We start from the raw sequence: 885,742 nt of genomic DNA on the forward strand, positions 1-885,742 counted from the left end.
CGGGCGGCGTCGGTCTCGGGAAGGGGACAGCCATCGAGATAACGGCGTCGAAGGCGGACCACGACCCGGACGAACCCGTCGTCTTTCTGGTGCCCGAGACGGTCGATTTTGCCGTCGCCGCCGAACTCATCAACGAGTGGACGGCGGCGGGGTACGAGGTCGCCGGCGCAATCGTCCAGCGGGACGACGCCGTCCTCATCCACAACCGGATCGACATCGACATCCCGATTATCGACGAGGTGTCGGACCTGGGAAAGGTCCCGCGTGGCCAGCCGACAGCCGTGGAGGTCGCACCCGAAGCGACGGGCCGGACCATCGACGAGCTGTCGAACCCCTACGGCATCGCGACCGTGTTCGACCTCTCCTCCGAGGAGACCCAGAAGATAATCCCCGTCGCCCGTGCCCTCGTAGGTAACAAATCCGCCGTGGTCATCAAGACGCCGGCGGGCGACGTCGAGGAGCGGACCATCCCCGCCGGCGAACTCCGCATCATCGACGAACGCGGGACCACGACCGAAGTGCCGGTCGACGAAGGGGCGGACGTCATCATGGACGCGGTGATGGACAGCTGGCCGGTGTCGGACGTGCAGGGGGAGAGCGGGTCGAACATCGGCGGGATGCTGAACCGGGCACGAAGCCAGATGGCCGAGGTCACCGGCCAGCCGGTCGACTCCATCGAGATTCGAGATATCATGGCGGTCGATACGCTCGTCCCGCAGAAAGTCGAGGGCGGCGTGGCCGACGAGCACAGCATGGAGAGCGCGGTCGCCCTGGCCGCGATGGTGAAGACCCAGCAGCTCCCGATGCAACAGATCGCGGACGGCATCGAGGACGAGATCGGCGCGGAGGTCGTCATCCAGGGCGTCGAGGCGAACATGGCAGTGCTGGGCTCGCTCACGACGCCGGGGACGGACCACCCGTTCGCGATTCTCGACATGGGCGGCGGGTCGACGGACGCGGCGTACATGGGCGAGGACAAGGCGATCGACTCGATACACCTCTCGGGGGCCGGCGACCTGGTCACGATGCTCATCGACTCCGAACTCGGGCTGGACGACCGCGACCTGGCGGAGGCCATCAAGAAGTTCCCCTCGGCCAAGGTCCAGTCCCTCTACAGCATCCGCGAGGAGGACGGGACGGTCGACTTCTTCGACGACCCCGTCGACCCGAGCCTCTACGGCCGGACGGTCGTCCTCGAAGACGGCGGGAGCATGCGGCCGGTGCCGGTCGACAAATCGCCCGAGGAGATACGCCGCGTCCGGCGGCGGGCCAAGCGGAACGTGTTCGTCGAGAACGCCGAGCGCGCGCTCAACATCATCACGCCGACGGAGAGCATCCGGCGGCTGCCGTTCGTCGTCATGACCGGCCGCTCCGCGCTCGACTTCGAGATCCCGGAGATGATCTCCGAGGCGATGGCCGAGTACGGCATCGTCTGCGGGCGGGCGAACGTCCGCGGTGAGATGGGGCCGCGGAACGCCGTCGCGACCGGGCTCGTGCTCTCACACGTCGACGGCGGCGGCTATCTGGACCTGGACATCCCGTCCGGACTCACGACGTCGCTGGAGCGGTCCACGGTCTGACACCCCAGCCGTGTCGAGGCCGACACGCCGCCTCGAACCGCGGTCGCGACACCGCGTCACCTGATTTTATGTTCGTGAGCGCAGAAGACAGGTGTATGAGTGGCTGCCGCGGCCCAGTCGACCAGAACGACCAGATTCCGCGCGTGTTCGTGTGGTGCATCGGCGAGGAGCTACCGGACCCGGTGGAGTACATCGAGTACGGCCTGGAGGAGGAGGGCGTCTCGTGGGCGGTCCAGTCGGGCTTCGACGGCGACGGCGTCCCGGTCGCCTACGACGCCTCTGTCAGTTCGCCGCTGAAGATCGGTGTGAGCGTAACGCCGGACGGGCGGGTCGTCGTCCACCACAAGCAACTGCCCGACGGCGACCCGATGTTCGACATCGCTGGCGTGACGGCCGAGACCGCCCGCAAGCTCGGCTCGAACGCCGCCCGGCTCGCGAAGGGGACGCCGCTCAAAGCGGTCGCCTGACCGGCCGGTACGGAGACAGTATTTTTTTATCAGGCGGTCACAGTCGGGAGCGTGTATGGCACCAGAACACACAGCCTACATCGAGACGTTGGCACACGTGAACTGCGGCGCGTGTGACGGCTACTGGGGGCTGAGCGACATCACCAGGACAGACCTGACAGACCGTGACTGGACCTGCCCGCACTGCGGGGCGGAGAACCGGATCGGCGAACTCGTCGAGGAGTGAGCCCGAGCATGAAAATCTACACACGTCGCGGCGACGAGGGACAGACCGACCTGCGGGACATGAGCCGAGTCTCGAAGGGGAGTCACCGCATCGAGGCCTACGGCAACGCGGACGAACTGAACTCGCTCATCGGGACGATCAGACCGACTGGTTACGAGGACGTCGACGAGAACCTGGCAGCGGTGCAGAACCACCTCCACATCGTCCAGGCCGACTTCGCCAACCCCGACCCGGACGACGACGACCCGGTCATCGGGGAGCGACACGTCGACCAGCTGGAGACGTGGGTCGACGAGGCGTCGGCGGAGCTCGACCCGCTCGAATCGTTCATCCTCCCCGGCGGGAGCGAGGCCGGGGCGGCGCTCCATCACGCACGCTCGGTCTGTCGACGCGCCGAGCGGCGGGCGGTCGCGTTCCAGTCCGAGGCTGACGGGGTCAACGAGCAGGCGATCGCCTATCTGAACCGGCTCTCGGACCTGCTGTTCACGCTGGCCCGGTTGGTCAACGAACGCGAGGGCGTCGGTGAGGCACATCCGACGTACTGACCGGCGGATCGTCACGTCGGTCTCCCGGGGGCGGAGGCGCCAACTCCCACCGTCCGGAGATAGAACTATACGTTGGTGCCGAGATAGTGGTGACCGAACCGATGGCGTCGACACTCAATCCGCAAGTCCAGGAGTACCTCCACGGCCTCTCGGAGCAGGGACTCCCCCCGCTGTACCGGCTGCCGCTGGCCGAGGCCCGCGAGACCTACCGCGACCTGAGCGTGCCCGACCAGCCGCCGGAACCGGTCGGGTCAGTCACGGATAGAACCGTCCCTGGACCGAACGGGGAGGTTCCGATCCGTATCTACCGGCCGACGGGCGACGAACCGCGACCGGCGCTCGCGTTCTTCCACGGCGGCGGCTGGATGCTCGGGGGTATCGAAACCCACGAGGCGCTGTGTCGGGCCCTCACCAACGCGGCCGACTGCGTCGTCGTCGCCGTCGACTACCGGCTGGCACCGGAACACCGGTTCCCGGACGGCCTGGAGGACTGCTACGCCGCGACACAGTGGCTCGCGGCCAACGCGGAGGAGATCGGTGCGACACCCGGCGCGCTGGCCGTCGCCGGGGACAGCGCCGGCGCCACGCTCGCGTTCGGGGTGAGCCTCCTCGCCCGCGACCGTGGCGACCCGTCCATCGACTACCAGGTGCTCGCCTATCCGCCGACCGAGTTCGGGTTCGAGACGGACTCCTACGAGGAGAACGCGCAGGGGTACTTCCTGACGCGGAAGGATATGGAACGGTTCTGGAACGGGTACATTCGGAGCGAACTGGACGGGGACCACCCCTACGCTGCCCCGCTGCAGGCCGACCGGCTGGACGGGCTGGCGCCGACCTTCCTGCTCACCTGCGGATTCGACCCGCTCCGCGACGAGGGCCGCGCGCTCGCGGACCGTCTCGACGCCGCGGGCGTCCCGACACGCCACGTGCAGTACGACGACATGATTCACGGGTTCCTGACGATGCTCGCCGACCCGGAACTCGACCGTGCGCGGGAGGCCATCGACGAGATCGGCGACGCCGTTCGGTCGGAACTGGGGTGAACCCGTTCGCGCCATCGCTCCGACAGTAGCCGAGAAGCCGTCGTGTGCCGGCATGTTTTATTGTGATAGTTGATAGACATTTTTGTGTGATGGTCGAACAAACCACACTAGACGGAGCTGTATCGATTGTGACCGGCGGGGCCGGCGACATCGGGGGCGGTATCGCCGCCGAACTCGCGGCCGCGGGCAGCGACGTCGTCATCGCCGACGTGGACGTGATGGAGTCGGCGTACAACCAGCGGTCGTCCACCGAGATGGCCGGCACCGAGCGCGCACAGGAGGTCGTGGACCGCGTCGAGTCAGAGGGCCAGCGCGCTCACGTAATCGACTGCGACGTGACGAAGGCCGCCCAGGTCGACGCGATGGTCGAGGAGGTCGTCGACGAGTTCGGCCGCATCGACGTCCTCGCGAACAACGCGGGCGTCATCACCGTGGCCCCGGTAGAGGAGATGGCCGAGGAGGAGTGGGACACGGTGATGGACGTGAACCTGAAGGGGATGTTCCTCACGGCCCGGGCCGCGAGCCCGCACCTCAGAGAGACGGAAGGGGCAATCGTAAACACCGCCTCCATCGCCGGGTCTATCGGGGCCGCCGGCCTCGCCCACTACTGCGCGTCGAAACACGCCGTCCTCGGGTTCACCAAGTCGCTGTGTCTCGAACTCGCGCCGGACGTGACGGTCAACGCCATCTGTCCGGGCATCGTCGAGACGCCGATGTGGGAGGACGTGCTGACGCCGGAACTCGGCGAGGCCTACGAAGACACCATCGACCGGGCGATTCCGATGGGCCGCGACCAGACCCCCGAGGACATGGGACGGACCGTCGTCTTCCTCGCGGAGAACCGGAACATCACCGGGCAGGCGGTGGTCGTCGACGGCGGCATCCTGCAGAGCGTCATCTAGCGAACCGGCCCGTAGCGAACCCGACGCGGCCCGACACAGCGACGGCTGCTTTCGGCACATGTTTTTTAGTAACCGCGCGGCGATAGGTAGCGCACCGTGTCATATATTGTCAAGATGCCGAAACTCGGGCTGGAGATGGAACAGGGAACCGTGCTCGAATGGACCGTCGAGCAAGGCGATGACGTCTCAGAGGGCGAGATGATCGCCGAAGTCGAATCCGAGAAGAGCATCGGCGAGGTGGAGGCACGCGAGGACGGGACCCTCCGGCGCGTCTACGCCGAGGAGGGGGATGCTGTGCCGCCGGGGACGCCCATCGGCATCTTCGCGGCGCCGGACGCCGACATCGCCGACCTAGAGGCGGAAGCCGAGGCCGAACTGGCGGGCGACGCCGAAAGCGAGGCCGAAACAGCCGAAGCAGAACCGGCCGAAGCGTCGGAAGCAGTCGCCGCGACGGCCGAAACTGCAGGGGGTGGCGGCGAGGACGGAGCCGGGACGGGCGACGCCGGAGAGAGCAGCGCCGACGTGAAGGCTTCCCCGCGTGCACAGAAGCGCGCTGAGGAGCTGGGCGTGGACCTGGCGACCGTCGAGGGGACCGGCTTCGACGGCGCGATCACGGAGGACGACGTCGAAGCGGCCGCCGACGCAGCCGAGAGCGAACCGGCGGACAAGGGGGACACGGGAGCCGTGAAGGCCTCCCCGCGTGCCCAGAAGCGGGCCGAGGAGTTAGGCGTGGACCTGACGACTGTCGACGGCACCGGCTTCGAGGGCGCGGTTACCGAGGACGACGTAGAGGCCGCCGCCGAGGCGGAACCGCCCGTCAGGGCGGCCGAGCGGGGCGGCGTGGAGTGGCTCTCGGCCGAGCGGCCCGAACAGGACCGGTACGACCGGGTCACGGCCACTGCGGACCCGGCCGCCGGCGAGGCGCTGTTCGAGACGATGGAGGCGGTCCGCACGGCCTTCGAGCAGCGCGTGACGGTGACCGACGTGGTGCTCGTCCTCGCATCGGCGACGCTCACCGACCATCCCGTGCTGAACGGCACGTTCACCGAGTCGACACACCAGGTCACAGAGCCACAGCACATCGCCCTCGTCGCAGACATCAACGGGTCGGTCTCGGGCGTCATCCCCGACGCGGCGAACAAGTCCCTCACCGAAATCGTCGACAGGCGCCAGTCGGTCGACGGCGACGAGGAGCCGCCACACCAGGCCACCTTCACCGTCACGAACGCAGCCGAGACCGACGGCAGCGGCCGACTCATCAATCCGCCGGCCGTCGCGGCCCTTGAGGTCGACCCGACCGGCGAGCGGGCCGTCCCGGGCGAGAACGGCGTGACCATCCGGCCACTCGTGACGGCGAGTCTCACGTACGACACGCGCGCAGTGGGTGCCGCTGAGGCGCAGGCGTTCCTCGAGGGGTTCTTCGAGCGGGCGCAGCGAGCGTCGGAACTCGTTCTGGGCTCGTATCGCGGCCGGGAGTGAGTCCGGGACGAGCGTCGCCGTCTCGGTGCTCTCATGGGCAAGCCGTCGGGAGCGCACACGTCGTTGCCGACCTGAAAAAATCCAGACAGTCAGGTATACTGAAAGGTAATTGTAGAAGGCCATGCTCGCCGACGGCCGCCTGGACCCCGAACCGTTCATCGCTGGTCGAATCGGCCTGGAAGTGATTGTCGAGGAGGGGGTCGACCGACTCATCGACCCCACGTTAAAATCCTCGACAAGCCCGACATGGCGTAGCGGCTCCGGCCACACCCCGGAAAACGGCCCCTATCAGGGGTTCTCGACCGTCGTCGCGTCCTGTAACAGCGCGCCCGCGTCGGCCGCGGCACCGAGCGCCGCGTCGACCGCCACCAGACGGGGCCCGTCGGCGACGGGCGTAATCTCGACCGTGGCGTCGACGAGTTCGAGTTCGCGCTCCCCGTCCGCACCGACGACGCCGTCCTCGACTTCGAACGTTGCTGGGTCGTCCCAGCCCAGTCGGTCGTGACCGACGACGCCGACCTCGGTCGTCATCCCCGGCGCGAGAATTCCCCGGACCGTCCGGGACGCGTCCGCCGGGTCGCCGAGACGGAGCGCCGCACCGCCGGGTTCGTCGGGGGCCAGCGGTTCGAGACACCCGGCGACGCAACTGAGGCCGATTTCGGACGGGTGCGCCCGCGAGACGACGCCGCCCAGCAGTTCCGAGGGGTCGATGACGGCGCGGGTCCCGACGAACGGACGGTCCGTGATTTCGACAGCGGCCAGCCCGGTGAGCCGCTTCGTGCCGTTGACGTCGTCGGCCACCACGTCGATTTTCCCGTGGCGATAGGTGACGGCGTCGGTGTCGACGATATCGCTCGCGACGACGGCCGCGGCCGCGCCGGCGGTCGTCCCGTCGACGGGCGTCGGAACGACGTTGTTCGTCCCCGTCGAGACGGAGACGAGCGGCACGTCGCCGAGTTCCATCGCCGTGTCGCGGGTCGTCCCGTCGCCGCCCAGCACGACCACGGCGTCGGCGTGCTCGCGGAAGTGGGCGGCCGCGCGCCGCGTGTCCGCCGCCGAGTTCTCGACGGGCATGTCCACCTGCTCGACAGCGACGCCGTCGGTGGCCTCCGAAACTACGTGGGCGGCGATGCCCGCGGTGTCCGGCATGACAGCTACGCTCGGGGTGTCGGGAACGATACTCAAACCCGCCAGGACGCACTCCGCGACGCGGCGCTTGGCGTAGTTGTCGACGACGCTCGCACCGCCCGTGAGACGGCGGATGTCGCGACCCGCGGCCGGATTGACGACTAAGCCTACGCGGGCCACGTGTTCAGGTGATCCGCTCGATGGCGTTCTGGACATCGTCCCCGTCGGGCAGGACCTCCTGCTCGAGCGGCGGGCTGAACGGCATGTGGGTGTCCGGCGTGCCGACCCGCTGTATCGGCGCGTCGAGGCTGAAGAACGCCTCTTCCTGCGCTCTGGCCACTATCTCGGCGTGGGTACCGTACGAGAGCGGGCTCTCGTCGGCGACGACGAGTCGCCCAGTCTTCTCGACGCTCTCGACGATGGTGTCCGTGTCGAGCGGGTACAGCGACCGGGCATCGATGACCTCGACGTCGACGTCGCCGGCCAGGGTCTCGGCCACGTCCAGCGATTCGCCGACGAGGCGCTGGGTCGCGACGACGGTCACGTCGTCGCCCGCCTGCTCGACGCTCGCCTCGCCGATGGGGACCGTGAAGTCCTCGTCGGTCGGGACCTCGCCCTTCTGTTCGTATATCATCTTGTTCTCGAAGACGAACACGGGGTCGTCCGAGCGGATGGCGGCCTTGGTGAGGCCCTTCGCGCTGGCCGCCGTTCCGGGCGCGACCGCCTTCAGGCCCGGGAAGTGGGCGATCCAGGCGTGGACCGTGCCGGAGTGCTGGCTGGCGGCCCCCATGCCGCCGCCTTCTGTCGTCCGGACGGTGACGGGCATCTCCGTCTTCCCGCCGAACATGTAGCGCATCTTCGCTATCTGGTTCATGATCTGCTCCATCGAGACGCCCATGAAGTCGCTGAACATGAGTTCGACGACCGGCCGCGTGCCGGTCGCGGCCGCACCCGTCGCGGCGCCCATGAACCCGGACTCGCCGATGGGCGTGTCGCGAACGCGCTCATCGCCGAATTCCTCGTAGAGGTCGCCGGTCACTTCGAGGACGCCACCGAACAGGCCGACGTCTTCACCCATGAGGAACACGTCCTCGTCGCGCTCCAGCTCCTCCCGGAGCGCCTGTCTGATGGCTTCCCGAACGGTCATCGTCTCGGTCTGTTCCGCGTCGAGTTGTGCCTGTGCAGTCATCGGGTGTCACCTCCACGTGTGCCCCCGTCGGCACGCGGGCGGGCGGCGAACTGCTCGATTTCGGGGACCGGTTCGCCGAACATGTCCTCGTAGGCCTCGGATGGGTCGGGCATGTCCGCGTCCTGTGCGTAGTCGACGGCGTCGGCGATGGTCTCCTCGACCTCGGTCTGGAGGTCCTCGAACTCGTCTTCGGTGAGTTCGCCCCGGTCGACGAGGCGGCTCTGGAACCAGTCGATGGGGTCGCTCTCCTTCCACTTCTCGATTTCCTCTTTTGTTCGGTAGGGCTGTTCGTCACCCTCGTAGTGGCCGCGGTAGCGATACGTCTCGGCCTCTATCAGCGTCGGCCCGTCGCCCGCCCGGGCGCGTTTCCGGGCCTCCTTGACGGCCTCGGCCACCGCGGTGACGTCCATCCCGTCGACGGTTACGCCGGGGATGTCGTACGCCTGCGCCGTATCGCTCAGGTTTTCAACGTTGTGCTGGTCTTCGACCGGCGTCGCCTCGCCGTACTGGTTGTTCTCGATGAGAAATATCGCCGGAAGGTCCCACGCCGAGGCGAGGTTTATCGCGGAGTGTACCTGCCCCTGTGCGACCGCCCCGTCCCCGAGGAAGCCGAGGGCGACCCTGTCCAGGTCTTTGTAGTCGATGGTGAGCGCCGCGCCGGTCGCCATGGGCGGACCGGCCCCCACGATGCCGTTAGCGCCCAGCATCCCCGACTCCACGTCGGCGATGTGCATCGACCCGCCCTTGCCGTTACAGTACCCGTCGCGCTTGCCGAACAGTTCGGCCATCATCAGCTTCGGGTCGAGCCCCTTCGCGATGCAGTGGCCGTGGCCCCGGTGCGTGCTGGCGATGTAGTCGTCCGGGTCGAGCGACGCACAGGCACCGACCCCGACCGCCTCCTCACCGATGTACAGGTGGACGAACCCCGGAATTTCGCCGTCCGCGAAGTACTCGCCTGCTGTCGTGTCGAACTCCCGTATCAAGAGCATCCGACGCAGGGCTTCGAGCCGTCCGTCGTCTGTCTCTAGTGTATAGTCTGCCATACTACGTTATGTGATGACAGTTAACACAATATTAGTAGTATCGGTTATTCTGCGGTAGTAATATAGCATAATTACCTTCATAGGTCAATATTCGTGGCTATCGGACAGAAACCGAGAGCAGGTCCTCGGGCGTCGGGTCGCGAAACTGGTACCGGGTCGGGGCCCGCCGGACCGCGAACAGTTCCAGAACGACGACCAGTCGCCGACCGTCGCTGACCGTTCCGCGGCAGACCGGCCCCCGGCTCGTGATGACGAGGTACGGCGGGGCCGGGATTGGTCTGCCCTGCACCGTCTCGTCCATCGCTGCCGTCCCTGTCTGCAGCATCTCGATGAGGTCCTCAGCAAGGCCTCGCTCTCGAAGGAGGTGCTCAAGCGGCTCCGTCACAGCACCGGATTCCTGCACCACGTCGGTCGGCCAGGCAGTGGCGACCGAGCGGCCGGCGTCGATGACCGACTGCAGTGTCTCGCGGTGCGTTTCGCGGAGTCGCGTTCGGATCGTCGACTCCTGTTGTGTCACAGGAGCGTGTTGGACCGGCGCGTTCAAAAAAGCACGCCGTTCTATCGAGAGACGCCGATCCAGTCGGACGTTCGGCACGGTATCACCCAATACAGTGATACTTTCTCGCCTTGGAGAGAAATATCGAAGCGATACTGCTTCGACTGTCAACGGTTCTTTACGAAACGGACTAATTAATTAATAATAATGTACTATTTGTCAGCAGATGCCGGTTCCATGTGATAGGATAGCTCCTTTGAGAAGCATCTGCGCCTTCCACGCCAGCAGCGAACACCGCGGCAGGTGGCGGGTATCCGGCCGTCGAATAACAACTGTACTGGTATTAGATGCTACCGGCGACGGACAGCCGTCCGCGATTGAGATCGACTCATCTGGGGATAAAACAGACGGGGCTGTCACCCGTGGGCCAGATTGACCTCGATGACGTTGGCAGCCTGTTGCACTGTGTCGATGAGCTCCGCTTTGCGGCCCGGCGATTGCAACCGGTTGATGGGTGCGGTGATGCTGATGGCGGCTTTCCGTCGGTCGCCAGTGTCGATGGGGACCCCGACACAGCCGGTCCCGTCGACCCGCTCCTCGGTGTCGTCGGCGACCCCGTGCTCGCGGATCGTCTCGAGCTCCGCGAACAGCGTCTCGCGGTCGGTGATGGTGTTTTCCGTCTCAGCCGGCAGGCCGCGAGCATCGATGATCTCCGCGACCCGGTCGTCGTCGAAACTCGACAGGAGCGCCTTGCCGATAGCGGTCTTGTGGAGGTGAATCCGCTTCCCGAGGCGCGTATCGAGCGCGACCGCCTGGTCCCCGCTGGTCGTGTGGATGTAGATGCCATAGCCCTGCTCCTCGATCATCAGGTTCGCCAGCTCGCCGGTCTCGACCGCCATCCGTCTGACCTCGGGTTTTGCCACCTCGTAGATGCCGTCGTAGCGCTGTGCGATGCCACCGAACTCCAGCCACCGGAGCCCGATTCGGTACTCGCCGTCCCGTTCCACCACCAGCCCTTCGTCTTCCAGCGTGACCAGGTGCTTGTATACCGTGCTCTTGGCCGGCTCCAGCGTGTCGGCGAGTTCGACCAGCGTGGCACTCCCGCCGAGTTCCTTGATACCCGAGAGTACCGCCAGCGAGGTCTGCGTCGCCCGGACCGAGTCCGTTTTCGCCTCTGTCATTAGCCACACTTCCGGGGCCTCCCGAATAAAATTGCCGTATCCCCTGTGTCAGACGCTCTGGAAGGGGAACGCAGCGATAGACTCGTGACCTGGTTCACCCCTCTCGGAGCTCGGTTCGAAATGACGAAACGGAAAGCCGACGGAGTGCGCCTAACGAAACTCCCGGGGACCCGACGCTGGGACCGGGCGGTAGCAGGTATCGATACAACGACCGCGTATCGCCGTCTATCGCAGTGTGTCAGCGTGCTGTATCGGCCGGCCGCGAATGGTCCTGTATCTTATATATTTCGCACGTTCGAATCACTCGCCAGCCTGTCGAATGACGGCTGTGTACGGGATTCTGGGCGACTCCGGACGGTAGATTTAACACCATCCGTTGGGTTCTTTGAGGTGAGTTATGAGTGTAACGCGACACTACGAGCGCGAGTTCGTCAGAACGTTCTTCACCTCTCCGACAGCGGTCGACGGGGAAGACGATTCCGCGAAGATGCTCCGGAGCGCGGGTCAGCTCCGTGGCCTCCAGGCACCTGACGTCTGGGTCCCTGACAACGAGGACGCGACGGCACCGAACATGCGCGAGGAGGGCGTCGAGAACATCATCGAGGTCGTCGCCGAACAGGGCGCCGAGTTCCCCGGCGAGATACACCCGCGCGTCGTCTGGCACCGCGAGTCGCCGACGACCCGCTACCAGGGGTTCCAGCAGATGCTCGAGATCGCCGACCCCGAAAACGGCGCCGTCGACCACATCGACGGCTTCGTCATTCCGGAGGTCGGCGACATCGACGGCTGGAAGAAGGCCGACGAGTTCCTCACCATCATCGAGCACGAGCACGGGCTCGAAGAGGGGAGCCTCTCCATGTCGGTCATCGTCGAGAGCGGTGAGGCCGAACTGGCGATGGGCGACCTGCGAGACGAGATGGGCAAGCCATCGAACAACCTCGAACGCATGTTCCTGCTGGTCGACGGCGAAGTCGACTACACGAAGGACATGCGCGCGATGACGCCCACCGGCGAACTCCCGCCGTGGCCCGAACTGCGCCACAACACCTCCCGAGGAGCCAGCGCCGCGGGCCTCATCGCCGTCGACGGCCCCTACGACGATATCCGCGACGTCGAGGGGTACCGCGAGCGGATGGAAGACAACCGCGCGAAGGGGATGACCGGCATCTGGTCGCTGACGCCGGGCCAGGTCGTCGAGGCGAACACGGCCCCGCTGCCGCCCAAGACCGGCAGCTGGCTGCTCGAGGCCGGCGGCCAGGAAGTCGAGCTCGAGGAGCAGGACGGCACGCAAGTGTACGACGGCGACGACCTCTCGCTGGAAGCGGACGGCGAGGGCGGCTACGTCATGCAGGCGGGCGGTGACCGACTGGAACTGGACGAGGACGAACTCACCGAGGAGCTGCTCGACCGCACGGCGTACGTCCCCAGCATGACCGACATCGTCGACTCCATGGAGGAGTTCGAGGCCGCCAAGGAGGCCGGCAAGGGAGCCATCGCGATGACACAGGCCGCGACGCTGGTCATCGACGGCGTCGAGGTCGAGGTCAGCAAGGACCGGATGTGGGACGAGGCGACCTACCAGGCCGCCCAGACCCCCATCGCGCTGTTCCAGGACGTCTACGAGCACCGGCCGGACCAGCACGAAGAGTTAGAGGAGATGTACGGCGCTGACATCGTCGAACGCGCCGTGGCCGTCGGGAACTGACGGGCGAACATCGTTTCGTCATTCGAAACGCCGTGGGCGCGGTTCGGTTTTCGAGCGCTTCTGTCTTCGAACGCTTCTGTCTTCGAACCCCTCGACCGTCGAACTGTTCAGTCTTCCAGCGGTTCGATGAGTTCGACGTGGTGGCCGTCGGGGTCCGCGACGAAGGCCGTGTACGCCCCGGCCTCGGGCTGGGGCCCTGGCTCCTTGACGACGCCGTGGTGGTCGATGCGGTCCACCGTCGCGTCGACGTCGTCCACGCCGAGCGCGAGGTGGTCCCAGCCGGTCCCCATCTCGAAACTCGTCTCGCCGTCCGTCTCCGAGAGTTGCAGTTCGACGCCGCTGTCGTCGGCCACGTAGTAGTTGGTCGTCTCGCCGTCCGGCGTGGTGAACTGCCAGGACTCCTCGAAACCGAACTGCTCGTAGAACGCAATCGATTCTGTGGCGTCGGCGACGTTCAGACACATGTGAAGTACGCTTGCACTGGCCATACACCGCGTCCGGGGCCCCGGGTGAAATAGCTGGTGGGCTCTCTCGACCGAATTGTGACCGCATGCACAGACTTTAATGATTATTACTCCTGATTGCAGGTATGGCCATCGAAAACGTCGAGGACAACTGGTCGGCACACGAGCTTGACCTCGACCGACCGGATGTCGCTGCGTATCGGGACCTGGCAGAAGCGCTCCGTTCGCGGGTCTCGGGTGGGGTCGAGTTCGACGAATACGCCCGGATTCTGTACGCGACGGACGGGAGCATCTATCGCGCCGAACCGGCAGGGGTCGTGTATCCGACCGACGTCGACGACGTGCGGGCGGCCGTCGAGGTGGCGACGGACCACGGCGTTCCAATCCTGCCCCGCGGGACCGGGTCGTCGCTCGCGGGACAGGCCGTCGGGCCGGGCTGTGTCGTCCTGGACATGTCCCGGCACATGGACGGCATCCTCGATATCCGACCGGACGAGCAGACGGCACACATCCAGCCCGGCGTGGTGCAGGACGACCTGGACGACACGCTGGCCGAGTACGGCCTGAAGTTCGCCCCGGACCCGGCGTCGTCGAACCGCGCCTCGGTCGGGGGCGGCATCGGGAACAACTCCACCGGCGCACACTCTGTGCGGTACGGCATCACCGACGCCTACACGGACGCGGTGAAGGCCGTCCTCTCGGACGGGTCGCTCATCCACGCCCGCGAGGTCGTCATCGACTCGCCGGAGTGGGACGACATCGTCTCGAAAGACGACCGCGAGGCCGACATCTACCGGACGGTCCGCGAAATCGTCGAGGAGAACGCCGACGAGATCGAGGACCGCTACCCGGACCTCAAGCGCCGGGTGTCGGGCTACAATCTCGACCGCGTCATCTACGAGAACGACGACGGGGAACGAGTCATGAACCTCGCGAAGCTGTTCGTCGGCAGCGAGGGGACGCTGGGAGTCATCGTCGAGGCCGAACTCTCGCTCGTGACCGTCCCCGAGGAGACCGCCCTGGCGCTTTACTGCTTCGACACGCTCGCGGACGCGATGAAGGCCGTTCCGGTCGCGCTCGACTACGACGTCAGCGCGGTCGAGCTGATGGACGACGAGGTGTTCAGGCTCGCGGCCGGCTCAGACGGCTACGCCGAGTACGTCGACCCGATTCCCGACCGGGCGGCGGCCGCACTGATGCTGGAATACGACTCGGAACTGCACGACGACTTCGAGGCAGCCATCGCACGCACCAACGAGCGGTTCGTCGACGACGGGGAAGCCTTCGACGTGGTCGAGGCCTACACCGAGGCCGACCAGGCTGACCTCTGGAAGCTCCGGAAGGCGGCGATCCCGCTCCTGATGTCCATGGACGGCGACCCCAAGCCGTACCCGTTCATCGAGGACGCGACGGTCCCGCCCGCCGAACTGGCCGAGTACGTCGAGAAGTTCGAGGAGGTGCTGGCCGACCACGATACCTCGGCCGCGTACTTCGCTCACGCCGGTTCCGGGACGCTGCATATCCGCCCGATTCTCAACCTGAAAGAGATGTCGGGCATCGAGGATATGCACTCTATCACCGACGACGTGACCGACCTCGTGCTGGAACACAACGGGTCGTTCTCCGGCGAGCACGGCGACGGGATGGCCCGGACGGAGTTCACCCCCAAGATGTACGGCGAGACGCTCTGGGACGCGTTCAAGCAGGTCAAGACGGCCTTCGACCCGCAGTGGTGGATGCATCCCGGTAACGTCGTCTACCGCGAGGGGCCGGAGGATGTCGGCCCCGACGCCGACCGCGGCGTCGGCGCGGACATGCGCGAGAACCTCCGCTATGGTCCCGACTACCAGTCTCTGGAGCCCCAGACGACGCTCGACTTCGAGGACGAGGGCGGCTTCTCGGAGCTCGTCGAGCTGTGTAACGGCTGTGGGACCTGCCGACAGACCGACGGGGACGTGATGTGTCCCACCTACCGCGCCTCGGAGGAGGAGGTCCAGACGACGCGGGGCCGTGCGAACCTCCTCCGGTCGGCCATCAGCGGCGATCTCGACGAGGACGAGATCCACTCCGACCGCTTCCAGGAGGAAGTGCTCGACCTCTGTGTCGGCTGCAAGGGCTGCAAGAGCGACTGCCCGACCGGCGTCGACATGGCGAAACTCAAGACCGAGCTGAAACACCAGCACCACGAAGCGGAGGGGGCCAGCTTCCGGGAGCGCCTGTTCGCCAACATCGACACCGCTTCGAAAATCGGGTCGGCGCTGGCGCCGGTCTCGAACTGGGCGACGGAGGTCCCGGGCGCGCGCATTGTCATGCAGAAGCTGTTCGGCATCGCGCCGGAGCGCGAGCTCCCCACTTTCCGCCGGGAGACGCTCCGGGACTGGTTCGACGACCGCGGCGGTTCGGCCGTCTCGCGGGCCGAGGCCGACCGGAAAGCCCTGCTGTTTCCCGACACGTACACGAACTACTCGTACCCGGCCGCCGGCAAGGCCGCCGTCGAAACCCTCGAAGCCGCGGGCGTCCACGTCGCCATCCCGGACGACACCGCGCCGTCCGGGCGGGCGGCGTACTCCACTGGCATGCTGGACCTCGCTCGCGACCGGGCCGAAACGAACACGAACCGGCTGTCGGACCGGGTCGCGGAGGGGTGGGACGTCGTGTTCGTCGAGCCCTCCGACGCCGTGATGTTCCAGGACGAGTACCGCGACCTGCTCGACGGCCCCGACGTCTCGCAGGTGGCCGACAGCGCCTACGGCGTGCTGGAGTATCTCGACACCTTCCGGATCGACGACGCGCTCCCGGTCGAGGACCGGTCGCTCGGGGCCGCCGGCGCGGTCAGCTATCACGGCCACTGCAACCAGAAGGGGACCAACAAGGACCACCACGCCGTCGGCGTCATGCGCCGTGTCGGCTACGAGGTCGACCCGCTGGATTCGACGTGCTGTGGCATGGCCGGGAGCTTCGGGTACCACGACGAGCACTACGACCTCTCGAAGACGATCGGGCGGTTGCTGTTCGATAAGGTCGACGAGAGCGACGGTGACCGCGTCGTCGCACCGGGCGGGTCCTGCCGCTCGCAGTTGGGTGACCGCGACGGCGTCGACGAGATCCCGCCCCACCCCATCGAGGTCGTCGCCGAGCGACTGTAGGACGCGACGCAAGTCTCACAGTCGGTGTGACGGACGCGGCGCCTCGAGTCGGAGAGTATTCGCCTTTGTATCAAAAAATTATGAAAAATACTATATATAATCTCCCCGTCCTTTCGGCCATGACAGAGAAGGGGGGCGTCGACTGCGCGCACCTCCGCGTGCCGGACATAGAGCGCGCAACGCGGTTCTACACGGAGACGCTGGGGTTCGCCGAGCGGTCCCGGGAAACGGGAGTGAGCCGGCTCGCGACGCCGCCACAGCAGGGCGGTCGGTGTCCGCTCACGCTCAGCGAGGGCCAGCGCGGGCTCGACCGGCTGGGTATCGGCGTCAGCGAGGGGGGGATCCGCGACATCGAATCCCGACTCGCCGGCCGCGGTACGGACTTCACCCGCCGGACCGATACCGAGGGATGGACGCTCCGGGTCACACTACCCGGCGGCCTGCCGATTGAACTCTATAGCCGGGACGTCGGACAGACGCGTGAGGACGCGTCGGTGCCGTCAACGGAAACCACTCGCGCGCCACACGGCATCGACCACGTCACTGTGACAGCAGCGGACGTGCAGGCCGACGCCGAGTTCCTGCGGGACGAACTCGGCTTCCGGCTGTCGGACGTCGCGATGGCCGGACCCGGTGTCTGGGGACGTGCGTTCGCCCACCGGGGGGACGGGACACACGACGTGGCACTGGTGATGGAACCGCTGGCCCCGTCGATGCGGTTGCATCACGTCGCCTGGCGAACCGCCGACGTCGACCACGTGACGCGACTCATCGAGCGGGTTCGGGCGGCCGGGTCCGAGGTGGATGTCGACGTGCGGACGGGGATGCGCGGCGCGCGTGCCGCCGTGTACGTCCGCGACCCCGCCGGGAACCGGGTGGAACTCACGACAGCAGCCACGAGCCAGACACCTGCCGCACCGATTGCGCTGTCGCGGGCGGACGCCGAGGACATCGACACCCTCTGGCCGGAGACACACCCACGGCGGACTGGATAGGCCAGAGGGGGCCTGTCTCGGAAGTCGCCCGAGTTATGACTCACCGCCCAGCGGCGTCCCTGCCTTCAGACGGTCGTCTGCCGCTGCGTCGTCACATCCGTGTCGAATGCTGCGTGTATATCCGATTTTATTTATATCTTTGGGATTTCCAGAGCCGTATCTCGACTGAATCTCTCAAAATAATACGCTTTGATGAGATAGGTACTATATATAGTACTACTTGGGAGATAGTAATCTCAGTATGCCCCCATTCTATGGAGATCTATCCAGCGACAGGTTCAAATCCGATTCTCGAACCGGCTCGGACCGGAGCACCTTCGGACACCCTTCAAGCACGCCGACACGGTGCGGGCAGAAACCCAGACGTGAAGGTGGGAGGAATCGGTCAGTTGAACAGCGGTCCTCGCCACCGCGACGTCAGTCCCGGACGAACGACGCCGTGCCGTCGGTGAACGAAAGCGATTCCCGGCCGGTGACTTCGGCGGCGGCCGGCAGGTCCTCGACGAGCGGCTCGGAGACGTGGAGCGGGGACAGGTCCTGTGTGTTCTGTATCCAGACGATTCGGACGGTGTCGGGGTCGTAGCCGCCGAGCGCAGACAGGGCCGTCCGGATGGCGAACTCGTCGTCCGGTGCGACGAGCGGGAGCTTCGCCTTCGCCGTCGACCCGCTGGTGAGCGCGTTCGCGTACGTCTTCCCCAGGTCCAGCTGGTCGACGGCGGCCCGGCGGGTGATGTCCGCCAGCCCGATGCCGTTGCCGTTGCCCTTCGTCGCCTCGGTGAGCCCGCGGGCGTACAGCAGCTTGATCGCCGGCTCGTCGGGGTCCGGCGCGTTGAGGACGCGATAGCGGCCGATGACGTTCGTGTCCATCCCCGCGCCGGAGACGTCCTTGCCGAGCTCGTCGACGACGAGCAGGTCGATGTCGTCGACCGGGAGCGTCGCCATCTCGTCGTAGGCCCGCTCCAGCAGCGCTGGCTCGCGGTCGGTGAACGCCCCCGCCGGAATCGCTTCGACGTGGGCCGTCTCCTCGTGGAAGTTCTCGACCAGCGCCACGCCGCCGACCAGTGGCAACGCCGCGTCGACGACCGGGAGCGCGGCCTCGAGCGTCTCGACGTAGCCCTCCTTGATAGCGGTCGAGTGGAACGCGTTCGCGCCGCGTTGCTTGCCCAGTCCGACGACGGCCATCTTCGTCAGGCCGCTCTCGATGCGGCCGCTGTAGTTGGTGTGGGGTTTCACCCGGTTCACGACGACCACGGCGTCCGCCTCCCGTGCCGCCGTCGAGACGTAGACCGGAAACTCGGTGGTACCGACAGTGACGGTGTCGACCTGGTCGGTGTCCATCCGGGCGTCGATGGGGGCATCGAGGCGCGCTGCCGTGACGCCCAGGCTCTCCAGTACCTCGCGCTGGCCCTCGGGCGTTGCCCCGCCGTGGCTCCCCATCGCCGGGACGACGACGGGCTCGAAGCCCCAGTCGCGGATCGCATCGACGACAGCCTCGGTGATGTCGTCAAGGCGGTGGATGCCGCGGCTGCCGACGGCGACGGCGACGGTCGCCCCCGGTTCCAGCCCGTCGACGTCGAGCCGGTCGAGTTCGGCCCGCGCCGCGGCCGACGGGTCCTCTACAGCCGCAGTCTCCGGCTCGTACCGGACGCGAGCGAAGCCCGGCAGCGGCTGTGGGTCGATGAGGTGGTCCACATCGCCTCGGTCGGGGAAGTCCATACCGGGGGATTGGCCGCGAGCCATACAAAAACCGGGGTCGAGCGGCGCTCCGGTCGCAGACACGACCCATCTTCCGGCCTCGGCCGGGACCGCGCTACTCGAAGGCCGGGATGCCGGTCAGGTCGTGCCCGACGATGAGCGAGTGGATGTCGTGGGTGCCCTCGTAGGTGTAGACGGTTTCGAGGTTCGTCAGGTGCCGCATCGGGGAGTAGTCGGCCGTGATACCGTTGCCACCGAGCATCTCGCGGGCCACCCGTGACTGCTCGCGGGCCATCCGCGCGTTGTTGCGCTTTGCCATCGACACCTGCTCCGGTCGGAGGTCCCCGCGTTCCTTCAGGTCGGCGAGTCGGTGGGCGAGCAACTGGCCGAGCGATATCTGGGTGGCCATCTCCGCGAGCTTCTCCTGCTGGAGCTGGAAGCCGGCGATGGGCTTCCCGAACTGCTCGCGGTCGGTCGCGTACTCGCGGGCGGTCTCGAAACAGTCCATGGCGGCCCCGACAGTCCCCCAGGCGATGCCGTAGCGGGCCTGCGTGAGACAGGACAGCGGCCCCATCATCCCCTCGACGCCCGGCAGGACGTTCTCCTCGGGGACGCGGGCGTTCTGCAGGCTGATTTCGCCCGTGATAGACGCGCGCAGCGAGAGCTTCTCGTCGATCTTGTTCGTGGTGACGCCGTCGCGGTCGGTCTCGACCAGAAAGCCCCGGACGGGGTCGCCGTCGGCGGACGTGACCTTCGCCCAGACCAGCGCGAGGTCGCTGATGGGCGCGTTCGTGATCCACGTCTTCGAGCCATCGAGGACGTAGCCGTCGGCGTCGCGCTCGGCCGTCGTCTCCATCGCCGACGGGTCCGACCCGTGTTCGGGCTCGGTCAGGCCGAAACAGCCCACCTGCTCGCCGCGTCCGAGCGCCGGCAGCCACGCTTCCTTCTGGGCGTCGCTGCCGTAGGCGTGAATCGGGTACATGACGAGCGCGCCCTGAACGCTGGCCATCGAGCGCAGGCCGCTGTCGCCGGCCTCCAGTTCCTGCATCAGGAGGCCGTACGCCGTCTCACTGAGTCCCGGGAGGCCGTACCCATCGAGGTTCGGTGCGTAGAACCCGAGGTCGCCCATCTCTCCGATGAGCTCCGTCGGGAACGTCCCGTCGAGCCAGTGCCGCCCGACGTCCGGCTTGACTTCGTTCTCGACGAACTCCCGTGCCGTGTCACGGACCATCCGCTCTTCCTCGTCGAGGTCGGCGCCGAGACCGAGGTAATCAATCATACGGAATCTGGGGCCCTGTTTCAATTAAGCGTTTGCCCAGTGCCGGGTCAGCAGTACTGTGATTGCTGTGGGCTGTGGTCTCTGCCGCTGAAGGAGTCTAACCCGGTATCAACGACGACGACAGCCTATCCGCCGACCGTCTGTCTGACTAGACGGGCGGCGCCCAGAGGAGGGCCGTAGCCTGTAAACGTAACGCGCAGACATCCGGCGTGCCGTACGCTGAAACGGGCCGCGTATTTCGCCACAGTGGGATGCTCGTGGCTTCGCGGTCCGGTTCAGCGAGTTGGGAACCGGGCGGATAATACCCGTACTTTTGTTATCCAGTGGGGCGGCAGCGCGAGCGTCGGTCAGGCCCATCGTGGTCCCACACTGGGTCCTTGAACCGCTATGTCTTCGAACGACTCCCCTGTCGTGCTGAACTGGATTCCACCACGTCCGGTAGCCCCACAGCGAGCCGACCCGTGTCCGTTGGCTTCTTCGAACACGTTCACGGGGAACAACTCCCATCGACTAGAGCGGAGTGTTAACAGGACCATAAAAATAGACACGTATACGAGATATAGGATTCTATATTGACAGATTCTGAAAACAGCTCTAGATTTTTATGTTTATTCTATCCCAATATATATTCGTATGGACGAACCTAGAACCTTAGGGAGGTGTTTTAATCTCACCAGATAGAATTCACAAACGTCCATCAGTCGCTATTTTGCAGAGAAACAACCGCCAGATACGCTCGTTGTTCCGAATATGGAAACATATTTCTACAAGTGTGTACACATTTGGTCCTATGGGAGACGACGAAGACATCGAAGACGAGACCGTGTCCGTATCGATGGAGATATCGGGGAATTACGACGAAGTCATGTCGAAGCTGGCGACGGAGGACGAGGGGTCGACGTCGCTCGTCTCGCTGCTTGACGACCTCGAGCAGTTGCTCGATACGGTGGTCCGGATGGACGGCGGGACACGCAGTGCGATCGCCCAGCAGCTGCCCGAGGATATGACAGTCTCCTTCGACGCCCAGGCGGTCGTCGATACGCTTCAGGTGCTCGAACGCTACGACCTCGTTGTCCTCGAAGGCAACACCTGGAAGCCGGGTCCGAAACTCGCCACAGAGGAATAGCGCTACTGCGGCGTCCGACGTGGCTCGACTCACTTCCGTCGGGAAGACGCTGTGACCTACCAAACACCGGTGTATCCCGGCCAGTAGCGGACGGCTAGGGCGTTGTAAACGGACCGTACCGACCGGCCCAACACCCGCCCAGACGCCCGTGGTGACGTGCACTGCCGTCCTCTTTCTGCCCGGCGCGACCGAACTCTGGTAGCGTCCGCCTGTCGTCCAGCCCCTCGATTGCCGCGAGATAAAGAGCCGTATAACAAACATCGGATAGCGCGGAGGGTTGTATGCGAGCACATTGCGTGCTCGTACTCTCCCGACGCCCACCGTCTCATGCTCCCCTGTACGGGACGGTTTCACGCCGGGTTTGCCCACCCGGCATTGGTCCTCGATACGTTCGCCTGGCGTCTTATTGCTCGAATCGAGCCCGTCGAAGCGCATCGACAGTCCGGGTGCAACTGTGAAACCAACTGCCGACTTTCGCATGCAAGCTACAGTCTCGTGGGTGAACAGACGGTAGCAGAACCTGCAATGTCACAACCGCTCACCGATGCAACGCATCTGAGCAGGCGCGAACGCGAGTGTCTGGAGCTGTGTCGGCAAGCAGTCGAAGTGTCCGAGTGGTGTGCCGACGAATGTGCTGGCCTCGACGGTATGACCGAATGCGTCCGCCACTGCCGTGACGTGACGGACGTCGCATCCCTCCATTGCAAACTCCTCGCACGGGGGTCACCGCACCGAGAAGCACTGGCCGGACTCTGTGCGACGGTCTGTCGGGAGTGCGCCGAGGAGTGTCGACAGCACGACCACGACCACTGCCGTACCTGCACAGAGGTCCTCTCGGAGTGTGCCGAGGCCTGTGAGTCGATGGTCAAGTAACGACTAGCCAGGGAGAGCGAACGAGCGGAGCGCAGTCCGCCGCGACCCCGTTGTTCGGAATCAGCCGCGAGAAACCAGTCGCAGTGCGATACCCTGACTCCTGAACCACGTCACCTACAGGTCCGAGCTGAGCCGAATCTGGTCTTCGGTAATCGTATCGACGGCATCGGTCTGCAGCGGGTAGCCGTCATCGGCGTCGGTGTCTTCCCAGCCGAGTTTCGTCAGGAGCGCAGTTTTCAGCCCGGGGTCCGGGTCGACGTAGGCGGTACCGTATCTGTACCCGCTGACGATGCCGATTTCGTCACCAGTACTCGTGACAACTGTCTTGCCGACGTCGTCGTCGGTCAGTTGGATCGTAGACATTGCAGTCATCGCTACCGGCGGGACGCGCATCACCGACGTGCTTGCACACGCAGCCACCGGGCGAGAGTCGATGCAGTCGCGTGAACCTGGACCCGGATGAGTCAACGAAAAGACATACCAGCGTGCCACTCGCAGTTCGGGTATCCATGCCCACCATCGTCTCCGGGACAGTTCCCGCCAGCGACCTCGCGCTCAATTATTCGCTGGAACAGTTACCGGAGCTGCGGTTCGAAATCGAGCGGATCGTCACGAGCGGTGACGATGCACTCATGCCGATGCTGTGGGTCCGTGGGAGTCAGCGCGAGGACATCAAGCAGACACTCGAAGCCGACCCCACCGTTGACAACGTCGAACTGCTGGGCGACTTTGAGGATGAGTGGCTGTTCAGGATGGAATGGATCGACCACGTCGACCTCATCGTCCAGATGCTCACCAACTCGGAGGCGACGGTTCTCGATGCCGTGGGCCACGGGACAGCCTGGAAACTCCGCGTGCTGTATCCGCGCCGGTCGCTGTTCTCCCAGACCCACGACTTCTGTGAGGAGCACAACCTCGCGTTCGAGGTGTCGTCGATACGGGAACTCGACGAGGACCCGGCGGGCCGCTACGGGCTCACGTCCGCCCAGTACGAGATTCTCGCCGAGGCGTCCGAACACGGCTACTTCAAGGTGCCCCGGGAAGTGAGTTTGGCGGAGCTGGCCGACAAGTTAGGCATCACACACCAGGCGGCCTCCGAGCGGCTCAGACGCGCGACCGACGCCCTCGTCGAGGACGTGCTGTTCGTCGACTTCGACTGACGGCGCGGGCCGTGGCGTCGCCGACCGCGTTAGTCGTTTCTCGTCGAGGACCGGCGACGGCTGAGATACGCACCGAGCGCGACCAGCCCGAGCGCAAGCGTCCGACGGGAGCGGAGCCGATTCCGGAGTCGCGAACGCGACCCTGCCTGTGTCGCGTCCGCAGCGGACGACGCCGATTCGGCAGCGTCTGTGACGTCCGACGGGTCCACTTCGATGCGTCTCGACGCAGCCGCCTCGGATTCGACGTTGCCGTCCCCGTTCTGGGCCGTGTCCGCGAGCGCCTCCCGGACAGCCTCCTTAACCGGTCGTTTGAGTGCCTGCTCCACGCTGGACTGTAGATGTCTCCCGACCCGGGGCCGCAGTGACGATGATTCGCTCATGTGACGACTGGAGAGACTGGTGGAAACAGCAGGAGGCTGCTGCCTGCCAGTGCAAGACCCGACAGTGCCGGCCCACCGACGCTACCAGTCCAGCGTCGCGTTGACGACGACACCGAGCAGCAACACGATTGCGGCCAGATACAGCGCCGTGACGAACAGGAGCACGGCTCCGAGGTAGCCGTAGGCCGCGTACCGCCCGGCGGTACCGGCGTAGTAGAAGAACCCGACCTGGATGGTGATCCAGCCCGCTGCGGCGATCAGCGTGCCCGGCGCGACGTGTGTGAGTGAGGTTGCGACGGGCGGCAGAACGTAGTATATCGGGACGAACGAGACGACCAGAACGGCAAACACAGCGAGATTGCCGACCAGCGTCGGATACGGGATCTGAAACTGGACGTACGTGAGCGCGATGCTGGTGGCCGACAGCAGGACGACAGCGCCGAGGAGCACGCCCATCACGACTGCACTGCGGATGAACTGGGCCGGCAACGAGATGTCGGCCACCTCGCCGTACACTTCGGTGAACGCGATGGAGAGGCCGCGAAACACCTTGCTGCCGCTCCAGACGACGAACACCAGACTCAGGGTTCCGGTCGCCCCGTGGCCGCGCGTGTTCTCTAGCAGTTCCGTCAGAACCGTCTGACCGTTCTCGGAGAGGACCGTCCGAAGCAGTTCCAGCAGCGTTGCGGTCCCCCCGAACGCCGAAAGCACGGCGAGCGAGAGCGCAAGCAGCGGAACGATCGACGCGATCGCGTAGTAGGCGATACTGGCCGCCATGAACGGCACGTTCTCCTCGCGGACCGTCCGGACGATCTCGCGTCCGGTCGCGATACCACTCATCGGCGGTGGGGAGGCGTGCCAGTTACACAGGTTGTAACCGATAGCTGAACTGGATTCACAGTGCGTAGGTCAAGAGCCACACGAATAGAACGACCGCCTGCGATAGCAGGCCGGGTGTTTGCCGGCCACCGACAAGCAGTTCGCCGACGGAGCGCGGCCACTGCTCATAGCTCTGTGAGGGTTCTGTTCAGTATTCCGACAGTATCTCCCCCAATATCTGTCAGGAGAATTTTACTTTCTCGCGTCGAAACAGTCGGATATTGTATAATAACTCGAGGACAGCACCGGGTCGCTTACCGCGTTTCTGCGACAGCGGTCACGGGTTCGCCTGGGCTCTGTTGCTGGGGAAACACGTGGAAAAGCAGATACCTCTGTGGAGCGGGTGACTACCAGCGATGGTGGACGTCGTCGAAGACGTACGCCTCGTAGATGTCACGCACCGCGCCGTGGACCTGGTTGGAGAGCGGGTTCATCTCGCTGACGGCTGCGTTCGCCCGGACGTGGTCCGGCGTGGTCGAGCCGGGGATGACAGTCGACACCGCCTCGTGGTCCAGAATCCAGCGCAGCGCCATCTGGGCCATCGTCATCCGCTCGGGGACGTGCTCGCGGAGTTCGTCGACGGCGTCAAAGCCCGCCTCGACCGGGAGGCCGGCGAAGGTCTCGCCGCGGTCGAACGCCTCACCCTCGATGTTGAAGTTCCGGTGGTCGTTCTCGGGGAACTCCGTGTCCCGTGAGAGTTTGCCGGTCAGGAGCCCGGAGGCCAGCGGGACGCGGACGATGACGCCGACGTCGCGGCGCTTGGCCTCCTCGAAGAACAGCTCCGCGGGTCGCTGGCGGAACATGTTGAAGATTATCTGGACGGTCTCGACGCCGGGGTACTCGATGGCTTTCAGTGCTTCCTCGACCCGTTCGACGCTGACGCCGTAGTGGGCCAGTCTCCCCTCGTCTTGCAGCCGCGCCAGGGCGTCGAAGGTCTCCGGCTGGTAGTAGGCGTCGGTCGGCGGACAGTGCAACTGCAGCAGTTCCAGCGTGTCGGTCCCGAGGTACTCCCGCGAGCGGTCGACGTACTCGGAGAGGTTGTCGTAGTTGTAGCGGTCGGCAGTATGCGGGTCGAGCCGGCGGCCGGCCTTCGTCGCGACGGTCACTTCGTCCCGAACCTCGCGTTCGTCGAGTACGTCGGCGATGCGCTGTTCGCTGAAGCCGTCACCGTACACGTCGGCGGTGTCGATGAAATCGACGCCGGCATCGAGCGCGGTCCGGATCGCCTCTCGGCCCTCCTCCGGTGAGACATCGCCCCAGTCACCACCGATGTTCCAGGTTCCCAGTCCGACGTCTGTCACGTCGTACCCTGTCGTCCCTAACTGTCGTCGGTTCATACACGGCCGTACCGTCGGCGGTCACTTGGTGGCTGTGGTACGCGACACCATCTCGAATAAAAAAAGGGCAGTGTAGCCCGATAGCAGGCAGTCCGGTGGACGTGCCAACGTGGACGCCGGGGGCTACGTGACCCACTTCGTCCGGCGGATGTCGTACGCACCGCAGTCCGGACACGAGTGGTACTGAACGTCGAACGACGCCCGGCACACCAGACAGGTGTACCGGTGTCTCGGTTCCTCCCCAGGGGACGCAGTGCTTGCGTTATCGAACAATCCCATCGACGACCACACGCACCCTTAGCAGTACGGGGATAAAAACAGGGCAGATAGTTCACGCGACCCATGTCGTCGCTGTCTTGCGGTTATGACTATGGGGTAGGGTCAGTCGGTGATACTGGCGGCTGTACCTATTGGGAGATCTCTGCCTCGCCGGGGAAGCGACGGTGACCAGCGAAGCCGTGGGGCCCCTTCAACGCTGACCAGAGAGCGCTGACCGCGGAATTTAAAACCCAGTCACCGGGAAACACGTGGTATGGACGAACCACCTGCTGTTGGTGAGTTGACACCGCCGGACCGAACGCTGATGGGTCCCGGCCCGAGCGACGTACACCCGCGCGTGCTCAAAGCGATGAGCACGCCGCTGGTCGGCCATCTCGACCCCTCGTTCATCGAGATCATGAACGAGGTCCAGGACTTGCTGCGGTACACGTTCCGAACGGACAACAAGTGGACGATTCCGGTCTCCGGAACCGGCTCCGCGGCGATGGAGGCGGCCATCGGAAACGTCGTCGAACCGGGCGATACGATGCTCGTCCCGACGAACGGCTACTTCGGCGGCCGGATGGCGAGCATGGCCGAGCGAGCGGGCGGGGACGTCGTCACCGTCGACGCCCCCTGGGGCCAGCCGCTCGACCCGGCGGCGGTCGAAGCAGCCTTCGACGACCACAGCCCGGACGTGTTCGGGTTCGTCCACGCCGAGACCAGCACCGGCGTCCTCCAGCCGTCGGTGCCCGAGCTAACAGACATCGCCCACGCGAACGGCGCGCTGGTCATCGCAGACAGCGTGACTTCGCTGGGTGGCGTCGAACTCCGCGTCGACGAGTGGGGCATCGACGTGGCCTACTCCGGCCCGCAGAAGTGCCTCTCCTGTCCGCCGGGCGCGAGCCCGCTCACGTTGAACGACGATGCGATGGACAAGGTCCTCTCCCGCGAGTCCGAGGCTCGGTCGTGGTATCTGGACATCTCCTTGCTGGAAGGGTACTGGGGCGATGAGCGCGCCTACCATCACACGGCCCCGATCACGAACGTGTACGCGCTCCGTGAGGCGCTTCGCCTCGTCGCCGAGGAAGGCATCGAAGAACGCTGGGACCGCCACCTGCGCGTCGCTGGCGCACTCAAAGCCGGCGTCGAGGGCATGGGCCTGGAGATGAACGCCCCCGAGGACTTCTGGCTCCCGAGCCTGAACACCGTCCGCGTGCCCGACGGCGTCGACGACGGCGCGGTCATCCAGCAGTTGCTGGACGAGTACGACCTCGAAATCGCCAGCGGACTGGGTGCACTGGAGGGCGACATCTGGCGTATCGGCTGTATGGGGCACTCCGCTCGTCGCAAGAACGTCAGCTACCTGCTCGCGGCGCTGGGCAACGCGCTCGGTGAGCAGGGCGCGACTGTCGACGTGGACGCCGGACTGGCGGCGATGAGCGAGCGGTTCTGACGCCACGCCAGGCCGACACCGGCGGTTCGATTCGAGATGCAGCCGGGTTCGTCTTCGCCGGACCTCGCGGCCCCCTGGCATTTTGCTTTGCTTCGAGCGCGGTGGCAGCTACTGCTTCGAGTGTGTCCCGGCAGTACAATCTCTGCCGTATGGGTGGTCGACACGACCTGCCGAGGTGGTGTTCCAGACCTCTGAGAACATCTCCCACAGATTAATTCTCTTGAGCTAACATTTCTACGTGTGATGTACAGTGTACTCATACCCGTCGACAGGGACGCGGCGCGCGCGTCTAATCAGGCGAGATACGTTTCACGGCTTCCGGATGCCACCGAGACCGTCGAGGCGACAGTGCTCTACGTGGTGCCACCCGACGACTTCGCCGATGCCGACCAGGTGGCGTTCGATGAAATAGACGCCGCGGTCCGGGCAGCCGAGCACCTGGACGAAGCCGGCATCTCCGTGACTCGGAGGGTCGACGACGGCGGCGTTGCCCGACAGATCCTCCGTACCGCGACTGAGCTGGACAGTGACGAGATCGTCGTGGGCGGACGCAAGCGGTCAGGCGTCTCGAAAGTCTTGCTCGGCAGCACTGCACAGGACGTGTTACTCTCTGCAGACAGGCCGGTCACGATTACGGGTGCGGACGTCGTGCTCGGCGAGGGGATACGGCGGGTACTCGTCCCGGTCGATACGAGCGAAGAGCGGGCACGGAACCAGGCCGAGTACCTGTCCTCTCTTCCCAACGCTCGCGAGTCAGTCGAAGCAACGGTCCTGTTCGTGTTCCCACATCAGGATTACAAAGGGGCGCCACCACACGAGTTCGAGGAAGTCGACGCTGCCGTCACTGCCGCCGAGTATCTGGAGGCCGAGGGGATTCCCGTCGAGCGAGTTGCTGTCGGCGGCGAGGTCGGAGAGAAGATACTCGACGCCGCAACAGAACGCGATGTCGACAGCATCGTCATGGGCGGACGCAAGCGGTCGAGCATCACGAACGTCCTCCTCGGAAGCACCACGCAGGACATCATGCTCACTGCCGAACGCCCGGTCACGCTCACCGGCTGACCGACTCCAGTGGTCCGGGTCCTGCAGGGCTGGAAAGCAAATCTGTCCGCCCCAAATTCGAACACTCTGAGACGTGCTCATTTCGCTGCGCGCCCTCCGAGCACGAAATCGGGGAGGGAGTTTCACTGCTCACTACCATTCGCAGGAAAAGTCCGCCCTCCCCGATTTGAACGGAGGAAGACGGTCGGCCTCGCCTTGCTCGGCCGCTGCGACTTCCAGGCTCAAATCGGGTCAGTCGTCTCTCACATCCTCACCGTTCGCTGCCGCTCACGGTGTTGAAGTTCAGTCCGCCCTCCCCGATTTGAACGGGGGACAAGTCGATCTACAGTCGACTGCTCTACCAGTCTGAGCTAAGGGCGGTCGACACCCGAAAATACCCCGCCGTCCGGACTTAAGGATTGTTATTCGTGGAGGGTGCGCCGAACGGTCACACGACGCGGAGTGACACGCCGGCTCGGTGTCAGACACGTCTGACCCCGCTGTCGGTGCACCAATAGACGGTCTACGAACGGAATCCGAAGAGAAGAGACCGATCGCGTCGTGCCAGTAGCTGACGGGCGTCAGACAGCGCGGGAAGATTAAAATACCATCATGTATAATACTCTCATCGAACCCGATGAGCAAAATAACGTTCCGTGCTGACGATGACCTCATCGAGCAACTCGAGGCGTTTGACGCCTCGAAGAGCGAGGTCATGCGCGAGGCGCTCCGGGAATATCTCGGGGACGCGCCGTCGTCAGCGTCGGAATCAGCGTCGGCGGCGTCGGAGTCCGTTACCGACACCGAGACGATCGACGAGCTCATCGAAGAACGAGTCGACAGCATCATCGCCGACCGGCTGGGGGCGCGACAGCCCCGCACGCACCCACAGGACGTCAACGTAAACATCTCGGTAGACGGCCAGGGGGCGGGCACAGCGAACGCCGAGACCGAACGACGGGGCGCCCCTGACCGGGGAGCGAGCGCCGAGAGCGAACCGTCCTACGGAGACAGTCAGACAGACGACACGAGCGGGCGTAAGACAGAAGCGAACCCACGGGACCGAGCCGACGCGGAGGAACGTAAGACGTGCGCACAATGTGGTGACAATCTGGGTTCTGACCACGTTTACTGCCCGAACTGTGGCGAGAAGGCATCCCGCCGGGTGTTCTGTGACTGCGGCGATGAACTCCGGTCGGACTGGGGATTCTGCCCGAGCTGTGGCAGACGAACCCCTGCGGCGGACGTGCTCGATCAAACATAAACCGGTGTTTACGCGCGACCCAAGCGCTCAAACGACGTAAACGGGAAAGTGTATGACACTGCCCGTAAGTTTTAATACATCAGGGTTAATGGTTTATTCTGCGTAAGACGGTCGTCTTACACAGCGACGAACGCGAGGGGATGCCACCCTCGTACTGCGGTTTCGCTGTGTAAACACTCGGGCGGGTCGTAAACGGGTCCCTTCCGGGCCGTCTTACCCAAGGGGAAACTACCAAACATGGAGCGTGTGACACTACGGATTCCGAAGCAGCAGATCGAAGAGGTCGAACAGATGGTCGAGACGGGCGAGTACCCCAATCGGAGCGAAGCGATTCGCTCGGCGGTTCGGGAGATGCTCGCCGAGGAAGGCTCCGAACAGACCTCCGAAAAGAAGCGGTCCTGGGCCAAGGTGTAACGATGCAGGATATCGTCAACGAGGCCCTCGAACGCGACGAGCAGGAACAGAAGAAGATGTCCGACGAGGATGTCGACGGGTTCGGAGACCCGCGCATCGTCATCGTCGGCTGTGGTGGCGCCGGCAACAACACGGTCAACCGCCTGTACAACATCGGCGTCGAGGGCGCCGACACCGTGGCCATCAACACGGACAAACAGCACCTCAAGATGATCGAAGCCGACACGAAGATTCTGGTCGGCAAGTCCCTGACCAACGGCCTCGGTGCCGGTGGCGACCCGTCGATGGGCGAGCGCGCCACGGAGATGGCACAGGGCACTATCAAGGAAGTGCTGGGCGACGCTGACCTCGTGTTCGTCACCGCGGGTATGGGTGGCGGAACCGGGACCGGGGCCGCCCCCGTCGTCTCGAAGATCGCCAAGGAACAGGGCGCAATCGTCGTCGGCATGGTGTCGACGCCGTTCAACGTCGAGCGGGCCCGCACGGTCAAGGCCGAGGAAGGCCTGGAGAAGCTCCGCAACGAGGCGGACTCCATCATCGTGCTGGACAACAACCGCCTGCTCGACTACGTCCCGAACCTGCCAATCGGCAAGGCGTTCTCCGTGATGGACCAGATCATCGCCGAGACCGTCAAGGGCATCTCCGAGACAATCACCCAGCCGAGCCTCATCAACCTCGACTACGCCGACATGACATCCATCATGAATCAGGGCGGCGTCGCGGTGATGCTCGTGGGTGAGACCCAGGACAAGAACAAGACCGAAGAGGTCGTCAAGGACGCGATGAACCACCCGCTGCTCGACGTGGACTACCGCGGCGCGAGCGGCGGCCTGGTCCACATCACCGGCGGCCCGGACCTCACGCTGAAGGAGGCCGAGGGCATCGCCCAGAACATCACCGAGCGACTGGAGGCCAACGCCAACGTCATCTGGGGCGCACGGATTCAGGAGGAGTACAAGGGCAAGGTGCGGGTCATGGCCATCATGACCGGCGTCCAGTCCGCTCAGGTGCTCGGTCCGACGACCCAGAAGCAGGCCAACAAGTCCCGCGAGGCGATCCAGGAGGTCGGCGACGACACGTCCTTCGACGCCTCCGACAACGTCGAAAGCTTCGACAGCCCCGCCGCGAACGGCGGCAGTCGGAGCAGCGGCGGTCGGAATACTGGCTACAGCGAGACCGACGGCGGCCAGGACCAGCGCGAGAAGAACAACGGACTCGACGTCATCCGGACGAACAAGTAACACCGCGGTTCTTCTTTCCGTTTTCAGCTGTACCGACGAGCGACGCGGTCAACACACGCGTCAGACCGCTTCCAGCGCATCCAGCAGGTTGCACTTCCGACAGAGGTCCCGCGCCGTCGGCGACCCGCAGTTGTCGCATTCGCCGTAGTCGGTGTCGCTGTTCTCGCCGCCGTAGGTGTCGGCGGCTAACGCGGCGAGCTTCTCGTAGCCGGCCATAATCGAGTGGCGCGTTCCGGGGTGGTTCTCCTCCAGTCCGAGCATGAGGTCCTGTATCTCGCCGCGGTAGGCTTCATCGGCGTGAGGACACTCGGTGATGTGTGCCGGGAGGTCCTCGAAGCGGGCGTACAGGGCGACCTCCTTCTCCGGGATGTCACGGAGCGGCTTCGCCCGGGGGATGTGGTGGTCCTGGGCGGCGCGGGTCTGCGCTGTGGGCGCGTCGGCAGACGAGTCGAACGGCCCGAGCGAGGCCTCGAAGTGCTTGGCGATCTGTGAGACGTCGCCTTCGAGGAAGTTCATCAGCGCCGTCTCGGCCTCGTCGTCGAGGTTGTGGCCGGTCAGCAGTTTGTCCGCGTCGAGTTCCTCGGCGTACTTCGAGAGGAGGTCACGGCGGAACACGCCACAGTAGGCACAGGCGGCCATCCCCTCCGGGTCGTCCTCGACGACGTCGTCCATCTGGACGCCGAACTCCTCGGCGTAGGAGACGGTCACGTGGCGGATGCCCAGGTCGTCGGTCAGTTCCTCGCAGGCCTCCAGGCTCGCGTCGCGGTAGCCCTCAATGCCCTCGTGGATCGAGAGCGCGACGAGTTCGATACGCGGGTCCTCGGCGAACGTGTCGTGGAGAATCTGCGTGAGGACGACGCTGTCTTTCCCGCCCGAGAGGCCGATGACCCACGTCTCGGGGTCCTCGACCGTGGCGTCGTCGGACACGAGCCCGTCCTCGCGGATGCGACGGCGGACCCGTTTCGTGACCGCCCGGCAGAGGTGGGACTCACAGAGGTGGAGCCCGGAATAGGCCGCGTGTAACACCGCCGTCTCGCCGCATTTGTCGCACTCCATCGTGGCGAGTAGTCGTGGCCCCAACGGTGAGAGGGTTTCGTCTCGGGTCCAGCGCGCTGACTCGGCCGGAAACCCCACTCACAGCGTGTCTGGCCCGTGCCGTAACGCATCGAGGACGGTCTCGATTGTCCCCTCGCGCCCGCTCGAGGAGAACAGTTCGTGGCCGCCGTCGTACAGCCGGATGCGGTCGGCCGGGAGACGCTCGCCGACGGCACGCGGGTCGACAATGGTGTCCGTGAGCGAACAGAACGCCGCGGCGGTGTCCCGAGCCGGTGGCAGGGACCGCTGTGCCCGCAGCACCGTCCGAACGAACGCCGGTGAGAACGCCGACGGACCCTCCGCGAGCTGGCGGGCCGTTGCGAGGTCACCGATCGCCTCGGCATCCAGGGTGTCGACCGGAATGAACGGCGTCGAGATGGGCAGCGACGCGACGGCGTCAAGCACCGGCCTCGGGACCGGGAGGTCGCTGTCCCACCACGGACTCAGATACACCCTGTTGCCGACGGCGTCGGCGTCGAGGTGGGCCGCTGTCAGCCCGCCGGCGCTGTGGCCCAGCAGATCGAACTCGTCGAGGTCGGCGGCGTATTCCTGGGCCGGGTCGACCCACTCCCGCCGGTAGTCGGTGATGTGTGTCGGCAGCTCGACGGCGTGGACGCGGTACGCCGTCGCGAGCTGGTCGATGAGCCACTGGACGTTCCGGTGCCGACATCGGTTCCCCCACCCGAGGACGAGCAGGCAGTCGCGGGCGGCCCCCTCGTCGTACACGCGAATCTGCATAGGCGACCTTTCCGCGGCGGGGACATAAGCCCGCGTGAACAGTTACCAAATGGCTTCGAGTTTCCGGCTGCACGTCGAGACGTCACCTCAGGGCCGCCAGGACAGCCACGCTCCGTGTGGCTTGTAGTCGACGAGGTGTGTCGTCTGGACGCCGGCATCGGTCCGGCGCTTCCAGTCCAGCCCCACTGACTCGCCGCCGGAGAGGGCCGGCCGGCCGGTGAGCCAGTGCAGCGACCGCTCGGTCATCCGGCCCTCGAGAAACGCCGTCAGTGCCTCGATCAGTTCCTCGGGGACCTGATAGAGCACGAGCGTGGTGACGACACAAACCGGTACGTCGGACGGAATGTCTGCAAGGACCGGCGGCAGGTCATCGAGCATGTCACCCTCGATGAGCCGCGGCGGGTCGCCCCGCGCCACGGTCAGTGCGCTGTCGAGGACGGCGCGCCGCGCCCCGTGCTCCGGCCAGACGAGCGCGCGGAGCCAGTCCCTGTCGGCCCCGTCGGTCACGTCGAGTGGATTGCGGTCGATACCGACCCGAGAGTGGATATCGGGCGGCGTCTCCGGGAGCGGCGGGTCGCCGCTGCGGACGCTGCTCTCGATGGTGACCGGCGAGTCGCCCTTGCCGACCACGCGGCCGTCGTAGTCGTAGCGGTAGCGGTCGAACAGGAGGTTCAGGCCGGCGCTCGGTCCGAGTTCCACCAGCGCGAGCGGTCCGTCGGCGGCGCGGGCCACCTGTGTGATGGCCGGGTACAGCACCGCGCTGCGCCGCACCGCGTTCGTCTGCGTGCGCCGGTTCCCCAGGAGCGGCCGGAGGTCGTCGGCGTGGTCGAGACAGAACTCGCGAAACGCCGGAAAGCACTCGTCGTCGGGGTCACGCGGTTCCGGGGCGATACTGGGGTAGTATTCAGCCAGCCGGTGGTCCGGGTTCCGGTCGAGCAGGTAGTGGGCCGCGGCCAGCAGGAGATGCGGGGCCTGACGGCCCTCGGGAACGGTCGCCGCGAGGTCGAGGAGAGCGGCGTCCTCGGCAGCCTCGCGGCAGAGATGGGCGTACAGGGGGGAGGTCCCCTCGGCCCACGTCGCCAGTTCCCGGAACTGTGTTCGGAGGTCTGACACATCGGCACGGAGACAGCACAGTGGTATCAGTGTTCGCCTCGGGAGAGTCAGCGTTTAGGTCACTGAACTGGTAGACCAGGCAATGAGTCTGGACCGTCCGGAGGCAGTCGAGCGGGTCGAGGAGATCGTCGCCGCGGTCGAATCGGAGACGATGCCGGTCCCGGTCCGGGAGGTGTGGGTCTACGGCGACGTGGCGCTCGGACTGGACCCGGTCGAGCGGCTCGACGTGTACGTCACCAAGGACATCCTGTTCAAGGACGCCCCGGAGCGGGCCGAGGAGTACCAGCGCAGCCACGGCGTCGACGGCGTCGGCAAGACCGTCCGCGCCGCGTGGGCCGACGAGCATCCCGAGTACATCCGTGCGAACGCCAGCGGTCACGCCGCGCCCGAGAAGTGCCTGGCCGCCCACCTCCTGGAGGACGAGGAGCCGGTCCATCTGGAGGTGTGTAACGCCTCCTTCGAGGACAACGTCACCCAGCGGCTCAAGGGCGCGAAGATGCGAAACGACTACGAGCAGATTCTGGACCCCCGCGGGGCCTGCCTGTGGCTCGACGGCGAGCGGTCGCCGGAAGCCTTCCGGAAGCTCCGGGACAACGAGTTCGTCTTCCCGACGCTGACCCAGTCGCTGTCGATGCTCGGGATGGACGACGACGAGGCGAGCCGGGCCGCCGACGCGGTCAAGGAGTACCGGGCACAGCAGGAGGGGGCGACGGTCCGGGGCGACGTGGTGTAGGCGACCCTCGCACCGGCCGTGCCGGGGCGACTACTGCAGCCAGGGCGCATCGACCGTCGGGAACTGGTGTCCGCAGGCGGGACACTCGACGAGCCGAGAACTGCCCTCCCTGTCGCCCACGACGGCGAACCGACGGCTCCAGGTCACGTGTCGGCAGTCCGGACAGCGGCGAACGAGCGGTGGTATCATGAGGCGATGCGAATCGGCACGTGTCGTTCGTAGCCGCTCACCCCGCAAGGGTCTATCGGCGGGCGACGGCACACTGGGCGGGGACGCCTGGGCGCGAGCACTGGCCGCGGCAGCTACAACACGGTTTTGAGCGAACAGAAGGGATACACCCACACCGCGGGAAGGGAGTCGTATGAAGCGAACGCGACGAGCCATCCTGGGACTGGTCGGCGGCACGGTGACGGGGGCCCTGAGCGGGTGTCTCGCACCGGGCGCGAACGGCAGCGGCGACGGCGGCACGGCATCGCCAACGCACCCGTCGCCCCACACTGAGACCGACACCGACGACGAACCGCCGACGGACACGCCGGACGGGCTGCCCGGCGACCTTGACCGGGTCGATACGCCGCCGTATGACATCGCAGACATCGAGTGCGACATCGACGACTCCGGCGAGGGCGACCGCGACCCGCTGTACCTCTGTGTGAACATGCCGGCCGAGCCGTCGCTGTCGTTCGAGCAGGTGTCGACGCGGGGCACGCTGCTGGCAGACGAGGGGCTGGAACTCACTCCCGACAACAACGCAGACCAGCTCTACGCGACGCTGCTGACCGACGCCGACGACATCGATCGCTTCGAAACCGACAGCGGCGACGCCTACGACCTCGCCGCCGGCACCGACTTCGAGAGTCACGCCGTCCTCGTCGTCCAGACCGGCTGGGGCTCCGGGTCTATCCTCCCCCGCCTGAAACGCATCGAGGAGACCGAAGACGGCATCCACGCGTTCGGCTGTTACACACAGCCCTGTGTCTACACCGACGATTTCACCGCCCGGTCGACGGTCGCCAGGTTCGAGCGGCCTGGCACCCTCGACAGCGGCGTCGTCAGCCTGACCGTCGACCCGTCGACGCGGTACAACGTGGCGACGGGCGAGGGCGTCGTGACGATAGACCAGTCGGAGTGACCCCCGGATTCTTTGCGACCTGCCGGTGAACCGACAGCTATGGCAGCCCTCCCGATTCGAACCCTCCACGTGCTGGCGATGGCGGTCATCGTCGGCGGTACGACCGTTCTCTGGTACAGCTACCGGAGCGGCGCTATTTCCTCGCTCGGGCCCGCAAGACAGTTCGAGTGGCTGTTCTGGGGCAGTGTCGGCGTGCTCGTGTTCACCGGCGTCGGCAACCTCGGCGCGCTCGGGCCGCCGGGCCCCGGAACAGACTGGGGACGGACCCTGCTGGTGAAACTCGTGGTCGTCGTCGCCCTCGTCGGTGGGTCGGTCGTCCGCACGCTCCTCCTCGTGCAGGCTAGTGACCGCGAGGGCACGTCCGCCGAGCGGTCCCCGCCGCTTCGGCGAACGCTGTCGCGGGCCTACGGCGCGACGGCGGCTGTGCTCCTGGGTGTTGTCGTCCTCGCGGAGGTCCTCGCACATGGCTGAGGACCGGCGTGAGCGGACGGCGGTTGGCAAGGCGGCGACCGAGAGCGAACCGCCGCGCGACGTGGCACGGGCCGACGCGGGACCGGTATCGCTCGTGACGTGGACGCTCGCCACGTTCGACACTGCCCTGTTCGTCCTGCTGGGCGTCCTCGTCGGCCACGCGAGCGGCGACCTCGCCGACCTGCTCGCCGGACTGAACACCCTCGTCGGCGTGGCCGTCTTCTGCTACCTCTGGGCGCTGTTCGTCCTGGCGGTCCGATGGGTTCAGAGCCGGGTCGCGCTCGGGGACGCCCCGCCACGGACCCTCGTCCTCCACGGAGTTGCGGCCGGGTGCGCCACCGGCGTCGCGTTCCTGCTGGGACTGCTCGCGGTGGCGCTCGTGCCGACGTTACAGAGCGGCGGGGTCCGCCTCCAGGCCGTCGTACTCGTCGCGCTCATCGGAGCCGGTGTCGCCGCTGTCGTCGGCGGCGTCGTCGGACTGCTCGCCAGTCTGCTGGACATCGCCGTCTACGGGCTGGCGGGCTATCTGCTCCCCGAAAACGGGACCGAGCGGGTCACGGAACCTCGCCGACGGTGACGAAGAACGGCACCGTCTCGCGGCGCTCGTAGGTCTCTTCTTGCATCTGCTCGATCACGTCCCGTCCCATCGAGCGCCAGCGCTCCCGGAGCGCGTCGTACTCGGCGTGAGTCGTCTCGCCGTTGAGAATCGTCTCGCGGTCGTGGGCCAGCCCGGTCCCGGTGGCTTTCCGCCGGGCCGCCCGCATCGCCGCGTCGTCGTAGGGCGGCTCGATGCATTGTTCCTGGTCGTATTGGGTCGTCGAGACGACGGCCAGCCCCGCGTCGCGGAACACGGCCGCGGCGTCGCCGCCGAGCGTGACGTCGGTCCGCACGCCATCGAGAAAGAGCCGGCGAGCGCGGCGGGCCAGTATCGGTTCGGCGTCGACAGTCGACTCGACGGTGACGGCGGCGTTGTTCGGCTCGATGGCGGCCACCCGGTCGGTGGCGACGCGGGCGAACTCCCGGACCGCGACTTCGGGGTCGGGAAGGTTGATGAGCAGCGCCTGACACACCACCAGGTCGAAGCTGTCGTCGCCGAAGGGGAGCCGCGTCGCGTCCCCGCAGACGGTCGGGTCGCCGGCGGCGGCCAGCAGGTCCGTATCGGCGTCGAGGCCGACGACCGTTCCGTCGGTCTCCTCGCGGAGGACGCGGGTCAGTTCGCCGGTGCCACAGCCCACGTCGAGAACGCGCTCGCACTCGCCCAGCCGCAGGTCCGAGAGCGCCTCGCGGGAGTCGCCCCACATCCCCCTGCGGGTGGTTTCGAGGTAGTCGGCGGAGAACCTGCGCACAGGTCCCCAGAGTCGGGTCGACCTGAAAAGCACCGCGGTCGAACGGCCCTATTCGCCGCGGAGTTCCTTCACGCGCTCGACGTTCCAGGCGAAGCTCTTGCCGTCCTCGGTCGGCGTCTCCAGCACCAGCGGCACGTCCCGGACGGCGTCGTGGTTGACGAACGCGCGCATGCCGTCCTGGCCGATGTGGCCCTCGCCGATGTGGGCGTGTTCGTCCTTGTTCGTCCCGCAGGCGTGTTTCGAGTCGTTGAGGTGGACGCAGGCGAGGTCCCCGAACCCGACGACCTCGTCGAACTCCGCGAGCGTCTCGTCGACAGCCTCGGGCGTCGAGAGGTCGTAGCCCGCGGCGAACATGTGGGCCGTGTCGAGACAGAACTCGATGTCCTGGTCCGTTCGTTCGCGGACCGTCGCCAGGTGCTCGAACTGGCCGCCGAGTTTCGTCCCGCTGCCGGCGTCGGACTCGACCAGCACGGTGACCCCATCGGGGATGTCGAGGTCGTCCAGAACACTGGCGGCGTTGTCCAGCCCGCCGTCGACGCCCGCGCCGGTGTGGGCTCCGAGGTGGACGTTGACGTACTCGATACCCAGCTTCGCGGCGGCGTCGACCTCCTTCTGCATGGAGTCCAGTGACTTCTCCCGGAGGTCGTCTTTGGGCGTACAGAGGTTGACCAGGTACGACGAGTGGATGACCCACGGGCCGACGTCGTGTTCGGCTGTGAGGTCGCGGAACTGCTCGGCCTCGTCGTCGTCGATGTTCGGGTCCTGCCAGACCTGCGGCGAATGGGAGAATATCTGCCCGCAGTTGCCGCTGTACTCGACCTGTTCCTCGACGGCGTTGTAGACCCCGCCGGCGATAGAGGTGTGTGCCCCGACTCGTACCATGCACACCGGTCGGTGATGCCCGACAAAAGAGGTTCCGGAGTCACCGCCGTCCGGACGGGCGGAATCACGCCGCGAGATACGCGCCGAAGCCGATAGATGTCGCTCCGGAGTACCGGACTGCCCGAGGGGCTGCCCGATGCATCCGCGCAGTGGCGGGGTCAGGGCGACCGTCGAACCCACTCCTCGGCGGCGTACTTCTCTTCCGCGTGGTCGCGTGCGCGAGCCAGCTCGTCCTCGGACCACGTGTCCTCCGTCGCATCGACCCACTCGGCCAGCGTCGAGCGGAGCGTCTCAACGGCTTCGGCGCGGCCGACGTCGGCGTACTCGTCTATCCCGCCGACGCGCTCGGTGAATCGCTCCGGGTCCGGCTTGCCGGTGAAACAGCCACAGTGACGGTCGGACCGCAGTGACACCGAAAGCGAGCCGTGCTGGATGACGGCGTCCCTCTGGCGGTACTGGGCGTTCCCGCTGAGTTTGCGGCCGTCGGGGCCGACGATATCGTGGGCCGAGTGGAGTTGCCGCAGGTAACAGGCCGGCTGGTGGACCGCTGCCCGCTCGTCGTCGGCGAAGTCGGCGTCGACGCCCATGCGCTCGAACGCTTCCAGCACCGGCTCGCAGAACTGCTCGTAACACGCCATCAGGTCGCCCGGCACGGCGTCGGCGGGTGCGACGATGCCGTAGGAGACGTCCGCGACGCTGTCGTGGTATATCGCCCCGCCGCCCGTGGGACGGCGCGTCACCCCGATATCCTCGCGCTCGCAGAACGCCCAGTCGACCGTGTCGGGGTCCTGCCCGTAGCCCAGCGACAGCGTATCGGGCCAGGTGTACACCCGCACCGTCGCCGGACCGCCCGCGGCGACGGTTTCGGCGGCGGCCGCTTCCAGCGCCATCGTCATCGGTCCCGGGCGTCGCTCCTCGCCGATGACGCGCCACTCCAGGTCGGCCAGAGACATATCCGGTCTTCGTGGCCCGGTGCGATATGAATTGCGGGCTAGCAGCGGGTGGAATGACTGACGGGGTTGTTGGTTGTGCCAAGAGCCACAAAGCCCCGGGCGGCTGAACTCGGGGGGCTCGCTGCGCTCCTCGTCACTCTCTTCGGTCGTTCCTGTGGTGCTTGCGTCGCCCGCCTTCGTTCAGCCGCCCACCGGGAGACCTGCGGTCTCACGAGCAGTCGGCGCACAGCGCCGACAACGCCCCTTTCAGTCCCGCCCAACGTTGTTTGCGAAACCGGCTACGGGTGGGGCTTTCTGGCCGTTCTCACTCGCCGTTACTTTGTCAAAAACGACCGAATTAATTGCTAGCCCTGAACGTTGCCGCAGTCGGTACAGGTGAGTTCGAACCGGCCGTCGGCGATGGCGACGCGCTGGGTCGTCTCGGCGTCGCACTCCGGGCAGTGCGCTCTGGATTCCAGGTCGTCCCAGTCGTGGGTCGCGCCGGGCGCGCCGAAGGCCCAGCCGACGACCCGCTCCTCGCCGGAGTTGTACCCCTCCTGGAACTCGCCGGGTTCGAAGCGAATCAGTTCGCCGCCGGACACGTCGACCGACTCGCGGTCACGGCCGACCTCGAAGGTGGTCTGTCCCCGCTCGATGTAGAACACCTCCTCCTGGTCGTGGTGGCGGTGGAGGGCTCCCGAGAAGGAGTCACCCGGGTCGAGTTCGAAGTAGTTCGCCGCGAAGTGCTCGGTCCCGAGCTCCCGGGAGACGGGCTTGCGGACGTCGTGTACCTGCATCGGGTTCCGTTCGACCGGGACGTCGTCGATGATTACTTTCTCCATGGTGTGTGTTCGTGGGTCGACACTAGCTGCCACTATGTCGTAGTTTATAGTTTTTCGGGGCTCGGCTAACCCGGCCGTCGACGCCTCCTACGCCGGGCCAGTCCGCTGGTTCAGCAGGGCTGACATCACGTGGGCCTCGGCCTTCCGGAGGTGTTCGGCGGCAGTTCCGGGTGCACAGCCGAGTCTGTCGGCGACGTCGTCGACGCCCCCCTCGCGAGGGTTGGCGTAGTAGCCACAGTCGACGGCCGCGGCGACGGCCTCGAACTGGCGGACGGTGAGCGCCGACCCGGTGTCGAGCCGCCGGCTGTCGTACTCCCCGACCTCCCGCACGTCGACGGAGACGCCGTCGGGTACCGTCTCGACTGCCTGCTGGACGGTGCCGCCCGGGCCGACAAGCGTGAGGCCGACCGTGCCGTCGACGCGGTAGGCCACCGGTGAGACGAGGACCAGTCCGGTCCGGGTGAGCGCGTCGATGAGTTCCGTATCGGGTTCAGTCGGTCGGCCACGCACGTACAGGTAAAACGAGTCGTCGGGGCAGGTGGACAGGGCGTACTCCTCGACCCTCGGGGCGTGTTCCAGGGCCGTCTGGTACGGCTCGACCGGCCAGCCGTCGACGTGAAAGAGGAGTGTCTGGACCTCGGCTCCCATGTCGTTCCACCGGAGGAGATAGCTCGCCTCGTAGCCGTCGTGGTCCATCACGAACTGGTGCATCGGGTGGCGTATCTCGGGAGCCATCCACAGAGAGAGTGTGACGTATTTCATACCGGGCGATTTCCCAGCGGTATTTAAAATAACCTCGGGCGTGAGGGGACAGGTCGAGGAAGGTGGACGGCGAACGCACGGCCACGGAGATGGCCCAGAGAGTCCACCGCACCGACGATACCCGTCCGCTTATCGAGCCGATTGCCGACCACGTCCTCTCCACTGAACGCCACGGGAACGCCCCTGCTGTCGTCATCCGCGCGGACCAGGTCCAGACCGTCCTCTCGACGCTCCGGAGCGAGGCCGGCCTGGACCACTGTGCCTGTGTCACGGCCCAGGAGTACGCCGACCGGTTCGAGACGATATATCATCTGCGGCGCTACGCGGACCCGACCGAGGAGCTATCAGTCGTCGTTCCGACGGCCAGGGAGTCCCCGACCAGCGAGTCAGCCGCGCCCGTGTACCCGACCGCGGCCTGGCACGAGCGGGAGGCCTACGACCTGGTCGGCATCGAGTACGAGGACCACCCTGACCTCCGGCGCATCCTCCTGCCCGAGACCTGGCAGGGCCACCCGCTGCGCCGGGACTACAATCAGGACCAGCCACAGATCGTCTCCTTCCGGGAGCACGAGCGCCTGCTCGAAGACCGCCGCGAGGGGCCGGAGACGATGCATCTCAACATGGGGCCACACCACCCATCGACCCACGGCGTGTTACACCTGAGCGCCCAGCTCGACGGCGAGCAGGTGGCGGCCGTCGACCCCGACATCGGCTACATCCATCGCTGTGAGGAACAGATGTGCCAGCAGGGCACCTATCGCCACCAGATTATGCCCTATCCGGACCGCTGGGACTGGGGCGGAGCCGGGCTGTTGAACGAGTGGGCCTACGCCCGCGCGGCCGAAGACCTCGCCGACATCGAGGTGCCGGCGTACGCGCAGGTCATCCGGACGATGGGCGGCGAACTCTCGCGTATCCTCTCACATATGCTCGCGGTGGCGACCTACGCGCTGGACGTGGTCGGCGAGTTCACCGCGACCTTCCAGTGGGGGGTCCGGGACCGCGAACTCGTCCAGGACATCCTCGAAGACCTCACCGGCCAGCGGCTGATGTTCAACTACCTGCGACTGGGCGGCGTCGCCTGGGACCTGCCCGAGCCTCGCGAGGCGTTCTTCGAGAAGATACGCGCGTTCCTCGATGACCTGCCCCACAAGCTCACGGAGTACCACGACATGCTCACCAGCAACGAGGTCCTCCAGCTCCGGACCATCGACACGGGCCATCTCCCGGCCGAGACCGCGAAGGCCTACGGCTGTACCGGGCCGGTCGCGCGGGCCTCCGGCGTCGACTACGACCTCCGGCGTGACGACCCCTACGGCTACTACGACGAACTCGACTGGTCGGTCGTCACCGAACGGGGCGGCGACAACTTCTCGCGCCTGCTCGTGCGCCTGCGTGAGGTGGAGGAGTCCGCGAAGATTATCGGCCAGTGCGTCGACCTGCTGGAGGACTGGCCCGAGGACGACCGCGAGATACAGGCGAACGTCCCCCGCACGCTCCGGCCGGACCCCGACGCGGAGATATATCGCGCCGTCGAGGCCGCGAAGGGGGAACTCGGCATCTACATCCGCTCGGACGGAACGGACTCCCCCGCGCGCTTCAAGATTCGCGGTCCCTCCTTCTCACACGTCCAGGCGCTTTCGGAGATGGTTCGTGGCGAGTACATCCCCGACCTCGTGGCGACCATCGGCAGTCTGGACACCATCATGGGCGAAGTCGACCGGTAGGTCGGTCCGTCCAGGACGAACCCGGCCAGTGAGTTTTGTATGCTGGGCACGTACATTCGGTGATGACCGAACAAGCGACGCTCGCGGGCGGCTGCTTCTGGTGTACGGAATCGGTGTTCAAGCAGGTCGACGGCGTGACCGACGTGGTTTCGGGCTACGCCGGCGGACACGTCGCCGACCCCAGCTACGAGGCGGTCTGCCGCGAGGAAACGGGCCACGCCGAGTGCGTACAGCTCACCTACGAGCCTAGCGTAGTGAGCTACGAGGACCTGCTGGCGGTCCATTTCACGACTCACAACCCGACCACGAAGGACCGGCAGGGCAACGACGTGGGCACCCAGTACCGCTCGGCCGTCTTCTACCACGACGAAACCCAGCGAGAGGCCGTCGAGGCCTTCATCGAGGAGATCCAGTCGGGCTACGACAGCGACATCGTCACCGAGGTCGAACCACTGGAGACCTTTTATCCCGCCGAGGAGTACCACCAGGACTACTTCGAGAAGAATCCGAACCAGAGCTACTGCCAGCTGACCATCCCGCCGAAAATCGAGAAGCTCAAACAGAAGCACGCGGAGTTGCTGGCATGAGCTTCGAGTACACGACGGAGGTCGAGGTCCGGTACGCGGACATCGACACGTACGGCCACGTCAACAACGCGACGTACGCGACCTACTTCGAGGAGGCCCGAATCGACTACCTGGACGACGTTGTCGACGCCGGCGAAGCGCTGCTCTCGGACAGCGGGTCGGGCGTCGGGATCGTCATCGCGAACCTCGAAGCCGACTACAGGAAGCCGGTCCGAATCAGCGACACCGTCGCCGTCGCCGTTCGGGTCCCCCGGCTGGGCGAGAAGAGCTTCCCCTTCGAGTACGAGGTCCGGACCGACGAGGGAGTGGCCGCGACCGGGGAGACGACCGTCGTCACGTACGACCGCGACACGGAATCATCGCGTCCGATTCCGGAAGACTGGCGGGACGCGATTACGCAGTTCGAAGGACTGTAACCGCGGTTGATAGCCCAGGCGGGACCGTTCCGCCCGTGCGGGGAAGTCCGTCTCACCGGTGGATTTATTTTTCATCCAGAGGTTGTATTGAAAGCATATGGAATACAGTACCGCCCTCGGACGGCGCGTCCTCCTCGCCCTCGCAGGTGTGGCACTGCTCCTCGTTGTCGGGCTCGTCCTGTCCCAGTTCCTCCCGACGCTCGTGTTTACCGTCTTCCTGTACTACGCCAGCCGACCGATCTATCGACGGCTCGGGCGGCTCCCGCTGTCCGAGTCGTTCCTGAAGCGGGCCGTCCCCTATCAGAAGCAGATCCATGCGGCCGCCACGATCTTCTTCTTTCTCCTCCCGTTCGTGATTCTGGTCGGCTACACGCTCGTCCTCGTCATCCCCGAGTTACAGGCGTTCTTCGGCGAGGGCGGCCTGGGCGCGGCGTACCTCTCCCAGTTTCAGGAGCTCCAGGGTGGTTCCCTACCGGGACCGCTCGCCGACCTCGGCTTCAGCGAGTTGCTGGCGATGGGGCCGGCCGAGGTGTTCGACCTGCTTCGAAACGCGACCGTCCAGTCGTGGCTGGGGCGTGTCTCCGACACGCTCGTCGGTTCGGTGAGTCTGCTCACGTCGCTGTTGCTTCGCGTGTTCATCATGCTCGCCGGGACGTACTACCTGCTCACCGACGGGCCGCGACTCGTCGGCTGGTTCCTCGACACCTTCGATGGGTCGGGTGTCCTCCGCAAGTACGCGGCGGAGGTCGACGAGGAGCTCTCCTCGATTCTCTTCGGGAACATCCTGAACGCGCTGGTGACGGGCGTCATCGGGATTTTCGTGTTCTCGCTGTACAACCTGGTCGCCCCCGGTTCGGTACAGATTCCGTTCGCACCGCTCGTCGGCGCACTGACTGGTATCGGAAGCCTCGTTCCCGTCGTCGGGATGAAGATCGTCTACGTGCCCGTGGCCGCACTGCTTGCGGTCTCCGCAGTCCTCGCGGGACAGGCGGCCGCCCTGGCCTGGGTCGCCCTCTTTCTCGTTGTCACGCTGGTCGTCGTCGACACGATCCCGGATTTCATGATTCGGCCATACGTCAGCGGCGACCTGACCCACGTCGGCCTGTTGATGTTCGCGTACATCCTCGGACCCATCGCGTTTGGCTTCTACGGCATCTTCCTGGGCCCGATACTGCTGGTCCTCGTCGCGCAGTTCTTCCGCATCATCGTTCCGTACGTCATTACAGGCTCGGTGGAGACGACGCAGACCTCCCTCTCCGAGTACGACTCCACGGAGTCGTGACGGCTACCCGTTTGCGAGTCGGTCTCTGGCGGTCCCGAAGTCGAGACAGCGGCTATCGGTAGTCGAGTCGGTTCGGTCGAGCCACCGCAGTTCCATCAGCGAGAGCCGGTAGTGACACGTCGACGGTTCGATCTGTTGCCAGTAGACGTACCGGACGTCGGGTGCTGGTTCGACGCCCTCGTAGGCCTGTGGAATGTCGTTTGTTTCGAGGTCCGACATCGGAACTGGGCCCGGTGTCTCGACGGGGGTGAAGACAGCGCCGACGCTGCCGAGGAAAGCGACGTTCACGACAAGAACCAGAGCGAGGGCGGCACCGAGAGACTGCGTCTGTCGCCGACATCGAAGCTCCGCGGCGAGAATACCGATACCGATTGCGACGAAGGCGAGCCCCGGGATGAGGTCGGTGTAGCCGCCAGTCGCGGGGACGGAGAAAGGGAGCGTAGCAGGTCTCTGAGTTGGTCTTTGTGCCGCCTGCTCACGCGACGCGCTTACGGTTAGGTGATCAAAAGTATAGAGTAGTTTAAATCACTCCCGCTAATTGAAACTAATCGCCGTCCGCATTATATATACAGTCGTTGCGGTTAGGAAGATGTTTCACTGTTTTGTCGGACCTCGACCTGTACGAACAAGGTACATGAACGCCGTCATCATTGCTATCAAGCCTTCGTTTTCAGGGTTGATTGACCGTGTTTTGAGGGACAGAACCGGCGCTAAGGCTGTAGTATCAGACTGGTAATATCAATTCGAAAATGTGTGATTATGTGGGTTAAATTGTTCCTCAGTCGGCGAAGCGTCGATCCAAAGCCGGTTCCGTCCGCGTGACACCGGACACGACGGGCAGCCGGGATTGGTCACTCATTGGACATTAGCCCTGGTATAAGCCGAACAGGCAGAACCATAGACCAGTCACGAAACGCCATACCGTTCCGAAGTCCTCCAGCACCACCACACTGGTCACGTCTCTGAATCGTCTAATCGGTACTGAAAGCTCGTCTGTCGGTCAAGAACAGCAATCTCACGCGAGTTCCCCCGGAACACGGACGCTCTCGGTCGGCACACCTGCAATCCGACGGCAGAGCGGCCGGCAGTGATGCCGGAATTGGTGTTTCCTATAGCGGATACAAATTTATGAGTGGCGGCCGGCGAACGCGTCGGCCTTTTACCAGTCGGCCGATTAGAGACCCCTAATGGTCCAGAACGTGGCTTCAGTGATGGCGGAGCTGGAACCCGAGGACTTCCATCTACTCTCTGGCGTCGAACAGGGGATGCGGTTCTCGGAGTACGTCGCCCGCGAGAAGCTGACCGAGTTCTCGCGGCTGACGACGGAAGACGTCGACTACCGGCTCGACCGGTGTGCGGACCGGGGGCTGGTCGAGCGCAAGACGATCCAGTACGAGGGCTTCAAGCTCACCTTCGAGGGGTACGACACGCTTGCGCTGCATACCTTTGCCGAGCGCGATACTATCGAAGGAGTCGGGTCGCCGCTGGGCGTGGGCAAGGAGAGCGACGTCTACGAGGCCCAGTCGTACAAACCAGTGGCGCTGAAGTACCACCGGGAGGGTTACACCAACTTCCGGGAAGTGATGAAAGAGCGGGAGTACACTGCCGACCGCGACCACGTCTCGTGGCTCTACACCGCTCGAAAGGCCGCCGAGCGGGAGTACGACGCCCTCGAAACGCTGTATCCGGCCGTATCGGTCCCACAGCCGATCGACACGAACCGGCACGCGATTGTAATGGAGAAAATCGACGGCGTCGAACTCTCCCGGACGAAACTCGAATCGAAGCAGGTGCTGCCGATTCTGGACCTCGTTCTCGACGAGATGGAGACGGCCTACCGCGAGGGGTACGTCCACGCGGACATGAGTGAGTACAACGTCTTCGTCACGAACGAGGGCGTCGTCGTCTTCGACTGGCCCCAGGCCGTCCCGACCGACCACGAAAACGCCAGGGAACTGTTGACCCGCGATGTCGAAAACATCATGAGTTACTTCGAGCGAAAATACCCACAGGAGATCAGCGACGTCGACAGGGACGCAGTCGCCGACACGCTGGCCACCGACGCCTTCGAGTCCATCAGGGCATTCGTCGACTGAGACGTCCTGTAGCGCTTCTGTGTTGCTTCCTCGGAAAGAGGGGGTGCCGGCATGATAAATCATATATCGCGATATCAAATACGATTTACCCGGAAGTCCGGCAACTCCGAGTGTTTCATCGTCGTAAAGGTCACACTCTCGGCGAGAAGTCAGGTGGTGGAACGGACAGTCGGCGGCGTCGTCGAACTTCGCTGGAGGTATGTCTCACCGATTGATGAGCAGATGGTCTCTCATCCGACGTGTGCGGTGTGAGGCGCTACCCGGCCGCGCCCTGTATCTCGGACGGCCCCACCGTGTCCCCTTGCTTGTATGTGGCGTCCTGAATACGGAGCAGAAGAGCAGCACTCGAACACCGGTAATTTCTGGCCGTCTATTGTGAACCAGTCCCTCGATGCTATCATATGTCCTACGGAAGACACCGGTGTTTGTGAGAGGAAGACACAAGTGTAGTCCAGCGAACACGTGTTGTATGGCATCATCACTTGCCGACGAACCATGTGAGGCCTGTACGTCAGATGACGAGCCACTCACGAGAGAAGCGTACACCGAGTACCTCACTGAAATCGACGATATCTGGGAGGTTGTAGACGGGCACCACCTGGAGGGTGCGTACCCCTTCGAGGATTTCCGTGATGCGCTCGAGTTCACGTATGAGATCGGAGAGCTTGCCGAAGAGGAGTGGCATCACCCCGATATACATCTTCAATGGGGCGAAGTACGAGTCGAAATGTGGACGCACAAAATCGACGGACTGCACAAGACTGACTTCGTGATGGCGGCGCGCATGGATCGGATTCATCAAGAGTACGCTCAAGCGTAACCACGGTCACCCACAGAGACGCTTTTCCAACAGGTCGGTCGTTGGAGACGAACGTGCGGGTAGCGGCAGTGCCGCATATTCGCCCTGTCTGGCACGCCGCCAGGAGCATCATCGCTGTTTAGCAGGTGGCGTGAGGCGCGCCCACACACTGCGCACCTGTTTGTACTCAGTCTGAACGGAGACTACTGTGACTTGCTATATGACACGCGTTACGCCGAAGTATCGTCAGCATCAAACAGTAGAATCCGTCCGTCGCTGTGAATACGAATCAGATACCCGCGGTACGCAAAGGTAACCCTTTGTCCGGCCGTACTCGTACCACCGTCTTGCCGGGAGCCAAACAGCAGTATCTCAACCGCTTCGGCATCGATACTCTCGTGTAGCGGGTCCTCCCGCAGCGCCGCCACTGGGCGCTCTTCCAGTACAGCCACCGCTTCCAGAATCGAGGCGATTAGCCCCTGATTGCTGTCCGGGTCGTATCGAGCATCGTGCAATGGGGACGCATTCCGGAAGGGTTCGTCACCCCCCTCTGTGGATCCACTCATCGTTCACTCAGGGCCAGTCCGGCGGGAGTTCGTCGGCGTGGTTCTCTATGAGGTCGAGCAGCGGCTTGATTTCGTCATACTGTGGCCCTTTCGAGATCGTTCCGCTGTCCCGATCCCATTCGATGTAGCCTGCCTCCTCCAACCTCGGAAGGTGGTTGTGAACGAGTTCCAGGTCACCGTCCTCCACCTGGTCCCCGCTGCGAAACAGGACATCAGCCTCGGTCTTCTCTCCGTCGTGTTTCAATGCCAGCAGGACCAGCCGTCGCTGGCGCTTCGAGAGGATTCCGATCTTGTCATCCATCCCAGCCTGTAACAGAATGTCTCGTTGCGGTGCTCCCATGATTTGGTAATCATTTGTCCATACTCATATGAAGGTACTGGCTATTCAGATTCGTGAGTTGATATCTTGAACACAGTCTGCCCATGAGAGTGTGACACCGCCCCGAAAGTGTCGGGAAGACGAACGATTGGGAGATACTCGCCACCCCGATGTGGCGAAATCCGTCACAGACGTAAGCCGACAGTGTGAGCCGGCATCGTCAGTGCCTGGTCGTTCTTCGAATGCTATCGGCCCGCGGGACTGCGGTGGACGCTTACACAACAGGTCCGTCTGTTGTGTTATCGGGTCGATGACTGCGGGAAACGGTACCGCTAATCAAGTCTAATGGTGACAATCAAATATGCAAAAGCGCTTTATCACCCAATAGCTACTGTTCGTAACAACTGAAGAATAGAATGGGTGACAAGAGAGAGGAGCATGTAGATACCGCAGAGGCACAAGAGGCGCTACGAAAGACGGAACAGCACTTGAATCTCGTACTGGAACTCGCCGGTATCACCGCTGCTCGGGTCGACACCGACCTCAGGCATACGTGGGTCAAAGACCAGGGGCCCAACAGTATCTCCGAGACAGAGGCGTTGGGAAAACGAGACGACGAGCTCTTTCCGCCTGACGTTGCCGAGCCGACGGTAGAGTTAAAGAAGGCAGTCATAGAGACCGGGAAGCCACTCACTCGAACAGTGACCTTCCAGAAATCGACGGGTGACCGGGTGTACAGCATCCGGGCTGAGCCGATGCGTGATAGCGAGGGCAACATCGAGGGTGTCATGCAGGCTGCAGTCGACATAACCGACGAGCAACGACAGCAAGAGCAGTTGAACGTGGCGACGCGGATGCTACGGCACAACCTTCGAAACAGAGTCACCACATTGCTGGGACAGGCGGAAATGCTAGATGAGCATCTGTCAAAGCTCCCTGACGACGATAAGCTGACTGAACTGCGAGATGTACTGGAGACCCTCGACGGGGGGATACAGGCGACAGACCCGGATTCCAGCCTGAAATCGAATCTGAATCCCCCACTCGTGGAGGCGAAACAACTCGCGGATGACCTCTCGGACCTCTCGAAGTCAAATGTCTCGGAGATGTCACAGACGATACGGCAAGTCACTAATCGACTGTACGACGTCACAGAGAAGGTCGACCGGTTCCTGATACTTGCCGATTCACACACGTACTACGACAGGACTGCGGGAACGGAACTGCGACCGACGCTAGAAGCAGTGCAAAAAGAAGTCACGCAGGCGTATCCGGACGCCGAGGTCAATATAGAGGGAGATATCGACACCACGGTGCTGGCACCATCCAACGAGCTCAGGATCGGACTCCTCGAACTTGTCGAGAACGCTATCGACCACAACGACCGCCCCGATCCGAGGGTGGAAATCCGCATTCGCACACAGGATGCCGATCGGGTCTTAGTACAAGTGGTCGATAACGGCCCGGGACTGCCGGTACACGAAGCCCGAGTTATAGAGGAGACAACGGAGGCGCCACTTGAACACGGCAGTGGGATGGGACTGTGGCTTGCACAGTGGGCGAGTCACAAAAACGGTGGGCCGCTCCAGATCGACGCCACCGAACAAGGCGGGACAGTGGTTTCACTCACACTCGCGACTGACAGCGACTGACAGGACGGGGTTCCGTTTTCAAGCGGAGAGAGTTCTGCTAACCGACTGACCGACCGTGTCGACTAAGTGTGGGTTCGAAAATGCTACCGGACCGGGACGCTTTCCGTCTCGGTCTGTGGTGGGGTGCTAGTTCCCCTGTGAGTCCCGTTTCGGAATGAGCCCCTGCGAGAGCAGGCGGCGCGCAATCACGATGAGACCGTTCCGGAACCCACCGCCAAAGACGGCCTGTTCTTCGTGCGTGTCGGGGACGAGTGTGCTGACGAGGATTGCCGACCGGTCCACGAGGAGGAGTCGTCCGATAGCGAGGTCGTCATCGGCGACACCCGCGGTGCGGAGCCAGTCGAGGCTCGACAGGAACGTCGTCGCTCGCGGAACGGCGCCGTGAATCCGCGCCTCGAGGTCCTCTGTGACCGCACCGACGAGCAGGTCGACGCGTTCGTTCAGGCCGTTGAGGCTCCCGACCAACTCGTCGGTCAACAGCGAGTCATCCCCGATGACCAACACCACCTCCTCGGTCGCGTCCCCGATGAGCGTGTTCGAACGGTTTGCTATCGCGTCTGTCCCCGACATGGTCCACACTTCCTGGACCGGTTCTCTTTGCTCGGAATCGAGTTTCTCGGCGTCCGCAAGTGCCGTTTCGAGCCGTTCGACGCGAGCCTCGTACTGGTCCCGGAGCGTTTCGGCCGCCTCCTCGAGCGGCACAGCGCGAAACCGCTGTGGACTCGAGTGCTGGATCTCGACGAGCCCCTGGGCTTCGAGGACACGGATTGCATCGTAGACGCGCGTCCGGGGGACGTCAGTGACCTCGCTGAGTTGTTTCGCCGTGCCCGTAGAGAGGCGTGCGAGGCCGACGAAGCACTTGGCTTCGTACTCTTTGAGGCCGAGTTGCTGGAGCATCTCGACCGCTTCGTTCAGTGTTTGATCTGTGCTCATGTGTCCCAACACACAGCCCGGACAGATTCGGGCACTTTCACAACATCGTTTCGCTGGGCAGATAGGCGTTGTCACTACTGGATGGAAAATGAACGTCTTTCGAGACCGGGGCCGACTGTAGCGTGTACAATCGGTATTCTGGCAGAAATCCACGGTAGATACTGTAAATCGCCGCATCACGAACAATTAGAACGCTACCAATCTGCACTGGGGTGTCTCTCCACGGCCCTATATTTCACCCTGTTAATCACAAAAGTATTATCGGCACTGGGGCTATACTCACCAGTCCGGCACGCGACTCGGAACTTGTGTCCCAACCACAACCCGATGCGTGCCGGTTCCTATCACCGTCAGTGGCTGGGATTTCACAGCACAGAGGCACCCGGATTATGGATACCAACTCGGACCCCGTTGATGATCCGCGCGCGGCGGCGATTGAACAGCTCGATGAGTTCGGGCTGAGTACCTACGCCGCCCGGACGTTCGTCGCCCTCGTGAGTCTCGGCACGAGCACCGCGAAAGACGTGAGCCAGGTCACAGAGGTCCCACGCACTCGCGTGTACGACGCCATCGACGAGTTACACGGGCAAGGGTTGGTCGACATTCAGCAGTCCTCACCCAAGGAGTTCTGGGCGATATCGGCCGACACAGCGAGCCGGAAGTTCGAACGCGAGATGGACTACCGGGTGTCGGTTCTCCGGACCGCACTGAACGAACTCCAGCCGGCCCAGCGCAGCGAGGAACAACGGGGCGTCTGGACGGTCGAGGGACAGGCTGCGGTCACTGACCGCGTGCTGGAGTTCGTGAACGGGGCAGACGACGAAATCGTCTACATGACTGTCGAGGAACTGCTCACCGAGGATATCATCGAGGCACTTCACGCTGCCGCGAAGCGAGGCGTGAGAATCAGCCTCGGCGGCGTGTCCTCGGATGTGCAGGCGCGGATTCAGGACGAGGTCCCCGGTGCAGACCGCTTTGACTCGCTGTGGGTCTGGTCGGACACGCCTGCCGGTCGGCTCATGATGGTCGACGGGGAACGAACGCTCGTGAGCGTCCTCGGTAACGGCGAGGACGCCGCTCCTACAGGTTCGCGGGCGGAGACGGCAATCTGGGGCGCAGGCGAGACCAACAGCCTCGTCGTGGTGCTGCGAGCGATTTTCACGTGGCGCTTGCAAAACGTCGGGGACGCCGAGACCGAATCAGAACGATGAACCCGGTACAGAGTTCAGGGGGAGAGACGGACGGAACCCTGACCGTACCTGTCTCCACCGGCCTTGCTCGACTGGTGGCCCCTCGACGGTCTCGGTGAGTTCGAGTATGCCCGGCTCGAGAGAGGAACGGGCGCTTTCAGGGGGGATTCTGGAACGGTCGCGTCGTGCTCGCCCGCGGACACATGTCTCGGGGATTCAGCCCATCTCGTGGTCCGGCCTCCCGAGTGTCTATAAGACGGTTCGGATGCTCCGTTACGCGGTGTTGCGGTCGTTGACGTCTTGCGAGCTCGTCTCACGGCGACCGGTTTCGAGCGGTTGGAGTGTGAGAAACTCCGCGTTGTCGATTGTGATCTGACACTTGCTATAGACAAAGGAGAGCCGTCCACCGGTTCGTTGCGTGCCGTCATACCGGGCGTCGAACAGGGCATCCAGTGCGTCGGTATCGACCACGTTCGCTAGCGGTGGGAGGGAGAGTGGGTCTCGGCCTTCGACAGCGCTCACCACCCGCACCACGGCCATACTCACCGATTCGTCCGTGCCGATTTCGGATTCCACACTGAGTCATAGTGCTGGGAAATTAAAACGGATATCGTATTTGACTCGAATAATCAAAACAACACTTCCGCGTGTTTTTGAGCCCCCAGGTCCGGTTTCAACAAGGCCGAGTTCCGGGACGGCAGAGATTGATCGACATGCGTTTCGCTCCGGGTCGAGAGCGCTGTCGTCGTTGCTTCTGAATGACGGTACCGATATCCGCTTCGCAACCACTGAGAACGGCGGTGTGAGGGAACTGAACCGAGCCAGTGGTTTCGGATAGTCACTACGAGATACAGTTATATGGTTAGCTCTCTAATAATTTATCGTGTACAGTTTTCTGTCCTGCCACAGGTCTGAGAGGGCATCAGCGAGGAATCGGCGACAGCCAACCACCTGACGATGACCACCGTTACAATCCGACCGGCGGTCGATGCCACAGAACTGTCCTCGACCGCCAGACTGATCGATACAGCCGCTGCGCCCGCTGTCACACAGGCCGGTGATGTCTTTCCACAGTCGGTCGCGAGCGGCGGACCGACGCCGACCGGAGTGATCCTCTGGACGCGAATCTCACCGGACCAGTACGAGCCCTCCGAAACACTCCGCCTCGAAGTCGCGACCGACGAGGACTTCGAGGAGCTCATCGTCCGCTCGGAGCTACCCGGCCCCGGTGTCAAAGCGACCGACAACTACACCATCCGGGTCGACCTCGACGGCCTCCTCGACCCCGACCGCGTCTACTACTACCGGTTCGGGTACAAGGGGGTACGCAGTCGAACGGGCCGGTGCCGGACGCTTCCGGCCTCGGACGACGCACTCGAATCGCTCCGGTTCGGCCTTCTGAACTGTCAGAACTACCAGAACGGCTACTTCGGAGCGATGGCTCACCTCGCCGAGGAAAACGTCGATTTCGTCCTCCATCTCGGCGATTACATCTACGAACACATCGCCGACGGCCCCCCGAACGGAAGCGACGGCCCGTACAGGGACAGAGGCATCGAACTGCCGGACGGGGACACGCTCCCGATGTGTCTCAACGACTTCCGCCGCATCTACGAGACGTACAAGAGAGACCCCCATCTGCAGAAACTCCACGAGCGCCACACCGTCATCCAGACGTGGGACGACCACGCCATCGCCAACGACCGCTACTGGGATTACGAGACCGACGCGCCGGTGTTTCCGAACCATCCCTGTGGCGACGTCCCGGAGTTCACCCGCTATCTCACCAAAGCCGGTATCCAGGCCTGGTGGGAGTTCATTCCCGCCCGCATCACGTACGACCCCGGGGCGGCGCACATCCACGACTCGTTCGACCTCTACCACGCTGTCCAGTTCGGCGACCTCGTGACGCTGCTCCTGACTGACGAACGCCTCTTCCGGAGCCATCCGGATTCGTTCGTCGACCGAGTCTGGACCCGGGGGGACTCGGAGCCGCCCGAGACGATGCTCGGCACGGCCCAGCGCGAGTGGTTCCTCACCGAACTCGAAGCGAGCGACACGCCCTGGACGGTGTGGGCGAACTCGGTACTGTTCACGCCGCTCGCGCTTGGCGCGAGGTGGATGACCCCCTGGGACGATTCGTGGGACGGCTTCGACGCGGAACGGCAGCGAATCCTGGAGACGTTCACGGAACTCGACCGAGACGGTGAGACGACCGTCGTGACGCTCACGGGCGATATGCATACGACACTCGCCACCTGTATCCGGGGGCAGGGCGCGGCCGCCGATCCCGTCGGGGTCGAGTTCATGACCCCCGGAGTGACGAGCGTGAACTTCGGCGAGAGTGTCAGGGAGCGAGTCGGCGGCGGCAGACGCGGTCGGCTCGCCGGTCGGATCGCCTCGAAAGCGATGGAGGCGGTGCTGATGGCATCGAATCCCGACTACGAGTTTCTCGACAGTTCCCACTGGGGCTACTCGGTTATCGAGTTCTCGCGCGATGCCTGTACCTGGGACGTCTACTGGGTCGACAAGACCGTCGACTCGGCCACGGCAGACCGCGAACACGTGTATCGAGTCCGCGTCCCCGCTGGAACGTACGAGATTCAAGCACACCACGGGGCTGTACCCGGGACCACGCCCCCCGGGACTGAGTAGCAAAACGGTGCGACTGGCTGCGACCGAGTTCGAACTGTTCCTCGAGCTAGTCCAGACCCACAGTGACCGGCTGCCGGATAGCTGTGTGTACCGTCTCGATGGAGAGTCGGGAGATGCACCGCTTCACTCACCGGAACAGAGTGCGGTACTTGACGAGTTCGGCGCTAATCTCCCGACTCTCCAGGAGCGCGAACCCGGCGACGATGATTCCAAAGCCGACGAGCGTCAGGGGATGGACGCGCTCGCCCAGCAGCAGCCACCCGATCGCCAGGGCGACGAGAGGGGTAAGATACGTCGTCAGGTTCGCCTTCAGCGGCCCCACCTCGCCCATCAGCACGAGATATGTCACGAGCCCGAACACCCCGATAAAGACGCTGAGATAGACGACCATCCCCACAGCCAGCGGCGTCAGCTGGACGGCCGCAACCGATTCGCCGACTGCGACCGAGAAGGCGACGTGGACGGTCCCCCCGAGCATCATCGCCCAGCCGGTGAGCGCCGGAATCGGCATAGATGGCTGGCTCCGTTGGACGAGGACGGCACCGAGTTCGACGACGGTTAGACCGACGAAAAAGAGCAGTTTCCCGACGAGTTCCGGGTCGAACAGGCTCGCCGGGTCCGGACGGATGACGACGGCGATTCCGACGAATCCCAGAAGTACACCGACGTAGTCGCGGCCGCCCAGTCGCTCCGCGGGGAGGAGCGGCCACGCCAGCACCGCGGTGACTATGGGGGCGAGGCTGAAGATGATGGCTGCGACGCCGGCGGTGATGAACTGCTGGGCGACGAACCCGATACCCGTCCCGCCGACCAGGAACACGCCCCCGGCAAGCACCGCTGTCACGTCCCGTCGAGAGCGGGGGTACCAGTACTCCGTCGTCGCGCCGACGTAGGTCAACAGAATGGCGGCGGCCAGGTAGCTCCGGCTCGCTGCGAACAACAGCGGCGGGATGAACGACAGGCCGGTTTTCACTGCCGGAAAGGCGGTTCCGAACAGGAGCGTGACGAGGAGGAACAGCCCGATTGTCCGGTTGCGTGACATGGATGAGTTACTCGTTCCGGGGGACCCCGACGAAGAAGTATCCGGTCCCTGCGGCTGTGGCGGTGACGGACCGACGGTCCGAGCGTGCGAGGAACACGCAGTGTAGCACATCTCGTGACGGTACTCGAGTTGAGAGTGCGAGTGTGGAAACGGCCGGACCGGAGTGTGGAGGGTCGCTGCGGTCGGGGTTCGCTCCGGTCGAGAGCCTGTGCTCACTCATCGTCTGTCAGAAGCGACGCTGTAAGGAACCGCGATTGTGCTGCCGATGCCTTCTCGAACGTCTCGCTGGGGTAGTACAGCAGCCCGAAGAGGCCACCGGGGAGCGCTACCCACTCTTTTGGCCCGGCCAACCGCTCGTACGCGTCCCGTGCCGCGGCGGGGGAGGACCGGGGCATCTCATCTTCGGGAGACACGACGAACGTGGCCGGACACGACACGTCCGAAGCGCACAGTCCGGGAGACCACTGGACGGGCTGGGTTGGACGGACGACCGTCACCTCGTTCGTCCAGTTCGTGTCAGAGCGAGTCCCGTACCCGGTGAACCATCGAAACGCCGGTTGCAGGGCGGAGGGGCGCCGATTCTGGTCATCCCACACGACCGGCATCGGTCCGCAGAACTCGTGTGCGGATGGCTCAACGGCCCCGGAGCGGACCTTCTGCCGGATCGATTCATGGTGCGGTCCATCGGGGTCGTCCAGCGACACCGCCACCCCGGGAGCCGGAACCTGAACGACCAGTGCTGCCACTCGTTCGTCGAGCGAGGCCACGACCAGCGGCCGCGGTGACGCCGCGTCGGGCGAGTAGTACCAGCCACTCGGCTCTGCACCGTCCGATTCGACGGTCACGTCTTGTCTCATCCGGCCCTCCACGGGACGGTCGAGGGCGGCGGAGACCCGGAGGTCGATAAGGAGGAGCCAGCCGGCGAGGCCGAGCGGTGCCTGAACGTGTCGGCCGACACGAGGCCGACTCCGGATACGTTGCCGCGTGCGCTCGGGCGATACATCCACCTGGCGAGGGCCCACACAGCGGCTCTTCGAGTTCGAAAGCCGTCTACTGACATCTCAGACTCGCCTCACCTGTATCTATTTCACTGAAACCACGTATAATGTTAACATTGTAATACCATAGTGCTGTGTTGAGGAACTGAGTCAACGCAGTTTCCGCTCGCCGACCGTCCGGAGCCACGCGTCAGAGACACTGTGAATCCGCTGTGTCTCATCCCAGACCTGCCGCGCTACGGAACGCTGGTGTCTGATACGAACCCGGAAGTGAGCCCCAGCGCAGCCACAGGGGGTCACTGCATCAGCCGGGCCGCGCTGGCGAAGACGGGACTGCGTCGGGGACCACGGGGTTTCAGGCCGGAAGGGCGCTTTCGGGGACCGTGCCGTCGTCGGACCAGCCGCGCGCGTCGTAGTACTCGTCGAGCGCTGCCTCGAACGACGGGAGTTCGTACGGGAGCGCGTCGTCTCCCCGGTCGAAGCCGCGCTGATTGTTGAAGTGGCGTTCGAGCGTCACGGTGCGAGCGCCGACGGCCAGCAGGTCCGCGAAGTCGGCATCGAAGAGTTGCTCGTAGCGCTCGGGCGTCATGAAGTCCCGCGAGAACTTGCAGACGACGCCGCTGTCGTTCAGCGCCATCAGGTTCTCCCGCTCGACCAGCACGTCGGCTTTCCCGAGTGTCCCTTCCGGGGCGACCGCCTGGTCGTCGGGGACGAGCGGGTACTCGACGGAGTAAAACGTCGCGTACATGTGGTCCGCGCCGCGGTTGGCGACGGCATACGAGAGCCCCTGCCCGTGGAGCACCCGGCCCTCGTGGGCGGCGAAGTCCATCCCCTTGACCGTCCAGTTCTCGACGCCGAGGTCGGCGTGACAGCGCTCGATGCCCTCCGCGAGCGTGTCGCCGATACCGTCGCGGTGAGCGATTTTCTCGACAGTCTCGTGAATCAGTTCGGTGTCGCCGAAGGCGTCCTCGCTGTCGAGGTAGGCCGCGACCGTGTTGCCCGCGGAGATGGCGTCCATCCCGAGGCGGTCACAGAGCTCGTTGGATTGCATCACGTCCACGATGTCGTCGACGCCGGAGTTCGACCCGAAGGCCATCGCCACCTCGAACTCGGGGCCTTCGGTCTCGACGCCACGCTCCTCGTCCCGCGTCGGGAGCTTGCAGGCGAAGGCACACGCAGAGCAGGTCCCCTTCTTGTACTTTTTCGCTTCGACGGCGTCGCCGTTGATGCCCTCCACGCCCGCGAAAGACTGCTCGGAGAAGTAGTAGGACGGGAGCCCGTTGACCTCGTTCGCCAGGTCCATCACGGAGACGGTTCCCTGCCGTTTCATGATGTGGTCCGCCGTCGCGGCCTCGCGGTGGATGTCCGTCTGCAACGCGGGAATCTCGATGGCTGGCGGGGACTCGCCCGCGAACGTGAGCGCCTTGACGTTTTTCGCACCCATGACCGCGCCGAGGCCGCCGCGGCCGAACGCCCGCTCCCCGCTTGTCATGATAGACGCGAACCGGACTCGGTTTTCGCCAGCCGGACCGACGACTGCTGTCTGGTCCGACTCGATACCGTGTTCGGCGTCCAGGTAGTCAAGCGTCTCGGGGACGGTCGCCCCGGCGAGGTCCGGGACGGCCTCGAACTCGACGCCGTCGTCGCGCACGTGGACGATGACGAGGTCGTCGCTCTCACCGGTGAGTTCCACGGCGCTGTACCCCGTATCGGCGAAGTTGCGGGACATGAACCCGCCGGCGTTCGAGGAGAGCAGTCCGTCGGTCAGGGGCGAGACGCCGGTGCAGTTCATCCGACCGGTGAAGCTCATCTGCGAGGCCTGCATCGGCCCCGTCGAGAACACCAGGCGGTTCTCCGGGCCGAGCGGGTCGGCGTCGAAGGGAATCCGCTCGTGGGCCAGCCGCGTCCCGACGCCGCGGCCGCCGAGATACTGTTCGAGGACGCCGTCGATCGCCTCCGTGCTGGTGTCGCCGGCAGTCAGGTCGACCGTCAGCAGCGGCCCCGTTGAGTGTATCATTAATGTCTCTCACACACACCACGAACTTAGCGGTTGTGCCAGTCGTCGATACCGGCGGATTAATCAGGGGACGGCGACGGGGTATTGCCATGGCCCCGCTGGTGACGACAGCACCGGACTCGCGCCGCTGGCCGGAGTCCCGTTCCCCGACCGGGAGCGCGTGTTCCCCGTCGGCCGAACGCGGACAGACTCGCAGGTGGACAGCCAATCGAAACCGCGGTCACCCCACCGCAGTCCGGTGGTATCGACCGGTTGCAGAGCTGCCGGCGTCGTCATGCTATAAGTGTGTGGGAAGCCAACATCGGACATAAGTTTCGAGGTAGATGTGAATGTCTTATGACGCAGATACCGATACGAGTACAGTATCGCGACGACGTGTCCTCAAGACGGCGGGCGCGTCGACGGTAGTGGCGCTCGCCGGCTGTAACACCGGAAGCGACGGAGAAGGGAGCGGTGAAAGCGGGGGCGGGCAGAGCCTCGACCCGGTTCGAGAGCGGGCGGAAGTCGCCGTGGACGACATCCAGGAAGGGGGGACACTCAGATTCGGCCTCGGGGCGGCCATCGACTCGTTCGACCCGTCCTACAGCACCAGCGCGCCGGCCGGGAACGTTCACGGACTGGTGTACGAGAGTCTCATCACACAGGACGCCGCGGGGACTGTATACCCGTGGCTCGCGCGGACGTGGGAGCGGGTGGACGTCCGGGAGGTCGAGGACGGGGCCTACGAGCCGTACATGGTGTCCGCGGAGACGGACGACGACGGGAACCTCGTCGCCGACGACCAGATCATCATCCGGAACCCCGACGCCGGCGAGGTCCTGACCGTCAACGAAGCGCCCGACGCCGTCGCGGACGGGACCTACGGGATACAGTACCAGGCCCAGCTGCACGAAGGGGTGACCTTCCACAACGGCGAGGAGATGACCGCGGAACACGTCGCCCGCTCCTACGAGGTCCTCGAGAACTCCTCGATTTCGGCCCAGACGTTCGACTCATTTCTCTACGCCGAGGCCGTCGACGACTACACCGTCAACATCTACGGGCAGGAGCCCGACGCCGAGGCCGACAGTCAGCTCCCGGCGACGGTCTACCCGATGGAGCACATCGAGGACTACCCCGACAGGGGGGCGGACCCGCGCAACGACCTGACGCCCATCGGGACCGGCCCCTTCGAGTTCGAGTCCTACGAGGCCGAACAGCGCGCCCAGTTCAGCACGTTCGAGGACTACTGGCTGGACGACCTCGGCCTCGACGCGCTGGAGTGGTGGGACGGCCCGGACGGGTTCCCGACGAGTCCGGTCGTCGACGAGGTCACGGTCTCTATCGTCCAGGACGACGCGACCCGGGCGGCCGCGCTCAACAGCAACGAGATAGACCTCACCTACGGGCTCACGAGCGACACGTACAGCGAGTACCGGAGTGCGGAGGACTACCGGCTCAGCGTGACCAACGCCGGGGCGTACAACTTCCTCCAGTACCCCGTCACGGTCTCGCCGTGGGACGACCCGCGCATCCGCCGGGGCGTCAATCAGCTGATTCCGCGCGAACAGATAGCGGAGAACATCTACAACGGGTACCGGAACCCGGCGTACACGCCGCTGCCCGAACTGGCCGCCGACGAAGGGTCGGCCGACTACGAGGCGCTGGTCGAGGAACTGCGCCCGCAGACCGAACAGGACACCGAGGCCGCGACCGAACTGCTGGGGGAGGCCGTCGACGACCTCGGCGTCGAGACGCCCATCGAGGCGACCATCGAGACCAACACCTCCGACGACCGCGTGCGCGAGGCCGAACTCATCGCCCAGGTGATGAGCAACACGGAGTTTTTCGACATCGACGTCGAGACCTTCGAGTTCACGACCTTCGTCCAGCGCATCCTCGGCCCGGAGTACTACCAGCAGGGCAACATCGTCCTCATCGGCCTCTCGGGGACGTTCAACCCCGGGAGCTTCTACGACGCCGTGAACTCCATCGACAACTTCGGCCAGTGCTGTAACTTCCAGCGGGTCGACACGCCGGACCTCGACGAAATCGCGACGGAGGCGCGGTTCTCGGTCGAGGCCGTCGAGGACCCGGCGTTCCGCGGCGAGCAGTACGACCAGGTGTGGCGTGGGCTCATCGAGCAGGCCCCCAACAGTTACACCGTCTTCGGGACGAACGTCTCGTCGCTGTCGACCGACTACGTCGGTCACAACACGTACACGTTCTCCAGTGGGATACTGCCCTACGGCCTGCACGACCCGACGGACCAGCAGGTCGCGTATCTTGACCGGGAGACATGAGCCTCAGACGCTTCGTCGCGGTCCGCGTGGCCGCGACGATACCGATACTGTTCGGCGTCTCGGTGTTCACCTTCGCGCTGGTCCACCTGACGCCGGGGGACCCCATCGACCAGATGGTCGCCCTGAACCCCCAGATATCGGCGGCCGAGGAGGCGGCGATACGCGCCAGGTACGGCCTCGACGGCCCCGTCTGGCAGCAGTACCTCACGTGGATGGGCAACGTCCTGCGGGGCGACCTCGGGACGGTCATCAGCGTCGACCAGGCCGTGCTGCCGTACATCATGGCCCGGCTCCCCGAAACCATCGCGCTGGGCCTGTTCGGCTGGGCCATCGCGCTGCTGATCGCCATCCCGACCGGTATCTACGCCGCGGTGAACAAGGACACGCTGGGCGATGACCTCTCGCGGGTGTTCGCCCTCTCGGGCATCTCCCTGCCGAACTTCTGGCTCGGCCTGATGCTCATCCTCGTGTTCGCGCTCTGGCTTGACCTGTGGCCCGTGCTGGCTCCGGACGAGCCGCTGCTTTCGGCCGAGATGCTGTGGTATCTCGTCCTCCCGGGGGTCACCATCGGGACGGCGTCGTCGGCGACGCTGATGCGCGTGATGCGGTCCTCGATGGCCGAGGAGATGAACAAGGAGTACGTCACGGCGGCGCGGGCGAAGGGGCTCCCCGAGCGGACGGTCGTCCTGAAACACGTCCTTCGGAACTCGCTCATCTCGGTGACCACCATCGCCGCGTTCCTGACCGCGAGCATCTTCGCCGGCGCCGTCGTCGTCGAGCAGGTGTTCGCCTGGCCCGGTCTGGGACGGGCCTTCGTCGGCGCCATCGTGGGCCGCGAGGTCGACCTCATCATGGCGATTACGCTGTTTACCGGCGTGACGATTATCTTCGCGAACCTGCTTGCAGATATCATGTACGCCCTGCTGGACCCGCGAATCCGCTACGACTAATCTATGAGCACTGAACGAGGACGCATCCGGATAACGGGGTTCGACGCCGACCGCGTCGAGCGCCGCGAACCGCTGTCGGACTGGACAGAGACGAGAGACACGGGGACGGAGAGCCGCTGGGCGCGCGCCTGGCGCGAGTTCCGCCGGAACCGCAGCGCGATGCTCGGGCTGTACGTCGTCGCCGCGATGGCGCTGCTGGCGGTGTTCGCCCGTCCGATTACGGTTGCGGGCGTGCCGGTCCAGCCCGTCTCGCTCGCGCCGTACGACCCGAGTGCGATCCTGTACGCGCAGGGGCTGGACGTGAGCGCCTACGAGGCACCGTCGCTTGCCCATCCCTTCGGCACCGACGGCTCCGCGCGGGACGTGTTCTCCCGCGTGCTGTACGGCGGCCGGTTCAGCCTCTCCATCGGCTTCATCGTCGTCTTCGTCACCGCCACAATCGGCCTCGTCTACGGCGCGGTTGCCGGCTACTACGGCGGGTGGGTCGACGAGGTGATGATGCGGACACTCGATTTGATATTCGCCTTTCCCGGCCTCCTGCTGGCGCTGATTATCGTCGCCGTGCTCGGCAAGGGGTACTGGGAACTGGTGCTCGCGTTCACGGCCATCGGCTGGGCGGGCTACGCCCGGCTGATACGCGGCGAGATTCTCAAAGTCAAGGAAAACGAGTACGTCATGGCGGCGAAGGCGCTGGGGGCGCGGGACCGTCGCGTCATCTTCAGACACGTCGTGCCCAACGCCGTCGCGCCGCTCATCGTCCAGGCCTCCCTCTCCATCGGCACCGTCGTCATCGGCGTGGCGGCGCTTGGCTTCCTGGGCCTGGGCCTCCCGCCGGGGTCCGCCGAGTGGGGCACGATGCTGGACCAGACCCGAGAGACCATCGTCCAGGGACCGGGCGGGTCGATTCCCTGGTGGGTCACCGTCTTCCCCGGCGGCGCTATCTTCCTGTTCGTGATGTCGATGAACCTCATCGGCGACGGCATCAACGACGCGCTGGACGCCCAGGAGGGCGAGGACGTGGCCCGCGGGGGCGAGGTCTGATGGCGCTGCTCGAAGTCGAGGACCTCACGGTGAACTTCTACACCGAGGAGGGCGTCGTCACTGCCGTCGACGACCTCTCCTTTCGCATCGAGCGCGGCGAGAAGTTCGGCGTCGTCGGCGAGAGCGGCGCGGGCAAGAGCGTCACCGCGCTGTCGGTGATGCGGCTCATCGAGGACCCCGGCCGTATCGAGAGCGGGAGCGTCCGCTTCAACGGCACGGACCTCATGGAGCTGTCCGAGTCCGAGGTGCGGGACGTGCGGGGAAACGACATCGCGATGATATTCCAGGACGCACAGACGGCACTCAATCCCGTCTACACCGTCGGCGAGCAGATCGCCGAGGCGATCCGCCACCACCTCGACTACGGCGACGCGGCCGCCCGCGAGCGGGCCATCCGCCTGCTCGACGACGTGGGCATCCCGGAGCCGGCGGCGCGCTACGACGACTACCCCCACGAGTTCTCGGGTGGCATGCAACAGCGGGTCGTCATCGCGATGGCGCTGTCCTGTGACCCGGAGCTCCTCATCGCCGACGAGCCGACGACGGCGCTGGACGTGACCATCGAGGCGAAGATCCTGGACCGCCTCGAACGCCTCAGCGACGAGTACGACACGGCGATACAGCTCATCACCCACGACCTCGGCGTCATCGCGGAGATGTGCGACCGGGTGATGGTGATGTACGCCGGCCGCGCCGTCGAGAAGGCGTCAGTCGAGGAGCTGTACTACGACCCGAAACACCCCTACACCGTCGGGCTGATGAGCGCGATTCCGCGTATCGGTGACGGCCAGGACCGCCTCCAGACGATTCCGGGGACGATGCCGGACCTCGTTGAGGTCCCCTCCGGCTGTAGCTTCCACCCGCGGTGTCCCTTCGCCGAGGATGTGTGTACGCGCAAGCGGCCGCCGCTCGTCGACCCCGAGACCGGCGACGGCGTCGGCCTGTCCGACCGGGCGGCGGCCTGTCTGGCCTACACCGGCGACCTCGACGGCGAACTCGACTACGAGGTCGAAGTGAAGGGGCGGGCCGACGGCGCGGTCGAAGATATCGGAGGCCGCCAGGATGGCTAAGACAGCGGACGGCCCCATCCTGGAGGTCGAAGGGCTTACGAAGTACTACGAGTCCGGCGGGAGCATCGTCGACACCCTGCTGGGCCGGAGCCGGGAGGTGAAGGCGCTTGACGGCGTCGACCTGGAGCTGTACCCCGGCGAGACGCTTGGCATCGTCGGCGAGTCCGGCTGTGGCAAGACCACGCTCGCCCAGACCCTGCTCCGGCTCGTCGAGCCCACAGCCGGAACGGTCCGCTACAGGGGCGAGGACCTGACCGCGGCCTCCGACAGCCGGCTGCGGGCGCTCCGGAAGGACATCCAGTACATCTTCCAGGACCCCTTCGCCAGCCTCAATCCGCGGCTGACGGTCGGCGACATCGTCGGCGAACCGCTGGATATCCACGACATCGCCGAGGGCGAGGCCCGGACCGAGCGGGTCAACGACCTGCTGGAAACCGTGGGGCTCAATCAGCGACACGCCCACCGCTACCCCCACGAGTTCTCCGGCGGCCAGCGCCAGCGCATCGGCATCGCCCGCGCGCTCGCCGTCGACCCCGAGGTCATCGTCTGTGACGAGCCGGTCTCGGCGCTGGACGTGAGCGTCCAGGCCCAGATTCTGAACCTCTTGACGGACCTGCAAGACGAGTTCGGCCTCTCGTACATCGTCATCGCCCACGACCTCAGCGTGGTCGAGCACATCTCCGACCGCGTGGGCGTCCTCTACCTGGGTGAGTTCGCCGAAGTGGGGCCGACCGAGTCGGTGTTCGAGCCGCCCTACCACCCCTACGCCGAGGCCCTGCTTTCGGCCATCCCGGAGCCGGACCCCGGCTGGGAGGGCGACCGAGTGTTCCTCTCCGGCGAGGTCCCGTCGCCGCTGAACCCCCCGTCGGGCTGTCGGTTCCACACCCGTTGTCCGAAGATTATCCAGCCCGAGGGGGCAGAGATGGCCCAGTCCGAGTGGCGCGCGCTCATGGACCTGAAACAGCGGCTCCGAAGCGCTGACTCGCTGGCAGCCGTCACCGCCGTCCAGGAAGGCGTCGAGGACGGGGACCTCGGTCAGCTCTCGCGGTCGGCCCTGGAAACGCGGGTCCGCGCCGAGTTCGACCTCCCGGACCCGATCGGCGACCAGGAGGCCGAGGCGGTGTTCGGGACGGTTGTCGACAACCTCCGTGACGAAGCCTTCGAGGCCGCGCGGGCGGCGCTAGACGATGCCTTCGAGTCCCCCTGTGAGCGGACCGACCCCGCGCTGTTCGACGTCGGCGATGACCACCGCATCGCCTGCCTGCTGCACGAGGACGGCCATCCGGACACGCCTGAACGGAGTCGATAGTCCGGGTACCTGGCCCACGGGAGTTTCAAACCCCGCGGGTGGTTTCCGAACCGCGGCCGGCGGATAGCGCTCGATAGAACCGCTGTGGCTCGAAATTATGTACCAGTTACATATGTCTGACGTAATTTTATCTATTTTTAGTTACTTTCTACTAACGAAATGTCACAACAGGTGGGGAACACATCGACTGGACTGGGCACCCAGGCACAGTCAGGGGAGCCGGACGAATCAGTGGTTATGGCGGTTATCCAAGCAGTCTCGGACACGACCGAGACGATGCCAGAGGAACTGCCGTCCTTGGCCGACGTTGTCGACCCGGATGCGCTGGAAGCGCTCTTCGCGGGCCGCCAGACGAGCGTAGAGGTCAGCTTCCGGTATGCGGGCCAGTCCGTGACCGTCGCCGGGGACCGGACGGTGACCGTCGCCCCGAGCGACGACTCGTCTGCGTGAGTCACGGCCCGGCGAAACGAATGGCTACGGCGGCAATACACAATGCCGGCCCGAGCCGAGTCCAGCGACTGTCGGCGTCGTAGATTCTGACGCCCCCAGTTCCGGAAGCGGGACGTGTGTGCCAGTAGCACCGGCAGTACACGACAGCTACTCGAACCCGACGCCGGTGAATTCGAAGCGGGCGCCGCCCTCGGCGCTGTCTGCCACGGTGACCGACCAGCCGTGGGCCGTTGCGATGCGGTCGACGATTGCCAGCCCGAACCCGGAGCCGTCGTCGGCAGTCGAGTAGCCCGCCTCGAACAGTGCCTCGCGTTCCGCTTTCGGGACGCCGGGGCCGTCGTCGGCGACGTAGAAGCCGTCCTCGGTGGCACCGACAGTGACGGTCACGCCCCCGCGGTCAGCGGCGTCCCCGGGCTTCTGCTGGCTGCCCGTCGACCCGTGCTCTACACTGTTCCGGAGCAGGTTCTCGAGCAGTTGCAGCAGGCGCGGTCGGTCGGCGACAATCGTCACATCCTGGTCAGCAGTGTCGGCGAAGACGAGCGTTCCGTCCGGGGTGTCCTGTGACACCATTGCCCAGGCGTCCGCGACCGCGTCACGGAGCGAGACCGGTGCTGTCTCCTGGATGTCCCGCCCCTGACGAGCCAGAAGCAACACGTCTTCGATGATACGCTCCATCCGGTCGAGAGCAGTCTCGATTTCCTCCAGGTGGCTCTCCTCGCCGGTCTCTCGGGCGAGTTTCAGGCGTCCCTGTGCGACGCTCAGGGGGCTCCGAAGGTCGTGGCTGACGACGCTCGCAAACTCCGCAAGCCTGTCGCGCTCGCGCTGTAGCTCCCGCTCCTGGTTGCGGATGTCGGTGATATTGCTCGCGACGCCGAACACGGCGACCGGGTCGTCCGGGTCGGACCGCTCGCCGGTATCGTATATCGGGACCTTCGTCGAGAGGTACTGGCGTGACTCGCCGTCGACGACGACAGGCTCCTCGACCTCCAGCGGTTGCCCGGTCTGCAGGACGGCACGGTCGTTTGCCCACACCGTGTCAGCCGTCGCTTCGGGGTACAGCTCGTAATCGGTTCGGCCGACGATCTCCTCGTCTGTGAGCCCGGCCATTTCCCGGTAGCCGTGATTGACGAAGATGTACCGCCCCTCGTCGTCTTTCATGAACATCGGGGTCGTGGTGTTCTCCAGAATCGCCTCGAGCCGGCGCTCTATCACCTCCAGTTCGCGCTCGCGTTCTTTGCGCTCGGTGATAGTGTGATGGACGCCGACCATGACCTCGCGACCGTCCCGCTCGACGGGCTGACCCCGAACGGAGACCCACTGTACGTCGCCGTTCGCGTCGAACATGCGAAACTCCGCGTTGTAGATGCCACCCGTCTCGATGGCCTGGGCTATCTGTTCACGGACCGCCGGGCGGTCCTCCGGATGCATCCGGTCGAGGAACGCATCGAGCGTGCCCTCGAACTCCCCTGGGTCAAGGCCCATGAGTCGCTCGAGCGTCTCGCTCCACGTGACCTCGTCCGTCTCGCGGTCCCACTCCCAGACGCCCGTCTCGGTGGCCTCGAGGGCCAGTTGCAGCCGCCGCTTGGTTTCCTGTAAGTCGCGTTTCCGTTCGCGCTGCCCGGTGATATCAGTCAGCGTGAACACGACGCGCTCGACGGCGCCGTCGTCGTCGAACAGCGGCGCGCCGTTCACCGAGAGCACCTTCTCGGTGCCGTCCGGCCAGTGAATCGTGTGTCTGGCATCGTAGAGGGATACACCGGTTTCAAGCACCTGCCGAAAGGGGAGCTCCGCGTCCGGTATCCGGTCGCCGTCGAGGTCTCGAATCTCCCACTCCGGGTCGTTGTACGTCCGGTCGCTCACCTCTGACTGCGACAGGCCCAGGACGTCGATAGCGTGCTGGTTGGCGAAGACGAACTGCCCGTCCCGGTCGAGTTGCACGACACACGACGGGACGGTCTTGAGAATCTGCTCGAGGCGGTGGTGCCGCCGCCTTGCCTCGGTCGCTGATTCCCTCGCCGACACCGCGTTCTGGACCCGGTTGGCCAGCAACGTGTACTGGTCCGTTCCGCCGTCCTTCTGCAGATAATCGGTGACACCGGCCGAGATGGCCTCACTCGCAACCTCCTCACTCCCCTTCCCGGTGAACAGGACGAGCGGGAGTTCAGGGTAGTCCTCACGGACGGCTTCGAGGAACTCGATGCCGTCGCGTCCGGGCATGTCGTAGTCCGACACGATGCAGTCAAACGCGGCCGCTTCGAGCCGTTCCAGCGCTTCGTCCGCGTTCGACGCCGTCTCAACGCGGAATCGGTCGTTCTCGCGCTCGAGGAGCGCGGCAGCCGTCTCCGCGAAGTCCGGCTCGTCGTCGACGTGCAGCAGCCGAATCGTGTCGGTTGTGGATGTCATCAAGAGAGAAGGCGTGATGATATTTCAGGGACCAGGCCACTTATCCTGTTTGGCTGTTTGTCACGTCCGCGGTGCGTGGGACCGACGGTGAGTGCCTGTCCCGGGTCCGACCTGAAACCGCCTGTACAGACGTGTCCGGACACGGCAGGAGCCGAACCGGTCCAGCTAACACTTTTGCGCGCGCCGGCCTACACTCCGACAATGCGTCGCATCTACGACTCGGGGGCGCTCCACCGCGACGACGATGAGCCACAGGCCCCCACCGAACGCGAGGCGCGGCCACAGGCCGCACGCAGTATCGACGGCGGGGCCTGGAGCGACCTGCTGGTGCCGACGTGGCTCCGCTATCGCGCGGTGTCGGTCGATATCGAGGTTCCGGGGGCGACGTATCCGGCGGGAACCGAGGTGCCGTTCGTCGTGACGATGAAAAACGCCCTCCCGGTGCCGATAACGCTCCCGACGGACTCGCCGCGGCCGTGGACGTGGTACGTCGACGGAGTGCCCGAGGCGTCCCACGTCGACAGCATGCCCAGCGAGGGCGGCAGCCTCCGGTTCGACCGCGGCGAACGGAAGCGGTTCAGGCGGCGGTGGGACCGGATGTTCCGGGTCAGCGACGACGAGTGGGAGCCCGCGCCGGCCGGGGAGTACACCATCGGCGCGGGGCTGAGCGTGGCCGATGCCGCCGAGCGTGGCCTGTACAGCGAGACGACGGTCAGTATCAGCGAGCGGTAGCGCCGCAGGCAGTTTCCGAGCGGCCCGGGTCAGCCGCTCGGGGTGGGAGCAGGCGTCGGAGTCGGGGCCGGGGTCGGCTCCGGCGGTGTTTCGGCCGGGGTAGAAGTACTACCGCCAGTCCCGAATCCGGCGTCCGAGGTCGCGCCACCGCCCGGGTCGGGTGCCTCGCCCTCGAGGAGGAACGTAAGCAGGTTCCCGACGAACACCTCGTTGTCGGCGTCGTATATCTCGGAACTCCTGATGAACGTCGAGTCGGTGACAAACACCATGTTGTCGTTGCGGACGACTGTGGGGTACGTGCCGGTGCGCCGCGTCTCCAGCGTCCGGGTGCCCTCGGCAGCGGTGAACTTCGTCTCGGCGTCGCCGTTCACGACCGCGTAGCCGGCGGTGTCGAAGGTAATCGTCTCGACACCGTCGGTCAGTTCACCGTCGCCGCTCGGCGACGCGTAGATGGCCTTGAAGTTGTTGTCGTTGGCCGCGTCGTCGACGTTGTACAGCTGTTCGGCACCCATCCGGACGCCGTACCGCTCGGTGGCGTTGTTGGCCCCGAACGACACCGTCGTCGTCGACTGGGTGAACCCGGTCGAGAGGCGGGTCTGTGTCGGTTCGGCGAGGACGACGACGCGACCGCCATCCTCCGTATACTCCTGTAGCGCTTCGCGTTCGTCCGGCGAGTAGCTTCCGAGCGGCTGGACGATGAGCACGCCGTCGTACTGGCCCAGTGAATCGGCGAACCCGTCGGTACCGGAGGTCCCGTACTCGATAGTGTGGCCGGCCCTGAACATCGCCTCGGTAATCGGTTCGAGCTCTGATTCGGACACCAGATTGCCGTGGCTCGTGTCGACGAGGATACGCTTGTCACTCGCGTCGGTGTCGATCGATATCTCCCCGTCCTCGGGGTCGACAGGCGCGTTGACCGCGTCGGGCTGGTACTGCGACGGCGACTGGCCGTCGATGGACCGGCCGTCCGGCGGCCCCGACGACCCCGGGTCAGCGACTGCGAGAAGAACCGTGCCGCCCAGCAGCACCACGAGAACGAGGATGAACACGGCGAGTGGCTTGACGATGCGGCCCTCAGTCATTGCGGATCACCGTCGCGTTGTTGTCTTCGGCAGGGATTCCCCAGACGGCGTAGTACTTCACCGGTTCCCGGAACGTCGTCTCGCTGTCGTCCGGATGGACGAGATAGGTCACGTTGTTCGCGCCCTGCACGGTCTCGGCGCCGGCGGGGACGATGATGACGTTGAACTCGGCACCGCCGCTTCCCAGATACGCCACGTCGTACCTGTCGCCCTGGATGTCGTTCGAGAGCGCGGCGGCCCGCTCGATGGCCAGCTCGGAGTCGCCGATGCGGTCGGCGAAGCCGTTCTCCGTCGCCTGTGCACCGAGGTACGTGTTGCCGTTGGAGACCTCCTCGCGGGAGAGCGACAGTTGCTCGCCACGGTGGCGCATGACCGTCCCGACGAACGAGCGCTGGAGTACCTCGATGTCCTCGCGGAGGCCGTCTTTGCTTATCTGGGCCTTGTCCGGACCCGAGCGGACGAACGTCTCGCCCTGCTGTTCGACCTGCTCGATGAGGCTCAGCGGGGCCTGGACGATGACGCCGATGCTACCGACGTTCGAACTCGGCTTGACGACGATTTCGTCGGCCGGGGCGATGCCGTAGTACCCGCCCGAGGCGGCCGTGCCCTCGACGTAGGCGACGACGGGCATCTCGCTTGCGGTCCGGTTCACGGCGAGGTAGAACTCCTCGCTCGAGTCGACCGGGCCGCCGGGGCTGTCGACCCTGAGGACGACCGCCTCGATGGATTCGTTGGTCCGTGCCTCGCGGAGGTCCTGCTTGACGGCGTTGACGTTGGCGTCGGTCGTCCCGCCGCGAAGGGTGACGACGGCCACACTCGGGTCGTCGTCACCACCGCTTGGCACGCCGTTCCAGATGACCGGCGCGAATACCGCGGCGACGACGAGGGCGAGCGTGACCGCGATTACGTACGACGCCGTCATCGCCGAGAACACTTGTTCTCTCCCAAACATCTATAGGACCTGTTCGGACCGAGAGAGTAATAAACCCCGGCCGGCGCTCGCTGTCGGAGTCCGGCCCAGGGGCCGACTGGCACAGCAGCGACCAACGGTTATTGGCCTCCGGGTCGTGCAGCCGGTATGGAGACCCGACCGCTGGGCGACACTGGACAGGAGAGCACGGTGCTGACGTTCGGCTCGATCGCACTCAACTGGCTCGAACAGGAGGGCGCGAACCAGCTGGTCGAACTCGTGTTGAACCACGGGGTCAACCACTTCGACGTGGCGCCGACCTACGGCGACGCGGAGCTGAAACTGGGGCCGAAGCTCCGTCAGTACCGCGAGGAGGTCTTCCTGGGCTGTAAGACCCAGGAACGGGAGTCCGAGGGCGCCGCCCGGAAGATCGACCGGTCGCTGGACCGCCTCGGCATCGACACCATCGACCTCTACCAGATTCACGGCCTGGAGTACGAGGAGGAACTGGACACGATCACCGCCGACGGCGGCGCGCTGGACGCGATACGCGAGGCGAAGGCGGCGGGGAAAATCGACCACATCGGGCTGACGAGCCACGGCGACCCCGAGCTCATCCTCGACGCTATCGACCGCATCGACGACCTGGAGACGGTGATGTTCCCGCTGAACCCCGTCGTCGCTGGGAAGAACGGCGACGAGTACGACTACGAGGCCGTCCTGGAACGCTGCGAGGCGGACGGTATCGGCACGCTGGGCATCAAGGCCTTCGCGAAGGGGTCCTGGCCGCCGACCGACGAACTGCCGGAGGCCGACCGCCCGTACGCGAACTGGTACGAGCCGGTCGACACGCCGGAGGCCATCCGCGAGCGGTTCGACTTCGCCGCCGCCCGGGGCCTGGACACCGTCGTCAGCCCCGGCGACCCGAAGCTCGTCGCGATGGTGCTCGACGCCGCCAGCCGCTCGGAGGGGATGGATGAGGCCCGCCAGCGCGCGCTCATCGAGGAAGCGCGCCACGACGACAGCCCGGTGCCCGAGCAACTCCACCACTGAGCGTGGGCGACGTCCCGGAGACGGTGACGGCGGCACTCGCCGACCAGCAGGTCGAGGGGCAGGTCTGTCTGGAGGCCGGAGCCGGCGTCGGCAACACGACGGCCGGGCTGTTGGCCGCGGGCGCGAAGCGAGTGTACGCGGTGACGGACGATGCCGACCACGCAGCGACGGTCCGCGAACGGGTCGGCGACGGGAACGCCGACCGACTGGCCGTGGTCGAGGCCGACCTCCGCGCGACGCCGCTTGGGACCGGCAGCGTCAACCTCGTCACCGCTCACGGACTGTGTAACGTCCTGCCACCGACCGCCCTCGACGCCGTCGCGGCCGAGTTGGCGCGGGTCGCGAAGCCCGACGGTCACCTCGTCGTCGACGACTACGCGGTGCCACCCGCCGACGGGGCCGTCAATCGGCTGTTCGCGCTGGAGAACGCCGCCGCGCGGGCGGTCGACGGTCGGCCGGCGCTGACGTTCTACCCGCCCGCCGTGCTGGCCGCCGTCTTCGCCGACCACGGCTGGACTGTCCAGCGGCGGAAGCCGCTGCTGGACCCGGTGCCCTGGACCGAGGCCCATCTGAACGCCCACGCCGTGGTGGTGCGTGGGTACGCTGACGACCTTCCGGATGCGCTCGGGGCGCCACTGACTGCGATGGCCGACGATTTGGTTTCGGCTATCGGCTCCGAGCGAACCGGGACGATGTACAGTCTCGCGTTCCGGCTAGCGGAGTGATGAGTGGCTTGTATATTTCGTGACGAGAGTTCGAACAGCCAGAAAGCCCCGAGACGCTGGGCTACTGTGACTCGCTGCGCTCCTCACTACGTTGCGGTGCTTCCGTCGTCTCGTACGCCCAGCGTCTCGCCCCTTTCAGTCCCACCTGTGGCCGGTTGGTCAATCCAGGCTGGGTGGGACTGAAAGGGGCGGCTGGCTGAACGACGGCGGACGACGCAAGCACTGCAACGAACGTAGTGAGTGAAGCGCGCAGCGAGGCCCCCAAGTTCAGCCAGCCGGGGCTTTCTGGCTGTTAGATAATACACTCACTCAAGAAACGAAAAGAGACACAGATTTTCCTAGCAACCGAACGGCTAAGGAAGCGCCGGCCCACGTGCCGGTATGTCACTCGACAGGTTATCGGAGTTCGACGCGACACCTGAGGAAGGCGAAGTCATCGACGGGGAACTGGCAGTGACCGACGACGTGCTGGTGAAGGCGTTCGCGCTGGGGCCGGACGCGAGAATCGACCCGCACGAACACGACGGGGCGACGAACGTGTTCCACGTGGTACGGGGGGAGGTGACGGTCCAGCAGGACGACACGGAGGAGGTCATCGCTGCGCCGGGCGTCGTGCTGAACGAGCGCGGGCAGGCCCACGGCGCGCACAACCACACCGACGACGTGGCCGTCTTGACCGCGAGCCTCTGTCCGCTGCCGGGGCAGTAAGGGGTCGCCATCAACACAGGGGTATCGGCTGACCGTTTCCGCATCACGCTTATTGTGATTACAGTTCACTGACACGGTATGGCCGAACCTCTGCCGACGAACGGACTCCGCAAGACAGTCGACAGCGGCGGCGTCGCGCTGGGCGTCCTCGACAACGCTTACAGCCCGACGCTGGTAGAGTTCTACGGCGACCTCGGCGTCGACTTCGTCTGGCTCGACTTCGAGCACGGCGGGCCGGACCCGTGGGACGCCGCCACTGTCGAGGACCTCCTGCGGGCGGCCGACGGCACCGGAACGGAGCTACTGGTTCGCCTGCCGGACACGTCCCCGACGCTGGTGCGGAAGGCGCTTGACCTGGGGGTCAAGAACGTCTTCCTGCCGCGAGTCGAAACCGCCGAAGAAGTCCGAGAGGCCGTCAAGTCAGGGCGGTTCCGGTACGACGGCGGTCCGGGCGACCGGGGACTGGCCGCGCCCCGGGCGCGCCGCTGGGGTCTGAGCGAGAACTACATCGAGGCCTCGGACGAAGAGGCGCTGGTCGGGACCACGATCGAGACGAAGACGGCGGTCGAGAACATCGACGACATTCTGGCCGTGCCCGACCTCGGCTTCGTGTTCATCGGGCCGTTCGACCTCTCAGTCTCGCTGGGCCATCCCGGCGAAATCGACCATCCCGAGGTGCAGGACGCAGTGGAGACGGTCCGCTCGGCGGCGGTGGAAGCGGACGTCACCGTCGGCGGCCTCGGGTTCGGGATGGCGGACGTAAACGAGAAGGCCGAGTCGGGCTACCAGATACTGCACGTCGGGAGTACGACTGGCGCGATAGAGGGCGCCGTGCGCGGGTGGCTGGAGGAGTTCGAAGGGGGGCGCAGTTAGCTCAGAGGCGTAGCGTGGGCGGAACCGAACGGCCGTGTTAGGCGCTCGCGCCGGATTCGGTGCCGCTCGTCGCGTCGACGGCGCTGTCGTCGAGGTCCGACTCGGCTTCGAGCAGTTCGCGGTAGCGCTCGCGGATGGTCACGGTGCTGATGTCGGTCGCCTCGCTGACGGTCTCCTGTGTCATCTCCTCGCCGAGCAGCAGGCCGGCGGCGTAGATGGCCGCGGCAGCGAGACCGACGGGGCTCTTGCCGCTGTGGACGTTCGCCTCCTTCCCCGCCTCGATGAGGGCGCGGGCCTGGCGTTCGAGGGCGTCGTCGGCGTCGAGTTCGGAGACGAACTTGCTGAGGTAGGTCGCGGGGTCCGGCGGGCCGACCTGTAGCGAGAGTTCGCGGTTGAGATAGCGGTACGCGCGGGTGAACTCCATCTCCTCGACGCGGCTGACGACGGCCATGTCGTCGAGCGTCTGCGGGAGGTTCGACTGCCTGACCGCGGCGTACAGCGCGGCGGTCGCCATCCCTTCGATGGAGCGGCCGGGCAGCATTCCCTCGTCGAGCGCGCGGCGGTAGATGACGCTGGCCGTCTCGCGGGCGCTCTCGGGGACGCCGAGCGCGCTACCCATCCGGTCGATTTCGCCCAGCGCCTGCTTGAGGTTGCGTTCGGCGTGGTCGCGGGTGCGGAACCGCTCGTCCCAGGTCCGGAGCCGCTGCATCTTCTCGCGCTGGCGCGTCGACAGGGAGTTGCCGTAGGCGTCCTTGTTCTGCCAGCCGATGTTGGTCGAGAGGCCCTTGTCGTGTTTCATCTCGGTCGTCGGCGCGCCGACGCGGCGCTTGGCGTCTCGCTCCTTGCTGTCGAAGGCGCGCCACTCCGGCCCGTGGTCGATCTCGTCCTCGTCGACGACGAGACCACACGACTCGCAGACGGTCTCGCCGCGACTGTCGTCGGTGACGAGGCTCCCGCCACAGTCCGGGCAGGCGTGGCCGGTGCTCGCCTCGGACTCGGCCTGTTCGTCCACACTGTCACCGCGTTCGTCGGGGGAATAGATGCTGCGTGTCGTCATAGTGTGTGTCTGCGAGCGCGTGGGACGCCCGCGTGCGTGCACAGTTGTAAGGGCGCATCGGGTATGAGGGCTCGTTTGGCGCATGCCGAACTCCACCGACAGTCGGCGACTCGACGACGACCGGTCCCGTCGACGGCTACACGCCCGAACGGCCGATGCGGAGCCGTCCGCCCTCGGCGACGTCCTCGTCGGCCTGGACCGGTCCCATCGACCGGGTGACGAACGACCGGACGATCCACGCCTCGGCCCGCTGGAGGCGGTACTGGAGTGTCGACCGCGACACGTCGAGCGTCTCGGCGAGTTCGGTGAGCGAGGTGTCCCGCGGCGTCCGGTAGTAGCCGTGTTCGACGGCCGCCTCGACGGCGGCCTGTTGCTCCGGCGGGAGCTCCGCCAGCGTCACGGCCTCGTCGACCCAGTACGACGGCGAGCTGAGCTGCCGGAACTCGACGGTGAGGCCCTCCCGGAGTTCGGACTTCATCTCCTCGAACATTCCGTCGACGCCGGCGTCGCTACACAGGAGCAGCCGCCACTCGCATCGGCTGCCGCGGCGCTCGGTCTCGACGAGGACGCCGCGGCCGACGTGGTCGATGGCCAGCCGCGGAATCGAGTGGCAGTCGCCGGCCTCGGACCGGTAGCTGTACACCGTCCGGACGCCGGGGTCCGAGCCGATGACCTCGTAGGTCCAGTCGGTCTTGCAGTTGCGGGTTCCGATGCACTCGGTACACTGGACCGGGTCGTCGTACACGTCGTCCAGCTGTTCGAGGGCGGCCTCCGGGCCGGCGACCCGCTCGAGCCGCCACATCCCGTCTCGCGTGACGTTGCACGCGATCGTCCGGGAGTGGGCCTCCGGATAGTCGATGAACACGTCCATCACGGGGTCGACGTTGCGCTCGTAGTCGATAGTGAAGATGAACTCTCGCATATGTCCCGTTGCGTGCCGAGGGGTTTATACGCACTGTCTCGTTCGGCGCATGCCAAACCGGCCGTGATTGTCACGGACGGCCACGTACAGAGTATGTCGTGTCCTGTCTCTCACGCTACTTGCGAACCGCCCGGCAGAGCGGGCACTGGCGACACGCCATCGCAGCGGTACGAACTGCCGGCGCACAACTGGCGACACACCGTCATCTACGGGGTGGTGTTCTGGACGGTCGTGGTCGCGGCGTGGCTCGCCGTGCCGTCCGGCCACCCGTTCCGCGTGGGGGTCACCCTGTCAGGACTGTTCGCGGCCCCGCTGTTGCCGGTCGCGCTCTGCTGTGATTACCGTCAGGCCAGGGGCGTCGGCGCGTGTGGTCCCGGTGTCCGAGCGTATCTCTCGAATCTCGTTCGTGACATCGCGACGGCGGTCACCGGCCAGAGCGCCCTCGGCGACCAGCGACGGGAGTTCATCCGATGCTGAGCACTGTCACGCCGCTCATGCGGCCGCGTCCGACTGCTGGGCCCGCGCGTCGTCGAGCCAGTCCGGGTCGGGAACGTCGGTCGACCCGACGCCGGTGACCTCGTAGCGCCACTCGACCGAGATCGTGTCGCCGTCGTCAGTTTCGCCGGTCAGCGTCCACGCCGTCTGGCGTGCCAGCCCGTCCTCGTCGACCAGTATCACGACGGTGAAGTCGGTCACAGTCACGTTCCCGCCGGACCCGAACGCACCGGCACCGAACTCCTGCCACGTCGAGAGGTCCGAGTACTCGTAGCGGTCCACGGTGACGCCGTCGAAGGTCTCCGTCCCGACCAGGCGGGCCTCGTCGACTGACTCGTAGCTGAGCGCCCCGCGGTCGACGGCGGACTGGAAGGAGGTGTCGTCCTGAGGTCTGACCTGATAGAACGCCTCGCCGTCGGTCTCGTACCGCGTGTAGGCCGACCCGTCGGCGACGAACGTCTCGAAGTCGGTCCCGGTGTCCGGCCCGGACATCGCGAACGTCTCTACCGAGCGGTTCGCCCGCAGGTCCACCCGGTAGGCGTTCGTTATCGTGGTCGTTTCGCCGGCTTCAGTTGTCGAGTACGACCACGTCGCGGTGAAGCTGCCCGCGTCTCGCAGGAGGCGGTCCGTCGCTTCGACAGAGAGGTCATCCCGGTCTGCCTGAGCGGCCCCGCCGTCGTCCGTATCGTCCCCGTTGTCCGCCGCCGGGCCTCCGCCGACGCAGCCGGCGAAAACGACCAGCGACAGCACCAGCACAGTAAGTAACCGCGTTGTCATGTCTGAGAGGAGGCTGTCACAGGAGATAAGCTAGTACGGTGGATGCGACGGGGCCTTCCTGGTGGCACGGCACTTCCGTTCGGGCAGCGCGGCGCTACAGCCAGTCCGTCTCTGGGTCGATCCGGTCCGGCGGCGTCTCGCCGGCCAGCGCGGCCCCGACGTTCACGGCGACGGCGTCGTTCAGGTCGTCGCGGGCTTCCTCGGAGTACCAGGCCGCGTGGGGCGTGACGAGACAGTTGTCCAGCCCGACCAGCGGGTGGTCCGTCGTCGGCGGTTCCTCTGCCAGGACGTCGAGGCCGGCGGCTGCAATCGTCCCGTCGTCCAGCGCCGCCCGGAGCGCCCGCTCGTCGACGAGACCGCCGCGGCCGGTGTTGACGAGGACGGCGTGGTCCCGCATCGCCGCGAGCGCGTCGGCGTCTATCATCCCCGCCGTGGCCTCGGTCAACGGCGCGTGAAGGGAGACGTAGTCGGCCCGCTCGTACAGCGTCTCCAGCGTGACTTTCTCGACGTCGGCCGCGGCCATCTCCTCGGCGTCGACGTACGGGTCGTACGCGATGACCTCGAGGTCGAAGCCCCGCAGTTGGTCACGGACCCGCCGCGCGATGGGGCCAAAGGAGACGAGCCCCAGCGTCCGGCCGCGGACGCGGTGGACCGGGCGGGTCCGCTCCCAGCCCCAGCCGCCGTCGCGAACGTCGCGGTCGTAGTCCGTGAGCGTCCGAACGCAGTCAAGCAGCAGCGTCACCGTGTGGGTAGCGACCTCGTCCGTGCAGTACTCGGGGACGTTCGTGACGGTCACACCGTTTTCCGCCGCGGCCGACACGTCGATGTTATCGATACCGACACCCGCTCGTGCGACGACCTGGAGCTCGTCCAGCGCATCGAGCACCGCGGCGGTGACCGGCGTGTTCACGTCCACGACGAGGCCCGCGGCCCCGGCGGCAGCGTCCCGGAGCGCGTCCTCATTGTCGGTCTCCGCGACGACGACATCGGCGTCGAGGTCCGCCCGCAGTCGGTCGACAGCTATCATCGGGTCATCGCTTGCGACCACACGTGCCATATCCGGGGTGAGGGACTGGGACGCTAAAACGGGTCGAAGTCGTTCCCACCGAATAGGAATTCGAGGTCAATGATAGATTGGATACAACTGCCGGACCGTCGCCCGAGGCATGCGGTCCGAGCGCCGTGATTTAAGCCGCTCGGTCGCCAACCCAGCGGTATGCAAATCGAACTGCGGTTTTTCGCCAATTTCCGGGAAGCCGTGGGGCAGAAGACGATCGAGCGCGACTACGAAGACGGCCTGCAGGCCGGCGACGTGCTCCGGAGCCTCTCCGAGGAGTTCACCGAGATGGACCTGTTCGAGGACGGCGAACTGCGGGAGTACCTGACGATTCTCCTGAACGGAACGGACATCGCACATCTCGACGGGCAGGCGACACCGCTGGAGGACGGGGACGAACTCAGCGTGTTCCCGCCGGTCGCCGGAGGATAGCGGCCTACTGGAATCGGCCGCCCCGTCTCAGCAACAGAAGATGAACGGGAACATCAACCCGACGCGGTCTCCGGCGTCCAGCTCCGTGTCCAGTCCGTCGAGGTGCTCGTTGAACTCACCGTTGACCGCCACTCGCGCGTAACATCTGGTCTGCTCGCCTTCGGGGTTTTTCGCCCAGTCGCCCGGCAGGTCCGCCATCTCCGGGGCCCAGCCCGCGGTGGTGGCGTCGGCTTCGGTTTCGGCGATGAGCATGTCGCTCACGTCATGTTCCCGGAAGAACGCGGTGAGGAAGTCACGCAGCGTGTCTCCTTCGAAGGTAAACGACAGCGACGGTTCGCCGACGGCCCGGCGGACGTGGCCGGTACACCTGACCTCGACAGTGGTCAGCTCCGGTGCCGACGACTGTCGCTCCAGTGTCTCACTGCTCATACGCAGTTTACAACCCGCCGACACAAATCAGTAGAGGCGAACATGTTCGCCACCGCCGGGCTTTATTTGCGGCGCGCCATGTGTAGCGGTATGGACGACATCGAACTCGGGATTCCGTCCGGGATTGTCGACTCGCTGCCGGCCGACAGCGAGGACACGAAACGCGATATGGAGCAGGCCGTCGGTGGCTGGGAGCGGGAACTCAACGCGGCCCTCGGTTCCGAGGAGCCGGCCAGCGCCGTCGTCGACCACATCGAGCGGTTCGAACAGCGCTGGGAGGCCTACGACGAGTACGTCGTCGAGCTCCGGGCCTGGGGTCAGTCTCCCATCTACGCGATGGCCTGGCGCGACCTCCATGCCGCCGTCATCGCCCAGATTTACGACCACGAGGACCTGGACGAGCGGGTCAACCGCGAGCGCAACGCCCGCATCGTCGACGACGGCATTCGGCCCGGATAGCGCGGTTGTGGCCCAACGGCGCAGACCTGCCGATAGGTTTAGACGACCGGGCCCGTAACGACCACATAATGGAGCGTGAACGGAGTTTTCGCGGTATCTCGGCGCGGGCTGCTATCGGCTATCTGGAGAACCTGGGCGGCGAGCAACGCGGCGAGGCGACCGTCGAAGGCGACGACTGGGCGGCGACACTCTCCGAGGACAAAGTCGCTATCGGCCCGAGCCTCCAGCTCAACGAGGTGACGATCCGGTTCGACGGCGAGCCGGAGACGCTGGAGCCGCTCATCGAGAAGTTCGCACAGAAAGCGATGCGGGCGGGCGGCTGACCGGGTCGCGATGGCCGAGCCGTCCTACCCCATCGAGGGGCAGATCGTTCTCCTGGCTGGCACACAGGCCAGCGTCCCGCTCGACCAGCTTCCGGACCTGCTGGGGCGAGTACAGACGTATCTCCGGGCGAACCGCGCGACCTACGACAGGGAGTACGAACGTATCAGCGGTCCCAGAGAGACCGACTACGTCTGCGCCGAGTCGGGCCACTGGGACAGCATCGGTACAGAACTCGGACTGAGCGACCGCGAGCAGGACGCGGTGCGGCGTGCCCACGTCGCCCAGTTTGAGCGCGACGGCCGGCGCCTGGACAGAGCCGAGGAGTTCGAAGCGACCCTGGAAGTCAGGGACGTACTGGCGGTTACTGCCGAACGGTGATCGTCTCCAGCACGCGCTGGGAGAAATCCGTCTCCGAGAGGTCGCCGTTCTCGAGGTCGTCTATCCACTCGCTGTCGACGGACCACTCGCCGAGTTCGGTGTCCTCGAGGTCAGTCACGGTCGCCTCGATGTCGACCCCGGACCAGTCATCGGCGTGGAGGTCCCGGAAGACGTTGATGACGCGGCCGATCTCCCGGTGGGGGATGACGGCCGCCTCGTCGGCCGAAATGGATTCGTAGGTAAGCCGGTACGTGTCGCCCTCGTCGGCGAAGTCGGTGACGTAGACGCCGTGGCTGGTCAGTCGGGACTCGACTTGGAATTCGAAGTCGTCGATGTCGTCCTTGCGCATTAGAAAATTGGAGTCGGCAGGTGGCGCTGTCTCAGTCGTCGCTCGGTGCCGCCGCGCCGCCGGAACTGACGCCGGTACCGGGGCCGACCTCGATGCCGAGTTCGTCGAGTTTCTCCTCGGTGACGACGCCGTCCTCCCAGTCACGCACCTCGTAGTACTCGTCTTTCATCTTCGAGAGCTCCGCGAGCTCGCCCTCGGAGCCGCCCTGGGCCGGAATCGCGTGCTCGTCGCCCTCCACGAACCGGTTGGGCAGGTCGTCGTCGGACCCGTCGAAGCCGGCGAGGTTGTTGTAGTACCGTTCGAGGTTGTAGATGCGCTCGCCGGCCTCCATCAGTTCTTCCTCGCTCACGTCCAGCCCGGTCATGCCGTTGTACTGCAGGACGTACTCCTCGATGCCCTCCGCGAAGGCGTTGAACTTGCAGATGTCGAAGGAGTCGCTGATGGCGTGCAGGTCCTGGAAGGTGGCACACAGCTCGCCTTTCCCCTCCCACTCTCGCGGGTCGACCTTCTCCGGGATACCCAGAATCTCCGCCGCCGGGGTGTAGCCACGCAGGTGACACGCCCCGCGGTTCGAGGTCGCGTAGCCGATTGCCATGCCCTTCATGCACCGCGGGTCGTAAGCGGCCATCGTCTGGCCCTTGACCGCGAGGGAGTTGGTGTGGGCGTCGAACTCCTCGGCGAGGTGGTCCGGCCCCTCTGCGAGGTGGTCCGCGAGGTCCGTCTCGCGGGTGGCGATCATGTCGATCATGTCGATCATCGTGTCTGCGTCGCCCCACTCTATCCCCTCGCCGAGCTCATCGAGCTTGCCTTCCTCGGTCATCTCCATCGCCATCGCCATGGTGTTGCCCACGTCGATGGTGTCGACGCCCATGTCGTTGCACCGTTCGAGCATCACGGCGATCTTGTCGCGTTCGACGTGGCCGGAGTTCGGGCCCAGCGCCCACGCGGACTCGTACTCGTAGGACTCCGTGCGGACGTTCATCTCCTCGCCCTTGTGCATCGCCTGCACTTCGACTTCCTTCTTACAGGCGACCGGACAGGAGTGGCAGGTCGGCTCGTCGACCAGGATGTTCTCCCGGACGTTCTCGCCGGAGACGTTCTCCGAGTCGATGATGCGTTCGCCGTCGCCCTCGGCATCGGACATCGACCGCGTCGAGGAGTACTTCGCGTTCTTGGTCGGCAGACCGTCCATCTCCTCGGTGAGGTTCATCAGGACGTTGGTGCCGTACATCGAGAGTCCGCCCTCGTTGGGTGCGGTCACGTCGGACTCCTGGATGACCTGCATCGCCTGCTTGTGGCCCTCCTGGAACGTCTCCTGGTCCTTCGGTTTGGGCATCCGGGTGCTGGACTTGACGACGACGGCCTTGAGCTTCTTGTTGCCCATCACGCAGCCGGTGCCACCGCGGCCCGACGCGCGGTCGTCCTCGTTGATGACACAGGCGTACTTGACCTCGTTCTCGCCCGCCGGCCCGATGGCCATCGCCGAGAGGTTCTTGCCGTAGGACCCCTCGACTTCGTCTTCGATTTCGCTCATCGTGTCGTGGACGCCCCAACCCCACATGTGCGAGGCGTCACGGAGTTCCACCTCGCCGTCTTCGACGAGGGCATACACGGGTTCGTCGGCCTGGCCTTCGAACAGCAACCCGTCGAAGCCCGACCACTTCAGCCGTGCACCCGACCAGCCGCCGTGGTGGGAATCAGTGACCGTCCCCGTCAGCGGCGACTTCGTACAGATAGCGATGCGACCGCTCATCGTCACCTGCGTCCCCGTCAGTGGGCCATTCATGAACGCTAGCAGGTTGTCCGGCCCCAGCGGGTCCACGTCCGCCCCCTGGTCGAAGACGTACTTCACGCCGAGTCCGCGCGCGCCGATGTACTTTTTCGCGTCCTCCTCGTCGATACCCTCGTAGGCTATCTCCCCGTCACCGAGGTCGATTCGAGCCACGTGGTCCTGGAAGCCGCCAAGGTCTGTCATGGTAATACGTGGGTAATCGGATGGCACCAACTTAACGATTTGTGTTGCCGTATCACGAATATCCCACGTGTTTCACCGGCCGCGGTCTCTGCGTGACCGGCTCACACCCGCGACTGTGGTCCGAACCGCTTAAGAGTCCAAACGGCAAACTCAAGATAACTCGCTGGACGACGGGCACCAGCGGGCACCTGCGTGTGCAGGTCGGGATGTGAGTCGCGGAACGCGACTTGAACCACGCAACGCCCGTGGTGAACACATATGGCACGAAGCGCATATTCCTACATTCGAGACGCCTGGAAGAACCCGGGCGACGGACAGCTCGCGGAACTACAGTGGCAGCGCCAGCAGGAGTGGCGCGACGAAGGGGCCGTCGAGCGCATCGAGCGCCCGACTCGCCTCGACAAGGCCCGCTCGCAGGGGTACAAGGCGAAACAGGGCGTCGTCGTCGCCCGCGTCTCCGTCCGCAAGGGCGGCGCACGCAAGCGCCGACACAAGGCCGGTCGCCGCTCTAAACGCCAGGGCGTCACGCGCATCACCCGCCGGAAGGACATCCAGCGCGTCGCCGAGGAACGCGCCTCCCGCACCTTCCCGAACCTGCGCGTGCTCAACAGCTACTCCGTCGGCCAGGACGGCCGCCAGAAGTGGCACGAAGTCATCCTCATCGACCCGAACCACCCGGCCATCCAGAACGACGACGACCTGTCGTGGATCTGTGCCGACGACCAGGCCGACCGCGTCTTCCGTGGTCTGACCGGTGCCGGCCGCCGCAACCGCGGCCTCGGCGGCAAGGGCAAGGGCAGTGAGAAGACCCGCCCGTCGCTGCGCAGCAACGGCGGCAAGGGCAAGTAACCCACCTTTTTCCGCCTCGGGTGCGCGAAGCGCACCACTCGGCGCAAAAACGTGGGCGAAAAAGGCCGAACGCTCGCTCCGCTCGCGTTCGGTGAACCGCGCTTGCTTCGCTCGCGCGGATGCCCGCCGTGATTTTTGACTTCACTTCTTCCAGACATCCGATCCTGTCGCCATCGGAAGAGGTAGTCGACTACACCCAGATACCCTGTTCGCGGTCCATGATACTGACGACGACGACGTGGGGCAGCGTGACGACGGCGATGAACACCAGATACAGCGCGACCCACTCGGGGACTGACCCCGGCGGGTTCGGGACCAGGAAGTACAGCCCGCCGAGCAGGGCGAGCGAGGCGGCGGTCAGGGGGGTGGCGTCGCGAGCGAACCGCGCCAGTGCGGCTGTCGGGTCACGGTTTTCGAGGGCGCCGGCGGCCGCGTCGTCGACCAGAAGGAGGCGGGCGATATGGCGCAGTGAGTGCCACAGACAGAAGTACACGCCGATGGCGAGCACCGGCGGGACGAGGGCGAAGTACGCGAGCAGGCCCAGCGTCTCACCGGCGTCGAGCAGCCACGGCCGGCGGGCGTCGGCGCGGGCGAACCCGACGGCCAGCGTCGCCACGACGAGCGCACCGTAGACGACGGCGAGTGCGGTTCGGACGTCCGTCCGGAACGCCCAGCCGATAGCGGCCACGGCGTCGGGCGCGAACAGCGAGACGAGGTCCGTCGCGACGCGGCGGTACCAGTCCGGGAACGCGAGCAGCGGGACCAGCATCGGCAGGCCGCCGCGGATCAGGACGGTTCCGATTCGCTGCGGGAGCGACCGGAGGTGGTCGGCGTCGGCCAGCGCGACCAGTGCGTACAGGTCGCCCTGTCCCCAGTGGAACCACGTCACGGCGATGAACAGAACGAAGGCCGCCGCGGGCGCGAGGAACCAGGCGGCGGCGTAGGCTCCGCCGACGACGCCGTAGAGCGCGAACACGCGGGCGATAGCCCGCCAGTTCGGACGCTCGCCGCGGGTGCGTGCGACCGCGAGGTGGTCGACCGCGCCGTGAGGGAGGCCGAGCAGGACGGCACTGACCACCAGCGGGACGTACTGGAGCGCGGGCGGTATCGAGAGCCCGGCGAGGAAGGGCGCGAAGAGGGCGAGGCTTGCGACCCAGCCGGGAGCCAGCGCGACCCGGTAGAGGACCGACGGCGCAACGGTGGTGCGGTAGCTCACTCCCATCTGTCGATGAGCCAGACGTAGAGCACGACCCCCTGCACGACGAACAGCGTCGTCAGCAGGAAGAAGACCGCCTCCTCGATCGGCAGGTCGAGCAGGGGGATCGTGTACCCGGTCGTGTACTGTTTCGAGATAGTCCAGACGCCGAGCCGGATAGCGATGCTGTCGATACCACAGAGATAGGCCGTCGGGACCAGCGTCGCGGCGCTCACTGTCCGCCACTCGCCGACGAGGAAGTGCCACCCGAACAGCCACTGAATGGCGAGTATCGGGCCGCTCCAGACCAGCAAGGACCCGAGATACAGCCCGGAGTCCGAACGCAGGAGCACGAGGCCGGACAAGACGACGGCGAGAGCGGCGGCGAACCCGACGAGGCGCGTTCGTACCGGCGTGGCCAGCGGGCGTTCCGTGTCCACCCGAAACCGGGCCACCCACAGCCCCACCGCCGCGGTCTGCAGGACGAAAAAGAGGTACTCGCCGAGGGGAATCGACCAGAACCGCGCCAGCACGGCGCCGTCGCCGTACCACCAGACGCCGTGCCGGATGAGCGCGCCGTCCCACGGCGTCGTGTAGACGAGGGCCAGTCCCGTGAGGATTGCCGTCCCTGTCAGGATGTCCCGGCGGCTCCCGAGGCGGTAGGTGGCCGTCAGTGCCAGTCCGGCCACGACCGGGACCACGAACAGGGCGTGGAACTGGAGATACGTGGGCGTGGGCAACATTAGTTCAGATCCGACAGGGGGTCACAGCCCGGCGCGTGGCTGTCATCCACGCCACGCGGGCTGCCCGTGGCTGTGAGCGTCTGTCGGCGTCTCGCCGGGGACGGGTTCGGAGACAGCGCTCACGGTGTAGAACGTCGCTTCGGGGTCGCCGTTGCGCCGCCAGTGCCACCACGTGCGGGCGAGAAGCCAGAGCCGGCGGCGGCGAGTGAGTTCCGGCGTCTCCGTCAGCACGTCGTAGCCGCGGTCACGGATGAGCCGGTGGTGGTCCGCGTACAGGACTGCGGCCAGCAACACGCCGAACTGGCAGTCCTCCGGCAGGTACCGGATGCCGGCGACCCCCTCGCGGTACAGTTCGTCGGTCCGGGCCAGTTCCTCCTGCATCACGGCGCGGAAGGCGTCGTCGACCTCGGCGTCGGCCAGTTGCTCCTCGGTGACGCCGTGGCGGTCAAGCGTCTCCTGTGGGAGATACACCCGCCCGTAGTCGTGGATGTCCTCGCGCACGTCCCGCAGGAAGTTCGAGAGCTGGAACGCTTCGGCCAGTGCCGTCGCGTGGGGCAGGGCCTCGGCTTTCTGTGGCGGGTCCATCACCTCGGTCATCATGTGGCCGACGGCGACGGCGGAGCCCCGCATGTACTCACGGAGGTCCTCGAAGGTCTCGTAGCGGGCCTGTGCGATGTCCATCTCCATCGCGTCGATGAAGACGTTGATCGTCTCGTCGGAGATATCGTGGCGGTCAGCGAGGTCCTGAAATGCCGCCATGACCGCCTCGTGGTCGGTCTCGGCCGGGTCGATGTTCCCGAGCGCGGCCTCACGAATCACCTCCAGTTGCTCGTGCTGGACGGTCGGCGGCGGCCCGTCCGGCTGGTCGACGACCTCGTCCGCGACCCGGAAGAACGCGTACATGACGTAGGTCGGGTGGCGGATACGCTCCGGAAGCAGACGCGTCGCAAGGTGGAACGTCCGTCCGGTCTCCTGCTGTATCGATTTGCTGGTTTGGATGTTATCGGAGTGCATTGAAAGCTATCGGGCGGTCATTCTGCGGGCTGATGCGTCGCGCGCGCTCGTCGGCAGGCTGTCCGTAATGGTCCGGTCGACCCGTGGATGCGCCGCTGTCACGGGGGTCTGTGTCCTGTCCGTCCGCCGGCGACAGAAAGGACACTGGTTCCGTATCACTACATGTATATTCGGTTGTTATCGGTATAAGCGGACTACCAAACTGCTTCGGGAACCGCGCCAGGAGTCCGGCGTCGGAAAGGGGGTTCGGAAGCACTGGTTACCAGTTTTCGAACACTTCTTCCAATAGCTTTCGCTCACCCGCACGGAGGTGCTGGTGGAACGTCGACGGGCAGATGTCCATCGACTCTGCCAGTTGCTCGCCGGACACGTCGCGTGGCCAGTCGAAGAAGCCGCCGAGAAACCCTTTCCGGAGCGCCGTCAGCTGGCGGTTGGTCAACCGGTCCTCGACGTTGGCGATGAACGCCTGTCGGGAGACGGGCGGCTCGTCCCGTTCTCGCACGGAGAGCAGTTCCGTCTCCGGATACTGGTTGCGGACCTGCTCGACAACGCTCCGGGTCTCCATCGACGCCGGGAGCGCGACGGTAATCGTCGCCTGCCCCGGTTCGACGAGTATGTCGCCCGTCTGGGCCCCGCGGTCTGCGACGACCGAGACGACCGGCGGGTCCGAGACGGTGAACTCGAACAGTGCCGACGAGTCCGCCGTCGAGACGTGCGAGACGCCCGACACCTGCGGGTGGTCGGCGGCGACGGCACAGACCGCCGAGGGGTCGTCCGTCTCGACGAGGAAGAACATCACCGTCTCCTCGCCGTCCGGGACGCTCCCGCCGTACTCCATCGAGCAGCCGAGTTCGCTCGCCACGTCGATGTAGAACACCTCGGGGTCGGTGACCTGCAGTTCGAGTTCGGTGACGTTGTCCGCGGTCAGCAGCCGGCTGGTCTCGCGAGCGTCGATAGCTGCCGCGGTCGCCCGGCCGATGGTCCCCAGCACGGCCTGTTCGCGGGGGTCGAACACGTCGTCGCTGTCGGCATAGACGGTGAGCACGCCGTACAGCGATTCGCCGGAGACGAGCGGGACTGCCGCGACCGACGCGACGTCGGAGTCGGCGAGCCGACTGTGTTGCTCGTCGATGTCGCCGGTCACGACCTGCATCTCCTCGGTACGGGCCGCCTCCGCGACCGGGTCGTCAGCGTCCAGCGGGATGGACAGCGTGGTCTGGCTGTCGGCGGAGAGCGCCGTCGACGACAGTGTCTCGTCGCGCAGGTCGAGTTCCGACACCCAGGCGAACTGGTAGGAGTCGACCGCGGCGAGCCGGTCACAGACGGTCTGTTGAATCGCCTCGCGCGAGTTGACGGTCAACACGTCGCCCATCACCGCTTTCAGCAGGCCGTCGACCCGGTCGACGAGCTGTTTGAGGTTCTTGCGCTCGGCCTTGAGCTCCTCGCTCCGGCGCTCGGCCGCCAGTTCGGCGAGCTTCCGCTGTGTGATGTCGACGTGTGCGACGACGGCGCTCCCGGCCTCGTCGTCGGGCAGCGGCGCGACCCGCATCAGGAACCACTGTTTCTCCTCCGGGGAGTGACACGGGTACTCCATCGTGAACAGGTCCTGCTCGCCGTCGATGACCGACTCGATGCCGCCGAGTGCCTGCCCGGCGTACTCGTCGGCGTCGACATCGGTCGTCGCGAAGTAGTTCGTCCCCTCCATCTCCCCGTCCTCGTCGCCTGCGAACTCCCGCCAGGCGCGGTTGGTAAACAGGATCGTCCCCTCGTCGTCGAGGACAGCGATATTGATGGGTAGCGTGTCCAACGTCGAGTGAGCGAGTGTCTCTGGTGGCTTCATTCAGTGTCCCTGGCTCCGGATAGCCGATACCCTGTGTAATAGCGGCGGGTGAATAAACGTGTGGCCCGAAAACGGGGGACTGTTGCCTGTGCGGAAAGCTCTAAACGCTGTCGCACGCAACCCGTAGGTATGTTCGGGTCCCGGAACCCCCGGGCGGAGTCAGTCACCTGTATCGCGTGTGGCGAGTCCATCCCACGGTCCGAGGCCCGCGAGTACGACAAACACGGCGACCGGTGGGACCGCCGGGACAAGACGTTCGAACACCTCTGTAAAGCCTGTTTTGCCGAGCTGTGCCAGCAACCCCGTGATGGCCTCGAAACGACGCTCGACGCCGCCGGGGCCGGCGAGGCCGACCGGGAGACGTTCCTCGAACGGTTCCGGGAACTCTCCGAGGGCGACGCTCGCAGGGAATGAGACGGGAAAGTCACGGCCCAGTCCCACCCCGACAGCCCTAACTGCACCCTGTTCGTACCGGGAGACATGACTACAGAGGACGCGCAGGCGGCTGCCGGGACCGCCGAGGGCCAGGGCCCCGTCGAGATCGACCCGGAGATGGCCCGGCATCTGGAGAACAAACGCGAGGAACTGTTCGAGAAGTTCGGCATCCCAGACGAGTTCCCGCCCGAAGTACTGGAAGAAGCCAAAGAGCGCACGCAGGGCGTCCAGGCCGAAATCGAAGACGAGGTCGACGAGCGCGAGGACCTCCGTGAGATGACCACCTGGACGACCGACCCCATCGACGCCCAGGACTTCGACGACGCCATCTCCGTCGAGGAACGCGAGGACGAGATCGTCCTCTGGGTCCACATCGCCGACGTGACCCACTACGTCAACCCGGACACGAAGATGTGGGAGCAGGCCGTCGAGCGCGGGAACACCGTCTATCTCCCGGCGTACACCGTCCACATGCTGCCGCCCGTCCTCGCCGAGACCGTCTGTTCGCTGGTCCCCAACGAGGACCGCCTGGCCCACACCGTCGAGATGCACCTCGACAAGGAGAACCTCGGCTACGAGGAGATAAACATCTACAAGTCCGTCATCCGGTCGGACGCCCGGCTGACCTACACTGAGGCCGAGCGCCTGCTCGACGAGCCAGAGACCGCAGAAGACGTGCTGGAAGACCAGAGCGTCGACCTCGCGGAGAAGACCGAGCGTGTCTGGGAGCTGGCCGACCGGATGCACGAGCAGCGCAAGGAGGAGGGCTCGCTCGTGCTCAACCCCGCCCGCGACCGCGCCCACACCATCATCGAGGAGTGTATGCTGAAAGCCAACAAGGCCGTCACGCACGAGCTGATGTGGAACCGGGGTGTCGAGGCGATGTATCGGGTCCACCCACAGCCAAGCCCCGACGAGTGGGACGAAGCCCTGGTCGAGATTCAGGAGCTCGACGGCGTCTCCATCCCCGGCGACGCCTGGGACGACCCGCGGAAGGCCGTCAACGCCACGCTCGAACAGGCCCCCGGTCGCCAGCTGGACAAGATCCAGTGGGCCGTCATGAAGGTGATGCCCCGGGCGAAGTACATGAACGACCCCTTCGGCGGCCACCACGCCCTGAACTTCGAGATTTACGGCCACTTCACCTCGCCGATTCGCCGGCTGTCGGACCTCATCAACCACTGGATCGTCTACACCAACGACGTGCCCGAGGACCTCGTCGCGCTGTGTGACCGCGCCAGCGACCGGCAGAAGGACGCCGAACAGTGCGAGCGCGAGTACAAGAACTTCCTGCAGGAGGTCGGGCTGGACCCGTCGGCGGTCAACAATCGTGGTATCGAAGTGGTGGAGAATCCGGATGACGAGGACGGGGAAGACGCCGAGACTGATGCGGCCGACGCAGCCGTTGAAGAGTAACGGCTAGCTAAAGTATCGGGTTCTGCTGTGCATGGTTCTGCAGCTACGACCGTCGAGAGCCAGAAAGCCCCCACGCCATCGACTCCCGCGGCTCGCTGCGCGCGCTTCGCGTGCTTACGTCGCCGGGGTTCGTCGATGGCGCGGCCCCTTTCAGTCCCACCCAGCCTGGATTGGGCAACCGGCTACGGGTGGGACTGAAAGGGGCCTGTCGCTGGGCGTTCGAGACGACGCAAGCACCGCAACGAAGTGAGGAGCGCAGCGAGTCGCAGTAGCCCAGCGACAGGGGGCTTTCTGGCTGTTCAAACTCCAGCTCCAGGGCGAAACAGTACCAAACAACCATTCTAGAGAGTCGCGCATAGCAACAGCAAGAGCTTTTCACAATCGGTGCGGCACTGCCCGTATGTGCCCTCCAGCACCCGCAATCGTCACCGAGGGGTTGACGAAGCGCTACAGCGACACGTCGGCGGTCGAGGACCTCGACCTGACGGTTCCACGCGGGACAGTCTTCGGCTTTCTCGGCCCCAACGGCGCCGGCAAGACCTCGACGATTCGGATTCTGACGACGCTGACGGAGCCGACGGGCGGCACCGCGCGGGTGGCGGGCGAGTCGGTCGCCGACCGCGCCGCGGTGGTCGAACACATCGGCTTCCTGCCGGAGGAGCCGCCGCTGTACGACGAACTCACTGGCCGCGAGCAACTGGAGTACGTCGCCGGCCTCCGCGGCCACGAGGACTGGGACCGCGTGGAGTCGCTGCTCGACCGGTTCGACCTCGATGGGGACGCCGACCGGCGCGTCGAGACGTACTCGAAGGGGATGAAACAGAAGCTCGGCCTCGTCCAGGCGCTGTTGCACGAGCCCGAGGTCCTCTTTCTGGACGAACCGACCTCGGGACTGGACCCGCGGGCGGCCCGGACGGTACGTGACACCATCAGCGAGGTCGCGGCCGCGGAGACGACCGTCTTCCTCTCGACGCACATCCTCCCAGTCGTCGAGGAGTTGGCCGACACCGTCGGCGTCCTGTACGACGGCGACCTCGTCGCGGAGGGGTCGCCAGACGAACTGACCGACGGCGTCGAGTCCGGGAGCACGCTCGAAGACGTGTTCCTGGACGTGACCAGCGAGCGCCCGGGAGAGCGATGAGGCGGCCGAACGGCCGGCGGGTGCGTCTGATTGCCGGGACGGAACTGCGGCGTACCCTTCGCAAACTCAAAGGAACGACACGCGGAGCACTCCTATTCCTGGGCGGCGGGTTAGGTATCCTCATATACAGCCTCGCTATCGGCGCGGGAGCCTACTTCTTCGGCGGCGTCCTCGCTGACAGCCAACCCCACACGGTCAGGCTCGCGACGACGGCGGGCATCGTCGGACTGCTCGGCCTTGTTGGCTTCTTCACCCTCCAGCATACGGTGAAATCGGCCGGCGAGCCCGACGCCGCAGACGGACTGCTGACCACAGTGCCGTGCGAAGACGTGGCGGCTGGGTTGCTCGCCGCGGAGGTCGGTCGAGTCTCGTTCGCGCTTGCCGTTCCAGTTCTGGCACTGGTGGTCGGGCTCGCAGTCGGTGATGCCGGGCTACTCGTCGCTATTGTGGCTCTTACTGGCTCAGTCGCGGTCGTCCTGCTGGCGACGGTCCTCGGCTTCGGCCTGGGGCTGGTGACGAAACTGGTCGCGAACCGCTCGGCCTTCGTCGCCGGCCACCGCGCGAGCGTCGGGGCCGTCGTCTCGCTGGCCCTCCCGCTTGGCTGGGTCGCGATGACAACCGTCCCGACGGTACAGCTCCGCGTGCTCCGGCTTGCGACCCAGTCCCCGCTCTCCTGGCCCGCCGACGTGGTCCTGCTCGTACTGGGGAGCGGCGGCGACCCGGTCGCTGCTGCCGTCGCTACGGTTGGGATTGTCGGCGCGCTCCCGGTCGGCACAGTGGCGTGTCTGTGGGTGGCAGAGCGGACCTGGTATGCCGACCCGGTCCAGCCCGACCACGAGTTCGACGCCGACGAGCGAACGCTTTCGGACCGTCTGCTGACGGGACGGGTGCCCACAGCGACCCGCGTGGTCGCCCAGAAGTCGTGGCTCCGCGCCAAGCGGGCACCCGTCACCGTTCAGTTCGCGGTCATGCCGTTCTTCTTTCTGGTGTATCACCTCCAGATTGTCATTCTGGAACGGGTAGTGCCGCCGACGCTCCCGCTCAGCGCCGGCCTCGCCAGCGCGGCGGCGTTCGGTGCCGCGTTCTCGCTCAATCCCCTCGGTGGCGAGGAGGGCGTACTGCCGCTGACGCTGACTGCCGACGTCTCCGGCCGCGCGTTTGTCACCGGACTCGTCCTCGCGGGGGCGCTTCCCGGTGTCGCTGTCACGACGCTACTGGTCGTCGGCCTCGGCGTCGCCGCCGGCACGCCGCCGGTCACGCTCGCCGCCGGACTCGCGACCGCACTCGTCGCGACCCTCGCCGCGCCGGCTATCGCCGTCGGCACCGGCGTCGTGTTCCCGAAGTTCGAGTCGTCGTCGGTGCAGGGCCGCGAAGTGGTGGTGCCGAGCGGCTGGGCGTTCGGGGTGTACTTCCTCGTTCTCGGCGTGGCCGCCGCGCCAGGGAGCCTGGCGTTCTTGCTCGCCGTCCGCGACCTGTTCGCGATACCGTTCGACGTGGCGTGGCTCCTCGGTGGCGGGCTGGCGGCGACCGCCGCAATCGCCGTCGCTGGCGCTGTCGCCGGCTTCCTCTACGCCGCAAACCGCGTCGGGACCTACCGACTCGACTAGCAGATGGGCTTCGGGTCCAGTCCCATCGCCTCCAGCGTCTCCGCGTAGTCGACGTAGGCCGCTTCGATGGCCTCGGTCGCGGCCGCCGCTGCCGTCTCGCGCTCGGATTCTGAGAGGTATCCGAGGGCAGTCTCTCCGTCGTCGAGTGCCGACGCCTCCCGTCGAATCTCGCGGAACGTATCGGCCCGCTGCTCGTCCGCCTCGTTGATGAAGAAGCTCACCACCTGCAGGTACAGTTGGTCGGCGATCAGCGGCGCGGCGACGAGGCCGACTCCGACCCGCTGGGCAGTTCCGCTGACGGTTTCCAGATGGTCGAGGAAACCATCGGGGTCACCGGCGTCTGCGTCGATGCGGTCCGTCCGCCCGGCCGCGTCTTCGGCGGCCGTCTCGAACTGCGTCGCGACGGCGCTTTCGGTCTCGGCGGCCCACCGGTCGAGGACAGTCGCGAGACCGGACTCACGGGTCGCTGCCGCCGTGAGCACCGCATCCGTCTCCAGCGTCGCATCTGTCGCCGCGATGAGCACCTTGTCCGAGCCCAGTCTGGTACGCTCTGTCTCGGTCCGGTCGCGAACGTCGTCGATAGTGGCTCCGGCGTCCATACGTCTGCTGGGCGGGGCAGGGGCTTGAAATCCCCGCCCGATTTATCCGCCGGGCGGCGCTAGTATCGGTATGGCCGAGGACTACCCCGACCCGCCGACGGACCCCCCCTCGCTGTCGGCAGCAGCGCTGCAGGCGAAACTGGACGCCGGCGAACCGCTCCGGTTGCTCGACGTTCGCAACCGCGACGAGTACGAGCAGTGGCGGATTCGCGGCGATGCGGTGACGGCGACACAGCTCCCCTTCATGAAGTTCCTCCAGGCGAAAGTGACCGGTAAAGTCGACGACGTCGTCGCCGACGTGTCCGGGACCGGCCCGATAACGGTCGTCTGTGGCCGCGGCGAGGCCAGCGCCTTCGTCGCCGGCTTACTCACTGAGCACGGCTTCGGGGCGCAGAACCTCAGCGACGGCATGGAGGGGTGGGCGCGGCTCTACGAGAGTCGCGAGGTCCCCTGCGACGCCGCAACCGTCCTCCAGTACCGCCGCCCGTCGTCCGGCTGTCTCGGCTACATGGTCATCAGTGACGGCTCGGCCGCTGTCGTCGACCCGCTCCGACAATTTACCGACCGGTACGTCGACGATGCCACCGACCGCGAGGCCGCCGTCACCCACGCGATCGACACCCACGTCCACGCCGACCACGTCAGCGGCGTCCGCCGCCTTGCGGCCGAAACCGGTGCCGAACCGATTCTCTCCGAGCGGGCGGTCGCCCGCGGCGTCGACGACATGACTGCAGTGGCCGACGGCGACTCGCTACGGGTCGGCTCGGTCACGCTCGAAGCCGTGCCCCTTCCCGGGCACACGACCGGCATGACCGGCTTCACCGTCGGCGACGTGCTCCTGGCCGGCGACAGCGTCTTCCTCGACAGCGTCGCCCGTCCGGACCTCGAAGCCGGAGCCGACGGCGCTCGCGACCTCGCCCGCGACCTCCACCGCACGCTGACCGACCGACTCCCAGCCCTGCCCGACGAGACACTCGTCGCGCCGGGTCACTACAGCGAGTCGACGCCCCCCTCGGACGACGGCACGTTCACAGCTCCCCTTGGCACGCTCCGCGACCGACTCCCGGGGTTCGCGATGGACCGCGAGGCCTTCGTCGAGTACGTCTGTGACGACATCCCGCCGCGGCCGGCCAACTTCGAACGGATTATCGCCATCAATATCGGGACAGCGACAGCCGACGACGACACCGCGTTCGAACTCGAACTCGGCCCGAACAACTGCGCGGCCGCGCCGCCGGACGCGGCGTGACCCCGCCGCGAGACGGCCGCAGTTACAGCGGGAGGCGCTTGCGAATCTGGTCGAGAATCGACTCGTCTTCGTCCGGCAGCGACTCACCCACCACGCCCTCCCCTGGCAGAATGACGGTCCGCTCCCCGTTGTCCTCGACCTCGATGAGGCCGTCTGCCTTGAGAGAGGCGAGCGCGTCCTCGATGCGGTCGATGTTCTCCTCCGTTCGCGACCGAAGCTCGAAGACAGTCATCCCCTCATCGCGGCGGTCAGCGAGCGCATCGAGCACCGCAACCTCGGTGTCGTCTCGGTCGCGATACTCCGGCTTCGCTCTCATACGTCCCTCTAAAACCGGCTGGGTCTAATCTTTGTCCCTCGCAATTCTGATATGTGTGCCCCGTGCAGTGAACTGTCCCTTACCTGAACAGAAGGCATGAATTACCGTTTCGCTCGTTCGGTCACTGTAGATTCTGCAATCGCTTCGTTCGTCTCTTCCAGTGTCGGATGGCTGCATGGACTCGCGTCTGAATTTCTTTGTGTCCGTGACGCGAGAGGTGAGAAAAAACAATTACGCTGCCCCGCGTCGACCGGTCGCCACGGGACCCCATCGGTGTAGTTTTCGCGAGCGGCTGTCACGACATCAAGTGTCGCTCGTTGCGCCCTGTGCCTGGGTGAACTCGGTTGACAGGCACAGAGCTGATGACGGAAACGATACTATCGCAAACGAGAAAACGAACGCGACCGATTCCTGAGCGGCGCAGTTGGCACCGAGAACGCCCTGTGGCTTATGCTACCGAATTGGGTACTTCGCTACCGCCCATTCTCGTGATAGGCTGGACCCTCTTTCGTGGTAGATCCATACATTCCCATGAAGACTCGAAGCGACCATTCATCGGTGTAATACTTGTACGCCCAATTGTATTTGATGTAGGTCGTTTCGAACACCCCACCGTTCTCCGTAACAAACGTTATATTGACCGTATCAGGGATGTACGTGTGATCCCGCTCTGAATAGCTATCGTCGTTGTCATTATAATCGTCCACAATAACATAATATTTCCAAAGTGGGTTGAGTCGGTCATCTACGGTTTTAGTTCGGTTTGTGGTGTCCCGCATCTGAATCGTCATGTGGTATGAGTCGTTTTCAGGGAAGACATCAGTCTCGGCAGAACGGTTCTCATCTGAACGGTATAGCCGCTGCATATTCTCATCGAACTTCTCAAGCTTCTCTGCCTCACTGAGTTCTTCTTCAGTGGCAGATTCGGTTTTTGTTTCAGGTTCTTCAGTAGCAACTGACTTACTCTCGGTTTCCGTGGGCACGGGTGTTGGAGTATCACTAACCTCTGGCGTGGGTTCCGGCGTCTGCGTCAGCGCAGTTGTCTCTTCAGCAGGTCCGCTTCCGCCGGCGAACGCGGAACAGCCAGCGAAAAGAATGAAGAAAGCGATAGCGACAGAGGTAATCATAGTCTTGGTCTTACTCATGACTCTTAAGTTTCAATGTTAGGTTCCGTATCTTCGTTTTCTTCTTCAACAGGCAGGAAGGGCGGTACTTCAGTTGGGCCAGTGTTGGTTTCAGTCTCGAACCAGCCGTCTGCTCACCGCCATCCGCTCCTGCCGGTGGTGAGTCAAGCACAGTCCGGCCATCAAATCTGAAAAATTTGATTCCTCGGACAGGGGCGGCGGAGACAACCAAGTTGGCGAACACAATCAAGATACTGACGACCCCACTCCCGAATTGGATACCTAGCGTTGATGAATCCTCATCTGGATACCCACTGGCGTTGGTCCATATGATAACCGTAGCGATGACTGGGAGCAAGAGAGCTCCAGCGACCATCGCTAACAGGTAGGCAACCACCTCCCCATTCTTTCGCTTTCGGATCATCCTACCTGGAATTTAGATACTACCTTTTATAAATTTCACCTTTGTAAGTCGGAATTGAAACCGTTACCAGAAACCCCATCCTCCACCGCCGTCGTCGCCACTGTCGTCGTCACCGCCGTCATCGTCATCATCGCCACCAAATAAACCACCCCCTCCGAATAAACCTCCATCACCGTTGTCATTGCTATCATCACTGCTACTACCGCCGTCATCGGTATTACTATCATCATTCGGTAGGGCGTCGTCATCGTCGTTATCACTACTATCGAACGGATTGTCGTTGTCTACCGATGGTTCGTTAGGCAGCGAAGCATCACCATCGTCGTCATCATCGCCTCCTCCACCTGGGTTCATCAGGTTGTTCGGTACGCTGGAGTCCGGACGGGTACTCCCATGGTGGGAACCGTCATCACTGTCACCACCGTCATTGCCGCCGTCACCACTGGGTTCACTCTGAACCTCATTTTCTTCCTTTATTTCACTTTTCCGCTCATTAACAGTCTCCTTACTGAATGTCCCTCCGTAACCGTCCTCGGAGTACTTGTTCAGGTTGTCTTCCGAGATGACCTGAGTGAGCTCACTGTCCACGTACACCCACAGACCGTCCCGTCCGTCGGTGTCGACGATGGTATCGCCGATGGTCATGGCGGCACTCGTACAGCCCTTGTTCTGACCGTCGACGTAGTAGTTCCCGCTGCCACCCGGGCAGCCGTCCCTGCTACCACCGCCGCCGCTGGCGGATGGAGCAACGACTTTTGTCGTCTGATTAGAGACGCCGCGCCGTCCGGCGGCATCGTAGGCGACCGCACGGACGGACACGGTGCCGGAGTGGTCGAACGTGTGCGAAATCGTCGAGGTGCCGTTGTCGCCGGCAAGTCGCGTCTGGTTCCGCGCGGTCCCGTTGACCACCCAAGCGAGCGTTCGGAGGTCGGCAGCCCCGGCGGTCGCGTTGGCAGTCAGGTTCCGTCGGGAGCCAGTGGGGAGCGCCGTCGGGGCCGAGACTGAGACTGACGGCCCGGAAGCAGCCACAACGTCGACCTGGAGCGTGTCCGATCGCGACGCGCCGGCGTCATCTGTGACAGTGACCGTGACGGCGTACTGGCCAGTTTCGGCCGGCGAGAAGGTCGTCTGGACGCAGGTCGGGCAGTCGGGTGTGCGTGTCGTGCCGTCCGGCGTTTCGATGGACCACTCGAACCTCTCGATCGTCCCGTCGGGGTCGCGCGAGCCGTTGGCATCCAACTGGACGGTCGCTGCTCGCTCGACGGACTGGTCCAGACCGGCGTCGGCAAGCGGCGGCTGGTTCCCGGTCGCCCCTGCCGCCCCACCGAGAAGTGCCGACAGGGCGAGGACCGACACCACGAGTGTCGTCGTCCGCTGCATTGGCGTAGTGTATCACCGCCACCAGTTATAAAATTTCACAAATCAGGATAAAATTAATGTGTCGCCGACTCGAAACGGGTAGATAGCTGTCACGAACGGTGGAGCCAACGGGCAGGGTTTAAGTACGCCACGGTGGGAAGTTCTGGCAATGGGTCTCAAATGTTCCGTCCTCGGGCACAAGTACGGTGAGGCCACCGTCGAGCGCGAGCGCGAAGAGCAGGGTAGCGAAGTCGTCATCACCATCCAGGAACGGGAGACCTGTGAGCGGTGTGGAAATACGCGGATTGTCTCGGAGAACAAGGAGGTAACGGCTATCGAGACGCCGTCGGACATCGCCAGCGACCTGGTCGAAGACGAGTCCGAATCCGAAACGGCAGCGGCCGAGCCACCGCCGGAAGAGGAGCCAGCTGACAGCGCGGCCGAACCCACTGACGAGGGAGCGGAGCCCTCGGACGGCTGGGACAGCGTCGACGATCCGGTCGAAACGCCGGGGGACGCGGGAATCGGCGACGACGGTGTAGACGACGGGGAACCGGTCGAACCGTCGGCTGACGACGCCGAGATCATCGACGACAGCGGCGACGACGAGGGAAGCGGCGACGTGGAACTGGACGAGCCGACGACCACGGTCGACGTCCCGGACGCCGAAAGCGAGGAGCCGGTAACTGAAGACGAGACCGACCCGGAAAAAGACGACGGGCTCATCCTCGGTGAGGAAGAGGAATCGGAGCCGGCCGGCGGCGACCGCCAGCCCGGCGAATGGCCGGAAGAGCCCGGTGGCGACGGGGACGACTGGTCGCCGGAGACGGTGCCGGTCGACGCCGGGACGGAGGACGATTCGAGCGTCGAGCCGACCAGCGACAGCGCCGTGACGGTTCCGGAGGGAGAGTTCGCCTGTCCGGAGTGTGGATTCACTACCGAAGTGGAATCGACGTCGCTGCGCGCCGGGGACTTCTGTCCGGAGTGTCACAAGGGGGCACTTATCACCCGGGGCGAGGAGTGAACGCAAAGGGTAAGACAGCCCCTCGCAAAAACTCGCCCATGCGAGAGTACAAGATGCGACGGGGCGAGCATCTCGAAGACCGCGTCCCTGACATGAAAGCGTTCGTCGAGGAGTACTTCGGCGAAGTAACGGACACAGAAGACTACGAAGGTACCGACCTGCTGGTGGTCGATGACCCCGACAACCCAGTGTTCGACCGGGTCGTCGCGGGCCGCGTCGAGTACGGTTCGAAGAAGGACAAGCTGGCGCTGCACATCGACGAGCGGCCGGCAGAAGATGTCATCGCCGAAGGGAACGTCGACGCGGCCGAGGACGCCGTCGCCATCAAGAACGACTTCCTGGAGGAGGCCACCGACCGCGACGCGAAAGCGCGCCGTGACTCGCTGAAGCGCTCGGTTGAGGACGACGCCGACGCACCGGACAACGTCTAAAACGGCATCGAGCGAGCGCAGTCGGTGATACTGTCGGCTGTACGTCTGTGACGGAGTTCGCCACTCCGAGGTGGCGGATATTCGCCGATAGGTAGCCAACAGTACGAGTGCCGGCAAGCCGATACTGGGCTATCGTGTTCGGCACGGCCCGCAGGAACTCAGAGATGCTCCGCTACCGCCAGTATCACGCAGCGTCAGACGGGCGTCACACCTAAATACGCTTGTGGCATACATTAACATACGCCCCGCCCGGAGGCGCGCACAAGTATCCGGGACACGAGACACCCTCGTGTTGCCACGGACCGGTTCCGGGGCAGCCTGTCATAGTTTGTCCGCCCGCCGGAGCGGACCCAATCCGGCATTCGAGTGCGGCCAGGTCAGTTTCCGAGCCAGTGTCCCCGTTTTTCCGCGGCAGAATCCGCTAGAGACGGCGCGGCGCTACTCGGCGAGTCCGTAGCCGCGCTTGAACAGCAGGAAGTCGATTGAGAGCACGACCACAGTCGTCCCGGTCAGGACGGCCAGCGACGTGTTCGGGTCGATTTCGGTCACGCCGATCATGCCGTAGCGCACGCCGTTTACCATGTACACCATCGGATTGAGCAGGGAGACGTTCCGCCAGAACGCCGGCAGGACTTCCAGCGAGTAAAACACCGCACCGAAAAACACCAGCGGCCGGAGGATGAACTGGTTCATCACCGTGAGGTAGTCGAAGTCGCTCGCCCAGAGGCCGCCGATGACGCCCAGCCCGCCGAACAGCGTGGTGATCACCAGCAGGAACGAGACGAGATACACGGGGTTGGCGACGGGGACCGAGGTGAATATCAGCCCCACGCCGACGATAAGGAGCGACGTGACGATGCCCCGGAGCGCGCTGGCCGAGACGTAGGCGGCCACCATGCTCCGGTTCGACATCGGCGACGTGAGGACGGCCTGGATGTAGTCGTTCCAGCGCCCGTGGAAGATGGTGAAGGAGGCGTTCTCGAAACTGTCCGAGATGGCCCCGAGCACGACCAGTCCAGGCAGGACGAACTGGAGGTAGCTCACGCCGGCGATCTCGCCGATCCGGCTCCCCAGAATCACGCCGAACACGGAGAAGTACAGCGCGTTCGTGATGATCGGCGGGAGGAAGGTGTTGTACGGGCGGCGCACGAACCGGAGTATCTCGCGTCGGACGAGCGTCAGGAACTGCGTCGCGTTCTGGTTCATGCGGACACCTCCGCGTACTCGCGGTCGTCGCGGGTCATATCGACGAACACCTCTTCGAGTGACGCGCGGCGGATGTCGAGCGAGGTGACGGTATGTCCCTGCGCTTCGAGTTCGCGCATGATGGCCGGTGCGGTCTGGCTCCCGCCCATCGCGGTGACGGCCAGGCCCTCGTCGGTCAGTTCGACGTCGGTGATTCCCTCCACGTCGAGTCGCGGGGCCGTCCGCGGCATCTCGGCGAGGCCGAGGACGATAGTGTCCGTCCCGCGAGCCATCAGGTCGCCGGGGGTCGCCACCTCGACTTTCCGCCCGTCGTCCATGATCGCGACCCGGTCACAGAGGCGTTCGGCCTCCTCGATGTAGTGGGTCGTCAGCAAGATTGTCGTCCCGGCGTCGTTCATCCGGTTGATGATGTCCCAGAGGTCGTGGCGAAGTTGGACGTCGACGCCCGCCGTCGGCTCGTCGAGGATGAGCAGGTCGGGGTTCGAGACGAGCGCACGCGCGAGGACGAACCGCCGTTTCATCCCGCCGGAGAGCCAGTCGAAGCGCGTGTCCCGCTTGTCCCAGATGCCGACCGTCTTCAGCGCGTCTTCGGCGCGCTCTCGGGCCTCCGCGCGTCCGATGCCGTGGTAGCCCGCCTTGTGTTCCAGCACCTCGATGATGGGGAAGAAACGGTCGACGTTGAACTCCTGTGGCGCGACGCCGATGCGGTCGCGGGCCTCCCGGTAGTCGTCCTCCACGTCGAAGCCGAACACCTCGGCTGTTCCCGCGTCCTTGTGGACGAGGCCGACCAGCGTGTTGATGAACGTCGTCTTGCCGGCCCCGTTCGGCCCGAGCAGCCCGAAGAACTCGCCCTGCTCGACAGTCAGTTCCAGGTCGTCGAGCGCCTGGACATCGCCGTAGCGCTTCCGTAACCCGCTGGCGCGTATCGCCGGTTCAGTCATTGCCGCTCTTAGCGTGGCGACACCGAAAAACGCATTGAAGCCCCCGAAAACCGGCGGTTAGACTGATACGAACTGACAGGATAGACCGAACGACGGGGCCACGTAGACCGGGGTGGCACAGACCCTACCGGCCGAGGCGTTCTCGGGCGATTCCGACGCCAGCCGGCGTGATGATGAGCTGGTCGTCGTCCTTCTGGACGATGTCGCCGCCGACCTCGTTGGCGACCTGCTTGAGTTCGTCGCTGATGTGTTCCATCGTGCGGTCCTGCGTGGAGTGGCGCGTGATGTCCGCGACGACCACGTCGCCGTCGTAGACGGCGTCTTTGATGTCGATGACGTCCTGCTTGTCGCTGATACGGGCGATCCGGACCTGGCGTTCGAGTTCCGTCCCGGTCATCTCGAATTCGTTCGCGTTCAGTTCGACGTAATCCTCGGTGTTCCGAGAGGATCCAGACTCCCCGAGGATCTTGCTCATCAGTCCCATGTCACCCACGGCGTGCGCTACCCGTTTCAACTTTTCGTCCGTCGAATGTATCGACACAGCACGCCCTGACCAGTCGTGGCCGCCGGTGTGACGCCCGCGAACTCGCCCCGGCGCTACACCGTGAACTCGAACAGGTCGTCGCCGACGTGGTGCAGCGACGTGACGACTTTCCCGCTGTCGCCGACCATGTCGTCGCCGTCGGTCTGTGCGCGGCCCACGGCGAGGAACTTCCCGTGGGACTCCTCGCTGATGACGACCAGGTCGCCCTCGCTGATGTCGTCGTCGGCCTCGGTGATGCCCGGTCGCATGATGTCGGCGCCGTCGGAGACGAACGAGACGGCTCCGGCGTCGACGGTGACCACGTGTTTCTGGGGCGGATGCTGATTGGCACCCTGGACGGTCAGGAACGGTTCGCCGTCTAGATAGAGGACGAGCGGGTCGCCGTCGACGAGGACGACGTCCCAGTCGCTGTCGTCGAACTCGACCTTCTCGAAGCTGTCCGCGTCGAGTTCGACACCGAGATTCTCCGACAGCGCCGTCGTGATGGTGTCGACCTCGTCCGAGCGGAGGTGGTGTCGCGACTTGACTTCCATACCCGCGTCTCCTCGGCGACAGAGGGTAAGCGTAACGAAGCGTGCAAGCGGCGTGGCGGACGCAGGTTTTTGTTCGCGCGGTCCAAGGTCGGGGTATGCGAGTCGTCACGCTGCTGCCATCGGCGACGGAAATCGTCTACGCGCTCGGCGTCGAGCCGGTCGGCGTCTCACACGAGTGCGACCACCCGCCGGCGGCCCGCGAGAAGCCGTCAGTCAATCGCTCACGCGTCGACCCGGAGGCCTCAAGCGGCGAGATAAACGAACAGGTCGCGGCGGCCGAGGAGAGCGACGGCGTCTACGCAATCGACCGCGGGACGCTGGCGGCGCTTGAGCCGGACCTCATCGTCACCCAGGGCGTCTGTGACGTCTGTGCCGTCGACCACGTGCTGGTCGCCGAGGCCGTCGAGGACCTGGGACTCGACGCCGAGGTGCTGACACTCGACGTTCATAGCCTCGAGGACCTGTTCGAGTCCATCCACCGGGTCGGCGCGGCGGTCGGGCGCGACGACCGCGCCGCCGAACTCGTCGCGGAGCTAGGGGACCGCGTCGCGGCAGTGGAGACGACGGCGGCGCGGGCCGAGACGGCGCCCCGCGTGGCGGTGCTCGACTGGCTGGACCCGGTGATGGTCGCCGGGCACTGGGTCCCTGAGATGGTCGAGACGGCCGGCGGCACCTACGGGATGGAAGCGCCGGGCGCACACTCCCGGCCGCGCGAGTGGGAGGAGGTCCGCGAGTACGACCCGGAGGTGCTGGTGGCCGCACCCTGTGGCTTCGACGTGGCACAGACCCGCGAGAACCTCGCCGACCTGACCGGCCGAGACGGGTTCGGCGACCTGACCGCAGTTCGGGACGGCCGGGCGTACGTGATGGACGGCCACCACTACGTCAATCGGTCGGGACCGCGGCTCGTGGACACGCTCGAGTTCCTGGCGGCGCTCGTCCATCCGGACCTGTTCGAGACGCCACCGCGAGACGCCGCCGTCGAACTCGGTACCGTTCGGGCCTAAGCGGCGGCCGCGACCAGACCGACGGAGCTTGGCTTCTGCAGGCGAACCGAGAGATGTCAGACGCGTGGGCAGGCCGGACATCCGAACCGATACTCGCGGCTCCCGGACGAGTACAGGTCCACGGTATCAGCCGTGAGAACCGACGGCCAGCACGGGGCGAACCGGTCAGTCCTCGGCGAGCGAACAGCGCCCTTCGTAGCTGGCGTCGGCGACGCTCGCGATGGCCGGATCGTCGCCACACACCGGGCAGTCGGGTTTGGCGGCGACGGGGATCTCCTCGAAGGACATCTCGGCGGCGTCGTAGGCGATGAGCCGGCCCTCCAGCGTCTCGCCGTAGTCCATCGCGAGCTTGACGACCTCGGTCGCCTGCATGCACCCGATAGTGCCCGGCAGGACACCGAGAACGCCCGCCGTTGCGCAGTCGGGGACAGTCCCCTCCGGCGGTGCTTCGGGAAACAGACAGCGGTAACACGGACTGTCGCCCGAAAACGTCGTCACCTGTCCCTCGAACTGGAAGATAGCGCCGTGGGAGAAGGGCGTGCCAGAGAGCGTGCAGGCGTCGTTGACGAGGAACCGCGTGGCGAAGTTGTCGGAGGCGTCGACGACGATGTCGTAGTCGGCCACCAGATCGGCCGCGTTCCCGCGCGCCAGCCGTAGTTCGTGGCGGTCGACGGTCACGTCGGGGTTGAGCCCGGTGACGAACTCGGCCGCGCTGTCGACCTTCGGCCGCCCGATGTCGTCGTCGCGGTGAATGACCTGCCGCTGGAGGTTCGACCGCTCGACCACGTCATCGTCGACGATGCCGAGCCGGCCGATGCCTGCGGCTGCGAGGTACTGGAGCACCGGCGCGCCGAGGCCGCCGGCCCCGACGACCAGCACGTCGGTGTCGAGCAGTGCGGCCTGGCCCTCCGGCCCGACGTCGTTCATGATGATGTGCCGGGAGTACCGGTCGAGCTGTTCTGGGTCCAGATCCGGTCGCATACCGGTCGTACGCCACCCGGAGAAATAAACGGCGGGTTCGTCCCGGGCGGTTCAGGCCACCGAGCAGAGACGAACGGGCAGCCGGTCGGGCCGCTCAGTTGTTGCGCTGGAGGTCCGTGACGAGGTCGTCCATCGCCTGGTTGATATCGCTGAGAAGGTCCGTCTGCTCGGTGGATTCGTCGGCGATGTCGGCCGTGCTGTCGGCGATCTCCTCGGCTGCCTCCGTGGACTGGTCGATCATGCTTGCGACTTCCTCTGTCGAGGCGGCCTGCTGGTCCGTGGCCGTTGCGACCTCCTCGATACCGTTGTTGACTTCGCGGACGGTGTCGTCGATCTCTTCGAGGATTTCGGTCGACTCCTCGACGGTGTCGATACCCTCGTCGATCTCGTCGTTGCTCTCTTCGAGACTCTCGACGGCGTTCTCGGTATCGTCCTGGATACCGTCGATCATCTGCTCGATGGTCGTCGCCTGCTCCTGGGACTCCTCGGCGAGGCTCTTGACCTCGTCGGCGACGACGGCGAACCCTTCACCCGCTTCGCCGGCACGAGCGGCCTCGATGGACGCGTTCAGCGCCAGCATGTTGGTCTGGTCGGCGATGTCGTTGATGACGTCGACGATCTCGTCGATCTCCCGGACGCTCTGCTGTATCGTCTTGACGTCCTCGGCGACGCTGTCGGCCGCCTGCTGGATGTTCTCCATGGCCTCGTGGACGTCGTCGGCGTTGCCCTGCCCGCGCTCGGCCAGTTCCGTCGCTTCGCGGGAGGCGGCAGAGACCTCCTCGGACGACGAGGCGATCTGTTCGACCGACGCCGAGAGGTTCGACACCTCGTTGGCGATGTCCGTCATCCCCTCGTACTGCTCGGCGGCCTGCTCGCGGATGTCGTCGGTCTCCTCGGCGATGCCGACCGAGGAGTCCTCCAGTTCGGCCAGCATCGTCTGTATCTCGCTGGCCGCGTCGTGGTTGTAGCCCGCCTCCGTGTCGATGTTCTCCGCGATGTCGTCCTCGATGTCCGCGTCGATATCGTCGTCGATACCTGTCCCTGTTTGGTTCGCCACGTTCTCTACAGGTCTCTCTGCCATATGATAGGTAGGTCGGGAGGGAAACATAAAAACGGAATACCCAATGGTATCAGAGACGATATCTGGAGCGGGCGGTGCGGGCCCGCGTGTCAGCAGTCGTACAGCGCGCGGTACTTCTCGTCGACGTAGTCGAGGAAGTGGTCGGCGGTGAACGACTCGCCGGTCGCTTCCCGAACGAGGTCGTCGGTCCGGTAGCGGGCGCCGTGCTGGTGGACGTGTTCGGTGAGCCAGTCGTGGATGGGGTCGAACTCGCCGGCCCGGACGTGGTCGTCGAAGCCGTCGATGTCCTGTCGGGCGTGGTGGTCCAGTTGCGCGGCCAGCACCGACCCGAGCGTGTAGGTCGGGAAGTAGCCGAAGGCCCCGTTGGTCCAGTGGATGTCCTGCAGGCAGCCCTCGGCGTCGGTGTCGGGGCGGATTCCGAGATACTCCTCCATCTTGTCGTTCCAGACCCCAGGCACGTCCGCCACGTCGAGGTCCCCGCGGATGAGGTCGCGCTCGATCTCGAAGCGGACGATGATGTGCATGTGATAGGTTAGCTCGTCCGCTTCGACGCGGATGAGGTTGTCGTCGTACACCTCGTTCGACGCCTCGTAGAACTGCCGGGCGGTGGCGTCCGTGCCGAGATGGTCGTTGGCCGTCTCGGCGAAGAAGTCCCAGAACGGGCGCGAGCGGCCGACGTGGTTCTCCCAGAAGCGGGACTGTGACTCGTGGACCGAGAGGTCGCGGTTGTCGCCCAGCGGCGTGCCGTAGGCCTCCTGTGGCAGGCCGAGGGTGTAGGTGGCGTGACCGAACTCGTGGATGGTCGAGCCCAGCGCGTCCAGGGGGTCTGCGGGAGTGAAGCGGGTGGTGACGCGGGCGTCGAACTGCGTCCCCATCGAGAACGGATGGGGGGCAGTGTCGAGGCGGCCGCGGTCCCAGTCGTAGCCCAGTGCGTCGAGCGCGGCCTCGACGAGGCCGTGCTGGGTGTCGTCGTCGTACGTGCCCTCGAAGGGGTCGGCCAGCGTCACGTCGCTGTCGGCGATGTCGTCGATGAGCGGGACGAGGGCGTCCCGGAGGTCCGTCAGCACCTCCTCGGCGGTGTCGATGCCGAGATACGGCTCGTACTCCTCGAACAGCACCTCGTAGGGGTCGCGGTCGGGGTCGATTGCGGCGGCGTACTCCCGGCGGAGTTCCACCAGTTCCTCGAGCGTCTCGGCGAAGGCGTCGAAGTCGTCCTCGGCCTTGGCCTCCTTCCAGACCGGCAGGGCGTTCGAGGACGCCTCGGAGAGGCGTTCGACCAGGTCGGCGGGGACCCTGGTGGCCCGCTCGTGGTCCCGCCGGACCTCCCGCACGACGGCCTCCTGTTGGGGGTCGAGGTCGGCGTCGTCGAGTTCGTCCAGCCAGTCGGCCAGGTCATCGTCGGTCAGCAGCTCGTGATGGAGCGTCGAGATGGCGGAGGTCTGTTTCGCCCGGGCCGGCGTCCCGGCGTCGGGCATCATCACCTGCTGGTCCCAGTTGAGGACGCCGCCGGCGTCCTGGACGTAGTGGAGGCGGCGGACGTGGTCGAGGAACTGCTCGTACGTGGACCCGCTGTCCTCGCTCGCTGTTGCCATACGGCGGGGTTAGGCCGGCGACGGTAAAGACCCGGTGCCGCCGGTAAGGAATGCAGCGGTGGGGACCAAACCGGCCGCGGGTCGGGCCATTACCGAAGCAGGCAGCACTTCCTCAGAAGCTCTCACCCAGATTCTGCGGGTCGATTCCGAAGCCGTCGGTGAAGATGCCCTTCGGAATCTTGCCGTGAATCCCCTTGTTGATGTCGACGATCTGTGAGACGTTGAAGTCGCCAGCGAGACTCAGGAGGCGATAGGCCTCCGTCGGCGTCATGTCCTTCTGGTGGACGAGCAGCGAGATTGCCTCCCGGAGCGCCTGCTCCATCGCGTTGTCGAGGTCGTCGTTGATGCCCATGACGTAGACGTCCTCGTCGGTCTCGGCGACGGGCCAGTCCATCTGCTGGGCGTTCTTGTGCAGGGTGAACCGGAACGTCGGCGTCAGCGACGTCTCCAGGGCGGTGAGGTCGACCTCGCCGTTGCCCTGAAGCGCGTGCCCGTCACCGGTGAAAAACAGCGCCCCTGGGGCGAACACCGGGAAGTAGAGCGTGGTTCCGACCCCGGTTCCCTGGATGTCGATGTTGCCACCGAACGGACCCGGCGGCACCGAGTTCACCCGTCCCGTAGTCGCCGTCGGGCCGACGGCCATGATTCCCTGGAACGGTTCCAGCGGGATTTCGGTCGTGTCACTGAGCTCGGCCATGCCACGCTCCAGGTCGAACTCGATTACCTCGCTGTCGTTCCACGTGAACTCCGAGGGGAGGCCGCCTTTCCGCTGTCGCATCGTGTTCGCGCCGTAGGGGACACGGAAATCGATATCCAGCACTTCGACCTCCAGCACGTCGCCGGGTTCGGCGTCCTCGATGTACACCGGTCCGGTGACGACGTGTGGGCCGCCGCCGTCGTGTGGCACCTCGTCGTAGACTCTGACCTGGTCCTCCAGGATTTCCGATTCCGGAATCCCTGCGTTCGTGAAAAACTCCTCCGGACCCGGTTGGTCTTCCAGGATACCTTCGTGAGAAATAGTTTCGATCTGTACCACGGAATCCGACGGGACACGTTCCACGGGCTCTTTTGTCGGGTCGATTGCGCCCCAGACGACGTTCTCGGGCGTCGATTCGACGACCGTATCGACTTCGTATGAGTCAGTAGAATCGTCCGCTTGCCCGTTCGCCGGTTCGTCGTCTTCCTGTGCCGCCGCAAGGTCGATGTTTCCGCCGAGGAACTGTGAACCAGTTCCGGCACCCAGGACACCTAATGCGCCTGCCGCTTTCATGAGCCGTCGTCGTTTCATCGCTCCACGTCCCGGGAGGTGTCAGACAAGCATAAAAATAGATGAATGTACAATTGTTTCGTGAATCCGATATTAATATACCAGATTACGGATTTTCCTTGAACATTCATATCTTCTTATCCCACCTATCAAAACATACACTCATCCAGAACTGGTGGGCTGCCAGCCGAAACACGAGGGAGCAAATCAGCGAAACGACACGGTTCGGGGCCGGCGACAGCTCAGTGCGATGGCCACGAACCGGCAACGGCCGCGTAGATATCCCGACATCGCTCAAGAACGGCAAGCGACACACTCTCCCCGGCGGTGTGGGCCTCGCCGGGTTCGGCCGCGCCGACGACCACGCAGTCGGTGCCCGCCTGCGCGAGCCAGCCGGCGTCGGTCGCGTGTGGCTTGACGACGTGTTCGGGCGTGCCGTCCTGAGCCGCGGTCGCCGCGTAAAGCACCGCGTCCGCGAAGTCGGCGTCCTCACAGGCCATCGGCGGGAGGTCCTGGTCGACGCGCCAGGTGACGCCGTCAATGCTTTCGACCCTGTCAAGCGGGGCGCGCTCGCCCGGGACCGTCCGCTCGTCGACGGTGACCTCGCATCGCTCGGGGATGACGTTCCAGGCCGAGCCGCCGTCGATTTCCGTGACGGCGACGCTGCCGCTCATTCCGTGGCCCAGGACGGTAGCCTCGGGGAAATCGAGGTCCCGAACCACGTCGACGGCGTCGGTCGCGCGGTAGATGGCGTTGGCGCCCGCCTCGGGTTCGCTGGCGTGAGCCGCCGCGCCCTCGGCGACGAGGGTCGACCCGCGCCGGCCCTTATGGGCGACGGCCACGTCCGTGACACCGGCGGCGGAGTAGCCGGTCGACCCCTCGCCGACGACGGCGTAGTCGGGCGCGAAGCCGTCCTCGATGGCGGCCTGACAGCCGACACCGCCCTGTTCCTCGCCGACGAACGAGGCGAATATCAGCTCGCCGGCTGGGTCGGCGTCCCGGAAGGCCAACATCGCCGCGGCGACACAGCCTTTCATGTCGGCCGTCCCGCGGCCGTAGAGGCGGCCGTCGCGTTCCTCGACGACGTACTCGCCGTCGGCGTCGACCTGTGACTCGTCCGGGGGGACGACGTCGTGGTGGCCGACGAGCGCCAGCGACGTGTCGCCCGCTCCCTTGCGGGCGATGACGTTCCCGTGGTCGTCGCGGGTGACTCCTGTGTCGGTGTGGTTCCGGAGCCAGTCCGCGACGAACTCGCCGGCGGCGGACTCGTCGTGGGTCCCCTCGCGGTGGCTCGGAATCGCGACCAGTTCCTCGGTGAGCGCGGCGACGTCCATGGCTGTCGATGCGTCCGACGGGCCAAGAGTCCCCGGGTAGCCAGCTACCGACGCCGTGATTCTCCCGTTTGATACTGGGCCGGAAGATACACCACCGGTACCACTAAAAACCACTCGTCAATATGGAGCTGACAGCCGCCCTGCTGGCCGGCGGCATCCTGGCCGTCGGTGGTATCCTGGGGGTCGGCGTCGGCTACGCCGTCCGATATCGGCGCGACCACCCCGCAGCGAAGCCGTTATCCATGATGGCTATCCCGCCAGGTCTGGCGGGGCTCTGTACGGCCGGGCTGGTGGTGGTCCCCCAGCCGCCACTGGCCCGGGTCCTGCTTGCCGCCGCGACGGGACTGCTGTTGGTCACGCCGGCGTACTTTCTGCTTTTCACGCTCGTCTACACCGGTCACAGGGACCTTATCACCCGCCGACGCCGGCGGCTGCTCGTGGCCCTGTACGGGACCATCGGAGCTGTCGCGATGGTGGAGCCGCTCGTGCTCGCGGACATCACGGTCCAGACGGTAAACGGGCTGACGTTCCCGGTGATGGACTCACGGCCCGTGATTGTCCTGACCACGCTGGTGTTCGTCTACCCGCTCATCGCCGTCTGTCTCTGGTTGCTCAGTAAGTTCCTCATCGCGCCGGGGAACATCTACCGGCGCCAGACCGCCGTCATCCTCGGGGCAGTGTGTATCACCGTCGTCGGCAACGTCGTCTTCGAGGCCGGATTCAGCCCGCATCCGGGCCTGAACCTGACTGCGGTGTTTTTCTCCGCCGAGGGCGCCCTCATCGCGCTAGCGCTGTTCCGGTTCGACTTCCTCAGCGTCGAACCGCTCGCACCGGAGATTGTCCTCGAAGAGATGAACGATCCGGTGATAGTGCTCGACGAGTCAGAGACGCTCATCGACGCGAACCCGGCTGCCACCCGGCTTCTGGGCGACCCGGCGGCGATCGGCACGCCGATCCGGCAGTCCCTTCCCGGACTGCTGGCGGCCGCGCAAAACGGCGAGGAATACGTGCACAGTTCCGGTCCCGCGGCAGTGACCGACGGGGGCGAAATCGACGTGTACGACCTCAACGACACCTCCATCTACGACCAGTACGACCGCAGCCGGGGGCGTGTCGTGGTCCTTCGGGACATATCGCTGCGGAAACAGCGCGAGCGGACGCTCGCGAGCCTCCAGTCGGTCTCCCAGCAGTTCCTCGGCGCGGAGACCGCACAGGAAGTCCTGGAGATCGCGGTCACGGCCGCAGACGACCTCCTGGAGTACCCCTACTCCGGCGCGATGATGTACGACGCCGAGGCGAACGTCCTGGAACCGGCCGTCTTCGCCGACGCACTGGCGGCGGCCTACGAAGACGCTGACCGGGCCAGCGACCCGATTATCGAACCCGGACCCAACGACATCTGGCAGGTGTTCGAATCGGGCGAGCCGAGACGCGGCGCGCCGATCGAAGCCCCGGAGTCCGAACTGCCCGTCGAGGTCGGCAACTCGCTGCTGTACCCGCTTGGCGACCACGGCGTGCTGGGAATCAGCGCAGGCCCCGACCACGACGGGTTCAGCGACGACGACTGTCGATTCGCTGATACGCTCGCAACGACTACCGAAAACGCGCTCGACAGAGTCGAAAAGGAACAGGAGCTCCGGGAGAGCCGCGAGCTGGTCGAGATGCGGTCCCAGCAGATACGCTTTTTCAACAGCGCGCTCAGGCACGACCTGCTCAACGGGCTGATGGTCGTCCAGGGCCAGATCGATCGGCTCGACGTCGACGGTGAGGCTGCCGACCGCGTGGACACCATCGACGAGTGGACGGAAGACCTCGCCAGGATGGCCAGAGAGGTCCGTTCAGTGATCCAGACGATCACCGGTGAGGCGGGCAGCGACATGGAGGCGGTGGACATCGGGGCGGTCGTAGCCGAGAAAGCCGCGAAGTTCCGGCGGGGTCACGACGCGTTGACCGTCACCGTCGAGACCGGGGCGCTACCGGCCGTCTGGGCCGACAGCCTGCTCGCCTCGGTGGTCGAGAACCTCTTTCGGAATGCGGTCGAGCACAACGACGCCGAGGCGCCCGCCATCGCGGTGTCGGCGAGCGTGGGCTCCGAGACCGTCACGCTCCGAATCGCGGACAACGGCCCCGGCATCACCGACGAGATGAAGGAGGTAATCTTCGAGGAGGCGGTCACCTCGGAGACGTCCGGTTCCGTCGGGTTCGGACTCTACTTCGTCCGCGTAATGGTCGACCGATACGGCGGCGACATCTGGTTCGAGGACCGCGAGGACGGCGCGGCGGGTGCCGTGGCGGTCCTCGAACTCCCGATTGCCGACGCCGCCGGGTGACCGGGCGAGTCGCTCCGCCTCGGCGGGGCCGGCGTGTCGGTCCGTGTGTCGTGCGAGACGGTGTCTGAGCGGTCGGCAGGCACACACACAGCCAGAGAGCCGCGGTTTGCTCTCCGGGGGGTTTCCTGCTAGCGCGACCAGAAGCTTATGCGGACTCCACACCCTTATCAACGGCAGTCTCCAACGGCCGGATATGGAAATCGTACCGGACACGAGCGTGGTCATCGACGGCCGCGTGTCCGACCAAGTGAAGGCCGATGCCGACCCCGACGCCGACATCGACGGCATGGGTTTTGCCGGCGCGACGGTCGTCGTTCCCGAAGCCGTCGTCGGCGAACTCGAAGCACAGGCGAACGACGGCCGCGAGACGGGCTGGGAGGGGCTCGAAGAGCTCCAGACGCTCGTCGACCTGGCCGAGGAGGGCACCATCGACGTCGAGTACGTCGGCCGGCGGCCCGACGCCATCGAGAAACGCGAGGCCGGTGAGGGGCAGATCGACGCGCTCATCCGGGACATCGCCGGTGACCGCGGCGCCACGCTCGTGACCAGCGACGACGTGCAGGCCCAAGTGGCCCGCGCGAAAGGGCTCTCAGTGGAGTTCGTCGAGCCCGTCAAGCGGACCGTCGACCGGCTCCAGATCGAGAACTTCTTCGACGAGGGGACGATGAGCGTCCACCTCAAGGTCGGCGTCCAGCCCTACGCCAAGAAGGGCACTATCGGCGACATGGAGTACACGCCGATCCGCGACGACCCCGCGACCGAGGGCGAACTCCGGGAGTACGCCGCCGACATCGAGGAGAGCGCTCGCGCCTCGCCGGACGGCTTCCTCGAACTCGACGAGCCCGGTATGACGATCACCCAATTCCGGGACTACCGGATCGCCATCGCGCGGCCGCCCTTCGCCGACGCACTCGAAATCACGGCCGTCCGGCCTATCGTCAAGACCGAACTGGACGACTACGAGTACGCGGACGAGCTCCGGGACCGCTTCACCGAACACCAGCGCGGCGTCCTCATCTCCGGCTCGCCCGGGGCCGGGAAGTCCACCTTCGCCCAGGCCGTCGGGGAGTTCCTCGTCGACGCCGACTACGCGGTCAAGACGATGGAGAAACCGCGCGATCTTCAGGTCGGCCCGAACATCACCCAGTACACCGAACTCGGCGGCTCCATGGAGAAGACCGCCGACTCGCTGCTGATGGTCCGGCCGGACTACACCATCTACGACGAGGTTCGCAAAACGGACGACTTCGAAGTGTTCGCCGACATGCGCCTGGCCGGCGTCGGCATGGTCGGTGTCGTCCACGCGACCCGCGCAATCGACGCGCTCCAGCGGCTCATCGGCCGCGTCGAACTCGGGCTCATTCCCCAGATCGTCGACACCGTCGTCTACATCGAGGCGGGTGAGGTCCACACCGTCTACGACGTCTCGACCGAGGTCAAGGTCCCCCAGGGCCTGATGGAGGAGGACCTCGCGCGGCCGGTCATCATGGTCAAGGACTTCGAGACCGGCCGGCCGGAGTTCGAGATCTACACCTTCAACAACCAGGTCGTCACGGTCCCGCTGGGCGACGACGAGGACGAGCAGGACTCCGGCGTCGACCGCCTCGCAAAGCAGGAGGTCGAACGCGAGATCCGCTCCATCGCCCGCGGCCACGTCGAGGTCGAACTCCGCGGGCCCAACACCGCCGTCGTCTGGGTCGAGGACGACGACATCTCGCAGGTCATCGGGAAGGGCGGCGGCCGCATCTCCGACGTGGAGAACCGCCTCGGCATCGACATCGACGTGCGGACCTTCGAGGAACGACCCTCCGGGCCGTCGGGCGGCCCCCAGACCGAGTCCGGCGGCAAGGAAGGCGAGATCGTCCAGCCGGAGGTCACCTCCCGGCACGTCATCGTGCCGCTTGACGGCCACGCCGGCGACACGGTCGAACTCCAGGCCGACGGCGAGTACCTCTTTACCGCGACCGTCTCGCGGGGCGGCGAGATTCAGGTCTCGCGTGGGTCGGGTATCGCCGAGGAACTGGAGCGGGCCATCGACCGCGGCAACACGATTACCGTCGTCCCGTCGTAGGATATCATAGCTGTCACAACCTATTCTGCTACCTGTACGCCGAGCGAAGCGAGGGGTTTCACCGACGTGAGGCCGGAGGCCGAACCGTCGGTCTTTTTCATCGACGTTTTTCGAGGAGTGGTTGCCGGAGGCAACCCGACGATGAAAAAGGTCGTGGAGCGGGCCATCGACCGCGGCAGCACGATTACCGTCGTTCCGTCGTAGATTCGATGAGCGGGGCGGTTGCGCGGTTTCACGGCGCTCGTGACGGCGAAAACGACAGCTAAATTCCGGTGTAGCCCCACCGTCTACACATGACCGACGCAGTCGTCGGGAGGGTACAGGACCAGGCGACGCTGGCCGACCGGGTCGAGCGCGGCGACGCGCCCGACTGGGTCGGAGCCCACTGGCGGACGTTCCGCGAGGGGCTGACCGGCGAGCGGAACGGCTCCCCGTTCCCCTGTTTCTTCGGCGCGGAGTCAGTTCGAGACGGTGAGCCGCTGTACGCGGCTGTCCCGTCGATGAGTGACGCAGACGCGCTGTTTGACCTCGGCCGGACGCTACTGGAGTACCTGGAGACCTACCGGGACCACAGCGAGCGGGCCTCGCTGGTGACGTTCTTCCGGCCGCCCGAACGGCCGCTGACAGAGGGCGAGTACCACGACCGGCTCTGGCACATCCTCCAGTTCCTCCACGTCCACGACCCGGAGCCCTGGCCCGAGGACATCCCGACCGACCCCGACGACCCCCACTGGGAGTTCTGCTTCGGCGGCGAGCCGATGTTTCCGACCTGCCGCGCGCCGTTCTACGACACGCGAAAGAGCCGCTACTGTCCGGTCGGCCTGGAGATCACGTTCCAGCCCCGGGCGCTGTTCGAGGACCTGAACGTCACGGCCGACACCGAGGCCGGTCAGCACGCCCGCGACGTCATCCAGGGCCGACTCGAGGAGTACGACGGCGTCTGTCCCCACGCCGACCTGGGGGACTGGGGCGTCGAGGGCGACCGGGAGTGGCCCCAGTACATGCTGTCGTCGGACGAGGATGCGTCGCCGGACCAGTGTCCGATCACCGTAACGCGCGAGCACCCGAAATCGAAGTGGCTCATCGAGACGACTGCCCCGGAGCCGGCCGACTGAAATGGTCGCACTGCCCGAGACGCCGGTGCTCGTGCTGGTAGATTTCCAGCAGGGATTCGACGACCCGGTGTGGGGGACGCGGAGCAACCCTGACGCCGAGGCGAACGCGACACGCCTGCTCGCAGCCTGGCGGGAGCGCGGGCTCCCGGTCGTCCACGTCCGGCACAACTCGACAGAGCCGGACTCGCCGCTCCGGTGCGGCGAACCGGGGTTCGCGTTCAAGTCGGGACTAGAGCCCGAGTCGGGGGAAGCGACCTTCGAGAAGCGGGTCAACGGCGCGTTCGTCGACACCGGGCTGGAGGCGTGGCTCCGTGACCGTGCGTACGAGACGCTCGTCGTCTGTGGCCTGACGACCGACCACTGCGTCTCGACGACGACGCGGATGGCCGAGAACCGCGGCTTCGATGTCGTCGTCCCGGGCGACGCGACGGCGACGTTCGACCGGGCGCTCGACGGCGAACGCTTCGAGCCGGCCCTCGTTCACCGGACCGCGCTGGCGCAGCTACGCGGTGAGTTCGCGACCATCGCGACGACGGACGACGTGGTCACGTCGCTGTGACAGCGGCTATCGACCGCGTTGGGAAACAACCCAGTGAGAAGGTCTGTCAGTCCGAGACGGCGGCGTCCGCTTCAGCCGGCTGGTCGACGATTTCGTAGAGGTTCTGTCGCGCGTCGGCGAAGTACACGTCTTCTTCGATGACGCCGACCTCGTCGAGTCGTTCCAGGGCGTAGCGAACGGTCCGTGCCGAGAGCATCGACTCTTCGACGATGCCTTTCTGCGTCAGCGGGCCGTCATACTCCAGAACCTTGTATACGAGCTTTGCGCTCGGCGGAAGGTCTGCGATGGCCTCCCCATCAGAGTCCGTCATTACCCGTAATCACAGGCGCCGGGCGCATAAAGATTGAGGAGTCCGTCTCGCCGGCACGAGCGCTTGCGGGCGCGTCACAGCACCGAACCGCGCACCTTTTGGTTGCGGGTAGTGGAACGTGTGGTATGGCTACGGAAACGGCGGACGGGATGAGCTCTCATATGCGGGGGCTCACTGTCACGACGCTGACGGCCGTCGCTGGCATCGCCGCCGCGTTCGGTTCCAACGCGTTAGCGGCCGCGCCAAACGACCCACAAGGCGTGCTGGTCGTCGCGGTCGCGATTGCGGCACAGTTCCCGATTCTGCGACTGATCGGCATCGACACGGACGACCTCTCGGCGAAGGACGTCCTCTACATCGGCTTCATGACCTTCTCGCTGTGGTTCGTCTCGTGGGGCATCCTCCTCACGACGGGAGCGTAACGATGGCTGAAGACAGTATCGCCGTCGTCGACTTAGAGCGGTGCCAGCCCGACCGCTGTAACTACGAGTGTATGAACTACTGCCCGCCCAACCGCAGCGGGAAAGAGTGCATCGTCAAGCGAGAAGACGAGTACGAGGAGGACGAACCCTTCGAGGGCCAGCCCGACCAGGTCCGCATCTCCGAGGAGATCTGTCTGGGCGAGTCCTGCGGTATCTGCGTGACCAAGTGTCCGTTCGACGCCATCGAGATTATCAATCTCCCACAGGAGCTGACCGACGAGCCGGTCCACCGCTACGGGGAGAACGCCTTCGCACTCTATGGCCTTCCCAGCCCCGCCGAGGGCCAGGTCACCGGAATTCTCGGCCCGAACGGCATCGGGAAGACGACGGCCGTCCGCATCCTCGCCGACGAGATGCAGCCCAACCTGGGCCGCTACGGCGAGGAACCCAGCTGGGACGAGATCCTCGACGAGTACCGCGGCACCGCCCTGCAGGAGTACCTCGAGCAGATGCGCGACGGCGACGTCAGCGTCGCCCGCAAGCCCCAGTACGTCGACCGGATTCCGGACCAGTTCGACGGCAAAGCCATCGAGCTGCTGGACCAGACCGACGAACGCGGCGACCTGGACTACCTCATCGAGCGGACGGGCATCGAGCCGGTCGTGGGCAACCACATCGACGACCTCTCTGGCGGTGAACTCCAGCGGGTCGCGCTCGTCGCCACGCTGGCGCGGGACGCGGACTTCTACTTCCTCGACGAGATAACGCCGTATCTGGACATCGGCCAGCGGATGACCGCCGCGCGACTCATCCGGGAACTCGCCGAGGAAGAGGACCGCTCGATGCTCGTCGTCGAGCACGACCTCGCCATCCTGGACCTGCTCGCGGACAACATCAACGTCGCCTACGGGACCCCCGGCGCGTTCGGTATCATCACGCCGCCCAAGTCGACGAAGAAAGGCATCAACGAGTACCTCTCGGGCTACCTCGAGAACGAGAACATGCGCGTCCGCCAGACGGAGATCGAGTTCGAGGAGCACGCGCCACGGAGCGCCTCCACCGGCGACGTGGTCATCGAGTATCCCGAACTTCAGAAGAGCTACGGCGACGGCGAGTTCTCGCTTTCCGTCGAGGCCGGCACCATCCGCGAGAGCGAGGTGCTTGGCGTCGTCGGTCCGAACGGCATCGGGAAGTCCACGTTCGCGAAGATGCTCGCCGGCCGGCTCGAACCGACCGCGGGCGACATCGACACCAGCCTCGACATCGCCTACAAGCCCCAGTACATCGAGATCGACCAGCCGATGCGGGTCGACGCCTTCCTCGCGTCCATCACCGATGACTTCGGCAGTTCCTACTGGAACACCGAGATCGCACAGCCGCTCCAGCTGGAGTCGGTGATGGAACAGCAACTGACCGACCTCTCGGGCGGGGAGCGCCAGCGGGTCGCCATCGCGGCCTGCCTCTCGAAGGACGCCGACCTCTACCTGCTCGACGAGCCCTCGGCCCACCTGGACGTGGAACAACGGGTCATGGCGACCTCGGCTATCCGCCGCTACGCCGAGAACCACGACGCGACGGCGATGGTCATCGACCACGACATCTACATGATCGACCTGCTGGCCGACCGCCTGCTCGTCTTCGACGGCGAGCCGGCCCGGAACGGCCACGCCGCGCCGCCACAGGGCATGCGCGAGGGCATGAACGAGTTCCTCAAGAACCTCGACATCACCTTCCGTCGGGACGAACGGACCTCCCGGCCCCGCATCAACAAGCCCGACTCGCAACTGGACCGCGAACAGAAGAACGCCGGCGAGTACTACTACGCACCGTAGGCTCAGAGCGGGAGCGAGGCTGGAGACAGCCAGAACGCGAGCATCTGGCCACAGACGATTAGCGCGAGTCCGACGCCGCCACCGAAGAGCAGTCGCTTTTTTAGTAACCGCCGAGCTTCGTCGACAGTCCCGCGGACGAAAATCGGTTCGGTGTCGTCTCCATCCGACCGGCTGTGGTCCGTGTGGGTCCCGAACAGTGGGTCCGGTGGTGCGTCCTCGATGCGGACCTGACCGGGCCGTTCGCTCTGGACAGGCTCGCCGACGACGGTGACCGGTTCGTCGCCGGGGATGTACTCCTCGATGAACCGCGTCTTCGAATCGCGCGCTTCGGGGTCGGGCAAGTCTGGGGTCGGCTGCATGAACTCGGCTACGGCATCCGGGAGCGGTTCGTCCCGGCCGACGGTCGTGTATCGCTCCGCGTTCGAGAACACGCGGTGCCGGCCCGAATCGACCACCACGGAACCGTCCCCGAGCGTGAACGGGACGCTCTCGACGCCGGTGGCGACGTTCGACCAGACCTCGCGGAACCCGACGCGGGTCCGCTGCTGGGCAATCCAGTCCGTGTGGACTGCCGGCTCGCCGGAGATGGGGGTCACCGCGGCAGCCGGGTCAGCCACGGTCGGCACGCCCGACGTCGCGACGACGCCGTCGCCGGTGTGGGCTGACAGGTCCGCCGGCGGAACGGCCGCGGCGCGCGAGACGATTCGGTACTCGTCCATCGACGTGAGTGCGATAGTACCGAGATAGAACCCGACGCCGCCCATGGCCGCTCCGACGACCCACAGGCTCTCGTCGTCGACCGATGCCCCGGCAAGCACAGGGAGGAATGTCCAGGCCAGCGCGACCAGGAATATGGTCCAGCCGCGGCTGCCGGTGAGGCCCGTTCGGCGCGACAACTGCTCGACGATTGCGGGATCGAACCGCTTGACGCCGACGGCGACGACGACCGAAACCACGATGAAGCCGACGTAGGCAACGACACCCATATCCCGAGGTTCACCTGCGTTCTGAAAAGTTCACGGGTCGGTGTAGCGACCGGACAGGCTGGCGACACCGCTGTGCTCGGAAAAGCGTCGCAGCTACGTGCAACCTGGAGACCCAGGAACAGTCCGCGGCGTCAGGCCGCAGGGTCGCTGCCACCGCTCGTCTCGGACCCGGCAACCGCATCGTCGAGGCCGTCGGCGACCTCCTCGGGGTCGAACTCCTCGTCCGGGTCGAGCTCGCGGTCGGCCTGCTCGTCGGCCTGGGATTCAGTGATTGATTCGTCACCGGTGACCGTCACGAAGATGTCTCGCAGTTCCGCAACGCGCTCGGGGGACTGACTCTTGCTCATCGCGTGTGTGTACAGGTACCACAGACGTGTAGGCGCTCTACCGAATCAGTTTGGTACCCCTTCGCAAGCTACAGGACGTTTCGCTGGCAGGAACCACACAGCGAGACCTCTTTCACGTCGACCTGTCGGACGGTGGGGGAGAAGTTCATCACGCAGCGCTTGTTGTCACAGTGTTCCAGTCCGAGCGTGTGACCGACCTCGTGGACGACCTCCTTGCGAACCCGCTGTGAGAAGATCTCGCTGGCGGAGCGGTTCGAGAAGCCGCCATCAGAGGACGTCTGGAGCCGGTACGTGGAGATGACGCTGCCGGAGCCACCGAGATACGCGAGCCCGAAAACGTAGTTCCGACGGCGGTAGAAGAGGTCTTTCGGCGTGATAGCGATGTTCTTGCCGCCGGAGCCGACCCGGCGAGCGAGGTCGATAAACTCCTCTGCGCGGTACTGGTCGCGGTCCCCGTCGTACGCACCGGCGGGGATAGACTGTGGCTCGTGCATCGAGACCTCACAGTCGTAGACGGAGCGAAGTCCGTCCGAGGCCTCGCGTTTGACCTGGGCGGAGACCTCACCCACCGGCACGATGTCGACATGCATGCCAACGCATATGCGCCCGCATCTCATAAATTGTACGACGTGACCGACACCACCGACCCGCTTGTCGACCGACTCGCGTCCGTCGATTCCGTCGCCGAGGTCGGCATCGGTAACCGTCCCGACGTGGCCCGGCAACTGGCCGGTCGTGGCGTGGACGTGACCGCGACGGACATCGTCGAGCGAGCGGTGCCCGACGGGGTGACCTTCGTCGTCGACGATATCCTCGAGCCCGACCAGTCCGTGTATTCGGGGTGTGACATCGTGTTCGCGCGGAACCTGCCGCCGGAACTCCACCGGCCGACGCTGGCCGTCGCCAACGCTGCCGGGGCGGCGTTCTGGTTCACGACGCTGGGCGGCGACCAGCCGACAGTCGCCGTCGAGCGAGAGCAGCTCCCGGGCGGGGAGACGCTGTACCGGGCGAAAGATAGCAAGGCGCTTGAGTGAGGGCCGCCTTCGCTCGTCCATGCAAGTCGACGCGGTCGTCCTCGACATCGACGGCGTGCTGGTGGACGTAGCGGACTCCTATCGCCGAGCGATCGTCGAATCCATCGACCGAGTGTACGGCGACACCATCGAGAAGTCGGCGGTCCAGCAGTTCAAGGACGCCGGCGGGTTCAACAACGACTGGGAGCTGACCTACGCGGCCGCGCTGTTCGTTCTCGCCGGTCGCGAGGCCGCCGTCTCCGACCTGGCGGCGTTTACCGACGCCATCGCCGAGCGGGGCGGCGGCCTCGGCGCTGCCGAGGCAGTAATCCGTGACCTGCTCGACGAGACAGCCGAGACGCGGGTCTTCGACGCCTGGGACCCCGAACGGCTCCGGGACGTGTTCCAGGCGCTGTATCTCGGCACCGACCTCTACCGGGACATCGAGGGCGGCGAGCCGCCGTTTGACGCGCCGGGCTACATCCACGACGAGCCGCTACTGGTCGACGACGAGACGCTGTCGGCTCTCCGGGACCGGTTCGCCGTCGGCGTCGTCACCGGCCGGCCGGCCGCCGAAGCCGACATCGCACTGGAGCGCGTCGGCCTCGACCTGCCCGCGGAGCACCGCTTCACCATGGACGACTGGGAAGAGGGCAAACCCCACCCCGCCGCCCTGCGGACGCTCGCCGGGCAGTTCGACGCCGAGCGCATCGCCTTCGTCGGGGACACGCTCGACGACGTGGCGACGGCGGTCAACGCCGACGAAGCCGACGACGACCGCGTGTACTACGGCATCGGCGTCCTGACCGGCGGGCTGACCGGCGACGCCGGCCGCCGGACGTTCGCCAACAACGGCGCGAGCGCCGTCGTCGAGTCGGTCACCGACCTGCCGGAGCTTCTCGACGCGGCGTAGCTGTCGGCATCGAATCGCCACCGGCCGCAAACGGCAACGGTTTCACCGACGGGACAGAGAGCCCGGGTATGCGACGACTGCCGACGTTCGGCTGGGCGCTTCTGGTGAGCATCTGGGCCGGACTCGTCGGGGGCGCGGTCATCCGCGAGCCGTCGGTCGACCTGGTGCCGCTGTACGCCGTCACCTGCCAGATAATCGGCCTCGGCGCGGCCTACTGGACGATGCGCGCCTACGACGGGATTCTCGACTCCTCGCATCGACCGGGCCGCGTCGGGCTGTTCATCATCGTCCTGTTTTTCCTGACGGTGCCGCTCTCGACTGTCTTTGTCCTCGCGCTCGGAGACACCTCCGCGGCGGGGGTCGCGGCCCAGTGGCTCAGCTATCTGCTGGGACTCGGCGGCGCGCTGTATGTCACTTTTGCCGGCGGGTTCGACCGGGCCTGGGAGGAGTACACCTGAGCGAGCGGAACCCGTCACACAACGTTTATTCAGTGGTCGGCCTACGCCGTATACATGGACATCGCGTTGCTTGGCGGTACCGGAGACATCGGCCAGGGCCTCGCCCTCCGCTGGGCCGACGACACGAACCACACGATTATCATCGGTTCGCGGAAAGCCGAGAAGGCGGCGAACAAGGCCGAGGAGTACGAGACGGAACTGGCCAGCCGCGGCCACGACGACGTGTCTATCGCGGGCCTGGTAAACGAGGACGCCGCCGCCCGAGCCGACGTGGTCGTCGCCGCCGTCCCGGCGTACCACCTCACCGACACCGTCGACGCCGTCGCGGACGAACTCGACGACACCACGCTCGTGGTCCCCGCCGTCGGGATGCAACGCGACGAGGCCGGCTTCCACTACAACCGCCCCGGTGCCGGCAGCGTCACGCAACTGGCGGAAAACGCCGCCCCCGACGACACCCCCGTGGTCGGCGCGTTCCACAACCTCGCGGCCGGCCGCCTCGCCAACCTCGACGCCGACCTCGACTGGGACACTATCGTCGTCGGCGACGACACCGACGCCAAAGACACCGTCTGTGAACTGGCCGAAGGTATCGAGGGGATTCGCGCCCTCGACGGCGGCCCGCTCGCCAACGCCGCCGAAATCGAGGGGCTGACGCCGCTTCTCATCAATGTCGCCCGCCACAACGACGGCCTGCACGACCTCGGCGTGAAGTTCCAATAGCCCGGCCACCGGGACTGGCGCTGTGTGGCCCTTCTGTGAACGGTAGTCACCGCTCGTCGGGAGCGGCTGCCGACGGCAAAGCGTCCGGTTCGACCCGGCATCGGCTTTGTTACCAGATGGGTCATTTTAGACACCACGTTCATACACGTCGCTTCCCTAAGCCGGATGAATGTACGGTGACGAGCCGCTCTCGGTACTCCACGTCGACGACGACAGGGACCTGTGTTCGCTCGTCGAGCTCCATCTCGAACGAGCGGAGAGTCCCCTCGATTGCACCGTCTCGACGGAAACGAACCCGCGAGAAGCACTGTCACTGATCCGGTCCCCGGAGACGGACTTCGACTGCGTGATAAGCGACTACCAGATGCCGGAGATGAACGGCATCGACTTCCTCGAAGCCGTCCGAGAGACCCACCCGGAGCTCCCGCTGCTGTTGTTCTCCGGCGAGGAGACCGGCGAAGTCGCCGCCGAGATTATTCAGGCAGGCCTGACCGACTACCTGAAAAAGAGCGTCGGAACCGACCAGTACACCACGCTGATTCGGCGGGTGGGCCACGCCGTCGAGTCAGACGGCGAGTTCGAGGCGGACGGCCGCGTGGAACTCGACGGCATCGGCGTCGTCGGGACCGACGAGCGCTTCGAGGAGGCAAACGACGAGTACGCGTCGTTCTACGGCTACGACCCCGACGAGGTGGTCGGCAAGCACTGGACGGAACTCCACCCGTCGGACGAGGTCGAACACATCAAGACACACGTCCTCCCCGTCGTCGAGGGCGGCGGGAAGTGGACGGGCCGGAGCGAGGGCCTCCGCGCCGACGAGACGACCTTCAGGGAATCGAAGATGGTGACGGCCCTCGACGACGGCCGGTTGCTCATCGCCGTCGACGACCTCGACGATTCCAGACTGGCGAGTAGCGACTGACTAGCACGAGGACCGAACCGCGAAAAGTGCCTGCTCAGGCCGAGGCCTGCTGCAGCGCGTCGTCGATGTCGTCGGCCTGCGTGACGCCGACGAACCGCTCGACGATGCCGTCGTCGTTCTCGATGATGAGCGTCGGGAGGGAGCGTACCTGGTACTCGTTGGCGATGTCCTGCTCCTCGTCGACGTTGATCTTCTCGAACTCGACGTCCGTCCACTCCTCTTCGAGGTCTTCGAGGATCGGGTCCTGCGTTTTGCAAGGGCCGCACCAGTCCGCGTAGAAGTCCTTCAGTGTAACCGTCATAGTACTCTGTTTTCGTTAGTCCGCCGTATCTGATAAGGGTTATCCATGTGTACCGGGGACACGCAAGCGCGGGCGACCCGAAAGGCTTAGTGTTGGTGACACACCACCCTGGTGTATGAGTGGGAGCGACAGCGGCGGACTGATGTCCAGTGCGGGACTGGTCCGGTATTTCGACGCCGAAGACAAGAACACGATCCGTATCGACCCTCGAACAATCGTCGCGACCGGCGTCATGTTCGGGCTGTTGATGCTCGTGCTGAACGCGATGATAGTGTAGGCGATACCGCACTGTTTTCCTCTCCCCGTCACTGACTCGCGGGTATGCACTTCACGCAACGCGAACAGCAGGCGCTCCGTGACGCCGGTGTAGAACAAGACACCATCGAAGCGGCCTCCGAAGCGGTGGTCGCGGCCACCGACGACGCGGCCGCGGAGTTAGAGTCCTTCTTCGACGGCCGCGAGACGGTGTACTCGGATATGGATATCGCCCACAGCTCCAGCGAAATCCAGGAGCACACGGTCGAGTACTGCGACCTGTTCACCCACGCCGACGACATCCGGGGCTATCTGCGCTTTGATACCTGGGGCGTCCCGGTCGAGGGCGGACGCGTCCTGAGCGACGGGAAAGTAGAGCTCTCGCTGGGGCCGACGGTCCACGGGCGGGTCCGCTTTGCCGCCGACGAGGACGCGCTATGACCGTCCGGGTCAGGGGCATCTACGCGACGGCGCTGACCCAGCTGCTGCGCGAGGCGGGCCACGAAGTCGTCCAGGCGTCGGGACCCATCGAAGCGCGGTTCGACGGCGAGTTCGCCGACGAGCGGGCGGCGGTCACCGTGACGACGACGGACGACCAGCAGGGCGTCGGCGTCGTCGGCGACCGCGACATGGCCGAGAGTGTCACCGACCGCCTGAGCGGGGTCGGCCGGGACACGCTCCGCTGGGACGACCCGACACCCCGCGGGGCGATATACGCTGGCACCGTGACCGAGACGCTGGGCAGCGGGGCCGTCGTCGACCTCGGCGACGGCGAGGGCTTTCTCCCGTACTCGTCCTCGGACGAGCGTGTCGAGACCGGTGATACGCTCCGGGTGCAGGTCATCGAGGCGAGCGCGCCGTGGACGGACGGCCGGCCCGTGCTGGACACGACGATTGCGGTCCGCGGGTCACTCCTCTCGCTCGTGCGCGGCGGGACCACGGGCACACCGGGAACCGGCGGGCCGGCGATGCTTGACGTGATTTCGGCGGACCCCCGAGCAGGATGGGGGGTCTCGTGGGAGTCGGCGAGCGAGGACGCGAGCTTCGACGCACTGGCCGACGCGCTCGACGCCGCAAACGACCGCGCGGCGGCCATCGACGACGCACTCGAGGGAGCCGACGCGCCCGCGGACCGTGCGCCGGCCCGGTACGACGGGGGCCGTTCGACGGCGTGGCTGTGGTTCGGCCGCGAGAGCCGGTTCGCACTGGACGAGGCCCGCCGCGAGGTGACGGCGACGATGCCCGGCCACCACCGCGTGAAGGCCGGCGACCGGGCGGCCGGCGCCGCCGTCGACTACGTCGAGGCGCTGTGTGAGGAGCCCGAGACCGGCGAGACGGACTTCCCCTTCGCCGTGACGGCCCGGCAGTTCGGCCCGCAGGTCGGCGGGTCGCTGTCGCTGGGCCACGGCAAGCCCGACGGACGGCTCATTACACTGGGCAACGGCGAGGTCCAGGCCGTCGAGGGCGACGGAACGGTGACTATCGAGCGCGAGATGAGCCCCGGCGGCACCTACGACGCCCTCGGTGTACCGAAGGAGGCCGGCGACGTCGCCCAGACGAAAGTCAAGGAGGGGCGGTGGTGGTACCCAACGGTGTACCGCGACAGCGACGGCGAGAAAAAGGGGACGTACGTCAACGTCTGTACGCCCGTCGAGGTGTTCCCCGACACCGCCCGGTACGTTGACCTCCACGTCGACGTGGTGAAACACGCCGACGGCACCGTCGAGCGGGTCGACGACGACGAACTCGACGCGGCCGTCGAGCGCGGACACGTCCCCGAACCGCTTGCCGAGCGCGCCCGGAGCGTCGCCGCCGCCGTCCGGAGCGCGCTGGAGTAGCGGGGGCACAGTCGTGGGGCGCGGCGTCAGTCGTTCCGGCGCCGGGCGTGCCACGCCGCCAGCCCGACCCCTGCGACCGCCGACCCGACGCCGAAGCCGGGGCCGCCGACGCCGAGCGAGGTGCCGTCAGTTCCGTCAGCGGCGGCACCCTCGCCGTCCGTGGCCGACTCATCCGGCGTCGGCGTCCGTATCTGCGGGTCCGGGAACGTGTACAGTCCGGGCTGGACGTCCGTCCCCTGGCTCGCGTCGGTGCTCCCGGCGACAAAACAGCCGGCGGCCCGCTGGGCGGTCCAGAACGAGGTCGCTTCGGTGTCGCGCCACTCGAAGACGAGTTCGGGTGCGGTCGGGTCCGTCAGGTCGTGGACCCGGACCCCCCCGTTGTACCACGCCGAGTAACAGCGCCCGGCGGTCAGTTCGAAGTTGTGGGCCGTCGTGAGGATGCCACCCGGCGACGGGTCCGAGGTCGGTGGCGGGGCAAGCGTCGACAGCAGTTCGGCGTCGGTCGGGTCGCTGATGTCGTACAGGTCGATGCCGCTGGGGCCGCCGCTGTCGTCGTCACCGAGGTCCCACGACTCGCCGCCAACGCCCAGCAGCGACGCGTCCTCGTCGACGGTCACGAAGTGGTCGTTGCCCGGCGGCTCGCTCCGCTCGGTGCCGGGGTCCTCGATGGCGGCCAGTTCCTCGGGGGAGCGCCCGCGGACCTTCGCCACCAGCGAGATGTCGCCCGGGTCCGACACGTCGACGACCCACGTCCCGCCGTCCCAGTAGGCCAGGTACGCCCGGTCGTCCTGCACCCAGACGTCGTGCAGCGGCCAGAGGCTCGTCGGGACGTCGGTCCAGGCGTCCCCGGCGTCGAGCAGCGACCACTCGCCGACTTCCCGTCCGGTGTCGGTATCGACCACGAGCAGCGGGTTGCCCTCACGGTCGTTTGCGGTCAGGTAGGCGTAGCGGCCGTCGAAGTCGCAGTTGTGGACGCGCGTGTCCAGTTCGAGGCCCGCGATTCGCTCCGGGTCCCGCCGGTCGCTCACGTCGAAGACGACGAAGCCGTGGGCGCCGTCGGCGGGGTGGGCGGGACCAGCGGCCAGCAGCCGCGAGCCGCTGACAGCGAGGTCCTGCACGCGCTGTATCGGGCCGTCGTCGGCCTCGGCCAGCAGCCCCGTCTGTTGGCTGAGCAGTCGGGGACTGGTCGGCGTGACGAGGTCGACGAGCGCGACCCCGTCGCCCGTCGCGACGTAGGCCGTGTGGCCGTCCGGGCTGGTGACGACCTCGTACACCGTCTCCAGCTCCAGGACGCCCAGCGGGTCCCCACCGGTCGAGGTATCGGAGGGCGCTGGCTCGGCGGTCCCGTCGCCGGTCGGCGTCGGATGGCCACGGGCCGTCCCCGTAGCCAGACCGACGCCTGTTCCTGCGAGCGCGAGTCGACGGAGGACCGTCCGGCGGCGCATAGCCGTCCCTGAGGGAGCCAGGGCAAGAAGGATTCCGGTGGCGTCAGTTCCCCTGAATCGCGTCGATGACCATCGCCGCGGCGATGATGGGTTCTCTGGGGACCGTGCTGGCGTCGTCGATGGTAATCTCGTAGCGGTCTTTCAGCGAGAACTGCCCGTCGATGTTGCCGACGTGGGTCCCGTCTTTGTCGGTAATCTCGTACTTGTGGGGGATCCACTCGCCGAAGGGAACGACGTTGCGAGCGATGGTGACGAGCGCGCCCTGGGAGGTTATCTCGGCGATTTTGGCCTCGGTGCTGGCGTCACGAATCTTCCACGTGTCCTGGAAGATAGAGTAGTCGTTGTCGAGGATGACGATGTCCTCGCCGGTCCTGGAGTCCGTGAGGACGTAGTTGCCTGCCACGTCGATGATACCGCCGGCCTTGACCTGGAACACCTCGTCGCCGTTGGCGTCGACGAAGGGGAACTCCTCTTTCATCTTCAGCATCTTCTGTTTCCCGCGGAGGACGACGTTCCCGGCGGCGTCCATCGCTTTGTACTTGTTGCGGATCAGGCTCTGTTCGACCGTGTAGCTGTCGTCGGAGAGGTCGATCCCCGAGATGTCGTACGTGGAGGGCGTACTCATACTACCCGAGACAGAACACGCCGTAATCAGCGTTTCGGCGGGGCCAGTACCAGTCAGGCACGGCCTCGGATACAACCGACAGGGTTTCCCCCCTGCCGGCCAACGAAGATGCAAAGATGAGCAAGGATATAATCGAGGTCCGAGGGGCCGAGGAACACAACCTCAAGGACGTCGACGTGGAGATCCCACGCGAGGAACTGACGGTCGTCACCGGGCTGTCGGGGTCGGGCAAATCCTCGCTCGCATTCGAGACGGTGTACGCCGAGGGCCAGCGCCGGTACATCGAGTCGCTGTCGGCCTACGCACGGAACTTCCTGGGCCAGATGGACAAGCCCCAGGTCGAGAACGTCGAAGGGCTCTCGCCGGCGATATCTATCGACCAGAAGAACGCCGCCAACAACCCCCGCTCGACGGTCGGGACCGTCACCGAACTGCACGACTACCTCCGCCTGCTGTACGCTCGCGTCGGCACGCCACACTGCCCGGAGTGTGGTCGCGAGGTCGGCGAGCAGTCCGCCCAGAACATGGTCTCCCGACTGCTGGAACTCCCCGAGAGCACCCGCGCCAAGCTGTGTGCGCCGGTCGTCCGTGACCAGAAGGGGGCCTTCGAGGACCTGTTCGACGACCTCGTCGGCGAGGGGTACAGCCGCGTCGAGGTCGACGGCGAGGAGTTCGACCTCACGCTGGACCGCCCCGACCTGGACGAGAACTACGACCACACCATCGACGTGGTCGTGGACCGCGTGAAGATATCGACCGAGGCTCGCTCGCGCATCACGGACTCCGTCGAGACAGCGCTGGAAGAAGCCGACGGGACGCTGAAGGTCATCCTGCCGGACCCCCCCGAGGGCGCGGCGGAGACGCTCGGCGGGTCGGACGCCAGAGCGACCGGTGACCTCGCCGACGGGGACGAAGCGGACGACGGCGCCGCCGCGGACCGCCTCGTCGTCGAACTCTCCGAGGACCTGGCCTGTACGCACTGTGGCATCGACATCTCCGAGATCGAGACGCGGTCGTTCTCGTTCAACTCACCGCACGGGGCCTGCCCGGAGTGTGAGGGGCTGGGCGAGACGAAGGAGGTCAGCGAGGACCTGGTCATCACCGACCCGACGAAGCCGCTCAAGCACGTCTTCGAGCCCTGGAGCTACGACCGGACGTACTACTCGCGGCAACTGGACAACGTCGCCGAGCACTTCGGCGTGGACCTCTCGACGCCGTTCGAGGACCTTGAGGAGTCCACCCAGCGGCAGTTCCTCTATGGCACCGACCGAATCGTCGACTTCCAGTGGCGGACGAAAAACGGGACCCGCGAGAAGAGCGAGCGCTTCGAGGGCGTCATCCCCAACCTGGAGCGGCGCCACGTCGAGACGGACTCGGACCGCGCCCGCGAGCACATCGAGGAGTTCATGGCGACGACGACGTGCCCGGCCTGTGAGGGGACGCGGCTGAAAGCCGAGTCGCGGGCGGTGCTCATCGACGGCGTCTCTATCACCGAAGTCAACGAGATGTCCATCAGCGACGCGCTGGCGCACTTCGAAGGGATGGAGGGGAACCTCTCGGCCCGCGACCGGAAGATCGCCGAGGAGATTCTCAAGGAAATCCGGGCCCGCCTGGGCTTCATGACCGAAGTCGGCCTGGACTACCTGACGCTGGACCGGGAGGCCTCGACGCTGTCCGGTGGCGAGAGCCAGCGGATTCGCCTGGCCACCCAGATCGGGAGCGGCCTCGTCGGCGTCCTCTACGTCCTCGACGAGCCCTCCATCGGCCTCCACCAGCGCGACAACGACCGCCTGCTCAACACCCTCGAAGAGCTCCGGGACCTCGGGAACACGCTGCTCGTCGTCGAACACGACACCGAGACGATGCGCCGGGCCGACCAGATAATCGACATGGGCCCCGGCCCGGGCAAGCGCGGCGGCGAGGTCGTCGTCAACGGCCCGATGGACGAGGTCATCGACACCGAGGCGTCGGTGACCGGGGAGTACCTCTCTGGCGAGCGGACGATTCCGGTCCCCGACAGCCGCCGCGACCGCGACGGCGAACTCACGGTCCGGGGCGCTCGCCAGCACAACCTCGCCGACCTCGACGTGTCCATCCCGCTGGGGACGTTCACCGCCATCACGGGCGTCTCGGGGTCGGGCAAGTCCACGCTGATGCACGACGTGCTGTACAAGGGGCTGGTGCGTCGGATGAACGACACCGACGTGAACCCCGGCGAGCACGACGCCATCGACGGCCTCGAGGACATCGAGACGGTTCGGCTCATCGACCAGTCGCCCATCGGCCGAACGCCCCGGTCGAACCCGGCGACCTACACCAACGTCTTCGACCACATCCGCGAGCTGTTCGCCGAGACCAGCCTCTCGAAACAGCGCGGCTACGAGGTCGGCCGGTTCTCGTTCAACGTCAAGGGGGGCCGCTGTGAGGGCTGTGGCGGCCAGGGGACGGTCACCATCGACATGAACTTCCTCTCTGACGTGACGGTCCCCTGCGAGGAGTGTGGCGGCGCGCGCTACAACGACGAGACGCTGGACGTGACCTACAAGGGCGCGACAATCGCCGACGTGCTCGATATGACTGTCGAGGAGGCCTACGACTTCTTCGAGAGCCACGGCGGTATCCGCCGGCGGCTGGAACTGCTGAAGGACGTCGGCCTGGACTACATGCGCCTCGGCCAGCCCTCGACCACCCTGTCGGGCGGCGAGGCCCAGCGCGTGAAACTCGCCGAGGAACTCGGCAAGAAGGACTCGGGCGAGACGCTGTACCTGCTGGACGAGCCGACGACCGGGCTCCACCCCGAGGACGAGCGCAAACTCATCGACGTGCTCCACCGGCTCACCGACGACGGCAACACCGTGGTCGTCATCGAGCACGAACTCGACCTCGTGAAAAACGCCGACCACATCGTCGACCTCGGTCCCGAGGGCGGCGAGCACGGCGGCGAACTCGTCGCCCAGGGGACCCCGGAGGACGTGGCCCGGACCGAGGCGTCCTACACCGGGCAGTACCTCCGTGACCTCCTGCCGAACGTCGAGCTTGAGGGGCCACGCGCCGACCGCGAGCCGACGGCCGAGCAGCCGGCCGCGGACGACGACTAATCGGCCGCGTCGTCGATAAGCCGTTCCGCCCTTCTGACGAGACTCGCACTGAATCGCGCGCCGACTTCGTCCATTGCGTAGAGTGTGTCCGTCGCGTCAGCAGGGTCGATATCGCCCCGCTCGACGGCCCGGACGAGGACGCCAATCGACCCGGAGACTGGTATCGACAGCGCCTTACAGGTCTGTCTGAGTGGTTTGTCGTCGGTGATAACGACAGGGGCAGCGGCGACCAGCGCGTGAGCCAACAGTACGGCATCGCCACGCAGTTCCTCGTTGGAACGGCCGAGGTGGCTGGCTGCTTCCTCGACGGCGGTATCGGAAACGGATTGTGGACAGGTGACCCAGCCGTCGGCGATGGCGTCAGACAGCGTTTTCGCTGCTGGGTCGCTGGTAACCTCCTGGCGTACGAGGTCCGGAACGACTACCGAGCCCTGGAGTCCGGCGAGCAGATCAGCACCCCCCGTATCAGCCAGCGTAATGAATACGCTCGCGTCTACCAGGACAGTCCGGTCGCTGGCAGTCATCGAAGCGCGTCTACGTCGTCAGCCAGGTCACCCTCGTCGTAGTTCGTCATGACGCCGCGCTCGTTCGCCTCGGCCATCATTTCCGCGATGGTGAGACCAGCCAGGTCGGCGGCCCCGCGCATCCCGACCTCGCCGTCCCGATACCGCTGGAGTGCAGTCCGAATCAGCTCCTCTCTCGCCCCGCGCTGGATGGCCTGTCGGATGGCATCACTGCGGCTCGCCCCGGTGGCATCAGCGAGTCGCGCCACCAGGTCGAGTTCCTCGTCGCTCATGCGAGTGGTGACGTTTTCCATGTGTAATACAACGCGTTGCGATGCAATAAACGTGCGGTCGAGTGAGCCGGTCAGCAGTGTCGCGGCGATATCTGAGACGGCCACGAACGCTTTTGATGCCGGAGATGCCTGATACAGCCAGACATGGCGCAGCCGACAGCGGACCGCACGGAGCGGAAACGGGGTATCGGTGGGCTGGCGAAGCAGGCGAACCCGGCCTTTGCTGTGGGGGCGGTCGCCGTCCCGCTCCTCGCCTTCGCGGGGGCTATCGCCAGCGGGAACGTCCGGGCGCTGACCTACGTCCACGTGATGGCCGGCGTGCTGTGGACCGGCATCGACCTGTTCATGGGGCTGGTCCTGGGGCCGGTCCTTGGCGGCCAGGAACCGGAGGCACGAGCCGACTTCTTCGCGTCGTTCACGCCCAAGATGACCTTCCTGATGCCGACGCTGGCGACGGTGGCAATCTCCGGGGGCATCCTGCTGGCGCTTCGCCTCGGGAAGTTCCCCAACGCGGACCCGTGGCTGGCGCTGCTGACCACCGCGACGCTGATTCCCGTCGTCCTCCTCATCGGCTACCAGTTCGACGCGCTGACGGACCCGAAGACGCTGGGCGTCCTCGGCGTGGCCGTGGTGGGCTCGGGCGCGTATCTCGCGACGACGCTGCCGGCCTTTGCGATGACCTCGTGGTGGATCGTCGCCACGCTCGGTATCGTGACGCTGCTGTCCGTGCAGGGCTTCGGCGTCATCCTCCCCGGCGAGGTCCGCATCTACCGGCAGGTCGTCTCCGAGAATCCCGACGTGGACCTCGTCTCGGAGCTCGGGATGCGAAACGCCAGGCTCGGGGGCTTGCAGGGGCTGATGCAACTGGCCATCGTCTTCGTGATGGTTGGACTGCGCTGGTGGACGCCCTAGCGCGTTTGCGGTCCTCTCCTATTGAAGACGGCTTAGAAGGCCAGAAGGCCACAGTCGTCTCACCGGGTAGTGTCGGCAGAACAACTACAAGCCGGCCGAGAGTTAGCATACGTCGTATGTCCGACCCTGACGGCGGTCCGACGGACCCCGAGGCGGTGCTGGAGGAACTCGCCGGTCTGCCGACGCTGGCGCATCCGACCGCGTCCCCCGACGGCAGTGAGGTGGCCTTCTACTACGACGTGAGCGGGCGCAACGAGCTCCACGTCCTCGATGTCGAAAGCGGCACCCACGAGCAGTGGAGCGACGGCGAGGTCCCCCGGAACGCCCGCTGGCACGTCGAATGGGGGGCCGACGGCGAGCGGGTGTTCTTCCACCTCGACGACGACGGCGACGAACAGAACGACGTGTACGCCATCGACCGGGACGGCTCGGTCGAGACGGTCGTCGAGATGGACGGCCAGGTGGTGCTACAGGACGTCGGCGAGGACGGCGAGACGCTGCTGGTCGGGTCGACCCGCGGCGGGCAGCTGAACCTCTACAGCCACGACCGCACGAGCGGCGAGACGACGAAGCTGACCGGCTACGACCGGGCGGTTCTCACGGGACTGCTCTCGCCCGACGGGTCGCGGCTGGCCTACGCGACCAACGAGACCGACGACTTCGACAACGTGGACGTGTACGTCAGCGACGCCGACGGGTCGGCCCCGGAGACCCTCGAAATCGGCACCACCGGCGCGGAGGCTCTCCCGGCCGACTGGGGACCCGACGGCGACCGCCTGCTGGTCGTGGACAACAGCGACGACCTGTCCCGGTGTGGCGTCTACAACCTGGCGACGGGCGAGTCGACGTGGTTCGGCGGCGACTACGAGGAGGAGCCACAGGCGTTCCTGCCCGACGGCGAGCGCTTCCTCGCGGTCCGGACCCGCGAGGCCGCGAAGATTCCGGTCGTGTACGACGTCAGGACCGGCGTGGGCCGCGAACTCGACCTTCCCGAGGGCGTCGCGTCGTTCGGCCGGATGGGCGGTGACCCGGTACTGGACGAGGACCGACTCCTGACGCTGCACACGACGCCCACGCGCCGCCCCGAACTGCTCGCGTACGACCTCACAACGGACGAGACGGAGCCGCTGGTCGAGGCCGAGTACGGGCCGTTCTCGCCCGACGCCTTCGCCGACGCCGAGTACTTCACAATCGAGTCCGACGGCGTCCCCGAGACGCGACAGGCCGCCGTCGAGCACGACCCCTACGACGCGCTGGAGATCGGCTGTCTACTGTACGATTCCGGCGAACGACCGTCCCCGCTCGTCGTGAACCCCCACGGCGGCCCCCGCGGGATGGACACAAAGTCCTTCGACCTCTACACCCAGTTCCTCCTCCAGCGGGGCTTCGCCGTCCTGCAGGTGAACTACCGGGGGTCGACCGGCCGCGGCCGGGAGTTCATCCGCGAACTGTACGACGACTGGGGCGGAGCGGAGCAGGGCGACGTGGCCTCGGCCGCCGAACACGTCCTCACGACCCGCGAGTGGCTGGACGAGGGCCGCGTCGCCGTCTTCGGCGGCTCCTACGGCGGTTACTCGGCGTACTGGCAGATGGTCCAGTACCCGGACCTGTACGACGCCGGGGTGGCCTGGATCGGCCTCACGGACCTCGAGGACCAGTACGAGAACACGATGCCCCACTACCGGACGGAGTTGATGGAGAAGAACATGGGCATCCCGGAGGAGAACCCGGACCTGTACGAGGAACGGTCGCCGATCACCCACGTCGACAGCCTCGAGGCCCCGCTGTTCGTCGTCCACGGCGTCAACGACCGCCGGGTTCCCGTCTCACAGGCCCGACTGTTCCGCGACGCGCTCGAAGACGCGGGCTACACCGAAGGGCCGGAGGGGGAGTTCGAGTACCGGGAACTCGGCGAGGAGGGCCACGCCTCCTCGGACATCGAGCAGCAGAGACGGCTGTTCCGCCTGCTCGATGATTTTCTCGACCGCCGAATCGGGACCGAAGCGGCCGCCACAGACGACTGACTCCCCGGTGTAGAAGCGCTTATCACCCTGCCTGCCGACCGTCTCTGGCAACGATGGGCTGGTCGGGGCGCGCCGGGAGTCGCTGTACGTTCACCTACGACCGCGCGGCGGTACACGGCGAGACCGAACAGGAGTGGGAGTGCCCACACGGCGCACTCGAGGGCAGAGAGCGCTGTCCGTTCCACTGCCGGCCCGAGGACGTCCCCGACGGCGTGGACGTTTCCGACGCGTTCCTCGACGCGATAGCCGGGAACGGCGCCGAGCGTCGGCAGGACCGCAAGCGGGCGAAGCAGTTCCTCGGGGCCACCTTCGACGCCCTGGACCTGTCGAACGCGGTCATCGACGCCGCCGACAACCACCCCGTCGACTTGCGGGGGGCGACAATCGGTCGACTGGACTGCACGGACAGCGAGTTCGGCCAGCGGCTCGACCTCCGCGGGGTGCAGGTCGCGGGAACGGCGACATTCGACGGGACGTACCACGAGATCGACGCGAGGGAGGCGACGATTTCCGAGGCGGTGTTCGCCGGGGTGTCGGCGGACCGGGTCGACCTCCGGGACGCGCGGCTGGAGACCGCCGGGTTCGAGAGCGCGGTGCTGTCGGAAATCGACGCGCGTGACGCGACCATCGGGGCCGCGGACTTCGACCGGGCGTCGATGACCGAGGCCGCCTTCGACCGGGCGGCCATCGAGGAGGGGACGTTCCAGCACGCCACGCTGGAGATGGCCGACTTCGACGAGGCGGCGTTCGGGACGGGGGACTTCTACCACGCGACCTTCGACGAGGCGGACTTCCGGTGGGCGGAGTTCGGCACGGCGCGGTTCTACGGCGCGACGTTCAGCGGCGGCTACTTCAACGGGACCAGCTACGACGAGGCCGTCTTCGAGCGGGTCGAGGCCGAGCGGCTCTACCTCCCGGACGTGACGGTCACCGACGCGACGTTCGCCGACGCGGCCGTCTCGATGAAGCTGGTCGTCCACGACTCGGTGTTCGTCGGCACTGATTTCTCCGGGGCCGACGTCGAGCGCCTCGACGCCACGGACGCGGCGATACTCGGAGCCGCCGTCGCCGACGCGACCGTGGCGGACCTCCGGCTGGACGGGGCGACGCTGGCGAGTCCGCGGTTCGCGGACAGCGAAATCGACCGGCTGCGCGCTGCGGACGTGACCTGTCTCGGCACTGTCCGAATCCACGACTGCACCGTCGGCACGGTCGACCTGCAACCGACCGCTGTCGGGCCGGATGGGGTCGGGGTCGTATCGCTGTCCGAGACGGCAATCGAGGACGGCGTGTTCGGCCAGCCGAACGCGGGAGCCGCCGTCTACGACCTGGAGCGGGCGACGCTGGGGACGGTCCGGTTCGAGGGCGACGGGGCGGACAGGGTCCTCGACAGAGTCGCGTTCTACCGGACGCGGTTCGCGGGCTTTGACTTCCGTGACGACGACGACCTCGACCTCGAGCGGGCGAACTACCGCCTCCACGAACTCGATGATGGGCTCCGAGACGGGCTTCGGAGCGCACTGGCGTACCCGACCGCCCTCGCTGACGCGGTCGAAGTTCTGGCAGATAGCGACGGGAGCGGTGACCCCGTCGAGCCGGGTGCCGTCCCGAAGGTCGACCCAGCCGAGGAGGGTGGCACGAACCCCGTGACCGGCGAACCGGCGACAGCGGTCGACCTGGCGGCCAGGCGGGCCGGAGACCGGGCGCTCGAACCGGCCGCCAGCGCGACCTTCGAGCGTCTCTCGACGGCGACAGCGGGAGAAATCGAGGCCGCCGCCGGCGAGGTGACGTACCTCCGGGCCAAAAACGGCGCGAACGACATCGCCGACAACACCGCGGCCTCCGAGTTCTTCATGTCGCAGTTGGCCTACCGGCGGCGCTGTCACTCCCGGCGCGTCCGCGACAGCAGCGCACCCCGGCGAGAGCGCGGGCGGGCGGTCGCCCGCTGGGGGATGAACGCGTTCCTGTTCGTGACCACCGGGTACGGCGAGCGGGCGTCGTACACGCTCGCGGCGTCCGCGGCGCTCATCGCCGCTTACGCGGGGCTGTACCTCGCTATCGCGCCGGACCTGTTCGGGAGTGTCGGTCAGTACGCCCAGCTCAGCCTCGGGTCGTTCATCGCCTTTTTCCTCGGCGGGGTCGGGGAGGTCAGCGACCCGACCGTGTCGCTGCTCGCCCAGTCCGAGGCGTTCCTCGGCGGCTTCTTCGTTGCGCTGTACGTCTTCGCGCTGACGCGCTCGGTCAGTCGCTGACCGCCACCTTTCTTCGCTCGGGCGTCGTACAGTCGGCTATGCACACCGTCTACGCTGCGCTCGGGGACCGTGTCATCATCGGGGACAGCGACAGCGGCTGGGACGACTGCCTGCTCGGCCACGACATCGAGTGTGTCGCTGCGGGAGCGGCCGAACCGGAGCGTGCCTTCGTCGGCACCGCCGACGCCGGACTCCGGCGGACCACCGACGGCGGCGCGACGTGGGACGCAGTCCTCGAGGCCGGCGACCGCGTGACGAGCGTCACGGTCAGTCCGCACGACGCCGACGCGGTGTGGGCCGGGACGGAGCCCAGTGCGGTCTACCGCTCGACCGACGGCGGGGCGACGTGGACGGAGCGGTCGGGGCTGACCGACCTCGACTCGGCGTCGCGGTGGTCGTTCCCGCCCCGGCCACACACCCACCACGTGCGCTGGCTCGCCCTCGCGCCGGAGGACCCGGAGCAGGTGTACGCCGCCATCGAGGCCGGCGCGTTCCTCCGCAGTTCCGACGGCGGCGAGACGTGGGTCGACCACCCCGACGGCGCACGGCGGGACAACCACACACTGGCGACCCACCCGGACGCCCCGGACCGGGTGTACACCGCCGCCGGGGACGGCTTCGCGCTGTCGGCCGACCGCGGGGCGACGTGGACCCATCCACAGGAGGGGCTGGAGCATCGGTACGTGTGGGGGCTGGCCGTCCGTCCCGACGACCCGGACTGCGTCGTCGTCTCGGCGGCGGCCGGCGCCCGGTCGGCCCACAGCACGAGCGGCGAGAGCTACGTGTATCGGTGGGACGGCGACCGGTGGACCCGGTCGATGGACGGTCTGCCGGGACCGGCGGGGCTGGCCCGGCCGGTTCTCGCCGCCGGTCCGGACGGTGGCTTTCTCGCGCTGACGAACCACGGGCTATTCCGGTCGAAACAGGGGGACGCGTGGACTCGGACGGACCACAACAACGGGGACTGGCCGGCCGACTACGAGCAAGTGCCAAGCGGGCTGGCTGTCGTCTAACCCCTTCCGCTCTCGTCGGACGACAACGCCACACGACGGACAGATGTCCTTACAGGACGAAGACAGCCACATACCCCAGGCCGCTCGTCACGGCCGTCGCACCGGCCGCGAGCAGAAGAATCTTCGCCGCCCGTCGCCGGTCGGCCTGGACGGCCTCGCTCGCGTCGACGCGCCCGCTGGCGCCGCCCGACCCCGAGAGGTCGTAGCGGGCGAGCGCGCCGAAGGCGACACAGAACCGGAAGTAGTCCTGGAACGCGCCGAGGTAGCCGCCGAAGATGAACGGGACAGTCGCCCACAGCGACAGGTCGGGGAGCGCGCCGAGCACGACGGTGAGCGCGATACCGACAGCGACCGCAAACGACCCAACGGCCGACAGTCGGCGGGCGCGGCGCTGGTTCGTGCCGATGTTACACACCCCGGGCTGGTACTCTGCCATAGGCGGTGCCAGGGGCTACACCGACAAATACGCCGTGATTCGACCAGTGTCGCGACGGCCGCTTCGGCGGCTGGCTCGCCGAGTGTAGCGGGTCCCGCCACGGGTAGCTGACCCGGCGGCTGGAACGCCGTGACCGCGGTCTGTCTGAATCGCGAAGCTATTTGGTTCGTGACACCGAGAGAACGTGTATGCACGATGTTGTGGTGGTCGGCGCGGGTCCGGCTGGGTCCCGGTACGCGCGCCAGGCGGCGCGTCGGGGGCTCGACGTGGTGGCGTTCGAACAGGGGGAGGTAGGCACGCCGCTGGCCTGCTCGGGCCACGTGAGCACGGATGTCTGGGAGTTCACCGAGGACGCCCGCGAGGAGCTGTTCCAGAACGAGATTTCGGGCGCGCGGTTCCACACCGGCGGCCCCGGGAGCCCGGACCACCCCTTCTACAAGGACGAGGTCATCTCGAACGTCATCGACCGCGTCGGCCTGGACAAGCACCTGGCGGGGCTGGCTCGCGACGCCGGTGCCGACGTTCGCGAGGGGCATTCGGTCGTCGGCGTCACCGAGGACAGAGACGGCGTCACCGTCGAAGTCCGCGGCGACGACGGCGTCGAGACGCACCGGGCGAAGATGGTTGCGGGCTGTGACGGCCCGAAGAGCCGCGTCCGGCGGGAGCTCGACCTCCCGGAGCCCGACGAACTGCTCCACGGCGTCCTCGGGTTCAGCGACGAGGTGGACCACGGCGACTTCGTCGACGTGCACCTCACCGTCCCGCGCTTTTTCGCCTGGCGCATCCCGCGGGGCGATGCCGGCGTCGAGTACGGGCTGGCGGTGCCGCCGGGTGACGACGCCAGCGGCCGCTTCGAGGCGTTCGTCGAGGGCTACGGGGTCGAGACCGACCGCCGCTGCTCGGGGCTCATCCCCATCGGGCCGCCGAAACGGGTCACCGGCCGGCGGTCCTTCCTCATCGGCGACGCCGCGGCCCAGACCAAGCCGTTCACCGGTGGGGGCATCCGCTACAGCATGACCGCGGCCGACCACGCGGCCCGGGAGATCGACCCCGAGGACCCGGCGACGCTGGGCGAGTACGAGCGAGCGTGGCGCGACGACCTCCGGCAGGAGATACGCCTCGGTCACGCGGTCCGGGCCGGCTACTCCGTTCCGGAACCGATACAGAAAGCCGGGATGAAGGCCTTCGAGGGCGAAATCGGCGTCCACATGGACCGGCCGACGACGCTGTTCTCCCGGGAGCAGCTGGCGGCGCTGTTCTCCCGGTCCTGAGACGTGTTACTCGCTTGGCGTGTGCAGATAACGTTTTTACCGACCAATCGAAAAGGACGGGCGTGGCAAGACGTCGACGGACCTACGTCCTCGCGGGCCTGCTCGTTCTCACCGGCTGCCTGACGGCAGTCCTGCTCGCGCGAGTGCTGTCGACGATTTTCCTCGCAATCACGGTCGCATACGTGCTGTTCCCCGTCTCGGAGTGGCTCGGAAGTCACGGGCTCAACAGGCGACTCTCGGCGGCGGTGACGACGGGGGTTGCCTTCGTCAGCGGAACGCTCGTGTTCGTCCCGCCCGGGGCCGTGCTGTATCTGCGCCGCCGTGACCTCTTTAGCTTCTTCCAGCAGCTTCCGGCGACGGTGGTCATCGAGTTCGGTGAGTTCAGCACCGCGATAGAGATCGACCCCACGCTGATGGCCGCCCGGGAGACGCTAACCGCCGTTGCGGTGGACCTGGCCGCCGAATCGCCCGTTCTGGCGCTGAAAGCCGTGCTGTTTGCCATTCTCGTCTACGCGATGCTCTGGCGGCCACAGGCCCCGAAACAGGCCGTCTACCGGACGGTGCCGACGTCGTATCACGACGTCGCCGACCGACTCCATCAGCGGCTCCGGGGGACGCTGTACGCGATTTACGTCCTCCAGGCGGCGACGGCCTTTGGCACCTTCCTCGTGGCGTGGGTCGTGTTCTGGCTGCTGGGGTATCAGGGGGCGTTTGCGCTGGCGGTGGTCGCCGGCGTCCTGCAGTTCATCCCCGTTATCGGCCCCAGCATCGTCGTCCTCGCCATCGCTGTCGCGGACGTCATCAACGGCAACATCTCCGGGGCGATACTGGTGACCGTGTTCGGCCTCGTCTTCGTCGGCTTCCTCCCCGATGCGGTCATCAGGCCGAGACTCGCCCGCTCGACGACCGGCCTCCCGGCCAGTCTCTACTTCGTCGGGTTCACCGGTGGGGTGTTGACGCTGGGAATCATCGGCTTCATCGTCGGCCCGGTCATCATCGCGCTGCTGGTCGAACTGTCGGCGCTGCTGACGAACGAGCGTAATGGGGGCCAGCAGAAACTGTCCTGACCGCGAACCCCCACGCGGTCAGTTCGTCTCCAGTGGCCGCCCCTGTGCCTCCCACTCGGTGAGGCTCCCCTCGTAGAAGTCCACCCGCTCGAAGCCGAGGTGTCGGAGGGCGACGTACGTGTGGCTGATGCGCCGGGCGGTGTTGCAGTAGAGGACGATACGTTTCTCGGGGACGATGCCCGCACGTTCGAGCACTGACAGCGCCTCGTCTCGGGGCAACAGGCCCCGCGTCTCGTCGTCGACGAGGTCCCGCCAGTCCAGCAGGACCGCGCCGGGAATGTGGCCCGCGTCGTACTCCTCGTCATCGCGAGTGTCGACCAGTACCGCGTCGGGGTCGTCCGCCGCATCGGCGACCGTCTCGGGGCCGACCAGCGGCGTCGAATCCGGACGGCGAACCTCGTAGTCGGCCGGCTCGACGGCCGGCGTCTCGCCCGTCGTTTCCCGTTCGAGCTGCCAACTGGAGAAGTCGCCGTCCATCAGGTGAAGCCGGTCGGGGTCGTGGCCGAACAGCTCCGCGGTGACCAGGAACCGCGCCGCGAAGACGCCGTGGTGGTCGTCGTACGCGACGATATCGCTCTCCGGCGTCACCCCGGCCGCCGAGAGCAGCTTCGCCCAGTCGTCTTCGTCGGGGAGCATCCCCTCGCCGGCGTCGGACGCCGCGCCGTGTTCGTCCGCCCGGAACGAATCGAAGGGGACGTTCACCGCGCCCGGGAGGTGTCCGAGGCCGTCGTACTCCCAGGCGTCCCGCACGTCGACCACCCGGAGGTCGTCACCCCCGCTCGACACCCACGCCGCGGAGACGAAATCAGTCATCGTCCGTCCGTTACCGCTCCGTCCGCTTGAAAACTCTCATCGCAACCGGTCGAAGGTGGATGCAAATACTGCCGATTCTCGCGAGAGAGCGGCCTGGCTCACATCCAGACATGGCACGCCATGGCGCGTGTCCGCTGGGCTGGGGACGTGTCGTCTGTCCAAATGCTCTGGTAGAGGTAACATATGCCGACACGGTGGATGAGTGGCTGAACATGCCGAAAGTCGTGGTAATATATGTTTGGTAGACTTACGTTTCGATGGATTATGACTGACTACGCTAACGAAGTGCTCGTCTCGGCCGACTGGGTCAGCGAGCATCTGGACGAGTTCCAGAGCGACGACCCCGCCCACCGACTGGTCGAGGTAGACGTCGACACGGAACTGTACGAGGAGAGCCACGTGCCCGGCGCCATCGGCTTCAACTGGGAGACGGAACTCCAGGACCAGACCACGCGGGATATCCTCACCAAGGCGGATTTCGAGGACCTGCTCGGGTCCCACGGCATCAGCGAGGACTCGACGGTCGTCCTCTACGGTGACAACTCCAACTGGTTCGCTGCCTACACATACTGGCAGTTCAAGTACTACGGCCACGACGACGTGAAGCTGCTCGACGGCGGCCGCGAGTACTGGGTCGAGAACGACTACGAACTCACCGACGAGGTCCCCGAGTTCTCGGAAGTCGACTACGAGGCCTCCGGCCCGCGCGAGTCCATCCGTGCCTACCGGGAGGACGTCGAGAACGCCATCGAGCGCGAACTGCCGCTCGTCGACGTTCGCTCACCGGAGGAGTTCTCCGGTGAGATCCTCGCACCCCCAGGACTCCAGGAGACCGCCCAGCGCGGCGGTCACATCCCCGGCGCACAGAACATCTCCTGGGCGGCCGTCACCAACGACGACGGGACGTTCAAGGACTACGACGAACTGCAAGAGCTCTACGCCGAGTACGGCATCGACGGCGACTCCACGACAGTCGCCTACTGCCGCATCGGCGAGCGCTCCTCGGTCGCCTGGTTCGCCCTGCACGAACTGCTTGGCTACGACGACACCATCAACTACGACGGCTCCTGGACCGAATGGGGCAATCTGGTTGGTGCGCCGATAGAGAAGGGCGAAGCGGACGACTGACGCGAGATTCGACAGCAGGGAGAATCTCGATTGTGCGAGCGGGCCTCGCCCGCGAGCAAGCGCAAGCGCAGGAGTTCGCTTCGTAGTGGAACGGCGCTGGGAGACCTGCGTTCGAATTTTTACGACAGCGTCCAGCGCGCAACAGCGGCCATAGCCGAGATAGCGACGCCCGGTCCGAACGGCTGTCATCCGACCCCGAAACACGATTCCGTCCCCCAACCGTACATTCAAGTCAGATGCGCATCCTACACCCGGATGTGGACCGAAAGGAACTCGAACGGGAACTCCGCGACGCCTTCGACGCCGATTCCGAGGTCGTCACGGTCGTAGCCAGACAGGCGCGGGACCTCTCGGAGTCGGACCAGTTCGTGACCGACTTCGGGGCGGAGCTAACGGTGGTGGACGTCGTCGACAACCTCGCGGACGCGCCGGAGGACTATCAGCTCGCCGAGCGATGGAACTGGTGGCTGGGTGCGCTTGACCTCTCGCACGGCGGCTACGCGCGGTTCAGCGTGCGGCAGGACATCGGCAAGACATCCTGACCGCCGGTGTGAAAAAGCGGCGCGACGCCAGTCAGAATACGCTAAGCCCGTGTGCCTCTCGTGCGTGTTCGAGGAGTTCCTCCGTCGTGTCGAACTCCTCACCGCAGCTGCACGTGTGGTACGTCGCCGGTGATTGCTGGCGTGTCGCCATGACATTTTACCTATCGATGCGGAGTATAATAATTGTTTATACTAGTGTGCTAACACTCCCCAGCCAGCGTGTTATCTACACACAACATCTCGGCCGAAAAGAGCGCTCGAACCGTTCAGTCCCGCTGAGGGCGCCGATGTCGTCGTGTTACGGGTCATAGATGTTTCCGCCTGCTCGGCTGCCACCGACACGAATCAGTCAGAACCGACGGACGGAAACGGGCGGGCCGCGTCCGTTCCGATAATGGATGTCCAGTTTCTCGGCGGAGCGGGTGAGATCGGCCGGAGCGCTGTCCTCGTCGACGACTCGCTGTTGCTGGATTTCGGGATGCTGACCGACTCGCCGCCACAGTTCCCGGTGCGGACACCGACGCCGGACGCCGTCGTCGTCTCGCACGGCCACCTCGACCACGTCGGGACCATCCCGGCGCTGGTGTCGGGCGATGCGCGACCGCCGATTCACTGGACGCCGCCGACGTACGAACTGGCGATGACGCTCGCACGGGACACGCTCAAACTCCACGGCGGGACGGTCAACTGCCCGTTTACCGAGACCAACGTCAGACGGGTCACGCAGGTGTCGGAGACCCACGGCTACCAGGAGTCGTTCGAGGCCGCCGGCTACGAGGTCACCTTCTACAACGCCGGCCACATTCCCGGAAGCGCGCACGTCCTCGTCGACGACGGCGACACCCGCCTGCTGTACTCCGGCGACTTCCACACCGACGACCAGCGCCTCGTCTCGGGGACGACGGCCCGTCCGGACGCGGACGCGCTCATCTGTGAGAGCACGTATGCCGATGTCGACCACGAACCCCGGGAGACAGTCGAAGGGCGGTTCGCCGAGAGCGTCGAAACGACGCTGTGGGAGGGCGGGACCGTCGTCGTGCCCGCCTTCGCCATCGGTCGAACGCAGGAGATGCTGCTCATCTGCGAAGCCCACGACATCCCCTGTTACGTCGACGGGATGGGGAAGCACGTGACCGAGATGCTCGGGCAGTACCCCGAGTTCGTCCGGGACGCGGACGCCCTCCAGCGGGCGAAGTCCCACGCGCGGTTCGTCACGGGCAGGGACGGCCAGCGCAAGCGCATCACCGACCAGAAGGCGGCAATCGTCACCACCAGCGGGATGCTCTCGGGCGGCCCGGCGATGACGTACATCCCCGAAATCCGGGGGAACCCGATGAACAAAATCACCATGACCGGGTATCAGGTCGAGGGGACGCCGGGACGGGATCTGCTCGAGACCGGCAGCGCCGAGATAGACGGCCGGATTATGCCGGTCAGCGCGCGAGTCGAGCAGTACGACTTTTCGGCCCACGCCGACCGCGGGGGGTTGCTGGAGTACCTCGACAGCTACCGTGACACGACGGTGCTCGTGAACCACGGCGACCGCTGTGGGGCCTTCGCGACCGCGCTCCGCGACGACGGCTACGACGCGACGGCGCCCGAAGTAGGCGCGACCGTCACCGTACAGTAAACGGCTACGCGAGCGACATCGCCCATATCAGTCGTTCTCGCCGGTGGCTTCGGCAGTCCGTTGTTTCAGCCATTCGTCGAGCAGGTCGCGAATCGCGGCGTCCCGGTTGTCGCGATGGTCGGCGAACGCTTTGTCGTCGATCGCGTCGAGCAACTCCTCGTCCAGTTCGACCGCAACGGATTCGAGGTCCAGAAACGCTTCGTCCATTGATTACAGGGAGTTGGACGGCCAGAGAAATATATCCTCGTCAGACAGCCGTCAGTCAGCCGCGTGACAGGGCCATCGCGGGCAGCGGGCACGGGCCCGGCGGAGAACTGCCGTGCTTTGATTACGACGCCCGTCGTAGCCACACTCAGTGATAAATTCGCTACAGCCTCTCATCGGTCCCCACCGGCTCGACGCGCTCGGCGCGTGGGTGGTGACTGGCGTTCTCGTTGGAGGCACCGGACGGTTCGCGGCCGGCGGCGAGTTCGATTGGGCAGTGCTCACGGCGGTCATCGTCGCCGTCGCAGTCGCGGTGCCACTCGCCGCACGGAATCTCGAAACGACGGTTCCCGCGGAGTTGCTCGGACTGGTCGCAGTGCCGGTCCTCGTCCGGACCTTCGGCGGCTTCCCGCAGGTCACGCCGTTTCTCGTCGTCGCCGGGGTCGCGCTGTTGCTGGCCGTCGTCCTCGATGCGTACACCTCGCTGACGATGACGCCGCGGTTCGCGACCGTATTCGTTGTCATCGTGACGATGGCCGTCGCGGGGGTCTGGGCGGTCGGTATCTATGCGACCGATGCGCTGCTTGGAACCGCGTTCCTCGACGGACAGACCGAACTGATGTGGGACCTCGTCACCGCGGCGGCGACCGGTATCGTCGCCGGTGTCGTGTTCGAACTGTACGTCGAGCGGTCAGCACGCATCGCTCGACTGCGCGTCTCGGAACCGGATTCCTCGGGGTTTGACCGCTCGGAAGCGTCCCTTCCCGGAGACGGCCGGCACCACCGCATCGCGGTCCGGGCGCTGCAGGCCGGCCTCGGTGCGATAGCCGTATTCGCGCTCGTCCGGGGCAACGTAACGCTGTTTGTCAACAGCGGCGGTCCGCTGGCGATAACGTTCCTGCCGGCGGTGTTCCGCCGGGAGTACGGCTACGCGATGGACACTGGCCTCGTGCTGTGGATCACGGTGGCGTCGACGCTGCACGCGGCCGGTGCACTCGAACTGTACGAGACGTATGGTTGGTACGACAGCCTGACACACGCTGTCTCGGCATCGCTCGTGGCCGGCGTGGGATACGCTGTCGCCCGGGCGGTAGAACGCCACGCCCGGGCGGTCGTCTTCAATCGCGAGTTCCGTGCGACATTCGTCGTCCTGTTCGTCCTCGCCGTGGGCGTCGGCTGGGAGATTCTCGAGTTCGCCAGCGGTGGCTTCGCGTCGGCAGTCGGCGGCGAGGCGGTCCTCGCCCAGTACGGAACGAGCGACATCGTGAACGACCTCGTGTTCAACACAGTCGGGGCGTTCTTCGTCGCGGTCTGGAGCACCGCCCACTTCGAGGGGATCGCGGCCCGACTCACCGGACGCGTCGGGAGTCTCGCGAGCAGGGAGTGAGCCACTCGACACTGTCCCCGAAAACGACTCGGTGACAGGGCGGGACTCACACGTATGGAGCAGGTACATCTCGGTTTCGACCGCTACTTCGAGGTCGTCATGGAGACCGACGAGGCACAGGCCGCGGAGATGACTGTCGAGCCAGGCCGGTCCGTCGGCGGGCCGGAGAACTATCACGAGGACAGCGACCAGTGGCTGTTCGTGGTCAGCGGCACCGGCGCCGTCACCGTCGACAGTGACACCCGCCGAGTCGACGCCGGCGACCTCGTCCGCATCGAGACCGGGGAACGCCACGGCATCGAAAACGACGGCGACGAGCCCCTGGAGACGGTCAACTTCTACACGCCGCCGCGATAGCCGCCTCAGGTCACGGTCCCGTCGACCGGGGTAGACAGTTCGTAGCAGGCGCCGGCGTGGATGACAAACGCCGCGTCCGACGCGGCGAGCGTGCGGGCCACCCCACCGGTGACGGTCGACGCCTCGTCCGGTCGAAGCGTCGTATCGAGGGACTCGGCCTGCTCGTCGTCGAGTGACAGCGGTTCGAGCGTTGTACATCGGTCGCCGTCCGTCGCTTCGACCGCATACGTGACCTCGACCGGCTTGTCGCCGTGGACCTCCAGCGAGAAGGCGTAGTACGAGCCGTTGTAGGCGTACACCGAGCTGGTCGGGTCGAAGCCGCCCACGTCGGAGTCGTAGGTGTGTTCTCCCGCCGCTATCGCGTCGACGACGGCGCGGCGGTCGCTGTCCGGGAGGTCCGCCACGCGAACCGTCGACTCGTTCCCGGGGTCGTCGACTTCGGTCACGCTGTACTCGTTGATGTAGCCGCCGGAGCCGGTCGCTCGCTCCACGACCGCGTAGGTCCCGCCCTCGAACGCGAAGCAGTCGAACTCGTGAAGCACGTGCGCCCACTCGTAGTCCGTCACGGCTGTCGAGGCGTCGCGGGTAGCCGCTCTGAGGTCCGTGGCCGTCTCCGAAAAGACGCCGACGGTCGCTGTTTCCGGCACTGCCGCGGCGTCGACCGGTGACAGGACCACAGTGGCCGGAGCCGGCGTGTCTGTCCGCGAGGCGGTGTCGCCGAATCGGGAACAGCCGGCAACGAGCGCACAGGCGACGGTCCCGAGGACGGTCCGGCGGGAGGGCATAGTCGTCGGTTGCCGGTCGACCGGTAAATGCTTTCAGCGTCAGGCGACGCCGGCCTCGGCGTCCATCGGGTCCTGGATGTCGCCGACGACCTCCTCCAGCAGGTCCGTGACCGTCACCAGCCCGACGACCGCGCCGTCTTCGAGCACGAAGGCCAGTTCCTGGCGCTCGGCCTGGAACTGGTCGACGGCGTCGCTGACGGTGGTGTCCGGGGACATCGTCATCGGCGGCGAGGCGACGGCTTCGAGGTCGATGCCGTCCAGCAGGCCGCCCGACCCGTCCTGTTCCTCGCGCTCGTCGACGAGCGCCGGGATGTAGACGATGCCGAGGAAGTCTTCGAGCGTCTCACCGACGAGCGGGTAGCGGGTGTGGGGCGTCTCGGCGATACGTTCAGCGTTGGTCACGTCGTCGGCGACCGTCGACAGCGCGACGATGTCCTCCGCGGGCACCATCACCTCGCCGACCGCCCGGTCGCCGACGCGGAACGCCGCGAGCACCTCCTCGCGGCGCTCGTCGGACACGTCGCCGCGGTCGAGGACGGACCCGAGTTCGTTTCGGAGTTCGGCCCGGGACTCGAACGTGTCGACCTCGGTTTCGAGCCACGCGCCGGACATCTCGACGCCAAAGAGCCCGAGCGTCCACTTCGCGACGCCGTCGCCGACCTTGATAATCGGCGAGATGAGCCACGCGAAGTAGTACAGCGGGGTCGCGCCGTACCGGCAGACGAACTTCGCGCGCTCGACGCCGAGGTACGTCGGCGTCTGCTCGCCGTGAGTCAGGTGGACGAGGTTGATGATGAGGAAGGCGATGGCCGCGCCGGCCCCGACCCCGGCCAGCGCGGAGGACTGGAAGTACGGCTCGAAGATGGCCGCCAGCGCCGGCTCGGCGACGATACCGACCGCGATGCTGGAGGCGGTGATACCGACCTGACAGCTCGTCAGGTAGATCTCCAGGTCGTCGGTCATCTCCCAGGCGCGCCGCAGGCCGGGTTCGTCGAATTCGGACTCGCTGTACTGTCTGGCCCGCGTCAGTGCGAACTCGATGGCGACGAAGAAGCCATTGGCGAGGATCAGGGCGACGCCTGCAAACAGCCTGACCGCCATCTCGACTGGTTGCATGTGCTGGCGAGGTTCACGTTCCGTGGGTGAAAAGGTGGGGATTGTCGGCGGCGCTCGCGTCGCCACAGCACGTCGGCCGGTTCAGGCGCTCTCGAAGTCGTACTCGACGCCGGTGAGGTCGGTCGAGACTTCCCAGAGCCGCTCTGCGGTCGCCTCATCGCGGGAAGCGTCGTTGGACTGCTGGAACTCGGGCGGGCCGCGCATGTCGAGCAGGCCGCCGGGACCGACGTACTCGCCGCCGATGACGTCCTCGGCGGTGGCGGCGTACAGCATCGGCAGCGCGCCCTGTTCGGCGGATTGGGCGAAGACAGCGTTGGCGATGCCCATGGCCGCGGTTCGCAGCGTCGACCCCATCTCTCGCGGCCCGCGGAACTGGAGGTCGGTGTCGGCGTAGCCGGGATGGCAGGCGACGCTTATGACGTCGGCCCAGCCGTGGTTGCCCAGACGGCGCTGGAGTTCGTAGGCAAAGAGGAGGTTGGCGAGCTTGCTCTGGCCGTAGGCCGACCACTTCCCGTAGGAGCGCTCGCCCTGGAGGTCCTCGAAGTCGACGTCGCCCATCTCGTGGGCGCCGCTGGATTGTGTGACGATTCGGGACTCGCCGTCGGCGGCCCGGAGCAGGGGAAGCAGGTGCCCGGTCAGGGCGAAATGGCCCAGGTGGTTGACGCCGAACTGCGTCTCGAAGCCGTCGGCCGTCTCGCTCCGGGGAATTGCCATGACGCCGGCGTTGTTACAGAGGACGTCGACGGCGTCGTAGTCGTCCCGGAGGCCGTCGGCGAACGACGCGACGTTCGACAGGTCGGCCAGGTCACACTCCCGGACGTCCAGCGCCGCGTCGGGAACGGCTTCGCGTATCTCCGCCGCGGCTGATTCGCCGCGCTCGACGCTTCGGCAGGCCATCACCACTGTTGCGCCCTTGCGGGCGAACGCTTTCGAGCCTTCGAGCCCCAGTCCGCTGTTCGCACCGGTCACGACCACGGTTCGGTCCGGCAGCGAGGGCATGTCCTCGGCAGTCCAGCCAGTCATTGGGACCGATACGGGCGCGAGACACTGAAACCCATCGCCGGCGAGGGAGAGAGTCTTATGCCGCCGACCCCGTAGTCCCGACGATGAGCGACGTTTCGGTCACCGTCTACACGCGAGAGGACTGCCATCTCTGCGAGGAAGCGATCGAGACGATTGAGCGGGTCGCCGACGACGAGGGGGTCGCCGTCGCGCTGGACCTCGTCGACGTCGACGAGGACCCCGACCTCCGCGAGGCGTACGGCGAGCGCGTGCCCTACGTCCTTCTCGACGGGTCGCCGGCGTTCAAGTACCGCGTCGCCGAGGGGCAGTTGCGCGAGAAACTCCGGAAGTCGGCGTAGCCACGTTGAACGAACTTCGACAGCCGGCTGCCAGCGACAGCGGACGGCGCGGTCAGGTTTAGTTTTCGACCTGACTGATCGTAATGCGGACGTTCCCGAAGGGCCTGAGCGTGAGCGCATCGCAGGTGTAGAAACAGCGCCGCAGTCTCGCGGCCCGCTTCGCACCGACGAACAGCCCTGCGAGCACCGCGAGGGCACCAAGACCGGCAAGCGGCTGGCTGATGGCCCACAGTAGTACGAAAAACGCGAGTACCAGGGCGTAACTCGCCGCGATTCGCCGCCACGTGGGGTTCAGACCGGGGCGCCTGCCCGGATCGGATGGGGGTTGTTGCATGTTATCAGTCGCCCGCTACCGCTCTCGTCTCGTCGAGGACGTCGAGGAGCCGTTCGGCGCGCGGCGTCGCTGTGTAGTACCGCCAGCGGCCGTCCTTCCGGCGCTCGACCAGGTCCGCACTGAACAGCCGCGAGAGGGCCTGGCTGACGGCGCCCTGGCTCACGCCGAGAGCCGGTTCGAGCTCGCAGACGCACACTGCCCCGTCGGCCCCGGCGATGAGCCGGAGCGCCTCGTAGCGGGTGTCGGTCCCGAGCGTCGCAAGCGTCTGTAGGTCCGCGGCGAGTTCGTCCTCCGATAGAGAGAGGCTAACTGACGGACAGCAGTTCGATTGCTGGCTCTCTCCCTCGGGTGGCTGTGTCTCTGACTGGTCTGAAGACATATTAGTGTCTTCTAATATTAGCCTGTACTAATATAATACTTTCGCAGCCGCCAGTCAGCGTCACCAATCCACCGGAGACGGTCTAGAGTGAAACAGGGGCCCGAACGGGATGGAGAAAGCTCGCTACCGACCGCGGTCGACGGCGTCGGCCAGGGCCGCCGTCGCCGCAGCCGGGTCCTCGGCCCGCGTGATGGCGGTGATGACAGCCACACCGTCAGCCCCGGCTTCGACGACTTCGGTGGCGTTGTCGGCCGTGATACCGCCGATGCCGACGAACGGAATATCGACCGCCTCGGCGATGGCGGCGACGCGGTCGGTGCCGACGGCGTACTGCTCGTCGTCGATGTCGTCTTTCGACCCGGTGGCAAACACCGCGCCGACACCGAGATAGTCCGCGCCGGCCGCCTCCGCGTCCCGGGCGGCGTCGACAGTCGAGACGGAACGCCCGATGAGCGCATCGTCACCGAGAAGGTCACGCGCGACAGGAACGGGCAGGTCGTCGTCGCCGAGGTGGACCCCGTCGGCGTCGAGTGCCCGAGCGATGTCAACGCGGTCGTTGACGAGGAAGGTGACGCCGGCCTCGTGGGTCAGTTCCCGCAGTCGCTGGCCGAGTTCGTAGCGCTCGCGCGCCGAGCGGTCCTTCTCGCGGAGCTGGACGACGCCGACGCCGCCGTCGACCGCGTCCGCGACGATTCCGTCGGTTGTCCGGCCCGCCGAGAGCGACGCCTGCGTGACGAGGTACACGTCCCAGTCGACCATGGCGGGTCTCGGACCTGGTGGGCCTTGTGTGCTGTGCGTTGCGACGGTCAGGACTCCGTCTCGGCCGCCGACCCCGACGCGTTCGCGTCGTCGGTGCCGGCCGACGAGTCGGCGAGGGCGCCGTCGCGGACGGCCATCCGGAGTCCGAATTCGGCGATGTTGCCGCCGTGTTCGGCCGTTCTGGCGAGGCTGTCGAGGGCGCGCGTGAGCCGGTAGTCGGCGTCACCGGACTCGAACAGCCGCCGGTCGAGACTGGTTATCCGCTCGCGAAGGGCCCGGCGCGTGGCGAGCGTCTGCCGGGCGGTGGCGACACAGGCGTCGCCGGTGATGACCCGGACGGCGTCCTCGACGGCGGTGTGAACGTCCTGTGCGATGTCCTCGAGGGCCGTGGCGGTTCCCTCGTCGGGCTGGCCGTCGAGCCGGTCGGCGACGGTGCCGATGCGTTCAGCGTGGTCGGCCACGCGTTCGAGTTCGTTCGCGGTCACCCAGAGGCTGAACAGCTCCGGACGCGTCAGCCCGAGCGCGTCTATCTCGTCGAGCCGGGCCAGTCCGCGCTCGAAGTAGCGGTCGGTCATGGCGTACAGCCGGTCGGCCTGGTCGTCCCGGTCGTCCCACCGGTCGCCGGTCGTGCCGGCTGTGAGCGCAGCCATCGCGTCCCGGTGCATCGACAGCGCGACGAACTGGAGCTGGCGAACCGACTGCCTGACGGACACCTCGCCAACGTCAAGCAGCGTCTGGACCGTCACCTGCGACCCGGTCTCCTCGGCGATGGTCACGCCGGTCAGGTTCCGGGTGACGCGTTCGATGGCCCGGTGTTGCTCGTCGGTGTAGCCGTCGGGGGCTTCGAGGACGACGGACTCGACGCCGGCCGCGTAGGCCGCCCGCAGCAACTGCTCAATCTCCGCCGGGTCGTCGTCTCCGACCGCCAGGGTAACGCGGTTCCGCGGCGCGGTCCGGGACTCGGGGGTCTGAATCACCAGGAGCCCGTCGATGTGCGTGTGGAGGTCGACCGTCGTCCCCGCCGTACAGCCCTCCGACTTGGCCCACTCTTTGGGCAGTGAAACGGTGTAGGTCCCGCCGCCGACGGTCTGTATCTTTCGGCTGTCCATGCTTAGTAGATGAGCTCCGAGTCGGTTTCGACCATGTACAGCGTCCGCGCCGCGATGTTGACGGCGTGGTCGCCCACGCGTTCGAGGTCACGCACCGTCAGCAGGAGCCGGGACACGTCGTCGAGGAGCTGTTCGACCGCCCAGCCGTCGTCGGTGTCGGCCTTCCGTTCGATGAGGTCCCGGGCGACGGTCTCGCTGGCCCGCTGACAGAGCGCATCGAGTTCGTCGTCGTCGGCCGCGATAGCGCGACAGGCCTCGATGTCTTCCCGCCGGTAGGCGTCGATGCTGCGCTCGACCATGTCGGTGGCTTTCCGGCCGATGGTGTCGACGTCGACCTCGGGAGCGAGTCGACGGTCGGCCGACTGCGCGTAGGCCGCGAGGTTCGTCGCGAGGTCAGCGACGCGTTCGAGGTCGGTGATTATCTTGAACGAGGCGGCGACAAAGCGGAGGTCGGTCGCGACCGGCTGCTGGAGGGCAAAGAGGTCGATGCAGTCGGCTTCGAGGCCCAGATACAGCGCGTTTATCTCGTCGTCGCCGTCGATGACCGACTGCGCCAGCTCCGGGTCGACCGTCCGGAGCGCGGCGAGTGCCGCTTCGAGTCGCTCGACGACGAGCTCACCCATCTCGACCACGTCCGCCCGGAGCGCGTCCAGTTGCCGCTGGTACGACTCGCGCGACATGGGTCACCCGAACTTGCCGGTGATGTAGTCCTCGACGCGTTGACTCTCGGGGTTCTCGAATATCTTGTCCGTGTCGTCGTACTCGACGAGTTCGCCGCCGGTGAGGAAGACGGCCGTCTGGTCGGAGATGCGGGCGGCCTGTTGCATGTTGTGGGTGACGATGACGACGGTGTAGTCCGTCGACAGTTCCTCGACGAGGTCCTCTATTTTCGACGTGGCGATGGGGTCAAGCGCCGAGGCCGGCTCGTCCATCAGGATGACGTCGGGGTCGACCGCGAGACAGCGCGCGATACAGAGCCGCTGTTGTTGCCCGCCCGAGAGGCCGAGCGCGTTGTCGTCGAGGCGGTCGCTGACCTCGTCCCACAGCGCGGCCTGTCTCAGCGAGCGCTCGACGAGGTCGGCCTCGGCCTCCGTGTCGTCGCGCCCGAACAGGCGCGCGAGCAGGCCCTTGTTGATGTCCCCGTGTTTGCGCGGGCCGTAGGAGATGTTCTCGCGGATGGACTTGGGGAACGGGTTCGGGGACTGGAACACCATCCCGATGCGCTTGCGCAGTTCGACCAGGTTGGCGTTGGGGTCGTATATCTCGGTGCCGTCCAGTTCGACCGAGCCGTCGATGCGAGCGGCCTTGATGCGGTCGTTCATGCGGTTGAGACACCGGAGATACGTCGACTTGCCACACCCCGAGGGACCGATGAGCGCCGTGACGCTGTTTTCCGGGATCTCCATCGAGACGTCTTTCAGCGCGTGGTCGTCGCCGTACCACACGTCGAGGTTCTCGACCGAGAGCTTCGTTTCGCCGTCGAACTCGTATCGCCGCCACTCCTCTCGCACCTGCTCGTCGCTCTCGCCGGCCGTCGTCTCGGTGCCCGGCGAGGCGGTTTCGATCGTCTGGCTGTTCGTTTGTGTGTCCGTGCTCGGCTCCGTGTTGATGCTATCACTCATAGTTGAGTTTCCTCCGGAAGTAGGTCCGCGCCGTGATACCGACCGCGTAGAACGTCAGCACGACCATCAGCAGGATGAACGCCGTCGCCCACCCCATCTCCGGGGACCCCGACACCCCGGCCGCGATGACGGCCCACACCTGCGTCGGCAGCGACGCCGAGGCCGTAAGCAGGGCGTCGTTGACGACGAACGGCGGGCCCGAGACGAATCGGAAGCCGTCGACGACCTCGACGGCCGTCGTCGCGTTCAGCGTCGACCCGAGCACGAGGATGAGCGGGGCCGTCTCGCCGGCGATGCGCCCCACGCCGAGGATGACGCCGGTGATGACGCCCGGCATCGCCGCCGGCAGGACGACGCTTCTGATGGTCTCCCACTGGCTCACGCCGAGCGCCGCGCTGGCGTCCCGGTACTCGTCGGGGACGGATTTGATGGCCTCCCGCGAGGTGATGAGCACCAGCGGCAGGAGCATGAAACCGAGGACGAGCATCCCGGCCATGAGCGACTCGTCGCCACCCAGCCGTGGAATCAGGAATGCCGCCCCGAACAGGCCGAAGACGATGCTCGGCGTACTCCAGAGCGCGTTGGTCGCAACCTCGACCAGCGCGGTGAACCGGCCCTGCTCGGCGTACTCGGTGAGGAACACGGCCGCACCGACCCCCAGCGGGACGGCGAACAGCGTCGCGCCGATGACCAGCCACACCGTGCCGACGATCGCGGGCATAATCCCGCCGGGTTCGACCCCCAGTGGGATGTAGGCCTGCATCGCCATCGGCCACGAGAGGCTCCCTTCCTTCGAGACGGTGACACCGAGCACGGTGAACGAGACGCCGGTCGCGGCCACGTGCAGGCCGACAAGCGCGGTGAAGCCGGCCGCGCCAACGAGCGCGAGGCGCGTCTCCTCGGTCAGCAGCCGGCGGGTGATCGTCGCCTCGCTGGCCCGCTTTGCGACCGTGGTGAGCGTCGCCAATGTGAGCGAAGCGGCGGCGGCCCCGAGCGCGACCGCCGGCACGAGATTCACCGGGCCGACCCGTGGATTGACGCCGGCGACGGGCTGGAGAACGAGCGCGACCAGCAACAGCCCGAGCCCGCCAAACACCCCCAGCGTGAACAGCGGGGCCTCGCGCTGTGCGCTGTCCGCCAGCGTCGGCCCGTCGCCTGCGAGCACGCCGACCAGCGGGTAGACGGCGAGACCGCCCGCGGCGACCGAACCGGCGACGACGCCGGCGAGTCCGAGCGTGCCACCGAGGGGCAGACCGAACGGGGCGGGGCCGAGAACCAGGAAGAAACCGACGAGCGCGACCAGCGCGAGAACCGCGGTCGGGACGGCCTGTCGGATCGACCCGGCCCGCTCGGACTGGGACCCGACCTTTCGCAGCGAACCGAACGAGCGGAAGAACGTGACCGCGAGGACCAGTGCCGGTGCGACCAGCAGTACCGTCCCGACGGTCGTGTCGGGCGTCACCGCGAGTGCCGTATCGAGCGCCCGCCCCTGTCTGTTGACCTGGACGGTGTATTCGTAGGCGTAGCGCAGCGGGGACCCGGTGACGAGCACGCTCGCAAACACCGCGGCGAGCGCGCCGACCACCGCCAGCGGAAGGACCCGGAACAGCTGTCGAGCGCCGGTGTTCCAGTCGCTCGTGCCCGCGGGGGTGCGGGCGAACTGGACCGCGGCGAGGAGGACCGGCGTCAGGAGGACCAGTGCAGTCAGCGCGCCGACCGAGAGCCCGTGGAGGGCGTACCCGACGCCCTTGATCGTCACGAACACCACGATAGTCGCCATCACGGCCACCATCAGGAAGGCGTTGAGGTTGATGACGAGGAAGGCCCCGTACTCGCGGCCCCGGGCCCCGAACCCGGCCCGGCACTTCGCGGCCGACCACGCCGACAGGAGCGTCCCGACGAGGAGGAACACGGGGATGACCGCGCCGCCGGTGAAGCCACCGGAGAGCGTCTGCGGGTTCCACTGCCAGCCGACGCCGATTGTGCCGGTCACGACAGTCAGGCCCAGCGTGCCGACGACGATTGCCGTCGGCAGCGTCGAGCCGAGGTCCTCGCGGGGGAGAATCGCCAGCAGGAACAGGCCGACGCCAGCGACGACGGCACCGGCGAGCCACAGGGGCGAGCCGAACCCGGCGAGGGCGCCCCCGGCGGCGGCCCCCATCGCGAGGCCGATCGCGCCGAGCGCGACGCCGGAGAGCAGCCCGGCGCTCATGTTGGGCTCCGTGTCCACGATTTCGAGCCGAGAGGTGACACCGGCAACAGTGATCGCCAGCGCCTCGACCAACAGCACCGTCCCGAGGAGCGTCGCCATCGTGACCGGGAGCGTCGCCGCGAGAGCGGTCAGAGCGACCGTCGAGACGACGAGTCCGAGTCCGATGCCACGGACCCGCTGTGAGGTGACCGGGACGACGTTGGTGGAGGAGGCGACTCCGACGGTGCCGATTCCCCCGAGAACCACGGCCAGTAGCGTCCCCATGGCTGTGGTGAGGCTACCGCCGCTGGCGCCGGGCGGAACGAGGTTCACGAGCGTGACGAGCCCGAGCGTGAACCCGACCACGCTGAGCGCGATTGCCGTATCGAGCCCCCGGTCGTAGACGTTCGAGTCCGCACTGACGAGTCGGTCCGTGGTCGCGTAGGCGTCACTCATTGTTGCCCCTTCAGTTTCCGCTGCATGCGCCGCTCGATGTACTGCGAGACGATGCTCATCCCGGCGACAATGACGAACAGCATGACGCCGGCGACGAACAGCACGTCGACGGTGCTCTCCGAGGCGCTCCCGTACTGGGTCGCGATCAGGCTGGTCAGCGTCGCGTTGGCGTCGAAGACGTCGAACAGCGGGTCGGCGAACTGCGTCCCCGAGGCCATGATGGCGGCGACGGCCATCGTCTCGCCGATGGCCCGCCCCAGACCGAGGATGACGGCCGCGGAGATGCCCGAGAACGCCGCCGGAACGGAGATGCTCTTCATCGTCTGCCACTCGGTCGCGCCCATGGCAACCGAGCCGTCACCCATCGACTGTGGCACGCTTGAGAGTGCGTCCTCGCCGACGGAGACGACCGTCGGCAGCGCCATCACGCCCACGACGACCCCGGCGATGAGGAAGCTCGCCCCGTCGTCGAGGAAGTTCGTCTGTATGAAGCCGTTCAACACCTGAAAGCCGATGAAGCCGTAGACGATAGAGGGAATGCCGGCCAGGATTTCGACGCCGGGCTTGATGAGTTCCCGCAGGCGGTCACTGGCGACCTCGGCGATGAACAGCGCGCCGAACAGACCCAGCGGGCCGGCCACCGCGCCCGCGATGAGGGTGACGACCACCGTCGCCCATATCATCGGTATCAGCGAGTAGGCCCCGCTGAGCGGGTTCCAGTACGTCGGATCCGACGGCAGAACGGCTTCGAGCCAGAAGAACCAGCGGGTCGCCCCGCCCTGCTCCGGGATCAGTAGCAGCCCGAGCCCGTGTTCGAGAAAGGCCGGCAGCGCGCTCACGAACAGGAAGAACGTGATGAACGCGACGGTCAGCACCGTCAGCACCGTCGCGACCAGCGCGAGCAGGCGCGCGACTTCGGCCTGGTAGGTCACCCAGCCAATCAGCGTGACGAACACGAACGCGAGCAACATTGGCAGCGCCAGGGCCGGCCGAAACAGGAAGACGAGAACTGTTGCCACCAGCGTCGTCGCTACCGCGCCGACGGCGAGCGTCGACCCGTCGACTCTGTCTCCGCTCGACACCGACTCGCCCTCCGTCGTTGGTATGTCCTCTGTCATAGTATGGAAAATCGGCCGACACGGCCGACAGTCGTCGAACTGCTCTCACACCGGGAGCGGTTACACCTGGTCGGGGAGCTTGGCGCGCTGTTCTTCCTGGCGGCGAGCGCCGAGCTTGAAGTAGTTGTTCGGCGCGACGAAGGTGTCCTGGCCGAAGTCGGACAGGATCATGTTGATGACTGCGGCCTCCTTCATCGAGGTGCCTTCCCACGTGTACATGTGGAGGTCGCGCGAGAGGGGGTAGGCCTTCGAGTCCAGGCCGTTCTGGTCGTCCTGGTAGCTGTAGGTCGTCCCCTCCCACTCCAGCGCGATGGGGGCCAGCCCGTCGGTGTCGATAAACGCCAGCGCGAGGTAGCTGATGGCGTTGTCGGCCTGTGCGATGGCCTGTGCGAGGCGCTGGTTCTGACCGTAGCGGTTCGCGACGGAGGTGTCTTCCTCGGGGTTGCCAAAGACGTTGGAGACGAAGGAGGTCCGCGTTCCCGAACCCTTGACACGGCCGAGCACCTGAATCTCGCGGTCCGGGCCGCCGAGCTCGCTCCAGTTGGTGATATCGCCCTTGTACAGCCCCTTGAGCTGGTCGCCGGTTATCGTCTCGACGCCGGCGTCAGCGATCTCCTGGGAGACGACGAGCGGCTGGCCGTCGACGCCGACGACGTGGTCGACGAACTGCTCGTAGGAGTCACGGTCCGGGAGCTCGTCCTCGACGTTCCCGGAGGAGTTACCGATGTCGTTCTGGCCGTTCATGACCTTCTCGACGCCGGTCCCGGAGTGAGAGAGGCCAACGGTGAACTGGAACGGCGGACCGTCCTCGCCGCCGGCCTCGAACCCGTACAGACCCCCCCAGTAGTCCGCGAGGTTCTGGTCCGTGTCGATGTCGTACTCGCCGTGGGGCCAGTACTCGCTGTCGCTGGCCGGTCGGTTGGCGTTCCAGTACGAGGCCGCGGTGTTGGCGATGGGGTACACCGTCGAGGAACCACCGGATTCGAGCGCGCTGGTGTCGCTGGAGCTACCCCCCTCGGTCGACTCCGTCCCCGCCGCTTCCATCTCCGTCGACGCCGCCTCGGTGTCCGCGCTCCCGCCGGAGCTCCCGTCCGATTCGGAACCGCCGCTGCCACTGGAACAGCCGGCGATTGCAGCGATGCCGGTCGCGCCCGTCGTTGCGATGAATGTCCGCCGCGATACGCGGTCTGACAGCCCGTTGGAATCGTGCGCCATCACCAGAATCCAGCGGGACAGATAATAAGTAACCTGCTAAGAGAGCTATATCGTTTAGTGTATTACTATATAGAAGTGGTGTGACAAACACTCACAAATAGGCGACGGTGTATCGATATAATCTTCGCTCTTGGGCCGTCAGAGTACTAATTACGGCGTGTATGAACGGTTACTCAGGCAGGACTATTTGAGCTGCTCACAGTACTAATACCGGCGAATATCGTCGCATAACCGTCGTTCAGCCGGTGAATATAACCCGAAATACTGGAGGTCGGATATAGTATATAGATATGAGTGGATTTATACCATCCCGTGAACGAGTGCCAATCACATGGAGACACGCAAGGTCCAGGTGACGGGCGGGTCGACATACACCGTCTCATTACCCAAAGAGTGGGCGACAGCGAACGACGTGAGTGCGGGCAGCGTCGTCGAGTTCCACGCCGAACGTGACCTGCTGTTGCTCGCTCCCCAGCGGGGCGACGGCCGCGTGGAGGGCACGCTCGACGTGGAGGGGCTGGAGAACAGACACGAACTCACGCGGGCCGTGATGACGATGTACGTCAGCGGCTTCGACATTATCCAGCTCGAAGCCGCTCGGATCACGGCCGAGCAGCGACGCATCATCCGCGACGCGACGCAGGGACTGGTCGGCCTGGAGATGATCGAGGAGACGACCGACCGGGTCGTCCTGCAGGACCTGCTCGACTCGTCGGAGCTGTCGGTCCACAACGCCATCACGCGCATGCGGCTGGTCTCGCTGACGATGCTTTCGGACGCTGTCGAGGCCCTCATCGAGGACGACGACGACCTCGCGGCCGACGTGATGCAACGCGACGACGACGTGGACCGCCTCTGGTACATGGTCTCGCGCGTGTTCCGCACCGTGCTCCGCAATCCCACGGCGGCCGACGAGATCGGCTTCCCGCGCGAGACGGTGTTCGATTTCCAGTCCAGCGCCCGCCAACTGGAACGCATTGCCGACCACGCGACCAAGATCGCCGGCCTCTCCCAGGAGATCGGCGAGATCACCGGCGAAACCGCCGACCTCCTCGACCAGCTGGAGACCGAGGCCACCGCGGTCCCCGAGACCGCGATGGACGCCCTCCTTGCCGACGACAGCGACGAGGCCGTCGAGCTGGCGAACGCGGCCCGGAGCCGTATTCCGGAGGTCGACGAGACCGCCCGCGAAGTCGACGGGAAAGTCAGGGAGCTGGACCCACAGAGTGCCCAACTGCTCGGCCGCGTCGTCGACTCCCTGTCCCGGACCGCCGACTACGGCGGCAACATCGCCGAGAGCGCACTCCAGAAAGCCGCCCCGCGACCGCAGTCCTGAACCCCGCCGCCCCGGAGAATCCTCCCGCACTCAGCTCGTCGACACCAGACAGTGACTGCGGTGTCCCCTGATCGTGTCGAGACAGGCGACGATATCGGCAAGCGCCGGACACGTCACTGAACAATCGTCGTACAGGTACCGGACGAGGCTGGTCCCGTCGATGCCGGAGAGGGCAGCAGCCGACCGGCTGTGGAGCCGCTGTTGCCGGGTCGCCGCCGCCGTCTCGCAGTCCGCTTCGATTTCGGCCAGTTTGTCGTCGATGCTGTCGAGACGGACCGGGTCGGTCGTTCGGCGCGCGTTCGCACCGAGCGCGGCCCCGCGGCGTTCGCAGTCGTCGAGCGTCTCTCGCACCGACTGTAACGACTCGCGTTCGCGTTCCAGCGCCGGACGCAGCGTCTCGCGTTCGTCGCGCGCCCCCTCACTCGCGGTCAGCAGCGCCTCGTACAACTGCGGGGTCAGGCGCGTTCCCGTGGCGATCTGCGTCCCGAGTTCCGGCCCGAACTCCACCGACATGTTCGCTTCCAGCGAGTCGTCGTACTCGGCGTCGAAGTGTGGCACGGCCATTACCGTCTCCCGATAGGCCTCCCGGACGGCACGCAGGCCGGGCTCGGGTTTCGGCTGCCGCGTACCGAGCGCCGACATCCCACCCGCAGACGTGTCGACGGTCCCTGCGGATTGTACTGTCGGCTCGATAGATACGAGACTGGTCCGAAAGCGCCTGAAGGCCGTCAGTTCAGCCTCGATACAGTCTATCTCTCGCTGTACGACAGCGAGTGCGTGCTCGGTTCGCGGCTGGCTTGTCTCAGTGTCAGACACGGAACACTCGTCTGAATTATCAGCTGTCGCCGTATAGGTAATTTATATGTTCGATATATAGCCGACTGTACTGCTACCGTCGAACGGCGGGCAGGTGGTTCGGGACCGGCCGGGTCGACAGCAGTGATTACACCAGTGACTTCCGGGGACACATGCAATCGCAGCAGGCGATAGTCCCACACCTGGCAGCTATGGGTAGTGTCGGACCGTCCTTTCGCGTCGTCACCGGCTGTGCTTTCGCCGAGAGCATGCGGTCCGGTGGCGACACAGCCGCTTGCCTCGGTTCGACGCGTGAGTGGCATTTCCGATGAGCCGTGGGCGTTTTCGGTCGTAGGCGTTCAGAGATGGGGTTCTACATCTATACTGTCCCTCTGTTTTCCTTTACACTGTATTCGGATTTATATTCTCGATTTTATCTACGTGTATGCCGTATCTAATTAAGTACACATATATCTAAAGTCACTAAAGACGTATTTGTAGATAAAAGAGTGGAATCTTCGGATAGAACAGCTACAGCTGGGATTTGGACTTCGGATGGAGCGGTCCTGTTCCGGCGCTGGCGCCCGTGATACTCGGCAGCGTACCCACGGAACTGCTCGGTTCCAGGCACTCTCCCGAGCAGTCACAGGACGGAGACTCGACCGCTGCTCGCTGAGGACCACGCAGAACGTGAGGTATGGACCGGCCAGCCCCAAATGTTTATCATGGGAGCTATGGAACCGTTCTATGTATGCAACTCGACCTGACGGACAAGACTGCCCTTGTCACCGGCTCGGGCAGAGGCATGGGCAAAGCAACTGCGATGGAACTCGCGGACAACGGCGCGGACGTCGTCGTCAACGACATTGACGACGAGGTCGCCGAAGAGACGGCGGCGGAGATCGCCGAACTCGGCGTCGACACCGTCGGGCTTCCCGCGGACGTGAGCGACGAGGCGGCCGTCGAAGCGATGGTCGAAACCGCGACAGCGGAGCTCGGTCAGATCGACATCCTCGTCAACAACGCGGGCGTCGGTGACGCGGGGCCCTTCCTCGACGAGCAGTACGACGACACCTTCGAACTGAACCTCGACGTCCACCTCCACGGGGCGCTGAACTGCACGCGGGCGGTCGTCGACGGAATGGTCGAGGAGGGGTACGGCAAGATTGTGAACTTCACGTCGATCCACACGAAAAACGGCGTCGGCATGTCGCCGGCGTACGACGTCGGGAAGTACAGTCTGCTCGGACTCACGAAGAGTCTCGCGCTCGAACTCGGCCGGGAGGGCGTCCGCGTCAACGCCGTCGCGCCGGGCTGGGCAAACACCAGGATGGTCGAGGGGTTCAGCGACGCCGTCACCGAACAGATCCTCGACAACAACCCGCTGGGACGGTTCGCGGAACCCGAAGACGTGGCACAGGTCGTCGCCTTCCTGGCCGCACCGGCCAGCGATTACGTCAACGGCCACGAGCTCCGCGTCGACGGTGGACAGGTCCCCATCGATAGCTGGCGACTGGACACCCGATAGCGGCGGGACCGTCGGACCGTGCCCTAATTTTTTATATACCCCCCGATGTAACGCTGTGTATGGATTCGTTAGCAGAACTGCGTGTACCGGGTGGGCTCAAAGCGACAGGCGTAGACACCCGTCAGCGGACACTACAGCGTTCAGGCGGTACTGGGCCACGCAACCACGCTGCCGAGATTCGGCATGCTACTTCGGCAAGCGCTCGTATCGGAGAGGCTGTCGCGGGAACGCTTCGACGGCGTCCGAGAGCGGTCTCAGGTTGTGACACGAATGGCGAATAGATATCCGGATTCCCAGACACGTGACGCGGTGGTGTCGTGCCAGGAGCAACTGCCATCCGAACCGAGCGGTGGAGACGTGGTGTTTGGCTTCGACGGGTACGTCGACAACGTCCGACGGGCGGGGACGAACGCCGGCGCGGCAGACAGCGACCGCATCACCACGCTGAGCGAGTTCGGCGAGGAGATCGTGACGTCGGCGGCCGCCGATAGCTCGCTTTCGATCTCCTGGGAGCGCCTCGGCCAGCGCACCGGCGGGCACGTCAGCCACCTGTCCCGCGCGTACCAGACGCTCGGGTTCGATCCGACGCTCGTCGGGATGTGCGGAGACCCAGTGCGCGAGATCTTCGAACAGGAGTTCGAAGCCTGTACCCTGTATTCGCTGGGTGACCCGGGAATCACCGACGCTATCGAATTCGACGACGGGAAGCTCATGCTGATGGAGAACGGCGGTGCCGCGACGCTGGACTGGGAGACCATCCGGTCACGGGTCGGAGTCGAGACGCTCGTCGACGAACTCGACGGGGCGGAGCTACTCGGTGTCGGCTACTGGGCGGTGATGCCCGAGATGGCGGGAATCCTCGATGGCCTCCGCGAGACGGTCTTCCCGGAGCTGACGGACCCACCGGAACATGTCTTGCTCGACCCGGCGAACATCCGGGAACTCGACCGCGGGATACTGGAGTCGATCGTCGCGGCGACGGGCCGCCTCGCCCACGAGGTCGACGTGACGGTCTCGGCGAACCGCTACGAGACCAAAGAGCTCGCGGCGGCACTCGATGCACACACGAGTGACGAGCTCGTCGCAGACGCCCGCGTCGCGTTCGACTCCCTGGACGTCGACCGGTTCGTCGGACACAGCGTGGACGAGTCCGTGGTCGTAAGCGACGACGGAACGACGAGCGTCCGCATCGCGCCGGTCGAGTCGCCGGAGTTGACCACCAGCGCTGGCGACCACTTCAACGCGGGGCTGTCTCTGGGACTCGTCGAGGGGCTGCCCGAATCAGCCGCCGTCGTGCTGGGCAACGCACTCGCTCGTGAGTTCGTCCGGACGGGGGAGACGCCGTCCTACGACGACGTCGTCTCGGCCGTCACTAGCTACGACGCGCAGTTCGAGTAGGACGCGAACCGTTCTTCAGTCGCCACCCTCGGCAGTAGGTCGAACCCGGAGAGCTACGACGGCGTATCGCAACCGAGAGTCGACGCGGTCAGCTTCGGGAAAAAATGTTTCGTCGGGGTTCAGAGGTCCGAGAGCAGTCGGCCCCGGAACCGCTGGACGAAGGTGTACAGAAGGATGGCTGCGAACAGCACGAGTCCGTTGATCGTCTGGACGATCTGCGGGTCGATGTTCAGCATCACGAGTCCGGCCGCGATGGTGCTGAGCAACAGGACCCCGCCGAGTGCGTTGAACACGTTACCTCGGCCTCCGAACAGGCTCACCCCACCGATAACGGCAGCGGTGAAGGCAGGGAACAGCTGTGCGGTTCCCAGCGTCGGCGTCGCCCCACCGTTGAACCCGGTCAGGAGGAGGCCACCCGTCGCGGCCAGCATCCCCGAGAGCACGAAGACGGCGATGACGATGCGGTCCGTGTCGATACCGGCTTCTGCGGACGACTCCTCGTCGCCACCGACCGCGTACACTGCCCGCCCGAATCGAGTCTTCATCAGGACGAACCACACCGTGATGAAGAGGGCGAGCATGAAGATGACGGCGACAGGAACCGACTGCGGGAGCAGGCCGCCGAGCGAGACGTCTTCACCGCCCAGCCACAGGTAGCTCTCTGGCAGTTCGTAGACAGACCGCGTCGAGAGGACCAGGATACCACCTTCGAAGACGATGAGAGCAGACAACGTCTGCAGGAACGGATTCACGTCGAACTTGGCGATGAAGAACCCGTTCATGAAGCCGATCGTTCCCCCGACCGCGAGGACGATCAGAATCCCAGCGACGCCCGGAAGCGACGGGAACCAGCTGGTAAGGGCCAGTGCGGTGAACATCGAGGAGAACCCCGCGACCGAGCCGACCGAGAGGTCGAAGTTCCCGCTGATGAGGCAGATGGCCTCCGCGAGCGTAATCGCCCCGAGCCCGGCACTCGTGTACAGCAGGAACTCGATGTTCCGGTACTGGGTGAATATCTCGGGAAGCAGGACCGAGAAGACCAGAAACGCGACTAACAGGATGGGCCAGATGAGGTTGTCCAGCGCGAACAGCATCATCCGCGTCCGGTCACTCTGTAGTTCAGAGATGGTCGAACGTACGTTGGATAGTGTGCTCATCGTCTCTTGGCGTGAAGTGGCTCAGTTCGACCCCTCGATCTCTCGGTAGACGTTCCCGTAGAGATAGGAGGCATCGGCGTTGTCCTGGGTGATTGTCGCGTGCTGGCACTTCATCCACGGCCACCACGCCTGGTCTTCGGCCTCGTATTCGGTCATCTCGGCCGGGCCCCAGAACTGCTCGGACCACGGCTGGATGCCCTCGACCGTCTTGTTCTCGATGGAGAGTTGCTCACCGGGCGTGACCGTATCGCCGACCTGCGGGAGCGCGCTCTCGCCGCCTTCGAGGTAGTCCCACATCAGTTCGAGGGTCAGCGGCGCGTACATGTGGAGTGGCTGGTCGATGGCGAAGTCGTAGTACCCGCTCCCGATACGCTTGTTGAGTTCGGGACCCCCGTCGATACCGAAGGCCATGACGTGGTTCTCGCTGTCTTTCTTGTGGTACATGTCCATCTGCTGGAGTGCCGTCAGAGCACCCATCCCGCTGCCGACGTTGTTGGAGTAGATGGCGTCGACGTCGGGGTTGGCCTGGAGCGCACTCTGTGTCTGTGGGGCAGAGTCCTCGGGGGTCCCGTCGCTCTCGATCCGGTTGACGACCTCGACGCTGTCCGGGATGTTCTCCGTGAAGCCGAACAGTCGCGCCTGGCTCGTCGTGGACTCGAAGTTGAAGACGCTCGTGATGACCTTCGGGTTCTCGATGCCCTTCTCGTCGATCATTTCTGTGAAGCGCTCACCAGCGACCTGCCCACCGGCGTACTGACCGAAGAGGGCACCCATCACGATGTCCTCGGAGAGCGTCGCGGTGTCGAAGTTCATCACCGGGATGTCTTCTTCGGTCGCCTTCTCGACGATCTGTCGCGACGCCTTGGCGTCGAAGGGGTTCAGAAGAATGCCGTCGAGGCCCTGGTTGATGGCGTTGATGGCGTCCTGTGTCTGCTTCGAGGCGTCGAACTGGGCGTCCAGAATGACGATCTCGACGTCGTCGCGGTCACGTGTGTACCATTTCGCAGCCTGGCCCTGCACGAACAGGCCGGCCTGTCCCATGGATTTCATCGAAACCGCGAACCGCTGGGTGTCGCTGCTCGAACCATCACTGCTGCCGTCGCCGGTCGAAGTGCCGTCACCAGAACCGCCGTCGCCAGAACCGCCGTCGCTGCCACCTGACTGGTCACCGTCTCCGCCGCCCGAACATCCGGCGAGACCGGCGATACCTGCTGCGCCGACTGCTCGTACAAGGTTGCGTCTACTAATCATGATTGTTGATTGAGTTCCAACTCTACCTCTCGAGTAGTGGTAATTAAAGTTTTCGGCAACGTGGCCGGCGAGATCGAGGCGCAAGAGGAGTATCCCTGTCTTCGGGGGCTTACGAGTCCGCGTTCCCGTCCACACCCGGGTTCTCCAGCTCGCAGTCGTCCGAGAGGTGAGCCAAACGACATCGTGAGTCCGCGGGTGTGGTGCAGCCGAAGAGCCCACAACCCCGGGACATCCGGCGAGAGACAGCCGGTCCCGCGCCGTCCCGGAGGCTGGAGCCGTATCCGCTGGACGACGCCGGTCGGCGTCGAGAATACCGCTACGAGTGACTTGAGAGGGGTGAACGACGCGGGGCGCGGTGGATGAAGCGATTGAAGACGGCGGTATTGGCGTTCGAGAGAACGATGGGGAGCGTGGCGTCGGGTGAGACGTGTACGCCACTGAGCTGGGATGGGACAGAACTGGCTCCTCACCACATGAAAATCAGGCCGTGGACGAACGCGACGAGGAAGCGTCCGACTCATCACCGGCCAGTTCGTCGTCTGCGTTCTCGTTGGGGCGGTGCCCGGAGACCATCATGCTGACCACGTCGTCGCGGGTGACAGTCGAGGCGTCGACCACGTCGACGATTCGGCCCTGAAAGAGCACTGCGACGCGGTCACTCATGGACAGGACTTCCTCGAGGTTATGGTCGATGAGGATGACCGAGTGGCCGCTATCGCGCAACTGTTCGACAAGGTCTTCGACGTGCTCGACGGCTGCTTTCGAGAGTGCCGACGTCGGCTCGTCGAGCAGGACGATATCCGGGTCGGTAACCAGAGCGCGTCCGATGGCGACTGCCTGCCGTTCCCCACCGGAGAGGAATTCGACCGGCGTGTCCGGGTCGACGTGGATGTTGAGGTGCTCGCTCAGGATGCGCTCGGCCTCCTCGGCCATGTGCTCTTGATCGACGACTGGAACGAGTCCGCCGACCTTTTTCACCGGCATTCGCCCGAGGAACAGATTCTCCGCGACAGAGAGTTCGTCGACGAGCGCGAGGTCCTGATACACCGTCCCGACCCCGAGCTTTCGGGCGTGTTTCGGGCCGTCGATGGTGACCGGTTCACCATTGAACCGTATCTCGCCGCCATCCGGTTGGTGGATGCCGACGAGCGTCTTGATGAACGTCGACTTTCCGGCGCCGTTATCGCCGACGAGCGAGAGGACTTCGTTGTCTTTGAGCGTGAGAGAAACGTCGGAGAGCGCCTCGACGGTGCCAAAGCGCTTCTTGAGGTGTTCCACCTCGATCCGTGGATTTGAATTGTCTGTGGTCATGGCTGGTGATTATGTATGAGTCGGCCTGACACCATATCTCCACTATCAATATAAATAAATTTTGGTGAGGGAGTACGCGCCCCCGTCCACAGTGTCCTCACTCCGGCGGTACGTCGCGGCCGTCACTGGACCGTGTGGCCTCATTCCCAGGGCATCGCGAGTTCGCCGTCCGCGTCGAACTCCCACGGTCTGTCGTCGTGGACGGCGACGTCGTCTCAGCCGTCACTACCTACGACGCACAGTTCGAGTAGGACGCCGGCCGTTCAGACGTAGCGGCTCTGTCCGGCGCTGCCGGCGGTTTCGGCGAGGTCGGCGTGGACATCGGCGATGCGCTCTCTGATCTTTCGGTCCGCGACGCGCGGGTCGAAGCGGTCCTTGTTGGGCGACCAGTCGACGTTGTTGAAGAAGGTGTCGCGGTCGTCGTCGACGCCCTCCGGCGGGACGATGTCCGTCGGTGCCTCGTCGTAGAGGTCGAAGGCGGTTCGGGTACATTCGTACTTGTAGCGAGTGTCCTTGTTCATCTTGCAGATACCGTGCTGGAGCATCTGCTGGAGTTGGTCGGGCTGGACGCCGGAAGAGCCATGCAGCACCAGCGGTGTGTCGAGTCCGTGGTCGTTCAATGCCTCGCGGATGTCCCGTGCGAGATCCGGGCGCAGTTCGAGGTCTTTCCCCTTTGCGACGCCGTGCTGGGTGCCAACGGAAACCGCCAGCAGGTCACAGCCGGTCCGGTCGACGAACTCGACGGCCTGCTCGGGGTCGGTGTAGAACGCGTCCTCAGATTCGACGTCGTCCTCGACGCCCCTGATCTGGCCGAGTTCGGCCTCGACCAGGATTTCACCGTCGGCCTGCTCGGTCAACTCGACGACCTCGCGACTCGTCTCGACGTTCTCCTCGAAGGGCTCGTGGGAGGCGTCGATCATTATCGAGGACGGAATGTCGAGTTCCACCTGCTTCTCGATCATCTCTAAGTCGGTCTGGTGGTCCATGTTGAGGAACACCCCGATGTCGTACTGCTCGGCGATGAGGTCGATGTAGTTGCCCATCGCCTGTAGCCCCGCAATCGGGTCGCCGTTCCCGGCGAACTCGCAGGCGCCGGTGGCCATCTGCAACAGGAGGTCTGACTCGGCCCGCGAGGCCCCCTCCAGCAGCCCAATCATCGTGTTCGGCTCCTCGATGTTGCTCGCGACCAGGCCAAAGCCCTCCTCGAGCGCGTCGTCGTATACGTCTGAAAGCTCAGAACCGCCTTTGAATGGCATCTGTTGTCACCGAATCGGTATTTGCCTGCACCTAGAATAAACGCACTCCCGAATCGATTCGCCACACTCTCGACGCCACCGGCATACAGCGCTCTCGGGTGCGTTGTCGGTAGCGACGTACAGCGGTTTCGAGGCCGACTGTGAGCGTTGTGTCGACAGGATTGCGGGACGGGTTTCCGAAGCTATAGTAGCCATTGAAAATCAATGCACACCCGACCACACGGCTGCAGTGCGGTCGGTGTGTAAATCGTTTCAATTGTTACTATAGAATGCTCTGAGAGACGGTGTGCGGTTGTCTTCGGAGACGCCTCGATTCGGAGAGAGTCACCGTCGCACAATCGATGCGTGGCTTTCACAGGTGGTGACGTGGCCATCACCGTCAGCGAGTGCCCCCACTCCGGACGACGAACTACCGGTCGAATGCGTCATCCTCTTCCAGCGACTCCTCGGTCCGAACGGCGTCAGCATCGGTCATCGACTCCACTGGAGTCGATAGACTGAGTGGAATCAGTCCCAGGGCATCGCGAGTTCGCCGTCCGCGTCGAACTCCCACGGTCTGTCGTCGTGGACGGCGACGTCGTCCCGGTCGGCGAATTCCTCTGCGACGGGTTCGGACACCCACAGCTCGCCGGGTTCCATCGTGCTCTCGATGTGGGCGATTCGGAGGTCGCTCGCGCTGGCGACGCCGGTCATCGACGCGGAGAGGATGAACGCCGTCGCGTCGCTCGGGACGACGAAGGGGAGCTTTGCCCTGTTCGTTTCGCCGCTCGTCACGATGTTGACGTACGTGTCCTCGAAGTCGACGGTAGACGCGAGGTCCCGGTGAACGAGGTCGGCGAGGCCCATGCCGAGGGCGTTACCGTGCGAGGCCGGTGTCAGCGACCGGACGTAGACCCGGGTGATGGACGGGGTGTCGACCTCCGCCTGGTTGTGGAACCGGACCCGGCCGATGACGTTCGTATCGAGCCCGGTGCCGCTGATCTCTTTGCCCATGGCGTCGACCACGAGCAGGTCGAGGTCCTCAACCGGGAGCTCGGGGAAGAAGTCCTTCGAGCGCTCAAGCAGTTCGGGCTCTCGCTCCAGGAGGTCCGCCGCGGCGACGCCGTGGATCTCGGCGGCCTCCTCGGCGGCGTTCTCGATGATTCCCACACCGCCGACGATGGGCGTCTCCTCGACGAGGATGCCGGCCCACTCCGGGATGACCTCGTGGAACCCGCGTTCGAGTGCGGCGTTGTGCATGTTGTCGGCGCCGCGCTGTTTGCCCAGTCCGACGACGGCCATCTTACAGAGGCCGCTCTCGACGTCGCCCCGGAAGTCGGTGTGCAGTTTGATCCGGTTGACGAGCAGGACGGCGTCGGCGTCGAGCGCGTCCACGGAGGCGAACACCGGCCGCCCGGTCGAGTCGGTGCTCACCTGTTCGACGTCGAGCGAGGAGCGGATCTCACAGCCGAGCCGGTCGGACGTGATACCGAGCGTGGCGAGTGTCTCGCGCTGGCCCTCGGGGGTCGCGCCCCCGTGGCTGCCCATCGCGGGGAAGACGAACGGTTCGAGCCCGCGGGACTGGAGGTCCGAGACGACGGCTTCGAGGACCTCCGGGAGGACGTCGATGCCCCGGCTGCCGGCGGTGATGGCGACGGTGCTCCCCGGGTCGAGGTCGTCGAGTTGGGGGACGTCGGTCAGCGCGTCGACGGTGGCCGCACCGACGTCCTCGACTGTGGGGTGCTCCCGGACACTACTGACGCGGTAGGCGCGGGGCAGGTCGGACACCTCGGCGTCGTTGGCCGCCTCCAACCGGGCGCGGTCTGGAAACTCGAACTCCATTGTTGTCTGTACTAAGTCGCATCTTCGGTTTATGTTTTCCCCTCGCGCCCGTGGGCCGACTGCCGTGCGAATGTTTCTTTACGGAGTCCCTCGCCATACGAACCATGGACGGTCGCTTTACAGTCACGCACAGTCGCTGTGGACGGCGAGGGGAGGGCACGCGATGACACGATGTGTCGTCGTCGCGGACGACCTGACCGGGAGCTGTGATACCGGGCACGAGTTCGCGGCGCGGGAGTACGACACCCGGGTCGTGCTCTCCACACAGACCGACGCGACGGCAGGGGGAGATGTCAGCGTGTACAACACCGAATCACGCTACGCGGACCCCGCTGTCGCCGGCGAGCGCGTTCGCTCGGTCCTCGAGTCCACCGACGCCTCGGTCGTCTACAAGAAGGTCGACTCGACCCTTCGCGGGAACGTCCGGGTGGAGGTCGACGCCGCGGCGCGAGCCGTCGACCCCGCCCTCGTCGTGGTCGCGCCGGCGTTCCCGGACAACGGTCGCGTGACGGCCTGCGGATACCACCTCGTCGACGGCCAGCTGGTGACCGACTCGCCGCCCGGCGACGACGACGAGCGGCCGCCGACACACGACTCGCTCCCCGAGTTCTTCGCGTCGAGCGCGTTCCCGGTCGAGACCATCGGCGTCGAGACCGTCGCGCGCGGGACAGACGCCGTCCACGAGGCCTTCGAATCGTTCGTCTCGACGGACGGACCGGTCGTCGTCACCTGCGACGCCGTCACGGACAGTCACCTCGAGACGCTCGCCGCGGCGGCCCAGGCACTCTCCGAGCGATGTCTGTACGTCGGAAGCGGCGGGCTCGCACGCCACGTCGCCGTCCCCGGAACGCCGTCCGGAGCCGGCATCGACGTCGACCAGAGCCGCTCGGTCGTGGGCGCGGCGGGGAGCGTCGCGCCGGAGACGCTCGGACAGCTCGACGCGGTCCCGGAGGACTGGCGGCGACTCCTCGACCTCGAGACAGCCGTCACCGACCCGTCTGCTGCCGGGGCCGACCTGGCCGCCCGTGGGGCGGCCGTGATCGACGACCACGGCGGGGTAGTGCTCCACAGCGCCGAGTCGCGCGATGACGTCGACCGGGCGATGGCGGCCGGCGAGCGGGCCGGCGTCGACGGCCCAACGGTCCGGCGTCGAGTCACGGACGCGCTCGCGGGCGGGGCCGCCGAGGTCGTTGGCGCGGACCGAGCGTCGAACCTCTTTCTCACCGGCGGCGAAACGGCGCGAGCGGTCTTCGAGGAACTCGAGACGACCGCGCTCCGCATGGCCGGCGAGGCCGTCGCCCCCGGGATTCCGCTGGCGACCGTCGAGGGCGGGACCGCCGACGGGGCGGCCGCCGTGACGAAAGCGGGTGGGTTCGGAGACCAGCAGGCAATAATTAAGTCCCTCGGTCGTCTGGGTCTTCGTGATGAGTGAACGAGCCCCTACTGTAGGCGTCACTATGGGTGACCCTGCCGGAATCGGCAGCGAAGTGATCGTCAAATCGTACCCGGACCTCGTCGAGTCGGCGACCATCGTCGTCGTCGGCGACGCGGCCGTCATGGAAGACGCGGCCGACCGGTTCGCGCCCGGGCTGACCGTTCGCCGCGTCGATTCGCCCGACGAGGCGGACGGCGACCCCGACGTGCTCCCGGTCATCGACCTCGACAACGTCTCGGACCACGAGTACGGCGAACTCTCGCAGGCCAACGGCGAGGCGAGCCTGGAGTACATCGAGCGGGCGATCCGACTCGCACAGGCCGGCGACATCGACGCGATGACTACCGCCCCGATCAACAAACAGGCGACCAAGATGGCCGGCAGCGAGTACGCGGGCCACACGGGGATGCTCGCGGACTACACCGACACCGACGACTACTCGATGATGCTCATCGAGGACGACCTGACAGTGACACACGTCAGCACGCACGTTCCGCTGCGGGAGGCCTGTGACCTCGAGGTCGACGACGTCGCGTCGACCATCGCCGTGACCGGCGAGGCGCTCCGTGACCTCGGCATCGACGACCCGTCGGTCGCCGTCGCGGGGTTGAATCCCCACGCGAGCGACGGCGGCCTCCTCGGTGACGAGGAAGCGGACATCATCGAACCGGCCGTCGACCGCGTCGCCGAGACGGGCGTCGACGTGACCGGTCCCCTCCCGCCGGACACGGTCTACGTCCGGGCCGCCTCGGGTGAGTTCGACTGCGTGGTCTCCATGTATCATGACCAGGGTCACATCCCGATCAAGATGCTCGGCTTCACCGGCGACGGCGACGCGGTGAGCGGCGTCAACGTCACCATCGGACTCCCGATCATCCGGACGAGCGTCGACCACGGCACGGCCTTCGACATCGCCGGGGAGGGGGTCGCCTCCGAACAGAGCATAATCGATGCGGTGTCGACGGCCGTCAGACTCGCCCGGTAGACGCGGTTTCTGTGTCCTGGGATTCGGGTCCGTCACTGGCTCGCGCGCTACGAACTACACCAGTGCGAAGGCACGGACCGAGCACCCGCCGGTCCCCTGGACGTTGAGCGGCGGGAAAAAGAAGTTCGCCCGACGGCTGTCCGCGCCGTCGAGAACCTGGTCGAGGTTTCGCAGTTCCTCGATGGGGATGATCTCGTTTTCGAGCAGCGGGAGATGTGAGTCGGCCGGGTGGACGTCGGTCGATGGCTCGTGGGCCGGAACCTCGTCGTACCAGCCGCCGACGCTCGCCCCTTCGGTTCCGACCGCCTTCGGTTCCAGTGAGGCGATGTACTCGGCGGCCTCACCGGTCAGGTAGGGGAACTCGAAGAGGTACTCGGGCGTCTGCCCGTAGTACTCGTCCCAGCCGGTGTGGAGCATGAGGACGTCACCGGGCTGGATCTCCGACTCGTAGGCCTCGATGTCGGCGCGGGTGATCGGCTCCTCCGGCTCTTTCGGTGTGAGGTCGATGACGACGCCTTCGCCCATGAACCGCTCGATGGAGAAGTCGTCCAGGGTTTTCCCCTCAGGAATGAAGTGCGCCGGGGCGTCGATGTGGGTCGCCGTGTGGCTCCGCATCTCGAACCGTTCCATCGTGAATCCGTCGCGTGCGGCGATGGACGTCTGTTCGATTTCGACCGGTGGGAAGCTCGGCCACACGGGAATCTGCTCGCGGATCGGGTTGGACAGTTCGATGACTCTGTTTGAGTCGAACATGATAGAACCGACAGTCCATGAAATCATAAACATTGTGCTCACGGGGGTGCCGACATGAATCCCGTGTTCGGCCGTGGGGGCGACTCGGTGAGATCAGGGCCCGGAGCCGACACGGCCCGTCACCACGACAAGGGGCTCTCCCGTGACCGGCGGTTCGCTGTCGGCCGGCGGTACCAGTCGGCTGCGTTCACGAGACGCTACCGACGGCGTCGTCAAGACCGCGGCAGTTCCCAGAACGCAGCCTGTCAGACCGTTCCGGCCGCGTGTACTCGGAGTTTCGCACCCGAACACGCCGCCAGACTCGCGGGCGGTTACCGCTCGTTGGGGTAGATCATCTTTTTCAGTCCCTCGTTGTTCTCCATCTGGTCGAACGCGGTCTGGATCCCGCCGAGGTCGAATTCGTCTGTGATGAGCGCCTCTGTCTCTATCCGGTCGCCCTGTAGGAGTTTCACCGCCCGCGAGAACGTGTTCTGGGTGAGCGCGAACACGCCGACCATTTCGAGCTCTTGGTAGTACAGCTCGAACGGATCGATCTCGACGGTCTCGTCCTGTGGCGGCACGCCGAACACGACTGTCGTCCCACCGGGAGACGTGATCGAGTGTGCTTCTTCGATTGTCGTCGGAAGGCCAACGGCTTCGACGGCGACGTCGACCCGGTCGACCAGTTCGTCGACCTGGTCCGCGAGCGCCCGCTCCGTTGGGTCGACGACGTGATCGGCCCCCAGGTCGGTCGCGAGCTCTCTGCGACCCTCTATCGGTTCGGAGACGATGACCGTTCCCGCGCCGTCCGTCCGAAACGCCTGGAGCAGAAGCAGGCCGATCGGGCCGGCACCCACAATCACGACGGTGTCACCGGTCTCTATGTCTGCCCGGTCGACGCCGTGGATGCAACACGCGAACGGTTCCGCGAAGGCGGCCTCTGAATACGAGAGGTCCCCGATGTCCTGCAGGCACTGGGCAGGTGCACGGAGGTACTCCGCGAACGCGCCGTCGAGGATTTCGTCACCCGCGCCCCCCATCGACACCGTGTCCTGACAGAGGTTGTGTTTTCCGTCCTTGCAGAAGTCGCATTCGCCGCAGGGAATCCCCGGGAAGATTGCGACCCGATCACCCGTTTCGAAGTTCGTGACTGCGTCACCAGTGGCAACGACCTCCCCTGCGCTCTCGTGGCCGGGAACGACCGGAAAGTCTGCCGGGAATGTCCCGTGGTACAGGTGATAATCAGTCATACACACGCCACAGGCCCCGATTTCCACGATTACGTCTTTATCGCCGGGCGTCGGGCGCTCTCGATCCATAACTTCGACTTCCCTCTCGTTGGTTAGCACTGCGCTTTTCATTGGAATATCGTATGCGATGTCGTCTCGGCCAAGTATAAAGATACCGACGAACTCCCGAGAGGGCTGGTAAGCGTCGGAAGCATGAGTCCCGGAATCACCGTACTGCAGGACGACATTGCCGATTACCGAACACACGTCAGTCACGTACGCGGACCGCACCCCACGATTCGGGGAGTGGCACGGATGTACGACAAATAGCACACCCGGCAGGCGAAGCCACGCGGCTTGCCGACACGCCAACAGCTGTCGAGAACGGTCGTGCCTGGACTGTGGTACTGCTCCAGACGAACGGACAGAGGGCGGTTCAGTCCGAGGAACTGCTGACAGTCTGCATCCGCTCTTCGAGCGCAGTTTCGGCCTTCTCGTCGAGTTTCCGCTGGTGGATCGTCTCACCGGACTTCGCGTCGAACAGGTGGACGTCCTCGTCGGGAATCTCGACGTAGACCGTATCCCCCTCGCTGATCGGCCGCTGGCCGTCCGTCTCGACGATGAACGTCTGCTCGTGGCCCTGTGACTCCGCCTTGAGATACACGTAGGAGATGCTCCCCATCGGTTCCACGACGTCCACGACGGCCTCGAACTCGTGGCTCGTATTCGCCCGGTCGTGCAGCGTCATGTCCTCCGGACGGACACCCAGGACCACCTCGTTGCGGCCCCCGACCGAGGACTGCATCCGCTCGGTCAGATCGTAGTCGAAGCCGTCCGCGCGGACGGTCCCGCCCTCGACCGCCCCTTCGAAGAAGTTCATCGACGGCGACCCCAGGAACCCCGCGACGAACTGGTTGGCCGGCCGGTAGAAACATTCCAGCGGCGTCCCCACCTGCTGGAGTTCCCCGTAATTCAGGATGACCAGCCGGTCGCCCATCGTCATCGCTTCCGTCTGGTCGTGCGTGACATACAGCGTCGTCACGTCCAGGTCGTTCTGGAGCCGGTTGATTTCCGTTCGCATCTCCGCCCGCAGCTTCGCGTCCAGGTTCGACAGCGGCTCGTCCATCAGGAACACGTTCGGGTCACGGACGATCGCACGGCCCAGGGCGACACGCTGTTGCTGCCCGCCCGAGAGTTCCCCGGGCTTGTTGTCCAGCAGTTCGCCGATGTCCATCATCTCCGCCGCCGAGGTGACCGTCTCTTCTATCTCGCCTGCGGACATCTCCGTCGACATCTTCAACCCGAACGACATGTTCTCCTCGACGGTCATGTTCGGGTACAGCGCGTAGTTCTGGAACACCATCGCGATGTCCCGCGCCCGCGGACCGAGCTGGTTGACCACGGCGTCGCCGATGTGGACGTCGCCCTCAGTTTGCGTTTCCAGTCCCGCGACAATCCGCATCAGCGTCGACTTCCCGCTCCCCGAGGGACCCACGAAGACGACGAACTCGCCGTCGTTGATGTCCAGGGAGACGTCGTCGACCGCAACGATCGACTCGTCGCTCTCACCGAATCGCTTCGTCACGTCGTCGATTGTGATCTTTGCCATTAGTTTTCCTCCAATGTGCGGCTATTTATGCCCACCGCAGGGGCCTGGTTCGCGAGCGATACCCGTCGTGGCGGGGACGGCGCGGTCATTCTTTGATCACCACGCCGAAGCTGAGCCCGGCCGCGAGGTACTTGTTGACCGCAATCAGGAAGATCACGACCGGCACGATCATCGCCGTCGAGGCGGCCGCGAGCATCCCCCACTCGATCGACCGCGAGCCGATGAACGAGTAGACGAACAGCGTCACCGGCACCGCCTCGAAACTCGTCAGCACCAGCCCGAACAGCAGCTCTATCCACGCGAAGATGAAGCTGATGATCGCCACCGAGAAGATTCCCGGCTTGGCCGCCGGCAGCACCACCTTCGTAAAGCCCTGGAACTGGGTCGCCCCGTCGACACGGGCCGCCTCCTCCAAGGTCTCGGGGATGCCGTCGAAGAACGCCTTCATCACCCACACCACCAGCGAGAGGTTGATACTCACGTACATCAGCACCATCCCGATCCGCGTGTCGAACAGATTCAGCTCCCGGAAGATGATGAAGAAGGGCAGCACGACGGCAATCGGCGGCAGCATCCGCGAGGAGAGAATCCACACGAGGATGTCCCGCTCCATCGGGATGTCGTACCGCGAGAGCACGTACGCCGCCGGCACGCCGATCAACAGCACCAGAACGACCGACGCCGACACCATCACCAGGCTGTTGGCGAACGCCTCGACGAACCCCGAGTCCTGTATCAACTGGATGTAGTTGTACACCGTCGGCAGGAAAATCCACTCCGGCGGCAGCGAGTTCGCCGTTCCCGGCGGCTTCAGCGACATCGAAGCCAGCCAGTACAGCGGGAACAACACGATGAACGACCACGTCAGCAAAATCGTGTGCCGAACGACCGTGACGATCGTCTCCCGCGTGTCCTTGTCGATCCACTGCGAGCCCGTCGCGGAGTCGACCGCCGTGTCCTGGGTCGCCATCAGTCCCACACCCCCTCGAAGCCGACCTTCGCGATGACGATGTTCGCAATCGCGATGACGAAGACCAGGTAGACGACTGCGATGGCGGCAGCCACGCCCATCTGGTTGTTGATGAACATCTGTTCGTAGATGTTGATGCTCACGAGCTGGGTCGCCGTCCCCGGACCGCCGTTCGTGAGCCCGTACACCACACCGAAGGTGCGGAACAGGTCGATAAGCCGAATCAGCGTCGCGACGAACACCACCGGCTTCATGTAGGGAATGATGACGTGGATGTACCGGCGCCACAGCGGCGCCCCGTCGACCCGTGAGGCCTCGATAAGCGTTTTCGGCACCGACGAGAGGCCGGCGTAGAAGATGATGAACATGAACGGCGTCCAGTTCCACGTATCCAGGAGAATCACCGTCAGCAGGGGAATCTCCGAGAGGAACGCGGGGGCGGTAAACGGCGTCGCGGTGTTGATCACGTACGGGATGATGCCGATTTCAGTGTTCAGCATAATCCGGCCGATGGTCGCGAGCGAGACGGGTGCGACGGCCATCGGAATGATGAACAGCACCCGGTAGAACGACTTCGTTCGACCGGCGTCGACACCAGCGACGAGCGCGGCCAGGAAGAACCCGAGAAGGCTCTCCAGGAGCAACGCACTGACGACGACGGTGATCGTGATGACGAACGAGTGAACCGCGCCGCCGCGGGTAAACGCCGTCTGGTAGTTGCTCAGGCCGACGAACTCCGCCTGGAAGATATTCAGCGTCGGCTCCGCGATCAGGCTGAGATACAGGTCGTAGGCACCGGGGAAGAAGGTGATCATCACCATCACTGCCACCATCGGTGCGATGAACCAGTACGGGAGGTACTCGTTCCAGAGGTCGCTCAACCTGGCGAGACCCTGCTTGTTTGTCGTTTCCGTTTGTGTGGGTGTACTCATGAATGTATGTGAAAATTAGGCCGGTACGGTTTGTCTCTCGGCCTTACCCGCTGTAGATGTCTTCGGCAACCGATGCGGCCTGGGTCATCGCGTCCTCGGCGGACTTCTGGCCGGCGATGGCCCGCTGGAGTTCCTCGGAGTAGCGCTGTCCCCACTGGGGATACTTCCGGTCGAAGGGGTCCGGCGCGGCCTCCTGCAGGGATTCGAGCGAGACCTGTGCGTAGTCCTCGCCGACTTTCGAACGGTAGTCGTCGTTCTCCCAGACGGACTGGCGCACGGAGAACACACCGCTGCTTTCGGTGTTCATCCAGAGGTCGGTCGGTGGGGACGTCGCCCAGAGCATGAACAGGAAGCCCTGCTCGGAGTTCTGGGCGTTTTTCGACGTCGAGATCTGCCAGTTGAACGCGTTGGGCGAGAGCGACCCGCCCTCGGGTTTGGGCACCTTCGCGATGCGGACGGTGTCGGCGACGCTGGACTCGTCGTTGGTCAGTCCGCCCCAGAACATGTTGGCGTCGGCGACGATGTGGCCGGCGCGGCCCTCCGCCATGGTCGCCTGGACGTCCGACCAGGTCTGGCTCGACGCGCCATCCGGTCCGTAGTCCTGCAGCAGTTTGCTGTACCACTCCGCGGCTTCGATGACGCCCTGGGTGTCGAGCCCGGAGTCGGTCGGGAACTCGCTCCAGAGGCTGGTCCCCTTCTGGCGGAGGAGCGTGTTCAGGATGTAGATGTTCATCCCGTAGCCCTTCTGGCCACGTCCGGCCGTGCCGACGATGTCGGACTCCTCTTCGTGGATGACCTTGGCGTTCTCTCGGTGCTGTTGCCAGGTTTCGGCGACCTCCAGGCCGTGTTTGTCATAGAGGTCCTGTCGGTAGAACTGGGTCTGGACCTCGACGGTGATCGGCAGGCCGGTCCAGTTGTCGCTGTAGCCCCCGCCGTGGGCCTGCCAGCGGGACGCTTCGAAGAGGTCGTTTGGCTTGTAGAAGTTCTCGTCGTAGAGGCTTCCGTCGTTGAAATACGGGTCAAGCGGCTGGAGCCACCCCTCCTCGCGGAACTGGTTGACGACCTGGTCCATGAAGAAGACGTCGAACTGTCCGGCACCAGTACTGGCGTCTGTCTGGCGCTTGGTTCGGAACTGCTGTTCCGGAAGGATGTTCCAGTTGACCGTAATCCCGGTGAGTTCCTCGAAGACGGGAATCGCGGGTTTGATGGCGTCGACCCAGGGGTGCTGGACAGCACCGATGTTGATCGACGAGCCGTCGTACTGCTGCCAGTCGATGTCCGCACTGTCGTACTCGCTGAGTGGGATGGCGAGTTCGTTGCTGGAGCCGCCGTCACCGGAACCGTCACCCGAGCTACCGTCACTCGAACCGCCACCGGAACCGTCACCCGAGGTACCACCATTCGAGCCACCGTCACCGCCCCTTGTACATCCCGCAAGGGCAGCGAGAATTCCTGTACTTGCCGCACCGGACGCTTTCAAGAAGGTCCGTCGATTAGTATCGTTGGGCATGTTTAACGGCCTCGTACCCGATTTCGAGACTATAATATTTAATCCTTTTCATCTAACAGTCCTATTACGAAATCAGAGACACGTGGAACGGTCAGCGAAGGGGTTAGCGGCTTGATTCTGTCTCCACAGGCGAGAGCGCTGAGGCCGTGAGTTTGTTGGTGGTCATGCCAGAAATCGCCGTTTCAGCGGGAACGGTCGCCTGAACCGGTGTGGCACTCAGTAGGTGTCAGTGACGGGCTCCAGTAACTCGCTCGATGTTCAATCACACCTTTCGAGGCTGACCCACCACGTAGGGACCGGAGGAGAGCTCCACACCTCAGTCGTGGAATACGTTTTCCACGAGCTCTGTGTCGTCGAACAGGTCGCGGTAGTCGTCGGGCACACGTTCGTCGGTGATGAGGAGGTCGATATCCTCGATCGACCCGAATCGGCGGAAACTCTGCTCGTCGAACTTCTCCGTGGTGGTGACGACGACAGTCCGCGCCGAGTGTTCGACGACGAGCTGTTTGATCTTCGCTTCGGACTCGTTCGGTGCCGACAGCATGCCGTCGGGCTCGATACCGTTGACGCCGATAAAGGCAAGGTCGAAGTTGGAGTTGCGGATGTAGTCCTCGGTCGTCGGCCCGACGAGCGCTTTGGTCTCGTTTCGGTACTCCCCGCCGGTCATTTTCACCGTGCCGTCCGATTTCGACAGTTCGAGCACCAGCATGGGGGAGCTCGTGACAGCGATAGTCGAGTCATCGTCCGGGACCATCTTCGCGACCTGCATCGTGGTCGTCCCGGCGTCGAAGTACACGACGTGTCCTTCGGAGATTTCCTCGGCGGCTCGGTCGGCGATTGCCTGTTTGCGTTCCAGGTGCTGGATGAGGCGCCGATTGAACGACCGTTCAATGCCCACGTTCGTCATCGGGGCGACGCCGCCGTGCGTTCGCTCGACGAGGTTTCGATCGGCGAGGTCGCGAAGGTCGCGGCGGATGGTCGATTCTGACACGTCGAGACGGGTGGCCAGTTCCTCGACCGAAAGGCTACCGTGCTTTGTGACTAGTTCCGTGATGGACCGGCGGCGCTGTTCTGGGGTCGTCACGGGACAGCCCCCGAAGACTCGTTCGTTCCGTGCACCGGTACGGTTTGCATGCCGAGGCGTAACGGCGACTCGTATTTAGTCTTCTCGCCCGCTTGTGACGGCGGCTGGCTCCGCTTCGTCCCACGCCTCCTCGACGGACGCGCCCTCGTGGACGATGTCGACGAGCGCGGAGACTGTTCGCTCCGGATCGTCGGACTTCCAGATCGTGCGGCCGATCATCAGTCCGCGTGCGCCCGCCTCCATCGAGCCCTCGACCGATTCGAGCATCGCCCGGGTGGTGCCGGTGGCTGCCCCGCCGAGAATCATCACGGGGACCGGCGAATTCTCCACGAGAGGCTCGAACGATTCGACACTGCCTGTGTACGGCGCCTTGAGGATGTCAGCGCCGAACTCCCAGCCCATCCGCATCGCATCAGCCACGTAGTCGGCGTCCGTCTCCAGCTGGTCCGGGATCCGTTCGCCCCACATGACCGGCTCGACGACCAGTGGGATACCGGTGCCGCGAAGGTCCTCGGCGAGTTCGCCGATGTATTCGACGTTCTTCCGGAAGGTCTCGTTATCGTCACGGCCGAACACGAGGACGACCTTGACTCCGACGGGGTCGAGTTCCTCGAGGAACTCCGCGTCGAAGGCCGGCGTCCAGAGGTCTTCGCCGTCGTCCCGGCCCGGGCTGGTCGACCACGTCACGACGTCAGCGGTGAGGACAACGTCGACGCCCGCTTCCTGCAGACGGTCCTGATAGTGACGAGCGAAATGCGGCCCGACGAGCACTGCGTCCGGCTCTCCGGCCAGCACTTTGTCGAGTGTTTCGTCCGGGTTGTGGAATCCGTCAGGCGATCCGAGGCTCAGTCCGTGATCTAGTGCTACAACGACTGCGTTCCCCGATGGGGTATCGAGGAGTTGCTCTGTACTCATTGGCTCCGATTGAATCCTGTGGATGCATCTATATAATTATTCGCCTGTCGGTCGAGGGCAGTCATATGATTCGCCACCCGCCGTCGACCATCAGTACCTCCCCAGTCACGTACGCAGCGTCGTCGCTGGCGAGATAGAGGGCAGCACCGGCAACGTCCTCCGGTGTGCCCGCACGTCCGGCGGGAACCGGTTTGATGAGGTCGTCCTTCGCCGCCGCTTCGGGGGCGTCCTCGGACCAGCCGTCGATGAACTCGGTCGCGATCTGTCCGGGGCCGATTGCGTTCACCCGGATGTCGTGGTCCGCCAGTTCGAGCGCTGCACCGCGGGTGATCATCTTCACCGCGGCCTTCGTCGAGTCGTACTGTATCTGATCGCGCTGGGCCACGAACGAACTGATCGAGGCCGTGTTGACGATTGCGCCCTCGGTCCCGCGGTCGATCATGTCCTGTGCCGCGGCCTGGCAGCCGAAGAACACTCCTTTGGCGTTGACCTGGTGTATCTTCTCGAACTCGGATTCGCTGACATCGAGGAGACTCCCACCGATGAACAGTCCCGCGTTGTTCACCATCACGTCGACACCACCGTACTCGCCGGCGTGATCGACGACTGCACGAACGTCGTCCGCCTCCGAGACATCTGTCTGAACGAACTCGGCCGTCCCGCCCTGGTCGCGGATGTACTCGTGTGTCGGGGTGTCGGCGTCTTTGGGCTCGGATTCGATGTCTGCGTTGAGGACCGTAGCCCCCGCGTTCGCGAATCTGATGGCGATTTCTCGTCCGATTCCGGAGGTCGCACCGGTGACCACGACGGTGTCCCCGTCGAAATCTGAGCTGTAGTCTGGCATCGTCCCCCACTCTGTCAGGATACATGTTAAAGATTTGGGGAGGGGTAGAGGGATTACGAACCACTGCGTGAAACGGAACTCCCGTTTCCAATCATTTCTTGCTGATTATCATTAATTAGCATTCTAAATGGGTGAATACACTACCGGAATAGAGCATTGGTACCAAGTGACATGGCTCGCAACGGCACTCTCAGCCGGATTAAGCATCAATAATCCTCTGGGATTGTGGAATCTTTTGACGTTTATTTTGCTAATTTAAGTATTATTCTGCAGGATTAAGTATCAAATCTGCTCATTTTGCCCAGGCCCCACCCTCCTGTCCACGAAGCGGATCAGAGATTTCGTCGCGTGACTCCGGGACAGGTCGCGATGTCGTTCGGTTCGCTGAGTCGGTGCTCACACGCGGCACGCAGTACCGGCGACAGTGATATATCGTTGAATTCTATAACAGGCGTACATATGTTACGGCTATCCACGACACGTTCCAGAGTCCACCGCCTGCACTTTGGCTCGGTTTACTGAACAGGTCCCACGCTGACCACGGTGATAGGTGCCTGAGACACATAACGACTGTACATGTGTTATGTGGATGCATTCCGCCAGGAACCCACGGGCGACCAAAATGAAGATTTCAGTACAGGATAGATCCGGTTCGTTCGGGAGCAGCGAACGGGCCTCGCGGGCAGTTTACGAGAACTGTGAATTGATTTCTATGACGTTGGCCGACCGTGTGATCATCGACGGCAGGTCCTCTTCGTACCGCTCTCCCTCGAATCGGCTAGCTGGACCGGAGATGCTTATTGCCCCAACGACCTCACCGTTAGTCGTTACAGGCGCGGCCACACAACGTAGTCCCATAATCTTCTCCTGCCTGTCGAAGGCGTATCCCCGCTCTTCGATAGCCTCCAGTTCATCGAACAACGCCTCCCGAGACGTGATTGTATTCTCGGTGTATTCGGGAAGGCCATGTCTGTCAATGATCGACGCAACTCGCTCCTGGGACATGTGTGCCATCATCGCTTTGCCAAGCGAGATACAGTGCATGTATTCCCGTCGACCGGCCGACGAGGCAGTCTGGACAGCGTTGTTACCGCTGGCCTTGTAGATGTAGACGGCTTTCCCGTGTTCCTCCATTGCGAACTGAGCCAGTTCGCCACATTCCTCAGCCAGGTCGTCTAGTTCTGCAGTGACAACGTCGTATATCTGGAGCCTCTCTTTGACCGTCTCCCCGAGTTCTAGATGCCGGAGGCTGAGGCGGTACGTCTCGTCGTTTTTGACGATGTACTCGTTCTCTGCCAGCGTGGCAATGTGTCCGTGAACGGTCCCCTTGGAGAGGTCCAGCTCCTCGGCGATCTCTGTCACGCCTGCGCCCTCCCGCTCTTTCAGGAGGTCGATAATGTCCAGGGATGTCTGGACGGCCTCCACGGTCCGTGACCCGCTTTGTTGTGCCATAGTGTATCATGCCGGGCAACTGTAATAAATGTGTTCGTTATCGCCGAACGTGCGAGGTGGTTCGCGAGAGCCGAACACTCACACTCGACGCGCCTGTCGAACGCAGAATACACAGCCAGAGAACGGCAGGTCCGGTTTGAGAGCGGGCACCTCTATCGAGACCGCTGACCCCGTTCGGGAGAGGCGAACGCCCGAGACGCCGACACAGACCACCGGTGTGAGTTGTCAAGGCAGTGTTTAGTTAGTGGATAGAAGTCAAGAACAGCCAGAAAGCCCCCGCGTTCTCAGCTCCCGCGGCTCGCTGCGCTCCAGCGGGTGCTTACTTCGCCGGGGTTCGCTGAGAACGCGGCCCCTTTCAATCCCACCCAGCATAGCTTCCCCAACCGGCTAGAGGTGGGATTGAAAGGGGCGGCTGGCTGAACGATGGCGGACGACGCAAGGACCGCAACGCAGTGAGGACCGCAGCGAGGCCCCCGAGTTCAGCCAGGCGGGGCTTTCTGGCTCTCTGCGGTCGTCATTGCTAAACTAAACACCACCGTTGTCAACGGGGAAAACGCTAAGAGGTGGACTCTACATGTTCTACCTACGATGGTACGTATCGACTACATGGCCCATCAGGAGCAGTACAGCCCATCTCAGCTCCTCGAATACTCCGAGCTTGCGGCCGCGAACGGCTACGACCTGGTGTGGACATCGGACCATTTCCACCCGTGGTTCCACACGAACGCTGAGGCAGGGTTCGCCTGGTCCTGGCTGGGCGCGGCGACCGAGCGAATCGACGTCCCGATCGGGACCTGTGTCACACCCGCAGGCGAACACTACCATCCGGCACTTATGGCACAGGCGTTCGCCACGCTGCAAGAGATGCACGACGAACGCGTGATCCTCGGTCTGTCCACCGGAGAGGCGATGAACGAGAAGCCGATGGGTCACGAATGGCCCGACTATCCGGTGCGGCGCGATCGGCTAGAGGAGACCCTGGAGATAATCCACGGTCTCTGGGAGAACGAGGGCTTCTACAACTACGAGGGCGAACACTACGAAGTCGACGACGCTCGGCTCTACACGATGCCGGACGAGCGACCGGAGGTCCAAATCGCCGCTAACGGGCCGAGTACGGCGTCACTCACCGGTGCCTACGGTGACGGGTTCATCACTGTCAAGACCGGTGAGGAGTACACCGAGCGGATGTACCCCGCAATCCGTCGCTATGCCGAGGAGGCGGGACGCGACCCCGAGAGCATCGAAACGACGTTGCTCGTGATCGCGTCCTACGACGACGACCGTGAGCGCGCCCGCGAGGCGACACGGCCGTGGTGGGCAACGACGCAGAACGTGTTCGACCGGGCGATGGCCAATCCCAAGCAGATAGAAAAAGAGGGGGAGAAGGCGACACCCGAGCAGGTCGAAGAGAAGTTCCTTATCGCCGACGACCCCAGCGAGATAGCTGCCCAACTCGAGGAGTATGTCGAGATGGGGTTCGACCGCATCGCGCTGGGAAACACGAGCCCCGACCCGGAGAGGCTGTTTGAAGTGATGGGCGACGAGGTCATTCCGTCGCTTTGACCGGCGGGGGGAATATTTAACAAACCGCGCATCCATCAATCCGAACGAGATGACAAAACTGACTGGTGGCGAGATGATCGCCAAGTATCTCGAAAAGGAGGGCGTCGAGTACCTCGTCGGAATCCCGGGTCACGGGAGCACGAACCTGCTCGACGCGTTCAACGACTCCGACGTGGACGTGATTCAACCACGCCACGAGCAGGGTGCAACCCACCTGGCGGACGGCTACGCTCGCGCCAGTGGTGAACCGCTCGCCGTGTTCACCTCCATCGGGCCGGGTGCGACAAACACGGTCACCGGGGCGGCGACGGCATACGTCGACTCGATCCCGATGATAATCTTCACTGGCGCGCCCCAGACCCACGAATACGGGCAAGGAATCTTACAGGAGATCGAACGCCAGAAGCCGGGTGACTTCCCGAGTGTGATGGAACCGGTCACGAAACAGAGCTTCGAGGTCCGCGACATCGAACACCTACCGCGTGTCCTCCGACGCGCGTTCCAGACCGCACTGTCCGGTCGCCCCGGCCCCGTCCACGTCGACGTGCCAATGGACGTCCAGGGCGCGGTCGCCGACGTGGACCTGCCCGAGCCAACCCAGTCGCGGCCACACAGTCGCCCGGGCGGGGACCCACGGACCGTCTCGGACGCCGCAAAACTTCTGGAAGCGGCAGAGCGACCGGTCATCGTTCCCGGCGGTGGGACGATGCTCGCGGAGGCCTGGGACGAGGTGCAGGAACTCGCCGAGCACCTCCAGGCGCCGGTGAGTCCGACGTTCCAGGCGAAAGGCATCATCCCCGAGGACCACCCACTGTACGTCGGCTTCGCCGGCTGGATCGGGTCGACTGCCGGGAACGAACTGGTGTCGAACGCCGACGTGATTCTCGCCGTCGGGTGCCGGTTTACAGACATGCACACGTCCTCGTTCGAAGACGGTGTCAGCTTCGATATTCCCCCGAGCAAGCTGATCCACGTCGACATCGACCCCCAGGAAATCGGGAAGAACTTCCCGGTCGAAGTGGGTATCCAGGGCGACGCGAAAGTCGTCACACGTCAGATCACCGAGGAACTGCGGGAACGCATGGACCCCGTCACGGTCGAGGACAACGAGTACTACGACGAGATGCAGGAGCTGTGGGCGGAGTGGGAGGCGATGGTCGAGGAGCGGTGGACCGACGACGACGTCCCGATGAGTATCTCTCGAGCCGTCGCCAGTCTCCGTAATGTGCTCCCGCGTGACGGGGTGGTCGTCTCGAGCGCCGGACAGCCACAGGAAACGGTCAACCCGGAGTTCCCCGTTTACGAGCCGCGAACGAACATCTCCTGTGGCGGGTTCTCGACGATGGGCTTCGGTGTTTCCGCCGCAATCGGTGCCAAGCTTGCCAAACCCGATAGCCCGGTCGTCGACGTCGAGGGCGACGGGAGCTTCATGATGTGCAACCAGGAAGTCGCGTGTGCGGTCGAACACGACATCGACGTCACGTTCCTTATCGTCAACAATCACGGCTGGAAGTCCATCCGGAACCTGCAGGTCGACAAGTACGGCTGGGACCGCGTACTGAACACGGAGTTCAACGAAGAGACGGATATCGACTTCATGTCGATGGCCGAGGGCTTCAGCGTCGAGTTCGCCGAACGCGTCATCAAGCCCGAAAACCTCGACGACGTCCTCGAAGCCGCCATCGCCCACGACGGCCCGGCAATCGTCGAGGCCGTCGTCGAATCCGACAATCCCGACTCCGGGGCCATCATCACCGGCAAGTGGGACCTCGCCGACCTCGAAAAGTAACGGACGCTATTTCTGGGTATCCATTCGTTCGGAGGGCGTCGCTCAAGAGGCTACTGGGGCCGATATCGGCACAATCGAGTTCAATAGTTCGGGAGCCGAGAACGAGGCAGGCGACGCCGGGAGTCGTCATCACCGTTTATCAGCGCCACCGGCAATACGGCGAGCCGCGATACCGCGACGTCTCACATCTCGATCAGGACTTTGCCGTCGACGCGCTTGGCGGCCTGCCTGAGGGCGTCGTCGGCGTTGTCAAGCGAGAAGGTCGACGTCACCATCGACCGGTTGTCGAGCTGGCCGCTCGCCATCAGACGGATGACTCTCGGGAACACCTGTTGCCCGGTATGGCCCTCAGATCCGTACAGCTGGGCACTGTTTCCCTGGTACTTCCGGAGCGCTATCTCCGGGTCGGAGCCGGCGTTACTGATGTGGACCACGTTCGCGCGTTCGGCTAACGTGTCTTCGATGACCGGATAGGTCTGGGAGACGGCACCGCTCGTCTCGACGTGGACATCGGCGCCTTCACCGTGGGTGACTCGCTGGACCGTCTCGACCGGGTCGACCTCGATCGGATTGTAGACGTGTTCGAACCCGAGATCACGGGCGATCTTGCGGCGCTGATCCGAGGGTTCGAAGGCGATCACCTTCGCCGCACCGGCCGCGCGCGAGACGTTCATCCCGGTGAGTCCGATGGGGCCGGCGCCGTGGTAGACGTGGTAGTCTCCGGGCCAGATGCCCTCTGCCCGCCCGAAGAGGCCGTAGTAGCAGATCGTGCTCGGCTCGACCGTCGCCGCCGCCCGGTAGAGCTCGTCTTCGTCGTCGTAGGTCCGTTCGAGCGACGCGACGCTCCAGCAGATCTTCTCGGGGACCGTGACGTACTCGGCGAACGCACCGTCCATCGTGAACCCGATCTGCTCGAAGTTCTCGCAGTGGCCGTGGAAACCCTGTCGGCACATCTGGCAGCGGGCGCAGTAGTCGGTCACCTCCGCGGTGACCGGTTCGCCGACGTCGAAGAGATCGGCGTCTGCGCCCGTTTCAACGACCGCTCCGGAGAACTCGTGCCCAGTGACGGTGGGGAACCGAGTGTATGCCGAGTAGTGCATGTACCCGTCGTCGTCTGTCTCGATCATCGAGACGTCGCTGCCGCAGACACCGGCGTACTTCACGCGGACCAGTACCTCGTCCGCCGCCGGTTCGGGCCGCTCGCGGTCTTCGATGCTCAGTTCCGGGTTTTTCCAGACCTGTGCGGAGTTCATCGCCCGGTGGCGCTGTCGTTCGTCGTCAGACAGGTCGTAGTCGGGGCGCGGACTCCACTCCGCGTCGATTTCGAGTGCTCGCATCGTTGATAAGGAGAATCCACCACGTAATAATTGTAGGGGGTCACCGCGTTGCCGCCCGTGGGCGATTGGACAGTCTAGAACGTCTGCCAGCCGCCGTCGACGTACACCATCTCCCCGGTCACGTAGTCGGCCTGTTCGCTCGCCAGGAAGAGGACGGTCGGCGCGATGTCCTCGGGGTATCCCGCCCGGTCGAGCGGAATCCGCTTCATCAGGTCCCCGGATGCGATGGACGCTTCCTTCTTTTCCGCACCGGCACCGAACTCCGTGGCGATGTGGCCCGGCGCGACTGCGTTGACCCGGATGTCGTGGTCGGCGAGTTCGAGTGCTGCGCCGCGGGTTATCATGCGGATGGCTCCTTTCGTAGAATCGTATGGAACCTGGTCCGCCTGTGCGAGGGTCGAACTAATCGAGGCGATGTTGACAATCACGCCGCCGTCACCCCTGTCGCGCATATCTGCGGCAGCCGCCTGTGTGCCGAAGAACACGCCGTTCGTGTTGATGCCGTGGATGGTCTCAAAAGTGTCCGGGTCCACGGACAGGAAGTCACCACGGGTGAACCACCCGGCGTTGTTCACCATGACGTCGACGCCGCCGTAATCACGGGCGGCCTCGACGACTGCCGCGATAGCGTCCGGGTCCGAAACGTCCGTCTCGACGTACTCGGCCGTACCGCCCGCGGCTTCGATGGCGTCGTGCGTCGGTCGGTCGGCGTCGGTGTCTTTCGGTTCGGCGTCGATGTCGGCATTCAGCACCGTCGCCCCGGCGTCGCCGAACGCAAGCGCGATTGCGCGACCGATACCGGAGCTACCGCCGGTGACGATGACAGTCTCCTCGCCGTATGCGAAGCTGGTCTGTCCCATATCTCTTAGTCCGGTTCCCAACAGATAAATCAGCCGATTCACCGACCTCGTGCGCAACATCTATGTAGCTCGGTGTAGACATTGCCCATGTATGACAAGCAAGCAAGAGCAGTCACCAGCGGTGACTGCAGTACCTGACACCGTCCGGAACTACGTCGGTGGCGAGTGGGTCACAGTCGAGGGTGACGACGGCCAGCCGGTGCTCAACCCAGCAACGAACGAGACGTTGGCGGAGACGACGTTCTCGGACCAGGCGACCGTAGACGAGGCCGTCCAGACAGCCAGCGAGGCGTTCGAAGAGTGGCGGGCCACCTCGCCCGTCGAGCGCGTCCAGTACCTCTTCGATCTCAAGCGGGAACTCGAAGACAGACAGGAGGCCATCGCACAGGCCCTCACTCGCGAGCACGGCAAGACGCTCGGCGAGGCCCGCGGGGAGATCCGTCGCGGAATCGAGAACGTCGAAGTCGCGGCCGGTATCCCGAACATGCTTCGGGAGGGGAGCGGCAACGTCGAAGGCGTGGCGACGAACACGGACGAACACGCCGTTCGGCAACCGCTCGGGGTGTTCACCGCCATCACGCCGTTCAACTTCCCGGCCATGATTCCGCTGTGGTTCCTGCCCTACGCCGTCGCGACCGGCAACGCCTTCATCCTCAAACCCAGCGAGAAGGTCCCGCTCAGTTCACAGCTCATCTTCGAGGCCGTCGACGCCGCGGGCTTCCCGGACGGCATCGTCAACCTCGTCAACGGCGGCGCCGACACGGTCAACACGCTGCTGGAACACGAGGACATCGCCGGCGTCTCGTTCGTCGGCTCGACCCCGGTCGCCCAGCACATCTACGAGACGGCCGCGAAACACGGCAAGCGCGTCCAGGCACAGGGCGGCGCGAAGAACTACGCCGTCGTCACGCCGGACGCCGAACTCGAGGAGGCCGTGCCCAACATCATCGGCTCGGTGTACGGCAACGCCGGCCAGCGCTGTCTCGCCAACGACGTCGTCGTCGGCGTCGGCGACGTCTATGACGACCTGCGCGAGGGGATTCTGGACGACGTCGACAGCCTGACGGTCGGCAACGGCCTCGAGGAGGACACCGACGTCGGGCCGCTCATCACGGGCGAGTCCGCAGAACGGGTCACCCAGATGGTAGACGACGCCGTCGAGGCGGGCGCTGACCTCGTCGTGGACGGCCGTGACTTCGAACATCCGGACTATCCCGACGGGAACTTCCTCGGCCCGACGCTTCTCGAGAACGTCACGACCGACATGGACATCACACAGACCGAGATCTTCGGCCCGGTGATGGCCATGGCAAAGGCCGAGGACTTGGACGAGGCAATCGAGATGGTAAACAGCACCGAGTACGGCAACGCCTCCTCGCTGTACACCGAGAACGGCGCCGAGGCCCGCAAGTACCGCTACGAGGTCGACGCCGGCAACATCGGCATCAACATCGGCGTCTGTGCCCCGATGGGCTTCTTCCACTTCGGCGGTCGGAAGGGGTCGTTCTTCGGGGACCTGCACGCCCAGGGCGAGGACGCGGTGAGCTTCTACACCGACAAGACAATCGAGATCCAGCGCTGGTACAGCAACAACTGAAGGCCTCGGTCCCAGCCTCGCTGTACGCCCGCTGTCGGCGGTTTTCACGGTTCGTACTGACAGTGGCGCCTGTGTGTCATTCGCGGCGAGTCGAGAGCGGACGTCAGTGAGAGTTATAGCAGGGTCATCTCTGGAGTGTCGCTTGCCGGCGTCAGTTCCTCGGGTGAGAGCGGTATCTCGTACTGTCGGCTGTGCGGCCCGAATAGATTGTCACGGGGGCGGCGGATATCTCCCAGTAGGGACAGGCGACAGTGTCAGTCGAACGATGAGGTAGGGGTCTGTTTGTCCAGGGCAGCCGAATACCCGTCTATCGCCTGATCGATGGAGTCCATCAGCAGCGAGATGTCTTTCCCGGCGATGAGGAAGTCAAAGCCCTGTGCCAGGCGTTCGTCGATCGCGTCGATATCGACGGTCAGCGTCCCGACTGGGACGCCCGTCGTCTCGCTCGTGTCTATAACCGGCTGGATGGCCTGGGTGAACTCCTCAGAGTCCCATTCGGCGAACATCCCGAGGGCACTGGAGAGGTCCGCCGGACCGACAAACAGCGCGTCGATGCCGTCGACGTTAGCGATCTCCTCGGCGTTCTCAAGCCCCGCTTCGGTCTCTATCTGTGCGATGGTCAGAATCGTGCCGTTGGCGTTCGTGACGTACTCCTCGAAGTTCCGACCGTAGTCCGTTGCTCGACTCCCCGCGATACCTCTGATACCCTCCGGCGGATATCGGATCGACTCGACGAGGGTTCGTGCTTCCTCGGCCGAGTCTATCATCGGGACCATGACGCCTGCTACCCCGATGTCGACGACCCGTTTCAGACGGACCGGATCGTTCCAGGGCACTCGAACGATTGTGTCTGTCCCGTTGTTCGCGGCGTCGACGCCGCGAGCCATCGTCTCGACCGTCTCGAGTGTCATCGTCGTGTGTTCCATATCGACCAGGACGAAGTCCAGGTCGAGCTGTGCTACGCCTTCCGCGACTTTCGGGTGACCAATGGAGAGCCACGTGCCGAGCGGATGGCCGTCTGAATCGATCAAATCCTTGGTGTTAGTCATAGCTGGGTGCATTTGGCCAGTATCGCCGGACTGAACTCTGTCCCGGCGACGACTGGCTCCCTGTGTCCCAACTGTACGTCGAGGTACAAAAATATACAGGCTTTTAATACCCCCTGAGACAGGACACTGAGGTCGGCGTCGAGACACCGACGAAGCGAGTGAACGCCCGATGGCGGCACCGGAAATTATAACATGGCAAACGATGAAACGACAGTTGATGCGATTCGGTACCACCTGCGACGGTGTCCCGTGTGCTACGCGGGGACTGCCGAGTCGTTGGCTGGCGACCTGTCGGCGTCCGACTGTGCGACCTGACACCGCCAGCCGATTCCCCAGATCGATTCAACCATGTACGAAGATTTCGCTTCCAAGCTCGCAGTGACCATGTGGGAAGACTTCGATGAAACGCCCCGGCGTGCTGACGGCCCCATAGCGGAGATAACCGACCTCGATACCGTGGTGGTCGACGGGAACTTCCCATGGACGATCGTCACCATCGAGACGAGCGAAGGGGTCACCGGCATCGGCGAAGCCTACCCTTCGCCCGGCGTTCACGAGATAATCACCGACTACCTTCGCCCCATACTGGTCGGCGAGAACCCGACCGACGTCGAACGGCTCTACAACCTCATGCGCGGGAGTCTTTCGGGGCGGGGCTCGCAGGAAGGGGTTGGCACGATCGCCATCAGCGGCGTCGAACTCGCCCTGTGGGACGCCGCCGGGAAGCTACTGGACCAGCCGGTGTACCAGTTGCTGGGAGGGAAGATGCGCGAGGAGGTAGCGGTGTACGCGGACTGTCACGCTGGCGAGGCCATGGTCGGGTCCGCCAAGGAGGGACAGGAAGAGTCCACATACCGGCCAGAAGCGTACGCGCAGGCCGCACGTGCGGCCGTCGACGACGGGTTCGACATCGTGAAGTTCGACCTCGATGTCCCCTCGGGGCGTGAGATAGATACGCTCTCGCGACACTTCGACCCGCCGGAGATAGCGCACAAACGACAGGTCGTCGACGCCGTCATGGAAGAGATCGGCGACGACGCGGAGGTGGCCGTCGACCTCCACTGGAACTTCAGTCCCGAAACGGCCGAGCGCCTCTGTCGGGCGCTCGAACCCTACGACCTCGCGTGGATCGAGGACCCGCTGCCCCCGGAGAACACAGACGCGATGCGCGAGCTCAAACGGCGCGTCGACGCGACGATCCTGACAGGCGAGAACCGCTACGGCCGCCACGGCTTTCGCGACCTCATCGAGGAGCAGGCCGTCGACTTTCTCGCGCCGGACGTACCGAAGACGGGCGGTATCGCCGAGACGAAGAAGATCGCAGATATGGCCGAGTCGTACTATCAGGCCCTCGTCCCGCACAACATCGGGAGTCCCGTCGCGACCGCGGCGACAGCACACGTCGGCGCTACCGTGCCGAACTTCATCGCACTGGAGTATCACGCCCGCGAAGTACCATGGTGGGAGGACCTGCTCGCCCGCGAGGACGACTTCATTCAGGACGGTCGGATCCGAATTCCCGACAGCCCCGGGCTCGGCATCGAACTGGACTGGGACGTCGTCGAACAGCATCGGAAAGAGTAGCGCCGCACCTCGCTTCGAAGTCACCTGCCGGAGGCAAATCCCACCGCTCTGTCCGGGCCCATCTGAGAGCTACGGGCCCCATCCCCTGAACACTGGTTTGTACCGGCTCAGACACCGTGAACGGGTATCTGACCCGAACATTGATTACAGTGCTATCTGAACGCAGAGGTATGCCACGGCTGAACGGCAGTGAAATCATCGCACAGTACCTCGAGAAAGAGGGCGTCGAGTACCTCGTCGGAATTCCGGGCCACGGGAGTACACTGATGATCGACGCGTTCAACGACTCCGACGTCGAGGTGTTCCAGCCCCGACACGAGCAGGGAGCGACCCACATCGCGGACGGCTATGCACGCGCAAACGGTGACCCGATCGTGGTGTACACCTCTATCGGGCCGGGCGCGACGAACACCGTAACAGGAGCGGCGACGGCGTTCGTCGACTCCATCCCGATGGTCATCCTCACCGGCGGGCCACAGACCCACGAGTACGGGCAGGGCATCCTGCAGGAGATAGAGCGCAAGCGCCCGGGCGATTTCCCGAACGTCATGGAACCGGTGACAAAGCAGACGTTCCAGGTCCACGACGTTGCGCACCTGCCGCGGACGATGCGGCGTGCGTTTCAGGAAGCCGTCACGGGGCGGCCGGGCCCGGTGCACGTCGAAATCCCGATGGACGTCCAGCACGCGACGGCGGACGTGGAGATCCCGGAACCGGAACAGTCACGCACTCAGCATCGGCCCGCCGGCGACCCCCGGTCGATAGCCGAGGCTGCGGACCTGCTCGAAGACGCAGACCGGCCGGTCATCGTCGCCGGCGGTGGCTGTCTGCTCGGCGAGGCATCGGAAGAGGTGCAGGACCTCGCCGAGTACCTCCAGGCGCCCGTCAGCCCGACGTTCCAGGGGAAAGGCGTGATTCCCGAAGACCACGACCTCTTCGTCGGGTACGCGGGGGCCTGGGGGACGACGGCAGCTAACGAACTCTGCAGTACTGCCGACGTGGTTCTCGCCATCGGAGTCCGGTTCTCCGACCTCCACACGTCGTCGTTCGACCCCGGTGTCAGCTTCGAGATTCCACCGACGAAACTCGTTCACGTCGACATCGACCCCCACGAGATAGGAAAGAACTATCCGGTCGAGGTCGGCGTCCAGGGCGACGCCAAGGTCGTAACGCGACAGATTCGACACGAGATCGCCGAGCGGACCGACCCGATCGATACCGACGGAAACGCGTACTACGAAGAGGTCCAGCGACGGTGGGACGAGTGGGAGGCGCGCATCCAGGAGCGCCACACCGACGACTCGATGCCGCTGAATATGGCCCGGGTCCTCGGCTCGCTCCGAGACGTGCTGGACCGAGACGCTATCGTCACGACCGGTGCCGGACATTCCCAGGACATCACGAACCCGGAGTTCCCCGTGTACGAGCCCGGGTCGAACATCTCCGCGGGCGGGTTCTCCACGATGGGCTTTGCGCTGCCGGCGGCAATCGGTGCGAAGCTCGGTGCTCCCGACCGGCAGGTCGTCTCTATCCAGGGCGACGGGAGCTTCCTGCACTGCAATCAGGAGCTCATCGCCGCCGTCCAGGGCGGCGTCGACGTGAACGTACTGGTGCTCAACAACCACGCGTGGCTCTCGATTCGGAACCTCCAGGTCACCCAGTCCGGGTGGGACCGCGTACTGGCGACCGAGTTCGACGAAGAGCACGACTACGACGCAGTCGGCATGGCCGAGACGATGGGCGTCGAGTACGCGGAACGGGTCTACGAGCCGGGCCAGCTCGAGGGGGCTCTCTCCGGGATGGTCGACCACGACGGGCCGGCGCTCGTCGAAGCGGTCGTCCAGCGGGAGACGACGGAGACGGGCGGCATCATGACTGGCGCGTGGCACCTCCCGGGACTCGGCGAGGGGTACGAATCCGCGGAACGACCCGACGACGAAACATCTGTGGAGGAAAGCGAAGCGGCCGGTGACGACTGAGCCCGCCGCCGGATTCACACCACGCCATCGCCGTCAGTTGTACACACGCTATCGCCGTAGTACATCGCAGCGTTTTCCCAGCGTCGTCGGAGACTACTGCGGGTCGTTGACCGGGTTCTCGGGAGCCGAGCCCTCGAGGACGCGGCGCACGTCCCGAGCAGCCCGACGTCGACGCTCATCGTTGGCCTCCTGAGAGAACCACGCGACGTGGGGCGTGAGTACGACGGACTCGAGGTCGCGAAGGGGGCTCTCGAACGGTGGAAAGGCGTCTCCCTGAGAAGACGGCTCCGTTTCGAACACGTCTAGCCCGGCGCCGGCGATCTCGTCTCCGCGCAGCGCGTCGACGAGGTCGTCTTCGACCACGAGGCCCCCGCGTGCGACGTTGAGGAGATACGCGGTGTCCTGCATCCGTTCGAACGCGGCAGCGTCCATCTTCCCGCTCGTCTCCTCGACGAGCGGTGCGTGCAGCGAGACCGCGTCGGCGACGTCCAGCACGTCTTCGAAGGTGGTCTTCTGGACGCCCGCCCGGGACATCTCCGCTTCGTCTACGTACGGGTCTGCCGCGATGACGTCCATCCCGAAGGCCTGTGCCTTCTCGGCGACGAGTTGCGCTATCGTCCCGAACCCGACGAGTCCGAGTGTCTGTCCGCGGAGCCGGTGAATCTGGTTCGTCGGCACGTCCTGTGCCCACACCCCGTCGTGCATGGCGGTATCGTACGTCGAGAGGTTGCGTTCGAGCGCGAGCAGGAGCATGATGGTGTGCTCTGACACCTCGTCCTGACAGTAGACGGGGACGTTCACGACGTGTATCCCGCGTGCGGCGGCGCGTTCGGTATCGATGCCATCGACACCGATACCACAGCGGGCGATGACAGCACACCGGTCGAGCGCATCGATAACGTCAGCCGTGTAGGGGGCTGCCAGGAGCCTGTCGACGACGGCGTCTACGTCGGCAAGTTCGCGGATCAGGTCGTCCGTAGTCTCGATATCCACCGGCCGGAGCGTCACGTCGAGCCCGTCGAATACTTCCCTTTCGACGCTCAGGTCGAACGCACTCCCCGCAGTGACGCCGACGGTTCTCTTCCTGGATGTTTCAGTCATACGACTGCGTGCATCTCTCTGACGGACTCAAAAGTAGTTTTCTATGCGACTGGCTTCAGTCACGGGACGAGGGGCGACAACGACCACGGGCGAGCCCAGGAAGACTGCAGAGATTCGACGGCACAGCTACGCTGGGGCGTAGTGAGATGGATCGCCACAACGGGGACGGAGGCCGCACTGATAGCGGCCGATTCGACGTAGCAACGACAGCGGGGCTCGATGGAAGCAGATAGCACGTGTTCGAACGCGCGTATCCGGCTGTGGTGCCACGCGGCGGCGAGTAACCGATGTGGAGCCACCAGAGATTAGTTACGGAATAAACAGTTGAACTCAACAGCATGATTTATTACGTAGGAAAGTCAGGGTCAAGATGTGACTCCAACTAGCAAGGCGGAGACAGACAGTGGTACTGGCACGAACGACTCGACCGGGTGGTCAGCCACGTCGCGGCGAAAGTTCATCGGCACAACCGCAAGTGTCGTAGCCCTCTCCGGTCTCGCCGGTTGCGGGGGTGGTGGGGATGGCTCCGGCGGCGACGGCGGCGGCGGTGACGGCGGCTCGACCGGTTCCGGGTCGAACCAGACTGCAGACGAACTCTCGGTTGCGGCGGTCGAGGGGTCCGGTCGGCTCTTCAAACGTCTCGCGGAGGAGTACGTGGCAGACGATACGGGAATTACGGTCAACGTCGAACTGTTCCCGTACGCGAACCTCTTCGAGAAGACGAACAGCGTCCTCTCGACGCAGGGCGACGCGTACGACATCGCGTTCATGGACGACCCGTGGTTCCCGCAGTTCGCCGGGCACGTCGACCCGATCAAGCAGTGGCTCCCGGAAGACCTTCCGACGGACCAGCTCATCGACACCACCGTGGACATCTCGACGTGGCCCACTCCGGGTGCGCCGAACATCCCGTCTGCAGAGGGGATGGACCAGAAGGTCCGCGGACAGGTCATCGTCGGGAACACGCAGCTGTTTGCCTACAACAGCGGGTACTACGATCAGGTCGGCGCAGACGAGCCAGAGACCTGGGCTGATGTCTACGAGGCCGGACAGAAGATCTCCGACCAGATCGACGGCGCGAACGGGTACATCATCCGCGGGAAGCGTGGCAACCCGGTGATGGCGAACTTCTTCGCCCTCGGTAACGCCGTCGGCGGAACGATGTTCGACGACGACTGGCGGTACAACTGGGCCGGCGAGGACGGAACGGAGGCGGTCCGGTTCTACGCCGAAGACCTCAAATCCATCAGTCCGGACGGGGTCACCTCGTTCGACAGCGACGCGGTACTCAACGGGCTGTCGAGTGGCTCTGCCGCACAGGCCCCGGCGTGGCCGTCGGCTGCATCGCTCCTGCTCGACTCCGAAGAATCCGAGGAAGCCGACAACATATCCTTCACGCCGATCCCGAAAGGCCACACCGGTGCGGAGCGACAGGCGCCGACCCAGGGGAACTGGATTATGGGCATCAACAGCTACACCTCCGACTCGAAGAAGCGAGCGGCCGGCGAGGTCATCCGTTCGGCCATCTCGAAGGAGGCACAGAACAAGTACGTCGAGCTGGGCGGTGTTCCGTTCCGTCACGACACCTTCGAGGACAACATGGACGCCCAGCCGTGGTTCCCGGCGCTGTACGAGAGCCTCCAGAACGCACAGTACCGGCCGCGTACGCCGCTTTACTCCGAGTTCGGGATCGGACACGGCGAGCTGCTCAACGCCGCGCTCGCCGGCGACCTCTCCCCGAGCGAGATGACCAAAGAGGCGAAAAGCCAGGTCGAGGGCATCCTCGCCAACGCCAATTACTACGAGTGAAACAGAACCCTATGGAACGCGACTTACCACCAGCCTCGACGTGTTTCTCCGATCGGTACGGAGCACTTCCAGGGCTATTCGGAGAGGATACCGATGGCGACTGACACCGATAGCGCGACAACGAGCACGGAGGTCGCGCAGTTCAGTACGGACACGTCCAGTCGCGAGGACGCGCTGCTGTGGGTCGACGACCACCTGAAGTGGTTGATGACACTTCCAGCGGTGCTTATCCTGTTTTCGCTGACGTTTTACCCGTTGCTTCGCGCACTCCAGTTCTCGACGCAGTCGTACCTACCGACCGGGACAGAGCCCGTGGGTATCGAGAACTACGTCCAGCTACTCAGCGACGGGGCGTTCATCAATTCGCTGGTCGTGACGGCGAAGTTCGTCGGCGTCGCCGTCGGCGTCGAGTTCGTGCTCGGGTTCGCCATGGCGCTGGTGCTGAACAAGAAAATAAAGGTCCGTGGGCTCTGGCAGACGTTGATACTCATTCCGATGATCCTCTCTCCGACTGTCATCGGCCTGATCTGGCGACTGATGTACGCGCCCAACGGACTGTTGGACTTCATCGCTGCACCGTTAACCGGGGGGGCGAACGTCGGCTGGATCAGCGAGACGAGCATCGCGCTGTACTCGGTTATCCTCACCGACATCTGGCAGTGGACGCCGTTCGTCGTGCTGGTGCTGTTTGCAGGGCTGCAGTCGGTCCCGGACGATGTCAGTGAGGCGGCGATCATGGACGGCGCTTCCCGACGGCAGCGGTTCATGCACATCACGATGCCGTATCTCAAGTCGCTGATAGTGCTGATCCTGATCATTCGACTGGTGGACGCTCTCCGCGTGTTCGCGAAGGTGTTCATCCTCACCCGCGGCGGTCCGTCCGACGCGACGAACGTCATCAGCATGGAGATGTACCGGACCGCGTTCCGGTTCAACAACTTCGGCGAAGCGTCCGCGATGGCCGTGTCGCTACTCGTGTTAGTGTTGATACTGGCCATGAGCTTCGTCAAGATCGCTAACGTGGAGTTCGGATCATGACTACGAAACAGGACACCCCGGTCGAAACGATGCCCTACACGGAACCGTCAGGGCTGGAGAAGCTACACGAACGCCTCACTGAACTGGGACTGACGAAGCTCGGCGTCTACAGCGCTCTCGCCGTCTTCCTCGTCTGGACGCTGTTCCCGGTCTACTGGCTGGTGACGGCGACCCTGAAGACCAGGGAGACCCTGTTGTCGTTCCCGCCGCAGTGGATACCGGTCGACGCGCAGTTTGGGAACTTCGCGCGACTGTTCGCAGAGCGGCCGGAGTTCGTGACGTTCATCACGAACAGCGTCATCATCACTGTCGTCACGACAATCGTCGCGACGACGATCGGGGCGATGGCCGCCTACGCGTTCGTCACGTTCGAGTACCCCTACAACCTGGATTTCCACCTGCCGTTCTACATCCTGTCGACGCGGTTCATGCCGCCGATCGTCACGATCATCCCCCTGTTCGTCATCTTCCGTGGATTCGGACTGGTGAACACGCTCCGCGGGCTCATCCTCGTCTACACGATGTTCAACATCCCGTTCGCCGTGTGGATGATGAAGGGGTTCTTCGAGGAGGTCCCGGAGAGCCTCATCGAGTCCGCGATGATCGACGGCCACACCCACCTGGGTGCGTTCTTCAAGATCGTGCTACCGCTCGTGAAACCAGGGCTCATCGCCTCAGCGATCTTCACGACGATTATCACGTGGAACGAACTGCTGTTCGCGGTGATCCTCGCACAGAGCTCGCAGGCGATCACCGTGCCTGTGGGGCTCGCTTCGTTCGTGACGAAGTTCTCGGTGCAGTGGATCAACATGAGTGTCGCGGCGACAATCGCCCTCGTGCCAGTCCTGGTGTTCGCGTTCATGGCGCGCCAGCAACTCGTCCGCGGGTTCAGCATGGGGGCGGTCGGCAAATGAACGCCGACTGCCGTCCACTGTCGGTCGTTCGTGCCGGACAGTCGGCACCGAATCGATTCACTACGACAACGGAGGTTTCCAAGCAATGGTAACTGTCGAATACGACTCAGTCAAGAAGGCGTATGGCGAAACGATAGCCATCGAGGACATCGACCTCGAGGTCAACGACGGGGAATTCACGATTCTGCTGGGCCCGAGCGGGTGCGGAAAGACGACCACGCTCAGGTGTCTGGCCGGGCTCACGGAACCGACGTCGGGAACGATAACGCTCGACGACCACGACGTGACCGACGTGCACCCGAAAAACCGGAACATCGCGATGGTGTTCCAGAACTTCGCGCTGTACCCGCACATGACCGTGCGGGAAAACATCGGCTACCCGCTGAAAGTCGCCGGCGTCGACAAGACCGAACGGCAAGACCGGATCGACGAGGTCGCGGAGACGCTGGAGATTCCGGAACTGCTCGACCGGGACATCGCCAATCTGAGCGGCGGGCAACAACAGCGTGTCGCCCTGGGTCGGGCAATCATCCGCCGTCCGGCGGTGTTCCTGATGGACGAGCCGCTGGCGAACCTCGACGCGAAGCTCAAAATCAGCATGCGAAGTCGGATCAAGGTCCTCCAGCGCGAGATGGATATCACCACACTGTACGTCACTCACGATCAGGAGGAAGCGATGTCGCTCGGTGACAAACTCGTCGTGATGGACAAGGGCAGCATCCAGCAGATCGGGACCCCCGACGAGGTGTACCACCAGCCGGTAAACCGGTTCGTTGCCGGCTTCATCGGGTCCCCGTCGATGAACTTCATCGAAGTCACCCACTCGGAGGGACGGATTCAAGCCGTCGACGCCCCGGAAGCCTTCGACGTGTCGCTCGACGACACCGCTGCGAGTCGATACACCGGGACCGAGCAGATGACACTCGGGGTCCGACCGCAGTACTTCACCATCCACACGGAGGATACTGCCAACGCCATCGAGGCCGTGGTGAAAGTGACCGAACCACAAGGTGACGAGCAAATCGTCGAACTGGAGGCCGAAGACGTGAGTCTGACCGTCGTCGCACCGAGCACTATCGATGCAACTCGGGGCGATACCGTGTGGCTGACGCTGGAAGACGAACTCGTCCACGGCTTCGACAGCGAAACCGGGGAACGGATCGGTGACCCCAAGGAGATGGTTGCTGCGACGCGCGCCTCCTCCTCGACCGAGTCACAGCCGTAGTCACGACCGCTTCGCCGCACCCAGTTCTCCCGTCCGCTCCCGAACAGTCCGGTACTACCCCGCAGGTCGATACTCTCTGAGGATGTCCGGTCAGGACACAGTTGATGACTCGACACGACACCGCGCTGGAGACGGTGAATTGCCGGTGACCTCTGGAACGGGTGCTACCAACGCGGCAGTTCCGATACGCAGACCGCCGGTGCGGGAATGGGTGCACACTGTACACCGCAAGCCTTGCTGGACCGTCCCGTCACCGTTCGAAGGACACGACCGTTTTTATCGTGTCATCGGAGTCGTCCAGCGCCGCCTCGACTTCCTCGACAGCGTAGACACCGCTGACGAGTTCCTCGAGAAGTGATTCGGGGGTGTCACGCAGCCATTCGACTGCGGCCTGAAAGTGGGGTTTCCGGGAGTTGACCACGCCGAGGATACCCTTGTTGTTCACGACGATATCCGAGTGGAACTCGCCGCCGTCGATTTCGAACGCGCTCTCGCCTGGTATCCCTTGGAGTGTCGCGATGCCGTTGGGGCCGAGCGCGCTCACAGCCTCGACGGCATGACGGGGGTAGCCGGTGGTCTCGAAGATGAAATCCGCAGGGCAGTGGACGTCTGGGAACGCACTCAACTCGGTCTCGCGTGAGTCGACGTACGTGGCGCCGACAGATTCGATGAACGCTATCGTGGGGTCGGGTCGGTCGCGCCGGCCCAGACAGTACGTCCGGTCGAACTCCTGGCCCGTCGAGAGGCGGGCAAGCGCCAGCAAGCCGAGGTTCCCGTTGCCGAGGACGAACGCACTCTCCGGCCGCCAGTCGAATCCGGACCGAGCAGTGAACGCCTGTTCCAGCGCTTTCTCGACTATGCTGGCTGGTTCGGCCAAGAAGCCGTAGTCTCTCCGGCTCTCCGGTACAGAAACGAGATACGTCGGTTCTGCAGTCAAGTACTCGGCCATGTACCCGTGTGCACCCGTGATACCGCACTCGTGGACGGTCCCAGGCGGCGCCATATCGAGTGTCGCCTTCTCGGCGAAGCGCGATGCCGGGTCTTTCGGCCTTCGGACCAGTGCGGTGACGACGTCACCGGGTTCGAACCGACTGCCGTTGGGTTCCTCGACGACGCCGACGACTTCGTGTCCGATGACCAGGTGGTCGTCCCCATCGGGACAGTCGCCACCGATTTCGCCGGCGACGATTCGCCTGTCGGAGCCGTCGACACCGACGTGGAGCGTCCGAACGAGCACTTCGTCCTCGGCCGGTTCTGGTTTTGGTTTCTCGATGACGCGCAGGTCCGGTCCCGCCGGATAGAGTGCTACGGCTTGCATTGCAACACCGACTGCTACAGTTCGCAGACGTCATTAACACTTCGCTCGCACCCACACGGGACGAATGGTAAGCCCCGACCCGCGGCTGAAAACGATTGCGACTGCGTCACTCACCGGTCCGCGGCGTCTCCCCGCGATAGGTCCGGAACAGGTCGATGATAACGCGCAGGTCCTCGCGCGCTTCAGCGAAGGTCGTCCGGACTGGTGTCTCTCCCGCTGTGCATCGCATGAACTGCTGTAGTTCCCGCTTGAACGGTTCTTCGTACGACGGCGTCTCCACCGTGTCGGTCAGTTCTTCGGTTCCCTGTCTGATACGGAGTTCAGTCGGCGTGTTCCTGATGAACGGGTTCGAGAAATCGACGGAGACCATCCCGTCCGGAGAATCGACGCGAATTGACTCTTCGAACCACTTCCGGTCGCTGTCGCCGCTCTCCAGGAGACACGCGACACCGTCCTCGTAGGTCATGTGAGCCGTCGCGTAGCGGCCGTCGGCCAGCACGTTGACGTGGTCGATGCGTTCCACGTCGCCGAACAGCCCCCGGAGTGCGTTCACGTCGTGACAGACGTGTTCGAGCTGGAAGTCGTAGGCCTCGACGAGCGTCTCGTCGTCCGTCCCGATGGCCTGCTCGATATCAGCCCGCCGCTTTGCGCTGCTCTCCTCGATGACCGATTCGGGCGGCGACCCCGGAACCAGGTCGTACACCTCCTCGATGATCCGGAAGTGGTCGGGGTCGACGTCGTAGGCGGTGACGAGGTCTATCTGGTCTAGCTCGCCGACGACTTCCTGGGCCCGTTCGTAGGACGGGTCGTAGCGTTTCATGTAGGCGACCATCGCCGTTGCTTCGCTCTCTTCGGCCGCCTCGACCAGCCGGTTTGCGTCTTCGAGCGTCGCCGCGAGCGGCTTTTCGACCAGCGTATTGACGTTTGCACCGAGCGTGTCGACGGCGACGTCTGCGTGTGCGTGTGACGGTGTGAGCACGACGACGGCGTCGAGTTGGTCACCGACGTCCGCGAGGAGTTTCTCGTGCCCGGCGTATACGTGCGGGACGTTGTATCGGTCCGCGAGAGTCTCCGCTCTGTCTTCTGCGGGGTCGACGAACGCGTGGAGCTCGGCCTCCTGTAGCTCGGCGAGGTAGGGGATGTGCATGACCTGTGCGACGAGGCCGCAGCCGATGATTCCGAATCGCATTACTGTCACTTCCGCGTCGCAGTTTTTATACCTTCGGGTGGGTTCGTCCGCGAGCGGTGTCTCGGTCCTACCGCGGACAGTCGGTAAGGTCGCCCCACTTGCTCCCTCGATGGACTCCGCAGTCATCGTACGTTCGTTCCGGCGGAACGGGCATCGTAGTCGGTGCGGAACGAGTGCAGTTGACGCGAGGCTCGAATACGGTACCCGTGGAGCGGTGCCCCCGTACCGTCGCTCACTCGGCGGTTATCTGTCGCCAGTGCTCGTAGTTCTCCATCGCGTGGACCAGCGCTTTTTCGGTCTGGTTCTCGATCTCGATGGTGTAGTGGCCGTCGTACCCGATGTCCTCGAGCGCATCGTTGACCGCCGCGAAATCGAGGATTCCCTCCCCCAGGTCGGTGAACGACCGGAAGTAGTTGATGACGTGGTCGAGGTGGAAGTCCCCCTCGGTGAGGCTGTCTCGGACCTCGGCAAAGCCCGTCGGCGGGGCCACGTCCTTGAGATGGACGTACGCGATGTCGTCGCCGAACCGTTCGATACCGTCGGTCACGTCACCGTCGGGGAAGTGCTCACCGTAAGGATAGTAGTGAGCGGTGTCCCAGAGCAGTTCGAGGCCGTCGACGGCGTCCAACAGCTCACGGGTTTCCGCCGCGCTCTCGACGTGTGTCGCGCCGTGGTGGTGGACCAGTGGCGTCACGCCAGCGTCGGTCGCGGCCTCTGTGAGCCGTCTGAACCACTGCTTGACCGTTCCGTCGTCCACTCGGCCACGTTGCGGTGGCAGGAGACCGAGATACTCGGCACCGAGGTCGGCGACGCCTGGTACGTCCGCGACGACTCTGTCGACGGCAGCTTCCGTTTCGAGCCACTCGCTCATCACGCAGTAGAGGTCGAGACCGTTCTGTTCCAGCAGTTGTCCGACGGTGTCGAACCCTGTGGCTCGCACCTTCTCGAGCCCGATCTCTGCGCCGTCGTATCGACAGGCTGCGATGTCACGGAGGGCCCGGTCGAGGTCGGTCGCGTCGTACATGATAGTCGTGTATCCAACGCCCATACACCTTCAGGGAACGCGTGATGATAAATAGATTCGGGTGAGAACGCGTCCGGGAGAGGAACCGTACCCGCTCCAAAGCGGAGCTACCAGGTCATCCAGCCTGGGTCCTCACAGCGGTGGGTCCGGTCGATGGCGTCGATGCGTGCGATATCCTCTGTGTCGAGGTCGACCGAGCGTGCCCGGAAGTTGTCTCGAAGGTGGTCGACCGAACTCGTTCTCGGGATAGCGGCCACGCCGTCTTTCGAGCGGAGCCAGGCGAGGCTCACGACCGCTTCGGAGACGCCGTGTTTCTCGGCCACCGCCGAGATAGCGTCTACGTCGAACACTTCGGTCTGTGCCAGCGGTGAGTACGCGACCACCTGTGTGTCACTGTCTGAGAGAAATTCACGGAGCTCGTGCTGTGGGAGCAGTGGGTGCATCTCCACCTGCAACGCGTCGATCGGGACGTCGAGGAGGTCCCTCGCGAGTTCGAGGTCGGCAACTGTGTAGTTGCTGACCCCGAGATTGTCCACCCGCCCGTTCGCAACGCGGTCTTCGAGGACTGGTAAGACAGTTTCGATGTCGGCCTGGCTGCGCGGCCAGTGGTGATACAGGAGGTCGATGCGGTCCAGTCCGAGTCGTTCGAAGCTCTCCTCGACCGCTCTCTCGACGTACTCGGTGGTCTTTTCGGGTTCCTCGAAATGGGCGACCTTCGTCGCGACGAGCAGGTCGTCGCGGTCGACATCCGCGTTTGCGATGGCTGTGCCGACGTCCGCCTCGTTACCGTAGAGCCGTGCAGTGTCGATGTGTCGGTAGCCGTGTTCGATGGCTGCCTGGACGATATCTGTGCCATCCGTTCCAGTGAGCGAGTACGTTCCGAGTCCGATTTGTGTCCGGCTGTCGAACATATCAGCACATACTCAAGCGGGACGTAAGTTCGTATCGGCTTCGTTGTACGGGGTCATCGGATTTCCGTCTCACCGCCCCTCGCAAACAGCAACAGCCACAGCGCTCCGTGGTTCGAATTTCTCACCGGTGTTCCGACAGGCCGGACCGTGGAGTGCTCGCCCGGCGTCGTAGCTCGTCAAGCGCTACGACACAGTGTCTGACCGCATCCGTCTCTCCGTTCGGTCTGTCCGAACCAGATTCACGGCTCCCGATGAGAGTAGCCCTGTCACCGGGACAGGAGGTGGGTATAAACCGATATCCCTCTGCTGCCGCCGCGGACCGTTCGTGTTAGCCGAACACAATCCGCTGTGAGAATAACAACAGTACACCTGTTAAGAAATTGGCTACGGTGTATGTTACCACGGTACGGTGAGACAGCACGTTCGGGAGATTCGAACGCCGTGTCACAGCCTGCTATTACAGCTATTGCCCAGCGCACAGTTATCTCACGTACTGGCGGATTGGGCCCGCCAGCCTCATCTGAGAGGTGATGGGCAGGCGGCCGGCCCATTCCAGACAGGTCGGTGTGTGAATCGTGTCTGTTGTCACTATATACACCCCTATCTCTATCTGAAATCGGTGTATTGGGTTTTATAACCGGGCCTCTGACCCTGTATTTCGAGGTTTAGACGAACTCTCGGAAACAGTGACGGCATCAGTCCGACTTCCTCGAAAGACCAGGCGCTAAATGCAGCCAGCAGCGGATGTGATGAGGACGGCTACATCCGGTGGCCTACTGGTGTCGAGGGCCGGCGTGTCAGAGTTCCGGCTCGTCCAAGTTGACATACACGGTCTTCGTTTGCTGGTAGTGGTCTATTGCTGCCTCCCCAAGGTCGTGCCCGATACCCGACTGCTTGAATCCGCCATACGGGCCCTCGGGGCGTATGGGGCCGTACGCATTGACGTAGATGATTCCTGCATCGATGTCCGCGGCGGCTCTGTGGGCGAGACTTGTCGACTCGGTCACGATACCGCCGGCCAGGCCGAACTCGGTGTCGTTCGCGATTGCGATCGCGTCCTCGTAGGTCTGGAACGATTGGACGGTCTGGACCGGGCCGAAGATCTCCTCCTGTGCGATACGCATCTCGTTTTCCACGTCGGTGAACACGGCCGGTTCCAGGTAGTGGCCGTCGGCGAGTGCCGGGTCACTCGGCGGGCCGCCGCCAGTTTCGAGCGTCGCGCCCTCGTCCTGACCGATTTCGATGTAGTTCGACACAGTCTCGAACTGGTCGCCGTTGGTCAGCGGCCCCAGTGTCGTGTCGTCGTCGAGGGGGTCACCGAGCGTGTACGACTGTGCCCGGTCGACCAGTTGAGCGACGAACTCGTCGTGGACGTCCTCGTGGACGATAGCGCGCGAGAGCGCGTCACAGATCTCACCGGTGCTGTAGTAGACACCGGCCGCGGCGGCGTCGACGGCCGTCTCCAGATCCGCGTCCGGGAACACGACGAGCGGGGACTTCCCGCCCAGTTCGAGCGTGACCGGGGCGATCCGCTTTGCGGCGACTCGCATGACTTCCGTTCCGACAGCGCCGCTTCCCGTGAACGAGAGCTTCCGGACGTCGTCGTGTTCTGTCAGTGCGGAGCCCGTGGTCGCTCCGCTCCCGGTGACAACATTGACGACACCGGCAGGGAAGATTTCGGCTGATAGCTGTGCCATTCGAACCGTCGTCAGAGGTGTGTGTACGGACGGTTTCAGGACGCTACAGTTCCCGGCGGCCAGAGCCGGTCCGAGCTTCCAGGCGGCCGCCCAGGCCGGGAAGTTCCAGGGCGTGATCTGCCCGACAACCCCGTATGGTTCCGCCCGAGTGTACATGTGCAGGTCCTTCTGTGCCGGAATCTGGCTCCCGTGTTGGGTCCGGGCGACCGACGCGTAATACTCGAGGGTACTGAGGGCCCCTTCGACCTCACCGCGGGCCTCCGCAAGTGGCTTGCCGGTGTCCAGACATTCAAGCAGAGCCAGTTCGCTGAGATGGTTCTCCAGCACCCCGACCCACTCGAGCAGGCGCTGTGAGCGGTCCGTCGGCGTCGTGTCGCCCCACGCTCCATCGTAGGCATCCCAGGCGGCCGCGACAGCGCTGTCGACGGCTGCGTCGTCACAGACAGACACCGTTGTGATTTGCTCACCGATGACCGGGTCGCGTGTCGGAGTGGTCTCCTCGTACGATACCGACTGACCGTCGATCCACGGGTCGATCACGAGGCCATCGAGTGCGTCGGAGTGGGCCTGCAGGTGCCGTTCCCGGATGGCGTCGCGCTTGTTGGTTCCGGACATCTCTCAGGCGAACTCGTTGACCACCGGAATACCGATCGTCTGGTAGTCGGTCATGGCGGCCAGTTCGTCGCTGACCTCCTCCAGCCCGATCTTGTCGGTGATCACAGCCCCGGGGTCCAGTTTCCCGTTCTCGACAAGTCGGAACATCTCGCCGTACTTCGAGGGTGGGAGGCCACTGGAGCCTTGCACTTGAATCTCGTTCATGACGATTGTGTCCGTGGGGAGGGAGTTGTACCCGTGCTGTTCTTTCGTCGTCAGCCCGATCTGGATATGGCGGCCGCGAGTTCTGAGCGATTCGATGGCGTTCTGGCAGGTCTCCTCGATACCCAGTGCGTCTAACGAGACGTGTGCACCCCCGTCCGTGATATCCCGTACCTCCTGAACCGGGTCGTCGACTTCGGCCGCGTTGACGGTATCGATAGCGCCCAGGTCCGCTGCCATCTCGAGTTTCTCGTCCATCAGGTCGACGCCGATGACGTTTCCCCCCAGTGCATCGGCGATGTGGACCGCGGAGAGCCCGATACCGCCGAGTCCCTGGATGACGACATATTCTCCCCTGCTCACGTCGGCCTGGTGAGCCATGCCGCGGTAGGACGTCATGAACCGACAGCCCATCCCCGCCACCTCGACTGGGTCCACGCTGTCGGGGAGTTTCACGGCGTTGATGTCGGCGTTGGGGATGGGGACCTCCTCCGCGAAGGCCCCCGGGGCGCCGGGCTGGAATCCGAGACCCAGGTGGTTCTCACACAGGTTCTCGTAGCCGACGCGGCACTCGTGACAGTGGCCGCAGGCGAAGTTGAACGGGATGGCGACCGCGTCACCCTCCTCCACACTATCGACATCCTCGCCGACATCGATGACTGTCCCGGAGGGCTCGTGTCCGAGAATGTGCCCCAGCGGTGGCTTGTAATCGAACCAGTCCCAGTTACCGACCCAGCCGTGCCAGTCGCTGCGACAGACCCCGCAGGCGTCGACTTTCGCGATGACCCCGTCAGCATCCGGCTCCGGGCGTTCCACGTCTTTGATTGCAAGTGGCTCCTCGTACTCCTCTAACACAGCTGCTCGCATACAGCCTGCCAGTCGTTGGCATCTGGTAAAAAGATTGTCCTGTTCCGGATACCACTGGCGACGATTACCCAGAGGGGAAATCATTCCGGATAAGCGGGCAGTCGGGCAGTACGAGCGGCGACGTCTCCGTGAACTGACTGCTCTAATCGTCGTTCCGACAAGGCGGACTGCCCACCAGAGAACGGGCAGCCGTGGTTGTCCGGCACCACTGGTGTCTCTAAACAGGTTCGCCTCGAACTCGAGAGCCACTGGGTGTAGACCGGAAGGACTCAGTTCGTCGCTCGGAGGCTCTCTTCGAGGTCGGCGATGACGTCTCTGAGCGCGTTCGGGATCTCCTGTTCCAGCACCATTCCGTCGACGCGGTAGGTCGGACCGGAGACGCTGAGCGCTCCGATGACGCCGCCGTCTGGTCCGTGAACCGCTTTCCCGACGCTACGCATGCCCTTGGTGTACCCTTCGTTGTCGACCGCGTAGTCACGGTCTCTGATCGCTTCGAGTTCAGCAGACAGTTCCGCTCGTGTCGTGATCGTGTGTTCAGTCCGACTCGGGAGCCCCCAGCGGTCGATGATCTCCTCTACACGCGGCTCCGGGTACGTGGACAACACCGCCAGTCCGGACGCTGTCGCGTGCATGTGGTAGTACGACCCCATCCGGGCCCTGTACTCCTTCGAGGGGCCCTCGGCTGTGGAGTCCCCGTATTTCGCCCATTTGTGGTACGACTCCGCGATCGTGATAATCCGCCCTCGATCCGGTGCCACGAAGTCACACTCCTCCTCGGTCCGTTCGGTCAGTGCCCCGACAGCCTCCTCGATGTGTGGATACCCGGGCCAGCGGCTCCGAGCCCGCTCCCCGTAGTTCAGGAACTTCAGACCAACGTGGTAGCGCTCCCCGCGCTTGACCAGGAATCCGTTTTCACGCAGCGTTGTCAGGTGTTTGTGCGCTGTGCTCTTGGCGACGTCAACTTCTTCGACGATGTCGCGGAGCCTTGCACCACCACGGCTGGAGACGATATCTAGGATAGTGAGCGACTGTTGTGTCGTGTCGACCGTGTGGTCATTGTCAGTCATACCTGGATACTGTTAGCCGTTGCACATAATAGTTCGGTAGAGTCAAACTGATGTCGGGGAAGTGACCGGGAGCGTGGGCCTGAGTATGAGTATGTTACACAGTCACCCGTATTGAGTTCGATTCTACGAAACATCTGTGACGGGTGACGGGGTTTATCCGTAGGATTAACAGATGTACATTCGTTATTAGAACAGGTCTACGCATCCATCATTATTAAATTACCGAGACTCCGGGGTCGAAACAGCGGTACGTCGAATCGTCTCAGCGGGTCGGCACCACCAGTCTTTGAGTTCGATTCAACGAAACGGACGCCGGGACCCGCTTGCAGGTGTCACACGGGATATCGGACTGACAACTATCCTCGGCCACAAATTTAATCTGGGAGGTGTTCAAAAGAGTCCAGTATCAATATAGAACTATATACCCTACATATCTATCCGACGCTGTTTCCCAGCCCGCACCGGAACCAGTTATAAACCGATGCAACTCACATTCGACCCGCAGATACTGAACCTGTTTGTCGCCGCAGCCCTAGGGATGTTTCTCGGACTCGAGCGGGAGTGGTCGAACAAGTCGGCCGGCATTCGAACGTTCACGCTGACGAGTCTGGTCGGCGCGGCCGCCACGACAGTCGGAGAGCCCGTGCTCGTCGCCATCGGTGGCGTGCTCGTACTGGTACAGGGCGTTCTGCTCGGTGTCCGTGGTCTGGTTGCCACAGCGTCGGAGTCGCGGGCGGATGCGGGCCTCTCGCTGACGACTTCGACGTCGTTGCTCATGGCGTATGCGGTCGGCATTCTCGTGGCGAGTGGGCACCCGTTACTCAGCGTCGTCATTTCTATCACGTCTTCCTCGCTGCTGGTCCTCCGCCGCGAACTGCACGGGTTCGCCAACCAGCTCTCCCGTGAAGAGGTGCGTAGCGCCGCCGAGTTCGCCATTATCGCGTTCGTCGTCTATCCGCTCCTTCCCAGTGGCACCTACGGGCCGTGGAACGCCATCGACCCACCGCTGGTCTGGACGCTCGTCATCGCGGTCAGCGGTATCGGGTTCGTCAACTACGCGCTGATGCAGCGCTACGGCGGACAGGGCGTCATGCTCACCGGGTTTCTCGGCGGGCTGGTGAACTCCACGGCGGTTATCGGCGAGATCGCCGGGCGAGCGGAGTCAAATCCCGGTATCTCCGGCGTCGCCGTCGGAACGATACTGCTGGCCGACGCCGCAATGGCCGTCCGGAACGCTGTCATCGTCATCGCGTTCGTCCCCTCCGCCACGCTCAGCGTCGCACTACCCCTGGGGTGTATCGCTGTCGGTGGGCTGGGGCTCTCTCTGTACGACAGGAGCTGGGACCGGGAGTTCGATGTCGACTTCGAATCCCCGTTTCGCAGTTCGACTGCGCTCAAGTTCGGACTCCTGTTTCTGGCCGTGCTGGTGACGTCGGCTGCGGCGCAGGCGTGGCTCGGAGCGCCGGGCTTCCTGCTGACGAGCTTCCTCAGCGGGATGGTATCGAGCGGAACGACCACGACGACGGCGGTGACACTGGCATCGACGGGACAGATTCCGGCTTCCGTCGCCGCACAGGGGGTCTTTCTCGGGACGGTGTCGAGCGTCTTTGTCAAGATTGCCCTCGCTGCCAGCATCAACAGGTCTCTGTTCGCACCCGTCGCCAGACGCTCCGTGTATCTCGCCGGTATCGGGTTCACCGGTGTAGCTGCGACGACGTACCTCCTGTGACACCGCGGCTCAAACGATGTCCCATCGGTCGACGAACAGTCCGTCGACGCCGACGTCGATGAGTCGGCCGGCAGTGTCGGCATCGTCGACCGTCCACGCGTTGACCTCGAACCCGCTGTCGTGGGCAGTTCGACGGAACTCCGTCGAGAGCACGAGTTCGTAATTCGGGTTTATCGCGACACAGTCCAGCGAGTTGGCCGTCTGTATCGGAGTTCCGGACGCATCCCCGATAACGAGTGCGAGGTCGATGGTGTCGTCTTCCGACCGCAGTTCGCGGAGTGCAGGAACCGAAAACGAGGAGTACAGCAGTTCGTTCTCGACCCCGTCAGTGGCGTCGAGGACGTCCGATGCCATCCCCTCGTGTTTGAGCTCGATGTTCACACCGGTGGCGGCCGGGACTACATCGAGAATGTCCGAGAGTAGTGGAATCGTCTGGTCGGAATCGAGCACGGTCAGGTCTTTCAGCGCGTCCCAGTCTGTTCGGGCGACCGCCCCGCTCCCGTCTGTAAGCCGGTCCAGTTCGTCGTCGTGAAAGACGACCAGTTCACCCGAGGCGCACCGCTGGACGTCTATCTCGACCATATCGACGTGTGGCGCGGCCTGTTCCATCGCCAGCACCGTGTTCTCGGGATACTGGTCGGCACAGCCCCTGTGCCCGATGACTCGTACGTCGCTGTCGGCTGTTGTCTCTGTCATAGATTGGGTCTCCGTTGTACACCCTGTCACGACCGCCGTCAGGCCGGCCCCACCGGCCGCGAGTACCTGCCTTCGCGTGGGTGCGTCGTTCATACGGCTACTTCTCGTCGGGGTCTGACACGGCTACTCCGTGGCGACGGCTTCCGACGGTGCCTCCTGTGGCGTCGAGTGATACAGCGCGTCGCCGGAGACTGCCTCGAACAGGTGGAGCCGCGCCTCGTTGAAGCCGAGTTCGATCGTGTCGCCGGGCTGTATCTGGCTCCGTGGTTCGACTTTCACCTGCAGTTCGTCGTCGCCGACTCGGCAGTGCAACAGGAGCAGTTCACCCAGCGGTTCTCTGACAGTCACCTCCGCCTGGAACGTCTCGGTCGAGTCCGGCAGGTTCTGGGCCAGCGTGATATCCTCCGGCCGGACGCCGAAATCGACCTCAGACCCCTCGAGTCCGTCCAGGCCGTCCCCGGTGGGAAGGGTGACGCTGAAACCGCTGTGGTCGGCGACGAACCGGCCGTTCTGGTGGCGGACAGTCACCGGGAACACGTTCATCGACGGCTCGCCGATGAACCCGGCGACGAATCTGTTGGTCGGATAGTCGTACAGTTCCTGTGGCGGCGCGACCTGCTGGAGTTCCCCGTCGTCCATGACCGCCACGCGGTCGCCGAGCGTCATCGCCTCGGTCTGGTCGTGCGTGACGTAGATGGTCGTGGTCGCGAGTTCCCTGTGGAGCTTCAGCAGTTCCGCACGCATCTGGACCCGGAGCTTCGCGTCGAGGTTCGACAGCGGCTCGTCGAGCAGGAACACCTCGGGTTCGCGGACCAGCGCTCGACCGATCGCGACGCGTTGTCGCTCCCCACCCGAGAGTTCCTTGGGTTTGCGGTCCAGCAGGTCGGTGATGTCTAGGGTCTCTGCGGCTTCCTGCACCCGGTCGTCGATCTCCGCGGTGGAGAAGTCACTCACGGACTTCATCCCGAACTTCATGTTCTTGGCCGCAGTCATATGCGGGTACAGCGCGTAGTTCTGGAACACCATCGCGATGCTCCGGTCCTTCGGCGGGACGTTGTTCACGACGGAGTCGCCGATCCGCAACGTCCCGTCGGTGATGTCCTCGAGCCCCGCAATCATCCTGAGTGTCGTCGACTTCCCACACCCGGACGGACCCACGAGGACGAGAAACTCGCCGTCCCGGACCTCGAGGTCCATCCCCTGTACTGCGGTCACGTCGTCGTACTGTTTCACCAGTTGTTGGAGTTGTATCTCTGACATGGCTCTCACTTCTGTTGGATCGCGAACGTTCGGAGTAGCGGGCGATGCAAGGCGATTAGCACCACCAGTGGAGGCAAGAGCGCGATCACCGCACCGGCCATGATGAGTCCCCACTGGGTCAATCCCGCCTGGGCGGAGCCCTGGATGTACCTGATACCGACCTGCACGACCTGACTGCTCTTGTCCGTCACGGCGACCAGCGGCCAGAGGAACTGGTTCCACGAGTAGATGTACGTGATGACGCAGACGCCAGCGATCATCCCTTTCGACATGGGTATCAGTACGCCGAAGAGGAACTTCAACGGGCCGACGCCGTCGAGTTTCGCTGTCTCGACCAGCGACGACGGTATCGACATGAAATGCTGGCGGAACAGGAAGACGGCTGTCGCACTAGCGATGTACGGTCCAGTCAGTGCAAGCATCGTGTTCGTCCAGCCCAGGTCGGCCATGAGCTGGAACAGGGGAACGATGCGAACAGGAACCGGAAGCAGCAGGGTCAGGAGGATGAACATGAACACGCCTCGCTCGAAGGGGAGCTCGTAGTACACCAGCGCCAGCGCGGCCAGCAACGAGAGGCCGACCTTCCCGACGACGATTATCATACTCATCACGAACGAGTTCCACAGGTACGTCGCGAAATTGTAGTCCGTGAGGACGATGTCGTAGTTGGCTAGTCCCTGACTCCCGATACCCAGATTCGTCACCTGATACACCTCCGAAGTCGTCTGCGTGCTCATGATGAGCGCGAGAATCAGCGGTGACGACATCGCGAAGATGGAAAACAGGATACCGAGGTGCATAAACAGGTTCGAGGGGAGCCGCTGTCTGAGAGTCAGTGCGTCCGCCTGCATCGCCGGTTCTGTTTCTGTTGCCATCGATATCACGCTCCGTACTGCGCGTAGTCCTCTGAGATCCTGATCTGGACGTACATCAGAATCGCGACGAGGAGGAAGAGGACGACTGATTGCGCCGACGCGTATCCGAGGCTACTGAACTCGAAGGCGTCGCGATACAGCTTGAATATCAGCAGGTTCGTCGCCTCGCTGGGGCCGCCGCTCGTCATCAGGTCCACCAGGGGGAACGTCGCGAAGAACGAATAGATCGTATTCATCACGACGAGAAACACCATCGTCGGTGAAATGAGAGGGACGTACACCCTGAACAGCATCTTGAGTCGGCCGACGCCGTCGAGTCTCGCACTCTCGGTCAGCGTCTTCGGGATGTTGTTGAGCGCGGCGACGATGAAGATGATGTTGTACCCCAACTGCTTCCAGATTGCGACGATGGAGATGACGATGAACGCCTGGGTCCCGTTGTTGAACCAGTCGAGCGTCCACGGCGTCAGCAGTTCCAGGTAGTGCGTGAAGATACCGAGGTTCGGGTGCATGAGGAAGTTCAGGAGGATTGCGGCCACCGCGGGCGGCAACGCGTAGGGCCAGATCGCCGCGACGAGATACGTCGACGATCCAGTCGATACCTCAAACAGCATGTACCCGATGAGCAACGAGAGCGTGATCGTTCCGGCGACGACAATCGCGGCGAACAGCAGCGTGATTGTGAAGCTGTTCTGGTACGTCGCCGACGTCGCGAGGTCGACGAAGTTCTGTAGCCCGATCCACTCTGTCTGCTGGCCGAGAAATAGGGTTTCAAACAGGCTCAGTCGGAAGGTCTCGATAGACGGATAGTACAGGAACGCAATCAGCACGGCAAAGGTCGGGAGTAGCAACGCTCCGGCCTGGAGCCTGGAATCGTACGGTTTGACTTGTTCTGCCATCGTAGAATACTGTTCTGTGACCGATTAACTGTCCCCGCTGTAGTTGCCCGAGTAGCCCTCCAGTGCCGCCTGGACGTCTTCGTCCATCTTGGTTAACCCCTCTTCGACGCTGAGGTCGCCGTTGAGAATGCTCACAGACGTTTCGGAATTGATGGTACGGGCCTTGGGCCACACGCCCATCACAGCGCCGCGGGTCGCGGGCGTGTCCTCGGTGTCCTGTAACTGGTCGAACGCCGTTCGGAAGTTGGGATTGTTCTCGAACCACCCCTCGCTCGTGAGCTGATCGATGGCGCTCTGTCGCACGGGGAAGTAGCCGCTGTTCTTGTGCCAGCGGACCTGCTGTTCGGACTGGGTCATCCAGGCGAGGAACTCACCGGCCGCCTGTTTTTTCGTGTCCGAGAGCGCGTCGGGGACCCAGAGCGACCCGCCGCCGATGACGACACCGGTGTTCGCCCCGCCGGGCGTTGGCAGATACGCGGTTCCCAGTTCGAACCCGTTCTCGTCCGCGCCGTCTTTCATCGAGACAATGTTCGACGTGGAGTCCCAGAGCATCGGCACCTTCTGCGTGAGGAACGCCTGCCGTGCCTCGCCCCAGGCCTCGATACCGGGGTTGAGATACAGGCCGGCGTCCGCCATACCCTTCCACCACTCGTACACGTTCCGGCCGGCTTCGCTGTTGTAGTTCGTCTCGGACGGACGGCCCGAGCGACCGTTCTCGTTGTTGACAAGCACCTGGTCCTGCTTTGCGAACTGCTGCTCTATCTGCATCCAGGAGTGGTTCGGCCACGTGATGCCCTGCTCCATGTCTGTCTGGTCCACGATGGTACTCGCCGCGTCGCGAACGCCCGACAGGCTCCGTGGCGGGTCTTCCGGGTCGAGGCCTGCGTCCTCGAACGCTGTCTTGTTGTACAGCATGATAGTGTTCGAGGAGTTGAATGGCATCGAGTTGAGGCTCCCGCCGATGCGGTAGTAATTGAGCACTGACGGGAGGAAATCGTCGAGGTTGATCTTGTCCTCCGGGAGTATCTCCCCGACGGGCGTGAAGGCCCCGCTGTCGAGACAGAGCCTCGTTCCGATCTCGAATATCTGTGCAACGCCCGGCGGGTCGCCGGCTCGCGACGCCTGCAACGACTGGTTCAGGTTCTGTCGGTAGCCGCCTTTGTTTATCGCTTCGACGGTCACGCCCTCTGTCTGTTGGGAGAACTCCTGTGCGAACTGTTCGAGAGTGTCGCCGAGCTCTCCCCCGAAGATGTGCCAGAACTCGATCGAGGTATCGCTTCCACCTCCGCCACCGTCGCCTGCCGTTCCGCCGTCACTGCCGTCACCACCATCACCGCTGCTACCGTCTCCGTCACCACCGTCACCGCTGCACCCGGCGAGTGCGATAGCAGTTGCGGCACCTGCGCCTCTGATGAATCTACGCCGTGATGGAGTTCCCATCATTATATAACCTTGATTAACGGAGTAATAATAATACTATCGGTGAAAATATATATACCACTACGTTCTTTTCCGTGTGGATTTTGGTTACTCCAACACGTAGAGAATGATTGCAGTAAACAGCTCAACGGGGAGAGGCCACAGGGTATCGTTACGTATCTATATGTGATATTCTGTATTTCGGATATGGGAATTTTCCGTTAGTACATTGTGCCATACCACCAAGGGCTGTGCCTACGTCTCCGCAGTTTCTGGTTCGATGTGGCTGGACCAGTTCGAAACGCAAGAGATTCGGAAGTTGTGTCTTTCAAAAACATGTTAGCTTGTGGAATGATTTCCATTGAGTCCGTGTCTGAAATCGAGGCCCTGCCGTCGTAGGGCTGGTTTGAATCGGTCTGCACCGTCGGCGAGACATTCACCATCCTCGATGCCGTGGGTCTCGTGGCGCTCTCGGGGAGCGGTTCCGGTCGAGGCAGTTGTGTACCTGGCAGAACGGCAAACTTGGAGGACTGGTTCGTTCCAGGACCGTCGGCGACACGAATCACACACTCGTCCAGCGGGAGGTGGTTCGGAGGTCCGCCACCGTCCGGACGTAAATCCGCCGTTGTCCCCAACCGTGGACGGCCTATTGGGGAACGAGGATGACGATATTTACCAACGCAAAATAATACATATGTAACTGATATTTCGTCCATCCGAATCGCGAGCCCCATCGCTCGCACGGGAGCCCATGCTCGGTCCACAGACTCGGGCCCATCCGGTCTCTGTTCCCGCTGAGACAGGTGAGCTCCGGCACAGGAATTACTCCCGTCCCACTCTCCACGTGTAGCTTCCCATAGCCCAGCGGACGGTCGCGTAGTCTGAACTATCGTGCCAGCGAGCGAAGCTCTGTACCCAATTGCAGCCGACTTCGGTCCGACGCAGTAGTTCGAACCCGAAGGGTTTCGACGTTTTATTTCGCTGAATATACGTTCGACAGCAGTCTGATTTCCGTGCCGTTCCGTCTGAAATCAGAGCCCTGCTCACTGAGGGACAGTTCGGAGGTTTTGTGCCGTCCACGAGGAAGGCGGCAATGTCGACATCGTGTCTTTGCAGGAGCGCTTCGAGAGAGGCCTATAGCGGTCGTTATGGTAGAAGACAGCCGGCATAGAGAACCATGGTAGATGCGTTTTCAGCGGCGGGCAGCCGGAGTGATCAGTCGATGATCCGAATCACCGTATCGACGGCAATCCGGTTCGGTGATTTACCGCTGACTCCTGTAGATCGGTCTTCTGTCCCCAGTCGCGGACGGTTTGTCGGGCGCGATGGGTGCCCAGAAATATCAGGATTACACTATATAGTAGTACATAACAATCTAGCTATGCATATTCCGACACCGTGTTTCACCGTTCGCTCTCGGTTGCTGGCCCGCTCCTGTTCGTCGTAGCCGGACAATTCATCTGGATTGTCGTCGGAGCACTGCTGTTTCGGTAAGCTACGTGATACTCCGCCGGCCGCTCCCAGAGCACCTGTTAGCGTACCTCCCTGCCAGTACCTCCGCTGAAAAACGACGGCCCGTTGATTCAGAACCGATTCCGACACGTGCATGAAGTATATTTAACTTGATGGGTCATTCAGTTTCGGAGGTGGGTAACCAACCAGTGTGGTCAGATTTGGATATGTCAGGCAGCCTCAGGTGTGCAATCGTCGCTGTGTTTGTTGTCGGCTTTCGTCAGCGGAATCCCGGAGCCGTGGTGAACGCGGTGTTTGCATATCTCGGGACCTACATCCCAGATGCCGTCGAACGGGCGTCCGCCATCGAGTTCAGGCCTTGGCAGCGCTTGTACGTGGCGGCTGCCATGTTACTGCATGCGATAGGAATGCTCGGCCCGTATGACGACATCCGATGGTGGGACCATGTTACGCATACCATGTCGGCGAGCATTGTCGGTGGAGCGACCTTCGTAGCAGCCAAACGATACGGGAAAGACCCACTACCGCTGACACTCGAATCCGTCATCACTCTGGGAGTACTCTGGGAACTTATCGAGTACCTCATTCACGCCACGGCCAACCGCCTCGGGGTGGACCCAGTCCTCGTATTTTACAGCAGGAAAGATACCGTTCTCGACCTCGTATTCAATCTCTTGGGTGCGTTCCTCGTCATTCTATTCGGCGACCGGCACCTGGCAAATCTGGTTGAATCCGATGGTTGAGAGCAACCATCGGTACGAATTCGACTCGACGAACTCTGCGGGTGCGGACGTAGGCACGCGGTCAGACTCCTATACCTGTCTCCTCGATGGACCACACCGAGGTCCGAATGCCGTCATCCAGTGAGCATCTATGACTAGTGGAGAACCGCTCTTCCCGCCGATGTAGCGAACACGGACCACCTGTAGGTGATAGTGGACTACGCAGCCAGCTCTGCATCTGGTTCTGCGTGCCGGTCTGCCCACTGTATCGGTCTTCTCGGTAGTGATAGACTCAGCGGCGTTCGAACAGGCGCTGGTGGATACAGAGCGCGTTCCCGGATTTGAAACGGAGAGTGTGAAGTGGTTCGCTCCTGTCTCCGATTGTGACGAGGGGTCAACGAGGTCCTGGTCGTGCTTCTCTGAACCAGTCTCAACCGACACTCGACGATAGACGAACTTTTCAGCGACGACAATTGACCGTACGATGGTGGCGATGACGAAATGTTACCCCCGCTGAGACATATTTTCTAGTAATAGACTGGTGAGCTGGTGTGGAAACAGTAGTTCTTTCCGACGGTCAGCTGAACATTCAGAAATCCCAAATCTGTGAGCTGATCTGAACCCTGTGCTGAATACAACGCGCGAGCCTTGTTTAGACGCGGTGTAGATCGCCCTCTGCGGTCTTTATCTGAATAACAGAATTGGAGCGAGAGACTCTCACGGGCAGATTCTGTTCACCCAACAGAGCCACTAACCTACCAATTCAGGAGCGTCTAAACAAGGCCCAACGCGCGTATTCAGCACGCTCCCCGGCTGGGTGGTCGTGAGTCACTCAGTTGCTCGTCACACCATCGCAACGTGAAAATGGTACCACTTCACATGGGCGAACGTCCTGTCGTACAAGCGGAAGGAAACCCCATCTATGGAAAAAAAAAACCCAGAGAAATCGAACTCAGCCGTGAACGGCGTCCAGATCTCGACGACCACCGAACAACGGAACCGGAGACAGAGCAGGATGAACGACGGCCGCTGAGTAGCCTCAGTCGGCGGAGAGTATTGAAAGCGACCGTATTAGCTGGTGTTGGACTGAGCAGTCTTTCTTCAGCAATAAAAAACGTGAGGGGACAGTCAGGAAAACCAATATCGCCGGATCCCGACGGAGACTTCGACGTTAACATATCCAATGGAACGCTCGAGGTTAATGTCGGTGAACTCGTGTCTGGTATCGGTGTGGGCGGAAGCAACTGGATCTTCCAGGAGCAGGGCACGATGTACCGAGAGACATACGGCTTTCAGGACGGTACTGGGCCGATGTCGAACGCAGAACAGGATGGGTCAGTCGTTAGTACGTTTCCCTCATCTGTAAGTCCCGGAACCACTGCCGAGGCGACGGTCGAAATACCTCTCGAGACGACCACAGCTGAAAGCGTGACATTAGAAGTTGTGAGGAAAGTTACGTTAGACCCGACGGAAGCGACCCTACGAGTTGAGTATGATGTCACAAACCCGGATGGTAGTGGAGTTACTATCTCTAATCTTCAAATTTCTCAATACGTCGATTATGACATTGGGAGTGCCGGTGGAGAGGTCGGTGAGTACTTCCTGGACCAGCAGACGAATTGTGAGTTCATCTTCCAAGAAGACACGGGGATCGGTCTCTTTGCCGGGTTCACCGGCGAATCTATAAGTGCCAATCACGACTTGGCTCAGTGGAGTCAGACTTTGGATCGCTTCCGCATCGGTGAATACAATAACGATAACCTCTGGCCAGATTCCGGCACTGGCGACGTCGGATTAGCATTCGAATGGGACCTTGGGACACTTGCTCCGGGCGAGTCGACGTCGTTCCGAAACTCATTCGTGTACAATGAGAATGAGGCCGACTTCGAAACGGAAATTTGTCAAGAATCCCCGGCCAACCAGCCGCCGACGGCATCGTTTAGCTACGATCCAGGGGATCCCGAAGTCGAAGAGGAGATTGCATTCGACGCAAGCGGATCGAGCGACCCCGACGGAGACGAGACGATCGTCTCCTACGAGTGGGACTTCGGTGATGGGACGATGGGCACCGGCGAGACGACGACTCACAGTTATGTCGACGAAGGTGAGTACGACGTAACACTGACAGTGACTGACGACGCTGATGGGATTTCCACGGACACACAGACTGTGCCAGTCGTCGTCTTTGCCAACCCGCTCGTCGTCGATGGCGAGGAGTACCTCCCGACTGATCCCGACGAAGATGGCCTCTACGAGGACGTCAACGGTGACGGCGCGGTGACGGCAGATGATAGCACTTCACTTTCGGACATCATCAAAGCCTACAGAAAGGGGAACTTGACCCTCGCAGGGGCACAAGTTGACGCGCTTGATTTCAACGGCGATGGAGAATTAACCAACGCTGACAAGGGGGCATATAACCGCCAGATAAACCGGTAAACGCACGAGCGGGAACTGACCTACTGCCGGCGGTCTGCGCTGACTCGCGGTAGTACCTTCCGAAGGTATTTTATCACATTTCTTAAATATAGACTGGTAGCCAATTACGTACAAAGGAAGGGTTTCTGAAATGATATAATGAGAATATCCACTACTCCACCAGATATATCCTTTGTATCGGTCACGACGTTACTGACATGACTCGGGTAGATCGGTTGTGCTCATGCGAGATGCAGAGCGCGTGTCTTGCACCAAGAGACATTTTCTCACATGCCACGAATCCTCGATATGGATATTCTCACCGCGTACAATGGTGCTCTCATCCGTATAGGGCTCTATCTACTGATGTTCTGGCCAATGGTGGGATACTACATGTATCAGGACAGTAGAAAGCGGAATCTCTCGGTACCACATATCCGTGGGTTCGTCTACGGGTTCTTTGGGATACTCGGACTCGTTGCGTATATCTCGGGCAAGAGTCGAACTGAATCTGCTGGCCAATAGAGCCTCTGTATCTTGCACGCGATTCATGTCAGTCTATAACGTTTCTGCCTGAGTCCCAGGAAGGAGGGTTTATGAAGAATTATTCCTAATAGGAATAGTATGCCCAATAGGAAGGATTCGACAACACTCGCTCTGGAGTATCCGTTTCCCGATGAGCGCGTCTTTCGGTATCAGGCGATGCAAGACGTGCTGTCGCGGTTGATTGAGGAGCCGTATGACGAATTCACCATCGGGCAGTTGGCTGAGATGGTCGACGGAAATCAGGCGACCGTCTCAAAGGCCGTCAAACTGCTCAAACAACTCGGTACTGTCCAGACGCGGCAAGAAGGCCGTAAGCAGTACGTGAGTATCCATCGTGACCGGCTCACAAAACCTGATCCAGTCTTATCTATCCCCCAGTCTGAATTTCACAAGCCCATCAGAGCCTTTGTCGACAGGGTTCAGGCAGAAGTTGATGAGTTAGTTGGTGTGCTTCTCTTTGGCAGCGTCGCACGAGGCACGGCAGATCGCGCGAGTGACATCGACATTCTCGTCTTCGTTCAGGATGACAAGACAACGGCTCGCCGAACTGTCCAGTCGATTGTGAGCACACTCCAACAAACGAAGTTTGTCGGTGACCGCTACAACTTCGAAGTCCTCGTTGAATCAACCGAAAGCGCGAAACGGATCGGCGATAGGCTACGGCAGCAGTTCGACGAGGGACTCATACTTGTCCGGTCTGAGCAACTCTCCGATATTCGTAGGGAGGTGTACGCGAATGGAGAATAACTCCGTCGTCAACGCACTCGAGGCTTCCGAGCGTAGCTTCGAGCAAGCGCCCCGGAACGTCGAAGAGGGGCTCGATGTCGAGGAGGCCGAACTCGTACAGTTACGTCGGGCGTGTCGACTTCTGGCAGCTGCGTCTCGTCTCCTTGCCGACGGCTACTATACGGTCGTCATTGAGTCATCATTCGTGGCGATCGAGCGGACAATCCAGTTCCGACTGATCCACGACGGCGCAATGGAGGCTTCCGAGGTAATCAGCAGTCATCGGAGACTCTACCAGCGAGGTGCAGAGGTCGGACTCTACGATGATGCATTTGGGGAGCGACTAGCCGAACTGTGGAATCAAAACCGGACGAAAACGTACTACCGACTCGGAATTGCTACCGAGGCGCAAGCAGAGGCGATGCACGAACTCGCTACGGAGATGCATCGAAATCTGGTTGACGGGAGTCAAGTACGTCACGAGTGTCTCTGCTGACCGCAATGGCCGGTCTCTCATGCCATCGGTCCCGGCTTGGCTGGTAACCTAACCGACATACCTGCTTTCAGATTCATCGAGTGGCCCCATCTAACTCATTTTGGTGGTCGGTTTCTGATATAACTCGAGCCGGAGTGCCGTTGCTTCTCGCGCCACTCTCAATCACGACTCGATAATAGACGAATTTTTCAGCGGTGAAGGTATACCGGCTACTGGTGGCAATGACGAAATGTTACCCCCGCTGAGCCCCTTGTGACGATAGCTAACCCTGAGCCACCATTTCGACGTCCGGAGAGCTAAAACGGTGCGGCAGGGCCTTCGTCGGTGTCTCCGTCAGCAGCGGCAGTATCACTTGTCGGCGTCTCTCCGTCGGCGCCACCGCGCTCCAGCGGCCCGTCCCAGCCGTCGAGGCCGGGTGCGAGGCTCACAGCGTCGCCGTCGAACCCCTCGTAGGAAGTGATGAGCCGGGCGGCCTGAACGCTGGATTTCCCGTGCGGGCAGACCGTCACCACCTCGTCGTCGCCCTCGAACCGTTCGACTTCGTCGACCAGCGACGGGAACGGGACGTTCTCGCTCCCGGGGATGTGGCCCCGTTCGAACGCGCCAGGCGAGCGGATGTCGACCACCCGGACCGCCCCGTCTTCGAGTTTCGACCGTAGCTCGTCGGCGTCGATTTCGCCGTCCATATCCAGCCGCTAGCGGCCGATACCTAAACCTTCACCGACTACAGCAGCCCGTCGGCCTGTGCCAGCAGGATACCTTCGATGGTCGCGTCGTTGGCCGGTTCGCGCCGGGCGACCTGCAGCGCCTCGTCGATTGGGACGGTCGTCACCGAGAGGAACTCGTTGTCGTCGAGCTCCCGGTCGACCGGTTCGAGCCCCTCGGCGAAGACGATGCCGCGGCGGTGTCGGAGCACACCGGTCGAACACCAGAACTCCTCTATCAGTGAGACGCCAGCGGCCTCGAAGCCCGTCTCCTCGCGGAGTTCGCGCGCGCCGGCGGTCGTGTAGGATTCGTCGTCCTCGACGATACCGGCCGGGAGTTCGAGACACTGCTTGCGGATGGTCGGGCGGTACTGGTCGACCATGACGAGTTCGTCGCCGGTCGTCGCAACCACCACGGCCGCCGCGGGCAGGTCCGCCCAGTAGTAGTCTTTCTCGGAGCCGTCGGGCTGGCGAACCCGGTCGTAGCCGCCGGTGTACCAGCCGGTCTCGTACTCGCGTTCGCTCTCGACGACGGGCCACTCGTGGGCCGGTTCGCGGGTCATACGTCCTGTCGGACCGCGACGTGGTAAAACGTGCCGTTGTGCCTGACGACGACGCCCTCGTCGACCACCGCGCCGTCGTACTGCTGTCGCAAGGCGTCGCGCTCGTCGAACGGCGAGTGGGTGAACGCCCCTTTGAGACCGACCGGGCCGCGCCAGTACGGCTCTGACTGGCCGGCTGTCGACGGGGACGCGTCGGCCAGCGCCGCGCTCGTGTACGGGAAGCGCCGCTCGGACTGCGTGCTCCAGTTGATCGCCGTGCCGTTGTCGACGCTGTATGCCCCGTCGGTCGGGGTGGCGACGGCGTAGTAGGGGTCGCCGCTCTTGAGGAGGCCCGGAAGCGCCCCCAGTGCCAGCAACAGGACGACGACGGCGATGATACCGAGCAGGGTGTTCCGTGTGACCGGACGCATCAGACGACCTCGGCGTAAATACGACCGAAGGCCTGGCGGCGGAGCGTGCCGACGGCGGCCCGGCGTTTGTCCTGGAACGTCGCCGCGACGGCCTGCTCTGCGAAGGGCGCGGCGTGCCAGACGACGTTGTCGACGGTCTCCGCGCCGACCAGCGTCACCTCGCAGTCCGTATCGGCCCGCCAGGACTCGAACTCCGCCATCGAACCGACCTGTACCGCGAGCGACTCCGCGAACAGGACGTCGCGGGCGGTTTCGACCACCTCGCTGGTGACCCGCTCCTCGTAGGCCTCCGCGTCGAGACCCATCGCCTTCGCGACTTCCTTGACGACGACCTGGGCCGTCGGCCCGAACGTCTCGTAGCGCTCGCGGGCCTCAGCTGCCGATGCCGGCGCGAACTGCCCCTCAGTGTCCATACGTCTCCTTGCCGCCGACGGGACTACTCGGTTTCGTCTCCGGACTCGCCGGCGTCGTCGCCAGCATCGGAATCCGGCGTGTCGCTATCGGCGGCGTCACCGTCGGTTTCGTCGTCGCCGTCGCGCAGCATCTCCCGCGTCAGGTCCCGGGCCTCGGCCAGCACCTCGCTATCGTGGTCGCTCAGCGCGTCCGACCCCCGGTGGCGGTCCGCGCCCTGAGGGAGGTCACCATGGCCGTGGTCGTGGCTGTGTCCGTCGCCGCTGCGGTCGACGGTGTCCTCGAACACCTGTGGAAACTCCGTCTCCTCGGCGTACTCGACGACCTCGGTCGACAGTTCGGTCTCTCCGAGCTGGCCCCAGTCGGGGACGCGCTCGTCGAGCCACGCCTCGTGGTCGTCGCCGCCGGTCATCGCTGTGAACGCGAGGTGGTTCGCCAGATGCACGTCGTCGGCTTGCGGGTCGTCACACACTGGACAGGCGTATCCCATCGGTGTGCGAACCGTGGATGCGGAGCCGTATATGCAGTCGGGGTCGAAGAGAAGTGGTCACGTCGAGCGGGTCATCTCCCGACAGCTAGAACAGTCATCCGGCGAGGAATCACGGCAAGACGACCACAACACGCCGACAGCGCCAGACATGGAACACCCACTCACAGCAGGCGGACCATCACAAGCGCGTCCTCGCCGTTGCTGTAGTAGTTCGGAATGGTCTTCCGGTGTTCGAACCCGAAGCGGCGGTAGAGCTGTCGTGCTCCGCCGTTGTCGGCTCGGACCTCCAGTTTGACCGAACCGGCACCCGTCTCGCCGATGACCTCCATCGCGCGCCCCAGCAGCGCGCTCGCGACGCCCTGTCGTCGGTACGCCGGCCGAACCGCGAGGTCCTTGACGTGGCCAAGCGGCGTGCCGTGGTTCGGGACCGTATCCGCGATGACATAGCCCGCGACGGCAGGCGGGTCAGCGTCGTCGTTGCCGGTCTCAGCGACGAGAAACCCCGCTTCGTCGAGATAGCTCTCCAGCGCCGAAAACGGCCACGGCTGTGGAAACGACGCCTGCTCGATGCGGTGGACCTCGATGAGGTCCGCGCGGACGGCGCGCCGGACCGATGGTGTGTCCGGCGTCCCCGGTCCGTCGGGAGCGACCGTTGTCACGTGCGTGCTTCGGTGCGGACCTACATATGTGTTATCGCCGACCGAAGATACCCCGGTTTCTGACTGTTTGTCGATAGGAACTGATAATTCATGCATCGATACGGCCGAGACAGGGACAGAACGCCGGAAGGTTCTTTAGCCCGACGAGTCTACCTATATTCGCACCCGTTTCGGGTGCCACCACCCCCACCCCCACCCCTCTTTCCGAATCTTTCCGTCGTCGCTTCCAGTTACGGGCCGTTCCTATGCCACACGCCAGTGACGACGCTCGCCGTCCGTACACGAGGTACGAGACAGCCACGAAAAACAGGCGGACTCCGGCAGCGAACGCGAGCAGGCCGCCGTTGTGCGGAGTCGCGATGTCCACGGGCGCCAACGTACCCGCTTGCAGTGTCGGTCACGCGTGAACACTAACTGAGGGTTCGACAAACGTTCGCGGCTCACGGGTCGCGTCCCAGTTCGCAAAAAAACCGAGGGTCTCGGGTTGTTGAACCTCGCTCTAGTCGTCTGCAGGTGCAGCGCCGCCGTCGTCGTGCTGCTGTTTGGTGTGCGAGAGCTTGCCACCGGCGGCGAGGATCTCGCGTTCGCGCTCGGAGGCGTCGAGCCGGCCGGTCGCCTCCCAGTCGTCGTTCACGCGGATGGTGAACTCTTCCTGACCGGAGCGGACGGCTTCGGCCGCGTCGTCGACGACCTCGATGTCGTCGCCTTCCTCGATTTTCTCGTAGGTCTCCTCGTCGATGGTGAGCGGGACGATACCGAAGTTGAACAGGTTCGCCTTGTGGATGCGGGCGAAGCTCTGTGCGAGGACGGTCTCGATACCCAGGTACATCGGGCACAGGGCCGCGTGTTCACGGGAGGAGCCCTGGCCGTAGTTCTCGCCGGCGACGAGGACGCCGCCGCCGGCTTCGAGCGCGCGCTCCGCGAACGTGTCGTCGACGCGCGAGAGCGTGAACTCGGAGAGCTTCGGGACGTTCGACCGGTACATCAGGATGTCCTGCGTGGCCGGGATGATGTGGTCCGTCGTGATGTTGTCCTCCATCTTCAGGAGGGCCTCACCACCGACTTCCGTCTCGAGGGGGTCTTTCAGCGGCACGTCGCCGATGTTCGGACCCTTGATGAGTTCGTCGTCGACGGCCTGGTCGGGCGCGATGAGGTCCGATTCGGAGTTGCCGATGTACTGGTCGGGCATCTCCAGACCCGGCGCTTCGAGGTCGCCGAGTTCGTCGGCGAGGTTGCGCGGGTCGACGATCTCGCCTTTGATGGCCGCCGCGGTGGCGACTTCCGGCGAGCACAGATAGACGTTGTCGTCCTCGATACCGGAGCGACCCTCGAAGTTGCGGTTGAAGGTCCGCAGGGAGACGGAATCGGAGGCGGGGACGTGGCCGATGCCGATACAGGCACCACACGTCGCCTCGGAGAAGTTGACACCGGCGGCCATCATCTCCGCGGTCCAGCCCTCGCGGGCCAGCATCTCGGAGGCCTGCTTGGAGCCGGGGGCGACGATCATCTCCGTCTTCTTGTCGATGTTGCGGCCCTCGAGCATCTTCGCGCTCGGGAGGATGTCCTCGTATGCGCCGTTGGTACAGGAGCCGATGATGACCTGCTCGACGTCCTGACCTTCGACTTCGCTGACGGGGACGACGTTGTCAGGCATCGACGGCTCGGCGATGAGCGGTTCCAGCTCCGAGAGGTCGACGACGATCTCGTCGGCGTACTCGGCGTCCTCGTCGGGGCCGATCTCCTCGAAGACGTCCTCGCGGTCGAGGCGCTCGAGGTAGTCCTTCGTCTGGTCGTCCGTCGGGAAGATCGAGGAGGTCGCGCCGAGCTCGGTCCCCATGTTGGTGATGGTGGTCCGCTCGGGGACGGTCAGCGTCTCGACGCCGGGGCCGGTGTATTCGAGCACCTTGCCGACGCCGCCCTTGACCGAAAGCCGGCGGAGCAGCTCCAAGATGACGTCCTTGGCGGTGGCCCATTCGGGTAGCTCGCCCTCGAGGCGGACGTTGACGACTTCCGGCATCTCGATGTAGTAGGCACCGCCACCCATCGCGACGGCGACGTCGAGCCCGCCGGAACCGATGGCGAGTTCGCCGAGGCCGCCGGGGGTCGGCGTGTGCGAGTCCGAGCCGAGCATCGTCTTGCCGGGTGCGGCGAAGTTCTCCTTGTGGACGTTGTGACAGATACCGTTGCCGGGGCGTGAGAAGTGAGCCCCGAACGTGCCTGCGGCCGAGCGGAGGAAGCGGTGGTCGTCCGTGTTCTTGAAGTCGAACTGGTAGGTCTGGTGGTCACAGTACTGGGCGGCCAGCTCCGTCTGGACTTCTTCGAGGCCCAGTGCCTCGAACTGCAGCCAGACGAGCGTCCCGGTCGTGTCCTGTGTCAGCACCTGGTCGATCTCGATCCCGATCTCCTCTCCGGGTGTCAGCTCCCCTTCGACGAGATGGTCGTCGAGAATTTTTTCCGTAAGCGTCTGTCCCATAACGTGCGTCAATGGATGGCGCGCGGGTATAAATCCCGCGTATTCCGTCGTATTTTTCATATAAAAAGCCGTGCCGTCCGTCACTCAGAAGCGAGTCAACTGTGTGGCCAGCGCGACTGGCCAGACCGGCAGGCCTTTGCACGACACTCCCACAGACTCCCCTATGTTCAAAAGTGGGCAGTTCGTCGCCGATGCTCTCGGTGACCTGAGGGACTCACAGGTGCAACCGAACGGCGTCGACCTCACGCTCGGGGCCGTCTACGAGCAGGTCGAGCCGGGACGCATCGGGCGCGGCGACAAGACCGTCGGCGACCGGCGGGAGGTCGAACCCAGCGACGGTGTCTATCAGCTCGACCGTGGCGGGTACATCGTCGAGTACGCCGACCGGGTCGTCATCCCGGAGCGGCACATCGGCTTTCTCCTCCCCCGGTCGTCGTTGCTCCGCAACTCCTGCATGCTCGATACGGCCGTCTGGGACGCCGGCTACGAGGGGCGGGGCGAGGGACTACTGGAGGTCCACCACCCCATCGAACTCGAACAGGGCGCGCGGGTCGCACAGCTCGTTCTCGCCGACGCCGCCCACGAGGGGACATACGAAGGGTCGTATCAGGGCGAGAACCTCTGAAACGCAACCACAATCCGAGAGGTGTCCCACAGTTCGGGACATGGTAGACCATGCTGGGAATTTAAGTGGATTTCCCGAGTGGTTTCCATTGGTGCTTGAAGCAACTATACCCCGGTCCATCCCGCCGTCAACCTTCAGTACCCGGAAATTATACAGGCACCGTTTTCAGGTACGACAACTGTCTGACCGGGGTTTATCATTGTTGCTGTGTGACAGTGAGATATGATAGTAGAATTTCACATCGACGCCCCCCTCTTGCAGCGAACAGCTGCGGCGCTGAGTAAAGCCGCGATACGAATACAGCGACTGCACTGCGAGAGCGGCGACTGCCGTGCCGTCGCATGGATCGGCCCTGTCGACCGGCCTGCCATCGAAGGGAATCTGGCACAGGACGAGAGTATCACCGACTACGCCCACGTGGCGGCCGAAGGAGATGGTCACTGGTACACACTGCATACAACTGATACGACAGTCGATGCGGTCGGACAGGCGCTGTTGAACGCGGACGGGTTTCTGCTCGGTGCCGCACAGACCGGTGACGACTGGGTGTTTCGGGCCCGGTTCCCCGAGAAGAGTTCGGTGCTGTCGTTCCGTGATGCGCTCGTCTCCAGTAACATCAATATCGACATCCAGACCATCACCGACGACACCGAAGCCTCCCCGCAGTTCGGGGTGACGGACCCACAGCAAGAAGTGCTGTTGCTCGCGCTCAACCGCGGGTACTTCACCGTCCCGCGAGAATCGTCCCTCTCGGACCTCGCCGCGGAGCTCGGTATCTCCAGTCAGGCCGCCTCGGAGCGGCTCCGTCGCGGGACGCGAACACTGGTACAGAACACGCTGGCGGCCCCTGAGCGGCCGCTTGTCGGCTCGCCGCCGGAGTAACCGCGAGGAGAGCGACGCCCGGTCGGTAGCAGCGGGGTGGTAACGCCGGTCCGGGAGCACGGACGGTCGAGGGCCAGATACCGCTGAACGGCTGCGTTCTGCGTTGCTCGGCACAACCGTGACCGGATACGGGAGTCTGGTCCGTCACCGGGGTTACTTCAGACAGTGAAATAGCTCGTCCGTTATTATATTAGAAGGGGGCGTACGGTGGTGTATGAGCTCTAACGAGGGGACCGTGTATATGCTGCGGAACCGGACCGTGGAGGGGTCCGACGGCTGGGTTAGCCCCGAACCCGCAAGTGACGTTATTGTCGATGCAGTCATCGAAGCGACAGACCTAGCTGCGGATGACATTGACGCTCTGGACACGTACGTCGACAGCGAGTCACTCCGTGCGGTCGTCGCCCGGGGGACGACGGAGTCGCTGACGTTCGCTGTCGAGGGGTACGATGTGACGATCACCGCCGACGGGGAGGTTGCGGTCGACGGGTGACTCCCGCCGGCGTTGCGCTGTCCAAATGACATAAGACGGTGGCCCGAGAGCCCCTGGTATGACCCGCGTCGCCCTCATCGCACACGACGACGAGAAGCCCGAGATGATCGACCTGACACAGAGTTACGAACCCACGCTGTCGGCGTTCGAGCTCGTCGGGACCGGGACGACGAGCAAGCGCATCATGGCAGAGACCGACCTCACAGTAGAGCGTAAAGAGAGCGGGCCGATGGGGGGCGACACGCAGATCGGTGCGGAAGTCGTCGAGGGCCGGATGGACGGCATCGTCTTTCTCCGGGACCCGCTGACGGCACAGCCTCACGAGCCGGACATCACCGCGCTCCTGCGCATCTGTGACGTCCACGACGTGCCCCTGGCGACGACCCGGACTGCGGCGGAGTACGTCCTCGAAGGGCTGGCCCGGGACGAAGCCGACGAGTAGCCCGTCGGGAGACGACCGACAGCAGTCTGACTACTCGGCGTACTCCGGCCGCTCCGCGTACTCGATGGGGTCGCGTTCCCCGATACGCTGGAAGGCTTCGAGCCGGAACGCACAGGCGTCACACGTCCCACAGGCCGGTTCGTTGTCCCGGTAACAGCTCCAGGTGTCCTCGTAGGGGACGCCGAGTTCGACGCCGCGGTCGGCGATGTCGGTCTTGGACCACTCGACGAAGGGCGCGACGAGGTCGATGTCGGTGTCGGGCTTCGTGCCGGCGTCGATGACGCCCTGGAAGGCGTCGAAGAAGGCGGGCCGGCAGTCCGGGTACCCCGAGAAGTCCTCGCTGTGTGCGCCGATGAAGACGGCCCCGCAGTCGTTGGCCTCGGCGTAGGAGACCGCCATCGAGAGGAGGTTGGCGTTCCGGAAGGGGACATACGAGGTCGGAATCTCGTCGCTGTCGGTGTCGGCGTCTTCCACGTCCATCGAGTCGTCGGTCAGCGACGACGCGCCGATACGGGTGAGGTGGCCGGTCTCGACGTGGAGGAAGTCCGCCGCGTCGACGTGGTCTGCCAGCGCGCTGGCGCAGTCGTACTCCCGGTCCTCGGTGTTCTGCCCGTAGCTGGTGTGCAGCAGGTACAGGTGGTCGTAGCCGCGGGTCTGTGCTTCGTAGGCCGCCGTGGCGCTGTCCATGCCGCCGGAGGCGAGCACGACAGCGCGGGTGTCGTCAGTCATCTGTTGTCGTTCGAGAGGTCGGTCAGGTGCCCGGTGCGTCGTTCCAGAGGTCGACGTGAAGCCGCGGCGTGTACCGGTAGCCGTACTCCAGCGCGAGGTCCGCGACTTCGGCCCGGGTCGCTTCGAGTTGGTCGCGGGTCTGGCCTTCCGGCATCAGTAACACGTCGTCGTCGTGCACGCGAGCGGACGCAGCGTCGCGGAGCCGCTCGACGTGGCGCTCGATTTCGGCCATGTCCGCCCGCCCCGTGACGACGAACTTCAGTTGCGTGTCGTAGGTTTCGACGAGTTCGGCCAGCGCGTCCAGGTCGAGTCGGCGCTGTTCGTGGCGGTCCGCCCACTCGCCGTCGCCGTCGGGGTCGCGGTCGGCCGTCGGCGTACTGGAGGCCAGTTTCGGGCTGACGCTGGCGAGGTCTATCGGTGCGTCGGGGACGACGGTCCCGTTGGTCTCGACTGTCGTGTGATAGCCCCGGTCGGCCAGTCGCTCCAGCAGGTCCGCGCTCGCGTCGTGGATGAGCGGTTCGCCGCCGGTGAGGACGACGTGGTCGGCGTCGTATTCTTCGATAGCCGCGACCACGTCGTCGACGGCGAACCAGTCGTGGGTCGGTTCCCACGAGGTGTGATAGGAGTCACAGAACCAACAGCGGAGGTTACAGCCGCTGGTCCGGACGAACACGGAGGGGACACCGGCCAGTCGGCCCTCGCCCTGGAGCGACTGGAACAGTTCGTTGACAGGGAGGTCGCCCGTCTCCGCGTCGGTGTCGGTTCGCTCGATATCGACCGCGGGCGCGTCGTCTGCGACCGGCATCAGCGGATGCAGAGTTCGCTGGTCTCCCGAACGGTGACGGCGACGTCCGACACCGTCGCCGGGAGGCGGTCGGCGAGGCGCTGCTCCAGTAGCGCGGCCATGACCTCGGCCGTCGGCGGATGCTCGAGGACGACTACCGCGTCGGCGTCGCCGCTGGCGTCGAAGGCCTCGACAAGCGGGTCGCCGGCCTCCAGCAGGAAGCGGTGGTCCCACTCGTCGACTACGTCCGTGACCACGCCCTTGTCGACGACCCACCCCTCGTCGGTGAGTTCGCCGGTGACGCGGACGGTGACCTCGTAGTTGTGTCCGTGCGGGCGCGAGCACTTCCCGTCGTGGTGTAGCAGCCGGTGGCCCGCAGAGATCCGGAGCGGCCGGTCACCGCCGACGACGAGTTCCCGTTCCCCCGCGTCGACAAGCGTGTCATCGGCCTTCGATAGTCGCTGAGACATACCACGATATTATCGGTGGGTGGCTTAACTCTCACGGGAGCCGGCCACCCACGCCCCGGGAACCGTATGTGGCTCAATATCCGCCGGAGTCGGCTCCGTCGAGTACTGTAGGTGTCTGAATCAGTCAGATTTCTCGTCGTCGACGGCCGCAAGCCGTCGGTCCATCGCCCGTAGATACTCGGCAGCAGCGTCGGGATGTTCGTTATCTAGCGCTGTGTGTACCTGCCGGCAGCCGTGGAGCAACTGCGCCCGTAACTCACACTCCGGGAGTTTGTTCCGACTGACCGTCTCAGCTGTCCCAACGGTCTGTCGAGCTGTGTCGAACTCCGCTGTGGCGACCGCCGCTGCCCCCTCTTGGGCGAGTTGTGTCAGCACCGCGTGTACGTCGCTTGGCAGGTCTCCAGGCACACATGCTACGTAGCTGTGCACAATGATAACGGTCATGCTACGTCGCCGGCGGCCATCGGCGTAAGGGATAGGTCACTGCAGGCCACAGAGACGGGTGTGACACGACGTGCCGTCGAACGGGAGTTCGAGCGTTACCTCTCGCAGTTCGTCGACGAGACGTACGCGGCGTTCGATGTGGGGGCTGTGCTACGCGGGTCGAACGGGAGCGGGGGCCGCGTCGCGAGCAAGCTCCTGAAGAACAGTCGCCCGCTGGAGCGCCACGTCGTCCGGCCGAAGCTCCAGTCCTACCAGCAGCAGATACTCGCCCAGTTAGAGCCGGTGCTCGACTACGCCGGCACTGACGCGGCGTTCGACGCCTACGCCGACGACGTGCTGGCCCACGACATCTACTGGAACGCGCTCCGGGACAGCGTCCGTGGCGACCGCCGGGACCGGATTCGGGACCGCCTGTTGGCCCGCCAGCGCTCGTTCGGGGACGACCTCGAACCGCTGGTCGCCGCCGACAGCGACGACTTCTGGACGGCCGTCACCGAGTCCTACGACCGGGAGACGGCGGCGGACATCGTCCAGACGCATTTCGAGTTCTCCGTCCCGCTGCGGGAGGACCGGACCGCCTTCGCCTTCGAACTCACCATCGACCCCGGTGAGGTGCTTGGCGGTCTCGCGCGGGCCCTGCCCACGCTCGACGTCGAGTTCACCGACGAGGCGCTGCGGTCGATGCGCCGCGCTGAACAGCAGGTCATTCCGGCGGCGAAAGCCGACGTGGAACAGGCCTACGAGGCGTAAGCCGGCGACGCCGCTGTTTTCCGTTTTGCACAGCACCGACTACGGCTCGGTGTTCCTCAGGAGTTCGGTCAGGAAGTGGACACGACGGCCGTCTTGGCACGTGGACGGCCGCGGTGTCAGGTATTGGTGTTGGTGTTGACTGACGACGGCAGGTGTGGTTTACTCACGTCGGTTCGGCCTCGGACTCCGCGAGACCGACATAGCATGGGAGCGTGGCAGCGAACGCCGGTGTCGGCGTTCACGTGCGGACTACAGTACGTAGACCAGTCGACCTGCCATCGATTTCCATGTTCCCGGTTGGTAAATAACCTACGGAATATGTTACTTCTATACCGAGTAAATCATTATACACCACAGTCAGAGACCAGAACACCGGAACGCCGAAGGGCGTGGAACTGCCAAAAATCTGGTAATTGTTCGACACTGGTCCTGGGAGTGAAGCGTAGAGCCGGCGGTGCCGGTTTCGCGTCAGTCCTCGAAGGGCCAGTCACCCGTAATCCGCATCCCCTCGGCGAGGTCCTGTGCTTCGAGGGCATCGGCTATCTCCGCGGGGTCTTTGTGGTCGGGCCGCACCGAGCCGTCTGCAAGCGTCACGGCGAGTTCGGTCAGCAGGACGGCCTGCTCGCGGAGGGCCCGGGGTTCCAGCTTGTCCAGCGTATCGGCGTGGGTGTGGCCCCAGCCACGCCCATCGCCGCCGGTTTCGCTGGTCACGTGATAGCCGGGAACGCCCCGCCGAACGAACGGCCAGTGGTCGCTGTGGGGGCCCTGCTCCGGCGTGAGTGTGATTGGGTGGTCAAAGCGGTCGGCCACGTCCCCGGCGGCGGCCGCCAGCGCGTCGAAACCGTGCGTGTAACAGTTCAGCGTGCGACCCTGAACGACGCCGTCGAAGTTGAGCACGGCCGTCACATCGTCGGTGGCAGTTTCCTCTGCCAGCCGGTTCGAACCGACTAGACCGACCTCCTCGGCACCGAAGGCGACGAACTCCACGCGGGTCTCCAGTTCGTCTTCGCGGCCGGCCAGTGCGCGAGCCACCTCGACGACCATCGCCGTCCCGGCGCCGTTGTCCATCGCCCCCTCCGCGATGTCGTGGGCGTCGACGTGACTGGTCACCAGCAGTCGCTCGTCGGTGTCCGGCCCCAGTTCGGCGTGGACGTTCTGGCTCGTCGCGTCGGGCGTCTCGCAGTCGACGGTGAGAGTGACGTCGTCGCCGGCGTAGCGACGCGCCAATCGCGCGCCCGTCTCACTGGCGACCCCGATTGCCGGAATCTCGCCGATAGGGGCCGCCGCCGTGCCGACGCTTCCGGTCGGGGGCAACAGCCCCTCGACGTGGTTGCGGTAGACGAACCCCGCGGCACCGGCCTCGACGGCGTGGTAGTACTTCTCCCGTCGGTGGATGTACCGGTCGTACCAGTCGGGCACGTCCGAGCGGGCCAGCACGATCTGGCCCTCGCAGTCGGCGTCCTCGAACTCCTCGGGGAGTCCGTGACCCACGTCCACCAGGCCGCCGGTCACTTCGCCGGCCGGCGACCGCGGCAGGGCGATACACTCGTGGGCCTGGGTCGCGACCGGCGACCCGTCGGCGTGGACGGCGCTGTCGCCCCGTTCCCACCCCTGTATCCCGAACTCCGAGAGCCGGGCGTCGCGAGCGTACGCCGCCAGCGCGTCCCGGGTCGCTTCAGCGGCCGCTCGCTCGCCGTCGCTGCCCGCCATCCGGTTCCCGATGTCGACCAGCGTCTCCAGGTGGCCCCACCCGGTCGCGCTGGTGAACGTTTCGCCGATCCAGTCGGTGTCGTCCATACCACTCGGTGGGGCCGTGCCGGGTTTGAAATTAGGGGTGGCCGTCAGACGCCCGACGCAACGATCAGGAGGGCGCGAACGGGCCGTACCGGCTGGTGAGCCCGTACGCCAGAACGGCCAGTACGGTGACGGCGAGCCCGGCGAGGAGCAGCGAGAGCAGGAAGTCAAGCGGCGTGAAAGCGATGACCGGCCGGTCAAGGAGGCGGTAGTACGTCGAAATGAGTCCGCTACCGAAGAGGGACGCGGCGAGAAACCCGCCGAAGCTGGCGAGGCCGACTGCGGAGGCGGCTGCGGTGCAGTACCGATGGGACAGGTCGCGGCGCCTGGCGTCGGCGTACACCAGCGCGGCCGCGGCCGGTGACACGAACAGAGCGACAAAAACCGGGAGGAGGGTCATGTCCGGACGGTTGGCTACAGGGCTACATAAAATCGGCTCCCGGGAACTGGCCAGTCACCGGCCCGGGGTCGCCGCCCTCCGGTATTTTGTCCGAGGAGTGCGAAGCCGACCTATGCGCGCGGCAGTGCTAGAGGCGTACGGCGAACCGCTTGCGATTCGGGACCGGGACGCCCCGACGCCGGGCCCGGACGGAGCCGTCGTGGAAGTCGAGGCCTGTGGTATCTGCCGGAGCGACTGGCACGCCTGGCAGGGCCACGGCGACTGGGCCGACGACGACGTGCCGCTGGGACAGGTGCTGGGACACGAACCCGCGGGCCGCGTCGTCGCGACCGGCGACCGGGTGTCGACGGTGTCGCCCGGGGACCGCGTCGTCGTGCCCTTCAACCTCGGCGACGGGACCTGTAGCTACTGCCGGAACGGCCACGGAAACGTCTGTACGGACGGCTACGCGCTCGGGTTCGAACCGGCGGTCCCGGGCGCGTTCGCCGAGCGGGTCGCCGTCCCGGCGGCCGACTACAACCTCGTTGGACTGCCCGACGGCGTCGGGTTCGACGCCGCGGCGGCGCTTGGCTGTCGGTACGTCACGGCCTTCCACGCGCTCGCACATCGGGCCGACGTCGACGCCGGGGACCGCGTCGCGGTCCACGGCTGTGGCGGCCTCGGACTGGCGGCTGTTCAGATTGCCGCGGCACTGGGGGCCAGCGTCATCGCCGTCGACATCCGGGCGGAACCGCTGTCGATGGCTCGCGATGTGGGCGCGCGTACCGTCGTCGACGCCAGTGCCGTCGAGGACGTGCCAGCGGTCATCGAGGGCGAAACCGACGGCGGCGCGGAGGTGTCCGTCGACGCCCTGGGCCGGGCCGAGACCTGCCGGAACAGCGTCCGGAGCCTCCGCCCCCGGGGTACGCACGTGCAGGTCGGGCTGACGACCGACGCCGAGCGCGGCGAGGTGGCGCTGCCGACCGACTGGATAACCCGCTGGGATATCGACGTGCTTGGGTCCCGTGGAATGCCGCCGTCGCGGTACGACGAACTCCTCCGCCTGGTCGCCGACGGACCGCTTGACCCCGGCGCGCTCGTCACTCGCCGGGTCGGACTCGATACGGTCCCGGAGCGACTGGTGGCGATGACCGACTACGGAACCGACGGCGTCGAACTGGTGACGGAGTTCGGGGCGTAGCAGACACGCTTTTCCCGCTTCCGCCTGACGGTTCAGGTATGTCCGGCACACTGCGTGAATCCGTCACCGAACCACTCCGGGACGCCGTCCCGTTCCTGGTCATCACCGCCCTGTGGGTCGTCGTGATGGTCGTCCTCTACGGCCTCTTTCTCGTGACCAAGCCGAGCGACATCAGCTACGACGCCTGGGTGCACGCGACGGTGTTTGCCATCCCAGCGATCGGGTTCCTGGGACAGATACTCCAGCAGGCGCTGTCGGGTCGGACCGGGTAAGCTACGGCACCGACACCTCACACCAGTTGTCGCCAGCTCCAGCTGGGTTCCCAGTCGAACAGCTGCCCGGCCTTGGCCGTGTCAATCAGGGCCGCGTAGGGGTTCCCGTCGTCGGCCTCCGGACCCCGATACTCCGCGTCAGGGTACAGCTCCGCCGCGAGCTCGGCACTCGGCGTCTCGGCGCTCGTGTCCGGCGCCGACACCCAGACCCGCTCGTGGCCGGCAAACGACGCCTCGACGGCTGCCTCGACGAGCGTGACGGCGTCTGTGGCGTGGACGTAGCCACAGAGGGTGTTGCGCTGGGTGTGGAAGTGGTCTGAGTCCCGGAGGCCAGCGAGTGTCCGGTCGGCCTCGACGAACGTCTCCCGGGCCGTGTCGTCGTCGACGACCCACGGGAACCGCAGTGAGGTGATTGTATCCGGCGTGTCCCCGCTCCGGCGGGCGAACCCGTCGGCGGCGACCTCCAGCGCCTGCTTGCCCATGCCGTAGGGCGTCGACGGCGTGAGCCGGTGGTCCTCGTCGACTGGGAGATAGTCGACGGTTATCGGTTCGGGTTCGAACCCCCCGCCGATGGCGCTGAAACTCGACGCCAGCACGGCCGTGTCGACGCCCAGTTCGCCGGCCGCCTCCAGCACGTTGTAACTGGACATGACGTTGCTCTCGTAGGTCAGGTGTCCGGGCGTCCGCTCGGGCGTGGGAATCATCCCGAGGTGGACGACGGCGTCGGGGTCGGCCTTCGCGAGTGCGCCGTACACCTCACCCGTGTCGAGCAGGTCCGTCTCGACGTACGCGTCTGCGTGATTCTCGCCGCGTTTGCCGCGTGAGAGGTTGACCGTTCGATACCCCCTCGAAGCTAGATGGGCAAGGACGTGCTGGCCGACGCGCCCGTTCCCGCCGGTGACAGCGACCGATTCAGGCATACGTAGGGCTGTTTCACACAGCCTCAAAACACTCCCGCAGGGCCGGTCGCTGCTTACGATTCAGCCAGCGACCGACGAACCGCGTCTTCGATCGGCGTCTGGTCGATCGGGACGACCGTCTGGAGGTCCATCTCCGGGTCGACCGTCACCGGGTTCCGCATACTCTCGGCCAGCGGTCGGGCAATGGCATACTGCACGTCTGTCGTGAAGCGGAGCCAGTGTGAGGACAGCCCCGGTGTCATCACTGGCACGGGGACGATAAACACCCGCTTGCCCTTCTCCGCTGCAGTGAGTTTCAGCAGCGACTCGTAGGACCACACCGACGGCCCGCCGATGTCGTAGGTCTCGCCGCGGGTTGCGTCGACGCCGAGTAGCTCCACGAGGTACCTGATGGCGTCGTCGACGCCGATGGGCTGACACGGTGTTCGGACCCACTTGGGGACGAGCATCAGCGGCAGGCGGTCGGTCAGGTCGTCGACAATCCGGAAGCTCGCGCTCTCCGGCCCGATGATGACCGCCGCCCGGAGCACCGTCAGGTCGAACGACCCCTCGGCCAGCACGGACTCGACTTCGCGCCGCGACGCCAGATGCGGCGAGAGGTTCTCCTCGTCACCGCTGATTCCGCTGAGATAGACGACCCGGTCGACGCCAGCAGCCGACGCCAAGTCGGCGAACCGGCGGGCATAGCGCCGGTCGAGCTCGGCGAAGTTCTCGGAGGTGAGCGAGTGGATGAGGTAGTACGCCACGTCGATACCGTCACAGAGGCTATCGAGGGAGTCCGGCTCGCCGAGGTCGCCCTCGAACGGCTCGACCCCGTCGGGAAAGGACTCCTCGCTCGCGCTCCGGGAGAAAGCCACCACATCGTGGCCTGCGTCGTCCAGGGCACGAACCAGTCGCTGTCCGATGAATCCGGTCGCACCCACAACGAGCACACGCATGTGTTCGTACCTTGTGTCGGAACCTCAAGGACGTTGCGGCATGGAATATCCCAGTCGGGTAGTCCCGGGGCCGTGAAAACGGGGAGCGAGGGATTTGAACCGAGTGGAGACGGTCGGCCTCGCTTCGCTCGGCCGCTGCGACTCCCCGGGTTCAGAATCCCTGCTGCCGGTTCGCTCACTACGTTCGCTGTACGGGCGGCGAGGGATTTGAACCCCCGACCATCTGGTCCGGAACCAGGCGTTCTGTCCGCTGAACTAGCCGCCCACAAGAAGTGCTATCGGACTGTCCGTCTTAACGGTTGTGAACTGCGGTGTCAGGGCGACTCGCCGGTTTCGATAGTGAACTCGCTGGTCGGGTACGCGACGCAGGTCAGGCAGTACCCTTCCTCCAGATCGTCGTCCATCAGCGACCCGTTGTTGCTGTGGCGGATGTAGTCCGTCGACGGGCCGTCCTCTATGTGGCCGGCACAGGAGATACACTGGCCCTCGCGGCAGGCGTAGGGGAGGTCCCAGCCCTCCTCTTCGCCGGCGTCGAGAATCGTCTCGTTGTTCGCGACTTCGATCGTCTCGCCTTCCTTGGCGAATTCGATCTCGTAGTACTCGACCTCGTCGTCGGCGATGTCGGCGGGGTCGAAGCCGTCGTCTTCTTCCTCGGCCTCTTCGCCTTCGCCGAGTTCGCCTTCGGCCTCACCGGCCGGAATCGCTGTGGCACCGCCGCCACCGATAGAGCGGTTGTACGGCTCCGGAAAGTCCGTCTCGGGGACTGTCGCGGCCCGCTGCTCAAGGACCTCCTGGGAGATGTCTTCCGGTGCCTCCCAACCGGTCCCTTTCGCGTAGTGGAGCGCGACCACTGTCAGGGTGAGCGTGGCCCCGGCGGCGAATGCAACGAGTTCTACCATGTGCACGGCTATGGAATACTGGTTTAATTAGCTGTTGTTTCAGCGCGCGAGCGCCGCCGACACCGCTGGACAGAGCAGCCCTCGGCCCCGAACGGAACCGATGGGGCCTGCCCATGGGTACCGGCGTCGGAGGCGAAACAGGGCGTGAAAATCGAACCGCTATCGCCTGCAGCCCTACTCGCGGCGCGGGACGTCGTGGCGGCCGAAGCCGTACCGGAGTCGGCTGGCGAGGCGGCGCGAGAACCGGCCGTCATCGGCCCGAGAGCCGAACCGCTCGGCCAGGGCCTGATAGATGAGCGGGACCGGGACCTCCTGTTCGAGCGCTTCCTGTACAGTCCAGGTGCCAGTCGACCCGCCCTCGACGCGGTCGGCCACGTCGCCGAGGTCGTTGCCCTCCTCGCGGAACGCCTCCTCACAGAGCTCCAGCAGCCACGAGCGGATGACGGCCCCGTTGTTCCACGTGTTGGCGACCGATTCGAGGTCGAGGTCGTACCGGCCGTTGGCCAGGAGTTCGAACCCCTCGCCGTAGGTCTGCATCAGCGCGTACTCGACGCCGTTGTGGACCATCTTGACGTAGTGGCCCGAGCCCGCCGGCCCCATCCGGTCGTGCCCGTCGGGACCGGTCGCGACGGCGTCGAAGACGGGGACCAGTTCGTCGTAGGCCCACTGCGGGCCGCCGACCATCAGCGAGAAGCCCAGTTCCGCACCGGCGGGGCCGCCGGAGGTGCCACAGTCGAGGTAGGCCGCGTCGGTCGACTCGGCCCGGCGAACTGAGTCCTCGAAGTAGGAATTGCCGCCGTCGACCACGATGTCGTCGTCGTCGAGTGTCGGGGCCAGTTCGTCCAGCGCGGCGTCGACCGGGTCCCCGGCCGGGACCATCAGCCAGACGCGTTTCTCCGAGCCGAGCGTCTCCGCGAGGTCCCCGATAGACGTTGCCGGTCGAGCCCCGGCGTCAGCCGCGTCGGCGACGCTCTCCTCGTCGATGTCGAAGACGACGACCTCGTGGCCGGCTTCGAGTACGCGGTCGACGACGATGCGGCCCATCCGTCCGAGTCCGATGACGCCAAGTTCCATACCGGGGGGTCGCCGACCGAACAGGTAGGGGTTGCGGTTCGTCGTACTGTCGGGAAAAGCGGAGCACGGACACCACCCGTGCCGTCGTCAGTCATACTACCGTCGCCAACCGATGTCGCGGTCGTGGGGAGGGCAGTCGCCGCGAATCCTGTCCCGTACTGCACTGGGGAATCCAGTTCTGGAATCAAAAAAATCTACGGAAGACAATCACATCATCCGTTGTACTCCGGGGACCATCGCCGTTTTGTTCCGGCCACGCCTGGGGGGAACATGGACGACCGCATACACGAACACGCCCGGACCCTCGTCGACTGGAGCGCTCGAATCGAGGCGGGCGACGACGTGGTCCTGGCCGTCGAGGACGGTGCCCACGACCTCGCAGTCGCCGTGGCCGAACAGCTTGGCGAACGCGGTGCGAACCTCCTGTCGACGTACCAGTCGGACGAACTCACGCGGGCCTATCTGGAGGGTCACGACGGGTCCTTCGCCGAGAACCCCGAATACGAACTGGCGCTGTACGAGCGGGCCGACAGCGTGCTGTTCCTGAAAGGGTCGAGAAACACCGCCGAGACGGCCGGCGTGGACAGCGACCGGCGGCAGGCGTACTCGACGGCCCGACAAGAGATCAGGGAGGCCCGGCTGGAGACCGACTGGGTGTCGACCCAGCACCCGACGCGGGCGATGGCACAGCAGGCCGGCATGGCCTACGCCGACTACGCGGAGTTCGTATACGACGCGACGCTGCGGGACTGGGAGGCGCTGGCGGAGGAACAGGCCCAGTTGAAGGAGATTCTCGACGACGGCGAGAAGGTCCGTCTCGTCGCCGACGGCACGGACATCACGCTGTTCATCGACGGCCGGGTCGCCGTCAACTCCGCCGCCAGCGTGGCCTACGACTCGCACAACCTCCCCTCCGGCGAGGTCTTTACCGCACCCTACGACACCGCCGGCGTCGTCACCTTCGACGTGCCGATGACGATACAGGGCCGCCGGGTGAAAAACGTCGAGCTGACGTTCAAGGACGGCGTCGTCGTCGACTGGTCGGCCGAGCAGGGCGAGGCGGTCATCGACGAGGTCATCGGAACCGACGGCGGCTCGCGCCAGCTCGGGGAGCTCGGCATCGGGATGAACCGCGGGGTCGACCGCATCACCGACAACATCCTCTTCGACGAGAAGATGGGCGGGACGGTCCACCTCGCGCTCGGGCGCGCGTACGACGCCTGTCTCCCCGAGGGCGAGTCCGGCAACGACAGCGCCGTCCACGAGGACCTCATCACGACGATGGGCGAGGGTTCGCGGCTCGAAGTCGACGGCGAAATCGTCCAGCGAGACGGCGTGTTCCGCTGGGAGGACGGGTTCGAGGGGTAGCCACAGAGTTCAGTTCCGTGGGCCGGGAACGGCTATTGCGCTGCTGTGGGCCGGGAGTGGCCTCCGTGCCACGACCCGGGGAAAGGCAGGTATGCCGAAGGCTGTGCTGACGATGTACCGCGAGCGGAGCGAGCGGTTTCACTCCGAGCGCGCTCACAGAGCGCGACTCGGAGGACGTTTTTGTACTAAATTTTTGCGAGCGGGGGTGCCCACAGGCCGCATCGCGGCCGAGGACACCCCCCGAAGTAAAAATTTAGATGGCGAGAAACTGCGACACCAGCCACTTGGTAAACGTCCCGGTGAGCGCGCCAATCCACGAGAGCACGACGTAGTGCATGTAGGTGTTGGCGTTGTGGCCCCCGTCGACGGTCCGTATCATCAGCGCCGACAGCATCGCGCCGAACATGATGATGATGATGAGCAGGAACTCGATGAGCGGGATGTTGTAGACGCTGGTGTTGATGAGCGAGGCGGCGTCGAGCCGGCTCCCGGTGGACAGGTTGAGCGACATGTCGGCGAGGATGTTGACGACCTGCAGGCCGATGAAGAAGGCGAACGTCGAGGCGGCGGTCATCCCGTACAGGAGGCCGACGAGCGTCGTCGTCGCTTGCTTGCGCTTCTGGCGCAGTTGCAACACCTCGTTCATGTTCTCGGAGATGAGCTCACCAAGTTGCTTGGGCGACCCACCCATCTCGCGGCCGATGAGGTACATCTCGGAGAAGGTCTGGATGAGATAGGAGCGACAGTCGGCGGTGAAAAAGCGCCAGGCGGCCGTCGGCTCGATGCGCATGTTCAGCCGCTTGTAGAGGTTGTCGATGTTCGGAGAGAGCGCGCCGAAGTCCTTCTTCCGGAGGGTGCGAAGCACCGCGCCGGTCGTGGACTGCTTCGCGCCTTCGGTCGCACCGAGCGCGCGGATGAAGTTCGGGAACTCCGAGTCCCGGTCCTTGATTCGCTGTTCCTCTTGGCGGAAGACGAGACCGGGGATGAGCATCGGCGTGATGGGCGCGGCGGCATAGAAGGGCATCGGAACCGAATCAAACATGAAAAGCAGGTCGTTCAGCGTGACCGGTGAGACGCCGAGCATCCCGCCCAGCGTGACGAACACGAGCACCATCGACAGCCCGACCCCCGCGGCCATCGATTTATCGAGTTTGGACTCGACCGGCGACGGGTAGTCCTCCGGATGGAACCACACCGGGTCGTAGGGGGCCATCGAACGGATGGCGAGGTAGAAGCCGGTCTGGACGAACACGAACATCACGATGACGGCGCTGACCGTCATCGTGGGGTTCGTTCCGGTCAGGATCGGCAGGACGACAGCGAACACCAGCGCGAACGTCATCGACAGAATCATCGACAGGTAGAGGTCTTTCATCACTTCCAGGCTGTCGAGCGAGCTCTTGTACACCGTCGAGTAGTGCTGGATGATCTGCTCCTGTTCGGTCAGGAGATAGTCGTCCAGTCCCTGTCCGGCCCCGAGCGTGTAGGCGAGGCGGTCGAAGAAGTCCGAAACAGCGCGGCTCGGGACCTGCTTGGCGCGACGGCGACAGGCGTCGTCGAGGCTCAGGTTCCAGGTGTCGACCAGCTGGACGATGCGGTGCATCTCCATCGCGAGTTCGCCGTACTCGTCTTCTTCGGCCAGCGTTCGGAACACCTCCATCCGGTCGATCTTCGTCGTCGCCAGCACGGTCATGTGCGTGATGAGCAGGTGAAACCGGTTGTTGAGCTCGCGCTTGCGCTGGCTCAGCAGGATCTTCGGGTAGAAGACCGCCGACCCCATCACAAGGAACCCGAGCAGCGGGATGGGCGCGCGGATTGCGAGCGGGAGGTCAAGCAAGACGGCGACGATCGTCGAGATGATGAAGAAGGCGGCGGCCGGCAGCAGGATGAAAAGGAGGTACCGCTCCAGCGGGATCGACATCTGGCGGTAGGACTCGAGGAGGGACTGTATCGTCTCAGATATCGTCAGGTCGATGTCGCTCTCGGCTTCGCCCTGTGCCATCGTTAGTCCGGCCTGGCCATGTTGAACGGAATCCCCTCGACACCGTCGCGTTGGAAGTCCGAGATGAAGTCGTTGACCTCGTGATATCCCAGAATCCCCTCCTGGATGGCCCGCTCGATGAGGTTCGCGCGGAACTGGAGGTCGTCGTAGATGTCACGCGTGTCCTCGTAGCCGAGCAGGGTCGCAATCTGCTCTTCGAGGACGAAGGAGTTGTTCATCCCCTGGAAGATGATCTCGTCCTCGACGGGGTCCCAGTTGAACACCTGCCGGGTGACGACGCCGTCCATCTCCTTGGAGTACCCCTCGATCTCCTGGACGCTGGTCACGCGGCGCAGGACCTGGTCGCCCTGTTTGACGCGGTTCTGGAACAGCGCCACGTCGGCCACGTCCATGAACGTCTCGGGGACGTTGATGGGTTCGCCGGTGAAGCGCTGGATCATGGAGACGATGTCGCTCGCGTGGAAGGTCAACATCACCGGGTGGCCGGTCTGGGCGGCCTGGAACGCCATCCGCCCCTCCTCGCCACGGACCTCCCCGACGATGATGTAGTCGGGGCGAGACCGCAGCGCGGCGGCGACCAGGTCGAACATGTCGATGCTGGTCCCCTCGTCCTCGCCCTCGCGGGTCAGCAGCTGCTGCCAGGTGTTGTGCGGGGGGAGCACCTCGGCGGTGTCCTCCGCGGTGTAGATCTTCGCGTCGTCGGGGATGAACGAGGTGATGGCGTTCAGCGTCGTCGTCTTCCCGGACGCCGTCTCCCCGACCACGAACACGGTCTGTTCGTTCTCCAGGCAGAGCCAGAGATACGCGGCCAACTGCGGCGACAGCGTCATCCACTTCGTAATCTGGAAGATAGAGAGCGGCACCTCGTCGCCCTGACGGATGGTGAGCGAGGGGCCTTTGAGGCTCACGTCGTCGGAGTAGATGAGGTTCAGACGCGACCCGTCCGGGAGCGTCGAGTCGACGATGGGGTCGGAGTCGGAGACGGGGTCGCCCATCCGTTCGCCCATGTTGCGGAGCCACTGGTCGAACGATTCCTCGCTCTCCCACTCGACAGTGGTTTCGAGCATGCCGTAGACCCCGTGGTCGACGTGGCACTCGCTGCGGCCGATGACGTGGATGTCCTCGTTGGCCGGGTCGCGCATGACCGGTTCGAGCGGGCCGAGGCCGACGATGTCGCGGTTCAGCCGGTAGAGGATGTTCTCGTAGGTCTCCTGTGTGACCTCGACGCTGCTCACGTCGGTCAGGCTCGACAGGCGCGTGAGGACGCCGCTGTCGCTGTCCTCGTCCCGGACCTTCGTGGTCTCCTGCAGGAGTTCCTCGATGCGGTCGTCGAACTGGGCCTCGTTTTCGGGCGCGGGCTTGTTGACGCTGCGCTGGAGCAGGCGGTTCCGGACCTTCCCGAAGACGGCCCGTTCGTCGTCGTCGAGTTCCGGCTCGATGGCGTAGTACTTCATGTCCTGGCCAACGTCGCCGTAGATATGACAGAATATAGGGCCACCGACCGGGTAGAGCACGTTCGGCCGGTTCGTCTCGTACTCGTCGTCGGCCTCGTCGATGAGCATCGGGAACTCACCGGTGATCTGCTTGAACTTCTTCAGGTGGTCCCGGAGATGGGGCCGCCGCGCTGCCATCTGTCGAAGCTCGTCCGACGGTTTCGCACGTCCGTGGTCAGTCATATCTTATATCACCTCTAGGCGACACTCCGCGATTCGATGACGATGCCGGTTCCCGAGCGGACCGAGAACCCGATGGTGTCACCGACCTGTTCGCCCATGCCGGCAAAGCGGAGGACGTTGATCTGCCGGCGCACGTCGTTGCCGACCTCGATCATCTCCAGTTCGATGAACACGTCGGCGATGGCCCGGAACGGACCGATAGCCTCCTCGTCCAGCGTCGACGGGTCGACGGTGAGCATGATGCATTTGCCCTGTGAGATGACGTCACGGAAGTAGGAGATGACCTCCAGTGCGGCCTGTCGCTCCTCGTTTTGCCGGACGAGGGCCTCGAACTTGGGGTCGTTCCGGAGGATGGCGTCGAACGTGTCGATGACGATGACGTCGGCGTCCCACATCACCTCGGCCTCCATCAGCCGCTTGAGGAGTTCCTTGCGGTCGGACTTGTCGTCACCGCCGGTGAGGGCGTTGGACTCGCCGATGTCGGCGTGCAGGAAGAGCACGTCCTCGTCGAGGATGTGGTCCACCATGTCATACGACAGCGAGTGCATCTGGTCGAGGAAGCTCCCGACAGTGAGTTCCGTCGAGAGGTAGGTCACCTCGTGACCCTCTTCACAGAGGCCGTAGGTGAACCGCTGGCTCATAGCGGATTTCCCGGCCCCGTAGTCACCCTCGACGAGGATGATACTGCCGGGGGGGATACCGCCGCCCAGCTCCTTGTTCAGTCGGTCGTGGTCGTCCAGGCCGAGTGAGAATAGGTCAGTGCTTGCGATACTCATGTGTTGAACTCGAACACCTCCTCGTCGCCGTTGACGATGAGCTTCAGCCGGTGGTCGCCGCTGTTGAGGGTGCGGTCTATATCGATTCGGACGACACCGCCGGGCCGCCAGCTGTTCCCGCCGTCGGGCTCTAAGGTCACCGTGTAATCACTGGCGAACACCCCGTCCACGAACAGGTCCATCTGCCCGGGAACCGGAGCCAGCGTCTCTGAGCCAGTGTTCTTGACGTGGATAGTTATCGTGCCGCTGTCGTAGATGTTGTCGCTGCCGCTGTCGGAGATTATCTCCACGTCGGTCCGGACGTCGCTGCTCACGTCCAGCCCCTGTTCCGAGACGGCGTTGCTCAGTTCGCCGATGCTGCTGGTGAACACGCCGGCCACGCTCGCGGCGATGGCCATCGACGCGATGAACAGTATCAGATGCGAGACGGAGACGCTCGCCATGTTAGCTCACCACCATCGTGTCAGCAACGCCGTTCTCCGTGACGACTTTCACCCGGTCGGGCGGACTACTGAACGAGGTGACGGTAATCTCTAACCGCTCCTGTGACGCCCAGATATCCGTTGAGGGTTCGGTGTCAACGGTCGTGTCATAGCCCGTCTGATAATCGTTGTCGACCAGCAGGTCGGTTGCTTCGACCGACAGCGTCTCCGACCCGGTATTGTCGACGCTCACGACGAGGTTCTCGTTGCCGCTCGCGTTCCACGTTGCCGACGCAATCGAGATGTCGGTGTTCTGCTGGTCGAGCAGCCGGTCGCGCTGGTCCTCGCGGGCGTCGTTGACGCGCTCGAAGCCGTTGGCGCTCGCGGAGTAGAACATCCCGAAGCCGATGAAGGCAGCCACGAAAATGATGGCAGCCGAGCCGCTAACGCTGAATCCCATCGGAACCACCTCCACTCACCAGCTTCGAGAGCGCAACGGCGTCAGCGCCGCTGTCACTGTCGAGTTGCGAGATGTAGTGTAAGCTCTCCGTGTGGTGGTCGATAGACAGCCCATCCCCAGTGTCGTTCACGTCGTCGAAGCCCCTGAGATACTCCGTGAGCTGGTCCGCGACTGACTCGTCGATCCAGTCGATGGTCTCGTAGTAGTCGATGGCGCGGGCCGTCTCACGATAGCCCGAGTGCTGGACCAGGAACTCCAGCCACTCGACGATGATGAGATCAGCCGCGAACCCCTCCGGCATCGTCGACAGGTACGGCTTCCCGTCGGCGTCCGCCCCGTCGTCGGCGTCAGCATCCGTCTCCGACCCGTCGTCACTCCCCGCGGCCGCCGTGTCAGTTTGCGTAGCGGTCGGTTCCGGCTCTGGGTCCGGCTCCACGGCAGGCTCGGGCTCTGGGTCCGGTTCGGGTTCCGGCTCCGTGGCTGGCTCGGGTTCGGGCTCCGGTTCGGCTTCCGTGACCGCCTCGTCGTCGGACCCGTCGTCCCCGATGACCTCATCGAAGAGGTCGTCGTCTTCCAGCCCGCTCGCATCGCCGTCCCCGTCGTCCTCGCTCAGCATGTCGTCGCCCTCCTCAGCTAGCAGGTCGTCATCTTCTTCGGCAAGGGGGTCATCACCGTCGTCGTCCCCCTCACCGTCGGGTTCCTCGCCCTCGGCCCACTCGGCGTCGCCGGACTCGTACTCGTCTTTGAGCTCTGCGAACGATTTGCCGCCGTCGCCGTCGTCGCTGTCTTCGTCCATACTCTCCCCGTCGTCCATGCTCATCCCGTCGTCCATGCTCATGTCGTCCTCCGTATCGTCGAAGTCGTCGAACTCCTCGTCGAACGACCCGCCGTCGTCCTCGAAGCCGCCCATGTCGTCGCCGTCGTCGGGGAACATCTCGTCGACACCGCCGTCGTCCATCGACATGTCGCCGCCGGTGTCCTCAGTCAGGTCCTCGTCGAAGAACCCTTCGGCGTCGGCGTTGGCGACGTCGTCGTCGATATCGTCCTCGGTGTCGTCGCCGCCGTCGTCGTCGAAGAGACCGAAAGAGCCGCCACCGGCGTCGCCCATGCCGCCCATGCCACCGTCGACGTCGTCGGCGAAGGGGTTGACGCCACGGGTGACCATCTCGTAGATGTCGAGCAGCTTCCTGACGTTCTCTTCGGTCTCTTCGACGGACTCGGAGATGCTCTCGTTTTCTGTCCGCACCGTGTTGACCGTCGAAGAGAGGCTGCCGACCTCGTTTTCCAGTTCGTCGAGGCGGTGTTCCAGTTCGTCGGTGTCTGGCCCGCTTGCGTCCTCCATGTCGCCGAACTCGTCGTCACCGAACCCACCCATGTCGTCGCCACCATCGTCGAGGCCGCCGAGGCCGCCGAGGTCGTCGCCGCCACCGCCGTCGTCAGCCATCAGGCCGCCGCCGTCGGCCATCTCGCCGCCACCGCTGTCCTCGCTCGGGTCCCCGCTCTCGTCGTCCGACAGGATCGAATCGAACATGTTCTTGATGCTCATACCGACCAGCCCGCCGGTAAGCAGGACAAAGAGGGCGGGTACCAGTCCAGCCAGTTCCGGCGAGACGGCTGGAGTCAGTGGCACGAGAGCGAGACTACTCATCTCTTGTATCTCACGCTTTTTCTACTCTTGAATATTCCCCTTAGCGTATCATATTTGATAATAATATCCCATTTTTCGGGCTCAGACAGGGTAAATTAACGTTCCAGGTACTAGCGTTTTACATTTCAGTTTGATTTCGGGCTGTGAGGCAGGGAACAGAGCGTATCAGCGCGTCCCCGGCAGACAGGCGGCTGTCGCCCGTCTGACGCCCGGATTCACGCGGAACCGCTGTCGCCCGTCTGAGCGGTATTCACGCCCGCTGTTGTTCGCGTCACAGCGTTATCGAATCCGTGTTTGCGCTTTTCACAACGAGGTCACCGGTGTCCGCCTCGAGCTTGACAGACCGGCCGTGGTCGCCACCCAGGTCCTCGCCGACAACGGGAACGCCGTGTTCCTCGAGCGTCTCGCGCACTTGCTTCGCGTTTCGCGAACCTATCGAGGACCCGTTCTCTGAGAAATCGAGCATGTCGCTCCCGCCGGCGATTTTGGCTTCCATCGTCTCCGTCGACGCCCCGGCGTCCGCCATGGCCTCGATGAGCGCTTCGATGCCCGTGTCCGCGAACTTCGCGCGGTTGCCGCCGTCGATATCGGCTGCTGACGGGAGCATCACGTGAACGAGCCCGGCAACCGTGCTACGGGTGTCGTATATCCCGATCCCAACACAGGAGCCGAGCCCGCTCGTGGTCAGCATGGCCGGCTCCGTGGTCACCTTGTACTCCGCGATGCCGACCTTGATTCGCTCCGGCGAGCTCTGGTCGGGACTCTCCGTCTGGCTGCCATCGTATACCTTCATTATTTGAATATCTGTTCCACGTCCGCGTCGGTCTCGGTCGCCCGCTCGACGTCGAGATCGTTGAGGGCGTCGCGCAGCTCTTTCTCGTTGGGCAGGGCGTGAATCTCTGCCCTGAACTCGATGTCGTCGGTCCGCATCCGGGAGTCGATGATGAACGCGTGCTCCTGATACTGGCCGACCTGCGCCGCCAGCGGGTCCATGATCGCTCGCCCCATGTCGTGGACGAGCCGCGGCGGCGTGTGTTCGACTGACGTCTGGAGGACGTTGGCCCAGCCGTCGACGAACCCGCTGGTGATTATGTTCCCCAGTTCCTCGATAGCGGCCTTGTGCTGGTCGGTCAGCTCGTCGCTGTCCATCTCGATAGGCATCATCGCCTCCGCGACGTTGATCGCGGAAACCTCGTCGAACAGCACCATGAGGTAGCCACTGGGCGTCCCAGTGAACTCGACGACTGTCCCGACGAACGTGTCCGTGCCGATCTGCTTTGGGACGTCTTCGATGGGGGCGAAACTGATCTGGGTCACCTCCGACTCCGTCGGGATGCCGGTCATCATCTCGACGTTGTCGGCGGCTTTCTGGGTCCCGCTGGTCGTCATCTCGTTGAACGTCTGGAGCTTGTCGATGGGGACGGCGTCGCCGTCCGTATCGACGTGCTCCACCATCATCTCCGTGAGCGACTCGTACTCAGGGAGCATGTAGATGTAGAAATTCACCGATTCGTCGATCCATTCGATCTCAGATTTGAACACGAACACCTGCTGGTGATCGGCGTTCTCGGGGGCATCGGGGAGAATGTCACTGCCGGACTCCTCGATGTACGCCGGCGGCGAGTGGTCGATAGTCGCACCGACGTAGTCGGCCCACCCGTCGATGAAGCCGCTCATCATGATATTGCCCACCTCCTCGATGGCGCTTCTGGCCATCGCCACGTCGTCGCCGCTGCCGGGCATCATCTCCTCGCTGATAGTCCCGGCGCTGTCCACGTCAAAGGCGAGGACCGTATCCCCCTCCAGGACGCCGTCGAAGGAGAACTGCACGCCGACGAAGTCCCGGTCGGCCAGTTCCTCGCCGACGTCTGCTCTGTCGAGCAGCGTAATCTTTGTCACGTCGACGACGGCGTCGATACCCGTCATCTGGCCCATCGACTGGGTGGCCTGTTCCGCCCCCTCGTGAGCGAGTTGGTTGAACGTACCGAGCGACTGGATATCGACGTTCATCTATGAGGGGACGACGTCCTCGATAGCCTCGATAACGCTGGGTTTCTGGAACGGCTTGGTGATGTACCCGTCAGCCCCCGCCTTCACTGCCTCCTTCATCTTCTCTTCCTGCCCGACGCTGGTACACATGATAACGTTCGCGTCGGGGTTGGACGATTTGATCTCGTCCGTGGCCTCGATGCCGTCACGGATGGGCATCACGATGTCCATCATCACCAGATCCGGGCCTTTCTCTTTGAACACTTCGACTGCTTCGACTCCGTTCTCGACCTCCCCGACGATCTCGTGATCTTCTTCGAGAATTTCACGGAGGAGGTTACGCATAAACTCCGAATCGTCGGCTATCAGTACGTCTGGCATGCTTATCAAGGCTACATATCCCGATGAGTTAGATAAAGGTGTCCCGTAAATTATCGCGTGTGATATCGGTGGGGCCCGAAACCCGGAGACGACAGCCGCTATCCTCGTGGTGATACGCTCCCACTGCAACTGCGATGGCGGCACACCCACATCGGCGTCGCAAGAGACGGAGCTAGAAGGTTGCGCCGTCCCGCGCCTCAATAGCTTCGACGAGGTCAGCGATACTGTCGTCGGGCGAGAGGCCGGTTGATTGTACCATACGCTTGAAATTTTCGGGCGGATGTTTTACCGGGACGTTAGATTCGGAAAGCAGAATGCCAAGCACGTTTTCGACCGACGTCGACCCGTCCATCTGCCGCCCGTACCAGAGCATGAAACTCTCGAATACGGTGATGATGTCATTGGAGACGACCTGTTGCTGGTCGACGTTGCCGTCGAACTTCGCAGTCACGTCGAACCCATACCGACTGTTTGATTCGGCCATCTGTTCGGCGAGCCACTGGTGGACGTTCGCGTCGGTAAACTCGGGCGTGTCGGGTTCGGGAGCCGGATCTGACGCCTGGTCCGGTCCGGAGTCAGACGGAACATGATTGCCGTAGGAATCGTCGGTTCGCACGTCCGAGGAGACGACGTACCGGCCTTCGTCGATCTCCGTGACGTGTTCGTCGTCCGCAATGTCCAGTTCCTCCGGGGAGAGTATCTTCCCGTCCTCTGGATTCGGTTCGTCTGACCCCGAGGCCATGGAGATATATGAGAGAGGGGATGATATAATTCCGTCGCTGCTCGGGGTAGCCGACACGGTTTTGGCCGGTCGTCGGTATCCGTAACTGTGATCGAACCGAATCGGCACCGGGAGCGAGCGGCCACGGAACGGCGGGCACAGAGCTCCGTCGGGTCGATTATCCTCCTGATCGCGGCGCTGCTTATCGCCGCGGCGACGGCCGGCGTGCTGTTCGAGGTGGTCGGTGGGTTCCAGTCCGACGCGGCCACGGCCAGCGACAAGAGCGCCGACCGGGTCATCGCACGGGCCGAAGTCGTCGGCACCACCGGGCACGTCAACACCACCGGCGAAACCGTCGAAGCCGTGACACTCGTCGTCAAACGGGCGGAAGGGGGCGGGAATATGGACCTCGGCGACGTCGTCGTCGGGACGACAATCGGGAGCGGGGCCAACGCGCCGGTGGGCACCTCGACCCAGGTTTCGCTTACCGCGCTCGCGGACGACGACGACTCGCTGGCGCGGGGGATTCTGAACGACGACAACGACCGGGCGGCGCTGCGAATCGACATCGCGGCGCTGACGGGGGTAGAGCTCCAGCCCAGCGAGAGCGGCACGATACGGCTGCTGTCGCCCGATGGCGCGACGACGACGGTCAGAGTTTCCGTCCCGTCGTCGCTCACCGGGAAGACGACGGTCCCCCTCTGAGGTCCCAGCGACATCGACAGTGGACTCGAACTGTGTGATGGGCCCTACTCTGTCGTGGACTGATAGAGCGCTCCCGACGCCCGACAGTTCACCGACGGCGGACAGCCACACTGCGACGCGTCGCCGTTCTTCGCACGAGGGCTGGTGCAGTCGTTCTTGTCGACTTACCGAAGCCCGAAGTCGTGCTGTCGTTCGCACCGCTGCCACGGGCCGCCCCGTTTCGCTACGCTGGCGGCGATGTCTCACGTCACGGTATGGGGACAGGGCTGCATCGACTGCGAGGCAGTGCGCGAACACCGCCGGTTCGGCTTTCGGCCTGTCCGGCGTAGCGCTTCTTCCTGAATCTCGGCATGGGTTCGCTCGTTGCCGTCGCAAGGTGTGACGCGAAAACAGAGACGCCGCAATGGTACACAGCGCACCGCAACGCGTGTGCCGACCGCAGTAGTCACGTCACGAGTAGTCACCGAAGCCAGCGCAGGCGAAACCCCGACAACCGCACGGGATGGCTGTCGCTGGTCGGGTGGAAAACAGAGAAAAACCCCTGCAGTCGAAAGAAGCCTTAGACCTGCACCGCAGTTTCGCCCGATAGCGTGTTGGGCACGCTAATGCGGATTTCGGTGGTTGCGCCGGACTCCGTCGTCAATTCGAGCGTCATCGTCTCACCGGTTTCGAGCGTGCCAGGGTCGATAGTAATTTCGAACCGGTCAGCGTCGGTCATCACCGGAATCGAGTCGTCCTCGTCCTGGACGGCCTGGACACCGAACGTCTCACCCTGGGTGGCACTGGTGCCGCCGTAGGTCAGCGTGTTGGTTCCGCTCGGGCCGATGGTCGTAATCGTCGATGCTTCGAGGTTGATTTGGTCCGCGCCGGAGCCTTTGATCGCGATGATGTTGACTTCGGAGACGCCGCCGCCACCAGCCTCGTATCCACCATTGACAAGGTAGTACTGTGGTGAACTACCCGCGGGGACGCTGCCAGAGTCGAAGTCACCGTCGCCAAGACCATCTAACGCGAGGTCAAGCGTCACTTCGGAGTTCTCTAGCTGAATCGTACCACTATCCGGAGTTGCCCCGATCGGGTTACTCCCAAACGGATCCACAGTTAGGCTACTACCAGTCTCCTGGTTGACCAGTCGGATTTCATCATTCGAGACAATTTCAAACTGAATCTCATCGCCAATGTTCACATCTATTGATTCAGAGCCAGCATCAATCGTTCCAGAGTCTCCGGCAACAGTAAACGTATCGCCGTCACTAATCTGAGCAGTACTACCACTGGCACCCTGAACGGGGATGTACCGCTCACCGTTGTTTCCTAATTGAAGACCGATATCGGCTGAACTAGGACTAGTAGAATCGTCGGAAACAATATCCGCCGAACGTAGGACATACTCGCCATTAACGGGGTCATCAACGGTTCGAAGTAGGGCAATTCCGTCACCATCGCCACCACCAGCAACGGAAAGTGCAGCACTACCAGTACTAATGGTCGTCGTCGCACCAGTTCGAGTATTTTGCACTTCCACTGACGACGCCGACTCCTGAGTGAATGTTAACTCGTCATCTTGTTGGACTGCAACATCACCATTGAGCGTGAGTTCGCTCGTACTACCTAGTAAATCTACGGTAACTGAAGATCCTGAATCAATCGCGAACTCATTCCCAGTGGACGTTTCTATCAGGACAGTGTCAGCACTTCCACTCCCTGCGACCGTCCCAGTCTTCGATGCCACCTGAATCTGGTTGGTCACCTGGTCGCTACTTTCTTGGCCGGTCTGTTCAGCTGAACTCTGCAGGAAGCCAGCAGTGTTTATCAGGACGCCTGCCGCAATCGCGGCGACGAGCACCATCGCGATGAACACGATGAGGGTCCCGATACCCACTTGGCCTCGGTCTTCTGGATTTGTAATGCGTTCGAACATGTGTAGTCCGGGTCGCTCTGACCCTATCGGAACAAATACGTACCACCTAATAACACCATCCCTCAAAATTTTATTCCTGATAACGAGGGTTTCAGCCGGTTTAGACCGTGATGCTCGAAAGTATCTAGCACCGATTTGAAGCCATATTTCGACAGTATAGGAACCAGCGGGAAAACTCGGAATCAGTATTGAAAATTAATTTTGCGAGCCAGGAACGGACGTCGACGACCCGGATCGGAGGTCGTCACTCGTACGTGACGAGACTGTACATCACGAACAGATAGCCGAAGGTCGTCAGTCCGCTGTTGACCAGCAGGAGCGACCGGACGCCCTCGAAGTTGTTGATAAACGCACTAATCATCGTGGCGGCCGCGCCCGCGATCGCCAGCGAGAACCCCACCGAGAGATGGAGCATCGCACGCCGGGATGTCTGGACGTACGCCCGCATGGCCATCCCGACCATCGTCAGTCCGGCCACGACAAACACAAGCGTCGAGATGGCATAGAGGAGTTCTATCATCAGCACTGTAGAGTGCTACAGCGAACCCGTTATTAAATCCACGCACGAAAATATCTCTCGTGATAACGCCGGTTTGAGAGGCTCTACCGCTCGGAGAGGGTCCGCCACGCCTCGTCGAGTTTGTTGGTCACTTCGGTCCGCTCTTCGATGTGGACAGTCAGCTCGTCCTCGAAGTCGACCCGGACCTCGTCGACGTTGCGCCGGTACACCTTGATGCGACGGCGGTCGTCGGAGAGGATATTGTCGTGGAGCTCCAGGAGGTCGTGTTCGGTCAGTTCGTCGATCCGTCGGTAACACGTCGCAATGGGGATTCCGAGTTCGTCGCTGAGCTCCTGTGCGGAGACCGGTTCGTCCGTCGCGTCGAGGATTTCGGCGCTGTATTTATTGCCAAGCGTCTGAAGAATCTCCCCTGAATCCATCGTTATCAAATCATAAATTCAGTCGATTATAAAGCTATCGCCTGTGATATCGAGACGAATGGCGGCGAATACCAGTTCTGGCGGAATTACGCGAAAATAGGGTTCTGTGTGGCTTTAACGGCCGTTCTACAGAGTAATAATGACTCTATTATGTCCTTAGATTGGTGAGTCTCCCTCGCTCATCATCGAGAAGGCGCTGGCGTTCTGGTGGACGTCGATACCGCCCCGGTCAATCTCCATCGGATAGATGTCAGTCTCGATGTTCTGCTTTCGCATCTTTGCGACCCAGACGTACCTGTTCACTCCGGTTTCGGTCGGCGTCTGGATGAGATAGATGTTGCCGTCAGTCAGGTAGTTCTCCAGCCCGATCTCGGTGTCCGGGAAGACAGCCCCCTGTTCGTTGGTCATCAGCGTCGTGAGGCCGCTGTCGCTGAGTATGTCAGTGAATTTCAGGAGGTACGTCCGTTTCTCCTTCTCGCTGTCGAAGAACAGTTCGAACATGGCAAGCGAGTCCAGCACGAGCCGGTCGTAGTCGCCGTCCTCGAGTTCTTCCAGCAGAATATCCAGCGAGGAGGTGAAATCGTTCTCGCGCAGGAGCACCTGCTTGTCGTACACCTTGATATCGCCGTTGTCGACGTGCTCCTGCCAGTTGTCGAAGCCGAGGGATTCGGCGGCCTCCCGGAGGTCCGACTCGTCTTCCTCGAACGAGAGATAGATACCCTTCTCGTCGTACTTTTCGACGCCGTTGTAGATGTACTGGAGACAGAGAATCGATTTTCCGGCACCTGGGTTGCCACTCACCAGTGTCGTCGAGTTCGTCACAATACCGCCGTTCAGAATGTCATCGAGGCCTTCAATCCCCGTTTTGGTTTGCTCAAGCATAGTTTCGGTAGGAACTGACAGCTGATTAGATACTTCTCTGTCGGGAATGTTAAAAAGTCTTGCTGGTATGTCGCTCAAAGAACTGGAATCAGTCACCAGCGTGGACGACGGCGGGGTCCACCCAGATAACAAAACTGTCATCTCGCTTGATGACGCCGCGAATGGAGCCGGCGTCGTTTGCGGGAGACTGGTCGACCTGCTCCGGCGTGACCTGCACCACCTGGTACACCTCGTCGACGAGCCAGCCGGCCGCGCCCTGCTCCTCGACGATTTCCGGGTCGAACACGATGATGCGCTTCTCCGCACCCTCGTCCTCGAGGCCGAAGACGACTTTGGGGTCGACAATCGACGTCGTACGCCCGCGGAGGTCCATGACGCCGCGGACGTGCGGCGGGGCGTTCGGGACGGACGTGAGTTCGCCGATGTCGACGATCTCGGTCACGTAGTCGATACTCACACAGTACGTCTCCGAGCCGAGCTGGAACTCGAGTACCTGGCCGGTGGTGGCTGACTGGGCTGCCATAGCAGTTCTTATCCAGACTGTCGCGGGCAGGGGCGCATAAAAGTGCCTGCTGGACTATCAACTTTGATTACGCGGGCGGAGTATTTATTTCGGGGCCGGACGCGACTTCGAAGTAGGTATGAGGATGTCTCGTTCATCGATATCTCCTGTCGGACAGGAGCGTTGGTGATATGACAGACGGTGTCCGAGCCGTGGTCGCAGACGACTCTCACTTCATGCGGAGTGTCATCTCTGATATCCTCAGCGATGGCCATATCGACGTCGTCGCGCAGGCGCGTGACGGCGAGGAGGCGGTGTCGGCCGTTATCGAGCATCAACCGGACGTCGTGACGATGGACGTCGAGATGCCGGTGATGAACGGCATCGAGGCGACGGAGCGCATCATGGCGGAGCGCCCGACGCCGGTGTTGATGCTGTCGGCCCACACCGACGAGAACGCCGACGTGACCTTCGAGGCACTCGACAGGGGGGCGGTCGATTTCTTCACCAAGCCCGGTGGCGAGGTGTCGATGGAGATGTCCCGCCTGAAAGACCAGCTGGTCGAGATGGTCAGCTCCGTCGCGGCGGTCGACGTCGGCGCGAGACACAGCGCCGGGACAGGTAGCGGCGGCGGGGCCAGCAGTGACAGCGGGGCAGGTAGCGGCGGCGGGGCCAGCAGTGACAGCGGAACGGCTCCGACAGCAGGCGGCGATTCGACCGCCGTACGGGGAGCGGCCGGGGCCGGGTCGGGCCGGACCGCCTACGTTGCGAACCCGACGCTCGTCATCGGCTCCTCGACCGGCGGCCCGAAGATGGTGGAGCAGGTAATGGAGAGTCTCCCCATCGAGGCGGACCTCCGGGTGCTCATCATCCAGCACATGCCGGAGGGGTTCACCGGTCGCTTCGCCGAGCGGATCAACACGCGAAGCGATTACGAGGTCCGGGAGGCCACGGACGGGGCGCGCATCGCCGGCGGCGAGGGACTCGTCGCCGCCGGCGACCGGCACATGGTCGTCAAGAACTACCGGAACGGCCGACTGCGGACGAAGCTGACACAGGACGACCCGGTCAACAGCGTCCGTCCGGCAGTCGACGTGACGATGCGGACGGCCGCGGAGACAATCGACGACCCGCTCGTCGGTCTCATCCTCACCGGGATGGGCGAGGACGGCGCTGATGGGATTCGGCAGATCAAGCAGGCCGGCGGCAGGACCATCGCACAGGACGAAGCCACGTCCGCGGTGTACGGCATGCCAAAGCGCGCCGCCGAGACGGGCTGTGTGGACAGCATCTTGCCTATCGACGACATTCCGGACGGCATTATCGACACGATTACCACAGAGGTGACCTGACAATGGACGACCAGTATCTGGATGCATTCATCCGTGAAAGCAAAGAAGCGATCACCGAACTCAACAACTCGCTGCTCGATCTGGAATCCGACCCCTCCGACACGGAGGCGATGGATTCGATCTTCCGGACAGCCCACACGCTGAAGGGCAACTTCGGCGCGATGGGCTTTGACAACGCATCGAATCTCGCGCACGCGATGGAGGACCTCCTCGACGAGATGCGCCAGGGCGAGATGGAGGTCACGCCGGACCTGATGGACCTCGTCTTCGCCGGCGTCGACCAGATAGAGGTCATCGTCGGGGAGATCGAGGAACACGGTGAGTCGGAGACGGAGACCGACGAGATGGTCCAAGAGCTCCGGGCCGTTCTCGAAGAGGGGGCCACCGCCGCGGGGGACACCGGAACGGCAGCCGACAGCGACTCGTCGGACAGCGACGACTCGCTCACCACGGACGCCAGCGTCGCCGATGCCGACATCGACGGCGAGGCTGTCGACGACCGAGTCCTGCAGGCTGAGATCAGTGTCGGGGAGTCGGACATGCTCGGCGTCGACGCGATGCTGGCCGTCGAATCCATCGAGGGGCGGTTCGACATCCTCGATTCGAGCCCGAGCCGTGCCGATATCGAGGACGGCGAGTTCGAGGACGCGTTCGTCCTGTATCTCGACGGGCCAGACGCGGCGACCGTCGACGCCGAACTGGGAACGACTGGCAAGGTCGATAGCTTCGACGTGACCGACGTGACCGACGAACTTGTGAGCGGGACAGACGCCGATGCCGGGGGCGATAGCGGGTCGGATGCGGGTTCGAGCGCGGACTCCGACCCAGGGGCCGAAGAGGAACACAGCGTCGACGAGATCAAATCCGTCCGGGTCGACGTGGACCAGCTCGACGACCTCCACGGGCTCGTCGAGCAGCTTGTCACGAGCCGGATCAAGCTCCGCCGGGGCGTCGAGCAGAACAACCTCGATTCGACCAGCGAGACGCTGAACGAACTGGACAAGATCACGGCGAACCTCCAGAACACGGTGATGGATATGCGGCTCATCCCGCTGAAGAAGGTCGTCGGGAAGTTCCCGCGACTGGTCCGGGACCTCGCTCGCGAACTCGACAAGGACATCGAGTTCGAGATCGAGGGCGAGGACATCGAGCTCGACCGGACCATCCTCACCGAGATCTCGGACCCGCTGATGCACATCCTGCGAAACGCCGTCGACCACGGCATCGAGTCGCCCGAGGAGCGCGAACAGGCGGGCAAGCCACGCACCGGTCACATCACGCTCCGGGCCTCCCGGGAGCGCGACCACGTCATCATCGAAGTCGAAGACGACGGGGCCGGGCTCGACGTGGAGGGAATCAGGGAGAAGGCCATCGAGAAAGGCGTCCGCTCGCCCGAGGAACTGGACGCGATGGACGACTCCTCGGTCTATGACCTCGTGTTCCACCCCGGCTTCTCGACGGCCGACGAGGTGACCGACACCAGCGGGCGCGGCGTCGGCATGGACGTCGTCCACGACACCGTCTCCCAGCTCGACGGGTCGGTCAGCGTCGACTCGGAGCCGGGCGAGGGAACCACTGTCTCGCTGCGCCTGCCGGTGACGATGGCGATCGTCAAGGTGCTGTTCGTCAAGGTCGGCGGCGAGGAGTACGGCGTCCCCATCAAGAACGTCGACGAGATTACAGGGACCGAGGCGGCGAAACAGGTCAACGGCCAGGAGGTCATCAAACACAACGACGAGATCTACCCCGTCATCCACCTCGACGACACGTTCGACATCGAGGGCGAAACGGCAAACGGCGACGGAATGCTCGTCCGCATCCGCGAGTCCGAGCGCCAGGTCGCGCTCCATTGTGACTCGGTCAACAGCCAGGAGGAGGTCGTCGTCAAGCCCCTGGAGGGCATCCTCTCGGGCACGCCCGGTCTCTCGGGGACGGCCGTCCTGGGCGACGGTAACATCGTCCACATCCTCGACGTGGTGACCCTATGAACAGAGGCAGCGAGCGTACCTTCGAGACCCTCGTGGAGTTCATCGGGGAGGAAATGGACTTCGAATCGGGATTTTACAACGACTCGTATCTCGACCGCCGCATCACCGCGCGGATGCGCCGGACCGACACCGAGGATTACCGGTCCTATCAGCGACTGCTGGAACGGGACGACGGCGAGCGCGAGGAGCTGCTCGATTCGCTGTCGATCAACGTCACCGGCTTCTTCCGGAACCCGGACGCCTGGGAGCGACTCCGCCCGGTCCTCAGAGAACTCACGGCGAACAACCGCCGCGTGCGGCTCTGGTCGGCCCCGAGCGCCGACGGCCGGGAGCCGTATTCGGCGGCGATGCTGGCCCTCGATGACCCTGACATCAACGCCCGTCGGATCGAGATCACGGCGACGGATATCAACGCCGACATCTTAGAGGAAGCCCGGGACGGGACCTACGCGACCTCCCAGACGACCGACATCGCCGAGGAGCTGGAGCCGCTGGACGATTACACCGACTACATCCAACAGGACGGGGACACGTTCCGGGTTCGGGACCGGGTCAAGGAGATGGTCACGTTCGAGCAACACGACCTCATCCGGGGCGACCCCAAGCGCGATTTCGACCTGGTGTTCTGCCGGAACCTCCTCATCTACATCGACGCTGCGTTCAAGGTCCCCATCTTCGAGACGATCCGCGGGTCGCTTCGGGAGGGCGGGTACCTCATGATCGGCATGACCGAGACGCTGCCTACGGAGTGTCGGGATTCGTTCGAAGCGGTCGACAAACGACACCGCATCTACCGGCGAGTGTAGCGACCGATGAGCCTCTACGAACTGGAACGGGACGGCAAGGTACAGGAACTCATCCGCCTCCTCAGGGAGAGCGACAGCGAGCGGGTCAGGACCCGAGCCGCGGAGCTACTGGGGAACTTCGACGACCACGACGACCGGCGCGACGTGGTCAACGCGCTCGTGGATGCGGCCCAGAGCGACAGTGACGCGATAACCGGTGCGGCTATCGACTCGCTGGACGAACTCGGCGACGACGCTATCACGCAACTCATCGGGAGCATGGCCGGCGTCGACCTCGAAGACGACGCCGCCGACTGGGTGAAGGCGAAGGCGTACATGCAGGTGCTCGACGCCGACGTGCCGGAACTCCGGATGGCGGCGGCGAACGGCCTCGGGAACGTAGACCAGGCCGACGCGGTCCCGAAACTCGCAGAGCGCTTCGAGGACCCCGACCCACGGGTCCGGGCGCGAGCGGCCCGGTCGGCCGGTAAGATCGGCGACTCGCGGGCGACGACACCGCTTGAGTCGGTGCTGTCGGACCCGAAAGCCGCCGTCAGGCGCGAGGCGGCGGACGCGCTGGGGAGCGTTGGGAACCGGCAGGCGCTCCAGGCGCTGTTGCCGCTGTACGAGGACGACGACGAGCGAGTCCGGCGTATCGCCGTCGGCGCGTTCGGGAACTTCGGCAACGACCGGCCGGTCGACTATCTCATCGAAGCCCTCTCGGACGATTCGGCCGCCGTCCGGCGGACGGCCGTCTACTCGCTCATCGAACTCCTGTCGAACGTCCCGACCGACCAGAGCCACGAGATACGGGACACCGTCGTCGAGAAGCTCTCGAACACGGACGACCGGAGCGTCGTCGTCCCGCTGGTCGAGATCCTCGAAGAGAGCACGCAGGCCGCCCAGCGGCGCAACACCGCCTGGATGCTCGGTCGGGTCACCAGCCAGGAGGAGCGTGACCGGGTCATCGAATCGCTGGTCGACGCACTCGGCGACGACGACCGGATGCTCCGGCAGTTCGCCGCCACCAGCCTCGCCGAACTCGGCGGCGACGACAACATGGTGGAGCGGCGGCTGCTCAAAATCGTTCAGGACGACGGCGTCGACCCCGAGGTCCGGGGGCAGGCCATCTTCACGCTCGGGAAGGTGGGGGGCGAGCGCTCCCGGAAGACGCTCGACAAACTCATCGACGAGACCGAACACGACGTGGTCAGGAAGAAGGCCTTCTCGGCCATCTCGAAGCTCGGTGGTCGCGGATGAGTCGGCCGAGTGGATTAAGACACGGCGGGGCGTACCCGGGAGCGATAGCTGGCTAACCGATGAGCGACGGAGAACACGCACTGGTCGATACGAAGGGGAAGTTCGTCCAGGTCGTCTCGGACGGGCGCAAGCGAAACGACATCGAGTGGCTACCCGGTCGGGTGCTCCTCTCGAACAAGCGGCTCGTCCTCGCGACCAACGACGGCAAGCGGACCATCCCGCTGTCGACGGTCAGCAGCGTCACGGCCAGCCAGATGAACCAGCCCCTCGCGCAGGTGGACAGCTACATCAAGATCCAGGCCGGCCGGGACGTGACGCTCATCTCGGCGAAGAAAGCCGAGGAGTTCCAGGAGAGCCTCTACAGCACGCTGCTCGACCAGACCGTCGTCCTCGTCAACCACCCGGCGGTCAAGGGCGGCGTCGTCCAGGACGGCGGCTGGGAGAAGGGGCGGCTCAAACTCGACGGCGACTGCATCAATCTCGCCATCGCCAGCGGCACGTTCGTCGAACTGGACATCGACGACGTGGGGACCGTCGAGGCCAAGGAGAAGACGATCCGCGGCGACGAGCGGCCGCTGCTGGAGGTCGAACACACCATCGAGGGGACCAGCGTCGAGACTCACATCTCGGGGCGGCCTCGACACGTCTCGCTCATCGAGGGGCTCGTCCGCCAGGGCGAGCAGCGCAACATCGCCGACGACGTCGACCTCTCGGGTAAGGAGACGCAGGTGTTGATGGCGCTGTACTCGGGAATCTCGCCGTTCAAGATCCCGGAGTTCGTCGAAATGGACATCGAAGAGGTCGAGGACGTGTACGACCGCCTGATAGAGGCCGACATCCTCGAACCGGTCCGAACACGCCGGGAGGTCCAACTGGAGGCCCGCGGGCGCTCGATCGCGAGCGACGCGATGGCCGACCAGTAGCAGGCCAGAGACCCTGAATTAGCGTGGTCAGGGAAACAGCGGACCACAAGACCAACGTACCCCTGTCTTGTTAGGAAGGGGCATGGAAGGGTCCGACCGCCCCCGGATCTCGGTGCTGCACGTCGACGACGAGCCGGGACTCGCGGAGACGGCAGCCGAATTTCTCCGACACGAGAGCGACGTGTTCAGCGTCGAGACGGCGACGAGTGCCAGCGAGGGGCTGGAACGACTCGCCGATGAAGCGTTCGACTGTGTCGTCTCCGACTACGACATGCCGGATATGGACGGTATCGAGCTTCTAAAGGCCGTCCGGTCGGAATATCCGGACCTTCCGTTCGTTCTGTTCACCGGGAAGGGGAGCGAGGAGCTCGCAAGCGAGGCGATTTCGGCAGGTGTAAGCGACTACCTCCAGAAGCGGGGCGGAACCGAGCGGTACACCCTGCTCGCGAACCGGGTCACGAACCTCGTCACACAGTACCGCGCAGAGGAGCGGCTCCAGACGCGAGTGCAACAGCAGGCGGCCGTCGCGGACCTCGGCCGGGACGCGCTGACGGGGTGTGGTCTCGACGCGCTGTTCGAGCGAGCAGTCGAGCGGGTAGCGACAGGCCTCGACACGGAGTACAGCAAGGTGCTCGAGTACCGGCCGGCAGGTGACGACCTCCTGTTGCGAGCCGGCGTCGGCTGGCAGCCGGGGCTGGTCGGCGAGGCGGTGGTCGGGGCCGGCGAGGAGTCACAGGCCGGATACACGCTCCAGACCGAGGAACCGGTGGTTGTCGAGGACCTCCGGACAGAGTCGCGGTTCAGCGGACCGCCGCTGTTGCTGGACCACGACGTCGTGAGCGGTATCAGCGTCGTCATCGGGACGCCCACGGAGCCATGGGGCGTGCTGGGCGCACATACGACCGAGCGGCGGATCTTTACCGAGGACGACATCACGTTCGTCAGGGGGGTCGCAAACATCCTCACGAACGCTATCGAGCGGCGGCAGCTCGAACGCGACCTCCGACAGGCGGAGCGGCGGTACCAGACGCTGCTGGAGAATTTTCCGGACGGCGGCATGTTCCTGTTCGACGACGACCTGCGATATCTCGTCGCTCGCGGCGAGGGACTGGACGTGCTCGGCCTCACGCCGGAGGACATGGAGGGGAAGACGCTGGACGAGGTGTTTCCGCCGGAGGTCGTCGAGATACAGAAGCCCAAGTACCGTGCCGCGCTGGACGGTGAAACGCAGGTCTGGAGACAGGAGTACGAAGGGAGGGAGTATCGGGTGTACGCACTGCCGGTCACAGCCGACGGCGACGAGCGGCTCGGCATGGTCGTCTCCCAAGAGAGTGCCGAAGCGTATCCAGACGAGTGAGTCGACCGGCGGTCCGTCCTGCGGGACGGTTCGACGCGTTTTTGAAGCGCGGTTGATTGAGAACAGGTATGGCAGAATTCACGGTCGCCGTCTCCGACCCGGAGAGCGGCCACACCTACCAGATCGACGTGGACGGACAGGACGCGAACCGCTTCATCGGCCGCGAACTCGGCGACGAGGTCGACGGCGGCGCTGTCGGCCTCGAGGGCTACTCGCTGGAGCTGACCGGCGGCTCGGACACCTCCGGCCGACCGATGCGACCCGACGTCCGCGGCGTCACGACGAAGGAGATCATGTCCGACGGCGGCGTCGGCTTCAAGCCGACCACCGACGGCGAGCGCAAGCGCATCACCGTCCGCGGCCGCGAGGTCAGCGACGACACGCGCCAGATCAACGCGAAGATCACGGCCCGCGGCAGCGAGGACGTGGACGACCTCCTCGCCGACGACGAGTAAGTAACGTGGCGGACCGCGTTCCCAGTGACCACGAGACCGTCGAGACGCATCGCGTTCCCGTCGAGTCCGTCGGCCGGACCGACCGACCGCGGGTGGTGCTACCGGCGGGATTGGGGGTCGCCGACGGCGACACCCTTCGGCTCGCGCTGGACGGCGACCGGTACCACGCGGTCGTCGAGACGAATTTCGACGGCGAGCCGGTGCTATCACACGTCGCCGACAACCGCCGACTGGCCCGCGAGCGGGCGGGGACGAACCGCCTCGCGGAGTGGGTCGCCGAGGGCGATGTCTCGCTGGGCGGCTCGGCGCACCTCGACGTGGTCACCGATGGGACCGAGTACGGGCTCCGAACGCCGGGCAAGCGCGTTGTCTATACAGTGACCGGTGGGCCGGACGCCTCCCTGTCGGATATCGCTCGGGACCTCGATAGCTGACACCGCTGCCCTCGTTCTCCCCAACAAATCCGATTTTTGCTGCTGATACTCGCTCGAAACGCTCAATATCAGTGCTAGTGTACGTCCAGTAACGGACGAATGTCGGAATCAGTGATCGCGGATTTCGTCGGCAAATTCAACTCCGAAGTGGCCGGTCGGGGCGACCCGATAAAGGGCCGGATCGTCCTCTCACAGAAGCGGCTGGTACTGGCCGCGAGCGAGGACGACAAGCTGACAATCCCACTGGACTCGATTTTCGACATCGCCATCGGGCAGGTCCCGCCGGACCTGGGCGATTTCTTCGACTCGACGGTGACGATTGCATTCGAACACAGGGGACAGCGGCTCGTCGCAGCCATCGAGGCCGACGACGAGAAGGTCGAGAAGTTCGGCACGGTGCTTTTCAAGGCCGTCGTCAACGGGACCGAGACGACGGTCAAAGAGCACGCCCGCATCGGTGGCCGCGTCACCGACGAGTCGTTCAAGACTGCGAAGCTGTTTCTCGCGCCGGGCAGCGTCGAGTTCCGACGGAGCGACGGGTCGTTTACCATCGACCTCAAGACGGTGTCGGACTTCGACCGGAACACACGGGAAATCAACGGCAAGGGCCGGCCGGTGCTGACAGTCCGACACATGAAAGACGGGACGGCCATGACGACGCTGGCCGCGATGGCGTCGAACCGCAAGATGTCTATCCTCGGGCGCTATCTCCGCCGCGAGTACGCCGAGCTCATGGACGAGCTCAAAGACGTCGAGCTCACGAAGGACAAGAAGGAGGTGCTCGTCGCGATGTACTCGACCGGCGACATGGACGGGATGCCGCTGGCGAGTATCCTCGGGAAGGACTCCTCGCAGGTGTCGATGATTCTGAACGACCTCTCCGCCGACGGCCTCGTACAGGACGGAGACGACGGGCCGGCGCTCACGCCGACCGGCAAGGTCGTCGCCAGCCGCCACCTCGAAGACGTGAACGCCTGAGCGGGCCGGCGTCTCACTCGCCGCCGGCCGACGGCGTCTCCTCGGCCCCGACAATCGTACTGATTCTGGCGTTTGCCTTGAGCCGCAGTCCCGCACCGCCGACCGACAGCGGAACCCGCGGGAGCGCGTCGACGTGCAGCGTCGGGTGGGTCGCCCCGCGTTCGAGCAGTTCCGTCCGCGGCTGCAGCGTCACCGTCGCCTCGCCGGTCAGCGACTCGTTGTACTCGATGAGGTACTGGCCGCCCCGCAGCGTCCACCACTCGTAGTCGTCGTCCGGGTCCCGCTTCTCGCTCGCGTGGGGGGTGACACCGGCCGGGTCGAGTTCGCCGCCGCCGAAGTCGATGCGCCCCGGTTCGACGACCTCGTACACCGCCGTGACGGTGAGGTCGAACCCCGGGCTGTCGGTCTGTGTCGGTTCGTGGACGACGTCCGTGACGTACTCGACGAAGTCTGTCATGTGCGACTATACCAGGCGAGTGCGCCTAAAGGTGAGGCCGGAAGGGGCGGCGACACGGCGCGTCTCGTTCTCGGCCGGAACGCGTCACTTTTGCCCGGCGAGTGACTCCTTCCCTGCATGACCAAACACACGGAGTTCCTGGCGGGCGAGCGGCCTGAAGACGTACTCTTCTTCCTCCACGAGGACGCCGTCTCGAACCCGGGCGCGCTAGCCGAATACGCCGACGAAGTCGAGGACGGCCACGTCCTCGTCCTGCCGGGCGAGGACGGCCGCAACGCGTTCCAGTCGGCGACGGGCATCGATCCGATGGGACTGGCCCAGCAGGCGATGGGCACTGAGGGCGACATCCGCGACGACCTGACGGGCGCCGTCTGTCCGGTCGCCGAGGAGGAACCGGAGAGCGACCACACGACGCGGTTCGTCTTCGCCTTCGCCGAGGAACAGAACGAGGACGTGGGCGGCCTCTACGCCGAGGGCGACGTGGTCCACGCCTACGCGGTGTGTGCCTGCGGGGAGCGGTACAGCGACAAGTGGGTCGTCGGGGAGTAGAATCGAATCGCAGTACGCCAGTTTTCCTCGGTGACCGAGAACCAGGTTTACCGCTCGGTGTCCATCCCTTCGTCTTCCTCCTCGGGCAGTCGCCGGAACGCGTCCACGATGGCCTGTTTCGCCACCGCTCCCTGTGTCGTCCAGTGGTGCGCGTAGTCCATCATGTCGTCGTAGATGTCGGGCTTGCAGCCCGCGGCTTTCGGGTGGCCGCCGCCGTTGACCTGCTGGGCGACCTCGTGGGCGCGCTCGAAGCTGTCCGTCCCGCGGATCGAGGCGGAGCCGGCGGGTTTGACGATGACGGCGGCGTCCGCGCCCTGTTCGCGGAGCGCTTCTGCGACCTCGTTCTGCGAACAGCGGCCGTAGGTGACGCCGACCGTCCACTCGCTCACGTCGCGGAGCTCGGCCCGGTCGACGGCCTTCTCGATGAGCGCCTCCTTCTCGACGCGCTTCTCCTCGAGGAACTCGTGGAACTCCGGCGAGAGGTCGGGGCCGTGGTCGCGGACCGCCTCGATGTACTCCTCGGGTTCGCTCCAGTAGGAGAGGTCCGCGAGGTCGTCGCTGCGGGGGTCGTCGCGGATCCAGAGGTCGTGGTCGCGGGTGACGGCGGCGAGGTCGGCCCACTGCTCGCCGAAGTCGAAGTCGAGTTCCGCCAGTGCCACGTCGGCGGTACACACTTCCTCGGAGTCACCGACGGTGCGTTCGACGCCCGCGGCGTCCACGTCGGCGGCGAGGTCGGCGGGCCACTGGTGATGGTCGAACCAGACGACCCGTTCGACGGTGCCGACGAGCGCGTCGAGGGGGGCGATATCCGACTCGCGGTCGGGACAGAGGTCACAGATGAAGATGGTCGCGTCGGGGTCGGCGTACTCGGCGGTCCATTCGAGTGCTTCCGTGAGTTCGTGCGGGCCGGCGGGCAGCAGCGCACCCTCGCCGTGGGCCTGCCGAATCAGCGCGGTACAGGCCAGTCCGTCCGCGTCAGGGTCGGCGATGACGATGACACCGGCGTCCTGCAGCGTCTCGGCGGCTTCGGCTTCGGCTTGCTCTTCCTCGTAGGAATCCGGAACAAAGAACCCCTCACCGGGGAGTACGGATTTGCGGCCGATAGAGAGACGGTCGTCGTCGATGAGCCAGTCGTCCATGCCCCAGCAAGCGGACGCGGCGTCAAGAAGCCGTCGGGTTCAGTTACACGTCCTCGCGCTCGGGGTTTGGCTCACCCTCGAGCTGGCGGACCGTCAGCACCGGCATCGGGGCCTGGCGGACGAGGTCCTCGGCGACGCTTCCCAGCAGGAACCCGTGTTCGCCGTGGCGGCCGCGGGTCCCGCTGGCGATGACGTCGGCGTCGTGTTCCGCGGCGTACTTGCAGATCTCGTCGGCCGGGTCGCCCTCCCGGACGGCAGTGACGAGCTCCTCGTCGGCCTCGGCGTCAGCGGCCTCCAGAATGAACGAGAGAGCGCGGCCGCCAGTGGTCGCCAGCGCGCGTTCCAGCGCTTCGCGAACCTCTTCGGGAGTCGCCTCGACTTCGCCGGTGTCAACCACGTACAGGCCGTGGACAGTTGCGTCGAAGCGCGCTGCCAGGTCCAGCGCTGCTTCGACGGCCCGCTCTGCGCTGCCGGAGCCGTCTGTGGCGATGACCACCGTATCGAACATACACCACGCATCGAAGCCGCGACTGAATACACTGTTGGTCACGGCGAGGGTGTCGCCACACCGCCGGCGCGAACCTCGGTGGATTTTTGCCGGCCGGGGTCACAGTGGCGAGTGATGGACATCGACCTCGTACTCGCGCCGGTCGACGGCAGCGACCAGTCGGAACGAGCGGCCGAGTACGCGATCGCCGTCGCGGAGCGATACGACGCCGATCTCCACCTGCTGTTCGTCATCGACGAACGGCTCCACCGAGAGATCGACAGCGGCGACGTGAGCGCGACCGCGGTCGCCGAGGAGCACCGGGCGTTTATCGAGCGTATTCAGGCGGAGTTCCGCGACGCTCACGACGGCGTGTTCGAGACGTCGTCCGCGACCGCGTTCTCGGAGACGCGACTGATGCAGACACCGGGCAGCGTCGTTCTCGACGTAGCCGAGGAGCTCGACGCCGATTTCATCGTCGTCCCGCGCGAGGATGGAAGCGAAGACGCCGTCGGGCGCGCGGCGTTCTACGTCATCGAGTACGCCAGCCAGCCGGTACTCACCGTTTAGAGACGGATCGCCATCTCTATCTCGAAGCTCTCGGCGCTACTGGTCTCGAACCCGACCTTCTCGTACAGCGATATCGCCGGCTCGTTCCACCGCTCGACGGTGAGCCAGACGTGGCCGATACCTTCGGCCTGGCCGTGACCAAGCAGCGTTTCGACCAGGGCCGTCCCGATGCCGGCGCCCTGGTAGGCCTGTAACACGAAGATAGCGAGTTCGTGCTCGGCATCGTTGTCCGGGACCAGCGTCGCGTGGCCGGCGACAACGCCGTCGTGTTTGGCGACGACGTTGACACAGTCGTCGTCGAGTATCGTGTCGAGCCACTCGCGGATGGCGTCCTCCTTGACCGGCGGGATTCCCTGCGCCCGGTCGGCGGGGTCGAAGTCGAGATACATCTCGACGAGGCTCTCTGTGTCGGCGTCGTCAGCGGAGATGACGTCGATAGTGCGGTCCTCACGGTCGGTAATGGTCCGCGGTGGCCGCGGGAACTCCCCGGCCGGGTCGTCCGGATACGTGCGAGTCATCGGATGAGAGTCACCGGGGTCTGTGCGTTCAGCAGGACGAACTCCACGATCGAGCCGAGCTGTATCTTCCCGAGCGGCGAGCGGTCGCCGCCGCCGAGAACGATGCGGTCGAACCCCTCGCTTTCGGCGATGTTCACCAGTTCGCTTCCCGGCGACGTGCCGACAATCTGGCGTATCTCCGGCTCGAAATTGCTCTCCTCGACCTGCTCCTGGACGCGCGCTTGTACCTCGTCGAGGGTGGCGTCGACCTCCTCGCTCTCGAAGATGGCAATAGTCAGTTCGTCGCCCGCTTCCGATGCACGTTCGATTGTTTCAGTCAGTGCCTGGTAGGACAGTTCGCTGCCCCCGACACCGAGCAGTATTTTCATAGTCGAGCCATGCGTGCCAGCGGTGAAAAAGCCACCCGGCCGAAGTGTTTCCGGAGAACAACGACGGCGGGTCGGCGGCGATACCCTTTTTCACCGCGGGCACGCATTCCCGCCTATGACTGAGGGCGAACCGCCGGGCGAGACGGATGTCGACGCGGGAGACGACGCGTCGGCCGGGTACGAGTCGACGGCCGCGGACGACGGGACCGAGGACGCCGACGCGACGGCGGACGACCCCGCCGATTCGGCCACCGAGGAGACAGCACCGGCCGAGCCAGCCAGCGAGGCGGCGGTTTCGACAGCCAGTGACATCCCGTCCGACGTTCAGAAGTACGACCGCTTCAAGAAAATCGAGGGCGGGACCTACGACCGCGCGAACGACTTCCTGCGGGACCGGACGTACATCACCGCCCGCGAGTGGGCCATCGCTCGCCTCTGTGCCGACTTCCGGACCGAGACGGGCGTCGAGATGACGAAAATCGGGGAGAACCTCCCAGAACTCGTCCCGTTCATGACGGACACGTACACGCCACAGGCGGTCAATCAGGCCCGCTCGGCCTTCGAGGACAAGGTCCGGAAGGCCGGCGCAACCTTCCTCTACGGCGCGATGTGTGACTTCTTCACCGCCGAGGACCTCGACGACGTGATGTACGAGGCCACGGAGGTCGCGAAGTTCCTGCTGGAGGTCGAGGGCGTCGACCTCGCCGTCGAGGACGAGATGGAGGCCGAAGACCGGATCTCCTCTGTGATGCGGGAGGTCCGCGAGCAGTCGGCGGCGCTGCGACACGACGAGGTGTGCTGTCCGGAGTGTGGCAATGAGTTCCAGGTCGAGTGAGCGACGCGCGAGTGGGACGCACGTCCGAAACGAGGACCGGCCCAGGCGAGGACTGCCCGATGCCCCCCGCCGATGACCGACATCGACCCGGGTTCCGAGCCGTCGTTGTCTGAACACGAAGCGACACAGAAAGTGCTGCGGACGGACCTCGCCGTCGGCCTCGGCGGAGCGGTACTCGGCTACGCGGAGGCCGGAACGGCCCTGTTCGACGTGCTAGCGGTGGTCGTGAGTGTCTCGGTTCTGACAGCTGTCGCGGTAGCCGTCGTCGAACACGACGCGGTGCCGGGCGTGTATCCGGAGGTCGCCGCACTGGCGTCGCTTCTCGTGCTTTCGGGCGCTGTTGCCGGCCTCGTGACGGTCTCCTCGGCCCCGATGACGGTCGACCTCGCGGGCGCACTCTCGGGGTTCGGGGCCGGTGTGCTCGCCAATCGGCTCCTCTATGGGGTCGTCCTCGACGTGCCGGCGTACCGGCTGACCCGAGTGCGCGAGCAGTCGTAGCCGAGCAGTCGGTGACCTGTCCGGGGCCGGGCACTCAGTCGGGGAAGAACGGCCCGGGGTCCTCGTGGGTGACGGTGACCACCTCGTCGTCGGTGAGGGGTCGGATATGTGAGTACAGGCCGTGGTCGGCGGCGACCTGCGAGAGCTCCGCGCGGTCGGTCTGGTCGTAGTACAGCGGCACGAGCACGGCGAGGTCGTCGCCACACTCAAGCGCCACAAGGAGGAACACCATGCCGTCGCCGGTCGCCCGGAACACCTCGGAGCGGTCGACGGTGCGGTCCGCGAGCGCGTCGGCGACCCGCCGGAACTCGTCGCCGGGAACCACGACATCGAAGCCGAGCCGCCGGGTCTCGGGCTCGTACTCGCCGGTCTGTTCGGCCAACGTTTGTGGCTCGCCGGTCAGTACCGTCACGTCGCCGGGGTGGAGCTCGATAGCCTCGCGACCGTCGTCGCGGTACTGTGATGCCGTCGCAGCCATGTCGTCGATGACCTGCTCCCAGTGACCGACGACGCGGTCGAAGGGGTTAGATTCGGGGTCGGCAGGGTCGTCCATACGCCGAGTGTGGCGGCGGCCCGGATAAATTGTTGGTGGGACAGGGGCACAACAGTTTTACTGGTATTTCGAGAAGATAGCGACAGATGCGCGACCTCTTAACGTTATCTGGTCTCCGAACCCAGTTCGAGACGGACCGCGGCACCGTCAAAGCCGTCGATGGCATCGACCTCACCGTCAGGGAGGGCGAAACCGTCGGACTGGTCGGAGAATCGGGATCAGGGAAGTCCGTCACAGCGCTGTCGGCAATGGATATCGTCGACGATCCCGGACACATCGCCGGCGGGGAGGTGCGTTTCGGCGCACTGGGGACGGTCACACGGCTGGCTCGGCAGTATCCGGACGCGGTGCGGACGACCGACGACGGCAGCGGGTTCGTCGTCATCGAGGCGGCAACGGTCGACCGGAGCAGGCTCCCCGCGTCGCTCGAGACGACAGCCGACGACACCACGCTGGCCACGCAGTTCATCCGGGAGGCCAGAAAGAAGGCCCTGCCAGAGAGCGGTGACGCCCCGGTCACGATTACGGACGGCTACGTCGATCTGACCGCAGCCCCGGAGCGAGTGATGCGGGACATCCGCGGCGGGGACATGGGGATGATATTCCAGGACCCGATGACGTCGCTGAACCCCGCGATAACGGTCGGCGAACAGGTCGCGGAGAGCCTGCGGCTCCACCGCTACGGGAACAAGCGGAACGACTCGTGGTTCAACGCCGTCCGGGAGATCACGCCCTCGCTTCGGCGCGGCGGCGAGATGGACCAGGAGATCCGGGCAGACGTCATCTCCCTGCTGGAAGAGGTCGGTATCCCGGAGCCGGCCGACCGCGTCGACGAGTACCCCCACGAGTTCTCCGGCGGGATGCGCCAGCGCGTGCTCATCGCCATCGCGCTGGCGTGCCGCCCGAAGCTGCTCGTCGCCGACGAGCCGACGACGGCGCTGGACGTGACCATCCAGGCACAGATTCTGGACCTCATCGACGACCTCCAGGCGGACCTCGGGATGTCGGTGCTTTTCATCACGCACGACCTCGGCGTCGTCGCGGAGACCTGCGACCGCGTCGCCGTCATGTACGCCGGCGAAATCGTCGAGGAGGGGCCGGTCGAAGAGATATTCGGGAACCCCTCGCACCCGTACACGTACACGCTACTGGAATCGATACCGGGCGAGGGAACGGAGCGGTTGACTCCCATCGAGGGGAACGTGCCGAGCCTCATCGACATGCCCGAGGGATGTCACTTCGCCGACCGCTGTCCGTGGGCCACGGCCGAGTGTCGCGAGGGCGAGATTCCGTACCTCCAGCACGGCCCGGACGACGTCACCCATCGCTCGAAGTGCATCCTGGAATCGTTCGACACGAGCGAATACGGCACCGGCGACGCCGGCGTCGCCGCGACGGAGACGACGCGAACGGACAGACGGCTCATGGAAGTCGACGGGCTGAAAAAACACTTCTCGCGGGCCGACGACCTGCTTGACAAGTACATCGGCCGCGAGCCGGAATCCGTCAAGGCCGTCGACGGCGTCTCGATGGACATCTACGAGGGCGAGACGCTGGGGCTCGTCGGCGAGTCCGGCTGTGGCAAATCGACGACCGGTCGGACCATCCTCAGGCTACTGGAGCCGACAGACGGGACCGTGGTCTTCGCCGGGCAGGACCTTTCGGAGCTGGATAAAGGCGGCCTGCGGGAAGTCCGTCGGGACCTGCAGATGATATTCCAGGACCCGATGTCCAGCCTCGACCCGCGGATGACCGTCGGCCAGACTATCACCGAGCCGCTGAAGATCCACGGCCTGCCGGAAGACACCGGCGACGGCTCCCGTCGCGAGCAACGCGTCGAGCGAGTGGCCGAACTCATGGAGGCGGTGGGGCTCGACCCCGACCAGTACGACCGCTATCCGCACGAACTGTCGGGCGGGCAGCGCCAGCGGGTCGGCATCGCCCGTGCGCTCGCCGTCGACCCCGATTTCATCGTCTGCGACGAACCCGTCTCGGCGCTGGACGTGAGCGTGCAGGCCCAGATAATCAACCTCCTGGAGGACCTCCAGGGGGAGTTCGGCCTGACGTATCTGTTCATCGCCCACGACCTCTCCGTGGTGCGTCACATCTGTGACCGCGTCGCCGTGATGTATCTCGGCGAGGTGGTCGAAGTCGCCGACACGCCGGACCTGTTCGCCGACCCGAAACATCCCTACACGCGGGCGCTCATGTCGGCAATTCCGGAGCCGGACCCGACCGTGGAGGCCGACCGGATACTGCTGAAAGGCGACGTCCCGTCGCCGATCGACCCGCCGTCAGGCTGTCACTTCCGGACCCGCTGTCCCGAGATCATCCCGCCGGACATCGATATCGAGCAGGAGACGTACCGCGAGGTGATGGACTACCGCCAGCGGGTCGAGGACGAGGCCATCGCCGTCGACGCAGTTCGGGAGCAGGCCAGAGAGACCGACGGCGCCACGGCAGCGACTGACGGCGGCGCAGGCCTCACCGAACCGCAGAGCGACAGAAACCAGGTATCGGTGTCAGCGTTCGTCCAGACGATTGTCGACCGGTTCTTCGAAACGGGCCTGACCGGTGAGAACCGCCGTGTCGTCGAAGCGTCGGCCGAGCAGCTGGCGGACGGTGACTGGGACGCCGCCACGTCGGTGTTGCGGGACCGGTTCGAGAGCGTCTGTGAGACACAGCATCCCGAACTGGGGCCGGACCCCCACCCGGCAGCGTGTCATCTCTACGAGCAAGACGACGGGGGCAGCAGCTGAAAGTACTGTGTAGCGGCACATAGCTCTCAGGCTGTATATAACAGAATCATTGTTCTATCCGGTACAATTATAATATATCTGTTTGAAGAAAGTCCCATGTCATCCGGTGATTCTCTCGACAGACGCAGCTTCCTAACGGCAGCCGGTAGCGCCGCGGCAGCCGCAACGCTCGCAGGCTGTTCCGGCGACGGCGGTGGCGGAACCGAAGGCGGTGACGGTGGCGACGGCACTGCCGGCGACGGTGGTGACGGGGGCAGCGACCAGACGCTCGTGTACGCCCGCGGCGACCACCCCGAGAACTACGACCCACAGCAGACGACCAGCGGTGAAGTCGCGAAAGTCACGAACCAGGTGTTCGATACGCTCATCCAGTTCGCGGCCGGGAGCGGCGGCCAACTCGAAGAGGGGCTCGCGACCGACTACTCCCTCGACGGAACCACGGCCTCGCTGACGCTCCGGGAGGACGTGACCTTCCACAACGGGGAGGAGTTCACCGCGTCGGACTTCAAGGCGACCTGGCAGCGGTTCACGCAGAGCGGCTACCAGTACTACCTCGGCGACGAAACCCGGTCGGGGTACGGCCCGTTCACCCTGGGCAACTGGATCGAGAGCGTCGACGCGAGCCAGGACTACGAGCTGACGATCGAGCTCACTCAGCGGTACGCGCCGTTCCTGCGGAACCTCGCGATGTTCGCCGCGGCGGTCCTCTCGGAGGCCCAGATCGAAGCGATGGGCGACAACCAGGCCGACCTCGGGAGCGAGCCCGCGGGCACCGGCCCCTTCCAGTTCGACACGCTCGACAACCCGAACGAGCGCATCCGACTGACGGCCAACGGCGACTACTGGGGCGACGGTCCGAACGTCGGGACGGTCATCTTCAAGACGATCACCGAGAACAGCACCCGGGTTCAGGACGTCATCAACGGGGCTTCACACATCACGGACAACCTCGACTCCTCCGGGTTCCAGCGCGCAGAGGAGAGCGAGACGGCGACGCTGTTGCGGAAGAACGGCATCAACCACGGCTACATGGCGATGAACATGGCTCGGTTCGAGCCGTTCCGCGACCGGCAGGTCCGCCAGGCCATCGCCCACGCTATCAACACCGAGGCCATCGTCAACCAGATATACCAGGGCTTTGCGACGCAGGCCTCCCAGCCGCTCCCGCCGGACGTGCTCGGGCACAACGACGACCTCGACCCGTATCCGACTGACAAGGACCAGGCCCGGTCGATGCTCGAAGACGCGGGCTACGGCGACGGCTTCGAGTTCGAACTCGCGACGTTCTCGAACCCCCGCGGATACAACCCCAGCCCGGTCCAGACCGCGAACCAGGTGAAATCCGACCTGGAGGACATCGGCCTGACGGTCAACATCAACCAGTTCTCCAACTTCGGGCCGTACCTGGACTACACGTCAGCTGGCCGACACGACGCCTGCTTCCTCGGCTGGTACACCGACAACGCCGACCCGGACAACTTCATGTACGTCCTGCTGGACCCGAAAGTCGAGATGGACGCCGTCCCCGACGGCCAGGACTGGGTCAGTTTCGACACCGAGGGGTACTCGACGCTCAACGTTTCCGGGTGGGCCAACACCGACTACATGGAACTCGTCCGCGAGGCCCAGCGAACCTACGCCGAGGGCGACCGGGAGACGATGTACGAGGAGGCGGCACAGATTGCCTACGACGAATCCCCGTGGGTGTTCATCGACTACGCCGAGACGCTCCGGGCGGTCAACGAGGCCGTCGTCGCTGACTCCTATACGGTCAGCTCCGTCGGTGGCCCGTATCTCAACACGGTCGAGTTGCAGTAGCGGTTCAAGGGTACTCCCGAATGAACTGGACACAGTCTATTTTCAAGCTAATCGAACCGGTGGTGCCACCACGCTTCGTGATCAAGCGGCTGCTGTTGCTCGTCCCGGTGCTGTTCGGCGTGGCGTCGGTCGTGTTCGCGATTCTCCACCTGGCCCCCGGCGACCCGGCTATCGTCATCGCCGGCCAGCGGGCCTCCGCCGAACAGCTCGAACAGATACGGCAAGAGCTCGGGCTGCGACGCCCGCTGTGGGAGCAGTATCTGGGCTTCCTGTGGGACGCGGCACGGTTCGATTTCGGCCAGTCCTACAGCATCAGCCGCGGGAACAGCGTCCGCTCGGTCATCGCCGACCGGCTCCCCATCACGCTCGAACTGGCGATCTACGGCCAGGCGGCGGGCATCCTGCTGGGCCTCCCGCTTGGAATCATCTCCGCGGTCAAGCAGGATTCGCTGACGGACCACGTCACCCGGATCGGGGCGCTGACCGGTATCTCGATCCCGATATTCTGGTCCGGGCCGCTGCTCATCCTGCTGTTCTCGACGTACCTCGACGTGTTCCCGACCAGCGGCCGCATCGAGTCGACGCTGTTCCTGCCCGACACCTGGACGCTGTTCGGCCGTGAACTGCCGCTGACCGGGATGATAACGGTCGATACCATTCTCCTCGGAAACGCTGAGGCGTTCCTCTCGGCGGCCCATCACCTGTTCCTGCCGGCGGTGGTCATCGGCGTCTACTCGACGGCGCTCATCTCGCGGATGATGCGCTCCTCGATGCTCGAAGTCATCCGGCAGGACTACATCCGAACCGCGCGGGCGAAGGGCCAGGGCGCAAAGATTACGCTGATGAAACACGGCTTCCGGAACGCGCTGATTCCGGTCGTCACCGTCATCGGCATCCAGTTCGGGACGCTGCTGGGCGGGGCAGTCCTGACCGAAACCGTGTTCGGCATCAACGGGATGGGGCTGACGATCGTCACCGCCATCGGCGTCTCGGACTACCCCGTCGTTCAGGGAACGGTACTCACCTTCGCCCTGCTGTTCACGCTGGTCAACCTCTTCGTCGACGTCACCTACAGCTACCTCGACCCACGGATTCAACAATGAGTACGGACACCGAGACACGGGGCACGCTGGGACGCCTCCGGGCGTCCCCGTTCCTCGCCGATCTGCTGACGAACCGCCTCGCCGTCGTCGGGCTGACGATCATCCTCAGCATGGCCGCTGTCGCCGTCTACGCCCGCGTGACATACGACTTCGGCGCGCTTACGAGCTCGCAACTCGGCACCGACATCGTCGACCGCGCGCCGCCCGGCTGGCTCGGTCCCGCACCCGCAAACCAGCAGCTGTTCGGCACGGACGCGGCGGCCCGTGACATCTACAAGCGGAGCCTGTACGGCGCGTGGCTGGCCCTGAAGTTCGGGACGATTACGGTCGGCACCTCGACCACCGTGGGCGTCGGGCTGGGGATTATTGCGGCGTACTACGGCGACGTGACCGACAACGTCATCATGCGGACGATGGACGTGCTGCTGGCGTTCCCGCCGCTGCTACTCGCACTCGCGCTGGTCGCCATCTTCCCGCGGGACCTCGGACTCTGGCGGGCCGTGGTGGCGCTCGTGCTGGTGTACACGCCGCGGTTCGCCCGGGTTGTCCGCGGGGCCGCGCTCAAAGTGCTCGAAGACGAGTACGTCGACGCCACAGTTGCGCTGGGCGCGACCGACCCGCGGGTTCTCGTCCGGCACATCCTGCCGAACACGCTCGCACCGATCACCGTCCAGTCCACGCTGAACTTCGGGCTCGCCATCATCGACCTCGCGGCGCTGTCCTTCCTCGGATTCGGCGCACAGGCCGGGACGCCGTCGTGGGGCCTGATGCTGTCCCGCGGCGTCGAGAACGGCCTCCTGACCGGCGAGTGGTGGCTCTCCTTCTTCCCGGGCCTGTTCCTCGCCATCACCGTGCTCGGGTTCAATCTGCTCGGCGACGGGATGCGCGACGCGCTCGACCCCCGGATGCGCGAAGCGGTCGACTGATGGCCTCGACCGGTGACTCACCCCGACTCCGACGGTACGTCGCGGTCCGGATGCGACTGTTCGGGAGCGGGCTGGTCGTCGGCCTGGTGCTTGGTGGCGTCGGAATGGCGGGCTGGACGCTCTATACCGGTGATGCGCGGTCGAGTGAGGCGACAGTGTTCGCCCTCGGCGCGCTGGTGTTCGGCTTCGGCCTGCTGGGCTGGTCGGGGTCGATACTCGCCGGCCGCGGCATCGAAGCCATGCAGGAACACATGGACACGCGAAGCAACTGGACCGAGCGCGACTCGCGGCGAGCGATGGCCCGGCTCTGTGGCGGCGGCGGCGGGATAATGATCGGGACGTCCGTCGTCGCGGCGTTACTCTAGCCGTTCGCTGTCCGCGCCACGGACGTTCTCGCCGCGGTGGTCGTAGAACACGTCCTCCTGTGGCGTTGTGTCCGCAGCCAGCGCGTCGCCGCGCTCGTAGACGACTGTGCCCCGGACCATCGTCCATTCGGGGAACACCGCGTCACGCCCCTCGAACGGCGTCCAGTCGCATTTCGAGTGGAGCGTCTCACCGCGGATCTCGCTCGTCTCGGTCGTATCGACGAGTACGAGGTCGGCGTCCTTGCCGGCTTCGATGGCCCCCTTCTGTGGCAGTCCGAACACGTCGGCGGGGTTACGTGCGGTGAGGTCCCGAACGCGCCCGTAGGTGAGTCCGCTGTCCGAGTCACGGGCTTCAGCTAGCAGGAGCGGCAGGACCGTCTCGACGCCGGGGACGCCCGACGGCGCGTCCCAGATGCCGGCGTCTTTCTCCTCACGGGTGTGTGGTGCGTGGTCGGTCGCGATCATGTCGACAGTTCCGTCGACGACCCGGTCGTAGAGCTTCTGGCGGCGCTTCTCGCGGCGCAGGGGCGGGTTCATCCGTCCGAACGTCCCCAGCTCGGAGAGGTCGCGTCGGGAGAGCAACAGGTGATGGGGCGTCACCTCGGTCGTCATCCCGGCCTCGCTGGCGATGTCGACGCCCTCCGGCGTGGACGTGTGGGCGATGTGTATCGTCGTGTCGTGCTCGTTCGCGACGGCACAGGCCCGCTCGACGGCCTTCGCTTCGGCCTTTGCGGTCCGAAACGCGCTCCAGGCGTCGGCGTCGTCGCGGGCGCGAGCGTCGTGGTTGAAGTAGTCGGCGTCCTCGGCGTGGACCGTGACCGGCACGCCGTTGTCAGCGGCGGCCTCCAGCGCATCGGCGAACAGGTCGGCCTCGATACCCATATCTCCGGTCGAATCCGCGAGAAACACCTCGCCGAGCGCGAACAGGCGCCGGCGCAGGAGGACGTTCGGAATCCAGTCGGCCGTGACGCCGCCGTTGATGCCCCAGTCGACGACTGAGTCGTCGGCGAACTCGGTTTTCTGGTCGAACGCCTCGCCGTCAATGGTCGGAGGGTTGGTGTTGGGCTGGTCGACCACGGTCGTGACGCCGCCGGCCGCCGCTGACCGCGAGCCTGTCTCCCACGTCTCCTTGTGGGGGTAGCCGGGCTGGCGGAAGTGGACGTGGGCGTCGATCATGCCGGGGAAGAGGCGTTTGCCGGTCGCTTCGATGACGTGCTGGTCGGTCGCGTCGAGGTCGCGGCCGACCTCGACGATGGACTCGCCACGCACCCGGACGTCGCGTTGGTCGCCGTCCGGCAGCGTCGCGTTACGGATGAGCATACCCCCAGTCGGCCGGGCGCGCCCCTAAGTGTCTCGGATAGCGCTCACCGACACGTCACGGCCGTCAGCCAGCGACCGCTCCAGCGCCGCGATGACCCGGTCGGGGTCGTCAGTCCCCCCAGCGTTGGCAACACTCCCGACGCTCTGTGGGTCGAACGGGACACCGAGCGCCCCGTAGACGGGCGCCAGCACCTCGGCGATGGCCTGGTGGTCCCGAACGACGACGATGCCGCCGACGACAGCCACGGACCGGCGGACGCGCTGGGCGAGTCCGGCGATTTTACCCCCCGCCTGGAGCGAGTGGCTCCCGGGACAGAACGCGGCGTCCGGTTCACCCGTCCGGACGGTGACGCCGCAGTCGGCGAGTGCCCGCCGCACAGCGGCTTTGGCCCATTCGTAACGGTCATCGATGGTTCCACGCGGGTCCTCGGTCGGGACGGCAAGAGAGAACGAGACGGTGGACCCGGTGTAGGCGACGGCGCGACCCCCCACGGCGCGCTCGATGACGGTGTACCCCCGGTCGCGGGCGGCCTGGCGCGCTCGGTCGTAGCCGTCGCTGTTCGTGTCACGGCGACCGAACGCGACCTGTCTGTGCGGTCGCCAGACCCGCAGGGCCGGCTCGCGGTCTTCGGCGACCGTGTCCGCCATCTCGCGGGTCCGCTCGAAGTCGGTCTCTGGATCGGCGGCGCGGCCCCGTAGCAGATGCATGGTCAGACGGTACGGACCCGCTGGGCTAAAACGGTCCGCCGAGCCAGCGGATAGCACTCCTTTCAGCAGTGGATAGCGAGCAGGCGACACGTAGCCGTCGCGGCGGGACGTGTCGCACTCCCGCTGCCCCCGCCGCGGTCGTCGTCAGCGCACGCGAAGAGGTGGCCCCGGCATGGGTCTTGAACCCTCGGACGACCGAGGGTGCAGTAACGAAACGGGCCATCGTGATGCCGCGTCACCAGTTGTCAAAAGCAGAGAGCGAGAGCAATCCACAGCCGGCGTTTGGTGTACCGCGCTTCGAACTCTGTGAGAGCGCGGCGTTTTCGCCACCGAAAGACTCGCGCCGCTCGTCTCTCGAGCCTTGCTTCGTGGTTGGAGAGAGCTTCGCTCTCTCGTCATCTCGAGGGGCGCTTGCGCCCCTCGAACGACTCCCCTCAGCGAGACCACGTTTTTCGAGAAGTGGGTCGCGCGGTCGGCGCGAACCCGACGCGCAACAAGATGGTCGTGGACGACAGAGCCATACCGGTACACCCCTAATCGCCGTCGATGGCCGTCACGATACCGCGGGACGTGCTCTTCCAGTACTACCGGTTCTCCCTGTACAACTCGCCCTTTGATGCCCACGACGAGGGGTGTGCTATCGACCTCTACCCCGACGGCGAGCGCGCACCGTCGCCGGTCGCCGGCGAGGTGCTGGACACGAAGGCGGTCCGGGCCCCGCCGAAGGCCTACGCCGCCGAACACGACCACCTCATCCTGGTCGACACCGGCGACACCGTGGCGCGGTTGCTGCACGTCGACCCCGCCGTCGAACCCGGCGAGACAGTCGCCGTCGGCGACGACCTCGGAGAGCTGGTCCGGGCGGGCTTTTTCGCACCGTGGGTGCCGAACCACATCCACCTCGGCTTCCGGCCCCCGGACGCGAACCCCTACCGGGCGTCGGGGTCGCTGCCGGTGGACGTGGCCGTCGACGTGACACCGCTGTCCTGGGACGGGGCCGGCACCGTCGTCGACGGCGGCGAGACCTGGGTCCGACTCGACGAACCGGCCCATCCGGCGCCGGGCGAGTGCTTCGCCGGCATCGGAAACGACGTCGGCGGCGACACGGGGGTCCTCGACGGCGGCCTGCCCCACTACTCGGGTGGTGGATTGCTGGCCGGTGACGGGACCGATGAGGCCGCTATCGCCGGAACGCGTGTCGGGACAGCCGACGGCCGCACGGTCGCGTGGGACGACCTGACCGTACACGCGAACGGTGAGCCGGTGACCGGGGTCGCGCTGTTCTGTGGCCGCGAGCGCTTCGGCGCGAAGCTCGTCGGTGAGGGTATCGACCTCGCCGTCGGCGACGAGGTGCGCGTGACCATCGAGCGGGGCGCGACCGGCGACGAACCGTCCGCGTAGCTACGATTTCCCGTACTGCTCCGGATGGTCGCGGAAGCTCAGGTCGTACTCGGGACCGTCCTCGACTTCGGTCACGTCGCCGCGAACCGGGTCCCCGCCCATCCGTCAGGCGAAGGTGAGTTCGTCACGGCCGGTCAGTTCGCCGAACAGCCAGTCGGCGTGGTCCAGTGCGTACTCCCGGTGGTCGGCTTCGATGTAGCCGACGGCGTCCTCGACGAGGACCGGCCGGTAGTCCCGAAGACCGGCGCTGGAGGCGGTGTGGAGCACGCAGACGTTCGCGAGCGTGCCACAGATGGCCAGGTCTTTGATGCCGTGGGCGTCGAGCCACCCCTCCAGTTCCGTCCGGTAGAAGGCGTCGTAGGTGTGCTTGGCGACGACCAACTCCTCGTCCCGCGGGTCGAAATCGTCCACGAGGTCCGCTTCCCAGGAGCCTTCGACGACGTGTTCGCCCCACCGGTCGAACTCGTCGTAGTAGTGGGTGTCCTCGAACTGGTCGGGCGGATGCACGTCGCGGGTGAACACGACGGGCGCGCCGGCCTCACGAGCACGGTCGACCAGTTCGGCGCAGGGCTCGATGGCCGCTTCGCTGTCCGGTGCGTAGAGGCTCCCGTCGGGATGACAGAAACCGTTCTGCATGTCGACGACGACCAGGGCGGTCTGTGACGGGTCGAGTTCCATGGGCAAACCTTTGGACGGCGCGACTACCAAAGTTACCCCCGCAGTGGGTTCGGTCGGGAGCGTCGAACCGCTGTCTCGCCACACGACCAGTGGCCGCACCTAGCGTGTGACTTTTCACTGTGGTGACCTTCCGTGACGGTAGATGCGCCGCCCTTTCGCCCTGGCCGTTCTCTGCGCTGTGGTGCTATTGCTGGCGGGCTGTCAGGCACCCAGTTCGTCGCCCGAGACTGAGCCCGGCGGCGACGCCCTGACGCCGAGCGAGCCCGCGACCGATTACGGGAGCAACGACTCCGCCCCGACAGCGCCTGCGACGGACCGGCTGGGGTACGAGAACGGCTACTGGTACAACGAGTCGCTGTCGGTGACGACCGACGACGGGCTGAACGAGACCGAACGGGAGGCCGTCGTCGCCCGGACGATGGCCCGCGTCGAGCGGATTCGCGGCCTGGAGTTCAAAGAAACAGTGCCGGTCTCCGTCGTCTCGCGGGCGGAGTACCGCAACAGCACCGGCGGCGGAGCCGGCGAGTCCCTCCGCCGGTTCGACAACGCGAAGTTCGAGGCGCTGTTTTTCGTCGGCGAGGGACGTGACTCCATCGCCGTCCAGAACAGCAACCGCGGCGAGAGCGTGCTGGGCTACTACAGCAGCCAGCGCGGTGAGATCGTCATCGTCAGCGACTCCGAGACGCCGACCATAAGCCGGGGGACACTGGCCCACGAACTCGTCCACGCGCTGCAGGACCAGCAGTTCGGCCTGGGGAGCGACGCGCGGACGCGAGACCAGGTGCAGGGTCGGAACGGCCTCGTCGAGGGCGACGCCGTCGCGGTCACGCAGACGTACACCGACCGCTGTGGCGAGGAGTGGGACTGCATCGACAGGCCCGCCCAGAGCGGCGGTGGCGGCGGCGACCGTCACTTCGGTATCAACTTCATGCAGTATTTCCCGTACAGCGACGGCCCGGGCCTGATTACGGACCTCCGAGAACGCGGCGGCTGGCGCGCCGTCGACGACGCCTACGACGACTACCCCGACGGAGCCCCCGAAGTAACCTACCCCGAGCGCTACCCCGAGTGGGACCACGAGACCGTCTCGCTGTCGGACCGTTCCGGCGGCGACTGGGAACGTGTCAGGCCCTCGACCGACCGCGACCGGCCGGACTACGCCGTCGTCGGTCCCTCTGCCATCGCCGGGTCGATGGCGTACACCATCGCCGACGATTACAACGAGTCGAGCGTCGTCCGGACGCGGGACGTCATCAACTACGAGGACGGGTCGCTGGACAGCGACGACCCGTACAACTACGACCTGCCCGCGACTGACGGCTGGCAGGGCGGCCGGATGCACGTCTACGACGACGGCGACGAGACGGCCTACGTCTGGAAGACGGTCTGGGCCAGCGAGGCCGACGCCCGCGAGTTCGCCGACGCCTGGGAGGCTGTAATCGCCCACTGGGGCGGCAGTAAAACCGCGGCGGGCCACTGGGTCATCGAGGAGGACAGTCCCTACACTGACGCCGTCGCCGTCAGGGTCGACGGGGACACGGTCACCGTCGTGAACGCGCCGACGGGCGACGAACTGGACGAGGTTCACGATGCGTAAGGAACTCCTCGTCGCGCTGGCGGTCGTCCTGGCCGGCTGTTCGGTCCCGTCGCTCGGCGGCAGCAACCACCCCGAGACACCGACCGGCGGTGACGCCATCGGCTACGAGAGCGGCTACTGGTACGACGACCCGGTGTCGGTGACGACCGGCGACGGGCTGAACGAGACGGAGCGGGCGGCCGTCGTGGCCCGGACGATGGCCCGCGTCGAGCGGGTCCGCGGCCTGGAGTTCAAACAGTCGGTCCCGGTGTCGGTCATCTCCCGGGCGGAGTACCGGAACCGCTCACGGGGCGACGGCAGCGGCGGGAGTGGCCGCCCACAGGACCCCTGGAACGACCAGGTGTGGGAAGCACTCCTCATCATCGGCGAGGATTCGGGCAGCAGCGAGTCGATAGGCGACACGCTCTCGACGACGGTCCAGGGCTACTACTCGCCGAGCCGGGACGAGATTGTCATCGTCAGCCCGACCGAGACGCCACAGATCGACCGGCGGACGCTGTCACACGAACTGGTCCACGCGCTACAGGACCAGCACTTCGGCCTGAACGGCTCCGCGAAGACACAGGACACGCAGCTGTCACGGCAGGGCGTCACCGAGGGCGAGGCCAACTACGTCCGCGTCCTCTACGAGCGCCGCTGTGGCGACGGCTGGGGCTGTATCGCGCTGCCTGACCGGACCAGCGACGGCGGGGAAAGCAGCGACGGCGGAAGCCAGGAGCCGAGCTACAACGAGGGGCTGTTCACCGTCCTCTACCAGCCCTACGTCACCGGGCCGCGGTTCATCGACCAGGTGCGCGCTGACGGCGGCTGGGGCGCCGTCGACGCGCTCCACGACGACTTCCCCGACAGCACCGAGCAGGTGCTCCACCCGGAGAAGTATCCCGACGAAAAGCCCGTGAACGTCAGCGTCGCTGACCGCTCGACCGACGAGTGGAGCCGCTTCGACCACGACCCGGTCGGCGATACCGTCGGGGAGACCTCGGTCTACGCGATGATGTACCACAACGGCCAGACGGAGGGCGACCGCTACAGCTACGAGAGCGATATTTCGGCGGGCTGGGGCGGTGACCTGGTCGTGCCGTACCGCAACGGCTCGGGCGGGTACGGCTACGTCTGGGAGACCCGGTGGGACACCGAGGAAGACGCAACCGAGTTCGAACAGGCGTATCGGGCGGCGCTGACCGAGGAACACGACGCCAGCCAGCCCCGCCACAACGTCTACGTCGTCCCGGAAGACGACCAGTTCAACGACGCCTTCCGCGTCGTCCGGTCCGGCAAGACCGTCCGCATCGTCAACGGGCCGAAAAGCGGCGACCTCGACGATATTCACCGGCAAGCGGGGTCCTGAGAGTCAGTCGCCGACCGGACTGCTTTTTTTGTCACACTGAAAATACCGTGCCATGACCGAGGAGTTCGACATCGTCTCACCAGAGGCGATTCGCGAGGGGCGGGCGACCGACGCCTACTTCGACCGGACGATGGAAGCGTTAGAGCACGCGGGCAAGAACCCGGACGTGGTCGCCGAGGTGACGGCGAACCAGTTCGCGACGGGCCGGTGGAAGCTCCTGGCGGGGCTGAAAGACGCCGCCGCGTTGCTGGAGGGGCGGGACGTCGACGTCGAGGCGCTCCCCGAAGGACAGCTGTTCGACGGCGGCCCCGTGATGCGAATCGAGGGCCCCTACCGGGAGTTCTGCCGCCTGGAGACGGCGCTGCTTGGCTTTCTCTCGCATCCGACGGGCGTCGCGACGCGGGCGCTCGAAGCCAGGTACGCCGCGCCGGAGTCGACGGTGCTCTCCTTTGGCTCGCGGCACGTCCACCCGTCCATCGGCGCGATGGTCGAGCGGTCGGCACTGCTGGGCGGGCTCGACGGCATCTCGAACGTCGCCGCGGGCGAGGTCATCGGCCGCGACGCCGGCGGGACGATGCCTCACGCGCTGATGATCTGTTTCGGCCGGGGCAATCAAGAGGCGGCGTGGCAGGCGTTCGACGCCGCGGTCCCCGAGGAGACGCCGCGAATCGCGCTGACCGACACCTACAGCGACGAGACCGACGAGGCGCTTCGCGCGGCGGAGGCCGTCGACGACCTCGCGGGCGTCCGGCTGGACACCACCGGGTCCCGCCGCGGCGACTTCCGCCACATCGTTCGGGAGGTGCGCTGGACGCTGGACGCCTACGGCCACGAGGACGTGGACCTGTTCCTCTCTGGCGGTATCACCCCGGCGACACTCCGGGAGCTTCGGGACGTGGCCGACGGCTTCGGCGTCGGGAGCTACGTCGCCAACGCCGACCCGCTGGATTTCGCGCTTGACATCGTCGAAGTGGACGGCGAACCGGCGGCCAAGCGGGGGAAGCTCACCGGCACGAAGTCGGTGTACCGCACCGCCGACGGCGGCCACCACATCGGGCTGGCCGACCGCGACGGGCCGGCCGACGCCGAGTCGCTGCTGGAACCACTGGTTCGTGACGGGGAGATCGTCAGGGAATCCGACCTCGATGCGGCCATCGACCGCGCGGCGGCGGACGCCGAGCGGGTCGGCTACGAGGGCGTGACAGCGGCCGAGTGACCGGCGTTAAGTCGCCGGCCCGCCTACGCGGTGTATGGTCGATCGCATCATGAAGGTCAACGCGTACACGACCTTCGACCTGCTCGACGGTGAGATAGAGGGCCACGGCTTCGAGGAGGAGGCCCTGGCTGTGTTGAACGTGACCGCGCCGCGGAAGAACCCGGACCACGTCGAACTCCAGCTTGAGATGGACAATACCGACCTCGACGCGGTGAAGCCTCACGCGGACTCGGTGACGCTGTCGGCGGCCCAGGCTCGCGAACTCGCCGCCGAACTGGAGGAGTACGCGGGGAAGGTCGAAGACGCGCAATCGGAGTAGCGACTTACCCAGAACTGTAGCTTGAGCGTCACTAGCGGTCGATAATTCTATGATGTGAAGACCCATACCACGAAATATGTCAACCGAGATGCCCGGTAATCCGGCCGCACGGGAGCTGGGCTACTGTCCGTGCTGTGGCTACCAGACGCTCCCGGAGGGCCGGCCCGGGTCATACGAGATGTGTCCGGTGTGTCACTGGCTCGACGACCCCATCCAGTTCGGCGACGCGGAGTTCGTCAGCGATACGAACCACGTGTCACTGACGGAGGCCCGGGAGAACTTCCGCGAACACGGGGCGTGCTCCCCCGACGAGGCCGATAGCTGCGAGGAGCCGATGGACCTCGACCGCGACCCGAACTGGCCATACGACGAGTGACGACGGTTCAGGCCGCGAGCGCGATATCCAGGTACAGCATGACGATGACACCGGTCATCAGTCCGAGCGTCGCGATGCGCTCGTAGCCGCGCTGGTGTGTCTCGGGGATTATCTCATCGGAGATAACGAACAGCATCGCGCCCGCCGCAAACCCCATCGCATAGGGGAGCAGCGGTTCGACGGTCACGACGGCGACAGCGCCAAACACCGCGAGCGGGATTTCCACAGCCCCGGAACGAATCCCGGAGAAGACGGCGTAGAGCCGCCGGTCCAGGCCAGCGTTGATTGCCGCGACTGAGACGGCCAGCCCCTCGGGGATGTTCTGGATACCGATGGCGAGCATCAGCGAAAGCGCGCCCCCTATCTGGAGCGGGTCCCCGGCGGCCGCGCCGAAGCCGACGCCGACGGCCAGCCCCTCCGGGACGTTGTGCAGCGTGATGGCGAGGATGAACAGGATGACGCCTGTCAGTTTCGACTCGTCGACAGCGAGGTCCTGGTTGGGGTTGGCCGCGTCAGACCGCCGGCTCCCGGTCAAGAGGTAATGTGCGTGGGGAACGAGCCCGTCGGCCCGGTCGAGAAACAGCGCTCCCAGGGCGACACCGACGAGGGTCGGAACCGGGTTTCCACCCGAGTACTCTTCGATGCCGGGGATGATGAGGCTCGTGAACGCGGCGGCCAGCATCACGCCGGCGGCGAACCCCAGTGCCGTATCCAGCGCCCGCTCCGAGGGGTCACGCCAGACCAGCACCAGCGACGCGCCGAGGAGGTTCATCGTCGCGATGATGACCCCGCCGACGAGGCCGTTTATCAGCGGGTCGGTGCCGACGAGGTCGACGAACAGTTCGACGAACCCGGATTGCATTGTCCAGTAGTGTACGTCGCCCCCTCTTGGGTGTACCGGCGGTCGGAGGGCGTGACGTGCGTCTGTGAGTCTCATTCACATCCCCAGGCCCGGAACGCCCTGTTGAAACCCACAGCCGGCGATAGGGCTCGGACACAGAGCTGAATACAGCGTCTGAACCGTCTGGACAGCGGGGCCAAGCAGATGTATGCCCCCGCTCAAACAAGCGACAGCATGACACGAAGTCGCCGTATCATTGCAGTGCTCGCGCTCGTCGTCGTGACGGCGGGGTGTGCAGCCGACGGACCGGCCACACCGACGCCAGCTGACGGGGAAACGAACGTCACGGTTTCGGTCGCTAACGACGGCGACAGTCCCTATACCGCCGAGGTGTTACTCGTCCCCGAGCGGCTCAGTCAGCTCAACGCGGAGTACGAGGACGGGGTCTCACAGCCAGTGACGAACCTCTCGGCAGTGCGCGGCGTCTATGCCTTCGCCTGGCGGAACGTGACCGACGTCCGTCTCCCGCCGGGGGTCGAGGCGCGCAGTTCCACCCGGTTTCAGCTGGCGCCTGCGGACCGGGCCGAAACCCGCCTGTCCGCCCCGGTCGGCGACGCGACACTCGTCGTCGTTATCCGCCAGAACGACCGCGTCGCCGCCTGGGCAACGATGTACTGCGGCCGGGAGAACACGCTGGGCCGCGTAGACGTTCGCGCGAGCGCCGGCAATCCCGGACGGTTCACCAGCGTTGACCTGGCGTGTGTGCAGCGGTGACCGATTGAGTGCAATCGGTGGCGCTGTTGAGACTTGTCGAGTGTGACAGGGGCTGCGTGCCGAATCGTGGGAGCACATTCGCCAGAGTGAGAAGGGTGTGACACACTGCGACCGTCTGGATTCTGGGGTCCCGAAGGGGCGCCTGGTTACTCGTCGGGTGGAAGGTCAAGGCCCAGACCAGCTTCCAGGTGTTCGCTGAGGCGTTGGACGAACCGCGCGGCTGGCGCCCCGTCGACGATGTCGTGGTCGAAGGTGACGGTCAGGCTCAGGAACTCCCGGGAACGGAGTTCGCCGTCGATCAGGCGTGGTTTGGTGCCGATGCCGCCGACAGTGAGCTGGAGGGTGTAGTTGGTGGGGCTGATAGCCCAGCCGTTGCCGGTGCCGAACATGCCGACAGAGGTGACCGCGACGCTCCCGGCGAGGCGCTTCCACCGCGTCGGGAACCACTGGGGAAGCCGCCAGAGTTGGCGGCGCAGAACGCCGGGGAGATGGCGTGTCAGTCCGGCGAACCTGTGTTCTTTGCGGGTCGTCCTGTCTGCTTTGACGCGCCGGATTTCGTCGTGAATCGACCGGACGGTCCGTCGGTTCGCTTGGCGAATAACGTGCGGGATACCGACTCGTTCGGTGTCGGTCTCCCGCTCGATGAGAACGTTCACGTCCACGTCCTCGAATTCGTAGGTCCGCCCTTGCCAGTCACGGTACCGCTGGACGTGCGGTTGTTCCGCGACAGTGGTGGCCAGGCAGTAGACGATGAAGGCGGTGAAAGAGAGTTTCGTTCCGGTTGCCTCCTCGATTCCCCGGATACGTTCTCTGGCATCGGTGACGTCGACCTCGACGAGTCCGTGGACGTTACTCCGGTGGTTCGCCATCTGCATGTACTCCGCTGTCAACTGCTGCTGTGGAGACACGCGCTTCCTATCCGTGCCGATATCGCTCATACCCGATGATGGGGGCCCGTACCAAAGGTCCTACTCACCCACGCCAACCACGTCTCCATGAGCGGTTCGGCGACCACCCGCGCTCAGTCGTCGAGGAACGCCGCTAAGGGCCATCGGGGCGTGTGTCCCTGTTCCGCCACGGGATAGCCAAGCCGAAACAGGTGCTGGGGTCGCGCGCCGCCTTCGCCGAGGATGTCGGCGAGTTCCTCGCGCATGTCGGGCCGTTCGAGGGTTTGACTCATCGGATGGGTCGCCACTCCCGCGGCGGTCGCAGCCAGGGAGAGCCGCTCGAAGACCTGCCCGGTTCTGACGCGTGCCGTCGGGTCGTCCGAGTCGATCACGAGCACCCCGACGACCGGGGCACTGGTGACGAGCTTCGAGTTCTTTCGGGCTTCGCTATCCCCGAGGTCCAAATGGGTGACGACCGCTTGCCCGATTCGGGCCTTCAGCCATGACTCTCCGAGAGCGCCGATGCCGATCCAGTGGGCCAGTTCTCTGCGATACTCCGGGTTGTCCATCTGTCGCCGGTCGGCTTTGGCCTGCAGTTCGGCGATGGACCCTTTCCGGTCTGGATCGTCGACCGTGTGCAGCGTGACGTCGTCCTCGATGACGCAGTCTCGTAACCGCTCGTAGAGGCCGTCGGACAGCGGCCTGTCGTCGAAGAGCTGATGGTTCGTGTATCGCTCCGTGATCTCATCGAACAACCCGGGTGGGCGCTCGGATGCCGGTTCAGTATCTCGGGTCAGCGTAAGGGTCGCAACCGGAGTGGTGTCGTCGTGGTAGTCGATCTCGTAACCGAGGTCGAACTGCCCGGCGGCAATGCAGAGGTTCTCGATGGCACACCCGAGGCTGACGTACAACTCCCGTTTGTCCTGGTCGGCCACATCCAGCCAGCGGTCCTCAGCGGCGTGGATGCCGATCGAAGGGCCGTCGATGGTGAACTCCCACGGCTGGGAGTTGTGACTCGATGGGGCCAGAATCGCGTACCGCAGGAGGAACTGTGACTGGCGCTCGAACGGCGCTTCGGACGGGAAGTCGTCCGAGTCCACCCCCCACACCTCCATCGTCAGGTCGTCCGTGGGCATAGAGCGGGTTTCGGTCGGGGAGGGGTTTACTCTACCGCTGGCGTTGCTATCGGTGTGAGTGCAACGAGCGTTTGCTCGCGTTGCGTTCCCGCCCTGTATTCAACGTTGCTTTTGAAACGTGTATATCCGTTTGAGGAATCAAACGAGGCCCGATAAGCATATCTGCCGTCGGTTTCGGCATTGCAGACCGGCGAAAATCAGAGACAGCCGCGGCAGCATCTTTCCCGTCGCTGGTGTGTGCGTTTCGACAGCGACGGAGGTCGGCCGACCGCGACCGGCCGGCACTTCGGGCGTTCTGGCCGTTCGAGAACGTGTTTGCCGGCTTGGTCGCAGCTATTAGAAGGGTTCCGGCGATCCGACGAGCCGTCGCATCTCCATCGCGCTGGAGAAGTCGTCCCGGGAGACCACGCGGGTACCCTCGGGGCCGTCAACAAAGGCGGCGGAAGCCCGGGCAGTGTCGAGTTTGACGAGCGCGTCGAAGGCGGTCATGTCGGAGATGAACCGCGGGAGGTCGGTCTCCATCAGGTCGGCGACGGTGTCGGCCTCGCGTTCGGCCTTCGAGAGTGCCCTGAAATCGGCGACGGTGACGACGCCGACCACGTCGCCGTTGCGTGTGACGGCGAACTCCGTCCGGCGGTCCGCGAACATCCGGTCGACCAGGTCCTCGACGCTGGCGTCGGCGTCGATAGTCGCTTCGAGCGGGCTGGCGACATCGTCGACGGTCAGGCCCTCAAGCAGGGCCGCGAGCGCGACCGTGCGGGACTCGCTGGAGGCGGCGGCGTAGACGAACAGCGCAAGCAGGAGGAGCATCGGGGCGAAAAAGATGATACCGACGCCGGCGAACACGATCGCGAACGCGGTGCCGATTCGGGCGGCGATACGTGTCGCCTGGGCGTAGGGTCGTTTCCGAGCAAGCAGCGCCCGGAGGATGCGGCCGCCGTCCATCGGGAACGCCGGGAGCATGTTGAACACGGCGAGAAAGAGGTTCGTGACGGCGAGCCAGCCGACGACGAACAGCGTCACCTGCGCGCTCGCGGGCAGGGCAAACAGCGCGGCGTAGCACGCGATACCGGTCAGCACGCTCACTGCCGGGCCGGCCAGTGCGATAACCAGTTCCCGGTTCCACTCCTTGGGCATAGATTCGAGGCTGGCGAGGCCGCCCAGAATCCAGAGTGTAATCGATTCGACCCGGAGCCCGTAGCGCATCGCCGCCCAGGCGTGCCCGAGTTCGTGGAGGGCGACGCTGGCGAACAGGCCGATAGCCGCAGCGGACCCGATAACCCACGGCGTCTGGCCCGCGGTCAGGACCGTGAGGTCAAGCGTCACGCCGGAGAGGGAACTGACGATGCCGGCGTACACCGATATCTGGGCCCCGCTGCCGATAATCCAGGCCAGCACCGGCAGGAAAACGAGCAGCGAGATGTTGACCCGTATCGGAATCCCCCAGACCGTCGTGATGTGGAAGTTTCGCACGGGAAGCCAAACGAACAGCGGCCGGGTATATCTTCTGCCTGGGGACGACGACGAGTAGCGGCCTTATTCAGGGTGAAGCATGTACAGAGGGGTAATGACAGTTCGACACGACGGGCTGACCGTCGACTGGCTGGGGTACGCTACGCTCCGCTTCGCCGGCGACGACACGGTGGTGTACGTCGACCCGGGCCGGTACGGCGTCCTCACCGGCGAGTGGGAGCCCCACACGGACGGCATCGGCCATCCGCCGAGCAGCGACTATCGACCGGAAGACGGCGACGTGGTCTGTGTGACCCACGTCCACCACTACGACCCGGACGGTATCGAGCGCGTCGCTGGCGAGGACGCGACAATCGTCGCCTACGAGGGTATCGACGAACGCGTCGGCGACCGGGACCTCCCGCCGCTGTCCTCCCTGCCCTACGAGGTCGTCGAGGTTGGAATGAAATCACAGACGTCAGTCGAGGACGTGCCGATATGGTCGACGCCGGCGTACAACGAACCGGACGGGCCGCACACGCGCCCCGACGGAACGCCCTACCACCCGGAGGGCTTTGGCTGTGGCTTCATGATCGCCGTCGAAGGAACCAGAGTGTTCTACCCGGGTGACTCGGACGTGCTCCCGGGTCATCGGACGCTGGACGTCTCGCTGCTGTGTCCGCCCATCGGCCCGCGGGCGACCATGGACCGCCACGAGGCCGCCGCGCTCGCCGCGACCATCGACCCGGACCTCGTGTTGCCGGTCCACTACAACACCTTCTCGAACCTCGAAGCCGATTCCCGCGAGTTCGCCGCCGACGTGGCCGCATCCGGCGTCCCGGTCGTGCTGGACGAACAGTGAGCGCGCCCCCGTCTCTCGGGGCTCACCCGCGTTTGACCCACTCACTCCGGTCCCGATGGGCGGCAGCTATCGCCTCGATATCGTCCCGCCCCAGAACACCGCGTTCAGTGACGACTGTCACCGCCGACGCCGGCGTCACGTCGAAGGTCGGGTTCGACACAGCGATGTCGGCGTCGCCGTCGTACAACTCCTCGGGCTCGCGCTCCTCTCTGTCCCACGACGCGCGTGGCGCGACCTTGTCCGTGGCACACACCGCGTAGCAGTCCACGTCGGCCGCGGCCGCCGACAGCGCCGCCGGACGGGTGCCGGCTTTGTTGACCACGCGACCGTCCGGCAGGACGCGGTCAGCGCCGACGACGAGCGTATCGGCAGCCCAGGCGTCCAGTTCCTGCCCGAACGCCGCGTCGGTGGTCAGCGTCACCGCGGCGCTGCCGGCGACCGTCTCTGCGACACCGACGCCTTCACCGCCGGGCCTGGATTCGGCGACGAGCACGGCATCGGGCGCGGCGGCGTCGACCACCAGACGGACCGTCCCGGAGCGCGAGAGGGTTGCGAGGCGGTCGCCGGCGTGTTCGGCGGCGACAGCAGCGGCGACGCGGTCGGCGGTCACCGCGTGGCTCAGCGTCTCGGTCGCGGCCCGCTCGACAGCCGCCGGCGAGTCGTCGGTGACGGCGTCCATCGCTCGGTCGATGCGGTTCGCGACGACGACCATCGAGGGCCGCGCCTCCCGGATGTCGGCGGCGAGGGCGGCGAGGGCGTCCCAGTCGTCGCCGTCTCGCTCGGCCGCCTCCAGATCGTCGCTCCGTCCGGCATCAGCCAGGGCGGCCTCGTCGCGGAGCACCTCCAGCGCCCGCAGCGACAGCCACGCCGAGCCGTGGGTCCGGTCCTCGGACACGGTGGCGACCCGCGGACGGACGCGGTCCCAGGCGGTCCACAGACGCGGGACTGTCTCGCGGGTCAGTATCTCCGGCGGGTGGACCCACGCGGTTTCGGTGGTCTCCTCGTTAGTCGAGACTGTGCGGGCCGCACAGTCGAACAGGAACGGGTGGACGACCCACCGGACGCCCCGGTCGCCGTCCGCGACCTGGAACGGGTCGCCCTGGCGGGTTAGCGTCACCGCGTCGGCCAGGCCGGTTTCCTCGTCGATTTCGGCCCGCGCGGCCGTCTCCGGGTCCCGGTCCCGCCCGGCGTCGTCGGCGACGTGTCCCGCGACGCCGCCCCACTGGCCCCGGTAGGAGCCGACTGAATCGCTCCGGCGCAACAGCAGCACCTCGGCCTCGCTGCGCAGGAAGCACGTCACGACGGGGCGTGTCTCCATACGAGCGTGGACGGCCGGCCGGGGCAAGAAAGTCCGGGCCTGTGAGCGGCGCCGTCGGGACGGGAGCGCCCCGTGAGAGCTACAGCGCGTCGAGCAAGCGGTCGACGTCGTCAGCAGTGTTGAACGCGTGGACGGACGCCCGGACCGCCTCGGGGTGGGAGAGTGACCTGATGATGATACCCTCCTCCGCGAGCCGTTCGACGGTCGCCTCGGGGTCGTCTGCGGTAAGCGTCACGAGTCCCGACTCGTATTCGCGGGGACTCAGCAGTCGGTCGTCGAGGCCGTCCTTGAGCCGGTCGGTCAGCCGTTCGACACGGGACTGGACCGTGTCGAGTCCGACCGCCTCGACTGTCTCGATAGCGTGTGCGAGCGCGACGTACGGGACCGGTGAGGTGGTGCCGACCTCGAACCGGCGGGCGCCCGCGTGATATTCGTACGCGTCCCCACCGGGATTCTCGACGCTCCGGTAGCCGATGCGAGTCTGGCGCAATCGGTCGTAGGCGTCCGGGTAGACGTAGAGGAACCCGCCGCCCCAGATTCCAAGCAGCCACTTGTGGCCCGCCCCGGCCACGAAATCCGCGCCCCACTCGGTCACGTCGACGGGGTGTTGCCCGACGGACTGGACGGCGTCGACAAGCACCTGCGCGCCGGCGTCGTGGGCCGCGTCGACGACGGCCCCAACAGGGAGTCTGGTCCCGTGTGTCCAGGTGAGCGAGCTCAGCGACACCAGTCTGGCGTCGGCCACGGCGTCTTTCACGTCTGCCATGTCGAGCCGACCGCTGTCGGTTTCGAGGACGCGGACCTCGATGTCGTGGGTGTCGGCCAGCCGGTCCCAGGGGAGCGTGCCGGCGGGGTGTTCGAGGTCGGTCCGGACCACCACGTCGCCGGGCTGCCAGTCGATTGCGCCGGCGATCATGTTGACGCCGTCGGCGGTGCTGCGAGTGAACGCGACGTTGGCGGCGTCGGTCCCGATGTGGCCGGCGACGACGTCGCGTGCCGCCGCGATGGCGTCCCACGCGACCGTATAGGAACCGTCTCCGGCGGGCGCCTCGAAGGCGTGTCGTTCGAGAAACGAGGTCGCAGCGTCGATCACGGGGCGCGGCGTCGGTCCGCTTGCCCCCGTGTTGAAGTACGTACACCGTTCGAGTGCCGGAATCGACGCTCGTAGTTCGGCTGGGTTCATATCCCCGTCCACGAGCGCCGGATGCTTCAGCCCTGTGTGGTCCCCGAGGACAGGCCCCATCTCGGGGCGGTAGTCAGCGCGACAGTAGCGGTAAAGTTACTATCCTCAGCTTTCGAATTCTCTGTTTTTGTTGTGTCTCATAATCTATATCGGTTGGCTATGTTCTCTTTCGGATTGTCCTTCTCACAGCAGGAGTGCCAAAAGCGAGCGAACCCGGAACTGCGTGAGTCAGTCCTGCTGACACTCACAGCCGCCCTGCTCGAAGAACTCCGCGACGGCGTACTGGCTGCCACACGACTGACACAGCACCTGTGCGTCCAGGAACACCTCGAAGTCCTCGATGTCGATGCGGCCCGTGTCGCGCAGTTTCTCGATGCGCTGGTCAGTGACCGACAGCGTTCGCGTCAGGAGCCGCTGAATGCTTTCGAGGTCTTTCTCGATTTTCTCGTCGTCGGACAACCCCTGATACTCCGCGCCGCGCCACTCCTTCAGATACGACCGGATGGCCTGGTAGGTGACGAAATCGGTTTCGACGCTGTCGACGTCGACGCCGCTGCGTTCGAGTCGGTTGACGGTGTCAGTCCGAACGCCTGTGCTGATGTCGTCGCCGGTGAGGTTCTCGTAGGTCGATTCGACGTCGCTTTCGAGCGCGCTCAGGCCAGCGTCGACCAGCGCGCGTTCGAGGAGGCGTTTGTTGAAAAACTCCGCGAGGTCCCGGAGGCTCATGCGCTCTACACCGTCACCGGTCCAGCGAGCCTCCATCTCCGCACCGAGACCATCGAGTTCGTACTCGTCGATGAGTCGAGCGACTTTGCTCGACGGCCGCCCGTCTGTCGTATTCGCCATCTGTTGAACCAACCTACGGCAACCGGAACTAAAAGACTACGGGGTTAGATCGAGGTGATCCGGTTGAAGTCGTCGTCCAGCGCCTGGGCGTCCTCGGGCAGGAGGGCGACGACCAGATGCTCGGCGTAGTCGGCGAAGTACTCGACGAGTTCGGCTATCCGCGCCGAGTCGATGGCTTCCAGCGAGTCAAGCAGCATGAACGGAACGCTCTCGTGAAGGTCATGCACCAGATAGCCCGCCAGCGCGAAGATCAGCCCTGTGACCTCGCGCTCACTCTCGCTCAGATGTTCAATCGTATCCTCGTAGGCCGCGCCGTTCTCCGTGGTCCGAACGATGTGGAGTTCGAACACCGTGCGGTCGACCTTCTGGCGGCCCTCGCGGACGGTCTGCTCGACGCGCTCGATCCAGATGCGTTCGAGGTTCTCGTACTCCAGGATGCCGAGGATGGCGTCCATGTGCTCGTTGAACTGGTCGACGGCATTGGCCTCGATCTGGTCGATCTTCGTCCGCTTGTCGGTGAGTTCCTCGACCAGCGCATCGCGTTCCTCGCGGAGGTCGTCGGCCCGCTCGACCATCTCCTCGATTTCCTCGATTTCGGCCGACACGTCGTCGAGGTCGGACTCCAGGCTGTCGATCTCGAACTCGAGCTGGTTCGCCTCCCGGTGCAGCGAGAGGATCTCGTCGAAGTCCTCGGATTCGAGGTTGTCGACCTCGTCTTCCAGCGATTCGACGTCGCTGGTCAGCTCCTCGCGTCGGTCCTTCAGCGACGTGATCTGCTCTTCGCGGCGTTCGATCTCCGTTTCGGTCTCCTGGATCTTTCGTTCGACGTTCTCGCGGCGGCGCTGTTTCTTCTCTGCCTCGCGCTGGTCGGACTTGAGGTCGTCAAGTTCCGATTTGACGTCGTTGAGCTCCTCGACCTTCCCACGGCGGAGGTCCTGCAGGCGGTCGACGGTGTCTTCGATCTGCTCGCGGTCGACCGTCGAGCCACACGTCCAGCAGACGACGGATTCCTCGTCCTCGCCGTCGAGGAGCTGCTCCGTGACGGCCCCATCGGAGCCCGCGGGCGTGTCTTCGAGCGACTGGATGACGTCGTAGTCCTCCTCTTCGAGGCGCTCCTCGTTGTACTGGATGAGGCTCTGGAGGTCGGATATCTCGCTGTTCAGCCGCTGGCGCTGGTCGCGCAGCCCGGCGATCTCGTCTTCGAGATGCTGGTGGTCGCCCATGGGCGTCTCCGGCAGCTCGTCCAGTTCGTCCGTGAGATCGGACCGTTCGCGTTTCAGCGAGGAGATGCTCTCCTCCTGAGCCTCGATGTCCCGGCGGACGGATTCGAGGTCCGACCGGGTCGAGCGGAGTTCGTCGAGTTTCTCCTCGAGGACGTCCTGCTCCTGACGGCTCTCCTCGATATCCCGGCTGCTGTTGTCGATTTCGTCCTCTCTATCGGCCAGTTCCTCGCGCTTTGCTTCGATCTGTTCGCGGAGTTCAGTCCGTCGCTGTTCGAGGTCCGGCAGGTCGCGCTGGCGGGACTCGATCCTGGCGAGTTCGTCGTTGATATCGCCTTTCTCCGACTCCAGCTGTTCGACCTCCGAGCGGATTGCGTCGATGTCGACCGGCCGCATGATGATCTCGCGGAGGTCATCGCCCCGTGCCACGGAGCGGCGCGCTTCGTTGGTTTCCAGCAGGAACGCGAACAGGTCGGCGACGTCTGGGTCGTCAAGATAGCCCTCGCCGTCGAACTGGACGGCGTCGCCCGCCCGCGTGAGCGTCCGTTCGTAGACTTCGTCCCCGTAAGTGAGCGTCACACTGCCCTCGTCGGCGTCACCTTTCAGCGTCGCCTGTGTGCTTCCCATCGCCGCCATGATAGACTGCAGAAACGATGTCCGGTTCGTCGCGTTCTTGCCCGTCAGGACCGTCACGCCCGGCGGAATATCGACTGCCGTCTCGTCGATGCCACCGATATTGGCTACATCGAAGTGGGCGGCACTAGATTCTTGCTTTGACTCTGGCATTGATTTGCTGTTGTTGGAGAGGATATAAAAACAATTTCATTCCCGAAAATGAAGCTCTCTAGTGCTGTCCCGGACTAGGTTGATACGTCAGGCCAAATCAGTGTTGTCCGGTAGACCGCGCACAAAGCGGCAGTCAGTTCCGAAATAACACCTGTACCAATATTATTCCGGTGTAGAACGGGTGGAGTGGAGATACGAACCCGTTTTATCTAAAGCTGCTATTTTGTTGTGTATCGCAGCCTTTTGCGCTTGTGAGTGTTCTCAGATGCCAACGTATAAGTCGACGTGATTTGAACCCGGATGTATGACCCGCTACGAAACGTTGCTCGAGGTCGAACTGGACGAGTGGGACAGTGGGTACGGCGTCTTGCAGATCGTCGACCCTGACGACAGCGACACCGCCGAGCTACGGTTCTGCTATTTCAACGAAAACGGCAAGTTCACGAACCGACCGCTAACGCTACGCCCCGACGAAGAGACGCTGGACCGGACGACGCGGATGGTTGAGAACCTCGGCTACGTCGCCCGCACGTTCGACCCGGCAGAGATCCGCGAACTCGTCGATACGCTCGGCCAAGAGCGGGTTATTGAACTCGCACAGCTCGTCGACACGCTCGGTGAAGCGCGGCTGGCGGAGATACTCGGAGAGTGAGAGCATGGCAGACGCCCACCCGCTGGTAACGGTCGAAACTGTCGTCCTCGTGGGTCTCGGGGGCTTTGCCGGCTCGAACCTCCGGTACTTCGTCGGCCTCTTTTTTCCGGGGTTACAGGGGACGCTGCTGGTCAACGTCCTCGGCAGTTTCGCGCTCGGCGTGCTCGTGTACGAGGGGCTGCAGGTCGGTGTGCTGGCCAGCGAGACGAAACTGGCCGCCTCGACCGGTTTCATCTCGTCGTTTACAACCTACAGCACGTTCGCGGTGGAGACGGCGCTGACGCCCGAATGGGCCGTCGCGAACGTCGTCGGAAGCTACGCTCTGGGTTTTGCCGGCGTCCTCGTCGGTCGTACGGCCGTCCGTCTGTTCGCCGGGGGTGAGCGCTGATGGTCGCTGTCGAACCGGCACAGCTGGTCGGAGCCGGCGGCGCCATCGGCGCACTCTGTCGCCACTACCTGGCGGAGGCTCTCAAGCGAGAGACGTTCCCGCTCGGGACGCTCACGGTGAACGCGGTCGGGAGCTTCGTCCTCGGACTGCTGACGTTCGCCGGTGTGACCGGCGACGCGGCACTGCTTGTCGGTGTCGGGGCGTGCGGGTCGTTCACGACGTTCTCCTCGTTTTCGGTCGGGACAGTGCGGCTGTGGGAGGACGGGTACGTGGCGCTGGCCGTGCTCAACGCCGTCGGCAACCTCGTCTGTGCGCTGACCGCGATCGGGCTGGCCTGGGGAATCGTCCAGGTCCTGTGATTTCCGTCGGGGTGGTCGCGGCGTGGAATCACCCCCCGCCGTCGGCGCGGCTCTCGTGGGTTCCGGCTCCCGCGGGGTCACTTGCCCGCGGCGTCTCGCCGCCGTGGGGCGTGCGACGCTCACGGACCGTCACGTGGTGGACGGACTCGGTGCCGTCGTCGACGACGAGCGCGGTCCCTGTCTCTTCCGGTAGTCTGGCCCCGAAACCGCCGTCGAGATACGTCGGCTGGACCGCCCGCAACGCGTCGATATCAGCCGCGCTCGTCAGTCGATGGGCGACGAGCAGGTCGGTCTGTGAGGCCGTCGTCGCCGGCACGGCGCTGGGTCGCTGTGTCGCCAGCACGCAGCTCACGCCGGGCTGGCGGCCCCGAGTGACGAGCCGGCGGAGTGGGCGGCGGGCGACCCCGTCTGTGAACGCGTGGGCCTCGTCGACCAGCAGCCAGGGCAGTCGGCTCGTCTGTTCGGCCAGGCGGGCGTCGTACAGCGCGCTCGCGACAGCGGCGAGGACCGCGCCGGCTGGCCGCGAATCGAGTCCCGACACGTCGAGTACGGTCAGACCACCGCTGCACAGCACCTCTGTCTCGGTACCCGCAGGGTCGAAGACGTCCCAGGACGCGGCGAGGGCGAGATGGTTCGCCGCCGCCCGGCCGGTGCTCGCCGCCGCATCCGCGTCGGTCACCCACGAACGCATCCCGTCGAGCGTCGAACACTCGCTCGCCGCTCGCCACACGAGCGCTCCCGCACCCTGTTCCGGGTCGAGACCGAGCACCGTACACCACTGGCGCGGGTCGAGCGCGTCCGCACGAACCATGGGTTCGATTACCATCGCGGACACGTCCGCAGTACCGAGCGGCGTGAACGCCCCCATCGGGTCGACGATGACAGGCGCGACTCCCGCCGCGGCCAGCAACCCCTCGGCGAGGACGCCGAGCGAGTACGTCTTCCCCGACCCGCGCTTGCCAACGACGAGGCCGACGTGTGGCCGGTCGACGTCGAGGTCGACTGCAGCGCCGCGGCTCCCGTCGCGGGCGCGGTAGTGACCCAACCGCGCCGTCGCTCCCGTCGCATCTTCGCGTCCGATAACGACCATGCCGGCGGTTGGCCCGTTTCGGTATTTCAACGTACGTCCGAGGATTCAAGTACGAACCCGGGACCACCCCCGCCTATGTCAGATTCGCTGTGGCGCGACGAACGTGCTATCGAGGGACTTCCGATCCGTCTCGTTATCGCACTGGTAGTCGGTGTCGCCTGCCTATCCGTGATGATGAGCACGATCTCCGGAATCGAGACGCTACAGGTAACAGAAGTCGACGTCGAACCACACCCCGAAGTGACCGACCCGGGGACACAGGACGTGGTCGTCACCGTCGTCGACTCGAAGGGGGCGCCCGTGTCCGGCGCGACGGTGGTCGCGAAAAGCGGCACGGCAACGCTCTCGTCGGTCTCGACGGGGGAGACGGACAGCACGGGGAACGTGACGCTCTCGCTGTCGCCGTCGCTCGGGCCGAATCAACAGGACGGCACCGTCATATTCGAGGTGAAACCACCGGCGGGCAGTAGCTACGAGGACGCCCGCTCGAACACCGACCTCCTCGTCGTCGAGTCGCCCTAACCGTCCCAGTCGATCCACTCCTGCTCCCAGCCGGCGCGGGACTGGGCCGCCCGCCGGGCGTGCTCGCGGTCCTCACGGTGGGTCCGGTTACGCTCGACGGTATCGGCCTGCTCGCCCTCGACGAGCATCGGCTGGAACGCGACGGTGCCGTGTCGCTTGACCGCCCCGTCGGCGTCGACGACAGCGAGGGACTGTTCGCCGGTACCTAACGGCATCACCAGCCGACCGTCCTCGGTCAGTTGCTGGAGAAGCGCCCTGGGCGGGTCGATGGCGGCCGCTTCCAGGAGGATTCGGTCGTACGGCGCGTATTCGGGCAGTCCGTCAGCCCCGTCGAGGCGGTCCACGAGGACCGCGTCGTAACCTGCTTCTGCGAGGTTTTGCCGCGCTTCGACGACGAGCCGGCGCGTGATGTCGATCGCCTGGACGTTGGCCGCGCCGACGTGCTCTGCCAGCACTGCGGCCGTGTAGCCGACGCCAGCACCGACCACGAGTACGTCGTCGTCTTCCTCGGGTGACAGTAGTTCGAGCACTCGGCCGACGGTGCTGGGTGAGAGCACGCGCGTGCCGAGGCGCTCGAACGGGCGGTCGGAGTAGGCCTGTTGTTCACCGACGAAGGCCTCCCGGGGGACGGCGCGCATCGCTGCTGATAGCCACGCGCTCCGGACGACACCCTTGCTCTCGTGTTGCAGGCTGTCGACCATGTCGTCCCGCAGTACCGCCGGGTCCATATCAGTGTATTCGCCCGGAGCTATATCAATGGCGCGACAACGGCCACGTCTATTGATAACCCTACTGCAGCGGGACGAACCGGACGCCGCCGTGGTCGGTCCTGTCGAGCGTGCCGTCGGCCCGTTTTGCCGCCCGGACGAGGCGCTGTTGTCCGTCGCCAACTGGAGCCAAAAGGACACCGCCGTCACGGGTCTGTTCGACGAGTGAGGCGGGGAGTTCCGGCGCGGCGCAGGTCAGATACGTCCGGTCGTAGGGCGCGTGCCCGGGCCATCCCTGCTTGCCGTCGCCGGCTCGAACGGAGACCTCGCCGTAGCCGGTCGCTTCCAGCGTCTCCCGTGCCTCTTTGGCCAGCGTTGCGTGGTACTCCACGCTGTAGACGTTTTCGGGGCCGACCAGTTCGGCAGTCACCGCGGCGTGGTAGCCACAGCCCGTGCCGACCTCGAGCACCCGGTCCCCCGGTGACAGGTCGAGTAGCTCGGCCATGATTGCGACCATGTGTGGCGCAGAGATCGTCTGGCCCGACCCGATTGGGAGCGGGCGGTCGGCGTAGGCGTCGTGTCGCTTGTCGTCCGGGACGAACCGGTGGCGTGGAACCGACGCTATCGCCGCGAGAACGGCCTCGTCGGAGACGCGTTTGCGCAGACGGTCGGCCAGCCGCGACCGTTTTCGGTCCCAGTCGGCCATCCTACCACGCCGACCACGCCGTGGTCGACTCGTCTCTGACGTACAGTCGGTTGATGTCCTTCGCGATACCCATGTCGCCGTCGTGGTCCATGTTCTCGTGGTCGTAGCCGTGAGCGTCGTCGCGGACGTGAATCCCCTCGACGGTGAACTCCTCCTCGCCGAACGCCTCGGTCTCGCCGACGACGAACTCGTAGTCGCCGGGGACGTGGAGCTTGAAGCTCTCCGTCTCGTCGTGGGTCCCGTCTTTCGGATGCATCGTGACGTTGACCGAGACGTTCCCGACGGCCCGCGACCAGATTGTCTCGACGTCGGCGGCCGCCGCCTCGTCCTCGCGGCCGTCTTCGGTCTCCAGGCTCGTAATCCGCGCCGTCACGACGGCTTCCTCGGTCTCCAGCAGGAACTCCTCGCCGACGGAGAGCGCTTCCTCGGCGGGCACGTCGACAGCCGCGGTGAAGGAGTCCCCGTCCTGGGAGACGACGACGCTGCGTTCCAGCGTCTCTTCCTCCGGCAGTTGTTCCTTGTGGACGTGGTCACAGTCCGTACAGCGGACCGTCACGTGGCCGCCCGGCTTCAGCACCTCGTGAACCGTTTCCAGGTCCGGCGAACAGGCCGGACACGGGAGGGCGATGCGGTCGCCCGGTGTAGCGTCTGTCATATGAGGCCGTTGACTACGCTCCCGTAAATGGTCGTCGCCACGTCGCTGCTCGTGGTTCTCACTCGCACAGCCACGCTGACCTTCTTCAGCCGCCGGTACGAACGCCGGCCATGGCCCTCGGTCGGAACCGAGCCACCATCGCAAGCGGTGCCAGCATCGTCCTGGCAGCGCTGGCTGGCGTGGCGGTCTGGTCGCGTCTCCCCATCGACGTCGCGATTCACTTCTCCGCGTCGGGTACGCCGGATACCTACGTCTCGAAGCCGGTTGGTGTCGTTCTCATGCCGGCGCTGATGCTCGCAACCCTCACTGTGCTGAAAGCGGCGTTCCGCTACGACCCACCGGAAGTGCCGCAGGTGGCAGCCACCATCACCGTCGCAACAATGGGGTTCATGGGTGCGATACACGGGCTCGTTCTCGCGTGGAACCTCGGCTATCCGGTGCCGTTCGACCTCGGCCTCATCGGATCGCTCGTCTGGGCGGTTCTCATCGTCGGATACGCTGTGAAGATGGAGTACGGAACCGGATAGCGGATACTGTCCGCGGCGTGCGCTACTCACAGCTCCTTTCACTCACCGCTCGGCTCCGGGAGGTCTACGACCTCCCCACGTTCGCGGCGTTGCCGCTCACTCTACCCGAGGAAGCTTCACTTCCTCGCCTGCCTCGCGGTTCATTTCACTCTCCGCTCGGCTCCGGGAGGTCTACGACCTCCCCACGTTCGCGGCGTCGCCGCTCACTCTGCCCGAGGAAGTTTCACTTCCTCGCCGTCCGCATACACGGTCGGTTCCGTCAGAATCCCGTCCAGGTGAATCGGCGCGTGCACGTCCCCGCCCATCGCGTGGTCGTCGCCGATGGCGATGTGGACCGTGCCGCCGGCCTTCTCGTCTAACAGGACGGAGCCGACGAGTTCGGTCACGGCGACGTTCGTGCCGATGCCGAGTTCGGCGAGGTTGTAGGCGTCCCGACCGACCGCCTCGGCAGCCTCCTCGACCTCCGCACGGATGTCGGGGTCGTCGATGTCCGTGACATAGCCGTCCTCGACGTCGAAGGTGAGGCGCCTGCCGTCGAGTTTGCCGTGGGGGCGCATCGTCCCGTCGACGACGAACGTCCCGTCGGCCGTCTCCGGGGCGAGGAACACTTCGCCGGCAGGGAGGTTCGACATCTCACCGGGCTCGTGGACGATGCCGGTGTCCATGTGCCACTCGCGTGTGCCGATGCCGAACGTGATGTCGGTGCCCTGGGGCGACGTGACTCTGATCTCCTCTGCGTCTTGTACCTGTGCCAGCACGTCCTCGCAGTGCCGTTTGATGAGCTGGTAGTCGGCGTCTAATCCCATCAGGAACACGCCCTCGCTGATGCCGGGCAGGGTCGCGACGCGAGCGCCGGCGTCGTTGGCGTCGGTACGGGCCGCCGTGTGGCTCAGGCTCTTCGTCGTCGGCGCGAGCACGACGTCGGCGGTTTCCATCGCGCCGGCGACCGGCGCGGGCGGTTCCGCACCGTGTTGCTCGCCGGGGGGGTAGCGAACGAAGACGGCGTCGTCGGTAATCTCGGCGGCGACCCGATACAGGGCCTCGCCGATTGATTTCAACTTGTCGTCAGTGACGACCGCACACGATTCGTCGGGCTGGAGGGTCAGGCACTGCCGGACGGCTGTTTCCGCGGGTGCGCGAAGCGAGGAGTTGTCCATACAACTGGCTGCGTTCTCCGGCTGAATAACTCTTGATGGACGGCACACGTGTGCCGTCGCCAGTCACACCAGTTCGCTGTGAAAGCCATCCTGAGAGTGACTGGTGCAGGCAGCGGCCGCACGACACCAGTCTGGCTCAGTCGTAGGGAGCGAGGTGGGATGGCAGGGAACTACAGCTGTCAGCATCCCCGTTTCGATTTTAGGCGTTGGTTGATAACAAACCACAGTATTACTCGGTTTGGCAACTGTGAGTAACTCGGTGACAGTCGGGGTTAGCGATGTTGGCACGGATACCGCTACCGCCCAAAAACAGCCGTTTGAGAGTTTTCCCTGCCAAAAGTTGACAATCACCAGTGGTACAACTATCTGAGTTAATTTCTCCGAATATTAAGCACAAAGAATATACTCTCCCCCAAAGTATGGACGTTCATGCTCCACGTGGGCATCAACGGCTTCGGCACCATCGGGAAACGCGTCGCTGACGCGGTGCGTGTCCAGCCAGATATGACAGTTGCGGGCGTAGCAAAGCGCTCGCCGAACTTCGAGGCAACTATCGCAGACGACCGCGGCTACGAACTCTACGCCGCGGACGGCTGCGAACCGTTCAACGACGCTGATCTCGCGACGGCCGGCACGGTCCATGACCTCATCGAAACGAGTGACGTGGTCGTCGACACCACGCCGGGTGGCGTCGGCGCGGCCAACGCGCCGCTGTACGCCGAACACGACACGCCGGCCATCTTCCAGGGTGGGGAGGACGCCGACGTGGCAGACGTGAGTTTCAACGCTCGCGCCAACTACGAGAAGACGGTCGGTGCGGACACGGCCCGCGTCGTCTCCTGTAACACGACCGGCCTTTCACGTCTGCTCGCACCGCTGAAGGAATCCTACGGCGTCGAGAAATCGCGCGTGACACTGGTCCGGCGTGGTGCCGACCCGGGCCAGACCGGTCGCGGCCCGATCAACGACACGCTCCCCGACCCCGTCGAGATACCCTCCCACCACGGTCCCGACGTCCAGACGATTTTCCCCGACCTCGACATCGACACGATGGGGATGAAGGTCCCGACGACGCAGATGCACACCCACAGCGTCAACGTCACGCTGGAGAGCGAACCCACGACAGAGGAGGTCACGTCGCTGCTGACCAACGAGTCGCGGCTGTTCCTCATCCCGGAGACGCTCGGTATCGACGGCGCGGGCAAACTCAAGGAGTACACCCGCGACGCCGGTCGCCCGCGCGGCGACGTGTGGGAGAACTGCATCTGGGCCGAATCGATTACGGTCGAGGGGCGGGACCTCTATCTGTTCCAGGCCATCCACCAGGAAGCCGACGTCGTACCGGAGAACATCGACGCCGTTCGCGCGCTCTCGGAGCGGACCGCAAGCGCCGAGAAGAGCATCCGACGCACCGACGAAGCCCTCGGCGTCGGCCGCGGACTCGTCGAACACGACGGGAGCCCACAGCGCGTCGACAGTCACGCCGACGACTAATTCTCACCCCAGTTCGTGGAATTCGACCTCGCCGGTGTCCGTCGAGAGCGTCGCGACCGAGAACGGCTCGGGAGCCGGCGGAATCGAGATGCCGCCGGGGTTGATTCGTTTCGTGTCCCCACGCGCCTCGTGGCCGCGTTCGTGCGTGTGGCCGTGGAGCACGTAGTCGTAGGTCCCACACTCGACCAGCGCGTTCACGATTTCCCCGCTGGTCCCGTGATACACCGCGATGGTGTGCCCATCGACGGGCAACACGCCCATCTCTCCAAAGTACGTGCCGAACTCCTCGACCGTGGACTGGACCGCCCACTCGCCGTCGTTGTTGCCGCGAACGGCGTAGAACGACCAGTCGCCGTCGAACGGCGTCACCGAGAACGGAGCCACGAAGTCGCCGCAGTGGACGACCGCCTCACAGCCCGCGTCCGCGAACGTCTCGACCGCGGCTTCGACCAGCGACGTGTTGTCGTGCGTGTCCGAGACGATACCGAGTTGCATACCGACGACGTAACGCCGGCAGCGACTTGAACGTGTTCCCCTGCCGGCAGCGAGGAGGCGGTCGCCACACAGCCGCGACGCTTTTGTTTAGTCGCCGCCTACGACGGCCGATGGCACGGGGACTCATCGGGACAATCGAGCTGATGGTCGCGGTCGTACTCGCCGCGCGGGTCACCCTCCTCGGCGTCGATAACCTCGCTCGCGGCCAGACAGCGATCGGTGCAGTCTTTCTCGGATTAGCCGCCGCCTTACTGGTTATCGAGTGGGTCGCTCCCTCCCCGACGGACATTCCCGGCGCAATCGCCGGACGGGCGCGCAGTGCGCTCCCCGGGGGGAAATCGCCGGACAGCGGTGACGACGACTAACTCTCGTCGCGCCAGCGGTCCGGGTCGTCGGCGGCGAGATACTCCCTGAGCAGCGGGGGGAAGTTCCGGCCCTTGAGATACCGCAGTCCGAAGTCCTCCGCCCAGTTGATGATGCCCTGGTCCTCCGTGACGACGCCGGCGTCCAGTTCCTGTGCGAGTATCAGGAGGTCGAAGTCCTCGCGGGAGTCGAGCACGCCCTGCCGGAGCGTGTCCCGGTACTCGTCGCGCAGGTCCGAGATGACCTTGTCCACCTCCGTCATGTGGTCGTGTTCCTCGACCGTCTCGGCCCGCGACTCCTCGGCCTTCCGGACGGCCTTCTCCGAGACGCGGAGGCCGCGGTCGACCCGCTCTGACATCTCGTCGATGAACTCGTACACCAGGTCGGCCGGAATCATCACCTCGTAGTGGGCCGGTGATTTCGTGATGACCCACGTATCCAGCTTCGTCAACACTTCTTCGCTGATGGCCCGGTCCTCGAGCATCGTCGTCAGTTCCGCCTGTATCGACGGGGGCATGTAACAGGAGATGTTGTGGACCAGTTTCGCCTCCGAGATGAGGTCGAGCAGTTCCAGGCAGGCCGCCTCCAGGTCCTCGTCGCCGCTTCTGATCTCGGGGGTGAGAAACAGCGACGTGTCGAGGACGAACCGTTGTTTGAGCGGGCGGTCGACCATACTGACGCTACGATAGCCTGCCACTAATTCCCTCTGGCAGTTACGGCAGTGCCCCGCCCCAGCAGAACTTTGATGTCATGTCAACAAGACTCACGTATGTCGAGAGACTGGGGGTCGCTGTTCGACGTCGACACCGACCCCGAGGACCTGCTGGAACACTTCGACACCGAGTGGTTCCGCGGCCAGCGGTATCGGCACCTCGGCGACGAGCGACACGGCATCGAACGCGGGACGGCGCTCGTCGGCGACGTGGTGGTCCGCGGCTATCCCTCGATGCCGCGTGCGCTCGTCCTCGAACCGGCGATCCGAGAGACGTTCGAGGGGCCCGTCGCCATCGAGGAGAAACTCAACGGCTACAACGTCAGGGTCGCGCGAATCGACGGTGACCTCCTGGCGTTCACCCGGAGTGGGTTCGTCTGTCCGTACACCACGCGAAAGGTCGAAGCGTTACTGGACGCCGAGGCGTTCTTCGACGACCATCCCGAGCACATGCTGTGTGGGGAACTCGTCGGGCCGGAGAACCCCTACACCGACCACGACTACGGCGAAGTCGAGGAGGTCGGGTTCTACGTGTTCGGCATCCGCCACCGCGAGAGCGGGACGCCGATGGGCGTGCAACGGCGCCTCGAACGGTGTGTGACCTACGGCCTCGACGGCGTCGACCACTACGGGACGTTCACCCCGGCGGCAGCCGTCGACGCCGCCCGCGAGCGCATCGACGACCTGAACGCCCGCGGCCGGGAGGGCGTAGTCCTGAAATCGGCCGACGGAGAGACGGCACTGAAGTACACGACGAGCGCCATCCACCGGGCCGACCTCGAACACGCGTTCGAACTGCCCTTCGACTACGGGCGGGACTTCGTCTTCACGCGCGTCATGCGGGAGGCGTTCCAGGCCGTCGAACAGGGCGACTCGCCGGCGGCCGTCCGCAAGCGGGCACAGGAGTTGGGCGAGGCCATCCTCCAGCCCGCAGTCGAGACGATACGAGCGGTGGAGGCGGGCGACCCGGTCGGCGAGACACACACCGTCCGCGGCGACCCGAAAACAATCGACGACCTGCTGTCGTACTTCCGCAAGAAGGGGCTGGAGCTAGATATCGAACGCGACGAGACCGACGGCGAACAGCGGGTTGTCACGTTTACCAAGGTCGCGCAGTCGACGCGTGACAAGACGAAGTACTACCTGGAAGGCGGGACAATCGACGAGTGAGCAAATCGACCGGGTCAGTCGGCGGCGATGGTCTCGCTGGCGTCGTCGAGCAGTTGCTCGATGGAGCGGTCGCTGGGCTCGTTTTCCAGCAACACGTCGATTGGCAGCGTCGGGGCGCCGTCGACGAGGTTCTCGAGCAGGACGAGCCGTTCGCGGGCCCGGGACATCCCGACGTAGAACACCCGCCGTTCGTTGTCGGTCAGCGTCGGCACGGGGCTGGTGTGTTTGGTGAACTCGTCGACGCCGGGCACCTCGATGTCCTGCTGGTCGACGGTCGCGGCCATCTGCTCGACGACCTTCTCCGTGAGGTCGGTCGCGACGAACACGTGGTCGGCCTCGCGACCTTTGGCGGAGTGGATGGTGCCCACGCGGACGCGGTCGGCGTCCATCCCGGTGTAGTCGCCGGTGAAGTACGCGTCGACGGTCCGCTCCTGGAAATTGGTCACTTTCCGGAGCATGTCGCCCGCCGAGGCCGCATCGGGGAGGAAGGGCACGTGCTCCCGGACCACGTCGGGGTCGATCTCGATGTCGGCGATGTCTTCGTCTTCGTGGGACTCGTCGATCTCTTCGAGCGCGTCGAAGAGCTCGTCGCGCTCGCCCGTGCCGAAGGCGGAGTCGACGAGCATGTCGGCGAGTCGGCGCGCTTCAAGCACCGTGAGCGGTTCGTCGGCCTCGACGGCTTCGAGCCCGTTGACGTACTGGGTGAGCCGGTCGGTCCACATCCGCTGGTCGGTGAGACAGGAGAAGGGGATCCCGTTGTCGATGAACTCGTCGATGAACTGGAACATCTGGTAGCGGGCCCGGAACAGCACCATCACCGTCTCGTCGGACTGCTCGATGGTCCGCGTGACGTTCCGGGAGAGATCGAACATCGAGGGGTTCTGGACCGCCTCGACGCGGCCGCCCTCCTTGCGCGGATTGAGGTCCTTCTCCTGGCGCTTCTCGATGTGACGGACCTCGCGGTTGACGACGTTGAGGATGCGCGAGGGGAGCCGGTAGGAGTTGGGCAGCACCTCGTCCTGTGTCACGTCCTCTTCGAGCAGGAGGTCGGGGTCCGCGCCCTGCCAGGCGTAGACGACCTGGTCGTCGTCGCCGGCGATGAGCACCCGTTCCATGTGGGGCTTCCACTCCTGGTACACGTCGTACTGCAGGGTCGTGATGTCCTGGAACTCGTCGATAATGAGGTAGTCGACGTTGGGCAGCAGCGACCGCTGGGCGACCCGTTCGAGCATGTCGGCGAAGCCGGTCAGGTCGTTCTCGCCCTTGTAGGTGCGCCAGCCGCGGATAGCGGCGGGCACGTCCACGCGGTCGTCGTCAGTCGGCCAGGTCGGGGTGTACTTGTTGCCGGTCTGGGCGTTGTCGTCGATCTCCGGCGGCAGTCGGACCTCCTCGTCGTCCCACTTGAACGGGACGTCGTACCAGTCGGCCACGTCGCGGCGGGTCCGCTGGAGCCACTGGCTCGTCGCGATAATCTTGTTCCCGAGGGTGGTCGAGCGGGCCGACCGGCGGCGCGAGCCCTCGTACTCGTCCTCGTAGTCGATTCCGAACTCCTCGCAGAAGGCCTCCTTGTCGTCCTCGCCGACGACGTCGCCACGGGAGAGGTTCAGCAGTTCGTACGCCTTCGCGTGCATCGTACAGACGTTGCCCCGAAGCGCCCGCGGGGACAGGCCGAGTCGTTCGGCGAGTCGCTCACGTATCTCGGCGGCCGCCGCACGCGTGTACGAGACGACCAGTACGTCACGGAAGTCCACGTCGTCGTCTTCCAGCAGTTCGTCCACGCGGTCGAGCAGCGCCGTCGTCTTCCCGCTACCGGGCCCACCGAACAGGCGGACAACCTCGGTGGTCGAATCAGTCATTGAACATGTAGTGGGACCGCGGCCAAATAAACAACGTGCTTTAGCAGGACGACGAGTGACGGCCAGGTCAGGGCGGAGTGCTCATCGATACAGCGAGACGTACAGCATCGCGAACCCGATGATGAACGGGATCGTCTCCGCCATCTGGAAGAACACGCGGACCATGGCGCCGGTCTCGCCGGCGCTCAGTTGCGTGATGACACTGGAGATAGCGACGCCCATACTGATGAACGCGAAGCCGACGAACGCGTACTGGAGGCGTTCAGACGGGCGCTTCCGGTAGGCCTGGAAGCTGATGAGCGTGATACCGAGTGTCAGCCCGAACACGACCATCCGCATCAGGATGAGCGCGCCACGTGCGATAGCCACGCCGGTCGTCATGCGGTCACCGCTCCACTGACGGGCGAACTCATTCCGGGTTCAGCTCGTCCCAGAGCTGACTGAACCGGTCCGGGAGGTTCTCTTCCCGATAGATGCGTACTTTGTACTCCTCGTCTTCGAGCGAGATGACCGTCGACTCGAAGTTGGACTCGTACACCTTGTAGTGGTTCCCGTCCTCGGCGACGAGCGTTCGGTCGGTGACGAGGTCGTACTCGTCGAGCAGTTCGATACGTCGATACACCGTCGGTAGTGAGAGGTCACACTCCTCAGCGAGTTCCTTCGCCGACTGTGGTTCCCGACTGATCGCGGCGAGCACGCGGCGGGCGTGCTGGTCGCCGATCGTATCGAGAACCTCCTCGATGCTCTGTTCCTCAGCCACTACACCAAGATTTGCGTCGTATTATATAAGCGTTTTCGAGCACTGAGGTGGTTTCACGTTCAGAAAACACTGCCCCGTTTATATGACGATTGCTCCTGTAGTGGTCAGTGCGGATTACGTTCAGGTGAGACGATGTCCGGAGATGACCTCCGTCGCGTGACGACGGGCAAGACGCAGGGGCGGACGGCCGATGAGCGAGTGAACCCGCTCGGCGGTACCGAACGCCCGGAATCGCATGACCCACCCAGTCGTGACGCAATCACGGAGTCGGTGTTGGACCCGATCATCGACGACGTCGTCGACGGTGATACCGCGGTCGACGACGGCCTGGTCACGCAGAGTCTGGAAGAGATTCTACTGGCGATGATTGCAGTCGCCGATGGTGGCACCCACGGTACCGGACTGATGGAGGCACTGGAAGACCAGTTCGGTGCCGAGTTGAGCCCGGGGACAGTGTACCCCCGGCTGCATGACCTAGAGGGGGACGGCACGCTCCAGATGCACGAGCTCATTCAGACGAAGCAGTACGGGATCGCGGACGACGCGGCTGCAAAGGAACAGATCGCGACGTCCGCGTACCAGCACCTCGCGCTCGGGCTGTTTCTCCATGCGTCGCTCGATGGACTCTAATCACAACTGAACGATCGGCCCGCCGACACACGACCCACTGATTGTCGGCCGGCTACGGAGGGACTCCCACTTCCTTTCTGAGCAACGTGATGCAGTCCTGACTATCCGAGCCGCCGCTGCTCGGCGTGAGACATATTGTGGTATGTCGGTAGCGGAGTGCGATGGCTGGTCTCCGAGTGGTCAGTCGCTACCGGGTCAGAAACGAAAAGCGGAGTATCCTTACCGTACCGGTGTCCAGCCACACACCGAGCACTGGGCCGCTGTCGACTCGTGGAGACCGCCACAATCGGGGCACTGCTTCTTGTTGTAGTTCTCTTCCCAACCGCTCTGGTCCACGTCGTGGCCACGCTGGGAGAGGAACTCGTCGAACATATCGTCACTACTCGGTGCGGACGCCATACATGCTATGGTATATCACACCAGCATATAGGTTTAATGGTATTGTGAAACATTGTCATGAGTGGCAACCACGCATCACGGGACGGCCAGTCGCGGCGGGCCGTAGTACTATAGTAGCCATTGAAAATCAATGCACACCCGACTGCACGATTGCAGTGCGGTCGGTGTGTAAATCGTTTCAATTGTTACTATAGCCAGCACCCGAGTGAGCGGTCGTTCGTCCGACACACTTGAAGCGCTCCGTCGAGTGCCAGGTTAGCCGTCGGTCGCAACCGGACGGGTGTAGTCGACAGTGATGCGGGTGCTTGCGAGAAGAGCGTTCGCGATGGCCTCTGTCGCCGTCTCCTGTTCCGTCCCGCCCTCGACAGACAGCTCCTCGCCGAGTGCGAACACCTGAAACCGGTGTTCGTAGGGCTGGCCGGCCGGCGGACACGGCGGTTCGTACCCCGGCTCGCCGGTGGGCCGTGCACCCTGTCGAGCGCCGCCCAGTGTATCGAGGGTCGGTTGGCGCGCGAGCCCGGCGGGAATCCGCGCTGTCTCCGGCGGGACGTTCCACAGCGTCCAGAACACCGGCTGGCTGAACACACCACCGTCGTACTCGGCTGTGACGGCAAGCGCCGCCGTCGGCTCCGGCACGCGCTCGATGACGAACGGCGGCGAAACGCCGTCGCCGTCGCAGGTAAACCGGGCCGGAAGCTCGTCCCCGGTACTGAACGCGGGGCTCGTCACTTCGAAGGCCGATGTTTTTTCGCCCGACTGCCCGGTACAGCCTGCGCTCCCGACCAGTGCTGATACCCCGAGCGTCCGGACGAAGTGGCGACGGTGCATGCCACAGTGGGAGGGACAGGTAGTAATCCGCCTTGTGATACTGCGCCACGCGCTGTGACGAGTCCGGCGGACGGGACACCACTGGTCCCTATCAGGGCGAACATGTTCTCCCCCGTCGCCAGCGACTGAGAACGTCTTACCCCCTTCTTATTTTGGGATAACGGAGTTCGACCCACATGGAGCTCAAACGCAAAACGATCGCGAAGGTGATTGCCGCCGCGTTCGTCTTCAACCTCGTCGTCATGGGGGCCGGCGCGTGGATCGCGTATCAGGAAGCGCCACCCATCCCGGAGCGGGTCGTCGGACCCGACGGCGAGACGGTCCTCACGGGTGAGGACATCCGTGAGGGCAAGAAGACGTTCCAGAAGAACGGGCTGATGAACCACGGGTCGATTCTCGGCAACGGCGCGTACTACGGCGCGGACTACACCGCCGACGCGCTGGAGTTGAAAACCCAGCACATGCGGACCTACTACGCCGAGGAGCGCTACGGGACCGAGTACGAATCGCTGCCGACGGCCGAACAGGCCGCTGTCGACGATGACGTCAAACAGGACCTCAGCGGGGAGTACGAGGGCGGGAACATCGAGTACTCCGCCGCGGAGCTGTACGCCCACCAGCAGGTCCGCCAGGAGTACGTCGAGCGGTACCACGAGGGGAGCCACGAACGGGGCGTCCCCGAGGGGATGATCGACTCGGAGGCCGACGCCCGGCAGTTCGCCGACTTCGCCATGTGGACGGCGTGGTTCTCCCACACCGACCGCCCGGGCGGCGAGCACTCCTACACGAACGACTGGCCGTACGAGCCCGCCGCCGGTAACGACGCGACCGGCGCGGCGATGACCTGGAGCGTCGTCGCGATGGTCCTCCTCGTCGCCGCCGCTGGTGGCGGTATCTGGCTCTACAGCGCCGTCAGCCTCCCGGAGCCGTCCGCCGACGCCCTCTCGGTGCCCGAGCCGGGCGACGTGAGCATCTTCCCCAGCCAGCGGGCCGCCCTGCGGTTCATCCCGGTCGCCGCGGGGCTGTTCCTCGCGCAGGTGTTGCTCGGTGGGTTACTCGCCCACTTCTACATCGAACGGGCCGGGTTCTTCGGCATCGAGGAGATCTTCGGCGTCCACATCCTCCAGCTCCTCCCGTTCGCGATGGCGAAGACCTGGCACATCGACCTGGGGGTTCTCTGGATCGCCGCGACCTGGCTCGGTGCGGGGCTGTTCCTCCCGCCGCTTTTGACCGGCCACGAGCCGAAACGCCAGTCGACGTACATCAACGTCCTGCTCGGGGCCATCGTCGTCGTCACCGTCGGCGGCCTCGGGGGCATCTGGCTCGGGTCGCACGGCTACTTCGGCGACCTCTGGTGGCTCGTCGGCAACGAGGGGCTGGAGTACCTCGAAGTCGGGAAGCTCTGGCAGGTCGGGCTGCTCGCCGGCTTCGGCCTGTGGGCCGTTCTCTCCGTTCGAGGGCTGAAGCCGCTGCTGGACCGCGAGCCTGTGTTCGGCCTCGCACACATGATCCTGTACGCCGGCGGCTCGATCGCCCTGCTGTTTACCGCCGGGTTCTTCTTCACTCCCGAGACCAACATCGCCGTCACGGAGTTCTGGCGCTGGTGGGTCGTCCACATGTGGGTCGAGGGGGCCTTCGAGTTCTTCATCGTCGCCATCGTCGGGCTGACGCTGGTGTCGATGAACCTGCTCAGCCGCCGCAGCGCCGAGAAGGCAGTCATGCTCCAGGCACTGCTGGTGATGAGCACGGGCGTCATCGGCGTCTCCCACCACTACTGGTGGGTCGGCATGCCCGACATGTGGGTCCCCATCGGGAGCGTGTTCTCGACGCTGGAACTGCTCCCGCTGGTGTTCATCCTCTACGAGGCGCTGGGCCAGTACCAGGCGATGTCCGAGACCGGCGGGTTCCCGTACAAGCTCCCGTTCATGTTCATTATCGCCAGCGGGGTCTGGAACTTCGTCGGCGCCGGCGTGCTCGGCTTCTTCATCAACCTCCCGCTCATCAACTACTACGAGCACGGCACCTACCTCACGGTCGGCCACGCCCACGCCGCGATGTTCGGCGCGTTCGGCTTCCTCGCGCTGGGGATGGTCACCTACATGCTCCAACTGGCCATCGAGCCCGGTCGCTGGGACGGGTCCTGGCTCCGGGCGGCGTTCTGGTGCTGGAACGTCGGCCTGGCGCTGATGGTGTTCGTCTCCGTGCTACCCGTGGGCTTCCTCCAGTTGGAGGCGGCCTTTACCGGCAGCTACGCGGCTGCCCGGAGCGTGGCGTTCTACAACCAGCCGCTCGTCCAGACGCTGTTCTGGGCGCGGCTCCCCGGTGACACGCTCATCATCCTCGGGACGGCCATCTACGCGGCCGACCTCGTCCGCAAGCGGTTCGTCCTCCGGGCGTCCGAGGACGACCCCGCGGTCGAGGACATGGCCGTCGCGGAGGGCGTGTTGAGCGACGACTGACGGTAGCGTTCCGACCGGGGCGCCGCTTGGGGCGCTACTCGCTGCCGAGTTCGCTGGTCCAGAGATGGTCGATGTCGGCTTCGAGATCTGCCGTGTCGAGCGCTTCGACCCCAGAAAGGTACTCGCAGGCATCGGTGAGGTGTTGCTGGACCGCAGCCACGTCGTCGACGGACTTCGCGGCACAGAGCGACACCCGGGCCCGGTTTATCTCCAGCCGCTCCCCGAGGGCCTGTGTGACCGGGATATCGTGTTCGTCGCTGAGCTGTGCCATGCGGTCCAGCACGTCCGTCGGTACTTCCAGTTGGACCGCAAGGTCCCGGGACGGCAGGTCGACCATGACGACGGTCGTCTCACACTCGCCCACCCCCCACGGCGCGATAACGTAGTCCTGCCCGTCAGTGGACATGCGCCACAGGACACCCTGGACACGGATATTTACTCACAGGCTAACAGCAAGAATGAAGCGTATACCGGTCGCTTCGTCTGCGTTAGTCGTCGGCTTCGGTCGACGCTGGCCGGGGAATCGTCACGTCCGCAAGTCCCGCCTCGATTTCCTCGCGCCGGTCCTCGAAGTTCCCGGGCAGGACCAGCCGGCCGCCGAGGTCATCGAGCGGTTCGTCGCTGTCGTAGCCGGGGCCGCTCGTGGCGAGTTCGAACAGGATGCCGCCGAACTCCCGGAAATAAACCGAACGGAACCAGTGGCGGTCAATCTGTGACGTGGGGCGCAGCCCCGCGCCGCGGACGGCCTCGCGCATGGACTGCTGGTCCTCGTCGGTCGGCGTCTGGAAGGCGACGTGGTGGACCGTCCCGTGGCCCTGCCGCCCGCCCTGGATGGTCGGTAACACGTCGACGTACTTCCCGACGGAACCCGTCGCGGCGAAGCGGGTCCGCTCGTCGCCGGGCGTGTCGCCCTGTGCCTGCTCGGTGCCGACTTCCTCCAGCCCCATCTTCTGGAGCAGGTCCTCCGTGGGCTCGGGGTCAGCGAGCCACAGCGTCACGGAGTGGAACCCGCGGATAGCGGCGTCTTCTGGGACGAACTCCGTCCACGGCTCGGTCGGGTCGTCGTCGGGGATCTCGACTTCGACCAGTTCGACCGGGAGCCCGTCCGGGTCACGGAACGGGAGGACAGTCTCGCCGAACCGCTCGACGCGGTCGTCGTAGTCGACGCCGTACTCGTCGAAGCGGTCCTCCCAGTAGTCGAGGCTCCCTTCGGGCACGCGGAACGCGGTGCGTGAGACCTGTCCGGAGCCGACCTTCCCCTGTGCGTGGTCCTCCCACGGGAAGAACGTCATGCTCGTTCCCGGGTTCCCCGCGGCGTCGGCGAAGAAGAAGTGGTACGTACTGGGGTCGTCCTGGTTGATCGAGCGCTTGACGAGCCGGAGCCCGAGCGTCTCGACCCAGAAGTCCATGTTCTGTTGCGGGTCGCTCGCGATGCACGTGACGTGGTGGATCCCTGGCGTGGGGGTAGCTTCACTCATACCTATCGGTACGTGCCAGAACTACTTGAGTGACTGCTGACGCGAGTGTTACCGGGCCACGGTCGAAGGCAACTGTTGACACGGCACGTCACGCTACGGACAGCAGCTATATATGACACTGGCGGGACATTCGCGTATGGCAGACGCGGAGCGGACAGCGATTCTCGGCGGGACGTTCACACCGATACACAACGGCCACCGGGCGCTACTGCACAAGGCGTTTCAGACCGCGAGCCACGACGGGCGTGGCGACGGCCACGTCATCGTCGGCCTGACCAGCGCCGAGCTGGCCACGGAGACGCGCAGCGACCCGGCCCACGCCGAGCAGTTGGGTGCATACGACGACCGCCAGAGCGCGCTCGACGCCGAGCTAGACCGGCTGAGCGAGTCCTACACCGCGTCCTACGAGATTCTCCGGTTGGACGACACGCAGGGACCGGCCGCGACGCGGGCGGACGTGGATGCGCTCGTCGCCTCACCGGAGGCGAAGGCACAGCGCCGCGCCCACGAACTCAATCAACAGCGGCGGGACGCGGGGCTCCGGCCCCTGGAGATCCACACGCCGCCGTTCGTCGTCGCCGAAGACGGCACGCGGATCAGCAGCACCCGGATTCGGAACGGCGAGATGGACGTACACGGCCGCCTGCTCGACGCACCAGAGTAATCGTGGCCGGTTCGGCCGAGTCCTCGCGCCCGGAAGGTCACTCGACACTGTCCGGACTGCCCGCGTCCAGGCGCTTTGCGGCCCCATCGACGGTCAGCGGTACGTCGTCAGTTCGGCCTTCGAACAGCCTGACGACCTGCGGGGGGCGCAGGTCACAGTCCGAGAGCAGGTCGGTGTCAGTCAGGATGTTGCTGGCGGTCCCGCGCGCCGCAATCGTTCCGGTGTCATCGAGCAGCAGTACCCGGTCCGCGACGTGTGGGACGAGTTCGGTGTCCGGCGTCGAGACGACGAGCGTGACGCCCTCGGCCGCGAGTTCGTCGAGCAGGTCGAGTATCGTTTCCCGGTTCGCGGCGTCGACATTGCTCACCGGTTCATCGAGCAACAGCACGTCCGGCTCGACGGTGAGCGCGCTGGCGAGGGCGGCCCGGCGCTGTTCGCCGCCGCTGAGTCGGAAGGGCGGTTTCGACAGGAGGCCGTCGAGGGCGAGCCGGTCCGCGACTCGCTCGACGCGGCGGTCGACCTCCGTGCGGTCGCAGTCGAGTTGCGCCGGCCCGTAGGCGAGGTCCTCGCGGACGGTCGGATTGAACAGGTAGTCCGCGGGGTTCTGCGTGAGGACGCTCAGTCGACTGCGGACGGTGTCCGCGTCGGTCGTCTCTCCGAAGTACCGGACCCGCCCGTCGTCGGGCTCGACGAGGCCGCCCAGTAGTTCCAGCAGCGTCGACTTCCCGGCCCCGTTCGGGCCGAGCAGCGCCACGCGGTCGCCGTGCTCGATGGAGGCGTCGACACCGTCGACGGCCAGCGTCCCGTCGGGGTAGGCATACCGGAGGTCGGTGGCGTCGATTGCGGTCACACGACCACCACCGCGACGGCGAGGGCGACGACCAGTCCGAAGGCGAGGTCGGCCCGCCCGAGCGGTTCCCGGGGCTGTGCCGACATCGAGCCAGTCCCGCCGCGGGCGCGGGCGGCCCGCTGGACCCGCTCGCCGCGTTCCAGGCTCCGGACGAGAAACGAGCCGACGAAGTGCCCCGAATCGCGCCAGTTCCGGCGGAGGCTCGGCTCGGCGATGGTTCTGCTCCGGCGAGCCCGGACCATGCGTTCGAGTTCGGCGAAAAAGAGGAGGAGATAGCGGTACGTGATTCCGAGCAGCGAGACGGCAATCGGCGGGACCCGGAGCCGACGAAACGCTCCCAACAGGTCGGCGAAACGGGTCGTCAACAGCAGAACGGACAGGAAACCGACACACGCGGTGACGCGGACGGCGAACGTGAGCACGTAGTCGACGCCGGCGGCCGAGAGCGGGAGCGAACCCAGCGAGGGGCCACCCATCAGGACGGCCTGTGGCGCGACGACGACGAACGCGAACGCCGGCGGGCCGGTCAGACGACCCAGGAAGGTACGGACAGGGACCCGCGATAGCGCTGCGAGCACTGTGGCAAAGAGCGCGAGCGCGCTGACGACTGCCAGCGTCCGCTGTGTCACGGTAAGGGCGACGAGCGCGGCGATTCCCACGAGCTTGACCGTCGGCGTGACGGTCTGGAGGAACCCGTCCCGGTCCGGCAGGTCCTCCGCGAGCAGGAACCACTGGGCGCTGGCCGCGATGGCCGCCACAGTCCGGTCGAGCAGGTCTCTGCCGGACATGCGCTACTGCCGCCTGTCGGTATCCGACCCGAGCACGCGGCCGATGGCGGCACCGAGCAGCAGCGTCAGCGCCGTCCCGACGACAGCCGACACGAACGTCCCGGTCGCACCGCCGAGGCCGGTGACGCCGTAGTCCGGGAACAGCGCCGTCCCGGCGGCGGTAGCGTGGTCCGTCGCGCCGGTCGCCTCAGCGGCGATTGCAAGCGGTTCGGCGTAGCCGACCTGGCCGGCCGCCCACCCGAACACCGGCGCGAGCAGGGTCAGGACCAGCAAGGCGGCCAGCGCACGGGGAAGCCAGTCGGGGCGTTCCCGGGCCATCACGCGCTCACCTCCGGGGCGGCGTTCGGCCGGAGGTCGGGGCGAGCGCGGGCGAGGTAGCGATAGACCGAGGCGGTGATGGCCCCCTCAACCAGCCCCAGCGCGAGGTGCCCGACACCCATTATCGACAGCGTCGTCAGCAACTGGTACTGGAACGCCGAGGAGAGGCCGAGCTGGAGGGCGGCGGTCAGCGCTCCGGCTGTGATTCCCAGCCACCCCGCGGCGAAGGCGGCGCGGAACTCGCCGTAGGGGACGAGCAGGCGATAGATGGCGTAGCCCACGTACACCTCGACGACGGCCATGTTGAACACGTTCGCACCAAGCACCACGAGCCCGCCGTCACCGAAGACGAGCGCCTGAATGGTGACGACAGTCGCGACACAGAGTGCGCCCAGGTGCGGGCCCAGGAGAATCGCCGCGAACGCACCCCCGACGAAGTGGGCGCTGGTGCCGCCCGGAATCGGCCAGTCGAGCATCTGTGCGGCGAAGATACTCGCCGCGACGACACCGAGAAGCGGCGCGCGCGCGTCGGATATCTCTCCGTTGACACGCTTCGCGGCGACGCTCAGAACGACGACCGCAAGCGCACCGAAAAGCAGTGCAAGCGGCAGATCGATGTACCCGTCGGGAATGTGCATGCTACCCAATTCTGGCCCCGGCGCGGTAATAATACTTTTTTATCGAGCAGTATTACCGGTGGCGGGTGAGTATTACCGAAGCCCGGATACCCATATGCCAGCCCGCACCTATCGAGGGACATGAGTGAGGATCTCGACCGGATCAGCCTGACGCTCCCGTCGTCGATGGTCGACCGGCTCGACGGCATCGTCGACGAGTGGGAATACGCGAGCCGGTCGGAAGCCATCCGCGACTCGCTCCGTGACTTCTTTGCCACCTACGACTGGGAGTCCGGTGACCAGCACCACCACCACGGGACCATCGTCGTCGTCCACGACCATCACGTCTCGGGCATCGCTGACGACCTCCAGACGGTCCAACACGAGATGGCCGACATCATCACGTCCGTCCAGCATATCCATCTCTCCCACGACACCTGTATGGAGACGCTCGTCGTCGCGGGCGCTGGCGGCAAAATTACGGAGCTGGCCAACCGGCTCCGGGCGATCGGGGGCGTCCAGCAGGTCAAGGTCGTCGTCGTGGACGAGTGAACAACGGAAAGAGGAGCGGGACTGGAATGGATGCAACGCGTCAGTAAGGTTGTTAGCTACCTCAGAGACAGTGTCTCTGTGTGGCAGAGATGGGCCCTGCCGGGGATACTCCAGAAAGTGCTGGGCCGTCAGCTAGTTGCAGATAGTGTTGTTATGCTCTTAGACGTATGTTTGGAATTTCGTTATGACGACAGATAGTAACAACAACCGAGTGTCTGCTGCGGTACTATGGTGGGTTCGACTGCGTGTTGACGAGTGAGGGGTCATCACGTTCTAGCGCTGTGCGCCAGCATTTCAAGACTGCTCGCGTGACGATTTCGACCTGTTCCACTTCGATACACGAGCGAACCCTCGCATCTGCATCCGGTGGTTCGTGGAAATGCTTTTCCTGCGCGTTTGGTTCTGGATGGCGGTCGAAACGGAAATCAACGCCATCTGGCTCAGTGTAGTGGAAGTTGTAGCAGTCCCGTTCGGTCCAGACGATATCGAACCGGCCGGACGGACTGGAGCCGAACCCCTCACCGACTGTGATATTCAGTTCGGGCTGTGGGTCGAGTCGGCCACTGAGATTGTGATGTGTGACGAGTGGTTCGTTCGTGAGGAAGATGTCACGAATCCGCTGGAGTGCCCCATAATCGATCGGCCCCGTATTGCCTGTGAGATACGACATCGCTCAGACAACCACTTTTTCAGCGTCGTAGAAGCTAATCGCCGCTTTGGCTAGGTAGAGGTTCTTCTGAGCGGTTTGCCACGTCGTGTGATCTTCCCACCCGTCGTGGTCATCTGGGTCGAGTTGCTGGGCGAGCTCTGCGGGCGACTCAACGCCGTGTTTCGCTCTGATTCCGCTGACCGTCTGCTTCAGGTCTTGCAGTGTCGCTACCAGTTCGTCCTCAGAGTACTCGTCCTGGAGTTTCAGCACCTGCCGGTAGATGTACATCTGGTCGTTGCGCTTGTACAGTGCGCCCTGTCCGCCATCGATTTTTTCCACGAGGCCAATTTCCGCGAGTTCAGTGAGTTCGTCGCGGACGACTGGCTGGCTTGCCCTCGCTTTGTCGGCGATTTCAGATGCTGGCGTCGGTTCCGTCGTTCGCGTGATAACGGCCTTAATTCGCTCTCGCGTTGTCGTTTCGCTCTTCCAGTCGGTGACTGCCGCCTCGTTCACGTCGTCGTATTCCTCGATTGGGTCAGAGTTCATGTATTCTCAGGGCTGCTATTTATGAGAGGTGTCTCTTACAATATAATATATTCTTTCGGCACCAAATATATCTTATGCTGAATCCGGGATAGACTCCGGCCAAACCACTGAGACAGAATCGGCACGCATAGAACCAGCTAATAGGCACTCTGAGTGGTCAAAATTGGCTAGCTCACAAGCCTGCAATCTATGGATGAGCCCCATGGGCCCTGCCGGATTTGAACCAGCGCTCAATCGGTTATGAGCCGATCGCTTTAACCAGACTAAGCTAAGGGCCCTCAGAATGGTGTTGATGAGTCCGCATCTTTAGCCTGTCGGGTTGGAGCGGTGGGGTTTCAGAGATGCACGGAGGACAGAACAGAAATTCCCACCGAGCACTGGGACTGTGCTCACCGAAAGCCGACGTACAGTGAGAGACTCGCAGCGCTCGTCGGTTTCCGAGTGAGAGAACGACGCCACCGCCAGGGCTCGAACCTGGGACAACCTGGGTAACAACCAGGTGCTCTACCAACTGAGCTACGGCGGCGCGAACGCATCTACTGATTGCCAGAGTTGGTAATTAGGGCTTTCGTTTCCAGTCGGCATCGACACGCTTTCACGCACTTGTGCGCAAGCGGCAGTATGAGCGATGAGTTCGACGCCGTCGTCGCGGAGATGCGAGCGCGGGTCTCGCCGACCGACGACGAACGAGCGCAGTTACAGCGGGTCGCCGACGCGGTGATGGCCGACGCCGAGGCGGCCGTCGCCGACCTCCCGGTCGATGCGGAGGTGGTACAGGTCGGCTCGACGGCACGGGGGACCTGGACCGCCGGCGACCGGGACGTGGACGTGTTCGTCTGTTTTCCGCCGTCGCTCGACCGGGAAGCGTTAGAAGAGTACGGGCTGACCGTCGGGCACGCGGTGCTGCCGGAGGGGCGCGAGGAGTACGCCGAACATCCCTACGTCGTCGGCGAGCGCGAGGGGTACGCCGTGGACCTGGTACCGTGCTACGCGGTCGAAGACGCCACGGAAATCCAGTCCGCGGTGGACCGGACGCCGTTTCACACCAGATACCTGCAGGCGCGACTGGACGACGACAGGGCGGGCGAGGTGCGGGTGGCAAAGCAGTTCCTGAAAGGCATCGGCGTCTACGGGAGCGACCTCCGGACCCGCGGGTTCTCGGGTTATCTGACGGAGCTACTGGTGCTCGAGTACGGCGGTTTCCGGGCGGTCGTCGAGGCGGTCGCCGACTGGCACCCACCGGTCCGACTGGACCCCGAGGACCACGGGAGCGAGACGTTCGACGACCCGCTGGTCGTCATCGACCCGACGGACCCGGAGCGCAACGTCGCGGCGGTGCTGTCCGCCGCGAACGTCGCCACGCTCCAGCACTACGCCCGGGACCTGCTCGCCGAGCCGCGAGCGTCGCTGTTCACCGAGGACGAACCGGACCCGTTGACGGCGGCAGACGTCGAAGCCACGGTGTCACGGCGGGACACGACGCCGGTGGCGCTCCGCTTTACCGCCCCAGACGTGGTCGACGACCAGCTCTGGCCCCAGCTCCGGAAGTCCCGCGACGGGCTCTGCAGCGAACTCGACCGGCGGGGGTTCGAAGTCCTGCGGTCGGCGGCGTTCGTCGAGGCCGGCACCACAGACGTCGAGAGCCGAGCTGTCGAGGACACGACGGTCGGCGGCGGCAAACTGCCGGCACAGCCGGAGGCCGTCCTGCTGCTCGAGTTCGCCGTCGCCGAGCGCCCGGCCGTCGAGCGCCACGAGGGACCGCCGGTCCACGTCCGCGAGCACGCGAGCGGGTTCTTCGAGAAGTACGACGGCGACGCCGAGGTGGCCGGCCCGTTCATCGACGGAGACCGATACGTCGTCGAGCGGCCGCAGGCGTTCACCACTGCCGTCGGGTTCCTGTCGAGTGAGGCCGTCTTCGACGTGGGACTGGGGCCGCAGGTAGCGTCGGCACTGGAGAGTGACTACGAGATACTGGCCGGAACAGAGATCGCAGCGCTTGCCGGCGGCTTCGGCGTCGACCTGGCGGACTACTTCGACCCGAAGCCCTGAGCGGCGAGGTCATCGAGGACCTCGCGGGCGTCGTCGCTGACGTCGTCGTCGGGCTCCATCGGCTGGTAGCCGTCGAACACCTCGTGGACGGTCGTGATCGAATCCGCGAGCGTGTCCAGTCCGTAGCCGCCCTCCAGTACGAACCCCAGTGCGGCGTCGCAGGTGTCTGTAAGCGAGCGCATACGGTCGGTCATCGCACCGTACCCTTCCGTGGAGACGCGCATCCGTGAGATGGGGTCGTGTTCGTGCGCGTCGAAGCCGGCGCTGATGAGCAGCAGGTCGGGGTCGTACTCCCGGATGGCCGGCGCGATACACTCGTCGATTGCGGCGAGATAGTCGGCGGTGTCAGCGCCGGGCTTGTACTTCACGTTGAGGTTCGTGCCGTCGGCGTCGCCCTCGCCGGTCTCCGCGATGTCGCCCGTCCCGGGGTAGAGCCCGTCCTCGTGTATCGAGGTGTAGAACACGTCCGAACGGTCATAGAAGATGTCCTGCGTGCCGTTTCCGTGGTGGACGTCCCAGTCGAAGATGGCGACGCGCTCGGCGTCGGCTTCGAGGGCCGCCTGTGCGGCGACAGCCGCGTTGTTGATGAAGCAAAAGCCCATCGCGTCGTCGCCCACGGCGTGATGGCCGGGCGGCCGACCGAGAGAGAACGGCGTATCTCGGCCCGACTTGCCCGCAAGCGCGGCTTTCGCCGCCCAGACGGCGAGGCCGGCTGACGCGATCGCGGCGTCCCACGTCTCCTCGACCGCGACGGTGTCGGCGTCCCAGTTCCCGCCGCCGTCGTCACAGAACTCGCGGAACTCCGCGACGTAGTCGGTGTCGTGGACCGCACGCACGAGGTCGGTGTCGACATCTGCGGCGGCGACGTACTCCACACCGTGGTGCTCTTTGAGTGCGCGCCGTATCGCTCGAAGTCTGTCGGGACTCTCCGGATGTCGCGGCCCGGTGTCGTGGTCCAGACAGACCTCGCGGTAGCCGAAGTTCATTCAGTAGTACTGTGCGAGTTCGAAGTACGTTTCGACGTCAGCTGCCTTGATCGTCCGGCGGTCAGCGTGACGAGCCAACGTGGCGGCCGCGGCGGCCGTGTCGTCGGCGTACGTTTCGAGGAGAGAGGCGAGGGCGACGCGGGCGTCCATTGCGACGCGGTAGTCGTCCTCGATGTCGAGCCGTGCGATACGGTCGACCGGTGCGACGGGGAGTTCGAGGCCGTCCTTCGCTGGGACCTGCTCGATACCGAAGTCGGCCGGCATCAGCGTCTTCCGCCCGTCCGTGGTCGCCTCCGTGGCTGCAGTGACGGCAAGCGAGGCTCCGTGGTCCTGTATTCGACGAGCCAGTTCCTCCGCAGCGTCGGCACTCACCCGGAGTCCGTCCGCGTTCCGCCGAATGACAGCATCCACCGGTGCGAACGGTAGCTCGACACTCATACCCAAACCCGGGAGTGTTGCGGTCTTAAGAGTTTCCGTAGCGTCGCTCGCCGACTCAGAACACGTCCTCAGCGTGGAGCCGGTCGTCGCGGAGTTCGCCACGGACCGTTATCTCCTGGCCTAGCTGTACGCGCTCGCCGGTTTCGACGCTCATCGTCTGCTCGCCGTCGTCCAGCACGACGGGGTCGCCAGTCTGGACGACGGTGCCGGTGAACTCCACCTGCTGACCGGCACTCTGTGCGCCCCCGTCCGTGGTATCGGCAGTGCCGGCGCTGACATCGTTGCCGCTGCTGTCAGCGTCGGCGTCGTCCGCATCGTCGGCGAAAGAGGACAGGCCGGCGTGTTCGGCGTCGGTCGTCTCAGCGGGGGCCGCACCGCCGGTCGCCAGGTCCGCGCCGTCGTCGAGGACGACGATCGTTGAGTTCCAGCTCGCCGACGCCTCTTTGTCGTCCTGCCAGCCGTCCTGGATTTCGACGTCGGCCGCGAGAACCTCGTCACCCGGTGCGATGTCCTTGTCCGCCTTGTCGCCCCACAGCGCAACGCGGATGTCGCCGGTCGCGTCCTGGATGCGGACGTTCCGGACCTGCCCCTCGCTGCCGTCGTCGCGGTCGAACGTCCGCTTGGGGTCGGCCGAGCGCACGACGCCGGCGATGTCGACCGTCGCTTCGAGCTCGACCTCGGCAATCGGGTCGGCGTCGGGCTCGAAGGCCACGTCGTCTTCCACTTCGTCGACGGCCCCCTGATCGCCGACGTGGAGTTCGAGCGAGCCGTCCCGTTCCCGGACGTAGCCGTCGATTATTTCCACGGCCGCGCCCGCGTCGAGTTCCTCGGCGCGGTCGGCCCGGTCGTCCCACAGCGTCACCCGGATGCGTCCCGTCTCGTCGCCGAGTGTGAGATTCGAGACGCGGCCTTCGCTGCCGTCGTCACGGTCGAAGGTCCGGATCGTGTCCGTGTCGAGAACGAGCCCGCGCAGTGTCACGTCGGACTGCCCCATCGTCAGCGCGTCGATGGACGAGCCAGCACCCGGCTCCACATCGATCGTCGCGTCGTCGTCCGGTTCCGCCTTGTCGACGGACACCTCCAGTCCGTTGTAGCCGTCCTTCGGCCGCCCCTTGACCCGGAGCACGTCACCGACCTCCAGTTGCCCCTCGTCGATGTCGACGGCCTGGCCGTCCCAGAAGGCGAGCCTGAGGCTGCCGCTCTCGTCGGCGGCCTCGACGTTGATGACCCGGCCGTCCTCGTCCTCGTCGTCGCGTTCGAACGTCTTCAGGTCGCCGATGGCCATCACCTTCGCGAGGAACTTCACCTCGTCCATCCCGGGTTCGATATCGGCGATGGCGTTGACCTCGTTCTCGTTGAGTTCGTGGGCCAACAGCATCGCGGCCGTCTCCTCGTCGGCGAGCCCACCCATCTGCTCGACCTTCTCCTCGACGGCCTCGCGGAACTCCGTCTCGGAGACGTCCGTCTCTAAGTCCTCGTAAATGTCCTCTATCGCACCCATCTATCTATGGGACGCTGGGCTGGGGTGCGCTTAAGCGTTGTCGTTGGGCGAGCGAGCGGTCGCTGTCGGTCGATTTCGCTGATGGTCCGTCCATGATTCGAAGGTGGCCGCGGGATGGGTTATAAACCTTTGTCGCGAGCGCCGACAGTTCGGACCATCGGCCTCCCGCGTCGTTCGGGTTTTCTCCGCCACTCGGCAACCGGTCAGTGTGTCGCCGTCGTCACATCCGATGGGCCGTCGTCGCTGTCGTGAGTCGACAGCCCCTCGAGGCTTCCGATGAGTCAACCGTCCCGTCCAGCGAGGTATGTCGACCCACCGCGTGACGGCTGGCGAACCGTCACCCTTTTTAGATGCACCACCCTCTCTGAAGATGAGTCCGGGTAGGGTAGTGGACTATCCTCTTGGCTTGCGGAGCCAGGGACCGGAGTTCAAATCTCCGTCCGGACGTTCACTTCGTTCTCGACCGGCGAGCCCCACGCTCGCTCTCGCTTGCGTGGGACTCCGTCCGGACGTTTCTACCGACACCAAACCGCGAGCAACATCGAGCGGTCACCCCCTCGAGCCGTTGTGACCGACACCGCACCTTCGGTGGACTGGCCGAAACGTCGATGTGGTTTTCCGACCCCGAAACCAACCCATCGTGTGCGCGACCATCTCCGTGCCGGCATAGCCATCTATAACGAGGGGCGCTACCACGCCGCACACGACGCGTGGGAGGAGTACTGGCTGGAGCTCGGCGAGGGCGACGACGAGCGGTTCCTGCACGGTCTCATCCAGTTCACGGCGGTCGTCCACCACGCCAGCGAGGAGAACTGGTCGGGCGCGAAGGGGCTGGCCGAGAGCGCGGCGGAGTACCTCGAGGGCCTGCCCGACCCGTATCGCGGCGTGGCCCTGGACGGGGTCCGGTCGTTCCTCGCCGCGGCGGCGGCGGACCCGCGCCGCGCAGCGGCGGACCCACCGGCGTTGACACACGACGGTGAGGGAGTCGACTACGACGCCCTGGATTTCGACGCCACCGTCATCGCGGCGGGAGTACTGGCGGAGGCCGGCCGGTACGACGAGGAAGTCATCGACGCCGCTGTCGACCGTGCGCGGAGTGAACTCGACAGCGACGGCGGCTCGCAGTTCGTCGGCATGCTGTTCTCGTTCGTGCGCGAACGCGACCGGCGGCCCGTCGTCTACCAGCGGCTCCGGGACCACGTGAAACTGGAACAACAGAAAGACGACGACGTACGGAGCCTGTTTGACTAGCCAGGCGCCGCTGGACTGGCGAGTTATTCACTTAATCAATACACAGGATTTTCCGGAAATTCGCACCGACTATGTCTGCGACGGCCCAACTGGCACGTACCCGAATGAGTGACTCGACTGAACGGCAGCGGTCCGCGGACACGGACGGAGAGGCGGTCCCGGAAAATGCCGTCCTCGACAGAATCAGGGGCTGTGTCGAGAGCGTGAGCCTGGCGTTCGAGCGGTGGGACGACCCGCACGTGCGGGGGCCGGGGCTGTACGTCGTCGTCGAGCGCGACTCGACCGCGGCGTTTTCGGATCCGATCGGGGTGAACCGGTGGCCAGTCGAGGACTGCCGGAGCGTGTTCGGGCACAGCGGTGCGCTGTTCGAAACGGCACGGTCGGTTGCGGATACGTGTGACGGCGCAGTTGTCGTCCGCCGTGACGGCACAATCAGACCAGCGATGGTTCGGCTCAGGCAGTTGACCACTGCGGAGGAAGCGACGGGTGACCCGCTCCCGTACGCAGACTGGATGGGGACTCGACACATGAGCGCGCTGGAGACCTCCACTCGTGACGCGGTGTTTGCGGTGGTGACGCTGAGCGAGGAAAACGGGCGGGTCACGGTCTTCAGAGATGGAGACTACGACGACCGACAGCGCGACGAACTCGTCGAGAAGAGGTAGGGGCCGCCCGCTAGGGCCCCCGGTTCGGCGACGCTACCTTCGAAAGGGCGTTTTTTGCAGATTTTATCAATCAACCCACGTATTTATGTCAACCCTTGGAGTAGAGTGATACATGAAGTCCCGCATTATCCGTGCCTGGAGTCGTGCCAGACACGCTGCCATCTTCGCTGCCGCTGGCGCTGGAATCGGTGGCCTATTCAGTAAACGTGCTGCGAGTAGCGGTGCTGCCCTCGGCGCCCTCGTCGGAGCTACGATCGGCGAGAAGCGAGCGAGCATCGGTCCCATCTCGGAGAAAGTGACAGACGAAGCGAGTGGTATCGTCTCGTCCGACGAATAGAATCCTGACTGGCGATAGCCGAACGGCGGCCGACAGAGTGGGGCGGCTGAGCCGAACCCGCCTGTCTTCGGAGAAGCTCCTGCATTGGCGCAGGTGGTGAACTCTCGAAAGCGCCGGTAACGGCGCTTACAGCTCCGGTTCTGCGACGCGGTCCTCGCCGTCGAAGTGCGCGGAGTTGTCCTGTGGGTCATAACCCAGCACCTCTCTGGCGCGGTCGATGGAGTAGTAATTTCGTGTGAAGTCATACATCGGGGAAGAATATGTAATCTGTTTCCGGACACCCTGATTGTTTTTATTCTCGGCATTTAGACTGTAAACGAATGGTAAATGAAACTGTAGCCCTATTCATCCCTCTTTTGTTAGCTGTTGTGACCGGACTGTCTTCCTTTCTCAGGGAAAGCGTTGATTTGGAATCTGCCGTGAGTAAGAGACGGACCTCTTTCCCGGGCTTTTTGTCATTCCTTCCACCCCTTGGGAGGTTTCCGGCGATTCATCTGGCCAATATTCTTCTCCTTTTGATTGGTATCAGGCTTATAAAAGACACCGCCACAGATAATCAAACAGCAATTATTGGTGCAATTATTTTGGGCGTCTTTCTGCTGATTCTACCGATAATTGAGATACGCTCTCTTGACCAAATTCTGGATGAAAAGGATTCTCAGTGGTTCTATCCAAGGTCTTACTATTATCATTGTGTAGCCGTATTTTTCCTCTCTCTATCTTTCTTCGGCTTCGTGGAACTGCAGGTGATAATCATTAATTCACTCATACTGCGAGGCTTCAGCGTTAGTGGAACCATGGTTTGGCTCCTCAATCGAATTTTGGAGATTATGCTAATCCCTTCGGTAGCGATAGGACTGCTATCTCTCTATTGGTCACTGGCCTGTTTAAATACTGAAATTCAGCAGATTAACCCCAAGAACTAGGACTCTCCAGACCGTACTACGAGTGAACCGACGGATGGCGACGACCCACCGATACGCTGTGTATGGCTACAAAAGCGGCGACCCTCAGAGTGACCTCTTCGCTGGAGAAAACAACGACTACGTCACAGACTGCGAAAAGTCTAAAGCGCCGATAACGGCGCTTACAGTTCCGGTTCTGCGACGCGGTCCTCGCCGTCGAAGTGCGCGGAGTTGTCCTGTGGGTCATAACCCAGCACATCTCGCGCGCGGTCGATGGAGTAGTACTTGCGGTCGTTGTCGGAGATTCCGTAGACGATTTCGTACTCGTAGTCGGCCTGAAGCGCGCAGTCGTGGATGTGGGCACAGTCCCGGTAGGAGAGCCACATCGCCTGCCCGCGCTCGTAGTCGATGGGCGGGTGGCCCCGCGTGAGGTTGCCGATGCGGATGTTGCAGACGGAGAGCCCGTACTGGTCGTGGTAGTAGCGGCCCAGCACCTCGCCGGTGGCTTTCGAGACACCGTAGAGGTTGCCGGGGCGGGGGAGTTCCGTCCCGTCGAGGCGGTACTGGTCGTCCGGGCGGTACATCTCGGGCGTGCGCTCGTCCGTTTCGAAGGAGCCGACGGCGTGGTTCGAGGACGCGAAGATGAATTTCTCGACGCCCTCGTCGACGGCGGCTTCGTACATCTTCTGGGTCCCGTCGATATTGTTTTCGAGGACGGAGTCCCAGGGGGCTTCCGGCCGGGGGTCGCCGGCCAGGTGGATGACAGCGCCGACGCCGTCCATCGCCGCGGCCACGTCGCCCTCGCTGGACACGTCCCCGACGAGGTACTCGTGGTCGGGCTCTTCGGCGGGTGGGCTGTGGAACATGAGCTTCCACTCGTAGGCGTCCTCGAGGGACTCGAGGATGGCCGCCCCGACAGCGCCGCCAGCGCCGGTGAGCAGAACCGGGTCGTCCATTCGTATGAGAGGATACGTCGCACGCAATAGGTAGCTTGCGGTTCGCTTTTGTGTCGCCCAACCGGACCGATTGTATGGAACCCACAGCTCCCCAGGAGGCGTGTTTCGAGGCGGGCATCAAGTTCGGGTCGCTGTACCACCAGTTCGCGGGGACGCCGGTCAGCCCGGACAGTGCCGACTCGCTCACGGCGGCGATGGAGGAGGCCATCGAGAACCAGCCGTTCTGTGAGTCGGTCACCGTCAGCGTCCGCACCGCGGCGCTGGAAGACGCTATCGCCGAGGGTGGCGCGGACTACACGGAACTCACCGGGCGGTTCATCGACGTCGAGATGCGCATCGAGTACGACGGCGTCACGGTGGAGACGAGCATGGCGATGGACGACGGGTACCCGCTGATGCAGGTCGACACGGTGCGGGAGTGAATGGCCCGAGAGCGGCCTGAATCCCTGAGAAAGCCCCGAAAATTTTACCAGAGGGGCCTGTGAGACTTCCGACATGGCCCTCCACGCAGTCGACGATATAGACGACGCTATCGACGCGACGAAGTCGTTCCTGTTCCCGTTCGAGAAGGGGACGTGGCTCCGAATGGCGTTCGTCGTGTTCTTCATCGGTGGCGGTGGTGTCGGACTGAACAACGTCCAGTCGGTCAGCAATTTCGGTGATTTCGGCGGTCCCGGGGGTCCCGGAGGCCCCAGTGGTCCGGGGAGCGAGTTCCAGCTGGCCGCGCCACTCGAAACCGTGGCGTCCCTGCCAGGAGACCTCGCCTTGCAGTTCTCTGAGCCCGGTGTCCCGTCCGGCGTCCCGGACGAGATACTCGCCGGGGCCGGGCTCCTCGTGTTCGCCGTTATCGGCCTGGTCGTCCTGTTGGCCCTCGCCTACGGCGTCCTGAGCAACTTCATGGAGTTCGTGCTGACCCAGGCGCTCATCGGCCGCGAGATACACGTCCGGCAGTACTTCAGCGAACACGTCGGGAACGGACTCCGGCTGCTCCTGTTCCGGCTTGCCCTCGGACTGGTCTGGCTCGGAATCGCGCTCGTAATCGGTGGGGCCGTGTTCTTCCTGGCGCTCGGTGGCGAAGCCGCGAACGTCGGCACGTCGAGCATTCTCGCACTGTCTGGACTGTTCATCGTCGTGTTCGCAGTACTCGCGATAAGCTACGGTATCGTCTTCGGCTTCACCACGGTGTTCGTCGTCCCGCTGATGACGGCGGACAATGACGGCGTCCTCTCCGGGTGGGCGCGGCTCTGGGGCTCGATCAAGAGCGCGCCGAAACAGTACCTCGCCTACCTGTTTTTCTCCATCGTCCTCCAGATCGGGGTCGGTATCATCAGCGCGATTCTCGGTATCGTCGCGCTGCTGGTCGTCGCGATTCCGTTCGGGGGCGGCGCGGTTGCGCTGTATCTCGCCCTGCAGAACACCGCCGGAGTGGTCGCGGCCGGGGTCGTCGGCCTGCTGGGGCTGCTGGTCCTGATCGCGGTCAGCGCGCTGATCCAGGTCCCCCTGACGACGTTCCTGCGGTATTACGCGATGCTCGTGCTGGGAGACATCGACGCCGACATGGACCCGATTCCCGAGGTTCGCTCGGACATCCGGGCCGAGTAACCACAACACCGTTTCGGTTTCAGGAATTCCCGCCCCGTTGTGTCCTGCGGTTTCACTTTCACTTTCAGGCGGGCTTTTAATCCCTCACCGCGCCAATTGTTCCGTATGAGTCAGTCAAGTCTGGACGACGACGAACTGTTCGGCGAGGCCGCAAACGAGATGCGAACGGACGTCGAGGAGTCGCTCGCGAAGGCCCGCGAGGCGCTCCCCGAGGCCGATTCGGTCTGGGACGTGGAGGCCGACAACACGCTCGGCGTTCTGAACTCACTCAAGACAGCACTCGACGTGGGCGACGCGGAGGACCACCTGCGGGACGCCAAGAAGTGGTACACGATGGGCGAACGCGCTGACGCCTTCGAGGACGGCGACGACCTCGCCGAAGACATCGAGACAATCGCTGACCTCATCGACGACGTCGACGACGCCCGCGAGCAGGTCGGTGACCTCACGGCGACCATCCCACAGCTTCGCAGCACGCTCGAAGAGTTCGAGGGCGAGGACGGCGCGGACGCGGAGGCGGACGGCGACGCCGACGCGGAAGCCGAGGCCTGAGTTCGGGACGGCCACGTCCCGGCAGACACCTGCCGCGTTCTTCTTCCGCGGCCAGCGCATCGCTCGCGTCGTCCAGCGGCTCTCCTCGACTGGGGCTAATCGGTTCTGTCGTGACTGGCCGTCGGGTTCTGGTTGGCTACCAGTTGGAGCAACATGCTGTCCAAGGGCGTATTTATGTCCGTTCTATCGCTTAAGTGCGTGTGGGTCGACACGTTCTGTGACACACGATGGCCGACAGATTCTCGCGCCGGACGTTCGTGTACAGCGTCTCGACCGCTCTAGCGGCCGGGCTCGCGGGCTGTAGCGAGGAGCAGTCGGGCGGGGGCGCGGGAACGCCCTCCCCGACAGCGTCCGGGACGGATGAGCCACCGACCGAGACGGAAACCGACGCTACTGAAACGACCACCGGGGAGTATCGCAACGACGTTGGCGCGGACGCCAGCGTCTCCTTTGCGGTGCCGTCCGACGGCGCGACCCTCACCAGTCCGTCGGTACAGTGGCGAGCCACAGCCGACGGTGTCACTATCGAGGAAGCGGGTGAAGTGACAAGCGGGGCCGGACACTACCACGTCATCGTCGACACCGACCCCGTGACGCCGGGTGAGACGATTCCGGCGGACGACACTCACATCCACTACGGAACCGGACAGCGAGACGGCGTGCTGGAGCTCGAACCCGGCGAACACACGCTGCACCTCCAGGTCGGAGACGGCGCGCACACGGCGATGGCACTGACCGACAGTGTCGACGTGACTGTCAGTGCCGAGGCTGGCCTCAGTATCGAGACGAGCGTCGACGGAAGTGTCATAGACTGGGAGGCCACAGTCGAGAAGTACAGTATCGAGCCGACCAACCAGGGAATCACGTCGAACACAGGGCATCTACATGCGATTATCAACACCGAGCCGGTGCCGGTCGGCGAGGTCATCCCGAGCGATGCCCGATACGTCCACTACGGCGACGGCTCGACGAGCGGGAGCCTCGACCTCGCCGAGCAACTGGGCGACGCCTACGAGAGCGGCGAGCATACCGTCCACTTCCAGATTGCGTCGGCGACGCACCGTGCGACGGCACTCACCGCTTCAGAGACGGTGACCACGGAGTAGTCCTCAGACGATTGAGTCCGGGCGCGTCGAGAAGTAGTTGAACACCGCGCCGAGGCCGATGCCGTAGACGACGTGAGCGATGAGCGTCAGCACCACGTACAGCACCAGTGTGAGCCCGGACTGGCCGGTGTAGAAGGCGAGGACGAACCCGGTCCACATAGCGGCGCCGAAGTACGCGCCGCTGACGGGGTCTGACTGGCCCGGGAGGTACGCCTTCAGCGAGGCAAACAGCAGCGGCCACGGGAACATCCCGCCACCGAGGAAGATGAAGAAGCCGAACAGTACCTCCGGGACGTAGCCGGTCAGGCCCACGAGTTCGGTGAGGACGGCGAAGTCCTCGAGATTAAACGCGCCGAGCGACTGGGCGATGAGGAAAACGACGGTCATCATCGCCGTTCCGACCAGGCCACCGGCGGCGCCGACGACGCCGTCGGCGAGAATCCCGGCGAGACTGTCGAACTCCTCGGCCTCTGTGAGGCCGTCGTCGTTGACGGGCGGGTCCTCGACGCCGGGTGACGTGTCTTCCATGGTGTGTCGTAACATGCCAGTAGACAAAAAGGTTCCCGCACACGGTAGGGCAGGGACGGTCACATGTCAGGAATCTGTCCCCAATACCTATTACAGGTGGGAAGAATCATGAAGGTAATGGCGGTACCCATGATAACACACGTCGCGGTTGTGCTTCCCTTGCACGGTGGTGACGTCAGGGCACCCAGTGCGGTGTTCAACCAGATCTTCGAGGTGTTTCTGCTGCTGGGGACGGCCGTCGGAGTGGTCGTCGTGGCGTACACGATGTACCACGCGCTCAAGTACCGCGACGACGGGAGCGATACTGACCCGTACGCGGACAAAGTCGAGCGCCCCCAGATGGGCGAGATGCCGACCGGAGGCTCGGGCGGCCGGAAGGTGTTTTACTCGTTCAGCATCAGCGCCATCATCGTCGTCTCGCTCATCGCCTGGACCTACTCGCAACTGCTGTACATCGAGCAGGGGCCCGACCCGGCACAGACGGACGCACTCGAAATCGACGTGGAGGGGTACCGCTTCGGCTGGGACTTCGTGTATCCGAACGGGCACACGACCAACACGCTCTACGTGCCACAGGACCGGGTGGTCAGGTTACAGGTGACCTCGACGGACGTGTTCCACAACTTCGGGATACCGGAGTTGCGGGTCAAGACCGACGCCGTTCCGGGCCAGTACACGTCGGCCTGGTTCACGGCCAACGAGACTGGGACCTACGCCGCCAAGTGCTACGAGCTGTGTGGCAGCGGCCACTCGCTGATGACGACGGATGTTGTCGTGATGCCAGAGGACGAGTACGAGGAGTGGTACGCTGAAACGGAGGGGACCGCCGAGACGGAGGCCAGCGGGAACGCGACCGCCGGGAATAGCAGCCGAATCGCACCTGCCACCGCGGGAGGTGTTCCCGCATGAGCCACGACCACGGGCTCCCGCCCAAGTCGTCGGTCAGCCGGTGGTTCCTCACGACCAACCACAAGGACATCGGCGTCCTGTATCTCATCACCGCGCTGTTCTTCCTGGTCTTCGGCGGCGTCCTCGCCCTGCTGTTCCGCCTCGAACTGATTTCCTCGGGTGCTGACCTGCTGGGGTCGATGGGGTACAACCAGGCGGTGTCGACCCACGGCCTGCTGATGGTGTTCTGGTTCATCTCGCCGTTTGCCTTCGGCTTCGCGAACTACGTCGTCCCGCTGCAGATCGGCGCGGACGACCTCGCCTTCCCGCGGTTGAACGCCCTGTCGTACTGGCTGTACCTGTTCTCGGGGATTCTGATGGGCGTCTCCTTCTTCCAGGGGACCACCTTCGCGGGCGGGTGGACGATGTACGCCCCGCTGAACACGCCGGCGTACATCCCCGGCGAGGGCCTGGGCGCGACCTCCGTCGTGCTGGCGCTCATCATGTTCACCGCCGCCGTGACGCTGGGGTCGGTGAACTTCCTGACGACGATGTACCGCATGCGTGCCGAGGGCCTGCGGATGCGGGACATCCCCATCTTCTCGCTGTCTATCAACCTCACCGTCTGGATGATGCTCTTTGCCTTCGCGGCCCTGCTTGCGGCGCTGATGATACTCGCCTCCGACCACATCCTCGGGACGACCTACTTCCAGTACTCCATCGACGGCACGACGATGGCGACCGACGCGGACAATCCGGGTGCGTCGCTTTTGTGGGCCCACCTGTTCTGGTTCTTCGGCCATCCGGAGGTGTACATCGTCTTCTTCCCCGCACTCGGCGTGATGGCCGAGTGCTTCCAGACCTTCACCGGCCGGCGGCTGGTCGGCCGCAAGTGGTTCATCATCTCGATGGTGCTGGTGGCGATTCAGAGCTTCGTCGTCTGGATGCATCACATGTTCCTGACCGGCATCAACCTTCCAATCAAGACCATCTTCATGGCGACGACCATCGGTATCTCGCTGCCCTTCGACCTGATGGTGTTCTCGCTCATCTACACCATGGCGAAAGGGCGGGTCCGATTCACGACGCCGTTCCTGTTCTCGCTTGGTGCGCTCATCCTGTTCATCATCGGCGGCATCACCGGCGTCTTCCTCGGCGCGATCGTGCTCGACTACCAGTTCCGGGGGACATACTGGGTCGTCGCCCACTTCCACTACGTGATGGTCGCGGGCGCGACGGCTCTCTTTGGCGGCCTCTACTACTGGTATCCCAAGATAACCGGGAAGATGTACAACGAGACGCTGGGGAAGATACAGTTCGGCGTCTACTTCCTCGGGTTCAATCTGCTGTACTTCCCGATGTTCATCGCCTGGGAGACGCCGCGGCGGGTGTTCGTCTACCCCGAGGGCCTGCAGATATGGCACACGATGGCGACCGTCGGCGGCTTCATCCTCGGTGCGAGCTTCCTCCTCATGTTCTACAACCTCTTCGTGAGCCTCTGGCGCGGCGAGGACGTCGGACCGAACCCATGGGAGTACGCCACCTCCGCCGAGTGGGCCGTCTCCTCGCCGCCGTCGCTCGAGAACTTCCCCGGCCTGCCGAGCTACGCCACCGGGAAACTGGAGTTCCTCGACGACGAGACGGTCGCCGAGCGGACCGAACGCGCGCCCGGCGGGGCGGCCCGCGGCCACGCGGCGACAGACGGCGGAACCGCGACGGACGGCGGCGCGGTGACAGCGAGGACCGCGGTGACGGCCACCGCGATGGAGCCGGCCCACGAGGTCGCCGGCGAGGAACACGCCAGCCACGCGAGCTTCTGGCCGTTCCTCGTCAGCCTCGGCGGGTTCATCGCGTTCCTCGGACTCTCGGGCGTGCGGACGGGGAGCGTGTTCTACCTGTCGATGGCGGCTGTCGGCGGGGTCACGACGTTCGGGTCGCTGGTCGGGATGACCCGCGAGCCGTTCCACGCGCCGGAAATGGCCATCGCCGAGCGGTGGCCCTTCTCGTCGGTCGAGAAGATGAAACTGGGGATGTGGACGTTCCTCGCCAGCGACATCGTCCTGTTCGGGGCCTTCATCGGGTCGTATGCCTTCGTCCGGGTCGCGTACGGCTGGACGGCCTGGCACCACGACCTCGTTCCCGCCGAACACGTGACGATGCCCGGCCTCATCAACACGTACCTGTTGCTCACGTCGAGTTTCCTCGTCGTGCTGGCGATGGTCGCCGCCGAGCGGGAGAGCAAGCGCGGGACCGTCGCCGCGCTGGTCGGGACGTTCGCGCTCGGGGTCGGCTTCCTCATCAACAAGGGTATCGAGTGGCAGCACCTGTTCCACATCAGCACAGAGGCGTTCCCGAACGGGTGGAACCTCTCGACGAACATCGCGTCGTCGACGTTCTACCTGACGACCGGGCTCCACGGCGCTCACGTCACCATCGGGCTCATCATCTGTGCGTACATGACCGTCAGGGCCTGGAACGGTGCCTACCAGGGCGACGACAGGGCCATCGAGTACTTCGGGCTGTACTGGCACTTCGTCGACATCGTCTGGCTGTTCCTGTTCCCGCTCTTCTACATCCTCTAGAACAATGGACTGGAAAGGTTACACCGTGATATACGTCGTACTGTTCGTCTTCGCGACCGCACAGGCCGTCGTCGAGTTCGCCGGCCTCGTCGACAGCGCCTACTGGGCCGCCTTCGCGCTCATCATGGTGCTGTCGGTCGTCAAGGCCGTCGGGGTCGCCGCGTACTACCAGCACCTCCGCTGGGAACCCCGCGCCGTCACGTACCTCGTGCTGGGCGGGACTGTCGCCGCGCTCGCGCTGACCGGCGCGGCGGCGTACTCGATACTGTGACCGGTCGGTGGCAGTGCTCTGTACGCTTTGTTGACGCCAAGGCCGTAGGCGCTCTCGGATAGGAGGTAGTGAACAGGAACGTCAGGCCAGCAGCTGGAAGCTGATGGCGATGAGGAAGAGCACGCCGGCGACGGTCGCGGATTCCGCGACAGCCAGCGATCGGGGGTGCCCCCGTCGCGTCGCCGACAGGTAGACGCCAAACAGCAGGTACCCACAGAGGCCCGCCCCGCCGACGACAGCGACCGCAAGTCCGGCTATCGACTGGGTCTCGACGGGGCCGGAGATAGACGCGACCACGCCGACCAGGAGGCCGACGACCAGCACCGCGAACGCGGCGACCCAGGCCAGCGGCCGGTCAGCGTACTCGAACCGGCTCTCGCGGTCGCCCGCCGGGGACCAACCGCTCGTCGACGCCCCCGGGCTGTACTGATACCAGCGGCGTCCCCGGACCATCCATGCGACCACCGCTATCACCAGCACGCCCATCAGCGCCGTGCTAGCGAGGTACGCGGTTGACATGTGATGCCATACATCATGCTAGGCAATAATCGTTTATGTCGTTCAGCGCCGGTCGTCAGCTGACGAGGTTCGACCCGACACCCGTAATCTCGAAGCGTGCCCCGCCCCGCTCCCCGTCGGTAATCGTCAGCTCCCAGCCGTGGGCGTCGACGACCTGCCTGACGATAGCGAGCCCGAACCCGGTCCCATCCTCGGCGGTCGTGTACCCCGCCTCCAGGACGGCGTCGCGCTCCTCGGGCGCGATTCCCGCCCCGTCGTCCTCGACGTAGAACCCCTGTCGGCCCGGCTCGTCGATGTCGCCGATGGTCAGGGCGGGCCCGCCGTTTGCCGCGGTACCGTCGCGAGCGTGCGAGTCCGGGCTCGTCGACCCATGGTCGACGGCGTCGTCAGAGCCAATCGCGTTCTGACTGCTCGTGGAGCCGTGCTCCACGGCGTTCCGAAGGAGGTTCTCGAACAGTTGCTTGAGGCGCATCTCGTCGGCATGGACCGTTCGGTCGGTGTCGACGACGAGCGTCGCGTCTTCCATGTCGACAGTGCTCCGACACGAGTCGACCACAGCGGGGAGCGAGACCTGCTCGGGGTCGTCGACGGACCGACCGTCACGGGCCAGCGTCAGCAGGTCGTCGATGAGCGTCCGCATCCGGTCGTGTGCGGACGCGACGCTCTCGAGATGCGGACTCTCACACTCCGCCATCGCCAGTTCGAGGTGCCCCTCGGCGACGCTGAGGGGGTTTCGAAGGTCGTGGCTGGCGACGCCGGCGAACTCGTCGAGCCGGTCCCGCTGGCGCTGGAGTTCCTGCTGCTGGCGCTTCCGGTCGGTGATGTCCATCGCCGTGACGTACACACGGGAGAAGTCGTCCGCGTACGCCTCCGGAACGTTCATTTCGATGATCTCGTGCATTCGCTTGCCGGACAGCGTCTGCCCGACCGTCTCCCAGCGGTACGTGGTCTCACCGTCGGCGATTGCCAGCCACATCCCTCTGGCGGCCTCGTACGCCGAATCGGTAAACACCGTGTCGAGGTTGTCCAGCAGGACCGATTTCGAGGGTGCGTCGTAGTACTCCAGGGCGTTCTCGTTGACGTCGATAATCTCGATGTCCGCCATCAGCTCCCGGACAACCTCGGGGTGCGCGTCGAAGTACGCCTCCAGGTCGTCGACGCGGGCCGCAATATCGTCGAGTCGGCGTTTGCTCGTCGAGTAATCCTCCTCCCACATGATGTGTGGGTTGTTCTCGAACAGTGAGCGGTAGCGTTCCTCTGCATCGTCCGATCGCTCGGCGAGACGCTGCTGTTCGACAGCATTTTTGACGTGCTCGACCAGCACACTCGGCCACTGCGTCGAGTCGGGCGGCCGCCGGAGCGACCGGTTCACATCGCCTGCGAGCGCTCTGGCCTCACGGCTGCCGTCGCCGTCGTCGAACACGGCAACGACTGGACAGTCCTCACCAATCGTTTCGAGCAGCGCCGGGCCGCCGATATCCGGGGCGTCGTACTCGACGACGACGCAGTCGACCACGGCTGTCGGAAGCGCGGACCGTACGTCAGCGGTCGCCGAGATGGCCCGGACAGTGTGGACGGCCGAATCGGATTCGAGCGCGCCTATCCCATCCTGTGCCCGCCCGTTGTCGGGGCCGCCGCCGGCATAGAGGACGGCGATCGGGTCCCCGACCTGATCGCTCATGTCTTACGCTTGGCACCGACTCTAATGAATATTGTGTGCAGATTCTCGTGGAATTCGCTATGATTCGTGTCGGGGGTCATTGCTGGCTTCGACTCCCATGGAACAGGATACATAGCCACTGGAAAATCAATCGGCGAATGAGGCGCGACCACTTGTCTGGCCTGCGGGAGAGGCACGGGATAACTTTTTATCAAGAGTTGTGTTACCATATAACAATATGGGCTGCGACGAACTCCCTCCGAAACCCGACCCTGATGACGATGTGTTCGAGGTGTGCCCCGTCGCCCGGGCGTTCGAGATTGTCGGGTCAAAGTGGCGACTCACCGTGTTACGGAGCCTCCATCTGTACGGAGAGCAACGGTTCAGTGAACTCCAGGAAACGACGACAGCCGACTCGACGACGCTCTCACGTGTACTGGAGAATTTAGCGGAACAGGAGCTCGTTAGCCGACGCCTGGAGGACCGACCGATTGCGACGTACTACGACCTGACAGAACGAGGGGAATCACTCACCGGCGTTTTTGACGAATTCGAGGAATGGGCATTTGAACACACGGCTGCGGAGATGCCTGCCGTGGACCTGCCAGAGTAGGTCACACAGGTCGGTACTTCGTGGTTACGAAATGTTACTTTCTTATACAACGATAACCGACTCATGCATGTGTCACAAAAATTATAATTCTGCTCGAGGCGATACTGTCATCGTGGCCGACTCGGCCACGGGAGTTGAGACACATGCCAGAAACACCAACGGATATTGAAGACAAGAGGGGACAGACCGTCCTAGTGGTCGGGGCGACGGGAAACCAGGGTGGCGTCATCATCGATCATCTGCTAGCGGCCGACAGAAAATTCACAGTCTGTGGTCTGACGCGAACGCCCGGTAGTGAGGCCGCACAAGCACTCTCGGAACGCGGTGTGGACGTCAGGCGAGGCGACCTGACCGACAAGACTACACTCCGATCTGCTATCGACGGTGTCGATACGGTCGTCATCGTGACGAACATCTGGACGGCCGGCTTCGAGGAGTCGGTCCGCCAGGCAAAGAACATCGCCGACGTGGCCGTTGAAGCCGGGGGTAGCCACATCGTGTTCAGCGGCGCCGGCTACCACGACAGGGACCTCGGAATCACCGCCCTCGAACCCGCTGGAGAGGTCGAGCAGTACATCAGGTCGCTGGACGTGCCCGCGACCTTCCTGCGACCGGTGTGGTTCATGCACAACCTCGAACCCGCTTTCGAGGATATCCTCGACGGCACGCTTGCCCTGCCCATCAAAGAGGGCGTGACTCTCCAGATGCTCGACGTTGACGATGTCGGCCGGGCGACCGCACGGGTTCTCGCTGATCCCGACGAATTCGCCGACGAGGGGTTCGACCTCGCAGGAGATGAACACACGCTCTCCGAAATGGCCCGGATCCTTTCCGAGGTAACGAATACTGACGTCCAACCGCTCTCCGTCCCTATCGAGGACGCCAGCGAAGAGATGGGCGAGCCGATGGCCGAACTGTTCCAGTGGTTCAACGACGAGGGCTACGCGGTCGATATCGAGCGCATGGAACGACGGTTCGGATTCGAGTTCACCAGTTTCCGTGAGTACCTCGAGAACAACGGCTGGACTGAGAAGAATCACCCGAGCCGGGTCCCGGGCCTGGTGAAGGCAATGATGAAACACTGACACAGACATCAAGAACATGAAGACAGCCAACACAGCGTTCGACGTCGTTGCGCCCGGCTATCAGTACAGACCCGAGAACGGAACAGCGAGCCTGAATCAGGGGTACAATGGCAGTTGTTGATCAGCCGACGTCCCATCGTGAAGAACTCGGGTTAGTCCTGGAACGAGCCGATCAGCAGTTCGCAATCACCGCGGTCCTCATCACGACCGGCGCACCGGTGGTCGCGTACCTGTCAGGTATCGCGTCGCTCATGTTTTACGTCCACGTGGCACTCGGGGCGTTCTGGTTCGGGCTCGACTTCTTTTTCAAATTCGTACTCGGGCCGTCGCTGGACGCTGCCCCCGACGAGGCCGCTGGCGCGGTCAATCACCAGCTCATCCCGAAACTGGCTGTCGTAGCTGAACCCCTCAGTGTTGGTGTGATCGGCTCCGGAATCGGTCTCGCCCACATGCTTGGATATTGGCTCGACCCATCCATCTGGCTGTGGGGAGCCCTCGGCATCGGCGTACTGATGCTCGTCAACGGCTTCGGACCACTACACTTCGCCACGACGAAGATGGTCGTCGAACTCGACAAGGACGAGCCTGATACCGATCGACTCGACGCATTGTTCGGCAAGGCCCTGCAGTGGGGGCTGCTTCAAACCGTGTTCATGATCGCTATTATCGTCATGATGGTTGGCCTTCGCGGACTCATATGACGAGTTCCAAACTACCCGAGGGAGGTATCGATGCGGCAGCGACCGAGTCAATCGGTATCCTGTTTAGCTAATCACCTGCCAGCAGTGGGATTAGTACGGTTCTTTCATGCGGCATGGCGAAATCCCGGCGAGTACACTATCCCCTTGTCTGACATTTTCGGGCATTTTAGGGACTCTACGGCCCGCTAAGTATGTCATTACTGACTCCGGGGGGAATTCGTTACGAGTCATGACGGGAGTCATCGCTGGCTTGGATTCGCGTCAGATGGGTCACGTGGTCACCTGAAGACCAATCGTCCATTGAGCACGCGACTGGTCAGGTTGGGCCACACCGTTATCCGACCACGTGTTCAGAACTCGATGCTCTGTTGCAACCCTCACCGGTGATCGGTTTTGAAAGCCGTGCTGAATCAAGTGCGCGCATACAGTGGCACTCCCGCTTGGAACGTCGCATTTCACTCTAATACTCATCACAGACACCCGCTGTGAAAATGTCAATAAGTAATGTTTCTATAACTCCTATTAATAATTATGTCGAATACAGCAGAGCCACAGATATTGAAAGACGAAGTCGACGCACTCAGAACCGGGTTCAGAGGCGACGTACTGGTTCCGGTTGATGAGGGATACGATGAGGCACGTTCGATCTGGAATGCCATGATCGACAAGCACCCGGCGGTCATCACCCAACCGCTCGGGGCGAGTGATGTGATGGCGGCTGTCGCGTTTGCCCGCGATCACGAACTGGAGGTTGCTATCCACGGCGGCGGACACAACGTCGCCGGGAATGCCGTCTGTGACGACGGCCTGATGATTGACTGCTCTGCGATGAGGTCCGTCCGCGTCGATCCGGAGCAGCAGACAGCATGGGTCGAATCTGGCGCTCTCCTCCACGATGTAGACGTCGAAGCGCAGGCACACGGGCTCGTTCTCCCGGGCGGGTACGTGTCCTCGACCGGTGTCGCTGGCCTGACTCTCGGTGGGGGGTTCGGACACCTGTCACGCACGTTCGGGCTTACTGTGGACAGCCTCCGGTCGGTCGAGTTAGTGACTGCCGACGGACGGTTCGTCACGGCCAGCGAGAGCGAGAATCCCGACCTGTTTTGGGCACTCCGCGGCGGCGGCGGGAACTTCGGTGTCGTGACGGCCTTCGAGTTCGACCTCCATCAACTCGACCCGACCGTCCTCGCAGGCCCCGTCGTCTATGACATCGCGGACGCTCCATCGGTGATGCGCGAGGCTGCTGAAGCTATTGACCAGGGACCCGACGAGGTCGCCTGCATGATGGCCATCCGCAAGGCACCGCCCGCCCCGTTCCTCCCCGAGGAGGTCCACGGTGAGCTGGTGCTCATGGTGGTCGTGATGTATGCTGGCGACGTAACTGAAGGTGAGAGCGTGCTCGCCCCGATCCGTGAGATCGGATCACCGATCGCCGACGCTGTCGGCCCAAAGCCGTATACCATGTTCCAAACCATGTTCGATGGCGCGACTAATGCCGGTGCACGCAACTACTGGAAGGCACACTACCTGTCGGAGATGAGTGACGAGGCGATCGATATCATGTGCGAGTACGCAACCACCATCGACTCTCCGGAGACGACGATCGGGATGATGGCACTCGGGCGCGAGATATCGCGTCGTCCTGCTGACTCGACCCCGTACCAGCATCGCGATGCCGAGTGGGTGGTGAACATCCAGTCACGGTGGCGCGAAGCGAGCGAGGATGACTCCCACATCGGGTGGGCGCGTGATCTGTTCGACGCCCTGACGCCTCACGCGACCGGTGGGGCATACATCAACTTCATAAGCCAGGATGAAAGCGAACAGCGCGTCCACGATGCGTTCGGTGATGCCGTGTACGAGCGACTCGCTGCTGTCAAGGCCGAGTGGGACCCGGAGAACGTGTTCCATCTCAACCACAACATCCAGCCCGACCAGTAAGTGAGTCGCTGAACACCTCCAACCGAGTGAGCACAATCGATTATCACGACACAGTAGCGGTATGTCACAGTAACCGCCGGTCAGCACGGAGAGTAACCGGATTCTTTGAAACAGCGTACCGGAATTCCGGCGAGTCCTTAGCAGTTCTTCGTCATGTCGTCGTCGTGAGCGAACACGACCTGCGTCGGGTGATGCCGACCTCGTGACACGTGTGGAAGTCGTCGAGCTGATGGACCGGGACGAGGATGCCGAGTGACGAGTGGACGTGGCGATTCACGCCACAGGCCGTCGACCAGTTCGACCCACACGTCCCTGACCACGGGTCACTAGCCGCGCATCAGATTCATCACCTCATCGACCACGTCCGGTTCGACGGCGACGACGTAGCTGCTCCCTGGTGTCAGGGTCGTCTCGGCACGAGCGATCCGTTCACCGTTCTCGTCGGACACGACGAGGGTCCCCGCGGGAAAGCGTACGTCGGACAGTGTTTTCCCGGCGGCCGGGGCGCCTTCGGCGACGCGGATGAGCATTATGTCGAGGGTGCCCGTCACGTCGGCAAGCGTCTGGACATCGCTACCCAGGATTTCGTTGGCCGCCACTCTGGAGCCGGCCCGTTCGGGGAAGACCACCGCGTCGACGAACCGAGTGTATGCGTCACCGCCTGTGCGGTCGATACGCGCGACCGTCCGGATGTCGGGCGCCAACTCCGCAGCAGCTAAACAGACTGCGAGATTCAGTCCGGTTTCTCCCGTAAGCGCGGCAATTACGTCCGCTCGCTCGATGCCTGCCTGTTCGATGATGTCCGGATTCGTCGCGTCGCCCTGGATGACAGTCGCAATCCATTGATCGGCGATATCCGAGACCATCCGCTCGTCACGTTCGATAATCGTCACGTCGTGCCCGCGGTCAGCGAGTATCTCGGCTGTCTGGAAACCGACGCGTCCACCGCCAGCGATGATAATGTCGAGGTCACTAGTCATGGTTAGTCTTCAGCCTCCGGTGTTATTTCAGTGGCCGCAGCCGCCTGCTCGCGGTCCGATTCCTCTCTTATCCGTTTGAGCGCGAAATACACAACGGCTCCGAGCAGAATCCACGCCGTGCTGAGTGCCAGCGCCAACGGATCCGTCCGGAGCAGGTACTCCACGAGCACCCCCGTAAGAATCAGATTGAGCGTGATACCAATCAGCGGCGGCGCCGGGTAGTACGGCATCTTGTACGGACGGTTCATGTTCGGTCGTTCCCTGCGGAGTCTGATGACGGCGACGTTGACGATAATGAACGACAACAGGAAAAACAGGCTCGACATGTTGCCGGCGCTTTGAGTCGGCAGTGCGACTGAGCCGAGCATCACCACTGCGCTGGTGAGGATTGCAACGAACGGCGTCCCGTAGCGGTGGTGAATCTGGCCGATCGAAGGGAGCAACTGCCCTTCACGTCCCATCGAGAACGCCACGCGTGACGACGCGATGACAACCGCGTTGAGGGCAGTGAGTGTCGAGAACACGGCCCCGAAGACGATGAGTGCGCCACCGTTCTGGATAATCGGTAATCCAGTCGGCATGAACGATGTCGCTGCTGTGGCGATGCCTGCCTCGCCGGCGTCGGCAAGTCCCTTCGCTCCGAGCGTCCCGACGGCGACTGTCACAACTGCCAGATAGACGACGACGGTCACAGCGAGGCTGATGAATATCGCTTTCGGGATGTTCTCACGCGGGTTCTGTACCTCCTCGGTGACTGTGGTGATGAGGTCGTACCCTTCAAAGGCGATGAACGTAAGTCCCATCGCCGGCAGGATGGCAGCCGCACCGCTACCCTCGGGAAACAGCGGCTGGAACTCGGCCCCGGAGAACATCGGTGAAGCGAGCCCGAACGCGACGAACACCACCAGAATAGACACTTTGATGATGGTGAAAATCGTCTCCACACTGCCGCTGGCGGCCGTCGAGACGGCGTTGAGTGCAACCAGACCAAGCACTGCGACAAACGCCAGCACGAAGGCCAGTGGAAGCGCTGCATCGACGACCGGAATCACAACGGCTCCAACCTGGTCCGGTGGCGGGACCACGCCGTAGACGTGCAACAGTTCGAGGAAGTTCGGTGCAAAGCCCAGCGCATACAGGGCCCCCGCAATCATGTAGGCGAACCAGAGCATCCAGCCCATGATGAACGAGGCAAAGTCGTCGAATATCTCTCGCACGAAGGCGTATCCACCGCCGCTTTTCGGGATCGAGGCGGCGAGTTCCGCATACGAGAGTCCTGTAAACGCCGTCACGACGCCGTTCAATGCGAAGACGAGAATCGCGGCTGGACCAGCGATTTCGGCGGCCAGCCCTGTCAGCACGAAAATACCGGCCCCGATCATCGCACCCATCCCAATCATCGTCGCGTCAAGTAACCCGAGTTCGGCCTCGGGTGATCGAGTCTGGCTCTTGCTCATTGCGCCCCGTGTTTATTCGCCACGCCGTTCATCATACGCAGTATGCACTCTGTTCGCTCCATTTGAGTACCCGGGTGAATTCTTCTACTGTAAGAACCGTGATTGGATTTCTTAAAGGCTTGTGGTAGCCGGTCCCCGGTACAACAGGTCGTGTTCCCGATTCAGTAGAACCGGCGGGGCATTGAAGATGACACGTTTCCAATATACTACAATGACCCGGACAAAGCGATTCGTCATCGCCGGTGGCGGCCGCGTCGGGAAACAGACCGCCGAGAATCTCGCGGAACAGGGTCACGAGGTACTGCTGATCGAGTCCGACGACGAGCGCGTCGAGGCGTTGTCAGACGCGTACATCGGCCCCGTCATCCACGGCGACGCCACGCGCCCGTCTATTCTCAAACAGGCCGACCTGGCCGAGGCCGATGCTATCGCCGCACTCACCGACGAGCCAGGTGCGAACCTCGCGATCTGCATGGAGGCCCAGCAGTACGCCCCGTCGATTCGGACCATCGCGAGAGCGGAGACGGGGACGGACCAGGAGTACGGCGAGGTGGTGGACGCGACGCTGCTACCGGAGTATCTCGGTGGCGACCACGCGGCAGATATACTGACCGGCGAGGATATCCGGACACTCGTCTATCCGATCGCTGACCTCGATATCATCGAGGTGAGTGTTGCCCCCTCGGCCCCCGTTGCGGGCCGTCGCCTCGATGAAATCGCCCTCCCCTCGGGAAGCCTGCTGATCTCGACGGCGGACCGAACTGGACTCGCAGGGGCTGATACGGTTCTGGAACCTGACGAGCGCTATATCCTCGCCGTCGAGACCGACGTCGTCGACGAGGTCCTGGATCTCATGCGTGGGTAGCACTACGAAGACTGAGACAAACGGGAGTGTGCCGAGAAGCGCTGGAAACGCGGCCTCATATTGAATGCGAGTCCGCAGGCTGGCGGGAACACGGACCAGTCCACACCCACTCGTGAGGACGGGTATCGACGATTGGGACGGATGTACTGCACCGGTTCCGGGTACCTCACAGCGATGTTTGCGAGAGTCGCTATGAACTACCGGGATGGGGCGGTCACACATCCCCTCTCGAACCGGAATACGGGGACATCCCGTAGTGCTCTGTCTGTCCGGAAGACACACACTCTTAACAGACTGAGACTGTACTGACCAGTATGAACAGTGAGCGCAAGAAGGGAGAGATACTCGAACACGTAGTTCTTCCCGTCGCTAACGAAGATGATGCGCTGGCGACGGCAAAGGCGATTGAACCGTACGGGCCGAACCACGTGACAGCCCTCCACGTCGTAGAGAAGGGCGGTGGCGTGCCGGACAAGACGCCAGTCGAACAGTCCGAAGCGCTGGCCGATGAATCGTACGCCGCTGTCCGGTCCGTGTTCCCCGATGCCGACGAACACACCGCCTACGGGCGAGACGTGGCGGAGAAAATCTTCGAAGCCGCCGACGAAATCGGCGCCAGTGCCATCGCGTACCGATCCCGTGGCGGGAACCGACTCATGCAGTTTCTCTCCGGCGACCTCTCTCTGAAACTGGTGACCGAGGCTGACCGTCCCGTCATCTCCCTTCCCCCAGAGGACGAGACATGAGCGAGGAGGACCTCGCCAAGGACCTCGGGCCGCTCGCGGCCCTGACCATCGGCGTCGGGACGATGATCGGTGCGGGCATCTTCGTCCTCCCAGGTGAAGCCATCCTCAAAGCCGGGTCGCTGGCGTCCGTGGCGTTCGTCCTGGGGGGCGTCATCGCTATGTTCACGGCGCTGTCGGCCAGCGAACTCGGCACTGCGATGCCGCGTTCGGGCGGGGCCTACTACTACGTCAACCACGCGCTCGGGCCGATGTTCGGATCTGTCGCCGGATGGGCCAACTGGCTCGGACTGGCCTTCGCGAGCGCCTTCTACATGGTCGGGTTCGGCCGGTACATCGCCCGCATCTTCGGACTCGCCGGCAGTGTCGGCGTCGGCCCGATATCGATTACGGTCGTGAAGCTGATCGCACTCGTCGGCGGCGCCTTCTTCGTCCTCATCAACTACGTCGGCGCAAAGGAGACCGGCCGACTACAGAACGTCATCGTCGTCTTGCTTATCGGAATCCTCACTGTGTTCACGTTCCTCGGGACGCTCAGGGCAGAGCCGTCGAACCTCCCGGCTGCTACTGACGTGGTTACCACCCTGGAGACCACGGGGCTCATCTTCGTCTCCTATCTCGGCTTCGTCCAGATTACGAGCGTCGCCGAGGAGATCAAAGACCCCGGCAAGAACCTTCCGCGGGCGGTCATCGGCAGCGTCGTCATCGTGACCGTCATCTATGCGCTCGTGCTGGTGATTATGAGCGCGGCCGTTCCACAGGGGTTCATCGCGGACATCATCAGTTCTGACGCCGAGAACCCCATCGCCGTCGTCGAGGTCGGGAGCTACATACAGGGGGCCGTGATGGGGGGTGCACTCCTGTTTGGCGGCTTGCTCGCTACTGCGTCCAGCGCGAACGCCTCTATCCTCGCGTCGTCGCGTATCAACTTCGCTATGGGCCGTGACCGGATCGTCACACCGGCCCTCAACGAGATTCACCCCCGCTATGGGACGCCATACAGAGCAATCGGCATCACCGGCGGACTGATTCTCCTGTTTATCGTCATCGGGGACCTGACGCTGCTTTCGGGTGCTGCATCGGGACTGCACCTCATCATCTACGGGCTACTGAACCTCGCACTCATCGTCATGCGCTACGTGAACCCAGAGGAGTACACGCCGGATTTCGTGGTCCCGCTGTATCCTCTCATGCCGATTCTCGGTGTCGTGCTCTCCTTTGCGTTGCTGGTGTTCGTCGCCGGAGACGCGCTGTTGCTCTCCTTTGGCATCGCCGCCGCAGCGGTACTGTGGTACGGACTCTACGCCAGGTCACGCGCCGAAAAACAGGGTATCCTATCGAAACACATCATCTCACGGTCCGACGAGATGCCGGACGCGGCCGTCAGCGCGGCCGCCGGCGTCCAGCCCGACGGCGGGCAGTACCGCGTGATGGTGCCACTGGCCAACCCCGCACACGAACAGGACCTCATCACGCTCGCCAGCGCTGTCGCCAAACAGCAAGGCGGCACGGTCGTTGCCACCCACATCGTCACGGTCCCCGACCAGACGGCGCTCGCGGCTGCCGCCGACCGGTCCGACGAGATAGACAAGAGTTCACAGAAACTGCTCGACAGCGCCCGAGAGGACGCTGAAACGTTCGGCGTCGACGTCGAGACACACACTATCCTATCACACAAATCCTACGAGGCAATCTTCGACGCTGCCCGGACACACACCGCTGATCTCGTCGTGATGGGATGGGGCCCGGACTCACACGGCTCCCCAGGGCGGGCGGAATCAGCCATCGACGAGCTCACGGAGGCAGTCCCCTGTGACTTCCTCGTCCTCCGTGACCGTGGATTCGACCCCTCCCGCATCCTGCTCCCGACGGCCGGTGGCCCGGACTCTGAGCTGTCAGCCAATATCGCGAAGTTGCTCCAGGCGGAATACGGCGCAGAGGTGACGCTGCTCAACGTCGACGACGACCGCGAGGCAGGCGAGCACTTCCTGCAACAGTGGGCGGCTGAACAGGGGTTAGAGGACGCTGAGTTCCTCGTCAAGTCCGGCGACGTCGAGACGGCCATCGTGAACGCCGCTGACGACGCCACGCTCTTGCTCCTCGGCGCGACTGAGGAGGGGCTCCTCCGCCGTCTCGTCTCGAAGTCGCTCGTACTGGACGTTGTCGACGACGTGGAGTGTTCGGTCCTGCTGGCGGAGAAACGCCGCCACCGTGGCCTGCTTGAACGGCTGTTCTGAGGCTGGGAGCCACGCCTTCGGCATTCCCGGGACCCAAGACATCACCGCATCTCATCGGGGTCTGTAGCGCCGTCGTACCAAGGTGCCACAGCAATCCCCGGACAGAGCCAGCATCAAAACGATTCTCTCACTGGATTGTGCTACGTCGTGGGAACTGGGCTCTCTCGACTGGTGTGGATATCGGCTGATGCAGTGTTCAGGTACTGCTGCCCCGTCGAATCAGCGACGGTCGGTACTCACCACTCAGGCGTCCGTCTCCCGTCGGTAGCCCAGCCAGCCCAACAGCAGCGACAGCGAGACAACAACGGCGGCGGCTCCGAAGCCGGGGCCAGACTCGTCTGTCGTTGCCGTCGTAACTCCGGAGACGGGTGTCGCCTCGTCGGTGGCATCGGTCGCCGGTGCAGTCTCGGTGTCTGTCTGTGTTGTGGTTGCCGACTGGGTGGCTGTCGCGGTCGCGGTCCTCGCGCCACTTTCGGTTCCGGTCCCTGTCTCGTTCGCCGTCCCGTTTCCGGTCACGTTCGCGGTGCTGTTCGCTGCTCGAACGGTCACGTTCCCGACAGTCGTGGTGTTGAGTGACACGGTGTGGACGCCGGACGAGTTGAACCGGACTGTGAGGTTCACCTGACGGCGCTCCCCGTCCGGGATTTCCACGCTCGCGTTCGTGTCCATCACCGTCCCGTTGTCGTAGACACGCGCTTCGAACGTCCCGTCTCCGTCACCATCGTTCTCGACGGTTCCGGACACCACGACCGGCTGTCCGGGCGCGACCGACGTTCTGTTGAGCGACGTGTTGCTGACCGAGAACGACGGTTCGGGCGGGGAGATAGCGCCACCGCCCCCTCCGCCGCCACCGCCCCCTCCGCCGCCACCGCTGTCGTCGTCATCGCTATCGTCGTTGTCGCTGCTATCGCTATCATCGTTGTCGTCAGAACCGCCGCTATCATCGGCCGGCGTTTCCGTCGGCGTGGCGGTCGGCGTGTCAGTCTCCGTCGGTGTCGCAGTCGGCGTGTCAGACTCCGTCGGTGTCGCAGTCGGCGTGTCAGACTCCGTCGGCGTCGCGGTCGGCGTGTCGGTTTCCGTCGGCGTCGCGGTCGGTGTGTCAGTCTCCGTAGGCGTCGCGGTCGGTGTGTCAGTCTCCGCCGGCGTATCGGTTTCCGTCGGTGTCGCGGTTGCCGAACCGGCGTCGACGCGCAACTCAACGCCGTTGAACGCTTCGGGTGAGACGGTTTCGCCGTCGGCGTCCGACAGTTTGGTGTCCGCTTCGACGAAGGCGAGCCGTGTGGACTCAGCCGCGTCCTCCGAGACTGTCAGCGTGATCTCGGCGAGCACAGGGTCGTTCGTCTCCCCGGACCGAAGCTGATTGAACGCGACCCAGCCGGCGTCGTTGTTCACGTTCGCGACCGGGTCGTCGAAGTCGTCGCTGCCGGCAACGGTGTCGACTTCCGCGATGGCGGGGTCGAACGTGACGTTGGTCTGGTAGCCACGAACCCCCGTTGCGTTGGCCCAGACCTGCACTGTCACCGTCTCACCCGGGGTGACGGAGATCGCGTCGCCGGACTCTCCTGTGACTGTGTCACCGAGCGAAACCGCGCTCGCCGACCCCGGTGCCAGAGCGGCGACCGCCATCGGGAGCGTCCCGACTACGACCGCGAGGGCAAGGGCTACGACGAGCGCTCGGCTGGTTCTCACTGGTCTCCCTCCGCCAGGTTCCTGGTGGCAACGGCATCGCCGATGTCGACGTCGCCGTCACCGTCGACGTCTGCCGCGTCCCGGTCGATGTCGACGTCCTCGCCGGCAATCGACCGCTGAATCCGTTCAGTGTCGTCGGTGTCGACGTCACCGTCGCCGTCAGCGTCGCCGGCCAGGGTTTCCCCGGGGGCGTAGCTGACGGTCAGTACCGGCGGCGTGGCGCTGTCGGCGCTCTGGATGTCCCAGCCGTCGTCCCCGAGCGGGCGGAACACCCACCCGCGGTTCTGTGCGCCGGTGACCCACGCCTGCACGCTCGCCGTCACGTCAATCGAGGTTTCGCCCGTCTCGACCACGCCGGTCTCTGCGACCGCATCGGCGACGGCCTCGGAGCCGTCCGTCCGGACGCCGCCGTCCAGCGACGCCCACGTCGAATCGGCGTTCCAGTCCGTTCGCAGCCGGTGGACAGCCGCGCCGTCTCCTTTGTCCGATGTTTCGAACACCAGCGTGGCCTGTTTCACGTCCGAACCGGGCGGTATCTGCCCGGCGTCAGTGCCGACAACTCCGTCGAACCGGAGGAGGCCCTGTGAGCTACTGCCCGACCCTTGCGGGTCACTCCCGTCGATAGACAGTGTCTCGACCGAACCGTGACTCGTCTCCGGGTCGGCGGCGCGTATCATCGTGTCAGTCGTCCCGCTGTAGCCGTCCGTCCCCTGCTGGAACGTGGCCGACGGTCCGTCCGGTGTCTCCGTCGGGTCCGGCGTCTCGGCCGCTGGCGACCCGAACCGTGCGTCGAAGTCCAGGTCGAACCCGAATTTCGAGTCGCCGTCGGTCTTCTCCTCCCCTGTACTCGGTGAGTACGTCCGCACCTGGATTCGGTCCGGCGCGTCCGACCCGTCGCCGGGACGGAACTCGATGCGGCGCAGCAGGCCGTTCCCGCCGTTGGGTCGGTTCTGGTAGTTCGCGAGCAGTTCGTACACCGACGAGCCGCCGTCGTTCGTCGACACCTGATGGGCCTCCCCGTTACTCTCGCCCGTGTCCTCGTGCCAGTGACCACAGAGGACCATGAATATCTGGTCGTTCGGCGAGACGAGGTCTTCCCAGACGGTCTGGCCCGTGTTCCCGATGTCGTTCGCTTCCTGTAGCTCCTGTGTCCGTCGCTGTGGCTCGTCACGGAGATACGAGTGGGTCGTGAGTATCGTTGCCCGGTCGGGGTACTGGTCGAGGACGCTCTGGGCCCACCCCAGCGTCGTCGATGAGTCGTCCACCGTTCCCGGCGGTTCCCACTCCAGGGCGAGGTGGAGAAAGTCGTAGCCACCGGCGGAAAACAGCTGGTATGTGCTGAGGTTATCCCGGTTCTCGTCGCCGCTGGTCGGGCCCGCCCCGCCGAACCAGTCCCGGCCGTCGTACCGCGACTGGCCGAAGTACTCCTTGTACTTGGCAACCGATGACTTACGGTCCCACAGTACCGCGTAGTCGTGGTTGCCCGTCACGGTGGCGTAGGGAACCGTCCCGTCGAGCCTGGACATGGCCTCGTCCATGTGCTGCCACTCGGTGTCGTTGTCACCGTGGTCGACAACGTCGCCCTCGTGGCTGACGAACGCGATGTTCTCCGCCTCCGCGTTGTCGGCGATCCACTGCGTCTGCTCCATGGCGTAGGCGGTCTGGTTGTCGGCGTACACCTGCGTATCCGGCAGTGCGACGACCGTCCAGTACTCCGACTGTTGGCTGGCACTACCGATGGCTCCAAGCGCCGTGATGCCAACGCCAGCGCCGATGGTTCTGAGCAGCCCCCGCCTGGACGTGGTGGCCGGGAGTCCGGACCTGTCGGGTCTACTGTCCATGTTCACACCCGGGACCTCTTTCGCGGTGAGCCAGGACGCGACTCCCTCGTTCTCTCGCCAGCCACCCGCTGTCCCGACAACCCGTATGAGCGCTCCGCGTCTGCCATTGATCGGCGGTACCGATATGTGACCGATACATTCTCCATCAAACAAGAGTCCATCCACAGGACAGCGATTAGTTATAGCTCCGTTACCGAGAGTATCCCGAGTTTTTCCCCCGTGGAACCGAGATACTACGCTCTCATCGGAAATAGCTATTCTCGTCGTATTCGGCCGCGCCAGCGGCTGTAGATCCGTTTATACGACTGCTTAACTGGACGTTCGCGCCCCAACTACGATACCCGTCTCAGTCCATCGCCTGTATCACACGCGGTGAGTCAAGCGATTCGACGGCCTCGACGATGGCGGTGTCGAGATTGTGTTCGCCCCAGTCCCGCTTCCGGGGAATGTGCGCGCGGTAGGTCTCGACGTCGTCGAACAGCTCCCGGAACGCCGCCCGTTCCTGTTCGACGACCGTATCGAGGGCGGCGACCATCGAGCCGCCGTCCACGAGGGAGTCGTAGGCGTGGAAGTACTCTCTGAGCCGTCCGTCCCACTCGAAGTTACAGATTGCGCTGGTGGCCGACATCGCGGTTTCGGTCGAGATTCCTTCCACAGATATCGTGTCAATGTTCGGCGCGGCCTGGAGGAACACGACGTTGTCGACGGTCGACTGCTCGACGTGCTCTGCACGCGGATACAGGTCCGAGATATTCGTGAAATCCCGGCCGTCGTCGCCCAGGAACCTGTCGTTGAGGAAGCTGAGCACCGTTTCCGGGAACGACTGGGTCCTGTCGACTCGCTCGTCGATGAACTCGTGGAGTTCACTGCGCAGTCGGTCCCGTTCCGTGTCGTGGTGTTGCTCTATCTCGGGGAAGGACTCGATGTTGAACGGCTGGAGGTTCACACCGAGCGGGTAGCCGACGGCCGTCCCGTCCGCGCCGACCCAGAGCCGGTCGTCGGAGAGGAAGTCCGCGCCCTCGCGCAACAGCGACAGCAAGGTGTTGGTCTTGCCGGCGCCGCGCCAGGCCGGGAACAGCGTCGTCTGGCCGTCGAGTCGCACGCCCGAGGCGTGTATCAGTGCCTGCTGTCGCGCGGCCCGCTGCTGTCGGATGCGGAACTCGACCGCGTAGATCGAGTAAAACGGTTCGAAGCCGCGTGTCACCCGGATGCGCTGCCAGCCCGGCGTGACCGCCATGAAGTCCGTCCCGTTTCGGATGACGAACTCGTCGCCGGTCCAGGCGTAATGGTCGTCGGGGTCGCCGAGGACAACCTCCGGCTGGACCGTCTCCGTCGTCTCCTCGATAACGATGTCGGGGTCGTCCGCGGGCGCGTCGGTCTCGAACTGATCGAACATCCTGCGGTACTGCCGGCTTGTACGCCCGCCGTCCCCGAGAACCGTCACGACGAGTTCGCCGAAGAAGTCATAGGAGCGTTGGTTCATAGCCACCTCGATAGGTGTTGGCCCAGCGCTGGACCGAGATATGCAGTTATCTGCCTCATCGTTCTTCCCTGTAAGTGATTACTGTGTATTGTTATATACGCAACAACCTACTAAAGTGCGTTCTAAGTGTATAAATAGTAGTTGAGAGTGGGACACGCGGCCTGGGACAGGGCATGATCGAAAACGCCGGATTGAGACCATTACACGGGCGATATATGGATAAGGTGAGCTTATGAACGGTTTCGCCGATTAAAAGAACTGGAACAGGTCGTCGCGCTGGGCCTCGTGGAGGTGGTGCCGGACGGCCTCGTTCAGCGGTTCGATAGCGCCGCGTTTCGCACTGATCGGTGCGATAGTCTCCTGCCACTGCTGCCACGGCGGGTGCAGTCCGAGCCGGTCACAGAGCTCGTTCAGGCGCTCCTCTCTGTCGTCGACCTTGTCCATCTTGTTGACGGCGACGACCGGTTCGACGCCGACCTCACGGAGGAAGTGAAACATCTCAACGTCGTGTGGAATCTCGTCGGGGCCGGAGTGGCGGTCGATGATGTCGATGACCGACTTGCCGTCCACGACGAGGATTCCGACGAGAATACGCTCGGCGTTCGCCTCGACGTACCGGACTACATCGGTCTTGATTTCCTCGCGGACGTCTTCGGGGACGCCTTTCATGAACCCGAAGCCGGGGAGGTCACTGATGACGAAGTCGGCGCTGGCCCAGTCGAAGTGGTTGGGCGAGCGAGTGACGCCGGGTCGCTGGCCCGTATCGAACGTATGGCCCGTTATCTCCCGCATCAGCGTCGATTTCCCGACGTTGGACCGGCCGACGAGCACCACCTCGGCGTCCCGGTCCGGTCGTGATTCGAACATATCCCGTATACTCCGCCGGCGGGGAAAAGCGCGTCCGTTTCGCGGGGACCGACAGTTCCGGGAGTCACGGCCACAGTGCAGCCCACTCCTGAGTCCGGGACCTGCTGACTAGTCGCTTTTTTACCCTCGGGAGTCCCACCCGGAGCCGTGCGGCTGGTACAGATACTGATTCCGACCGGGAAGCGCGACGCCGTCCTTGGCGTGTTGACCGAGGAGGGCATCGATTACGTACTCACCGACGAGACGAGCGGGCGGGAGTTCACCGCTGTGGTCACCTTTCCGGTCCCGACCAACGCGCTCGAACCGGTCCTCGAAGACCTGCGGGACGTCGGCATCAACGAAGACGGCTATACCGTCGTCGTGGACGCGAACACCGTCATCTCCAGCCAGTTCGACGAGCTAGAGGAGACGTACGCCGAGGAGGAAGACGAGGACCGCATTGCGAGAGAAGAACTCACCTCGAAGGCAAACGACCTCGCTCCCTCGATGTCGAACTACGCGCTCATGACCGTTATCAGCGCGATTATCGCGACCGCCGGGCTCCTGCTCGACTCGCCGGCCGTCGTCGTCGGCTCGATGGTCATCGCGCCGCTCATCGGGCCGGCGATGACCGCCAACGTCGGGACCGTCGTCGACGACCACGAGATGTTCGTCCAGGGCGTCAAACTCCAGGCTGTCGGGCTCGGACTCGCCGTAGCAAGCGCGACTGTCTTTGCCCTGCTGGTCCGGTACGCCAACGTCATCCCGCCGCTCGCTGACGTGACCACGGTCGGCCAGATACGCGAGCGGGTCGCCCCGGACTTCCTCTCGCTGATCGTCGCGCTCGGCGCTGGCGCGGCCGGCGTCGTCAGCCTCACGAGCGGCGTCTCGACGGCGCTGGTCGGCGTCATGATCGCCGTCGCACTTATCCCACCGGCGGCCACGGTCGGCATCGGCATCGCCTGGGGGCAGCCGCTCGTCAGCCTCGGGTCCGCCGTGCTCCTGCTGGTGAACGTCCTCTCGATCAACCTCGCGGTCCTCGTCGGGCTCTGGTACCAGGGCTACCGCCCGGAACACTGGTTCCAGGAGAGCGACGCCCGGTCGGCGACTGTCAAACGAATCGGCGTCCTCGTCCTGTCGATTCTCGTCCTGTCGGCGTTCCTGGGTGGGGTCACCTTCGACTCCTACCAGCAGGCGACGACGGAGTCGGACATCCGCGACGCCATCCAAGGAAGCGTCGACCCGCCGGCACAGGTGCTGACAGTCGAAATCGAGTACACTAACACTGCAATCTTTCAACAGCCGCGCCGCGTCATCGTCACCGTCGGTCTGCCGCCCGACGCGGAGCAGCCGCTGCTCGTCGACCAACTGGACGCTTTGGCCGACGACGCGGCCGGCCGAGACGTTGCGACGGAAGTCCGCTACGTCACCGTCGAACGGAACGGCTGACGCTCAAAGCGGAGTTTGAACGTTCGGTGACATAAATACCGTTGGGCGCGTTGCAGCTGATATGGCATCACGACCACTCGCAATCGCTGGCGTACTGGCACTGCTCGTCGCCGGCGGCGTCGGGTTCGCACTCGCGGACACCGGGGCCGTCGTACCGTCGACGAATTCGACCGTGAGCGTCAACGCCGACGCGACCGTCGAACGCGCGCCCGACCGCGCAACTGTCACCGTGGCCGCGGTCGGCCGCGGCGAGACGGCCGAGGCGGCGCGCAACAACCTCAGCGGCGACGCCGACGCCATCACGTCGGCGCTGGAAGACGAGGGCGCGAACGTGACCTCCTCGCGGTTCCAGATCCGCCCCGAGTACGAGCAGAGTCGAGAAGGCCGCGAACAGGTCGGCTACGTGGCGATTCACACCGTCGAAGCCGAAACGAGTGACGTCGAGGCCGCCGGGACGCTCATCGACGCCGCTGTCGACGCCGGCGCGGACCGCGTCGAGGGCGTACGCTACTCGCTGAGCGAGGCGACGCGACAGAACGCCCGCGAAGAAGCCCTGACGACCGCCATGGACAACGCCCGGACGGACGCTGAGGTCGTCGCCGCTGCGGAGGGTCGGTCTGTCGGTGACGCCGTCACGGTTCAGACCAGCAACCACGGACGCCCCGTCGTGTACGAGACGGCGGCCTACGCCGGCGACGCCGGCGGCCGGACGAGCATCCAGCCCGGCGAGGTCACTGTCGACGCCTCCGTCAGCGTGACCTACGAGCTAGAATAAGCCGTTCTTACTCACCACTGCGCTCCCCGCTCGGAGTCATCGAGACGCCTCCCGGTGATGACCGCAGTCCTCGAGACGCCTCCCGGTGATGACCGCAGTCCTCGCGGGTCGCTGCGCTCCCCGCTCGGAGTCATCGAGACGCCTCCCGTTGGTCGGCGTCTCGCTATGTCTCGCTACTCGTCAAACGGCAGTTCGAGTTCGTAGTCCACCGCGTCGATAGCGGCCTGCAACACGCCGTCGACGTTGTCATCTTCGGTGACGCTCATGTAGTGGTCGGCCTCCACGTCCGTCGAGAGGTCGCTCTTGTTCGCGATGGTCAGCACTGGCACGTCGAAACGCGCCTCGATGTCGTTGCGCAGTTCCAGTTGGTCCGCAAGCGGGTAGCCACACTCGCCGCTGGGGTCGACGAACACGAGGACGGCGTCGGCGAGGTGTTCGAGCGCGCTCACGGCCTGTGACTCGATCTCGTTGCGGTCCTCCGGCGGCCGGTCGAGCAGGCCGGGCGTGTCGACGAGCTGGTAGCGGATGCGCTGGTCCTCGAAGTGTCCGACGCGAATCTGTGTCGTCGTGAACGGATAGGACGCAATCTCGTTGTCGGCCCGCGTGACGCGGTTGACAAAGGACGACTTGCCGACGTTGGGGTAGCCGGCGACGACGATTGCCGGCTCGTCCGGGCGGATGTCGGGGATGTCTTTGAGGGCGTTGTGTGCGGTCGATACGGCGGCGAGGTCGTCTTCGACCTCCTCGACGACGTCGGCGATACGGGCGAAGGCCTGCTTGCGGAGCTTCCGGGAAGTGTCGATATCACCGCGGGCGACGCGGCTCTCGTACTCCTGGCGGATCTCGACGACCTTGCTTGCGGCCCACGAGATCTCCGACAGGTGCTGTTTCAGGGCGTCGATACCGGGGTCGTCGTCCGCGGGGTAGGCCTCGCCGACGACGGCGTCGGCGAGTTCGACGTAGAAGGGGTCCAGGTCGTCGATTGTCGGCCACGCGGTCACCACGTTCTCCATGTTGTCGGAGGCGATGTTCGACGCCGTCATCAGCATCGACTGCTGGGCTTCGTTCCCGTCCTTGGCCCCGCCGGCGCGCGACGCCCGCGAGAAGGCTTTGTCCACGAGCTCCTCGGCGGTAGGCGTCGTCGGCAGACCCTCGAAGGGATGGCTCATATGTCCTGTTGACGGCCGGAGCGTAAAAGCGCGTTCAATCGCGCCCCAAACTGTTGCGAGTCACGTTTTTGAGCGTCCCGACCGCAGTCTGGGTATGGCACACATCGACGCCGGTGAGATCCTTCCCAACGACCACGTCCAGCAGCTGGCCGCCGAGGGGCGGGTCACCCAGATGCACCGCGGCCACCAGTACGCCGACGAGGGCGACTCCTTCGAGATCGACGGCACGGAGTTCGAGGTGACAGACGTGACCCACCGGACGCTGGGCGACATAACCGACGAGGACGCGCAGCGAGAGGGGTCGGAGGACCTCGACGCGTACAAGGAACGGATGAAACGAGTCCACGGGAGCTTCGAGTGGGACGACGACAGCGAGGTCGTCCGGCATCGGTTCGCGCCCGTCGAGGAGTAGCACCGCGACGAACGGCGACGCCCGGCAGTCAACGCCGGCGTGCAAGCGGGCTGACCGCGTCGCGGGCAATCGTATCGGCTCAGGCACCGGAGAGTTCCTACGTGACACAGGCAAAGCCCGCGACGTGGCCGACAGCGAAAAGCCCGCTTTCACCACGACGGGTCGCCGCCGGTGAACCCGCAGGCCTCGCGACCTGCGAACGGAGCGCGCGAGGCGGCCTGCTTCCGCTCCCGCTACAGAGGGCCTCCACCTGGCCGCTCAGTGTCCTACCGCCGCTCGGCCAGTTCCGCCCGCAACTCGTCGACGTCCATCTCCTTCATCGACAGCAAAACGAGCAGGTGATAGACGATGTCGGCCGATTCGTGGGCCAACTCCTCGCGGTCGTCGTCTTTGGCTGCCAGAATCAGCTCCGTCGTCTCCTCGCCGAGTTTCTCCAGGACGGCGTTTTCGCCCTTCTCGTGGGTAAACAGCGACGCCGTGTAGGAGTCCTCGGGGAGGTTCGCCTTGCGGTCCTCGATGACAGCGAACAGCTCGTCGATAACGTCGCCGGTGTCGTCGCTCATAGCCGCCGTTCGGTCAGCGGGGCCTTCAGGCCGTCGCTACGACTCCACCGAGTCGAAAAAGGCCAGGTCGTGGATACGCGGGTCCTCGGTCAGTTCGGGGTGGAAGGACGTGCCGACGACCGGCCCGTCACGGACCGCGACCGGGCGGTCGTCCCACACCGCCAGCACCTCGACGTCCGTGCCGACGTAGTCGATGACCGGCGCGCGGATGAACACCGCCGGGAACGGGTCGTCGAGCCCGTCCACATCCAGCGGGGCCTCGAAGCTGTCCTTCTGTCGCCCGAAGGCGTTGCGCTCGACGGAGACGTCGATGACGTTCAGCGTGTCGACCCGGTCGTCCTGGGCGTCGGTCGCGCTGACGATGAGCCCGGCACACGTCGCAAGCACCGGCTTGCCGGCCTCGACGTGAGCCTGGATTTCGCCGGCGATGCCCTCCCGGTGGATGAGCCGCGAAATCGTGGTGGACTCCCCGCCCGGCAGTAACAGCACGTCGCAGTCGGGGACCAGCCCCGATTCGCGTATCTCGACGACCTCTGCGGTCTGGTCGTGGGCCGCTGCCGCCCGCCTGATCGCGTCCCCGTGTTCAGAGACGTCGCCCTGAACCGCGAGTACACCCGCGCGTAGCGTCATAGCCTACTGTTGGTGTGCCCGTGCGAAAAGCCTCTCGTATCCTGCAAGTGTGCGGTGCTGTCAGGGTGTGTCCTGGCCTGTCCGGTGTCGTCCACGCCTCGGTCCGGCACCCGCCCGGATGTAGTCGAACCAAACGGTTAGGTGAGACGGGCTTTTGACGTGGGACATGGGCAAGCGACGGCAGGACCCGGTCGAGGTGAACACGGACGGGTCTGCTGACCTCTACGAGATATCGACCTGGGAACCCCGGTCTGCGCTGGACCGGTTCGCCCACTGGCTCTACCACATCGGGATACGCACGCTGCGGTATCTGGTCGTCCTCGCAGCTATCGCGATTCTCCTCCTGCAGGTGGCGTTCGGGAGCCTCGGCGCCGTCGGCGACCAGCCGCTGTTTGCCGGTATGGCCATCCTCTCTGCCGTGCCGGCACTCGGGCTCGCGGCCTACATCTACCACGCCGACGTGACCACGCAGGAGCCGCTGACGCTGCTCGTGGGGACGTTCCTCCTCGGCGTGTTGTTCGCCGGCTTTGCCGGCATTCTCAACGGGGTCTTCGGCACGCCGATACAGGCTATCGGCTCTGGCTTCGGCCTGGTGCCGTTTCTCGGCCAGGTGTTCTTCTTCTTCCTCATCGTCGGCCCCGTCGAGGAGACGGTGAAGCTGCTTGCAGTGCGTCTGTACGCCTTCCGTGACAACCGCTTCGACGCCGTCGTCGACGGCGCGGTGTACGGGGCTATCGCTGGCCTGGGCTTTGCGACGATCGAGAACGCGCTGTACATCACCCAGAACACCGAGATGGTCGGCGGGACGGTGCAGTTGCTCGCCGCGAGCAGCGACATCACCGCGGTCAGAGCGCTCGCGGGGCCGGGCCACGTCATCTACTCTGCCTTCGCCGGCTACTACCTCGGCCTGGCGAAGTTCAACCCGGACGACGCCGGCCCCATCGTCCTGAAGGGGCTCCTCATCGCCTCGGTCATCCACGCCGTCTACAACACGCTTTCCAGCCCGGTGACGGCTATTCTGGCGGGCGTCTACAACGTCGACTTCCTCGTCGCCTTCTTCGGCTTCGTCATCGTGTACGACTCGGTCTTCGGCCTGCTGTTGCTGAAGAAGATTAACGCCTACCGGCGGGCGTACAACAGCGCTCACGCCGACCAGGACGAGACCGGAATCTACCCGGAACAGACCGAGTTCGACCCCTAGACGAGCTGTTCGACGTACTTGGCGACCACGTCGACCTCCAGATGCACCGGGTCGCCGACCGACTTCTCCGACAGCGTCGTTTCGGCGTAGGTCGTCGGGATGATCGCCACGTCGAACTCGTCGGTGCGACGGTCGGCGACTGTCAGACTGATGCCGTCGACCGTTATCGACCCCTTCCCGACCAGATAATCCCGGTGTGCCTCGGGCAGCGAGAAGGTGAACGTCCAGTCCTCCCCTTCCTGTTCGATGCCGACGACTTCGGCCGTCGTGTCGACGTGGCCCTGTACGATGTGGCCGTCGAACCGGCCGTCGGCGGGCATCGCCCGCTCGAGGTTCACCCGGTCACCGCCGTCGAGGTCGTCGAAGAACGTCCGGGCGAGCGTCTCCCGAGCGAGAAACACCTCGAACCACTCGCCGTCGGCCGACTTCTCGACGGTGAGACAGACGCCGCTGACGCTGATCGACTGGCCGTGGTCGAGTCCCTCGAACGGCGCGCCGATCCGCATCCGACGCCCGCCCTCGTCATCGATGACTGCCTGCACCTCGCCGGTCGTCTCGACGATTCCGGTGAACATACCCCAGATACGGCACGGCCCGCGGAAAGCACTTCGCTTCCCGACGACGTAACGTAGACTCGAAATCGAGTAAATTATTTACAAACTCCGGGCGGAAGGAATTTACGCCCGCCGCTGGTAACGCGGTGTATGGCAGCCACGCCCGACGCTGACCCCGACTGGACTGCCCGCCACGCACGGACGGAACCGACCGAAACGCGACGGGTCGTCGACGTTCCCGACGAACGCAACGACTGGGACCTGCGACACGCGGAGACGAAAGGCCGCAGTTAGCGCTGGAGCACTTCGACGCCGACCAGGTCCGCGCCGGTCAGCGCCCGGATGTAGGCCCCGCCCGCGATAGAGACGTGGCCGAACTCGTCTTCTTCCATCCCGTACATCTCGATGGCTCGCGAGGTGTCGCCACCGCCGACGACGGAGAAGCAGTCGGTGTCGGCGATTGCTTCGAGCACGCCGGCGGTTCCGACCGAGAACCGTTCGTCCTCGAACATCCCCAGGGCGCCCTTCACGAAGACTGCCTCGGAGTCGCGGATGACCGGCGAGTACTCCATGACGGTCTCGCTGCCCACGTCGAGATAGGAGACGGTCTTCTCCTCGATGTCGTCGACGGCCTGCTCGGCGCGGTTGCCGTCGTCGTCCTCGTAGGCCAGGTCGACCGCGAGCGTGACCTGGTCGCGGTGGTCCTCGAGCATGGACTCGATCTTCTCGCTGTTTTTCTCCCACTGCTCGTCGTAGAGGTTTGCGTCGTCGATGTCGTAGCCGACCGGGTAGCCCGCGGCACGGAGGAACAGTTCCCCGGCGATACCGCCAAGCAAGAAGTCGTCGACCTTCTCGTCTAAGTGGGTCATCACGTCGATGACGTCCGTGGCCTTCGTCCCCCCGACGACCATCGTCACCTGCCCGTCGAACTCCTTCTCGGCGATGGCGGTGTTGGCCTCGTACTCGGTTTCCATGACACGGCCGGCGTAGGCGTCCATCACCAGCGGGAAGCCCACAAGCGAGGCGTGTGAGCGGTGGGCCGCCGAGTAGGCGTCGTTGATGTAGGCGTCGAACTCGTCTTTGAGCGTCTGGACGAACTCCGTCTGTGCCTTGACCTCGGGGTCCTCCTCGGGTAGTTCCTCGTCGCACATCCGCGTGTTCTCGAGGACGAGCACGTCGCCGCTGTCGAGGGCCGCGATGTCGTGAATCGCCTGTGGCCCGTAGGTCTCGTCGACGAAGCCCACGTCGTGGTCGATGTGCTCAGCGAGGATGTCGGCGTGCTGGGCAAGCGAGACGAAGTCGTCGCTGCCGGGACGGCCCTGGTGGGCCAGTACCGCAACCTCGAACCCGCGGTCGACCAGTTCGCTGATCGTCTCCGCGTGGCGGTCGAACCGCCGGTTGTCCTGTACCTCGCCGTCCTCGACCGGTGAGTTGAGGTCGAGTCGGACGAGGACGCGCTGTCCATCGTCGAGGTCGTCGAGCGTCTGGAAGGTCATCACTCACAAGGTCACCTGCCGTCCGCTTAACGGTTTCCGAGTCCGCCCCCGGGTGAACCGCAGCCGCTGACACAGAGAGAAGTGATAGAATATTTATAGGCGGCCCGCTGCACGCAGTCGTCGCCGGGTCACGGGATGCCGACTGCGGACACGGCTGACTGCGCCGGCACACAGAGTCCCCAGTCGCCCGGGGCTGGCTCTCTGTGTACTCGGGCGGTCTGCCAACAACCGCTGGAACCTGTTCTCTGTTGGAACTGGACGAAGGCTGGACGACTACTCGGTGATGTACTCGGCCACGTCGAGCATCCGGCACGAGAAGCCGTACTCGTTGTCGTACCAGGTGAGAATCTTCGTCATCCCGGAGACGACGTTCGTCGACGGCAGGTCGACCTGCGTGGAGTACGGGTCCCCGAGGATGTCGGAGGAGACGACGTCGTCGCTCGTGACGCCCAGCACGCCTTCGAGCTCGCCGGCGGCGGCCTCCTCGAAGGCCGCGTTGACGTCGCTCTCGGTCACGTCGTCGTCGAGGTCGACGACGAACTCGGTGATGGAGCCGTTCGGCACCGGGACGCGGATGGCCATCCCGTCGAGCTTCCCTTCAAGCTCAGGCAGCACTTCGGTGGCCGCCTGCGCGGCACCCGTCGAGGTCGGGATGATATTTTCCGCAGCCGCGCGGCGACGGCGGGGTTTGCCGTTCGGGCCGTCCATCAGGTTCTGCGAGCCGGTGTAGGCGTGGACCGTCGTCAGCTGGCCGGCGTTGATTCCGAACTCCTCGTCCAGCACCTTCGCGACCGGCGTGATGGAGTTGGTCGTACAGGAGGCGTTCGAGACGACGTCCTCGCCGTCGTACTCGTCGTGGTTGACACCGTAGACGAGCTGCTTGACCGGCTCGTCGCCCTTCGGCGGCGCGGAGATGAGGACCTTGTCGGCGCCGGCGTCGAGGTGCTGGCTCGCGTCTTCCTTGGTGCGGAAGATACCGGTCGCCTCGAGGGCCACGTCCACGTCGAGGTCCTCCCACGGGAGCTGCGTGGGGTCGGTCTCGTGGAAGACGCCCGCCTCGAAGTCGGTCCCCTCGACCGTGAGGACCCCGTCGTCGACGCTGGCGCCTTCGAGTTCGCCCATGACGGTGTCGTACTGGGCGAAGTAGTCGATCTCCGAATCGTCCATCACGTCGTTGATACCGACGACCTCGACGTTGTCGTTTGCTAACGATGCCCGGAATACGTTCCGGCCGATACGGCCGAAGCCGTTGAGGCCGACGCGAACTGGCTCACTCATTGGTGACTAGAGAGGCACTCGGTCGGTGTAAAATGTTTTCGGATTTGTTGTAAATTTGTGTTTGTTTATGCGTGTTCGGGCACGAATGATTAATAGTGATAGTATTCGTTCGTGTCAGAGTGCCCGTTCGACGGCGTCGGTGGAGCGGGGGCTGAACTGGTCCGAAGGCTTTTGAAACGGACGGGCGTACAGACCAGTAGGAATGAGACGCGATGACAGTGACGACCCGTTCGACGAGTTCTTCCGGGAAATAGAGCGGATGATGGACGAGATGATGGGGGCCGAAGGCGACGTCCACATCGACCGGGACGCCAATGGCGGTGGGGCCGACCTCCACGTCGATGTACACGAGACCGACGAGGAGATCAGGGTCATCGCCGACGTCCCGGGGGTCGACAAGGACGCGATAGACCTCAAGTGCGACGGCACTGTCCTCACCATCAACGCCGAGAGCCCGGAGCGCGAGTACCACGAACGACTGACGCTCCCGACCCGTGTCGACGAACACTCCGCCGCCGCGACGTACAACAACGGCATCCTGGAAGTCACCTTCGACCCCGAAGAGGACTCCGCGGACATCGAACTGTAGCGCGCCCGACACGCGTTTCTGACTCTCCTCGCACGAGCAACAGCACGGTCTGTTTCGTTACCGCTCCGCTGTTCTCCGAATCAGCGTCGCCAGGTCGTCCCAGAAGCCGTCCTCGTACTTCGTCGCCGAGTCGATCGTCGGGCGGGCGTTCGTCTCGTTGACCACTGCGCGGTCCTCGGTCACCAGCAGGTCGACGCCGAGGTACGGAATCGCCAGCTCGTCGGCCGCTTCCTCTGCCAGTTCCCGTAGCTCCGCCGGCAGTTCCTGCCCTTCGGCCTCGGCCCCGCGGTGAACGTTGTGCTTCCACCGGCCCTGCTCGCGGCTCGCCTCGGGGAGCCGTCGCTCCACCGCGCCGACGTACTCGCCGTCGACGACCATCACGCGGTAGTCGGCGGCGTCGGCCATGTACTCCTGGACGAGAAACGACTGGTCGCCGACCGCACGGTAGTCGTGGACCAGGTCCAGGTAGTCGACGACGCCGAGAAACGAATCCAGGTCGTGGGCCTTGGCCACGCCGACGCCGCGGGTCGTCGAGTTCGGCTTCACGACCACCGGCGGGTCGAACCGCTCGAACGCCGCCGTCAGTTCGGCCTCGCTCGCCGGGTTCGACACGACGACGGTCCCGGGCACGGGAACGTCCGCACGGCCCAGTCGCGCCAACACGTCGGCCTTGTTCCGCGAGCGGAGGATGGCCTCGCGGTCGTTGACCCACGGCACGTCAAGCATGGCGTCCGCGACTGCCCCCTCCATAATCCGGGACGGATAGACGAAGCCCACGTCGTACTCGTCGAAGGGAGACTCCGCAAGCGGTAGCGTCCGCTCGGCCGTCTCGACGTGGCCCACCTCGATGTCCCGGGCCGCCAGCGGTCCTTGCATCCGCTCGTAGGTCTCGGCGTCCGTGGCGACGGCCAGCCTGTGCATGGTTTCAGTTGTCGTGGAGAAATAAAACACGCTCGCAGCCACACAGTCTGGCCTTGTCGCGTGCCGCACTCCGCCCCAACCACAAAATAGAGGGAATAGTGGATAAACACTCAACTTTCACCTGACTTATCGGATAATTACTAAGTATAATCGGGAAAATAGACCACGCGTGTACGACGACATCCTCTTTCCGACGGACGGAAGTGACGGCGCGAACGAAGCGCTTGCACACGCGCTCGAACTGGCGGAGACACACGATGCGACGATTCACGTGCTCTCTGTCGTCGATTCGACGTATCTCGGGAGCGCTGCGGCTGAAGCGACGACCATCGAATCGCTACAGGAACGGACCGAGCAGGTCATAGACGAGACAGTCGACGACGTCACGGACCACGGCGCGACTGTCGTCGCCGAGCGCCGAATGGGCGACCCGTACGGGGAGATTCTCGACTACGCCGACACCGCGGGCGTGGATCTGATCGTCATGGGGACTCACGGCCGGAGCGGCCTGGACCGATTTCTGCTGGGAAGCGTCACCGAGAAGGTCGTCCGGACGGCGGACCCGCCGGTGTTGACGGTCCGACTGTCCGGCGACACGTAGCGGAGACCGCTGTCAGCACCGGTACGTGTAGAGCGGTGGGTCCCTTCCCTGCCGCCGAGTCACTCGCCGCCACGACTCCGCCGGAGCGCCCACAGCACGAGCAGTGCACCCTCGACGCGAGCGGCGCTGTACACCCACGGCCGCAGGTCTATCTCGTCGCCGTTCGTCGCCGCAAGCCCCATCCAGAAGTCGACGACCTTCCGCGGCCGGAGCAGTTCGAGGACACCGAGCGCCAGGAGTACGAGTCGGAGTACCATGCTAGGTGATACGCTGGACGGGTGCAAGAACATTGTGGGGGACGGTAGCATGCACCAAGGCGGCGTCTCAGAGTGCGTCGTCCCGCGATTCAGACGTGACTCGTTGTCCTTCGGAGCGCCGCCGAAAAGCGGGGTCGGGGCGGCGACTAGCGGTCGTCCTGCCCTACGAACGGCGGGAGGACGTTCCTGACTGACTTACGCGATCAGCAGTTCCTCTCCCCGCTCTGCGAACGGCGAGAGGACGTTCCTGACTGACTTACGCGATTAGCAGCTCCTCTCCCCGCTCTGCGAACGGCGAGAGGACGTTTCTGACTGACTTACGCAATCAGCAGTTCCTCTCCCCGTTCGACCTTGATACGGCAAGAGGGTGTGATCTTGTTGTATGCGCGGCGGAACGCTTCCTTGACGTGCTCTGCGTCCTCGACGTTGACGTAGGCGGTAAACAGCTGCTCGCCGGCCTGGACGCGGGCGGCGGTGCCGACGATTTTGCCGAAGGCGGCGCGCATCCCGTCGGAGACACGGTCGGCCCCGGCCCCGGTCGCCTGCTTGTTCTCGCGCAGGACCTGGTGGGGGAACTTCCGCAGCGTCATCTTGTAGTCGCCCTCTTCGCCGAGCTCCTTGATCATGTGGCGGTTGGCCGACAGACGGGCGGCCTCCAGGGAGCCGTGGCGCAGCTGGACGGTCTCCTCGACGACGAGGCTGATCTGGACCGGGTAGTCCTCGGTGTCTTTCTGCTTGCGGCCCATCTTGTGCTGTGCGATTTTCGAACCGGGAATGCCCGTGATGTATTCACGTCGGGTGTACGCGGGCTTGTCGATGTCCCGGTACATTGAGGCGGGTTTGTCCGACATAGGTACTCTTGGAGAATACGTCGCCGAGCGGCCCAATAAGGGCTTCGAACCCGCCCGGCGGCGTGCCGTGGTGTCGCATACAGCGGCTGCGGCCCCGAATTGACCGTTGCTGTGGTGACTGCAACACCTGTTTTCGGCTCGCTGTGAAATCCGGTGCTGGTCCGGTAACACCGCTGTCACCGCGCTCTTTTAGGCTTCGCACGCGTACCAATGATACCATGAATATGCTCGTCGACGGCGAGTGGCGGACCGACGCGTACGAGAGCACGGACGAGGACGGGGCCTTCGACCGGCAGGACACCACCTTCCGGGACCGGATCGAGGACGACCCCGGCGCGCGGTTCCAGCCCGAGGCCGGCCGGTACCACCTGTACGCCTGCCGCGCCTGTCCGTGGGCCCACCGGATTCTGGTCGCCCGGACGCTCCTGGGACTCGAAGACGCCATCACCGTCGACTACGTCGACCCGTTCCGCGGCGAGGACGGCTGGCAGTTCACGCCCGACAAGGAGGGCTGTACGCCGGATACGGTCAACGGGGCGGACTACCTCCGCGAGGTCTACGTCGCGGCCGACCCCGACGCGACCTGTCGCGTGACGGTCCCGGTGCTGTGGGACAAACAGGCGGAGACCATCGTCAACAACGAGTCCAGGGAAATCCTCCGGATGCTCGACACCGAGTTCGACGACGTGGCCGAGAACGACGTGGACCTCTACCCCGAGGGCTACCAGGACGAGGTCGACCGCATCATCGACGACATCTACGAGCCCATCAACAACGGCGTCTACCGCTGTGGCTTCGCGAACAGCCAGTCGGCCTACGACGAGGCCGCCGAGGAGTTGTTCGACGCGCTGGACCACTGGGACGCCGTGCTCGAGGACCAGCGCTTCCTCGCCGGCGACCGCCTGACCGAGGCGGACATCTGCATGTTCACGACGCTCGTCCGTTTCGACGAGGTGTATCACACCCACTTCATGTGCAACCACAGGCTCATCCGCGAGTACGACAGCCTCTGGCCGTACCTCCGGGACCTCTACCAGCTCCCCGGCGTCGCCGAGACGGTGCACATGGACCACATCACGGAGCACTACTACACCACCCACCCCGACGTGAGCCCGAAGCGCATCGTCCCGATGGGTCCCGACCCCGACTTCGAGGCTCCCCACGACCGTGACGAACTGCCCGGCGAGCTCCCCGGGACGCTGTTCCCGACGGCGTAACCGGGCGGTGTCACGGTCGGATATCGAGCGCTGAGCCGACGCTGTGCCTTTTACACACCCAGTTCCCATCTGTGTGCAATGAGTCGGGCCCACGAGCGAAACCGGGGCGTTAGCCCGGTTATCGGCGTCGTCATACTAGTCGGAATTGTCGCGATTCTCGCCGCAACCATCGGCGTGTTCGCGCTCGGCTTCAGCGAGCAACAGCCCACGCAGGCCCCCCAGGTCGCTGTCGTGGCCGACTACAGCGACCGGACTACCGGCAATGGGGAGTACCTGAACCTCAGCTTCGAGAGCGGTGAAACCGTCTCCAGGGACAATCTCACCGTCGTCGTCTCCGGTGCCAGGACCTCCGACGGCAGCGACGCGACGCTGGTCACCGACCCGATTCAGGCCCAGGCGCCGACGCGAATTACCTCGGGGACCCAGGTCACGATACATCAGGGACACTTTTCGGGGACCGGTGGCGGGGCGCATCTGGACCTGGGCGATGCGACGCTTCGCCTCGTCTGGAACCCCGCGGACGACCCGGAGTCGGAAACGTACGTCATCTACCGCTGGCCGGACCCGAGCCAGCGCAACTGATAGTGATTATCCGCCGCTCTGGCTCCGCTGGTCGCACGTGTCCCGTCACTCGGCCAGCGAGAGCGTGGCCTCGTCAGTCTCGTAGTCCTCGATGAACGACCCCGAGCCGCCCAGCGAGACAGTCCGGTCGCCGACGTCCACGAGCAGCGTGTGTTCGATGGGGTAGGAGCTGGTCTCCGGCTCGACCACGCCCTGTTTCGTCTCGACGACGGCCCCTTCGATGATGGTGGTATCGTCGTCGGCCTGTACCGCCCGCACTTCGGCGGAGACGTGGACGTCGTGGCCGGCGCGCAGGTGCAGCGTCGCCTGGAGGACGGCGTGGCGGAAGTCGTGATAGGTGGCCGGGAGCGGGGCCGGGTCGCTGACGGCTATCTCGGTGGCCATCAGCCAGTAGTTCCCGAGGAACGACCCCGAAAGCACCGGGACGAGCTGTTGCTGGACGAAGGCAATCGCGCGCTGGTCGGAGTCGGTCCGTGTCACCATCTCGGCCGGGGAGACGAGGCCGAACTGGGCGTCGACGGTGAGCATTATCGGCATCGGCTGGTCCCAGGACCGGGCGACGGAGGCCAGCCCGCTCACGTCGTCGGGGTGCAGGTCGTCGGCGCTGCTGACGACCAGCATCACGAGGACGCCGCGGTCGACGGCCGCGGCCAGTTCCTCCGAGACCTCGGGGAGGTACTGCTGGGGAATCGACAGCATGACCTCGTGTTCCGCGTTCCTGATGTACTCAGTGAGCCGCTTGACGACCGTCACCCGGGACTTGATGACATCGAACTGCTGGGGTTCCCGCGCGCTCGCGGAGTACCGGGAATCGAGCGGCCCGCTCATCTCTTCGAGTCGGTCGGTCAGGGCGTCGATGACCGCCTCGGGTGGCCGGGCGCGAATCTTCGTGGGCACGACGTGGTCGTCGACCTCGACGAACCCGCGGTCTTCGAGCGATTCGCTGATGCTGTAGACGTACCGTTTGGAGACGCCGGTGTCGTCGGCGATCTCGCTGGCCGTCGCCTCGCCGCTGCCGAGAATCGACAGGTACGTGTCGACCTCCTTCTCCGACAGGCCCAGTTGCCCCAGCCTATCCCTGAGAGTCGAATCGTCCATCTGTTCACATCTGGTACGGGCGGCGGATAACTGTGTTTCGGTGCTGTGTAGCCGGGAGACGCCCTCGAAGCCGGCGTCGCGGGTTCCCGTCGTCACCTATCGGCTACCCGTCGGCAGCACGACGACGTCGTCGACCTGTATCGTCCCGTCGCTCGTGACCGAGTCGCCGCCGAGAAGGTCGGTGTCCCCGACCGGCGTTTCGAGCGAGACCGTCGCCGTCCCGTCGCCGAAGTGCAGGACCACGACCAGCGTCTCGTCGCCGTCACTGCGTTCGTAGGCGACGACTGCCTCCGTCTCGCCCGTCTCGACGGAGTGTGAGACCGGCCGCACCTCGGGTGCGCGCAGTGGGGCCTGGTCCGCACGCAGCGCCACCAGCCGTCGGTGGAAGTCGGTCAGTGCGTTGTCGCCGTCGTGCCAGCGCATCGTCCCGCGCTGTCGCTCGACGCCCCGCTCCTGGCCGGCGTATATCATCGGGGTCCCGGGGAGAGTGAGGGTGGCTCCGACAGCCGCCCGAAGCGACGCGGCGCCGCACGCGGCGAGGTAGCGGCCCTCGTCGTGGTTGTCGACGTACCGCATGTGGCCGGCACGGTCGGGGTAGCCGCGCTCGACCGACTCGTCGAGGGCTTCGAACAGCGACGACGCCGGAGCGCCGCCGGTCCCGATGTCACGGAGCGCTTCGAACAGGTCCGTGTCGTAGTGGAGGTCGAACTCGTTTTCGGCGAAGTCGGCGTCGCGCGGGACCGTCTCGTCGAGCAGCAGGAACTCGGGGTCGGCGGCTTTCACCCGCTCCCGGACCTCCTTCCAGAAGCCGTGTGATACGCCCCAGGCGACGTCACAGCGGAACCCGTCGACCACGTCGCGCCATTCGTCGACCACGTCGAGCATCCAGCGCCGCACCGCGAGCGAGTCGTAGTTGAGGTTCGGAATCCGCGTCCAGTTGAAGTAGCGGCCCGGCGCGTCCGTCCCCGCCCAGTCGATGTCGGAGACGTCCTGTGACGCCGGGACCCGCTCGTAGTGGTCGGCGTACTCGGGGACGCCGGCCCGGTGGAGCTGGAAGGCCGGATGGTCCCGCGAGCTGTGGTTGATGACCAGGTCGAAGACGACCCGAATCCCCGCGTCGTGGAGGCGCTCGACCAGGGACTCGAACTCCGCGCGCGTCCCCAGGTCCGCGGCGGTGTCGAAGAAGTCCGTGATGTGGTAGCCGTGGTGGGTCGGACTCGCCTGAACGGGCGTGAGCCACACCGCGTCGACGCCCAGCGACTCGATGTACGGGACCCGCCGCTCGATGGCCTCGAAGGTGGCGTCGACGGTCTCGCCCGCGAACGACCGGACGAATATCTCGTAGATGGTGGCGTCGGCGGCCCAGGCCGGCGGGTCGGCCGGCCGTGAGACGGTCACTGTGCCGTCCCCGTCCATATCCCCGCTCCCGCCGTCGTGCTCGACGACCAGCGTGTCCGCGACGCTGTGGCGCTCGGCGACGGCGACCGCGTGAATCCGGGCCGTCTCGGGCAGGGCCTCACCTGGCACCCGGAGTTCGTCGCCGTCGATGGTCACGGCCGACTCCGCCAGCGCGTCGCGGCCGTCGAGATGGAACTCGACTCCCGGCGCGCTCCCCGACGGGGCCGCGCGGGCGTCCGCCGAGACGACGAGGTCCCCGTCCGCGGTTTCGCCGGTGAGTTCGACCCGTGGACGGCCGGGACCCTCGACGGTGACCTCGTCGGTCGCGGTCGCGTCGAAGGAGCCGTCGAAGCTGAAGGTGGCGTGGTGGGTCCCCGGCGGCAGGTCGGCCTCGATGACCCACTCGTCGCCGTCGCGCTCGGCCCAGTGTGTCCCCATCGTGAAGTCGTTGAATTTCCCGATGACGATGGCGCGGTCCGCGACGGCGAGGGTCCCGTCGTGCCCGAAATCGTCCGCCGTGACGCTGAACCGGACTGTCTCGGTGACGCTCGGGAACGCCCGGACGACCTGCTCGTGTGTCTCATCGGCTGTGGACACCGCCGCCCGGTACACCCCCGGCGCGTCGGGTTCGAGGTGACAGACTGACCCGTCGCCAAGCGTCGCCGTACTCGCCGCCGGCCGCTCGACTAACCGCCATTCGGCAGCCATGTCGGGGTCGGGCCGGCGCGGGGCCAGTTCGACCGATTCGCCGACGGTGGCGAACCGCGGCGGGCCTGGATGGTGCATACGCCAACGGTAGTCGGTCGATACGCTGAGTCTTACGCTTTTATCGCCTCTGAGACTGCACGTTCCAGGGCACTGATCGGCTCTGTTGCTCTGTTTGCCGAAGCTATCCGCCAGCAGAGTTCGGACTGCCGGTGCAGGCGCCCTCTCGTTCGCCGCGATGGCGGGCTATGCCGGCGCGACGCCCGCCGTCATCCAGCACCCCTCGAAGGGGGGTTCGTCCTGCTTTTCGACCGTCCATCGGTAGCTCGTCGTCGTCCCGTTCGCGTCCACGACCGTCACCGGCTGTGAGGCGGTGTCGCCGTCGCGGTCGAGGGGCCCGTACCGAACGCCCGTCGCGTTCAGGACCGGCTCGAATCCACTCTGGATGGTCCGGACGAAGTTCGGGTACGGTCCCGTCAGGTCCCGGTTCGACGGGGACGCGAACTGCCAGGTCGTGTTGATGCCCTCGTTCGTCGCCGGGTCGTTGTTCCGGAGCGCCAGCACCTGGATGTGGACGACCAGGCCCGGCGGCCGCTCGCAGTTCGGCCGCAGTTCGAGCACCCGCGGCTGTGTCACTACCGACCGGTTGGCGTCGACGGAGACGTTCCCCCAGTACTCCCGACCGGCCCCTGCCGAATCTACCGTCTGTGGCCCCTCTGTAGGCACGTCGGCGGGTGTCACCGTCGCCTCTGACTCTGCCCCGCCGCTGCCGAACAGCGCCCCGCAACCCGCCAGCGAAACGAGAACAGCGAGCGCGACGAGCACGAGCGGTCGAACGGCTGTCATATCCCTGTATTGGGGTGGAACCCCTTCGGTGTTCTGTCACTGTGTCCGCGCGCGGTGTCGCCTGGCAGCGGCCGTCACGCGAGCCGGTTCTCGACCGCGTCGATGTCGTCCGGTTCGTTGACGTTGTGACACCACCCGTCGAGCTCGACCGCCTCGACGCGGTGGCCGGCACTCAACAGCAGGTCGACCGCGTCGGGGAGTTCGTACTCGCCCCGTTCGGAGGGCAGCGTCAGCGCACAGGCGTGGCCGATGGCCGGGTCGAACACGAAAAAGCCCCGCGTGACCAGCGTCGACGGCGGGTCCGACGGCTTCTCGACGAGGCCGGTCACCCGTCCCTCGTCGTCCGTCGTGACGACGCCGGTCGACCTGGCCTCGGCCCGCGGTACGTCTTCGACGAGCAGCGTCGCGCTGGCGTCGGTCTCGCGGTGACGCTCGACCGCAGCAGCCAGGTTCGCCCGGCAGACGTTGTCGCCGTTCAGCACGACGAAGGTCCCGTCGACGGCGGGCCTGGCCTGTTCGAGCGCGTGAGCCAGCCCCAGCCGGTCGTCCTGCCGGACGTACGCTATCGGCGCGTCCCGGTACTGGTCGCCGTAGCGGGACACGATGTCGTCGCCGCGGTAGCCGACGACGACGACCAGGCGGTCGACGCCGACGGACAGCAGCGTGTCGAAGCAGTGTGTCAGCAGCGGCTGTCCGGCCACCTCGACCAGTCCCTTCGGTCTGTCCGCAGTGAGCGGTCGCATCCGCGTCCCTTCGCCGGCAGCGAGTACGACGCCGTCCATATCCGGACTCACACTCGCGTCGGCTAAATGCCTGTGGGCGAGCGGGTTTTGTCCGTGGGAGACCAACTCTGCCGCATGGCCCTGGAGTGTGATACCTGTGGCCGGTCGGTCACCGTCGAGGAGGCGATCCGCCGGGAGACGTTCGGCGATCTCGACAACGACCGCTGGCAGACGCTGTGCTGTCCGGACTGCGGTGCGCGACTCCGGACTATCTTCGTCGGACCGGACTCCTGACGGGGAAAGAGACAGGTGGCTCTGGCGTGTGCTGTCGGCGCATGGAAGACGAAGCGTGGCGCTCGGTCGACATCATCCGCGACACCGACGGCGTGCCCCACGTCCTCCAGCAGAAGCTGCTGGTGTTCACAAGCGGCGTCTCAGAGGAATCGGCCGGCTACACCAGGCCGGCGATGGAACACCGGCTGGTGCCGCTGCAGGACCTCACGGAGTTCGGGCGGTCGTAACGGCCCGTCGCCGGGGGCGGCCGACCGCTCGGGGCCGGACCGGTCGGCCAGGAAACACCTCGGGATACACTTTTGCGCCCGTCCGACCGAATATCGGTAATGGCCGAACCGCTGTACGTCGGCGTCGACCGGAGCGACGAGTCCTGGGTCGCCGTCGCGTTCACCGGCGACGGCTTCGACCACGCGTCGGTGTTCGACGGGATCGGCGAGTGCTGGGCAGCCTACGACGAGCGCGCCCGCCTGATTCTGGTCGGGGTGCCGGTCGGACTCGTGGACTCCGGCGACCCGGACCGCCGGTGTGACGAACTCGCCCGGTCAGTGCTCGGTGAGCGCAGCGCGGCGGTCCGCACGTCGCCGGTGCGAGAGGCAACCCGGAAACAGCGCTACTCGACGGCCACCCGCGTCCACAGGCGCAAGACCGGACACGAACTCTCCGAGCGGGCGTTCGCACGCAGCGACAGCCTCGCCCGGGTCGACGAACTCCTGCAGGAACTGCCCGAAGCCGCCGCGGTCATCCGGGAATCGCACCCGGAGGTCTGTTTCCGGGCCTTCGGCGACGAGCCGCTTCGCTACTCGAAGCACACAGCCGGGGGCTACGCCGAGCGGATGCGCGTTCTGGCCCACTACGACCGCGACGCGGCCCCGACGGTCCAGAAAGCCGCCGAAGCGACGGGGGGCGCGTCGGTCGCCGTCGACGACGTACTCGATGCCGTCGCCCTCGCGTACACGGCCCAACCCGGCGACGGGGAACTGTACACGCTGCCGCCCGAGCCGCCGCGAGACGCGGTAGGTCTGCCGATGGAGATTGTCTACCGGGCGGCGTCACCACTCGTCGAGCAGTGACATGCCCCGACCGGGCGAGTCGCTCGCGGTCGGTTGTGTGCATGCCAGCGACAGTACCGTGTACACCGCTGTACACCGTAACCGCTGACAAGTGATTATAGTGCTAGACTGTAGACAGAAGCCGTCTTACAGTCGCGTGAGGTTGGTCGCACGCGGACCCTTGTCCGCCTGCTCGATGTCGAACTCGACTTCCTGCCCCTCTTCGAGGTCAGGGCCGCCGACGTCTTCCATGTGGAAGAAGACGTCTTCGTCCGCATCGTCGGTCTCGATGAAGCCGTAACCACCAGTGTCGTTGAAGAAGTCAACAGTGCCTGTCGCCATTGTTAGAGCCGTGTGACGTTGTTGGCGCGCGGACCCTTGTCCGCCTGCTCGATGTCAAATTCGAGCTCCTGTCCTTCCTCGAGGTCCGGGCCGCCGATGTCTTCCATGTGGAAGAAGACGTCTTCGTCCGCGTCCTCAGTGTCGATGAAACCGTAACCGCCAGTGTCGTTGAAGAAATCAACCGTTCCTTTCGCCATTGCAACCAAAGAGATGCCAGCACCACGGATAACAGTGTCGGTACGACGCTCCAGTGACAAACAGCGGAAACCGCCCGCTGTCTAGCGATTACTCAGTGTGTAACACTGGCATACCACACGCGTCGCTGCGTCCGCCGACCGAGATATAGATGCCTCGGCGTCGGGTTCGAGCTTACCCTCCTCCTAACCAAATAGAATTAGACTCGTGAACACGACCCGTAACTATGTCCCGTCCCGTGCGGGGTCGTCTCGCGCCGTGGCTGCTCGCTGGCTTCGGCCTCGCCCTCGCGGGTGCAGCCGTCGTCTGGCACCTCGGCCTCGAGACACAGCGCATCGGGCAACTCGGCGGCCCCGTGCTCGCACTGGCCCTCGACGGACTGCTCCCGCTGGTGCTGGTGTATGGCAGCTATCGGCTCGTCTCGGCGTCGATGCCGGGAGAGCAGATATGGACAGTTTTCGTCTGGAGCGCCGTCGGGAGTGTCGCAGTCGGGGCTATCATCGGATTGAGCGTCCTCGTCCGCTCGATGGAGGGCCGAACGGTCGCTGAACCGGTGTTCGTCACCCTGTTGGCGATGGATACGGGCGCCGTCACGGGCCTCGTCGCGGGCGCGCTCGCGGTTCGAGCCCATCAGGACGCCAGCCGCGCGACCCGGACCGCGAACACGCTGTCGTTCGTCAACGACCTGCTCCGACACGACATCGCGAACGGGCTGGTCGTCATCGACGGCCGGGCGGCGATTCTCAAGCGAAACGCCGATTCAGAGACAGTACAGACGGCAGCGGACGCGATCAGCGAACAGGTGACCGAACTCGATACCCTGGTCGACAACGCCGGGGCCGTCGCGGAGACCCTCGGCTCCGACCCGGCGTTCGAACCGACCGACATCGTCCCGATCGCCGAGACGGTAATCCAGCGGGTCGAGCAAACACACACCGTCGCTATCGCGCTCCAGGCCCCGGACAGCGCGACGGCCTACGCCAACGAGGCCGCCCGTCCGGTGCTCCGGAACCTCCTCGAGAACGCCGTCGAACACGGGACGCCCACGGCCGAACTCTCGGCCGGCGGGACCCAAACCGACGGCTCCGCGCTGCAAGGCGACGCGCAACGGACAGACGCGACCCAGCCGGCGGCAGGCGCGTCCGACCGCCCGTCGGTGCTCGTCGCGATTCGCGAGGGTGAGGACGTCGTCGAGGTCCACGTCGTTGACGACGGCGGGGGGATTCCCGACGCGCGGCGTGACAGCATCTTCGACCCGCGGGCGGGCGACACGCACGGCGGCGGACTCCATCTCGTCGAGACACTCGTCACGAGCTTCGGCGGCGATATCTCTCTCGCCGACGGGGCTGGCAGAGCCGACACGGACTTCCCTGACACCGACCTGGGCGGCGCGCATTTCGTCGTCGAACTCCCGCGGGCGTGAGAGGAGTCAACACGACCGACGTTTCTTGACTGTGGGGGGCACAGTGGGGGGTATGTTCCCTCGCTTGCGTGCCCAGGGTCCGGCCGTACTCATCCCGCTCGCCTGGACGGTGGTGGGACTGGCCCACCGTGACGTGGTCACCGACCGGACAGTGCTTATCTTCCACATCGTCGCTGCCGTCCTCATCGCCGCCTTCGCCGTCCTCTCGTGGGAGGAGATGGCGGCCGGCGTCCTCCGGGTCTGGCGCGACAGTCTCCTCGTCGGGTTCCTGCTCACCGTCGGCGGCATCGTCGGACTGCTCTATGCCCCGCTCCGGGACCCGTTCCTGACGACGACGATACTGGGATGGATGGTCGTTCCGGGCGTCTCCCTCTACTACACCGGCAGGTCTCTCTCGACGGGACAGCGGGCGTACACGGTCGGGGCGGCACTGAGCGTCCTCGGCGCGGCCGTCTACGCCGGCGCGCTGTTCCCGGCGGCGGAAACCGCGCTGCTCGCCGGCATCGCGTTCGCGCTGGTCGGCCAGACGGTCGGCATCGTCCAGGCGGTTCGCCAGCCGGGCGAGACCGACTCAGGCTAGGGCCGCGTCGAGTTTCTCGACCGGATGCGGCGGCTCGCCGTCGCTTTCCGCCCAGTCGTCCAGTTGCGTGCGACAGGACGCGCCGGGAGCGACGACAGTGTCGCCGCGGCTCTCCCCGATCTGGTCGAACAGGATGGAGCCGATGGCCTTGCTCATCGAGAAGTGCTCGGTCTCGTAGCCGAAGGAGCCGGCCATGCCACAACAGCCCGAGTCCAGCGGGTCGACGTCGTAGCCGGCCCGCCGGAGGACGCCGACGGCGTGGTGGTCCTTCTTCGTCGCCTTCTGGTGGCAGTGCCCGTGGTAGGTCAGCGCCTCGCCCGCCACGTCCCAGTCGGCCCCCTCGTCCAGCCGGAAGGTGTCGAGGTACTCGCAGACGCCGTAGGCGTTTGCCGCGAGCCGTTCCACGTCTTCGCCCGACAGCAGGTCCAGATAGTCCGACTGGAACATCACGGCGTCGCTTGGTTCGACCAGCACCACGTCCCAGCCGTCCTCGACTGCGGGAACGAGTGCGTCCACGTTGTCCCGCGCTGTCGCTCGGGACTTGTCCAGAAACCCCTTCGAGTGGGCCGGTCGCCCGCTGTCGGTCCGGTCGGCCAACTGGACGTGGACGCCCGCGGCTTCCAGCACGCGGACGGCGGCTTTCCCGACCTCGGGATGGCTGTAGTTCGTGTACGTGTCGGGAAACAGCAGGGCGTGCCGCTCGGCTTCCGCAGCCGGGACCTGCGGACCGCGATTGCTGAACCAGTCCTGCAGGGTCCGCGGCTGGAAGCTCGGTAGCGTGCGGTCCGGGGCGATGCCGACCGCCTTCTCCAGCACCGTTCGAGCGCCCGGCACCTTCGTCGCGAGGTTCGACAGCGGCGCAAAGGCGCTGCCCAGCCCCGCCAGTGCGTCGACGTTAGCGAATATCTTGTCCCGCAGGCTGGAGCCGTGTTCCTGGTGGTAGGCGTGGGTCACCTCGGCTTTGAGCTTCGCCATGTCGACCTCGCTCGGGCAGTCCTTCGCACACCCCTTGCAGCCGATACAGAGGTCGAGCACCTCGTGCATGAACTCCTCGTCGGTGGGGTCCTCGGGCAGGTCGCCGCTCATCGCCTGCCGGAGCATGTTCGCCCGACCGCGGGTCGTGGTGATCTCCTCCTCGGACGCGCGGTAGGTCGGACACATCACGCCGCCGGTGGTCTCCTGCGGGCCGCGACAGCCGCCACAGCCGTGACAGAGCTCGACCATCCCCTGCATCCCGTTGTCGTTGTCCCACTCCAGGGCGGGGTCGAAGCCGGCGTCGAACTCGTAGTCGGGCGAAAAGCGGAGGTTCTCGGTCATGTCGACCGTGCGCGCCCGCTCGGGCATCGAACCGGACTCGACGGTAGCGGCGTCGACGCCGACGACCTGCCCGGGGTTGAGCAGCCAGTCGGGGTCGAACGCGGACTTGAGTTCCTGGAAGGTCTCCCAGAGGTCCGCCCCGTAGAGCTTCTCCGTCCACTGTGTGCGGGCGCGGCCGTCGCCGTGCTCGCCAGAGACGCTCCCGCCGTATTTCACGACGAGGTCGGTCACCGCGTCGGCGATGGACTCCATGGTCTCGACGCCTTCGACGGACTTGGTGTTGATGAGCGGGCGGATGTGGAGCACGCCGGGGCCGGCGTGGGCGTAGAAGGAGGCGAAGGTGTCGTGTTCCTCGAGGATGTCCTGGAAGTCGGCGACGTATTCCGAGAGGTTCTCGGGCGGGATGGCGGTGTCCTCGATGAACGAGCCGTGTTTCTCGTCGGTCGTCCGCGAGAGCAGGATGGGGAGGCCGGACTTGCGCATCTTCCAGAACGTCTCGCGCGTTGCCTCGTCGTGGGCCTCCATGGCGTCGAACGCCCGCACCGGCGCGTCGACGACGGCCCGGCCCTCCGTCGGGTCGGCGACCGAGTCGACGCCGTTCGTCCGGTCCGCCAGCAGGTCGGCGACCTTCCGCCGGCCGCTCTCCGCGTCGTCGGCGTAGAACTCTACGATGAGGACCGCCCGGGTCCCGTCGGGCAACATGCCGACCACGTCCTCGAACTCGGCGGTGTCCCGGGCCAGGTTGATGAGCACGTCGTCGAGCACCTCGACGGCCGCCGGGTCGTGTTCGAGGATGTCGGGGACGTCCTCCATCGCCTCGATGAGCCCCTCGTAGGCCAGCAGGGCCATCGACTTGGTCTCGGGAATCGGCTCCAGCGACACCTCGGCCTCGGTGACGATGGCAAGCGTCCCTTCGCTACCTGCCAGCAGCGACGCGCCGTTGACGGTCCCGTCCTGTGCGTCTTCGAGGACCCAGTCGAGGTTGTACCCCGAGACGTTTCGCTTCAGGTCCGGGTAGTGGCTCGCGATTTCCTCGCCCTCTTCGGTGAGTATCCGCTCGATTTCGGCGTAGATCCGGGCTTCGAGGTCACCGTCGGGGTCCGCCCGGTCGCGCAGTTCCTCGCGGGTGACCTCGCCGAACGTGGTGACGGTGCCGTCCGCGAGGACGACCTCGCACTCCTCGATGTAGGCGTCGGTCTTGCCGTACTGCAGGGAGTGGGCCCCGGTGGAGTTGTTGCCGATAGCGCCACCGAGCACGCTCTTGTCGCCCCACGCGGGGTCCGGCGCGAACTTCAGCCCGTGCTCGGCCAGCTCCCCGTTCAGGTCGCCGAGCTTGATGCCCGGCTGGGCCCGCGCTCGCCGGTCGGACGGCCGGGCTTCGACGAGGTCGTTCATGTACCGCGAGAAGTCCAGCACGACGGCCTCGTTGACGGTCTGCCCGGCGAGGCTCGTCCCGCCCCCGCGAGGCAGGACCGGAATCTCCCGCCGGGCGCAGTAGGACATGACGGTGGCCACGTCCTCGGTCGACCGTGGATAGACGACGCCGATGGGGAGCACCTCGTAGAGACTGGCGTCTGTCGCGTACAGCTGCCGCGAGTACTCGTCGAACCGCACCTCGCCGTCGACGCGCGCCTGCAGGTCGTCGACGAGGCCCGAGCGGGCGACGCTGTCGTTCTGGTAGTCGTAGTTCGATACCTCGTCGGCCGAAGGGTCTATCCGGGTGCCGGAATCGGTTGCCATGGTGTGTTTCGTGTCCAGTCGCCCGGCCACCGACGGACCGGGCACTCGGCGGGTATCTGTAGCTATTCTAGCTGTACGCCTGTCAAAATAGTTCCGCTACGGCATCTCATCACGCACTCTCGGCACGGCCGAACGCTCGCCCGAGGCGCGGGGTCCCCGTGGTAGCACATGTTACGCAACTGTTACTATCTGTACTAGCCTATATAAGGTGATTATGACACACAGCAACGACCCGTTCGAGACGATGCTCCGACTCTTCGCACAGACGCGACGGACAATGATGGACGACAGTCCGGGCCGCTGGACCGACGACAGTCTCGGCCGCCGGATGGACGACGGTTCGGGACGCCACGACGACCGACCGGGCACGGACACACTCCGAAGCGGCCACAGCCGGCACGGCATCGACACGAACCTCCACGTCGACGAGACAGACGACGGGTACGCCGTGATGGTCGACCTCCCGGGCTTCGAGCGGGACGACCTCGCCGTCCGCTTCGAGGACGGCGTCCTCAGCATCCATGGCGAAAGCACGGTCGCCGAGGAGACCAGCGACGGCGCTCGCCGGCACAGCCGACGGGTCGCCGAACGGGTCGCCCTTCCCGAACCGGTCGTGGACGAGGACATCACCGCCACCTACCACAACGGCGTCCTCGAGATCGCGCTCCCGCGTATGGACGACGCCGCCGACGACGCACGTCGGATCGATATCGAATAGACCCTCTCCCGGTTACCCGACTGCCGTTTTTAAATTGACATCCCTGACAGCACACCTTAGAAACCTGTTATCCGGATAGTGACTGGCTATTGCTGACATCTTATCACCTCGATAGTCCGGTTTACCGGCTCTATAGCCTCATAGGACCGCTGACGACTGTGTACTGTGAGGCGGTAACATGTCCGAAGCGACCTGGGACGTTCAGGACGGCGCAATAGTCGAGCGGCCGCGGAACGTCCGGAACCACCCGCTGTTGAACCGAATCTACGATCGACACGACGCCCTGATCGCCGAGTATCTCCCGGCCGGTCGGACCCTCGAACTCGCGTTCGGACAGCACATGCACCCCCGCGCCGATGTCGGGCTGGAGGGCTGGCCGTCGAACGCCGAAACCGTCCGCAAGCCGGCGCTGGCCGGTGACGCCCGCGCTCTACCGTTCGACGACGACCCCTTCGACGCCGTCATCGGGCGCCGGTTTCTCCACCACGTCCCGCCTGCGGACCGCCCCGACATCCTCCGCGAAACCGCCCGCGTGCTCCGTCCCGGCGGCCGCGTCGCCCTGCTCGAAGGGACGCCGGGGCTGTACCGGAAACTCACCAAGGGTGCCGCGTTCCGGCTGGGTCTGCTGGACGAGGACACCGACATCTACGGTCACCTCTCGGCTGACGCCGTCACCGACCTCGTCTCCGGCTCGTTCGACGTCGTCGAGACACGGACGCTCGGGTCGCCGCTGATGCTCGCGAGCATCTCCGAGTCGGACGCGTCGGCGCGGCTTCTCGGCCTCTACGAACGGACGCAGTTCGTCGAGTGGTGGACCCTCGTCGCGGGCGAATTCCCCGGCCCGTGAGTATTCGGGTCACTCCCTCAGAACGTGTACGCGAGCATCACTTCATCGACCGGCTCGCCGTCGATAGTGAAGTGGTCCCCGCGCACGGCCTCCCGGTCCCAGCCCTGCTGTTCGAGGAACGTGACCGCGTTCATGTTGGTCCTCGCGACGCTGTTGTACACCTTCCGGTAGCCGTTCGCCTCGGCCCACGCCAGCGCCCGGTCCAGCAGCCGCTTCCCGATGCCGTAGCCGCGGTACTCGTCGCGGACCCCGACGGTGAGCTGTGCCGTCTCCCGGAGTTTGTCCGAATGGGGCAGGTCCAGATGCGACCACCCGACCACGTACTCGTCGACGGTGGCGACGAAGAACACCCGCGACCAGACGCTGTTGTGTCGGGTCACAGTGTCCTCGTACCGGAGTTCGTCGGCGAGTTCTTCACCCACTGCGTAGGTACGTTTGTCCGTAATCTCCTGGATGGTATCGACCAGCTGTTCGAAGTCCTCGTCGCGCGCCGGCCGGACGACGTATGTGATGTCGTCGGCTTCGTACTCCCGCTCCGCACCGATGTCGAGCTGTAGCGCCAGTGTCCCGTTCCGCTCCGTGAGGTACTCCTTCTCGGTCAGCTCGTCGACCACCGACCGGAATTCGGACTCCGGAATGTCGAGCGCGTCCCGAACCGACGCCGCCTCGACTGTCCCGTTCCGTTCGACGTGCTGGTACACGCGCTTGCTGTCAGATGATTCGAATCCCGGTTGTTCGAGTATCATACGCGTCACTACTCTGTGGCGTCCCTTATTTCTTGCTGGGTGGTACCAATACACATGAAACGGCTACCATGCTCGTACTTTCAGGCTCTGTTATCCCGGCAACACCTTCTACTGGAGGACGAACCACACATCATTCGAATATCTGAATCAAGATAAATTATTTGAGCTGGACGGTCCAAGACCTAGTCGAATGGCTGAATCGAACCCGGAGTCGTGGACGGAGACAATGAGCGGGCGTGAGCGCGTCCGGCACGTCGTGGAGTTGCTGGACGAACCAACGCCGGTACAAGAGATTGCGGACCGAGCCGAAGTTTCCCGCGCAACGGCCGACGATGAACTCCAGCGGCTGCAGAGTGACGACTGGGTCACGGAAACGGCCGTCGACGGGACGAAAGCCTACGACCTGAATCCCGTGCGGATGCTCTTTGACGAAGTGACTGACCTGATCGAAGCTCACTCGCGTGACGAATTGGAGAGCCAGCTCACGGAGCTGAAGGAGGAACAGGAAGAGTTGGCTGCGGAGTACGGGGTCAGTTCGCTAGAGGAGTTCCGGGCACAACTTGCGGATGAGGAGTTCTCGGCTGCGGAGCTTCGTGAGCGTCGGAACGTAATCGCCACGTGGGAGGCGATCAACACAGAGCTCGGGCTCGTGAAACACGCCCTCCAACTGTATGATGACGTCGTTGAACTCTCTTCACCGCGGACTGACTCTCACTCGACACTCGCCTAATGGTCGTTTTCCTCGCTAATCGGACGAATCTACAGAGCAAGCGACTCCACGACCGCATCCAGAATCGACTCGGCGGCACGTTCGAGAACGTTCGACGACGGCGTGCTGAACCGCGCGAAGCCGGCCCGTACCGGGTCGACGCTGAGGTAGACACACGCCAGTTCCTTGATGACGACGAGTACCCGGTAACGACCGCGCGAGTCGAAATCGGGTTTCAACTGCAGACTGGGAAACCCTACGAGCACTACTGGTTCAACTGGATCGAGCCGGACCGAAGTCTGCTGGTCGGCTGGCACCAGGATGATACGCACGACGACCTCGGGCCAGTTCATCTGCAAGTGAACGACGGCGCGACGCCCGTCGCACACGAACCGGCGGAGTTCATCGACTCACATCTACTGGACGTCGTCGAACACAGACTCAACTCGCTTCAAGACGCGGTCCTCGCTGTCGAGTGGGAGCAGGGACGCCCCGCTGGACTCGATGCCGCTGCCACGGTAAGTGAGTAGGCCAGTATTTTGATGCGTTCTGAGCGATACCAGACGTCGGGTGGTTAGTCGTGTACCTGAGTATGTACACAGGTACGTACGTGAGTCTGTATTCGAGATCATCTGCGCAGTACCACCTATGTGGATCGAAATATAACCACAGTCGCAACTCGCGGTCGATAAATCGGTTCCAAGAAACCCTGAAAAATCTCCCCCGCAGCACCGCAGGCATTTGAACTCTGAGTATGATGCCGCCTCCCGGATTTGAACCGGGGACAGCTCGATCTTCAGTCGAGTGCTCTCCCAGTCTGAGCTAAGGCGGCGTGCACTCCAAGCGATGACGAGGGTAGAAAAAAGCATTTCGAAAGCCGGCGCACGTTCTGTGGACTCGGCTGGGATTCGACCGTCCGTTACGGGAGAAACAGGTCCGCGCTGTCGAACGTCTCGCCACAGTCGTCGCATTCGTACTCGGTGCCATTAGCTGTCGAGACGTGCCCGCTACAGGCCGGACACGTCGAGCCATCTATCATGACACGCACTAGCACCACTCCGGATATATGGGTTACGGGCAACTATCAGTCGAGATAGACGGCCTGATATATAGGGTCAGACTCACCAATTACGAGTGGTTGCGGCATAATCGACGGGTCCGGGCGTACTCGTGAGCGAACGAGGGATCGGGAGAGCTTGGCTCTCTCGGCGGATTCGAACCGCTCGGAGAATAGATTCAGCACTCACGTATCGCTCGCGATAGAATCGATGGGTCCGGGCGGATTCGAACCTCTGTCACTCCGCGCTGCTTCGTTCCCTGATTCGAACCGCCCGGCCGCATCACACACGCGCCGCTCGTCAGTGAGCGCCGCGAGAAGTTCAGTGGGTCCGGGCGGATTCGAACCACCGGCCTCGGCCTTGTAAAGGCCACGTCATAACCAACTAGACCACGGACCCGTATTCCACCGTTTTCCACCGGCAGGAATAACGCTTTCTCTCTCGGTCGACAGTGGGCACCGACAGTATTACCCACGGCCTGCCCCTCACACGGAGTATGCAGCGCCCTGCCGTAGTCGTCCTCGGACTCGTCGGCCTTCTCGTCGCCGCTGCCGTAGTACTCCAGACCGGGCTCTGGGTCGAGGCGCTGGGGACCGGCGAGTACGAGGAGGGCACAGTGACGGTTCGGGAGGGGTCGGACGCGGCGTTGCCGACTGCAACACAGCCCGCGACGGATGCTCCGACGCCGGGGACGACAGTCGCGGTCCGTGAACAAGAGGCCGGGGAACCGTTGGGGACGGTCAAGGTCCGCATCGCAAAGACATTCGACCAGCGGTACGTCGGACTGAGCGAGACGGCGTCGCTCGGACCCGACGAGGGGATGCTGTTCGTCCACGACGAGGCGGGCCAGCACACCTACGTCATGCGGAACATGTCGTTCCCGATTGACATCATCTTCATCGACGCCGACGGGACCATCACGACCATTCACCACGCACCGACGCCCCCGGAGGGCGAACAGTACAGCGAGCAGTATCCGGGCTACGGCAAGTACGTCCTCGAAGTGAACCGCGGGTGGACCAACCGGACCGGCGTCGAGGTGGGCGACCGGGTCGAGCTGCCGCCCGAAGCAACGTAGCCCGACGGTCTTTTGCGGATTCGGCCCCTGGACTCGATAATGGATTTCGACGCGGGTTCGGACGACGACGTGTTCGAGGACGCCAGGGAACGCGTCGACCGGCCGATGCTTCGACTGTTCACCGGCTACGGTCGGGGGCAGTGGGGGGCGTTCGTCGTCGGCCTGTTCAGTTCCATCGCGGCGCGGATGCTTGACCTGCTGCCGCCAATCCTCCTGGCGCTGGCTATCGACGCCATCTTTCTACAGGAGGCCGACTACGGGCTCTTTCTGGTTCCCGACGCCTGGATTCCAAGCGGGCAGGGCCCACAGCTCTGGCTCACCGCCGGCATCATCGCCGCCTCGTTCGGTATCGGGGCCGTCTTCCACTGGAGCCGGAACTGGGGGTGGAACAAGTTCGCCCAGCACGTCCAACACGCCGTCCGCACGGACACCTACGAGACGATGCAGCGACTGAACATGGACTTCTTCGCCGACAAGCAGACCGGCGAGATGATGTCGGTGCTGTCAAACGACGTCAACCGGCTGGAGAAGTTCCTCAACGACGGGCTCAACTCCGCCTCGCGGATGATAATCATGGTCGTCGGCATCGCCACGTACCTGTTCTATATGAACTGGCAGCTGGCGCTGGTCGCGCTGTTGCCCGTCCCGATTATCGCCGTGTTCACGAAGCGGTTCATCGAGACCATCCAGCCCAAATACGCCGAGGTGCGGTCGACGGTCGGCAAGCTCAACTCCAGGCTCGAAAACAATCTCAGCGGCATCCAGATCATCAAAACCGCCAACACGGAGCCCTACGAGGCCGACCGGGTCGAGGACACATCGGAGGACTACCTCGACGCCAACTGGGACGCCATCGAGACGCGCATCACCTTCTTCCCCGGCCTCCGACTGGTCTCGGGCATCGGCTTCGTCGTCACGTTCGTCGTCGGCGGGCTGATGGTCACCGGGCAGCCACCCGGGCCGCTGACGGCGAGCCTCTCCCGCGGGCAGTTCGTCGCCTTCATCATCTACACCCAGCGGTTCGTCTGGCCGATGGCCCAGTTCGGACAGATAATCAACATGTACCAGCGGGCCTACGCCTCCGCGGAGCGCGTGTTCGGGCTGATGGACACGCCCGGCCGCCTCGAAGAGGCCGAGGACGCGCCGCCGCTTGCCGTGACCGAGGGGCGAGTCGAGTACGAGGACGTGTCCTTCGGCTACGACAGCGACGACGAGCCGGTGCTCTCGGACATCTCCTTCGAAGCTGACGGCGGCGAGACGGTCGCCCTCGTCGGCCCGACCGGCGCGGGCAAATCCACCGTTCTGAAGCTCCTGCTTCGGATGTACGACGTGGACTCGGGTGCGGTTCGCATCGACGGCCAGAACGTCCAGGACGTCCAGATCCAGAGCATCCGTCGCGCCATCGGCTACGTCAGCCAGGAGACGTTCCTGTTTTATGGCACCGTCCGCGAGAACATCGCCTACGGAACCTTCGACGCCACCGACGCGGAAATCGTCGCCGCCGCGAAGGCTGCCGAGGCCGACCAGTTCGTCCGCAACCTCCCCGACGGCTACGACACGATGGTCGGCGAGCGCGGCGTCAAACTCTCCGGCGGCCAGCGCCAGCGCATCGCCATCGCACGGGCGATTCTGAAGGACCCGGAGGTTCTCATCCTCGACGAGGCGACAAGCGACGTGGACACGGAGACGGAGATGCTCATCCAGCGCTCGCTCGAGGACCTGACCGCCGACCGGACCACGTTCGCCATCGCCCACCGCCTCTCGACGGTGAAAGACGCCGATACGATTCTCGTCGTCGAGGACGGTCGCATCGTGGAACGCGGAACCCACGACGACCTGCTCACTGCCGACGGCCTCTACGCCAACCTCTGGGCAGTCCAGGCCGGCGAGATCGACGAGCTCCCCGAGGAGTTCGTCGAGCGGGCGATTCAGCGACGGGCGCGGACGGATGCTGACGACTGACTCGTTCGGACGTCACCATCGAGCCTCCACAGGGGGACACGCTCCACCGCTCACAGACCGGTCTTAGGTGAGAGTTTATTGTGGGTACAGTTAGACAACGTGAGAAGGTCTGAGAGGATGGAAAAGATCGACATGGACTCGCCGGGGTTTCGACACACCACGTGAAAGAATCGTATTAATCCCGATGTCGCCTTGTGGTTCTAAGCTCAGGTCCAATCAGTCGTCGTCAGCAGTGTAGGCCCCGCTCCGATGTTCAATCCGGTGGACTTCCAGCACTGACCCGGTTCGGTCAAGCGTACAGGCGAGTCGATACTGTCCGACTCGGAGTTTCGAAAATGGCCCGCCAGTGAGCGGTTCGAGGAACTCGTCGGGTTCGCGCCATTCTGACTCGACAACCTCGTCGAGTTTCGAGACGAGACGGTCCTGTACGTGCGGGTCGAGCGAGTCGAACTGGTCCACAGCCTGTGGCGTGAATTTCCACGTCCAGTCGTCTTTACTCGGCATCCTCGTCCCGGTCCATCATCTCGACGACTTCTTCGCGCGACACGAGTTCAGCGTTGCCCGAGCGAAGGTCGTGTTCGCTCGCCGCGATCTGTTTCCAGCCTTCTCTGGAGAATTCGGGGTGTTTCACCGCGTCTCGGGCCGCATAGCGGAGGAACTCACTCCGGGAGTTGAATCCCTGCTCCTGCCACGTCGAGTCGATATCGTCGAGAAACGCCTTACTGAGCCGGAGATTGATTTGCACCATCTCGGGGCCGTCATCTCCCGTGCTCGCGTCTGCGTCGGACATATACACATGCTATGCTTCCGTATATACCTAAACCTTGCTGCGGCCTCGGTGCTGAGAGAGTGAGTTAAGCGAGTTCCATCAAACTCAATGAGCGATTGATTTTCTCACAGTCTGGCTATCTGTATCATACGAATCGAGCCAGCAGCATTTCCAACACGAATCATGACGAATTCCAAGCGAGTCAATCATGGGTACCATAGAGTAGTGTTAGAGAGTTTGAGAAGGCGAAAAATCCGAATATGGACTCGCCGGGCTTTCGTTACGCTGCTTCAAAGATTACGTTTAATCCCCGTGCTGTCCGGTGGTTTGTGTGAGAGAACAGGACAGTGATATCATAGACATCACTGACATTGTTATTGTATCAAAATCTGGCACAATCAGCGTGCTGAACACGGAAGTCACAGTGACCGAACGTTCGCCCTCAGTCTTCCGTGAGGCCGAGTTGTTCGGGTACCTCCTGCGGGTCGTAGTAGAGCCGCGCTTCCTGCACTTTGCCTTCCGCGATTATATCCTTCGCCATGCCGTTGATTTCGATCTCACGCCCGGTCGGTGGAACACCCTCGTACTCGCCTTTGTGCGTTCCCGTTATCGTCCATGCTTTCATAATGATCCCGTCATCCACGAGCAGGTCGTCGGCGACAACGTGCCAGTCGGGAAATGCCGACCGAACCTCACGGAGGTATGCTTCGAATGCCTCGCGTCCGTGGAGCTCACCGTCGGGGAGAGACGGATCGGAGAGCACAATCGACTCAGTAACCACGTCTAGCTTCGAGAAATCTCCGTTCCAGAGGTCCTCGTAGTCTTGGTAGGTATTCAACATCTGTTCGTGTTCTGTGGTGCTGGCTTCCGACATGGGCTGACTCACCCGATTCAGAGTCGGTGCCAGGAGTGGTTATTACTACTCGGTGCATCCGTTCCCAACCCCTGCGAACGTTTGCGCCCTGTGCAACGGTCGTCGGATACCTCCGTATCCCCCTACCGTCCTGTGTTTCTTCCGGGCCAACTATTAGATATGGCGTGACCGTATTCTCAGCATATGGCAACTGATGACATGGAATCCGCGCTGGAGGCCATCCAGTTCTTTGCGAATTCGGCCAACAGCGTCCGAGTGTTCGAAGCACTCGCCAATGGGGTGACGTCGAGCAGTACCCTCGCCGAGCGCACGGGTGCATCGCGGTCAACGGTTGCACGGATCCTTGACGAGGGGGAATCGCGTGGGTGGGTGGAATCCGAGGGGAGCCGATATGAACTCACGTACATGGGGGAAGTTATGACCGAGAAGTTTCGCGCCTATCGGCAGACAGTTCAGGGAGTCCAGCAACTCGGGGAAGCGGTCAATTATCTCCCGGAACCGGCTCGGGAACTCGACATCCGCCATTTCCGGGATGCCGATATCACGGTTCCGACAGAGGACTGGCCAGAGGCTCACCTCAACCGGGCGCTGGAACTGTACCGAACCGGCGTCACATACCGAGGACTCACACAGAACGCTCCAGAGATATTCGTCCGGACGCTCGCAGACTTGGTTGACCAGGGACGGCTGGAGTTTGAAGCAATCATCGAAGCCGAATTCATCGAGAATCTCACTGACGACCCGGAACGGGCAGCCCCCTGGCGTTCGTTCGCCAATCAGGTATGGCTGTACGATGGTCGCATCACGTTCAGCATGCACATCATAGATGAAACGGTAGTATTGTGGTTGGGGTACATTGAGGATAATCAATGGATGGGTCCGGGGCTGCTGGAAACCGAGAATCCGGCTGTCCGCGAATGGGCCGAGTCGCTCTACGAGGAGTATCGGGCCGAGGCTGAGCCACTCGATCCAGAGGTATTGCCCGAGGCCTGAGATACACAGTGCGGAGTCACCGCCGCTCAATCTATCGTGAAAAAGGAATGTTTTCTTATCCGTGCTGAATACAGGGCCCCATTCAGTCAATAACTGAAAACAAACATATAGAGAGTACTGAGATGCAGATTCTCAATCGGCGGGCTCGATGTTCTGGTTCACCCGGAATAGGTTGTTCGGATCCCACTCGCGTTTGAGTTCGCGGAGTCGTCCATACCACTCTCCATAGGCATCGCGGACTCGCTCAGAGTCGTCCTGATCGAGTAGGTTCACGTAGACACCGTCGGACGCATAGGGTGCCAGTGCCTCGTGGAACTCCCGCGCCCATGCGATGAGTTCGTCATCTCGGGCGGGATCCGTCCATCGCATCCCGATCGTGAACGAAAACGCCTTGTCTCGATGCGGGAATGCCGTCGCATCATCGTCGGCACGACTAATTGCCCCGCCTAACCAGCCGTCGGTGAACACCGACGTGAACGGGGCCGAGGAGTCACAGTACTCGACCATGGTTTCGATTGCCTCGTCCGTGAGTTCATCGAAGAAGTGGGACTTCCAGTAGTTTCGAGACCCCTCTTCCCACCGGTCGTCAACGAAACTCTGTAACTCCGTGTACGGCATCGGCTGCACGGCATCGGCGAGTGGTTCGCCAAACTCACGAAGCGGTCGGAGTCCCTCCTCGCCTGCGGCGATGTCGCCCGCATAGGACGGCAACAAGACGAAGATGGTTTCGCCGTGAAGTGACTCGGGGAGCCCCAACTCCGCAGATCCCTTCGAAAAGAACGCGTAGCATTGTATCTCGTCCGGAGCGTCAGGCATGAAATCTCGATAGAAGCGAAAAACCTCGGCAGCGTCCTCGTATCGATAGATGATCGGGCCGGCGAGCACTTCGGGGCCGACCTCGTGGAGGTCAAACTCGAAGGAGGTGACGATACCGAAGTTCCCACCCCCGCCACGGATGCCCCAAAACAGCTGTGGGTTCTCGTCCTCACTGGCGTGCACCAACTCGCCGTCAGCTGTGACGACATCCACTGATCGGAGGTTGTCGTGAGCGAGCCCGTACTTTCGGTCGAGATGGCCGAGGCCACCGCCGAGCGTCAGTCCAGCCACGCCGGTCGTCGAGACGATGCCACCAGTCGTCGCAAGGCCGAACGCTTGGGCTTCATGATCGAAGTCCCCCCACGTTGCACCGCCGCCAACTCGGGCGGTTTGTGCCACTGGATCGACGCGAACATCGTTCATCGGCGAGAGATCAATCATCAAACCATCATCGCAGACGGCCTTGCCAGCGATGTTGTGGCCGCCACCCTTGACTGCGAGCAGCAGGTCGAGATCCCGGGCGAAGTTCACCGCTGCGATTACGTCGGCAGTCCCCTCACATCGCACGATGACCGCAGGTCGCTTGTCGATCATCGCGTTCCACACCGAGCGGGCCTCGTCGTAGCCATCGTCACGAGGCCGGAGTACGTCTCCTCGAACTTGGTCGCTAAACGTTTCGACAGTCGTCGCTTCGAGTTCGGTCGTTGCCATAGGTGTCCTCCATGACGTCATCGATAATGAGGTCGGACGGCTACCTACACTTACTCCATGATGCATCCCCCATAGTGTGAGAGTCATCCTATGGTGCGAACCTTGATAACAATGAACAAACAACTACGACCCATGGCGGGGGATCTCGATGACGTTCCCGCCGATGCGCTTGAGGACATCGCCTATCTCGCGCGGTCGGCCAACCGCGTGCGACTGCTGGACGCTCTGACGTCAAGGTCGTCTAGACGGGGGGCACTACACGAACGGACGGGCATCGCCAAGACCACTATCGGACGCATCATCAACGAATTCGAGGAGCGGCGGTGGGTCGAACGAACGAGTAACGGGGAGTACACCGTGACGCCGACAGGCGAACAGGTCGCAGATGAGTTCATCCCCCTCATCGACGTGATGGCTGCCATCCGAAAACTCGGTGACATGGTGGCTTGGATTCAGGCCCCTGAGGAGTCGATTGGCCTGCACCAATTCAGCGACGCGACTGTCAGGCGGCCAACTCCAACGGATCCGATGGCCCCGACGGTCTACTACACGGAGGGACTCCGCGATGCGGAGGAATTCTACTGCCTCGTCGCAGTCGCCCCGCCGTTAGCGTTCGAGATCGCCATGCGGGAGGAAGTCACCAAGCGGGATTTGACCGTCGAACACGTCATCGCCGACAGCGAATTCAGGTACATCTGTGATCATTCTGAGCGGATATCGCGGTGGCGCGAGTACGTTGAAGCGGGCGCGAACGTCTACCGCTACGATGGTGAGGTGCCGTGCAACTTCATCATCCTCGACGAGACGGTGTATATCGCAAAAAGCCAGTCCGAATACGGCGGCGAGCCGTACACACTGATCGAGAGTGAAAACGATGTGGTTCGGTCGTGGGCCCACGACATTATCGAGACGCACAGGGCTGATTCGACGCGACTCGATGCAGAAGATTTCGATGCATAGTTCGTATACAATCGTACAATCTGACCTAATCCGCTGTACATACGCTCTGCATTCAACACGAACCTCCTGACAGGTACCGGATAGGCCGCTGATCACAGTGGTACGGCATTCGTCTGTAGCTACCGATTCAAGCCGGGGGTCTGGTGGGATCTCAATGCTGAATACGCGTCCTCTGTGCAGCACCTTTGGAGAACCTATCAGTGCGACTGACTACACCGCGGCTACGTCACTCCCGATATAGGCGGCGTCACGAGACGAATCGTATTGGAATCAGTGCCCGATTGATTATCTCCCGTGTCCACGAGTCGCAGAATGCGAATCAAGCCAAGGATGACTCCCGACACGACCCGTAACGAATTCTCCCCGAGTTCAGTAACGCTATGCTCAGCAGACGGTGGAGGCTATAAAACGCCCGAAAATGGCGAATAAGCCAGAAGTGGACTCGCCGGGATTTGAACCTCCCCTCCGCCGTCTTGCGGTTTCGGGCACGACCCTCAACCTGCGCAACGGCCTCGGGGACCCACTCCCTCGCTACGCTCCCTCGGGGCGGGCGACTCCATCCGTCCTCCGCCCGGACACCGGGCATCGTCCGTAATTCCGTCGCTACGTCCGCTTGCGGAAAACTGCGATAGGACCGGACAATCTCGGGAACTCAGCGAGGACAACTGGAGATGACATTGGAACCAATGACGCCAAGAGATGCCGTAGAATCGTACTTGAACAGCAGGAAGGGCGACCTCACCGAACTCTCCCTACAAAACCATGGCTACCGTCTGGAGCGGTTTCTAGAGTGGTGTGAGGCAGAGAACGTCCACAACATGAACTCGGTTACCGGTAGGAAAATACAGGCGTATGCGAACTGGCGCGCGGAGGATGTGAACCAAGTTACGCTGAAAACGCAGCTGGACACGCTCCGTGTATTCTTTCGATTCTGTGAGAATATCGAAGCGATTCCAGCTGGGGTCAGCGAGAAAGTCCCGCACCCCGATTTGGAATACCGTGAAGATACTCGCGATGAGATGGTAACGGCAGGAAGGGCCGATGCTATCCTCGAATACTTGGAAAAGTACGAATATGCCTCTTTTCAGCATGTCTTGTTCTTTCTGCTTTGGCACACTGGTATGCGGACGGGGACTGCGCTTGCATTGGACGTAGAAGACTACGATTCCGAGAAGGGTTTTCTCAAAATAGTCCACCGCCCTAAAGCAGATACGCCCCTGAAAAACAAGCTTCGTGCAGAGCGGTACGTGAGTTTGAAAGATGAGCTTTGCAGGGTCGTCGAGGACTTTCTGAACCGAAAGCATCCGAAGGTCAAAGATGAGTATGGCAGGACTCCACTGTTGGGAACGAGTCGCGGCAGGGCAAGCGCGACGACTGTCCGTCGCAATATCTATGCCATTACGCGACCCTGCCTTCTCGCTGATAACTGTCCACATGACAAGGAGATACCCGACTGTGACGCTGCAAACTACGTAGGGAAAGCGAGTCAGTGTCCATCAACTATCTCTCCACACTCGATTCGACGTGGAGCCATCACCTATCACCTGACACAAGGAGTTCCGATGAAAATGGTTTCTGACCGTATGGATGTGAGTCAAGAAGTACTGGAGAAACACTACGATGGGAGAAGTCACCACGAGCGACAGAAACAGCGGAGTGAATACCTGACGGATATTTGATTTTCGAGTAGTAGATTCAGGGCATCCGTTCTTCCAGCCTCTGTGGAATACGGTCGGTCGAATTCGATTCATCAGCAGAATTTCTACGGCGATACCAGTCAAGCCCTGTTCCCAAACTCAATCCCAAACTGCCCAGTGTAACCCATAACGGGATTGATGGAACGCTGGATGAGAATGTCCCAATGATACCAGCTGCTGTAATACCAGCCAACCCTAATGCAACTACTGGCTCAATACCCTCGATTAAATCCTTTGCTGTCAGTCCAACATTAATATCAGAACCCATTGATGCTACCGGCCTGGATGCAGCTGTAGATTTATTGAATCCAATACTTCTGATTATTTCAACAAATCTCTCTTCCCTTCCATCTACATTTTCCTGAAAAAATTCTTGGAGCTCATCAACTTCTTGGCTCTTTTCTTCATATTTAGCGCGCCAATAAATCGCTGCTTTTGATTCGTTGTTAATCCATTCTGGTGTTACTTGACCTTCTGCGTTAGTATTCTCATCTTCATTTGATGAATCTGAGTCGTCCATTATTAGATATATCTATCTGAGAGAAATTTAGTTTTTCCATGGGGGTTAAAACTATTACAGGGGAATATAATATTTCTTACATTATTAGCAGCATAAGACATCCGCCCAGTTTGACAAAATCATCTAAACAGCGTGAAGGCGAGCGCATACCGGCATTTGATGTACGAAATCAAACCCCTTCAACGCAGAGATTCACAGCTCTCGAATCAAGGAAACAGAGTAAATGAAGAAGTGAAAACGCGAAACGGGCCGGCGATTGTGGGCCGGCCCGACTCGTCCATCCTCGCTTCGCTCGTATGGACTCGCCGGGATTTGAACCCGGGGCCTCTTCCTTGCGAAGGAAGCGATCTGCCACTGATCTACGAGCCCGCGTGGTCTGCCACTCGAACGCGGAGTTATAAAAACCCTGCGCGTGAGAGCGGCCTTCGATAGCGATTCACACTGTCCCGGCCAGCGGTTCGGACGGGTGGTACAACGACGCTGTCGCGAAGCGACAGCCCCCGTGGATCAGTCCTCAAGGACGATTTCGATGGAGACGTCGTTGGGAACCTGGATGCGCATCAGCTGGCGCAGTGCCCGTTCGTCGGCGTCGATATCGATGAGCCGCTTGTGGACGCGCATCTCCCAGTGTTCCCACGTCGCAGTCCCCTCACCGTCGGGGGACTTGCGGGTGGGAACCTCCAGCGTCTTGGTGGGGAGCGGAACCGGACCGGAGAGTTCGACGCCGGTCTTGTTCGCGATCTCCCGCACGTCGGCGCAGATGTCGTCGAGGTCCTCGGGGCTTGTGCCCGCGAGCCGAACGCGTGCCTGCTGGGACATACGTTATCGCTCGTTGACGCTGAGGACTTTGCCGGCGGCGATGGTCTGACCCATGTCGCGGATAGCGAACGAACCGAGCTCCGGAATCTCGGAGGACGGCTCGATGCTGAGCGGCTTCTGTGGGCGGACCGTCACGACGGCGGCGTCCCCGTTCTGGATGAAGTCGGGGTTCTCCTCGGCGACCTCACCGGAGGACGGGTCGATCTTCTTGTCGATGGACTCGACAGTACAGGCGACCTGTGCCGTGTGGGCGTGGAAGACCGGCGTGTACCCTTCCGTGATGACCGAGGGGTGCTGCATCACGACGATCTGGGCCTGGAAGGTCTCGGCGACCGACGGCGGGTCGTCGGCCGGACCACAGACGTCACCGCGTCGGATGTCGTCCTTGCCGACGCCGCGGACGTTGAACCCGACGTTGTCACCGGGCTCGGCCTTCGGGACTTCCTCGTGGTGCATCTCGACGGTCTTCACTTCACCGGAGACGTCAGACGGCTGGAAGCTGACGTTGTCGCCCGTGTTCAGGATACCAGTCTCGACACGGCCGACCGGGACCGTCCCGATACCGGAGATGGTGTACACGTCCTGGATCGGCAGTCGGAGCGGCGCGTCCGTCGGCGGCTCCGGTGCCGGCAGTTCGTTGAGCGCTTCCAGCAGGATTTCGCCGTCGTACCAGCCCGTGTGCTCGGACTCGCTGGCGATGTTGTCGCCCTCGAAGGCGGAGACGGGGATGAACTTGGCGTTCTCGGAGTCGAAGCGGACCTGGGTGAGGAGGTCCTTGACCTCTTCGACGACCTGCTTGTACTCGGACTCGCCGTAGTCGACGAGGTCCATCTTGTTGACGGCGACGATGAGTTCACCGATGCCCAGGGTGCGGGCCAGGAACACGTGTTCCTGGGTCTGCGGCTGGACGCCGTCGTCGGCGGCGACGACCAGGACGGCGTTGTCGGCCTGGCTCGCGCCGGTAATCATGTTCTTCACGAAGTCGCGGTGACCAGGACAGTCCACGATGGTGAAATCGTAGGCGTCGGTGCTGAACTCCTGGTGGGCGATGTCGATGGTGACACCGCGTTCGCGCTCTTCGGCGAGGTTGTCCATGACGTAGGCGAACTCGAATCCGCCCTTGCCCTTCTCCTCGGCTTCTTCTTTGTGCTGTTCGATGACGTGCTCCGGTACCGATCCTGTCTCGTACAGGAGTCGGCCGACGAGCGTACTCTTCCCGTGGTCGACGTGGCCGATGATGGCCAGGTTCTGGTGTTGTTCGTCGCTCATTGTTATCTCTCACGCGCAGAGGCGCTGTATCGGGTTTATTAGCTGGTGGTTCATAAAACGATTTCGAAAGCGTGTAAGCGTCAGGCCGGCGCTTTCTTGCGATTCGGCACGCCATACCATGGTGCTATGGTACCGGATAGCGTGGTTGAGTGAACGGGCGATGCCGGCAGTCACAGCCGGGTTCGTGTCCCTCGGAGTGACAAACGGGACTGGTGACTGGGAAAAAGCGGATGCGAAGAACGGCGCGCTGGCGTTGAGGGGCCTATTGGACGGTTACAGTCGGCCGATGTCGGCAAGCACTGCGCTCGCCGTCTCCGGGCCGCCGGCGCCACGGCCCGAGATGTTGAGTTGGCCGGCGTGTTCGGTCTCCAACTGCGCGATGTTCCGGGTCCCGGAGACGGCAAGTGGCGCGTTGTCCGGAACGAGCCGCGGGCCGACACGGACAGAGCCCTCGACGACTTCGGCGATCAGCCGAACGGTCCGGCCGTCCGCCCGCGCGAGTTCGAGGGCACTGCCGGATATCTCCTGAATGCCCTCGACTTCGGCGTCACTGAGCGTGTACTCCGTCCCGTTATCGGCCAGGACGTTCGCGACGATGACGCCTTTCAGCGCCGCGTCGGTGCCGTCCACGTCGAAGGTCGGGTCGGCCTCGGCGACCCCGAGATCCTGTGCTTCCGCGAGAACGTGCTCGTAATCGAGGCCCTCGGTCGCCATCCGCGAGAGGATGAAGTTCGCGGTGCCGTTGAGCACCCCGCGGACGGCGGTGATGTGGCTCGGGTCGAAGTCGTCGATTGTCGAGAGAATCGGCATCGCACCGCCGACGGTGGCCTCGAACAGCACCGACCCCTCGCTCTCGCGTTCCAGCGCGCGAACGTCGGCGTACCGCTCGGCGACCGGGCCTTTGTTCGCCAGCACGGCGTGGCGGTCCCGTTCGAGCGCGGCCCGGATGTGGCCGAAGCCGGGTTCAGCGTCCCCAAGCGTCGTCGGCGTCGCCTCGACGAGCACGTCGTACTCGGCCGAAAGCGCGTCTTCGGGTGCGTCACTGCCGACGACACCGTCGGTCCGCTTCCGGTCGAGCGCCGCCGCGGCGTCGATACCGTCGCCGTCGATGACGGCGCTGCTGGAATCGGCGAAGGCGGTGACTGAATGGCCGTGGTCGCTCGCGAGCTCGACGACGCTGGACCCGACCGCGCCGGCCCCGATGACGGCGAGTCTCATGCGTCACCTCCCGCAGCGAGCGGCTCGATGACACGGAGGTCCTTGTCGTCTGCGACGGCACGGATCGAACGCATCGTCTCGTCGGCCGCCCCTTCCTCGGTCGCCAGTCGGATGCGCGCGCTGGAGGCGTCGTCCGTCCCCTCCGGTGCCGACAGCGAGAGGTCGGTCACGGTCGCGTCCGTAGATTCGTGAATCCGCGAAAGTGTATCCGAGAGGTCAGTGTTGACGAGGTGGCCGGTGAGGATGATCGTCAGCGCCTCGCTGTACTGCTCGGCCCCGGCCTGGATGACGTTGATGCCCGCGTCCCGGAGTGCATCGACGATCCCGTCGAACCGCTCGGGGGTCGCCTCCAGGTCGACCTCCACGGGGATGTGGCCCCGCGGGGTCACGTTCCCCCGCTCGTGGAAGATAGAGAGGAGGTTCCCGCCGTTGGTGGCGATGGGCTCGAGCGCCCGCAGCAGTTCGCCCGGCTCGTCGACCAGTTCCAGCCGAACTGTGTAGGACCGTACCTCGTCGGTCGAGTCGCTCATCGCCCGCTCACCTCCTGGGTATCTCGGCTCATTGTGGGTGACTCAGCAGGGGCACGTATAAGAAACCGTTCGTTTGGTCGCGTCTATGGCAGAAAGCGGTCGTACAGGTCGTCGATCCATTCGTTGTACGCCTCGCCGCGAGTCGACCCCCAGGGGTTGCGCGAGAAGTAGTACATCGCCGCGAACATCCCCGCGAGTGTCAGCGCCAGCCCCGTCGGCAGGACGAAACTCCAGATGAACGTCGACGTGCCGGCGATGACAGCGGCCACGAGGAGGTCAACAATCTGATGCAGACGGTCGCTCATACCACGCTGTTCGACGCCGGTGGACCTAAGCGTGGGGTCCGCAAACCGTGCCAGTGACTACCAGGGAAACGCTACGTTTTTTGTCCGGCGGCGAAGCGTCCCGTATGTGTACGCCCTCCAGGCCACATCGCTGTCGACAGGCGCAGCGCTGCTTGTTTTCGGAGCCGTCACCGTCGTCGGAACCGCCCTCGGCGGACTCGGAAGCACAGTCGTACAGCGGCTCTCGAACCCCGTCGCCAGGTACCGGCAGTTGTACCTCGGTATTTTGCTCCCGTTCGCCCTGCTGTCGTACGTCGCCTTTCGACTCCTCGGACTGGGCCACGCAGTCGTCGGCGGAGGGGCCGGGATGATAGACCGGCTACTGGCGACGTTCGCCGAGTTGGTCGCCGCCGGCGTCGTCGGACTGGCCGCCTACGCGCCGACCGTTCCGGGTGTCCGGGGCGTCCGGGACATCGAACTCTCGACCGGTCGGGCGGTCGTCCGGATGGGGCGGTACGTCCTCGCGCTCTCGGTTTTCGCGACGGTCGTCACTGCGCCGCTGGAGACCGGACTGTCGCCGCTCCTCCTGCTGGCCGTCGTCGCCACCCTCCTCGTCGGCGTTCAGGTCGCGGCTCCCTGGCTCATCCCGCTGGTACGGTCAGCCCGGCAGCCGGCGGAATCGACGGTCGAGACGCTGGAACGCCGCCAGGAGCGCGCAAGACTGAGCGTCCGTGACGTTCGGATTCTCGACACCGAACAGGAAGGGACCGCGAACGTGACGGTCCGCGGAGCCCCGGGCTACTGTCGCCTCTTCGTGACGAGTACGTTCCTCGAGGCGTTCGACGACGAGACGGCGACGGCTCACCTCGCGGTCCAGGCCGGCCGCCAGGACGCCCGAGTGCACGCCAGAGTCGTCGGCGGCCTGCTCCTTGCGCTGGTCCCGCTGTTCGTGGCACTGGCCGACATCGGCCCGCTGTGGCCCCTCGCCGGCGCGAGTCTCGGACTCGCCACCCTGAGCCTGTGGGCCACCCGCCGCGGCGTCCGGGCGGCCGACGACTACGCGGCCGACCGCGTCGGTCCGGACACCGTTGCCGACGCCCTCGAACGGTACGCCGCCGTCCACGATATGGCGCCGTCGAGACGACGGGTCCCGAACCCGTTCGCGCGGTCGCCGCCGCTGGGGAACCGAATCGACCGGTTGCGGGAGCAGGCAGGAGAATAAGAGCAGTCTTGGAGCGGAACAGCGACGAGAGAGAGCGGAAATGCATACCGCGCGCCTCCAGCGCGCGGTTTCCCCGGACGCGAACGGAGTGAGCGTCCGGCCTTTTTCGCCCACGTTTTTGCGCGGGGGTTGAGGGCGCGTAGCGCCCGAACCCCCCGTGGAAAAAGGTGGTCTAGAAGTAGTCGATAGCCGGGTTGAGTTCCTGCTTCATGCCCTTGCGCTCGCGGATCTCGCTGATCTTGTCGGGCTGGAGGTTGTCGGCAAGGACCTGGAAGCCGGCGTTCTCGGTGTTCCAGGAGGCACGGCCCTCGGTCGCCGAGCGGATGTCGGAGGAGAAGCCGATCATCTCGTCGACGGGGGCGACGCCTTCGACGACCATCAGGTCGCCTTCCTGGTACATGTCGTCGACGCGGCCACGACGGCCCTGGATCTCGCCGCTCGCAGCGCCCATGTGGTCGTTGGGCACGTCGATACGGACCTGCTGGATCGGCTCCAGCAGCTTGATCTGGGCGTCGATGAGCGCGTTGTGGACGGCCTCACGCACCGCAGGGATGACCTGGGCCGGGCCGCGGTGGATGGCGTCCTCGTGGAGGCGGGCGTCGTGGAGACGGAGCAGGGAGCCCTGGACCGGCTCGGACGCGAGCGGGCCGTCGTCGAGGGCTTCTTCGAGGCCCTCGATGACGAGCTCCATCGTCTCGTTGAGGTGCTGGATACCCTTCGTCTCGTCGAGCAGGATGTTGGTCCCGTGGATGTGCTCGATGTTCTGGGAGTCGTCCTTGTCCATGCCGGCCTCCTGCAGCGCTTCGCGGCGCTCCAGTTCTGGCATGTCCATCGACGCTTCGCCCATCTTGATCGTCTCGACGATGTCGTCGCCGAGCGGCTCGACGGAGATGTAGAAGCGGTTGTGGCGGTTCGGCGAGATGCCCTCGACTTCGCGGCTGTTGCCCTGCGGGGCCTCGCGGTAGACGACGATGGGCTCACCGGTGTTGATCGGGATGCCCTGGTTGCGCTCGATACGCTGGCCGATGACTTCCAGGTGCAGTTCGCCCTGTCCGGAGATGAGGTGCTCGCCGGTGTCCTCGTTAATCTCGACCTGGATGGTCGGGTCTTCCTTGGCGACCTGCTGGAGCGTCTCGATGAGCTTCGGCAGGTCGTCCATGTTCTGTGCCTCGACGGACTTCGTGATGACCGGCTCCGAGATGTGCTCGATGGACTCGAAGGGAGTCATCTCCTCGCTGGATACGGTGGAGCCAGCGATGGCGTCCTTGAGGCCCGTGACGGCGGCGATGTTCCCGGCGGGGACGCGGTCGACTTCCTCGCGTTCGCCACCCATGTAGATACCGACGCTCTGGATGCGGTTCTTGCCCGCGGTCCCGGAGACGTACAGCTGCTGGCCCTTCTCCAGCGTGCCGGAGAAGACACGCCCGGCGGCGATTTCGCCGGCGTGGGGGTCGACACCGATGTCGGTGACCATCAGGACGACTTCGCCGTCCTCGTTGACCATCGCCATATCCTTGGCGATCTGCGATTCGGCGTCGCCACGCCAGATCCGCGGCACGCGCATCGGCTGGGCGTCGACGGGGTTGGGGAAGTGCTCACACACCATGTCCAGCACCACGTCGGACAGCGGCGTGCGCTCGTGGAGTTCCTGGCGCTTGTCCGCGCGTTCGAGCTCCATGATCTCGCCGAAGTCCATGCCGGTCCGCTGCATCGACGGCATCGAGACGCCCCACTTGTACAGCGCGGAGCCGAAGCCGACGGTCCCTTCCTCGACGGAGACCGTCCAGTCCTCGATGTCGTCCATCTCCTCGGTCATGCCGCGGATGAGTTCGTTGACGTCGGCGATGACGTTGAGGAGGCGCTCCTGCATCTCCTCTGGCCCCTCCTGGAGCTCGGAGATGAGGCGGTCGACCTTGTTGATAAACAGCGTCGGCTTGACACCCTCGCGGAGCGCCTGCCGGAGCACTGTCTCGGTCTGGGGCATCGCGCCCTCGACGGCGTCGACGACCACGAGCGCGCCGTCGACGGCACGCATCGCGCGGGTCACGTCGCCACCGAAGTCCACGTGGCCGGGGGTGTCGATGAGGTTGATGAGGTGGTTCTTGTCCTCGTACTCGTGGGTCATCGAAACGTTGGCCGCGTCGATGGTGATCCCACGCTCCTGTTCGTCTTCCTCGGTGTCCATCGCCAGCTGTTCGCCGGCGGTGTCGTCGGAAATCATGCCGGCACCGGCCAGCAGATTGTCCGTCAGTGTCGTTTTTCCGTGATCGACGTGAGCAGCGATGGCGATGTTCCGGATGTGCTCCGGATCGTCCATCAGTGTCTCACATTCCTGGACGATTTTCTTGCGTCGGCCCATTATACAGCTTTCTATCAACAGCAGGGTCAAAAGGATAGTGTTTCACTACGGCCGCGACCGCTTGAAATCCGGCCGTTCGCGTGGGATAGTCTCGCAATCCGCATGTGGTCGGCGGCGTGCTCGTGAGACTACCGGACAGAGCATTTCGCAACCGACGTTCGTCGAGGCGGCTCCGGTCGGATTGATTCCCGCAACTGGGTGTCTCGTCTCCGTACTCCTTCTGTCCGACAGTATGAGACCGTCACCGGATTCGCCCGCTGGGAGAACACTGCCCGGAACCGTGGATTAATAGCTGTGCGACCCATGGTAAGCACACACATGGACGTGCACGTGCAGGGTGGGCCGGCCGAACCGTTTCTCGGGGCGCGGGACCTCTTCTCGACGGAACACGACCTGAATCGACCAGTGACCGTCCGGGTCCGGGAGGACCCCGACGAGCGCACCCGCGTCAGCCACAGCGACGGCGCCCACCGGCTGACAATCTCCCGCCAGGCCGCCACGAGCGCGATGGCCCGCGAGCTGGCGTTACACGAGTACGCGCACATGCACCACCACGAACGCGGGCATCCGTCACACACTCAGTCGACGCGGGAAGCCATCTACCTCGCGCTGGCGGGGCGCTCGGTCGAACAGCGGAAGCTCACGCACTGCTACCAGATCGCCAACCACATGAAAGACGTCTACGCCGACGACATCTGGATGCCGGTGGTGCCCGGCGACAAGCTGGTGCCGTTCCTGGAAGCCAGCCTCGCGGCCGCCGTCGCGGACCGACCCGCCGACCCGCCGACCTGGGGCCGCTCGCCGTCGCCGACCCGGATGCGCCACCCCGGCGAACCGGCCGCGCGGCTGACGCCGGCCGCGGACCCGGATATCACGGCCGTCAACGCGGCGTTTGCCCTGGCGCTGTGTGAACGCCACGACCTGGTGGGGGCGGACCACCGGCTGTACGACCTTGCCCACGCCGCGGCCCAGGACGCCGAATCGGTCGACCTCGCGGAGTTCAAACACCACTTCGCGTCACTCTCCCCGGAGCCCGACGAATCCGAGTTCCGGAAGGCCTTGGTAGACGTGACACGCGCGTACGCTGGCGGCGGCAGCCGCGCGGCGGACTGAGACTGACGCCGAGATGCCGGGCCAGGGGGACAGTGTCGGCGCACCCGACTGTTGCTGCCGTTCCCTTGGCTGCCAGGCGCGCTCGCTTGGTACCCAACAGAACTGTTTTTGCGCTGACTTGTGAACCGATTGGGTATGAGCGAGTCGCTTCGCGGTCGGCACCTCGACGGCGAGACGGGTGTCGTCAGCGAACAGATTCGGGTGTTACACGTCGACGACGACCCGGACTTTGTGGCGGTCGCGGCGGATTCCCTGGAGGCCGCGGACGACCGGATCGCTGTCGAAACCGCGACCAGCGCGCGCGACGGGCTCGACCGGCTCGCCGAGACCGAGTTCGACGCTGTCGTTTCCGACTACGACATGCCGAAGATGAACGGTATCGAACTGCTCGATGCGATCCGGGAGACGGACCCGGACCTGCCGTTCATCCTGTTCACCGGCAAGGGCAGCGAGGAGGTGGCCAGCGAAGCTATCTCGGTGGGGGTAACTGACTATCTACAGAAGTCGTTCGGGGTCGAGGTGTACGAACTCCTGGCCAACCGGATCGAGAACGCGGTCTCCGAGTACCGCGCGCGGCGCCAGGCCGCCGAGTCGGAGCGCCGCGTCCGCGAACTCACCGAGGCGACCCACGACATCCTCTGGGAGTTCACGGCTGACCTGAGCGAATTGCTCGTCATCAACTCCGCCTACGAGGACATCTGGGGGCGGTCAGTGGCCGCTCTCCGGGAGGACCCCTACGACTTCCTGAACGGAATCCATCCCGAGGACCGTGAGATGATGAAAGACGCGATGCGGTGTCTCATGCACGGCGAGTCGGCCGACGTCGAGTGCCGCGTCAACGCCGAGGAGGGGTATCAGCGCTGGGTCTGGATACAGGGCGAGCCGATCACGAACGACGCCGGCGAGACAGTTCGCGTGGCCGGGTTCGCCCGCGACGTGACCGAGCGGCGGAACCGCGAGCGCGAACTCGAAGCCACCAAGAACCAGCTCGCGGAGCACAACCAGACACTCCGGACGCTCTACGAGATCAGCGCCGACCCCGACGCCACGTTCGATGAGAAGATTCAGGCGGTCCTGGATCTGGGCCGGGAGCGTCTGGGGACCGCCGGCGCGTTCCTGTCCTCGAACGACATCGACCGCGACGAGTTCACCGTCCGCTACGCGAGCGGGGACGACGAACGGCTCGAACCGGGGACCGTCACGCCGCTGTCGGAGTCGTACTGCCGGAAGAACATCGACACGGGAAGCGTCATGGCAATCAGGGAGGCGTCCGAGGAGGGATGGGTGTCAGACCCGGCCTACGAGCGCTGGGACTACGAGACGTACATCAGCGGCGAGGTCCGAGTCCGTGACGCGCATTCGGGGACCCTCTGTTTCGTCGACCGGTCGCCCCGCGAAACCCCCTTCACCGAGGACGAGAAGACGTTCGTCCATCTCGCAACGCAGTGGGTGAGCTACGAGCTCGAACGCCAGCAGCGCGAACAGCGCCTCGAACGGTACAAGAAGTACACCGACGACATGCTGGACGCCATCGACGACGTGTTCTACGTCCTCGACAGCGAGGGCCGCTTCCGGCGCTGGAACGAGAGCCTCCTGAACGTGACGGGCTACTCGGCCGCGGACGTGTCCGGGACCCACGGGACCGAGTTCTTCCCGACGGAGCACCGCGACCTCGTCGCTGCCGCTATCGAATCGGTGTTCGAGGGCGGCACCACCCGGGTGGAAGCGCCGTTTATGACGAAAGACGGGGAACAGATCCCCCACGAGTTCACCGCGACCCGCGTCGAAGACCCCGACGGGAACCAGATGCTGGCCGGCATCGGCCGGGACATCACCGACCGGAAGGCGCGCGAACAGGAGCTGACGCGAACGAAGGAGCTCCTCGACCAGGCCCAGCGGATCGCGAGCGTCGGCGGCTGGGAGGTAGACGTGACGAGCGAGCCACCGGAGATGACAGTGACAAGCGAGTTCTACCGGCTACACGGACTGACACCGGACGACCAGCTGGGCGTCGAATCCATCGTCGACCTGTACCACCCCGACGACAGGGAGACGGTTATGACGGAGTTCCAGCGAGCGATAGAAACGGCCGAAGGGTACGATATGGAGGTGCGTATCGGGGACGACGACAACTACCGATGGGTCCGCGCGCTGTGCGAACCGGTCACCGAGGGCGGCGAGGTCGTCAAGCTCCGGGGTTCTGTCCAGAACATCACCGACCGAAAGCTCCGGGAGCGCGAACTGGAGGAGACGCGCGAGCGGATGGAGATGGCGCTGGAGACCACCAATACGGTCGTCTGGGACCACGAGTTCGAGCCCGGCGTCCTGTCGTACTACCCCTGTGCCGAGACGCTGTACGGCACCGACGTCGAGACGCTGGCGGAGTTTCTGTCACTCGTCCACCCCGAGGACCAGTCGAAGGTGGCGGGGCGCATCGAATCGGCGACCGAGACCGGGACGTACGAGGCCGAGTTCCGGATCATCCGCGACGGCGAGGTCCGCTGGATGGCGGCGAAGGGCCGCGTCGAATCCGACGAGGACGGGACGCCGGTCCGGGCAATCGGTATCGATCGCGACATCACCGAGCGCAAGCGACGCGAGCAGGAACTCGAGGACACGAACGAGCGCCTCGAAGAGTTCACCAGCATCGTCAGCCACGACCTCAGGAACCCGCTGTCTGTCGCTGAGGGCCGCATCGAACTGGCCAGGGGAGAGCGAGACAGCGACCACCTCGACAGCGCCAGCGATGCGCTGGAGCGGATGCGGACGCTCATCGACGACCTCCTCGCGGCCGCACACGACGAGCAGTCGGAGGTCGACGAGGTGGTGGCGCTCGCGGACACGGCCGAACAGAGCTGGCACAACGTCGAGACCGACGGGGCCGAACTCACAGTCGAGACGGACGCCGTGGTCCGTGCCGACAGGAGCAGAGTAGAACAACTGCTCGAGAACCTGTTCAGCAACAGTGTGGAGCATGGCTCCACAAGCAGTCGGCCGGGGGCCGACGACAGCGTGGAACACGGTGGCGACGATGTGAGAGTCACCGTCGGGGAACTCGAGGGCGGCTTCTACGTCGAAGACGACGGCGACGGAATCGACGAGGCGGACCGCTCGCGCGTGTTCGAGACCGGGTACTCGACGTCGGACGCCGGGACGGGGTTCGGGCTCTGGATCGTCGAGGAGATCGCCGACGCCCACGGCTGGACGGTGACCGTCGGCGAGGGAAGCGACGGCGGCGCGCGGTTCGAGTTCACCGGCGTCGATATCGTGGAGTGATAGCGCGGAGCCGCGGCCCGGCCGCTACATCGGAACGAGCGGCGACACCGCCAGCGCGATACCGACGGCGAGCACCGGGTAGTCGCGCCACTCGAAGGCAAGCGGCGGGAGCGTCGGGTTCCACGCGAAACAGCGGGCCCGCAGGGCGACCGAGAGCCGGTCCGAGCGGTCGAGCGTGCGTTCCAGGGACCGGACGGCGAGCAGCCCGGCACGGTTCCACAGCGGGCGCGCCTCGCCCCCACGGGCGTTGATTGCGTCACGCACCTCCCGAACGTCCGCGAGCACGAGCGGGAACAGCCGGACGACGAGGGCCATCCCGACGCCCAGAATCCGGCCGGGCTTGCCCGGAATCAGGCGCTGGACTGCCGCCCGCGTGTCCCGGACCGGCGTCGACGTGAGGTAGGCGGCGCTGACGAGCAACACCGGGAGGATGCGCCCGACGTGCAGGGCCGAGCGCAGCGCCGGGTCGACCCGGAACCACGGCGGGCCCAGCGCCACGCCGGCGACGACCGGGGCCAGCGCCAGCACCGCGAGGACGACCCGATAGGAGCGCAGGACGGCCAGCGGCGACAGCCGGGCCGCCGCGAGCGCGCCCAGCGCGAACGCGGTCGTCCCGACGAGCCAGGGCAGCGTGGGGTGAGCGACCGCGGCGATGGCGAGCCCGAACTGGACCAGGAGCTTCGACCGCGGGTCCAGCCGATGGGCGAACGTCGAGCCGGGCCGGTAGCTCAGCATCGCGGGTCCCGGACGCCGAGGTCCGGGAGCGCATCGAGCGCCGCCGACGGCGACTCGTCGAGGACGACCCGCCCCTCGTGTAAGGCGACGAGGCGGTCGGCCCGCTCGTGGAGGTCCCTGAGGTCGTGAGTGACGACGATGACGCCCGTCCCGTCGGCGGCCAGCGCGTCGAGGTGGTCGAGGACGGACGCCCTGGCCGGCCAGTCGAGCCCGACGAGCGGTTCGTCGAGCACGAGGTAGTCCGGCTCCATAGCGAGGGCCCCGGCGATGGCCACGCGGGCCTGCTCACCGCCCGAGAGGGCGTCGATACGCCTGTCCCCGGCCCCGTCGAGGTCGACGGCGTCGAGCGCCGCTTCGACACGGCGGTCAATCGCTTCCCTGTCGAGCCCGAGGTTCTCCGGGCCGAAGGCCACGTCAGCCGCCACGGTCGCGGCGACGAACTGGTCGCGGGGGTGCTGGAACACCATCCCGATTCGCGTCCGGGCGACGACGGGGTCGTCTGTCACGTCCGTACCGTCGACGGTGACGGTCCCGGCCTCCGGGGTCAGCAGGGCGTTGAGGTGCCGGACGAGCGTCGTCTTGCCGCTCCCGTTGGGCCCGACGAGCAGGCAGTACTGGCCGTCGGGTATCGACAGCGTCACCCCGTCGAGGACATCGACGTCGCCGTACCGGTAGCGAAGGTCGTCGACTGCAATCATCGACTGGCGAGGTACCCGCCCTGCACGACGGCGACCGCGATACCGAGCTTCAGGAGGTCAAGCGGCACGTACGGGGCCATCACGGCCGCGGCGCGAGCGAACGGCAGGCCGGTCACCACCGCCAGCCACGGAACGCCGATGGCGTAGACGACGACGACCGCTGCGGCGAGTGCGACGACCTGCACCGGGACCGAGAGGTCGGCGACCGGCCGCGGCGTCGTGCGCCGGTGGGCGATAGCGCCGGCGACGACCGCACCGACCAGGAAGCCGACGAGGAAGCCACCGGTCCCCTGGCCGGCGATGACATAGCCCAGTCCCGCGTTCGCGTTCGAGAACACCGGCGCGCCGGCGATACCGACCAGCAGGTACAACAGCAGGGCGAGACCGCCCCACAGCGGCCCCAGCACCAGGCCGGCGAAGAACATCCCGAACGGCTGCAGCGAGAACGGCGGCAGCGTCCCCGGGAGCGGGATCGATATCTGTGCGAGCGCCGCGGTCAGCGCCGCAATCAGCACCGCCTTGGTGAACCAGCCGACGGTCTCGTCGTCGACGAGGTCGACGGATTGCTCTGTTGCCATGGGTCACCCTCTCTCGTCAACCAAAATATAGCCCGTGGTTCACAGAACGCGTCCCGGCCGCTCACTCGGCCGGCACGACGCGGACGAGCACGTCGTCGCGCTCCCGCGGGAACCCGTCGCCGGCGCGCCCGTCGCGGTTCGACGTGACGAGGTACAGCCCGCCGTCGGGCCCCTGCTCGACGTGGCGGATGCGACCGAGTTCGTCGGTCAGCAGGGAGTGGGTCGTCGCGGTGTAGGCGTCGTCGGTCCAGTCGGCGTCGTACACCTCGGCGTCCTCGGCCGGTGGGGTGTCTTCGCCGGCCGGGGTCAGCGTCGTCACGAGGAGCGTCTGCCCTTTCAGCCCGCCGGTGAGCAGCCGGTTCCGCAGCGACGGAACGGCGTCGCCGGTGTAGAACAACGAGCCGGAGGGTGCCCAGCCGCCGGTGGTGCCAGTGTTGGCGAGCGGGCGGCGGACCTCGGGGTCGGCGTCGAGGTACGCCCCGTGCTCGCGGGTGTCGGGCCACCCGTAGTTGCCGCCGGCCACGAGGCGGTTGAGTTCGTCCCGCCCCGTTGGGCCGTGTTCGGAGGCGACGAGCGTCCCGTCCGGGAGCCAGGCCAGCCCCTGTGGGTTCCGGTGGCCGTAGGTGAACACCCGCGGGTCCCCGCCCAGGTCCGGGTTGCCGGGCGCGGGGTCGCCCGCGGGCGTCACGCGAAGGACCTTCCCGCCGAGCGAGTCGAGGTCCGCGGCGAGGTCGCCGACGCCGGCGTCACCGGTCGTAATCCAGAGGTGGTTTTCCGGGCCGAAGGTGAGCCGGCCGCCGTTGTGTATCTTGCTTCCCGGAATCCCGTCGACGACGACCGACTCGGTGGCGGCCGGGTCCTCGGCCGACACGTCCATGGCGACGACCCGATTGAACCGCTCGTCGTCGGTCGTCGTCGTGTAGTAGACGTACACCACCGGCGGGTCGGGGTAGGTCGGGTGTGCGGCGACGCCGAGCGTGCCGCCCTCGCCGCCGGTCACCCACCAGCCGTCGTCGCTCGATTCCGCGTCGATGGCCGCGGGCGGTTCGGCGACCGTCCGGACGGTCCCGTCCGCAAACGAGAGGACCCGACCGACCCGCTCGGTGAGAAACAGCGTTCCGTCGGCGGCAAACGAGAGGTCCCACGGGATTTCCAGGTCCTCGATGAGTGCCTCCGTCGCCAGCGGCGTGTCAGTCGGCGCCGTGGTCGGGGCCGCCCAGTCGGTGTCGGGCGACTGCGCCCGGTCGTCGCTGAGGGACACGTCGTAGCGGTCCAGCGTCCGAGCCGGGCCTGCCGTCGTTGTAACTGTGGATTTCGGGTCCGAGGAATCGGTCCGCGTCCCGGGCTCGCTGCGACAGCCGGCCAGTCCGGTCGCCCCGATACCGGCGAGCGCAGCGAGGTACTGGCGGCGAGACCCGCCGTCTCGGCTCGGTGTTCGCACAGATTCCACTGCCGAGTATGGAAGAATAAAGATGTCGGAGACAGCCGGCTTAGCGAGCGGCGGCCGCGACGCGTTCTTTCTCTTCTTTCTGGTTGACCGCGTAGGTCTGGACGTCGTCGTTGGCAGCGCCGACGAGCTGCTGTGCGAGCGCCTCGGCGGCGCTCGTGGTGGTCTTGAACGAGCCACCGTAGACGCCCTCGGCGAGGAACTTCAGGGCCTGGTCGACGCGGCGCTGGGGCGCGACGTCGACGGCCTTCGGGACCGAGATACCGCCGTATTTCAGGCGGACGGTCTCCTCCCGGGGGGCGCTGTTCTCGACGGCACTGACGAGCACCTGAATCGGGTTCTCGTCGGTGCGCTCGTGAACGATCTCGAACGCCTCGGTGACGATGGAGGTGGCAAGCTGCTTCTTGCCGGTGTTCTCGTCGGTCTGCATCAGGCGGTTGATGAGCCGCTCGACGATGCTGATCTCGCTTTTCTTGAACTGCTTGTCCGCGTGACGCCCCATCGTGTGGGCGATCGGCGTGACAGTGATGTACCGTTCGGTCGAGGGGTCGGTGTACTCGATGTCCGTAACCGTCCACTCGCCGAACAGCTTCGCGCGGGCCGTCTCCGGCTCGCTTTCCTCAGCCGCGTCAGCCTCAGATGTGTCTTCGGCACTCATGGTTATCGGACCGGTTTCTCCGCGTTCCCGCGAACGAGTTCGATGAGAGAGACGCCGTTGACCTTCTCGACCTTGTAGTTGACACCGGAGAGGTCGCCCATCGCGCGGCCCTTCGCCCCGCCGATACCCGCGATCGTGACCTCGTCGTGCTCGTCGATGAAAGAGATAGCGCCGTCACCGGGACAGAACGCGGTGACCTGCTTGCCGTTCTTGATGAGCTGGACGCGGACACACTTCCGGATCGCGGAGTTGGGCTGTTTGGCCTCGATTCCGACTTTCTCCAGTACGATACCTCGTCCCTGGGGCGCACCCTCGAGCGGGTCGGACTTCTTGCCCAGGCCGCGTTCGCGACGCGCGTAGTCAGTGTCGGACCACCGGTGCTTCTGGCGGTCCTTCTTGAGCTTGCGCGCGGCGTACTTGCCGTTCGCCATAGTAGGCACTGGTACCTTTCGGAGGTACTTAAGACTCCTCTTTCGGACTCAGCCGGTAGCGCCGGCGTGTGTGGCGTTCTGTGTCACAGACGGGGATCAAACCCGTTACGGAATTGCCTACGATAGCGCGAGGACTGGGTTTACAGCGGCGGTGACAAAGCACTCAGCGACGGCGGTCCAGGCGACGTGTGAAGCCCAACCCATCACAGCGGCACTTCCGCAACGCTCTCGACCAGGCCGGCGACCTCAGCGAACTCCTCCGGACGTTCGATGTCGAACGCGGGCCGACACACGGCGACACCGGAGCGACGCACAGCGACACCGAGGTGTACGAACACGACGCGTCGGACGTCTCGGCGGACGACGACTGAGACCGACTGTCGGGGACGCCCTGCCGAGACCGGACACGAACCGGCCCGAGCGCAGTCGCTCTCCGGTGAGGTTTCAGAGAAGCCGATGCGAGCGGGGCGCCCCGCTCAGGTCAGTTCGATACCGTCGATGTCGAAGTGGCGCTTCGCCAGCTGTCGGGCGGCGTCGATGTTCCGGCCTTCACGGCCGATGGCGGCCCCGCGGTCCTCCTGTGCCACCTCGACGTACGCGACGGTGTCGTCGTTCTGCGAGACGGTGACGTTGTAGACTGCGGCCGGTGCGAGCGCGTTGGCCACGAAGTCCTCGGCCGTCTCGGCGGCTTCGACGAGTTTGACCTCGCGACCGAGGCGCTCCTCGACGCGCTCGACCGTCTGGCCGCCCGGGCCGATGGCGTCGGCCATCTCGCCGCGCTTGACCAGATACACCACCTGGTCGTGGTCCTCGTCGACGACGCAATCCCGGACGGTGACGGCTGCCTCGTCCTCGAAGAGGGCGACCAGTCGACGCGCTTCGTCCGAGAGTTCGACCCGCATCAGTCCTGGGTCGTACCCATCCGAAGGTTGACGTCGCCGGTGCCCAGTTTGATCGGTTTGCCGACGATGACGTTCTCCGTGACGCCGTCGAGTTCGTCGACCTCGCCGTGGATGGCGGCGTCGAGCAGGTGATTGACCGTCACCTCGAAGGCTGCGCGGGCGAGCACGGAGTCCTTCGAGCCGGAGATACCGTGGCGGCCGATGGACTCGATGGTCCCCTCGTTGGTCATGATGTCCGCGACGAGCATCAGATGCCGGACGTTCACGTCGTCCAGGCCCTGCTCTTCGAGCGTGTTCATCGTCTCGTTGATGAGTGTCTCGCGGGCCGCTTCGACGCCGAGTTCCCGGTAGATCTCGTGGATGTTGTTACACGTCGTCCGGGAGGCGTCGACGCCCTCGATATCGAGCACCTCGCCGAAGTCCGACCCCTCGGTGTAGAGGACGAACTCCTCGCCGTTGTCGGTCTCCTCTTTGCGGATAACGACGCGGGTGATCTCCTCGATGCCCTTGAAGACGATCTCCCGCAGCTCCTCGACCAGTTGCAGCAGGTCGCGGTAGCTGGGTTCCTCCGGGCCGAACTCGATGACCGTGCCGGCCTGTCGGGTCGAGACGCCGAGGTTCGACTCGATGGTCTCTGCGATCTCCTCGGCGATGGCGTCCGTGTCGCTGACCGTCGGCCACCGCTCCAGCAGCGTGTCCTCGTTGAGGTCGATCTCGACGAGCATGTCCGCGACGTTCGTCGAGATGTCACCCAGCGCGAGGATGCGCGTCGCCTCGATCTTCCAGACGACCTCGTGGGCGCGCTCGCGGTCCGTGGCGTACTCCTCGTCGAGGTGGACCGTCATCATCGGCGTGTCCGGCGTCTTCCGGGCGTCCACCAGCTCGATGAGCCGTGGCAGGCCCTGGGTCACGTCGATCTCGGCGACCCCCGCGTAGTGGAACGTGTTCATCGTCATCTGCGTTCCCGGTTCGCCGATAGACTGGGCCGAGACGGTCCCGACCGGGTCAAGCGGGTCGACGCGAGTGTCGAGGTAGCGGGACTCGACGGCCTTGGCGATGCGGTCGGCGTCGTCGACGCCGACGCCCCGTTCGTCGATGGTGCTGTACACTTCGTCTTTCAGCCGTCGCGGCAGTTCGGTGTCCTCGACGACGGCCTCGATGTCTGCTGATACGTCGTTTGCTGTCATTGTTAGTCGTCACCCTCGGCCATCCACCAGTCGTCCGCGTGCTCCGAGAGGTTGGTCCGCTCGGTCCGCGTGCCGAGGAAGCTCTCTTTTTGCTTCTCGCTCTCGAACTCCTCGTTCAGGACGCTGTCGGCGATCTGCTCGACGTCGACGATGTCGCCCTCCTGGTTCGAGGACACGTCGACCGGCGACGTGCCGTCCTCACCGAACTCGAACTGGACGATAGTGTCCGAGGTGTCCCGGACGGTGCCGTCGTACTGCGTTTCGAGTTCGGACAGGGCGTTGATGAGCCGGCGCTGGAGGTAGCCGGACTTCGACGTCCGGACGGCCGTGTCGACCAGCCCCTCGCGGCCACCCATCGCGTGGAAGAAGAACTCCTTCGGGCCGAGCCCGGAGCGGTACGAGGCCTCCACGAAGCCGTGGGCGTCCGCCGACAGGTCGTTCTCCTCGAAGTGGCTGAGCGTGCGGTTCTCGTAGCCGCGGTTGATCCGTTCGCCACGGACTGCCTGCTGGCCGACACAGCCGGCCATCTGGGTCAGGTTCAGCATCGACCCACGCGCACCGGACTCGGCCATGATGACGGCCGGGTTGTCCTCGCCGAAGTGGTCCTCGGCGATGTCACCGGCGGAGTCACGGGCCTTGCCCAGCGTCTGCATGATCTTCATCTCCAGCGTCTCGTCGACGGTCCGACCGGGCAGGGATTCGAGCTCGCCGCGGTCGTAGGTCTCGATGAGCTCCTCGACGCGGTCGTACGCGCTGTCGATAGCGTCGTTGATCTGCTCTTCGGCCGCCCGTGGGATGGACTCGTCGTCGATGCTGATGGAGAACCCGAAGTGCATGATCGACCGCATCGCCAGCGCCGAGACCTCGTTGACGAGAATCCGGGCGCGGGTCCGCGAGTACTCCTTTGCGATCGTGTCGACGATTTCGCCGCCGAAGGCCCCGACGGCGTCCTCGTCGATGGTGCCGCCGGTCATCTGGCCGTCCTCGACGACGACGGTGTCGCCAGCCGAAGACGTGAACTCCAGGTTCAGGTCCTCGGGCAGCAGCTCGGAGAACAGCGAGCGGCCGGTCCAGTACTCCTCGTCGTCCTCGTCGACGCCGTCCGCCTCGGGCAGTTCGTCGATGCGGGTCGCCCGGAGCAGGTCCAGCGCCTGCGTCTCGTTGAACTTCGGATTGGTGTGGGTCAGCAGGTAGGTCCCGCTGATGTGGTCCTGAATCGCGCCGATGATGTTCTCGCCGAAGCGCGGGGAGAGCATCTGTTCCTGCACGCGCATGAGGACGCGGGCCTCGGCCCGGGCCTCCTCGTTTTGCAGGGCGTGCATGTTCATCTCGTCCCCGTCGAAGTCAGCGTTGTACGGCGGACAGACCGTCGTGTTCAGCCGGAACGTCTTGTACGGCATCACGACGACCTCGTGGGCCATGATGGACATCCGGTGCAGCGACGGCTGGCGGTTGAAGATGATGATGTCGCCGTCGACCAGATGGCGGGACACCTCCCACTCCGGTTCGACCTTCTCTGCGAGTTCCTCGCAGTTCTTCTCGGTCACCTTCAGCCGGCGGCCGTCGGGCCGCTTGACGTAGTTGGCGCCGGGGTGGGCTTCAGGCCCGTTAGAGACGTAGCGGCGGGCCTCCGCCAGGTTCCGGTCGGTGACGTTCATCGTCTGGGTCATCTCCTTGGCGACCCGGTCCGGGACGCCGACCTCGTTCAGCGAGAGCGTCGGGTCCGGCGAGATGACGGTCCGGGCGGAGAAGTTCACGCGCTTCCCGGACAGCGACCCACGGAACCGCCCCTCCTTGCCCTTCAGCCGCTGGGAGAGGGTCTTCAGCGGCCGGCCCGATCGGTGTCGCGCCGGCGGCGTCCCCGAGATCTCGTTGTCCATGAAGGTGGTGACGTGGTACTGCAGCAGTTCCCAGAGGTCCTCGATAATCAGCTGTGGCGCACCGGCCTCGCGGTTCTCCATGAACCGCTGGTTGATGCGGATGATGTCCACGAGCTTGTGGGTGAGGTCGTCCTCGGAGCGCTGGCCGTTGTCAAGCGTAATCGAGGGGCGGGCGGTGACCGGCGGCACCGGCAGCACCGTCAGAATCATCCACTCCGGTCGGGAGCGGTCCGGCTTCATGCCCAGCACTTCGATGTCCTCGTCCGGGATGTCCTCGAACCAGTCCCGGATGTCGCTTGGCATCAGCTTGTTCATGTCCTCCTCGGTCAGGTCGACCGACAGCGCCTTCTCCAGGGCGCGGCGGTCCTCCTGGCGCGGGCGGAACTCGCCGCTGAGAATCTCCTGGACGCGGCTGCTGTCGATGCCGGTCTCTTCGGAGAGCTCGATGGGCGAGATGGGGTCCTCTGCCTCTTCCATCGCGGCGGCGATCCGCTCGGGGTAGTCCGAGGCGAGGACGTCCTGCACTTCGTAGTAGGTGGTCGGCTTCTCGTGTTTGATGTCGTACTGCTTCTCGCCGCAGAACGGACAGCGGTCCTTCTTGCGGGCCTGCCGGATGGCGGCCTTGGTCACGTCGTTGAGGTCCCGACCGAGGTCCTGGGTCCGCGTCAGTCGGTCGGCGAACTCCTCGCGCTCGTGCTCGTCGAGACAGAGCCGGGAGCACTCCCGGCAGGTCCCGCGCAGGAGTCGGCGGATGAGCTTCGCGAATCCGACGTGGATGACCGGCGCGGCCAGTTCGATGTGGCCGAAGTGGCCGTTACACGACCCGCTGTGTTTCCCGCAGGTCTTGCACTCCAGGCCGGGGTCGATGACTCCGAGTCGCGGGTCCATCAGCCCCATGTCGATGGGGAAACCGTCGTCGTCGTACGTGTCGGCCGTGATCACTTTTGTGGCCGACATCTCCCGGTACTCCTCTGGGTCCATCAGCCCGAAGCTGAGCTGTCCGATCTCCTGGGGTGTCTGTTGTGAGCTCATACTGCGTCCTCCAGTTCGATCCGCGGGGCGATTCCGAGCGCCTTCATCTCATCGAGCAGGAGCTTGAACGCGTAGGACATCTCGACCTCGTGGATGTCTGTCTCCTCCTCGCAGTTCGGGCAGTAGATGCGCCGTTGCTCGACGTTCTCGACGGCGGTCATCCCACACTGCCCGCAGACGTTGATCCACTCGCGGTCGGACTCATCGAGCAGGCGCTCCTTGAGCGCCATCGCCGCACCGTGCCCGATGAGCACGTCCCGCTCCATCTCACCCACGCGCAGGCCACCCTCGCGGGCGCGCCCCTCGGTTGGCTGGCGGGTGAGTACCTGCACCGGCCCGCGCGAACGGGCGTGCAGCTTGTTCGACACCATGTGATACAGCTTCTGGTAGAAAATGTCGCCGACGAAGATCTCGGCGTCGATCTTCTCGCCGGTGACACCGGAGTACATCGTCTCCTTGCCCGACGAATCGAAGCCGTGGTCTTCGAGCGAACCACGGAGCTCCTCCTCGTCCTCGCCGGTGAAGGCGGTGCCGTCGACGCGACGGCCTTCGAGTGCGCCGACCTTCCCGCCGATCATCTCGAGGATGTGGCCGACGGTCATCCGCGACGGCAGCGCGTGCGGATTGATGATGAGGTCCGGGACGACGCCCTCCTCGGTGAAGGGCATGTCCTCCTGGGGGGCGATGTGGCCGACGACGCCCTTCTGGCCGTGCCGACTGGCGAACTTGTCCCCGAGCTCGGGGATGCGTTCGTCACGCACCGACACCTTCGAGAGCTTCGAGCCGTCCTCGCCTTCCATCAGCGTGACCGTGTCAACGACGCCGGATTCGCCCGAGCGCATCGTCACGCTCGTCTCCCGGCGCTTCTGGGGCGAGAGGCCGCCCATGTCGTCCGGCTCTTCGAGGAACCGGGGCGGGCTGGTCTTGCCCAGCAGGACGGCGTTCTCGCCGACCTTCGTCTCGGGGTTGACGAGGCCGTCGTCGTCGAGGTGCGTGTACGCTTCCTCGCCGCGAGCGCCCCGCACCTCGTCGTCGGGCATCTCGAAGCGGTCCTCCTGACCGCCGGGATAGCGTCGCTCCTCGCCCTCGTACGTGCGGAAGAAGTGCGAACGGGCGAGCGCGCGGTCGACCGACCCCTGGTTCATGACCAGCGCGTCCTCGATGTTGAACCCCTCGTAGCTCATGACGGCGACGACGAAGTTCTGTGCCGCGGGGCGGTCGTCGTAGCCGATCTGTTCGGTGGTCTGGGTCTTGACCATCGACAGCTGCGGGTAGTGCAGCAGGTGCTGGCGCGTGTCCGGGCGGATGCGGTAGTTCGCCGACGGCAGGCCCAGCGACTGCTTGATCATCCCCGACCCCATCGTGATCCGGGGCGAGGCGTTGTGTTCGGGGTAGGGAATCATCCCGGCACCGATACCGAACATCAGCTGCGGGTCGACTTCCAGGTGCGTGTGGTTCTCGGTGAGTTCGTCCTCGCTGACCCCGACCAGGATGTCCTCCTCCTCCTCGGCGTCGATGAACTCGACGAGGCCGCGCTCGACGAGTTCCTCGAACTCGAGCTCGTCGTTTTTGACCTGCTCGACCTCCTCGTCGGTCATCAGCGGCTCGCCGTCCTCGACCACCAGCAGCGGGCGGCGGGCACGGCCGGCGTCGGCGTTGATGATGACCTCTCCGGTCCGGTTCTTGACCGAGACGTTGACCATCTGGGAGACGTCCCCCCGTCGTCGTGCCTGTCGTACCTGTTCTGCGAGCTGTTCCGGGTCGGGGTGTGTGCCGACCAGACTACCGTTTACGTATACTTTGGCTTCGCGTCCCTGACTCATGTTAATCGTCCGCGGGCTGCTGTTCGATCGATTCGATACCGGGGATGCCCTGGACCCCCATCTCTGCGAGTTCCTGTTTGAGACCCTGTGGGTCCGACACGTCCTGTGACAGCTCCATCGCCTGGGCGAAGTTCTTCACCAGCCCACAGTTGGGGCCTTCAGGCGTCTCGGAGGGACAGATGCGACCCCACTGGGTCGCGTGCAGGTCCCGTGCCTCGAAGTGAGGCTGGGAGCGACTGAGCGGCGAGCGCAGTCGTCGGAGGTGTGACAGCACCCCCATGAAGTCGGTCCGGTCGACCAGCTGGCTCACGCCGGAGCGGCCGCCGACCCAGTTCCCCGTCGCAATCGGGTGTTCGAGCCGCTCGGTCAGCACGTCCGAGCGAACGACCGTCGAGACGGACAGCTGGCGGTTCCGCATGTTGGCCCGTTCCAGCTGGTACTTCACGTCCCGGGCGAGCTTGTTCAGCGCCGTCCGGAACAGGTCGGTCATCAGGTCGCCGCTGACCTTCAGCCGCTTGTTGGCGTAGTGGTCCTTGTCGTCGGATTCGCGTCGTTCGAGTGCCAGTTCGAAACACGCTTCGGCCATCCGGCAGAGGTAAAACGCCTTGTTGATACGGACTTCCTCTTCCTCGACGCCCTCCTCGTGCAGGTGCGGGAGGAGATAGCGGTCGATGACGTAGTTGGCCCGTTTGAGCTGGTAGTTCTTGCCCTGCCCGGAGGCGACACGCTTGCCCAGCGTCTCGATGGCTTCCTCGGTCGTCTGGACCTCGGCCTCCTCTAAGTTCTCCAGCATGAACTTCACGATCTCCGGGTCCTCGCTGACGCGGTGGACGATCTCCTCGTCCGATTCGAGCCCGAGCGCACGGACCAGCGTCACGAAGTCGATGCTGCCCGAGACAGAGGGGAACGAGACTTCGAGCAGCCCGTCTCGCGTCCGTTCACACAGCACCAGCGCGCGGTAGCCCCGGCGCTGGGAGAACGTCTTGGCGACCTGCACCTCGTCGCCGTACTTGGTGTCGTACTCGGCCAGAATCTTGTTCGGGGCGAGGTCCTCGCTGGTCATCAGCACCCGCTCGGAGCCGTTGACACAGAAGTAGCCACCGGGGTCTGCGGGGTCCTCGCCGATGTCGATGAGCTCCTCGTCGCTGAAGCCCGCGATGTTGCACTTGTTCGAACCGACCATGATGGGCATCCGCCCGATCTTGGTCTCGGTCCGGTCGACGACTTCCTCCGGTTCCTCCTCGCCACCGCGGACGATGGCCATCTCCATGAACACCGGCGCGGAGTAGGTGATGTTCCGAAGCCGGGCTTCCTGCGGGTACAGCAGTTCCTCGCTACCGTCGGCCTCGCGGACCCGCGGGGTGACGACGCGAACGTCGCCCAGTTCGACCCACACCGGTTCCTGCCCTTCCTTGTCACCGATATCGGTCTCGATGGTCTCTTTCTCGTCGACGACCTGCTGCATCCCCCGGTCGAGGAAGGCGTTAAACGAGCGGAAGTGGTGTTCGGCGAGCCGTTCCTTGGCGAAATATTCACGCGATATAGCGCGGCGGTCTTGTGTGTCCATTATTCTACCACCAGTCGGTACACGACGGCTTCATCCGTCGTTCTGGAGTCGCGGACGATCCGAACCACGTCACCGACTTCGGCATCGTCGGGCAGCGCCTTGTCGGTGCGCTTGATCTTCGGAAGGTCCGTCTTCTTGATTTCATACTCCGTGAGTACTGCTTCGAGGTCGTCCTCGTCGACGACACTGTGGTCTGGGACGAGGTCGTGTTGACTTACATCTACCATGTGTGTGCGTGTGCGTTTGGCCTGCTGCTGGAGAAGGTGGCTGTCACGAGATACTACAGGGCCATACCGCCGGGGTGCATATAACACTTGCCAAGTCGCTCTGCCGTGGCTATCGGACCCGCCCACTCACGTGGACTGCGGGCGTGTTTGCTCCTACCAACCACATGAATCAGGCCGGACATAGAACTTTGGGTCCCGTCACGTGCATTCATCCCAGGGCGCCTTTCTTTGGAAAGTCTTAATACCAACACCGGGATACGAAGAAATGCAGCAAGGTGCCCGGATGGTGTAGTGGCCCATCATACGACCCTGTCACGGTCGTGACGCGGGTTCAAATCCCGCTCCGGGCGTTTCTCTGAATTCAAATCGACAAGCGACGCGTTTCATCGCGTCGCTATCGCTCTATGCAGTGAATGGCTGTGAGGGATTTGAACCCTGGTACGTGTTTACCCCGATGTCTCAACGGCCGGCACAGCCTGGTCTCGTGAAATCATGTCGTTGTTTCGGGAAACTCGCTTGAGTTCGTCGTAAGGATTGCGTCCCTGCTGGCGCCACGTCGCCAGCAGGGACAGCACCGTCTCATGAACGAACATCCCGCGGTCGTTGCGGAGTGTTCCGATAAGTTTCCGGAGAACTACCGGTTCACGGAGCGCGTTTTCCGCGGCATTGTTCGTCGGAGAGACCGCTGGCTCACCGACGAAGGTGAGCCAGTGGTCGAGGCCACCTTCGATTTTTCTGATGAGTGTTGCCACTGGTCCGTCGGGAACTGAGCGCTCAATCAACGACTCAAGCTCTCTCCGTGCAACACGCTGGAGTTCTGCTCGCTCACGAATGGTCAAGTCGCTCTCCAGCCGGGTCTGGAGAGCGACGTACAACTGCTTGAGAGAGTCGTAAATCGGTTTGCCTTCTGGCTGCTTTTCAGCGGCATCTTCAGCCTCTCGCAGAATATGTGCCCAACACCGTTGGAGATTGTCGCTGAAGGCTGGATAGGCCGTCCACCCATCACAGATGACCGTTCCCGCGAAGTCCTCGCCGAGGACTTCCGCGGGAACATCGCTTCCACGACTCTCTCTAACCGCGTACAGCGTGTGGTTCCCGGTGGTGAACGTCCAGATCCATGCTTGTTCGCCGTCCCGCTTGATTCCTGTCTCATCGATATGAACAACGTCAGCCTGCTGGATTTGACGGCGAATCTGTTCGTATTCACAGCGACCGGCGCGCGCAGCGCGCTCGGTCGCGTGCCATGCGGACGCGCCTGACAACTCCAGTCCGTGCAACTGCTCGAAACGGTCTGCAATCTTCCGGTAGGGCAGGCGGTAATCGTACCTCGACAGTGCTGATTGAGCGATAACGTTCACCCCGAACTGCCCCTCATCGGGGCAGTCGGGGTGTGTAGCGACTGTCTCGGTTCCACAGGAGTCGCACTGGTAGCAGTGGCGGTTATACTGAGTGATTTCTGGCGGCTGTGGATCTGGTATCTCCTCGACGAGTCGGGGGCTGACGCCCACCGACTCGTCGAAGTGTTGGCCACACTCTGGACAGCAGTCACAGGTGACCTCAACTTCTTCGCCCGGATCAGCCGTAGAGCGCCACTCCGGGTCGTGACCATCCTTTCGTCCAGGAGTGCCGCCGTCCGTTCTGACATCGTCGTCTTCGTCGTCTTGCGAGGTCGGGGACTCGTCAGTCCCCGACCGTCGCTTACTAGGCGGTGTATGTGGATTCTCGTATTTGCGAAGGCGTGTTTCGAGTTCTTCGATCCGTTCATCCTTCTCCTCAAGCTTCTTTTCCAGATCGTTGATTCGCTCTTCCATCTGGAGAAACCGCGAGAGAAGTTCGTCTTTGCTGAGGTCATCCCAATCCACTATGACCACCTCGGTGTTACCTCAGCAGGGTCACCGGGATGGTCTCCGAGCGGAGACCATCCCTGGAGAAACTCAATCAGCCCTTGCTGAAGATGCATATCCCCTCGATTGGTCGCCTGCTACGAAGCGGTGGCGAAATTCATCGGAGCTAAACACGTACGAACCCTGGAAGTCGCAGCGCCGAACGGAGTGAGGCGACCGTCTTCCTTTGGTTCAAATCCCGCTCCGGGCGTTTCTCCGAAATTAAATCGTTAAGCGGCGTGTTTCGTCGCGCCGCGTTCTGCGTTCGCTGCGGGACTGCAAGGGATTCGAGCCCTGCCAGTCGCACACAGCGACCGAAGGCAGAGCACGTCTGGCGCCGGTTCAAATCCCACCCTCTGACGCTGTCTCTCTAACACAACTCCCCGGCGAGGCGTCTGGTCGCCAATCGATTGCGACTTGGAGGAAACATCAAAAAGGGGTTTCTGGCACGTTTTACTGACTGTCGAGCGGGTAGTAAACACCGTATACCGGACGATAATACGGCACATACTGATATCACAAGAGCAGCACAGAAGCAGACGTCCGGGGGACACCCCCCGTGGCCTGTCATAGTGTCCGTCCACCGGGGTCGGACGTGCTATCGCTTTACCCGGGCTGGCATATGTTTTGTGTTGCTTGTAAGACGTGCCGGGAAGCACCTGCCAGCGACAAACTGTTTACGAGGCCCCCCAAAAGAGGGGCCATGGAGGACGTGGATGGCGAGGAGATGCCCGGCGCGATCGTCGAGGCGTTCCTCGAACGCGAGGAGGGCGTCCGGGCGCTGCTTGAGGAACTGGAGATGCTCACTATCGAGGGCCGTCACGGGGAGGTCCGCGACCGGGTCCGCAATCTGGCCGACAGCGACGAGTCGGTGTTTTACACCGTCGCGTTCAGCCTCACCAACTCGCGGCAGTTCTTCGGCGACGTGGAGGCCCAGCTTGACGTGACCGCCGCGGACCGGCTCCGTGACCTCGCCGACACGTTTCCCGCGCTGTCCGAGCCGTTCAACATCGTCCGGACCGAGCGGGCGGACGACCGCCTCAATCCGGTGACGGACACGAGCTACGCGGTGAGTTACCACCGCGGTGTCGAGTCACCGATGGTGACCTACAGCCCGCTGTCGGGCGAGCAGGAGCTATACGAGTCCCGCGGGACACCGAGCGAGGTGTTGCGGGTCGCGTCCGACCTCACGGGCGCGACGACCGACGCCCTGGACGTGGCGATGGACAACGACTACTCGGTCAACACGGAGGAGCTGAGCGCGCTCATCGACCGCCGCGAGGAGCTGGAGACGGAGCTGAGCAAGCTCCGGGACCAGCTCGACGAGCTTCGACGGACGCCGGTCTCGGACGAGTAGGGACCGGCGGTTCAGACCTAACGCCGCGTAGCGGGAAGGGTGCAAACCCGAGTCGCAGTGCCGCAACTGGGGCGTTTATGTGTCACGGCTGTAAATGCACAGATACGATTTGCTATGGGAATGGACCGACTGGAAGATCAGATCGAGAAGGAGGGGCGGGACCTGTCGATCCTCGAAGCCGTCATCGAGAGCGGACCGATCGGTATCGTCCGCCTCGCCGAGGAGACAGGCGTCCCGAAACACAAAGTACGGTACTCGCTGCGGATGCTGGAAAACGACGAACTCGTCGAGCCGACGCCACAGGGAGCGGTCCCGGTCGACAACATCGACGAGCGGGTCGCAGCGATCAACGACGGAATCGACCGACTGGTCGAGCAGTTGGACGGACTGCGGGACGTGTTTTCGTCCACAGAGTAGCGCCGCTGGGACGAGCAGTCGGCACCCGTTTCCGTGGCACTAACCCTTTTTGAACGCCGGCACGACATGCTGGTATGGATGTCGCTCTCATCAGCGATTCGCACATCCCGTCCCGGGAACACGAGATCCCGCCGTCGTTCCGGGAGCGGATCGAGGTCGCCGACCACGTCATCCACGCCGGTGACTTCGACAGCAAGGGGGCGCTGGCTGACATCCGCCACATGGCGTCGGCACTGACCGCCGTCTCGGGCAACATCGACCCGCAGATCGGGCTGCCGGACCGGGCGACGGTCGAACTCGGGGGCGTCACGTTCGTCGTGACACACGGCACCGGGTCGCCGCGGGGCTGGGCGGACCGCGTCGCCGCTGCGGTCCGGGAGGAAACCGACGGCGGGGCCGTCGGTGTCGCCGGTCACACCCACGAGCTGACGGATACCGTCTACGAGGGCGTGCGACTCCTGAACCCCGGCAGCGTCACGGGAGCGTCGCCGGCTGACCGACCGAGCATGATGACCGCGGCAGTCGAGGACGGCACGCTCGGCGTGACCCAGCACGAACTGTAACGCGGCCTGTCGCGTGGGCCACCGGAGGTACCGGCATCCGTTGCCACTGTTGGCCGGCTTTGCAGCGAACGCGGGTCTTTTTCCCGCAGAGACCCCAGAAGCGGTATGGAAGTCTTCGCGGTCGAGGGGGTGCCCGAGGTCCGTCCCGGCGACGACGTGGCGGAACTGCTCGTCGAGCAGGCCGACCTCCGGGACGACGACGTGCTCTGTGTCGCCAGCACTATCGTCTCCAAAGCCAACGGGCGACAGGCGTCACTGTCGTCGTACGAGCCAGGCGAGCGCGCCGAGCGTATCGCGGCGACCATCGAGGACATCGCCGGCGAGGAGAAGGACCCGCGGATGGCGCAGGCGATTCTCGACGAGTGCGTGGAAGTGCTGGTCGAGGCCCCGTTCATCCTCGGCGTGACGGAGTTCGGGCACATCACGGTCAACGCGGGCATCGACCGCTCGAACGTGCCCGGTGCGGACCTCCTCTTGCTCCCCGAGGACCCGACGGCAGCGGCCGAAACAATCCGGGCCGGCATCCGCGAGCGGGCGGGCGTCGAGCCCAGCGTCATCGTCACCGATACGTCGGGCCGGCCGTTCCGCCTCGGGCAGCGCGGCGTCGCGCTGGGCTGGGCCGGCCTCCCCGCCTCACGGGACTGGCGGGGCGAACACGACCGCGACGGCCGCGAACTCGAAGCCACCGTCCAAGCCGTCGTCGACGAACTCGCCGCCACAGCCAACCTCGTCACCGGCGAAGGCGACGGCGGGACACCCGCCGCAGTCGTCCGCGGGTTCGACTTCGGCGACCACGCGGGCAGCGAGCAGCTGTTCCGCGACCCGGAGAACGACGTTGTCAGACAAGCACTCAGAGAGTGGTCACATGTACGCGATTGAACTCACCCCGGAACACCCGGTCGCCCAGCTCGCCTCGTTTGCCGAACAGGCCGAATCGAACGCGTTCGACGCCGTCTTCGTCAGCCATCACTACAACAACCGCGACCAGTTCATGGCGCTGTCGGCGATGGCCGAGCGGACCGACGAGATGCTGCTCGGCCCCGGCATCGCCAACCCCTACGAGACACACCCGGTGACGCTGGCCTCGCGGGTGGCGACGCTGGAGGAACTGAGCGGCGAGCGTGCCGTCTTCGGCATCGGGCCGGGGGACAAGTCGACGCTCAGCAACCTCGGCTTCGACCAGGGCGACGCGCTGCGACGCGTCCTCGAGACGTTCACGACCGCCCGGAAGCTCTGGGAGGGCGAGCGGGTCGACCACGACGGGACGTTCGAGGCGGTCGACGCCGGGCTGAACTACGAGGTCGGCGAGATTCCGGTGTACGTCGGTGCACAGGGCCCGCACATGACCAGAATGGCAGCGAAACACGCCGATGGCGCGCTGTACAACGGAGCGCATCCGAAGGACCTCGCGTGGGCACGCGAGCAGGTAGAACAGATGGCCGACGAGCGGCCAGCGGAGTACGGCGAGTTCGACCTCGCGGCCTACGCCAGCGTCTCGGTCGCCGAGGACGAATCCGAAGCGCGGGAGGCCGCCCGGCCGCCGGTCGCGTTCGTCGCCGCGGGGTCGCCGCCGCCGGTGCTTGACCGCCACGGTATCGACCACGACGCCGCCGAGGACATCGGGAAGGCGATCGCCGCCGGCGAGTTCTCGGCGGCCTTCGAGGGGGTGACCGAGGCCATGCTGGATGCGTTCTGTATCGCCGGGACACCGGAGGCAGTGGCAGAGCGCGCGGCGGCGTTAGAGGAACACGCCGACAGCGTGGTGTTCGCATCGCCGCTCGGCCCGGACGTGGAGACGGCTATTGATTTGCTTGGGGCGGTCCTCGACCGCCGGAGCCGCTGAAAAGCGAGAGCACGGCCCCCAGCGAGAGATACCCGAAGAAGGCGACCGAGACGGTCGTGATGACGGCACCGACGGCGAGCATGAGTGCCGCCAGCGGGTCGTTCAGTGCGACGTCGAGGAACCAGCCGGGCATGTCGATGATGCTCTGGAGCAGTTCCGACAGGAGTCCTTGCATTACCTGAACGTTCGCGTGGCCCTACTTTGCGTTTGCGTTCCCGGTGGGCGGCGGCTGCCGTCGAACAGCGAGGGTTTTGGGCCTGCCGATACTGGAACGAGCTATGAGCGTTCGCGAGGAGTTCGACGAGTGGGCGGCCGAAGGCAAAGACAGAGGTATGGAGGACCGGCACTGGCACACCGCAAAGCACGTCCTCGCCCGGATGCCGGTCGAACCGGGCGATACGGTGCTCGACCTCGGGACGGGGTCGGGCTACGCGCTCCGTGCGCTCCGGGACACCAACGACGCCGGCCCCTGCTACGGGCTCGACGGGTCGCCGGAGATGCTGCGGAACGCCCGCGAGTACACCGAGGACGACGGCATCGGGTTCCTGCGTGGCGACTTCGACGCGCTGCCGTTTGCGACCGACAGCGTCGACCACGTGTTCTCGATGGAGGCGTTCTACTACGCCAGCGACCCGCCACACACGCTCGAAGAGATTGCCCGGGTGTTGCGACCGGGCGGAACCGCGCATATCGCAGTGAACTATTACGAAGAGAACGTCCACTCCCACGAGTGGCAGGAGTTCATCGACATCGAGATGACCCGCTGGAGCGCCCGGGAGTACCGCGAGGCGTTCCGCGAGGCGGGCCTGGCCGTGGCCACACAGGACACCATCCCCGACCGCGAGGTCGAGATTCCGGCGGCGGACGCGTTCCCCACGGACGAGTTCGAGACGCGCGAGGCGATGGTCGAGCGCTACCGGGAACTGGGGACGCTACTGACCGTCGGTGTCGCCACCGAATAGCGGACCGGAGGGGGCGCACAAAACACAGGACGGAAACGGATGAAACGACCGGGAGGGTATTTTGTGGCTGCGGGCAAAACAAAGACGTATGGGCGAAGACGCCTCGCTGGAGGACTTTCTCGATGCGGACACCGATAGCGGCGACGAGCGACGCGACGCTTCGACGCCGGACAGTAAGGGCGAAGAAAGCGGAGACGATGACAGCACAGCAGTCGCCGGGGAGACAACTCCTGGCGAGGCGGGCGGCGACGGGACAGCCGGTGACAGCGAGGACGCTGACAACGCGGATGGCGGCGACAGCAACACCGAGGAGGAGCGCCCGTCCGGCGCGGTCGAGCCGGCCGTGACGACGTACGCGTGGTCGCCCGAGGGGGCGGCCTGCGCCGAGTGTGGCGAGGTCGTCGAGCGGCGGTGGATACAGGGCGGCGATCTCGTCTGTGGGGCCTGTAAGTCCTGGTGAACCGCGCTACCGGCCGTCAATCGGATGTGTATCGTTCTCACTCATCCACAGAGTTACATATGCTCACGCCCTAGGCGCGGCCATAGCTGAACGGCCCGGAGCATGTGGCGACCCACACAAGGCACTTACCGGTCGACGGGGCAGGATACCCCACCAGTCCCCGGACCAGGGCGTCGTCCCACGAGATTGCGACTATGACAGACACTGATACCTCACGCGGCCAACAGTCGGACAGCCCCCTCCGCGACGCCACACGCGTCGCCAACCAGGTGATCGAGAACGTCGAACAGGTCATCGTCGGGCAACACGACGCCATCGAGCACATCGTCATCGCACTGCTGGGGCGCGGCCACGTTCTGCTTGAAGACGTCCCCGGCGTCGGCAAGACGATGTTAGCCCGCTCCGTCGCGGCCTCCTTCGACGGCGAGTTCAAGCGCGTCCAGTTCACGCCGGACCTCCTCCCGACCGACGTGACCGGCGTCAACATCTACAACCAGAAGACACAGGAGTTCGAGTTCCGGCCCGGTCCCATCTTCGCCAACGTCGTCCTCGGCGACGAGATAAACCGCGCACCGCCGAAGACCCAGTCGGCCTTACTGGAGGCGATGGAGGAACAGCAGGTGTCCGTCGACGGGACCACCCACCCCGTTCCACAGCCGTTCACCGTCATCGCCACGCAGAACACGGTCGAGCAGAACCGGGCCTACGACCTGCCGATGGCCGAACTCGACCGGTTCATGATGAAACTGCACCTGGGCTATCCGGACGAGGCCGCCGAGACGGCGATGCTAGGTGACGTCGTGGGGCAACATCCCATCGAGGAACTCACGTCGGTCGCCACCCTCGAAGCGCTGTCCGTCGCTCGGGAGACGGTCGCCGATGTGACCGTCGAGGAGCCCATCCGCTCGTACGCGACCCGGCTGGCCCGGTACACGCGGGAGAACGCGCAACTGGGCGTCAGCCCGCGGGGGAGCATCTCGCTGCTCCGGGCGGCACAGGCCCGGGCCGTCCTCGACGGCCGCAGCTACGTCATCCCCGACGACATCCAGACGGAAGCGCCGGTCGTCCTCCCACACCGCATCCGGACCGAGAGCAGCGAGCAGAACGCCCGGGAACTCGTCGCGGAGGCGCTCGCTACAGTCCACGTCGAATGAGACCGACACGACGCGGTTTCGCCGTCCTCGCCGTCGCCGTCGCCGCCCTCCTGGTCAGTGCCAGGTTCGGCCAGCCCGGGCTCACCGCCGTCGCCGGCCCGCTGTTCGTCGGTCTGTTCGCCGCCGCCGTCCAGGTTCGCTGGAGCGGTGCGCCGACCGTCGAACGGGGCCGGCTCCGCCGCGGATTCCCCGGCGAGACGAAGGCCGTGGAGTTTCGCGTCGACGGGGGCGGCATCGCGACGGTCACCGACCGGCTCTCGGCGGGGTTAGAGGGGGAGACGACGGTCACCAGGTCCCTGCCGGCGACGGTGCGCTACCAGGTCACCTACGCGGCCCGGGGCGAGCAACAGGTCGGCCCCGTCGACGCGACGGTGACGGACGCGCTGGGGCTCGTCGCGGAGCGGTACACTATCGCGAGTCGGACCGACGTACTGGTGTATCCGCCCGTCTACCGGCTGGGCGGGACGGACGCGTTCGCGCGGACGTTCACGCCGGAGAGCGAGGACCGGCAGTCGTTTGACCGCCTGCGGGAGTACGTCAGTGGCGACTCCTTACGCGACGTCCACTGGAAATCCAGCGCCAAGCGCGAGGACCTGCTGGTCAAGGAGTTCACTGACAGCCGAAGCGACAGGGATCTGCTCGTCGCCGCGGAGGCCGGGCGGGGCCACGCCGACGAGATGGCCGCCGCGGCGGCGACCATCGCGATGGCCGCGCTGGAAAGTGGTCTCGCGGTCGAACTCGCCGTCCCGAACGGCGCGGTCGAACAGGGGTACGGCGACACCCACCGGACCCGGCTGCTCGAACTGCTGGCCCGGGCCGAGGCGGGGCGGACCGACAGGGTGGACGACGCTGACGTGGTGGTGACGGCCACCGGCGACGGCGTCGCGGTGTCGGTCGACGGCCGCCGCCAGTCTTTCGCTGACGTGACCGCCAGTCGGGACAACCCCCTCGCGGGCGAGGTGAACGGATGAGCGCCGCCGTGGTCCGCGAGCGGCTCCCCTGGAGCGGGTCCCGGCTGCTGGCGCTGCTTGCGGCGGCGCTGGCTATCGGCGCGCCGCTGCGGACGATGTTCTATCTCAGCGACGTGGTCGGCGACCCGACCCTGTTTCTGGCGCTCACCGCGCTCTCGCTCGTCGGCGCGACGCTGCTTGCCCGCGTGCTCGGGCCGACGGTCGCGGTCGGTGTCGGCGCGGTGCTGTTCGCCGGCGGGCTCGGCGCGTACGTCCTGAACCTCTCGACGGACCCGGCGGTGACGGAGCTGCTGGCCGACACCGCCGCCCTGCTGACCGGGCGGTCGCTGCTGCAGATAGCCGAGGTCAGGCTGTGGGTGCTGTCGTTCGCGCCGGCACCGGTGTTTCTGACGTGGTACTTCGCCCTGCGGCGCTGGTACGTGACGGCGACGGTGGCGGCCGGCACGGCGCTCGCGTTCTTCGCCCTGACGACAGACGCCGGCGTGGTGACGACGCTGCTGGGCGTGGTCGGAATCGCGGCGACGCTCGGCTTCGGGACGCTCGATACGCTATCGGCGGACGAGCCAGTGGAGATGGCGAAGCGACCGGACGCGGTGACCGGCAGTGACGAGACGGGGCAGGCCGACGACGACAGCGGGGGCATCGACGCCGGACGGCGCGCCGTCCTCGAACAGCTGGCGGCGATTATCGTCGTCCCGGCGGCGCTGTCACAGGTGCCGTTCACCCGCGGCAGTTCGCTGTCGTACGACGACGGGTCGGAGGGCCAGACCGTCGAGGGGAGCCTCTTCGACGCCGGGGAGTCCATCTCGGTGCTCGGGAGCATCTCGCTGACGCCGGAGATACGGTACACGGTCGAAAGCGAGGAACCGCGCTACTGGCGGGTCGCCTCCTACGACCGCTACACCGGCGACGGGTGGGTGCGGACGGGCAATCCCCGGCCCTACGACGACCGGCGTCTCGACAGCCCACCGGGTGAAACCCGGACGCTGAGACAGGAGTTCCAAGCCGAATCGGCCATCGGTACCGTCCCGGCCGCCTGGAAGCCCGTCCGCTACTCGGGGGCGCCGTCGGTGTCGGTCTCAAGCGAGGGCGGGTTCCAGCCCGACGCGACACTGTCGACAGGGGACAGCTACGAGGTCAGGAGCGAGCTGCTCGTGGCGACGCCGGACGGGCTGCGCGGGGCCGGCACTGACTACGACGACGCGATTGCGGAGCTGTACACCCAGCTCCCGGACAGCACGCCGGACCGGGTCACGGAGCGGACATCGATCCTCACCGCAAACGCCGAAAACCCCTACGAGACGGCGCTGGTCGTCGAGCGGTGGCTGCAGGAGGCCAAGGGCTACTCCCTCGAGGTCGACCGACCCGATTTCAACGTCGCCGACGCCTTCCTCTTCGACATGGACGAGGGGTACTGCGTCTACTTCGCGACGACGATGGTGACGATGCTCCGGACCCAGGGAATCCCGGCGCGTATGACCGTCGGCTACACGTCCGGCCAGCGCATCGACGAGAACCGGTGGGTCGTTCGCGGGCTCAACTCCCACGCCTGGGTCGAGGTGTACTTCCCCGGCCAGGGCTGGGTGCAGTTCGACCCGACGCCGTCCGGGCCGCGCGAGGAAGTCAGACAGCAGCGCATCGACGACGCGAGCTCGGACGGCTCGTCGCCCACTGTCGGCGACGGCGTCCCGGTGGAGGAGTACACGCCGCCCACCACGCCGACGCCCGCCCCGCTGACCGAGACCAACGGAACCGAAGCCGACCCGACCGAGACACCAACGGCCACCGAGACCGACACAGCAACTGGCACTGCCGGGGACTCGGGCGGCGACGGGGGCCCGAGTCTGCCGGCGCTCCCGTCGCGCGAGGAGGTGACACTCGGCGTCGTCGCCTTGCTCGGCATCGCAGCGGGCGCACGGCGGTCCGGACTCAACGAGCGGGCCTACCGGGCGGTGTGGCTGCGCTACCAGCGCCGGGTGGACTCCGAAACCGACGTCGAGCGGGCGTTCCAGCGGGTCATGTACGTCCTTGCGAAGGACCATCGGCGCCGCGAGAACGGTGAGACGGTGCGGGCGTATCTCGACGCGGTCGGGGCCGACGACCGGGTCCGTCGGCTGGCGACGATACGGGAACGGCTCCGGTACGGCGGCGAGGTCGACGGGGCGATGGCCGACGAAGCCGTCGAAATCGCCGATGGAGTCGTCGCCGACCGGTAGGCCCCGACAGTGTTTAATAGGTCGTGTTCGTAGGCGCGATTGTAATGTCGGAAGTCTGCTCGACGTGCGGGCTGCCTGAGGAGCTCTGCGTCTGTGAGGACGTCGCTAAGGAGTCCCAGGAGATTAACATCCGCATCGACGAGCGCCGTTACGGGAAGGAGGTAACGATTATCGAGGGATTCGACCCGAAAGACGTCGACATGGACTCGCTGTCCTCGGACCTCAAATCGAAGTTCGCCTGCGGTGGCACTGTCGAGGACGGGCAGATAGAGCTCCAGGGCAATCACACGGGCCGCGTCGAGGATTTCCTCCGCGACAAAGGTTTCAACGTCGCCTGAACTCCTGACTGCCAACGGTTCTCGTGAGAGCGCCGTGGCAAGCCGCTGCTGTGACCTGCCCGCTGGTTGGTACTCTGACCTGCTTGCGAGCATTCGCTGGAATCGACCGCGGGTGGTTCATATCCTTTTTGCCGTCGTGAGAACTTTCGACAGCAACCGGTCGAGGTTCCAGCTGGTGCGTGATACCAAAACGCACAATCGGCGGTCAACTATTTCAACCACCGGACGGTAACTGTTCGCAATGTACGTTCTACCCCGGTGGGTGGTGGCCGTCGGGCTCGTGGTCCTTCTCCTGGGTGGGGGAATCACGCCGCCTCCGGTAGCAGCGACGCCGGACCACGGGGCGGCGACCGGGGCCGGCGTCGAAACGGCGGCTGACGGAGCCGGCGAGAACGGCACGTCTCGGGCCGACAGGGCGTCGGTGCAGAACCGGTCGACGGTCGAGACGCAGCCACAGCCGGCCACTGCCGAGTCCGATGGCGCGGTGGTCCGGGTCGGAACTGCCGACACGCATCGGCGCCGACCGCGGGGACAGGGTGGAGACACAGCCGGAGCGGCCGCCATAGCACCGGCCAACATGGAGGCAGGGGCAGCCACGTCGGGTGCGACACAGACCGACGACGGTGACGTGATCCGGCAGACACAGACGTACGCGCGTGTCCCGGAGGAGCCAGGCGAGGTCGCGGTAAGACTGACCTACGATATCCCGGACCGGGTCGTCGACCTCGAGACACAGGTCCCGGCAGCGGCGACGGTGACTGGGACAGACGGGTTCGAGCGCGCCAACGAGTCCGTCTACGAGTGGGACGAGACGTCGGACTCGGCGACGATCAGCTACCGCATCAACCCGAACCGGACAATCCAGAAGAGCGGTCCCGAAGGTGCCGAGGGCCGGTATCTCAGCGTGGATACGGGCGATTGGGCGCTGCTCACCCGGTCGCTGACGCCGACGCGCTGGCGATACACTGGTCGGGAGCCCGTCAGGTACAACCGCACGGTCGGGACGGCGGGACCGGGAGCTGCTGGCGAAGAGATCGTGTACCTCGGCGACGTGGCGACCTTCGAGGAGACGGCGCACAACCAGACGTTCACGCTGGTTGTCCCGGAGCGGGCGACGATGACAGCCTCGCCGATATCGGTTCTCGATTCGATGGCGAACGCGTCGAACGCGCTCCGGGTCGGCGACCGTGACGAGCAGGTTTTCATCGTCGCCGCGCCGTCCGGGGCCGTCGACTGGGGCGTCGAGGGGTATCAGATCGGTGACGCGGACATGTGGGTCCAGTCCCGGCAGACGCTGGATACCGCCAACAACGTCTGGCTCCACGAGTACGTCCACAGCCGGCAGGCCTACGAGACGACGCGGGAGACGCGGTGGACGGTCGAGGGATGGGCGACGTACTACGCCGCCGTGCTGACGCTGGAGCAGGACCGGATCGGGTTCGACGAGTTCCGGGCGCACCTCGCAGCGGGCGGGCGGCCCGTCTACAGTGACGTGGCGCTGACGGACCGGTCGAGCTGGACGAACGACGCGGACTACAGGAAGGGCGCGCTGGTCGCCGGGCGGACCGACGTCCATATCCGCTCGGCCACTGGCCGCAACCGGACACTCCAGACTGTGTTCCAGTCGGTGAACGGCTACCGGGACCCGGTCACGCAGTCGCAGTTCCTCACCGAGGTCGAGGCCGCTGGCGGCGCGAGCGTCCGGAACACGACAGCGAGGGAGACTGAAACGACAGTGGCGGTGACCATGTGGAACGAAACGAGCCACCGGCGATTGTTCGGTGCGATTCCGGCCCGAATCGGGTACAGCCTCCCGCCGGTCGACCGCGGGGACGCCTACCGCGCAGATAGCATCTACCGGTCGAACGCACCGGTCGGTGGGAGCGAGCCGATTCGGCTGGTGACCAACGAGACGCTCGCTATCGACGCGGTCGTCGAGAACGCCGGCGGCGAGACGGGGGCGTACAACGTGACACTCGCAGTCAACGGAACCGTCGTCGCGGCGAAACAGGGCCGGCTTGAAGCGGGGGCAGGGACCGAGGTCGAGGTGACACACACGTTCGTCGACCCCGGCCGATACGTGGTCAGCGTCGACGGCGACACCGTCACTGTCGTCGTGTCGGAACCGGCCGCCGCCAGCGTGACCGGCGTCACGGCCAGTCCGCGCGAAGTCAGGCAGGGGGGCAGGGTCGACGTGACCGCAACTGTCGCCAACGACAACGCTACCCCCGGAACGGCGGCAGTAGTGTTCCGCCGCAACGACGTCGTGTTCGCGGAGCAGCGGCTGTATCTCCCGCCACAGGCGACGACAACAGTCGCGCGGACGGTCATCCTCGACGATTCCGGAACGGTGTCGCTTTCCGCAGGTGACGGACGGACCACCAGAGCGGTCGACGTGACCGTCTCGACCGAGACGGCGGACCCGACAGCGACAGAGACGGCAACGGACACGCGGACCACGGCCGGAGATGGCGACGGCTTCACCGCGCTCGTGACTGTCCTCGCGGTGCTGTGTGCGGCCCTGATCGTCCGATGGCATGACCGCTGACGAGGCCGAAGGGAACAGTTATTGGCGTCGGCCAGCCGTTGTCAACCGTGAACGTCGGAATCGCGTACGCCGTCCTGTCGGCGCTGGTGTTCGGTGTGTACCTGTTCGTCATGAAGCGGTGGTTCACCGAGTACCCGTCGCCGCTGTTCCTGCTGCTTACGTACAGCCTGGTTCCCGTCGTGTACCTCCCGGTCGTCTTCGTCAGCAGCGAGCCCTTTCTCCCGGCGGGAAACCGCGCCAACGTCCTCGCGTCGGTGTTTGCCGTGACGGGGATGACGGCAGTGGGACTGCTCACCCTCTTTCGGGCGATCCGCGTCGGCGAAGTCTCCTACGTCTCGCCGATCAGTAAGATCGTCCCCGTGTTCGTGTTGCCGCTGGAAGTCGGACTGCTGGGCCAGCACCTCTCGGCGCTGCAGGTCGGCGGCGTCGTCGTCGCGACCACCGCGGTCTACGTCGCCAACTGGCAGGGGACGGCGCTACTGGCCCCGCTCGAACGGGCCTGGCAGTCCCGGCCCGCCCAGCTGGCGTTGCTGTCGGCCGCGGCGTTCGCGTTCGTGGACGTGGGCAAGCGGGTGCTGATGCAGGAGCTGGCCATCGAACCGACGACCTACATCCCGGTGATGGCCGTCGGCATCGCCGTGCTGATGACGCCGTTCGCGTTCCGATACCAGGTCCCGCCGGAGTGGCGCGGAGACCTCCCGAAGTTCGTCGTCGCGGCGATGTTCGTCGCCTCCGCGAACCACATCGTGTTGCTGTCGTTCCAGCAGCTCCCGGCGAGCATCGTCTCGCCAATCGTCAACGGACAGGCCATCGTCGCCGTCATCCTGGGCGCAATCATCCTCGACGAATCGCACTTCCGGGCGCGCCTGGCCGCTGCGGGGCTGGCTATCGTCGGTATCGCGATGATATCGGTCGGATAGAAAGTTCAGGCCGACTTCCGCTCCGAGGAGCAGCCAACCTGTACCGCATAGCTCGATTGAAGCCACGCGGTCGGGTTTTCGGTGTCGTAGACGACGACGTCGCCGCCGCCGGTAGTGAAGCTGCCGTACTGCTCGTCGGAGTCGGTAGTATCGCGCGATGCCGGTTCCATTATGTTACAACGTCACATCCGGCATATTGCTATATAAGCGTTTCTCAAATGTGGTATGGAGTATTATTAGCATACTAGGATTTGGCCCCGAAATATAGTCTCGCTGAGAGACCAGCATCGATATGTGGCCGCCGACGCAGCCATCCAATATGACACGAGCGGACGCCCCGGTGACGCCGCCTGTCGTGCTGACCGTCGCCGGCAGCGACTCGGGCGGCGGGGCCGGAATCCAGGCAGATCTCAAGACCATCGAGGCCTGTGGCGGCTTCGGGACCAGTGCAATCACGAGCGTCACGGCACAGAACACCACTGGCGTGCAGGGCCAGCACCTGCTCCCGGTCGAAGAGATCGAGGCTCAGATGGAGGCCGTCATCGACGATTTCGACGTCGCCGCGGTCAAGACCGGGATGCTCGCAGCGAGCGACGTCATCGACCTGGTCGTCGGACACGCCGCCGACCTGCCGAACCTCGTCGTCGACCCGGTGATGGTTGCGGCGTCGGGCGACCGGCTGCTGGCCGCCGAGGCCGAAGACGCCTACGAGGCGCTCATCGCCGAAGCCGCGGTCGTCACCCCCAACGCCGACGAGGCCGCTGTCCTGACCGGCCGCGACGTCGACGACCCCGAGGCCGCGGAACGGGCGGGACGGGACCTCGTCGAGATGGGGGCCGACAGCGCCCTCGTCAAGGGCGGCCACGTCCCGGGCGACGCCGTGGTCGACACCCTCGTGACCGAGGACGGGGTGACGACGTTCCGCCACGAGCGGGTCGACACCGAGGCCACTCACGGCTCGGGCTGTACGCTCTCCTCGGCCGTCGCGACGCAGTTGGCCCACGGCGACGACCTGTCGACGGCTGTCGGAAGCGGCATCGACCTGCTTGTGAGTGCCGTCCGGTACAACGTCGACGTCGGCGAGGGGCCCGGTGCGGTCCACCACCTCGTCGGGGCGCGCAACGATGCCGCGCGCCATCCGACGAGCGAGGCCGTCGAAAGGGTCGTGTCGGCACTCGTCGAGGCGGACATCTCGCCGCTGGTCCCCCAACGGGGGATGACCGTCGCCGGCGCGACGCCCTACGCGGAGACGCCGGAGTCGGTCGCGGCCGTCGAGGGCCGCATCGCCCGCACGATGGACGGCGTCCGGCCGAACCGCGGCGTCCGCTTCGGCGCGTCGACTGCGGCGGCTCGGGCACTGCTTGCCGCCCGGGAACACGACCCGGCGGTCCGGTTCGGCGTCGACTGCCGGCTGACCGACGCCGTCGAGGACGCGCTGGCGTCGCTTGACGGCCCCGTCGCTGCGTACGACCCCGGCGAGCGACCGGACGAGGTCTCCGACGACACCACGGCTCAGTGGGGCGTCAGCCGGGCCTTCGAGACCAGTGACGGAACGCCGGTCGCCGTCATCGGCCGCGCGGGCATGGGCGTCGCGGCGCGTGTGACACTGCTCGCGGAGAGCGCCGACACGCTCGTCTCCCGTGTGGGGACCGTCCACGAGACGGTCGAGGCCGGCGGGTAGCGGGCCGGTCGGTCGTGCGCCGGTTCGACACAGACGGTGGCCGCGTTTAACCGCGAGCAACGCATACCCGGGCGTATGAGTGAGACACAGTCGAACGAGCGGATCACGGTCTTCTCGGACTACGTCTGCCCGTTCTGTTACCTCGGACGCGAATCGCTCAGGCAGTACCAGTCGACCCGCGAGGCGGAACTCGAAATCGACTGGCACCCCTTCGACCTCCGGAGCGGGAAGCGCAACGCCGACGGCTCCATCGACCACTCCGTCGACGACGGCAAGGACGAGGACTACTACGAGCAGGCCAAGCAGGGCGTTCGACGGCTCCAGGAGAAGTACGGCGTCGAGATGGACCTGGACATCGCCACCGACATCGACTCCCTGCCCGCACAGGTCGCCTCCTACTACGTCAAGGAACACTACGACTACGAGACGTGGCTGGCCTTCGACGTGGCCGTCTTCGAGGCGCTGTGGCAGGACGGCCGAGACATCGGCGACGAGGCCCTGCTGGTCGACCTGGCGGAGGACGCTGGCGTCGACGGCGACGAAATCCGGTCGGCGCTCGCGGACGACGCGCTCCGGTCAGCGGTCCGGGAGAAGTTCACCGCGGCCAAGCGCCAGGGCGTCACCGGCGTCCCGACGTTCGCCTACGACGGCCACGCCGCCCGCGGCGCGGTCCCGCCCGAGCAGCTAAAGCGGCTGGTCGAGGGCACCTGAGCGGACCAGACTGAACGCGACCCTCACACGACGCGGTTCCGAAGTGGCGTACCGCGGTCGAGCCGCTCGACGTTCTCCCCGACAAGGGCCGCGATATCCTCGTGATACCGGTTCGTGAACGCGGCGACGTGTGGCGTCACGATGGCCGACTCGTGGTCCCAGAGGGGATGGTCGCTCGGCAGCGGCTCTTCCCAGTGGGTGTCGAGGGCCGCCCCTGCAACGGTCCCGTCGTCGAGGGCGGTCAACAGCGCGTCCTCGACGACAACGGCGCCCCGAGCGACGTTGACGAGGTAGCCGTCGGCCCGCATCTCCTCGAGCAGACCGGCGTCGACCATACCCTCGGTCTCCTCGGTCAGCGGACAGCACAGCACGACGAACCGCGCGTCGGCGACGGCGGCGTCCAGTTCGTCGGGCGTGTACACGCGCTCGGCGGTTTCGACGGGCTCACCGGAGCGGCGAACGCCGACGACATCCATCCCCAGCGCGTCGGCCCGGTCGGCGACGCCCTGACCGATAGTGCCCAGGCCGACCACACACACCTGCTCGCCGGTCAGCGTGAACGCCGCTTCGTAGGCCTCCTGTGTCCAGTCGTTGTCACGCTGTCGGTCCCGGTAGCGGTGGAGGCGACGAGCGAACGCCGTCATGTAGCCGACGACGGTCTCCGGGACGGTGTCGCCGTGGATGCCGGTGCTGTTCGTCAGTACCGTTCCGGTCGCCTCGTAGGCGTCCACGTCGAACTCGTCGTAGCCGGCCCGGATGCTGTGGACCCAGGCGGCGTTCAGAAACGCGTCCCGCGGGGAGAAGGTGACGACGCAGTCACCGGCATCGACGGACGCGTCGTCGCCGACAGTCTCGACGGGGACGCCAAACCCCTGCAGCGCGGCGACCATCGACTCCAGCGGACAGGCCTTCGCAACCGACTCGTGGACAGCAATTCTGGCGGTTTCCATACCCGTCCCTGCGACGGGGACGATATAGTCCTTTTCCGGAACGCGGCGAGATGTCGAACCGACTACTCCCAGCGACTAGCGAGTGCGTCGACGCGCATCTCGACGTAGCGGCGGGACCACCGCTTCGAGAACCGACGCAGTGGACCAGAGAGCCCGTCCGTGTCCGCGGCGTCGGCAGAGGCGTCTTCGTCGTAACTCGACCGGCCGCCCGACTCCATCGGTCCCTCTGGGAAACTCATAACGGTACATGTTACCACGGGCTGTGAAATAAATATTAGGGATATTAGGACGCCGGCTCTCTCGTGCGTTCTTGTGTTCTTCAACGGAAGTCTGCTATTATTTTTAATGTGAATGCAGACAACAAGGGATTTAAGCGATAGTTCACAATTCTGGGTCCACGCGTCAATGACCACGTCGTCACCGTCCAGTCGGCTCCAGAAGGGGTTTCTCAAGTACCAGCACGTCTTCGTGTTTCTGGCACCGCTGTTGTTCGTCGTCGGTGTGTACACGGCCGCACCGACGCCTGCGGACGCGGGAAGCGGCTACTGGTTCGAGTACTGGTGGCTCTGCATCGCCTTCGTCACCGGAGCCACCATCGTCAACACGGTCGGTATCAGCGGGTCGGCGCTGTTCGTCCCGTTTCTCATCTTCGTCTTCCCGCTACTCGCCGGGGAGACGCTGACACCGGAGACGCTGGTGAAGGTCGGACTCATCAGCGAATCCTTTGGCCTCTCCAGTTCGGCACTCGCGTTCATCCAGTACGGGCTCGTCGACCGACGGCTTGCGCTGAGTCTCGTCCTCGGGAGCGTGCCCTTCGTCGTCGCCGGCGCGCTGCTCTCGTTTGTCATCCCGGAACCGCTGTTTCACGCGTTACTCGGCATCGCCCTGCTGACGGCGTCGTACCTGCTTTTCAAGGCCGACCTCGGCCACGAGGAGCCGGGCGAGGCGGGCGACGGTGACCCCGGCGTGTCGACTGACGGCGGCGACGCGACCCTGCCCGACGACGCCGACAAGCTCGGCCCGGCCGGCGTCGAGACGGCCGACAACGGCACGGTCACGCGCGTCGACCGCGACGGCAACGACTACGGCTACACGCGGGGCGGTTATCTCGAACGCTTCGCGAACTACAGCATCGGCGGCGTCTTCCAGGGGCTGGCCGGCTTCGGCGTCGGCGAACTGGGCATCATCTCGATGCTCCGGACCGAAGTTCCCGTCCGGGTCGCCATCGGCACGAACCACATCGTCGTGGCACTGACGGCAGTCCTGGCCTCGCTGGTCCACGTCTTCGGCGGCGGCCTCGTCCCGGGCGCACACTCCATCGACCTCGCGTCGACGCCGTGGAACATGGTCGTCTGGACCGTGCCCGCGACCGTCACCGGCGGCCAGATAGCGCCGTACGTCTCGACCGCACTGGACACCGGGACCATCAAGAAGTTCGTCGGCGGGCTGTTCGCAGTCATCGCCGCCGCACTGTTCCTGATGGCAACGGGTGGCGTCTAAGACAATGTACGACACGATTCTCCTCCCGACCGACGGCAGCGACGGTATCGGTGCGGCGGCGAGACACGCCGGAACAATCGCAGGTCGGTTCGACGCGACGGTCCACGTGCTCTCGGTCGTCGATACCCGCAACCGGTTCGAGAGCCCATCGAGTGGCCTCTCGGCTGACGCGTGGCTCGACGCGGAGCGAGAGCGTGCCGCGGCTGCCATCGAGGCAACCGTCGCCGAGTTACCCGACGGCGTCTCGGTCGAAACCACGCAGCGAGAGGGCGTCCCGAAGACCGAAATCGTCGACGCCGTCGCGGAGGTCCCGGCGGACCTCGTCGTGATGGGGACCCACGGCCGGACCGGACTGGACCACTATCTCATCGGGAGCGTCGCGGAGACGGTCGTTCGCGAATCGCCGGTGCCGGTGTTGACCGTCCAGCTGTCCGACGAGTGAACCACGGTGACCGGCGGCCCGTGTGACCGCATCAGCCATCGACCAGGCCTGGCCGGGACGGACCAGTAGCCCGGTGATACGCAGACAGCACGAGCGCGTGGAACGCGACGAGGACGACCACGCCGGCAACGATAATAGCGACCTGACCCGGCGTCGAGAGCAGTCCCAGTGAGACGATGAGCGTCGTCGCACAGGCCGGTGCGTGTACCGTATCGGTGGCAATCATCCCCCAGCTCGTGGCAACGATCGAGAGCGTCGCACTCGCGACCAATCGGAGTCCGGCCGTGGAGAACGCGGCCGGGTCCGCGAACAGCGAGACGCCGCCGGCGAGCAGGCTGTACGCAATCAGACCCGCGACGCCGCCGACGAGATGGCTCACGACGACGCTGGCCAGGCCCGTCCGGTCGCTGTCCCGCTGGAACGCGAGGATGAACGCAGAGGGGCCGAGACTCGGGAAGATGAACGGCTGGCCGCTGGCCCACGCAAGCGCTCCGAGAACGACGAACAGCACGCCGGCGTACAGACTCGTCCCGATCCGATGCCGTCGCATTGCTCCCGGTAGGAAACTGGATGGACAAGACAGTCACGGTCCGGCAACGCGACGCCGCGGTCCGAATGGGGACGACAGCAGCCGGCGGCTCCGGTCAGACAGTCGTCGTCGGGGTGCCGTCCTCGTTCGGGACCGAGGGCGCCATCCCGTCAGTCTCGCGGAGTTGCTCGAACGCGACTGCGATAACCGCGGTGCTGTACAGCGACACCAGGGGTTGGATGACGACAGTCGGCAACTGCGAGGCCGGCCCGGGAAGCGCCAGCGCACCGACGAGCCCGACAACCCCGCCGACGAGCGCCGCGGCCCCAATAACGATGAACAGCAGTCCGAAAAGTGCCAGTCGGTCGCCTTCGGTGAGCCGGTAGCTCTCCCCGAGTGCGGCGACGAAGTTCCGGTCCTCGACGATGACGTACGGCATCACGAAGACGAAGGCGACGTACGCGAAGATGCCGGGGATGAGTAGCAAGAGCGACCCGATGAACACCAGCAGGCCGTAGACGGTTCCGCCGGCGAACACGTTCACCATCGCGAGTGGCACGTTCCGCCTAAACGCACCCTCGGGGAAGCTGTCGCGCGCTCGGGCCGCGAACGTCCGGAAGGACGCGATAGTGAGATACAAAGACACGACGAGGCCGACAGCGATACCGGCACCGGCGACGCCGAGCGGGATGTCGAGGGTCAGCGGCAGGGCCGTGGCGATTTCGCCGTACCCCAGTCTGGCGTAGGTAGTCGCTAAGACCGTGTTAAACAGCGCCTGAAAGCTAATCAGCAGGGCGAAAAACGCCCCGAGCAGTATCGCGCCGGTACGACTGAACAGGCGGTACCCCGCCTCTTCGAGGGTGGAACCGATCTGGAGGGCCATCAACGGGCCGTTTCAACAAGTGGCGAAAAAAGCGTTGTCTCAGTGTGGTAATTCGGCCCGCCCCTACGCCGACCCGTTCTCGACGAACTCGATCAGGTCCTCGGCCGGTACGAACCCGTCGGCACGACGGTCAAGCAGTTCCCCGTCGGCAAACAGCAGGAACGTCGGGACGCTCCGGACATCGAACGCGTCGACGACGTCGAGGTCGGCCTTCGGATTGAATACGACTACCGTGGCGTCGGTGGCTTTCGCGGCGATGTCGAGTATCGGCTCCATCGACTTGCAGATGGCACAGCCGGCCGTCCGGACCATCACCAGCACGCGGTCGGCTGTCGCCAGCACGTCATCGAGTTCGTCTCGTGTTTCGACCGTCCGAACGTTGTGCTCCGTTGTCGTGTCCATACAGTCAGTACGCACCACAGCGCGAAGAACCCCACGACGGGTGACATCTGTTCAGCCGTGACCGGGACAGAGGGCCGTCACCGCTCGATTTCCCGCACGACCGACGCGGGGTTCCCCTGGACGACCACGCCGGCAGGGACATCGTCGGTGACGACCGCGCCGGACCCGACGACGGCGTCGTCGCCGACGGTGACGCCCGGATTGATGACCGCCTGCCCCCCGACCCAGACGTTGTCGCCGACGGTCACCGGCTTCCCGTACTCGACGCCGCTACGTCGCTCGTCCGGGTCAAGTGGGTGTGTCGCGGTATAGATGTGGACGCCCGGCCCGAGCAGGCAGTCGTCGCCGATATCGACCCGACAGACGTCCAGGACGACGCAGTCGAAGTTCGCGTAGAACCCCTCGCCGACGTGGATGTTGTCGCCGTAGTCACACCGGAACGGCGGTTCGACGTGGCAGTCCGTGCCGACCGAGCCGAACAGGTCCTCGATGAGCGCCCGTCTGGTGTCTGTGTCGGCCGGTTCGGTCCGGTTGTACTCCCGGGTGAGTTCGTCCGCACGCTCGCGGGCGGCGACGAGTTCCGGGTCGCTCGCGTCGTAGCGCTCGCCAGCGAGCATCTTCTCCCGTTCAGACGCCATCCCAACCGGCCTCCTGAGTGCGGCCAGCGCGGCACCGCTGTGCAATCATGTCCTGGGGTTGACCCGCCTGGCTAAGAGACGTTGGGGTTGGCTGTCGGAGGCCAGTCCGGAAACCGGTTCGACCCCGGAACGGATTTATAATCGACCGTCGCCTACCATGGTTCGTGAACCGCACGGCAGCGCTCGACGCGGTCGTCTTCGGGGTCGACATCCAGAGCGGCGACGTGCGCGGTGACGCGCCGTCGTACGCGCTGGTGGTCTTCGACGGGGAATCAGTCGAGCGAGACGTGGTCTCGCGGCGGAAGCTCCGCCGGCGTATCGACGCGGAGGAGCCGGCCATCGTCGCGACCGATAACATGTACGAACTCGCCGAGGACAAGGACGCCCTGATTCACGTCCTCGGGTCGCTCCCCGACGAGACGAAACTGGTGCAGGTGACCGGCGACGAGCGGCCCGAACCGCTCTCGCGGGTCGCCAAGCGCCACGGCGTCCCCTACGGCAAGGACCCGATGGAGGAAGCCGAGGCCGCGGCCCGGCTGGCCGCCGCCAACGTCGGCCAGGAGGTGTCCGCGTTCACCGACACGACGGAGGTGAAGGTCTCCCGGGGCCGCTCGACGGGCAAGGGCGGCTGGTCCGAGGACCGCTACACGCGACGCATCCACGGCGCGGTCCGGAAGCGAGCGCGCGAGGTCGAGTCCGAACTCGACGCTGCCGGCCTGGAGTACGAGCGGGACGTGACCGAGAAGTACGGCGGCTTCTCCAACGCCGTGTTCCAGGTGTCGGCGCGACCGCAGGACATCCCCGTCTCGAGGGCGCGCTCGGGCGACACACGGGTCGAAATCGAGCGCCAGCGCCGGGACGGTATCGAGTTCAGACCGCTGGCCAAGCGCCGCGACCACGTCGTCGTCGGCGTCGACCCCGGGACGACGACGGCCGCCGCCGTCGTCTCACTCGACGGCACCGTGCTGGACGTCTACTCCTCGCGAACCGACGACGCCGCCGCGACGACGGAGTGGATCATCGAGCGCGGGCGACCCGTGGTCGTCGCCGCCGACGTGACGCCGATGCCGGAAACCGTCGAGAAGCTCCGGCGCTCCTTTAGCGCCGCGGGCTGGGAACCCGAAACGGACCTCCCGGTCGACGAGAAGAAACACCGGACCCGGGAGGAGGCCTACGACAACGACCACGAGCGGGACGCGATGGCCGCCGCCCTCTACGCCTTCGACCACCACGCCGACCAGTTCGAGCGCGTCGCGGGCAAGGTGCCGCCACAGCACGACGTGGGGCCGGTCATCGACCGCGTCGTCGCCGGCGAGGAGAGCGTCGAGACGGTGCTGCGGGACCTCGAAGACGACGACGGCGACGACGAGGACGCCACGGCCCACGAGCCCCGTGAGCTCACCGACGACGAGAAGGAGATCAAACGGCTGAACGCCCGCATCGAACGGCTCGAGTCACACGTCGACGACCTCAAGAAGACGATACAGCAGAAAAACGACCAGCTCTCGGAGAAGGACAGACAGCTGGAGAAGGCCCGCAGCGAGGGCCGGCGCGAGGTCAGGAAGGACCGCGAGGTGACGCGGCTGAAGCGGCGCAACGAAGCCCTGGAGCGGGACGTCGAGGCGGAAAAGGAGAAACGCGAGGCGCTGGCCGACAAGCTCGACCGGCTGAAGGCGCTGTGGAAGCTCGACCACTCGAACTTCGCCGACGTGTCGGAGAAACAGGAGGGGCTGACGCCGGTGAAGGTGGTCGAGCAGTTCACCAGGGACGCCATCGCCGACGCCGACGAGCGGTTCGGCCTCGTCGAGGGCGACATCGTCATGTTCCGGGACGCCTCGGGCGCGGGCCGGTCGACCGCCCAGCAGTTGGCCGACATCAATCCGGAGGTCGTCCTCCGGAACGGCAACCTCTCTGACGTGGCCGACCAGGTCCTGTTCGACAACGACGTCCCCGTCGCGCCGGCGGAGCTGGTCACCGTCCAGGAAGTGGACGAACTGGCCGTCGCCCGCGAGAGCGAAATCGAGGCGGCCATCGAGGACTGGGAGGACCGCGCCGCCGACCGCCGGAAGGAACAGAACGCGGAGATGGTCGACCAGATAATCAGCGAACACCGGGCCGACCGGCCGACAGGCGAGAGCCACTGACCCGACATCGAGCTATCTGTACTGAGCAGTTATGCCCTTCGAGTGCCTCTCTGTCGCATGGAAGACCGGTGTCGTGTTCTGGCGGCCGCGCTCGAGACGGTCGACGATGTCTTCTACGTCTACGACGCGGACGGCCAGCTCGCCTACTGGAACGCCCGGCTGAACGAACTGTTCGACATGACAGACGGCGACCTGTCCGGCGCGGACCCGCCCGAGTTCTTCGTCGAGGACGACCGTCCAGCCGTCGAAGCCGCTATCGAGGAGATGTTCGATTCGGGGCAGACGACCGTCGAAGCGCGGGCCGAGACGACGGAAGGGGTGGTCACCTTCGAGCTCAGCGGCCGGCTCCTCACGGCAGACGACGGCACAGTCCAGGGGTTCAGCGGTGTCGGCCGCGACATCACCGACCGGCTCGAGCGGGAGTGGCATCTCCAGCGACAGAACGAGCGGCTCACGGAGTTCGCCGACCTCCTGGCACACGACCTGCGGACGCCGCTTGCCGTCACCAGCGGCCACCTCGAACTCGCTGCCCGAGAGCTGTCGGCCGAACGCATCGAAGCCGCCAGAGACGGGCTGGGGCGGTTAGAGGCAATCATCGACGACATGCGGACCGCGACCAGGGAAGGGGCGTTGGCGGTGGACGAACAGACCATCGATATCGCCGACGCGGCAACAACGGCGTGGAACCACGTCGAGACCGGCAATGCAGTGCTTGAACCGCTGCCGTCGATACTGGTCGAGGCCGACATAGAGCGACTGCTCCGACTGTTCGAGAACGTCTTCGCCAACGCGGTGACACACGGTCCTGAACGCGACGAGTGCCCGTCTGACGAGGGAAGCGACGCCGACACTCCCGGCGTGGCAGTTCGCGTGGTGCCGACGCCCGAGGGCTTCGCGGTCGAGGACGACGGCCGGGGAATCGACCCCGACGAACGGGAGTGGGTGTTCGAGCCGGGCGCGTCGCGGGCGGCCGACGGGACCGGCTTCGGGCTCTATATCGTCAGGGCAATCGCCGAAGCCCACGGCTGGACAGTGCGTGTCACAGCAGGGGAACAGGGCGGTGCGCGGTTCGAGTTCGACGTCGCCGCGGACACCGCCTGTTAGTTGCGCCCGTGTCAGGGCATGCCGCCGCCACCGCCGCCCATCCCGCCGCCACCCATGCCGCCCATCCCGCCGCCGAGCCCGAACGCCCCCAGGAGGGTCGTGACGAGGCCGTAGACGACCAGCCCGAGGCCGCCGACGACCAGGGCGATGCCGGCGGCGACGATGGGTGCCTGCCACGCGACCAGACCGATGCCGGCGAGCAAGACGACGATGCCGGCGATACCAACCGCACCGAGTTTATCGAGCATACCCGTGTTGGTCCGGCGGGCGGACAAAAGCCCGTCGGTCAGTGCTCGAACTCGGTGTCGACGTTCTGTGCCGCCGCGACCATCTCGGCGATGGTGTCCTGGCGGCGAAGCAGCCACATCGTGTCGCCCTCGACGTCGAAGGTCCCGTCCATCGCGGCGGCGGAGATGTCCAGCTCGCCCTGCAACATGGTGACCCAGTCGCTGTAGGGGCCACGGAACGCGAAGTCGTACTCGGGGTCCGAAGCCGTTCTGGCGGCGGTGCAGACGCCGTCCTCGATGACGACGGAGAACTGTATCGGCTCGCCGGTGTAGGCGTCGTCGGTGCGGATCTCGAAGCAGAACGCGGCGGTGAAGCCGTCGGCTCGCTCGGCGAACTCGGACCGGTCGTTGATCCGGTCGCGCCACGCGGCGGCCCAGTCGTCGGCCTCGGTCGGCAGCGTCACAGTCATTGGCAGGCGGTATGCAAGGGGGGCTTTTCTGTGTTGCCTTGTCCTCTCGGGAAGCGCCGTCGTCGCGGCTCCGCGGATGAGGCGACCGATGGGGCAGAAAAGGTCTCAGCGGCGCGATTCGCCGCCGAGATACAGCCGGGACACCTCGGGGTCGTCGAGCAGCGAGTCGGCCTCGCCCTCGAACTTGACCGTCCCCTGGTCGAGGACGAACCCGCGGTCGGAGATGCCCAGCCCCTCGCGGGCGTTCTGCTCGACCATGAGGATCGACGTGCCGAGTTCGTTGACCGTCTCCACGTCGTCGAACACCTCCTTGGCGGTGTTCGGTGCCAGCCCGGCGCTTGGCTCGTCGATGAGCAACACGTCGGGCTCCATCACGAGCGCGCGAGCGAAGGCCAGCACCTGCCGCTGGCCGCCCGAGAGCGTCTTCGCGTTCGCGGTGCGCTTGTCGTCGAGGATGGGGAACCGGTCGTACAGTTCGGCGACGACCTCGTCGAGGCCGCCGTCGCGGGCGACCCCGCCCATCCGGAGGTTCTCGTCGATGGTCAGCGAGCCGAACACGTTCTCGGTCTGTGGGACGTAGCCGACGCCGATGCGGACGATGTCCTCGGGGGCCATCCCGCCGATCTCGCGGTCACCCAGACGGACGGAACCGGTCCACGGCGTCAGCATCCCGAACACCGTCTTGAGGACGGTGGACTTGCCGGCCCCGTTCGGGCCGACGAGGCAGGCGATCTCTCCCTCCCCGAGCGTCAGGGAGAGGTCGTCGAGCACCTGCACCTCGCCGTAGCCGCTGTCGACGCCGTCGACGGTGAGGATGGGGTCGGTCATTCCGACGGCCCTCCCAGGTAGGCGTCGATGACGCGCTCGTCGCTCCGGACCGCCTCGGGCGGCCCCTCGACGAGGACACTCCCCTGATTGAGGACGATAATCGGATCGGCCAGCCGCATGATGAAGTTCATGTCGTGTTCGATGATGAGGAAGGTGATGCCCTCCTCGTTGAGTTCCTCGATGAACCCGGCCAGTTTGTCGGCCAGCACGGGGTTCACGCCGGCGACGGGCTCGTCGAGCAGGAGCAGGTCGGGTTCGGCCATCATCCCGCGGGCCAGTTCGACCAGTTTCATCTGCCCGCCGGAGAGGTCCGTCGCGGGCTGGGTGGCCAGGTCGCCGATCTCGAACCGCTCGAGCATCTCCTGGGCCTGTTCCAGCGAGCGCCGTTCCTCCTGTTCGACGGTGCTACCCGAGGTGAACAGCGGAATGATCGACTCCCCAGTCTGGTCGTGCGGGCCCACCAGGAGCGCCTCCCGGACGGTCATCCCCTCCGGTTTGCGCGGCGTCTGGAACGTCCGTATCATCCCCTGGTCGGCAATCTCGTGGGGCTTCCGGCCGGTCACGTCGACGCCGTTGACCGAGACGGACCCCGCATCGGGTTCGTAGAAGCCCGACACGAGGTTGAAAAGGGTCGACTTGCCGGCCCCGTTCGGGCCGATGAGGCCCGTTATCGTGCCGCGTTCGACCTCGATGGAGGCATCGTCCGTCGCCACGAGGCCGCCAAAGCGCTTCTCCAGCCCCTCGGCGCGCAGGACCGGGTCTTCCTTCCCGAGGACGGGGCCGTCGGAGACGAGCGACTGCTCACTCATCGCGACCACCGCCCAGCGAGTCGGGCCAGATGAGTTCGCGCTCCGGTGGGAGAATCCCCTCCGGGCGGAGCCTGACGATGAAGATGATGAGGAGGCCGACCAGCATGAGCCGAAGCGGGGCAGCGCCGATAGGTAGCAGCCCGGTGTCGGTCATGAAGCGCGTCCCCTGCTGGATGGCGACGATGGTGAACCCGCCCAGCATCGCGCCGCGGTCGCTGCCGGTGCCGCCGAGGATGACGGCGACCCAGACGTAGAAGGTCGTGATCGGCTGGAGGTCCTGTGGGCTGACGAACAGCACGAGGTGGGAGTAGAACACGCCCGCAAGCGCCATGATGAGGCTCCCGATGACGAAGGCCTGCATCTTGAACGCGAACGTGTTCTTGCCCAGCGTCTCCGCGAGGTCCTCGTCGGTCCGGATCGTCCGCAGAACGCGGCCCCACGGCGACCGGTGGATGCGGCGGAGGAACAGGTAGACGGCCGCGACGATCACCGTGACGAGCACGACGTTCAGCAGGCTGGTGACGACAGACTGACTCATGTTGAACACCGGCGTCCCGCCCACATAGAAGATGTATGGGTACGTCAGGCCGCCGAGCACTGGCCAGTCGGAGAAAAACAGCGGGATACCGGTCAGGCCGGCGCTGCCCGCCGTCCACTGTGATTCGTTGAGGATGAAGATGCGCACGACCTCTGCGAGCCCCAGCGACGCGATAGCGAGGTAGTCATCGCGGAGTTTCAGCGTCGGATACCCGATAATCACTGCGAGTACTGCGGCAAGACCGAGGCCACCGAACAGCGCGACAACGGGGCTGACGCCGCCGGATATCGGCGAGCCGGACGCCGTCAGCAGCGCGGTCCCGTACGCGCCGAGGCCGAAGAAGGCCGCGACGCTGAAGTTGATCATACCACCGTAGCCCCACTGGACGTTCAGCCCCATCGAGAGGAGCATGTACATCGCCGACAGCCCGATGAGAAACAGCAGGTACGCCGGGGCGAGGAAGCCGGTGACGACCGCCAGGAGGAGGAATGCGGCGAGGGCGGCGAGCAGCCCTGCGACGCCTTTCTCCCGGGCCGAGAACGCACCGACATCGAGCGTGCTCATGTCGCATCACCCGCGATGCCGCGGGGCCTGACAAGCAGGACCGCGACCATGATGACGAACGCGACAGCCGGCGCGTATGCGTTACTGACCGGGAGCCCGATATCACCGAGCAGCGGTGTCAGCTCGTGGAGCATCCCGATGAGGAGTCCACCGAGCATCGCGCCGTACACCGAACCGATACCGCCGAGGATGACCGCGGCGAACACGACCAGCAGGATGTTGAACCCGATTCGCGGGTCGAGCTGGCTGTACAGCGCGAGGAAGACGCCGCCGGCGGCGGCCAGGGCGCTCCCGACGACCCACATCACGAGGATGACGCGGTCGGTTCGGATGCCGCTCACGCGTGCGAGGTCGGGGTTGTCAGCCGTCGCACGCATCTTCCGTCCCAGCGTCGTCCGCTGGAGCAGCAGGTGCAAGGCGACGACGAGCACCGCCGCGCTGACGATTATCGCGACGTCTCGCTGTGTCACTGCGACGTCGAGCGTGTCCAAAAGCAGCGGAATCGGTCCGCTGCGCCTGATGTCGTACTGAAGGAAGTCTGTCCCGAAGGACGCCTGTAGCACCGCGCGGTAGACGAACGCCACGCCGATGCTCGTGATGAGGAGCCCGATTGAGTCCGTATCGAGGGGCTTGTACACGAAAATATGGGTCAGGACGGCGACGACGGCCGCAAGCGCCATCCCGACTGCCAGGGACATGAAGAACCCGATCGGGAGACCGAGAACGGTGCCGCCGAGGCCGCCCAGAACGCCGAACGCGACGAATGCCCCGTAGGCACCCAGCGTCATCGTATCGCCGTGTGCGAAGTTCGCGAAGTCGGCGATGCTGTAGACCAGCGAGAGCCCGATACTCCCGAGGATGATGATACTACTGAAAACGAGCCCGTTTGCCAGGTACTGTAATATCTGCGCCATTGGTGAAAATGTGAAAGGGTTGTGGCCGCCTCAGCCCTCGATGAAGCCGCCGGATTCGTACGCGTGGTCCACGACTTCGAACACCTGCAGCAGCCCGACCGGGTCGCCGTTCTCGTCGAGGTCGATAGGACCGCTCACGCCGGTGTAGTCCACGTCCGACGGCGAGCCACCGTTGGCCAGAATCTCGTGGGCGGCCTCGTATGAGGTCGCCTCCTCACCCTCGGGTCGCGTCACGTCCCGAACCACTTCACTGAGCGCCGAGCCCGTGAACTCGTCTGCGGCCTCGATAGCGAGTGCGCTGACGACCACCGCGTCGTAGGCGTAGGCCGACCACGACGTGGGTTCCTCGCCGAAGCGCTCTTCGAACTCCGAGACGAACGCCTGGTAGTTCTCGGCGTCCTGCGGGACGCTCGGGACCACGGCCTTCATCCCGTCGAGACTGCCCTCTGGAGCCGATTCGAGGACTTTCGGTCCCTTGACGCTGTCACCGCCGTACCAGGCGGCCTGGTCTGTGACACCGAGGTCGAACGCCTCCTGGGACATCGTCGCGAACTCCGGCTGGTAGGTGATGAACACCCACGCGTCGGCGTCTGTGTTAGACATCGAGGAGATGGTGCTGCTGTAGGAGGACTGGCCCTGGTCGTGGGGTTCGTTGTAGACGATGTCCCCGTCGAATGCCTCGATGAAGGCCTCGCCGACAGACTGGCCGTAATCGTTGTTAATCCAGGCCAGGGCGGCGGACTCGTTGCCGTCCTCGTCGAGGAGCGTGGAGATCGCCTCCGCCTGTGCCTTGCCGGCCGGCGGCATCCGGAGCAGGTCCGGGAAGTTCGTCAGGTTCGGGCTGGTGCTGTTCTGACTGATCTGGACGACGTCCGTGTTCTGGACGACGCTCTCGTGGATGGCCGTGCTGACACCGCTCCCGACGGTCCCGATGAGCAGCGGGACCCCTTCCTGGTTGACCAGGGTCTGGGCCGCGCTGACCCCACCCTGACTTGTGCTCTGGTCGTCCTGCTGTGAGATAGCCAGTTCGCCGCCGCCGACGCCGACGGCGTTGACGTCGTCGAGCGCGATCTCCTTCCCGCGCTGGTTCCGCTGGCCGAACGCGGACAGCGAGCCGGAGAGGCTGTCTACCATCCCGATAGTGTAGGTTTCTGACCCGGAGTCCGTCGAGGAATCCGTCGATTCGCCATCGCCGCCATCGCCGCCATCGCCGCCGTCGCCGCCGTCGCCACCGTCGCTCCCACCACTGTCTTCGGGAGCACCGCCGGAACAGCCGGCGAGGCCGACGAGTCCGGCGCTGGCGGCGGCTTTGATTACGCTTCGCCTGTCAATCGAACGCGTGTCATGCTCGTTCATGGTATACTGATATCCTTTTTTGTAAGTCCCTGTATAACCGTGTCCCCGTCCATGGTAGGTTCCAGGTTCTGCCCGGTGTATGGGAAGCCGTAGATTAACACTTCTGAAACGCGTTCGCCGCGAAACGCACCGCTACGGCCGTGAAACGGTATTTTAACAGACACGTACACGGGAGACCCGACGCGGATTGTGCTCGATGGGAGCGATGCCACGCAGTGGAGCGAGCCCGTACCGGAACTCCGCCGAGGGGTCAACGACACCGTGTTCGGGGACCCGATAACTGGTGCGCCGGGGACGGTTACGGTGGTCGAACTCACCGCCAACGCCGACGGCGACCGGCGCTACGTGGTCTTCGCCTGCGGCTCCTCCGTTGTGGAACGGATGCGTGCGCGCGATTGGAAACAGTTCACGCCGACGGCGGCTTCGCCATCAGCGGGCGTGTCGAAGTGATCGATCCGGTGGGGTCGAGCGCAGCGCACGTCACGGTCGAGCACACGTTTTCACGGGACGGCGATACGCTGGGTCGTTTCACCACCACTTTGTTTCTCTCGCTTCCAGAGTGATTTTTTTGGTAGGGGGTGCGTTTAGGCTGATATAGTAGCGTAGATTCGGTAATGATTCCGCCGATAGCGAACAACTTCGTCGCCGGTGAGACAGCGCCGGGGGCGCTCGACCACGTCGCTTCGCTCAACGACGACGACGTCAAGGGCATCCTGAATCTGTTAGGCGAACACTACGACGAGCGCCAGCCCGCCGACGAAGACGCCGACCAGTATATCGAGCTGATCGAGGAAATCGATAGCAGCGGGCTCGACTGCTGTGTCTCGGTCAAGCCCTCGCAGATCGGCCTCGACGTCGGCGACGACGCGTTCGTCGAGAACCTCGAGCGCATCGTCGCGGCGGGCGACGACCGCGGGGTCTTCGTCTGGGTCGACATGGAGGACTACACGACGACCGACGTGACGCTTGACGCGTACGAGCGACTCGTCACGGAACACGAGGGTGGCGTCGGCGTCTGTACGCAGGCCAACCTCAAGCGCACCCCCGAGGACCTCGAACGGCTTGCCCCCCTCCCCGGGAAGGTCCGACTGGTCAAGGGTGCCTACTCGGAGCCCAAGGAGGTCTCGTACAAGAAGAAAGAGCGCGTCAACCAGGCCTACCGGGACTGTCTCGAACTGATGTTCGAGGAGTTCGAGGGCGGCATCGCCGTCGGCAGCCACGACCCGGCGATGATAGACCACGCGAAGGAACTCCACGACGAGTACGGCACAGACTACGAAGTCCAGATGCTGATGGGCGTCCGCGACGACGCCCAGCGCGAGCTCGCTGCCGAGGGCGTCCCGACCTACCAGTACATCCCCTACGGCGATAAGTGGTTCTCGTACTTCTACCGGCGTGTCCGCGAACGCAAGGAGAACGCGCTGTTCGCCGTCCGGGCTGTCCTGAGCTAGGAGTCCGGGTCGAGTAGTTTCGCCTCGGCCTTGCGGAGGTGTTCAAGTAGCGTCGTCTTCGAAACCCCAAGCTTCGACGCGAGTTCGCGCGTCGAGATGCCGCGCGGCCACGCGTAGTAATCTTCCTGTCGCGCGAGCTCGAAGGCCTCGCGCTGGCTGTCCGAGAGCCGGTCCATCCGCCGGAGCTGCTTCGGATTGCCGCCGCCGGCGGACGTGATTCGCGTGACTTCGATATCGGCTGATTGCTCCTCGCGGATCTCTTCGAGGAGTGACTCCGCCTCGTCGCGGGACTCCGGGAAAAACACCGGCCAGTGCTCGCGACCGTGACGGACGCGAACCGGGTCGTTGTGGATGAATCCCCGCGAGAGAAGGCTGTCGCTGATGGTGTTGTCCGGGTTGTACTCGACGAACAGCTCTCGGGTCGTGTTCCCCGGTGAGGACCCCGTCCCGGTCGCACCGTGTCGCTCGCGCAGTTCCAGCACCGAGTCGGTCAACGACGAGTCACGGGTCGCGCCGATGAGGTCCTCGACGTCGCTGATGCTGTCGGCGTAGGCCGTAAACAGCCCCTTGACGCTGCCGTTCTGGGTGTTGTACACGCCGTGGGCCAGCAGGCCGGCCGCCGTCTGGTCGGTGACTTCGAGCGTCCAGCAGTCCGGGTGCCAGATGCTCAGCGTCAGTTGCAGTCCGCCGTCTTCTGTTTGTGCTTCGCTCATACTGGGCGCCCTCCGTATGAAGGGGTGATAAGGGTAGCCACGATATGGACGCAGATAAAGGTGCGGTTGATAAGGGGAACACCGACCATGGTAGATAATGTCTCGTTTCGGGTGATATATCAGGTCGCGACGGACCCCTGACCATGGACGGTGGAACATATTGGTAGGGGACGCATACAGTACACACTATGAGTACAGACGACTCACGACGACACTACATCGACGGTGAATGGACGACAGGCACCGGCGACGAGACGTTCACAAGCCAGAACCCGGCAACGGGCGAGGCGCTCGCCTCGTTCCACCGCGGCACCGAGGCCGACGTCGACCGCGCACTGGCCGCGGCAGAGGACGCGTACGACGAGTGGCGCTCGCTCTCGCACATCGACCGGGCGGAGTACCTCTGGGACATCTATCACGAGCTGCGCGAGCGACACGAGGAACTCGGGGAAATCGTCACCATGGAGTGTGGCAAGGAGATCAGCGAAGGGCTGGCCGACGTAACCGAGTCCTGGCACATGGTCGAGTGGGCCGCTGGCAACGCCCGTCATCCCCACGGGGACGTGGTACCCTCCGAGATCGCCAGCAAGGACGCCTACATGCGGCGCAAACCGAAGGGCGTCGTCGGCTGTATCACCCCGTGGAACTTCCCGGTCGCCATCCCGTTCTGGCACCTCGCTGTGACGCTTGTCGAGGGCAACACCGTCGTCTGGAAGCCCGCCGAGCAGACCCCGTGGTGTGCCCACATCATCGCCGAGATGTTCGAGGACTCGGGCATCCCGGACGGCGTGTTCAACCTCGTTCAGGGCTACGGCGACGCCGGCAACGCCATCGTCGAGGACGACCGCGTCGAGACGGTGCTTTTCACCGGGAGCGCCGAGGTCGGCCACAAGATCGCCTCGAAGGTCGGCGGCGAACCCGGCAAGATCGCCGCCTGCGAGATGGGTGGCAAGAACGCCGTCGTCATCACGGAGGAAGCCGACCTCGACATCGCCGTCCACTCGGCCGTGATGTCAAGCTTCAAGACGACCGGCCAGCGCTGTGTCTCCTCGGAGCGACTCATCGTCCACGAGGACGTGTACGACGAGTTCAAGGAGCGGTTCGTCGACGTCGCCGGGGACATCGCCGTCGGCGACCCGCTCGAGGAGGACACGTTCATGGGACCGCTCATCGAGAGAGACCAGGTCGAGAAGTTCAAACGCTACAACGACCTCGCTCGCGAGGAGGGCGCGAACGTCCTCGTCGACCGCGCCGAACTCGGCGCCGAGGAGATTCCCGAGGGTCACGACGACGGCCACTGGGTCGGCCCGTTCGTCTACGAGATCGACTACGACGAGGACCTGCGTTGCATCAACGAGGAGGTGTTCGGCCCCCACGTCGCGCTGCTTGAGTACTCCGGAGACTTCGACCGCGCACTGGAGATGCACAACAGCGTCGACTACGGGCTCGCCGGCGCCATCATCTCCGAGGACTACCGCCAGATAAACCGGTTCCGCGACGAGGCAGAAATCGGCCTCTCCTACGGGAACCTCCCGTGTATCGGCGCGGAGGTCCACCTTCCCTTCGGCGGCGTCAAGAAGTCCGGTAACGGCCTCCCGAGCGGCCGCGAGGTCATCGAGGCCGTCACCGAGCGCACCGCCTGGACGCTGAACAACTCCAAGGACATCGAGATGGCACAGGGCCTGTCGGCCGACATCATCACCGATGAGTAAAGCACAGTCCCCGCCCGTCGGCTCCGTCTGTCCGCGCTGTCGCGGCGAGACGACGACCGAGAAGGGCATCGAGACCTGCACCGACTGCTCGTGGGTCGGCTGTCTCGGCGCAGACTGAGTCGTCGCCGCTGCGCCCTTTTTTATACGGCCCCAACGTCTGTCCCACACCGTGTCGGGGGCCACAGACCGCGTTCGCGGTCCAACTTTTCCAAACCTTAAACCTCTCCCCGTCGAAGTATCGACCATGAGCGACAACGACAGCAGAAAGAACCTGCGGATGCCCGAAGAGGACGAGGTGTTCGCCGTCGTCATGGACATGCTCGGCGCGAACCGCGTCAAGGTACGCTGTATGGACGGCGTCGAACGCACAGCCCGGATTCCGGGCAAGATGCAAAAGCGGATCTGGATACGCGAGGACGACGTCGTTCTCGTCGAGCCCTGGGACTGGCAAGACGAGAAAGCCGACATCACGTGGCGCTACGAGAAACAGGACGCCGACCAACTGCGCGAGGAGGGACACATACAGGAGTAGCCTGACATGTACGTGGTCGCGGGCTCGACGGAGGCACAAGCGTGACCGAGGGGCAGTTCGGCCTGCTCGACACGGACGACGTCGACTCTCCGGGCGACGAGTGGGAGGAGGTCGACGTCTCCGACACGGAAGCCGACCGGATCGCCCGCAAGCGGGACCGCGAGTTCAGCGAGTTCCGCGAGCGCATCAAGGACGCCGACCAGTTCAAGGTCGAGGCCAGCGTCTTCGACGACGCGACCTACGGCGCGCTGTACAAGCTCGTCCAGGACGGCCACATCGACGCCTTCGGCGGGCCCATCTCGACCGGCAAGGAGGCCAACGTCTACACGGCTCTTTCGGGCGACAAAGAAGTCGCCGTCAAGGTGTACCGCATCAACGCCTCCGACTTCAAGGACATGCGGGGCTATCTCGATGGCGACCCCCGCTTCGAGGGCATCGGCTCGGACAAGAAGAAGGTCGTAACCGCGTGGGTCCGCAAGGAGTCCTCGAACCTCAAACGCGCCCGGCGGGCCGGCGTCCGGACGCCGGAACCCATTGCCGTCGAGCGGAACGTCCTCGTGATGGAGTACCTGGGAACCGAGGACGGGCGGAGCAAACGTCTCAGCGAGGTCCACATCGAGAACCCGGAGACGGCCTACGAGGTCGTCAAGGAGTACACCCGCCGGCTGTACGACGCCGGCCTCGTCCACGGCGACCTCTCGGAGTACAACATCGTCTTCCACGAGGGACAGCTGTACATCATCGACCTCGGGCAGGCGGTGACCATCCACCACCCCAACGCCGACGAGTTTCTGGAACGGGACTGTCGCAACGTCGCGAACTTCTTCGCCAGACAGGGCGTCGACGCCACGCCGGAGGACCTGCTCGCGTACGTTCGTGAATACGCGACGCCGAAAGATAAGGACGACACCGCCCCGGGGAGCGACGACGACGCCGTGCCACAGGGGACGCCGGCTGACCGCCGCGACGACGAGTGAGCGGCCGGCGAGCACTGGGCCGGTGGACAGTTGGCGGTCGCTGACCGGAGCGGGGCTGTTACTCGGTTCATCACAAACCAGTGCAGCGTGAAAACCACAGCAGTTGAACTGTTACAAATGGTATATGTGGCATGGACGACGCTACATTTTTGACTCGGGCGACGCCCACCGGACAGGTAGCGGAGCGGTCGCGACCGCGGCGGCATTGGTGAGCGTGCCTGATGGACAACTCGAAATCGGGCGGACCGGAACACGCCGCGGAAGACGACGCCGAGAGGGTCTCCGAGCGGCTCGTCGGGGGCCTGTCCTCGCATGCGGTGTTCATGCTCGACGCCGATGGCATCGTCACGGCCTGGCCTGACCCGGCTGCGGCGCTGTACGGCTACGGCCGGGACGCGACCGTCGGCCACCACGTCGACATGCTGTTTGCCGACCCCGGGGAGATGGAGGTGACAGTCGACTCAGTGCTATCGGAGGCCGCGGACGGCCCCGCCGAGACACAGCACTGGCACCGGAAGGCCGACGGGTCGGTGTTCTGGGCCACGCTCTCGCTCTCGCCGCTCGAGGACGAGGGGTTTGTCGCAGTCAGCCAGGACACGACCGAGAAACACCAGTACGACAAGATGCTCGAACGCCAGAACGACCGGCTCAAGGAGTTCACCGATATCCTCGCCCACGACCTGAAGAGCCCGCTCAGCGTCATCTCCTCGCGAGTGCAACTGGCTCGGGAAACCGGTGACGAGGAACACCTCGACGCGCTCGAAGAGACGAGCGAGAGGATGGCCCGTCTGGTCGACGACCTGCTCTCGGTCGCCAGGCAGGGAAACGTCGTCACCGACCCGGAAACGACGGACGTCAAGGACGTCGTCGACACCGCCTGGGAAGGGGCCAGCGGAACCACCGAGCGAGCAAGGCTCCACTGCGAGGACATCGGCTCGGTGAGCGCCGACGCCGACCGGCTCATCGAACTGTTCGAGAACCTCTTTCAGAACGCCATCAAACACGGCGACGGCGCCGTTATCGTCCGCGTCGGTCCGCTGGACCACGGCTTCTACGTCGAGGACGACGGCCCCGGCATCCCCCACGACATCCAGGACGACGTGTTCGACCACGGCTTCACGACCGACGAGGGCGGCAGCGGCTACGGGCTCTCTATCGTCCGGACCATCGCCGGCGCCCACGGCTGGGACATCCTCGTCACCGACAGCGACACGGGCGGAGCGCGGTTCGAAATCACCGGGGTCGAATTTCTGGACTGAGGGCGCTTCCGTCGACGGAACGCCCAACATCTGTCAGTCGCGGGACTGGCGAAGTTTTAAACAGGCTGAACCTCCTACGAGGTAGTATACTTATGCAACACGTGAAGATTCCGCAGGACCGCATCGGTGTGCTGATCGGCGAGGGCGGTGAGACCATGCGCGAGATCGAGGAGCGCGCAGAGGTCCGGCTGGATATCGATTCCGAGGACGGCACGGTCAAAGTCGAGTCCGTGGGCGACCCCGTCACCGCACTCAAGGGCCCCGACATCGTGAAGGCCATCGGCCGCGGGTTCGCGCCCGACGACGCGCTGGCGCTGCTCGACGACGACATGATGATGTTCGAGCTCATCGACATCGAGGCCGCCTCCCGCAACAAGAACGACTTCCGTCGCCAGAAGGGGCGGCTCATCGGCGAAGGCGGCCGGACGCGGGAGCTGATGCAGGAACTCTCCGGCGCGGCCGTGGTCATCTACGGGTCGACGCTGGGCATCATCGGCGGGCCCGAGCAGGTCGACGCCGTTCGGGAGGCCGCCGAGATGATTCTGGACGGTGCGCCGCATGGCTCCGTCTACTCGTTCCTCGAACGCAAGCACAACGAGATGAAACACAAGGGCCTCGAATACCACCAGTTCACCGGGTAACTCCGGCAAGTGCGCTCGTTGGCCGGCGGGTCCCCGTCACGGCGAGCACGTGTGTACGCGGACGCTAACTACGTCGCGTGGAGCACCACACCGTTTTCCCCGGACACGCTCTACGGAGAGTATGCCGACCATCGCCGACACGCACATCGTCAACCGCGAGCGCGTCCAGCCGACCCACGCCAACAACTACCAGAGCGCCCACGGCGGAATCGTCATGAAGTGGATGGACGAGATCGGGGCGATGTCGGCCATGCGGGCCGCCCGAGAGTCCTGCGTGACCGCGCAGATGTCCCGGGTCGACTTCGAACGCCCGATTCCCATCGGCGACACCGCCCTCATCGAGTCATACGCCTACGCGACCGGCCGGACCAGCGTCCGGGTCCGCATCGAGGTCGCGCGAGAGGACCCACACACGGGCGAGACGGAGGAGACGACGAGCGCCTACGCTACCTTCGTCGCCATCGACGACGGGGAACCGACGCCCGTTCCCGAACTGACCGCGAAGAACGAGGAATCCAAGCGACTGCGCGAGACGGCGCTCGCCGAGGAACCGGACCGCTAGCCAGCGGGGACCGACAGCACAGCGGTAGCGGGTAACTTCCGCGCTCAGCGCTCGAGGTTCCGCGGCGCGTTGAAGTAACCGAGCATATCCAGCACCGCACCCATGATGAAGCTGATGACCGCGATGACCAGGACGAGCCCGGTGAGAAGTGTCGAAATCGGGGGCGGCAGGGTGAACTGGAACGCGGCGATGAAGACGCAGGTGACCATCCCGACGACCAGCAGGAAGGAGCCAGCGCTGGGGTCGTCACCGGTGAGGAACTCGAGTCCGGCGAGGAAGCCGGTAGCCTCTGGCGGGTCCTCAGTAACGTCTTCTGTCATTGGCCGGCCTCGGACTGAGCCGTCTCTGCGGTCCGCTGGATTATCTGCACGAGGTGTGACACCCAGAGTCCGCCGGTAAACCCGAACAGGGCGGAGACGACGACGGCTTTCGTGAGAGTGCCAAGCGGGGCCACTGCCGCTAGCAGGCAGAGTCCTCCGAAGAGGAGCATCAGTCCGTACTGGATTCTGGTATCGAGGTCGAGGCGTGTGATGGTCTGAGCGAGGGTTGAGCGCATGTGTCGATAGGGGCTGGTCGAACGGCGGCTGGTTGCGACGCGATACGACGGCAGAAACCGGCGTCAGCGCCTGTTCAGTGAGCGCCCTCTTGGAGAAGCCGTTTGATTTCGCCGAGCCTGAGGTACGCAGCGAGACCGAGGATGGTCGCGGGCCAGAGACCGATGAACTGGCCCCGCTGTTTGTCGCCGCGGACGTAGTAGAAATACAGCGCCAGGGCGACGGACGCGACAGACGCCAGAGCAGCGGGACCCACGCGGCGGCCGCTCTCGTCCTGCGATACCGCGTCTGCCGTCTCGTCGTGTGTGGTACTCACATGCAAACTTAGGTTTACAGCGGCATATCCCTTTGGAAAAGGTCATCAGAACTGGAGGTTCCGGAGGGTTCCGCTTCGGTACCGTTTCGGGAGGGCAACCGCCGCTATGGTCTGAGCTGACCAGAGTGAGGGCCCTCGTGACGGTCGTCGTCCAGGGATTCAAATTCCGCTCCCGTGTCACACGCTCACGGGAGTCGCGCAGAGATGGAACTCCGCGCAGATAGTTCGCGTGAGAAGCCTAGGCCGGAATTTGAATCCGGGGTCTCGTCCTTACCAAGGACGCGCTTTACCGCTAAGCTACCCAGGCACGCATCAGTGTGTATCCGGCAATTGTCTAAAGTCGTTTCGATTCGGGGCCGGTGTGCCGGTTCGTATCAGTGGTCGGCGGCGGCCTCGGTCCCGTCGCCGGAGAGCTGTTCGGCCCCGGTGCGGGCCCGGAGCGCGTCGGCGACGTCCTCACCGAGCAACTCGACGTTCGGCGGGAGGCCGTCAGCGGCCAGTTCGGTCGCGTACTCGCGGAGTGTCGGCGTGGGTCGGATGCCGGCCGCGGTGACGCCGGCGACGGCGGCCAGTTCCAGAATGTCCGTTTCGAGCGCGGTGTCGGGGCTCTCCTCGCCGGTGGTCCGGCGGACCGTCTGGTCGTGGCCGAAGGAACGGACGACGGAGACGGCGGCGTCGGCGGCTTCGGTCCTGGCGAGCAGGTAGAAGCCACGCGAGACGAGGATGTCCGCGATGAGGATGTCAAGATTGGCCGTGTCGCGGTCGCCGTTGACCCAGGGGTCGTCGCGGGCCAGCTGGCGAGTAAGCGAGAGCCCCTCGTAGATGAGTTGGACGCCGGCGGCGCGGTCCGCGACGCCGTCGGTCAGATCGACCGGGGGGTCGCTGGTAGCGCCTGCGCTGACGAGCGTCAGGACGCCGGGCGCCAGCGACGCGTCGTCCAGACGAGCGTCGATACGCTCGTGAAGCCGGTCAGGCTCGACATCGTCGACTGCCGCCAACGCCGCTCGGCGAACTGCCGCCACTTCCTCCATTATGAGGGTCTAGCGACGGGAAGGGCAAAGACCTTTGGAAACCACAGAGTCACAGCAAGCATGGTACAGACCACGAGCGGCGACGGTATCCGGACCCTGACGCTCGACCGGCCCGACCAGCGCAATGCGCTCACCAGCGCGGCGCTTCGCGACCTCGAAGCGGCGGTCGAGTCCGCGACCGAGCCAGTGCTGTATCTCCACGGCGCTGGCGAGGCGTTCTGTGCCGGCGCGGACCTGGACGAGGTAAAGGCGCTCGACGCGGAGAGCGCCGAGACGTTCGCGGCGCTGGGCCAGCGGGTCGCCCGGACGCTCGAATCCTACGACGGAGCGGTCATCGCCGGTGTCGACGGCGCGGCGCGGGGCGGCGGCGTCGAGCTGGCGCTGGCCTGTGACATCCGTGTTGCTACGCCCGATGCGACCCTGGCCGAAACCGGGGTCAAACTCGGCCTGTTCGGCGCGTGGGGCGGGACGGCACGGCTTCCAGACATCGTCGGGACCGGCCGCGCGCTTGATATCGCGCTGTCTGGCCGAACGCTCGACGCCGAGACGGCGCTGCAGATGGGGCTGGTCTCGCGGATCACCGCGGAGCCACGAGCCGTCGCCGAAGAACTGGCGACCGTCGACGCGGACGCGCTTCGAGTGCTGAAAGCGCGGATGCGGGACGACGCCGACAGGAAAACGCAGGAACGGCGCGAACAGCAGGCCTTCGCCGACCTCAACGCGACGGTCGAGTAGGAAAGAGTACAAGACGACGCCTCGCATACGGACCGCCAATGGTCGACTGTGAGTACTGTGCGGAATCGTTCGACGGCGACGACGCCTATCTGGACCATCTCGCCGACGCCCACGACGGCGAACTGGGCGCGATTGACCGTCGGCGCGTCGAGGACCATACCGGGGGTGAGGACAGCGACTCCCTCCCGGTCGGAGCAATCGTCATCGGCGTCGTTATCGTGCTCGCAATCGGACTGGTGGCGTACGCGACCCAGCTGAGCGGCGGTGGCGGAGAGAGCGTCGAAGCTGACGGTATCGAGGCCTCGTCACTGGACAGTTCCGGGGCCAGTGACCTGCTGGCGGACGTCGAGCAGTTCCCGAACCGGGGGAACGACCACGTTCAGGAGGGAGCAGAGATCGACTACGAGCGAATCCCGCCGCTGTCGGGGACACACTACGGGTCGACGACTGACGCCGGGTTCTACGAGGAGACCCCAGCGCTCGGCTCGCTCGTCCACACGCTCGAACACGGCGCGGTCGTCGTCTACTACGACCCCGAGGAAATTTCGCCCGAAGCCAGGCAGAGCCTCCGGGAGTTCTCGAGCGTCCACACCGGCACCTGGCGGAGCGTCGTCGTCGCCCCGAATCCCAACGACGACCCGCGGGCACCCTACGTCCTGACGGCGTGGCAGCACGAACTGACGATGGACAGCTACGACGCGGAAACCGTCCACGCGTTCCTCTCTGAGTATCTGGGTCGCGGCCCGGAGAACCCGGTCCGCTGATGACTGAGACGAGGTGACAGAACTCAGTACAGCGGGTCCGGACCCGGCGGCATCGCCCGCTTGTGGGCGCTGGATTCGTACATCTCGCGGACAGTTCCGATGACCTCGAGTGGCACGCCGAGCCAGTCGGCTGTCGCGGCTGCCGGGACGCCGCCGTCGATATGCAGGGCGAGGACCGAGTCGAGCGTGTCGTAGTCCATCCCCATCTCGTCGGCGTCGGTCTGGCCGGCCCACATCTCGGCGCTTGCGGTCTTCTCCGCGAGGTCGTCGGGGACGCCCACGTGTTTCGCCAGCTGCCGGACCTGTTGTTTGTACAGCGCCGCGATGGGATGGCAGTCCACCGCGCCGTCGCCGTACTTCGTGTAGTAGCCGACCAGCGCCTCGCTGCGGTTCCCGGTGCCCAGCACCAGCGCCGCCTCGTGGTTGCCGACCAGATAGTTCAGCACCGCTCGGCAGCGAACCCGGAGGTTGCCGACGGCGAGCTGGTCGTCCTCGGCGTCGGGGTAGGCATCGAGGAACGCGTCGACCAGCGGGTTGATCTCGATGACGTCGTACTCGATGCCGAGCAGGTCGTTGGCCACCCGCTCGGCGTCGCTCATGTTGTCCGCACGGTTGACTTCACTGGGCATCACAAGCCCGTGGACGGCGTCGCGGCCGAGCGCCTCGACGGCCAGATGGGAGACGAGCGTGCTGTCGATGCCCCCAGACAGCCCCATCACGACGCTGTCGACACCGGCAGCGTCGACCTGGTCCTCGATGAACGCGGTGATATGGTCTCGGTGTGCCTCCAGCTCAGCGTCGGAGAACGTCAGATCCAGCGGATTGTCCGCACGAACAATGGATTCGGCCGTTGCCATGGCTACTAGTTGGGCGGACGAAACTAATACCCATCTATCGGCCCGTTATTTTCGGACACGCGTCCAGTCAAAGCGCTACGTTCAAGTGCGGCCGCTGTTCACAGTTCGATACGGGATTTGCAGGTCCGACCGACCTGCAGTCTACCACAGCGCGCCGGTGGTGAGCGATACCGCAGGAATCGCGAGCCTCGGCGCGAGTGCAACAGGCGCCGGTGGTCCAGTGGTAGGACATTGCCTTCCCAAGGCAATAGCCCGGGTTCAATTCCCGGCCGGCGCATTCTGCGACGAACGGACGTGAGTTGCAAACACGGCCTGAAACCGAGCCGTTCAGACAGCGTGCAGTTCGAACTCTACAGGCAGTAGCGGTACGATTCTAGGCACGTAGAATGAAGGGTTATGTGAGTGGCGCCCGTCATGAGTTAACGCATGCCACGACCGTCCACTCGGCCCCACAACCCCCTATTAGAATGTGAGAAGTGCAGCGAGCCGGTGATCAAGACGGCTGAGCAGGAGTTCGCGTGCATCGACTGCGGGTGGCAACCGGACAGGAGCGTGTAGATGCGTAACCCAACACGTTTGTGAGCTACCAGCGTGGTGTGCCGGCAGTGGTCCACAGATTGGTAGCTGCGGCCACCACCGGCCCGGCGTGGTGTTGCGACGGGTAAGCCCAATCGGCGTGAGTCCGTGGACCGCGGGATACTTGTCGGGGCCGGGCATACCCAGTGCCAACAGATGGACGCGCCGCTGTGGACGGAGACACACGCCCCGGAGTTGTCGGATATCCGCCAGCCGAAGGCCCGCGAGCACCTGCAAGGCGCCATCGAGGAGCCGATGAACCTCCTGGTCCACGGGCCGAAAGGGAGCGGAAAGACGGCCGCTGTCCGAGCGTTTGCCCGGGAGGTCCACGGGAACCCCGACGCGGACTTCACCGAGCTCAACGTGGCCGACGTCTTCGACATGACGAAAAAGGAGGTCGCCAACGACCCGCGGTTCGCGTCGTTCATCGACAGCAAGCGCCGCCGCGAGTCCTCGAAGGCCGACCTCATCAACCACGTCCTCAAGGAGTCCGCCAGTTACTCGCCGGTGTCGGGCAGTTACAAGACCATCCTGCTGGACAACGCCGAGGGGATGCGCGAGGACTTCCAGCAGGCGCTGCGTCGGGTGATGGAGCAGTACTACGAGGCGACGCAGTTCGTCATCGCGACGCGCCAGCCATCGGCCGTTATCCCGCCGATCCGGTCGCGGTGTTTCCCGGTCGTGGTGCGCGAGCCGACCCACGAGGAGACGGTGTCGGTGCTCGAGGACATCGTCACCGCGGAGGGCGTCGACCACGACGACGACGGTATCGAGTACGTCGCCGGGTACGCGGAGGGCGACCTCCGGACGGCGGTGCTGGCCGCCCAGACGACCGCCGAAGCCGAGGGCGAGGTGACGATGGACGCCGCCTTCGAGACGCTCAACGCCGTCGAAGCCGACGACCAGGTCGAGCAGATGATGGATGCGGCCGAGGACGGGCGCTTTACCGATGCGCGGTCGACGCTCGACGACCTGCTCGTCGACGAGGGGTACGGCGCGTCCGACATCCTCGACGACATGCTGGACGTGGCCCGGTCACGCTACTCAGGGGACCGGCTGGCCGAGGTCCATCGGCTGGCCGGCGAGACGGACATGGCGCTCGTCGACGCGGCCAACGAGCGAATCCATCTCTCACACCTGCTCGCACAACTGGGGCAGCGGTAGGGGACTACCCGGCCGCTATCGCACTGATAACCCTGTAACGGGCGCAGCTGGCGGCTACAGAGTGCGCCGGTACTGTCGGCGACCCGCAACGAAGACCGGTGGAACGGAGCCGCAGGCGCTCAGCCGTCGAGCCGGCGTCAACCGCTTCGAAATCCTTTTACGCGCTTCGGCGGGTAGATACGGACAACGAACCATGGATATCGACATCATCGAGGAAGACGAAAATCCCATGTTGCACAGAACGGACGTCCGGTTCGAGGTCGTCCACGACGAAGCCACCCCCTCCCGCCTCTCTGTTCGCGACTCTCTTGCGGCCACGCTGAACAAGGACGCCGAGGAAGTCGTCATCCACAAGCTCGACACCAAGTTCGGCATGCGGAAGACGGTCGGCTACGCGAAGGTCTACGACAACCCCGAGTACGCCCGCGACGTCGAACAGGACCACATGCTCGAACGCAACAAGATCGTCGCCGACGGCGAAGAGGAAGCGGAGGAAGCATAGATGCCACACAACGAGTACTACAACGACGACGGCGAGCTCGACCGCGAAACCTGCCCCCGGTGCGGTGACACCGTCCTCGCCGAACACGAGGACCGCCAGCACTGCGGCAAGTGCGGCTACACCGAGTGGAAGTAAGGCCGCCCGATGCGTATTCTGGGTATCGAAGGTACCGCCTGGGCAGCCAGTGCTTCGGTGTTCGAGACGCCGGACCCGGCCCGGGTGACCGACGACGACCACGTTTTCATCGAGACTGACGCCTACGCGCCCGACAGCGGCGGCATCCACCCCCGCGAGGCCGCCGAGCACATGGGCGAGGCCATCCCGACCGTCGTCGAGACGGCCATCGAGCACGCAAACGAGCGCGCTGGTTCGGACAGCGGTCCGCCAATCGATGCCGTCGCCTTCGCCCGCGGCCCTGGACTGGGGCCCTGTCTGCGTATCGTCGCGACGGCTGCCCGGGCGGTCGCCCAGCGCTTCGACGTGCCGCTCGTCGGCGTGAACCACATGGTCGCCCACCTCGAAGTGGGCCGGCACCGCTCGGGCTTCGATTCGCCGGTGTGTCTGAACGCCTCGGGCGCGAACGCCCACCTTCTGGGCTACCGGAACGGCCGGTACCGCGTCCTGGGCGAGACGATGGACACCGGCGTCGGCAACGCTATCGACAAGTTCACCCGCCACGTCGGCTGGTCCCACCCCGGCGGACCGAAGGTCGAACAGCACGCCCGCGACGGGGAGTACCACGAGCTGCCCTACGTCGTCAAGGGAATGGACTTCTCCTTCTCTGGCATCATGAGCGCCGCCAAGCAGGCCGTCGACGACGGCGTCCCGGTAGACGACGTCTGTCGCGGGATGGAGGAGACCATCTTCGCGATGCTGACGGAAGTCGCCGAACGGGCGCTGTCGCTGACTGGCGCCGACGAACTGGTGCTTGGCGGTGGCGTCGGCCAGAACGACCGCCTCCAGCGGATGCTCGGCGAGATGTGCGAGCAACGCGGCGCGGCTTTCTACGCCCCCGAGAACCGCTTCCTGCGGGACAACGCCGGGATGATAGCGATGCTGGGCGCGAAGATGTACGCGGCCGGGGACACCATCGCCATCGAGGACTCGCGCATCGACTCGAACTTCCGGCCCGACGAGGTGGCCGTCACCTGGCGGGGGGCCGAGGAGTCGGTAGACAGCTATCGAGCGGGAGACGACGAACTCCAGGGCGCGGAGGCGACCGTCCGCTTCGACGGCGACCGGGTCATCAAGGAGCGCGTGCCCCGGAGCTACCGCCACCCGACGCTCGACGAGCGCCTGCGGACCGAACGCACCAGACAGGAGGCCCGGCTCACCAGCGAGGCGCGCCGAACCGGCGTTCCGACGCCGCTGGTCCGGGACGTGGACACCCAGGAAGCCCGCATCGTCTTCCAGCGGGTGGGCACCGCCGACCTCCGTGAGTCGCTGTCCGAGGACCGCGTCGCGGACGTGGGTCGCTGGCTCGCTCGCATCCACAATGCCGGGTTCGTCCACGGCGACCCGACGACGCGGAACGTCCGGGTCGGCGGCCGTGGCGGACAGGGCGACCGGACGTTCCTCATCGACTTCGGCCTCGGCTACTACACGCAGGAGGCCGAGGACCACGCGATGGACCTCCACGTCCTCGCACAGTCGCTCGCCGGGACCGCGGACGACCCCGAGACGCTGCTGTCGGCCGCCGAAGACGCCTACCGGACCGAGAGCAACCACGCCGACGCGGTGTTTGCCAGTCTCGACGATATCGAGGGTCGGGGCCGGTATCAGTAATATAAGAACTATCGGAGGTGCTGAGTCGGGGTCGGCGGAGCAAGCATACCGCGGTCGAAGACCGCGGTTTCACGCGAATCGCTACGCGATTCGCGCATTTTTCGCCCACGTTTTTGCAAGAGAGGGTGCCCGCAGGCCGCCCCGCGGCCGAGGACACCCCTCGCAGCAAAAAGGTGGTGGACAAATGGTTTAACCTCGGCCCGAATACAGTCTGGTATGGCAGAAAAACCTCAGTCGGGTACGTTGTTCGGTATGCCGTACAACTTCGAACGACCGAGCCTCAAGCGGCTGGTGTCGGCCTATTGGAAGCCGGGCGATGACATGCTGGTGGAGAAGCCCTTCGGCATCGGCTACACGCTGAACCTGGCGAACTGGCGCTCGTGGGTCGTCCTGGCAGTCGCCGGCGTGATGCTGTATCTCGAACGCGGCGGCGACGAGGCGGAGTTCGAGTCCGAGAGCGAGGACGAGCCGGTCGAAGTCGTCGTCGACTGACCGGCCACCGTTTCGACGGCTCTTTTATCGCCGGTCGCCGTGTGCCGGTATGCTCAATTTTGTCACGACCAACCCCGGGAAGGTCCGGGAGGCGACCGAGTATCTCGACGACGAGGTCAGCCAGTTCGACTTCGACTATCCCGAGGTCCAGGCCGACGACCTGAAGACGGTCGCGGCAGAGGGGGCGCGGGCGGCCTACCGCGCGGCGGACGGGCCGGTCATCGTCGACGACGCGGGGCTGTTCATCGACGCCTTCGACGGGTTCCCCGGGCCGTACTCCTCCTACGTCGAGGACACCGTCGGCGTGGAGCGCGTCTGGCGCATGACCGAGCCGGAGGACGACCGGGCGGCGGCGTTCAAGACGGTCATCGCCTACTGCGACGGCGAGGGGTTCGAGGCGACGCCGGACCCGGGCGGTATCGACCGGGAGGACCGGCGCGGACAGGACCTGGCGGCCGACGACCGCGGCGCGGCGACGACGGACGAGCAGGTCCACGACGGGGCTGGCGAACGGAACAGCGCGACAGTGCCGGTAAAGCTGTTCGAGGGGCGCGTGAACGGCGAAATCGTCGCACCGCGCGGCGAGGGCGGGTTCGGCTTCGACCCCGTTTTCGAGCACGATGGAACGACGTTCGCGGAGATGAGCACCGAGCAGAAGAACGCGATCTCCCACCGCGGGCGAGCGCTGGCGAAGTTCGCGGAGTGGTACGGTGAGCGGTAGCGAACCGTCCGTCGAGGGATGCAGCGCATCCCTCGGAAGTCCCAGCGACGAGGTCGCTGGAACCCGAAGCGACAACTGTCGCGGAGTGGTACGGTGAGCGGTAGCGACGTGCCGGTCGTCGGTACCGGCGGCACCGCGTTGATAACCGGTGCGTCGGCGGGTATCGGCAGAGCGCTGGCACAGGAGTTCGCCACACGGGGACACGACGTGGTACTGGTCGCCCGGCGCGAGAAGGAGCTAGAGCGACTGGCCGAAGACCTCGAAGCGAGAGGGGTGACGGCGACGCCGGTCGCGATGGACCTCGACCGCGCGGCGGCCGCCGAAGACCTGTACGAGGAGGTAGATTCGCGCGGGCTGGCTGTCGACGTACTCGTCAACAACGTCGGCGTGGGGACCTACGGCCCGTTCGCGGAAAGCGACCTGGCGGCAGAGCAGACACAGCTGCGGCTGAACGTTGTGCTCCCGGTCGAACTGACCCGGCTGTTCTTAGAGGAGTTCGACGACGGCGGCGCAATTATCAACATCGGTTCAGTCGCCGGGTTCCAGCCGGGGCCGAACCTCGCCGGCTACTACGCGAGCAAAGCGTACATCAACAGCTTCAGCGAGGCGCTGGCCGAGGAGCTCCGGGAGACACCCGTAGACGTGACAGTGGTCTGTCCCGGCCCGGTCGACACAGCGTTTCAGGAGCGTGCGGGCATGGCGGACTCGACCGTCGGAGCGGTGACCTCGAACACGCCCGAAGCGGTCGCAACGGCGGCCTACGAAGGGGCCGCCGCTGGCGAGACAGTCGTGATTCCGCGGCGGTCGATGCGGTTCGTCGACCGACTGGTCAGGGTGACGCCGCGCTGGGTCGTCCGGCGCGTCGCAGCAGTAGTCAACCAGGGCAGATAGAGCGTTATTCCGAGACTGCAAACGGTTCCCGTGTACGCAGCTCCCCGCGCTTGACTGTCTACGACCGCTTCCTTTTCAACATTCGAGAATCAGACTGGAACCTTATTAAACGCTGTAGGAAAACGATGGGTATGCTCACAGACCCGGTCGGACAGTACAAAGCGGTGATACGTGAATCGCTCGAACTTTTCGGCGTCGCCGGCTCCGTCGAGCGGAAAGTGCTCGCAGCCGTCGGTCTGCAGTTCGCCGCTTCGGTCGCGCTGGCGGTTGTCTCCCTCGTCGCCAGCGGGACTGTCCGGTTAGTCGTTACGGGAGTGTTGCTCGCTGGCGCTATCGTCGCCTTCGCCAACACGGTGTTCATCACCCGCGAGGACTTCGTCGAACCAGTCACGGCGATGGCCGCGGGTGCGGACCACATCGCGGCCGGCGAACTCGACGTGGAACTGCCGGAGAGCGAGTGCGAGGATGAGGTCGCCGAACTGCTCTCGTCGTTCCGGTCGATGCAGGCCTATCTGCTGACGGTGTCCGAGCAGGCCGACGCGCTCTCCCGACAGGAGTTCGACGCCGACGTCCTCGACGAGGACGTGCCCGGGACCTTCGGACAGTCCCTGGAGAAGATGGCCGCCAGCATGGACGACTACACGACCGAACTGCAGGCGATGACCAGCGACCTCGAACGGCGGTCCCAGGCGCTCAACGACCTCGTCATCGCCTTCGGGGACGCCGCCGAACGGGCCAAGGACGGGGACCTGACCGCCACTATCGACGAGGACTTCCAAGCCGACGACGAGCAGTTCGACGCCGTCGTCGAGAACTACAACGACCTCGTGACCACGCTGGGGGAGACGGTCGCCACCGTCGCCACGTTCGCCGAGGACGTCGACGAGACGAGCGACCACGTCACGAGAAGTATCCAGGAGATCGACGGTGCGAGCGACGAGATCTCCCGGTCGATACAGGAGATTTCGGCCGGGGCGAGCCAGCAGGCGGCCCGCCACGACGACGTCGCCTCGGAGATGAACACGCTGTCTGCAACCGTCGAAGAGATCGCCGCGACCGCCGAAAACGCCGCCGAGACCGCCGATCAGGCGACACAGCGTGGACGAGAGGGGCGCGCGGACGCCGAGCAGGCCATCGACGAACTCGACGAGATGGAGGCCCGTATCGACGATATCGCCGTCGCGGTCGAGAGTCTGGTCGACCAGATAAGCGAAATCGACGACATCGTCGAGGTCATCACGGACATCGCCGAGCAGACCAACATGCTCGCGCTGAACGCCTCCATCGAGGCGGCCCGCGCGGACGTGGGCGGTGACGGGTTCGCCGTCGTCGCCGACGAGGTGAAGACGCTCGCAGAGGAGACCCGCGACGCCGCGACGGACGTGTCGGACCGCATCGACGCGGTCCAGCACGAGGCCAGCGAGACCGTCAGCGACGTGGAGGCGACGAACCAGCAGGTGACCGACAGCGCCGCGACCATCGAGTCGGCGCTCCGGGACTTCGAGGACATCGTGGACGTCCTCGGCGAGGTCAACGCCTCGATTCAGGAGATATCGGGGGCCACCGCCGAGCAGGCAGAGACCACCCAGGAGGTCGTCGACATGGTCGACGAGGTCGCGGCGGTGAGCGAACAGACCAACGAGGAATCAGAGGCCGTCGCCGCCGCGACCGAGGAACAGACCGCGACTATCACCGAAGTGACCACCGAAGTACAGGAGATGGCGGCCCAGACCGACGACCTGCGTGAGGTGCTTTCGGAGTTCGAGGTTGCCGAGGACGCGGCTGAGGCGTCGGGGACGGTGTCCACGACGGCCGTCCCGCCAGCCGACGACTGAGCGGAGACGGCCACACGCTACGCCCGTGGGTCCCGGTCGGGACCGGGATACTCGCCGTCTTCGACGACCGGGTACAGCGATTCCGGGTCGAACAGGCGGGCGAAGGCGTCCGGCGGTCTGATACTCAGGGCCATGTGACGGTTGAGCGACGCGCTGGTCCGGGCGCTTCGCAGCTCTGTATCGTAGGAGAGCAACTGCTGTGCGCCGCCCCGGTACGCCGAGGCCAGTGCGGGGTGGTCGCCGGCCGGGTGGTCGACGACCTCACAGTCGGCTTCGACCCGCGCCCGCCAGTCGGCCGCCAGAGCGTCGTCGGCGAGGTCGGCGATGACGGCGGTCGCATCCGCTAACAGGTGGTCACTCGCGACCAGTGTGACCCACGAGTGGCGGCGGATATGATCGATAGCGGCACGGGCATCGCTGTCTGGTCCACACAGCAGGTCGGCAGCGAGGACGTCGGCGTCCGCGACCACACGCGCCGGCGACGGGTCACGCATCGCCGTCGTCCTCCGCCCGGTGTTCGTCGAGGGACGCACAGACAGCGTCGACGGTGGTCTGGTGGTCCGCCGCACGTTCGAACAGCGTCGCCCAGGTCATACCAGGGGACAGTGGGCGAACGGGCAAAAAGCCGTGCCGTCTGTCGTCCGTCGGCTGCCTGTCTGACGGGCATTTATATCGACCGGTAGCATTTCAACCGGTACGGGTGCGCTTCCACGGCTCCAGTGGCTGTCGGTGACACTGCGTGCCATCCTATCCTCCCCAGGCGCGCCCGGACACCGCGATCCTCCCTTTCGTATTCCACTTCCCCGGCGTTCCTGGAGAGTAGCCAACGCTATCGATCTGAAAGTACTACGAAATGCGGTGCGCAGTCCCGGGGGTCTCAGGCCGACGCGTCGCCCCGGAGCGTCGCCCGAACGTCGTCCAGCCCACCGGGGTCAGCCATGATGGCGACACTGTCACCGGGTTCGATTTCGGTCTGTGGGAGCGGAATCGTCATCGGTTCGTGGTCCTTCCCGTGTGCGTAGATGCGAGCGTCGCCGGGAAGCTCAACCTCGACGACCCGTTTCCCGACGAACGGTGAGCCGTCGGGGATGCGGATGCTCGCGACCGAGAGCTGTTCGGTCAGGTCGGCGAGGACGTTGAAGTCACCGCCAAGCAGTGCCGTCTTCGCGCCCGCCGCGCCCAGCCGCTCGGGGTAGATAATCTCGTCCACGTCAGCGGCGTACTTCTCGTAGATCTCCTCGCGGTAGTCGGCGTCGATCCGCAGGACGGTCCGACAGCCGAACTCCTTGCCGATCATACAGGCGGTGAAGTTCGTGTTCAGGTCGCCCGTGAGACCGCCGATAGCGTCCGCGGTCTCGATGCCGGCGTCGATGAGGACGCTCTCTTCGTTGCCGTCGCCCTGAATCGTCTCGAACCCGGTCTCCGTGGCGCGTTCGACCTTCACAGGGTCGTTGTCGACGATAACAACCTCGTGGCCCTCGCTCTGGAGAATCCGTGCGGTCCGGATACCAACGCGGCCATAGCCAACGATAACGAACTTCATGGACTACGGTACGACGGCCATCATTAAAAATGTGAACGGGTGACAGGGTGGCGCCGGTTAGCCTTCTGTCGTTCCGGTCTCTTCGGTGCCAGCACCGTCTTCGGTCTGCTCAGCCTCGGTACCGTCTTCGGTCTGCTCAGCCTCGGTACCGTCTTCAGTCTCTTCGGTCTGCTCGGTTTCGGTACCGTCCTCGGTCTGCTCGGTCTCGGTACCGTCCTCGGTCTGCTCGGTCTCGGTACCGTCTTCGGTCTGCTCAGCCTCGGTACCGTCCTCAGTCTGTTCGGTTTCGGTACCATCTTCGGTCTGCTCGGTCTCGGTACCATCTTCGGTCTGCTCGGTCTCGGTACCGTCCTCAGTTTCCTCGGTCTCGGTACCGTCCTCGGTCTGCTCAGTCTCGGTACCATCCTCAGTCTGCTCAGCCTCGGTACCGTCCTCGGTCTGCTCGGTCTCGGTACCGTCCTCAGTCTGCTCAGTCTCGGTACCGTCCTCGGTCTCTGTCGGCTCCTCAGGCACGACAGCCTCTTCGATAGTGATTTCGGCGAACGCACCGTCGTCACGCGTGAAGACGCTGTGGACGTACGTGTCCGGTTCGACACCGGTCGTGTCGACGGTGAACGTCACGTCAGTGGATTCGTTCGCGTCGAGGGTCACGGACTCGGAGGCGAGCGGCTGGCCACCGAGTCTGAACTCGACGGTCTGGGTCGTATTGAAGTCGTTCGGGTTGGCGACGGTCGCGTCGACGGTGATGTTGTCACCGGCGGTCGCGTTCGTCGGTGCGTCGAGGCTCTCCAGCGTGAACGAGTCGGAGACGGTGACCGCAGCGACCTGTCCGTCGTCGCTGGTGAAGACACCGTGGCGGTAGTCACCGGGTTCGATGCCAGTCGTGTCCGCCGAGAACTGGACGGTCGCGCTCTCGTCGGGTTCGAGCGTGACGAGCGTCCGGTCGACGACGGCACCGCCGAACCGGAACGCCACGGATTCAGTCACCGTGGCGTTCTCGTTGTTCGTGACCGTCGCGGCCACATCAGCGGTCGAGTTCGGTGCGACGCTCTCTGGGGCGGTCAGGGAGTCGACGGCGACCCCTGTGTTCGCGGCTTGTTCTGACGGCGATTCCTGTTGCGCTGTCACGCCCGGTACAGCCCCGACCTGTGCGGTGAGGCCGCCGACGACGAGTAGCGCAGCGAAAACGGCGAGTGTGCGAGTATTTATCATGATTCGGTCATGCAGTGATCGGAAGGCAATGCGAACGATGCAACGGGGGAACGACACATAAACCAGCGAGACAGTTCAGCAGAATATAATGACCTGCTAAGCTCCGTCCCGGTACCGCCGGGTCGAGAAAATGAGACTGAGCGACACGTCCCCGTCGGTAAATTGTTTTGCTGGTCATTAAGCTCTCGACAGGTAAGGAAGCGGGACGCACTGAAATGTCGGAAATCGACCGATATGGCCGCCAAATCCGGATAGCTATGTCATTAGCTGACGCACAAACGAGCGTCGCAGTGACGCAACCGGACCGTACGGAGAGCCAAACCACGCCCGTGGCGACGCCCTTTCGACACCGGTTTACCCGTCGACGGTGGAGGGTTCGATGAATATGCGCGTGACGTTTCTCGGGACGAGTGGGGCCGTGCCGACGACCCAGCGCAACACGAGCAGCATCTTTCTGAACCGCGACGGCGACTACCTCCTCTTCGACTGCGGCGAGGGCACACAGCGGCAGATGATGCGCTACGGCACCGGCTTCGCTATCGACCACCTGTTTGTCACGCATCTCCACGGCGACCACGTGCTCGGGATTCCGGGGCTGCTCCAGACGTGGGATTTCAACGAGCGCGAGCGCCCGATCGCCGTCCACACGCCGGCGGGCACGCGCGGGAACATCCAACAACTCATCCAGGCCAACGGGACGACGCCCTCGTTCCCCGTCCGCATCAACGAGGTGTCGGCCGGTGACGTGGTCCTCGACCGGCCGGAGTACGAGGTCCGTGCCGTCGAGACGGCACATCGCTGTGCCGGCGTGGGCTACGTCCTCGACGAGGACGACCGGAAGGGGAAGTTCGACCGGGAGAAAGCCGAAGAGGAGTTCGGCATCCCGCCGGGGCCGAAGTACTCCAGGCTTCACCGCGGTGAGGCCGTCGAACACGATGGCGAGACCATCCAGCCAGAGGCCGTCGTCGGGCCGCCGCGTCCCGGCCGGCGGTTCGTCTACACCGGCGACACGCTGCCGACCGAGAGCGTCATCGAGGCCAGCGAGGGCGCGGACCTGCTCGTCCACGACGCCACTTTCGCCGAGGACCGGAAAGAACGGGCGAAGGCGACGGCCCACTCCACCGCCCGGGAGGCCGCCGACGTGGCGCGGCAGGCCGGCGCGTCGACGCTTGCGCTGACGCACATCTCGACGCGCTACGCCGCGAGCGCCGACCAGCTAGTCGACGAGGCCCGCGACGCCTTCGACGGCGAAGTCGTCCTCGCCGAAGACGGGATGGAGCGACGCGTCGAGTTCCCGGATGCGGACGAGTCCTGATGAGATAGTGCAGCATTTATTCCTCGAACCGATAACCCAGCCATGACGCACCGATTAGTCCACGTCGGTCTGGGCGGTCAGGGTTCTACCTGGGCGACAGACGCGATTCCACCGAACGTCGACGACGGCCGAATCGAGGTCGTCGCCGCGGTCGACACCGACCCCGAACGGCACGAACTAGCCGAAAGGGAGCTCGGGCTGTCGTCGGAGGAATGCTACACCGACCTCGAAACCGCACTCTCGGAGCGCCCGGCCGAGATGTGTTCTATCGTGACGCCGCCGGCGACCCACGAGGCCGTAGTCGAGACGGCACTGGCCCACGACCTGCATATCATCTCGGAGAAGCCGATCGCCCACACGCTGGAGGCGTCGGTCCGGGTCGCCGAGAAAGTCGAGACGGCCGGCAAGAAGATGGGCGTCACGATGAGCCACCGGTTCGACCGTGACAAGGCGACGTTCCACCGGGCCGTCGAGGAGGCCGGCGACGTCGATTATCTGACGGGTCGGTACACGGGCAACGTCCGTGAACACGGCTTCTACGCCGACTACGTCTACGAGATGGAGGACATGCTCCTGCTCGACGGTGCGATCCACCACCTCGACATACTCGCGTCGCTCGCCGATTCGCCCTGCGAGCGGGTGTACGCCGAGACGTGGACGCCCGACGGGGCCGACTACGACGGCGACTGCACCGGCTTCGTGACGCTGCACTTCGCCGACGGGACCCGGGCCCAGTACGAGGGCAGCTACGCCAACGCGACGACGCTGAACGGCTGGGGACACGAACAGTTCCGCGCCGAGTGTTCGGACCAGACCGTCGTCCTCGACCGCCGCGACGTCGAGCGGTTCCACGGCGACGCATACGACGTCGGGAACTTCGACAGCATCGGCAAGGGCGACGGCGAGACAGTCCCGCTGGCGAACCGACCCCACTGGAAGAACGCCTGGCTCATCGAGCAGTTCTGTGACTGGGTCGACGGCGGCGAGCCGATGCCGACGAACGTCGACAGCGTCCTCGAATCGATGGCCATCGTCTTCGCCGCCATCGAGAGCAGCGAAACCGGCGAGGCCGTCGACGTGCAGGCGCTGCTCGAGGACGCCCGCGCGAACGCCTGGTAGATTCAGCCCGAGTCACCGCTGAACACGTCACCGCGGGGCTCGTATTCCATCTCGTCACAGACAGCACCAGCCACGTCCGCGCCCCACTCGCGCTCGACGAGGTGGACGGCGAGGTCCAGGCCGGACGTGACACCACCGCAGGTCAGTACGTCGCCGTCGTCGACGACGCGAGCGTCGACCACCGTCGCGTCGGTCGCTCGCAGGTCCTCGATTGCGCCGCCGTGTGTCACTGCGGGGCGGCCGTCGAGCAGGCCGGCCCGGGAGAGGACCATTCCGCCCGTACAGACGCCGGCGACAGTCGCGCCGCGGTCGTGGGCCGCCGCGACGGCGTCGGGCAGGTCCCCGCGTTCGGTCTCCGTCCAGACGCCGGCCTCGCCTCGGTCGTTCCACCCGCCGCCGGCCACGACGAGCAGGTCCGGGACGACGTCTGTGAGCGGGCCGTCGGGTTCGACCCGGAGCCCGTGGCTCGCGGTGACCGTATCGGACTCACGCACCGAGCGAAGCGTCACGTCCCACGACGCGCCAAAACGCGCCGCGTTCTCGAACACCTCGTAGGGGCCGATGGCGTCCAGTTCGTCGAACCCGTCGAAGCAGACGATTGTGACAGTGTCCATGCCCACGACAGGGCCGACAGCGGCAAATAGCCCAGTGTTCGTACGTGACTCGGTACCGTCCGACAGTTCTCCGGAGCGTTCTTTGGCGACGCCGTCGAGGGAACAGGTATGTCCCACCCGTTCCATATCGTCGACGTGTTCGCCCGGGAGCGATACACCGGGAACCAGCTCGCCGTCGTGACAGACGCCGGCGACCTCGACAGCGAGGAGATGCAGGCCGTCGCCGCCGAGATGGCCTACTCGGAGACGACGTTCGTCACCGGTGAACCGACTGACGGCGCGTGGCCGGTTCGTATCTTCACGCCCGCCGCTGAGGTCCCCTTCGCCGGCCACCCGACGCTCGGGACGGCACAGGTCATCCGGGACCACCTGGCTGATGGCCAGGCCGAAACGGTGACGCTGGACCTGCCGGTCGGCGACGTTCCGGTCGACGTTCGGGAGCGCGACGGGCGCGAGACCCTGTGGATGACACAGCAGCCCCCCGAGTTCGGCGAGCAGTTGGCCCACGAGGACCTCGCCGCCGTGCTCGGCCTGCCGGCCGACCGGCTGGACCGCGATTGGCCGGTAGAGATTGTCTCGACGGGGCTGGCGACGATTGTCGTTCCAGTGGCCGACCGGGACGCGCTGGAAGCCATCGACCTGGACCGCGACGCCTACGATGCCGTGACCGGCGACCGCGATGCCAAGAACGTACTGGCGGTCTGTCGGGAGCCGAGAAGCGACGACAACGACCTCGCCGTCCGGGTGTTCGCGCCGTTCTACGACGTTCCGGAGGACCCCGCGACCGGCTCCTCGAACGGGTGTCTGGCCGCGTATCTCGCCCGCCACGAGATGCTCGGGAGCCCTGCCGTCGAGGCCCGCGTCGAGCAGGGCTACGAGCTGGGGCGGCCGTCGCTGTTGTACCTCTCGACCGGCGGCAGCGGCGCAGACATCACCGTCCGGGTCGGCGGCAGCGTCGTGCCCGTCGCTCGCGGCGACCTGCTGTAAGTGGCCGCGACAGCCGAGCTACCGGCACACTCATTTCGCACCGTACACAACGGCGGGCCATGGAGCTCGCACACGCTGCGATCTGCGTCTCGGACCTCGACCGCGCGATGTCGTTTTACGACGCGCTGGGCTTCGAAGAGACCGACCGCTTCACGCTCGACGGCGTCGAGAACGTCTACCTCGGCCGGGACGGCGACGGCTACCTGCAGTTGCGCTACGACCCCGACCGGACCACCCCGGTCGCGCCGAACCGCGCCGACGTGGACCACATCGCGTTCACCGTCGAGCACGTCGAGGAGACCTACGAGACGGCCATCGACGCCGGCGCTGCCCCGGTGCTCGAACCGACGGAAATCGACGCCGCCGACGCCTTCGCCGCCTTCGTCGAGGACCCCGAAGGATACACACTGGAGTTCTATCACGGGGTCTGACCACGGCGCTCGCCTGGAGCGTGTCCGTGCCGCCTTCAGTACACCGGCCCATCTCGGTCCGTGCTCACCAGCCCGACTCAGCGGAGCACGGAGCGGACCCGACCGAGACACAGCGCCGTCGCCCGACTGGCGACCAGCCGAGTCGGCGCGGAGACGCCGAGCAAGAGCCCGCTGAACCCGACCAGACACGTCACCGCGGCCGTAGCGGCGACCGCGACCGGGGAGGCGCCGGCGCTCTCGAGTCCCGCGACCGCACCGGTGGTTGTAGCGAACGAGACGACGAGGCCGAGCGCGAGGTGGGCCGCGACTGTCGGGTCAAACAGGGTCCGGCCGAAGACATCCGTCGCGTAGTAGACGACGTAGGCGAAGATGACCAGGTTCATTACGCCGTATCCGGCGGCGCCGGCGAGGGCACCGAACTCCGCGCCGAAGACCACCGGCACCGGGACGCTGAACAGTAGTCCGTAGAGCTTCGTCCGAAAGCTCACGGCCGGCTTCCCGACGCCCTCCATCGCGTGCGAGGCCAGTGTCCAGAACCCCCGCAGGATGTTCACGCCGCCGACGAGCAACACAGTCGTCGAAAAGACCTGCTGGGCGTCGGGGAAGGCTATCCGCGCGACCACGTCGTGTGCGGCCAGGAGGTAGCCGAAGACGACGAAGGTGACGCCCGTCCCGCCGGTGACCGCGCCGTCGAGGTAGGCGAGGGTGTTGCCGGCCGCCGAGTCCCCGCTGACTTTCGTGAGAAGCGGCGAGGAGAGCCGCCAGGAAATAGTCGCGCCGAAGTCCGCGAACCGGTCTGCGGTCTCGTAGATGCCGACGGCGGCGGGCGTTCCGACCACGCCCAACACGTACACTGGCATGTTGTACGACAGGCGGTCGAGCACCTGGTCGGGGACGCTCCACTTCGCGAACGCCCAGGCACGCCTGATGGTGTGTCGGTCCGGCAGCGTCGGAACGACGCCCAGATACACGGTCACCGGGGCGAGCACGGCGAGGCGAACTGCGGCGATCACCAGAAGGAGGTCCCCGGCCGTCGCCACCGTCGAGCTAAGCGCCAACAGGACCGCAAGCTCGATGGCGCTCTGTGCGCTGGTGAGCCACGTCTCCACGCTCGGGTAGCCGATGGCGGCGAGCAGGCTCGCGGCAATCATCGACAGTGTGACCGAGAGCGCGTACAGGCCGACGGGCGCGAACAGGCCCGGAGAGACCACGGTCCGGCGGACGATTGAGTCCGCGAGCGGGGCCGCGACGGCCCCGGCGACGAGGAGGTAGGCGACAGCAAACAGCACCGCCAGCCCGAGATAGGGGTCGACGTCTTCGCCCGGTTCGCTCCCGATCTTCTGTAGCGCCTGGCTGAGGCCCCGGATCGGGCGGAGGACGAGGGAAATCGAGATGCTGACGAAAAAGAACGTGCCAGTGGCTGCCGGTGACGTGACGACGGCGTAGACGAGCCCGCTGAGAACGAACAGCGTCGTCGACACGAGCGCCCCGCCGGTCGTCCGAATAGAGGCGTCCAGCAGGTCGATGTCGTCGCCGTCACGCCGTTGGACCATCACCCAACTGTCGGGGCCTGGGGCGGGAAAATGATGCGATAGCCCAGGGTGTCGCTACCGCTCTGTTCGCTCAATCAGTCACAGCAAACACCACCCGGCCCACTTTTTCACCGTCCGTGCTTTCGGAGGTTCTCACTGCGTTCGAACCGCTCGACGCCAGGACTGGGGTTCGAACCGGCGGCGAGACGGGTGCCTCCTGTGCTCCGCGCTGTGACTCGCGTGCGCAAATCCCAGTAAGCGACGCAAACGCTCCGATTGCGAGCACACCGGGTGCTCGCTGGAGTCGGTCACGTCAGAAGACGCCAGGACTGGGATTTGAACCCAGAATCCCAAACGGGAACACGCTTTCCAGGCGTGCGCCTTACCAGATTCGGCCATCCTGGCACGTGTTTCGAGAGTGCGAGGGCGGGCGATTAAGGGCTTTCGTTTCCGAACAGCCTTGGCTGCATGCGGTAGGAGACCAGCATCGCCCCGACGGCGACGGCCACGGCGACGCCGACTTTGGCCGATATCGACACCGGCGTCCCGGCCAGCAGTTCGTACCCCTGGACCAGGACCAGAAAGGCGAGGCCGCCGACGGCGCCCCACAGGAGGCTGGCCTTCGTTCGCGGGTCCATCAGCGCCCTCCGCCCCGTGTTGTTGTATCGGCTGATACGGTACGTGCAGGCCGTCGCATACACGAAGCGGTGGTCGCCGCGAATAAAACCCCGCCGGAATCAGAGCAGGAACGTGACAAGCGCCAGCACCAGGAAGATGACGACCAGGAACTTCGCGACCCGGAAGCTCAGCCCGGCGATGCCACGGAACCCGGCGATTCCGGCGACGAGGGCCAGAATCACCAGGACGACGGCGTAGTACAACAGTCCGCCACCTGACTGCAGCGGCACGGTCACGGTCGATGGCACAGCGGGCGTAAGCGCTACCATCGACACCACCTGTTACAGGGACGCCGGGGAAACTCGAGCGCAGTACTATCGTGCAATGATGCCAGCGATGACATAGTCGGTCCTTCCGGCCGTCACGGGGCCAGTGTTGTGCTTGCGAGGTGTGGTGGAATCGGCCGGGAACGGCCTCACAGGGACAGTACGGCGCCGTCATTGACATGACAGGGCTACTCGACTCGACCGGGCTTTCATATGCAGGTCATCGGTGTGTACCGAACGTGACAGTCAGACGAGTACGTCGACCTCGTACCCCTCGTCGGTGAGCGCGTCGATGAGTGCGTCGACGTGGTCGGGGCCGCGGGTCTCCAGGTCCAGTTCGACCTCGGCCGAGCTCATCGCCACGTCGCGACTAGTCCGGTCGTGCTCGATGGCGTAGATGTTTACCTGCTCTCGTGAGAGGACCTCGACGAGCTCTTCCAGCGCGCCGGGTCGGTCCTGGAGGACGGTCCGGATCTTGAGATAGCGGCCGGTCTCGACGAGGCCGCGCATGATGACGTTAGTCAGGGTGTTCAGGTCGATGTTCCCGCCACACAGCGCAGGGACAATCGTCTCGTCGGCCTCGAAGTCGAACTTCGCCCCCATGACGGCGGCCAGCGCGACGGCACCCGCGCCTTCGGCAAGCGTTTTCGAGCGCTCGAGTAGCGTCGTCAGGGCGACAGCGATCTCGGAGTCCGACACCGTCACGACCTCGTCGACCCGTTCGCTGATGACCTCGAACGTCTTCTCACCGACGGTGCGGGTGGCGATGCCGTCGGCGATCGTCTCGACGCTGTCACGTTCGATGCGGTGACCCTTCTCTAAGGATTCAACCACGCTGGACGCCCCCTCGGCCTGGACGCCGACGACCCGGATGCGCTCGTCTTTCCCCTTGAGCGCCGTCGCGATGCCGCTGATGAGCCCGCCGCCGCCGATGGGAACGACGACTGTGTCCACGCCGGGGAGGTCCTCGTAGATCTCCAGTCCGATCGTCCCCTGGCCCGCCATCACCGTCTCGTCGTCGAAGGCGTGGACGTAGGTCCGGCCCTCCTCGCGTTCGAGTTCGTGTGCGTGTTCGGCGGCCGCGTCGTAGTCCCGGCCGTGGAGGACTACGTTGCCGCCGTAGCTCCGGGTCGCCTTCACCTTCGAGACTGGCGCCCGTTCCGGCATCACGATCTTCGAGTCGACACCGATTCGCGTGGCGGCCAGTGCGACCCCCTGGGCGTGGTTGCCGGCGCTCGCCGTGACGACACCGGCGTCCCGTTCAGCGTCCGAAAGCGACGCGATGCGGTTGGTCGCGCCCCGTATCTTGAACGAGCCCGTGCGCTGGAACAGTTCGAGCTTGAGGTGGACATCCGCGCCTGTCATCGCGGAGAACGTATGCGAGTAATCGAGCGGTGTGTGCCTGGCCGTTTCGGAGACGGTGTCCTGTGCCGCGAGCACGTCCTCAAATGAGAGCATGGGAGTGGCTATTCACCGGACCATGTTATACTGTCGGCCGGCCGCACGGTATCGACGGGTACCACAGTGGCACTGCTCGGGTACTGTACTGAAACGGAAAGGGGAGCGTGTGACTGCACGCGGGACGACGAACGCGATTGACTTAAATCCCGCCGTAGCGCGGTGAAAGTGAAAGTACGGGACAGCGTTCGGGCGTGTGACTCGCTCCCGCCACCCGTACCGAGACGCGGCCGTCTGCCAGTGGGACAGAACTGTTTTACTCCCGCTGTGCAAGCACGTAGTAGATGGACACCTGGCAGCGGCGGACGGGGCTGTACGTTCTCGCCCTCGTTGGCATCATCCTCGGCTACGCGCTGGCCTACGACTACGGGATGGCGACGTTCGAGAACAACCCACAGCCATTCCTGCGGTCGCTCCGGGTCGTGGTCGAGACGTTCACCACGACAGGGTACGGCTCCGACGCGCCCTGGAGCACCACGGAGATGCGCCTGCTCGTCATCGTAATGGACCTCACTGGCGTCGTGCTCATCTTCCTCGCATTGCCGGTGTTGCTGTTTCCGCTGTTCGAGGAGGCGATGGAGACGACGGCCCCGAACACGGTCGAGAACGGTCTCAGCGACCACGTCGTCATCTGTCAGTTCTCCCCCCGTGGTGAGACCCTCGTCACCGAACTCGACACCTGGGACGTCGACTACGTCATCGTCGAACCGGACCGGGACCGGGCCAACGACCTCTACGAAGAGGGGTACGACGTCATCCACGCCGACCCGCAGTCCGTCGATGGGCTCGAACGGGCCCGTCTGTCGTCCGCCCGTGCGCTCGTCGCCGACGCGTCCGACCAGGTCAACACCAGCATCATCCTCACCGCCCGCGAGGTCGACGAGTCGGTCCAGACTGTCAGCGTCGTCAAGGAACCGGACCGCGCGAAGTATCACGACCTCGCCGGCGCCGACGCCGTCCTGTCGCCGCGCGGACTGCTCGGCGAGAGCCTCGCGAGCAAGGTGACGACCGGCGTCTCGACGACACTCGGAGACTCGATAGAGATCGGCGAGGACTTCGACATCGCCGAACTGCCGATCCACCGGGGGAGCGACCTCGTCGGGACGACGCTGGCCGACAGCGGCATCCGCGAAGAGACCGGCGTCAACGTCATCGGCGCGTGGTTCCGCGGCCAGTTCGTGAGCCCGCCTGCCCCCGACGCCGAGCTTGACGGCAGTACGGTCCTGCTGGTCTCGGGTACCGAACGCCAGCTGGAACAGCTCAAGGAGCTAACCCTCTCTAGCGTGCGCGGCTTCCGCCGCGGGGAGACGGTGGTCATCGGTGCCGGCGAGGTCGGACAGACGATAACATCGGCGCTGACAAGCGCCGGGGTGCCGCATACGGTGCTCGATCAGACCGACGAGCCCGGCGTCGATGTCGTCGGCGACGCCACGGAGCCAGAGGACCTGCGACACGCCGGTGTCGGTGCAGCCAGGACGGTCATTCTCGCCCTTTCGGAGGACACAGACACCGAGTTCGCGACGCTGGTCATCCGCGACCTCAACCCGGACGTCGAAATCATCGCCCGTGCTGAAGAAAGCGAGAACGTACGGAAGATGTACCGTGCGGGCGCGGACTACGTCCTCGCGCTGTCGACGGTCAGCGGCCGGATGCTCGCCTCCACGATTCTCGAGGACGAAGACGTCATTTCGATGGACCAGCAGGTCGAAGTCGTCCGCGTCGCCGCCGACGGCCTCAGTAATACGACGCTCGGCGAGGCCGACGTCCGCTCGCGGACGGGCTGTACGGTCGTCGCCATCGAACGCGACGGCGCAGTCATCACCGACCTCGACCCTGACGTGACTATCGGCCCGAGTGACCAGCTCGTCATCGCCGGCACCGACGACGGCGTGACGCGGTTCAAGTCGGTGTTTGGATAACCACCTTTTTCCGCCTCGGGTGCGCTTCACGCACCGCTCGGCGCAAAACGTGGGCGAAAAAGGCCGAACGCTCGCTATGCTCGCGTTCGGTGAACCGCTCACTTCGTTCGCGGACAGTCACTACGCGTCCGTTACCGCAGCGTTCGATATTAGAGAGGGTCGACAGAAGATGGATTCTATGCTGATTCCGGGAACCGGCGGCGTCGCCGCCGGATGCCGGCCGCTCAGCCCTTCCCCGGTTCGCGCGATGAAACGCGCTCACGGCCGTCAGTAATCCACTCTTCAGACGAACAGTAGCAGTAGCTCCTATCGCTCGTCCAGCGGTACGAACTCCGTCTCGTCGGGGCTTTTGCCGACGTAGCGGGCACGCGGTCGAATCAGACGGTTGTCCTCGATGTACTCGAAGACGTGGGCGACCCAGCCGCCGACGCGGGACATCGCGAAGATAGGGGTGTAGATGTCGATGGGGATGCCCATCTGGTAGTACGTCGACGCCGAGTAGAAGTCGACGTTCGGGGCCAGTCCCTTCTCTTCCATGAGGTAGTCCTCGATGGTGGTCGACATCTCGTACCACTTGAGCGTGCCGGCGGCCTCGCCGAGCTCCTTCGAGCGCTCGCCGAGAATCTTCGCCCGCGGGTCCTTGACGTTGTAGACGCGGTGCCCGAAGCCGGAGACGCGACGGCCCTCGTCGAGGGCGTTCTTGACCCAGTCGAGCGGGTCGGACTCGGCGTCGTCGACCTCCTTCAGCATCTCCATAACGTCCTGATTGGCCCCGCCGTGGAGCGGTCCCTTCAGCGTCCCGATGGCGGAGGTGACCGCGCTGTGGACGTCCGACAGCGTCGACGCCGTCGTAATCGCCGAGAACGTCGAGGCGTTGAGGCCGTGGTCGGCGTGGAGCACGAGCGCCTGGTCGAACACGTCAGCAAGCACGTCGTCCGGCTCCTCGCCGTTGAGCATGTAGAGGAAATTCGCCGCGTGGTCGAGGTCGTCACGCGGTCCGACGGGCACCTTGCCGTCGCGGATGCGAGTAAAGGCCGCGATGATGGTCGGAATCTTGGCCGTGATGCGGCGGCCCGTTTCGAGGTTGACCGTCTCGTCGGTCGGCTCGGCGTCCTCGGGCGCGGGGTCGAACGCCGAGAGCATCGACACCGCGGTCCGGAGCGCTGCCATCGGGTTCTCGTCAGCCTCGGCGAGCTGTCGCACGGTCGAGATGACGTCGTCGTCGACCTCCCGTGCAGCCACCATCGCCTCCTTGAACTCGGAGAGCTCGTCCCGGTTCGGCAGATAGCCGTGCCAGAGGAGGTACAGCACCTCTTCGTAGCTGGCACCCTTTGCGAGGTCCTCGATGGTGTACCCCCGATACACGAGTTTGCCAGCGTCGCCGTCGATAACGCTGAGTTCGGACTCGGCGACGATGACACCCTCGAGTCCCTTCTTGAGGTCGTCGGACATACGCAATCAGTTCCCTACCTGCCGGGAAAAACATTTTCTTTCCAAGCCTGTGTGGCACAATGTCAGGAACGGTTATTGGACGAGCGTTCAGTTCGGGGTCGCTGTGACTGCGGTTTCGTCGTTCGCAGGACCGCTGACGCGGCTGTTCAGTCTGGTGTATAACACCGGCGGGGAATCGATTACCGGTCCATCCGAGTTTCCGAGACGTGTTTCACCAATTCGTTCACGGGAAAGTCGTCGTCGTAATCGAAGGACGCGAAGACCCCTTCGTATCGCTGTGAGGGGAAGAAAAACACGACGATATCCTCGAAAAACAACGTCTGTGCATTGAACCGGCCTTCCCCGATGAGCGATTTGAAATCGTCTCCCGTGACGGTGTGTGCCATTATTAGTTTGTACGCTTCGTCGAGGTCTCTGTCCGAGTAACTGCCTTCTACGTCCTCACGGATGTACTCGATTTCGAAGGTGGTACTCTGTAGGTCGGCGACGACGCGAGGCCTCGACTCCCCGAAGTTCCGAACAGCGTCGGCAATCTCAGACATGCCGTGAAATTTTCCGCTACGTTGAAAAATAGACTGCATTGGTTGGAAAGGGCGCCGGGACGCTGTGAAGAGCCCCACCGACCACGCCGGCGGGTCGGGGCCAGCCGCGACCGCCAACAGGTCATGCTACCGTCCCGTACAGTGAGGAACGTTTTTGCTCGGGGCCGTCGAATCGGCGGCTATGGACCCGACAGGGACGGTCGAGTACGAACCGGTCAGCGTCAAGCAGGTGCTGGCCGAGATGAAAGACACCGCCGAGTTGCTCATCGACCTCTCGTACTCGGCTGTCCTGCTGGGTAGTGACGACGTGGCCGCGGAGGTCCTGGAACTGGAGGAGAAGATGGACGTGCTCCAGTTGCGCGCACGCATGAGCCTCCTGATGGCCTGCCGGTCGACAGCGGACGCGGAGTCGCTGGCCCCCGTGCTGGGGATGGTCGGCGCCGCGGAGAAGATCAGCGACGCAGCCGGCGACATTGCCAAGGTCGTACTGGAGGACATCGGCCTGCCGGACACGATGCGAGCGGCCCTCCCTGAGGCCGTCGAGACACTGTTGCGGGCGACAATCGGTTCGGGCTCCGCGCTGGCCGGCGAGACGCTCGGGAGCCTCAATCTCGAAACCGAGACCGGCGTCCGCGCCCTGGCGATTCGCCGGCAGGGGAGCTGGCTGCTCAACCCCGACCGGGAGACGCGCCTCGAGGCGGGCGACGTGGTGCTGTTCCGTGGCCCCGAGGACGGTATCGCCGAGGTGTATCAGGACGCGACCGGCGACGTGTACGAACCGCCGGAACCGCCGGAGGGAGGCGTCCGCGACCTCGAACGCGCCGTCGACTCTATCGTCCTGATGAAAGACATGGGTGAACTGGCGGTCGACCTGGCCTACGGCGCGGTGCTGTTCGACAGCACGGAGGTCGCCGAGGAGGTCGTCGAACTCGAAGCCGAGGTCGACGCGCTGCAGTCGCGGTTCGAGGCCTGGACGCTCCGGGCCGCCGCCGACATCGACGACCCCGTGTCGCTGCGGGGCCTCGTCCATCTGGCCCGTTCGACGGAGGTCATCTCCGACGCCGCACTGGAGATGAGCGAGGGCGTCCTGCGGGGGCTGTCGACACATCCAGTCGTCGCCGAGGCCGTCCAGGAGTCCGACGAGGTCATCGTCCGGACCACGGTGTACCCCGACAGTGCCCTCGCCGGGACGACCATCGGCGATGCGGAGGTCAAGACGGCGACGGGCATGCGGATTATCGCGATACGACGCGGGGCCGGAGAGAGCGAGCGGACCGGGCGCGAAGGCGGCGACTGGGTCGTCTCGCCGGGACCGGAGACGTCGATTCAGACTGGCGACGTGCTCATCGCGAAAGGCACTCGAACCGGCGGCGACCGGCTCGCGGACCTCGCCAACGGTGAATAGCGGCACCCGCTCTGCTACTGTCTAGCGAGTCGGACAGCCGAGGCCACCGTGAACAGCGCCGTCAGCAAGCCGCCCAGCGAGACAGCGAGAACGAACGCCAGCCCCACGTAGAAGCCCATCGGACGCTGGGTCCCGGGCAGGACGAACAGGGCGAACAGCCCCGCGGTGAACAGGCCGGCGACTGCGAAGCCGATTTTCGCGTTGCGTGGCACGTTCAGCGCCGCGACCATCGCCGCTTTGCCGCTCCGTGGCTCGGACTGGGACACGGCAACCGATAGGGTCGGCGGCCACAAGATGCCGTCGGTCCGGCGCAACTGCTGCTGTAATCCGAACCAGTAAAGGCTCCCAAGGCAAACGTGAGAACAATGGTTACTTTCGGTACGGCGACCGCCGCCCCCGGTGAGAGAGACACGGGGCGGCTGGAGGTCGGTGAGACCCGCGACGGGTCGGCGTTCGGGCTACCGGTCGCCGTCGTCAACGGTGTCGACGACGGACGGACCCTCTACATACAGGCGGCCAGCGACGGCGATGAACTGAACGGCGTCGGCGTCATCCAGCGGACGCTCCCGAAGCTCGACCCGATGGAGCTGTCCGGGACGATTCTGGTCTGTGGCGTCGTCAACTACCACGCGTTCCAGGTCGCCGAGCACCGTAACCCGATCGACGACACGAAGATGAACCGGGCGTATCCGGGCGACAAGACGGGGACCTCGAGCGAGCGAATCGCCGCCGCAACCTTCGACGCCGCCATCAGCGCCGACTACGTGCTCGACCTGCACCAGGGGTCGACATCGCGGATGATCGACGAGGTGCGGGTCCGGTGTGGCACCAGGCATCGCCTCCACGACGAGTGTCTCGAACTCGCGAAGGTGTTTGGCTGTGGCTACATCCTCGACCAGAAAGGCCCCGACGGACAGTTGGCCCGCGCCGCCCCTGACGAGGGCGTCCCGACGATCGACCCCGAACTCGGCGGCTGTGTCGGCTGGGACGAAGCCTCCATCCAGCGGGGCGTCGACGGCGTGTTCAACGTGTTGAACTACTACGGCTTCCTCGATGGACACCACGACACCCGCCCCCAGACCCGCGCCTCCGGGTTCGAGCAGTACGGCTCCCCCGTGGGTGGCCTTCTCGACCTCAAGCCCGACCTCGGCGACCGCGTCTCCCGCGGCGAGACGCTGTTCGAGGTGACCGACGTGTTCGGCGAGCCAAAGGCCGAGATCACCGCCGACTCCAGTGGCGTGTTCTGGCGCGTCCGCCGGCTCCCGCAGGTCGCGACCGGCGAGTACGTCTGTTCTGTCGGGACGAACGTCGATACTTACTAACCACTTTTTACTTCGGAGGGTGTCCTCGGCCGCGATGCGGCCTGTGGGCACCCTCCTCGCAAAAACGTGGGGAAAAACGCGGGACCTCGCTTCGCTCGGTCCCGTGAAACGCGGCGCTTCGCGCCGCATATGCTTGCTGACCTGCCCTTCCCCGGGGCGGCCGACGGAGCGGCCGCCCGGCCACCGCTCTATATGCTCCACCAATCTGGCCGCAGGCACCGACTACCGCGACCGCAGACGCCGCCAGCTTTTGGGCCGTCGGCCACCCAGTACGACCATGCGCACCTGTAGCGTCTGCGACCGGGAGTATCCCCGCGAGGAGCCCTGGCGATGTTCCTGTGGGGGACCACTCGACTACGCCACCCAGCCACTTCCCGACAGCCGGCCGGAGCAGTTCTCGCGGGCCAGCGGCGTCTGGGACTTCGCCGACTTCCTCCCGATGAGCGAGCGGGTCAGCTTAGGTGAGGGGTGGACGCCGCTGGTCGACGCGCCCGGGTGGGACGCCACGTTCAAACTGGAGTCGCTTCACCCGACGGGGAGTTTCAAGGACCGCGGCGCGGCGACGGTCATCGCCGAAGCCCTGGAGGTCGGGGCCGACCGCGTGCTCGAAGACTCCTCGGGCAACGCCGGGCTGGCAGTCGCGTCCTACGCGGCACGGGCGGGCCTGGACGCGGAGATATACGTCCCCGAGGGCGCGAAGGCGGCGAAGCGCCGCCGCATCGAGCGGACCGGAGCCGACGTCGTCGCGGTCGAGGGGAGTAGAGAGTCCGTAACGGCGGCCTGCGTCGACGCCGTGGAGAACGGGACTGGCTGGTACGCCAGCCACGCCTGGAACCCCGCCTTTTTCGCCGGGACGGCGACGGCCGCCTACGAGATCGCCGCCCAGCGGGACTGGACCGTCCCGGACGCCGTCGTCACGCCGCTGGGCCACGGGACGCTGTTTCTGGGCCTCTACCGCGGATTCAGAACACTACAGCGAGCCGGGTGGACGGACACTGTCCCACGCATACTGGGTGCGCAGGCGACCGGGTACAGTCCAATCGCTGACGGGGACGGCAGTTCGCCGGGTGACGCCAACGAACTCGCCGACGGCATCCACATCCGGGACCCACCGCGCCGACACCAGATCCGGCGGGCCATCGAGGAAACCGGTGGCGGCGCCGTCTCCGTCTCTGCGGCGGCGACGGAGCGGGAACGGGACCGGCTCGGGGCGTCAGGGTTTCACGTCGAGCCGACCTGTGCGACGGCGACAGCGGCGCTAACCCAGTTCAGAGAGCGAGGAGAAATCCAGGACGGTGACGACGTGGTGGTTGCGTTGACCGGTCGAAACGACTGAGCTACCGCATCAGCAGCGTCGAAACCGGAAAGTCGGCGTCGACGGAGAGCCACTGGTCTTCTACGTCCGTCGTTTCGACGTCCGGGGCGTAGCAGATGAGTCGCTCGCTGCCGTCGGGGCGGGAGCGCACCACGGCAGGCAGCGTCCCCTCGTCAGCGTCGGTCGCTGCCGTCACCTCGCTCGTCGACCGGGTATCGGAGTCCATGTCTCGGTTCACGACAGGTGTTATTATTGTTACCAGTCGATTATCGGGCGTAAGGACTACCGAACGTCGTCGAGAGAGACGAGATGGTCCGACGAGACGGCGAGCCACTTCGTCTCCAGTTCTGGACTCTCCAGGCCGGGTGGATGGACGATCGAACGCTGCCCGCCACCCGCAGCCGGCTCGTGTTCGATAGTCAGTAGCTTCTCGGCGACCCCGCCCTCTGTCGTCTTCTGCCGCTGAACGTCTGATCCCTCACTGCTCATGCCCGCATATAACGGGGTATCAATATTGTTATCCGTCGTTTAAATCGCCCGATATCCCGATATTACCGGAATGTTCGTGGCGCCTACCCATCGGTAATCCGTTCGAACCGGGCGGGTCGCCGGGCGACAAGTGCACAGGCGGTATCACTGTCTCAGACGGACGGATATTAGTTCAGATAGTGCCCTGGGGTCGACACATACCGGTACGTCGCGACACCGACCCGTATCAGCGGGACGGGTGGGTGGGCGCGTCGAACCCGCCGCGGACCAGCGGCTTCGCGATGTGGCGGCGAGCGACCGGTGGCACCTCGTACCACCCGTGTTCCAGGTCCCGCTCGACGGGGCGCTCGACCCTGCCGTCGGCGCTGGTCCCGCAGTCCCGACACCGATAGCCCTGGTTCCGACCCGCGGATTTCATCGACCGACCACAGTCCGGGCAGTCCGGCGTGACGGATTCCGTCCGAACGAGGTCCCGGACCGCGAACTTCTCCAGTTTGAGCGTGCCGTCGCTCACCTCGCCACAGACGGTAACCCTGTCGCCCGCCCTGAGCGAGCGGACCCGGTCGCGAAAGCCCTTCGTGGGCTCGAAGGCCGCACAGTCGAGAGTCGCGCCGTCGCCTCTGAGCGTGACGAACACGTGCCCGCCCTCCCGCGTTTCGGGGGCTTCGACCACGCTGCCGGTGACGCGGTAGGCGCTGTCGGCCGTGACCGCGTCGAGCGTCGCGTCCTGTAGATGGACGTCCGTCCCCTGGTTCGTCACGAACGTCGCCCGCCGAGCGACGGGTTCGCTGTCGATAGCATCGGCGACGGCGCGGCAGGCGGCGGGGTCGTCGCCGCGAATCCCGTAGAGGATCGGACACGGTGTCCGCGGCACACAGACCGGATAGCCAGACGCATCGTCGACGGTGTCCCACACGGCCGGGTAGTGCTCCTGGGCCGCGGCGCGGACGCTCTCAGCGTCGACTGACCGCTCGGTGCCCCACCGGCCACGCTCCCGGTAGGCGATGTGTTCGTACGTCCAGTCCGACAGCGCGGCCCAGGCGCCGACCGCCGCGAGCGCGCCGACCAGTCCGCGGCCGTTGCCCCGCTGACAGCGGGCGAACCCGACCACGTCGGCCAGCGTCGTCGCGGCCACTGGGTCCTGTATCGAGCGGATGGTCTCGCGGGCGAACGTTGCGACCTGCGGTGGAACGCTCTCGGGGTCGCAGTCCGCGACGATAGCGCCGGGGTTGGTTCGGGGGTCGTCGGTTTCGGCCATGTCGAGTGCGTCCTCGGCCAGTCCGAACGCCGTCTCGGCCGGAAGATCCGTATGCACCGCCAGTGCCGCGTTCCCGCGTGTCTTGTGTTTGACGGCGGGGTTCAGTCGAACGAGGAGCAGTCGCTCGACGGTCCCCCCGGCGTCCCGGATTGACTCGGCGAGGGCGGCGGCGGCGTAGGTCGTACACATTCCCCGCTCGCGCGAGTCCGTATCGTCGAGGCCGACGACAGTCACAGGCGTCTGTAGCTCCGTAGCGGTCAAACCCCTTTCGTCACGCCCGGCCTGAAGGTTCAACGGGCGGCGCAATGCATATAATGGGTGAACGGTCTATAATCAGTAGAGGTACAGAGTACTATGTCACGGTCGGCGCTGGTGGAAAACGTCATGGCGATGCTCGAAGACGCTGGCTTCCTCGTCAGCGACCGCTGTGCGATTCGGCCGAAGAGTTTCGACATCGCTGCCCGTCGCGGTGAGGACGTGTTGCTCCTGAAGATACTGGGCAACATCGACGCCTTCGACGCACAGACCGGCGGCGAGATGCGGCGACTTGGCACGTATCTGAACGCCACGCCGATTGTGGTCGGCCTTCGGACCCGCGACGAGGAGCTGAAACCCGGCGTCGTCTACTTCCGCCACGGCGTCCCGGTGCTGTCGCCCGACACCGCGATGGACCTGTTCGTCGAGGAGGTCCCGCCGCTCATCTACGCCGCTCCGGGCGGGCTCTACGTCAACATCGACTCGGAGATCCTGGCGGACGTCCGCGAGAACCGCGACTGGTCGCTGGGCCGCCTGGCGAAGGAACTCGGCGTCTCGCGGCGGACAGTCTCCAAATACGAGGACGGGATGGACGCCTCCGTCGAGGTGGCCGCCGAGCTCGAAGACCTGTTCGACGCGCCGCTGACCTCACCGGTGAGCGTGCTCGACGGCGCCGAGGAGGTCCGCGACGACGAGCCGACACCGGACGACCCGGACGTCGCGCCGGAGGACGAGCCAATCGTGACGGTGTTCACCCGCATCGGCTTCGAGGTCCACCCGACGGACCGCGCGCCGTTCAAGAGCGTCAACGAGAGCGAGGACCAACGCGAGCAGGTGCTGGCCGGCCACTCCGCGTTCACCGAGACGGCCGAGAAGCGAGCGCGAATCATGTCCTCGGTCGGCGAGGTGACCCGGACCCGGTCGGTGTACGTCGTCGACGAGCTCCGTCGCGAATCCGTCGACGGGACCGCGCTCATCTCGAAAGGCGAGATGGACGACATCCAGGACGCCGACGACCTGCGGGACCTGATTATGGAACGGGGCGAGGACCGCGAAGAGGTCGCCTGAGCGGTCGCTGGTCGTCGTCAGTCACGAACGAAAACGGTCGCAGAGTCGGGTCTACTGCCCGTACGTCTCTTCGAGATATTCGACGATGTCGTCGGACTCCGGCATCCCGTCGACGCCGTGGTCCTTGTCGACGAGGACCGGAACACCGGTCTGGCCCGAGACCTCCTTCACTTCGGTCCGGTCGCCGTGGGACCGCGGGACCATGTGTGACTCGTAGTCGAGGCCGAGCTCGTCGAGCTTCTTGATTACCTTCGCGCAGTACGGACAGCCCTCGAGTTCGTAGAGTTCCAGAGTAGCCATTGCACCCCCGCGTAAGCGGGCCACCGTCAAGAACACATCGGTGGTGTGTCCCGGTCGCGCAGCGTCGCGACGACGTGACAGGCCCTAGGCGTCGATGTCGTCGGGCGCGTCAGCGAGCAGGTCCGACGCGGTCACGAGCGACGAGAGTTCGAGGCCGTGTTCGGCGAGGTTCTCGCTGGCTCCTTCCTCGCGGTCGACGACGACGAGCACGCGGTTGACGACGGCGCCGGCCTCACGAAGGGCCTCGGCGGCGTCGACCGCGCTCTGGCCGGTCGTCGCGATGTCTTCGAGGATGATGACCTCCTCGTCGTCGGTCAGAGTCCCCTCGATGCGGTTGCCCGTGCCGTACTCCTTGGCTTGCTTGCGGGCGATGACGTAGGGGATGCCCGTCTCGACGCTCGTGACCGCGACCAGCGGGACCGCACCGAGGGCGACGCCGGCGAGGGTCGCCTCCGTGTCCCACTCGGCGATGCGCTCTGCGAAGGCCCCGGCGATGAGGTCCAGACAGGCGGGGTTGGTCTCGAAGACGTACTTGTCGACGTAGTAGTTCGACGTGCCGCCGTGGGAGAGCTCGAACTCCCCGAATTTGACGGCGTCAGCGTCCCGCAGCGCCGCGATGAGGTCGTCGTTTGCCATACGCTGACTGGACGGTCACGGGGCTAATGGCTGTTGGATTCAGACAGCGACATTCCTAAGCCGCTTGCACTCAGACACTCGCTTGAATGCAAGTGTTCGGGTCGAGCGGCGTCCGGGGTGTCGCGGGCGATGAGCTGACACCGCGGTACGTCCTGCGGGTTGCACAGGCCGCCGGGGACGTCTGGCGTGACGACCACGACCGCGTGGCCATCGCCCGGGACACGCGAACGACCGGGCGGACGTTCACCAACGCCGCGACCAGCGGGCTGACGGGGGTCAGCTTCGACATCGACCGCCTCGGCGTCGTCCCGACGCCGGGGCTGCAGGCCTACTGCGAGCGCAAGGGGGTCCCGGGCGTGATGATTACCGCGAGCCACAATCCGGCCGCGTACAACGGGGTGAAACTCATCGGTCCGGACGGCGTCGAACTGACACGAGACACGCTCGACCACATCGAACAGTCGCTCCGGGACGACACCCCCACCTACGCGGACTGGGAGACCGTCGGGTCCGACACCGCCATCGACAGCGCTCGCCGTCGCTACCGCGAACAGGTGCTTACCGCCGTCGACCGCGACCGCATCGCCGACGCCGACCTCACTATCGTCGTCGACCCCGGCCACGGCGCGGGGTCGCTGACCAGTCCCGACTTGTTCCGCGACCTCGGCTGTGAAGTCCACACCGTCAACACCCAGCCCGACGGCCACTTCCCCGGCCGCGACCCCGAACCCGTCGCCGAGAACCTCGAAGACCTGCGGACGTTCGTCCGGGCGACCGACGCCGACCTCGGGTTCGCCCACGACGGCGACGCCGACCGCGCGATGTTCGTCGACGAGACCGGGACACACATCGAAGGCGACGCCGCGCTGGCCGCGCTCGCGGCGGCGGAGATTGACGCCGGCGACGGCGTCGTCTCGGCGGTCAACGCCTCCCAGCGGCTGGTCGACGTGGTCGAGGACGCCGGCGCGACCCTCTCGCTTACCCCGATCGGCTCGACATACATCGTCAGCCGCATCCGCAGACTGCAAGACGAGGGTACACACGTCGCGATTGCCGGCGAAGGCAACGGCGGCATCCTCTTCCCCGACTACCGGATTTCCAGGGACGGCGCGTTCACCGCCGCGAAGTTCCTCGAACTCGTCGCCGAGCGGCCCGCAAGCGAGGTCGCTGGCGCCTACGACGACTACTACAACGTCCGGCGGAACCTCGAGTACGAGACCGAAGACGAGCGCGAGGCGATGCTCGAAGGCATCGAGGCCCATGCCACCGACGCGACGGCCGACCTCGACACGACGGACGGCTACCGCCTCGACTACGGCGACGGCTGGGTGCTGGCCCGTCCGTCCGGAACGGAGCCCGTCGTCCGCGTCTACGCCGAAGCGCGCACGCTCGACCGGGCCGAGGAACTCGCGGAGACGATGGTGGGCCGAGCGACCCAGCAAACGAGCCTCTACAGCGACGAATAAGTTGCCAGCGCGTCGTCGATAGCCGCTCTCGCCTCCCGAGCGGTCGACAGTTCCTGCTCGACAGCACCGCTGGCCAGCCGTTCGCGCTCCCGCTCTGTGAGTTCCGAGCGAGCGACGGCGCTCTCCCGGAGCCGCTCGTAGTCGTCCCGGTCCGCGAGGGCACGCACGTCCCGCAGTGCCGCGACGACGGACTCGTCGGCAAAGCGGGCGACGACCGAGCGGTACGCCCGGCAGTACCACGGCAGGGCGTCGGCCGACGGCGGCGGCCAGTCGACCCGAACCGGCTCGGCGTCGAGCCGCCGGAGATACGTCTGCCGGGTGGCGACGGCGCTTCGCAGCGCCGCGGCGTCGTCGACGTAGTGGTCCAGCTTCGAGGCGGAGTAGTCAGCGTACTCGAGCAGCGTCGGAATCGGCTCCCGCCCGGCGTCGTGCTCGCGGACGTACGTCAGCAGTTCCGCGGGCGGGGACCGGAACTCGACCAGCGGGTACGCGTCCGCCCGCTCGAGGACCGCTAGCGCGTCTCTGGCCGGCGTGTTGCGCCGGAACTCGGTGAACGCCTCGGTGACGGCGTCGTTGTAGCGTTCGATTGGCTCACGGAGATGCTCGACCGGCGCGTCGAGGTCGGCGTCGCCGAGCCGCTGGAGGCGTTCCAGCTCGTCGATGCGGTCGCTCAGCTGGTCGCGTCGACGGCCGGCGTCGGTCCGGGCTTTCTTGTACTGCTCGCGTGCGTCGTCGAGTTCGTCGAGCCGCCCGACGAGGTCGCCGATGGGCGACAGCATCTCCCGGGCCTCCTCGAAGTCGCCCTCGGTGAGCCGTCGCTGCTGGAGGAAATCGTCGATTTCTTCGAACGTATCGCGCTCGGGCAGGTCCTCGGGGAGGTCGTCGGTCAGCGTCCCGACCCGGCCCTGGAACTCCATGAACGCCTCGAAGTCGCCGCCGCCGGTCGCTCGGCCGTCGTAGCTCTCGAGCAGGCTCCACAGTTCGCTGTAGACGTCACGGCAGTCACGCAACGGGTCCGCACCGATTTCCTCGACGCGTTCCTGTGCCCGGTCGTACGCCTCGGCGGCCTGTTCGAGGCGCTGTACGGCATCGGGGGTTCCGCTGCTACTCTCGGTATCGGGTTGCGCCATCAGTACACGTCGTCGGGGTCAAACACTTGCTCACCGACCGTCTCGCCGTCGACGGTCCGGTGGAAACAGGACTCGTAGCCGGTGTGGCAGGCCCCGCCGGTCTGGTCGACGACGTACAGCAAGGCGTCGCCGTCGCAGTCGACCCGTACCTCCTCGACGGCCTGCGTGTGGCCGCTCGTCCCGCCTTTGTGCCAGAGTTCGTCGCGGCTCCGCGAGTAGTAGTGGGCCTCGCCCGTCTCGCGGGTCTTCCGAAGCGCTTCCTCGGTGACGTAGGCGAGCATGAGCACCTCGCCGGTGTCCGCGTCCTGGGCGACAGCGGGGATGTACTCCTGCTCGTCGAACGCGAGGTCGACGTCGGTCATACTCGGGCGGAGGCGTGTCCGAAAAATAGGTCTTCTGCTAGGTCAGGCCAGCCCGACCGTCTGCAACAGCGAGAACAGCACGTCGCCGTAGGTGAGCGAGACGACCAGCCCGGCGAACATCGGGACGAGGAAGGGAATCCCGGGCGAGATCCACACCTCGTCCTGTTCGACGAGGACGTCCAGCCCGTCACGGAGCTGGGCCGGTGACGTGCCGTAGGCGGAGTGGTCGATGTCGTCCAGGAACCGCTCGGCACCCCACGGGTCGTCGATAGTGTCGGGCGCGTCGGGCGCGTCGGTTTCGGCGTCGTAGTCCGTCGGGCCGCCCACGTCTCCGGCCACCCTATCGCCGCCGTCGGTCGCCAGTGAACCGTCGCCGGGGTCGTTCGGGACCGCCGGGAGGGAGGTCGGACGCCGATGGCGGTCGGGGTCGGCCCGGACGTCGGCGAGCGAGCAGCCGCGCCAGCGCAGATACATCCGGAGGGCATCGAGGTCGAGGCCGCCGCGGTCGAACCCGTCGGGCGATTCGAGCAGTCGGCCGTACTCGTCGATGACGGACGCGGCGGGAACGGGCCGCCCGATGAACATCGCCAGCGAGAAGCGGCCCCGGGCGAGGTTGCCGGCGGCGACGGCCAGCGGATAGACGACGCCGGCGAGGACGGTGTTCGAGAGCACCGTCAGCGAGAAGACGCCGATAGCGGTCTGCTGGAGCGGGAAGGCGGCGGTCGGCAGGTAGTACACCGGATAGACGGGAAAGAGGACGGCGACGAGCATGAACGCCTTCGCGTCGGCCCCGCCGAACCCGCCGATGAGCCAGAAGCCGTACGACAGCGGGACGACGAAGCCGAGACTGATCGCGACCCTGATGAGAAACAGCCGCTGACCGACCGCGGTCGGGCCAGTCCACACAGTGTAGGCGTCCCACAGCAGAAGTACGACCGCCAGCACGGCCAGCGGGGTCCAGGTCCGGTTGGGCACCCGTCGGGTCTTCACGTCGCGGTAGGCCGCCCATCCGAACACCGGGACGGCCACCAGCCGAAGCAGGTCCGGTATCGACCCAAGCACGGCTACACGCAACACAGCGGAGCCCCTAATGGTTCCGATACGACGGCTGTCTGATGCAGTTGCTACCGGGAGAAGAAAGCGTGGTTCGCTGCAGGGGCCGCGTTATATGACGCGGTTCTGCAGGTAGTCGAGATGCTTGGCGTTGTAGACGATCTTGACCTCGTCGGCGTCCGGACTGCCGATGCAGGTCAGGCGAACGTTCTTGTCTTCGACTTCCTCGTCGCTGAGGATCTGCTGCATGTCCATGTCGATGTCGCCTTCGAGAACGATGGCAGCACAGTTCGCACAGGCCCCGGCGCGACACGAGAAGGGCCAGTCATAGCCCTGTGCCTCGGCGGCCTCCAGGATGTACTCGCCTTCGTTCACCTCGAGGGAGCCGTAGTCCTCGTCAGAGAGGTCCTGGTCGGACGCCTCTGCGAAGACGTCATCGTCGTACATGTCCCAGCCGTTATCATCCACTACTTCGTAATTAAGGTACTCTACCGTGGGCATCACCTGAAAGGTTCGAACCCCGGCCTGTTAGACTTTGCCCTTCGGAGTTTCATCGTGAGAAATAATGAGGGACAACGCGGCGATTCGTCGGAGAATCGGCGGGACACCCATCGGGATGACCGCCGTTCAGAAGATCGGCAGGAACCGGAACACCAGATACGCTGCGAGCGTCGCGATCGAGGGGACGATGTTCTGGAGGAAGATCACCCGAGCGGTGGTTCCGGGTTCGAACAGGTCCGACGCAGACGGGATGTCCTCCCGCGATTCCTCGCCGATGGGCTCGGTCTCGGCCGGCTTCGGCGTCCCCTTCTTGCCGCCGACGGTCGGGGCCTCCGCGGCCTCCGCATCGGTAGTCAGCGCGCCGACGGAGGCGACGGGCGCCTCACCGTGGACGGTATCGGAGAGGCTCGTCGTTCGCGTCGCGCGACCCCACCCGAGCCCGACGATGCTCATCGTGGCGATGATCACGAAACTCGCCGGGATACCCAGCGCGGAGAGGAAAGTGACGATGGTAGAGGCGACTGCCGCGACGACGATGGCGGCGACCAGCGGGAGGTCGGTCAGGTCGTTACCGACCGTGTCCATCGTCCGGCGGGCGATGGTGAACGCACCGAGGCCGATAGCGCCGCCGCCGAGCAGGATAGCCGGGTACAGGTCCAGTGAGCCGTTGCCCACGAGGGGGGCGACGGCGTTGGCGACGTTCGATGCGCCCGCCGAGAAGCCCATGTAACACCCGATACCGATGACGACGACGGTGCCGACGAACTCCCGCTGTGTCGTGTTGTCGCCGAGTACAGGCCGTGGAATCGCACCGGAGCGGTCGAAATCGAGCAACGCCCCTTCGCTCTGGGAGACCGCGAACCACTCGACGAGGCGCGGGTAGAAGTACCGGCCGATGACGCCGCTGACCCAGAAGGCGATGATGGGCGAGACGAGCCACCAGGAGACGATTTCGAGCATCAGGGCGGCGTTCAGCGTCCCGCGAGCGAGGCCGAGACCGGCGATCGCCCCGACGGCCGTCATCGACGTCGACGCCGGCACGCCGACCACGTTCGAGAGAAACAGCGCGACGCCGATGAAAAACAGGACGACGATGCTGATCAGCGGCGAGAACTGCGTCGCGACGAGGTCACTACCCAGGCTCTCGACGACGGCCGGGCCCACGAGGAGCCCGCCGGCCATCGCGAATACCGTCATCAGGGCCGCTGCCGAGAGCTTCGAAAGCGTGTTCGACCCGACTGCAGGCCCGAACGCGACACCCGTTGAAGACCCCCCGATGTTGAACCCGACGAAGATAGCCACCAGAACACCGAGGGCGAAGAGAACTTCAACCATACAGGTGCCAGTTCCTCACCGGGTTAAAACGTACCGAACAGGTGCTCGACCGGCGGCGGCAACCGCTACGGCGACCGCTCGTCCGAGTCACCGTCGTCGGTGTCGGCCTCGCCGCCCTCCGAAACGAGGTGCTCGTCGTCGGCCGGCACCGTCTCCTCGACTTCTGCCGCGGTCTCCTCGACCTCGCTCGCCGTCTCCTTTGCCGCTTCGACCTCATCGGTGACCGACTCGGCGGTCCGTTTCGCGTCGCTGGTCTTGTCTTTGACCTCGGTCGTCTTGTCTTTCACTTCGGTCGTCTTGTCTTTCGCTTCCGTCGCCTTGTCCTTGACCTCGGTCGTCTTGTCTTTGACTTCTGTCGTCTTGTCCTTGACCTCGGTGACCTTCTCGGCCGCGTCCGCGTCGCCGGTCTGGGTCGCGGTCTGTTCGACCTCCTCGGCAGTCTGTTCGACCTCGTCGACGGTCTGTTCGACCTCGTCGGCCGTCTGCTCGACCTCGTCTGCGGTTTTCTCGACGTCGTCTGCAGTTCTCTCGACGTCCTCGGCGGCCTCGTCGACCGTTTCCGCGGCGTCCTCGACCGAATCGGCGGTCGTCTCCAGTTCCTCGGCGGTCGTCTCCAGTTGCTCGGCGGCCTCTTCCAGTTCAGCGGCCTTCGTGGCGACGTCCTCGTTGGTCCGTTCGAGGACGTTCGCGAGGACCAGGAACTGCAGGAGGCCGACGACGACGAACGCCGAGATGGCGACGCTCGCAGCAGTCGCGAGCACCGACGCCGCCCCGGCACCCAGCGGCAGGACACCGAACGCGGTCAGTCCCCAGGCCAGGGCCAGGGCGACGGCGACGACCAGCACGACCTGCTCGAACAGCCGGTACTCGCGCTCGTACCGCCCGAACATGATTGCCTCGAGCCGACGGGCGAGCGGTGTGAGGACGAGTGTTGCAGTAACCATAGCGGACCTTTCCCATCACGGCGTAAAAGGATGGGGGTACACCGGAGCCAGTCAGTCGTCCGGGCACAGCGGACCGACACGCTTTCGACGGCCGCCGCCGGACCACCGGCCATGTTCCCCGAGTTCGAGGTCGTGCCCGCGGTCGACATGCAGGACGGACAGGTGGTCCAACTGGTCGGCGGCGAGCGCGGCACCGAGAAGACCTACGGCGACCCTGTCGAGGCCGCACAGCGGTGGGTCGACGCCGGTGCGCGGACGCTCCATCTCGTCGACCTCGACGGCGCGTTCGAGGGCGAGCGACAGAACGCGGCGGCCATCGACGCCGTCCTCGACGCGGTGGGAGCCGACGTGGACGTGCAACTGGGCGGCGGCATCCGGACCGCCGAGGACGCCGTCTCGCTGCTGGACCGCGGGCTGGACCGCGTCATCCTCGGTACGGCGGCCGTCGAGAACCCCGACATCGTCGGCGAAATCAGTGAGGACCACCCCGGCAGTGTACTGGTGAGCCTCGACGCGAAGGACGGCGAGGTCGTGGTGTCGGGCTGGACCGAAGGGACCGGCCTGGACCCAGCCGAGGCCGCCGAGCGGTACGCCGACCTCGGGGCCGGCGGCATCCTGTTTACCGACGTCGACGTGGAGGGGCAACTGGAGGGGGTCCGGACAGAGCCGGTCCGCCGGCTGGTCGACAGCGTCGACATCCCGGTCATCGCAAGCGGTGGCGTCGCGACTATCGACGACGTGCTGGCGCTCCGGTCGGCCGGGGCCGCCGCCGTCGTCGTCGGCAGCGCCCTCTACGAGGGACAGTTCACGCTCGACGCGGCGATTGCCGCGCTCGGCGAGTCCGCGGAGTAGCCAGCCCGGCTGAACCCATAACCGTATGGCGCCCACAGGACACGTATGGACCGAAACGAGGTGCGTCGCGCGTGGGACAGCGTCTCCGAGACCTACGCCGAGCGGCGCGACCCGACCGGGTCTGACGCGGCCCTGCTCGATGACCTGCTCGAACGGCTCCCCGAAGCGCCGACAGTTCTCGACGTGGGCTGTGGCGACGGCGCGCGGACGCTGGCGAACCTCCCGCCGGACAGCGTCGGCCTCGACTTCTCGCGTGCGGGGCTGGACCTCGCCGCAGAGACGGTACCGGGGAGCCGACTGGTTCAGGGCGACATGACAGCACTCCCGATCACGATCGACAGCGTGGACGCAGTCACGGCCTATCACGCCGTCTTTCACGTCCCGCGGGACCAGCATCCGGCCGTCTACCGGGAGTTCGCCCGCGTGCTCCGACCCGGCGGCGTCGTGTTGATGACGCTACCGGGCGGGCAGTTCGAGACCGTCCGTCGGGGCTGGATGGGCGGGTCGATGTTCTTCTCGGCACCGGGGCGGCGGGCGACCCTGGACCAGCTGGCCGACGCCGGCTTCACCGAGACGGAGACGGTCACTGCGACAGACCCCCTCGGAAGCGACAGCGAGTTCGTCTTCGCCACGCTCGGCGGCGATTAGCGGCCGCCTACTCTCCCAGGTCGTCGGCAGTGCTGACGTGCATCCCGACGAACTGCCACTCGCGCGCCCCGCCGGTGGCTTCGAGGGTCCCGCTCCAGCGCGTGTCGTACTCGTGGCGGACCGTGCCCTCGGTGTCGGTCCAGCACAGTTCCATGTCGTCGCTGAACCACGCGTAGCCCTCGCGTTCTGTCACCCGGAGCGCACGGCTCTCGACGGTCCAGTCCCTCGTCGTCTCGGTCTGCTCCCGCAGGCCGGCCCTGACGGCGTCAGTCCCGACCAGCCGTTCAGAGATGCCGAACTTGACGACCGAGCGGTCCGCGTCGTCGGCGAAGAACGGGCCAAGCGGGTCACCGGCCCGGAGCGCCGCGTAGTAGGCTTCGATGGTCTCGCTGGCGTTCATACCTGGTCCTACGACCTGCAGTCCCTTCACTGGCTCCGCTCGGCGGCCGCGAACACGCGCCCCCGACCCGCAATCCTTACGCCGCGGACGGCCACACGGACGTGTATGACAGAGGCGACGGGAATCGTCGGGGAGTTTCTCTCGCTCAAGGAGGGGACCGACGCGGACCTGCTGGCGATGCAGTGTGGCGACTTCTACGAATTTTTCGCCGAGGACGCCGAGATCGTCGCCGACGAACTCGACCTGAAGGTGAGCCAGAAGTCTTCCCACGGCTCGTCGTACCCGATGGCGGGGGTCCCGGTCGACGACCTGACGCCGTACGTCTCCGCGCTGGTCGAGCGGGGCTACCGGGTCGCCATCGCCGACCAGCACGAGACCGAGGACGGCCACGCCCGCGAGATAACGCGGGTCGTCACGCCCGGGACGCACTTAGAGACCGGCGACGAGTCGGCGCAGTACCTCGCCGCGGTCGTTCGGGAGGCCGGCCGGGACGGCGGCGACACCTACGGCATCGCCGCGACGGACGTGACCACGGGCCAGTTCCAGGTCACGCAACTGGACGACGCCGACGCGGGCGAGGCGCTGACGGAACTGTACACGTTCGCGCCCGCAGAGATACTTCCCGGCCCGGAACTGCGGAACGACGACGAGTTCCTGAACCGGTTGCGCGAGCGGACCGATGCGGCGCTGACGCTGCACGATTCGGCGTCGTTCGAACCGGGGCGAGCGAGCCACACCGTCCGCGAACAGTTCGGCGGCGAAGCGGTCGACAGCGTCGGTGTCGGCGAGCAAGGCGTGGCGCTGCGGGCCGCCGGCGCGGTGCTGTCCTACGTCGAGGACACCGGCGTCGGCACGCTGGCGGCGGTCACGCGCCTGCAGGCGTACGGCGAGCGCGACCACGTCGATCTGGACGCGACGACCCAGCGGAACCTCGAACTCACCGAGACGATGCAGGGCGACAGTTCGGGGTCGCTGTTCGACACCATCGACCACACCGTCACGGCCGCCGGCGGGCGACTGCTCCAGCGGTGGCTCCAGCGACCCCGGCGAAACCGGGCCGAACTCGAGCGGCGGCAGTCCTGCGTGGCGGCGCTTTCCGAGGCGGCGATGGCCCGCGAGCGGGTTCGGGAGACGCTGTCGGACGCCTACGACCTCGAACGGCTGGCCGCCCGGGCCACGTCGGGGAGCGCCGACGCGCGGGACCTGCGGGCGGTTCGGGAGACGCTTTCGTTGCTGGGCCGTGTCGCCGACGCCGTTACCGAGACCGAACGGCTGGCCGAGTCGCCGCTTGCGGATGCGCTTGCGGGAGCCGACCGCGAGGCGGCCGACACGCTGGCAGCGGAACTCGATAGCGCACTGGTCGCGGACCCGCCGGGGACGGTCCGACAGGGCGGCCTGTTCAAGCGGGGGTACGACGACGACCTCGACGAGATAATCGGCGAGCACGAGGCCGCCCTGGAGTGGCTGGAGACGCTGCCCGACCGCGAGAAGGAACGGACCGGTATCACCCACCTCTCGGTCGACCGGAACAAGACCGACGGCTACTACATCCAGGTCGGCAAGAGCGAGACCGACACCGTCCCCGAGGAGTACAGGCACGTCAAGACGCTGAAGAACTCGAAGCGATACACCACCCCGGAACTCGACGAGAAGGAGCGGGACGTGTTACGCCTGGAGGAACGGCGCCACGACATGGAGTACGAGCGCTTCCAGGCACTCCGGGAGCGCGTGGCCGAGCGCGCGACGCTGCTACAGGACGTGGGCCGGACGCTGGCTGAACTGGACGCGGTCGCGTCGCTGGCGGTCCACGCCGTCGAGAACGACTGGACCCGGCCGGCGGTCGTCGAGGGCAACGAACTGTCAATCGAGGCCGGCCGCCACCCGGTGGTCGAACAGACCACGGAGTTCGTCCCGAACGACCTCTACATGGGCGACGACCGGCAGTTCCTCATCGTCACCGGCCCGAACATGAGCGGGAAGTCGACGTACATGCGCCAGGCCGCGCTCATCACGCTGCTCGCCCAGGCCGGGAGTTTCGTGCCGGCGCGGTCGGCGACGGTCGGGACGGTGGACGGCATCTTCACCCGCGTCGGCGCGCTGGACGAACTGGCACAGGGCCGCTCAACCTTTATGGTGGAGATGCAGGAGCTGTCGAATATCCTCCACTCGGCCACCGAGGAATCACTCGTGATACTGGACGAGGTCGGCCGCGGGACGGCCACCTTCGACGGCATCTCCATCGCCTGGGCCGCGACGGAGTACATCGTCAACGCCATCCAGTCGAAGACGCTGTTTGCGACCCACTACCACGAACTGACGGCGCTGGGCGAGGAACTGCCGACCGTCGAGAACGTCCACGTCGCGGTCGACGGCGAGCCCCGCTCCGCGGGCAGCGACGGCGACGTGACGTTCCTCCGCACGGTCCGGGACGGCCCGACCGACCGCTCCTACGGCGTCCACGTCGCCGACCTGGCCGGCGTCCCCGAGCCGGTCGTCGACCGCTCACAGGAGGTGCTCGACCGCCTGCGCGACGACAAGGCCATCGAGATTCGGGGCAGCGAAGGCGACGACGGCGGGACGACGCAGGCCGTCTTCGACCTGGAGTCGGGGCAGTTCAGGGGCGGCAACGCCGGGTCGGCTGGTGCGCAAGTAGCGACCGACGGCAACCCCGAACACGCGACCGGAGAGTCCGAAGCCGAGAGCGCGACAGACGAGGCGGCCGCGTCGCTCGATCCGGAGACTGAGGCCGTGCTCTCGGAGCTGACGGAACTGGACGTCAACGAGACGCCGCCGGTCGAGCTGATGGCGAAAGTACAGGAGTGGCAGGCCGAACTGGACGAGGAGTAGCGACTGTCGCCCGATTCTCAATAGAGATACTCAAGCCCTAAAAGGTATACGCGAGTTGTCACTGCTAGGAGGCAATGACCGACCGGATCCGCGTTCTCCACGTCGACGACGATCCGGCTGTCGTCGATGCGGCCACAGGCGCTCTCGAACAGGAGCACTGCGGAATCACGGTCGAGACAGCGGCCACCGTCGCCGATGGACTCGAGCGACTCGACGAGGGTGCGTTCGATTGCGTCGTCGCCGGCTACGACCTGCCCGAGCGGACCGGCGTCGAGTTCCTCGACGCGGTCCGCAAGCGAGCGCCGGACTTACCGTTCGTCCTGTTTACCAGCGAGGGCAGCGAGGCAGCCGCCAGCGACGCGATTTCGGCCGGTGTCACCGAGTATCTCCGGGTCGACGGCGGCGCCGACCCGTACGCACGACTCGCACACAGCGTGGTCGATGCTGTCGAACGGACAGTCGACAGGACTGAACGCTCACACGACACACGGCGCGAGCGCGCTATCGAGGAGCTACACACGACCGCCAGAGCGTTCATGCGGGCCAGGACCGAAGACGCGATAGCCCGGATCACGGTGAACGCGGCCCGAACCATCCTCAACATGCCGGCCAACGCGGTCCACCTCGCCGAAGACGACGGCCTGTCTCCCGTCGCCTGGACCGAGCGGGTCGAGGAGCTCGTCGGCAAGCCGCCGGTGTTCGCGCCCGGAGACGGCCTCGCGTGGCAGGCCTTCGAAACAGGCGAGACGCAGGTCCACGGCGAGGTCACATCGAACCCGGACCGGTACAACCCGGAGACGGACATCCGCAGCGAGATCCTCCTTCCGCTCGGGGACCACGGCGTCCTCCTCATCGGCTCCTCCGAACGCAGTGCGTTCGACGACACGGACGTCACGCTCGCACGGACGCTCTCGGTGCATGCGACAGCGGCGCTCGACCGCCTCGACCGTGACCGCCAGCTCCGCGAGGAACGCGAGTTCACCGACCAGGCGCTGGACACGCTCGACGACCTGTTCTACGTCGTCGGACCGGACGGTGACCTCCGGCGGTGGAACAGACGCGTCCCCGAAGTCACGGGGCACAGCGACGCCGACATCGACGACATGGCCGTCAGTGAGTTCTTCCCCGCCGACGAGCGCGAGACGATCCACGAAGCGGTGACCCAGGCGGTCACACAGGGACAGACGACCGTCGAAGCCGAGATCCGGACCGCCGACGGAGAGCGCGTCCCCTACGAGTTCACCGGCACCCGGCTGACCGACGCCGACGGAGGAGTAGCCGGAGTCGTCGGTATCGGACGAGATATCTCCCGGCGCAGGGCGTACGAACAGCGGCTGGAACGCCAGAACGAGCGCCTCGACGAGTTCACAAGCATCGTCAGCCACGACCTCCGGAACCCGCTGACCGTCGCGGAGGGGCATCTAGAGCTGGCCAGGGCCGAGTGTGACAGCGACGCACTCGAGAAGGTGTCGCGTGCCCACGGGCGGATGCGGGCGCTGATAGACGACCTCTTGACCTTCGCACGCGCCGGCGAAACTGCCATCGACCTCGAGCCCGTCGCGCTCGGGGACATCGTCGGTGAGTGCTGGCAGACCGTCGAGGCGGACCGAGCCACGCTCGTCGTCGAGGGCGACCGGCAGGTGCGGGCTGACCCGGCGAAACTCCGACGGCTGCTGGAGAACCTCCTTCGGAACAGTGTGGAACACGGCTCCGCGGGCAGTCAGGCGCCGGACGACGACACTGACCACAGTGGCGAGACCGCAACGGTGAGCGTCGGTGTCGTCGAGGACGCGGACCGACACGGCTTCTACGTCGCGGACGACGGGCCGGGCATCCCGCCGGACGACCGCGAGCGGGTGTTCGAAGGCGGGTACTCGACCAGCGAGGACGGGACCGGGTTCGGGCTCAAAATCGTCCAGCGCATCGCCGAGGCCCACGGGTGGACGGTCACGGCGACCGAGAGCGAGGCCGGCGGCGCGCGGTTCGAGGTGACGGGTCTCGAACCTGCCTGAGCAGTGCTCCGGTCAGAGTAGTGCAGGGCTGTGGAAGACCACGAAGAGGGAACGACGTGGAGAGCGGGACGACGGCGACACCGACGGCGAAGTGTGACTGGCCTTTTGGGTCTGAAGCCCTCACTGTGAGTAATGTCATCCCAGCGGCCCCACCGGCGGGGCTCGCGGACCGCCGAGCAGCCGACGTCGACGAGGGACGGAGCGACGCCCGCACTCGCCGTCGAGGGGTTGTCAAAGCAGTTCGGTAGCGGCGCGGACGCGGTGACGGCCGTCGACGACGTGTCGTTCCGCATCGAGCAGGGCACGGTCGTCGGTCTGCTGGGGCCCAACGGTGCGGGCAAGACGACGACGATAAAGTCGATTCTCGGGCTGGTGTTGCCAGATTCGGGGCGCGTTCGGGTCCAGGGCATCGACATGAGCGAGCACCCGCGGGCGGCCTACCGCCACGTCGACGGGATGCTCGAGGGAGCGCGAAACGACTACTGGCGGCTGACCGTCCGTGAGAACCTGCGCTACTTCTCGACTATCAAGGGCGTCCGGCCCGATGCCGTCGCCGACCGCCACGAGCGGCTGCTGGCGAAACTGGACCTCCTGGAGAAGGCCGACGAGCCGGTCCGGGACCTCTCCCGCGGCATGAAACAGAAGGTGTCGCTGGCGAGCGTGCTGGCAAGCGAGTCCGACCTGGTGTTCCTCGACGAGCCGACGCTGGGGCTCGACGTGGAGAGTTCGCTGACGCTTCGACGGGAGCTGCGCCGCATCGTCGACGAGCGCGACCTCACGGCCGTCGTCAGCAGCCACGACATGGACGTCATCGAGGACGTCTGTGACCGGGTCATCATCATGAACGAGGGGGAGATTATCGCCGACGACAGCGTCTCGGCCGTGCTCGACCAGTTCACCGCGACCGCGTTCGCCGTCACCAGCCCCGACATCACCGACGATTTGCTGGGGACCATCCGGGAGCGCTTCGAGGTGGTCGACGTGACGAGCGTCGAGCGGGGCCGGCGCGTCGAGGTGGCGACCGACAGCGACGGGTTCTACCGCCTGCTGTCTCTGTGTCGTGACCACGACGTGACACTGACCGGCGTCGGCACGGTCGAACCGGGCCTGGAGGACGTGTTCGTCGAAATCACGGGCCGGGAACGATGAGGGAGACGGAGACGGGACGATGACTACGAGCGCCGACACGCCAGCGGACGCCAGTGACGGCGCCGAGACTCCGTCTATCGACGCTGCCATGCGAGCGGGCTATCTCGACCTCGCGCGGGCTGTGTTGTACCGCGAGTACCTCATCTTCGTCCGCTATCCGGCCAACGCCGTCGGCGGGGTCGTCATCTCGGTGTTCTTCTTCGGACTGCTGTTCTACGGCGGCCGGATGCTCGCCGGGCGAGCGATAACCGACTCCATCGAGGGTATCATCGTCGGCTACTTCCTGTGGTCGCTCTCAGTCGGGGCGTACCAGTCTATCTCGAGCGACATCGGCAGCGAGGCCCAGTGGGGGACGCTCGAACGGCACGTCATGACGCCGTTTGGCTTCGCGCCGGTGGCGTTCTGCAAGGGCGTCGCGAAAGTCGTCCGGACGTTCATCACCTCGACGGTGGTGCTGGCAGTGATGCTGGTGATAACCGGGACGACGCTCCAGTTGAACGTCCTCACCGTCGTCGTCGTCGCGTCGCTGACCATCGCCTCGGTGCTGGGCCTGGGGTTCGCCGCGGGCGGTGTCGCGGTGCTGTACAAGCGCATCGGGAACTGGCTCAATCTGCTCCAGTTCGGGTTCATCGTCCTCATCTCCGCGCCCGTGTTCGAACTCGGCTGGACGCGGGTCCTGCCGCTGGCCCACGGGAGCGCACTGTTACAGCGGGCGATGGTCGACGGGACCCGGCTCTGGCAGTTCTCCGCCCTCGACCTGGGGCTCCTCGTGGGTGTTGCTGTCGGCTACGTGCTGCTTGGCTATGTCGTGTTCCAGTACACGACCCGGCGGGCCAGACGCCTCGGCGTGCTCGGCGACTACTGACCGGGGCGGACAGGAGGTTTTACCTGTGACGCCGGTTATGTGGTAGGTAACACTGCCCGCGGAGAGCCCACAGCGTCGGGCAGTCTCCCGCCCTGCACTCCAGAGATGGTCACTGGACACCTCTCCTCGGAACGGCTGGTACTCACCGTCGCGACGGTGGTCGTCGTCGGTGTGCTGGCTGTTGCGACGTGGTCGCTCGCGTTCGTGAGTACCGGGACCGCCGACCAGCCCCAGGTCGACGCTGACGTTCAGCAACGCTACGAGGCGATAGACGGTGTCAACGCGACACAGACGACGACGATCGCCCGGAACGGGACGGTGGCGAGCCGGACGGCCTACGACGCCGCGCTCCGGCCTGGGACCGGAAAGAAGCGACTGGCAGTCATCAGTACCACCGCACAGCGATACGACCTGCGGGTGTCGAACGGATCGTCGCTGTGGCTGTACGACCGAAGCCGCGGGACCGCGACCCGCATCTCGCTCAGCGGGGCCGAGTCGAACCGGGGCGAACGGCTGCAACGCCTGTTCAGTAGGCTCAACATGTCTACCGCGACCGACACGACCGAGCCCCAGTCGGTCGAGCCGTTGCCCGTCGTGCCCCGTACCGAGGGGCGGCCGGTCGAGTCTACCGGGGCGATGACAGTCAGCTACCGCGGCACGGAGTCCGTCGACGGGCGCGAAGCGTACGTCGTCCACGTGGCACCGGCGAACGAAACGGCGGCCTACGAGCAGACGGTCTGGGTGGACACGGAGCGGTTCTTCCCGCTGCAAACGCGCACCGTCTGGACGACGGACGGCGAGCGCACGGTCGTGACGACGACGTACACGAACGTCAGCTACGACACCGGGGTGTCGGCGGACGTGTTCACCCCCGACTTCCCGGAGGACACGACCGTCACCGCTCCGGAGACGCCGGAGACACGGACCTACGAGTCGGTCAGTGAACTCGAAGCCGAGACGGAGATGCGGGTCCCCGAGCCCGACGTCCCGCCGGGGTACGAGTTGCAGTCCGCGACGCGAACCCAGGGCCGTATCAGCGGCGTCGGCCTCCGCTACGCGAACCGGACCAGTCTGCTCACCGTCGCGAAATACAACCGGCCAGCAGACCAGACAGAGCGAAACGCCAGCGTCACAATCGACGGGCGGCCAGCGCAGGTCAGCCGCGACCTGACACCGTCGGTCTCGTGGAGCTGTGAGCGCTACCGGTACACGGTTCGCGGCGAGGGCGTCTCGGCGGACCGACTCATCGCGGTCGGCCAGTCGGTCGGTTGTCCCGCCGGCGAGTGAGCGCCAACGACCGCAGAGCGAGCCGCCGTTTTCTGGGTCAGAAGTTCGGCTGCACGTTATATCACTGAACCGCTCCTCGATACGATTGCAGCGGCCCTGACAACACCGTGCCACCAACGCCCTCCGGCTACGGCCGCTGTCTGTCCACCACACCGCCCCGGGGCTTCCCGGGGCCGCTACCCTGGGAGTCCTGTGGGCCACACCGCCCGTGAAGTAGTCCCCTGCCTCGCCCGAGGACGCCCTGACTGCGCTGGTCTCCGCTGACACTGTCCTGCGGCTGACTTCTGACCCGGAAACTGACGGGACCCTTTATTCAGGGACGGACCGTTGGCCCGATACGTGAGTGAGGACCCGGCCGTGGGCGACATCCTCGACCTGCTCAGTGACGAGTACGCCCGGGACATCCTCGCAGCAACGAGTGTCAAACCCATGTCCGCGAAACAGCTCGCCGACCAGTGTGAGATGTCACAACCGACCGTGTACAGACGGGTCGAGTGGCTCCGGGAGCACGGCCTACTCGAGGAACAGACCCAGATAGAGACGGGCGGCAACGACTACAGCGTGTTCGCGGCCACGCTCTCTGAGTTCTCGCTGGCGCTCGCCGACGGCGACTTCGAGACCGAAATCGAACGGACGGAGCCGCCGGCGTTCCCGGGACAGGACGAACAGGACACCGCGGACAGATTCACAAAGATGTGGGAGAACCTCTGAGATGGTCGCCATCGAGACGCTCATGAACTGGCTCATCACCGCCCTGGCGTTTGGCTCGACAGTGCTTGGCGGGTACGTCGGCTACCAGGCCTACCGAGGGTATCGCCGCCACGACAGCCGCGCGATGCAGTACCTCTCGGTCGGCCTGTTCTGTCTCACGGCGGTGGCGTTCGTCGTCGCCTTCGCCGGCTCGGTCCTCCTGCGGCAGGGGCTGCTCTCCAGTCAGTTCCAGCAGCCGCTCACGCTCGTCACCCGTGCCTTCCAGTTCGTCGGCGTCCTCTTTATCGCGTACTCGCTCCACTCCCGGGAGTGATAACCAGTCTGTCCGGTGAGTTGCAACCGTCCCGAACCGCTGAAGTCCATCCGGTCGGAATCTGTGACCATGGCACAGATGCCGGACGGCCGTCCGACGGTCCGCATCGACGGAACCGACCCGCTGGTGCTCCCATGGGACGTTGCACCCGAAACGCTCCCGTTCGATGTCGTCCGCGGGCCGGTCGCCTTCGAGTGTGCCTCCGGCGACCGTATCGAACGCGAGTACACCGGAATCGACGTGTTCGAGCTACTGGAGGCGGCGGCGATGCCCGGCGACACGACCCACGTCCAGTTCGAATCGGCGACCGGCGACCTGGCGTGTATCCCGCTCGCCGACCTCAACGGGGCGGTGCTCGCACTGGGCGAGGGCCCCGGGACCGCGCCGGGTCGACCGCGGTTCGTCTCGCCCCGCGTGCTCGGCCCGCGAACGGTCAAGAGGGTCTGCCGGCTGCGGCCGCGGGCGCTCGCCGCCGACGCCGACCGCGAGGCCTACGAGCGGCTCCCGCTGGACAGCTGACTACTCCAGCAGGCCGATGTCCTTCGCGAGCCGGTCGGCGAGTTCCTCCAGTACGGCGGGGTCGACCTCGGCGACCGGGTCGCCGTCGTGAAGCTGTTCGTTGTGGCGCGCGACGGCGTCCTCGACGTCATCGAACGCGACCGACGTCCGCGTCCCACAGGCCTCGCATACGACCGGAATCTCGGGCTGGTCGGCTGTCATTGGCGGCAGTTCATCTCGCTCCCCGATAAACGGACCGGAGCGTCCGCCGAGCACACGCTGGCAGTCACTCAAGGACGCTCTTGGGCCGCTTGAGGTAGAACGCCTGCTCGGTGACGCGTTCGTAAACGGCATACAGCGTCTCGACGGCGGCCGGGTCGGGGTCGAACTGCAGGTGCGGGGCCACGTGGTAGGCCTTGCAACTGGTCAGAAAGAAGTACAGCGTCCGGTGGTGGGCCGGCGTCGCGTCGACGACGCCCATCGATTGGCCGCCCAGGTCGTCCGAAAAGTCGTTGAGCAAGGCGGCGATGTCGTCGTTCAGTTGCTCGTCCGGACGGGTGAGCGGCGCACCGAGGGTCTGCTGGAGGAACTCGCTGGTCGCCCGCAGGAACGGGTTCGAGTCCATGCCCGTCGGGTCCACAGTACTGAACGCGTCGTACAGGTCGAGCAGCGCCGTCAGTTCCGCCTCGGTCAGTGCGATGGGTTTGACGGGGTCGCCCTGCGGGAGCGAGTAGTCCGGGAAGGTGTACGACTGCGGGTCCGGCACCTGCCCGAAGACGGTATCGAGACTCATGGTCGTCGTTCGGTCGGCGGACGCCTAATTGTTGGGTAGAGCGAGACAGCAGCGTGGCCCCACCAGAATACATATGACAGCGTGTGCGGATATCCCAGTCGATGCCCTCCACTGATCGCACGATGTCTGCACAGCGACGCCTCGAACCGGTAGCACTGCGTGTGTCACGTTCCGTGTCGAACGAGCACCCGGGCCCGGCGAGGGAGCGCGACTGATGCCGTCGTTCACCGTTCGGCTGGCCGATGGGTGGCGGCGAGCGGGCGACCAGTTTCCGCTGGCGCTGGTCCCGATAGTGTTGGCAGTTATGCAGACGGATAGCATCCGGCAAGTGCTCGCATACGACGGGGTTCACGTCGGTATCAAGTTCGGCGTCCCCGCGTCCGTCGTGACCATCTGGCAGTTCGTCGACCCGCCCAGCACCGGCGTTTCGGTGAACGCCGGCCTCCCGCTATCGCTTCCGTTCGCCGTGGTGGTCGTCCCCCTGGTGGTCCTCTTGCGGGCCGGCCTGAGCGCGGGCTACTTCGGCGCTATCGCCGCGCGCCTCGTCGGCCGCGACGACGACTTCGCTACGAGCGTCCGGGCTCATTTCCTCCCGTTTCTCGCGGTAACCGTCCTACCCTATCTGTTCGTCGTGCCCTTCGCGCTGGGCGCAGTCGGCGTCGGCGGGGTCGGTGGCGGGGGTGCGATTCTGGTGGCAATCCTCGTCCTCGCGCCGCTGCTGCTGGCCGTCGGCTATCTCCTCTGGGCGACGCCGTACCTGCTCGTGTTGCGCGAGACCGGCCTGCTGGCAGCGGCCCGTGGTTCGTACAGGCTGGCCGTCGACGGCGGGCCGTACCTCTCATACACAGTCGGCTACGCGGCGCTCGTGGTGCTCGTCTCGGCTGTGGCGACTGCTGTCGTCGTCAACGTCCCTGCAGTCGGCCTGCCCGTCGGCATCGTCGGCGGCGGGTTTCTGGGGCTCGTGCTCAACGTCACGACGATGCGGTTCGTCGCCGACGTCGACCCGCAGTCCCCGTCGGCCGGCGAGTGGCCGGACCAGCACCGGAGCGGCGGATATTCGGCCAGCGCGTAGGGGAGCGGCTCACTCGCCCTGCTCGTCCAGTTGCTCGATGAGGCCGAGACCGTAGACAGTCCGCAGGACCGTGCTGGCGTCGCCGGCCTCGTACACCAGGTCGTCCCTCGAACTGACGTGGTCGAGCACGTCGGGCGAGGAATGCGCGGGGGCGGCGGCGATACCGGCGTCGTGCTCGTCGACCCAGCGCATCACCCGGAGGTCGCTCTTGCTGTCGCCCATCACGAGCGCGAACGGGTCGTCGATGCCGAGCACGTCGAAGGCCTCCTCGACGCCGGCGGACTTGTCCAGTTCGAGGCTCACCAGTTCGGCCGCGTCGCCCTCGTAGTAGCCCAGGTCGACGCGTTCGAGGACGTCACGGAACGCCTCGGGCGCGGCGTCGACGTCGGCGTCGGTCGACAGGTCGCCAGCCTGGAGCACGTCGAGAATCTCCGGGTCGCGGCTGAAGTAGGCCCGCGCGTAGCCCGCGGGGTCGTCGACGTCGGCGTCGACCTGCGCTGCGATGGCGTCGCCGACGAGGCCACAGAGGTAGCGAAGCGACTCGTCGATGATTTCGACGGCGCTGTCGCTGCCGACCTCGGCGTTGGGTTTCAGCGTGACGTTGAACTCGTTGCCCTGGAGGTGACAGCGCTTGCCGACGGCGTCCGGGGCCTCCGAGAGGATCCGCCGACGGACAGCCTCGAACACGTCCACGACCGCGCCGTCGAGGCGTTCGTAGAGAAGCCGCTTGGTGTCCGTTCCGTGCTTGGGCGTGAACACACCGTTGCCGGACTCGTAGACGATGCTCATCTGCCCGGAGGAGACGAGGTCGTTGCCCAGCCCCTGTATCATGAACCCCTTGACGTTCTCCAGGGTCTGGCCGGTGCAGACGACGATAGGGACGCCCGCTTCGTGGAACTGCGTCAGGAGATACAGCGTGTCGCGAGGGATCTCGTTGTCGGTGTCGCCGGCCGACCGGAGCGTCTCGTCGACGTCAAGCACCAGAACGTTCACCGACCGGCCGTGCTTCGAGTAGAGGTCGAGCGCGGTGAAGGCCTCGTCGCGGGTCAGTCGCGCCGCGATCTCCGCATAGGTCTCGCCGGTCCCGGGAAACGCGTCGGTGATATCGGACTTGAGGTCATCGAGGCGGTCGCTCGCGGTTTCCCACTGTTCCAGTGCGACGGTCGAACTGAGCGGGGGAAACAGGTCGACGAACTCCTGATATCCGCGTAGGGTCGTCGTGTCTACGCTCTTGTAGAGACGGTAGAGTTGATCGTATTGTTCCATGTCGGGGTCCACAGGATAGTGGCGACTGACGGCGAGCGTACTTTAGCTATCGGGTTCGCGGTAGTCGCACCCGAAAAAAAGGCTGGTCTGGCGACACAACTGCCGCGGGGCGCGCCGCTGCTACGCCTCGTCGCCGCCGTCGGTCAGTACCTCGGTCTCTGTCGCCTCCTCGTTGAGGAAGGACGGCAGTTCCTCCTCGTCCTCGTCAGTTGCCTCGTCGTCCGTCGTCGCTTCCGTCCAGGAGCGTTCTCTGTGGTGGCACATGGGGCCTCACCATGCGGGGGTCAGGACTGTTCTGTGTTAACTGTTTTCATGACCGGACTGATACGCTCAAGCGAGGGCAGACAGTATCAAGTCGCTTCGTCCGTTAGCCAGTAGCAACCACATGCGGAGGTACGTATGACCGACATCGAGCGACTCGACGACCGGACCGTCGAACGCATCGCGGCCGGCGAGGTGGTCGAGCGACCGGCCTCCGTCGTCAAGGAACTGGTCGAGAACGCCATCGACGCCGACGCGAACCGGGTCGACGTCGTCGTAGAAGCCGGGGGAACCGATGGGATTCGCGTCACTGACGACGGCGTCGGGATGGACCGCGAAGCCGTCAAGACGGCCGTCGAGAAACACACCACGTCGAAAATCCGCGACATCGCGGACCTGGAGGGCGGCGTCGGCACGCTCGGGTTCCGCGGCGAGGCCCTGCACGCAATCGGGGCGGTCTCACGGCTGACTATTCGGACCAGGCCCCGCGGCGGCGACGTGGGGACGGAGTTAGTGCTGGAAGGCGGCGACGTCACGTCGGTCGGTCCCGCCGGCTGTCCGGAGGGGACGACGATAGCGGTCGAGGACCTCTTCTACAACGTCCCGGCCCGCCGGAAGTACCTCAAACAGGAGTCGACGGAGTTCGCACACGTCAACACCGTCGTCGCCAGTTACGCGCTGGCTAACCCGGACGTCGCAGTCTCGCTTACCCACGGCGACCGCGAGACGTTCTCGACGACCGGACAGGGCGACCTGCGCGAGACGGTGATGTCCGTCTACGGCCGGGAGGTCGCCGAGTCGATGATATCGGTCGGGGCGGGTTCGGGAGCCAGCGCGGACGGAGACGACACCGGTAGTTTCCCCGATGGGCCACTCGACGGCGTTCACGGTCTCGTCTCTCACCCCGAAACGAACCGCGCCGGCCGCGAGTACCTCTCGACGTACGTAAACGGTCGTTACGTCAGGGCCGGCACCGTCCGCGACGCCGTCATCGACGCCTACGGCACCCAGATCGCGCCCGACCGCTACCCCTTCGCCGTCCTCTTTCTGGACGTACCCGCGGGCGACGTGGACGTGAACGTCCATCCCCGGAAGTTAGAGGTCCGCTTCGCCGATGACGAGAGCGTTCGCGAACAGGTACGGACTGCGGTCGAAGATGCACTATTGGAAGAGGGGCTGTTGCGCTCGACGGCACCGCGCGGCCGGTCGGCGCCCGAGCAGACGGAGATAACGCCGGAATCTGCCGGAGGGAGCGACAGCGAACACGAGCGCGCGGGACCACGCGACCAGGGTACCGTGGACGAGACGGCACCGTCGGGACGGACGGACAGCACATCGACAGAGAGCGGTGACGATGCAACGGTACGGGAGCCGGGTACCGAGCCCACGGACCGACCGGACAGCACGCAGGCCGAACCGACAGGCCGTCAGCCCTCCGACACAGCCACATCTGTTCAGACAGCCGACACGAAACGGACCCCCGCGACCGGGCCGACGGACGACACGTCTGGCGAATCCGAGGTGGGGCAGACAGGGGGTAGCGTTTCGAGTGGAGATAGCGATAGTAAGCGCGACGAGGCGTCACCAGCGGGCCGAACGGAGGCTGCGAGCGGGGAACGGAAGTTCACCGGCGGCCGGGAGCAGTCACGCCTCGGCGACGACCCGGAAGCGACCCACGAATCGCTGCCCTCGATGCGGATTCTCGGGCAGTTAGCCGACACCTACGTCGTCGCGGAGACAGAGGACGGCCTCGTGCTGGTCGACCAGCACGCGGCGGACGAGCGGGTCAACTACGAGCGGCTCAAGGCCGAGTTCGAAGGCGAAACGACGACCCAGGCGCTCGCCGACCCGGTCGAACTGGAGCTGACCGCCCGCGAGGCCGAGGTGTTCGACCGGCGCAGCGACGCGCTGGCGAGCCTGGGGTTCCATACGGCGCGCACGGGCGAGCGAAGCGTCGAGGTGCGCACCCTCCCGGGCGTCATCGCCGACGCGGCCGGCCCGGACATCGTCAGGGACGTGCTTGGCGCGTTCGTCGCCGGCGACGACGAGGCGGCGGCGACTGTCGAAGCGGCGGCCGACGAACTGCTCGGCGACCTGGCGTGTTACCCCTCCGTGACCGGGAACACGTCGCTGACCGAGGGCTCCGTCCGGGAGCTACTCGGCGCGCTGGACGACTGTGAGAACCCCTACGCGTGTCCCCACGGGCGGCCGACGGTCATCCACATCGACCGGCAGGAACTCGAAGACCGGTTCGAGCGTGATTACCCCGGACACGGCGGCCGGCGACGATAAGCGGGCAGTCGTCCCCGACACAGCAGTCGATACAGCCGATTAAACTAAACCTACGTCTCCCGATGCACGCGGTATGTCACTCGTAACGTTCGGCGAGACCGCCCTCAGATTCACACCCCCCGATGGACAGCGGTTCGAGACGGCCCGTGAGGCGTCGATTCGCGTCGACGGGACCGCGAGCAGCGTTGCGGCGACGGCCGGCCGACTCGGCGCCGACGCGCGGTGGCTCTCGAAGGTCCCGGACACGCCGCTGGGCCGCCGCGTCGTCGCGGAACTCCACGAGTTCGGCCTGGAGACGGACGTCGTCTGGGCCGACACGGACACCGGCCGACAGGGGCTCACGTTCCACGAGGACGCCGAACCACCCCGTGCCGAGCGACTGCTACAGGACCGCGACAACACGGCGATGGCAACGCTGACGCCCGGGGAACTGCCGATGGGCGAGATACAGAACGCGGACGTGGTGTTCACCTCGGGCGCGACCCTCTCACTGTCTGACACAGCCGCAGACACGACGGGGGCGTTGCTCAGAGCGGCCGCGGGGATGCGGGCGTTCGACCTCGATTTCCACCCCGGGCTGTGGGACGCCGGCGACGCACGCGACGCCCTCGCGGACCTGCTGCCGGCCGTCGATACCCTCTTTGCAGCCGAAGACCAGGTCTCCGCGGTGTTTGACACGACAGGGAGTCCGCGGGAGGTCGCTCACACGCTCGCGACGGAGTACGACCTCACCCGCGTGATTCTCACGCGGAGCGAGTACGGCGCGGTGGCCTACCACGACGGTGTCGTTCACGAACAGGACGCCATCGAGACGACCGCAGTCGACGAGTCGGGGCAACACGGGGCCTTCATCGGCGCGACGCTCCAGCAACTGGCCACCGGCGCCGACACGGACGAAGCACTGGTCCATGGCGCCGCGGCGGCGGCGCTCTCCCGGACGATGTCTGGGCCGTTGACGCCGCTCGAACCGTCCGAAGTTACGCGTCTTGTCAGTTCACAGCAATCCAGGCGGCCGTAGGAGGTTCCTACCGCCAATACTGATTTACGTCCACTCTTTTATTACTCAGGTATGTTTGAGCATCGTAGCGCGCTGACCGTCGGACTGCTTACACTTCTGGTGGGGGCCGGGGTGGTGGCTGGAACGGCCGCTGCACAGTCACAGGTGACACTCACCGTCACCGTAGTCGACCAGGACGGCGACCCGCTCAGTGGCATCGACATCTCGGCGACGTGGGACGACGGCGCCGGCGGACCGGTCAACGAGACGACGCGGGCAAACGGGCAGGTGCTCATGGACGTCCCGGAAGGTGCTAACGTCACGCTCCAGATAGACGACGACGAGTACGTCCGGAACGTCCCGTACGTGGTCGAAGACGCCGAGACGGAGTCCGTCGAGGTGGCGGTCTCGGAGTCGGCGACCGCCACAGTCAACGCCCTGAACGCGGACGGCCAGCCGGCCGAGAACGCTCGCATCCGTCTGTATCGGGACGGGAACTACGTGGTCGACAGGAACGCAGGCAGCGACGGGACCATCACGACACGGCCCATCGAGGAAGGCGAGTACAGCGTCATCGTCACCAAGCCGGGGTTCTACCGCAACCTGACCACCGTGCCCGTCTCCGGCGAGACGACGACGTCGGTCCGGATCAGCGAGGGGTCGACGCTGCTGCAGGCCGCGGTCGTCGACGATCACTTCGACGACCCCAGACCGATCCGTGACGCGACCATCCGGGTCGAATCGAACACCGGGTTCGACGGGACCGTGCCGACGCTCTCAGATGGAACGGCGTCGGTCAGCGTGCCGGTCAACGACCGATACGACGTCACAGTTACCAAAGAGGGGTACGAGACGGTCGAGAGACGTGTCAGCGTCGCCGAAGACGAGAAGTCGATCGACGTGGAGATCCGGCGCACCCCGGAGATCACGCTCTCTCCCGATAACAGACAGGTCGTCGTCGACGCGACCGTCCGTCTCACGGTCACCGACGAGTACGAGGAACCGGTGGCGAACGCGACCGTGACCCGGAACGGTACCGAGGTGGGACAGACCGACGCGGACGGCGAGATAACCGCGACTGTCCCGACGGCCGGAAACGTCACGTTCACCGCGACGTCCGGGGACCTCACCACGACGACGAACGTCACCGCGTTCGAACCGGGCGAGGAGCCGACGAACGGGGCGGCCACGACGCCGGAACAGACGGAGACGGCGACCGAAACGACTGACGGCAGCGGTCCGGGCTTCACCGTCGCCCTGACGATGGCCGCACTGCTCGCGGTGACCGCGCTCGCACGCCGGCGACTCTAACGGGACGTTTTTCCCCGCGAGGGCCACATACCCGTGCAATGACTGTTCTCGAGTCCGTCCACGAGGCCCACGGAGCGACCTTCAGGGAGGTCGGCGGCCGCCGTGTCGTCGACAACTACGGGCGACCGGAGCGGACCCACCGCGCGGTTCGAAACGTCGTCGGAGCGATGGAGTACGGGTACGGAGTCATCGTCGTCACCGGCGAGGACCGCGTCGACTACGTCGACAACGCCGTCTCGAACCACGTCCCGGACGAGGACGGCGCGGGCTGTTACGCGCTCTTGCTCGACCCCGACGGTCGCGTCGACACGGACATGTACGTGTACAACGCCGGCGAGCGCCTGCTCGTGTTCACGCCACCTCAAAAGGCAGCGGACCTCGCCGCGGAGTGGGCGGACAAGACCTTTATTCAGGACGTCGAGTTCGAGGTGGCGACCGACGACTTCGCCGTCTTCGGCGTCCACGGACCGAAAGCGACCGAGAAGATCGCAAGCGTCCTCCACCAGACCGGAACCCCGCCAGCGCCGCTGACCTTCGAGCGGGGCGAACTCGGCGACGCCGGCGTCTCGGTCATCCGGACGGACAACCTCGCCGGCGAGGAGAGCTACGACGTGGTCTGTAGCGCCGACGACGCCGAGCCCGTCTTCGACACGCTGGTCAACCGCGGGCTCAACGCCGTCCCCTTCGGCTACCAGACCTGGGAGACGCTGACGCTCGAGGCCGGGACGCCGCTTTTCGACAGCGAAATCGAGGGCGCGCTTCCGAGCGACCTGGGCCTGCGAAACGCCCTGGACTTCGAGAAGGGGTGTTACGTCGGCCAGGAGGTCGTCTCGCGTATCGAGAACCGGGGCCATCCGACCCAGCGGCTGGTCGGTCTCGCCGTCGAGGCGCGTCCGGACCCCGGTGCCGCAGTTTTCGCGGGTGACGAGCATGTCGGCGACGTGACTCGCGCCGCCCGGAGCCCGATGCGGGAGGCTCCCATCGCGCTGGCGACCCTCGGCTGGGAGCGCCCGGAAGCAGCGCTGACCATCCGCGTCGACGGCGACCCGGTCAGTGCACAGCAGGTGGACCTGCCCTTCATCGACGGGTCGGCACAGTCGGCGCGGCTGCCAGCCTACGAGTAGCGAGGGTCATGCCGTCTCGATAGCCGCCCGCCCGCTGGTCGCGCTCCGAATCCGGTCCCGAAGGTCGCTCCCCTCCACAGTGGGCACCCGAACGTCGAAGACGACTTCGGCCTCGTACTCGGCCTCGAACTCGACACCTGCTGATTCGAGCAGGCTCCGAACGCTGCCCGAATCGTCGTAGGCGACGGTCACGGTGAACTGCTCGTGGGGCACCTCCTCGACGACGCCGGCGTCGTCGACGCCCTCTTTCACCGCTCTGGAGTAGGCGCTGGCGAGGCCGCCCACGCCGAGGTTGGTCCCGCCGTAGTAGCGCGTGACGACGGCGACGACGTTCTCGATGTCGCGTTGCTGGAGGACGTTCAGCGCGGGGTCGCCGGCGCTGCCGCTCGGTTCGCCGTCGTCGCTGGAATACTCTCGAAACGGGTCGGCCCGGACGCGGTAGGCGGGGACGTTGTGGGTCGCGTCGGCGTACTCCTCGCCGACGGCGTCGACGAACGCCTCGGCGTCTTCGACGGTCGCCGCCGGCGAGACGTGGCCGATGAACTCCGAGCCCCGCACCTCGAAGCGCGCCTCGCCGCGGCCCGGAACGGTCAGGTAGCTGTCCGTCACGGGCCGGCGTAGGCCCGGGGACGGAATAGCGTTTGTCGTTGCGCCTTCCGTGGGCACGGCGTCGAATCAGTCCGTCCCGTCGCCGGACTGTCGCGACCCCCAGACCCGCTTGTCAAGCAGTTTGACCGCCATTCCGTCCCGGACCCGGAGCTGACAGGAGAGTCGCGGGTAGCCAAACCGGTCGGCGAGGTCGTCGTGCCAGTGGTCCGGGTCGGGCGGTTCGGCGAGGCGCACGCCGCAGGTGGCACAGATGCCGCGGCCGCCGCAGTTGACCCGTTTCGCGTAGCGGCCGTGTGGCGAGAGACCGGCATCGAGCAACACGTCCCGGAGGACGGCCCCGGGTTCGGCCGTGAGTTCGTGGGTTTCGCCCGCAGGCGTCTCGACGGTGAGCGTCACCGGCATGGTCAGAGTCGCTGGACGTGCGTGTCGCCGAACTCGCGGTCGGCGTACTTCAGCCCGAAGCCGAACAGGCGGTCCGCCCCGATGTGAGCGGCCCAGACGAGCGCCGCGCCGACAGCGAGGTCTACCGCGGCGACGGTCCCTGCCACGGCCAGCAGCCCCGGACCGAGGTACGTGTGGACCGCGTTGTAGCTGGCCGCTCCGACGCGCGTGCTGTGGAGATAGCCCGCCATCGAGAGGTCTGGGAGCAAAATCAGGGCGAGAAAGAGGAGCAAGGACCGCCCCTGGAGGACGTAGAGTGCGGTCGCCCCGGCCCCGACGAGCGCGCCTTCGAGCCGGACGAGCGTTCGCGGATGCATACCGGACCGTGGGCGGGGACCGCCAAAAATCGGCCGGCGCTACGCCAGTTCGATGGTCCGGACGAACGCCAGGCGGCGAATCTCGTTGATGAGGTCGCCGGGCAGTTCCTCGTCGGTGATGACGTACAGTTTCGGTTCGTCGGTGAACTCGGGGTCCTCGCTCAGGACCTGCCGGATAGAGATGTCGCGGTCGGCGATGGCCGAGGTGACCGTCGAGACGATGCCGGCCTCGTCGGCGGCGCGGACGGTGACCGTCACCGCGTGCAGGTCGAGCACCGGTGCGAGGTCGAGCAGGCTCGGCACGGAGGAGATGTTGCGGAAGATTCGCCGGAGGTCGTCGTCTTCGAGAATCGCGTCCGTCGTGGCGTTGACCACCCGGCGGTCGACGTCGGCCTCGCGGGCGATGCCCGTGTTCGGGATCTCGATGCCGCCCGAGACGACGCGGCCGTCCGCGTTGACAGAGAACCCCCGTTCCAGCAGCAGGCGGATGACGTCCTGCTGGCCGGGAGAGTCCTCGAATTTCTGCATAATCTCGTCGAACATACGGAGTGGTGGACGCGGGGCCACTAATCGATGCCGACAGCGGCCGAAACGGGCGCCGTCTCGGGCTGGTGCCGGCTACAGTTCGCCTTTCGTACTCGCCACGTCGGACCGGCGGTCGTCGATGCGGGTCGCGTCGTCGAGCGCTCGCGCCAGCCCCTTGAACAGGGCTTCTATCTCGTGGTGGGCGTTCTCGCCCTCGACGCCGCAGTGCAGCGTCAGCCCGGCGTTCATCGAGAGCGAGCGACAGAAGTGCCGGGCCATGTGGCTGGTCATCCCGCCGACCGAGTCCTGTGAGAACTCGCCGTCGAACTCGAAGTACGGGCGCCCGGAGATGTCGACGACGACGCTCGCGACGGCCTCGTCCAGCGGGACCCGCCGGTCGGCGAACCGGCGGATGCCGCGCTTGTCGTCCAGCGCCTCGGTGACCGCCTCGCCGAGCGTGATGGCGACGTCCTCGACGGTGTGGTGGTCGTCGATATCCAGGTCGCCGTCACACTGCACGGTCAGGTCGAACAGCCCGTGGGTGGAAAACGAGTCGAGCATGTGATCGAAGAAGCCGATGCCGGTGTCGATGGTGCTGTCGCCGTCGCCGTCGACGTCCAGCGTGACCTCGATGTCCGTCTCGGCCGTGGTCCGCGTGACGGCTGCCGTCCGGTCGGTCATACCTACCACGTATCAGGCCGCGTATTTGTGGGTTGCGTCCGGTCAGTCGGTCTGTCCGTCCAGCAGCGCCAGCAGTCGGTCGGTCACCGCCGGCGCGTGTTCGACGTAACAGCAGTGCCGGCCCTCGACAGCCTCGCCGGTCCCGCGGGGGAGGTCGGCCGCCAGCGACCGCCCGGCCTCGGGCGACACGACTGGGTCGTCCAGCCCGTAGTACACTTCGGCGGGCTGTGTGACCTCGTACAGCGGCGGCGCGTCGAAGGCCGTCATCGCCGCGGCCTGGGCCGCGCGCGCCTCGCCGGTCGCGTCCTCGTCGGCGCGCCAGTCCGCGATCCGCTCCACCAGCTCCGGGTCGTGCTCGCGAAACGCCGGCGAGAACGCCCCGTCGAGCGACGACGGCGCGTCGAGCGCAAGCGCGTCCAGCGCCGCCCGGTCGACGGCGTCGCCGGACCCGGCCGTGCAGTACAGCGTCAGCGAGCGGGCGCGGCTGTACCGGTGTGCGTATTCGAGCGCAACCATCCCGCCGAGACCGGCCCCGACGAGGTGGGCGCTCCCGACGCCGTGGTCGCCCAGCACGGCTTCGAGGTCGGCCGCCAGCGTGCCCACGTCGTACGGGCCCGCCGGCGTGTCAGACCGGCCGGTCCCGCGGAGGTCCCACACCACCGTCTCGTAGGGGCCGGCGACGGCGTCGTAGTGCCAGCCCCAGAGCCACGCCCCGTACCCGACGTCGTTGACGAACACGACAGTGGGACCGTCGCCGTCGACCTCGTAGTAGAGGGACGTGTCGCGGTTGCGTGCGGTCGGCATTGCTCGTCGGTTCCCGCGCCGCCGGTGTGTCTCTTTCGGTGAGTAGGTCTTTGCCCCCGGGAGTCGAAGGGCCGCCCATCCCGTGACCGGAGCAGCATCACTTATCGGCGTCGTCGTGCTGGTCGCGAGTCTGGGCGTCGCCGCGCAGCTGGTCGCAGACTGGCTCCGGATTCCGAGCGTCGCCTTCCTGCTGGTCGCCGGCGTCCTCGTCGGGCCACAGGCGTTCGGGCTGGTCGACCCCGCGGTGTTCGGCCAGACCGGGCTGCAGGCCATCGTCGGCCTCAGCGTCGGCATCATCGTCTTCGAGGGGGCGTTCCACCTCACGGTCGAGCGGGTCCGCGAGGCGACCAGAGAGGCGCTGGGACTGGTGACAATCGGCGCGTTCGTCTCGCTCACAGGAACCGCCGTCGCCGTCACGGTCGTGTTCGGGACGACGTGGCCGGTCGGCGTCCTCGTCGGGAGCCTGCTGATTGCCACCGGGCCGACGGTCATCACGCCGATCATGCAGGTGGTCCCGGTCAGGGACCGGGTCGCCGCCGCGCTGGAGACCGAGGGTATCATCAACGACGTGACCGCCGCCATCCTCGCGGTGGCGACGTTCGAGTTCGTCATCGCGAGCCAGTCCTCGCCGGTGGTCGTCGTCGAGGCGTTCGTCGCCCGGCTGGCTGTCGGCGTCCTCGTGGGCGTCGCCGTCGGTGGCGGCATCACGCTCCTGCTCCGCCGGCTGAATCTCTCGGCGGACAACGCCACGCAGAACGCGCGTGTGATAGTTCTCACCGCGGCGCTGCTGGCGTACGCGCTGGGTGGGATGTGGCTCTCAGAGGCCGGCATCGCGGCCGCCGCCGTCGCCGGTATCGTCCTGGGGAACGCAGACATCCCCCACGAGGAGGAGATCGTCGAGTTCAAAGGCGGTATCACGCTGTTTGTCCTCTCGTTCGTGTTCATCGTGCTGGCCGCCCAGCTATCGCTCGGCGACCTGCGCGCGCTCGGGTTCGGTGGGCTCGTCGTCGTCATCATCGTCGTCGCGCTCGTCCGTCCGCTGGGCGTGTTCCTCTCGACGCTGGGCGGGCGGCTGACAGTTCGAGAGCGGGTGTTCGTCGGTGCGATGGGGCCACGTGGTATCGTCCCGGCCAGCGTCGCCACGCTGTTTGCCATCGAACTGCGGCCCGACAACCCCGAAACCGCGACGGTCCTCGTCGGAACTGTCTTTCTCGTCATCTTCGCAACCGTCATGTTTCAAGGCGGGCTGGCCCGTCACTTCGCGCAAGCGCTCGACATCCTTCCCATGCAAACACTCATCGTCGGAGCGGGGCGCGTCGGCCGGGAACTGGCGGTGCGTTATGAATCGCGCGGCGAGGAGGTCGTCCTCATCGACAGGGACGCGGACACGGTCGAACGGACCCGGGCGGACGGCCACCGCGTCGTCAAGGGGGACGCGACGAACGCGACCGTCCTCGAAGAGGCAGGGGCAGACCGGGCGTCCGTCGTCGTCGCCGCGACCGCGGACGACGACGTGAACCTGCTCGTCGCACAGCTGGCGACGACGCGGTTCGGCGTCGATACCGTGGTCGCCAGGGCAAACCAGCCGGACAACGTCGAGGCCTTCGAGGACCTCGACGTCGAGACAATCTCCGCCGGCTTCGCCGTCGCCGACGCCATCGACGACGCGGTCGAGCGACCGGCGCTGGCCCACTGGCTGTCGGACTCCGGGCGAACGGGGGACGTCCTGGAGGTCGAACTGAGGAACGATTCGCTGACCGACCGGACGATAGCGGAATGCGCTGAGCTGCTCCCGGACGGCTGTCTCGTCGCGATGGTGAGCCGTGACGGGACCGACAGGGTCCCAGACAGCGACTTCCGCCTCGCGGGCGGCGACCACCTGACGCTCGTCTGTGAGACCAACGAGGCGATGCAGGACGCCAGACGGCTGTGTCAGAGCGGATAGGTGGGCGGCACGCGTCGTTCAGCGCATCTCGTCGAGGGAGACGGCCGCCGACCGGTCCGCAGTGACCCACTCGGTCACAGATTCCTGGAGATTCGAGGGGAAGATTGTCAGCTCCGAGGGGTCTTCGGGGTCGTCGTACAGGCAGTCCAGTTCGAACTCCGGCGTTTCGTCCAGGTCGGTGTCCGATGGGGGCGTCGCGGTCGTACTCATGGGTCAGGTAGCGTGGGCGACGCTGCACTTTTCACACAGTTCCTCGGGAGCGCGCCCGCTGGCAGCGGGGACGCTGGTCCCACACCGTCGACACGTCCGGTGTGACCGAACGTACTCGGTGTGCGATTGAATGTGGTCGATATCACGTTTTCCGCTCATATCTGCTATGTATGGGCAATTACTAAAAATACTTTTGGAAGCTCATCCAGATATACCTAATACAAGTGCGTATAATTGTATCCGCTGAACCGTTTCGGGCCGTTCGGGCAGAATATCGGTTCGCAATCGGACAACTGTCCGAAGTAGCGACAAGGAGGGAGTGAAAAACAGGTCCGGTGGTCCGTCTCAGGCGTTTGCGACAGTTCGCAGGACCTCCGGCGCGTCGGCGAGCGCGTCGTCCAGCGCGTCCGCGTCGGGGCCGCCGCCCTGTGCGAAGTCCGGCGGGCCGCCGCCGCCGCCGCCGACGCGACCGGCGAGTTCGCCGACGACCTCGCCGGCGTCGACGTCGACACCGTCGGGCACGGAGACGACGAACTGCGCGCCGTCGAGGCCGGACCCGAGCACCGCGATGTTGCCCTGCTCGACGATGGCGTTGGCCTGCGCGCGGAGCTCGTCCATGTCGGCATCGATGCGCTGGACGACGGCGGTCGCCTCGCCCACGTCGACCTCCTCGCTGTCGCCGCCGCCGCCCGCGCGGGCCTCGGCGAGTTGCTCTTTGAGCTGTTCGATCTCCTTGCCGCGGGCCTTCCACTCGTCGAAGAACCGCTCGGCGGTCTCCGGGACGGCGTCGGGCGCGACGTCGAGGATATCCGCGGCCTCGGTGAGCGCGTCCTCGGTGCGCTGGGTGGCCTCGATAGCGGCGTTGCCCGCCGCGTAGGTCAGGCGGATGACGCCGTCCTGAATCCGCTCGGTGTTCAGCAGCTTGATGGTCCCGATGTCGCCGGTTCGGGCGACGTGGGTGCCGCCACAGGCCTGTACGTCGTCGCCGACGGTGATGAGCCGTATCTGCTCGCCGGCCGGAATCCCGCCCTGGTAGAGGTCGAAGCCGTGGCGCTCCTCGGCCTGGTTGCGGTCGGGCCACGATTGCGTGACGGCGATGTTGTCCTGGACGATATCGTTGGCGAGGCGTTCGATCTCCTTGACCTCCTCGCGGCTCACCGACTCGTAGTGGCGGATGTCGATGCGGGCAGAGTCGGTCCCCTTCTGGGCGCCGGCCTGCCTGACGTGCTCGCCGAGCACCTGCCGAGCGCTGTGGATGACGATGTGGGTCGCCGTGTGGTGTTGCATCAGGCGCTGCCGGCGGGTGGCGTCGACCTGCCCGCGGACGAACTCGCCCTTGCCGGGGTCGTCGTCGCAGGTGTGGACGATGACGTCGCCGTACTGCTGGACGTCGGTCACCTCGGCGGAGACGTCGTCGGTCGACAGCGTTCCCCGGTCGGGCGGTTGGCCGCCGCCCTCCGGGTAGAACATCGTCTGGTCGAGCACCACGTCGTAATCCCCGTCATCGCGGTCGAACACCTCCAGGACGACGGCTTCGAACTCGGTCCGCCCCTGGTCCTCGTAGTAGAGCCGGTCGGTCTCTGGCAGCTCTTCGAGCCGGTCCTCGTAAGGGATCTGTGACTCCTCTGTAGCGGTGTCGCCGCCGCCGTGGCGCTGGGCGACGACCGCGTAGAAGTCGTCGGGTACGTCCACTGCGACGCCTTTCTCGGCGGCAATCTCCTCGACCATGTCCGGCTGGATGCCGTGGGAGTCGTACAGTTCGACCAGTTCCGCGGTCGGAATCGGCTCGCCTTTCTCCGCGTACTCGTCGGCCAGCTGGCGGACGCGCCGGCCGCCGCGGTCCAGCGTCTCGCGGTACTTCTCGACCTCGGTGCGGACGATGTCGCGGATGGTGTCGCGGTTCTCGTAGCCCAGCCGCTCGGCCTGCATGTCGACGAGTTCGTCCAGCGGCGCGTCGACGCCGACGCCGTCGACCAGCCGCTTCGTCCGGCGCAGCACCATCCGTGCCAGATAGCCCGTCCCGACGTTCGACGGGACGATGCCGTCGCCGAGCATGTACGCGAGCGTCCGGGAGTGGTCGGCGATGGCGTAGATGTCCTCGAGCGGGGCGACCAGCGCCCGCAGTTCCTCGACATCGACGCCGACCTCGGCGGCGATGGTGTCCCGCTCGGCCTCGATGTCCTCGGCCTCGTCGATGTCCATCCGGCCCGCGAGCTTCGCGGCCTCGTGGACGATGCGCTCCTCCTCGTCGGTGAGTTCGATGCCGGCGTTGTCCTTGAGGAAGGCGATCATGTCGGGGTAGACGGCCTCGTACACCGTCGGCGTCCCCTGGCTCATCCAGGTCCAGCGTTCGAGCCCGTAGCCGGTGTCGACGATGTAGGTGTCCATCGGCGAGTAGCGGTTGCCGTCTTTCATCTCGTACTCGCCGTCGGGGTCCTGTTCCATGGACATGAACACGAGCGTGGCGAGTTCGGCCCCGCGGTAGATGACCTCGATGGCCGGGCCGGCGTTGCCGCCGCCGACCCACGGGTCCTCGATGTAGACGATCTCGTCTACGTTCGCGCCCATCTCCTCGAACAGTTCGTCACAGAGCTGGACCGTCTCGTCTTTCCAGTACACCTCGCCCTCGTAGGCGTACTGCTCGGCGTCTTCGATGTCCTCGCGCGCGTTGAACGCGTGGTGGGCCATCATCTCGAAGGCCATCGTGTGCCGGCCCGTCTTCCCGACGTTGTCGATGTCCTGCATCCGGATGCAGGGCTGGCTGATACACAGCGGGTTCGCTGGCGGCGGCGTCGTCCCCGAGGTCACGAGCGGCTGGAAGTCGTAGATCGACGCCTGGGTCAACAGCACGTCGTCGCGCCAGCGGTTGGCCGCCACCGGGTACGGGTCGATGCGTTCGTGGCCGCGGTCCTCGAAAAAGGAGAGGAACGCCTCGCGCATCTCCGTCAGCGAGTACTCTCGGTCGAACCCGGGGTTGTCGATGAAGTCGTACTCAGCACACGGCGGCTCGCCGCAGGTCTCGCGCTCGACACGGGACCAGAACATGTCGCCACAGGAGGAACACTCCTGTCTGTGAAAGCCCTCCTCTTCGAAGTAGTCGAGTTGGTAGGCCTCGTCGAGGTCGCTCATTGGTGTTCAGTTGGCTCACGTTCGCCTAAAACTGTTCCGAAGGGGCCGGGGTTTCGTCTACGGCCAGCCGCCTGGTGTGAAAACCGGATGGCAGGCCTTACTCGCCCTGGGCGAGCGAGGCCAGCATCGCTTCGAGTTGCACGCGCTCGTTCGCGCCGCGGGTAATCCGGTAGTCGGTTTCGCCGATGCGTTCGAGCACGCGGACGGCCGCCTCGTCGTCGATGTCGAACTCCCAGATGGAGCGGTGCAGCTGGTCGATGACGTCGCCGCCGGCGATACCCTCCTCGGTCAGCAGTCTATCGAGGGTCGCCCGGGACGCGGTGAAGTCCCCGTCCAGCGCCGACTGGACCATCGTCCGGATCTCCTCGGGGCGGGCCGTCGAGGTGATGGCGTACACCGCCGACTCGTCGACCGTGTCGCCGCTGACCGACGCGGCCTGCAGGCCGTTGATGGCTTTCCGCATGTCCCCGTCGGCGGCGTAGACGAGGGCATCAAGCCCGTCGTCGGTCAGTTCGATGTCCTCTTCGGCGGCGATGTGGCGGATCTCCTCGGCGACGGCGTCGTCGGCCAGCGGCGAGAACCGGAAGACGGCACACCGCGATTGGATGGGGTCGATGATCTGGCTGGAGTAGTTACACGAGAGGATGAAGCGGACGTTGTTCGAGAACTGCTCCATCGTCCGGCGCAGGGCCGACTGTGCGTCAGACGTGAGGGCGTCTGCCTCATCGAGGAATATGATGCGGTACTCGACGCCGCCGAAACTCGTCCGGGCGAAGTTCTTGATGCGGTCCCGGACCACGTCGATACCGCGCTCGTCGGAGGCGTTCAGTTCGAGGAAGTGCTCGCGCCAGTCCTCGCCGTACAGTTCGCGGGCGATGGCCGTCGCACACGTCGTCTTCCCGGTTCCGGCCGGTCCGGAAAACAGCATGTGACTCAGGTCGTTGCGCGAGACGTAGCTCTGGAGTCGCCCGACGATGTTCTCGTGGCCCATCACGTCGTCGAGCGTCTGTGGGCGGTACTTCTCGATCCAGACCTCCTCGCGTCCCGCCCGCGACTCGGACTCGGCCTCGCTCATGGACGATGGGAAGTGTGGGCCGGTCTTAACTCTTACAAACTAAGTCCCAGCTTCAAAGAGTTGTTCGAGAATCGGAGGTCGTCGTGATCCCGAAAATCTTAGATTTTCGGACGGCGACGCAAGGAGCGTAAGGACGGATGGAACAGACTGCCGAGAAGACGGTCGTGGCGAAAATCCTCACTGACGAGCTCACGCAGTCAAAACTTGACGCTATCAACCACGAGTACGAAGCGTTCCAGCGATACATTCGTGGTGATGAGGACGCAGACCTGTACTCGGCCACGAAACAATGCGCTGACGCCTATGTGGATACTGACAACCTACGCGACGACCACGACTACCCGTGGTTCATCCGCAACGACGTGTTCGACGTTGGTGTTGACGTAGAACAGCACGATACCGACCTGACAGACTGGTGGCTAAAAATCCCCGTCTCGCAGGTCTGGGGTGGCGTGAACGTCCCGATTCAACCGCACGACGAGATTCCAGACGAGGCCGACGTGAAGGACTCGAAAATCATTCATGAGGATGGCAGCTATTACGCCCACCTCACGGTTCGGCAAGAGGTGGAAGTGAGCGAGGAGTACGACGGCGTTATCGGCGTAGACTTCGGAATCAGGTGGGTAGCAACGTCGGTGGCGTTGCCATCCCGGAACACCGAGTTCTACGGCAGAGAGATTCGTCGTATCCGCCGTCATCACCACGACCTACGCACTCGTCTGCAAGAGAAAGGGGCCTACGACACGCTCCAGTCGGTCAGGGTGAAGGAGTCCCGCCGAGTGAACGACCGCCTCCACAAGATTTCTCGCGCTATCGTGGAGGAAGCGAAAGAGCGCCGTGCGCTTATCGTGGTCGGCAATCTCGAAGGTATCCAGAATCAAGACCTTGGAGCGGAGATGAATCGCCGACTCCACTCGATGCCACACCACAGGTTAAAGAACTATATCGAGTATAAGGCGGCCTTCGCTGGTATCGCGGTGAAGTCCGTGAACGAATATATGACGAGTCAGACCTGTTGGCGGTGTGGTGAGCAGGAAGCGACGACTCGTAGGGGACAGGGCCAACACCTGTGTGACGAGTGTGGATTAGACGACAACGCAGATAAGAACGGTGCGACAAACATCGCAAAGAAAGGACTAGGTAAGGACATCGCGAGCCCACTATCTAGTCTCGGCGCAGTTTGTGAGCCTGCGCTCGAACCGAGCGGTGCTGACCAAGCCTCTGCCACGGTACGCTTGCGAGCCGACTTGGAAGCCCCTGCCTCAACGAAGCGAGCCGTTAAGCAAACGAAATAGGCAGGAGTCGTTCACACCCCGCGAGAGTCGACAGTCTCAGGTACGTCGCCGGAGTACGGTCGGGCATGCACGTCACCGTCGAGATCGCCGGCGAGGGCACCCACGAACTGACCGTGGACGTGGACGCGACCTACGCCGACCTGCTCGCACCGGTGGACCTGAGCCCCCACGAGGTGTCGGTCCTCGTCGACGGCGAACACGTGCCGACGGACCAGCCCGTCGAGCACGACCACGTTCGGGTCGTCAGGCTCATCAAGGGCGGGTGAGCCGCCGAACAGCGGCCCCTAACACAGTCATGCACGTCCGCACAGCGAACGCCGACGAGATACCCGCGGTGATGAACGTCCTCGACGGGGCGGTCCTCTCGATAGCCGTCGAGACCGTCCGGGCGGGCGTCGAGGACGGCGACACGCTCGTGGCGGTGTCCGGCGACGACCCGGCGGCCGAGCGCGTTCTCGGTGCGCTCGTACTGGATGGAACGCACATCGAAGCCATCGCCGTCCGCCGCCGTCGCCGCGGGCAGGGCATCGGGACGGCGCTCGTCGAGGCCGCATCCGACCGGCGGGGCCGGGTCACCGCTGCGTTCGATGCGGACGTTCGGCCGTTCTACGAGGCGCTGGGGTTCGCCATCGAACCGCTTTCCGAATCCGACCGCTACAGGGGAGTGCGCGAGTAGGGTCGCCGGCCGTCAGACGAGCGGTTCGACCAGGTCCCGGCCAGCTTCAAGCAGTTCTTCGACGCGCTCCGCGCTCGACGCCTCGGCGTACACGCGGAGCTTCGGCTCCGTGCCCGAGGGGCGGACCAGCACCCACGTCCCGTCTTCGAGCCGTATCTTGAACCCGTCGACGGTGTTGATGCCGTCGACAGCGACCCCCGCCAGCGTGTCCGGGAGCGCGACCTCGAGGTCTTCGAGGACGGGCTCCTTGCGGTCGTCCGGACAGTCGACGCTGATTCGGTTCTGGTGAATCTCGCCGTGCTCGTCTAGCAGTCGGTCGACGCGGGCATCGAGGGGCTCCTCGCGCTCGGCGGCCGCGGCGAGCAGCGCCACCAGCACGCCGTCCTTGTTCCGCAGGTGGTCCGGCAGGCCGAAGCCGCCGGACTCCTCGCCGCCGAACAGCGCGTCGTGGTCGGCCATCGCCTCGGCGACCCACTTGAAGCCGACGGCGACCTCGTGGACGTCCTGTCCGTGTGCCTCGGCGACGCGGTCGACGATGCTGGACGTCGAAACCGTTCGGACCACGTCGCCCGTCTCGTCCTCGAGCAGGAAGTCGTACATCGCGGCGAAAAACAGGTTGGGGTCCAGGTAGCCGCGGTCGGGCGTGACGACGCCGATGCGGTCGGCGTCGCCGTCGTTGATGACCCCCAGCGCGGCGTCGCCGTCGCTGACCTCGTCGACGAGCCCCGCGGCGTTCTCCGCCGACGGTTCGGGCGACCCGCCGCCGAAGTCGGGGTCCTGCACGCAGTTGAGGCGGGTCACGTCGGCCCCGGCCGCTTCGAGCAGGGCGTCGGTAACGCCGCGGCCGCTGCCGTACAGCGCGTCGTAAGCCACCGGCAGGCCGTCGAGGTCGGTGTCGACGTACTCCAGCGCGTGGTCGTGGAACGGACTGACGAGGTCTTCCTCCGTGCGCTCGCCCCACTCGTCTTCGGGCAGCGGGTCGAGGACGGCCAGGTTCTCCTCGAAGGCGGCCGTCCAGTCGGGCAGCGCCGGTGCGCCGTCGCCGGGGATGAACTTCACGCCGTTGTACTCCGGGGGGTTGTGGCTGGCCGTGATCTGGAGCGCCCCCGCGAGGTCGCGGTCTTTCACTGTCCAGGCGACGATCGGTGTCGGCGTGTCCCGGTCCGGCAGGAGCACGTCGAAGCCGTTCGCGCGCAGGACGTGCGCGAGCTCGTCGGCGAACCCGGGCGAGGTCTCGCGGGCGTCGTAGCCGATGACGACGGTCCCGGTCGCCCCGCGCTCGGCGAGGGTCGTGGCGACGGCCTGGCCCACCATCCGGACCCGGGGCTTCGTGAACACGTCCAGCGTCGCCCGCCAGCCGTCTGTCCCGAAAGCGATTGCGCCTGCGTCGGTATCTGCGTCGGTATCCATGTTCCGCGGTTCTCAGCCCGCCGACAAAAAGTCACGCCCCGTCGCCGAACTGCCGCTTTAGGCTCACGGACAGGCGGTCGAGGACGGCTGACCGAGCGCAACCCGCCAGTCCGTCGCCCACTGCCGGTCAGCCGGGGTCCGGCTCGTCGACCGCACCGCCAGCGGCTCATGTGTCGAAGTCCGTTTCGGCGTCACTGGACTCGACGAGCCGTTCCTTCTCCGTTCTGGTGTACTGTTTGATCTCGTACTCGCGGCTCATCGCTGCGGACTGTGAGTCGAACGATTCGACGTGGATTAGTTCGACCGGGGTTCGGCCGCGCGTGTACTTCGCGCCGTCGCCGGCGTCGTGTTCGCGGACGCGGCGCTCCACGTCGGTCGTGTAGCCGGTGTAAAAGGTGTTGTCGCTACAACGGAGGACGTACACGTGGTAAGGGCTCCGCGCGGTAGTCATCGCACGATGCTGGTGGCCCAGCGGGCCTCACACTTGTTGGGCGCGCTCTCTCGATACCTCGGCAATGCCAGCGTTCGCCGAGCAGTTTGGACAAGCCCGGATGTGTCCGCGTTCATCCGCGAACACTCGGGCGAACTGGTCTGAGACGTGCGCGCCGCAATGATCACATTCAGGCATCGTGTTCGTCGGCGACACCACCGCCGACGTATACGCGTACGCGCGTTACGGTGATAGCTCTTTACCCAAATACTTGGGTATGCCTGCGGTTCGCAGGGGCGTCTACGTCCGTGCATCGTCGAGCTGTCTTGCGATTAGGCCGGCCTGCATCCCGGCGGTGAATCCGGCGTCGATGTTCACCACGGAGAGCGCGGTGCAGGACTGAAGCAACCCCGAAAGTGCCGCCTCACCCGCACCGCCGTGGCCGTAGCCCGTCGAGACGGGGAGACCGATGACCGGGACGTCCACGAGGCCGGCGACGACCGTCGGGAGCGCGCCTTCGCGGCCCGCCGCGACGATGAGCACGTCCTGGTCCCGGAAGCCGTCGACCGCGTCTATCGTCCGGGCGAGGCTCGCGACGCCGACGTCGTCGATACGGGTCACGGCCGCGCCCATCTCCTCGGCGATGAGCGCGGCCTCACCGGCCGGAACGGCGTCGGACGTCCCGGCGGTGACGACGCCCACTGAGGCATCCAGCGACGGGCGCTCGAAGGCGGGTGTCGCCGCCACCAGCCAGTTCGAGCGGTCGTCCCACCGGACCGTCGCGTCCGGGGCTGTCTCGGCCAACAGCTCCCGGACGGCCGTCGCAGTGGGGGCGTCGAGCCGCGTCACGATCGCCCGCTCCGTCGTTTCGACGGCCGTCGCCGCCAGTTCCGCCACCTCCGCCGGTGTCTTCCCGTCCGCGAGGACGGCCTCGGGAACGCCGGCCCGCTCCTCGCGAGCGGCGTCGAACCGACCGGCCCCGCTGGTCGCATAGCCCGCAAGCGCCGCCTCGGCCTCTGCCGGAGAGAGGTCACCCGCCGCAACGGATTCGAGTATATCGCGCATACGACTCACTCGGCGACCCGGCCACTCCTATCCGTCGGTCCGGAGTCGGTGTACAGCCCCAATCAGGGTCGGACCTGTATGAGCGCGCGTGAGCGACGCTCCGCCGGATGAAACCGACAATAGCCGTCTGGCACAGGGGTAACGGCGTATTCTGATGTGACTGTAAGGACACAATCGTGGATTTATAAGGGGTTACGTGCCGTATAACGCCTCAAACTGCCGGTAATAGCGGCGAGAGCGAACTGATTGGAGAAAGTATATAAGTAACCCCCGTCGATACCCCGTCTGTATGGCAGACCTAATCGTCAAAGCCGCCGTTAAGGAAGAGCTCAACGACATGAACGTAGCGTCCGACTTCTACGACGCACTCGACGAGGAAGTCGAAGAGCTGCTTCAGGACGCAGCCCGCCGCGCCGACGAGAACGACCGCAAGACGGTCCAGCCGCGCGACCTGTAAGGTCGTTACAAGCGACGTTTTTTTGACGCGAGCCGGCCAGCGACAGCTGTCTACGGCGTTCGGACGGTGACGCCGTCGGCGGTGCCGACGTGAACCTCGTCGGCCATTCCGACGAACAGGCCGTGCTCGACGACGCCGGGGAGGGCGGCGAGGGCGTCGGCGAGCGCGGCGGGGTCGTCGATGGAACCGAAATCACAGTCGAGAACGAGGTTCCCGTTGTCGGTGACGACGGGGCCGTCCTTGCGCGCTGCGCGGCGGAGTTCCGGGTCGCCGCCCAGGTCCTCGACCGCCGCGGCGACCGTCGAGCGGGCCATCGGCAGCACCTCGACGGGAACCGGCACCGAGAGCTGGTCAGCCTCCTTCGTCGGGTCCGCGACGACGAGGAAGCGGTCGGCGTTCGCGTCGACGATCTTCTCCCGGGCGTGAGCCGCGCCGCCGCCCTTTATCAGGTCACCGTCGGCCACCTCGTCGGCTCCGTCGATAGCGAGGTCGACCGACACGTCCGCAAGGTCGGCCAGCGGGACCCCACAGTCACGGGCCAGCTGGCGGGACTGAAACGACGTCGGGACGCCGACGACGTCGAGGCCGGCGTCGACCGCCCGCCCGATGGCGTGGATAGCGTAGGCCGCCGTCGACCCCGTGCCGAGCCCGACGACCATGCCGTCCTCGACCGCCTCGGCCGCCGATTCCCCCGCCGCCTGTTTCGCCGCGTCGGAGCCGCCCTGTTTCATGTGCGGTGGGTCGACAGACGCGGACAAAACGTTTGTTCTCCCGGCCGCAAGCGCTGGTATGACTGACTGCACGTACTGTGGCTGTCCGGTCGAGGCCCACGACCCCATATTCGTCAGCGAGACGCCCGACGGGGAGCCGACAGCACAGTTCTGTAACTACGGCTGTCTGTCGGCCCACATCGACGCGGCCGACCTGACCACCGGCACGGCCTGCGAGTGGTCGCCGTCCCAGTGACGGGGGTCGACATCACCGACCCGGCTCCGTCCCATGCCGGATGGGTTTTAGGGGCGGCCCGACGCAGAGGCGGGTAATGACACAGTTCGGAACGAGCGGCATCCGCGGCCCCGTCGGCGAGGCGGTCACGGCCGAGTTGGCGCTCTCGGTGGGGCGAGCGCTTGGCATCGACTGCGAGCGGGTGGTGGTGGGCCGGGACCCGCGAGCGAGCGGCGAGTACCTGCAGGCGGCGCTGGCGGCCGGCCTCCGGGAGAGTGGCGTAGACGTGGTCGACCTCGGCGGTGCGGCGACGCCCACCATCGGACGCGCGGTATCGTGGCGGGACGCTGACGCCGGCGTCGCAGTGACGGCGAGCCACAACCCGCCGGCGGACAACGGTATCAAGCTCTGGCAGCCCAGCGGGCAGGCCTTCGACGCGGACCTGCGGGCGACCATCGAACGGCGACTGGACGAGGGAGCGTTCGAGCCAGCGGCGTGGGACGAGAGCGGCGGCCACGAATCGTGGGACGCCGGCCAGCGCCACGTCGACGCCCTGGTCGCGGAAACCGGCGAGACGGCCCTCGACAGCACCGTCGTCGTCGACCTGGGCAACGGCGCGGGCCGGGTCAGCGTCGACGCCCTCTCGGAGCTTGGCTGTTCCGTCGAGACGCTCAACGGCCAGCCCGACGGCGCGTTCCCCGGTCGCCCCTCGGAGCCGAAAGCCGAGAACTGCGAGTCCCTGGCGACGCTCGTGGCCGAGTCCGACGCCGACCTCGGGGTCGCCCACGACGGCGACGCCGACCGGATGCGGGCCGTCGCGGCCAACGGGACCTTCCTCTCGGGTGACGTGTTGCTGGCCGTGTTCGCTCGCGCCGCAGCGGAACCGGGCGAGCGGGTCGCCGTCCCGGTCGATACCAGCCTCGCCGTCGCCGACCACCTCGATGCTATCGACGTGGCCGTCGAGTACACCCCGGTCGGCGACGTGTACGTCGCCGAGGCCGCCAGCGCCGAGGGCGTCGCGTTCGGCGGCGAGCCAAGCGGCGCGTGGATATGGCCCGAGCGAACGCTGTGTCCGGACGGCCCGCTGGCGGCCTGTACCGTCGCGGCGCTGGACAGCCAGCGACCGCTGGGCGACCGCGCCGCAGACGTGCCGGAGTACCCCATCCGCCGGGACAGCGTCGAAACGGACGGAAAGGAAGCCGTGATGGCCCGCGTTCGGGAGACAGTGACCGACGCCTACGACGACGTGACGACGCTCGACGGCGTCCGCGTCGACCTCGGCGACGCGTGGTTCCTCCTGCGGGCCAGCGGGACCCAGCCACTCGTCCGGATTACCGCCGAGGCACGCGACCCGGACCGTGCGGACGCGGTGTTCGAAGAGGCACGGACGCGCCTGACGGATGCGATAGTCTGAGAGCGAAGGCGTGTGTGGCGGCAAAACAGCGGTTACGAACGGGTCCAACCTGAGAGGAGAGACGTCCCCGCAACCGCCAGGTCACAGGGCGGCAGTTCCTGACCGGTTCTACCCGCGGCGCGTGGACCGAGCCTCACGGACGTCTGCCCCGTCGCGGATCTTGTCTTCGCACTGCGGACAGACTCTGGGCTTTTCGACCCCGTTCGGCGTGAACACACGCGCGTAGTCAGCCGTTACAAAATTACCGCAGTTCTGGCATTCCGGCATACAACCCTCTATGTGGGTTATACCCTCTTAATTGTTGTTGGTCTGGTAAGAGTTCGCATACAGGGCGTTGGCGCCGCTGCCGGTGGAAAACACCGTTTCGTTCGATAGCGACGACGCGCTCGATGGACGGGACAGAGTCGGTCGACCCAAACCCATCGAGAGGCGAGTGGTTCGAACCGGAGCGCGGCCTGTTACTCCGCGAAGGAACTCGTAACGGTCCCGTCCTCGGACAGTTCGATGACACCGTCGAAGAGGTCCCTGAACGCCGCGACCGTCTCCTCGTCGTGGACCTCGTCGGCGAGGTGGAACATCCCGACGGCGTCGTACTCCTCGAGCAGGTCGAGGATGTCCTTGACGGCCGACAGCGCGCCGTCCTCGTCGGCGTAGTAGATGAGTTCCGTCAGCGAGTCGAAGGTCACACGGAGCTTGCCGTCGTGGTCCTGCAGGAACGTCTCGGTCTCGGAGACGATACCGGACAGGTCGTCCGGAGCGGAGACGTACCGGACGCCCTCGGAGCGGCGACGGGTGTAGCCGCGCTCGACCGACAGCGTGTCGAGGATGGTCGCCTTGGACTCGTCGACCTCGTAGTACTCCAGTTTCTGCTTGACCTCCCGGGCCGTGGTCCGGGTCGAGATGACGAGCATCGAGTCGGTGTCGGTCGAGAGGAACTGCGTGTCCAGTCGGTCCGTCTCGCCGGTGCTCGGATGCAGGAGCAGTACCCCCGTGCCACCCGGAACGGTCTCCGGCGCGTTGTCGATAGCCAGCGTATACTCCATATGCACATCAAGGAGGGTGGCACCCAATTAAGTGTGCGGGTCCCGCTCAGAACACGCTGTCCGCCGTCGCAGCCCCGACGACGCTGAATATCGCGCCGACGATGATCGCTTTCAGGGTCGTCAGGGCGACGGTCATCGGCGTCGGGTCCGGCAGAATCCCGCCGTTGACCAGAAACGTGTCCGGTGCGGTCAGTGCCATCGCGAGGATAGCGACCGATCCGAACGCGACCCCCATCAGCGAGACGAACCGGATCGGAATGCCGGCCACCTCCGCTTCGGTGTCGATGTCCCGACCGGCATCAGCCTTGTACAGCGCGCCGTAGCCGATAGCGAACACGATACCGACGACGACGACCGCGTGAGACCAGGACATGTTCTCGGCCAGTACCCACACTTCCTCGGTCACGACGAACGGACCCGCAAGCAGGAACCCGCCGACGAGTTGCTGGGCAGTGTCCGCGATCCGGTATCGGCGTCGGGCCATACCGGGTTGCTGTCCCGTCGGTAGGAAAGCCTCCCGGTCCGGGACTAGTGACTGGGAGCCACGCCCAGTTGCGGGGCGGCCCACAGCCGCTCTGAACGTTTCAACTGCACTGAAATCGTGCTACCGTCTGTCGGTTTCCAGGCGAAGTAAGGGGGTACAGCGGCTGGTAGCATACGGAAAATCGCGACATCGTCGTTTGATTCGGTCTTCGAATAAAAACGTTTCGCCTCTGTCGGCAGGTCGGGCGAGCCGGGACCGCTCACGTCGTCCGGAAGGCCCTGTCGCCGGCGTCACCGAGCCCGGGAACGATGAACCCGTCCTCGTCGAGTTCGTCGTCGATAGCGACGCTGATGATATCAGCGTCCGGCTGGGCCTCCGAGACGCGGACGATGCCTTCGGGCGCGGAGACCGCGGCCAGGACGAGCAGGTTCTCCGGCTCGGTCTGCTCCGAGGTGATGTAATCGAGCACGGTCGTCATCGTCGACCCGGTCGCAAGCATCGGGTCCGCGATGATGACGGTGTCGTCCTCGGTGATGTCGGGCAGTTTGACGTACTCGACAGAGATGGGGAACTCGCCGTCGTCGTTCATCCCGGCGTCCTCGTCGCGGCTGGCGGAGATGACACCCTGTCTGGCGCGGGGGAACGCTTTGAGCAGTCCCTCGACGAACGGCGTCGCGGCGCGGAGGACGTTGACGATGACCACGTCGTCGAGCCCTTTGACCCGCTCGCCCATCGTCGTGGTCAGCGGCGTCTGTACCTCCGTGTACTCGGTCTCCATCCGGCCGTCGATGATCTCGTAGCCGCAGATACGACCGAGGCGGACCAGGCCCTTGCGGAAGGCGACCTGTTCGGTCTCGACGTTTCGAATCCGTGTCAGTTCATCTCGCGCCAGCGCGTGCGTGACGACAGAGGCGTCGCCGCGCTGTTCGATTGGCATATCGTGCTCGTTGACCCCCAATGGGTTAAACGGTTCTCACTCATGCTGTTGGCTGTAACGATTTTGAGAGGTTCGCGATGGCGAAATTCGTTACGGGCTTACAGCCGACAGTATCAGGCCGGCTCGGCCGTGCCTGCCTGTGCCGCAGGGTCGCCGCCGCGCTGGCGGTTCTTGATCATGAGGAAGACAAACAGGGCGAGGCCGACGCCGCGAAGCGCAACGTCGAGCAGTACCGTCATCTCGCCGCCGCCGATGCCGACCAGCCCGAGGAGGTCGTACGTGCCCGACACCGCGAGGCCGGGAGCCATCAACAGGAGCGAACTGAACGCGAACGCCGCCCGCTCGCCCCGGGAGACCGGTGCGTACGCGAACCCGATGACCGTCGCGGCCAGCGCGACGACGCCGAGGAAGACGCCCGCGACGGGAATCAGTATCTCGGGGATGGCATAGCCGATGTCAAGCAGGTCTGCGGTCTGAACGACCCTGTATCCGGGGTCCTCGGGGACGCGCCGAAGCAGGATGATGCCCGGCGTGACGATGAAGGCGAAGGGGACGATGGCCTTGTTGAGCGACAGCGAGAACGCCTCGATGCCGGTCTGGAACGCGTCGGACTTCGCGACGCCGGAGGCGGCGTAGGCGGCCACCGCGACCGGCGGGGTGATGTCGGCGATGACGCCGAAATAGAGGATGAACAGGTGCGCCGCGAGCAGCGGGACGCCGAACTCGGTCAGCGCCGGCGCGAGCAGAGAGACGAGGATGATGTAGGTCACAGTCGTCGGCATCCCCATCCCGAGGATAATCGAGGAGAACGCGGTGACGAGCAACAGCAAGACCAGCGACCCGCCGGCGACGGCCGTAATGAGCGAGACGAGGTTCGGGCCGAGGCCGGAGACGCTGATGACGCCCGGGATGATGCCGGCGGCGGCGACGGCGATGACGACCGGGACCGCCGTTCTGGCCCCGCTTTCCATGGATTTTCCGAGGAAGACGCCGAGTTTGTACAGCCCGTTCGAGGCCAGGTTCGGGCGGCCGACGGCGTCGGCGGTCGTCTCGGCGGCGTCGTCGACAGCACCGTCGAAGGAAAGCAGCGGCGAGTCGAGTCGTGGCCGGGTGATCAGCGTGAGAACACCGGCGAGGATGATCAGCGTGCCGATGTTGCCGACGGTGGCCGAGAACGCGTCCGCAAGCGGTTGGGACCCCGTCCCGTCGCCGGCCAGTGCACCCAGGACGCCGGCGCCGAACAGGAACTGCGAGAGGAGCGACGTGCCAAACAGCACGCCGAGAATCGCCCCGAGCCGGGTTCGCGTCTCGTCGCCGTAGGCCGCGACGAGCGTGATGAGCGCGCCGATGGCGATGAGCGTGAACCAGGCCGACCGGGCGACCGACAGGCGCTCGATGATGAGGTAGTACAGCAGGAGGAGAATCGGGACGAGGTAGAACCACCCGCTCCGGAGGTGGCTGCGGATGTCCACCAGTTCCGAGGGGTCGAGCCCGCCGATGTCCTCCTTGACCGCCTCGAAGTGGACCATCACCCAGACGCCGAAGAAGAAGACGATGGCGGGAATCGTCGCGACGACGATGACGTCGGCGAACGGCGTCGCCGTGTACTGGACGATGAGGAACGCGGCGGCCCCCATCACCGGGGGGAGAATCTGGCCGCCCGAGGAGGCAGAGGCCTCGACGCCGCCGGAGAACTCAGGCGAGTAGCCCGACCGCTTCATCAGCGGAATCGTGAACGCGCCGGTCGTGACCGTGTTGGCGATGGACGAGCCGGAGATGGTCCCCATGAAGCCGCTGGCGAGGATGGATGCCTTCGCCGGGCCGCCCTTCCGGGTGCCCGTGGCGCCGTACGCGAGGTCGATGAACCACTGCCCCGCGCCGGACATCTCCAGGAACGCGCCAAAGAGGATGAAGATGTAGATGAACTGCACGGAGACGGTGACCGGAATCCCGAACACCCCGTTTTCGGTGTTGTACCAGAGGTTCTGGATGATAGATGGCCAGGACAGTTCCGGGATTGAGAGGACGCCGACGTAGGCGGCGTCCTGTGGAATGAGGACGCCGAAACGGGCGTAGACGACGAACACCGCGACGATGACCATCAGCCAGAGGCTGATGGCCCGGCGGGTCGCTTCGAGGACGAGCAAGACGCCGAGGACGCCGAGAACGAACGCGTAGGAGGTGTCGGCAAGCGGTCCGAGCAGGCCCGCGACCGGCTCCAGGAAGGTGAACACTTCCTGGATGGGGCGCCCACGCTGAACGCCCAGCGCACGCATGCGCTGGATCTCCTGGAAGTCGGTGATGAAGTACGCAGCGGATAACACCGACAGGGCGATGAAGACGAAATCGGACGGCGTCACACGGTCCATCTCCGAGTCCAGGAACGCCCAGGCGAGAGCGCCCCCGATGGCGTCAACGACGCGGGACACCGGATGGTCCGCGCCGAGTTTCTCGTCGACGAGCGACCCGAGCGCGATACAGCGCCGGGACAGTGGCCCGTCGCCGGTGCTGCCTGGATACAGCAGGAAGGTCAGGATGAGGCCGAAGGAGACGTGGACGGCGTTGATCTGGAGCAGTTGCAGCGACGCGAACACGATATCGCCGACGCCGGGCAGCGAGATCGAGAGGACGAACCCCTTCGCCGCGAGCCACATCTGAAACACCGAGAAAGCGATGCCGATGAGCGCGACGACGACGACTGCCCAGCCTGTGAGCGACCGCTTTCGCTCGATCTCCTGGAGCACTTCGTCGACTTCTTCGTCCGATACGGCCTCCCCGCTATCGTCAGGTGGTGTGTCGTCAGTCATGGGTTGAACTGGTCTGTCGCAGCACCGAACGCCGAGCGCCGGGCCAGATGGAGATGGACCGAACGGCCGTTGGTGCGGGCTACCAGGTCGTAGGTTTCGGCTCCGACGTGAAGTTTGTGTCCCGCGACATCACCGGGTGAGACTGTCACACGTGTGTAGTTGCCCGGCGGGTCGAAGACGTAGACCCCGTCTTCGCGGGTGACGTTGGCCCCGCTCGGCAGGCCCCAGCCGAACGATTCGAACTCCATGCGGGTCATCTCCAGGTAGTCCCCGCGGACAGTGTACTCGTCGTAGACCCGCGTCTTCTCGACGCTGTGGGTGTATTCGAGAGCGACAGTCGTCCCGTCTTCGACCGGGACTGTCATGTACTGTTCGCCGGTCTCGGCGTCCTCGACGACCAGCACACGACCAGCGGGTACCGTCGCTACGGTTCCGATGAGGAGGAGGGCAACGAGCACCGCGACGGCGACGTATCGTCGTCTCATTCCGGTTCTGGGAAATAGAAGCTGGTTAGCGAACGATGCGGGTGGCGTCGGTCGGCGGCGTTACGCGTCGAAGTAGGCCGCTGCGCCGGGGTGGAGTTCGATGGACATCCCGTCCTGTGCGGACTCCTTGCTGATGAAGTCCGTCTTGATGGAGAGGTCGTCCACGTTGTCGAAGATGGCCGCAGTGACCGATTCGACCGTCGTGTCGGGCTGTTCGGCGTTCGTCGCAATCATCGCCTGGACGGCGACAGTCTCGGTCGCCTGGTCGACGCCCGTGTACGTGCCGGCCGGGATGGTGTCGTCGGCGAACCACGAGGCGGCGTCCTTGACGGCCTCGCGGTTGTCGCCTTCGATCGGGACGATGACGAGGTCGTTGGTGTTTGCGAGGTCCTCGATAGCGCCGACAGGCCAGCCGCCGACGACGAACGCGGCGTCGATGTCGCCGTTCCGGAGCTGGTCGGCAGCCTGAGAGAACGAGGCGTTCTGCTCGGTGAAGTCGGTGATACCGACCGCTTCGAGTATCTGGTTCGCGTTGACCTGGGTCCCGCTGCCGAGGTCGCCGGTGTTGATGGTCGCGCCCGAGAGGTCCGAAAGCGAGGTGATATCGGTGTCGGCGAGCGTGACGACCGTGATGGTCTCGGGGTACAGCGTCGCGACGCCCCGGAGGTTCTCGATGGCGTTGTCCTGGAACGCATCGATGCCGGTGCCGTTCTTCGCGAACGAGGCGATGTCGTTCTGGATGAGCGCGAAGTCGGCGTTGCCGCTGGCGAGGCTGCCGACGTTCTCGACGCTCGCACCGGTCGATTGAACGTTCAGCGTGAAGTCCGTGTTCTCCTCTACGATCGTCTTGAACTCGTTCGAGAGCGGGAAGTAGGTCCCGCCGGTGCCGCCGGCGTGCCACGAGAGACGGGTGTCAACCTCGGCTTCCGTCTCGGTTTCGGTCATGCCACCGTCGCCGCCGTCGCCTTCCGTCTCGGTCATGCCGCCGTCGCCACCGTCGCCACCGTCGCCGCCGTCGCCGCCGTCGCCGCCGTCGCCGCCGCCACAGCCGGCGAGAGCCGCGACACCTGCAACGCCTGCTGTCTTGAGGAACCGCCTACGCGTGGAGTTGTTAGTCATGCGTATGGCTACGTCACACGGGGTATTCAAGAATGTTAGCAATTATACAGTCGTTATTTGACTATAGTGTACGGTAGCGTTTGACGAGATATTCCACCGGACGGGAGACGGATGGAAAAAGACAGGTGGACGAAATATACTATCTTTCGTGAAATTCAGCCCAGGTGATATTGCGGCGGGCGACCGCCGCGTCTGGACCCGTTACGCGGGCGTCTCGATACCGAGCTCGTCGAGCAGCGTCCGGGCGGCTGCAGCCGAAGACGGCGGGCCGCGGGCGGTGATGAGGTCGCCGTCGACTGTGACGCTGGTGTCGGCGTCGAGTTCGGCGTCCCAGTCCGCGCCGGCGGCCTTCACCTCGTCTTCGACCCAGTACGGGAGCTTCCGCCCGTCGGGGAGCAGGTCGTTCTCGTCGACGATGCCCTCCTCCCAGGCGTTCGGGAAGCCGGTGACCGAGCGGCCGTCGACGAGGAACTCGCCGTCAGCGTCCCTGGTGAACGCCAGAATCCCGACCGTGTGACAGACGACGAGGGCCTTGCCGTCGTCGCCGGCGACGGTCGCGCGCAGCAGTTCGCGGGCGTGCGTGTCCTGTGTGATGTCCCACTCCGCGCCGTGGCCCCCCGGGAACACGACGGTGTCGTAGTCGTCGGCGTCGGCCTGTGCCAGCGGAATCGGGTTGTTCAGGCGCTCGTCGGTCTCGTGGACCTCTCGAACGTGTTCCGAGAGCTCTTCCCCGACGTCGTCGGGGTCGACCGAGCGCTCGTCGAGCACCGGCGGTTCGCCGGTCGGTGTCGCCACCGTGATATCCAGGCCGGCGTCTGTAAGGGTCGTCAGCGGCTCGATGCATTCTTCGCCCCAGTACCCGTGCTCGCTTACGATGAATAGTGCGGATGCCATCACGTGACCATTCGCGTGCAATCCTTATAAGCGGCCGTTCGGTATCGAGCGAAGTCGCGACGCGGGCGGGACGGCCGCGGCGCAGGCCAGCAGGTCGTCTGGCGTGTCGCTGTCGATGGCTGGAGGTGACTCCGCTGGGAGAGTATCGAACACGACGTTACAGCGGAAACGTTTAACCCCACTGAGCAGCAATGCGCTGTGTACAGATGGACAGCCCACTGCAGCAGGTTCCGCGGCTGTCGTAGACCGATCTATTATACAATGGCAGACATCGAAGAGAGCGTTTCAGGATTCAAGACGAAAGGCGGCTGGGTCGACATCGTCGAGCACGGCGAGCGCATCACGCAGGCGCTGAAAGACATCGCGTCGGGCGAAGCCGTCGACGGGGACGCGCTCAGTGAGTTCGACGAGTGGCGACCCAAAAGCCACGAGCGACTGGACGAGGACGTCAACGAGAAGACCGCCGACCAGGCGAGCGTCGACGAGGGCAAGGGAGAACAGGCCGGCAAGGGGCCGGACGAGGACCTCCAGACCGCCGGCGAGAAGCTCAGCGAGTCCTACGAGAACCTCGACGAGCCCGACGAGGCGATGGAGCGCTGGAGCGAGTCCGTCGACTACGTGGCCCGCGCGGCCGACTCCGCCAGTCGAAAGGCCCTGCGGAAGGTCGAGGACACCGTCTACCGCAACGTGATGACTCAGATCGCGCCCTACTACTTCGACAACGACCTCATCAGCGCGAACCTCCGTCGCGTCGGCGACGGCGACCGCCCCGAGTACATCTTCGAGGTCAACGTCAACGACGACGACCTGAAGATGCGCGTCTCGAACAAGCTCGCCGACTTCGAGCAGGCCGTCGACCGCTGGCACGTCGACACCGAGAAAGTCACCGAGGCTGTCGAGGCCGCTGAGGGTGTGGACGCGACGGAGCCGGGCGAAGAGACGGACGCAAAGACGAACTAAGGCGGTCCGTGCCGCCGGCATCGGTTTTGTATCCGAGCAGGGACGAGGAGCTGAGACGGCACACTGCCGGTAGCCTCGGCTCTGCGTCCGAGCGGCGACGTCGAACATCCAGTCGGTTCAGATCACATCGTCTGGGTCGTGTGCCTCGGCCATCCGCGTCGCTTCGGCGGCGTACCGCGCCCGGAGGTCCTCGTCGTCGACGGCCCCGAGGTTGTCAGGGTCCGCATCGACGGCGGCCGTCGTGTCGCGGACGTCGGAAAACGAGGTCAGGGCGCGCTCCTTGCGGAAGTACTGGTCGCCGTCGGGCGTCGCGTACGTGAGGATGATGAGGTTCTGTTCGTCGTCCGAGTAGGTCCGTTCGACCAGCCAGACGCGGACAGTCTCTTCGGCGGCGGGCATACGGGACCGAACCACGCCCTGGCACCTGAACGTTTGGCCGTGCTGTTGGATGTCGGGAGGCGGCCACAGAATGGTCGGGCGAACGGTAGGCTCATTGCAGGGCAGGGCAAACGCCGTGACAGATGGTCGCGACGAGTACGATTGCGACGCTTGTTGTCGCGTCAGCGGCGAGTCTGTTCATGGCCTGGGCCATCGGTGCCGGGTCGTCCGGGTCAACGCCGTTCGCGCCGGCCGTCGGTGCGAACGCGATCTCGGTGATGCGGGCCGGGTTCTTCGTCGGCCTCCTCGGACTGGCCGGGGCGGTCCTGCAGGGGGCCAACGTCACGGAGGCCGTCGGGAGCGAACTCGTCCTGTTCCCGAGTGGCGGCGGCCTGTCGGCCATCGCCGCCATCGTCGCGCTGCTGACCGCGGCGGTGCTGGTCGCCGTCGGCATCTTCACCGGCTACCCCATCGCCACGGCGTTTACCGTCACCGGGGCGGTCGTCGGCGTCGGGCTGGCGATGGGGGGCCAGCCGGCGACGGCCAAGTACATCGAGATCGTCTCGCTGTGGGTCCTGACGCCCTTCGTCGGCGGGGGCATCGCCTTCGGGACGGCGTGGTCGCTCCGGCACGAGGCCACCACCGAGGAGCGACTCGTGCCGCTGCTGGGCGGGCTAGTCGGTATGATCCTTGCGAACATCGAGTTCGTCCTTCTGGCGCCGGGCAGCGAGCAGGTATCGGTGGCCCGCGCCGTCGCGCGGGCGGCCGGGACGTCGATACTCCCGTCGATGGTCGTCGTGACGCTCCTTATCGGGGCACTCGCCACGGGACTGCTGTACCTGGACATCAGGGCGGACGCGGCCGCCGGCCAGCGGCACTTCCTGCTGGTGATGGGCGGGCTCGTGGCGTTCTCCGCCGGCGGGAGCCAGGTCGGCCTGGCGCTGGGGCCGCTGGTGCCCCTGCTCGGCGAGGGGCCGACCGCGGCCATCCCCATCACCGGGGTCCTGTTGTTCGGCGGGCTCGGCCTCCTCGTCGGGTCCTGGACGGGCGCGCCGCGGATGATAAAGGCGCTGGCACAGGACTACTCCTCGCTCGGGCCGCGGCGCTCTATCGGCGCGTTGATTCCGAGCTTCATCATCGCGCAGGCGGCCGTCTTCTTCGGCATTCCGGTGTCGTTCAACGAGATCATCGTCTCCGCGATCGTCGGTTCCGGCGCGGCCGCCGGTGGCGGCGAAGTCAGTCGGGAGAAGATGGGCAAGACGGTGCTGGCCTGGGTCGGGTCGCTCGCGCTGGCGTTCGCTCTCAGCTACGGCCTCTTCTGGGTCATCGACGCGGTGCTCTGACCCGGTCAGCGACCCCAGACGTAGCGACTGACGGCCTCGTTCACGCGGGTCGAGAGCCGCCCCATCCACGCCTCGGGCGAGACGCGCTCGATGTCGCGCCGGTCGACTTCGATGCGGTCGTCGCCGAAGGGGTCGTGGGGTTTTTCCCCCTCGTTCTCGTCGACCGCGTCGACGACGACACTCATCGAACAGCGGCCACAGGCTTCGGTGTCTTTCGCCATGATTGTTGGTGACTGATTCGGACGCCAGCGTCAAAAACCTGCCGCGGCGGTCGTGTACGGCCCGTGGACGACCGGCGTCTGACCGACGCGCTTAAGACTCCGACACGGCATCGCCATGGTATGAGCTACCGCGGCAGGGGGCCGATGCGAACTGAACGCCCACGGGACTCGACACGATGAGCGAGGAGTCCGAGTCCGGGTCGGTCGAGGCATCGCCGGACTACAGTGCGGACAGCTGGGAGGACCCGGTGGCCGGTGCGGTCCCGAAATCGGAGCTGCCCGAGGAGATAGTCGAGGAAGTCCCACACTGGACAGCGGACCCGTACCTCGACCGGGTGAGCGACCGCCTGATGTACAACTACACGCTGGAGCGGGACCACCGGCTCCGGGGCGAGCGCTGGGACCTCTACGGCGAGATGCGGGTGCTGAACCAGAAGCAGTTCTTCCACCCGGCGCTGTCCTACGGCGACCACGAGTCAGAGGAGTACCTCTACGCCCGCCGGGTCGACCGGCCGACGGTCGGTGAGCTGAAGCGGCTGGTCGAACTCGGCCACGACCTGGCCGACGAGCGCGTGACCGCCAACGAGGAGCACTACCGCACCGACTTCACGTTCGTTCTCGTCGCCGACGAACTGCCCGAGGAAGTCCGGTCGTTCGTCGAGGGCCAGCGCGAGCGCACGCTGTTGAAATTCGGCTACTACGGCCACTACGAGGTCAATCTGGGCGTCGTCGTTCCGGACGAACAGACGGCCGTCGCCGGCGAGGCTGCCGACGTTGTCGAGGCGTTCGTCCTCTGGGAGGACGTGACGGCGCCGAGCGAGGGGTTCCTCTCACGGCTCGCCAAGCGGTTCTGGAAATGACGCCACCGACACGTCGCAGTTTTTTCGTCGCCTGCACGGCCACGCTGGCGGGCTGTAGCGTCCTGCCGGAGGAGAGCGAGCCTATCGAGGCCAGCGCGGCCGCGCCGGCGGTGCTCCCCGAGTCCAGCGACTACTCGCTCGTTGCCGAGGGGAGCCCGACCATCGAGACGACCGTGACCGTCGACTTCTCGGGCGACGTGGAGCTGACGTCGCGCCAAGACGTGATCGCGACGGTGTTCCGGCGCGTGTACGAGTCGGCGAGCGGGGCGCGGTTCGGGCTCCTGACCGCCCCGGCCGTGCGGGTCGTCGACCAGCCCGAGGTCGTCCGTGACCCGCTGACCGCGGTTGACGATGCCCGCGTCGTCGCACTTGCGACCGATACCGACGTCGGCTCCGTCTCGGAGTGGAGCGAAAACGGCTCGGCGACGCTTCTCGGGACGGAAACGACACGGATGACAGCGACAGCGACGCTTGAGGGCAGCGAGCGCGGCCTCGCTCGGGTTCGCGTCCGTGCCGGCGAGGACTCGGTGACGGCGATAGCGACCGACCCGGACGACGCTGCGCCGCCGTTCGGCGCGGTCACGCGGGACGCGTAGCTGTCGGCGCGGAAACCGGAAAAGGAGTCGCTGTCAGTCGTCGCCCGGCTCGACCGCGCCGGCGCGACCACGGTCACGGACCGTACTGATGTTGTCGTAGCCTTTCTTGACCAGCGCCAGTGCGAGGCCGATGAGGACCAGCGCCAGCACCATCTGGACGGCCGAGGAGGCAATCGCCGCAGTGCCCTCGGCACCGCCCTGGATGAGGTTCTGATAGAGGTTGCTGTAGAACGCCAACCAGGACAGCCCCAGGATGGTAATCGTCGTCATGATGGCCATCGGCACGCCCGTGGAGTACAGCTGCTTGCTGTCGTCCCAGTTGGCGAGCCAGACGGTCGCCGTCAGCAGCGCCAGCGCCGCGAGCAACTGGTTCGCGCCGCCGAACAGGGCCCACAGCGTGAGCCACTCGCCGGAGATGACCATCAGGTAGGCCGGGATGGCCTGGACGAGCGGGTTCGTGTAGCGGCCGCGCCCGATCTCGCCGAGCGTCGAGCGGAGGCCGCCGCCGACGTTGAAGCCGGAGGCCGTCTCGCCCGCACGGAGGCCGACAATCTCCTCCATCATGTACCGCCCGAGTCGGACGGCCGTGTCCGTCGAGGTGAGCAGGAAGCTCACCAGGACGAGCGCCATGAACGGCGCGCCGAAGGTCTGGGGGATACCGAGGCTGGTGAAGATGATGCCGCCACCCGTCGCGAAGTTCGGGAGCGCGGCACCGATACCGCCGGCGGGGTCGGCGAAGCCGGCCACGGCGAGCGTCGACAGTGCGACGGCGGCCAGCAGCCCCTCGCCGAGCATCCCGCCGTATCCGATGAGGCGGGCGTCGGTCTCCTTATTCAACTGCTTGGCTGTCGTCCCGGAGGACACCAGCGAGTGGAAGCCACTGATTGTCCCACAGGCGATGGTGATAAACAGCAGCGGGAAAAGCGGTGCGAGGCCCGCGCCCTCGACGCCCCAGAAGCCGTTGAACGCACCCATCGAGTCCGCGATGACCAGCGAGCCGCTCTCGGTGGCGGCCGTGCCGAATATCGTGCCGACGATGACGGCCACCAGCGCGCCGCCGACGCCGGCGTACAGCAGGAACGACGACAGGTAGTCACGCGGCTGGAGCAACACCCACACTGGGAGCGCGCTCGCGATACCCGCGTACACCATGATTATCGGCACCCACGCCGCACGGTTGGGGTTCATCGCCGTCGCGGAGGACCCCGGAATCCACTGGCCGCTGCCGAGATTCAGGACGTCCGCGAGAACGAGCGTCCCTGCGGGGTAGCTCGCGTCGCCGACGGCCGGGAACAGCGCGAACGGGTACTGGATACCCGCATACACGCCGGCAAACACCAGTGTGACGAACACGACAGTCCCGGGGAGGAACGGCCCGTTCAGCTGGTAGAGGTACACCCCCAGCAGCAGGGCCAGTACGATGTAGACGGTGCTCGCGGTCGTCACCTGCGGGAACGCGTCGAACACGATGGCGACCACCAGCGCGAACACCGCGACGACGAGGATGATGGTCAGGAACGCGAACCACAGCAGCATGTTCTTGCCCCCCTCTCCGATGTACTCACCGATGATGTAGCCGATGGACTTCCCCTCGTGTCTGAGCGAGCCGGACAGCGAGACGAAGTCGTGGACGCTCCCCATCAGCGGGTTGCCGATGGCGATCCACAGCAGGGCGGGGACCCAGCCCCACACCGCGCCCGCGGTGATGGGACCGACGATCGGTGCCCCACCCGCGATACTGGAGTAGTGGTGACCCAGCAACACCGGTTTCTTCGACGGCACGTATTCCTGCCCGTCTTCGTACTTGTGTGCCGGTGTCTCGTTGTCATCGTCGAGTTCGAGGAACCGCGCGAGGTACTTCGAGTACCCCAGATACCCCACGCTGAACGTCACCAGCACGGCCAGTACGATCCAGATTACTTGAGTCATGCGTGTGCATGAATATTAACCAAGATTAGGCTATTAATAGTTATTATATATTTCTTATATTTCCTGAGTCCGTCAAAACCCACTCGGACGCACCGTCTCTACTGTCAATAAAAAATCCAATATCTGATTACTTATCGGTCGTGCGCGGGCCACACATGAGCGGAGAGCCGGCGGCTCAGACGAACGTCGGCGCCTCGGCGCTCGTCTCGACATCGAGTTCGGCGGCGACGTCGTCGAGCAGATCGCCTTTCACCTCCGCCGTGCGGGTCGTGATTTCCGCGACCAGTGGCGGGTCGAGCGTCTCCCGGACCTCCCGGAGCCGCTCGTTCTCGGTGGCGACGCGGTCCCGAAGATAGCGGGCCCCGCGGCCGTCCTCGTCGGGGTCGGGCTCGGGCGTGAGCTTGTTCGCCACGAGGCCCCGGACCGAGAGGTCACGCTCTCGCATCTCCGCGATGGCGCGTCGCGTCTCGTTGACCGAGAGCTGGTCGGGGTTGAGCACGAGGAAGAAGGCGGCGTCGGCCTGGAGCGCGCCGCCGGCGAACTCGAAGAACTCCTTGCGGTCCTGCAGGCGGGCCAGCACCGGGTCGCCGTCCATCACGCGCCGGGGCTCGTTGTTGCCGATTGCGGCCTTCTCGAAGAGGTCGATGCTCTTCTCGCGTTTGTGCATCAGCCGGTCGATCCACCCCTCGAGGAACTCCGGGAGGCCGAGCAGGCGGAGCGTGCTGCCGGTCGGCGACGTGTCGAAGACGACCCTGTCGTACGGGTCGGCGTTGCGCATCACGTCGACGAAGCGGTCGAACAGGGCCGACTCGTAGGCCCCCGGCGTCTGGTGGGCCATCTCCAGTTGCTGGTTGATCTCGTTGACCATCGCGGCCGACACCTGCTCGGAGAGGTCGTTGCGGATGCCGTCGAGGTGGCGCTGGGCCTCGGTCTCGGGGTCGATCTCCATCGCGTCGAGGCCGTCGATACCCTCGACGGATTCCGGGTCGTCGCCGAACTGCTGGTCGAACACGTCCGTGACGGAGTGGGCCGGGTCCGTCGAGACCACCAGTGTGTCCAGGCCCGCCCGCGCGGACTTGACGCCGTACGCACAGGAGACTGTGGTCTTGCCGACCCCGCCCTTGCCGCCGAAGAAGACGAACGGCTCCATCAGAAGTGGTACTGCTGGCCCTTGCGTTCGATGTACGACCCACGGTCCCACAGCCGCCGCTCCCAGGCCTCGAAGGTGTCCTCTAGGTAGGGCAGCAGTTCGGCGGTGTAGTACGACACCGGCGACGGGATGCCGAAGGCGTCGGGGAAACAGGCCAGCATGAACGCGTCCTCGATGTCCTCGGCCTCCTTCTCGATTTTCTCGTAGGCCGGGTGCGTTATCATGCCGTGGTACAGGCCGCGGGCCCACTCCCGCAGCGTCCGGCGAAAGCGCTCGATTCGGTCGGCCAGTTCCATCAGTGGGTCGTGTGTGCGAGAGGCACGGAGTAAAAGCTGTCGCAGTTACCCGTCGATAGTGCCCAGCCGCTGTGGCGGGACAGCGGTCGTGTTCGGCCACCGGAAAGGAGCCGCGATTTGAAGGGAACCGGTCCACAACAGAGGGTATGCGCGACACTATTCCTGTCACGATTCTATCCGGCAGCCTCGGGGCCGGGAAGACGACGCTGCTGAACCATCTGCTGACCGAGGCCGGCGACCGCGACATCGCCGTCCTCGTCAACGACATGGGGACAGTCAACGTCGACGCGGAACTCATCGCCGAGGGGTCCGAGCTCGACGTGGACGACGGCGTCGCGGAGCTGTCGAACGGCTGTATCTGCTGTGAGCTGCAGGACGACCTCGAAACGGCTGTGGTCCGGCTGGCGAACGACCGCGATTTCGACGCGCTGGTCGTCGAGTCCTCTGGCATCTCCGAGCCGGCCCCCGTGGCGCGGCTGTTCACTACCGAATCGCGCGTGGCCGCGCTGTATCGCGTCGACACGCTCGTTACCGTCCTCGACACCAGGCTGTTTCTCGACGCGTTCGCCGGCGAGACGCCCGAGCGCCGGGGGGCCGGAGGAGCGAACGCCGAGGGAGACACCGACCGCCCGCTCTCGGACCTGATGGTCGAACAGGTCGAACTCTCGAACGTCGTCCTCCTGAACAAGGCGGACCTCTGTTCCGACGCGGAACTGGACGAGGCAGAGGAACTGGTGCGGGCGCTCCAGCCCGACGCCGAGACGGTCCGAACGACCTTCTCGGAGGTCGACCCCGACCGGCTGTTCGACCGCGGGCTGTTCGACTCGGACCGGATCAGCGACCTGCCGGGCTGGAAGCGCGCCCTGGCCGGGGCCGGACACGGCGGCGACAGCGGAACCGATGCCCATGAGAGCGACAGCGACCACGAACTCGACCACCACCATCCAGAGGAGGTGTACGGCGTCACCTCCTTCACCTACCGCCGCCGCCGGCCGTTCCACCCCGACCGTCTCGCGGACGTATTGGGAGACCTCCCGCCGGGGGTCGTCCGTTCGAAGGGGACCGTCTGGCTTGCGGGCAACGAGCGCCGCGTCGTCGTCGGGCAGGCCGGTCCCTCGATACGGGCCGAGGCACAGGGCCCATGGATCGCCAGCCTCCCAGAGGTAGAGCGTGACATGTACCGGTCGAACCGGCCGGAGCTCGACTGGCACGACGAGCACGGCGACCGCCGGACGGAGCTTGTGTTCATCGGAACTGAGTACGACGAAGACGCCCTTCGGACAGCGCTCGACGACGCGCTCGTCACGGACACCGAATGGACGGACAGCGAGTCGCTCACGGGTCCGTTCCCGGCGGAACAGGGCGAGGAGACGGTGATCCGGAGCCCCTAGCAGGCGCAGTCACGACCGGCCGCGCGCTCGAAGCGCATCTCCTCCCCGCAGTCCGGACAGACCGGCTCGCCCTCCAGTTCGACGTCTCTGATGCGAACGCCGCAGTCGTCACACCAGTACGCGCCCTGCGAGCCGTCGTCGGGGCGGGACTTCGTCTCCGACTGTGACGTGAGTGCCTCCTTGACGCTGTCGAGGATGCTCATGAACGTATATTGAAATTACGGCTACTAAACGTACCGTGGTTGTGTGCAACCGTCTCACGACCAGCGGCAGCGGCGTCGCTCAGTGCCACGCATCCACTTCCAGTGCCCCGACCCGTCGTCTCACGCTCCGGGTACGTCCGCCGCCAGTTCATCGAGAGCCCGCTCCAGTTCGTTGCCGCGCTTCCAGGCGGCGATGCGGTCGGCGAAGGGCAGCGGCAGGTTCAGCGAGACGGTCGAGCGCATCGTGAGCCGTGAGCCGTTTTCCTCCGGCGTAACGGTGATACGGGTCTCCAGGTGGTCGAACGGACCGACGTCGCCCTCGGCGGTGTACCGGAGCCCGTCGTCCCGCGTCTCAAAGCGCAGCGGCACCGACATCCCCGGGCCGGCGGCAGTGACCAGCGTTCCCGTCTCAGTCTCCTCGACAGCCGTCACTGTGAACGTTCCCTCGGCCGCGACGACTGCTTCCGGGGAGAGTGTACGGTGGACAGCCGGCGGCCGCGCCATCACGAACCGAGAGCGTTCGACCTCGCGCATACCAGTCCCCATGCACAGCGGGGTGGTAAATCACAGGGCCAGCGGGACCGAGACGGCAAGCAACAGCATAGCGACGGCGATGCCGATGTAGACGAGGCGCTGAAACCGGAGCTCCGGGGCTATCCGTACCGAGGGCGGTGGGGCCGTCCAGACCAGCCGGTGGTACGCGACGGCGGCGACGGCGACGGTCCCGGCTGTCGCACCGGTCAGCCCGGCCCACACCGGCAGCCCGTAGGCGAGGCCGTACAGCGGGCCGACGGAGAAAAGCAGCAGTACCGCCATCGCGGTGCAGACGAGAAACGGGACCGGGTCGACCGGGTCCCCGTCGCGGTTCCGAACGTCCATACGTCACGTTAGGCCCGCCTGCCAAAGAGCTAAGGGGCGTCCCGACCGTGTTCGTGGGCATGAGCGACGCGAACGGGTTCGAGGAGGGGGCGAGCGGGTCAGAGGGAGACCCGCGGGTACTCATCGCGATGAACGTCGTGCTCTCGACGACGTTTGCGGCCACTATCGTCTGGGGACTGAGCGTCATCGGCGCGGCGGAGCTGACGGCGGTCAACGTCGCGACCGGCGCGATACTCCTGTTCGCGCTGACCTACGCCATCACGCTGCAGTAGCGGTCGGGTCTGTTGCCGGGTTCACTCCGGGTCGTAGGGATGGACGTCGTCTACCGCGGGCGCGCCGACGACGAGCGTCCGTACCGGGTCGGTCGCCGACGCGGGGTTGTGCGCCCGCTGGGGGCTGTCCGGTTCGACGACGAACGCCTCGTCTTCGCCGACCTCGTAGGTCCCTTCGGGAGTCTCGACGGCCAGCGTGCCCGAGAGTACGTAGAACAGTTCCTCCTGGTCGTCGTGGTAGTGATACGCGAGCGGGATGTCCTCGCCGGGGGCGACCTCGTAGACGTTCACGGCCGCGTTCTCCAGGCCGGCCGCGTCGCTGATAGAGCGCTGGACGCTGGGTCGGTCCGGTGTCGGTTCGATGTCGTCGACGGAGAGATGCTGGTATCCCATAGCATCGGTGTCACCGGCGACCAACGTAAAAGGATGCTACCGAGCTAATCAGTCCGTGGCCTCTTCGGCGTCGACCGACTCCGTCTCGTCGGTCGCGAGACGGACGACGCGAGCTTTCATGATGCGCGTGTTCTCGACCTGCTCGACGCGGATCTCCACGCCGTCGTAGGTGATGGTCTCGCCTTCCTCGACCAGCCGACCCGCCCGGTTGAAGATGAAGCCGGCGATGGTCTCGAACTCCTCGCCTTCGGGCAGGTCCAGGTCCAGCGCCTCGTTGACCTCCTCGATATTGACCTCGCCTTTGACCGTGACCGTGTCGTCGTCAACGTACTCGATGGGCTCTTCCTCCTCGCCTTCGAGTATCTCGCCGACGATCTCCTCGGTCAGGTCCTCCATCGTCACCAGCCCCTCGGTGGTCCCGAACTCGTCGATGACGATGACCATGTGGAGGCGCTCGGCCCGCATCTCGGTCAGCAGGTCGTCGACGTTCTTCGACTCGGGGACGTGCAGGGTCGGCTCGATGAGGTCCTCCAAGTCCATGTCCTTTGCCAGCGCCTCGCCGTAGTTGAGGTCCCGCACGAGGTCGCGGATGTGGATAACGCCGATGACGTTGTCCAGGCTCCCCTCGTAGACGGGGATGCGGGCGTGGCCGCTGTGGATACACGTCTCCAGGGCCTCCTCGGCGGAAGCCTCCTTTGCGACCGCGGTCATGTCCAGCCGCGGGGTCATCACTTCCTTGGCGATAGTGTCGTTAAACCGGAGGGTGCGCTGGAGCATCTCGCGTTCGTCCTCGTCGAGGACGCCCTCACGCTCGCCCGTTTCGATGATGTCCTGTATCTCCTCGCGGGTGACATACGAGGTCTCGATGGCCGACCGGCCGCCGGTAAACTGGTTGACGACGCGGGTGAGATAGTCAAAGAGGAGGATGAGCGGGAGCAGCACCTTCTCGGCGAACTTGAGCGGCTTGGAGATGCGCAGCGCCCACGACTCGGTGTTCTCGACGGCGTAGCTCTTGGGCGCGCTCTCGCCGAACAGCAGCACGAGGGCGGTGATGCCGAACGTCGCGACCGCGACGGCCTGTCCCTGGGAGAGATAGAGTGCCAGCAGCCCCGTCGCGATGGAGGACATCGCGATGTTGACGAGGTTGTTGCCGACGAGAATCGTCACGAGCAGGCGATGCGGGTCCGCCTTGAGCTGTTTGAGCGTTTTCGCCCCCAGAACGCCGTCCTCGACGAGGGCCTCAGTCCGGTGGGCCGGTAGCGAGAACATCGCGATCTCCGAGGACGAGAAGAACGCCGAGAGGACGATGAGAATAACGATAGTGGTGACACCACCGACCAACACCACGGTTTCGGGTATCGTGACGCCAGCGTATTCGATAGCCTGCAACGTCGCTGTAGACAGCTCAAACGGCACAGGTGGATCCAGGGCCATCAACGGTCGAAGTTGTGATGGACGCGGATTAAGGCTTGTCATGAAGGGGGCACGCCAGCGAAGCCCTTACCCGCCTTTCGCGCGTATCGCCGCTCAGAGTATGAGCGAGTCCGACATCACGCTGTACCGGCTGCAGGCGTGTCCGTTCTGTGAACGCGTCGTCCGAACGCTGGACGAGTATGACCTCGACTACCGCTCGCGGTTCGTCGAGCCCATGCACTCCGACCGCGACGTGGTCAAGCGGCTGTCCGGCAAGCGGACCGTACCGGCTATCGTCGACGAGAACACCGGCGTCACGATGTCCGAGAGCGCGAACATCGTCGCGTATCTGGAGCGGACATACGGTGACACGACAGAGGGAGGTGCGGCCTGATGGACCTCGACTTCGACGTCGTCGACCTCGACCCGGTCGACCACCCCGAGGAAGGTGACACTGCGCCGGATTTCACACGCCCGCTCGTCAACGACGAGTTCTGGGAGGACGAGTCGCTGGCGTCGCTGTGTGCCGACAGCGAACGGGTCGTGCTGGTCTTCCACGCGATGGACGGTGCGTTCCCGGCGACCTACGTCTGGAACGAGATCCGCGACCGCGCGTGGCACGAGCAGGCCACCGTCGTCGGCGTCTCCATCTCGACACCCTACGAGCACAAGCAGCTGCTCGAAGAGCGGGAAATCGAGGGGGACTACCGGCTGTTCTCGGACCCGGCAAACGGCGTCGCCCGGGAGTACGGCATCGACATGGACCTCGACGGGATGACCGGCATCGAGGAACCGCGCCCGTCCGTGTTCGTCCTCGATAGCGACCGGACCGTCGAGTACGCCTGGGTCGCCGCGGAGTGGCCCGACTTCCCCGACTACGACGAAGTCCAGGCCCAGCTCTGACGATGGCGACGGTCGACGACGCCGCGGCAGCGGTCCGGGACGGCGACCTCGTGGTCTATCCGACGGAAACGGTGTACGGCCTCGGCGCGGACGCGCTGTCGGCCACCGCAGTCGAGCGGGTGTTCGAGGCGAAAGGCCGCGAGCGCGACAAGCCGGTGTCGCTGGCCGTCCCCAGCGTCGAGTCCGCGCGCGAGTACACGCGCCCGAGCGACCGGGAACTGGCGTTCATGCGCGAGTTCCTCCCCGGCCCGGTCACCGTCGTCCTCGAGCGCCGCGACACGGTCCCGGACGTGCTGGTCGCCGGCCGGGACCGCGTCGGGGTCCGGGTCCCCGACCACGAGATGGCGCTCGAACTGCTCGCGGAAACCGGACCCTTGACGGCCACGAGCGCCAACATATCCGGAAACCCGAGCGCTCGCTCCGTCGAGGACCTCGACGCCATCCGGGAGCGCGCCGCGGTGGTTCTCGACGGCGGCCAGACCGGCGGGACCGGCTCGACGGTCGTGGACGTCGACGCCGGGACGGTCCACCGCCGCGGCGCGCGCGCCGACGCCGTCGAGTCGTGGCTGGCGGCCCGGGACTGACAGCCGAGCCGTCAATCGCGCCCGACCGACTCACCGCAACATCGACCGCAGCGACCGGGTTTTGACGCCGCAGTCGTCACCGAACTCGCAGGGCGGACACTTCGCGTCGGTGCGTACCCGCCCCGGCGGCCCGTCGATGCTGTCGGCAGTCCGAACTGCCCGCCGGTAGACGCCGGCCCGCCGCGCGTTCACGTCGACGCGCCGGATCACGCCGTAGGCCGGATACTCCGCGTAGGCGGTGTCGATGTCGCGCTCGCGCTCCCAGGAGAGCGCCTTCGCGGCGGCGACCAGTCGCACGGTCTGTGGCTCCCAGACACCGTCTTCGGGCGGTCGACCGGCGAACACGAGCGACGGGACCGGCCCGTCCTGTCCGGCGACGACCTTGTGTGCGACACCGCGGGCGTCTTTCCCTTCGAGATACGCGTCGGTCGCCGTCGGCGCGACCAGCGCGTCCCAGTCGGCCAGCCGGTCCCGGAGCCCCCGAATCCGGTCGCGGTACTCGTCCGGTCCCACTTCGATGGGGGCGGCCAGCAGGGCGGCGTCGTCGGTCAGCAGCCGCTCGTAATCGAGAGCGAGCCGGCGAACCGCCTCTATCTCGTCGGGGATCTCGCCTGCCCCGTCGCGGCGACGGTAGTAGAGCTTCCGCGGGCAGTAGGCGGCCGTTTCGAGCTCTCGGAACGTGTGGGTCGGCATGGCTCCGGATGGCCGCGTTCCCCTACAAGAAGGTTCGGCGGGGTAGAACGGCAGTGTTTAGTTAGTGAGCAGAAGTCAAGAACAGCCAGAAAGGGGCCGCGTTCTCAGCGAACCCCGGCGTCCGCGGCTCTGCCGCGGGCTCGGGAGAGCTTCGCTCTCCCGGTGAAGCAAGCACCTGCTGGAGCGTGGTTCGAAAGACGCTCTGCGTCTTTCGTCATCACGAGAGAGCTTCGCTCTCTCGAACGACAGCGAGCCGCGGGAGCTGAGAACGCGGGGGCTTTCTAACCCGCTACTTCGTTAGTGCTAAACACCACCCTCATTCGACAGCCAATGTAGAAGAATGCCCAGCGTCACATCGACACGTCAGCGCCGGAATCCAGCGAGTCGATGTCCTCGGTGGCCTCGTCGAGGCCGTCGTCGCGGAGCGCGGCGGTGTGCTGTGTCGACAGCCCGGCGTCGGTGAGCACGTCCTCGAACTCGCTCTGGAACCGGTGGGACACCCGACGGGCGGCGTCCTGTGCGGCGACGACGCGGCGGTAGTGGGCGCTCCAGGACTCGTCGATGTCGAATTCGGCGGCGAGTTCGGCGACGGACGGGTCGTCGTTGGCGACGCGGCGGCGGAACTCGGCCAGGTCGAACGGTGCCTCTGTGTCCTCGTCGCGGAGGAGATGCAGGTCCAACCGCGCCTCGACCACGTCGGGCTCGTCCGCGCCGACCTGGGCCGCGATAGTCCCGTCGTCGGCCCCCTCGTAGAACAGTCGGACCGCTGTCGTCAGGGCCTCGTCGGCGAGGTCGGTCCGGAACTCGTACCGCTCGCGCATCCGCGCGATGACGTCACCGAGTCGGTCCGCGACACCGGCCTCGTCAGTATCGGCCAGGGACCCTCTCGACGCCTCCTGAGACTCCGTCACAGCCCCATCGTCGGAGACGTCCAAGAAGATGTCACGGAGTTCTTCGGTCTTCTCGTCCATCGAACGTTAAACTACGTCTCGGGCGTCATATATCTGTCGGATTGGTAACGTAACGGGGAGAAACTTTCAACAGTTCTGTAATTCCCGCAGGACGGCGACGGGGCGTGGCAAGATTTAAGCGGGCAGGTAACACGTGTTACCGTATGTCAACTATACTCCAGACGACCACGCGCCCGACGTTCTGGCGCATCGGTGACGTGGGGAAGGCGCTGTTCTACTATCTCGCAGCGCTCGCCATTATTGTCTTTCTCTACGGCGTCTACGGCCGCGTCAGCCGCTATGCCCGGGGTGGCGAGGACCCCTTCGAGCGGCTGGACGACCTGCCCCGGCGGACGGTTGCAGCGGCACAGTTGGCGCTGTCGAACCGGAAGCAACTGGACCGCGACACCGTCGCAGGCGTGATGCACGCGTTCGTCGTCTGGGGCTTCCTGACGCTGCTCATCGGGACGACGATTCTGGGTATCGACATGGACCTCTATCGACCGTTGACCGGGGAGTCCTTCTTCGTCGGTCGCTTCTACCTCTCCTACTCGTTCGTGATGGACGCGATGGGGCTGCTGTTCGTCGTCGGCGTCGGTGTCGCGCTGTGGCGGCGTTACGGCCGCCGGCTTGACCGTCTCCACGACCGCCACACCTCCCGGGAGGACGACCTGTTTCTCGGCGCGCTGTTCGTGCTGGGCGTCGGCGGCTACCTCACCGAAGGCGTCCGTATTCTCGGCACCTCGACGGTCCGGGACGTCTCCTTCGAGACGGTGAGCTTCGTCGGCTGGTCGGTCAAGGAAGCGCTCGTCGTGGCCGGGATGACGCCGGCGATGGCGGCGGGTGCGTACCCGTTCGTCTGGTGGAGCCACTCGCTGGTCGCCCTGTGGTTCGTCGCCTGGATCCCCTACGCGAAGCCGTTCCACATGCTCTCGTCGTTTGCCAACCTCGTCGCTCGTGACGAGAACGCCGGCGTGCGACTGCCGGGCGTGCCGAGCGACGCCGCCCCCGAGGACATCGGCCCCAGCGAAATCGACGACTTCTCCTGGAAACAGCTGCTCGACCACGACGCCTGCACCAAGTGCGGCCGGTGTTCGTCGGTCTGTCCGGCGAAGGCCTCCGGCCGGCCGCTGGACCCGCGAAACGTCATTCTGGACCTGAAACGCTACCGCGAGGACCGGGACGCCGGCGGCGAGGACGTGCCCATCATCGCCGACGGGGGCACATCTGTCATCGACGCCCAGACGATGGAGTCGTGCATGTCCTGTATGGCCTGCATGGACGCCTGTCCGGTCGACATCGAACACGTCACGCAGTTCACCGAGATGAACCGCCGGCTGACCGAAGCCGGCGAGATGGACGAACACGTCCAGGACGCGATGATGAACGTGTTCCAGCACGGCAACACCTTCGGCGACCCTGAGCGCGCCCGGCCCGACTGGGCCGAGGACCTCGACTTCGAGGTGCCGGACGCCCGCGACGAGCCCGTCGAGTACCTCTGGTACGTCGGCGACTACCCCAGCTACGACGAGCGCAATCAGAAGGTAGCACGCGCGCTGGCTCGCGTCTTCGAAGCCGCCGACCTCGACTACGGAATCCTCTACGAGGCCGAACAGACCGACGGCAACGACGTGCGTCGCGTCGGTGAGGAGGGGCTCTACGAGATGCTCGTCGAGGACAACGCCGAGGCGATGCTGGACTGTGAGTTCCAGTCCATCGTCACGACGGACCCCCACGCCTACAACACGTTCATGAACGAGTACCCCGAGTTCGAGGCCTGCGAGTGGGGCGAAGACGACGTGTTCCACTACACGCAGGTCGTCGCCGACCTCGCGAGTTCAGGGGCGCTTGGCCTCTCCGGGTCGGCGCTCGACTACACTGTCACCTACCACGACCCCTGTCATCTCGGCCGCTACAACGGCGAGTTCGAGGCGCCGCGCGAGCTCATCCGGGCTACCGGGACCGACCTCCACGAGATGCCCCGCAACAGGGACGACTCCTTCTGCTGTGGCGGGGGCGGTGGCGGCCTCTGGATGGACCTCGAAGAGGAGACCAAACCCAGCGAGGAGCGCCTGCGCGAGGCCCTGGAAGACACCGAGGCGGGCGCGGCCGTCGAGAAGTTCGTCGTCGCCTGCCCGATGTGCATGACGATGTACGAGGACGGGCGCAAGACCGGCGGCTACGAGGACGACATCGAGGTCGTCGGGGTGACGGAACTGCTGGCCGAAGCGGTCGAGACGGGGGTCTGAGCTTCAGGTCCAGGCGGCGGATGCGAGGGGGCCGGGTTACAGTCGTTCACAGACCTGCTTCCCGCTCACGACTTCGGGGATTATCACCTCGTCCGCGCCCACGCGGCGGGCTACGGTCTCGTCCTGCCGGTCGCCGGCCCGAACGATGAGCCGGACAGTGGGCGCGAGCTGGCTGGCAAGCACCGCAATCTGGATGTTCGCGTTCGTGTCGTCGATCGCGCCGATGACGGTATCGGCTCGTTTGACGCCCGCGTCGGTCAGCGCGTCCTCGCGGCTCGCGTCGGCCTCCAGCGCGAGGTGACCGTCGTCGAGTGCCCGTTCGTACTGTTCTGTCTGCTGTTCGATGACCACTACCTGGGTGTCCGTGTCGCCGACCTGCTCTGCGACAGTCTGTCCGAACGTCCCGTAGCCACAGACGACGACGTGGTCGTCCAGTTTCTCGATCTGTTGGGCGATTTGCATGCGTGAGAGCTCCGTCTGAATCTGGCCGCCGAAGGCCGCCGATAGCGCTGTCTCACCGGTCCACAGGCCGGCAACGACGAGACCGGTCAACACCACGATGGCGTAGCCCTTGACCAGCGTCGCGGGCCCGTCGTGGGTCTGAAAGTGCAGTTCGATGCTCGTGGGGTCGAGCAGCCAGAACAGGGCGTTGACGACGCCGACGCCGCCCAGCGTGACGAATCCGATCACACCGGCGGCGACCAGTCCGACGAACGCGAGCACCGGTCTGGAAAGCTGGCGGAGCAGCGACCGGTCCGTGCCTGTAGTGTTGTCACTGTGTTCCATTGCTGTAGCTACCTACCGAGGGCTGCTGTTGTGGCACAGTACTCCGGGTGGCGCGGGCCCGACGGCGGGCCGGCGCGGTTCCTCGCCGACAGCGTCAGCCCGGCACTGCCAATCCGGTACTGTCAGTCTGTCAGTGTCTCATCGGATGTTGTAGAGGCTTCGTCGAGCGGTGGGGCGTCGTCGCGGTCCGTGCTCGGTTCACTGCTCCGGTCGGGGTAGATGCGTTTGACGCAGTCAGCACAATTGGTGACAAGTACCATGATTCGTGATTACCGGACCGGACATATGTATGTTATCGGAATATGACTAGACAGAGTCTAATGGCATTATATGGCATTAATATATTCTGGCCACCGTGAGATGGCGGCCACAGAGATTGTCTCGACAGCCACGCGTCAGCCAAACGCTTAACGCCGCCAGACCCCCACAGCGAGGTAATGGAGGTCGCACTGCTCACCGTCGGTGACGAACTGCTCGCTGGCGACACGGAGAACACGAACGCCTCGTGGCTGGGCCGCAAGCTTACGGCTGCCGGTGCAAGCGTCACCCGCGTCCTGACTGTGCCCGACGACGAGGCGGTCATCGCCGACGCCGTGGCGCGGTACCACGACGCCTTCGACGCGGTCATCGTCACCGGCGGCATCGGCGGGACACCCGACGACGTGACGAAGGCCGCCGTGGCGCGAGCGTTCGGCCGTGACCTCGTCGTGCCCGACGACGTGCGGACACACCTCGAAGCGAAGGCCGAGCAGTTCGCCGACGACAACCCCGAGCTGGTGGACCGCTACGACATGGACCTGGACCTCGACGCGTGGGCGGCGGTCCCCGAGGGCGGGCAGGCGCTGCTGACCGACGAGAGCTTCGCCGCCGGCTGTGTTATCGACGGCGTGTACGTGTTCCCGGGCATCCCCGAGGAACTGAAGGCGATGTACGAGACCGTCGCTGACGAGTTCGACGGCGACCGGACGGCGGAGACGCTTCACACGCCCGCGCCGGAGGGCGCGCTGGTCACCCACATCACGGCGGCCCGCGCGCAGTTCGACGTGGCGGTCGGGAGCTATCCGCGAAAGGACGACACGCCGGGGCGGGTGAAAGTCACCGGCGACGACCCGACGACTGTCGCCGACGCGGCGGCCTGGCTCCGCGAGCGAATCGAGACGGAGTAGGTCTGTAAGCGGTGGGTTGATGCCGGCCACGGACTAAAGAGGCAGTATGAACCTGACACAGCGTCCGCGCCGCCTGCGAACCGACGGCGTGCGACCGCTGGTGCGCGAAACGGAGCTCACAGCGTCGGACCTCATCGCACCGGTGTTCGTCGACGCGACGACCGACGAACGGGTCCCCATCGAGACGATGCCGGGCCACGAACGGGTCCCGGTCGAGGGGGCGGTCGAGCGCGTCGAGGAGGTCCTCGAAACCGGGGTCGAGGCGGTGATGCTGTTCGGCGTCCCGGAATCGAAAGACGAGCGCGGGAGCCGCGCCTGGGCCGAGGACGGCGTCGTGCAGGAGGCGACGCGCCGGATTGCCGGCGCGACCGATGCCTACGTCATCACGGACGTCTGTCTCTGTGAGTACACCGACCACGGCCACTGCGGCGTCCTCGAAGACGACGCCGCCGAGGACCCGCGGCTGACGGTGCGAAACGACGAGACGCTTGACCTGCTGGGGCAAATCGCCGCGAGCCACACCGCGGCCGGGGCCGACATGGTCGCGCCGTCGGGCATGATAGACGGCATGGTCGGCGCTATCCGGGACGCCCTCGACGCGCAGGGCGACACCGACGTGCCCATCATGAGCTACGCCGCGAAATACGAGTCGGCCTTCTACGGCCCGTTCCGGGACGCCGCCGACGGCGCGCCGGCCTTCGGCGACCGGCGGCACTACCAGATGGACCCCGCGAACGCACGCGAGGCCAGGCGCGAGGTCGACCTCGACGTCCAGCAGGGCGTGGACGTACTGATGGTCAAGCCCGCGCTCCCGTATCTTGACATCGTCAAAGCGGTCCGGGAGTCCTACGACCACCCCGTCGCCGCCTACAACGTCTCCGGCGAGTACGCGATGTTGCACGCCGCCGCCGAGAAGGGGTGGCTCGACCTCGAATCGGTCGCCTACGAGTCGCTGCTGTCTATCAAGCGGGCCGGTGCGGACCTGATTCTCACCTACTTCGCCGAGGACCTCGCGGACCAGCTCTGAGCGGGGCCACGCTCCGTGCGGTACCTGTTTGAATCGTTCCGGTGGAGAGTCCCGGCGAGCAACAGGTCCCTAACCTATTCATGCGCCAGGAGCGGAGTGGACGTATGCAGCGACAGTCCCTCCTCGTGGCGGTCGTCGCCGCGATCGCGCTGCTGTCGTTCAGCGTCGGGGCCGCGAGTCTCGACGCCGCAACCGGGTCCGACCGGGCGGAGATGAGCCGGGACGACAGCGAGATCGACAACCCCGACGGACAGGGGCTCAGCGACCCGCCAGGTAGCATCGACCCGCCGGAAAGCGAGAACGGCGCCCGCGCGCTACTGCCGAGTGTCCCCGCCCCGGCAGTCGGTGCGCTCGCCGTCGGCCTCGCGGTCGGGCTGGTCGTCCTCTGGCGACTGGCCGGCCAGAGCCGGAGGATCGACGGGACGGACGGCGAGACGCCGGCCGTCGCAACCGCGGAGTCCGCGAGGACAGCCTCACACAACGCGGCCGAAATCGACGTCCCGCTCACCAACGACGTGTACCGCGCGTGGGCCGCCCTCGAAGAGGCGGTCACGGCAGACGACGGGGCGTCGACGCCGCGAGACATCGAAGCGGATGCGACGGCGGCCGGTGCCGACCCCGCCGCCGTCGGCTCGTTGCGGTCGGTGTTCGAGCAGGTCCGCTACGGACGGGCGCGGCCGGACGCCGACCTGGAGTCCCGGGCCCGCGAGGCGCTGGAACGGGCCGCCGACGGTGCGGACGACATCGCGGCGAGTCCCGACGGGGTGGCTTCGAAGGGCGAAGACGGCGGGGAGGGCGACACGTGACGCTGCGCCGGGTCCCGCTGGCACTCGGCCTCGTCGCGACAGCCGTCGGCGTCGGACTCGCCGCCCTCGGCGCGCCACTGTTGCCCTCCGGGGCGGTTTCTGACCTGCCGATACTCGCCGTGGCCGTCTTCGCTGGCGGTGTCGCGCTGCTGGCGCTTCTCGTTCGCTCCCTCGACGGCGAGCGCGGCGTGGCGCTCCCGGACACCGACAGCCAGTACGTCACGGTCCCCGGCGACGATATCGACGAGGCGCTTCGCGCCGGGGCCGGACAGGAAGCCATCCGGCGGCGCGTCGAAGGAGTCGCGGTCACCGTCCTCGAACGTGACGGGCTCTCCCCCGACGAGGCAACGGACGCCCTCCGCTCCGGCGCGTGGACGGACAGCGAACCGGCGCGGGAACTGTTCGACGGGACACCGACATCGCTCCGGGCGCGGCTGGCAGGGTGGCTCTCGGGCATCGCCCCGTTCCAGCGGCGCGTCGCCCACGCGACGGCCGAACTCCGGCGGCGCGACGAGGAGCGATGAGCGAGACCCACCGCACCGGGCGCTGGTTCGGGCTGGCCGGGGCCGCGCTGGTCGCGGTCGGCGTCGGGCTGGTGGGGCAGGTCCCCGCGCTCGTGTTGCTTGGCGGGCTCGGCGTCACGCTGAGCGCGTACGACCGCGTCGCCGTCCCGCCGGCCGCGAACGTGTCGGTAGAGCGGTCCATCACCCCGACCGAGCCGGCGCTTGGCGAACGGGTGACCGTCGCCGTGACCGTCCGCAACGACGGCTCGCGGACGGTTCCGGACCTCCGGCTCGCCGACGGCGTGCCGGACTCCGTTCGGGTGGTCGAGGGGTCGGCGTCGCTGGGGACGGCGCTACGCCCCGGCGCATCGACGACGATAACCTACGAGATTACCGGCGGGACCGACCGCTGCGTGTTCGACCCGGCGACGGTCGTCGTCAGGGACGTGGTCGGCGTCGTCGCCAGGCGGGCCCGCGTCACGGCCGAGCCCGACACCGTCACCTGGGAGCGGCCGGCGGGGTCGGCGCTGTTGCCGCTGGTCCCGGCGGTGGCCCGCCGGCCCGGGACGGTCCCCGTCGACGAGGGCGGCGAGGGCCTGTCTTTCTACGCGGTCAGGGAGCACCGCTCGAAGGACCCGCTCTCCCGCGTCGACTGGAACCAGTACGCCCGCACCGGCGACCTTCGGACCGTCGAGTTCCGCCGCGAGCAGTCGGCGACGGTCGTGGTCGTCGTCGACGCCAGGGCGGCCGCCGCCCTCGCACCGCGCCCGGACGCCGAGACCGCAATCGAGCGGTCGACGATGGCCGCCGTCGCGCTCGTCGAGGGACTCCCGGAGGACGGCCACGAGGTCGGCGTCGCGGCGTACTCGCCACAGGGGGCGTGGCTCGCGCCGGGGACGAGCGCCGCCCACCAGCAACGGGCCCGTGACCTGCTCAGGACCGACCGCGCCTTCGCCGCGACGTCGGTCACCCGGACGCCGGACACGACGAAGCTCGTCGCACAGCTGCCGACGGCGGCGAACGTCGTCTTCCTCGGCCCGCTGTGTGACGACGACAGCGAGGCGCTGGTCCGCCGTCTCGCCGCCAGCGGCCACCCGGTGACGGTCCTGAGTCCCGACCCGACCGCGACGGACACGGCGGGACACCGGCTGGCGCGGCTCGAACGCCGCGAACGGCTCCGCCGGTTGCGAGCGGCCGGCATCGCCATCCACGACTGGCCCGCGGCGGAACCGCTGGAACAGGTCACCGAGCGGGCCTGGCGGGGTGGCCGATGAGGCCGACCGGGGTCGTCTGTGGCGGCGCAGCGCTTTCGGCGGGCGTCGTGGCGCTGTTTACCGCCGGTATCAGCGCCGTCTCGACGGCAGCCGCCCTCGTCGGCGCAGTGCTGCTCGCCGGCGGGCAACTGACCCAGTCCGGACGGCTGGTCGACCTCGCCAGCGCGATGCTGTTTCTCGCGCTGCTGGTGGCCGCGCTCCAGGGCGCAACCACGACAACGGTGCTGGTCGCCGGCGGCGCGACGGTGCTGGCCTGGACGTTCGCACACGCGGCCATGGACCTCTACGCGGACCTCGGGACGGCACCCGGGACGCCCGTCGAGATAGCTCACGTCGCGGGGACGACGGGACTGGTCGGGGGCAGCGTCGTGGTGACGACCCTGCTGTTCCGGCTGGACGTCCCGGCGCTGTCGCCGCTGGCGCTGGCCAGCGTCGTGCTGGGGGCAGTCGCGTTGACCGCGGCGCTCAGGCGATAGCCGGCCGGCGGTCACTGCCGCGTCGGTTCGGGACCGACGGTGTCGGCCAGCGTGAGCACGTCGTCGGCGTCGGAGAGCGGGAGCCTGAGCGAGACCGTCGTCCACCCGTCGGCCCGCTCGTACTCGATGCCGCCGCCGGCCGCCTCGGCGACCCAGCGGGCGAGCCAGATACCGAGGCCGCTCCCGTGCTGGAGGTTGGTGATGTCCGCGTCCTCGAACACGACGGCCCGTTCGACGGCTGGGATACCGGGACCGTCGTCGAGAACGCGGACAAAGGCGTCCTGGCCGTCCCGCTCGGCAGTGATCCGGACGGCGGTTCCGTCGGGCGTGTGGCCGACCGCGTTCTCGACGAGGTTGTCGACGGCGTCGTAGACCGCCGTCCCGCCGGAGACGGGGAGCGTCTCGGGAAGGTCCGTCTCGACCGGCGTGTCGGGGCGGTAGCTGTCGGCGACGGCCCGGGCAAGCGCCGCCGCGTCGACCGGCTGCCCGGAGTCCCCGTCGAGCGCGGTCTCGACGTTGCGGGCCGTCTCGCTGACGGCGGCGAGGCGGTCGGCCGCGTCGAGGGCGCGGGACGCGGCCAGCGAGACGGCCGACTCGGTTGCGTTGGCACGGACGTACTCGGACATCCCGAACACGACGGAGAGCTCGTTGCGGAGGTTGTGCCGCAGGACCCGATGGAGCACGCGGAGCCGCCGCTTTTGCCGCCTGCTGTCGGTCACGTCCGTGTACATGGCGAACCCACAGCGGCGGCCGTCGGCCGTGTCGTACGGGACCCCGCGGTAGATGAACTCCCGGCAGCCGTCGGCCGTTTTCCGGGAGACGACGGCGTAGTTTATCTCGCCCTCGGCGGTCCGCTGGTCGTAGTTGATTGCCTCCTCGACGCGGTCGCCGGGGACGATGTAGTCGTTAAGCGGTTCGCCGACGATCTCCTCGGGGTCGTACCCGAAGGTCTCGACGAACGCGGGGTTGACCGTTCGCACAATCGGGACGTAGTTGACGATTTCGAAGCCGACGACGGCGTCCTGGATGAGGTCGAACAGGTACCGGAACGGGTCGGCCGACCGAGTCGGCCGACAGAGCGAGCCGACGACGGACCCGTCGGCCGCCGTCGTGAGCTCAACCGGAACTGGACCAGGAAGGTCGCTTTGCGGGAGCGTAACCTGGCAGGTTCTGGTCAGCCGGTCCGACGCACTGCTGACGGCCTGTCTCGCTGTGACCAGTGTCTCGCGGTCCTCGGCTGCGACGACCGCTTCAACAGGTGTCCCGACAAGTTCGTCAGGCGTCCGGCCGAGCAGTGCGGCGAACTCGTCTGTCGCGAACGTGAACCGACCAGCGTCGTCGATGCCGAACATCAGTCGTCTCGGACTCGGAGGAAGGGCGGGCCCGACAGGTGCGATACCGGCTGTTTCTCGCCCACAGTGCCACGCGGCGAGGCCGTGAGCGTCAGGTACTCGCGGCCGCCAGTCCGTGTCAGCGCGAGTTCCAGTGCACCCTGTGCGTTCGCGACGGCCCGTTCCTCTGTCACGGCCGTCGACTGGTCCGGAACGGGGGGATAGTGGTCCGAAGCCATAATCAGGTTCCGAACCTCCAAGCTGCAATCGATTTGTACAGTTTGTCGACTGTCTGTACTACATATACACACTTTCTCCCGGACATTTATACTGAATCCGAATCTGTGGCCACGAGGTATAACCCTGTTGTCGCTGGCAACACCCGCCGGACCGACAGCGCGCGCAAGCGAAAACGGCCTATTTGGCCCCCTCCGGCCGGAACCGGGGTCGACAAACGTCCAAAATACCAGTGTGCATATACTGGCTTTCTTGACGGAGAACAACCTTATATCCATAATATCATACCATAATCTGGACGGTCGTCTACCACATCCCCTCTAATTTCCGTATTCATAAAGGCAAGCCTTATGTAGTGGTGTTACCAGAGGGTTTCTCGTGAAAGAGTTGAAGAAGTTGAGCCAAAGTGGGGCAAAGTTGGACATGCAGACGGCTGCAGATAAGAAAACGAAACAGGTGAGATAGAAATGAGTGTCACTGCACTACAGGTGGATCCGAGCGTACTCGCAGAGGGGGTTAACCTGCTGTGGGTACTGGTGGTATCGTTCCTAATCTTCTTCATGCACGCGGGCTTCGCCATGCTGGAGGCGGGGCAGGTGCGTTCGAAGAACGTCGCGAACCAGCTGACGAAGAACCTCCTGACCTGGTCGGTCGGGGTGTTGCTGTTCTTCCTCGTCGGCTCCGGCATCTCGTCGCTGGTCGGGACCGGGTCATTCGCGCCGGCGTTCGGCGCTTCGGCCGCAAACGACTACGTCGGGTGGCTGTTCGGCGCCGTCTTCGCGATGACGGCGGCGACCATCGTCTCCGGCGCAGTCGCCGGGCGAGCTAAGCTCCGTGCGTACATCACGTACACGATCTTGCTGGCCGCGGTTATCTACCCCGTCGTCACCGGGCTCACGTGGGCCGGTTCCCACATCAGCATTGGCGGCGTGGTGTTCAAGGACTTCGCCGGCGGGATGATCGTCCACGGCATGGGCGGTATCGCCGGTCTCACGGCCGCCTACGTGCTGGGTCCACGCATGGGCCGGTACAACGAGGACGGCTCCGCGAACGTCATTCCCGGCCACTCGATGACCTTCGCCGTGCTGGGGACGCTTATCCTCGCATTCGGCTGGTACGGCTTCAACGTCGGCACCGCCGCGACGGTGTTCGTCGTCGAGGACGGCGCGCTCGCTCTCGGTGCCTTCGCGACGGTCGGCCGCGTCGCGATGACGACGACCATCGCGATGGCCTGCGGTGCCATCGGTGCCGGACTGATGGCGTGGGTAAAGACCGGGAAGGTCGACACGCTGTACGTCGCAAACGGGCTGCTCGCCGGGCTGGTCGGCATCACGGCGATTCCCGACACCACGACGTGGTGGGGTGCAATCCTGGTCGGCGTTCTCGCTGGCGGCCAGCTACCGATCGTGTTCAGCTTCATGGAGAACCGGATGAAGATCGACGACGTCTGTGCTGTGTTCCCGGTCCACGGTAGTGCGGGTGTCCTGGGCACCATCATGTACCCGCTCGTCGCGACTTCGGGCACTGTCGGCTCCATCGGCAGCGCCCTTGTCGTGCAGGTGGTCGGCGTCGCCGTCATCGGTGGCTGGACGATTGTGACCACTGGCCTCATCTGGTACGCTCTCAAAGCGATCGGACAGGCCCGAGTCACGCCCGAACACGAACAGGAAGGGCTGGACGTCAGCGAGCACGGCGTCGAGACCTACCCCGAGTTCGGCGGCGGCGAAAGCGTCGTTGCCGACGGTGGCAAAGTAAGCACGAAGATGCGTACTGACGGAGGTTCCAAGGATGACTGAAGAAACCGACGATTCCGAAATCAAGATGATCGTGGCAATGGTTCGGCCGGACAAACTCGGCGACGTGAAGAAGGCGCTCGCCGAGGTCGGTGCCCCGTCGCTGACAGTGACGAACGTCTCCGGCCGCGGCTCACAGCCCGCAAAGAAGGGGCAGTGGCGCGGCGAGGAGTACGTCGTCGACCTGCACCAGAAGGTCAAAGTCGAGACAGTGGTCGCCGACATCCCCGCCGACGACGTGGTCGAGGCCATCGCCGACGGTGCCCACACCGGCGAGAAAGGAGACGGCAAGATATTCGTCCTCCCCGTGGACAACGCCTACCAGGTCAGGACCGGTAAAGAAGGCCCCGAGGCAGTCTGAGCGGACGAAATGGTCGATGATACCGACAGACAGGTTGTGAACGCACTGCTCCAGGACGGCCGGGCGAGCGCCCGTGACGTCGCCGCCGCGACCGGTATCGCGGCGACCACGGTGTCGCGCCGGATGGACGACCTGGAGGCGACCGGTGTGATCGACGAATACACCGTCGACATCGATTACGGGGCGCTGGGCTACGACGTGACCGCCGTGTTCCAGCTCTCCGTCGAGGGCGACGGGCTCGGACGGGTGGTGGACCAGTTACGGGACCGACACGAGATGATCGCGGTCTACGAAGTGACCGGCGCCCACGACATCGTGGCCGTCGGGAAGTTCACCGACACGCAGTCGATGAACGAGCGGATAAAGACGCTGCTGACCGACGAAGACATCCGATCTGCCTCGACGTCGGTCGTGTTGAATACGGTGTGCGAACACGAGCAGTTCCCGGTCGACGGGACTGACGCCTGAAGACGCCCGCAGTTCTCTTTTCGCTGTCGGTCCAGAGTATCGTAGAAAAGTCGGGATATCCACTGTTCAGTAGCGGGACAGTCAACCGTCCCATTTCACTCTCTCAGGCGTTCGATTCTGCACCGGTACCCTCGGTCGTGGCTTTCGTATTCGAGTCCGTTCCGAGGGCGCACTGCTCTCACACTATCGGTCGCGAGTTGGTATCATATTCCGTCTCAATCGGTCTCTGTGGGCTTGAGTGCGATTAGCCCGGCGGGACCGACAACGAATGTTCTGCCGGCCGCGATGACCGGTGACGAGTACTCGACTGCGTGAACGGAGGACATCCGCCAGTGCTCGCGGTCCGGGGCGAGGAGGCCACCGGTCGTTCTGCGAAAGACACGGACATCACCGGTTACGACGAGCACGTGTTCGTCAGTCACCACCGGGGCCGCTGTGCCCTCGCTCGGGAGGTGGGCCTGCCAGGTCGTCTCGCCGGTCCGGGGGTCGAGTTCGTGGAGGTCGCCTGCAGCGACGTAGATATCGCCGTTAGCGGCCGTCGCAGCCCCGGCACGACTGTGGAGGTCGCGCCGCCAGCGGACCGCACCGGAGTGATCGACCGCGACAGTTTCCTGGTGGCCGGTCTGAACGACGCCCTCACCGTCGACAACCGACGCGGCGCGGGCCGTATCCACGGGGACCCGCCAGCGTTCCTCGCCGGATTCGGGGTCGAGTTTCACGAGCGAGTTCCGGTCGGGGACGTACACTCCGTCTGCGGTGACGGCGGGTGGGACCTGTGTTGCGGTGAAATCGCCGAGGTTGTACTCGTCGTAGACGAGTGGGTCGAGTGGCTGCCGCCAGCGCTCGGTTCCGTCGGACCCGAATCGAACGCAGGCTGTGGCGCTTCGAGCGTACACGTCGCCTTCAGCGATGGTGACGCCGTACGTCCGCCTGTCCCCGACGCGGACTGTATCGATGACTTCGCCGTCGGCAAGCGAGAGGACGGTTACCGATGCGGGTGCCGGGTCCGGGGCGTCGGTCGTCCGGACGACCCGTGTCGGGACGTAGAGACGACGCCGACCGGGGTCGAGGGCCGGCGCACCGGAAACCTCGCTATCGAGGCGGCGCTCCCACTGCTCGTTCCCGTCGGGTGTGACCGCGACGACCTGCCGGTCGGCGGCGAAGTACACGACACCGTCGTGGACAACAGGCGGCGTGTACGGCCACCCACCTGCGGTGAGAATATCGTAGTCGTCGGCCTCGGGTACGCCGCTTGCGACGCGGTTCGTGTTGGCCGGGCCGTTGCCGTACGAACGCCAGTCGCCGTCGTGGAACGGTGCTGCATCCGGGTTCTCACCCAAGGCGCTGCAGCCGGCGAGCACACCCGCCGTCGCGGTTCCGACGGCTGTGAGGACCGCTCGACGCGACGGACGGAGATGAGACAGTGCAGCTCGTGACGCGTCTGACCGCCCAGGTTCACCCTGGATGGAGGGGGGAGTATCAGGGGACACTATTCTGGGATTCACCCAGTCGTAAAAAATGCCTTGTGCCTTAGACGGGTCAGTTGTGGCTGCTCTGTCCCGGAGGGGGTGTGTGAACTGTTCTATGCCACCATCTATCGGTTCGGAACTGTGAGACACGCCGGTCAGTGTCGCGTGGGATATCTGTCGCGACGGCGTGGCGAGCGCGTCCGACTTCGGGGCCCGAACGGACCGGACGGCGAACACCGAGTGCTGGGGAATGCGGCCCCCAGCGGTGGCGTTAAGCCGCTTGCGACGTTCCGATAGGTATGGGCCTGAAAGTGGACGTGCGGAAGCTGGACCTTTTCAATCAGATGGCAAAGGAGGGGTCGGGGACAGTCGCGGAGAACCTCGGTCAGTTGACCGGGCTCGACGCGACAGTTCGGACCTCACAGATCAATTTTCTCGACGTCGAGGACGTCAAGACACACATCGGCGACGACAAGGGCGTCGGTATCTACGTCGAACTGAACGAACCGCCCTACGGCTATGTCCTGTTTCTGCTCGAACCGGCCGACAGCAAGCGGATGGCCGGCGCCATGATGGGCGGGATGGGTGAGCCGAGCGAGGGCGAGGGGTTCTCCGACATGGAACGGTCGGCGATGCAGGAGATCGGCAACATCATGACCTCAGCGTTCATCGACGGGTGGGCGAACGTCTTGGAGACGACCATCGACATGGGGACGCCGAACTTCGTGTTCGGGCCGGCCGACGGCATCGTCGACAAGATGGGCGGCTGGCCGGACTCCGACCTGGTGTTCGTCGTCGACTCGCGTATCACCGTCGACGACGGCGACCTCGGGATGATCGTGTACACGTTCCCCGAACTGGAGGACCTCGTCGCGCTCATCCAGGGTATCGACCTCGACACCGACGTGGCGGTAGACACCGAAGCCGGTAACGTTCTGGACTGACATCGGGACTCAGGCCGTCCCTCCGCCGTTCGGTGAACGGAGTGTAACCGCCGGGTGCGACCCCGGAGAACACGGGGACTACGGCTTCCCATCGATGGCTACGGAACGGCGGAAAAGTACGGCAGGCTGAGAAGCACCCATGGACGTGGACACGAGCAGTCCCCATGTCAGAGGGAGATCGACACGCCGAGCGGGCGTGTCACGTCGCTGGGGCCGGCGTTCGGAGCCGGGGCCGCGTCACTCCAGTAGTTCCGGTGCGGCGTCGTATGCCACCCCCTGAACCGCGGATTCCGACGGGTCGTCCGACTCGTCGCTGTCCGTCATGGTCAGTCGTCCGCCGAGATGGGCTGGCCCTCGGCGTCGGTCGGGGCCGGGCTCTCGCCGTCGTCGAAGGGGTACCACGACTGCTTCCCGTCGGCCAGGCAGGGGTCGGAGTACCCCTCGACCTCGTGGGGTTCGGCCAGTTCCACGATGGTCTCGTGGCCGGTGGCGTCGACCCACTCCCGAAACGTCTGCCCTTCGGAGCGGAGCGCGGCGTAGGCCTCGACGATGTTCTTTATCATGCCCGGCGCCTCGTCGGCCGGGACGCGCTGGCGGACCCACTCGATGAACGACGGGTCCTCGCCGACGCCGCCGCCGACGCCCACGTCGACGGCTTCGACCATCTGGCCGTCCTTGCGGGCGCGCATCCCCTGCAGGCCGATGTCGGCCGTCATCGCCTGGCCGCAGTCGGCCGTACAGCCCGAGAAGTGCATCTTGATGCGGTCCACGTCGTCGGGCACGTCGACGTTGTCGCCGAGCCAGCGGAGCAGGCGGGCCATGCGCGCCTTCGTCTCCGTGAGCGCGAGCGAGCAGAACTCCGTCCCGGTACAGGCCATCGCGCCCTGGACGAACGGGTTCGGCTCCGGCGAGTACGTCTCCAGCAGCGACTCGTTGAGGAGGTTCGAGAGCTTCCCGTCGGGTACGTCCATGATGAGCGGGTTCTGCCGACGAGTCAGTCGCACCTCGCCGGAGCCGTAGGCGTCGGCGAGGTCCGCGAGCTCAATGGCGTCCTCGGCAGCGATGCGGCCCACCGGCACCGAGAGCCCGACGTAGTTCTTGCCGTCTTTCTGGTCGTAGACGCCGACGTGGTCGTGGGCACCGTACTCGGTTCGCTTGCCGGCGTTGTACGTGTACTCCCCGCGGAAATCGGTGCCGGCGGTCTCGAACTCGAAGTCAAGGCGCTCGTCGAGTTCCTCGCGGATGGCGTCGGTGCCGTGTTCGTCGACGAAAAAGCGCGCGCGGTTCTTCGAGCGGTTCGTCCGGTTGCCCGCCTCGTGGTAGAACTCGACGAAGGCCCGGACCGTCTCAACGGCGTGTTCGGGTCGGATGAACAGGTCGAGCGAGCGCGCTTCGCGTGGTTCGCGCCCGCCGAGGCCGCCGCCGACGCGGACGTTGAACCCCTCGACCTCCTCACCGTTAATGAACTTGTGGGCCGGTTCCAGCCCGATGTCGTTGATGGAGTCCTGAGCACACCCCTGTCGGCAGCCGGACACCGAGATGTTGAACTTCCGGGGCATGTTGGAGAGGTCGTCGTCGTCGCGGATGGTCTCCTGAATCTCGTCCAGAATCGGGCGGGACGCGACGTACTCCTCGGCCTTGCCGGCGACCGGACAGCCCGAGATGTTGCGCATCGTGTCTCCGCCGGCCGACCGCGAGGAGACGCCGACGGCTTCGAGTTTCTCCCAGATCTCCGGGATGTCCTCGAGCTTGAGCCAGTGCAGCTGGACGGACTGCCGCGTCGTGAAGTCTATCCAGCCGTTCCCGAACTCGGGGTTCTCGGCCGGGCCCTTCGCGTAGTCCCGAGCCACCTCGCCGATGGCCCGGAGCTGGTCGGGCTCTAAGACGCCGCCGCAGTTGGTCAGGCGCATCATGAAATACGACTCCTGGCCGCCGCGGTGGTGGAACACGCCCCAGAACTTGAACCGCGAGAACCACTTCTCGCGTTCGTCCTCGGGGATGGAGTCCCACCCGCTCTCGGCGAACTCCTCCAGCTTCTCCCGTACGTCATCGCCGTACAGCTCCTCTTTGTACTGCTCCTTCTTGTGTGCCATCTTCAGGCGGCCCCTGTTCTTAATGGATGTGCTGTTTTTTCGTGCATAGTTATCCGAACGTCCGCTAATTCACGTTTTGATTCTAAGTTCGACTCCTTATAATCCTGTTCGTTAAAGAAACAAACACCTGAGCGTGTTTCGGCAACAGCCGTCCAGAATTATACCGTCTGAGAGGTGTTTAAGGAAGTTATACACCGCATCGACGGTACAGGTAAAACCGCATGAACGCAAGCGGTTGGCCGGTCAAGGGCCGGAACTGTACGTCGGGGTCCGCCCCGCGGTCGTGAGTCTCCCGACCGGGCCGTGACCCCGTCAAACTGAGGGATTACTCGCGCGCGAAGCGAATCGGCGAACGGCGCGACACCGGCCGGTTCACGCAAGCACGTATGCACGAAAGAGAGAGCAGATCGTCCGAGGACGTAGACAGGCAGTCAGTCGTCGCCGGGTGCGACGGTGGTGCTTTCCTGCGCGCCCCCGACGAACCCCGCCGTGTTCGCGACTTTCGCAATTTCCGGTCGGAACACCCACGCCGACAGGGCGACGATGGGGAGCATCGTGAGGGCGGTCACGGAGTATCCGATGTGGAGGTTCGCCAGCCACGGCGCGGAGTAAAACAGCGGGTAGACGATGCCACCGACGGTGCCGACGCCGCCGACGACGCCCGCGACCGAGCCCGAGTCGTTCGGGAACATCGCGGGCACCTGCGCGAAGATAGCGCCCTCGGCCCAGGCACAGCCCGTGCCCACGAGGAAGCCGATGACGACGGCGTTCAGCAGGACCCCGGAGAGCCCGGCCAGCGTCATGGCGAACATCATCACCACGATGAAACAGAGTCCGAGGAACGTCCACTGCTCGCGGTACCGGCCCTCGAAGAAGGGCAGGATGTTCTTCTCCTTGCGGGCCAGCAGGTCGCTCCCGTAGCCACCCAGCGGCCGGAGCAGGCCCGCGGCGATCGAGAACGTCGCCGCGAAGGTGCTCGCGATGACGAGGTTGTCCTGGTTGAACGCTTCGCGGTAGTAGGTGGCGAGCCACCCGTTCATCGACAGTTCGAGGCCGAAGGACATGATGTACGCGGCTGCGAGGACGACAGTGCCATAGCGCGTGGCCGTGTGCATCCAGCCTTTGAAACTGGTGTTCTCCTTGGTCGCCTGGCGTTTCGCCTCGCTCTTTGCGGCTTCGCCGAGGGTGTAGTAGGCGATCGCGAGGAAGAGAGAGACGATACCGGTGTAGAAGAACGCGGCCCGCCAGTTGGTCGAGAACAGCGGCCCGTTCCAGCCAGACCCGAACACGCGGGGAAGAATGAGCGCGCCGCCGGCGGCACCGGCGTTCCCGACGCCGGCGTAGATGCCCTCGGCCAGGCCGAGGTTCTCCTCTTCGAACCACTCGGCGACGTGCTGGATACCGATGACGAACGTGATGCCGGCCGTCGCCACGATGAGTCGCAGCACGAAGAACACGGAGTAGTCCTGTGCGAAGGCGCTCCCGATCGAGAACACGCCGACGTAGGCCAGCACGATGGCGAAGATGGCCGGCGCGCCGAACCGATCGGAGAGCCACCCGGTGAGCATCCGCCCGAACGGTGCCATCCAGATGGCCGAACTCGCCAGGATACCGATCTCCGCCGTCGTCAGCCCGAACTCCTCGGCCATCGGGCCGGTAAAGGGCGCAAACGAGAACCAGATGAGAAACGAGAAGTTGAATCCGATGGTCGCCAGCAGCAGCGTCCGGTACTTCGTCATCCTGATCAGCCCCATGCCGACACCTCGGTTACAGGGTCCCCATCACACATGGTTATTAACGAGGTTTTGTCCACCGATTCGATTTTATTTTGGATGTGTGACCACATCAGTACATGAAGTCCGAAAGTCCCACCATTTAATAACAGTATCCCTTTACATAACGTCGATTCTGTCCCGGCTGAGTGGATAGTCGACAAATATACCGTAGAATATTCCCTGTTTAAGGCGTTTGAACGCCCAACATCTGCCCGAATAATTGGACATGTTTGTATAACGTCGCAGTGTGTCAGAAGCCCGTCCCCTGGCGGACCGTCCGGACTGCGCCGTGAGCTCAATCCGCCGTGGCCGGCGGCAGTTCGGCCTCGGCGGCGACGAGGCGGGCGGCGCACTGCTTGAAGTTCGGCTCGTCGGACTGGGGGTCCCGGTCCGAGAGCGTCAGCCGGTTGGTCGCCGGGTGGTGAATCGGCAGCCAGACCATCCCCTCGGGAACGCCTTCATCGCGGTCGATGGCGACCGTCGCGGAGCCGCGACGGGTCTCGACAGTCAGTGCCTCGTCGGTGACGAGCCCGCTGTGTCGTGCGACCGTCTCGGGGTGGATGCGGGCCACCAGCGTCCCGGCCTCGCCGCCGCGGGACCGGACGCCGGTGTTGTACCCGTCGGCCTCGCGGGCGGTGGTCAGGGTCAGCGGGTAGTCGTCGTCGGTCGGTTCCGGAAGGGACCCCTGACGGCCGGTCGAGAACTGCGCTCGGCCGGAGGGAGTCGGGAACGACCACGACTCGTCGTCGTAGTAGCGGTAGCCGCCGGCGCTGTCGCCGTCGGGCGCGGGCCACCTGACGGCGTGGTTCTCGTCGAGGCGGTCGTAGGTGATGCCCGAGCAGTCGGCGACCGTCCCCTCGGTGAGGGCGGTGAACTCGTCGAACACGTCCGACGGGGCCGGCGACGTGCTCTCGAACAGGCCGGGAAACAGCCGCGAGCCGATGGTGGCGATGATGTCCAGGTCCGCCCTGACGCCGCTTGGCAGGTCGGTCGCCGGGCGAACGCGGGAGATGGTCCGCTCCATGTTCGTCGTCGTGCCCTCGCTCTCCCCCCACGTCGCCGCGGGCAGGACGACGTCGGCGACCTCCGTCGTCTCGGTGTGGAAGGCGTCCTGCACGACCACGAAGGCGTCGTCGAGCGTCTCGCGGACCGAGTCGGCTTCGGGCATCCCGGCGACGGGATTGGTGGCGACGGCCCAGACGGCCTCGGGGTCGTCTTCGAGCATCCCGACCGGACCCGGGCCGGTGTCGTCGGGCAGTCGGTCCACCGGCACGTCCCAGTGGTCGGCGACGAGGCGGCGGTGGTCAGGGTCCTCGAAGGCTCGCTGGCCGGGCCAGGACCCCTTCGAGGAGCAGATGCGGGTCCCCATGGAGTTGGCCTGGCCGGTCAGCGAGAACGGGCCGCTGCCGGGCCGGAGGTTCCCCGTCGCCAGCGTCAGGTCGATGAGCGCCCGGGCGGTCTCGGTCCCCTGGACGTGCTGATTGACGCCCATGCCCCAGTAGACGAGCGCGCGCTGGTCCAGCGAATCGGCAAGCAGGTCCACGTCGGTCATCTCGACGCCGGCCTCGGCGGCCGCCTCCGTGGCGTCGGGCAGGGCCGCGAGCAGGTCCTCGAAGCCCTCGGTGGCCTCGGTGACGAACTCGCGGTCGACGCGGCCCGTCTCGACGATGCGGGCGAGGGCGGCCCGGGCCAGCGCGAGGTCTTTCCCCGGGTCGGGCGCGACGTGGTGCTCGGAGTTCTCCGCCGTCTCGGAGCGGACGGGGTCGACGACGATGATTTCGACGCCGTCCTCGTCGGCGGACTGCTGGATCCAGCGGAACATGACGGGGTGGGCGACCGCCGGGTTCGCCCCCCAGACGACGTGGCGGTCGGCGTCGCTGATGTCGGCGTACGTACACGGCGGCGCGTCGCTGCCGAAGGCCTGGTAGTAGGCGGTGACGGCGCTTGCCATACACAGCGTCGTGTTGGCGTCGTAGTTGCGCGTGCCGAAGCCGCCGCGGGCGACCTTCCCCAGCGCGTAAGCGGCCTCGTTGGTCTGCTGGCCGCTGCCCAGGACTGCGACGGCGTCGGGCTCGCGCTGATGGACGGCCCCGAGCCCTTCGACGGCGCGGGCCAGCGCCACGTCCCACTGGGTCTGGCGGAGTTCGCCGCCGCTGCGGACCATCGGCCGGGTGAGCCACTCCCCGTCGGGGGCCTTGCTCTCTCTGAGGCCGCGCGCACAGGCGAGTCCCTGACTGACCGGATGGGCGGCATCGCCGCGAGCAGCGTCGATGCCGTACCCCTCGTCAGCGCCCTGGTGCATATGTCCACAGCCCACTGCACACCGCATACACGTCGTCGGTACCCAGTCGCTCACAGCCGTCCACGCGCCGTACTGACGCCCGTTTGTCCACTGTGATATGATATTTCGGTACGTTCGGGTAGCATTTCCGTACTTACGTAGATGAACACACACTTTATAACAGTGACTCTTTACGAAATTCTTATTTCACTCGTCGAAGCGTTACGTACGTCCACTAGGTCGGTGGCACAGCACGGTAACAACAGTTTCTTTCTGACAGCGGTCAAACGCCGACGTATGAACCACGAGCAGTCGCGAGCGCTGTACGACCGCGCCCTGTCGGTGCTGTCGGGCGGCGTCAACTCCTCCGTGCGAGCGACACGGCCCTACCCGTTCTTCGTCGAGAAGGGGGACGGCGGGCACGTCATCGACGCCGACGGGAACCGATATATCGACTTCGTCATGGGCTATGGCCCGCTCCTGCTGGGCCACAGCCTGCCCGAACAGGTCCAGGCGGCGGTCCAGCAACACGCCGCAGAGGGGCCGATGTACGGCGCCCCGACCGAGGTCGAGGTCGAACTGGCCGAGTTCGTCACCCGGCACGTCCCCAGCGTCGAGATGCTGCGGTTCGTCAACAGCGGGACCGAGGCGACCGTGTCGGCGGTCCGACTGGCTCGTGGCTACACCGGACGGGACAAGATCGTCGTGATGCAGAGCGGCTACCACGGCGCACAGGAGTCAACGCTGGTCGAGGGCGAGGGCGACCACACCGCACCCTCCAGCCCCGGCATCCCCGAGAGCTTCGCGGAACACACGCTGACCGTGCCGTTCAACGACGAGGAGGCCGCACACGAGGTGTTCGAGGAACACGGCGACGACATCGCCGCGGTCCTCACCGAGCCCATCCTCGGGAACTACGGCATCGTCCACCCGGTCGAGGGCTACCACGACACGCTCCGGGAGCTGTGTGACGACCACGGCTCCCTGCTGGTCTTCGACGAGGTCATCACCGGCTTCCGGGTCGGCGGCCTCCAGTGTGCCCAGGGCGCGTTCGACATCGACCCCGACATCACCACCTTCGGGAAAATCGTCGGCGGCGGTTTCCCCGTCGGTGCCATCGGCGGCAAAAGCGAGATCATCGAGCAGTTCACGCCCGCGGGCGACGTGTTCCAGTCCGGGACGTTCTCGGGCCACCCCGTGACGATGGCGGCCGGTCTGGAGACGCTGCGGTATGCAGCTGAACACGATGTATACGAGCACGTCAACGACCTCGGCGAGCGCCTCCGTGCGGGCCTGGGGGACATCCTCGAAGACCAGGCCCCCGAGTACACCGTCGTCGGCCGGGATTCGATGTTCAAGGTCATCTTCACCCGCGACGGACCTGATTCCTTCGAGGGCCATTGCGAGTCCGGCTGCCGGCAGCGGGAGTCCTGCCCGCGGTTCGAGTACTGTCCGAAGACCGGGGGCGACGTGACACAGGCCGAGACCGAGCGCTGGGAGCGGCTGTTCTGGCCCGCGATGAAGGACCAGGGCGTGTTCCTCACGGCGAACCAGTTCGAGTCGCAGTTCATCTGTGATGCCCACACAGGTGAAGACATAGAGGATGCGCTCGAAGCGTACAAAGAGGCGATATGAGGTGAGCGACGACGACATCGCACTTTCGGAGAAGCGGATGTACGGCGAGAAACGCCCGGAGACCCACGCGTACGTCGCGTCGGGACTGGGCGTCACCCGCGTCGAGACGGCCGGCGGCCAGATCGGGCGGTTCAGTCTGAAAGAGCGGTGCAACGCGCGTGACGTGGCCGGCGCGAGCGGCGAGGTCGCGGTCGCCACCGACGTCGACGTGCTCGTGTTGGCCGACGAGGGCTTCGTCCCGACGGGGTTCGGGCCAGCCACCGCCGTCGGCTACGACGGCGACGGACTGCTCGCGGCCGGCGACGGTCGCGTCGCTCGGTACGACGGGGAGTGGCGGACTATCGGCGAGGTCGCGGACGTCCGCGCCATCGACGGCGACCGCCTCGCCGCGGCCGAGGGGGTGTACGCCCTGCCCTCGCTCGACCGACTCGGCCTGGTGGACGTGGCCGACGTGGCGGGCGACTACGCCGCGACCGGGAGCGGGCTGTACCGCTACGAGAGCGGGACCACCGACAGCGGCGAATGGACCGAGGTCAGGTCGGGCCGGCACGTCGCGGTCGCAAGCGACGGCGAGCGCGTTCACGCCGCCGCAGCCGACGGCCTGTACGAACTGACAGACGGCGCGTGGGAACCCTGTGCGGTGCCGGCGACCGAGCGAGTTGTCGACGTGACCTACGGCGACGACACCTACGCCATCACCGAGAACGGGACCTTCCTCGTCGCGACCGCGGCCGAGGCGACGGCCGACGGACAGGGCGGCTGGCGCCAGCGCTCGCTGGGCGTCCCCGACGTCGTCGGCGTCGCGGTGGCCTGACCCACGCCGGCAGCGCCGAGCGGTCGCGTGACTGTCTCACGCGCCCCAGTCCTGTTACGGAACCGAAACAGGGTTTAGCCCGGGCAGCCACCCACCGGATATGATTATCCCCGGGGCGGACACGCAGGCGTTCGCAGCGACCCTCGCCGAGGCGACGGGCGAGCGGCTTGGACGGGTCGAGTACGAACGGTTCCCCGACGGCGAGCACGTCGTCCAGGTCCCCGAGGCGGTCTCCGGCGAGCGTGCCGTCGTCGTCGCCTCGACAGTCGACAGCGACGCGCACCTCCAGTTGCTCCAGCTGCAGGACGCGGCCCGCGAGACCGGAGCCAGCGAGGTCGTCACCGTCATCCCGTACATGGGCTACGCCCGCCAGGACGAGGCGTTCAAGCCCGGCGAGCCGGTCTCCTCGCGGGCGATGGCCCGCGCCATCTCGACGGGGACCGACCGCGTGCTGACGGTGAACCCCCACGAACCGGCCGTCTGTGACTTCTTCGACGTGCCAGCCACCACCGTCGACGCGGCGAGTGCGCTCGCCGACCCGCTGCCTGCGGGCCTAGAGGCACCGCTCTTTCTCTCGCCCGACGAGGGCGCAGTCGCCCTCGCGACGACGGTCCGGGACGCCTATGGCGAGGGCGAGACGGACTTCTTCGAGAAGGACCGGGACTACGACACCGGCGACATCGAGATCAGGCCCAGCGACGCGCCGGTCGAGGGCCGGGACGTCGTGCTGGTCGACGACATCATCGCCACCGGGTCGACGATGAGCGAGTCCGTCGGCGTCCTCGACGACCGCGACGCCCGGCGGGTGTTCGTGACCTGCGTCCATCCGATGCTCGCAAGCAACGCCCTGACGAAGCTCAACAGCGCCGGCGTCGAGGCCGTCTACGGGACCGACACGCTCGAACGCGCCGTCAGCGAGGTCAGCGCCGCGCCCGTCATCGCCGAGGAGCTGTAGTTACCACTCCGCCAGCCCACCGCGCCCGTGCTGGTAGGTGAGGATGCCGAGAAAGGCCGCGACGCCGGTAAAGGCCGAGGCCGCGCCGAGGTAGAACACCCACTCCATCCCGGCGTTCGTCGTCAGCCACCCGCCCGCCAGCGGCGCGAGAACGGACCCCGGCCGCCACACCAGCGAGCGGACGCCGAAACTGGACGCGACGCCGTTGCCGGTCCCTTCGTCGGCGAACAGCGCCATGCTCGCCGGCTCGCGGAGGGAGTCGGCGGTTCCCAGGAGCGCGTTCAGAACGACCAGCGGCAGGAATGCCGCCGACAGCGACCCGAAGAAGGGGTAGCTCTCGGGGAGGCCAAGCGCAGTGCCGATAGCCGGCGTGAACGGGACAACGAGTGCGACCAGGCCGTAGCAGAGCCCGCCGATGAAGACGAACCGGGCGCGGCCGAAGCGGTCCGACAGCGACCCGGTGTAGGGCTGGGCGAGCATGTTCGTGAACTTCTCTACGGCTAGCACCACCGCGACCGCGGTCGCGCCGTTTATCGCGGCATTGTAGCCCAAGCCGCCCTTTGCGGCGGCGACGCCGGCGAAGATCGGGACCCACGTCCGCACCAGCGTCACCGCGACGGCGTACTGGGCACGGAAGCTCGTGATGGTGAGAATCCGGCGGTTCATCGCGAGGTCGGCGAAGGCAAAGCCCTCGGTCGTGGTCTCGTCCGGGTCGACCCACAGCCAGACCGCGAGGGCGGCGGCGCTGCAGATGACCATCAGCAGTCCGAACACCGCGTCGAAGCCGAACCGGTCGTAGAGGAAGCCGGCCGACAGCGACCCGCCGATGGCCGCCGCGAACCGCCAGGCGTTCGACGTGCCGATGGTGGTCCCGCGCTCGGTGTCACGGGCGAGCTGGCCGACGAGCGCGAGGCCGAGAAGGCCCGCGACGGTGGCCGCGACGCCCTGGAGGCCGCGGACGAACACGAACCCCCAACTGGAGTCGACAAACGGAAAGAGCCCGTACACCAGCGCCGCCATAGCGAGGCCGCCCACGAGGATAGAGCGCTTGTCGAAGCGGTCGCCGAGATACGACACCGGGATCACAGTCCCGGCCTGGGCCAGCGTCAGCCCCGTCGCGAACATCCCGAGGACGAAGCCCTGTGGGTCCAGCAGGTCGATGTAGGTCGGCAACAGCGTCAACAGCGTCACCAGTCCGAACGCGTTCGCAAAACGGGTGAAATACAGCGCGTACAGTTCGCGGGACTCGGTCACTGTGTCGTCGCAGGCGAGTCGCTGTCTAACCGTTTACGGTCCGCCTTTTTCCTCGTCGCCGTTCCTCGCTCGCTTCGCTCACTGCGGGGACGGCTCTCTGCTCACGGGCGCAAAGCGCTCGTTTGCATGGTCAGCGGGACCCCCGCTCGACTCGAAAGACGTGGGCGAGAAAATACCCTCTCACTTCGCTTGAGTGTCTGCAGACCTCAATCCGACGCTTCCGCGGCAGCAACGGCAGCTATCGCGATCTCCATTTCGGTTCCTTCGACGTCCCACGTTTTGCGGTGGCCGTCTTCGACGCCGTCTAGCTCGTCGGCACGGACCTCCTCTTTGATGAGGGCCTCGTGCTCGCGGACCAGCGAATCCACGCGCTCGTCGTCGATAGCGAGGTCGACCCGGATGCGCTCCTCGATGTCCAGTTCGAGGTCCTTGCGCATCTCCTGTACCCGGCGGATGACCTCGCGGGCGTACCCCTCGCTCTCGATGTCCTCGGTGAGCGCGGTGTCGACGTAGACCACGCCGCCGCCGTCGAGCGCGGCGAACTCCGTCCCGGTGACGCCCTCGGGCGTCTCGCGGCGGAACTCGACCATCGCCTCGGTGAGGGCGACGTCCTCGCCGAGCGCGTCGCTCACTGTGCCTTCGAGGGTATCGAGTGACTGCTCGTCGACGCGGGCCTCGTTGAGCGCGTTCATGACGCGGCCGGCGTCGTCGCCGAAGGCCGGCCCGAGCTCGCTCATGTCGGCCTCGGCGGAGTAGGCGAGTTCGCCCCACTCCTCGTCAGCGCCGACGACTTCTACGGTGCGGGCGTTGAGCCGGTCGGCGATGATGGCTTCCTGGGCACGGACCGCGTCGGCCACGTCATCGCTGTCGACGTCGACGACGACGCGAGTGACGGGCCAGCGGAGCTTGCGCTCTGCCTGCTGGCGGGCGTTCGAACCCGCCTCCTCGACCTCGCGGACGACCTCGATCTCTCGTTCGAGCGCGGGGTCGTGCAGGTCGGCGTCGACCTCGGGCCAGTCGCACATGTGGACCGTCGGGTGGCCGGCGTCGCCGGTGAGCGCGCCGTACACTTGCTCGGCGACGAACGGCGTGAACGGGGCAAACAGGGCGGCCACAGATTCGAGCACGCGGTAGAGCGTGGCGTAGGCGGCCTGCTTGGAGGCGCTGTCCTCCTCGTCCCACATCCGCTCGCGGACGACCTGTATGTAGAAGCGGGAGACGTCCTCGACGACGAACTCGAGCAGTTCGTCGACCGCCTTGTCGTTCTCGAAGTCGTCCATCGAGTCGGTCATCGCCTCGGTCACGGTCTGGAGCCGAGAGAGGACCCACTCGTCGACGAGTTCGAGGTCGTCCCGGACGTCTTCCACCGTGGTCTCCTCGGGGTCGAAGTCGTCGGCCCGCATGTACGGCAGCGGGAAGCGGGCGACGTTCCAGAGGATGTTGAGCCGGCGCTGCATCTCGGCGGTCTCCTTCCAGGAGAAGTTCATGTCCTCGCCCTGGGCGGTCACCGACAGCAGGAACAGCCGCATCGGGTCGCGGCCGTGCTTCTCGATGACCTCGTGGGGGTCGATGAGGACGCCCTTGGACTTTGACATGCCGCGCCCGTCGGGCATGTTGGCGTAGCCGTGCATCAGCACCTGCTTGTAGGGTATCTCGCCGGTCGCGGCGGTGCTCATGCCCAGCTGGGACCAGAACCAGCCGCGGGTCTGGTCGTGGGCCTCCATGATGAGGTCGGCCGGCCACAGTTCCTCGAAGTCCTCGGTCTGTTCGGGGTAGTCGACGGTCCCCCACGTCGCGACGGAGGAGTCGAGCCACACGTCGAAGACATCGCCGACGCGGGTGTAGGTCATCCCGTCCTCCGTGATGGTGAGGTCGTCGACCGTGCCCTTGTGCAGGTCAACGGCTTTGGGGTCGATGTCCTGGTCGACGCGCGCGGCGAGTTCCTCGCGGTCGCCGACGACGATGGCGTCGTCCATCGACCCGTCCCAGCCCTCAGGAAGCCAAATTGGGATGGGGATGCCCCAGTAACGCTGCCGGGAGACGTTCCAGTCCGGCGCGTCCTCGACGAAGTCCCGGAAGCGGTTATCCCGTGCCCACTGGGGGTACCACTCGCTGTCCTCGATGTTCGCCAGCAGTTCGTCCTTGATGTCCGTGACCGTGATGAACCACTGGTCGGTGACGATGCGGACGATGTCGGTGTCACAGCGCCAGCACTGCCCCTCGCGGACGGTGTGGCCCTGTTCGCTGGAGAGCAGGACGCCGTTGTCGTCGAGGTCCGCGATGACCGCGTCGTTTGCGTCACGGACGAAGGTGCCGGCGTACTTGCCGGCCGCCTCGGTGTAGACGCCGTCGGAGCCGACCGGACAGAAGATTTCGAGGTCGAGTTCCTGCCCGCGCTCGAAGTCCTCCTCACCGTGGCCGGGCGCGGAGTGGACGAGGCCCGTGCGGTCGGCCTCGACGTAGTCGGCAGTGTACACCTGACCGGAGCCCTCGCCCTGGGCGTGGTCCGGCACCTCCTCGGCCAGCGGGTGGTCGTACTCCCAGCCGACCATCTCCTCGCCGGACAGCTCCTCGACGACCTCGTAGTCGTCGTAGCGGCCGGCCTTCAGCACGTCCTCGACGCAGGCCTCGGCGACGTAGAGCCGTTCGGTGTCACCGTCTGTCTCCGCGTCGACACCCACGTAGTCGAGGTCGCCGTCGACAGCGACGAAGGTGTTGGCGACGATGGTCCATGGCGTCGTCGTCCAGATGACCAGACTGCCGTCGCGGTCGGCCAGTGGGAATTTCACGTAGATCGACGGCTTGCCGACGTCGTGGTACTCGACCTCGTTGTTGGCGATGCCCGTCTCACAGCGGGGACACTGATTGATGGATCGCTGGCCCTGCTCGACCAGCCCGCGCTCGTGGGCCTGCTGGAACCCCCACCAGGCGGCCTCCATGTACTCGGGGTTCACTGTCTTGTACGGGTCGTCCCAGTCCATCCAGACGCCGAAGTCCTGGAAGTCAGATTGCAGCCCCTCTAGCTGCTCTTCGGCGAAGGCCTTGCACTCCTCGATGAAGTTCTCCTCGCCGAAGCGCTCGATGTCCTTCTTGTTCTCGAAGTCGAGTCGCTCCTCGACTTTCGTCTCGATGGGGAGGCCGTGCATGTCATAGCCCGGCCGGTCGGTGACGTCGTAGCCCTGCATCCGCAGATAGCGGATGTAACAGTCCTTCAGGGTCTTGTTCCACGTCGTCCCCATGTGGGCCGCGCCGGAGGTGTAGGGCGGCCCGTCGACGAAGAAGTAGTCCTCGCCGTCGGCCCGGTGGGCCTTCGTCTGCTCGTAGGCGTCGACGTCGTCCCAGTACTCGAAGACCCCGTCCTCGACGGCCTCGGGGTCGTACTGGTCGTCGACAGCGGCGAAACGTTCCATACCAGTTCCATCCGCCGCCGGCAATAAAGGACAATCGATTGTGTGTGTGCCGGTCAGACGGCACGGCCGGCCGCCCCGTGGCGCTGGTCAGCGCTCGCGCTGGAGGAGCAACCCGGCTGTCTGCCCGCTGTTTTCCGTTATCGGTGCGACGACCTCCCAGCCGTCCGCGCCGAGGGCGTTCAGTTCGTCGGTCGGGACGCTGCTGCTACCGAACATCCCGGTGTCGATCTCGAGCGTCTTGTATTCGTAGGAGGGCATACACGCGCTGTGGCGGCGACCAGCGCCAAACGTCTTGTGGTGGCGCGACCGCCACCGCTTTGCAGCCGCCGGCCGTGCGCTCACCTGTGCCAGAGTTCCCCGACGACGAGGCGAGACACGCCCTCGCGGCTGACTGCCAGCGCTGCCCTCGCCTCGCCGAGAGCCGGACCTGCATCTCGTGGGGCAACGGGCCGCTGTCGGCCGACCTCGTGGTTGTCGGCGAGGCCCCGGCCGAGGGGGACCCCGAGGCCGAGCACTGGCGGGGCGGCAACCTGACCGGGATGGCCTACACCTCGCGGCACTCCGGCCGGAAGATCCGGCAGATGCTCGCCGACGCCGGGTTCGGCCACGCCGACTGCTACTACACCAACGCCGTGAAGTGTCACCCGCCGGGGAACCGCGACCCGACCGACGCGGAGCTGGCGAACTGCCGGCCCTACCTCCTCGAGGAAGTCGAGACGGTCGAACCGGTAGCGGTGCTGCCCACCGGGAAACACGCGACCAGGACGGTCCTGGCGCTCGATGACGAGGCCCTCGATAGCTTCCTCGACAGCGTGCTCGACCCGCGGCAAAGCGAGGCCCTGAGCGTGCCCGTGGTCCCGCTGCTGCACCCATCGTATCAGGAGGTCTGGCTCGCGCGGCTGGGCTACGACCGTGAGGAGTACGTCGACGCTATCGCCGAGACGGTTGCCGGCGTCGGCGACACCTAGAACCTTCTTGTGACCGCCGGACGCAGGGACGGCCATGAGCGAGGACTGCATCTTCTGTGGAATCGTCGCCGGCGACATCCCCGGTCGAACCGTCTACGAGGACGACACCGTGCTGGCGTTTCTGGACGCCAACCCCCTGTCACCGGGCCACACGCTCGTCATCCCGAAGGCCCACCACGAGCGGCTGAACGACACGCCCGCCGACGTGGCGAGCGAGGTGCTGTCGGTCCTGCACGAACTCGTCCCCGCGGTCGAGGCAGCCGTCGACGCCCCGGCCAGCACGGTCGCGTTCAACAACGGCGAGGCGGCCGGCCAGGAGGTCCCCCACGTCCACGGCCACATCGTCCCGCGGTTCGAGGACGACGGCGGCCGGCCGATTCACGCGCTGGTCAGTGACCGTCCCGACCTCTCCGAGGACGACCTGGACGCCATCGAGGCGGACATCGTCGCCGAGCAGGCGTAAAATTCCGTATCCTTTTTACCGAAAGATACGCCAACAGCGACGCATGGGGGTTTCGACGCTCGCGTTCGTCGGGTGTACCGGTGGGGCTGGAACGACCAGACTGACAGTCGAGACGGCGGCGACGCTGGCCCGGGGCGGGCGGTCCGTCGCCGTCGTCGACGCGGCCTTCGGGACGCAGGGGCTGGCGACCTACGTCGAAGGGCGGCTCGACGCCGACGTGACCGCGGTGGCCGTCGGCGACGTGCCGGTCGAGGACGCGCTGTTCGAATGGGAGGTCGACGCAGACGGGCGGGTCGCACTCTGTCCGGCCCACGCGCCGTTCGAGCGTCTCGCTCGGGCGAAGACCGCCGAGAGCGCACAGGCGCTCGAGCGGGCCATCGAGGAGGTGGTCGGCCGGTTCGACCACGTCCTGCTCGACGTCCCGCCGGTCGCGTCGAACCAGGCCGTCGCCGCCGCCACGACCGCACAGCGGCGCGCGCTCGTGGTGCCGGCCAGCCAGCGCGGCAGCGACCTGCTTCCGCGACAGCGGGGCCGACTGCGGGACATCGGCGCGCCGGCCTCGGTCGTCGTCGCGACCCGTGTACACGGCGAAACGCGTGCGTCCGTCGAAGACGCAGCACACACGATTCCACACATCGGAGCGGATGCGCCCAGGCCACTGGCGACGGAGCCCGACACCGACGTTGCACCGACCGTCGCGACGATGGCCGAGGACCTGCTGGAAGTCGACCTCGGCCTGACCTTCGAGGACGGCGGGCTGTTCACAAGCTAGGGGAGCGGGAGGACGACGACCGGGCAGTCGACCCGAGCCAGGAGTGCCCGGGCCGTCGAGCCGACGCCGTCGCTGTCGTCGGCACCGCGGTGCGGGCCGATGAGGAGTTCGTCCGGGTCGTGCTCGTCGACGGCCGCCAGTATCTCAGTGAGGGGCGCTCCGTCCCGAGTTTCCGTTGTGGGCATGAAAGACGCGAGCCGGGAGCGGGCGACGTTGACGGCGTCACCGGCGTCGCGCGACGGCGCATCGGAGTCGGTGACGGCGACGACGACGATGTCGTCGTCACCTTTCGGGTCGAGTCGGTTCAGGAGGTAGTCAGCGCCGGCCGCGGTGACGTGGACAGAACTGGTGGCGAGCAGGAACGTCGTCATGCGTCCCTGTGCGGGCGCGGCCCGCTTCCCGGTTTCGCTCCGGTCAGGCCGCGGCCAGAACCATCTGCAGCGCTTTCGGAACCAGGACGCCAACCACAATCTGCGTCCACATGGTGAACGTCGCCGGGTACTCCTTCGTCTCGGTGATAAGTTTGACTCGCTCGCGGTAGCGCTGGTACTCCGCCGGTGGGTTCAGCGCGTCGAACGACCGGACGTCCCAGGGCTGGTCGACGTGTTCTCTGGCCTGGTCGTCGAGTTCGTAGAGGCGGTTGCGCTTCTGGTGTGCCATATGCTGATGGAGACGGTAGATGCCAAACGCCATGAAGGCGACGCTGAGTATCCAGACGGCAGTGAACATCGCGTTGACGGCCAGCCCGGGCGGGTCAAGCGCGGTGTAGGCGAACACGCCGCCGAGGATGTACGGCCCGTACGTGGCGACGGCGTAGGCAACCAGACCCACCATGAGGTAGTAGTAGGCCAGTTTGATCAGTTCGCCGATGGGCCGCATTCCGCCCAGTTGCTCCGGGTCCAGGAAATCGAGCGAGACGTTCGTGTCGGCGATCCGTCGGGGCAGAATCATCTCGACGGAGACGTAGGTCGCGAGAAAGCTCGCCAGCACGGGCACGTACCCAAACGGCGTCACGACCAGAAAGCGGACCACCCGCGTCGCGCCACCGGCGGCGTATAGCTGGGGGACTGTCAGGACGACGATGGCGTTGACGAGCGTGAACGCTACGCCGAGGACGACGAGAATACCGGTAAGACGGTCCGGGACGAAACCATCGAAGCGGTCCGGCTCCTCGACACGGTGGACGATGTTCGCTCTGTCGAGCGCCCGGTCGTAGCGCCGGTAGAGGCTCTCGATGGCGACAGCGGCCCCGAGCAACACCAGCGGCCTTATCAGCCACAGCGGGTTCTGCACGAACGTCAGCACCTGCCCGGTCACCAGCCGGTATCCCTGTAGGCCAACCAGTTCGACTGCGACGACCGCGAGTGCGTACCACGTGAGCGGTCCCGCGTCGAGCGGTGCCCGTTCGGACGAATTCACCCTGTCGACCCCGGTCCGACGAATCAATCGAGCGACCAGCGGCTCACCGGCGCGTGGCCGGGTCGTCGAATCTGCACCAACACCCATGGTTCGGTACACAACCCGAGCCAGTAATCAATCTATGGGCTGTGTTGACAGATGAAAGAGAGGCTGTCTGGACCCGGAGCGGTCGGGTAAACTATACACGTAGCTGAGAGCTCGCTAGTGCTGCATACACGTAGTGAGTGAGCGTTTCAGCAGCGCCAGCGTGGTACGGACCATGTCCGAAGCCAACGCGTCGAAGTTCGTCTGCCCGCTCTGTGAGTGGACGTTCGGCGGGCCACAGTCGACCTGCAGCCACTGCGACAGTACAGTCGTCGTCCCCCTTGAAGACCAATCAGTGTACGACAGCATCCTCCAGATGTGTGACAAATAACAGCGGGTTCGACACAGCCCGTCGGGACGGTAGTCCCTGGTCTCCCGTGTCCCGCCGGCACCGACGGGCTTACATATAGCCCAACCTGTACCACAGGGCGTGCGCGTCGAGAACAGTTTCATCGGTACCGACGGCGTCGGGGAGAAGACCGAACGGTCCATCTGGGAGCAAGGCGTCACCCACTGGGACGAGTTCGAACCGTCCGTCGTCGGCGGCCAGCGCGGCGACCGCATCCAGCAGTTCATCGACGAGGGGCGCGAGCGGGTCGCCGAGACCGACGTGTCCTACTTCGACCACGCGTTTCCCAGCAGCGAGCGCTGGCGGCTGTACGAATCCTTCCGGGACCGGGCCTGCTTTTTCGACATCGAGACGACCGGCCTGGACCAGGACCGCAACCAGGTGACGACGGTGAGCCTCCATCAGGACGGGGAGACACAGACGCTCATCGCCGGCGACGACCTGACCGCCGAGACCCTCCGGGCCGCGTTCGATGGCGCGGACCTGCTGGTGACGTTCAACGGCAAGCGCTTCGACGTCCCGTTCCTCGAAGCGAACTTCGACGTCGACCTCGACCGTCCGCATCTGGACCTGATGTACACCTGCAAGAAAATCGGGCTCTCCGGCGGCCTCAAACAGGTCGAGCAGGACATCGGCATCGAACGGGACCGACCGGACATCTCTGGCCGGGATGCGGTGCGGCTCTGGCGAGAACACGAGCAGGGCCGCGACGGTGCACTCGAAACGCTGGTGTCGTACAACCGCGAGGACACGGTGAATCTCAAGGAGCTGGCCGAGACAGCCACAGACCGGCTTGACGAGCAGGTCTTCGTCGGTTGAGTTCGAGGGAGTGAACCGTCACCACACCCCCATCGTTTCAGGTGGAGCGGGGCGGAAGCTGACCCGACAGAACGCCAGTGAGACCGACAGTGCCGGGCTATCGACCCCAGAACGGCGTGTGCCCGTGCCCGAGGACGATAGCGGCGACGTGCCAGGCAACGAGCTCGACGAACAGCGCCGTGTCCTGCCCCGTTCCGACGCCGTAGAGCGACGGGAGATACAGCAGCGGCAGTAGTACGGCGCCCCAGAACGCGAACGGTCGGATACCGCCGAGCGTCACGGTCCAGAGCCCGCGGACCGCAAACGCGAGGGTGTCACGGTATCGACCGGCGTCCGCCAGTCCCAGCCTATCGCTGTCGTTCCGGTGGGGTAGCGGTGGGCTATCGCTGCTCGATGGCCCCACCGTCACTCACCCTGTCTGGTCTCGTTCTCATTGGTCGAAACAACAGTATACCGCACCTAATCGGTGGTTGCTACACATATAGGCGGTCGCTTCGGCGTATCTACGTGTATTCACGCACCCCCGTACTGTCATGGCTGTTCCGAGGGTCTCACACCGGATTCACGGCGTCCTCGCAGTCCGGGCACTCGGCGATCATCCGGGGCCAGTCGCCGGCCGTGTCGTACGCGATGACGAGGTTCGCCGCGGGAATCGTCACGTCACAGGCCGGACACTTCCCGAGCGGTGGGTCGGCCGTCTCTATGTCACTGTTCCACATACGATGACCTACGCACTCGATACGTATTGTTACCAGGCTCCTACGGAGCGTGCGGGCGGCCCTAGGTGTCGTCGCCGTCCCGCGGCGGCCGCTTCGAGAGCCGGTCGAACCGACGCTGGGCCTCGCTCGCCCGGTCGGCGGTTTCGGCGGCTTCGTACGTCAGGTCCGCGAGCGCCGATTCGGCGACAGTTATCTCTAGGACAGCGTCGGCCGTCCGCGCCTCGGCCGGGAGTTCGGCCGCCTCGATTTCGAGGGCGGCCAGCCCGTCCTCGGCGTCCACTTCCAGCGTGGCTATTCCGTCCTCGATTCGGTCGATGACCGCGGTGTAGGTTCCGTCGGGTAGCATCAGTAACTCCGTTCCAGTACGGTCGCGTTGTCGGCGTCGGTCACGGTAACGGTGTCGCCGCCGTTGTTCCATATCGGACGCGCCGACCCCCAGTAACGGTCGGTGTCCGTGTCGGTGCCGCTGCCGGTGTGCAGGGTCACGGTCTCGTCCGGGTCGAGGGTGAATCCGTCGGGGAAGACGTAGGTACGGCCGGATTCGTCGGCGACCGTCCACCCGCCCATCGCCAGCGGGTCCGCGCCCGCGTTCCGGAACACGACGTACTCGTCGTTGAGGTTGTCCCGGTCGTCGCCCGCCGCATCGGCCCGCACCCGGTCGATGACCAGGTCGCCGCTCGTGTTCCCGGCGGGCGTTCCGCCGTCGGTCGCGACCGGCGTGTCGGCCCGCGGGGACGAGCGGGCGGGGTAGGACGCTCGCTGCGTGACCGGCTCGGTCGTACCGGGCGCAACCGGGTCACCGGAACGGAGCGACAGCGGGTCGGTCGGCGCCGCCCGTTGGGTGCTGACAGTCACGGCAGTCCCGTTGCTGGTCAGGACGGTGTCGCCGTGGGTGGCGGTCCAGTACGTCGGGATCGACCGCGTCGAAAGCCGCCGGAGGGTCTCGTTGCTCGGATGGCCGTACTGGGAGTCGTAGGCGCTCGAAACTACGACAGTCCGGGGGTCGGCGGCGTCGAGTAGCGGCCCGCCGGTGCTCGACGCACTGCCGTGGTGGCCGGCTTTCAGCACCGTCGCCCCGAGGTCCGCCCCGTACGTCTCGACGAGATACCGCTCTTGGTCGTCCTCGGCGTCGCCGGTGAAGAGAAAGCTCGTCTCGCCGTGTTCGATGCGGAGGACGATGCTGTTCTCGTTTCGCGCCTCGTTCTCCAGATAGGGCTCCGGCGGCCCGAGCACGCTCGTCTCGACGCCCGCGAACCGAATCCGGTCGCCTTCGCGGGTCTCGTACAGCGTCACGTCGTGGGCTTGAACGGCGTCGAGGTACCGCTCGTAGGTCTGCGTGCTCGCGGCGATTCCGGGGTCGTACACCGCGCCGACGCCCCCTTCCTCGGTCTCGTAGTGTCTGATGACGGCCGCGTTACCGCCGATGTGGTCGGCGTCGTTGTGGGAGACGACGAAGTGGTCGATGCGGTCGATGCCCTGCCGGTCGAGATACTGCAGGACGTACTCGCCGTCGTCGGTGAAGTCACCGGAGTCGATGAGCATCGTCTCGTTGTCGGGGCTGACCAGCAGGGTCGCGACCGACTGGCCGACGTTGATGAAATGAACCTCTAAGGTCCCGTTGATGTTGTCCGGGTCACCCGCGTCCGGCGTTGTCGCGGTCGGCTGGTCCGTGCCACCGTCCGCGCCGTTGGCCACGAACCCGCCACAGCCGGCGAGCACCAGCAGCGCCGCGACGACCAGAGACTCGACCCGGCGACTCCGTTCCATCCCGTCGGCCTACGTAGCCGAGTTATTTGATATCACTTACCAACTACGTGCCACCGGGTGGCGCGGCTAGCCCGGAACGGCGGCGCGCAGTTCAGTAGTTCGCGGCCGCTGGCGGCTCCGGCGAGTCCCTCGGCCGCAGCAGGTGGACACGCCCGGAGAGAAATCCCAGCAGGAGGCCGGTGAAGTGTGCGATGAGTGCGACGCCGGGGTTCGCGGTCGCGAGCGTAATCGCGGCGGCGGCGACGCCGGCCAGCGCCAACTGGAGTCGCGGCGCGAGTTCGAACCCCCCGACGACGGTGTCGGTCAGGCGGTTGGCTGCGAGCAGGTACCCGAAGAGGGCAAATACCGCGCCGCTGGCCCCGAGGACGGAGGCGTGGCTGACCATCCCGGGGACGAGCGGGCCGACGAGACTGGTCATCGAGACCTGTGAGACGCCGGCGAGGGCGCCGGTCGAGGCGAAGAAGGCGTGGAACCGGAGCTGTGTCGTCCGGCGTTCGAGGACGACGCCAGCGAGGGCCACCCCGACGGCGTTCGCGAGGAGATGCGACGGGCCGGCGTGGGCGTACACGCTGGTGACAATCGTCCAGGGGCGACTGAACAGCGGGGGCGAGAGGGCAAACAGGCTCCGCGGGGCGGTCACCACGCCGGCGGCCTGCTGGACGAGGAACACGCCGGCGATGACAGCCAGCGTGACCGCGGTGGGGCTCTGACGCAGCGGCTTCATTGGGCCGATATTGTCGCCCGCGGTACAAGAAACGCTCGAACGCCGACCGCCGTTTCAGAACGCATACGTGGCGTCGACACGTTGTTCCGTGCATGTCCGAACTGAGCGAGACGCTCGCCACGGCGTTCCCAGAGGAGACCGACGACGACGTCGCACAGACAGCCGCCGAGAACATCGCCGCCTTCGCCGAGGAGTACGACGAGGACCTGACGAGCGACCGCGTCACCGACCTGCTCGCGGAGGCGCCCTACGACGACTTCGGCCGCCGGTTCAACTGGGTCGTCGGCGAACTCGCCGCCGAGAACGAGGACTGCACCGACTCCCGGGCGTTCCGCGTCGACGGGTTCAGCGACCTCGCGGCCGACCCCGACGTCGGGACCTGAGCGGGCGCATGCCCGGCGGAACCTACACACTGGTGCTCGAACGGAACGTCAGCGGGCCGATTGCGGTCGGCGCGCTGGGCGAGCGAGCGGTCCCGGCGGGCTGGTACGCGTACACCGGGAGCGCGCTGGGAAGCGGTGGCTTCAGTCGAATCGACCGCCACCGCGCAGTCGCCGCCGGCGACAACGACACCCGGCACTGGCACATCGACTACCTGCTTGGCGACGCGGCGACGACCATCGAGCGAGTCGTCACGACCGAGGCCGACGTCGAATGCGCCGTCGCCCGGCGGGTCGACGGGCCGACAGCGGCGGGGTTCGACCGCGTCGACGCCTTCGGCTGTTCGGACTGTGACTGTCGCTCGCATCTGACGTACCACGAACAGGGAGACCGACTGGTCGACGCGGTGACCGACGCCCACGGGGCCGCCCGGGAGGCGGCCGCGACCGAGTAGTCAGGAGATGTGGATCGCGGGCTTGTTCGGTCGGGCCTTGGCCGCGAGGTCGTCGTCGGGGGCGGCCCGCCGGACGACGACGTCGCAGCCGAACTCGTCTTCGAACAGCCACGCGGCCTGCTCGAGGGTGTCGAGTTCGCGCTCGCCGTCGATAATCGGTTCGAGCCCCGCCCCGCGGTCGGCCAGCCGGTCGGCGAAATCGGCGGCCGTGTCGCCGTGTTGCTTGATGTTATCGTCGGCCATGATTTCGCCGACGATGGCGTCGTCGGGGTCCGACTGACGGGCGATCTCGTAGGCCCGGTACTTCCAGTCGGCGGCGACGACGAGTTCTATTTCGTTCGGTTCGTCGATGTCGACGACCTCGGTGATCTCACGCACGTCGTCGAGCGTCCGCCGGACGACCTGGCGCTCGATGCGGTAGTCGTCGACGTCACGGAGCGGTTCCGGCCAGCGGCTCTCGGCGACGAGCCCGTCCTCGTCGAGCAGCTGCCACATCTCCTCGGCGAGGAAGGGGGCGATAGGCGCGACGAGACCGGCGAGCACCCGCAGACCGCGGCCGTAGGCGAACTTGTATGGCTGGTCGTAGCCCGCGTAGCGCCCCAGCAGGCGGGCGAAGCGCTGTATCTCGCCGATGACGCGATGGAACCGGAAGCGGTCGTACTCCTCGGTGACGGCCGCGATGGTCCGGTCGATTTCCCGCTCCAGATACGCGTCGTGGTCGGTGCTCTCGGTCCGGGCCGCCGCCGTGTCAGCGTACTCCGTGACAAGCCGATACAGCGTCTGCTGGAAGTCGTAGGCCGTCGAGACGTTCTTTACAGTCCACTCGAAGTCCTGTGATGGGTGGGCCGCCGAGAGGACGAACAGCCGCGTCGTCTCGGCCCCGTACTCGTGGGGCGCGATGTCGTTGCCCTTCGACTTGGACATCTTCTCGCCGCTGTGCAGGACTGTCCCCTGGTTGATGAGCCGGTCGACCGGCTCCTCGCGGTCCAGCAGGCCGATGTCCGACAGCGCGCGGGTGAAAAAGCGGATGTACAGCAGGTGGAGGACGGCGTGTTCCTCGCCGCCGACGTACACGTCGACCGGGAGCCACTCGTCGGCGGTCGCCTGGTCGAAGGGGGCGTCCGCGAAGTGCGGCGAGAGGTACCTGAGGAAGTACCACGAGGAGTCGACGAAGGTGTCCATCGTGTCCGTCTCCCGCACCGCATCGGCGCCGCAGTCGGGACAGGTGGTCCCCTTCCACTCGTCGGCCGCGTCCAGCGGATTGCCGGTCGTCTGGACGTAGTCGGGCAGTTCCACCGGCAGGTCCGCCTCCGGGACCGGGACGTGTCCGCAGTCGTCGCAGTGGACGATGGGAATCGGCGTCCCCCAGTAGCGCTGCCGGGAGATGAGCCAGTCCCGCAGGCGGTAGGTCACCGCCGCCTCGGCTGCCTCGTGCTCGCGCAGGCGCTCGCGGGCGGCGGAACTGGCGAGGCCGTCGTACTCGCCGCTGCCGGTGAGCATCCCGTCGCCGGTGTAGGGCGCGTGTGGCAGGTCCGTCCCGCTGCCGTCGACCGGTTCGACGGCCTGCTGTACGGGCAGGTCGTTCTCGTCGGCGAAGGCGTGGTCCTGCTCGTTGTGGGCCGGCACCCCCATGACCGCGCCCGTGCCCACGTCGTCCAGCACGTACGCCGCGACGTACACCGGTAGCTCCTCGCCGGTGTAAGGGTGGGTGGCGGAGAGGCCCGTCTCGACGCCGCTCATCCCGGCGTCGTCAGTGCTCGCCACCGACGTCACGTACTCGGCGACGGCGTCGTCCTCGTCGGCCAGCGCTCGCGCGAGGTCGTGGCCCGGCGACAGCGCCAGATACGTCGCGCCGTACACCGTATCGAGTCGCGTCGTGAACGCCTCGACGGTCTCGTGGTCGTCGTGGCCGACGGTGAACGAGACGCGAGCGCCCTCCTGGCGGCCGATCCAGTTGCGCTGACTGTCCCGGACGCCGTCGGGCCACCCCTCCAGGTCGTCCAGGCCGTGATACAGCTCCTCGGCGTAGTCGGTGATGGCGAAGAACCACTGGTCGAGGTCGCGCTGCTCGACGCCGGTCCCGCAGCGCCAGCAGACGCCGCCGTGGGTGTAGCTGTGGCCGGCACCGGCGGTCGTCGCGCCCTCGTCCGATTCCGGCGTCTCGACCTGCGCGTCGGCAAGCACCGTCTCACAGTCCGGACACCAGTTCACCGTCGCCGCGCCGTAGTCCACCAGTCCCTCGTCGTAGAACTGGGTGAACAGCCACTGGTTCCACTGGTAGTACTCGGGGTCGCAGGTGGTGATCTCCCGTGACCAGTCGTAGCCAAAGCCCATCTCCCGGAGGTCGTCTTTCATCTGGTCGATACACGTCCGGGTCCATGACTCGGGGTCGGTGTCCCGTTCGTAGGCGGCGTTCTCCGCCGGCAGGCCGAAGGCGTCCCACCCCATCGGGTGGAGCACCTCGTCGCCGGCCATCCGTCGGTACCGGGCGTACGCGTCGGTGATTGCGTAGTTCCGGATGTGTCCCATGTGCAACGAGCCGGAGGTGTAGGGGAACATCCCCAGCACGTACGTCGGGTCCTCGGCGTCAGTCGGGCACTCGAAGACCCCCTCTCGCTCCCAGACCTGCTGCCAGTACTCCTGGACCCGCGCGTGGTCATATCGGCGCGACATTTGCTACCTCGACGTGTGCTTGCCGCCCACATGAGTGTTCGGCCATACAGTGTCGGTCACAGCACACGATGAGCGTGCGTATCTGTCCGAGTAGAATATCCCACTACGGGCAGCCGTCACGAGAACGTACAACAGTTCATCTCACTCGTTTTCAAGTGCTGCGTAGATTTCCGCGTGGCGGCGTCCATCGAGTTTCCCCATCTCGAGGGCTATCTCCCGCCGTTCGGCGTCGCTTTCGGCCGCCTGATACCGTTCGTACAGCCGGCGGACCTCGTCGTCGACTGCCGTCGAGGAATCAGTGCTAGACGCCATTTCTCTGTTTAGTATTATCCAGTGTGTCCCTTTATCAGTTGCGACGAGCACACGCTCGGAAGTAGATGACCGCAGTGTCTGTGTCGACTGCGGCTTCGTCAGTTGCAAAGCGGTGCAAAAGGGCTCGAATTTCATCACCGTAGTCGAACGCATATCCGTTCATCATATAGAAGACGACCACGGTTCGGAGTGCCGTTCGCTTGTTTCCGTCAACAAATGGATGGTCCGTAACGAGTAGCCGCATCAGGTGGACCGCTTTTTTATGGATCGTCTCAGGACCCTGTCTGAAGAACCCTTCCGAAATGTATTGTAGTGCGGATTCGATCGCGTCCTCCGACCGAACACCCGGTTCCGTGATGTCGCCTTCTGACACGATCTGTTCGTGGATGGCAAGAATGAGTTCGACAGAGGGATACGCGATATCCGCAGTCACACACCTGAATTTCTCACGCTCCGCGTTAACGTTTCTCAATCGTCGATATCCGGCCTTGTCGTCGAATCAGCGTACGCACTTGAGGACTGTGCGTATCGGCTGCGCCCAGTCGGGCGGTCGTTCGGCAAACAGTTACATCGAATCCTCCGACTACTCCTCGCCGGACTCGTAGTGCTCGCCGGCGGCCTCGGGCAGGCGGGTCTTGCCCACCAGGGCGAGCACGACGATGACGGCGACGAACGGGATGGTCTGGACCAGCGAGTCGGGGACGGCGATCACGTCGGCCGTCTGGAGGCGCAGCTGGACGGCGTCGAGACCGGCAAACAGCGTGGTCGACAGCAAGGCGCCGACCGGGTTGTAGTTGCCGAACAGATAGGCGACGATGGCGATGAACCCCTTGCCGTTGACCATCGTCGGGCCGTTGCCGGTGAACTGGCCGATGTTGATGGCCAGCGCGGCCCCGCCCATCCCCGAGAGGACGCCGGACAGCAGGACGGCGGCGTAGCGGACGCGGGACACGTCGACGCCGGCGGTGTCCAGCGCCTTCGGGTTCTCGCCGGCGGCCCGGACCCAGCGGCCGAAAGTCGTGCGGTTCAGCACGTACCACGAGGCCGCCACGGCGGCGAACATGATGTACACCGCGGGCGAGGCGTCGAACAGCGCGCCGAAGAAGGGGATGTCGGCCAGTCCCGGGACCGTTATCGTGTCGAAGGTGCCGACGCTCCGGGTGTTGGGGCCGCCGTAGAACACCTGCGAGGCGAAGGGGGCGAGCCCGAGCGCGATGAGCCAGACGGCCAGCCCGGCGATAATCTGGTCGGCGCGGAACTCGATACAGACGGCGGCGAACACCCCCGCGAGCAGCGTCGACGCGACGATGCCGACGAGGAAGCCGAGCCACAGCGAGCCGGTCGCGTCGGCACCGAAGATGGCCGCGAAGGCCGAGATGATGAGCAGGCCTTCGAGCCCGATGTTGATGACGCCGCTCTTCTCGGCGAAGATGCCCCCGAGCGCGGCCAGCACAATCGGGACCGAGAGCCGCAGCGTCGAGGACAGCGTCGACTTCGAGGCCAGTACCCAGAAGATCTGGCCGGGCGTCGACGTCGGCGCGACGACGCCGAAGCCGGCGAGCGCGACCAGTGTGAGGACCGCCACGCCGGCGATGAACAGCCGCCCCGAGGCCGAGTGGAGGCGGTCCATGGCGCTGCCGTTAGTCATCGGCACCACCTCCCGCGGCCGCGGTGGCCTGCCCGTCGCGCTCGCCCGTCGCGAGCCGACGGCCGATGATGCGGAAGAACTCCGGCATGGCGACGAACAGGATGATGAGCCCGCGCAGGACGCCGACGAGCTGTGGCGGCACGTTGGTCGCGAAGGCGACCACGTTCGACCCGGACTTGAGGACGCCGAAGAGAAGCGCGGCGAAGACGGCCCCGATGGGGTTGTTGCCGGCGAGGATGGAGACGGTGATGCCGTCGAAGCCGTAGCTCGGAATGCCGGTCTGGAACTTCCCGAGTGTCATCATCACGAACACGGCCCCGCCGACGCCGCCGAGCGCGCCCGACAGCGTCAGCGACGTCAGGATGGTCCGGGCGGAGTCGACGCCGCCGTACTCCGCGGCCGCGGGCTGGATGCCGGCGGTCCGCAGGTCGTAGCCGAAGGCCGTGTGTTCGAGCAGGTAGTAGACGCCGCCGACGAACACGATTGCGAGCAGGAGCGCGAGCAGGGAGAAGTCCGTCCGCGGGTCGAACAGAACAGAGGGGAACTGCCCCTCGATTGGCAGCGTCCGGGTCTGTGTCGCCTGGCTCGTCGGGTCGGCGAAGTGGTTCCGGACGAGATACAGCGTCACCCGCACGGCGACGAAGTTGAGCATGATGGTGGTGATGACCTCGTTCGCGTCGGCGTAGGCCTTCAGCGCGCCGGGAATCGCACCGTAGAAGCCGCCGCCGACCGCGCCGGCGAGCAGCCCGAGCGGGATCAACAGGACGAGCGCGAGCGCCCCGGAGACCAGCGAGCCGGCCCACAGCACCGCCAGTGCGGCCGCCAGCGCGCCGACGATGAGCTGGCCCTGCGTCCCGATGTTGAAGATGCCCGCACGGAACGCTAAGGCCACCGAGAGCCCGGTGAACACCAGAATCGTCGTCTCCCGGAGCGTCGCCGCGAACTGCGCGTTCAGCGGCGACCAGCCGCCGGCGAAGGGGTCACCCAGCGCGCCGAGGAACAGCCGGTTGAACACGTAGAACGGGTCGTAACACAGCGTCGTGGAGCCAAACGTCAGCACAGGGGACCGACAGGTCGCCATCAGTCCCGCGGCGGTGACGATGACCGTCCCGACGACGATAGAGAGCAACAGCGCCGAGACGGCGATCAGAATCCGCTCGCCGACCGAGGTCTGGCCCAGCCTGATGAGGCGCTGTCGGTACTGTGACCACCGGTCGTCCGGGGCCGGCGTCGGCGGGTCGTCACCGTTTTGCGACGGGCTGTCGTCGCTCATCGGCGGCCCTCCCCGTCCGCCGCGATGGTCGGGACGGCGTCGGGCTGCTGCCCGGCCATCAGCAATCCGAGCTGTTCCTCGGTCACGCGCTCGGGATCGACGATGTCGATGATTTCGCCCTCGTAGATGACGGCGAGGCGGTCCGAAAGCGACTGGACCTCATCGAGGTTCGAGGAGATGAGCAACACGGCCCGGCCCGCTTCCCGGAGCGCGTTGATCCGGTCGTGGATGAACTCCATCGACCCCACGTCGACGCCGCGGGTGGGATGGGATGCGACGACCAGGCGGGGGTCTCGCGCGAACTCCCGGCCTACGACGAACTTCTGCTGGTTCCCCCCGGAGAGGGACTTCGCGTGGGCGTCGGCGTCCGGCGGCCGTACGTCGTACTCCTCGATTATGTCCTCCGCGTGGTCCCGCGTGTAGTCCCAGTCGATGCGCCCGTTCGAGGTGTAGTCGGCCGCGTGCTGGCTCCCCAGCAGGCCGTTCTCGACGAGGTCGAAGTCCATCACCAGCCCCCGCTCCTGACGGTCCTCCGGGATGTAGGCCATCCCGGCATCGATGCGCTCCCGGCGGCTGTCGGTGGTCCGGTCGACACCGTCGTACGTGATGGTCCCCTCGTCGGGCAACTGGAGCCCGGTGATAGCCTCGACCAGTTCCGACTGCCCGTTCCCGTCGACGCCGGCGATTCCGAGCACCTCGCCGGCCCGAACCTCGAGCGAGATTCCGTCGACGGCGCGGACGCCCCGGTCGTCCTCCACGACGAGGTCCGCGACGTCGAGGACAGACTGGCCCGGCTCGGCGGGCTCGCGGTCGAGGTCGAGCAGCACCTCGCGGCCGACCATCATCTCGGCCAGTTCCTCCCGGGTGATGTCGTCGGCCGGCACCGTCCCGACGTTTCTCCCCTCGCGCAGGACGGTGATCTCGTCGGCAGCCTCCATCGCCTCGCCGAGCTTGTGGGTGATGAAGATTATCGTCTTCCCCTGGTCGGTCAGCTCTTCGAGGACGCGAAAGAGGTCGTCGACCTCCTGTGGCGTGAGCACCGCCGTCGGTTCGTCCAGAATCAGGACGTCTGCGCCGCGGTAGAGCGCTTTGAGAATCTCGACGCGCTGCTGGACGCCGACACCGACATCCTCGATACGGGCGTCGGGGTCCACGTCGAACCCGTACCGGTCGGACAGGTCACGGACCTGCTGGCGGGACTGGTCGCGGTCGACCGTGAGTCCGAGCCACTTGCGGGGCTCGTTCCCGAGCGTGATGTTCTCGGTGACGGTCATCGGATCGACCAGCATGAAGTGCTGGTGGATCATGCCGACGCCCTCGTCGATAGCGTCGCGTGGCGAATTGAACGTCTGTTTCTCGCCGTGGACGTTGACCGTCCCCTCGGTCGGCTCGTAGAGCCCGTAGAGGACGTTCATCAGGGTGGTCTTGCCCGCACCGTTCTCGCCGAGCAGTGCGTGGACCGTCCCCTTCTCGACCGCCAGGTCAACATCGTCGTTTGCGACGACCCCCGGGAACCGCTTCGTGATGCCATCGAGGTGGACGGCCTGTTCCATACTCAGAGCGGTTGACTGCCCGTAGTTTTAACTTCACGGTTCCACAGGTCTGGCAAAAATATGCGGTCCCTGCGTGTGGTCGCGGCGATTCAGACGTTGTCGGGATCGGTCGGCACGCTGATGTCGCCGTCGATGATGCTCTGGCGGACCTCGGACACCTCGTCTTTGACGTCCTGTGGGATCTCCGAGCCGAGTTGCTGGCCGTACACCGCCTCGACACCGTTCTGTTCGAGGCCGAGCGTGTTCACGGCGCCGCCCTCGAAGTTGTCGTTGACGACCGATTCGACCGACGTATACACCGCGTTGTCGACGCGCTTGACCATGCTCGCGAGGATGACGTCGCTGAAGTTGTCCTTCGTCACCGACTGGTCGCGGTCGACGCCGATTGCGAAGCGGCCCGCCTCCTGGGCCGCACGGAACACGCCGGTCCCGGTGTTGCCGGCCGCGTGGTAGACGACGTCCGCCCCGGAGTTGTACATCGAGAGGGCCGCCTCCTGGCCGCCGGAGGGGTCGTTGAAATCCCCGACGTAGGCCGTCTGGACGTCGACGTCCTCGTTTGCGTACTTCACACCGGCCGTGTAGCCGGCTTCGAAGCGACCGATGAGGTCGCCCTCGACGCCGCCGACGAAGCCGACGTTCGTGGAGTCACCTTGCGTGGAGCCGGCCCCGGCCGAGAAGTCCTGGCTGGACAGCCGAGCGGCCATCAGACCGACGAGGAACGAGCCCTGATGCTCGCCGAACACGTACGAGCCGACGTTGTCCGCCTCGACGACGGAGTCGACGATCATGAAGTTCTGGTCCGGGTACTGTTCGGCGTTCTCCGTGAGGGCGTCCGCCTGCAGGAAGCCGATACAACAGACCAGGTCGTAGTCCGGGTTCGAGGACTGGGCGTACTGCTGCTGGAGGCTGCCGAAGTCCTGTACCGCCTCCGGTTGGGACTCGTCGTATTCGATGTTCAGCTCCTCCGCCGCCCGGATAGCGCCGGTCTGGGCCTGATCGTTGAACGACCCGTCGCCCAGGCCGCCCGTCGCGTACACCATGCCGATACGAGCGGCCGGACCGCTGTCGCCGTCGCCCCCGCTGCCGCCGTCGCCGTCGGTGTCGCCGCCGTCGCCCCCGCTCCCGTCGCCGCCGTCGCCACCGAGACATCCGGCTAATCCGATCGCGGTTGCGGTGCCGACACTGCTGATGAACGTGCGTCTCCGTTGTGACATGTCCCACCAGCGGTGTGGATAGGCGTTAAAGACTTCGGTGTCGCACATTAGCCACATCGGCGACAAACCAGGGCAAGGCGGAGTCAGTCAGGTTCCGCCGCGTCGACGCCGCGGGCGTTTTATGTACTGGGTGTGAACGGCTGCCAATGACAATCCGGTCGCATTCACACAGCAGCAACTGGCGGGTCTCAAAGGGGCCCCGCACGCGGTGACCACCGTCGTTTTCTGGGCGCTGGTCGCCCTCGCGACGATTACCGGTCTGGTGACGGCCTGGACACTCGGGGCCAACAGCAACTCGCCGCCCTTCGCACCCGCTATCGGCGCGAACGCCATCTCGACGATGCGCGCCGCCTTCCTCATCGGCATCCTCGCCGCGCTGGGCGCGCTGACCCAGGGCGGGAGCATCTCGGAGACGGTCGGCGCCGGTCTCATCGACGGGGTCACTATCACGTCGCTCGCAGCCGTCGCCGGCCTGCTGACCGCGACGGGGTTCATGGCGTTTGGCATCTACTCGGGCTACCCCGTTCCGGCGGCGTTCGCCACGACGGGCGCGATGGTCGGCGTCGGGCTCTCGCTCGGCGGCCAGCCCGTCTTCGACACCTACCGCCGCATCGCGGTCTTCTGGCTGCTCGTCCCGCCTGTCTCGGGGAGTCTGGCCTATCTCACCGCGACAGTGTTGCGCCGGGACGACATCCCCGAGACGGTCGGGGTCCCGCTGCTCGCCGGGGTCGTCGGTGGCATCGTCGCCAACGTCCAGTTGAGCATCATCCCGTCGCCGCCCGGCACCAGCCAGGGGTCGCTGGCCGGCTTCGCCGCGATGGTCGCCGGGACGGATATCGCCGCCGTCGCCGCGACGCTACTGCTCGCGGCGGGCAGCTTCTACTATATCCGCCTGCAGACCCAGGCCTCCGTCGATAGGGGCATCAAGACGTTTCTGGTCGCCCTCGGCAGCGTCGTCGCCTTCTCTAGCGGCGGGAGTCAGGTCGGTCTCGCGACCGGGCCACTGGAGAACCTCTACCGCGTCGAACTCGGTCTGCCCGGGCTTTTGTTGCTGGGCCTGGGTGCAGTGGGTATCCTCGGCGGGGCGTGGATGGGCGCCCCCCGCCTGCTACAGGCGACCTCCCGCGAGTACGCGCAACTCGGCGTCCGGCGGTCCATCGCGGCGCTGGTCCCCGGCTTCATCATCGCCCAGGCCGCCATCGCGCTGGGCATCCCCATCTCGTTCAACAACATCATCATCTCCGGGGTCATCGGCGGCGGCCTGGCCGGCGGCTCCGCCGGCGTCTCGCGCCGGAAGATAGGCGTGACTGTCGGGTTCTGGCTCATCACGCTCGTCACCAGCGTCGTGATCGGCTTCGGCATGTATCAGGTTCTGGAAGCGGCCCTCGGCGGCCAGGTCTGATACGGACTAGTGGATCTAGCGGTGGTCGTCCGGGCTGCCGACAGCTGGAACCGACCTGCGACGGTCCATCTGCGGCGCTATCGGACGACCGTCACCGTCCGCGGCGCTATCGGACGACCGTCACCGTCACCGGCGCTTCGCTGACGACCGCCGTCGCAACGGTCCCCAGCAGCCGCCGGGCGATCTCGTTTCGCGTCCCGCCGTGGCCACCCATCACCACCTGGTCAACGTCGGTCTCCTCGACGTAGCCCAGAATCGTCTCGGCCGGGTCACCGGTCTCGACGGCCGTCTCGACCTCTCGACCGACCTCGCTGGCCTGCTGTGACGCCCTGTCGACGAGGTTCGTGGCCCGCTCGTCGGCCGCCGCCCGGCGGTCCGCGTCCGGTTCGAGCATGCCGCCTTCGCTCATCCCCGTATCGAGCGGGGCAACGACGTTCAACACAGTAATCCGACAGTCGAACGTCTCTAGCGCGTACGTCAGCGCCTCGTCGGCCAGCGGCGAACCGTCAAGCGGGACGAGGACGTGCGTCGGTGTCATATGTTCTCTCTGGAAGGGAGCTATAAGTAGCCAGTGGCGAGGGTGCGTCTCGGGACAGTTGCTCCTGACCGGCGTTCGAGTGAGGATTCACACCGCTTGCTCCCGGACTGACTCACCACAGAAATAGTCCATCCTGGATTCGAACCAGGGTCGAAGCCCCCAGAAGGCTTCAGGATTGGCCACTACCCCAATGGACTGTGCGCACTCTACAGTATCGGGTGCCCCCTTGTAAGCGTTGCGCGATTCGGTCGGACATGAAGCGTGTCAGCAGGCCGCACAACCGTTCCTCAGAGGGCAACAGCGCCACGTCCGGCCCGCGGCGAGACATCGACAGCGCTTTTTCGGCCTGTCGTCCACACTCGCGTATGTACGTCGGACGATTCGTCGTCGTCAGTCCCGAGGTCGGCGCGTACCGCGTCTCCTCGCGCTCGTTCCCCAACCGCCAGGCAGTACAGCGCGACGGCACGGTGACCGTCGAGCCGACACCGGACGCCCCGGAGACGGACAACCCCTACATCTCCTACAACGGCGTGCGCGTCACCGAGCGCGGCGCCGTCGTCGGGAACGGCTCGCACGTCGACCCCATCGCGGAAAAGCTCGAACTGGGCTATCCGGCGCGGGACGCCATCGCGGAGCCGCTTCTGTCGCTCGATTTCGAGAAGGACGACTACGACACGCCGCGGGTCGCCGGCATCGTCGGCGTCGACGCGGCGGACCCGACGACGACCGCCGACGGACCGGGCGCGGTCATCGGGACCGTCCGCCGTGACGCCCTGCTCGTCGAGGAAGTTACCGAGCCGACGCTGGTGGCGACCTACGAAGAGGACAGTCCGACAGCGTTCGACCTGGCTGCGACCGACGCCGGCGGGGCGGCCCGCGAGGTGTACGACCACGAGTACGAACACGCCGTCTGTTCGGCCGGCGTCGCGGGGTCGGCGGGCGAGTTCGACGTGGCAGTGCACAACGGCGGCGAGTGAACGGCTACCGGTGAAGGCCGGGCGGACACAGATACCGAGTCAGTACCGACACTCAAGGCCCCGCAGAGACTAGACCTTGGCAATGAAGCTGGGCATACTCTCCGATATCCACGGCAACCGGGTGGCGCTGGCGGCGGTGCTCGCGGACATGCCGCCGGTCGACGGGCTGGTCTGTGCCGGCGACGTGGTCGGCTACAACCCTTGGCACGGCGACTGTGTGGACGCAATGCGCGGGCACGCCGACACACTCCCGGCGGACGTTCCCTGGCCGACCGAGGAAGTTCCGACAGTGATGGGAAACCACGACAGAGCCGTCGCCGGCGAGACGCCCTTTGTCTTCAACGGGATGGCACAGGCCGGCGTCGAACACGCCACGGAACAGCTGTCCGACGAGCAGCTGGCATGGCTGGCGGCCCTGCCAGACGAGCGACGGGTGCGTGACGGCCGGGTGAAGCTCGTCCACGGTCATCCGGACGACCCGGACCACTACACGTTCCCCGGGGAGTTCGGCCCGGACCTGCTGGGCGACGAGGACGTGCTCGTGATGGGACACACACACCAGCAACACCACGAGGTGTACGACGACGGGGTCGTCATGAACCCCGGCAGCGTGGGCCAGCCCCGCGACAGGGACCACCGGGCCGCCTACGCCGTGCTCGACCTCGCGGACCTGACTGTCGACGAGCGCCGCGTGGAGTACGACACCGGCGCGGTCATCGACGCGGTCGAGGACGCCGGCCTCCCGCGGGAGATCGGCTCCCGGTTGACGCAGGGCCGGTAGTCACACAGACGGGTCGTCCGTCGCCGGCAGCCTGCAGATACTGCAGCGGGACGAGAGGATTTATGTGCGTGACCGCTACTGTGGGGTGTGGAGTCCCCATTCGAGGTCCTCGGAATCGAGCCGGACGCCGACGACGGGGAGATAGTCGACGCCTACCGCGAGCGAGTCAAGGAGGCACACCCGGACCAGGGCGGGTCGACGGCCGAGTTCCAGGCGGTCAAGACGGCCTACGAGCGACTGCAGAACGGATACGAGCCCGGGGACCCGATTCCCGACGAGACGCCGGAGCCCGAGCCCGAAAGCCCGCCGGAGCCGGAGGACCCGCTGGTGGAGTTTCTCAACTTCGAGGTGCTGGAGGACCACGGCTGGGCGCTCGACGACGAGGACCTGTTCGAGAAGGCGGCCGACGCGGGCCTTCGCTCGACCGACTTCGGGCGGTTCTACGTCGACCCGAACGACACGCTGCTGGAGGCGGCCGAGAAGAACGGGTTCGCGTGGCCCTTCGCCTGTCGGGGCGGCGCGTGTACGAACTGCGCGGTCGCGGTCGTCGACGGCGAGATGCCGTCGCCGGCGAGTCACATCCTCCCGCCCGACCTCACAGAGAAGGGGATTCGGCTGTCGTGTATCGCCGCACCGGTCTCGGACGACGCGAAGATCGTCTACAACCTGAAACACCTCCCCGAGGTCAGCGAACTACTGCTGCCAGCGAGCCGGTTCGAACAGGCGTCTTCAACCGATTAAAAACTCAGAACACGTCCTGGACGAGCGAGAGGGCCTGTTCGCGGTCCTCCCACGGGACGAACACGGAGACCGACGTCGCGGACGTAATCACGTCGTAGAGGTGGATGTGGGCATTGGCCAGCGGTGCGACGACCTGGTGGGCAAGCGCCGACTGGCTCGGGTCGCCGCCGGTGACGCGGATGACGGCAATCTCGTCCTCGACGGTGACCGACGAGAGCGTCTCGTCGTCGACGATGCGGGCGTGCAACAGCGCCTCGGCCTCCTCGGCGTCGTCTTCGTCGACGTAGAACGTCAGCGAGTCCATCCCCGAGGAGTTGGCCTCGATGTTGATATCCTCGTCCGCGATAGCGGTGGACAGGTCCGCGAGGATGCCCGGGCTGTTCCGGATGGCGCGGCCGGCGACGGTCACGCAGGCGATGGGCTGTTCCTGCAGGTCGATGAGGTTCTGGAACTCGCCCTCGATGGACGTGCCACCGGAGAGCAGGTCACCGTGCTGGTAGTGGACGACACGGACGCCCAGGTCGCCGGTCTTGTACGACAGCGCCGACGGCGCGACCACCTCGGCCCCGCGGAACGACAGCGACCGGAGCTCGTCGACGGAGATCTTGCCGACGTTGCGAGCGCCCTCGACGACGCGGGGGTCGCCGGTCATGACGCCCTCGACGTCGGTGACGATGACGACTTCGTCGGCGTCCATGTAGTCGCCCATCATCACGGCGCTCGTGTCGGAGCCGCCACGGCCGAGCGTCGTCACGTTGCCCTGGTGGTCCTCCGCCAGGAACCCGGTGATGACCGGGACGACGTCCTTGAGCTGGCCGGCCAGCGCGTGGGCGCGTTTCTGTGTCTCCTCGACGTCGACCTCGCCGTACTCGTCGGTGATGATCGGCCAGTCCTCGCTGCCGGGTTCGAGGAAGACGGCCTCGATGCCGCGGGCGGCGAGCGCGCCCTTGAGCATCCTGACGGAGGTCCGTTCGCCCATCGAGACGATCTCCGCGCGGTCCGCGGAGTCGGCGTCGTAGTTGATCTCCTCGAGCAGTTCGTCGGTCGTGTTGCCCATCGCCGAGGCGACGACCGCGACCTCGTGGCCCTGCTGGACGGCAGCAGCGATCGAGTCCGCGGCCCGGTTGATACGGTCGCCGCTGCCGAGGCTCGTCCCACCGAACTTGGCGACTACGCGCATGCTGCCACCCTATCTGTGTGTACGTGAGTCATTGCCCTCGCGTTCTCCGTCGCTCGGGATAACTGTGTTCATCTGTGACCGCGCGTCGCTGTCGACGATGCCCGGCAGATTCCGTCGTGTGAAGACGTGGCGCCACGGCAGCGCACAAAGCTCGAAGCGGCCGGCTGCCGCCGACACACCGTTTATTTGCATGGGGTTCTCACACACATACATGAATATCCGCGACGCTGTCGAGGACGACGCCGAGCGACTGGCCGCCCTCGCCGACGGGCCGCCGGACGTGATGCGGAACCTCGTCCACGACCGCACCGTCCGCGTGGCCGAGGCCGACGACGACATTGTGGGGTTCGTGAGCTTCGACGCCGAGCGTGGGACCGTCCACGTGACACAGCTGGCCGGGTCCAGCGACGCCTGTGAGGAACTCCTGACCGACCCCATCGAGTTCGCTCGCCGGGAACACATGACGGTCGAACTCCTGCTACCGGAAGACGAAGCACAGGTCCGGGCCGCTGTCGAGGCGGTCGGGTTCACCTCCACCGGAAACGGCCCCCGGTTCGACGGGCAGGAGACGACGCGGTACCGGTTAGAGCCGGAGCGAGCGGAGCACTGACCGCCGCGGACAGGTCTGTGACGGCACCGCTACGGCTGGCCAGCCCGGTCGTTCATCGTGGCGGCAGTCTGTCGAGTCCGCGGACGATGCGTAACTCGTCGGGCGTGCCCTCACCGACGGTCTGTTCCTGCGTGAAGGTTCCGCGGTAGCCGAGGACGTGGCCCACGAGGTCGTTCTCGACGGTCGCGGTGACGTGGTACCGACCGCCGTCCTCGTCGTAGCGGTCACGGACCTCGAGGTCGGCGGCCAGCGGTCCCGGCAGGGGAACGTAGCGGCTGCCCAGCCGGGCCCACTGCCGGCCGCCGGCGACCACGAGCGCGCCGTCCTCGACCCGCGGGTGGAGTTCGCTGGCGACCCGGCCGTGTGTCCCGAGGAAGTCAAGCAGCCGCCCGGCTTCGGCGTCCCAGACGGTCAGAGAGTCGAACAGGCGGGTAGTGTCGCCGAAGTCGAAGGCGCGGCGGGTCGTCATGGCCTCGTGACCGCCGTCGGTCGTGTAGGCCACCGTCGTCACCGAGAACGGCACGGCCTCGCCGGATTCGGGAAACAGCATGTTCTGGGCGGTCATCGCGTACAGCGCCGGCAGGACCAGCGTCCCGCGGGTGATGTCCATCTCGCCGCGGCCGACACAGACCGTCCCCTCGTCTGGAGCGAGGCTGTACCGGTCGCGGACCTTCGGATGGAGGTCGGCCGCGGCCTCGCCCAGCGCCCGCTCGTAGACGCCCGTCACAGCGCCACCCGGCCCGGCGTCGGCGCCCCGGTGGCGGGACCCTGCGTCGACGGTCCCACCGCGGTTCTCGTCTGTGCGTCCATCGGCTCCGTGTTCCCAGGCCGGATAGATATTTCTGCTGGGCGGTGACAAAAGCGGTTCCAGTCGAGACAGCCGCAGTGCCGGGTTACTCTTTCGACCGGAATTTCCGGGAGAGATACGCGAGGCCCAGGCCGCCGGCAACCAGCGCCGGGACCAGCGGCGAGTCGACGGCCTTCGCCGCCTGTTGCCGTACTCGTTTGCCGACTGACGACGGTTCCTCGATGAGTTCCAGCACGGCCTCGGTGCTGTTTTCGACCGGCTCCGGCGCGTTGCCAGCCTCGGCGGCCGCGTCGGGGTCTTTGAGCAGGTGGCCCGTCGTCAGGCAGACGACCGACTCGTCTCCATGGACGACGCCCTCGCGGCGGAGTTTCCGGAGACCGGCGACGGAGGCGGCGGAGGCCGGTTCGACGCCGACGCCTTCCCCGGCGATGTCGCGCTGTGCCTCGGTGATCTCCTCGTCGGAGACGGCGACGGCGGTGCCGCCGGTCTCCCGGATGCCGGGCAGCGCCTTCGGCGCGTTGACCGGATTGCCGATGCGAATAGCGGTCGCACGGGTCTCGACGTCCTCCCAGCGGCGGGTGTCCTCGTACCCCTCCTCGATGGCCTCGACCATCGGGGCGGCCCCGTCGGCCTGGACACCGGTGAGCTTGGGCACCTGGTCTTCGGTTATCGCGCCGGCCTTGACGAGTTCACGGAAGCACTTGTACAGCGCCGCGGTGTTGCCGGCGTTGCCGACGGGCAGGACGATGCGGTCCGGGTACTCGCCGTGGTCGGCGTAGAACTCCTCCATGATCTCCAGCCCGATGGTCTTCTGTCCCTCGAGGCGGAAGGGGTTCAGCGAGTTCAGCAGGTAGGCCTCGCCGCGGGCGGCGAGGTCCTGGACGATGTCGAGACACTGGTCGAAGTTGCCGTCGACCTCCAGAATCCGCGCGCGGTGGAGGCTCGCCTGTGCGATCTTGCCGGCCGCGACCTTCCCGGCGGGCAGGAGCACGAGCGTCTCCATCCCACCGCGTGCGCCGTAGGCCGCAAGCGCCGCGGAGGTGTTCCCCGTCGAGGCACAGGCGAGTCGGTTGACGCCGACCTCCTGGGCGACCCGGACGCCGACGGTCATGCCGCGGTCCTTGAACGAGCCGGTGGGATTCATCCCCTCGTGTTTCACGCGCAGCGCACCGACGCCGATGTCGTCCTCCAGGCGCGGCATGCGGTGCAGCGGCGTGTCACCCTCGGGGAGCGTGACGCCCTCCTCGAAGGGCAGGGCGGCGTTGTACCGCCAGACCCCCGACCCCTCGAACTCGTCGAAGGTCGGCAGGTCGGCGTAGCGGACCTCAAGCAGGCCGTCACAGTCGTCGCAGGTGTAGCGAATCGCGTCGAAGGGAGCGAACGTCTCACCACACTCGATACAGGCCAGCCAGACGCCGTCGTCGGCAGCCGGCGGCACGTCGTCGGTGAGTTCCAGGTCAGCCATTGTCGGGACCACGCCCCCAGCAGGCAAAAGTCGGACGGTTGCCAGTCGGCGACCGCCCTCACGGAGCCCGCTGTCACTCGCCGGGACTGGCGTCGAACTCGTCGATGCGGTGATGGACCGCGGCGGTCCACTCCTCGAGTGTCTCGTGCATCAGCTCGCGGGCCTCCGACAGCGGTGTCGCGGTGTACTGGTACACGTGGCCGCCGCCGTCGAGCAACCGCCGTTCCCGTGTCGCGAGCCCCTTTTCGCGGAGCGTCGACAGCGACCGGTTGACGTTCGAGCGGTCCCGTCCGAGTTCGTCAGCGAGTTCCTCGACGGTGCTTGCAGGTGTCTCAAGCAGCGTCTGGTACGTCCGTACCTCGTGTTCCCGGACGCCGAACACACAGGCAATCACGTCCGAAAGCGCCGGTTCGTCATCGACCATCAGGTCGTGGAACTGGTCCGGAGACGGGTTGACAGACATACCCACGTGTATAGCTCCGACCCGCATAAACTGGGTCGTTACCTCAACCTCACCGCTACCGAACCGTCACTGTCCGGGTCCGTGCGGTTCCGAATCGGCCGACGGCGGCCCGGGGGACCACCCGTGCAAACAGTTGTCATACGTATCGAAAAGGCCATCATTTCAACTGGAACCGCCCGCAGTCAGGGCCACAGCAAAGCGGTAGCCGTTGAAAATCACTGCATCCGGTCACACGACTGGGATGTGGTCGGCATGTGAAACGTATCACTTGTTACGAGAGTACCGTGAGCTACGTAGTCAAACACACCGAGACGGGGACTGTTTCGGGTGGAGAACTGACCCGAGACGGAGCCAGAGTGGCCACGAACGATTTTCGGTTCCAGGTGCCTGTCACGACGAGTTATAAATCAAAAGCATTAATACTCACCGACTAGTGTCACCTGAAAAAGAAGTAAGCGCATTTCTCTTCGTGGTGTCCGCGCTACGGCGAGAGTGCTAATACTTCCCAATCCCAGAAACCAATGAATTACAGGAGTTTCGACCATCTCAGTGCCGATACGCAGGAGTGGATCGTTGACCTTCCAGACGACCTGGATCTGATCGTCGGGATACCCAGAAGCGGGATGTTAGTGTCGAATCTGTTATCGCTGCATCTCAATCTCCCGATGACGGATATCGACGGCCTCCGAGCGGGGAGACTCCTGCAGACTGGGGAGCGGTACGACGGTGAGTTCGACATCTCGGAGTTCTCAAAGATACTGGTCGTCGACGACACTGTCTACACCGGGAACGAGATGACCAACGCACAGGCGACAATCGACGGTCTGAACCTGTCCGCAGACGTGTACTACGGGGCCGTGTACGTGGACGACGGCTCCGAGCGGTTCGTCGATACGTACGCCCAGACCCTGGCGTTCCCGAGGGTGTTCGAGTGGAACATGATGCACCACGACTTCCTCACGGAGTCCTGTGTCGATTTGGACGGCATCCTCTGCCGTGACCCGACGCCCGAGGAGAACGACGACGGGCCGAACTACCGGGAGTTCATCACGGCTGCCGACCCGATCTCCGTGCCCTCGGTGACAATCGGGAAGATCGTTACCTGTCGGCTCGAAAAGTACCGCAGCGAGACCGCCGCCTGGCTCGACGAGCACGGGATCGAGTACGACGAGCTGGTGATGATGCAGTACCCCGACAAGGCCACACGGGTCGCTGCGGGCAATCACGGCGAGTACAAGGCCGAGGTGTACCGGTCCTCGGACGCGAAGCTGTTCATCGAGAGCTCACACTCCCAGGCGCGGACGATCGCCATGCAGACGAGCAAACCCGTCTACAGCAAGGAGCAAAACCGGATGCTCCAGCAGGGGTATCTGAACCGCGTCGCCAGGAACGGTCAGATGTCGATAGAGGCCGTCAAATCTGACCCGCTCAGATACGTCGAACAGTTCAGGTCGGACCCCGTCGACTTCGTCAAGCGGGCCTCGTCGGTCTTTTTCTGACTCACGACGGTCGCCCACCCCCACGACGGTTCCCCCTGACCCAAACGCTAACCCCGAGACACCCGTGGGTCCGACCATGACTTCGCCACCACTGGGGGAGACGACCGCACTCGTCACCGGAGCGAGCGCGGGTATCGGCGCGGCGACCGCTCGGAAACTGGCACGCGACGGGGCGGACGTGGCGCTGGTTGCCCGCCGGGAGGGCCGCCTCACCGACCTGGCCGATGAAATCGCCGCCGACCACGGCGTCGACGCCCACGTCGTGCCGGCCGACGTCAGCGACCGGGCAGAGGTCACGGCCGCCGTCGAGTCCACCGTCGATACGCTCGGCTCGCTCGACGGCGTCGTGGTCAACGCCGGCGTCGGCCGCGGCTCGGACGTGGAGACGCTGTCCGAGGAGCAGTACCGGACGATGATGGACGTCAACGTCGACGGCGCGTTCTACACCGCCCGCGAGGCACTGCCTCACCTCCGGGAGGAGGCCGGCTCGCTCGTGTTCGTCGGCAGCTTCGCCGGTCAGTACCCCCGGCCGTTCAATCCCGTCTACGCCGCCACGAAGTGGTGGCTTCGGGGCTTCGCCCACAGCCTCGCCGGCCAGGTCGGCGACGACGACATCGGCGTCACCGTCGTCAATCCCTCCGAGGTCCGGTCGGAGTTCGGCTCCGAGGAAGGGGTCCCTTTCGAGGAGCGGTTCGAACCTGGCGAGGTGACCGAACCCGAGGAGGTGGCCGACGCCATCGCCTTCGCCATGCGACAGGCGCCCCCGACGACAATCAACAGTATCGACGTGTTCCGTCGGGACAAATTTAGCCACTTCTAGCCCACCACCTTTTTCGACGGGGGCCTCGCGCTCGCCGCCGGCGAGCGCTCAACCCCCGCGCAAAAACGTGGGCGAAAAAGACGGAATCGCCGCAGCGGCGATTCCGTGAACCGCGGCCGAGGGCCGCGGACACTCCGCACACCCACCGCTAAACAGCCCTACCCCTGCTCGGACAGCCATACGAGCAGCCCCTTCTGGGCGTGCAGGCGGTTCTCCGCCTGGTCCCAGACGACGGCGTTGTCAGACTCGATGGCGTCGTCGGTGACCTCCTCGCCGCGGTGAGCGGGCAGGCAGTGCATGAACGGCCGGTCCCCGAGCAGGTCCGTCGTGATCTGGAAGCCCTCGAAGTCCTCGAGTTTCTGCCCGCGCTTGTCCTCCTGGCCCATGCTGACCCACACGTCGGAGTACACCACGTCGGCGTCTGCGACGGCGGCCTCGGGGTTGTGGGTCGTCTCGGGCGCGTTGCCGAAGGCGGCGGCGCGGTCGGCCACGTCCCCGGAGATGCCGTAGCCCTCCGGTGTGGCGACGGTGAGGTCGAGGCCGACCATCGCCGCGCCGATGACGAAGGACTGGCAGACGTTGTTGCCGTCGCCGACCCACGCGACGGAGACGTCCTCGAAGTCGCCGAACTGCTCGCGGACCGTCAGCAGGTCGGCGAGCGTCTGGCAGGGGTGGGCGTCGTCGGTCAGCCCGTTGATGACCGGGACCTCGGCGTACTCGGCCAGTTCCTCGGCGTCGGTGTGGTCGAACACGCGGGCCATGATGAAATCGACGTAGCGCCCGAGCGCGCGGGCGGTGTCCTTGACTGGTTCGCCGTGGCCCAGATGGATGTCGTCGGGCCCGAGGAACACGGCGTGGCCGCCCAGTTGCGTCATCCCCGTCTCGAAGGACACCCGGGTTCGCGTCGACGGCTTCTCGAATATCATCCCCAGCGTCTGCTGGTCGAGCAGGTCGCTTGTACTCCCCTCGCCGTGGTCGGCCTTGATAGCCGCGGCGCGGTCGAGGACGGTCGTCAGTTCGTCGGTCGTGAGGTCGTCGACGTCGAGTATGTCCATGTCAGTCCTCCAGCAGGCGTTCGGTCGCGGTTTCGAGCACCGCGACGGAGCGGTCGTACTCGTCGAGCGGGAGGTGCTCGTTCGGTGCGTGGTCCAGGTCCGAGTCGCCGGGACCGTAGGTCGCCATCGGACAGTCCCAGGCCTTCGCGTAGACGTTCATGTCGCTGGTGCCGGTCTTGCGAAGCAACGTCGGGTCCCCCTCGTGCTGTCGAATCGCGGCCCGGAACGCCCGTGCGACGTTGGTCCGGGGGCTCTGCATCACCGGTTCGACCCTGTCGTTCCAGTTGACAGTCCCGTTCGTCAGGTAGCCGTCAGCTATCTCTCGAATCTCGTCGGTGGTGTATTCCGGCGGGACCCGCAGTTGCACGTCCATCGTTGCCTCGACGGAGAGCCCGTCTGTGGAGGGGCCGCCCTCGAACTCGACGGGCTTGCAGGTGACCTGCTCGAACACCGGATGCCACTCGTCGTCGTCGAACTCGTCGTCGACCGACGACCACCAGTCGATGGCGTCCTGTATCGCGTTGTTCTCCGGGCGCGAGGAGTGACCGGACTCGCTGGTCGCGACGTAGGTCCCGGCCAGCAGGCCGCGATAGCCGAGCGTGATGCCCTCCCAGCCGGACGGTTCGCCGTTGATGACCGCGTCGGGTGCCGTCTCGCGGTCCTCGACGAGGAACCGGGCACCCGTCGAGTCGACCTCCTCACCGACGACGCCGACGAAGGACGCGCCGGTCCGGACGGCCGCGACGGCCATCGCACACAGCGGCCCCTTCGCGTCGACGCTGCCGCGGCCCCACAGCACGTCGCCCTCCTCGGTCTCCTCGACGCGAACCGGGATGTCGCCCGGGACGGTGTCGATGTGGGAGGTGAGCAGGACGCCGTCGTCGTCCGGGGCGCGGACGTTGCCGACCTCGTCGAGCCACGCCTCGCGGCCGTGTGCCTCGAAGAACTCGACGAGCCGCTGGGCCGCCTCCTGTTCGTTCCGCGAAACCGACGGGATGCGGACGACCGCCTCGAGCAGGTCCCGGGCCTCCGTGTCGGCCTCGCGCGTCGCGGCTTCGCTCATCCGACCACCTCCGCCATCGCGTCGACGACGGCGTCGGCGTGAGCCTCGTCGATAGTCAGCGGCGGGAGCAGGCGGACCACCGTGCGGCCGGCCGGCAGCGCGAGCACCTGGTGGTTCAACGCGAGTTCCTTCAGCGCCGCGTTCGCCCCGCGACCGACCTCGATGCCGATCATCAGGCCCTCGCCGCGGATGTCCCGCACGTCGTCGCCGATAGCCGCGTCCAGTTCGGTCAGGAGGTAATCGCCCATGACAGCGGCGTTCCCGGGCACGGAGTCCTCGATGATAGTCGACACCGTCGCGCCGGCGGCCGCCGAGATGACCGGGCCGCCGGAGAACGTCGAGGCGTGGGAGCCGTAGTTCTCGGCAATCCAGTCCCGGCACAGCGTCGCGCCGACGGGGAGGCCGTTGCCGAGCCCCTTCGCCGCGGTTATCATGTCCGGCGCGACGGCGGCCCGCTGGGAGTTCCACAGCGCACCGGTTCTGCCCATACCGGTCTGGACCTCGTCGAAGATGAGCGCGGCCCCGGCCGCTTCGGTAATCTCCCGGGCGTCTTCGAGGTAGCCGTCCGAGGTGGGGTTGATGCCGCCCTCGCCCTGGACGGGTTCGACGATGAACGCGGCGGTGTCCTCGTCGACGGCCTCGGCCAGTGCCTCGCTGTCGTCGTAGGGGACGAACTCCACGTCGCCGATGAGCGGCTCGTAGGGCTTCTTGTACTTGTTCTTCCACGTGGTCGCCAGCGCCCCCATCGTCCGGCCGTGGAAGCCCTGCATCGTCGCGACTATCTTTGAGTTCCCGGTAGCCGACCGGGCGAACTTCAGCGCGGCCTCGTTGGCCTCGGTCCCGGAGTTACAGAGCCAGGTCTTGTCGATGGGGTCCGGTGCGGTGTCGGCGAGCAGGTCGTACAGCGCCGTCCGCTCGGCGTTGGGGTACGACGCCTGGACGTACGTGATCTTCTCTAGCTGCTCGCTGACGGCGCTCTGGACCGCCGGGTGCTTGTGGCCCAGCGGGACACAGGCGTAGGACGCGCCCATGTCTAGGTACTCTGTGCCGCCGTCGTCGTAGACGTAGGCACCGTCGCCACGTTCGATCTGGATGGGTTTCTCGTTGAAGACGAATCCGCTCATTGTTCCTCCGTCGCTGTCTGGTCTGTGTCCTGTTCGAGTGCGCTCGCGTGGACGTGGGTCCCGCCGCCGTCGAGCGCCGAGAGAATCGGCTCGGCGGCGTTGGCGTCGGCCACCACGACCTCGGGTGCGCCGCCGTCGAGGGCCTCCTCGGCGGCCATGATTTTCCGGCCCATGAACCCCTCGGCGGCGTCTTCGAGGGCGTCCCAGTCGGCGGCCGTCTCGACCGATTCGATGAGCGTCGACGGGTCGTCCGGGTCCGCGTAGACGCCCTCGACGTCGGTCAACAGCACCAGCTTCGCGTCGAGTTCGCCGGCAATCGCCGCGGCCGAGCGGTCGGCGTCGGTGTTAACCGGAATGATCTGTTCTCGCGGCTCGTCGCCGCTCGAATCTTCCGAGGCGCTTCGCGCCTCACTACCCGCCATCGGCGGCGCGGCGACGGGCGTGTAGCCGTCCCCGAGCAGTGTCTCCAGCAGGTCGCCGTTGACCTGTTTGATTGTGCCCGAGTGGTCGCCGCGGCGGATCTTCTTCTTCCCCTCCTCGACGACCCGCACTGCGGATTTGCGCGGTCCGTAGAGCAGTTTGCCGTCGACGCCGTTGAGTCCGACCGCGTCGACGCCCTCGCTCTGGAGGCCGGCGACGAGCTGGGTGTTGAGATGCCCGAAGGCCATCTCGAACACCTCCATCGTGGTCTCGTCCGTGAACCGGCCGACGACGCCCGACGGCGTCTCGACGTATTCGGGCTCGACGCCGAGCCGTTCGAGCGTCTCGTCGACTTTGGTGGAGCCGCCGTGTACCACGACGACCCGCTCACCATCGGCCACTAACGATGCCACGTCCGCAAGCGCCCCCGCGGGGTCGACCGCGCGAGCGCCACCGACTTTGATAACTACTGTCATGAAAAAGCCTCTCCAGGTGTTACGGTGCGCCGACGGGGTGGAGCCCCTGGAACTCCAGGCCCGCCGTCTCTTCGATGCCGAGGGCGACGTTGGCCGCGTGGACGGCCTGTCCCGCCGACCCCTTCATCATGTTGTCGATGGCCGAGAACACGACCAGTCGCCTGTTGCCGGGGTCGAGTTCGAAGCCGACCTCGGCGCGGTTCGTCCCCGCGACCGACTTGGGCTCGGGGTAGCGGTAGACGCCACCGCCGCCGGCGACGAGTTCGACGAACGGTTCGTCCTCGTACTCGCCGCGGTAGGCCCCCCAGAGGTCGCCCTTCGAGACGCGCTGTTCGGGAAAGACGTGGCAGGTCGCGCTCGCGCCGCGGATCATGTCCACCGCGTGGACGGTGAAGGACACGTCGATGCCGAGGAACTGCTGTATCTCGGCCTCGTGGCGGTGGCCCGTCGGCGCGTACGGGCGGACGACGCCCGAGCGCTCCGGATGCGAGGAGGCCTCGCCGCCGCCGGCCCCGCCCTCGCTGGAGCCGACCTTCACGTCGACGACGACCTGCTCGTCGCCGCTCAGGATGTCGGCCTCGAACAGCGGGAGCAGACCGAGGATGGTCGCCGTGGCGTTACAGCCGCCGGAGGCGATGAGCTCCGCACCTTCGAGGTTGTCGCGGTTGAGCTCCGGCAGCGCGTACTCGCTCTCTTCGAGGAGTTCAGGTCGCGAGTGCCCGTCGTACCACTCGTCGTACTGCTGTTCAGTATCGAGGCGGAAGTCCGCCGATAGGTCCACGACCGTGCCGGCGGCCTCCTGGAACGCGTCGACCTGTTCCATCGAGACGCCGTGGGGCGTCGCGGCGAACAGCACGTCCACGGATTCAAGGTCCGCCGGCGATGAGAACCGAAGGTCCGAGTGCCGGAGGTTCGGGTGCGAATGCCCGATTGTCTTGTTCTCCTTCGAGCGGCTGGTGGCCTGTTCGAGTTCGAACTCGGGGTGGCCGTCGAGGATGCGAAGTAGCTCGCCGCCGGTGAAGCCGGAGCCGCCGACGACGCTTGCGGTATATGTCATGCGGTCACCTCGGCGTCGGCCGCTGTCGCCGCCTTCCCTTCGAGCCAGTCGACGACCTTCGCGGGCACGTCCACGTCGGTGACCTCGTTCAGCGCCTTGAACTCGACGGTGTGGTTGACCTCGTGGACCGTGTAGTCCTCGAACTCGCCGCTCTCTTTATCGATACCGACTTCCATCAAGTCGATACCGAGCAGGCCGCCGCCGACCGCGTCGGAGGCCGTCTCGACCAGTTCCAGCGCGCGGTCGTCCAGTTCGAACTCGGCGGTCTCTGCGCCCTTGGCGGCGTTGGTGAGCCAGTGGTCCGAGGAGCGGACCATCGCCGCGATGGGCTCGCCGTCGACGGCCAGCACGCGCATGTCGCGGCCGGGTTTGTCGACGAACTCCTGGACGTAGAAGATCTTGTGCTCGTAGTGGCCGAGCGTCTCCTTGTGTTCGAGGATGGCCTCGGCGGCCGAGCGGGAGTCAATCTTCGCCATCAGGCGGCCCCAGGAGCCGACGACCGGCTTGAGGACGCAGGGGTAGCCGAACTTCTCGATGGACTCAAGCGCCGCGTCCTTGGTGAAGGCGACGTCGGTGTTCGGCGTCGGCACGCCCGCGGCCTCCAGCGCGAGGCTGTTGTTGACCTTGTCCGCGCAGGTGTTTGCGACCTCGGGGCCGTTGACCACGGGGACGCCGTAGGCATCCGCGAACTTCGTCGCGTACACGCTGCGGCTGGTCGCCAGACAGCGGTCGACGACGATGTCCAGGTCGTCGAAGGCCTCGGGGGCCTCGTGGATGTTGAACTGCTGTTTGCGAACGTCTATCTTCTCGATCTCGTGGTCGCGCTCGCGCAGTTCCGACAGCAGGAGCTTCTCGTCCCGGCGGATGCGCGAGTAGAGGAGTCCGACTTTCATACTGAGTCCTCCGTGGGTTCGCGGCTCGCGGCGTCGAGCGCCACGGTCACGTACGGCGTCGAGCGCCGCGGGACCGCGAACACCTCACTCACCCCAGTCCTCTTCGAGCTCGGGTGCGCTGTCGAGCTCGACGGGGTCGGTACCGACGACTTCCAGTTCGGCACCGCAGGTGGCACAGTCAACGATCTCTCCGACTTCAAGGTCGTCGTGCAGGGTCACGTCCGCCCCGCACTCGATGCATTCTGCCATTGTAGTTCATCCTGTGACAGGGATACACTTAAAGCCTTCGAACATATCAGAATAAATTTACTACACAGACTGCACTCTAATGGTATGAAAAGCCCAAATCCGCTACGTTACTGAATCGTATATCAGAATTTTGGTATAATTGTCCCGCGAGGGGACGGTGGTCGCTCAGACATATCGGTCCACCTCCGTCCGGCGGCGGTCAGCCGCCTGTGAAACCGCGTGCCTGCGGTCAGTCAGCGCCTCGCTGTCCCCTGCGAGCACGTCCGCTGCCGTCGACACCTGCTCGGCGACGGCGTCGGGGGCCGGGCCACCGCGAGAGTCCCGCATCGCGACACTTTCGGTCGGGTCGAGCGCGGCCGAAAGCGCCTCGCGGTCGACGTAGGTCGACAGGGGCTCGCCCAGCAGGTCCTCGGCGACGGCCGACAGCGCCTCGTAGTCGGGCGCGTCCTCGTCGGGCCCCAGCTGCGCGGCGGCCTCCGCCACGACCTCGTGGGCCGTCCTGAAGGGGACGCCGGCCATCGCCAGCAGGTCGGCTACGCCGGTCGCCGTGGCGAACCCGTCGGTCGCCGCGGCTTCGAGCCGTTCGGCGGGCCAGTCGGCCGTCGCGACCGCGCCCGCGGCGACCTCGGTGCTCTCGGTGACACTGTCGATGGCGTCCCAGGCGTGACGGCCGGCGCGCTGGAGGTCGCGGTTGTAGGCGCGGGGTTGGCCCTTGAGGTTGGTCAGCAGGCCGTTCAGCCCCCCAACAGCATCGCCGGTGCGCCCGCGGACGAGCTCCAGCGTATCCGGGTTCTTCTTCTGGGGCATGATCGACGACGTCGAGGCGTAGTCGTCGTCGAGGTCGACGTGACCCTTGCTCGCCATCACGACCACGTCCTCGGCCAGCCCCGACAGGGTCGTCGCCAGCGTCGCGACCGCACCAGTCGTCTCGACGAGGAAATCGCGCGTCGCCGAGGCGTCCATCGAGTTCTCCGCCACCGAGTCGAACCCGAGCAGTTCCGCGGTACGCTCACGGTCCACGTCGAAGGGCGTCCCCGCGAAGGCCGCCGACCCGAGGGGGTTCTGGTTGACCCGCCCGTAGGCGTCCAGCAGGCGAGCGGTGTCGCGCTGGAGCGCCTGCTCGTAGGACAGCACCCAGTGGGCGACCGTCGTCGGCTGGGCGGGCTGGAGGTGCGTGTAGCCGGGCATCACCGTCTCCCGCTCAACGCGAGCCACCTCGATGAGTTGCTCGCGGGCACCGACGACGGTCTCGACGAGGTCCAGTATGTCTTCGCGCAGACGGTAGCGGATGCAGGCCGCCACCTCGTCGTTGCGCGAGCGGGCGGTGTGCATCTTCCCGCCGGCAGGGCCGACGCGTTCGATGACGGCGCTCTCGATGGCCTCGTGGACGTCCTCGCCGTCGAGGAGCGCGCCGTGGCCCGCGTCCTCGACGGCTGCCAGCGCTGCCAGCACCTCGCCTGCCGTCTCGGGGTCGATTATCCCCTGTTCGGCCAGCATCACGACGTGCGCGCGGTCGACGGCGAGGTCGGCCGCGAAGATGCGCTCGTCGTCGGACAGCGAGGAGAGGAACGACCTGGCGGGCCCGCCCGCGAAGCGGTCCCGGCGGACGACCGTCTCGTCGTGGTCGTCGGCCGCGCCCGTCGTTTCGTGGTCCTCGCCGTCACTCATGTCGTTACTCCTCCGTGGCCTCGCTCGCGGCGTCCGACTGGTCGCCACTGCCATCCGTGACGGCGGCCCCTTTCTTCGCGCCTTCGAGGACCTTGTTCGCGAGGCGGGACTGGAAGCCGTGGTACTTCGCGACGCCAGTGGCGTCCTGCTGGGTGATGCCACCCGAAACGTCTTCCTCGTCGAAGGAGGCTGCGGACTCGCTGTAGACGGCGTAGTCGGACTCGCGCGAGACCGGGCGGCAGTGGCCGCCCTCCATCTTCACCGTCACGGAGCCGGTGACGCGCTCGTTCGTGTCGTCGATGAACGCCTCCAGCGCGCCCGTCAGCGGCGCGTCGACGAGGCCCTCGTAGGCCTTCTGGGACCACTCCTGGTCGACCTGGGCCTTGAACTGGCGCTCCTCCTGTGTGAGCACCAGCCCCTCCAGCGCCTCGTGGGCCGTCAGCAGAACCGTGGCCGCCGGGTGTTCGTAGTTCTCGCGGACTTTCAGCCCGAGCATGCGGTCCTCCATCATGTCCGTGCGGCCGATGCCGTGGGCACCCGCCTGCTCGTTGAGTTGCTCGATGAGTTCGACCCCGCCGAGTTCGTCGCCGTCGACGGCGACGGGAACGCCGTCCTCGAACGTGACCTCGACGAGTTCGGCGTCCTTGTCCGAGGGGTTGTCGGTCCACTTGTAGATGTCATCGGACGGGATGGTGCTCGGGTCTTCGAGTTCGGAGCCCTCGATTGAGCGGCTCCAGAGGTTCGTGTCGATAGAGTAGCGGCCGCCGTCGCCGCCCTCGACGGGCAGGCCCTTCTCGGCGGCGTACTCGTTTTCCCACTCGCGGGTCAGCCCGAGTTCGCGGACCGGTGCGATGACATCGAGGTCGGAGTCGCGCCAGACGGCCTCGAAGCGCAGTTGGTCGTTGCCCTTGCCGGTACAGCCGTGCGCGACGGCCGAACAGCCCTCTTCCTCGGCGACCGAGAGGATGGCCTTGGCGATGACCGGGCGCGCGAGGGCGGTCCCGAGCGGGTAGCCCTGGTAGTCGGCGTTGGCCTTGACGGCCTCCATACAGAGGTCCGCGAACTCCTCGGTGGCGTCGACGACGTGCTGTTCGACGCCGAGCGCCTCGGCGGTCTCCTCGGCCTCCTCGAACTCGTAGTCGGGCTGGCCGACGTCGACGGTGACGCCGATGACCTCGTCGTAGCCGTACTCCTCTTTCAGCAGCGATACGCAGACTGTCGTGTCGAGCCCGCCCGAGAACGCGAGCGCGACGGTTCCGTTTCCTTCTGGCATGGATGTGTTCTGGATTGGTTCCGTGGTGTGCCTGTCGGTTTCCGGTCAGGCGCAACAGACCGAAGGTCCCGTCGAACCGACGACGACGGCGTCTAGCGACGAAACGAACCTGTCGAGCGGAGAGTAAGTAGTAGTGGGCCTAGAAACGGCCCGGTCGTCGTCGTGGGGAGAAACGGAGGGACCCCTCGCTGACCGCAGCGAGCGTCATTGAGGGAGGGGTCTGCGTCATGTACTTTCTGCTGTGTGAGTCGAGTACTAATAGTTTCCGTGTTAGCGGTGGCGTGTGTATGGTCCCCAGACACATGGATACAACCGTGAGCGGCGGTTTCGGCACCGCCTGTTACGGCCGGTGACAGCACACGGGCCGGTGTGTGACTGGCTTCGGTCAGGTGTCAGCCCCCAGCCGTGCTACTGGCCACCGTCGGCGCTGCCGGCCCCGTTGTTGCCGGTCGGCGGTTCGGTGTCCCGGCCGTCAGTCGCCGTCTCGTTGGTCGGGGTAGTGCTGTCGGCGGGCCGCTCGTTCATCGGGGTCCGCTCCCGCTCGGCTCCGGGACGGTCGCCCATCTCGGTTCGATTCGCTGCGTCGCCGCGGTCGCCCGCGTCGGCAGGGCGGGTCTGCCGCCCGACGTCCGGGCCGGCGATGTCCCGCGCGATAGCGGCGACTTCCGGACCGCTCAGTTCGCTCGCGCGCTGTGAGAGGGTCTTGATCGCCGTCGCGTCGATGCCCTTTTGCTCAAGGGCGTCAGCGGGGAGCCGGCTGGCCGTCTCGCTCGTCTCGTTGGCCAGCCGCTGGACGTTCCGCGTCTCGGCGTGAAGCTGTGCGGCCCTGGCTCGGTACTCGCCCTCGCTCATCGACCCGTTCTCGCGGGCCGCATCGAGCGCCCGCTTGCGCTGTTGGAGTTCCGCGAGCCGCGCCTCGGAGTCGTTCACCTGATCGGCGACGACGGACGCCTTCGCGTCGTCGGTGTTCGCCTGAGCGATACGAATCCCGAACGTCCGGGACTGGACCTCACCGTCCAGTTCGGCTTCCTGCACGCTGACGACGCCCGCCAGCTGTGCGCCGGGGGCTACCGCGCTGTCGTCGGCCTGTGCGGTTGGTATCTCCGTCTCCTGTGCCGTCGTCGCCGCCGGGACCGCGGCGAGTGTGCTCACCACGAGCACGACTGCCAGCATGACTGGGGAGGCTCGTCTCATCACGTCCGTTGCTTTGTCCCCGAATACCCTATAAATAGGCGTCTGTGAGGTCGAGTTAGCGCCGATTAAGCCGGATTAAAACCGCCCGACTTCGGGGATTCCAGGTTGGAAACCGCAGTGAACGGTCGATACTTTTATCACTCTATCTCGTCGCCGCTGTCCGCGTCACCGCTCGCGCCAGTCACGTCAGTGTCCGGCAGCGTGACCACGTTCTCCCGGCCGATCCGGAACGTCTCGACCTTGTCCTCGTCGCGCAGGCCGCCGATGACCTGACTCGTCTTGGCGTCGGTCCAGTCGAGTTCGCCGGCCACCTGCTGCTGTTTGAGCCGGCCGCCGTTGGATTCGAGCAGTTGCAGGACCTGCTCCTCGTTGCTCAGGAGTTCGGCCGGCGGTTCGCCGGCAGCGTCGTCCGTGCCGGCCGCGGGCTGTCCCGACGGCGCGTCGTCCGATTCGACCATCGACGCCGGCGGTTCGGCCGGCTCATCGCCGCCGAACGCGCCGTACCGTCGAAGGGCATACGCTGCGGCGGCGATTCCGACCAGCGCCAGGAGGCCAGCGACGAGCGGGCTGGTACCCCCGTCCCCGCCAGTGGCGTCTCTCGGACTGACGACCACTCGCGGTTCGTTCGCCCCGAACTCCTGCTGGCCCCGCCAGGTGACGGAGCCGTTCCCGCGTTCGTCGGCCCCCGGCGCGACGGAGTCGGCCCGGTAGTCCGCCGGCCATCGCAGGGTCAGCGAGGTTTCGCGGTCCAGAAACAGCCCCGAGAGCGCGTCGCCGATCTCGATGCGGTCGCCGGAGACGGCGGCGAAGTTCGTCCACCGGAACCGGTAGGTGACGACGCCGTACGTCTGGCCGAACGTCTCCTCGCGCGCGCTCACGCTGACGTTCTCGACGGCCATCTCACGGCCGGTCGTGTTTTCCGCTGCTCCGGCAGTGCGTTGCATCCGGCTCTCGAAGCGGTCCGTGTACGCCGAGGGGTCCGCCCGGATATCAGCCCGCAGGTCCTCGAACGCCTGTGTGGCGTTGTCGTCGTCTAACCGGATACGGTAGGCGACCGTCCAGTCGGCGGTCCCATCGGGGTCCACGTCAGCGGTCATCACGACCACGTCCGCGTCGACAGACTGCTGTTCGAAGCCGCCGAAACCGACCCCGGTCACTGTCGGTACAAGCAGTGCTATCGCGACGATGACGACTACCAGCGTTCCAGCGGTCCGGCCCATCCTACCGCGGCTATCCCCTCGGCAGGTATATCGTTTATTGCCGATTGTGTGAACTGATAGCCGGCGGCCTTACATCCCATGCCGCGTCTATGCCGGAATCCCAACCGCCAGCCCCCACGGCCACAAGGGGTTTGCCCGGCGAGGGAATCCTATCGGGCATGGACAGAGCCAAACTCGACGTGGACACCCTGCTGAAGATCGTCCTCGTCCTCATTGTTGTCTGGTTAGTGCTCGAAATTATCGGTGGGGTTCTGGGTCTGTTGGGGTGGCTCCTCGGGCCGCTCCAGCCGATACTCGGCGTGGTTCTGGTCGTCCTCATCGTCCTGTGGCTGCTCGACCGGCTGTAGGACCGCGCTCTTTTTGCCCACAGCGGGCGACCCACGCGGTGTGTACAGCATCAACGTCCCGCTCCCGTCGGCAGTCACGGCGCTGGCGGCCGAGCTTGCCGCCGACCTGCCGCTTGCACAGCGGCGGGGACGGGGCGAACACACGCTGGTCGCCAAGCGACTCGGCGATGGCGACCACGCGGCCTACGCGCGGCTGGAAGCGCAAGGGCGCGAGGCGCTCCGGGGCCAGCCGACGTTCGAGGCACGGGTTTCGGCCGTCGAGCAGTTCGAGACGGCCGTAACCGGCCCCTCGCCGGTGGTGTATCTCGCCGTCGAGAGCCCCGGACTGGTCAATCTCCACGAACGGCTCTGCGAGCGCTTCGACCCCGTCGACGAGATGGAGGGCGAGGAGTACGTCCCGCACGTGACCGTCGCCCGTGGCGGGGACCGCGACGCCGCCGCGCGGCTGGTCGAGCGGGACGTCGAACCGATCCGGTGGACTGTCGACGAGCTCACCTTCTACGACGCCGACCGGAACCAGCCGGTCAGCCGGGTGTCGCTGCCGGCGTAGCACTCGTCGGCGGTCGATTCAGGCCGGACGACAGCCCCCGAAATGATGGCGAACAGGCGACACGCGTCGGTCCCGACGCGGTGTGCCGCGCAACCGCTGGCCGCGCCGGGCCGTGGCTACGTCACAGCGAGGGTGGTCCCGGCTTCGGATATAAACGGTTGGACCGAAAGCAACGCTTTTGGAGCGGCCTGTCATCCACTACAGATATGGATTACCGGGAAGTCGACAGCACGTCCGAGTTTGTCTGCCGACTGGAGCACGGTGCGGACTGGCGCGAGGAAATCGAGACATTCGCCGACAGGCGGAGCATCGACGCCGGCTTCTTCTACGGGCTGGGGGCGGTCCAGAACGCGGAGCTCATGTTCTACGACCAGGACCGGACCGAGTACGACTCGCTGACCTTCGACGAACCGCTCGAGGTCGCCGCCTGCATGGGTAACATCTCACATCTGGACGGGGAGCGGTTCGCCCACACCCACGCCGTCCTCTCGCGGCCTGACGGCGAGGCGGTCGCCGGCCACCTGAACGCCGGCACCGTCTGGGCGGGCGAGCTGTACGTCCGCGGGTTCGACACGACGCTCCGGCGGGAACACGACGAGCCGACCGACCTGGACCTCTGGAACATCTAAGATGCGGGAGGCCGACGAACAGTACTTCGAAACGCTCGAAACCCAGCTCGAGTCTGCCTTCGACGTCGCCGAGCGGGCCAAGGAGCGCGGCGGCGACCCGAAACCCGAAGTCGAGATCCCGACCGCGCGCGACATGGCCGACCGGGTCGAGAACATCCTCGGCATCGACGGCGTCGCCGAACGGGTGCGAGAACTCGAGGGGGAGATGTCCCGCGAGGAGGCCGCGCTGGAACTGGTTGAGGACTTCGTCGAGGGGACCGTCGGCGACTACGACAGCCGCGAAGGGAAGGTCGAGGGGGCAGTTCGGACCGCCGTCGCTCTGCTGACCGAGGGTGTCGTCGCCGCCCCCATCGAGGGCATCGACCGCGTCGAACTGCTGGAAAACGACGACGGCACGGAGTTCATCAACGTCTACTACGCCGGCCCGATCCGCTCCGCCGGCGGGACCGCACAGGCGCTCTCCGTGCTGGTCGCGGACTACGCCCGCGCGCTTCTTAGCATCGACCAGTACAGAGCCCGCGACGATGAGATCGGCCGCTACGCCGAGGAGATCGACCTCTACGACAAGGACACCGGTCTGCAGTACTCGCCCAAAGAGAAGGAGACGAAGTTCATCGCCGAGCACATGCCCATCATGCTCGACGGCGAGGCGACCGGCGACGAGGAGGTGTCGGGCTACCGGGACCTCGAACGCGTCGACTCGAACTCGCCGCGCGGCGGGATGTGTCTGGTGCTGGCCGAAGGAATCGCGCTGAAAGCGCCGAAGATTCAACGGTACACCCGGAACCTGGACGAGGTCGACTGGCCGTGGCTGCAGCACCTCATCGACGGGACAATCGGCAAGGACGAGGCCGACCAGGAGGGGGCACCGGGAGACGCAGGCGGCGAAGCCGCGAGCGAGGGGGACGCCGACACCACCGAGGACGACGCCGACGAGCAGACGGGACCGCCACGCGTCGAACCCGCAGACAAGTATTTGCGGGACCTCATCGCCGGCCGGCCGGTGTTCTCCCACCCGTCGAAGGCGGGCGGGTTCCGGCTTCGCTACGGGCGTGCGCGCAACCACGGCTTCGCGACCGCCGGCGTCCACCCGGCGACGATGCATCTCGTCGACGACTTCCTCGCGACCGGGACCCAGATCAAGACCGAGCGGCCTGGGAAAGCCGCCGGCGTCGTGCCGGTCGACACCATCGAGGGGCCGACCGTGCGCCTGGCCAACGGCGACGTGCGCCGCATCGACGACGCCGAGGAGGCGCTCGCGGTCCGCAACGGCGTCGTGAAGATACTCGACCTGGGCGAGTATCTGGTCAACTACGGGGAGTTCGTCGAGAACAACCACCCGCTCGCGCCGGCCTCCTACACTGTCGAGTGGTGGGAGCAGGACCTCGACGCCGCCGGCGCGGACGTACAGGCGATGCAGGACTCGCCCCACGTCGACCTCGCCGACCCGAGCGCCGAGGAGGCCGTCGAGTGGGCCACCGACTACGACGTCCCGTTGCACCCGAAGTACACCTACCTCTGGCACGACGTGAGCGTCGACCAGGTGTGTGCGCTCGCCGACGCCGTCGAGGACAGCCGTATCGTCCAGGCCGACGGCGCGTACGCCGACCCGGACGTAGACGACACGACGGGCGACCCCGACAGCGACGACGGCGCACTCGTCCTACCCCGGACCGACGCCGTCCAGGAGACGCTGGAACACCTGCTCGTCGAGCACACCCAGGACGAAGACACGGTCACGGTAACCGACTGGGTGCCGCTGGTGCGGACACTCGGCTTCTCGCGGTCGCTGGAGCGAGACTGGACGCGAGACGACCTCTCCGAGCGTGCCCGGACCTACGGGGAGAGCGAGTCGGTCGACGCCATCGGGGTCGCCGATGACGCCGAACCCGAAGACGGGCAAAACGCCATCGTGGCAGTCAACGAGATCGCGCCGTTCCAGGTCCGGGAGCGCGCCCCGACCCGGATCGGCAACCGGATGGGGCGCCCGGAGAAGTCAGAACGCCGGGACCTCTCGCCGGCCGTCCACACGCTCAGCCCCATCGGCGAGGCCGGCGGCGCACAGCGGGACGTGGCCAAGGCGACGAAACACGCCGAGGGGATGAGCGACACCCCCGGCCGCGTCGAGGTAGAAATCGCCCGCCGTCGCTGTCCCGACTGCGGGACCGAGACCCATCACGCGAACTGTCCGGACTGCAGCGGGGTCACCGAGCCGGTGTACGTCTGTCCCGACTGCGAATCCGAGGTCGAGCGCGACGAGTCCGGCCGCGCGGAGTGTTCGCGCTGTGAGACGCTCGCCTCGCCGACCCAGTACAAAGTGTTAGACCTCCAGGAAGCGTATCGGGACGCCCTGCAGAACGTCGGCGAGCGCGAGACGGCCTTCGAGCAACTGAAAGCCGTCAAGGGGCTCACCTCCGAGGAGAAGGTCCCGGAGCCGATGGAGAAGGGCATCCTCCGGGCGAAACACGACGTCTCGGCGTTCAAGGACGGGACGGTCCGCTACGACATGACGGACCTGCCGGTGACGGCGGTCCGGGCCGCGGAACTGGACGTCTCCGCCGAGCGCCTCCGCGGCCTGGGCTACACGGAGGACATCCACGGCGACCCGCTGACCCACGACGACCAGCTGGTCGAGCTGAAGGTCCAGGACATCGTCCTCTCGGACGGCGCGGCCGAGCACATGCTCCAGACCGCCCGCTTCGTCGACGACCTCTTAGAGCAGTACTACGGGCTGGAGCGGTTCTACGAGTTCGACGACCGCGAGGACCTCGTCGGCGAACTCGTGTTCGGGATGGCCCCCCACACCAGTGCGGCGACGGTCGGCCGCGTCGTCGGCTTCACCTCCGCCGCCGTCGGCTACGCGCACCCGTACTTCCACGCCGCCAAACGGCGGAACTGCTTCCACCCGGACACCCGGCTGTGGTACGAGGACGAGAGCGACGACTGGGGATACGGTACCATCGAGGAACTGGTCGAAAACCGACTGGACGACCCCGAAGCAGACGACTTCGGGACGCTCGTCCAGGAGCTAGACGGCGACCTCACCGTGTCGTCGCTGGGTGACGGTGGCCCCTGCCGCCAGCCCGTCGACGCCGTCTCGAAACATCCCGCGCCGGACCACCTTGTCAAGATAACCGTCGGCGCCCGGACGCTCCGGGTCACGCCCGACCACACCATGCTCCGGGCCGGTCCCGATGGGATCGAGGAGGTCCCGGCCAGCGACCTGACCCCCGGCGACGAACTCCCCGCCTACGACGGCGGCGAGACGACGACAATGACGGCCCGCGGCGAGGCCGCGACGGCAGTCACTGACGGCGCTGTCCCGACGGACACCGTCGAGACCGTCGAGTACGTCGAGAGCGATGTGGACCACGTCTACTGTCTCACGGTCGCCGACACGCACCGTGTGGCCGTCGAAGGAACCTACGTTGGTCAGTGCGACGGTGACGAAGATTGCGTCATGCTTCTGATGGACGGGTTGCTGAACTTCTCACAGACTTTCTTGCCGAACCAGAGGGGTGGAAAGATGGACGCGCCCTTAGTTATGTCCTCGCGCATCGACCCCAGCGAGATCGACGACGAGGCCCACAACATGGACATCATGGACTCGTATCCCCGGGCGTTCTACGAGGCCACCCGGGAGATGAAAGACCCCACCGAGGTCGAGGACGTCATGAAGATCGCCGAGGAGACGCTGGGTACCGACCGCGAGTACACCGAGTTCCGCCACACCCACGACACCGCGAACATCGCCGCCGGGCCGGACCTCTCGGCGTACAAGACGCTCGGCTCGATGGAGGACAAGATGGACGCCCAACTGGAGATCTCCCGCAAGCTCCGGGCCGTCGTCGAGAGCGACGTGGCCGAACGCATCATCGAGTACCACTTCCTGCCGGACCTCATCGGCAACCTCCGGGCCTTCTCCAGACAGGAGGTCCGGTGTCTGGACTGCGGGCAGTCGTTCCGCCGCGCGCCCCTGACCGGCGACTGCCGGGAGTGTGGCGGCCGGGTCAACCTCACCGTCCACGAGGGGTCGGTCAACAAGTACATCGATACGGCCATCCGCGTCGCCGACGAGTTCGGCGCGCGGGACTACACGAAACAGCGGCTCAAGATCTTAGAGCGGAAGATCGAATCGGTGTTCGAGAACGACCACAACAAGCAGTCAGGCATCGCTGACTTCATGTAATACCGCCTGTAGAACGGGTCGCGCGGGCGGAATGACATGTTCGGGACTGCATTTAAAACCGGCTCGCGTTCTCAGCTACTCGCAATCCGGGCGAAGTATATTATGAATACTGATAGAAAGCGATGGAAGGGATGGACCGAGACGTGCTGGTCATCGACGATTCAGTCGATTACCGGGTGTACGAGACAGGCCTCGACCAGTCATACAGCTACACGCTGGCCGGGACAGCGGACGAAATCGACCCGTCGTTTACTCGGTCAGATGTCGTCATCTACGGCCACGGACAGTCAGGGATGGCGTTTCAGGACCTGAAAGAGACGGTCCAGGACGTCGCCGGGTCGTACTACCTGCTCGTCGTGGCCGGGGCCGAGCCGACGCCGGCGCTCCTGTCGCTCCCGTGTGATGACTACCTCCGGAAACCGGTGGACGGGACGACCCTCGGACGGGCCGTCGACCGGGCGATGGCGCTCGGAGACGGTGACCTCCGGGAGGCGGTGTCGCTGACGCGGAAGGCACGCGTGCTCGGTGCGACCCGTTCGAGCGCCGAACTCGAACAGATTCCGGCGTTTCAGCGCGTGCGCCGACGGCTCCGCGACCTCGCAAGACCGGAGGTTCTGTGTGAGCTCGAACGAATCGACGCCGATGTCCTCTCCGCCCAGCTCGACCTGATACGGGGGACCACTGACGGGGGGCAGGCACCGCTGGCCGACGGCGGGAAGACGGGCGCCGGCCGCCCGGAGAGCGACGACATCAGTCCGTGGAAGTTCCGGGAGGCGGTCGAGAGCGCGGGCCATGCCGTCGTGTTCACCGACCGCGACGGCGTCATCGAGTACGTCAATCCGGCGTTCGAAGAGCTGACCGGGTACGCCGCGGCGGAGGTCGTCGGCCACACGCCGCGGGTCCTCAAATCGGGCGAACACGACGAGGCCTTCTACGAGACCCTGTGGGACACCATCGGTGCCGGCGACGTGTGGCAGGGCGAACTGGTCAACGAGCGCCCCGACGGTGAGCGCTACGTCATCGAACAGACCATTGCGCCGCTTCCCCGCGACGACGAGCCGCGTGGCTACGTCGCTATCAACACGGACATCACCGAAAAGCGGCGGCGTGAGGGGAAAGTAAAGGCGCTGCACGAGGGCACCCGGGACCTGCTCAGCGCTGACAGTCCGTCGGCGGTTGCCGCCGAAGTCGGAGCGGCCATCGAATCGATTCTGGAGTTCCGCATCAACGTGATCCGGGTGCTTCAGGACGGGGAGCTCCAGCCGGTTCACGTCAACGACAAGGCCGAGGAGTTGCTGTCGGAGCGACCGACCTACGAGGTCGGCGAGGGGTTCCCCGGCGAGGCCTTCGAAGACCAGCGGGCGAGCATCTACACGGATATCCGTGACCACGACGGCGGTACAGAGCTCGAACCGGTCGTCTCGTGGCTGTACGTCCCCATCAGTGATTACGGCATCATCAGCGTGGGACAGACCGAACCGGACGCGTTCGACGAGACCGACCTGAACCTCGTGCAGATCGTCGCGAGCAACGCGGAGATCGCCCTGGAACGACTGCAAAAAGAGCGGGAGCTACAGCGGGAGAACGAACGGCTCGAACAGTTCGCCAGCACCGTCTCACACGACCTCCGGAACCCGCTGCAGGTCGCCAAGGGGACGCTGAGCCAGCTCGACGACTGCACCGCCGGAATCGACCGGATGCGTCAGGCCCACGAGCGGATGGAAGAAGTCATCGAGGGCGTGTTGACGCTGACCCGGCAGGGGAACCGCGTCGAGGACCCGGCGCCGGTCGACCTCAGTGCGGTCGCGCGTGCCTGCTGGACCCACGTCAGCTCCAGTGAGACCGAACTGGTGGTCGAGGAGGACAGCCTCGTCGTCTCGGGGGACGACACCCGTCTCAAACACCTTTTCGAGAACCTGTTCCGGAACGCCGTCACGCACGGGCAGGCGTCGACGGTTCGGGTCGGAGCGCTCGACGGCGGCTTCTACGTCGCCGACGACGGGGTCGGCATCCCCCCGGAGGACCGGGACGGGGTCTTCGATAACGGCTACACGACAAGTGAGGACGGCACGGGGCTCGGCCTGACAATCGTCGAGGAGATCGCACACGCACACGACTGGGCCGTGTCTGTAACCGAGAGCGAGACGGGTGGGGCCCGTTTCGAGTTCCTCGCCGCCAACCAGTACAGGGATGGGTGAAACAGGCGACGCGCTTCGAGGCGCCGTGTAAACACACCGACAACACTGTCGCCGGGGACAGTCAGCGCCGGACCTCTCAGGGCGACTGACGAGCGCGTGACAGCCGTCCGACGGGTGTTTTTGCCCGTGGCGGTTCTGTCACCGATATGGCCTCGTCCCGCGATTCGGCGCCGCCTATCAACTCCGGGGGCCGGTCGGAGACCCCGTTACCATCGCCCCGACAGACGCCCAGCACGATCTATCAGATACAGATCGCGCTGTTGCGCTCGCAGGTGGCCTCACTGGAAACCGCGCTCGAACGTGAACGCGAACACCGCCAGGCCGTCATCGACCGATACGAGCGCCTCATCGACGGAAAGTAAGCCGCGACTGGACGTCGGAAAACTGCTTTCGCTGTGTTACTCGTCGCCGAGTTCGACGTAGGTCGTCTCGATGATGCGACTGTCGTCGTTTAGCCGCTCGATGATGTCTTTTGGCGGCTGTTCGTCGAGGTTGTAGACGGACAGGGCCTCCCCGCCGATCGTCTCGCGGCCGTTGAACATCCCGGCGATGTTGATGTCGGCGTCGCCCAGCACGGTCCCGATGAACCCGATGGTGCCCGGCTCGTCCCGGTTGCGGACGACCAGCATGTGCCCGTGGGGGACGGCCTCGATGCGGTGGTCGTCGATACGGACGATGCGGGGTTCATCGCCGCCGAACTGGGTCCCACAGACCGAGACGGACTCCTCGCCGTCGGAGACGGTGACGGTGATGAGGCTCTGGTAGTCCTCGGAGGAGCGGGTCTTGGACTCGGTCACGTCGATGCCCCGGTCTTTGGCGATCTGCGGGGCGTTGACGGCGTTGACCTGGAGGTCCGAGGGCGCGAACACGCCTTTCAGTGCGCTGGCGGTGACGTACTCCACGTCCTCCTCGGCGATGTCGCCCGCGTAGGTGACCTGGACTTCGGACATGTGACCGCCGAACAGCTGGACGGCGATGCGGCCGGCGGTGTCGGCGAGGTCGAGGTACGGACCGACCTGCTTGAACGTCGCCTCGTCCAGCGACGGCGCGTTCAGGGCGTTGGCGACGGGCTGGCCGTTGGCCGCGGCGATAATCTGGTCAGCCGTGGAAGTGGCGACGTTCTCCTGTGCGGCCTCCGTCGACGCCCCCAGATGGGGCGTGACGATGATGTCCTCCACGTCGAGTAGCGGACTGTCCTCGGACAGGGGTTCCTCGCCGAACACGTCGAGCGCTGCGCCGTTCAGGACGCCGTCCTCGACGGCCTCGGCCAGGGCCGGCTCGTCGATGATGCCCCCGCGGGCGCAGTTGACGACGTAGCCGCCTTCGAGTTCAGCGAGCTCTTCCTCGCCGATCATGTTCTCCGTCTCGGGAGTCAGCGGCGTGTGAATCGTGATGAAATCGGACTTCGCGAGACAGTCCTCGAGGTCATCGACCAGTTCCGCGCCGAACTGGTCGGCGCGCTCCTGACTGATGTAGGGGTCGAACGTGACGATGTCCATGCCGAGACTCCCCAGTCGCTTGGCGACCTGCTGGCCGACGCGGCCGAAGCCGACGACGCCCAGCGTCTTGTTGTTGACTTCCGTCCCCAGGAACTCGCCTTTGGCCCACTCGCCGTTTTTCAGGCGGTCGTGGGCCTGCGGGATGGAGCGCGCGGTGGCAAACGCCATCGCGACGGAGTGTTCCGCGGCGGCGCGGACGTTGCCCTCGGGGGCGTTGGCGACGATGACGCCGTGGTCGGTCGCGGCGTCGATGTCGATGTTGTCCACGCCGATGCCGGCCCGGCCGACGATGATGAGGTCGGGCGCGGCAGCGAACACTTCCTCGGTGACCTCGGTCCCCGAACGGACGATGAGCGCGTTCGCGTCGGCCACCGCGTCCAGGAGCGCGTCGCCCTCGACCTCGTAGGCTGTTTCGACGTCATGGCCTGCCTCACGGAGTCGGGTGAGACCGGCGTCGGCGATAGGATCCGTAACGAGTACCTTCATACCGAGTCGAACTTACTGGGGCGGCATAACGCTTGTTTTCTCCGCCCGAGCGGGTCCACACTGTCACTCGATACGGAGTAAACACGGCGCTGATTGGCTCTCTTGGGGAGTGGTACCGGTCGTCAAAAGTGGGCCCCTATCGCCAGGCCGGCAGCGAGGCAGCGTCCGCGAGCGGGAGTGTGAGATAGGCGTCGTCTCGGGTTACATCGGCGACGATGAACTGGTCCGTCGGCCCTTCTTCGACGGACGCCATGATTTCTCCGTCCGCGGCCATCTCAACCGGAGCGACAGTATCCGACTCCATGCATGATAATATGTAACAACCCTATAAAAATTTAGCGAAACCCATAGAGGGGAGGGCTACGAGCGCCGTCCAGCAGTCTGACAATAGTTCTCATCCTGTCAGGATTGGCATATCCTGGCCCATGGCTAGCATAGTTAAAGCCTTATATCTCAACCAGCAGTGTTTGAGACGCCGATTCTATTCTCGCCGGTATGAGGTGGATAGATATGGCAGAACACATAGTTGTTTGCTCGAAGCGGCACCGTCCATCGGTTTCCGAGACAGCGCAGACACGGTCTCCGGCGACGGCCGATAGCTACCCGGCGTGCAACCGGATGTCGAAAACGGACGGATGTTAAGGACTTAGTAGATGCGGGAAGGAAGTTCTGGCAGTATGAACGTCGCAGACGCTATGACGCCACGCTCGGAGGTCATCACGGCCACCATTCCCGGTACCCGTGATGACGTCCTGGAGTACTTCCAGGAGCGGGCCTTCTCGTCGGTCCCGGTCATCAAGGAGACCGACGAGGGCGAGGAGTTCAGAGGTATTATTTCACGCGATGCACTCATCGAGAGTCCCGACGAGGACCAGCTCGCCCTGCTCGTCGAGGAAGTCCCGACAGTCAGCGGAGACACGTCTATCGAGGCTGCCGCACAGATGATGGTCGAGGACGGCGAGCGTCGTCTGCCGATTGTCGACGGGCGGCTTCAGGGAATCATCACGGTGACCGACGTGATCCGGTCCATCGCCAACGGCGACGTCGAGGGCGACACGGTCGTCGGGGAACTCGCCAACCGGGACATAAACTGCGTGTACGAGGGCAGCCCGCTGACGGTCGCCGAACGGGAGCTGTCCCACGCGAACGTCCCCTACGGCGTCGTGCTTGGAGACGACGGCAACATGTCGGGGATGCTCACCGAGGTCGACATCATCGCAGTCGCCCGCGTCGTCGAGGGCGAGGACGACACCGGCGACTCCATCGCCAACCAGGACGACGACTGGGCCTGGGAGGGCATCAAGGCCGTCGGCGGTCGATACATGCCAACCCGCAACGTCGAACTCCCGGTCGAACCCGTCCGCGAGTTCATGACCGCCGACGTCGTGACGGTGAACAAGCGCCGCACCGCCGAGGAGGCGGCACAGCTGATGATAGAGCACGACATCGAGCAGATCCCGCTGCTGTCGGGTGACAAGCTCACCGGTATCGTGCGGGACATCGACCTGCTGCGAGGCCTATGAGCGAAGGCGAACGCCTCACCGAGCTGGCCAAGCGTCGCGGCTTCTATTTCCCCTCCTCGAGCGCCTACGGCGGCGCGGCGGGCTTCTGGACCTACGGGCCACAGGGGGCCGCGCTGAAATCGAACATCGAGGACGCCTGGCGGGACCGCTACGTCGTCAAGGAAGGCCATCAGGAGATCTCCGCCCCCGACGTGATGCCCGAGGCCGTCTTCGAGGCGTCGGGCCACCTCGACGGCTTCGACGACATGATCGTCGAATGCGGCGAGTGCGGTGCGACCCACCGCGCGGACCACCTCGTCGAGGACAACACCGACATCGAGGAGGCCGAATCGCTCCCGAACGAGGAGGTGATGGACCTCATCGCCGAGCACGGCATCGAGTGTCCCTCCTGTCGGGCGTCTCTGGCCGACCGGCCGGTCGACAACTTCAACCTGATGTTCGAGACCAACATCGGGCCGGGGTCGTCGTCGCCGGGCTATCTCCGCCCGGAGACCGCCCAGGGCATCTTCGTCGAGTTCCCGCAGCTCTCGGAGTACGCCCGAAACCAGCTCCCCTTCGGCGTCGCCCAGATCGGGAAGGCCTACCGCAACGAGATTTCCCCGCGGAAATCGCTCGTCCGCGTCCGTGAGTTCACCCAGGCCGAACTGGAGCACTTCGTCGATCCCGAGGAGGACGAACCGCCGCTGGCCGAGGTGGCGGACGTGGTGCTCCCGCTGTACTCGGCAAAAGCACAGGGGGCCGAGGACGGTGGCATGCAGGAACTGACTGTCCGCGAGGCCGTCGACCAGGGCGTCGTCGAAAGCGAGTGGGTCGCCTACTACCTCGGCGTCTCGAAGGAGTGGTACGAGCGCATCGGCGTCGACATGGAGCGCTTTCGCTACCGCCAGCACCTGGCCGGCGAGCGCGCCCACTACGCCTCCGACTGCTGGGACGCCGAGAGCGAGGTCGACGGTGACTGGATAGAGATCACCGGCTTCGCCTATCGGGGCGACTACGACCTCTCGAAGCACGCCGAGCACTCCGGCGAGGACTTCACCGTGTTCAAGCAGTACGACGAGCCGGTCACCGTCGAACGCGCCACCGTCGACCCCGACATGAGCTACCTCGGGCCGGAGTTCGGCGGGTCGGCCGGCGCGGTCGCCGACGCGCTCGAAGCGCTGGCCGAGCGGAACCCTGACGCCTTCGACGGCGACGAGGTCACCGTCGAGGTCGACGGCGAGTCCCACACCGTCCCCGTCGAGCAGACGAACTTCAGCGTCGACGAGGTCACCGAGAACGGCGAACACATCCGCCCACACGTCGTCGAACCCTCCTTCGGCGTGGGTCGGATAATCTACACCGTTCTCGCACATTCCTACGAGACCGACGAAGTGGACGGCGAGGAGCGGACCTACCTCGACCTCCCGCCGGAGCAGGCTCCGACCACGGTCGGCGTCTTCCCCCTGATGGACAAAGACGGGATGGCCGACCTCGCGACCGACATCGCCGACGACCTCCGGGCCGCCGGCCTCTCGGTCACCTACGACGACTCCGGGGCCATCGGCCGGCGCTACCGCCGGCAGGACGAGGTGGGAACGCCCTACTGCGTCACCGTGGACTACGAGAGTCTAGAGGATGGCGAGGTCACGGTGCGCGAGCGCGACACGACCGAGCAGAAACGGCTCCCCATCGACGGGCTCGCCGACCGGCTCGAACGGCTCGCAAGCGGCGACCGAACCTTCGGCGACCTGTAGATGGCCGACGAGGTATCCCGGCGGCTCGTCCACGTCACCGGCGCGGCGGTCCCGCTCGCACACCTGCTCCGGCCGGAGCTGATTACGTGGCGGGTCGTCCAGGGGTTCCTGGCCGTGGCGCTGGTCGTCGTACTGGTTCTCGAAGCGGTTCGGCTGACGACCGGGCTGGACTGGGTGGTGTACGACCGGCTCACCCGCGAGTACGAGCAGGACAACCCCGCCGGCTACGCGCTGTACATCGTCGGGATAGCCATCGTCGCCTTCGCCGTCGAACTCCCGGGTATGACCGAGACGGTCGCCGTCCCGGCGATGCTGATGCTCGCCATCGGCGACCCGATCAGTGGCCTGCTGGGCTCGGGCGACGCCAGCAACGTCAAGCAGGCCTGGGTCCTGCTGGTGATGTTCGGCGTCTGCACGCTGCTTGCGGCCCCCTTCGTTCCCCCTGCCGCCGCCGTCCTCGGCGGTATCGCGGCGACGTTCGCCGACGGGGTCAAGCCCCGCATCGCCGGCTACGTCATCGACGACAACTTCTCGATTCCAGTGCTGGGCGCCGCTGCGATGTGGCTCGGCGTCCAGTACCTGCCGGGAATCGGCCTGTAACCCCCCGTCTTTTACTTTCACTCCGGTACCTGAACCCTTAAACACCGCTGGACCGAACGCCCGGGTAATGGCGACCACCGACGCCGGTGGCGAGCACGTCGAGCGCCCGCTGGTGACGCCGGAGTTCCTGGAGAACCGCCGCTACCAGACCGACCTGGCGGAGACGGCCAGTTCCGACCACACGCTCGTCTGTCTCCCGACCGGGCTGGGCAAGACGACTGTCTCGCTGCTGGTGACCGCCGAGCGGCTCGACGCCGTCGGCGGGAAAGCGCTCATGCTGGCCCCGACGAAGCCGCTGGTCCAGCAACACGCCGAGTTCTACCGCGAAGCGCTCGAACTGGACGACGAGGACGTCGTCGTGTTCACCGGGGAGGTCCGCCCCGACGACCGGGCCGCGCTCTGGGAGGACGCCCGCGTCGTCATCGCGACGCCCCAGGTCGTCGAGAACGACCTCGTCGGCAACCGCATCTCACTCGCCGACGTGACCCACTGCACCTTCGACGAGTGCCACCGCGCGACCGGCGACTACGCCTACAACTACATCGCCGACCGCTACCACGCCGACGCCGAGCACCCGCTGGTGACGGGGATGAGCGCCTCGCCCGGCGACGACGAGGAGGCGATACTCGAGGTGTGTGAGAACCTCGGCCTGTCCGACGTGGCGGTGATGACCGAGGACGACGCCGACGTGGCCGAGTACACCCACGACACCAGCGTCGAGTGGAACCGCATCGAACTGCCCGAGGTCGTCGTCGAGATACGGGACGCCATCAACGAGGTCATCACGGACCGGCTGGAGCAACTGAAGGAACTGGGCGTCACGAACAAGTCCTCGGCGGACGTCTCCGAACGGGAGATTCAGGGGATACAGGCCGAGCTCCGGAAGCTGATGGACAACGACCAGAGCGAGGGGTACCAGGGGATGAGCCTCCTCGCCGAGATTCGCAAGCTCCGGACGGCCGTCACCTACGTCGAGACCCAGAGCGTCGAGTCCCTGCGGCGGTACTTCGAGCGGCTGAAGGAGGCCGCCCGCTCCTCGGGCGCGTCGAAGGCCGACCAGCGACTCATCAGCGAGCCGAAGGTCCGCGAGGCGATGCGGAAGGCCGGCGACTACGACGACCTCCATCCGAAGTTCCGCCAGACAAGAATGTTGCTCGCCGAGACGCTGGGCATCGAGAACGGCGAGCGCGTCATCGTCTTCACCGAGTCACGGGACACCGCCGAGACGCTCGTGGACTTCCTCTCGGACCACTTCGAGACACAGAAGTTCGTCGGCCAGAGCGACACCGACGGCAGCGAGGGGATGACACAGAGCCAGCAACAGGAGACGCTTGACCGGTTCCGCAGCGGCGAGTTCGAAGTGCTCGTCTCGACCTCGGTTGCCGAGGAGGGCCTGGACGTGCCGGAGGTCGACCTGGTGCTTTTCTACGAGCCAGTGCCGACCGCGATACGGGCCATCCAGCGGAAGGGCCGGACCGGGCGACAGGCAGAGGGTCGGGTCGTCGTCCTGCTGGCCGAGGACACGCGCGACGAGGCGTACTTCTGGAAGGCCCGCAACGACCAGAAGCGGATGAAACGCGAACTGAACGAACTCAAAAGCGTCGCCGGCGAACTGGAGGCCCGTCTCGACCAGACCGGCCTCGACGAGTACGAAGGAGGGGGTGACGACGCAGATGACGCCGATGGGACCGCTTCGAGTGGAACCAGCGAAGAGGAAACCGCCCCACAGCGGTCGGGTTCCACCGGAAACGGAAGGGGTAGCACAGATAACAAGTCAACCGACGAGAACGACGACAGTGACGGCCAGGCCGGGTTGGACGCGTTCGCACGAGACCCGTCAGGAGCGGCCGATGGCGACGAGACGGCGACAGACGAGGAGGGGAGCGGGGCGCCGGACGACGAGGGGACAGTCGCCAGCGCCGGGCGCGACGCCGAGGAGGACCCCGTCGAAATCGTCGCCGACCAGCGCGAACTCGATTCGACCATCGCCCGGGACCTCTCGACGCGGGACGGGGTCGAAACCCGACTCGAAACGCTTGCCGTCGGGGACTACGTCCTCTCTGACCGGGTGGTCGTCGAGCGCAAGACCGTCGCGGACTTCATGGACACGCTGACGGGGGGCGACCGGTCGATGTTCGAGCAGGTCGGCGACGCCACCCGGCACTACGCCCGCCCGGTCGTCGTCATCGAGGGCGAGGACCTCTTCGGGGCGCGTAACGTCCACCACAGGGCGATTCAGGGGGCGCTCGCGTCGCTCGCGGTCGATTTCGGGGCGAGCGTCCTCCGGACCAGCGACGAGGACGAGACCGCCGACCTGCTGGAGGTCATCGCCGGGCGGGAGCAGGAGACCGCCGACCGCGAGGTGAGCGTCCACGGCGAGAAACAGTCGAAGACCCTCCCCGAACAGCAGGAGTACGTCGTCGCCTCTATCGCCGAAGTCGGGCCGGTCACCGCGCGCACGCTGCTGGAAGCCTTCGGGAGCGTCGAGGCGGTGATGACCGCCGATAGGGAAGACCTGCTTGAAGTGTCCGGTATCGGCGACGTGACCGCCGACCGGATTCGGGACGTCGTCGCCAGCGACTACGAGCCCTAGAACCGGGCCGCGTCAAGCGCTTCCGCCGCTTCTCTGGCCGCCTGGAGGTGTTCGCGAGCCTCGCGTGGGTTCTCGGTCGCGGCAGCGCGCTCGGCAAAGCGGCGGGCAGTCTCGGCCAGCAGTGCCGATGCCGCGTCCATATTCGCCGCGATATCGTCGGTGTTACTGTCGGACGCGGCGGTCTGTCGAGCGGAAACAGGGGGGTTCTGTGTCGCTGTCTCAAACGCCTGTTCGTTCGTAGTCTGACGGTCAGACGCCGACGAAGTGTCTTTCTGAGCGGTCTGGGCCTCTGGCGCAGAGTGGCCGGACCCCTGGGCCGACTGGTCACCCCCCGCTTCGGGTGGAGCAGGCGGGGTGTTCGTCGACGGCGTCGCCTCGGACTCCGCTTCGGCTGGTGACTGTTCCGCTGGGTCGGCCTGAGTGTGTGCTGTCTCCTGCCGACCGGGTTCGTCCGTGGCGTCCGGCGGACTCCCTGCTGCCTCCTCGTCGGGGTTCCCGAACTGAACGCGTGCCTCGTTGCTCGGGTCGGCGACCTCGATCTGGTCGCCGTCGTCGGCGTGGCCGTCCTGGTCGTCGTTCGAGGCCTCCGGGCCACTGGCCTGTGTGTCGCGAGCGACCGGCTTCTGGCAGGTCGGGCAGAACTCCTGGCCGTCGTAGCGGAAGATGGGGTCGCCACACTCGCTGCAGTGGGCGTTCGTCATCGTCGCGCCCTTCAACAGGAGTTCGCTCATCTGTTCGGTCGCCGCCCGGTTGTCCGCCTCTTTCTCGAACTTCTCTCGGAGTTTCTCGCGTTCGGCTTCCTTGTCGAAGTCGCTCATACGTGGGACAACGCCGCGGGGCTGAAAACAGTTTACGGGTGCGAGACGTCGATACCGCCTGAACGACGACCGGCGGAATCGGGGTTTCGACACGTTTAACGTTCGCGCCTGAGCCTTTTCGAATGGTATGACAAAGGTAAGCGTAGTCGGCGCGGCCGGAACGGTCGGCGCAGCCGCAGGGTACAACATCGCGCTCCGTGACATCGCTGACGAAGTCGTCTTCGTGGACATCCCGGACAAGGAAGACGACACTATAGGTCAGGCGGCTGACACGAACCACGGTATCGCCTACGATTCGAACACGCGTGTCCGGCAGGGCGGCTACGAGGACACCGCCGGCTCGGACGTCGTGGTCATCACGGCCGGCATCCCGCGCCAGCCCGGACAGACCCGTATCGACCTCGCCGGCGACAACGCACCCATCATGGAGGACATCCAGTCCTCCCTGGACGAGCACAACGACGACTACGTCTCGCTGACTACCTCGAACCCCGTCGACCTCCTCAACCGCCATCTCTACGAGGCCGGCGACCGCTCGCGCGAGCAGGTCATCGGCTTCGGTGGCCGCCTTGACTCCGCGCGGTTCCGCTACGTGCTGAGCGAGGAGTTCGACGCGCCGGTCCAGAACGTCGACGGGACGATTCTCGGCGAACACGGCGACGCACAGGTCCCCGTGTTCTCGAAGGTCCGCGTCGACGGCACCGACCCCGAGTTCAGCGACGACGAGAAGGAAGCGCTGCTGGGCGACCTGCAGGAATCGGCGATGGACGTCATCGAGCGCAAGGGCGCGACCGAGTGGGGGCCGGCACGCGGCGTCGCCCACATGGTCGAGGCCATCCTCCACGACACCGGCGAAGTGCTGCCGGCCTCGGTCAAGCTGGAGGGCGAATTCGGGCACGAGGACACCGCCTTCGGTGTCCCGGTCCGTCTCGGGAGCAACGGCGTCGAGGAGATCGTCGAGTGGGGCCTCGACGACTACGAGCAGGACCTGATGGCCGACGCGGCCGAGAAGCTCTCGGACCAGTACGATAAAATCGCGTAAGGGCCACACCCGTCGGATTTCGGGACGGACGCCGTCCCGAGGCGTTTTTTCACTCCGTTGCAGCGGTACGAGAGACGTAGCTGTGACTGCGGTCGGCGCTACCCGACGAAATGCGACCGTTACGCGGGTTCGTCCTGGTCGTCGAGCAAGTCGCCGTCGCCGCCGTCGTCGATGTCAGCACCGAGGAGTGACGCCCACTCTTCGAGGTGTGAGTCCGATGTCGGGAGTTCTCGGTGGTTCATGGCCTTATCCGAAGCATCCACGGCATATTATATAATGGTTGTGCCCGCGTTGATACACAATGCTGTGTGCAGCGGTTCTACGGCGTGATTCGCGGCTGAAAGCGGAAAACCAGGTCGATTACTCCGAACGGATGGTTTCCGGGACCTGTATGGAGTAGTGCCCGTCCTCCTGCAAAGCGATGATGTACTCCTCGCGGTCGTACAGCTCCATCAGGTTCAGTTCGTACTGACCAGGTTCCAGCACCTTGATCGACTCGAACTGGTCGTTGAGTTCAGCGCGCAGTTCCTCCAGGTCGGGGCGGTCCTCCTGGTCCGGGTCCGCCGGTGGGTCGGGGTCGGCACCGACAGGGCGGAACTGGTGTTCAGAGTCCGACGCCGAGGGGACGTCGGACGGGAGTTCGTCGGGCTCGACGACGTCCCCGCGGGCACTGGCCTGGGCCGAGTCCTCGGCCGCGGGCCTGTGCTCGGGTTCGGAAGACGGCGAGTCTGAAGTGTGGGATGGTTCGCTCGGCCGTGAGTCAGTCGACCGGTCGCCGTCCGGGGGTGACTGCTCAACGGAGTGGTCGCCGTCCGCGGCGGAGCCACTGACGAAATCACGCACCGAGGCGGCGGTCTTGCCGACGGTCCGGGCGACAGTGCTGTCTGGTCCCGGTGGTTCCGGTGGCTCCGCGTCCGGCGTCTCGGAGATGTCGGCGCCCTCGGGCTGGTACTGGAACTTGTTCCCGCCGCAGTTGGGACAGCCCGAGAGCATCTCCTTTGACCCGTCGTCGAAGCCACGGCCACAGTCCGTACACTGGTGGGGCATTATTTCCGAGAGACGAGGGCGCTGATGAGCGTTTCGTCCTTGTGGAGCGTCTCTATCTGGTTCGCCGGTCCGATGACCGTCAGCTTCTGGGTGGACTGCTTGCCCATCAGCCGGTCGAGGATACTGGCGTCGGCGGCCTCGGACTTGGGGTAGGTCTCGATTTCGATGCCGTTGAACTCGTCAGGGCTGATCTCTGTCATCGTGACTTCGATCAGGCGGGACTCCTCGTCGGGCGAGAGGCCCTCTTCGAGGATGACGATGTTCCCGTCACGAACCCCGTCGAGAATCATTCGGATCTTCTCCATCGAGGCCAGCCCTGCCATGCGTTCACCGCTGATGAGGTCGATCTGGACGCCGTCGTCTGGGTCTTTGACTTCTGCCATTATATCACCCGAAGTACTCCGCGATTTTGTCGTAGACTTCGTCCATGTTGTCGCCCTCAAGCGCCGACAGCGGAATCGTCTCGTGTTGCGGGTAGGCGTTTCGGATACGCTGGACGGACGACTCCTCCAGATCGATCTTGTTCGCGAGAATCAACACCGGGAGGTCCTGGCTCTCGATGATCCCGATAAGCATGGTATTGACCTGCGTGAACGGGTCGGTTGCGGAGTCAAGTACGTAGATGACGCCGTCGACGTCCTCGCGGAGCCAGTGCATCGCTTCGGCGACGCCCTCAGTCGCTTCGCGGGAGCGGCGGACGGCGTCGTCTTTCTCCATGTCGTGTTCGAGGAACTCGGTGTAGTCGACTTTCGTCGTCACGCCCGGCGTGTCGACGATGTCGATTGTCACCTTCTTCCCGTCGCGTTCGATCTCGACGTTCTCCTTCCGGCGGGCGCGGCGAGTCTCGTGGGGGACGTGACTCTCCGGGCCGACGGCGTCGCCGGTCCAGTCGCGTGCGATGCGATTCGCCAGCGTCGTCTTGCCGGCGTTCGGTGGGCCGTAGATCCCGATACGTTTCGGATCCTCTTCCGAGAACAGCGTCGATGCCGCGCGTGAGATGCTATCTTTGAGGTTTGTTAACAATCCCATCCTATCCTCCCGCCGCCCGGAGTCGTCCGGTATGGCGGCTCTGCCCGTAAAAGAAAGGCGAATTCACTTAAGCCTACGTCAGACAATAGTCTACTGACTGACGTGATGGTTATATTTGATTTTTTGTGGTAGATTCCAGACGCTCGAAGGGGATCTGTTCAGGTGGAACGCAGTCGTCAGAGTCGGAGCTGGCCCGACCGTCCTAGCCCCCCACCCCTTCGTTTCAAGTGGAACCCGGAAGCCCCCTGGGGAGGGGGTGGGTCAACAGGGGATCAGATCGGGAACGGACCGACAGTTCAGATCGGTGCGACACACGACGACACTAGCTAGAGCGGCCTAGATGCTAGAAAACGGGATACAGCTGTCTTCTAGTTATTTGTTTTGGTTAGTGCGGTTTTGGTTTATGATATAGTATATTAAATCTTTCTTCTTACTAGGCCACAGGTAGGGTGGCCCCCTCCCCCCACCCCGGGTCTGTTCCCCGTTCCACCGGAAACGAAGGGGTGGGGGGGTTGGGGTTCTCCCGCGGCTCCCGACCGCGGCCGGATCGTCCGTCGGTCCCCACCGATCCGACCGCTACAACTTCGACAGCTCGCCAGCGTACCGTCGTTGGAGGGCTATCGAGTCTACCGGCGCTGCACTTCCAGATAAGTCAACGATAGCCATGGGACACAACAAATCAATAAGCCAACATGTATATTTCATGGGAAGTGTACCGAAATATTTAATATCTACTCACGGTACGGTTCATGTGGTTCAACTGGACGCACCGGAGAGCGGTGATGCTCACGAACGACGGTACTGACGCTCCTCGCTCCCTCTGTTCCGGTGTCTCCAACTCTCTCCACACGAAACGAAGGGGAACTCTCTCGATTATGACTGACGAACACGACAACTCGGACCCGCCGTCTGATCCGTCGACGACAGAAACGTCGAACGACACTGACGGGCAACTCGACGTCGAAGCGGACGTCGGAACGTCGTCCGGCCCGTCCGACCTCGACGACGTTATCCTCGACAACCTCGACGCTGGCTCCGACGACCCTTCGGACGAGGCGTCCCGCGGCCTGTTCGACGACCTCCTCGAAGGCGAACCCATCTTCGAGAACAAAGAGGTCCTTCGCCCCTCGTACACCCCGCACAAACTCCCTCACCGTGAGGAGCAGATCAACAACATGGCGACGATCCTCGTCACCGCGTTGCGCGGTGACACGCCGTCGAACATCCTCATCTACGGGAAGACGGGAACGGGGAAAACCGCGTCCGCGAAGTTCGTCAGCGAGGAACTCGAAACGACGTCACAGAAGTACGAGGTCCCCTGCGAGGTCGAGTACATCAACTGCGAGGTGACAGACACCCAGTACCGGGTGCTGGCCCAGCTCGCGAACAAATTCATCGACAAGAACGTCCAGCTCATCGACGACCGCGTCGCTGAACTCGAGGACCTCCGGTCGCGCGCACACGAGAACACGGCTGCACTCGAAGAGACGGCGTTCAACTCCGTCGCCGACGTCGAAACTGAAATCGAGTCACTGGAAGCCGACAAGTCCGAGTTCGAGGAAGTTCCGATGACTGGATGGCCGACAGACCGGGTCTACAGCTCCTTTTTCGACGCCGTCGACTACCACGAGCGCGTTGTCGTCATCATGCTCGACGAGATCGACAAGCTCGTCGAGAAAAGCGGCGACGACACGCTGTACAACCTCTCCCGGATGAACTCCGAACTGGAGAACTCTCGCGTCTCCATTATGGGCATCTCGAACGATCTGAAGTTCACTGATTTCCTCGACCCGCGGGTCAAATCCAGCCTCGGCGAGGAGGAGATCGTCTTCCCGCCCTACGACGCGAACCAGCTCCGGGACATCCTCCAGGCGCGCTCGGACGTGGCGTTCAAAGGCGACGCGCTCACCGAGGACGTCATCCCGCTGTGTGCGGCCTTCGCCGCACAGGAACACGGGGACGCACGGCGGGCGCTGGACCTCCTCCGGACGGCCGGGGAACTCGCCGAGCGCGACCAGACGGACAACGTCCTCGAAGACCACGTCCGGCAGGCCCAGGAGAAGATCGAACTCGACCGCGTCGTGGAGGTCGTCCGGACGCTGCCCACGCAGTCGAAGATCGTCCTCTTTGCCATCATCCTGCTTGAGAAAAACGGCGTCCACAACATCAACACCGGCGAGGTGTTCAACATCTACAAGAACCTCTGTGAGGAGATCGACGCCGACATCCTGACACAGCGCCGCGTCACCGACCTCATCTCGGAACTGGACATGCTCGGCATCGTCAACGCCGTCGTCGTCTCGAAGGGCCGGTACGGCCGGACCAAGGAGATTTCCCTGTCAGTTCCGACCGAGGAGACGGAGGCGGTGCTCCTGTCGGATTCCCGCCTCGGCGATATCGACGACGTTCAGCCGTTCGTCCAGGCCCGGTTCGACAACTGACCCGCGAACTGTGTCGTCGTTTGGTCGTCTCCGCCGTTGCAGATGAAACAGTCCCCCTGGTGATACGACCTATCCGGCCGCCGTCGCGTTCACTGCTGTCGACCCCGTTTCGTTCGTGGTCGCCACCGGTTCCGTCGCTCCGGCCTGATTCCACTGGAGTCGGACCTGTCCCAGCAGGGGGACCCGTAGCTCCGCAGTCCCGACGACCCAGCCGGGTTTGACCGGCTCGCTGATGGGACTGGACCCGACCTGATCGTACCGGCCGTTGTTGTCGCCCTTGGTGATGAATCCGGTGTGGTCGGCCGGACAGGAGGTGAGCTCCTCACAGCTGTCGGCACTCCCGATGTAGTTCTCGTTCGCCCGGTCGTACCAGTTCTCGTCTTCCTCGACCCACAGCATCGCGCGGTGGATGATCGGCGTCTGTCGGCCGTTGCCGTCGGGCTGGTACACGATGACATCGCCCGGGCGCTGGAACTTCCGGTAGCTGTCGTCGCTTGCCGCCGTGACGACGCCGTGGTGGTCGCCCGGCCCGGAGAACCGCTTCTCTTCCATCACGAACACGAGGTCGCCTTCCTTGATGTGGGGGTCCATGCTCGGGCTCTCGATGGCGACGAGCGGGGGCCAGACCCCGCTGATGGCAAACAGCAACGCGCCGACGAGCAGGACTGAGCCGGCGCTACTGACGATATCGGTCACGTACACCATGCCTCCCGGTCTCTCGGATTCGGCCCCGTCCGACGACCGACTGTCTGGCCCGGCCATTCGTACCGCGAATACTCGGAGGCGACCAATCAACTTTCTGTTGTCGGACCGAACGCTGTGCCCCGGTTCGGTCAGGTCACCGCCTGCGTTGGCCCTTTCGCGACCGGTATCGACGGTGACGCGCTCCATAGCTGGGACGGCTGTATCCGAATGAATCCGAGCCGCGGGATTCGGTAGGCACCGGTACCGACGACCCACTCCGGACGCACGACAGTGCTCGCTCCGGTCACCTGGTCGTACCGACTGTTGGTGACCTCGTTGTCGCCCTTCGTGATGAATCCGCCATGCGGCGCCGGGCAGTTCCGGAGGTCGTCACAGCCGTCCGCGCTCCCGACGTACTCCGGGTTCGCCCGGTCGTACCAGTTCTCGCCGGCACCGACCCACAGCATCGCGCGGTGGATGACCGGCGTTCGCCGCTCGTTGCCGTTGGGTTCGAAGACGATGACGTCGCCCGGGCGCTGGAAGGTCCGATATTCCGACTCAGTACCGGCGGCTGCCGTCACAACGCCATGGCGAGCGTCCTGGCCGGGGAACCGCTCCGCGTCCATGATGAACACCATGTCACCGGTCTCGATGTGCGGTTCCATGCTCCCGCTCTCGATGGCGACAAGCGGGGGCCACACCCCACTGACGGCAAACAGGAACGCCCCGACCAGCACCACCGCCCCGACGCTCGTTCCGATATCACGGAGGTACAGGCCGAAACGAAACGGGGGGCTTGCCTCCACAGACTCGTCTGTACCGTCCGGAGGCGTCCTGCTGGTCGACCCGTCCCGGCCCATTCTATCTCGGATTGCCGACAGCGGCGTATCAATCTTGTGACGGCTGCCGGTCCGCTATCCTTTTGCCCGCAGACACGGAGTGTGGAACGTGCCCCTCGAGACGCCGGCACGCATCGTCAGCGAACTCGCGAGCCGCGGCTACAACGCCGAGCGCGAGGCAGTGACTCGGATCGCCGACACGCCGGACCCGGCGACCACACTGGAACGCGCACTCGAAACGCTCCCCGACGAGGCGCTGAAGCTGACGACCGATCACGTCGAATCTGTGATTGAAGCGACAGACGGCACCGAGAGCAAGACGAATCCCGAACCTGGCGCTGGAGACGGAACTCCCGGCGCTTCGCCCCAGCCACACCCCTCTGTTTCAACTGGAACGAACGTCGACACAGCGACCGACTCGGGCGGGTCGGTTCCACCTGAAACAGGGGGGTCACGGGACGTCGACGCATCCCTGCGGGCCATCGAGGTCGCAAACGACATGACCGGCAACTCAACCGGGACCGGCGAGTACTCGGATTTCGTCGCTGTCTTCCGGGACCGCTACGAGAAACTGGCAGGCAAACTCCGCGGCAGAGTGAACCACCGGCCGACCGACGCCATCGAGAACATGGGTGGCGGCAGCGAGGCCGCGCTCATCGGGATGGTCTCGGATATCCGTTCGACCGCCAGCGGGCACTGGCTGGTCGAACTGGAAGACACGAACGGGACCTTCCCCTGTCTGGTGATGAAAGACCGCCCCATCGCCGACCTGGTCCAGCAGCTGCTCATGGACGAGGTCATCGCCGTCGAGGGGACGCTGGCCGACGACGCCGGCATCCTGTTCGTGGACTCGCTGTACTTCCCGGACGTCCCCCGGACCCACAGCCCCTCGACCGCCGACCGCCACGTCCAGGCGGCGCTCATCTCCGACGTCCACGTGGGCAGTCAGGAGTTCATGGAGGACGCCTGGCACCGCTTTACCGACTGGCTCCACACGCCGGAGGCCGAACACGTCGAATACCTCCTCATCGCCGGTGACATGGTCGAGGGCGTCGGCATCTACCCCGAGCAAGACGAGGAACTGGACATCGTCGACATCTACGACCAGTACCGCGCGTTCTCGGAGTATCTCAAGGAAGTTCCGGGCGACATGGAGATCCGGATGATTCCGGGCAACCACGACGCCGTTCGGCTGGCCGAGCCCCAGCCCGGCTTCGACGAGGAACTCCGGGACATCATGACCGCCCACGACGCCCAGGTCCACTCCAACCCCTCGCTGGTCACCGTCGAGGGCGTCACAGTGTTGCTGTACCACGGCGTCTCGCTCGACGAGGTCATCGCCGAACTCCCGGACGAGGAGGCAAGCTACGAGGAGCCACACAAGGCGATGTACCAGCTCCTGAAGAAGCGCCACGTCGCGCCTCAGTACGGCGGCCACACCCGGCTTGCCCCAGAGGACCGCGACTATCTGGTCATGGAGGAGGTCCCCGACGTGTTCCACACCGGTCACGTCCACAAGCTCGGCTGGGGGGAGTACCACAACGTGCTCGCGCTGAACTCCGGGTGCTGGCAGGCCCAGACCGAGTTCCAGAAGAGCGTCAACATCGACCCGGACGCCGGCTTCGCGCCGATCTTGGACCTGGATACGCTTTCGATGACGGTCCGGAAGTTCAGCTAAACCACCTTTTTCCGCCTCGGGTGCGCTCCGCGCACCGCTCGGCGCAAAAACGTGGGCGAAAAAGGCCGGTCGCTCACTGCGTTCACGACCGGTGAAACCGCGCGCCGCCGGCCCGCGGTATGCTACTACCACTCACGCCAGCAGGCCTGCCCTTCCCCGGGTCGCTCGGGCGCGACAGTCGTCGCGCCACTCGCTTCCGGCCCGGACACTCCGATATATGTTCTCCCAGAAGTACGATACCGATGCTACCGACCGTCCAGGCCAGAATCCGCGTAAAAACGCCCCGAAGAATCACCGGTATCTCGTAGCAGAGGCGGGCCTGACCGATGGAGTCGCAATTAAGACCCGTCAGGTGAAAGCGGAGAGTATGAGTGACGACCAAGACCACGGATTCGAAACCGACGCGCTGCACGTCGGGCAGGAAGAGCCGGACGCCGAGACCCGCTCGCGCGCGCCGCCGCTGTACCAGACTACCTCCTACGTCTTCGAGAACGCCGAGGACGCGGCCAAGCAGTTCGCACTGGAGAAGCCGGGCCACATCTACTCGCGGCTGATGAACCCCACCGTCGGCATGCTGCAGGAACGGCTGGCGGCGCTGGAGGGCGGCGTCGGCGCGGTCGCTACGGCCTCCGGGATGGCGTCGCTGAACCTGGCGACGTTCCTGCTTGCCGACGTCGGCGACAACGTCGTCACGGCGTCGTCGCTGTACGGCGGGACCTACACCTACTACACACACACCGCACCGCGCAACGGCGTCGAGACCCGCTTCGTAGACACGCTCGACTACGACGCCTACGCCGACGCCATCGACGAGAACACGGCCTACGTTCACTGTGAGACCATCGGCAACCCGGCGCTTGTCACGCCCGACTTCGAACGGCTGGCCGATATCGCCCACGACCACGGCGTCCCCTTCTTCGTGGACAACACCTTCGCGACGCCGTACCTCTGTAACCCGATCGAGCACGGGGCCGACCTGGTCTGGAACTCGACGACGAAGTGGATCCACGGCCACGGGACGACCGTCGGCGGGGTTCTCGTCGACGGCGGCTCGTTCCCGTGGGAGGACCACGCCGACAAGTACCCCGAAATCGCCGGCGACAACCCCGCGTACCACGGCGTCAACTTCCGGGAGCGGTTCGGTGACGCGGCCTTTACCTACGCCGCTATCGCCCGCGGCCTCCGTGACCTGGGCTGTCAGCAGTCCCCCTTCGACGCCTGGCAGACGATACAGGGCCTGGAGACGCTGCCCGCGCGGATGGACCGCCACTGCGACAACGCCATGGGCGTCGCCGAGTTCCTCGCCGACCACCCCGAAATCTCCTGGGTCACCTATCCCGGCCTCGAAGACCACGAGACCCACGACGCCGCCAGCGAGTACCTCGACGGCGGCTACGGCGGCATGATAACGTTCGGCCTCGAAGCGGGGTACGACGCCGCCCGGACGACCGTCGAATCGACGGAGATCGCCTCCCTGCTTGCCAACGTCGGCGACGCGAAGACGCTCATCATCCACCCGGCCTCGACCACCCACCAGCAACTCACCGACGAGGAAAAGGCCGCCGCCGGGGTCACCGACGACATGGTCCGTCTCTCCGTCGGTACCGAGTCCGTAGAGGACATCAAAGCCGACCTCGACCAGGCCATCGGCCAGGCAACCAACTAACCAAAGACGAAACATTCTACGGACTATCTGTGGACGTCCGTATCAAAGAACCGCAATAATCATCCTATTCACTAGGCTTATTACGAGAGAGGTTCACGTATTCAATGAACCGTCGCCGGTGGCGAGCACGCGTCGGTTCACGCTCAACCATAATCTGTCATTGGTCCGACAACGAATGCTCGCATCCGTGGGGAGCGTGCCACTCCCTGTTTTCGGTTCCGAACCTGTCTACCCGTAGCGTCCGGCACTGCGAGGGGCGAACACGGAGACTGCGCTACAGAATCTCTTCGGCTTCCAGCAGCTCGTACAGCTCGTCCATCGTCTCGACTGTCTTGTCACACGACGGCGCCACGGCCGGCTTCGGGTTGAAGCCGATTGCCAGGTTCGCGACTTCGAGCATCGGCAGGTCGTTGGCGCCGTCGCCGACGGCGACGGTCGTGTCCCGGTCCTCGCCGGTGACGGCGGTAACGACCTCCATCGCGTCGTCTTTCGTCCCGGAGATGAGCGGCCCGCGGACCTCGCCGGTGAGTCTGCCGTCCTCGACGAGCAGCCGATTGGCGACGATGGCGTCGACCTCGACCCCCTCCGTTTCGAGTGCAGCCTCGACGCCGCGCTCGAACCCGCCGGTGAGGATGGCGACGTAGACGCCGGCGTCCCGCAGGGCTTCGATGACCCGCGCCGCGCCGGGTCGCAGGGCGACCTCGTCGAAGGCCGCCTGGGCCTGCTCGTCGGGGAGGTCCTCCAGCAGCGCACACCGCTTTCGGAGGCTCTCTGCGTACTCGATCTCGTTGTTCATCGCGCGCTCGGTGATGTCGGCCATGTCCCCGGCCGTCCCGTTCTGGCTCCCGAGCAGGACCGTCATCTCCGAGTCGGAGAGCGTCCCGTCGAAGTCGAAGGCGACTAGCATTGCCCCCGAGTTTCGCGTGGAGGGTTTCAAAACATCCGGTTTGCGGTCGGTCACTGCTGCAGGTAGGTCACAGCCACCTCAGGGCTTTGGCGGCGGCCGTCGTAGGTGTCGGCATCCACTTTTTGTGCGTTGGGTTGCCTCGCTCACAGGGCTCACTTCGGCAACCGCTTGCACAAAAACCTGGGGAAAAAGCGGGTTCTCGCTACGCTCGAACCCGTACTCAGGGCTTCGGCGGCGGCCCGTCGTAGGCGTCCATGTCCTGATAGAAGTTCAGCATCGCGAACTTGAGCTTCTCGGGGCCGATATCGACCATCTCGCGGCGCTCCTCCGGCGGGAAGGTCCCGCGGACGGCGTAGTCGTGCATCTCCATCTCGGCGGCTTCGGTGTAGCGCTTGTCAAGCAGGATGCGCGCGCCGAAGTCCTCGGGCGAGCGGACCACGCGCCCGAGGGCCTGTCTGGTCTTGCGAATTGTCGGAATCTCGACGGCGTAGCGCCAGCCCGCGTCGTCCCCGTCCTCGCCGAATGCCGTGTCGTAGGCGTCCTGGACGGCGTCCATGCGGTCGTCGAGGTGCGGGTAGGGGACGCCGACGACCACGACGGTCCGGGCGTCGTCGCCGTCGTAGCTCACGCCCTCCCCCAGCGTCCCCCACAGCGAGGTGTAGAGGACGCCGTCGTCGCCGTCGGTGAAGGCTTCCCGGAGGTCCCGTGCCTGGGTTCCCGGCTCGTCCAGGTACCGCGTCGCGCTCACGGCGGTCATGTCGTGGTAGCGCTCGGCCTCGCTGTAGGACGGACAGAACACGAGCGTATTTCCGGGCGTGAAGCGCACGATGTCTTCGAGCGTGCGGGCGATGCGCTGCTGGGTCTGTGGGTCGTCCCGTTCGCTGGAAAACAGCGCGGGACCGTCGACGGCGTAGGTCCGGCGGCGCTCCTCGGGGAACTGTGCACCGTAGGCCATCGTCACCGGGTCCTCGACGCCGACCACGTTCTCGGTCACGTCGAAGGGCCGCAGCGTGGCGCTCATCAACACGGCGGCGTGGAGGTCGGAAAACAGGTCACGGGTGACCTCCTCGGGGATGCAAGTATACAGCTCCGCGCGGCCGTACACCTCGTCTGTCGTCTCATCACGGCGGACGCTGACCACGGGATACTGGCCGGTGTCGTCCGATTCGTCGAGCCAGTCGGCGATGAAGCCGGCGGCCTGGAGGGTCTGACACTCCTTTCTGGTATCCAGGTCGCCTTCCTTGAACGCCTTCTGATAGCGTGCGTCGAGGTCCCGGCCGAGTTCCAGCGCGCGGTCCAGTTCGTCGTGAAACCCGGGGCCGGTGTACCCCTGGAGGAAGGAAAGCGTCAGGTCGTCCTTCCGGTCGTCGTTGGCGATGGTGATGTCGTCCCAGTGCTCGTCGACGGCCTCGCGGCCGCCGAACTCGAAGGCGTCCTCGTAGGCCTCGACGAGGGCGTCCCGGAACGTCCCGATGACGTTGGCCGCGGCGTCGGTCCGGGCGTCCTCCTCGCCGTCGAGTTCCTCTATGGCCTGGTCGAGCGTGTTCTCGGTGAGCGTGCGCCGGGCGTGGTCGCGGGCGGCCGACTCGACGTTGTGGGCCTCGTCGAAGACGGCGATGATGTCCTCGGGCTCGCGGCCGATCCAGTGGAAGAACTGCTCGCGGATAGTCGGGTCAAGCAGGTGGTGGTAGTTACACACCACGAGGTCGACGCCGTCCATGCCCTCTTTCAGCAGTTCGTAGCCGCACATCCCTTTCCGGTGGGCGTACTCGTACACGTCGTCGGGCGTCCGAACGTCGTCGAACAGCCACGCGTAGAACTCGCTCGTGTCGACGGTGAGGTTCCGGTAGTAGTGGTCGCAGGTCGAGCGCTCGGTCTCGATCTCCTCTCGCTCGTCCTGCAGGTCGCGGAGCTCTTCGACGACTGCGTTGCGGGCCTCCATCGCCTCGCTGTTGCCCGCCTGGCCGTCCGAGAGGAGTTCCCCCTCGCGCTGTTCCAACTCGGCGATGTCGCTCTCTACGTCGACCAGGTCACGGGTCGTGTCACGTAGCGCCTGGCACTCCTCGTAGTCCACGTCGATGTGACACATCGACCCTTTTCCCCGGAAGACGACCGCTCGCAGGCGCTCCTGGTCAGTGATCGCTCTGGCGTCCTCGACGAACTGGCGCATCTGCTGGTGGACGTTCGTCGTGATGACGACGGTCTTGCCCGTCTCGCGGGCGTGTTCCAGCGCGGGGACCAGCGACGCGAGCGTCTTCCCGGTCCCACACGCCCCTTCGAACAGCACGTCACGCCCCTCCTCGAGCGCGTCGTATATCGTTCCCATCGCCTCCTGCTGATGGTCGTACGGCTCCTCGAAGGGGAAAAACCGCATGTAGCCGTCGTCCGTCGTTGCCACGTGCCCCGATTGGCCGTTCACCGGCAAAAGGGTTCGCCCCCACAGCTACTTGCCGCGAGCGCCCCTCCTGGAACACATGTGGCGCGTCACGCTCGCCGTCGGTATCGCGCTTCTCGCGGGCTGTTCCGGCTTCCTCCCGGCCGGCCCGACGGCGGGCGATAGCGACCCGGTGACGCCGGCGCCGGTTCCCACTAGCTCGGCGGACGCGACGGTGGCGGTCCCGACAAGCGACGGGACGGTCGACGTGGACCGACTGCTCGACCGTCACGAGCGGGCGCTTTCGACCCGGAGCTTTCACCGACACGTCGAACAGGCGGGCCCACAGAACACGCTCGACGTCTGGCTAGACCGGGAGCGGGGGGTGTGGCGCGTCCGGCGGCGGTTCGGCCCGATATCCGACGACGTGGTCCTCGCCGACGGGACGGTGTACACCAACGTCCGGGACGACCCCGATACCCCCTACGCCGCTACCCCTGCAACGTCGAACACGTCGCTGGTCGCCTCGCCGGCCGGGGTCAACCTGCTCCGAGGGCTCCTGTCAAACACCGAGTACCGGCAGGTGGACTCCTTCAGGTGGAACGGGCGGCCGGTCGCCGTTCTGACCCCGACGGAGACAGCCGCGAACGGGTCCAAAATCGAGCTGTCGCAGCTGTACGTCGACCGGCAGGGGGTCATCAGATACGTCGAGCACGCCGAACGGCGACCGGACCGGCCGGACATCGACACGACGATGACGGTCACGACCGACATCGACCGCGTCCCGATTCCATGGTGGCTGGAGGAGGACGACCCCTACAGTTCCGGCTCGATGTAGACTTTCCTGATGTCGCCGTTGGCGTCCTGCATGGCCGATTCGAGGGCCGTTATCTCGTCGTCCATCGACTCCGCGTCGAGGGCCGAACCGAACCGCAGGTCGGCGAAGACGATGACCTCGTTCGGACCGAAGTAGACCGTTCGGAAGCCGATTATGTCATCCACGTACTCGTTTTGCATGACGACATCACGGAGGCGCTGCTCCTCGTCCATCGGGAGACTTTCCCCCAGCAGGAGCCGCTTGTTCTCCCAGGCCAGCGCCAGGGCAAAGCCCATCAGCATAATCCCGATGAGCAGCGCGGAGATCCGGTCGAAAAAGGGGTTGCCGGTCTGCTGTTCGAGGAACAGGCCGACCAGCGCGATGACGATGCCGGCGAGCGCGATGGTGTCCTCGGTCAGCGCGGTCAGCGTCGTCACGTCGCTCGTCTTGCGGAACGCCTCGCGGTAGCCCGACCAGTCGTTGCGGTCTATCTGGCGTTGCATCTCGGCGCGAGCTTTCACCAGCGCGTACGTCTCGAAGGCGAAGGCCCCAAGGAGGACGGTGTAGTTGACCCACAGCGGGTCCAGCCAGGCCGGCGGGGTAAAGGAGATGAACAGGAACTCGACGGCCTCGCCGGCGTGTCCCCCGCCGCCGTGACCCCCCGAAGTCAACTGACTGTACCCGTGTTTCGCGCTCTCCCAGCCGGCGATACCGAATAGGAACACGGAGACCAGAAAGCTATAGAAGAACTGCGCCTTGCCGTAGCCGAAGGGGTGGCGACGGTCACGCTCCCGCTCGCTGAACCGGATCCCGATGAGCAGGAACACCTGGTTTCCGGTGTCTGAAATGCTGTGGTACGTCTCCGACAGCATCGCGGCACTCCCCGTCAGGAGGAACCCGAAGAACTTCAGAATCGCAATCGCGCCGTTGGCTATCAGTGCGGCGATGACGACTGACTTGCTCCCTGCCATTATTTTTCCGTCACAACCGTCACGCAAAATGCTTCTGGATTTATACCTGGCTCCACTACCGCCGGTATGCTCGCTGTCATCTCCGATACCCACGGGACCGACGACCATCGACTGACGGGCCGGACACTCCAGGCTGTCCGCGAGGCCGACCACGTCCTCCACGCGGGCGATTTCATGACCGAACAGGTTCTCGATGCCATCGACGCCGAGTGTCGAGAGCTGACCGGCGTCGTCGGGAACAACGACAGACCGGCGGTCCGCGCCCGACTCCCCGACGTTGCGACCGTCTCCTGGGAGGGGCTGACGTTCGTCGTCGTGCACGGGCACGAGCACACCGAGACCGCCCTCGGGATGCTGGCCCGGCAGGAAAACGCCGACGTCGTCGTCGTCGGGCACTCACACAGACCCGAACTGACTGACTTCGGCGGCTGGACGCTGGTCAACCCGGGCAGCTACGCCGACCCGCGGCGCTATCAGCCGGCCCACGCGGAACTGGACGTCATGGCCGGCGACGTTCGCGTCCGCCTTCGCTCACCGGACGGGACGCCGCTCTCGACTACTATCATCGAACGATGAGCGCACCGTAGCTTCTGGTCGGTGTTTTATCTGTATTTTCTGAGCGAATGCAGCAGCGATGGTTACTGGCGCAGATACCACAGCGCCGCCATGCCCGCGACGACGAACGCGCCGCCGGCGAAAAACGCCAGCCCCGGCGGAATCGCAGCGGCGGCGGCCTCGGCACCGCCCTGTGCGGCGGTATCGAGCGCGCCCGCGGTGGCCTCGAAGCCCCCGTCGGTCACGGTTACGTTCTCGCCGTAGAAACTCGGGTCCCGGCCACCGGTGTCTGCACTCCCCGAAGACACTGTCGGGCCGCCAAACAGCGACCCCACCCCGCTCCCGAACACCTGCTGGACCAGCAGACTGGCGAAGGCGATGATACCGAGACCGCCGATGATGTTCGCCAGCGCCGCCCGAAGCCCCGAGGTCTCCTGTTCGTCACCGGCACAGATGACGAGCGGCTGGTTGGCCGGCGCGAACACGTCCATCTCGCGGCCCTTCTCGGAGTACGCCGTATCGACGACCTCGACTGCACCGGCGTTCTCGAGTTTCTTCAGGTGGTACTGCGCGTTCTGTAGGGACGTATCCACCCGGTCGGCCAGCTCGGACGGCGGTGCCGGCTCCTTGTTTAGCTCTGACAGTAAGTTTCGCGCTGTCTCTGCCGAGAGTGCCGACAGCACGTCGTCCGCATCATCACTGTCGACACCGATGACTCGGGGTTCGGCGTCCGGGGTCGCCGGGTCCCGAGAAGGCAGCAACGACATGACTGGTTGTATGTTCTATGGGATTATGAGTCTTTGCCAAAGCACAGCGTTCGTTGTAGCTATCGGTCAAACCCGCATTTTACCCTCCCAAATCGCTGGGTAGCCGCCCGAAAGCGCGGTTCCCGAAAAGATTTATCTGTCGGCTGGATAACTGTCAGTATGGCCGACCCGCTCACGTACGCGCTCCTCGCTGCTGTGCTCCTGTTTTTCTTCTTCATGTATCTGATGCTCCGGCGGACCTTTCAGGGGTTCAAAGAGGGGCTCCAGCAGAGCAAGAAGAAGTAGCCGGGAGGGCAACGGTTAGGGGCCGCCGGCGGTGCCTATCTGTATGGACCCACGTATTCGCGAACACGCAGAGGTCATCGTCGACCACTCTATCGACCTGAGTGAGGGCGACAACCTCGTCATCGACGCCCACCCGCAGGCCGAGAACCTCGTCATCGCGCTGCACGAATTCGCCGCCGACCGCGGCGCCAACCCGCTCGTCGTGCAGGACCGCCTCGGCGAGCGGTTCCGCCGCGCCTATCTCCGGAACCGGGCGGAGTTCGAGACGCCGAGCCACGTCGAGGCCCTGTACGAGGAGATGGACGCCTACATCGCTATCAAGGGCAGTGACAACGTCACCGAGACCAGCGACGTGGACCCCGAGACGACGGCCGCCTACCAGCAGTCCCAGCAGCCGCTGTTGAACGAACGGCTCTCGAAGACCTGGTGTCTCACGCAGTACCCCGCGCCCGCCAACGCCCAGCTCGCTCAGACCTCCACGGAGGGGTACGAGAACTTCGTCTGGGACGCCGTCCTCAAGGACTGGGACGCCGTCCGCGAGCACCAGGCCCAGATGGTCGAGATTCTGGACCCCGCCGACGAGGTCCGCATCGTCTCCGGGGAGACGACGGACGTGACGATGTCTATCGCCGGCAACGAGACGCTCAACGACTACGGCGAGAAGAACCTCCCCGGCGGCGAGGTGTTCACCGCACCGGTCCCCGACAGCGTCGAGGGCGAGGTGCTGTTCGACAAGCCGCTGTACCACCAGGGTCGGGAGGTGACCGACGTCAGCCTCCGGTTCGAGGACGGCGAGGTCGTCGAGCACAGCGCCGGCAAGAACGAGGCCCTCCTGAGCGAAGTCCTGTCGACCGACGACGGTGCGAGCCGACTCGGCGAGCTCGGCATCGGGATGAACCGCGACATCGACCAGTTCTCCTACAACATGCTGTTCGACGAGAAGATGGGCGACACCGTTCATATGGCGGTAGGACGAGCCTACGAGGAGACCGTCGGCGAGGACAACGAACAGAACGAGTCGGCGGTCCACGTCGACATGATCGTCGACATGAGCGAGGACTCGTTCATCGAGGTCGACGGGGACGTCGTCCAGCGGGACGGGACGTTCCGGTTCGAAGACGGATTCGAGGGCTGAGATCGTCGCTGTGGGTGTCTGTCCGGGGCCTACGTACCGAACGCGAACGGAGTGAGCGTTCGGCATTTTCATCGACGTTTTTCGAGGAGTGGTCGCCGGAGGCGACCCGACGATGAAAAAGGTCGGTCGACATGAGCGAGGACTCGTTCATCGAGGTCGACGGGGACGTCGTCCAGCGGGACGGGACGTTCCGGTTCGAAGACGGATTCTGTCCTCTCACGCTGGACAGGAAGCTTATGATGCCCGACGGGGTACGTTCAGGTATGAGTGAACAGCGGTCCCTCCCCGTCCGGGCGGTGTGGTTCCTGCTCGTCGGCTGGTGGGTGACTGGCATCTGGCTCTCGGTCGCGTGGTTCCTGAACGTCACGATCATCGGCATCCCGCTGGGCATCAAGATGATAAACAAGGTGCCGCTGGTCCTGACGCTCAAGCGACGCAACCGCCTCGTTGAGGGGACTAACGGGGGGTCGCAGTACTCGCTGCTCGTCCGCGCGGTCTGGTTCGTCCTCGTCGGCTGGTGGGCCAGCGGCGTCTGGACCGGCGTCGCGTACGCGCTGACATTGACAATCGTCGGTCTCCCGCTGGCGATCTGGATGTACAACCAGCTCCCCTTCGTCGTCTCGCTGTACCAGTACTGACCCGGCCGGCGTCAATCCAGGTACGGCTTCTCGATGTCCGTTTCGATGGGAATGAGCGCGTTTATGCGACTGGTGATGCCGTCGAACAGCGTGATAAGCGGCGAGAGCACGCGCTCGACGAGCCGGACCGGCGATGCGACGGTCAGCGCCCAGTCCTGGGCGTTGCCGAGGCCGAACGCCTTCGGCACGATCTCGCCGAAAATCAGGATGAGGAAGCTGGTGACGACGGTGGTCGCGACGACCGCCGGCCCCGGCGAGAGATAGCTTGCGACGAGGACGGTGATGATGCTCGAAATCGCGATGTTGACGATGTTGTTCCCGACAAGCAGCGTCACAAGCAGGCGGTGTGGATTGTCGTACAGTTCCTGTAGAACCTGGGCGCGTCGGTCGCCCGTCGCCGCCTGTTGGGCTATCCAGTCCTTCTGTAGCGAGAACACTGCTATCTCCGAACTGGAAAAGAACGCGCTCAACCCGAGGAGCAAGACCACAGCGAGTCCGCCGCCGACTGTCACAATAGGGCCACTCATATGCTGTCTTCAGCCAGACGGTGCAAGAAGCCGTCGACGCGGTCTGAGGCTCCACGGACTGACCGATGCGGCGAAGGATACTCGACGCTCCAGCCCATTGTGACAGTATGCCACTCGGTCAGGTGGAACTGGCGTTGCGCGTCATCGCTGGCCTGTTCGTCATCGTCGCGCCGACGCTGCTGTTTCTGGGGCTGTGGCGCGGCCTCGAAGCGATGCGTGACGACGAACTCATCGAGCAGGTCACCCAGCGCGCCGAGACCATGGACCGCTCGGGGGCAGGGCGTGACCGCCCGGTCGACGTACTCACCGACGGTTCGGCGTCGCCGTTATCGGAGACAGACCTGTCAATCGTGACCTGTGGTGCCTGTGGCACGCCGAACATGCAGGACGCATCGTACTGTCAGGAGTGTCTCACGGAACTCGAGTAGTCAGTCGAACTCCCCGCTCTCGCCGACCTGAATCGCGAGCGTCGGCTCGGCCCGTTCGGCGCTACAGTCGAGCCCCTGCTCGACGGCGTAGGTCTGTGGCGCCGTCCGATTCGGGTCTATCGGCAACTCGGTGGTGAGAGTGTACGACCTGGTTGTCGAGCCCCCGATAGTATCTTCGTCCCACTGGGCGTCGGTGGCTACGTACACGCCCTCCCGGGGATGGTCCGTCGGCCCCACCAGACAGCCCGACAGCGTCGGCAGCGCCAGCGCCCGCAGGAACGGCGACGGGTTCGACGCGGTGACCGCCCCGATCTCCCGGGTCACGTACGGGTACCCGCCGGGACCCTGCCCCGCGTCCGGCACCGACACGGTGACCGAATCGCTGGTCTCGACACCGTAGGTCACCCCACCGGTCAGCGCGTCGGCACCCACGAGGACGCCACTGACGAGCAGGAGGACGCCGAGTGCGACTGCGGCCGTTCGCCGCGACGGCGTCGGGATTCCCTCCCGCAGTGCGTACCCGAGACCGACGAACAGCGCCGCCGAGGCGGCAAGCAGTAGAAACGTCCCCGTCTCGCCGGGTCGATACCGAACGACGACGTAGCCGACGAAGACAACGTAGGTCACCCCGCTGAGGGCGAACGCGACCACGTCGAGGACGTCCCGTTCGACCGCCACACCCGCGGTGAAAGCGGCGACGAAACCCAGCAACAGCAGCGCCGCCTTCACCGTTATCGAGAGGTCGAACACTACGTCCCGGATGAAATACAGGAGGGCGGCCGCGGCGAACAGGACGCCGAGCGCGTACAGGAGTTTGCCGCTGTCGATGGCAAAGCGCATGGAGGGTCACCGGCTGTTCGCTCGACTGACAGATAAAGCTCCGCCAATCCACCTTTTTCGCATCGGGTTCGCGCTACGCGCGACCCGCTCTCTGCTCACGGCGACTTCGTCGCCGGTCGCACGGTCAGCGGAACCGAGGGTTCCGTTCGACTTGAAACACGTGGGCCCTCACTCCGTCCGGTCCGGTGAAACGGCTCGCGTCGCTCATGGGTCACTCCGTTCCCCGTTCGCATCGAGGGTTCGCACTGCTCACCCTCGCATCGCTCGCCGCACAGTCAGTCGTCGGCGGTGGCTCGGTCGCCGCTCGCGCCGCCCGACAGCGGCGTCCGCTCGACGACCGTCCCGTCGTAGGTCGGGTACTGTTCGACGATCTCGCCCTTCTCGATGTCGCCTTCCTCGACCATCTCCTCCAGCAGCCACCAGGCGAGTTCGACGTGGTCGGACTTGACGGTGTAGTACTCCTCGGGAACGCCCAGTGCCTCCAGTCGTGCTTCGGAGGTCCAGGCCTTTCCGTAGACGAGCGTCCCGTCGTCGGTCACGTCGTCGAACTCCCGGCGGATGTTGCGGGCCATCCGCTTGAGCCGCGAGCGGTGCTGGGCGGCGTCTTTGAAGACGCTCGTACAGAAGTACACCTTCTCGTGGTCGCCCATCGTCTCCAGAATGTCGTGGGACCCCTCGACGGCGCTCATGTGGTCCTCTTTCAGTTCGAAGCCCTCCTCCTGCATCCGGCGGTAGTTCCCGTCGGACATCTCGAACTCGTTGATGTTACAGAAGTCCGCCGCGCCCTCGTCCAGAAAGTCGAGGAACTCCTCTTCGGCCCGGATGCCCGGAATCTCGAAGGCGGGGGTCAGTCCCTCCTCGCGAGCGATGTAGAGGATGTCCTCCCACTCGGTCCCGTGGAGGTCGCCCCACTGCTCTAAGGGCGGGTGGAAACGGATCTCGTCGAGGCCGGCCTCCGAGAGGCGGCGCATGTTCTCGCGGCCGCCGGGGATGCCGGTGTAGAGGTGGGTGTGGTGGTCCTCGCCGAACTCGTCTTTCAACAGTTCCAGGTAGTGACAGGTCCGGTCGAGGACTTCCTGGGGTTCGCCGCCCGTGATAGACGTGCCGAGCGCGCTCATGCGCTTGGCCTCCTCGATGACGTCTGTGTCGTCCTCGATGGGCCGCTCGTTGGCGTACATCTGGGTGACGTTCTTGCGGTTCTCCCCGAGGGGACAGTAGAAGCAGTCTCGCTGGTCGCAGTAGCCGTAGACGAACAGCACCATCTTGCCGCCTTTGGCGCACTGTTCGCAGCCCTCGGAAATCATTGTCTCTAGCCACCGCTCCCAGCGGGAAAAAGCGTGCGCATCGGGCCTGGCGTGGGATGGGACGGCATGGGTCGTCTCCCTGGCTGTCCTGCCAGCCCGGCGCTCTTATCCGGCTTCCCGACCCAGGAGTGCGTATGACAGACACCGGGGCCGGTATCACCGGGTCCCGCCGCCGCCGTGGCCTCGCGGTCGTCTTCTTCGTCGTCTTCCTGGACCTGCTGGGCTTCGGTATCATCATCCCCATTCTCCCCTTTTACACCCGCACGTTCCCGGGCGGGACGGAGTTCGTCATCGGGCTGCTGGCTGCTTCCTACTCCGCGATGCAGTTCGTCTTCGCGCCGCTTCTGGGCTCGCTGTCGGACCGCGTCGGCCGCCGTCCGGTGCTTGTGGTGTCGCTGTGTGGCTCCGTCGTCGCGTGGACGGTGTTCGGGCTGGCCGACGCGCTGTGGCTCCTGTTTCTCTCCCGGCTGCTGGCCGGCGCGATGGGGGGCAACCTCTCGACGGCCCAGGCCTACGTCGCCGACGTGACGCCGCCCGAACGGCGGGCCGCCGCCCTGGGCTTTATCGGGGCCGCGTTCGGCCTCGGGTTCATCTTCGGCCCCGGCATCGGCGCGGTGTTGAGCTTCGACGCCACGGTCGCCGCCGTCGACAGACTCGTGCCGGCAGCTGTGCCGATAACCCGGTTCTCGCTCCCGAGCTTCGCCGCCGCGGCCGCGAGCCTGGCCGGCGTGCTCGTCGCCCTCCTGTTCCTCCCGGAGTCCAGAACCGTCTCGGAGACCACAACAGCGACCGACCGCACCTCGTCGATTACCCAGCTCCGGACGGCGGTGGCGACCCCCGGCCTCCGCCCGCTACTCGCGGCCTTCTTTCTGGTCTCGTTTGCCTTCTCCGGCGTGCAGGTGATGTTCGTCCCCTACGTCGCCGACATCTACGGCTACACCGCGGCCCAGAGCGCGCTCCTGTTGACCTACATCGGCGTCCTCGCGGTCATCACCCAGGGGGTCCTCGTCGGCCGGCTCTCGGCCCGCTACAGCCCGGTCCGGCTCTCGCTTTTCGGGACCGGGCTGCTCGTCGTCGGCGTCGGTGCCATCCCGGCTTCGCGGGCCGTCGGCTCGGTCCTGCCAGACCTGACCGTCCTCGTCCCGTTTCTCACCGCCGACCTGCTCGGCCTCCTGGTCGTATTGACACTGTTGCCGCTCGGCAACGGCATCCTCTCGGTGACGCTGACGGCGCTGGTCTCCCAGCGGGCCAGCGCGGCTGTCCAGGGGAGCGCCTTCGGTATCACGCAGGGCGCTGGCAGCTTGGCCCGGACCGTCGGCCCGCCGGTCATGGGCGGGCTGTACTTCGCCGTCGGCTACTGGTCGCCCTTCGTGTTCGGCAGCCTCCTGCTGTTCCCGGTCCTGTGGCTCGTCGCCAGACTGGGCGTGACACAGGAGCCCTACGAGCCGCGGCCGGCGGACCCGGGCCATGTCAGATAGGGACCGCTTTGAATTGGCTGGGGTCCGTTTCGTGTGTATGGATGACGAGGAGACAGACCCGGTCGGTGGGGCGCTCCCGAAGGCAGAGACGCTCGACGACAGGGTGCTGGGATACAGCGAGACGGCTATCCGTTACGTGGAGGTCGTCGCGGCGCTGGTCCTGGTTCTGCTCTTCGCTATCGGCGTGTTCGACCTGGGCCTCCAGATATTCCAGAGCGCCGTTCGGGGGGATATCACCGATCCGCTGGTCGTCGTCGGTTTCATCGACACCGCCTTGCTCCTCTTCATTATCGTCGAGGTGTACCAGACCGTCGTCGCGTACACGCAGGAGAGCGAAACCCGGCGCATCGTCCGGCTGGTCATCTACACGGGCGTCATCGCGATGGTCCGGAAGGCCATCATCTTCCGCACCGGCGAGTACGCCTCCGAGCAGGCCGCGTTCGTCGCGGCAGCGGCGTACACGCTAATCATTCTGGGGCTTGCCGCGCTGCTCCTCGTCGAACGGCGGACACGCGGAGCGCCCTCGGACTCAGGGTGAAACAGTCCCGAAAGAAGTTAAACACAGACGGCGTAGCGCCGATAGATGCTGCTGGTGCTGTGTATCGACCTCGACGACGACCTCGGCCGCAAGACCGGCATCGAGACGCCAGTCATCGGGCGCGACGCCGTCGTGGACGCAGCGGTGGCGCTGGCCTCGAACGACCCGGAGGACTCCGACGTGAACGTCCTGTTCGAGGGCGTCCACATCTACGACGGCATCACCGACGAACCGGTCGAAGTCGCGGCCGTCACCGGCGTCGACGGGAGCGACATCGCCGCCAACCGGGCGGTCGGCGAGGAGGTCGACACCGTCCTCGCGTCGCTGGCGGCCAGCGAGGACGTGCGGGCGCTGCTGGTCACCGACGGCGCACAGGACGAGTCGGTCGTCCCCGTCATCCGCTCGCGGGTCCGCATCGACGGCGTCCGCCGCGTCGTCGTCCGGCAGGCACAGAACCTCGAATCGATGTACTACACCATCAAGCAGGTGCTCGACGACCCCGAGACCCGCGGGACAATCTTGGTCCCGCTGGGCATCCTCCTGCTCATCTACCCGCTGACGATCGCCGTCGAAGCGCTGGGGTATCCCGGCTCCGCGCTGGGCGTCATCTCCGGTTTGCTTGGGCTCTACATCCTCGCGCGCGGGCTCGGCGCCGAGAAGATACTGGACGAAGCGGTCGAGCGAACGACGGCCGGGCTGTACGCCGGGCGCGTGACGATCATCACCTACGTCGTCGCGGCCGCACTGCTCGCCATCGGCGGCGTCAACGGCGTCCAGGAACTCGAACGCCAGACGGACCCCGACGCCCTCGAAGTGATCGCGTCGCTGGTCTCGGGCGCGATTCAGTGGTTCGCCGCCGCCGGTATCACCTCCAGTCTCGGCCGCGTGACCGACGAGTACCTCGACGGGAGCTTCCGCTGGCGGTATCTGAACGCCCCCTTCTACGTCCTCTCGATCGCCGTCGTGTTGCACGCCGTCAGCGCCTTCTTCCTCGGGGTCCGGGACCTGGAGTACCTCGCGGTGATGCTCACCGGCGGGACGCTGCTGGGCCTCATCAGTACGCTGGCTTTCGCCGTCGCAGAGGCCCGTTTTGACCGCCCCGAACAGCACAATCAAGGCCCCGGCGGTCCCTCGTCGGAGTGATGTACGTCTCCCGTGCCGTCGAGAGTCTGCGTGTGGACCCCATCGAGGGCGAGCCCGTCGACCTGGTCCTCGAAACGGCCCCCGACGCCGACCCCGAACGCGTCGCCGCGGCCGCGGCGGCCGCCGGCGCGACCGTCGAGCGCCACCTCCAGTTCGACGACCTCCTGATCTCGACCACGCAGGACGAACTCGACGCTCTCTGCAATCTGGACGGCCTGACGGCGATACAGACCGGCAACGTGAACGCTATCACGACGGTCGATGACGTCGAGGAAGACCTCGACCACGGTGACTGACCGGCGACTGTGTTTCGCATTTCTTTTGTCACCACCGGAAGTACACGACATCGAGGGCACGTAGCTCAGTCCGGATAGAGCGTCGGACTTCTAGCTCCGCTGGCTGTGCCATCGGGGGAAGATATCCGACGGTCGTGGGTTCGAATCCCACCGTGCCCGTTATCTGCGAACGCCAGTGAGTAGTAACGACACCGTGGGTTCGAACCACGGCAGACCGAACGAAGCGAGGTCTGGCATCGGGTGAGAATCCCACCGTGCCCGTGACGCCGACGAGCGATGCGAGGCGTGCTGAACCCCAGCACGCAGGGGAGTCGAACTACGCGAGACGAGAAAGCGAGTCTCGCCATCGAGTGAGAATCTCACCGTCCCCGTCATTCCCAAACGATAGTACAGGGAACAGCAACGCTACAGGCCGAAGCGTAGCGTCAGGTGCAAGCGAACGCGTCATCGATACCATCCCTCTACTATCCTTCGAGCGGCCCGTGACCGGCTGGCTGCTCTAAAAACGCCTGTCGCCACCGATTAGTCCGCTGTGAAACGCTCCCCGGTGTATCGCAGTGAAGGGTACACTACTCTCGTTACGGAGTTGGTTTGCATGTCTTGTCAGAGGCACAGCAACCCAAGTGGGGGGTAAGTAACGGTTTCATACCCTTCACGCTAATGGCTTATCGGGCAAAGAGTATGAAACAGCGACATTTTCACACCGAGCCGTTGTTTTGAAAAAATGGGTGAAACACCGGGACTGTCGTCGGTGTCTCGGTCTCCAGGGGCTCCAGCGACACTTTGCTTCGCCACACAGTCCGGGTTCGGTCGCCCGACTGCACCGACGCTGTTTATCGACAGGTGCCCGGCCGTCTACGCCTCCACGATGTCGTCTTCCATGGCAGCGACTTCCGTGAGAATCGCCGCGACGTCGTCGTCGGGGACGCCGTTCTCCCGGAGCGCGGCTTCGAGGTGGGTCGCGACAGCACCGAATGCCTCTTCGGTGATGCCCATGCCCTCGTGGGCGGTTTCCATGTCGTCCCCGTCGTAGTCGACCGGCCCGCCGGCGACGGCGCTGATGAACTGGGACTGGTGGCTGCGGAGCTGGTCCATGTCGGTCTCCTCGAAGTACGGTTCGAGCACCGGGTCCGCAAGCACCCGGTCGTAGAAATCCGAGACCACCGCATCGACCGCGTCGCGACCGCCGATCCGCTCGAAGATGGACTGTGATGCCATTGTCGGTTGGCAAGGAAGCAGTCGGCATGACAGTTGTGGAAGAACATATTCGGTCGGGACCGCCGCCGGGACGCGACGCCGTGGCTCGGGGGACCTCCGGAGCGGACAGCGAGAGCCGGGAGCGTCACGGTCGCTGGCGACGGGCCAGTAGCACCGACAGCATGCCGAGCGTCCCGAGCACGGTCCACTCCCCGTGGCGGTCGGTGACTGGGCGGGCGGCGTCGAGGCTGTCCCTGTTCCCGCCGGCGGGGTTGGTCGCTGTGACCGCAGTGTCATCGACCGACGGCGCGGCGTTTGCCCGCCGGTCGGTCGTATCTGCCGCGCCGCTTCGTCGCAGGTCTCGGTCGGCGAGCGCGTCGGCCGGGACCGAGGGGGCGTTGCCAGTGACACTCTCCCGCACAAACGCGTCGAGGTCGTCCCCGGCGACAGCCGACACCGTCTCGGCGAACAGCGCGAGGGTGACCCGTTCGTCCTGCCGGGTCAGTCTGTCGAGGACGGTCTCGAACGTTCGGTCACCGTCGGTCGCCTGCCGGAGACGGGCGTCGATGGCCGCGACGACGCGTGTCCCCTTGTGGTACTGTGCGCCCGGCCCGTCCCAGCTATCGGGCCGTGTCAGGTCGGCGGTTTCGTGGCGCTCGGTCGTAATCCGCTCCCGGAACCGGTTTTCGTCGATGCCGCCCGCGCTGTAGGTGAAGAACGCGGTGTGGTAGTCCGCGCTGCCCTCCTCGAGCCAGTCCATCGCCGGTGCCGTCTCGAAGGTCTGTCGGGTGTGGCGGTACTCGTGGACCCAGACGCTGAGCGGGGACCGGACGGGCTCGCCGGCGTTGACGATGACGTCCGACTCGCCGTTCGACGGGGTGTACCCGCCCGCCGCGAGTTCGTTCGGGGCGACGAACACCCGGATGTGGCCGTGGTCCGGTCCGGCAGTCGAGGCTCGCTTCGCGTGGCTGATGGAGTCCAGCACGGCGGCACGGCCGGGTCGCAGGTCCGCAGCCGCCGGGACGACGAGCGTGATCCGGTCGCCGTCGACTGTTCTGGTCTCTCTCTCGTGGGGGCCGATGTAGACGGCTGTGGCCCCGGCGACACCGCGCTGGCCGGCCGCGAGCGCGAGCGACTCGTTCCACGCCGGCCGCGGCCCGACGTGCCAGCGCCAGCGGGCACGCAGCGACACTTCCTGTCTGGCCAGCAGCGTCCAGCGGTCGGTGTCGGCGGTCCGCTGGCCGAACGTCGTCGTGAGTCCGACCGGCACAGTGTAGGTCAGCCGTGCCGTCTCAGTATCATCGCTGATACGCCACCGGTCGCCGTCGGGTCGGAGTCCGTCGGCTCGAAGGACCGTCGTCTCCGCCGGTGTCCGTACCGAGAGTCCGGTGACGTGCTGTGGTCGCGCAATCGTTGCTGTCACACACACTCGACCGGTCTGGCTCGGCAGCCTCTCGATGGCGTACCGGACAGAAATCGAGCTGTCGGCGTCGCCGGTGTCGATTTGTGTCGGTGTTCCCGCTTCGACACCGAGGGCAGCTGGGGACGTACAGATCAAGAGGAGGCAAACCAGTCCTGCCACTGTCTGCGTTCTCATAGCTCTGGGTGCCGCCGAGTGCTACGCGGCAACCAGCGAGAGTCGGTAAAGTGTGTGCCGGTGAAAATCTCAAACGTAATAACGGGCTACCCGGGGCTAGGGTGGGGTCGCAAGCGTTTTGCCAGCGGCCACGCTATCCCCTGATATGGCCGACTGTCCGCTCGCAGACGACTGTCCCAAATTCACCGAACGAATCCAGGGGATGGGCTGTACCCACTACGGCGACCGCGGCGGTGCCGAGTGGTGCAATCACTACAATCAGCCGATCTCCGATCTCAAGAGCCAGCCAGTCAAGATCGGTGAGGAGGTCGCCGTCGACGTCGAGGACATCCACGAGAGCGGTGCCGGTGTCGGACGGACCGAGGACGGCTTCATCATCATGGTCGACGGCGTGCTTCCGCCGGCCCGCTCGCTGGTCAAGGTGACGAAGGTCCATTCGAACCACGCCCGGGCCGAGGAGATCGAACGACTGGAGATGGACGAGGAGCTCTCGGAGGCCGAGACGGACGAGGGCGATGCCGATGCTGAAGAGACGGGCAACGACGCGGACGACGACGGCCGGCGTCTCGGGAGCCGGGACAACTTCTGGGGCAGCTAGGACAGCCCGCGGGAACCAGCCAACGGGACAGTCAGCGAGCGGGACTTCTTTGAGACAGTCGGTACTTCTTCCGGACATGGACCTCGAACTCGATGGCAACGCAGCGCTGTGTACCGCCGCGACAAGCGGACTCGGGCTCGCGAGCGCCGAATCCCTCGCCGCGGAAGGGGCCGACGTGGCCGTCTGCGGCCAGACGCCGGACCACGTCGACGAGACCCGGGCCCGGCTCGAATCGATCGGCGACGGCGACGTCCTGGCTGTGACGGCCGACATCACTGACCCTGACCAGATCGAGGCGCTCGTCGAGGAGACCGTCGACAGCTTCGGCGGCCTCGACCACGTCGTCACCAGCGCCGGCGGTCCGGCCCCCGGGCCGTTCATGGAGGCAACGGAGCGGGAGTGGTACAGCGCCTACGACCTGCTGGTGATGAGCGCCGTCTGGACCACCCGGACCGCGTACCCCTACCTCCGGGACTCCGGGGCCGGCACGATCGTCAACATCACCTCCCGCTCCGTCCGGGAGGTCATCGACGACCTGGTGCTCTCGAACGCCGTCCGTCGCGCCGTCATCGGCCTGATGAAGACCCAGGCCCGCGAGTTCGCGCCGGAGGTCCGCGTGAACGCGGTCCTGCCCGGCGCACACGAGACGGACCGAATCGAAGAACTCGTCGAGGCGGCCGTCGAACGCGGCGAGTACGACTCCTACGAAGAGGGCATCGAATCCTGGTCCGACGCGCCCCTGGAGCGTGTCGGCCGCCCGGAGGAACTCGGTGACGTCGTCGCCTTCCTCTCGTCGGCCCGGTCCTCCTACGTCACCGGGACGGCCCTGCCCATCGACGGCGGCGCGATGCGGAGCTAACGCTCCCGGCCGCCGGGCCGCTCAGAACTGCCCGTCGGCCCGGAGTTCTGCGACCACCTCGCGAACTCGCTGGGCCTCGTCTTTCGGGACGACCAGCGTCCGGTCGTCGAAGGACGCTACCACCAGGTCTTCGACGCCGACGGCGCTGACGTGGCCGTCGCTTGCAAGCACGTTCCCCGCGGCGTCGACGGTGACTGCATCACCCAGCAGCGCGTTCCCGTTCTGGCTGTCGAGGACACGCTCGAAGGCGTCCCACGACCCGAGGTCGTCCCAGTCCAGCGCCGCCGGGACGACGAAGGCGTTCTTGGCGTCTTCGAGCACGGCGTAGTCGATGCTCACCGGGTCGACGGCGTCGAACGCCGCTCCGGGGTCCTCCTCTAGCCGCTCGACCATGGGTGCAAGCGGCGAGGACGCCGCGGCCGACAGGAGGGCGGTCGGCGTCCACGCGAACAGGCCGGCGTTCCAGTAGAACCCCTCCCGGACGTACTCCGTCGCCGTCTCCCGGTCGGGCTTCTCGTGGAACGTTTCGACCGGCGCGAAGCCGTTCTCGGATGGCCCGGGCTTGATGTAACCGTAGCCGGTCGCCGGCCGGTCCGGATCGATGCCGACGGTGACGAGCCCGTCCGTTTCAACTGCGACGCGCGCGGCCGTCCGTGCGACCGTCTCGAACGGCCCCGAGATCCGGTGGTCGCTCGGCAGACACAACAGGACGCAGTCGCCGACCTGCTCGCGGATGCGGTGGGCCCCGTACAGAAGCGCCGGCCCGGTGTCTTTCGGCTCCGGCTCGGTCAACACCGCCGCACTCGGGGCGCGCTCCCGCACCCCGTCGGCGAATGACTCCCGTGTCAACACGTACGTCTCGTCCGCGAACCCGACCCGGCTGACAGTCTCGGCGAGCAGCGACTGGTCCCGGCCAAAGGAGAGAAACTGCTTGGGCCGGTCGCTCCGACTCGCCGGATACAGACGCGTTCCGGTCCCCCCGGCGAGGACGAGCGCGACGATTGGTCGCTCCATACCTGGGCTTCACCCGGACGATGCTAAAGTGTTGTACTGCCGAGCGTGTCGAGGACAGGACGAATCCGTCGCCGGCAGCCACTCACCACGTCTCTATCGTGCCGTCCCTGATGTCCTCGACACAGCCCTGGCAGTCCGGGTTCTCCGCGTCGTAACACACTGGCCGCCGCTGCTCGTCCATCGACACCGCCCGGTACTCGGCGTGGCGGCGACAGACGATGCGGGCCCGTCCCTCCTCGTCTCTGGGCAGGCCGGCCTTCGCCGACCGTTTGCCGTTCTGATAGGCCTTCTTCGCGTCGGAGAGTTGCTGCTCGGCCGACCGTAACGTATCCCGGATGAGCCGCGCGAGTCGGTCGTCGTCGGCCATACCACCCGTTGTGTCCCGCGACAAATCAATCTTCTCGCGTGGTCCTCGCCCGCAACGACGACACCACACTCGGTTTTCACTTTCACTCCGCTGGGCGAGTGTTTATTACCGAAGACGACCAACCGTCGACTGTCTCCCAACGAAAACCAGGCGGAGACAGTGAAAGCCAATGACTGAGTCAGATTTGCGTACCCACGCGACAGAGATACACGAGCAGTTTTCCGACCAGCTAGAGATCGACGTCGACGACGTCGTCGACCGCCTCGATACGCTGGTCAACGATTACCAGGTCCCCATCAGTGAGGCCCGTCGGAGCGTCGTCAACACGTACCTCGACGAGGCCGGCATGGACCGCGACCAGCTGGGCGGCGGTGGCGGCGGCAACGAGCAGGTGAACGTCGCCGACGTCGACGCCCCCGAGGAGTGGGTCGACGTCCGCGCGACGGTCGTCGAGCTCTGGGAGCCACGCGCCGACGCCGTGGCCCAGGTCGGTCTGCTGGGCGACGAGACGGGCACAATCAAGTTCACGAAGTGGTCGAAGTCCGACCTGCCCTCCCTGGAGGAGGGGAAGTCCTACGCCCTGCGTAACGTCGTCACCGACGAGTACCAGGGCCGCTTCTCCGTGAAGCTCAACCGGACGACGACCATCGAGGAACTCGACGAAGAAATCGAGGTCGGCGACGACAGCGTCGAGGCCGAGGGCGCGCTGGTCGACATCCAGTCCGGCTCCGGGCTCATCAAGCGCTGTCCGGAAGACGACTGCACGCGCGTCCTCCAGAACGGCCGCTGTAGCGAACACGGCGAGGTCGAAGGCGAGTTCGACCTCCGCATCAAGGGCGTCCTCGACGACGGTGAGGAGGTCACCGAGGTCATCTTCGACGAGGCGGCGACCGAGGAACTGACCGGAATCACCCTCGAAGAGGCAAAGGAGATGGCGATGGACGCACTCGACACGACCGTCGTCGCAGACGAGATGCGACAGAAGATTCTCGGCCGGTACTACCGCGTTCGGGGCCCGACCTTCGGCCGCTACCTGCTCGCCGACGAGCAGGAGCGACTGACCGGGGCCGTGGATGCAGACGAGATTCTCATCAAAGCGAGGTCGATCTAGATGGCGAGTACACCCACCCGCGAGGTCGCACGGCGCGTCTTCGCACGCGAGTTCAACGACGCGAGCTACACGTTCAAGGAATCCGACGACGACCGTGCGCCGGTGTACGTCCTCCTCCCGACCGGCCAGCGCGCCAACCGCGTGTTCCTGGTCGGCACCCTCACCGAGACCGAAGACGTCGGCGAGGACAGCGAGTACTGGCAGGGTCGGGTCGTCGACCCCAACGGCGACACGTTCTTCATGTACGCCGGGCAGTACCAGCCAGACGCGGCGTCGATGCTGCGCGAACTGGAACCGCCCGCCTACGTCGCTGTCGTCGGCAAGCCACGCACCTACGAGACCGACGAGGGCGACGTGAACGTCTCGATTCGCCCCGAGTCCATCTCGGAGGTCGACGAGGCGACCCGGGACCGCTGGGTCGTCGAGACGGCCGAGCGCACGCTCGATAGGATCAAGCGATACAACGAGGCCGACCTCGAGGACCCGGCCACCGACGAGTACATCGCGATGGCAGACGAGGAGTACGAGCAACTGTCGATCGAGAACTACCGGCAGTCGGTCGTCGGTGCACTCGAGAGCTTGCAGGACGAGCAGACCGAAGCCAGCGCGGACTGAGCCGGTTTCGGCCCGTTTTTTTCGGCTGCGGGGGCTTTGCCGGCGCTAGGTCTCAAGCAGTTCGATGCGGTTCCCCTCGGGGTCGACGACGAACATGATGGTCGTCCCGCTCTCGGTCGTCTGCGGACCGCTCAGGGTTTCGACCGCGTCGGGGAGTCGGTCGGCGACGGCGTCGAGGTCGTCGACTACCAGCCCGGGATGGGTCGACCCCGGTCGGTTGAGCTCCGGGTCCGGCATCGCCTCGCCCTCTGGCTCGTAGGTCGCCAGTTCCAGGCGTACGTCGCCGGCGTCGAGGTGGACCAGCTCGGCGCTGGCCCCCTCGATGTCGACGGCGGTGCCGAACGCCTCGTCACCGACCGAAAATCGCGTAAGGACGTCCAGTCCGAGCACGTCGCGGTAGAACTCGACGGCACGGTCCAGGTCGCTGACGATGATACCGAAGTGGTGGGCGGTCGCGTCGATGTCTGTCGCCATCTCTGACCGAAAGCGGGGCCGGCCGGCTGTTAAATCACAGCGGTTCGCTGTTGCCGGCTAGACGTGAGGGGTACTGTCTGACAAACGATTAAATACGATGCCAGTAAAACAGTACATAACTATGGGCAACAAAAACAAAACTATCTCGTTTCGCGTCAGCGAGGACAAATTCGAGACCCTCCGCGAGATTGCCGAGGAGCGCGACATCTCGCTGTCCGCGGTCTTCCGGGACTACGTCGACACCCTTGTCTCCCACGACGGCCAGGTGAAAGTCGCGCCGGAACACGAGTTCGAGGACGGTGCAACCGAGACCAGCGCCGAGAGCTTCCCGCCGAAGGTCGAAGTCCCGAAGAGCTTCGTCCGCGAGCACGAGCGGCTCGAGCTGGAAGCCGAGCACCTCCGCGAACAACTGGAAGAACACAAGCGCTACGTCACGAAGCTCCGCCAGCAACTCGACGAGATGGACCAGGACGAGGTCATCCACCTCGAAGACCTAGACCAGGGCGAGGAGGACGACGCCTCCTACCGCATCGGCAGTTTCGACGACCTAGAGTAACCGCTGGCGTTTCCGCTGTACGTCCTCGGCCACGTCGTCGCGCCCATCGACATCGGCCAGGGTCTCCACGGCTTCTAACGTTCTGACCGAGTTATCGAGGAAGGAGAGCACGTCGCCCGGATAGGCATACAGCATGTAGTCGTCGCTCATCACGTCGACGACTGCGTCCGGCCCCATTCCTTGCTCGCGTAGTTCTAGCAGATACGAGATGAATTTCCGCTCGGCACACCCACAGTGGGGGTTGGCCTCACAGTCACAGTCCAGGAAATCCTCCGCGAAATCAAGCACTCGCTCCCTGGTGGCTTCGTCAAGCTTCGCCAGCCCCTCGCCCTGAAAGAGGATGTCCAGCGTCGCACCCTTGAACGCTCCCTTGGGAAAGCTCGTCTCTAGCTGGGAGGCCAGTTGCTGGTGGTTCTTGACGTAGATCTTGTCCGTGATGGCCACGCGTACTCAGGTGTACGTGTCGGCTGTGTAAAAGCGTCTCGAAGCTGATAGCCACAGGAGCGCCGCCCACTTCTGAACCAACATGCCACCGCTGTCACGCGCTCTCACGACTCACTGGGTTCCAGATTCGTAACGTATTTCTGTTCTAGCGGAATACCTATGAACGCTTCAGCAAGCGTGTCCGGGCTGGGGTAGTGGCATCCTTTAGCCTTGTGGTGGCTAAGAGGCGGGTTCAATTCCCGCGCCCGGACTTAGGACTTCTACCGGACGATTTCGGCACTTTCAGTATATTCCAGTTTTTCCCCTCCTAATTTCGCTACCCTTCATTTATAATATATCAGGAAACAGTACTTTCTGATGGCAAGCCACGACTGCCCTTCCTGTGACCGGACGTTTGATTCTAAACGCGGTCTCGGCGTTCACCACAGCAATGCCCACGGCGAATGCCTGCCAAACAGGGAGTGTGACCGCTGTTCGGTCCGATTTCACTCCGCATACGAGAAACGCTACTGCTCTGATGAGTGCCGCGACGCTGCAGTTTCTTTTTCGGGGGCCGACAACCCGAACTATTCTGACGCGAAGGAGGAGACGTCCTGTGACAACTGCGGCACGCTTTTCGAGTACTATCCCTCGGAAAAAGAGGGGTGTTACTGCCCGGAATGTGTCGAAACCGCTGAGTGGCGGCACAGCCGACAAATTTCCGGGTCTGACAACCCGAACTGGAACGGTGGAACGCTCAGATTTGACTGTTCTGTCTGTGAAATGCCAGTTGAACGATATCCGAGCGACGTGACTGGCGAAGTCGTCCTCTGTAGCCGCGATTGCCACGCCGAGTGGCTCTCGGAGGCGTTCACCGGCGACGGACATCCGAACTGGCGCGGCGGTGGCGTCGGAAACTACGGGCCGGGATGGCGGGCGGTGCGCGAGCAGGCCCTGGAACGCGACGACCACGCCTGCGTGCTGTGTGGGACTGATGCCGACGAACTGGGGCGGAACCCGGACGTCCACCACATCGTGCCGGTCCGGCTGTTCGCCGCGCTGCCGGCCCTCGCCGTCCGGGACGCCCACACGCTGGACAACGTCGTCTCGCTGTGTCCGGGCTGTCACCGGCGGGCGGAGTTCGGTCGGGTCTCGCGGGCGGAACTGCGCTGGCGGGCCGGCATCCCTCGGACGGATGCCTCCGTTACAGGCGGTGTCCCGGTGTAACCGGACCGGAACCTACACAATCGGTCCCGCCGCCAGTACGCGTATGTCACCGACTGTCGACGAACTGCGAAACGAGATCCGCGAGGCCGTCGGGCGGTACGAACGCCCGGTCTCGACCGCCTTCACCAAGGAGGCCCTGGCGGCGATCTGTGGGGCTGTCGGCTACGAGATCGACACGGATCGGCTGCCGTCGAAGCCACAGATGCGGGCGGGGATTCTCTGGCAGATCGGGGAACGGGACGACGACGACCCGGCGGACGCGGAACAGCCCTTCCGGAAGGGGGAACTCGAAGCGGTTGCCGCGGCGCTGGACACCGACTGACGGGGGCACGGCGGTTTCCTCCCGACCGCCAGAATGCGGAGCTATTTGCTTCCCGACAGCGAACTAACTAGTATGGCACGCAACCGCTCCCCACCGTTCGAGAACAGGCGCGCTGCTGGTCGGCAACTGGCCGAGGCGCTGCGCGAGCGGGACGTCGCGGTGGACATCGTCCTCGCGATACCGCGCGGTGGACTGCCGGTGGCGCGTCCCATCGCCGACGCGCTGGGCGCGCCGCTGGACATCGCGGTCGCAAAGAAGATCGGCGCACCGAACAACCCCGAGTTCGCCATCGGCGCCGTCGCCGCCGACGGGTCGGCCTGGCTCAACACCGACGTCATCGAGCAACGGGAGATCTCCCGCGAGTACGTCGCCAGCACCCGAGCCGAGATGGCCGAAGCCGCCCGGCAGAAGGCCCGGCGCTACCGCGACTCGGAGTCGTCGCCGTCGCTCACGGGCAAGCGGGTGTGTCTCGTCGACGATGGCGTGGCGACGGGCGCGACGGTGCGGGCCTGTATCGAGCAGGTCCGACAGGCAGATCCCGAACGACTCGTGCTCGCGGTTCCGGTCGGTTCGCCGCGGGCGATCTCGGAGCTCGAAGCGCTGGTCGACGAGGTGGTCTGTCTGGAGATGCCGTCGGCGTTCCGCGCCGTCGGCCAGTACTACGAACAGTTCGAGCAGGTCTCCGACGAGGAAGCGATGTCGTATCTCGCCGGCGAGTGACCGCTATCGCTCTATTCTGGACTCCGGCCGGACAGTCTCGGTCTCCGACCCGCCGATAGCGGTGTAGTCGCTGCTTGACTTGATAATCGACAGTGCCGTCATGATGTCCGACCGGGTGAGCAGCCCCGCGAAGGAGCCGTCCTCGTCAGTGACGAGCAGGCGGCCGACGGAGTTCTGCTGGAGCGAGGTCAGCGCGTCCATCACGTCCGTGTCCGGGCTGATCGTGATAATCTCCGTCGTCATCACGTCGCCGACGGTGTAGGCCTCGCGCTCGACCTCCTGGACGGCGCGGGCGTCTTCGAGCGTCACGAGGCCGACGACCTCGCCGCTACGTTCGACGGGATAGCCGGTGTGGCGCTCCTTGAACATCGTCTGGATGAGCTCCCGGACGGACATGCCTTCGGGGACCGTCGTCACGTGGTCCGCGGGCGTCATCACGTCCGCGACGGTGACGCCCTCGAACGCGGCCCGCATCGAGGTCTGGCGGGACTCGCCCGCCGCGCCGATGTAGATGAAGAAAGCGAGGCCGGCGAGGAAGATGTTCCCGAGGACGAAGATGCCAAAGAGGCCGAGGAAGACGGCGAACACCTTCCCGACCTCGGCGGCGATGGTGGTGGCTCTGGCGTAGGACCGCCGGCGGGCCAGCAGCGCGCGCAGGACGCGGCCGCCGTCCATCGGGAAGCCCGGGAGCATGTTGAACGCCGCCAGCGCGATGTTCATCAGTGCGAGATAGCCGAGGATGAACCGCGCCGATTCGATGGGGGCCGCCGCGCCGCTTGGCAGAATCTGGAACGCGACATAACAGACAGCGCCGACGGCGACGCTGACGATCGGGCCGGCGATGGCGATGACCAGCTCCTGTTTCCAGTCCTCTGGCATCTCGCTGAGCTGGGCAATGCCGCCGAACAGCCAGAGCGTGATGGAGTCGATAGGGAACCCATAGCGGATGGCCACGAGGGAGTGGCCGAGTTCGTGGAGGACGACGCCGGTGAACAGGCCGACGGCGGCACCGATGCCGAGCACCCAGACGAGCGCACCGTCGGTGAGGACAGCCGCGTCCAGCCCGGCGTTCAGCGTCCCGTTCAACAGCTCGGTCGTCTGTTCGATCTGTGTCCCGATAATCCAGGCGAACAGCGGCAGCACGAGGAGAAACGTCAGGTCCAGCTGGATTGGGATTCCGAACGCGCTTCCGATGCGGAACCGGCGCATACCCGACACTTCTCGGGGGACGGTCTTAAGCCCCCTTGGCAGGACTTCCACGTCCGTTCCGTCGGTACGCCTTTGCCGTGAGCCCGCGACGGGCCGTACATGAGCGACCCACTGATCCGGCGGGCAGACGACATCGAGTACGAGACGGTCGGGGCCGCCGACGGGCTGGAAAAAGGCGTTCTCATCGGCACGGAACAGGGCGGTGGCAACCTGGCGATCCGTCGCTTCACGCTCGCCGCCGGCGGCAGCGTGCCGAAACACACCAACGAAATCGAACACGAGCAGTACGTCCTTGCCGGTCAGTACACCGTCGGCATCGAGGGCGAAGAGTACGACGTCGAGGCCGGCGACAGCCTCCACATCCCCGCCGGCGCTGTCCACTGGTACCGGAACGACGGCGACGAACCGGGCGCGTTCCTCTGTGCGGTTCCCGCCGGCGACGACGAAATCAGGCTCCAGGAGTGACCGCTGTCAGTAGTTCAGTTCTCAGGAATCACAACAGCTGTGGGTCAGACTGTCCCCGCTGTCGTCGTACGAGGAGACGCGAGCCGGTGACGAGTCGAACAGGCGCCAGTGGACCGCTGCGTTTGAGAGCCCCCGGCGCAAACAGCGGGGCATGGAACGGATGGACGGCCTCGACGTCGTCGGCTGTGAGCGCTGTGACGACCTCTGTGCGTCGCGCTCGCGGATCGTCAACGGCGTCGGCCCCGCGGACGCGGACCTGCTGTTCGTCGGGGAGGCCCCCGGCGCGAACGAGGACGAACAGGGCGAACCGTTCGTCGGCCGGAGCGGCGACGTACTCGACGAGGCACTGCGCGGGGCCGGTCTCGACCGCGGCGACGTGCGCATCACCAACTGCGTGCGCTGTCGCCCGCCGGACAACCGCGACCCGCGGAACGGTGAGCTCGCGAACTGCCGCGCGTATCTGGAGGCGGAGATCGACCGCGTCGACCCCGAAGTCGTGGTGACGCTCGGGAAAGTGCCGGCCGAGCACCTGCTTGAGCGTGCCGTCGCCGTCACCGGCGAAGCGGGCGAGGTGTTCGACGTGGCTATCGCCGGCCAGCCACGGCGCGTCCTGGTCTCCGTCCACCCGGCGGCGACACTGTACGACCCGAGCCAGAAGGAGACCTTCGAGTCGGCGCTTTCGACTGCCGCGGAGTTCACCGACGCACAGAGCGGCCAGTCCCGACTCGGCGAGTTCTGAGCCGACCCTTGCGTGAACAGGAAGTCACTTAGCCCCTGTGCGTCTACGGACGCGTATGAGTGTCAGACAGACGACCGCGGACGTGGTCGTCGTCGATTACGGACTCGGGAACCTCCGGAGCGTCACGCGCGGGCTCGAACGCGCCGGCGCGGACGTCTCGCTCTCGGAGGACCCGGCGGAGTTCGACGCGGCCGACGGCATCGTCCTGCCCGGCGTCGGGGCGTTCTCCGAAGGGATGGACAACGCCGGGCCGTTCCGCGAGGCGCTGGTCGAACAGGCCGAGGCCGGCAAGCCCCTGTTCGGGATCTGCCTGGGGATGCAGATGCTCCTGACGACCAGCGAGGAGGCCGACCACGCCGGCCAGGGCGACGCCGAGGGCCTCGACCTCATTCCCGGGAAGAACGTCCGGTTCAGCCGCGACCAGACCGTGCCACACATGGGCTGGAACGAACTCGACGTGACGCGGGACCACCCGCTCGTCGAGGGCGTCGACGGCGAACACGCCTACTTCGTCCACTCCTACTACGCCGTCCCCGACGACGAGAACGCGACGGTGGCGACGACAGACTACGGGGCTGACTTCGCCTCGGTCGTCGCCAACGACGCTGGCAACGTCTTCGGCACGCAGTTCCACCCAGAGAAATCGGGCGAGACGGGGCTGCGAATCCTCCGGAACTACGTCGACTACTGTCTCGACCACTGACCGCGCCACGCTACTTGCTGCCATGACCGAAGACGACTCCGTCGTCCTGCTCACCGGCGCGGCGTCGGGCATCGGTGCGGCGACGGCGCGGGCGTTCGCCGACGACGGCTGGACCGTCTACGCGACGGACGTTCGGACGGCGTTTCCCGAAGATATCCGCGAGCGCTGTCGCTGTCTCGAACTCGACGTGACCGACGACACACAGGTCGAGGCCGTCGTCGACCGCATCCTCGAGGAGGCGGGCCGACTCGACTGTCTTGTGAACAACGCCGGCTACGGCGTCGCCGGTCCGGTCGAAGACATCGCCAGTGACGACGTTCGCGAGCAGTTCGACGTGCTGGTCCACGGCCCACACCGGCTCGCACAGGCAGTGCTCCCCGAGATGCGTGAGCGCGGTGGCCGTATCATCACTGTCTCCAGCGTGTTAGGCCACACCGCGTCGCCGGGACTCGGCGCGTATTCGGCCGGCAAAGCCGCCGTCGAGTCGTTGACCGACGCGCTCCGGATAGAGGTCGCCGGAGCGAGCGACCTCCACGTCTCGCTCGTCGAGCCGGCGTGGGTCGAGACGGGATTCGCCGACAGCGCGCTGGGGAGCCTGCACGACAGGGACCGGACGCCGACCTACGACCGGACGTACGACGCGCTGGAGGACGGCTGGATACTCACCGGCGGACCGCTGGCGACGACGCCGGAGACCGTCGCCGCGACAGTCCTCGCTGCGGCGACTGACGCCACACCGAAGGCCCGCTACCCCGTCGGGGCCTTCGCCACGTTCGTCCGGTGGACCCACTGGCTCCCGGCGCGGCTTCAGGACCCGATCCACCGCGGGTTCGGCCGACTAAGTGCGTTTCTGGGACGGTGGCTGCGATGACGAAACTGGTCGACGGCGACCGGGTCCGGCTCTCGACCGGTCACGAGGTGACGCTGCCGCTGGCCACCGAGGCGACGGTCGCCGGCGCGGTGTTTCCGGCGCGATACGAGGTTGCGGAGTCGCTGCTGCCAGCCGGACTGACGCCGGTTCGAGCGACGGCCCGGAGAGCTGCAGTCGTGCTCCTCTGTGTCGAGTACCACCGCATCGGCGACGACGCGATGGCCCCCTACGACGAGTTCGCGGTGATGATTCCGGCGACCCCGGACGGCCGGCGACCGCCGCTGCTTCCGCTGCTGACCCGTGGGGCCGGGGCCTACGTCTGGTCGCTCCCGGTGACGACCGAGCCCGCTCGCGCCCTCGGCGACGAGATCTGGGGCTACCCGAAGACGGTCGCCGACATCGCCCACTGCGACGACCCGACCCGCCGCGAGACCACGGTCGTCGAGGACGGCGACCGCGTGGCGACGGTCGGCATCGACTGGCCCCGGACCTGGGAGCGCCGGGAACGGTTTGGGGGCTATGCGGTCCGAGAGGGACGGCTGGAACGGACGCCAGTCGAGTTCCAGGGGAAACTGGGGGCCGCGCCGCTGAGCGGGCGCGTCGACGTAGACCTCGGCGACCACGAGCGCGCCGACACGCTCCGCTCGCTCGACCTCGGCTCTCGGTCAATACTACGATTCTCGCTGGAGGGGCGGATAACGTACGGCGCTGGGCGGGCGGTGGAGCGGTAGCGGCGCGTGGCGGTAGGCAAGGGCAGCATGGAAGCCGTACAACAGGCGTACCGCGCGCCGGCGGCGCGCGGTTTCAATCCGAGCGCGGCCGTCGGCCGCGCTCGGAGGGTTTTTAGCGTAGCTTTTTGCAAGCGGGGGTACCCGCAGGCCGCTCCGCGGCCGAGGATACCCCCCGCAGTAAAAAGGTACTATAGGAACTCGCGGACGTCCGAGTACCACATGTCGTGTTCGTCGACGGCGTCGATGGCCTCGGCGACGCGGACGGCGATGGCGTGCCAGCAGAGCTGGTCGGGGTCGTCGGCGTCGAGGTTGTACTCGCTGTCGGCGCAGGTACAGCCGCCGTCCTCGACGATGTACTCGTCGTCGTGGCCGACGACGACCGTGAAATCGCGGTACTGCTTGACCCGGCTCTCGCCGACAGCCTCGATGGCCTGGTGGCCGCGGTCACCGTGGACGTCGACGATAGCCGACACTGCGTCGGGGGTCAGCTCCCCGGCGGCTTCGAGGTCGGCCACCCACTCCTCGACTCCGGTCACAGCCATGCTACGGAAAGGGGCGACAAAACGGCGTCGGCTTCAGCGTCCCAGGCACGACTGACAGGGAGATTATCAGTGTTTGTACTGCGCCCAGAAGGATAAACACGGAGTACGGGTTCTTTGGGGCATGGACCTCCCGTGGCTGGCGCTTGGCTCGTTCGCCTCGGGACTCGGGTCGCTGTATCTGCTGGCCCAGCTCCGGACACATTGGGACAAGCCCGGCGCGCAGTGGTTCGTCGCCACCGTCGTCACGCAAACGGTCTGGTGTTTCAGCTACGGCGCGGCGCTGCTGGTGTTCGACCGGACCGTTCGCCTCGCCCTGGAGATGGTGTCCTGGCTTGGCATCATCTGGATCGGCTTCTGTTTCCTCTCCTTCGCGCTGGGATACACTGGCCGGACGAACGTCCTGGAGAGTGGCTGGTACCGGACCGTGGCGGTGCTTCCGCTCGTCGGGACGGCGCTCGTCGTCACGAACCCGCTCCACACCGTGGTCTGGCAGGGGTTCCGGGTCGTGCCGGCCGCCGGCAGTGCGGGCGCCGACTACGCCGTCTTGCCGGCCGGACTACTCACGATCATCGTCGCGATGCTGTTTGTCAGTTTCGGGACCTTACTGGTGTTCGATACAGTCGTCAGCTACGGCCCCCTGTACCGGCGCGAGGCGCTGGCGGTGGGTCTGAGCCCGATACCGCCCGGGGCCGGGGTGCTGCTGTGGGCCGGCGGCGTCGGGCCGGTTCCGGCGGTGAACCTGACGACGCTCCTGTTCCTGCCCCACGTCGCGCTGGACCTGTACGCGTTCGTCCGGAGCGACATGTTCGAGTTCCACCCGGCGACCCGCCGGGCCGGCGAGCGGGCGGCCATCCACGACATCGCCACACCGGTCGCCATCGTCGACGAGCAGGGCCGCGTGGTGAACCTCAACCCCGCCGCCGAGCGGATGCTCGCCGTCGACAAGCACGAGGCGCTGACGGAGCCGCTGAACGACTTTCTGGCGGGCGATGCCATCGAAACCGACGGCGGGAGTTCGCGGGTATCCATCGAGACCGAGGGCCGACACCGCGAGTTCAAAGTCCGGCAGACGGCGCTCCGGGACGAGGCGGGCACGCGACTGGGGTACACGGTCGTCTTTCAGGACATCACCGACGAGATTCGCCGCGAGCGCCGCCTGGAAGTGCTCAACCGCTTTCTCAGACACAACGTCCGCAACGAGAGCGTCGTCATCCAGGCCCGGGCGGAACTGCTGGCGGCGGAACTCCACGGCGACAACGCCGACCACGCGGCGACAATCGAGCGGTCGGTCAGTCGGCTGGTCGACTCCGGCGAGAAGGCCCGGACCCTCGCCGAAGCAGGTGCCGGCGACGCGACCTTCGAACCGGTCACGTTGGCCGACCTCGCCGCCGATGTCGTGGCGACTGCCCGCGAAGAGTACGGCGGGGACGTGACCGTCGAGATACCCGACGACCTCCGGCTGACGACTCAGCCGGCCCTGCTCGAGATTCTGCTCGCCAACCTCGTCGAGAACGCCCTCCAGCACGTTCCAGAGGCCGTCGTCACCGTCGGCGCAACGGTAGAGGGCGACGACGTCGCGCTGACCGTCAGCGACAACGGCCCCGGGGTGCCGGACCACGAACTCGGCGTGCTGGAGCGGGGCCGCGAGACGGACCTGAACCACGGCAGCGGCATCGGCCTCTGGCTCGTCCGCTGGACGGCCACGACGTTGGAGGGGGACCTCGACTTCGACACGAGCGACGGGACGACGGCGACCGTCCGACTGCCACAGGAGCGGACGGCCGCCGAAGCGGCGTGAGCGGAGAGCCTTCGAACGACTTAACGGCGCCCGCACGGACCGGAGAGTATGCGCGTCAGTGAGGGCCGAGTGACGGTCACGGTGCCGGAACAGCCCGACGCGGGGAAGGGCGCGGACGTGTTCTTCAACCCCGTCCAGGAGCTGAACCGCGATATCACCGTGGCAGCGCTGCGGGCCTACCGAGAGCGAACCCCCCGCGTGTCGACGTACCTGGACGCCACCGCCGCCAGCGGCATCCGGGGCGTCCGCGCGGCGGCCAACGACTGGGAGACGACGCTGTGTGACATCGACGACGACGCGACGGCGCTGTGTGAACGGAACCTCGAACGCAACGACCTCGCCGCCTCGGTCCGGCGGTCGGACGCGAACGTTCTCATGCACTCCGAGGCCTTCGACGTGGTCGACGTGGACCCGTTTGGCACCCCGATTCCGTTCGCCGACGCGGCCATCCAGGGGACCAAACACCTCCTCTGTGTGACGGCCACCGACACAGCGCCGCTGTGTGGCGCACACTTCGAGAGCGGCGTCCGCTCCTACGGCACGGTACCGCGAAACACCGAGTTCCACGCCGAGATGGGGATGCGGGTCCTGCTGTCGGCGATGGTCCGTACCGCCGCCCGATACGACATCGCCGCCCGGCCGATTCTCAGCCACGCGACGAAACACTACGCCCGGACCTACCTGGAGTTCGACCACGGCGCGAGGGTCGCCAACGACTGCATCGACGAACTGGGCTATGTCTACCACTGCCAGCACTGCCTCTGGCGCGACCACGACTACGGCCTCATCGCCGACCCGCCCGAGGACTGTCCGGTCTGTGACGAGCACCTCCAGACGGCCGGTCCCATCTGGCTGGGCCGGACCTGTGACCCCGACTTCGCCGACGCCGTCGCCGAGCACGTGACCGAGGAGATGGGCACCGCCGAGGAAGCGAAAGAACTGCTTGCAACGCTCAGAGCGGAAATCGACACGCCGACCCACTACGACCAGCACCGCCTCTGCAAGCGCTGGGGCCGCGGCGCGGAAGCCATGGACGAGTTCATCGAGAAGCTCCGCGACGCTGGCTACGAGGCCTCTCGAACGCACTACGGCGGGACGACGTTCAAGACGGACGCCGACGTGGTGGCGATTCGCGAGGCGACGGCGGACTGAGACGGGCGATTGCCCGTCGACCGCCCGCAAAGGGCGGCGTGTCCGGAACGGGAATGCAACATGTTGCTGAAAACGTCACCGCACTGCCTCCGTTCTGTGTACACATGGAACGGAACGACCACTGCTCGAACGGTAGTGTAGCACGCACGATTCCGAGACGGGTGTATCTCGTCGTGTTCGTGCCGGTGCTGTTGGGGGCCGCGCATCACGTCGACCACGTCGTCCGCGGGAACCACGTGGGCTGGCCGCTGACCCCCGACGTAAACGCGTTCACGCTCAGTCTCGCCGTCTACCCACTCATCGCGGTCGGCCTCGTCCTCACGGTGACCGGACGGGCCGGGTTGAGGTACTGGTTCGGGTTTCTGACGGCGACCAGCGTGTTGCTCGCGTCCGTCCACCTCGGTCCCTGGGCCATCGAACCGCCGGCGGACGTCATCGCACCGTACAGCGACCCCGTGCTCGGGTACGGGGCCTTCGGCGTCCTGCTCGCGCTCATCGCCGCTGTCGCCATCGGGGCAGCCTACACCGCGTTCCTCGCCGTTCGAGGTGAGCGATGAGCCGGCCCCTGTCTCACTCGGCGCGTCCCGACCCGATGAGCGCCGTCGTCTCGGCGGTCGTGACAGCGGCCACGCTGGTCGTCGCGTTCGGGCTGCTGGCACTGGACGTGGAGTGGTTCTGGCTGGCGTTCGTCGTCGGCTTCGGCGTGGTGCTTCCGGCGGCAGTCGGCCTGGTCGAATACGACCGACGCAGTGGCAACCGCCCGGCGACCACCGACAGGGACGGCGAGGCCGAGACGGCGCTGTCCACGCTCCGCGGGCGGTACGCCCGGGGCGAGCTCTCGGACGTCGAGTTCGAGCGGCGGCTCGAACGGCTGCTCGAAACACAGTCCGTGTCGTCGGCAGATACGCGTGAGACGGGGAAACCGCCCGATGAGAACGGCGGCGAGGCGCTGTCCTGGCCGGACGAACAGTAGTCGCTGCGTCCGGTCAGCGGCGCTCCGGCGACTGCGAGGCCGCCGTCGTGAGAAACCACTTGACGATACGGGTCTGGCCGCGTCTGAGAACACGGCTCGCGGTCGACTTATCGATATCGAGCGCGGCCGCCAGGTCGGCGAGCGTGCAGTCGCGGGGCAGTTCGAAGTAGCCCGCCCGGAGCGCGGCCGTGAGGACGTCCCGCTGGCGCTCGGTCAGGAGCCCGGCCGGGTCCGTGCTGTGAACGAGCGACAGCAGTTCGTACTGCCTGTCCGCGTCCTCAATCGCCGCCCGGAAGCGGTCGAACTCCGCGCGTGACCCGGTGAGGTCGAACTCGTACCAGCCGTTCTCGGCGGTGACCGGGTACTCGATCGGGAGTCCCGACTCGACGACGAACTCGTACAGGTCCGTGTCCGTCGTCTCGTACTTCGCGAGCACCCGGTCGGCAGTGCGTTCCAGCTCCTCGTATGCGGTGACCGACGGATGTGTCGCGATGGCGTCGCCGGCGGCTGCGGGGTCGTCAGTGGTCACCTCGCCGAGTTCTACTGCTGTCGTCCCTGCCCGGATACCGGAGAGCAACCGGAACGTGGCCTGCGGGTTCGCCCGTGAGACGTCGGCGATCCAGAGCTCCTCGGGGAGTCGGATCCGGAGCCGAGCGGCGATCACGCCGACCACCTCCGGCAGAATGGGGGCTGTGGCCACAGCATGGTGTCACCGGTCCTACCACGGGGCCGGACAGTGTAAATCCCGTGCCGGAACCCGCAGCCGGCCACCGCCTCACCGGCCGTTGGCCCGGCCCCCTCTCTCGCGCACCGCGGAGACGAGGTCGTAGCCCAGTAGATACAGCGGGCGCAGGAAGTAGTTCGCCATCCCCGCGAGACCGAGCAGGCCGCCGATGGCCTGCATCTCGCCGGGTGTGGCCGACAGGCGAACGACCAGCGCCAGCGCCGTAACGAGCGGCGCGAGCCACAGCGCCTGGACGATACCGTCCACGTCGACACCGCCGGCGGAGCCGAAGCGGTCCCCGTCCGGACGGGCGACGTACAGGACGACCGTCAGTGCCAGCAGGCCAGCGACGACCGGCAGGGACGCGCCGACGCCGGCGACGCCGAAACCGATGGCCAGCGCGGCCGCGACGAGCAACAGGACTGTCACCTGGATCGTCCCGTGCCGGATGGCCGCTTCCGTATCCATATCCGGTCGTTGCCGCGGTGCTGTATAAACCCTGTGAGGGCGGCGCCCCTTTCTTAACACCTTTCCGGGCCGACCGCAAAGCGGCGGCGAAGACGTGCCCTCCACGTACAATCCGGTCCGTGGCGTCCTGCTGCTCGTCGGCAGCCTGCTCGCTCGGTTCGGTCTCGTCGAACGCGAGCGGGTCCGCCGAGCGACGGACCTGTCCTGGCCCCGGGTCGTCACCGGGCTCGCCCGGATGTCGAAGTCGACGGCCGACGTGGCGATGGTCGGACTGGCGCTCGGGCCGACGGCCATCGCCGGGGTCGGCTTCGCCGCCCCGTTCTGGGAACTGGTGTTCGCGCTGGGCGGCGGCGTCGCCGGGGGCACCATCGGCATGGTGTCCCAGCGCTACGGGGCCGATGCCGACGAGGAACTGGCGGTCACCGTCACGACCAGCGCCGTCGTCGTGCTGGGGCTGACACTCCCGCTGACGGCGGCGTACTGGGTCGGTCCCGGTCTGCTCGTCGACCTCGTCGGAACGGGGGCCGAGGCCGTCGAGTACGGGACACGATACCTGCGTGTCGTCGCCCTCGGCGTTCCCTTCGCCGCGCTGAACCTCATCGGCAGCCGGACGCTGGTCGGGGCCGACGACGCCTGGACCCCGATGCTGTTGCGGGCCGGCGGCGCGGTCGTCAACATCGTCTTGAACGCCGTCTTCGTCTTCGGGTTTGGCCTCGGTGTCGTCGGGGCGGCGATGGGCACGGTCATCGCGAACGTGCTGGTCACGGCCGGGTTCGCCGTCGGGCTGGCCCGTGGCCGGCTCCCGGTCATCGGGGCGTTTCCGGTCCGGATTCCGGTGTCGCGGCCGTTCCTCGACCGGGAACTGGGGCGAGATCTCGCGGAGACCGGAGCGCCGCTGGTGGGGGCCAACCTCGCGCGGACCGGGGCGCAGTTCCCCCGGCTGTTCATCGTCGGGCTGTTCGGGCCAGGTGTCGTCTCGGCCTACGTCGTGGCGCTTCGCGTCCGGGCGCTGCTCGACACGCCGAACTGGGGGCTGAGCCTCGCGTCGAGCAGCCTCGTCGGACAGGCGCTGGGCGACGGTGACGAGGCCGAGGCGACCGTCTGGGCGGAGACGGTACTCCGGCTGAGCGTCGGCGTGTACCTCGTCGTCGCGGCGACGCTGCTTCCGTTCTCGCGGGGCATCGCCCGCCTGTTCGTCTCGGACCCCGCAGTGCTCCCGCTGGTGACGGTGTTCGTCGCCGTCGCGTGTGCCAGCGTCGCGTTCCGGGGCGTCGACGGCGGCTCGACCGGGCCGCTCCGTGCCAGCGGCGACACGCGCTGGCCGTTCTACGCACAGCTGGCCGGGATGTACCTGTTCGCCCTGCCGATGGCGTATCTCGGCTACGTCACGCCGCTGGGCGAACTCGCGCTGTACGCCTCGCTCGTCGTCGAGACGGCGGTTCCCGCGGCAGTGACCTACTACCGCTTCCGCTCGGGGACGTGGCGGGTCGTGAGCCGGTCCTACCGGCCCGACGCGGCGCTGGACGACTGAAGGGGGTGTCGTCGGTTACTGACATCAGCCAGTCGACAGAATATTTGTGGCTCCACTCCGACGTGCTCGCGTGGACCGTACACGCGCCGTCTCCGTCGCCCGACACGTCGTCCGCACTGTCCGAGAGGAGGAAGTCTCCTTCCTGGCCGCCGGCATCGCCTACTACATGTTCGTCTCGCTCCTGCCGCTGTTGTTGCTGACGCTGGTCGTCGGCACGCTGGTCGGCGGGGAGGCGTTCGCAAACAGCATCGTGGCGGCCGCGGGGGACGTGCTCTCGCCGACGGCGTCGACGCTACTCGAGGATGCGCTGACCAGCGGGGCCGGCCGCGGGGGCGCGACGGTGCTCGGCGTCGGTGTCACGCTGTGGAGCGCGCTCAAGGTGTTCCGCGGGCTGGATGCGGCCTTCGGTCGCGTCTACGGGACCGACGGTCCCGACTCGATTGTCGGCGAACTCGTCGACGGGCTGGCCGCGCTGGGCGGCATCGGCATCGCACTGGTCGGGCTCGGCGTCATCGGCGCTCTCGGAACGGTGCTCGGCGTGCAGGTCGCGCTCGGCGGACTCGCGCTCGTCCCCGTGCTGGCAGTCGCCTTCCTCCCGCTTTACTACCTGTTCCCCGACCAGGAGATGACGATACGGGACGCCGTCCCCGGCGCGGTGTTTGCCGGCCTCGGGTGGACGCTGCTCGGGACGGGGTTCAACGTGTACGCCTCACAGGCCGACACCTACCAGGTGTACGGCGTCATCGGCGGGGTCCTCCTGCTCGTGACGTGGTTCTACTTCGCCGGACAGGTGCTCCTCGTGGGCGCAGCGGTCAACGCGGCGCTCGCGGACCGGCAACTACAACAGGTATCGCGCCGACGGTCCGGCAAAGCGATGAGTGAGGACGCTGACGAGACCGACACGCCTCCGCCAGGCGGCGCGACCGGGCGAGACGCTGACGAACTGACAGACGAGGAGCTCAGGGAACTCCGCGAGGAGTTCGAATCGTTCCGCGAGGACGTCGAGGACCGGACGCTGCACCGTGACGAGGTGCGGTCGGACCTCAAACAGTACGTCCGCCGCCGGATGCGCCGCGGTCACGCCCGGCAGTGGGGCCCCTACATCGTCTTGCTGTACGGGACGATAATGACCCTCGGCGCGTTCTACTACCTGAGCGGGCTCTACGCCGTTCTGGCGATGCTGGTCATCTGGCTGTCGACGCTTGGTCTCTATGCCGTGATGATTGCGGTCGGTGTGACGCTTACTGCCACCGGCCTCCCCGGACGGCTCGTCGACCGCGTGCGCGACTGGCGACAGTGATACGGGCTGTCGGCGTCACCGAGGTGCTGTCGGCGCTGCCTGGCGCAGTGGTCGTGCTGTTCGCGCTGGTCACCCAGCTGGGGGACTTCTGGTTCACGTGTTCGGCGTGTGTGCTCCTCTACTGGCTGGGTTCGCGGACGCCGAAACTCGGCCGGGGTCTCACTCGCGACCGGACGGCGATGGTGGTCGCACTGCTCGCCAGCGCGGTCGCACTCGCCGTCTCGCTGAAGGCGGTGTTCGCGCTGCCGCGGCCGCCGGGTGCGGGGACGGCCACCCACACCGAACTGCTGCCCGTGGCACTGCGGGGCATCTACGAGTCGCTGGCGACCGGCGAGGGGTATGGGTTCCCCAGCGGCCACGCCACCGTCGCCGTCCTCGTCTGGGGCGGGTTCGCGTGGGCGCTCCGGGTCGGAACGCGTCGGACGCGAACTGCGGTCGCCGCCGCCGTCATCGGCCTCATCGGGCTTTCGCGGTTAGTACTGGGCGTCCACTACCTCGCCGACGTGCTCGCGGGCTTTGCCTTCGCGGGAGCGGTCCTCTGGCTCGCCCTCACCGCGCTCAAAACGCCCCAACGGGTGTTCGGGTTCGCCGCCGTCGTCGCGGGGCTGGCGCTGCTCGCTGCCGGGTTCTCCCGCGACACTGGGGCCGCGCTCGGACTGACCGTCGGCGGAGCTGTCGTCTGGTCGCTCGTCGGCGACGAGATCCCCGAGCCCACCCGCCGCGGCGTCGGGTTCACGGTGGGACTGGGCGTCGCCACGGTCGGCGTCCTCCTCGGCGGGACGCTCGCCCTCGACCCGACGCCGGGCGTCGTTACGGTCGGGGCGGCGCTCGGGACGGGCCTGTTGCTGGCGCTGCCGCTGGCCGGTGAGCGACTCGCGAAAAATATCGAGACAGAAGCCGCTTAGAACTTCTCGAGGTAGCGGTCGAGTTCCCAGTCGGAGACGTCGACCAGGTACTCCTTGTGTTCCTGGCGCTTGGCCTCGACGAAGTTCTCGAAGACGTGCTCGCCGAGCGCGTCGCTGATGACCTCGTCGCTTTCGAGTTCGTCGACGGCCTCGCCGAGGTTCTCCGGCAGCGTGGTGATGCCGTACTCCTCGCGTTTGGCCGCGTCGAACTCGTAGATGTTCTCGCGGACCGGGTCCTCACACTCGAGGTCGCGCTCGACCCCGTCCAGCCCGGCGTGGATGAGCGCCGCGAAGGCCAGATACGGGTTACACGACGGGTCGGGGAAGCGGGCCTCGATACGGCTGGCGGCCGGGGTGCGAGCGGCCGGCTTGCGGATGAGCGCCGAGCGGTTACGGTCGGACCAGGCGACGTAGACGGGTGCCTCGTAGCCCGGAACCAGGCGCTTGTAGGAGTTCACGGTCGGGTTGGTGACCGCGGTGATGGCCGGCGCGTGTTCGAGGATACCGGCGGTGAAGCTCTTTGCCGTGTCGCTGAGGTTGAACTCGTCGTCGTCGTCGTGGAACGCGTTCTCGCCGTCCTCGGTGAAAAGCGAGATGTGCGTGTGCATCCCCGAGCCGTTGATTTTCGGGATGGGCTTGGGCATGAACGTCGCGTGCAGGTCGTGTTCGGCCGCGATGGCGCGAACGACGGAGCGGAAGGTCGCGACGTTGTCGGCCGTGGTCAGGGCGTCGTCGTACGTGAAGTTGATCTCGTGTTGCCCCTGGGCGACCTCGTGGTGAGAGGCTTCGATGTCAAAGCCCATGTCTTCGAGGCCGTAGATGATGTCACGGCGCACGTCGGAGGCGAGGTCCTTCGGCGCGAGGTCGAAGTAGCCGCCGGCGTCGTTGGTCTTGGTCGTCGCGCGGCCGTCCTCGTCCTCTTCGAACAGGAAGAACTCGGGTTCGGGTGCGGCGTTGACCTCGTAGCCCATGTCCTCGGCGCGCTCGATGGCGCGCTTGAGGACGCCACGCGGGTCGCCGGAGAACGGCTGGCCCGTCGAGGTGTCGATGACGTCACAGATGAGTCGGGCACTGGAACCGCCTTCGACGTTTTCTCTCCACGGCAGGACGGAGAACGTCGACGGGTCCGGGTCCAGACGCATGTCGGACTCCTGGATCCGGACGAAGCCGTTGATCGAGGAACCGTCGAAGTAAATTCCCTCTGTGAACGCTTTCTCTGCCTGGTCGGCTGTGATCGAGACGTTCTTGATCGTGCCGAGGATGTCGGTAAACTGGAGTCGAAGGAAGTCGACGTTTTTCTCTTCGATTTCGTCAAGTACCTCCTGTGCTGCCTCTGAGAGTTCGCTTGTCATCTTTGGACACCAGATAGGAACAGTGCTACTACTAAAACCCTGCTGATTTGCGCAAAGGTTTCGATGGTTTCGCTTACATTTGGACATTCGTAAAATTCTAAACCCTGGGGGACGTTCTCGGATGTAATGACGTACGAAAATCTCGACCGTGAGCTAGTGAATGCCCTTCTGGGGGATGGCCGTGCCAGCCTCCGAAGCCTCGGCGAAGACCTCGACGTGTCGGTAACGACCGTATCGAACCACCTCTCCGACCTCGAGGACGAGGGAATCATCAACGGGTACACGCCCAAAGTCGACTACGACAAGCTCGGCTACGACGTGACGGCCATCATCCAGCTCAAGGTAGAGGGGTCGTCGCTCCCGGAGGTCACGGACGACCTCAAAGAGCACAAGCAGATGATCTCGGTGTACGAAGTCACCGGCGACTACGACATCATCGCAGTCGGGAAGTTCACCGACACTGACGGCATGAACGCCCAGATCAAAGAGCTACTCACCGACCCCGACATCAAGGAGTCGAACACCTCTGTCGTGCTCAACGCCGCAAGCGAACACGAGCAGTTCGACCTCGACCTGCGGGAGTAGCGACCGCCCTTCTGCAGTCGTTCGAGACACGCCCACAGCGACAGGTCCGGGGACCCCACTTCCGGCGGTACCGACGACTACTTGACTGACCAGTCAGTTAGTTACGCGTAATGAACGACGGCGACACGGCTGACGACATCATGGATGCGACCTACCGTGCGCTGTGTACGCACGGCTACGCGGATCTGACGATGCAGGACATCGCCGACGAGTCGGACAAGAGCAAGGCCGCCCTCCACTACCACTACGACAGCAAGCACGACCTCCTCTGTGCGTTCCTCGAATACCTCTATGACGGGTTCGTCGACCGGACCGAAGACCCCGACGGCGAGACCCCACACGAGCGACTGCTGGCGCTCGTCGACTCGGTGCTTGACAAACCGGACGACGGGAGCGAGGAGTTCGGGACGGCGATTCTCGAAATCCGCGCCCACGCGCCCTACGAGCCGGGCTTTCGCGAGCGACTCACGGAGTTCGACGACTACCTCGTCGACGAACTCGAAGCGATTCTGGAAGACGGTATCGCTGACGGGACGTTCAAATCCGACCTCGGCGCCGAGGAGACCGCCCAGTTCATCGTTACCGTGCTGACCGGGGCCGCGACCGAGCGCGTCACGACTGGCCGTCCGGTGGAGTGTACCCGGCGGATGCTCACCGAGTACGTCGAGACGCATCTCCTTCATAGACAGCAGGAGGCCTCAGCGTGAGCGTCCGGAAGCAACTGGGCCGTCTGGGTGCCCGCCTCGGCGGTCTGTTCAAAGGCCAGGAGGAACTGGAACTGACAAGCGGCGACATCGGCAAGCCGCTTCTCTTTCTCTCCTTTCCCATTGTCATCACGAACCTGTTGCAGGTGGCGTACAACCTGGCCGATACGTTCTGGCTGGGCCAGTACTCCACGACGGCACTGGCGGCCATCTCGTTTGCCTTCCCGATGATCTTCCTGCTCATCTCGCTCGGGATGGGCCTGTCAGTGGCCGGGAGCGTGCTGGTCGCCCAGCACACCGGGGCCGAGGAGCATCGCGAGGCCGAGTACGCCGCCTCACAGACGGTGACGTTCGCGCTGCTGGCCTCCGTGCTACTCGGCACGGCCGGCTACTTCTTCGTCGAGGACTTCTTGTCGCTTCTGGGGGCGTCCAGCGAGGTACTTCCGGGCGCGACGGGGTACCTGCAGGTCGTCTCGCTCGGGCTGACGGCGATGTTCGGGTTCTTCGTGTTCATCTCGCTGATGCGCGGGGCCGGCGACACCATCACGCCGATGCTGGTGATGTTCGGGACCGTCGTGTTGAACATCGTCATCGACCCGTTCCTCATCTTCGGCTGGTGGGTGTTCCCGGAGATGGGCGTCGTCGGCGCGGCCGTCGCGACCATCTTCTCCCGCGGCCTGGCGCTGGTCGTCGGCATCGGAATCCTGCTGTCGGGCAGACGCGGCGTTCGGATCCACCTCGGCGACATGGCTCCCGACGTGGAGTACCTCCGGAAACTGCTCCGGCTGGGCGTCCCGGCCTCCGTCGAGGGGACCGGACGGGCGCTGTCGGTCAACGCCATGCTGTTCATCGTCGGGACGTTCTCGGTGACCGTCGTGGCGGCCTTCGGCGTCGGCATCCGCGTGTTCTCGCTGGTGTTCATGCCGGCCATCGCGATGGACCGCGGCGTCGAGACGATGACCGGCCAGAACCTCGGGGCCGAGCGGCCGGACCGCGCGGCGACGGCCAACCACTTCGCCGCGAAGGTATCGTTCGCCATCCTCACCGTGCTGGGCGCGGTCACTATCTTCGCCGCGCCGACCGTCGTCAGCGTGTTCAGCGACGACCCCGAGGTCGTCCGCATCGGGGCCGAGTTCCTCCAGTGGGTCGCGCCGACCTTCGGCTTCATCGGCATCGTCCGGGCCTACTCCGGCGGGTTCCGTGGGGCCGGCAAGACGCTCACGTCGGCGGCGCTGGCGGTCACCATGCTGGGCGTCATCCGCCTGCCGGTCGCCTGGGTTGCCTCTCGCCCGGTCGCGGTCCCGGCGTGGCTCGGCCCGCAGGTTGTCGACCTTTTCGCGTACTCGCTGGCCGAGCAGGGCATCTGGCTGGCCTTCGGCGTCTCGAACGTCCTCGCGGCCGGACTCGCAGCGGCCTGGTTCCTCCGGGGAACGTGGCGCGAGGCCGACCCACGGAGCAGTAACGAACCGGCCGTCGCCGACGACTGACGGCGCTGGCTGCTGGGAGACAACCGCAGAAAACGCCCGAACGCGAGTGTCAGCGCCGTTCGGCCCGTTCGAAGCGCTCGTCGGTGAGGTACACGTCGCCGTCCCGAACCGAGACCGCGATACTGTCGAGGGCGTCGCCGGCGCAGGGGCCGTGCGTGCAGACGCCGCCCTCGCGGTCGAACTGCGCGCCGTGTTTGTGACACACCAGCCGGTCGCCTCGAACAATCGCGCCCCGGCCCGGGTCGAGCGGGACCTCGGGCTGGTGGGGACAGGAGTTGCGCCAGGCAGCGACGGCGTCGCCCGAGCGGTGGAGGATGCAGTTGACGCCCCGTCGGCCGTCGCGCGCCTCGAACACGAGCGTGCTGTCGGTCGGGACCGAGTCGAGGTCGGCGATACGGCGCGGGTCGTCGCCGCCGTCGGTCGGCTCTTTGCTGTCAGGTGACGGTCCATCGTCGCCGTCGTCAGCACCCCTGTCATCGTCGCCAGTGCCGGAAAAACTGAACCGGACGGTCGTGCCGCCGGCTTCGACTTCGCCGTCGTCGTCGTGGATGCGGACCGATTCCGACTCGTCGTCGGTGTCGACGGTCACGTCCACGGGGTCGCTCATAGCAACCTGTCGTCGGTTGACACACATAGCGATGTCGAAGTCGGCCGCGACATGCCGGTTGCAAAACGGAGTTATGTCAGCCCTGCGGAACGTCGGTATGGACCGAGACGACGTCTCCGTCGACGTGGAGGTCGAGGTCGAAGTAGACACAGCGGAACTGGAAGCCGAAGTCGAGGACGTGGCGGAGTTCGAAGCGGAACTGGAAGGCAACGGCATCGAAATCGAACTGGAAGCCGAAGTCGAGTTCGCCGAGCACGAGGCCGACGAGGAAACCGAACACGAGGCCGACGACGAAGCCGAACACGAGGCCGACGACGAGGCGTAACCGCTATTCTCCGACCGACCCATCGACGTACAGCCCGTAGCGGTACAACGAGGCGTCGTACCACAGGAGCTGTCCGGTAACCGCGCTCTCGGTGTCAGCGAGGCCGAGACGGTCAAGCAGCGTCTCGAAGGACGCCGAGAGCGGTGTCGTTTCGGCGTAGCGGCCGAGCCCGCGGGCGCGGTCGAGCGTCGATTGCACGCCGGACGGGAGGCTCTCACCCGTGAGGTCGGCGTCGATTCGGGTGCCAAACACCACTTCGCGGAACTGCTCGCGCGAAGACGCGACTTCGAGCGCCAGCGTGGTGTACGCCGTCTCGGAAACCCGTCGCGTCTCCGTCTCGATTCGGTAGTTCCACGGGCCGCCGGGTTTCATCGTGACGACCCGACCGTCGAGAGTTCCGGCCGCGAGGGCGCTCTCGCGCTCGGCCGGTCGCCGAAGGACGTACGCGTCGTTCCGGAGGAGGTCGGCACCCCCGCCTTCACCGCCGGTCTGGGCGTGGCTGTGGAGGATTTTCGCCACGCGCGCGCTCGGCCGGTCCAGCGAGTCGACGGGAACGGCGTCGTCGGGAGCGCTCGCGTCGTCGGCCAGTGGCTCCGCGCGGACGAGCGTCCGCTCGACGTCCTCGCTGCCAGTGACGACGACTGCTGTCTGGAAGTATCGGCCGTCGTGGTCGACGTACTCGTCTCCGGAGACCGGCTTGTAGCCATACGTCGTGTGGCGGCCGTCGGGGAGGACGTTCGCCAGGGTCTCGCGGGCGGGGGCACCGAAAAGCGGGTCGTCACTGGGTTCGTACAGTGCGTGCTCGACGGGCGATGCCTCGACTGTATCGACAGTGAGCGTGTACTCGCGTTCCGGGCCGTCCGAGCCGAACACGTCCGGCGCGGTACAGCCTGCGAGGCCACCGAGTGCTATCGACCCGACAGTCCGGAGGAGGCGACGGCGGGTACTGGCAGGGACCATACGTGAGCCGTACAGACCGCCCGAGGAAAGTCCTGTGGTGAAATCGATTGCACAATCACAGGTGCCCGTCGGGCTCGGCCGGCAGTCGCTCCAGCGCCGTGACCGACAGGGTTCCGTCGACGGTTGCTCGGAGCCGCTCGGACGATGTCGTCACCGTCACTGCAATCTCCCACGGGTCCCGGCTTCGCACCGTCGTCCGCGTCGGGTCGACGACACAATCGAGCTCCCAGGCACGGGTCGCTCGCAGGTCGATGCCCCGGTCGTACAGCCAACCGGCTACCGCGGGATGGTAGAGCGCAACGACCGCGGCGGGCGGGTAGTTGTAGAAGCTACACTGCTGGCAGTCGATGTCGAGCATCACCGGGTGGTCGGTCGCGTAATGGGAGTCCAGTTCCGGCCCGGTCTCCGCTGTCAGCCCCGCGCTGATGACGCCCGCACAGACCGGACAGACGCCGGCGACGGCGAACCGCCAGAACAGCCGCGTCCGACGGTCGAAGGCCACGGCGACCGCTTCGTCGGTGCGACCGCTGACGCCGCCCGGGTCGAACGGGAACGCCATGACGGTGTCGTCACAGGCCAGACAGCCGACGTGGCCGATGTACCCGTCCAGCGTGAACGTCAGCCCGGTCCCGCAGTGGCGACAGTCGGCGTCGAGTGAGACCGGGGCCACGCCGCCGGACTGGTGGAGCACGCCGCTGTGGATGGCGTCGAGCACGCGATGGCCCGGATACAGCAGCTCGTACGCGTCGCCGTCCTTCCCGACGAACTGGCCGACCAGCTGCGAGAGGTGGTAGTTGAACTTCCCGCTGTCGCGCTCGCCGACCCGCCGCTTGAGCTCCGCGTACGGGAGTGCGTGCCGATCTGCGGCCCAGAGGGCGTCCAGAATCGCCACGCGGAGGTCGTGGCTGAACAGCGCGAACGCTTCGGCGGGCGTCCGCTCCGTATCCGTGTCGTCGTCGGTATCGCCGGCCATAGCAACTGTTTCGGCAGGTCGCTACAAAACGTCTGGCCACGCGAGAACCTATCAGAATCCGTACTGAAACCAATTTCTCAGAGTACTTACAAATCAACGGCGGCTACGAACAGGTACACGATGCACGACACGCCACACGTCATCGGTATCAGCGGAAGTCTCCGCGACGACAGCGGAACCAGAATCGCCGTCCAGCGCGCCCTCGATGCGGGGGCGGATGCGGGCGCGACCACGGAACACATCGACCTGCGGGCCTGGGACCTCCCGCTGTTTGACCCCGACGCCATCGACGCGGGGGACGGCCCCGAACTCGCCGCCCGGGTCCGCGAGGCCGACGCCATCGTCCTCGGGACGCCCATGTACCACGGCACCATCGCCTCGCCGCTGAAGACCGCGCTCGACTACTGCAGTATTGACGACGTCGAGGGCACCACCGTCGGCGTCCTCGCGGTGGCCGGCGGCGGGTTCCCGACACCGGCGCTTGAACATCTCCGGGCGTCTGTCCTGGAACTGAAAGGCTGGCCGCTCCCGCGAGAGGTTGCCATCCCCGACTCGTGGGCCGCCTTCGAGGACGGCAGCATCGCCGACGAGGACATCGCCGAGCGCGTCGAGAAACTGGGTGTAGATGTCGTCGCGTACGCAGGCGTGGCGGCTCGGCCCAACGACACGGAACAGTCGGAACTGATGACCGGCGACTGATACGGATTGTAGTAGCGGTTTACCGGTACGTGCCGGCCCCGATGTCGGCACTGTCCGGAACTGGTCTACAACAGTCCGTGTGACCTCACTCGAACCAGTCGACGAAACTGCCGTCCAGCAGCGTCTCCTCCTGGTGGCGGATGTAGGTTGCCTGCATCCCCCAGATGGCTTCGGCAAGCGGGACGTTCTCCTCGACGCGGCGGCGGACGTAGTCGTGTTTCCAGCGGGCAGGCGTGAGGCGGCGGTCGACGCGCTCGCGGAGCGGCCGGATGTAGCTGTGGGCCTCCTCCGCCGAGAGGCCGCGCTGTTCGAGGCCCTCGCGTGCGTGTTCGAACAGTTCGCCGTATATCTCCTGGGTACTGGTCGTCGTCGCCCCGTCGGCGGTAATCCACTCGATTCTCGCCCGGAGCCCGTTCCGGGCGGCGGTGTAGAAGTTCCGCTTCGCCGTCTCCCAGTCCAGTGAGCGGATGGGGTGTTCGAGTCGCGGCAGGCTCTCCATCAGGCCGGCGAAGACGGCCGCAAACCCGATGGCGTCGTCGACGGTCGGCTGTGCGGCCAGCGGGCGGAACTCGATGCGGGCGTTGGCCGCCGACCGCGTCGCCCCCTCGAACACCGGCCTGACCCACCGCCAGTACGAGCCGTGCTTGTGCCGGAAGTGGACGAAGTCGTCGTCGAAACGGGTCCCCGACTGCAGCTCGACCGGGACGATAGTGTTGTCCTCGACGATGTCGTCGATGGCCGCTTCGACGGAGTCAAAATCGGGCGGGAAGCAGACCTTCGGTGGCGTCGGGTCGCCGTCGGGCGGGTTGAGCACCGACTCGAAGACGCCGATGCGGTTCTCCATGTTCGCTCCGGCGACGATCTCCGGGTCGGGCGCGTCGTCGTACAGGTCCGGCGGGAAAAACGGCGAGTTGACGCCAAGCGCCAGCAGCGGCGCGGCGATGCGGAGCGCGTAGGTGAAATACTCCGGCAGGTCCGGGGCGTGGGGAATCTGGTAGTGGGGCTGAATCGAGGTGATGAGCGACTCCGGCATCACCGTCTCGGCCTGCAGCGAGGCGTGTGGCGCGTCGATTTCGAACGCCGAGGGGTAGTCGGTGTTTGCCATCGTGTGATAGCGGACGGAGTCCGACATGTTCGTCCCGATGCGGACGCCGCTGTGCTCGACGCAGTCACAGAGGTACTCTCTCGCCGTCTCGCCCGCAGGTGGGACAGTCCACATCCCGTCGGAGACGAGGCGGATGCCCTCGTTGCGCACCCGCTGCTGGGCCGGCCGCAGCGACGCCTTCAGTTCGTTGCGCTGGGCCGCCAGCCCGTGGGTGTTCAGCGGCTGCGGGCTCGTCTGCATCTCCGCGTTGTGCAACCCCAGTTCCTTCTCGAATCCGATGAGTTCGAGCAACTGGCGGGGGACCCGCTGGAGTGCGTCGGTCTGGTCGTCGACGGCATACAGCTCCAGTTCCATCCCGACAATCGCCTCCGTGTTGTCGAAGGTCCCGCTCCGAATCGCGGATTTGAGCGCCTGTGCTTCCTCGCGAGCCCGTTCGTTGAACGCCTCGCTGTCCGTCGCAAGCGCCTCGGCCACCCGGTCTGCCAGTTCCGAAGCCGACATGTCTCCGGGTTTGCAGCCATGGGTGTTAAGCATGCCCCAGACAGTACGGGAGCGCGGGTTCAGGACACTCACAGCAACTCGCCGACGTCGCTCACTCCCGACCCCGCCGAGAGAGCGGTTCACACACCCTCACAGCAGCTCGCCGACGTCGCTCACTCCCGACCTTACCGAGAAAGCAGTTCACACACCCTCACAGCAGCTCGCCAATGTCGCTCATCGTCTCCCCTAACGGGTCCCGTTCCTCAGTTGTGAGCGCCCCCTCCACCGCATCGCGGGCGGCGGGCAGCGGCTCGTGCGTCTCGACGTACACGGCCAGGGCGAACTCCTGCTCGGTGACGCCGGCGAGTGCGATAGCGTCGCTGCGGGAGAGCTCCCCGGCGAGCCAGTCGGCGACCAGTTCGCGGCCCGTCGGACCGACCGGCGACACCTGCTCGCCGAGCAGATGGAGCGTCTTGGCGGCGGTCACGGGTGCAACGCCGGCGGCGCGGCCCGCGTCGCCGACGCTCTTGCCGGCTGCGTAGGCCTCGACGAGTGTCGCTGCTATCGCCGCCGAACACGGGAGGTCATCGGCGACCGGGGCCAGTCGCTCCGGGAGAGGGGCGTCCGTCTCGTCGACAGCGGCGACACCGCGGTCACGCTGATGGGTGGTGACCTCGACACCGGCCGCGATGTCCGACAGCGTCATTAAAATCCTCTATTTCGGGTTGGAATTTAATACTGTCGGTATCCCGATAGGCGCCGGTGTCAATCCGCGTGGCTACCTACCGGTAACCGGTAGGTAATTTCTTCCAAAACGGGCCGGAAACCCGCCTCTGCATCGGTTTTTTAACCCTCCGTCCAGCCGTAGGCGGAAACATGAGCACGACGGTGACACAGTGTCCGGAGTGTAACGGGTCGGTCAAACAGCAGGGCGTCGAGTCAGTGTGTAGCCACTGCGGGCTGGTCGTCAGCGAGGACGCTATCGACCCCGGCCCCGAGTGGCGGTCGTTCGACGATGACGACACTGACCGGGCACGCACGGGCGCGCCGCTGACCCGGTCGCGTCACGACCGCGGCCTCTCGACGAAGATCGGCCGGTCGACGCGGCTGAAGGGGCGCAAGCGCCGTCAGTTCGCCCGCCTCCGGCGCGAGCACAACCGCGCCCAGATCAGCTCGAAACGCGAGCGAAACAAGGTGTACGCCTTCACCGAGATCCGGCGTCTTATCAGTTCGATGGCGCTCTCGGATGCCATCCGGGACCGGGCCTGCGTGCTGTTCGAATCTGCACAGAACGAGGAGCTACTCCAGGGGCGAACGCTGGAGGGGTTCGCGGCCGCAGCCGTCTACGCCACCTGTCGGACCGAAGGTGTCGCCCGAACCGTCGAGGAACTCTGCACCGTCGCCAAAGCGACCCAGGCAGAGCTTCGCGCGGCCTACGACGCTTTGAACAGGGAACTCGGGCTGCCGACTGGGCCGATCGATCCGCGCGAGTACGTACCACGGTTCGCGACGACGCTGGACCTGCCGACGGCGGTCCGCCAGCGCGCGGAGGGACTCGTCGACGAGGCACAGGACCGGGGGCTGGTCAGCGGCCGAAACCCGGCCGGCGTCGCGGCGGCGTGTCTCTACACCGCGGCCCAGGAGCGGGACGTGGCGCTCACGCAGGCCGAGGCGGCGGAGACGGCGGACGTGACACCGGTCACGCTGCGGGGGACCTACACCGAACTACAGGAGTAGACGCCGTCGGCGAGCGCTTCGAGCGCGTGCCGCGCCGGGGTGTCCGGCGCTGTTTCTCGAAGCGGCTGTCCGTGCGCCTGTGCCGTCGCCAGGGGCTCGCTCTCCGGGACAGCGACGGCTGGCGCACCGAACCGGTCCGCGACCGCCCCGGTCGCGGGGTCCGGACCGGCACGGTTGAGGACAATCCGGCAGAGGCCGGCGTCGAGCTCGCGGGCCAGCGCCCGAACACGGAGCGCGTCGGCGAGGGCCGCGCCCTCCGGTGCCGTGACGAGTACCGCGGCGTCGGCGGCTGCGAGGGGCAGCCCCACGTCGGCCTGCAGGCCGGCCGGCGAGTCGACGATGACCCAGCGGTAGGTCCGCTCCAGCGCGGCGAGGACGTCTGCGATGCCCCGCAAGTCGGCGCTTCGAGCGCCGGCCAGCGTCCGTCCGCACGGAACGAGGGCCACGGGGCCGTCCTCGCGGACGGCCTCGTACGGGTCGGCACGGTCGGCGAGAACGTCGTGCAGGTCGGGACCGTGGCTGGACGGGAGGTCTGCCATCCCGAGGTCCCCGTCGACGACGACGCTCCCCGGGTTCGAGAGCGGGGCCCCGTTATCGGGCTGTTCGAGCGCGTCGAGTTCTGCCGCGAGGTTGTACGCGATCGTCGACTTGCCGACGCCGCCCTTGCCGCCGGTGACCGCCAGAATCATGCGAGGCGAGACAGCGTCTCGGTCGGCACCGTGGCGGCCGCTCGCCGGTCGGCGAGCCGTTCGGCCCGTTCGGCCAGGGCCCGGAGCAGCCGCTCGTCCGCATCGCCGCGTGCGGCGACCGTCCGGACCCCGGACAGGCCGTCCGCCTCCCGGACCGCCTCAGTCGCCGCCGCCAGCGAGTCCACCTCGGCCAGCCGCTCGGCACGGTCGACGCGCCGAGCAACGGTTCCGAGCCACTGCGAAACAGCGTCGGGGGGTTGCCGGTCCGTCTGCTGGCCCCGTGCAGTCCTCGGTTCGGCTGGCGGCTGGACCGTCGCCCGCTGCGGTTCCGTTCCCTGTCCGAGTGCGGGACTGGCCGGTCGCTGGCCCCCGGCGTCGGCCGCCCCTGCCGGTTCGCTCGTCGGCACAGCGTCAGCAGGCGGCGACGGATCACCGAGCTCTCGGAGGACGGCATCGGCGGAGTCGAGACGCTCGTCCGCCAGCGCATCGGCAGGCGCGGGCTCGGCTCCGACCAGTTCCGCCGGCTGGTCAGACGGCGGGGCCGGGGTCGCGTAGCCGACGGCGTGCGTTCCCGGACCGACGACCCCCTCGAAGCCGTCCGCTGTCCAGCCGGCCTCGGGAACGCCCTGTCGTCTCGGCGGCCAGAGGGGGCCGTCGAGACGGTTCCGGACGGTTATCCGGGTCGGTTCGGCGATGTCGCCGACGGTCGCCGTGACGAGCGTCACGCCGTCCGTTCGGTCGGCGCGACAGTCGAAGGTAACCATAGGGACGGTAGTCCGGCCCTCCGATTTAAAACTCAGCAGCGGACGACGGGCGCGTCGAGACAGTCCGACGCGGCCGCTGGAGTCCCGAACCGACCTGTTTCGAGGACGACCGGTGCGGGCGTCCGGGCGACCCGGAGCACGGCCAGGGCGGCCGTCACGGGGTCGGCGTCGAACGGGTCGTCGGGAACGGCCCCCGGAACGGTTTCGACGGCCCGAGCGAACGCATCGGCACACCGGTCGACGAGCGTCGCCCGAGCGCGCCGCCGGAGGTTGGCCAGTTCGTCGGACAGTCGCCGTCGTTCCTCCAGCGTGTCCCGGTAGGCGCGTGCCCGCTCCCGGCGGAGTTCGCGGGTCTCTCTGGCGGCGGCCTGGCGCGTCTCCCGTTCGCTCAGTTCCATCGCCGCGTCCCGGAGCGCAGCCCTGACCGCCTCCTCCTCTGCCCCGACTTCCCTGCGGGCGGTGAGCCGGCCGCGATGGGCGGCGACCGTTTCCTGCAGGTCGTCGACGGTCGCTTCCGGGACCGGGTCGACGGGGTCCGGGAGGTCTGGCGGCGAGCATTCGAGCTCGGTCAACTTGGCGCGGCACTCGGCGATGGCCTCGTCCTGCGGCGTCCCGTGACCCTGTGACCGGGCAGCGGCCGCGAGCGCAGTCCGCGTCCGCAGCCCCATCGACGGACGGACGTGTCCGGCATAGGCGTACACGGACGATGGCTCCGGACAGGCAACGGCCGGGAGACACCGCTGCCCGCGGATGCTCGCGGCGAGCGCCGTCCCGTCGATCGGTCGTGTTCTGAGGTCGACGACGCCGCCCGTGTACGTGGTCCCGGCGACTCGGAGCTTCACAGGTCGACGCCCCGGAGTTGCTCCGGGCCGGGGAGGTCACGGCTCGACGCGAACCGCTCGTAGGGCGTCGCCGGTTCCGTCCGCGCCTCGTAGCGTTTGGCGGCCTCGCGGACGTGTTCGGGGACGTCCGCCGGCTCGAACGGCTCGACGTGCTCTATCTGGACGTCGAGCCCGTGTTTCTCGTGGAGCCGGAGCGCCTGGAAGGCCCCGAACTCGGTTCCGGAGAACAGCGCCGCTCTCCCGAACTGCCGAACGACACAGCCTTCGTGGGCACGACAGGCGTTCCGCAGGTCCCTGCGCGCCGCCCGGGAGTAGGTGACGACGAGTAGCACTGGATGGACGTTGCTATTATTACTATAAAATTTTGCTGAATTGAACTCGATATTACCAGAATATATGAGCAAAACAGTCGGAAAATAGAACTGCCAGTCGGACCCTGACGGTAGCACTACGGGGTCGTCTCCGGGATGTATCAACAGCAGTCAGGGCGCCGAAACGCCCTACTCGACGGCCGTGACCGTGAATTCGCCGGCGTCCGAAACGAGGTCCAGGACCCGTTCGCGGGCCGCGGTCTCGGACGGCGCGAGGACCACGAGTCCGTCAACGGCGGCCCCGCCGTGTGCCCGATAGGCCTGCAGGTCGCCCTCGAACTCAGTCGCGTAGGTCCGGAGTGTCCCGCGGACGTCCCGTTCGAGGTCACTGAGCGACCGGGACCCGGCCTCGAACTCGGCCAGTGCCTCCTCGATGTTGCGGAGCGCGGAGATCCGGTCCATGTCAGGTCGTCCGGAGGTGGTCCGTCCGGGGCTCGTACACCTCGCCTTTCTGTTTCAGCTTGTCGATCTCGTGTTCGGCCTTCGACTCGTCGATACCGACCTCCTCGGCGCGCTCGATGACCACGTCGGCGGGTGCGCCCTCGTCGTACTCGTTCTCGATGTCCGAGATGATGCCCTTGATGTTCTGGATGCGGTCGCGCTGGGTCTTCGACTGGCCGGTCTCGACCACGTCGGCGTCGAACTCGCCGGTCTCGGGGTCGACGCCGATCTCCTTCAGACAGTAGTGGGCGATGTCGACCGCCCGGTCTGCGTCGGCCTCGTCGACGCTGTCCGATAGCCGGATCCGAGCGGACGCCTCGGCAAGCCGGACCAGCGCCTCCAGTTTCCGGGCGGTGACCGGCACCGGCGCGTCCTCGTCCTGGCCCTTGAGCCGCAGGTCGACGTAGAAGTCCTCGATGCGCGATTTCGCCTCCTCGGTCATCGTCGGGAAGCAGTTGCGCTTGGCGTAGGCGACGTACTTCCGGAGGAGGTCCGGTTCGATCGTCGGCGCGACCTCCTCGGTGACCGTGTCGACCTCCTCCTCGCTGAAGTTCGAGGTCGGGTTCTGCGTCCGGTGTGTGTTGAGTTCGCCGGCGTAATTGGTCTGGATGATGTGCTCGGCGAGGTTCCGGTCGGCTTCCTCGTCGGGCTTGTCGGTGACAGTGAAGATGAGGTCGAACCGGGAGATGAGCGCCGGTTCGAGGTCGATCTGCTCGCCGATTGGCTCGTACTGGTCGAAACGGCCGTACTTCGGGTTCGCCGCACCCAGCAGCGAGCAACGCGATTTGAGTGTTGCGTTTATTCCGGCCTTGGAGACGCTGATACGCTGCTGTTCCAGCGCCTCGTGCATTGCCGACCGGTCTTCCGGAGTCATCTTATCGAGCTCGTCGATGGCGGCGATACCCTGATCTGCGAGCACGAGCGCGCCGGCTTCGAGCGTCCACTGCTGGCCGTCGCCGAAGTCGTCTCGAACGGCCGCGGCGGTGAGCCCCGCACTCGAAGACCCCTTCCCGGAGGTGTAGACAGAGCGGGGCGCTATATTCTCGATATATGATAGCATCTGGGAGTTGTGCGAGACAACCCCGTTAGTGAGGTAATTGTGCGTACCCTCGATTTCGAGGTCGTATACCCACTTTTCGTCGTGTTCGATGGGTTCTATCGATTCGATTCGGTCCCACGCGATGTCCCCTTCGGCGAGTGCAGTGAGTGCATCCAGGTCTTGACGGAGTGAACCGGCTCCGCCTCCGTCGCTGGCCGCAGTGTCACCGGGAGGAGAACCGTGCCTCATCTCAGCTAATCGCGTCTCGAACGTATCGAGAACCGATTCGAGACTGTCGCGGCTCGGGTTCCTGCGCCCCCGTTCGTAGTGTTGATACGTCGACCGTGGAAGGCCACATTCGGATTGCGTCAGTCCAAGCGTCTCCCGGATGCGACGGAGTTCCGGACCCAGAGCAGGGACGGTATCCAGGTTCGTATTTCCACGGGTGCCCTCGAATTGCTGGCAGGCCTCGGTCTTTCGCTCCGTAACGAATCCGATGTTTTCCACGTACTCGTGGACGGAACGTCCGGAGATTCGGAGCCGGTAACTGCCGTTGTTTCGGGGTTGGAGTTGTGCCGTGATTCCCTGTGTCACGAGGAGTGTCCGGACGTCTTCCAGCAGCGGTTTACTCATCGAAGCAACGGTAATCTCCCGTTGTGACCTCGAGACGTGTCCCTCTCCTTCGATATATCCCCGAACGAATCCGGAGACGACGTCGTCGCTCGCACGCATAATATCCCGTGGAACGCGTCTGTCTGCCGACGACGCGAGCAACGTCTCGTCCAGAGATGCGAGGAAGCTCACGAACTCACCGGCCGAACACAGCAGTTCGCGGGCAGTCTTCCCGTCGTGGGAGTCGCGTTCCGTGACGTTGAGATTGAGTGTCTCTAGAACGGATTTCGCGTCACCGAGCACTTCGGAATCGTTGTTCGTTATCGAAACGAAGCCGGTGTTGTTCGGACGCTGTTCGACGTACCCTTCGGCGACGATGTATCCGATGAGCCGGGCCAGTTCGGGCGTCCACTTCGCCGGAAGGTCGAGGTCGACCCTGTTGTTCGCCTGTGATTTTCGGAACGTGACGTCCAGCTCGTCGCAGGCGGCTGTAGATAGGTTCCGAGGGACTGCGATGTGGGTCCCGGTCTCCAGTTCCTCGGCTTTTCTGGCCTGGAACCGACCGGCGGATTGGACAAACAGTGGATGGGACGGAGTTACGTCGAGTTCGTGCCCGGTCGCGGTCCGTATCCGATACAGAGTGTCCGGTGCTTCGCGTTTCCAGACCTTTGTCGCTCGTTGGGCGGCTATCCGTCCATCGGACTGGAGTGACGGGACGGCGAAATCAACGGTGTCCCACACACCGTCGTCGACCGGCTTGGGGTCATCCAAGTTCGATTCGACGATCTCCCGTATCGGGCGTTCGTGACCGTCTGCGAGTGTCACCCTGGTATCACCGTGAACGCACTTCCCCGTACCCGGGTCTCCTATCAGCAACATATGGAGGTCTCCACGTATACGCGAACCGTCGGGAAGCTCCTTGGTCACGCCCGAGAAGAGCTGGAGCATCATCGCGAGCTTCTCCTTCTCGTAGCCGTAGATGGAGGGGGCGATAGCGCCGACCATCTTGTCGTAGATGTCGGGCTCGTTGGAGAGCTCGACGATCTCCTTCTTGTCGGCGTCGGTGATCTCCATGTCCTCGAACTGCTCGTCCTCGATCTCGACGCTGACGCCCTCCATGTAGATGTCGAACATCGGGGACTTCTCGTTGTCGTTGCCTCGCTGGTCGAGCTTGAGAATCCCGGTCACGCGGACGTGGTCGCCGGCAGTGACGTGGCCCGTGATGTCGTCCTCGATGTTGACGTCGATGGACTGGGGCGTCTCCCCGCCGCGCAGCCCCTCGGGGGACTCCTGTACGCGGAGCTTCTGGGCGTCGATGAACTGGGACTGGTCGGTGTTGAGCCGGAACGGGCCCTGTCGTTCACAGCCCTGACAGTCGTGAGGTTCCTGGAAGTCGCCGGCGGTCTGGGGGATGCGCGTGAGCGTGCCACACCGCTGGCACTCGAAGGCCGCCTCGATGACCTTCGGGCGAACGTCGGTGGCCTTCCGGATGATGCCCTGCACAGCGACGAGGTTGCCGTGGTGTTCGTGGCGCAGGTCGCGGATGTCCTCCGACTCGGGGAGGTTCCGGACGCGGACGTGGGCCTGTCCGAGCGAGACGTCGACCGGGAGGTCATACAGCCGAAGGGCCTCCTCGGCGTACTCCTGAATCTGCTCGGGCTTCGTGCGGTAGTCGTCGGCCAGGTCCGGATCGAAGCGATAGAGATCGTCCCAGTCGATGTACAGCGACTTCTGGTCGTTCGGGTATTTCTGGGCGAGCTCACCGATCTCGTTGCGGTAGTAGTTGCGGTAGAACTCCTCGAAGCGGTCGATGAGTTCGGTGTTCTCGGCGGTCGCCATCTGAGTGGACAGTGGTTGTGCCCACTGGCCTAAGAAGGTTCGCAAACCGGGGTGGAACTGAAACGATGGTCTCTGCAATCTGCCCTCGCTGGTGTCTCCTCCGGCACACCTCCGTCCCGATGCCAAGTGACCAAACCCAGCCGAGCCGGTACGATGACGGGACAACATTTTCCGTGACGCCTCGTGTCTGCTGAACCGATGCCACACGGAACGCAAAACCTGTCACCGCGCCAGCGACTTGTCGCACGGGGCTGGCACTACCTCGGGTACAGCGTCTTCTTCCTCCTGCTGTACGGTGGAATCCGAATATCGCTCGGGCGGTTCCCGCAGTGGCTGCTGTTCGGCGTGCTGGCCGGGTCACTGCTCAAGGACGTGTACGACGAGATTCGCCTCAGACGGGGGAGCCGGCCACTCGCCTACGCCGGTATCGAACACGCCCCGTCGAACGCAGTCCTCATCGGCTTTCTCCTGACAGGGTTCGTCGACCCCACTGGCACCGTCCTGGGTGCTCCGGCTCGCGAGGTGGCGCTGTGGCTTGCCGTCATCGACCTGCTGTTCGACCTCTCGCAGGATATGCGGGCCTGAGAAGCACCGATTGCGAGCCGCTTTCTGAACCCTGTCCCGGGTGGCCGGACCGCGTCAGTCCACACAGACCATCAGTTATAAAACGGCTGCAGAAGCGCCGAAAACTGCCACTTTCTTTATCGTAGGTATGGGATCGCTCGGAGTTGAACTACGCCCCGACGTGCTCGCTATGGCTGCGCACGTCTGGTCTACTTCGAGTCCGACCGCACCGATGACTGTCGCTCACGGTGTTGTTCGCGACAGCAATATGGGATCGCTCGGATTTGAACCGAGGGGACGGGCACCCAAGGCCCGAAGGTTACCAAGCTACCCCACGATCCCGTACCAACGACTCGACCCGACAGCGAGTAAAGCGTTTCGTTGCGGACCGGCCGTGTCACGCGGGGGCGAGGCCCCAGAAGTACGCGATTCCGAGCGTCGTCACGACGGCGAACACGGCCTGGAGCGGCGCGCCGACCCGCAGATAGTCGGTGAAGCGGTACCCGCCGGGGCCGTAGACGAGCAGGTTCGTCTGGTAGCCGACCGGCGTCATGAACGCCGTCGAGGCGGCGAAGGTGACGGCGAGGACGAAGGCGAAGGCGTTGGCGTTCAGTTGCCGGGCGGTCTCGATGGCGACGGGGATCATCAGGACGACAGAGGCGTTGTTCGAGATGATGTTCGTCAGCAGCGCCGTGACGAGATACATCAGCCCGAGGACGACGGCGAGACCGCCGCCCGCGGTGAGGACGCTGCCGGCACCCACGACGAACAGCTCGGCGAGCAGGTCAGCGCCACCGGTCTCCTGTAAGGCGATGCCCAGCGGGATGACGCCGGCGAGCAGGAAGACGACGTCCCACTGCACGGCGTCGTACAGCTCAGACGGGCGGAGACAGCCGGTGAGGACCATCGCGAGCGCGCCGCCGAGCGCCGAGATGACGATGTGAATCGGCGTCAGCGCCGCGACGCCGACGACGGCGGCGACGATGCCGACCGCGACTGGAATCTTCGACCGACGGAAGTCCGGCCGCTGTACCTCCTGGGCGACGATGAAGTCGTTGTTGCGGTTGAGGCGGTCGATGCTGTCGGCCGTCGCCTGGACGAGCAGCGTATCGCCGATGCGGAGGCCGACACGGTCCATGCGCCGGCGGTACAGCTCCTGGCCGTGACGCAGCGCGAGGACCGTCGCGTCGTAGCGCTGGCGGAAGCTCGAGGAGGCGAGCGTCTCGCCGATGAGCGAGGACCCAGGTGCGATGACGACCTCGACGAGGTTCTGGCGCTCGCTCGCGGACTCGAGTTCGGCGTCGTCGACCTCCACGTCGGGGAGCAGGTCGAGCCCCTCGGCGTCCAGGAGTTCCACGAGCGTGTCGCGGTCCGTCCGGACGGCGAAGACGTCGCCGGCCCGAATCGCTTTCTGGCCGAACGGTTCCAGGAACGTGCGGTTCTCGCGGACCAGCTGGACGATGTCCACGTCGAACTCCGAGACCCTGAGTGCCTCCTCGACGGTCCGACCAACGAGCGGCGAGTCCTCGCGGACGACGACCTCGGTGAGGTACTCTCCCATCTCGAACTCCTCGGTGAGGTCCTCATCGGCCGGGATGCGCGACGGGACCAGATAGCGCCCGACGGTGAGGAGATAGACCGTGCCGACGATGGTCACGATGATGCCGAGCTGGGTGAACTCGAACATGCTGAACGGACGGCCGATCAGTTCGCCCGAGAGCTGGGAGGCGAGGATGTTCGTCGAGGTGCCGATGAGTGTCAGCATGCCGCCGAACATCGAGGCGTAGGACAGTGGCAAGAGCAGTTTCGACGGCGAAAGCTTTCCCGTGTGTGCGATGTCGGTCACCATCGGCAGAAGGATGGCGACGGCCGCGGTGTTGTTGATGAACCCAGATATCGGCGCGACCAGCCCGACGGTCGCACCGAGCTGTCTCGTCTCGCTGTCCCCGGTGAGCGAGGCGATCTTCGCGCCGAGAATCTGGACGATGCCGGTTCGCTGGACGCCGTCGGAGAGAATGAACATCGCCAGCACCGTTATCGTCGCCGTCGAGGCAAAGCCCGAGAGCCCGCGGTCCAGCGGCGAGACCCCGTCGCCGGGCTGGTGTAACACGTACACCGGGCCGGCGAGCAGACCCATATCGGCCGCGAGCATCGTCACCGGCTCGGCCAGCATCAGCGCGACCATGACGCCGATTGCGGTCACGTCGACCGGAAGCGCCTCCGTCGCAAACAGCACCAGCGCGGCGACGATGACCGCGAACACGAACAACATCCCCGGCGTGACAGGTGGCAGCGACACGTCTGGCCCCTGCGCCGCCAGTGACAAAAGGATGTATCGTTTACCGGCGGTGGTCCTCTCACAACCCGAACCGGCGGCCGACGTTTATCACCGTCGGGGCCGAACAAACAGTAATGAGCCTTTTCAACGACCTCGGTCGAAAGGTCGAGGAGCTGAAACAGGAGGTCGGGAACGCGTCCGACGACGAGGCCACCCATCAGTGCAGCGAGTGTGAGGCGCTCCTCTATGCCGACCACGACGAGTGTCCCGAATGCGGGAGCACGTCGGTCGTGGCGCTGACCGAATAGCTACCGAGAGGTCCGGTCGGTGTCTGTCACCGCGCCGGCCCGTCGCGGCCCAGGTCCTCGAGCAGGGCGTCGTAGCTCCGGCCGAACACCGCCTGTTTTCTGAGCGACGTTATCGCGACCTCGAAGACGGGGACGGCGAACTGCCCGGACGGTCCGCCGACGACGACGGCCGCTTCGTGGTCCGTCCCGTCGGTCCACTCGCCGCCGAGTCGCCGGACGAGTACCTCGCCGAAGTAGCCGCCGAGTTCCCGCACGACGCTGGTGAACGCGCGGTCGTCGAACGACGCGTCGCTCCCGAACGCCGTCTCGGCGAAGCGGTCGTCGTCCCACTCCGCGTCGACCAGGTCGTCGAGGCGCGAGAGCGACGCCGGCGAGAAATCGAGGTCGTGTTCGCCCCAGAACGCCGCGAACTCGACGGCGGTGTCGGCGTGGTCCGCGCGGACCGTTCCGGGCTCCCACGGACGGCCTGTCGAGTCAGCGGCCGACTCGCCGTCAGCGGAGGGTCCGTCCTCGCTCCCGTCGGGTGTCGCCACAGCGGCCGCGTCCAGCGACGGCTCAGTCCCAGCGGCAGCAGAGGCCCCGGTGTCTCCCTCTGGAACCGCTGGGCCGGGGCTGCCGTCGGACACGTCGGCGCCAGGTTCCTCACCGTCTGCCGGCGCGTCGTCAATCCTCGCCCCGTCGTCGGGGTCCGCAGGCGACTCGCCACCGGCGGGTCCGGGAGTCGCCTCCCCGTCTGGAGCGTCGTCTGACGACGCATCCGGCGAGCTATCCGGGGTCGTCGATTCCTCGACAGTCCCCTCGTCGGCTGTGCCCGTCGCTGCTTCGTCGGTAGAGCTGTCGGCCGTCCCCGCGGACGCGTCGACAGGCCGGCCGGCCCCGCGAGCGTCGACAGCCGACTCTCCGGGAGGTGTCTCGGCTCCCGTCGTCTCGTCCGACGGGTCCGCTGTGGCACTGTCGAACGCCGGCTCCGCTTCGTCGATGTACGTGGTCGCTTCGTCGGTGTCTGTGGTCGCCTCGTCGGTGTCTGTGACCGTTTCGTCGGCCACAGCCTCACCGGCGGACTCAGCAGCCGTCCCGACGTCGGGCGTGTCGGCGGCCAGTCCGTCATCGGGGGTGTCGGACGCCGGATCCGCCGCCGGTGTCTCGACCGTTGACTGCTCGCCAGCAGTGTCATCGGGCGACTGGTCGGCGGGAGCGTCGACGGCCGGCCCCGCGTCGTTCGAACCGACAGCCGGTTCCCCGTCGGCGGTTGCAGCGGTCGAGGGCTCGGTGCCGTCGGCATCTGACGCTGAATCAGTCGCCCCGGGACCTGCCTCTCCGCCGACGCCGGAGACCGAGTCGTCGGCTTCGTCGTCGCCCGACGGCGCCCCGTCCTGTGGCTCCTCGGTGACCCGACTGACGACGGGCGTGGGGTCGGTGTCGTGTGACTTGTCCTCGGGTTCGACGCGGGTCGGCTCGGAGCCGGCGCTGTCGACGTCTGTCTCGGCCGTTTCCGACTCTGTCTGCCCGTCGGCGTCAGTCTCTCGTGTGCTATCCAGTGCCAGTTCGGCTTCCAGCCGCGTCGCGACGGCCGCAAACACCGGCTCGTCGCCGAACGAGCGGGCGGCCACGTCGAACACGGCGACGGTGACGGTGTCGTCCGGACCGGCGACGGTAACGCCCCATCGGCCGTCGGACTGCAGCCACTCGCCGTCGTACGCCCGCACGAGGAGCTCGCCGAGATAGCTCCCGAACCGAACCGTGTTCCCGGTGTACGTCGTCGTCCCCGCGGCGTCGCCGACGGTCTCGCCGCCGTAGCTCTCCTCGATTGCCGTGTCGAGGCGCGCGAGCGCGCCGGGGTCGAACGTCAGCGGGTCCGCACCGTCCACGACGTGCTCGGCGTACGTGCGGAACGTCGCCGGGTCCAGCGTCGCCGTGTCCAGGAGTTCCGGCCCGTCGTCGGACGGCCGGTCATCCACGACCGGCCGCTCGTCCCCGTCGGTCGACGAGTCGTCGCCACCGACGGCACGACGGATTGTGTCGAACAGGCCCATGGACACCGGAAGTACGTGCCGCTACAAGAATGTACGCCGAAAGGATATCGCGCCGACAGGTCTGGGCGGTGCGGTCAGTGCTCGTCGCGCAGTTCCATGTCGGCGACGATCTCGTAGGGATGCTGTCCCTTGCGGATGCCGTCGAGCAACTGGAACGCCTCGTCGGGCGCGAGGAAGTGCCGGGTAACCGCCCGGCCCAGCGGCGTCGGTTCGAGGCCGTCGATGAACTCGTACTCCAGCAGTTTCCCCAGCGCGTGTTTCGTCGGTACCTCGCCGACCATCCGGTCGTTGAGCCGCTTTGCCTGCGCGCCGGCGACGGTGACGTTGGCCAGCGTCTCCTCGACGGCCGCGCCCTCGTCGTAGCGGGTGATGACCGGCTCCATCTCGCCTTTCAGCAGCTTGAACGCCACCTCGTCCTCGGTCATCTCCATGCTGTTGTGGTACGAACAGTCGGGTTCGACCAGCATGTAGACGGTGCCCTTGTCGTGGTAGTCCGGGCGGCCGGCCCGGCCGAGCATCTGGCTGAACTCCTGGACGGTGAGCCACTCGATACCCATCGCCAGGGAGTCGAAGATGACCTGGGAGGCCGGGAAGTCGACCCCCGCCGCAAGCGCCGCCGTCGTCACGACCGCCGCCAGGTCCTGGTCGGCGAACTGCCGCTCGACCCGCTGGCGCTTCCGGTTGTCCAGGCCGGCGTGGTACGGCGCTGAACTGTACTCCAGCTTCCGGGATATCTGGTGACAGCGCCGTCGGGAGTTGGTGAAGATGATGGTCTGGCCGCGGTAGCCCTTGCTGGATTTGTTGTCGAAGGCCCGCTTGACCAGCTTCTTCTCGGTCTCGATTTTCTCGCGGCCGTCGGCGAACGTGACGTGGCGCTCGATGGGGACCGGCCGCTCCTCGAACTCGATGAGCGTCGCCCGGAGCTGGTCGGCCAGCTGGCCGGGATTGCCGACTGTCGCAGAGAGGTACACCCACTGGGTGTCGCCGCTGTCGCCCGACCGCCCGTGCCGGGACGCCTCCGTCGTCCCGCGTTCGCAGTAGTACTTGAGCCGGGAAATCAGGCCGTCGAGCCGGTGGCCCCGCTCGTCCTCGCCGAGCGTGTGCACCTCGTCGATGACGACGGTGCCGACGGTGCCGAGGTCCTTGCCGGTCCGGAGCGCGTGGTCGATCCCCTCGTAGGTCCCGACGATGACGTCGGCCTCGGGGTCGAAGCGACCGCCCTCGTCGGCGATGCGGCTCGCGCCCACGCGCAGCGACACGTCCACCATGTCGCCGTAGCGGTCCTGGAACTGCTCGTACTTCTGGTTCGCGAGCGCGACCAGCGGGACGAGAAACAGCATCTTCCCCTTGCCGTTCAGGACGCGGTCGATGCCGGCCATCTCGCCGATGAGCGTCTTCCCCGTCGCCGTCGCGCTCACGACCAGCTGGTCGCGGCCCTCCGTGGCCCCGTGTTCGACAGCGAGGCTCTGGACCGGCAACAGCGTCTCGAACCGGGATTCGAGGTGCTCCTGCATCCCGGGGTGGAGGTCCAGCGAGTCCACCCGGACGGGGTCGACCTCGTCGACGGTCGCCGAGATCTCGTCGAACTTCGTCAGGTCCGGGTCCAGCTGGCCGGACAGGAGGTTCGTCACCCGGTCGAGGTCCTGTACTTCGAGCAGCAGCTCTTCGAGCCGGTCGCGGGCGTCGCTGCCGATACTCCCCTTGAAGGCGAGTTCGCGGTCGAGCTGCTGGCGAGCGCACTCCGGGCAGATGGTCTCGTCGTCGGTCTCGATCGCCGTCTCGCTCGTAATCGGCGAGTAGCGCCCGTCGGAGGCACACAGCCGACAGGTCCGAACGACCTTGGCCTCGATCTGATACGCGTCGAGCATCTCGCGGATGCGCTCGCGCGCAAACGGTGCCGTCTGCTCTGAAATGCGAATGCGGGCCGCACGGCGAGCGAGGTCGACGAACTGGTCCGGCGAGCGGAGCTCCTCGCTGGTCCCGTCCTTGACCCGGAGCCGACGGGGCCGAGGCCCGGCGTCGGTCTCTTTCAGTTCGAGAATCCCGTGGAAGAGCCGCTCGCCGTCCCGGTGCGCGGCGACGCGGAACTCCTCGCCGTGTTCGTGGAGGAACAGCGTCTCTACCTGTGCGGCCTGCTGTGACACAGTCGTCTAGAGGCGACTGCGCTACTTGAGCGGTTCGGACTCGGTGTGGGTGTCTCCGCTCCGGAACCGGCGGCTTGAACAGCTGGAAAGCCCCTGTTCGGACGCCACGACCCGGACGGTCGTCGTAGCGAACTCCCGGGACTCCGACCCGGTGTCGGCACTATCCGGACAGTATCTACACCGGTCCGTCTCACGCCATCTCGGCCAGTCCACGAGCCGCCAACCGGGCGACCCGGAGCGGCTCCGGACGACCGCCCTCCGGCGTGAACGCGCGGACGACGTCCGCCGAAGCTCCCTCGTCGAGGCCGACGCTCCGGACGTACACCGTCTCGCCGTTGACCGCCACCCGTCGGCGCTCCGGCTGGGCGCGGTAGGTCGCCAGCCGGTCCTGGACGACGTCGGGGTCGTCGAACGCCTCGCGGATGGCCCCGTCCAGCCCCGGCGAGGACTCGAAGGAGACCGACAGGACCGCCAGACCGGTGCGGTCGTGAATCCGTCGGAGGTCGAGCACGTTGAACCACGCCGGCGCGATACCTGCCACAAGCAGGTAGCGGACGTCCTCCCGGGCCAGTCGCTCGACCATCTCACACACCGTCTCGGTCGCGTCGCTCCCGCCGACTGTGGCGGTACTAAAAACAAACCCGTCGGCCACCCTGCTGGCGCGGACGACGGCGCCAGCGAACTGACTGGTCTCCGCCCGGTACGACTCCGCGATGCCGAGGGCCCGTGCCCCTGGTTTCACGTGTTCTGGTCGTCTTTGATGTCCTCCAGCCTGTCGAGCAGTTCGTCGTTTGACGCGGTAAACTCGTATTCGATGTCGCCCTCGTGGGCGTTTTCTTCAGCATCGAGGCCGTCCTCGTCCTCGAAGTCTGTGTCGTACTCCTGATTGTCTTGTTCCGATTCGTCGTAGCTCCCGAACCCCATGGTACGTGTACACCTATTACGTTCATAGTGAAAAATCACTCGCCGGTTCCAGCGTGTTAGCGCGTTAACACGATGTTCTTCGGCCTCGCCCCGGATTCGGTGTGGCGGCCGCGAGCGGACAGTACACTCAAGCGGGCCGCGCCACAGAGGTCGTGTATGGACGTTCACAACGTCACCGCCGAGGCCGAGACGTTCACCTGCAACGCCTATCTCGCGACCGGCGAACGGACGACGCTGGTCGACGCCGGCGCGATGTCCGGGGTCGTCGACGCCATCCGCGAGCACGCCGACGCGCTCGACGCCGTCGTGTTGACTCACCAGCACGGCGACCACGTCCAGCAGCTCGACGCCGTCCTCGATGCCTTCGACGCGCCGCTGTACGCCTACGACACCCATCCGCGCCGGGACCACGCGCTCGCCGACGGCGACACGCTCACCGTCGGTGACGAGGAGTGCGAGGTCGTGTACACGCCGGGCCACGCCGACGACCACGTCTCGCTCGTCTCCGAGAGCTCCCTGTTCTCCGGTGACGTGGTCGTCCACGACGACGGCGCGTTCGACGACGGGTCCTTCGGCCGGACCGACCGCCCCGGCCAGTCACGCGAGCGTCTCATCGAGAGCATCGAGGCCCTGCTGGACCGCATGCCCGCGGGCGTCGAACACATGTACTCGGGTCACGGCGGCGTCTTCCACGGCGACGTCCGCGAGGTCGTCGAGCGCGCTCTGAAGCGGGCCAAACGCCGCGAGCCGAAGTATCCCGACGAGTGACTGCGCAACCCTCTAGTGACAGGGCCGACATCCGACTGCATGAACCAGCGACTCCTGACGGGGGCGGCGCTCGCGCTCTCGGGCGTCGTGCTGGCCGCTATCCAGGTGCTCCACGCGGTCCAGCAGACCCGGATTCCGGTGGCGGTCGCGGTGGACGCGCTCCCCTTCGCCGCGATGGGGCTCGCGGTGGCGTACGCGGGCGTCTGGCTCGCCCGTGACACGACGTTCGAGGGAGCCACGTCGCGCGTACCCGTGTGGGCCGCCGGCGGGACCGTGACCTTTGCCGCCGTGGCGGCGCTCCTGCTGTTCAGCCAGCGCGTGACCGACGGCTCGCTCGCCCGGGCGTCGTATCTGACGGTGGACCTCGTCACCGTCGGCGCGCTGGCGGGCGTTCTGGTCGGCCTGTACGACGCCCGAAGCCGCAGTCGGCCCCGCGAACTGGAAGCCGAGCGCGACCGCATCGAGGCCTTCGCCGGGAAGGCGGCCGACGTGAACAACTACGGGCGAGCCATCGCCGGCGCCCCCAGCGCGGACGGCGTCGCGGCCTTCGGCGCGATGACCGGCATGGAGGAGACGGCCGTCATCCAGTTCGGCGACGGCGACACGGTGGCGCTCGCGAACACGGTTCGAACCGTCCCGGTCGACGTCGTCAGCGCGTTCGCACAGGCGGTCCGGACACGGCAACAGGGCGAGGTCACCGTTCACGACCGGCCGTTCCCCGTCGCCCTCCCCGACTCTGTCACCGGCTGCCTCTCGGCGGTGGTCCTGGACGACACGGACACGACGACGGTGGTTGTCTCGGTTGCGACGGCCGACACTACCATCGGCGAAGCGGACCGGAAACTGCTGGAACTCATCGTCTCGCACGCGAAGGTTCGCATGGCAGCGCTCCGCAGTCGCCCGTCCGAAAAAGGGCACACTGGACGGTAGCGGACTGGCGACGAACTGCCACCGATTCCCGGCGGCAACCGCAAGAACCGATCCCGAAAATCAGGCGCTGCGGGTCTCTTTCGCCTTCGGACGCAGGTTGCCGTAGCCGCATTTCCGGCACTGCTGGGCGCGCTGTGGGTTCCGAGCGTTACACCGCATGCAGATCTGCTTGTTGAGGAGTCGGTCGGACGCTGTCTCGAAGCTAGCCATGCGCGGTTCTTTCCGGTGCGCGCGTTTAAGCTTTGAGTTTCGGTCTGGCCGCGGAGGCGTGTCTGCCTGCTCCCAGCCCGGGTGCGCTGTCCCCCTCGGCACGTGCTGTCGCTGGCTTCGTGCTGTCGCTGGCTTTAGACGTTCGAAGCGCGATGGTGGTGTATGTACGACCAGATCAGGGACCTGCCGGTCTCCGTCGAGAGCTGTACGTTCGAACGGCGGGAACGGGCAACGTCGAGCGGGTTCGACCGGGTGACGACCGTCGTCACCCTCTCCGGCGCGGGCGAGACCGGGCGCGGTGAGGACGTGACGTACACGACCGAGGCCCACGACGCGCTGCAGGACGCCGATGCGTTGCAGGGCACGGACTCCCCGCTGGCCGGCGAGTACACCGTCGATTCGTTTTCGACGGCGCTGGCCGAGGCTGACTTGTGGCCCGAGCCGCCCGACGAGGAGCGGTTCCGTCACTACCGCCGCTGGGGGTTCGAGAGCGCGGCGCTGGACCTGGCGTTGACACAGGCCGAGACGGACCTCGGGACGGCGCTTGGCCGACAGTACGACCCGGTGAACTTCGTCGTCTCCACCCGGCTCTCTGACCCGGACGACGACGCGCCACCGACGGCGGACCGGCTGGCGAGGCTGTGTGAGCGCTACGGCGACCTCTCGTTCAAGCTCGACCCCACGCCGTCATGGAGCGATTCGCTCGTCGACGACCTGGCCGACTACGACGTTCGCGTGCTGGACCTGAAAGGGCTGTACGAGGGGACCGAGGTCGACGTCGAGGCCGACCCCGAGCTCTACCGCCGCGTCGTCGACGGCCTCCCGGACGCGCTGGTCGAGGACCCCGACCTGACCGAGGCGACCCGACCGGTCTTCGACGGTCGGGAAGCCCGCGTCACCTGGGACGTCCCAATCACCGGCGTCGAGAGCATCGAGGGACTACCCTTCGAGCCGGCGTGGCTCAACATGAAGCCCTCGCGGTGCGGGACTGTCGAGTCGGTGCTGGAGACTATCGACTACTGCGAGGAACACGGCATCGACCTGTACGGCGGCGGGCAGTTCGAACTGGACGTCGGCCGCGACCACATCCAGGCGCTGGCGTCGCTGTGTTACCCTGCCGGGCCGAACGACGTCGCGCCCGGCGGCTACAACGACCCCGACCCGGACGCGGACCTGCCGACGAGTCCGCTGACCCCGCCAGCGGCGCCGAACGGCATCGGAACCGGGTTCCGGTAAGCGCCCTTAGACGTGAAGGAGAACCTACATTACTGTCCGAATACTAACTAATGTCATGCGGTGCCAAACCTGCGGAGAACGCATCGACGACGTGCTGGAGGCACACGCACGGCGGGCCTGTCCACGCTGTGATGCGCCGCTCCACGAACGGTCAGTAACGCCATGGTGACTACTCCTCGGCGAGGTAGTCGTCCTGTACGTCGATGACGTCGCTCGAATCCTCGCAGTTCGCGTACCGCTCCAGTGGCTCCTCGTTCAGTTCCAGGAAGGTGTGGCCCCAGGAGAACGTCGAGAGGATGCGCTCGGCGTGGTCGCGCTCCCCGAGAATGACGAGCGCGCCGGCGAACGCCTCGACGGTGTTGAGCTGGAAGGCCGTCCCGTAGTTGACCGGGTTGCCGGCGACGAGGAAGGGGAGCGAGCGGTGTATCCCCTCGAGGTCGAACGCCTCCCGTTCGGCGGTCTCCCAGGAGCAGTCGAGGGCGACCAGGCGGCTGTGCCGAGCGCCGTCGCCGGCGGTCGGTCGGTCCGCCGGAGACAGCGCCTGCTCGGCGAAGGGGTTGAGCACGATGCCGGGCGGCGTCGACCGCGTCGCGCGGTGGAGTTCGGCCTCGTCCATGCGGGCCAGTTTCCGCGCGCTACATTTGTCGGGGTCGTCGTCACCCTCGTACCGGACGTGCAGTTCCACACCGACGTTACCACCGTGGCGGATAAAAGCACCTCGCTCCGTGAAAGCGGGCAAACACTGTTATAGGCGGACTGGGTTGTACAACGTGTGCTTTCAGAGGGGACAGCGGCACCACTGTTCGAACTGCCGGCGCTCGTCGATGGCGAGCGCCAGCGGGTCGGGCTGTCCGACTATCTCGGCGAGGACGTGGTCATCCTGGCCTTCTATCCGGCGGATTTCAATCCGGCCTGTGACGACACCGCCTGTGACCTGGACGAACTCGACCTCTTTACGATGCAGAAGGACGTGACCATCCTGGGTATCAGCCCGGATTCGGTGTACAGCCACCGGGCCTTCGCCGACCGGTACGACCTGAAGGTCCCGCTGCTGTCCGACACCGACCACGACGTCGCCCGCGAGTACGGCCTCGATTTCGTCGACGACATCGGCCAGCGACTCATCGAGCGCGCCGTCGTCGTCATCGACCACGACGGCGACGTGCAGTACGCGTGGAGCACTGCCGACCTCCAGCAGCTCCCCCGCGTCGGGGAGATCAAGGACGCTATCGCAGACACCGGCGGCGACGACACCGCCTTCGCCCGCTATCGGGTCGGCCACGCCCACTACACGGAGGGCCGGCGGGCGTTCACTGCGGCGATGGGCGGCTTCCAGGAGTCGGAGTGGATGGTCGCCCAGGGCGACTTCCAGCAGGCCCGCGAGGAGTTCGACGCCGCCGAGAACCACTTCGACACAGCCGTCCGGTTCGTCGACGACGACTCGCTGAAACCAGTTTACGAGGGTGCCAAGACCAAGGCGAACTCGCTGTGGCAGGCCAGCGACTGGCTCGCCCAGGCGGCCCGCGCCTACTCCAGCGGGGACGGGGCGGAGGGCCAGGAACTCCGGGACGACGCCGAGGGGCCGCTGGAAACCGCCCGCGGCTACGAGGAACCCCCCGACCCCGACGGTCCGTGGCCGCCGGACCTGGCGACGCTGGAAAAGGGCGCGGACGACGACCGCCCGGCATTCCTCCCGCAGGACGAGGATGGAGCAGACACCTCGCTCGGCGTGGACATCGACGGGGAGGTCGAACGGGCAAACCAGGAACTGGCGGCGACGGGGGCCGCGGCCGACGGGACGCCGGCGGAGTCGGCCGACGACGCGTCACCGGAATCGACGACGTCGCCCGATAGGGATGGAGACGTATCGGACGTCGGCGACACAGATATCGAGGCGATACAGGCCGAACTGGCCGAAAGCGAGGCCGAGACCGGATCGACGGGGTCTCTGGACGAGGCGCCGACCGCGATGGTCGAAGCGACCCCCGACACTGTCGGCGGCGCAGACGACGCCTCGCCGCCTGACGCGGGGTCGTCGGACGCCACACACGCGTCAGCGACGGCGCCTGACGACTCGGCTGAACTGGACCTGACGGACCCGAAGGCTGCTGACCCCGGTGACACGGACACGCCAGCGGGCGACTCCGGGGCGAACGGCGGCACCGACCCCGAGAGGGACGACGAGGAATCCGACGCGGAGAGCGACAGACCCAGGGCCGGCGGCGACGAATCGGACGTGTGACGCGACCCGCTCCCATTCAGCGCGCACGGGCTTACTACGAGGCCATCGACGGCGACGACTACGACCGCCTCGCCTCCCTGCTGGCCCCGTCGTTCGTCCACGACCGCCCCGACCGGACCATCGAGGGCCGGGATCGGTTCGTCGGGTTCATGCGCGACGAGCGGCCCCAGACAGACACCACGCATCCCCTGGACGGCCTCTACCGTCGCCAGGGCGACAGCGGGGCGGCGCCGACCGACGGCGACGACACGGCGACAGCGGAAGTCGCCGCTCGTGGCCGCCTGCTCGATGCCGACGGCGAGCGCATCGTCGGCTTCGTCGACGTGTTCACCTTCGCCGGGGACGACATCGAACGCATCGAAACGTACACGCGCTGAGGGCCCGGTGGGAACTGTGTCCGTGGGGTCGTGGCACGCTCAGCGGTCCGCCGGGAGCGAGAGCCCGACGCCGTAGGCCGACCCCGACTCCGCCGTCCCGACGACTCTGTCCACGGTCCACGGCGTCTCGCTGACCGCGGCGCGGAACCCCGACGGCGTGACCAGCAACAGGTCGGTCCACGGGCCGGCCAGGCCGTCGTACTCGACGCGGAACCGCCGGTAGGCGACACCGGGCCGGACGGCGTGGGCGGCCCCGGTTTCAGGGTCCGCCCGGTCGAGCGTATCCACGTCGGCGACGAGGCGACCGCCGGGCCGGGTCACCGTCGCCAGCCCCGTGAGCGTCGTCCGGAGGTCGGCCAGTGAGGTCCCGAGACCGAGTTGCTTCCCCAGCGCGACGACTGTATCGAACCCGCCGCCCGGCGGCCGCCGGAGGTCGCCGACCGCTGCGTGTGTGACCCCGCGCTCGCGAGCGACTGCGACGGCTCCCGGGCTCCGGTCGACCGAAAGCACCTCGTGCCCGCGCTCCTGCAGACTGAGGGCGTGTCGGCCAACGCCACAGCCGGCATCGAGGGCTCGGCCGGTCACGTCCGAGAGCAGGCGCTGTTCGACAGGGTGCCACGCGGCCGGTGGCTCGAAGTAGCCTGCCAGGTGTGCGTCGGTCAGCGTGCCGTCGTCACGGCGGTAGGAAGGCTGCTCCGCGAGGTTGTCGCGGTGGAAGTCCAGTACCATCTGGCCGAAGGCGTCGTCCGGCATACCTCGACGGTGCTGACGGACGAATATAATACCGTATTGAAATGTGGTCCCGTGTAACACACCACATACGGGCTATCGGGACGAAGGCCGAGCGAAACGTGCCGGCCTACTCTTTCTCGCCTGCGCCGACAGCGCTCTCGCCGACCTTCTCTGCGCCCTCGATGACCGCCTGGCCGCCCATGTACGGGCGGAGGGGTTCGGGGACGGTGATGGTGTCGTCGTCGTTCTGGTAGTACTCCATGATGGCGACGAGCACGCGCGGGACGGCGAGTCCGGAACCGTTCAGTGTGTGGAGGTACTCGGCGGATTCGTGCCGCTCGGGCCGGTACCGCAGGCCGGCGCGGCGTGCCTGGAAATCCTCGAAGTTCGACACCGAGGAGACTTCAAGCCAGCGGCCCCCGCGGTCGGGGCCCTCGTCCATGTCGTCACCGGGTGCCCACACCTCGATGTCGTACTTCTTGGCCTGTGTAAAGCCCATGTCACCTGTACACATGTCGAGCACGCGGTAGGGCAGTTCGAGGCGGTCCAGTACTTCCGCGGCCTCCTCTAGCAGGCTCTCCAGCCGGTCGTAGCTGTTCTCCGGCCGGACGAAGTTGACGAGTTCGACCTTGTGGAACTGGTGGACGCGGACGTAGCCCCGCGTCTCGGTGCCGTGCTCGCCGGCCTCGCGGCGGAAGTTCGGCGAGAACGCCTGGTGTTTGACCGGCAGGTCGTCGTCCAGCAGAATCTCGTCGCGGTACATGTTGGTGACCGGCACCTCCGCCGTCGGGAGCAGCCACAGGTCGTCGCTGTCGTAGTCGTCGTCCTGTCTGGCGCCGACGCGGTAGGCGTCATCGGCGAACTTCGGGAGCTGGCCGGTCCCCTCCATCGAGTCGGAGTTGACCGGAATCGGCGGGAGTACGTCGACGTACTCCTGCTCGCGGTGGACGTCGAGCATGAACTGGATGAGCGCGTGCTCTAAGCGCGCGCCGTCGCCCTTGATGAACTGGTAGCCCCCGCCGGCCACCTTCGCGCCCCGCTCGAAGTCGAGCAGGTCCAGGTCCTCGCCGAGGTCGTAGTGGGGCACCACTTCCTCGGGCAGGTCCCGCAGGTCGTCGAACCCCTCGCGGTAGCGCTCGACGTTGTCAGCCTCGTCCTCCCCGGTCGGCACCGACTCGTGGGGGATGTTCGGCAGTTCCAGCAGCGCCGCTTCCAGTTCGGACTCCAGTTCGTCGGCGCGCGCTTCGACGTCCTGCAGTTCGTCTTTGAGCTCCTGGGAGCGCTCGATAGCCGCCTGTGCTTTCTCCTCCTCGCCCTCCTGTTTGAGCTGGCCGATCGTGCTCGACACCTCGTTGCGTTCCTGCCGGAGCCCGTCGCCTTTGGCCTTCAGTTCCCGCCACTCCTCGTCGATCTCGAGGATCTCGTCGAGGTCCACGCCCGTGACGCCCTTCCGCTCGATAGCGTCACGGACCGTCTCGGGGTGCTCCCGGACGAACTGTCTCGATAACATGGACGACGGTTCACGACGGCAGAAATTAGGCGTGTCGGTCCCGCGGTGGGAACGCCCCCGGTCGTCGACCCCCCGCTACGCCTCGCCGCCGACCTTGACCGCGAGCACCGGCACCGGCGAGGCCCGAACGACCGACTCGGTGACGCTGCCGATGAGCTCTCGGGACGGCCCGGTCCGCCCCTCCGTCGCCATCACGACGACGTCGATGTCGTAGCGCTCGACGTAGTCCACGACTTCCTCGTGGGGGACGCCCTGCTCGACTGCCGTGGTCACACTGTCGATACCGGCGTTTGCCGCCTGTGTGCGGACGTCGTCGACGGCCTGCTGGCCGGCGTCGGCGAGGCGGTCGAAGATGCTGCTGTCCTCGAAATCGGGAATCTGGTCGACCACCTGCTCGGTCTCGAGGACGTGCAGCGCGTGCAGACTCGCGTCGTGGCGCTGTGCGAGGTCGATAGCGTGTTCGGCCGCGGTGGCGGACCCCTCGGAGCCGTCTGTCGGGACGAGTACAGCGTCGTACATACAGTGGTGTTTCCCAGTCCGGATAAATGGCTTTGCCCTTCCTGACGGCCGACTGTCACGACAACCGCAACACAACGGTTTTGCCCCCGCCGGTTCGGAGAGAGTGTATGGGAATCGGTGACGTTTACGAGGTGACGGTCGGGGACTGCGCGGACGTCCACTACGTCGACGTCGGGATGTACGGCGTAGCCGAGTACGGGCCCGTCTACATAATCGACGCCGAGCGACCGGCGCTGGTCGACACCGGAACCGGCGCGCGACACGACCTCGTCCTCTCGGCGATGGAGTCGGTCGGCATCGCGCCCGAAGACCTCGAGGTTATCGCGGCGACTCACGTCCATCTGGACCACGCCGGCGGGGCCGGCTACCTCGCCGAGGACTGCCCGAACGCGACGGTGTACGTCCACGAGTCCGGGGAGCGCCACCTCCTCGACCCCGAACGGCTCTGGGAGGGGACCAAATATGCCGTCGGCGACCAGATCGAGTACTACAGCGAGCCGATTCCCCTCCCCGAGGACCGCATCGAGACGCTGACCGACGGCGACGTGATCGACCTGGGCGACCACTCGCTGGAAACCCTGTACGCACCGGGGCACGCCCCGCATCAGGTCGTCTTTTACGACCCCACCATCGACGGCGTGTTCACCGCCGACGCCGCCGGCATCTACGTGCCTTCGACCGACGAGATGCACGTCACGACGCCGCCGGTCAACTTCACGCTCGACCAGGCGCTCGACGACGTGGCGATGTTACAGGACCTCGACCCGGACGTCCTCATGTTCGGCCACTTCGGTGCCGCCGAAACCGGCGACAAACTGGAGACGTACGCCGAAATACTCCCTGAATGGGTCGCCGAGGTCGACCGAAAACGCGCGGAACTCGACGACGACGAGGCGGTCGTCGACTACTTCCTCGAGCGGGCCGACACCGAAACCTGGGGCGAGCGCAAGGGCCGCGCCGAGATGCGCCTGAACGTCCGGGGCGTCCTCATCGCGCTGGACAACCGCGAGGAATAGAAGGGTTCTCAAGCCCGGCCGCCGGTGTCGTGATATGCGCCGAACTGGCTCCGTGTCGCTGCTCTGTGCGGTCGTCCTGTACGCTGGCTCGCGGTTCGTCCGCCGGTTCGGCTTCGACGAGCGTCTGTTCGGGGTGGCGCTCGAACCGCTCACGCTGCTCGGCCTGACGCTGGCGGCGCTCCTGCTTGCCGTCTATGGAAGCTACACCATCAGCCAGGCGTATCTCCTTGCCCACACGCAGAACAAACGCCGTCGACACGACGTGCGGAACGTCCTCCGGCTGACCTTCGGCGTCCTCGGGCTGGTCGCGGTGTTCGGCGTCGTCACCCGGGAGTGGGTGAGCGTCCTGTTCTCGCTCGGCGTGCTCGGGTTCGCGGTCACGTTCGCGCTCCAGCAGCCGCTGTTCTCGCTCATCGGCTGGCTGTACATCATGACCAAGCGACCATACCAGGTGGGCGACCGAATCGCAATCGAGGAGATGCGCGGCGACGTCGTCGCGGTCGATTTCTTCGTCACGGAGGTCTGGGAGATAGACGGCGACCTCGTCTCCTCGAACCAGCCGTCTGGCCGCATCGTGACCGTCCCCAACAGCACGGTGCTGTCCTCGCGTGTCGTCAACTTCTACGGCGAGGGCGTCCAGTACGTCTGGAACGAACTCTCGATACAGGTCGCCTACGAGACAGACCTGGAGTTCGCCTCCGAGGTGATGATAGCCGTGGCGACGGACCACCTCGGCGACGAAATGGCCCGGCAGGTCCGCGAGTACCGCGACCGACTCGCCGAGACGCCGGTCGAACTCGACGTGAACGAACGGCCGACGGTCAACCTCACGCAGGGGGAGTCGTGGGTGGAACTCCGCCTCCGGTATCTCGTCCATCCCCGGCGCGGCACCCGGATGCGGAACGCGCTGTACGCGGACATCCTCGAACGGTTCAACGAACACCCCGACCGCGTGAAGTTCCCGGTGAGCCGGAACCGGTGAGGACCGGTGTCGTGTCGACGGGAATCCCCTAGAGGACGCTCTGGGCCAGGCCGAGGAAGATAAAGAAGCCCAGCACGTCCGTCGCGGTCGTGATGAAGATGGTCGCTGACGTGGCGGGGTCCTTCCCGACCTTGTCAAGAACCATCGGGATTAGGGTCCCGAAAAAGCCAGCGATGACGAGGTTCAGCACCATCGATACGCCAAGCACCAGTCCCAGCAGCGGGCTCTGATTGAACACGGTGGCGATTACCGCGACGAGGACGCCGGTGATAGCGCCGTTGGCAGCGCCGGCGATGACCTCGTTGAGGATGGCTTGGCTCCCGGTCGACAGCGAAATCTGGCCGAAGGCGAGTCCGCGGACCGTGACGGCCATCGACTGTGTGCCGGCGTTGCCGCCCATCCCGGCGACGACCGGCATGTACACCGCCAGCAGGGTGAACGCCGCGATGGTGTCCTCGAAGAAGCCGACCATTCCGGCGGCGAGAAACGCCGTCCCGAGGTTGATGATGAGCCACTTGTAGCGGGAGCGGACCTTCGACAGCGGCCCGTCGAGGACGCTCTCCTCCTCGCGGACGCCCGTGAACTCGTACAGCGTCTCGCCGGCCTCCTCCTCGATGACCCGCAGGAGGTCCTCGGCGTAGATGACCCCGAGGATGCTGCCGTCGTCGTCCAGGACGGCGACGGAGCTCTCCGGGTTCGCGCGGAACACGTCGACCACGTCGGTGTCTGGGCTGTCGAACCGCACCGACGGTGTCGCGCGGACGTGGTCCCGGAGGTCGACTGTGTCCCCGTCTGTCATCGCCAGCGTCTGCCCGGGGAGTTCCCCGATCAGGTCGTCGCCGTCGGTGATGAAGATTTTCGGGAACCGGCCGGTCCGCTCCTCGTGTCGCTCGACGCGGCGCGCGACGTCGGCCAGGCTTCGGTCGACATCTACCGTGACGTAATCGAGGTGCATCAACCCGGCCGCGCTCTCGGGGCTGAACTCGAGCAGGAACTCGGCTCTTTGCCGTCGGTCGTCGTCGAGTCGCTGAAGCACGCGCTCGCGTGTTTCCTCGTCGGCCAGCCCCAGTACGTCCGCCACCTCGTCGGGGTCAAGCCGCCGGACGAACCGCTGTAGTTGCTCGCGGTCCATATCCGCGACCAGCGACGTCTGGACCGTCTCCGGGAGCTGGAAGAACACCTGCCGTTGCCCGCTCCGCGACAGTGTTCCGAACTCCGCCGCCGGCGTTGACGACGTTGCAACCGCCTGCGTGACCTCTGTTCCCGATTCCTCCATACCTGTCACGCCAGTGCCATCACCTAATTAGTTGGGTCACTTCTGCGGGCACTGTCTCAGTGCGCAACTGGGCGGACGAACAGCCGGAGAATTCCGGTTTTCGTGTCTTCTGTGTCTCGTTTGGGGTGTGTACGTCGCTGGCCATCGAGAGCGAGGTCGGCATCGACCCGACGACCGGGTGGAGTCGTCCGCCGACGGGTGACCGCGAGCGGCAGTGCGTGCGTTTATACACCGGGCACCCATTGAGAGCGACAGATGGAGGCCAACTGTGGCTGGTAGTTCGGGGCTACTGATTCCGCTTGTCGCCGGCATCATCGGACTGGGCGTTCTTGCACAGGTCCTCGCTGCACGGCTACGCGTGCCCAGTATCATCTTTTACCTGCTGGTGGGCGTCATCATCGGCCAGCCCGGACTGGGCATCATCGGTGACGGTACCTTCGGCGGGGCGCTGTCGGCCATCGTCGGGTTAGCGGTCGCAATCATCGTCTTCGAGGGGGCCTACCACCTCCGGTTCGACCGTCTGCGCGAGGCCCCGGCCGCGACGTTCAGGCTCGTCACCGTCGGTGCGGCTATCGCACTCGTGGGCACCGCCATCGCTGTCAAGCTCGCGTTCAACTCCGCGGCCGTCTCCTGGAACGTCGCGTTCCTCATCGGCGCGCTGCTGGTCGCAACAGGCCCGACGGTCATCACCCCGATTCTCAACGTCGTCCCGGTCCGGGACCGCGTCGCCGCCGCGCTGGAGACGGAGGGAATCGTCAACGACGTGACCGCGGCCATCATCGCCGTCGTCATCTTCGAGACGGTCAACCCGGCGGCGTCGAGCGAGGGGCTGTTGCGGGCGTTCGCGCTCCGGCTGGGAACGGGGCTGCTCGTCGGCCTCCTCGTCGCCGGCGTGGTGTACTACCTCCTCCAGTACGTCGACCTCTCGCCCGGTGACGCCCCGCGGAACTCCCGGCTGCTCGTGCTCGCCGGGGCCCTCATCGCCTACGCGGGCGCGAACACGATTGCGACCGAAGCCGGCGTCGCCGCCGCCGCGACGGCGGGGATGGCGCTGGGCAACGTCGACCACCCCTACGAGGAGGACATCGAGGAGTTCAAAGGCGACATCACGCTGCTGGTGCTGTCGTTCGTGTTCATCGCGCTGGCGGCCCAGCTGGAGCTCGCGTCGCTCATCGACGTCGGGCTGTCGGGCATCATCGTCGTCCTCGCCGTCGCGCTGGTCATCCGACCGCTGCTGGTGTTCGTCTCGACCGTCGGTGACAGGTTCACCACCAACGAGAAACTGTTCGTCAGCTTCGTCGGGCCACGCGGTATTATTCCGGCGTCCGTCGCCACGCTGTTTGCCGTCGAACTGAACGTCGCGGCCGAGGAGATCGGCGGGGCACAGGCTGAACTGCTGGGGACGCAGGCGGACATCCTGCTGGGCACCGTCTTTCTGGTCATCTTTGCGACCGCCCTCTTCGAGGGCGGACTTGCGCGGTCTATCGCGAAAAAACTGGATGTGATACCAATGCGAGTCATCATCGTCGGCGGCGGACAGGTGGGCCGAGCGCTCGCCGCACGCCTCGAAGACAGAGGCGAGAACGTCGTCATCATCGAGCAGGACGAAGAGATAGTCGAACGAGCCCGCAACGACGGCTACGCCGTCGAGATCGGCGACGGCACCGACACCGACATGTTGCGGTCGGCCGGGGCTGAAAACGCAAAGACCGTCGTCGCGGCGACCGGTGACGACGACGCGAACCTGCTGGTGTCACAGCTGGCGAGTTCGAAGTTCGGCGTCGAACGGGTCATCGCCCGCGCGAACAACCCTGACAACGTCGAGGCCTTCGAGGACCTCGGCGTCCGGACCATCTCCTCGGCGATGGCGACGGCCTGGGCCATCGACAACCAGATCGAGCGCCCGGCCATCGCCCACTGGATGACCGACATCGGTCGCAACGGTGACGTCCAGGAGGTCGAGGTCACCAACTCCGAGCTCATCGGGAAGTCGATCCGCGAGGTCGGGCCGATGCTGCCCGAAGCCTGTCTGGTCGCGCTCGTCAGCGGCGAACGCCACGAGAACGCGGAGGTGCCGACGGCCGACTACGTCCTCGAAGCGGGCGACATGGTGACGCTGCTTGGCCGTCGGGAGTCCGTCCGCGACGGGATGAAACTGGTCAGTGGCGATTAGTCATCGCCGATGAGCTGTTTGACGTCGGACTCGTCGACGCCTCTTGACCACAGCGACTCGCTGCGGTCGCCGTCAGTCTTGTACGTCCCCCGGGCGCTCGCGATGTGGCGGCCATCGGTGTCGTACACCTCCGCATCGACGACGGACACGCTCCCACCGCTCCGGACCACCTCCGCCTCGGTCCGTAGATCGGTGGTCGCCGGCGCGAGGTAATCGATCCGCATGTCCACCGTCGGCGAGACGGTGCCCGACTGCGAGACGACGGCCGCCCCGCCGACGGTGTCGACGAGCGAGTACGTGACGCCGCCGTGTGCGATCATCGATTCGGGGTTCGAGGAGTGGGCGTCCTCCAAGGGGAGTTCGCCCGCCGCATACCCCTCCTCGACGGCGGTTATCTCCATCCCTAACTGCTTGACAAACGGGATGTCGTTGAACATCGATTGGAGACTCATGGCTATCCCCAGGGAAGCGAGTCCCATAAGCCCCCGACAACGGCCGGAAACGGGCTCGGTGTGGTCGCCCTTCGCTCTGGCCCTGACGATGGCTCGATGGCGGGCCTACATATCACTCCAGCAAAACACCAGCTGGTCGGCGGCGTCTTCGACCGCGTCCGGAACCGCGTCCAGGGACTGTACGAGTTCACGAACCACGAGTGCATCCGCTGTCGACTGCTGCTCGAACGCGCGGGCGACGATTTCGTTTCGGTACTGGTCACACTGTGACTCCAGTTCCGTGATGCGTTCGACGGCGCCGGCGACCGGCGGCGCCGAGTCGTCGGTCACGAGGGCCCGGACGTAGGTTTCGATGGCCCGGGTGAGAAGCTCGCTCGCCTGACACACCAGCGCGGCCATGTCCTGCAGCCGCCGGGCCGTCGCCTCGGCGAGCGCCGGCGACATCGCATCGAAGTCCCGGACGAACGCCTCCGCGGCGTCCGGGACCGCGTCCACCATGGTGAACAACTCGGTGAGTTCTGCGCCACGCAGATACAGCGCGGAAAACTCCGGTCGGGCACGTCCGACTGCCCCACACAGCCGCCGCCGGTGCTCGTCACACACCGATTCCTGCTGCCCGAGTTCGGCCGTTGTGTCGGTAAACGCCCGAGCGTCGTCATACACTGCAAGCGCCTGTGGCAGCAACACGAGGCAGTCCTCGACCGCGGTAAGATACGCTGTTGCCTTCTCTGCCACATCGGTCGTGTACTCCGCTGGTCCGGGTGCCATCAGTGTACCCAAGCGAAAACCCGCTGGAAAACACTGCTATGTGACCTATATACCGCTTCGGTAGAGTCACTTGACCGTTCTCACTGACACCTCTCTATAGTAGCCATTGAAAATCAATGCACACCCGACCGCACGACTGCAGTGCGGTCAGTGTGTAAATCGTTTCAATTGTTACTATAGGGCCACCCCCGAGTGGCGCCTTTCTGTCCCCCGATGACCTAATATGATTCTAGGCAGATATGTGGGTACTACTATATGTCTACCGTCGCTACCGGGTAGCATGCAACCACAGCGGGCTACGTACGTCAAGAAAGCCTGCGCCTACATCACCAGGAACGGGTCTGAACTGCTGGTGTTCGACGGGCCGGGCCACGACGGGCTACAGATACCGAAAGGGACCGTCGAACCGGGCGAGCGACCGCAGGTAGCCGTACAGCGAGAGGCCGTCGAGGAGAGCGGTCTCGCCTCCTTCGAGCGCCTGCAACACATCGCCACCGACGTCTGGACGCGCCGCCAGTCGCCCCCGAAGCGGTACGTCCGGTCGTTCTACCACCTCCCCGTCCACGAGTCCCGTGACCACTGGGTCCACACCGTCACTGGGACGGGCGAGGAACGCGGCGCTGAGTTCGAGTTCTCGTGGGTCGACCTCCCGACCGACGCCACCTTTGCACTCGACCTCGACGACTACCTCCACTCGCTTTCGAGTCCCGCCGAGGCGATGGCGGCCGGCGACGTGGCTGCCGACTAGGCCTAGCTCTTTATTCTCTGATAAACCTGGTCTGCGGGAGCGACACCGCTTGCAAGGAACGTCTTGCCGACGTCGGAGATAGTGGAGACCAGTGCTGTTTTGCTCTGTCGTAGTCGGCGTGGTTCTGACACAGCCCTACTCGAACTCGCCACCGTGGCGGTTGTCGTCGTGAGAGACACCATGACGAGCAGCGGTTCGACGCGCTCTGTGGCGATACAGGTGCGAGAGAACGCCCACGAAAAATAAAAGCCGGCAATACTTATATGTACATGGATTAACACTTAGGTGGTGGTTGATAATGGATACCGAGACAGGTTCACAGAGCGAAGATGCCGAGGAGGTTGAGTTCTACGTCCCGGCAACGTTCCAGTTTTCAACAGAACCGGGAGCGATCGAGCGGGTACTCGTTGGGCTGTTCCACGACCGGAGCGACCTGGAGGCGAGGGTTGTCACGGAAGAACCCACGAAGGAGTTCTACACCCCTGCCATGTATCAGTTCTCTACTGACCAAGGTCGTATCGAACGGTTCCTCAAAACGGTGTTCAGGGAACGCGGTGAGCAGGAGTTCAGGACCGTCCCCGACCAGTTTAAGGACCTCTTCTATCTGCCTGCAACCAGTTCGGACCGATTCCGGAAGCGCAACGACCGGAAACGCCCCCCGCTGGCCCCCGCATCAGAGGTGCTACAGGAGAAGCGACCGGATTGACAACGAGAAGGCCAAAAGCACGGACTATCCAGCGGTCGCGAGGTGCACGCCCCGAACGCAAAACTGCAAGCCGCTCGTGCGGAGTGTTGAACGGTCAGGGGAGTCGGAACTCGATAGCCGCGCCCTGTCCGAAGCCGACACACTCGGTCGCCAGGCCCAGCTCCGCGTCGCGGCGGTTCATCTCGTGGATGAGCGTCACCGGGAGGCGCGCGCCGGAGGCCCCGAGCGGATGGCCGATGGCGATTGCGCCCCCGTTGACGTTGTAGATGTCGTCGTCGAAGCCGAGTTCGCGCTGGCAGTACAGACACTGGGAGGCGAAGGCCTCGTTGAGTTCCACGAGGTCGTAGTCCTCGGTCTCGCGGTCAGTGCGCTCGGTGAGTTTGCGGACGGCGGGGACCGGGCCGATACCCATCACGGTCGGGTCGACGCCGGCGACCTCGTGAGAACCGATTTCTGCCAGCACGTCGAGCCCGCGGTCCGCCGCGAACTCGCGTGACGTGACCATCAGCCCTGCCGCGCCGTCGGAAACCTGCGAGGCGTTGCCGGGCGTGACCGTGCCGTCCGACTTGAACACCGTCGGTAGCTCGGACAGCTTCTCGAGCGTGGTATCGGGGCGGATACCCTCGTCTTCCTCGAACCGCCCGTCCTCGGTATCGATGGGGACGATCTCGTCGTCGAAGCGACCTGATTCTGTCGCGTCGGCGGCGCGCTGGTGGCTCCGGAGCGCGTACTCGTCTTGCTCCTGCCGGGCGACCGCCTTCTCGTCGGCGACCTTCTCTGCGGTCATTCCCATCTGGAGTTCGCCGATGTTGTAGTGCTCGGCCAGCCCCGGGTGGACGTTGTGGGTGTTCTCGCCCATGTTCACGCGGGACATCGACTCGACGCCGCCGGCGATGAGCACGTCGCGCTGCCCGGCCGCGATAGCGTCGGCAGCCCGCATCAGCGCTTCGGCGGAGGATGCACACCAGCGGTTGATAGTCGACGCGGGAACGCTCTCGCCGAGGTCCGACAGCAAGGCGATGACGCGAGCCATGTTGTTGCCCTGTTCCCCGCGCTGCTGGGCACACCCCCACAGCAGGTCGTCGACGTGCTCGGATTCGATGCCGGTCGACGCGAGTAACTGGTTGACCAGCGGCACCGAGAGGTCTTCGCTTCGGACGCCGGCGAGCGCGCCGTCCTCCTTCCCCTGGGGCGTTCTGACAGCATCCACGATAACAGGTGTGGGCATGAACAACGGAACGTCTCGACCTGTGTTAAATCCTGACAAACTCTCCACAGCGGGGGAACCGTTGTCGGCCGACCGGCCGCTTCCCGCTGTGTTCGAGCAGCGGGGTCACTCCGGTTCGAACCCCGGCGGCAGGCCGGCGTGTCTGAGCCCTTCCTTCTCATCGATGCGGAACTGGTAGATTGCGATATCGCCGTCCTCGATAGCGTCCGCGAACAGCTCCGGCCGCCACGCCGCTTCAAGCACCTCCGCGAGATCGTCCCACTCGGACTCGGGGACGGCCTCGATACCGCCCTGTAGCAGGACACTCTCCCAGTGGAACATCGATTCGACTTTGTACACGAGCACAGTCGCGTCCGCCGCCGCCTCGGTCAACTGTTGTTTGCGACTCGCCGACCCACCGATGAAGGTGAAATACAGGAGTCGGTCGCCATCGTACCCGAACGACAGGGGAATCATGTACGGTCCGTTCTCGGTTGGCAGGCCCAGCACACCGACCCGCTGGTTCGACAGAAACGCCGCGATGTCGCTGTCGTCCATGCGCGCGAGTCCGGCCGCTTCGAGCGTGTCTATTGTCATCTGTGTATAACTTCTGTCGAAACCTGTTTAATTAATTCGGTTATTCTCCCGTACGGAGAATCGGCCGCCTGAAGGGTCTCAGAGGGCGCTACCCGTCTTCTGTTGCACCGGGCGCGTGGCGCTTGACCCGCTCGATGGCGGCGACGGCTTTGTTGCGCTCGGTGTACCCCTCGCCGGAGTCGGCGATGATTTCGCCGTTGCGGTGGCGGAGTCGCCAGCGCCACTCGTTGCCCTTGTCCTCGTACACTTCGAACGCCGCGCTCCCGATCTCCAGCAGGTGGGCGTCGGCGGCGTGGGACTGGAGTCGCTCGACGGCGTCCATGGCCTTCGACCGGTTCGTGTACCCTTCGCCGCTGTCGGCGACGAGTTCCCCGTTGGCCGCTCGGAGGCGCCAGCGCCACTCGTTGCCCTTGTCCTCGTACACTTCGATGCCGTCGTCGACCTCGGATTCGGGCGCGAGTTCGCTGACTCGACGGGCCGCCCGTCGGGCGTTGGACCGGGAGCTGTACCCCTCGCCGCTGTCGGCCAGAATGTTGCCGTTGCGGTGGAGCAAGCGCCAGCGGAACTCCCCGGCGGCGTCTGTGTACACCTCGTACGCTACGGGGTCGACCTCGAGGTAGGCCGCGCCGGGGACGTGTGCGCGGACGCTTTTCAGCGCCCGGCGGACGTTCGACTTCGAGGCGTACCCCTCGCCGGAGTCGGCGAGGATGTTGCCGTTGTCGTGGCGCAGGCGCCAGCGGAACTCCCCGGCCGAGTCCTCGAACAGTTCGAACGCGGCGTCGCTCTCGGGGGCCGGCACGACCGGTACGTCCTCGGCGGCGTCGTCCTCGGTCGCGTCCTCGAAGAAGACGACGGCCCCGCCGGCGGCGTTGGACTGGACGCTTCGCAGCCCCTGCATCGCCTTCTGGCGCGAGGAATAGCCCTGTGCGCTGTCGGCGATGATGTTCGAATTCCGGTGGCGGAGCCGCCAGCGGAACTTGCCCCCGGAGTCCTCGTACAGTTCGAACGTCGCCTTGCTGTCCATCGCAGCCGCGATGGTGGCGTGGGCCGCGGCGAGTTCAGCTTCGGTGGCCGCGGTGACCGTTTCCATCTCCCCGCGGGCGGTCTCGCTGCTCGCCAGCTCCTCGGCCAGCGTGTCCCGTTCGCGGGTCGCCTGTTCGGCCGCCTGGGTCTGTTGGTGTGCTTCTTCTGAGGCCCGGTCGGCATCCCGCGACGCCTGGTCTGCGTCCCGTGCGGATTGTTCGGCCAGTACAGTGGCCTCCTGTGCCGTCCGAACGGCTTCCTCGTACGCTTCCTTCCGGCCGGTCAGCAGCGGGGAGACGACCGCCCCGACGGCCATCAGTCCAAGGCCGACGATGTACAGCGTCACCGCCGGGTTCCCCTCGGGGCCGGCCCAGCTCGACGGGTAGAAGGTGGTGAACCACACAATCGCGGCCAGTCCGACCACGGCACCGAGGTAGGTGAGTATCAGGCCACGTCGTGTCAGCGGTAGTCTGATTGTCGGGCCCGCAAACAGCAGTATGAGCCCGATGGCTCCCAGCAGATAGCCGAACTGTCGCGGCGTGCTGCGGGAGGCTGTCAAATAAAACAACAGGAGCCCGACAATACCAAGAACGATACCGAAGACGAACAGCCAGTAGCCGTAGGCCTCGTCGTCGGTCGTCGGCTCGCCGATACGGTTCCGATATACCGATATTAAAGCGTTATCAGTTGCCACGATGGTGATACACAGAGGGGGTACATTACCCTGGTGTCGGTCACCGGGGCTTCGAGTGACTTATACCGGTCGCGTGGTAACATCAGTGGGAATGAGCAATCCGGAACTGGATGTCGTTGAGTTTCTGCTGACGGCCACTATTTACAGCGAGCGGCGGGACCTCGAGCCGGACGACCTGCCGGCCTCGTACCGGTCCGTCTTCTGGAGCGACGGCAAGATCGAACGGCCCCTGTCGATCACCAACACGACCGCGAGCGAGGCCACCGGCGTCGAGCGGCCCTGGGCGGCCATCTCCGGGCTGATGTTCACCGACCGCGACGACTTCTCGGGGAGCATCTCCCTGACCGACCGCAGTCTTGCCGAGGAGTGGTTCCTCGAACGGGTCGACGCCGCGGATCTCGAAGACAACCCGGTCCTGGCGAAAGCCTACGAGGACCAGGTCGAGGGCGCCGACTACGAGCGCGCTCGCGAGCAGAACCGACCGTCCCGCGCCGACCGCGCGTTCATCGACGCCAAACTCGAAGAGGCCTTCGACACCGACGACGAGGACGACGAGGAGATGCTCGACCTGGTCGACGTGCGCGCCCCAGAAGAGGTCGAGATGACGCTGGCCGACCTGGTGTTGACGACCGACCAGGAAGACGAGATACAGAAGATCGTCAAGGCCATCGAGCACCGCGACTACCTCGCCCGCATCGGCCTCCGTGAGATCGGGAAACTCCTCTTCGTCGGGCCGCCGGGGACCGGCAAGACCAGCGTCGCCCGCGCGCTCGCTCACGACCTCGACCTGCCCTTTGTCGAGGTGAAGCTGTCGATGATTACCAGCCAGTACCTCGGCGAGACGGCCAAGAACGTCGAGAAGGTGTTCGAGGTCGCAAAGCGGCTCTCGCCGTGTATCCTCTTTATGGACGAGTTCGACTTCGTCGCAAAGACCCGCTCCTCCGACGAACACGCCGCTATCAAGCGTGCCGTCAACACCCTGCTCAAGAGCATCGACGAGATATCGCTCATCCAGGACGAGGTGTTGCTCATCGGCGCGACGAACCACCCCGACCAGCTCGACGCCGCCGCCTGGCGGCGCTTCGACGAGATCGTCAACTTCCCCAAGCCGGACCACGGGATGCGCGCGGACATCCTCCGCATCGTCACCCAGCAGATGGAGATCGACGACTTCGACCCCGAGACGCTGGCGGAGCTGACCGAGGGGCTGACCGGGAGCGACCTCCGACTCGTGCTCCGTGAGGCTGTCCTCAACGCCCTGACCGAGGAGCGGACCACGCTCACACAGCAGGACCTCGAAGACGCCATCGTCGACTTCGAGGAGCGGGACAACCTCAAGAACATGGACATGATGGACGGCGACGCCGACGCCCTGGTCGCCGGGAGCGGCGGGTTCTCCGGCGACGGGGACGGCGGGCACGACCACGACCACTGACGCCGGGTTCGAACGCCGGTGGGGCCGTCGGTAGCGGCGATTTACTTATCAGTACGGGAATCATCCCGTAGCCATGGCCGACGACGACGTGTTCACCGAGACAGACGACCCCGCCGAGGCGTGGGTCGACGTGCGCATGACTGACCCCGAGGAAGGCGAGTGGGACGTAGACGTCGTAATCGCCGAGAAGCAGGTCGAGTACGTCGACCTGCGTATCCGGCCGGCATTGCTCGAAGGCTTTCTCGATTGCCTGTTCGACGACCTCTCCGACGAGCGCGCGCAGTCCCTGCTGGCGGAGACGCTGGACCGACAGGGCGTCGACCCCAGCGAACTCGCCGGCGAGCAGTAACGAAAGCGAGGGGCTTACGCGGGTCGCCCTCTGACCCGTAGGTGATGGAGGTCACGCTGCTTGGGACCGGCGACACGACGGGGACGCCGACCGTCCAGTGCGACTGTGACACCTGCGAACGGGCGCGCGACCCCGACGAGGAACTACGGGCCCGCGCTCGCGAGCGCGGCATCGACCCGACCGGGGGCGTCGAACGGTCGCGCTTTTCGGTGGCGCTGCGCAACGACGCGACGGACGAGTCGCTCCTGATCGACCTGAGCCCGGACTTCCGCCACCAGTTTCTCCGCGAATCGGTCCCGCTGCCGGACGCGGCTATCGTCACGCACGTCCACTTCGACCACCTCGACGGCCTCGGCAACGCCTACCGCCTGTTCGACGAACTGCCGGTCCACGCCGCCGACGAGACGGACCCGGTGACCGGCGAGAGCGTCGCCGAGGGCGTCCGGAGCCGTTATGACTATCTCGATACGGTGTCGGTCCACGCTCAGACCCCCTTCGAGCCGTTCACCGTCGCCGGCTTCGAGGTGACGCTCGTCCCGGTCACGCACCCGCCGCTTCTGTGTTACGGCCTGCGAATCGAGGAACCACAGACCGGCGCGGTGCTGTCCATCTCCGGGGACACCTGCTATGACGTGCCCGACCGCTCGAAAGTCGTGCTGACCGGCGCCGACCTGGCGCTCGTCGAGGGCATCGTCCACCCGGAGGCCTGCGAGTACCACCCGAAAGGCGGCACGCACCACGACGAGAACGGCGTTCCGCGGACCTTCGGCACGAAACACATGACCTTGCCCGGCGCACGGGACTTCGCCGCCGACATCGAGGCCGAGGACTACCGCATCGTCCACACCGCACATTACGTCCCCGCGGACAGGGCCTTCGCCGACGACATCGGGCTCGACGGCGAGCGGTTCACGCTCTGACGTCGCGTTCGGCGCCGTGAAACGGCCGGTATCTTATAGGTCGTCGCGGGTGAGGCCGCTGTATGGACAGGCGCGGCATCGCGGAGGTCGGTGGGCTGTCGCTGGCCGGCGGCGGCCTCGCAACCGCCATCCAGCAGGTCATCGCAGGCAGTGTCGACTGGGTTCCGGTGGTGGGACTGGTGGCCTGTGTCGGCATCGCGGCCGCGGCGAACTACCGGGCCAGAACGAAACACGCGGCTCAGGTCGCGGCTGCGGCTCCTGCGGTGACCGAAGACAACTACGAACGGCACGGCCCCCGGGCCGCCGGCGACGGCGGCGTCCCGCCTGCCGACGCGCCTCCGACGGACGGCGACGCTGCCGACGCCGCTTCTTCGACGGACGGCGACGCTGCCGACGACGCGCTCTCGGCTGACGGCGACCGGTAGCGCGGACGACTTTTTCGACTATCCGAACCGGTCCAGTCCCGACTGGCGGTGCCTGCGACCGTCGGGGTCCGCCCGCCAGGGCGTCCGCTCGGCTCGAAGCGACTCGCCGTCGACGGCCGGCGGGTCGGCCGCCTCGTGGCCCCCGCAGCCCGGGCCGCACTCGTCGCTCTCGCGGACGGCGCGGTCCTTCCACCCACAGTACGGAACCCCATCACCGTCGGGCGAACAGCGCTCACACGCCGGGTAGTCGAAGCTCCGCCACCCCTTGCCGTAGGCCCGTTCGGCCAGTCGCCGGCGCCCGCGGGCCTTCTCGGCGGCGCTGACGATGCGCACGTCCGTCCGGAGCGTCCTCTCCTCCAGCAGTTCGACGCCGGCGTCGTCGGTCGACAGCGGCGTCGCCGCCCGGCGGACGGTTATCCTCCCGCTGTCGGGGTCGAACCGCCAGACGCCGACCTCCTCGGGAATCCGGTTGAGGTGGGCCCCGGTGACGTAGGAGGCCGTCGCCAGCACGACGCGGTCCGCGAGCGCTAGCGACACGTCGGTCCGGAGCTGTGCTTCGAGGTCGCCGGGTCGACCCAGGTCCGGCTTGTTCTCGATGGCGACGATGCCGTCGAACCAGTCGGGGTACCGCGTCGTCTGACGGACGTACGTCCGGCCGCCGCGGCGCTCGCGCTCGAAGAACCCCCGCTCGACGGCCAGTTCGACGGCCCGCTCGGCGCGGTCGGGGTGGCAGTCGAACGCGTCCTTCCAGTAGCGGGCGCGGCCCGGACCGACGTCGCTCTCGATGGCCGCGGTCGGCAGCCGCTCGCTGGTGATTGCCGCCCGCTCGTCGAACTCGGGACCCGGCTCGACGACGACGGTGTCGAGGACGCGCCGGCCGTGGACGGCCCCGCCGAGCTGACGGCTCACGAGGCGGCCCTCGCGTTCCAGGTGGGCACACAGCGCCAGTTCGAAGTCGAACTCCCGCACGACCGGAGGCAGGGCCGGGACGGGCAAAAGCCCCGCGTCCATCACTCGTCGCTCGCGCTCGGTAACGGGGGTGGCGCACCTCCAGCGGGTGCGACATCGAACGATCCGGTGAGTTTGCCGCCGCCAGCGGGGACCGGACCGGCGATTGAACCGGGTTTGCCGGGGGTGCTCCGGGCGCAAACAGTAGGTTTATCAGTTGCACGCGGCGAAACTCCACCAAGATTACTCCCGAAATGACATCGAACAAACAACCGGAGGTGAACATCGGACTCGTCGGGCACGTCGACCACGGAAAGACGACGCTCGTACAGGCGCTGTCCGGCGAATGGACCGACCAGCACTCCGAGGAGATGAAACGCGGTATCTCTATCCGACTCGGCTACGCCGACGCGACCTTCCGTCGCTGCCCGGAGGCCGAGGAGCCGGAGGCGTTTACCGTCGACGAGCACTGCGACGACCACGACGTCGACACCGACCACCTCCGGACGGTGTCGTTCGTGGACGCCCCCGGCCACGAGACGCTGATGGCCACCATGCTGTCCGGCGCGGCCATCATGGACGGGGCCGTTCTCGTCATCTCGGCGACCGAGCCCGTCCCGCAGGCCCAGACCGAGGAGCACCTCTCGGCGCTCGACATCATCGGCATCGACAACATCGTCATCGCCCAGAACAAGGTCGACCTCGTCGACGAGGACCGGGCGATACAGAACTACGAGCAGATCCAGGAGTTCGTCGAGGGGACCGTCGCGGAAGGGGCACCGATTGTCCCCATCAGCGCGGGCCAGGAAGCCAACATCGACCTCCTCATCGAGGCGATCCAGTCCGAGATTCCGACGCCGGAACGGAACCCGGACGAGGACGCCCGCATGATGGTCGCGCGGTCGTTCGACATCAACCGGCCCGGCACGACCTGGGAGGACCTGATGGGCGGCGTGCTCGGCGGCTCGCTCGTGGGCGGCCAGCTGGAGGTCGACGACGAGATCGAGCTCCGCCCCGGCCGCGAGGTCGAGGAGGGCGGCCAGACGGAGTGGCAGCCCGTGACGACGACGGTCCGTTCGCTCCAGTCCGGCGGCGACTTCGTTGACACGGTCACGCCGGGGGGGCTTCTCGGCGTCGGGACCGGTCTCGACCCCGCAATCACGAAAGGCGACGCGCTCGCCGGTCAGGTCGCCGGCCCGCCCGGCAGCCTCCCGCCGGTCCACGAGACGTTCACGATGGACGTGGACCTGCTTGAACGCATCGTCGGCGACGACGGCGGCGAGGTCGACGAGATATCGACCGGCGAACCGCTCATGCTGACTATCGGCACCGCCACCACGGTCGGCTCGGTCACGAGCGCGCGCGACGACGAGTGTGAAGTCGCACTCAAGCGCCCGGTCTGTGCGGCGTCGGGCTCGAAGATCGCCATCAACCGCCGTGTCGGCGCCCGGTGGCGGCTCATCGGCGTCGGCACGCTGCGGTGATGATCGTGCTGGATACGAACGCGCTGATGATGCCGGTCGAATGCAACGTCCGGCTGTTCGAGGAACTCGACAGGGTTCTGCCGGACGCCACGGAGTACGTCGCGCCCGCTGCGGTCCGCGACGAACTGGCGAAACTGGCCGACGGCGCCGGCGCGGAAGCGACTGCCGCCTCGGTCGGACAGGACCTGCTCGACCGGTGTGCGGTCCGGGAGACGACGGCCGAGTACGCGGACGACGCCGTCCTCGAACTGGCACAGGCAGACGATGCGACACACGCGGTCACGAACGACACCCCCCTCAAACAACGCCTGCTGGACGCGGGCGTTCCAGTAATTAGTTTAAGGGGCCGGAACAAACTGGGTATCACTCAACCATAACACATGTATAAACGGGTACGCCTACGCGATACGGTCGAAGTCCCGCCACGCTTTCTGGCGGAGGTCAGTCCGGGGCTGGTCAAACGGCTCCTGCAAGAGAAGCTCGAAGGTCGAATGGACGAGGACGTCGGCAGCGTCGTCTCCGTCATCGAGGTCCACGACATCGGTACCGGTGCCGTGTTGCCGAACAAGCCCGGCGTCTACTACGAGGCCGAGTTCGACGCCCTCACGTTCGACCCGCAGATGCAGGAAGTGGTCGACGGGGAGGTCGTCGAAGTCGTCAACTTCGGGGCCTTCATCGGCATCGGGCCGGTCGACGGGCTGTTGCACGTCTCCCAGATCTCCGACGAGTATCTGGCCTACGACGAGGAGAACCAGCAACTCGCCTCCCGGGAGTCCAACCGGACGCTCACCGTCGGCGACGCCGTCCGGGCCCGCATCGTCACCAAGAGCATCGACGAGCGCAACCCCCGCGACTCCAAGATCGGCCTCACGGCGAAACAGGTCGGCCTGGGCAAGCACGGCTGGCTCCAGGAGGAGCGCGAGCGCCGCGAGGGCACGGCGGAAGCCGGTGATAGCTGATGGCGGACCGACTCGTCTGTCGCGACTGTCACCGCGTCCAGGGCGCGGAGATCGAGAGCCAGTGTGAGGCCTGTGGCGGCACCGCACTGACCGAGGACTGGGCCGGCTACGTCGTCATCGCGCACCCGGAGCGCTCGGACATCGCCAAAGAGATGGAAGTGACCGAGCCGGGCAAGTACGCGCTGAAAGTCCGCTAACGTGTCCGACGTCGTTCTCGAACTCCCGAGTGGCCTGCGAGGCGAACTGAAGGAGCCGCTCGGACGCATCTACACCGATACAACGGCGCTACTGTCCGATGCGGGGGACCCGATCATCGCCGTCGGCGACATGGTCACGTACCATCTCATCGAGGCGGGGCGGACGCCCGACGTCGCGCTGGTCGACGAGCGGACCAAGCGCTCGGCCGTCGACAGGGACGTGTCGGCGGCTATCGGCGGCTTCGACCGGAAGCGCTCCGTGGTGAACCCGGCCGCGACGCTCACCGCTGCACTGCTGGACGCGCTCCGTGACGGTATCGACAGCACCGAAACCACACTCCTCGACGTCGACGGCGAGGAGGACCTCGCCGCGCTCCCCGCGGTGCTGGCCGCACCGGCCGGTGCCAGCGTCGTGTACGGGCAGCCCGACGAGGGGATGGTGCTGGTCGACTGCGACGACGCGGCCCGCGAACGTGCCCGAGACCTGCTGGAGCGGATGGACGGTGACGCCGAGCGGGCGTTCGAGATGCTGTCGGAGTAAGTGTTGTCCCGTCGCGCGAGAATTTTCGTGTGAAGTGCTCGACAGCGACGCTCGTGGCAGCCACAGTCACCGTTTACCGCCCGTTTTGCACAGCGACTGTCTCCGACTGGTGGCTGCAGGACTCTCCGCCGGTGTCCGGTCAGGCGTGTTCGTCTTCCGGCAGTTCGTTCTCCATGTACCCGAGGTCAGCGAGGTGTGACCGCATTTCGTCGGAGAACTCGCCGCGAGCCGACCCGTCGATGGAGTCGCCTTCGGACTCCAACCACTCCCTGAGTTCGGTCGCTAATCTGTCACGCGTCTCCGGATGCGCAGCGGACACGTCGGTCGCCTCATCCGGCAACTGATACAGCTCCTGGTTGTGGTCATCTAACAGAAGCTTGTACTCCCCGTCGTGGATTACACTGCGTTCCGTCGTCGACAGACGGGGGATACTCGCATCGGGGTTGTGTGACCTGAGCGTCTCCACAGCGGACGTCTGGTGGTCCTGTGCAATCGCGTAGTCTCTGTTCTCGTGGCGGAGGTCGACCCCCTGGATGCCGTCGGTGTCTGCACCGGCTACTCCGAGAAGTGTCGCCATTATATCGCTGTGCTGTACCACTCCCTCGGTCTCGACATCGAGTCCGTGTGTGACCAGCGGGACGTTGATGAGGGTCTCGTCGAGTATCCACTTGTGCCCCAACAATCCGTGTTCTCCGAAGAACTCGCCGTGGTCGGACGTGACGACGATGATAGTCTCTCCGAAGGGGCCGTTCTGAATGTACTCGAAAAGGTTGCCGAGCCAATCGTCGACGTATCTGAGTGCTGCATCGTACATCGCAACCAGTCCGTCCCACTCGTCGTCGGTGAGATCGCAGCCGTTGGCGACGATCTCGACCAGTTTCTCGTGAACACGAAACGCTATCTCCGACGCTTCGCCTACCGACAGGTTTGTTTCGTCGATGAACTCGTCCCGATACGGAAGCGGCGGGGGATACGGCCTGTGGGTCTGGTCGTTGTGAATATACAGAAAGAACGGTTCCTGGTTCTCATACGAGGACAACCACTCTGATGCGACCGAATCGATGAGATACGTTCGTGAGTGCTTGGTCAGGTCAGGCGTAAACCCCGCCGAGTGTTTCCGCAGTCCAACCAGGTACTCGAGCAGCGTCTTCCAGCCCACGTCCTGCAGTACTGTCCGTGGAAGTTCTGACAACGACGACGGCATGAGACACGTGGCTCTATCGAATCCTCTGTCGAGTCCCAGCGCACTGCTTACGAACAGGTTGTCAGAGATAAGTCCAGTCTGGTACGACTGGGCCTGAAACCGCTCCGCTACCGTGGTGAGCGACGACGGAATCGCGTGGTTCCCGTAGCCGATCTGGTGACGGGACGGGTACGTTCCTGTGAGCATCGAACTACTCGACACCCGTGTGTAGCGGCCGTGACTGATGCACTGGTCGAAGTATCTCCCCTGCGCTCCAGCAGCAATCCGTTGCAGTGCTGGAGTGGTGTCCCGTTCGTATCCACCCATCGTCGTGTGATCTGCGCGTACGCTATCTAGTGTGACCCAGACGACATTGGGTGGGCTCGACGAGTGCATGATCGCTGGTACTACCGACCCTTTGGAAAACGACCAGTATTGTTATAGACGTGGTTAACACTCGACTGTAGGATAATTGGACGATACTGACTATTTTATATTCATTAATAGGTACTACTCTCCCCCCATGATGTATCGAGTATCGGGGCGTGAATCACCGATATTCGAAAAATTCACCACCTTACTACTTCCGTGCTTACATTAACAGGCCGTGTCAACAGAACACACGACTACACTTTCCGGGAGTAGGCGCAGGTCCGGTCAGTGCCGAGGCTGGGTACTGGTACCGATTCCAGGTCCGGGTTTCCCGAGTGGAATCGACTCCGGCCGTCGGGTGGCGATGGGGTCAAAACTGGCGAAGGGGCCAGTCAGCCGACTCACTCCGGTCGTGGTACGCTGAGGTTCTGCATTTCCGTCTCACAGCGGTCACAGCTCACTGTAGAGAGCTCGCTACAGAGGCGCTTGCCACACTCTGGACATTCGAAGAGCTGTTCGTCGTCGTCGCATGGGGCTGGGTCTGACCACGTTGGCATACTTGTTACTGACTGGCATTCCACATGAGATAAACCTTGCTCATACTACGATAAATTGCAACGTTTGTCCAAAGAAAATGACCGTTTGTTCACTCCAGAACGTGAACCCGTCTGATCAGCGAGCGGTGGACGCGTCGTTCGAAGTAATCCGTGACGGTCCAGCCCGCGTCGGTCGCGGTCCCGCGCCAGTCGCGGTCGGCGACGAGGACACACTGCCCTGCGACGCGGTCAGCTTCGCCGAGCGCACCGGCGACCAGTGGAGCCAGCTCGCCCTCGATACGGGACTGGCGGCCGTAGGGGGCATCGAAGACGACGGCGTCGACGGCGCCGTCGGCCACCGGTAGTGCGGAGGCATCGGCGCGGACCAGTCCCCAGCCGCCCGGTTCCGGGTACGACCCTCGGTCGGGATGTCCATCGCCGTCGAGTGCGTAGGCCAGGTTCTCGCGCGTTCCCGAGACCATCTTCGCCTGCGCGTCGCCGCCGACCACGTCGGCCCCGACCAGTCCAGCTTCCAGCAGGAGACCGCCGGTCCCGCACATCGGGTCCAGTATCGTGGTGTCCGGGCCGGCCCCGGCGATGTTGACCAGCGCGCGGGCTTCGAGCGGGTCCATACTTCCCGGCTGGAAGAACGGGCGGTCCGTCGGCTGGCGCCCGCCGAAGTCCCGCACGCTCTCGGCGGCGAGCCAGCCAAGGGCACAGCAGGCGTCGCCGGTCCCACCCTCCTCGTCGCCGGCGGGGTCCGAGAGATAGGCATACAGGACGTGGTCCGGGTCGTCGAGGTCGACGGCGAAGCCGCGGTCAGTGAGCACCCCGCCCAGCGTCCGTTCGGCTTGCTGCGTGTCGATGCCGGTGCTCGCCCGCACGTCGACCGCACGCACGGCGACGCTCCCCTCGCGGTCGATGGTCGCGGCCGACAGCAGGGCGGCGGCGCTTTCGATGTCGGGGTCGGTGGTCCCGACCAGGGCACAGGCCCGGTGGGTGAACGCGAGGTGACGAACGCGGTCGCTGATGCCCCGTGCCGTCGCCAGTCCGGGGGCGAGCACGTCGACGGCGCTCGCGGCGCTTGCTGCCTCCCGCCGCGCGAACGCGTCGTCCTGCCCGCCGAGTTCGAGGACGTACACGCCCGAGCGGTGTGGGCGAGCGGCTATGAGCGTGCCGGTCGCGTCTGCGAACAAAACGCACAAGCGAGCGGCCGCCGAACCTCGGGTATGCTCCAGTCCGGGTTCTCCAGCCTGACCGGCGGTGGTATTTTGGCGGTCCTCGTGACCGTTCTCGTCACCTGGCTCTTTTACGCCGTCACGCTCCACCTGGCCGCGACGTTTTTCATCGGCGACGTGCCGAGCCAGCTCGCCGCGAAAGCCGCCATCGCGCCGGCGCTCGTCTCGCTGATTCTCCAGCGCTGGGGCGTCGAGTCCGGGGTCGTCTCGGCCGACCTCGGCGTTGCGGTCGTCCTGTTGCTCACCCTCGTCGCCGACGGTATCGCCATCAGCCTCTCGTACCGGCTCTCGACCCGCTCGACGGCCCCGCTCGTGGCGCTGCATCTGGCTTTCGCTGCCGTTCTGGGCTTCGCGCTGAACAACATCTTCGGGCTGGTGTGACCGGCGTTTGCCGCAGGCCTTGCAGATTCACTCGGATACTCAACGCTCGGAATACCCGTCAATATCATAACCAATTAACTATCCTGAATTATAATACGTCTATCATGAGGCGCGACATCGGGCCCTCGGAATCCGTGAGTGAAGCTGTCGTGCGGGCCGTGAGCAGTGCTGAGGACCGTCCGCCGAAGGCGCTGCCGTCACTGTACGGCGTTGTCAATCCGGAGGCGCTGGACGACCTGTTCAGCGATGAGAACAGACCTGACGCCGACGATACCAGTCAGGTGTCGTTTCGCTTTAGCGACTCCCTGGTCACGGTTCGCGAGGGCAGGTGTGTTCAGGTCGAGCGACCGTAGACACAAGCACATACAGCGCAGTCCCCGGAGCGGTCGGCACGGACAGCGCGGGCACCGAGGTTCTGTCGGCGCGTGCCGCGACCGGGGCCAAACGGTTTTCACGCTCGCTGCCGCCTGTGCTGCCATGGATTCCGACCCGAATCTCGACCGGTTCAGTTCGCGGCGGTCGACGGCCTACGGGAGTCGCGGCGTCGTCGCGACGAGCCAGCCACTCGCAGCGGAGGCGGGACTCGACGTGCTCCGCGAGGGGGGCAACGCCTTCGACGCGGCCGTCGCGACGGCGGCGGTACTGAACGTCGTCGAGCCGATGAGTACCGGCCTCGGCGGGGACGCCTTCGCGCTATTCCGGACAGCCGACGGGGACGTCGGCGCGATGCGGGCCTGTGGCGGTGCCCCGGCCGATGCGACTATCGACACCGTACGCGAACGGGTCGCCGGTCGAAAGGGGTGTACTCCGGACGCGGCCGAGATGCCCGAGCGGGGCCCGCTGGCGGTGACCGTTCCCGGCGCACCGCGGGGCTGGGAAGCCACCGTCGGGCAGTTCGGCCGGTTGTCGCTCGAGGCGGTGCTGGCCGATGCCGTCCGCTACGCCACCGGGGGCTTCCCCGTCACAGAGGTTATCGCGTCGGCGTGGGACCTGTGTGCGCCGGAACTGCGCAACGACGCGGCCCGCGAGCAGTACCTCCTCGAGGACGGAACCGCCCCCGGGGTCGGCGAGGTCGTCAGCCTCCCCGAACTCGGGTCGACGCTGTCCACGCTGGCGACCGAGGGGGCCGACCCGTTCTACGAGGGCGCTATCGCCGACGAGATAGCTGCGACCGTCCGGGCCGCCGGCGGCCTGCTCCGGCAGTCGGACCTGGCCGGGTTCGAGGTGGAGTTCCCGGAGCCGGTGTCGACGACGTACCGGGGGACCGAGGTGTACGAACTCCCGCCGAACAATCAGGGACTCATCGCCCTGGAGGCGCTGAACGTCGCCGAGGCGGCCGGCATCGCTTCGGCGGACGGTCCCGTCGAACGGACCCACCTCCTGGCGGAGGCGATGAAACTCGCGTTCACCGACGGCCACCACTACATCACCGACCCCGAGTACGAGTCGGTGCCCCCGCTGGCCTCGCCTGACTGGGCGGCCGAGCGGGCTACAGAGATCGGCCCGACGGCCATCGACGACCCGGATATCGGGATGCTGGATTCGCCGGCGGAGGACGCCGACACGGTCCTGCTGACGGTCGCCGACGAAGCGGGCAACCTCGTCTCGTTCATCAATTCGCTGTTCCAGGGCTTCGGAAGCGGCCTCGTGGCCGGCGACACCGGCCTCACACTGCAAAACCGCGGCGCGTCGTTCTCACTGGACGACTCACATCCGAACCGCCTCGAACCGGGCAAACGCCCGTTCCACACGCTGATTCCGGGCCTGGCGAACTTCGGCCCGGACGACTGGGCGGCCTTCGGTGTCATGGGCGGGTACATGCAGCCACAGGGCCACGTCCAGGTGCTCTCGAACCTGCTGGACCGGGACCTCCCCCTGCAGGCCGCGCTGGACGAGCCGCGGTGGCGCTACCGGGAAAACGGCACCCTCGCCGTCGAAGCCCGGTTCGGCGAGGACCGCACGTCGAAACTGGTCCGTCGTGGGCACGACGTGGCCGTCGACGTCCCGCTCCAGTTTGGTGGGGCGCAAATCGCCCGCTGGAACGACGGCGTGCTATCAGGGGCGACGGAACCGCGGAAAGACGGGACTGTTGCGGTGTACTGATACTGTCGGACCTAAGCCTTTCAAGAATTTCGCCACCCCGGGTGGCGAATATCTTCACGAAGTTACGGCCAACAGTACGAGCGACTGTGGCGGGTGGCGGCATCGGTCGGCGGCCTGTGGGAACAGGGAGATCACGGCAGTCGTGGCAACAGGGCGGTCACGGCGACTGTGACAACGGAGCGGTCACCTGATAGTGGTGGCGGAGCGGTCGGGGACCCAGTGGGCGGAAAGCGGCTCTGGCAGCGGGGCTGACGTGGCGATGCGGACAGCAGACGGCAGTCCCGGGCCGCTTCGCGGCCGAGGATGTCCGCCGGAGTAAAACGGTACTATTCGACCAGGCGTTCGATTTCTGTCACGAGGATATCGCTCGCGCCCACGTCTTTGAGCGAACTGATGGTTTCGAAGACGGCGCGTTCCTCGACGACGGCGTGAACGGCGAGCCGGTCGGAGCCGGCGATGTCCATCACGGTGGGGCCGCCCATCCCTGGAAGCACGTCTTTCACGTCGTCGAGAACGTCCTCGGGGGCGTTCATCATCAGATAGCGTTTGTCTTCGGCGGCGAGGACAGAGCCCAGCGCGGTGTCGACCTGCTGGACCTTCTCGTCGTCGGCGGTGTCCTCGCGGGCGAACAGGCGGACGGAGCTTTCGAGTACCTCGTCGACGACGGCGAGGCGGTTCATCCGGAGCGTGGTCCCGGTCGAGGTGATGTCGACGATGCCGTCGGCGATGTCGACGTGGGGGGTCAGCTCCGTCGCGCCGGATACCTCGGTCACGTCCACGTCCACGTCGACCCGGTCGAAGTAGCGGCGGGTGATCGTCGGGAACTCCGTGGCGATGCGGCCCCCCTCGAAGTCGTAGACGGTCTCGATGTCGCTGTCCTCCGGCGCAGCGAGGACGAGGCGACAGCGGCCGAACTCGAGGTCGCGGAGTTCGACAAGTTCGTCGGCATCCGATTCCCGGACCTGGTCGAGGCCGGTGATGCCCACGTCGGCAGCGCCGTCCGCGACGTACTCGGGGATGTCGGCGGCGCGGGCGTACAGGACGGTCACGTCCGGGTCGACGGTGTCGGCGTGCAGCTGGCGGTCGGCCCCGTCGACCAGGTGGAGGCCGGCCCGTTCGAGCAGTTCCTCGCTTGGTTCGTGCAGGCGGCCCTTGTTGGGGACGGCGATTCGCATACGCCTACTGGCAGGCCGCGGGGCAACTGTCTTTCCCCTCACGCCGAGGTGCCGTGGGGCGCTGTCACAGTCGGTCCCGGCGCGGCAGGGTGACGAAGACGCCCGCGGCCAGGAGTGTCAGCCCGGCCAGCCCGTAGAACGCGAGGGCGAACAGGCCGCGGTCGGCGAGCAGGCCCACAGCCGTCGAACCGAGCGAACTGACCGCAAAGAAGGCGGTCCGGAGCAGGCCCCAGCCGGTGCCTTCGGCGGTGTCCGGAAGCGTGTCGACGATGTAGGCGTTGGCGAGCGGCCCGGCGCTCATCCGAATCCCGATAACGCCGGCGACGACCGCTAGCGGGACCACACCCTCGACGGCCGGTACGAGCGCGAGCGGGACGGTGCTGACGAGTGCGACGGCGGTCAGGACGAGCGGGGTCCCGTACCGGTCGGCGAGTCGCCCGGTGACCGTCTGGGAGAGTGCACCGCCGACGAACAGCACCGAGAGGAGCGCGCCGGCGGTCCCCTGCGAGAGGTCCCGGACCGTGACCAGATACGTCGTGAGAAACGCGGTCACGGCCTGGAAGACGAACAACATAAGCGTCTCACCGGAGACAGACAGCACGAGCCGTCGGTCGCGGAAGCCGGCGACGACGGTTCGGAGGTCCCGCCGGAGGCTCCGTTCGGTCTCGACGGTCGGGCGGTCCGACACCGACAGCCAGAGGACGCCGGCGACGAGCAGGAACAGCGGGGCGACGCTGGCGAGCGCCAGCCGCCAGCCGTAGCGGATCGTGACGAACGCGGCAACCGCGGGCAGGGCGGCCGCCCCGAGGGAGCCGGCGGCCATTACGACGCCGAAGGCGGTCCCCTCGCGGGCGTCGAACGTCCGCGAGAGGGCGGTCCCGCGGGTCGGACCGTACAGTCCCGTTCCGAACCCGAACGCGCCCGTGGCGACCAGGAACAGCGAGAACACCGGCGCGAGGAAGTACCCAAGCAGCCCGACCCCCGACAGCAGCGCCGCGGCCACCAGCAGCGTCCGCTCCCCGACCCGGTCGATGAGGACGCCGGCGGGGAACTGCATCGCCGCGTACGTGAGCCAGAGCACCGTGACTGCGAGTCCGGCCTGGGCGTTCGAGATGACGAACTCCTCGCGTATCGTCGGTAGAATCGCAGGGACGGCAAAGCGCATTCCGAGGACGAGGAACCAGCCGGCGGCGACGGCGAGCAGCATCCGGGCCGGGCTCTCGTGTCGCAAGGCGGTGACCCGACGGCGGATGCGCTCGGCTGTCGCCATTCTCTTGGCGTTCCCGACGCACCGGAGCGGAAAGACCTCTGCGGAACAGGCACCGGACCGCCTGAAAATATGCCAACACGCCACACAGCGGCGCCGTGGACCCGGCGAACTAAGACCCGCGGTAGCGAAGCCACGGTCATGAGCGAACTCCTCGTCACCGGCGGGCAGGTCCTCCGTCCGGACCTGTCCGTCGAGCGGGCGGACGTACTGGTATCGCGGGACAGCGGCGACATCGTGGCGGTCGACGAGCCGGGCGCGCTGGGCGGCGACGACGAACTCGACGCCACCGACGGGCTCGTCATCCCCGGGCTGGTCAACGCCCACACCCACGTCGCCATGACGCTGCTGCGGGGCCTCGCGGACGACAAGCCCCTCGACGCCTGGCTGCAGGAGGACGTCTGGCCCGTCGAGGCGGAACTGACCGCCGAGGACATCCGCGCCGGCGCGGAACTCGGGCTGGTCGAGATGATCCGGTCGGGGACGACCCAACTCTCGGACATGTACTTCGAGGTCGAGGAGATCGCCGAGGCCGTCGACCAGGCCGGGATGCGGGCTGTACTGGGCTTTACCGCGGTCACCGTCGGCAAGGACGACGAGGGCGCGCGGGCGGACCTCCAGGAGAGCCTCGACGTGGCCCAGGCTCTCGACGGCGCGGCCGACGGCCGGGTCCGGACGACGTTCCAACCGCACTCGTTGACGACTGTCGGCGAGGAGTACCTCCGTGAGTTCGTCCCGCAGGCCCTCGAGGACGGCCTCTCGATCCACCTGCACGCCAACGAGACCCGCGACGAGGTGACGCCTATCGTCGAGGAACACGGACTGCGCCCGCTGGCCTACGCGGCCGACGTCGGCCTGCTGGACGGCGATACCTACGTGGCCCACGGTGTCCACGTCGACGACAGCGAAATCGACCTGCTGGCCGAGACCGACACCGGCGTCGCCCACTGCCCGGCCTCGAACATGAAACTCGCCAGCGGGATGGCCCCTGTTCAGGACCTGCTCGACGCCGGCGTCACCGTGGGCATCGGAACCGACGGCGCGGCCTCGAACAACGACCTCGACATGTTCGACGAGATGCGCGACGCGGCGATGCTTGGAAAACTGGCGGCTGACGACGCCAGCGCGGTCGACGCCGGGACCGTCGTGGAGATGGCCACGGAAAACGGCGCGGAACTGCTCGGCTTCGACAGCGGCCGCATCGAAGCCGGCGCGAACGCCGACCTGGCCGTCATCGACCTCGACGCCCCACACCTGACGCCGGCCCACGACCTCGTCTCGCACCTGGCCTACGCCGTCTGCGGGAGCGACGTGTGCCACACGGTCTGTGACGGCGAGGTGCTCATGCGCGACCGCACGGTCGAGGTCTTCGACGAGGCGGCAGTGCGAGAGCGGGCCGCCGAACGCGCCGAGGCACTGGTGGAGCGCGCCGAGTCCTAGCCAATCGTGTCCAAGTGGTAACTAAACGACGAGAACAGAAAATAAACGGTATCGACGGTTCTCGGCCGGTCTCGTCGGGCCCTCGAACGGCGTGAACGAGTTGAACGGGAGGGGGTGTTTATCGCTCGTTCGGCGAACGTATCTGGTACGATGCGCACCAAACTCTTCGCACTGTACGCCGCTGTGGGACTGGCCCTGCTGGCCGCCGGTCCGGGACTGGCGGCCGCGGCAGACTCGGCCGGCAACACCGCCGCAGGGAACACACTCGCCGTCGGCGTCTCCCAGGCCGACGACGGCACCGCGACGGTATCGGTCACACAGAACGGGACGGGCGTCGGCAACGCCTCGGTCGCCGTGGCGTCGGCTGACAACGTCTCCTACGCCGGCACCGGCAACTACACGACCGACGGCGACGGGACGGTCGGACTGCCGGCGCCCGAGCAGAACGTCACGGTCGACGTGACGGCGACGGCCGACAATCACACCGCGACGACGACGGCCGATCTGACCGTCGCGTCCGCCAACGCGACCGAGTTCGACACCTTCGGCCTCCGGGTGTCAGCCTACGTCAGTGACTTGCTGGGCGACGAGAACCGGACCGGCGGTATCGGCCCGGCCGTCGCCAGCTTCGTGACGGCCAACAACCCCGGCAACGCGCCGGCCCACGCCGGCCCGCCCGCACACGTCACCGGTGCAACCGAGTCCGACGACAACGAGACTCACCCCAGCGAACGACAGGGGCCGCCGGCCGATATCTTCGGGGACGACGAGAACGAGAGAGAGGACGACCGCCGCGGTCCCCCGGAAGACGCCGGGCCGCCAGCGGACCGCGGTGACGACGAAGACGAGACCGAGACCGAAGACGACAACGAAACGGACGAGGACGATCGCCGTGGTCCCCCGGAGGACGCTGGGCCACCCGAGAACGCCGGACCGCCCGAGGACCGCGGTGACGACGAGGTCGAGAGTGAAGACGAGGACGACGAGAACGAGACTGAGGACGAGGATGACAGCGAAGACGAGGAATCGGAAGACGAAGAGGACGACAGCGACGACGATGACGACGACGGCGACCGCGGCCGACCGGACGACGCCGGCCCGCCGGACGAACGCGGTAACTGAACGGCTTCGGTAGCGTTTTAGGAACTCTCTTCCTCTGTCGTGACATGACGACGCCTATTTCCGAGCGACTCGACGACCTCGACGAGGCTCGCGATTCCGGCCGCCGAAAGATGGACTGGGCCATCCAGCACATGCCCATCTGCGGCGCGCTCCGCGAGCAGTTCGCAGCCGACCAGCCCTTCGCCGGCGAGCGGATCGGCATGGCGATGCACGTCGAAGCCAAGACCGCCGTGCTCGCGGAACTGCTGGCCGTCGGCGGCGCGGAGGTCGCCATCACCGGCTGTAACCCCCTTTCGACCCACGACGACGTGAGCGCTGCACTCGACGCCGTCGACGGCGTCACCTCCTACGCCGAACGGGGCGTCGACGACGAGGAGTACTACGCGGCCATCGAGGCCGTCATCGACCACGAGCCGACCATCACCGTCGACGACGGGATGGACCTCGTCGCGGCCATCCACGAGGACTACCCGGAGCTCATCGACACCATCGTCGGCGGCGCGGAAGAGACGACGACCGGCGTCCACCGACTGCGGGCGATGGACGAGGACGGCGAACTCGACTACCCCGTGTTCGCGGTCAACGACACGCCGATGAAGCGCCTGTTCGACAACGTCCACGGCACCGGCGAGTCCTCGCTGGCGAGTATCGCCATGACGACGAACCTCTCGTGGGCCGGCAAGACAGTCGTGGTCGCCGGCTACGGCTACTGCGGCAAGGGCGTCGCGAAGAAAGCCAGCGGCCAGAACGCCGACGTGGTCGTCACCGAGGTCGAGCCCCGCCGCGCGCTCGAAGCCCACATGGAGGGCTACGACGTGCTGCCGATGGCCGAGGCCGCCGCCGAGGGCGACGTGTTCATCACGACCACCGGCAACCGCGACGTCATCGTCGAGGAGCACTTCGAGGCGATGCAGGACGGCGTCTTGCTCGCCAACGCCGGCCACTTCGACGTGGAAGTCGACCTCGACGCGCTGTCGGACCTCGCCGCCGACAGCTACGAGGCCCGTGACGGCGTCCGGACCTACGAGATGGCCGACGGCCGACGCCTGAACGTGCTGGCCGAGGGTCGCCTGGTCAATCTCGCGACCCCCATCGCACTGGGCCACCCCGTCGAGGTGATGGACCAGAGCTTCGGTATCCAGGCCGTCTGCGTCCGCGAACTGGTCGAGAACGCCGACGACTACGAGGCCGGCGTCCACGCGGTCCCGGACCGGCTCGACAAGGAAGTCGCGGAGATCAAACTCGAGGCCGAGGGCGTCGACTTCGACTCATTGACTGACGCCCAGGCCGAGTATATGGATTCCTGGCAGCACGGGACGTAGGGCGGGGCGCAACCGTAAGGAGCGGCCCGCCAGACGCGCAGCGGTGACCGAAGGGAACAGCGAGCAGTAGCGAGAGGTCTCCAAATCGCGAGCGGTAGCAATCCGCAAGCGAGAGCATGGATGGGAACCAGACCGGGGGAGGAAAACGAGAGCAGCACCGGGGACCACAGAGAGCGAAGAAGGACCAAAGCGGCGTATCAGCGCTCCGTAGTGTCACTGAGCGGGTCGTCGCTATCGTCGCACGTCGACGAAGACCGTCGACTGAATCCACGCAGACGGGTTCTCGGGGTCGCCGATATGGGCGACCGTATCCACGCCGACGTCGTACTCTTCGAACGTCGCTCTGATGCCCTCTTGTGAAGTGGTGTCGTGCTCGTGTGTCATCGGTGTGTTCCGTGTCTCGTCTGGCAGTTACCTCGTCGGGGGTGACTGGACCGGTGCACTCCGTCGACCGAACCGAACGCAGTCGCCGACCCGCGTGTCCTTACCACGCTTTCACAATGTAGAGTAGCGGGCATCCGTCTATCCCCTAGCTGTATTCAGCCGTCGCCCGTTCGCGTCTATAAGTATAGCCCCGGGTCCGTTCGCACTGGCTGTCGGGAATCCGACACCGACCGTCCCGGTGACGGCAATTTTATTCGCTCCCGTCCGAAAGGTGGTGGCAATGGAACCGCTCCACGCACGCTACCCCTTTCTGGCGCGGTCGCGGGAGGCCGTCGAAGCCGCGGCGGTGGACCTGGGCGAGATTGTCGCCACGGACGAGGCGGTCACGGCGCGCGCGCTGGAGCGGGTCGAATCGGCAATCACGGACGGCACCGTCGGGGAGCCACACCGCCGGACCCGCGTCGAACTGCTGTCGTACCCGGTCGCCCGCGTGCTGGTGTCGCTCGTCGACGTGCACATCTGCACCCGGAAGTACGCCCAGGCGGAGGCCGAGGCGGCCTACGAGCGGTTCACCGAGGAGTTCGCGACGACGACGGAGCTGAAATCGACCCAGCGCGAGACGCTCGACCGCGAGGAACTCCTCGGGGAGTTCGACCTCGCGAGCGCCGTCAGAGACGCTGGCGACGGCTACCGCATCGAAGTCGGGGCGTATCTCGACCTGGCGGCCGACCAGCGGGGCGACTCCTGGCGGCTGGTCAACCGGCCACTGGCCGACGGGCAGGTCCGAGTCTCCGCCGAGGAACTGAACGTCCTGCTGAAGCAGGCGATCCGCCACCGCGTCGCCGACGGCCTGCCGTTCGACGTGCCCGACGCTATCGCGGACGAACTGACCGAGGCGGTCGACCGCCTGGAGGAAGTCATCTCGGAACTGGAACTCACCCGCGAGATCGACACCGTCGTCCCGGACCTGTTTCCGCCCTGCATGAAGTCCCTCCTCGACCGGGTGCAGAAGGGCGAACACCTCGAACACCACTCCCGGTTTGCCATCGCGACCTTCCTCATCGGCATCGGGATGACGACGGACGAGATCGTCGACCTGTTCCAGGTCAATCCCGGTTTCGGCGAGGAGGCGACCCGGTATCAGGTCGACCACATCCGCGGGGAGACCAGCCCGACGGAGTACTCGACGCCGGCGTGTTCGACCATGCAGTCCTACGGCGACTGTGTCAACATGGACGATCTCTGTGAGACGATTTCCCATCCGATGGGCTACTACGAGCAGAAGTTAGACGACACCGACGAGGAGGAACTGGTCGACTGGCGCGAGGACGAGGGCGACGAGGAAGCCGACGCCTAGAACTGCTGGCGTTCGAGCCAGAGGCCGGCAGCGGTCATGAACACGACGAACAGTCCGATTACGCCGACGAGGGCGTAGCCACCCGTTGGCGACAGGGCCGCCCTGTTCAGGTACATCTGTGAGACGGTAACAGCTCCGCTGACGAACAGCACGACGGCGACCGCCGAGATGACGATTTGCAGGAGCGTCTCCCGCTCGATATCCATGCTCTGCGATTTCACAGGGCCGGCAAAAAGGGTATCGAAGCGCCGGAGCCCGCCGGCCGAGCCATTTAGGCCGCTGTAGCACCTACGTTTCAACTGGACGCATTGGAAAATACAGCCGCGTCCGAACCTATGACGCTCATCGAGCCATCAGCCGACCGGCAGAGTACCGCACTTGCACCGGACCTCCGTTCCCTCCCGGACCGGGCCGCCCGCGCCTGGACCGAGCGCATGGCCGTGCGCCCGCGAGCGGGCAGCACGTACGCCGTGACGACGGAGAGCGACAGCACGTACCTCGTCGACGTCGCACGGCACGCCTGCTCCTGTCCCGACAACCGAATCCGCGGCGAGCACTGCAAACACCTCCGGCGTGTCGCCATCGAGATCACCGCACGTCGGGTCGCACCGCCCGGCAAGGAACGGGCGGTCTGTGACGCCTGTGGCACTGTCACCTTCGTCGCCCCGGACGCAGAAACCCCCCATCTCTGCGGGCAGTGCCGACTGGAGACCGGCGACGTTGTGCGGGACCGCGAGACGGGCGACAGACTCGTCGTTACAGCCGTCACCGACACGGCGGCCGACGACTGGACTATCGAGGCGACCGACGAGACGGTCGCCGAGTACGACACCAACGACGGCTACCCGCCGGACGACCTCGTGGTGCTGGCGACGTATCTCACCGAGGCCGTCCGTGCGACCGAACCGCGTGAGTACGCCTTTCCCCTGTCGCGACTCCGCCGCGTCGAGGACGCCGAACTCGTCAGCGGTCGGACCCAGTAGCCACACGCGCTCGAACCGCTATTCCAGCATCGCCGCGGCTTCCTCCTTGTCGAGGTCGCCGCGCTCGAAGGCCGACAGCACGTCCAGCACGCTCTGGTCGGGCCCGTTGTCGGCCACCTCCTCCAGCGTGACCCTCTTCGAGTGGCCCACGAACTCCTCGAAGTCTGTCCCGTCGGAGAGTGCCGTCTCCTTCTTGACGCGGTAGTTGCCCCCGTCGGTCGTGTGGAGGTCCCCCGGGTGGAAGAAGTACCAGTCCTCTCGGTCGAACCGGACGGCGATACGCGGCTTCGCGCCGAAGTTCCGGGCGAAGAAGAGTAGCGCCTCGACCTCCTCGCCGGTGAGATAGATGGGGTCGCCGGCGCTGGATTTCGCCTCGATAGCGTAGAAGGTCTCGCCGTCGCCCGAGAGCACGTCCGGCAGTTCCCGCTCGGTCGCGCTGCCGCTGGCCGGCGCGCGCATCACCGCAAAGCCCGCCTCGTCGAGTGCGTTGACCAGTTCGCGCTCGCGGCGGTCGCCCTTCGCGTTCGAGTTTGCCATTATCAGGACGTGGAGCGACGGGGGTAAAACCGTTCAGATACGGACAGACCGTTCATTCCGTTCAAACAGGCGTCCCTCGTTTGACCTATCGCGGGGCATATACGTACCAACTACTTCCCATATGATGAAATGACTTCGCTCACAACAGCAGAGCAGGTACCGGTAGCGACACACTATGCGGGGCGACGCCAATGAGGCGGCGGCGATTCATCGCGACGGGCGCCGGCGTCAGCGTCGGCCTCTTCGCCGGCTGTTCCGGGTCGAGCGACTCAGGCGGGTCCGGCGGGACCAGCGGTGACGGAACCAGCGACAGCGGCTCGACCGACAGCGACGCCACGACAGACGACAGCGGCACTGTCGGGGCGTTCCGGCTCCTCATCAGCGACCAGCCTGCAGCCATCGGCGACTTCGACTCGCTCGACGTATCGTTCTCGCGAGCCCGTATCTTCCACGCGGGAGACGGCGAGGAGACGGAGGAACGCGACGACGCGACCGAGACCGACGGAACCGAAACGGAGACGGTCGAACCGACCGAGACGGAGGCTGACGAAGACGACGAAAGCGAAACCGAAGACGACGAGGGCGGCTTCGTCGTCCGCGACCTCGAGGGCGCGACCGTCGACCTCACCGAAGTCGTCGGCGACAGGGCCATCGGCGTCCTCGACGGCGAACTCGAAGCGGGCCGCTACAGCAAGGTCGAACTGTACGCCGAATCCGTCGACGGGGTCGTCGACGGCGAGTCCGTCGAGGTGAAGATTCCGAGCGGGAAGCTCCAGCTCACCAAACCGTTCGAGGTCGTCGCCGGCGAATCGGTCGAGTTCGTCTTCGACATCAACGTCGTCAGGAAGGGCAACGGCGGCTACAACCTCCTGCCGGTCATCTCGGAGAGCGGGGTCGCCGGAACGGACGTCGACGTGTCAGAGGTCGGTGGCGACGATGCAGAAGACGCGACCGACGATGAGGAGGGGGACAGCGACGCGACCGACAATGACGAGGAGACCGGCACCGAGACGACGGACCGCGATTCGACGACGGCATCGGACCGGAGCGGCAACGAGACGACGGCCGACGAGTAGCTTCGCTCGCGTTACTCTTCGAGCCGGGACTCGAGTTCTTCGATGACTTCCTCGGTCGTCCCGCCGTCGCCGCGAACCGCCTGCGTGTAGCGTCTGTACTCCTGGGGGGACACCTGCACGGTCTTGGTTTCGCCTTTGTGAGAGATTTCCAGCTTCACGGTGCCCTGCGGGTCGTTGCGACGCCGGAAGCTCGCCATCGCCGTGAACACGAACCAGAACGCCACGCACGCACCGATGAAGTACGCCATCGTCGTTTCGAACGCCAGCGTCTGCCCGCCGACCGTCCAGTTGTAGGGGTAGGCCACCTGGAACAGCCCGATACCGACCAGACAGAGGACGGCGCCGACTGCGACACCGCTCTGTTCTCGACGGCTCGAGGGCAACACGGCGACGACGCTCAGGAACATCGCGGGGATGCCCAGGCCGCCCAGCGTCCCGCCGAGTTTCTCGGCGGCGTGGGGCGCTGTCGCGCCGACGACCGCCGACAGCGGGGTCGTCACCAGGAGTATCGCCACGACCACCGCCAGCGCGCCGACGAACCCCAGGGCCGCACCGCCGACGACGCGTCGGGGGTCACGCCCCTCCCAGCGCCGGTTGCCGTACGCGTCCCCGAGGTTCTCCATACCGGCCCGTTGGCACCCGACCCACAAAACGCTACGTCAGACGCGCGTGCGACGCTGTACGGCGGCCAGCGCGTCGCCGCCGGCGGCTGTCAGCGTGCCGAGGTGGTCGCTGTCGACGAGTTCGAGCGAGGCGTCCGGAAGCCGTCGAGCGAGGGCTTTCCCCGTCGACGGCGCGACGTTAGCGTCGGTCTGCCCCTGGAACACGCAAACCGGAACGGCGACGTCTTCGAGGGCGAACGGCCACGGTTCCGAGAGGAGGCGCTGCTCGCGGACAATCGCGCTCGGGCCGCGTGCCATCGCGGTGAGCATGTCCGCCCGGACGATACGAGCCACTTCGTCGGCCGTCAGGGCCTCCGTCTCCGGCGCTTCCTCGGCGACGAACCCGACGGCGTAGGACGGGTCCCGGCGGAGGGCGAACCACCGCTGGAGGCGAAAGAGTCGCCCGAGCGCCCACGGTGCGTGTCGGGACAGCGTCCCCACGAACTGCTGGACCCGCCCCGTCGAGCCGATAGACGGCGGGCCGCTGCCGCCAAGCAGCGCGACTCGCTGTATCTCTGGCAGTCGGTGACAGGCCAGTGCGAACGGACCACCGCCGGAGAAGCCGACCGCACCCGCGGACTCGACGCCGAGATGGGACAGCAGGGCCGCGGCGTCGTCCGGCCAGTCGCCGATTCCGACGGGGGAGTCCGCCGAGTCCCCGATACCCGGCCGGTCCGGGGCGAGTAAGCACACGCCGTGCTCGCGGGCCGGTGCAGCGAGTAGCCGTGCGATGACGTGTGACCCGGGCGTGCCGTGACAGAAGAGGACTGGATACCCGTCGGCGTCGCCGTAGGTGGCGTAGGCCAGCCGCCGGCCGTCAGGGAGCGACAGCGTCTCGGTTTCGGAGTCGTCCGGCAGCCAGTCGGTGGCCGGAATCGGCAGCGCGGCCCCCATCCGTCGCTATTCGCTCTGGATGCGCGGCGCGAGCATGTAGGTGACACGGCCCTGCCCCTCCGCGAAGCTGAAGTGCATCTTGACCGGGAACTCCTCGCCGAGTTCCATCTCGACCTCGGCGTCTTTGGGGATGGCCTTGTTCATGTTTTTCAGGTAATCCAGCGAGAACAGCGAGTGGGCATCCCCGGGGGTGAGGTCGATGAGGTCGTCGCGGGTGAGTTCGAGGTGAACGTCGTCCGTGTCGCCCTCGGCGTCGACGTAGAACAGCTCCTCGGTCGCGTCGACGCCCAGCGCGATGTGGTCGCTGACCATGTCCGCGGCGGTGACCGACCGGTCGATATCTTTCCCCTCGATGACGATGTTGGCCGAGAGGTCCAGGTCCGGGAGGTCGGGCTCCTGGCGGATGGAGTCGGGGTCGATAAGCGCCAGGGTGTACTCGAGACCGTCGATAGAGATGTGGAGTTTCCGGGTCTCCTCGTCCAGGTCGAGGTGGACGAGCTGGCCGGCGTCGGCCATGCCGGCGATGTCTTCGAGACGGGAGAGGTTGACGCCGATGAGCCCACCGTCCGTCTCGTAGGACTCGAACGCCGCCGCGTCGAGCCGCAGGTCGACCATTCCAACGTTGGCCGGGTCGACTGCCCGGATTTCCAGCCCGTCTTCTTCGAGGTGGATCTTGCACTCGTCCACCAGCACGCTCACAGAGTCGAGAGCCGCCTGGAGCGTATCTGCGCTCACGATGGCGTTGAACATCTTGAACCGAAGTATGCCCCCATCCATTAAAAAGTCCCTCATTGAAACCGCGTGCGCGCGAGCGACCGCGGGAACGCGGCGCCGGTCGCGAGCGACTCGACCCTCAAGTCGTCAATCCCGAGCGCGAGTAGGCGGAGCCGGCGCGCTACCGGGTGGCCAGGCGGTCAGACCTCCGGCTGGAACACCTCGGGGTTTGCCGCCCCTTCGCGTTTGATGACGGCCATCATGCCCTTGCGGGCGACCCGCGAGAGCGCGTGGTCGACCAGTTTGATGGGACCGGGCACCTCTGCGTGGAGGGTCGCGATGGCACAGGACCCGGGCTTGACCGGCGTGGTCTGGACGAACCTGTTCGGCGGTCCGGCGATAGAGCCCTGCTGCCAGACCTCGTCCCAGACGGACCCGATGGGGTGGAAACTGGAGTCGAGGTTCGGGCCGCCCGCCACGAAGTACACGCGGGCGGTGTCGCCGACCGCCATGCTCGGCGCGCCGTACCGGTCCGGCGTGATGGCGTACTTCTCGCCGTTCATCAGGACGTAGGTCGGGTCTTCGGCCGCCATCGCGTCCATGTCGAAGTCGTGGTGCCCCTTTTCGCCGGCGTCGCCGGTGGTGTACAGCTCGTGCTGGCCGAAGTAGAACTCGTGGTCCACGTCGGGGAGCCCGTCTTTCGGCTCGACGAGTATCATCCCGAACATCCCCGAGGAGATGTGCATATCGAGGTTCGGGACGGCGCAGTGGTAGATGAACGCGCCGGGGTAGGTGGCCTTGAACCGGAAGGTCTTGGTTTGGCCCGGCGTGACCATCGACGCCTCCGCACCGCCCCCGGGACCGCGGACGGCGTGGAGGTCGATGTTGTGGGGCATCGCGTTTCCTGCCTCGTTCGTGATGGTGAGTTCGACGGTGTCACCGCGGCGGACCCGGACCATCGGGCCGGGGACCTGCCCGTCGAAGGTCATGTACGTGTAGGTGACACCCGGCTCGATCTCCGCGACCTGCTCTTTGGTGGTCATCTCGACCGACACGGTCTCTGGCTCCGACCGGTCGATTGGGTCCGGAATCCCGGTCGGGTCCGCGGCGATACGGTCGACGTCGGTCTGCTGTGGGGCGTTCATTGCTGGCTCCTGTGGGGTCGTCTTCGTCTCGGTCGGTTGCTCTCGTGCACCCGGTGCGCTGGCACAGCCTGCAAGCGCGGCCGTGCCGACGCCCAGGGCCTCTAACACCCGCCTCCGCGTCGCCGTTGGAATGGTTGACATCGGGGGGTCACGTCCTACAGATAGGACTGGGCACCTGACAGTGATATACTGAGATGCACAATCTCAGCCGCTGAGACGCGTTCTTGCGCCGTAGGAACGACACTGAACGTGTTCGGGTCGCCCGTCAAATAGTACTGAGAGGCCACCCGGAGGCCGGACGATACCCGAGTTGCGATTTTGTCGACCGACGTGCAGTGGTTCGACCGGAAACTCCGAGTCGGCATCCATTTCAGCGCTGACCGCCTCCGTGGTAGTATGACTGCGATTTCGCCACATATCGGCGCTCGAGACGCATGCGGTGTGTGGTAACCATGGCGGGCAAAGACGAATACTACAACAAGGCCAAACAGCAGGGGTACCGCGCACGGTCGGCGTACAAGCTCCAGCAGCTAGACGACACGGCCGGCCTGCTCGGTGAGGGACGAACCGTCGTCGACCTCGGGGCCGCACCCGGCGGCTGGATGCAGGTCGCGGCCGAGCGCATCGGCGAGCGCGGGACGCTCGTCGGCGTCGACCGCCAGACCATCGACGACCTGGCGGACCCCGAGCCGACCGTGGAGTACGTCCGCGGTGACATGACCGAGGACAGCACGAAAGACGAGATCCGCGAGATCGTCGGCGGGAGCGACGGCAGCGGCGGTCCGGTCGACGTGGTCATCTCCGATATGGCCCCGAACATGACCGGCCAGTACGACCTCGACCACGCCCGGTCGGTCCATCTGGTCCGGCAGGCCTTCGAGGTGGCGACGGACCTGCTCGACGCCGGCGGGGACTTCTGTGCGAAGGTGTTCGACGGCCAGGACCTCCAGGACCTCATCGCCGACATCGAACCGGAGTTCGAGTACGTCCGCGAGGTCCGCCCCGACGCTTCCCGGGACTCCTCCTCGGAGCTGTATCTGGTGGCCAAACACCGCCTGACCGCGCCGGTTCGGGAGGGCGACGTCGTCGAGGTCACGATCGAGGACATCGGCGAGGAGGGCGACGGCATCGCCAAGGTCGAGAACTTCACCGTGTTCGTCAGCGGCGTCGAAGCCGGCGACACGGTCGAGGTTCGCGTCGACGATGTCAAGCCCCGGTTCGCCTTCGCAGAACCGGTCGAGTAAGTCGCTACGGCCCGTTTTCAGTCGGCCCGCGCTGGTGTCCGGGCGACGTCGTTTCGCCGGGCGAACCCGACGACAGCGTAGACCAGGGGCGTATCGAGGACGGCGATAGCGAGCTTCAGCAGGTACTGGCCGACGATGAGCGCCAGGGCCTCGCCCGGCGGGACGCCCTGAAACAGGACGAAGCCGACGCCGACGAAGATGACCGTGTCGATGAGCTGGCTGGAGGCCGTCGACCCGATGTTGCGGAGCCAGAGCTTCTCGCCGTCCGTCCGGTCCCTGAGCCAGTGGAAGACGAACACGTCCCAGTTCTGGCTCACGACGTAGGCCGAGAGGCTGGCGACGACGATGGCCGTGCTGGCCCCGAGGACGTTCCGGAAGGCCGCGAGGTCGACCGGCTGGGCCGCCTGCGGGAGTCCGGGGGCGAGAATCGTGCTCCAGACCAGCGCCAGCAGGACGAAGTTCATCGCGAAGCCGACGTTGACGACGACCGTCGCCGCCCGGCGGCCGTACAGCTCGGCGTAGCAGTCGGAGGCGAAGAACGTCAGCGCGTACGCCAGCGCGGCCCCGGGGAGGACGAGCGTCGACCCCGCCAGTGGGAGCGACACCGGCAGCGAGAACGCAAGCAGCTTCGAGGCGGTCACCTGTGAGGTGACCAGCGCCGTCACGAACAGCGCGACGAGGCCGACGCGCACCGCCTCGGAGCGCTCACTGCTCATCGTCGAGTCGACCCTGACGTTCGTCGATGTCGTCGAGGATGTCGAGCGTCTTCCGCACGGAGGCGCGGATGGCCTCGCTCCGGTTGACGAACTTCCCGTCTTCGCCGACGTGCTCGTCGAGGTCGTTCAGCAGTTCGGCCGGGACTTCGACGCTTATCTTGGGCATATCTGTAGCGTACTACGGGAGTCGTATAAGAATATTCGTCTGTCACGCGGCGGCGATTAGTGGGCTCGCTGGGGCGAGTGACCGTCAGTCGGCCGGCTCGCTGCGGCGATCTGTCGTCCGCCGGCCGCCGAGCGTGTACACCCAGAGGATGCCGAGACCGAGCAGGTACGATAGCGCCGTCGGGATGCCGACGATGAACATGGTGAAGATGCCGCTGGGCGAGAGAATCGCCGAGAGGGAGACGATCGCGATGACGACCTCCCGCCAGCGCTCGTACATCAGGCGGAACGGGATGATGCCGCCCTTGTGGAACAGGAACATCGTCACCGGAATCTCGGCCAGCAGGCCGATCCCGATGGTGAGGAAGAACACGAGCCAGCCGAACTTGCTCACCCGGTAGGCGATGACCATGTTCGAGTTCAGCTGGTCGTAGGCGATCCAGGAGATGGTCATCGGGGCCACGTAGAGGAACCCGAGCAGGCTCCCGCCGATGAGCGCGGCGAACAGCGTTCCGCCCCAGATACCCAGGATGTTGCGGTTGCCGATGACGAGGCCGCGCTCACGCATCGCCGGCCACGCGAAGTACAGCACCACGGGGATGACCGCAACGGCCCCGAGAATCGTCGAGAACTTGACGATGAACACCAGGTGCTCGACGGGGTGGAGCGTGACGATGCTCACGTCGGCGGCCATCTCCGGCGGGAGCCGGCTGACGAACGTCCGCTGTATCCGCCCGATACCGCCCTGGTAGAGGAACAGGAACGCGGCGGCGAGCACCGCCCCGAAGATGCCCAGAATCACGAACGCCCGGGAGGCCAGCGCGCTGAGGATGAACTGGATGTCGTAGTAGTAGCCGCCGATCTCGTCCTCGGTGGTCTCGTTCTCGGTGAAGGCGTCGACCATCCCGGCGGTCGTCGAGGTGAACACGCCCGCATCTTCCTCGTCCGCGTTGGCGGTCTCCGGGTCGTCGCTGTCCTCGGCCTCCCCGTCCTCGTGGGCCATGTCCCAGCGGTCGAGGACGGCCTGGGCTTTCTCCTTGTCATCGTCCGCGAGGGCGCGGTCCGCGTGAGCGAGTGCCTCGTCCTCGGTCATCTCCTCGAACACCTCCGGCGGGGCGACCTCGACGGCCGAGGCGTTGAGTTCGCCGATGTCGATGGCCGACGGGTCCCCGACCTGACCGGGGCCGGCCTTCTCCGAAAGCGCGGTCAGGACGTGGTAGTAGAGGACCGCAACGGCACCGAGGAGCCCGAACACGGCGGCGATGAGCAGCGCCGTGCTCTCTGCCGGGAGCCCGAACAGCGCCGGGGGCTGGATGTCGCCGGTGAGCCGGTCGGAGGGGAACACCTCGGCGAACTGCTGGATGTACTGAAACGCCGGCGTCGCCAGGATGTAGTAGACCACGCCGCCGCCAAGCACCGCGCCGCCGAGGATCGTGTTCCAGTGCCCGCGGGCGACGCGCCGCGTACTCACCAGGTCGCCCGAGCGGCGAATCAGCATCGCGAGCTTCGCCAGCGCGAGGCTGATACCGTAGAGGCCACACAGCGGTGCGGCCCACATGATCTGTGTAAAGGGGTCCGGCGGCGAGAACAGCGCGCCGAAGGCGAAGATTCCCATCACCGCGTAGCGCCACTTGTCCCGGAACGTCTCGTAGGGGACGATTTCGGTGTAGGAAAGCACCGTCATCACGAGCGGCAACTGGGCGGCGAGCCCGAAGGAGACGGCCAGCAGGAAGACGAACTGGAACCACTTGACGATGGAGTACTGCGGAGTGAAGCCGGCTTTGAACGCATCCCCGGCGAGGAAATCGAACATCAGCGGGAAGAACAGCTCGTAGGCGTAGGCGATGCCGCCGAAAAACAGGCTCAGGCTTATCGTGACGAAAATCGCCCCTTTCCAGGCCGGGATGTGTTCGGCCGGCCACCAGCCGCGCTGTCGGAGCCCATCGCGGCCGAAGTAGATCAACAGCGGCAGCGACAGCAAAATCCCGATGACGGCCCCGATTTTCACCTGCAGGAGGATGACGTCGAACGGCGTGACCGCGACGATGCTCGTGGCCTCCTGGGTCGTGAGGTCCATCTGCGAGTACAGGAGATCGGCACGTAGCGTGTCCCAGACGCCGTACTGCAGTCCCATGATCGTACCGATCATCCCGATGACGAAGACGATAAACACCTTCTGGAGGTGCACCTGCGCCGAACGGAGCAGCGCGCCGAGCGTGGCACGCCCGCTCTGGACCGTCTGGACGGTGTCCTCGTCGATAGCACTCGCCATCTCCTCTGTCCCTAGCTCAGTGGGCGTTATCAATTTATTCATCCCGGTGACAGCCACTGCTCGAAAAGAAAGTTTACAACACCCACCGTCTAAGCCCGGGACAGATGGAGGACGGTGACGCGGACGACGAGCGTCGCAGGCCCGAAGAGCCGGTGCTACCGTCCGACGACGAGTCCGACGACCCCTCGCCGCCCACCGACCCCGTGGCCGAGGCCGACGCGAACCGGGAGGCGGGCGAGATGACCGGCCCCGGACCCGCCCCGGTCGGTGGCGACGAGGACACTGTCGGCTCTCACGCCGCGCCGACTGAATCCGAATCCAGCTCCGGGCTGTTCGACCGGGACGCGTCGGACGTCGCCGCCGCTGTGCCGGCGGACGTCCCGACCGACTGGGGCAAGTCGACGCCGTCGCCGGCCGGCGCCGGCGGTGCCGCGCCGACGACAGGCGGCGGGAATGCACCCACATACGATACAGGTGACGCCCTCGTCGACGAGGGCGCACCCGACGACGAGGAGATGCCCCTGGCCGACCACGTCGAGGAGATGGCGATGCGGCTGTTCGTCGTCGTGGGCGTGATGGCCGTCGTCGCCGTCATCGCCCTGCCGTACTCCGACGAACTCATCAACTTCCTGTGGTACTCCTTCCTCGACGGGCCGGCCGAGGCCTGCGGTCAGGTCGCGACGAACGCCGAGGGCAGCGTCGTGGAAGGTGCGGACTGTCCGAACGTGTACAACCCGCTCGCGCTCGTCCTGGCGCGTCTCAAGGTGTCCTCGCTCGTCGGCTTTATCGCTGCCCTGCCGGTGTTCGTCTACCAGACGTACCTGTTCATGCGGCCGGGGCTGTACCCCCGTGAGCGTCGCTACTACCTCGCGGCTGTCCCGACCAGTCTGGTCCTGGCAGCCGTCGGCGTCGGCTTCGCGTACTTCGCCGTCCTGCGGGCGATGTTCGACTACTTCATCACCTACTCCGACCGCGCGGCCGACCTCGCCTTTGGCCTGAGCGAGACGTTCAACCTCATCATCCTGATGCTCGGGCTGTTCGCGCTCATCTTCCAGATACCGCTTTTCGTGATGCTCGCGGTGATGATGGGCGTGACGACCCGCCAGTGGCTCCAGGACCGGCGGCTGTACTTCTGGGGTGGCTTCGCCGCCGTGGCGTTCCTGTTCAGCCCGGACCCGACCGGGATGGCCCCGCTCATGGTCGCCGTGACGATGATCGGCCTGTTCGAGGGGACCCTGCTGCTCCTTCGCTGGACCGGCAGCACGTCGCCGGTCCCGACGGCCGATGACCTCGCCGCTCGCCGGCCCGCCGCGTGGCTGGCCTTCGGTATCGCCGGCTACGTCCTCAGCCCCGCGCCGGTCCCGACGGGCTACTACGAGCAACTCCCGGCCGTGGTCACGGAAACGCTGGCGACTGTCGGCCTCGGCAACGCCACGCCGATGCTCGTCGGCGGCGGGATGATCGTCCTGTTCGAGGCGCTGGCCTACGTGAACAAGAACTACTACGGCTCGGTCAAGCTCTGGCGCGGGTTCCGGGCTGCCCGCCTGCCGGTGTGGGCCGTCGCCATCGTCGTCGGCTACCTCGGCAGCCCCGACCCGACGCTGTTCCGCCTCGTGAACCAGTTCAGCCTCCCGCGAAACGCCGCAATCGCCGTCGCCGCCGGCCTCGTCCTCCTCTATGAGGGGACCATCGCCGTCACGCGCTGGCGCAACCGGGAGGCATAATATGGCGACCCTGCTCGTCGCCCGGCACGGGGAGACGACCTGGAACCGCGACGGTCGCATCCAGGGGTGGGCCCCGAGCCAGCTGACCGACCAGGGACGGAAGCAGGCCCAGGCACTCGGAACGTGGCTCGATGAGCGCTACAGCGTCGACCGCGTCCTCGCCTCGGACCTCCGGCGCACCCGCGAGACGGCCGCCGCGGTCGGTGATGGCTACGGCGGCCTGCCCGACCCCGAGTTCGATACCGACTGGCGCGAACGCGGCTTCGGCACCGTGCAGGGCCTGTACGCCGAGGAACTGCTCGACGAGTTCCCCGACCACGACCGGACGACGAGCGTCATCGCGCTCGATGCGGCCCCGGAGGGCGGGGAGGGTATCCCGACCTTCCGCGGGCGGGTCGAGTCGGCGTGGGAGCGAACGGTCTCGACGACCGACGCCGGCGAAACGACGCTGGTGGTCACCCACGGCGGCGTCATCAAGCTCCTGCTGGCGAAACTCACGGACGTGGCCCCGGACGCGGCGTTGGCCGAAAGCTCACAGGCGAACTGCGCCGTCAACGAGATCCGACTCGACGAGGCCGACCCGGAACTGGTCGGCGAGGAACTGACCGGCTGGCGCGACCTGCTGGAGTGAACGCGGCGTCAGTCGACCGAGGGATAGTCGGCGTCGAACACGTCACTGACCACGTCCTCGGTCCCTTCTTCGGCTGGGTCCTCAGTCTCGGGACTCACACTGCCGGTCTCGTACCCGTGGAGGTCCAGTGTCACGTGGTCGAAGCCGCAGTCCTCGATGTGGTCGCGGGCGGTGCGGACGAAGTCGGGGTCGAGCGCGGTTTCGAGCTCCGCTTCGCCGACCTCGATGCGCGCGAGGCCGTCGTGGTCGCGCACCCGGAACTGCTCGAAGCCCCACGTTCGCAGGAGGCGCTCGGCCTTCTCGACGCGGGAGAGGCGTTCCTCCGTGACTTCGAGGCCGGTCGGAATCCGCGAGGAGAGACACGCCATCGAGGGTTTGTCGGCGACCGAGAGGTCGTACTCGCGGGCGATTTCCCGGACCTCGGACTTCTCGATGTCGTGTTCCAGCAGCGGGGAGTAGGCGTCCAGTTCCTCGACGGCGCGCAGGCCGGGACGGTGGCCCTCGCCAACGTCGGAGGCGTTCGTCCCGTCACACACCACGTCGATGCCGAGTTCGCGGGCGCGGTCGTACATCGCGCCCAGCCGCATCGACCGGCAGTGGTAACACCGCATGTCGTCGTTCTGGATGAACTCGTCGCTATCGAGCTCGGAGAACTCCACGATCTCGTGGCGGATGCCGATCTCCTCGGCGACGCGGGTGGCGTCCGTAAGCTCGGCAGCAGGCAGCGTCTCGGACTTGGCGGTACAGGCGATGGCGTCGTCGCCGAGGGCGTCGTGTGCGAGCGCGGCGACGACACTCGAATCGACACCACCGGAGAAGGCGATGAGCACGCCGTCTCGCGACTTGAGGTCTTCGCGGGCGGCCGCTAGCTTCTCCGATACAGCAGACATGGAACTCCTTTCTCGGTGGAGCGCAAAAACGCCTTCGCGTTCGGTGTTCGGCCGGCCGGGGGCAGCGCTGCCGACCGCTCACGCCGTCGCCGGAGCCGCTGGCGACGGGTTTTTTCTCGCTGGCGTCGAATGGGCGGGCAGATGGAGCTCGAATCGGTTCCGGGCGTCGGGGCGAAGACAGCCGCGGCGCTCCGGGAACTAGACGACCCGGAGGCGGCACTCCGGGACGGCGACGTGTCGTCGCTCGCGCGCGCACCGGGCATCAGCGAGGGCCGGGCCGCCCGCATCGCCCGCGGTGCGATCCGGGCCGAACACGACGACCCTGGTGGGTTCACCGCGACGAAACGCGCCCGAGAGATCCACGCGGACGCGCTGGCCCTGCTGACAGAGCGGACGGTGACCGACTACGCCGCGAAGCGACTGGAGACAATCTACCCCAGCGGCGTCCGCAGCCGCATCGAGGAAGTCCGGGTCTTCGCGGAGTCGGCGATGGCCCGAGAGCCCGACCCGGCGGTTCTCGACGCGCTCTCGGCCGTCGAACCGCTTTCCGAGCCCGGCGACGTCCGGGTCCGGGACCGCTGTCTGGCGACTCGCGACGCCGAACGCTACGCCGACGCACAGGCCGCGATTCCGGAGGTCAGCGTCGAGGTCGTCGACGACGCCCGCCAGCTGGCCGAACTCGCCCGCTCGTACTCGACGGTCGTCGCGCTGGACGAGGCCTTCGCCGGCGTCGACGTGGAGGGCGATGTCCGGGTGGAACCGAACGCGCTCGAAGAGCCCGAGTCCGTCGTGCCAGAACGCGTGCTCACCTTCTTCGCCCGCAACCGCGACCGGATACGGGCCGCCGCAGAGGTCCACCGCGTCGCCGACCTCGACGCGCCGTGTGACCTGGAGACGCTCCTGTCGGCGCTCGACCAGCTCGAGGAGGACGGGAGCGTCAGCGGCGACGAGGAACTCGACCGCCTCGCCACCGCCGTCGACGACCTTGACGCGGCGGTGTCGACCGCCGAGAGCGTCGCCAACGACCACCTCCGGGAGGCCATCGAGGAGCAGGACGTGACCATCGAGGGGACGGACCTGCTGTCGCTGGTCGAGCGCGGCGCGGGCGTCGACTCGCTCCTGCAGCGGGAACTGGCCGACGAGTACGCCGCCGCCGTCGAGAAGGCCCGGGACCACCTCGTCGACGCGCTGGCGCTCCGGGACATGGAAGCGACGGCGCGGCGGGCGTTTCCCGACGAGCCCGCCTATCCCGTCGAACACAGCGAGGACGTCGTTGCCCGCCTCCGCGAGGAACTGACCGCCGCGCGTGACCAGCGCGCCACCCGCCGGAAGCGGGACCTGGCCGACGACCTCGCCGAGATGCGCGACGACGCCGCCGGGCTGGTCGATGCCGCACTCGAACTCGACGTGGAGCTGGCAATCGCCCGTTTCGCCGCGGACTTCGACTGTGTGATGCCGGAACTGACCGAGTCCGAGGGCGTCGCCATCGAGGGCGGGCGCTCGCCGCTGCTCGATGTCCCCTTCGAAGACGTCGAGCCCGTCGACTACGCCGTCGAGGGCGTGACCGTGCTCTCGGGGGTCAACAGCGGTGGCAAGACCTCGACGCTTGACCTCGTGGCGCTGGTGACGACGCTTGCCCACATGGGCCTGCCCGTCCCCGCAGCGTCGGCCCGCGTCGGGCGTGTCTCCGAACTCCACTACCACGCCAAGACCCAGGGAACGCTCGACGCTGGGGCGTTCGAGGCCACGTTAAGGGAGTTCGGGGACCTCGTCGCGGACGTGGCCCACCGGTCACCGGCGGACGCCGGGGGCGGGACGGAGGCTGACGGCGACGGGACTGCGGACGGCAGCGACCCCCCCGCCGGCACCGGCGACCGCCCGGTGATGGTGCTGGTCGACGAACTCGAATCGATAACCGAGCCCGGGGCCAGCGCGAAGATAATGGCCGGCATCCTCGAAGCGCTCGGCGAGCGCCAGGCCACGGCCATCTTCGTCTCGCACCTCGCACGCGACATCCGCGAGGCCGCCGAGACCGACATCAGCATCGACGGCATCGAAGCCAAGGGGCTGGAAGACGGCGAACTGCGCGTCGAGCGCTCGCCGGTGAAAGGGAAGCTCGCCCGCTCGACGCCGGAACTCATCGTCGAGAAGCTCGCCGACGACAGACCCGACGACGGGTTCTACAGCGGTCTGCTCGGGAAATTCGAGTAGTGAACCCCTCGACACGCAGCGCATCTGTCACTCCAACTGAACCTGTGGCAAATGGTTAAGTGCGCCGCGAAGCTCGGTGAAAGTGATGAGCGACGACCCCGAGGACCGGATGCTCGGCTGGGACGAGTCCGTCTTTCGGGACGAACACGTCTTCGAGATCGACTGGCTGCCGGAGACGTTCAAACACCGGGACACCCAGATGGAGACGCTGAAGTACGCGCTCCGGCCGGCCGTCCGGGGGTCGCGCCCGCTCAACGTCATCGCCCGCGGACCGCCGGGCACGGGGAAGACGACGGCCGTCCAGATACTGTTCGACGAACTCACCGCCCAGACGGACGTCAAGACCGTCCGGGTGAACTGCCAGATGGACTCGACGCGCTACGCCGTCTTCTCGCGCCTGTTCGCCGAGATATTCGACTACGAGCCGCCCTCCTCGGGCATCTCGTTCAAGAAGCTGTTCTCCCAGATCACCGACAAACTGGTCGAGGAAGACGAGGTGCTCGTCGTCGCCTTAGACGACGTGAACTACCTGTTCTACGAGAGCGAAGCCAGCGACACCCTGTACTCGCTGTTGCGCGCCCACGAGGCCCACTCGGGCGCGAAGATCGGCGTCATCTGTGTCTCCTCGGATATGGAACTGGACGCCATCGACGCGCTCGACACGCGCGTCCAGTCGGTGTTCCGGCCCGAAGAGGTGTATTTCAACACCTACGGGCAGGCCGAGATCGCGGATATCCTCAGCGAGCGCGTCGAACGGGGGTTCAACGAGGGCGTCGTCGGCCCGACAGTACTGGACCGCGTCGCCGAACTGACCGAGGAGCAGGGCGGGGACCTCCGTGTAGGTATCGACCTTCTGCGCCGGGCCGGGATGAACGCCGAGATGCGTGCCTCCCGCTCCGTCGAAACCGAGGACGTCGAGGCGGCCTACGACAAGTCCAAATACGTCCACCTCTCCCGACGGCTTCGGGAACTGTCCGAGTCAGAAACCGCCCTCGTCGAGGTCATCGCCGCCCACGACGGCCAGCAGGCCGGCGACATCTACGACGCCTTCTCCGAGCAGACGGACCTGGGCTACACCCGCTATTCGGAGATAATCAACAAGCTCGACCAACTGGACATCATCGACGCCGACTACACCAACGTGGAGGGACGGGGCCGCTCGCGGGAACTGACGCTCAACTACGACGCCGACGCGGTGCTTGAGCGGTTGTAATACGCTGTATTCTTTCGTATACGTAGAGGTCGAACGGTCTCAGGCGCGACCGTTCAGCGGACAGACGAAGAAGTCCGGCGGGCCGAAGCCGGGACGACCGAGAGTCGTCTCGATGTAGTCTGCGTCGAGGACATCCCCGGCGTTCGTGACCGGTGCGTCCTCGTTGAACGCGTCGATGTCCGTCACCTCGGCGCTGAAATGCGTCCACTGGCCACCGTTCCAGTCCCGGTCACCGGGGGCCGATTCAGAGACGAACGGGGACAGCTGGTCCCCGCTCGCATCATCGTTTTCCGGAATTGGGCCGTTGCCGTCGTGGAGGAAGTATATCCTGTCCTCGGGGTCCGGTCGCTCGTCGAGAACGTGCACGACGTTCGTGCGCCACAACACGTCGTTGGCGTAGACGCGACCGAACTGTTTGCCGTTGTCGTTGCCTGCACCGGCGGCCGCGGTGCCGGTAGCGCTCGCGCCCACCGCGGCCATCGCGAGGGCCCCGGTCGCGCGGAGGAGTCGTCGTCGGGTCGGTGTGGGCTCGTCCATGGTTGCTCGGGAGGGTGACCTCCCGACTGGGACGACGTGAGGCGGGTAAAAGGCCGTTTTTCGAAGTTCGGAGTGAGTCTGTCCCGGGTTCGAACCGACTCTCTTCCGATTTCGACCCCAGTCACTCCATCTTCTCGAAGGTCGTCTCGGCCCACTGGACGGCGTAGTCGGCGCCGTGCTCGAGATAGGCGTCGGTGTCGAGTGCGGTAAACGGCGCGGGCAGGTCGAGGCCGTGCTTGATGCCGCTACAGGCGAGTTCGGCGGCCGCAGCGAACTCCGTCCGGCCCTGTGCAATCTCGCTCGGGAGGTCATCGAGGCGGGGCTGGAGGCGCTCGCCGGCGTCGTCCCACGCCGCACACAGATCTGGGTAATCGTCGGCCCAGCCGGCGAACTCCGCGCGGGTCTGAAGGCCCAGATACGCCGTGTACGCCGCCGCTGCGAGCTGGTACCGGGCACTGGCGTCGAGGTGGTCCTCGGTGGCGGCCACGAACGCCGGGTACTGCTCGCCAAAGAAGCCGAGGAAATGTTCCGGCTCCTCGAGGCTGACCTCGACCAGCGCCTCGGCGACGAGAAACGAGACGAAGGCGTCCGGCGAGGTCTCCAGCCGCGGCTTGACGAACACGCAGGGTGGCTCGGTCTGGCGGGTCCAGGCGACGCCGCCGTCACCCGGCATCCCGATAGTGAGGTCGCTGCCGATGTACTTCTGCAGCACCTCTGGTGCCGTGGTCGGCAGCCACGCACCGTCGTAGGAAATCTGGTCGAGACTGTCGGTCACTAGCAGGAGTTCCTCGGCGACTGCGGGGTCCAGCGTCTCGAAGTCGCGGTCGCAGTTCAGTACGAGCGCCTCCGGGGCGTAGGCCGCACGTACTGCCTGCAGGTCGCCGGTCAGTGCACGCTCGGAGAACATCTACGCCGAGAACAGGACGAGGTTGATGACGATGCCGATCGAAAGCAGTGCTGACACGCCGATTGTTCCGAGGACGATTTTCGTGGCCTTGCTCATGCCAATGGGTATCTCGGGCCGGACATTAAAACTTGAGAAACGGTTTTCGGGGTCTGTAACGTCTACCGGGTATGCGCCGCGAACGCGTTTCGACGGGCACCGACTGGGAACAGCAGGTCGGCTACTCGCGGGCGATACGCGCTGGCGACACCGTCCGCGTCGCCGGCACCATCGCCACGGACGACGACGGCGAGGTCGTCGCGCCGGGTGACCCGTACGAACAGACGAAACACGCCTTCGGTATCGTCGAGGACGCGCTCACAGACCTCGACGCCGCTATCGAGGACGTGGTCCAGACTCGGATGTACGTCACCGACATCGACGACCAGGAACGGGTCGGCGAGGCCCACAGCGAGTTCTTCGGCGACGTCCGGCCCGTCGCGACGATGGTCGAAGTGAGCGGGCTGGCCACACCAGCGGCAGTCGTCGAGGTCGAAGCCGTCGCACAGGTCGAGTGATACGGTCGGGCGCGGAGCCGTGAGGCGTCCGTCCGGGGTCAGTCGTCGGCCGCACCGACGCCCGCTTGCCTGGCGACATCGCGCCACCCGCCGGACCAGAACCGGCCCGCGTTGACCGCGGCCTTCAGGTAGAAGTCGCCGACGAGCGCGGCGAATATCGCCGGAAGCCCGAGTCCGAGCCCCGGCGAGACGGCGACACCGAGGACCGGGACGGTCACGACGAACGACGACGGCAGTGCGAGCGCAGCGACGGGGAGCCGGTAGCAGTAGCCGCCCAGAAATGTTCCGTACAGCGGCCAGCGGGTGTCGCCGGCTCCCCGAAGGCTGCCCCGCATCGTCCGAGAGACCGAGAAGCCGGCGACGAGCAGCCCGAAGACGCGGACGAACGCCGCCGCCAGGTCGGGGTGAGCGGTCCCGAACAGGGCGACGATGGGGCGGGCAAAGGCCACGAGCAGGAGCGCCACGAGGAGCTGGACGGCGAGTGCCACCCGGAGCGTCTGCCAGCCGTAGGCGGTCGCCTCCCGTTCGTCCCCGGCCCCCAGCGACTGCCCGACCAGGGTCGACGCGGCGGTGGCGTAGCCCCACGCCGGCATCAGCGCGAGCAGCATGACCCGGCGGCCGATGGCGTAGGCCGCAAGCGTCGGGGTTCCGAGCACGCCCAGGATGAACAGGAACGGGAAGCGGGCGAACGTCTGGAGCAGTCGCATCCCGGTCAGCGGGAGCGCGACGCGGACGATTTCGCGCACGAGCCCGGCGCTGAACTGCGGGCCGCCGAGCCGGAGCGTGACGACGTACCGGCCCGACAGCAGTAGCCCGAGAAATATCACCGCCGCGAGCGTGTTGGCGATGGCCGTGCCCCACGCCGCGCCGGCGATTCCGAGTTCGGGGAACGGGCCGACGCCGAAGATGAGGACGGCGTTGAGCGCGACGTTCGTCGGCAGCGTGAGCAGGCGGACGTACATCGGCGTTCGGGTGTCGGCGCTGCCGGCCAGCGCGCGGGCGGCGACCATGCTCCAGAACCGCGGGGCCAGCGACAGCATCACGATGGCGAGATACGTCGCGCCGAGGCGGATGGTCGCCGGGTCGTCGGTGAGAACCCCCACGAGTAGCTCCGGATAGCGCCAGCAGATCGCGGAAAGCGGCGCGGAGACCAGCAACGCGATCCACAGCGACTGTTTGACGGCGAGGTTCGCGCGCTCGGGCCGGTCAGCACCCTGCAGCCGTGAGACGACGCTGATCGTCCCGGAGGAGACCGCAAGCGAGAGCCCGAACCCGACGAAGTAGTACTGGAAGCCGAGTTCGAGGCCGGCGATGGCCGCGTCACCGAGCGCCAGGCCGACCATCAGGAAGTCGGCGAGTCGGAGGAGGATGCGGAGGCCGCCGGTGACCATCACCGGCGCGGCGAGGTCGGTCGCGGCGGTCGCCTTCTCCCGGTCGACGAGCCCCGCACTGGCCAGTACCGCAGGGAACGCGGTCAGGAGACGGCGGAGGGGACCACCATTCGACATCGCCCTGGTCTCGGGAGTCCAGCCCCCTGTGGGTTTCGGGACGAGGCCGTGGCTTTTTCCCGCACAGCGCCGACAGCCCAGCACATGCCTCCCGTCGAAGCCGGCGAGACGTTCACCGAGACGCGGACGTTCCGGCCCGAAGACGTCGACCAGTTCGCCGCCCTCTCCGGGGACGACCAGGCCCGCCACACTGAGCCCGACGCGGAGGGCCGGCGGATGGTCCAGGGGCTGCTCACCGCGTCACTGCTGACCAGCATCGGCGGCGACCTGGAAGTGCTCGCCTCGCGGATGGAACTGCGGTTCCAGCGGCCGGTGTACACCGGAGAGACACTGGTCTGTACGATGGAAGTGGCGAGCGTCGACCCGCGGCCCGACGGCGGCGTGGACGTCGTCGGTGACGTGACTGTCAGGCGCGTCGCTCGCGGCGACGAAGCCGGTCAGGCCGGCACAGCCGGGGCGGACTCGGTCGATGAAGACACTGCCGGTACCGCGGTCCTCGAAGCGACCGTCGAAGGGATAATCAGGGGATGAGCTGTTCGCCGTCGTCGTCGTAGATGGTGATTGCGTCGACCGGACAGGACCGGGCCGCGAACTTCGCATCCAGTTTCGCGTCGTCTGGGACCTCGCGGACGAACACCTCATCCGCCTGTTCCTCGCTGTCCGCCAGCACCGCCTTGCCGGCGTCCTCGTCGCGCTCGAAGGCGTCCCACTCCGCGACACACTGGAACATACCGATACAGGTGTCGTAGTCGTACTCGACTCGCATACCTCGTGTTGGCCGCTCGCGGGCAAAGGCGTTCCCCTCGTCGGTCGACATGCCAGCGAGCCGACGCGGTTGCAGTGCGACAGTTTAAATCGGGACAGGGCCCAATCGGTGTGTAATGGACGTTGCGGACCTGCCGGGCGTGCCCGACTGGCTCCCGGACCACCTGCGAGACGACGGTATCGAGGAGCTGTATCCGCCCCAGGCCGAGGCCGTCGAGGCCGGCGTCACCGAGGGGGAGAACCTGGTCGCGTCGATTCCGACGGCGAGCGGGAAGACGCTCATCGCCGAGCTAGCGATGCTCTCCTCGGTGGCTCGCGGCGGCAAGGCGCTGTACATCGTCCCGCTTCGAGCGCTGGCCAGCGAGAAGCAGGCCGACTTCGAGGAGTTCGAACAGTACGGCCTCGACATCGGCGTCTCGACGGGCAACTACGAGTCGGAAGGCGGGTGGCTCGCGGACAAGGACATCGTCGTCGCCACCAGCGAGAAGGTGGACTCGCTGGTGCGCAACGACGCCCCCTGGATCGAGGACCTCACCTGCGTCGTCACCGACGAGGTCCACCTCGTCGACGACGGCGAGCGCGGCCCGACGCTTGAGGTGACGCTGGCGAAGCTCCGGCGGCTCAACCCCGACCTGCAGACCGTCGCGCTGTCGGCGACCATCGGCAACGCGGAAGCGCTGGCGACGTGGCTCGACGCGGGGCTCGTCGACTCCGACTGGCGACCCATCGACCTCCAGAAGGGGGTCCACTACGGGCAGGCGCTGCACCTCGAAGACGGGAGCCAGCAACGGCTCTCGGTGCACAACAACGAGAAGCAGACGGCGGCCATCGTCCGCGATACGCTGGAAGACGACGGGTCGACGCTGGTGTTCGTCAACTCCCGGCGCAACGCCGAGGCGGCGGCGGGACGGCTGGCAAACACCGTCCGGCCACATCTCACCGCCGAGGAGCGCGGGCGACTGGCCGACATCGCCGAGGAGATACGTGACGTGAGCGACACGGAGACGAGCGACGACCTCGCGGACGCCGTCGCGGACGGGGCGGCGTTCCACCACGCCGGCCTCTCGCGCGGGCACCGCGAACTCGTCGAGGACGCCTTCCGGGACCGGCTGGTGAAGGTCGTCTGTGCGACGCCGACGCTCGCGGCCGGCGTCAACACGCCCTCCCGGCGCGTCGTCGTCCGCGACTGGCGGCGCTACGACGGCTCGGCCGGCGGGATGGCCCCGCTCTCGGTGCTCGAAGTCCATCAGATGATGGGGCGGGCGGGCCGCCCGGGACTCGACCCCTACGGCGAGGCGGTCCTTATCGCGTCCAGTCACGACGAAGTGGACGAACTGTTCGAACGCTACGTCTGGGCGGACCCGGAACCGGTCCGGTCGAAACTGGCCGCCGAACCGGCCCTGCGGACCCACATCCTCGCGACCGTCGCCTCCGGCTTCGCCCGCTCGCGTGCGGGACTGCTCGAGTTCCTCGAACAGACGCTGTACGCCAGCCAGACCGACGAGGGCGGCCAGCTCGAACGGGTCGTCGACGACGTGCTCACCTACCTCCAGCGCAACGACTTCCTCGAAATCGAAGCCGGCGAGCTGGACGCCACCTCGCTTGGCCACACCGTCTCGCGGCTGTACCTGGACCCCATGAGCGCCGCCGAAATCGTCGACGGCCTCCGGGACTGGGAGCGGGGGGCCAGTGATAGCACCTCGGCGAGCGGGTCGCCGGCCGACGCGCCCGCGGAACCGCCGGCGGACAGCGGGTTCACCACCGCGAGCGAACTCGTCGAGGACGCCGATGAGAGCGACGGTGCCGACAGGGACCCGGACGACATCTCCGCGCTCGGACTCTACCACCTCGTCTCTCGCACGCCGGATATGTACCAGCTGTACCTCCGCTCGGGCGACCGCGAGGAGTACGAGATGGAGCTGTTCGAGCGCGAGCAGGAACTGCTCGGGCCGACCCCGTCGGAGTTCGAGGAGGGTCGCTTCGAGGACTGGCTCTCGGCGCTGAAGACCGCGCGCCTGCTCGAAGACTGGGCCACGGAGGTCGACGAGGCGACCATCACGGAGCGGTACGGCGTCGGCCCGGGCGACATCCGCGGGAAGGTCGAGACCGCACAGTGGCTGTTGGGGGCCGCCGAATCGCTGGCCAGCGAGGTCGATTTAGACGCCGCACGGGCCATCAGCGAGGCCCGAATCCGCGTCGAGCACGGCGTCCGCGAGGAACTGGTCGACCTGGCCGGCGTCCGCGGCGTCGGCCGCAAGCGCGCCCGACGGCTGTTCCAGGCCGGCATCACCGACCGCGCCGAGCTCCGGGACGCGGACAAAGCCGTCGTGCTGGCGGCGCTGCGGGGCCGCCGGAAGACGGCCGAGAACGTCCTCGAAAACGCCGGCCACCGGGACCCGTCGATGGAGGGCGTCGAACCGGCGCCCGACGTCTCCGTCGACCTCGACGACGAGGCGGACACTGACTCGAACGGAGACGCCGCGGCGAACGACGACCAGTCGAGCCTGGGTGATTTCTGATGCGGGTCGTCGAGGGCACTGCCGATATCGACGACGTGGGCTCCTTCGTTGAGGCGCTCGGCGCAATCGGTGACCGCCACGGCGTCACGGTGCAGGCGTTCGACGCCCGCTACGTCGTGGACCGCGCCCACCTGGAACTGGCTGTCGAACTCGCGGCTCGGGCCCACGACCGGGGCGACGCCATCGCCGAGGACTTTGGCGTCGAGATACTGCTGTACGCGGCCGGCCGTCGGCAGATCAACCGCGCGCTGACGATGGGTGTCAGTGAGGGGTCCTGTCCCGTCGTCGTCGCCGTCGTCGACCTCGAAAGCGAGGATTCCCACGTGCGAAATGAACGGGGAGACAGCACTGAAGCCGCCGCGGCCGCCGTTCGCGAGCATCTCGACACCAACTCGACGCTGGGTGAGTACGACGCCGACCGAGTCCGGTCTTTCTTCGACGTGACGGATACCGAACTCACGGCGACGGCTGGCGGGCTTCCCGACGCCGTCCGGGAGCGAGTCGCGTTGCTCCCGGTCGAGAAGTAGCGATAGTGTTTTTGACGACGAGTGTGTTATCGATACACATGGACCCACAGCGGACGGCACGGCAGCGGGCCAGCGAGCGCGCCCGCCGGGTCGAGGCGACGGTCGGCCGCACCACCGGCGGAGCCGCGTATCCGGTCCGCGTGGAGGAACTGGCAGACGAGTACGGCAGCACCACGCCACCCGCCGGGGACCGCTCGACCCCGCTTGCTCACGGCACCGACGGCGAGTTCGACTCACCGACGGAGGTCAGGGCGGCCATCCGGCAGGTGACTCCGCGAGACAGCGCCCGTACCGAGGCGACCTTCGACGAGCGCGAGCAGTCGTGACCGCGCTGGAGCGGACCCTGTCTATCGGCGGTGTCGAGGTCCCCAACCGGCTGTATCGTGCACCGGTACTGGAGTGTGCCGGCAACGGCGAGGCCGCCGTCGACACGCTCGTCGACGAACTCGAACCGACGGCGGCCTCCGGTGTCGGCCTCCTCTTTCAGGGGGCGAGCATCGTCACCGACCGCGGCGGCTGTGCCGCGCCGAACATGACGCGGGTCCACGACCCGGCCTTCGTCGAGCGACTCTCCCGGCTCACCGGAGCGATTCACGACCACGGAGGTCGTATCTTCCTCCAACTGGCCCACGGCGGCCTCCGGAGCATGGCGACGTGGCACGCCGAGTACCGCCGGCAGCACCCGGACCAGCGCCAACTGGCCGTCAGCCGCCCGCCCTGGCAACTCCGGGCACTGGACCGGGCCGGCCTGGTCTCCCTGCAGCCGGACGTGCTCTCAACTGAGGAGGTGTGGGACCTGGCCGAGCAGTTCGGGCGATGCGCCGGCTACGCCGCCGACGCGGGCTACGACGGTATCCACCTCTCGGCGGCGAACATGAGCCTGATCCAGCAGTTCCTCTCGCCGTTCTACAACCGTCGGGACGACGAGTTCCGCAACGGCGTCCGGTTCCTCGAAGCGGTCCACGACGCCGTCCGGGGACACGCCGGCGACGTGGCGCTGGTCACGAAGGTCCCGGCCGAGACCGCGGCCCCGAGTTTCGTTCGACGGCATCTCTCCCGGGCGGACGGCGTGGCCATCGCCGAGCGGGCGGCAGCCATCGGCTACGACGGGCTCGTCCCGGTCGAGGTGTCCCCGTTCTGGGACATGAGTATCGTCCGCGGCGCGTTCCCCGACCGGGCCTGGGACGCCAGCGACCTGCAGGACGACTACGCGGCGGTGTTCGGCGGGCGGGTGCGGGCGCGTGCCGTCCGGCTGCTCAACCGACTGCAGGCCCGCCGGTTCGGCCGCGACCCTGGCTGGAACGCCGACTTCTGTCGGGCGGTCCGCGAGCGCGTGGCCGTGCCGGTCCTGCTGGAGGGCGGACTTCGAACCCGTGCCGACTGCGACCGGTATCTCGGGGCGGCCGGGGCCGACCCCGCCGCCGATGCCGTCGGGATGGCCCGCCCGTTCTACGCCGAGCCGCGACTCGGTACTCGCCTGCTCGACGGCGCGGACGCCCTGTGTGAGAGCTGTAACAACTGTACTATCCCGCAGGTCACCGGCGAACCGGGCCGCTGTCGGACGCCGGCTATCGTCCGCGAGCAGGCCCGACTCCAGCGGGACGGAGCGTACGAGCGAGCCGAGTGACCAGTCTCGGAGCCCCCCGCCGTGCTACCTGAACGGACACAAAGGCTCATACGCGTCCGGTCCCGAACGACTGCCGATGACTACAGGGATTACGTCGGAACGCGTCGAACTGTCCGTGGACGGCGAGGCCGTCGATATTCACTACCGGACCGGCGGCGAGGGGCCGCCTCTGGTGTTTCTCCACGGGATCGGGCTGGACGCCGCGACCGTCTCGTGGCGACACGCACTCCCCGCACTCGCACCGGAGCGAACGGTGTACGCGCTCGACCTGCCGGGCCACGGCGACAGCGACAAGCCCGACCGCGCGTACACGACCGACTATTACCTGGAGACCGTCGCCGAGTTCATCGACACCCTCGGCATCGAGGAACCCGCGCTGGCTGGCCTCTCGATGGGCGGCGCAATCGCGCTCGGCCACGCGCTCGATGGCGGCCCCGTCGAGCGGCTGGTGCTCGTCGACAGCTACGGGCTGGGTACCGACGCCTACTGGCGAACGGCGGCCAGTAGCGTCTTGCAGACGCCGATACTCGGCAACATGCTCTGGCGGGGCGTGGGGTCGTCCCAGCCGGCGATCAGGAACAGCCTCCGGAGTATGGGGCCCGGCGAGCCGCCCCAGCAACTGGTCGAGGACGTCGATAGCGCAGTCGACCGGCAGACGGTCCGGGCGATGCGGCGCTGGCAGCGCAGCGAGTTCCGGTGGTGTGGCTTCCGGACCGACTACTCCGACCGGTTAGACGAGATCGACGTGCCGACGATGCTGATCCACGGGGCTGTCGACCCGCTGCTCCCCCGTCGATGGTCCGAGCGGGCGGCTGGGACAGTCACTGATAGCACGCTGAAAATATTCGACGACTGCGGGCACTGTCCGCCGCGGGAACACCCCGATCGATTCAACCGAGCCGTTCGAGCGTTCTGCTGACTACTCTGGCAGTTCGTCGATGAGGACGACCGCTTCGCCGTCGATGACGACTTCGTCGTCAACGAGGACGCGTGTTGTCAGCCGGTACTGTTCGTCGCCGAGGTCCTCGACGATCTCACACTCGGCGGTGAGACGGTCGCCGATCCGGACCGGGTTGTGAAACTCCAGGTCCTGTGAGAGATAGATCGTCAGCCCCGGCAGGCGCGCCAGTGCCGCGCTGATGAGGCTGCCGACGAGCGTCCCGTGGGCGATGCGGCCCCGGAAGCGCGTCTGCTCTGCGAAATCGTCATCCAGATGGAGCGGGTTCGTGTCACCACTCGCCGCGGCGAACTGTCGAACGTCGTTCTCCGAAATCGTCTTCGTGAAATCGACGTGGTCGCCGACGCCGAGGCGGCCCGGGTGGTCTTCCGAAATCGAGACGTGCCACTCCGGGAGGTCTTCGTCCGGTTCGATACGCTCTGCGGGCGTTACGCCGTTCTCGTCCTCCTGCTGGACGCCGAACGCGGCGAACGCTGCCCGGTTAGCTGCGACGACGCTGTTGAACATATGTGACGATGTTTCAGTCCATGTGTCTAACAGCGGGTTTCGGGGCGATTCAGAACTCATCTGTTCTGGTAGTTAATTGGTGGGAGTATTAAACCTTGGTGTTGGTTTCTCCTCAACTGTCAGTAAACGCCGCCTAACGGGCGTCAGACGGTATTTCGGGGTTGTAGTTATCGGTGCTACACGGTGCAACACGTCCCTCGACGCTGCTTAACCGCTAATACCATCCTCTACCATTCAATGGTAATCAATGGTTTTCAGCGGAAGATTTATATTGTTGAGGAGTGTACATGTAGTTGACCGATGGCCGACGAGAATGATGGCCTGATGTGGCCTCCGATGTTCAAGGGGATGCAACAGGCGAGCGAGAACGCGATGGAACAGCAACAGCAGCTGATGAAGCAGATGTTCGCCAGCGGTGGCATGCCGAGTTTCGATATGAATCAGCTCGGTGCCATGAGTCAGATGGCGACGTTCAAGACCCGCGTGCAGAGCGGGGGTCGGATCAGCATCCCCGATGCGGAGCGAGAGGCGCTTGGCATCGACGAAGGCGACATCGTTCAAGCCGTCGTCCTCCCGGTCACTAACAACAACAGCGAGTAATACAACAATGGTAGACTACACAGCCCCCGTCACGACAGCGTTCGAGATGCAGCGTACCACGATTGAGCAGAGCCAGAAGGCGCTCGAACAGAGCGTCTCCTTCCAGAAGAACGTCAACAGCGCGGTCATCGACAGCCTCGACACCCAGGAGTCGGCCCAGCGCCGCGGCGTCGAGCTCCAGCAGACCGCGTTCCACAGCTACCTCGACGCGATGGCGTCGACGATGCCCGGCATGACCGAGACTGTCGAGCAGATCCGCGAGACCGTCGACGAGCAGTTCGACTTCCTGCTCGAGAACCACGCCGAGGTCTTCGACAACATGGAATCGGAGCTCGTCGAGGGCGCCGACACCTACGACGAGATGACCGAGGAGTACGTCACGGCCGTCAACGAGCAGGTCGACATGCTCGTCGAGGCCCATGAGGAACTCGAAGCGCAGTCGGTCGAGGCCGCCGAGCAGTTCGGCGAGCAGCTCGAAGAAGTGCAGGAGCAGGTCGAGGAGATTCAGGAGCAGGTCGAGGAAGTGCAGGCCGAAGCCGCCGACGCTGTCGACGTCGAAGCGTAAGCTCCGACAGTCGGTTTTTTTGTGCACCCACCGCCGAGGTACTATTATGAGTAACACAAACGACATCCAGGACGAATGGACGGAGATGGTTGAGGAGATGAACAACGCGGTCGCTGACTCGATGGAGCAGAACATGAAGGCCCAGGCGGCCTTCGTGGAGTCGTGGGCCGACGCCGTCGAGGACACGATCCCGGAGCAAGAGGAGCTCACCGAAGGGATGGACGGCTACAACCGGGCCTACGAGGAGTGGATAGACGCCGCCGAGCAGATGGTCGAACGCTCGACCGACGCCGCACAGGGCGAGGACGTCGACCCCGCAGAGTTCCGTGACATCTGGCTCCAGTCCGCCAACGAGGCGTTCAAGCACGTCATGGGTACCTCGGCCTTCGCGGCCGCCAACGGCCAGCTCGTCGAGTCGATGATGGAGATGCAACAGGAAGCCGACGACCTGAGCCAGGACACCTTAGAACAGCTCGGCTTCCCGACGCGCGACGACGTCGACGAGATCGGCGAGCGGCTCATCGAACTGGAGCGCCGCCAGCACGCGGTCGAACAGAAGCTCGACCGTATCCTCGACCACCTCGAGGAGTAACTCATGTCCAGCAACCCATTCAATCCGTTCGAGGCCGCGCTCAACTGGCAGCGCAAGACGCTGGAGAACATGACCGACGCCGCCGAGACCAGCCAGGTCGCCGGCGAGCGGCTGGAGCTGATGGAGTCCGTCGAAGTCGGCCAGACGCCCAGCGACATCGTCTACGAGGAGAACAAGCTCGAACTCCTCCACTACGACGCCGAGGCTGCCGGTATCGAGGTCGCCGAGGAGGACAAGGAAGCCGTCCCGATCCTCATCGTCTACGCCCTCATCAACCGACCGTACATCCTCGACCTGCAGAAAGAGCGGTCGGTCGTCCGCCGACTGCTGGAGGCGGGCCACGACGTGTACCTCATCGACTGGAACGAGCCCTCGCGGCTCGACCAGCACCTCACCCTCGACGACTACGTCAACCGCTACATGGACAACTGCGTCGACGTGGTCCGCGAGCGCTCCGGCCAGGACGCTATCAACATCCTCGGCTACTGCATGGGCGGGACGATGTCGGTGATGTACACCGCCCTCCACAAGGAGAAGGTCAACGCCCTGGGGCTGATGGCCGCCGGGCTTTGTTTCGACCACACGGGCGGTGTCCTCGAAGAGTGGGGCTCCGAGGAGTACTACGCGCCACAGGACGTCGTCGATACCTTCGGCAACGTCCCCGCGGACATGCTCGACATCGGCTTCGCGCTGATGGACCCCGTCGAGAACTACGTCACGAAGTACATCCGGTTCGCGGAGAACATGGAGAACGAGGGGTTCGTCGAGAACTTCGGCCGCATGGAGCGGTGGCTCGGCGACGGCATCGACGTCGCCGGCGAGGCCTACGTCCAGTTCCTCGAAGACGTGTACCAGGACAACAAGCTCTACAAGAACGAACTGGAGCTCGACGGCAAACACGTCGACCTGGACAACATCGACATGCCCGTTATCCAGCTCATGGGCGAGTACGACCACCTCATCCCGCCGGAGGCCTCCAAGCCGTTCAACGAGGTCATCGCCAGCGACGACACGCGGACCATCGAGTTCTCGACGGGCCACATCGGCCTGTCGGTGTCGTCGTCGACTCACGCCGACCTCTGGCCCGAGGTCGCCGAGTGGTACTCGGAGCGCAACGAACGCGCCGCGGAAGTCGACATCGAGGTCGAATCCCCCGAGAACGAGGCTGAAGACGACGCGGTGGACCAGTCGGAACTCACCGACATCGACGTGGACGCGCCCGACGAGGTCGACGTCGATGCCACCGGGGACGACGCGTCGGACGAATCCGCCGACGTCGATACCGTCTCCGGTATCGGCCCGACCTACGCCGAGCGCCTGCACGACGCCGGGGTCCACAGCGTCGCGGACCTGGCCGAATACGACGCGGCCGAGCTGGCCGACATCGCCGAGACCACCGAGTCCCGCGCTCAGGACTGGCTGGACCAGCTGTAACCTGGGACGTTTTTTCCGTTTCCCGCCGCAGGACCAGCTATGCGCGTCTCGGTCATCGGCGGCTCGACAGTCACTGACGAACAGTACCAGCAGGCACGCGAGGTCGGGAAACACCTCGGCGAGCACGGCCACGACGTTGTCTGTGGCGGCCTTACCGGTGTGATGGAGGCGGTCTGTCGGGGCGCACACGAGGCCGGGGGACACACTGTCGGTATTTTGCCGGGCGAACACACCGCGGCGGCGAACGACTACGTCCAGACCGCTATTGCAACGGGGCTGGGCAACGCCCGCAACGTCCTCGTCGTGCTGAACGGCGCGGCCGTCATCGCCGTCGACGGCGGTACCGGCACGCTCTCGGAACTCGGCCACGCGCTGGACATGGACCGGCCGGTCGCCGGCCTCGGAACGCACCGCCTCGACGGCGCGGCCGGCGGCGACGCCATCGAACACGTCGAAGACCCCGCCGAGGCCGTCGAATACGTCGAGTCGGCTGTGCAGTAGTTCCCTCTCAGTCGAACAGTCGCCTGAGAGCTGCCGCGGTGGCGAGACACGCGAGGCCCAGCAGTCTGACCCGGCGACGTGCTCCCTCCCGTGGCGTGAACTCCACCGCCAGCACCCAGCGATAGCCGACTCGGGCCAGCGACAGCAACAGCCCCGGAACGAGCAGATGGAGCACGCCCGCCAGCGCCGTTCCGGTCCACAACAGCCGCCGTTCGGTCCGTGTCAGATTCATATCGTCTCAAGGGGGCGCGTCGGTTTGACCGTGGCGTCTGCGTGCGAAGTGTATCTGCCCGATGTCCTTCGGGAACCGAAACAGTGTCGCCACTCACTCAGACTGAAGACAGAGAAGATAGAACCGCGGTGATTGTCGCTTGAATCGACGAGCAGGGCAGGCATCCGGCGCGCGAAGCGCGCCGGTTCAACCGCAGCGAGTGACTACCGCGCCGCGAAGCGGCGCGACAGAAACGAGCTGCGATTTTTCCCCACGTTTTTGCCTGAACGAGCGCCGCGAAGCGGCGCGAGTGAAGTGCAAAAAGTGGTTTTACATCATGCCGCCCATGCCGCCGCCCATGCCGCCCATGCCGCCGCCCATTCCGCCGGGCGCGCCGCCTGGGCCGCCGGGTCCGCCTTCGTCCTCGTCGTCGTCGCCCTGGCCACCCTTGAGGTCGCCAGCGGCGATGACGTCGTCGATGCGGAGGATCATGACGGCTGCTTCGGTCGCGCTCTCGACGGCCTGGGTCTTGACACGGAGGGGCTCGACGACGCCGTCCTCTTCCATGTCGACGACCTCGCCGGTGTAGGCGTCAAGCCCGGACGTGACTGCGCCGCCGTCGTGCTTGCTGCGGAGGTCGACCAGCGAGTCGATCGGGTCGAGGCCGGCGTTCTCCGCGAGGGTGCGCGGGATGACGTCGATGGCGTCAGCGAAGGCCTCGACGGCGAGCTGTTCGCGCCCACCGACGGAGTCGGCGTGGTCTCGGAGACCGAGGGCGAGCTGCGTCTCGGGGGCACCGCCGCCGGGCAGGACCTTGCCGTCCTCCAGCGTGGCGGCGACGACGCCGAGCGAGTCCTCGATGGCGCGCTCGACTTCGTCGACGACGTGTTCGGTGCCGCCGCGGAGAATCATCGTGACAGCGCGGGCGTCCTCGACGTCCTCGACGAAGATGCGCTCGTCGCCGGCGATGTCCTTCTGGGCGACGGAGCCGGCGAAGCCGAGGTCGTCGGCCTCGATGTCGTCGATGTTCGAGATGATGCGCGCGCCGGTCGAGCGCGAGAGCGCCTCGATGTCGGACTTCTTGGCGCGGCGCACGGCCAGGATACCTTCCTGGGCGAGGTAGTGCTGGGCCATGTCGTCGATGCCCTTCTGGCAGAAGACCACGTCGGCGCCGGCCTCGGCGAGCTTGTCGACCATCTCCTTGAGCTGGGCCTCTTCCTGGTCGAGGAACTGCTGGAGCTGGTCGGGGTCGGTGACGTTGACTTCGGTGTCGAGTTCCGTTTCCGGAACCTCGATGGCCGTGTCCAGCAGGGCGATGTCGGCGTCCTCGACGGCGAACGGCATGTTGTCGTGGACGCGTTCCTTGTCGACGATGACGCCTTCGACGAGTTCGGACTCGTCGGTTGCGCCGCCGACGACGGTTTCGATCTGGACGTTGTCAGTGTCGACGCTGCCGTCGTCGTCGACGACGGACTGCACGGCACGGACGACGAGTTCGGCGAGGACGTCCTTGGAGGACTCCGCGCCCTTGCCGGTCATCGCGGTCGCGGCGACCTTCTCGAGGGTCTCCGTGTCGTCGGCGTCGACGTCGATGGCGTTGTCTTCGAGGATCTCTTTGGCTTTCTCGGCGGCCTGGCGGTACCCCTGGGCCAGGATGCTGGCGTGGATGTCCTGGTCGAGGAGTTCCTCGGCCTTCGAGAGGAGTTCGCCGGCCATGACGACCGCCGTGGTCGTGCCGTCGCCCACTTCGTCTTCCTGGGTCTGGGCGACCTCGACGATCATGTTGGCGGCGGGGTGCTCGATGTCCATCTCGTCGAGGATGGTGACGCCGTCGTTCGTGACGACGACCGAGCCCGAGTTGTCGACGAGCATCTTGTCCATGCCCTTCGGACCCAGTGTCGTCCGAACGGCCTCGGCGACGGCCGTCCCGGCCGTGATGTTCATCGACTGCGCGTCCTTTCCGGATGTCCGCTGGGACTCCTCGGAAAGTACAATCATGGGCTGGTTGCCCATCTGCTGTTGAGCCATAGTCAAACGATGATTGAATGTGATTCTATATAAAAGCTGTGGTCACGGCTGGCATATCGCCCTACTGCATGCCACACTCGACGGTGTGATACCGACTCACGTGGGTGGTTTATATACCCATTCAGGGCCGCTCAGCGGCCCATTCCGAACCGACGGTGGCGCAGTTCCGGCGTAATCTGGATGCGGGAGATGTCCTGGCCGGTCCGGTACCAGACGAACGCCGCTCTGGTGAACAGTTCGCGACACTCGATGCGGACCTCCCGGGGGTTGCCCTCGGTTCGCTCGTGGATATCCTCGATCGCAGCCCGGGTGAAAAGGTCCGGCGCCTGCCCCTCGTACGGCTCGTCCCGGACGTACGCCAGCGAGCGGGCGGCGTACTCCGCCACGTCGTCCGGCGAGAACGGGTCGATGCCCTCGTAGTACCGCAGCCGGGAGTCAAGCGTCCCGCGGATCTCGGCGACACGGCGCTTCCCCTCCGGTGTCCCGGTGAGAAAGAGTCGGACGCCGGCGTCGCCGGCCACCTGCAGCGGCGACAGCAGGTCCGCCTCCAGCACCTCGATCTCGTCGACGACCAGCAGGAGTGTCTTGCCGTCGTCGCGCACGCGACGGACGATTTCGTGGACGGCGTCTTTCGCTTCGGCAGTCGCCCACGGAATCCCGTCGCGGACCTGCGAGTAGTTGCGCTGGTCGATGGAGTACCCCGCCGCGTAGGCGGCGGTCAGCACCGTCTGGTACAGTTTCCGGGGCGTGGTCTCCCGCGGGTTGTCCAGGTGCGTGATGACAAAGCCCTCGTGTTTCGAGAGGTCCCGCAGGACGATTTCGCGAAAGGCCGTCTTTCCGGTGCCGTACGGACTCACGAGCCCGATGTGCTGGTCCTGGAGCAGCCAGGACGTGACCTGGTTCAGCATCTCCGTGTCGTGGCGGACGTACAGCGGCTCGGGCATGTGGTCCAGCCCGGCTTCCTCGGTGAACGGGAGGTCGGTTACGGTGTCGGCCGTGCCGCCCAAGGCCTCCCCGAAGGCCAACAGCCGCTGTTCGACCTCCTGTAGCTGGTCCAGTAACACGCCGGCAGTGGCGCTTTCGGCCCGTGTCTCCTCCTCGGACCGGAGCGATTCGAGCCGGTCCATCACCTCCGAGACCGACTGCCCCGTGCCGCCTGCACCTGGTTGCTCTGTGTCGTCCACCACGGCTCTCTCTCAGCCTTGCCGGTCCGGTGCGTTATATGTTACGCCCCGAATTTCGGGAAAGATAACGCGACGTACCGCCGGTTGCGGTGTAATTAGAACGGGAGCGGGAACGGGACCGAGCCGTAGGCGTACCCTTCCATGCCGCCGTCCGGCCGGGCGCGGAACACGATGGTCGGCGAGTAGCCCACGTCCGGCTGTTCGCCGTAGACACGCCGCCAGTCGTCGTCGGGGAAGGAACTGCAGTCGACGACGAGGACGGCGCCGGGGTGGGCCGCCAGCTGGTCGCGGGTCTTCGCGTCGCCGGAGGCCTTCACCGCGGCGACGGCAGTGTCGACCTGCCGCCGGGACGGCGGCCGCGGGCGGGTGACCTCGACGAGCGTGTCCTCGACACGGAAGTCGACGGAGTGGCCCGAGTCGAGTTCGACTTCGGGCCTGATGTCGTTGCCCGCGTCGACGAGCAGTTTGGCGACGTTGAACTCGCCCATCGTCGCCCGCATCCGAGAGAGGTCAAAGCCCTCGCTGGTCCCGAGTTTGCTCGCCATCGTGTAGCGGTAGTCGTCGAGTTCGCCGCTCGCGAGGAAGTCGTCGTAGAACGCCAGTCCGTCCGCCCGGTCGGCGTCCGGGAAGCCGCCGGCGTGGTCCCGGAAGAACGTCCGGGTCGACTCCCGGCCGTCTTTCGAGAGAAACACGGGCAGGAAGAAGCGAGCCAGCGTCTCGTACTCGGTGAGCCACGGGTCCTCTACCTCTAACTGGGCGAACAGTTCGCGCTGTGCCCACTCGCTGATGTCGTCGGGGACCTCGTCGAACGTGTACTTCTCCGTCCGCCACAGCGTTTCCGGGGTCTCGGTGTTCCCGACCCAGTACGCGCGCTGGCCGTTCCAGCAAAACAGCGCGAGGTCGCCGTTGTCCATCTCCAGTCGGCGCGCGGCCCACCCCTCCGGCGGGGCGAACCACGGACCGCTCATCGTCGCACCGAAGGTGTTCTGTAGCGGTGTCAGCAGGTCGGTACGGACTCGCTTCTCGCTCCATCGCTCGTTCGACTGTCGCAGACGTAAGGGCCCAGCCACAGACCAGTGTAGACGGTCAGTGGTCTTGGGCGTTCCGCCCCGTCGAGAGACCCCTTTCCGGACCGCTCGGGTGCTCTGTCGGCCGTGTGGTGCGGTTTCGGGGACCACCGTTACATTGATAGGCACTAACAGTCAAATTTCACTGTGGTAACCTATGTCGATGGGAGCGTACGACGACGACGAACACGAACGCCGTGAACGCAAGAACAGCGAGGTCGACCTGTCGGAAGACGACGACCGGAGTACCTACCACGGAAGCGTCGACTACGACGGTGAGGAGTCGACAGAGGAACTGCTAGACCAGTTCAAGCAGATCAACTCCGATTGACCCCGGCCGTTCTCGACCGGTAGCGCAACAGCCCGACAGAGACGGCCGTCACGGCTGTGACGGCTATCACGTGGCCGATCAGCGCCGCGAGCAGCACCGGCTGGTCGAGCACAAACGGAACGAGCACGAGCTGGAGGACGCCAAAGCCCCATATCTCCAGGTCGGCCCGCATGAACACTCGCGCCGTCTCGGGGTCGAACCGGTAGCGCGCCGAGCGCCAGAGCCCCGTGACGCTGGCCCACCAGCCCGTGCCGATGCGGTAGCTGACGTCCCAGAGGATGAGCAGCGTCAGGTACACGACCAGCACCGGCGGTTCTGACCCGAACAGCCGGCCCAGAAGCGGCATCGAGCTGACCTGCGGGTCGAAGACGAACAGATGGGTTAGCAAGGCGATGTACGCGAGGACGGACAACACGACCTCCACGTTCGAGGCGAACAGCAGCGCGCGGTACGTCGGCGGTACGTCGATCCGGCGGATGAGCGTGCTGATACGGAGCATCTCCGCGCTCCCGATAGTGGCGACGAGTACGACGGCCGTCCCGGCGATTGCGGCGTTCCAGACCCCGTAGTACCACGACAGGGCGACGATGGCGACCTCGAAAATGAGTAGCTGGATCGCCATCGCCGCCCACGTCGGGAGCCGAATCCCCGGCAGCGCGCCGATGATGCTCTCGTACACCCACGTCTCGCCGTATTCGGGACGCGCGCTGTCGCCGCTCATCTGCCCGCACCACCTGTGGCCGCGGCCGCCCGTGTCGCCTCGCGACTCTGTGGCTCGCTGAGGGCCAGCCTGACCGCGTCCGAGAACGGCGTCAGGTCGACGGCGAACTGCGCCTGTGCAGCCCCGGTGTCGGCGACCACCGGCGTCTTCAGCCCCTGAATGAGCGGGCGGGCGACGCTCGATGGCACGTCGGTCATGAGAGCGACCCAGTACGCGGACAGCTTCGGCGTCAACACCGGTATCGGCACGATAATCGGCTCGCCGGTACCCATGAGCCGGCCCGTTCGCCGCAGTATCTCCGCGTAGGTCAGCACCTCCGGCCCGCCGATCTCGTAGGTCTCGCCGGCCGTCTCCGGGCTATCGAGCACGCCGACCAGATACGCGACGACGTTGTCGATAGCGATGGGATGGCAGTCCGTCCGCACCCAGCGCGGCGTCAGCATCACGGGCAATCGCGTCGTGAGCTCGCGTATCATCCGAAAGCTCGCCGAGCCCGCGCCGATGATGATTGCCGCCCGGAACGTCGTCAGGTCGTACGCACCGTCCTGCAGAATGAACTCGACCTCCCGGCGCGACCGGAGATGTGCCGACAGCGTCTCGTCGTCCTCGCCGAGGCCGCCGAGGTAGACGACCCGGTCGACGCCGGCCTCGTCGGCCGCCCGACGGAAGTTCCGCGCCGCGCGCCGGTCCCGCTCGGCGTAGTCGGCACCGGCACGCATCGAGTGGACCAGATAGTACGCGACGTCGACTCCGGCGAGGGCGGCGTCGAAACTGCCCGCATCGAGCAGGTCGCCCGTCGCCACGTCGACGCCGTCGGGCGGGGCGTACTCGCTTGAGTCGCGGACGAGCGCGCGGACGCTGTGGCCGGCCGCGAGAAGCGCCGGGACGAGATGGCCCCCGACGAACCCCGTCGCACCGGTCACGAGCACATGCATACCCTTCCTGCAGGACGGGACGGGGTTAAAACCGTGGCCTGTTCGTGTCGTCGGTCAGGACTGTCGAACGAGCGGCTCGTACCAGTCGCGGTTGTCGCGATACCAGTCGATGAACTTCGCGACGCCCTCCCGGATGGTGTGGTCCGGGTCGTAGCCAAGCAGTTCCTCGGCCCGGTCGGTCGCGGCGTGGGTGTGTTCGGCGTCGGCGTCGTGGCGCTCCTCGTAGACCATATCGAGGTCCGGGTCGATCTGGTCGCGAATTTCCGTCGCGAGCGTCCTGATCTCGATGTTGTCCGTCGAGCCGATGTTGACCGCCTTGCCGTCGGCGGCGTCCTCGTGCAGCAGCGTCATGTTCGCGTCGATGACGTCCTCGATGTAGGTGAAGTCCCGCGTCTGCGTGCCGTCGCCGTAGATGACCGGCGGCTCGCCGTTGTGACACCGGGAGACGAAATTCGATATTGCCATGTTCGGCCGCATCCGCGGGCCGTAGACGGTGAAATAGCGCAGCGCAACCGCGGGGAGGTCGTACACCTCGCTGTAGGCGCAGGCGTAGCGCTCGGCGGCGAGCTTCGACGCGCCGTAGGGCGAGACGGGGGTCGTCGGGTGTTGCTCGTCGTAGGGCAGGTACTGCGGCACGCCGTAGACGGAGGAGGAGGAGGCCATCACGAACCGCTCGATGCCCTCGTCGCGGCAGGCGTCGAGGAGGTTCAGCGTACCGTCGACGTTGACCTCGTCGTACTTGCGGGGGTTCTTCACGCTCGGGCGGACGCCGGCCTGGGCGGCCTGGTGGTAGACGTAGTCGGCGTCGGCGACGAGATCGGTCACCAGTTCGGCATCGCGCACGTCGCCCTCGACGAACTCGTAGCTCCCATCGCTGTTCCGGGCGGCTTCCCGTCCCGCTTCGACGTTATGCTGCTTGATATCCAGGTCGTAGAACGGGTCGCGGTTGTCCAACACGACCACGTCGTGGCTGTCGGCGGCGAACCGCTCTGCCAGGTGGCCGCCGATGAACCCGGCACCCCCTGTGACCAGTATTTGCATTATCTTGACGGTGCCCATCGGACGACAAAAGTATGTCGAGAGTTACCCGTCTGAACTGTTCGAAGGGGCCAGCTACCTTGAAGTGTATACAGCGCATAAAAACATGGTAATGGCCTCCAGAGCCTGCGACGGGTGCGATACGAACGTTTCGATAGCCGGTGGCATCGCCAACATCTGGTCGCAGGAGTCCAGACCGACCGAGGGCATCGTCCTCGAACTCGGCGACGACACGGAGCATTTCCTCTGTTATGACTGCATCGACCGGCTGCCCGACGACCGGGACGTGACTGCGGCGGACGTGGCCGCTCTCTGACTCGCTGTCACCCCTCCCCTCTCTCTCGCGGCGTCCACCGCGTCACGCGCTCGTCGATTCCCAGATGGCCGTCGCGCCAGCGGAGGTACGCCAGTAGCAGGAGGCCGCCGACGACCACGAAGACCGAGTAGACGGCCCCTTCTTCGCCCAGCCAGCGCGCGGGGCCGACGATATCGACGGCGAGTAGTTCGGGCGTCCGCTGTGAGTGGCCGAGACCGAACACCGCGCTCTGGGTGAAGTTGTACCAGACGTGAAAGCCGACCGGAAGGGCGAGGTCGCCGGTGAGTACGTACGCGCCGCTCAGGACCAGTCCGGCGAGCAGGTAGTACCCGTACTGGCTCGGGTGGTCGACCTTCCCGCCGTGCAGGAAGGCGAAGACGAGCGAACTCGTGAGCACCGCCATTCCGACCGCGGCCCACCGCGGCACGGGTCCGTCCGCCCCTTCGGCGAGGTTCTTCAGCATCGCGCCGCGGAAGACGACCTCCTCCCACGCCGCCGCGAGGGCGACGTAGGTGAACACGAGGACCATCGCCGGGAGGAACGGGAGGTCGCCGGCCCCCTGGGCGACGCCGACGACCGTGGCCCAGTCCGCGCTGACAGCGACGGCGAGTGCGCCAGCGTTGATGGCGGTCGCTATCGCGCCGCCGACGGCGAACGACCGCCACCAGCGGCGGTCGAGCGACAGTCCGTACTCACCGACGGGTCGGCGGTCGATGACCCACGCGCCGCCGAGGACTGTGGCGACGAGGACCGCCCCGATTCCGGCCGCTTCGACCGACTCCCGGACGGGGTGCGTGAATCGAGTCCGAACCGCGGGCTGCAGCGCCGCGAGGGCGAGAAACGACAGCACCGCCGGAAGCACCGCACGAAGCGGTGCTCTGAGTCTGTCGTCCGTGCCGTTCCAGATCGGCCAGAGGAGACGAGAGACGACCCGCTCGACGACATTCGGGGGCGTCCGACCGTCTCGCTGTTCCGGTGACATATTCGGACGGCCGGTCGGGGGCGACGTATCACCGCGGGCACCGCTTCCGATTCGGAAGTCGGTGGGACGTTTTTATTGCGTCTCGCTCGCTGGCAGCGACCATGGACGCGGTCGGCGACGACGAGCTGCTCGCGCTGCTCGAAGACGAGTACGCGCGGGCCATCATCGCCGAACTCACCACCGGACCGATGTCTGTCTCCGAACTCTGTACGGCCTGCGAGATGTCCGACCCGACGGCGTACCGCCGCCTCGACCGACTGGAGGCCGCCGACCTCGTCGCCGAACGGCAGGCCGTCGACCCCGATGGCCACCACTACAAGCGCTACGTCGCGACCGTCGAGGACGTGACCGTCACGTTCGCCGACGGGTCGTATGACGTAGCCGTCACGCGGTCCTCGTCGGACCCGGCGGACCGATTCACCGACCTGTTCGAGGGGCTGTCCTGAAATGCTTGCGACACTACTGCAGGTGCGAACGGGCGGGACCGAGCCGGGAATCGCGCTGGCCGTCGTCGCGCTCTCGGTGCTCTCGGTTGCGCTCTCGGCCGCCATCGCCGGCGTCCTCGTCCGCGGCTACCGCCGCGGGCCGGGCCGGACCGGCATGCTGACGCTCGCCGTCGGGCTTCTCCTGCTCACGACCGTGCCGGAACTCCTCCGCATCGCGCTGCCCACGGCCACTGGCGTCGGTGTGGTCGGCCGCTCGCTCCTCGTGAGCGCTTGCGAACTGCTGGGACTCGGAACGATCCTGTGGACCGTTTACAGGGGTGGGTCGTCGTGACGGTCCTCCTCGACCTGCTCGCGCCGGACGCCGTCGCGGAGCTCTCGCGGGCGTTGACGGGTGTCGTCGGACTGTTCGTCGCATCGCTGGCATACCGCGGCTACCGGCGCAACGACGCGCCGAGGATGCGGTGGCTCGCCGTCGGCATCGCGGCGTTGACTGCCGGCGTCTACGCCGCTGTCACCGTCGCTGATTGGACGGGTGCCGGGGCTGGAATCGTGTTACTCGTCAGGGGTCTCGTGACCGTCGCGGGGCTCTGTGCCGTGCTGTACGCGCTGCTCGTCGAGTGACTCTGGATAAAACAAAGTGTCAGATGTGGTCGCCCGAAGACGACCGGAAATCTGCCTTAGTTGCGGACGACGTTCGTCGCGCGGGGGCCTTTGTCGGCCTGTTCGATGTCGAATTCGATCTCCTCGCCTTCTTCGAGGTCAGGGCCGCCAACGTCTTCCATGTGGAAGAAAACGTCATCGTCCGCGTCCTCAGTCGAGATGAAACCGTAACCGCCTGTGTCGTTGAAGAAATCAACCTTACCGTTTGCCATTGCAAATATACGTACAGGGGGTATATGTATAAGACTTCTGAGAGTCACAGTACCACGACCGCGTGTATGTGCACACGACTCACCCCGTCATCCCGGATAGCTGGCCTACGCCACCGGCCGACAGGAAAGGTTTAGGCCGCCTCGTCCGTTGCCTTCTCGCGTGTACCCCGCGCGGATTACCGACGAGTTCCCGGCCCCCTCCTACCGGGGCAACCAGAAGCAGGCTCTGGCTGACATCCGTGCGGCCTTCGAGCGCGGCAAGGACGTGGTCCTCGTCCGCGCACCGACCGGGAGCGGGAAGTCCCTGCTCGCCCGGGCTATCGCCGGGTGTGCCCGGACCGCCGGCGAGGCTGCCGCCGAGCAGGTCATCGACGCCTACTACACCACGCCACAGGTGTCCCAGCTGGACGACGTGGCCGAGGACGCCTTACTGGAGGACCTCTGTGTCATCCGCGGGAAGAACAACTACGACTGCATCCTCCCCGGCGAGACGGACACCCCGGTGAACCAGGCTCCGTGCGTGCGCGAACGGAAGTTCGACTGCCAGGTCAAGCACCGCTGTCCGTACTTCTCTGACCGCGCCATCGCCTCCAACCGGCGCATCGCCGCGATGACGCTGGCGTATTTCATGCAGACTGCCGGCAGCGACGTGTTCGGCAAACGCGACGTGGTCGTCATCGACGAGGCCCACGGGCTGGGCGAATGGGCCGAGATGTACGCCACCATCGACCTCTCGCCGGGGACGATTCCGATGTGGAACGACATCGACGTGCCCGACATCGACGGCCTGGAAGAGGCCGTCGCGTTCACCGAGCGGGTCGAACACCTCGCCGAGCGCCGCGTGAAGGAACTGCGGAACAAGGCGGAACTCACCGGTGAGGAGGTGGCCGAACGGGACTCGCTGAACACGCTCCGGCAGGACCTCGGGTGGTTCCGCGAGGACTACACCGACACCGAGAGCGCGACCACGTGGGTCGTCGACCAGGCCGACGGCGAGCACGCGCCGGTGACAATCAAGCCGATGAACCCCGAGCGCTATCTCAAACACACCGTCTGGGACCGGGGCAACCGCTTCGCCCTGCTGTCGGCGACTATCCTCAACAAGGAGGCGTTCTGTGCCAACGTCGGCCTCGACCCCGACAACGTCGCGCTCGTGGAGGTCGGCCACACCTTCCCCGTCGAGAACCGGCCGCTGTACGACGTGGCCCAGGGGAAGATGACCTTCGAACACCGCGACGACACGCTACCGGACATCGCCCGGACAATCGTCCGCATCATGGCCCACCACGCCGACGAGAAGGGGCTGGTCCACTGCCACTCCTACGCCATCCAGGAGCAACTGAACGGCCTTCTCGACGACTTCGGCGTCGGCGCTCGCGTCCGCACCCACGACAAGGAGGGCCGGGACGGGGCGCTGGCCGCCTGGAAGCGCAGCGACAACCCCGACGTCTTTCTCTCGGTGAAGATGGAGGAGGCGCTGGACCTGGAGGGAGACCTGTGTCGCTGGCAGGTGCTGTGCAAGGCCCCGTACCCGAACACGCGGGACTCCCGCGTCGCCCGGCGGCTCGAAGACGACCAGTGGGGCTGGTACTACCGGACCGCACTGCGGACGGTCATCCAGGCCTGTGGCCGCGTCGTCCGGGCGCCCGACGACTACGGCGCGACCTACCTCGCGGACTCGTCGCTACTGGACCTGTTTGACCGCGCGGACCACGACATGCCCGACTGGTTCCGTGCCCAGGTCGACCGCCTCTCAGCGCCCGACCTGCCGCGGTTCGCGCCGGACCAGGCACTTTCGGCGCTCAGCTCGGGCACGAAACGCCGGCACGACCGCTCGCGCTCGCGGTCCGGGGACGGCAACCACCCGCTTTCGGACGTGTGGGACTAGAAGAAGGCGAAGGCTAACCCGTAGACCACCGACGACCCGACCATCAGGCCGACGAGAATGATGGCGATAATCTGCTGTCTGTCCATGCAGTGCTCTTGACTACTCGCCTAATTAGGCGTTACGACCGTCTGTTCGGGGTGTGTTACTTGTTCTCTCCGGTCCGGACTATTCGAGTAAAGACGCCCTACTGTACCCGAGCGTCCACGACGACGTGGGCGACCCCTTCGCTGTACTCCTTGACGCGCCGGGTGTCCAGAACCTCGACGCCTCGGCCCGCCTCGGCGGCGGCCGCCTCCAGTCGCTCGACGGGGCGGTCGAACACGAGCGGGTCCGGCGTCGCCTCGTGCATGTGGAGGACGCCGCCGGGCGCGAGCGCATCGAGCGCGCTGTCGAGGTACTCGTGGGAAGCGTCGGACGGAGCCCGACTGTCCTCCGCGCGGGGCGCGGAGGCCTCGTAGTACCCCATCACAACCCGGTCGGCGCGCCCCTCATTGGCAAATCCTGGCACAACGTCCCGACAATCGGCCCGATACGGGTGGACCCGCTCGTCCACGTCGTTCAGCATGACGTTCTCCACCAGGAAGCGAAACGCCGTGGGGTTGCGCTCGACGGCGGTGACGTGCGCGCCGGCGCGGGCCATCGGGAGCGTGAAGTAGCCGATGCCGGCGAACATGTCAAGCACTCGCTCGTCCGCCGCGACGATGTCGCCCATCCGCGCTCGCTCGGCCTTGTTGCCGGGCGAGAACATCACCTCCGCGAGGTCCATCGCGTACCGGGTTCCGTGTTCGGTGTGGACCGTCTCCGTGTCGCCGTCGCCGGCGATGACCTCGACGCTGGGCTCGCGGTGCTCGCCGGAGATGCCGTGGCGGGCCAGCACCGTCTCGGCCTCGCCGTGGAGGGAAAGCAGCGCCTCCCCGACCTCCGCCGGCCGGGGGCTGTCGCCGATTTCGACCAGGACGACGGAGCCGAGCACGGCCCAGGAACCCGGCGCGGCGGCGATTTCCGCGTCGGTCCAGCCGCGCTCCCGGAGGTGGTCGTCGAGGGTTCGGAGGCGGCGCTCCCCGACCTGCCGAACGACCTCCAGGAACTGTGTCTCCTGTGGCGGGGCGGTCACCGGGACCGCGACGGTGTCCTCGGTCCACTCGGTGACGCTTCTGGTGTCGTCGTAGACGCCCTCGGCCTGCAGGGACTCGATAGCGACCTGCGAGCGGGGTTTGGCGACGACGACGGCCAGCCGCTGACCGTCCGCTTCGTTCGACTCGCGGCCGGCACCGTCGTCACTCATCGGTATCCGTGTCGTCCGGGAGGATGTGCAACCCCGCCTGGCTCTTCAGTACCGGCACTTCGTCGGCGTCGGTGTCGAGGTAGTCCGGCCGCGGGACGGTCTTGCTCTCGAAGGTTTCGGGGTCGAGCACCTGGACGGCGTTGTCGTCTTCGACGGCAACGAGCGTCGTCTGCTGGCCGTCCTCGCGGAACCCTACCCGGCGGGCGTCGGGTGTCTCGCCCGCCTCGAAACTCGCCTCGTAGTCCTCGCCGGTCGCCAGCCGGACGCCCTTGAGGTTCCCCTGGACCGACCGGACCAGTACCGGCCCATCGCCGTCCTCGGGATCGATGACCTCCCCCTGTCGGTACCGGGGCAGGCGGACGGCGTAGGTCATCCGGTACAGCTCCTGGCCGTCCTCGTCCTCGGAGATGAGACGCCGCGAGTCGGAGTAGGTGCCACCGAGCTGGGCGGTGATGCGCTTGGCGATGCCCAGCCCCATCTGGTTGGTCGATATCTTCATGTCCAGCCCGTCGTCGACGGTCTTGGTCTCGGTGATGAAGGCGTTGCGGTCGCCGGTCTCCTCGCGGGCAGCGATGTACTCCTCAGCGATCTTCTCAGCGCGCTCGCGCTCCCCGTCGGTCGGGTCGCGGCCGTCGGCCCGTACCTGAACGATGCTGGCGAAGGAACCGCCGGCGATCTTCCCGCAGCGCTTGCACGTCTGCCGGGAGATGCGGACGGGGACGGTGACCTCCTCGGTGACCGGCGTCCCGCGGATGACGCCGGAGAACTCCGCGTGCATCCGGATGTTGTTCTTGTCGAGTTGCTCGGGGGCGACCTGCCAGGCGACAGACTGGGCGTCGACGTGGATGCCCAGCGCCTCGCTGACCTGCTCGACGGCGATATCGGTGTAGTCCTCCGCGCCGATGTCGACCCAGCGGTTCCCCTTATGGACCGCGCCACACCGCGAACAGACCCGCACCTGGATGGTGTCGGGGGCGTCCACCAGGTCGAACTCCTCGAAGTAGCAGGCGTCACAGAGGACGTGCTCGGAGTTGCGCTGGCCGCCGGCACCCGAAAGCTCCGGGCGCTCGTCAGTGCCCTCCGGTATCTCGTCACCGCAGCGTGGACAGAACTCTGCCGACCGGCTCATTACCGGCCTTACTGTACTGAACCGTTTAAGCCGTGTGTTCCGCCCCTCCGACTCACTCGCCGGTGAGCGTCGGCGTGTCGACGTCGGCCTCGGCGGCCTCCTGCCAGTGGTGGTCCGGTGCCCAGTCCAGCATGCCCTGTGCTTTCGCCGTCGAGAGCGCCGACTGGTCGCCGTCCAGTTTGCACTCGGCTGGCAGTTCGCCCCACTGTTCTTCCACGAGGTCGGCCGTCGGCCGGCCGACGTAGTTCTCGGTGGCGGCGACGTTGAACGCCTCGTGACCCCCGATGTCGGCATCGAGCGCCGCCGCAACCGCCGTCGCCACGTCGCGCACGTCGACGTACGACCAGCAGTTCCCGATGCCGCCGGCGAGGTCCCCCGTGGCCACGTCCCGGCAGTTGTACTCGCCGGGGTACTGAATCCACGACGGCCGTATCGACGCCACGTCGACGCCGTCGCGCCGGACGACCATCTTCGCCACCTCCTCGCCGGCGACCTTCGACGTGCCGTAGGGATCCTCCGGCGCGGTCGGATGGGCCTCGTCCATCGGGAGGTACGCCGGGAGCGGCGTCTCCTCGGCGAAGGCCAGTCCGTAGGCGCTCTCGGAGGACGCCCAGACGACATCCGCATCGGCGCGGCCGGCGGCGTCGACGACGTTGTACGTCGCCGAAATGTTGGTGTCGAACACCCGCGTGCCCGCGTGGCGCTCCGGCGCCGGCAGCGCGGCCCAGTGGACGACGGCGTCCGGGTCGACCTCGCTGAAGAGGTCACGGACCTCCGCGCCCTCGGTCACGTCCACGGCTCTGAAATCGACGTGGTCGCGGAGCGGCACCTCCCAGCCGGGGTGGTCGAGGTCCACGCAGACGACGCGGTACTCGCCGGCGAGGTGGTCACAGATCCAGCGCCCGGAGCGCCCGCGTCCGCCAGTCACGACGACTGTGTCGGTCATGCCGTCGGTTGTCGCTCCGGGAGTAAATGCGTGTGCCCCATCGGCTCGGCCGCAAGCCATCGGCGCTTTGCCGTGTGGCGCTTTCTCACGATAGCGAGGTTTTAGAGTGTCGACCGTCTATCACTGGGTATGGAGTGGCAAACAGACTGGGGGCTCCGTGGCCGCATGGCCCTGACGATGTTCCTGCTGTTCGCGCTGTACATCGTCTTCCTCGGAGCGCTCACGCTATATTTCCAGAACTTCGCGCTCATCGTGGTCGTCATGGGACTGTTCCTGGGCGCGCAGTTCTTCTTCAGTGACAAGCTCGCCCTGTACTCGATGGGGGCCCGGACGGTCGAACCGGAGGAGTACCCGGAACTCCACCGGACCGTCGACCGCCTGGCCCAGCAGGCCGACCTCCCGAAGCCGAAGGTCGCCGTCGCCGACTCCCGGGTGCCAAACGCCTTCGCCACCGGCCGGTCGAAGAGTAGCTCGGCCGTCTGCGTGACGACGGGCATCATGAACACGCTGGACCAGGACGAACTGGAGGGCGTCATCGCTCACGAACTGGCCCACATCAAGAACCGCGACGTGATGGTGATGACTATCGCGTCCTTTCTCTCGACGATCGCCTTCCTCATCGTCCGGTGGGGCTGGCTGTTCAGCGGCGGCCGCGAACGCGGCGGCCAGCAGGTGCCCGTCATCGTCGCCATCCTCATCTCGCTGGTCGTCTGGGTCGTCTCGTTTCTCCTGATTCGGACGCTCAGCCGCTACCGCGAGTACGCCGCGGACCGCGGCGGGGCGATAATCACCGGCAAGCCCGCCGCCCTCGCGAACGCGCTGATGAAAATCGACGGCCGGATGGACAAGGTGCCCAAGGAGGACATGCGCGAACAGGCGGAGATGAACGCCTTCTTCATCATCCCAATCAGGGTCGGCTGGATCGGCCGTCTGGCCAGCACCCACCCCTCGACCGAAAAGCGGATCGACCGCCTGCAGGACCTCGAACGCGAACTCGAAGGCCGCTAGCGTCAGTCGGTTTCCGACTGTCGTCTCTGAAGTTGTATGTCTTCCCGCGGTAGCTACTGCGCAGAGCCAGAAAGCCCCCGTGCCCTCGGGTCCCGCGGCTTGCTGCGCTCCGGCAGGTGCTTGCTACGCCGGGAGAGCGAAGCTCTCCCGAGCACGCGGCGGAGCCGCGGACGCCGGGGGTTCGCCGAGAGCACGCCCCCTTTCAGTCCCACCCCGCCTCGATTGACCAATCGGCTACGGGCGGGACTTTCTGGCTGTTCGAATACGCGTGTCCGTACACAGACCGACCGACTAGCCGAGACACAAACCACCTTGGGCTCCGGCCCGTAGGGACTCGCATATGGGATTGCTCGACGGACTCAAGAGCGTCCTCGGGGTGAAAGCCGAGGCAGACGCGACACGCGACGCCGACCCCGACGACCTGTTCGGGATGAGTACCGCCTACATCACGATGGAGGCCGACCTGGGGTACGAGCCGACCGGCGAGGCGGCGCTGTGTTTCGCCGACGTCGACAGCACGGACTTCCAGGACGCCGTCGACGAGGTCGAATCCATCCTCGACGCCGGGATGGTCGAGACGGGCACACGGGCGACCTTCCAGACCGACGACCACGGCTACCAGTGGGTCGTGCTGCACGACGACGACTTCGAGGACCTGCTCACGTCGATTCACTTCGCCGCGGACACGCTCGTCGAGCGCCGGTACGGGTCGCGCCTGCTCGCGGCCCTGTTCGCGTTCGAACACACGCGCGACAACCAGACCGTCTACTGGGTGTACTCCTTCCGCCGGGGCGCGTACTACCCGTTCGCGCCGGACCCGCACGACAGCCACGAGCGCAACACCTCCGCGGAGTTCAAACTGGACAGCAACCTCAGCGACGAGATCTCCGTCGAGGACGACAAGGAGTACTGGTACCCGCTGTGGCCCGACCGCCCCGGCTACCATCCCTGGGAGTGAGATGGCCGATATCGCCGTCTACGACCACCTTCGACCGACGACGGCCGACGTTCCGCCCGGCGTCTACCGCGTGGTCGGGACTGCCAGTGAATCGGTGACGCTGCTCCGGGTAGCCGACGGCGACGGCCGTCGCGCCCACACCGGCGACATCCACACCGTCGCCCGGCGTGACCTCGACGGGTTCGAGCCGACAGAGAACCCAGACGGTGGCCGGCCGCTCGACCTCGCTCCGCGCTCGCTTGCGAAAAACGCCTACTGGTCGCTCCGGACCTTCCTCACGACGCTCGCGGCCGACCCCGTTCCCTCGACAATCGCGCTCACCCTCTTCGTCGTCGGGCGATTCGGTGGCGGGGTCGTCCCGCTCCCCGGGACGGTGCTGTTCGGGCTGTATCTCGCCGGACTGGGTGCGATAGTCTACATCGGCACCGGTCACTACTGACTCCGGAACCGGTCGCCACCGAACCCAGCGGTCCTCCCGCTCCCGGTACATACACGAGCCCGACAGCCTACCCCTTCACTTCTAAAACTCCCGGTTCCACTCCGAACCATCCCAACGCTATCCGGCACTTTCACTTTCACTTTGGTGTTAACGAGGCTTTATACCCCCGGACGCACAAGGCACGTCCATGTCCGCAAGTGAGGACCTCGAAGAGCTGCCGGGTGTCGGTCCGGCGACAGCAGAGAAACTCGAAGAGAACGGCTACGACTCCTATCAGGGGATTGCGGTCGCCTCCCCGGGTGAACTGTCGAACACGGCCGACATCGGCGAGTCGTCGGCGGCCGACATCATCAACGCCGCCCGCGAGGCGGCCGACATCGGCGGCTTCGAGACCGGGTCGACGGTGCTCGAACGCCGCGAGCAGATTGGCAAGCTCTCCTGGGGCGTCGACGAGGTCGACGACCTGCTGGGCGGCGGCGTCGAGACCCAGTCTATCACCGAGGTGTACGGCGAGTTCGGGGCCGGCAAGTCCCAGGTGACCCACCAGCTCGCAGTCAACGTCCAGCTGCCGGCCGAACACGGCGGACTGGAGGGCAGCGCTATCTTCGTCGACTCCGAGGACACGTTCCGACCCGAACGTATCGAACAGATGGTCAAGGGCCTCGCCGACGAGGTACTGGCAGACACGCTGGTCCTCCACGGCATCGTCGAGGACGAGGCCGACGCAGACCCCACCGACGAGGACCTGCTCGACGACCTCGTCGCCTCCGTGCTGGAGAAGATCCACGTCGCGAAAGCGTTCAACTCCAACCACCAGATCCTCCTCGCCGAGAAGGCCCAGGAGATCGCCAGCGAAAGTCAGGACGAGGAGTTCCCCGTCCGCCTGCTCGCCGTCGACTCGCTGACTGCCCACTTCCGCGCCGAGTACGTCGGCCGTGGCGAACTCGCCGACCGCCAGCAGAAACTCAACAAGCACCTCCACGACCTGATGCGCGTCGGCGACCTCAACAACACCGCCGTCGTCGTCACGAACCAGGTCGCGTCGAACCCCGACTCCTTCTTCGGCGACCCGACCCAGCCCATCGGGGGCAACATCCTCGGCCACACCTCCACGTTCCGGATGTACCTCCGCAAGTCCAAAGGGAACAAGCGCATCGTCAAACTCGTCGACGCGCCGAACCTCCCGGACGGCGAGGGCGTCATGCGCGTCGAAGAGGACGGCCTGCTGAACGAGTAACCGGGCGCCAGCGACCCCGGCGGTCTCTGCCAACTGTACCTGTTTTCCGCCGAATCGGTGTATGGGGTGGTCCCGCGGCTCGACCCCTCCGTTTCACCTCGAACCGGCTCCCGTCTCGCGTCTTGCCTTCGTCTGACGCACCGTGGTGAATGTGAAACTTCGCAACCCCAACCGCAAGACGGCGGTACATCTCCTCTCGAAACGAAGGGGTACCAGCCAGGAACCGACAGACGGCTGTCCGATTGCCGATAGCTTCTGGGGGCCAGTCATCGACTGGAGATTTCAATTTCCGACCGTGGTCGGTCCGATGGCTGACGGTTCGGTACGTGCTGGTGGAAAACCGGTCTCCAGCGGTGGAATCGGTCAGCTGTGGCCCGTGCGTCGGCGCTACGACGCCTCGCCGTCAGTCCCCGGCGTTCGGCGGCCGACTGCTGTCTCGGGCAGACACCCTCGACCGGTCAGTCGCCCGCCGTGTCTGCCGTGGCCTGTGCGTCGGCGCTCCAACGCCTCGCTGTCAGTCGCCCGCCGACTTCATGCCGGTCTCTTCGAGGTCCGCGCCGCCGACCGACGAGCGCAGGGCGTCCATCCCGTCGTCGCGGTCGATGCCGAAGTTGTCCCGGTACAGTTCCTGGACGCGGTCGTACTCTGCGTCGCTGAGTGGCGGCGTGTCGGGCGCGCCGGCCCACTCGTCGATGTCGGCGTTGGTCCGGAAGGTCGGGGTGACCGACGCCACTTCGTCGTTGTACAGCAGCCACTGGATGGCGGCCTGGCCCATCGTCCGTGCCCCATCGCGTTCGAGGAACCGGAGCTCCTCGACCTTCTCCCAGCCGGTCTCGTACCACTCGCTCGGCCGGTGTGCGCGGTGGTCGCCCTTGCCGAGTTCCGTCTCGGGGGTCACCTGCTCGTTCAGCAGGCCCGAGGAGTGTGGGACCCGAGCCAGGACCGACGTGTCGGCGTTCTGCTCGCGGATGGTGTCGATGAAGTGCTGACCGGGGGTCTGCTCGAAGAGATTAAAGACGGTCTGGAGCGCGTCGAACTCGTTTGCGACGGCGGCGTCGCCCTCTGCGAGCCAGCCGATGGAGGGGCCCAGCGCCCAGCCGATGGCCTCGACTTTCCCCTCTTCGCGGAGTTCGTCCAGCGCCTCCAGCACGTCCTCGTCGACCTCGTCGACGTTGGCGTTGTGGAGCATCAGGAGCTCGACGTGGTCCATGCCGAGGCGGTCGAGCGAGCGGTCGACGGCGGTGTGGACCCACTCGGGCGTGACCTTCTTCGGGAGCTCGCCGTGGCCGGCCTGTGGGTTGTTGTAGAAGTCGTAGCCGATCTTCGTCGAGACGGTGACCTCCTCGCGGTGTTCCGCCAGCGCCTCGCCGATGATCTCCTCGCTGTCGCCGTGCCCGTACACGTCGCCAGTGTCGAAAAACGTCACGTCCTCCGCGAGTGCGTGCTGGACCATGTCGATAGCGTCCTCGCGAGTGCGGTCGCCCCACCAGTCCGTGCCGACGACCCAGGCACCGAACCCGACTTCCGAGACCTCGACGCCGGAGTTTCCGAGTGTCGCGTATTCCATACCCGACGTAGCGGCGCTGTCCACTTAGCCGTCTTGGTTCGCGGTGTCGGACCGCGTCCGGATGCGGAGCTGGGGGGTCGCGATGTGCTCAAGCAGTTCGACCGCGCCGTACTCGCGGCGGACCCACCAGTACAGCGCGGCCCCGCCGACGCCGAGCAGCGGGAGAGCGATGAGCCCCCCTTCGGGTCCGAACTCGCCGCCGGTCACCAGCGTGGGGCCGGTCGCGTCAGTCGAGAGCAAGGCGACGCCCATCCGGAGCCCGCTGACGGGGAAGCCAAACAGCGCGAGCGTGTAGTTCCAGGCGACGTGGAAGCCGCTTGCGAGTCCGAGTCGCCCGGTCAGGACGTAGCACGCACCCAGCAGGAGGCCGTAGAGAGTGATGTTCGCGACGCTGAGCAGCGACGCGCTCGGGTTGGTCCAGTGGAGGACGCCGAACAGCGCGCCCGTCAGTGCCGTCGCGGCGATGACCGCGCGCCGCGTACCGACCCAGCCGGCGAGCCCCTCGGCCGCGTTCGTCAGGAGATAGCCGCGGACGAGCACCTCTTCGGCGGTCGCCTGCACGAGGAAGAACGCCCCCAGAACGAGGACGGCGACCGCCGGTCCGAACGCGGTCAGGGGGAGCACCCCGCTGTCGACGGTCGCGAGCGCGACGCTGACCTCCACGAACCCGGCGGCCAGTTCGACACCCAGCACCAGTGCCGGGAGCCCGACGCCGAGCGCGAGGCCGAAGGCGGCGTCGCGCCACCACTGCCGATCCAGGTCCAGCCCGTAGTCACCGAGCGACCGCCGGTCGAGCAGATAGCCGATACCGACAGCGACGGCCGTTCCGGCGGCGAAGACGCTGATCTGCCGACCGACGACGAACACCGGTCCGGAGAGGTCCGCCACCTCGCTCAGTACTCCCACCAGCCCCGCGAAGACGACGAGGCCGAACCCGGTGAGGAACAGCCAGACCGTGACCCGCCACGGCGCTCGCAGCCGGCGCTCCGCGGGATTGACAATGTAGCGCCGTATCTCCATGATGAAGTCCGACCTGACCATGTCATCGCCTGGAACGGCGGCGTCTTAACTGTGGCTTGCTCGCCGGAACCAGTGTCACACGGTGTCGTGACACGAACGTTACCGGGTAGGTCTCACGTAACGGAAACCCCTATCTGCCCGCGAGGCCACGTACCCGACATGACGAAGCGTCACGTGTCGCTGCCACCGCTCGCCGAAGAGGGGCTCAGAGCCTTTCTCGACGAGGTCGACGAACGCCTCTCCGGTGACGAGGACACCTGCGATGTTGTCACTGACGTGCTGGTCGACCTCCACGGCGACCGGGAGGCCTACGAGCGCTGGCAGGACGGCGCGGATATCTCCCCGGCCGAGCGGGTCCGACTCCAGGGCTATGACCCCTGTAACACGACCCTCGAAAGCGAGTACTACGCCGAGAAAGACGAGGAGCGGTTCAAACGCTCGAAACACCTCCAGTGGCTCTGGCGGCAGTTCGACGCGACGCCGATGGCGGACAACGTCGAGTTCGGGCTCCGGTTCCGTCGGATGCTCGCCGACCACCTCTTCGAGTCCTGTGGCGAGGGCTGTCGCTTCTTCAAGGGCATCTCCTTCACCTACGGCCACAACATCGAGGTCGGCGACAACGTCGTCGTCCACGACGACGTCCACCTGGACGACCGCGGGAAACTCACCATCGGCGACCGCGTCTCCATCTCCGACGACACTCACATCTACAGCCACGACCACGACGCCGTCGACCAGACCCACGTCGACAACTACCACACCATCATCGAGGACGACGTGCGCCTGACCTACGATTCGATGGTCCGTGCCGGGGTGAAGGTCGGCGAGAACGCCATCCTCGCGGCGAAGTCCATCGCCGGCAAGGACATCCCCGCCCATCACGTCGCCGCCGGCACGCCGGCGAAGTCCCTGACGGTCAAGGACGGCTGGGAGTCCGTCGCGGAGCCGATTGAAGGGGCGAACGTCGACCGCCGCGCCGAACGACAGCTGTCCGTTGAGCTGCCCGAGGACCTACAGCAGTTCGACGAGTTCCAGCGCGACCTCTCCCCGCCGGACCGCCAGTAGTCAGCGACGGCAGGTCACCAGTCCGTTCTCGCCCATCCGAACGCCTTTCTCCGGGACTGACCAACAACGGCCATGCACAGCGTCGCCATCAACGTCGGAGCCAACACCAACGAGCCCGGCTTCCGCGGCCCGTTGTTTCCCGACGGCTCCTTCGAGTACATCCCCATTCCCGAGTCGAAGCCGACCAGCGAGCCCGTGCCGACCTACGGCGACCTCGACCTGCGGACCGACGTGTCCGCGGTGGCCGACCGTCCGGTCCACTTCGACCCGGAGTTCCCGGAGGCCGGCGGCGACCGCTACACGTACGGGGACGAACACGGCGTGAAAGCGGGCCCGCTCTCGGAACTGTCGGCCGGCGACTACCTGTTTTTCTACGCGACGCTGTCGACGGCCGACGAGCGCCCCGCCTGGGCGTCGCCGGAGTGGGGCGCCCACGTCATCGGTCACTTCCGGCTCGCTCGCGACGCGGTGGCCGGCGAGGAGTACCGCAATCTCCCCTCCGGGGAACAGGCCCAGTTTGCCTCGAACGCCCACGTGAAACGGGACCCCTTCGACGCTCGCGTTCTCATTCGTGGCAACGCCGACGGGTCGCAACTGTACGACACAGTCGTCCCGCTGTCGGCGCCAAGCGGCGGCACCGACGCGAACGAACTGGTCACAGAACTATCGTCGGACTCGGGGAAGGGGCCGTGGTGGCGACGGCCGATGCGGTTCGACGAGGCCGGCACGGAGCGACTGCTGGAACTGGCCGATAGCCACCCCAGCGCCCTCGAGCACTGACCCAGCCGAATGAGTTATCACCGGTGAAAATAGAAGGTGAAAGCATATGTCCAGACGGACTCAGGTAGCTGATATGCGTCTCTCTAGCGGGGTCCCCGGTTTCGACGAACTCATTGAAGGGGGGCTGCTCCCGAATCGCCTCTACGTGGTCAGTGGCCCGCCGGGCAGCGGGAAAACCACGTTCTGTTCACAGTTCATCACGCAGGGTGTCAAAGAGGGCGAGACGTGTCTCTACGTGACGATGCACGAGACCAAGTCGGAGCTCATGCAGGACATGGCCGGTTACGAGTTCGGGTTCGATCGGGCGATGCAGTCCGACGCCATCCAGTTTCTCAACCTCGTCACCGAGAGCGGGAAGCGAACCATCACGCAGTTCGGCAGCGAGGGCGGCCTGACGAACCGACTCGTCGCCTACATCAGACAGAACGACATCCAGCGGGTGGTCATCGACTCGACGATGCTGTTGCAACACTTCATGAACGACGTCAAAGACGAGATTACGGGCTTTCTGTCCGCGCTGAAACAGACGGACGCGACGACGTTGCTCATCTCCGAGATGACCGACCCGTCCTCGTACAGCGACGAGCACTACCTCGCCCACGGCGTCGTCTTCTTCCACAACTTCCTCGAAAACGGGAGCATGACCCGCGGCGTCCAGGTCATCAAGATGCGGGGCACCGCTATCGACTGTGACATCCGGGAGATCTCCTTCTCCGGCGCCGGACTGCAGGTCCACGCTGACCGGAAAGTGGAGACATGAACCGATACGAGCGCGAGTTCGGGACCGACTGGGAGACCCTCGACAAGGACGAGGGGACCGACCGGGCCTACGCCATCGGCGTCGCCGAGCGCCTCGGGGAGTACAACCGCGAGGAACTCGAAGCCATCTACGCCGAGATGTCCTCGGCGTACCACAAGAGCATGGTCGAACTCGCGTACGACGAAGGCCGCAACGAGGCCAAGGAAGCGGCGGAGACGACCAGCGCCGACCGGGACGCCCTCTGGGCCGACCTGATTAACGGCGAGAAAACGTACATCGAGGAGGACGACGCACCGACCGGCGGCCGCGACGGGCTGCCGCCGGCGCTTGAACCCTCGGAACTGCTGGACAGGCAGTCAATCGACAGCACCGACGCCGTCGACAGGCCGGACTTTCTCGATAGGTAGCCACTGTTGAGCGGTGCACTCTTCGCGTGCGCGTACGGAAATACCCTAGAGAGCGCTGTTGCTCGTCTGTGTGAAAATGAAGGAGACGGGAACCCCGTCCAGAGCTGGGACGACCGCGGTCAGTCCTGTGTGGCTACCGGGCCCCTAGAAGGAGACTTCGTCCGGCCCGTCTTCGCCCATGCAGATCGGGTCGCGGTCGGAGTAGCCCTTCCGGCCGATGGCCTTGCTCGAGACCCCCGAGAACGCCGCGAACTCGGCGTCCTCTGCGCTCTCGAAGATTTCCGGGGCCGACCGGCTGAGCGCGTCGCCCAGACGCTCGGTGCCGTTTGGCAGTTCGAGCTCCATGTCGCCGTCGCTCTCGATGATTTCCTCGGCGGAGATCGGGTAGTCGTACGATTGGAAGGCGTCCGTCGCGTTGCTTAACATTCGCATATCAGTCGAAAGTTCATGGTCGTTAATAAACCTTCACTATAGATAATCATAATATCCCTTAATGCGTATAAGGCACTCACGTGACGTGTGCGCACGACTCGTGTGCTCACCAGAAGCGGCTTCCTGCTGGGAGTCCTGTGAGTGGTATGGTCGTCGCTGACTTGCACGTACATACGGCCCGCTCTGACGGGACGCTCACGCTTGATGCGGTCCCGACGGCTGCAAAGCGAGCCGGCGTCGATGTCGTCGCCGTCACGGACCACGACCGACTCCAGCCCGGCCTCGACGGCCCCGTCACCCAGCGGGACGGCGTGACGCTTCTCCACGGTATCGAACTCCGCGTCGAAACCGGGACCCAGCGGCTGGACCTGCTGGGCTACGGCGTCGACCCGACCGACGAGCTCCGGGCCGAATGCGAGCGTATCCAGCGGAACCGCCGCGAGCGCGGCGCGCGCATCATCGACTGTGTCGAGGACCGCCTGGGCGTCTCGCTGCCCGTCGAACCGCGCGACGGCCTCGGTCGCCCCCACATCGCCCGCGCCATCGCCGAGGTGTCGGACCACTCCTTCCAGGCGGCGTTCGACGAACTCATCGGCGGCGACTGTCCCTGTTACGTCGCCCGGGAGGTCCCCTCCTTCGAGCGCGGCTGTGCGGTCCTCTCGGAGGCTTGCGGGCTGGTCGGCCTCGCCCACCCGTTCCGCTACCCCGACACCGCGGCCGCGCTGTCGAAGTGTGACTCGCTCGATGCCGTCGAACGCTGGTACCCGTACGGTCGCACGGTCGACGACAGCCTCGTCGACGACGTCATCGAGCGGTACGACCTCGTGCCGACTGGCGGCAGCGACGCCCACGGCGAGACGCTGGGCGGCACCGGCCTGGACGCGGCCGCCTGGGACCGGGTCGAAACGGCACTCGACGTCTGACAACCGGCAGACGGAACCCGAGGGTTCAATGTACTCCGGGACGACCTTACAGGTATGCAGTGTCACTACTGCGACCGTGAAGCCGACATCGCCGTCGAGAACGACGGCGTCAAGGTCGGCGTCTGCAAGACACACTTCCGTGAACAGATGGCGGAACTGGAAGACGCCGACTGGCTCCAGGACCTCGACGAGGAGCTCGATATCGACCGACGCGAGTGACCGCTGCTCTGTCTCTCTGCTGTACCGTCCCTCCCCAGTGTCACCGCTGTGGCCCGGTCTGACCAACCGTTAAGGACTGTCCGCTGTAGGTGGCACCTATGGAGAAAGTCACGATCGACGCCCTGGAATCGCGAATGGGGCCGGCGTCAGTCAAGCGGGCGCTCGCCGGGCCGCTCGGCACCGACAACATCGCGCTGAACTACTACGAACTGGCACCCGGCGAGTCCTTCGGCTTCGGGTACCACCGCCACCCGGACCAGGAGGAGGTGTTTCTCATCCGGTCGGGCACAGCCACGTTCGAAACGGAGGACGGCGAGGTGCGCGTCGAGGCCGGTGACGCCATCCGGTTTGCCCCCGGCGAGTGGCAACTCGGCCGCAACGAGGGCGAGGAACGCGTCGTCGCGCTCGCTCTCGGCGCGCCACAGGAGATGGGCGATACCGACATGCTCCGGCACTGCGAGGACTGTGGCGGTCGCACGCACAACTACATCGAGATGACGGACGACCGGGACGCGCTGGTGACGCGCTGCGAGGATTGTGACGCCGAGACCGGCCGGTTCACATGACCGTCCCGGCGCGGCGAGCGGTCAGTCGTCGGCCGCGGCGGAGCCGGTCGCATCACGTGTGCGACGCGCAGCGAACTCGGTGAAGTTGTCGAACAACTGCTTCGCCTCGCAGGCGGCGCGGTAGTTATCCTCGGTGACCCCGTCAAGCACCGCCTCGATGCGCTCCTCGGAGAGCTGGTCGTCCTTGCCTCTCGTCACTTCCTCGGCCGTCTCAGGGTCGTACTCGGGGTGGAACTGCACCGAGAAGACGTTCTCCTTCCGGAACCCGTGGACGCCGTACTCGTTCTCGGCGAACTCGGTCGCGCCCGGCGGCAGCTCGGCGACGCGGTCCGAGTGCGTCGTGAAGACGGTGAAGGACTCGTCGACGCCGGCGAGCAGCTCGTTCTCGCCGTCGTGTTCGACCGTCCGGTAGCCGATCTCGTACTCGTCCATCGCCTCGACGGTGCCGCCGAGCGCGTGCGCGAGCAGCTGGTGGCCGAAACAGACGCCCAGGAACGCGATGTCGCGGTCGACCGCGTCCGCGACCCAGGATTCGAGGTCCCGAATCCAGGGTTCGTCCCAGTAGACGGACGCGCGGCTGCCGGTGACCAGACAGCCGTCGAACGCGAAGGTGTCGGGCAGTTCGCGCTCGGTCACGTCGTACTCCACGAGGTCGGCGTCGAGTTCTCGCCGGAAGTTCCGGCGGTTATCATCGCCGTCGTGGGCCGCGTTCAGCAGGGCGATTCGTGGCCTCATTACCAGTACGGAGCGGCTCAAATCGTAAAAACATACGTATCGACGGCAGTGATTGCCGCTCACAGTGACGGGCGCTTCGGGGCCTGTGCTTTCGTCTCTCTCGCCTCGTCAATCGATGGGCAGACACACCGTGGCGTGACACGGGTGCAACGGCTATCGTAGCCGACCGAACGTTCAGAAGTGCCTCACTCGCCGCGGGCCGTCGCCGACTGTCCTCTGTGTATTACGTCTGGTCCGCTTCCGGGTTGTTCGTGCGCCGATAGGAGCCGACCATCTTCCACAGCGTGTCGTTGAAGTCGTCGTTGCTGGTTTCGCTCTCGATCTGGCGGTACAGGTTTTCCGAGACTTCGATGCGGGGCATCGAATGTGTATAGACAGTGGGAGTAAATAAATCTCCGCTGACACGGAATCGAGTAAAAGCTTCAGCGCACCGCTCTAGGGGCCGTATAACCATTTGGCCCCGAAGAAGACGAACCAGGCCATCCAGATACAGAAGATGACCAGCCACGTCCCGTACTGGACTGTCGGGTCCGGAACCAGGACGTACGCCACGATAAGCAGGGCGACGATGCTCGCCGCCGCTGTGGCGTCCCAGCGGTCCAGTGCGGGCGGTGTGACCATTGGGGGACTACTGCGAGATGCCGTACGTGCCGTCGTCCCAGTCGTAGACCCCGGTGTCGTAGACCGCCTGCTCGCGCTCGATGGCGTCGATGCGCTCGCGGTCGGCGGCGTCGAGTTCCCAGTCGAACAGCGCGAGGTTCTGCCGGACGTGTTCGGGCGAGGAGGACTTCGGTAGCACTACCACGTCGTTCTCGACCGCCCACTTCAGAATAATCTGGGCGGGCGACCTGTCGTATCTCTCGGCTAATTCCCGGATGACGTCGTCGTCGAACACCTCTGTCCGGCCGAGTGGTGCAGCCGCCTCGACGACGGTGTCGGTCTCGCGGCAGAACTCCACCACCTGGTCCTGGGTGTTCCAGGGGTGGTACTCGACCTGATTGACCGCGATGGGTACGTCGGCGACGTGCTGGGCGGCCCCGAGCTGGTACGCGCTGAAGTTCGAGACGCCGACGTTGCGGACCTTCCCCCGGTCGTGGAGCGTGGCCATCGCGTCCATCGTCTCGCGGATGGAGGTCGCGGGGTTGGGCCAGTGGACGAGATACAGGTCGAGGTAGTCGGTCCCGAGGCGGTCGAGCGACGCCTCGCAGGCCTCGATGACGGACTCGTAGCCGAGGTGCTTGGGCAGCACCTTCGACGTGAGAAACACATCGCCGCGGTCGTAGTCGGCCAGGGCCTCGCCGATCTCGGCCTCGTTCCGGTAGCCCTCGGCGGTGTCGACGTGGGCGTAGCCCGCGTCGAGACCGGCCCGAACGGACTCCTGTACGGTATCGCCGTCGATGTCCCACGTCCCGACGCCGACCATCGGGAGTTCGTCGCCACTCGGGAGCGTCACTGTTGGGGGTGTCACAGTTCGTGCCTCACTCCCCGCAGTCAAAACCGTTTCGCGCGCGCCGCGTCACGGGAGACGCCCGCTGTGTGTCTCACCCGGGAGTGGCGATACCGACCGGCTCGCCGGTGTCCGCGCTCCGGGCCAGCGCGTCCAGGGCACGCATGTTCCCCAGCGTCTCGGCCCGGTCGATGGGCGGCGTTTCTCCGCTCTCGACGGCGTCGGCGAACGCCTCGACCTGGAGCCGGTAGTGGTCCACCGGGTCGAACGTCTCGGTGACCTCGCGGCCGCCGACGCTGTAGGTCAGCGAGACAGACTGGTCGTGGTCCGGGCCGAAGCAGTTCGGCGCCTCGAGCCAGCCGTCGTCGGTCTCGACCCGGTAGTAGTCCCGGTCCGGTCCGTCGAGCCCACAGGAAACCGAGGCGACCCGCCCGTCGTCGTACGAGAGAACGCCGCTGAGGTTCGTGTCCACGCCGCTGTCCCGGGAATCTCGGCTGTGAGCGAACGCGCGGTCCGGCTCGCCCAGAAAGCCACGCGCCGCGCTGACGGCGTAACAGCCCACGTCCAACAGGCTCCCGCCGGCCAGTGCGGGGTCCAGCCGGATGTCGCCGGGGTCCGAGAGCGGGAATTTGAACGACGCGTCGACGGTGTGGACCTCGCCCAGCTCGTCTTCGACGATTTCCCTGGCCCGCCGGGTCCGCGGGTGGAACTGATACATGAACGCCTCCATCAGCGCGACGTCCCGGTCGGCACAGTAGTCGAAGAGGTCCGCCGCCTGGGCGGTGTCGACCGTCAGCGGCTTCTCACAGAGCACATCGAGGCCGTGGTCGGCGGCCCGCTGGCTCCACTCGGCGTGGAGCGCGTTCGGGAGCGGGTTGTATACCGCGTCGATATCCCCCTCGGCGAACATCGTCTCGTAGTCGCCGAAGGCGCTGTCGATGCCGAGGGCCTCGGCCACCTCGCTGGCACGGTCCCGGGACCGCGAGCTGACTGCCGTGACCGCGTGGTCGGACTTCTGGATGCCCGGAATCACGTCTTCGCGTGCGATTTTCGCAGTCGAAATAATACCAAAGCGCATACACGTATCCGACGCCACTCGGATAAACAATTACCGACCGTGGTCGTGGTGCCGTTCCGGCGCCCGCTCGCGACAGTCCGTTCGGGTACATTTTCGGAGAAATAGCCACTCTGGCCGACCACGGCGCTCGAACTGTCCGATTCGACCGGGACCTTGTCAGTACGGCTGGCTTCGGTCCGTGGGCTGGCGTTGCGGGCTACCGCTCGTCAGGTCGGCGACACACTGGCGGCAGAACTGGTAGTCCTGCTCGTTTCTCGCCCCGCAGTGGGGACAGTCGATGGACGCAGTGCTGTCATCGGTGGCGTTACCACGGCGCCCTTCGGTATCGCCCTGCCCGGTCGCACCGGCCGGGTCGCCCCGGTGCCGGTACGCGTACAGCATGGTCAGGACGTGGAGCCCCACGAGAAGCGCGATTGCGCCGTAGAGCCACTCGCTCACCATCATATGTTAGTGTACGGTAACATGCTACTTGAGGGTTGTGCCGAGTTACCAAAACTCGGCGATTTCGTGGGGTCTGGGGCCCTTGTCGGTGGCTGAGTGGGAACTCGAACCGTGTTCTGTGGGCCAGCCTTCAAATAGGACCACGCAGCCAGGGGGACCCATGCCCGCTCACACGCTCGGTGGTCCCTGATGGGTCGTCGAACGCTCGTGGCCGTCGCTCGACCCGACGGCCGCTACGACTGCCGGGTCGCCCACTGGGGCGTCGACGCCGATCCCCTGGCCCAGTCCCGACCGCTCGGGAACGGGTGGACGGGGTCGGCTGTTCTCGCTGCCATCGATGCCACCCACGACCAGCTGGTCGTGCTGGACGGGTCGGTCCGGACCTACGCCGTCTGCTGGCTCGACCCGACGCTGTCGGACCTCGACGACATCGTCCTCGCCCGCACTGAAGACCCCGACGCGTTCCGGGCCTGGTGGGTCGACCGCAAAGACGAGGCCTGTCGCGCCCTCGAACGCGCGGGCCGGGACCCGAAGACTGTCAAGCGCGCCCTGCTCGCGTCGCTCCGGAACCACGCTTCGTCCGTGCACTGCCCCGACGACGCGTCCTTTTTACGCGGGGGCCGCTAACCGCCGCCCGTGACCGCTGTCGAGACGCTGACCTATCCCGACCCCGCCGACGCGCTGGACCTCGCGTCGCGCAACGCCGACCGCGGCGCGCTGGTGACGCTCGTGGGCACCTGTACGGTCGAGTACGAGGGCCGAGCGGCCAGTTCGCTGGGGCCCGGCGACCGCCACGTGATGCTCAAGCCCGACGGGGCCGCGCTGGTCCACACCGACGAGGGCCAGCAGCCGGTGAACTGGCAGCCGCCGGGGTGTGAGCACAGCATCAGCGTCGACGACGGCTCGCTGGTCGTCCGCTCCACGCGGTCGACCCCCGAGGAATCGCTGGAGATCGTCTTCGGGACGGTCGCTCACGCCGCCGCCTTCGACGTGACTGACGCCAGAGACCTCGCGCTCACCGGGACGGAAGCAGACCTGAAAGACCGCATCCTCGAGGAACCGGCGCTGGTCGAGTCGGGCTTTACGCCGCTGGCGACCGAACGCGAGACGCCCGCCGGCGCGGTCGACATCTACGGCGAGGACGCCGACGGTCGGACGACGATACTCGAACTCAAGCGCCGGCGCGTGGGTCCCGACGCGGTCGGCCAGCTGGGTCGGTACGTCGACGCTCTGGAGCGTGACCTGCACGCCGACACCGAGGTCCGAGGTATCCTCGTCGCGCCCTCGGTGACCGACCGGGCGCGTCAGTTGCTCGCCGAGAGGGGACTGGAGTTCGTCTCGCTGGAGCCGCCGTAACTGCGCTCCTGTCACTCGGACGTGGCCGTCTCGTGCCCGCACTGACTGCCGCAGTCGCCACACAGGCAGGGCACGGAGCTACCCGTCTACGGTGACCGTTCCATCGGTGTCGACGACCACGCGGTGGCCGCTGTAGTCGAACGCGACGTGTCCGTCGGTGTTCGAGTCAGCGATACACGCAGTCAGAGCGCCCGGATTGATCGTGTGGGCCAGCGGCGGAAGGGTTCTGGCCGGTTGTCCTTCCGCGGCCGCCACGGCGCGAACGACTGCGGTGACGATGGACTGGTCGGTGCCGTGAGTTTCTATGACGGGTGGGGATGTTCCAGACACAGTTCTCTGTTCCTGGTGCTAGACTTATTCTACAGGCGTAAAGTTCAGTGTGGCTAGCATAGTGAACGCTGAAATCACAGGGCAGGCCAACATTCTTGACGGGATGTCGACTACGCCCGTGTATGGCTCAACAGCCTGGTGACGGCCGGGCGGTTACCCGTGTGGAGTTTGCCCTCTCTGATGGGTCCTATCCCTTCGTATCGGTGTCTGCGGCCGAATCGTGTTCGGTGATTCTGGAGAAGTGCCTTCCACAGAGAGACGACACGTACGCGGAGTTCTTCTCGGTCGAGGGCGCTTGCCCCGACCGCCTTGTCGAGTACGTCGAGGACGACACCGGTGACGCGCGGGTGCTCGACCGCACCGACGACGGCGGGCTCGTCGAGCTAGACGTACAGAACAACTGTCCCGTCGTCTCGCTGGCGGACGCCGGTGCGGTGCCACAGACAGCCCGGAGCGTCGACGGGCAGGGGACTGTCGTGGCCGACGTGCCACGGCAAACCGAGACGACGGCGGTCATCGATTCGTTCCTGGCGGCCCATTCGGACGCCGAACTCAAAGCGAAGGAACAGCGCGAGTCCATCGTGCCGCTGTTCGGGTTCCAGAACTACGCGCCCCACACCGACTCGCTGACCGACCGCCAGCGGGAGGTCCTCGCGACGGCCCACGAAGCGGGATACTACAACTGGCCCCGGGGAGCGACGGCCGCGGACCTGGCTGACCGTCTCGACGTCTCCGAGCCCACGCTCCACAAGCACCTGCGGGCCGCCGAACAGAAACTCGTCGCGGCCATGTTCGCCTGTCCGCACGACGAACCGGTCGCCGACGGCGATAGCTGACCGGCGCTGTCAGTCGAGCCGGTCCTGCAGGTCCGCAAGCGCGTTCATGGCCTCTATCGGGGTCATCGTCGCGACGTCGAGCGACGCCAACTGCTCTGCCACCGACTCCGGCAGTTCGCCCTCGACGGCGGCCCCGTTCGCCTGAAGCGCCTCCTGTGTGTGGCCGCCAGATGCAGCCTCGCCGGTCGAAGCCGCCGCCGTTCCGTTCTCCGCCGTGCCCGGCGTCTCCGCGGCGGCGGAATCCGCGTCGGAGTCTGTCGCTGTCTCTGATTCGGCAGGCGCTCCCGGCTTATCCACGCCGGAGTCGGCCGCCTCGGCATCCGCCAGGAGGGACCGCGACCGCTCGACGACGGACTCGGGCACGCCGGCCATGCTCGCCACCTCGACGCCGTAGGAGGCCGCTGCGGGGCCGGGCGCGAGTTCGTGGTCGAAGCGGACGTCGCCGTCCTCGCGGCTGGTCTCGAAGTGCCGGTTGGTCGCCCCGGGCAGCGCCGCGGCGACGGCCGTCAGGTCGTGGTGGTGGGTCGCAAACAGCGTGTACGCGCCGACCTCGTCGTGGAGGTACTCCGTGACGGCGCGGGCGATAGCCAGCCCGTCGGCCGTCGACGTGCCCCGGCCGACCTCGTCCAGCAGGACCAGCGAGTCGGCGGTCGCCGCGTCGAGAATCGTCGCCAGTTCGGTCATCTCGATCATGAACGTCGAGCGGCCGCCGGCGATGTCGTCGCTGGCCCCGACGCGGGTGAACACGCGGTCGAGGATGGGGAGGTCGGCCGCCTTCGCCGGGACGAAACTGCCCGCCTGTGCGAGCAGACAGATCAGCGCGACCTGGCGCATGTACGTCGATTTCCCGCTCATGTTCGGCCCCGTGACGACGGCGAGGAAGGGGTCGCGCCCGTCGTCGGTCGCTCCGTCACCCGCCGCCGGGAGCGGCCCGCTGCCGAGCCGCGTGTCGTTGGGGACGAAGGCGTCCTCCGTCCGCTCGACGACCGGATGGCGGCCGGCGGTGATGTCGATGCCGTCGCCGCCGACGGCGGGTCGGCAGTAGCCGTACTGCGCCGCGACCTCGGCAAAGGAGACCAGCACGTCCAGGCGGGCCAGCCGGTCGGCCAGCGCCTGCACGCGCTCGGCCTCGTCGGCCACCTCGTCCCGGACCGCACAGAACAGGTCGTACTCGAGGTCGTCGGCCGCGCTCTCGGCCCGCAGAATCTCGTCCTCGCGGTCCTTGAGTTCCGGCGTGTAGTAGCGCTCGCTGTTTTTCAGCGTCTGGCGGCGCTGGTAGTCCTCGGGGACGGCGTCGAGGTTGGCGTTTGTCACCTCGATGTAGTAGCCATGCACCGAGGTATGGCCCACCTTCAGCGAGTCGATGCCGGTCCGCTCGCGCTCGCTCGCCTCCAACTCGTCGATCCACTCTTTGCCCGACTGCTCTGTCGAGCGTAGCCGGTCGAGTTCCTCGTCGTAGCCCTCCCGGATGACGCCGCCCTCGGTCACCTGCTGTGGCGGGTCGGGGCGAACCGCCGCCTCGATCTCCTCGCGGGTCTCGGTCAGCGGGTCCAGCGTGGCGTGCAGGTCCGCGAGCAAGCGGGCGTCGGCGTCGGCGAGCTGGTCCCGGATGTCCGGGATGACCGACAGCGTCGCGGCCAGCGACCGGAGGTCCCGCGCGTTCGCCCGGCCACGCGAGACCCGCGAGATGAGCCGCTCCAGGTCGTACACGTCGGAAAGCAGGCCGGCGAGGGCCTCCCGGGTCGCCGGGTCGCGCTGGAGCTCCGCGACCGCGCCGTGGCGGGCCTCGATGCGGTCCGCGTCGAGCAGCGGCCGGCGGAGCCAGTCGGTCAGTTTCCGCCGGCCCAGCGCACACGCCGTCTCGTCGACCGTGTCCACGAGCGTGCGGTTCTCGTGGCCCCGCACGGAGCGTCGCTCGAACAGTTCGAGGCTCTCGACGGCGACGGCGTCGAGCAGCATGTACTCCCGCGGGTCGTACCGCGTGAGGTGATTGAGGTAGTCGAGCGTGCCGGCGGGGTCCACGTCGGGGTCGACCGGCTCGCCGTCGGGACCGACCGCCCCGCTGCTGCCGCGGGTGTACTCAGCGTAGGCCAGCAGGCCGCCACAGGCCCGGATTTCCGCGTCGCCGGCGAGCAGGCGCTCCGGCGGGCCGAAGTACTGGGCCACGCGGTCCTCGGCGCGCTCCCGGCCGAAGGCGTCCGCGTCGTAGCGTGTCACCAGACAGGCCGGGCCGAAGACGGCGTCCCGGTCCACGTCGACGTCCGGTCCGACGATGGCTTCTGCCGGGCCGAACCGGCTGAGTTCGTCGGCGACGGCCGTCGCCGAACCGACGCTTGTCGCGTAGCAGTCGCCGGTCGACACGTCGAGCAGCGCCAGTCCGTACCGCTCGCCTTCGGTCAGGGCGGCGACGTAGTTGTTGTCCGCCCCGCCCAGCAGCTCGCTCTCTGTCAGCGTCCCCGGCGTGACGATCCGCGTCACCGCTCGTTCGACGACGCCGCTGACCTCGTCGGGGTCCTCGACCTGGTCGGCGATGGCGACCCGATACCCCGCGTCCAGCAGCGTCTCGACGTAGGACTCGGCGTTGTCGATGGGGATGCCGGCCATCGGGTACTGGCCGGTCGAGTCCTCGCGCTGGGTCAGCGTAATCTCACACAGTCGGGCGACCCGCTGTGCGGCCGCACAGAAGGCTTCGTAGAAGTCCCCGACCTGAAAGAGGACCAGGGCGTCGTCGTACTGCCGGCACAGCTCGTAGTACTGTGCCATCATCGGCGTCAGGTCCTCCTCGAGCTCGGCCATCTGCTCGGGCGGGCCAAGCGCAGCGTCCATACCGGTGGGCAACAGCCGCCCCCTCATAGGCGCTCCGCTCTCCTGTGCGTGACGTGACCGCCCGGGATGACACTGCGGCCGCAACGCTGGTGTTTTATCCGGTAATAACGGCTCTGTTGAAATACTCAGGGAATTACATGTTCGCCATGTAATTCGACGAGATGAAGGCCCTCCCGAAGTCGCAAATTCTCCGGTTTACTGAGAAGGCGATCCATCTGGCACGCCGAGCGGTTTCTCGATACTCCTCGAAGTTCTCCAAACATCGCTATACACTTCCCCAGCACGTTGTTCTGCTCTGTCTCAAAGTTCGAAAGAATACAACCTACCGTGGCCTGCTTGACGAACTGATCGAGATGCCACGCATCCGACGAGCTCTTGGACTAGCCGAGCTTCCTACGTCATCAACGCTCTGTAAGGCGTTCAATCGACTTGATATGGCCGTGTGGCGTGTCATATTGACCCTCTCAACGACGCTACTTCCGACGAGCGGTGTCGTTGGAGTTGATGCGTCAGGGTTTGACCGCAGTCATGCTTCGAAACACTACACGAAACGAGCTGAACTCACCATTCAACAGCTCAAAGCGACGCTGCTGGTCGATACGAAAGTGAACGCAATCCTCGATCTACACGTGACGACGACACGAAAACACGATAGCCAGATTGCGCCGTCGTTGATCAAGCGCAACCCCGAGGATATTGGCATTCTGCTCGGTGACAAAGGCTACGACGATCAGAAAATCAGACGGCTCGCCCGGCAACACGAGGTTCGGCCACTGATTAAGCATCGTGAGTTCACATCACTCCACAAGGCATGGAACGCACGCTTAGACGCTGACCTCTACGGACAACGGAGTCAATCCGAGACTGTGAACTCAACGCTCAAGCGAAAGTACGGTGCGTTCGTCCGCTAACGACGATGGTGGAAACAGTTCTGTGAACTCGCCATTGCTTGTCTCATTCATAATGTAGATCGATCACTCTGAGCGGTCAATTCAGGGCGCGTACTGCACGAACATTCTCGATGAGCAATGCCGTAACTTCGTCCGCGATGGTGACGGGAGTGAACTCGAGAAGCGAGTTTTCTTGAGAACTGTTACCTCTGAAACGACCACATCACAGCCGCCGCTTGTTGTTCTCGTCGTATGCTCTGAGATCCTGCGCCGCGAGTTCGACCGTTCGTTTGATGCGCTTTTGTTTGGTCTCGTCCGTCTTAGCCTCCTCAACGGCCGCGACGAATGCGTGCTGGTCCGTGTTCGAGCAGTCCTGGAAGTTCTCCCAGGCGGTCTCGTTCTCACGCAGCGCCGCCTCAAGTTCGGCCGGAATTTCGTGATCGTCGCCGAGCCGATAGGCAGCCGCCCACTCGCCCGACTCCGTCGCCGCGTCGACGAGTTCCATTCCGGCCAGGGTCATCTTCCCCGCCTTGATCATCGCTGCGACCCGCTCCTTGTTCGCCTTCGACCACTTGCTGTCGGAGCTTCTGGGCGTAAACCGACGGGTGTACGTCTCGTCGTCGATACCCTTGACCAGACCGTCGATCCATCCGAAGCAGAGCGCTTCCTCGACCGACTCCCCATACCCGATACCAGATCTCTCGGCGTCGGCCTTGTAGTAGCCTACCCACAGCTCTTTTTTCGTGTTGTGGTGCCCTTCCAACCAGGTGCGGAACTCGTTACGAGAGTCGAAAAATAGTAGGTCCATGGATCACCAAAGACTCCCCGCGTCTATAACCCTAGTCGGCCTTGTTGAAATCCGCGGTTGTTGATAGTTTGTCGGAGCCGTGTTGAATATCGAGGCTGAGTTCAGCACGTCTTTACTCTTTGATTTGCACTTGAGAAATTGGGTAGATTGAGCGGAGGAATGTACAGATTCGTCGCTTCGCGATTTACGCTTCCTGTTGGTCCCACACGAAACCGAGTGCCGCTCCGAGCGCCATCCCGACCCCGATTCCGAGACCGATATTATCGATGGCCACCCCCACGGCGACACCGAGAGCGAGGCCGACGCCGACGCCAAGCGCAACTCCCTGTCCCGTTGTTTCTGAGTCAGACACGGTGGGAAGGGAGTTCCGTCGAGGGCATAAGCTTACGCTCCCCCACTTTCGTTCGGTGGCGCCAGTCTCCCGTGACCGATACGCGCTGTGAGTTCAGCACGACTGCAGACATCTCACCGAGTTCTGTCAGTATCAGCGTGCGAGAGACAGAGGATTCACTCAGCGCCCCGTCCATGTTCGTCTCACACCACCATCGGTCGCATCACTCCTCACGAAGGGACGCGGACGCCTCACGGCCGCCTGCGCCGAGTAGGAGGACACCGAGCGCGACGAACCAGACGATCTGGGTAAGCCCGAAGATGCCACCGCCGATCTCACTGAGTGCTGGAATCGCCGAGAGGATGCCTGCAGTCCCAACCACGAACCCGAAGTAGTTCACCAGTCGGTGGAGCGCCCGCGCTCGCAGCGCAGCGACGCTCACGAGCAGTGTCCAGAGGCCGCCGATAATTTCATTGCCGCCGCCCAGTCCGTCGATGACCGGGCTCACTGCCAGCCAGACCGTAGTCGCCTGCGTCGGGTCGGTACTGTAGAGATCAACGACGACGCCCGTCGCGAGGGTGGCAATCATCCCGCTGGCAATGACGAGACCAGCCCAGATGAGGCCGAATGTAGTCGTCGCTCGCATAAGCATCGGTGCGTCGGTTTTGAGCCGTTCGTGGAGCGCCAGAACGAGCGCCACCAGTACGATACCGAAGACCACGTAGATGAGTAGGTTCATCGCGTACAGACTCGTCTCGTTCGCGACGAACAGTTCGACCTCTTGGAGCGCCCCGGTGACGCTCGGGAAATCAAGGATGACGAGGAAGTACGCGAAACCGGCCACGTAGATGGCTGCCTCGGTGAGCGCGGCCAACCCACCGACACGCAGGTAGTTCCACCGACTCACACTGGTCGGCTGCTCGATACTCTCGACTGCCTGGTTAGTGTCGCCTTTATTTGCTGACATTTCCGGATATCTCTTGTTGCGGAACGCGTCACATAGTGATGCGTTTCACGCACCGTATGCGCGAAGAGAAATGGATGACTGCGAACGGGAATCCGGTTTCAAGCAGCCCTCATGCTGGGCTAAACGCACAGTGTGTGCTATTATTCCGTACCATAACTCGGGTACCCAGACAAATATATTTGTTGTTGTCTTTACATTTCACACTTACACAAAGTGGGTGCGGCAAAGTTACGCTACACGCCTGTTGTCCCTTCTGTGGGTGATAGTCCCACGCGGATGTACTGGTGCTCTCGGCGACAATGAGTGTCGGGTCGATATGATGCACGACGCATTTGATGACGAGTTCGGGGGAGTGCTTCCACCAACAGTGCGATTCCACGAAACTGTCCGGGACGCTGTTCTCTCCCATTCGAATGGTGCAGTCTCGGCCAGTCTCGCGTGACCGATACGCGCTGTGTATCTCGCACGGCTATCGGAAGATCTCTTTGAGCTGGTAGAATTCTTGACGATCAATACGCACCCTTCAGCGACTGGGTGTTTCATCCCAATTTATGTCTGAAGAATGGGATTTCAACAGAGCCGGCTGTTCATAATTTCTGTTCACTAACTAAACACGACGGCTGCGACCGACCACTGATTTTTATACCGGCCCCGAAATATTATTCGTATGTCACGTCGCGCCAACTACGCGCTCTGTCAGTTCCAGCAGCACCTCGGCCCGTCGGCGGACTCGCTCGACGTTCCCTGGGCCGAGTACACCGGGAACTCGACCGACCCGGTTTCCTTCGAGCTCCCGACCTCCGAACCGGCGGACCCGTACGTCCAGATGCAGGTGTACGACGTCGAGGATTTCGACCACGATATCGTGGTTAACGGCGAACCGCTGTCGGGGTTCGACATCGCGCCCGGTGAGGGGTGGCAGCTCTGGATGGATACGATTGCGCCCGAGCGACTCCAGCTCGGGTCGAACACGGTTCAATTCCGCCGGAACCCCGACTCCAAGGACGCCTTCGTCGTCGGGTCGGTTACGGTCCACTGGACGGAACCCGTCGAATGAATATATAAACAGGTCGTCACCGCCCTGATGGGGCGTGCCAACAGCTACCACTGTTGACGGACAGTACTACCTCAGTCGGGTGGTTTCACCTGTTCTGGCTGGGACAACGGGTGACCGGCGAGCACCCTATAACCCCTACTTTTATATAGAACCACATGCAATCTTCGCTTGATTATGAGCCAACGCCAGATGCAGGGCCAGCCGATGATCATCCTGGGAGAGGACTCCCAGCGGATGAAGGACAAGTCTGCGCAGGAACACAACATCTCGGCCGCTCGCGCGGTCGCCGAGTCGGTACGCTCGACGCTCGGCCCGAAGGGGATGGACAAGATGCTCGTCTCCTCGATGGGCGACGTCACCGTCACCAACGACGGCGTCACCATCCTCAAGGAGATGGACATCGACAACCCGACAGCCTCGATGATCGTCGAGGTAGCCGAGACACAGGAGGACGAGGCCGGTGACGGCACCACCTCCGCCGTCGCCATCGCAGGCGAACTCCTCAAGAACGCCGAGGACCTCCTCGAACAGGACATCCACCCGACGGCGATCATCAAAGGGTTCAACATGGCCGCGACGCGGGCCAAGGACGAACTCGACGACATCGCCACCGAGGTCGACCCTGACGACGAAGAACTCCTGAAGAAGGTCGCCGAGACCTCGATGACGGGCAAGGGCGCGGAGCTCAACAAGGAGCTGCTCGCCCAGCTCATCGTCGATGCGGTCAACGCCGTGACCGTCGAGGCCGAGGACGGCTCCGTCATCGCCGACCTCGAGTACCTCAACCTCGAGACCCAGACCGGCAGCTCCGCCGGCAACTCCGAGCTCCTCGAAGGCGCGGTCATCGACAAGGACCCGGTCCACGAGGAGATGCCGACCAACGTCGAGGACGCCGACATCATGCTCGTGGACACGGCCATCGAACTCGACGAGACCGAGGTCGACGCGCAGCTCTCCGTCGACGACCCGAGCCAGCTCCAGAACTTCCTCGACAAGGAAGAGGAGCAGCTCAAGCAGATGGTCGACCAGATCGCAGACACCGGTGCCGACGTCGTCTTCTGTCAGAAGGGCATCGACGACATGGCCCAGCACTACCTCGCCGAGAAGGGCATCCTGGCCGTCCGCCGCGCCAAGAAGTCCGACATCGAGTTCCTCAAAGAGGTTCTGGGCGCTAACGTCGTGTCCGACCTCGCCTCCGCGACTGCTGCTGACCTCGGCCACGGCTCCGTCACCCGAGACGAGGCCGAAGGGCTGTTCTACGTCGAGGGCAGCGGCGACGAGGCCCACGGCGTCACGCTCCTGCTCCGTGGCTCGACTGACCACGTCGTCGACGAGCTCGAACGCGGCGTCCAGGACGCGCTCGACGTCGTCGCGTCGACGGTCGCCAACGGCAGTGTCCTCGGCGGCGGCGGCGCACCCGAGGTCGAAGTAGCCCGCCGGCTCCGCGACTACGCCGACAGCGTCGAGGGCCGCGAGCAACTCGCCATCGAGTCCTTCGCCGACGCGCTCGAGATCATCCCGCGGACTCTCGCCGAGAACGCCGGTCTCGACAGCATCGACACGCTGGTCGACCTGCGCGCCGCCCACGAGGACGGCGACGTCAGCGCCGGCCTGAACGTCTTCTCCGGCGATGTCGAGAACACGCTCGACACCGGTGTCGTCGAGCCGACCCACGCCAAGCGCCAGGCCATCTCCTCGGCTGCAGAGGCCGCGAACCTGGTCCTCAAGATCGACGACATCATCGCCGCCGGCGACCTCTCGACCTCCGGCGACGACGAAGGCGGACCCGGCGGCCCAGGCGGCGCCCCCGGCGGCATGGGCGGCATGGGTGGCGGCATGGGCGGCATGATGTAAGAGCGGGCTCGAACGAAGTGAGAGGCCGCTGAATTGCGAGCGGAAGCGTAGCGACACGCGTGCAGGGTAGGGCCGAGCGAGGGCCTCCCTCACGGCCGCGCGGCGGAAGCCGCGAGGCAAGCGAGGTTCCGAAAGGACCTCGATATCACGAGCGGGGTCCGAACTGACCTGCGAGCAGCGACACTTTCTGCGAAGCGAGGAACCCCAACTGGCGAGACTATCCAGACAGGCGAACGGCGAGACGGTTCGTGGGCGTGTACCGACCTGCGAACGGGGGTTCGCCGGACTGCGACTCGGCGTTCGACGGGCACGCCCCGACCCCGCCCGTATCGAAGCGTGAAACCGGACGAACAGTTAGGTGCGTCTCTGCGAAGTATCGACTGTCCCGGTCCGTCTGGTGGGGGGCGGACCGGTGACAGTGGGTGGGGGCCCTTTCCATCCCGGGGTCGGTTCTGTGGCGCCCGGTCGTCGCTCGCTGCGGTCAGTCCGGGCGTGCCGTTCGGTTCCGATAGCGCCCGGGCCGCCGCTGGTCTTCGAACACCACGTCAGTCGTCCCCAGCTCGCTGTAGCGGAGCGTCTCCCTCACGCGGTGGGTTTCCGTTCCGTTGACGAGCGTGTACTGCAGCGCGTAGCTCCGGACGACGCCGCGGGGCGTCACGGCCGCCGAGAGGGAGACGTCGGTCACACGGTCGACGCGGCGGGTGGCGACTGCGCTGTCGTCGGTCGACCCGGTTCCCCTGATGCGATACACCGAGCCCCCGTACAGTTGCTTGACGACCGAGTCGCCGGGGCGGATGGACGTGATGTTGGTGACTGAGAGCAACGCGATGAGGCGCCCGTTGAACGTGGGATCGAAAAACAGCGCGGCCCGTGGGGGACGCGGCGGGCCACCGATACCGCGGCTATCCGCGACCACTGCCGTCGTCGTCGACCCGTTGACGGTGGTCCGTCTGAGCGCGCGGCCGTCCCGCCATGTGCTGTGAATCTCACGCCCTGTCACGCCCCGGCCGGCGACCGTTCGGGTGGCCGTGTACGACCGATAGCCCGCGCTGATGCTGGCACGCGTCCGGACGCGCCTGTGCAGGTCGCTGCCGTCCGTGACGGTCCTGGTGTGTTGTACCCGATAGGAGGTGTTCGAGAGGCGGCGCACGTGGGCGCGGCCCAGCGCAGTGGCGTTGACGACGCGGTCGCCGACGATGCCCGGGGCGTGCTGTTGTGGACTCGTCGTCGCGTCCGCGGTCGGGACGGGGGCCGGCGTCACCGTCTCCCTGGCGGCCGCGTCGCCGCCGACAAGGCCGGCACAGCCGGCGCTCAGCAGGCAGAGACAGACCGCGGCAGTCGCCGCCCCGCGACGCATACCCGTGACTGGTCGTGTGGCGATATAACATCTGGGACGGCGGAGGTATAAGTGCTGTCGAGTACCACCATTCGGTATGCAGACGCTGCTTCTCGGTGCGGACGCGGTCGAGGACCACGCGACGATGCCGGCAGTCATCGACGCGGTCGCCGCGGCCTTCGCCGCCGACGCCAGGGGGAACACCATCATGCCGGCCAAGTCCTACATCGACCTGCCGCAGTACAACGGCGACTTCAGGTCGATGCCGGCCTACGTCAACACGGAGACGTGGGACGCCGCCGCGATCAAGTGGGTCAACGTCCACCTGGACAACCCCCGCGACCACGACCTGCCGACCGTCCTCGGGACGCTCATCTACTCGGACCCCGAGACGGCGTTCCCGCTGGCCGTGATGGACGGCACCGTCCTGACGCGCCTGCGGACCGGGGCGGCGGCCGCCGTCGCTACCGACCACCTCGCCGTCGCCGACGCGGACTCGCTAGGGCTGGTCGGGGCCGGCACGCAGGCCTACACGCAACTGGAGGCCATCTCGTCGGTCCGGGACATCGAGACGGTGGTCGTCGCCGACCAGAGCCCGGAGAAACAGGCGGCGTTCGTCGACGCGTTCGCCGACCGGTTCGACGTCCGGGCGGGCAGTATCGAGGACGCCGCCGGCTGTGACGTCCTCTCGACGATCACACCGGTCGAATCGCCTATCGTGGACCGGGAGTGGCTCGGCGAGCGAACCCACGTCAACGCCATCGGGGCCGACGCCGCCGGCAAGCAGGAACACGACGAACGCACGCTGCTGGACGCGAAACTCGTCATCGACAACTACGAACAGTGCACCCACTCCGGCGAGCTAAACGTCCCGTGGGGCGAGGGCGTCCTGACCGACCACGACCTCCACGGGGAACTCGGCGACATAGTCGCGGGCACGCTCTCGGGGCGGACCGACGACGACGGGATCACCGTCTTCGATTCGACGGGACTGGCTATCCAGGACGTCGCGACCGCACACGTCGTTTACGAGAACGCAAGCGAGGCCGGCGACGGGACGGGCTTCTCGCTCGTCGACACCGACACGACCTGACTACGACGGCGTGAGCGCGTCGGTCACCTTCGAGATGAGCCAGACGATGATGATGAACGGCAGGAGCGGGACCAGCAGGACGAGCAGGCCGGCGAGCATGCCCCAGCCGATTATGTCCATGCCCTCGTTGGGACGGCTACGCGATCCCGGTGTGACGGTTCGAAGCGGCTTCGGTAGTCGCCCGCTGTCCTTCGCGTCGTCGTCAGGTGATTCCGCCATACTGTCTCTTGCGTTGAAACGTGTATAAGCCTAGGCCCCGGCGTGATTACATCGCGCCGGCGACGCCGCTGCCGATGGCGGCCCCGCAGTTGCCACAGGCCACGAGGTAGAACCGCTTGGAGGCCGTAAAGAAGCCGGTCGTCGAGTCCATGTCGAGGAACTCCACGTCGGCCTGGTCGGTCATCTCCGCGTCGCACTCGGGGCAGTGGACCATCAGGCCGCACCTCCGTTGGACTTCGCGCCGGCGACGCCGCTGCCGATAGTCACGCCACACGCCGCGCAGTTGGCCGTGTAGAACCGCTTGGAGGCCTTGATGAAGCCGGTCGCCGAGTCCACTTCGACGAACTCGATGTCGTCGGCCGTTTCGAGCGAGGTCTCACAGTCAGGGCAGTGTACCATACAGTTCTGACACTTGCGGAATCCGGCAAAAATCTTGTGTGGGCTGTGGTCGGGCCTGCCGTCGCTGACTCCGGGACAGGTGGCTGCCAGAGCCGCGATGGACAGCCACAGCAGCGGGCACCGCCCGCGTGTCGCGCCCACAGGTGTCGGTGCCGACGGGTACCCAGGCGGCCGTCTCCCGAAGGGAAAGGTATAGCACCGTCGCTGCCGGATGTTCCGATATTATGACCACAACCGGTGAGGAACGCGAGCGGGGGTTCGATCACACGGAGATCGAGCCCAGGTGGCAGCGCACGTGGGACGAGGCCGACGTGTTCCGTATCGCCGACGACGAGACCGACCCGGAGTACGTCCTGGCGATGTTCCCCTACACGTCCGGAAGCCTCCATATGGGCCACGTCCGGAACTACACTATCACGGACGCCTACGCCCGCTTCGAGCGGATGCGCGGCGAGAGCGTCCTCCACCCGATGGGCTGGGACTCCTTTGGCCTCCCGGCGGAGAACGCCGCCGAGGAACGGGACACCAACCCGCAGGACTGGACGATGCAATGTATCGACTCGATGCGTGACCAGCTCACGGAGATGGGCTTTGGCTACGACTGGGACCGCGAACTCGCGACCTGTGAGCCCGAGTACTACCAGTGGAACCAGTGGCTGTTCAAACAGTTCCGCGAGGCGGGGCTGGTCGAGCGCCAGGCCGCCGAACTGAACTGGTGTCCCTCCTGTGAGACAGTCCTCGCCGACGAGCAGGTCGAGGGCGAGGCGGAACTCTGCTGGCGGTGTGACACGCCCATCGAGGCCCGCGAGATGGACCAGTGGTTCTTCACCATCACCGACTACGCCGAGGAACTGCTGGAGGCACTCGACGACCTCGACGGCTGGCCGAACAACGTCCGGGAGATGCAGCGCAACTGGATCGGCAAGCAGGAGGGCGCGAGCGTCGCCTTCGAGATTCCCGGCTACGGCGACGTGGACATCTTCACGACCCGCCTGGACACCATCCACGGGGCGACCTTCTTCTCGCTGGCCCCCGGCCACCCCGTCGCCCAGGAGATCGCCGAGGACAACGACGACGTCGCCGAGTACATCCACGAGGCCGAACACGCCGACGAGGACGACCTGGACGTGACCTCCGGCGTGTTCACCGGCGAGTACGCCGTCAACCCCGCCACCGGCGAGGAGATCCCCGTCTACGTCGCCGACTACGTCCTGACCGACGTAGGGACCGGCGCCCTGTACGCCGTGCCCGCCCACGACGAGCGCGACCACGAGTTCGCCGAGGCCCACGACATCGACATCGTGCAGGTCGTCGAACCGACCGACGACGCGGACGCCGACCCCGAGGACATCGACGTGCAGGACGCGGCCTACCCCGAGGACGGCGTGCTGGTCAACAGCGGCGAGTTCGACGGGCTGGAGAGCGCCGAGGCCCGCGACCGCTTCGTCGAGGAGTTCGACGGCGAGCACCGCACCGAGTACAACCTCCGGGACTGGGGCATCTCGCGCCAGCGCTACTGGGGCACCCCGATTCCGATGATCCACTGCGAGGACTGTGGCTACGTCGAGGTCCCCGACGAGGACCTCCCCGTCGAACTGCCTGAGTTCGTCCACACCACCGGGAACCCGCTGGACGCCGCCGAGGAGTGGAAACACGTCGACTGTCCCGACTGCGGGGCCGACGCGGTGCGGGAGACGGACACGATGGACACCTTCGTCGACTCCTCGTGGTACTTCCTGCGGTACACCTCGCCGGGAATGGACGAGGCCCCCTTCGATACCGAACGGGCCAGCGACTGGATGCCGGTCGACCAGTACGTCGGTGGCATCGAACACGCGGTGATGCACCTGCTGTACGCCCGCTTCTTCACCAAAGTCTTGGACGACCTCGAGATGGTCGATGGCGTCCGCGAACCCTTCACCAACCTCACGAACCAGGGGATGGTGCTGGGCGAGGACGGCAACAAGATGTCCAAGAGCCTGGGCAACGGCGTCTCGCCCCAGCGCATCATCGAGGAGTACGGGGCCGATACGGCCCGGCTGTTCATCATGGAGGCCGCCCAGCCCGAGAAGGAGTTCGCCTGGAGTCCCGAGGGCGTGCAGTCCGCCCACAGCTTCCTCCAGAACGTGTACACGCTGGTCTCGGAGTACGCCGATGGTGAGGCTAGCGAGGCGCGGAGCGCCTCGGACAACGCGAGTAGCCCGGAACGGAGTTCCGCGGACCATTCGAGCGGGCAAAGCCCGCGAGAAGACGGTGAAACCGCGAACGCCGGCGACGCCGGCGACATCGCCGACTACGTCGCTCGCGAGATCGACGCCACCGCCGCGAACGCGACGGCGGAGTTCGAGGACTTCCGGTTCAACCACGCGCTCCAGGCCGTGCGCGAACTGGTGTCGCTGCTGCGCCGGTATCAGGACGCGACCGACCCCGACGCCGACACCTTCGAGCGCGGGCTGGCGACGGCGGCGAAACTGCTCGCCCCGGTCGCTCCCCACGCCGCCGAGGAGATGTGGGCCGAACTGGGCCACGACGACCTCATCGCGGCGGCCGAGTGGCCGGCGGCCCAGGCCCCCGCCGACTACGAGACGGAGCGCCGACTGGTCGAGAACACCCGCGAGGACATCCGCGACATCGTCGACACGGTCGGCATCGACGACCCCGCCACGGTGACACTCGCGGTCGCACCGGAGTGGAAGCACCGCGTCCTCGACCTGGCTCGCGACGCCGACGGCAACGTCGTCGGCACCGTCATGCAGGACGAGGAACTGCGCGAGCAGGGCGAGGCAGCCGCGGACTTCGCCAAGGAACTGGCCGGCCGCGCGCAGTCGCTCGACGAGCAACTGCCGCCCGAGCGCGAACGGGCGGCGCTGGAACGGGCCGCGTGGCTCATCGAACGCGAGTTCGGCGCTGACGTGGTCGTCCAGGGGCCCGAGGAGGCGGACCCCGACCTCGTCGGCAAGGCCGGTCCCGGTCGACCGGCCATCGACATCGAAGAATAATCCGGCGGCGTCTGACTACCGGTTGCTGAGGGCTACTCGGCGCTGACCAACCCGGTGTCGACGAGGTCCTCGAAGACGTTCGCCGCGTGGCCGTCGGGGCCGACCCGTTCGTAGACGGCGACGACGCGCTCCCGTGTGAGTATGTAGGTCGTCCGCTGGCTCCGGCCGTCGACGAGCGGCACGTCGAAGGCCTCACACAGCCGCCCCTCGGGGTCGGCCAGCAGGTCGAAGCTGATGTCGTTCGCCGCGGCGAACTCGCGGTGGCTCTCGACGCCGTCCGTCGAGACGCCGTACAGCTCGACCCCGGCGTCCGCGAACCGCTGTGCGTACTCCTCGAACTGGTTCGCTTCCGTCGTACAGCCCGGCGTGTCGTCGGCCGGATAGAAGTACAGCACCGTCGGCTCCTCGAACGCCGGCCGGACCGCGTCGCCGTGCTGGTTCGTCGCTCTGATCGTCGGCACGTCCGTGCCGGGTTCGAGCACCATCGTCAGTTCACGGGGATGTCCGTTCCGTCGTCGTCCTCGCTGTGTACGACCTTCGCCAGACGCACCGTGAGGACGCCGTTGTCGTAGCTCGCGGTGGTCCCCTCCTCGTCGACGGCCTCGGGGAGGCGGACCGACCGGCTCATCGACTGCTGGCGGCGCTCGCGCTGGACGTACTGGCCGTCGCTGGACTCCTGCTCCTGGCTCGCCGTGGCGCTGATGGTGAGCTCGCGCTCCTCGACGAGCTGGACGTCGATGTCCTCGCTGTCGTAGCCGGGCAGGTCCGCGTGGACGACGAAGGCGTCGTCCTCGTCGACGACGTCGACCGGGACGGAGCCCATGTCCACGCCGAACTGTTCTCCCAGCATATCGAACGCGCGCTCGATCTCGCTGAACGGATCGCGGTCGGACATACGTGGGGGTACGCGGGCCCGGGACTTAACGCTTAGAAGCGTCTCAGTTCACGACCGTCCGCGAGTCGTACGACCCGAGCCGCCGGACCCACCCCTTCTCCGCGATGTCCTCGATGTCGGCAAGCGCCTCCTGTGTGCGCCGCTCGTAGAGGCCGGCCGAGATGTCGATGTGGAAGACGTAGTCCCCCAGCCGCTCGCCGCTGGGTCGGGACTCGACGCGGGTGAGGTTGATGTCGCGGTCGGCAAAGGGTTCCAGCAGTTCCAGCAGCAGGCCGGGGTAGTCGACGTCGGGATAGACGATGAAGGAGGTCTTGCTGCCGGCCTCGCTGCGCTCGCTCTTCGGGGCGACGACGAGGAACCGCGTGGCGTTCGAGGACCGGTCCTGGATGTCCTCGGCGAGGACCTTCAGTTCCGTCCCGTTGGTCGCGTTCTCAGGGTGACCGATGGCGGCGATGTCCGAATCGCCGCGGGCGCGTTCGACGCCGCGGGCCGTCGACGCGACGGCCTCTACGTCGACGCCGGGGTAGTGCTCGTCGAGCCAGCCGCGACACTGGGCCAGCGCCTGGGCGTGGCTGGCCACCAGCGAGAACGACTCGTCCTGTGCGAGCAGGGCGTGGCGGATCGGCGTGATAATCTCGTCGACGACGGCGACGTCGTACTCCGCGAAGGCGTCGAGCGACTCGGTGACGGAGCCCTCGATGCTGTTCTCGACGGGGACGACGCCGCGTTCGGCCTCGCCGTCCGCGACGGCCTCGACGATGGCGGTCACCGACTCGGAGAAGGATATCTCGTCGTCGGTGACTGCCTGTGCGGCGCGGTGGGAGTAGGTCCCTTCGGGACCCAGCGTGACAGTGGTCATACCCGGGCTACTCCGCTGGGAACCAAAAGAACCGTGGTCATCGGCGGGCGCTGTGTCGGTGCAGTCAGCCGCCGTTCAGGACAACCGGGCCAGTTCCTCGTCGGTGAGGTCGATAGCGCCGGCGGCGACGTTCTGTTCGAGGTGGTCGAGGCTGCTGGTGCCGGGAATCGGCAGCGTCACGTCCGAGTGACCAAGTAGCCACGCCAGCGCGATCTGGTAGGGCGTGGCGTCGTGGCGCCCGGCTATCTCCTCGATGCCGTCGACGTCGCCGAGGTCCCCGGCGCCCAGCGGGAACCACGGGATGAAACCGATGCCGTAGTTCTCGCAGGCTTCCAGCACGTCCTCGTCGTCGCGGTGGGCGACGTTGTACTGGTTCTGGACCGTCGCGATGTCGACGACGTCGCGGGCGCGGTCCAGTTGCTCGACGGAGACGTTCGAGACGCCGACGTGGCGAACGAGCCCCTCGTCTTTCATCTCGGCGAGTGCGTGTATCGAGTCCTCGAACGGCGTGTCGGGGTCGGGCCGGTGGTACTGGTACAGGTCGATGGGGTCCATCCGCAACCGGTCCCGCGAGCAAAGCTGTGCGTTGCGCAGGTAGTCGGGGTCGCCGTGGGCCAGCCAGTCGGCGTCGGTGTTGCGGAGCAGGCCGCCCTTCGTCGCGATGACGAGGTCCTCGCGCTCGGTGTCGAGCGCTTCGCCGATGAGCCGCTCGGAGACGCCAGGCCCGTAGGAGTCAGCCGTGTCGATGAACTCGACGCCGAGGTCGACCGCCCGTTCCAGCACGGCGCGGGCGTGCTCCTCGTCGTCCGGTTCGCCGATGATGTCCTGCCCGGTGAGCCGCATCGCGCCGAAGCCGAGCCGGTGGACCGTCTGTTCGCCGCCGATATCGAACGTGTCACTCTCGTTTGCGACCATACAAACACGGTCGTCGCCACGCCTGAAAACAGCCAGGTCTGTCCAAGTCGTTACCACCGAAGGTGTCTCTGCCGTTTCCGAGCCCTCGTCTCGCCCGCTCAATCGTCGCTGAGGTGGAACAGCGCGAGGTAAACGAAGAGATATCGCGAGGAGTAATAGACCGCGACGCTGGCGGCGAAGGCAAACAGCGAGACGCTCGCGACCGACACGCCGAACCCGGAGTCGACGAACGGGTTCCGACCCATCGCCGCGATGTACGACGACACCATCTCGCCGCCGCCCAGCCCCACAGCGAACAGGCAAAGCGAGATGCCGATCGCCAGGCCGCCGGTCCCGAGGCCGACGTACCGCGCGAAGTCCTCAGCGTTGAGCGCCGCGTGGGCCTGCCGTTCGGTCAGCGGGGCGAGCCGGACCCGGTAGAGGACTGACCCGACGAGCAACGTCGCACCGAAAAGTTCCAGCACCCCGCCGAACAGCCCGAGCAACAGCACCTTCGGCGAGGCGACAGCGGGATTGACCGACGGGAGAAACGCCGCGGTGCTGTCCGGATACAGACCGTAGATCGGTAACAACAGTGCCAGCGCGCCGAGCAGGGCGCTCTGGAGCGCAAGCGTCCGTGGAACGGTCTGTCTGAGATACGAATGGCGTTCGTAGCGGAGTCGCTCGTAGGTCGACCCTGAGATGATCGCCTGGGCGATGGTGTCGTCGGGCTGTGAATCAGTAGACATATTTACCGGTTCCTATCTACCGGGAGTTTACTCAATCCGCGATATAACCCTTTTGCACGGTGCAAGACTCAGTGTGTCTGTCAGGTAGATCCATCCCGGTGTCACATTATCGGGGAATATCACTCCGGTCACGGCACACGAACCGCTCGGGCAGCGGTCTCAGCGCGTGTGAATCGCCTCGCCGCGTGCAGCCGCGGCCGCCTCGTGGACTGCCTCGGAGAGCGTCGGGTGCGTATGAATCGTCCCGGCGATGTCCTCTAGCTGTGCGCCCATCTCGATTCCCAGCCCGAGTTCGGCGATGAGCTCCGACGCCTCCGGGCCGACGATCTGTGCGCCGAGCAGGAACTCCCCGTCGGCAGCGGCGACGACGCGGACGAACCCCTCCTTCTCGTCGACGGTGAGCGCGCGGCCGTTGGCCCGCATCGGCATCTGTCCGGTGACCGGGTCAAAGCCCGCCGCCTCGGCCTCGGATTCGGTCATGCCGACGGTGGCGATCTCGGGGTCGGTAAACACCGCGGCGGGGATCGCCTGGTGGTCGAACGCGGCCGGCTCGCCGGCGGCGGCTTCGGCGGCGACCTTGCCTTCGGCCATCGCCTTGTGGGCCAGCATCGGCTCGCCGGCCACGTCCCCGACGGCGAACACCGACTCGGCCGCCGTTCGACACTGGTCGTCGGTTGCCACGAATCCGTCCTCGTCCGTCTGGAGGGCGACGTTTTCCAGCGCGAGCGTGTCCGTGACCGGCTCGCGGCCGACCGCTATCAGGCACTTCTCGGCGTTGTACTCGATGACCTCGTCGTCGGCGTCGAGGGTCTGGACGCGGATGCCCTCGTCCGTCTGCTCCCAGTCGTCGGCCGCCTCGCCGAAGTTGAAGTCGATTCCCAGCTCTTCGGCCCGGTCGCGGACGACCGCCGCGATATCGTCCTCGTACCCGGGCAACACGTCGTCGAGCATCTCGACGACCGTGACCTCCGCGCCCAGTTTCGCAAACACCGTCGACAGTTCCATCCCGATGTAGCCCGCGCCGACGACGACGAGCTTCTCGGGGACCGACGCAAGCGCCAGCGCGTCCTTCGAGGAGAGGACGTGCTCGCCGTCGAACTCGAAGCCCGGGACCGCCATCGGTCGGCTCCCCGTCGCGACGACGGCGTGTTCGAACGACAGCGACTCCGAGCCCTGCCCCTCGCCGCCGTGGGCGACCCGGACCGTCCCGTCGTCGACGAACTCGGCGGTCCCTTCCACCAGATTGACGCCGGCGCTCTTACACAGCGACTCGACGCCCCGTGTCAGCCGCGTGACGACGCCGTCTTTCCACTCGGTCATCCCGGCCATGTCGACGGCCGGGTCCGCGAACACGCCCATCGATTCGGCCTGTCGGGCGTCGTGGGCCACGTCCGAGGCCGAGATGAGGGCTTTCGAGGGAATGCAGCCGTGGTTCAGGCAGGTCCCGCCGTAGGCGTCCCGCTCGACGAGCGTCGTGTCCAGTCCCAGTTGTGCGCCCCGGATTGCGGCGACGTAGCCGCCCGGACCGCCGCCGATAACAAGCAGTTCGGTTCCCGTAGTGACATCTCCGACGACCATAGCGACTTCTCGGCCGGACCGGTGATAAGGTATCGCCCTTCACCCCGCCGTCGCGCCTCGCCCCCGGCGCCGGTACAGGTAGTAGCCGATGACCGGGGCGGTCAGGCCAGACCCACCGAGGCTACTCCAACAGGAGCCGCGTCGGGTCCGCCAGATACTCCTTGAGCGTGTTGACGAAGCGGGCCGCGTCGGCGCCGTCGATGACGCGGTGGTCGATAGCCAGCGACAGCGGGAGCGTCGGTCGGGCGACGACTTCGCCGGTGCTCGCGGTGGTACCGCTCGCAGTCCCCGAGGCGCCTTGCGCCTCGCTCTCCACGACCGGTCGCTCCTTCAGCGCCCCGATACCGAGAATCGCCGTCTCGGGGACGTTGATGATCGGGCTGGCGTACTCGCCGCCGATGGCCCCGAAGTTCGTGACGGTGAAGGTCCCGCCCTGCATCTCCGACCGCTCGATGTCGCGGCTGCGAGCCCGCCCCACGAGGTCGTTTATCTCGCCGGCGAGTGCCAGCAGCCCCTTCCCGTCCACGTCGTCGACGACCGGGACGACCAGCCCGTGGTCGGTCGCCGTCGCCACGCCGATGTTGTGGGCGTCCCTGTAGACGACTTCCTCGTTTTCGGTGTCCAGGGCCGTGTTGAGCACCGGGTGCTGGTCCAGCGCCGCGGCGACGCATTTCACGACGAAGGGCGTGTACGTCAGGTCGACACCGCGCTCCTCGGCGAGCGGTTCGAGCCGCTCGCGGGCCTCGACGAGCCCGGAGACGACGACCCGGTCGTGGTGGGTGGCGTGGGGAACCTCCCGGCGTGAGCGGGCCATCTGCTCGCCGATTGACCGACGGACGCCGCGGTAGGGCTCGCGGCGCTCGCCCGCACCTGTCTCCACGGCCGCCGTGTCGGCCCCGGCGCCGCCTGCCCCGGACGCCGCTGCGCTCGCCGTGCCACCCTCGGCGCTGACGGCCTCGGTGTCGGCCGCCTGCGCGGCCTGCTGTGTTTCCGCGTACGCTCGGACCGCCCCCTCGTCGACGTAGGGCTGGCCGTCCCGCGTCTGGTCGGTCGGGACGGCGTCGATGTCCACGTCGAGTTCGCGGGCGACGTTTCTGGTCGCCGGCGTCGCCAGCGTCTGGTCGCGCCGGTCCGTCCGCTGTCCGTCTCCGGAGACGCTTCTGACGGCCGACTTGACAGCCGTCTCGTCGCCCCCGTCGTCGGACACCTTCGACACGACCGACGTGGGGTCGTCATCGGACACCGTCGAGACGACCGACGTGGGACCATCGTCGTCGCCCGTCCCGCCGACTTCCGCCGTAGCCGCCTCGACGTCCGCCTCGGTGACGCGGCCGCCCGGCCCGCTCCCGTCGATGGCCGCGATGTCGACGCCCTTCTCGCGGGCCAGCCGGCGGACACTCGGCGCGGCAAACACGCGGCCGTCGGCCGTACTCACGCCCGCCTGTTGCGGGTCGTCGCCCGCTGTGGTTTCGGTCACGGCGTCGTCGGCTTGCTTCCCGGCCACTTCCGGTCCGTCTCCTTCCGCGGCGTCGGCGTCGCCCGCCTCGGCGATGGTGATGAGCACCTCGCCGGTCTGGACCATCTCGCCGACCTCGGCGTGCAGTTCCTGCACGACGCCGTCGACCGGCGACGGCACGTCGACGGCGGCCTTGTCGGTCTCCACCTCCGCGAGGACCTGGTCCTCGGTGACGGCGTCGCCCGGCGAGACGTGCCAGGTCAGCACCTCGCCCTCGGCGACCCCTTCCCCGAGGTCCGGGAGCTTGAACTCGAACATGCGTCAGAACTCGACTGCCTCTCTGATACCGTCTTTGATGCGGGCGGGTTCGGGGAGGTAGTAGTCCTCCAGCGCGTACAGCGGGTAGGGCACGTCGAAGCCCGTCACCCGCGTGACGGGGGCCTCCTGGTACAGCAGGACCTCCTCCTGGATAGTGGCGATTATCTCGCCGGCCAGCCCGCCGGTCTTGGGCGCTTCGTGGACGACGGCCGCCCGCCCGGTCTTCTTGAACGACTCGACGATGGCGTCGGTGTCCATCGGCGACAGCGTCCGCAGGTCGACCACCTCGGCGTCGACGCCCTCCTCGGCCAGGTCCTCGGCGGCCTCCATCGTCGGTCGGGTCATCGCGCCCCAGGTGAACACGGAGACGTCCGTTCCCTCGCGGCGGACCGTTGCCTCCCCCAGTTCCACCGTGTAGGGGTCGTCGGGGACCTCCTCGCGGAACGACCGGTAGATGAGCTTCGGTTCGAGGAAGATGACGGGATCGGGGTCCCGGATGGCCGCCGTCAGCAGCCCCTTCGTCTCCTTCGGCGTCGACGGCACCACCACCTTCAGCCCCGCCTCGTGGACGTAGAACGCCTCCTTGGACTCGGAGTGGTGTTCCGGCGCGCGGATGCCGCCGCCGTACGGCGCTCGGACGGTGAGCGGGCAGTTGTACCGCCCGCGGCTTCGCGTGCGGAGGCGGGCGGCGTGGCTGACGATCTGGTCGAACGCGGGGTACATGAACCCGGAGAACTGTATCTCCGGCACCGGTCGGAGCCCGTAGGCGGCCATACCGATCGCCGTCCCGACGATGCCGGACTCCGCGAGCGGCGTGTCGATGACCCGGTCGCCACCGAACTCCTCGTGGAGGCCCTGTGTCGCCCGGAAGACGCCGCCGTTCTTCCCGACGTCCTCGCCCATCACGACCACGTCCTCGTTCCGTTCCATCTCACCGTAGAGGCCGTCACGCACGGCCTGTACGAGCGTCAGACTCTGTGTACTCGCGTCTTGTGTACTCATTCCAGTAGCACCTCGTCGCCGTGTCGCTCCCGCAGCCCTTCGAGGTAGTCCAGTTGCTGTTCGAGCCGCTGTGGCATCTCCGCGTACACGTCCGCGAACATCTCCTCGGGCCTTGGCCGCTCGGTCGCCTCCGCGGTGTCGATGGCCGCCGCGACCTCCGCCCGTATCGACTCGTCGATGGCGTCGATGCGCTCGCCGTCGAGCAGCCCCCGGTCCCTGAGAAACGCCTCCATCCGCGGGATGGGGTCTTTCTGCTTCCAGCGCTCGACCTCGCTGTCCTCGCGGTACACCGACGGGTCGTCGGCGGTCGTGTGCGCGCCAAAGCGGTACTGCACCGCCTCTATCATCGTCGGCCGAAGCCCATCCTCGGGCGGGTCGTGTGCCTTCTCGACGGCCTCGCGGGTCACCTGATACACCGCCAGCGGGTCCATGCCGTCGACCTGGACGCCGTCGAAGCCGTAGGCGTTGGCCTTCTGGGCGAGCGTCTCGCTGGCCGTCTGGCGCTCCCGCGGGACCGAAATCGCCCACTGGTTGTTGTTACAGAAAAACACGGCGGGCACGTCGAACACGCCCGCGAAGTTCAACCCCTCGTGGAAGTCCCCTTCGGAGGTCGCGCCGTCCCCGAAGTACACGAGGACGGCGGTGTCGTCGCCTCTGAGTTTCGAGGCCCACGCAGCCCCGGTCGCGTGCGGAATCTGTGTCGCAATCGGGACCGCAAGCGAGAACACCTGTACGTCCGCCGGCGGCGAGTTGCCACGCTCGGACCCCATCCAGTACAGCAGGTCGTTCGCCAGGTCCCACCCTCGCACGGACAGGGCTATGTGTTCGCGGTAGCTTGGAAACATCCAGTCGCCGTCCTGCAGGGCGAAGGCGCTGCCCACCTGGGACGCCTCCTGCCCCGACATGGGCGGGTAGGTCCCCATCCGGCCCTGCCGTTGCAGGCTCACCGCCCGCTGGTCGAAGTGGCGGCCGAGCTTGAGGTTGCGGTACATCTCCACCAGGTCGTCGTCCGAGAGGTCCGGGACCGTCGCGCCGTCGACCACCGTCCCGTCCTCGTCGAGAATCTGCACCCGGTCCGTGGGGTCGCGCTGGAGGACACTCATAGAAACCGCCTCCCTCGAAGTGGCATACGACAACTGTTCACTCGCGCTACGCTTAGAGCTTTCGCGGCGCTGCGAAGTCCTGCCTATGTAGGTATTACAGACAGCCTCAACTGTTCAGGGGGAGCTGAACCGAACCCGGCTCCGAGCCATACCGCCGTGATAACTCGGATGTATCAGTTGTCTGCACGGACCGCGGCCCGCGCCTCGTCCACGCTTTGGCCCTCGCGCAGGACGCTCTCGACGAACAGTTCGCCGGCGCGGTACGACGACCGGACCATCGGTCCCGAAGCGCAGTACAGGAAGTCGAACTCCGCCTCGGCGACCCGCTGCCAGGTGTCGAAGGCGTCGGGATGGACGTACTCCGAGACCTCCAGATGCGACCGGGAAGGCTGGAGGTACTGACCGAAGGTCACCACGTCGACGCCGACCTGCCGGAGGTCAGACAGCGTCTGGTACACCTCGTGGGCGTACTCGCCGACGCCGAGCATCAGGCTGGTCTTGCTGTAGCAGTCGCTCTCGCGGTCGACCTGCCGGAGCACCGAGAGGGACTGCTCGTAGCCGGCCCGGCGGTCCCGCACCGGCCACTGGAGGCGGTCGACTGTCTCGATGTTGTGGGCGATGACGTCCGGGTCGGCGTCGATTATCTTCCCGACGAGCTCCGGCTCACCCTGGAAATCCGGGATGAGACATTCCACCAGAATCGACGGGTCCCGTTCCTTGATGGCGCGGATCGTCTCGGCGAAGTGGCCCGCGCCCTGGTCGGGCAGGTCGTCGCGGTCGACGCTGGTCAGTACGACGTAGTCCAGCCCGATCTCCGCGACGGCGTCGGCCACCTGCTGTGGCTCGTCGGGGTCCAGTGGCTCCATCCCGCCCGTCTCCACGTCACAGAAGTTACAGCCCCGTGAACAGCGGTCGCCAAGCAGCATGAACGTGGCCGTCCCCGGTCCGTCGCGCCCGCTCCAGCACTCCCCGAGGTTGGGGCAGTTGGCCTCCTCACAGACCGTGTTGAGGTCCCGGTCCCGGAGCGTCTGCTTGATGTCGGTGAACCGCTCGCCCGACGGTGGTCGCATCTTCAGCCAGTCGGGCTTTCGCGAACGACTCATTGTCTGTCCTTGGTGGCTCCGCTCAAAAGTAGTTGGGTTCATCCCCCATGCGATTGCAGCCACGAGAAATTCAGCCGTAACGTGAAACGCGCCCGACCCCAGACAGCGACGTCCTACTGCGCGCCAGCGGCCGCCGCCGTCGGCTGCCACATTTCGCTGTCGGCGAGGTACGCCTCGAACGATGTCGTCTCGATGCCCCACTCCGCGAGGGCGGGGATATCGATGTCGTAGCCCACGTCGTTGAACCACTGGAACATGTCGGCCATTTCGTCGCCGGCCATCTCGCGGTAGTCCTCGACGTCGGCGTGGACCGGTTCGACCTCGTGGCCCAACTGGTCGCCGAACGCCGCGGCGAACTTCTCCACTGTCAGGTCGTCGCCGGCCAGCGTGACGACCTCACCGAGGAACGCCTCGGGGTCGGAGAGCGCGGCCACGACGGTCTGGCCGATATCGGTCGCATCGACGACAGCCAGGGAGACGCCCTCGTTCAGGGGCATCACTAGCTGGCCGTCCATGATGTCCTCGCGCATCATGTACGCGAAGTTCTGCATGAAGAACACCGGGCGGACCACTGTCGCGGGAAGCCCGAGTTCCTCGATTCGCTGTTCGACGGCCCACTTGGACTCGAAGTGCGGCAGGCCGGTGTCGGCGTCTGCGCTGCCGACGGAGCTGTAGACGAAGTGGTCGACGCCGGCGTCGGCCGCGGCTTCCGCCAGCGTGACGCCCTGTTCGACCTCGACGTCGGTTCCGTGCTCCATGAACGTCGTGACGCTGTAAACAGCGTCCATACCGTCTACCAGTTCCTGCATCCGGTCGGCGTCGGTCATGTCGCCTTCCACGACGGTGACGCCGCGGGCTTCGAGGGCCTCGGCAGCGTCGCTCGTGGCGTCGCGTGTCAGGCCGTAGATCTCCCACTGTTCGCTGTCAGCGAGGAGGTAGTCGACGACTGCGCCGCCCTGAGTGCCGGTTGCGCCGGTGACGAGTATGTTTCTCATAACGTATGGATATACAACGGAGATATAGATAAACTAGCAGGTAGCCGTGCTAGCACGGCTGTGTGAGGGACTGCTGACCGACACTGTCGGGCTCGTCCCACCGCAGACGCGCCCATAGAAACGCCTTTGCCGTCGCGGAACTGCGACTGTGACGTGCCATCCCGAACCGACAGTGAGCCGACTGTGGCGGTCGCGGAGGTGCTCCCCGACTTTGCCGACGCCTTCCCCTTCGAGGAGTTCAATCGGATGCAGTCGGTGGCCCTGCCGGCCCTGCTGAACCGCGACGACAACGTCGTCGTCAGCGCGCCGACGGCCAGCGGGAAGACCGCGCTGGCGGAGCTGGCCATCTGCAAGACCCTCGCCGAGGGCGGGACCGCGCTCTTTCTCGCGCCGCTGCGTGCGCTCACCAACGAGAAGGAAAGCGAGTGGGAACGGTTCGAGGACCTGGGCTACTCCGTCTACGTGGTCACCGGCGAGCGGGACCTGAATCCCCGTCGCGCCGAGCGGGCCGACATCCTCGTGATGACGCCCGAAAAGACCGATTCGGCCACGCGAAAACACGAGACGAGCCGCTACTCCTTCATCACGGACGTGGACTGCTGTGTCATCGACGAGGTCCATCTGCTGGATTCGGACCGCCGGGGTGCGGTGCTGGAAGTCACCGTCTCGCGGCTCCGCCGGCTGTGTGACCCGCGCGTGGTGGCGCTGTCGGCGACGATGCCGAACATCGCGGACGTGGCCGACTGGCTCGACGCCCCCGACGAGACCACGTTCGCCTTCGGCGAGGAGTATCGGCCGGTGCCGCTGAACGCCGACGTGAAGACGTACTCGCACGGCGAGAACGCCTTCGCCGACAAGTACCGCCGGCTCTACCGGGCGCTGGACCTCGCCGAGCCACATATCCGGGAGGAGGGGCAGGCGCTCGTGTTCGTCTCCTCGCGCCAGGACACCGTACAGGCGGCGAAGAAGGCCCGCGACGAGATCACCGAGCGCGACGTTCCCATGGGCGCACGCGGGGACTACGATTTCCATACTGACGCCTCCGAACTGCAAAACGACACGCTCCGCCAGTCTGTGCTGGACGGCGTCGGCTTCCATCACGCCGGCCTCGCGCGCGAGGACAAGAACCGCGTCGAGCAGTGGTTCAAGGAGGGGAAGATTCAACTGCTCTTCTCGACGTCGACGCTGGCCTGGGGCGTGAACCTCCCCGCCCGCTGTGTCGTCATCCGCGACACCAAACTGCACGACCCGCTCGAAGGCGAGGTCGACATGAGCCCGCTCGACGTGCTCCAGATGCTCGGCCGCGCAGGCCGGCCCGGCTACGACGACATGGGCTACGCCTGGATCGTCTGTGACCGTGCGGACGCCGACAAGTACCGCCGCCTGCTCAGGGACGGCAAGGAGATCGAGTCCAGACTCGCGGCTGAACTCGACGCCCACCTGAACGCCGAGATCGCGCTGGGGACCATCGACGACGTGGACGACGTGATGGACTGGCTCGCGACGACCTTCTACTACGCCCGCTCGCAGTCGGCACCCGGCGAGTACGACGCCGGCAGCGACCTCCGTAACCGTGTCAGCGACACGCTCTCCGCGCTCGTCTCCGAGGGGTTCGTCGAGCAGGACGGCCTCGACGTCGAACCGACGCGGCTGGGCCAGCTGGCGTCGAAGTTCTACCTCCGACTGTCGACCGCGCGCCGGTTCGCGGACGTCGCCGAGCGCTGTGAGGACGCCGCCGACCCCGACTCCGGAGTCACCGTCGACGCCGACGACCTGCTGACCGCGGTGGCCGGCGCGACCGAGTTCGACAGCGTCAGCGCCCGCTCCGACGAGGAGGACGCCGTCCACGCAGTGCTCGGCAGCGATGTCGACGACAGCCTCGACGCCGGCCAGCGGAAGGTGCTGGCAATCCTCCGCTCGGGTATGACCGGGACGACGCCGACGGAACTGAAAAGCGACGCGTGGGTCATCCGCCAGAACGCCCTCCGCCTGCTGGCGGCGATGCGGGAGTTCGTCGACACGCTCGGCCCGGCCCGCTACGCGAACCTGGCCTGTCGGGTCGAGGCCCGCGTCGAACACGGTATCAGCGCCGACGCGGTGGGACTGACGGCAATCGACGGCGTCGCCAGCGGCCGCGCGGGCAAACTCGCCGCTGCGGGCCTGTCTTCGCCCGCCGACGTGGTCGAAGCCGGCGAAGACGGCCTCGTCCGTGCCGGGCTCTCCGAGGGGGTCGCCGAGCAGGTGCTGGCGAACGCGCGGGCGCTCCCCGTCATCGCCATCGACTGGGGCGATTTCCCCGAGACGATTGCGCCCGGCGACAACGATATGCGGGAGGTCTCAGTCGAGAACACCGGCGGGAGCGCCCGCGCCGGCCTGCGGGTCACGGTCAACGGGCGCGAGATGACCGCCAAGCCGTCGTACCTCGGCGAGGCCACGCTTCCGGTGGCCGTCTTCGGCGCGGACGCGGACGAACTCACGTTCACTGTCGAGGTGGCGTTCCCCGCGCTGCCGCTTCCGACAGTTACCGAAACCCGGTCCGTACTCGTCCGGTGACTGGCGGTTTACAGTTTCTCTGAAACACGCTCAGAAACCGCGATAAAATTTATAACGGCTTCTGGAAGCGTTACACCGGCCCGTGAAATATCCCTGAAAAGTGCTGAAATCCAATTAACGTTCCGAAAAGAACACGAATTCTCCCCAAGGGTCTGGCGTTTATATTGGGGTATAGGTTCTAACGAGGAACTGAGGAAGCCCCCAATGTCCAGTGCATCGCCCTTCCGTTCCCCGATGGAAGCCGCCCCCAGCAGTGTTGCCCTTCAGTCACTCACTCGTCCCCTGCAGTTCATCGCGTTCTGGCTTGCTATCGTCACGCCGCTGGCATACCCGCCGCTGCTGCTGGGCGGACTGGACAGCGGGAGCTTCCTCATCTTCGTGGGTGTCGTTGCCCTCAACGTCTTCGGCCTCCTCGCGGGCCGAGGATACGGTGACCCCGCCTGACCTGGCCGGTCGCCCTCCACACTGGCACGCAGCGTTCCGATTTCTCGTTTCCGAAGACACTACGGTCGACTGTTACACACCGCCTAACAGCACCTCACGTAGCGTTTCGGCGTCGTCTGCGACCGCATGGACCATCGACAGGTCCGTCTCGTCGCCGTCCCCGCGGAACCCGACGGTCGTCATCCCGGCGGCGACGGCGGCGCGCGCGCCCGCGGTGGAGTCCTCGACGGCCCAGCAGTCCTCGGGCGCGACTCCCAGTTCCGCCGCCCCACGCTCGTAGATATCGGGTTCCGGTTTTCCGGGGCCGTCGATGTCACCGGCGCTGACGGCGGCGTCGAACTTCGAGAGGAGGTCGAAGCGCTCGTCGACCACGTCGATCCAGGCCCACGGCGCGGACGTCGTCAGCGCCAGCGCGACGCCGGCGTCCCGGAGCTCGTCCAGCAGTTCGTGCGCCCCCTCCAGCAAGGTCGCCTCTTCGCCGTAAATCCGCTCGCCGTGCTCCTCGAACAGCCCCTCGAACGCTTCGCGGGTGATTTCGAGATTGTACTCGGCGTCCAGGTCCGGATAGACTTCCCGGTAGTTCCGGCCGGTAATCGCGGCGACGGGGATGTCGTCGTTCGGTGCGGCTGTCGGGAGAATGTCCTCGCGCTGGGCGCGGACCCAGTGTCCCTCTGACTGGACGAGCACACCGTCCATGTCGAAACAGACCGCGGGTGGTTCGCTCATTGCCTTGCTGTCGCTCGGCGACGGCTTTGGCTGTTGCGACTCCGGCAGCGCCCCGTTTGGATCTCCGCCCAGCCAGCGGTGGGCGTCAGCACACGACACACACCGCGTCTGTGACTCTGACGTGGGTTTAAGTACCGGAACGCGGCCAGGCCGGCCCATGCACGACGCAACCCGTGTGATAGCCGGCGAGTGTACGACTGTTTTCGAGGGGACACGCGAGCGGGAACAGCGCGGCGACGTACTCGTCGTCGTCAAGCCCGACAACACTGTCCTCGTCCACGACGCCGCGGGGTATCAGCCGGTCGCGTGGCTCACGCGCGCCGAGAGCGTCACCATCGACGACGGGGCGGTGACCGCCCGCGACGGCGACGAACTCCTCCGCGTGGTCACCCACGAGGAACACGGCAGCGCCCGCTATCCGGCCTCGAACGCTGGCGTTCCGGTGCGTGACTGCCCCGACTGCGCCGGGACGCTGGTCCGCGCCCGGAGCGAGGTCACCTGCACCGGCTGTGACGCCGCCTACGGGATTCCGAGCGACGCCGCGGTCACCGGCGGCTGCTGCGGGGACTGCGGACTCCCAACGCTGCGGGTGGAACGCGGGCGGGCCTTCGAGCTGTGTCTCGACCGGGACTGTGACTCCCTCGACGACGCTGTGACTGCGGCCTTCGACCGCGAGTGGGACTGCCCGGACTGCGACGGCGACCTGTTGATTCTCCGCCGCGGTGGCCTGCTCGCCGGCTGTGAGCACTACCCCGACTGCGACACCGGCTTCTCGATGCCGTCCGGCGTCGTCGTCGGCGACTGCGACTGCGGCCTGCCGCTGTTTGAAACTGCTGGCGGCACGCGTTGCCTGGACTCTACCTGCTCGGAACTGGGGTGAGTTTCCAAGACTGCTCTCGGCTTTGAACATACAGTTTGGAACAGCCAGAAAGCCCCCGCGTTATCAGCTCCCGCGGCTCGCTGCGCGCGCTTCGCGTGCTTACTTTGCTGGGATTTGCCGATAGTGGGGCCCCTTTCTGGCTCTCCACAGTTGTAGCCGCTGGACTCGATACTACTGCTCTACTAGACCAGACCCGCAGGGGCTTTGTCGTCGGGGGAGCCACGTCAGACCATGGAACTGACGCTCGACGGTGATGTCGTGCGGGCCGGCTACGAGGCGCGCGAGCGGTTCTATGACTCGCGTGGCTACGGCCAGGTCCGCAACGGCGACATCGACCTGGCCCCGGTGGAGGCCGCACACCTCCTCTACCGCGGGGACGTAGAGAGCATCGACGGGATGGACTTCCGCGCGTTCCTGAGGTCGGCGGCCGTCTCCGAGGTCGATTTCGCCGTCTACAAAGACCTCCGTGACCGCGGCTTCTACCTCACGCCGGCCCGCGAGGGGTGGGTCGACGACGCCGTCGGCGCGGACTTCGTGGTCTACCCCCGCGGCAAGGGGCCGTGGGACAACGACGTGGCCTACCGCGTCCGGGTCATCGGCGAGCGCGATACGGTTGCGGCCACCGACTTGGGCGAGTGTGTCCTGGCGGTCGTCGACGAGGAGAGCGAAGTCACCTATCTCGACACCGCCCGGCGCGACGTCGCGGGGACCAGCGACGCCGTCGTCCCGGCGACGGAGGGCGAACTGCTCGCCGAGCGGGTGGTGTGCTGGGAGCCGCCGGCGGAGCTGTACAACCAGGCGTTCTACGGGCAGCAGCTCGGCGACGACGGCGCGGTCCAGCTCTCGCTCGTGGAGGCCGCGTATCTCGCAGGGGAGGAGCTGCTCACGGTGGAGGGTGGGGCCGAGGCCGTCGTCGACCGGGGCCGCGAGGTCGAGGGCGACCGGTTCGTCCGCCGGCTGGCCGTCTACACAGATTTGCGAGCCAGCGGCGTCGCTCCGAAGACCGGCTTCAAGTTCGGCGCTGACTTCCGGACCTACGCCGCCGTCGAGAGCGCCGAGAACCTCGGGCACTCGGAGCTACTGGTTCGAGTGCTGCCGGCCGACCACCGCTTCGAGCCGCGGGACCTCGCGCTTGACGTGCGCCTGGCCCACGGCGTCCGAAAGACGATGGTGTTCGCGCTCACGGCAGACGGCGGCGACGATATCGAGTGGGTAGCCGTCGAGCGGTTGACGCCCTGAGTCGGTCGAGCGTTGCGGTACCGGACTGTGGGTGTCTCCCCGCTGGTCCGGACAGCGCACGGAAACGAACCCTTTTTGCGCCGACCGGAACCAAAGCACCTGTAACGTGGCTCACCGCGAGCCGACCACATCCATGACAACGGACGACTCCCACCACGACGACGCATCGCCCGACGAGGACCGCCGCCAGTCGGGCGGAGAGTGGCGGGAGTCCGACCCGGCTTCCGGCGGCGACCCGGTCCGACCGGACGGCGGCACTGAGGCCGAGGGGGCCGACGAGGCGACGCTCGACCCGTGGGGCTCCTCGACGATCGCCGACTACCGCAAGCTGTTCGAGCAGTTCGGCATCGAGGCGTTCGACGAGGTGCTACCCGAGGTCCCAAACCCTCACTACCTGATGCGCCGGGGCGTCATCTTCGGCCACCGGGACTACCGACCGGTCGCCGAGGCGATGCGCAACGACGACCCCTTCGCCGCGCTGTCGGGATTCATGCCGACCGGCGACCCCCACATCGGCCACAAGCTCGTCTTCGACGAGATCATCTGGCACCAACAGCAGGGCGGGGACGCGCACGCGCTCATCGCGGACCTCGAAGCCCACAGCGCCCGCGGCCTCTCCTGGGACGAGATCGACGAGCACGCGACGGACTACGTCCTCTCGCTGCTGGCGCTGGGCTTCGACCCCGAGGACGGAATGCTCTACCGCCAGTCCGACAACCGCGAGGTGCAGGACCTCGCCTTCGAACTCGGCGCGGAGGCGAACTTCTCGGAACTGCAGGCCATCTACGACTTCGACGGCGAGACGGACGTCTCGCATATGCAGTCGGTCGTCACCCAGATGGCCGACATTCTCTACCCGCAACTCGACGGGCCGAAGCCGACGGTCATCCCCGTCGGACCGGACCAGGACCCACACATGCGACTCGCGCGAGACCTCGCTTCCCGGATGCGCTATTTCGGTGTGACCGAGGCCTTCGCCAGCTTCGAGGCCGACGCCATCGAGCGAACGCTGCTCCGGCAGGCCTACGACGCCCGCGACGGGTACGCTGAAGACGCCGACCGGCCCCGCTGTGGCGAGGCCGCCGACTGGCTGCGCGACCAGCAGCCGGCTCCTGCAGACGCCCGCCAGTCCGTCGTCACCAAACTCGACGAGGCGGGGAAGGAACCGCTCCGGCCGCGGGTCCGCTTCCTCGACCGAAATGCCACCGACGGGGCCTTCGAGGCGCTCATCGAGGCCGTCGACGGGGAGAAGCGCGTCTACGACGAACACATCGATACGTTCGACCTGGACCACGCCGAGGCCGAGGAACTGGCCCGCCAGGTCGAACTCGACAACGGCGGCTACGGCTTCCAGCCGCCGTCGTCTATCTACCACCGGTTCATGACCGGCCTCACTGGCGGCAAGATGTCCTCCTCCATCCCGGCCTCGCACATCTCGCTGCTGGACGACCCGGATGACGGCTACGACAAGGTGCAGTCGGCGACCACCGGCGGACGGGCCACCGCCGAGGAACAGCGCGAGAAGGGTGGGAAAGCCGACGAGTGCCCGGTGTATGAACTGTACGCCTATCTGCTGTCGGGCGACGACGACGAGTTCGCCAAGGAGGTGTACGACGAGTGCGTCGGCGGCGAGCGCCTCTGTGGCGGCTGCAAGGAGCAGGCCGCCGAACTGATGGCGGAGTTCCTCGAGGACCACCAGGAGAAACGCGCCGAATGGGAGGACAAGCTCGACGAGCTCGACATCGACCTCGACTCCGACCGCAAGCGCTCGGGCGCGGACTGAGCGCCGGGTCGACACAGTCCGTTTCGTGTCGAGACGGGCACACGCACAACGTTTATGTTTGCCAGTCACAACCGCTCAGATATGGCACCCGAATCCCACCCAGGCGTCGCGCGCCAGCTATCCGATAGCCCGGGGTTCGGCTTCTTTTTCGCTGCCTGACCGCGCGTGGACTCCGACGGCGTCGAGAGACGCGGGCGGACGAAACCGCGAGCGGGAAGTGAGAACCGTTAACTGAGCGACCCGCGGTTATCCCACAAGACCGAGACACCCGTATGAAACGACCACAGGCACAGGTGGCCGTCCTGCAGGCCGCCGACGCACAGGACCACAGGCGAATCGACGACGTGGCCGCGGAAGCCGACCTCAAGCCGGAAGCGGCCACCAGAGCGGCGTTCGAACTCGAAGCCGACGGACTGCTCGCCGTCGCCGAGGAGACGCTGGAACACTACGACCTCACCGAGGAGGGCGACCGGTACGTCCGGGAGAGCCTCCCCGAACAGGACCTCTACGAGGCAGCTATCGACGCCGGCGCGGCCGACGACCCGGTCCAGATGGGACAGGTCATCGGGGCCTCGGGCCTCGAAGGCGGCGCGGTCGACATCGCGCTCTCGAACTACGCCCGCAAGGCCTACGGCGAGATAGACAGCGGCGAAATCACGGCCAACGCCGACGCTGACCCCGGGTCCGACCCGGAGATGCTGTCGCTCGAGGCCGTCGCCGACGGGCGCGTCGAAGACGCCGACGCGGACGCGCTCGACCAGCTGGAGCGGCGTGGCCTCGTCGACGTTCGCGAAGAGACGGTCCGCTCGGTCCGGCTCACTGACGACGGGGTCACCGCGCTGATGGAGGGCGTCGAGGCCGCCGAGACCGTCGACCAGCTCACCCCCGAACTGCTCACCAGCGGCGAATGGGCGGACGTGGCCTTCACCGAGTACAACGTCGAGGCCGACGCCGAGGACGTGAGCCACGGCAAGGAGCACATCCTCCGTCAGACGGCCAACCGCGTGAAGGACACGCTCGTCGGTATGGGCTTCTCCGAGATGGAGGGCCCCCACGCCGACGCCCAGTTCTGGATCAACGACTGCCTGTTCATGCCCCAGGACCACCCGGCCCGGACCCACTGGGACCAGTTCGCTCTGGAGGAACCCGAGGAGATCGGGCACCTCCCCCCGGACCTCGTCGAACGGGTCCGTTCGGCACACAGGGACGGCGTCGGCCCCGACGGCGAGGGGTACCACTCACCGTGGACCGAGGACATCGCCCGCGGGATGGACCTGCGCGGCCACACCACCTCGCTGTCGATGCGCTACCTCTCGGGCCACCAGGTCGGCGAACTCGACCCGCCCGAGCGCTACTTCAGCGTCGAGAAGGTGTACCGCAACGACACGCTCGACCCGACGCACCTGCTCGAGTTCTTCCAGATCGAGGGCTGGGTGATGGCCGAGGACCTCTCCGTGCGGGACCTGATGGGGACGTTCACGGAGTTCTACGAGCAGTTCGGCATCACCGACCTGGAGTTCAAACCCCACTACAACCCCTACACGGAGCCGAGCTTCGAACTGTTCGGCACCCACCCCGAGACCGGCGAGGTCGTCGAGGTCGGCAACTCCGGCATCTTCCGCGACGAGGTGCTCACGCCGCTTGGCGTCGATTGTGACGTGATGGCGTGGGGCCTCTCGCTCGAACGACTACTCATGCTCATGTACGGCTTCGAAGACATCCGCGACGTGCACGGAACGCTGTGTGACCTTGAACTGCTGCGGGAGACGGAGGTGATCCGCTGATGCCGGTCGTCGACGTCGACCCCGACGAGCTTCGGTATCTGACCGGCCACAGCGAGAAAGACGACGACGAACTCCGCTCGGACCTGTTCGATCTCGGCCTCGAATTCGAGGGCTGGACCGAGGACGACGAGTTCCAGCTGGAGTTCGCGCCGGACCGACTGGACCGCCTCTCCGTCGAGGGTGTCGCGCGGTCGCTGCGCTACCACTACGGCGACGACCGCGGGGTGGAGGTCCCCAACACGAACAGCGCCGACTGGACCATCGAGGTCGAGGACCAGCCCGACGAGCGCCCGTACGTCACCGGCGCCGTCGTCCGCGGCCTCGACATGGACGAGGCCGCGCTGGAATCGCTCATCCAGCTCCAGGAGAAGCTCCACGCGACGATGGGGCGCAAGCGGGCGAAAGGCGCTATCGGCGTCCACGACCTCACCATGCTGAAGGGTGACTCGGTCACCGACGAGACTGGCAATTCCATCACCTACACCAGCGCGGACCCCGACGAGGCGACGTTCGTCCCGCTGGACGCCGACGCGGAGATGACCCCCCGCGAGGTCATGGAATCACACGAGACCGGCCAGACCTACGGTGACCTCGTGGCCGACTTCGACCGCGTACCGGCCATCTACGACGCCATCGGGCTGTTCTCGTTCCCGCCGGTCATCAACGGCCGCCGGACCGAGGTCAGCGTCGACTCACGGGACCTGTTCATCGAGATGACCGGGACCGACCAGTGGACCATCGACCACATGTGCAACATCGTCTGCTACGCGCTCGCCGCCCGCGGCGGCCAGGTCGAGCAGGTCGACGTGTCCTACGCCGACGACGCGCCCGGCGAGTACGCCGGCAAAACGCTGGAGCGGCCGGACTTCTCGGTGCGGACGAAGACGGTCACGCACGACCGCATCGAGTCCATCCTCGGCGTCTCACTGGACAGTCGCGAGGTCATCGACTACGCCGAGCGCGCCGGCCTCGACGCCACCGAAACCGAAGCCGACGACGGCGTAGCCTACGAGGTAGAGATTCCGCCCTATCGCGTCGACGTCATCCACCCGCTGGACATCATCGACGACATCGGCCGGGCGCTCGGGTTCAACAGCCTCGAGCCGACGTATCCCGACGTGTCGACGGTCGGCGGTCGCCACGAACGGTCCCGGCTGGAAGACGCCGCCCGGGACGCCCTGGTCGGCCTTGGCTTCGAGGACCTGCTGAACTTCCACATGATAAACGAGGCCGAGAACTTCGAGCGGATGGGGTTGTCGGTCCCACGGACCGACGAACAGGCGAGCAGCGCGGAGCAGAGCTCCGCGGACCGTTCGAGCGGGCAAGGCCCGCGAGAAGACGGTGATAACCGCGAGCAGGCCGGCGGGGACGCCGTCGGCCAGGCTGACCCAGTCACCATCCAGGAGCCCTACAGCGAGGACTACACCATCCTCCGGACGTGGGCGCTCCCCTCCATCATGATGGTGCTCGAGAACAACACACACCGGAGCTACCCACAGGACCTCGCCGAAATCGGGCTGGCCGCCAGCCTCGACGACTCCGAGAACACCGGCGTCGCCGAACACCGCACCGTCGCGGCCGCGCTCGCGCGCACTGACGCCTCATACGAGGACGCCAAGGCCCGCCTGCAGGCGCTCGCCGACGCCTTCGACAAGGACCTCGCGACGCCCCCGACCACGCATCCGTCGTTCATCGGCGGCCGCGCCGCCGAAGTGGTCCTCGACGGGGAGCCGGTCGGTGTTATCGGTGAGATCCATCCGAAGGTACTCGTCGAGCACGACCTGGAACTGCCGGTCGCGGCCTTCGAGTTCCGGCTAGACGCGCTGGAATAAGTTCGACTGCGAGCGTAGCGAGCCCTTTTTTCGCCCACGTTTTTCGAGGAGTGGTCTCCCGAACAGCGTGAGCGAGGTTACCCGACGCAGAAAAAGGTGGTTGTAGCACGACCTGGAACTGCCGGTCGCGGCCTTCGAGTTCCGGCTAGACGCTGGAATAAGTTCGGCAGCGAGCGGACGCGGTCGGTCTATCGTTCGTCCGGGTACACGTACTCCACGTCACCCGGCTTCCTGGTTTCTTCTTCGTCGGTCTCGATGACAATGGTCGAGGAGAGTCTGTTGAACAGCCGGACCCCCTCTTCCTCGTAGGCCAGCCAGCCCACGAGGACGTCTAGGGGAAGAAGGAACGCCTTCCCGAAGCTCTCGATGGCTGCTGTCCCGTAGTCGATGTCGACGCCGCGTTCGTCTGTGACGGCGATGTTCATTACCATCTTCCCGACCGACTGGCCCTGCCGTCCCTCCAGGAACGTCCAGTACACGAACAGGCCGAGCCCGTTGAAGCCGGTGGCCGGAGTGGTCACTGAGAAGCTGCCGGTCAGGAGAGAGAACACGCCCGCGGCCTCGCCCAGTGCGGAGAGGACGGCGCCGACGAGCAACACGTCGAGGAGCCACGCGAGAAACCGGTCGTCCCAGGAGGCGATATACAGGGTCGGGTGGGTGGCCGCCATGTCGGTGGTTCGCCGCAACTGTACTTCAAGATTCGCCGGCTACAGGTCCGCGCCGACGGCGTCCTCGACCGAGTCGAAGCCGTCCTCCGCGAGCAGGTCGAGCAGCCCCTCGTTGATCTCGCGGGCGATGGACGGGCCGCGGTACACCAGGCCGGTGTACAACTGGACGAGCGAGGCCCCGGCGCGGATTTTCCTGTACGCGCCCTCCGGTGTCGAGATGCCGCCGACGCCGACGACGGGCACGTCGACGCGCTCTGCGACGAACCGCACCATCTCGGTCGCCCGGTTCTCGATTGGCTTTCCGGAGAGACCGCCCGTCTCGGCCGCGTTCGGCGAGCGCAGGCTGGCTGGCCGTTCCGTCGTCGTGTTGGTCGCGACGACGCCGTCCAGGTCGAGCTCGGTCACCAGGTCGAGCGTGTCTTCGACTGCCGGCCCGGGGAGGTCCGGCGAGAGCTTCACGAGCAGGGGAGCTGCGCCCGCATCCTGCAGTTCCCCGAGAATGGCCTCCATCGCGTCGCGGTTCTGGAGTTCCTCGAACCCCTCCGAGTTGGGGCAGGAGACGTTGACGACGAAGAAGTCACCGCCCTCGGCGACGTGCTCGTACGTGGTCCGGTAGTCGCCGGGGGCCTCGTCCGTCCCGACGTGTTCCGTCTTGGCGATGTTGACGCCGACCGGGAACGGCGCGTCGACGTTCTTCAGCCGCTCGCCGATGACGATGGCCCCGTCGTTGTTCAACCCCATCCGGTTGATGATGGCCTCGTCCTCTCTGAGCCGGAACATCCGCGGGCGGGCGTTCCCGGCCTGTGGTTCGGCCGTCACGCCGCCGACCTCTGTGAAACCGAAGCCGAGAGAGGCCAGCGTCTCCGGGATCGTCGCGTTCTTGTCGAATCCGGCGGCGACCCCGACAGGGTTGTCGAACGTCTGTCCGAACGCCTCCACGGCGAGGCGGTCGTCAGCGACGGTGTAGCGGTCGGCCATCGCGTCGGCGACTCGTGTTCCTTCGACTGCCTTTAGCAATCGGTGGACGCTCCCGTTGGCGGTCTCTGCTGGCAGGGAAAACAGGAGTGGTTTCGCGATATCGTAGGGTCTCATTGTGTGGGTGGTCCGGTTGGTTCGAAGAACGGTTGTGAACGACCGATATCAGGCGTCGGCTCGATAGCCCCGCCCAGTGGCACTGTGTCTTCGTCGATGGTGCCTCAAAAGTCGTGCTCGACCTCTTCGGGGTCGGCCTTCTGGATGATAATCTTGTTGTCGCGGACGCGAACGAACACCTCGTCGCCGATCTCCATCCCGGCGACGGCTAGCTCGTCTTCATGAATGTTGATATGTACGTTGTGGTACTCGCCGTCCTCATCTTTGGCGCCACTCGGGCTGAGCTTCTTCTTTCGCACCATCGCGCTATCCTACTCCGCACTTCACCGCAGGATACACTTAAGTCTACCGTGCCGCCGGTCGCTGGCTGGTGGTTTCGTGGGTGCGCGTGACGATTTCGACCCCGATATTCGCCTCGAACCGGCCGGTCTGGGGATTCGAAGCGGCACACGATGGCGTCAGTATATAAAGGGACCCCCCGACGGAGGGCGGATTGGGGGGTATATTTATGTTCTGGCATGTGCTGAATTGGCATGGAGCGGTGAAATCCATGGCACCCGACAGTGACAAGCGCAACTTCGCACTGCGCGAAGACGGTGACGAATCGAGCGTCTTCTCGGGCGGAACACCTCGACAGGCTGCGCTGAAGGCAGCGCGTCGACTCGAACCGGCCGACGGTGAGGATCAGGCTGACCCTGAGGAGATACGACTACGGGAGAAAGGGACTCACAAGGTCCACATCTATGAAGCGTGGGCATGGGTCGAGGAGGCACCGGACGACAAACCCGACTGGATGCCCGGCGACATCACGAAAGGCAACGTCTCGAAGCAAGGCGTTGAACACCTAGACGAGATCTAGGTCGCATTCCCGACATTTTCGGTGGCTTCCGTCCTTCAGCGCCCACGTGCGCGTGAACAGACGCTACATTCTACAGTCTGATCTACCCCGACTACCCGTACTCTCCGTCTGTGCACGTGTGGGACACTCACACCCGTGTAATCTCGTCTCGCGGGCGACTCCCTTCGACGGGGTTAAGTGTGGCTCACTCATCGGAACGTAATGCGAACGCGGTCAGGGGCCGACGCCCCCGAACGAACGCACCCGTTCCGACGCCCTTAAGCATAACAGGGCGTTCGGGATGAACGCGAAGGTCGCTCGCGTCGTGCGGTTCGACGCGAGCCCGTTCCGATGCCCTTAAACGTAACAGGGCACTCGGAAAGAACGCGAACGACGTTCGGTCGGGGACATCGAACCCCTGCCGACACGGACCAGGCGGGGTCGACTCGCCAACGAAACTCGAAGCCTTTATGGTGGCTTCGAGACAACAATCAGGTCCGAAGAAATGAGGATTCCACCCCTGCGGTCCGCCGTCAAGATGGGATCTGATGTTAGCCCTGATAGTTCGGTGACACTCGGTCGACGGGTGTCCTCGAACACCCTTCGATAGCGACCACACCCATTATATGGGTGTGATCCCGCCTAACCCCCCGGCCTCGTGCCGGGATACATTCCGGTTGATCCTGCCGGAGGCCATTGCTATCGGAGTCCGATTTAGCCATGCTAGTTGTACGAGTTCAGACTCGTAGCATATAGCTCAGTAACACGTGGCCAAACTACCCTACAGACCGCGATAACCTCGGGAAACTGAGGCCAATAGCGGATATAACTCTCATGCTGGAGTGCCGAGAGTTAGAAACGTTCCGGCGCTGTAGGATGTGGCTGCGGCCGATTAGGTAGATGGTGGGGTAACGGCCCACCATGCCGATAATCGGTACGGGTTGTGAGAGCAAGAACCCGGAGACGGTATCTGAGACAAGATACCGGGCCCTACGGGGCGCAGCAGGCGCGAAACCTTTACACTGCACGACAGTGCGATAGGGGGACTCCGAGTGCGAGGGCATATAGCCCTCGCTTTTCTGTACCGTAAGGTGGTACAGGAACAAGGACTGGGCAAGACCGGTGCCAGCCGCCGCGGTAATACCGGCAGTCCGAGTGATGGCCGATATTATTGGGCCTAAAGCGTCCGTAGCCGGCCGGACAAGTCCGTTGGGAAATCGACGCGCTCAACGCGTCGGCGTCCAGCGGAAACTGTCCGGCTTGGGGCCGGAAGACCTGAGGGGTACGTCCGGGGTAGGAGTGAAATCCTGTAATCCTGGACGGACCACCAATGGGGAAACCACCTCAGGAAGACGGACCCGACGGTGAGGGACGAAAGCTAGGGTCTCGAACCGGATTAGATACCCGGGTAGTCCTAGCTGTAAACGATGCTCGCTAGGTGTGCCGTAGGCTACGAGCCTGCGCTGCGCCCTAGGGAAGCCGAGAAGCGAGCCGCCTGGGAAGTACGTCTGCAAGGATGAAACTTAAAGGAATTGGCGGGGGAGCACCACAACCGGAGGAGCCTGCGGTTTAATTGGACTCAACGCCGGACATCTCACCGGTCCCGACAGTAGTAATGACAGTCAGGTTGACGACTTTACTCGACGCTACTGAGAGGAGGTGCATGGCCGCCGTCAGCTCGTACCGTGAGGCGTCCTGTTAAGTCAGGCAACGAGCGAGACCCGCACTTCTAGTTGCCAGCAATACCCTTGAGGTAGTTGGGTACACTAGGAGGACTGCCGCTGCTAAAGCGGAGGAAGGAACGGGCAACGGTAGGTCAGTATGCCCCGAATGGACCGGGCAACACGCGGGCTACAATGGCTATGACAGTGGGATGCGACGCCGAGAGGCGAAGCTAATCTCCAAACGTAGTCGTAGTTCGGATTGCGGGCTGAAACCCGCCCGCATGAAGCTGGATTCGGTAGTAATCGCGTGTCAGAAGCGCGCGGTGAATACGTCCCTGCTCCTTGCACACACCGCCCGTCAAAGCACCCGAGTGGGGTCCGGATGAGGCCGTCATGCGACGGTCGAATCTGGGCTCCGCAAGGGGGCTTAAGTCGTAACAAGGTAGCCGTAGAGGAATCTGTGGCTGGATCACCTCCTACTGATCGGGATTGGGGCTCTGCCCCAACCCACCTTTCGGTGTTCGAGAACTCCGTCGACCGGGCACCTATGAACTATCAGGGCTAACACCGTGCGGATCTGCCGGGCCCATAGCTCAGCGGGAGAGCGCCGCCTTTGCAAGGCGGAGGCCCTGGGTTCAAATCCCAGTGGGTCCATACGACGTGCCAGCCCCGAACCGTGCCCCTTAAGTGTGGGACGGCGATGGGATATGGTACGACGACAGATGCACCAGGCCGGGTGAAACCGCGCCTGGGAAGGGTCGATTCGCCCACCATCTCCACCTTGGGGGCGAACATGAAACCGTGTGTACGTGCGATCCAGGCGTCCACTGGACTCGTTCAGTTGAACGAGTCACAACGACGTTGGCTACTATGCCAGCTGGTGGATTGCTCGGCTCAGGCGCTGATGAAGGACGTGCCAAGCTGCGATAAGCTGTGGGGAGCCGCACGGAGGCGAAGAACCACAGATTTCCGAATGAGAATCTCTCTAACAATTGCTTCGCGCAATGAGGAACCCCGAGAACTGAAACATCTTAGTATCGGGAGGAACAGAAAACGCAACGTGATGTCGTCAGTAACCGCGAGTGAACGCGATACAGCCCAAACCGAAGCCCTCACGGGCAATGTGGTGTCAGGGCTACCTCTCATCAGCCGACCGTCTCGACGAAGTCTCTTGGAACAGAGCGTGATACAGGGTGACAACCCCGTACTCGAGACCAGTACGCTGTGCGGTAGTGCCAGAGTAGCGGGGGTTGGATATCCCTCGCGAATAACGCAGGCATCGACTGCGAAGGCTAAACACAACCTGAGACCGATAGTGAACAAGTAGTGTGAACGAAC

General features: G+C 65.6%; 911 protein-coding genes, 16 tRNA genes, 2 rRNA genes and 3 pseudogenes (1 of these 932 running past the window's edge). 440 read left to right on the forward strand and 492 right to left on the reverse strand.

Annotation, left to right across the window (positions count from 1 at the left end; all coding sequences use genetic code 11):
- The 7 genes from KZ498_RS00425 to KZ498_RS00455 form a co-directional block, all read left to right on the forward strand.
- Positions 1–1,580, forward strand: partial view of a diol dehydratase reactivase subunit alpha gene (locus tag KZ498_RS00425; RefSeq protein WP_312615877.1) — the 3' portion only. Its footprint begins 316 nt before the window's first position; only the last 1,580 of its 1,896 coding nucleotides appear in the window; its start codon lies beyond the left edge, outside the window; it ends in the stop codon at positions 1,578–1,580.
- Between the two features lie 95 nt (positions 1,581–1,675).
- Positions 1,676–2,047 (forward strand): glycerol dehydratase reactivase beta/small subunit family protein, encoded by a 372-nt coding sequence (locus KZ498_RS00430; RefSeq protein ID WP_312615878.1) that lies wholly within the window; start codon positions 1,676–1,678, stop codon positions 2,045–2,047.
- Between the two features lie 55 nt (positions 2,048–2,102).
- Positions 2,103–2,273 carry a hypothetical protein gene (locus KZ498_RS00435; protein WP_312615880.1) on the forward strand — a complete coding sequence of 57 codons (171 nt, stop codon included), beginning with the start codon at positions 2,103–2,105 and terminating at the stop codon, positions 2,271–2,273.
- Positions 2,274–2,281: 8 nt separating this feature from the next.
- A complete protein-coding gene (locus tag KZ498_RS00440; RefSeq protein WP_312615881.1) occupies positions 2,282–2,818 on the forward strand; it encodes a cob(I)yrinic acid a,c-diamide adenosyltransferase in 537 nt (178 codons plus the stop codon).
- A gap of 101 nt (positions 2,819–2,919) precedes the next feature.
- The gene (locus KZ498_RS00445; protein WP_312615883.1) at positions 2,920–3,861 is read left to right on the forward strand and encodes an alpha/beta hydrolase; all 942 of its coding nucleotides are present in this window, start codon (positions 2,920–2,922) and stop codon (positions 3,859–3,861) included.
- A gap of 89 nt (positions 3,862–3,950) precedes the next feature.
- Positions 3,951–4,763, forward strand: a complete 813-nt coding sequence (locus tag KZ498_RS00450; RefSeq protein ID WP_312615885.1) for an SDR family NAD(P)-dependent oxidoreductase — start codon at positions 3,951–3,953, stop codon at positions 4,761–4,763.
- Positions 4,764–4,859: 96 nt separating this feature from the next.
- The gene (locus tag KZ498_RS00455) at positions 4,860–6,242 is read left to right on the forward strand and encodes an E3 binding domain-containing protein (RefSeq protein ID WP_312615887.1); all 1,383 of its coding nucleotides are present in this window, start codon (positions 4,860–4,862) and stop codon (positions 6,240–6,242) included.
- Positions 6,243–6,530: 288 nt separating this feature from the next.
- On the opposite strand, the gene KZ498_RS00460 is transcribed toward KZ498_RS00455, so the two are convergent.
- The 5 genes from KZ498_RS00460 to KZ498_RS00480 all read right to left on the reverse strand — a co-directional run bounded on the left by KZ498_RS00460 (position 6,531) and on the right by KZ498_RS00480 (position 11,279).
- Positions 6,531–7,550, reverse strand: coding sequence for an NAD(+)/NADH kinase (locus KZ498_RS00460; RefSeq protein ID WP_312615889.1), 1,020 nt, complete (start codon positions 7,548–7,550; stop codon positions 6,531–6,533).
- A gap of 4 nt (positions 7,551–7,554) precedes the next feature.
- The gene (locus KZ498_RS00465) at positions 7,555–8,559 is read right to left on the reverse strand and encodes an alpha-ketoacid dehydrogenase subunit beta (RefSeq protein ID WP_312615891.1); all 1,005 of its coding nucleotides are present in this window, start codon (positions 8,557–8,559) and stop codon (positions 7,555–7,557) included.
- On the reverse strand, positions 8,556–9,602 hold the full coding sequence (locus tag KZ498_RS00470; RefSeq protein ID WP_312615892.1) for a thiamine pyrophosphate-dependent dehydrogenase E1 component subunit alpha: 1,047 nt from the start codon (positions 9,600–9,602) through the stop codon (positions 8,556–8,558). Before KZ498_RS00470 ends, KZ498_RS00465 begins: the two co-directional genes overlap by 4 nt.
- A 97-nt stretch (positions 9,603–9,699) precedes the next feature.
- The gene (locus KZ498_RS00475) at positions 9,700–10,119 is read right to left on the reverse strand and encodes a hypothetical protein (protein WP_312615894.1); all 420 of its coding nucleotides are present in this window, start codon (positions 10,117–10,119) and stop codon (positions 9,700–9,702) included.
- Between the two features lie 395 nt (positions 10,120–10,514).
- Positions 10,515–11,279 carry an IclR family transcriptional regulator gene (locus tag KZ498_RS00480; RefSeq protein ID WP_312615896.1) on the reverse strand — a complete coding sequence of 255 codons (765 nt, stop codon included), beginning with the start codon at positions 11,277–11,279 and terminating at the stop codon, positions 10,515–10,517.
- Positions 11,280–11,676: 397 nt separating this feature from the next.
- Here KZ498_RS00480 and aceB point away from each other — a divergent pair, with 397 nt between their 5' ends.
- Complete coding sequence (aceB, locus tag KZ498_RS00485; RefSeq protein ID WP_312615898.1) at positions 11,677–12,984, forward strand: malate synthase AceB; 1,308 nt, start codon at positions 11,677–11,679, stop codon at positions 12,982–12,984.
- A gap of 107 nt (positions 12,985–13,091) precedes the next feature.
- Here aceB and KZ498_RS00490 read toward each other — a convergent pair whose 3' ends face one another.
- Entirely contained in the window at positions 13,092–13,472 is a 381-nt protein-coding gene (locus KZ498_RS00490) for a VOC family protein (RefSeq protein WP_312615899.1), read from the reverse strand.
- Positions 13,473–13,573: 101 nt separating this feature from the next.
- Here KZ498_RS00490 and KZ498_RS00495 point away from each other — a divergent pair, with 101 nt between their 5' ends.
- Both KZ498_RS00495 and KZ498_RS00500 read left to right on the forward strand, forming a co-directional pair.
- Positions 13,574–16,594 carry an FAD-linked oxidase C-terminal domain-containing protein gene (locus tag KZ498_RS00495; protein ID WP_312615900.1) on the forward strand — a complete coding sequence of 1,007 codons (3,021 nt, stop codon included), beginning with the start codon at positions 13,574–13,576 and terminating at the stop codon, positions 16,592–16,594.
- A gap of 119 nt (positions 16,595–16,713) precedes the next feature.
- Positions 16,714–17,589, forward strand: coding sequence for a VOC family protein (locus tag KZ498_RS00500; protein ID WP_312615902.1), 876 nt, complete (start codon positions 16,714–16,716; stop codon positions 17,587–17,589).
- A 417-nt stretch (positions 17,590–18,006) separates the two neighbouring features.
- Here the strand turns inward: KZ498_RS00500 and KZ498_RS00505 are convergent, their stop codons facing one another.
- Positions 18,007–19,305, reverse strand: a complete 1,299-nt coding sequence (locus tag KZ498_RS00505; RefSeq protein WP_312615904.1) for a DUF362 domain-containing protein — start codon at positions 19,303–19,305, stop codon at positions 18,007–18,009.
- A 94-nt stretch (positions 19,306–19,399) separates the two neighbouring features.
- Positions 19,400–20,563 (reverse strand): acyl-CoA dehydrogenase family protein, encoded by a 1,164-nt coding sequence (locus KZ498_RS00510; protein ID WP_312615906.1) that lies wholly within the window; start codon positions 20,561–20,563, stop codon positions 19,400–19,402.
- Between the two features lie 790 nt (positions 20,564–21,353).
- Between KZ498_RS00510 and KZ498_RS00515 the strand changes: the two genes are divergently transcribed.
- Both KZ498_RS00515 and KZ498_RS00520 read left to right on the forward strand, forming a co-directional pair.
- Positions 21,354–21,689 carry a hypothetical protein gene (locus KZ498_RS00515; RefSeq protein WP_312615908.1) on the forward strand — a complete coding sequence of 112 codons (336 nt, stop codon included), beginning with the start codon at positions 21,354–21,356 and terminating at the stop codon, positions 21,687–21,689.
- 525 nt (positions 21,690–22,214) lie between these two features.
- On the forward strand, positions 22,215–22,562 hold the full coding sequence (locus KZ498_RS00520; RefSeq protein WP_312615910.1) for a four-helix bundle copper-binding protein: 348 nt from the start codon (positions 22,215–22,217) through the stop codon (positions 22,560–22,562).
- 114 nt (positions 22,563–22,676) lie between these two features.
- On the opposite strand, the gene KZ498_RS00525 is transcribed toward KZ498_RS00520, so the two are convergent.
- Positions 22,677–22,925, reverse strand: a complete 249-nt coding sequence (locus KZ498_RS00525; protein ID WP_396276085.1) for a PRC-barrel domain containing protein — start codon at positions 22,923–22,925, stop codon at positions 22,677–22,679.
- A gap of 146 nt (positions 22,926–23,071) precedes the next feature.
- On the opposite strand from KZ498_RS00525, the gene KZ498_RS00530 reads away from it, so the two are divergent.
- Positions 23,072–23,722, forward strand: coding sequence for a helix-turn-helix domain-containing protein (locus KZ498_RS00530; protein WP_312615914.1), 651 nt, complete (start codon positions 23,072–23,074; stop codon positions 23,720–23,722).
- A gap of 29 nt (positions 23,723–23,751) precedes the next feature.
- Here KZ498_RS00530 and KZ498_RS00535 read toward each other — a convergent pair whose 3' ends face one another.
- The 3 genes from KZ498_RS00535 to KZ498_RS00545 all read right to left on the reverse strand — a co-directional run bounded on the left by KZ498_RS00535 (position 23,752) and on the right by KZ498_RS00545 (position 26,318).
- Positions 23,752–24,102, reverse strand: a complete 351-nt coding sequence (locus KZ498_RS00535; protein WP_312615915.1) for a hypothetical protein — start codon at positions 24,100–24,102, stop codon at positions 23,752–23,754.
- A gap of 81 nt (positions 24,103–24,183) precedes the next feature.
- The gene (locus KZ498_RS00540) at positions 24,184–24,942 is read right to left on the reverse strand and encodes a YihY/virulence factor BrkB family protein (protein WP_312615916.1); all 759 of its coding nucleotides are present in this window, start codon (positions 24,940–24,942) and stop codon (positions 24,184–24,186) included.
- A 386-nt stretch (positions 24,943–25,328) separates the two neighbouring features.
- Positions 25,329–26,318 carry an aldo/keto reductase gene (locus KZ498_RS00545; protein WP_312615918.1) on the reverse strand — a complete coding sequence of 330 codons (990 nt, stop codon included), beginning with the start codon at positions 26,316–26,318 and terminating at the stop codon, positions 25,329–25,331.
- A 532-nt stretch (positions 26,319–26,850) separates the two neighbouring features.
- Here KZ498_RS00545 and KZ498_RS00550 point away from each other — a divergent pair.
- Positions 26,851–28,032 carry an alanine--glyoxylate aminotransferase family protein gene (locus KZ498_RS00550; protein WP_312615920.1) on the forward strand — a complete coding sequence of 394 codons (1,182 nt, stop codon included), beginning with the start codon at positions 26,851–26,853 and terminating at the stop codon, positions 28,030–28,032.
- A 243-nt stretch (positions 28,033–28,275) separates the two neighbouring features.
- Positions 28,276–29,094: a universal stress protein gene (locus KZ498_RS00555; protein WP_312615922.1), complete on the forward strand. Its 819-nt coding sequence runs from the start codon at positions 28,276–28,278 to the stop codon at positions 29,092–29,094.
- 286 nt (positions 29,095–29,380) lie between these two features.
- On the opposite strand, the gene KZ498_RS00560 is transcribed toward KZ498_RS00555, so the two are convergent.
- A tRNA-Tyr gene (locus KZ498_RS00560) sits at positions 29,381–29,454 on the reverse strand.
- 256 nt (positions 29,455–29,710) lie between these two features.
- On the opposite strand from KZ498_RS00560, the gene KZ498_RS00565 reads away from it, so the two are divergent.
- The 3 genes from KZ498_RS00565 to ftsZ all read left to right on the forward strand — a co-directional run bounded on the left by KZ498_RS00565 (position 29,711) and on the right by ftsZ (position 31,992).
- On the forward strand, positions 29,711–30,337 hold the full coding sequence (locus tag KZ498_RS00565; protein ID WP_312615924.1) for a double zinc ribbon domain-containing protein: 627 nt from the start codon (positions 29,711–29,713) through the stop codon (positions 30,335–30,337).
- Positions 30,338–30,574: 237 nt separating this feature from the next.
- Complete coding sequence (locus tag KZ498_RS00570; RefSeq protein WP_137683894.1) at positions 30,575–30,751, forward strand: ribbon-helix-helix domain-containing protein; 177 nt, start codon at positions 30,575–30,577, stop codon at positions 30,749–30,751.
- Positions 30,752–30,753: 2 nt separating this feature from the next.
- Entirely contained in the window at positions 30,754–31,992 is a 1,239-nt protein-coding gene (gene ftsZ / locus KZ498_RS00575; RefSeq protein WP_312615930.1) for a cell division protein FtsZ, read from the forward strand.
- A gap of 60 nt (positions 31,993–32,052) precedes the next feature.
- On the opposite strand, the gene KZ498_RS00580 is transcribed toward ftsZ, so the two are convergent.
- From KZ498_RS00580 to KZ498_RS00590, 3 genes are all read right to left on the reverse strand, one after another.
- Positions 32,053–33,048 carry a tRNA 2-thiolation protein NcsA gene (locus tag KZ498_RS00580; RefSeq protein WP_312615931.1) on the reverse strand — a complete coding sequence of 332 codons (996 nt, stop codon included), beginning with the start codon at positions 33,046–33,048 and terminating at the stop codon, positions 32,053–32,055.
- A 78-nt stretch (positions 33,049–33,126) separates the two neighbouring features.
- Complete coding sequence (locus KZ498_RS00585; protein ID WP_312615932.1) at positions 33,127–33,825, reverse strand: alpha/beta hydrolase; 699 nt, start codon at positions 33,823–33,825, stop codon at positions 33,127–33,129.
- A gap of 87 nt (positions 33,826–33,912) precedes the next feature.
- Positions 33,913–34,938, reverse strand: a complete 1,026-nt coding sequence (locus tag KZ498_RS00590) for a DUF2332 domain-containing protein (RefSeq protein ID WP_312615933.1) — start codon at positions 34,936–34,938, stop codon at positions 33,913–33,915.
- Positions 34,939–35,020: 82 nt separating this feature from the next.
- Here KZ498_RS00590 and KZ498_RS00595 point away from each other — a divergent pair, with 82 nt between their 5' ends.
- Complete coding sequence (locus KZ498_RS00595) at positions 35,021–35,671, forward strand: hypothetical protein (RefSeq protein ID WP_312615934.1); 651 nt, start codon at positions 35,021–35,023, stop codon at positions 35,669–35,671.
- A gap of 30 nt (positions 35,672–35,701) precedes the next feature.
- Here the strand turns inward: KZ498_RS00595 and KZ498_RS00600 are convergent, their stop codons facing one another.
- Positions 35,702–35,860 (reverse strand): hypothetical protein, encoded by a 159-nt coding sequence (locus KZ498_RS00600; protein WP_312615936.1) that lies wholly within the window; start codon positions 35,858–35,860, stop codon positions 35,702–35,704.
- Between the two features lie 172 nt (positions 35,861–36,032).
- Between KZ498_RS00600 and KZ498_RS00605 the strand changes: the two genes are divergently transcribed.
- From KZ498_RS00605 to KZ498_RS00615, 3 genes are read left to right on the forward strand one after another with little or no spacing between them, the layout of a single operon-like run.
- A complete protein-coding gene (locus KZ498_RS00605) occupies positions 36,033–36,803 on the forward strand; it encodes a hypothetical protein (RefSeq protein ID WP_312615937.1) in 771 nt (256 codons plus the stop codon).
- 39 nt (positions 36,804–36,842) lie between these two features.
- Positions 36,843–37,274: a CopD family protein gene (locus KZ498_RS00610; protein WP_312615938.1), complete on the forward strand. Its 432-nt coding sequence runs from the start codon at positions 36,843–36,845 to the stop codon at positions 37,272–37,274.
- Positions 37,267–37,851, forward strand: a complete 585-nt coding sequence (locus tag KZ498_RS00615) for a hypothetical protein (RefSeq protein WP_312615939.1) — start codon at positions 37,267–37,269, stop codon at positions 37,849–37,851. Before KZ498_RS00610 ends, KZ498_RS00615 begins: the two co-directional genes overlap by 8 nt.
- On the opposite strand, the gene KZ498_RS00620 is transcribed toward KZ498_RS00615, so the two are convergent.
- From KZ498_RS00620 to KZ498_RS00640, 5 genes are all read right to left on the reverse strand, one after another.
- A complete protein-coding gene (locus KZ498_RS00620) occupies positions 37,829–38,575 on the reverse strand; it encodes a class I SAM-dependent methyltransferase (RefSeq protein ID WP_312617329.1) in 747 nt (248 codons plus the stop codon). The genes KZ498_RS00615 and KZ498_RS00620 overlap by 23 nt on opposite strands.
- A 93-nt stretch (positions 38,576–38,668) precedes the next feature.
- The gene (locus tag KZ498_RS00625) at positions 38,669–39,502 is read right to left on the reverse strand and encodes a deoxyribonuclease IV (protein ID WP_312615941.1); all 834 of its coding nucleotides are present in this window, start codon (positions 39,500–39,502) and stop codon (positions 38,669–38,671) included.
- Positions 39,503–39,660: 158 nt separating this feature from the next.
- A complete protein-coding gene (locus KZ498_RS00630; RefSeq protein WP_312615943.1) occupies positions 39,661–40,455 on the reverse strand; it encodes a biotin/lipoate A/B protein ligase family protein in 795 nt (264 codons plus the stop codon).
- Between the two features lie 344 nt (positions 40,456–40,799).
- Positions 40,800–41,276, reverse strand: coding sequence for a cupin domain-containing protein (locus KZ498_RS00635; RefSeq protein ID WP_312615945.1), 477 nt, complete (start codon positions 41,274–41,276; stop codon positions 40,800–40,802).
- A gap of 87 nt (positions 41,277–41,363) precedes the next feature.
- Positions 41,364–42,038, reverse strand: a complete 675-nt coding sequence (locus KZ498_RS00640) for a helix-turn-helix domain-containing protein (RefSeq protein WP_312615946.1) — start codon at positions 42,036–42,038, stop codon at positions 41,364–41,366.
- 89 nt (positions 42,039–42,127) lie between these two features.
- Between KZ498_RS00640 and KZ498_RS00645 the strand changes: the two genes are divergently transcribed.
- From KZ498_RS00645 to KZ498_RS00660, 4 genes are all read left to right on the forward strand, one after another.
- Positions 42,128–43,765, forward strand: coding sequence for an NADH-quinone oxidoreductase subunit D (locus KZ498_RS00645; RefSeq protein ID WP_312617330.1), 1,638 nt, complete (start codon positions 42,128–42,130; stop codon positions 43,763–43,765).
- A gap of 62 nt (positions 43,766–43,827) precedes the next feature.
- Positions 43,828–44,352 (forward strand): peptide-methionine (S)-S-oxide reductase MsrA, encoded by a 525-nt coding sequence (gene msrA, locus KZ498_RS00650; protein ID WP_312615948.1) that lies wholly within the window; start codon positions 43,828–43,830, stop codon positions 44,350–44,352.
- Entirely contained in the window at positions 44,349–44,768 is a 420-nt protein-coding gene (locus KZ498_RS00655) for a thioesterase family protein (RefSeq protein ID WP_312615950.1), read from the forward strand. Before msrA ends, KZ498_RS00655 begins: the two co-directional genes overlap by 4 nt.
- 97 nt (positions 44,769–44,865) lie before the next feature.
- A complete protein-coding gene (locus tag KZ498_RS00660; protein ID WP_312615951.1) occupies positions 44,866–46,050 on the forward strand; it encodes an AI-2E family transporter in 1,185 nt (394 codons plus the stop codon).
- A 3-nt stretch (positions 46,051–46,053) separates the two neighbouring features.
- Here KZ498_RS00660 and KZ498_RS00665 read toward each other — a convergent pair whose 3' ends face one another.
- Positions 46,054–46,338, reverse strand: coding sequence for a hypothetical protein (locus tag KZ498_RS00665; protein WP_312615952.1), 285 nt, complete (start codon positions 46,336–46,338; stop codon positions 46,054–46,056).
- An 899-nt stretch (positions 46,339–47,237) separates the two neighbouring features.
- Here KZ498_RS00665 and KZ498_RS00670 point away from each other — a divergent pair.
- Positions 47,238–48,146: a serine/threonine-protein kinase RIO2 gene (locus tag KZ498_RS00670; RefSeq protein WP_312615954.1), complete on the forward strand. Its 909-nt coding sequence runs from the start codon at positions 47,238–47,240 to the stop codon at positions 48,144–48,146.
- 469 nt (positions 48,147–48,615) lie between these two features.
- A complete protein-coding gene (locus KZ498_RS00675) occupies positions 48,616–48,966 on the forward strand; it encodes a 4a-hydroxytetrahydrobiopterin dehydratase (RefSeq protein ID WP_312615956.1) in 351 nt (116 codons plus the stop codon).
- A 209-nt stretch (positions 48,967–49,175) separates the two neighbouring features.
- Here KZ498_RS00675 and KZ498_RS00680 read toward each other — a convergent pair whose 3' ends face one another.
- Both KZ498_RS00680 and KZ498_RS00685 read right to left on the reverse strand, forming a co-directional pair.
- Entirely contained in the window at positions 49,176–49,511 is a 336-nt protein-coding gene (locus tag KZ498_RS00680) for a HalOD1 output domain-containing protein (RefSeq protein WP_312615958.1), read from the reverse strand.
- A 7-nt stretch (positions 49,512–49,518) separates the two neighbouring features.
- Positions 49,519–49,851 carry a hypothetical protein gene (locus KZ498_RS00685; protein ID WP_312615960.1) on the reverse strand — a complete coding sequence of 111 codons (333 nt, stop codon included), beginning with the start codon at positions 49,849–49,851 and terminating at the stop codon, positions 49,519–49,521.
- Between the two features lie 395 nt (positions 49,852–50,246).
- Here KZ498_RS00685 and KZ498_RS00690 point away from each other — a divergent pair, with 395 nt between their 5' ends.
- Positions 50,247–51,482 (forward strand): ATP-binding protein, encoded by a 1,236-nt coding sequence (locus KZ498_RS00690; protein WP_312615962.1) that lies wholly within the window; start codon positions 50,247–50,249, stop codon positions 51,480–51,482.
- Positions 51,483–51,608: 126 nt separating this feature from the next.
- Here KZ498_RS00690 and KZ498_RS00695 read toward each other — a convergent pair whose 3' ends face one another.
- Entirely contained in the window at positions 51,609–52,415 is an 807-nt protein-coding gene (locus KZ498_RS00695) for a helix-turn-helix domain-containing protein (RefSeq protein ID WP_312615963.1), read from the reverse strand.
- 389 nt (positions 52,416–52,804) lie between these two features.
- Here KZ498_RS00695 and KZ498_RS00700 point away from each other — a divergent pair, with 389 nt between their 5' ends.
- The gene (locus tag KZ498_RS00700; protein ID WP_312615964.1) at positions 52,805–53,626 is read left to right on the forward strand and encodes a helix-turn-helix domain-containing protein; all 822 of its coding nucleotides are present in this window, start codon (positions 52,805–52,807) and stop codon (positions 53,624–53,626) included.
- 252 nt (positions 53,627–53,878) lie between these two features.
- On the opposite strand, the gene KZ498_RS00705 is transcribed toward KZ498_RS00700, so the two are convergent.
- A complete protein-coding gene (locus tag KZ498_RS00705; RefSeq protein WP_312615966.1) occupies positions 53,879–54,181 on the reverse strand; it encodes a HalOD1 output domain-containing protein in 303 nt (100 codons plus the stop codon).
- 381 nt (positions 54,182–54,562) lie between these two features.
- Here KZ498_RS00705 and KZ498_RS00710 point away from each other — a divergent pair, with 381 nt between their 5' ends.
- Positions 54,563–56,260: an alkaline phosphatase D family protein gene (locus tag KZ498_RS00710; protein WP_312615967.1), complete on the forward strand. Its 1,698-nt coding sequence runs from the start codon at positions 54,563–54,565 to the stop codon at positions 56,258–56,260.
- 127 nt (positions 56,261–56,387) lie between these two features.
- On the opposite strand, the gene KZ498_RS00715 is transcribed toward KZ498_RS00710, so the two are convergent.
- The 3 genes from KZ498_RS00715 to KZ498_RS00725 all read right to left on the reverse strand — a co-directional run bounded on the left by KZ498_RS00715 (position 56,388) and on the right by KZ498_RS00725 (position 60,317).
- Positions 56,388–57,302: a DMT family transporter gene (locus KZ498_RS00715; RefSeq protein ID WP_312615969.1), complete on the reverse strand. Its 915-nt coding sequence runs from the start codon at positions 57,300–57,302 to the stop codon at positions 56,388–56,390.
- A gap of 212 nt (positions 57,303–57,514) precedes the next feature.
- Positions 57,515–58,309, reverse strand: coding sequence for a hypothetical protein (locus KZ498_RS00720; protein WP_312615971.1), 795 nt, complete (start codon positions 58,307–58,309; stop codon positions 57,515–57,517).
- Positions 58,310–58,655: 346 nt separating this feature from the next.
- Entirely contained in the window at positions 58,656–60,317 is a 1,662-nt protein-coding gene (locus KZ498_RS00725) for an aldehyde ferredoxin oxidoreductase C-terminal domain-containing protein (RefSeq protein ID WP_312615973.1), read from the reverse strand.
- Between the two features lie 329 nt (positions 60,318–60,646).
- Between KZ498_RS00725 and KZ498_RS00730 the strand changes: the two genes are divergently transcribed.
- From KZ498_RS00730 to KZ498_RS00755, 6 genes are all read left to right on the forward strand, one after another.
- Positions 60,647–62,599 carry an ABC transporter substrate-binding protein gene (locus tag KZ498_RS00730; RefSeq protein WP_312615974.1) on the forward strand — a complete coding sequence of 651 codons (1,953 nt, stop codon included), beginning with the start codon at positions 60,647–60,649 and terminating at the stop codon, positions 62,597–62,599.
- A complete protein-coding gene (locus KZ498_RS00735; protein WP_312615976.1) occupies positions 62,596–63,549 on the forward strand; it encodes an ABC transporter permease in 954 nt (317 codons plus the stop codon). The genes KZ498_RS00730 and KZ498_RS00735 overlap by 4 nt, the downstream gene beginning before the upstream one ends.
- A gap of 3 nt (positions 63,550–63,552) precedes the next feature.
- Positions 63,553–64,590 (forward strand): ABC transporter permease, encoded by a 1,038-nt coding sequence (locus KZ498_RS00740; RefSeq protein ID WP_312615978.1) that lies wholly within the window; start codon positions 63,553–63,555, stop codon positions 64,588–64,590.
- On the forward strand, positions 64,590–65,660 hold the full coding sequence (locus tag KZ498_RS00745; RefSeq protein ID WP_312615979.1) for an ABC transporter ATP-binding protein: 1,071 nt from the start codon (positions 64,590–64,592) through the stop codon (positions 65,658–65,660). Before KZ498_RS00740 ends, KZ498_RS00745 begins: the two co-directional genes overlap by 1 nt.
- Positions 65,653–66,969 (forward strand): oligopeptide/dipeptide ABC transporter ATP-binding protein, encoded by a 1,317-nt coding sequence (locus KZ498_RS00750; protein WP_312615980.1) that lies wholly within the window; start codon positions 65,653–65,655, stop codon positions 66,967–66,969. Before KZ498_RS00745 ends, KZ498_RS00750 begins: the two co-directional genes overlap by 8 nt.
- A 159-nt stretch (positions 66,970–67,128) precedes the next feature.
- Complete coding sequence (locus tag KZ498_RS00755) at positions 67,129–67,419, forward strand: HalOD1 output domain-containing protein (protein ID WP_312615982.1); 291 nt, start codon at positions 67,129–67,131, stop codon at positions 67,417–67,419.
- A gap of 147 nt (positions 67,420–67,566) precedes the next feature.
- Here KZ498_RS00755 and KZ498_RS00760 read toward each other — a convergent pair whose 3' ends face one another.
- Entirely contained in the window at positions 67,567–69,822 is a 2,256-nt protein-coding gene (locus KZ498_RS00760; RefSeq protein WP_312615984.1) for a PAS domain S-box protein, read from the reverse strand.
- Positions 69,823–70,023: 201 nt separating this feature from the next.
- Between KZ498_RS00760 and KZ498_RS00765 the strand changes: the two genes are divergently transcribed.
- Complete coding sequence (locus tag KZ498_RS00765) at positions 70,024–70,554, forward strand: hypothetical protein (RefSeq protein WP_312615986.1); 531 nt, start codon at positions 70,024–70,026, stop codon at positions 70,552–70,554.
- 29 nt (positions 70,555–70,583) lie between these two features.
- On the opposite strand, the gene KZ498_RS00770 is transcribed toward KZ498_RS00765, so the two are convergent.
- Positions 70,584–71,636, reverse strand: a complete 1,053-nt coding sequence (locus tag KZ498_RS00770) for a DUF4350 domain-containing protein (protein ID WP_312615987.1) — start codon at positions 71,634–71,636, stop codon at positions 70,584–70,586.
- Entirely contained in the window at positions 71,629–72,588 is a 960-nt protein-coding gene (locus KZ498_RS00775; protein WP_312615988.1) for a S49 family peptidase, read from the reverse strand. Before KZ498_RS00775 ends, KZ498_RS00770 begins: the two co-directional genes overlap by 8 nt.
- Before the next feature lie 126 nt (positions 72,589–72,714).
- Here KZ498_RS00775 and KZ498_RS00780 point away from each other — a divergent pair, with 126 nt between their 5' ends.
- The 4 genes from KZ498_RS00780 to KZ498_RS00795 all read left to right on the forward strand — a co-directional run bounded on the left by KZ498_RS00780 (position 72,715) and on the right by KZ498_RS00795 (position 75,905).
- Positions 72,715–73,599 carry an aldo/keto reductase gene (locus KZ498_RS00780; RefSeq protein ID WP_312615991.1) on the forward strand — a complete coding sequence of 295 codons (885 nt, stop codon included), beginning with the start codon at positions 72,715–72,717 and terminating at the stop codon, positions 73,597–73,599.
- Positions 73,596–74,324: a class I SAM-dependent methyltransferase gene (locus KZ498_RS00785; protein WP_312617331.1), complete on the forward strand. Its 729-nt coding sequence runs from the start codon at positions 73,596–73,598 to the stop codon at positions 74,322–74,324. The genes KZ498_RS00780 and KZ498_RS00785 overlap by 4 nt, the downstream gene beginning before the upstream one ends.
- A gap of 381 nt (positions 74,325–74,705) precedes the next feature.
- Positions 74,706–75,032 (forward strand): cupin domain-containing protein, encoded by a 327-nt coding sequence (locus KZ498_RS00790; RefSeq protein WP_312615993.1) that lies wholly within the window; start codon positions 74,706–74,708, stop codon positions 75,030–75,032.
- 78 nt (positions 75,033–75,110) lie between these two features.
- On the forward strand, positions 75,111–75,905 hold the full coding sequence (locus tag KZ498_RS00795; protein ID WP_312615995.1) for an aldolase/citrate lyase family protein: 795 nt from the start codon (positions 75,111–75,113) through the stop codon (positions 75,903–75,905).
- Positions 75,906–75,942: 37 nt separating this feature from the next.
- Here KZ498_RS00795 and KZ498_RS00800 read toward each other — a convergent pair whose 3' ends face one another.
- Positions 75,943–76,962, reverse strand: coding sequence for a TFIIB-type zinc ribbon-containing protein (locus KZ498_RS00800; RefSeq protein ID WP_312615997.1), 1,020 nt, complete (start codon positions 76,960–76,962; stop codon positions 75,943–75,945).
- A gap of 136 nt (positions 76,963–77,098) precedes the next feature.
- Positions 77,099–77,884 carry a helix-turn-helix domain-containing protein gene (locus KZ498_RS00805; RefSeq protein WP_312615999.1) on the reverse strand — a complete coding sequence of 262 codons (786 nt, stop codon included), beginning with the start codon at positions 77,882–77,884 and terminating at the stop codon, positions 77,099–77,101.
- A gap of 93 nt (positions 77,885–77,977) precedes the next feature.
- Between KZ498_RS00805 and KZ498_RS00810 the strand changes: the two genes are divergently transcribed.
- Positions 77,978–78,361 (forward strand): hypothetical protein, encoded by a 384-nt coding sequence (locus KZ498_RS00810; RefSeq protein ID WP_312616001.1) that lies wholly within the window; start codon positions 77,978–77,980, stop codon positions 78,359–78,361.
- 15 nt (positions 78,362–78,376) lie between these two features.
- Here KZ498_RS00810 and KZ498_RS00815 read toward each other — a convergent pair whose 3' ends face one another.
- Positions 78,377–79,156, reverse strand: a complete 780-nt coding sequence (locus tag KZ498_RS00815) for a hypothetical protein (RefSeq protein ID WP_312616003.1) — start codon at positions 79,154–79,156, stop codon at positions 78,377–78,379.
- A 94-nt stretch (positions 79,157–79,250) separates the two neighbouring features.
- Positions 79,251–80,213, reverse strand: coding sequence for a C-terminal binding protein (locus tag KZ498_RS00820; RefSeq protein WP_312616005.1), 963 nt, complete (start codon positions 80,211–80,213; stop codon positions 79,251–79,253).
- A gap of 159 nt (positions 80,214–80,372) precedes the next feature.
- Here KZ498_RS00820 and KZ498_RS00825 point away from each other — a divergent pair, with 159 nt between their 5' ends.
- Positions 80,373–80,645, forward strand: coding sequence for a ubiquitin-like small modifier protein 1 (locus KZ498_RS00825; protein ID WP_312616007.1), 273 nt, complete (start codon positions 80,373–80,375; stop codon positions 80,643–80,645).
- 27 nt (positions 80,646–80,672) lie between these two features.
- Here the strand turns inward: KZ498_RS00825 and KZ498_RS00830 are convergent, their stop codons facing one another.
- Complete coding sequence (locus KZ498_RS00830; RefSeq protein WP_312616009.1) at positions 80,673–81,074, reverse strand: pterin cluster protein; 402 nt, start codon at positions 81,072–81,074, stop codon at positions 80,673–80,675.
- 90 nt (positions 81,075–81,164) lie between these two features.
- On the opposite strand from KZ498_RS00830, the gene KZ498_RS00835 reads away from it, so the two are divergent.
- From KZ498_RS00835 to KZ498_RS00845, 3 genes are all read left to right on the forward strand, one after another.
- Entirely contained in the window at positions 81,165–81,533 is a 369-nt protein-coding gene (locus KZ498_RS00835; RefSeq protein WP_312616011.1) for a hypothetical protein, read from the forward strand.
- 68 nt (positions 81,534–81,601) lie between these two features.
- Positions 81,602–81,856 (forward strand): hypothetical protein, encoded by a 255-nt coding sequence (locus tag KZ498_RS00840; protein ID WP_312616013.1) that lies wholly within the window; start codon positions 81,602–81,604, stop codon positions 81,854–81,856.
- A gap of 10 nt (positions 81,857–81,866) precedes the next feature.
- Positions 81,867–82,235 carry a hypothetical protein gene (locus KZ498_RS00845; protein WP_312616015.1) on the forward strand — a complete coding sequence of 123 codons (369 nt, stop codon included), beginning with the start codon at positions 81,867–81,869 and terminating at the stop codon, positions 82,233–82,235.
- Here the strand turns inward: KZ498_RS00845 and KZ498_RS00850 are convergent.
- Together KZ498_RS00850 and KZ498_RS00855 are read right to left on the reverse strand one after the other, a co-directional pair.
- Positions 82,219–82,584, reverse strand: coding sequence for a hypothetical protein (locus KZ498_RS00850; RefSeq protein ID WP_312616016.1), 366 nt, complete (start codon positions 82,582–82,584; stop codon positions 82,219–82,221). The genes KZ498_RS00845 and KZ498_RS00850 overlap by 17 nt on opposite strands.
- Positions 82,585–82,615: 31 nt before the next feature.
- Positions 82,616–84,559, reverse strand: a complete 1,944-nt coding sequence (locus KZ498_RS00855) for an aldehyde ferredoxin oxidoreductase family protein (protein ID WP_312616018.1) — start codon at positions 84,557–84,559, stop codon at positions 82,616–82,618.
- A 258-nt stretch (positions 84,560–84,817) separates the two neighbouring features.
- On the opposite strand from KZ498_RS00855, the gene KZ498_RS00860 reads away from it, so the two are divergent.
- Positions 84,818–85,408 carry a 50S ribosomal protein L15e gene (locus tag KZ498_RS00860; RefSeq protein WP_312616020.1) on the forward strand — a complete coding sequence of 197 codons (591 nt, stop codon included), beginning with the start codon at positions 84,818–84,820 and terminating at the stop codon, positions 85,406–85,408.
- Positions 85,409–85,598: 190 nt separating this feature from the next.
- On the opposite strand, the gene KZ498_RS00865 is transcribed toward KZ498_RS00860, so the two are convergent.
- From KZ498_RS00865 to KZ498_RS00880, 4 genes are all read right to left on the reverse strand, one after another.
- Positions 85,599–86,624: a Brp/Blh family beta-carotene 15,15'-dioxygenase gene (locus KZ498_RS00865; protein ID WP_312616022.1), complete on the reverse strand. Its 1,026-nt coding sequence runs from the start codon at positions 86,622–86,624 to the stop codon at positions 85,599–85,601.
- The gene (locus tag KZ498_RS00870) at positions 86,621–87,346 is read right to left on the reverse strand and encodes a lycopene cyclase domain-containing protein (protein WP_312616024.1); all 726 of its coding nucleotides are present in this window, start codon (positions 87,344–87,346) and stop codon (positions 86,621–86,623) included. The genes KZ498_RS00865 and KZ498_RS00870 overlap by 4 nt, the downstream gene beginning before the upstream one ends.
- A 42-nt stretch (positions 87,347–87,388) precedes the next feature.
- Positions 87,389–88,360 carry a phytoene/squalene synthase family protein gene (locus KZ498_RS00875; RefSeq protein WP_312616026.1) on the reverse strand — a complete coding sequence of 324 codons (972 nt, stop codon included), beginning with the start codon at positions 88,358–88,360 and terminating at the stop codon, positions 87,389–87,391.
- A gap of 259 nt (positions 88,361–88,619) precedes the next feature.
- Complete coding sequence (locus KZ498_RS00880; RefSeq protein ID WP_312616028.1) at positions 88,620–90,200, reverse strand: bacterio-opsin activator domain-containing protein; 1,581 nt, start codon at positions 90,198–90,200, stop codon at positions 88,620–88,622.
- 129 nt (positions 90,201–90,329) lie between these two features.
- Here KZ498_RS00880 and KZ498_RS00885 point away from each other — a divergent pair, with 129 nt between their 5' ends.
- The 4 genes from KZ498_RS00885 (at position 90,330) to KZ498_RS00900 (ending at position 94,799) form a co-directional block, all read left to right on the forward strand.
- The gene (locus KZ498_RS00885; RefSeq protein WP_312616030.1) at positions 90,330–90,614 is read left to right on the forward strand and encodes a hypothetical protein; all 285 of its coding nucleotides are present in this window, start codon (positions 90,330–90,332) and stop codon (positions 90,612–90,614) included.
- Positions 90,615–90,680: 66 nt separating this feature from the next.
- On the forward strand, positions 90,681–92,051 hold the full coding sequence (locus tag KZ498_RS00890; protein WP_312616032.1) for a ribonuclease R: 1,371 nt from the start codon (positions 90,681–90,683) through the stop codon (positions 92,049–92,051).
- 400 nt (positions 92,052–92,451) lie between these two features.
- Positions 92,452–93,192 carry an ABC transporter ATP-binding protein gene (locus tag KZ498_RS00895; RefSeq protein ID WP_312616034.1) on the forward strand — a complete coding sequence of 247 codons (741 nt, stop codon included), beginning with the start codon at positions 92,452–92,454 and terminating at the stop codon, positions 93,190–93,192.
- Complete coding sequence (locus KZ498_RS00900) at positions 93,189–94,799, forward strand: hypothetical protein (RefSeq protein ID WP_312616035.1); 1,611 nt, start codon at positions 93,189–93,191, stop codon at positions 94,797–94,799. The genes KZ498_RS00895 and KZ498_RS00900 overlap by 4 nt, the downstream gene beginning before the upstream one ends.
- Here the strand turns inward: KZ498_RS00900 and KZ498_RS00905 are convergent.
- A complete protein-coding gene (locus KZ498_RS00905) occupies positions 94,796–95,398 on the reverse strand; it encodes a transcription antitermination protein (protein ID WP_312616037.1) in 603 nt (200 codons plus the stop codon). The genes KZ498_RS00900 and KZ498_RS00905 overlap by 4 nt on opposite strands.
- Positions 95,399–95,468: 70 nt before the next feature.
- Between KZ498_RS00905 and KZ498_RS00910 the strand changes: the two genes are divergently transcribed.
- On the forward strand, positions 95,469–96,647 hold the full coding sequence (locus KZ498_RS00910; protein ID WP_312616039.1) for an MBL fold metallo-hydrolase: 1,179 nt from the start codon (positions 95,469–95,471) through the stop codon (positions 96,645–96,647).
- Between the two features lie 22 nt (positions 96,648–96,669).
- Here the strand turns inward: KZ498_RS00910 and KZ498_RS00915 are convergent, their stop codons facing one another.
- The 3 genes from KZ498_RS00915 to KZ498_RS00925 form a co-directional block, all read right to left on the reverse strand.
- Entirely contained in the window at positions 96,670–96,963 is a 294-nt protein-coding gene (locus tag KZ498_RS00915; protein ID WP_151102006.1) for a DUF6432 family protein, read from the reverse strand.
- A gap of 473 nt (positions 96,964–97,436) precedes the next feature.
- A complete protein-coding gene (locus KZ498_RS00920; RefSeq protein WP_312616041.1) occupies positions 97,437–98,108 on the reverse strand; it encodes a hypothetical protein in 672 nt (223 codons plus the stop codon).
- A gap of 466 nt (positions 98,109–98,574) precedes the next feature.
- The gene (locus KZ498_RS00925) at positions 98,575–99,891 is read right to left on the reverse strand and encodes a PKD domain-containing protein (RefSeq protein ID WP_312616043.1); all 1,317 of its coding nucleotides are present in this window, start codon (positions 99,889–99,891) and stop codon (positions 98,575–98,577) included.
- 148 nt (positions 99,892–100,039) lie between these two features.
- Here KZ498_RS00925 and KZ498_RS00930 point away from each other — a divergent pair, with 148 nt between their 5' ends.
- Positions 100,040–100,894: a hypothetical protein gene (locus KZ498_RS00930; RefSeq protein ID WP_312616044.1), complete on the forward strand. Its 855-nt coding sequence runs from the start codon at positions 100,040–100,042 to the stop codon at positions 100,892–100,894.
- Positions 100,895–100,932: 38 nt separating this feature from the next.
- The gene (locus KZ498_RS00935; protein WP_312616045.1) at positions 100,933–101,325 is read left to right on the forward strand and encodes a DUF5611 family protein; all 393 of its coding nucleotides are present in this window, start codon (positions 100,933–100,935) and stop codon (positions 101,323–101,325) included.
- A gap of 438 nt (positions 101,326–101,763) precedes the next feature.
- Here the strand turns inward: KZ498_RS00935 and KZ498_RS00940 are convergent, their stop codons facing one another.
- From KZ498_RS00940 to KZ498_RS00955, 4 genes are all read right to left on the reverse strand, one after another.
- Positions 101,764–102,531: an ABC transporter permease gene (locus KZ498_RS00940; RefSeq protein WP_312616047.1), complete on the reverse strand. Its 768-nt coding sequence runs from the start codon at positions 102,529–102,531 to the stop codon at positions 101,764–101,766.
- Positions 102,528–103,472, reverse strand: a complete 945-nt coding sequence (locus KZ498_RS00945; RefSeq protein WP_312616049.1) for an ABC transporter ATP-binding protein — start codon at positions 103,470–103,472, stop codon at positions 102,528–102,530. The genes KZ498_RS00940 and KZ498_RS00945 overlap by 4 nt, the downstream gene beginning before the upstream one ends.
- A 124-nt stretch (positions 103,473–103,596) precedes the next feature.
- Positions 103,597–103,956: a cell division protein SepF gene (sepF, locus tag KZ498_RS00950; RefSeq protein ID WP_049939172.1), complete on the reverse strand. Its 360-nt coding sequence runs from the start codon at positions 103,954–103,956 to the stop codon at positions 103,597–103,599.
- Between the two features lie 113 nt (positions 103,957–104,069).
- Positions 104,070–104,549, reverse strand: a complete 480-nt coding sequence (locus tag KZ498_RS00955) for an RNA-binding protein (protein ID WP_312616059.1) — start codon at positions 104,547–104,549, stop codon at positions 104,070–104,072.
- A 95-nt stretch (positions 104,550–104,644) separates the two neighbouring features.
- Between KZ498_RS00955 and KZ498_RS00960 the strand changes: the two genes are divergently transcribed.
- Positions 104,645–105,556: an ABC transporter substrate-binding protein gene (locus KZ498_RS00960; RefSeq protein WP_312616060.1), complete on the forward strand. Its 912-nt coding sequence runs from the start codon at positions 104,645–104,647 to the stop codon at positions 105,554–105,556.
- A gap of 165 nt (positions 105,557–105,721) precedes the next feature.
- On the opposite strand, the gene KZ498_RS00965 is transcribed toward KZ498_RS00960, so the two are convergent.
- The 5 genes from KZ498_RS00965 to KZ498_RS00985 form a co-directional block, all read right to left on the reverse strand.
- Entirely contained in the window at positions 105,722–106,537 is an 816-nt protein-coding gene (locus tag KZ498_RS00965; protein ID WP_312616061.1) for an SAMP-activating enzyme E1, read from the reverse strand.
- 94 nt (positions 106,538–106,631) lie between these two features.
- Positions 106,632–107,618 carry a methyl-accepting chemotaxis protein gene (locus KZ498_RS00970; RefSeq protein ID WP_312616062.1) on the reverse strand — a complete coding sequence of 329 codons (987 nt, stop codon included), beginning with the start codon at positions 107,616–107,618 and terminating at the stop codon, positions 106,632–106,634.
- Between the two features lie 89 nt (positions 107,619–107,707).
- The gene (locus tag KZ498_RS00975) at positions 107,708–109,210 is read right to left on the reverse strand and encodes a carboxypeptidase M32 (RefSeq protein ID WP_312616063.1); all 1,503 of its coding nucleotides are present in this window, start codon (positions 109,208–109,210) and stop codon (positions 107,708–107,710) included.
- A 112-nt stretch (positions 109,211–109,322) separates the two neighbouring features.
- Positions 109,323–110,498, reverse strand: a complete 1,176-nt coding sequence (locus KZ498_RS00980; protein ID WP_312616064.1) for an acetamidase/formamidase family protein — start codon at positions 110,496–110,498, stop codon at positions 109,323–109,325.
- A gap of 221 nt (positions 110,499–110,719) precedes the next feature.
- Positions 110,720–111,811, reverse strand: coding sequence for a M20/M25/M40 family metallo-hydrolase (locus KZ498_RS00985; RefSeq protein WP_312616065.1), 1,092 nt, complete (start codon positions 111,809–111,811; stop codon positions 110,720–110,722).
- Between the two features lie 122 nt (positions 111,812–111,933).
- Here KZ498_RS00985 and KZ498_RS00990 point away from each other — a divergent pair, with 122 nt between their 5' ends.
- The 5 genes from KZ498_RS00990 (at position 111,934) to KZ498_RS01010 (ending at position 117,886) form a co-directional block, all read left to right on the forward strand.
- Positions 111,934–114,141: a histidine kinase N-terminal 7TM domain-containing protein gene (locus KZ498_RS00990; protein WP_312616066.1), complete on the forward strand. Its 2,208-nt coding sequence runs from the start codon at positions 111,934–111,936 to the stop codon at positions 114,139–114,141.
- Between the two features lie 193 nt (positions 114,142–114,334).
- A complete protein-coding gene (locus KZ498_RS00995) occupies positions 114,335–116,212 on the forward strand; it encodes a PINc/VapC family ATPase (protein ID WP_312616068.1) in 1,878 nt (625 codons plus the stop codon).
- 66 nt (positions 116,213–116,278) lie between these two features.
- Positions 116,279–116,416: a hypothetical protein gene (locus KZ498_RS01000; RefSeq protein ID WP_312616070.1), complete on the forward strand. Its 138-nt coding sequence runs from the start codon at positions 116,279–116,281 to the stop codon at positions 116,414–116,416.
- Positions 116,417–116,505: 89 nt separating this feature from the next.
- Positions 116,506–117,327 (forward strand): YqcI/YcgG family protein, encoded by an 822-nt coding sequence (locus KZ498_RS01005; RefSeq protein ID WP_312616072.1) that lies wholly within the window; start codon positions 116,506–116,508, stop codon positions 117,325–117,327.
- A 1-nt stretch (position 117,328) separates the two neighbouring features.
- A complete protein-coding gene (locus KZ498_RS01010) occupies positions 117,329–117,886 on the forward strand; it encodes a cysteine hydrolase family protein (RefSeq protein WP_312616073.1) in 558 nt (185 codons plus the stop codon).
- A 46-nt stretch (positions 117,887–117,932) separates the two neighbouring features.
- On the opposite strand, the gene KZ498_RS01015 is transcribed toward KZ498_RS01010, so the two are convergent.
- Complete coding sequence (locus KZ498_RS01015; RefSeq protein WP_137683827.1) at positions 117,933–118,196, reverse strand: winged helix-turn-helix domain-containing protein; 264 nt, start codon at positions 118,194–118,196, stop codon at positions 117,933–117,935.
- 161 nt (positions 118,197–118,357) lie between these two features.
- Between KZ498_RS01015 and KZ498_RS01020 the strand changes: the two genes are divergently transcribed.
- A complete protein-coding gene (locus KZ498_RS01020; protein WP_312617333.1) occupies positions 118,358–118,618 on the forward strand; it encodes a hypothetical protein in 261 nt (86 codons plus the stop codon).
- A gap of 2 nt (positions 118,619–118,620) precedes the next feature.
- Entirely contained in the window at positions 118,621–120,450 is a 1,830-nt protein-coding gene (locus tag KZ498_RS01025) for a ribosome biogenesis/translation initiation ATPase RLI (protein WP_312616076.1), read from the forward strand.
- Positions 120,451–120,452: 2 nt separating this feature from the next.
- Here the strand turns inward: KZ498_RS01025 and KZ498_RS01030 are convergent, their stop codons facing one another.
- The 3 genes from KZ498_RS01030 to KZ498_RS01040 form a co-directional block, all read right to left on the reverse strand.
- Entirely contained in the window at positions 120,453–121,436 is a 984-nt protein-coding gene (locus KZ498_RS01030; RefSeq protein ID WP_312616077.1) for a hypothetical protein, read from the reverse strand.
- 131 nt (positions 121,437–121,567) lie between these two features.
- Entirely contained in the window at positions 121,568–121,783 is a 216-nt protein-coding gene (locus KZ498_RS01035; protein WP_312616079.1) for a hypothetical protein, read from the reverse strand.
- Between the two features lie 68 nt (positions 121,784–121,851).
- Complete coding sequence (locus KZ498_RS01040; RefSeq protein WP_312616081.1) at positions 121,852–122,373, reverse strand: archaemetzincin family Zn-dependent metalloprotease; 522 nt, start codon at positions 122,371–122,373, stop codon at positions 121,852–121,854.
- Between the two features lie 30 nt (positions 122,374–122,403).
- Here KZ498_RS01040 and KZ498_RS01045 point away from each other — a divergent pair, with 30 nt between their 5' ends.
- From KZ498_RS01045 to KZ498_RS01065, 5 genes are all read left to right on the forward strand, one after another.
- On the forward strand, positions 122,404–122,817 hold the full coding sequence (locus tag KZ498_RS01045; RefSeq protein ID WP_312617335.1) for a UPF0146 family protein: 414 nt from the start codon (positions 122,404–122,406) through the stop codon (positions 122,815–122,817).
- Between the two features lie 19 nt (positions 122,818–122,836).
- A complete protein-coding gene (locus tag KZ498_RS01050) occupies positions 122,837–123,709 on the forward strand; it encodes a TIGR01548 family HAD-type hydrolase (RefSeq protein WP_312616083.1) in 873 nt (290 codons plus the stop codon).
- A gap of 68 nt (positions 123,710–123,777) precedes the next feature.
- The gene (locus tag KZ498_RS01055) at positions 123,778–124,167 is read left to right on the forward strand and encodes a hypothetical protein (RefSeq protein WP_312616084.1); all 390 of its coding nucleotides are present in this window, start codon (positions 123,778–123,780) and stop codon (positions 124,165–124,167) included.
- Between the two features lie 54 nt (positions 124,168–124,221).
- Positions 124,222–124,890, forward strand: coding sequence for an NADPH-dependent F420 reductase (npdG, locus tag KZ498_RS01060; RefSeq protein WP_312616085.1), 669 nt, complete (start codon positions 124,222–124,224; stop codon positions 124,888–124,890).
- Positions 124,891–125,059: 169 nt separating this feature from the next.
- Positions 125,060–125,812 carry a response regulator gene (locus tag KZ498_RS01065; protein ID WP_312616086.1) on the forward strand — a complete coding sequence of 251 codons (753 nt, stop codon included), beginning with the start codon at positions 125,060–125,062 and terminating at the stop codon, positions 125,810–125,812.
- A gap of 34 nt (positions 125,813–125,846) precedes the next feature.
- On the opposite strand, the gene KZ498_RS01070 is transcribed toward KZ498_RS01065, so the two are convergent.
- Entirely contained in the window at positions 125,847–126,113 is a 267-nt protein-coding gene (locus tag KZ498_RS01070; protein ID WP_312616088.1) for a thioredoxin domain-containing protein, read from the reverse strand.
- 115 nt (positions 126,114–126,228) lie between these two features.
- On the opposite strand from KZ498_RS01070, the gene KZ498_RS01075 reads away from it, so the two are divergent.
- The 3 genes from KZ498_RS01075 to KZ498_RS01085 are packed head-to-tail and all read left to right on the forward strand — an operon-like array spanning position 126,229 to position 128,206.
- Positions 126,229–126,390, forward strand: a complete 162-nt coding sequence (locus KZ498_RS01075; protein WP_312616089.1) for a preprotein translocase subunit Sec61beta — start codon at positions 126,229–126,231, stop codon at positions 126,388–126,390.
- Positions 126,391–126,434: 44 nt separating this feature from the next.
- On the forward strand, positions 126,435–126,809 hold the full coding sequence (locus KZ498_RS01080) for a hypothetical protein (RefSeq protein ID WP_312616090.1): 375 nt from the start codon (positions 126,435–126,437) through the stop codon (positions 126,807–126,809).
- The gene (locus tag KZ498_RS01085) at positions 126,806–128,206 is read left to right on the forward strand and encodes a DUF402 domain-containing protein (protein ID WP_312616092.1); all 1,401 of its coding nucleotides are present in this window, start codon (positions 126,806–126,808) and stop codon (positions 128,204–128,206) included. The genes KZ498_RS01080 and KZ498_RS01085 overlap by 4 nt, the downstream gene beginning before the upstream one ends.
- A gap of 26 nt (positions 128,207–128,232) precedes the next feature.
- Here KZ498_RS01085 and KZ498_RS01090 read toward each other — a convergent pair whose 3' ends face one another.
- Together KZ498_RS01090 and KZ498_RS01095 are read right to left on the reverse strand one after the other, a co-directional pair.
- Positions 128,233–129,651, reverse strand: a complete 1,419-nt coding sequence (locus KZ498_RS01090) for a hypothetical protein (protein WP_312616093.1) — start codon at positions 129,649–129,651, stop codon at positions 128,233–128,235.
- Positions 129,652–129,694: 43 nt separating this feature from the next.
- A complete protein-coding gene (locus KZ498_RS01095) occupies positions 129,695–130,276 on the reverse strand; it encodes a hypothetical protein (protein ID WP_312616094.1) in 582 nt (193 codons plus the stop codon).
- 116 nt (positions 130,277–130,392) lie between these two features.
- Between KZ498_RS01095 and uvrA the strand changes: the two genes are divergently transcribed.
- Complete coding sequence (gene uvrA, locus KZ498_RS01100; RefSeq protein ID WP_312616096.1) at positions 130,393–133,374, forward strand: excinuclease ABC subunit UvrA; 2,982 nt, start codon at positions 130,393–130,395, stop codon at positions 133,372–133,374.
- Here the strand turns inward: uvrA and KZ498_RS01105 are convergent.
- Both KZ498_RS01105 and KZ498_RS01110 read right to left on the reverse strand, forming a co-directional pair.
- Entirely contained in the window at positions 133,371–133,898 is a 528-nt protein-coding gene (locus KZ498_RS01105) for a DUF3368 domain-containing protein (protein ID WP_312616098.1), read from the reverse strand. The two genes, uvrA and KZ498_RS01105, sit on opposite strands and share 4 nt — an antisense overlap.
- Positions 133,895–134,191: a UPF0175 family protein gene (locus KZ498_RS01110; RefSeq protein ID WP_312616099.1), complete on the reverse strand. Its 297-nt coding sequence runs from the start codon at positions 134,189–134,191 to the stop codon at positions 133,895–133,897. The genes KZ498_RS01105 and KZ498_RS01110 overlap by 4 nt, the downstream gene beginning before the upstream one ends.
- A gap of 123 nt (positions 134,192–134,314) precedes the next feature.
- Between KZ498_RS01110 and KZ498_RS01115 the strand changes: the two genes are divergently transcribed.
- The 4 genes from KZ498_RS01115 (at position 134,315) to KZ498_RS01130 (ending at position 140,371) form a co-directional block, all read left to right on the forward strand.
- On the forward strand, positions 134,315–135,082 hold the full coding sequence (locus tag KZ498_RS01115; RefSeq protein WP_312616100.1) for a hypothetical protein: 768 nt from the start codon (positions 134,315–134,317) through the stop codon (positions 135,080–135,082).
- Positions 135,083–135,198: 116 nt separating this feature from the next.
- Positions 135,199–137,106, forward strand: coding sequence for a prolyl oligopeptidase family serine peptidase (locus KZ498_RS01120; protein ID WP_312616102.1), 1,908 nt, complete (start codon positions 135,199–135,201; stop codon positions 137,104–137,106).
- Between the two features lie 53 nt (positions 137,107–137,159).
- Entirely contained in the window at positions 137,160–139,358 is a 2,199-nt protein-coding gene (locus KZ498_RS01125; protein WP_312616104.1) for a pentapeptide repeat-containing protein, read from the forward strand.
- A gap of 38 nt (positions 139,359–139,396) precedes the next feature.
- Positions 139,397–140,371, forward strand: a complete 975-nt coding sequence (locus KZ498_RS01130) for a hypothetical protein (protein ID WP_312616106.1) — start codon at positions 139,397–139,399, stop codon at positions 140,369–140,371.
- Positions 140,372–140,420: 49 nt separating this feature from the next.
- Here the strand turns inward: KZ498_RS01130 and KZ498_RS01135 are convergent, their stop codons facing one another.
- Entirely contained in the window at positions 140,421–140,807 is a 387-nt protein-coding gene (locus tag KZ498_RS01135) for a hypothetical protein (protein ID WP_312616107.1), read from the reverse strand.
- Positions 140,808–140,995: 188 nt separating this feature from the next.
- Here KZ498_RS01135 and KZ498_RS01140 point away from each other — a divergent pair, with 188 nt between their 5' ends.
- Both KZ498_RS01140 and KZ498_RS01145 read left to right on the forward strand, forming a co-directional pair.
- Positions 140,996–142,078 carry a geranylgeranyl reductase family protein gene (locus KZ498_RS01140; RefSeq protein ID WP_312616109.1) on the forward strand — a complete coding sequence of 361 codons (1,083 nt, stop codon included), beginning with the start codon at positions 140,996–140,998 and terminating at the stop codon, positions 142,076–142,078.
- A 62-nt stretch (positions 142,079–142,140) separates the two neighbouring features.
- On the forward strand, positions 142,141–143,145 hold the full coding sequence (locus tag KZ498_RS01145) for an AI-2E family transporter (protein ID WP_312616111.1): 1,005 nt from the start codon (positions 142,141–142,143) through the stop codon (positions 143,143–143,145).
- Between the two features lie 18 nt (positions 143,146–143,163).
- Here the strand turns inward: KZ498_RS01145 and KZ498_RS01150 are convergent, their stop codons facing one another.
- Positions 143,164–143,958 (reverse strand): rhodanese-like domain-containing protein, encoded by a 795-nt coding sequence (locus tag KZ498_RS01150; RefSeq protein ID WP_312616113.1) that lies wholly within the window; start codon positions 143,956–143,958, stop codon positions 143,164–143,166.
- 264 nt (positions 143,959–144,222) lie between these two features.
- On the opposite strand from KZ498_RS01150, the gene KZ498_RS01155 reads away from it, so the two are divergent.
- The 3 genes from KZ498_RS01155 (at position 144,223) to KZ498_RS01165 (ending at position 147,258) form a co-directional block, all read left to right on the forward strand.
- Complete coding sequence (locus tag KZ498_RS01155) at positions 144,223–145,086, forward strand: sulfurtransferase (protein ID WP_312616114.1); 864 nt, start codon at positions 144,223–144,225, stop codon at positions 145,084–145,086.
- A 236-nt stretch (positions 145,087–145,322) separates the two neighbouring features.
- Complete coding sequence (locus KZ498_RS01160; protein ID WP_312616115.1) at positions 145,323–145,628, forward strand: hypothetical protein; 306 nt, start codon at positions 145,323–145,325, stop codon at positions 145,626–145,628.
- A gap of 394 nt (positions 145,629–146,022) precedes the next feature.
- On the forward strand, positions 146,023–147,258 hold the full coding sequence (locus tag KZ498_RS01165) for an MBL fold metallo-hydrolase (RefSeq protein WP_312616116.1): 1,236 nt from the start codon (positions 146,023–146,025) through the stop codon (positions 147,256–147,258).
- A gap of 27 nt (positions 147,259–147,285) precedes the next feature.
- On the opposite strand, the gene KZ498_RS01170 is transcribed toward KZ498_RS01165, so the two are convergent.
- On the reverse strand, positions 147,286–147,465 hold the full coding sequence (locus KZ498_RS01170; RefSeq protein WP_312616117.1) for a ribbon-helix-helix protein, CopG family: 180 nt from the start codon (positions 147,463–147,465) through the stop codon (positions 147,286–147,288).
- A gap of 148 nt (positions 147,466–147,613) precedes the next feature.
- Between KZ498_RS01170 and KZ498_RS01175 the strand changes: the two genes are divergently transcribed.
- Both KZ498_RS01175 and KZ498_RS01180 read left to right on the forward strand, forming a co-directional pair.
- Positions 147,614–148,849, forward strand: coding sequence for a hypothetical protein (locus KZ498_RS01175; RefSeq protein ID WP_312616118.1), 1,236 nt, complete (start codon positions 147,614–147,616; stop codon positions 148,847–148,849).
- Positions 148,850–148,903: 54 nt separating this feature from the next.
- Entirely contained in the window at positions 148,904–149,206 is a 303-nt protein-coding gene (locus tag KZ498_RS01180; RefSeq protein WP_312616119.1) for a cupin domain-containing protein, read from the forward strand.
- A gap of 5 nt (positions 149,207–149,211) precedes the next feature.
- Here KZ498_RS01180 and KZ498_RS01185 read toward each other — a convergent pair whose 3' ends face one another.
- From KZ498_RS01185 to KZ498_RS01195, 3 genes are all read right to left on the reverse strand, one after another.
- Positions 149,212–149,991: a hypothetical protein gene (locus KZ498_RS01185; RefSeq protein ID WP_312616120.1), complete on the reverse strand. Its 780-nt coding sequence runs from the start codon at positions 149,989–149,991 to the stop codon at positions 149,212–149,214.
- 39 nt (positions 149,992–150,030) lie between these two features.
- A complete protein-coding gene (locus tag KZ498_RS01190; protein WP_312616121.1) occupies positions 150,031–151,107 on the reverse strand; it encodes a hemolysin family protein in 1,077 nt (358 codons plus the stop codon).
- An 81-nt stretch (positions 151,108–151,188) separates the two neighbouring features.
- A complete protein-coding gene (locus KZ498_RS01195; protein WP_312616122.1) occupies positions 151,189–152,130 on the reverse strand; it encodes an oxidoreductase in 942 nt (313 codons plus the stop codon).
- 83 nt (positions 152,131–152,213) lie between these two features.
- Here KZ498_RS01195 and KZ498_RS01200 point away from each other — a divergent pair, with 83 nt between their 5' ends.
- Entirely contained in the window at positions 152,214–152,468 is a 255-nt protein-coding gene (locus tag KZ498_RS01200) for a glutaredoxin family protein (RefSeq protein ID WP_312616123.1), read from the forward strand.
- Between the two features lie 58 nt (positions 152,469–152,526).
- Here the strand turns inward: KZ498_RS01200 and KZ498_RS01205 are convergent, their stop codons facing one another.
- The 9 genes from KZ498_RS01205 to KZ498_RS01245 all read right to left on the reverse strand — a co-directional run bounded on the left by KZ498_RS01205 (position 152,527) and on the right by KZ498_RS01245 (position 161,651).
- A complete protein-coding gene (locus tag KZ498_RS01205) occupies positions 152,527–152,802 on the reverse strand; it encodes a flagellar motor protein MotB (RefSeq protein WP_312616124.1) in 276 nt (91 codons plus the stop codon).
- Between the two features lie 4 nt (positions 152,803–152,806).
- A complete protein-coding gene (locus KZ498_RS01210; protein ID WP_312616125.1) occupies positions 152,807–153,181 on the reverse strand; it encodes a winged helix-turn-helix domain-containing protein in 375 nt (124 codons plus the stop codon).
- A 123-nt stretch (positions 153,182–153,304) separates the two neighbouring features.
- Positions 153,305–153,940: a thiamine phosphate synthase gene (thiE, locus tag KZ498_RS01215; RefSeq protein WP_312616126.1), complete on the reverse strand. Its 636-nt coding sequence runs from the start codon at positions 153,938–153,940 to the stop codon at positions 153,305–153,307.
- A gap of 47 nt (positions 153,941–153,987) precedes the next feature.
- A complete protein-coding gene (locus KZ498_RS01220) occupies positions 153,988–155,049 on the reverse strand; it encodes a phosphate uptake regulator PhoU (RefSeq protein WP_312616127.1) in 1,062 nt (353 codons plus the stop codon).
- A 2-nt stretch (positions 155,050–155,051) separates the two neighbouring features.
- Positions 155,052–155,729 (reverse strand): phosphate signaling complex protein PhoU, encoded by a 678-nt coding sequence (gene phoU, locus KZ498_RS01225; RefSeq protein WP_312616128.1) that lies wholly within the window; start codon positions 155,727–155,729, stop codon positions 155,052–155,054.
- A gap of 3 nt (positions 155,730–155,732) precedes the next feature.
- A complete protein-coding gene (pstB, locus tag KZ498_RS01230; RefSeq protein WP_312616129.1) occupies positions 155,733–156,671 on the reverse strand; it encodes a phosphate ABC transporter ATP-binding protein PstB in 939 nt (312 codons plus the stop codon).
- Positions 156,664–159,318 (reverse strand): phosphate ABC transporter permease PstA, encoded by a 2,655-nt coding sequence (gene pstA / locus KZ498_RS01235; protein WP_312616130.1) that lies wholly within the window; start codon positions 159,316–159,318, stop codon positions 156,664–156,666. Before pstA ends, pstB begins: the two co-directional genes overlap by 8 nt.
- Positions 159,315–160,436: a phosphate ABC transporter permease subunit PstC gene (gene pstC, locus KZ498_RS01240; RefSeq protein WP_312616131.1), complete on the reverse strand. Its 1,122-nt coding sequence runs from the start codon at positions 160,434–160,436 to the stop codon at positions 159,315–159,317. Before pstC ends, pstA begins: the two co-directional genes overlap by 4 nt.
- Positions 160,437–160,496: 60 nt before the next feature.
- Complete coding sequence (locus KZ498_RS01245) at positions 160,497–161,651, reverse strand: substrate-binding domain-containing protein (RefSeq protein WP_312616132.1); 1,155 nt, start codon at positions 161,649–161,651, stop codon at positions 160,497–160,499.
- Between the two features lie 331 nt (positions 161,652–161,982).
- Between KZ498_RS01245 and KZ498_RS01250 the strand changes: the two genes are divergently transcribed.
- A complete protein-coding gene (locus tag KZ498_RS01250; RefSeq protein WP_312616133.1) occupies positions 161,983–162,987 on the forward strand; it encodes a PhoU domain-containing protein in 1,005 nt (334 codons plus the stop codon).
- Between the two features lie 30 nt (positions 162,988–163,017).
- Here KZ498_RS01250 and KZ498_RS01255 read toward each other — a convergent pair whose 3' ends face one another.
- Positions 163,018–163,803 carry a hypothetical protein gene (locus tag KZ498_RS01255; protein WP_312616134.1) on the reverse strand — a complete coding sequence of 262 codons (786 nt, stop codon included), beginning with the start codon at positions 163,801–163,803 and terminating at the stop codon, positions 163,018–163,020.
- Between the two features lie 730 nt (positions 163,804–164,533).
- Between KZ498_RS01255 and KZ498_RS01260 the strand changes: the two genes are divergently transcribed.
- Entirely contained in the window at positions 164,534–165,310 is a 777-nt protein-coding gene (locus KZ498_RS01260; protein ID WP_312616135.1) for a glucose 1-dehydrogenase, read from the forward strand.
- A 309-nt stretch (positions 165,311–165,619) separates the two neighbouring features.
- On the forward strand, positions 165,620–166,708 hold the full coding sequence (locus KZ498_RS01265) for a PfkB family carbohydrate kinase (RefSeq protein ID WP_312616136.1): 1,089 nt from the start codon (positions 165,620–165,622) through the stop codon (positions 166,706–166,708).
- A gap of 119 nt (positions 166,709–166,827) precedes the next feature.
- Here KZ498_RS01265 and KZ498_RS01270 read toward each other — a convergent pair whose 3' ends face one another.
- The 5 genes from KZ498_RS01270 to KZ498_RS01295 form a co-directional block, all read right to left on the reverse strand.
- Positions 166,828–167,865 carry an ABC transporter permease gene (locus KZ498_RS01270; RefSeq protein WP_312616138.1) on the reverse strand — a complete coding sequence of 346 codons (1,038 nt, stop codon included), beginning with the start codon at positions 167,863–167,865 and terminating at the stop codon, positions 166,828–166,830.
- A 21-nt stretch (positions 167,866–167,886) separates the two neighbouring features.
- Positions 167,887–169,116, reverse strand: coding sequence for a sugar ABC transporter substrate-binding protein (locus tag KZ498_RS01275; RefSeq protein ID WP_312616139.1), 1,230 nt, complete (start codon positions 169,114–169,116; stop codon positions 167,887–167,889).
- A gap of 480 nt (positions 169,117–169,596) precedes the next feature.
- Complete coding sequence (locus tag KZ498_RS01280; RefSeq protein ID WP_312616141.1) at positions 169,597–170,427, reverse strand: ATP-binding cassette domain-containing protein; 831 nt, start codon at positions 170,425–170,427, stop codon at positions 169,597–169,599.
- Positions 170,428–170,690: 263 nt separating this feature from the next.
- Positions 170,691–171,683, reverse strand: a complete 993-nt coding sequence (gene fba / locus KZ498_RS01285) for a class II fructose-bisphosphate aldolase (RefSeq protein ID WP_312616143.1) — start codon at positions 171,681–171,683, stop codon at positions 170,691–170,693.
- A gap of 507 nt (positions 171,684–172,190) precedes the next feature.
- Positions 172,191–173,504 (reverse strand): DUF362 domain-containing protein, encoded by a 1,314-nt coding sequence (locus KZ498_RS01295; RefSeq protein WP_312616144.1) that lies wholly within the window; start codon positions 173,502–173,504, stop codon positions 172,191–172,193.
- 163 nt (positions 173,505–173,667) lie between these two features.
- Between KZ498_RS01295 and KZ498_RS01300 the strand changes: the two genes are divergently transcribed.
- Complete coding sequence (locus tag KZ498_RS01300) at positions 173,668–174,936, forward strand: four-carbon acid sugar kinase family protein (RefSeq protein ID WP_312616145.1); 1,269 nt, start codon at positions 173,668–173,670, stop codon at positions 174,934–174,936.
- Complete coding sequence (gene pdxA / locus KZ498_RS01305; RefSeq protein WP_312616147.1) at positions 174,929–175,924, forward strand: 4-hydroxythreonine-4-phosphate dehydrogenase PdxA; 996 nt, start codon at positions 174,929–174,931, stop codon at positions 175,922–175,924. The genes KZ498_RS01300 and pdxA overlap by 8 nt, the downstream gene beginning before the upstream one ends.
- A 54-nt stretch (positions 175,925–175,978) precedes the next feature.
- Here pdxA and KZ498_RS01310 read toward each other — a convergent pair whose 3' ends face one another.
- The 10 genes from KZ498_RS01310 to KZ498_RS01355 all read right to left on the reverse strand — a co-directional run bounded on the left by KZ498_RS01310 (position 175,979) and on the right by KZ498_RS01355 (position 187,201).
- Positions 175,979–176,677, reverse strand: a complete 699-nt coding sequence (locus KZ498_RS01310; RefSeq protein ID WP_312616149.1) for a cyclase family protein — start codon at positions 176,675–176,677, stop codon at positions 175,979–175,981.
- Between the two features lie 311 nt (positions 176,678–176,988).
- The gene (locus KZ498_RS01315) at positions 176,989–178,017 is read right to left on the reverse strand and encodes a zinc-dependent alcohol dehydrogenase family protein (RefSeq protein ID WP_312616151.1); all 1,029 of its coding nucleotides are present in this window, start codon (positions 178,015–178,017) and stop codon (positions 176,989–176,991) included.
- Between the two features lie 304 nt (positions 178,018–178,321).
- A complete protein-coding gene (locus KZ498_RS01320; RefSeq protein ID WP_312616152.1) occupies positions 178,322–179,494 on the reverse strand; it encodes an ABC transporter ATP-binding protein in 1,173 nt (390 codons plus the stop codon).
- An 85-nt stretch (positions 179,495–179,579) separates the two neighbouring features.
- On the reverse strand, positions 179,580–180,464 hold the full coding sequence (locus tag KZ498_RS01325) for a carbohydrate ABC transporter permease (protein ID WP_312616154.1): 885 nt from the start codon (positions 180,462–180,464) through the stop codon (positions 179,580–179,582).
- A complete protein-coding gene (locus tag KZ498_RS01330; RefSeq protein ID WP_312616155.1) occupies positions 180,464–181,396 on the reverse strand; it encodes a sugar ABC transporter permease in 933 nt (310 codons plus the stop codon). The genes KZ498_RS01325 and KZ498_RS01330 overlap by 1 nt, the downstream gene beginning before the upstream one ends.
- A gap of 43 nt (positions 181,397–181,439) precedes the next feature.
- Positions 181,440–182,906 carry a substrate-binding domain-containing protein gene (locus KZ498_RS01335; RefSeq protein ID WP_312616157.1) on the reverse strand — a complete coding sequence of 489 codons (1,467 nt, stop codon included), beginning with the start codon at positions 182,904–182,906 and terminating at the stop codon, positions 181,440–181,442.
- A 316-nt stretch (positions 182,907–183,222) separates the two neighbouring features.
- Positions 183,223–183,990: an HTH-type transcriptional regulator GlpR gene (glpR, locus tag KZ498_RS01340; RefSeq protein ID WP_312616159.1), complete on the reverse strand. Its 768-nt coding sequence runs from the start codon at positions 183,988–183,990 to the stop codon at positions 183,223–183,225.
- A gap of 75 nt (positions 183,991–184,065) precedes the next feature.
- Positions 184,066–184,905, reverse strand: coding sequence for a fructose-1,6-bisphosphate aldolase (locus KZ498_RS01345; RefSeq protein WP_312616160.1), 840 nt, complete (start codon positions 184,903–184,905; stop codon positions 184,066–184,068).
- A 61-nt stretch (positions 184,906–184,966) separates the two neighbouring features.
- Entirely contained in the window at positions 184,967–185,749 is a 783-nt protein-coding gene (locus tag KZ498_RS01350; protein ID WP_312616162.1) for an SDR family oxidoreductase, read from the reverse strand.
- A gap of 687 nt (positions 185,750–186,436) precedes the next feature.
- The gene (locus tag KZ498_RS01355; RefSeq protein ID WP_312616164.1) at positions 186,437–187,201 is read right to left on the reverse strand and encodes an IclR family transcriptional regulator; all 765 of its coding nucleotides are present in this window, start codon (positions 187,199–187,201) and stop codon (positions 186,437–186,439) included.
- 588 nt (positions 187,202–187,789) lie between these two features.
- Between KZ498_RS01355 and KZ498_RS01360 the strand changes: the two genes are divergently transcribed.
- Together KZ498_RS01360 and KZ498_RS01365 are read left to right on the forward strand one after the other, a co-directional pair.
- Complete coding sequence (locus KZ498_RS01360) at positions 187,790–188,767, forward strand: TIGR03557 family F420-dependent LLM class oxidoreductase (protein WP_312616165.1); 978 nt, start codon at positions 187,790–187,792, stop codon at positions 188,765–188,767.
- A 49-nt stretch (positions 188,768–188,816) separates the two neighbouring features.
- Positions 188,817–190,556 (forward strand): thiamine pyrophosphate-binding protein, encoded by a 1,740-nt coding sequence (locus KZ498_RS01365; RefSeq protein WP_312616166.1) that lies wholly within the window; start codon positions 188,817–188,819, stop codon positions 190,554–190,556.
- Between the two features lie 182 nt (positions 190,557–190,738).
- Here the strand turns inward: KZ498_RS01365 and iolM are convergent, their stop codons facing one another.
- Entirely contained in the window at positions 190,739–191,893 is a 1,155-nt protein-coding gene (gene iolM, locus KZ498_RS01370; RefSeq protein WP_312616168.1) for a scyllo-inosose 3-dehydrogenase, read from the reverse strand.
- A 74-nt stretch (positions 191,894–191,967) separates the two neighbouring features.
- Positions 191,968–192,753 (reverse strand): glucose 1-dehydrogenase, encoded by a 786-nt coding sequence (locus tag KZ498_RS01375; protein ID WP_312616170.1) that lies wholly within the window; start codon positions 192,751–192,753, stop codon positions 191,968–191,970.
- Between the two features lie 91 nt (positions 192,754–192,844).
- Between KZ498_RS01375 and KZ498_RS01380 the strand changes: the two genes are divergently transcribed.
- Positions 192,845–194,350, forward strand: a complete 1,506-nt coding sequence (locus KZ498_RS01380) for a CoA-acylating methylmalonate-semialdehyde dehydrogenase (protein WP_312616172.1) — start codon at positions 192,845–192,847, stop codon at positions 194,348–194,350.
- A 254-nt stretch (positions 194,351–194,604) separates the two neighbouring features.
- Here the strand turns inward: KZ498_RS01380 and KZ498_RS01385 are convergent, their stop codons facing one another.
- A complete protein-coding gene (locus tag KZ498_RS01385) occupies positions 194,605–195,399 on the reverse strand; it encodes an aldolase/citrate lyase family protein (protein ID WP_312616174.1) in 795 nt (264 codons plus the stop codon).
- A 348-nt stretch (positions 195,400–195,747) separates the two neighbouring features.
- On the opposite strand from KZ498_RS01385, the gene KZ498_RS01390 reads away from it, so the two are divergent.
- Positions 195,748–196,983 carry a mandelate racemase/muconate lactonizing enzyme family protein gene (locus tag KZ498_RS01390; RefSeq protein ID WP_312616176.1) on the forward strand — a complete coding sequence of 412 codons (1,236 nt, stop codon included), beginning with the start codon at positions 195,748–195,750 and terminating at the stop codon, positions 196,981–196,983.
- A gap of 170 nt (positions 196,984–197,153) precedes the next feature.
- Positions 197,154–198,962 carry a thiamine pyrophosphate-binding protein gene (locus KZ498_RS01395; RefSeq protein ID WP_312616178.1) on the forward strand — a complete coding sequence of 603 codons (1,809 nt, stop codon included), beginning with the start codon at positions 197,154–197,156 and terminating at the stop codon, positions 198,960–198,962.
- Between the two features lie 93 nt (positions 198,963–199,055).
- On the opposite strand, the gene KZ498_RS01400 is transcribed toward KZ498_RS01395, so the two are convergent.
- Entirely contained in the window at positions 199,056–200,063 is a 1,008-nt protein-coding gene (locus KZ498_RS01400) for a C-terminal binding protein (protein WP_312616180.1), read from the reverse strand.
- A gap of 372 nt (positions 200,064–200,435) precedes the next feature.
- On the opposite strand from KZ498_RS01400, the gene KZ498_RS01405 reads away from it, so the two are divergent.
- From KZ498_RS01405 to KZ498_RS01420, 4 genes are all read left to right on the forward strand, one after another.
- A complete protein-coding gene (locus KZ498_RS01405; protein ID WP_312616181.1) occupies positions 200,436–201,872 on the forward strand; it encodes an extracellular solute-binding protein in 1,437 nt (478 codons plus the stop codon).
- Between the two features lie 93 nt (positions 201,873–201,965).
- The gene (locus KZ498_RS01410; protein WP_312616182.1) at positions 201,966–202,910 is read left to right on the forward strand and encodes a sugar ABC transporter permease; all 945 of its coding nucleotides are present in this window, start codon (positions 201,966–201,968) and stop codon (positions 202,908–202,910) included.
- Positions 202,907–203,824 (forward strand): carbohydrate ABC transporter permease, encoded by a 918-nt coding sequence (locus tag KZ498_RS01415; RefSeq protein WP_127015149.1) that lies wholly within the window; start codon positions 202,907–202,909, stop codon positions 203,822–203,824. Before KZ498_RS01410 ends, KZ498_RS01415 begins: the two co-directional genes overlap by 4 nt.
- 85 nt (positions 203,825–203,909) lie before the next feature.
- Positions 203,910–205,049 carry an ABC transporter ATP-binding protein gene (locus KZ498_RS01420; protein WP_312616186.1) on the forward strand — a complete coding sequence of 380 codons (1,140 nt, stop codon included), beginning with the start codon at positions 203,910–203,912 and terminating at the stop codon, positions 205,047–205,049.
- Between the two features lie 250 nt (positions 205,050–205,299).
- Here KZ498_RS01420 and KZ498_RS01425 read toward each other — a convergent pair whose 3' ends face one another.
- The 7 genes from KZ498_RS01425 to KZ498_RS01455 all read right to left on the reverse strand — a co-directional run bounded on the left by KZ498_RS01425 (position 205,300) and on the right by KZ498_RS01455 (position 213,938).
- Positions 205,300–206,367: a glucose 1-dehydrogenase gene (locus tag KZ498_RS01425; RefSeq protein ID WP_312616188.1), complete on the reverse strand. Its 1,068-nt coding sequence runs from the start codon at positions 206,365–206,367 to the stop codon at positions 205,300–205,302.
- A 106-nt stretch (positions 206,368–206,473) separates the two neighbouring features.
- Positions 206,474–207,556, reverse strand: a complete 1,083-nt coding sequence (locus KZ498_RS01430; protein ID WP_312616190.1) for a Gfo/Idh/MocA family oxidoreductase — start codon at positions 207,554–207,556, stop codon at positions 206,474–206,476.
- 232 nt (positions 207,557–207,788) lie between these two features.
- Positions 207,789–208,604, reverse strand: a complete 816-nt coding sequence (locus KZ498_RS01435) for a sugar phosphate isomerase/epimerase (protein ID WP_312616192.1) — start codon at positions 208,602–208,604, stop codon at positions 207,789–207,791.
- 83 nt (positions 208,605–208,687) lie between these two features.
- Positions 208,688–209,491 carry an aldo/keto reductase gene (locus tag KZ498_RS01440; RefSeq protein ID WP_312616194.1) on the reverse strand — a complete coding sequence of 268 codons (804 nt, stop codon included), beginning with the start codon at positions 209,489–209,491 and terminating at the stop codon, positions 208,688–208,690.
- A 797-nt stretch (positions 209,492–210,288) separates the two neighbouring features.
- Positions 210,289–211,803: an aldehyde dehydrogenase family protein gene (locus KZ498_RS01445; protein ID WP_312616195.1), complete on the reverse strand. Its 1,515-nt coding sequence runs from the start codon at positions 211,801–211,803 to the stop codon at positions 210,289–210,291.
- A gap of 3 nt (positions 211,804–211,806) precedes the next feature.
- Positions 211,807–212,871 carry a zinc-dependent alcohol dehydrogenase family protein gene (locus KZ498_RS01450; RefSeq protein WP_312616196.1) on the reverse strand — a complete coding sequence of 355 codons (1,065 nt, stop codon included), beginning with the start codon at positions 212,869–212,871 and terminating at the stop codon, positions 211,807–211,809.
- Between the two features lie 269 nt (positions 212,872–213,140).
- Positions 213,141–213,938: an IclR family transcriptional regulator gene (locus tag KZ498_RS01455; RefSeq protein ID WP_312616198.1), complete on the reverse strand. Its 798-nt coding sequence runs from the start codon at positions 213,936–213,938 to the stop codon at positions 213,141–213,143.
- 481 nt (positions 213,939–214,419) lie between these two features.
- On the opposite strand from KZ498_RS01455, the gene KZ498_RS01460 reads away from it, so the two are divergent.
- Positions 214,420–215,667 (forward strand): MgtC/SapB family protein, encoded by a 1,248-nt coding sequence (locus tag KZ498_RS01460; protein WP_312616200.1) that lies wholly within the window; start codon positions 214,420–214,422, stop codon positions 215,665–215,667.
- A 9-nt stretch (positions 215,668–215,676) separates the two neighbouring features.
- On the opposite strand, the gene KZ498_RS01465 is transcribed toward KZ498_RS01460, so the two are convergent.
- From KZ498_RS01465 to KZ498_RS01485, 5 genes are read right to left on the reverse strand one after another with little or no spacing between them, the layout of a single operon-like run.
- Positions 215,677–216,456 (reverse strand): glycerophosphodiester phosphodiesterase family protein, encoded by a 780-nt coding sequence (locus KZ498_RS01465; protein ID WP_312616202.1) that lies wholly within the window; start codon positions 216,454–216,456, stop codon positions 215,677–215,679.
- A 30-nt stretch (positions 216,457–216,486) separates the two neighbouring features.
- Positions 216,487–217,623: an ABC transporter ATP-binding protein gene (locus KZ498_RS01470; RefSeq protein WP_312616203.1), complete on the reverse strand. Its 1,137-nt coding sequence runs from the start codon at positions 217,621–217,623 to the stop codon at positions 216,487–216,489.
- A gap of 5 nt (positions 217,624–217,628) precedes the next feature.
- A complete protein-coding gene (locus tag KZ498_RS01475) occupies positions 217,629–218,498 on the reverse strand; it encodes a carbohydrate ABC transporter permease (protein ID WP_312616205.1) in 870 nt (289 codons plus the stop codon).
- Positions 218,499–218,503: 5 nt separating this feature from the next.
- The gene (locus KZ498_RS01480; protein ID WP_312616207.1) at positions 218,504–219,397 is read right to left on the reverse strand and encodes a sugar ABC transporter permease; all 894 of its coding nucleotides are present in this window, start codon (positions 219,395–219,397) and stop codon (positions 218,504–218,506) included.
- 24 nt (positions 219,398–219,421) lie between these two features.
- Entirely contained in the window at positions 219,422–220,837 is a 1,416-nt protein-coding gene (locus tag KZ498_RS01485) for an ABC transporter substrate-binding protein (protein ID WP_312616208.1), read from the reverse strand.
- A gap of 1,658 nt (positions 220,838–222,495) precedes the next feature.
- Between KZ498_RS01485 and KZ498_RS01490 the strand changes: the two genes are divergently transcribed.
- From KZ498_RS01490 to KZ498_RS01505, 4 genes are all read left to right on the forward strand, one after another.
- A complete protein-coding gene (locus KZ498_RS01490) occupies positions 222,496–223,032 on the forward strand; it encodes a hypothetical protein (RefSeq protein WP_312616209.1) in 537 nt (178 codons plus the stop codon).
- Positions 223,033–223,890: 858 nt separating this feature from the next.
- Positions 223,891–225,450 (forward strand): PKD domain-containing protein, encoded by a 1,560-nt coding sequence (locus KZ498_RS01495; RefSeq protein ID WP_312616211.1) that lies wholly within the window; start codon positions 223,891–223,893, stop codon positions 225,448–225,450.
- 603 nt (positions 225,451–226,053) lie between these two features.
- Positions 226,054–226,722: a nucleotidyltransferase domain-containing protein gene (locus tag KZ498_RS01500; protein ID WP_312616212.1), complete on the forward strand. Its 669-nt coding sequence runs from the start codon at positions 226,054–226,056 to the stop codon at positions 226,720–226,722.
- A complete protein-coding gene (locus KZ498_RS01505) occupies positions 226,712–227,197 on the forward strand; it encodes a hypothetical protein (protein ID WP_312616213.1) in 486 nt (161 codons plus the stop codon). Before KZ498_RS01500 ends, KZ498_RS01505 begins: the two co-directional genes overlap by 11 nt.
- 296 nt (positions 227,198–227,493) lie before the next feature.
- On the opposite strand, the gene KZ498_RS01510 is transcribed toward KZ498_RS01505, so the two are convergent.
- The 7 genes from KZ498_RS01510 to KZ498_RS01540 form a co-directional block, all read right to left on the reverse strand.
- Positions 227,494–227,883 (reverse strand): rhodanese-like domain-containing protein, encoded by a 390-nt coding sequence (locus KZ498_RS01510; protein WP_312616215.1) that lies wholly within the window; start codon positions 227,881–227,883, stop codon positions 227,494–227,496.
- Between the two features lie 38 nt (positions 227,884–227,921).
- A complete protein-coding gene (locus KZ498_RS01515) occupies positions 227,922–228,464 on the reverse strand; it encodes an NUDIX hydrolase (RefSeq protein WP_312616217.1) in 543 nt (180 codons plus the stop codon).
- A complete protein-coding gene (locus KZ498_RS01520; protein WP_312616218.1) occupies positions 228,461–228,874 on the reverse strand; it encodes a hypothetical protein in 414 nt (137 codons plus the stop codon). Before KZ498_RS01520 ends, KZ498_RS01515 begins: the two co-directional genes overlap by 4 nt.
- Positions 228,874–229,287: a DUF5809 family protein gene (locus tag KZ498_RS01525; protein WP_312616219.1), complete on the reverse strand. Its 414-nt coding sequence runs from the start codon at positions 229,285–229,287 to the stop codon at positions 228,874–228,876. The genes KZ498_RS01520 and KZ498_RS01525 overlap by 1 nt, the downstream gene beginning before the upstream one ends.
- 23 nt (positions 229,288–229,310) lie before the next feature.
- Positions 229,311–229,775: a DUF5810 domain-containing protein gene (locus KZ498_RS01530; RefSeq protein WP_312616220.1), complete on the reverse strand. Its 465-nt coding sequence runs from the start codon at positions 229,773–229,775 to the stop codon at positions 229,311–229,313.
- Between the two features lie 161 nt (positions 229,776–229,936).
- A complete protein-coding gene (gene rimI, locus KZ498_RS01535) occupies positions 229,937–230,434 on the reverse strand; it encodes a ribosomal protein S18-alanine N-acetyltransferase (RefSeq protein ID WP_312616221.1) in 498 nt (165 codons plus the stop codon).
- A 499-nt stretch (positions 230,435–230,933) separates the two neighbouring features.
- Positions 230,934–232,907 carry an aconitate hydratase gene (locus KZ498_RS01540; RefSeq protein ID WP_312616223.1) on the reverse strand — a complete coding sequence of 658 codons (1,974 nt, stop codon included), beginning with the start codon at positions 232,905–232,907 and terminating at the stop codon, positions 230,934–230,936.
- A gap of 163 nt (positions 232,908–233,070) precedes the next feature.
- On the opposite strand from KZ498_RS01540, the gene KZ498_RS01545 reads away from it, so the two are divergent.
- The 4 genes from KZ498_RS01545 (at position 233,071) to KZ498_RS01560 (ending at position 235,349) form a co-directional block, all read left to right on the forward strand.
- Positions 233,071–233,532, forward strand: coding sequence for a deoxyuridine 5'-triphosphate nucleotidohydrolase (locus KZ498_RS01545; RefSeq protein ID WP_312616224.1), 462 nt, complete (start codon positions 233,071–233,073; stop codon positions 233,530–233,532).
- 222 nt (positions 233,533–233,754) lie between these two features.
- Positions 233,755–234,414, forward strand: a complete 660-nt coding sequence (locus tag KZ498_RS01550; protein WP_312616225.1) for a helix-turn-helix domain-containing protein — start codon at positions 233,755–233,757, stop codon at positions 234,412–234,414.
- 214 nt (positions 234,415–234,628) lie between these two features.
- Positions 234,629–234,907, forward strand: a complete 279-nt coding sequence (locus tag KZ498_RS01555; RefSeq protein ID WP_312616226.1) for a HalOD1 output domain-containing protein — start codon at positions 234,629–234,631, stop codon at positions 234,905–234,907.
- Between the two features lie 58 nt (positions 234,908–234,965).
- Entirely contained in the window at positions 234,966–235,349 is a 384-nt protein-coding gene (locus tag KZ498_RS01560; protein ID WP_312616228.1) for a methylglyoxal synthase, read from the forward strand.
- A 30-nt stretch (positions 235,350–235,379) separates the two neighbouring features.
- Here the strand turns inward: KZ498_RS01560 and queC are convergent, their stop codons facing one another.
- The 4 genes from queC to KZ498_RS01580 form a co-directional block, all read right to left on the reverse strand.
- Positions 235,380–236,078 carry a 7-cyano-7-deazaguanine synthase QueC gene (gene queC / locus KZ498_RS01565; RefSeq protein WP_312616230.1) on the reverse strand — a complete coding sequence of 233 codons (699 nt, stop codon included), beginning with the start codon at positions 236,076–236,078 and terminating at the stop codon, positions 235,380–235,382.
- A gap of 22 nt (positions 236,079–236,100) precedes the next feature.
- The gene (locus tag KZ498_RS01570) at positions 236,101–236,883 is read right to left on the reverse strand and encodes a 7-carboxy-7-deazaguanine synthase QueE (RefSeq protein WP_312616232.1); all 783 of its coding nucleotides are present in this window, start codon (positions 236,881–236,883) and stop codon (positions 236,101–236,103) included.
- Positions 236,883–237,332 (reverse strand): 6-pyruvoyl tetrahydropterin synthase family protein, encoded by a 450-nt coding sequence (locus KZ498_RS01575; protein WP_312616233.1) that lies wholly within the window; start codon positions 237,330–237,332, stop codon positions 236,883–236,885. The genes KZ498_RS01570 and KZ498_RS01575 overlap by 1 nt, the downstream gene beginning before the upstream one ends.
- A gap of 120 nt (positions 237,333–237,452) precedes the next feature.
- On the reverse strand, positions 237,453–237,740 hold the full coding sequence (locus KZ498_RS01580) for a hypothetical protein (protein ID WP_312616234.1): 288 nt from the start codon (positions 237,738–237,740) through the stop codon (positions 237,453–237,455).
- A 96-nt stretch (positions 237,741–237,836) separates the two neighbouring features.
- On the opposite strand from KZ498_RS01580, the gene KZ498_RS01585 reads away from it, so the two are divergent.
- Positions 237,837–238,526, forward strand: coding sequence for a hypothetical protein (locus tag KZ498_RS01585; RefSeq protein WP_312616236.1), 690 nt, complete (start codon positions 237,837–237,839; stop codon positions 238,524–238,526).
- A gap of 468 nt (positions 238,527–238,994) precedes the next feature.
- Here the strand turns inward: KZ498_RS01585 and KZ498_RS01590 are convergent, their stop codons facing one another.
- Both KZ498_RS01590 and KZ498_RS01595 read right to left on the reverse strand, forming a co-directional pair.
- Positions 238,995–240,323 carry a M28 family peptidase gene (locus tag KZ498_RS01590; RefSeq protein ID WP_312616237.1) on the reverse strand — a complete coding sequence of 443 codons (1,329 nt, stop codon included), beginning with the start codon at positions 240,321–240,323 and terminating at the stop codon, positions 238,995–238,997.
- Between the two features lie 64 nt (positions 240,324–240,387).
- Entirely contained in the window at positions 240,388–240,720 is a 333-nt protein-coding gene (locus KZ498_RS01595) for a hypothetical protein (RefSeq protein WP_312616239.1), read from the reverse strand.
- Between the two features lie 112 nt (positions 240,721–240,832).
- On the opposite strand from KZ498_RS01595, the gene KZ498_RS01600 reads away from it, so the two are divergent.
- Together KZ498_RS01600 and KZ498_RS01605 are read left to right on the forward strand one after the other, a co-directional pair.
- Positions 240,833–241,900, forward strand: coding sequence for a zinc-dependent alcohol dehydrogenase family protein (locus KZ498_RS01600; protein ID WP_312616241.1), 1,068 nt, complete (start codon positions 240,833–240,835; stop codon positions 241,898–241,900).
- A 38-nt stretch (positions 241,901–241,938) separates the two neighbouring features.
- On the forward strand, positions 241,939–242,172 hold the full coding sequence (locus tag KZ498_RS01605) for a hypothetical protein (protein WP_312616242.1): 234 nt from the start codon (positions 241,939–241,941) through the stop codon (positions 242,170–242,172).
- A 17-nt stretch (positions 242,173–242,189) separates the two neighbouring features.
- On the opposite strand, the gene KZ498_RS01610 is transcribed toward KZ498_RS01605, so the two are convergent.
- The 5 genes from KZ498_RS01610 to gnd form a co-directional block, all read right to left on the reverse strand.
- Complete coding sequence (locus KZ498_RS01610) at positions 242,190–243,092, reverse strand: NAD(P)-dependent oxidoreductase (protein WP_312616243.1); 903 nt, start codon at positions 243,090–243,092, stop codon at positions 242,190–242,192.
- A 53-nt stretch (positions 243,093–243,145) separates the two neighbouring features.
- Positions 243,146–244,030 carry an NAD(P)H-binding protein gene (locus tag KZ498_RS01615; RefSeq protein ID WP_312616244.1) on the reverse strand — a complete coding sequence of 295 codons (885 nt, stop codon included), beginning with the start codon at positions 244,028–244,030 and terminating at the stop codon, positions 243,146–243,148.
- A 192-nt stretch (positions 244,031–244,222) separates the two neighbouring features.
- A tRNA-Arg gene (locus KZ498_RS01620) sits at positions 244,223–244,295 on the reverse strand.
- A 49-nt stretch (positions 244,296–244,344) separates the two neighbouring features.
- On the reverse strand, positions 244,345–244,929 hold the full coding sequence (locus tag KZ498_RS01625; RefSeq protein ID WP_312616245.1) for a 2Fe-2S iron-sulfur cluster-binding protein: 585 nt from the start codon (positions 244,927–244,929) through the stop codon (positions 244,345–244,347).
- Between the two features lie 174 nt (positions 244,930–245,103).
- Positions 245,104–246,003, reverse strand: coding sequence for a phosphogluconate dehydrogenase (NAD(+)-dependent, decarboxylating) (gnd, locus tag KZ498_RS01630; protein WP_312616246.1), 900 nt, complete (start codon positions 246,001–246,003; stop codon positions 245,104–245,106).
- 270 nt (positions 246,004–246,273) lie between these two features.
- Between gnd and KZ498_RS01635 the strand changes: the two genes are divergently transcribed.
- A complete protein-coding gene (locus KZ498_RS01635) occupies positions 246,274–247,371 on the forward strand; it encodes an aminopeptidase (protein WP_312616248.1) in 1,098 nt (365 codons plus the stop codon).
- A gap of 253 nt (positions 247,372–247,624) precedes the next feature.
- Here KZ498_RS01635 and flaJ read toward each other — a convergent pair whose 3' ends face one another.
- The 10 genes from flaJ to KZ498_RS01685 all read right to left on the reverse strand — a co-directional run bounded on the left by flaJ (position 247,625) and on the right by KZ498_RS01685 (position 257,467).
- On the reverse strand, positions 247,625–249,373 hold the full coding sequence (flaJ, locus tag KZ498_RS01640; RefSeq protein ID WP_312616250.1) for an archaellar assembly protein FlaJ: 1,749 nt from the start codon (positions 249,371–249,373) through the stop codon (positions 247,625–247,627).
- 2 nt (positions 249,374–249,375) lie between these two features.
- On the reverse strand, positions 249,376–251,049 hold the full coding sequence (locus KZ498_RS01645; protein WP_312616252.1) for a type II/IV secretion system ATPase subunit: 1,674 nt from the start codon (positions 251,047–251,049) through the stop codon (positions 249,376–249,378).
- Positions 251,050–251,063: 14 nt separating this feature from the next.
- The gene (locus tag KZ498_RS01650; protein WP_312616253.1) at positions 251,064–251,825 is read right to left on the reverse strand and encodes an ATPase domain-containing protein; all 762 of its coding nucleotides are present in this window, start codon (positions 251,823–251,825) and stop codon (positions 251,064–251,066) included.
- The gene (locus KZ498_RS01655) at positions 251,822–252,268 is read right to left on the reverse strand and encodes a flagellar protein G (protein WP_312616254.1); all 447 of its coding nucleotides are present in this window, start codon (positions 252,266–252,268) and stop codon (positions 251,822–251,824) included. Before KZ498_RS01655 ends, KZ498_RS01650 begins: the two co-directional genes overlap by 4 nt.
- Position 252,269: 1 nt before the next feature.
- Positions 252,270–252,707, reverse strand: a complete 438-nt coding sequence (locus KZ498_RS01660) for a flagellin (RefSeq protein ID WP_312616256.1) — start codon at positions 252,705–252,707, stop codon at positions 252,270–252,272.
- Entirely contained in the window at positions 252,691–254,355 is a 1,665-nt protein-coding gene (locus KZ498_RS01665; RefSeq protein ID WP_312616258.1) for a FlaD/FlaE family flagellar protein, read from the reverse strand. Before KZ498_RS01665 ends, KZ498_RS01660 begins: the two co-directional genes overlap by 17 nt.
- A 271-nt stretch (positions 254,356–254,626) precedes the next feature.
- Positions 254,627–255,148 carry a chemotaxis protein CheD gene (locus KZ498_RS01670; RefSeq protein ID WP_312616259.1) on the reverse strand — a complete coding sequence of 174 codons (522 nt, stop codon included), beginning with the start codon at positions 255,146–255,148 and terminating at the stop codon, positions 254,627–254,629.
- Positions 255,148–256,365 (reverse strand): chemotaxis protein CheC, encoded by a 1,218-nt coding sequence (locus tag KZ498_RS01675; protein ID WP_312616260.1) that lies wholly within the window; start codon positions 256,363–256,365, stop codon positions 255,148–255,150. Before KZ498_RS01675 ends, KZ498_RS01670 begins: the two co-directional genes overlap by 1 nt.
- Positions 256,366–256,725 (reverse strand): chemotaxis protein CheY, encoded by a 360-nt coding sequence (gene cheY, locus KZ498_RS01680; RefSeq protein ID WP_312616262.1) that lies wholly within the window; start codon positions 256,723–256,725, stop codon positions 256,366–256,368.
- Positions 256,726–256,897: 172 nt separating this feature from the next.
- Positions 256,898–257,467 carry a hypothetical protein gene (locus tag KZ498_RS01685; protein WP_312616263.1) on the reverse strand — a complete coding sequence of 190 codons (570 nt, stop codon included), beginning with the start codon at positions 257,465–257,467 and terminating at the stop codon, positions 256,898–256,900.
- Between the two features lie 87 nt (positions 257,468–257,554).
- On the opposite strand from KZ498_RS01685, the gene KZ498_RS01690 reads away from it, so the two are divergent.
- Positions 257,555–258,151: an archaellin/type IV pilin N-terminal domain-containing protein gene (locus KZ498_RS01690; protein ID WP_312616265.1), complete on the forward strand. Its 597-nt coding sequence runs from the start codon at positions 257,555–257,557 to the stop codon at positions 258,149–258,151.
- A 559-nt stretch (positions 258,152–258,710) separates the two neighbouring features.
- Here the strand turns inward: KZ498_RS01690 and KZ498_RS01695 are convergent.
- The 6 genes and pseudogenes from KZ498_RS01695 to KZ498_RS01715 all read right to left on the reverse strand — a co-directional run bounded on the left by KZ498_RS01695 (position 258,711) and on the right by KZ498_RS01715 (position 262,416).
- On the reverse strand, positions 258,711–259,676 hold the full coding sequence (locus KZ498_RS01695) for a hypothetical protein (RefSeq protein ID WP_396276095.1): 966 nt from the start codon (positions 259,674–259,676) through the stop codon (positions 258,711–258,713).
- Between the two features lie 42 nt (positions 259,677–259,718).
- A pseudogene (locus tag KZ498_RS24670) lies at positions 259,719–260,072 on the reverse strand (archaellin/type IV pilin N-terminal domain-containing protein); the annotation flags it as partial.
- 244 nt (positions 260,073–260,316) lie between these two features.
- The gene (locus KZ498_RS01700; RefSeq protein ID WP_312616268.1) at positions 260,317–260,592 is read right to left on the reverse strand and encodes a hypothetical protein; all 276 of its coding nucleotides are present in this window, start codon (positions 260,590–260,592) and stop codon (positions 260,317–260,319) included.
- Positions 260,593–260,675: 83 nt separating this feature from the next.
- On the reverse strand, positions 260,676–261,011 hold the full coding sequence (locus KZ498_RS01705) for a helix-turn-helix domain-containing protein (protein WP_312616269.1): 336 nt from the start codon (positions 261,009–261,011) through the stop codon (positions 260,676–260,678).
- A gap of 156 nt (positions 261,012–261,167) precedes the next feature.
- Positions 261,168–261,893 (reverse strand): ATPase domain-containing protein, encoded by a 726-nt coding sequence (locus KZ498_RS01710; RefSeq protein WP_312616270.1) that lies wholly within the window; start codon positions 261,891–261,893, stop codon positions 261,168–261,170.
- 88 nt (positions 261,894–261,981) lie between these two features.
- Entirely contained in the window at positions 261,982–262,416 is a 435-nt protein-coding gene (locus KZ498_RS01715; protein ID WP_312616271.1) for a chemotaxis protein CheW, read from the reverse strand.
- Between the two features lie 170 nt (positions 262,417–262,586).
- On the opposite strand from KZ498_RS01715, the gene cheB reads away from it, so the two are divergent.
- From cheB to KZ498_RS01760, 9 genes are all read left to right on the forward strand, one after another.
- A complete protein-coding gene (gene cheB, locus KZ498_RS01720; protein ID WP_312616272.1) occupies positions 262,587–263,747 on the forward strand; it encodes a chemotaxis-specific protein-glutamate methyltransferase CheB in 1,161 nt (386 codons plus the stop codon).
- A gap of 2 nt (positions 263,748–263,749) precedes the next feature.
- Positions 263,750–265,735, forward strand: a complete 1,986-nt coding sequence (gene cheA, locus KZ498_RS01725) for a chemotaxis protein CheA (protein ID WP_312616274.1) — start codon at positions 263,750–263,752, stop codon at positions 265,733–265,735.
- Positions 265,732–266,541, forward strand: a complete 810-nt coding sequence (locus KZ498_RS01730) for a protein-glutamate O-methyltransferase CheR (protein ID WP_312616276.1) — start codon at positions 265,732–265,734, stop codon at positions 266,539–266,541. The genes cheA and KZ498_RS01730 overlap by 4 nt, the downstream gene beginning before the upstream one ends.
- A gap of 6 nt (positions 266,542–266,547) precedes the next feature.
- The gene (locus tag KZ498_RS01735) at positions 266,548–267,780 is read left to right on the forward strand and encodes a HEAT repeat domain-containing protein (RefSeq protein WP_312616277.1); all 1,233 of its coding nucleotides are present in this window, start codon (positions 266,548–266,550) and stop codon (positions 267,778–267,780) included.
- 59 nt (positions 267,781–267,839) lie between these two features.
- Positions 267,840–268,703 carry a CheF family chemotaxis protein gene (locus KZ498_RS01740; protein WP_312616278.1) on the forward strand — a complete coding sequence of 288 codons (864 nt, stop codon included), beginning with the start codon at positions 267,840–267,842 and terminating at the stop codon, positions 268,701–268,703.
- A gap of 82 nt (positions 268,704–268,785) precedes the next feature.
- The gene (locus KZ498_RS01745; RefSeq protein WP_312616280.1) at positions 268,786–270,060 is read left to right on the forward strand and encodes a response regulator; all 1,275 of its coding nucleotides are present in this window, start codon (positions 268,786–268,788) and stop codon (positions 270,058–270,060) included.
- Positions 270,061–270,128: 68 nt separating this feature from the next.
- Positions 270,129–270,515: a 30S ribosomal protein S6e gene (locus tag KZ498_RS01750; RefSeq protein WP_312616282.1), complete on the forward strand. Its 387-nt coding sequence runs from the start codon at positions 270,129–270,131 to the stop codon at positions 270,513–270,515.
- Positions 270,516–270,520: 5 nt separating this feature from the next.
- Complete coding sequence (locus KZ498_RS01755; protein ID WP_312616283.1) at positions 270,521–270,949, forward strand: hypothetical protein; 429 nt, start codon at positions 270,521–270,523, stop codon at positions 270,947–270,949.
- Between the two features lie 99 nt (positions 270,950–271,048).
- Positions 271,049–271,927, forward strand: coding sequence for a CheF family chemotaxis protein (locus KZ498_RS01760; protein WP_312616284.1), 879 nt, complete (start codon positions 271,049–271,051; stop codon positions 271,925–271,927).
- Positions 271,928–271,940: 13 nt separating this feature from the next.
- On the opposite strand, the gene KZ498_RS01765 is transcribed toward KZ498_RS01760, so the two are convergent.
- Entirely contained in the window at positions 271,941–272,384 is a 444-nt protein-coding gene (locus KZ498_RS01765; protein ID WP_312616285.1) for a dCTP deaminase, read from the reverse strand.
- A 117-nt stretch (positions 272,385–272,501) separates the two neighbouring features.
- Between KZ498_RS01765 and KZ498_RS01770 the strand changes: the two genes are divergently transcribed.
- The gene (locus KZ498_RS01770) at positions 272,502–272,933 is read left to right on the forward strand and encodes a DUF5807 family protein (RefSeq protein ID WP_312616286.1); all 432 of its coding nucleotides are present in this window, start codon (positions 272,502–272,504) and stop codon (positions 272,931–272,933) included.
- 47 nt (positions 272,934–272,980) lie between these two features.
- Here the strand turns inward: KZ498_RS01770 and KZ498_RS01775 are convergent, their stop codons facing one another.
- Positions 272,981–274,072 carry a recombinase RecJ gene (locus KZ498_RS01775; protein ID WP_312616287.1) on the reverse strand — a complete coding sequence of 364 codons (1,092 nt, stop codon included), beginning with the start codon at positions 274,070–274,072 and terminating at the stop codon, positions 272,981–272,983.
- A gap of 43 nt (positions 274,073–274,115) precedes the next feature.
- Positions 274,116–274,580: a universal stress protein gene (locus tag KZ498_RS01780; protein ID WP_312616288.1), complete on the reverse strand. Its 465-nt coding sequence runs from the start codon at positions 274,578–274,580 to the stop codon at positions 274,116–274,118.
- A 114-nt stretch (positions 274,581–274,694) separates the two neighbouring features.
- On the opposite strand from KZ498_RS01780, the gene KZ498_RS01785 reads away from it, so the two are divergent.
- Positions 274,695–275,129 carry a universal stress protein gene (locus tag KZ498_RS01785; protein ID WP_312616289.1) on the forward strand — a complete coding sequence of 145 codons (435 nt, stop codon included), beginning with the start codon at positions 274,695–274,697 and terminating at the stop codon, positions 275,127–275,129.
- Here the strand turns inward: KZ498_RS01785 and KZ498_RS01790 are convergent.
- Both KZ498_RS01790 and KZ498_RS01795 read right to left on the reverse strand, forming a co-directional pair.
- Complete coding sequence (locus KZ498_RS01790) at positions 275,126–275,647, reverse strand: GNAT family N-acetyltransferase (protein WP_312616290.1); 522 nt, start codon at positions 275,645–275,647, stop codon at positions 275,126–275,128. The genes KZ498_RS01785 and KZ498_RS01790 overlap by 4 nt on opposite strands.
- A complete protein-coding gene (locus KZ498_RS01795) occupies positions 275,644–276,015 on the reverse strand; it encodes a universal stress protein (protein ID WP_312616291.1) in 372 nt (123 codons plus the stop codon). The genes KZ498_RS01790 and KZ498_RS01795 overlap by 4 nt, the downstream gene beginning before the upstream one ends.
- Before the next feature lie 115 nt (positions 276,016–276,130).
- Here KZ498_RS01795 and KZ498_RS01800 point away from each other — a divergent pair, with 115 nt between their 5' ends.
- Together KZ498_RS01800 and KZ498_RS01805 are read left to right on the forward strand one after the other, a co-directional pair.
- Positions 276,131–276,850: a DUF5806 family protein gene (locus tag KZ498_RS01800; protein ID WP_312616293.1), complete on the forward strand. Its 720-nt coding sequence runs from the start codon at positions 276,131–276,133 to the stop codon at positions 276,848–276,850.
- 72 nt (positions 276,851–276,922) lie between these two features.
- Positions 276,923–277,348, forward strand: coding sequence for a hypothetical protein (locus KZ498_RS01805; protein ID WP_312616294.1), 426 nt, complete (start codon positions 276,923–276,925; stop codon positions 277,346–277,348).
- 34 nt (positions 277,349–277,382) lie between these two features.
- On the opposite strand, the gene KZ498_RS01810 is transcribed toward KZ498_RS01805, so the two are convergent.
- Positions 277,383–277,901, reverse strand: a complete 519-nt coding sequence (locus KZ498_RS01810) for a hypothetical protein (protein WP_312616296.1) — start codon at positions 277,899–277,901, stop codon at positions 277,383–277,385.
- Positions 277,902–277,987: 86 nt separating this feature from the next.
- On the opposite strand from KZ498_RS01810, the gene KZ498_RS01815 reads away from it, so the two are divergent.
- The 5 genes from KZ498_RS01815 (at position 277,988) to KZ498_RS01835 (ending at position 284,872) form a co-directional block, all read left to right on the forward strand.
- Entirely contained in the window at positions 277,988–280,660 is a 2,673-nt protein-coding gene (locus KZ498_RS01815; protein ID WP_312616298.1) for an ABC transporter ATP-binding protein, read from the forward strand.
- A gap of 96 nt (positions 280,661–280,756) precedes the next feature.
- A complete protein-coding gene (locus tag KZ498_RS01820; protein ID WP_312616300.1) occupies positions 280,757–282,478 on the forward strand; it encodes an ABC transporter substrate-binding protein in 1,722 nt (573 codons plus the stop codon).
- 20 nt (positions 282,479–282,498) lie between these two features.
- A complete protein-coding gene (locus KZ498_RS01825; protein ID WP_312616301.1) occupies positions 282,499–283,581 on the forward strand; it encodes an ABC transporter permease in 1,083 nt (360 codons plus the stop codon).
- Entirely contained in the window at positions 283,578–284,507 is a 930-nt protein-coding gene (locus KZ498_RS01830) for an ABC transporter permease (protein ID WP_312616302.1), read from the forward strand. Before KZ498_RS01825 ends, KZ498_RS01830 begins: the two co-directional genes overlap by 4 nt.
- On the forward strand, positions 284,507–284,872 hold the full coding sequence (locus KZ498_RS01835) for a hypothetical protein (protein ID WP_312616304.1): 366 nt from the start codon (positions 284,507–284,509) through the stop codon (positions 284,870–284,872). Before KZ498_RS01830 ends, KZ498_RS01835 begins: the two co-directional genes overlap by 1 nt.
- Here KZ498_RS01835 and KZ498_RS01840 read toward each other — a convergent pair.
- Positions 284,864–286,192: a dihydroorotase gene (locus tag KZ498_RS01840; RefSeq protein WP_312616306.1), complete on the reverse strand. Its 1,329-nt coding sequence runs from the start codon at positions 286,190–286,192 to the stop codon at positions 284,864–284,866. The genes KZ498_RS01835 and KZ498_RS01840 overlap by 9 nt on opposite strands.
- A 24-nt stretch (positions 286,193–286,216) precedes the next feature.
- Entirely contained in the window at positions 286,217–286,900 is a 684-nt protein-coding gene (locus KZ498_RS01845; RefSeq protein WP_312616307.1) for a lipoyl protein ligase domain-containing protein, read from the reverse strand.
- Between the two features lie 546 nt (positions 286,901–287,446).
- Between KZ498_RS01845 and KZ498_RS01850 the strand changes: the two genes are divergently transcribed.
- Positions 287,447–288,301 (forward strand): hypothetical protein, encoded by an 855-nt coding sequence (locus KZ498_RS01850; protein WP_312616308.1) that lies wholly within the window; start codon positions 287,447–287,449, stop codon positions 288,299–288,301.
- A gap of 105 nt (positions 288,302–288,406) precedes the next feature.
- Here the strand turns inward: KZ498_RS01850 and KZ498_RS01855 are convergent, their stop codons facing one another.
- Complete coding sequence (locus KZ498_RS01855; protein ID WP_312616310.1) at positions 288,407–288,979, reverse strand: isochorismatase family cysteine hydrolase; 573 nt, start codon at positions 288,977–288,979, stop codon at positions 288,407–288,409.
- A 142-nt stretch (positions 288,980–289,121) separates the two neighbouring features.
- On the opposite strand from KZ498_RS01855, the gene KZ498_RS01860 reads away from it, so the two are divergent.
- From KZ498_RS01860 to KZ498_RS01880, 5 genes are all read left to right on the forward strand, one after another.
- The gene (locus tag KZ498_RS01860; protein ID WP_312616311.1) at positions 289,122–290,576 is read left to right on the forward strand and encodes an Hvo_1808 family surface protein; all 1,455 of its coding nucleotides are present in this window, start codon (positions 289,122–289,124) and stop codon (positions 290,574–290,576) included.
- Positions 290,569–291,924 carry an Hvo_1808 family surface protein gene (locus tag KZ498_RS01865; RefSeq protein ID WP_312616312.1) on the forward strand — a complete coding sequence of 452 codons (1,356 nt, stop codon included), beginning with the start codon at positions 290,569–290,571 and terminating at the stop codon, positions 291,922–291,924. Before KZ498_RS01860 ends, KZ498_RS01865 begins: the two co-directional genes overlap by 8 nt.
- 52 nt (positions 291,925–291,976) lie before the next feature.
- On the forward strand, positions 291,977–293,140 hold the full coding sequence (locus KZ498_RS01870) for a nicotinate phosphoribosyltransferase (protein ID WP_312616314.1): 1,164 nt from the start codon (positions 291,977–291,979) through the stop codon (positions 293,138–293,140).
- Between the two features lie 34 nt (positions 293,141–293,174).
- A complete protein-coding gene (locus KZ498_RS01875) occupies positions 293,175–293,459 on the forward strand; it encodes a DUF6360 family protein (protein ID WP_312616316.1) in 285 nt (94 codons plus the stop codon).
- A 76-nt stretch (positions 293,460–293,535) separates the two neighbouring features.
- Positions 293,536–293,835 carry a CPCC family cysteine-rich protein gene (locus KZ498_RS01880; RefSeq protein ID WP_312616318.1) on the forward strand — a complete coding sequence of 100 codons (300 nt, stop codon included), beginning with the start codon at positions 293,536–293,538 and terminating at the stop codon, positions 293,833–293,835.
- Positions 293,836–293,842: 7 nt separating this feature from the next.
- Here the strand turns inward: KZ498_RS01880 and KZ498_RS01885 are convergent, their stop codons facing one another.
- Positions 293,843–294,697, reverse strand: coding sequence for a ZIP family metal transporter (locus KZ498_RS01885; protein WP_312616320.1), 855 nt, complete (start codon positions 294,695–294,697; stop codon positions 293,843–293,845).
- 213 nt (positions 294,698–294,910) lie between these two features.
- Between KZ498_RS01885 and KZ498_RS01890 the strand changes: the two genes are divergently transcribed.
- Positions 294,911–295,450 carry a hypothetical protein gene (locus KZ498_RS01890; protein ID WP_312616322.1) on the forward strand — a complete coding sequence of 180 codons (540 nt, stop codon included), beginning with the start codon at positions 294,911–294,913 and terminating at the stop codon, positions 295,448–295,450.
- 146 nt (positions 295,451–295,596) lie between these two features.
- On the opposite strand, the gene KZ498_RS01895 is transcribed toward KZ498_RS01890, so the two are convergent.
- From KZ498_RS01895 to KZ498_RS01905, 3 genes are all read right to left on the reverse strand, one after another.
- Positions 295,597–296,388 carry a 2-oxo acid dehydrogenase subunit E2 gene (locus KZ498_RS01895; protein ID WP_312616323.1) on the reverse strand — a complete coding sequence of 264 codons (792 nt, stop codon included), beginning with the start codon at positions 296,386–296,388 and terminating at the stop codon, positions 295,597–295,599.
- 83 nt (positions 296,389–296,471) lie between these two features.
- Positions 296,472–297,473 carry an Acg family FMN-binding oxidoreductase gene (locus KZ498_RS01900; protein WP_312616324.1) on the reverse strand — a complete coding sequence of 334 codons (1,002 nt, stop codon included), beginning with the start codon at positions 297,471–297,473 and terminating at the stop codon, positions 296,472–296,474.
- Between the two features lie 336 nt (positions 297,474–297,809).
- Positions 297,810–298,946, reverse strand: coding sequence for a site-2 protease family protein (locus KZ498_RS01905; RefSeq protein WP_312616326.1), 1,137 nt, complete (start codon positions 298,944–298,946; stop codon positions 297,810–297,812).
- A 94-nt stretch (positions 298,947–299,040) separates the two neighbouring features.
- Between KZ498_RS01905 and KZ498_RS01910 the strand changes: the two genes are divergently transcribed.
- Positions 299,041–299,787, forward strand: a complete 747-nt coding sequence (locus KZ498_RS01910) for an MBL fold metallo-hydrolase (protein ID WP_312616328.1) — start codon at positions 299,041–299,043, stop codon at positions 299,785–299,787.
- Positions 299,788–299,809: 22 nt separating this feature from the next.
- Here KZ498_RS01910 and KZ498_RS01915 read toward each other — a convergent pair whose 3' ends face one another.
- From KZ498_RS01915 to KZ498_RS01930, 4 genes are all read right to left on the reverse strand, one after another.
- Complete coding sequence (locus KZ498_RS01915) at positions 299,810–301,105, reverse strand: NUDIX domain-containing protein (protein ID WP_312616330.1); 1,296 nt, start codon at positions 301,103–301,105, stop codon at positions 299,810–299,812.
- Between the two features lie 79 nt (positions 301,106–301,184).
- Entirely contained in the window at positions 301,185–302,288 is a 1,104-nt protein-coding gene (locus KZ498_RS01920) for an aminotransferase class V-fold PLP-dependent enzyme (RefSeq protein ID WP_312616332.1), read from the reverse strand.
- 228 nt (positions 302,289–302,516) lie between these two features.
- Positions 302,517–303,134: a rod-determining factor RdfA gene (rdfA, locus tag KZ498_RS01925; protein ID WP_312616333.1), complete on the reverse strand. Its 618-nt coding sequence runs from the start codon at positions 303,132–303,134 to the stop codon at positions 302,517–302,519.
- Between the two features lie 44 nt (positions 303,135–303,178).
- Positions 303,179–305,140, reverse strand: a complete 1,962-nt coding sequence (locus KZ498_RS01930; RefSeq protein ID WP_312616334.1) for an archaea-specific SMC-related protein — start codon at positions 305,138–305,140, stop codon at positions 303,179–303,181.
- A gap of 304 nt (positions 305,141–305,444) precedes the next feature.
- Between KZ498_RS01930 and KZ498_RS01935 the strand changes: the two genes are divergently transcribed.
- Genes KZ498_RS01935 through crcB form a run of 3 tightly spaced genes read left to right on the forward strand, consistent with a single transcriptional unit; the run spans position 305,445 to position 306,539 of the window.
- Complete coding sequence (locus KZ498_RS01935) at positions 305,445–305,792, forward strand: hypothetical protein (protein ID WP_312616336.1); 348 nt, start codon at positions 305,445–305,447, stop codon at positions 305,790–305,792.
- A gap of 4 nt (positions 305,793–305,796) precedes the next feature.
- Entirely contained in the window at positions 305,797–306,180 is a 384-nt protein-coding gene (locus KZ498_RS01940; protein WP_312616337.1) for a CrcB family protein, read from the forward strand.
- Entirely contained in the window at positions 306,180–306,539 is a 360-nt protein-coding gene (gene crcB / locus KZ498_RS01945) for a fluoride efflux transporter CrcB (protein WP_312616338.1), read from the forward strand. The genes KZ498_RS01940 and crcB overlap by 1 nt, the downstream gene beginning before the upstream one ends.
- A 28-nt stretch (positions 306,540–306,567) precedes the next feature.
- On the opposite strand, the gene KZ498_RS01950 is transcribed toward crcB, so the two are convergent.
- Positions 306,568–307,629 (reverse strand): helicase HerA domain-containing protein, encoded by a 1,062-nt coding sequence (locus tag KZ498_RS01950; protein WP_312616339.1) that lies wholly within the window; start codon positions 307,627–307,629, stop codon positions 306,568–306,570.
- A 75-nt stretch (positions 307,630–307,704) separates the two neighbouring features.
- Here KZ498_RS01950 and KZ498_RS01955 point away from each other — a divergent pair, with 75 nt between their 5' ends.
- Positions 307,705–308,151, forward strand: a complete 447-nt coding sequence (locus KZ498_RS01955; RefSeq protein WP_312616341.1) for a carboxypeptidase regulatory-like domain-containing protein — start codon at positions 307,705–307,707, stop codon at positions 308,149–308,151.
- On the opposite strand, the gene KZ498_RS01960 is transcribed toward KZ498_RS01955, so the two are convergent.
- The 3 genes from KZ498_RS01960 to KZ498_RS01970 all read right to left on the reverse strand — a co-directional run bounded on the left by KZ498_RS01960 (position 308,148) and on the right by KZ498_RS01970 (position 310,219).
- The gene (locus tag KZ498_RS01960) at positions 308,148–308,879 is read right to left on the reverse strand and encodes a protein-L-isoaspartate O-methyltransferase (protein WP_312616343.1); all 732 of its coding nucleotides are present in this window, start codon (positions 308,877–308,879) and stop codon (positions 308,148–308,150) included. The genes KZ498_RS01955 and KZ498_RS01960 overlap by 4 nt on opposite strands.
- Positions 308,880–308,940: 61 nt before the next feature.
- On the reverse strand, positions 308,941–309,564 hold the full coding sequence (locus KZ498_RS01965; RefSeq protein WP_312616344.1) for a protein-L-isoaspartate(D-aspartate) O-methyltransferase: 624 nt from the start codon (positions 309,562–309,564) through the stop codon (positions 308,941–308,943).
- Between the two features lies 1 nt (position 309,565).
- The gene (locus tag KZ498_RS01970; protein ID WP_312616346.1) at positions 309,566–310,219 is read right to left on the reverse strand and encodes an HVO_0476 family zinc finger protein; all 654 of its coding nucleotides are present in this window, start codon (positions 310,217–310,219) and stop codon (positions 309,566–309,568) included.
- Positions 310,220–310,329: 110 nt separating this feature from the next.
- Here KZ498_RS01970 and KZ498_RS01975 point away from each other — a divergent pair, with 110 nt between their 5' ends.
- The gene (locus tag KZ498_RS01975) at positions 310,330–310,746 is read left to right on the forward strand and encodes a DUF1648 domain-containing protein (protein WP_312616348.1); all 417 of its coding nucleotides are present in this window, start codon (positions 310,330–310,332) and stop codon (positions 310,744–310,746) included.
- A gap of 203 nt (positions 310,747–310,949) precedes the next feature.
- Here KZ498_RS01975 and KZ498_RS01980 read toward each other — a convergent pair whose 3' ends face one another.
- Positions 310,950–311,903 carry an aminopeptidase gene (locus KZ498_RS01980; protein ID WP_312616350.1) on the reverse strand — a complete coding sequence of 318 codons (954 nt, stop codon included), beginning with the start codon at positions 311,901–311,903 and terminating at the stop codon, positions 310,950–310,952.
- Between the two features lie 429 nt (positions 311,904–312,332).
- On the opposite strand from KZ498_RS01980, the gene KZ498_RS01985 reads away from it, so the two are divergent.
- Positions 312,333–313,397: a type II glyceraldehyde-3-phosphate dehydrogenase gene (locus tag KZ498_RS01985; RefSeq protein WP_312616351.1), complete on the forward strand. Its 1,065-nt coding sequence runs from the start codon at positions 312,333–312,335 to the stop codon at positions 313,395–313,397.
- Between the two features lie 3 nt (positions 313,398–313,400).
- On the opposite strand, the gene KZ498_RS01990 is transcribed toward KZ498_RS01985, so the two are convergent.
- The gene (locus KZ498_RS01990) at positions 313,401–313,892 is read right to left on the reverse strand and encodes a metallophosphoesterase (RefSeq protein ID WP_312616353.1); all 492 of its coding nucleotides are present in this window, start codon (positions 313,890–313,892) and stop codon (positions 313,401–313,403) included.
- Positions 313,893–314,002: 110 nt separating this feature from the next.
- Between KZ498_RS01990 and KZ498_RS01995 the strand changes: the two genes are divergently transcribed.
- Complete coding sequence (locus KZ498_RS01995) at positions 314,003–314,257, forward strand: hypothetical protein (protein WP_312616355.1); 255 nt, start codon at positions 314,003–314,005, stop codon at positions 314,255–314,257.
- Here KZ498_RS01995 and KZ498_RS02000 read toward each other — a convergent pair.
- A complete protein-coding gene (locus KZ498_RS02000) occupies positions 314,254–314,928 on the reverse strand; it encodes an RNA ligase partner protein (protein WP_312616356.1) in 675 nt (224 codons plus the stop codon). The genes KZ498_RS01995 and KZ498_RS02000 overlap by 4 nt on opposite strands.
- Before the next feature lie 96 nt (positions 314,929–315,024).
- Between KZ498_RS02000 and KZ498_RS02005 the strand changes: the two genes are divergently transcribed.
- Positions 315,025–316,137 carry an RNA ligase gene (locus KZ498_RS02005; protein ID WP_312616358.1) on the forward strand — a complete coding sequence of 371 codons (1,113 nt, stop codon included), beginning with the start codon at positions 315,025–315,027 and terminating at the stop codon, positions 316,135–316,137.
- A gap of 14 nt (positions 316,138–316,151) precedes the next feature.
- On the opposite strand, the gene KZ498_RS02010 is transcribed toward KZ498_RS02005, so the two are convergent.
- The 3 genes from KZ498_RS02010 to KZ498_RS02020 all read right to left on the reverse strand — a co-directional run bounded on the left by KZ498_RS02010 (position 316,152) and on the right by KZ498_RS02020 (position 318,753).
- On the reverse strand, positions 316,152–317,993 hold the full coding sequence (locus tag KZ498_RS02010) for an ATP-dependent helicase (RefSeq protein WP_312616359.1): 1,842 nt from the start codon (positions 317,991–317,993) through the stop codon (positions 316,152–316,154).
- 81 nt (positions 317,994–318,074) lie between these two features.
- Complete coding sequence (locus KZ498_RS02015) at positions 318,075–318,374, reverse strand: hypothetical protein (protein WP_312616361.1); 300 nt, start codon at positions 318,372–318,374, stop codon at positions 318,075–318,077.
- A 28-nt stretch (positions 318,375–318,402) separates the two neighbouring features.
- The gene (locus KZ498_RS02020) at positions 318,403–318,753 is read right to left on the reverse strand and encodes a helix-turn-helix domain-containing protein (protein WP_151101849.1); all 351 of its coding nucleotides are present in this window, start codon (positions 318,751–318,753) and stop codon (positions 318,403–318,405) included.
- Positions 318,754–318,885: 132 nt separating this feature from the next.
- Here KZ498_RS02020 and KZ498_RS02025 point away from each other — a divergent pair, with 132 nt between their 5' ends.
- Positions 318,886–319,383, forward strand: a complete 498-nt coding sequence (locus KZ498_RS02025) for a helix-turn-helix transcriptional regulator (protein WP_312616365.1) — start codon at positions 318,886–318,888, stop codon at positions 319,381–319,383.
- A gap of 219 nt (positions 319,384–319,602) precedes the next feature.
- Here the strand turns inward: KZ498_RS02025 and KZ498_RS02030 are convergent, their stop codons facing one another.
- Positions 319,603–319,782 carry an HVO_0416 family zinc finger protein gene (locus KZ498_RS02030; protein WP_312616366.1) on the reverse strand — a complete coding sequence of 60 codons (180 nt, stop codon included), beginning with the start codon at positions 319,780–319,782 and terminating at the stop codon, positions 319,603–319,605.
- Between the two features lie 255 nt (positions 319,783–320,037).
- A complete protein-coding gene (locus KZ498_RS02035) occupies positions 320,038–320,610 on the reverse strand; it encodes a YbhB/YbcL family Raf kinase inhibitor-like protein (RefSeq protein ID WP_312616367.1) in 573 nt (190 codons plus the stop codon).
- 176 nt (positions 320,611–320,786) lie between these two features.
- Here KZ498_RS02035 and KZ498_RS02040 point away from each other — a divergent pair, with 176 nt between their 5' ends.
- Entirely contained in the window at positions 320,787–323,069 is a 2,283-nt protein-coding gene (locus KZ498_RS02040; protein WP_312616368.1) for a cbb3-type cytochrome c oxidase subunit I, read from the forward strand.
- Between the two features lie 34 nt (positions 323,070–323,103).
- On the opposite strand, the gene KZ498_RS02045 is transcribed toward KZ498_RS02040, so the two are convergent.
- Positions 323,104–323,475 (reverse strand): hypothetical protein, encoded by a 372-nt coding sequence (locus tag KZ498_RS02045; protein WP_312616370.1) that lies wholly within the window; start codon positions 323,473–323,475, stop codon positions 323,104–323,106.
- 82 nt (positions 323,476–323,557) lie between these two features.
- On the reverse strand, positions 323,558–324,547 hold the full coding sequence (locus KZ498_RS02050; protein ID WP_312616372.1) for a ring-cleaving dioxygenase: 990 nt from the start codon (positions 324,545–324,547) through the stop codon (positions 323,558–323,560).
- Between the two features lie 136 nt (positions 324,548–324,683).
- Between KZ498_RS02050 and KZ498_RS02055 the strand changes: the two genes are divergently transcribed.
- A complete protein-coding gene (locus tag KZ498_RS02055; RefSeq protein ID WP_312616373.1) occupies positions 324,684–325,211 on the forward strand; it encodes a pantetheine-phosphate adenylyltransferase in 528 nt (175 codons plus the stop codon).
- A gap of 37 nt (positions 325,212–325,248) precedes the next feature.
- Here KZ498_RS02055 and KZ498_RS02060 read toward each other — a convergent pair whose 3' ends face one another.
- Genes KZ498_RS02060 through KZ498_RS02075 form a run of 4 tightly spaced genes read right to left on the reverse strand, consistent with a single transcriptional unit; the run spans position 325,249 to position 327,805 of the window.
- Positions 325,249–326,061 carry an ABC transporter ATP-binding protein gene (locus KZ498_RS02060; protein ID WP_312616375.1) on the reverse strand — a complete coding sequence of 271 codons (813 nt, stop codon included), beginning with the start codon at positions 326,059–326,061 and terminating at the stop codon, positions 325,249–325,251.
- Positions 326,058–326,849, reverse strand: coding sequence for a cobalt ECF transporter T component CbiQ (gene cbiQ, locus KZ498_RS02065; RefSeq protein WP_312616377.1), 792 nt, complete (start codon positions 326,847–326,849; stop codon positions 326,058–326,060). The genes KZ498_RS02060 and cbiQ overlap by 4 nt, the downstream gene beginning before the upstream one ends.
- A 3-nt stretch (positions 326,850–326,852) precedes the next feature.
- Positions 326,853–327,167: a PDGLE domain-containing protein gene (locus tag KZ498_RS02070; RefSeq protein WP_312616378.1), complete on the reverse strand. Its 315-nt coding sequence runs from the start codon at positions 327,165–327,167 to the stop codon at positions 326,853–326,855.
- Entirely contained in the window at positions 327,167–327,805 is a 639-nt protein-coding gene (locus KZ498_RS02075) for an energy-coupling factor ABC transporter permease (protein WP_312616380.1), read from the reverse strand. Before KZ498_RS02075 ends, KZ498_RS02070 begins: the two co-directional genes overlap by 1 nt.
- Positions 327,806–327,925: 120 nt before the next feature.
- On the opposite strand from KZ498_RS02075, the gene nikR reads away from it, so the two are divergent.
- Positions 327,926–328,336, forward strand: a complete 411-nt coding sequence (gene nikR / locus KZ498_RS02080; RefSeq protein WP_312616381.1) for a nickel-responsive transcriptional regulator NikR — start codon at positions 327,926–327,928, stop codon at positions 328,334–328,336.
- Between the two features lie 226 nt (positions 328,337–328,562).
- Here nikR and KZ498_RS02085 read toward each other — a convergent pair whose 3' ends face one another.
- The 4 genes from KZ498_RS02085 to KZ498_RS02100 all read right to left on the reverse strand — a co-directional run bounded on the left by KZ498_RS02085 (position 328,563) and on the right by KZ498_RS02100 (position 330,057).
- Positions 328,563–329,006 carry a hypothetical protein gene (locus KZ498_RS02085; RefSeq protein WP_312616383.1) on the reverse strand — a complete coding sequence of 148 codons (444 nt, stop codon included), beginning with the start codon at positions 329,004–329,006 and terminating at the stop codon, positions 328,563–328,565.
- Between the two features lie 3 nt (positions 329,007–329,009).
- Entirely contained in the window at positions 329,010–329,531 is a 522-nt protein-coding gene (locus KZ498_RS02090) for a hypothetical protein (protein ID WP_312616385.1), read from the reverse strand.
- A gap of 203 nt (positions 329,532–329,734) precedes the next feature.
- Positions 329,735–329,809 (reverse strand) — tRNA-Ile (locus tag KZ498_RS02095).
- A 175-nt stretch (positions 329,810–329,984) separates the two neighbouring features.
- Positions 329,985–330,057 (reverse strand) — tRNA-Asn (locus tag KZ498_RS02100).
- 95 nt (positions 330,058–330,152) lie between these two features.
- Between KZ498_RS02100 and cca the strand changes: the two genes are divergently transcribed.
- Positions 330,153–331,580, forward strand: a complete 1,428-nt coding sequence (cca, locus tag KZ498_RS02105; RefSeq protein ID WP_312616387.1) for a CCA tRNA nucleotidyltransferase — start codon at positions 330,153–330,155, stop codon at positions 331,578–331,580.
- Here cca and KZ498_RS02110 read toward each other — a convergent pair.
- The 3 genes from KZ498_RS02110 to KZ498_RS02120 are packed head-to-tail and all read right to left on the reverse strand — an operon-like array spanning position 331,559 to position 334,505.
- On the reverse strand, positions 331,559–332,566 hold the full coding sequence (locus KZ498_RS02110) for a histone deacetylase (protein ID WP_312616389.1): 1,008 nt from the start codon (positions 332,564–332,566) through the stop codon (positions 331,559–331,561). The two genes, cca and KZ498_RS02110, sit on opposite strands and share 22 nt — an antisense overlap.
- Positions 332,567–333,004, reverse strand: a complete 438-nt coding sequence (locus KZ498_RS02115; RefSeq protein ID WP_312616391.1) for a histone — start codon at positions 333,002–333,004, stop codon at positions 332,567–332,569.
- Positions 333,005–333,059: 55 nt separating this feature from the next.
- Complete coding sequence (locus tag KZ498_RS02120) at positions 333,060–334,505, reverse strand: single-stranded DNA binding protein (protein ID WP_312616392.1); 1,446 nt, start codon at positions 334,503–334,505, stop codon at positions 333,060–333,062.
- Positions 334,506–334,879: 374 nt separating this feature from the next.
- Between KZ498_RS02120 and KZ498_RS02125 the strand changes: the two genes are divergently transcribed.
- The 4 genes from KZ498_RS02125 to KZ498_RS02140 all read left to right on the forward strand — a co-directional run bounded on the left by KZ498_RS02125 (position 334,880) and on the right by KZ498_RS02140 (position 336,758).
- A tRNA-Arg gene (locus KZ498_RS02125) sits at positions 334,880–334,952 on the forward strand.
- Between the two features lie 195 nt (positions 334,953–335,147).
- Complete coding sequence (locus KZ498_RS02130) at positions 335,148–335,756, forward strand: DUF309 domain-containing protein (protein WP_312616393.1); 609 nt, start codon at positions 335,148–335,150, stop codon at positions 335,754–335,756.
- A gap of 104 nt (positions 335,757–335,860) precedes the next feature.
- Positions 335,861–336,421 carry a DNA integrity scanning protein DisA nucleotide-binding domain protein gene (locus tag KZ498_RS02135; RefSeq protein WP_312616395.1) on the forward strand — a complete coding sequence of 187 codons (561 nt, stop codon included), beginning with the start codon at positions 335,861–335,863 and terminating at the stop codon, positions 336,419–336,421.
- Between the two features lie 112 nt (positions 336,422–336,533).
- Entirely contained in the window at positions 336,534–336,758 is a 225-nt protein-coding gene (locus KZ498_RS02140; protein ID WP_312616396.1) for a hypothetical protein, read from the forward strand.
- Between the two features lie 126 nt (positions 336,759–336,884).
- On the opposite strand, the pseudogene KZ498_RS02145 reads toward KZ498_RS02140, so the two are convergent.
- A pseudogene (locus KZ498_RS02145) lies at positions 336,885–337,001 on the reverse strand (NAD(P)-dependent oxidoreductase); the annotation flags it as partial.
- Between the two features lie 77 nt (positions 337,002–337,078).
- On the opposite strand from KZ498_RS02145, the gene KZ498_RS02150 reads away from it, so the two are divergent.
- Positions 337,079–337,684: a hypothetical protein gene (locus KZ498_RS02150; RefSeq protein ID WP_312616397.1), complete on the forward strand. Its 606-nt coding sequence runs from the start codon at positions 337,079–337,081 to the stop codon at positions 337,682–337,684.
- A 161-nt stretch (positions 337,685–337,845) separates the two neighbouring features.
- Here the strand turns inward: KZ498_RS02150 and azf are convergent, their stop codons facing one another.
- A complete protein-coding gene (azf, locus tag KZ498_RS02155) occupies positions 337,846–338,619 on the reverse strand; it encodes an NAD-dependent glucose-6-phosphate dehydrogenase Azf (protein WP_312616398.1) in 774 nt (257 codons plus the stop codon).
- Between the two features lie 74 nt (positions 338,620–338,693).
- On the opposite strand from azf, the gene KZ498_RS02160 reads away from it, so the two are divergent.
- The 4 genes from KZ498_RS02160 to KZ498_RS02175 all read left to right on the forward strand — a co-directional run bounded on the left by KZ498_RS02160 (position 338,694) and on the right by KZ498_RS02175 (position 341,879).
- On the forward strand, positions 338,694–339,041 hold the full coding sequence (locus KZ498_RS02160; RefSeq protein ID WP_312616399.1) for a dihydroneopterin aldolase family protein: 348 nt from the start codon (positions 338,694–338,696) through the stop codon (positions 339,039–339,041).
- A 73-nt stretch (positions 339,042–339,114) separates the two neighbouring features.
- On the forward strand, positions 339,115–340,221 hold the full coding sequence (locus KZ498_RS02165; protein ID WP_312616401.1) for a hypothetical protein: 1,107 nt from the start codon (positions 339,115–339,117) through the stop codon (positions 340,219–340,221).
- Between the two features lie 105 nt (positions 340,222–340,326).
- A complete protein-coding gene (locus KZ498_RS02170; RefSeq protein ID WP_312616403.1) occupies positions 340,327–340,773 on the forward strand; it encodes a DUF5790 family protein in 447 nt (148 codons plus the stop codon).
- 227 nt (positions 340,774–341,000) lie between these two features.
- Positions 341,001–341,879: a DUF4399 domain-containing protein gene (locus KZ498_RS02175; RefSeq protein WP_312616405.1), complete on the forward strand. Its 879-nt coding sequence runs from the start codon at positions 341,001–341,003 to the stop codon at positions 341,877–341,879.
- Between the two features lie 3 nt (positions 341,880–341,882).
- Here KZ498_RS02175 and KZ498_RS02180 read toward each other — a convergent pair whose 3' ends face one another.
- A complete protein-coding gene (locus KZ498_RS02180) occupies positions 341,883–342,407 on the reverse strand; it encodes a DUF6789 family protein (RefSeq protein WP_312616406.1) in 525 nt (174 codons plus the stop codon).
- Positions 342,408–342,524: 117 nt separating this feature from the next.
- Here KZ498_RS02180 and coxB point away from each other — a divergent pair, with 117 nt between their 5' ends.
- The 3 genes from coxB to KZ498_RS02195 are packed head-to-tail and all read left to right on the forward strand — an operon-like array spanning position 342,525 to position 346,148.
- Positions 342,525–343,316 carry a cytochrome c oxidase subunit II gene (coxB, locus tag KZ498_RS02185; protein WP_312616407.1) on the forward strand — a complete coding sequence of 264 codons (792 nt, stop codon included), beginning with the start codon at positions 342,525–342,527 and terminating at the stop codon, positions 343,314–343,316.
- A complete protein-coding gene (locus KZ498_RS02190; protein ID WP_312616408.1) occupies positions 343,313–345,877 on the forward strand; it encodes a cbb3-type cytochrome c oxidase subunit I in 2,565 nt (854 codons plus the stop codon). Before coxB ends, KZ498_RS02190 begins: the two co-directional genes overlap by 4 nt.
- A gap of 4 nt (positions 345,878–345,881) precedes the next feature.
- Positions 345,882–346,148, forward strand: a complete 267-nt coding sequence (locus KZ498_RS02195; RefSeq protein WP_005537244.1) for a cytochrome C oxidase subunit IV family protein — start codon at positions 345,882–345,884, stop codon at positions 346,146–346,148.
- 81 nt (positions 346,149–346,229) lie between these two features.
- On the opposite strand, the gene KZ498_RS02200 is transcribed toward KZ498_RS02195, so the two are convergent.
- Entirely contained in the window at positions 346,230–346,667 is a 438-nt protein-coding gene (locus KZ498_RS02200) for a hypothetical protein (RefSeq protein WP_312616412.1), read from the reverse strand.
- 55 nt (positions 346,668–346,722) lie between these two features.
- Positions 346,723–348,348: an ATP-binding protein gene (locus KZ498_RS02205; RefSeq protein WP_312616414.1), complete on the reverse strand. Its 1,626-nt coding sequence runs from the start codon at positions 348,346–348,348 to the stop codon at positions 346,723–346,725.
- A 217-nt stretch (positions 348,349–348,565) separates the two neighbouring features.
- On the opposite strand from KZ498_RS02205, the gene KZ498_RS02210 reads away from it, so the two are divergent.
- The 4 genes from KZ498_RS02210 (at position 348,566) to KZ498_RS02225 (ending at position 352,667) form a co-directional block, all read left to right on the forward strand.
- The gene (locus KZ498_RS02210; RefSeq protein ID WP_312616415.1) at positions 348,566–348,940 is read left to right on the forward strand and encodes a helix-turn-helix domain-containing protein; all 375 of its coding nucleotides are present in this window, start codon (positions 348,566–348,568) and stop codon (positions 348,938–348,940) included.
- Positions 348,941–349,083: 143 nt separating this feature from the next.
- Positions 349,084–350,025 carry an NmrA/HSCARG family protein gene (locus tag KZ498_RS02215; protein WP_312616417.1) on the forward strand — a complete coding sequence of 314 codons (942 nt, stop codon included), beginning with the start codon at positions 349,084–349,086 and terminating at the stop codon, positions 350,023–350,025.
- 107 nt (positions 350,026–350,132) lie between these two features.
- Positions 350,133–350,726 (forward strand): hypothetical protein, encoded by a 594-nt coding sequence (locus tag KZ498_RS02220; protein WP_312616419.1) that lies wholly within the window; start codon positions 350,133–350,135, stop codon positions 350,724–350,726.
- A 531-nt stretch (positions 350,727–351,257) separates the two neighbouring features.
- Positions 351,258–352,667: an FAD-binding oxidoreductase gene (locus KZ498_RS02225; protein WP_396276086.1), complete on the forward strand. Its 1,410-nt coding sequence runs from the start codon at positions 351,258–351,260 to the stop codon at positions 352,665–352,667.
- A 151-nt stretch (positions 352,668–352,818) separates the two neighbouring features.
- Here KZ498_RS02225 and KZ498_RS02230 read toward each other — a convergent pair whose 3' ends face one another.
- The 3 genes from KZ498_RS02230 to KZ498_RS02240 are packed head-to-tail and all read right to left on the reverse strand — an operon-like array spanning position 352,819 to position 355,104.
- Complete coding sequence (locus KZ498_RS02230; protein WP_312616423.1) at positions 352,819–352,944, reverse strand: hypothetical protein; 126 nt, start codon at positions 352,942–352,944, stop codon at positions 352,819–352,821.
- 49 nt (positions 352,945–352,993) lie between these two features.
- A complete protein-coding gene (locus KZ498_RS02235) occupies positions 352,994–353,647 on the reverse strand; it encodes a TrkA family potassium uptake protein (RefSeq protein WP_312616424.1) in 654 nt (217 codons plus the stop codon).
- A 2-nt stretch (positions 353,648–353,649) separates the two neighbouring features.
- Positions 353,650–355,104: an APC family permease gene (locus KZ498_RS02240; protein ID WP_312616426.1), complete on the reverse strand. Its 1,455-nt coding sequence runs from the start codon at positions 355,102–355,104 to the stop codon at positions 353,650–353,652.
- 211 nt (positions 355,105–355,315) lie between these two features.
- Here KZ498_RS02240 and KZ498_RS02245 point away from each other — a divergent pair, with 211 nt between their 5' ends.
- The 3 genes from KZ498_RS02245 to KZ498_RS02255 all read left to right on the forward strand — a co-directional run bounded on the left by KZ498_RS02245 (position 355,316) and on the right by KZ498_RS02255 (position 358,949).
- Complete coding sequence (locus tag KZ498_RS02245; protein WP_312616427.1) at positions 355,316–355,969, forward strand: TrkA family potassium uptake protein; 654 nt, start codon at positions 355,316–355,318, stop codon at positions 355,967–355,969.
- A gap of 314 nt (positions 355,970–356,283) precedes the next feature.
- Positions 356,284–356,715, forward strand: a complete 432-nt coding sequence (locus tag KZ498_RS02250; RefSeq protein ID WP_312616428.1) for a universal stress protein — start codon at positions 356,284–356,286, stop codon at positions 356,713–356,715.
- Positions 356,712–358,949, forward strand: a complete 2,238-nt coding sequence (locus tag KZ498_RS02255) for an amino acid permease (RefSeq protein ID WP_312616429.1) — start codon at positions 356,712–356,714, stop codon at positions 358,947–358,949. The genes KZ498_RS02250 and KZ498_RS02255 overlap by 4 nt, the downstream gene beginning before the upstream one ends.
- 243 nt (positions 358,950–359,192) lie before the next feature.
- On the opposite strand, the gene KZ498_RS02260 is transcribed toward KZ498_RS02255, so the two are convergent.
- The 4 genes from KZ498_RS02260 to engB form a co-directional block, all read right to left on the reverse strand.
- Entirely contained in the window at positions 359,193–360,638 is a 1,446-nt protein-coding gene (locus KZ498_RS02260) for a cohesin domain-containing protein (protein ID WP_312616431.1), read from the reverse strand.
- Entirely contained in the window at positions 360,635–362,479 is a 1,845-nt protein-coding gene (locus tag KZ498_RS02265; protein WP_312616433.1) for a DNRLRE domain-containing protein, read from the reverse strand. Before KZ498_RS02265 ends, KZ498_RS02260 begins: the two co-directional genes overlap by 4 nt.
- Positions 362,480–362,825: 346 nt before the next feature.
- Positions 362,826–363,962, reverse strand: a complete 1,137-nt coding sequence (locus KZ498_RS02270) for a hypothetical protein (protein WP_312616435.1) — start codon at positions 363,960–363,962, stop codon at positions 362,826–362,828.
- 249 nt (positions 363,963–364,211) lie between these two features.
- Positions 364,212–364,829 (reverse strand): GTP-binding protein EngB, encoded by a 618-nt coding sequence (gene engB, locus KZ498_RS02275; protein WP_312616437.1) that lies wholly within the window; start codon positions 364,827–364,829, stop codon positions 364,212–364,214.
- Positions 364,830–364,976: 147 nt separating this feature from the next.
- On the opposite strand from engB, the gene KZ498_RS02280 reads away from it, so the two are divergent.
- A complete protein-coding gene (locus KZ498_RS02280; protein ID WP_312616439.1) occupies positions 364,977–366,257 on the forward strand; it encodes a TIGR00341 family protein in 1,281 nt (426 codons plus the stop codon).
- A gap of 61 nt (positions 366,258–366,318) precedes the next feature.
- Positions 366,319–367,032 carry an SIMPL domain-containing protein gene (locus tag KZ498_RS02285; RefSeq protein ID WP_312616441.1) on the forward strand — a complete coding sequence of 238 codons (714 nt, stop codon included), beginning with the start codon at positions 366,319–366,321 and terminating at the stop codon, positions 367,030–367,032.
- A 173-nt stretch (positions 367,033–367,205) separates the two neighbouring features.
- Here KZ498_RS02285 and KZ498_RS02290 read toward each other — a convergent pair whose 3' ends face one another.
- Positions 367,206–368,201 (reverse strand): GTPase, encoded by a 996-nt coding sequence (locus KZ498_RS02290; RefSeq protein WP_312616443.1) that lies wholly within the window; start codon positions 368,199–368,201, stop codon positions 367,206–367,208.
- 94 nt (positions 368,202–368,295) lie between these two features.
- Here KZ498_RS02290 and KZ498_RS02295 point away from each other — a divergent pair, with 94 nt between their 5' ends.
- The gene (locus tag KZ498_RS02295; protein WP_312616445.1) at positions 368,296–368,613 is read left to right on the forward strand and encodes an ASCH domain-containing protein; all 318 of its coding nucleotides are present in this window, start codon (positions 368,296–368,298) and stop codon (positions 368,611–368,613) included.
- A 266-nt stretch (positions 368,614–368,879) separates the two neighbouring features.
- On the opposite strand, the gene hisE is transcribed toward KZ498_RS02295, so the two are convergent.
- Positions 368,880–369,176, reverse strand: a complete 297-nt coding sequence (gene hisE / locus KZ498_RS02300) for a phosphoribosyl-ATP diphosphatase (RefSeq protein WP_312616446.1) — start codon at positions 369,174–369,176, stop codon at positions 368,880–368,882.
- A 36-nt stretch (positions 369,177–369,212) separates the two neighbouring features.
- Positions 369,213–369,806 (reverse strand): pyridoxal 5'-phosphate synthase glutaminase subunit PdxT, encoded by a 594-nt coding sequence (gene pdxT / locus KZ498_RS02305; RefSeq protein WP_312616447.1) that lies wholly within the window; start codon positions 369,804–369,806, stop codon positions 369,213–369,215.
- A gap of 166 nt (positions 369,807–369,972) precedes the next feature.
- Between pdxT and KZ498_RS02310 the strand changes: the two genes are divergently transcribed.
- Positions 369,973–371,007, forward strand: a complete 1,035-nt coding sequence (locus KZ498_RS02310; protein ID WP_312616448.1) for a PrsW family intramembrane metalloprotease — start codon at positions 369,973–369,975, stop codon at positions 371,005–371,007.
- Here KZ498_RS02310 and KZ498_RS02315 read toward each other — a convergent pair.
- On the reverse strand, positions 371,004–371,582 hold the full coding sequence (locus tag KZ498_RS02315) for a riboflavin synthase (RefSeq protein WP_312616450.1): 579 nt from the start codon (positions 371,580–371,582) through the stop codon (positions 371,004–371,006). The genes KZ498_RS02310 and KZ498_RS02315 overlap by 4 nt on opposite strands.
- Before the next feature lie 129 nt (positions 371,583–371,711).
- Here KZ498_RS02315 and KZ498_RS02320 point away from each other — a divergent pair, with 129 nt between their 5' ends.
- Positions 371,712–371,855 (forward strand): hypothetical protein, encoded by a 144-nt coding sequence (locus tag KZ498_RS02320; protein ID WP_312616452.1) that lies wholly within the window; start codon positions 371,712–371,714, stop codon positions 371,853–371,855.
- Here KZ498_RS02320 and KZ498_RS02325 read toward each other — a convergent pair.
- Together KZ498_RS02325 and gap are read right to left on the reverse strand one after the other, a co-directional pair.
- Positions 371,852–373,057, reverse strand: a complete 1,206-nt coding sequence (locus KZ498_RS02325; protein ID WP_312616454.1) for a phosphoglycerate kinase — start codon at positions 373,055–373,057, stop codon at positions 371,852–371,854. The two genes, KZ498_RS02320 and KZ498_RS02325, sit on opposite strands and share 4 nt — an antisense overlap.
- Positions 373,058–373,330: 273 nt before the next feature.
- Positions 373,331–374,335 (reverse strand): type I glyceraldehyde-3-phosphate dehydrogenase, encoded by a 1,005-nt coding sequence (gene gap, locus KZ498_RS02330; protein ID WP_312616455.1) that lies wholly within the window; start codon positions 374,333–374,335, stop codon positions 373,331–373,333.
- Between the two features lie 202 nt (positions 374,336–374,537).
- Between gap and KZ498_RS02335 the strand changes: the two genes are divergently transcribed.
- Positions 374,538–374,924, forward strand: a complete 387-nt coding sequence (locus KZ498_RS02335; protein ID WP_312616456.1) for an Hsp20/alpha crystallin family protein — start codon at positions 374,538–374,540, stop codon at positions 374,922–374,924.
- Between the two features lie 57 nt (positions 374,925–374,981).
- On the opposite strand, the gene KZ498_RS02340 is transcribed toward KZ498_RS02335, so the two are convergent.
- Positions 374,982–375,845 carry a RimK family alpha-L-glutamate ligase gene (locus tag KZ498_RS02340; RefSeq protein ID WP_312616458.1) on the reverse strand — a complete coding sequence of 288 codons (864 nt, stop codon included), beginning with the start codon at positions 375,843–375,845 and terminating at the stop codon, positions 374,982–374,984.
- Between the two features lie 169 nt (positions 375,846–376,014).
- On the opposite strand from KZ498_RS02340, the gene KZ498_RS02345 reads away from it, so the two are divergent.
- Positions 376,015–376,446 carry a universal stress protein gene (locus KZ498_RS02345; protein ID WP_312616460.1) on the forward strand — a complete coding sequence of 144 codons (432 nt, stop codon included), beginning with the start codon at positions 376,015–376,017 and terminating at the stop codon, positions 376,444–376,446.
- Positions 376,447–376,505: 59 nt separating this feature from the next.
- On the opposite strand, the gene KZ498_RS02350 is transcribed toward KZ498_RS02345, so the two are convergent.
- Positions 376,506–376,703 carry a hypothetical protein gene (locus tag KZ498_RS02350; protein WP_312616461.1) on the reverse strand — a complete coding sequence of 66 codons (198 nt, stop codon included), beginning with the start codon at positions 376,701–376,703 and terminating at the stop codon, positions 376,506–376,508.
- A 317-nt stretch (positions 376,704–377,020) separates the two neighbouring features.
- Positions 377,021–377,554, reverse strand: a complete 534-nt coding sequence (locus KZ498_RS02355) for a 50S ribosomal protein L16 (protein WP_312616462.1) — start codon at positions 377,552–377,554, stop codon at positions 377,021–377,023.
- A gap of 218 nt (positions 377,555–377,772) precedes the next feature.
- Between KZ498_RS02355 and KZ498_RS02360 the strand changes: the two genes are divergently transcribed.
- Together KZ498_RS02360 and KZ498_RS02365 are read left to right on the forward strand one after the other, a co-directional pair.
- Entirely contained in the window at positions 377,773–378,771 is a 999-nt protein-coding gene (locus KZ498_RS02360; RefSeq protein ID WP_312616463.1) for a glutathione S-transferase family protein, read from the forward strand.
- Positions 378,772–378,849: 78 nt separating this feature from the next.
- Positions 378,850–379,353, forward strand: a complete 504-nt coding sequence (locus tag KZ498_RS02365; RefSeq protein ID WP_312616464.1) for a type IV pilin N-terminal domain-containing protein — start codon at positions 378,850–378,852, stop codon at positions 379,351–379,353.
- A gap of 45 nt (positions 379,354–379,398) precedes the next feature.
- On the opposite strand, the gene KZ498_RS02370 is transcribed toward KZ498_RS02365, so the two are convergent.
- The 4 genes from KZ498_RS02370 to KZ498_RS02385 form a co-directional block, all read right to left on the reverse strand.
- Positions 379,399–380,451: a TrmB family transcriptional regulator sugar-binding domain-containing protein gene (locus KZ498_RS02370; protein ID WP_312616465.1), complete on the reverse strand. Its 1,053-nt coding sequence runs from the start codon at positions 380,449–380,451 to the stop codon at positions 379,399–379,401.
- Between the two features lie 96 nt (positions 380,452–380,547).
- On the reverse strand, positions 380,548–382,635 hold the full coding sequence (locus KZ498_RS02375; protein WP_312616466.1) for an alpha-amylase family glycosyl hydrolase: 2,088 nt from the start codon (positions 382,633–382,635) through the stop codon (positions 380,548–380,550).
- A 165-nt stretch (positions 382,636–382,800) separates the two neighbouring features.
- Positions 382,801–383,400 carry a DUF4864 domain-containing protein gene (locus tag KZ498_RS02380; RefSeq protein WP_312616467.1) on the reverse strand — a complete coding sequence of 200 codons (600 nt, stop codon included), beginning with the start codon at positions 383,398–383,400 and terminating at the stop codon, positions 382,801–382,803.
- 74 nt (positions 383,401–383,474) lie between these two features.
- Positions 383,475–384,182, reverse strand: a complete 708-nt coding sequence (locus KZ498_RS02385; protein WP_312616468.1) for a sugar phosphate nucleotidyltransferase — start codon at positions 384,180–384,182, stop codon at positions 383,475–383,477.
- 75 nt (positions 384,183–384,257) lie between these two features.
- Here KZ498_RS02385 and KZ498_RS02390 point away from each other — a divergent pair, with 75 nt between their 5' ends.
- From KZ498_RS02390 to KZ498_RS02400, 3 genes are all read left to right on the forward strand, one after another.
- Complete coding sequence (locus tag KZ498_RS02390; protein ID WP_312616469.1) at positions 384,258–384,416, forward strand: hypothetical protein; 159 nt, start codon at positions 384,258–384,260, stop codon at positions 384,414–384,416.
- Between the two features lie 41 nt (positions 384,417–384,457).
- Entirely contained in the window at positions 384,458–384,643 is a 186-nt protein-coding gene (locus KZ498_RS02395; RefSeq protein ID WP_312616470.1) for a hypothetical protein, read from the forward strand.
- Positions 384,644–384,742: 99 nt separating this feature from the next.
- The gene (locus tag KZ498_RS02400) at positions 384,743–385,486 is read left to right on the forward strand and encodes a DUF429 domain-containing protein (protein ID WP_312616472.1); all 744 of its coding nucleotides are present in this window, start codon (positions 384,743–384,745) and stop codon (positions 385,484–385,486) included.
- A gap of 126 nt (positions 385,487–385,612) precedes the next feature.
- Here KZ498_RS02400 and KZ498_RS02405 read toward each other — a convergent pair whose 3' ends face one another.
- On the reverse strand, positions 385,613–385,807 hold the full coding sequence (locus KZ498_RS02405; RefSeq protein WP_053967073.1) for a cold-shock protein: 195 nt from the start codon (positions 385,805–385,807) through the stop codon (positions 385,613–385,615).
- A gap of 2 nt (positions 385,808–385,809) precedes the next feature.
- Positions 385,810–386,004: a cold-shock protein gene (locus KZ498_RS02410; RefSeq protein ID WP_004515390.1), complete on the reverse strand. Its 195-nt coding sequence runs from the start codon at positions 386,002–386,004 to the stop codon at positions 385,810–385,812.
- 224 nt (positions 386,005–386,228) lie between these two features.
- Here KZ498_RS02410 and KZ498_RS02415 point away from each other — a divergent pair, with 224 nt between their 5' ends.
- Positions 386,229–387,425 (forward strand): ATP-binding protein, encoded by a 1,197-nt coding sequence (locus KZ498_RS02415; RefSeq protein ID WP_312616496.1) that lies wholly within the window; start codon positions 386,229–386,231, stop codon positions 387,423–387,425.
- 52 nt (positions 387,426–387,477) lie between these two features.
- Positions 387,478–388,005 (forward strand): hypothetical protein, encoded by a 528-nt coding sequence (locus tag KZ498_RS02420; protein ID WP_312616498.1) that lies wholly within the window; start codon positions 387,478–387,480, stop codon positions 388,003–388,005.
- Here the strand turns inward: KZ498_RS02420 and KZ498_RS02425 are convergent.
- Positions 387,997–391,062 carry an FAD-linked oxidase C-terminal domain-containing protein gene (locus tag KZ498_RS02425; protein WP_312616499.1) on the reverse strand — a complete coding sequence of 1,022 codons (3,066 nt, stop codon included), beginning with the start codon at positions 391,060–391,062 and terminating at the stop codon, positions 387,997–387,999. The genes KZ498_RS02420 and KZ498_RS02425 overlap by 9 nt on opposite strands.
- A 214-nt stretch (positions 391,063–391,276) precedes the next feature.
- On the opposite strand from KZ498_RS02425, the gene KZ498_RS02430 reads away from it, so the two are divergent.
- Complete coding sequence (locus KZ498_RS02430; protein WP_312616501.1) at positions 391,277–391,780, forward strand: Hsp20/alpha crystallin family protein; 504 nt, start codon at positions 391,277–391,279, stop codon at positions 391,778–391,780.
- Between the two features lie 178 nt (positions 391,781–391,958).
- Positions 391,959–392,627, forward strand: a complete 669-nt coding sequence (locus tag KZ498_RS02435) for a methyltransferase domain-containing protein (protein WP_312616502.1) — start codon at positions 391,959–391,961, stop codon at positions 392,625–392,627.
- 17 nt (positions 392,628–392,644) lie between these two features.
- On the opposite strand, the gene KZ498_RS02440 is transcribed toward KZ498_RS02435, so the two are convergent.
- The gene (locus KZ498_RS02440) at positions 392,645–393,373 is read right to left on the reverse strand and encodes a GNAT family N-acetyltransferase (RefSeq protein ID WP_312616503.1); all 729 of its coding nucleotides are present in this window, start codon (positions 393,371–393,373) and stop codon (positions 392,645–392,647) included.
- A 190-nt stretch (positions 393,374–393,563) separates the two neighbouring features.
- Between KZ498_RS02440 and KZ498_RS02445 the strand changes: the two genes are divergently transcribed.
- Together KZ498_RS02445 and KZ498_RS02450 are read left to right on the forward strand one after the other, a co-directional pair.
- Positions 393,564–394,103 (forward strand): ArsR family transcriptional regulator, encoded by a 540-nt coding sequence (locus tag KZ498_RS02445; protein WP_312616504.1) that lies wholly within the window; start codon positions 393,564–393,566, stop codon positions 394,101–394,103.
- Positions 394,103–394,612: a hypothetical protein gene (locus KZ498_RS02450; protein ID WP_312616506.1), complete on the forward strand. Its 510-nt coding sequence runs from the start codon at positions 394,103–394,105 to the stop codon at positions 394,610–394,612. Before KZ498_RS02445 ends, KZ498_RS02450 begins: the two co-directional genes overlap by 1 nt.
- Positions 394,613–394,840: 228 nt before the next feature.
- Here the strand turns inward: KZ498_RS02450 and KZ498_RS02455 are convergent.
- Both KZ498_RS02455 and KZ498_RS02460 read right to left on the reverse strand, forming a co-directional pair.
- A tRNA-Phe gene (locus KZ498_RS02455) sits at positions 394,841–394,914 on the reverse strand.
- Between the two features lie 551 nt (positions 394,915–395,465).
- Positions 395,466–395,539 (reverse strand) — tRNA-Val (locus KZ498_RS02460).
- 97 nt (positions 395,540–395,636) lie between these two features.
- Between KZ498_RS02460 and KZ498_RS02465 the strand changes: the two genes are divergently transcribed.
- Together KZ498_RS02465 and KZ498_RS02470 are read left to right on the forward strand one after the other, a co-directional pair.
- A complete protein-coding gene (locus tag KZ498_RS02465; RefSeq protein ID WP_312616508.1) occupies positions 395,637–396,218 on the forward strand; it encodes a DUF192 domain-containing protein in 582 nt (193 codons plus the stop codon).
- 39 nt (positions 396,219–396,257) lie between these two features.
- Positions 396,258–398,180, forward strand: a complete 1,923-nt coding sequence (locus KZ498_RS02470) for an ABC transporter ATP-binding protein (protein WP_312616510.1) — start codon at positions 396,258–396,260, stop codon at positions 398,178–398,180.
- 216 nt (positions 398,181–398,396) lie between these two features.
- On the opposite strand, the gene KZ498_RS02475 is transcribed toward KZ498_RS02470, so the two are convergent.
- The 3 genes from KZ498_RS02475 to KZ498_RS02485 all read right to left on the reverse strand — a co-directional run bounded on the left by KZ498_RS02475 (position 398,397) and on the right by KZ498_RS02485 (position 399,823).
- Positions 398,397–398,684 (reverse strand): type II toxin-antitoxin system RelE/ParE family toxin, encoded by a 288-nt coding sequence (locus tag KZ498_RS02475; RefSeq protein ID WP_312616512.1) that lies wholly within the window; start codon positions 398,682–398,684, stop codon positions 398,397–398,399.
- On the reverse strand, positions 398,674–398,970 hold the full coding sequence (locus tag KZ498_RS02480; RefSeq protein WP_312616513.1) for a ribbon-helix-helix domain-containing protein: 297 nt from the start codon (positions 398,968–398,970) through the stop codon (positions 398,674–398,676). The genes KZ498_RS02475 and KZ498_RS02480 overlap by 11 nt, the downstream gene beginning before the upstream one ends.
- A gap of 421 nt (positions 398,971–399,391) precedes the next feature.
- Entirely contained in the window at positions 399,392–399,823 is a 432-nt protein-coding gene (locus KZ498_RS02485) for an ester cyclase (protein WP_312616514.1), read from the reverse strand.
- Positions 399,824–400,006: 183 nt separating this feature from the next.
- Here KZ498_RS02485 and KZ498_RS02490 point away from each other — a divergent pair, with 183 nt between their 5' ends.
- A complete protein-coding gene (locus tag KZ498_RS02490) occupies positions 400,007–400,816 on the forward strand; it encodes a helix-turn-helix domain-containing protein (protein ID WP_312616515.1) in 810 nt (269 codons plus the stop codon).
- A gap of 132 nt (positions 400,817–400,948) precedes the next feature.
- Here the strand turns inward: KZ498_RS02490 and KZ498_RS02495 are convergent, their stop codons facing one another.
- A complete protein-coding gene (locus tag KZ498_RS02495) occupies positions 400,949–402,343 on the reverse strand; it encodes an FAD-binding oxidoreductase (RefSeq protein ID WP_312616516.1) in 1,395 nt (464 codons plus the stop codon).
- Between the two features lie 132 nt (positions 402,344–402,475).
- On the opposite strand from KZ498_RS02495, the gene KZ498_RS02500 reads away from it, so the two are divergent.
- A complete protein-coding gene (locus KZ498_RS02500; protein WP_312616518.1) occupies positions 402,476–403,303 on the forward strand; it encodes a hypothetical protein in 828 nt (275 codons plus the stop codon).
- Between the two features lie 671 nt (positions 403,304–403,974).
- On the forward strand, positions 403,975–404,982 hold the full coding sequence (locus tag KZ498_RS02505) for a site-specific integrase (RefSeq protein ID WP_312616520.1): 1,008 nt from the start codon (positions 403,975–403,977) through the stop codon (positions 404,980–404,982).
- Between the two features lie 16 nt (positions 404,983–404,998).
- On the opposite strand, the gene KZ498_RS02510 is transcribed toward KZ498_RS02505, so the two are convergent.
- The 7 genes from KZ498_RS02510 to KZ498_RS02540 all read right to left on the reverse strand — a co-directional run bounded on the left by KZ498_RS02510 (position 404,999) and on the right by KZ498_RS02540 (position 409,661).
- The gene (locus KZ498_RS02510; protein WP_312616522.1) at positions 404,999–405,520 is read right to left on the reverse strand and encodes a hypothetical protein; all 522 of its coding nucleotides are present in this window, start codon (positions 405,518–405,520) and stop codon (positions 404,999–405,001) included.
- A gap of 297 nt (positions 405,521–405,817) precedes the next feature.
- Positions 405,818–405,889: transfer RNA gene (locus KZ498_RS02515), tRNA-Ala, on the reverse strand.
- A gap of 138 nt (positions 405,890–406,027) precedes the next feature.
- On the reverse strand, positions 406,028–406,339 hold the full coding sequence (gene rpsJ / locus KZ498_RS02520; RefSeq protein WP_004515425.1) for a 30S ribosomal protein S10: 312 nt from the start codon (positions 406,337–406,339) through the stop codon (positions 406,028–406,030).
- 3 nt (positions 406,340–406,342) lie between these two features.
- Entirely contained in the window at positions 406,343–407,608 is a 1,266-nt protein-coding gene (tuf, locus tag KZ498_RS02525) for a translation elongation factor EF-1 subunit alpha (RefSeq protein WP_312616528.1), read from the reverse strand.
- A 273-nt stretch (positions 407,609–407,881) separates the two neighbouring features.
- The gene (locus KZ498_RS02530) at positions 407,882–408,826 is read right to left on the reverse strand and encodes a homoserine dehydrogenase (protein ID WP_312616529.1); all 945 of its coding nucleotides are present in this window, start codon (positions 408,824–408,826) and stop codon (positions 407,882–407,884) included.
- Positions 408,823–409,356, reverse strand: a complete 534-nt coding sequence (locus tag KZ498_RS02535; RefSeq protein WP_312616531.1) for an amino acid-binding protein — start codon at positions 409,354–409,356, stop codon at positions 408,823–408,825. The genes KZ498_RS02530 and KZ498_RS02535 overlap by 4 nt, the downstream gene beginning before the upstream one ends.
- Positions 409,357–409,439: 83 nt before the next feature.
- Positions 409,440–409,661, reverse strand: coding sequence for a hypothetical protein (locus tag KZ498_RS02540; protein ID WP_004515429.1), 222 nt, complete (start codon positions 409,659–409,661; stop codon positions 409,440–409,442).
- A gap of 148 nt (positions 409,662–409,809) precedes the next feature.
- On the opposite strand from KZ498_RS02540, the gene KZ498_RS02545 reads away from it, so the two are divergent.
- Positions 409,810–410,862: a peptidase gene (locus KZ498_RS02545; RefSeq protein ID WP_312617337.1), complete on the forward strand. Its 1,053-nt coding sequence runs from the start codon at positions 409,810–409,812 to the stop codon at positions 410,860–410,862.
- Between the two features lie 172 nt (positions 410,863–411,034).
- Here the strand turns inward: KZ498_RS02545 and KZ498_RS02550 are convergent, their stop codons facing one another.
- Positions 411,035–413,221, reverse strand: coding sequence for an elongation factor EF-2 (locus KZ498_RS02550; protein ID WP_312616535.1), 2,187 nt, complete (start codon positions 413,219–413,221; stop codon positions 411,035–411,037).
- A 318-nt stretch (positions 413,222–413,539) separates the two neighbouring features.
- Here KZ498_RS02550 and KZ498_RS02555 point away from each other — a divergent pair, with 318 nt between their 5' ends.
- Positions 413,540–414,334: a DUF5781 family protein gene (locus tag KZ498_RS02555; RefSeq protein ID WP_312617339.1), complete on the forward strand. Its 795-nt coding sequence runs from the start codon at positions 413,540–413,542 to the stop codon at positions 414,332–414,334.
- 135 nt (positions 414,335–414,469) lie between these two features.
- On the forward strand, positions 414,470–417,610 hold the full coding sequence (locus KZ498_RS02560) for a PAS domain S-box protein (protein ID WP_312616537.1): 3,141 nt from the start codon (positions 414,470–414,472) through the stop codon (positions 417,608–417,610).
- Between the two features lie 24 nt (positions 417,611–417,634).
- Here KZ498_RS02560 and KZ498_RS02565 read toward each other — a convergent pair whose 3' ends face one another.
- The 6 genes from KZ498_RS02565 to KZ498_RS02590 form a co-directional block, all read right to left on the reverse strand.
- Positions 417,635–418,345, reverse strand: a complete 711-nt coding sequence (locus KZ498_RS02565; RefSeq protein WP_312616539.1) for an energy-coupling factor transporter transmembrane component T — start codon at positions 418,343–418,345, stop codon at positions 417,635–417,637.
- On the reverse strand, positions 418,339–419,043 hold the full coding sequence (locus KZ498_RS02570) for an ABC transporter ATP-binding protein (protein ID WP_312616541.1): 705 nt from the start codon (positions 419,041–419,043) through the stop codon (positions 418,339–418,341). Before KZ498_RS02570 ends, KZ498_RS02565 begins: the two co-directional genes overlap by 7 nt.
- A complete protein-coding gene (locus tag KZ498_RS02575) occupies positions 419,040–419,621 on the reverse strand; it encodes a biotin transporter BioY (protein WP_312616543.1) in 582 nt (193 codons plus the stop codon). Before KZ498_RS02575 ends, KZ498_RS02570 begins: the two co-directional genes overlap by 4 nt.
- A 61-nt stretch (positions 419,622–419,682) precedes the next feature.
- Positions 419,683–421,062: a PQQ-dependent sugar dehydrogenase gene (locus tag KZ498_RS02580; protein ID WP_312616544.1), complete on the reverse strand. Its 1,380-nt coding sequence runs from the start codon at positions 421,060–421,062 to the stop codon at positions 419,683–419,685.
- Between the two features lie 49 nt (positions 421,063–421,111).
- Positions 421,112–421,726 (reverse strand): 30S ribosomal protein S7, encoded by a 615-nt coding sequence (locus tag KZ498_RS02585; RefSeq protein ID WP_312616545.1) that lies wholly within the window; start codon positions 421,724–421,726, stop codon positions 421,112–421,114.
- Positions 421,727–421,728: 2 nt separating this feature from the next.
- On the reverse strand, positions 421,729–422,157 hold the full coding sequence (locus KZ498_RS02590; protein ID WP_004515440.1) for a 30S ribosomal protein S12: 429 nt from the start codon (positions 422,155–422,157) through the stop codon (positions 421,729–421,731).
- Positions 422,158–422,345: 188 nt separating this feature from the next.
- On the opposite strand from KZ498_RS02590, the gene KZ498_RS02595 reads away from it, so the two are divergent.
- Entirely contained in the window at positions 422,346–422,528 is a 183-nt protein-coding gene (locus KZ498_RS02595) for a hypothetical protein (protein WP_312616551.1), read from the forward strand.
- A gap of 105 nt (positions 422,529–422,633) precedes the next feature.
- On the opposite strand, the gene KZ498_RS02600 is transcribed toward KZ498_RS02595, so the two are convergent.
- The 6 genes from KZ498_RS02600 to KZ498_RS02625 are packed head-to-tail and all read right to left on the reverse strand — an operon-like array spanning position 422,634 to position 430,775.
- Positions 422,634–423,059 carry a NusA-like transcription termination signal-binding factor gene (locus KZ498_RS02600; protein ID WP_312616553.1) on the reverse strand — a complete coding sequence of 142 codons (426 nt, stop codon included), beginning with the start codon at positions 423,057–423,059 and terminating at the stop codon, positions 422,634–422,636.
- Positions 423,059–424,246, reverse strand: coding sequence for a DNA-directed RNA polymerase subunit A'' (rpoA2, locus tag KZ498_RS02605; RefSeq protein WP_312616555.1), 1,188 nt, complete (start codon positions 424,244–424,246; stop codon positions 423,059–423,061). Before rpoA2 ends, KZ498_RS02600 begins: the two co-directional genes overlap by 1 nt.
- 2 nt (positions 424,247–424,248) lie before the next feature.
- Complete coding sequence (locus KZ498_RS02610) at positions 424,249–427,158, reverse strand: DNA-directed RNA polymerase subunit A' (RefSeq protein ID WP_312616557.1); 2,910 nt, start codon at positions 427,156–427,158, stop codon at positions 424,249–424,251.
- Positions 427,155–428,981: a DNA-directed RNA polymerase subunit B gene (gene rpoB / locus KZ498_RS02615; RefSeq protein WP_312616559.1), complete on the reverse strand. Its 1,827-nt coding sequence runs from the start codon at positions 428,979–428,981 to the stop codon at positions 427,155–427,157. The genes KZ498_RS02610 and rpoB overlap by 4 nt, the downstream gene beginning before the upstream one ends.
- Before the next feature lies 1 nt (position 428,982).
- The gene (locus KZ498_RS02620; protein WP_312616561.1) at positions 428,983–430,548 is read right to left on the reverse strand and encodes a DNA-directed RNA polymerase subunit B''; all 1,566 of its coding nucleotides are present in this window, start codon (positions 430,546–430,548) and stop codon (positions 428,983–428,985) included.
- On the reverse strand, positions 430,548–430,775 hold the full coding sequence (locus KZ498_RS02625; protein ID WP_004959115.1) for a DNA-directed RNA polymerase subunit H: 228 nt from the start codon (positions 430,773–430,775) through the stop codon (positions 430,548–430,550). Before KZ498_RS02625 ends, KZ498_RS02620 begins: the two co-directional genes overlap by 1 nt.
- A gap of 277 nt (positions 430,776–431,052) precedes the next feature.
- Between KZ498_RS02625 and KZ498_RS02630 the strand changes: the two genes are divergently transcribed.
- Positions 431,053–431,125, forward strand: a tRNA-Asp gene (locus KZ498_RS02630).
- A 96-nt stretch (positions 431,126–431,221) separates the two neighbouring features.
- On the opposite strand, the gene tnpC is transcribed toward KZ498_RS02630, so the two are convergent.
- Complete coding sequence (gene tnpC / locus KZ498_RS02635; RefSeq protein WP_312617341.1) at positions 431,222–432,586, reverse strand: IS66 family transposase; 1,365 nt, start codon at positions 432,584–432,586, stop codon at positions 431,222–431,224.
- Positions 432,587–433,361: 775 nt separating this feature from the next.
- Between tnpC and KZ498_RS02640 the strand changes: the two genes are divergently transcribed.
- The 5 genes from KZ498_RS02640 to KZ498_RS02660 all read left to right on the forward strand — a co-directional run bounded on the left by KZ498_RS02640 (position 433,362) and on the right by KZ498_RS02660 (position 436,838).
- Complete coding sequence (locus KZ498_RS02640) at positions 433,362–434,015, forward strand: hypothetical protein (RefSeq protein ID WP_312616570.1); 654 nt, start codon at positions 433,362–433,364, stop codon at positions 434,013–434,015.
- 120 nt (positions 434,016–434,135) lie between these two features.
- Complete coding sequence (locus tag KZ498_RS02645; RefSeq protein ID WP_312616572.1) at positions 434,136–434,432, forward strand: winged helix-turn-helix transcriptional regulator; 297 nt, start codon at positions 434,136–434,138, stop codon at positions 434,430–434,432.
- Positions 434,433–434,506: 74 nt separating this feature from the next.
- A complete protein-coding gene (locus tag KZ498_RS02650; protein ID WP_312616573.1) occupies positions 434,507–434,995 on the forward strand; it encodes a metallophosphoesterase family protein in 489 nt (162 codons plus the stop codon).
- Between the two features lie 105 nt (positions 434,996–435,100).
- A complete protein-coding gene (locus tag KZ498_RS02655; RefSeq protein ID WP_312616574.1) occupies positions 435,101–435,874 on the forward strand; it encodes a coenzyme F420-0:L-glutamate ligase in 774 nt (257 codons plus the stop codon).
- On the forward strand, positions 435,861–436,838 hold the full coding sequence (locus KZ498_RS02660) for a 5,10-methylenetetrahydromethanopterin reductase (protein WP_312616575.1): 978 nt from the start codon (positions 435,861–435,863) through the stop codon (positions 436,836–436,838). Before KZ498_RS02655 ends, KZ498_RS02660 begins: the two co-directional genes overlap by 14 nt.
- On the opposite strand, the gene KZ498_RS02665 is transcribed toward KZ498_RS02660, so the two are convergent.
- Positions 436,795–437,013 (reverse strand): hypothetical protein, encoded by a 219-nt coding sequence (locus tag KZ498_RS02665; RefSeq protein WP_312616577.1) that lies wholly within the window; start codon positions 437,011–437,013, stop codon positions 436,795–436,797. The genes KZ498_RS02660 and KZ498_RS02665 overlap by 44 nt on opposite strands.
- A 103-nt stretch (positions 437,014–437,116) precedes the next feature.
- Here KZ498_RS02665 and KZ498_RS02670 point away from each other — a divergent pair, with 103 nt between their 5' ends.
- The 8 genes from KZ498_RS02670 (at position 437,117) to KZ498_RS02705 (ending at position 446,407) form a co-directional block, all read left to right on the forward strand.
- Complete coding sequence (locus KZ498_RS02670; protein ID WP_312616579.1) at positions 437,117–437,800, forward strand: class I SAM-dependent methyltransferase; 684 nt, start codon at positions 437,117–437,119, stop codon at positions 437,798–437,800.
- 88 nt (positions 437,801–437,888) lie between these two features.
- Entirely contained in the window at positions 437,889–438,260 is a 372-nt protein-coding gene (locus KZ498_RS02675) for a hypothetical protein (RefSeq protein ID WP_312616581.1), read from the forward strand.
- A 194-nt stretch (positions 438,261–438,454) separates the two neighbouring features.
- Complete coding sequence (locus KZ498_RS02680; RefSeq protein WP_312616583.1) at positions 438,455–439,414, forward strand: MoxR family ATPase; 960 nt, start codon at positions 438,455–438,457, stop codon at positions 439,412–439,414.
- A complete protein-coding gene (locus KZ498_RS02685; protein WP_312616585.1) occupies positions 439,411–440,385 on the forward strand; it encodes a DUF58 domain-containing protein in 975 nt (324 codons plus the stop codon). The genes KZ498_RS02680 and KZ498_RS02685 overlap by 4 nt, the downstream gene beginning before the upstream one ends.
- On the forward strand, positions 440,382–442,601 hold the full coding sequence (locus KZ498_RS02690; protein ID WP_312616587.1) for a transglutaminaseTgpA domain-containing protein: 2,220 nt from the start codon (positions 440,382–440,384) through the stop codon (positions 442,599–442,601). The genes KZ498_RS02685 and KZ498_RS02690 overlap by 4 nt, the downstream gene beginning before the upstream one ends.
- Before the next feature lie 44 nt (positions 442,602–442,645).
- Positions 442,646–442,939, forward strand: a complete 294-nt coding sequence (gene yciH, locus KZ498_RS02695) for a stress response translation initiation inhibitor YciH (protein WP_004516073.1) — start codon at positions 442,646–442,648, stop codon at positions 442,937–442,939.
- A gap of 241 nt (positions 442,940–443,180) precedes the next feature.
- Positions 443,181–445,487: a peptidase gene (locus tag KZ498_RS02700; protein ID WP_312616602.1), complete on the forward strand. Its 2,307-nt coding sequence runs from the start codon at positions 443,181–443,183 to the stop codon at positions 445,485–445,487.
- A 38-nt stretch (positions 445,488–445,525) separates the two neighbouring features.
- The gene (locus KZ498_RS02705; RefSeq protein ID WP_396276087.1) at positions 445,526–446,407 is read left to right on the forward strand and encodes an EamA family transporter; all 882 of its coding nucleotides are present in this window, start codon (positions 445,526–445,528) and stop codon (positions 446,405–446,407) included.
- Between the two features lie 5 nt (positions 446,408–446,412).
- Here KZ498_RS02705 and KZ498_RS02710 read toward each other — a convergent pair whose 3' ends face one another.
- Positions 446,413–446,577: a hypothetical protein gene (locus KZ498_RS02710; protein ID WP_004590650.1), complete on the reverse strand. Its 165-nt coding sequence runs from the start codon at positions 446,575–446,577 to the stop codon at positions 446,413–446,415.
- Between the two features lie 122 nt (positions 446,578–446,699).
- Here KZ498_RS02710 and thiD point away from each other — a divergent pair, with 122 nt between their 5' ends.
- Both thiD and KZ498_RS02720 read left to right on the forward strand, forming a co-directional pair.
- Positions 446,700–448,088 carry a bifunctional hydroxymethylpyrimidine kinase/phosphomethylpyrimidine kinase gene (gene thiD / locus KZ498_RS02715; protein WP_312616607.1) on the forward strand — a complete coding sequence of 463 codons (1,389 nt, stop codon included), beginning with the start codon at positions 446,700–446,702 and terminating at the stop codon, positions 448,086–448,088.
- Between the two features lie 75 nt (positions 448,089–448,163).
- Complete coding sequence (locus KZ498_RS02720) at positions 448,164–448,799, forward strand: DsbA family oxidoreductase (RefSeq protein WP_312616608.1); 636 nt, start codon at positions 448,164–448,166, stop codon at positions 448,797–448,799.
- 23 nt (positions 448,800–448,822) lie between these two features.
- Here KZ498_RS02720 and ddh read toward each other — a convergent pair whose 3' ends face one another.
- Together ddh and KZ498_RS02730 are read right to left on the reverse strand one after the other, a co-directional pair.
- The gene (ddh, locus tag KZ498_RS02725; RefSeq protein WP_312616610.1) at positions 448,823–449,749 is read right to left on the reverse strand and encodes a D-2-hydroxyacid dehydrogenase; all 927 of its coding nucleotides are present in this window, start codon (positions 449,747–449,749) and stop codon (positions 448,823–448,825) included.
- Positions 449,750–449,811: 62 nt separating this feature from the next.
- Positions 449,812–449,988, reverse strand: coding sequence for a hypothetical protein (locus KZ498_RS02730; protein ID WP_312616612.1), 177 nt, complete (start codon positions 449,986–449,988; stop codon positions 449,812–449,814).
- 166 nt (positions 449,989–450,154) lie between these two features.
- Between KZ498_RS02730 and KZ498_RS02735 the strand changes: the two genes are divergently transcribed.
- On the forward strand, positions 450,155–451,249 hold the full coding sequence (locus KZ498_RS02735) for a sulfite exporter TauE/SafE family protein (protein WP_312616614.1): 1,095 nt from the start codon (positions 450,155–450,157) through the stop codon (positions 451,247–451,249).
- A gap of 4 nt (positions 451,250–451,253) precedes the next feature.
- Positions 451,254–451,691, forward strand: coding sequence for a universal stress protein (locus KZ498_RS02740; RefSeq protein WP_312616615.1), 438 nt, complete (start codon positions 451,254–451,256; stop codon positions 451,689–451,691).
- A 31-nt stretch (positions 451,692–451,722) separates the two neighbouring features.
- Here KZ498_RS02740 and KZ498_RS02745 read toward each other — a convergent pair whose 3' ends face one another.
- The 4 genes from KZ498_RS02745 to KZ498_RS02760 form a co-directional block, all read right to left on the reverse strand.
- Positions 451,723–452,241, reverse strand: a complete 519-nt coding sequence (locus KZ498_RS02745) for an HPP family protein (protein WP_312616616.1) — start codon at positions 452,239–452,241, stop codon at positions 451,723–451,725.
- Positions 452,242–452,335: 94 nt separating this feature from the next.
- Positions 452,336–453,103, reverse strand: coding sequence for a hypothetical protein (locus tag KZ498_RS02750; protein ID WP_312616617.1), 768 nt, complete (start codon positions 453,101–453,103; stop codon positions 452,336–452,338).
- Positions 453,104–453,166: 63 nt separating this feature from the next.
- Entirely contained in the window at positions 453,167–453,505 is a 339-nt protein-coding gene (locus tag KZ498_RS02755; RefSeq protein WP_312616618.1) for a thioredoxin family protein, read from the reverse strand.
- Between the two features lie 77 nt (positions 453,506–453,582).
- Complete coding sequence (locus KZ498_RS02760) at positions 453,583–454,143, reverse strand: sugar O-acetyltransferase (RefSeq protein WP_312616621.1); 561 nt, start codon at positions 454,141–454,143, stop codon at positions 453,583–453,585.
- 164 nt (positions 454,144–454,307) lie between these two features.
- Here KZ498_RS02760 and KZ498_RS02765 point away from each other — a divergent pair, with 164 nt between their 5' ends.
- A complete protein-coding gene (locus tag KZ498_RS02765) occupies positions 454,308–456,287 on the forward strand; it encodes a DUF460 domain-containing protein (RefSeq protein ID WP_312616623.1) in 1,980 nt (659 codons plus the stop codon).
- Between the two features lie 57 nt (positions 456,288–456,344).
- Positions 456,345–457,391, forward strand: coding sequence for a PAS domain-containing sensor histidine kinase (locus KZ498_RS02770; protein ID WP_312616625.1), 1,047 nt, complete (start codon positions 456,345–456,347; stop codon positions 457,389–457,391).
- An 11-nt stretch (positions 457,392–457,402) separates the two neighbouring features.
- Here the strand turns inward: KZ498_RS02770 and KZ498_RS02775 are convergent, their stop codons facing one another.
- From KZ498_RS02775 to KZ498_RS02805, 7 genes are all read right to left on the reverse strand, one after another.
- A complete protein-coding gene (locus tag KZ498_RS02775; RefSeq protein ID WP_137683516.1) occupies positions 457,403–457,639 on the reverse strand; it encodes a hypothetical protein in 237 nt (78 codons plus the stop codon).
- Between the two features lie 38 nt (positions 457,640–457,677).
- On the reverse strand, positions 457,678–458,088 hold the full coding sequence (locus KZ498_RS02780; protein ID WP_312616630.1) for an SCP2 sterol-binding domain-containing protein: 411 nt from the start codon (positions 458,086–458,088) through the stop codon (positions 457,678–457,680).
- Between the two features lie 105 nt (positions 458,089–458,193).
- Positions 458,194–458,916 carry an ABC transporter ATP-binding protein gene (locus tag KZ498_RS02785; protein ID WP_312616631.1) on the reverse strand — a complete coding sequence of 241 codons (723 nt, stop codon included), beginning with the start codon at positions 458,914–458,916 and terminating at the stop codon, positions 458,194–458,196.
- Positions 458,913–459,725, reverse strand: coding sequence for an ABC transporter ATP-binding protein (locus KZ498_RS02790; protein ID WP_312616633.1), 813 nt, complete (start codon positions 459,723–459,725; stop codon positions 458,913–458,915). Before KZ498_RS02790 ends, KZ498_RS02785 begins: the two co-directional genes overlap by 4 nt.
- Positions 459,718–460,827, reverse strand: coding sequence for a branched-chain amino acid ABC transporter permease (locus tag KZ498_RS02795; protein ID WP_312616635.1), 1,110 nt, complete (start codon positions 460,825–460,827; stop codon positions 459,718–459,720). Before KZ498_RS02795 ends, KZ498_RS02790 begins: the two co-directional genes overlap by 8 nt.
- Positions 460,824–461,741, reverse strand: a complete 918-nt coding sequence (locus KZ498_RS02800; RefSeq protein ID WP_312616637.1) for a branched-chain amino acid ABC transporter permease — start codon at positions 461,739–461,741, stop codon at positions 460,824–460,826. Before KZ498_RS02800 ends, KZ498_RS02795 begins: the two co-directional genes overlap by 4 nt.
- 30 nt (positions 461,742–461,771) lie before the next feature.
- Entirely contained in the window at positions 461,772–463,097 is a 1,326-nt protein-coding gene (locus KZ498_RS02805; RefSeq protein ID WP_312616639.1) for an ABC transporter substrate-binding protein, read from the reverse strand.
- Positions 463,098–463,286: 189 nt separating this feature from the next.
- Between KZ498_RS02805 and KZ498_RS02810 the strand changes: the two genes are divergently transcribed.
- Entirely contained in the window at positions 463,287–463,547 is a 261-nt protein-coding gene (locus KZ498_RS02810; RefSeq protein WP_312616641.1) for a hypothetical protein, read from the forward strand.
- Positions 463,548–463,711: 164 nt separating this feature from the next.
- Positions 463,712–464,548, forward strand: coding sequence for a proline dehydrogenase family protein (locus tag KZ498_RS02815; protein WP_312616642.1), 837 nt, complete (start codon positions 463,712–463,714; stop codon positions 464,546–464,548).
- Here the strand turns inward: KZ498_RS02815 and KZ498_RS02820 are convergent.
- Positions 464,545–465,261 carry a helix-turn-helix domain-containing protein gene (locus KZ498_RS02820; protein ID WP_312616644.1) on the reverse strand — a complete coding sequence of 239 codons (717 nt, stop codon included), beginning with the start codon at positions 465,259–465,261 and terminating at the stop codon, positions 464,545–464,547. The two genes, KZ498_RS02815 and KZ498_RS02820, sit on opposite strands and share 4 nt — an antisense overlap.
- Before the next feature lie 188 nt (positions 465,262–465,449).
- Here KZ498_RS02820 and KZ498_RS02825 point away from each other — a divergent pair, with 188 nt between their 5' ends.
- The 7 genes from KZ498_RS02825 (at position 465,450) to KZ498_RS02855 (ending at position 470,944) form a co-directional block, all read left to right on the forward strand.
- Complete coding sequence (locus KZ498_RS02825; RefSeq protein ID WP_312616646.1) at positions 465,450–466,973, forward strand: aldehyde dehydrogenase family protein; 1,524 nt, start codon at positions 465,450–465,452, stop codon at positions 466,971–466,973.
- On the forward strand, positions 466,966–467,091 hold the full coding sequence (locus KZ498_RS02830) for a hypothetical protein (RefSeq protein WP_312616648.1): 126 nt from the start codon (positions 466,966–466,968) through the stop codon (positions 467,089–467,091). The genes KZ498_RS02825 and KZ498_RS02830 overlap by 8 nt, the downstream gene beginning before the upstream one ends.
- A 126-nt stretch (positions 467,092–467,217) precedes the next feature.
- Positions 467,218–467,505 carry a translation initiation factor eIF-1A gene (eif1A, locus tag KZ498_RS02835; protein ID WP_004516096.1) on the forward strand — a complete coding sequence of 96 codons (288 nt, stop codon included), beginning with the start codon at positions 467,218–467,220 and terminating at the stop codon, positions 467,503–467,505.
- A gap of 41 nt (positions 467,506–467,546) precedes the next feature.
- Positions 467,547–468,482, forward strand: a complete 936-nt coding sequence (gene rio1, locus KZ498_RS02840) for a serine/threonine-protein kinase Rio1 (protein WP_312616651.1) — start codon at positions 467,547–467,549, stop codon at positions 468,480–468,482.
- 221 nt (positions 468,483–468,703) lie between these two features.
- Positions 468,704–469,741 (forward strand): PAS domain-containing sensor histidine kinase, encoded by a 1,038-nt coding sequence (locus KZ498_RS02845; protein ID WP_312616653.1) that lies wholly within the window; start codon positions 468,704–468,706, stop codon positions 469,739–469,741.
- 92 nt (positions 469,742–469,833) lie between these two features.
- Complete coding sequence (locus tag KZ498_RS02850) at positions 469,834–470,382, forward strand: pre-rRNA-processing protein PNO1 (protein ID WP_004516100.1); 549 nt, start codon at positions 469,834–469,836, stop codon at positions 470,380–470,382.
- A gap of 121 nt (positions 470,383–470,503) precedes the next feature.
- Positions 470,504–470,944 carry an acyl-CoA thioesterase gene (locus KZ498_RS02855; protein ID WP_312616656.1) on the forward strand — a complete coding sequence of 147 codons (441 nt, stop codon included), beginning with the start codon at positions 470,504–470,506 and terminating at the stop codon, positions 470,942–470,944.
- 44 nt (positions 470,945–470,988) lie between these two features.
- Here KZ498_RS02855 and KZ498_RS02860 read toward each other — a convergent pair whose 3' ends face one another.
- From KZ498_RS02860 to KZ498_RS02880, 5 genes are all read right to left on the reverse strand, one after another.
- Positions 470,989–471,264 carry a hypothetical protein gene (locus KZ498_RS02860; RefSeq protein ID WP_312616657.1) on the reverse strand — a complete coding sequence of 92 codons (276 nt, stop codon included), beginning with the start codon at positions 471,262–471,264 and terminating at the stop codon, positions 470,989–470,991.
- Positions 471,261–471,500: a hypothetical protein gene (locus KZ498_RS02865; protein WP_312616658.1), complete on the reverse strand. Its 240-nt coding sequence runs from the start codon at positions 471,498–471,500 to the stop codon at positions 471,261–471,263. Before KZ498_RS02865 ends, KZ498_RS02860 begins: the two co-directional genes overlap by 4 nt.
- A gap of 74 nt (positions 471,501–471,574) precedes the next feature.
- Positions 471,575–471,814, reverse strand: a complete 240-nt coding sequence (locus tag KZ498_RS02870) for a hypothetical protein (RefSeq protein ID WP_312616659.1) — start codon at positions 471,812–471,814, stop codon at positions 471,575–471,577.
- 235 nt (positions 471,815–472,049) lie between these two features.
- Positions 472,050–472,121, reverse strand: a tRNA-Thr gene (locus tag KZ498_RS02875).
- Between the two features lie 67 nt (positions 472,122–472,188).
- Complete coding sequence (locus tag KZ498_RS02880) at positions 472,189–472,845, reverse strand: hypothetical protein (RefSeq protein ID WP_312616660.1); 657 nt, start codon at positions 472,843–472,845, stop codon at positions 472,189–472,191.
- 60 nt (positions 472,846–472,905) lie between these two features.
- Here KZ498_RS02880 and KZ498_RS02885 point away from each other — a divergent pair, with 60 nt between their 5' ends.
- Complete coding sequence (locus tag KZ498_RS02885) at positions 472,906–473,580, forward strand: enoyl-CoA hydratase/isomerase family protein (RefSeq protein WP_312616661.1); 675 nt, start codon at positions 472,906–472,908, stop codon at positions 473,578–473,580.
- A gap of 38 nt (positions 473,581–473,618) precedes the next feature.
- On the forward strand, positions 473,619–474,344 hold the full coding sequence (locus KZ498_RS02890) for a DUF3105 domain-containing protein (RefSeq protein ID WP_312616663.1): 726 nt from the start codon (positions 473,619–473,621) through the stop codon (positions 474,342–474,344).
- 23 nt (positions 474,345–474,367) lie between these two features.
- On the opposite strand, the gene KZ498_RS02895 is transcribed toward KZ498_RS02890, so the two are convergent.
- Positions 474,368–475,201: an NAD+ synthase gene (locus tag KZ498_RS02895; RefSeq protein WP_312616665.1), complete on the reverse strand. Its 834-nt coding sequence runs from the start codon at positions 475,199–475,201 to the stop codon at positions 474,368–474,370.
- 206 nt (positions 475,202–475,407) lie between these two features.
- On the opposite strand from KZ498_RS02895, the gene KZ498_RS02900 reads away from it, so the two are divergent.
- From KZ498_RS02900 to KZ498_RS02940, 9 genes are all read left to right on the forward strand, one after another.
- Positions 475,408–475,478 (forward strand) — tRNA-Gly (locus KZ498_RS02900).
- A 455-nt stretch (positions 475,479–475,933) separates the two neighbouring features.
- Positions 475,934–476,941, forward strand: coding sequence for an AAA family ATPase (locus KZ498_RS02905; RefSeq protein ID WP_312616667.1), 1,008 nt, complete (start codon positions 475,934–475,936; stop codon positions 476,939–476,941).
- 193 nt (positions 476,942–477,134) lie between these two features.
- Positions 477,135–477,443, forward strand: a complete 309-nt coding sequence (locus tag KZ498_RS02910) for a 30S ribosomal protein S24e (protein WP_004516108.1) — start codon at positions 477,135–477,137, stop codon at positions 477,441–477,443.
- Positions 477,444–477,578, forward strand: coding sequence for a 30S ribosomal protein S27ae (locus tag KZ498_RS02915; protein WP_004516109.1), 135 nt, complete (start codon positions 477,444–477,446; stop codon positions 477,576–477,578). It abuts the gene before it with no gap.
- A 9-nt stretch (positions 477,579–477,587) separates the two neighbouring features.
- The gene (locus KZ498_RS02920) at positions 477,588–479,228 is read left to right on the forward strand and encodes a bifunctional N(6)-L-threonylcarbamoyladenine synthase/serine/threonine protein kinase (RefSeq protein WP_312616675.1); all 1,641 of its coding nucleotides are present in this window, start codon (positions 477,588–477,590) and stop codon (positions 479,226–479,228) included.
- A gap of 216 nt (positions 479,229–479,444) precedes the next feature.
- Complete coding sequence (locus tag KZ498_RS02925; RefSeq protein WP_312616677.1) at positions 479,445–479,720, forward strand: DUF5808 domain-containing protein; 276 nt, start codon at positions 479,445–479,447, stop codon at positions 479,718–479,720.
- A gap of 49 nt (positions 479,721–479,769) precedes the next feature.
- Positions 479,770–480,441: a non-canonical purine NTP pyrophosphatase gene (locus KZ498_RS02930; RefSeq protein ID WP_312616678.1), complete on the forward strand. Its 672-nt coding sequence runs from the start codon at positions 479,770–479,772 to the stop codon at positions 480,439–480,441.
- Positions 480,442–480,534: 93 nt separating this feature from the next.
- Complete coding sequence (locus KZ498_RS02935) at positions 480,535–481,332, forward strand: SDR family oxidoreductase (RefSeq protein ID WP_312616679.1); 798 nt, start codon at positions 480,535–480,537, stop codon at positions 481,330–481,332.
- A gap of 131 nt (positions 481,333–481,463) precedes the next feature.
- Positions 481,464–483,167, forward strand: coding sequence for a methyl-accepting chemotaxis protein (locus tag KZ498_RS02940; RefSeq protein WP_312616681.1), 1,704 nt, complete (start codon positions 481,464–481,466; stop codon positions 483,165–483,167).
- Positions 483,168–483,184: 17 nt separating this feature from the next.
- Here KZ498_RS02940 and KZ498_RS02945 read toward each other — a convergent pair whose 3' ends face one another.
- From KZ498_RS02945 to KZ498_RS02955, 3 genes are all read right to left on the reverse strand, one after another.
- Positions 483,185–483,661, reverse strand: a complete 477-nt coding sequence (locus KZ498_RS02945; protein WP_312616683.1) for a hypothetical protein — start codon at positions 483,659–483,661, stop codon at positions 483,185–483,187.
- Between the two features lie 383 nt (positions 483,662–484,044).
- Entirely contained in the window at positions 484,045–484,710 is a 666-nt protein-coding gene (locus KZ498_RS02950; protein ID WP_312616685.1) for a TrkA family potassium uptake protein, read from the reverse strand.
- Positions 484,711–484,767: 57 nt separating this feature from the next.
- A complete protein-coding gene (locus KZ498_RS02955; RefSeq protein ID WP_312616686.1) occupies positions 484,768–485,922 on the reverse strand; it encodes a hypothetical protein in 1,155 nt (384 codons plus the stop codon).
- 379 nt (positions 485,923–486,301) lie between these two features.
- Here KZ498_RS02955 and rnz point away from each other — a divergent pair, with 379 nt between their 5' ends.
- Positions 486,302–487,237, forward strand: coding sequence for a ribonuclease Z (rnz, locus tag KZ498_RS02960; protein ID WP_312616687.1), 936 nt, complete (start codon positions 486,302–486,304; stop codon positions 487,235–487,237).
- Positions 487,238–487,279: 42 nt separating this feature from the next.
- Positions 487,280–488,356: a Gfo/Idh/MocA family oxidoreductase gene (locus KZ498_RS02965; protein WP_312616688.1), complete on the forward strand. Its 1,077-nt coding sequence runs from the start codon at positions 487,280–487,282 to the stop codon at positions 488,354–488,356.
- A 2-nt stretch (positions 488,357–488,358) separates the two neighbouring features.
- Here the strand turns inward: KZ498_RS02965 and KZ498_RS02970 are convergent, their stop codons facing one another.
- On the reverse strand, positions 488,359–488,970 hold the full coding sequence (locus KZ498_RS02970; RefSeq protein WP_396276088.1) for a DJ-1/PfpI family protein: 612 nt from the start codon (positions 488,968–488,970) through the stop codon (positions 488,359–488,361).
- Between the two features lie 108 nt (positions 488,971–489,078).
- Between KZ498_RS02970 and KZ498_RS02975 the strand changes: the two genes are divergently transcribed.
- Together KZ498_RS02975 and KZ498_RS02980 are read left to right on the forward strand one after the other, a co-directional pair.
- A complete protein-coding gene (locus tag KZ498_RS02975; protein WP_312616689.1) occupies positions 489,079–489,957 on the forward strand; it encodes a PhzF family phenazine biosynthesis protein in 879 nt (292 codons plus the stop codon).
- A gap of 59 nt (positions 489,958–490,016) precedes the next feature.
- Positions 490,017–490,388, forward strand: a complete 372-nt coding sequence (locus tag KZ498_RS02980; protein ID WP_312616690.1) for a VOC family protein — start codon at positions 490,017–490,019, stop codon at positions 490,386–490,388.
- Between the two features lie 77 nt (positions 490,389–490,465).
- Here KZ498_RS02980 and KZ498_RS02985 read toward each other — a convergent pair whose 3' ends face one another.
- The 5 genes from KZ498_RS02985 to ilvA all read right to left on the reverse strand — a co-directional run bounded on the left by KZ498_RS02985 (position 490,466) and on the right by ilvA (position 494,322).
- Positions 490,466–491,941 carry a transporter gene (locus KZ498_RS02985; RefSeq protein WP_312616692.1) on the reverse strand — a complete coding sequence of 492 codons (1,476 nt, stop codon included), beginning with the start codon at positions 491,939–491,941 and terminating at the stop codon, positions 490,466–490,468.
- A 300-nt stretch (positions 491,942–492,241) separates the two neighbouring features.
- Positions 492,242–492,325, reverse strand: a tRNA-Ser gene (locus KZ498_RS02990).
- Between the two features lie 29 nt (positions 492,326–492,354).
- Positions 492,355–492,558: a hypothetical protein gene (locus KZ498_RS02995; RefSeq protein WP_312616694.1), complete on the reverse strand. Its 204-nt coding sequence runs from the start codon at positions 492,556–492,558 to the stop codon at positions 492,355–492,357.
- 99 nt (positions 492,559–492,657) lie between these two features.
- Positions 492,658–492,867, reverse strand: a complete 210-nt coding sequence (locus KZ498_RS03000; protein ID WP_312616695.1) for a DUF1328 domain-containing protein — start codon at positions 492,865–492,867, stop codon at positions 492,658–492,660.
- A 243-nt stretch (positions 492,868–493,110) separates the two neighbouring features.
- Entirely contained in the window at positions 493,111–494,322 is a 1,212-nt protein-coding gene (gene ilvA, locus KZ498_RS03005; RefSeq protein WP_312616697.1) for a threonine ammonia-lyase, read from the reverse strand.
- Positions 494,323–494,606: 284 nt separating this feature from the next.
- Between ilvA and KZ498_RS03010 the strand changes: the two genes are divergently transcribed.
- On the forward strand, positions 494,607–496,241 hold the full coding sequence (locus tag KZ498_RS03010) for an NAD-binding protein (RefSeq protein WP_312616699.1): 1,635 nt from the start codon (positions 494,607–494,609) through the stop codon (positions 496,239–496,241).
- Between the two features lie 306 nt (positions 496,242–496,547).
- Here the strand turns inward: KZ498_RS03010 and citZ are convergent, their stop codons facing one another.
- Positions 496,548–497,693: a citrate synthase gene (citZ, locus tag KZ498_RS03015; RefSeq protein WP_312616700.1), complete on the reverse strand. Its 1,146-nt coding sequence runs from the start codon at positions 497,691–497,693 to the stop codon at positions 496,548–496,550.
- 179 nt (positions 497,694–497,872) lie between these two features.
- Positions 497,873–498,235 (reverse strand): hypothetical protein, encoded by a 363-nt coding sequence (locus tag KZ498_RS03020; protein ID WP_312616702.1) that lies wholly within the window; start codon positions 498,233–498,235, stop codon positions 497,873–497,875.
- Positions 498,236–498,416: 181 nt separating this feature from the next.
- Between KZ498_RS03020 and KZ498_RS03025 the strand changes: the two genes are divergently transcribed.
- On the forward strand, positions 498,417–499,640 hold the full coding sequence (locus KZ498_RS03025) for a TrkA C-terminal domain-containing protein (RefSeq protein ID WP_312616704.1): 1,224 nt from the start codon (positions 498,417–498,419) through the stop codon (positions 499,638–499,640).
- Positions 499,641–499,654: 14 nt separating this feature from the next.
- Here the strand turns inward: KZ498_RS03025 and KZ498_RS03030 are convergent, their stop codons facing one another.
- A complete protein-coding gene (locus KZ498_RS03030) occupies positions 499,655–499,870 on the reverse strand; it encodes a hypothetical protein (protein ID WP_312617343.1) in 216 nt (71 codons plus the stop codon).
- Positions 499,871–500,005: 135 nt separating this feature from the next.
- On the opposite strand from KZ498_RS03030, the gene KZ498_RS03035 reads away from it, so the two are divergent.
- Both KZ498_RS03035 and KZ498_RS03040 read left to right on the forward strand, forming a co-directional pair.
- Complete coding sequence (locus tag KZ498_RS03035) at positions 500,006–500,962, forward strand: succinylglutamate desuccinylase/aspartoacylase family protein (RefSeq protein ID WP_312616705.1); 957 nt, start codon at positions 500,006–500,008, stop codon at positions 500,960–500,962.
- 277 nt (positions 500,963–501,239) lie between these two features.
- Positions 501,240–502,298: a pyridoxal-phosphate dependent enzyme gene (locus KZ498_RS03040; RefSeq protein ID WP_312616706.1), complete on the forward strand. Its 1,059-nt coding sequence runs from the start codon at positions 501,240–501,242 to the stop codon at positions 502,296–502,298.
- 1 nt (position 502,299) lies between these two features.
- Here the strand turns inward: KZ498_RS03040 and KZ498_RS03045 are convergent, their stop codons facing one another.
- The 3 genes from KZ498_RS03045 to KZ498_RS03055 form a co-directional block, all read right to left on the reverse strand.
- A complete protein-coding gene (locus tag KZ498_RS03045; RefSeq protein WP_312616708.1) occupies positions 502,300–502,503 on the reverse strand; it encodes a hypothetical protein in 204 nt (67 codons plus the stop codon).
- A 56-nt stretch (positions 502,504–502,559) separates the two neighbouring features.
- Positions 502,560–502,766 carry a hypothetical protein gene (locus tag KZ498_RS03050; RefSeq protein ID WP_312616710.1) on the reverse strand — a complete coding sequence of 69 codons (207 nt, stop codon included), beginning with the start codon at positions 502,764–502,766 and terminating at the stop codon, positions 502,560–502,562.
- A 226-nt stretch (positions 502,767–502,992) separates the two neighbouring features.
- Positions 502,993–504,258, reverse strand: coding sequence for a tRNA(Ile)(2)-agmatinylcytidine synthase (locus tag KZ498_RS03055; RefSeq protein ID WP_312616711.1), 1,266 nt, complete (start codon positions 504,256–504,258; stop codon positions 502,993–502,995).
- A 120-nt stretch (positions 504,259–504,378) separates the two neighbouring features.
- On the opposite strand from KZ498_RS03055, the gene KZ498_RS03060 reads away from it, so the two are divergent.
- Positions 504,379–505,347 carry a transcriptional regulator gene (locus KZ498_RS03060; protein WP_312616712.1) on the forward strand — a complete coding sequence of 323 codons (969 nt, stop codon included), beginning with the start codon at positions 504,379–504,381 and terminating at the stop codon, positions 505,345–505,347.
- Positions 505,348–505,398: 51 nt separating this feature from the next.
- On the opposite strand, the gene KZ498_RS03065 is transcribed toward KZ498_RS03060, so the two are convergent.
- A complete protein-coding gene (locus KZ498_RS03065; protein WP_312616713.1) occupies positions 505,399–505,647 on the reverse strand; it encodes a glutathione S-transferase N-terminal domain-containing protein in 249 nt (82 codons plus the stop codon).
- Positions 505,648–505,731: 84 nt separating this feature from the next.
- A complete protein-coding gene (gene pyrE, locus KZ498_RS03070) occupies positions 505,732–506,283 on the reverse strand; it encodes an orotate phosphoribosyltransferase (protein ID WP_312616714.1) in 552 nt (183 codons plus the stop codon).
- An 86-nt stretch (positions 506,284–506,369) separates the two neighbouring features.
- Here pyrE and glmM (KZ498_RS03075) point away from each other — a divergent pair, with 86 nt between their 5' ends.
- On the forward strand, positions 506,370–507,749 hold the full coding sequence (glmM, locus tag KZ498_RS03075) for a phosphoglucosamine mutase (RefSeq protein WP_312616715.1): 1,380 nt from the start codon (positions 506,370–506,372) through the stop codon (positions 507,747–507,749).
- Here glmM (KZ498_RS03075) and KZ498_RS03080 read toward each other — a convergent pair.
- The 6 genes from KZ498_RS03080 to KZ498_RS03105 all read right to left on the reverse strand — a co-directional run bounded on the left by KZ498_RS03080 (position 507,734) and on the right by KZ498_RS03105 (position 513,074).
- Positions 507,734–508,879, reverse strand: coding sequence for a hypothetical protein (locus KZ498_RS03080; RefSeq protein ID WP_312616716.1), 1,146 nt, complete (start codon positions 508,877–508,879; stop codon positions 507,734–507,736). The two genes, glmM (KZ498_RS03075) and KZ498_RS03080, sit on opposite strands and share 16 nt — an antisense overlap.
- Positions 508,879–509,241: a phosphoribosyl-AMP cyclohydrolase gene (hisI, locus tag KZ498_RS03085; RefSeq protein WP_312616717.1), complete on the reverse strand. Its 363-nt coding sequence runs from the start codon at positions 509,239–509,241 to the stop codon at positions 508,879–508,881. Before hisI ends, KZ498_RS03080 begins: the two co-directional genes overlap by 1 nt.
- Positions 509,242–509,283: 42 nt before the next feature.
- Positions 509,284–510,303 carry an A24 family peptidase C-terminal domain-containing protein gene (locus KZ498_RS03090; protein ID WP_312616718.1) on the reverse strand — a complete coding sequence of 340 codons (1,020 nt, stop codon included), beginning with the start codon at positions 510,301–510,303 and terminating at the stop codon, positions 509,284–509,286.
- Between the two features lie 102 nt (positions 510,304–510,405).
- Positions 510,406–510,795 carry a ferredoxin Fer1 gene (gene fer1 / locus KZ498_RS03095; RefSeq protein WP_312616719.1) on the reverse strand — a complete coding sequence of 130 codons (390 nt, stop codon included), beginning with the start codon at positions 510,793–510,795 and terminating at the stop codon, positions 510,406–510,408.
- 126 nt (positions 510,796–510,921) lie between these two features.
- Positions 510,922–512,130 carry an inorganic phosphate transporter gene (locus KZ498_RS03100; protein WP_312616722.1) on the reverse strand — a complete coding sequence of 403 codons (1,209 nt, stop codon included), beginning with the start codon at positions 512,128–512,130 and terminating at the stop codon, positions 510,922–510,924.
- A gap of 65 nt (positions 512,131–512,195) precedes the next feature.
- On the reverse strand, positions 512,196–513,074 hold the full coding sequence (locus KZ498_RS03105; RefSeq protein ID WP_312616724.1) for a hypothetical protein: 879 nt from the start codon (positions 513,072–513,074) through the stop codon (positions 512,196–512,198).
- A gap of 111 nt (positions 513,075–513,185) precedes the next feature.
- Between KZ498_RS03105 and hisA the strand changes: the two genes are divergently transcribed.
- Entirely contained in the window at positions 513,186–513,926 is a 741-nt protein-coding gene (gene hisA / locus KZ498_RS03110) for a 1-(5-phosphoribosyl)-5-[(5-phosphoribosylamino)methylideneamino]imidazole-4-carboxamide isomerase (protein ID WP_312617344.1), read from the forward strand.
- A gap of 45 nt (positions 513,927–513,971) precedes the next feature.
- A complete protein-coding gene (locus tag KZ498_RS03115) occupies positions 513,972–514,574 on the forward strand; it encodes a methyltransferase domain-containing protein (protein WP_312616726.1) in 603 nt (200 codons plus the stop codon).
- 7 nt (positions 514,575–514,581) lie between these two features.
- Here KZ498_RS03115 and KZ498_RS03120 read toward each other — a convergent pair whose 3' ends face one another.
- A complete protein-coding gene (locus KZ498_RS03120) occupies positions 514,582–514,974 on the reverse strand; it encodes a nuclear transport factor 2 family protein (protein WP_312616727.1) in 393 nt (130 codons plus the stop codon).
- Positions 514,975–515,079: 105 nt separating this feature from the next.
- Here KZ498_RS03120 and mutS (KZ498_RS03125) point away from each other — a divergent pair, with 105 nt between their 5' ends.
- The 8 genes from mutS (KZ498_RS03125) to KZ498_RS03160 all read left to right on the forward strand — a co-directional run bounded on the left by mutS (KZ498_RS03125) (position 515,080) and on the right by KZ498_RS03160 (position 524,677).
- Positions 515,080–517,821 carry a DNA mismatch repair protein MutS gene (mutS, locus tag KZ498_RS03125; RefSeq protein WP_312616729.1) on the forward strand — a complete coding sequence of 914 codons (2,742 nt, stop codon included), beginning with the start codon at positions 515,080–515,082 and terminating at the stop codon, positions 517,819–517,821.
- 74 nt (positions 517,822–517,895) lie between these two features.
- Positions 517,896–519,833, forward strand: coding sequence for an ATP-binding protein (locus KZ498_RS03130; RefSeq protein WP_312616731.1), 1,938 nt, complete (start codon positions 517,896–517,898; stop codon positions 519,831–519,833).
- Between the two features lie 132 nt (positions 519,834–519,965).
- Positions 519,966–520,982, forward strand: a complete 1,017-nt coding sequence (locus KZ498_RS03135) for an ABC transporter ATP-binding protein (RefSeq protein ID WP_312616733.1) — start codon at positions 519,966–519,968, stop codon at positions 520,980–520,982.
- 19 nt (positions 520,983–521,001) lie between these two features.
- Positions 521,002–521,847 (forward strand): ABC transporter permease, encoded by an 846-nt coding sequence (locus KZ498_RS03140; RefSeq protein ID WP_312616735.1) that lies wholly within the window; start codon positions 521,002–521,004, stop codon positions 521,845–521,847.
- Between the two features lie 105 nt (positions 521,848–521,952).
- Positions 521,953–523,134, forward strand: coding sequence for an outer membrane lipoprotein carrier protein LolA (locus tag KZ498_RS03145; protein ID WP_312616736.1), 1,182 nt, complete (start codon positions 521,953–521,955; stop codon positions 523,132–523,134).
- A gap of 339 nt (positions 523,135–523,473) precedes the next feature.
- Complete coding sequence (locus KZ498_RS03150) at positions 523,474–523,845, forward strand: ArsR/SmtB family transcription factor (protein ID WP_396276089.1); 372 nt, start codon at positions 523,474–523,476, stop codon at positions 523,843–523,845.
- A 1-nt stretch (position 523,846) separates the two neighbouring features.
- Entirely contained in the window at positions 523,847–524,158 is a 312-nt protein-coding gene (locus KZ498_RS03155) for a hypothetical protein (RefSeq protein ID WP_312616740.1), read from the forward strand.
- Positions 524,159–524,227: 69 nt separating this feature from the next.
- Entirely contained in the window at positions 524,228–524,677 is a 450-nt protein-coding gene (locus KZ498_RS03160) for a hypothetical protein (protein WP_312616742.1), read from the forward strand.
- Here the strand turns inward: KZ498_RS03160 and KZ498_RS03165 are convergent, their stop codons facing one another.
- Positions 524,678–524,878 carry a hypothetical protein gene (locus KZ498_RS03165; RefSeq protein ID WP_004517734.1) on the reverse strand — a complete coding sequence of 67 codons (201 nt, stop codon included), beginning with the start codon at positions 524,876–524,878 and terminating at the stop codon, positions 524,678–524,680.
- A 64-nt stretch (positions 524,879–524,942) separates the two neighbouring features.
- Positions 524,943–525,449 carry a hypothetical protein gene (locus tag KZ498_RS03170; RefSeq protein ID WP_312616748.1) on the reverse strand — a complete coding sequence of 169 codons (507 nt, stop codon included), beginning with the start codon at positions 525,447–525,449 and terminating at the stop codon, positions 524,943–524,945.
- 214 nt (positions 525,450–525,663) lie between these two features.
- Here KZ498_RS03170 and KZ498_RS03175 point away from each other — a divergent pair, with 214 nt between their 5' ends.
- The gene (locus tag KZ498_RS03175) at positions 525,664–526,521 is read left to right on the forward strand and encodes a hypothetical protein (protein ID WP_312616749.1); all 858 of its coding nucleotides are present in this window, start codon (positions 525,664–525,666) and stop codon (positions 526,519–526,521) included.
- Between the two features lie 9 nt (positions 526,522–526,530).
- On the opposite strand, the gene KZ498_RS03180 is transcribed toward KZ498_RS03175, so the two are convergent.
- Both KZ498_RS03180 and KZ498_RS03185 read right to left on the reverse strand, forming a co-directional pair.
- Positions 526,531–527,799, reverse strand: a complete 1,269-nt coding sequence (locus KZ498_RS03180) for an HAD family hydrolase (protein ID WP_312616751.1) — start codon at positions 527,797–527,799, stop codon at positions 526,531–526,533.
- Between the two features lie 108 nt (positions 527,800–527,907).
- Entirely contained in the window at positions 527,908–528,051 is a 144-nt protein-coding gene (locus tag KZ498_RS03185; RefSeq protein WP_312616752.1) for a hypothetical protein, read from the reverse strand.
- 135 nt (positions 528,052–528,186) lie between these two features.
- On the opposite strand from KZ498_RS03185, the gene mutL reads away from it, so the two are divergent.
- The 4 genes from mutL to KZ498_RS03205 all read left to right on the forward strand — a co-directional run bounded on the left by mutL (position 528,187) and on the right by KZ498_RS03205 (position 533,772).
- Entirely contained in the window at positions 528,187–530,340 is a 2,154-nt protein-coding gene (gene mutL, locus KZ498_RS03190) for a DNA mismatch repair endonuclease MutL (protein ID WP_312616753.1), read from the forward strand.
- Between the two features lie 73 nt (positions 530,341–530,413).
- Positions 530,414–531,358 carry a sugar kinase gene (locus KZ498_RS03195; protein ID WP_312616754.1) on the forward strand — a complete coding sequence of 315 codons (945 nt, stop codon included), beginning with the start codon at positions 530,414–530,416 and terminating at the stop codon, positions 531,356–531,358.
- Between the two features lie 51 nt (positions 531,359–531,409).
- Positions 531,410–532,648 carry a PGF-CTERM sorting domain-containing protein gene (locus KZ498_RS03200; protein WP_312616755.1) on the forward strand — a complete coding sequence of 413 codons (1,239 nt, stop codon included), beginning with the start codon at positions 531,410–531,412 and terminating at the stop codon, positions 532,646–532,648.
- A 38-nt stretch (positions 532,649–532,686) separates the two neighbouring features.
- Positions 532,687–533,772, forward strand: a complete 1,086-nt coding sequence (locus KZ498_RS03205) for a glycine cleavage T C-terminal barrel domain-containing protein (RefSeq protein ID WP_312616756.1) — start codon at positions 532,687–532,689, stop codon at positions 533,770–533,772.
- Positions 533,773–533,778: 6 nt separating this feature from the next.
- Here KZ498_RS03205 and KZ498_RS03210 read toward each other — a convergent pair whose 3' ends face one another.
- The 6 genes from KZ498_RS03210 to KZ498_RS03235 all read right to left on the reverse strand — a co-directional run bounded on the left by KZ498_RS03210 (position 533,779) and on the right by KZ498_RS03235 (position 537,149).
- The gene (locus KZ498_RS03210; protein ID WP_312616757.1) at positions 533,779–534,381 is read right to left on the reverse strand and encodes a YigZ family protein; all 603 of its coding nucleotides are present in this window, start codon (positions 534,379–534,381) and stop codon (positions 533,779–533,781) included.
- A 66-nt stretch (positions 534,382–534,447) separates the two neighbouring features.
- On the reverse strand, positions 534,448–534,783 hold the full coding sequence (locus KZ498_RS03215) for a 2Fe-2S iron-sulfur cluster binding domain-containing protein (protein ID WP_312616758.1): 336 nt from the start codon (positions 534,781–534,783) through the stop codon (positions 534,448–534,450).
- A gap of 2 nt (positions 534,784–534,785) precedes the next feature.
- Positions 534,786–535,139 carry a DUF4260 domain-containing protein gene (locus KZ498_RS03220; RefSeq protein WP_312616759.1) on the reverse strand — a complete coding sequence of 118 codons (354 nt, stop codon included), beginning with the start codon at positions 535,137–535,139 and terminating at the stop codon, positions 534,786–534,788.
- 39 nt (positions 535,140–535,178) lie between these two features.
- Positions 535,179–535,682 (reverse strand): ACT domain-containing protein, encoded by a 504-nt coding sequence (locus KZ498_RS03225; protein WP_312616760.1) that lies wholly within the window; start codon positions 535,680–535,682, stop codon positions 535,179–535,181.
- Between the two features lie 75 nt (positions 535,683–535,757).
- On the reverse strand, positions 535,758–536,345 hold the full coding sequence (gene hisB, locus KZ498_RS03230) for an imidazoleglycerol-phosphate dehydratase HisB (RefSeq protein WP_312616761.1): 588 nt from the start codon (positions 536,343–536,345) through the stop codon (positions 535,758–535,760).
- Positions 536,346–536,387: 42 nt separating this feature from the next.
- Positions 536,388–537,149: an alpha/beta hydrolase gene (locus tag KZ498_RS03235; RefSeq protein ID WP_312616762.1), complete on the reverse strand. Its 762-nt coding sequence runs from the start codon at positions 537,147–537,149 to the stop codon at positions 536,388–536,390.
- Positions 537,150–537,231: 82 nt separating this feature from the next.
- On the opposite strand from KZ498_RS03235, the gene KZ498_RS03240 reads away from it, so the two are divergent.
- Positions 537,232–539,094, forward strand: coding sequence for a cation:proton antiporter (locus KZ498_RS03240; protein WP_312616763.1), 1,863 nt, complete (start codon positions 537,232–537,234; stop codon positions 539,092–539,094).
- Positions 539,095–539,112: 18 nt separating this feature from the next.
- On the opposite strand, the gene KZ498_RS03245 is transcribed toward KZ498_RS03240, so the two are convergent.
- The 4 genes from KZ498_RS03245 to KZ498_RS03260 all read right to left on the reverse strand — a co-directional run bounded on the left by KZ498_RS03245 (position 539,113) and on the right by KZ498_RS03260 (position 543,508).
- Positions 539,113–539,304 carry a hypothetical protein gene (locus KZ498_RS03245; RefSeq protein WP_312616764.1) on the reverse strand — a complete coding sequence of 64 codons (192 nt, stop codon included), beginning with the start codon at positions 539,302–539,304 and terminating at the stop codon, positions 539,113–539,115.
- Positions 539,305–539,307: 3 nt separating this feature from the next.
- Entirely contained in the window at positions 539,308–539,463 is a 156-nt protein-coding gene (locus KZ498_RS03250; protein WP_312616765.1) for a hypothetical protein, read from the reverse strand.
- Positions 539,464–539,649: 186 nt separating this feature from the next.
- Entirely contained in the window at positions 539,650–542,433 is a 2,784-nt protein-coding gene (alaS, locus tag KZ498_RS03255) for an alanine--tRNA ligase (protein ID WP_312616766.1), read from the reverse strand.
- A 97-nt stretch (positions 542,434–542,530) separates the two neighbouring features.
- Positions 542,531–543,508 (reverse strand): replication factor C small subunit, encoded by a 978-nt coding sequence (locus KZ498_RS03260; protein WP_312616767.1) that lies wholly within the window; start codon positions 543,506–543,508, stop codon positions 542,531–542,533.
- Between the two features lie 137 nt (positions 543,509–543,645).
- Here KZ498_RS03260 and KZ498_RS03265 point away from each other — a divergent pair, with 137 nt between their 5' ends.
- The 3 genes from KZ498_RS03265 (at position 543,646) to KZ498_RS03275 (ending at position 545,479) form a co-directional block, all read left to right on the forward strand.
- Positions 543,646–544,803, forward strand: coding sequence for a transposase (locus KZ498_RS03265; RefSeq protein ID WP_312616768.1), 1,158 nt, complete (start codon positions 543,646–543,648; stop codon positions 544,801–544,803).
- 65 nt (positions 544,804–544,868) lie between these two features.
- Positions 544,869–545,069: a ubiquitin-like small modifier protein SAMP2 gene (locus tag KZ498_RS03270; RefSeq protein WP_312616769.1), complete on the forward strand. Its 201-nt coding sequence runs from the start codon at positions 544,869–544,871 to the stop codon at positions 545,067–545,069.
- Between the two features lie 29 nt (positions 545,070–545,098).
- Positions 545,099–545,479, forward strand: coding sequence for a GNAT family N-acetyltransferase (locus KZ498_RS03275; protein ID WP_312616770.1), 381 nt, complete (start codon positions 545,099–545,101; stop codon positions 545,477–545,479).
- A gap of 12 nt (positions 545,480–545,491) precedes the next feature.
- On the opposite strand, the gene KZ498_RS03280 is transcribed toward KZ498_RS03275, so the two are convergent.
- From KZ498_RS03280 to larB, 3 genes are all read right to left on the reverse strand, one after another.
- The gene (locus KZ498_RS03280; protein WP_312616771.1) at positions 545,492–546,889 is read right to left on the reverse strand and encodes a phosphoglucomutase/phosphomannomutase family protein; all 1,398 of its coding nucleotides are present in this window, start codon (positions 546,887–546,889) and stop codon (positions 545,492–545,494) included.
- A 166-nt stretch (positions 546,890–547,055) separates the two neighbouring features.
- The gene (locus tag KZ498_RS03285) at positions 547,056–547,340 is read right to left on the reverse strand and encodes a GIY-YIG nuclease family protein (protein ID WP_312616772.1); all 285 of its coding nucleotides are present in this window, start codon (positions 547,338–547,340) and stop codon (positions 547,056–547,058) included.
- Positions 547,341–547,619: 279 nt separating this feature from the next.
- Positions 547,620–548,384 (reverse strand): nickel pincer cofactor biosynthesis protein LarB, encoded by a 765-nt coding sequence (gene larB / locus KZ498_RS03290; protein WP_312616773.1) that lies wholly within the window; start codon positions 548,382–548,384, stop codon positions 547,620–547,622.
- Positions 548,385–548,673: 289 nt separating this feature from the next.
- Here larB and KZ498_RS03295 point away from each other — a divergent pair, with 289 nt between their 5' ends.
- Positions 548,674–548,841 (forward strand): hypothetical protein, encoded by a 168-nt coding sequence (locus KZ498_RS03295; protein ID WP_004517708.1) that lies wholly within the window; start codon positions 548,674–548,676, stop codon positions 548,839–548,841.
- A gap of 50 nt (positions 548,842–548,891) precedes the next feature.
- On the opposite strand, the gene rpiA is transcribed toward KZ498_RS03295, so the two are convergent.
- Positions 548,892–549,572 carry a ribose-5-phosphate isomerase RpiA gene (rpiA, locus tag KZ498_RS03300; RefSeq protein WP_312616777.1) on the reverse strand — a complete coding sequence of 227 codons (681 nt, stop codon included), beginning with the start codon at positions 549,570–549,572 and terminating at the stop codon, positions 548,892–548,894.
- A gap of 58 nt (positions 549,573–549,630) precedes the next feature.
- On the opposite strand from rpiA, the gene KZ498_RS03305 reads away from it, so the two are divergent.
- Both KZ498_RS03305 and glmM (KZ498_RS03310) read left to right on the forward strand, forming a co-directional pair.
- A complete protein-coding gene (locus tag KZ498_RS03305) occupies positions 549,631–549,807 on the forward strand; it encodes a hypothetical protein (RefSeq protein WP_396276090.1) in 177 nt (58 codons plus the stop codon).
- Between the two features lie 76 nt (positions 549,808–549,883).
- Positions 549,884–551,200, forward strand: coding sequence for a phosphoglucosamine mutase (glmM, locus tag KZ498_RS03310; RefSeq protein WP_312616780.1), 1,317 nt, complete (start codon positions 549,884–549,886; stop codon positions 551,198–551,200).
- A gap of 458 nt (positions 551,201–551,658) precedes the next feature.
- On the opposite strand, the gene KZ498_RS03315 is transcribed toward glmM (KZ498_RS03310), so the two are convergent.
- From KZ498_RS03315 to KZ498_RS03345, 7 genes are all read right to left on the reverse strand, one after another.
- Positions 551,659–552,243 carry a hypothetical protein gene (locus KZ498_RS03315; protein WP_312616781.1) on the reverse strand — a complete coding sequence of 195 codons (585 nt, stop codon included), beginning with the start codon at positions 552,241–552,243 and terminating at the stop codon, positions 551,659–551,661.
- A gap of 46 nt (positions 552,244–552,289) precedes the next feature.
- Positions 552,290–552,727, reverse strand: a complete 438-nt coding sequence (locus KZ498_RS03320; RefSeq protein WP_312616783.1) for a DUF2391 domain-containing protein — start codon at positions 552,725–552,727, stop codon at positions 552,290–552,292.
- A 259-nt stretch (positions 552,728–552,986) separates the two neighbouring features.
- Entirely contained in the window at positions 552,987–553,664 is a 678-nt protein-coding gene (gene upp / locus KZ498_RS03325; RefSeq protein WP_312616784.1) for a uracil phosphoribosyltransferase, read from the reverse strand.
- A 113-nt stretch (positions 553,665–553,777) separates the two neighbouring features.
- Positions 553,778–556,471, reverse strand: coding sequence for a TRAP transporter fused permease subunit (locus KZ498_RS03330; protein WP_312616786.1), 2,694 nt, complete (start codon positions 556,469–556,471; stop codon positions 553,778–553,780).
- Positions 556,468–556,956 carry a DUF1850 domain-containing protein gene (locus KZ498_RS03335; protein WP_312616788.1) on the reverse strand — a complete coding sequence of 163 codons (489 nt, stop codon included), beginning with the start codon at positions 556,954–556,956 and terminating at the stop codon, positions 556,468–556,470. Before KZ498_RS03335 ends, KZ498_RS03330 begins: the two co-directional genes overlap by 4 nt.
- A gap of 60 nt (positions 556,957–557,016) precedes the next feature.
- Positions 557,017–558,075, reverse strand: a complete 1,059-nt coding sequence (locus KZ498_RS03340; protein ID WP_312616790.1) for a TAXI family TRAP transporter solute-binding subunit — start codon at positions 558,073–558,075, stop codon at positions 557,017–557,019.
- A 201-nt stretch (positions 558,076–558,276) separates the two neighbouring features.
- Positions 558,277–558,969, reverse strand: coding sequence for a type 1 glutamine amidotransferase domain-containing protein (locus tag KZ498_RS03345; RefSeq protein ID WP_312616792.1), 693 nt, complete (start codon positions 558,967–558,969; stop codon positions 558,277–558,279).
- Between the two features lie 261 nt (positions 558,970–559,230).
- On the opposite strand from KZ498_RS03345, the gene KZ498_RS03350 reads away from it, so the two are divergent.
- Complete coding sequence (locus KZ498_RS03350; protein ID WP_312616793.1) at positions 559,231–559,929, forward strand: DUF5828 family protein; 699 nt, start codon at positions 559,231–559,233, stop codon at positions 559,927–559,929.
- Between the two features lie 117 nt (positions 559,930–560,046).
- On the opposite strand, the gene KZ498_RS03355 is transcribed toward KZ498_RS03350, so the two are convergent.
- Positions 560,047–560,328, reverse strand: coding sequence for a hypothetical protein (locus tag KZ498_RS03355; RefSeq protein ID WP_312616794.1), 282 nt, complete (start codon positions 560,326–560,328; stop codon positions 560,047–560,049).
- 122 nt (positions 560,329–560,450) lie between these two features.
- Between KZ498_RS03355 and KZ498_RS03360 the strand changes: the two genes are divergently transcribed.
- The gene (locus KZ498_RS03360) at positions 560,451–561,650 is read left to right on the forward strand and encodes an inorganic phosphate transporter (RefSeq protein ID WP_312616796.1); all 1,200 of its coding nucleotides are present in this window, start codon (positions 560,451–560,453) and stop codon (positions 561,648–561,650) included.
- Positions 561,651–561,655: 5 nt separating this feature from the next.
- Here KZ498_RS03360 and KZ498_RS03365 read toward each other — a convergent pair whose 3' ends face one another.
- A complete protein-coding gene (locus tag KZ498_RS03365) occupies positions 561,656–561,871 on the reverse strand; it encodes a hypothetical protein (protein ID WP_312616798.1) in 216 nt (71 codons plus the stop codon).
- Between the two features lie 176 nt (positions 561,872–562,047).
- On the opposite strand from KZ498_RS03365, the gene KZ498_RS03370 reads away from it, so the two are divergent.
- Both KZ498_RS03370 and KZ498_RS03375 read left to right on the forward strand, forming a co-directional pair.
- The gene (locus KZ498_RS03370; RefSeq protein WP_312616799.1) at positions 562,048–562,731 is read left to right on the forward strand and encodes a hypothetical protein; all 684 of its coding nucleotides are present in this window, start codon (positions 562,048–562,050) and stop codon (positions 562,729–562,731) included.
- Positions 562,728–563,327, forward strand: coding sequence for a DUF6517 family protein (locus KZ498_RS03375; RefSeq protein ID WP_312616800.1), 600 nt, complete (start codon positions 562,728–562,730; stop codon positions 563,325–563,327). The genes KZ498_RS03370 and KZ498_RS03375 overlap by 4 nt, the downstream gene beginning before the upstream one ends.
- Positions 563,328–563,360: 33 nt before the next feature.
- Here the strand turns inward: KZ498_RS03375 and KZ498_RS03380 are convergent, their stop codons facing one another.
- The 3 genes from KZ498_RS03380 to KZ498_RS03390 form a co-directional block, all read right to left on the reverse strand.
- Positions 563,361–565,256: a carbon starvation CstA family protein gene (locus KZ498_RS03380; RefSeq protein WP_312616802.1), complete on the reverse strand. Its 1,896-nt coding sequence runs from the start codon at positions 565,254–565,256 to the stop codon at positions 563,361–563,363.
- A gap of 175 nt (positions 565,257–565,431) precedes the next feature.
- Positions 565,432–566,406, reverse strand: a complete 975-nt coding sequence (locus KZ498_RS03385; RefSeq protein WP_312616803.1) for a TRC40/GET3/ArsA family transport-energizing ATPase — start codon at positions 566,404–566,406, stop codon at positions 565,432–565,434.
- A complete protein-coding gene (locus KZ498_RS03390; protein ID WP_004959670.1) occupies positions 566,406–566,702 on the reverse strand; it encodes a hypothetical protein in 297 nt (98 codons plus the stop codon). The genes KZ498_RS03385 and KZ498_RS03390 overlap by 1 nt, the downstream gene beginning before the upstream one ends.
- A 146-nt stretch (positions 566,703–566,848) precedes the next feature.
- Here KZ498_RS03390 and KZ498_RS03395 point away from each other — a divergent pair, with 146 nt between their 5' ends.
- A complete protein-coding gene (locus KZ498_RS03395) occupies positions 566,849–568,093 on the forward strand; it encodes a GTP-binding protein (protein ID WP_312616809.1) in 1,245 nt (414 codons plus the stop codon).
- On the opposite strand, the gene KZ498_RS03400 is transcribed toward KZ498_RS03395, so the two are convergent.
- The 3 genes from KZ498_RS03400 to KZ498_RS03410 form a co-directional block, all read right to left on the reverse strand.
- Positions 568,090–568,296 (reverse strand): hypothetical protein, encoded by a 207-nt coding sequence (locus KZ498_RS03400; RefSeq protein ID WP_312616810.1) that lies wholly within the window; start codon positions 568,294–568,296, stop codon positions 568,090–568,092. The two genes, KZ498_RS03395 and KZ498_RS03400, sit on opposite strands and share 4 nt — an antisense overlap.
- A 120-nt stretch (positions 568,297–568,416) precedes the next feature.
- Complete coding sequence (locus KZ498_RS03405) at positions 568,417–568,830, reverse strand: SRPBCC family protein (RefSeq protein ID WP_312616811.1); 414 nt, start codon at positions 568,828–568,830, stop codon at positions 568,417–568,419.
- 30 nt (positions 568,831–568,860) lie between these two features.
- The gene (locus KZ498_RS03410; protein WP_312616813.1) at positions 568,861–569,175 is read right to left on the reverse strand and encodes a hypothetical protein; all 315 of its coding nucleotides are present in this window, start codon (positions 569,173–569,175) and stop codon (positions 568,861–568,863) included.
- A gap of 59 nt (positions 569,176–569,234) precedes the next feature.
- Between KZ498_RS03410 and KZ498_RS03415 the strand changes: the two genes are divergently transcribed.
- Complete coding sequence (locus tag KZ498_RS03415) at positions 569,235–569,447, forward strand: hypothetical protein (protein WP_312616814.1); 213 nt, start codon at positions 569,235–569,237, stop codon at positions 569,445–569,447.
- Between the two features lie 21 nt (positions 569,448–569,468).
- On the opposite strand, the gene KZ498_RS03420 is transcribed toward KZ498_RS03415, so the two are convergent.
- Positions 569,469–569,840: a cupin domain-containing protein gene (locus tag KZ498_RS03420; RefSeq protein ID WP_312616815.1), complete on the reverse strand. Its 372-nt coding sequence runs from the start codon at positions 569,838–569,840 to the stop codon at positions 569,469–569,471.
- A gap of 48 nt (positions 569,841–569,888) precedes the next feature.
- Positions 569,889–571,274: a hemolysin family protein gene (locus tag KZ498_RS03425; RefSeq protein WP_312616816.1), complete on the reverse strand. Its 1,386-nt coding sequence runs from the start codon at positions 571,272–571,274 to the stop codon at positions 569,889–569,891.
- Between the two features lie 100 nt (positions 571,275–571,374).
- Here KZ498_RS03425 and KZ498_RS03430 point away from each other — a divergent pair, with 100 nt between their 5' ends.
- The 3 genes from KZ498_RS03430 to KZ498_RS03440 are packed head-to-tail and all read left to right on the forward strand — an operon-like array spanning position 571,375 to position 572,740.
- Complete coding sequence (locus KZ498_RS03430; protein WP_312616817.1) at positions 571,375–571,647, forward strand: glutathione S-transferase N-terminal domain-containing protein; 273 nt, start codon at positions 571,375–571,377, stop codon at positions 571,645–571,647.
- Positions 571,647–572,156 (forward strand): redoxin domain-containing protein, encoded by a 510-nt coding sequence (locus KZ498_RS03435; RefSeq protein WP_312616818.1) that lies wholly within the window; start codon positions 571,647–571,649, stop codon positions 572,154–572,156. Before KZ498_RS03430 ends, KZ498_RS03435 begins: the two co-directional genes overlap by 1 nt.
- A 2-nt stretch (positions 572,157–572,158) precedes the next feature.
- The gene (locus KZ498_RS03440) at positions 572,159–572,740 is read left to right on the forward strand and encodes an L-threonylcarbamoyladenylate synthase (protein ID WP_312616820.1); all 582 of its coding nucleotides are present in this window, start codon (positions 572,159–572,161) and stop codon (positions 572,738–572,740) included.
- A gap of 30 nt (positions 572,741–572,770) precedes the next feature.
- On the opposite strand, the gene KZ498_RS03445 is transcribed toward KZ498_RS03440, so the two are convergent.
- Positions 572,771–573,433, reverse strand: coding sequence for a hypothetical protein (locus KZ498_RS03445; RefSeq protein ID WP_312616821.1), 663 nt, complete (start codon positions 573,431–573,433; stop codon positions 572,771–572,773).
- A gap of 350 nt (positions 573,434–573,783) precedes the next feature.
- Positions 573,784–574,404: a conditioned medium-induced protein 4 gene (locus KZ498_RS03450; protein ID WP_312616822.1), complete on the reverse strand. Its 621-nt coding sequence runs from the start codon at positions 574,402–574,404 to the stop codon at positions 573,784–573,786.
- 143 nt (positions 574,405–574,547) lie between these two features.
- Here KZ498_RS03450 and KZ498_RS03455 point away from each other — a divergent pair, with 143 nt between their 5' ends.
- The gene (locus tag KZ498_RS03455) at positions 574,548–576,632 is read left to right on the forward strand and encodes a (Fe-S)-binding protein (protein ID WP_312616823.1); all 2,085 of its coding nucleotides are present in this window, start codon (positions 574,548–574,550) and stop codon (positions 576,630–576,632) included.
- Between the two features lie 36 nt (positions 576,633–576,668).
- Here KZ498_RS03455 and KZ498_RS03460 read toward each other — a convergent pair whose 3' ends face one another.
- Both KZ498_RS03460 and KZ498_RS03465 read right to left on the reverse strand, forming a co-directional pair.
- Complete coding sequence (locus KZ498_RS03460) at positions 576,669–577,418, reverse strand: NAD(P)-binding protein (protein WP_312616824.1); 750 nt, start codon at positions 577,416–577,418, stop codon at positions 576,669–576,671.
- A 122-nt stretch (positions 577,419–577,540) separates the two neighbouring features.
- Positions 577,541–577,678, reverse strand: coding sequence for a hypothetical protein (locus KZ498_RS03465; RefSeq protein ID WP_312616825.1), 138 nt, complete (start codon positions 577,676–577,678; stop codon positions 577,541–577,543).
- 177 nt (positions 577,679–577,855) lie between these two features.
- Here KZ498_RS03465 and KZ498_RS03470 point away from each other — a divergent pair, with 177 nt between their 5' ends.
- The 6 genes from KZ498_RS03470 to KZ498_RS03495 all read left to right on the forward strand — a co-directional run bounded on the left by KZ498_RS03470 (position 577,856) and on the right by KZ498_RS03495 (position 582,670).
- Positions 577,856–578,584, forward strand: a complete 729-nt coding sequence (locus KZ498_RS03470; RefSeq protein WP_312616826.1) for a competence/damage-inducible protein A — start codon at positions 577,856–577,858, stop codon at positions 578,582–578,584.
- A gap of 46 nt (positions 578,585–578,630) precedes the next feature.
- Positions 578,631–579,611, forward strand: coding sequence for a porphobilinogen synthase (gene hemB, locus KZ498_RS03475; RefSeq protein ID WP_312616827.1), 981 nt, complete (start codon positions 578,631–578,633; stop codon positions 579,609–579,611).
- 104 nt (positions 579,612–579,715) lie between these two features.
- Entirely contained in the window at positions 579,716–580,417 is a 702-nt protein-coding gene (locus KZ498_RS03480; protein ID WP_312616829.1) for a DUF4129 domain-containing protein, read from the forward strand.
- Entirely contained in the window at positions 580,414–580,941 is a 528-nt protein-coding gene (locus tag KZ498_RS03485) for a hypothetical protein (protein ID WP_312616831.1), read from the forward strand. Before KZ498_RS03480 ends, KZ498_RS03485 begins: the two co-directional genes overlap by 4 nt.
- Complete coding sequence (locus KZ498_RS03490; RefSeq protein WP_312616833.1) at positions 580,938–582,194, forward strand: DUF58 domain-containing protein; 1,257 nt, start codon at positions 580,938–580,940, stop codon at positions 582,192–582,194. The genes KZ498_RS03485 and KZ498_RS03490 overlap by 4 nt, the downstream gene beginning before the upstream one ends.
- Positions 582,191–582,670, forward strand: a complete 480-nt coding sequence (locus KZ498_RS03495) for a hypothetical protein (RefSeq protein WP_312616835.1) — start codon at positions 582,191–582,193, stop codon at positions 582,668–582,670. The genes KZ498_RS03490 and KZ498_RS03495 overlap by 4 nt, the downstream gene beginning before the upstream one ends.
- Positions 582,671–582,681: 11 nt before the next feature.
- Here the strand turns inward: KZ498_RS03495 and KZ498_RS03500 are convergent, their stop codons facing one another.
- A complete protein-coding gene (locus KZ498_RS03500) occupies positions 582,682–584,022 on the reverse strand; it encodes an ATP-binding protein (RefSeq protein WP_312616837.1) in 1,341 nt (446 codons plus the stop codon).
- Entirely contained in the window at positions 584,022–584,240 is a 219-nt protein-coding gene (locus tag KZ498_RS03505) for a hypothetical protein (RefSeq protein ID WP_312616839.1), read from the reverse strand. The genes KZ498_RS03500 and KZ498_RS03505 overlap by 1 nt, the downstream gene beginning before the upstream one ends.
- A gap of 465 nt (positions 584,241–584,705) precedes the next feature.
- On the opposite strand from KZ498_RS03505, the gene KZ498_RS03510 reads away from it, so the two are divergent.
- Genes KZ498_RS03510 through lrp (KZ498_RS03520) form a run of 3 tightly spaced genes read left to right on the forward strand, consistent with a single transcriptional unit; the run spans position 584,706 to position 586,860 of the window.
- A complete protein-coding gene (locus KZ498_RS03510) occupies positions 584,706–586,034 on the forward strand; it encodes an ammonium transporter (protein WP_312616840.1) in 1,329 nt (442 codons plus the stop codon).
- Positions 586,027–586,392: a P-II family nitrogen regulator gene (locus tag KZ498_RS03515; RefSeq protein ID WP_312616842.1), complete on the forward strand. Its 366-nt coding sequence runs from the start codon at positions 586,027–586,029 to the stop codon at positions 586,390–586,392. Before KZ498_RS03510 ends, KZ498_RS03515 begins: the two co-directional genes overlap by 8 nt.
- A gap of 9 nt (positions 586,393–586,401) precedes the next feature.
- Entirely contained in the window at positions 586,402–586,860 is a 459-nt protein-coding gene (gene lrp / locus KZ498_RS03520; RefSeq protein WP_312616843.1) for an HTH-type transcriptional regulator Lrp, read from the forward strand.
- 215 nt (positions 586,861–587,075) lie between these two features.
- Here lrp (KZ498_RS03520) and KZ498_RS03525 read toward each other — a convergent pair whose 3' ends face one another.
- A complete protein-coding gene (locus KZ498_RS03525; RefSeq protein ID WP_312616845.1) occupies positions 587,076–588,221 on the reverse strand; it encodes a PQQ-binding-like beta-propeller repeat protein in 1,146 nt (381 codons plus the stop codon).
- A gap of 407 nt (positions 588,222–588,628) precedes the next feature.
- Here KZ498_RS03525 and KZ498_RS03530 point away from each other — a divergent pair, with 407 nt between their 5' ends.
- A complete protein-coding gene (locus tag KZ498_RS03530; protein ID WP_312616847.1) occupies positions 588,629–589,273 on the forward strand; it encodes a chemotaxis protein CheC in 645 nt (214 codons plus the stop codon).
- A gap of 326 nt (positions 589,274–589,599) precedes the next feature.
- Here the strand turns inward: KZ498_RS03530 and KZ498_RS03535 are convergent, their stop codons facing one another.
- The 3 genes from KZ498_RS03535 to nasA form a co-directional block, all read right to left on the reverse strand.
- A complete protein-coding gene (locus KZ498_RS03535) occupies positions 589,600–591,366 on the reverse strand; it encodes a ferredoxin--nitrite reductase (protein ID WP_312616849.1) in 1,767 nt (588 codons plus the stop codon).
- Positions 591,367–591,797: 431 nt separating this feature from the next.
- Positions 591,798–593,120, reverse strand: a complete 1,323-nt coding sequence (locus KZ498_RS03540) for an MFS transporter (protein WP_312616851.1) — start codon at positions 593,118–593,120, stop codon at positions 591,798–591,800.
- 316 nt (positions 593,121–593,436) lie between these two features.
- Positions 593,437–595,497, reverse strand: a complete 2,061-nt coding sequence (gene nasA, locus KZ498_RS03545; RefSeq protein ID WP_312616852.1) for an assimilatory nitrate reductase NasA — start codon at positions 595,495–595,497, stop codon at positions 593,437–593,439.
- Positions 595,498–595,719: 222 nt separating this feature from the next.
- Here nasA and KZ498_RS03550 point away from each other — a divergent pair, with 222 nt between their 5' ends.
- From KZ498_RS03550 to prs, 3 genes are all read left to right on the forward strand, one after another.
- Positions 595,720–597,057 (forward strand): glutamate-1-semialdehyde 2,1-aminomutase, encoded by a 1,338-nt coding sequence (locus KZ498_RS03550; RefSeq protein ID WP_312616854.1) that lies wholly within the window; start codon positions 595,720–595,722, stop codon positions 597,055–597,057.
- Position 597,058: 1 nt separating this feature from the next.
- Positions 597,059–597,871, forward strand: coding sequence for a hypothetical protein (locus tag KZ498_RS03555; protein WP_312616856.1), 813 nt, complete (start codon positions 597,059–597,061; stop codon positions 597,869–597,871).
- Between the two features lie 100 nt (positions 597,872–597,971).
- Positions 597,972–598,826 carry a ribose-phosphate diphosphokinase gene (prs, locus tag KZ498_RS03560; RefSeq protein ID WP_312616857.1) on the forward strand — a complete coding sequence of 285 codons (855 nt, stop codon included), beginning with the start codon at positions 597,972–597,974 and terminating at the stop codon, positions 598,824–598,826.
- Here the strand turns inward: prs and KZ498_RS03565 are convergent, their stop codons facing one another.
- The 3 genes from KZ498_RS03565 to KZ498_RS03575 form a co-directional block, all read right to left on the reverse strand.
- A complete protein-coding gene (locus KZ498_RS03565) occupies positions 598,827–600,080 on the reverse strand; it encodes an MFS transporter (RefSeq protein ID WP_312616858.1) in 1,254 nt (417 codons plus the stop codon).
- A 206-nt stretch (positions 600,081–600,286) separates the two neighbouring features.
- The gene (gene ileS / locus KZ498_RS03570; RefSeq protein ID WP_312616859.1) at positions 600,287–603,490 is read right to left on the reverse strand and encodes an isoleucine--tRNA ligase; all 3,204 of its coding nucleotides are present in this window, start codon (positions 603,488–603,490) and stop codon (positions 600,287–600,289) included.
- 87 nt (positions 603,491–603,577) lie between these two features.
- Positions 603,578–603,748 (reverse strand): DUF4177 domain-containing protein, encoded by a 171-nt coding sequence (locus KZ498_RS03575; protein WP_312616861.1) that lies wholly within the window; start codon positions 603,746–603,748, stop codon positions 603,578–603,580.
- A gap of 86 nt (positions 603,749–603,834) precedes the next feature.
- Between KZ498_RS03575 and KZ498_RS03580 the strand changes: the two genes are divergently transcribed.
- Genes KZ498_RS03580 through KZ498_RS03590 form a run of 3 tightly spaced genes read left to right on the forward strand, consistent with a single transcriptional unit; the run spans position 603,835 to position 605,693 of the window.
- A complete protein-coding gene (locus KZ498_RS03580) occupies positions 603,835–604,458 on the forward strand; it encodes a uracil-DNA glycosylase (protein WP_312616862.1) in 624 nt (207 codons plus the stop codon).
- Between the two features lie 34 nt (positions 604,459–604,492).
- Complete coding sequence (locus KZ498_RS03585) at positions 604,493–604,921, forward strand: HIT family protein (protein ID WP_312616864.1); 429 nt, start codon at positions 604,493–604,495, stop codon at positions 604,919–604,921.
- Positions 604,922–604,964: 43 nt separating this feature from the next.
- The gene (locus KZ498_RS03590) at positions 604,965–605,693 is read left to right on the forward strand and encodes a ParA family protein (RefSeq protein ID WP_312616865.1); all 729 of its coding nucleotides are present in this window, start codon (positions 604,965–604,967) and stop codon (positions 605,691–605,693) included.
- Here the strand turns inward: KZ498_RS03590 and KZ498_RS03595 are convergent.
- Both KZ498_RS03595 and KZ498_RS03600 read right to left on the reverse strand, forming a co-directional pair.
- Complete coding sequence (locus tag KZ498_RS03595; protein ID WP_312616867.1) at positions 605,690–606,064, reverse strand: universal stress protein; 375 nt, start codon at positions 606,062–606,064, stop codon at positions 605,690–605,692. The two genes, KZ498_RS03590 and KZ498_RS03595, sit on opposite strands and share 4 nt — an antisense overlap.
- Positions 606,065–606,107: 43 nt before the next feature.
- Positions 606,108–607,199 carry a hypothetical protein gene (locus KZ498_RS03600; RefSeq protein ID WP_312616869.1) on the reverse strand — a complete coding sequence of 364 codons (1,092 nt, stop codon included), beginning with the start codon at positions 607,197–607,199 and terminating at the stop codon, positions 606,108–606,110.
- A gap of 172 nt (positions 607,200–607,371) precedes the next feature.
- Here KZ498_RS03600 and KZ498_RS03605 point away from each other — a divergent pair, with 172 nt between their 5' ends.
- Together KZ498_RS03605 and KZ498_RS03610 are read left to right on the forward strand one after the other, a co-directional pair.
- Positions 607,372–607,527: a hypothetical protein gene (locus tag KZ498_RS03605; protein ID WP_312616871.1), complete on the forward strand. Its 156-nt coding sequence runs from the start codon at positions 607,372–607,374 to the stop codon at positions 607,525–607,527.
- A 99-nt stretch (positions 607,528–607,626) separates the two neighbouring features.
- Complete coding sequence (locus KZ498_RS03610; protein WP_312616873.1) at positions 607,627–608,364, forward strand: ribonuclease H-like domain-containing protein; 738 nt, start codon at positions 607,627–607,629, stop codon at positions 608,362–608,364.
- Positions 608,365–608,461: 97 nt separating this feature from the next.
- Here the strand turns inward: KZ498_RS03610 and KZ498_RS03615 are convergent, their stop codons facing one another.
- The 5 genes from KZ498_RS03615 to KZ498_RS03635 all read right to left on the reverse strand — a co-directional run bounded on the left by KZ498_RS03615 (position 608,462) and on the right by KZ498_RS03635 (position 611,574).
- Positions 608,462–608,767: a hypothetical protein gene (locus KZ498_RS03615; RefSeq protein ID WP_312616875.1), complete on the reverse strand. Its 306-nt coding sequence runs from the start codon at positions 608,765–608,767 to the stop codon at positions 608,462–608,464.
- A 148-nt stretch (positions 608,768–608,915) separates the two neighbouring features.
- The gene (locus KZ498_RS03620) at positions 608,916–609,083 is read right to left on the reverse strand and encodes a hypothetical protein (protein WP_312616876.1); all 168 of its coding nucleotides are present in this window, start codon (positions 609,081–609,083) and stop codon (positions 608,916–608,918) included.
- A gap of 61 nt (positions 609,084–609,144) precedes the next feature.
- On the reverse strand, positions 609,145–609,429 hold the full coding sequence (locus KZ498_RS03625) for a DUF3006 domain-containing protein (RefSeq protein ID WP_312616878.1): 285 nt from the start codon (positions 609,427–609,429) through the stop codon (positions 609,145–609,147).
- A complete protein-coding gene (locus KZ498_RS03630; RefSeq protein WP_312616879.1) occupies positions 609,429–610,850 on the reverse strand; it encodes a lamin tail domain-containing protein in 1,422 nt (473 codons plus the stop codon). Before KZ498_RS03630 ends, KZ498_RS03625 begins: the two co-directional genes overlap by 1 nt.
- A gap of 91 nt (positions 610,851–610,941) precedes the next feature.
- Positions 610,942–611,574, reverse strand: coding sequence for a rhomboid family intramembrane serine protease (locus KZ498_RS03635; RefSeq protein ID WP_312616880.1), 633 nt, complete (start codon positions 611,572–611,574; stop codon positions 610,942–610,944).
- A gap of 92 nt (positions 611,575–611,666) precedes the next feature.
- On the opposite strand from KZ498_RS03635, the gene KZ498_RS03640 reads away from it, so the two are divergent.
- Both KZ498_RS03640 and KZ498_RS03645 read left to right on the forward strand, forming a co-directional pair.
- A complete protein-coding gene (locus KZ498_RS03640) occupies positions 611,667–611,957 on the forward strand; it encodes a hypothetical protein (protein WP_312616881.1) in 291 nt (96 codons plus the stop codon).
- 8 nt (positions 611,958–611,965) lie between these two features.
- Entirely contained in the window at positions 611,966–612,409 is a 444-nt protein-coding gene (locus tag KZ498_RS03645) for a GIY-YIG nuclease family protein (RefSeq protein ID WP_312616883.1), read from the forward strand.
- Here the strand turns inward: KZ498_RS03645 and leuS (KZ498_RS03650) are convergent, their stop codons facing one another.
- The 7 genes from leuS (KZ498_RS03650) to KZ498_RS03680 all read right to left on the reverse strand — a co-directional run bounded on the left by leuS (KZ498_RS03650) (position 612,410) and on the right by KZ498_RS03680 (position 621,130).
- Positions 612,410–615,082 carry a leucine--tRNA ligase gene (gene leuS / locus KZ498_RS03650; protein WP_312616884.1) on the reverse strand — a complete coding sequence of 891 codons (2,673 nt, stop codon included), beginning with the start codon at positions 615,080–615,082 and terminating at the stop codon, positions 612,410–612,412.
- A 141-nt stretch (positions 615,083–615,223) separates the two neighbouring features.
- Positions 615,224–615,394 carry a hypothetical protein gene (locus KZ498_RS03655; RefSeq protein WP_312616885.1) on the reverse strand — a complete coding sequence of 57 codons (171 nt, stop codon included), beginning with the start codon at positions 615,392–615,394 and terminating at the stop codon, positions 615,224–615,226.
- A 34-nt stretch (positions 615,395–615,428) separates the two neighbouring features.
- Positions 615,429–615,827: a type II toxin-antitoxin system death-on-curing family toxin gene (locus tag KZ498_RS03660; protein WP_312616886.1), complete on the reverse strand. Its 399-nt coding sequence runs from the start codon at positions 615,825–615,827 to the stop codon at positions 615,429–615,431.
- A 150-nt stretch (positions 615,828–615,977) separates the two neighbouring features.
- Positions 615,978–617,024 carry an ABC transporter permease gene (locus tag KZ498_RS03665; protein WP_312617346.1) on the reverse strand — a complete coding sequence of 349 codons (1,047 nt, stop codon included), beginning with the start codon at positions 617,022–617,024 and terminating at the stop codon, positions 615,978–615,980.
- A gap of 10 nt (positions 617,025–617,034) precedes the next feature.
- Entirely contained in the window at positions 617,035–618,315 is a 1,281-nt protein-coding gene (locus tag KZ498_RS03670; RefSeq protein ID WP_312616887.1) for an ABC transporter permease, read from the reverse strand.
- Positions 618,312–619,868, reverse strand: coding sequence for an ABC transporter ATP-binding protein (locus KZ498_RS03675; protein ID WP_312616888.1), 1,557 nt, complete (start codon positions 619,866–619,868; stop codon positions 618,312–618,314). The genes KZ498_RS03670 and KZ498_RS03675 overlap by 4 nt, the downstream gene beginning before the upstream one ends.
- A gap of 89 nt (positions 619,869–619,957) precedes the next feature.
- Entirely contained in the window at positions 619,958–621,130 is a 1,173-nt protein-coding gene (locus KZ498_RS03680) for a BMP family protein (protein WP_396276091.1), read from the reverse strand.
- A gap of 160 nt (positions 621,131–621,290) precedes the next feature.
- On the opposite strand from KZ498_RS03680, the gene KZ498_RS03685 reads away from it, so the two are divergent.
- Positions 621,291–622,484, forward strand: coding sequence for an inorganic phosphate transporter (locus KZ498_RS03685; protein WP_312616891.1), 1,194 nt, complete (start codon positions 621,291–621,293; stop codon positions 622,482–622,484).
- Between the two features lie 106 nt (positions 622,485–622,590).
- Here the strand turns inward: KZ498_RS03685 and KZ498_RS03690 are convergent, their stop codons facing one another.
- On the reverse strand, positions 622,591–623,022 hold the full coding sequence (locus KZ498_RS03690) for a universal stress protein (RefSeq protein ID WP_312616892.1): 432 nt from the start codon (positions 623,020–623,022) through the stop codon (positions 622,591–622,593).
- 124 nt (positions 623,023–623,146) lie between these two features.
- Positions 623,147–623,219: transfer RNA gene (locus tag KZ498_RS03695), tRNA-Gln, on the reverse strand.
- A 168-nt stretch (positions 623,220–623,387) separates the two neighbouring features.
- Between KZ498_RS03695 and KZ498_RS03700 the strand changes: the two genes are divergently transcribed.
- From KZ498_RS03700 to fer, 3 genes are all read left to right on the forward strand, one after another.
- Entirely contained in the window at positions 623,388–623,999 is a 612-nt protein-coding gene (locus KZ498_RS03700; protein ID WP_312616894.1) for an IMP cyclohydrolase, read from the forward strand.
- An 82-nt stretch (positions 624,000–624,081) separates the two neighbouring features.
- A complete protein-coding gene (locus tag KZ498_RS03705; protein ID WP_312616895.1) occupies positions 624,082–624,780 on the forward strand; it encodes a YfcE family phosphodiesterase in 699 nt (232 codons plus the stop codon).
- A gap of 87 nt (positions 624,781–624,867) precedes the next feature.
- A complete protein-coding gene (fer, locus tag KZ498_RS03710) occupies positions 624,868–625,521 on the forward strand; it encodes a ferredoxin Fer (RefSeq protein ID WP_312616897.1) in 654 nt (217 codons plus the stop codon).
- Between the two features lie 4 nt (positions 625,522–625,525).
- Here fer and KZ498_RS03715 read toward each other — a convergent pair whose 3' ends face one another.
- On the reverse strand, positions 625,526–626,701 hold the full coding sequence (locus KZ498_RS03715; RefSeq protein ID WP_312616899.1) for an aspartate kinase: 1,176 nt from the start codon (positions 626,699–626,701) through the stop codon (positions 625,526–625,528).
- A 211-nt stretch (positions 626,702–626,912) separates the two neighbouring features.
- Here KZ498_RS03715 and KZ498_RS03720 point away from each other — a divergent pair, with 211 nt between their 5' ends.
- A complete protein-coding gene (locus KZ498_RS03720) occupies positions 626,913–627,311 on the forward strand; it encodes a hypothetical protein (protein WP_312616901.1) in 399 nt (132 codons plus the stop codon).
- Between the two features lie 52 nt (positions 627,312–627,363).
- On the opposite strand, the gene KZ498_RS03725 is transcribed toward KZ498_RS03720, so the two are convergent.
- The 3 genes from KZ498_RS03725 to KZ498_RS03735 form a co-directional block, all read right to left on the reverse strand.
- On the reverse strand, positions 627,364–628,038 hold the full coding sequence (locus tag KZ498_RS03725) for a DUF4166 domain-containing protein (RefSeq protein ID WP_312617348.1): 675 nt from the start codon (positions 628,036–628,038) through the stop codon (positions 627,364–627,366).
- A gap of 166 nt (positions 628,039–628,204) precedes the next feature.
- On the reverse strand, positions 628,205–629,584 hold the full coding sequence (gene thrC / locus KZ498_RS03730) for a threonine synthase (RefSeq protein ID WP_396276092.1): 1,380 nt from the start codon (positions 629,582–629,584) through the stop codon (positions 628,205–628,207).
- A 73-nt stretch (positions 629,585–629,657) separates the two neighbouring features.
- The gene (locus tag KZ498_RS03735) at positions 629,658–630,047 is read right to left on the reverse strand and encodes a helix-turn-helix domain-containing protein (protein WP_312616905.1); all 390 of its coding nucleotides are present in this window, start codon (positions 630,045–630,047) and stop codon (positions 629,658–629,660) included.
- A gap of 521 nt (positions 630,048–630,568) precedes the next feature.
- On the opposite strand from KZ498_RS03735, the gene KZ498_RS03740 reads away from it, so the two are divergent.
- Both KZ498_RS03740 and KZ498_RS03745 read left to right on the forward strand, forming a co-directional pair.
- Positions 630,569–631,546: an orotate phosphoribosyltransferase gene (locus tag KZ498_RS03740; protein ID WP_312616906.1), complete on the forward strand. Its 978-nt coding sequence runs from the start codon at positions 630,569–630,571 to the stop codon at positions 631,544–631,546.
- A gap of 76 nt (positions 631,547–631,622) precedes the next feature.
- Positions 631,623–632,366 carry an SDR family oxidoreductase gene (locus tag KZ498_RS03745; protein WP_312616908.1) on the forward strand — a complete coding sequence of 248 codons (744 nt, stop codon included), beginning with the start codon at positions 631,623–631,625 and terminating at the stop codon, positions 632,364–632,366.
- 158 nt (positions 632,367–632,524) lie between these two features.
- On the opposite strand, the gene argF is transcribed toward KZ498_RS03745, so the two are convergent.
- The 11 genes from argF to KZ498_RS03800 form a co-directional block, all read right to left on the reverse strand.
- Entirely contained in the window at positions 632,525–633,421 is an 897-nt protein-coding gene (argF, locus tag KZ498_RS03750) for an ornithine carbamoyltransferase (protein ID WP_312616909.1), read from the reverse strand.
- Between the two features lies 1 nt (position 633,422).
- The gene (locus KZ498_RS03755) at positions 633,423–634,484 is read right to left on the reverse strand and encodes a [LysW]-lysine hydrolase (RefSeq protein WP_312616910.1); all 1,062 of its coding nucleotides are present in this window, start codon (positions 634,482–634,484) and stop codon (positions 633,423–633,425) included.
- Positions 634,481–635,608, reverse strand: a complete 1,128-nt coding sequence (locus KZ498_RS03760) for an aspartate aminotransferase family protein (RefSeq protein ID WP_312616911.1) — start codon at positions 635,606–635,608, stop codon at positions 634,481–634,483. The genes KZ498_RS03755 and KZ498_RS03760 overlap by 4 nt, the downstream gene beginning before the upstream one ends.
- Complete coding sequence (locus tag KZ498_RS03765; protein ID WP_312616913.1) at positions 635,605–636,504, reverse strand: acetylglutamate/acetylaminoadipate kinase; 900 nt, start codon at positions 636,502–636,504, stop codon at positions 635,605–635,607. Before KZ498_RS03765 ends, KZ498_RS03760 begins: the two co-directional genes overlap by 4 nt.
- Before the next feature lie 19 nt (positions 636,505–636,523).
- Positions 636,524–637,561, reverse strand: a complete 1,038-nt coding sequence (gene argC, locus KZ498_RS03770) for an N-acetyl-gamma-glutamyl-phosphate reductase (RefSeq protein ID WP_312616915.1) — start codon at positions 637,559–637,561, stop codon at positions 636,524–636,526.
- Complete coding sequence (gene lysX, locus KZ498_RS03775) at positions 637,558–638,454, reverse strand: lysine biosynthesis protein LysX (protein ID WP_312616917.1); 897 nt, start codon at positions 638,452–638,454, stop codon at positions 637,558–637,560. The genes argC and lysX overlap by 4 nt, the downstream gene beginning before the upstream one ends.
- 84 nt (positions 638,455–638,538) lie before the next feature.
- A complete protein-coding gene (gene lysW / locus KZ498_RS03780) occupies positions 638,539–638,703 on the reverse strand; it encodes a lysine biosynthesis protein LysW (RefSeq protein WP_162413528.1) in 165 nt (54 codons plus the stop codon).
- Positions 638,704–638,868: 165 nt separating this feature from the next.
- The gene (argH, locus tag KZ498_RS03785) at positions 638,869–640,371 is read right to left on the reverse strand and encodes an argininosuccinate lyase (RefSeq protein WP_312616920.1); all 1,503 of its coding nucleotides are present in this window, start codon (positions 640,369–640,371) and stop codon (positions 638,869–638,871) included.
- Positions 640,372–640,375: 4 nt separating this feature from the next.
- Entirely contained in the window at positions 640,376–641,644 is a 1,269-nt protein-coding gene (locus KZ498_RS03790; RefSeq protein WP_312616921.1) for an argininosuccinate synthase, read from the reverse strand.
- Positions 641,645–642,052: 408 nt separating this feature from the next.
- The gene (locus tag KZ498_RS03795; protein WP_312617350.1) at positions 642,053–642,817 is read right to left on the reverse strand and encodes a hypothetical protein; all 765 of its coding nucleotides are present in this window, start codon (positions 642,815–642,817) and stop codon (positions 642,053–642,055) included.
- Positions 642,818–642,975: 158 nt separating this feature from the next.
- Positions 642,976–644,058: a hypothetical protein gene (locus KZ498_RS03800; protein WP_312616923.1), complete on the reverse strand. Its 1,083-nt coding sequence runs from the start codon at positions 644,056–644,058 to the stop codon at positions 642,976–642,978.
- A 158-nt stretch (positions 644,059–644,216) separates the two neighbouring features.
- Here KZ498_RS03800 and KZ498_RS03805 point away from each other — a divergent pair, with 158 nt between their 5' ends.
- From KZ498_RS03805 to KZ498_RS03830, 6 genes are all read left to right on the forward strand, one after another.
- Positions 644,217–644,405 (forward strand): hypothetical protein, encoded by a 189-nt coding sequence (locus KZ498_RS03805; protein ID WP_007189558.1) that lies wholly within the window; start codon positions 644,217–644,219, stop codon positions 644,403–644,405.
- Positions 644,406–644,445: 40 nt separating this feature from the next.
- On the forward strand, positions 644,446–644,955 hold the full coding sequence (locus KZ498_RS03810; protein ID WP_312616928.1) for a 2'-5' RNA ligase family protein: 510 nt from the start codon (positions 644,446–644,448) through the stop codon (positions 644,953–644,955).
- A 206-nt stretch (positions 644,956–645,161) separates the two neighbouring features.
- Complete coding sequence (locus KZ498_RS03815; protein WP_312616930.1) at positions 645,162–645,584, forward strand: DNA-binding protein; 423 nt, start codon at positions 645,162–645,164, stop codon at positions 645,582–645,584.
- Position 645,585: 1 nt separating this feature from the next.
- The gene (locus tag KZ498_RS03820) at positions 645,586–649,773 is read left to right on the forward strand and encodes a DNA-directed DNA polymerase II large subunit (RefSeq protein WP_312616932.1); all 4,188 of its coding nucleotides are present in this window, start codon (positions 645,586–645,588) and stop codon (positions 649,771–649,773) included.
- Positions 649,774–649,904: 131 nt separating this feature from the next.
- Positions 649,905–651,971 carry a PAS domain S-box protein gene (locus KZ498_RS03825; RefSeq protein ID WP_312616934.1) on the forward strand — a complete coding sequence of 689 codons (2,067 nt, stop codon included), beginning with the start codon at positions 649,905–649,907 and terminating at the stop codon, positions 651,969–651,971.
- A gap of 146 nt (positions 651,972–652,117) precedes the next feature.
- A complete protein-coding gene (locus tag KZ498_RS03830) occupies positions 652,118–652,333 on the forward strand; it encodes a hypothetical protein (RefSeq protein WP_312616936.1) in 216 nt (71 codons plus the stop codon).
- A 36-nt stretch (positions 652,334–652,369) separates the two neighbouring features.
- On the opposite strand, the gene serA is transcribed toward KZ498_RS03830, so the two are convergent.
- Together serA and KZ498_RS03840 are read right to left on the reverse strand one after the other, a co-directional pair.
- Complete coding sequence (serA, locus tag KZ498_RS03835) at positions 652,370–653,956, reverse strand: phosphoglycerate dehydrogenase (RefSeq protein WP_312616938.1); 1,587 nt, start codon at positions 653,954–653,956, stop codon at positions 652,370–652,372.
- A gap of 136 nt (positions 653,957–654,092) precedes the next feature.
- A complete protein-coding gene (locus tag KZ498_RS03840; RefSeq protein WP_312616939.1) occupies positions 654,093–654,260 on the reverse strand; it encodes a hypothetical protein in 168 nt (55 codons plus the stop codon).
- A 373-nt stretch (positions 654,261–654,633) separates the two neighbouring features.
- Between KZ498_RS03840 and KZ498_RS03845 the strand changes: the two genes are divergently transcribed.
- The 4 genes from KZ498_RS03845 to KZ498_RS03860 all read left to right on the forward strand — a co-directional run bounded on the left by KZ498_RS03845 (position 654,634) and on the right by KZ498_RS03860 (position 660,405).
- On the forward strand, positions 654,634–655,479 hold the full coding sequence (locus KZ498_RS03845; RefSeq protein ID WP_312616941.1) for a CBS domain-containing protein: 846 nt from the start codon (positions 654,634–654,636) through the stop codon (positions 655,477–655,479).
- A complete protein-coding gene (gene glyS / locus KZ498_RS03850; RefSeq protein WP_312616942.1) occupies positions 655,476–657,212 on the forward strand; it encodes a glycine--tRNA ligase in 1,737 nt (578 codons plus the stop codon). The genes KZ498_RS03845 and glyS overlap by 4 nt, the downstream gene beginning before the upstream one ends.
- Positions 657,213–657,812: a dolichol kinase gene (locus KZ498_RS03855; RefSeq protein ID WP_312616943.1), complete on the forward strand. Its 600-nt coding sequence runs from the start codon at positions 657,213–657,215 to the stop codon at positions 657,810–657,812.
- Positions 657,813–657,879: 67 nt separating this feature from the next.
- Positions 657,880–660,405: a DEAD/DEAH box helicase gene (locus KZ498_RS03860; RefSeq protein ID WP_312616945.1), complete on the forward strand. Its 2,526-nt coding sequence runs from the start codon at positions 657,880–657,882 to the stop codon at positions 660,403–660,405.
- Here KZ498_RS03860 and KZ498_RS03865 read toward each other — a convergent pair.
- On the reverse strand, positions 660,402–661,223 hold the full coding sequence (locus KZ498_RS03865) for an Sjogren's syndrome/scleroderma autoantigen 1 family protein (protein WP_312616947.1): 822 nt from the start codon (positions 661,221–661,223) through the stop codon (positions 660,402–660,404). The two genes, KZ498_RS03860 and KZ498_RS03865, sit on opposite strands and share 4 nt — an antisense overlap.
- Positions 661,224–661,350: 127 nt before the next feature.
- Between KZ498_RS03865 and mdh the strand changes: the two genes are divergently transcribed.
- A complete protein-coding gene (gene mdh / locus KZ498_RS03870; RefSeq protein ID WP_312616948.1) occupies positions 661,351–662,265 on the forward strand; it encodes a malate dehydrogenase in 915 nt (304 codons plus the stop codon).
- Positions 662,266–662,384: 119 nt separating this feature from the next.
- On the opposite strand, the gene KZ498_RS03875 is transcribed toward mdh, so the two are convergent.
- The 4 genes from KZ498_RS03875 to KZ498_RS03890 all read right to left on the reverse strand — a co-directional run bounded on the left by KZ498_RS03875 (position 662,385) and on the right by KZ498_RS03890 (position 664,341).
- Positions 662,385–662,507, reverse strand: coding sequence for a hypothetical protein (locus tag KZ498_RS03875; protein ID WP_312616949.1), 123 nt, complete (start codon positions 662,505–662,507; stop codon positions 662,385–662,387).
- Positions 662,508–662,625: 118 nt separating this feature from the next.
- Complete coding sequence (locus KZ498_RS03880; RefSeq protein WP_312616951.1) at positions 662,626–663,312, reverse strand: Zn-ribbon containing protein; 687 nt, start codon at positions 663,310–663,312, stop codon at positions 662,626–662,628.
- Positions 663,312–663,695, reverse strand: coding sequence for a DUF2073 domain-containing protein (locus KZ498_RS03885; protein WP_004517591.1), 384 nt, complete (start codon positions 663,693–663,695; stop codon positions 663,312–663,314). The genes KZ498_RS03880 and KZ498_RS03885 overlap by 1 nt, the downstream gene beginning before the upstream one ends.
- A 4-nt stretch (positions 663,696–663,699) precedes the next feature.
- Positions 663,700–664,341, reverse strand: a complete 642-nt coding sequence (locus tag KZ498_RS03890; RefSeq protein WP_004590329.1) for an Era-like GTP-binding protein — start codon at positions 664,339–664,341, stop codon at positions 663,700–663,702.
- Between the two features lie 875 nt (positions 664,342–665,216).
- On the opposite strand from KZ498_RS03890, the gene KZ498_RS03895 reads away from it, so the two are divergent.
- Positions 665,217–666,782 (forward strand): ORC1-type DNA replication protein, encoded by a 1,566-nt coding sequence (locus KZ498_RS03895; protein WP_312616963.1) that lies wholly within the window; start codon positions 665,217–665,219, stop codon positions 666,780–666,782.
- A 69-nt stretch (positions 666,783–666,851) separates the two neighbouring features.
- Here the strand turns inward: KZ498_RS03895 and KZ498_RS03900 are convergent, their stop codons facing one another.
- Both KZ498_RS03900 and KZ498_RS03905 read right to left on the reverse strand, forming a co-directional pair.
- A complete protein-coding gene (locus KZ498_RS03900) occupies positions 666,852–667,487 on the reverse strand; it encodes a S26 family signal peptidase (protein WP_312617352.1) in 636 nt (211 codons plus the stop codon).
- A 128-nt stretch (positions 667,488–667,615) separates the two neighbouring features.
- A complete protein-coding gene (locus KZ498_RS03905) occupies positions 667,616–668,326 on the reverse strand; it encodes a S26 family signal peptidase (protein WP_312616965.1) in 711 nt (236 codons plus the stop codon).
- Positions 668,327–668,414: 88 nt separating this feature from the next.
- On the opposite strand from KZ498_RS03905, the gene KZ498_RS03910 reads away from it, so the two are divergent.
- Positions 668,415–669,983 carry a DNA-directed DNA polymerase II small subunit gene (locus KZ498_RS03910; RefSeq protein WP_312616967.1) on the forward strand — a complete coding sequence of 523 codons (1,569 nt, stop codon included), beginning with the start codon at positions 668,415–668,417 and terminating at the stop codon, positions 669,981–669,983.
- A gap of 367 nt (positions 669,984–670,350) precedes the next feature.
- Positions 670,351–671,649, forward strand: a complete 1,299-nt coding sequence (locus KZ498_RS03915; RefSeq protein WP_312616968.1) for an O-acetylhomoserine aminocarboxypropyltransferase/cysteine synthase family protein — start codon at positions 670,351–670,353, stop codon at positions 671,647–671,649.
- A gap of 274 nt (positions 671,650–671,923) precedes the next feature.
- Here the strand turns inward: KZ498_RS03915 and serB are convergent, their stop codons facing one another.
- Positions 671,924–672,556 (reverse strand): phosphoserine phosphatase SerB, encoded by a 633-nt coding sequence (serB, locus tag KZ498_RS03920; RefSeq protein WP_312616970.1) that lies wholly within the window; start codon positions 672,554–672,556, stop codon positions 671,924–671,926.
- 220 nt (positions 672,557–672,776) lie between these two features.
- Positions 672,777–674,954: an ATP-dependent DNA helicase gene (locus KZ498_RS03925; RefSeq protein ID WP_312616972.1), complete on the reverse strand. Its 2,178-nt coding sequence runs from the start codon at positions 674,952–674,954 to the stop codon at positions 672,777–672,779.
- Between the two features lie 76 nt (positions 674,955–675,030).
- Here KZ498_RS03925 and KZ498_RS03930 point away from each other — a divergent pair, with 76 nt between their 5' ends.
- On the forward strand, positions 675,031–675,768 hold the full coding sequence (locus KZ498_RS03930; protein ID WP_312616973.1) for a hypothetical protein: 738 nt from the start codon (positions 675,031–675,033) through the stop codon (positions 675,766–675,768).
- On the opposite strand, the gene KZ498_RS03935 is transcribed toward KZ498_RS03930, so the two are convergent.
- Positions 675,747–676,718: a cation diffusion facilitator family transporter gene (locus KZ498_RS03935; RefSeq protein ID WP_312616975.1), complete on the reverse strand. Its 972-nt coding sequence runs from the start codon at positions 676,716–676,718 to the stop codon at positions 675,747–675,749. The genes KZ498_RS03930 and KZ498_RS03935 overlap by 22 nt on opposite strands.
- 66 nt (positions 676,719–676,784) lie before the next feature.
- On the opposite strand from KZ498_RS03935, the gene KZ498_RS03940 reads away from it, so the two are divergent.
- Positions 676,785–677,294 carry a metallophosphoesterase gene (locus tag KZ498_RS03940; RefSeq protein ID WP_312616976.1) on the forward strand — a complete coding sequence of 170 codons (510 nt, stop codon included), beginning with the start codon at positions 676,785–676,787 and terminating at the stop codon, positions 677,292–677,294.
- Between the two features lie 62 nt (positions 677,295–677,356).
- Here KZ498_RS03940 and KZ498_RS03945 read toward each other — a convergent pair whose 3' ends face one another.
- Positions 677,357–678,040 carry a helix-turn-helix domain-containing protein gene (locus KZ498_RS03945; protein WP_312616977.1) on the reverse strand — a complete coding sequence of 228 codons (684 nt, stop codon included), beginning with the start codon at positions 678,038–678,040 and terminating at the stop codon, positions 677,357–677,359.
- 159 nt (positions 678,041–678,199) lie between these two features.
- Between KZ498_RS03945 and KZ498_RS03950 the strand changes: the two genes are divergently transcribed.
- From KZ498_RS03950 to KZ498_RS03960, 3 genes are all read left to right on the forward strand, one after another.
- Positions 678,200–678,325 carry a hypothetical protein gene (locus KZ498_RS03950; RefSeq protein WP_312616978.1) on the forward strand — a complete coding sequence of 42 codons (126 nt, stop codon included), beginning with the start codon at positions 678,200–678,202 and terminating at the stop codon, positions 678,323–678,325.
- Positions 678,326–678,368: 43 nt separating this feature from the next.
- Positions 678,369–679,460, forward strand: coding sequence for an aminopeptidase (locus KZ498_RS03955; protein ID WP_312616979.1), 1,092 nt, complete (start codon positions 678,369–678,371; stop codon positions 679,458–679,460).
- 263 nt (positions 679,461–679,723) lie between these two features.
- Complete coding sequence (locus tag KZ498_RS03960) at positions 679,724–680,098, forward strand: YccF domain-containing protein (protein ID WP_312617354.1); 375 nt, start codon at positions 679,724–679,726, stop codon at positions 680,096–680,098.
- An 11-nt stretch (positions 680,099–680,109) separates the two neighbouring features.
- Here KZ498_RS03960 and KZ498_RS03965 read toward each other — a convergent pair whose 3' ends face one another.
- A complete protein-coding gene (locus KZ498_RS03965; RefSeq protein WP_312616980.1) occupies positions 680,110–680,625 on the reverse strand; it encodes a DUF21 domain-containing protein in 516 nt (171 codons plus the stop codon).
- A 107-nt stretch (positions 680,626–680,732) separates the two neighbouring features.
- On the opposite strand from KZ498_RS03965, the gene KZ498_RS03970 reads away from it, so the two are divergent.
- A complete protein-coding gene (locus KZ498_RS03970; RefSeq protein WP_312616981.1) occupies positions 680,733–681,053 on the forward strand; it encodes a zinc ribbon domain-containing protein in 321 nt (106 codons plus the stop codon).
- Here KZ498_RS03970 and KZ498_RS03975 read toward each other — a convergent pair whose 3' ends face one another.
- Both KZ498_RS03975 and KZ498_RS03980 read right to left on the reverse strand, forming a co-directional pair.
- Positions 681,054–681,893: a DUF1109 domain-containing protein gene (locus KZ498_RS03975; protein ID WP_312616983.1), complete on the reverse strand. Its 840-nt coding sequence runs from the start codon at positions 681,891–681,893 to the stop codon at positions 681,054–681,056.
- Positions 681,894–682,168: 275 nt separating this feature from the next.
- Positions 682,169–683,197, reverse strand: coding sequence for a radical SAM protein (locus KZ498_RS03980; RefSeq protein WP_312616985.1), 1,029 nt, complete (start codon positions 683,195–683,197; stop codon positions 682,169–682,171).
- Between the two features lie 134 nt (positions 683,198–683,331).
- On the opposite strand from KZ498_RS03980, the gene KZ498_RS03985 reads away from it, so the two are divergent.
- The 5 genes from KZ498_RS03985 to KZ498_RS04005 all read left to right on the forward strand — a co-directional run bounded on the left by KZ498_RS03985 (position 683,332) and on the right by KZ498_RS04005 (position 686,811).
- Complete coding sequence (locus KZ498_RS03985) at positions 683,332–684,675, forward strand: MFS transporter (RefSeq protein WP_312616987.1); 1,344 nt, start codon at positions 683,332–683,334, stop codon at positions 684,673–684,675.
- 37 nt (positions 684,676–684,712) lie between these two features.
- The gene (locus KZ498_RS03990) at positions 684,713–685,213 is read left to right on the forward strand and encodes a phosphate-starvation-inducible PsiE family protein (protein ID WP_312616989.1); all 501 of its coding nucleotides are present in this window, start codon (positions 684,713–684,715) and stop codon (positions 685,211–685,213) included.
- Positions 685,214–685,258: 45 nt separating this feature from the next.
- Entirely contained in the window at positions 685,259–686,356 is a 1,098-nt protein-coding gene (locus KZ498_RS03995; protein ID WP_312616990.1) for a DUF373 family protein, read from the forward strand.
- Complete coding sequence (locus KZ498_RS04000) at positions 686,356–686,652, forward strand: hypothetical protein (protein ID WP_312616991.1); 297 nt, start codon at positions 686,356–686,358, stop codon at positions 686,650–686,652. The genes KZ498_RS03995 and KZ498_RS04000 overlap by 1 nt, the downstream gene beginning before the upstream one ends.
- A gap of 54 nt (positions 686,653–686,706) precedes the next feature.
- A tRNA-Arg gene (locus KZ498_RS04005) sits at positions 686,707–686,811 on the forward strand.
- 696 nt (positions 686,812–687,507) lie between these two features.
- On the opposite strand, the gene KZ498_RS04010 is transcribed toward KZ498_RS04005, so the two are convergent.
- Positions 687,508–687,870 (reverse strand): group 1 truncated hemoglobin, encoded by a 363-nt coding sequence (locus tag KZ498_RS04010; protein WP_312616992.1) that lies wholly within the window; start codon positions 687,868–687,870, stop codon positions 687,508–687,510.
- A gap of 124 nt (positions 687,871–687,994) precedes the next feature.
- Positions 687,995–689,446 carry a hypothetical protein gene (locus KZ498_RS04015; RefSeq protein ID WP_312616994.1) on the reverse strand — a complete coding sequence of 484 codons (1,452 nt, stop codon included), beginning with the start codon at positions 689,444–689,446 and terminating at the stop codon, positions 687,995–687,997.
- A 145-nt stretch (positions 689,447–689,591) separates the two neighbouring features.
- On the opposite strand from KZ498_RS04015, the gene KZ498_RS04020 reads away from it, so the two are divergent.
- Positions 689,592–690,044, forward strand: coding sequence for a TRAM domain-containing protein (locus KZ498_RS04020; RefSeq protein WP_312616996.1), 453 nt, complete (start codon positions 689,592–689,594; stop codon positions 690,042–690,044).
- A gap of 76 nt (positions 690,045–690,120) precedes the next feature.
- Positions 690,121–690,903 carry an SDR family oxidoreductase gene (locus tag KZ498_RS04025; protein WP_312616998.1) on the forward strand — a complete coding sequence of 261 codons (783 nt, stop codon included), beginning with the start codon at positions 690,121–690,123 and terminating at the stop codon, positions 690,901–690,903.
- 21 nt (positions 690,904–690,924) lie between these two features.
- Here KZ498_RS04025 and KZ498_RS04030 read toward each other — a convergent pair whose 3' ends face one another.
- Positions 690,925–691,917, reverse strand: coding sequence for a sugar phosphate nucleotidyltransferase (locus tag KZ498_RS04030; RefSeq protein ID WP_312616999.1), 993 nt, complete (start codon positions 691,915–691,917; stop codon positions 690,925–690,927).
- A gap of 82 nt (positions 691,918–691,999) precedes the next feature.
- Entirely contained in the window at positions 692,000–692,284 is a 285-nt protein-coding gene (locus tag KZ498_RS04035; RefSeq protein WP_312617001.1) for a hypothetical protein, read from the reverse strand.
- A 169-nt stretch (positions 692,285–692,453) separates the two neighbouring features.
- Here KZ498_RS04035 and KZ498_RS04040 point away from each other — a divergent pair, with 169 nt between their 5' ends.
- The gene (locus tag KZ498_RS04040; protein WP_312617002.1) at positions 692,454–693,395 is read left to right on the forward strand and encodes a replication factor A; all 942 of its coding nucleotides are present in this window, start codon (positions 692,454–692,456) and stop codon (positions 693,393–693,395) included.
- Positions 693,396–694,010, forward strand: a complete 615-nt coding sequence (locus KZ498_RS04045; RefSeq protein ID WP_312617003.1) for a DNA-binding protein — start codon at positions 693,396–693,398, stop codon at positions 694,008–694,010.
- Between the two features lie 45 nt (positions 694,011–694,055).
- Here KZ498_RS04045 and KZ498_RS04050 read toward each other — a convergent pair whose 3' ends face one another.
- A complete protein-coding gene (locus KZ498_RS04050) occupies positions 694,056–694,484 on the reverse strand; it encodes a VOC family protein (protein ID WP_312617005.1) in 429 nt (142 codons plus the stop codon).
- Between the two features lie 121 nt (positions 694,485–694,605).
- Between KZ498_RS04050 and KZ498_RS04055 the strand changes: the two genes are divergently transcribed.
- A complete protein-coding gene (locus KZ498_RS04055) occupies positions 694,606–695,040 on the forward strand; it encodes a CopG family transcriptional regulator (protein ID WP_312617007.1) in 435 nt (144 codons plus the stop codon).
- Here the strand turns inward: KZ498_RS04055 and KZ498_RS04060 are convergent.
- Positions 695,032–695,484 carry a DUF5814 domain-containing protein gene (locus KZ498_RS04060; RefSeq protein WP_312617008.1) on the reverse strand — a complete coding sequence of 151 codons (453 nt, stop codon included), beginning with the start codon at positions 695,482–695,484 and terminating at the stop codon, positions 695,032–695,034. The genes KZ498_RS04055 and KZ498_RS04060 overlap by 9 nt on opposite strands.
- 357 nt (positions 695,485–695,841) lie before the next feature.
- Between KZ498_RS04060 and KZ498_RS04065 the strand changes: the two genes are divergently transcribed.
- The 3 genes from KZ498_RS04065 (at position 695,842) to KZ498_RS04075 (ending at position 697,732) form a co-directional block, all read left to right on the forward strand.
- Positions 695,842–696,690, forward strand: a complete 849-nt coding sequence (locus KZ498_RS04065; RefSeq protein ID WP_312617010.1) for an HNH endonuclease — start codon at positions 695,842–695,844, stop codon at positions 696,688–696,690.
- A 43-nt stretch (positions 696,691–696,733) separates the two neighbouring features.
- A complete protein-coding gene (locus KZ498_RS04070) occupies positions 696,734–697,012 on the forward strand; it encodes a hypothetical protein (RefSeq protein WP_312617011.1) in 279 nt (92 codons plus the stop codon).
- Positions 697,013–697,084: 72 nt separating this feature from the next.
- Positions 697,085–697,732 (forward strand): phosphoribosyltransferase family protein, encoded by a 648-nt coding sequence (locus tag KZ498_RS04075; RefSeq protein WP_312617012.1) that lies wholly within the window; start codon positions 697,085–697,087, stop codon positions 697,730–697,732.
- Between the two features lie 3 nt (positions 697,733–697,735).
- On the opposite strand, the gene KZ498_RS04080 is transcribed toward KZ498_RS04075, so the two are convergent.
- Positions 697,736–698,941: a CBS domain-containing protein gene (locus tag KZ498_RS04080; protein WP_312617014.1), complete on the reverse strand. Its 1,206-nt coding sequence runs from the start codon at positions 698,939–698,941 to the stop codon at positions 697,736–697,738.
- Positions 698,942–699,040: 99 nt separating this feature from the next.
- Here KZ498_RS04080 and KZ498_RS04085 point away from each other — a divergent pair, with 99 nt between their 5' ends.
- The 5 genes from KZ498_RS04085 (at position 699,041) to KZ498_RS04105 (ending at position 702,450) form a co-directional block, all read left to right on the forward strand.
- Positions 699,041–699,406 (forward strand): cupin domain-containing protein, encoded by a 366-nt coding sequence (locus KZ498_RS04085; protein WP_312617015.1) that lies wholly within the window; start codon positions 699,041–699,043, stop codon positions 699,404–699,406.
- Positions 699,407–699,557: 151 nt separating this feature from the next.
- Positions 699,558–700,145 carry a uracil-DNA glycosylase gene (locus KZ498_RS04090; RefSeq protein ID WP_312617016.1) on the forward strand — a complete coding sequence of 196 codons (588 nt, stop codon included), beginning with the start codon at positions 699,558–699,560 and terminating at the stop codon, positions 700,143–700,145.
- 55 nt (positions 700,146–700,200) lie between these two features.
- Complete coding sequence (gene hisH / locus KZ498_RS04095; RefSeq protein WP_312617018.1) at positions 700,201–700,848, forward strand: imidazole glycerol phosphate synthase subunit HisH; 648 nt, start codon at positions 700,201–700,203, stop codon at positions 700,846–700,848.
- A 22-nt stretch (positions 700,849–700,870) separates the two neighbouring features.
- On the forward strand, positions 700,871–701,719 hold the full coding sequence (locus tag KZ498_RS04100; RefSeq protein ID WP_312617020.1) for an SDR family oxidoreductase: 849 nt from the start codon (positions 700,871–700,873) through the stop codon (positions 701,717–701,719).
- Complete coding sequence (locus KZ498_RS04105; RefSeq protein WP_312617021.1) at positions 701,716–702,450, forward strand: acetoacetate decarboxylase family protein; 735 nt, start codon at positions 701,716–701,718, stop codon at positions 702,448–702,450. Before KZ498_RS04100 ends, KZ498_RS04105 begins: the two co-directional genes overlap by 4 nt.
- 188 nt (positions 702,451–702,638) lie before the next feature.
- Here the strand turns inward: KZ498_RS04105 and KZ498_RS04110 are convergent, their stop codons facing one another.
- Positions 702,639–702,992 (reverse strand): hypothetical protein, encoded by a 354-nt coding sequence (locus KZ498_RS04110; protein WP_312617022.1) that lies wholly within the window; start codon positions 702,990–702,992, stop codon positions 702,639–702,641.
- 121 nt (positions 702,993–703,113) lie between these two features.
- On the opposite strand from KZ498_RS04110, the gene KZ498_RS04115 reads away from it, so the two are divergent.
- The 4 genes from KZ498_RS04115 to KZ498_RS04130 all read left to right on the forward strand — a co-directional run bounded on the left by KZ498_RS04115 (position 703,114) and on the right by KZ498_RS04130 (position 706,915).
- Positions 703,114–704,790 carry a histidine kinase N-terminal 7TM domain-containing protein gene (locus KZ498_RS04115; RefSeq protein ID WP_312617023.1) on the forward strand — a complete coding sequence of 559 codons (1,677 nt, stop codon included), beginning with the start codon at positions 703,114–703,116 and terminating at the stop codon, positions 704,788–704,790.
- Between the two features lie 48 nt (positions 704,791–704,838).
- On the forward strand, positions 704,839–705,942 hold the full coding sequence (locus tag KZ498_RS04120) for a tRNA (guanine(26)-N(2))-dimethyltransferase (protein ID WP_312617025.1): 1,104 nt from the start codon (positions 704,839–704,841) through the stop codon (positions 705,940–705,942).
- Positions 705,943–706,046: 104 nt separating this feature from the next.
- Positions 706,047–706,499, forward strand: coding sequence for a hypothetical protein (locus tag KZ498_RS04125; RefSeq protein ID WP_312617027.1), 453 nt, complete (start codon positions 706,047–706,049; stop codon positions 706,497–706,499).
- Complete coding sequence (locus KZ498_RS04130) at positions 706,496–706,915, forward strand: SHOCT domain-containing protein (protein ID WP_312617029.1); 420 nt, start codon at positions 706,496–706,498, stop codon at positions 706,913–706,915. The genes KZ498_RS04125 and KZ498_RS04130 overlap by 4 nt, the downstream gene beginning before the upstream one ends.
- A gap of 13 nt (positions 706,916–706,928) precedes the next feature.
- Here the strand turns inward: KZ498_RS04130 and KZ498_RS04135 are convergent, their stop codons facing one another.
- Positions 706,929–707,615, reverse strand: coding sequence for a helix-turn-helix domain-containing protein (locus tag KZ498_RS04135; protein ID WP_312617030.1), 687 nt, complete (start codon positions 707,613–707,615; stop codon positions 706,929–706,931).
- 75 nt (positions 707,616–707,690) lie between these two features.
- Positions 707,691–708,107, reverse strand: a complete 417-nt coding sequence (locus KZ498_RS04140) for a hypothetical protein (protein WP_312617032.1) — start codon at positions 708,105–708,107, stop codon at positions 707,691–707,693.
- A gap of 94 nt (positions 708,108–708,201) precedes the next feature.
- On the opposite strand from KZ498_RS04140, the gene KZ498_RS04145 reads away from it, so the two are divergent.
- From KZ498_RS04145 to KZ498_RS04155, 3 genes are all read left to right on the forward strand, one after another.
- Positions 708,202–709,638, forward strand: a complete 1,437-nt coding sequence (locus tag KZ498_RS04145) for an MATE family efflux transporter (protein ID WP_312617034.1) — start codon at positions 708,202–708,204, stop codon at positions 709,636–709,638.
- A 70-nt stretch (positions 709,639–709,708) separates the two neighbouring features.
- A complete protein-coding gene (locus KZ498_RS04150) occupies positions 709,709–710,938 on the forward strand; it encodes a YihY/virulence factor BrkB family protein (RefSeq protein WP_312617036.1) in 1,230 nt (409 codons plus the stop codon).
- The gene (locus KZ498_RS04155; RefSeq protein WP_312617037.1) at positions 710,935–711,843 is read left to right on the forward strand and encodes a phosphatase PAP2 family protein; all 909 of its coding nucleotides are present in this window, start codon (positions 710,935–710,937) and stop codon (positions 711,841–711,843) included. The genes KZ498_RS04150 and KZ498_RS04155 overlap by 4 nt, the downstream gene beginning before the upstream one ends.
- On the opposite strand, the gene glnA is transcribed toward KZ498_RS04155, so the two are convergent.
- Positions 711,840–713,195 carry a type I glutamate--ammonia ligase gene (gene glnA, locus KZ498_RS04160; protein WP_312617039.1) on the reverse strand — a complete coding sequence of 452 codons (1,356 nt, stop codon included), beginning with the start codon at positions 713,193–713,195 and terminating at the stop codon, positions 711,840–711,842. The two genes, KZ498_RS04155 and glnA, sit on opposite strands and share 4 nt — an antisense overlap.
- A gap of 126 nt (positions 713,196–713,321) precedes the next feature.
- Between glnA and lrp (KZ498_RS04165) the strand changes: the two genes are divergently transcribed.
- The 3 genes from lrp (KZ498_RS04165) to KZ498_RS04175 all read left to right on the forward strand — a co-directional run bounded on the left by lrp (KZ498_RS04165) (position 713,322) and on the right by KZ498_RS04175 (position 715,971).
- Entirely contained in the window at positions 713,322–713,780 is a 459-nt protein-coding gene (gene lrp / locus KZ498_RS04165; protein ID WP_312617041.1) for an HTH-type transcriptional regulator Lrp, read from the forward strand.
- Between the two features lie 110 nt (positions 713,781–713,890).
- Positions 713,891–714,487: a TetR/AcrR family transcriptional regulator gene (locus KZ498_RS04170; protein ID WP_312617043.1), complete on the forward strand. Its 597-nt coding sequence runs from the start codon at positions 713,891–713,893 to the stop codon at positions 714,485–714,487.
- Complete coding sequence (locus tag KZ498_RS04175; protein WP_312617045.1) at positions 714,484–715,971, forward strand: MATE family efflux transporter; 1,488 nt, start codon at positions 714,484–714,486, stop codon at positions 715,969–715,971. Before KZ498_RS04170 ends, KZ498_RS04175 begins: the two co-directional genes overlap by 4 nt.
- Before the next feature lie 49 nt (positions 715,972–716,020).
- Here KZ498_RS04175 and KZ498_RS04180 read toward each other — a convergent pair whose 3' ends face one another.
- Positions 716,021–716,578, reverse strand: a complete 558-nt coding sequence (locus tag KZ498_RS04180; protein ID WP_312617047.1) for a Rieske 2Fe-2S domain-containing protein — start codon at positions 716,576–716,578, stop codon at positions 716,021–716,023.
- Between the two features lie 97 nt (positions 716,579–716,675).
- On the opposite strand from KZ498_RS04180, the gene KZ498_RS04185 reads away from it, so the two are divergent.
- Complete coding sequence (locus tag KZ498_RS04185) at positions 716,676–716,903, forward strand: hypothetical protein (protein ID WP_312617049.1); 228 nt, start codon at positions 716,676–716,678, stop codon at positions 716,901–716,903.
- A gap of 3 nt (positions 716,904–716,906) precedes the next feature.
- On the opposite strand, the gene KZ498_RS04190 is transcribed toward KZ498_RS04185, so the two are convergent.
- Both KZ498_RS04190 and KZ498_RS04195 read right to left on the reverse strand, forming a co-directional pair.
- Positions 716,907–717,863, reverse strand: coding sequence for a hypothetical protein (locus KZ498_RS04190; protein ID WP_312617051.1), 957 nt, complete (start codon positions 717,861–717,863; stop codon positions 716,907–716,909).
- 55 nt (positions 717,864–717,918) lie between these two features.
- Positions 717,919–718,836 (reverse strand): hypothetical protein, encoded by a 918-nt coding sequence (locus tag KZ498_RS04195; protein ID WP_312617052.1) that lies wholly within the window; start codon positions 718,834–718,836, stop codon positions 717,919–717,921.
- A gap of 120 nt (positions 718,837–718,956) precedes the next feature.
- Here KZ498_RS04195 and KZ498_RS04200 point away from each other — a divergent pair, with 120 nt between their 5' ends.
- Positions 718,957–719,535: an NAD(P)H-dependent oxidoreductase gene (locus tag KZ498_RS04200; RefSeq protein ID WP_312617054.1), complete on the forward strand. Its 579-nt coding sequence runs from the start codon at positions 718,957–718,959 to the stop codon at positions 719,533–719,535.
- Positions 719,536–719,620: 85 nt separating this feature from the next.
- On the opposite strand, the gene KZ498_RS04205 is transcribed toward KZ498_RS04200, so the two are convergent.
- Entirely contained in the window at positions 719,621–721,141 is a 1,521-nt protein-coding gene (locus KZ498_RS04205) for a hypothetical protein (RefSeq protein ID WP_312617055.1), read from the reverse strand.
- A 190-nt stretch (positions 721,142–721,331) separates the two neighbouring features.
- Complete coding sequence (locus KZ498_RS04210) at positions 721,332–721,826, reverse strand: hypothetical protein (RefSeq protein WP_312617057.1); 495 nt, start codon at positions 721,824–721,826, stop codon at positions 721,332–721,334.
- A gap of 170 nt (positions 721,827–721,996) precedes the next feature.
- Between KZ498_RS04210 and KZ498_RS04215 the strand changes: the two genes are divergently transcribed.
- Positions 721,997–722,857 carry a transcription initiation factor IIB family protein gene (locus tag KZ498_RS04215; RefSeq protein ID WP_312617059.1) on the forward strand — a complete coding sequence of 287 codons (861 nt, stop codon included), beginning with the start codon at positions 721,997–721,999 and terminating at the stop codon, positions 722,855–722,857.
- Here KZ498_RS04215 and KZ498_RS04220 read toward each other — a convergent pair.
- The 6 genes from KZ498_RS04220 to KZ498_RS04245 all read right to left on the reverse strand — a co-directional run bounded on the left by KZ498_RS04220 (position 722,836) and on the right by KZ498_RS04245 (position 729,454).
- Entirely contained in the window at positions 722,836–723,546 is a 711-nt protein-coding gene (locus KZ498_RS04220) for a chromosome partitioning protein ParA (protein ID WP_312617061.1), read from the reverse strand. The genes KZ498_RS04215 and KZ498_RS04220 overlap by 22 nt on opposite strands.
- Positions 723,543–724,310, reverse strand: coding sequence for a hypothetical protein (locus KZ498_RS04225; RefSeq protein ID WP_312617063.1), 768 nt, complete (start codon positions 724,308–724,310; stop codon positions 723,543–723,545). Before KZ498_RS04225 ends, KZ498_RS04220 begins: the two co-directional genes overlap by 4 nt.
- 32 nt (positions 724,311–724,342) lie before the next feature.
- Positions 724,343–725,152: a hypothetical protein gene (locus KZ498_RS04230; RefSeq protein WP_312617064.1), complete on the reverse strand. Its 810-nt coding sequence runs from the start codon at positions 725,150–725,152 to the stop codon at positions 724,343–724,345.
- Positions 725,149–725,484, reverse strand: a complete 336-nt coding sequence (locus tag KZ498_RS04235) for a hypothetical protein (protein ID WP_312617065.1) — start codon at positions 725,482–725,484, stop codon at positions 725,149–725,151. Before KZ498_RS04235 ends, KZ498_RS04230 begins: the two co-directional genes overlap by 4 nt.
- A 168-nt stretch (positions 725,485–725,652) precedes the next feature.
- On the reverse strand, positions 725,653–725,925 hold the full coding sequence (locus KZ498_RS04240) for a hypothetical protein (RefSeq protein ID WP_312617066.1): 273 nt from the start codon (positions 725,923–725,925) through the stop codon (positions 725,653–725,655).
- A 1-nt stretch (position 725,926) separates the two neighbouring features.
- A complete protein-coding gene (locus KZ498_RS04245) occupies positions 725,927–729,454 on the reverse strand; it encodes an LAGLIDADG family homing endonuclease (RefSeq protein ID WP_312617067.1) in 3,528 nt (1,175 codons plus the stop codon).
- Between the two features lie 198 nt (positions 729,455–729,652).
- Here KZ498_RS04245 and KZ498_RS04250 point away from each other — a divergent pair, with 198 nt between their 5' ends.
- Complete coding sequence (locus KZ498_RS04250; protein ID WP_312617068.1) at positions 729,653–730,039, forward strand: hypothetical protein; 387 nt, start codon at positions 729,653–729,655, stop codon at positions 730,037–730,039.
- Positions 730,040–730,287: 248 nt separating this feature from the next.
- On the opposite strand, the gene KZ498_RS04255 is transcribed toward KZ498_RS04250, so the two are convergent.
- Together KZ498_RS04255 and KZ498_RS04260 are read right to left on the reverse strand one after the other, a co-directional pair.
- Positions 730,288–730,360, reverse strand: a tRNA-Pro gene (locus KZ498_RS04255).
- A 55-nt stretch (positions 730,361–730,415) separates the two neighbouring features.
- Entirely contained in the window at positions 730,416–732,290 is a 1,875-nt protein-coding gene (locus tag KZ498_RS04260; protein WP_312617356.1) for an SLC13 family permease, read from the reverse strand.
- 140 nt (positions 732,291–732,430) lie between these two features.
- On the opposite strand from KZ498_RS04260, the gene KZ498_RS04265 reads away from it, so the two are divergent.
- Complete coding sequence (locus tag KZ498_RS04265) at positions 732,431–732,604, forward strand: hypothetical protein (RefSeq protein ID WP_312617069.1); 174 nt, start codon at positions 732,431–732,433, stop codon at positions 732,602–732,604.
- Between the two features lie 26 nt (positions 732,605–732,630).
- Here KZ498_RS04265 and KZ498_RS04270 read toward each other — a convergent pair whose 3' ends face one another.
- The 4 genes from KZ498_RS04270 to KZ498_RS04285 all read right to left on the reverse strand — a co-directional run bounded on the left by KZ498_RS04270 (position 732,631) and on the right by KZ498_RS04285 (position 737,705).
- Positions 732,631–734,637, reverse strand: coding sequence for a hypothetical protein (locus KZ498_RS04270; protein WP_312617070.1), 2,007 nt, complete (start codon positions 734,635–734,637; stop codon positions 732,631–732,633).
- Positions 734,638–734,711: 74 nt separating this feature from the next.
- Positions 734,712–736,781 (reverse strand): DEAD/DEAH box helicase, encoded by a 2,070-nt coding sequence (locus tag KZ498_RS04275; protein ID WP_312617072.1) that lies wholly within the window; start codon positions 736,779–736,781, stop codon positions 734,712–734,714.
- Positions 736,782–736,971: 190 nt separating this feature from the next.
- The gene (locus KZ498_RS04280; RefSeq protein WP_312617074.1) at positions 736,972–737,523 is read right to left on the reverse strand and encodes a DUF99 family protein; all 552 of its coding nucleotides are present in this window, start codon (positions 737,521–737,523) and stop codon (positions 736,972–736,974) included.
- Entirely contained in the window at positions 737,520–737,705 is a 186-nt protein-coding gene (locus KZ498_RS04285) for a DUF5786 family protein (protein WP_151101278.1), read from the reverse strand. The genes KZ498_RS04280 and KZ498_RS04285 overlap by 4 nt, the downstream gene beginning before the upstream one ends.
- 156 nt (positions 737,706–737,861) lie before the next feature.
- Between KZ498_RS04285 and KZ498_RS04290 the strand changes: the two genes are divergently transcribed.
- Positions 737,862–738,473, forward strand: coding sequence for an MBL fold metallo-hydrolase (locus KZ498_RS04290; RefSeq protein ID WP_312617079.1), 612 nt, complete (start codon positions 737,862–737,864; stop codon positions 738,471–738,473).
- 39 nt (positions 738,474–738,512) lie between these two features.
- Positions 738,513–739,403, forward strand: a complete 891-nt coding sequence (locus tag KZ498_RS04295) for a hypothetical protein (protein ID WP_312617081.1) — start codon at positions 738,513–738,515, stop codon at positions 739,401–739,403.
- 60 nt (positions 739,404–739,463) lie between these two features.
- On the opposite strand, the gene KZ498_RS04300 is transcribed toward KZ498_RS04295, so the two are convergent.
- Positions 739,464–739,613, reverse strand: a complete 150-nt coding sequence (locus KZ498_RS04300) for a 50S ribosomal protein L40e (RefSeq protein ID WP_004960523.1) — start codon at positions 739,611–739,613, stop codon at positions 739,464–739,466.
- Between the two features lie 162 nt (positions 739,614–739,775).
- Here KZ498_RS04300 and KZ498_RS04305 point away from each other — a divergent pair, with 162 nt between their 5' ends.
- Positions 739,776–740,849, forward strand: coding sequence for a hypothetical protein (locus KZ498_RS04305; RefSeq protein ID WP_312617095.1), 1,074 nt, complete (start codon positions 739,776–739,778; stop codon positions 740,847–740,849).
- 169 nt (positions 740,850–741,018) lie between these two features.
- Here the strand turns inward: KZ498_RS04305 and KZ498_RS04310 are convergent, their stop codons facing one another.
- Positions 741,019–741,534 (reverse strand): DUF367 family protein, encoded by a 516-nt coding sequence (locus tag KZ498_RS04310; RefSeq protein WP_312617096.1) that lies wholly within the window; start codon positions 741,532–741,534, stop codon positions 741,019–741,021.
- An 87-nt stretch (positions 741,535–741,621) separates the two neighbouring features.
- On the opposite strand from KZ498_RS04310, the gene KZ498_RS04315 reads away from it, so the two are divergent.
- Both KZ498_RS04315 and KZ498_RS04320 read left to right on the forward strand, forming a co-directional pair.
- Positions 741,622–743,091 (forward strand): redoxin domain-containing protein, encoded by a 1,470-nt coding sequence (locus KZ498_RS04315; RefSeq protein WP_312617097.1) that lies wholly within the window; start codon positions 741,622–741,624, stop codon positions 743,089–743,091.
- Positions 743,088–743,468, forward strand: a complete 381-nt coding sequence (locus KZ498_RS04320) for a nuclear transport factor 2 family protein (protein WP_312617099.1) — start codon at positions 743,088–743,090, stop codon at positions 743,466–743,468. The genes KZ498_RS04315 and KZ498_RS04320 overlap by 4 nt, the downstream gene beginning before the upstream one ends.
- Positions 743,469–743,507: 39 nt before the next feature.
- Here KZ498_RS04320 and KZ498_RS04325 read toward each other — a convergent pair whose 3' ends face one another.
- The 3 genes from KZ498_RS04325 to KZ498_RS04335 form a co-directional block, all read right to left on the reverse strand.
- A complete protein-coding gene (locus KZ498_RS04325; RefSeq protein WP_312617101.1) occupies positions 743,508–744,221 on the reverse strand; it encodes a class I SAM-dependent methyltransferase in 714 nt (237 codons plus the stop codon).
- A gap of 106 nt (positions 744,222–744,327) precedes the next feature.
- Positions 744,328–745,710, reverse strand: coding sequence for a serine--tRNA ligase (serS, locus tag KZ498_RS04330; RefSeq protein WP_312617102.1), 1,383 nt, complete (start codon positions 745,708–745,710; stop codon positions 744,328–744,330).
- Between the two features lie 75 nt (positions 745,711–745,785).
- Positions 745,786–746,229, reverse strand: a complete 444-nt coding sequence (locus KZ498_RS04335; protein ID WP_312617103.1) for a universal stress protein — start codon at positions 746,227–746,229, stop codon at positions 745,786–745,788.
- A gap of 107 nt (positions 746,230–746,336) precedes the next feature.
- Here KZ498_RS04335 and KZ498_RS04340 point away from each other — a divergent pair, with 107 nt between their 5' ends.
- Complete coding sequence (locus KZ498_RS04340; RefSeq protein ID WP_312617104.1) at positions 746,337–747,245, forward strand: MBL fold metallo-hydrolase; 909 nt, start codon at positions 746,337–746,339, stop codon at positions 747,243–747,245.
- A 34-nt stretch (positions 747,246–747,279) separates the two neighbouring features.
- Entirely contained in the window at positions 747,280–748,227 is a 948-nt protein-coding gene (locus KZ498_RS04345) for a mechanosensitive ion channel domain-containing protein (protein ID WP_312617106.1), read from the forward strand.
- A gap of 28 nt (positions 748,228–748,255) precedes the next feature.
- On the opposite strand, the gene KZ498_RS04350 is transcribed toward KZ498_RS04345, so the two are convergent.
- Positions 748,256–749,503, reverse strand: coding sequence for a magnesium transporter (locus KZ498_RS04350; protein ID WP_312617108.1), 1,248 nt, complete (start codon positions 749,501–749,503; stop codon positions 748,256–748,258).
- A 268-nt stretch (positions 749,504–749,771) separates the two neighbouring features.
- Between KZ498_RS04350 and KZ498_RS04355 the strand changes: the two genes are divergently transcribed.
- Positions 749,772–751,676: a cation:proton antiporter gene (locus KZ498_RS04355; RefSeq protein ID WP_312617110.1), complete on the forward strand. Its 1,905-nt coding sequence runs from the start codon at positions 749,772–749,774 to the stop codon at positions 751,674–751,676.
- On the opposite strand, the gene KZ498_RS04360 is transcribed toward KZ498_RS04355, so the two are convergent.
- Together KZ498_RS04360 and KZ498_RS04365 are read right to left on the reverse strand one after the other, a co-directional pair.
- Entirely contained in the window at positions 751,673–752,128 is a 456-nt protein-coding gene (locus KZ498_RS04360; RefSeq protein WP_312617112.1) for a PaaI family thioesterase, read from the reverse strand. The two genes, KZ498_RS04355 and KZ498_RS04360, sit on opposite strands and share 4 nt — an antisense overlap.
- Positions 752,129–752,233: 105 nt before the next feature.
- Positions 752,234–752,896 carry a DUF47 family protein gene (locus KZ498_RS04365; protein ID WP_312617114.1) on the reverse strand — a complete coding sequence of 221 codons (663 nt, stop codon included), beginning with the start codon at positions 752,894–752,896 and terminating at the stop codon, positions 752,234–752,236.
- Between the two features lie 280 nt (positions 752,897–753,176).
- Here KZ498_RS04365 and KZ498_RS04370 point away from each other — a divergent pair, with 280 nt between their 5' ends.
- Together KZ498_RS04370 and KZ498_RS04375 are read left to right on the forward strand one after the other, a co-directional pair.
- On the forward strand, positions 753,177–753,644 hold the full coding sequence (locus tag KZ498_RS04370) for an NUDIX domain-containing protein (RefSeq protein ID WP_312617116.1): 468 nt from the start codon (positions 753,177–753,179) through the stop codon (positions 753,642–753,644).
- 298 nt (positions 753,645–753,942) lie between these two features.
- Positions 753,943–754,350 (forward strand): hypothetical protein, encoded by a 408-nt coding sequence (locus KZ498_RS04375; RefSeq protein ID WP_312617118.1) that lies wholly within the window; start codon positions 753,943–753,945, stop codon positions 754,348–754,350.
- A gap of 94 nt (positions 754,351–754,444) precedes the next feature.
- On the opposite strand, the gene KZ498_RS04380 is transcribed toward KZ498_RS04375, so the two are convergent.
- The 3 genes from KZ498_RS04380 to KZ498_RS04390 all read right to left on the reverse strand — a co-directional run bounded on the left by KZ498_RS04380 (position 754,445) and on the right by KZ498_RS04390 (position 757,871).
- Complete coding sequence (locus KZ498_RS04380) at positions 754,445–755,578, reverse strand: thiolase family protein (protein WP_312617119.1); 1,134 nt, start codon at positions 755,576–755,578, stop codon at positions 754,445–754,447.
- Between the two features lie 105 nt (positions 755,579–755,683).
- Positions 755,684–756,154: a pyridoxamine 5'-phosphate oxidase family protein gene (locus tag KZ498_RS04385; RefSeq protein ID WP_312617121.1), complete on the reverse strand. Its 471-nt coding sequence runs from the start codon at positions 756,152–756,154 to the stop codon at positions 755,684–755,686.
- 88 nt (positions 756,155–756,242) lie between these two features.
- Complete coding sequence (locus KZ498_RS04390) at positions 756,243–757,871, reverse strand: DUF1508 domain-containing protein (RefSeq protein WP_312617122.1); 1,629 nt, start codon at positions 757,869–757,871, stop codon at positions 756,243–756,245.
- Positions 757,872–757,962: 91 nt separating this feature from the next.
- Between KZ498_RS04390 and KZ498_RS04395 the strand changes: the two genes are divergently transcribed.
- From KZ498_RS04395 to KZ498_RS04410, 4 genes are all read left to right on the forward strand, one after another.
- On the forward strand, positions 757,963–759,306 hold the full coding sequence (locus tag KZ498_RS04395) for an ATP-binding protein (protein ID WP_312617123.1): 1,344 nt from the start codon (positions 757,963–757,965) through the stop codon (positions 759,304–759,306).
- 73 nt (positions 759,307–759,379) lie between these two features.
- Positions 759,380–759,655, forward strand: coding sequence for a hypothetical protein (locus KZ498_RS04400; RefSeq protein WP_312617124.1), 276 nt, complete (start codon positions 759,380–759,382; stop codon positions 759,653–759,655).
- Positions 759,656–759,699: 44 nt separating this feature from the next.
- Positions 759,700–760,575, forward strand: a complete 876-nt coding sequence (locus KZ498_RS04405; protein ID WP_312617125.1) for an MBL fold metallo-hydrolase — start codon at positions 759,700–759,702, stop codon at positions 760,573–760,575.
- Positions 760,576–760,637: 62 nt separating this feature from the next.
- Positions 760,638–761,000: a hypothetical protein gene (locus KZ498_RS04410; RefSeq protein WP_312617127.1), complete on the forward strand. Its 363-nt coding sequence runs from the start codon at positions 760,638–760,640 to the stop codon at positions 760,998–761,000.
- Positions 761,001–761,018: 18 nt separating this feature from the next.
- Here KZ498_RS04410 and KZ498_RS04415 read toward each other — a convergent pair whose 3' ends face one another.
- Positions 761,019–761,969 carry a DUF5787 family protein gene (locus KZ498_RS04415; protein WP_312617358.1) on the reverse strand — a complete coding sequence of 317 codons (951 nt, stop codon included), beginning with the start codon at positions 761,967–761,969 and terminating at the stop codon, positions 761,019–761,021.
- A 233-nt stretch (positions 761,970–762,202) separates the two neighbouring features.
- Here KZ498_RS04415 and KZ498_RS04420 point away from each other — a divergent pair, with 233 nt between their 5' ends.
- From KZ498_RS04420 to KZ498_RS04440, 5 genes are read left to right on the forward strand one after another with little or no spacing between them, the layout of a single operon-like run.
- Positions 762,203–763,432: a translation initiation factor IF-2 subunit gamma gene (locus KZ498_RS04420; RefSeq protein WP_312617129.1), complete on the forward strand. Its 1,230-nt coding sequence runs from the start codon at positions 762,203–762,205 to the stop codon at positions 763,430–763,432.
- Positions 763,432–763,809, forward strand: coding sequence for a twitching motility protein PilT (locus KZ498_RS04425; protein WP_312617130.1), 378 nt, complete (start codon positions 763,432–763,434; stop codon positions 763,807–763,809). Before KZ498_RS04420 ends, KZ498_RS04425 begins: the two co-directional genes overlap by 1 nt.
- Positions 763,810–763,812: 3 nt before the next feature.
- Positions 763,813–764,391: a DNA-directed RNA polymerase gene (locus KZ498_RS04430; protein WP_004516007.1), complete on the forward strand. Its 579-nt coding sequence runs from the start codon at positions 763,813–763,815 to the stop codon at positions 764,389–764,391.
- On the forward strand, positions 764,391–764,588 hold the full coding sequence (gene spt4, locus KZ498_RS04435) for a transcription elongation factor subunit Spt4 (RefSeq protein ID WP_004590167.1): 198 nt from the start codon (positions 764,391–764,393) through the stop codon (positions 764,586–764,588). The genes KZ498_RS04430 and spt4 overlap by 1 nt, the downstream gene beginning before the upstream one ends.
- A 1-nt stretch (position 764,589) precedes the next feature.
- Positions 764,590–765,129 (forward strand): GTP-dependent dephospho-CoA kinase family protein, encoded by a 540-nt coding sequence (locus tag KZ498_RS04440; protein WP_312617140.1) that lies wholly within the window; start codon positions 764,590–764,592, stop codon positions 765,127–765,129.
- A gap of 139 nt (positions 765,130–765,268) precedes the next feature.
- Here the strand turns inward: KZ498_RS04440 and KZ498_RS04445 are convergent, their stop codons facing one another.
- The 3 genes from KZ498_RS04445 to KZ498_RS04455 all read right to left on the reverse strand — a co-directional run bounded on the left by KZ498_RS04445 (position 765,269) and on the right by KZ498_RS04455 (position 768,362).
- Positions 765,269–766,708 (reverse strand): sulfatase, encoded by a 1,440-nt coding sequence (locus KZ498_RS04445; RefSeq protein ID WP_312617142.1) that lies wholly within the window; start codon positions 766,706–766,708, stop codon positions 765,269–765,271.
- Positions 766,709–767,085: 377 nt separating this feature from the next.
- The gene (locus KZ498_RS04450; RefSeq protein WP_004516011.1) at positions 767,086–767,241 is read right to left on the reverse strand and encodes a rubrerythrin-like domain-containing protein; all 156 of its coding nucleotides are present in this window, start codon (positions 767,239–767,241) and stop codon (positions 767,086–767,088) included.
- 89 nt (positions 767,242–767,330) lie between these two features.
- Entirely contained in the window at positions 767,331–768,362 is a 1,032-nt protein-coding gene (locus KZ498_RS04455) for a TIGR01177 family methyltransferase (RefSeq protein WP_312617146.1), read from the reverse strand.
- 87 nt (positions 768,363–768,449) lie between these two features.
- Here KZ498_RS04455 and KZ498_RS04460 point away from each other — a divergent pair, with 87 nt between their 5' ends.
- The 3 genes from KZ498_RS04460 (at position 768,450) to KZ498_RS04470 (ending at position 770,942) form a co-directional block, all read left to right on the forward strand.
- Positions 768,450–768,839, forward strand: coding sequence for a hypothetical protein (locus KZ498_RS04460; RefSeq protein WP_312617148.1), 390 nt, complete (start codon positions 768,450–768,452; stop codon positions 768,837–768,839).
- 104 nt (positions 768,840–768,943) lie between these two features.
- Positions 768,944–769,192, forward strand: a complete 249-nt coding sequence (locus KZ498_RS04465) for a HalOD1 output domain-containing protein (RefSeq protein ID WP_312617149.1) — start codon at positions 768,944–768,946, stop codon at positions 769,190–769,192.
- A 124-nt stretch (positions 769,193–769,316) separates the two neighbouring features.
- A complete protein-coding gene (locus KZ498_RS04470; RefSeq protein WP_312617151.1) occupies positions 769,317–770,942 on the forward strand; it encodes a gamma-glutamyltransferase family protein in 1,626 nt (541 codons plus the stop codon).
- Between the two features lie 326 nt (positions 770,943–771,268).
- Here the strand turns inward: KZ498_RS04470 and hisG are convergent, their stop codons facing one another.
- On the reverse strand, positions 771,269–772,117 hold the full coding sequence (gene hisG, locus KZ498_RS04475) for an ATP phosphoribosyltransferase (protein WP_312617152.1): 849 nt from the start codon (positions 772,115–772,117) through the stop codon (positions 771,269–771,271).
- 64 nt (positions 772,118–772,181) lie between these two features.
- Positions 772,182–773,324, reverse strand: coding sequence for an MFS transporter (locus KZ498_RS04480; protein WP_312617360.1), 1,143 nt, complete (start codon positions 773,322–773,324; stop codon positions 772,182–772,184).
- Positions 773,325–773,525: 201 nt separating this feature from the next.
- Between KZ498_RS04480 and KZ498_RS04485 the strand changes: the two genes are divergently transcribed.
- From KZ498_RS04485 to KZ498_RS04495, 3 genes are all read left to right on the forward strand, one after another.
- Positions 773,526–774,824, forward strand: coding sequence for an amidohydrolase (locus KZ498_RS04485; RefSeq protein WP_312617362.1), 1,299 nt, complete (start codon positions 773,526–773,528; stop codon positions 774,822–774,824).
- A 150-nt stretch (positions 774,825–774,974) separates the two neighbouring features.
- Positions 774,975–775,946, forward strand: coding sequence for a hypothetical protein (locus KZ498_RS04490; RefSeq protein ID WP_312617153.1), 972 nt, complete (start codon positions 774,975–774,977; stop codon positions 775,944–775,946).
- Positions 775,947–775,990: 44 nt separating this feature from the next.
- Positions 775,991–777,268 (forward strand): adenosylhomocysteinase, encoded by a 1,278-nt coding sequence (locus KZ498_RS04495; RefSeq protein WP_312617154.1) that lies wholly within the window; start codon positions 775,991–775,993, stop codon positions 777,266–777,268.
- 231 nt (positions 777,269–777,499) lie between these two features.
- Here KZ498_RS04495 and KZ498_RS04500 read toward each other — a convergent pair whose 3' ends face one another.
- On the reverse strand, positions 777,500–777,652 hold the full coding sequence (locus tag KZ498_RS04500) for a hypothetical protein (RefSeq protein ID WP_312617156.1): 153 nt from the start codon (positions 777,650–777,652) through the stop codon (positions 777,500–777,502).
- A gap of 280 nt (positions 777,653–777,932) precedes the next feature.
- Between KZ498_RS04500 and priL the strand changes: the two genes are divergently transcribed.
- On the forward strand, positions 777,933–779,009 hold the full coding sequence (gene priL / locus KZ498_RS04505; protein WP_312617157.1) for a DNA primase regulatory subunit PriL: 1,077 nt from the start codon (positions 777,933–777,935) through the stop codon (positions 779,007–779,009).
- Here priL and KZ498_RS04510 read toward each other — a convergent pair.
- Positions 779,006–779,215: a hypothetical protein gene (locus KZ498_RS04510; protein ID WP_312617158.1), complete on the reverse strand. Its 210-nt coding sequence runs from the start codon at positions 779,213–779,215 to the stop codon at positions 779,006–779,008. The genes priL and KZ498_RS04510 overlap by 4 nt on opposite strands.
- Before the next feature lie 129 nt (positions 779,216–779,344).
- Here KZ498_RS04510 and KZ498_RS04515 point away from each other — a divergent pair, with 129 nt between their 5' ends.
- Positions 779,345–779,992 carry an SWIM zinc finger family protein gene (locus KZ498_RS04515; protein ID WP_312617159.1) on the forward strand — a complete coding sequence of 216 codons (648 nt, stop codon included), beginning with the start codon at positions 779,345–779,347 and terminating at the stop codon, positions 779,990–779,992.
- 18 nt (positions 779,993–780,010) lie between these two features.
- Here the strand turns inward: KZ498_RS04515 and hjc are convergent, their stop codons facing one another.
- Positions 780,011–780,529 carry a Holliday junction resolvase Hjc gene (hjc, locus tag KZ498_RS04520; RefSeq protein ID WP_312617160.1) on the reverse strand — a complete coding sequence of 173 codons (519 nt, stop codon included), beginning with the start codon at positions 780,527–780,529 and terminating at the stop codon, positions 780,011–780,013.
- A gap of 191 nt (positions 780,530–780,720) precedes the next feature.
- Here hjc and KZ498_RS04525 point away from each other — a divergent pair, with 191 nt between their 5' ends.
- The gene (locus KZ498_RS04525) at positions 780,721–781,605 is read left to right on the forward strand and encodes a DUF4382 domain-containing protein (RefSeq protein WP_312617161.1); all 885 of its coding nucleotides are present in this window, start codon (positions 780,721–780,723) and stop codon (positions 781,603–781,605) included.
- Positions 781,606–781,616: 11 nt separating this feature from the next.
- On the opposite strand, the gene KZ498_RS04530 is transcribed toward KZ498_RS04525, so the two are convergent.
- From KZ498_RS04530 to nirK, 4 genes are all read right to left on the reverse strand, one after another.
- The gene (locus KZ498_RS04530; RefSeq protein WP_312617162.1) at positions 781,617–782,228 is read right to left on the reverse strand and encodes a hypothetical protein; all 612 of its coding nucleotides are present in this window, start codon (positions 782,226–782,228) and stop codon (positions 781,617–781,619) included.
- A 36-nt stretch (positions 782,229–782,264) separates the two neighbouring features.
- A complete protein-coding gene (locus KZ498_RS04535; RefSeq protein ID WP_312617163.1) occupies positions 782,265–783,161 on the reverse strand; it encodes an alpha/beta hydrolase in 897 nt (298 codons plus the stop codon).
- A gap of 6 nt (positions 783,162–783,167) precedes the next feature.
- Positions 783,168–783,911, reverse strand: coding sequence for a DNA polymerase sliding clamp (locus KZ498_RS04540; protein WP_312617364.1), 744 nt, complete (start codon positions 783,909–783,911; stop codon positions 783,168–783,170).
- Between the two features lie 164 nt (positions 783,912–784,075).
- A complete protein-coding gene (nirK, locus tag KZ498_RS04545) occupies positions 784,076–785,161 on the reverse strand; it encodes a copper-containing nitrite reductase (RefSeq protein WP_312617164.1) in 1,086 nt (361 codons plus the stop codon).
- A gap of 311 nt (positions 785,162–785,472) precedes the next feature.
- Between nirK and KZ498_RS04550 the strand changes: the two genes are divergently transcribed.
- Complete coding sequence (locus KZ498_RS04550; RefSeq protein ID WP_312617166.1) at positions 785,473–786,264, forward strand: 23S rRNA (uridine(2552)-2'-O)-methyltransferase; 792 nt, start codon at positions 785,473–785,475, stop codon at positions 786,262–786,264.
- Between the two features lie 17 nt (positions 786,265–786,281).
- On the opposite strand, the gene KZ498_RS04555 is transcribed toward KZ498_RS04550, so the two are convergent.
- The 3 genes from KZ498_RS04555 to KZ498_RS04565 all read right to left on the reverse strand — a co-directional run bounded on the left by KZ498_RS04555 (position 786,282) and on the right by KZ498_RS04565 (position 789,417).
- Positions 786,282–786,980, reverse strand: a complete 699-nt coding sequence (locus tag KZ498_RS04555; RefSeq protein ID WP_312617167.1) for a queuosine precursor transporter — start codon at positions 786,978–786,980, stop codon at positions 786,282–786,284.
- Positions 786,970–787,146 carry a ribbon-helix-helix protein, CopG family gene (locus KZ498_RS04560; RefSeq protein ID WP_137683230.1) on the reverse strand — a complete coding sequence of 59 codons (177 nt, stop codon included), beginning with the start codon at positions 787,144–787,146 and terminating at the stop codon, positions 786,970–786,972. The genes KZ498_RS04555 and KZ498_RS04560 overlap by 11 nt, the downstream gene beginning before the upstream one ends.
- 84 nt (positions 787,147–787,230) lie before the next feature.
- A complete protein-coding gene (locus KZ498_RS04565; RefSeq protein WP_312617170.1) occupies positions 787,231–789,417 on the reverse strand; it encodes a twin-arginine translocase subunit TatC in 2,187 nt (728 codons plus the stop codon).
- A gap of 104 nt (positions 789,418–789,521) precedes the next feature.
- Here KZ498_RS04565 and KZ498_RS04570 point away from each other — a divergent pair, with 104 nt between their 5' ends.
- Together KZ498_RS04570 and KZ498_RS04575 are read left to right on the forward strand one after the other, a co-directional pair.
- The gene (locus KZ498_RS04570; protein ID WP_312617171.1) at positions 789,522–791,141 is read left to right on the forward strand and encodes a twin-arginine translocase subunit TatC; all 1,620 of its coding nucleotides are present in this window, start codon (positions 789,522–789,524) and stop codon (positions 791,139–791,141) included.
- A 1-nt stretch (position 791,142) separates the two neighbouring features.
- Positions 791,143–791,772: a histidine phosphatase family protein gene (locus KZ498_RS04575; RefSeq protein ID WP_312617173.1), complete on the forward strand. Its 630-nt coding sequence runs from the start codon at positions 791,143–791,145 to the stop codon at positions 791,770–791,772.
- Between the two features lie 8 nt (positions 791,773–791,780).
- Here KZ498_RS04575 and larE read toward each other — a convergent pair whose 3' ends face one another.
- The gene (gene larE, locus KZ498_RS04580; RefSeq protein ID WP_312617174.1) at positions 791,781–792,662 is read right to left on the reverse strand and encodes an ATP-dependent sacrificial sulfur transferase LarE; all 882 of its coding nucleotides are present in this window, start codon (positions 792,660–792,662) and stop codon (positions 791,781–791,783) included.
- 141 nt (positions 792,663–792,803) lie between these two features.
- Between larE and KZ498_RS04585 the strand changes: the two genes are divergently transcribed.
- A complete protein-coding gene (locus tag KZ498_RS04585; RefSeq protein ID WP_312617175.1) occupies positions 792,804–794,873 on the forward strand; it encodes a helix-hairpin-helix domain-containing protein in 2,070 nt (689 codons plus the stop codon).
- A gap of 85 nt (positions 794,874–794,958) precedes the next feature.
- Positions 794,959–796,086 carry an ORC1-type DNA replication protein gene (locus tag KZ498_RS04590; protein WP_312617176.1) on the forward strand — a complete coding sequence of 376 codons (1,128 nt, stop codon included), beginning with the start codon at positions 794,959–794,961 and terminating at the stop codon, positions 796,084–796,086.
- Positions 796,087–796,125: 39 nt separating this feature from the next.
- On the opposite strand, the gene KZ498_RS04595 is transcribed toward KZ498_RS04590, so the two are convergent.
- Both KZ498_RS04595 and KZ498_RS04600 read right to left on the reverse strand, forming a co-directional pair.
- Positions 796,126–796,623: a hypothetical protein gene (locus KZ498_RS04595; protein ID WP_312617178.1), complete on the reverse strand. Its 498-nt coding sequence runs from the start codon at positions 796,621–796,623 to the stop codon at positions 796,126–796,128.
- A 121-nt stretch (positions 796,624–796,744) separates the two neighbouring features.
- Entirely contained in the window at positions 796,745–797,530 is a 786-nt protein-coding gene (locus KZ498_RS04600; protein ID WP_312617179.1) for a hypothetical protein, read from the reverse strand.
- 167 nt (positions 797,531–797,697) lie between these two features.
- Here KZ498_RS04600 and KZ498_RS04605 point away from each other — a divergent pair, with 167 nt between their 5' ends.
- The gene (locus KZ498_RS04605; protein WP_312617180.1) at positions 797,698–798,084 is read left to right on the forward strand and encodes a RidA family protein; all 387 of its coding nucleotides are present in this window, start codon (positions 797,698–797,700) and stop codon (positions 798,082–798,084) included.
- Between the two features lie 38 nt (positions 798,085–798,122).
- Here the strand turns inward: KZ498_RS04605 and KZ498_RS04610 are convergent, their stop codons facing one another.
- Entirely contained in the window at positions 798,123–799,592 is a 1,470-nt protein-coding gene (locus KZ498_RS04610; protein WP_312617182.1) for an MATE family efflux transporter, read from the reverse strand.
- An 84-nt stretch (positions 799,593–799,676) separates the two neighbouring features.
- On the opposite strand from KZ498_RS04610, the gene KZ498_RS04615 reads away from it, so the two are divergent.
- Positions 799,677–800,123, forward strand: coding sequence for a MaoC/PaaZ C-terminal domain-containing protein (locus tag KZ498_RS04615; protein WP_312617184.1), 447 nt, complete (start codon positions 799,677–799,679; stop codon positions 800,121–800,123).
- On the opposite strand, the gene KZ498_RS04620 is transcribed toward KZ498_RS04615, so the two are convergent.
- On the reverse strand, positions 800,113–800,358 hold the full coding sequence (locus tag KZ498_RS04620) for a ferredoxin (RefSeq protein WP_312617366.1): 246 nt from the start codon (positions 800,356–800,358) through the stop codon (positions 800,113–800,115). The two genes, KZ498_RS04615 and KZ498_RS04620, sit on opposite strands and share 11 nt — an antisense overlap.
- A 115-nt stretch (positions 800,359–800,473) precedes the next feature.
- On the opposite strand from KZ498_RS04620, the gene KZ498_RS04625 reads away from it, so the two are divergent.
- From KZ498_RS04625 to KZ498_RS04645, 5 genes are all read left to right on the forward strand, one after another.
- On the forward strand, positions 800,474–802,876 hold the full coding sequence (locus KZ498_RS04625) for an ATP-dependent DNA helicase (RefSeq protein WP_312617186.1): 2,403 nt from the start codon (positions 800,474–800,476) through the stop codon (positions 802,874–802,876).
- The gene (gene cgi121 / locus KZ498_RS04630) at positions 802,876–803,403 is read left to right on the forward strand and encodes a KEOPS complex subunit Cgi121 (protein WP_312617188.1); all 528 of its coding nucleotides are present in this window, start codon (positions 802,876–802,878) and stop codon (positions 803,401–803,403) included. The genes KZ498_RS04625 and cgi121 overlap by 1 nt, the downstream gene beginning before the upstream one ends.
- Before the next feature lie 38 nt (positions 803,404–803,441).
- Positions 803,442–803,729 (forward strand): hypothetical protein, encoded by a 288-nt coding sequence (locus tag KZ498_RS04635; RefSeq protein WP_312617190.1) that lies wholly within the window; start codon positions 803,442–803,444, stop codon positions 803,727–803,729.
- Complete coding sequence (locus KZ498_RS04640) at positions 803,726–805,030, forward strand: NADH:flavin oxidoreductase (RefSeq protein ID WP_312617193.1); 1,305 nt, start codon at positions 803,726–803,728, stop codon at positions 805,028–805,030. The genes KZ498_RS04635 and KZ498_RS04640 overlap by 4 nt, the downstream gene beginning before the upstream one ends.
- Before the next feature lie 76 nt (positions 805,031–805,106).
- Positions 805,107–805,949: an alpha/beta hydrolase gene (locus tag KZ498_RS04645; protein ID WP_312617195.1), complete on the forward strand. Its 843-nt coding sequence runs from the start codon at positions 805,107–805,109 to the stop codon at positions 805,947–805,949.
- Here the strand turns inward: KZ498_RS04645 and KZ498_RS04650 are convergent, their stop codons facing one another.
- A complete protein-coding gene (locus tag KZ498_RS04650; RefSeq protein ID WP_312617368.1) occupies positions 805,950–806,495 on the reverse strand; it encodes a MaoC family dehydratase in 546 nt (181 codons plus the stop codon).
- A gap of 300 nt (positions 806,496–806,795) precedes the next feature.
- Between KZ498_RS04650 and KZ498_RS04655 the strand changes: the two genes are divergently transcribed.
- From KZ498_RS04655 to KZ498_RS04675, 5 genes are read left to right on the forward strand one after another with little or no spacing between them, the layout of a single operon-like run.
- Positions 806,796–807,095, forward strand: coding sequence for an AbrB/MazE/SpoVT family DNA-binding domain-containing protein (locus KZ498_RS04655; protein ID WP_312617197.1), 300 nt, complete (start codon positions 806,796–806,798; stop codon positions 807,093–807,095).
- Positions 807,096–807,102: 7 nt separating this feature from the next.
- Complete coding sequence (locus KZ498_RS04660; RefSeq protein WP_312617199.1) at positions 807,103–807,660, forward strand: hypothetical protein; 558 nt, start codon at positions 807,103–807,105, stop codon at positions 807,658–807,660.
- Positions 807,661–807,706: 46 nt separating this feature from the next.
- Entirely contained in the window at positions 807,707–808,252 is a 546-nt protein-coding gene (locus tag KZ498_RS04665; RefSeq protein WP_312617200.1) for a poly(R)-hydroxyalkanoic acid synthase subunit PhaE, read from the forward strand.
- 3 nt (positions 808,253–808,255) lie between these two features.
- Positions 808,256–809,686, forward strand: coding sequence for a poly(3-hydroxyalkanoate) polymerase subunit PhaC (gene phaC / locus KZ498_RS04670; protein WP_312617201.1), 1,431 nt, complete (start codon positions 808,256–808,258; stop codon positions 809,684–809,686).
- A gap of 39 nt (positions 809,687–809,725) precedes the next feature.
- Entirely contained in the window at positions 809,726–810,187 is a 462-nt protein-coding gene (locus KZ498_RS04675) for a TIGR00725 family protein (protein WP_312617203.1), read from the forward strand.
- Positions 810,188–810,194: 7 nt separating this feature from the next.
- On the opposite strand, the gene KZ498_RS04680 is transcribed toward KZ498_RS04675, so the two are convergent.
- The 4 genes from KZ498_RS04680 to KZ498_RS04695 form a co-directional block, all read right to left on the reverse strand.
- Positions 810,195–810,419, reverse strand: a complete 225-nt coding sequence (locus tag KZ498_RS04680) for a hypothetical protein (RefSeq protein ID WP_312617205.1) — start codon at positions 810,417–810,419, stop codon at positions 810,195–810,197.
- Between the two features lie 309 nt (positions 810,420–810,728).
- On the reverse strand, positions 810,729–812,411 hold the full coding sequence (gene thsA / locus KZ498_RS04685; protein WP_312617370.1) for a thermosome subunit alpha: 1,683 nt from the start codon (positions 812,409–812,411) through the stop codon (positions 810,729–810,731).
- Positions 812,412–812,557: 146 nt separating this feature from the next.
- A complete protein-coding gene (locus KZ498_RS04690; RefSeq protein WP_312617372.1) occupies positions 812,558–813,553 on the reverse strand; it encodes an AAA family ATPase in 996 nt (331 codons plus the stop codon).
- A gap of 152 nt (positions 813,554–813,705) precedes the next feature.
- A complete protein-coding gene (locus tag KZ498_RS04695; protein WP_312617206.1) occupies positions 813,706–814,680 on the reverse strand; it encodes a DUF5784 family protein in 975 nt (324 codons plus the stop codon).
- A 154-nt stretch (positions 814,681–814,834) separates the two neighbouring features.
- Here KZ498_RS04695 and KZ498_RS04700 point away from each other — a divergent pair, with 154 nt between their 5' ends.
- Entirely contained in the window at positions 814,835–815,008 is a 174-nt protein-coding gene (locus KZ498_RS04700) for a DUF5786 family protein (RefSeq protein WP_170082563.1), read from the forward strand.
- On the opposite strand, the gene KZ498_RS04705 is transcribed toward KZ498_RS04700, so the two are convergent.
- Genes KZ498_RS04705 through KZ498_RS04715 form a run of 3 tightly spaced genes read right to left on the reverse strand, consistent with a single transcriptional unit; the run spans position 814,995 to position 817,705 of the window.
- The gene (locus KZ498_RS04705) at positions 814,995–815,729 is read right to left on the reverse strand and encodes a hypothetical protein (protein ID WP_312617207.1); all 735 of its coding nucleotides are present in this window, start codon (positions 815,727–815,729) and stop codon (positions 814,995–814,997) included. The genes KZ498_RS04700 and KZ498_RS04705 overlap by 14 nt on opposite strands.
- On the reverse strand, positions 815,726–816,664 hold the full coding sequence (locus KZ498_RS04710) for an NAD(P)H-binding protein (RefSeq protein WP_312617209.1): 939 nt from the start codon (positions 816,662–816,664) through the stop codon (positions 815,726–815,728). Before KZ498_RS04710 ends, KZ498_RS04705 begins: the two co-directional genes overlap by 4 nt.
- Positions 816,665–816,718: 54 nt before the next feature.
- Positions 816,719–817,705: an NAD-dependent epimerase/dehydratase family protein gene (locus tag KZ498_RS04715; RefSeq protein WP_312617210.1), complete on the reverse strand. Its 987-nt coding sequence runs from the start codon at positions 817,703–817,705 to the stop codon at positions 816,719–816,721.
- A 109-nt stretch (positions 817,706–817,814) separates the two neighbouring features.
- On the opposite strand from KZ498_RS04715, the gene KZ498_RS04720 reads away from it, so the two are divergent.
- A complete protein-coding gene (locus tag KZ498_RS04720) occupies positions 817,815–818,018 on the forward strand; it encodes a hypothetical protein (protein ID WP_312617211.1) in 204 nt (67 codons plus the stop codon).
- A 7-nt stretch (positions 818,019–818,025) separates the two neighbouring features.
- Here KZ498_RS04720 and KZ498_RS04725 read toward each other — a convergent pair whose 3' ends face one another.
- A complete protein-coding gene (locus KZ498_RS04725; RefSeq protein ID WP_312617212.1) occupies positions 818,026–819,000 on the reverse strand; it encodes a CPBP family intramembrane glutamic endopeptidase in 975 nt (324 codons plus the stop codon).
- 101 nt (positions 819,001–819,101) lie between these two features.
- On the opposite strand from KZ498_RS04725, the gene KZ498_RS04730 reads away from it, so the two are divergent.
- Genes KZ498_RS04730 through KZ498_RS04740 form a run of 3 tightly spaced genes read left to right on the forward strand, consistent with a single transcriptional unit; the run spans position 819,102 to position 820,067 of the window.
- The gene (locus KZ498_RS04730; protein WP_050007576.1) at positions 819,102–819,446 is read left to right on the forward strand and encodes a winged helix-turn-helix domain-containing protein; all 345 of its coding nucleotides are present in this window, start codon (positions 819,102–819,104) and stop codon (positions 819,444–819,446) included.
- Between the two features lies 1 nt (position 819,447).
- The gene (locus tag KZ498_RS04735) at positions 819,448–819,777 is read left to right on the forward strand and encodes a hypothetical protein (protein WP_312617216.1); all 330 of its coding nucleotides are present in this window, start codon (positions 819,448–819,450) and stop codon (positions 819,775–819,777) included.
- Positions 819,774–820,067, forward strand: a complete 294-nt coding sequence (locus tag KZ498_RS04740; protein ID WP_396276096.1) for a hypothetical protein — start codon at positions 819,774–819,776, stop codon at positions 820,065–820,067. Before KZ498_RS04735 ends, KZ498_RS04740 begins: the two co-directional genes overlap by 4 nt.
- A 56-nt stretch (positions 820,068–820,123) precedes the next feature.
- Here the strand turns inward: KZ498_RS04740 and KZ498_RS04745 are convergent, their stop codons facing one another.
- Positions 820,124–820,318 (reverse strand): cold-shock protein, encoded by a 195-nt coding sequence (locus KZ498_RS04745; RefSeq protein WP_004516469.1) that lies wholly within the window; start codon positions 820,316–820,318, stop codon positions 820,124–820,126.
- A 160-nt stretch (positions 820,319–820,478) separates the two neighbouring features.
- Here KZ498_RS04745 and KZ498_RS04750 point away from each other — a divergent pair, with 160 nt between their 5' ends.
- A complete protein-coding gene (locus tag KZ498_RS04750; protein WP_312617227.1) occupies positions 820,479–822,206 on the forward strand; it encodes an ATP-dependent DNA helicase in 1,728 nt (575 codons plus the stop codon).
- 184 nt (positions 822,207–822,390) lie between these two features.
- On the opposite strand, the gene KZ498_RS04755 is transcribed toward KZ498_RS04750, so the two are convergent.
- Genes KZ498_RS04755 through KZ498_RS04765 form a run of 3 tightly spaced genes read right to left on the reverse strand, consistent with a single transcriptional unit; the run spans position 822,391 to position 825,566 of the window.
- Entirely contained in the window at positions 822,391–823,491 is a 1,101-nt protein-coding gene (locus KZ498_RS04755; protein WP_312617229.1) for a class I SAM-dependent methyltransferase family protein, read from the reverse strand.
- On the reverse strand, positions 823,484–824,620 hold the full coding sequence (locus KZ498_RS04760) for a 60S ribosomal export protein NMD3 (RefSeq protein WP_312617231.1): 1,137 nt from the start codon (positions 824,618–824,620) through the stop codon (positions 823,484–823,486). The genes KZ498_RS04755 and KZ498_RS04760 overlap by 8 nt, the downstream gene beginning before the upstream one ends.
- 52 nt (positions 824,621–824,672) lie before the next feature.
- Complete coding sequence (locus KZ498_RS04765) at positions 824,673–825,566, reverse strand: NAD(P)-dependent oxidoreductase (protein WP_312617234.1); 894 nt, start codon at positions 825,564–825,566, stop codon at positions 824,673–824,675.
- 129 nt (positions 825,567–825,695) lie between these two features.
- On the opposite strand from KZ498_RS04765, the gene htpX reads away from it, so the two are divergent.
- From htpX to radA, 4 genes are all read left to right on the forward strand, one after another.
- Positions 825,696–826,574, forward strand: coding sequence for a zinc metalloprotease HtpX (htpX, locus tag KZ498_RS04770; protein WP_312617236.1), 879 nt, complete (start codon positions 825,696–825,698; stop codon positions 826,572–826,574).
- A 340-nt stretch (positions 826,575–826,914) separates the two neighbouring features.
- Positions 826,915–827,532, forward strand: a complete 618-nt coding sequence (locus KZ498_RS04775; RefSeq protein ID WP_312617237.1) for a PspA-associated protein PspAB — start codon at positions 826,915–826,917, stop codon at positions 827,530–827,532.
- A 1-nt stretch (position 827,533) separates the two neighbouring features.
- Positions 827,534–827,971 carry a hypothetical protein gene (locus tag KZ498_RS04780; RefSeq protein ID WP_312617238.1) on the forward strand — a complete coding sequence of 146 codons (438 nt, stop codon included), beginning with the start codon at positions 827,534–827,536 and terminating at the stop codon, positions 827,969–827,971.
- Between the two features lie 187 nt (positions 827,972–828,158).
- On the forward strand, positions 828,159–829,208 hold the full coding sequence (gene radA, locus KZ498_RS04785; RefSeq protein WP_312617239.1) for a DNA repair and recombination protein RadA: 1,050 nt from the start codon (positions 828,159–828,161) through the stop codon (positions 829,206–829,208).
- Positions 829,209–829,722: 514 nt separating this feature from the next.
- Here the strand turns inward: radA and KZ498_RS04790 are convergent.
- Both KZ498_RS04790 and KZ498_RS04795 read right to left on the reverse strand, forming a co-directional pair.
- On the reverse strand, positions 829,723–830,775 hold the full coding sequence (locus KZ498_RS04790; protein ID WP_312617240.1) for an aldo/keto reductase: 1,053 nt from the start codon (positions 830,773–830,775) through the stop codon (positions 829,723–829,725).
- Positions 830,776–830,799: 24 nt separating this feature from the next.
- Entirely contained in the window at positions 830,800–831,816 is a 1,017-nt protein-coding gene (locus KZ498_RS04795; RefSeq protein ID WP_312617241.1) for a type II CAAX endopeptidase family protein, read from the reverse strand.
- A 138-nt stretch (positions 831,817–831,954) separates the two neighbouring features.
- On the opposite strand from KZ498_RS04795, the gene KZ498_RS04800 reads away from it, so the two are divergent.
- From KZ498_RS04800 to KZ498_RS04815, 4 genes are all read left to right on the forward strand, one after another.
- Positions 831,955–832,860 (forward strand): acyltransferase, encoded by a 906-nt coding sequence (locus KZ498_RS04800; RefSeq protein WP_312617242.1) that lies wholly within the window; start codon positions 831,955–831,957, stop codon positions 832,858–832,860.
- A 72-nt stretch (positions 832,861–832,932) separates the two neighbouring features.
- Positions 832,933–833,640 (forward strand): hypothetical protein, encoded by a 708-nt coding sequence (locus KZ498_RS04805; protein ID WP_312617243.1) that lies wholly within the window; start codon positions 832,933–832,935, stop codon positions 833,638–833,640.
- Positions 833,641–833,713: 73 nt separating this feature from the next.
- A complete protein-coding gene (locus tag KZ498_RS04810) occupies positions 833,714–834,400 on the forward strand; it encodes an ATPase domain-containing protein (RefSeq protein WP_312617245.1) in 687 nt (228 codons plus the stop codon).
- The gene (locus tag KZ498_RS04815) at positions 834,397–834,807 is read left to right on the forward strand and encodes a hypothetical protein (RefSeq protein WP_312617247.1); all 411 of its coding nucleotides are present in this window, start codon (positions 834,397–834,399) and stop codon (positions 834,805–834,807) included. The genes KZ498_RS04810 and KZ498_RS04815 overlap by 4 nt, the downstream gene beginning before the upstream one ends.
- A 144-nt stretch (positions 834,808–834,951) precedes the next feature.
- On the opposite strand, the gene KZ498_RS04820 is transcribed toward KZ498_RS04815, so the two are convergent.
- On the reverse strand, positions 834,952–835,239 hold the full coding sequence (locus KZ498_RS04820; RefSeq protein WP_312617249.1) for a DUF2795 domain-containing protein: 288 nt from the start codon (positions 835,237–835,239) through the stop codon (positions 834,952–834,954).
- Positions 835,240–835,385: 146 nt separating this feature from the next.
- On the opposite strand from KZ498_RS04820, the gene KZ498_RS04825 reads away from it, so the two are divergent.
- The 3 genes from KZ498_RS04825 (at position 835,386) to KZ498_RS04835 (ending at position 836,947) form a co-directional block, all read left to right on the forward strand.
- The gene (locus KZ498_RS04825) at positions 835,386–836,162 is read left to right on the forward strand and encodes a PHP domain-containing protein (RefSeq protein WP_312617251.1); all 777 of its coding nucleotides are present in this window, start codon (positions 835,386–835,388) and stop codon (positions 836,160–836,162) included.
- A gap of 54 nt (positions 836,163–836,216) precedes the next feature.
- Complete coding sequence (locus tag KZ498_RS04830; protein WP_310895090.1) at positions 836,217–836,381, forward strand: DUF6757 family protein; 165 nt, start codon at positions 836,217–836,219, stop codon at positions 836,379–836,381.
- 98 nt (positions 836,382–836,479) lie between these two features.
- Positions 836,480–836,947, forward strand: a complete 468-nt coding sequence (locus KZ498_RS04835; protein ID WP_312617256.1) for a cupin domain-containing protein — start codon at positions 836,480–836,482, stop codon at positions 836,945–836,947.
- A gap of 21 nt (positions 836,948–836,968) precedes the next feature.
- Here the strand turns inward: KZ498_RS04835 and KZ498_RS04840 are convergent, their stop codons facing one another.
- The 6 genes from KZ498_RS04840 to KZ498_RS04865 all read right to left on the reverse strand — a co-directional run bounded on the left by KZ498_RS04840 (position 836,969) and on the right by KZ498_RS04865 (position 840,651).
- The gene (locus KZ498_RS04840; RefSeq protein ID WP_312617258.1) at positions 836,969–837,682 is read right to left on the reverse strand and encodes a type 1 glutamine amidotransferase; all 714 of its coding nucleotides are present in this window, start codon (positions 837,680–837,682) and stop codon (positions 836,969–836,971) included.
- A gap of 223 nt (positions 837,683–837,905) precedes the next feature.
- On the reverse strand, positions 837,906–838,043 hold the full coding sequence (locus KZ498_RS04845) for a hypothetical protein (protein WP_312617261.1): 138 nt from the start codon (positions 838,041–838,043) through the stop codon (positions 837,906–837,908).
- Between the two features lie 74 nt (positions 838,044–838,117).
- Positions 838,118–838,303, reverse strand: coding sequence for a hypothetical protein (locus tag KZ498_RS04850; RefSeq protein WP_312617263.1), 186 nt, complete (start codon positions 838,301–838,303; stop codon positions 838,118–838,120).
- Between the two features lie 7 nt (positions 838,304–838,310).
- Complete coding sequence (locus KZ498_RS04855) at positions 838,311–839,105, reverse strand: aldo/keto reductase (RefSeq protein ID WP_312617374.1); 795 nt, start codon at positions 839,103–839,105, stop codon at positions 838,311–838,313.
- A 118-nt stretch (positions 839,106–839,223) separates the two neighbouring features.
- Complete coding sequence (locus KZ498_RS04860; protein ID WP_312617265.1) at positions 839,224–840,207, reverse strand: Gfo/Idh/MocA family oxidoreductase; 984 nt, start codon at positions 840,205–840,207, stop codon at positions 839,224–839,226.
- Between the two features lie 156 nt (positions 840,208–840,363).
- Entirely contained in the window at positions 840,364–840,651 is a 288-nt protein-coding gene (locus KZ498_RS04865) for a zinc-ribbon domain-containing protein (protein WP_312617266.1), read from the reverse strand.
- Positions 840,652–840,837: 186 nt separating this feature from the next.
- Between KZ498_RS04865 and KZ498_RS04870 the strand changes: the two genes are divergently transcribed.
- Together KZ498_RS04870 and nucS are read left to right on the forward strand one after the other, a co-directional pair.
- A complete protein-coding gene (locus tag KZ498_RS04870) occupies positions 840,838–841,275 on the forward strand; it encodes a DUF6735 family protein (RefSeq protein WP_312617267.1) in 438 nt (145 codons plus the stop codon).
- Positions 841,276–841,284: 9 nt separating this feature from the next.
- A complete protein-coding gene (gene nucS / locus KZ498_RS04875; protein ID WP_312617268.1) occupies positions 841,285–842,004 on the forward strand; it encodes an endonuclease NucS in 720 nt (239 codons plus the stop codon).
- A gap of 78 nt (positions 842,005–842,082) precedes the next feature.
- Here the strand turns inward: nucS and KZ498_RS04880 are convergent, their stop codons facing one another.
- Complete coding sequence (locus tag KZ498_RS04880; protein ID WP_312617270.1) at positions 842,083–842,334, reverse strand: HalOD1 output domain-containing protein; 252 nt, start codon at positions 842,332–842,334, stop codon at positions 842,083–842,085.
- Between the two features lie 122 nt (positions 842,335–842,456).
- On the opposite strand from KZ498_RS04880, the gene KZ498_RS04885 reads away from it, so the two are divergent.
- A complete protein-coding gene (locus KZ498_RS04885; RefSeq protein ID WP_312617272.1) occupies positions 842,457–843,170 on the forward strand; it encodes a helix-turn-helix domain-containing protein in 714 nt (237 codons plus the stop codon).
- Positions 843,171–843,179: 9 nt separating this feature from the next.
- Here KZ498_RS04885 and mutS (KZ498_RS04890) read toward each other — a convergent pair whose 3' ends face one another.
- Positions 843,180–845,996: a DNA mismatch repair protein MutS gene (gene mutS, locus KZ498_RS04890; protein ID WP_312617273.1), complete on the reverse strand. Its 2,817-nt coding sequence runs from the start codon at positions 845,994–845,996 to the stop codon at positions 843,180–843,182.
- A 161-nt stretch (positions 845,997–846,157) separates the two neighbouring features.
- Between mutS (KZ498_RS04890) and KZ498_RS04895 the strand changes: the two are divergent.
- Positions 846,158–846,979 (forward strand): annotated as a pseudogene (locus KZ498_RS04895) (IS5 family transposase).
- 130 nt (positions 846,980–847,109) lie between these two features.
- On the opposite strand, the gene KZ498_RS04900 reads toward KZ498_RS04895, so the two are convergent.
- The 3 genes from KZ498_RS04900 to KZ498_RS04910 form a co-directional block, all read right to left on the reverse strand.
- Positions 847,110–847,694 carry a YdeI/OmpD-associated family protein gene (locus KZ498_RS04900; RefSeq protein ID WP_312617274.1) on the reverse strand — a complete coding sequence of 195 codons (585 nt, stop codon included), beginning with the start codon at positions 847,692–847,694 and terminating at the stop codon, positions 847,110–847,112.
- Positions 847,695–847,878: 184 nt separating this feature from the next.
- Positions 847,879–848,046 carry a hypothetical protein gene (locus KZ498_RS04905; protein ID WP_312617275.1) on the reverse strand — a complete coding sequence of 56 codons (168 nt, stop codon included), beginning with the start codon at positions 848,044–848,046 and terminating at the stop codon, positions 847,879–847,881.
- A 202-nt stretch (positions 848,047–848,248) separates the two neighbouring features.
- On the reverse strand, positions 848,249–848,992 hold the full coding sequence (locus KZ498_RS04910) for a hypothetical protein (protein WP_312617276.1): 744 nt from the start codon (positions 848,990–848,992) through the stop codon (positions 848,249–848,251).
- A gap of 667 nt (positions 848,993–849,659) precedes the next feature.
- On the opposite strand from KZ498_RS04910, the gene KZ498_RS04915 reads away from it, so the two are divergent.
- Both KZ498_RS04915 and thsB read left to right on the forward strand, forming a co-directional pair.
- On the forward strand, positions 849,660–850,049 hold the full coding sequence (locus KZ498_RS04915) for a hypothetical protein (RefSeq protein WP_312617277.1): 390 nt from the start codon (positions 849,660–849,662) through the stop codon (positions 850,047–850,049).
- Positions 850,050–850,223: 174 nt separating this feature from the next.
- The gene (gene thsB / locus KZ498_RS04920; RefSeq protein ID WP_396276094.1) at positions 850,224–851,903 is read left to right on the forward strand and encodes a thermosome subunit beta; all 1,680 of its coding nucleotides are present in this window, start codon (positions 850,224–850,226) and stop codon (positions 851,901–851,903) included.
- Positions 851,904–852,384: 481 nt separating this feature from the next.
- Here thsB and KZ498_RS04925 read toward each other — a convergent pair whose 3' ends face one another.
- A complete protein-coding gene (locus KZ498_RS04925; RefSeq protein WP_312617278.1) occupies positions 852,385–853,260 on the reverse strand; it encodes a hypothetical protein in 876 nt (291 codons plus the stop codon).
- 76 nt (positions 853,261–853,336) lie between these two features.
- Here KZ498_RS04925 and KZ498_RS04930 point away from each other — a divergent pair, with 76 nt between their 5' ends.
- Complete coding sequence (locus KZ498_RS04930) at positions 853,337–854,332, forward strand: ornithine cyclodeaminase family protein (protein WP_312617279.1); 996 nt, start codon at positions 853,337–853,339, stop codon at positions 854,330–854,332.
- On the opposite strand, the gene KZ498_RS04935 is transcribed toward KZ498_RS04930, so the two are convergent.
- Genes KZ498_RS04935 through KZ498_RS04945 form a run of 3 tightly spaced genes read right to left on the reverse strand, consistent with a single transcriptional unit; the run spans position 854,333 to position 854,950 of the window.
- Positions 854,333–854,551 carry a hypothetical protein gene (locus KZ498_RS04935; protein ID WP_312617280.1) on the reverse strand — a complete coding sequence of 73 codons (219 nt, stop codon included), beginning with the start codon at positions 854,549–854,551 and terminating at the stop codon, positions 854,333–854,335. It abuts the gene before it with no gap.
- A gap of 46 nt (positions 854,552–854,597) precedes the next feature.
- Complete coding sequence (locus KZ498_RS04940; protein ID WP_312617282.1) at positions 854,598–854,765, reverse strand: hypothetical protein; 168 nt, start codon at positions 854,763–854,765, stop codon at positions 854,598–854,600.
- A complete protein-coding gene (locus KZ498_RS04945) occupies positions 854,765–854,950 on the reverse strand; it encodes a hypothetical protein (protein ID WP_170082537.1) in 186 nt (61 codons plus the stop codon). The genes KZ498_RS04940 and KZ498_RS04945 overlap by 1 nt, the downstream gene beginning before the upstream one ends.
- Before the next feature lie 224 nt (positions 854,951–855,174).
- Here KZ498_RS04945 and leuS (KZ498_RS04950) point away from each other — a divergent pair, with 224 nt between their 5' ends.
- Entirely contained in the window at positions 855,175–857,949 is a 2,775-nt protein-coding gene (gene leuS / locus KZ498_RS04950) for a leucine--tRNA ligase (protein ID WP_312617283.1), read from the forward strand.
- Positions 857,950–857,981: 32 nt separating this feature from the next.
- Here leuS (KZ498_RS04950) and KZ498_RS04955 read toward each other — a convergent pair whose 3' ends face one another.
- The 11 genes from KZ498_RS04955 to KZ498_RS05005 form a co-directional block, all read right to left on the reverse strand.
- Entirely contained in the window at positions 857,982–858,434 is a 453-nt protein-coding gene (locus KZ498_RS04955) for a peroxiredoxin (protein ID WP_312617284.1), read from the reverse strand.
- A gap of 2 nt (positions 858,435–858,436) precedes the next feature.
- Positions 858,437–858,844, reverse strand: a complete 408-nt coding sequence (locus KZ498_RS04960; RefSeq protein WP_312617285.1) for an Hsp20/alpha crystallin family protein — start codon at positions 858,842–858,844, stop codon at positions 858,437–858,439.
- Between the two features lie 43 nt (positions 858,845–858,887).
- A complete protein-coding gene (gene pheA / locus KZ498_RS04965) occupies positions 858,888–859,703 on the reverse strand; it encodes a prephenate dehydratase (protein ID WP_312617286.1) in 816 nt (271 codons plus the stop codon).
- 75 nt (positions 859,704–859,778) lie between these two features.
- Positions 859,779–860,618, reverse strand: coding sequence for an aldo/keto reductase (locus KZ498_RS04970; protein ID WP_312617288.1), 840 nt, complete (start codon positions 860,616–860,618; stop codon positions 859,779–859,781).
- Between the two features lie 98 nt (positions 860,619–860,716).
- Positions 860,717–861,346, reverse strand: coding sequence for a hypothetical protein (locus KZ498_RS04975; protein WP_312617290.1), 630 nt, complete (start codon positions 861,344–861,346; stop codon positions 860,717–860,719).
- Between the two features lie 159 nt (positions 861,347–861,505).
- On the reverse strand, positions 861,506–862,924 hold the full coding sequence (gene lpdA, locus KZ498_RS04980; RefSeq protein WP_312617292.1) for a dihydrolipoyl dehydrogenase: 1,419 nt from the start codon (positions 862,922–862,924) through the stop codon (positions 861,506–861,508).
- Positions 862,925–863,045: 121 nt separating this feature from the next.
- The gene (locus KZ498_RS04985; protein ID WP_312617294.1) at positions 863,046–864,698 is read right to left on the reverse strand and encodes a dihydrolipoamide acetyltransferase family protein; all 1,653 of its coding nucleotides are present in this window, start codon (positions 864,696–864,698) and stop codon (positions 863,046–863,048) included.
- 3 nt (positions 864,699–864,701) lie between these two features.
- Positions 864,702–865,700: an alpha-ketoacid dehydrogenase subunit beta gene (locus KZ498_RS04990; RefSeq protein ID WP_312617295.1), complete on the reverse strand. Its 999-nt coding sequence runs from the start codon at positions 865,698–865,700 to the stop codon at positions 864,702–864,704.
- Positions 865,697–866,803, reverse strand: coding sequence for a pyruvate dehydrogenase (acetyl-transferring) E1 component subunit alpha (gene pdhA, locus KZ498_RS04995; RefSeq protein WP_312617297.1), 1,107 nt, complete (start codon positions 866,801–866,803; stop codon positions 865,697–865,699). The genes KZ498_RS04990 and pdhA overlap by 4 nt, the downstream gene beginning before the upstream one ends.
- 173 nt (positions 866,804–866,976) lie before the next feature.
- On the reverse strand, positions 866,977–867,948 hold the full coding sequence (gene lipA, locus KZ498_RS05000) for a lipoyl synthase (RefSeq protein ID WP_312617299.1): 972 nt from the start codon (positions 867,946–867,948) through the stop codon (positions 866,977–866,979).
- 71 nt (positions 867,949–868,019) lie between these two features.
- The gene (locus KZ498_RS05005; protein WP_312617301.1) at positions 868,020–868,901 is read right to left on the reverse strand and encodes an NmrA/HSCARG family protein; all 882 of its coding nucleotides are present in this window, start codon (positions 868,899–868,901) and stop codon (positions 868,020–868,022) included.
- A gap of 183 nt (positions 868,902–869,084) precedes the next feature.
- Here KZ498_RS05005 and KZ498_RS05010 point away from each other — a divergent pair, with 183 nt between their 5' ends.
- Together KZ498_RS05010 and KZ498_RS05015 are read left to right on the forward strand one after the other, a co-directional pair.
- The gene (locus KZ498_RS05010) at positions 869,085–871,454 is read left to right on the forward strand and encodes a DEAD/DEAH box helicase (protein WP_312617378.1); all 2,370 of its coding nucleotides are present in this window, start codon (positions 869,085–869,087) and stop codon (positions 871,452–871,454) included.
- A 204-nt stretch (positions 871,455–871,658) separates the two neighbouring features.
- The gene (locus KZ498_RS05015; RefSeq protein ID WP_312617302.1) at positions 871,659–871,898 is read left to right on the forward strand and encodes a hypothetical protein; all 240 of its coding nucleotides are present in this window, start codon (positions 871,659–871,661) and stop codon (positions 871,896–871,898) included.
- 72 nt (positions 871,899–871,970) lie between these two features.
- Here the strand turns inward: KZ498_RS05015 and KZ498_RS05020 are convergent, their stop codons facing one another.
- Positions 871,971–872,624: an HAD family phosphatase gene (locus tag KZ498_RS05020; RefSeq protein WP_312617304.1), complete on the reverse strand. Its 654-nt coding sequence runs from the start codon at positions 872,622–872,624 to the stop codon at positions 871,971–871,973.
- Positions 872,625–872,781: 157 nt separating this feature from the next.
- Between KZ498_RS05020 and KZ498_RS05025 the strand changes: the two genes are divergently transcribed.
- The 5 genes from KZ498_RS05025 to pheT all read left to right on the forward strand — a co-directional run bounded on the left by KZ498_RS05025 (position 872,782) and on the right by pheT (position 880,142).
- On the forward strand, positions 872,782–873,504 hold the full coding sequence (locus tag KZ498_RS05025; protein WP_312617306.1) for an endonuclease NucS domain-containing protein: 723 nt from the start codon (positions 872,782–872,784) through the stop codon (positions 873,502–873,504).
- Between the two features lie 231 nt (positions 873,505–873,735).
- Positions 873,736–874,743 (forward strand): tRNA-intron lyase, encoded by a 1,008-nt coding sequence (gene endA, locus KZ498_RS05030; protein WP_312617307.1) that lies wholly within the window; start codon positions 873,736–873,738, stop codon positions 874,741–874,743.
- 133 nt (positions 874,744–874,876) lie between these two features.
- On the forward strand, positions 874,877–876,526 hold the full coding sequence (locus KZ498_RS05035; protein WP_312617309.1) for a tryptophan--tRNA ligase: 1,650 nt from the start codon (positions 874,877–874,879) through the stop codon (positions 876,524–876,526).
- Between the two features lie 272 nt (positions 876,527–876,798).
- The gene (locus KZ498_RS05040; RefSeq protein ID WP_312617310.1) at positions 876,799–878,310 is read left to right on the forward strand and encodes a phenylalanine--tRNA ligase subunit alpha; all 1,512 of its coding nucleotides are present in this window, start codon (positions 876,799–876,801) and stop codon (positions 878,308–878,310) included.
- On the forward strand, positions 878,310–880,142 hold the full coding sequence (gene pheT, locus KZ498_RS05045) for a phenylalanine--tRNA ligase subunit beta (RefSeq protein ID WP_312617311.1): 1,833 nt from the start codon (positions 878,310–878,312) through the stop codon (positions 880,140–880,142). Before KZ498_RS05040 ends, pheT begins: the two co-directional genes overlap by 1 nt.
- A gap of 188 nt (positions 880,143–880,330) precedes the next feature.
- Here pheT and KZ498_RS05050 read toward each other — a convergent pair whose 3' ends face one another.
- The 3 genes from KZ498_RS05050 to KZ498_RS05060 all read right to left on the reverse strand — a co-directional run bounded on the left by KZ498_RS05050 (position 880,331) and on the right by KZ498_RS05060 (position 882,204).
- On the reverse strand, positions 880,331–880,810 hold the full coding sequence (locus KZ498_RS05050) for an RDD family protein (protein WP_312617313.1): 480 nt from the start codon (positions 880,808–880,810) through the stop codon (positions 880,331–880,333).
- Between the two features lie 39 nt (positions 880,811–880,849).
- Complete coding sequence (locus KZ498_RS05055) at positions 880,850–881,902, reverse strand: quinone-dependent dihydroorotate dehydrogenase (protein ID WP_312617315.1); 1,053 nt, start codon at positions 881,900–881,902, stop codon at positions 880,850–880,852.
- A gap of 104 nt (positions 881,903–882,006) precedes the next feature.
- Positions 882,007–882,204, reverse strand: coding sequence for a hypothetical protein (locus KZ498_RS05060; protein ID WP_004516407.1), 198 nt, complete (start codon positions 882,202–882,204; stop codon positions 882,007–882,009).
- A gap of 248 nt (positions 882,205–882,452) precedes the next feature.
- On the opposite strand from KZ498_RS05060, the gene KZ498_RS05065 reads away from it, so the two are divergent.
- The 4 genes from KZ498_RS05065 to KZ498_RS05080 all read left to right on the forward strand — a co-directional run.
- Positions 882,453–882,761 (forward strand): non-histone chromosomal MC1 family protein, encoded by a 309-nt coding sequence (locus KZ498_RS05065; protein ID WP_004516406.1) that lies wholly within the window; start codon positions 882,453–882,455, stop codon positions 882,759–882,761.
- Between the two features lie 649 nt (positions 882,762–883,410).
- Positions 883,411–884,882 (forward strand): 16S ribosomal RNA (locus tag KZ498_RS05070).
- Between the two features lie 104 nt (positions 884,883–884,986).
- Positions 884,987–885,058 (forward strand) — tRNA-Ala (locus tag KZ498_RS05075).
- 202 nt (positions 885,059–885,260) lie between these two features.
- Positions 885,261–885,742: ribosomal RNA gene (locus KZ498_RS05080) — 23S ribosomal RNA — on the forward strand; the annotation flags it as partial.

Source organism: Haloarcula sp. 1CSR25-25 (assembly GCF_032027985.1).
Lineage (GTDB): Archaea > Halobacteriota > Halobacteria > Halobacteriales > Haloarculaceae > Haloarcula.

Coding starts and splice junctions, on each gene's coding strand:
- KZ498_RS00430 (WP_312615878.1), top strand. CDS start 1,676: ATGAGTGGCTGCCGCGGCCCAGTCGACCAGAACGACCAGATTCCGCGC.
- KZ498_RS00435 (WP_312615880.1), top strand. CDS start 2,103: ATGGCACCAGAACACACAGCCTACATCGAGACGTTGGCACACGTGAAC.
- KZ498_RS00440 (WP_312615881.1), top strand. CDS start 2,282: ATGAAAATCTACACACGTCGCGGCGACGAGGGACAGACCGACCTGCGG.
- KZ498_RS00445 (WP_312615883.1), top strand. CDS start 2,920: ATGGCGTCGACACTCAATCCGCAAGTCCAGGAGTACCTCCACGGCCTC.
- KZ498_RS00450 (WP_312615885.1), top strand. CDS start 3,951: ATGGTCGAACAAACCACACTAGACGGAGCTGTATCGATTGTGACCGGC.
- KZ498_RS00465 (WP_312615891.1), bottom strand. CDS start 8,559: ATGACTGCACAGGCACAACTCGACGCGGAACAGACCGAGACGATGACC.
- KZ498_RS00470 (WP_312615892.1), bottom strand. CDS start 9,602: ATGGCAGACTATACACTAGAGACAGACGACGGACGGCTCGAAGCCCTG.
- KZ498_RS00480 (WP_312615896.1), bottom strand. CDS start 11,279: ATGACAGAGGCGAAAACGGACTCGGTCCGGGCGACGCAGACCTCGCTG.
- aceB (WP_312615898.1), top strand. CDS start 11,677: ATGAGTGTAACGCGACACTACGAGCGCGAGTTCGTCAGAACGTTCTTC.
- KZ498_RS00490 (WP_312615899.1), bottom strand. CDS start 13,472: ATGGCCAGTGCAAGCGTACTTCACATGTGTCTGAACGTCGCCGACGCC.
- KZ498_RS00495 (WP_312615900.1), top strand. CDS start 13,574: ATGGCCATCGAAAACGTCGAGGACAACTGGTCGGCACACGAGCTTGAC.
- KZ498_RS00500 (WP_312615902.1), top strand. CDS start 16,714: ATGACAGAGAAGGGGGGCGTCGACTGCGCGCACCTCCGCGTGCCGGAC.
- KZ498_RS00505 (WP_312615904.1), bottom strand. CDS start 19,305: ATGGACTTCCCCGACCGAGGCGATGTGGACCACCTCATCGACCCACAG.
- KZ498_RS00510 (WP_312615906.1), bottom strand. CDS start 20,563: ATGATTGATTACCTCGGTCTCGGCGCCGACCTCGACGAGGAAGAGCGG.
- KZ498_RS00515 (WP_312615908.1), top strand. CDS start 21,354: ATGGGAGACGACGAAGACATCGAAGACGAGACCGTGTCCGTATCGATG.
- KZ498_RS00520 (WP_312615910.1), top strand. CDS start 22,215: ATGTCACAACCGCTCACCGATGCAACGCATCTGAGCAGGCGCGAACGC.
- KZ498_RS00525 (WP_396276085.1), bottom strand. CDS start 22,925: ATGTCTACGATCCAACTGACCGACGACGACGTCGGCAAGACAGTTGTC.
- KZ498_RS00530 (WP_312615914.1), top strand. CDS start 23,072: ATGCCCACCATCGTCTCCGGGACAGTTCCCGCCAGCGACCTCGCGCTC.
- KZ498_RS00535 (WP_312615915.1), bottom strand. CDS start 24,102: ATGAGCGAATCATCGTCACTGCGGCCCCGGGTCGGGAGACATCTACAG.
- KZ498_RS00540 (WP_312615916.1), bottom strand. CDS start 24,942: ATGAGTGGTATCGCGACCGGACGCGAGATCGTCCGGACGGTCCGCGAG.
- KZ498_RS00545 (WP_312615918.1), bottom strand. CDS start 26,318: ATGAACCGACGACAGTTAGGGACGACAGGGTACGACGTGACAGACGTC.
- KZ498_RS00550 (WP_312615920.1), top strand. CDS start 26,851: ATGGACGAACCACCTGCTGTTGGTGAGTTGACACCGCCGGACCGAACG.
- KZ498_RS00555 (WP_312615922.1), top strand. CDS start 28,276: ATGTACAGTGTACTCATACCCGTCGACAGGGACGCGGCGCGCGCGTCT.
- KZ498_RS00565 (WP_312615924.1), top strand. CDS start 29,711: ATGAGCAAAATAACGTTCCGTGCTGACGATGACCTCATCGAGCAACTC.
- KZ498_RS00570 (WP_137683894.1), top strand. CDS start 30,575: ATGGAGCGTGTGACACTACGGATTCCGAAGCAGCAGATCGAAGAGGTC.
- ftsZ (WP_312615930.1), top strand. CDS start 30,754: ATGCAGGATATCGTCAACGAGGCCCTCGAACGCGACGAGCAGGAACAG.
- KZ498_RS00580 (WP_312615931.1), bottom strand. CDS start 33,048: ATGGAGTGCGACAAATGCGGCGAGACGGCGGTGTTACACGCGGCCTAT.
- KZ498_RS00585 (WP_312615932.1), bottom strand. CDS start 33,825: ATGCAGATTCGCGTGTACGACGAGGGGGCCGCCCGCGACTGCCTGCTC.
- KZ498_RS00595 (WP_312615934.1), top strand. CDS start 35,021: ATGAGTCTGGACCGTCCGGAGGCAGTCGAGCGGGTCGAGGAGATCGTC.
- KZ498_RS00600 (WP_312615936.1), bottom strand. CDS start 35,860: ATGATACCACCGCTCGTTCGCCGCTGTCCGGACTGCCGACACGTGACC.
- KZ498_RS00605 (WP_312615937.1), top strand. CDS start 36,033: ATGAAGCGAACGCGACGAGCCATCCTGGGACTGGTCGGCGGCACGGTG.
- KZ498_RS00610 (WP_312615938.1), top strand. CDS start 36,843: ATGGCAGCCCTCCCGATTCGAACCCTCCACGTGCTGGCGATGGCGGTC.
- KZ498_RS00615 (WP_312615939.1), top strand. CDS start 37,267: ATGGCTGAGGACCGGCGTGAGCGGACGGCGGTTGGCAAGGCGGCGACC.
- KZ498_RS00620 (WP_312617329.1), bottom strand. CDS start 38,575: ATGTGGGGCGACTCCCGCGAGGCGCTCTCGGACCTGCGGCTGGGCGAG.
- KZ498_RS00625 (WP_312615941.1), bottom strand. CDS start 39,502: ATGGTACGAGTCGGGGCACACACCTCTATCGCCGGCGGGGTCTACAAC.
- KZ498_RS00630 (WP_312615943.1), bottom strand. CDS start 40,455: ATGTCTCTGGCCGACCTGGAGTGGCGCGTCATCGGCGAGGAGCGACGC.
- KZ498_RS00635 (WP_312615945.1), bottom strand. CDS start 41,276: ATGGAGAAAGTAATCATCGACGACGTCCCGGTCGAACGGAACCCGATG.
- KZ498_RS00640 (WP_312615946.1), bottom strand. CDS start 42,038: ATGAAATACGTCACACTCTCTCTGTGGATGGCTCCCGAGATACGCCAC.
- KZ498_RS00645 (WP_312617330.1), top strand. CDS start 42,128: ATGGCCCAGAGAGTCCACCGCACCGACGATACCCGTCCGCTTATCGAG.
- msrA (WP_312615948.1), top strand. CDS start 43,828: ATGACCGAACAAGCGACGCTCGCGGGCGGCTGCTTCTGGTGTACGGAA.
- KZ498_RS00655 (WP_312615950.1), top strand. CDS start 44,349: ATGAGCTTCGAGTACACGACGGAGGTCGAGGTCCGGTACGCGGACATC.
- KZ498_RS00660 (WP_312615951.1), top strand. CDS start 44,866: ATGGAATACAGTACCGCCCTCGGACGGCGCGTCCTCCTCGCCCTCGCA.
- KZ498_RS00670 (WP_312615954.1), top strand. CDS start 47,238: ATGGTCCAGAACGTGGCTTCAGTGATGGCGGAGCTGGAACCCGAGGAC.
- KZ498_RS00675 (WP_312615956.1), top strand. CDS start 48,616: ATGGCATCATCACTTGCCGACGAACCATGTGAGGCCTGTACGTCAGAT.
- KZ498_RS00680 (WP_312615958.1), bottom strand. CDS start 49,511: ATGAGTGGATCCACAGAGGGGGGTGACGAACCCTTCCGGAATGCGTCC.
- KZ498_RS00685 (WP_312615960.1), bottom strand. CDS start 49,851: ATGGGAGCACCGCAACGAGACATTCTGTTACAGGCTGGGATGGATGAC.
- KZ498_RS00690 (WP_312615962.1), top strand. CDS start 50,247: ATGGGTGACAAGAGAGAGGAGCATGTAGATACCGCAGAGGCACAAGAG.
- KZ498_RS00695 (WP_312615963.1), bottom strand. CDS start 52,415: ATGAGCACAGATCAAACACTGAACGAAGCGGTCGAGATGCTCCAGCAA.
- KZ498_RS00700 (WP_312615964.1), top strand. CDS start 52,805: ATGGATACCAACTCGGACCCCGTTGATGATCCGCGCGCGGCGGCGATT.
- KZ498_RS00710 (WP_312615967.1), top strand. CDS start 54,563: ATGACCACCGTTACAATCCGACCGGCGGTCGATGCCACAGAACTGTCC.
- KZ498_RS00715 (WP_312615969.1), bottom strand. CDS start 57,302: ATGTCACGCAACCGGACAATCGGGCTGTTCCTCCTCGTCACGCTCCTG.
- KZ498_RS00725 (WP_312615973.1), bottom strand. CDS start 60,317: ATGATACACTCAACGGGGCCGCTGCTGACGGTCGACCTGACTGCCGGC.
- KZ498_RS00730 (WP_312615974.1), top strand. CDS start 60,647: ATGTCTTATGACGCAGATACCGATACGAGTACAGTATCGCGACGACGT.
- KZ498_RS00735 (WP_312615976.1), top strand. CDS start 62,596: ATGAGCCTCAGACGCTTCGTCGCGGTCCGCGTGGCCGCGACGATACCG.
- KZ498_RS00740 (WP_312615978.1), top strand. CDS start 63,553: ATGAGCACTGAACGAGGACGCATCCGGATAACGGGGTTCGACGCCGAC.
- KZ498_RS00745 (WP_312615979.1), top strand. CDS start 64,590: ATGGCGCTGCTCGAAGTCGAGGACCTCACGGTGAACTTCTACACCGAG.
- KZ498_RS00750 (WP_312615980.1), top strand. CDS start 65,653: ATGGCTAAGACAGCGGACGGCCCCATCCTGGAGGTCGAAGGGCTTACG.
- KZ498_RS00755 (WP_312615982.1), top strand. CDS start 67,129: ATGTCACAACAGGTGGGGAACACATCGACTGGACTGGGCACCCAGGCA.
- KZ498_RS00760 (WP_312615984.1), bottom strand. CDS start 69,822: ATGACATCCACAACCGACACGATTCGGCTGCTGCACGTCGACGACGAG.
- KZ498_RS00765 (WP_312615986.1), top strand. CDS start 70,024: ATGCGTCGCATCTACGACTCGGGGGCGCTCCACCGCGACGACGATGAG.
- KZ498_RS00770 (WP_312615987.1), bottom strand. CDS start 71,636: ATGACTGAGGGCCGCATCGTCAAGCCACTCGCCGTGTTCATCCTCGTT.
- KZ498_RS00775 (WP_312615988.1), bottom strand. CDS start 72,588: ATGTTTGGGAGAGAACAAGTGTTCTCGGCGATGACGGCGTCGTACGTA.
- KZ498_RS00780 (WP_312615991.1), top strand. CDS start 72,715: ATGGAGACCCGACCGCTGGGCGACACTGGACAGGAGAGCACGGTGCTG.
- KZ498_RS00790 (WP_312615993.1), top strand. CDS start 74,706: ATGTCACTCGACAGGTTATCGGAGTTCGACGCGACACCTGAGGAAGGC.
- KZ498_RS00795 (WP_312615995.1), top strand. CDS start 75,111: ATGGCCGAACCTCTGCCGACGAACGGACTCCGCAAGACAGTCGACAGC.
- KZ498_RS00800 (WP_312615997.1), bottom strand. CDS start 76,962: ATGACGACACGCAGCATCTATTCCCCCGACGAACGCGGTGACAGTGTG.
- KZ498_RS00805 (WP_312615999.1), bottom strand. CDS start 77,884: ATGCGAGAGTTCATCTTCACTATCGACTACGAGCGCAACGTCGACCCC.
- KZ498_RS00810 (WP_312616001.1), top strand. CDS start 77,978: ATGTCGTGTCCTGTCTCTCACGCTACTTGCGAACCGCCCGGCAGAGCG.
- KZ498_RS00815 (WP_312616003.1), bottom strand. CDS start 79,156: ATGACAACGCGGTTACTTACTGTGCTGGTGCTGTCGCTGGTCGTTTTC.
- KZ498_RS00820 (WP_312616005.1), bottom strand. CDS start 80,213: ATGGCACGTGTGGTCGCAAGCGATGACCCGATGATAGCTGTCGACCGA.
- KZ498_RS00825 (WP_312616007.1), top strand. CDS start 80,373: ATGCAAATCGAACTGCGGTTTTTCGCCAATTTCCGGGAAGCCGTGGGG.
- KZ498_RS00830 (WP_312616009.1), bottom strand. CDS start 81,074: ATGAGCAGTGAGACACTGGAGCGACAGTCGTCGGCACCGGAGCTGACC.
- KZ498_RS00835 (WP_312616011.1), top strand. CDS start 81,165: ATGGACGACATCGAACTCGGGATTCCGTCCGGGATTGTCGACTCGCTG.
- KZ498_RS00840 (WP_312616013.1), top strand. CDS start 81,602: ATGGAGCGTGAACGGAGTTTTCGCGGTATCTCGGCGCGGGCTGCTATC.
- KZ498_RS00845 (WP_312616015.1), top strand. CDS start 81,867: ATGGCCGAGCCGTCCTACCCCATCGAGGGGCAGATCGTTCTCCTGGCT.
- KZ498_RS00850 (WP_312616016.1), bottom strand. CDS start 82,584: ATGCGCAAGGACGACATCGACGACTTCGAATTCCAAGTCGAGTCCCGA.
- KZ498_RS00855 (WP_312616018.1), bottom strand. CDS start 84,559: ATGACAGACCTTGGCGGCTTCCAGGACCACGTGGCTCGAATCGACCTC.
- KZ498_RS00860 (WP_312616020.1), top strand. CDS start 84,818: ATGGCACGAAGCGCATATTCCTACATTCGAGACGCCTGGAAGAACCCG.
- KZ498_RS00870 (WP_312616024.1), bottom strand. CDS start 87,346: ATGTTGCCCACGCCCACGTATCTCCAGTTCCACGCCCTGTTCGTGGTC.
- KZ498_RS00875 (WP_312616026.1), bottom strand. CDS start 88,360: ATGCACTCCGATAACATCCAAACCAGCAAATCGATACAGCAGGAGACC.
- KZ498_RS00880 (WP_312616028.1), bottom strand. CDS start 90,200: ATGAAGCCACCAGAGACACTCGCTCACTCGACGTTGGACACGCTACCC.
- KZ498_RS00885 (WP_312616030.1), top strand. CDS start 90,330: ATGTTCGGGTCCCGGAACCCCCGGGCGGAGTCAGTCACCTGTATCGCG.
- KZ498_RS00890 (WP_312616032.1), top strand. CDS start 90,681: ATGACTACAGAGGACGCGCAGGCGGCTGCCGGGACCGCCGAGGGCCAG.
- KZ498_RS00895 (WP_312616034.1), top strand. CDS start 92,452: ATGTGCCCTCCAGCACCCGCAATCGTCACCGAGGGGTTGACGAAGCGC.
- KZ498_RS00900 (WP_312616035.1), top strand. CDS start 93,189: ATGAGGCGGCCGAACGGCCGGCGGGTGCGTCTGATTGCCGGGACGGAA.
- KZ498_RS00905 (WP_312616037.1), bottom strand. CDS start 95,398: ATGGACGCCGGAGCCACTATCGACGACGTTCGCGACCGGACCGAGACA.
- KZ498_RS00910 (WP_312616039.1), top strand. CDS start 95,469: ATGGCCGAGGACTACCCCGACCCGCCGACGGACCCCCCCTCGCTGTCG.
- KZ498_RS00915 (WP_151102006.1), bottom strand. CDS start 96,963: ATGAGAGCGAAGCCGGAGTATCGCGACCGAGACGACACCGAGGTTGCG.
- KZ498_RS00920 (WP_312616041.1), bottom strand. CDS start 98,108: ATGAGTAAGACCAAGACTATGATTACCTCTGTCGCTATCGCTTTCTTC.
- KZ498_RS00925 (WP_312616043.1), bottom strand. CDS start 99,891: ATGCAGCGGACGACGACACTCGTGGTGTCGGTCCTCGCCCTGTCGGCA.
- KZ498_RS00930 (WP_312616044.1), top strand. CDS start 100,040: ATGGGTCTCAAATGTTCCGTCCTCGGGCACAAGTACGGTGAGGCCACC.
- KZ498_RS00935 (WP_312616045.1), top strand. CDS start 100,933: ATGCGAGAGTACAAGATGCGACGGGGCGAGCATCTCGAAGACCGCGTC.
- KZ498_RS00940 (WP_312616047.1), bottom strand. CDS start 102,531: ATGAACCAGAACGCGACGCAGTTCCTGACGCTCGTCCGACGCGAGATA.
- KZ498_RS00945 (WP_312616049.1), bottom strand. CDS start 103,472: ATGACTGAACCGGCGATACGCGCCAGCGGGTTACGGAAGCGCTACGGC.
- sepF (WP_049939172.1), bottom strand. CDS start 103,956: ATGGGACTGATGAGCAAGATCCTCGGGGAGTCTGGATCCTCTCGGAAC.
- KZ498_RS00955 (WP_312616059.1), bottom strand. CDS start 104,549: ATGGAAGTCAAGTCGCGACACCACCTCCGCTCGGACGAGGTCGACACC.
- KZ498_RS00960 (WP_312616060.1), top strand. CDS start 104,645: ATGCGAGTCGTCACGCTGCTGCCATCGGCGACGGAAATCGTCTACGCG.
- KZ498_RS00965 (WP_312616061.1), bottom strand. CDS start 106,537: ATGCGACCGGATCTGGACCCAGAACAGCTCGACCGGTACTCCCGGCAC.
- KZ498_RS00970 (WP_312616062.1), bottom strand. CDS start 107,618: ATGGCAGAGAGACCTGTAGAGAACGTGGCGAACCAAACAGGGACAGGT.
- KZ498_RS00975 (WP_312616063.1), bottom strand. CDS start 109,210: ATGGCAACAGCGAGCGAGGACAGCGGGTCCACGTACGAGCAGTTCCTC.
- KZ498_RS00980 (WP_312616064.1), bottom strand. CDS start 110,498: ATGAAACGACGACGGCTCATGAAAGCGGCAGGCGCATTAGGTGTCCTG.
- KZ498_RS00985 (WP_312616065.1), bottom strand. CDS start 111,811: ATGGACGTCGCCGCGCTCACCGAGGAACTGGTCGCGATTCCGAGCCAC.
- KZ498_RS00990 (WP_312616066.1), top strand. CDS start 111,934: ATGGAGCTGACAGCCGCCCTGCTGGCCGGCGGCATCCTGGCCGTCGGT.
- KZ498_RS00995 (WP_312616068.1), top strand. CDS start 114,335: ATGGAAATCGTACCGGACACGAGCGTGGTCATCGACGGCCGCGTGTCC.
- KZ498_RS01005 (WP_312616072.1), top strand. CDS start 116,506: ATGACCGACGCAGTCGTCGGGAGGGTACAGGACCAGGCGACGCTGGCC.
- KZ498_RS01010 (WP_312616073.1), top strand. CDS start 117,329: ATGGTCGCACTGCCCGAGACGCCGGTGCTCGTGCTGGTAGATTTCCAG.
- KZ498_RS01015 (WP_137683827.1), bottom strand. CDS start 118,196: ATGACGGACTCTGATGGGGAGGCCATCGCAGACCTTCCGCCGAGCGCA.
- KZ498_RS01020 (WP_312617333.1), top strand. CDS start 118,358: ATGCGGGGGCTCACTGTCACGACGCTGACGGCCGTCGCTGGCATCGCC.
- KZ498_RS01025 (WP_312616076.1), top strand. CDS start 118,621: ATGGCTGAAGACAGTATCGCCGTCGTCGACTTAGAGCGGTGCCAGCCC.
- KZ498_RS01030 (WP_312616077.1), bottom strand. CDS start 121,436: ATGGGTGTCGTTGCCTACGTCGGCTTCATCGTGGTTTCGGTCGTCGTC.
- KZ498_RS01035 (WP_312616079.1), bottom strand. CDS start 121,783: ATGAGCAAGAGTCAGTCCCCCGAGCGCGTTGCGGAACTGCGAGACATC.
- KZ498_RS01040 (WP_312616081.1), bottom strand. CDS start 122,373: ATGCATGTCGACATCGTGCCGGTGGGTGAGGTCTCCGCCCAGGTCAAA.
- KZ498_RS01050 (WP_312616083.1), top strand. CDS start 122,837: ATGCAAGTCGACGCGGTCGTCCTCGACATCGACGGCGTGCTGGTGGAC.
- KZ498_RS01055 (WP_312616084.1), top strand. CDS start 123,778: ATGCGACGACTGCCGACGTTCGGCTGGGCGCTTCTGGTGAGCATCTGG.
- npdG (WP_312616085.1), top strand. CDS start 124,222: ATGGACATCGCGTTGCTTGGCGGTACCGGAGACATCGGCCAGGGCCTC.
- KZ498_RS01065 (WP_312616086.1), top strand. CDS start 125,060: ATGTACGGTGACGAGCCGCTCTCGGTACTCCACGTCGACGACGACAGG.
- KZ498_RS01070 (WP_312616088.1), bottom strand. CDS start 126,113: ATGACGGTTACACTGAAGGACTTCTACGCGGACTGGTGCGGCCCTTGC.
- KZ498_RS01075 (WP_312616089.1), top strand. CDS start 126,229: ATGAGTGGGAGCGACAGCGGCGGACTGATGTCCAGTGCGGGACTGGTC.
- KZ498_RS01080 (WP_312616090.1), top strand. CDS start 126,435: ATGCACTTCACGCAACGCGAACAGCAGGCGCTCCGTGACGCCGGTGTA.
- KZ498_RS01085 (WP_312616092.1), top strand. CDS start 126,806: ATGACCGTCCGGGTCAGGGGCATCTACGCGACGGCGCTGACCCAGCTG.
- KZ498_RS01090 (WP_312616093.1), bottom strand. CDS start 129,651: ATGCGCCGCCGGACGGTCCTCCGTCGACTCGCGCTCGCAGGAACAGGC.
- KZ498_RS01095 (WP_312616094.1), bottom strand. CDS start 130,276: ATGAGTACGCCCTCCACGTACGACATCTCGGGGATCGACCTCTCCGAC.
- uvrA (WP_312616096.1), top strand. CDS start 130,393: ATGAGCAAGGATATAATCGAGGTCCGAGGGGCCGAGGAACACAACCTC.
- KZ498_RS01105 (WP_312616098.1), bottom strand. CDS start 133,898: ATGACTGCCAGCGACCGGACTGTCCTGGTAGACGCGAGCGTATTCATT.
- KZ498_RS01110 (WP_312616099.1), bottom strand. CDS start 134,191: ATGGAAAACGTCACCACTCGCATGAGCGACGAGGAACTCGACCTGGTG.
- KZ498_RS01115 (WP_312616100.1), top strand. CDS start 134,315: ATGGCGCAGCCGACAGCGGACCGCACGGAGCGGAAACGGGGTATCGGT.
- KZ498_RS01120 (WP_312616102.1), top strand. CDS start 135,199: ATGTCCGACCCTGACGGCGGTCCGACGGACCCCGAGGCGGTGCTGGAG.
- KZ498_RS01125 (WP_312616104.1), top strand. CDS start 137,160: ATGGGCTGGTCGGGGCGCGCCGGGAGTCGCTGTACGTTCACCTACGAC.
- KZ498_RS01130 (WP_312616106.1), top strand. CDS start 139,397: ATGCACACCGTCTACGCTGCGCTCGGGGACCGTGTCATCATCGGGGAC.
- KZ498_RS01135 (WP_312616107.1), bottom strand. CDS start 140,807: ATGGCAGAGTACCAGCCCGGGGTGTGTAACATCGGCACGAACCAGCGC.
- KZ498_RS01140 (WP_312616109.1), top strand. CDS start 140,996: ATGCACGATGTTGTGGTGGTCGGCGCGGGTCCGGCTGGGTCCCGGTAC.
- KZ498_RS01150 (WP_312616113.1), bottom strand. CDS start 143,958: ATGACTGATTTCGTCTCCGCGGCGTGGGTGTCGAGCGGGGGTGACGAC.
- KZ498_RS01155 (WP_312616114.1), top strand. CDS start 144,223: ATGACTGACTACGCTAACGAAGTGCTCGTCTCGGCCGACTGGGTCAGC.
- KZ498_RS01160 (WP_312616115.1), top strand. CDS start 145,323: ATGCGCATCCTACACCCGGATGTGGACCGAAAGGAACTCGAACGGGAA.
- KZ498_RS01165 (WP_312616116.1), top strand. CDS start 146,023: ATGGATGTCCAGTTTCTCGGCGGAGCGGGTGAGATCGGCCGGAGCGCT.
- KZ498_RS01170 (WP_312616117.1), bottom strand. CDS start 147,465: ATGGACGAAGCGTTTCTGGACCTCGAATCCGTTGCGGTCGAACTGGAC.
- KZ498_RS01180 (WP_312616119.1), top strand. CDS start 148,904: ATGGAGCAGGTACATCTCGGTTTCGACCGCTACTTCGAGGTCGTCATG.
- KZ498_RS01185 (WP_312616120.1), bottom strand. CDS start 149,991: ATGCCCTCCCGCCGGACCGTCCTCGGGACCGTCGCCTGTGCGCTCGTT.
- KZ498_RS01190 (WP_312616121.1), bottom strand. CDS start 151,107: ATGCAACCAGTCGAGATGGCGGTCAGGCTGTTTGCAGGCGTCGCCCTG.
- KZ498_RS01195 (WP_312616122.1), bottom strand. CDS start 152,130: ATGACTGGCTGGACTGCCGAGGACATGCCCTCGCTGCCGGACCGAACC.
- KZ498_RS01200 (WP_312616123.1), top strand. CDS start 152,214: ATGAGCGACGTTTCGGTCACCGTCTACACGCGAGAGGACTGCCATCTC.
- KZ498_RS01205 (WP_312616124.1), bottom strand. CDS start 152,802: ATGCAACAACCCCCATCCGATCCGGGCAGGCGCCCCGGTCTGAACCCC.
- KZ498_RS01210 (WP_312616125.1), bottom strand. CDS start 153,181: ATGTCTTCAGACCAGTCAGAGACACAGCCACCCGAGGGAGAGAGCCAG.
- thiE (WP_312616126.1), bottom strand. CDS start 153,940: ATGGTCGACTGGGACGTGTACCTCGTCACGCAGGCGTCGCTCTCGGCG.
- KZ498_RS01220 (WP_312616127.1), bottom strand. CDS start 155,049: ATGGACAGCCGAAAGATACAGACCGTCGGCGGCGGGACCTACACCGTT.
- phoU (WP_312616128.1), bottom strand. CDS start 155,729: ATGTCGCGCGAGTCGTACCAGCGGCAACTGGACGCGCTCCGGGCGGAC.
- pstB (WP_312616129.1), bottom strand. CDS start 156,671: ATGAGTGATAGCATCAACACGGAGCCGAGCACGGACACACAAACGAAC.
- pstA (WP_312616130.1), bottom strand. CDS start 159,318: ATGAGTGACGCCTACGCGACCACGGACCGACTCGTCAGTGCGGACTCG.
- pstC (WP_312616131.1), bottom strand. CDS start 160,436: ATGACAGAGGACATACCAACGACGGAGGGCGAGTCGGTGTCGAGCGGA.
- KZ498_RS01245 (WP_312616132.1), bottom strand. CDS start 161,651: ATGGCGCACGATTCCAACGGGCTGTCAGACCGCGTATCGCGGCGGACA.
- KZ498_RS01250 (WP_312616133.1), top strand. CDS start 161,983: ATGGAGACACGCAAGGTCCAGGTGACGGGCGGGTCGACATACACCGTC.
- KZ498_RS01260 (WP_312616135.1), top strand. CDS start 164,534: ATGCAACTCGACCTGACGGACAAGACTGCCCTTGTCACCGGCTCGGGC.
- KZ498_RS01270 (WP_312616138.1), bottom strand. CDS start 167,865: ATGAGCACACTATCCAACGTACGTTCGACCATCTCTGAACTACAGAGT.
- KZ498_RS01275 (WP_312616139.1), bottom strand. CDS start 169,116: ATGATTAGTAGACGCAACCTTGTACGAGCAGTCGGCGCAGCAGGTATC.
- KZ498_RS01280 (WP_312616141.1), bottom strand. CDS start 170,427: ATGACCACAGACAATTCAAATCCACGGATCGAGGTGGAACACCTCAAG.
- fba (WP_312616143.1), bottom strand. CDS start 171,683: ATGCCATTCAAAGGCGGTTCTGAGCTTTCAGACGTATACGACGACGCG.
- KZ498_RS01295 (WP_312616144.1), bottom strand. CDS start 173,504: ATGGAGTTCGAGTTTCCAGACCGCGCCCGGTTGGAGGCGGCCAACGAC.
- KZ498_RS01300 (WP_312616145.1), top strand. CDS start 173,668: ATGACACGATGTGTCGTCGTCGCGGACGACCTGACCGGGAGCTGTGAT.
- pdxA (WP_312616147.1), top strand. CDS start 174,929: ATGAGTGAACGAGCCCCTACTGTAGGCGTCACTATGGGTGACCCTGCC.
- KZ498_RS01310 (WP_312616149.1), bottom strand. CDS start 176,677: ATGTTCGACTCAAACAGAGTCATCGAACTGTCCAACCCGATCCGCGAG.
- KZ498_RS01315 (WP_312616151.1), bottom strand. CDS start 178,017: ATGAAAAGCGCAGTGCTAACCAACGAGAGGGAAGTCGAAGTTATGGAT.
- KZ498_RS01320 (WP_312616152.1), bottom strand. CDS start 179,494: ATGGCAAAGATCACAATCGACGACGTGACGAAGCGATTCGGTGAGAGC.
- KZ498_RS01325 (WP_312616154.1), bottom strand. CDS start 180,464: ATGGCGACCCAGGACACGGCGGTCGACTCCGCGACGGGCTCGCAGTGG.
- KZ498_RS01330 (WP_312616155.1), bottom strand. CDS start 181,396: ATGAGTACACCCACACAAACGGAAACGACAAACAAGCAGGGTCTCGCC.
- KZ498_RS01335 (WP_312616157.1), bottom strand. CDS start 182,906: ATGCCCAACGATACTAATCGACGGACCTTCTTGAAAGCGTCCGGTGCG.
- KZ498_RS01345 (WP_312616160.1), bottom strand. CDS start 184,905: ATGAGTACAGAGCAACTCCTCGATACCCCATCGGGGAACGCAGTCGTT.
- KZ498_RS01350 (WP_312616162.1), bottom strand. CDS start 185,749: ATGCCAGACTACAGCTCAGATTTCGACGGGGACACCGTCGTGGTCACC.
- KZ498_RS01355 (WP_312616164.1), bottom strand. CDS start 187,201: ATGGCACAACAAAGCGGGTCACGGACCGTGGAGGCCGTCCAGACATCC.
- KZ498_RS01360 (WP_312616165.1), top strand. CDS start 187,790: ATGGTACGTATCGACTACATGGCCCATCAGGAGCAGTACAGCCCATCT.
- KZ498_RS01365 (WP_312616166.1), top strand. CDS start 188,817: ATGACAAAACTGACTGGTGGCGAGATGATCGCCAAGTATCTCGAAAAG.
- iolM (WP_312616168.1), bottom strand. CDS start 191,893: ATGCGAGCACTCGAAATCGACGCGGAGTGGAGTCCGCGCCCCGACTAC.
- KZ498_RS01375 (WP_312616170.1), bottom strand. CDS start 192,753: ATGGGACAGACCAGCTTCGCATACGGCGAGGAGACTGTCATCGTCACC.
- KZ498_RS01380 (WP_312616172.1), top strand. CDS start 192,845: ATGACAAGCAAGCAAGAGCAGTCACCAGCGGTGACTGCAGTACCTGAC.
- KZ498_RS01385 (WP_312616174.1), bottom strand. CDS start 195,399: ATGACTAACACCAAGGATTTGATCGATTCAGACGGCCATCCGCTCGGC.
- KZ498_RS01390 (WP_312616176.1), top strand. CDS start 195,748: ATGTACGAAGATTTCGCTTCCAAGCTCGCAGTGACCATGTGGGAAGAC.
- KZ498_RS01395 (WP_312616178.1), top strand. CDS start 197,154: ATGCCACGGCTGAACGGCAGTGAAATCATCGCACAGTACCTCGAGAAA.
- KZ498_RS01400 (WP_312616180.1), bottom strand. CDS start 200,063: ATGACTGAAACATCCAGGAAGAGAACCGTCGGCGTCACTGCGGGGAGT.
- KZ498_RS01410 (WP_312616182.1), top strand. CDS start 201,966: ATGGCGACTGACACCGATAGCGCGACAACGAGCACGGAGGTCGCGCAG.
- KZ498_RS01415 (WP_127015149.1), top strand. CDS start 202,907: ATGACTACGAAACAGGACACCCCGGTCGAAACGATGCCCTACACGGAA.
- KZ498_RS01420 (WP_312616186.1), top strand. CDS start 203,910: ATGGTAACTGTCGAATACGACTCAGTCAAGAAGGCGTATGGCGAAACG.
- KZ498_RS01425 (WP_312616188.1), bottom strand. CDS start 206,367: ATGCAAGCCGTAGCACTCTATCCGGCGGGACCGGACCTGCGCGTCATC.
- KZ498_RS01430 (WP_312616190.1), bottom strand. CDS start 207,556: ATGCGATTCGGAATCATCGGCTGCGGCCTCGTCGCACAGGTCATGCAC.
- KZ498_RS01435 (WP_312616192.1), bottom strand. CDS start 208,604: ATGGGCGTTGGATACACGACTATCATGTACGACGCGACCGACCTCGAC.
- KZ498_RS01440 (WP_312616194.1), bottom strand. CDS start 209,491: ATGTTCGACAGCCGGACACAAATCGGACTCGGAACGTACTCGCTCACT.
- KZ498_RS01445 (WP_312616195.1), bottom strand. CDS start 211,803: ATGTCCGGAACCAACAAGCGCGACGCCATCCGGGAACGGCACCTGCAG.
- KZ498_RS01450 (WP_312616196.1), bottom strand. CDS start 212,871: ATGCGAGCAGCTGTGTTAGAGGAGTACGAGGAGCCACTTGCAATCAAA.
- KZ498_RS01455 (WP_312616198.1), bottom strand. CDS start 213,938: ATGACTGACAATGACCACACGGTCGACACGACACAACAGTCGCTCACT.
- KZ498_RS01460 (WP_312616200.1), top strand. CDS start 214,420: ATGCAACTCACATTCGACCCGCAGATACTGAACCTGTTTGTCGCCGCA.
- KZ498_RS01465 (WP_312616202.1), bottom strand. CDS start 216,456: ATGAACGACGCACCCACGCGAAGGCAGGTACTCGCGGCCGGTGGGGCC.
- KZ498_RS01470 (WP_312616203.1), bottom strand. CDS start 217,623: ATGTCAGAGATACAACTCCAACAACTGGTGAAACAGTACGACGACGTG.
- KZ498_RS01475 (WP_312616205.1), bottom strand. CDS start 218,498: ATGGCAACAGAAACAGAACCGGCGATGCAGGCGGACGCACTGACTCTC.
- KZ498_RS01480 (WP_312616207.1), bottom strand. CDS start 219,397: ATGGCAGAACAAGTCAAACCGTACGATTCCAGGCTCCAGGCCGGAGCG.
- KZ498_RS01485 (WP_312616208.1), bottom strand. CDS start 220,837: ATGGGAACTCCATCACGGCGTAGATTCATCAGAGGCGCAGGTGCCGCA.
- KZ498_RS01490 (WP_312616209.1), top strand. CDS start 222,496: ATGTCAGGCAGCCTCAGGTGTGCAATCGTCGCTGTGTTTGTTGTCGGC.
- KZ498_RS01495 (WP_312616211.1), top strand. CDS start 223,891: ATGGGCGAACGTCCTGTCGTACAAGCGGAAGGAAACCCCATCTATGGA.
- KZ498_RS01500 (WP_312616212.1), top strand. CDS start 226,054: ATGCCCAATAGGAAGGATTCGACAACACTCGCTCTGGAGTATCCGTTT.
- KZ498_RS01505 (WP_312616213.1), top strand. CDS start 226,712: ATGGAGAATAACTCCGTCGTCAACGCACTCGAGGCTTCCGAGCGTAGC.
- KZ498_RS01510 (WP_312616215.1), bottom strand. CDS start 227,883: ATGGACGGCGAAATCGACGCCGACGAGCTACGGTCGAAACTCGAAGAC.
- KZ498_RS01515 (WP_312616217.1), bottom strand. CDS start 228,464: ATGACCCGCGAACCGGCCCACGAGTGGCCCGTCGTCGAGAGCGAACGC.
- KZ498_RS01520 (WP_312616218.1), bottom strand. CDS start 228,874: ATGCGTCCGGTCACACGGAACACCCTGCTCGGTATCATCGCCGTCGTC.
- KZ498_RS01525 (WP_312616219.1), bottom strand. CDS start 229,287: ATGGACACTGAGGGGCAGTTCGCGCCGGCATCGGCAGCTGAGGCCCGC.
- KZ498_RS01530 (WP_312616220.1), bottom strand. CDS start 229,775: ATGGGATACGCCTGTCCAGTGTGTGACGACCCGCAAGCCGACGACGTG.
- KZ498_RS01540 (WP_312616223.1), bottom strand. CDS start 232,907: ATGGGACAGACGCTTACGGAAAAAATTCTCGACGACCATCTCGTCGAA.
- KZ498_RS01545 (WP_312616224.1), top strand. CDS start 233,071: ATGTTCAAAAGTGGGCAGTTCGTCGCCGATGCTCTCGGTGACCTGAGG.
- KZ498_RS01550 (WP_312616225.1), top strand. CDS start 233,755: ATGATAGTAGAATTTCACATCGACGCCCCCCTCTTGCAGCGAACAGCT.
- KZ498_RS01555 (WP_312616226.1), top strand. CDS start 234,629: ATGAGCTCTAACGAGGGGACCGTGTATATGCTGCGGAACCGGACCGTG.
- KZ498_RS01560 (WP_312616228.1), top strand. CDS start 234,966: ATGACCCGCGTCGCCCTCATCGCACACGACGACGAGAAGCCCGAGATG.
- queC (WP_312616230.1), bottom strand. CDS start 236,078: ATGACTGACGACACCCGCGCTGTCGTGCTCGCCTCCGGCGGCATGGAC.
- KZ498_RS01570 (WP_312616232.1), bottom strand. CDS start 236,883: ATGCCGGTCGCAGACGACGCGCCCGCGGTCGATATCGAGCGAACCGAC.
- KZ498_RS01575 (WP_312616233.1), bottom strand. CDS start 237,332: ATGTCTCAGCGACTATCGAAGGCCGATGACACGCTTGTCGACGCGGGG.
- KZ498_RS01590 (WP_312616237.1), bottom strand. CDS start 240,323: ATGGACGACACCGACTGGATCGGCGAAACGTTCACCAGCGCGACCGGG.
- KZ498_RS01595 (WP_312616239.1), bottom strand. CDS start 240,720: ATGACCCTCCTCCCGGTTTTTGTCGCTCTGTTCGTGTCACCGGCCGCG.
- KZ498_RS01600 (WP_312616241.1), top strand. CDS start 240,833: ATGCGCGCGGCAGTGCTAGAGGCGTACGGCGAACCGCTTGCGATTCGG.
- KZ498_RS01605 (WP_312616242.1), top strand. CDS start 241,939: ATGTCCGGCACACTGCGTGAATCCGTCACCGAACCACTCCGGGACGCC.
- KZ498_RS01610 (WP_312616243.1), bottom strand. CDS start 243,092: ATGCCTGAATCGGTCGCTGTCACCGGCGGGAACGGGCGCGTCGGCCAG.
- KZ498_RS01615 (WP_312616244.1), bottom strand. CDS start 244,030: ATGCGTGTGCTCGTTGTGGGTGCGACCGGATTCATCGGACAGCGACTG.
- KZ498_RS01625 (WP_312616245.1), bottom strand. CDS start 244,929: ATGGTAGAACTCGTTGCATTCGCCGCCGGGGCCACGCTCACCCTGACA.
- gnd (WP_312616246.1), bottom strand. CDS start 246,003: ATGGAACTTGGCGTCATCGGACTCGGACGGATGGGCCGCATCGTCGTC.
- KZ498_RS01635 (WP_312616248.1), top strand. CDS start 246,274: ATGGACGACCGCATACACGAACACGCCCGGACCCTCGTCGACTGGAGC.
- flaJ (WP_312616250.1), bottom strand. CDS start 249,373: ATGGCACAGGGCGAAGCCGAGAGCGACATCGACCTGACGATATCTGAG.
- KZ498_RS01645 (WP_312616252.1), bottom strand. CDS start 251,049: ATGACTGACCACGGACGTGCGAAACCGTCGGACGAGCTTCGACAGATG.
- KZ498_RS01650 (WP_312616253.1), bottom strand. CDS start 251,825: ATGAGTATCGCAAGCACTGACCTATTCTCACTCGGCCTGGACGACCAC.
- KZ498_RS01655 (WP_312616254.1), bottom strand. CDS start 252,268: ATGGCGAGCGTCTCCGTCTCGCATCTGATACTGTTCATCGCGTCGATG.
- KZ498_RS01660 (WP_312616256.1), bottom strand. CDS start 252,707: ATGGGATTCAGCGTTAGCGGCTCGGCTGCCATCATTTTCGTGGCTGCC.
- KZ498_RS01665 (WP_312616258.1), bottom strand. CDS start 254,355: ATGAGTAGTCTCGCTCTCGTGCCACTGACTCCAGCCGTCTCGCCGGAA.
- KZ498_RS01670 (WP_312616259.1), bottom strand. CDS start 255,148: ATGAAGGTATACGATGGCAGCCAGACGGAGAGTCCCGACCAGAGCTCG.
- KZ498_RS01675 (WP_312616260.1), bottom strand. CDS start 256,365: ATGAACGTCGATATCCAGTCGCTCGGTACGTTCAACCAACTCGCTCAC.
- cheY (WP_312616262.1), bottom strand. CDS start 256,725: ATGCCAGACGTACTGATAGCCGACGATTCGGAGTTTATGCGTAACCTC.
- KZ498_RS01685 (WP_312616263.1), bottom strand. CDS start 257,467: ATGGCCTCGGGGTCAGACGAACCGAATCCAGAGGACGGGAAGATACTC.
- KZ498_RS01700 (WP_312616268.1), bottom strand. CDS start 260,592: ATGATAGAACTCCTCTATGCCATCTCGACGCTTGTGTTTGTCGTGGCC.
- KZ498_RS01705 (WP_312616269.1), bottom strand. CDS start 261,011: ATGGATTCAGGGGAGATTCTTCAGACGCTTGGCAATAAATACAGCGCC.
- KZ498_RS01710 (WP_312616270.1), bottom strand. CDS start 261,893: ATGCTTGAGCAAACCAAAACGGGGATTGAAGGCCTCGATGACATTCTG.
- KZ498_RS01715 (WP_312616271.1), bottom strand. CDS start 262,416: ATGGCAGCCCAGTCAGCCACCACCGGCCAGGTACTCGAGTTCCAGCTC.
- cheB (WP_312616272.1), top strand. CDS start 262,587: ATGACAGACGGTGTCCGAGCCGTGGTCGCAGACGACTCTCACTTCATG.
- cheA (WP_312616274.1), top strand. CDS start 263,750: ATGGACGACCAGTATCTGGATGCATTCATCCGTGAAAGCAAAGAAGCG.
- KZ498_RS01730 (WP_312616276.1), top strand. CDS start 265,732: ATGAACAGAGGCAGCGAGCGTACCTTCGAGACCCTCGTGGAGTTCATC.
- KZ498_RS01735 (WP_312616277.1), top strand. CDS start 266,548: ATGAGCCTCTACGAACTGGAACGGGACGGCAAGGTACAGGAACTCATC.
- KZ498_RS01740 (WP_312616278.1), top strand. CDS start 267,840: ATGAGCGACGGAGAACACGCACTGGTCGATACGAAGGGGAAGTTCGTC.
- KZ498_RS01745 (WP_312616280.1), top strand. CDS start 268,786: ATGGAAGGGTCCGACCGCCCCCGGATCTCGGTGCTGCACGTCGACGAC.
- KZ498_RS01750 (WP_312616282.1), top strand. CDS start 270,129: ATGGCAGAATTCACGGTCGCCGTCTCCGACCCGGAGAGCGGCCACACC.
- KZ498_RS01760 (WP_312616284.1), top strand. CDS start 271,049: ATGTCGGAATCAGTGATCGCGGATTTCGTCGGCAAATTCAACTCCGAA.
- KZ498_RS01765 (WP_312616285.1), bottom strand. CDS start 272,384: ATGACAGACTTCGTCGAGTACGTCACGGACGTCGTCCACGAACCGACA.
- KZ498_RS01770 (WP_312616286.1), top strand. CDS start 272,502: ATGACCAAACACACGGAGTTCCTGGCGGGCGAGCGGCCTGAAGACGTA.
- KZ498_RS01775 (WP_312616287.1), bottom strand. CDS start 274,072: ATGGACGACTGGCTCATCGACGACGACCGTCTCTCTATCGGCCGCAAA.
- KZ498_RS01780 (WP_312616288.1), bottom strand. CDS start 274,580: ATGTTCGATACGGTGGTCATCGCCACAGACGGCTCCGGCAGCGCAGAG.
- KZ498_RS01785 (WP_312616289.1), top strand. CDS start 274,695: ATGGACATCGACCTCGTACTCGCGCCGGTCGACGGCAGCGACCAGTCG.
- KZ498_RS01790 (WP_312616290.1), bottom strand. CDS start 275,647: ATGACTCGCACGTATCCGGACGACCCGGCCGGGGAGTTCCCGCGGCCA.
- KZ498_RS01795 (WP_312616291.1), bottom strand. CDS start 276,015: ATGAAAATACTGCTCGGTGTCGGGGGCAGCGAACTGTCCTACCAGGCA.
- KZ498_RS01800 (WP_312616293.1), top strand. CDS start 276,131: ATGACTGAGGGCGAACCGCCGGGCGAGACGGATGTCGACGCGGGAGAC.
- KZ498_RS01805 (WP_312616294.1), top strand. CDS start 276,923: ATGACCGACATCGACCCGGGTTCCGAGCCGTCGTTGTCTGAACACGAA.
- KZ498_RS01810 (WP_312616296.1), bottom strand. CDS start 277,901: ATGGACGACCCTGCCGACCCCGAATCTAACCCCTTCGACCGCGTCGTC.
- KZ498_RS01815 (WP_312616298.1), top strand. CDS start 277,988: ATGCGCGACCTCTTAACGTTATCTGGTCTCCGAACCCAGTTCGAGACG.
- KZ498_RS01820 (WP_312616300.1), top strand. CDS start 280,757: ATGTCATCCGGTGATTCTCTCGACAGACGCAGCTTCCTAACGGCAGCC.
- KZ498_RS01825 (WP_312616301.1), top strand. CDS start 282,499: ATGAACTGGACACAGTCTATTTTCAAGCTAATCGAACCGGTGGTGCCA.
- KZ498_RS01830 (WP_312616302.1), top strand. CDS start 283,578: ATGAGTACGGACACCGAGACACGGGGCACGCTGGGACGCCTCCGGGCG.
- KZ498_RS01835 (WP_312616304.1), top strand. CDS start 284,507: ATGGCCTCGACCGGTGACTCACCCCGACTCCGACGGTACGTCGCGGTC.
- KZ498_RS01840 (WP_312616306.1), bottom strand. CDS start 286,192: ATGCTCATCCGTAACGCGACGCTGCCGGACGGCGACCAACGCGACGTC.
- KZ498_RS01845 (WP_312616307.1), bottom strand. CDS start 286,900: ATGCATCTGCTACGGGGCCGCGCCGCCGATCCAGAGACCGACTTCGAG.
- KZ498_RS01850 (WP_312616308.1), top strand. CDS start 287,447: ATGGCCGTCACGATACCGCGGGACGTGCTCTTCCAGTACTACCGGTTC.
- KZ498_RS01855 (WP_312616310.1), bottom strand. CDS start 288,979: ATGGAACTCGACCCGTCACAGACCGCCCTGGTCGTCGTCGACATGCAG.
- KZ498_RS01860 (WP_312616311.1), top strand. CDS start 289,122: ATGCGCCGCCCTTTCGCCCTGGCCGTTCTCTGCGCTGTGGTGCTATTG.
- KZ498_RS01865 (WP_312616312.1), top strand. CDS start 290,569: ATGCGTAAGGAACTCCTCGTCGCGCTGGCGGTCGTCCTGGCCGGCTGT.
- KZ498_RS01870 (WP_312616314.1), top strand. CDS start 291,977: ATGACCGAGGAGTTCGACATCGTCTCACCAGAGGCGATTCGCGAGGGG.
- KZ498_RS01875 (WP_312616316.1), top strand. CDS start 293,175: ATGGTCGATCGCATCATGAAGGTCAACGCGTACACGACCTTCGACCTG.
- KZ498_RS01880 (WP_312616318.1), top strand. CDS start 293,536: ATGTCAACCGAGATGCCCGGTAATCCGGCCGCACGGGAGCTGGGCTAC.
- KZ498_RS01885 (WP_312616320.1), bottom strand. CDS start 294,697: ATGCAATCCGGGTTCGTCGAACTGTTCGTCGACCTCGTCGGCACCGAC.
- KZ498_RS01890 (WP_312616322.1), top strand. CDS start 294,911: ATGACACGAAGTCGCCGTATCATTGCAGTGCTCGCGCTCGTCGTCGTG.
- KZ498_RS01895 (WP_312616323.1), bottom strand. CDS start 296,388: ATGAGCGATATCGGCACGGATAGGAAGCGCGTGTCTCCACAGCAGCAG.
- KZ498_RS01900 (WP_312616324.1), bottom strand. CDS start 297,473: ATGCCCACGGACGACCTGACGATGGAGGTGTGGGGGGTGGACTCGGAC.
- KZ498_RS01910 (WP_312616328.1), top strand. CDS start 299,041: ATGACAGTTCGACACGACGGGCTGACCGTCGACTGGCTGGGGTACGCT.
- KZ498_RS01915 (WP_312616330.1), bottom strand. CDS start 301,105: ATGGAGACACGCCCCGTCGTGACGTGCTTCCTGCGCAGCGAGGCCGAG.
- KZ498_RS01920 (WP_312616332.1), bottom strand. CDS start 302,288: ATGAACCCAGCCGAACTACGAGCGTCGATTCCGGCACTCGAACGGTGT.
- rdfA (WP_312616333.1), bottom strand. CDS start 303,134: ATGGCGAATACGACAGACGGGCGGCCGTCGAGCAAAGTCGCTCGACTC.
- KZ498_RS01930 (WP_312616334.1), bottom strand. CDS start 305,140: ATGCCAGAGTCAAAGCAAGAATCTAGTGCCGCCCACTTCGATGTAGCC.
- KZ498_RS01935 (WP_312616336.1), top strand. CDS start 305,445: ATGACCCGCTACGAAACGTTGCTCGAGGTCGAACTGGACGAGTGGGAC.
- KZ498_RS01940 (WP_312616337.1), top strand. CDS start 305,797: ATGGCAGACGCCCACCCGCTGGTAACGGTCGAAACTGTCGTCCTCGTG.
- crcB (WP_312616338.1), top strand. CDS start 306,180: ATGGTCGCTGTCGAACCGGCACAGCTGGTCGGAGCCGGCGGCGCCATC.
- KZ498_RS01950 (WP_312616339.1), bottom strand. CDS start 307,629: ATGGTCGTTATCGGACGCGAAGATGCGACGGGAGCGACGGCGCGGTTG.
- KZ498_RS01955 (WP_312616341.1), top strand. CDS start 307,705: ATGTCAGATTCGCTGTGGCGCGACGAACGTGCTATCGAGGGACTTCCG.
- KZ498_RS01960 (WP_312616343.1), bottom strand. CDS start 308,879: ATGGACCCGGCGGTACTGCGGGACGACATGGTCGACAGCCTGCAACAC.
- KZ498_RS01965 (WP_312616344.1), bottom strand. CDS start 309,564: ATGGCCGACTGGGACCGAAAACGGTCGCGGCTGGCCGACCGTCTGCGC.
- KZ498_RS01970 (WP_312616346.1), bottom strand. CDS start 310,219: ATGACAGACGCTACACCGGGCGACCGCATCGCCCTCCCGTGTCCGGCC.
- KZ498_RS01975 (WP_312616348.1), top strand. CDS start 310,330: ATGGCCCTCGGTCGGAACCGAGCCACCATCGCAAGCGGTGCCAGCATC.
- KZ498_RS01980 (WP_312616350.1), bottom strand. CDS start 311,903: ATGGACAACTCCTCGCTTCGCGCACCCGCGGAAACAGCCGTCCGGCAG.
- KZ498_RS01985 (WP_312616351.1), top strand. CDS start 312,333: ATGCTCCACGTGGGCATCAACGGCTTCGGCACCATCGGGAAACGCGTC.
- KZ498_RS01990 (WP_312616353.1), bottom strand. CDS start 313,892: ATGCAACTCGGTATCGTCTCGGACACGCACGACAACACGTCGCTGGTC.
- KZ498_RS01995 (WP_312616355.1), top strand. CDS start 314,003: ATGGCACGGGGACTCATCGGGACAATCGAGCTGATGGTCGCGGTCGTA.
- KZ498_RS02000 (WP_312616356.1), bottom strand. CDS start 314,928: ATGGTCGACCGCCCGCTCAAACAACGGTTCGTCCTCGACACGTCGCTG.
- KZ498_RS02005 (WP_312616358.1), top strand. CDS start 315,025: ATGTCGAGAGACTGGGGGTCGCTGTTCGACGTCGACACCGACCCCGAG.
- KZ498_RS02010 (WP_312616359.1), bottom strand. CDS start 317,993: ATGACTGATTCGACCACCGAGGTTGTCCGCCTGTTCGGTGGGCCCGGT.
- KZ498_RS02015 (WP_312616361.1), bottom strand. CDS start 318,374: ATGACGACCGGCGTGGCTATCGCACGTGGCGCGCTCATCCTGATGCGG.
- KZ498_RS02025 (WP_312616365.1), top strand. CDS start 318,886: ATGTCCGGAGATGACCTCCGTCGCGTGACGACGGGCAAGACGCAGGGG.
- KZ498_RS02030 (WP_312616366.1), bottom strand. CDS start 319,782: ATGGCGTCCGCACCGAGTAGTGACGATATGTTCGACGAGTTCCTCTCC.
- KZ498_RS02035 (WP_312616367.1), bottom strand. CDS start 320,610: ATGCACCGTCGCCACTTCGTCCGGACGCTCGGGGTATCAGCACTGGTC.
- KZ498_RS02040 (WP_312616368.1), top strand. CDS start 320,787: ATGGAGCTCAAACGCAAAACGATCGCGAAGGTGATTGCCGCCGCGTTC.
- KZ498_RS02045 (WP_312616370.1), bottom strand. CDS start 323,475: ATGTCCACTGACGGGCAGGACTACGTTATCGCGCCGTGGGGGGTGGGC.
- KZ498_RS02050 (WP_312616372.1), bottom strand. CDS start 324,547: ATGAGTGAAGCTACCCCCACGCCAGGGATCCACCACGTCACGTGCATC.
- KZ498_RS02055 (WP_312616373.1), top strand. CDS start 324,684: ATGGCAGACGCGGAGCGGACAGCGATTCTCGGCGGGACGTTCACACCG.
- cbiQ (WP_312616377.1), bottom strand. CDS start 326,849: ATGTCCGGCAGAGACCTGCTCGACCGGACTGTGGCGGCCATCGCGGCC.
- KZ498_RS02070 (WP_312616378.1), bottom strand. CDS start 327,167: ATGGCCCGGGAACGCCCCGACTGGCTTCCCCGTGCGCTGGCCGCCTTG.
- KZ498_RS02075 (WP_312616380.1), bottom strand. CDS start 327,805: ATGCACATTCCCGACGGGTACATCGATCTGCCGCTTGCACTGCTTTTC.
- nikR (WP_312616381.1), top strand. CDS start 327,926: ATGAGTGAGGATCTCGACCGGATCAGCCTGACGCTCCCGTCGTCGATG.
- KZ498_RS02085 (WP_312616383.1), bottom strand. CDS start 329,006: ATGTCGTATCTCACAGGCAATACGGGGCCGATCGATTATGGGGCACTC.
- KZ498_RS02090 (WP_312616385.1), bottom strand. CDS start 329,531: ATGAACTCTGACCCAATCGAGGAATACGACGACGTGAACGAGGCGGCA.
- cca (WP_312616387.1), top strand. CDS start 330,153: ATGAGCGATGAGTTCGACGCCGTCGTCGCGGAGATGCGAGCGCGGGTC.
- KZ498_RS02110 (WP_312616389.1), bottom strand. CDS start 332,566: ATGAACTTCGGCTACCGCGAGGTCTGTCTGGACCACGACACCGGGCCG.
- KZ498_RS02115 (WP_312616391.1), bottom strand. CDS start 333,004: ATGAGTGTCGAGCTACCGTTCGCACCGGTGGATGCTGTCATTCGGCGG.
- KZ498_RS02120 (WP_312616392.1), bottom strand. CDS start 334,505: ATGGGTGCGATAGAGGACATTTACGAGGACTTAGAGACGGACGTCTCC.
- KZ498_RS02135 (WP_312616395.1), top strand. CDS start 335,861: ATGAGTGACTCGACTGAACGGCAGCGGTCCGCGGACACGGACGGAGAG.
- KZ498_RS02140 (WP_312616396.1), top strand. CDS start 336,534: ATGAAGTCCCGCATTATCCGTGCCTGGAGTCGTGCCAGACACGCTGCC.
- KZ498_RS02150 (WP_312616397.1), top strand. CDS start 337,079: ATGGTAAATGAAACTGTAGCCCTATTCATCCCTCTTTTGTTAGCTGTT.
- azf (WP_312616398.1), bottom strand. CDS start 338,619: ATGGACGACCCGGTTCTGCTCACCGGCGCTGGCGGCGCTGTCGGGGCG.
- KZ498_RS02160 (WP_312616399.1), top strand. CDS start 338,694: ATGGAACCCACAGCTCCCCAGGAGGCGTGTTTCGAGGCGGGCATCAAG.
- KZ498_RS02165 (WP_312616401.1), top strand. CDS start 339,115: ATGGCCCTCCACGCAGTCGACGATATAGACGACGCTATCGACGCGACG.
- KZ498_RS02170 (WP_312616403.1), top strand. CDS start 340,327: ATGAGTCAGTCAAGTCTGGACGACGACGAACTGTTCGGCGAGGCCGCA.
- KZ498_RS02175 (WP_312616405.1), top strand. CDS start 341,001: ATGGCCGACAGATTCTCGCGCCGGACGTTCGTGTACAGCGTCTCGACC.
- KZ498_RS02180 (WP_312616406.1), bottom strand. CDS start 342,407: ATGGAAGACACGTCACCCGGCGTCGAGGACCCGCCCGTCAACGACGAC.
- coxB (WP_312616407.1), top strand. CDS start 342,525: ATGGCGGTACCCATGATAACACACGTCGCGGTTGTGCTTCCCTTGCAC.
- KZ498_RS02190 (WP_312616408.1), top strand. CDS start 343,313: ATGAGCCACGACCACGGGCTCCCGCCCAAGTCGTCGGTCAGCCGGTGG.
- KZ498_RS02195 (WP_005537244.1), top strand. CDS start 345,882: ATGGACTGGAAAGGTTACACCGTGATATACGTCGTACTGTTCGTCTTC.
- KZ498_RS02200 (WP_312616412.1), bottom strand. CDS start 346,667: ATGTCAACCGCGTACCTCGCTAGCACGGCGCTGATGGGCGTGCTGGTG.
- KZ498_RS02205 (WP_312616414.1), bottom strand. CDS start 348,348: ATGAGCGATCAGGTCGGGGACCCGATCGCCGTCCTCTATGCCGGCGGC.
- KZ498_RS02210 (WP_312616415.1), top strand. CDS start 348,566: ATGGGCTGCGACGAACTCCCTCCGAAACCCGACCCTGATGACGATGTG.
- KZ498_RS02215 (WP_312616417.1), top strand. CDS start 349,084: ATGCCAGAAACACCAACGGATATTGAAGACAAGAGGGGACAGACCGTC.
- KZ498_RS02220 (WP_312616419.1), top strand. CDS start 350,133: ATGGCAGTTGTTGATCAGCCGACGTCCCATCGTGAAGAACTCGGGTTA.
- KZ498_RS02225 (WP_396276086.1), top strand. CDS start 351,258: ATGTCGAATACAGCAGAGCCACAGATATTGAAAGACGAAGTCGACGCA.
- KZ498_RS02235 (WP_312616424.1), bottom strand. CDS start 353,647: ATGACTAGTGACCTCGACATTATCATCGCTGGCGGTGGACGCGTCGGT.
- KZ498_RS02240 (WP_312616426.1), bottom strand. CDS start 355,104: ATGAGCAAGAGCCAGACTCGATCACCCGAGGCCGAACTCGGGTTACTT.
- KZ498_RS02245 (WP_312616427.1), top strand. CDS start 355,316: ATGACCCGGACAAAGCGATTCGTCATCGCCGGTGGCGGCCGCGTCGGG.
- KZ498_RS02250 (WP_312616428.1), top strand. CDS start 356,284: ATGAACAGTGAGCGCAAGAAGGGAGAGATACTCGAACACGTAGTTCTT.
- KZ498_RS02255 (WP_312616429.1), top strand. CDS start 356,712: ATGAGCGAGGAGGACCTCGCCAAGGACCTCGGGCCGCTCGCGGCCCTG.
- KZ498_RS02265 (WP_312616433.1), bottom strand. CDS start 362,479: ATGGACAGTAGACCCGACAGGTCCGGACTCCCGGCCACCACGTCCAGG.
- KZ498_RS02270 (WP_312616435.1), bottom strand. CDS start 363,962: ATGAACCAACGCTCCTATGACTTCTTCGGCGAACTCGTCGTGACGGTT.
- engB (WP_312616437.1), bottom strand. CDS start 364,829: ATGTTCGAATCACGACCGGACCGGGACGCCGAGGTGGTGCTCGTCGGC.
- KZ498_RS02285 (WP_312616441.1), top strand. CDS start 366,319: ATGGCATCACGACCACTCGCAATCGCTGGCGTACTGGCACTGCTCGTC.
- KZ498_RS02290 (WP_312616443.1), bottom strand. CDS start 368,201: ATGAGCCATCCCTTCGAGGGTCTGCCGACGACGCCTACCGCCGAGGAG.
- KZ498_RS02295 (WP_312616445.1), top strand. CDS start 368,296: ATGGCACACATCGACGCCGGTGAGATCCTTCCCAACGACCACGTCCAG.
- hisE (WP_312616446.1), bottom strand. CDS start 369,176: ATGAGCGACGACACCGGCGACGTTATCGACGAGCTGTTCGCTGTCATC.
- pdxT (WP_312616447.1), bottom strand. CDS start 369,806: ATGACGCTACGCGCGGGTGTACTCGCGGTTCAGGGCGACGTCTCTGAA.
- KZ498_RS02310 (WP_312616448.1), top strand. CDS start 369,973: ATGGGCAAGCGACGGCAGGACCCGGTCGAGGTGAACACGGACGGGTCT.
- KZ498_RS02315 (WP_312616450.1), bottom strand. CDS start 371,582: ATGTTCACCGGAATCGTCGAGACGACCGGCGAGGTGCAGGCAGTCATC.
- KZ498_RS02320 (WP_312616452.1), top strand. CDS start 371,712: ATGGCAGCCACGCCCGACGCTGACCCCGACTGGACTGCCCGCCACGCA.
- KZ498_RS02325 (WP_312616454.1), bottom strand. CDS start 373,057: ATGACCTTCCAGACGCTCGACGACCTCGACGATGGACAGCGCGTCCTC.
- gap (WP_312616455.1), bottom strand. CDS start 374,335: ATGAGTGAGCCAGTTCGCGTCGGCCTCAACGGCTTCGGCCGTATCGGC.
- KZ498_RS02335 (WP_312616456.1), top strand. CDS start 374,538: ATGAGACGCGATGACAGTGACGACCCGTTCGACGAGTTCTTCCGGGAA.
- KZ498_RS02340 (WP_312616458.1), bottom strand. CDS start 375,845: ATGCACAGGCTGGCCGTCGCCACGGACGCCGAGACCTACGAGCGGATG.
- KZ498_RS02350 (WP_312616461.1), bottom strand. CDS start 376,703: ATGGTACTCCGACTCGTACTCCTGGCGCTCGGTGTCCTCGAACTGCTC.
- KZ498_RS02355 (WP_312616462.1), bottom strand. CDS start 377,554: ATGTCGGACAAACCCGCCTCAATGTACCGGGACATCGACAAGCCCGCG.
- KZ498_RS02360 (WP_312616463.1), top strand. CDS start 377,773: ATGAATATGCTCGTCGACGGCGAGTGGCGGACCGACGCGTACGAGAGC.
- KZ498_RS02365 (WP_312616464.1), top strand. CDS start 378,850: ATGAGTCGGGCCCACGAGCGAAACCGGGGCGTTAGCCCGGTTATCGGC.
- KZ498_RS02370 (WP_312616465.1), bottom strand. CDS start 380,451: ATGGACGATTCGACTCTCAGGGATAGGCTGGGGCAACTGGGCCTGTCG.
- KZ498_RS02375 (WP_312616466.1), bottom strand. CDS start 382,635: ATGCACCATCCAGGCCCGCCGCGGTTCGCCACCGTCGGCGAATCGGTC.
- KZ498_RS02380 (WP_312616467.1), bottom strand. CDS start 383,400: ATGACAGCCGTTCGACCGCTCGTGCTCGTCGCGCTCGCTGTTCTCGTT.
- KZ498_RS02385 (WP_312616468.1), bottom strand. CDS start 384,182: ATGGACGGCGTCGTACTCGCTGCCGGCGAAGGGACGCGGATGCGACCG.
- KZ498_RS02390 (WP_312616469.1), top strand. CDS start 384,258: ATGGCCCTGGAGTGTGATACCTGTGGCCGGTCGGTCACCGTCGAGGAG.
- KZ498_RS02395 (WP_312616470.1), top strand. CDS start 384,458: ATGGAAGACGAAGCGTGGCGCTCGGTCGACATCATCCGCGACACCGAC.
- KZ498_RS02400 (WP_312616472.1), top strand. CDS start 384,743: ATGGCCGAACCGCTGTACGTCGGCGTCGACCGGAGCGACGAGTCCTGG.
- KZ498_RS02405 (WP_053967073.1), bottom strand. CDS start 385,807: ATGGCGACAGGCACTGTTGACTTCTTCAACGACACTGGTGGTTACGGC.
- KZ498_RS02410 (WP_004515390.1), bottom strand. CDS start 386,004: ATGGCGAAAGGAACGGTTGATTTCTTCAACGACACTGGCGGTTACGGT.
- KZ498_RS02415 (WP_312616496.1), top strand. CDS start 386,229: ATGTCCCGTCCCGTGCGGGGTCGTCTCGCGCCGTGGCTGCTCGCTGGC.
- KZ498_RS02420 (WP_312616498.1), top strand. CDS start 387,478: ATGTTCCCTCGCTTGCGTGCCCAGGGTCCGGCCGTACTCATCCCGCTC.
- KZ498_RS02425 (WP_312616499.1), bottom strand. CDS start 391,062: ATGGCAACCGATTCCGGCACCCGGATAGACCCTTCGGCCGACGAGGTA.
- KZ498_RS02430 (WP_312616501.1), top strand. CDS start 391,277: ATGACACACAGCAACGACCCGTTCGAGACGATGCTCCGACTCTTCGCA.
- KZ498_RS02435 (WP_312616502.1), top strand. CDS start 391,959: ATGTCCGAAGCGACCTGGGACGTTCAGGACGGCGCAATAGTCGAGCGG.
- KZ498_RS02440 (WP_312616503.1), bottom strand. CDS start 393,373: ATGATACTCGAACAACCGGGATTCGAATCATCTGACAGCAAGCGCGTG.
- KZ498_RS02445 (WP_312616504.1), top strand. CDS start 393,564: ATGGCTGAATCGAACCCGGAGTCGTGGACGGAGACAATGAGCGGGCGT.
- KZ498_RS02450 (WP_312616506.1), top strand. CDS start 394,103: ATGGTCGTTTTCCTCGCTAATCGGACGAATCTACAGAGCAAGCGACTC.
- KZ498_RS02465 (WP_312616508.1), top strand. CDS start 395,637: ATGCAGCGCCCTGCCGTAGTCGTCCTCGGACTCGTCGGCCTTCTCGTC.
- KZ498_RS02470 (WP_312616510.1), top strand. CDS start 396,258: ATGGATTTCGACGCGGGTTCGGACGACGACGTGTTCGAGGACGCCAGG.
- KZ498_RS02475 (WP_312616512.1), bottom strand. CDS start 398,684: ATGCCGAGTAAAGACGACTGGACGTGGAAATTCACGCCACAGGCTGTG.
- KZ498_RS02480 (WP_312616513.1), bottom strand. CDS start 398,970: ATGTCCGACGCAGACGCGAGCACGGGAGATGACGGCCCCGAGATGGTG.
- KZ498_RS02485 (WP_312616514.1), bottom strand. CDS start 399,823: ATGTCGGAAGCCAGCACCACAGAACACGAACAGATGTTGAATACCTAC.
- KZ498_RS02490 (WP_312616515.1), top strand. CDS start 400,007: ATGGCAACTGATGACATGGAATCCGCGCTGGAGGCCATCCAGTTCTTT.
- KZ498_RS02495 (WP_312616516.1), bottom strand. CDS start 402,343: ATGGCAACGACCGAACTCGAAGCGACGACTGTCGAAACGTTTAGCGAC.
- KZ498_RS02500 (WP_312616518.1), top strand. CDS start 402,476: ATGGCGGGGGATCTCGATGACGTTCCCGCCGATGCGCTTGAGGACATC.
- KZ498_RS02505 (WP_312616520.1), top strand. CDS start 403,975: ATGACATTGGAACCAATGACGCCAAGAGATGCCGTAGAATCGTACTTG.
- KZ498_RS02510 (WP_312616522.1), bottom strand. CDS start 405,520: ATGGACGACTCAGATTCATCAAATGAAGATGAGAATACTAACGCAGAA.
- rpsJ (WP_004515425.1), bottom strand. CDS start 406,339: ATGTCCCAGCAGGCACGCGTTCGGCTCGCGGGCACAAGCCCCGAGGAC.
- tuf (WP_312616528.1), bottom strand. CDS start 407,608: ATGAGCGACGAACAACACCAGAACCTGGCCATCATCGGCCACGTCGAC.
- KZ498_RS02530 (WP_312616529.1), bottom strand. CDS start 408,826: ATGAGACTCGCCGTCATCGGGGCCGGCGCGGTCGGGTCCAGCGTCGTC.
- KZ498_RS02535 (WP_312616531.1), bottom strand. CDS start 409,356: ATGAGCGACTCGACCGACGAGGTACGGTCCTACACAGTTCGGCTGGAA.
- KZ498_RS02540 (WP_004515429.1), bottom strand. CDS start 409,661: ATGAGCGACCGTCTGCATCAGATTGTTGACCTCCTCGTGGCCGCTGTC.
- KZ498_RS02550 (WP_312616535.1), bottom strand. CDS start 413,221: ATGGGCCGACGCAAGAAAATCGTCCAGGAATGTGAGACACTGATGGAC.
- KZ498_RS02555 (WP_312617339.1), top strand. CDS start 413,540: ATGGACGTGCACGTGCAGGGTGGGCCGGCCGAACCGTTTCTCGGGGCG.
- KZ498_RS02560 (WP_312616537.1), top strand. CDS start 414,470: ATGAGCGAGTCGCTTCGCGGTCGGCACCTCGACGGCGAGACGGGTGTC.
- KZ498_RS02565 (WP_312616539.1), bottom strand. CDS start 418,345: ATGCTGAGCTACCGGCCCGGCTCGACGTTCGCCCATCGGCTGGACCCG.
- KZ498_RS02570 (WP_312616541.1), bottom strand. CDS start 419,043: ATGATTGCAGTCGACGACCTTCGCTACCGGTACGGCGACGTCGATGTC.
- KZ498_RS02575 (WP_312616543.1), bottom strand. CDS start 419,621: ATGGCAACAGAGCAATCCGTCGACCTCGTCGACGACGAGACCGTCGGC.
- KZ498_RS02585 (WP_312616545.1), bottom strand. CDS start 421,726: ATGAGTGCCGAAGACACATCTGAGGCTGACGCGGCTGAGGAAAGCGAG.
- KZ498_RS02590 (WP_004515440.1), bottom strand. CDS start 422,157: ATGGCGAACGGCAAGTACGCCGCGCGCAAGCTCAAGAAGGACCGCCAG.
- KZ498_RS02600 (WP_312616553.1), bottom strand. CDS start 423,059: ATGCGGGTCGAACTCTCGGACGAAGCGCGTCGACTGGTCGCCCTCTTC.
- rpoA2 (WP_312616555.1), bottom strand. CDS start 424,246: ATGACAGCAAACGACGTATCAGCAGACATCGAGGCCGTCGTCGAGGAC.
- KZ498_RS02610 (WP_312616557.1), bottom strand. CDS start 427,158: ATGAGCTCACAACAGACACCCCAGGAGATCGGACAGCTCAGCTTCGGG.
- rpoB (WP_312616559.1), bottom strand. CDS start 428,981: ATGAGTCAGGGACGCGAAGCCAAAGTATACGTAAACGGTAGTCTGGTC.
- KZ498_RS02620 (WP_312616561.1), bottom strand. CDS start 430,548: ATGGACACACAAGACCGCCGCGCTATATCGCGTGAATATTTCGCCAAG.
- KZ498_RS02625 (WP_004959115.1), bottom strand. CDS start 430,775: ATGGTAGATGTAAGTCAACACGACCTCGTCCCAGACCACAGTGTCGTC.
- tnpC (WP_312617341.1), bottom strand. CDS start 432,586: ATGGAAGAGCGAATCAACGATCTGGAAAAGAAGCTTGAGGAGAAGGAT.
- KZ498_RS02640 (WP_312616570.1), top strand. CDS start 433,362: ATGGAGGACGTGGATGGCGAGGAGATGCCCGGCGCGATCGTCGAGGCG.
- KZ498_RS02645 (WP_312616572.1), top strand. CDS start 434,136: ATGGACCGACTGGAAGATCAGATCGAGAAGGAGGGGCGGGACCTGTCG.
- KZ498_RS02650 (WP_312616573.1), top strand. CDS start 434,507: ATGGATGTCGCTCTCATCAGCGATTCGCACATCCCGTCCCGGGAACAC.
- KZ498_RS02655 (WP_312616574.1), top strand. CDS start 435,101: ATGGAAGTCTTCGCGGTCGAGGGGGTGCCCGAGGTCCGTCCCGGCGAC.
- KZ498_RS02660 (WP_312616575.1), top strand. CDS start 435,861: ATGTACGCGATTGAACTCACCCCGGAACACCCGGTCGCCCAGCTCGCC.
- KZ498_RS02665 (WP_312616577.1), bottom strand. CDS start 437,013: ATGCAAGGACTCCTGTCGGAACTGCTCCAGAGCATCATCGACATGCCC.
- KZ498_RS02670 (WP_312616579.1), top strand. CDS start 437,117: ATGAGCGTTCGCGAGGAGTTCGACGAGTGGGCGGCCGAAGGCAAAGAC.
- KZ498_RS02675 (WP_312616581.1), top strand. CDS start 437,889: ATGGGCGAAGACGCCTCGCTGGAGGACTTTCTCGATGCGGACACCGAT.
- KZ498_RS02680 (WP_312616583.1), top strand. CDS start 438,455: ATGACAGACACTGATACCTCACGCGGCCAACAGTCGGACAGCCCCCTC.
- KZ498_RS02685 (WP_312616585.1), top strand. CDS start 439,411: ATGAGACCGACACGACGCGGTTTCGCCGTCCTCGCCGTCGCCGTCGCC.
- KZ498_RS02690 (WP_312616587.1), top strand. CDS start 440,382: ATGAGCGCCGCCGTGGTCCGCGAGCGGCTCCCCTGGAGCGGGTCCCGG.
- yciH (WP_004516073.1), top strand. CDS start 442,646: ATGTCGGAAGTCTGCTCGACGTGCGGGCTGCCTGAGGAGCTCTGCGTC.
- KZ498_RS02700 (WP_312616602.1), top strand. CDS start 443,181: ATGTACGTTCTACCCCGGTGGGTGGTGGCCGTCGGGCTCGTGGTCCTT.
- KZ498_RS02710 (WP_004590650.1), bottom strand. CDS start 446,577: ATGGAACCGGCATCGCGCGATACTACCGACTCCGACGAGCAGTACGGC.
- thiD (WP_312616607.1), top strand. CDS start 446,700: ATGTGGCCGCCGACGCAGCCATCCAATATGACACGAGCGGACGCCCCG.
- KZ498_RS02720 (WP_312616608.1), top strand. CDS start 448,164: ATGAGTGAGACACAGTCGAACGAGCGGATCACGGTCTTCTCGGACTAC.
- ddh (WP_312616610.1), bottom strand. CDS start 449,749: ATGGAAACCGCCAGAATTGCTGTCCACGAGTCGGTTGCGAAGGCCTGT.
- KZ498_RS02730 (WP_312616612.1), bottom strand. CDS start 449,988: ATGAGTTTCCCAGAGGGACCGATGGAGTCGGGCGGCCGGTCGAGTTAC.
- KZ498_RS02735 (WP_312616614.1), top strand. CDS start 450,155: ATGACCACGTCGTCACCGTCCAGTCGGCTCCAGAAGGGGTTTCTCAAG.
- KZ498_RS02740 (WP_312616615.1), top strand. CDS start 451,254: ATGTACGACACGATTCTCCTCCCGACCGACGGCAGCGACGGTATCGGT.
- KZ498_RS02745 (WP_312616616.1), bottom strand. CDS start 452,241: ATGCGACGGCATCGGATCGGGACGAGTCTGTACGCCGGCGTGCTGTTC.
- KZ498_RS02750 (WP_312616617.1), bottom strand. CDS start 453,103: ATGGCCCTCCAGATCGGTTCCACCCTCGAAGAGGCGGGGTACCGCCTG.
- KZ498_RS02755 (WP_312616618.1), bottom strand. CDS start 453,505: ATGGACACGACAACGGAGCACAACGTTCGGACGGTCGAAACACGAGAC.
- KZ498_RS02760 (WP_312616621.1), bottom strand. CDS start 454,143: ATGGCGTCTGAACGGGAGAAGATGCTCGCTGGCGAGCGCTACGACGCG.
- KZ498_RS02770 (WP_312616625.1), top strand. CDS start 456,345: ATGGAAGACCGGTGTCGTGTTCTGGCGGCCGCGCTCGAGACGGTCGAC.
- KZ498_RS02775 (WP_137683516.1), bottom strand. CDS start 457,639: ATGCTCGATAAACTCGGTGCGGTTGGTATCGCCGGCATCGTCGTCTTG.
- KZ498_RS02780 (WP_312616630.1), bottom strand. CDS start 458,088: ATGACTGTGACGCTGCCGACCGAGGCCGACGACTGGGCCGCCGCGTGG.
- KZ498_RS02785 (WP_312616631.1), bottom strand. CDS start 458,916: ATGACCGACCCCATCCTCACCGTCGACGGCGTCGACAGCGGCTACGGC.
- KZ498_RS02790 (WP_312616633.1), bottom strand. CDS start 459,725: ATGAGTGAGCAGTCGCTCGTCTCCGACGGCCCCGTCCTCGGGAAGGAA.
- KZ498_RS02795 (WP_312616635.1), bottom strand. CDS start 460,827: ATGAGCACGCTCGATGTCGGTGCGTTCTCGGCCCGGGAGAAAGGCGTC.
- KZ498_RS02800 (WP_312616637.1), bottom strand. CDS start 461,741: ATGGCGCAGATATTACAGTACCTGGCAAACGGGCTCGTTTTCAGTAGT.
- KZ498_RS02805 (WP_312616639.1), bottom strand. CDS start 463,097: ATGAACGAGCATGACACGCGTTCGATTGACAGGCGAAGCGTAATCAAA.
- KZ498_RS02815 (WP_312616642.1), top strand. CDS start 463,712: ATGATTCCGCCGATAGCGAACAACTTCGTCGCCGGTGAGACAGCGCCG.
- KZ498_RS02820 (WP_312616644.1), bottom strand. CDS start 465,261: ATGAGCGAAGCACAAACAGAAGACGGCGGACTGCAACTGACGCTGAGC.
- KZ498_RS02825 (WP_312616646.1), top strand. CDS start 465,450: ATGAGTACAGACGACTCACGACGACACTACATCGACGGTGAATGGACG.
- KZ498_RS02830 (WP_312616648.1), top strand. CDS start 466,966: ATGAGTAAAGCACAGTCCCCGCCCGTCGGCTCCGTCTGTCCGCGCTGT.
- eif1A (WP_004516096.1), top strand. CDS start 467,218: ATGAGCGACAACGACAGCAGAAAGAACCTGCGGATGCCCGAAGAGGAC.
- KZ498_RS02845 (WP_312616653.1), top strand. CDS start 468,704: ATGGACAACTCGAAATCGGGCGGACCGGAACACGCCGCGGAAGACGAC.
- KZ498_RS02850 (WP_004516100.1), top strand. CDS start 469,834: ATGCAACACGTGAAGATTCCGCAGGACCGCATCGGTGTGCTGATCGGC.
- KZ498_RS02855 (WP_312616656.1), top strand. CDS start 470,504: ATGCCGACCATCGCCGACACGCACATCGTCAACCGCGAGCGCGTCCAG.
- KZ498_RS02860 (WP_312616657.1), bottom strand. CDS start 471,264: ATGACAGAAGACGTTACTGAGGACCCGCCAGAGGCTACCGGCTTCCTC.
- KZ498_RS02865 (WP_312616658.1), bottom strand. CDS start 471,500: ATGCGCTCAACCCTCGCTCAGACCATCACACGCCTCGACCTCGATACC.
- KZ498_RS02880 (WP_312616660.1), bottom strand. CDS start 472,845: ATGGAGGAAGTGGCGGCAGTTCGCCGAGCGGCGTTGGCGGCAGTCGAC.
- KZ498_RS02885 (WP_312616661.1), top strand. CDS start 472,906: ATGGTACAGACCACGAGCGGCGACGGTATCCGGACCCTGACGCTCGAC.
- KZ498_RS02890 (WP_312616663.1), top strand. CDS start 473,619: ATGGTCGACTGTGAGTACTGTGCGGAATCGTTCGACGGCGACGACGCC.
- KZ498_RS02895 (WP_312616665.1), bottom strand. CDS start 475,201: ATGGCAACGGCCGAATCCATTGTTCGTGCGGACAATCCGCTGGATCTG.
- KZ498_RS02905 (WP_312616667.1), top strand. CDS start 475,934: ATGGACGCGCCGCTGTGGACGGAGACACACGCCCCGGAGTTGTCGGAT.
- KZ498_RS02910 (WP_004516108.1), top strand. CDS start 477,135: ATGGATATCGACATCATCGAGGAAGACGAAAATCCCATGTTGCACAGA.
- KZ498_RS02915 (WP_004516109.1), top strand. CDS start 477,444: ATGCCACACAACGAGTACTACAACGACGACGGCGAGCTCGACCGCGAA.
- KZ498_RS02920 (WP_312616675.1), top strand. CDS start 477,588: ATGCGTATTCTGGGTATCGAAGGTACCGCCTGGGCAGCCAGTGCTTCG.
- KZ498_RS02925 (WP_312616677.1), top strand. CDS start 479,445: ATGGCAGAAAAACCTCAGTCGGGTACGTTGTTCGGTATGCCGTACAAC.
- KZ498_RS02930 (WP_312616678.1), top strand. CDS start 479,770: ATGCTCAATTTTGTCACGACCAACCCCGGGAAGGTCCGGGAGGCGACC.
- KZ498_RS02940 (WP_312616681.1), top strand. CDS start 481,464: ATGCTCACAGACCCGGTCGGACAGTACAAAGCGGTGATACGTGAATCG.
- KZ498_RS02945 (WP_312616683.1), bottom strand. CDS start 483,661: ATGCGTGACCCGTCGCCGGCGCGTGTGGTCGCGGACGCCGACGTCCTC.
- KZ498_RS02950 (WP_312616685.1), bottom strand. CDS start 484,710: ATGAAGTTCGTTATCGTTGGCTATGGCCGCGTTGGTATCCGGACCGCA.
- KZ498_RS02955 (WP_312616686.1), bottom strand. CDS start 485,922: ATGATAAATACTCGCACACTCGCCGTTTTCGCTGCGCTACTCGTCGTC.
- rnz (WP_312616687.1), top strand. CDS start 486,302: ATGAATATGCGCGTGACGTTTCTCGGGACGAGTGGGGCCGTGCCGACG.
- KZ498_RS02965 (WP_312616688.1), top strand. CDS start 487,280: ATGACGCACCGATTAGTCCACGTCGGTCTGGGCGGTCAGGGTTCTACC.
- KZ498_RS02970 (WP_396276088.1), bottom strand. CDS start 488,970: ATGGACACTGTCACAATCGTCTGCTTCGACGGGTTCGACGAACTGGAC.
- KZ498_RS02975 (WP_312616689.1), top strand. CDS start 489,079: ATGTCCCACCCGTTCCATATCGTCGACGTGTTCGCCCGGGAGCGATAC.
- KZ498_RS02980 (WP_312616690.1), top strand. CDS start 490,017: ATGGAGCTCGCACACGCTGCGATCTGCGTCTCGGACCTCGACCGCGCG.
- KZ498_RS02985 (WP_312616692.1), bottom strand. CDS start 491,941: ATGGTCCAACGGCGTGACGGCGACGACATCGACCTGCTGGACGCCTCT.
- KZ498_RS02995 (WP_312616694.1), bottom strand. CDS start 492,558: ATGGACCCGCGAACGAAGGCCAGCCTCCTGTGGGGCGCCGTCGGCGGC.
- KZ498_RS03000 (WP_312616695.1), bottom strand. CDS start 492,867: ATGGTAGCGCTTACGCCCGCTGTGCCATCGACCGTGACCGTGCCGCTG.
- ilvA (WP_312616697.1), bottom strand. CDS start 494,322: ATGCTCTCATTTGAGGACGTGCTCGCGGCACAGGACACCGTCTCCGAA.
- KZ498_RS03010 (WP_312616699.1), top strand. CDS start 494,607: ATGGACACCTGGCAGCGGCGGACGGGGCTGTACGTTCTCGCCCTCGTT.
- citZ (WP_312616700.1), bottom strand. CDS start 497,693: ATGTCCGACGACCTCAAGAAGGGACTCGAGGGTGTCATCGTCGCCGAG.
- KZ498_RS03020 (WP_312616702.1), bottom strand. CDS start 498,235: ATGTCTGAGATTGCCGACGCTGTTCGGAACTTCGGGGAGTCGAGGCCT.
- KZ498_RS03025 (WP_312616704.1), top strand. CDS start 498,417: ATGGACCCGACAGGGACGGTCGAGTACGAACCGGTCAGCGTCAAGCAG.
- KZ498_RS03030 (WP_312617343.1), bottom strand. CDS start 499,870: ATGGTCGCGGCGCTGAACGTGCCACGCAACGCGAAAATCGGCTTCGCA.
- KZ498_RS03035 (WP_312616705.1), top strand. CDS start 500,006: ATGGTTACTTTCGGTACGGCGACCGCCGCCCCCGGTGAGAGAGACACG.
- KZ498_RS03040 (WP_312616706.1), top strand. CDS start 501,240: ATGCGCACCTGTAGCGTCTGCGACCGGGAGTATCCCCGCGAGGAGCCC.
- KZ498_RS03045 (WP_312616708.1), bottom strand. CDS start 502,503: ATGGACTCCGATACCCGGTCGACGAGCGAGGTGACGGCAGCGACCGAC.
- KZ498_RS03050 (WP_312616710.1), bottom strand. CDS start 502,766: ATGAGCAGTGAGGGATCAGACGTTCAGCGGCAGAAGACGACAGAGGGC.
- KZ498_RS03060 (WP_312616712.1), top strand. CDS start 504,379: ATGTCACGGTCGGCGCTGGTGGAAAACGTCATGGCGATGCTCGAAGAC.
- KZ498_RS03065 (WP_312616713.1), bottom strand. CDS start 505,647: ATGGCTACTCTGGAACTCTACGAACTCGAGGGCTGTCCGTACTGCGCG.
- pyrE (WP_312616714.1), bottom strand. CDS start 506,283: ATGGCAAACGACGACCTCATCGCGGCGCTGCGGGACGCTGACGCCGTC.
- glmM (WP_312616715.1), top strand. CDS start 506,370: ATGCAAGTGTTCGGGTCGAGCGGCGTCCGGGGTGTCGCGGGCGATGAG.
- KZ498_RS03080 (WP_312616716.1), bottom strand. CDS start 508,879: ATGGCGCAACCCGATACCGAGAGTAGCAGCGGAACCCCCGATGCCGTA.
- hisI (WP_312616717.1), bottom strand. CDS start 509,241: ATGACCGACGTCGACCTCGCGTTCGACGAGCAGGAGTACATCCCCGCT.
- fer1 (WP_312616719.1), bottom strand. CDS start 510,795: ATGCCCACGGTAGAGTACCTTAATTACGAAGTAGTGGATGATAACGGC.
- KZ498_RS03100 (WP_312616722.1), bottom strand. CDS start 512,130: ATGGTTGAAGTTCTCTTCGCCCTCGGTGTTCTGGTGGCTATCTTCGTC.
- KZ498_RS03105 (WP_312616724.1), bottom strand. CDS start 513,074: ATGGTTACTGCAACACTCGTCCTCACACCGCTCGCCCGTCGGCTCGAG.
- hisA (WP_312617344.1), top strand. CDS start 513,186: ATGTTCCCCGAGTTCGAGGTCGTGCCCGCGGTCGACATGCAGGACGGA.
- KZ498_RS03115 (WP_312616726.1), top strand. CDS start 513,972: ATGGACCGAAACGAGGTGCGTCGCGCGTGGGACAGCGTCTCCGAGACC.
- KZ498_RS03120 (WP_312616727.1), bottom strand. CDS start 514,974: ATGAACGCCAGCGAGACCATCGAAGCCTACTACGCGGCGCTCCGGGCC.
- mutS (WP_312616729.1), top strand. CDS start 515,080: ATGACAGAGGCGACGGGAATCGTCGGGGAGTTTCTCTCGCTCAAGGAG.
- KZ498_RS03130 (WP_312616731.1), top strand. CDS start 517,896: ATGACCGACCGGATCCGCGTTCTCCACGTCGACGACGATCCGGCTGTC.
- KZ498_RS03135 (WP_312616733.1), top strand. CDS start 519,966: ATGTCATCCCAGCGGCCCCACCGGCGGGGCTCGCGGACCGCCGAGCAG.
- KZ498_RS03140 (WP_312616735.1), top strand. CDS start 521,002: ATGACTACGAGCGCCGACACGCCAGCGGACGCCAGTGACGGCGCCGAG.
- KZ498_RS03145 (WP_312616736.1), top strand. CDS start 521,953: ATGGTCACTGGACACCTCTCCTCGGAACGGCTGGTACTCACCGTCGCG.
- KZ498_RS03155 (WP_312616740.1), top strand. CDS start 523,847: ATGGTCGCCATCGAGACGCTCATGAACTGGCTCATCACCGCCCTGGCG.
- KZ498_RS03160 (WP_312616742.1), top strand. CDS start 524,228: ATGGCACAGATGCCGGACGGCCGTCCGACGGTCCGCATCGACGGAACC.
- KZ498_RS03165 (WP_004517734.1), bottom strand. CDS start 524,878: ATGACAGCCGACCAGCCCGAGATTCCGGTCGTATGCGAGGCCTGTGGG.
- KZ498_RS03170 (WP_312616748.1), bottom strand. CDS start 525,449: ATGAGTCTCGATACCGTCTTCGGGCAGGTGCCGGACCCGCAGTCGTAC.
- KZ498_RS03175 (WP_312616749.1), top strand. CDS start 525,664: ATGCCGTCGTTCACCGTTCGGCTGGCCGATGGGTGGCGGCGAGCGGGC.
- KZ498_RS03185 (WP_312616752.1), bottom strand. CDS start 528,051: ATGTGCCACCACAGAGAACGCTCCTGGACGGAAGCGACGACGGACGAC.
- mutL (WP_312616753.1), top strand. CDS start 528,187: ATGACCGACATCGAGCGACTCGACGACCGGACCGTCGAACGCATCGCG.
- KZ498_RS03195 (WP_312616754.1), top strand. CDS start 530,414: ATGTCACTCGTAACGTTCGGCGAGACCGCCCTCAGATTCACACCCCCC.
- KZ498_RS03200 (WP_312616755.1), top strand. CDS start 531,410: ATGTTTGAGCATCGTAGCGCGCTGACCGTCGGACTGCTTACACTTCTG.
- KZ498_RS03205 (WP_312616756.1), top strand. CDS start 532,687: ATGACTGTTCTCGAGTCCGTCCACGAGGCCCACGGAGCGACCTTCAGG.
- KZ498_RS03215 (WP_312616758.1), bottom strand. CDS start 534,783: ATGCCGGTGACGCTCACCGTCGAGACGCCTGCGGGCGAAACCCACGAA.
- KZ498_RS03220 (WP_312616759.1), bottom strand. CDS start 535,139: ATGCATCCGCGAACGCTCGTCCGGCTCGAAGGCGCGCTCGTCGGGGCC.
- KZ498_RS03225 (WP_312616760.1), bottom strand. CDS start 535,682: ATGTTCGACGAGATTATGCAGAAATTCGAGGACTCTCCCGGCCAGCAG.
- hisB (WP_312616761.1), bottom strand. CDS start 536,345: ATGACCGACCGGACGGCAGCCGTCACGCGGACCACGGCCGAGACGGAC.
- KZ498_RS03235 (WP_312616762.1), bottom strand. CDS start 537,149: ATGCCGACCGCACGCAACCGCGACACGTCCCTCTACTACGAGGTCGAC.
- KZ498_RS03245 (WP_312616764.1), bottom strand. CDS start 539,304: ATGAGTACGACCGCGACGCCCCCATCGGACACCGACCTGGACGAAACG.
- KZ498_RS03250 (WP_312616765.1), bottom strand. CDS start 539,463: ATGAGCGGAAAACGTGATATCGACCACATTCAATCGCACACCGAGTAC.
- alaS (WP_312616766.1), bottom strand. CDS start 542,433: ATGAGCGACCTCGACGAGGCCTACCAACTCGACTACTTCGAAGAGGAG.
- KZ498_RS03260 (WP_312616767.1), bottom strand. CDS start 543,508: ATGAGCGAGGCCGAGTCCGAGTCGCGGGCGGGACGCGAGGAGGTCTGG.
- KZ498_RS03265 (WP_312616768.1), top strand. CDS start 543,646: ATGGAACAGACTGCCGAGAAGACGGTCGTGGCGAAAATCCTCACTGAC.
- KZ498_RS03270 (WP_312616769.1), top strand. CDS start 544,869: ATGCACGTCACCGTCGAGATCGCCGGCGAGGGCACCCACGAACTGACC.
- KZ498_RS03275 (WP_312616770.1), top strand. CDS start 545,099: ATGCACGTCCGCACAGCGAACGCCGACGAGATACCCGCGGTGATGAAC.
- KZ498_RS03280 (WP_312616771.1), bottom strand. CDS start 546,889: ATGGATACCGACGCAGATACCGACGCAGGCGCAATCGCTTTCGGGACA.
- KZ498_RS03285 (WP_312616772.1), bottom strand. CDS start 547,340: ATGACTACCGCGCGGAGCCCTTACCACGTGTACGTCCTCCGTTGTAGC.
- larB (WP_312616773.1), bottom strand. CDS start 548,384: ATGCGCGATATACTCGAATCCGTTGCGGCGGGTGACCTCTCTCCGGCA.
- KZ498_RS03295 (WP_004517708.1), top strand. CDS start 548,674: ATGGCAGACCTAATCGTCAAAGCCGCCGTTAAGGAAGAGCTCAACGAC.
- rpiA (WP_312616777.1), bottom strand. CDS start 549,572: ATGAAACAGGGCGGCTCCGACGCGGCGAAACAGGCGGCGGGGGAATCG.
- KZ498_RS03305 (WP_396276090.1), top strand. CDS start 549,631: ATGACTGACTGCACGTACTGTGGCTGTCCGGTCGAGGCCCACGACCCC.
- glmM (WP_312616780.1), top strand. CDS start 549,884: ATGACACAGTTCGGAACGAGCGGCATCCGCGGCCCCGTCGGCGAGGCG.
- KZ498_RS03315 (WP_312616781.1), bottom strand. CDS start 552,243: ATGGAGTATACGCTGGCTATCGACAACGCGCCGGAGACCGTTCCGGGT.
- KZ498_RS03320 (WP_312616783.1), bottom strand. CDS start 552,727: ATGGCCCGACGCCGATACCGGATCGCGGACACTGCCCAGCAACTCGTC.
- upp (WP_312616784.1), bottom strand. CDS start 553,664: ATGCCAATCGAACAGCGCGGCGACGCCTCTGTCGTCACGCACGCGCTG.
- KZ498_RS03330 (WP_312616786.1), bottom strand. CDS start 556,471: ATGACTGACGACACACCACCTGACGATAGCGGGGAGGCCGTATCGGAC.
- KZ498_RS03335 (WP_312616788.1), bottom strand. CDS start 556,956: ATGAGACGACGATACGTCGCCGTCGCGGTGCTCGTTGCCCTCCTCCTC.
- KZ498_RS03340 (WP_312616790.1), bottom strand. CDS start 558,075: ATGACTAACAACTCCACGCGTAGGCGGTTCCTCAAGACAGCAGGCGTT.
- KZ498_RS03345 (WP_312616792.1), bottom strand. CDS start 558,969: ATGGCATCCGCACTATTCATCGTAAGCGAGCACGGGTACTGGGGCGAA.
- KZ498_RS03350 (WP_312616793.1), top strand. CDS start 559,231: ATGGCAGACATCGAAGAGAGCGTTTCAGGATTCAAGACGAAAGGCGGC.
- KZ498_RS03355 (WP_312616794.1), bottom strand. CDS start 560,328: ATGCCCGCCGCCGAAGAGACTGTCCGCGTCTGGCTGGTCGAACGGACC.
- KZ498_RS03360 (WP_312616796.1), top strand. CDS start 560,451: ATGGTCGCGACGAGTACGATTGCGACGCTTGTTGTCGCGTCAGCGGCG.
- KZ498_RS03365 (WP_312616798.1), bottom strand. CDS start 561,871: ATGGCGAAAGACACCGAAGCCTGTGGCCGCTGTTCGATGAGTGTCGTC.
- KZ498_RS03370 (WP_312616799.1), top strand. CDS start 562,048: ATGAGCGAGGAGTCCGAGTCCGGGTCGGTCGAGGCATCGCCGGACTAC.
- KZ498_RS03375 (WP_312616800.1), top strand. CDS start 562,728: ATGACGCCACCGACACGTCGCAGTTTTTTCGTCGCCTGCACGGCCACG.
- KZ498_RS03380 (WP_312616802.1), bottom strand. CDS start 565,256: ATGACTCAAGTAATCTGGATCGTACTGGCCGTGCTGGTGACGTTCAGC.
- KZ498_RS03385 (WP_312616803.1), bottom strand. CDS start 566,406: ATGGAGCCGTTCGTCTTCTTCGGCGGCAAGGGCGGGGTCGGCAAGACC.
- KZ498_RS03390 (WP_004959670.1), bottom strand. CDS start 566,702: ATGGAACTGGCCGACCGAATCGAGCGCTTTCGCCGGACGCTGCGGGAG.
- KZ498_RS03395 (WP_312616809.1), top strand. CDS start 566,849: ATGCGCGACACTATTCCTGTCACGATTCTATCCGGCAGCCTCGGGGCC.
- KZ498_RS03400 (WP_312616810.1), bottom strand. CDS start 568,296: ATGAGCATCCTCGACAGCGTCAAGGAGGCACTCACGTCACAGTCGGAG.
- KZ498_RS03405 (WP_312616811.1), bottom strand. CDS start 568,830: ATGCGCGAGGTCGAACGCTCTCGGTTCGTGATGGCGCGGCCGCCGGCT.
- KZ498_RS03410 (WP_312616813.1), bottom strand. CDS start 569,175: ATGGACGTTCGGAACCGCGACGGGGACCCGGTCGACCCGGTCCCGTTT.
- KZ498_RS03415 (WP_312616814.1), top strand. CDS start 569,235: ATGAGCGACGCGAACGGGTTCGAGGAGGGGGCGAGCGGGTCAGAGGGA.
- KZ498_RS03420 (WP_312616815.1), bottom strand. CDS start 569,840: ATGGGATACCAGCATCTCTCCGTCGACGACATCGAACCGACACCGGAC.
- KZ498_RS03425 (WP_312616816.1), bottom strand. CDS start 571,274: ATGGCCCTGGATCCACCTGTGCCGTTTGAGCTGTCTACAGCGACGTTG.
- KZ498_RS03430 (WP_312616817.1), top strand. CDS start 571,375: ATGAGCGAGTCCGACATCACGCTGTACCGGCTGCAGGCGTGTCCGTTC.
- KZ498_RS03435 (WP_312616818.1), top strand. CDS start 571,647: ATGGACCTCGACTTCGACGTCGTCGACCTCGACCCGGTCGACCACCCC.
- KZ498_RS03440 (WP_312616820.1), top strand. CDS start 572,159: ATGGCGACGGTCGACGACGCCGCGGCAGCGGTCCGGGACGGCGACCTC.
- KZ498_RS03445 (WP_312616821.1), bottom strand. CDS start 573,433: ATGCCGACCCACACGTTCCGAGAGCTCGAAACGGCCGCCTACTGCCCG.
- KZ498_RS03450 (WP_312616822.1), bottom strand. CDS start 574,404: ATGGACGAGAAGACCGAAGAACTCCGTGACATCTTCTTGGACGTCTCC.
- KZ498_RS03455 (WP_312616823.1), top strand. CDS start 574,548: ATGTCAACTATACTCCAGACGACCACGCGCCCGACGTTCTGGCGCATC.
- KZ498_RS03460 (WP_312616824.1), bottom strand. CDS start 577,418: ATGGAACACAGTGACAACACTACAGGCACGGACCGGTCGCTGCTCCGC.
- KZ498_RS03465 (WP_312616825.1), bottom strand. CDS start 577,678: ATGGTACTTGTCACCAATTGTGCTGACTGCGTCAAACGCATCTACCCC.
- KZ498_RS03470 (WP_312616826.1), top strand. CDS start 577,856: ATGGAGGTCGCACTGCTCACCGTCGGTGACGAACTGCTCGCTGGCGAC.
- hemB (WP_312616827.1), top strand. CDS start 578,631: ATGAACCTGACACAGCGTCCGCGCCGCCTGCGAACCGACGGCGTGCGA.
- KZ498_RS03480 (WP_312616829.1), top strand. CDS start 579,716: ATGCAGCGACAGTCCCTCCTCGTGGCGGTCGTCGCCGCGATCGCGCTG.
- KZ498_RS03490 (WP_312616833.1), top strand. CDS start 580,938: ATGAGCGAGACCCACCGCACCGGGCGCTGGTTCGGGCTGGCCGGGGCC.
- KZ498_RS03495 (WP_312616835.1), top strand. CDS start 582,191: ATGAGGCCGACCGGGGTCGTCTGTGGCGGCGCAGCGCTTTCGGCGGGC.
- KZ498_RS03500 (WP_312616837.1), bottom strand. CDS start 584,022: ATGTTCGGCATCGACGACGCTGGTCGGTTCACGTTCGCGACAGACGAG.
- KZ498_RS03505 (WP_312616839.1), bottom strand. CDS start 584,240: ATGGCTTCGGACCACTATCCCCCCGTTCCGGACCAGTCGACGGCCGTG.
- KZ498_RS03510 (WP_312616840.1), top strand. CDS start 584,706: ATGAGTGTCACTGCACTACAGGTGGATCCGAGCGTACTCGCAGAGGGG.
- KZ498_RS03515 (WP_312616842.1), top strand. CDS start 586,027: ATGACTGAAGAAACCGACGATTCCGAAATCAAGATGATCGTGGCAATG.
- lrp (WP_312616843.1), top strand. CDS start 586,402: ATGGTCGATGATACCGACAGACAGGTTGTGAACGCACTGCTCCAGGAC.
- KZ498_RS03530 (WP_312616847.1), top strand. CDS start 588,629: ATGGGCCTGAAAGTGGACGTGCGGAAGCTGGACCTTTTCAATCAGATG.
- KZ498_RS03535 (WP_312616849.1), bottom strand. CDS start 591,366: ATGGCACACAAGAAGGAGCAGTACAAAGAGGAGCTGTACGGCGATGAC.
- KZ498_RS03540 (WP_312616851.1), bottom strand. CDS start 593,120: ATGGGGCTGATCAGGATGACGAAGTACCGGACGCTGCTGCTGGCGACC.
- KZ498_RS03550 (WP_312616854.1), top strand. CDS start 595,720: ATGAACCACGAGCAGTCGCGAGCGCTGTACGACCGCGCCCTGTCGGTG.
- prs (WP_312616857.1), top strand. CDS start 597,972: ATGATTATCCCCGGGGCGGACACGCAGGCGTTCGCAGCGACCCTCGCC.
- ileS (WP_312616859.1), bottom strand. CDS start 603,490: ATGGAACGTTTCGCCGCTGTCGACGACCAGTACGACCCCGAGGCCGTC.
- KZ498_RS03575 (WP_312616861.1), bottom strand. CDS start 603,748: ATGCCCTCCTACGAATACAAGACGCTCGAGATCGACACCGGGATGTTC.
- KZ498_RS03585 (WP_312616864.1), top strand. CDS start 604,493: ATGAGCGAGGACTGCATCTTCTGTGGAATCGTCGCCGGCGACATCCCC.
- KZ498_RS03590 (WP_312616865.1), top strand. CDS start 604,965: ATGGGGGTTTCGACGCTCGCGTTCGTCGGGTGTACCGGTGGGGCTGGA.
- KZ498_RS03595 (WP_312616867.1), bottom strand. CDS start 606,064: ATGACGACGTTCCTGCTCGCCACCAGTTCTGTCCACGTCACCGCGGCC.
- KZ498_RS03600 (WP_312616869.1), bottom strand. CDS start 607,199: ATGGGTGTTGGTGCAGATTCGACGACCCGGCCACGCGCCGGTGAGCCG.
- KZ498_RS03605 (WP_312616871.1), top strand. CDS start 607,372: ATGTCCGAAGCCAACGCGTCGAAGTTCGTCTGCCCGCTCTGTGAGTGG.
- KZ498_RS03620 (WP_312616876.1), bottom strand. CDS start 609,083: ATGTGGAACAGTGACATAGAGACGGCCGACCCACCGCTCGGGAAGTGT.
- KZ498_RS03625 (WP_312616878.1), bottom strand. CDS start 609,429: ATGCTACCCGACGGAACCTACACCGCGGTCATCGACCGAATCGAGGAC.
- KZ498_RS03630 (WP_312616879.1), bottom strand. CDS start 610,850: ATGGAACGGAGTCGCCGGGTCGAGTCTCTGGTCGTCGCGGCGCTGCTG.
- KZ498_RS03635 (WP_312616880.1), bottom strand. CDS start 611,574: ATGAAGCCGCTGCGTCAGAGCCCCACCGCGGTCACGCTGGCTGTCATC.
- KZ498_RS03640 (WP_312616881.1), top strand. CDS start 611,667: ATGTCCGAACTGAGCGAGACGCTCGCCACGGCGTTCCCAGAGGAGACC.
- KZ498_RS03645 (WP_312616883.1), top strand. CDS start 611,966: ATGCCCGGCGGAACCTACACACTGGTGCTCGAACGGAACGTCAGCGGG.
- leuS (WP_312616884.1), bottom strand. CDS start 615,082: ATGTCGCGCCGATATGACCACGCGCGGGTCCAGGAGTACTGGCAGCAG.
- KZ498_RS03655 (WP_312616885.1), bottom strand. CDS start 615,394: ATGGCGTCTAGCACTGATTCCTCGACGGCAGTCGACGACGAGGTCCGC.
- KZ498_RS03665 (WP_312617346.1), bottom strand. CDS start 617,024: ATGGACCGCCTCCACTCGGCCTCGGGGCGGCTGTTCATCGCCGGCGTG.
- KZ498_RS03670 (WP_312616887.1), bottom strand. CDS start 618,315: ATGAGCGACGACAGCCCGTCGCAAAACGGTGACGACCCGCCGACGCCG.
- KZ498_RS03675 (WP_312616888.1), bottom strand. CDS start 619,868: ATGGAACAGGCCGTCCACCTCGATGGCATCACGAAGCGGTTCCCGGGG.
- KZ498_RS03680 (WP_396276091.1), bottom strand. CDS start 621,130: ATGTGCGACACCGAAGTCTTTAACGCCTATCCACACCGCTGGTGGGAC.
- KZ498_RS03690 (WP_312616892.1), bottom strand. CDS start 623,022: ATGACACCGACGCACGTCCTCGTCCCGCTTGACGGTTCGCCGCTGGCC.
- KZ498_RS03700 (WP_312616894.1), top strand. CDS start 623,388: ATGTACGTCGGACGATTCGTCGTCGTCAGTCCCGAGGTCGGCGCGTAC.
- KZ498_RS03705 (WP_312616895.1), top strand. CDS start 624,082: ATGAAGCTGGGCATACTCTCCGATATCCACGGCAACCGGGTGGCGCTG.
- KZ498_RS03715 (WP_312616899.1), bottom strand. CDS start 626,701: ATGCGCGTAGTCGCCAAGTTCGGTGGGACGAGCCTCGGCAGCGGCGAC.
- KZ498_RS03720 (WP_312616901.1), top strand. CDS start 626,913: ATGAATATCCGCGACGCTGTCGAGGACGACGCCGAGCGACTGGCCGCC.
- thrC (WP_396276092.1), bottom strand. CDS start 629,584: ATGGCTGACCTGGAACTCACCGACGACGTGCCGCCGGCTGCCGACGAC.
- KZ498_RS03735 (WP_312616905.1), bottom strand. CDS start 630,047: ATGTCTGTCAACCCGTCTCCGGACCAGTTCCACGACCTGATGGTCGAT.
- KZ498_RS03740 (WP_312616906.1), top strand. CDS start 630,569: ATGAATTACAGGAGTTTCGACCATCTCAGTGCCGATACGCAGGAGTGG.
- KZ498_RS03745 (WP_312616908.1), top strand. CDS start 631,623: ATGACTTCGCCACCACTGGGGGAGACGACCGCACTCGTCACCGGAGCG.
- argF (WP_312616909.1), bottom strand. CDS start 633,421: ATGGACATACTCGACGTCGACGACCTCACGACCGACGAACTGACGACC.
- KZ498_RS03755 (WP_312616910.1), bottom strand. CDS start 634,484: ATGAGCGAAGCCGCGACGCGCGAGGCCGACACGGAGGCCCGGGACCTG.
- KZ498_RS03760 (WP_312616911.1), bottom strand. CDS start 635,608: ATGAGCGGATTCGTCTTCAACGAGAAACCCATCCAGATCGAACGTGGC.
- KZ498_RS03765 (WP_312616913.1), bottom strand. CDS start 636,504: ATGACAGTAGTTATCAAAGTCGGTGGCGCTCGCGCGGTCGACCCCGCG.
- argC (WP_312616915.1), bottom strand. CDS start 637,561: ATGACATATACCGCAAGCGTCGTCGGCGGCTCCGGCTTCACCGGCGGC.
- lysX (WP_312616917.1), bottom strand. CDS start 638,454: ATGAAAGTCGGACTCCTCTACTCGCGCATCCGCCGGGACGAGAAGCTC.
- lysW (WP_162413528.1), bottom strand. CDS start 638,703: ATGGCAGAATGCATCGAGTGCGGGGCGGACGTGACCCTGCACGACGAC.
- argH (WP_312616920.1), bottom strand. CDS start 640,371: ATGAGTGACGGCGAGGACCACGAAACGACGGGCGCGGCCGACGACCAC.
- KZ498_RS03790 (WP_312616921.1), bottom strand. CDS start 641,644: ATGCCAGAAGGAAACGGAACCGTCGCGCTCGCGTTCTCGGGCGGGCTC.
- KZ498_RS03795 (WP_312617350.1), bottom strand. CDS start 642,817: ATGCTGGCAGTCGTGCTCGTGGTGAGCACACTCGCCGCGGTCCCGGCG.
- KZ498_RS03800 (WP_312616923.1), bottom strand. CDS start 644,058: ATGGGCCGGACCGCTGGAACGCTGGTAGTCGTCATCGTCGCGATAGCA.
- KZ498_RS03805 (WP_007189558.1), top strand. CDS start 644,217: ATGGACAGAGCCAAACTCGACGTGGACACCCTGCTGAAGATCGTCCTC.
- KZ498_RS03815 (WP_312616930.1), top strand. CDS start 645,162: ATGGATTACCGGGAAGTCGACAGCACGTCCGAGTTTGTCTGCCGACTG.
- KZ498_RS03820 (WP_312616932.1), top strand. CDS start 645,586: ATGCGGGAGGCCGACGAACAGTACTTCGAAACGCTCGAAACCCAGCTC.
- KZ498_RS03825 (WP_312616934.1), top strand. CDS start 649,905: ATGGACCGAGACGTGCTGGTCATCGACGATTCAGTCGATTACCGGGTG.
- KZ498_RS03830 (WP_312616936.1), top strand. CDS start 652,118: ATGGCCTCGTCCCGCGATTCGGCGCCGCCTATCAACTCCGGGGGCCGG.
- serA (WP_312616938.1), bottom strand. CDS start 653,956: ATGAAGGTACTCGTTACGGATCCTATCGCCGACGCCGGTCTCACCCGA.
- KZ498_RS03840 (WP_312616939.1), bottom strand. CDS start 654,260: ATGGAGTCGGATACTGTCGCTCCGGTTGAGATGGCCGCGGACGGAGAA.
- KZ498_RS03845 (WP_312616941.1), top strand. CDS start 654,634: ATGAACGTCGCAGACGCTATGACGCCACGCTCGGAGGTCATCACGGCC.
- glyS (WP_312616942.1), top strand. CDS start 655,476: ATGAGCGAAGGCGAACGCCTCACCGAGCTGGCCAAGCGTCGCGGCTTC.
- KZ498_RS03855 (WP_312616943.1), top strand. CDS start 657,213: ATGGCCGACGAGGTATCCCGGCGGCTCGTCCACGTCACCGGCGCGGCG.
- KZ498_RS03860 (WP_312616945.1), top strand. CDS start 657,880: ATGGCGACCACCGACGCCGGTGGCGAGCACGTCGAGCGCCCGCTGGTG.
- KZ498_RS03865 (WP_312616947.1), bottom strand. CDS start 661,223: ATGAGCGACTTCGACAAGGAAGCCGAACGCGAGAAACTCCGAGAGAAG.
- mdh (WP_312616948.1), top strand. CDS start 661,351: ATGACAAAGGTAAGCGTAGTCGGCGCGGCCGGAACGGTCGGCGCAGCC.
- KZ498_RS03875 (WP_312616949.1), bottom strand. CDS start 662,507: ATGAACCACCGAGAACTCCCGACATCGGACTCACACCTCGAAGAGTGG.
- KZ498_RS03880 (WP_312616951.1), bottom strand. CDS start 663,312: ATGCCCCACCAGTGTACGGACTGTGGCCGTGGCTTCGACGACGGGTCA.
- KZ498_RS03885 (WP_004517591.1), bottom strand. CDS start 663,695: ATGGCAGAAGTCAAAGACCCAGACGACGGCGTCCAGATCGACCTCATC.
- KZ498_RS03890 (WP_004590329.1), bottom strand. CDS start 664,341: ATGGGATTGTTAACAAACCTCAAAGATAGCATCTCACGCGCGGCATCG.
- KZ498_RS03895 (WP_312616963.1), top strand. CDS start 665,217: ATGACTGACGAACACGACAACTCGGACCCGCCGTCTGATCCGTCGACG.
- KZ498_RS03900 (WP_312617352.1), bottom strand. CDS start 667,487: ATGGTGTACGTGACCGATATCGTCAGTAGCGCCGGCTCAGTCCTGCTC.
- KZ498_RS03905 (WP_312616965.1), bottom strand. CDS start 668,326: ATGGGCCGGGACGGGTCGACCAGCAGGACGCCTCCGGACGGTACAGAC.
- KZ498_RS03915 (WP_312616968.1), top strand. CDS start 670,351: ATGAGTGACGACCAAGACCACGGATTCGAAACCGACGCGCTGCACGTC.
- serB (WP_312616970.1), bottom strand. CDS start 672,556: ATGCTAGTCGCCTTCGACTTCGACGGGACGCTCTCCGACTCGGAGATG.
- KZ498_RS03930 (WP_312616973.1), top strand. CDS start 675,031: ATGTGGCGCGTCACGCTCGCCGTCGGTATCGCGCTTCTCGCGGGCTGT.
- KZ498_RS03935 (WP_312616975.1), bottom strand. CDS start 676,718: ATGGCAGGGAGCAAGTCAGTCGTCATCGCCGCACTGATAGCCAACGGC.
- KZ498_RS03940 (WP_312616976.1), top strand. CDS start 676,785: ATGCTCGCTGTCATCTCCGATACCCACGGGACCGACGACCATCGACTG.
- KZ498_RS03945 (WP_312616977.1), bottom strand. CDS start 678,040: ATGTCGTTGCTGCCTTCTCGGGACCCGGCGACCCCGGACGCCGAACCC.
- KZ498_RS03950 (WP_312616978.1), top strand. CDS start 678,200: ATGGCCGACCCGCTCACGTACGCGCTCCTCGCTGCTGTGCTCCTGTTT.
- KZ498_RS03955 (WP_312616979.1), top strand. CDS start 678,369: ATGGACCCACGTATTCGCGAACACGCAGAGGTCATCGTCGACCACTCT.
- KZ498_RS03960 (WP_312617354.1), top strand. CDS start 679,724: ATGAGTGAACAGCGGTCCCTCCCCGTCCGGGCGGTGTGGTTCCTGCTC.
- KZ498_RS03965 (WP_312616980.1), bottom strand. CDS start 680,625: ATGAGTGGCCCTATTGTGACAGTCGGCGGCGGACTCGCTGTGGTCTTG.
- KZ498_RS03970 (WP_312616981.1), top strand. CDS start 680,733: ATGCCACTCGGTCAGGTGGAACTGGCGTTGCGCGTCATCGCTGGCCTG.
- KZ498_RS03975 (WP_312616983.1), bottom strand. CDS start 681,893: ATGCGCTTTGCCATCGACAGCGGCAAACTCCTGTACGCGCTCGGCGTC.
- KZ498_RS03980 (WP_312616985.1), bottom strand. CDS start 683,197: ATGATTTCCGAGGGCTGCGAACAGTGCGCCAAAGGCGGCAAGATGGTG.
- KZ498_RS03985 (WP_312616987.1), top strand. CDS start 683,332: ATGACAGACACCGGGGCCGGTATCACCGGGTCCCGCCGCCGCCGTGGC.
- KZ498_RS03990 (WP_312616989.1), top strand. CDS start 684,713: ATGGATGACGAGGAGACAGACCCGGTCGGTGGGGCGCTCCCGAAGGCA.
- KZ498_RS03995 (WP_312616990.1), top strand. CDS start 685,259: ATGCTGCTGGTGCTGTGTATCGACCTCGACGACGACCTCGGCCGCAAG.
- KZ498_RS04000 (WP_312616991.1), top strand. CDS start 686,356: ATGTACGTCTCCCGTGCCGTCGAGAGTCTGCGTGTGGACCCCATCGAG.
- KZ498_RS04010 (WP_312616992.1), bottom strand. CDS start 687,870: ATGGCATCACAGTCCATCTTCGAGCGGATCGGCGGTCGCGACGCGGTC.
- KZ498_RS04015 (WP_312616994.1), bottom strand. CDS start 689,446: ATGAGAACGCAGACAGTGGCAGGACTGGTTTGCCTCCTCTTGATCTGT.
- KZ498_RS04020 (WP_312616996.1), top strand. CDS start 689,592: ATGGCCGACTGTCCGCTCGCAGACGACTGTCCCAAATTCACCGAACGA.
- KZ498_RS04025 (WP_312616998.1), top strand. CDS start 690,121: ATGGACCTCGAACTCGATGGCAACGCAGCGCTGTGTACCGCCGCGACA.
- KZ498_RS04030 (WP_312616999.1), bottom strand. CDS start 691,917: ATGGAGCGACCAATCGTCGCGCTCGTCCTCGCCGGGGGGACCGGAACG.
- KZ498_RS04035 (WP_312617001.1), bottom strand. CDS start 692,284: ATGGCCGACGACGACCGACTCGCGCGGCTCATCCGGGATACGTTACGG.
- KZ498_RS04040 (WP_312617002.1), top strand. CDS start 692,454: ATGACTGAGTCAGATTTGCGTACCCACGCGACAGAGATACACGAGCAG.
- KZ498_RS04045 (WP_312617003.1), top strand. CDS start 693,396: ATGGCGAGTACACCCACCCGCGAGGTCGCACGGCGCGTCTTCGCACGC.
- KZ498_RS04050 (WP_312617005.1), bottom strand. CDS start 694,484: ATGGCGACAGACATCGACGCGACCGCCCACCACTTCGGTATCATCGTC.
- KZ498_RS04055 (WP_312617007.1), top strand. CDS start 694,606: ATGGGCAACAAAAACAAAACTATCTCGTTTCGCGTCAGCGAGGACAAA.
- KZ498_RS04065 (WP_312617010.1), top strand. CDS start 695,842: ATGGCAAGCCACGACTGCCCTTCCTGTGACCGGACGTTTGATTCTAAA.
- KZ498_RS04070 (WP_312617011.1), top strand. CDS start 696,734: ATGTCACCGACTGTCGACGAACTGCGAAACGAGATCCGCGAGGCCGTC.
- KZ498_RS04075 (WP_312617012.1), top strand. CDS start 697,085: ATGGCACGCAACCGCTCCCCACCGTTCGAGAACAGGCGCGCTGCTGGT.
- KZ498_RS04080 (WP_312617014.1), bottom strand. CDS start 698,941: ATGCGCCGGTTCCGCATCGGAAGCGCGTTCGGAATCCCAATCCAGCTG.
- KZ498_RS04085 (WP_312617015.1), top strand. CDS start 699,041: ATGAGCGACCCACTGATCCGGCGGGCAGACGACATCGAGTACGAGACG.
- KZ498_RS04090 (WP_312617016.1), top strand. CDS start 699,558: ATGGAACGGATGGACGGCCTCGACGTCGTCGGCTGTGAGCGCTGTGAC.
- hisH (WP_312617018.1), top strand. CDS start 700,201: ATGAGTGTCAGACAGACGACCGCGGACGTGGTCGTCGTCGATTACGGA.
- KZ498_RS04100 (WP_312617020.1), top strand. CDS start 700,871: ATGACCGAAGACGACTCCGTCGTCCTGCTCACCGGCGCGGCGTCGGGC.
- KZ498_RS04105 (WP_312617021.1), top strand. CDS start 701,716: ATGACGAAACTGGTCGACGGCGACCGGGTCCGGCTCTCGACCGGTCAC.
- KZ498_RS04110 (WP_312617022.1), bottom strand. CDS start 702,992: ATGGCTGTGACCGGAGTCGAGGAGTGGGTGGCCGACCTCGAAGCCGCC.
- KZ498_RS04115 (WP_312617023.1), top strand. CDS start 703,114: ATGGACCTCCCGTGGCTGGCGCTTGGCTCGTTCGCCTCGGGACTCGGG.
- KZ498_RS04120 (WP_312617025.1), top strand. CDS start 704,839: ATGCGCGTCAGTGAGGGCCGAGTGACGGTCACGGTGCCGGAACAGCCC.
- KZ498_RS04125 (WP_312617027.1), top strand. CDS start 706,047: ATGGAACGGAACGACCACTGCTCGAACGGTAGTGTAGCACGCACGATT.
- KZ498_RS04130 (WP_312617029.1), top strand. CDS start 706,496: ATGAGCCGGCCCCTGTCTCACTCGGCGCGTCCCGACCCGATGAGCGCC.
- KZ498_RS04140 (WP_312617032.1), bottom strand. CDS start 708,107: ATGGATACGGAAGCGGCCATCCGGCACGGGACGATCCAGGTGACAGTC.
- glnA (WP_312617039.1), bottom strand. CDS start 713,195: ATGACAAGCGAACTCTCAGAGGCAGCACAGGAGGTACTTGACGAAATC.
- lrp (WP_312617041.1), top strand. CDS start 713,322: ATGACGTACGAAAATCTCGACCGTGAGCTAGTGAATGCCCTTCTGGGG.
- KZ498_RS04170 (WP_312617043.1), top strand. CDS start 713,891: ATGAACGACGGCGACACGGCTGACGACATCATGGATGCGACCTACCGT.
- KZ498_RS04180 (WP_312617047.1), bottom strand. CDS start 716,578: ATGAGCGACCCCGTGGACGTGACCGTCGACACCGACGACGAGTCGGAA.
- KZ498_RS04185 (WP_312617049.1), top strand. CDS start 716,676: ATGGACCGAGACGACGTCTCCGTCGACGTGGAGGTCGAGGTCGAAGTA.
- KZ498_RS04190 (WP_312617051.1), bottom strand. CDS start 717,863: ATGGTCCCTGCCAGTACCCGCCGTCGCCTCCTCCGGACTGTCGGGTCG.
- KZ498_RS04195 (WP_312617052.1), bottom strand. CDS start 718,836: ATGGCCGGCGATACCGACGACGACACGGATACGGAGCGGACGCCCGCC.
- KZ498_RS04200 (WP_312617054.1), top strand. CDS start 718,957: ATGCACGACACGCCACACGTCATCGGTATCAGCGGAAGTCTCCGCGAC.
- KZ498_RS04205 (WP_312617055.1), bottom strand. CDS start 721,141: ATGTCGGCTTCGGAACTGGCAGACCGGGTGGCCGAGGCGCTTGCGACG.
- KZ498_RS04210 (WP_312617057.1), bottom strand. CDS start 721,826: ATGACGCTGTCGGACATCGCGGCCGGTGTCGAGGTCACCACCCATCAG.
- KZ498_RS04215 (WP_312617059.1), top strand. CDS start 721,997: ATGAGCACGACGGTGACACAGTGTCCGGAGTGTAACGGGTCGGTCAAA.
- KZ498_RS04220 (WP_312617061.1), bottom strand. CDS start 723,546: ATGATTCTGGCGGTCACCGGCGGCAAGGGCGGCGTCGGCAAGTCGACG.
- KZ498_RS04225 (WP_312617063.1), bottom strand. CDS start 724,310: ATGGTTACCTTCGACTGTCGCGCCGACCGAACGGACGGCGTGACGCTC.
- KZ498_RS04240 (WP_312617066.1), bottom strand. CDS start 725,925: ATGGACCGGATCTCCGCGCTCCGCAACATCGAGGAGGCACTGGCCGAG.
- KZ498_RS04245 (WP_312617067.1), bottom strand. CDS start 729,454: ATGGCGACCGCCGAGAACACCGAACTCATCGACCGCTTCGAGGAGTTC.
- KZ498_RS04250 (WP_312617068.1), top strand. CDS start 729,653: ATGCCACACGGAACGCAAAACCTGTCACCGCGCCAGCGACTTGTCGCA.
- KZ498_RS04260 (WP_312617356.1), bottom strand. CDS start 732,290: ATGTTGTTCGTGTTCGCGGTCATCGTCGCCGCGCTGGTGCTGTTTGCG.
- KZ498_RS04265 (WP_312617069.1), top strand. CDS start 732,431: ATGAGCCTTTTCAACGACCTCGGTCGAAAGGTCGAGGAGCTGAAACAG.
- KZ498_RS04270 (WP_312617070.1), bottom strand. CDS start 734,637: ATGGGCCTGTTCGACACAATCCGTCGTGCCGTCGGTGGCGACGACTCG.
- KZ498_RS04285 (WP_151101278.1), bottom strand. CDS start 737,705: ATGGGGTTCGGGAGCTACGACGAATCGGAACAAGACAATCAGGAGTAC.
- KZ498_RS04290 (WP_312617079.1), top strand. CDS start 737,862: ATGGACGTTCACAACGTCACCGCCGAGGCCGAGACGTTCACCTGCAAC.
- KZ498_RS04295 (WP_312617081.1), top strand. CDS start 738,513: ATGAACCAGCGACTCCTGACGGGGGCGGCGCTCGCGCTCTCGGGCGTC.
- KZ498_RS04300 (WP_004960523.1), bottom strand. CDS start 739,613: ATGGCTAGCTTCGAGACAGCGTCCGACCGACTCCTCAACAAGCAGATC.
- KZ498_RS04305 (WP_312617095.1), top strand. CDS start 739,776: ATGTACGACCAGATCAGGGACCTGCCGGTCTCCGTCGAGAGCTGTACG.
- KZ498_RS04325 (WP_312617101.1), bottom strand. CDS start 744,221: ATGCCGGACGACGCCTTCGGCCAGATGGTACTGGACTTCCACCGCGAC.
- serS (WP_312617102.1), bottom strand. CDS start 745,710: ATGTTATCGAGACAGTTCGTCCGGGAGCACCCCGAGACGGTCCGTGAC.
- KZ498_RS04335 (WP_312617103.1), bottom strand. CDS start 746,229: ATGTACGACGCTGTACTCGTCCCGACAGACGGCTCCGAGGGGTCCGCC.
- KZ498_RS04340 (WP_312617104.1), top strand. CDS start 746,337: ATGGGAATCGGTGACGTTTACGAGGTGACGGTCGGGGACTGCGCGGAC.
- KZ498_RS04345 (WP_312617106.1), top strand. CDS start 747,280: ATGCGCCGAACTGGCTCCGTGTCGCTGCTCTGTGCGGTCGTCCTGTAC.
- KZ498_RS04350 (WP_312617108.1), bottom strand. CDS start 749,503: ATGGAGGAATCGGGAACAGAGGTCACGCAGGCGGTTGCAACGTCGTCA.
- KZ498_RS04360 (WP_312617112.1), bottom strand. CDS start 752,128: ATGAGTCTCCAATCGATGTTCAACGACATCCCGTTTGTCAAGCAGTTA.
- KZ498_RS04365 (WP_312617114.1), bottom strand. CDS start 752,896: ATGGCACCCGGACCAGCGGAGTACACGACCGATGTGGCAGAGAAGGCA.
- KZ498_RS04370 (WP_312617116.1), top strand. CDS start 753,177: ATGCAACCACAGCGGGCTACGTACGTCAAGAAAGCCTGCGCCTACATC.
- KZ498_RS04375 (WP_312617118.1), top strand. CDS start 753,943: ATGGATACCGAGACAGGTTCACAGAGCGAAGATGCCGAGGAGGTTGAG.
- KZ498_RS04380 (WP_312617119.1), bottom strand. CDS start 755,578: ATGCCCACACCTGTTATCGTGGATGCTGTCAGAACGCCCCAGGGGAAG.
- KZ498_RS04385 (WP_312617121.1), bottom strand. CDS start 756,154: ATGACAATAGACACGCTCGAAGCGGCCGGACTCGCGCGCATGGACGAC.
- KZ498_RS04395 (WP_312617123.1), top strand. CDS start 757,963: ATGAGCAATCCGGAACTGGATGTCGTTGAGTTTCTGCTGACGGCCACT.
- KZ498_RS04400 (WP_312617124.1), top strand. CDS start 759,380: ATGGCCGACGACGACGTGTTCACCGAGACAGACGACCCCGCCGAGGCG.
- KZ498_RS04405 (WP_312617125.1), top strand. CDS start 759,700: ATGGAGGTCACGCTGCTTGGGACCGGCGACACGACGGGGACGCCGACC.
- KZ498_RS04410 (WP_312617127.1), top strand. CDS start 760,638: ATGGACAGGCGCGGCATCGCGGAGGTCGGTGGGCTGTCGCTGGCCGGC.
- KZ498_RS04420 (WP_312617129.1), top strand. CDS start 762,203: ATGACATCGAACAAACAACCGGAGGTGAACATCGGACTCGTCGGGCAC.
- KZ498_RS04425 (WP_312617130.1), top strand. CDS start 763,432: ATGATCGTGCTGGATACGAACGCGCTGATGATGCCGGTCGAATGCAAC.
- KZ498_RS04430 (WP_004516007.1), top strand. CDS start 763,813: ATGTATAAACGGGTACGCCTACGCGATACGGTCGAAGTCCCGCCACGC.
- spt4 (WP_004590167.1), top strand. CDS start 764,391: ATGGCGGACCGACTCGTCTGTCGCGACTGTCACCGCGTCCAGGGCGCG.
- KZ498_RS04445 (WP_312617142.1), bottom strand. CDS start 766,708: ATGCACTCGTCGAGCCCACCCAATGTCGTCTGGGTCACACTAGATAGC.
- KZ498_RS04450 (WP_004516011.1), bottom strand. CDS start 767,241: ATGCCAACGTGGTCAGACCCAGCCCCATGCGACGACGACGAACAGCTC.
- KZ498_RS04460 (WP_312617148.1), top strand. CDS start 768,450: ATGCTCCAGTCCGGGTTCTCCAGCCTGACCGGCGGTGGTATTTTGGCG.
- KZ498_RS04465 (WP_312617149.1), top strand. CDS start 768,944: ATGAGGCGCGACATCGGGCCCTCGGAATCCGTGAGTGAAGCTGTCGTG.
- KZ498_RS04470 (WP_312617151.1), top strand. CDS start 769,317: ATGGATTCCGACCCGAATCTCGACCGGTTCAGTTCGCGGCGGTCGACG.
- hisG (WP_312617152.1), bottom strand. CDS start 772,117: ATGCGAATCGCCGTCCCCAACAAGGGCCGCCTGCACGAACCAAGCGAG.
- KZ498_RS04480 (WP_312617360.1), bottom strand. CDS start 773,324: ATGCTGCTCGCCGTCGCCGCCGGCTGGTTCCTCGTCCTCGGAATGCGC.
- KZ498_RS04485 (WP_312617362.1), top strand. CDS start 773,526: ATGAGCGAACTCCTCGTCACCGGCGGGCAGGTCCTCCGTCCGGACCTG.
- KZ498_RS04490 (WP_312617153.1), top strand. CDS start 774,975: ATGCGCACCAAACTCTTCGCACTGTACGCCGCTGTGGGACTGGCCCTG.
- KZ498_RS04495 (WP_312617154.1), top strand. CDS start 775,991: ATGACGACGCCTATTTCCGAGCGACTCGACGACCTCGACGAGGCTCGC.
- KZ498_RS04500 (WP_312617156.1), bottom strand. CDS start 777,652: ATGACACACGAGCACGACACCACTTCACAAGAGGGCATCAGAGCGACG.
- priL (WP_312617157.1), top strand. CDS start 777,933: ATGGAACCGCTCCACGCACGCTACCCCTTTCTGGCGCGGTCGCGGGAG.
- KZ498_RS04510 (WP_312617158.1), bottom strand. CDS start 779,215: ATGGATATCGAGCGGGAGACGCTCCTGCAAATCGTCATCTCGGCGGTC.
- KZ498_RS04515 (WP_312617159.1), top strand. CDS start 779,345: ATGACGCTCATCGAGCCATCAGCCGACCGGCAGAGTACCGCACTTGCA.
- hjc (WP_312617160.1), bottom strand. CDS start 780,529: ATGGCAAACTCGAACGCGAAGGGCGACCGCCGCGAGCGCGAACTGGTC.
- KZ498_RS04525 (WP_312617161.1), top strand. CDS start 780,721: ATGAGGCGGCGGCGATTCATCGCGACGGGCGCCGGCGTCAGCGTCGGC.
- KZ498_RS04530 (WP_312617162.1), bottom strand. CDS start 782,228: ATGGAGAACCTCGGGGACGCGTACGGCAACCGGCGCTGGGAGGGGCGT.
- KZ498_RS04535 (WP_312617163.1), bottom strand. CDS start 783,161: ATGGGGGCCGCGCTGCCGATTCCGGCCACCGACTGGCTGCCGGACGAC.
- KZ498_RS04540 (WP_312617364.1), bottom strand. CDS start 783,911: ATGTTCAACGCCATCGTGAGCGCAGATACGCTCCAGGCGGCTCTCGAC.
- nirK (WP_312617164.1), bottom strand. CDS start 785,161: ATGTCAACCATTCCAACGGCGACGCGGAGGCGGGTGTTAGAGGCCCTG.
- KZ498_RS04550 (WP_312617166.1), top strand. CDS start 785,473: ATGGCGGGCAAAGACGAATACTACAACAAGGCCAAACAGCAGGGGTAC.
- KZ498_RS04555 (WP_312617167.1), bottom strand. CDS start 786,980: ATGAGCAGTGAGCGCTCCGAGGCGGTGCGCGTCGGCCTCGTCGCGCTG.
- KZ498_RS04560 (WP_137683230.1), bottom strand. CDS start 787,146: ATGCCCAAGATAAGCGTCGAAGTCCCGGCCGAACTGCTGAACGACCTC.
- KZ498_RS04565 (WP_312617170.1), bottom strand. CDS start 789,417: ATGGCGAGTGCTATCGACGAGGACACCGTCCAGACGGTCCAGAGCGGG.
- KZ498_RS04570 (WP_312617171.1), top strand. CDS start 789,522: ATGGAGGACGGTGACGCGGACGACGAGCGTCGCAGGCCCGAAGAGCCG.
- KZ498_RS04575 (WP_312617173.1), top strand. CDS start 791,143: ATGGCGACCCTGCTCGTCGCCCGGCACGGGGAGACGACCTGGAACCGC.
- larE (WP_312617174.1), bottom strand. CDS start 792,662: ATGTCTGCTGTATCGGAGAAGCTAGCGGCCGCCCGCGAAGACCTCAAG.
- KZ498_RS04585 (WP_312617175.1), top strand. CDS start 792,804: ATGGAGCTCGAATCGGTTCCGGGCGTCGGGGCGAAGACAGCCGCGGCG.
- KZ498_RS04590 (WP_312617176.1), top strand. CDS start 794,959: ATGAGCGACGACCCCGAGGACCGGATGCTCGGCTGGGACGAGTCCGTC.
- KZ498_RS04595 (WP_312617178.1), bottom strand. CDS start 796,623: ATGGACGAGCCCACACCGACCCGACGACGACTCCTCCGCGCGACCGGG.
- KZ498_RS04600 (WP_312617179.1), bottom strand. CDS start 797,530: ATGTTCTCCGAGCGTGCACTGACCGGCGACCTGCAGGCAGTACGTGCG.
- KZ498_RS04605 (WP_312617180.1), top strand. CDS start 797,698: ATGCGCCGCGAACGCGTTTCGACGGGCACCGACTGGGAACAGCAGGTC.
- KZ498_RS04610 (WP_312617182.1), bottom strand. CDS start 799,592: ATGTCGAATGGTGGTCCCCTCCGCCGTCTCCTGACCGCGTTCCCTGCG.
- KZ498_RS04615 (WP_312617184.1), top strand. CDS start 799,677: ATGCCTCCCGTCGAAGCCGGCGAGACGTTCACCGAGACGCGGACGTTC.
- KZ498_RS04620 (WP_312617366.1), bottom strand. CDS start 800,358: ATGCGAGTCGAGTACGACTACGACACCTGTATCGGTATGTTCCAGTGT.
- KZ498_RS04625 (WP_312617186.1), top strand. CDS start 800,474: ATGGACGTTGCGGACCTGCCGGGCGTGCCCGACTGGCTCCCGGACCAC.
- cgi121 (WP_312617188.1), top strand. CDS start 802,876: ATGCGGGTCGTCGAGGGCACTGCCGATATCGACGACGTGGGCTCCTTC.
- KZ498_RS04635 (WP_312617190.1), top strand. CDS start 803,442: ATGGACCCACAGCGGACGGCACGGCAGCGGGCCAGCGAGCGCGCCCGC.
- KZ498_RS04645 (WP_312617195.1), top strand. CDS start 805,107: ATGACTACAGGGATTACGTCGGAACGCGTCGAACTGTCCGTGGACGGC.
- KZ498_RS04650 (WP_312617368.1), bottom strand. CDS start 806,495: ATGTTCAACAGCGTCGTCGCAGCTAACCGGGCAGCGTTCGCCGCGTTC.
- KZ498_RS04655 (WP_312617197.1), top strand. CDS start 806,796: ATGGCCGACGAGAATGATGGCCTGATGTGGCCTCCGATGTTCAAGGGG.
- KZ498_RS04660 (WP_312617199.1), top strand. CDS start 807,103: ATGGTAGACTACACAGCCCCCGTCACGACAGCGTTCGAGATGCAGCGT.
- KZ498_RS04665 (WP_312617200.1), top strand. CDS start 807,707: ATGAGTAACACAAACGACATCCAGGACGAATGGACGGAGATGGTTGAG.
- phaC (WP_312617201.1), top strand. CDS start 808,256: ATGTCCAGCAACCCATTCAATCCGTTCGAGGCCGCGCTCAACTGGCAG.
- KZ498_RS04675 (WP_312617203.1), top strand. CDS start 809,726: ATGCGCGTCTCGGTCATCGGCGGCTCGACAGTCACTGACGAACAGTAC.
- KZ498_RS04680 (WP_312617205.1), bottom strand. CDS start 810,419: ATGAATCTGACACGGACCGAACGGCGGCTGTTGTGGACCGGAACGGCG.
- thsA (WP_312617370.1), bottom strand. CDS start 812,411: ATGGGCAACCAGCCCATGATTGTACTTTCCGAGGAGTCCCAGCGGACA.
- KZ498_RS04690 (WP_312617372.1), bottom strand. CDS start 813,553: ATGGACCGGCTCGAATCGCTCCGGTCCGAGGAGGAGACACGGGCCGAA.
- KZ498_RS04700 (WP_170082563.1), top strand. CDS start 814,835: ATGTCGATGGGAGCGTACGACGACGACGAACACGAACGCCGTGAACGC.
- KZ498_RS04705 (WP_312617207.1), bottom strand. CDS start 815,729: ATGAGCGGCGACAGCGCGCGTCCCGAATACGGCGAGACGTGGGTGTAC.
- KZ498_RS04710 (WP_312617209.1), bottom strand. CDS start 816,664: ATGCATGTGCTCGTGACCGGTGCGACGGGGTTCGTCGGGGGCCATCTC.
- KZ498_RS04715 (WP_312617210.1), bottom strand. CDS start 817,705: ATGCAAATACTGGTCACAGGGGGTGCCGGGTTCATCGGCGGCCACCTG.
- KZ498_RS04720 (WP_312617211.1), top strand. CDS start 817,815: ATGGCCTCCAGAGCCTGCGACGGGTGCGATACGAACGTTTCGATAGCC.
- KZ498_RS04725 (WP_312617212.1), bottom strand. CDS start 819,000: ATGTCACCGGAACAGCGAGACGGTCGGACGCCCCCGAATGTCGTCGAG.
- KZ498_RS04730 (WP_050007576.1), top strand. CDS start 819,102: ATGGACGCGGTCGGCGACGACGAGCTGCTCGCGCTGCTCGAAGACGAG.
- KZ498_RS04735 (WP_312617216.1), top strand. CDS start 819,448: ATGCTTGCGACACTACTGCAGGTGCGAACGGGCGGGACCGAGCCGGGA.
- KZ498_RS04745 (WP_004516469.1), bottom strand. CDS start 820,318: ATGGCAAACGGTAAGGTTGATTTCTTCAACGACACAGGCGGTTACGGT.
- KZ498_RS04755 (WP_312617229.1), bottom strand. CDS start 823,491: ATGAGTGACGACGGTGCCGGCCGCGAGTCGAACGAAGCGGACGGTCAG.
- KZ498_RS04760 (WP_312617231.1), bottom strand. CDS start 824,620: ATGAGCCGGTCGGCAGAGTTCTGTCCACGCTGCGGTGACGAGATACCG.
- KZ498_RS04765 (WP_312617234.1), bottom strand. CDS start 825,566: ATGACCGACACAGTCGTCGTGACTGGCGGACGCGGGCGCTCCGGGCGC.
- htpX (WP_312617236.1), top strand. CDS start 825,696: ATGGAGTGGCAAACAGACTGGGGGCTCCGTGGCCGCATGGCCCTGACG.
- KZ498_RS04775 (WP_312617237.1), top strand. CDS start 826,915: ATGGGATTGCTCGACGGACTCAAGAGCGTCCTCGGGGTGAAAGCCGAG.
- KZ498_RS04780 (WP_312617238.1), top strand. CDS start 827,534: ATGGCCGATATCGCCGTCTACGACCACCTTCGACCGACGACGGCCGAC.
- radA (WP_312617239.1), top strand. CDS start 828,159: ATGTCCGCAAGTGAGGACCTCGAAGAGCTGCCGGGTGTCGGTCCGGCG.
- KZ498_RS04790 (WP_312617240.1), bottom strand. CDS start 830,775: ATGGAATACGCGACACTCGGAAACTCCGGCGTCGAGGTCTCGGAAGTC.
- KZ498_RS04795 (WP_312617241.1), bottom strand. CDS start 831,816: ATGGTCAGGTCGGACTTCATCATGGAGATACGGCGCTACATTGTCAAT.
- KZ498_RS04800 (WP_312617242.1), top strand. CDS start 831,955: ATGACGAAGCGTCACGTGTCGCTGCCACCGCTCGCCGAAGAGGGGCTC.
- KZ498_RS04805 (WP_312617243.1), top strand. CDS start 832,933: ATGCACAGCGTCGCCATCAACGTCGGAGCCAACACCAACGAGCCCGGC.
- KZ498_RS04810 (WP_312617245.1), top strand. CDS start 833,714: ATGCGTCTCTCTAGCGGGGTCCCCGGTTTCGACGAACTCATTGAAGGG.
- KZ498_RS04815 (WP_312617247.1), top strand. CDS start 834,397: ATGAACCGATACGAGCGCGAGTTCGGGACCGACTGGGAGACCCTCGAC.
- KZ498_RS04820 (WP_312617249.1), bottom strand. CDS start 835,239: ATGCGAATGTTAAGCAACGCGACGGACGCCTTCCAATCGTACGACTAC.
- KZ498_RS04825 (WP_312617251.1), top strand. CDS start 835,386: ATGGTCGTCGCTGACTTGCACGTACATACGGCCCGCTCTGACGGGACG.
- KZ498_RS04830 (WP_310895090.1), top strand. CDS start 836,217: ATGCAGTGTCACTACTGCGACCGTGAAGCCGACATCGCCGTCGAGAAC.
- KZ498_RS04835 (WP_312617256.1), top strand. CDS start 836,480: ATGGAGAAAGTCACGATCGACGCCCTGGAATCGCGAATGGGGCCGGCG.
- KZ498_RS04840 (WP_312617258.1), bottom strand. CDS start 837,682: ATGAGGCCACGAATCGCCCTGCTGAACGCGGCCCACGACGGCGATGAT.
- KZ498_RS04845 (WP_312617261.1), bottom strand. CDS start 838,043: ATGCCCCGCATCGAAGTCTCGGAAAACCTGTACCGCCAGATCGAGAGC.
- KZ498_RS04850 (WP_312617263.1), bottom strand. CDS start 838,303: ATGGTCACACCGCCCGCACTGGACCGCTGGGACGCCACAGCGGCGGCG.
- KZ498_RS04855 (WP_312617374.1), bottom strand. CDS start 839,105: ATGGTCGGCGTCGGGACGTGGGACATCGACGGCGATACCGTACAGGAG.
- KZ498_RS04860 (WP_312617265.1), bottom strand. CDS start 840,207: ATGCGCTTTGGTATTATTTCGACTGCGAAAATCGCACGCGAAGACGTG.
- KZ498_RS04865 (WP_312617266.1), bottom strand. CDS start 840,651: ATGATGGTGAGCGAGTGGCTCTACGGCGCAATCGCGCTTCTCGTGGGG.
- KZ498_RS04870 (WP_312617267.1), top strand. CDS start 840,838: ATGGGTCGTCGAACGCTCGTGGCCGTCGCTCGACCCGACGGCCGCTAC.
- KZ498_RS04885 (WP_312617272.1), top strand. CDS start 842,457: ATGGCTCAACAGCCTGGTGACGGCCGGGCGGTTACCCGTGTGGAGTTT.
- mutS (WP_312617273.1), bottom strand. CDS start 845,996: ATGGACGCTGCGCTTGGCCCGCCCGAGCAGATGGCCGAGCTCGAGGAG.
- KZ498_RS04900 (WP_312617274.1), bottom strand. CDS start 847,694: ATGGACCTACTATTTTTCGACTCTCGTAACGAGTTCCGCACCTGGTTG.
- KZ498_RS04910 (WP_312617276.1), bottom strand. CDS start 848,992: ATGTCAGCAAATAAAGGCGACACTAACCAGGCAGTCGAGAGTATCGAG.
- KZ498_RS04915 (WP_312617277.1), top strand. CDS start 849,660: ATGTCACGTCGCGCCAACTACGCGCTCTGTCAGTTCCAGCAGCACCTC.
- thsB (WP_396276094.1), top strand. CDS start 850,224: ATGAGCCAACGCCAGATGCAGGGCCAGCCGATGATCATCCTGGGAGAG.
- KZ498_RS04925 (WP_312617278.1), bottom strand. CDS start 853,260: ATGCGTCGCGGGGCGGCGACTGCCGCGGTCTGTCTCTGCCTGCTGAGC.
- KZ498_RS04930 (WP_312617279.1), top strand. CDS start 853,337: ATGCAGACGCTGCTTCTCGGTGCGGACGCGGTCGAGGACCACGCGACG.
- KZ498_RS04935 (WP_312617280.1), bottom strand. CDS start 854,551: ATGGCGGAATCACCTGACGACGACGCGAAGGACAGCGGGCGACTACCG.
- KZ498_RS04940 (WP_312617282.1), bottom strand. CDS start 854,765: ATGGTCCACTGCCCCGAGTGCGACGCGGAGATGACCGACCAGGCCGAC.
- KZ498_RS04945 (WP_170082537.1), bottom strand. CDS start 854,950: ATGGTACACTGCCCTGACTGTGAGACCTCGCTCGAAACGGCCGACGAC.
- leuS (WP_312617283.1), top strand. CDS start 855,175: ATGACCACAACCGGTGAGGAACGCGAGCGGGGGTTCGATCACACGGAG.
- KZ498_RS04955 (WP_312617284.1), bottom strand. CDS start 858,434: ATGGTGCTCGAACCCGGCACGGACGTGCCGACGATCAGAGCGACGAAC.
- KZ498_RS04960 (WP_312617285.1), bottom strand. CDS start 858,844: ATGTCCGACCGCGATCCGTTCAGCGAGATCGAGCGCGCGTTCGATATG.
- pheA (WP_312617286.1), bottom strand. CDS start 859,703: ATGACCACTGTCACGCTGGGTCCCGAAGGGACCTACTCCCACCGCGCC.
- KZ498_RS04970 (WP_312617288.1), bottom strand. CDS start 860,618: ATGGTCGCAAACGAGAGTGACACGTTCGATATCGGCGGCGAACAGACG.
- KZ498_RS04975 (WP_312617290.1), bottom strand. CDS start 861,346: ATGTCTACTGATTCACAGCCCGACGACACCATCGCCCAGGCGATCATC.
- lpdA (WP_312617292.1), bottom strand. CDS start 862,924: ATGGTCGTCGGAGATGTCACTACGGGAACCGAACTGCTTGTTATCGGC.
- KZ498_RS04985 (WP_312617294.1), bottom strand. CDS start 864,698: ATGTTCGAGTTCAAGCTCCCGGACCTCGGGGAAGGGGTCGCCGAGGGC.
- KZ498_RS04990 (WP_312617295.1), bottom strand. CDS start 865,700: ATGAGTACACAAGACGCGAGTACACAGAGTCTGACGCTCGTACAGGCC.
- pdhA (WP_312617297.1), bottom strand. CDS start 866,803: ATGAGTGTCCTCCAGCGCGACCCCACGGACCGGGTGCAGATTCTCGAC.
- lipA (WP_312617299.1), bottom strand. CDS start 867,948: ATGAACCCAACTACTTTTGAGCGGAGCCACCAAGGACAGACAATGAGT.
- KZ498_RS05005 (WP_312617301.1), bottom strand. CDS start 868,901: ATGAGAAACATACTCGTCACCGGCGCAACCGGCACTCAGGGCGGCGCA.
- KZ498_RS05015 (WP_312617302.1), top strand. CDS start 871,659: ATGTCCAGTGCATCGCCCTTCCGTTCCCCGATGGAAGCCGCCCCCAGC.
- KZ498_RS05020 (WP_312617304.1), bottom strand. CDS start 872,624: ATGAGCGAACCACCCGCGGTCTGTTTCGACATGGACGGTGTGCTCGTC.
- KZ498_RS05025 (WP_312617306.1), top strand. CDS start 872,782: ATGCACGACGCAACCCGTGTGATAGCCGGCGAGTGTACGACTGTTTTC.
- endA (WP_312617307.1), top strand. CDS start 873,736: ATGGAACTGACGCTCGACGGTGATGTCGTGCGGGCCGGCTACGAGGCG.
- KZ498_RS05035 (WP_312617309.1), top strand. CDS start 874,877: ATGACAACGGACGACTCCCACCACGACGACGCATCGCCCGACGAGGAC.
- KZ498_RS05040 (WP_312617310.1), top strand. CDS start 876,799: ATGAAACGACCACAGGCACAGGTGGCCGTCCTGCAGGCCGCCGACGCA.
- pheT (WP_312617311.1), top strand. CDS start 878,310: ATGCCGGTCGTCGACGTCGACCCCGACGAGCTTCGGTATCTGACCGGC.
- KZ498_RS05050 (WP_312617313.1), bottom strand. CDS start 880,810: ATGGCGGCCACCCACCCGACCCTGTATATCGCCTCCTGGGACGACCGG.
- KZ498_RS05055 (WP_312617315.1), bottom strand. CDS start 881,902: ATGAGACCCTACGATATCGCGAAACCACTCCTGTTTTCCCTGCCAGCA.
- KZ498_RS05060 (WP_004516407.1), bottom strand. CDS start 882,204: ATGGTGCGAAAGAAGAAGCTCAGCCCGAGTGGCGCCAAAGATGAGGAC.
- KZ498_RS05065 (WP_004516406.1), top strand. CDS start 882,453: ATGGCACCCGACAGTGACAAGCGCAACTTCGCACTGCGCGAAGACGGT.